This is a genomic window from Pseudomonas sp. PK-RTE-24 (assembly GCF_054052265.1).
In genome coordinates, this window is record NZ_CM133224.1 from 1,171,374 (window position 1) to 2,091,391 (window position 920,018).

806 protein-coding genes, 5 tRNA genes, 4 rRNA genes, 1 other RNA gene, 11 pseudogenes and 1 riboswitch (2 of these 828 cut by a window edge) are annotated in these 920,018 nt (G+C 60.4%); of the genes and pseudogenes, 436 read left to right on the forward strand and 391 right to left on the reverse strand.

Going from position 1 to position 920,018, the window contains the following annotated elements:
• The 9 genes from ACV8MC_RS05105 to vapC form a co-directional block, all read left to right on the forward strand.
• On the forward strand, positions 1-31 hold the end of the coding sequence (locus ACV8MC_RS05105) for an L-lactate permease (protein ID WP_150637955.1). The gene continues 1,394 nt to the left of window position 1, outside the view; the window shows 31 of its 1,425 coding nt (coding positions 1,395-1,425); its start codon lies off the left edge, out of view; it ends in the stop codon at positions 29-31.
• Between the two features lie 27 nt (positions 32-58).
• A complete protein-coding gene (locus ACV8MC_RS05110; RefSeq protein WP_457264647.1) occupies positions 59-1,537 on the forward strand; it encodes an aminotransferase-like domain-containing protein in 1,479 nt (492 codons plus the stop codon).
• A gap of 22 nt (positions 1,538-1,559) precedes the next feature.
• Positions 1,560-1,904 carry a hypothetical protein gene (locus ACV8MC_RS05115; RefSeq protein WP_256808525.1) on the forward strand — a complete coding sequence of 115 codons (345 nt, stop codon included), beginning with the start codon at positions 1,560-1,562 and terminating at the stop codon, positions 1,902-1,904.
• Positions 1,905-2,184: 280 nt separating this feature from the next.
• Positions 2,185-3,243, forward strand: coding sequence for a PDDEXK nuclease domain-containing protein (locus tag ACV8MC_RS05120; RefSeq protein ID WP_256808527.1), 1,059 nt, complete (start codon positions 2,185-2,187; stop codon positions 3,241-3,243).
• A gap of 106 nt (positions 3,244-3,349) precedes the next feature.
• Complete coding sequence (locus ACV8MC_RS05125) at positions 3,350-4,285, forward strand: alpha/beta hydrolase family protein (RefSeq protein ID WP_457264649.1); 936 nt, start codon at positions 3,350-3,352, stop codon at positions 4,283-4,285.
• Between the two features lie 29 nt (positions 4,286-4,314).
• Complete coding sequence (locus ACV8MC_RS05130; protein ID WP_236168218.1) at positions 4,315-4,728, forward strand: hypothetical protein; 414 nt, start codon at positions 4,315-4,317, stop codon at positions 4,726-4,728.
• A 6-nt stretch (positions 4,729-4,734) separates the two neighbouring features.
• Positions 4,735-5,187, forward strand: a complete 453-nt coding sequence (locus ACV8MC_RS05135) for a hypothetical protein (RefSeq protein ID WP_457264651.1) — start codon at positions 4,735-4,737, stop codon at positions 5,185-5,187.
• Between the two features lie 165 nt (positions 5,188-5,352).
• On the forward strand, positions 5,353-5,583 hold the full coding sequence (gene vapB / locus ACV8MC_RS05140) for a type II toxin-antitoxin system VapB family antitoxin (protein ID WP_024011210.1): 231 nt from the start codon (positions 5,353-5,355) through the stop codon (positions 5,581-5,583).
• The gene (vapC, locus tag ACV8MC_RS05145; protein WP_016772140.1) at positions 5,583-5,981 is read left to right on the forward strand and encodes a type II toxin-antitoxin system tRNA(fMet)-specific endonuclease VapC; all 399 of its coding nucleotides are present in this window, start codon (positions 5,583-5,585) and stop codon (positions 5,979-5,981) included. The genes vapB and vapC overlap by 1 nt, the downstream gene beginning before the upstream one ends.
• A 78-nt stretch (positions 5,982-6,059) precedes the next feature.
• On the opposite strand, the gene gabP is transcribed toward vapC, so the two are convergent.
• The gene (gene gabP, locus ACV8MC_RS05150; RefSeq protein WP_016772141.1) at positions 6,060-7,451 is read right to left on the reverse strand and encodes a GABA permease; all 1,392 of its coding nucleotides are present in this window, start codon (positions 7,449-7,451) and stop codon (positions 6,060-6,062) included.
• Positions 7,452-7,994: 543 nt separating this feature from the next.
• Here gabP and ACV8MC_RS05155 point away from each other — a divergent pair.
• The 6 genes from ACV8MC_RS05155 to ACV8MC_RS05180 all read left to right on the forward strand — a co-directional run bounded on the left by ACV8MC_RS05155 (position 7,995) and on the right by ACV8MC_RS05180 (position 12,714).
• Positions 7,995-8,768, forward strand: a complete 774-nt coding sequence (locus tag ACV8MC_RS05155; RefSeq protein ID WP_236168220.1) for an ABC transporter ATP-binding protein — start codon at positions 7,995-7,997, stop codon at positions 8,766-8,768.
• Between the two features lie 13 nt (positions 8,769-8,781).
• A complete protein-coding gene (locus tag ACV8MC_RS05160) occupies positions 8,782-9,534 on the forward strand; it encodes an ABC transporter substrate-binding protein (RefSeq protein ID WP_095181077.1) in 753 nt (250 codons plus the stop codon).
• Between the two features lie 77 nt (positions 9,535-9,611).
• Positions 9,612-10,307 carry an ABC transporter permease gene (locus ACV8MC_RS05165; protein ID WP_016772144.1) on the forward strand — a complete coding sequence of 232 codons (696 nt, stop codon included), beginning with the start codon at positions 9,612-9,614 and terminating at the stop codon, positions 10,305-10,307.
• Positions 10,304-10,993, forward strand: coding sequence for an ABC transporter permease (locus ACV8MC_RS05170; protein WP_016772145.1), 690 nt, complete (start codon positions 10,304-10,306; stop codon positions 10,991-10,993). The genes ACV8MC_RS05165 and ACV8MC_RS05170 overlap by 4 nt, the downstream gene beginning before the upstream one ends.
• Complete coding sequence (locus tag ACV8MC_RS05175) at positions 10,974-12,209, forward strand: methyltransferase (RefSeq protein WP_406228038.1); 1,236 nt, start codon at positions 10,974-10,976, stop codon at positions 12,207-12,209. Before ACV8MC_RS05170 ends, ACV8MC_RS05175 begins: the two co-directional genes overlap by 20 nt.
• Before the next feature lie 429 nt (positions 12,210-12,638).
• Positions 12,639-12,714: transfer RNA gene (locus tag ACV8MC_RS05180), tRNA-Thr, on the forward strand.
• A 73-nt stretch (positions 12,715-12,787) separates the two neighbouring features.
• Here the strand turns inward: ACV8MC_RS05180 and ACV8MC_RS05185 are convergent.
• Positions 12,788-12,901 (reverse strand): annotated as a pseudogene (locus ACV8MC_RS05185) (helix-turn-helix domain-containing protein); the annotation flags it as partial.
• Between the two features lie 19 nt (positions 12,902-12,920).
• Here ACV8MC_RS05185 and ACV8MC_RS05190 point away from each other — a divergent pair.
• Positions 12,921-12,992: a hypothetical protein gene (locus ACV8MC_RS05190; protein WP_252878150.1), complete on the forward strand. Its 72-nt coding sequence runs from the start codon at positions 12,921-12,923 to the stop codon at positions 12,990-12,992.
• A 283-nt stretch (positions 12,993-13,275) separates the two neighbouring features.
• Positions 13,276-14,094 (forward strand): lipopolysaccharide biosynthesis protein, encoded by an 819-nt coding sequence (locus ACV8MC_RS05195; protein WP_457264655.1) that lies wholly within the window; start codon positions 13,276-13,278, stop codon positions 14,092-14,094.
• On the opposite strand, the gene ACV8MC_RS05200 is transcribed toward ACV8MC_RS05195, so the two are convergent.
• The 3 genes from ACV8MC_RS05200 to ACV8MC_RS05210 all read right to left on the reverse strand — a co-directional run bounded on the left by ACV8MC_RS05200 (position 14,085) and on the right by ACV8MC_RS05210 (position 15,679).
• The gene (locus ACV8MC_RS05200; RefSeq protein WP_457264657.1) at positions 14,085-14,765 is read right to left on the reverse strand and encodes an RES family NAD+ phosphorylase; all 681 of its coding nucleotides are present in this window, start codon (positions 14,763-14,765) and stop codon (positions 14,085-14,087) included. The two genes, ACV8MC_RS05195 and ACV8MC_RS05200, sit on opposite strands and share 10 nt — an antisense overlap.
• A complete protein-coding gene (locus ACV8MC_RS05205) occupies positions 14,762-15,169 on the reverse strand; it encodes an MbcA/ParS/Xre antitoxin family protein (RefSeq protein WP_457264658.1) in 408 nt (135 codons plus the stop codon). Before ACV8MC_RS05205 ends, ACV8MC_RS05200 begins: the two co-directional genes overlap by 4 nt.
• A 219-nt stretch (positions 15,170-15,388) precedes the next feature.
• Positions 15,389-15,679, reverse strand: a complete 291-nt coding sequence (locus ACV8MC_RS05210; RefSeq protein WP_056787159.1) for a type II toxin-antitoxin system RelB/DinJ family antitoxin — start codon at positions 15,677-15,679, stop codon at positions 15,389-15,391.
• 464 nt (positions 15,680-16,143) lie between these two features.
• Here ACV8MC_RS05210 and ACV8MC_RS05215 point away from each other — a divergent pair, with 464 nt between their 5' ends.
• Positions 16,144-17,070 carry a LysR family transcriptional regulator gene (locus ACV8MC_RS05215; RefSeq protein ID WP_041477504.1) on the forward strand — a complete coding sequence of 309 codons (927 nt, stop codon included), beginning with the start codon at positions 16,144-16,146 and terminating at the stop codon, positions 17,068-17,070.
• On the opposite strand, the gene ACV8MC_RS05220 is transcribed toward ACV8MC_RS05215, so the two are convergent.
• From ACV8MC_RS05220 to ACV8MC_RS05260, 9 genes are all read right to left on the reverse strand, one after another.
• On the reverse strand, positions 16,987-17,304 hold the full coding sequence (locus ACV8MC_RS05220) for an AzlD domain-containing protein (protein WP_041477503.1): 318 nt from the start codon (positions 17,302-17,304) through the stop codon (positions 16,987-16,989). The two genes, ACV8MC_RS05215 and ACV8MC_RS05220, sit on opposite strands and share 84 nt — an antisense overlap.
• Positions 17,283-17,999 (reverse strand): AzlC family ABC transporter permease, encoded by a 717-nt coding sequence (locus ACV8MC_RS05225; RefSeq protein WP_016772152.1) that lies wholly within the window; start codon positions 17,997-17,999, stop codon positions 17,283-17,285. The genes ACV8MC_RS05220 and ACV8MC_RS05225 overlap by 22 nt, the downstream gene beginning before the upstream one ends.
• Positions 17,996-18,373 carry a GNAT family N-acetyltransferase gene (locus ACV8MC_RS05230; protein WP_008080517.1) on the reverse strand — a complete coding sequence of 126 codons (378 nt, stop codon included), beginning with the start codon at positions 18,371-18,373 and terminating at the stop codon, positions 17,996-17,998. Before ACV8MC_RS05230 ends, ACV8MC_RS05225 begins: the two co-directional genes overlap by 4 nt.
• A gap of 79 nt (positions 18,374-18,452) precedes the next feature.
• A complete protein-coding gene (locus ACV8MC_RS05235) occupies positions 18,453-19,199 on the reverse strand; it encodes a 2OG-Fe dioxygenase family protein (protein ID WP_041477502.1) in 747 nt (248 codons plus the stop codon).
• 231 nt (positions 19,200-19,430) lie between these two features.
• A complete protein-coding gene (locus tag ACV8MC_RS05240) occupies positions 19,431-20,735 on the reverse strand; it encodes an OprD family porin (RefSeq protein WP_457264660.1) in 1,305 nt (434 codons plus the stop codon).
• A gap of 465 nt (positions 20,736-21,200) precedes the next feature.
• Positions 21,201-21,413 (reverse strand): hypothetical protein, encoded by a 213-nt coding sequence (locus ACV8MC_RS05245; protein ID WP_039756463.1) that lies wholly within the window; start codon positions 21,411-21,413, stop codon positions 21,201-21,203.
• Positions 21,414-21,658: 245 nt separating this feature from the next.
• Positions 21,659-22,765 carry an agmatine deiminase gene (gene aguA / locus ACV8MC_RS05250; protein WP_457264662.1) on the reverse strand — a complete coding sequence of 369 codons (1,107 nt, stop codon included), beginning with the start codon at positions 22,763-22,765 and terminating at the stop codon, positions 21,659-21,661.
• Positions 22,765-23,643 (reverse strand): N-carbamoylputrescine amidase, encoded by an 879-nt coding sequence (aguB, locus tag ACV8MC_RS05255; protein WP_073471536.1) that lies wholly within the window; start codon positions 23,641-23,643, stop codon positions 22,765-22,767. Before aguB ends, aguA begins: the two co-directional genes overlap by 1 nt.
• A 305-nt stretch (positions 23,644-23,948) precedes the next feature.
• Complete coding sequence (locus ACV8MC_RS05260; RefSeq protein ID WP_457264664.1) at positions 23,949-26,861, reverse strand: aminotransferase; 2,913 nt, start codon at positions 26,859-26,861, stop codon at positions 23,949-23,951.
• A gap of 161 nt (positions 26,862-27,022) precedes the next feature.
• On the opposite strand from ACV8MC_RS05260, the gene rfbC reads away from it, so the two are divergent.
• From rfbC to ACV8MC_RS05280, 4 genes are read left to right on the forward strand one after another with little or no spacing between them, the layout of a single operon-like run.
• A complete protein-coding gene (gene rfbC, locus ACV8MC_RS05265) occupies positions 27,023-27,568 on the forward strand; it encodes a dTDP-4-dehydrorhamnose 3,5-epimerase (RefSeq protein WP_457264665.1) in 546 nt (181 codons plus the stop codon).
• A gap of 42 nt (positions 27,569-27,610) precedes the next feature.
• A complete protein-coding gene (locus tag ACV8MC_RS05270) occupies positions 27,611-29,419 on the forward strand; it encodes a sensor histidine kinase (RefSeq protein ID WP_457264667.1) in 1,809 nt (602 codons plus the stop codon).
• The gene (locus ACV8MC_RS05275) at positions 29,416-30,798 is read left to right on the forward strand and encodes a sigma-54-dependent transcriptional regulator (RefSeq protein ID WP_041477494.1); all 1,383 of its coding nucleotides are present in this window, start codon (positions 29,416-29,418) and stop codon (positions 30,796-30,798) included. Before ACV8MC_RS05270 ends, ACV8MC_RS05275 begins: the two co-directional genes overlap by 4 nt.
• On the forward strand, positions 30,795-31,250 hold the full coding sequence (locus ACV8MC_RS05280; protein ID WP_457264669.1) for a thioesterase domain-containing protein: 456 nt from the start codon (positions 30,795-30,797) through the stop codon (positions 31,248-31,250). Before ACV8MC_RS05275 ends, ACV8MC_RS05280 begins: the two co-directional genes overlap by 4 nt.
• A gap of 203 nt (positions 31,251-31,453) precedes the next feature.
• On the opposite strand, the gene cysQ is transcribed toward ACV8MC_RS05280, so the two are convergent.
• Together cysQ and nudE are read right to left on the reverse strand one after the other, a co-directional pair.
• Entirely contained in the window at positions 31,454-32,281 is an 828-nt protein-coding gene (cysQ, locus tag ACV8MC_RS05285) for a 3'(2'),5'-bisphosphate nucleotidase CysQ (RefSeq protein ID WP_095181090.1), read from the reverse strand.
• Positions 32,282-32,288: 7 nt separating this feature from the next.
• Positions 32,289-32,858, reverse strand: coding sequence for an ADP compounds hydrolase NudE (gene nudE, locus ACV8MC_RS05290; RefSeq protein ID WP_016772166.1), 570 nt, complete (start codon positions 32,856-32,858; stop codon positions 32,289-32,291).
• An 88-nt stretch (positions 32,859-32,946) separates the two neighbouring features.
• On the opposite strand from nudE, the gene yrfG reads away from it, so the two are divergent.
• A complete protein-coding gene (yrfG, locus tag ACV8MC_RS05295; protein ID WP_095181091.1) occupies positions 32,947-33,609 on the forward strand; it encodes a GMP/IMP nucleotidase in 663 nt (220 codons plus the stop codon).
• Positions 33,610-33,707: 98 nt separating this feature from the next.
• Here the strand turns inward: yrfG and lysM are convergent, their stop codons facing one another.
• Positions 33,708-34,148 (reverse strand): peptidoglycan-binding protein LysM, encoded by a 441-nt coding sequence (lysM, locus tag ACV8MC_RS05300; protein WP_123585632.1) that lies wholly within the window; start codon positions 34,146-34,148, stop codon positions 33,708-33,710.
• 137 nt (positions 34,149-34,285) lie between these two features.
• Between lysM and ACV8MC_RS05305 the strand changes: the two genes are divergently transcribed.
• The 4 genes from ACV8MC_RS05305 (at position 34,286) to ACV8MC_RS05320 (ending at position 39,268) form a co-directional block, all read left to right on the forward strand.
• Positions 34,286-35,173 carry a LysR family transcriptional regulator gene (locus ACV8MC_RS05305; RefSeq protein WP_056787129.1) on the forward strand — a complete coding sequence of 296 codons (888 nt, stop codon included), beginning with the start codon at positions 34,286-34,288 and terminating at the stop codon, positions 35,171-35,173.
• Positions 35,174-35,265: 92 nt separating this feature from the next.
• Entirely contained in the window at positions 35,266-36,105 is an 840-nt protein-coding gene (gene fdhD, locus ACV8MC_RS05310; RefSeq protein WP_016772170.1) for a formate dehydrogenase accessory sulfurtransferase FdhD, read from the forward strand.
• Positions 36,102-38,450 (forward strand): FdhF/YdeP family oxidoreductase, encoded by a 2,349-nt coding sequence (locus tag ACV8MC_RS05315; RefSeq protein WP_016772171.1) that lies wholly within the window; start codon positions 36,102-36,104, stop codon positions 38,448-38,450. The genes fdhD and ACV8MC_RS05315 overlap by 4 nt, the downstream gene beginning before the upstream one ends.
• Before the next feature lie 332 nt (positions 38,451-38,782).
• On the forward strand, positions 38,783-39,268 hold the full coding sequence (locus ACV8MC_RS05320) for a glycine zipper domain-containing protein (RefSeq protein WP_039756448.1): 486 nt from the start codon (positions 38,783-38,785) through the stop codon (positions 39,266-39,268).
• Between the two features lie 54 nt (positions 39,269-39,322).
• Here ACV8MC_RS05320 and ACV8MC_RS05325 read toward each other — a convergent pair whose 3' ends face one another.
• The 3 genes from ACV8MC_RS05325 to ACV8MC_RS05335 form a co-directional block, all read right to left on the reverse strand.
• Positions 39,323-39,742, reverse strand: a complete 420-nt coding sequence (locus ACV8MC_RS05325; protein ID WP_457264672.1) for an acyl-CoA thioesterase — start codon at positions 39,740-39,742, stop codon at positions 39,323-39,325.
• 102 nt (positions 39,743-39,844) lie between these two features.
• The gene (locus ACV8MC_RS05330) at positions 39,845-41,071 is read right to left on the reverse strand and encodes a 3-hydroxyacyl-CoA dehydrogenase NAD-binding domain-containing protein (RefSeq protein WP_457264674.1); all 1,227 of its coding nucleotides are present in this window, start codon (positions 41,069-41,071) and stop codon (positions 39,845-39,847) included.
• A gap of 213 nt (positions 41,072-41,284) precedes the next feature.
• A complete protein-coding gene (locus ACV8MC_RS05335; RefSeq protein WP_457264675.1) occupies positions 41,285-43,213 on the reverse strand; it encodes a RecQ family ATP-dependent DNA helicase in 1,929 nt (642 codons plus the stop codon).
• 273 nt (positions 43,214-43,486) lie between these two features.
• On the opposite strand from ACV8MC_RS05335, the gene ACV8MC_RS05340 reads away from it, so the two are divergent.
• The 3 genes from ACV8MC_RS05340 (at position 43,487) to ACV8MC_RS05350 (ending at position 45,672) form a co-directional block, all read left to right on the forward strand.
• Positions 43,487-44,629: a hypothetical protein gene (locus ACV8MC_RS05340; protein ID WP_457264677.1), complete on the forward strand. Its 1,143-nt coding sequence runs from the start codon at positions 43,487-43,489 to the stop codon at positions 44,627-44,629.
• A gap of 324 nt (positions 44,630-44,953) precedes the next feature.
• Positions 44,954-45,400 (forward strand): antitoxin PaaA2 family protein, encoded by a 447-nt coding sequence (locus ACV8MC_RS05345; protein WP_056787116.1) that lies wholly within the window; start codon positions 44,954-44,956, stop codon positions 45,398-45,400.
• Entirely contained in the window at positions 45,400-45,672 is a 273-nt protein-coding gene (locus ACV8MC_RS05350) for a type II toxin-antitoxin system RelE/ParE family toxin (RefSeq protein ID WP_056787114.1), read from the forward strand. The genes ACV8MC_RS05345 and ACV8MC_RS05350 overlap by 1 nt, the downstream gene beginning before the upstream one ends.
• A 177-nt stretch (positions 45,673-45,849) precedes the next feature.
• Here the strand turns inward: ACV8MC_RS05350 and ACV8MC_RS05355 are convergent, their stop codons facing one another.
• Both ACV8MC_RS05355 and hslO read right to left on the reverse strand, forming a co-directional pair.
• Positions 45,850-47,391, reverse strand: a complete 1,542-nt coding sequence (locus ACV8MC_RS05355; protein WP_016772179.1) for a phosphoenolpyruvate carboxykinase — start codon at positions 47,389-47,391, stop codon at positions 45,850-45,852.
• Between the two features lie 181 nt (positions 47,392-47,572).
• Positions 47,573-48,475: an Hsp33 family molecular chaperone HslO gene (hslO, locus tag ACV8MC_RS05360; protein ID WP_252879242.1), complete on the reverse strand. Its 903-nt coding sequence runs from the start codon at positions 48,473-48,475 to the stop codon at positions 47,573-47,575.
• 107 nt (positions 48,476-48,582) lie between these two features.
• Here hslO and ACV8MC_RS05365 point away from each other — a divergent pair, with 107 nt between their 5' ends.
• Entirely contained in the window at positions 48,583-49,383 is an 801-nt protein-coding gene (locus ACV8MC_RS05365; protein WP_150741778.1) for a phosphatase PAP2 family protein, read from the forward strand.
• Positions 49,384-49,480: 97 nt separating this feature from the next.
• Here the strand turns inward: ACV8MC_RS05365 and ACV8MC_RS05370 are convergent, their stop codons facing one another.
• Positions 49,481-49,888: an RNA-binding S4 domain-containing protein gene (locus ACV8MC_RS05370; protein ID WP_016772182.1), complete on the reverse strand. Its 408-nt coding sequence runs from the start codon at positions 49,886-49,888 to the stop codon at positions 49,481-49,483.
• Positions 49,889-50,004: 116 nt separating this feature from the next.
• On the opposite strand from ACV8MC_RS05370, the gene rimA reads away from it, so the two are divergent.
• The 3 genes from rimA to rimK are packed head-to-tail and all read left to right on the forward strand — an operon-like array spanning position 50,005 to position 52,182.
• A complete protein-coding gene (gene rimA, locus ACV8MC_RS05375) occupies positions 50,005-50,784 on the forward strand; it encodes a S6 modification regulatory phosphodiesterase RimA (protein WP_457265532.1) in 780 nt (259 codons plus the stop codon).
• Positions 50,785-50,800: 16 nt separating this feature from the next.
• On the forward strand, positions 50,801-51,280 hold the full coding sequence (rimB, locus tag ACV8MC_RS05380) for a retropepsin-like aspartic endopeptidase RimB (RefSeq protein WP_016772184.1): 480 nt from the start codon (positions 50,801-50,803) through the stop codon (positions 51,278-51,280).
• Complete coding sequence (rimK, locus tag ACV8MC_RS05385; RefSeq protein WP_024011184.1) at positions 51,277-52,182, forward strand: 30S ribosomal protein S6--L-glutamate ligase; 906 nt, start codon at positions 51,277-51,279, stop codon at positions 52,180-52,182. The genes rimB and rimK overlap by 4 nt, the downstream gene beginning before the upstream one ends.
• 129 nt (positions 52,183-52,311) lie before the next feature.
• Here the strand turns inward: rimK and ACV8MC_RS05390 are convergent, their stop codons facing one another.
• Together ACV8MC_RS05390 and ompR are read right to left on the reverse strand one after the other, a co-directional pair.
• Positions 52,312-53,625, reverse strand: coding sequence for an ATP-binding protein (locus ACV8MC_RS05390; RefSeq protein ID WP_016770645.1), 1,314 nt, complete (start codon positions 53,623-53,625; stop codon positions 52,312-52,314).
• A gap of 114 nt (positions 53,626-53,739) precedes the next feature.
• The gene (gene ompR / locus ACV8MC_RS05395; protein WP_016772186.1) at positions 53,740-54,480 is read right to left on the reverse strand and encodes an osmolarity response regulator transcription factor OmpR; all 741 of its coding nucleotides are present in this window, start codon (positions 54,478-54,480) and stop codon (positions 53,740-53,742) included.
• Positions 54,481-54,838: 358 nt separating this feature from the next.
• On the opposite strand from ompR, the gene ACV8MC_RS05400 reads away from it, so the two are divergent.
• The 7 genes from ACV8MC_RS05400 to tauD all read left to right on the forward strand — a co-directional run bounded on the left by ACV8MC_RS05400 (position 54,839) and on the right by tauD (position 63,312).
• Positions 54,839-57,163, forward strand: coding sequence for a Tex family protein (locus ACV8MC_RS05400; RefSeq protein ID WP_056787091.1), 2,325 nt, complete (start codon positions 54,839-54,841; stop codon positions 57,161-57,163).
• On the forward strand, positions 57,163-57,546 hold the full coding sequence (locus tag ACV8MC_RS05405) for a PaaI family thioesterase (RefSeq protein ID WP_052512482.1): 384 nt from the start codon (positions 57,163-57,165) through the stop codon (positions 57,544-57,546). Before ACV8MC_RS05400 ends, ACV8MC_RS05405 begins: the two co-directional genes overlap by 1 nt.
• Positions 57,547-57,793: 247 nt before the next feature.
• Positions 57,794-59,377, forward strand: coding sequence for a glutamate--cysteine ligase (gene gshA / locus ACV8MC_RS05410; protein WP_041477477.1), 1,584 nt, complete (start codon positions 57,794-57,796; stop codon positions 59,375-59,377).
• Between the two features lie 330 nt (positions 59,378-59,707).
• On the forward strand, positions 59,708-60,685 hold the full coding sequence (gene tauA / locus ACV8MC_RS05415; RefSeq protein ID WP_024011179.1) for a taurine ABC transporter substrate-binding protein: 978 nt from the start codon (positions 59,708-59,710) through the stop codon (positions 60,683-60,685).
• A gap of 15 nt (positions 60,686-60,700) precedes the next feature.
• Positions 60,701-61,495 (forward strand): taurine ABC transporter ATP-binding subunit, encoded by a 795-nt coding sequence (gene tauB, locus ACV8MC_RS05420; protein WP_041477476.1) that lies wholly within the window; start codon positions 60,701-60,703, stop codon positions 61,493-61,495.
• A complete protein-coding gene (gene tauC / locus ACV8MC_RS05425; RefSeq protein WP_150637913.1) occupies positions 61,492-62,325 on the forward strand; it encodes a taurine ABC transporter permease TauC in 834 nt (277 codons plus the stop codon). The genes tauB and tauC overlap by 4 nt, the downstream gene beginning before the upstream one ends.
• Before the next feature lie 144 nt (positions 62,326-62,469).
• Positions 62,470-63,312: a taurine dioxygenase gene (gene tauD, locus ACV8MC_RS05430; protein ID WP_457264684.1), complete on the forward strand. Its 843-nt coding sequence runs from the start codon at positions 62,470-62,472 to the stop codon at positions 63,310-63,312.
• Between the two features lie 199 nt (positions 63,313-63,511).
• Here tauD and mgrA read toward each other — a convergent pair whose 3' ends face one another.
• Both mgrA and ACV8MC_RS05440 read right to left on the reverse strand, forming a co-directional pair.
• Positions 63,512-64,549 carry an L-glyceraldehyde 3-phosphate reductase gene (gene mgrA / locus ACV8MC_RS05435; RefSeq protein WP_457264686.1) on the reverse strand — a complete coding sequence of 346 codons (1,038 nt, stop codon included), beginning with the start codon at positions 64,547-64,549 and terminating at the stop codon, positions 63,512-63,514.
• Between the two features lie 193 nt (positions 64,550-64,742).
• The gene (locus tag ACV8MC_RS05440; protein WP_252869576.1) at positions 64,743-64,925 is read right to left on the reverse strand and encodes a hypothetical protein; all 183 of its coding nucleotides are present in this window, start codon (positions 64,923-64,925) and stop codon (positions 64,743-64,745) included.
• A gap of 161 nt (positions 64,926-65,086) precedes the next feature.
• On the opposite strand from ACV8MC_RS05440, the pseudogene ACV8MC_RS05445 reads away from it, so the two are divergent.
• Positions 65,087-65,344, forward strand: a pseudogene (locus ACV8MC_RS05445) (hypothetical protein).
• Positions 65,345-65,368: 24 nt separating this feature from the next.
• On the opposite strand, the gene betT reads toward ACV8MC_RS05445, so the two are convergent.
• Positions 65,369-67,330, reverse strand: a complete 1,962-nt coding sequence (gene betT, locus ACV8MC_RS05450) for a choline transporter BetT (RefSeq protein WP_457265534.1) — start codon at positions 67,328-67,330, stop codon at positions 65,369-65,371.
• Between the two features lie 473 nt (positions 67,331-67,803).
• Positions 67,804-68,730: a serine O-acetyltransferase EpsC gene (gene epsC, locus ACV8MC_RS05455; protein ID WP_024011175.1), complete on the reverse strand. Its 927-nt coding sequence runs from the start codon at positions 68,728-68,730 to the stop codon at positions 67,804-67,806.
• Positions 68,731-68,920: 190 nt separating this feature from the next.
• Here epsC and ACV8MC_RS05460 point away from each other — a divergent pair, with 190 nt between their 5' ends.
• The 11 genes from ACV8MC_RS05460 (at position 68,921) to ACV8MC_RS05510 (ending at position 80,382) form a co-directional block, all read left to right on the forward strand.
• Complete coding sequence (locus ACV8MC_RS05460) at positions 68,921-69,913, forward strand: D-cysteine desulfhydrase (RefSeq protein WP_457264689.1); 993 nt, start codon at positions 68,921-68,923, stop codon at positions 69,911-69,913.
• A gap of 243 nt (positions 69,914-70,156) precedes the next feature.
• Entirely contained in the window at positions 70,157-70,957 is an 801-nt protein-coding gene (tcyJ, locus tag ACV8MC_RS05465; protein WP_016772199.1) for a cystine ABC transporter substrate-binding protein, read from the forward strand.
• Positions 70,957-71,622 carry a cystine ABC transporter permease gene (tcyL, locus tag ACV8MC_RS05470; protein ID WP_016772200.1) on the forward strand — a complete coding sequence of 222 codons (666 nt, stop codon included), beginning with the start codon at positions 70,957-70,959 and terminating at the stop codon, positions 71,620-71,622. The genes tcyJ and tcyL overlap by 1 nt, the downstream gene beginning before the upstream one ends.
• Before the next feature lie 4 nt (positions 71,623-71,626).
• Positions 71,627-72,376: an L-cystine ABC transporter ATP-binding protein TcyN gene (gene tcyN, locus ACV8MC_RS05475; RefSeq protein WP_076565047.1), complete on the forward strand. Its 750-nt coding sequence runs from the start codon at positions 71,627-71,629 to the stop codon at positions 72,374-72,376.
• Positions 72,377-72,838: 462 nt separating this feature from the next.
• The gene (locus ACV8MC_RS05480; RefSeq protein ID WP_252877239.1) at positions 72,839-73,603 is read left to right on the forward strand and encodes a hypothetical protein; all 765 of its coding nucleotides are present in this window, start codon (positions 72,839-72,841) and stop codon (positions 73,601-73,603) included.
• Positions 73,604-73,867: 264 nt separating this feature from the next.
• On the forward strand, positions 73,868-75,109 hold the full coding sequence (locus ACV8MC_RS05485) for an SfnB family sulfur acquisition oxidoreductase (protein ID WP_252877238.1): 1,242 nt from the start codon (positions 73,868-73,870) through the stop codon (positions 75,107-75,109).
• 27 nt (positions 75,110-75,136) lie between these two features.
• Positions 75,137-76,330, forward strand: coding sequence for an SfnB family sulfur acquisition oxidoreductase (locus ACV8MC_RS05490; RefSeq protein ID WP_457264692.1), 1,194 nt, complete (start codon positions 75,137-75,139; stop codon positions 76,328-76,330).
• Positions 76,330-77,688, forward strand: a complete 1,359-nt coding sequence (locus ACV8MC_RS05495; RefSeq protein WP_252877236.1) for an LLM class flavin-dependent oxidoreductase — start codon at positions 76,330-76,332, stop codon at positions 77,686-77,688. Before ACV8MC_RS05490 ends, ACV8MC_RS05495 begins: the two co-directional genes overlap by 1 nt.
• Before the next feature lie 126 nt (positions 77,689-77,814).
• Complete coding sequence (locus tag ACV8MC_RS05500; protein WP_122881289.1) at positions 77,815-78,624, forward strand: MetQ/NlpA family ABC transporter substrate-binding protein; 810 nt, start codon at positions 77,815-77,817, stop codon at positions 78,622-78,624.
• A gap of 2 nt (positions 78,625-78,626) precedes the next feature.
• Complete coding sequence (locus ACV8MC_RS05505) at positions 78,627-79,748, forward strand: methionine ABC transporter ATP-binding protein (RefSeq protein ID WP_252877234.1); 1,122 nt, start codon at positions 78,627-78,629, stop codon at positions 79,746-79,748.
• Positions 79,738-80,382 carry a methionine ABC transporter permease gene (locus ACV8MC_RS05510; protein WP_150741789.1) on the forward strand — a complete coding sequence of 215 codons (645 nt, stop codon included), beginning with the start codon at positions 79,738-79,740 and terminating at the stop codon, positions 80,380-80,382. The genes ACV8MC_RS05505 and ACV8MC_RS05510 overlap by 11 nt, the downstream gene beginning before the upstream one ends.
• A 77-nt stretch (positions 80,383-80,459) precedes the next feature.
• Here the strand turns inward: ACV8MC_RS05510 and ACV8MC_RS05515 are convergent, their stop codons facing one another.
• Positions 80,460-83,267: an RHS repeat domain-containing protein gene (locus ACV8MC_RS05515; RefSeq protein WP_457264696.1), complete on the reverse strand. Its 2,808-nt coding sequence runs from the start codon at positions 83,265-83,267 to the stop codon at positions 80,460-80,462.
• Between the two features lie 457 nt (positions 83,268-83,724).
• On the opposite strand from ACV8MC_RS05515, the gene ACV8MC_RS05520 reads away from it, so the two are divergent.
• Complete coding sequence (locus ACV8MC_RS05520; protein WP_041477463.1) at positions 83,725-84,081, forward strand: DUF6124 family protein; 357 nt, start codon at positions 83,725-83,727, stop codon at positions 84,079-84,081.
• A 105-nt stretch (positions 84,082-84,186) separates the two neighbouring features.
• On the forward strand, positions 84,187-84,816 hold the full coding sequence (locus tag ACV8MC_RS05525; RefSeq protein WP_056787053.1) for a class I SAM-dependent methyltransferase: 630 nt from the start codon (positions 84,187-84,189) through the stop codon (positions 84,814-84,816).
• 89 nt (positions 84,817-84,905) lie between these two features.
• Here the strand turns inward: ACV8MC_RS05525 and ACV8MC_RS05530 are convergent, their stop codons facing one another.
• From ACV8MC_RS05530 to ACV8MC_RS05540, 3 genes are read right to left on the reverse strand one after another with little or no spacing between them, the layout of a single operon-like run.
• Complete coding sequence (locus ACV8MC_RS05530; RefSeq protein ID WP_236168240.1) at positions 84,906-87,959, reverse strand: efflux RND transporter permease subunit; 3,054 nt, start codon at positions 87,957-87,959, stop codon at positions 84,906-84,908.
• Positions 87,956-89,020, reverse strand: a complete 1,065-nt coding sequence (locus ACV8MC_RS05535) for an efflux RND transporter periplasmic adaptor subunit (RefSeq protein WP_236168241.1) — start codon at positions 89,018-89,020, stop codon at positions 87,956-87,958. The genes ACV8MC_RS05530 and ACV8MC_RS05535 overlap by 4 nt, the downstream gene beginning before the upstream one ends.
• Positions 89,017-90,120 carry an efflux RND transporter periplasmic adaptor subunit gene (locus tag ACV8MC_RS05540; protein WP_150637886.1) on the reverse strand — a complete coding sequence of 368 codons (1,104 nt, stop codon included), beginning with the start codon at positions 90,118-90,120 and terminating at the stop codon, positions 89,017-89,019. The genes ACV8MC_RS05535 and ACV8MC_RS05540 overlap by 4 nt, the downstream gene beginning before the upstream one ends.
• 146 nt (positions 90,121-90,266) lie before the next feature.
• On the opposite strand from ACV8MC_RS05540, the gene ACV8MC_RS05545 reads away from it, so the two are divergent.
• Positions 90,267-91,427 (forward strand): AAA family ATPase, encoded by a 1,161-nt coding sequence (locus ACV8MC_RS05545; protein ID WP_056787044.1) that lies wholly within the window; start codon positions 90,267-90,269, stop codon positions 91,425-91,427.
• Positions 91,428-92,257: 830 nt separating this feature from the next.
• Here ACV8MC_RS05545 and ACV8MC_RS05550 read toward each other — a convergent pair.
• The 7 genes from ACV8MC_RS05550 to ACV8MC_RS05580 form a co-directional block, all read right to left on the reverse strand.
• The gene (locus tag ACV8MC_RS05550; protein ID WP_016772222.1) at positions 92,258-93,055 is read right to left on the reverse strand and encodes a MetQ/NlpA family ABC transporter substrate-binding protein; all 798 of its coding nucleotides are present in this window, start codon (positions 93,053-93,055) and stop codon (positions 92,258-92,260) included.
• Positions 93,056-93,310: 255 nt separating this feature from the next.
• Entirely contained in the window at positions 93,311-94,231 is a 921-nt protein-coding gene (locus ACV8MC_RS05555) for a sigma 54-interacting transcriptional regulator (protein ID WP_236168242.1), read from the reverse strand.
• Between the two features lie 51 nt (positions 94,232-94,282).
• Positions 94,283-94,864 (reverse strand): alpha/beta hydrolase, encoded by a 582-nt coding sequence (locus ACV8MC_RS05560; RefSeq protein WP_041477456.1) that lies wholly within the window; start codon positions 94,862-94,864, stop codon positions 94,283-94,285.
• A 362-nt stretch (positions 94,865-95,226) separates the two neighbouring features.
• On the reverse strand, positions 95,227-95,628 hold the full coding sequence (locus ACV8MC_RS05565; RefSeq protein ID WP_056787038.1) for an ExbD/TolR family protein: 402 nt from the start codon (positions 95,626-95,628) through the stop codon (positions 95,227-95,229).
• A gap of 1 nt (position 95,629) precedes the next feature.
• A complete protein-coding gene (locus tag ACV8MC_RS05570) occupies positions 95,630-96,355 on the reverse strand; it encodes a MotA/TolQ/ExbB proton channel family protein (RefSeq protein WP_041477454.1) in 726 nt (241 codons plus the stop codon).
• A 45-nt stretch (positions 96,356-96,400) separates the two neighbouring features.
• Complete coding sequence (locus ACV8MC_RS05575) at positions 96,401-97,210, reverse strand: energy transducer TonB (RefSeq protein WP_236168243.1); 810 nt, start codon at positions 97,208-97,210, stop codon at positions 96,401-96,403.
• A gap of 410 nt (positions 97,211-97,620) precedes the next feature.
• Positions 97,621-99,981: a TonB-dependent receptor gene (locus tag ACV8MC_RS05580; protein WP_236168244.1), complete on the reverse strand. Its 2,361-nt coding sequence runs from the start codon at positions 99,979-99,981 to the stop codon at positions 97,621-97,623.
• 165 nt (positions 99,982-100,146) lie between these two features.
• On the opposite strand from ACV8MC_RS05580, the gene ACV8MC_RS05585 reads away from it, so the two are divergent.
• Positions 100,147-101,091 (forward strand): LysR family transcriptional regulator, encoded by a 945-nt coding sequence (locus ACV8MC_RS05585; protein ID WP_236168245.1) that lies wholly within the window; start codon positions 100,147-100,149, stop codon positions 101,089-101,091.
• A gap of 178 nt (positions 101,092-101,269) precedes the next feature.
• Positions 101,270-102,886, forward strand: a complete 1,617-nt coding sequence (locus ACV8MC_RS05590) for an alkaline phosphatase family protein (protein WP_457264703.1) — start codon at positions 101,270-101,272, stop codon at positions 102,884-102,886.
• 197 nt (positions 102,887-103,083) lie between these two features.
• Here the strand turns inward: ACV8MC_RS05590 and ACV8MC_RS05595 are convergent, their stop codons facing one another.
• Positions 103,084-103,992, reverse strand: coding sequence for a TauD/TfdA dioxygenase family protein (locus ACV8MC_RS05595; protein WP_056787022.1), 909 nt, complete (start codon positions 103,990-103,992; stop codon positions 103,084-103,086).
• Positions 103,993-104,174: 182 nt separating this feature from the next.
• Here ACV8MC_RS05595 and ACV8MC_RS05600 point away from each other — a divergent pair, with 182 nt between their 5' ends.
• A complete protein-coding gene (locus tag ACV8MC_RS05600) occupies positions 104,175-105,095 on the forward strand; it encodes a LysR family transcriptional regulator (RefSeq protein ID WP_041477448.1) in 921 nt (306 codons plus the stop codon).
• Positions 105,096-105,195: 100 nt separating this feature from the next.
• Here ACV8MC_RS05600 and ACV8MC_RS05605 read toward each other — a convergent pair whose 3' ends face one another.
• On the reverse strand, positions 105,196-106,209 hold the full coding sequence (locus ACV8MC_RS05605; RefSeq protein WP_056787018.1) for an ABC transporter substrate-binding protein: 1,014 nt from the start codon (positions 106,207-106,209) through the stop codon (positions 105,196-105,198).
• A 395-nt stretch (positions 106,210-106,604) separates the two neighbouring features.
• Here ACV8MC_RS05605 and ACV8MC_RS05610 point away from each other — a divergent pair, with 395 nt between their 5' ends.
• From ACV8MC_RS05610 to ACV8MC_RS05620, 3 genes are read left to right on the forward strand one after another with little or no spacing between them, the layout of a single operon-like run.
• Positions 106,605-108,203, forward strand: coding sequence for an ABC transporter permease (locus ACV8MC_RS05610; protein WP_236168247.1), 1,599 nt, complete (start codon positions 106,605-106,607; stop codon positions 108,201-108,203).
• A complete protein-coding gene (locus ACV8MC_RS05615; protein WP_041477445.1) occupies positions 108,200-109,015 on the forward strand; it encodes an ABC transporter ATP-binding protein in 816 nt (271 codons plus the stop codon). The genes ACV8MC_RS05610 and ACV8MC_RS05615 overlap by 4 nt, the downstream gene beginning before the upstream one ends.
• A 14-nt stretch (positions 109,016-109,029) precedes the next feature.
• The gene (locus ACV8MC_RS05620; RefSeq protein WP_150743119.1) at positions 109,030-110,640 is read left to right on the forward strand and encodes an arylsulfatase; all 1,611 of its coding nucleotides are present in this window, start codon (positions 109,030-109,032) and stop codon (positions 110,638-110,640) included.
• A gap of 179 nt (positions 110,641-110,819) precedes the next feature.
• On the opposite strand, the gene ACV8MC_RS05625 is transcribed toward ACV8MC_RS05620, so the two are convergent.
• Positions 110,820-111,890 carry a fatty acid desaturase gene (locus ACV8MC_RS05625; RefSeq protein WP_457264707.1) on the reverse strand — a complete coding sequence of 357 codons (1,071 nt, stop codon included), beginning with the start codon at positions 111,888-111,890 and terminating at the stop codon, positions 110,820-110,822.
• Between the two features lie 100 nt (positions 111,891-111,990).
• Between ACV8MC_RS05625 and ACV8MC_RS05630 the strand changes: the two genes are divergently transcribed.
• Positions 111,991-112,995, forward strand: coding sequence for an AraC family transcriptional regulator (locus ACV8MC_RS05630; protein WP_252868593.1), 1,005 nt, complete (start codon positions 111,991-111,993; stop codon positions 112,993-112,995).
• A 102-nt stretch (positions 112,996-113,097) separates the two neighbouring features.
• Here ACV8MC_RS05630 and ACV8MC_RS05635 read toward each other — a convergent pair whose 3' ends face one another.
• Both ACV8MC_RS05635 and ACV8MC_RS05640 read right to left on the reverse strand, forming a co-directional pair.
• The gene (locus tag ACV8MC_RS05635) at positions 113,098-114,483 is read right to left on the reverse strand and encodes a heavy metal sensor histidine kinase (protein ID WP_457264710.1); all 1,386 of its coding nucleotides are present in this window, start codon (positions 114,481-114,483) and stop codon (positions 113,098-113,100) included.
• A complete protein-coding gene (locus ACV8MC_RS05640) occupies positions 114,473-115,153 on the reverse strand; it encodes a heavy metal response regulator transcription factor (RefSeq protein WP_041477440.1) in 681 nt (226 codons plus the stop codon). The genes ACV8MC_RS05635 and ACV8MC_RS05640 overlap by 11 nt, the downstream gene beginning before the upstream one ends.
• Before the next feature lie 136 nt (positions 115,154-115,289).
• Between ACV8MC_RS05640 and ACV8MC_RS05645 the strand changes: the two genes are divergently transcribed.
• Entirely contained in the window at positions 115,290-115,775 is a 486-nt protein-coding gene (locus ACV8MC_RS05645) for a GlcG/HbpS family heme-binding protein (protein ID WP_431078272.1), read from the forward strand.
• An 11-nt stretch (positions 115,776-115,786) separates the two neighbouring features.
• Positions 115,787-116,197 (forward strand): hydroxyisourate hydrolase, encoded by a 411-nt coding sequence (gene uraH / locus ACV8MC_RS05650; protein WP_042610175.1) that lies wholly within the window; start codon positions 115,787-115,789, stop codon positions 116,195-116,197.
• Positions 116,198-116,356: 159 nt separating this feature from the next.
• On the opposite strand, the gene ACV8MC_RS05655 is transcribed toward uraH, so the two are convergent.
• Positions 116,357-117,034, reverse strand: coding sequence for a Crp/Fnr family transcriptional regulator (locus tag ACV8MC_RS05655; protein ID WP_457264712.1), 678 nt, complete (start codon positions 117,032-117,034; stop codon positions 116,357-116,359).
• An 84-nt stretch (positions 117,035-117,118) separates the two neighbouring features.
• On the opposite strand from ACV8MC_RS05655, the gene ACV8MC_RS05660 reads away from it, so the two are divergent.
• Positions 117,119-117,643: an Mpo1 family 2-hydroxy fatty acid dioxygenase gene (locus ACV8MC_RS05660; protein WP_095181132.1), complete on the forward strand. Its 525-nt coding sequence runs from the start codon at positions 117,119-117,121 to the stop codon at positions 117,641-117,643.
• 82 nt (positions 117,644-117,725) lie between these two features.
• On the opposite strand, the gene ACV8MC_RS05665 is transcribed toward ACV8MC_RS05660, so the two are convergent.
• From ACV8MC_RS05665 to dibA, 6 genes are all read right to left on the reverse strand, one after another.
• Positions 117,726-118,715 carry a sulfate/molybdate ABC transporter ATP-binding protein gene (locus ACV8MC_RS05665; protein WP_056786991.1) on the reverse strand — a complete coding sequence of 330 codons (990 nt, stop codon included), beginning with the start codon at positions 118,713-118,715 and terminating at the stop codon, positions 117,726-117,728.
• Positions 118,716-118,718: 3 nt separating this feature from the next.
• Positions 118,719-119,591 carry a sulfate ABC transporter permease subunit CysW gene (gene cysW / locus ACV8MC_RS05670; protein ID WP_041477435.1) on the reverse strand — a complete coding sequence of 291 codons (873 nt, stop codon included), beginning with the start codon at positions 119,589-119,591 and terminating at the stop codon, positions 118,719-118,721.
• A 12-nt stretch (positions 119,592-119,603) separates the two neighbouring features.
• On the reverse strand, positions 119,604-120,422 hold the full coding sequence (gene cysT / locus ACV8MC_RS05675) for a sulfate ABC transporter permease subunit CysT (protein WP_016772245.1): 819 nt from the start codon (positions 120,420-120,422) through the stop codon (positions 119,604-119,606).
• Between the two features lie 126 nt (positions 120,423-120,548).
• A complete protein-coding gene (locus ACV8MC_RS05680) occupies positions 120,549-121,562 on the reverse strand; it encodes a sulfate ABC transporter substrate-binding protein (protein ID WP_150637858.1) in 1,014 nt (337 codons plus the stop codon).
• A 138-nt stretch (positions 121,563-121,700) separates the two neighbouring features.
• On the reverse strand, positions 121,701-121,883 hold the full coding sequence (gene oscA / locus ACV8MC_RS05685; protein ID WP_007917682.1) for a sulfur starvation response protein OscA: 183 nt from the start codon (positions 121,881-121,883) through the stop codon (positions 121,701-121,703).
• Positions 121,884-122,181: 298 nt separating this feature from the next.
• On the reverse strand, positions 122,182-124,101 hold the full coding sequence (dibA, locus tag ACV8MC_RS05690; protein WP_457264715.1) for a phosphodiesterase DibA: 1,920 nt from the start codon (positions 124,099-124,101) through the stop codon (positions 122,182-122,184).
• 147 nt (positions 124,102-124,248) lie between these two features.
• Here dibA and desA point away from each other — a divergent pair, with 147 nt between their 5' ends.
• On the forward strand, positions 124,249-125,433 hold the full coding sequence (gene desA, locus ACV8MC_RS05695) for a delta-9 fatty acid desaturase DesA (protein WP_457264717.1): 1,185 nt from the start codon (positions 124,249-124,251) through the stop codon (positions 125,431-125,433).
• Between the two features lie 195 nt (positions 125,434-125,628).
• Entirely contained in the window at positions 125,629-126,618 is a 990-nt protein-coding gene (locus tag ACV8MC_RS05700; RefSeq protein ID WP_110644748.1) for a GGDEF domain-containing protein, read from the forward strand.
• Positions 126,619-126,753: 135 nt separating this feature from the next.
• Here the strand turns inward: ACV8MC_RS05700 and ACV8MC_RS05705 are convergent, their stop codons facing one another.
• From ACV8MC_RS05705 to gabD, 3 genes are all read right to left on the reverse strand, one after another.
• Positions 126,754-127,965, reverse strand: coding sequence for an HDOD domain-containing protein (locus tag ACV8MC_RS05705; protein WP_457264719.1), 1,212 nt, complete (start codon positions 127,963-127,965; stop codon positions 126,754-126,756).
• Between the two features lie 134 nt (positions 127,966-128,099).
• Positions 128,100-129,377: a 4-aminobutyrate--2-oxoglutarate transaminase gene (gene gabT, locus ACV8MC_RS05710; RefSeq protein WP_003220503.1), complete on the reverse strand. Its 1,278-nt coding sequence runs from the start codon at positions 129,375-129,377 to the stop codon at positions 128,100-128,102.
• A 185-nt stretch (positions 129,378-129,562) separates the two neighbouring features.
• Positions 129,563-131,005, reverse strand: a complete 1,443-nt coding sequence (gabD, locus tag ACV8MC_RS05715; RefSeq protein WP_024011131.1) for an NADP-dependent succinate-semialdehyde dehydrogenase — start codon at positions 131,003-131,005, stop codon at positions 129,563-129,565.
• A gap of 433 nt (positions 131,006-131,438) precedes the next feature.
• On the opposite strand from gabD, the gene ACV8MC_RS05720 reads away from it, so the two are divergent.
• Positions 131,439-131,515: transfer RNA gene (locus ACV8MC_RS05720), tRNA-Arg, on the forward strand.
• A gap of 77 nt (positions 131,516-131,592) precedes the next feature.
• On the opposite strand, the gene ACV8MC_RS05725 is transcribed toward ACV8MC_RS05720, so the two are convergent.
• Both ACV8MC_RS05725 and ACV8MC_RS05730 read right to left on the reverse strand, forming a co-directional pair.
• Positions 131,593-131,862 (reverse strand): hypothetical protein, encoded by a 270-nt coding sequence (locus tag ACV8MC_RS05725; RefSeq protein ID WP_071174021.1) that lies wholly within the window; start codon positions 131,860-131,862, stop codon positions 131,593-131,595.
• Positions 131,863-131,908: 46 nt separating this feature from the next.
• On the reverse strand, positions 131,909-132,469 hold the full coding sequence (locus tag ACV8MC_RS05730) for a YbhB/YbcL family Raf kinase inhibitor-like protein (RefSeq protein WP_016772253.1): 561 nt from the start codon (positions 132,467-132,469) through the stop codon (positions 131,909-131,911).
• A gap of 139 nt (positions 132,470-132,608) precedes the next feature.
• On the opposite strand from ACV8MC_RS05730, the gene ACV8MC_RS05735 reads away from it, so the two are divergent.
• Entirely contained in the window at positions 132,609-134,132 is a 1,524-nt protein-coding gene (locus ACV8MC_RS05735) for an FAD-dependent oxidoreductase (RefSeq protein ID WP_095181139.1), read from the forward strand.
• Positions 134,133-134,242: 110 nt separating this feature from the next.
• On the opposite strand, the gene pgaD is transcribed toward ACV8MC_RS05735, so the two are convergent.
• From pgaD to ACV8MC_RS05790, 11 genes are all read right to left on the reverse strand, one after another.
• Positions 134,243-134,764: a poly-beta-1,6-N-acetyl-D-glucosamine biosynthesis protein PgaD gene (pgaD, locus tag ACV8MC_RS05740; RefSeq protein ID WP_095181140.1), complete on the reverse strand. Its 522-nt coding sequence runs from the start codon at positions 134,762-134,764 to the stop codon at positions 134,243-134,245.
• Positions 134,761-136,116 (reverse strand): poly-beta-1,6-N-acetyl-D-glucosamine synthase, encoded by a 1,356-nt coding sequence (pgaC, locus tag ACV8MC_RS05745; protein WP_095181141.1) that lies wholly within the window; start codon positions 136,114-136,116, stop codon positions 134,761-134,763. Before pgaC ends, pgaD begins: the two co-directional genes overlap by 4 nt.
• Before the next feature lies 1 nt (position 136,117).
• Positions 136,118-138,115 (reverse strand): poly-beta-1,6-N-acetyl-D-glucosamine N-deacetylase PgaB, encoded by a 1,998-nt coding sequence (gene pgaB / locus ACV8MC_RS05750; protein WP_457264723.1) that lies wholly within the window; start codon positions 138,113-138,115, stop codon positions 136,118-136,120.
• Between the two features lie 12 nt (positions 138,116-138,127).
• On the reverse strand, positions 138,128-140,608 hold the full coding sequence (gene pgaA / locus ACV8MC_RS05755) for a poly-beta-1,6 N-acetyl-D-glucosamine export porin PgaA (protein WP_457264725.1): 2,481 nt from the start codon (positions 140,606-140,608) through the stop codon (positions 138,128-138,130).
• 236 nt (positions 140,609-140,844) lie between these two features.
• Positions 140,845-142,350: a YdgA family protein gene (locus tag ACV8MC_RS05760; protein WP_252868583.1), complete on the reverse strand. Its 1,506-nt coding sequence runs from the start codon at positions 142,348-142,350 to the stop codon at positions 140,845-140,847.
• Between the two features lie 249 nt (positions 142,351-142,599).
• Entirely contained in the window at positions 142,600-143,235 is a 636-nt protein-coding gene (locus ACV8MC_RS05765) for an NADH:ubiquinone oxidoreductase subunit N (RefSeq protein WP_150742987.1), read from the reverse strand.
• A 93-nt stretch (positions 143,236-143,328) separates the two neighbouring features.
• A complete protein-coding gene (locus ACV8MC_RS05770; protein WP_076564938.1) occupies positions 143,329-144,771 on the reverse strand; it encodes an efflux transporter outer membrane subunit in 1,443 nt (480 codons plus the stop codon).
• Complete coding sequence (locus ACV8MC_RS05775; protein WP_016772263.1) at positions 144,768-145,655, reverse strand: efflux RND transporter periplasmic adaptor subunit; 888 nt, start codon at positions 145,653-145,655, stop codon at positions 144,768-144,770. Before ACV8MC_RS05775 ends, ACV8MC_RS05770 begins: the two co-directional genes overlap by 4 nt.
• Entirely contained in the window at positions 145,652-145,861 is a 210-nt protein-coding gene (locus ACV8MC_RS05780) for a DUF1656 domain-containing protein (RefSeq protein WP_016772264.1), read from the reverse strand. Before ACV8MC_RS05780 ends, ACV8MC_RS05775 begins: the two co-directional genes overlap by 4 nt.
• Positions 145,858-147,921: an FUSC family protein gene (locus tag ACV8MC_RS05785; RefSeq protein ID WP_457264728.1), complete on the reverse strand. Its 2,064-nt coding sequence runs from the start codon at positions 147,919-147,921 to the stop codon at positions 145,858-145,860. The genes ACV8MC_RS05780 and ACV8MC_RS05785 overlap by 4 nt, the downstream gene beginning before the upstream one ends.
• Complete coding sequence (locus tag ACV8MC_RS05790) at positions 147,918-148,346, reverse strand: MarR family winged helix-turn-helix transcriptional regulator (RefSeq protein ID WP_016772266.1); 429 nt, start codon at positions 148,344-148,346, stop codon at positions 147,918-147,920. Before ACV8MC_RS05790 ends, ACV8MC_RS05785 begins: the two co-directional genes overlap by 4 nt.
• A 195-nt stretch (positions 148,347-148,541) precedes the next feature.
• On the opposite strand from ACV8MC_RS05790, the gene ACV8MC_RS05795 reads away from it, so the two are divergent.
• Entirely contained in the window at positions 148,542-148,820 is a 279-nt protein-coding gene (locus ACV8MC_RS05795) for a hypothetical protein (RefSeq protein WP_016772267.1), read from the forward strand.
• Positions 148,817-149,098 (forward strand): type II toxin-antitoxin system RelE/ParE family toxin, encoded by a 282-nt coding sequence (locus tag ACV8MC_RS05800; RefSeq protein ID WP_016772268.1) that lies wholly within the window; start codon positions 148,817-148,819, stop codon positions 149,096-149,098. The genes ACV8MC_RS05795 and ACV8MC_RS05800 overlap by 4 nt, the downstream gene beginning before the upstream one ends.
• Here the strand turns inward: ACV8MC_RS05800 and ACV8MC_RS05805 are convergent.
• From ACV8MC_RS05805 to ACV8MC_RS05855, 11 genes and pseudogenes are all read right to left on the reverse strand, one after another.
• Positions 149,086-149,338: pseudogene (locus ACV8MC_RS05805) on the reverse strand (DUF2789 domain-containing protein). The gene ACV8MC_RS05800 and the pseudogene ACV8MC_RS05805 overlap by 13 nt on opposite strands.
• Before the next feature lie 78 nt (positions 149,339-149,416).
• Positions 149,417-151,012, reverse strand: a complete 1,596-nt coding sequence (locus tag ACV8MC_RS05810) for an efflux transporter outer membrane subunit (protein WP_457264730.1) — start codon at positions 151,010-151,012, stop codon at positions 149,417-149,419.
• A complete protein-coding gene (locus tag ACV8MC_RS05815) occupies positions 151,009-152,076 on the reverse strand; it encodes an HlyD family secretion protein (protein WP_150637840.1) in 1,068 nt (355 codons plus the stop codon). The genes ACV8MC_RS05810 and ACV8MC_RS05815 overlap by 4 nt, the downstream gene beginning before the upstream one ends.
• A gap of 27 nt (positions 152,077-152,103) precedes the next feature.
• Complete coding sequence (locus ACV8MC_RS05820; protein ID WP_457264731.1) at positions 152,104-153,642, reverse strand: MFS transporter; 1,539 nt, start codon at positions 153,640-153,642, stop codon at positions 152,104-152,106.
• 225 nt (positions 153,643-153,867) lie between these two features.
• Positions 153,868-154,785: a LysR family transcriptional regulator gene (locus ACV8MC_RS05825; RefSeq protein WP_016772273.1), complete on the reverse strand. Its 918-nt coding sequence runs from the start codon at positions 154,783-154,785 to the stop codon at positions 153,868-153,870.
• Between the two features lie 174 nt (positions 154,786-154,959).
• Positions 154,960-155,826 carry an ABC transporter permease gene (locus ACV8MC_RS05830; RefSeq protein ID WP_041477414.1) on the reverse strand — a complete coding sequence of 289 codons (867 nt, stop codon included), beginning with the start codon at positions 155,824-155,826 and terminating at the stop codon, positions 154,960-154,962.
• 20 nt (positions 155,827-155,846) lie between these two features.
• Positions 155,847-156,707 carry an ABC transporter ATP-binding protein gene (locus tag ACV8MC_RS05835; RefSeq protein WP_457264733.1) on the reverse strand — a complete coding sequence of 287 codons (861 nt, stop codon included), beginning with the start codon at positions 156,705-156,707 and terminating at the stop codon, positions 155,847-155,849.
• A gap of 17 nt (positions 156,708-156,724) precedes the next feature.
• A complete protein-coding gene (locus ACV8MC_RS05840) occupies positions 156,725-157,621 on the reverse strand; it encodes a TauD/TfdA dioxygenase family protein (RefSeq protein WP_457264734.1) in 897 nt (298 codons plus the stop codon).
• 333 nt (positions 157,622-157,954) lie between these two features.
• On the reverse strand, positions 157,955-159,322 hold the full coding sequence (locus ACV8MC_RS05845) for an HlyD family type I secretion periplasmic adaptor subunit (RefSeq protein WP_024011116.1): 1,368 nt from the start codon (positions 159,320-159,322) through the stop codon (positions 157,955-157,957).
• Entirely contained in the window at positions 159,312-161,468 is a 2,157-nt protein-coding gene (locus ACV8MC_RS05850; RefSeq protein WP_051600365.1) for a type I secretion system permease/ATPase, read from the reverse strand. Before ACV8MC_RS05850 ends, ACV8MC_RS05845 begins: the two co-directional genes overlap by 11 nt.
• Before the next feature lie 33 nt (positions 161,469-161,501).
• Positions 161,502-162,854 (reverse strand): TolC family outer membrane protein, encoded by a 1,353-nt coding sequence (locus ACV8MC_RS05855; protein ID WP_457264737.1) that lies wholly within the window; start codon positions 162,852-162,854, stop codon positions 161,502-161,504.
• Positions 162,855-163,215: 361 nt separating this feature from the next.
• Here ACV8MC_RS05855 and ACV8MC_RS05860 point away from each other — a divergent pair, with 361 nt between their 5' ends.
• Positions 163,216-179,154, forward strand: a complete 15,939-nt coding sequence (locus ACV8MC_RS05860; RefSeq protein WP_457264739.1) for a LapA family giant adhesin — start codon at positions 163,216-163,218, stop codon at positions 179,152-179,154.
• Between the two features lie 149 nt (positions 179,155-179,303).
• Entirely contained in the window at positions 179,304-179,642 is a 339-nt protein-coding gene (locus ACV8MC_RS05865; RefSeq protein ID WP_016772279.1) for a hypothetical protein, read from the forward strand.
• A gap of 209 nt (positions 179,643-179,851) precedes the next feature.
• Here ACV8MC_RS05865 and lapD read toward each other — a convergent pair whose 3' ends face one another.
• Together lapD and lapG are read right to left on the reverse strand one after the other, a co-directional pair.
• The gene (lapD, locus tag ACV8MC_RS05870; RefSeq protein ID WP_056786903.1) at positions 179,852-181,798 is read right to left on the reverse strand and encodes a cyclic di-GMP receptor LapD; all 1,947 of its coding nucleotides are present in this window, start codon (positions 181,796-181,798) and stop codon (positions 179,852-179,854) included.
• 14 nt (positions 181,799-181,812) lie between these two features.
• Complete coding sequence (lapG, locus tag ACV8MC_RS05875; protein WP_056786901.1) at positions 181,813-182,505, reverse strand: cysteine protease LapG; 693 nt, start codon at positions 182,503-182,505, stop codon at positions 181,813-181,815.
• A 196-nt stretch (positions 182,506-182,701) separates the two neighbouring features.
• Between lapG and ACV8MC_RS05880 the strand changes: the two genes are divergently transcribed.
• The 5 genes from ACV8MC_RS05880 to ACV8MC_RS05900 all read left to right on the forward strand — a co-directional run bounded on the left by ACV8MC_RS05880 (position 182,702) and on the right by ACV8MC_RS05900 (position 189,708).
• Positions 182,702-183,412 (forward strand): GntR family transcriptional regulator, encoded by a 711-nt coding sequence (locus ACV8MC_RS05880; protein WP_056786898.1) that lies wholly within the window; start codon positions 182,702-182,704, stop codon positions 183,410-183,412.
• A 700-nt stretch (positions 183,413-184,112) separates the two neighbouring features.
• Positions 184,113-184,889 carry a DUF3050 domain-containing protein gene (locus tag ACV8MC_RS05885; protein WP_348970407.1) on the forward strand — a complete coding sequence of 259 codons (777 nt, stop codon included), beginning with the start codon at positions 184,113-184,115 and terminating at the stop codon, positions 184,887-184,889.
• Positions 184,886-185,815 carry a diiron oxygenase gene (locus ACV8MC_RS05890; protein ID WP_457264742.1) on the forward strand — a complete coding sequence of 310 codons (930 nt, stop codon included), beginning with the start codon at positions 184,886-184,888 and terminating at the stop codon, positions 185,813-185,815. The genes ACV8MC_RS05885 and ACV8MC_RS05890 overlap by 4 nt, the downstream gene beginning before the upstream one ends.
• 10 nt (positions 185,816-185,825) lie before the next feature.
• Positions 185,826-189,218, forward strand: coding sequence for a non-ribosomal peptide synthetase (locus ACV8MC_RS05895; protein ID WP_457264744.1), 3,393 nt, complete (start codon positions 185,826-185,828; stop codon positions 189,216-189,218).
• Between the two features lie 22 nt (positions 189,219-189,240).
• Positions 189,241-189,708, forward strand: coding sequence for an SRPBCC family protein (locus ACV8MC_RS05900; protein ID WP_457264746.1), 468 nt, complete (start codon positions 189,241-189,243; stop codon positions 189,706-189,708).
• Between the two features lie 127 nt (positions 189,709-189,835).
• Here ACV8MC_RS05900 and ACV8MC_RS05905 read toward each other — a convergent pair whose 3' ends face one another.
• Together ACV8MC_RS05905 and ACV8MC_RS05910 are read right to left on the reverse strand one after the other, a co-directional pair.
• The gene (locus ACV8MC_RS05905; RefSeq protein WP_370593577.1) at positions 189,836-190,621 is read right to left on the reverse strand and encodes a methyl-accepting chemotaxis protein; all 786 of its coding nucleotides are present in this window, start codon (positions 190,619-190,621) and stop codon (positions 189,836-189,838) included.
• Between the two features lie 117 nt (positions 190,622-190,738).
• A pseudogene (locus tag ACV8MC_RS05910) lies at positions 190,739-191,716 on the reverse strand (cache domain-containing protein); the annotation flags it as partial.
• A 311-nt stretch (positions 191,717-192,027) separates the two neighbouring features.
• On the opposite strand from ACV8MC_RS05910, the gene ACV8MC_RS05915 reads away from it, so the two are divergent.
• The 4 genes from ACV8MC_RS05915 to ACV8MC_RS05930 all read left to right on the forward strand — a co-directional run bounded on the left by ACV8MC_RS05915 (position 192,028) and on the right by ACV8MC_RS05930 (position 197,372).
• Positions 192,028-192,528, forward strand: coding sequence for a sigma-70 family RNA polymerase sigma factor (locus ACV8MC_RS05915; RefSeq protein ID WP_041479723.1), 501 nt, complete (start codon positions 192,028-192,030; stop codon positions 192,526-192,528).
• Complete coding sequence (locus ACV8MC_RS05920; protein ID WP_095181158.1) at positions 192,528-193,529, forward strand: FecR domain-containing protein; 1,002 nt, start codon at positions 192,528-192,530, stop codon at positions 193,527-193,529. Before ACV8MC_RS05915 ends, ACV8MC_RS05920 begins: the two co-directional genes overlap by 1 nt.
• A gap of 87 nt (positions 193,530-193,616) precedes the next feature.
• Complete coding sequence (locus ACV8MC_RS05925; protein ID WP_457264749.1) at positions 193,617-196,118, forward strand: TonB-dependent siderophore receptor; 2,502 nt, start codon at positions 193,617-193,619, stop codon at positions 196,116-196,118.
• A gap of 75 nt (positions 196,119-196,193) precedes the next feature.
• Positions 196,194-197,372 (forward strand): PepSY-associated TM helix domain-containing protein, encoded by a 1,179-nt coding sequence (locus ACV8MC_RS05930; RefSeq protein ID WP_457264751.1) that lies wholly within the window; start codon positions 196,194-196,196, stop codon positions 197,370-197,372.
• A 66-nt stretch (positions 197,373-197,438) separates the two neighbouring features.
• On the opposite strand, the gene rrf (ACV8MC_RS05935) is transcribed toward ACV8MC_RS05930, so the two are convergent.
• The 8 genes from rrf (ACV8MC_RS05935) to ACV8MC_RS05970 form a co-directional block, all read right to left on the reverse strand.
• Positions 197,439-197,554 (reverse strand): 5S ribosomal RNA (gene rrf, locus ACV8MC_RS05935).
• A 105-nt stretch (positions 197,555-197,659) separates the two neighbouring features.
• Positions 197,660-197,775 (reverse strand): 5S ribosomal RNA (gene rrf, locus ACV8MC_RS05940).
• A gap of 154 nt (positions 197,776-197,929) precedes the next feature.
• Positions 197,930-200,823 (reverse strand): 23S ribosomal RNA (locus tag ACV8MC_RS05945).
• Between the two features lie 247 nt (positions 200,824-201,070).
• A tRNA-Ala gene (locus ACV8MC_RS05950) sits at positions 201,071-201,146 on the reverse strand.
• A 30-nt stretch (positions 201,147-201,176) separates the two neighbouring features.
• Positions 201,177-201,253, reverse strand: a tRNA-Ile gene (locus ACV8MC_RS05955).
• Between the two features lie 81 nt (positions 201,254-201,334).
• A 16S ribosomal RNA gene (locus ACV8MC_RS05960) occupies positions 201,335-202,871 on the reverse strand.
• The 16S, 23S and 5S rRNA genes sit together here with 2 tRNA genes alongside, the layout of an rRNA operon.
• A gap of 630 nt (positions 202,872-203,501) precedes the next feature.
• Positions 203,502-204,722 carry a CaiB/BaiF CoA transferase family protein gene (locus ACV8MC_RS05965; protein WP_457264753.1) on the reverse strand — a complete coding sequence of 407 codons (1,221 nt, stop codon included), beginning with the start codon at positions 204,720-204,722 and terminating at the stop codon, positions 203,502-203,504.
• Positions 204,723-204,736: 14 nt separating this feature from the next.
• Entirely contained in the window at positions 204,737-205,918 is a 1,182-nt protein-coding gene (locus ACV8MC_RS05970; RefSeq protein WP_024015035.1) for an acyl-CoA dehydrogenase, read from the reverse strand.
• Positions 205,919-206,075: 157 nt separating this feature from the next.
• Between ACV8MC_RS05970 and ACV8MC_RS05975 the strand changes: the two genes are divergently transcribed.
• The 10 genes from ACV8MC_RS05975 (at position 206,076) to ACV8MC_RS06020 (ending at position 215,928) form a co-directional block, all read left to right on the forward strand.
• Positions 206,076-206,975: a LysR family transcriptional regulator gene (locus ACV8MC_RS05975; RefSeq protein WP_056791320.1), complete on the forward strand. Its 900-nt coding sequence runs from the start codon at positions 206,076-206,078 to the stop codon at positions 206,973-206,975.
• Between the two features lie 434 nt (positions 206,976-207,409).
• Entirely contained in the window at positions 207,410-208,531 is a 1,122-nt protein-coding gene (locus tag ACV8MC_RS05980; protein ID WP_041476446.1) for a Re/Si-specific NAD(P)(+) transhydrogenase subunit alpha, read from the forward strand.
• Positions 208,532-208,546: 15 nt separating this feature from the next.
• The gene (locus ACV8MC_RS05985; RefSeq protein ID WP_003220416.1) at positions 208,547-208,867 is read left to right on the forward strand and encodes an NAD(P) transhydrogenase subunit alpha; all 321 of its coding nucleotides are present in this window, start codon (positions 208,547-208,549) and stop codon (positions 208,865-208,867) included.
• On the forward strand, positions 208,867-210,300 hold the full coding sequence (locus ACV8MC_RS05990) for an NAD(P)(+) transhydrogenase (Re/Si-specific) subunit beta (protein WP_252879194.1): 1,434 nt from the start codon (positions 208,867-208,869) through the stop codon (positions 210,298-210,300). Before ACV8MC_RS05985 ends, ACV8MC_RS05990 begins: the two co-directional genes overlap by 1 nt.
• Before the next feature lie 214 nt (positions 210,301-210,514).
• Positions 210,515-212,008, forward strand: coding sequence for an acetyl-CoA hydrolase/transferase family protein (locus ACV8MC_RS05995; RefSeq protein ID WP_071173986.1), 1,494 nt, complete (start codon positions 210,515-210,517; stop codon positions 212,006-212,008).
• A gap of 321 nt (positions 212,009-212,329) precedes the next feature.
• Positions 212,330-212,545, forward strand: a complete 216-nt coding sequence (locus ACV8MC_RS06000) for a DUF1127 domain-containing protein (RefSeq protein WP_007911656.1) — start codon at positions 212,330-212,332, stop codon at positions 212,543-212,545.
• A 333-nt stretch (positions 212,546-212,878) separates the two neighbouring features.
• On the forward strand, positions 212,879-213,196 hold the full coding sequence (locus tag ACV8MC_RS06005) for a DUF2388 domain-containing protein (RefSeq protein ID WP_016772298.1): 318 nt from the start codon (positions 212,879-212,881) through the stop codon (positions 213,194-213,196).
• A gap of 108 nt (positions 213,197-213,304) precedes the next feature.
• Positions 213,305-213,622, forward strand: a complete 318-nt coding sequence (locus ACV8MC_RS06010) for a DUF2388 domain-containing protein (protein WP_095182269.1) — start codon at positions 213,305-213,307, stop codon at positions 213,620-213,622.
• 27 nt (positions 213,623-213,649) lie between these two features.
• A complete protein-coding gene (locus ACV8MC_RS06015; protein ID WP_041476450.1) occupies positions 213,650-213,970 on the forward strand; it encodes a DUF2388 domain-containing protein in 321 nt (106 codons plus the stop codon).
• Positions 213,967-215,928 carry a DUF7844 domain-containing protein gene (locus tag ACV8MC_RS06020; RefSeq protein ID WP_150743244.1) on the forward strand — a complete coding sequence of 654 codons (1,962 nt, stop codon included), beginning with the start codon at positions 213,967-213,969 and terminating at the stop codon, positions 215,926-215,928. The genes ACV8MC_RS06015 and ACV8MC_RS06020 overlap by 4 nt, the downstream gene beginning before the upstream one ends.
• 58 nt (positions 215,929-215,986) lie before the next feature.
• Here ACV8MC_RS06020 and trpA read toward each other — a convergent pair whose 3' ends face one another.
• The gene (gene trpA, locus ACV8MC_RS06025; RefSeq protein ID WP_252868560.1) at positions 215,987-216,796 is read right to left on the reverse strand and encodes a tryptophan synthase subunit alpha; all 810 of its coding nucleotides are present in this window, start codon (positions 216,794-216,796) and stop codon (positions 215,987-215,989) included.
• Positions 216,796-218,028 carry a tryptophan synthase subunit beta gene (gene trpB, locus ACV8MC_RS06030; RefSeq protein ID WP_016772302.1) on the reverse strand — a complete coding sequence of 411 codons (1,233 nt, stop codon included), beginning with the start codon at positions 218,026-218,028 and terminating at the stop codon, positions 216,796-216,798. Before trpB ends, trpA begins: the two co-directional genes overlap by 1 nt.
• Positions 218,029-218,141: 113 nt before the next feature.
• On the opposite strand from trpB, the gene ACV8MC_RS06035 reads away from it, so the two are divergent.
• Positions 218,142-219,059, forward strand: a complete 918-nt coding sequence (locus tag ACV8MC_RS06035) for a LysR family transcriptional regulator (protein ID WP_457264758.1) — start codon at positions 218,142-218,144, stop codon at positions 219,057-219,059.
• On the opposite strand, the gene ACV8MC_RS06040 is transcribed toward ACV8MC_RS06035, so the two are convergent.
• Positions 219,032-219,358, reverse strand: a complete 327-nt coding sequence (locus ACV8MC_RS06040; RefSeq protein WP_039757078.1) for a DUF883 family protein — start codon at positions 219,356-219,358, stop codon at positions 219,032-219,034. The two genes, ACV8MC_RS06035 and ACV8MC_RS06040, sit on opposite strands and share 28 nt — an antisense overlap.
• Positions 219,359-219,524: 166 nt before the next feature.
• Here ACV8MC_RS06040 and ACV8MC_RS06045 point away from each other — a divergent pair, with 166 nt between their 5' ends.
• Positions 219,525-219,740, forward strand: a complete 216-nt coding sequence (locus ACV8MC_RS06045; RefSeq protein WP_016772305.1) for a dodecin — start codon at positions 219,525-219,527, stop codon at positions 219,738-219,740.
• A 129-nt stretch (positions 219,741-219,869) separates the two neighbouring features.
• Positions 219,870-220,094, forward strand: coding sequence for a DUF1161 domain-containing protein (locus tag ACV8MC_RS06050; protein WP_236167909.1), 225 nt, complete (start codon positions 219,870-219,872; stop codon positions 220,092-220,094).
• Positions 220,095-220,258: 164 nt separating this feature from the next.
• Here ACV8MC_RS06050 and ACV8MC_RS06055 read toward each other — a convergent pair whose 3' ends face one another.
• Positions 220,259-221,260 carry an LLM class flavin-dependent oxidoreductase gene (locus tag ACV8MC_RS06055; protein WP_056791299.1) on the reverse strand — a complete coding sequence of 334 codons (1,002 nt, stop codon included), beginning with the start codon at positions 221,258-221,260 and terminating at the stop codon, positions 220,259-220,261.
• A 240-nt stretch (positions 221,261-221,500) separates the two neighbouring features.
• Here ACV8MC_RS06055 and ACV8MC_RS06060 point away from each other — a divergent pair, with 240 nt between their 5' ends.
• The gene (locus ACV8MC_RS06060; RefSeq protein ID WP_016772308.1) at positions 221,501-221,932 is read left to right on the forward strand and encodes an OsmC family protein; all 432 of its coding nucleotides are present in this window, start codon (positions 221,501-221,503) and stop codon (positions 221,930-221,932) included.
• Between the two features lie 240 nt (positions 221,933-222,172).
• Entirely contained in the window at positions 222,173-222,412 is a 240-nt protein-coding gene (locus ACV8MC_RS06065; protein WP_236167908.1) for a DUF1161 domain-containing protein, read from the forward strand.
• Between the two features lie 7 nt (positions 222,413-222,419).
• On the opposite strand, the gene ACV8MC_RS06070 is transcribed toward ACV8MC_RS06065, so the two are convergent.
• Positions 222,420-222,839, reverse strand: coding sequence for a PA0061/PA0062 family lipoprotein (locus ACV8MC_RS06070; protein ID WP_056791291.1), 420 nt, complete (start codon positions 222,837-222,839; stop codon positions 222,420-222,422).
• Positions 222,840-222,878: 39 nt separating this feature from the next.
• Entirely contained in the window at positions 222,879-223,301 is a 423-nt protein-coding gene (locus ACV8MC_RS06075; RefSeq protein ID WP_056791288.1) for a PA0061/PA0062 family lipoprotein, read from the reverse strand.
• 58 nt (positions 223,302-223,359) lie between these two features.
• Between ACV8MC_RS06075 and ACV8MC_RS06080 the strand changes: the two genes are divergently transcribed.
• Positions 223,360-224,436 carry an aminopeptidase gene (locus ACV8MC_RS06080; RefSeq protein ID WP_095182276.1) on the forward strand — a complete coding sequence of 359 codons (1,077 nt, stop codon included), beginning with the start codon at positions 223,360-223,362 and terminating at the stop codon, positions 224,434-224,436.
• A gap of 99 nt (positions 224,437-224,535) precedes the next feature.
• Here ACV8MC_RS06080 and ACV8MC_RS06085 read toward each other — a convergent pair whose 3' ends face one another.
• On the reverse strand, positions 224,536-225,186 hold the full coding sequence (locus tag ACV8MC_RS06085) for an HAD family hydrolase (RefSeq protein ID WP_024015022.1): 651 nt from the start codon (positions 225,184-225,186) through the stop codon (positions 224,536-224,538).
• A gap of 28 nt (positions 225,187-225,214) precedes the next feature.
• Positions 225,215-225,760 carry a gamma carbonic anhydrase family protein gene (locus ACV8MC_RS06090; protein ID WP_150637331.1) on the reverse strand — a complete coding sequence of 182 codons (546 nt, stop codon included), beginning with the start codon at positions 225,758-225,760 and terminating at the stop codon, positions 225,215-225,217.
• A gap of 62 nt (positions 225,761-225,822) precedes the next feature.
• Here ACV8MC_RS06090 and prlC point away from each other — a divergent pair, with 62 nt between their 5' ends.
• The 3 genes from prlC to ACV8MC_RS06105 all read left to right on the forward strand — a co-directional run bounded on the left by prlC (position 225,823) and on the right by ACV8MC_RS06105 (position 230,329).
• The gene (gene prlC / locus ACV8MC_RS06095; RefSeq protein ID WP_024015021.1) at positions 225,823-227,901 is read left to right on the forward strand and encodes an oligopeptidase A; all 2,079 of its coding nucleotides are present in this window, start codon (positions 225,823-225,825) and stop codon (positions 227,899-227,901) included.
• The gene (locus tag ACV8MC_RS06100) at positions 227,898-228,188 is read left to right on the forward strand and encodes a YheV family putative zinc ribbon protein (RefSeq protein ID WP_016772316.1); all 291 of its coding nucleotides are present in this window, start codon (positions 227,898-227,900) and stop codon (positions 228,186-228,188) included. Before prlC ends, ACV8MC_RS06100 begins: the two co-directional genes overlap by 4 nt.
• A gap of 113 nt (positions 228,189-228,301) precedes the next feature.
• Complete coding sequence (locus ACV8MC_RS06105; protein ID WP_457264765.1) at positions 228,302-230,329, forward strand: M3 family metallopeptidase; 2,028 nt, start codon at positions 228,302-228,304, stop codon at positions 230,327-230,329.
• 5 nt (positions 230,330-230,334) lie between these two features.
• Here the strand turns inward: ACV8MC_RS06105 and ACV8MC_RS06110 are convergent, their stop codons facing one another.
• Complete coding sequence (locus ACV8MC_RS06110; RefSeq protein WP_457264767.1) at positions 230,335-230,982, reverse strand: phosphatase domain-containing protein; 648 nt, start codon at positions 230,980-230,982, stop codon at positions 230,335-230,337.
• Between the two features lie 280 nt (positions 230,983-231,262).
• Between ACV8MC_RS06110 and ACV8MC_RS06115 the strand changes: the two genes are divergently transcribed.
• The 6 genes from ACV8MC_RS06115 to ACV8MC_RS06140 all read left to right on the forward strand — a co-directional run bounded on the left by ACV8MC_RS06115 (position 231,263) and on the right by ACV8MC_RS06140 (position 238,826).
• Positions 231,263-232,009, forward strand: a complete 747-nt coding sequence (locus ACV8MC_RS06115; protein WP_095182280.1) for a gluconate 2-dehydrogenase subunit 3 family protein — start codon at positions 231,263-231,265, stop codon at positions 232,007-232,009.
• A gap of 2 nt (positions 232,010-232,011) precedes the next feature.
• Positions 232,012-233,796 carry a GMC family oxidoreductase gene (locus tag ACV8MC_RS06120; protein WP_457264769.1) on the forward strand — a complete coding sequence of 595 codons (1,785 nt, stop codon included), beginning with the start codon at positions 232,012-232,014 and terminating at the stop codon, positions 233,794-233,796.
• A gap of 12 nt (positions 233,797-233,808) precedes the next feature.
• Entirely contained in the window at positions 233,809-235,110 is a 1,302-nt protein-coding gene (locus ACV8MC_RS06125) for a c-type cytochrome (RefSeq protein ID WP_457264771.1), read from the forward strand.
• Between the two features lie 74 nt (positions 235,111-235,184).
• A complete protein-coding gene (locus ACV8MC_RS06130) occupies positions 235,185-236,243 on the forward strand; it encodes a PA0069 family radical SAM protein (RefSeq protein ID WP_136493272.1) in 1,059 nt (352 codons plus the stop codon).
• Between the two features lie 237 nt (positions 236,244-236,480).
• Positions 236,481-237,209 carry a carbonic anhydrase gene (locus ACV8MC_RS06135; RefSeq protein ID WP_016772323.1) on the forward strand — a complete coding sequence of 243 codons (729 nt, stop codon included), beginning with the start codon at positions 236,481-236,483 and terminating at the stop codon, positions 237,207-237,209.
• 90 nt (positions 237,210-237,299) lie between these two features.
• Positions 237,300-238,826 carry a SulP family inorganic anion transporter gene (locus tag ACV8MC_RS06140; RefSeq protein WP_150743234.1) on the forward strand — a complete coding sequence of 509 codons (1,527 nt, stop codon included), beginning with the start codon at positions 237,300-237,302 and terminating at the stop codon, positions 238,824-238,826.
• Between the two features lie 136 nt (positions 238,827-238,962).
• Here ACV8MC_RS06140 and ACV8MC_RS06145 read toward each other — a convergent pair whose 3' ends face one another.
• Entirely contained in the window at positions 238,963-239,613 is a 651-nt protein-coding gene (locus ACV8MC_RS06145; RefSeq protein ID WP_024015006.1) for a hypothetical protein, read from the reverse strand.
• Positions 239,614-239,983: 370 nt separating this feature from the next.
• Here ACV8MC_RS06145 and coxB point away from each other — a divergent pair, with 370 nt between their 5' ends.
• The 4 genes from coxB (at position 239,984) to ACV8MC_RS06165 (ending at position 244,503) form a co-directional block, all read left to right on the forward strand.
• Positions 239,984-241,111 carry a cytochrome c oxidase subunit II gene (gene coxB / locus ACV8MC_RS06150; RefSeq protein ID WP_016772326.1) on the forward strand — a complete coding sequence of 376 codons (1,128 nt, stop codon included), beginning with the start codon at positions 239,984-239,986 and terminating at the stop codon, positions 241,109-241,111.
• 82 nt (positions 241,112-241,193) lie between these two features.
• Entirely contained in the window at positions 241,194-242,780 is a 1,587-nt protein-coding gene (ctaD, locus tag ACV8MC_RS06155) for a cytochrome c oxidase subunit I (RefSeq protein WP_016772327.1), read from the forward strand.
• 258 nt (positions 242,781-243,038) lie between these two features.
• Positions 243,039-243,590 carry a cytochrome c oxidase assembly protein gene (locus ACV8MC_RS06160; protein ID WP_016772328.1) on the forward strand — a complete coding sequence of 184 codons (552 nt, stop codon included), beginning with the start codon at positions 243,039-243,041 and terminating at the stop codon, positions 243,588-243,590.
• 25 nt (positions 243,591-243,615) lie between these two features.
• On the forward strand, positions 243,616-244,503 hold the full coding sequence (locus ACV8MC_RS06165) for a cytochrome c oxidase subunit 3 (RefSeq protein WP_095182286.1): 888 nt from the start codon (positions 243,616-243,618) through the stop codon (positions 244,501-244,503).
• A gap of 83 nt (positions 244,504-244,586) precedes the next feature.
• On the opposite strand, the gene ACV8MC_RS06170 is transcribed toward ACV8MC_RS06165, so the two are convergent.
• Positions 244,587-244,790 (reverse strand): twin transmembrane helix small protein, encoded by a 204-nt coding sequence (locus tag ACV8MC_RS06170; protein ID WP_016772330.1) that lies wholly within the window; start codon positions 244,788-244,790, stop codon positions 244,587-244,589.
• A gap of 70 nt (positions 244,791-244,860) precedes the next feature.
• Here ACV8MC_RS06170 and ACV8MC_RS06175 point away from each other — a divergent pair, with 70 nt between their 5' ends.
• From ACV8MC_RS06175 to ACV8MC_RS06195, 5 genes are read left to right on the forward strand one after another with little or no spacing between them, the layout of a single operon-like run.
• The gene (locus ACV8MC_RS06175; protein ID WP_457264776.1) at positions 244,861-245,601 is read left to right on the forward strand and encodes an SURF1 family protein; all 741 of its coding nucleotides are present in this window, start codon (positions 244,861-244,863) and stop codon (positions 245,599-245,601) included.
• Entirely contained in the window at positions 245,567-246,160 is a 594-nt protein-coding gene (locus ACV8MC_RS06180) for a hypothetical protein (RefSeq protein ID WP_056791251.1), read from the forward strand. The genes ACV8MC_RS06175 and ACV8MC_RS06180 overlap by 35 nt, the downstream gene beginning before the upstream one ends.
• Positions 246,161-246,170: 10 nt before the next feature.
• Complete coding sequence (locus ACV8MC_RS06185; RefSeq protein WP_056791248.1) at positions 246,171-247,250, forward strand: COX15/CtaA family protein; 1,080 nt, start codon at positions 246,171-246,173, stop codon at positions 247,248-247,250.
• Positions 247,238-248,137 carry a heme o synthase gene (cyoE, locus tag ACV8MC_RS06190; RefSeq protein WP_095182288.1) on the forward strand — a complete coding sequence of 300 codons (900 nt, stop codon included), beginning with the start codon at positions 247,238-247,240 and terminating at the stop codon, positions 248,135-248,137. Before ACV8MC_RS06185 ends, cyoE begins: the two co-directional genes overlap by 13 nt.
• On the forward strand, positions 248,134-248,769 hold the full coding sequence (locus ACV8MC_RS06195) for an SCO family protein (RefSeq protein ID WP_071173962.1): 636 nt from the start codon (positions 248,134-248,136) through the stop codon (positions 248,767-248,769). The genes cyoE and ACV8MC_RS06195 overlap by 4 nt, the downstream gene beginning before the upstream one ends.
• 281 nt (positions 248,770-249,050) lie before the next feature.
• Here the strand turns inward: ACV8MC_RS06195 and ACV8MC_RS06200 are convergent, their stop codons facing one another.
• From ACV8MC_RS06200 to ACV8MC_RS06210, 3 genes are all read right to left on the reverse strand, one after another.
• Positions 249,051-249,821 (reverse strand): MetQ/NlpA family ABC transporter substrate-binding protein, encoded by a 771-nt coding sequence (locus tag ACV8MC_RS06200; protein WP_457264778.1) that lies wholly within the window; start codon positions 249,819-249,821, stop codon positions 249,051-249,053.
• A gap of 64 nt (positions 249,822-249,885) precedes the next feature.
• A complete protein-coding gene (locus ACV8MC_RS06205; protein ID WP_016772337.1) occupies positions 249,886-250,560 on the reverse strand; it encodes a methionine ABC transporter permease in 675 nt (224 codons plus the stop codon).
• Positions 250,560-251,567 carry a methionine ABC transporter ATP-binding protein gene (locus ACV8MC_RS06210; protein ID WP_016772338.1) on the reverse strand — a complete coding sequence of 336 codons (1,008 nt, stop codon included), beginning with the start codon at positions 251,565-251,567 and terminating at the stop codon, positions 250,560-250,562. Before ACV8MC_RS06210 ends, ACV8MC_RS06205 begins: the two co-directional genes overlap by 1 nt.
• A gap of 263 nt (positions 251,568-251,830) precedes the next feature.
• Here ACV8MC_RS06210 and katE point away from each other — a divergent pair, with 263 nt between their 5' ends.
• Positions 251,831-253,972 (forward strand): catalase HPII, encoded by a 2,142-nt coding sequence (gene katE, locus ACV8MC_RS06215; RefSeq protein ID WP_457264781.1) that lies wholly within the window; start codon positions 251,831-251,833, stop codon positions 253,970-253,972.
• Between the two features lie 94 nt (positions 253,973-254,066).
• On the opposite strand, the gene ACV8MC_RS06220 is transcribed toward katE, so the two are convergent.
• From ACV8MC_RS06220 to ACV8MC_RS06235, 4 genes are read right to left on the reverse strand one after another with little or no spacing between them, the layout of a single operon-like run.
• Positions 254,067-254,780, reverse strand: coding sequence for a PA5502 family lipoprotein (locus tag ACV8MC_RS06220; RefSeq protein ID WP_016772339.1), 714 nt, complete (start codon positions 254,778-254,780; stop codon positions 254,067-254,069).
• A gap of 37 nt (positions 254,781-254,817) precedes the next feature.
• Positions 254,818-255,606 carry a zinc ABC transporter permease subunit ZnuB gene (gene znuB / locus ACV8MC_RS06225; protein WP_016772340.1) on the reverse strand — a complete coding sequence of 263 codons (789 nt, stop codon included), beginning with the start codon at positions 255,604-255,606 and terminating at the stop codon, positions 254,818-254,820.
• Positions 255,599-256,384 carry a zinc ABC transporter ATP-binding protein ZnuC gene (gene znuC, locus ACV8MC_RS06230; protein WP_024014991.1) on the reverse strand — a complete coding sequence of 262 codons (786 nt, stop codon included), beginning with the start codon at positions 256,382-256,384 and terminating at the stop codon, positions 255,599-255,601. Before znuC ends, znuB begins: the two co-directional genes overlap by 8 nt.
• The gene (locus tag ACV8MC_RS06235) at positions 256,384-256,866 is read right to left on the reverse strand and encodes a Fur family transcriptional regulator (RefSeq protein ID WP_150743227.1); all 483 of its coding nucleotides are present in this window, start codon (positions 256,864-256,866) and stop codon (positions 256,384-256,386) included. Before ACV8MC_RS06235 ends, znuC begins: the two co-directional genes overlap by 1 nt.
• Positions 256,867-256,932: 66 nt before the next feature.
• Here ACV8MC_RS06235 and ACV8MC_RS06240 point away from each other — a divergent pair, with 66 nt between their 5' ends.
• Complete coding sequence (locus ACV8MC_RS06240) at positions 256,933-257,853, forward strand: zinc ABC transporter substrate-binding protein (protein WP_252885091.1); 921 nt, start codon at positions 256,933-256,935, stop codon at positions 257,851-257,853.
• 128 nt (positions 257,854-257,981) lie between these two features.
• Here ACV8MC_RS06240 and ACV8MC_RS06245 read toward each other — a convergent pair whose 3' ends face one another.
• Both ACV8MC_RS06245 and ACV8MC_RS06250 read right to left on the reverse strand, forming a co-directional pair.
• Positions 257,982-258,935 (reverse strand): homoserine kinase, encoded by a 954-nt coding sequence (locus ACV8MC_RS06245; RefSeq protein ID WP_110644676.1) that lies wholly within the window; start codon positions 258,933-258,935, stop codon positions 257,982-257,984.
• Between the two features lie 55 nt (positions 258,936-258,990).
• Positions 258,991-259,281 carry a DUF2782 domain-containing protein gene (locus ACV8MC_RS06250; protein WP_041476480.1) on the reverse strand — a complete coding sequence of 97 codons (291 nt, stop codon included), beginning with the start codon at positions 259,279-259,281 and terminating at the stop codon, positions 258,991-258,993.
• A gap of 74 nt (positions 259,282-259,355) precedes the next feature.
• Here ACV8MC_RS06250 and polA point away from each other — a divergent pair, with 74 nt between their 5' ends.
• On the forward strand, positions 259,356-262,160 hold the full coding sequence (gene polA, locus ACV8MC_RS06255; RefSeq protein WP_252887075.1) for a DNA polymerase I: 2,805 nt from the start codon (positions 259,356-259,358) through the stop codon (positions 262,158-262,160).
• A 401-nt stretch (positions 262,161-262,561) separates the two neighbouring features.
• Here the strand turns inward: polA and yihA are convergent, their stop codons facing one another.
• Complete coding sequence (yihA, locus tag ACV8MC_RS06260; protein ID WP_056791221.1) at positions 262,562-263,206, reverse strand: ribosome biogenesis GTP-binding protein YihA/YsxC; 645 nt, start codon at positions 263,204-263,206, stop codon at positions 262,562-262,564.
• Positions 263,207-263,397: 191 nt separating this feature from the next.
• Between yihA and ACV8MC_RS06265 the strand changes: the two genes are divergently transcribed.
• From ACV8MC_RS06265 to ACV8MC_RS06295, 7 genes are all read left to right on the forward strand, one after another.
• Entirely contained in the window at positions 263,398-263,703 is a 306-nt protein-coding gene (locus ACV8MC_RS06265; protein WP_016772347.1) for a c-type cytochrome, read from the forward strand.
• Between the two features lie 30 nt (positions 263,704-263,733).
• The gene (locus ACV8MC_RS06270) at positions 263,734-264,345 is read left to right on the forward strand and encodes a c-type cytochrome (RefSeq protein WP_041476483.1); all 612 of its coding nucleotides are present in this window, start codon (positions 263,734-263,736) and stop codon (positions 264,343-264,345) included.
• Positions 264,346-264,544: 199 nt separating this feature from the next.
• Positions 264,545-265,186: a thiol:disulfide interchange protein DsbA/DsbL gene (locus ACV8MC_RS06275; RefSeq protein WP_016772349.1), complete on the forward strand. Its 642-nt coding sequence runs from the start codon at positions 264,545-264,547 to the stop codon at positions 265,184-265,186.
• 14 nt (positions 265,187-265,200) lie between these two features.
• Complete coding sequence (locus ACV8MC_RS06280) at positions 265,201-266,079, forward strand: endonuclease/exonuclease/phosphatase family protein (RefSeq protein ID WP_024014985.1); 879 nt, start codon at positions 265,201-265,203, stop codon at positions 266,077-266,079.
• Entirely contained in the window at positions 266,076-268,091 is a 2,016-nt protein-coding gene (locus tag ACV8MC_RS06285; protein WP_457264787.1) for a diguanylate cyclase, read from the forward strand. The genes ACV8MC_RS06280 and ACV8MC_RS06285 overlap by 4 nt, the downstream gene beginning before the upstream one ends.
• Positions 268,092-268,192: 101 nt before the next feature.
• Positions 268,193-268,975, forward strand: a complete 783-nt coding sequence (locus ACV8MC_RS06290; protein WP_457264789.1) for an N-acetylmuramoyl-L-alanine amidase — start codon at positions 268,193-268,195, stop codon at positions 268,973-268,975.
• A gap of 75 nt (positions 268,976-269,050) precedes the next feature.
• Positions 269,051-270,664, forward strand: a complete 1,614-nt coding sequence (locus ACV8MC_RS06295) for an EAL domain-containing protein (protein WP_150637297.1) — start codon at positions 269,051-269,053, stop codon at positions 270,662-270,664.
• Here ACV8MC_RS06295 and ACV8MC_RS06300 read toward each other — a convergent pair.
• Together ACV8MC_RS06300 and algB are read right to left on the reverse strand one after the other, a co-directional pair.
• Positions 270,661-272,451, reverse strand: a complete 1,791-nt coding sequence (locus ACV8MC_RS06300) for an ATP-binding protein (RefSeq protein WP_150743220.1) — start codon at positions 272,449-272,451, stop codon at positions 270,661-270,663. The two genes, ACV8MC_RS06295 and ACV8MC_RS06300, sit on opposite strands and share 4 nt — an antisense overlap.
• Before the next feature lie 10 nt (positions 272,452-272,461).
• Positions 272,462-273,808 (reverse strand): sigma-54-dependent response regulator transcription factor AlgB, encoded by a 1,347-nt coding sequence (gene algB, locus ACV8MC_RS06305; protein WP_024014980.1) that lies wholly within the window; start codon positions 273,806-273,808, stop codon positions 272,462-272,464.
• A gap of 428 nt (positions 273,809-274,236) precedes the next feature.
• On the opposite strand from algB, the gene ACV8MC_RS06310 reads away from it, so the two are divergent.
• From ACV8MC_RS06310 to ACV8MC_RS06330, 5 genes are all read left to right on the forward strand, one after another.
• The gene (locus tag ACV8MC_RS06310) at positions 274,237-274,521 is read left to right on the forward strand and encodes a hypothetical protein (protein ID WP_024014979.1); all 285 of its coding nucleotides are present in this window, start codon (positions 274,237-274,239) and stop codon (positions 274,519-274,521) included.
• 74 nt (positions 274,522-274,595) lie between these two features.
• Entirely contained in the window at positions 274,596-274,760 is a 165-nt protein-coding gene (locus tag ACV8MC_RS06315) for a DUF1328 domain-containing protein (protein WP_003177151.1), read from the forward strand.
• A gap of 2 nt (positions 274,761-274,762) precedes the next feature.
• The gene (locus ACV8MC_RS06320; protein WP_457264791.1) at positions 274,763-275,227 is read left to right on the forward strand and encodes an inhibitor of vertebrate lysozyme family protein; all 465 of its coding nucleotides are present in this window, start codon (positions 274,763-274,765) and stop codon (positions 275,225-275,227) included.
• Positions 275,228-275,943: 716 nt separating this feature from the next.
• Positions 275,944-277,275: a glutamate/aspartate:proton symporter GltP gene (gene gltP / locus ACV8MC_RS06325; RefSeq protein WP_039757150.1), complete on the forward strand. Its 1,332-nt coding sequence runs from the start codon at positions 275,944-275,946 to the stop codon at positions 277,273-277,275.
• A 216-nt stretch (positions 277,276-277,491) separates the two neighbouring features.
• Positions 277,492-278,721 carry a nucleoside recognition domain-containing protein gene (locus tag ACV8MC_RS06330; RefSeq protein ID WP_041476489.1) on the forward strand — a complete coding sequence of 410 codons (1,230 nt, stop codon included), beginning with the start codon at positions 277,492-277,494 and terminating at the stop codon, positions 278,719-278,721.
• Positions 278,722-278,836: 115 nt separating this feature from the next.
• Here ACV8MC_RS06330 and ACV8MC_RS06335 read toward each other — a convergent pair whose 3' ends face one another.
• The 10 genes from ACV8MC_RS06335 to ACV8MC_RS06380 all read right to left on the reverse strand — a co-directional run bounded on the left by ACV8MC_RS06335 (position 278,837) and on the right by ACV8MC_RS06380 (position 290,192).
• A complete protein-coding gene (locus ACV8MC_RS06335; protein WP_457264793.1) occupies positions 278,837-279,460 on the reverse strand; it encodes an ABC-type transport auxiliary lipoprotein family protein in 624 nt (207 codons plus the stop codon).
• Positions 279,457-280,395: an MlaD family protein gene (locus ACV8MC_RS06340; protein WP_016772359.1), complete on the reverse strand. Its 939-nt coding sequence runs from the start codon at positions 280,393-280,395 to the stop codon at positions 279,457-279,459. The genes ACV8MC_RS06335 and ACV8MC_RS06340 overlap by 4 nt, the downstream gene beginning before the upstream one ends.
• A 1-nt stretch (position 280,396) precedes the next feature.
• A complete protein-coding gene (locus tag ACV8MC_RS06345) occupies positions 280,397-281,200 on the reverse strand; it encodes an ABC transporter ATP-binding protein (protein WP_071173945.1) in 804 nt (267 codons plus the stop codon).
• The gene (locus ACV8MC_RS06350) at positions 281,197-282,345 is read right to left on the reverse strand and encodes an ABC transporter permease (RefSeq protein WP_076564805.1); all 1,149 of its coding nucleotides are present in this window, start codon (positions 282,343-282,345) and stop codon (positions 281,197-281,199) included. The genes ACV8MC_RS06345 and ACV8MC_RS06350 overlap by 4 nt, the downstream gene beginning before the upstream one ends.
• 54 nt (positions 282,346-282,399) lie before the next feature.
• Positions 282,400-283,428 (reverse strand): DUF5924 family protein, encoded by a 1,029-nt coding sequence (locus tag ACV8MC_RS06355; RefSeq protein ID WP_041476494.1) that lies wholly within the window; start codon positions 283,426-283,428, stop codon positions 282,400-282,402.
• 211 nt (positions 283,429-283,639) lie between these two features.
• Positions 283,640-285,034: a M16 family metallopeptidase gene (locus ACV8MC_RS06360; RefSeq protein ID WP_457264797.1), complete on the reverse strand. Its 1,395-nt coding sequence runs from the start codon at positions 285,032-285,034 to the stop codon at positions 283,640-283,642.
• A 176-nt stretch (positions 285,035-285,210) separates the two neighbouring features.
• Entirely contained in the window at positions 285,211-286,869 is a 1,659-nt protein-coding gene (locus tag ACV8MC_RS06365) for a Na/Pi cotransporter family protein (RefSeq protein ID WP_110599651.1), read from the reverse strand.
• A 432-nt stretch (positions 286,870-287,301) separates the two neighbouring features.
• Entirely contained in the window at positions 287,302-288,069 is a 768-nt protein-coding gene (locus tag ACV8MC_RS06370; protein ID WP_041476497.1) for a TerC family protein, read from the reverse strand.
• 85 nt (positions 288,070-288,154) lie between these two features.
• Positions 288,155-289,462 carry a CitMHS family transporter gene (locus ACV8MC_RS06375; protein WP_056791180.1) on the reverse strand — a complete coding sequence of 436 codons (1,308 nt, stop codon included), beginning with the start codon at positions 289,460-289,462 and terminating at the stop codon, positions 288,155-288,157.
• A gap of 403 nt (positions 289,463-289,865) precedes the next feature.
• Positions 289,866-290,192, reverse strand: a complete 327-nt coding sequence (locus ACV8MC_RS06380) for a DOPA 4,5-dioxygenase family protein (protein WP_252877181.1) — start codon at positions 290,190-290,192, stop codon at positions 289,866-289,868.
• An 81-nt stretch (positions 290,193-290,273) separates the two neighbouring features.
• Here ACV8MC_RS06380 and ACV8MC_RS06385 point away from each other — a divergent pair, with 81 nt between their 5' ends.
• Positions 290,274-290,939, forward strand: coding sequence for an NAD(P)-dependent oxidoreductase (locus ACV8MC_RS06385; RefSeq protein ID WP_457264800.1), 666 nt, complete (start codon positions 290,274-290,276; stop codon positions 290,937-290,939).
• Between the two features lie 23 nt (positions 290,940-290,962).
• On the opposite strand, the gene ACV8MC_RS06390 is transcribed toward ACV8MC_RS06385, so the two are convergent.
• On the reverse strand, positions 290,963-291,913 hold the full coding sequence (locus ACV8MC_RS06390) for a choline sulfate utilization transcriptional regulator (RefSeq protein WP_457264801.1): 951 nt from the start codon (positions 291,911-291,913) through the stop codon (positions 290,963-290,965).
• Between the two features lie 114 nt (positions 291,914-292,027).
• On the opposite strand from ACV8MC_RS06390, the gene betC reads away from it, so the two are divergent.
• The 3 genes from betC to ACV8MC_RS06405 all read left to right on the forward strand — a co-directional run bounded on the left by betC (position 292,028) and on the right by ACV8MC_RS06405 (position 296,304).
• Complete coding sequence (betC, locus tag ACV8MC_RS06395; protein WP_457264803.1) at positions 292,028-293,542, forward strand: choline-sulfatase; 1,515 nt, start codon at positions 292,028-292,030, stop codon at positions 293,540-293,542.
• A 16-nt stretch (positions 293,543-293,558) separates the two neighbouring features.
• Complete coding sequence (gene choX / locus ACV8MC_RS06400) at positions 293,559-294,479, forward strand: choline ABC transporter substrate-binding protein (RefSeq protein ID WP_041476503.1); 921 nt, start codon at positions 293,559-293,561, stop codon at positions 294,477-294,479.
• Positions 294,480-294,735: 256 nt separating this feature from the next.
• On the forward strand, positions 294,736-296,304 hold the full coding sequence (locus ACV8MC_RS06405) for a SulP family inorganic anion transporter (RefSeq protein ID WP_252885082.1): 1,569 nt from the start codon (positions 294,736-294,738) through the stop codon (positions 296,302-296,304).
• Between the two features lie 77 nt (positions 296,305-296,381).
• Here the strand turns inward: ACV8MC_RS06405 and aroE are convergent, their stop codons facing one another.
• Entirely contained in the window at positions 296,382-297,203 is an 822-nt protein-coding gene (gene aroE, locus ACV8MC_RS06410) for a shikimate dehydrogenase (protein WP_457264806.1), read from the reverse strand.
• A gap of 9 nt (positions 297,204-297,212) precedes the next feature.
• Positions 297,213-298,127 (reverse strand): oxygen-dependent coproporphyrinogen oxidase, encoded by a 915-nt coding sequence (hemF, locus tag ACV8MC_RS06415; RefSeq protein ID WP_457264808.1) that lies wholly within the window; start codon positions 298,125-298,127, stop codon positions 297,213-297,215.
• A 150-nt stretch (positions 298,128-298,277) separates the two neighbouring features.
• On the opposite strand from hemF, the gene ACV8MC_RS06420 reads away from it, so the two are divergent.
• Positions 298,278-299,255 carry a quinone oxidoreductase family protein gene (locus ACV8MC_RS06420; protein WP_236167872.1) on the forward strand — a complete coding sequence of 326 codons (978 nt, stop codon included), beginning with the start codon at positions 298,278-298,280 and terminating at the stop codon, positions 299,253-299,255.
• Between the two features lie 179 nt (positions 299,256-299,434).
• Here ACV8MC_RS06420 and ACV8MC_RS06425 read toward each other — a convergent pair whose 3' ends face one another.
• From ACV8MC_RS06425 to ACV8MC_RS06440, 4 genes are all read right to left on the reverse strand, one after another.
• On the reverse strand, positions 299,435-300,103 hold the full coding sequence (locus ACV8MC_RS06425) for a hypothetical protein (RefSeq protein WP_457264810.1): 669 nt from the start codon (positions 300,101-300,103) through the stop codon (positions 299,435-299,437).
• A gap of 262 nt (positions 300,104-300,365) precedes the next feature.
• Positions 300,366-300,923: an L-threonylcarbamoyladenylate synthase gene (locus tag ACV8MC_RS06430; RefSeq protein ID WP_039757175.1), complete on the reverse strand. Its 558-nt coding sequence runs from the start codon at positions 300,921-300,923 to the stop codon at positions 300,366-300,368.
• 55 nt (positions 300,924-300,978) lie between these two features.
• Positions 300,979-302,076: a DNA-processing protein DprA gene (gene dprA, locus ACV8MC_RS06435; RefSeq protein ID WP_056791151.1), complete on the reverse strand. Its 1,098-nt coding sequence runs from the start codon at positions 302,074-302,076 to the stop codon at positions 300,979-300,981.
• An 84-nt stretch (positions 302,077-302,160) separates the two neighbouring features.
• Positions 302,161-303,186 carry a LysM peptidoglycan-binding domain-containing protein gene (locus tag ACV8MC_RS06440; protein ID WP_457264813.1) on the reverse strand — a complete coding sequence of 342 codons (1,026 nt, stop codon included), beginning with the start codon at positions 303,184-303,186 and terminating at the stop codon, positions 302,161-302,163.
• A gap of 159 nt (positions 303,187-303,345) precedes the next feature.
• Between ACV8MC_RS06440 and def the strand changes: the two genes are divergently transcribed.
• From def to ACV8MC_RS06465, 5 genes are all read left to right on the forward strand, one after another.
• On the forward strand, positions 303,346-303,852 hold the full coding sequence (def, locus tag ACV8MC_RS06445; RefSeq protein WP_095182315.1) for a peptide deformylase: 507 nt from the start codon (positions 303,346-303,348) through the stop codon (positions 303,850-303,852).
• 57 nt (positions 303,853-303,909) lie between these two features.
• Positions 303,910-304,869 (forward strand): methionyl-tRNA formyltransferase, encoded by a 960-nt coding sequence (gene fmt / locus ACV8MC_RS06450; RefSeq protein ID WP_095182317.1) that lies wholly within the window; start codon positions 303,910-303,912, stop codon positions 304,867-304,869.
• Positions 304,866-306,176 (forward strand): 16S rRNA (cytosine(967)-C(5))-methyltransferase RsmB, encoded by a 1,311-nt coding sequence (rsmB, locus tag ACV8MC_RS06455; RefSeq protein ID WP_423664993.1) that lies wholly within the window; start codon positions 304,866-304,868, stop codon positions 306,174-306,176. The genes fmt and rsmB overlap by 4 nt, the downstream gene beginning before the upstream one ends.
• A 21-nt stretch (positions 306,177-306,197) precedes the next feature.
• Positions 306,198-307,574 (forward strand): Trk system potassium transporter TrkA, encoded by a 1,377-nt coding sequence (gene trkA, locus ACV8MC_RS06460; protein ID WP_041476512.1) that lies wholly within the window; start codon positions 306,198-306,200, stop codon positions 307,572-307,574.
• Between the two features lie 149 nt (positions 307,575-307,723).
• Positions 307,724-308,038 carry a tetratricopeptide repeat protein gene (locus tag ACV8MC_RS06465; RefSeq protein WP_095182323.1) on the forward strand — a complete coding sequence of 105 codons (315 nt, stop codon included), beginning with the start codon at positions 307,724-307,726 and terminating at the stop codon, positions 308,036-308,038.
• 57 nt (positions 308,039-308,095) lie between these two features.
• Here the strand turns inward: ACV8MC_RS06465 and ACV8MC_RS06470 are convergent, their stop codons facing one another.
• A complete protein-coding gene (locus ACV8MC_RS06470; protein ID WP_056791136.1) occupies positions 308,096-308,983 on the reverse strand; it encodes a lysophospholipid acyltransferase in 888 nt (295 codons plus the stop codon).
• Between the two features lie 41 nt (positions 308,984-309,024).
• A complete protein-coding gene (locus ACV8MC_RS06475) occupies positions 309,025-309,582 on the reverse strand; it encodes a DNA-3-methyladenine glycosylase I (RefSeq protein WP_056791133.1) in 558 nt (185 codons plus the stop codon).
• An 81-nt stretch (positions 309,583-309,663) separates the two neighbouring features.
• Between ACV8MC_RS06475 and glyQ the strand changes: the two genes are divergently transcribed.
• From glyQ to ACV8MC_RS06495, 4 genes are all read left to right on the forward strand, one after another.
• Positions 309,664-310,617: a glycine--tRNA ligase subunit alpha gene (gene glyQ, locus ACV8MC_RS06480; RefSeq protein ID WP_003187265.1), complete on the forward strand. Its 954-nt coding sequence runs from the start codon at positions 309,664-309,666 to the stop codon at positions 310,615-310,617.
• A complete protein-coding gene (gene glyS / locus ACV8MC_RS06485; protein WP_041476515.1) occupies positions 310,614-312,668 on the forward strand; it encodes a glycine--tRNA ligase subunit beta in 2,055 nt (684 codons plus the stop codon). Before glyQ ends, glyS begins: the two co-directional genes overlap by 4 nt.
• Positions 312,669-312,672: 4 nt before the next feature.
• A complete protein-coding gene (gene gmhB / locus ACV8MC_RS06490; protein WP_457264817.1) occupies positions 312,673-313,212 on the forward strand; it encodes a D-glycero-beta-D-manno-heptose 1,7-bisphosphate 7-phosphatase in 540 nt (179 codons plus the stop codon).
• Between the two features lie 84 nt (positions 313,213-313,296).
• Positions 313,297-314,076, forward strand: coding sequence for a lysophospholipid acyltransferase family protein (locus ACV8MC_RS06495; protein WP_041476517.1), 780 nt, complete (start codon positions 313,297-313,299; stop codon positions 314,074-314,076).
• A gap of 170 nt (positions 314,077-314,246) precedes the next feature.
• Here the strand turns inward: ACV8MC_RS06495 and ACV8MC_RS06500 are convergent, their stop codons facing one another.
• Entirely contained in the window at positions 314,247-315,782 is a 1,536-nt protein-coding gene (locus ACV8MC_RS06500; RefSeq protein WP_457264818.1) for an ATP-binding protein, read from the reverse strand.
• Positions 315,783-315,946: 164 nt separating this feature from the next.
• On the opposite strand from ACV8MC_RS06500, the gene ACV8MC_RS06505 reads away from it, so the two are divergent.
• Complete coding sequence (locus ACV8MC_RS06505) at positions 315,947-316,666, forward strand: response regulator transcription factor (RefSeq protein WP_073470814.1); 720 nt, start codon at positions 315,947-315,949, stop codon at positions 316,664-316,666.
• A 56-nt stretch (positions 316,667-316,722) separates the two neighbouring features.
• Here ACV8MC_RS06505 and gyrB read toward each other — a convergent pair whose 3' ends face one another.
• Genes gyrB through dnaA form a run of 4 tightly spaced genes read right to left on the reverse strand, consistent with a single transcriptional unit; the run spans position 316,723 to position 322,930 of the window.
• Entirely contained in the window at positions 316,723-319,140 is a 2,418-nt protein-coding gene (gyrB, locus tag ACV8MC_RS06510; RefSeq protein WP_024014948.1) for a DNA topoisomerase (ATP-hydrolyzing) subunit B, read from the reverse strand.
• Between the two features lie 5 nt (positions 319,141-319,145).
• Entirely contained in the window at positions 319,146-320,249 is a 1,104-nt protein-coding gene (recF, locus tag ACV8MC_RS06515; protein ID WP_056791117.1) for a DNA replication/repair protein RecF, read from the reverse strand.
• A gap of 14 nt (positions 320,250-320,263) precedes the next feature.
• Positions 320,264-321,367 (reverse strand): DNA polymerase III subunit beta, encoded by a 1,104-nt coding sequence (gene dnaN, locus ACV8MC_RS06520; RefSeq protein WP_016772390.1) that lies wholly within the window; start codon positions 321,365-321,367, stop codon positions 320,264-320,266.
• A gap of 39 nt (positions 321,368-321,406) precedes the next feature.
• Positions 321,407-322,930 carry a chromosomal replication initiator protein DnaA gene (gene dnaA / locus ACV8MC_RS06525; RefSeq protein ID WP_024014947.1) on the reverse strand — a complete coding sequence of 508 codons (1,524 nt, stop codon included), beginning with the start codon at positions 322,928-322,930 and terminating at the stop codon, positions 321,407-321,409.
• A gap of 566 nt (positions 322,931-323,496) precedes the next feature.
• Here dnaA and rpmH point away from each other — a divergent pair.
• The 23 genes from rpmH to ACV8MC_RS06640 all read left to right on the forward strand — a co-directional run bounded on the left by rpmH (position 323,497) and on the right by ACV8MC_RS06640 (position 345,507).
• Positions 323,497-323,631 carry a 50S ribosomal protein L34 gene (gene rpmH, locus ACV8MC_RS06530; RefSeq protein ID WP_003213577.1) on the forward strand — a complete coding sequence of 45 codons (135 nt, stop codon included), beginning with the start codon at positions 323,497-323,499 and terminating at the stop codon, positions 323,629-323,631.
• Between the two features lie 16 nt (positions 323,632-323,647).
• Positions 323,648-324,049, forward strand: a complete 402-nt coding sequence (gene rnpA, locus ACV8MC_RS06535; RefSeq protein ID WP_024014946.1) for a ribonuclease P protein component — start codon at positions 323,648-323,650, stop codon at positions 324,047-324,049.
• The gene (yidD, locus tag ACV8MC_RS06540; RefSeq protein ID WP_027901580.1) at positions 324,042-324,287 is read left to right on the forward strand and encodes a membrane protein insertion efficiency factor YidD; all 246 of its coding nucleotides are present in this window, start codon (positions 324,042-324,044) and stop codon (positions 324,285-324,287) included. Before rnpA ends, yidD begins: the two co-directional genes overlap by 8 nt.
• Before the next feature lie 2 nt (positions 324,288-324,289).
• On the forward strand, positions 324,290-325,969 hold the full coding sequence (yidC, locus tag ACV8MC_RS06545) for a membrane protein insertase YidC (RefSeq protein ID WP_041476523.1): 1,680 nt from the start codon (positions 324,290-324,292) through the stop codon (positions 325,967-325,969).
• 81 nt (positions 325,970-326,050) lie between these two features.
• Complete coding sequence (gene mnmE / locus ACV8MC_RS06550; protein ID WP_252877171.1) at positions 326,051-327,418, forward strand: tRNA uridine-5-carboxymethylaminomethyl(34) synthesis GTPase MnmE; 1,368 nt, start codon at positions 326,051-326,053, stop codon at positions 327,416-327,418.
• Positions 327,419-327,969: 551 nt separating this feature from the next.
• Complete coding sequence (gene mnmG / locus ACV8MC_RS06555; RefSeq protein WP_305381876.1) at positions 327,970-329,868, forward strand: tRNA uridine-5-carboxymethylaminomethyl(34) synthesis enzyme MnmG; 1,899 nt, start codon at positions 327,970-327,972, stop codon at positions 329,866-329,868.
• Entirely contained in the window at positions 329,865-330,509 is a 645-nt protein-coding gene (gene rsmG / locus ACV8MC_RS06560) for a 16S rRNA (guanine(527)-N(7))-methyltransferase RsmG (protein WP_123441912.1), read from the forward strand. Before mnmG ends, rsmG begins: the two co-directional genes overlap by 4 nt.
• Positions 330,510-330,527: 18 nt before the next feature.
• Positions 330,528-331,325, forward strand: coding sequence for a ParA family protein (locus ACV8MC_RS06565; protein WP_016772400.1), 798 nt, complete (start codon positions 330,528-330,530; stop codon positions 331,323-331,325).
• A gap of 9 nt (positions 331,326-331,334) precedes the next feature.
• Positions 331,335-332,207 (forward strand): ParB/RepB/Spo0J family partition protein, encoded by an 873-nt coding sequence (locus tag ACV8MC_RS06570; protein WP_007960777.1) that lies wholly within the window; start codon positions 331,335-331,337, stop codon positions 332,205-332,207.
• Between the two features lie 148 nt (positions 332,208-332,355).
• On the forward strand, positions 332,356-332,763 hold the full coding sequence (locus tag ACV8MC_RS06575) for a F0F1 ATP synthase subunit I (RefSeq protein ID WP_056791105.1): 408 nt from the start codon (positions 332,356-332,358) through the stop codon (positions 332,761-332,763).
• Between the two features lie 16 nt (positions 332,764-332,779).
• On the forward strand, positions 332,780-333,649 hold the full coding sequence (gene atpB, locus ACV8MC_RS06580) for a F0F1 ATP synthase subunit A (protein ID WP_016772402.1): 870 nt from the start codon (positions 332,780-332,782) through the stop codon (positions 333,647-333,649).
• Between the two features lie 133 nt (positions 333,650-333,782).
• Complete coding sequence (atpE, locus tag ACV8MC_RS06585) at positions 333,783-334,040, forward strand: F0F1 ATP synthase subunit C (RefSeq protein ID WP_003097235.1); 258 nt, start codon at positions 333,783-333,785, stop codon at positions 334,038-334,040.
• Between the two features lie 58 nt (positions 334,041-334,098).
• Positions 334,099-334,569, forward strand: coding sequence for a F0F1 ATP synthase subunit B (locus ACV8MC_RS06590; protein WP_016772403.1), 471 nt, complete (start codon positions 334,099-334,101; stop codon positions 334,567-334,569).
• 12 nt (positions 334,570-334,581) lie between these two features.
• Positions 334,582-335,118, forward strand: a complete 537-nt coding sequence (locus ACV8MC_RS06595; protein WP_016772404.1) for a F0F1 ATP synthase subunit delta — start codon at positions 334,582-334,584, stop codon at positions 335,116-335,118.
• Between the two features lie 21 nt (positions 335,119-335,139).
• Positions 335,140-336,684: a F0F1 ATP synthase subunit alpha gene (gene atpA / locus ACV8MC_RS06600; RefSeq protein WP_016772405.1), complete on the forward strand. Its 1,545-nt coding sequence runs from the start codon at positions 335,140-335,142 to the stop codon at positions 336,682-336,684.
• Between the two features lie 50 nt (positions 336,685-336,734).
• A complete protein-coding gene (gene atpG / locus ACV8MC_RS06605; protein WP_007911960.1) occupies positions 336,735-337,595 on the forward strand; it encodes a F0F1 ATP synthase subunit gamma in 861 nt (286 codons plus the stop codon).
• Between the two features lie 27 nt (positions 337,596-337,622).
• Positions 337,623-339,002 (forward strand): F0F1 ATP synthase subunit beta, encoded by a 1,380-nt coding sequence (gene atpD / locus ACV8MC_RS06610; RefSeq protein ID WP_016772406.1) that lies wholly within the window; start codon positions 337,623-337,625, stop codon positions 339,000-339,002.
• A 45-nt stretch (positions 339,003-339,047) separates the two neighbouring features.
• Positions 339,048-339,473, forward strand: coding sequence for a F0F1 ATP synthase subunit epsilon (locus ACV8MC_RS06615; protein ID WP_016772407.1), 426 nt, complete (start codon positions 339,048-339,050; stop codon positions 339,471-339,473).
• 116 nt (positions 339,474-339,589) lie between these two features.
• Entirely contained in the window at positions 339,590-340,957 is a 1,368-nt protein-coding gene (glmU, locus tag ACV8MC_RS06620) for a bifunctional UDP-N-acetylglucosamine diphosphorylase/glucosamine-1-phosphate N-acetyltransferase GlmU (protein ID WP_457264826.1), read from the forward strand.
• 205 nt (positions 340,958-341,162) lie between these two features.
• Complete coding sequence (locus tag ACV8MC_RS06625) at positions 341,163-341,939, forward strand: DeoR/GlpR family DNA-binding transcription regulator (RefSeq protein ID WP_041476528.1); 777 nt, start codon at positions 341,163-341,165, stop codon at positions 341,937-341,939.
• A gap of 2 nt (positions 341,940-341,941) precedes the next feature.
• The gene (glmS, locus tag ACV8MC_RS06630) at positions 341,942-343,774 is read left to right on the forward strand and encodes a glutamine--fructose-6-phosphate transaminase (isomerizing) (RefSeq protein ID WP_457264828.1); all 1,833 of its coding nucleotides are present in this window, start codon (positions 341,942-341,944) and stop codon (positions 343,772-343,774) included.
• 75 nt (positions 343,775-343,849) lie between these two features.
• On the forward strand, positions 343,850-344,776 hold the full coding sequence (locus ACV8MC_RS06635; protein WP_041476539.1) for a LysR family transcriptional regulator: 927 nt from the start codon (positions 343,850-343,852) through the stop codon (positions 344,774-344,776).
• A 104-nt stretch (positions 344,777-344,880) separates the two neighbouring features.
• Entirely contained in the window at positions 344,881-345,507 is a 627-nt protein-coding gene (locus ACV8MC_RS06640; RefSeq protein WP_236167828.1) for a glutathione S-transferase family protein, read from the forward strand.
• Between the two features lie 7 nt (positions 345,508-345,514).
• Here ACV8MC_RS06640 and ACV8MC_RS06645 read toward each other — a convergent pair whose 3' ends face one another.
• From ACV8MC_RS06645 to ACV8MC_RS06680, 8 genes are read right to left on the reverse strand one after another with little or no spacing between them, the layout of a single operon-like run.
• On the reverse strand, positions 345,515-346,645 hold the full coding sequence (locus ACV8MC_RS06645) for a glycosyltransferase family 4 protein (protein WP_457264831.1): 1,131 nt from the start codon (positions 346,643-346,645) through the stop codon (positions 345,515-345,517).
• Complete coding sequence (locus tag ACV8MC_RS06650) at positions 346,646-347,776, reverse strand: glycosyltransferase family 4 protein (RefSeq protein ID WP_457264832.1); 1,131 nt, start codon at positions 347,774-347,776, stop codon at positions 346,646-346,648.
• Positions 347,760-349,127: a glycosyltransferase family 4 protein gene (locus ACV8MC_RS06655; RefSeq protein ID WP_457264833.1), complete on the reverse strand. Its 1,368-nt coding sequence runs from the start codon at positions 349,125-349,127 to the stop codon at positions 347,760-347,762. The genes ACV8MC_RS06650 and ACV8MC_RS06655 overlap by 17 nt, the downstream gene beginning before the upstream one ends.
• Positions 349,124-350,377 (reverse strand): ABC transporter ATP-binding protein, encoded by a 1,254-nt coding sequence (locus ACV8MC_RS06660; protein WP_258707375.1) that lies wholly within the window; start codon positions 350,375-350,377, stop codon positions 349,124-349,126. The genes ACV8MC_RS06655 and ACV8MC_RS06660 overlap by 4 nt, the downstream gene beginning before the upstream one ends.
• The gene (locus ACV8MC_RS06665) at positions 350,377-351,174 is read right to left on the reverse strand and encodes an ABC transporter permease (protein ID WP_252879150.1); all 798 of its coding nucleotides are present in this window, start codon (positions 351,172-351,174) and stop codon (positions 350,377-350,379) included. Before ACV8MC_RS06665 ends, ACV8MC_RS06660 begins: the two co-directional genes overlap by 1 nt.
• On the reverse strand, positions 351,175-352,617 hold the full coding sequence (locus ACV8MC_RS06670; protein ID WP_056791065.1) for a mannose-1-phosphate guanylyltransferase/mannose-6-phosphate isomerase: 1,443 nt from the start codon (positions 352,615-352,617) through the stop codon (positions 351,175-351,177). It abuts the gene before it with no gap.
• A gap of 3 nt (positions 352,618-352,620) precedes the next feature.
• Entirely contained in the window at positions 352,621-353,592 is a 972-nt protein-coding gene (gene gmd / locus ACV8MC_RS06675) for a GDP-mannose 4,6-dehydratase (protein ID WP_105704732.1), read from the reverse strand.
• Positions 353,589-354,503 carry a GDP-mannose 4,6-dehydratase gene (locus ACV8MC_RS06680; RefSeq protein ID WP_457264836.1) on the reverse strand — a complete coding sequence of 305 codons (915 nt, stop codon included), beginning with the start codon at positions 354,501-354,503 and terminating at the stop codon, positions 353,589-353,591. The genes gmd and ACV8MC_RS06680 overlap by 4 nt, the downstream gene beginning before the upstream one ends.
• 426 nt (positions 354,504-354,929) lie before the next feature.
• Between ACV8MC_RS06680 and ACV8MC_RS06685 the strand changes: the two genes are divergently transcribed.
• The 6 genes from ACV8MC_RS06685 to ACV8MC_RS06710 all read left to right on the forward strand — a co-directional run bounded on the left by ACV8MC_RS06685 (position 354,930) and on the right by ACV8MC_RS06710 (position 363,229).
• On the forward strand, positions 354,930-356,507 hold the full coding sequence (locus tag ACV8MC_RS06685) for a glycosyltransferase (protein WP_457264838.1): 1,578 nt from the start codon (positions 354,930-354,932) through the stop codon (positions 356,505-356,507).
• Positions 356,501-357,802, forward strand: a complete 1,302-nt coding sequence (locus ACV8MC_RS06690; RefSeq protein ID WP_457264839.1) for a glycosyltransferase — start codon at positions 356,501-356,503, stop codon at positions 357,800-357,802. The genes ACV8MC_RS06685 and ACV8MC_RS06690 overlap by 7 nt, the downstream gene beginning before the upstream one ends.
• Complete coding sequence (locus ACV8MC_RS06695) at positions 357,799-358,953, forward strand: acyltransferase family protein (protein WP_457264841.1); 1,155 nt, start codon at positions 357,799-357,801, stop codon at positions 358,951-358,953. The genes ACV8MC_RS06690 and ACV8MC_RS06695 overlap by 4 nt, the downstream gene beginning before the upstream one ends.
• Positions 358,947-359,786, forward strand: a complete 840-nt coding sequence (locus tag ACV8MC_RS06700; RefSeq protein ID WP_457264843.1) for a class I SAM-dependent methyltransferase — start codon at positions 358,947-358,949, stop codon at positions 359,784-359,786. Before ACV8MC_RS06695 ends, ACV8MC_RS06700 begins: the two co-directional genes overlap by 7 nt.
• 136 nt (positions 359,787-359,922) lie before the next feature.
• Positions 359,923-361,107 (forward strand): DUF3142 domain-containing protein, encoded by a 1,185-nt coding sequence (locus ACV8MC_RS06705; protein ID WP_457264845.1) that lies wholly within the window; start codon positions 359,923-359,925, stop codon positions 361,105-361,107.
• Positions 361,094-363,229, forward strand: coding sequence for a hypothetical protein (locus ACV8MC_RS06710; RefSeq protein ID WP_457264847.1), 2,136 nt, complete (start codon positions 361,094-361,096; stop codon positions 363,227-363,229). The genes ACV8MC_RS06705 and ACV8MC_RS06710 overlap by 14 nt, the downstream gene beginning before the upstream one ends.
• Here ACV8MC_RS06710 and ACV8MC_RS06715 read toward each other — a convergent pair.
• Entirely contained in the window at positions 363,226-363,855 is a 630-nt protein-coding gene (locus ACV8MC_RS06715) for a LysE family translocator (protein WP_353187299.1), read from the reverse strand. The two genes, ACV8MC_RS06710 and ACV8MC_RS06715, sit on opposite strands and share 4 nt — an antisense overlap.
• Before the next feature lie 146 nt (positions 363,856-364,001).
• On the opposite strand from ACV8MC_RS06715, the gene ACV8MC_RS06720 reads away from it, so the two are divergent.
• Entirely contained in the window at positions 364,002-364,475 is a 474-nt protein-coding gene (locus ACV8MC_RS06720; protein ID WP_129998005.1) for an Lrp/AsnC family transcriptional regulator, read from the forward strand.
• Between the two features lie 100 nt (positions 364,476-364,575).
• Here the strand turns inward: ACV8MC_RS06720 and lpdA are convergent, their stop codons facing one another.
• On the reverse strand, positions 364,576-365,976 hold the full coding sequence (lpdA, locus tag ACV8MC_RS06725) for a dihydrolipoyl dehydrogenase (protein ID WP_457264850.1): 1,401 nt from the start codon (positions 365,974-365,976) through the stop codon (positions 364,576-364,578).
• Positions 365,977-366,186: 210 nt separating this feature from the next.
• Here lpdA and hflK (ACV8MC_RS06730) point away from each other — a divergent pair, with 210 nt between their 5' ends.
• The 5 genes from hflK (ACV8MC_RS06730) to cfaB all read left to right on the forward strand — a co-directional run bounded on the left by hflK (ACV8MC_RS06730) (position 366,187) and on the right by cfaB (position 373,506).
• Positions 366,187-368,148 carry a protease modulator HflK gene (gene hflK, locus ACV8MC_RS06730; RefSeq protein WP_457264852.1) on the forward strand — a complete coding sequence of 654 codons (1,962 nt, stop codon included), beginning with the start codon at positions 366,187-366,189 and terminating at the stop codon, positions 368,146-368,148.
• On the forward strand, positions 368,145-369,188 hold the full coding sequence (hflC, locus tag ACV8MC_RS06735) for a protease modulator HflC (protein WP_457264853.1): 1,044 nt from the start codon (positions 368,145-368,147) through the stop codon (positions 369,186-369,188). Before hflK (ACV8MC_RS06730) ends, hflC begins: the two co-directional genes overlap by 4 nt.
• Positions 369,185-370,234, forward strand: coding sequence for a protease modulator HflK (gene hflK, locus ACV8MC_RS06740; RefSeq protein WP_457264855.1), 1,050 nt, complete (start codon positions 369,185-369,187; stop codon positions 370,232-370,234). Before hflC ends, hflK (ACV8MC_RS06740) begins: the two co-directional genes overlap by 4 nt.
• A complete protein-coding gene (locus ACV8MC_RS06745) occupies positions 370,231-372,141 on the forward strand; it encodes a cation-translocating P-type ATPase (protein WP_457264856.1) in 1,911 nt (636 codons plus the stop codon). The genes hflK (ACV8MC_RS06740) and ACV8MC_RS06745 overlap by 4 nt, the downstream gene beginning before the upstream one ends.
• 177 nt (positions 372,142-372,318) lie before the next feature.
• Positions 372,319-373,506 (forward strand): C17 cyclopropane fatty acid synthase CfaB, encoded by a 1,188-nt coding sequence (cfaB, locus tag ACV8MC_RS06750; protein ID WP_457264857.1) that lies wholly within the window; start codon positions 372,319-372,321, stop codon positions 373,504-373,506.
• A 10-nt stretch (positions 373,507-373,516) separates the two neighbouring features.
• Here cfaB and cls read toward each other — a convergent pair whose 3' ends face one another.
• Positions 373,517-374,956 (reverse strand): cardiolipin synthase, encoded by a 1,440-nt coding sequence (gene cls, locus ACV8MC_RS06755; RefSeq protein WP_457264858.1) that lies wholly within the window; start codon positions 374,954-374,956, stop codon positions 373,517-373,519.
• A 131-nt stretch (positions 374,957-375,087) separates the two neighbouring features.
• On the opposite strand from cls, the gene ACV8MC_RS06760 reads away from it, so the two are divergent.
• On the forward strand, positions 375,088-375,606 hold the full coding sequence (locus ACV8MC_RS06760) for a DUF3617 domain-containing protein (protein WP_016772436.1): 519 nt from the start codon (positions 375,088-375,090) through the stop codon (positions 375,604-375,606).
• 85 nt (positions 375,607-375,691) lie between these two features.
• Here ACV8MC_RS06760 and ACV8MC_RS06765 read toward each other — a convergent pair whose 3' ends face one another.
• The 5 genes from ACV8MC_RS06765 to ACV8MC_RS06785 all read right to left on the reverse strand — a co-directional run bounded on the left by ACV8MC_RS06765 (position 375,692) and on the right by ACV8MC_RS06785 (position 379,431).
• Positions 375,692-376,567 (reverse strand): metal ABC transporter substrate-binding protein, encoded by an 876-nt coding sequence (locus ACV8MC_RS06765; protein ID WP_457264860.1) that lies wholly within the window; start codon positions 376,565-376,567, stop codon positions 375,692-375,694.
• A gap of 11 nt (positions 376,568-376,578) precedes the next feature.
• Positions 376,579-377,448, reverse strand: coding sequence for a metal ABC transporter permease (locus tag ACV8MC_RS06770; protein ID WP_252887040.1), 870 nt, complete (start codon positions 377,446-377,448; stop codon positions 376,579-376,581).
• Entirely contained in the window at positions 377,448-378,116 is a 669-nt protein-coding gene (locus ACV8MC_RS06775; RefSeq protein ID WP_457264863.1) for a metal ABC transporter ATP-binding protein, read from the reverse strand. Before ACV8MC_RS06775 ends, ACV8MC_RS06770 begins: the two co-directional genes overlap by 1 nt.
• Positions 378,113-379,009 carry a GTP cyclohydrolase FolE2 gene (gene folE2, locus ACV8MC_RS06780; protein ID WP_457264865.1) on the reverse strand — a complete coding sequence of 299 codons (897 nt, stop codon included), beginning with the start codon at positions 379,007-379,009 and terminating at the stop codon, positions 378,113-378,115. Before folE2 ends, ACV8MC_RS06775 begins: the two co-directional genes overlap by 4 nt.
• Before the next feature lie 83 nt (positions 379,010-379,092).
• A complete protein-coding gene (locus tag ACV8MC_RS06785; protein WP_457265536.1) occupies positions 379,093-379,431 on the reverse strand; it encodes a glutamine synthetase in 339 nt (112 codons plus the stop codon).
• 248 nt (positions 379,432-379,679) lie between these two features.
• Here ACV8MC_RS06785 and zigA point away from each other — a divergent pair, with 248 nt between their 5' ends.
• The gene (zigA, locus tag ACV8MC_RS06790) at positions 379,680-380,885 is read left to right on the forward strand and encodes a zinc metallochaperone GTPase ZigA (RefSeq protein WP_457264867.1); all 1,206 of its coding nucleotides are present in this window, start codon (positions 379,680-379,682) and stop codon (positions 380,883-380,885) included.
• Entirely contained in the window at positions 380,885-381,535 is a 651-nt protein-coding gene (locus tag ACV8MC_RS06795) for a DUF1826 domain-containing protein (RefSeq protein WP_252877144.1), read from the forward strand. Before zigA ends, ACV8MC_RS06795 begins: the two co-directional genes overlap by 1 nt.
• Before the next feature lie 4 nt (positions 381,536-381,539).
• On the opposite strand, the gene ACV8MC_RS06800 is transcribed toward ACV8MC_RS06795, so the two are convergent.
• A complete protein-coding gene (locus ACV8MC_RS06800; RefSeq protein WP_150637215.1) occupies positions 381,540-381,896 on the reverse strand; it encodes an NADH:ubiquinone oxidoreductase in 357 nt (118 codons plus the stop codon).
• A 40-nt stretch (positions 381,897-381,936) separates the two neighbouring features.
• Here ACV8MC_RS06800 and ACV8MC_RS06805 point away from each other — a divergent pair, with 40 nt between their 5' ends.
• Positions 381,937-382,902, forward strand: a complete 966-nt coding sequence (locus tag ACV8MC_RS06805; RefSeq protein ID WP_310218655.1) for a CobW family GTP-binding protein — start codon at positions 381,937-381,939, stop codon at positions 382,900-382,902.
• 6 nt (positions 382,903-382,908) lie between these two features.
• Here ACV8MC_RS06805 and ACV8MC_RS06810 read toward each other — a convergent pair whose 3' ends face one another.
• Entirely contained in the window at positions 382,909-383,322 is a 414-nt protein-coding gene (locus tag ACV8MC_RS06810) for a DUF3301 domain-containing protein (protein WP_076564658.1), read from the reverse strand.
• Positions 383,323-383,439: 117 nt separating this feature from the next.
• Here ACV8MC_RS06810 and pdxY point away from each other — a divergent pair, with 117 nt between their 5' ends.
• Positions 383,440-384,312, forward strand: coding sequence for a pyridoxal kinase PdxY (pdxY, locus tag ACV8MC_RS06815; protein ID WP_041476573.1), 873 nt, complete (start codon positions 383,440-383,442; stop codon positions 384,310-384,312).
• 84 nt (positions 384,313-384,396) lie between these two features.
• Here the strand turns inward: pdxY and ACV8MC_RS06820 are convergent, their stop codons facing one another.
• Both ACV8MC_RS06820 and ACV8MC_RS06825 read right to left on the reverse strand, forming a co-directional pair.
• Complete coding sequence (locus ACV8MC_RS06820; RefSeq protein WP_150638880.1) at positions 384,397-385,392, reverse strand: IS110 family RNA-guided transposase; 996 nt, start codon at positions 385,390-385,392, stop codon at positions 384,397-384,399.
• 302 nt (positions 385,393-385,694) lie between these two features.
• Entirely contained in the window at positions 385,695-386,177 is a 483-nt protein-coding gene (locus ACV8MC_RS06825; RefSeq protein WP_016772447.1) for an acyl-CoA thioesterase, read from the reverse strand.
• Positions 386,178-386,455: 278 nt separating this feature from the next.
• On the opposite strand from ACV8MC_RS06825, the gene ACV8MC_RS06830 reads away from it, so the two are divergent.
• Positions 386,456-388,219 carry a cation:proton antiporter gene (locus ACV8MC_RS06830; RefSeq protein ID WP_041476574.1) on the forward strand — a complete coding sequence of 588 codons (1,764 nt, stop codon included), beginning with the start codon at positions 386,456-386,458 and terminating at the stop codon, positions 388,217-388,219.
• A 21-nt stretch (positions 388,220-388,240) separates the two neighbouring features.
• On the opposite strand, the gene ACV8MC_RS06835 is transcribed toward ACV8MC_RS06830, so the two are convergent.
• The 3 genes from ACV8MC_RS06835 to uvrD form a co-directional block, all read right to left on the reverse strand.
• Positions 388,241-388,648, reverse strand: coding sequence for an SMI1/KNR4 family protein (locus ACV8MC_RS06835; RefSeq protein WP_038359443.1), 408 nt, complete (start codon positions 388,646-388,648; stop codon positions 388,241-388,243).
• A gap of 135 nt (positions 388,649-388,783) precedes the next feature.
• Positions 388,784-389,659, reverse strand: a complete 876-nt coding sequence (locus ACV8MC_RS06840) for a Tim44 domain-containing protein (protein ID WP_122506273.1) — start codon at positions 389,657-389,659, stop codon at positions 388,784-388,786.
• Between the two features lie 300 nt (positions 389,660-389,959).
• Positions 389,960-392,143, reverse strand: a complete 2,184-nt coding sequence (gene uvrD / locus ACV8MC_RS06845) for a DNA helicase II (RefSeq protein WP_095181201.1) — start codon at positions 392,141-392,143, stop codon at positions 389,960-389,962.
• A 256-nt stretch (positions 392,144-392,399) separates the two neighbouring features.
• On the opposite strand from uvrD, the gene ACV8MC_RS06850 reads away from it, so the two are divergent.
• From ACV8MC_RS06850 to ACV8MC_RS06860, 3 genes are all read left to right on the forward strand, one after another.
• Positions 392,400-395,273, forward strand: coding sequence for a putative bifunctional diguanylate cyclase/phosphodiesterase (locus ACV8MC_RS06850; RefSeq protein ID WP_457264873.1), 2,874 nt, complete (start codon positions 392,400-392,402; stop codon positions 395,271-395,273).
• A gap of 127 nt (positions 395,274-395,400) precedes the next feature.
• Positions 395,401-396,267 (forward strand): transcriptional regulator HexR, encoded by an 867-nt coding sequence (gene hexR / locus ACV8MC_RS06855; RefSeq protein ID WP_007962240.1) that lies wholly within the window; start codon positions 395,401-395,403, stop codon positions 396,265-396,267.
• A 233-nt stretch (positions 396,268-396,500) separates the two neighbouring features.
• Positions 396,501-396,704 (forward strand): PA3496 family putative envelope integrity protein, encoded by a 204-nt coding sequence (locus ACV8MC_RS06860; RefSeq protein WP_080902479.1) that lies wholly within the window; start codon positions 396,501-396,503, stop codon positions 396,702-396,704.
• Here ACV8MC_RS06860 and ACV8MC_RS06865 read toward each other — a convergent pair.
• Entirely contained in the window at positions 396,646-397,608 is a 963-nt protein-coding gene (locus tag ACV8MC_RS06865; protein WP_457264874.1) for a LysR family transcriptional regulator, read from the reverse strand. The genes ACV8MC_RS06860 and ACV8MC_RS06865 overlap by 59 nt on opposite strands.
• Before the next feature lie 190 nt (positions 397,609-397,798).
• Here ACV8MC_RS06865 and ACV8MC_RS06870 point away from each other — a divergent pair, with 190 nt between their 5' ends.
• Together ACV8MC_RS06870 and oadA are read left to right on the forward strand one after the other, a co-directional pair.
• Positions 397,799-399,214 (forward strand): acetyl-CoA carboxylase biotin carboxylase subunit, encoded by a 1,416-nt coding sequence (locus ACV8MC_RS06870; RefSeq protein WP_024014853.1) that lies wholly within the window; start codon positions 397,799-397,801, stop codon positions 399,212-399,214.
• An 11-nt stretch (positions 399,215-399,225) separates the two neighbouring features.
• Positions 399,226-401,034, forward strand: coding sequence for a sodium-extruding oxaloacetate decarboxylase subunit alpha (gene oadA, locus ACV8MC_RS06875; protein ID WP_236167803.1), 1,809 nt, complete (start codon positions 399,226-399,228; stop codon positions 401,032-401,034).
• A 209-nt stretch (positions 401,035-401,243) separates the two neighbouring features.
• Here oadA and ACV8MC_RS06880 read toward each other — a convergent pair whose 3' ends face one another.
• On the reverse strand, positions 401,244-403,481 hold the full coding sequence (locus ACV8MC_RS06880; RefSeq protein WP_236167802.1) for an autotransporter outer membrane beta-barrel domain-containing protein: 2,238 nt from the start codon (positions 403,479-403,481) through the stop codon (positions 401,244-401,246).
• A 330-nt stretch (positions 403,482-403,811) separates the two neighbouring features.
• Here ACV8MC_RS06880 and ACV8MC_RS06885 point away from each other — a divergent pair, with 330 nt between their 5' ends.
• Positions 403,812-404,111, forward strand: a complete 300-nt coding sequence (locus ACV8MC_RS06885; protein WP_236167801.1) for a helix-turn-helix domain-containing protein — start codon at positions 403,812-403,814, stop codon at positions 404,109-404,111.
• Between the two features lie 7 nt (positions 404,112-404,118).
• Here the strand turns inward: ACV8MC_RS06885 and ACV8MC_RS06890 are convergent, their stop codons facing one another.
• The gene (locus tag ACV8MC_RS06890) at positions 404,119-404,955 is read right to left on the reverse strand and encodes an amino acid ABC transporter permease (protein ID WP_122698746.1); all 837 of its coding nucleotides are present in this window, start codon (positions 404,953-404,955) and stop codon (positions 404,119-404,121) included.
• Positions 404,952-405,770, reverse strand: coding sequence for an ABC transporter substrate-binding protein (locus ACV8MC_RS06895; protein ID WP_236167800.1), 819 nt, complete (start codon positions 405,768-405,770; stop codon positions 404,952-404,954). The genes ACV8MC_RS06890 and ACV8MC_RS06895 overlap by 4 nt, the downstream gene beginning before the upstream one ends.
• A 113-nt stretch (positions 405,771-405,883) precedes the next feature.
• On the opposite strand from ACV8MC_RS06895, the gene ACV8MC_RS06900 reads away from it, so the two are divergent.
• The gene (locus tag ACV8MC_RS06900) at positions 405,884-406,786 is read left to right on the forward strand and encodes a homocysteine S-methyltransferase family protein (protein ID WP_236167799.1); all 903 of its coding nucleotides are present in this window, start codon (positions 405,884-405,886) and stop codon (positions 406,784-406,786) included.
• A 122-nt stretch (positions 406,787-406,908) separates the two neighbouring features.
• Here the strand turns inward: ACV8MC_RS06900 and ACV8MC_RS06905 are convergent, their stop codons facing one another.
• From ACV8MC_RS06905 to ACV8MC_RS06915, 3 genes are read right to left on the reverse strand one after another with little or no spacing between them, the layout of a single operon-like run.
• Positions 406,909-407,580, reverse strand: a complete 672-nt coding sequence (locus tag ACV8MC_RS06905; protein WP_236167798.1) for a GNAT family N-acetyltransferase — start codon at positions 407,578-407,580, stop codon at positions 406,909-406,911.
• 12 nt (positions 407,581-407,592) lie between these two features.
• Positions 407,593-408,039 carry a GNAT family N-acetyltransferase gene (locus ACV8MC_RS06910; RefSeq protein ID WP_236167797.1) on the reverse strand — a complete coding sequence of 149 codons (447 nt, stop codon included), beginning with the start codon at positions 408,037-408,039 and terminating at the stop codon, positions 407,593-407,595.
• Between the two features lie 10 nt (positions 408,040-408,049).
• A complete protein-coding gene (locus tag ACV8MC_RS06915) occupies positions 408,050-408,673 on the reverse strand; it encodes an FMN-binding negative transcriptional regulator (RefSeq protein ID WP_236167796.1) in 624 nt (207 codons plus the stop codon).
• Positions 408,674-408,766: 93 nt separating this feature from the next.
• On the opposite strand from ACV8MC_RS06915, the gene pdxR reads away from it, so the two are divergent.
• Entirely contained in the window at positions 408,767-410,317 is a 1,551-nt protein-coding gene (pdxR, locus tag ACV8MC_RS06920; RefSeq protein ID WP_457265538.1) for a MocR-like pyridoxine biosynthesis transcription factor PdxR, read from the forward strand.
• On the opposite strand, the gene ACV8MC_RS06925 is transcribed toward pdxR, so the two are convergent.
• From ACV8MC_RS06925 to aspA, 8 genes are all read right to left on the reverse strand, one after another.
• The gene (locus ACV8MC_RS06925; protein WP_457264879.1) at positions 410,274-414,017 is read right to left on the reverse strand and encodes a dermonecrotic toxin domain-containing protein; all 3,744 of its coding nucleotides are present in this window, start codon (positions 414,015-414,017) and stop codon (positions 410,274-410,276) included. The two genes, pdxR and ACV8MC_RS06925, sit on opposite strands and share 44 nt — an antisense overlap.
• Positions 414,018-414,022: 5 nt before the next feature.
• Positions 414,023-414,877: a hypothetical protein gene (locus tag ACV8MC_RS06930; protein WP_457264881.1), complete on the reverse strand. Its 855-nt coding sequence runs from the start codon at positions 414,875-414,877 to the stop codon at positions 414,023-414,025.
• 142 nt (positions 414,878-415,019) lie between these two features.
• Positions 415,020-416,114 carry a polyamine ABC transporter substrate-binding protein gene (locus ACV8MC_RS06935; protein ID WP_150637189.1) on the reverse strand — a complete coding sequence of 365 codons (1,095 nt, stop codon included), beginning with the start codon at positions 416,112-416,114 and terminating at the stop codon, positions 415,020-415,022.
• Positions 416,111-417,136: a histone deacetylase family protein gene (locus tag ACV8MC_RS06940; protein WP_236167794.1), complete on the reverse strand. Its 1,026-nt coding sequence runs from the start codon at positions 417,134-417,136 to the stop codon at positions 416,111-416,113. Before ACV8MC_RS06940 ends, ACV8MC_RS06935 begins: the two co-directional genes overlap by 4 nt.
• A 199-nt stretch (positions 417,137-417,335) precedes the next feature.
• Positions 417,336-418,328, reverse strand: a complete 993-nt coding sequence (locus ACV8MC_RS06945; RefSeq protein ID WP_056790940.1) for an AraC family transcriptional regulator — start codon at positions 418,326-418,328, stop codon at positions 417,336-417,338.
• 245 nt (positions 418,329-418,573) lie between these two features.
• Positions 418,574-419,578, reverse strand: a complete 1,005-nt coding sequence (locus tag ACV8MC_RS06950; protein ID WP_056790937.1) for an asparaginase — start codon at positions 419,576-419,578, stop codon at positions 418,574-418,576.
• 171 nt (positions 419,579-419,749) lie between these two features.
• A complete protein-coding gene (locus ACV8MC_RS06955; RefSeq protein ID WP_016772471.1) occupies positions 419,750-421,198 on the reverse strand; it encodes an alanine/glycine:cation symporter family protein in 1,449 nt (482 codons plus the stop codon).
• Between the two features lie 484 nt (positions 421,199-421,682).
• On the reverse strand, positions 421,683-423,107 hold the full coding sequence (aspA, locus tag ACV8MC_RS06960) for an aspartate ammonia-lyase (protein ID WP_016772472.1): 1,425 nt from the start codon (positions 423,105-423,107) through the stop codon (positions 421,683-421,685).
• 180 nt (positions 423,108-423,287) lie between these two features.
• Between aspA and ACV8MC_RS06965 the strand changes: the two genes are divergently transcribed.
• The 5 genes from ACV8MC_RS06965 (at position 423,288) to ACV8MC_RS06985 (ending at position 427,103) form a co-directional block, all read left to right on the forward strand.
• On the forward strand, positions 423,288-424,196 hold the full coding sequence (locus tag ACV8MC_RS06965) for a LysR substrate-binding domain-containing protein (RefSeq protein WP_024014837.1): 909 nt from the start codon (positions 423,288-423,290) through the stop codon (positions 424,194-424,196).
• 335 nt (positions 424,197-424,531) lie between these two features.
• The gene (gene purE, locus ACV8MC_RS06970; RefSeq protein WP_007920220.1) at positions 424,532-425,023 is read left to right on the forward strand and encodes a 5-(carboxyamino)imidazole ribonucleotide mutase; all 492 of its coding nucleotides are present in this window, start codon (positions 424,532-424,534) and stop codon (positions 425,021-425,023) included.
• A 10-nt stretch (positions 425,024-425,033) separates the two neighbouring features.
• Positions 425,034-426,116: a 5-(carboxyamino)imidazole ribonucleotide synthase gene (locus tag ACV8MC_RS06975; RefSeq protein ID WP_041476593.1), complete on the forward strand. Its 1,083-nt coding sequence runs from the start codon at positions 425,034-425,036 to the stop codon at positions 426,114-426,116.
• A gap of 111 nt (positions 426,117-426,227) precedes the next feature.
• A complete protein-coding gene (locus ACV8MC_RS06980; RefSeq protein WP_016772475.1) occupies positions 426,228-426,473 on the forward strand; it encodes a GlsB/YeaQ/YmgE family stress response membrane protein in 246 nt (81 codons plus the stop codon).
• Positions 426,474-426,566: 93 nt separating this feature from the next.
• Positions 426,567-427,103 (forward strand): DUF3299 domain-containing protein, encoded by a 537-nt coding sequence (locus ACV8MC_RS06985; RefSeq protein ID WP_056790934.1) that lies wholly within the window; start codon positions 426,567-426,569, stop codon positions 427,101-427,103.
• A gap of 232 nt (positions 427,104-427,335) precedes the next feature.
• Here the strand turns inward: ACV8MC_RS06985 and ACV8MC_RS06990 are convergent, their stop codons facing one another.
• Complete coding sequence (locus ACV8MC_RS06990) at positions 427,336-428,235, reverse strand: D-hexose-6-phosphate mutarotase (RefSeq protein WP_236167793.1); 900 nt, start codon at positions 428,233-428,235, stop codon at positions 427,336-427,338.
• A gap of 57 nt (positions 428,236-428,292) precedes the next feature.
• A complete protein-coding gene (locus ACV8MC_RS06995; RefSeq protein ID WP_003229628.1) occupies positions 428,293-428,697 on the reverse strand; it encodes an acyl-CoA thioesterase in 405 nt (134 codons plus the stop codon).
• 377 nt (positions 428,698-429,074) lie between these two features.
• On the opposite strand from ACV8MC_RS06995, the gene ACV8MC_RS07000 reads away from it, so the two are divergent.
• The 8 genes from ACV8MC_RS07000 to ACV8MC_RS07035 all read left to right on the forward strand — a co-directional run bounded on the left by ACV8MC_RS07000 (position 429,075) and on the right by ACV8MC_RS07035 (position 439,980).
• Positions 429,075-430,373 (forward strand): MFS transporter, encoded by a 1,299-nt coding sequence (locus tag ACV8MC_RS07000; protein ID WP_016772479.1) that lies wholly within the window; start codon positions 429,075-429,077, stop codon positions 430,371-430,373.
• A gap of 234 nt (positions 430,374-430,607) precedes the next feature.
• Positions 430,608-431,606, forward strand: a complete 999-nt coding sequence (locus tag ACV8MC_RS07005; RefSeq protein ID WP_016772480.1) for a phosphate ABC transporter substrate-binding protein PstS — start codon at positions 430,608-430,610, stop codon at positions 431,604-431,606.
• A gap of 220 nt (positions 431,607-431,826) precedes the next feature.
• On the forward strand, positions 431,827-434,112 hold the full coding sequence (locus tag ACV8MC_RS07010) for an ABC transporter permease subunit (protein ID WP_024014834.1): 2,286 nt from the start codon (positions 431,827-431,829) through the stop codon (positions 434,110-434,112).
• A 16-nt stretch (positions 434,113-434,128) separates the two neighbouring features.
• Complete coding sequence (gene pstA / locus ACV8MC_RS07015) at positions 434,129-435,799, forward strand: phosphate ABC transporter permease PstA (RefSeq protein WP_016772481.1); 1,671 nt, start codon at positions 434,129-434,131, stop codon at positions 435,797-435,799.
• A 144-nt stretch (positions 435,800-435,943) separates the two neighbouring features.
• On the forward strand, positions 435,944-436,777 hold the full coding sequence (pstB, locus tag ACV8MC_RS07020) for a phosphate ABC transporter ATP-binding protein PstB (RefSeq protein WP_071172078.1): 834 nt from the start codon (positions 435,944-435,946) through the stop codon (positions 436,775-436,777).
• Between the two features lie 119 nt (positions 436,778-436,896).
• Positions 436,897-437,658: a phosphate signaling complex protein PhoU gene (gene phoU / locus ACV8MC_RS07025; protein ID WP_016772483.1), complete on the forward strand. Its 762-nt coding sequence runs from the start codon at positions 436,897-436,899 to the stop codon at positions 437,656-437,658.
• Positions 437,659-437,834: 176 nt separating this feature from the next.
• Positions 437,835-438,767, forward strand: a complete 933-nt coding sequence (locus ACV8MC_RS07030; RefSeq protein ID WP_041476598.1) for a response regulator — start codon at positions 437,835-437,837, stop codon at positions 438,765-438,767.
• 316 nt (positions 438,768-439,083) lie between these two features.
• Complete coding sequence (locus ACV8MC_RS07035; protein ID WP_041476599.1) at positions 439,084-439,980, forward strand: peptidoglycan DD-metalloendopeptidase family protein; 897 nt, start codon at positions 439,084-439,086, stop codon at positions 439,978-439,980.
• A gap of 172 nt (positions 439,981-440,152) precedes the next feature.
• On the opposite strand, the gene ACV8MC_RS07040 is transcribed toward ACV8MC_RS07035, so the two are convergent.
• From ACV8MC_RS07040 to phoB, 3 genes are all read right to left on the reverse strand, one after another.
• A complete protein-coding gene (locus ACV8MC_RS07040; protein ID WP_016772486.1) occupies positions 440,153-441,493 on the reverse strand; it encodes a hemolysin family protein in 1,341 nt (446 codons plus the stop codon).
• A gap of 123 nt (positions 441,494-441,616) precedes the next feature.
• Positions 441,617-442,903, reverse strand: coding sequence for a phosphate regulon sensor histidine kinase PhoR (phoR, locus tag ACV8MC_RS07045; protein ID WP_221264854.1), 1,287 nt, complete (start codon positions 442,901-442,903; stop codon positions 441,617-441,619).
• A gap of 130 nt (positions 442,904-443,033) precedes the next feature.
• Complete coding sequence (gene phoB / locus ACV8MC_RS07050) at positions 443,034-443,723, reverse strand: phosphate regulon transcriptional regulator PhoB (RefSeq protein WP_007896474.1); 690 nt, start codon at positions 443,721-443,723, stop codon at positions 443,034-443,036.
• Between the two features lie 151 nt (positions 443,724-443,874).
• On the opposite strand from phoB, the gene ACV8MC_RS07055 reads away from it, so the two are divergent.
• The gene (locus tag ACV8MC_RS07055) at positions 443,875-444,258 is read left to right on the forward strand and encodes a COG4315 family predicted lipoprotein (RefSeq protein ID WP_073470882.1); all 384 of its coding nucleotides are present in this window, start codon (positions 443,875-443,877) and stop codon (positions 444,256-444,258) included.
• 115 nt (positions 444,259-444,373) lie between these two features.
• Here the strand turns inward: ACV8MC_RS07055 and ubiA are convergent, their stop codons facing one another.
• Complete coding sequence (gene ubiA / locus ACV8MC_RS07060; protein ID WP_236167791.1) at positions 444,374-445,264, reverse strand: 4-hydroxybenzoate octaprenyltransferase; 891 nt, start codon at positions 445,262-445,264, stop codon at positions 444,374-444,376.
• The gene (locus ACV8MC_RS07065) at positions 445,264-445,824 is read right to left on the reverse strand and encodes a chorismate--pyruvate lyase family protein (RefSeq protein WP_457264889.1); all 561 of its coding nucleotides are present in this window, start codon (positions 445,822-445,824) and stop codon (positions 445,264-445,266) included. The genes ubiA and ACV8MC_RS07065 overlap by 1 nt, the downstream gene beginning before the upstream one ends.
• A gap of 201 nt (positions 445,825-446,025) precedes the next feature.
• On the opposite strand from ACV8MC_RS07065, the gene ACV8MC_RS07070 reads away from it, so the two are divergent.
• The 3 genes from ACV8MC_RS07070 (at position 446,026) to ACV8MC_RS07080 (ending at position 447,828) form a co-directional block, all read left to right on the forward strand.
• Positions 446,026-446,193, forward strand: coding sequence for a rubredoxin (locus tag ACV8MC_RS07070; RefSeq protein WP_053148867.1), 168 nt, complete (start codon positions 446,026-446,028; stop codon positions 446,191-446,193).
• Between the two features lie 20 nt (positions 446,194-446,213).
• Positions 446,214-447,362, forward strand: a complete 1,149-nt coding sequence (locus ACV8MC_RS07075) for an NAD(P)/FAD-dependent oxidoreductase (protein WP_236167790.1) — start codon at positions 446,214-446,216, stop codon at positions 447,360-447,362.
• A gap of 190 nt (positions 447,363-447,552) precedes the next feature.
• A complete protein-coding gene (locus tag ACV8MC_RS07080) occupies positions 447,553-447,828 on the forward strand; it encodes an HU family DNA-binding protein (protein WP_003213368.1) in 276 nt (91 codons plus the stop codon).
• Between the two features lie 102 nt (positions 447,829-447,930).
• Here ACV8MC_RS07080 and ACV8MC_RS07085 read toward each other — a convergent pair.
• The 6 genes and pseudogenes from ACV8MC_RS07085 to tssI form a co-directional block, all read right to left on the reverse strand.
• Positions 447,931-448,092, reverse strand: a pseudogene (locus ACV8MC_RS07085) (phosphatidate cytidylyltransferase); the annotation flags it as partial.
• A 44-nt stretch (positions 448,093-448,136) separates the two neighbouring features.
• On the reverse strand, positions 448,137-448,757 hold the full coding sequence (locus ACV8MC_RS07090) for a hypothetical protein (protein ID WP_143497966.1): 621 nt from the start codon (positions 448,755-448,757) through the stop codon (positions 448,137-448,139).
• Positions 448,758-448,783: 26 nt separating this feature from the next.
• Positions 448,784-451,114: a lipase family protein gene (locus ACV8MC_RS07095; RefSeq protein ID WP_236167789.1), complete on the reverse strand. Its 2,331-nt coding sequence runs from the start codon at positions 451,112-451,114 to the stop codon at positions 448,784-448,786.
• Positions 451,111-451,896 carry a hypothetical protein gene (locus tag ACV8MC_RS07100; RefSeq protein ID WP_236167788.1) on the reverse strand — a complete coding sequence of 262 codons (786 nt, stop codon included), beginning with the start codon at positions 451,894-451,896 and terminating at the stop codon, positions 451,111-451,113. The genes ACV8MC_RS07095 and ACV8MC_RS07100 overlap by 4 nt, the downstream gene beginning before the upstream one ends.
• On the reverse strand, positions 451,893-452,741 hold the full coding sequence (locus tag ACV8MC_RS07105; protein WP_095181220.1) for a DUF4123 domain-containing protein: 849 nt from the start codon (positions 452,739-452,741) through the stop codon (positions 451,893-451,895). Before ACV8MC_RS07105 ends, ACV8MC_RS07100 begins: the two co-directional genes overlap by 4 nt.
• A complete protein-coding gene (tssI, locus tag ACV8MC_RS07110; protein ID WP_457264892.1) occupies positions 452,738-454,762 on the reverse strand; it encodes a type VI secretion system tip protein TssI/VgrG in 2,025 nt (674 codons plus the stop codon). The genes ACV8MC_RS07105 and tssI overlap by 4 nt, the downstream gene beginning before the upstream one ends.
• A gap of 698 nt (positions 454,763-455,460) precedes the next feature.
• Between tssI and tssA the strand changes: the two genes are divergently transcribed.
• The 23 genes from tssA (at position 455,461) to ACV8MC_RS07225 (ending at position 484,587) form a co-directional block, all read left to right on the forward strand.
• On the forward strand, positions 455,461-457,023 hold the full coding sequence (tssA, locus tag ACV8MC_RS07115) for a type VI secretion system protein TssA (protein ID WP_056790892.1): 1,563 nt from the start codon (positions 455,461-455,463) through the stop codon (positions 457,021-457,023).
• A gap of 32 nt (positions 457,024-457,055) precedes the next feature.
• On the forward strand, positions 457,056-457,559 hold the full coding sequence (gene tssB / locus ACV8MC_RS07120; RefSeq protein WP_016772498.1) for a type VI secretion system contractile sheath small subunit: 504 nt from the start codon (positions 457,056-457,058) through the stop codon (positions 457,557-457,559).
• Positions 457,560-457,587: 28 nt separating this feature from the next.
• On the forward strand, positions 457,588-459,063 hold the full coding sequence (gene tssC, locus ACV8MC_RS07125) for a type VI secretion system contractile sheath large subunit (protein ID WP_016772499.1): 1,476 nt from the start codon (positions 457,588-457,590) through the stop codon (positions 459,061-459,063).
• 9 nt (positions 459,064-459,072) lie between these two features.
• Positions 459,073-459,480 (forward strand): type VI secretion system baseplate subunit TssE, encoded by a 408-nt coding sequence (tssE, locus tag ACV8MC_RS07130; protein WP_457264894.1) that lies wholly within the window; start codon positions 459,073-459,075, stop codon positions 459,478-459,480.
• Between the two features lie 11 nt (positions 459,481-459,491).
• Positions 459,492-459,995 carry a PAAR domain-containing protein gene (locus tag ACV8MC_RS07135; RefSeq protein ID WP_076564582.1) on the forward strand — a complete coding sequence of 168 codons (504 nt, stop codon included), beginning with the start codon at positions 459,492-459,494 and terminating at the stop codon, positions 459,993-459,995.
• Positions 459,996-460,000: 5 nt separating this feature from the next.
• Positions 460,001-460,852 (forward strand): hypothetical protein, encoded by an 852-nt coding sequence (locus ACV8MC_RS07140; protein WP_016772501.1) that lies wholly within the window; start codon positions 460,001-460,003, stop codon positions 460,850-460,852.
• Positions 460,849-461,232, forward strand: coding sequence for a hypothetical protein (locus ACV8MC_RS07145; protein WP_236167786.1), 384 nt, complete (start codon positions 460,849-460,851; stop codon positions 461,230-461,232). The genes ACV8MC_RS07140 and ACV8MC_RS07145 overlap by 4 nt, the downstream gene beginning before the upstream one ends.
• A 101-nt stretch (positions 461,233-461,333) precedes the next feature.
• Positions 461,334-463,121 carry a type VI secretion system baseplate subunit TssF gene (gene tssF, locus ACV8MC_RS07150; protein ID WP_056790882.1) on the forward strand — a complete coding sequence of 596 codons (1,788 nt, stop codon included), beginning with the start codon at positions 461,334-461,336 and terminating at the stop codon, positions 463,119-463,121.
• Entirely contained in the window at positions 463,085-464,092 is a 1,008-nt protein-coding gene (tssG, locus tag ACV8MC_RS07155) for a type VI secretion system baseplate subunit TssG (protein WP_457264897.1), read from the forward strand. The genes tssF and tssG overlap by 37 nt, the downstream gene beginning before the upstream one ends.
• Positions 464,093-464,103: 11 nt before the next feature.
• Positions 464,104-466,761 (forward strand): type VI secretion system ATPase TssH, encoded by a 2,658-nt coding sequence (gene tssH, locus ACV8MC_RS07160; protein ID WP_457264899.1) that lies wholly within the window; start codon positions 464,104-464,106, stop codon positions 466,759-466,761.
• Positions 466,762-466,771: 10 nt separating this feature from the next.
• Positions 466,772-468,292 carry a sigma-54 interaction domain-containing protein gene (locus ACV8MC_RS07165; protein WP_056790872.1) on the forward strand — a complete coding sequence of 507 codons (1,521 nt, stop codon included), beginning with the start codon at positions 466,772-466,774 and terminating at the stop codon, positions 468,290-468,292.
• A gap of 297 nt (positions 468,293-468,589) precedes the next feature.
• Positions 468,590-468,730, forward strand: a complete 141-nt coding sequence (locus tag ACV8MC_RS07170) for a hypothetical protein (protein ID WP_003229566.1) — start codon at positions 468,590-468,592, stop codon at positions 468,728-468,730.
• A gap of 18 nt (positions 468,731-468,748) precedes the next feature.
• On the forward strand, positions 468,749-469,945 hold the full coding sequence (gene tagH / locus ACV8MC_RS07175) for a type VI secretion system-associated FHA domain protein TagH (RefSeq protein WP_016772508.1): 1,197 nt from the start codon (positions 468,749-468,751) through the stop codon (positions 469,943-469,945).
• A 5-nt stretch (positions 469,946-469,950) separates the two neighbouring features.
• Positions 469,951-470,451 carry a type VI secretion system lipoprotein TssJ gene (gene tssJ, locus ACV8MC_RS07180; RefSeq protein WP_016772509.1) on the forward strand — a complete coding sequence of 167 codons (501 nt, stop codon included), beginning with the start codon at positions 469,951-469,953 and terminating at the stop codon, positions 470,449-470,451.
• Between the two features lie 2 nt (positions 470,452-470,453).
• Positions 470,454-471,785, forward strand: a complete 1,332-nt coding sequence (gene tssK, locus ACV8MC_RS07185) for a type VI secretion system baseplate subunit TssK (protein WP_016772510.1) — start codon at positions 470,454-470,456, stop codon at positions 471,783-471,785.
• Positions 471,786-471,790: 5 nt separating this feature from the next.
• On the forward strand, positions 471,791-472,666 hold the full coding sequence (gene icmH / locus ACV8MC_RS07190) for a type IVB secretion system protein IcmH/DotU (RefSeq protein ID WP_016772511.1): 876 nt from the start codon (positions 471,791-471,793) through the stop codon (positions 472,664-472,666).
• A gap of 14 nt (positions 472,667-472,680) precedes the next feature.
• Entirely contained in the window at positions 472,681-476,220 is a 3,540-nt protein-coding gene (gene tssM / locus ACV8MC_RS07195; RefSeq protein ID WP_016772512.1) for a type VI secretion system membrane subunit TssM, read from the forward strand.
• Positions 476,220-476,948, forward strand: coding sequence for a PP2C family protein-serine/threonine phosphatase (locus ACV8MC_RS07200; RefSeq protein ID WP_041476618.1), 729 nt, complete (start codon positions 476,220-476,222; stop codon positions 476,946-476,948). The genes tssM and ACV8MC_RS07200 overlap by 1 nt, the downstream gene beginning before the upstream one ends.
• The gene (locus ACV8MC_RS07205; protein WP_457264904.1) at positions 476,945-477,946 is read left to right on the forward strand and encodes a serine/threonine-protein kinase; all 1,002 of its coding nucleotides are present in this window, start codon (positions 476,945-476,947) and stop codon (positions 477,944-477,946) included. The genes ACV8MC_RS07200 and ACV8MC_RS07205 overlap by 4 nt, the downstream gene beginning before the upstream one ends.
• A gap of 28 nt (positions 477,947-477,974) precedes the next feature.
• The gene (locus ACV8MC_RS07210) at positions 477,975-480,011 is read left to right on the forward strand and encodes a type VI secretion system Vgr family protein (RefSeq protein ID WP_457264906.1); all 2,037 of its coding nucleotides are present in this window, start codon (positions 477,975-477,977) and stop codon (positions 480,009-480,011) included.
• Positions 480,012-480,016: 5 nt separating this feature from the next.
• Positions 480,017-481,036, forward strand: a complete 1,020-nt coding sequence (locus tag ACV8MC_RS07215; RefSeq protein ID WP_256807621.1) for a tetratricopeptide repeat protein — start codon at positions 480,017-480,019, stop codon at positions 481,034-481,036.
• A 16-nt stretch (positions 481,037-481,052) separates the two neighbouring features.
• Positions 481,053-484,088: a hypothetical protein gene (locus tag ACV8MC_RS07220; protein WP_256807623.1), complete on the forward strand. Its 3,036-nt coding sequence runs from the start codon at positions 481,053-481,055 to the stop codon at positions 484,086-484,088.
• On the forward strand, positions 484,078-484,587 hold the full coding sequence (locus tag ACV8MC_RS07225) for a hypothetical protein (RefSeq protein ID WP_252877119.1): 510 nt from the start codon (positions 484,078-484,080) through the stop codon (positions 484,585-484,587). The genes ACV8MC_RS07220 and ACV8MC_RS07225 overlap by 11 nt, the downstream gene beginning before the upstream one ends.
• A gap of 173 nt (positions 484,588-484,760) precedes the next feature.
• On the opposite strand, the gene ACV8MC_RS07230 is transcribed toward ACV8MC_RS07225, so the two are convergent.
• Positions 484,761-485,033: a hypothetical protein gene (locus tag ACV8MC_RS07230; protein WP_252877118.1), complete on the reverse strand. Its 273-nt coding sequence runs from the start codon at positions 485,031-485,033 to the stop codon at positions 484,761-484,763.
• 11 nt (positions 485,034-485,044) lie between these two features.
• On the opposite strand from ACV8MC_RS07230, the gene ACV8MC_RS07235 reads away from it, so the two are divergent.
• From ACV8MC_RS07235 to ACV8MC_RS07250, 4 genes are all read left to right on the forward strand, one after another.
• A complete protein-coding gene (locus ACV8MC_RS07235; RefSeq protein ID WP_256807625.1) occupies positions 485,045-486,409 on the forward strand; it encodes a lysozyme inhibitor LprI family protein in 1,365 nt (454 codons plus the stop codon).
• 139 nt (positions 486,410-486,548) lie between these two features.
• Positions 486,549-487,004 carry a cell division protein gene (locus ACV8MC_RS07240; RefSeq protein ID WP_252877116.1) on the forward strand — a complete coding sequence of 152 codons (456 nt, stop codon included), beginning with the start codon at positions 486,549-486,551 and terminating at the stop codon, positions 487,002-487,004.
• Positions 487,005-487,008: 4 nt separating this feature from the next.
• Positions 487,009-487,596: a lysozyme inhibitor LprI family protein gene (locus ACV8MC_RS07245; protein ID WP_237143798.1), complete on the forward strand. Its 588-nt coding sequence runs from the start codon at positions 487,009-487,011 to the stop codon at positions 487,594-487,596.
• A 4-nt stretch (positions 487,597-487,600) separates the two neighbouring features.
• The gene (locus ACV8MC_RS07250; protein ID WP_457264910.1) at positions 487,601-488,041 is read left to right on the forward strand and encodes a hypothetical protein; all 441 of its coding nucleotides are present in this window, start codon (positions 487,601-487,603) and stop codon (positions 488,039-488,041) included.
• Positions 488,042-488,100: 59 nt separating this feature from the next.
• On the opposite strand, the pseudogene ACV8MC_RS07255 reads toward ACV8MC_RS07250, so the two are convergent.
• Positions 488,101-488,462, reverse strand: a pseudogene (locus ACV8MC_RS07255) (DUF6124 family protein).
• Between the two features lie 368 nt (positions 488,463-488,830).
• Here ACV8MC_RS07255 and ACV8MC_RS07260 point away from each other — a divergent pair.
• Together ACV8MC_RS07260 and ACV8MC_RS07265 are read left to right on the forward strand one after the other, a co-directional pair.
• Positions 488,831-489,214, forward strand: a complete 384-nt coding sequence (locus ACV8MC_RS07260; protein ID WP_007920327.1) for a hypothetical protein — start codon at positions 488,831-488,833, stop codon at positions 489,212-489,214.
• A gap of 187 nt (positions 489,215-489,401) precedes the next feature.
• Positions 489,402-491,966: a hypothetical protein gene (locus ACV8MC_RS07265; protein ID WP_457264912.1), complete on the forward strand. Its 2,565-nt coding sequence runs from the start codon at positions 489,402-489,404 to the stop codon at positions 491,964-491,966.
• An 88-nt stretch (positions 491,967-492,054) separates the two neighbouring features.
• Here ACV8MC_RS07265 and ACV8MC_RS07270 read toward each other — a convergent pair whose 3' ends face one another.
• The 6 genes from ACV8MC_RS07270 to exbB all read right to left on the reverse strand — a co-directional run bounded on the left by ACV8MC_RS07270 (position 492,055) and on the right by exbB (position 498,958).
• Complete coding sequence (locus ACV8MC_RS07270) at positions 492,055-493,455, reverse strand: aminoacyl-tRNA deacylase and HDOD domain-containing protein (protein WP_041476626.1); 1,401 nt, start codon at positions 493,453-493,455, stop codon at positions 492,055-492,057.
• A gap of 79 nt (positions 493,456-493,534) precedes the next feature.
• Positions 493,535-495,610 carry an ATP-dependent DNA helicase RecG gene (gene recG / locus ACV8MC_RS07275; protein ID WP_125916852.1) on the reverse strand — a complete coding sequence of 692 codons (2,076 nt, stop codon included), beginning with the start codon at positions 495,608-495,610 and terminating at the stop codon, positions 493,535-493,537.
• Positions 495,611-495,619: 9 nt separating this feature from the next.
• A complete protein-coding gene (locus ACV8MC_RS07280) occupies positions 495,620-496,549 on the reverse strand; it encodes a hydrogen peroxide-inducible genes activator (RefSeq protein WP_024014805.1) in 930 nt (309 codons plus the stop codon).
• Positions 496,550-496,826: 277 nt separating this feature from the next.
• Positions 496,827-497,573, reverse strand: a complete 747-nt coding sequence (locus tag ACV8MC_RS07285) for a TonB family protein (protein ID WP_150637128.1) — start codon at positions 497,571-497,573, stop codon at positions 496,827-496,829.
• Positions 497,570-497,998 carry a TonB system transport protein ExbD gene (exbD, locus tag ACV8MC_RS07290; RefSeq protein ID WP_016772535.1) on the reverse strand — a complete coding sequence of 143 codons (429 nt, stop codon included), beginning with the start codon at positions 497,996-497,998 and terminating at the stop codon, positions 497,570-497,572. Before exbD ends, ACV8MC_RS07285 begins: the two co-directional genes overlap by 4 nt.
• A 6-nt stretch (positions 497,999-498,004) precedes the next feature.
• Complete coding sequence (gene exbB, locus ACV8MC_RS07295) at positions 498,005-498,958, reverse strand: tonB-system energizer ExbB (RefSeq protein ID WP_041476629.1); 954 nt, start codon at positions 498,956-498,958, stop codon at positions 498,005-498,007.
• A 188-nt stretch (positions 498,959-499,146) separates the two neighbouring features.
• Here exbB and ACV8MC_RS07300 point away from each other — a divergent pair, with 188 nt between their 5' ends.
• Positions 499,147-500,004 carry an SDR family oxidoreductase gene (locus ACV8MC_RS07300; protein ID WP_457264916.1) on the forward strand — a complete coding sequence of 286 codons (858 nt, stop codon included), beginning with the start codon at positions 499,147-499,149 and terminating at the stop codon, positions 500,002-500,004.
• Between the two features lie 140 nt (positions 500,005-500,144).
• On the opposite strand, the gene ACV8MC_RS07305 is transcribed toward ACV8MC_RS07300, so the two are convergent.
• The 6 genes from ACV8MC_RS07305 to ACV8MC_RS07330 form a co-directional block, all read right to left on the reverse strand.
• Positions 500,145-500,885, reverse strand: a complete 741-nt coding sequence (locus ACV8MC_RS07305; RefSeq protein ID WP_024014801.1) for a hypothetical protein — start codon at positions 500,883-500,885, stop codon at positions 500,145-500,147.
• A gap of 65 nt (positions 500,886-500,950) precedes the next feature.
• Positions 500,951-501,331: a RidA family protein gene (locus ACV8MC_RS07310; RefSeq protein ID WP_014340863.1), complete on the reverse strand. Its 381-nt coding sequence runs from the start codon at positions 501,329-501,331 to the stop codon at positions 500,951-500,953.
• Positions 501,332-501,355: 24 nt separating this feature from the next.
• A complete protein-coding gene (spoT, locus tag ACV8MC_RS07315; RefSeq protein ID WP_007920338.1) occupies positions 501,356-503,461 on the reverse strand; it encodes a bifunctional GTP diphosphokinase/guanosine-3',5'-bis pyrophosphate 3'-pyrophosphohydrolase in 2,106 nt (701 codons plus the stop codon).
• A gap of 57 nt (positions 503,462-503,518) precedes the next feature.
• On the reverse strand, positions 503,519-503,782 hold the full coding sequence (gene rpoZ / locus ACV8MC_RS07320; RefSeq protein ID WP_008030604.1) for a DNA-directed RNA polymerase subunit omega: 264 nt from the start codon (positions 503,780-503,782) through the stop codon (positions 503,519-503,521).
• A gap of 168 nt (positions 503,783-503,950) precedes the next feature.
• Positions 503,951-504,571, reverse strand: a complete 621-nt coding sequence (gene gmk / locus ACV8MC_RS07325; RefSeq protein ID WP_039757364.1) for a guanylate kinase — start codon at positions 504,569-504,571, stop codon at positions 503,951-503,953.
• 12 nt (positions 504,572-504,583) lie between these two features.
• The gene (locus tag ACV8MC_RS07330) at positions 504,584-505,447 is read right to left on the reverse strand and encodes a YicC/YloC family endoribonuclease (RefSeq protein ID WP_016770639.1); all 864 of its coding nucleotides are present in this window, start codon (positions 505,445-505,447) and stop codon (positions 504,584-504,586) included.
• Between the two features lie 268 nt (positions 505,448-505,715).
• Here ACV8MC_RS07330 and rph point away from each other — a divergent pair, with 268 nt between their 5' ends.
• From rph to gltS, 3 genes are all read left to right on the forward strand, one after another.
• Entirely contained in the window at positions 505,716-506,438 is a 723-nt protein-coding gene (gene rph, locus ACV8MC_RS07335; protein WP_027610407.1) for a ribonuclease PH, read from the forward strand.
• Positions 506,439-506,463: 25 nt separating this feature from the next.
• On the forward strand, positions 506,464-506,832 hold the full coding sequence (locus ACV8MC_RS07340) for a DUF4870 domain-containing protein (RefSeq protein ID WP_016772541.1): 369 nt from the start codon (positions 506,464-506,466) through the stop codon (positions 506,830-506,832).
• A 370-nt stretch (positions 506,833-507,202) separates the two neighbouring features.
• Positions 507,203-508,411: a sodium/glutamate symporter gene (gene gltS / locus ACV8MC_RS07345; RefSeq protein ID WP_056791569.1), complete on the forward strand. Its 1,209-nt coding sequence runs from the start codon at positions 507,203-507,205 to the stop codon at positions 508,409-508,411.
• A 68-nt stretch (positions 508,412-508,479) separates the two neighbouring features.
• Here the strand turns inward: gltS and ACV8MC_RS07350 are convergent, their stop codons facing one another.
• On the reverse strand, positions 508,480-509,259 hold the full coding sequence (locus tag ACV8MC_RS07350) for an exodeoxyribonuclease III (protein WP_016772543.1): 780 nt from the start codon (positions 509,257-509,259) through the stop codon (positions 508,480-508,482).
• Between the two features lie 82 nt (positions 509,260-509,341).
• Here ACV8MC_RS07350 and pyrE point away from each other — a divergent pair, with 82 nt between their 5' ends.
• The gene (gene pyrE, locus ACV8MC_RS07355) at positions 509,342-509,986 is read left to right on the forward strand and encodes an orotate phosphoribosyltransferase (protein ID WP_016772544.1); all 645 of its coding nucleotides are present in this window, start codon (positions 509,342-509,344) and stop codon (positions 509,984-509,986) included.
• 102 nt (positions 509,987-510,088) lie between these two features.
• Here the strand turns inward: pyrE and ACV8MC_RS07360 are convergent, their stop codons facing one another.
• The 6 genes and pseudogenes from ACV8MC_RS07360 to coaBC all read right to left on the reverse strand — a co-directional run bounded on the left by ACV8MC_RS07360 (position 510,089) and on the right by coaBC (position 515,776).
• On the reverse strand, positions 510,089-510,481 hold the full coding sequence (locus ACV8MC_RS07360; protein WP_305381777.1) for a hypothetical protein: 393 nt from the start codon (positions 510,479-510,481) through the stop codon (positions 510,089-510,091).
• Complete coding sequence (locus ACV8MC_RS07365; protein ID WP_457264920.1) at positions 510,468-511,040, reverse strand: hypothetical protein; 573 nt, start codon at positions 511,038-511,040, stop codon at positions 510,468-510,470. Before ACV8MC_RS07365 ends, ACV8MC_RS07360 begins: the two co-directional genes overlap by 14 nt.
• Before the next feature lie 437 nt (positions 511,041-511,477).
• Positions 511,478-512,383, reverse strand: coding sequence for an acetylglutamate kinase (gene argB, locus ACV8MC_RS07370; protein WP_016772548.1), 906 nt, complete (start codon positions 512,381-512,383; stop codon positions 511,478-511,480).
• Between the two features lie 17 nt (positions 512,384-512,400).
• Positions 512,401-513,804 (reverse strand): annotated as a pseudogene (locus tag ACV8MC_RS07375) (phosphomannomutase/phosphoglucomutase); the annotation flags it as partial.
• Between the two features lie 302 nt (positions 513,805-514,106).
• Positions 514,107-514,562 carry a dUTP diphosphatase gene (gene dut, locus ACV8MC_RS07380; protein ID WP_016772550.1) on the reverse strand — a complete coding sequence of 152 codons (456 nt, stop codon included), beginning with the start codon at positions 514,560-514,562 and terminating at the stop codon, positions 514,107-514,109.
• A 5-nt stretch (positions 514,563-514,567) separates the two neighbouring features.
• A complete protein-coding gene (coaBC, locus tag ACV8MC_RS07385; RefSeq protein WP_016772551.1) occupies positions 514,568-515,776 on the reverse strand; it encodes a bifunctional phosphopantothenoylcysteine decarboxylase/phosphopantothenate--cysteine ligase CoaBC in 1,209 nt (402 codons plus the stop codon).
• A gap of 133 nt (positions 515,777-515,909) precedes the next feature.
• On the opposite strand from coaBC, the gene radC reads away from it, so the two are divergent.
• On the forward strand, positions 515,910-516,584 hold the full coding sequence (gene radC / locus ACV8MC_RS07390) for a RadC family protein (RefSeq protein ID WP_095181239.1): 675 nt from the start codon (positions 515,910-515,912) through the stop codon (positions 516,582-516,584).
• 145 nt (positions 516,585-516,729) lie between these two features.
• Here the strand turns inward: radC and ACV8MC_RS07395 are convergent, their stop codons facing one another.
• Positions 516,730-518,316: an ABC transporter substrate-binding protein gene (locus ACV8MC_RS07395; RefSeq protein ID WP_150637120.1), complete on the reverse strand. Its 1,587-nt coding sequence runs from the start codon at positions 518,314-518,316 to the stop codon at positions 516,730-516,732.
• 446 nt (positions 518,317-518,762) lie between these two features.
• On the opposite strand from ACV8MC_RS07395, the gene rpmB reads away from it, so the two are divergent.
• Together rpmB and rpmG are read left to right on the forward strand one after the other, a co-directional pair.
• Complete coding sequence (rpmB, locus tag ACV8MC_RS07400; protein WP_007920377.1) at positions 518,763-518,996, forward strand: 50S ribosomal protein L28; 234 nt, start codon at positions 518,763-518,765, stop codon at positions 518,994-518,996.
• An 11-nt stretch (positions 518,997-519,007) separates the two neighbouring features.
• Positions 519,008-519,163 carry a 50S ribosomal protein L33 gene (gene rpmG / locus ACV8MC_RS07405; RefSeq protein WP_016772554.1) on the forward strand — a complete coding sequence of 52 codons (156 nt, stop codon included), beginning with the start codon at positions 519,008-519,010 and terminating at the stop codon, positions 519,161-519,163.
• 203 nt (positions 519,164-519,366) lie between these two features.
• Here the strand turns inward: rpmG and ACV8MC_RS07410 are convergent, their stop codons facing one another.
• Positions 519,367-519,729, reverse strand: a complete 363-nt coding sequence (locus ACV8MC_RS07410; RefSeq protein WP_016772555.1) for a cupin domain-containing protein — start codon at positions 519,727-519,729, stop codon at positions 519,367-519,369.
• A 236-nt stretch (positions 519,730-519,965) separates the two neighbouring features.
• On the opposite strand from ACV8MC_RS07410, the gene ACV8MC_RS07415 reads away from it, so the two are divergent.
• Positions 519,966-521,459 carry an aldehyde dehydrogenase gene (locus ACV8MC_RS07415; RefSeq protein WP_041476638.1) on the forward strand — a complete coding sequence of 498 codons (1,494 nt, stop codon included), beginning with the start codon at positions 519,966-519,968 and terminating at the stop codon, positions 521,457-521,459.
• A gap of 262 nt (positions 521,460-521,721) precedes the next feature.
• Complete coding sequence (locus ACV8MC_RS07420) at positions 521,722-522,864, forward strand: MFS transporter (RefSeq protein ID WP_041476639.1); 1,143 nt, start codon at positions 521,722-521,724, stop codon at positions 522,862-522,864.
• 87 nt (positions 522,865-522,951) lie between these two features.
• Here ACV8MC_RS07420 and ACV8MC_RS07425 read toward each other — a convergent pair whose 3' ends face one another.
• Together ACV8MC_RS07425 and ACV8MC_RS07430 are read right to left on the reverse strand one after the other, a co-directional pair.
• Positions 522,952-524,520 carry a phospholipase D family protein gene (locus ACV8MC_RS07425; RefSeq protein ID WP_041476640.1) on the reverse strand — a complete coding sequence of 523 codons (1,569 nt, stop codon included), beginning with the start codon at positions 524,518-524,520 and terminating at the stop codon, positions 522,952-522,954.
• A gap of 61 nt (positions 524,521-524,581) precedes the next feature.
• Positions 524,582-526,003, reverse strand: a complete 1,422-nt coding sequence (locus ACV8MC_RS07430; protein WP_041476641.1) for an aminotransferase-like domain-containing protein — start codon at positions 526,001-526,003, stop codon at positions 524,582-524,584.
• A gap of 175 nt (positions 526,004-526,178) precedes the next feature.
• Here ACV8MC_RS07430 and ACV8MC_RS07435 point away from each other — a divergent pair, with 175 nt between their 5' ends.
• The gene (locus ACV8MC_RS07435) at positions 526,179-526,421 is read left to right on the forward strand and encodes a DUF1127 domain-containing protein (protein WP_457264923.1); all 243 of its coding nucleotides are present in this window, start codon (positions 526,179-526,181) and stop codon (positions 526,419-526,421) included.
• 133 nt (positions 526,422-526,554) lie between these two features.
• Here ACV8MC_RS07435 and ACV8MC_RS07440 read toward each other — a convergent pair whose 3' ends face one another.
• A complete protein-coding gene (locus ACV8MC_RS07440; protein WP_095181245.1) occupies positions 526,555-527,865 on the reverse strand; it encodes an NAD(P)/FAD-dependent oxidoreductase in 1,311 nt (436 codons plus the stop codon).
• A 146-nt stretch (positions 527,866-528,011) separates the two neighbouring features.
• On the opposite strand from ACV8MC_RS07440, the gene ACV8MC_RS07445 reads away from it, so the two are divergent.
• Positions 528,012-528,365: a YkgJ family cysteine cluster protein gene (locus tag ACV8MC_RS07445; protein ID WP_095181431.1), complete on the forward strand. Its 354-nt coding sequence runs from the start codon at positions 528,012-528,014 to the stop codon at positions 528,363-528,365.
• 120 nt (positions 528,366-528,485) lie between these two features.
• Here ACV8MC_RS07445 and ACV8MC_RS07450 read toward each other — a convergent pair whose 3' ends face one another.
• On the reverse strand, positions 528,486-528,974 hold the full coding sequence (locus ACV8MC_RS07450; protein WP_010465173.1) for an Lrp/AsnC ligand binding domain-containing protein: 489 nt from the start codon (positions 528,972-528,974) through the stop codon (positions 528,486-528,488).
• A 153-nt stretch (positions 528,975-529,127) separates the two neighbouring features.
• Here ACV8MC_RS07450 and dadA point away from each other — a divergent pair, with 153 nt between their 5' ends.
• The 6 genes from dadA (at position 529,128) to ACV8MC_RS07480 (ending at position 535,249) form a co-directional block, all read left to right on the forward strand.
• On the forward strand, positions 529,128-530,432 hold the full coding sequence (gene dadA, locus ACV8MC_RS07455; RefSeq protein ID WP_056791607.1) for a D-amino acid dehydrogenase: 1,305 nt from the start codon (positions 529,128-529,130) through the stop codon (positions 530,430-530,432).
• On the forward strand, positions 530,404-530,757 hold the full coding sequence (locus tag ACV8MC_RS07460; protein WP_041476645.1) for a RidA family protein: 354 nt from the start codon (positions 530,404-530,406) through the stop codon (positions 530,755-530,757). Before dadA ends, ACV8MC_RS07460 begins: the two co-directional genes overlap by 29 nt.
• A gap of 93 nt (positions 530,758-530,850) precedes the next feature.
• The gene (alr, locus tag ACV8MC_RS07465; protein ID WP_252877104.1) at positions 530,851-531,924 is read left to right on the forward strand and encodes an alanine racemase; all 1,074 of its coding nucleotides are present in this window, start codon (positions 530,851-530,853) and stop codon (positions 531,922-531,924) included.
• An 88-nt stretch (positions 531,925-532,012) separates the two neighbouring features.
• A complete protein-coding gene (locus ACV8MC_RS07470) occupies positions 532,013-532,561 on the forward strand; it encodes a cupin domain-containing protein (RefSeq protein ID WP_016772566.1) in 549 nt (182 codons plus the stop codon).
• Between the two features lie 181 nt (positions 532,562-532,742).
• On the forward strand, positions 532,743-533,156 hold the full coding sequence (locus ACV8MC_RS07475; RefSeq protein ID WP_039757383.1) for a c-type cytochrome: 414 nt from the start codon (positions 532,743-532,745) through the stop codon (positions 533,154-533,156).
• Positions 533,157-533,326: 170 nt separating this feature from the next.
• Positions 533,327-535,249, forward strand: a complete 1,923-nt coding sequence (locus ACV8MC_RS07480; RefSeq protein WP_457264925.1) for an acetyl-CoA hydrolase/transferase C-terminal domain-containing protein — start codon at positions 533,327-533,329, stop codon at positions 535,247-535,249.
• Positions 535,250-535,381: 132 nt separating this feature from the next.
• Here the strand turns inward: ACV8MC_RS07480 and ACV8MC_RS07485 are convergent, their stop codons facing one another.
• A complete protein-coding gene (locus ACV8MC_RS07485) occupies positions 535,382-535,954 on the reverse strand; it encodes a xanthine phosphoribosyltransferase (protein WP_016772573.1) in 573 nt (190 codons plus the stop codon).
• Between the two features lie 57 nt (positions 535,955-536,011).
• Entirely contained in the window at positions 536,012-538,021 is a 2,010-nt protein-coding gene (gene rep, locus ACV8MC_RS07490) for a DNA helicase Rep (protein ID WP_016772574.1), read from the reverse strand.
• 272 nt (positions 538,022-538,293) lie between these two features.
• Between rep and ACV8MC_RS07495 the strand changes: the two genes are divergently transcribed.
• Entirely contained in the window at positions 538,294-539,967 is a 1,674-nt protein-coding gene (locus ACV8MC_RS07495) for a putative bifunctional diguanylate cyclase/phosphodiesterase (protein ID WP_150742919.1), read from the forward strand.
• A gap of 128 nt (positions 539,968-540,095) precedes the next feature.
• Here ACV8MC_RS07495 and ACV8MC_RS07500 read toward each other — a convergent pair whose 3' ends face one another.
• Positions 540,096-541,490, reverse strand: a complete 1,395-nt coding sequence (locus tag ACV8MC_RS07500) for a NorM family multidrug efflux MATE transporter (RefSeq protein WP_457264928.1) — start codon at positions 541,488-541,490, stop codon at positions 540,096-540,098.
• A 159-nt stretch (positions 541,491-541,649) separates the two neighbouring features.
• Between ACV8MC_RS07500 and ACV8MC_RS07505 the strand changes: the two genes are divergently transcribed.
• The 3 genes from ACV8MC_RS07505 to ACV8MC_RS07515 all read left to right on the forward strand — a co-directional run bounded on the left by ACV8MC_RS07505 (position 541,650) and on the right by ACV8MC_RS07515 (position 546,145).
• Entirely contained in the window at positions 541,650-542,570 is a 921-nt protein-coding gene (locus tag ACV8MC_RS07505; RefSeq protein WP_024014781.1) for a LysR substrate-binding domain-containing protein, read from the forward strand.
• 188 nt (positions 542,571-542,758) lie between these two features.
• The gene (locus ACV8MC_RS07510) at positions 542,759-544,735 is read left to right on the forward strand and encodes a methyl-accepting chemotaxis protein (RefSeq protein ID WP_016772578.1); all 1,977 of its coding nucleotides are present in this window, start codon (positions 542,759-542,761) and stop codon (positions 544,733-544,735) included.
• Positions 544,736-544,930: 195 nt separating this feature from the next.
• Positions 544,931-546,145, forward strand: a complete 1,215-nt coding sequence (locus ACV8MC_RS07515) for an aldose 1-epimerase family protein (RefSeq protein WP_252877101.1) — start codon at positions 544,931-544,933, stop codon at positions 546,143-546,145.
• Here the strand turns inward: ACV8MC_RS07515 and ACV8MC_RS07520 are convergent.
• From ACV8MC_RS07520 to ACV8MC_RS07535, 4 genes are all read right to left on the reverse strand, one after another.
• The gene (locus ACV8MC_RS07520; RefSeq protein ID WP_071172128.1) at positions 546,142-547,635 is read right to left on the reverse strand and encodes a YifB family Mg chelatase-like AAA ATPase; all 1,494 of its coding nucleotides are present in this window, start codon (positions 547,633-547,635) and stop codon (positions 546,142-546,144) included. The two genes, ACV8MC_RS07515 and ACV8MC_RS07520, sit on opposite strands and share 4 nt — an antisense overlap.
• Before the next feature lie 595 nt (positions 547,636-548,230).
• Positions 548,231-548,776, reverse strand: coding sequence for an N-acetyltransferase (locus ACV8MC_RS07525; RefSeq protein WP_457264931.1), 546 nt, complete (start codon positions 548,774-548,776; stop codon positions 548,231-548,233).
• 195 nt (positions 548,777-548,971) lie between these two features.
• Positions 548,972-549,484 carry a BRO-N domain-containing protein gene (locus ACV8MC_RS07530; protein WP_457264932.1) on the reverse strand — a complete coding sequence of 171 codons (513 nt, stop codon included), beginning with the start codon at positions 549,482-549,484 and terminating at the stop codon, positions 548,972-548,974.
• A 364-nt stretch (positions 549,485-549,848) separates the two neighbouring features.
• The gene (locus ACV8MC_RS07535; protein WP_007920416.1) at positions 549,849-550,109 is read right to left on the reverse strand and encodes an accessory factor UbiK family protein; all 261 of its coding nucleotides are present in this window, start codon (positions 550,107-550,109) and stop codon (positions 549,849-549,851) included.
• Between the two features lie 394 nt (positions 550,110-550,503).
• On the opposite strand from ACV8MC_RS07535, the gene glnK reads away from it, so the two are divergent.
• From glnK to sutA, 4 genes are all read left to right on the forward strand, one after another.
• A complete protein-coding gene (glnK, locus tag ACV8MC_RS07540; RefSeq protein ID WP_002555808.1) occupies positions 550,504-550,842 on the forward strand; it encodes a P-II family nitrogen regulator in 339 nt (112 codons plus the stop codon).
• 37 nt (positions 550,843-550,879) lie between these two features.
• Entirely contained in the window at positions 550,880-552,217 is a 1,338-nt protein-coding gene (locus tag ACV8MC_RS07545; RefSeq protein ID WP_041476939.1) for an ammonium transporter, read from the forward strand.
• 215 nt (positions 552,218-552,432) lie between these two features.
• Complete coding sequence (locus tag ACV8MC_RS07550) at positions 552,433-552,858, forward strand: secondary thiamine-phosphate synthase enzyme YjbQ (RefSeq protein WP_110644492.1); 426 nt, start codon at positions 552,433-552,435, stop codon at positions 552,856-552,858.
• Between the two features lie 101 nt (positions 552,859-552,959).
• Positions 552,960-553,286: a transcriptional regulator SutA gene (gene sutA, locus ACV8MC_RS07555; RefSeq protein WP_056791627.1), complete on the forward strand. Its 327-nt coding sequence runs from the start codon at positions 552,960-552,962 to the stop codon at positions 553,284-553,286.
• 198 nt (positions 553,287-553,484) lie between these two features.
• On the opposite strand, the gene ACV8MC_RS07560 is transcribed toward sutA, so the two are convergent.
• The 6 genes from ACV8MC_RS07560 to lptM are packed head-to-tail and all read right to left on the reverse strand — an operon-like array spanning position 553,485 to position 558,088.
• Positions 553,485-554,189 (reverse strand): HAD family hydrolase, encoded by a 705-nt coding sequence (locus ACV8MC_RS07560; protein ID WP_457264934.1) that lies wholly within the window; start codon positions 554,187-554,189, stop codon positions 553,485-553,487.
• Complete coding sequence (xerC, locus tag ACV8MC_RS07565) at positions 554,186-555,085, reverse strand: tyrosine recombinase XerC (RefSeq protein WP_024014773.1); 900 nt, start codon at positions 555,083-555,085, stop codon at positions 554,186-554,188. Before xerC ends, ACV8MC_RS07560 begins: the two co-directional genes overlap by 4 nt.
• 2 nt (positions 555,086-555,087) lie before the next feature.
• Positions 555,088-555,813 (reverse strand): DUF484 family protein, encoded by a 726-nt coding sequence (locus ACV8MC_RS07570; protein ID WP_041476935.1) that lies wholly within the window; start codon positions 555,811-555,813, stop codon positions 555,088-555,090.
• 13 nt (positions 555,814-555,826) lie between these two features.
• Entirely contained in the window at positions 555,827-556,657 is an 831-nt protein-coding gene (dapF, locus tag ACV8MC_RS07575) for a diaminopimelate epimerase (protein WP_041476933.1), read from the reverse strand.
• Between the two features lie 3 nt (positions 556,658-556,660).
• Positions 556,661-557,908 carry a diaminopimelate decarboxylase gene (gene lysA / locus ACV8MC_RS07580; RefSeq protein WP_056791636.1) on the reverse strand — a complete coding sequence of 416 codons (1,248 nt, stop codon included), beginning with the start codon at positions 557,906-557,908 and terminating at the stop codon, positions 556,661-556,663.
• A gap of 9 nt (positions 557,909-557,917) precedes the next feature.
• On the reverse strand, positions 557,918-558,088 hold the full coding sequence (gene lptM / locus ACV8MC_RS07585; protein ID WP_016772589.1) for an LPS translocon maturation chaperone LptM: 171 nt from the start codon (positions 558,086-558,088) through the stop codon (positions 557,918-557,920).
• Between the two features lie 314 nt (positions 558,089-558,402).
• Here lptM and cyaY point away from each other — a divergent pair, with 314 nt between their 5' ends.
• From cyaY to rnk, 3 genes are all read left to right on the forward strand, one after another.
• Positions 558,403-558,735 (forward strand): iron donor protein CyaY, encoded by a 333-nt coding sequence (cyaY, locus tag ACV8MC_RS07590; protein WP_056791639.1) that lies wholly within the window; start codon positions 558,403-558,405, stop codon positions 558,733-558,735.
• Positions 558,736-558,738: 3 nt separating this feature from the next.
• Entirely contained in the window at positions 558,739-558,960 is a 222-nt protein-coding gene (locus tag ACV8MC_RS07595) for a DUF1289 domain-containing protein (RefSeq protein ID WP_076564524.1), read from the forward strand.
• A gap of 254 nt (positions 558,961-559,214) precedes the next feature.
• The gene (rnk, locus tag ACV8MC_RS07600; RefSeq protein WP_024014769.1) at positions 559,215-559,634 is read left to right on the forward strand and encodes a nucleoside diphosphate kinase regulator; all 420 of its coding nucleotides are present in this window, start codon (positions 559,215-559,217) and stop codon (positions 559,632-559,634) included.
• A gap of 9 nt (positions 559,635-559,643) precedes the next feature.
• On the opposite strand, the gene ACV8MC_RS07605 is transcribed toward rnk, so the two are convergent.
• From ACV8MC_RS07605 to ACV8MC_RS07615, 3 genes are all read right to left on the reverse strand, one after another.
• Complete coding sequence (locus tag ACV8MC_RS07605) at positions 559,644-562,487, reverse strand: class I adenylate cyclase (RefSeq protein ID WP_315434575.1); 2,844 nt, start codon at positions 562,485-562,487, stop codon at positions 559,644-559,646.
• A gap of 182 nt (positions 562,488-562,669) precedes the next feature.
• Positions 562,670-562,915, reverse strand: a complete 246-nt coding sequence (locus ACV8MC_RS07610; RefSeq protein ID WP_003229392.1) for a TIGR02647 family protein — start codon at positions 562,913-562,915, stop codon at positions 562,670-562,672.
• A 197-nt stretch (positions 562,916-563,112) separates the two neighbouring features.
• Entirely contained in the window at positions 563,113-563,403 is a 291-nt protein-coding gene (locus tag ACV8MC_RS07615; RefSeq protein WP_095181258.1) for a hypothetical protein, read from the reverse strand.
• Between ACV8MC_RS07615 and ACV8MC_RS07620 the strand changes: the two genes are divergently transcribed.
• Together ACV8MC_RS07620 and ACV8MC_RS07625 are read left to right on the forward strand one after the other, a co-directional pair.
• On the forward strand, positions 563,402-563,527 hold the full coding sequence (locus tag ACV8MC_RS07620) for a hypothetical protein (protein ID WP_263596261.1): 126 nt from the start codon (positions 563,402-563,404) through the stop codon (positions 563,525-563,527). The two genes, ACV8MC_RS07615 and ACV8MC_RS07620, sit on opposite strands and share 2 nt — an antisense overlap.
• Complete coding sequence (locus ACV8MC_RS07625; RefSeq protein ID WP_056791651.1) at positions 563,527-564,186, forward strand: glutathione S-transferase family protein; 660 nt, start codon at positions 563,527-563,529, stop codon at positions 564,184-564,186. Before ACV8MC_RS07620 ends, ACV8MC_RS07625 begins: the two co-directional genes overlap by 1 nt.
• A gap of 119 nt (positions 564,187-564,305) precedes the next feature.
• Here the strand turns inward: ACV8MC_RS07625 and argH are convergent, their stop codons facing one another.
• Positions 564,306-565,700: an argininosuccinate lyase gene (gene argH, locus ACV8MC_RS07630; protein WP_056791653.1), complete on the reverse strand. Its 1,395-nt coding sequence runs from the start codon at positions 565,698-565,700 to the stop codon at positions 564,306-564,308.
• Positions 565,701-566,017: 317 nt separating this feature from the next.
• Here argH and ACV8MC_RS07635 point away from each other — a divergent pair.
• From ACV8MC_RS07635 to ACV8MC_RS07670, 8 genes and pseudogenes are all read left to right on the forward strand, one after another.
• Positions 566,018-566,173, forward strand: a pseudogene (locus ACV8MC_RS07635) (sensor histidine kinase); the annotation flags it as partial.
• Positions 566,170-566,916: a LytR/AlgR family response regulator transcription factor gene (locus ACV8MC_RS07640; RefSeq protein ID WP_016772598.1), complete on the forward strand. Its 747-nt coding sequence runs from the start codon at positions 566,170-566,172 to the stop codon at positions 566,914-566,916. The pseudogene ACV8MC_RS07635 and the gene ACV8MC_RS07640, both read left to right, overlap by 4 nt.
• Positions 566,917-567,053: 137 nt before the next feature.
• Positions 567,054-567,995, forward strand: coding sequence for a hydroxymethylbilane synthase (hemC, locus tag ACV8MC_RS07645; protein ID WP_252868458.1), 942 nt, complete (start codon positions 567,054-567,056; stop codon positions 567,993-567,995).
• A pseudogene (locus ACV8MC_RS07650) lies at positions 567,992-568,690 on the forward strand (uroporphyrinogen-III synthase); the annotation flags it as partial. The gene hemC and the pseudogene ACV8MC_RS07650, both read left to right, overlap by 4 nt.
• 84 nt (positions 568,691-568,774) lie before the next feature.
• Positions 568,775-569,917, forward strand: a complete 1,143-nt coding sequence (locus ACV8MC_RS07655; RefSeq protein WP_056791721.1) for a uroporphyrinogen-III C-methyltransferase — start codon at positions 568,775-568,777, stop codon at positions 569,915-569,917.
• Positions 569,914-571,152: a heme biosynthesis protein HemY gene (locus tag ACV8MC_RS07660; RefSeq protein ID WP_041476923.1), complete on the forward strand. Its 1,239-nt coding sequence runs from the start codon at positions 569,914-569,916 to the stop codon at positions 571,150-571,152. The genes ACV8MC_RS07655 and ACV8MC_RS07660 overlap by 4 nt, the downstream gene beginning before the upstream one ends.
• Before the next feature lie 216 nt (positions 571,153-571,368).
• Positions 571,369-571,920 carry a disulfide bond formation protein B gene (locus tag ACV8MC_RS07665; RefSeq protein ID WP_457264940.1) on the forward strand — a complete coding sequence of 184 codons (552 nt, stop codon included), beginning with the start codon at positions 571,369-571,371 and terminating at the stop codon, positions 571,918-571,920.
• A gap of 178 nt (positions 571,921-572,098) precedes the next feature.
• Entirely contained in the window at positions 572,099-572,557 is a 459-nt protein-coding gene (locus ACV8MC_RS07670) for an Rsd/AlgQ family anti-sigma factor (protein ID WP_056791659.1), read from the forward strand.
• 57 nt (positions 572,558-572,614) lie between these two features.
• On the opposite strand, the gene ACV8MC_RS07675 is transcribed toward ACV8MC_RS07670, so the two are convergent.
• A complete protein-coding gene (locus ACV8MC_RS07675; RefSeq protein ID WP_305381734.1) occupies positions 572,615-573,280 on the reverse strand; it encodes an FKBP-type peptidyl-prolyl cis-trans isomerase in 666 nt (221 codons plus the stop codon).
• Between the two features lie 192 nt (positions 573,281-573,472).
• On the opposite strand from ACV8MC_RS07675, the gene ACV8MC_RS07680 reads away from it, so the two are divergent.
• On the forward strand, positions 573,473-574,624 hold the full coding sequence (locus ACV8MC_RS07680; RefSeq protein ID WP_457264942.1) for an AlgP family protein: 1,152 nt from the start codon (positions 573,473-573,475) through the stop codon (positions 574,622-574,624).
• Here the strand turns inward: ACV8MC_RS07680 and ACV8MC_RS07685 are convergent.
• Positions 574,621-575,082 (reverse strand): TIGR02444 family protein, encoded by a 462-nt coding sequence (locus ACV8MC_RS07685; protein WP_236167753.1) that lies wholly within the window; start codon positions 575,080-575,082, stop codon positions 574,621-574,623. The two genes, ACV8MC_RS07680 and ACV8MC_RS07685, sit on opposite strands and share 4 nt — an antisense overlap.
• Before the next feature lie 50 nt (positions 575,083-575,132).
• Between ACV8MC_RS07685 and ACV8MC_RS07690 the strand changes: the two genes are divergently transcribed.
• From ACV8MC_RS07690 to rhtB, 3 genes are all read left to right on the forward strand, one after another.
• On the forward strand, positions 575,133-577,043 hold the full coding sequence (locus ACV8MC_RS07690; protein ID WP_056791667.1) for an ATP-binding cassette domain-containing protein: 1,911 nt from the start codon (positions 575,133-575,135) through the stop codon (positions 577,041-577,043).
• The gene (locus tag ACV8MC_RS07695) at positions 577,043-577,624 is read left to right on the forward strand and encodes a mechanosensitive ion channel family protein (protein ID WP_056791670.1); all 582 of its coding nucleotides are present in this window, start codon (positions 577,043-577,045) and stop codon (positions 577,622-577,624) included. Before ACV8MC_RS07690 ends, ACV8MC_RS07695 begins: the two co-directional genes overlap by 1 nt.
• Positions 577,625-577,778: 154 nt before the next feature.
• Positions 577,779-578,411: a homoserine/homoserine lactone efflux protein gene (gene rhtB / locus ACV8MC_RS07700; protein ID WP_024014759.1), complete on the forward strand. Its 633-nt coding sequence runs from the start codon at positions 577,779-577,781 to the stop codon at positions 578,409-578,411.
• A 217-nt stretch (positions 578,412-578,628) separates the two neighbouring features.
• Here the strand turns inward: rhtB and ACV8MC_RS07705 are convergent, their stop codons facing one another.
• The 5 genes from ACV8MC_RS07705 to ACV8MC_RS07725 all read right to left on the reverse strand — a co-directional run bounded on the left by ACV8MC_RS07705 (position 578,629) and on the right by ACV8MC_RS07725 (position 583,398).
• Complete coding sequence (locus tag ACV8MC_RS07705; protein ID WP_016772609.1) at positions 578,629-579,375, reverse strand: hypothetical protein; 747 nt, start codon at positions 579,373-579,375, stop codon at positions 578,629-578,631.
• 3 nt (positions 579,376-579,378) lie between these two features.
• Positions 579,379-579,966: a penicillin-binding protein activator LpoB gene (gene lpoB / locus ACV8MC_RS07710; RefSeq protein WP_016772610.1), complete on the reverse strand. Its 588-nt coding sequence runs from the start codon at positions 579,964-579,966 to the stop codon at positions 579,379-579,381.
• A gap of 36 nt (positions 579,967-580,002) precedes the next feature.
• Complete coding sequence (locus tag ACV8MC_RS07715) at positions 580,003-580,374, reverse strand: YcfL family protein (RefSeq protein ID WP_252882850.1); 372 nt, start codon at positions 580,372-580,374, stop codon at positions 580,003-580,005.
• A gap of 16 nt (positions 580,375-580,390) precedes the next feature.
• Positions 580,391-581,785: a COG3014 family protein gene (locus ACV8MC_RS07720; RefSeq protein WP_457264946.1), complete on the reverse strand. Its 1,395-nt coding sequence runs from the start codon at positions 581,783-581,785 to the stop codon at positions 580,391-580,393.
• A gap of 206 nt (positions 581,786-581,991) precedes the next feature.
• A complete protein-coding gene (locus tag ACV8MC_RS07725) occupies positions 581,992-583,398 on the reverse strand; it encodes a COG3014 family protein (protein ID WP_310218800.1) in 1,407 nt (468 codons plus the stop codon).
• A gap of 242 nt (positions 583,399-583,640) precedes the next feature.
• Here ACV8MC_RS07725 and ACV8MC_RS07730 point away from each other — a divergent pair, with 242 nt between their 5' ends.
• Both ACV8MC_RS07730 and ACV8MC_RS07735 read left to right on the forward strand, forming a co-directional pair.
• Positions 583,641-585,539 carry an FTR1 family protein gene (locus ACV8MC_RS07730; RefSeq protein WP_457264948.1) on the forward strand — a complete coding sequence of 633 codons (1,899 nt, stop codon included), beginning with the start codon at positions 583,641-583,643 and terminating at the stop codon, positions 585,537-585,539.
• A 102-nt stretch (positions 585,540-585,641) separates the two neighbouring features.
• A complete protein-coding gene (locus ACV8MC_RS07735; protein WP_041476910.1) occupies positions 585,642-586,097 on the forward strand; it encodes a YaiI/YqxD family protein in 456 nt (151 codons plus the stop codon).
• Between the two features lie 104 nt (positions 586,098-586,201).
• On the opposite strand, the gene elbB is transcribed toward ACV8MC_RS07735, so the two are convergent.
• A complete protein-coding gene (elbB, locus tag ACV8MC_RS07740; RefSeq protein ID WP_016772616.1) occupies positions 586,202-586,870 on the reverse strand; it encodes an isoprenoid biosynthesis glyoxalase ElbB in 669 nt (222 codons plus the stop codon).
• 167 nt (positions 586,871-587,037) lie between these two features.
• The gene (locus ACV8MC_RS07745) at positions 587,038-587,697 is read right to left on the reverse strand and encodes a DedA family protein (RefSeq protein WP_056791681.1); all 660 of its coding nucleotides are present in this window, start codon (positions 587,695-587,697) and stop codon (positions 587,038-587,040) included.
• Positions 587,698-587,904: 207 nt separating this feature from the next.
• Between ACV8MC_RS07745 and hemB the strand changes: the two genes are divergently transcribed.
• Together hemB and ppk1 are read left to right on the forward strand one after the other, a co-directional pair.
• Positions 587,905-588,918, forward strand: a complete 1,014-nt coding sequence (gene hemB, locus ACV8MC_RS07750; protein ID WP_041476908.1) for a porphobilinogen synthase — start codon at positions 587,905-587,907, stop codon at positions 588,916-588,918.
• An 18-nt stretch (positions 588,919-588,936) separates the two neighbouring features.
• Positions 588,937-591,162, forward strand: coding sequence for a polyphosphate kinase 1 (gene ppk1, locus ACV8MC_RS07755; protein WP_101161521.1), 2,226 nt, complete (start codon positions 588,937-588,939; stop codon positions 591,160-591,162).
• Positions 591,163-591,406: 244 nt separating this feature from the next.
• Here ppk1 and ppx read toward each other — a convergent pair whose 3' ends face one another.
• The 5 genes from ppx to ACV8MC_RS07780 all read right to left on the reverse strand — a co-directional run bounded on the left by ppx (position 591,407) and on the right by ACV8MC_RS07780 (position 595,962).
• Positions 591,407-592,909 (reverse strand): exopolyphosphatase, encoded by a 1,503-nt coding sequence (gene ppx / locus ACV8MC_RS07760; RefSeq protein WP_041476907.1) that lies wholly within the window; start codon positions 592,907-592,909, stop codon positions 591,407-591,409.
• A 206-nt stretch (positions 592,910-593,115) separates the two neighbouring features.
• Positions 593,116-593,853: an amino acid ABC transporter ATP-binding protein gene (locus tag ACV8MC_RS07765; RefSeq protein WP_256807805.1), complete on the reverse strand. Its 738-nt coding sequence runs from the start codon at positions 593,851-593,853 to the stop codon at positions 593,116-593,118.
• Entirely contained in the window at positions 593,840-594,490 is a 651-nt protein-coding gene (locus ACV8MC_RS07770; protein ID WP_122705602.1) for an amino acid ABC transporter permease, read from the reverse strand. The genes ACV8MC_RS07765 and ACV8MC_RS07770 overlap by 14 nt, the downstream gene beginning before the upstream one ends.
• Positions 594,487-595,155 (reverse strand): amino acid ABC transporter permease, encoded by a 669-nt coding sequence (locus ACV8MC_RS07775; RefSeq protein ID WP_016772622.1) that lies wholly within the window; start codon positions 595,153-595,155, stop codon positions 594,487-594,489. Before ACV8MC_RS07775 ends, ACV8MC_RS07770 begins: the two co-directional genes overlap by 4 nt.
• A 21-nt stretch (positions 595,156-595,176) precedes the next feature.
• Positions 595,177-595,962 carry a transporter substrate-binding domain-containing protein gene (locus ACV8MC_RS07780; protein ID WP_041476905.1) on the reverse strand — a complete coding sequence of 262 codons (786 nt, stop codon included), beginning with the start codon at positions 595,960-595,962 and terminating at the stop codon, positions 595,177-595,179.
• Between the two features lie 256 nt (positions 595,963-596,218).
• Here ACV8MC_RS07780 and ACV8MC_RS07785 point away from each other — a divergent pair, with 256 nt between their 5' ends.
• From ACV8MC_RS07785 to ACV8MC_RS07810, 6 genes are all read left to right on the forward strand, one after another.
• Positions 596,219-596,926, forward strand: coding sequence for a FadR/GntR family transcriptional regulator (locus tag ACV8MC_RS07785; protein WP_457264949.1), 708 nt, complete (start codon positions 596,219-596,221; stop codon positions 596,924-596,926).
• Positions 596,927-597,046: 120 nt separating this feature from the next.
• Positions 597,047-597,376, forward strand: coding sequence for a thioredoxin TrxA (trxA, locus tag ACV8MC_RS07790; protein WP_003206727.1), 330 nt, complete (start codon positions 597,047-597,049; stop codon positions 597,374-597,376).
• A 248-nt stretch (positions 597,377-597,624) separates the two neighbouring features.
• The gene (gene rho / locus ACV8MC_RS07795) at positions 597,625-598,884 is read left to right on the forward strand and encodes a transcription termination factor Rho (RefSeq protein ID WP_003229334.1); all 1,260 of its coding nucleotides are present in this window, start codon (positions 597,625-597,627) and stop codon (positions 598,882-598,884) included.
• Between the two features lie 239 nt (positions 598,885-599,123).
• A complete protein-coding gene (gene ubiD, locus ACV8MC_RS07800) occupies positions 599,124-600,590 on the forward strand; it encodes a 4-hydroxy-3-polyprenylbenzoate decarboxylase (RefSeq protein WP_039757427.1) in 1,467 nt (488 codons plus the stop codon).
• A complete protein-coding gene (locus ACV8MC_RS07805; protein WP_353188335.1) occupies positions 600,590-601,558 on the forward strand; it encodes a CDP-6-deoxy-delta-3,4-glucoseen reductase in 969 nt (322 codons plus the stop codon). The genes ubiD and ACV8MC_RS07805 overlap by 1 nt, the downstream gene beginning before the upstream one ends.
• A gap of 184 nt (positions 601,559-601,742) precedes the next feature.
• On the forward strand, positions 601,743-602,411 hold the full coding sequence (locus ACV8MC_RS07810; RefSeq protein WP_024014748.1) for a gamma-glutamylcyclotransferase: 669 nt from the start codon (positions 601,743-601,745) through the stop codon (positions 602,409-602,411).
• Here the strand turns inward: ACV8MC_RS07810 and glpT are convergent.
• Together glpT and ACV8MC_RS07820 are read right to left on the reverse strand one after the other, a co-directional pair.
• Entirely contained in the window at positions 602,387-603,736 is a 1,350-nt protein-coding gene (gene glpT / locus ACV8MC_RS07815) for a glycerol-3-phosphate transporter (protein WP_024014747.1), read from the reverse strand. The genes ACV8MC_RS07810 and glpT overlap by 25 nt on opposite strands.
• A 257-nt stretch (positions 603,737-603,993) precedes the next feature.
• Positions 603,994-604,971 (reverse strand): NADPH:quinone oxidoreductase family protein, encoded by a 978-nt coding sequence (locus tag ACV8MC_RS07820; protein ID WP_039757431.1) that lies wholly within the window; start codon positions 604,969-604,971, stop codon positions 603,994-603,996.
• Positions 604,972-605,121: 150 nt separating this feature from the next.
• Here ACV8MC_RS07820 and ACV8MC_RS07825 point away from each other — a divergent pair, with 150 nt between their 5' ends.
• Positions 605,122-605,529, forward strand: coding sequence for a flagellar basal body-associated protein FliL (locus ACV8MC_RS07825; protein ID WP_056791694.1), 408 nt, complete (start codon positions 605,122-605,124; stop codon positions 605,527-605,529).
• A gap of 141 nt (positions 605,530-605,670) precedes the next feature.
• On the opposite strand, the gene ACV8MC_RS07830 is transcribed toward ACV8MC_RS07825, so the two are convergent.
• Positions 605,671-606,123 carry an EVE domain-containing protein gene (locus tag ACV8MC_RS07830; RefSeq protein ID WP_457264950.1) on the reverse strand — a complete coding sequence of 151 codons (453 nt, stop codon included), beginning with the start codon at positions 606,121-606,123 and terminating at the stop codon, positions 605,671-605,673.
• A 197-nt stretch (positions 606,124-606,320) separates the two neighbouring features.
• Here ACV8MC_RS07830 and ACV8MC_RS07835 point away from each other — a divergent pair, with 197 nt between their 5' ends.
• Positions 606,321-606,476 carry a hypothetical protein gene (locus ACV8MC_RS07835; RefSeq protein ID WP_024014743.1) on the forward strand — a complete coding sequence of 52 codons (156 nt, stop codon included), beginning with the start codon at positions 606,321-606,323 and terminating at the stop codon, positions 606,474-606,476.
• A gap of 35 nt (positions 606,477-606,511) precedes the next feature.
• On the opposite strand, the gene ACV8MC_RS07840 is transcribed toward ACV8MC_RS07835, so the two are convergent.
• The 4 genes from ACV8MC_RS07840 to ACV8MC_RS07855 form a co-directional block, all read right to left on the reverse strand.
• Complete coding sequence (locus tag ACV8MC_RS07840) at positions 606,512-607,117, reverse strand: 5-formyltetrahydrofolate cyclo-ligase (protein ID WP_256807814.1); 606 nt, start codon at positions 607,115-607,117, stop codon at positions 606,512-606,514.
• An 80-nt stretch (positions 607,118-607,197) separates the two neighbouring features.
• Positions 607,198-607,376: non-coding RNA, 6S RNA (ssrS, locus tag ACV8MC_RS07845), on the reverse strand.
• A gap of 30 nt (positions 607,377-607,406) precedes the next feature.
• Positions 607,407-607,724 carry a cell division protein ZapA gene (locus ACV8MC_RS07850; protein WP_056791703.1) on the reverse strand — a complete coding sequence of 106 codons (318 nt, stop codon included), beginning with the start codon at positions 607,722-607,724 and terminating at the stop codon, positions 607,407-607,409.
• Positions 607,721-607,930: a TIGR02449 family protein gene (locus ACV8MC_RS07855; RefSeq protein ID WP_007911197.1), complete on the reverse strand. Its 210-nt coding sequence runs from the start codon at positions 607,928-607,930 to the stop codon at positions 607,721-607,723. Before ACV8MC_RS07855 ends, ACV8MC_RS07850 begins: the two co-directional genes overlap by 4 nt.
• A 125-nt stretch (positions 607,931-608,055) precedes the next feature.
• On the opposite strand from ACV8MC_RS07855, the gene ACV8MC_RS07860 reads away from it, so the two are divergent.
• From ACV8MC_RS07860 to gcvP, 10 genes are all read left to right on the forward strand, one after another.
• Positions 608,056-608,616, forward strand: a complete 561-nt coding sequence (locus ACV8MC_RS07860) for a YecA/YgfB family protein (RefSeq protein ID WP_041476897.1) — start codon at positions 608,056-608,058, stop codon at positions 608,614-608,616.
• 27 nt (positions 608,617-608,643) lie between these two features.
• Positions 608,644-609,978 (forward strand): Xaa-Pro aminopeptidase, encoded by a 1,335-nt coding sequence (gene pepP, locus ACV8MC_RS07865; RefSeq protein ID WP_041476895.1) that lies wholly within the window; start codon positions 608,644-608,646, stop codon positions 609,976-609,978.
• Entirely contained in the window at positions 609,975-611,162 is a 1,188-nt protein-coding gene (gene ubiH, locus ACV8MC_RS07870; RefSeq protein WP_457264951.1) for a 2-octaprenyl-6-methoxyphenyl hydroxylase, read from the forward strand. The genes pepP and ubiH overlap by 4 nt, the downstream gene beginning before the upstream one ends.
• A complete protein-coding gene (locus tag ACV8MC_RS07875; RefSeq protein ID WP_041476891.1) occupies positions 611,155-611,640 on the forward strand; it encodes a DUF4442 domain-containing protein in 486 nt (161 codons plus the stop codon). The genes ubiH and ACV8MC_RS07875 overlap by 8 nt, the downstream gene beginning before the upstream one ends.
• A 9-nt stretch (positions 611,641-611,649) precedes the next feature.
• A complete protein-coding gene (locus ACV8MC_RS07880; protein ID WP_236167917.1) occupies positions 611,650-612,867 on the forward strand; it encodes a 2-octaprenyl-3-methyl-6-methoxy-1,4-benzoquinol hydroxylase in 1,218 nt (405 codons plus the stop codon).
• A 218-nt stretch (positions 612,868-613,085) separates the two neighbouring features.
• A complete protein-coding gene (locus ACV8MC_RS07885; RefSeq protein ID WP_110599906.1) occupies positions 613,086-614,090 on the forward strand; it encodes an extracellular solute-binding protein in 1,005 nt (334 codons plus the stop codon).
• A 242-nt stretch (positions 614,091-614,332) separates the two neighbouring features.
• Positions 614,333-615,949, forward strand: a complete 1,617-nt coding sequence (locus tag ACV8MC_RS07890) for an ABC transporter permease (protein ID WP_457264952.1) — start codon at positions 614,333-614,335, stop codon at positions 615,947-615,949.
• Positions 615,950-616,104: 155 nt separating this feature from the next.
• The gene (gene gcvT, locus ACV8MC_RS07895) at positions 616,105-617,187 is read left to right on the forward strand and encodes a glycine cleavage system aminomethyltransferase GcvT (RefSeq protein WP_457264953.1); all 1,083 of its coding nucleotides are present in this window, start codon (positions 616,105-616,107) and stop codon (positions 617,185-617,187) included.
• Positions 617,188-617,234: 47 nt separating this feature from the next.
• Entirely contained in the window at positions 617,235-617,618 is a 384-nt protein-coding gene (gcvH, locus tag ACV8MC_RS07900) for a glycine cleavage system protein GcvH (protein ID WP_095181284.1), read from the forward strand.
• 236 nt (positions 617,619-617,854) lie between these two features.
• A complete protein-coding gene (gcvP, locus tag ACV8MC_RS07905; RefSeq protein WP_457264955.1) occupies positions 617,855-620,728 on the forward strand; it encodes an aminomethyl-transferring glycine dehydrogenase in 2,874 nt (957 codons plus the stop codon).
• A 186-nt stretch (positions 620,729-620,914) separates the two neighbouring features.
• Here the strand turns inward: gcvP and ACV8MC_RS07910 are convergent, their stop codons facing one another.
• From ACV8MC_RS07910 to ACV8MC_RS07920, 3 genes are all read right to left on the reverse strand, one after another.
• Positions 620,915-621,235, reverse strand: coding sequence for a DUF2388 domain-containing protein (locus ACV8MC_RS07910; RefSeq protein WP_172667868.1), 321 nt, complete (start codon positions 621,233-621,235; stop codon positions 620,915-620,917).
• 65 nt (positions 621,236-621,300) lie between these two features.
• The gene (locus tag ACV8MC_RS07915; protein WP_256807838.1) at positions 621,301-623,085 is read right to left on the reverse strand and encodes a GspE/PulE family protein; all 1,785 of its coding nucleotides are present in this window, start codon (positions 623,083-623,085) and stop codon (positions 621,301-621,303) included.
• Positions 623,086-623,177: 92 nt separating this feature from the next.
• Complete coding sequence (locus tag ACV8MC_RS07920) at positions 623,178-623,516, reverse strand: hypothetical protein (RefSeq protein ID WP_375122849.1); 339 nt, start codon at positions 623,514-623,516, stop codon at positions 623,178-623,180.
• 125 nt (positions 623,517-623,641) lie between these two features.
• On the opposite strand from ACV8MC_RS07920, the gene ACV8MC_RS07925 reads away from it, so the two are divergent.
• Positions 623,642-624,106 carry an Lrp/AsnC family transcriptional regulator gene (locus tag ACV8MC_RS07925; protein ID WP_024014730.1) on the forward strand — a complete coding sequence of 155 codons (465 nt, stop codon included), beginning with the start codon at positions 623,642-623,644 and terminating at the stop codon, positions 624,104-624,106.
• A 106-nt stretch (positions 624,107-624,212) separates the two neighbouring features.
• Here the strand turns inward: ACV8MC_RS07925 and ACV8MC_RS07930 are convergent, their stop codons facing one another.
• Positions 624,213-625,583: a CYTH domain-containing protein gene (locus ACV8MC_RS07930; RefSeq protein ID WP_041476882.1), complete on the reverse strand. Its 1,371-nt coding sequence runs from the start codon at positions 625,581-625,583 to the stop codon at positions 624,213-624,215.
• Between the two features lie 156 nt (positions 625,584-625,739).
• Between ACV8MC_RS07930 and argE the strand changes: the two genes are divergently transcribed.
• Complete coding sequence (gene argE, locus ACV8MC_RS07935; RefSeq protein WP_457264958.1) at positions 625,740-626,894, forward strand: acetylornithine deacetylase; 1,155 nt, start codon at positions 625,740-625,742, stop codon at positions 626,892-626,894.
• Between the two features lie 262 nt (positions 626,895-627,156).
• Positions 627,157-628,458 (forward strand): amino-acid N-acetyltransferase, encoded by a 1,302-nt coding sequence (gene argA / locus ACV8MC_RS07940; protein ID WP_016772647.1) that lies wholly within the window; start codon positions 627,157-627,159, stop codon positions 628,456-628,458.
• A 133-nt stretch (positions 628,459-628,591) separates the two neighbouring features.
• On the opposite strand, the gene tauA (ACV8MC_RS07945) is transcribed toward argA, so the two are convergent.
• A complete protein-coding gene (tauA, locus tag ACV8MC_RS07945; RefSeq protein WP_457265542.1) occupies positions 628,592-629,581 on the reverse strand; it encodes a taurine ABC transporter substrate-binding protein in 990 nt (329 codons plus the stop codon).
• A 364-nt stretch (positions 629,582-629,945) separates the two neighbouring features.
• On the opposite strand from tauA (ACV8MC_RS07945), the gene ACV8MC_RS07950 reads away from it, so the two are divergent.
• From ACV8MC_RS07950 to ACV8MC_RS07985, 8 genes are all read left to right on the forward strand, one after another.
• Entirely contained in the window at positions 629,946-631,286 is a 1,341-nt protein-coding gene (locus ACV8MC_RS07950) for an OprD family porin (RefSeq protein WP_457264960.1), read from the forward strand.
• 293 nt (positions 631,287-631,579) lie between these two features.
• Positions 631,580-632,218 carry a peroxiredoxin gene (locus tag ACV8MC_RS07955; RefSeq protein ID WP_041476878.1) on the forward strand — a complete coding sequence of 213 codons (639 nt, stop codon included), beginning with the start codon at positions 631,580-631,582 and terminating at the stop codon, positions 632,216-632,218.
• 315 nt (positions 632,219-632,533) lie between these two features.
• Positions 632,534-633,127, forward strand: coding sequence for an NADPH-dependent FMN reductase (ssuE, locus tag ACV8MC_RS07960; protein WP_016772651.1), 594 nt, complete (start codon positions 632,534-632,536; stop codon positions 633,125-633,127).
• A gap of 89 nt (positions 633,128-633,216) precedes the next feature.
• The gene (locus ACV8MC_RS07965) at positions 633,217-634,191 is read left to right on the forward strand and encodes a sulfonate ABC transporter substrate-binding protein (protein ID WP_041476876.1); all 975 of its coding nucleotides are present in this window, start codon (positions 633,217-633,219) and stop codon (positions 634,189-634,191) included.
• Positions 634,192-634,216: 25 nt separating this feature from the next.
• A complete protein-coding gene (gene ssuD / locus ACV8MC_RS07970; RefSeq protein WP_133335804.1) occupies positions 634,217-635,365 on the forward strand; it encodes an FMNH2-dependent alkanesulfonate monooxygenase in 1,149 nt (382 codons plus the stop codon).
• Between the two features lie 9 nt (positions 635,366-635,374).
• A complete protein-coding gene (gene ssuC, locus ACV8MC_RS07975; protein ID WP_027610511.1) occupies positions 635,375-636,157 on the forward strand; it encodes an aliphatic sulfonate ABC transporter permease SsuC in 783 nt (260 codons plus the stop codon).
• Entirely contained in the window at positions 636,154-636,960 is an 807-nt protein-coding gene (gene ssuB / locus ACV8MC_RS07980; protein ID WP_150637055.1) for an aliphatic sulfonates ABC transporter ATP-binding protein, read from the forward strand. The genes ssuC and ssuB overlap by 4 nt, the downstream gene beginning before the upstream one ends.
• 29 nt (positions 636,961-636,989) lie before the next feature.
• On the forward strand, positions 636,990-637,205 hold the full coding sequence (locus ACV8MC_RS07985) for a TOBE domain-containing protein (RefSeq protein WP_003229256.1): 216 nt from the start codon (positions 636,990-636,992) through the stop codon (positions 637,203-637,205).
• Positions 637,206-637,366: 161 nt separating this feature from the next.
• On the opposite strand, the gene ACV8MC_RS07990 is transcribed toward ACV8MC_RS07985, so the two are convergent.
• Positions 637,367-637,999, reverse strand: coding sequence for a TetR/AcrR family transcriptional regulator (locus ACV8MC_RS07990; protein ID WP_041476873.1), 633 nt, complete (start codon positions 637,997-637,999; stop codon positions 637,367-637,369).
• A gap of 285 nt (positions 638,000-638,284) precedes the next feature.
• Positions 638,285-639,661: a glutamine synthetase family protein gene (locus tag ACV8MC_RS07995; RefSeq protein WP_016772657.1), complete on the reverse strand. Its 1,377-nt coding sequence runs from the start codon at positions 639,659-639,661 to the stop codon at positions 638,285-638,287.
• Between the two features lie 728 nt (positions 639,662-640,389).
• On the opposite strand from ACV8MC_RS07995, the gene ACV8MC_RS08000 reads away from it, so the two are divergent.
• The 7 genes from ACV8MC_RS08000 (at position 640,390) to ACV8MC_RS08030 (ending at position 648,747) form a co-directional block, all read left to right on the forward strand.
• Positions 640,390-641,748 (forward strand): glutamine synthetase family protein, encoded by a 1,359-nt coding sequence (locus tag ACV8MC_RS08000; protein WP_016772658.1) that lies wholly within the window; start codon positions 640,390-640,392, stop codon positions 641,746-641,748.
• Positions 641,749-641,804: 56 nt separating this feature from the next.
• On the forward strand, positions 641,805-643,169 hold the full coding sequence (locus ACV8MC_RS08005) for an aspartate aminotransferase family protein (protein WP_095181295.1): 1,365 nt from the start codon (positions 641,805-641,807) through the stop codon (positions 643,167-643,169).
• A gap of 171 nt (positions 643,170-643,340) precedes the next feature.
• Positions 643,341-644,453: a polyamine ABC transporter substrate-binding protein gene (locus tag ACV8MC_RS08010; protein WP_039757472.1), complete on the forward strand. Its 1,113-nt coding sequence runs from the start codon at positions 643,341-643,343 to the stop codon at positions 644,451-644,453.
• Positions 644,454-644,639: 186 nt separating this feature from the next.
• Positions 644,640-645,737: a polyamine ABC transporter substrate-binding protein gene (locus ACV8MC_RS08015; protein ID WP_305381719.1), complete on the forward strand. Its 1,098-nt coding sequence runs from the start codon at positions 644,640-644,642 to the stop codon at positions 645,735-645,737.
• Positions 645,738-645,800: 63 nt separating this feature from the next.
• Positions 645,801-646,943 (forward strand): ABC transporter ATP-binding protein, encoded by a 1,143-nt coding sequence (locus ACV8MC_RS08020; RefSeq protein ID WP_016772662.1) that lies wholly within the window; start codon positions 645,801-645,803, stop codon positions 646,941-646,943.
• A gap of 35 nt (positions 646,944-646,978) precedes the next feature.
• Entirely contained in the window at positions 646,979-647,860 is an 882-nt protein-coding gene (locus ACV8MC_RS08025; protein WP_177327003.1) for an ABC transporter permease subunit, read from the forward strand.
• Positions 647,857-648,747, forward strand: coding sequence for an ABC transporter permease subunit (locus tag ACV8MC_RS08030; protein ID WP_150742954.1), 891 nt, complete (start codon positions 647,857-647,859; stop codon positions 648,745-648,747). Before ACV8MC_RS08025 ends, ACV8MC_RS08030 begins: the two co-directional genes overlap by 4 nt.
• Positions 648,748-648,947: 200 nt before the next feature.
• Here the strand turns inward: ACV8MC_RS08030 and ACV8MC_RS08035 are convergent, their stop codons facing one another.
• Positions 648,948-651,359 (reverse strand): penicillin acylase family protein, encoded by a 2,412-nt coding sequence (locus tag ACV8MC_RS08035; protein ID WP_256807874.1) that lies wholly within the window; start codon positions 651,357-651,359, stop codon positions 648,948-648,950.
• A 102-nt stretch (positions 651,360-651,461) separates the two neighbouring features.
• Entirely contained in the window at positions 651,462-652,040 is a 579-nt protein-coding gene (locus ACV8MC_RS08040) for a DUF6436 domain-containing protein (RefSeq protein WP_150637045.1), read from the reverse strand.
• Positions 652,041-652,139: 99 nt separating this feature from the next.
• Here ACV8MC_RS08040 and bipL point away from each other — a divergent pair, with 99 nt between their 5' ends.
• Positions 652,140-653,087 (forward strand): phospholipase BipL, encoded by a 948-nt coding sequence (gene bipL, locus ACV8MC_RS08045; protein WP_256807875.1) that lies wholly within the window; start codon positions 652,140-652,142, stop codon positions 653,085-653,087.
• 132 nt (positions 653,088-653,219) lie between these two features.
• On the opposite strand, the gene ACV8MC_RS08050 is transcribed toward bipL, so the two are convergent.
• Positions 653,220-653,951, reverse strand: coding sequence for a DUF2059 domain-containing protein (locus ACV8MC_RS08050; protein WP_024014712.1), 732 nt, complete (start codon positions 653,949-653,951; stop codon positions 653,220-653,222).
• Between the two features lie 108 nt (positions 653,952-654,059).
• Here ACV8MC_RS08050 and ACV8MC_RS08055 point away from each other — a divergent pair, with 108 nt between their 5' ends.
• The gene (locus tag ACV8MC_RS08055) at positions 654,060-654,692 is read left to right on the forward strand and encodes a 2OG-Fe(II) oxygenase (RefSeq protein ID WP_076564478.1); all 633 of its coding nucleotides are present in this window, start codon (positions 654,060-654,062) and stop codon (positions 654,690-654,692) included.
• Positions 654,693-654,694: 2 nt separating this feature from the next.
• Positions 654,695-655,180, forward strand: a complete 486-nt coding sequence (locus ACV8MC_RS08060; RefSeq protein ID WP_150742958.1) for a DUF523 domain-containing protein — start codon at positions 654,695-654,697, stop codon at positions 655,178-655,180.
• A 224-nt stretch (positions 655,181-655,404) separates the two neighbouring features.
• Here the strand turns inward: ACV8MC_RS08060 and ACV8MC_RS08065 are convergent, their stop codons facing one another.
• Positions 655,405-655,968, reverse strand: coding sequence for a transporter substrate-binding domain-containing protein (locus tag ACV8MC_RS08065; RefSeq protein ID WP_095181303.1), 564 nt, complete (start codon positions 655,966-655,968; stop codon positions 655,405-655,407).
• A 135-nt stretch (positions 655,969-656,103) separates the two neighbouring features.
• On the opposite strand from ACV8MC_RS08065, the gene ACV8MC_RS08070 reads away from it, so the two are divergent.
• Positions 656,104-656,529 carry a DUF4399 domain-containing protein gene (locus ACV8MC_RS08070; RefSeq protein WP_041476862.1) on the forward strand — a complete coding sequence of 142 codons (426 nt, stop codon included), beginning with the start codon at positions 656,104-656,106 and terminating at the stop codon, positions 656,527-656,529.
• Between the two features lie 51 nt (positions 656,530-656,580).
• On the opposite strand, the gene serA is transcribed toward ACV8MC_RS08070, so the two are convergent.
• Entirely contained in the window at positions 656,581-657,810 is a 1,230-nt protein-coding gene (gene serA, locus ACV8MC_RS08075; RefSeq protein WP_024014707.1) for a phosphoglycerate dehydrogenase, read from the reverse strand.
• A gap of 205 nt (positions 657,811-658,015) precedes the next feature.
• Between serA and ACV8MC_RS08080 the strand changes: the two genes are divergently transcribed.
• The 4 genes from ACV8MC_RS08080 to ACV8MC_RS08095 all read left to right on the forward strand — a co-directional run bounded on the left by ACV8MC_RS08080 (position 658,016) and on the right by ACV8MC_RS08095 (position 662,343).
• The gene (locus ACV8MC_RS08080) at positions 658,016-659,410 is read left to right on the forward strand and encodes an FAD-binding oxidoreductase (protein WP_024014706.1); all 1,395 of its coding nucleotides are present in this window, start codon (positions 658,016-658,018) and stop codon (positions 659,408-659,410) included.
• Between the two features lie 41 nt (positions 659,411-659,451).
• Positions 659,452-660,117, forward strand: coding sequence for a fumarylacetoacetate hydrolase family protein (locus ACV8MC_RS08085; protein ID WP_252877074.1), 666 nt, complete (start codon positions 659,452-659,454; stop codon positions 660,115-660,117).
• Positions 660,118-660,321: 204 nt separating this feature from the next.
• The gene (locus ACV8MC_RS08090; protein WP_252877073.1) at positions 660,322-661,245 is read left to right on the forward strand and encodes an SdiA-regulated domain-containing protein; all 924 of its coding nucleotides are present in this window, start codon (positions 660,322-660,324) and stop codon (positions 661,243-661,245) included.
• Positions 661,246-661,425: 180 nt separating this feature from the next.
• The gene (locus ACV8MC_RS08095) at positions 661,426-662,343 is read left to right on the forward strand and encodes an SdiA-regulated domain-containing protein (RefSeq protein WP_056786260.1); all 918 of its coding nucleotides are present in this window, start codon (positions 661,426-661,428) and stop codon (positions 662,341-662,343) included.
• Between the two features lie 143 nt (positions 662,344-662,486).
• On the opposite strand, the gene rpiA is transcribed toward ACV8MC_RS08095, so the two are convergent.
• The gene (rpiA, locus tag ACV8MC_RS08100; protein ID WP_007913886.1) at positions 662,487-663,161 is read right to left on the reverse strand and encodes a ribose-5-phosphate isomerase RpiA; all 675 of its coding nucleotides are present in this window, start codon (positions 663,159-663,161) and stop codon (positions 662,487-662,489) included.
• Between the two features lie 317 nt (positions 663,162-663,478).
• On the opposite strand from rpiA, the gene ilvA reads away from it, so the two are divergent.
• Complete coding sequence (ilvA, locus tag ACV8MC_RS08105) at positions 663,479-664,993, forward strand: threonine ammonia-lyase, biosynthetic (protein WP_016772678.1); 1,515 nt, start codon at positions 663,479-663,481, stop codon at positions 664,991-664,993.
• 41 nt (positions 664,994-665,034) lie between these two features.
• Complete coding sequence (locus tag ACV8MC_RS08110) at positions 665,035-665,448, forward strand: DUF2269 family protein (protein WP_076564472.1); 414 nt, start codon at positions 665,035-665,037, stop codon at positions 665,446-665,448.
• A 120-nt stretch (positions 665,449-665,568) separates the two neighbouring features.
• Here ACV8MC_RS08110 and ACV8MC_RS08115 read toward each other — a convergent pair whose 3' ends face one another.
• On the reverse strand, positions 665,569-666,225 hold the full coding sequence (locus ACV8MC_RS08115; protein WP_252879059.1) for a histidinol-phosphatase: 657 nt from the start codon (positions 666,223-666,225) through the stop codon (positions 665,569-665,571).
• 143 nt (positions 666,226-666,368) lie between these two features.
• Here ACV8MC_RS08115 and ACV8MC_RS08120 point away from each other — a divergent pair, with 143 nt between their 5' ends.
• Both ACV8MC_RS08120 and ptsP read left to right on the forward strand, forming a co-directional pair.
• Positions 666,369-666,848, forward strand: coding sequence for an RNA pyrophosphohydrolase (locus tag ACV8MC_RS08120; RefSeq protein WP_003229203.1), 480 nt, complete (start codon positions 666,369-666,371; stop codon positions 666,846-666,848).
• A gap of 22 nt (positions 666,849-666,870) precedes the next feature.
• Positions 666,871-669,150, forward strand: coding sequence for a phosphoenolpyruvate--protein phosphotransferase (gene ptsP / locus ACV8MC_RS08125; RefSeq protein ID WP_041476855.1), 2,280 nt, complete (start codon positions 666,871-666,873; stop codon positions 669,148-669,150).
• 209 nt (positions 669,151-669,359) lie between these two features.
• Here ptsP and ACV8MC_RS08130 read toward each other — a convergent pair whose 3' ends face one another.
• Complete coding sequence (locus ACV8MC_RS08130) at positions 669,360-670,106, reverse strand: NRDE family protein (RefSeq protein WP_457264969.1); 747 nt, start codon at positions 670,104-670,106, stop codon at positions 669,360-669,362.
• A gap of 130 nt (positions 670,107-670,236) precedes the next feature.
• Here ACV8MC_RS08130 and ACV8MC_RS08135 point away from each other — a divergent pair, with 130 nt between their 5' ends.
• The 3 genes from ACV8MC_RS08135 (at position 670,237) to ACV8MC_RS08145 (ending at position 672,936) form a co-directional block, all read left to right on the forward strand.
• Positions 670,237-671,019 (forward strand): sulfite exporter TauE/SafE family protein, encoded by a 783-nt coding sequence (locus ACV8MC_RS08135; RefSeq protein WP_016772682.1) that lies wholly within the window; start codon positions 670,237-670,239, stop codon positions 671,017-671,019.
• Positions 671,020-671,098: 79 nt separating this feature from the next.
• On the forward strand, positions 671,099-671,914 hold the full coding sequence (gene lgt, locus ACV8MC_RS08140) for a prolipoprotein diacylglyceryl transferase (RefSeq protein ID WP_016772683.1): 816 nt from the start codon (positions 671,099-671,101) through the stop codon (positions 671,912-671,914).
• A 50-nt stretch (positions 671,915-671,964) separates the two neighbouring features.
• Positions 671,965-672,936, forward strand: coding sequence for a thymidylate synthase (locus ACV8MC_RS08145; protein WP_076564469.1), 972 nt, complete (start codon positions 671,965-671,967; stop codon positions 672,934-672,936).
• Between the two features lie 125 nt (positions 672,937-673,061).
• Here ACV8MC_RS08145 and cadR read toward each other — a convergent pair whose 3' ends face one another.
• Entirely contained in the window at positions 673,062-673,511 is a 450-nt protein-coding gene (cadR, locus tag ACV8MC_RS08150) for a Cd(II)/Pb(II)-responsive transcriptional regulator (protein WP_016772685.1), read from the reverse strand.
• Positions 673,512-673,595: 84 nt separating this feature from the next.
• Between cadR and ACV8MC_RS08155 the strand changes: the two genes are divergently transcribed.
• From ACV8MC_RS08155 to ACV8MC_RS08185, 7 genes are all read left to right on the forward strand, one after another.
• Complete coding sequence (locus ACV8MC_RS08155; RefSeq protein ID WP_457264972.1) at positions 673,596-675,851, forward strand: heavy metal translocating P-type ATPase; 2,256 nt, start codon at positions 673,596-673,598, stop codon at positions 675,849-675,851.
• Positions 675,852-675,864: 13 nt separating this feature from the next.
• Entirely contained in the window at positions 675,865-676,728 is an 864-nt protein-coding gene (locus tag ACV8MC_RS08160; RefSeq protein ID WP_024014693.1) for a LysR family transcriptional regulator, read from the forward strand.
• Between the two features lie 234 nt (positions 676,729-676,962).
• Positions 676,963-678,039, forward strand: a complete 1,077-nt coding sequence (locus ACV8MC_RS08165) for a putative 2-aminoethylphosphonate ABC transporter ATP-binding protein (protein WP_457264974.1) — start codon at positions 676,963-676,965, stop codon at positions 678,037-678,039.
• Complete coding sequence (locus ACV8MC_RS08170) at positions 678,039-679,763, forward strand: putative 2-aminoethylphosphonate ABC transporter permease subunit (RefSeq protein WP_457264976.1); 1,725 nt, start codon at positions 678,039-678,041, stop codon at positions 679,761-679,763. The genes ACV8MC_RS08165 and ACV8MC_RS08170 overlap by 1 nt, the downstream gene beginning before the upstream one ends.
• A 37-nt stretch (positions 679,764-679,800) precedes the next feature.
• Positions 679,801-680,826, forward strand: a complete 1,026-nt coding sequence (locus ACV8MC_RS08175) for a putative 2-aminoethylphosphonate ABC transporter substrate-binding protein (protein ID WP_457264978.1) — start codon at positions 679,801-679,803, stop codon at positions 680,824-680,826.
• Positions 680,827-680,944: 118 nt separating this feature from the next.
• Positions 680,945-682,078, forward strand: coding sequence for a TIGR03364 family FAD-dependent oxidoreductase (locus ACV8MC_RS08180; RefSeq protein WP_457264980.1), 1,134 nt, complete (start codon positions 680,945-680,947; stop codon positions 682,076-682,078).
• The gene (locus tag ACV8MC_RS08185) at positions 682,075-682,632 is read left to right on the forward strand and encodes a phosphonate degradation HD-domain oxygenase (protein ID WP_150742968.1); all 558 of its coding nucleotides are present in this window, start codon (positions 682,075-682,077) and stop codon (positions 682,630-682,632) included. The genes ACV8MC_RS08180 and ACV8MC_RS08185 overlap by 4 nt, the downstream gene beginning before the upstream one ends.
• A gap of 162 nt (positions 682,633-682,794) precedes the next feature.
• Here the strand turns inward: ACV8MC_RS08185 and ACV8MC_RS08190 are convergent, their stop codons facing one another.
• A complete protein-coding gene (locus tag ACV8MC_RS08190) occupies positions 682,795-684,180 on the reverse strand; it encodes a GTPase/DUF3482 domain-containing protein (protein WP_095181316.1) in 1,386 nt (461 codons plus the stop codon).
• Positions 684,173-685,546, reverse strand: coding sequence for a DUF2868 domain-containing protein (locus tag ACV8MC_RS08195; protein WP_353188323.1), 1,374 nt, complete (start codon positions 685,544-685,546; stop codon positions 684,173-684,175). The genes ACV8MC_RS08190 and ACV8MC_RS08195 overlap by 8 nt, the downstream gene beginning before the upstream one ends.
• An 85-nt stretch (positions 685,547-685,631) precedes the next feature.
• Between ACV8MC_RS08195 and ACV8MC_RS08200 the strand changes: the two genes are divergently transcribed.
• Positions 685,632-686,144, forward strand: coding sequence for a dihydrofolate reductase (locus ACV8MC_RS08200; protein WP_122087905.1), 513 nt, complete (start codon positions 685,632-685,634; stop codon positions 686,142-686,144).
• A gap of 93 nt (positions 686,145-686,237) precedes the next feature.
• Here ACV8MC_RS08200 and ACV8MC_RS08205 read toward each other — a convergent pair whose 3' ends face one another.
• Positions 686,238-687,629 carry an L-cystine transporter gene (locus ACV8MC_RS08205; RefSeq protein WP_457264982.1) on the reverse strand — a complete coding sequence of 464 codons (1,392 nt, stop codon included), beginning with the start codon at positions 687,627-687,629 and terminating at the stop codon, positions 686,238-686,240.
• Between the two features lie 239 nt (positions 687,630-687,868).
• On the opposite strand from ACV8MC_RS08205, the gene ACV8MC_RS08210 reads away from it, so the two are divergent.
• A complete protein-coding gene (locus ACV8MC_RS08210) occupies positions 687,869-688,924 on the forward strand; it encodes a haloacid dehalogenase-like hydrolase (protein WP_457264984.1) in 1,056 nt (351 codons plus the stop codon).
• 200 nt (positions 688,925-689,124) lie between these two features.
• On the opposite strand, the gene ilvD is transcribed toward ACV8MC_RS08210, so the two are convergent.
• From ilvD to ACV8MC_RS08240, 6 genes are all read right to left on the reverse strand, one after another.
• Entirely contained in the window at positions 689,125-690,966 is a 1,842-nt protein-coding gene (gene ilvD, locus ACV8MC_RS08215) for a dihydroxy-acid dehydratase (RefSeq protein ID WP_024014684.1), read from the reverse strand.
• 256 nt (positions 690,967-691,222) lie between these two features.
• The gene (locus ACV8MC_RS08220) at positions 691,223-692,455 is read right to left on the reverse strand and encodes an MFS transporter (RefSeq protein WP_457264986.1); all 1,233 of its coding nucleotides are present in this window, start codon (positions 692,453-692,455) and stop codon (positions 691,223-691,225) included.
• Positions 692,448-693,425 carry a diiron oxygenase gene (locus ACV8MC_RS08225; RefSeq protein ID WP_150636946.1) on the reverse strand — a complete coding sequence of 326 codons (978 nt, stop codon included), beginning with the start codon at positions 693,423-693,425 and terminating at the stop codon, positions 692,448-692,450. The genes ACV8MC_RS08220 and ACV8MC_RS08225 overlap by 8 nt, the downstream gene beginning before the upstream one ends.
• Positions 693,422-694,495, reverse strand: a complete 1,074-nt coding sequence (locus ACV8MC_RS08230; protein ID WP_457264988.1) for a SagB family peptide dehydrogenase — start codon at positions 694,493-694,495, stop codon at positions 693,422-693,424. The genes ACV8MC_RS08225 and ACV8MC_RS08230 overlap by 4 nt, the downstream gene beginning before the upstream one ends.
• Positions 694,496-694,947: 452 nt before the next feature.
• Positions 694,948-696,144, reverse strand: a complete 1,197-nt coding sequence (locus ACV8MC_RS08235) for a class I SAM-dependent rRNA methyltransferase (RefSeq protein WP_016772700.1) — start codon at positions 696,142-696,144, stop codon at positions 694,948-694,950.
• A gap of 162 nt (positions 696,145-696,306) precedes the next feature.
• Entirely contained in the window at positions 696,307-696,846 is a 540-nt protein-coding gene (locus ACV8MC_RS08240) for a type 1 glutamine amidotransferase domain-containing protein (protein ID WP_016772701.1), read from the reverse strand.
• Positions 696,847-697,074: 228 nt separating this feature from the next.
• On the opposite strand from ACV8MC_RS08240, the gene ACV8MC_RS08245 reads away from it, so the two are divergent.
• Genes ACV8MC_RS08245 through ACV8MC_RS08255 form a run of 3 tightly spaced genes read left to right on the forward strand, consistent with a single transcriptional unit; the run spans position 697,075 to position 699,091 of the window.
• Positions 697,075-697,887, forward strand: a complete 813-nt coding sequence (locus ACV8MC_RS08245) for an HDOD domain-containing protein (protein WP_164558347.1) — start codon at positions 697,075-697,077, stop codon at positions 697,885-697,887.
• 12 nt (positions 697,888-697,899) lie between these two features.
• The gene (gene mutM / locus ACV8MC_RS08250) at positions 697,900-698,712 is read left to right on the forward strand and encodes a bifunctional DNA-formamidopyrimidine glycosylase/DNA-(apurinic or apyrimidinic site) lyase (protein WP_150743578.1); all 813 of its coding nucleotides are present in this window, start codon (positions 697,900-697,902) and stop codon (positions 698,710-698,712) included.
• A gap of 55 nt (positions 698,713-698,767) precedes the next feature.
• A complete protein-coding gene (locus ACV8MC_RS08255) occupies positions 698,768-699,091 on the forward strand; it encodes a multidrug transporter (RefSeq protein WP_252868429.1) in 324 nt (107 codons plus the stop codon).
• Between the two features lie 125 nt (positions 699,092-699,216).
• On the opposite strand, the gene ACV8MC_RS08260 is transcribed toward ACV8MC_RS08255, so the two are convergent.
• The 5 genes from ACV8MC_RS08260 to ACV8MC_RS08280 all read right to left on the reverse strand — a co-directional run bounded on the left by ACV8MC_RS08260 (position 699,217) and on the right by ACV8MC_RS08280 (position 703,955).
• Positions 699,217-699,468, reverse strand: a complete 252-nt coding sequence (locus ACV8MC_RS08260; protein ID WP_003195146.1) for a YfhL family 4Fe-4S dicluster ferredoxin — start codon at positions 699,466-699,468, stop codon at positions 699,217-699,219.
• Positions 699,469-699,627: 159 nt separating this feature from the next.
• Positions 699,628-700,107, reverse strand: coding sequence for a pantetheine-phosphate adenylyltransferase (gene coaD, locus ACV8MC_RS08265; protein WP_003229157.1), 480 nt, complete (start codon positions 700,105-700,107; stop codon positions 699,628-699,630).
• A 115-nt stretch (positions 700,108-700,222) separates the two neighbouring features.
• The gene (locus ACV8MC_RS08270) at positions 700,223-701,818 is read right to left on the reverse strand and encodes a GMC family oxidoreductase N-terminal domain-containing protein (protein ID WP_457264991.1); all 1,596 of its coding nucleotides are present in this window, start codon (positions 701,816-701,818) and stop codon (positions 700,223-700,225) included.
• A 131-nt stretch (positions 701,819-701,949) separates the two neighbouring features.
• Complete coding sequence (locus ACV8MC_RS08275; protein ID WP_151553204.1) at positions 701,950-702,495, reverse strand: twin-arginine translocation pathway signal protein; 546 nt, start codon at positions 702,493-702,495, stop codon at positions 701,950-701,952.
• Between the two features lie 29 nt (positions 702,496-702,524).
• Positions 702,525-703,955 (reverse strand): coniferyl aldehyde dehydrogenase, encoded by a 1,431-nt coding sequence (locus tag ACV8MC_RS08280; RefSeq protein ID WP_457264992.1) that lies wholly within the window; start codon positions 703,953-703,955, stop codon positions 702,525-702,527.
• 147 nt (positions 703,956-704,102) lie between these two features.
• Here ACV8MC_RS08280 and ACV8MC_RS08285 point away from each other — a divergent pair, with 147 nt between their 5' ends.
• Complete coding sequence (locus ACV8MC_RS08285; RefSeq protein WP_256807924.1) at positions 704,103-704,774, forward strand: TetR/AcrR family transcriptional regulator; 672 nt, start codon at positions 704,103-704,105, stop codon at positions 704,772-704,774.
• Between the two features lie 31 nt (positions 704,775-704,805).
• A complete protein-coding gene (locus ACV8MC_RS08290) occupies positions 704,806-705,660 on the forward strand; it encodes a sulfurtransferase (RefSeq protein ID WP_256807925.1) in 855 nt (284 codons plus the stop codon).
• 252 nt (positions 705,661-705,912) lie between these two features.
• Here the strand turns inward: ACV8MC_RS08290 and ACV8MC_RS08295 are convergent, their stop codons facing one another.
• The 6 genes from ACV8MC_RS08295 to ACV8MC_RS08320 form a co-directional block, all read right to left on the reverse strand.
• Positions 705,913-706,920 carry a hydrolase gene (locus ACV8MC_RS08295; protein ID WP_457264994.1) on the reverse strand — a complete coding sequence of 336 codons (1,008 nt, stop codon included), beginning with the start codon at positions 706,918-706,920 and terminating at the stop codon, positions 705,913-705,915.
• Between the two features lie 71 nt (positions 706,921-706,991).
• Complete coding sequence (locus ACV8MC_RS08300; RefSeq protein WP_457264996.1) at positions 706,992-708,464, reverse strand: M16 family metallopeptidase; 1,473 nt, start codon at positions 708,462-708,464, stop codon at positions 706,992-706,994.
• The gene (locus ACV8MC_RS08305) at positions 708,461-709,801 is read right to left on the reverse strand and encodes a M16 family metallopeptidase (RefSeq protein ID WP_457264998.1); all 1,341 of its coding nucleotides are present in this window, start codon (positions 709,799-709,801) and stop codon (positions 708,461-708,463) included. Before ACV8MC_RS08305 ends, ACV8MC_RS08300 begins: the two co-directional genes overlap by 4 nt.
• Before the next feature lie 108 nt (positions 709,802-709,909).
• Positions 709,910-710,512: a 16S rRNA (guanine(966)-N(2))-methyltransferase RsmD gene (gene rsmD / locus ACV8MC_RS08310; RefSeq protein WP_041476826.1), complete on the reverse strand. Its 603-nt coding sequence runs from the start codon at positions 710,510-710,512 to the stop codon at positions 709,910-709,912.
• Positions 710,512-712,002: a M16 family metallopeptidase gene (locus ACV8MC_RS08315; RefSeq protein ID WP_252877053.1), complete on the reverse strand. Its 1,491-nt coding sequence runs from the start codon at positions 712,000-712,002 to the stop codon at positions 710,512-710,514. Before ACV8MC_RS08315 ends, rsmD begins: the two co-directional genes overlap by 1 nt.
• Complete coding sequence (locus ACV8MC_RS08320; RefSeq protein WP_041476824.1) at positions 711,995-713,350, reverse strand: M16 family metallopeptidase; 1,356 nt, start codon at positions 713,348-713,350, stop codon at positions 711,995-711,997. The genes ACV8MC_RS08315 and ACV8MC_RS08320 overlap by 8 nt, the downstream gene beginning before the upstream one ends.
• Before the next feature lie 344 nt (positions 713,351-713,694).
• Here ACV8MC_RS08320 and ftsY point away from each other — a divergent pair, with 344 nt between their 5' ends.
• The 4 genes from ftsY (at position 713,695) to rpoH (ending at position 717,839) form a co-directional block, all read left to right on the forward strand.
• On the forward strand, positions 713,695-715,179 hold the full coding sequence (gene ftsY / locus ACV8MC_RS08325) for a signal recognition particle-docking protein FtsY (protein WP_457264999.1): 1,485 nt from the start codon (positions 713,695-713,697) through the stop codon (positions 715,177-715,179).
• The gene (gene ftsE / locus ACV8MC_RS08330; RefSeq protein ID WP_016772715.1) at positions 715,176-715,847 is read left to right on the forward strand and encodes a cell division ATP-binding protein FtsE; all 672 of its coding nucleotides are present in this window, start codon (positions 715,176-715,178) and stop codon (positions 715,845-715,847) included. Before ftsY ends, ftsE begins: the two co-directional genes overlap by 4 nt.
• Entirely contained in the window at positions 715,844-716,869 is a 1,026-nt protein-coding gene (gene ftsX, locus ACV8MC_RS08335; RefSeq protein WP_016772716.1) for a permease-like cell division protein FtsX, read from the forward strand. Before ftsE ends, ftsX begins: the two co-directional genes overlap by 4 nt.
• Positions 716,870-716,984: 115 nt before the next feature.
• A complete protein-coding gene (gene rpoH / locus ACV8MC_RS08340; RefSeq protein ID WP_016772717.1) occupies positions 716,985-717,839 on the forward strand; it encodes an RNA polymerase sigma factor RpoH in 855 nt (284 codons plus the stop codon).
• 179 nt (positions 717,840-718,018) lie between these two features.
• Here rpoH and mtgA read toward each other — a convergent pair whose 3' ends face one another.
• Complete coding sequence (gene mtgA, locus ACV8MC_RS08345) at positions 718,019-718,741, reverse strand: monofunctional biosynthetic peptidoglycan transglycosylase (RefSeq protein ID WP_056786362.1); 723 nt, start codon at positions 718,739-718,741, stop codon at positions 718,019-718,021.
• Between the two features lie 74 nt (positions 718,742-718,815).
• On the opposite strand from mtgA, the gene ACV8MC_RS08350 reads away from it, so the two are divergent.
• From ACV8MC_RS08350 to trmB, 4 genes are all read left to right on the forward strand, one after another.
• Positions 718,816-719,196 carry a DUF423 domain-containing protein gene (locus ACV8MC_RS08350; protein ID WP_457265002.1) on the forward strand — a complete coding sequence of 127 codons (381 nt, stop codon included), beginning with the start codon at positions 718,816-718,818 and terminating at the stop codon, positions 719,194-719,196.
• Positions 719,197-719,267: 71 nt separating this feature from the next.
• Entirely contained in the window at positions 719,268-719,468 is a 201-nt protein-coding gene (thiS, locus tag ACV8MC_RS08355) for a sulfur carrier protein ThiS (protein WP_038861193.1), read from the forward strand.
• Positions 719,469-719,529: 61 nt separating this feature from the next.
• The gene (locus ACV8MC_RS08360) at positions 719,530-720,324 is read left to right on the forward strand and encodes a thiazole synthase (protein ID WP_041476820.1); all 795 of its coding nucleotides are present in this window, start codon (positions 719,530-719,532) and stop codon (positions 720,322-720,324) included.
• Between the two features lie 9 nt (positions 720,325-720,333).
• The gene (trmB, locus tag ACV8MC_RS08365) at positions 720,334-721,059 is read left to right on the forward strand and encodes a tRNA (guanosine(46)-N7)-methyltransferase TrmB (protein ID WP_024014663.1); all 726 of its coding nucleotides are present in this window, start codon (positions 720,334-720,336) and stop codon (positions 721,057-721,059) included.
• Positions 721,060-721,188: 129 nt separating this feature from the next.
• Here the strand turns inward: trmB and ACV8MC_RS08370 are convergent, their stop codons facing one another.
• The 10 genes from ACV8MC_RS08370 to ACV8MC_RS08415 all read right to left on the reverse strand — a co-directional run bounded on the left by ACV8MC_RS08370 (position 721,189) and on the right by ACV8MC_RS08415 (position 728,582).
• Positions 721,189-721,737: an RNA 2'-phosphotransferase gene (locus tag ACV8MC_RS08370; RefSeq protein ID WP_457265003.1), complete on the reverse strand. Its 549-nt coding sequence runs from the start codon at positions 721,735-721,737 to the stop codon at positions 721,189-721,191.
• Between the two features lie 139 nt (positions 721,738-721,876).
• Positions 721,877-722,200: a DUF3392 domain-containing protein gene (locus tag ACV8MC_RS08375; RefSeq protein ID WP_008083808.1), complete on the reverse strand. Its 324-nt coding sequence runs from the start codon at positions 722,198-722,200 to the stop codon at positions 721,877-721,879.
• A 22-nt stretch (positions 722,201-722,222) separates the two neighbouring features.
• A complete protein-coding gene (hemW, locus tag ACV8MC_RS08380) occupies positions 722,223-723,428 on the reverse strand; it encodes a radical SAM family heme chaperone HemW (protein WP_056786374.1) in 1,206 nt (401 codons plus the stop codon).
• A complete protein-coding gene (gene rdgB / locus ACV8MC_RS08385; protein WP_024014661.1) occupies positions 723,425-724,021 on the reverse strand; it encodes an RdgB/HAM1 family non-canonical purine NTP pyrophosphatase in 597 nt (198 codons plus the stop codon). Before rdgB ends, hemW begins: the two co-directional genes overlap by 4 nt.
• Positions 724,018-724,452, reverse strand: coding sequence for a DUF4426 domain-containing protein (locus ACV8MC_RS08390; protein ID WP_236167713.1), 435 nt, complete (start codon positions 724,450-724,452; stop codon positions 724,018-724,020). The genes rdgB and ACV8MC_RS08390 overlap by 4 nt, the downstream gene beginning before the upstream one ends.
• Before the next feature lie 26 nt (positions 724,453-724,478).
• On the reverse strand, positions 724,479-725,099 hold the full coding sequence (metW, locus tag ACV8MC_RS08395) for a methionine biosynthesis protein MetW (protein WP_024014659.1): 621 nt from the start codon (positions 725,097-725,099) through the stop codon (positions 724,479-724,481).
• Between the two features lie 7 nt (positions 725,100-725,106).
• Positions 725,107-726,246: a homoserine O-succinyltransferase MetX gene (gene metX / locus ACV8MC_RS08400; protein WP_252877050.1), complete on the reverse strand. Its 1,140-nt coding sequence runs from the start codon at positions 726,244-726,246 to the stop codon at positions 725,107-725,109.
• Positions 726,247-726,451: 205 nt separating this feature from the next.
• Complete coding sequence (locus ACV8MC_RS08405) at positions 726,452-727,042, reverse strand: YggT family protein (protein ID WP_039757546.1); 591 nt, start codon at positions 727,040-727,042, stop codon at positions 726,452-726,454.
• Positions 727,043-727,053: 11 nt separating this feature from the next.
• Positions 727,054-727,872 (reverse strand): pyrroline-5-carboxylate reductase, encoded by an 819-nt coding sequence (gene proC / locus ACV8MC_RS08410; protein ID WP_041476815.1) that lies wholly within the window; start codon positions 727,870-727,872, stop codon positions 727,054-727,056.
• 23 nt (positions 727,873-727,895) lie between these two features.
• A complete protein-coding gene (locus ACV8MC_RS08415) occupies positions 727,896-728,582 on the reverse strand; it encodes a YggS family pyridoxal phosphate-dependent enzyme (RefSeq protein WP_071172225.1) in 687 nt (228 codons plus the stop codon).
• 56 nt (positions 728,583-728,638) lie between these two features.
• On the opposite strand from ACV8MC_RS08415, the gene ACV8MC_RS08420 reads away from it, so the two are divergent.
• Positions 728,639-729,673 carry a type IV pilus twitching motility protein PilT gene (locus ACV8MC_RS08420; RefSeq protein WP_041476813.1) on the forward strand — a complete coding sequence of 345 codons (1,035 nt, stop codon included), beginning with the start codon at positions 728,639-728,641 and terminating at the stop codon, positions 729,671-729,673.
• A 149-nt stretch (positions 729,674-729,822) separates the two neighbouring features.
• On the opposite strand, the gene ACV8MC_RS08425 is transcribed toward ACV8MC_RS08420, so the two are convergent.
• Positions 729,823-730,440, reverse strand: coding sequence for a C40 family peptidase (locus ACV8MC_RS08425; protein WP_024014657.1), 618 nt, complete (start codon positions 730,438-730,440; stop codon positions 729,823-729,825).
• A 248-nt stretch (positions 730,441-730,688) separates the two neighbouring features.
• On the opposite strand from ACV8MC_RS08425, the gene ACV8MC_RS08430 reads away from it, so the two are divergent.
• Positions 730,689-731,123 (forward strand): NINE protein, encoded by a 435-nt coding sequence (locus ACV8MC_RS08430; protein WP_056786390.1) that lies wholly within the window; start codon positions 730,689-730,691, stop codon positions 731,121-731,123.
• An 83-nt stretch (positions 731,124-731,206) separates the two neighbouring features.
• On the opposite strand, the gene ACV8MC_RS08435 is transcribed toward ACV8MC_RS08430, so the two are convergent.
• The 7 genes from ACV8MC_RS08435 to gshB all read right to left on the reverse strand — a co-directional run bounded on the left by ACV8MC_RS08435 (position 731,207) and on the right by gshB (position 737,239).
• On the reverse strand, positions 731,207-732,478 hold the full coding sequence (locus tag ACV8MC_RS08435) for a dihydroorotase (protein WP_236167711.1): 1,272 nt from the start codon (positions 732,476-732,478) through the stop codon (positions 731,207-731,209).
• Positions 732,475-733,479 (reverse strand): aspartate carbamoyltransferase catalytic subunit, encoded by a 1,005-nt coding sequence (locus ACV8MC_RS08440; protein WP_016772736.1) that lies wholly within the window; start codon positions 733,477-733,479, stop codon positions 732,475-732,477. The genes ACV8MC_RS08435 and ACV8MC_RS08440 overlap by 4 nt, the downstream gene beginning before the upstream one ends.
• A gap of 27 nt (positions 733,480-733,506) precedes the next feature.
• A complete protein-coding gene (gene pyrR, locus ACV8MC_RS08445) occupies positions 733,507-734,013 on the reverse strand; it encodes a bifunctional pyr operon transcriptional regulator/uracil phosphoribosyltransferase PyrR (RefSeq protein WP_016772737.1) in 507 nt (168 codons plus the stop codon).
• Positions 734,014-734,094: 81 nt separating this feature from the next.
• Entirely contained in the window at positions 734,095-734,532 is a 438-nt protein-coding gene (gene ruvX / locus ACV8MC_RS08450) for a Holliday junction resolvase RuvX (protein ID WP_041476809.1), read from the reverse strand.
• Positions 734,532-735,104, reverse strand: a complete 573-nt coding sequence (locus tag ACV8MC_RS08455; protein ID WP_150743561.1) for a YqgE/AlgH family protein — start codon at positions 735,102-735,104, stop codon at positions 734,532-734,534. The genes ruvX and ACV8MC_RS08455 overlap by 1 nt, the downstream gene beginning before the upstream one ends.
• A 135-nt stretch (positions 735,105-735,239) precedes the next feature.
• Positions 735,240-736,139, reverse strand: coding sequence for an energy transducer TonB (locus ACV8MC_RS08460; RefSeq protein WP_406227785.1), 900 nt, complete (start codon positions 736,137-736,139; stop codon positions 735,240-735,242).
• Between the two features lie 128 nt (positions 736,140-736,267).
• Entirely contained in the window at positions 736,268-737,239 is a 972-nt protein-coding gene (gshB, locus tag ACV8MC_RS08465; protein ID WP_076564433.1) for a glutathione synthase, read from the reverse strand.
• Between the two features lie 225 nt (positions 737,240-737,464).
• Here gshB and pilG point away from each other — a divergent pair, with 225 nt between their 5' ends.
• The 15 genes from pilG to madM all read left to right on the forward strand — a co-directional run bounded on the left by pilG (position 737,465) and on the right by madM (position 755,123).
• Positions 737,465-737,869: a twitching motility response regulator PilG gene (gene pilG, locus ACV8MC_RS08470; RefSeq protein WP_016772743.1), complete on the forward strand. Its 405-nt coding sequence runs from the start codon at positions 737,465-737,467 to the stop codon at positions 737,867-737,869.
• 60 nt (positions 737,870-737,929) lie between these two features.
• A complete protein-coding gene (gene pilH / locus ACV8MC_RS08475; RefSeq protein ID WP_039757553.1) occupies positions 737,930-738,295 on the forward strand; it encodes a twitching motility response regulator PilH in 366 nt (121 codons plus the stop codon).
• A 10-nt stretch (positions 738,296-738,305) separates the two neighbouring features.
• On the forward strand, positions 738,306-738,845 hold the full coding sequence (locus tag ACV8MC_RS08480; protein ID WP_016772745.1) for a chemotaxis protein CheW: 540 nt from the start codon (positions 738,306-738,308) through the stop codon (positions 738,843-738,845).
• A gap of 209 nt (positions 738,846-739,054) precedes the next feature.
• Positions 739,055-741,103 (forward strand): methyl-accepting chemotaxis protein, encoded by a 2,049-nt coding sequence (locus ACV8MC_RS08485; RefSeq protein ID WP_016772746.1) that lies wholly within the window; start codon positions 739,055-739,057, stop codon positions 741,101-741,103.
• A gap of 11 nt (positions 741,104-741,114) precedes the next feature.
• Positions 741,115-747,030, forward strand: a complete 5,916-nt coding sequence (locus tag ACV8MC_RS08490; RefSeq protein WP_457265008.1) for an Hpt domain-containing protein — start codon at positions 741,115-741,117, stop codon at positions 747,028-747,030.
• Positions 747,023-747,493 (forward strand): chemotaxis protein CheW, encoded by a 471-nt coding sequence (locus ACV8MC_RS08495; RefSeq protein ID WP_125925444.1) that lies wholly within the window; start codon positions 747,023-747,025, stop codon positions 747,491-747,493. The genes ACV8MC_RS08490 and ACV8MC_RS08495 overlap by 8 nt, the downstream gene beginning before the upstream one ends.
• Positions 747,494-747,909: 416 nt before the next feature.
• Complete coding sequence (gene mdcA / locus ACV8MC_RS08500; RefSeq protein ID WP_016772750.1) at positions 747,910-749,580, forward strand: malonate decarboxylase subunit alpha; 1,671 nt, start codon at positions 747,910-747,912, stop codon at positions 749,578-749,580.
• Positions 749,580-750,437: a triphosphoribosyl-dephospho-CoA synthase gene (locus ACV8MC_RS08505; protein ID WP_457265010.1), complete on the forward strand. Its 858-nt coding sequence runs from the start codon at positions 749,580-749,582 to the stop codon at positions 750,435-750,437. Before mdcA ends, ACV8MC_RS08505 begins: the two co-directional genes overlap by 1 nt.
• Positions 750,437-750,736 carry a malonate decarboxylase subunit delta gene (locus tag ACV8MC_RS08510; RefSeq protein WP_056786420.1) on the forward strand — a complete coding sequence of 100 codons (300 nt, stop codon included), beginning with the start codon at positions 750,437-750,439 and terminating at the stop codon, positions 750,734-750,736. The genes ACV8MC_RS08505 and ACV8MC_RS08510 overlap by 1 nt, the downstream gene beginning before the upstream one ends.
• On the forward strand, positions 750,729-751,580 hold the full coding sequence (locus ACV8MC_RS08515) for a biotin-independent malonate decarboxylase subunit beta (protein ID WP_252877046.1): 852 nt from the start codon (positions 750,729-750,731) through the stop codon (positions 751,578-751,580). The genes ACV8MC_RS08510 and ACV8MC_RS08515 overlap by 8 nt, the downstream gene beginning before the upstream one ends.
• Positions 751,577-752,362: a biotin-independent malonate decarboxylase subunit gamma gene (gene mdcE, locus ACV8MC_RS08520; protein ID WP_457265013.1), complete on the forward strand. Its 786-nt coding sequence runs from the start codon at positions 751,577-751,579 to the stop codon at positions 752,360-752,362. The genes ACV8MC_RS08515 and mdcE overlap by 4 nt, the downstream gene beginning before the upstream one ends.
• A complete protein-coding gene (locus ACV8MC_RS08525; RefSeq protein ID WP_457265015.1) occupies positions 752,356-752,976 on the forward strand; it encodes a malonate decarboxylase holo-ACP synthase in 621 nt (206 codons plus the stop codon). The genes mdcE and ACV8MC_RS08525 overlap by 7 nt, the downstream gene beginning before the upstream one ends.
• Positions 752,973-753,893, forward strand: a complete 921-nt coding sequence (gene mdcH / locus ACV8MC_RS08530; RefSeq protein WP_457265016.1) for a malonate decarboxylase subunit epsilon — start codon at positions 752,973-752,975, stop codon at positions 753,891-753,893. The genes ACV8MC_RS08525 and mdcH overlap by 4 nt, the downstream gene beginning before the upstream one ends.
• 67 nt (positions 753,894-753,960) lie before the next feature.
• The gene (madL, locus tag ACV8MC_RS08535; RefSeq protein ID WP_016772756.1) at positions 753,961-754,353 is read left to right on the forward strand and encodes a malonate transporter subunit MadL; all 393 of its coding nucleotides are present in this window, start codon (positions 753,961-753,963) and stop codon (positions 754,351-754,353) included.
• Positions 754,354-754,358: 5 nt separating this feature from the next.
• A complete protein-coding gene (gene madM / locus ACV8MC_RS08540) occupies positions 754,359-755,123 on the forward strand; it encodes a malonate transporter subunit MadM (RefSeq protein WP_457265018.1) in 765 nt (254 codons plus the stop codon).
• A 198-nt stretch (positions 755,124-755,321) separates the two neighbouring features.
• Here madM and ACV8MC_RS08545 read toward each other — a convergent pair whose 3' ends face one another.
• Positions 755,322-756,242 carry a LysR family transcriptional regulator gene (locus tag ACV8MC_RS08545; RefSeq protein WP_056786436.1) on the reverse strand — a complete coding sequence of 307 codons (921 nt, stop codon included), beginning with the start codon at positions 756,240-756,242 and terminating at the stop codon, positions 755,322-755,324.
• Between the two features lie 140 nt (positions 756,243-756,382).
• Between ACV8MC_RS08545 and trhA the strand changes: the two genes are divergently transcribed.
• Positions 756,383-757,000: a PAQR family membrane homeostasis protein TrhA gene (trhA, locus tag ACV8MC_RS08550; RefSeq protein ID WP_039757573.1), complete on the forward strand. Its 618-nt coding sequence runs from the start codon at positions 756,383-756,385 to the stop codon at positions 756,998-757,000.
• A gap of 175 nt (positions 757,001-757,175) precedes the next feature.
• Here trhA and ACV8MC_RS08555 read toward each other — a convergent pair whose 3' ends face one another.
• Positions 757,176-757,895 (reverse strand): 16S rRNA (uracil(1498)-N(3))-methyltransferase, encoded by a 720-nt coding sequence (locus ACV8MC_RS08555; protein WP_095181344.1) that lies wholly within the window; start codon positions 757,893-757,895, stop codon positions 757,176-757,178.
• Between the two features lie 208 nt (positions 757,896-758,103).
• Positions 758,104-759,510, reverse strand: a complete 1,407-nt coding sequence (locus ACV8MC_RS08560; RefSeq protein ID WP_252868416.1) for an adenosylmethionine--8-amino-7-oxononanoate transaminase — start codon at positions 759,508-759,510, stop codon at positions 758,104-758,106.
• Positions 759,511-759,734: 224 nt separating this feature from the next.
• On the opposite strand from ACV8MC_RS08560, the gene ACV8MC_RS08565 reads away from it, so the two are divergent.
• Complete coding sequence (locus ACV8MC_RS08565) at positions 759,735-761,504, forward strand: flavin monoamine oxidase family protein (protein ID WP_056786445.1); 1,770 nt, start codon at positions 759,735-759,737, stop codon at positions 761,502-761,504.
• Between the two features lie 362 nt (positions 761,505-761,866).
• Here the strand turns inward: ACV8MC_RS08565 and ACV8MC_RS08570 are convergent, their stop codons facing one another.
• A complete protein-coding gene (locus tag ACV8MC_RS08570) occupies positions 761,867-762,364 on the reverse strand; it encodes a hypothetical protein (protein WP_252877040.1) in 498 nt (165 codons plus the stop codon).
• A gap of 300 nt (positions 762,365-762,664) precedes the next feature.
• On the opposite strand from ACV8MC_RS08570, the gene ACV8MC_RS08575 reads away from it, so the two are divergent.
• Both ACV8MC_RS08575 and ACV8MC_RS08580 read left to right on the forward strand, forming a co-directional pair.
• Positions 762,665-763,216 carry a cytochrome b gene (locus ACV8MC_RS08575; protein ID WP_041476792.1) on the forward strand — a complete coding sequence of 184 codons (552 nt, stop codon included), beginning with the start codon at positions 762,665-762,667 and terminating at the stop codon, positions 763,214-763,216.
• 31 nt (positions 763,217-763,247) lie between these two features.
• Entirely contained in the window at positions 763,248-763,826 is a 579-nt protein-coding gene (locus ACV8MC_RS08580) for a YceI family protein (RefSeq protein WP_039757580.1), read from the forward strand.
• 249 nt (positions 763,827-764,075) lie between these two features.
• Here the strand turns inward: ACV8MC_RS08580 and ACV8MC_RS08585 are convergent, their stop codons facing one another.
• From ACV8MC_RS08585 to ahcY, 5 genes are all read right to left on the reverse strand, one after another.
• Positions 764,076-765,938 (reverse strand): DEAD/DEAH box helicase, encoded by a 1,863-nt coding sequence (locus ACV8MC_RS08585; protein WP_016772767.1) that lies wholly within the window; start codon positions 765,936-765,938, stop codon positions 764,076-764,078.
• Positions 765,939-766,159: 221 nt separating this feature from the next.
• The gene (locus ACV8MC_RS08590; RefSeq protein WP_056786449.1) at positions 766,160-766,972 is read right to left on the reverse strand and encodes a substrate-binding periplasmic protein; all 813 of its coding nucleotides are present in this window, start codon (positions 766,970-766,972) and stop codon (positions 766,160-766,162) included.
• A gap of 87 nt (positions 766,973-767,059) precedes the next feature.
• Positions 767,060-768,142, reverse strand: coding sequence for a hypothetical protein (locus ACV8MC_RS08595; protein WP_457265023.1), 1,083 nt, complete (start codon positions 768,140-768,142; stop codon positions 767,060-767,062).
• A 73-nt stretch (positions 768,143-768,215) separates the two neighbouring features.
• On the reverse strand, positions 768,216-769,061 hold the full coding sequence (metF, locus tag ACV8MC_RS08600; RefSeq protein WP_056786871.1) for a methylenetetrahydrofolate reductase [NAD(P)H]: 846 nt from the start codon (positions 769,059-769,061) through the stop codon (positions 768,216-768,218).
• Between the two features lie 159 nt (positions 769,062-769,220).
• Complete coding sequence (gene ahcY, locus ACV8MC_RS08605) at positions 769,221-770,630, reverse strand: adenosylhomocysteinase (RefSeq protein ID WP_016772771.1); 1,410 nt, start codon at positions 770,628-770,630, stop codon at positions 769,221-769,223.
• Positions 770,631-770,653: 23 nt separating this feature from the next.
• Positions 770,654-770,752, reverse strand: a riboswitch (S-adenosyl-L-homocysteine riboswitch).
• 198 nt (positions 770,753-770,950) lie between these two features.
• Between ahcY and ACV8MC_RS08610 the strand changes: the two genes are divergently transcribed.
• Entirely contained in the window at positions 770,951-771,358 is a 408-nt protein-coding gene (locus tag ACV8MC_RS08610) for an acyl-CoA thioesterase (RefSeq protein WP_071173389.1), read from the forward strand.
• A gap of 192 nt (positions 771,359-771,550) precedes the next feature.
• Positions 771,551-772,438 (forward strand): formate/nitrite transporter family protein, encoded by an 888-nt coding sequence (locus ACV8MC_RS08615; RefSeq protein WP_041476959.1) that lies wholly within the window; start codon positions 771,551-771,553, stop codon positions 772,436-772,438.
• Here the strand turns inward: ACV8MC_RS08615 and ACV8MC_RS08620 are convergent, their stop codons facing one another.
• Positions 772,439-773,704, reverse strand: a complete 1,266-nt coding sequence (locus tag ACV8MC_RS08620; protein ID WP_016772774.1) for a cation:proton antiporter — start codon at positions 773,702-773,704, stop codon at positions 772,439-772,441.
• Positions 773,705-774,012: 308 nt separating this feature from the next.
• Positions 774,013-775,182: an MFS transporter gene (locus ACV8MC_RS08625; RefSeq protein WP_150743445.1), complete on the reverse strand. Its 1,170-nt coding sequence runs from the start codon at positions 775,180-775,182 to the stop codon at positions 774,013-774,015.
• Positions 775,183-775,529: 347 nt separating this feature from the next.
• Here ACV8MC_RS08625 and ACV8MC_RS08630 point away from each other — a divergent pair, with 347 nt between their 5' ends.
• Complete coding sequence (locus tag ACV8MC_RS08630) at positions 775,530-775,913, forward strand: MAPEG family protein (RefSeq protein WP_024014628.1); 384 nt, start codon at positions 775,530-775,532, stop codon at positions 775,911-775,913.
• Between the two features lie 90 nt (positions 775,914-776,003).
• Here ACV8MC_RS08630 and mltA read toward each other — a convergent pair whose 3' ends face one another.
• Positions 776,004-777,176 (reverse strand): murein transglycosylase A, encoded by a 1,173-nt coding sequence (mltA, locus tag ACV8MC_RS08635; RefSeq protein ID WP_252884954.1) that lies wholly within the window; start codon positions 777,174-777,176, stop codon positions 776,004-776,006.
• Positions 777,177-777,304: 128 nt separating this feature from the next.
• On the opposite strand from mltA, the gene ACV8MC_RS08640 reads away from it, so the two are divergent.
• Positions 777,305-777,754: a c-type cytochrome gene (locus ACV8MC_RS08640; RefSeq protein ID WP_252884953.1), complete on the forward strand. Its 450-nt coding sequence runs from the start codon at positions 777,305-777,307 to the stop codon at positions 777,752-777,754.
• Positions 777,755-777,919: 165 nt separating this feature from the next.
• On the opposite strand, the gene ACV8MC_RS08645 is transcribed toward ACV8MC_RS08640, so the two are convergent.
• The 4 genes from ACV8MC_RS08645 to ACV8MC_RS08660 form a co-directional block, all read right to left on the reverse strand.
• Complete coding sequence (locus tag ACV8MC_RS08645) at positions 777,920-778,315, reverse strand: DUF1090 domain-containing protein (protein WP_016772779.1); 396 nt, start codon at positions 778,313-778,315, stop codon at positions 777,920-777,922.
• Between the two features lie 97 nt (positions 778,316-778,412).
• Positions 778,413-780,089: an NAD-dependent DNA ligase LigB gene (gene ligB, locus ACV8MC_RS08650; protein ID WP_252884952.1), complete on the reverse strand. Its 1,677-nt coding sequence runs from the start codon at positions 780,087-780,089 to the stop codon at positions 778,413-778,415.
• A 221-nt stretch (positions 780,090-780,310) separates the two neighbouring features.
• Positions 780,311-781,501, reverse strand: coding sequence for a methionine adenosyltransferase (metK, locus tag ACV8MC_RS08655; protein WP_024014624.1), 1,191 nt, complete (start codon positions 781,499-781,501; stop codon positions 780,311-780,313).
• Between the two features lie 18 nt (positions 781,502-781,519).
• Positions 781,520-782,515 carry an ArsR/SmtB family transcription factor gene (locus tag ACV8MC_RS08660; protein ID WP_217849546.1) on the reverse strand — a complete coding sequence of 332 codons (996 nt, stop codon included), beginning with the start codon at positions 782,513-782,515 and terminating at the stop codon, positions 781,520-781,522.
• A gap of 259 nt (positions 782,516-782,774) precedes the next feature.
• Between ACV8MC_RS08660 and tkt the strand changes: the two genes are divergently transcribed.
• The 6 genes from tkt (at position 782,775) to fba (ending at position 789,129) form a co-directional block, all read left to right on the forward strand.
• Positions 782,775-784,772, forward strand: coding sequence for a transketolase (tkt, locus tag ACV8MC_RS08665; protein WP_457265028.1), 1,998 nt, complete (start codon positions 782,775-782,777; stop codon positions 784,770-784,772).
• A 166-nt stretch (positions 784,773-784,938) separates the two neighbouring features.
• Entirely contained in the window at positions 784,939-785,991 is a 1,053-nt protein-coding gene (gene epd, locus ACV8MC_RS08670) for an erythrose-4-phosphate dehydrogenase (protein ID WP_252884951.1), read from the forward strand.
• Positions 785,992-786,003: 12 nt separating this feature from the next.
• On the forward strand, positions 786,004-787,167 hold the full coding sequence (locus ACV8MC_RS08675) for a phosphoglycerate kinase (protein WP_016772785.1): 1,164 nt from the start codon (positions 786,004-786,006) through the stop codon (positions 787,165-787,167).
• Positions 787,168-787,201: 34 nt separating this feature from the next.
• Positions 787,202-787,423, forward strand: a complete 222-nt coding sequence (locus ACV8MC_RS08680; RefSeq protein ID WP_016772786.1) for a hypothetical protein — start codon at positions 787,202-787,204, stop codon at positions 787,421-787,423.
• Between the two features lie 57 nt (positions 787,424-787,480).
• Positions 787,481-787,813 carry an MliC family protein gene (locus ACV8MC_RS08685; protein WP_064365344.1) on the forward strand — a complete coding sequence of 111 codons (333 nt, stop codon included), beginning with the start codon at positions 787,481-787,483 and terminating at the stop codon, positions 787,811-787,813.
• A gap of 251 nt (positions 787,814-788,064) precedes the next feature.
• The gene (gene fba, locus ACV8MC_RS08690) at positions 788,065-789,129 is read left to right on the forward strand and encodes a class II fructose-bisphosphate aldolase (protein WP_008081027.1); all 1,065 of its coding nucleotides are present in this window, start codon (positions 788,065-788,067) and stop codon (positions 789,127-789,129) included.
• A gap of 733 nt (positions 789,130-789,862) precedes the next feature.
• Here fba and ACV8MC_RS08695 read toward each other — a convergent pair.
• The 5 genes and pseudogenes from ACV8MC_RS08695 to ACV8MC_RS08715 all read right to left on the reverse strand — a co-directional run.
• Positions 789,863-790,459: pseudogene (locus ACV8MC_RS08695) on the reverse strand (transposase); the annotation flags it as partial.
• 124 nt (positions 790,460-790,583) lie between these two features.
• Complete coding sequence (locus ACV8MC_RS08700; RefSeq protein WP_056786490.1) at positions 790,584-791,783, reverse strand: type II toxin-antitoxin system HipA family toxin; 1,200 nt, start codon at positions 791,781-791,783, stop codon at positions 790,584-790,586.
• Entirely contained in the window at positions 791,780-792,031 is a 252-nt protein-coding gene (locus tag ACV8MC_RS08705) for a helix-turn-helix domain-containing protein (protein WP_056786493.1), read from the reverse strand. Before ACV8MC_RS08705 ends, ACV8MC_RS08700 begins: the two co-directional genes overlap by 4 nt.
• Positions 792,032-792,132: 101 nt before the next feature.
• Positions 792,133-792,458, reverse strand: a pseudogene (locus ACV8MC_RS08710) (DUF6124 family protein).
• 390 nt (positions 792,459-792,848) lie between these two features.
• Positions 792,849-793,517: a polysaccharide lyase family 7 protein gene (locus ACV8MC_RS08715; protein ID WP_016772792.1), complete on the reverse strand. Its 669-nt coding sequence runs from the start codon at positions 793,515-793,517 to the stop codon at positions 792,849-792,851.
• A 312-nt stretch (positions 793,518-793,829) separates the two neighbouring features.
• On the opposite strand from ACV8MC_RS08715, the gene ACV8MC_RS08720 reads away from it, so the two are divergent.
• The 3 genes from ACV8MC_RS08720 (at position 793,830) to ACV8MC_RS08730 (ending at position 796,886) form a co-directional block, all read left to right on the forward strand.
• The gene (locus tag ACV8MC_RS08720) at positions 793,830-795,953 is read left to right on the forward strand and encodes a putative bifunctional diguanylate cyclase/phosphodiesterase (RefSeq protein ID WP_310218930.1); all 2,124 of its coding nucleotides are present in this window, start codon (positions 793,830-793,832) and stop codon (positions 795,951-795,953) included.
• 44 nt (positions 795,954-795,997) lie between these two features.
• Complete coding sequence (locus tag ACV8MC_RS08725; protein WP_095181434.1) at positions 795,998-796,489, forward strand: YgjP-like metallopeptidase domain-containing protein; 492 nt, start codon at positions 795,998-796,000, stop codon at positions 796,487-796,489.
• Between the two features lie 100 nt (positions 796,490-796,589).
• Entirely contained in the window at positions 796,590-796,886 is a 297-nt protein-coding gene (locus ACV8MC_RS08730; RefSeq protein ID WP_016772794.1) for a winged helix-turn-helix domain-containing protein, read from the forward strand.
• Positions 796,887-797,009: 123 nt separating this feature from the next.
• Here ACV8MC_RS08730 and ACV8MC_RS08735 read toward each other — a convergent pair whose 3' ends face one another.
• Complete coding sequence (locus ACV8MC_RS08735) at positions 797,010-797,462, reverse strand: GNAT family N-acetyltransferase (RefSeq protein WP_041476776.1); 453 nt, start codon at positions 797,460-797,462, stop codon at positions 797,010-797,012.
• A gap of 255 nt (positions 797,463-797,717) precedes the next feature.
• Here ACV8MC_RS08735 and ACV8MC_RS08740 point away from each other — a divergent pair, with 255 nt between their 5' ends.
• Positions 797,718-798,455, forward strand: coding sequence for a substrate-binding periplasmic protein (locus tag ACV8MC_RS08740; protein WP_041476775.1), 738 nt, complete (start codon positions 797,718-797,720; stop codon positions 798,453-798,455).
• A 111-nt stretch (positions 798,456-798,566) separates the two neighbouring features.
• Here ACV8MC_RS08740 and yccS read toward each other — a convergent pair whose 3' ends face one another.
• The 9 genes from yccS to betI all read right to left on the reverse strand — a co-directional run bounded on the left by yccS (position 798,567) and on the right by betI (position 812,616).
• Complete coding sequence (yccS, locus tag ACV8MC_RS08745) at positions 798,567-800,759, reverse strand: YccS family putative transporter (protein ID WP_095181360.1); 2,193 nt, start codon at positions 800,757-800,759, stop codon at positions 798,567-798,569.
• Between the two features lie 230 nt (positions 800,760-800,989).
• Positions 800,990-802,168, reverse strand: a complete 1,179-nt coding sequence (locus ACV8MC_RS08750; protein WP_457265034.1) for an NAD(P)/FAD-dependent oxidoreductase — start codon at positions 802,166-802,168, stop codon at positions 800,990-800,992.
• Positions 802,169-802,321: 153 nt separating this feature from the next.
• A complete protein-coding gene (gene dbpA / locus ACV8MC_RS08755; protein ID WP_024014613.1) occupies positions 802,322-803,707 on the reverse strand; it encodes an ATP-dependent RNA helicase DbpA in 1,386 nt (461 codons plus the stop codon).
• Positions 803,708-803,938: 231 nt separating this feature from the next.
• Positions 803,939-805,366, reverse strand: a complete 1,428-nt coding sequence (mdtD, locus tag ACV8MC_RS08760; RefSeq protein WP_252868401.1) for a multidrug transporter subunit MdtD — start codon at positions 805,364-805,366, stop codon at positions 803,939-803,941.
• A gap of 144 nt (positions 805,367-805,510) precedes the next feature.
• Positions 805,511-806,848, reverse strand: a complete 1,338-nt coding sequence (locus ACV8MC_RS08765) for a TldD/PmbA family protein (RefSeq protein ID WP_252886916.1) — start codon at positions 806,846-806,848, stop codon at positions 805,511-805,513.
• Positions 806,848-808,290 carry a TldD/PmbA family protein gene (locus ACV8MC_RS08770; protein ID WP_457265036.1) on the reverse strand — a complete coding sequence of 481 codons (1,443 nt, stop codon included), beginning with the start codon at positions 808,288-808,290 and terminating at the stop codon, positions 806,848-806,850. The genes ACV8MC_RS08765 and ACV8MC_RS08770 overlap by 1 nt, the downstream gene beginning before the upstream one ends.
• 261 nt (positions 808,291-808,551) lie before the next feature.
• Positions 808,552-810,255, reverse strand: a complete 1,704-nt coding sequence (gene betA / locus ACV8MC_RS08775) for a choline dehydrogenase (RefSeq protein ID WP_252882797.1) — start codon at positions 810,253-810,255, stop codon at positions 808,552-808,554.
• A 206-nt stretch (positions 810,256-810,461) separates the two neighbouring features.
• Positions 810,462-811,934: a betaine-aldehyde dehydrogenase gene (gene betB / locus ACV8MC_RS08780; protein WP_039757620.1), complete on the reverse strand. Its 1,473-nt coding sequence runs from the start codon at positions 811,932-811,934 to the stop codon at positions 810,462-810,464.
• 88 nt (positions 811,935-812,022) lie between these two features.
• Complete coding sequence (betI, locus tag ACV8MC_RS08785; protein WP_041476768.1) at positions 812,023-812,616, reverse strand: transcriptional regulator BetI; 594 nt, start codon at positions 812,614-812,616, stop codon at positions 812,023-812,025.
• Between the two features lie 486 nt (positions 812,617-813,102).
• Between betI and ACV8MC_RS08790 the strand changes: the two genes are divergently transcribed.
• Positions 813,103-815,043 (forward strand): BCCT family transporter, encoded by a 1,941-nt coding sequence (locus ACV8MC_RS08790; protein WP_223630511.1) that lies wholly within the window; start codon positions 813,103-813,105, stop codon positions 815,041-815,043.
• A 269-nt stretch (positions 815,044-815,312) separates the two neighbouring features.
• Here ACV8MC_RS08790 and choV read toward each other — a convergent pair whose 3' ends face one another.
• From choV to ACV8MC_RS08805, 3 genes are all read right to left on the reverse strand, one after another.
• Positions 815,313-816,491, reverse strand: a complete 1,179-nt coding sequence (gene choV / locus ACV8MC_RS08795) for a choline ABC transporter ATP-binding protein (protein WP_016772804.1) — start codon at positions 816,489-816,491, stop codon at positions 815,313-815,315.
• The gene (gene choW / locus ACV8MC_RS08800) at positions 816,488-817,333 is read right to left on the reverse strand and encodes a choline ABC transporter permease subunit (RefSeq protein ID WP_016772805.1); all 846 of its coding nucleotides are present in this window, start codon (positions 817,331-817,333) and stop codon (positions 816,488-816,490) included. Before choW ends, choV begins: the two co-directional genes overlap by 4 nt.
• 77 nt (positions 817,334-817,410) lie before the next feature.
• Entirely contained in the window at positions 817,411-818,358 is a 948-nt protein-coding gene (locus tag ACV8MC_RS08805) for a choline ABC transporter substrate-binding protein (protein ID WP_016772806.1), read from the reverse strand.
• Between the two features lie 435 nt (positions 818,359-818,793).
• On the opposite strand from ACV8MC_RS08805, the gene ACV8MC_RS08810 reads away from it, so the two are divergent.
• A complete protein-coding gene (locus ACV8MC_RS08810; RefSeq protein WP_056786515.1) occupies positions 818,794-820,170 on the forward strand; it encodes an L-serine ammonia-lyase in 1,377 nt (458 codons plus the stop codon).
• Positions 820,171-820,717: 547 nt separating this feature from the next.
• Positions 820,718-821,821, forward strand: coding sequence for a choline metabolism transcriptional regulator GbdR (gene gbdR, locus ACV8MC_RS08815; RefSeq protein ID WP_007949927.1), 1,104 nt, complete (start codon positions 820,718-820,720; stop codon positions 821,819-821,821).
• A 73-nt stretch (positions 821,822-821,894) separates the two neighbouring features.
• Here gbdR and ACV8MC_RS08820 read toward each other — a convergent pair whose 3' ends face one another.
• From ACV8MC_RS08820 to ACV8MC_RS08845, 6 genes are all read right to left on the reverse strand, one after another.
• Positions 821,895-822,158 (reverse strand): hypothetical protein, encoded by a 264-nt coding sequence (locus ACV8MC_RS08820; RefSeq protein ID WP_008083190.1) that lies wholly within the window; start codon positions 822,156-822,158, stop codon positions 821,895-821,897.
• 371 nt (positions 822,159-822,529) lie between these two features.
• Positions 822,530-823,693 carry a gamma-butyrobetaine dioxygenase gene (locus ACV8MC_RS08825; protein WP_457265039.1) on the reverse strand — a complete coding sequence of 388 codons (1,164 nt, stop codon included), beginning with the start codon at positions 823,691-823,693 and terminating at the stop codon, positions 822,530-822,532.
• A gap of 26 nt (positions 823,694-823,719) precedes the next feature.
• Positions 823,720-824,196 carry a thioesterase family protein gene (locus ACV8MC_RS08830; RefSeq protein ID WP_122699698.1) on the reverse strand — a complete coding sequence of 159 codons (477 nt, stop codon included), beginning with the start codon at positions 824,194-824,196 and terminating at the stop codon, positions 823,720-823,722.
• A 127-nt stretch (positions 824,197-824,323) separates the two neighbouring features.
• Positions 824,324-825,289, reverse strand: a complete 966-nt coding sequence (locus ACV8MC_RS08835; protein ID WP_056786523.1) for an L-carnitine dehydrogenase — start codon at positions 825,287-825,289, stop codon at positions 824,324-824,326.
• A gap of 133 nt (positions 825,290-825,422) precedes the next feature.
• The gene (locus ACV8MC_RS08840; protein ID WP_457265041.1) at positions 825,423-826,310 is read right to left on the reverse strand and encodes a 3-keto-5-aminohexanoate cleavage protein; all 888 of its coding nucleotides are present in this window, start codon (positions 826,308-826,310) and stop codon (positions 825,423-825,425) included.
• 120 nt (positions 826,311-826,430) lie between these two features.
• Positions 826,431-827,375, reverse strand: a complete 945-nt coding sequence (locus ACV8MC_RS08845; protein WP_071173857.1) for a choline ABC transporter substrate-binding protein — start codon at positions 827,373-827,375, stop codon at positions 826,431-826,433.
• Between the two features lie 191 nt (positions 827,376-827,566).
• On the opposite strand from ACV8MC_RS08845, the gene ACV8MC_RS08850 reads away from it, so the two are divergent.
• A complete protein-coding gene (locus tag ACV8MC_RS08850) occupies positions 827,567-828,511 on the forward strand; it encodes a GlxA family transcriptional regulator (RefSeq protein WP_041476759.1) in 945 nt (314 codons plus the stop codon).
• Between the two features lie 143 nt (positions 828,512-828,654).
• Here the strand turns inward: ACV8MC_RS08850 and ACV8MC_RS08855 are convergent, their stop codons facing one another.
• The gene (locus ACV8MC_RS08855) at positions 828,655-829,071 is read right to left on the reverse strand and encodes a DUF3010 family protein (protein WP_016772815.1); all 417 of its coding nucleotides are present in this window, start codon (positions 829,069-829,071) and stop codon (positions 828,655-828,657) included.
• A 47-nt stretch (positions 829,072-829,118) separates the two neighbouring features.
• Complete coding sequence (locus ACV8MC_RS08860) at positions 829,119-829,520, reverse strand: lysozyme inhibitor LprI family protein (protein ID WP_039757631.1); 402 nt, start codon at positions 829,518-829,520, stop codon at positions 829,119-829,121.
• A 231-nt stretch (positions 829,521-829,751) separates the two neighbouring features.
• Here ACV8MC_RS08860 and ACV8MC_RS08865 point away from each other — a divergent pair, with 231 nt between their 5' ends.
• The 6 genes from ACV8MC_RS08865 to etfB all read left to right on the forward strand — a co-directional run bounded on the left by ACV8MC_RS08865 (position 829,752) and on the right by etfB (position 837,544).
• Entirely contained in the window at positions 829,752-830,729 is a 978-nt protein-coding gene (locus tag ACV8MC_RS08865; protein WP_024014597.1) for a dipeptidase, read from the forward strand.
• Positions 830,730-830,834: 105 nt separating this feature from the next.
• Complete coding sequence (locus ACV8MC_RS08870; protein ID WP_039757633.1) at positions 830,835-831,365, forward strand: 4-vinyl reductase; 531 nt, start codon at positions 830,835-830,837, stop codon at positions 831,363-831,365.
• A gap of 15 nt (positions 831,366-831,380) precedes the next feature.
• Positions 831,381-833,441 (forward strand): dimethylglycine demethylation protein DgcA, encoded by a 2,061-nt coding sequence (gene dgcA / locus ACV8MC_RS08875; RefSeq protein ID WP_041476756.1) that lies wholly within the window; start codon positions 831,381-831,383, stop codon positions 833,439-833,441.
• Positions 833,442-833,594: 153 nt separating this feature from the next.
• Positions 833,595-835,544, forward strand: a complete 1,950-nt coding sequence (gene dgcB, locus ACV8MC_RS08880) for a dimethylglycine demethylation protein DgcB (RefSeq protein WP_252884943.1) — start codon at positions 833,595-833,597, stop codon at positions 835,542-835,544.
• Positions 835,544-836,764 carry an electron transfer flavoprotein subunit alpha gene (gene etfA, locus ACV8MC_RS08885; protein ID WP_252877025.1) on the forward strand — a complete coding sequence of 407 codons (1,221 nt, stop codon included), beginning with the start codon at positions 835,544-835,546 and terminating at the stop codon, positions 836,762-836,764. The genes dgcB and etfA overlap by 1 nt, the downstream gene beginning before the upstream one ends.
• 9 nt (positions 836,765-836,773) lie before the next feature.
• Positions 836,774-837,544, forward strand: a complete 771-nt coding sequence (gene etfB, locus ACV8MC_RS08890; protein ID WP_095181374.1) for an electron transfer flavoprotein subunit beta — start codon at positions 836,774-836,776, stop codon at positions 837,542-837,544.
• Positions 837,545-838,402: 858 nt separating this feature from the next.
• On the opposite strand, the gene ACV8MC_RS08895 is transcribed toward etfB, so the two are convergent.
• The gene (locus ACV8MC_RS08895; protein ID WP_252867835.1) at positions 838,403-839,374 is read right to left on the reverse strand and encodes an IS110 family RNA-guided transposase; all 972 of its coding nucleotides are present in this window, start codon (positions 839,372-839,374) and stop codon (positions 838,403-838,405) included.
• Between the two features lie 274 nt (positions 839,375-839,648).
• Positions 839,649-840,944: a glycine-betaine demethylase subunit GbcA gene (gene gbcA, locus ACV8MC_RS08900; RefSeq protein ID WP_016772823.1), complete on the reverse strand. Its 1,296-nt coding sequence runs from the start codon at positions 840,942-840,944 to the stop codon at positions 839,649-839,651.
• 296 nt (positions 840,945-841,240) lie between these two features.
• Here gbcA and gbcB point away from each other — a divergent pair, with 296 nt between their 5' ends.
• Positions 841,241-842,341: a glycine-betaine demethylase subunit GbcB gene (gbcB, locus tag ACV8MC_RS08905; RefSeq protein ID WP_016772824.1), complete on the forward strand. Its 1,101-nt coding sequence runs from the start codon at positions 841,241-841,243 to the stop codon at positions 842,339-842,341.
• A gap of 58 nt (positions 842,342-842,399) precedes the next feature.
• On the opposite strand, the gene ACV8MC_RS08910 is transcribed toward gbcB, so the two are convergent.
• The 4 genes from ACV8MC_RS08910 to ACV8MC_RS08925 form a co-directional block, all read right to left on the reverse strand.
• Complete coding sequence (locus ACV8MC_RS08910) at positions 842,400-843,164, reverse strand: hypothetical protein (protein ID WP_457265047.1); 765 nt, start codon at positions 843,162-843,164, stop codon at positions 842,400-842,402.
• Positions 843,161-844,516 (reverse strand): hypothetical protein, encoded by a 1,356-nt coding sequence (locus ACV8MC_RS08915; protein ID WP_457265049.1) that lies wholly within the window; start codon positions 844,514-844,516, stop codon positions 843,161-843,163. The genes ACV8MC_RS08910 and ACV8MC_RS08915 overlap by 4 nt, the downstream gene beginning before the upstream one ends.
• 104 nt (positions 844,517-844,620) lie before the next feature.
• On the reverse strand, positions 844,621-845,106 hold the full coding sequence (locus ACV8MC_RS08920) for an Hcp family type VI secretion system effector (protein ID WP_256808021.1): 486 nt from the start codon (positions 845,104-845,106) through the stop codon (positions 844,621-844,623).
• A gap of 159 nt (positions 845,107-845,265) precedes the next feature.
• The gene (locus ACV8MC_RS08925; RefSeq protein WP_457265052.1) at positions 845,266-846,306 is read right to left on the reverse strand and encodes a threonine aldolase family protein; all 1,041 of its coding nucleotides are present in this window, start codon (positions 846,304-846,306) and stop codon (positions 845,266-845,268) included.
• Positions 846,307-846,432: 126 nt separating this feature from the next.
• Between ACV8MC_RS08925 and ACV8MC_RS08930 the strand changes: the two genes are divergently transcribed.
• The 8 genes from ACV8MC_RS08930 to fdhA all read left to right on the forward strand — a co-directional run bounded on the left by ACV8MC_RS08930 (position 846,433) and on the right by fdhA (position 856,523).
• Positions 846,433-847,143 carry a TraX family protein gene (locus ACV8MC_RS08930; RefSeq protein WP_457265053.1) on the forward strand — a complete coding sequence of 237 codons (711 nt, stop codon included), beginning with the start codon at positions 846,433-846,435 and terminating at the stop codon, positions 847,141-847,143.
• 273 nt (positions 847,144-847,416) lie between these two features.
• Positions 847,417-848,670 carry a serine hydroxymethyltransferase gene (glyA, locus tag ACV8MC_RS08935; RefSeq protein ID WP_024014589.1) on the forward strand — a complete coding sequence of 418 codons (1,254 nt, stop codon included), beginning with the start codon at positions 847,417-847,419 and terminating at the stop codon, positions 848,668-848,670.
• 21 nt (positions 848,671-848,691) lie between these two features.
• A complete protein-coding gene (locus ACV8MC_RS08940) occupies positions 848,692-849,942 on the forward strand; it encodes a sarcosine oxidase subunit beta (protein ID WP_016772829.1) in 1,251 nt (416 codons plus the stop codon).
• A gap of 14 nt (positions 849,943-849,956) precedes the next feature.
• Positions 849,957-850,286 (forward strand): sarcosine oxidase subunit delta, encoded by a 330-nt coding sequence (locus ACV8MC_RS08945; protein WP_253496574.1) that lies wholly within the window; start codon positions 849,957-849,959, stop codon positions 850,284-850,286.
• Positions 850,283-853,300 (forward strand): sarcosine oxidase subunit alpha, encoded by a 3,018-nt coding sequence (locus ACV8MC_RS08950; protein ID WP_457265056.1) that lies wholly within the window; start codon positions 850,283-850,285, stop codon positions 853,298-853,300. The genes ACV8MC_RS08945 and ACV8MC_RS08950 overlap by 4 nt, the downstream gene beginning before the upstream one ends.
• A 142-nt stretch (positions 853,301-853,442) precedes the next feature.
• On the forward strand, positions 853,443-854,075 hold the full coding sequence (locus ACV8MC_RS08955; RefSeq protein WP_016772832.1) for a sarcosine oxidase subunit gamma: 633 nt from the start codon (positions 853,443-853,445) through the stop codon (positions 854,073-854,075).
• Positions 854,076-854,291: 216 nt separating this feature from the next.
• On the forward strand, positions 854,292-855,149 hold the full coding sequence (gene purU / locus ACV8MC_RS08960; protein WP_150636841.1) for a formyltetrahydrofolate deformylase: 858 nt from the start codon (positions 854,292-854,294) through the stop codon (positions 855,147-855,149).
• Between the two features lie 174 nt (positions 855,150-855,323).
• Positions 855,324-856,523, forward strand: a complete 1,200-nt coding sequence (gene fdhA / locus ACV8MC_RS08965; protein WP_016772834.1) for a formaldehyde dehydrogenase, glutathione-independent — start codon at positions 855,324-855,326, stop codon at positions 856,521-856,523.
• Between the two features lie 62 nt (positions 856,524-856,585).
• On the opposite strand, the gene ACV8MC_RS08970 is transcribed toward fdhA, so the two are convergent.
• The gene (locus ACV8MC_RS08970) at positions 856,586-856,894 is read right to left on the reverse strand and encodes a hypothetical protein (RefSeq protein WP_056786558.1); all 309 of its coding nucleotides are present in this window, start codon (positions 856,892-856,894) and stop codon (positions 856,586-856,588) included.
• Between the two features lie 281 nt (positions 856,895-857,175).
• Between ACV8MC_RS08970 and ACV8MC_RS08975 the strand changes: the two genes are divergently transcribed.
• Positions 857,176-857,733 carry a DUF2780 domain-containing protein gene (locus ACV8MC_RS08975; protein WP_016772837.1) on the forward strand — a complete coding sequence of 186 codons (558 nt, stop codon included), beginning with the start codon at positions 857,176-857,178 and terminating at the stop codon, positions 857,731-857,733.
• A 1-nt stretch (position 857,734) separates the two neighbouring features.
• On the opposite strand, the gene ACV8MC_RS08980 is transcribed toward ACV8MC_RS08975, so the two are convergent.
• Entirely contained in the window at positions 857,735-858,622 is an 888-nt protein-coding gene (locus tag ACV8MC_RS08980; RefSeq protein ID WP_256808042.1) for an acyltransferase, read from the reverse strand.
• A 278-nt stretch (positions 858,623-858,900) separates the two neighbouring features.
• Between ACV8MC_RS08980 and rloA2 the strand changes: the two genes are divergently transcribed.
• The 4 genes from rloA2 to creD all read left to right on the forward strand — a co-directional run bounded on the left by rloA2 (position 858,901) and on the right by creD (position 863,075).
• Positions 858,901-859,407 carry a retropepsin-like aspartic peptidase RloA2 gene (gene rloA2, locus ACV8MC_RS08985; protein WP_016772839.1) on the forward strand — a complete coding sequence of 169 codons (507 nt, stop codon included), beginning with the start codon at positions 858,901-858,903 and terminating at the stop codon, positions 859,405-859,407.
• A 69-nt stretch (positions 859,408-859,476) separates the two neighbouring features.
• Positions 859,477-860,157 (forward strand): two-component system response regulator CreB, encoded by a 681-nt coding sequence (gene creB / locus ACV8MC_RS08990; RefSeq protein ID WP_252877021.1) that lies wholly within the window; start codon positions 859,477-859,479, stop codon positions 860,155-860,157.
• Positions 860,157-861,575 (forward strand): two-component system sensor histidine kinase CreC, encoded by a 1,419-nt coding sequence (creC, locus tag ACV8MC_RS08995; RefSeq protein ID WP_457265059.1) that lies wholly within the window; start codon positions 860,157-860,159, stop codon positions 861,573-861,575. Before creB ends, creC begins: the two co-directional genes overlap by 1 nt.
• A 132-nt stretch (positions 861,576-861,707) precedes the next feature.
• Positions 861,708-863,075, forward strand: a complete 1,368-nt coding sequence (gene creD, locus ACV8MC_RS09000; protein WP_256808045.1) for a cell envelope integrity protein CreD — start codon at positions 861,708-861,710, stop codon at positions 863,073-863,075.
• 199 nt (positions 863,076-863,274) lie between these two features.
• Here the strand turns inward: creD and ACV8MC_RS09005 are convergent, their stop codons facing one another.
• From ACV8MC_RS09005 to ACV8MC_RS09040, 8 genes are all read right to left on the reverse strand, one after another.
• A complete protein-coding gene (locus ACV8MC_RS09005) occupies positions 863,275-863,904 on the reverse strand; it encodes a glutathione S-transferase (RefSeq protein ID WP_095181385.1) in 630 nt (209 codons plus the stop codon).
• Positions 863,905-864,065: 161 nt separating this feature from the next.
• A complete protein-coding gene (locus ACV8MC_RS09010) occupies positions 864,066-864,245 on the reverse strand; it encodes a hypothetical protein (RefSeq protein WP_016772844.1) in 180 nt (59 codons plus the stop codon).
• On the reverse strand, positions 864,242-865,372 hold the full coding sequence (locus ACV8MC_RS09015; RefSeq protein ID WP_122692409.1) for a PepSY-associated TM helix domain-containing protein: 1,131 nt from the start codon (positions 865,370-865,372) through the stop codon (positions 864,242-864,244). Before ACV8MC_RS09015 ends, ACV8MC_RS09010 begins: the two co-directional genes overlap by 4 nt.
• 74 nt (positions 865,373-865,446) lie before the next feature.
• Positions 865,447-867,873 (reverse strand): TonB-dependent siderophore receptor, encoded by a 2,427-nt coding sequence (locus ACV8MC_RS09020; protein ID WP_252886902.1) that lies wholly within the window; start codon positions 867,871-867,873, stop codon positions 865,447-865,449.
• A gap of 204 nt (positions 867,874-868,077) precedes the next feature.
• On the reverse strand, positions 868,078-869,052 hold the full coding sequence (locus ACV8MC_RS09025; RefSeq protein ID WP_252886901.1) for a FecR domain-containing protein: 975 nt from the start codon (positions 869,050-869,052) through the stop codon (positions 868,078-868,080).
• Positions 869,049-869,525, reverse strand: a complete 477-nt coding sequence (locus tag ACV8MC_RS09030; protein ID WP_457265545.1) for an RNA polymerase sigma factor — start codon at positions 869,523-869,525, stop codon at positions 869,049-869,051. The genes ACV8MC_RS09025 and ACV8MC_RS09030 overlap by 4 nt, the downstream gene beginning before the upstream one ends.
• Before the next feature lie 204 nt (positions 869,526-869,729).
• Complete coding sequence (locus tag ACV8MC_RS09035; RefSeq protein ID WP_457265062.1) at positions 869,730-870,437, reverse strand: 3'-5' exonuclease; 708 nt, start codon at positions 870,435-870,437, stop codon at positions 869,730-869,732.
• The gene (locus ACV8MC_RS09040) at positions 870,434-872,368 is read right to left on the reverse strand and encodes a putative nucleotidyltransferase substrate binding domain-containing protein (RefSeq protein WP_306274136.1); all 1,935 of its coding nucleotides are present in this window, start codon (positions 872,366-872,368) and stop codon (positions 870,434-870,436) included. Before ACV8MC_RS09040 ends, ACV8MC_RS09035 begins: the two co-directional genes overlap by 4 nt.
• Positions 872,369-872,623: 255 nt before the next feature.
• Here ACV8MC_RS09040 and ACV8MC_RS09045 point away from each other — a divergent pair, with 255 nt between their 5' ends.
• Positions 872,624-873,070, forward strand: a complete 447-nt coding sequence (locus tag ACV8MC_RS09045; RefSeq protein ID WP_016772851.1) for a response regulator — start codon at positions 872,624-872,626, stop codon at positions 873,068-873,070.
• A gap of 263 nt (positions 873,071-873,333) precedes the next feature.
• Here ACV8MC_RS09045 and ACV8MC_RS09050 read toward each other — a convergent pair whose 3' ends face one another.
• The gene (locus ACV8MC_RS09050; protein ID WP_305381646.1) at positions 873,334-875,511 is read right to left on the reverse strand and encodes a malate synthase G; all 2,178 of its coding nucleotides are present in this window, start codon (positions 875,509-875,511) and stop codon (positions 873,334-873,336) included.
• Between the two features lie 543 nt (positions 875,512-876,054).
• Between ACV8MC_RS09050 and ACV8MC_RS09055 the strand changes: the two genes are divergently transcribed.
• Positions 876,055-876,573 (forward strand): glycine cleavage system protein R, encoded by a 519-nt coding sequence (locus ACV8MC_RS09055; protein WP_016772854.1) that lies wholly within the window; start codon positions 876,055-876,057, stop codon positions 876,571-876,573.
• A gap of 223 nt (positions 876,574-876,796) precedes the next feature.
• On the opposite strand, the gene rarD is transcribed toward ACV8MC_RS09055, so the two are convergent.
• From rarD to ACV8MC_RS09080, 5 genes are all read right to left on the reverse strand, one after another.
• Positions 876,797-877,684 (reverse strand): EamA family transporter RarD, encoded by an 888-nt coding sequence (rarD, locus tag ACV8MC_RS09060; RefSeq protein ID WP_457265066.1) that lies wholly within the window; start codon positions 877,682-877,684, stop codon positions 876,797-876,799.
• A 194-nt stretch (positions 877,685-877,878) separates the two neighbouring features.
• Positions 877,879-878,853 (reverse strand): serine/threonine protein kinase, encoded by a 975-nt coding sequence (locus tag ACV8MC_RS09065; RefSeq protein ID WP_150743555.1) that lies wholly within the window; start codon positions 878,851-878,853, stop codon positions 877,879-877,881.
• Between the two features lie 164 nt (positions 878,854-879,017).
• A complete protein-coding gene (locus ACV8MC_RS09070; RefSeq protein WP_150743554.1) occupies positions 879,018-880,919 on the reverse strand; it encodes a PhoX family protein in 1,902 nt (633 codons plus the stop codon).
• A gap of 70 nt (positions 880,920-880,989) precedes the next feature.
• Entirely contained in the window at positions 880,990-881,754 is a 765-nt protein-coding gene (locus tag ACV8MC_RS09075; RefSeq protein ID WP_457265069.1) for a TOBE domain-containing protein, read from the reverse strand.
• 186 nt (positions 881,755-881,940) lie between these two features.
• Positions 881,941-882,675: a ComF family protein gene (locus tag ACV8MC_RS09080; protein ID WP_252886897.1), complete on the reverse strand. Its 735-nt coding sequence runs from the start codon at positions 882,673-882,675 to the stop codon at positions 881,941-881,943.
• 91 nt (positions 882,676-882,766) lie between these two features.
• Here ACV8MC_RS09080 and bioB point away from each other — a divergent pair, with 91 nt between their 5' ends.
• The 10 genes from bioB to ACV8MC_RS09130 all read left to right on the forward strand — a co-directional run bounded on the left by bioB (position 882,767) and on the right by ACV8MC_RS09130 (position 895,152).
• Positions 882,767-883,822 (forward strand): biotin synthase BioB, encoded by a 1,056-nt coding sequence (gene bioB / locus ACV8MC_RS09085; RefSeq protein WP_056786610.1) that lies wholly within the window; start codon positions 882,767-882,769, stop codon positions 883,820-883,822.
• A 159-nt stretch (positions 883,823-883,981) separates the two neighbouring features.
• Entirely contained in the window at positions 883,982-885,160 is a 1,179-nt protein-coding gene (gene bioF / locus ACV8MC_RS09090) for an 8-amino-7-oxononanoate synthase (RefSeq protein ID WP_457265070.1), read from the forward strand.
• On the forward strand, positions 885,153-885,884 hold the full coding sequence (locus ACV8MC_RS09095; RefSeq protein ID WP_236167663.1) for an alpha/beta fold hydrolase: 732 nt from the start codon (positions 885,153-885,155) through the stop codon (positions 885,882-885,884). The genes bioF and ACV8MC_RS09095 overlap by 8 nt, the downstream gene beginning before the upstream one ends.
• Positions 885,877-886,686: a malonyl-ACP O-methyltransferase BioC gene (gene bioC, locus ACV8MC_RS09100; protein WP_150743548.1), complete on the forward strand. Its 810-nt coding sequence runs from the start codon at positions 885,877-885,879 to the stop codon at positions 886,684-886,686. Before ACV8MC_RS09095 ends, bioC begins: the two co-directional genes overlap by 8 nt.
• Positions 886,683-887,363 (forward strand): dethiobiotin synthase, encoded by a 681-nt coding sequence (bioD, locus tag ACV8MC_RS09105; RefSeq protein WP_041476721.1) that lies wholly within the window; start codon positions 886,683-886,685, stop codon positions 887,361-887,363. The genes bioC and bioD overlap by 4 nt, the downstream gene beginning before the upstream one ends.
• A 108-nt stretch (positions 887,364-887,471) precedes the next feature.
• Complete coding sequence (locus ACV8MC_RS09110; protein ID WP_016772865.1) at positions 887,472-887,768, forward strand: hypothetical protein; 297 nt, start codon at positions 887,472-887,474, stop codon at positions 887,766-887,768.
• A gap of 274 nt (positions 887,769-888,042) precedes the next feature.
• Positions 888,043-889,848: a phenylacyl-CoA dehydrogenase gene (locus ACV8MC_RS09115; protein WP_024014564.1), complete on the forward strand. Its 1,806-nt coding sequence runs from the start codon at positions 888,043-888,045 to the stop codon at positions 889,846-889,848.
• A 191-nt stretch (positions 889,849-890,039) separates the two neighbouring features.
• Positions 890,040-891,329, forward strand: a complete 1,290-nt coding sequence (locus tag ACV8MC_RS09120) for a GGDEF domain-containing protein (RefSeq protein WP_039757672.1) — start codon at positions 890,040-890,042, stop codon at positions 891,327-891,329.
• Positions 891,330-891,419: 90 nt separating this feature from the next.
• Entirely contained in the window at positions 891,420-893,216 is a 1,797-nt protein-coding gene (locus ACV8MC_RS09125; RefSeq protein WP_252878998.1) for an acyl-CoA dehydrogenase C-terminal domain-containing protein, read from the forward strand.
• A gap of 157 nt (positions 893,217-893,373) precedes the next feature.
• On the forward strand, positions 893,374-895,152 hold the full coding sequence (locus ACV8MC_RS09130) for an acyl-CoA dehydrogenase C-terminal domain-containing protein (protein WP_041476717.1): 1,779 nt from the start codon (positions 893,374-893,376) through the stop codon (positions 895,150-895,152).
• Between the two features lie 228 nt (positions 895,153-895,380).
• On the opposite strand, the gene ACV8MC_RS09135 is transcribed toward ACV8MC_RS09130, so the two are convergent.
• Positions 895,381-896,295 (reverse strand): LysR family transcriptional regulator, encoded by a 915-nt coding sequence (locus tag ACV8MC_RS09135; protein WP_423662581.1) that lies wholly within the window; start codon positions 896,293-896,295, stop codon positions 895,381-895,383.
• A 169-nt stretch (positions 896,296-896,464) separates the two neighbouring features.
• Between ACV8MC_RS09135 and ACV8MC_RS09140 the strand changes: the two genes are divergently transcribed.
• Both ACV8MC_RS09140 and ACV8MC_RS09145 read left to right on the forward strand, forming a co-directional pair.
• Positions 896,465-897,691 carry an aspartate aminotransferase family protein gene (locus ACV8MC_RS09140; RefSeq protein ID WP_095181399.1) on the forward strand — a complete coding sequence of 409 codons (1,227 nt, stop codon included), beginning with the start codon at positions 896,465-896,467 and terminating at the stop codon, positions 897,689-897,691.
• A gap of 192 nt (positions 897,692-897,883) precedes the next feature.
• Positions 897,884-898,042 carry a YqaE/Pmp3 family membrane protein gene (locus ACV8MC_RS09145; RefSeq protein WP_003228885.1) on the forward strand — a complete coding sequence of 53 codons (159 nt, stop codon included), beginning with the start codon at positions 897,884-897,886 and terminating at the stop codon, positions 898,040-898,042.
• A 142-nt stretch (positions 898,043-898,184) separates the two neighbouring features.
• Here ACV8MC_RS09145 and ACV8MC_RS09150 read toward each other — a convergent pair whose 3' ends face one another.
• From ACV8MC_RS09150 to rpsU, 16 genes are all read right to left on the reverse strand, one after another.
• Entirely contained in the window at positions 898,185-899,984 is a 1,800-nt protein-coding gene (locus ACV8MC_RS09150; protein WP_252868389.1) for an alpha/beta hydrolase family protein, read from the reverse strand.
• On the reverse strand, positions 899,950-901,122 hold the full coding sequence (gene pqqE / locus ACV8MC_RS09155; RefSeq protein ID WP_041476712.1) for a pyrroloquinoline quinone biosynthesis protein PqqE: 1,173 nt from the start codon (positions 901,120-901,122) through the stop codon (positions 899,950-899,952). The genes ACV8MC_RS09150 and pqqE overlap by 35 nt, the downstream gene beginning before the upstream one ends.
• The gene (gene pqqD, locus ACV8MC_RS09160) at positions 901,094-901,369 is read right to left on the reverse strand and encodes a pyrroloquinoline quinone biosynthesis peptide chaperone PqqD (protein WP_041476711.1); all 276 of its coding nucleotides are present in this window, start codon (positions 901,367-901,369) and stop codon (positions 901,094-901,096) included. Before pqqD ends, pqqE begins: the two co-directional genes overlap by 29 nt.
• Entirely contained in the window at positions 901,366-902,118 is a 753-nt protein-coding gene (gene pqqC, locus ACV8MC_RS09165) for a pyrroloquinoline-quinone synthase PqqC (RefSeq protein ID WP_039757691.1), read from the reverse strand. The genes pqqD and pqqC overlap by 4 nt, the downstream gene beginning before the upstream one ends.
• 136 nt (positions 902,119-902,254) lie before the next feature.
• Positions 902,255-903,166, reverse strand: a complete 912-nt coding sequence (gene pqqB / locus ACV8MC_RS09170; RefSeq protein WP_305381638.1) for a pyrroloquinoline quinone biosynthesis protein PqqB — start codon at positions 903,164-903,166, stop codon at positions 902,255-902,257.
• Between the two features lie 81 nt (positions 903,167-903,247).
• Positions 903,248-903,322 carry a pyrroloquinoline quinone precursor peptide PqqA gene (gene pqqA, locus ACV8MC_RS09175; RefSeq protein ID WP_003444522.1) on the reverse strand — a complete coding sequence of 25 codons (75 nt, stop codon included), beginning with the start codon at positions 903,320-903,322 and terminating at the stop codon, positions 903,248-903,250.
• Positions 903,323-903,478: 156 nt separating this feature from the next.
• Positions 903,479-905,890, reverse strand: a complete 2,412-nt coding sequence (gene pqqF / locus ACV8MC_RS09180) for a pyrroloquinoline quinone biosynthesis protein PqqF (protein ID WP_305381636.1) — start codon at positions 905,888-905,890, stop codon at positions 903,479-903,481.
• Between the two features lie 38 nt (positions 905,891-905,928).
• On the reverse strand, positions 905,929-906,723 hold the full coding sequence (locus ACV8MC_RS09185; protein WP_457265077.1) for a carbon-nitrogen hydrolase family protein: 795 nt from the start codon (positions 906,721-906,723) through the stop codon (positions 905,929-905,931).
• Positions 906,724-906,735: 12 nt separating this feature from the next.
• The gene (locus ACV8MC_RS09190) at positions 906,736-908,418 is read right to left on the reverse strand and encodes a flavin monoamine oxidase family protein (RefSeq protein ID WP_024014552.1); all 1,683 of its coding nucleotides are present in this window, start codon (positions 908,416-908,418) and stop codon (positions 906,736-906,738) included.
• 223 nt (positions 908,419-908,641) lie between these two features.
• Positions 908,642-909,103, reverse strand: a complete 462-nt coding sequence (locus ACV8MC_RS09195) for an Lrp/AsnC family transcriptional regulator (protein WP_041476707.1) — start codon at positions 909,101-909,103, stop codon at positions 908,642-908,644.
• A 271-nt stretch (positions 909,104-909,374) separates the two neighbouring features.
• Entirely contained in the window at positions 909,375-909,947 is a 573-nt protein-coding gene (locus ACV8MC_RS09200) for a PBECR2 nuclease fold domain-containing protein (protein WP_056786649.1), read from the reverse strand.
• A gap of 194 nt (positions 909,948-910,141) precedes the next feature.
• Positions 910,142-910,218: transfer RNA gene (locus ACV8MC_RS09205), tRNA-Ile, on the reverse strand.
• Positions 910,219-910,233: 15 nt separating this feature from the next.
• The gene (locus ACV8MC_RS09210) at positions 910,234-913,980 is read right to left on the reverse strand and encodes a bifunctional diguanylate cyclase/phosphodiesterase (RefSeq protein ID WP_252877000.1); all 3,747 of its coding nucleotides are present in this window, start codon (positions 913,978-913,980) and stop codon (positions 910,234-910,236) included.
• A gap of 125 nt (positions 913,981-914,105) precedes the next feature.
• Positions 914,106-915,953, reverse strand: coding sequence for an RNA polymerase sigma factor RpoD (gene rpoD, locus ACV8MC_RS09215; RefSeq protein WP_024014550.1), 1,848 nt, complete (start codon positions 915,951-915,953; stop codon positions 914,106-914,108).
• Positions 915,954-916,020: 67 nt separating this feature from the next.
• A complete protein-coding gene (gene dnaG, locus ACV8MC_RS09220; RefSeq protein ID WP_024014549.1) occupies positions 916,021-917,985 on the reverse strand; it encodes a DNA primase in 1,965 nt (654 codons plus the stop codon).
• Between the two features lie 486 nt (positions 917,986-918,471).
• Positions 918,472-918,687, reverse strand: a complete 216-nt coding sequence (rpsU, locus tag ACV8MC_RS09225) for a 30S ribosomal protein S21 (RefSeq protein WP_002551877.1) — start codon at positions 918,685-918,687, stop codon at positions 918,472-918,474.
• 199 nt (positions 918,688-918,886) lie between these two features.
• Between rpsU and tsaD the strand changes: the two genes are divergently transcribed.
• Positions 918,887-919,912 carry a tRNA (adenosine(37)-N6)-threonylcarbamoyltransferase complex transferase subunit TsaD gene (tsaD, locus tag ACV8MC_RS09230; protein ID WP_457265080.1) on the forward strand — a complete coding sequence of 342 codons (1,026 nt, stop codon included), beginning with the start codon at positions 918,887-918,889 and terminating at the stop codon, positions 919,910-919,912.
• 23 nt (positions 919,913-919,935) lie between these two features.
• On the opposite strand, the gene plsY is transcribed toward tsaD, so the two are convergent.
• Positions 919,936-920,018 carry the 3' portion of a glycerol-3-phosphate 1-O-acyltransferase PlsY gene (plsY, locus tag ACV8MC_RS09235; RefSeq protein ID WP_041476705.1) on the reverse strand. 487 nt of this gene lie beyond the right edge of the window, so 83 of the gene's 570 nt are visible here — the last part of the coding sequence; the start codon falls outside the window, past its right edge; it ends in the stop codon at positions 919,936-919,938.

The following is a 920,018-nucleotide window of genomic DNA, read 5'->3' on the forward strand; positions in this document are numbered from 1 at the left end:
AACGGGGATCGTTTTGCTCTACTTTCTGTGAATTGTTTCGAATCATCACAGAGAACTTATGGACAGGTTTGATTTGCCGGACAAGCGCTGGCGGATAGTCAAGGACTGGATTATTCGCCAGATCGACAGCGGTGACCTGGCGGCCGAAGCGAAACTGCCGTCAATCCGCGTTCTGGCGCGGATGTTCGAGACCAGCATCACCACGGTGCAGCGGGCACTGGCCGACCTCGAGGCCGACGCCTACGTCACGACGGTGCCGCGCGTCGGCTACTTCGTCTCGGCATCAGGGCGGGCAAAACCGTCCGGCGCTTTCGACTTTTCCAGTGTCACCGTCAACGTCAATCATGCGGTGGTTGCGATGCTCTCCGAGGCGGCCTCGCGCACCACCGCATCGCTGAATTCGGCCGTCCTGCACAGCGATCTCACGCCCAACGTGTTGCTCAACAAATGCCTCTCGGTGTTGGCCGCCAGGACCGACAACGCGCTGAGCGGTCTGGTCGCGCCACCCGGCCTGCCGGCGCTGCGAAGGCGTATTGCCGGCCTGATGCTGACCCGCGGTGTAGTCTGCGGGCCGGACGATATTCTGGTGACGTCGGGCGACACCATCGCTCTCGAACTGGCCCTCGAAGCCGTCGCGTCGAAAGGCGCTACAGTCGCCATCGAAACCCCGACCTATTACGGCATTCTGCAGACCATCGAACGCCTGGGCATGCGCGCCTTGCCGATCCGCACCGACGGCCGCACGGGCCTGGATGTCGATCATCTGGAAGAAGCTCTGAAGCAAAAAAAGGTCGCGGTGATTTTTCTCAACCCGACGCTGCAGAATCCGCGTGGCTTCATCATGCCCGACGAAGCGCGCGCGCGACTTTCAAGGATCGCCCGGGAAGCGGATGTGCCGATCATCGAAGACGACATCTTCTTCGACCTGGTGCCCGAAGCTGATCGGCCGCGCGCCCTCAAGAGCTACGACAGCAGCGGCCAGACGATCTACTGCTCGTCCTTTTCCAAAACCATCGCGCCGGGTTATCGCGTCGGCTGGTGTCTGGCCGGCAAATACCGCAATGCCATCCTCGCGCAGATGTTTTCGCGCAACCTGGCCGTTTCCAGCCTGGCGCAAAATGTTCTCAATGAATTCATCGGCCGTGGCTACATGGACGAGCACTGCGCCAGATTGAGGTCGCAACTGTCCTCGCTGGCGAGTTTTGTCGAAGCACTGGTGCGCACGGATTTCCCGCTCGGGACCGTCTATGTGCCACCGCGCGGCGGCTTCATCCACTGGATCGAAATGCCGACACACACCGACATGCCGGCGCTGCAGCAATTGGCCACGGAGCGTGGTTGCCACGTGGCTGGCAGCGGCATCTTTTTCGCCGACGGCCAGGCTTCCACAGGCGTGCGCATTTGCCTCGGCACTACGCTGACCCCGGCGGTGATCGGCATTCTCAAGGTGATCGCCGAATGCGCCCACCTTGCCGCACGCCCGACGAGCCCGCGGCAGATGCCGACTGAACAGCTGCAAGAGCTGGCAGTTTCCTGACCGGCTTGCGCGAGCCCTGCTTATGAATCAGAAAAGAACCCGTATTCGCTTGCCGCATCCCCGGCCGTATCGCCCGAGCCGCTGGACATTCTGGCTGACGGTGCTCGCGGGAGTGCTGATCGCCTTTGCCGTGTGTCTGTCGATCTACACGCTTATCGAGAGCTGGGTCAGCGGTTCCATCACCACCAACAATCGCGGACCGCGCAGCACCTACACCTTGGCACTGCAACCTCGGCGATACTGGTTCGAGTTCATGTGGCAGAGCTTCTGGACCGCGTTCATGTTGGCCATCGGTGTGTTCGGGCTGTGGATTTATCGCAAAGGACGGGTGCGTGAGCAGAGGCCGAAGGGCAAGCGCTCGCGATGATGCAACTGGGGCGCTTTTTTGAAGCAGCCTCTTACCTGCCTGTTCCTTTCATTCCAGCGCAACACCAGATCGCTCACCGCAGCGCCGCCAACTCTGCGGCGATTGACTGGGCAAAAGTACGAAATGGACTACGGACATTTACCCTGTTACGCGCCTTCCGGTGGCAATGTCCTGCAACGCCTGTCCCACCCTTCCTTCCGAACTCGCAGGTTCGCCCGACATACCTGCGCCGCCTTCCCCGGCATGCTTGCGTCTCTGTTTCCAGAATGCGGAAGACCCGATGAGCCAGCTCAAATCTGCTGATACGCAAGACCATAAAATCGATTCACTGCTGGGCGAACTGGGCGAGCTGATTCGCCAGGCGCGGCAAAAAGTGCTACGCGCGGTCGATACGATTCAGGTGCAGACCTGTTGGCAAATCGGCCGGCATATCGTCGATTTCGAACAGAAAGGCGCTCAGCGTGCGGGTTATGGCCAGCAGTTGCTCGCGCTGCTGGCGAAGGATCTAACGGGGCAATTCGGGAAGGGATTTGATGAGCGCAATCTGCGATATATGCGTAGCTTTTATCAGTCTTTTCCAATTTGGAACGCAGTGCGTTCCGAATTGAGCTGGACCCACTACCGCCGCCTGCTACGCGTCGAGAACGAGAAAGCGCGCCTGTGGTACATGAACGAATGCGCCGACCTCAACTGGTCAAGCCGCGCCCTTGATCGTCAGATCCTGACGCTCTACTACGAGCGCCTGCTGATGAGTCAGGACAAAGCCGAGGTGGTGGAGGAAGCCACGACCAACATCGACGCGATGAAATGCAATCCGCGGGAATTCATTCGCGATCCGGTCATGCTCGAATTCCTCGGCCTGCCCTCGGCAGGCAAAGTCAGGGAAAGCGGACTCGAACAAGCCCTCATCGATCACTTGCAAAGCTTTCTGCTTGAACTTGGCAAAGGCTTTTCCTTTGTCGCCCGCCAACAACGCATCAGCACTGACGGCGTCGACCTCTATATCGATCTGGTGTTCTACAACTACCTGCTCAAGTGCTTCGTGATCATCGACCTGAAACGCGGCAAGCTCAGCGCCCGCGATGTCGGGCAGATGGACATGTATGTGCGCATGTACGACGAGCTCAAGCGCAGCGAAGGTGACAAGCCAACCGTCGGTATCATTCTGAGCGCGGAAAGCAATGACTCGGTGGCGCGCTATTCCATGCTCAAAGGCAATGAGCAACTGTTCGCCAGCAGCTACAAGACGATACTGCCGAGCGAAGAAGAGTTACGTGCTGAACTCAACCGCGAACAGGCGTTGATCGAAGAACGCATGCTCATTCAATCCAGTGAATGAACCGGCCGGATTGTTCTTGATCAGCGCGGCGACTATGGTTGGCACCTAACCGCCGAGGTCAAGCGCCATAGGCAGCAAGCCCCCATTCGAGTTGGAAGACGCAGAGTTGAGCCAACCAGTTTTGACTGCAGCTGAAGGCACGTCCTTCAAGGAAACTGCCGACGACGGCTACGCACTCGGCGGCTTCACCTGGCGCCACAGTTCGCCCGATCCACAGCGCCCGGTGGTCATCATCAACGCCGCCACCTCGGTGCGCTGTCGCCATTACTCAAGGTTCGCAGCCTATCTGTTCAGTCACGGCTTCGACGTGATGACCTACGACTACCGGGGCATTGGCGAATCACGCAGCGAATCGATCAAAGGGCTGTGCGCTTCGTGGACTGACTGGGGCGCTCTGGATTTCGAAGCGATGCTCAAACGCGCGCAGCGGGAGTTTCCCGGTCAGCCAATCGATGTGGTCGCCCATAGTTTCGGCGGTTGCGCGGCGGGCTTGGCGGAGTCGGGCAAGGTGATCCGACGGTTGGTAACCGTCGGTGCGCAGTTCGCTTATTGGCGCGATTACGCCCCTGAACAGCGCTGGCGGATGTTCGGCAAGTGGCATGTGATCATGCCTTTGATGACGCTGCTCTGCGGCTATTTTCCAGGCAAGCGGATCGGCTGGCTGGAGGACACGCCAACCGGCGTAGTCTGCGACTGGAGCACACCCACTGCACGGTACGAGGATCGTCCAAGCGGTCGGGTGCTGATGAAAAAGGCGGGCGCCCTGCCCTTCGATGGCGTCCGCGCGCAGACCCTCGCCATCAGCCTCAGCGATGATCCTTACGGAACGATCCCGGCGATCGAACGCCTGCTCGGCTACTTCAGCAACGCGGCAAAAACCCATCTGCGCATTGCGCCGCAGGACATCGGCGAACGACAAGTCGGACATTTCGGCTTTTTTCGCAGCGCATACCAAGCCACACTATGGCCCATTGCTCTGACCTGGCTGCAGACCGGCGCACTGGCCGCCGATACACCCGGCCGACAAGTGCCACGCAGCTGAGCCCCTCTCAACGCACGACGGAACACATCATGGCCTCCGCCAACAAGCAGCAAAAACGCGCCACCCGGGCCAAAGCCAAGGCCAAGCAGAACCGCACCAAGCGCGCCGAAGCGCCGGTCGAGCTGGACCCGAACGACGACCGCATCGACTTCGAATCGGTGGACTTGACCGAGCTGTTCAAGAAAATGATCGACGCCGAAAAGATCAGTCAGCAAGCCATGTGCAGCGCGTTCCTCGAAGATCCGCTACTGGAACTGGTGTACGAGCAGGAAGGCGAAGAAGGCGCGATGGATTTCATACTCGCCGCGCTGATCGAGTATCGCCAATGGTCGCAGGAAACCGACGAGGCCGGCGCGCTGGCGTGGATCGAATCTCCGGCATTCCAAGCTGACTATGTAGCGGCATCCGACGCGATCGCGGCACAAACCCAACAGAAGAACTGAGCTCCCATGGCATCCCTGAACAAGCAACAGAAACGCGCCAAACGCGCCAAGGCCAAAGCCAAGCAGATCCGTATGGTCGGGCGCAAACCGCTGGATCAGGACGAAGAGCTCGGCCACCTCGCCGAGCCGATCCCGGAATACACCCTGGCGATGTTCAGCAAAATGCGCGACGCCGAAGCCGTCAGCCGCAACGAAATGCTGCTGACCCTGCTGCGCGAACTGGCCTTCATCATCGTCGACCATCCTGAACTGCTCGACATGGAAAACGCCGACAACGAAGGCATGGCCGCCACCAACCTGGCCGCCGATATGCTCATCGACTACCGCATGTGGGCCGACGGCATGACCATCGAACAGGCCCAGGCCTGGCTGAGCGAGCCGCAGTTCATTACGGATTTCGGCGTGGCGCTGGATGCTTATGGCAAGTCGGTAGAGCCCCAGGAAGACAAGAGCGAATAAGCCCTTCTCAGAAACAAAAAACGGCCGCTAGTCATCCCTGACAGCGGCCGTTTTTGTTTGGATGGCCTAGCTACTCTTTGTCCGGTGACGATGTATATCCCATTGACATATCCCCAGCACGATCTATCCTGAGCTAATCACAGGAACAGACCCGGGAGCTCGAATATGGAGCAGACCACAATTTTCATGAGCAACAGAAGTCAGGCAGTCCGACTGCCAAAGGCAGTTGCGATGCCCGGCGACGTTAAACGAGTGGAAGTCATCGCGATTGGCAGAACACGCGTCATTACGCCTGCTGGAGAAAGCTGGGATAGCTGGTTTGATGGCGACAGCGTCAGCCCTGATTTCATGGCTAACCGTGAGCAACCCACTGAACAGGAGCGCGAGTCGTTCTGATGATCAAGTACATGCTGGATACAAATATCTGCATCTTCACCATCAAGAACAAACCACAAATTGTCCGGGAAGCCTTCAATCGACATTCCGGGCAGTTGTGCATCAGCGCTATCACGCTTATGGAGCTTATTTACGGTGCTGAAAAGTCGGCGGCCCCGGAGAAAAATCTGGCAATTGTTGAAGGATTTGTCGCGCGACTGGATGTCTTGCCTTTCGATAACGACGCAGCCGCACAGGCCGGGATGGTTCGATCTGAACTCGCGAAGGCTGGAACGCCGATCGGGCCATACGACCAAATGATCGCTGGCCACGCACGCTCACTTGGACTCATTGTAGTGACGAACAACGTACGGGAGTTTCAACGCGTTTCCGGTTTGCGAATCGAGGACTGGGTTTAACCTGACTGGAAAGCTCAGAAACAAAAACGGCCGCTAGTCATCCCTGACAGCGGCCGTTTTTACATCACGCGTTACGACTCAGTTCAACACCACCGCACCACGCTTCTCCAGCTTGCGACGGCGCGACACCAGCAGACCAGCGGCTACCACCATCAGGCTCAGCAGGCCCGTGGCAAGGATTTCCACGCGGTGGGCTTCCTGGAACAGCATGATGGTCAGCGCGGCGACAATGAAGATGATCACCGCCCAGGTCAGCCCGGGGAACAGCCACATGCTGAAGACGATTTTCTCGCCGCGCGCCATGCGCTGTTTCCGCATGCGCAGTTGCGAGAAGGCGATCACCAGGTACACCAGCAGGGCGATGGCGCCGGAGCTGGCCAGGAGGAATTCAAACACCGCGGCCGGAGCCACATAGTTGGCGAAGGTGCAGAGAAACGCTGCGCCGGTCGACAACATCACCGCCCAGTAAGGCGTACCGCTCTTGTTGGTGCGGGTCGACATGGCCGGGGCATCGCCGCGCTTGCCGAGGGAAAAGAGCATGCGCGAGGAGGTGTACAGCGCCGAGTTCAGGCAACTGGTCACTGCGACCAGTACGACGATGTCGACGATCATCTTGGCGTTGGGAATGCCCATGCGCTCAAGTACGGTCTGGTAGGAACCCAGGTTGGCCAAGGTAGGATCGTTCCACGGCACCAGCGCAACCACGATGAAAATCGACACCAGATAGAACAGGCCGATCCGCCAGATCACCGAGTTGGTCGCTTTGGAAATCTGCTTGCCAGGGTCCTTCGATTCCGCCGCTGCGATGGTGACGATTTCGGTACCCATGAACGAGAACATGGTGGTCAGGATCGCGCCCAGCACAGCACCCATGCCATTGGGCAGAAAGCCGCCGCTGTCGAACAGGTGCGAAACGCCACTGACCTGGCTGGTCGGCAGGAAGCCGAAAATCGCTGCAAGGCCGAGGCCGATGAAGCCGATGATCGCAAGCACCTTGATCAGGGCGAACCAGAACTCGAACTCACCGTAATTCTTCACGCTGAACAGGTTGGTCACGGTCAGCAGCATGGTGATCACCAGCGCGAAAGCCCAAATGTCGACACCCGGGAACCACGCATGCAGGATGGTCGCGGCGGCGTTGGCTTCCAGCGGAATCACCAACACCCAGAACCACCAGTACAGCCAGCCGATGGTGAATCCGGCCCAGTGACCGATCGCGCGATCAGCGTAAGTCGAGAACGAACCGGTGTCCGGCGAAGCCACGGCCATCTCGCCGAGCATGCGCATCACCAGCACCACCAGAGTACCGGCAGCGGCGTAGGCCAGCAGCACGGCCGGGCCGGCGGCAGCGATGGCGTGGCCGGAGCCGACGAACAGACCGGCGCCGATCACACCGGCGATCGACAACATGGTCACATGACGCGGTTTGAGCCCCTGTTCGAGGCCAGTGGAGCTTGGGGTACTGCTCATAGAGACTACCTTTGCAAGGAAAGCGAGTGCGTCCGGCGCGTCTGTAAATTCTTTCTCGTAAAAAGAATCCAACGGCCTGTTCCTTATTCTGCACGCAATATTTGCGCCAAAATGTTTCAAGTCCTTGAGGGCCGGGGGCTCCGGCATCCGGTGCAAGTCCTTGAGTTTAATGGCTATTCGCCAGAACGTTACCCGGCGACTCACTTTCAAGACGAATTCGCGCACCAGAAACACACAGATAAAGTGTGCGGCGCACAGAAAAAGGGCGAATAAGGAACGTTCGGCCGGATAGCGCTTCCAACACCCCGCCAAAGCTGGCAACATCGCGCCTTTTTTTACGCGGCACCCACGGGTTTGCACGATCAAACACCCGTTCGGTTGTTGACGGGGCGACAGTCTGCTGCGCCGATGCGACAACCCGCCACATGCCACCCGTTTACCGCTCGTAGCGCTGTTGGCTGCCATTGAAACGCTATGCTAGCTTGGCCGCCTCGCCAGGAAGGCCCGCCAACAGCAGGAGCGCAACATATATGAGGAACGCACATGGCTGAGGCCACGCCCGCGCTTGAAATCCGCAACTTGCACAAACGCTACGGACAGCTGGAGGTGCTCAAAGGCATCTCGCTGACCGCCCGCGACGGCGACGTGATCTCGATCCTCGGCTCTTCCGGTTCCGGCAAGTCCACGTTCCTGCGCTGCATCAACCTGTTGGAAAACCCGCACCAGGGCCAGATCCTGGTGGCCGGTGAAGAACTCAAGCTTAAAGCCGCGAAGAACGGCGAACTGGTCGCCGCCGACGGCAAACAGATCAATCGTCTGCGCTCGGAGATTGGTTTTGTATTTCAAAACTTTAATCTGTGGCCGCACATGAGCGTGCTCGACAACGTCATCGAGGCCCCGCGCCGCGTGCTCGGCCAGAGCAAGGCCGAAGCCATCGAAGCCGCCGAAGCGTTGCTCGCCAAGGTCGGCATCGCCGACAAGCGCCACGCCTACCCGGCGCAATTGTCCGGTGGTCAGCAACAACGCGCAGCGATCGCCCGCACGCTGGCGATGCAGCCGAAGGTGATCCTGTTCGACGAACCGACCTCCGCGCTTGACCCGGAAATGGTTCAGGAAGTACTTAGTGTCATCCGCGCATTGGCCGAAGAAGGCCGCACCATGCTGCTCGTGACCCACGAAATGGGCTTCGCCCGCCAGGTTTCCAGCGAAGTGGTGTTCCTTCATCAGGGCCTTATAGAAGAGCAAGGATCGCCACAGCAGGTGTTCGACAACCCACTTTCGGCGCGCTGCAAACAATTCATGTCCAGCAACCGCTAACGGAGCAACATGCATGCAGAATTTCAAAAAGGTCTTCCTGGCCGCCGCCGTCACCCTCGCGTTCAGCGCCGGTGCCATGGCTGAAACCCTGAAGATGGGCATCGAAGCGGCCTACCCGCCGTTCAACAATAAAGACGCCAGCGGCCAAGTGGTCGGCTTCGACAAGGAAATCGGCGACGCCCTGTGCGCGAAGATGAAAGCCGAATGTTCCGTCGTCACTTCCGACTGGGACGGCATCATTCCGGCGCTGAACGCGAAGAAGTTCGATTTCCTGATTTCCTCGCTGTCGATCACCGAAGATCGCAAAGCCGCAGTGGACTTTACCGACCCGTACTACTCGAACAAATTGCAGTTCATCGCGCCGAAGAACGTCGACTTCAAAACCGACAAGGACTCGCTCAAGGGCAAGACCATCGGCACCCAGCGCGCAACGCTGGCCGGCACCTGGCTGGAAGACACCTACGGTGACGATATCAAGGTCAGCCTCTACGACACCCAGGAAAACGCCTACCTCGACCTGACCTCCGGTCGTGTCGACGCGATCCTCGCCGACAAGTACGCCAACTATGACTGGCTGAAAACCGACGCTGGCAAGAACTACGAGTTCAAGGGCGACCCGGTAGTGGAAAGCGACAAGATCGGTATCGCCGTGCGCAAGGGTGACAACGAACTGCGCAACAAGCTGAACGCCGCGCTGAAGGAAATCGTCGCTGACGGTACCTACAAGAAAATCAACGACAAGTACTTCCCGTTCAGCATCTATTGATCTGACCTGTGGGACCGGCGCCGCGATGAAGCGGCGCCGGCTCCCGACTTTGCCTGCCGCAATTTGAACAGAAACCCATGATTATCGACCTCTACGGATTCGGCCCGGCGCTCGCCGCTGGTGCGCTGATGACCGTCCAACTGGCCCTCACCGCCCTGTGCCTGGGCCTGGTGCTCGGCCTGCTCGGCGCCTTGGCCAAGACTTCCCCGTACAAGCCGCTGCAATGGCTTGGCGGTACCTACTCGACACTGGTGCGCGGCGTCCCGGAATTGCTCTGGGTGCTGTTGATCTACTTCGGTACGGTCAACCTGATGCGCGCCCTCGGTGAGTACTTCGGCAACCCCGACCTGCAACTCAACGCTTTTGCCGCCGGTGTCATCGCACTGGGTTTGTGCTTCGGCGCCTACGCCACGGAAGTGTTTCGTGGCGCCCTGCTGGCCATTCCCAAGGGCCACCGTGAAGCCGGCCAGGCCCTGGGCCTGTCGAAATGGCGGATTTTCACCCGGCTGATCATGCCGCAGATGTGGCGCATCGCCCTGCCGGGCCTGGGCAACCTGTTCATGATCCTGATGAAAGACACCGCGCTGGTATCGGTCATCGGTCTGGAAGAAATCATGCGTCACGCGCAGATCGGTGTGACCGTGTCAAAACAACCGTTCACCTTCTATATGGTCGCGGCGATCATGTACCTCGGCCTGACAGTGCTGGCGATGACCGGCATGCACTTGCTGGAAAAACGCGCCGCCCGCGGCTTTGCGAGGAGCGCGCAATGAACTGGGAAGTCATCATCAAGTGGCTGCCAAAACTGGCACAGGGCGCGACCCTGACGCTGGAACTGGTCGCCATCGCGGTCATTGCCGGCCTGCTGCTCGCCATTCCGTTGGGCATCGCCCGCTCTTCGAAGCGCTGGTACGTGCGCTCGCTGCCTTACGCCTACATCTTCTTTTTCCGGGGCACGCCGTTGCTGGTGCAGCTGTTCCTGGTCTATTACGGCCTGGCGCAGTTCGACGCCGTACGTGAAAGCGCGTTGTGGCCGTACCTGCGCGATCCGTTCTGGTGCGCGACCGTGACCATGACCTTGCACACAGCGGCGTACATCGCCGAGATTCTGCGCGGTGCCATTCAGGCGATTCCACCCGGTGAAATTGAAGCCGCGCGAGCCTTGGGCATGTCCAGACCGAAAGCGATGTTCTACATCATCCTGCCCCGTGCCGCGCGCATCGGCCTGCCGGCCTACAGCAACGAAGTGATCCTGATGCTCAAGGCCAGCGCCCTGGCCAGCACCGTGACCCTGCTGGAACTCACCGGCATGGCCCGCACGATCATTGCCCGCACTTATCTGCCGGTGGAGATCTTCTTCGCCGCCGGTGTGTTCTATCTGGTCATGGCTTACGTGCTGGTACGCGGCTTCAAGCTGCTGGAGCGCTGGCTGCGCGTCGATGCCTGCCAAGGCCGCTGATACTTCCCACGTGCTGACGGGCGAGGCCCTACTCGCCCGTTTCACGGCGCTGGATGCTTTTCTGATTGAGCATCAGGCGCTGTGGAAACCTCGACCGTTCACTCACCTACAACTTCCATGGGAAGCGTCCTACCCGGAGTTGTCTGCGTGGCTACGCGGGCGGTCGCTGGAAGATGCAGAACGCGCGCATAACCATCCTGCTGATCTTGTCGATGCGCCAGAGCCGTTCGCTTCATTGGCGAAGTTGTCGGCAGAGTTGAGTACGGTCGGTGAGTTTCCGGGGCATGCGCTTGAGGCTGCCGGGCATCGCTTGAATGTCGATGTGCCCGGGCGCAAGTGGCAGCAGATTGAAGCGTTTGCCAGTCGTTTGTCTTTCGCTTCGCCACCGACGCATTGGTTGGATTGGTGTTCAGGCAAAGGGCACTTGGGACGGCGCTTAATGGGGTCGGGGCAGCAACTGACTTGCGTTGAATACGATCCTTTATTGGTCGCCAGCGGTCAGGCACTGAGTCAGCGTCATCACTTGCACGCCCTGCATGTCGAACAGGATGTACTCGCGGCAGACGCCCCGGCCGTATTGAACGCCGCCCACACCCCCGTCGCCCTCCACGCATGCGGTGATCTGCACGTGCGCTTGATGCATTTGGCCAGTGCTGCCGGCTGCCAGCAAATGGCGATCGCACCGTGCTGTTACAACCGCATCAGTCGTAACGAATACCAGGCCTTGTCCTGCGCAGGATCGGCATCGCTTCTACAGCTCTCGCTGGAAGATCTGGCGCTGCCGATGAACGAAACCGTCACCGCCGGTGCGCGCGTCCGGCGCCAGCGTGACACATCGATGGCTCGTCGCCTGGCTTTTGACCTGCTGCAACGGCAAGTGCGCGGCGTCGATGAATACCTGCCAACGCCCTCCCTGCCCAGCGCCTGGCTGGACAAACCGTTCGCCGATTACTGTCGCGATCTGGCTGTGCTCAAAGAGTTATCCACAATCGGCGAGCCGGATTGGCCCGCACTCGAAGCAACCGGTTGGCAGCGGTTGGCCGAAGTGCGCAACCTGGAATTGCTTCGCGGATTGTTCCGCCGCCCCCTTGAGCTCTGGCTGAATCTGGATCGGGCGCTTTTCCTCGCAGAACAGGGATACGTCGTACGCCTCGGCACCTTTTGCGACACCTCACTCACACCCCGTAACCTACTGCTGCTCGCCGAACGCGCTTAAAACGTTACAGCCTGTGGATAACTCTGTTGATGGATTTGCCGTGGATCCAATATCTGCGCCTGTTTCGTCGCGTTAACAACACTGGTCATTTTTTGTTCACATGAATAAAAAACCTGTAAAACAGGGATTTGCGAACAAGATGAGAATGGGTTCACAACACCTCGCATAAGCCAGTATCCGCGCCCCTCAGTTGTGCATAAGCTGCCAATCAAAACGACATAACCGACGAATATTGGGCTAGCCGAGTGAATAATTGCGGGGTCCCGCAAGCCCAGACTCAACTGTACGCCCTGCATAGATGCCTCACTGCACGTGAGGTACAAAAGCTGCGTATAAATTTGCGCAGGGCCTGATTTTCCGGGAATGCAAAAATAGTCTGAATTCAGGGGTTTACAGGATCAACCCAATCGCTATAATCGTCGCCCACACGCCGGTATAGCTCAGTTGGTAGAGCAACTGACTTGTAATCAGTAGGTCCCGGGTTCGACTCCTGGTGCCGGCACCATACAAAACACAGCCCCTGCAGAAATGCAGGGGCTTTGTTGTTTCTGAGTCAGCCAAGAAGTCAACTATGGGGATCAGGCAGGATACAAATCCCGCAACGCCTCAGGATGCTGACTTGCCACCCGCAAGAGAGTCTGCGCTGCACCCGTCGGCTGCCTGCGCCCCTGTTCCCAATCCTGCAAAGTCCGCGCTTATGCCTCGCAGTATCTGCACGAGCCAAGCAAGGCACTGATCGATGATGTGGTGAAAGTAATGGATTCGCCACCAGAAAGGCATTGATGCAAACCGCCATTCGAAGCCCTCGTTGATGCGAGGGCTTTGTGCATTTCAGGCCTGCCGAAAACATGCCGGCCTTCCTCAAGGTCCCTTGGTGCGGGGACATATCCGACTTCCCTCCTGCATCTATCCAGACAACCCGCCAGCCACTGGAGCGTTCTTGGCCAACGCATCGGCCGCCCCGCAGCCAATTGGGAACTAACGCCGAGCGCAACACTCCCTTACAAAGCGCGGCGCTGTGGAAGAGTCATCCCGCTTCATCACGTCAGCACAACGGACTGAATGCATGACATGGACCAAGAGACCATCGATGAACTCAACATCAGAAACGCCAAACGGCTCCGCACGTTCGCAAATCAGGGACTTTTCTGACTGTCGAAACATTGCTCAAGGCGCTGTATTCATTATCGCGTCGGGCAACTCCGCGAAGGACTTTCCCATTGAACAGTTTGCCGACATCCCGATGATCACGGTGAACGGCGCGATATCCATGTTCATGGGAACAGGCATAAAGCCGTTCTTCTACGCATGCACCGATACCAGTTTTTCGCTACAACAACCTGAACTGTTTGCCTATGCGATGCGCACTAGTCAGCGTGTAGCTGTGTGGGCTAACCAGGCTCAGGAACTGATTGTTGAACCGACAGGTGATCTCTATTTGCTCAAGAAAGCGCCCAAACCAACCTTGACTGAATGGCTACTGCGCAACAACCAGGATCTGGTACGTAATCGAGCTGTTTGGGGTAGTCGAAACCGCAGTATCGGGTTCAGCAAAAACATGGCCCATGGTTTTTTTGATGCCCGCACAGTCTTGTATCTCGCACTCCAACTTGCCTATCACGCAGGCTTTTCAAAGGTGATTTTGGTGGGAGCGGATATGAACCAGTCCGCGGGGCGCTTTTACGAGACTGATGGAAGCTCTATCTCGCCGTGCGGTCTGGATCAGCATTTTCATTCCAGAATACTTCCATCTCTGAAACTCATGTCCGACAAAGTCGTCGGCAAAGAGTTTGCCGTTTACAACTTGTCGCCCTCTTCGCGAATTCCATCCAGCGTCATTCCTGTCACAACGCTCGACAAAGTCAAAGCGATAATTCAGACCTGACTGACCTCGAACACAAACGAAATTCTGCCCTCACTTGCGCTCCAGACATAGCGCAAGTGCTTGCCCTGCTTCGGAATCGATACCGCCGGCGGACGAAACGCCGCAACGCATTCATGCCCAGGCAACCGCACGCTGCTATAGAGCAAGCCCCACGACTCGACGTCGCGCAGTTGCCGCGCGAACAGCTGTGATGGGCCATAGGCCTCAGGATCAGGCTGATGCAGATGATCAAAGCCATGGCGAACGTCGTGCAGCGGCTTGATCACCTGATTGATGTAAGTACGCATGGTCAATTCGAGATCGGCTTCCCGGGTCGCGGCAAGAAAGCGTTCCTGATGAAAACAGGTTTCGGCGATGGCCGCAGCCTGGCTGCTGGCGGCGTAATAGACGCCGAAGGTGCCGTCACTGAAACGGCTGCGTTTGCCGACGTGAGTGAACGCAGCCATCACCGGGCTGGAACCGGGGCCGGACAGGCGATCTTTGGGACGTACGCGGGCGAGTACGCCGGCCTGTTCGATCAGGCGATCATTGGTCAGCGCTTCGATGGCGTAGGCAACTTCGAGGTCCTCGGGATCGAGGACATCTTCGAACAGCGCAATCGGCGGGAAGCTGCTGTTGACGATGCGATACGCCCGCGGCCATGGCACATCCACCGGCGCCGGTGCTTTCAACCGCGCACTCCGTCGAGGTAGCGGCGTACATCGGCGATATCGACCACCCGGCCCCCCAGCATGTAATCCAGCGCGGTTTTGCCATTGAACGGTGCCGCGGTGTTCGGGCTGCTGACCCACTTGTAGGCGCGCTCGCGACTATTGCTGAAGATGATGCTCAGCGCCTTGTGAATGCCCATCAGATAAGAGATGCGCTCAAGGGTATCGTTAGGCAGACGTACGTTCGGCAGGTGTTTGTATTTATAGAAGGTGGTGTTACCGACACCGCCCAGCAATGTGCGTTGCTGCTCAGCGCTGCAGCCCCAGCGCTCCATGAGGTTAAAGAAGAACTTCAGCGCGACGCGACCGGCTTCGGGGGCGTCGAGTTGTTCGCGTGGGGTGAGAGCTGGGGATGAGGTAGGCATAGACGCCTCCTGATTTTTTGTCTTAGCTGAAGACTAGTACATAACTGTAATTTTTTAGCGTTTTGATACACAAATGAACGAATCGTAATAATCAAACGCTCAGAAGCCGGAGTTAAGCCGGCTTATGTTTTTCTGCGCTATTTAAACAGTTCTGAATGACTCCCTAAACGATCCCAAGACTTCTTGAATTCAGAAGTCTGTGCACACTGTTTAGGCCGATCAGCGCGTTTTTGCGTTTTCTCCTGTTTCGCCATCAGCATTCCTTAGCATGTCGTCTATCGAGTCGAAACGCTGACGGATTTCTCGTGCTTCCATCATTGCGCGGGCCGTCTTCTCCGATGGAACTCGCACCTCGAAGGGAAGCCCCTGAGTAGCAACAACCTGTCGCAGAAAAAGTCGCATGGCGTCGCTAATGCTCAGCCCGCAAGCGTTCAAGACTTCAGTGGCACGCGCTTTCAAATCCTCATCAATGCGGCAGCGCACATCGGTAGTTTTCAGTAGTGCAGCCATTTCAATTACCTCATCGTGGTTTTGTAGCTACATCAGCGCTACCTCTACATTGTGTTCGGAGTGATCTTTGTGGGTCAATGCGAAGTTGATAGGTGGTTATCTACCACCATGGCTCGCATGCCAGACATCCATTTCAACTCCTTTGACTGTTGGGCGCTATCAGCTGAATCGTTACTTTACCTGAGACCTATCTGCGTATGACGCAGGCAAAAAGCTAGGAAGATGTAAGCTGTTTCTCTTCGAAAAAAATCTCCCCGCGCACCAAAACCACGCACTTTTTTGACCTTCATCACCCCCACTTCACCAAAAACCCCGATCCTCTGCCTCCAGCCATCGGCGGGGAAATCAATTCGCTACTAAATCCGCGACAACTATGCTCAGGTGCAGGAATATAGCCGGCATATGGCGCCGTTTCGGTCGTTTCGTAAACAACAATACCCAGCCCACTTCAGAGGGCATTACCCATGGATAGCAGAACCTTACGCAACCTCATGCGCATCGTGCAGACCGGCTCGTTGTCGGCCGCAGCCGAGCATTCGTGCCTGACCGTGCAGGCGTTGGCCGCACAGTTGAACAAGGTCGAAGAGCAGTTCGGTTTCCGCTTGTTTCGCCGCTCCAACAAGGGCCTGACGCTGACGCCGCAAGGTACGGAGCTCACGCCTTACATCGACAAAGTGTTGATCGCCACGCGACAGATGGAAGAAAAGGTCGAGGCGCTGAAGGTGCCCGGGCAGCGCACGTTGAAGGTGGCGTTGAACAACACGCTGTCGCCTGATTTCAACCGGCGCATGATCGGTCGCCTGATCGAGGTGTTTCCTGATTACCAGATGGAATTCAGCTACGCCGAGTCGATGGAAAACCTCAGCAAGCTGAGGAACGAAGATTTCGACCTTGCCGTGCTGATCGGCCCGCAGCGGCCGGGGCTGCCGAGCATCGTGCTGCCAGAGGTGCAGGTGCAGGTGGTCGGTGCGCATTGCGGTCAGGAAAACGATCCGCTGACTTTGCTGGGCAACAAGTTTCAGGTGCGTCCTGCGGAAGATTGTCCGTATTCCCACAGCTTCTTGCGGTTTCTCGACGCCGGGCTGGGCAATCACGAGAACGGCCAGCGCATGGTCTATTCCTGCAGCGAAACCCTGACGCTGTCGTTGATCACGCAGATGGATGCGGTCGGCATGGTCTCGCGTGAAGCGGCGCAGAAGAACGGTCTGACGATTTTTCCCGGTTTCGAGGATTTCCTCGAAGTGCGCCTGGCTGTAAACAATCCGGAGCTGTCGCACCAGGCGCTGAACGACGTCGTTGATCTGCCGCTACATGAACGAGCCGAGCGCAATGTACGCAGCCGTCCCCACCGCCACACTGAGAAAGAGGTTTTTGCTGAAATACGCACATAGCAACGTCGGAATCGCAGCATAGAATTCCGGGCGATCGAGCTGGATCTGCCGGTCCTTGATCAACAGGGGTGTGAGGCTGATCGCAGCGACGATCGCCACCGGCAGATATTCCAGCGCCCGTGCCACGAAGGGCGGCCAGTGGTCGGTGTTGATCTGCAGCGGCAAGGCGCGCGGCAGGAATGTCACCGCCATCATCAGCACCACCACCAGAATCAGGAACGTTTGGTCAGGCATACACCCACTCCGCAGCCCACAAACGTGGCGATAAATACGTTGAAGGGCGAACTGCCGATCAGGCTCAGCGCCCCCATGCAGACCACGGCGGCAGCGGCGGCGATCAGTTTGTTGCGCGTGTTGCACAGCGAGACCAGCACGTAGAGCATCATCGCCGTCAGCGCGTAGTCGAGCTGATATTTGATCAAGTGCGCCGCGTACTGCGCGCAGACCGCACCGAGCAAACCGCCGAGCACCCACGAGGTGTGACAGAACAGGTTGAAGCCGATCAGGTAACGCACGTTGACCGGCGCGCCTGTACCGAGCTTGACGCTATGAAAGGCGAAGGATTCATCCGTCAGGCCACCGGCGTAAGCCCAGCGCTCCATGCGGCTCAAGCCAAGGGCGCGCAGCGCCTTGGCCATGTACACCGACATCAGCATGTGCCGCGCATTGATCAGAAACGTGGTCAGCACAATGGTGGTCAGCGACGCACCGCTGGAGATCAGCGCCAGCGCGGCGAATTGCGAAGCGCCGGCATAGACGAACAAGCACATCGCTACTGGCAGCCACATCGGCAGGCCGGCGTTGACCGCCATCAGCCCGAAGACAAACGACACGGTGAAATACCCGGCGACCACCGGGCTGGCTTCGGCAAACGTGCGCGACGGCTGATGAGTCGCCATCAGCGGCGCGCTGCCGGACCTTTCATTCATAGATCCCTCTCAAATGTTCGTTCGCCGTGAGGCTCGCAAAAACCCTGGGCAGTCCAGAATCGCTTGCCCGCGAGGTTAGCATCGTCGACGAACAGAAACATCCGCAGCACCCCGACCCGTTTCATGTCGGACGACGCTGCTTCAACCAGACGCTGGCCCACGCCCTGGCTGCGGTAGCGCGGGCTCACGGCCAGATGATTGATCGTGCCGCGACTGCCGAGCATGCCGCCGAGCACCGCGCCGACGATCTCGCCAGCCACATCGAACGCCAGATACGCCGTGGTGGTTTTCTGGATCAACACGCCGCGCAGGCATTTGGCGTCCTGCCATTCGCAGAACGACACTTCGTCGAACTGGCGGAAGAAGCGCTCCATGCGTTGCGCATCCTTGGCGGTGGCGCGGCGCAGTACCACTGGCGTCGAGCACTCGACGCCGTCGATTGGGGTGATCTGATTAGCGAACAATGTCGAAAGCGGTCCCGGGCCGCGAGAAGGAAATCGCCAGAATCTGCCGGTACGCCATGGCATGGGTGTGGGTATTGCGCGCCGGGGTCACGTAGTGGCGCATGTCGCGATCGAGGAAGAAGGTGGTATCGAGAATTTCCTCGTAGGTGGTCGCCGCCAGTTGATGCTCGTGGATGTCGTACAGTCGACTCTCGGCACCCTCTACGTTACTGCGGCCCCAGAAGTGCACACCGCTGAACGGATAGCCGTCGCAATGAATACCTTCAGGAGTGATTTCCAGCTGTTTGCCGGGTTTGATCTCGATGCGGATCTGATGGATCTGGCACTGCCAGATTTCATCGTGCAACTCTTCCGGCAGGACACTTTTGTACACTTCGAAATCGGTGTCGATCAGGCTGCGCATCACCGGCGAGGAGATCACTTCCTCGGAAAAGTCCTGGAAGTGGCGCACCACGCCACCGACGTAAGCGTTGTTCTCTTTCGATTGCACATAGGCGCGATGCTCAAGTTGCTTGAGCTCGCGAGTTTTCGGGTTGTATTCAAAGTCGCTGTAACGACGATAACGCATGCCGGCTTCGGCCTGACCGTAGTAGCTGTCAGGCTCCATGTTTTCCCAACTTTTGGTCAGTCTGACGAAGTCGGCAAAATGACCGTAGAGATTGAAGTCACCACCCTGGACGTTGACAAACTTGTCGCGCCGTAGCGATTCGCCCACTTCTCTGTTCAAAACGATCATTACCAAATTCTCCGCTGCGTTGAACGCCCTAATCTATTGGGTGGAGAATTTGCGTCCATGAGAAAGAATTTCAGGCATTTGAAGCACTGCTTGAAACGGAATCTGCAGCGCTTGAAAAACGACTTTTATATGAAAAGAACACCGGTTATTTGCGGTTTTCGCTGAAAAACCGGCGAAAAAAAACCCCGAACGAATCGGGGTTTTCTCATTTTTCTTACAGCGGATCGATCATCAGAAGATGTTGATCGGATAGTCCACGAATACACGCAGCTCGTTACCGCTGACGTTGTACTCGCTGGATTTCTGCGATACCCGCAGGATCGAGCTGCGCAGCTTCACGCTCAGGTCTTTGGCCGGGCCACTCTGCACGACGTACTTGAACTGGTTGAAGATTTCGCGCTCGGTGCCGCCTTCGCTGGTGGACGTGGTGATGTTGTCGCCGCGCACGTAAGCGAAGTTGTAGCTCAGACCCGGAACGCCGAACGAACCAAAGTCCAGACCGTAACCCAGCTGCCAGCTGCGTTCGTCTTCGGCGTTGAAGTCAGACCAGTAGGAGTTGGCCAGATAGATGGAGTTACCACCGTCGCCGACACGGCCCTGATCTTTCTGGTAGCCGCCGTAGGCATAACCGAGGTTGCTGTCGCCGGTGGAACGCTGGTGCGCCACGGTGAACGAGTGCGGGCCGGTGGCGAAGGTGGCTGCCAGGCTCCAGATCTTGTTGTCGCGACCGGTGACGATGCTTTCGCCCGGTACGGTGTTTTCGCGTACGTACGAGCTGTCCAGCTTGGTGCGATAGCCGTTGAAATCCAGGGTCAGCGACTGATCCTTGTTGAACGGAATCACATAGTTGGCGTTCACGTACTGTTTCTTCAAGACGTCCTCAACGTCGGAGGCGTACAGCGCGCCTTTGAAGTTTTCGGTGAACTGATAGCTGCCGCCCAACACGTTGATCGACTTCAGACCGCCGCTGTCACGGCCTTCATCGCTCTTGCGCGATTCGGCGGTGAAGCGACCGGCGTTCAATTCCAGGCCTTTGATCTCACGGGAGGTCATCAAAGTACCGGTATAGCTTTCCGGCAGCAGACGCACGTTGTCGTAGCTCAGCACCGGCAGGGCCGGCATCTGGTCGCCATAGGTCAACACGGTGTTGGAAACACGGAATTTGACCGCTGCGCCGCCCTTGGCAATGTCGTGGTTCGCGCGACCATCATTTTCCTGCCTGAAGAAGTCGATGCCGCCGGCGCCGCTACGGCCCTTGCCGCCGTCCAGGCGCAATGCGTACAGACCGAAAGCGTCCACGCCGACACCAACGGTGCCTTGGGTGAAGCCCGACGAGAACGTACCGATGGCCGCTTGGCCCCATTCGGCCTTGTCCTTGTTACCGTCTTTGTAATCACGATTGATGTAGGCGTTGCGCAACAGCACTTTAAGGCTGCTGTCTTCAACGAAACCCTTGGATTCGGCCTGGTCGTTAGCCATGGCCTGTGTAGCACTCAACATCCCCAGTGCGATCAGACTGATTCGCTTGTTCAACATTTTGTTTTCCTTATTACGGGTTGAAACGCGCTGTGTCGAACGGCTGAAACGGCGCTTTCTGCACTCTTGTATTCACCCCGAAACAAAAAAGCCCGCCGACGTTAACGTCATGGCGGGCCTGCTCCTTATTTTGAGTCATGGCGGTTAGCCACAGGCGTTGGGCCGAATCGTAGCCGCGCCCTGAACTGTGTGTCAATTTCAAGAATCGTCTTTAAATAGGCGAAAAACGTCTAAGAAACGTAATTTTTTTGCTGGGCTGTTGCAGAAAAATGAGGTTAAGCAGGGAGTTCTGAACCGTGGGAGCGAGCCTGCTTGCGAAATGGGTGGATCATTCGATGAAGTCATTGGCAGGGCTGACGTCTTCGCGAGCAGGCTCGCTCCCACCTTTGAAAGCCTGTGGATAAAAATCAGGCCAAAAAAAGCGCCGCCATCCCGGCAGCGCTTTTTGACCAATCCCTGTTGTTCCTATCCTTCCATCACATCCCACAAGGCTTCCAGCTCGGCCTCGCTGAACAGGCCAGCGGGGTAGCGCTCGATCATCATCCGGCGCGGATCAGGTTGTCTGATCTGACGCGTTCCATTGGACTTCAACCAGTGCGCGACAAGCTGGAGCGATTCGCCGTTGACGGCCATGGGATGCACAGTCCGCTCGCTGACTACGTTCACTTCGGCGTTCATTTCAGCGCTCTCTCCCCGTTCATGAGCGGCTACGTTATCCAAGGTTTGTGACAGAACTGTTGAAGTTCCCCTCCCTCCCTAGTGCATCAGGAGCAATACAAGAGCTATGCCAAGGCGACTCGAATGTCGACCGGCGGATACAAACAAGCCCGCGGTCCTGACGGGCCGCGGGCTTGCTTTCATGCTGAGCGAGCTAATCATTGCCTGGCTGATTTGTGAATCAACTCAAGCTGTTACGACTCAACTCACTCTTTGTGCGGCGCTGGCTGCTGTTGGGTAAGGCAGTGAATATTGCCGCCACCCAGTAACAGTTCACGGCCCGGCACCATCACCACTTCGTGCTGCGGGAACAGCTTCTGCAGAATTTCCCTGGCCGGGGCATCCATCGGGTCGTCGAAGCTCGGCGCGATGATGCCGCCGTTGACGATCAGGAAGTTCACGTAGGAGCCGGCCAGGCGCACGGAAGGATTGCGCTCCTGCGAACCGTCCACCGCATCGACGCCGGCACACTCTTCTTCGGTCGCGTACAGCGGCCCCGGAATCGGCATTTTGTGCACCGTGAACGGGCGGCCCTTGGCGTCGGTGCTGCTTTGCAGCACTTGCATCGCGGCCTGGCAGCGCGGGTAGTTCGGATCCTGCGGATCTTCGGTCCAGGCCAGCAACACTTCGCCCGGACGCACGTAGCAGCAGAAGTTATCCACATGGCCGTCGGTTTCATCGTTGAACAAGCCATCCGGCAACCAGATGATCTTGTCCACAGACAGGTTGTCGCTGAGTACGGCTTCGATTTCTTCGCGGCTCAGGTGCGGGTTGCGATTGCGGTTGAGCAGGCATTCTTCGGTGGTGATCAGCGTGCCTTCGCCGTCGACATGAATCGAGCCGCCTTCGAGCACGAAACCTTCGGTGCGGTAGCGCGGGCTGCGCTCGATCTCGAGGATCTTGCCGCCGACCTGCGAATCACGGTTCCACGGTGCATACAGGCCGCCATCGAAACCGCCCCAGGCGTTGAAATCCCAGTTCACACCGCGCACTTCGCCATGGTTATTGATAACGAAGGTCGGGCCGCTGTCACGAACCCAGGCATCGTCGCTGGACATTTCCACCACGCGGATATTCGGCACATCGAGGCGCGCGAGGGCGTTTTCGTACTGGCCGGCGGAGACGGCAACGGTCACCGGCTCGAAGCGGGCGATGGCTTTGGCCACTGTGGCGTGCGCGGCCTGCGCCGGTTTGCCACCCAGACGCCAGTTGTCCGGGCGCTCGGGCCAGATCATCCAGGTCTGGGTTTGTGGCGCCCACTCGGCCGGCATGTAGAAGCCGTCGGCGCGCGGGGTACTTTTCAATGTGGTCATCAGGACTCCAGGGAACCGTCGAGGGTTTTCAACGCGCCGTACAGATTCGGTCGGCGGTCGCGGAATGAACCCCACGCGCTGCGAATATGTTCCAGCTCGTCGAGGTTGAACGTGTGCACAAGAATACCTTCTTCGGTTTTATTCAGCTCCTGCACTTTTTCGCCGAACTGGTTGGCGATGAACGAAGAGCCATAGAAGGTGATGTCGTAGCCGTCCTGTTCTTCGTTGCCGATGCGGTTGCTGGCGATCAGCGGCATCAGATTGGCGCCGGCATGGCCCTGCTGCACCCGCTGCCAGTGATCGCGCGAAGAAATGGTCTTGTCGTGCGGCTCGCTGCCGATCGCGGTTGGATAAAAGAGAATTTCCGCGCCTTGCAGGGCCATGCTGCGCGCCGCTTCCGGGAACCACTGGTCCCAGCAGATGCCGACGCCGATTTTCGCATAACGGGTGTTCCACACCTTGAAGCCGGTGTCGCCCGGGTTGAAGTAATACTTCTCGTGATAGCCCGGGCCGTCCGGAATGTGGCTTTTACGATAAATTCCGAGGTTGCTGCCGTCGGCGTCGATGATCGCGATGCTGTTGAAGCGTGCACGCCCGGCCAGTTCGTAGAAGCTGATCGGCAGCACCACTTGCAGCTCTTTGGCAATTTTCCGGAAATGCTTGATGGCGACGTTTTCTTCAACCGTCGTTGCCAGTTGCAGGTAATCCGGATTGGGCTTCTGGCAGAAGTACGGTGCCTCGAACAGTTCCTGGATGAGGATGATCTGCGCGCCTTTGCCGGCGGCTTCACGGACCAGTCTTTCAGCGGTTTCGAGGTTGGCTTCCAGGTCCCACGAACAGGCCATCTGCGTGGCGGCGACGGTAACGATACGGCTCATGAATCATCTCCGGGCTAGTGCTTTGACAGTCGAAGAATTCGACCGAAAAGAAAACGCGCGCACCGGACAAAAGATCGTCATGCCGGAGCAATGGCGAATTTATAACCGATAAATATCGGCTTTAAAAGCTATAAATCAGTAATCTATTCGTTTGAACGCTAATTAAATCGATACAAATCGAACTTGAGAGCGAAAACAAATGTGGGAGCGAGCCTGCTCGCGAATGCGCTGTGTCAGTCACCGCATGTGGCGACTGATACACAGCTTTCGCGAGCAGGCTCGCTCCCACAGGGGATGTGCCTTGCTTACAGGCCTTCGCTCAACACCCGATCCAGCATTTCGACGAAGAAATCCACGCTCTGGCGCGACGTCACCATCGGTGGCTTGATCTTGAGGATGTTCAAGTCATCGCCCGTCGGCTGCATGAAGATCCCCAACTCGCGCAGACGATCACACAGCAACGCAGTTTCGGCGGTCGCCGGCTCCAGCGTCTGGCGATTGCGGATCAGTTCCAGCCCGAGGTAGAAACCGGAGCCGTGCACCGCACCGACCAGCGGATGTTTATCGATTAACGCTTCCAGGCGCGCCTTGAAGTAACCGCCGACGACCTGGGCGTTTTCCCAGAGCTTTTCCTCCTCCATCACATCCAGCACCGCCATGCCGATCTGGCAACTGACCGGACTGCCGCCCGCCGACGAGAAGAAATAACCTTCGGCCTCCAGCGCCTCGGCGATTTCCCGGCGGGTGATCACCGCGCCAAGTGGCTGGCCGTTACCCATGCCTTTGGCCATGGTGATGATGTCCGGCACCACGCCCTGCTCTTCGAAGCCCCAGAAGAAATGGCCCATGCGCCCGTAACCGACCTGCACTTCGTCAGCGATGCACACCCCGCCCTGCGCGCGGACCTTTTCATACACCTGCGGCAGATAGCCCGGCGGTAAAGAAATACCCCCGGCATTACCGTAGACCGGCTCGCAGATGAAACCGGCCAGTTGCCGCTTTTGCTCGGCCAGTTTTTGCAGGTGATGTTCGACGCTGCGCACGTAATCCGGCGCCGAATCCGCGCCACGGAATTCGCCCCGATAAGTGTTCGGCGCCGGCACCGGATGCACCCAGTCCGGGCGACTTTCCAGCGCCCTCGGGTTGTCGGCAATCGACGTCGATACCGCATCGGCACCGATCGTCCAGCCGTGATACGCCTCGAGCACGCTGATCATGTCGCGCCCGCCGCTGAAAGCCCAGGCCAGACGAATCGCCAGGTCATTGGCCTCGCTGCCGCTGTTGACCAGGAACACGCGATCCATGCCCTTCGGCGCCAGCTTCAACAAGCGCTCGGAGAACTCGGCGACCGCCGCATAGTTGAAGCGCGAATTGGTATTGAGCAACGACCACTGCCGCGCCGCGACCGCCGCCATCCGAGGGTGACCGTGGCCGAGCACCGCGACGTTATTGAGCATGTCCAGATAGGATCGGCCGTGCATATCAATCAGGTGATTGCGCCAGCCGCGTTCAATACGTGGCGGGTCAACGTAATAGTGTTTTTGCGTGCGGGCGAAACTGGCATCGCGGCGTTCAAGCAGGGTTTGCGCGTCCAGCTCAGGCTCGGCGTCGCAGGCCAGCCCGAGCAACGTCGCCGGCGACGGGCACGACGCCTGCCACGCGGATGCACGGGACGGCGTGCAGAACAGCGGCGCGTCGAGTTCCGCTCCCCGGCACATCTGCACTAGTAGCGAACCCGTGACCGCACCGAGTTTCTGGCCTCTATCCACTGCCACCCCATGTTCAAGAACAGGCGTCACGCCCCACAGGCGAACACTGAACTGTGAGCCATCGAGTTGCAGCGCACCGTTTGCCGCTTGATTCAGAACGCCAGCGAACGGTGCTTGAACTTCGGTTCCGGTCGGCACACGCAATTCGACATGCAACGGGAACGTATCCGGTTCAGCCGCACTGTCCGGGCGGGTGCGTGACAAGCGGTACTGGCCATAACGCGTCGCCGCCAGCCCATGGACCGCTGCGGCTTCTGTCAGCAAGCGCTGATCAATGCCCGGCTGCTCCCAATTGCCCGCTTCGAAGTGCGGACTCAACACGCCCAGATCGATCAGCGCAAATTCGCGCCCGACCAGCCCGGGCAACAATGGTGCAAATTCTGTGTTTTCAGCCTCCGGCACGGTCTGTCCCACGGCTGTGAGAATCGCCGCTTCCATCAGCGCCTGTGGCACCGAGGTCGCGACGCGAAAGATTTCCCACTCGTGACTGAGATTGTCGCGGCTATAAGTATTGCCGGGATCGATGCTCACCTGTTGCTCGCCACTGAGCACCAGCACCGCCGCCCGCGCCACGATCAAGGGCCACAGCGCTTGCAGTTCTGCGTACTGCAACGGATTGACCGCGTGATACGCCTTGACCGCCGGCAGGATGACAAACGGATCGCCATCGGCGTGATGCAGCAAAGCCGCACAGGTTACCGACAGATCGGTGATGCGCCAGGTGCGCACCAGATCACCGAAGTCGATCACACCCTGCAATTGCCAATGCCGCTGGCCATCACGCGCCCAGACGACGTTGTCATCGGTGATATCCATGTGAATCGCCTGCACCGGCAGCTTGTCCAGCAGCGGCTGCAAACGGCGCTCGGCCTGCTCGGCGGCAGCGCTGATCACCGCACGCTGCTGCACGTCCGAGATCACCGGCAACAGATGACTGATCAAAGCGTTGGCGTGACGCGCGTCCCACTGCAAGGTGCGTTCAAGGCCGGGGTGATCGAAGCCTGCCAGCGCCAGATCCATCTCGCCACAGAGTCGGCCAAACCCGGCAACCACGTCCTGGCCAAGATGATCGAAATCGGTCAACGGCTGCCCGTCGATGTACTCCAACAACCGCACATGCACCGTTTCGCCATTGGCTTGCAACGACAACAGATCTGCACCGTTATTGGCTGCGATGACGCGCGGCACCTTGATCGCCGAGTGCTCGGCCAGATAATTGAGGCCTGCGTGCTGGGCTTGCAGCTCCACAAGAGCGTAGTCGCCACGACAGACTTTCAACACGAAGCGCCCACTGCCACCGTCGACGCGATAATTCAGATCCTGCTGGCTGCCCAGCGCCTGCAACGTGCCGCTGAGCCCGTAATGTTCGGCCAGCCATTGCAGCGCCTGCGCCTCTGAAACCTGCGGACCGGGCAAACTGGCGCGATGAATCAACGTGGCGAGCGGCATGAAACGACCCCTGTAATTTTATTAGGCGCTTATATCGCCATTGCCTTGGCGGTTACGCAACCCCCAGCGTGACTGAACGGCCCAATTCAAACCGAACGCTCGCGCCCTGCAGCACTTTGCGCAAGAATGTCGGCCATTCACACCTGTCTATGGAAATCCTCATGAATGTCATCACCACCGATCTGCCCGGTGTTCTGATCATCGAACCCAAGGTGTTCGGCGACGAGCGCGGTTTTTTCTACGAGAGTTTCAATGCCAAAGCGTTTCAGGACGCCACCGGTCTGGATACGCAATTTGTGCAGGACAACCATTCGCGCTCGCAAAAAGGCGTGCTGCGTGGCCTGCATTACCAGTTGCAGAACACCCAGGGCAAACTGGTTCGCGTGACCGCGGGTGAAGTGCTTGATGTGGCGGTGGACATCCGTCGCAGCTCGCCGCATTTCGGCAAATCGGTGGCGGTGCGCCTGTCGGCGGAAAACCATCGTCAACTGTGGGTGCCGGAAGGTTTCGCTCACGGTTTCTTGGTGCTGAGCGAGTTCGCCGAATTTCTCTACAAGACCACCAACTATTACGACCCGTCTTCCGAGCGCAGCATTCGCTGGGACGATCCGGCGCTGGGCATCGATTGGCAACTGGAGGAAGCGCCGAAGCTGTCGGCCAAGGACCAGGCGGCCGCGCTGCTCAAGGACGCTGACGTCTTCGCCTGAGGCCGGGCATAATGCGCCTGTCCCTACAGGCGCTACCGGCTCATGAAAGCATCTCTCCCTCGCAGACCTCGCTGGCGCAGCCTCGCGCTGTTGGCCCTGTGCCTGGCGCCGCTGCTGTGGCCGCTGGAACATCTCGCCGAACGCTATTACCGCAGCGAACTCGCCGGACAGAATCGCCAGACCCTCGATCTGTACGTCGCCAACCTGCTCGGCACCCTGCATCGCTATGAAGTGTTGCCGCAGATTCTCGGCGATCTGCCGGCCCTGCGCGCGGTGCTCGGTGCGCCGGACGACGGCGTGACCCAAGGCAACGCCAATCGCCTGCTGAAAAACATCGCCGCGCAGACCGGCGCTGAAGTGATGTACCTGATGGACACGTCCGGCCAGACTCTGGCGGCGTCGAACTGGGACAAACGCGACAGCTTCGTCGGCCGCAATTTCGCCTTCCGCCCGTATTTCAGCGAAGCCATGGCCGGGCGCCTCGGGCGCTTCTTCGGCCTCGGCACCACCTCGGCCAAACGCGGCTATTTCTTCGCCGCTGCTGTGCGCAACGGCGAGAAAATCATCGGCGTGCTGGTAATCAAGGTCGACCTCGACCACACGGAAAGCCTGTGGGGCAAAACCCCGGAACAACTGCTGGTGACCGACCATAACGGCGTGGTCATCCTGACGTCGCGCCCGGAATGGCGGTTCCGCTCCACTCGCGAGTTGAGCGATGCCGAGCGCGCCGCGATCACCGCGATCCAGCCCTACCCGACCCGTGAACCCCGGCCGCTGAACCTGAGCCCTGACGCCTGGCTGACGCAGACCCACGACATCGCCGAGACCGGCTGGAGCGTGAGCATCCTCGCCCCGCGCACGCTGATTGATCGTCCGGTGCGCACGGTGGTCGCGATCGGCGGCGCCACACTGTTGGTGGTGATGCTGCTGGTGGGTTTGATGATGCAACGTCGCCGGCATTATCTGGAGCGCATCGCCTTCGAGGCCAAGGCGCGCCGCGAACTGGAAGGCCGGGTGGCCGAACGTACCAGCGATCTGGAAGGCCTCAACCGCCGTTTGAAGCAGGAAGTGCTTGAGCGCGAGCACGCCCAGCAGGAGCTGGTGCGCGCTCAGGACGATCTGGTTCAGGCCGGCAAATTGTCGGCACTGGGGACCATGTCGGCGAGTATCAGCCACGAACTCAATCAACCGCTGGCAGCGATTCGCAGTTATGCGGAAAACGCCGAAGTGCTGCTCGATCATCAGCGCACCGAGGACGCGCGCGGCAACCTCAAGCTGATCAGCGAACTGACCGGGCGCATGGCCTCGATCATCGCCCACTTGCGTGCCTTCGCTCGGCGCGATCGCCACGCACCGGAAAGCGTCGCTCTGCAACCGGCGCTGGACGATGCGCTGGCATTACTCGCCAAACGTCGCCGCAGCATGGAAGTCGAACTGATCCGCGACTTGCCCGCAGCCACGCTGTGGGTCGAGGCCGGCGAAACCCGACTGCGCCAGGTGCTCGGCAATCTGCTGGCCAACGCCCTCGATGCGCTCACCGAAAAAGGCCCGCCGCGCAAGTTGTGGCTGAGTGCCGAAGCCACCGCCGACGGCGTCAATCTGTACATTCGCGACAATGGCCCCGGGTTCTGCATGGAAGCTCTTGGCCGCGCCAGCGAGCCCTTTTACACCACCAAGACCCGCACACAGGGTCTGGGTCTGGGACTGGCCATTTGTGAAACGCTGATGCGCGCCTTTGGTGGCGAGCTGTCGTTCGCCAACCACAAACAAGGCGGTGCCCTGATTACCCTGCGCCTGCGCGCCGGCGCGCCCGGAGTCAGCCTGCAACCGTCCGAGGATCGAAGTGCATGACCATCGACAATCGCATCCAGGTAGTGTTGATCGACGACGATCCGCACTTGCGCCAGGCTCTCGGCCAGACCCTGGACCTGGCCGGCCTGAAAATTCTGCCGCTGTCCGAAGCCAAAGGGCTGGCCGCGCAACTTGAGCGAGACTGGCCGGGGGTGGTGGTCAGCGACATTCGCATGCCGGGCATGGACGGCCTCGAGCTGCTCAGTGAATTGCACGCACAGGATCCCGAGTTGCCGGTGCTGCTGATCACCGGCCATGGCGACGTACCGCTGGCAGTGCAAGCGATGCGCGCCGGCGCTTACGACTTTCTGGAAAAACCCTTTGCCAGCGATGCACTGCTCGACAGCGTCCGTCGCGCCCTCGCGCTACGGCGGCTGGTGCTGGACAACCGCAGCCTGCGTCTGGCCTTGAGCGACCGCAACGAATTGAGCGCGCGGCTGGTCGGCCATTCGACGCCGATGCTGCGCCTGCGTGAGCAGATCGGTGCGCTGGCGGCGACCAAGGCTGACGTGCTGATCCTCGGCGAAACCGGTGCCGGCAAAGAAGTCGTGGCCCGCGCGCTGCACGACTTGTCGAGCCGCCGCAACGGTCCGTTCGTAGCGATCAACGCCGGCGCCCTGGCGGAATCGGTGGTGGAAAGCGAGCTGTTCGGCCACGAGCCCGGCGCCTTCACCGGCGCGCAGAAGCGTCGCATCGGCAAATTCGAATTCGCCAACGGCGGCACGCTGTTTCTCGACGAAATCGAAAGCATGAGCATGGACGTGCAAGTGAAACTGCTGCGCATGCTCCAGGAGCGGGTCGTCGAGCGCCTGGGCGGCAATCAGTTGATCCCGCTGGACATCCGCGTCATCGCCGCGACCAAGGAAGACCTGCGCCAGGCGGCGGATCAGGGCCGCTTCCGCGCCGACTTGTATTACCGCCTCAACGTCGCGCCGCTGCGCATCCCGCCGCTGCGCGAAAGGGGCGAAGACGCATTGGTGCTGTTCCAGCATTACGCCGATGAAGCCAGCGCCCGCCATGGCTTGCCGCCCCATGAGCTGCAGCCGGCACACCGCGCCCTGCTGCTGCGCCACACCTGGCCGGGCAATGTACGTGAACTGCAAAATGCCGCCGAACGCTTCGCCCTCGGGCTTGAGCTGGCACTGGACAACAGCGCTGATGGCAGCGGCGGCGCGCCCGTAGAAGTGGTCAGCGGCGGCCTCAGTGAGCAAGTGGAAAACTTCGAGAAGTCGTTGATAGCCGCCGAACTGGCGCGCTCGCACAGCTCGGTGCGCAGCCTCGCCGAAGCTCTGGGTATTCCGCGCAAGACCCTGCATGACAAGCTGCGCAAACACGGTCTGAATTTCGGCGACAGCAGCCACGGGGAAGACAACGAATGAGCAGCGAAAGCGAATACCTGCAAACGGTGCTGCATCACGACATTCCGCTGACCGCCGAAATGGGCCTCGAGGTGCTTGAGTGGCGCGAGCAGCAACTGAGCCTGCACCTGCCGCTCGCGCCCAACGTCAATCACAAGAGCACCATGTTTGGCGGCAGCCTGTATTGCGCAGCGGTGCTGGCCGGTTGGGGCTGGTTGCATTTACGTTTGAAGGAAGAAGGGATTGCCGACGGACATATCGTCATTCAGGAAGGGCAGATCAGTTATCCGCTGCCGGTGACGGGAGACGCCATGGCCATTTGCCCGGCGCCGGATGCGGCAGTCTGGAAACGGTTCGTGGCGATGTATCGGCGATATGGACGGGCGCGGCTGACGCTGGATACGCGGATCCTGAATGCGGGAAGTGAGGACGAGGCGGTGAGATTTACCGGGCAGTACGTTTTGCACCGTTGAAGATCAACAGCCCCTCACCCTAGCCCTCTCCCGAGGGAGAGGGAACCGATACGGGGATGCTACAGATTTACGTCGACCTGAAACTGCTTCGCCGAATCCACAATCGACTCGATTCCCCAGGTCGATGCATAGCGCCAGACAACTCGGTCGGCTCCCTCTCCTGGGGGAGAGGGCTGGGGTGAGGGGAATTGCGGATCAGGCAGTTAGCCTCGGGCCAACTCCAACAACCGTCCGCGCCACGCAGCCTTCGCCGGCAGCGCCAGAAAGAACTCGTTCAACAGCGATTCTCGCGGCGGATAACTGAACGCTTCACCCTTCAAATCCAGCACCTCGCCCCCCGCCCCTTCCAGCACGCCCTGCGCTGCCGCCGTGTCCCACTGCGAAGTCGGCGCCAGTCGCGGATAGCAATCAGCAGCACCTTCGGCCAACAGACAGAACTTCAAGGAACTGCCGATATTGGCCAGTTGCAACTCACCAAGACTGGCGCTCAACCCGGCCAGCAAACGCTCTTGCTCGGGACTGGAATGTCGACGGCTGGCGACCACGGTAAACGCCTCGCCCGGCGCAGGCACATCGCGCACCTGAATCGCCGTCGGCGTACCGCCCTCGTCGCCACGCCAGGCTCCAAATCCGGCGCCGCCGACATAAAAACGACCGTTGGTCGGCATCGTCACCACACCAAACACCACCCGGCCATTTTCGATCAGCGCGATGTTGACGGTGAATTCCTCGCTACCGCTGATGAACTCCTTGGTACCGTCCAGCGGATCCACCAGCCACCAGCGTTGCCAACCGGCGCGCACGCTTTGCGGGATGTCGGCGTCCTCTTCGGACAGCACCGGAATGCTCGGATCCAGCGCCGTCAGCCCGGCAACGATAAGGTGATGGGCGGCCAGGTCGGCGGCCGTGACCGGCGAATCATCGGACTTGGCCGTGACTTCAACGCCGGCGCGCCAGAACGGCAGAATCGCCTCGCCAGCCTGTAAAGCCAGCGCAACCACAGGTGCCATCAGCGGATGGGGAAAATTCATCGACGTCTCACTCATAGCTGAACACCCCGCGCTGGCTCAGCAGGTCGCGGGTCAGATACAGCGCAGCCAAGGCGCGGCCCTCGGAAAATTGCGGATTCTGCGCCAGTGCCGACAGTTCGCGCAGGTTGACCTTGTCGACCCGCATCGGCTCCGGCTCATCACCTTCCAGCCGCTCTTCATACAGGTCGGTGGCCAGCACCACCTGGATTTTCTGGCTCATGTAACCGGGCGACAGCGACAGCTCGGTCAGATGCTCCAGTTGACGCGCGCCGTAACCGGCCTCTTCCTTGAGCTCCCGCTCGGCCGCTGCCAGCACGTCTTCGCCCGGCTCGATCAGGCCTTTGGGCAGAGACAGTTCGTATTCGTCGGTGCCGCCGCAGTATTCCTCGATCAATACTGCGTGTTCGGCATCAAGCATCGCGACGATCATCACCGCGCCGTAGCCCGCACCCTTGCCGACCAGACGCTCGTAAGTGCGCTCCACGCCATTGGAAAATCGCAGCTTGAGTTCTTCGACGCGAAACAGGCGACTGGTGGCGACGATCTCGCGGGCGAGTACGGTGGGTTTCTGGCGCATGCAAAGCTCCTTGGCGTGAACGCGCTACTATAACGCGGCTTTCCCGATTGTTTGCGTCGGATATCTTTTCACCGTTCGAGACGTTGCCATGCCTTCTTTACCGTGGTCCGAGATCGATACCGTCCTGCTCGACATGGACGGCACGCTGCTGGATCTGCACTTCGACAACCATTTCTGGCTCGAACACCTGCCCCAGCGCTACGCCGAACTGCACGGCATCAGCCGGGCCATGGCCGAGCTGGAATTGCAGCCGTTGTTCGAGCGCCACGCTGGCCAGTTGCAGTGGTACTGCCTGGATTTCTGGAGCGCGGAACTGAAATTGTCGGTGCGCGAACTGAAACAGGAAACTGCCCACTTGATCGCCCTGCGCGCCGATGCCGATACCTTTCTCGGCGCAATCAAACGCGCCGGCAAACGGGTGATCATGATCACCAACGCGCACCGCGATTCGCTGTCGTTGAAACTGGAACGGATCGAACTGGCGCCGTACTTCGAGCGGCTGATCAGCTCGCATGACTACGGTTATCCCAAGGAGAACCCGCAGTTCTGGGATGCCTTGCAGGCGGACATAGGTTTTGATCCGGCGCGCAGCCTGTTTATCGACGACACCTTGCCGATCCTGCGCAGTGCGCGGGATTTTGGCGTGGCGCACTTGCTGGCGGTGAAAGAACCGGACAGCCGCAAAGGGCCGAAGGACACAGCGGAGTTTGCCGCAGTCGAGGATTACCGCGATTTGATTGCAGGGCTTTGACCCCTGTAGGAGCTGCCGCAGGCTGCGATCTTTTGATTTGATTTTTTTAAAGTCCAAGTCAAAAGATCGCAGCCTTCGGCAGCTCCTACATGACTGCGTTATTTTGGAATGCGCAGTTTTTGTCCCGGATAGATCTTGTTCACATCCTTGAGCATCGGTTTGTTGGCATCGAAGATTTTCTGGTACTGGTTGGCATTGCCATAGACGCGCAGGGAGATCGCACTGAGCGTGTCACCTGCCTTGACCTCGACAAACTCGGCAGCCACGACGACCGGTCCGGTCACCGTGATCTGATCATCGACACTGCCTACGCCCGCAATGTTGCCCACCGCGAGCAGAATCTTTTCCTTCTCTTCCTGGCTCGCCACTTCACCGGTCACCGTCACCTTGTCGCCATCCACGGTCGCCTGCACGTTGGGATTGCCCAACCCGACCTTGCTGATATGTTCCTTCAACTGCTCACTCGCATTGGCATTGCCTGGGGTCAACAGATCAATCAGCTTCTCACCGGCCTCTTTCACAAAGCTCAACAGACTCATAGCGCACACTCCTTGATTTGGGTTCCAGTCGTCCAAGCCTAGACCACCCCGGCCAAACCCGGTTCCAGTCCGACCAATGACGCTGCCGCGCCGCTGGCGGTAGAATCGCCACACCCCGCCAACCGCCCGGAGCGAAGATGGACATCAAGCAACTGAAATTCCTCATCGCCCTCGACGAAACCCGCCATTTCGGCCAGGCCGCCGCGCGCTGCCACATCACCCAGCCGACCCTGTCGATGCGCTTGCGCAGCCTCGAGGAAGAACTCGACCTGCCATTGGTCAATCGCGGCCAGCGCTTCGAAGGCTTCACCGCACCGGGCGAACGCGTGCTGGCGTGGGCGCGTACGGTGCTGGCAGCCTATGACGGCTTGCAGGCGGAAGCGGCGGCCTGTCGCGGCAACCTGATCGGTACGCTGCGCCTGGGCGTGGTGCCGCTGTCGAGTTTCGATCCGTTACCGCTGATGCAACGACTGCACGCGGCGCACCCGGACCTGCGTTTCGAGCTGTCTTCGCTGAGCTCCGAGCAGGTGCTCGAACACCTGGCGAACAACCGCATCGACATTGGCGTGTCGTATCTGGAGCGTCTGGACAGCGAGCGCTTCGATTCGCTGGCCTTCAACGAGACGCGCATGGGCCTGCTCTATGACGAGCGCTCGTTCAACTTCGGCGAAGAACCCCTGAGCTGGGAATCGCTGATCGAACTGCCGCTGTGCATGCTCACCAGCGGCATGCATTTTCGCCAGTCCATCGACCACAACTTCCACAGCCGTGGCCTGACGCCGCAACCGCTGTTGCAAACCGACGCCGTGCATCAACTGCTGCAAGCAGTACACGGCGGTTTTTGCTGCGCGATCATGCCCCTCGACGGCGGCGCGGAAACCCTCGCCGATCACCTGCGCCTGCAACCGATCGAAAATGCCCACACTCTCGCCCCGCTGGGCCTGATCATGCGCCGTGGCGCGCCGCGTTCAGCGCTGGCAGAAGCCTGTTTCGCGCTTTATCAGAAATCGTCAAACGACGGTTGATCGACGGCATCTATCGGTAGATCGGTAATAGCGATTAGACGCGACAACTTGCCGCGCCTAGTCTTGACCTAGATCAAACCGTCGGTGATGCCATGAACGCCAAGCGTCCAGCCTGCGCGGCGCCAGCAATTGAAACGCCCGCGCCAGCCGCCAGCCAGACCTACAGCTACAGCGATTTACCCTTTGAGGCATCGGCCAGCACCGCGCTGGCCGAGGAAGTCGCGTTGGCGATCGCCTACAACGGCATCAGCCAGGCGGTGATGCTGGTGACCCCGACCGACCTTGAAGATTTCATCGTCGGTTTCAGCCTCGGCAGCGGCATCATCGAAGACGCCAGCGATATCTACGATCTGCAACTGACAGGCGCAGGCTCGGCGCAATACGCGCAAGTGACCATTGCCAACCGCGCGTTCTGGAACCTCAAACAGCAGCGTCGGCAGTTGGCCGGCACCAGCGGCTGCGGACTGTGCGGCGTCGAAGCGGTCGAACAGGCACTGCCTGATCTCAAGGTATTGCCGGGCGCAGCCTTGCCACCGATCGAATGGCTCGACGGTTTGCGCCAGCGCATCGGCGCGTTCCAGCCGCTCGGTCAGCACTGCGGCGCGGTGCACGCGGCGGTGTTCATGAACGCCAGTGGTGAACTGCTGCTCGGTCGTGAAGACATCGGTCGGCATAACGCGCTGGACAAGCTGATCGGCGGACTGATCCGCCAGAAGATATCCACAGAGGGCGGGCTGGCGATCGTCACCAGCCGTTGCAGCCTCGAATTGATCCAGAAAGTCTTGCGTGCCGGCATCCAGACCCTGGTCAGCCTGTCGGCGCCTACCGGCCTGGCCGTGCAATGGGCCCGGCGCCACAACCTCAATCTCATCCACCTGCCGCAGAAAAGTGCGCCGCGGGTGTACAGCCCCGCGATGGAGAATCAAGCGTGAGCCAACATCATCAAGCCGACCAGAAACCTGTCCCGCGCTACAAGCCTTACAAAGGTGCCGCCGGCGGCTGGGGCGCCCTGATCAGTGTGGCCCAGGCGTGGCTGACCAGCGACAACGCCCTGAAAAACCTGCGCATGATGCTCAAGACCAACCAGAACGGCGGCTTCGACTGCCCGGGTTGCGCTTGGGGTGATTCGCCGGAGAGCGGCATGGTCAAGTTCTGCGAGAACGGCGCCAAAGCGGTGAACTGGGAAGCGACCAAGCGTCGCGTCGACGCGAAATTCTTCGCCAAGCACAGCGTCACTTCCCTGTTGGAACAAAGCGATTATTGGCTGGAATATCAGGGTCGCCTGACCGAGCCGATGGTCTACGACGCCGAGTCCGATCGCTACAAGCCGATCAGTTGGGAAGATGCCTTCGCTCTGATCGGCAAGCACCTGCGCAACCTGCCAAGCCCGGATCAGGCTGAGTTCTACACCTCGGGGCGCGCCAGCAACGAAGCGGCGTATCTGTATCAACTGTTCGTGCGGGCTTACGGCACCAACAATTTCCCTGACTGTTCGAACATGTGCCACGAGGCCAGCGGCGTGGCGTTGGCGCAGAGTGTCGGCGTCGGCAAAGGCACAGTGACCTTCGACGACTTCGAACACGCCGACGCGATTTTCGTCTGGGGCCAGAACCCTGGCACCAACCATCCGCGCATGCTCGAACCGTTGCGTGAAGCGGTGAAACGCGGCGCCCAGGTGGTGTGCATCAATCCGCTGAAAGAGCGCGGTCTGGAGCGCTTCCAGCATCCACAGCACCCGATCGAAATGCTCACCAACGGCGACAAGCCGACCAACACTGCGTACTTCCGCCCGGCACTCGGCGGTGACATGGCGGTGCTGCGCGGCATGGCCAAGTTCCTTCTGCAATGGGAACGCGATGCGCAGAAGGCGGGCGAGCCGGCGGTGTTCGACCATGACTTCCTCAATGCTCACAGCGCCAACGTGCTGGAGTACCTCGCCACGGTCGACGATACCTCGTGGGAGCAGATCGTCGAGCAATCGGGCCTGACCCTGGTCGAGATCGAGCAAGCAGCGCGCATGTACGCCAAAGGCAAGAACGTGATCATGTGCTGGGCCATGGGCATCACCCAGCACCGTCATTCGGTGCCGACCATTCAGGAAATCGCCAATCTGATGCTGCTGCGCGGCAATATCGGCAAACCTGGCGCCGGTCTGTGCCCGGTGCGTGGTCACAGCAACGTGCAGGGCGACCGCACCATGGGCATCAACGAGCGTCCACCGGTGGCGTTCCTCGACTCGCTGGAGCGTCGCTTCCAGTTCAAGGTGCCGCGTCATAACGGTCACAACGTGGTCGAGGCAATCCATGCGATGGCCGAAGGTCGCGCCAAGGTGTTTATCGGCTTGGGCGGCAACTTTGCCCAGGCCACGCCGGACAGCTCGCGCACTTTCGAAGCGCTGCGCAACTGCGACCTGACCGTGCAGATCAGCACCAAGCTCAACCGCAGCCACCTCGCTCACGGCAAAGACGCGTTGATCCTGCCGTGCCTGGGCCGTACCGACATCGACATCCAGACCGAAGGCCCGCAAGCGGTGACCGTGGAAGACTCGTTCAGCATGGTCCACGCGTCCAACGGCCAGTTGCAGCCGCTGTCGAACCAGATGCGCTCGGAACCGTCGATCATTGCCGGCATCGCTGCCGCGACGCTGGGCAGCCAACCGGTCGACTGGAACTGGCTGGTAGCCGATTACGGGCGCATTCGCGAACTGATCGCCGACACCATCCCGAGTTTCAAAGACTTCAACGACAAGATCAAAAACCCGGGCGGCTTCTATCTGGGCAACTCGGCTGGCGCCCGCAAGTGGAACACGCCATCGGGCCGTGCCAATTTCCGCGCCAACCAGTTGCCGAAAGATCTGGTTCACGAACGCACCCGCGCCACCGGCCAGGTGCCGGATCTGATCCTGCAATCGATGCGCTCACACGATCAGTACAACACGACGATCTATGGTCTCGACGACCGTTATCGCGGCGTGAAGGGCCAGCGTGACGTGCTGTTCGCCAATGAGGCCGACATCATTCGTCTGGGCTTCCGTCCAGGGCAGAAGGCCGACATCGTGTCGATCTGGGATGACGGTCGCGAGCGTCGGGTGAAAGGTTTTACATTGTTGGCGTTCGATATTCCTGCGGGGCAGGCGGCGGCGTACTATCCGGAGGTCAATCCGCTGGTGCCGCTGGAAAGTACGGGGGATGGCAGCCACACGCCGACGTCGAAGTTCATTGCGATCCGGCTGGAAGCGGCGAGTGAGACTGGGTTGATCATGGCTAAATCCGCTTAACCGCGGAGCCAGATCCGGCCCCTTCGCGAGCAGGCTCGCTCCCACACTTGGAATGCATTTCAAAGGTGGGAGCGAGCCTGCTCGCGAGTGCGATCGACCTGTTAACAGATCTGCCGTGGCAAAGATTTTCGACCGCCCACAAAAAAGGCCGTTTCTGCATGAAAACGGCCTGTCCGAAGTAGCTAAAGACCGGCGAAAATCGGTTAAGTTCCGGTGAAAAAACAGTAACTTGCAATATTGTATACAAGTCGTGTTATTCGTCGGATTTTGATTGTCACGCCCATTGCAGAGCTTCAGGATCGGCGCCGTCATCCCTTTGAGGCTCATCCTCTATGAAGTTCTCCTCGATTCTCTTGTTGTCCCTTGGCCTGGTCAGTGGCTTCGCTTCTGCCGGAGGCACCACCGAAGCAGGTGTGGGCGGCGCATTGGGCGGGGTTCTTGGCTCGGTCGTCGGTCAATCGTTAGGCGGCAATACAGGTTCCACCATCGGCGCAGCCCTGGGCGGCGCGGGTGGTAGTGCGGTCGGCGCAGACAAGCGCAGCCGTGGCGAAGCGGCCATCGGCGGTGCACTGGGTGCAGCCGGCGGTAACGTGGTTGGCCGTAGTCTCGGCGGCACCACCGGCAGCCTGATCGGCTCCGCCGCTGGTGGCGGCGCAGGTGGCGCACTGGGTAACTACATGGGCAACAAGAGTGACGACGATGATCGTCGTTACGACCGTCGCCATGATGACCGTCGCTACTACCGCGACCGTGGTCATCCAGGTCGCGGCCATGCCTACGGCCACCGCAAGCATCACAAGTACTATCGCCACCACTAAGGCGAAGGCTTGAACAAAAAATCGCAGCTTTTGGGCTGCGATTTTTTTGCGCGTCTAGACCACCAGCCGCTCCAGCGCCCCGCGCAAACCGGCAGGAATCGGCACCGGCTGATTGCTCGCCCGATCGACAAACACATGCACGAACCGCCCCGCCGCACACGCCTCGCTTCCGCCAACCTTGAACACAGCCAGTTCGTATTGCACCGAACTCTTGCCCAGCTTGCCGACCCGCAGTCCGATCTCGATCAGATCGGGGAAAGCGATCGAGGCAAAGTAATCGCAGGCGGAACTGACCACGAACCCCACCACTTCGCCGTCATGAATATCCAGGCCACCGACCTGAATCAGGTAGGTATTCACCGCCGTGTCGAAGAAGCTGTAGTAGGTAACGTTGTTGACGTGACCGTAGGCGTCGTTGTCATGCCAGCGTGTGGTGATGGGCTGGAAGTGGGGGTAGTCGCAGCGTTGATTCATGCAGGGTTCTCGCATTCTCTTAATTGAATTTGATCGTGATGACGAACACTTTACCTGTGGGAGCGAGCCTGCTCGCGAAGGCGTCAGCACAGCCGACTGGTGTCAACGATCAGCAAACCCCTTCCCCTGCGCCGCCAGTTCGCCAATCAACCGCGCCGGCTTCCACTGATCGCCCTGCCGCGTCTCCAGCGCCAGCAAGCGCTGATGAATATCCGCTAGCCCCTGCCGATCCGCCCACGCCATAGGCCCACCCTTATCCGCTGGAAAACCATAGCCGTTCAAGTACACCAGATCGATGTCATGGGCCGAGCCGGCGATGCCTTCCTGCAGAATCTTCGCGCCTTCGTTGACCAGCGCCAGCAAACAGCGCTCAAGGATTTCTTCGGGACCGATGTCGCGACGCTGGAAACCCAGCTCTTCGCTGACCCGCAGTACCAATGCATCGACCTCGGAATCATGCTCGGCTTGGCGACTGCCCGGCTCATAATGATAATAACCGTTACCGGACTTCTGCCCGAACCGGCCCATCTCGCACAGGCGGTTATCCACCTGAACTTCGGGCGCATCCTGCCCCTTGCCAGCTAGCTCTCGAGCACGCCATTCCAGATCGATGCCAACCACGTCGTACATGCGAAACGGCCCCATGGCGAAGCCGAAGCCTTGCAGCGCGGTATCCACCTGCTGTGGATAAGCGCCTTCGAGAAGCATCTTGCGCGCTTCCAGTACATACGGATGCAGCATGCGGTTGCCGATAAAACCGTGGCAGTTGCCCGACACCACACTGACCTTGCCCATGCGCTTGCCAAGCGACAACGCTGCCTCCAGTGCCGCTGGCGAGGTCTGCGCACCGCGCACGATTTCCAGCAATTTCATGATGTGCGCGGGGCTGAAGAAATGCAGACCCAGCACCTGTTCCGGGCGCCGGGTCGCAGCCGCGATGGCGTCGATGTCCAGCGCCGAGGTGTTGCTCGCCAGCAAAGCCTCGGGCTTGAGCAAGCCATCCAGCTCGCGAAAGATCTTCTGCTTCAGTTCAAGGTTTTCGTACACCGCTTCGATCACCAGATCGACATTGCGAATCGATGCGTAATCCGCCGCTGCTGATACGCGAGCCATTCGCGCATCCGCTTCGGCCTGATCGATGCGGCCCTGACGCACGTTGTGTGCATAAGTTTCGGCGACCGTCGTCAGCGCCTGCTCAAGCATCTGTGGATTGTTATCCACCCACTGCACGTTCACGCCAGCATTGGCCAGGCACATGACGATGCCACGGCCCATGGTGCCCGCGCCGATCACGGCAGCTTGCTGGATTTCGAAGGATGTCTGGCTCATGTTGTTCTCTTGTGGGTGGCCCGAAGACAGATTCCAACCTTAGTCAGGCAACGGCGGTTTTTGAAGTTTATTAGCGTGATGATGGACATTCAGCGGATGGATGGAGGCTCTGCCTTGATGACACTTGAAGTAGGAGCTGCCGAAGGCTGCGATCTTTTGATCTTGAAAAAATCAACATCAAAAGATCGCAGCCTTCGGCAGCTCCTACAGGGATCAAAGGTGCTCTTGCGCCCACTCGCGAACCTGCGCGTAGGGGTATTCTTCCAACGCAGCAAAACCCGGTATCGCCCGCGCCTTGAGTTTGGTGAACAACGGCACGCTGATTCCGCACAGGAACCGCGTTAGGCGTTCGGCCGATGGAATACGCCCTGTTTGCTGCTCATGCCTGTGGATAAATTCACCACACAGCTGCGCGAAGTTTTTATCCACAAGCGGCGGCAATGGCGGCGGCTCCGGCAACCGCGCGATCTGGCCGTGACATACCGAACAATGGCCACAACGCTCGGGGGCATTGTGATCACCGAAATACTCGGCCAGGCGATAACCCAGGCAGCGTTCGGTGGCGAACACCTCAAGCATGGCGTGAATTCGCGCCACTTCAGTCTCTTCGTGACGAGTGAAGTACTCGTGCAGCTCAGCGCTCAGGGCGTCGCTGGCAAAATCACTTTGCAGCAGGCTGTAAACCTCGGTCATTTGCTTGCTTTCAAGCTCGACCCAGCCTTTTTCCTGGAAGTAATCAAGTGCTGTCACCACGCGATTGCGCTCGGCGGAATACTGCGAAAACATCGCCTCGAAATCTACTGTGGCCCAGGTGCGTGCTCGCGTGGACGTCCTGATGATCGCCGCAACGAAATCCCTGCGCTCGTCTTCGAAGCGCTGGAGCAATGCTTCAGGCTCAAGCAGATATTTGAAGCGGTATTCAGCGTAATAAGCGTAGCGCGGCGCGATCAGGCCTCGCAGTTCCAGCTGCACCAGCAAAGTCTTCAACGGCAACGAGCGAATGTTGCTCTGATCCGCCAATGGCCCAAGCAAAAACTCCCATTGTCCGTCCGGCACTGAGGCTTTGAGCTCTTCGAGCACATAATGAATCCCGTCGCGTTCGGGCGTATCACCGTAGACGAAGTTTTCCAGCACATTGAGGCTGTCGCGGTTGGCCAGTACCAGGCAGTCGGAGGGCTGTCCGTCGCGTCCGGCGCGGCCGATTTCCTGGCTGTAGTTTTCGATGGATTTGGGCAGATCAAAATGCACGACGTTGCGGATGTCGCTCTTGTCGATGCCCATGCCGTAGGCAATGGTGGCGACAATGCAATTGGACTGCCCGGCCATGAAGCGGCGTTGAATGTCTGCACGCTGATCGTGGGGCAAACCGGCGTGGTAAGCCTCGGCCTGGATTCCATTGCGTTGAAGATGCTCGGCGATGTGCTCGGCGGTCTTCTGCAACGTCACGTAGACAATGCTCGGTTGCCCGGGACGCTCGGTCATCCATTCGACCAGACGCCGGCGTTTGTCCTGACCGCGTACAGGCTCGACCAGCAAATTGAGGTTGGGCCGATAGAAACCAGTGGTCACTACATCGTCCGGAGCGATGGCGAATTTGGCCTGCATGTCGGCGATGACTTTTGGTGTCGCCGTGGCGGTGAGCAGCAAAGCCTGCGGAATGTTGAACTGACGCTGGTAGTCGGGGAGTTTCAGATAGTCCGGCCGGAAGTTGTGGCCCCATTCGGAAATGCAGTGCGCCTCGTCGACCACCAGCAACGAGATCGGCACCTGCTGCAGGAAATTGCGGAAGCGCTCGTTCTTCAAGCGCTCGACGGAGATCATCAGAATTTTCAGCTCGCCCGAACGTGCACGGGCCATGACGTCGTTGGCATCCTCGCGGCTCTGCGCCGAATCGATACTGCCTGCCGAGATGCCGCGGGACTTGAGAAACGCCAGTTGATCCTGCATCAACGCCAGCAACGGCGAGACCACCAATGTCAGGTGTGGCAGTAAAAGTGCCGGCAGTTGGTAGCAAAGCGATTTGCCGGAGCCGGTGGGAAAGATCGCCGCCGCGGATCGCCCCGCCAGCACCGCGCTGACAGCGGCCTCCTGACCGGGGCGAAACTGTGGATAACCAAAAACCTGTTCCAGGGTGTGGTGCATTTGCTGTCACTCCTTTGACTGCTGCCATGCCCAAAGCCTAGCGGGCGATTGCAGCGAGTCGAGAAAAGGTCGGGGTTGAATCAATACTGAATGATACATGGGAAGCGAAAACCAAGCGTTTAACAATCGAAGCGCCTCGACATACTTTCGAAAAGCTCAGCTACATATATATAACAAACTTCACATTACAAACACAGATACAACAGCGCCCTTTATTTTTTACACCACCTAAAACTAACTTGGCTGCTCTTATACATATGCAAGAGCAACGAAATGACAACTTTAACAATATTTTTCTGCGGCACCGGCTCCAACAAATTTGATGACAAACATAAAAGCTTCTGGGACGGCGAAATCGTTTCTACGCTCGCTGCACACCACAGCGGACGCGAATTTGCCGAGTGGATCGTCGTCGATGGCCCTGGCAGCGGCAATCTGCAAGCCGACGACCTGTTCACCAAGACCTCTGAATACGGCCTTTCCGGCACCCTGTTCGGCAAAGGCTGGGATGAAAACGTGCAACACGCTGTGAACATTATCAAAGGCAAATGCGACTGGCAGCGTAAACAACTGACCGAGTTAGAATATAACCGTCTGAAAGCCGCAGGCATTCCTATTGAAGATGTAAAAGTGGAAGGCTCCTGGTTCTGGCGCCAGTATAACTATGGCGATCGCAGTATCACGCAACAGAAACTACAGGAACAAATCATCAAGACTTTCCGCAAGGACGGCGTTATTCCTGCGCGAGTCAATCTGGTCGGCTGGAGCCGTGGCGGTATCAGTTGCCACATGCTCGCCAATGCGATGTTCCAGGACGCTGCACTCAAACATATTCCGGTGAATATATTTGCGATTGATCCAGTCCCGGGCATCGGCAACTTCCAGGAAAACCGCGTCAAACTTCAATCCAACGTCAAGGAATACATCGCCTTCTATGCCCGCGACGAGCGCTCAAAAGGCTTCAGCTGCGTGATCCCGCAAACCGCTACCGGCACCAAAACCTCGATCTATCCAATGGCCGGTCGCCACGCCACCCTCGCCGGCAACGCCACGGCCCTCGGCGGCGATCCCACCAACAGCAGCGACCTCAATGCGCTGATCGAGCCCGGCCGCATCGTTCGCCATCTGGCGGAAACCTGCCTCAAGCGTTGGGGCGTGCCACTGAGCAAAACGCTCAACCTGAGCGATGCCGACCTGCTGCGCTTCACCGGCACCATCGTCAGCGACGAAGCCCGCTACAAGAAGATGCACAGCCAGTCCTACACCTATTTCACCGAACAGGAAAAAGGCGAGCGCTGTGTCTCGCTGGGCAGCAAAGGCGTGCCGTTCTCGGCAGTCAAAGGCACGATCTACCGGCCGGCAACAGGACTGACCACAAGCCTGCTGGATATTTCTGGCTACCAACATTTGCGTTGAAAAGCGTTTAAGAATCGGTAGCAACGTCTGGCGAATTGTTCGCCCCATTCCTACTTCACGCGATGTCTTGTCGGCTATCGCGAGCGGGTGGTGCGAACCTATAGTCGTGGGTGTCGCTGCTTTGGCAGCGACACCCACATCACCCACGCCCTGTACCTGCTGACACAGGACGGCTGGGACCTGCTGCAAGTCAGATGCCCCCGGCCAAGTAACAAACGAAACATCATCGCTGCACACGCCGTGTCCAGCACCAGGAGTCAAAATTTGCAAACTACTATTGATTGCGTACGATGGGAGCCATTACTCAGCGAAGGGCTCGCATTTATGGCCAGCACTGAAATCATCGATCACAGCGCCCTCGTTCGCTTGGTCGAAAACGGTTCTGTGAGCGGCACAATTATCGTCGCGAAACCAGGAGGCTGGTCGGTCGAGATTCGGCAAGGCAGCCGCAAATGCGCGCTGACAGCACAACGCAGTGGTCAGGTGCGCCTGTTCAAGAGGCTGGAGACGCTTGTGACCTATCTGCAGGGCTTGGGCATCAGCCAATTCAACGTGGATGCCTCCGGCTATGACCCGCTGCAACTGAAAACCTACGCCAGGCCTGATCGCTCTGAAGCGTTGAAACAAGCCCATGAAGCGGCCGCTTATGAGGAATGGTTCAAGCGACAGGTGCAGATCAGCATCGATGATCCAAGGCCAAGTATCAGCGATGAAGATGCTCGCCGAATATTCGCCGCCAAGCGTGATGCCCTGCGTCAACGAGGGCGCTGATGAGGTTGGTCTGGCGCCCGGAAGCGCTTGCTGACCGAGACCGGATAATGGACCGAATCGGTCAGGACAACCCAGACGCTGCTGCGGATCTCGATGAAATGTTCGAATCAAAAGGGGAAATAGCAAGACAGCGCCCAACCTTGTACCGAAAGGGCAGGGTCCTCGGAACACGTGAAATCGTTGCGGCCGCCAACTACGTCATCGTCTACGCAATCAAAAAAGACCGGGTGGAAGTGCTGCGTGTCATGCATGCACGGCAGCAATGGCCTTAATTAGAGGATCATGTTGCAGTACTGTTGAGTGGCATTACTCTGGCCGTATCAGGCCAAAAATGAATGAATACTGCTACATGGCAAGTGACGAACCGCCGTTGAGATGAGCTTACCCAAATCTTCGCCCATGAAAAAACCGCCCCAAAGGGCGGTTTTTTATTCACTGCAAACTACTACTTACAACTTCGGCCCAGCCGCCTTGATCGCGTCGCTCACTTCGAACTTCTTGAAGTTCTCGATGAACAGACCGGCCAGTGCTTTCGCTGCCTCGTCGTACGCCGCCTTGTCAGCCCAGGTGTTGCGTGGGTTGAGCAGGTTGGTGTCGACGCCTGGTACGGCCAGAGGCACGTCGAGGTTGATGGTGTCCAGGTGCTCGGTGGCAGCACCGATCAGAGCGCCGCTCTGGATCGCTGCGATCACCGCGCGGGTGGTCGGGATGTTGAAGCGTTGGCCGACGCCGTAGCCGCCGCCGGTCCAGCCGGTGTTGACCAGGTAGACCTTGGAGCCGAAGCCGCGGATGCGCTTGATCAGCAGTTCGGCGTATTCGCCAGCCGGACGCGGGAAGAACGGTGCGCCGAAGCAGGTGGAGAAGGTCGACTTGATGCCGCTGCCCGAACCCATTTCAGTCGAGCCCACCAGTGCGGTGTAGCCGGAAAGGAAGTGGTAGGCCGCTTGCTCTTCGTTGAGGATCGACACTGGCGGCAGTACGCCGGTCAGGTCGCAGGTCAGGAAGATCACCGCGTTTGGCTCGCCACCCAGGTTCTTCTCGGAACGCTTGGCAACGTGCTCCAGCGGGTAGGCGGCGCGGCTGTTCTGGGTCAGGCTGACATCGGCATAGTCGGCGTGCTTGGCGTCGTCGATGACGACGTTTTCCAGCACCGCGCCGTGCTTGATGGCTTTCCAGATAACCGGCTCGTTCTTCTCGGAGAGGTCGATGCACTTGGCATAGCAACCGCCTTCGATGTTGAACACCACGCCTTCGCCCCAGCCGTGTTCGTCGTCACCGATCAGGTAACGGCTTTCGTCGGCCGACAGGGTGGTTTTACCGGTGCCCGACAGACCGAAGAACAGGGTCACGTCACCGTCTTCGCCGATGTTGGCAGCGCAGTGCATTGGCAGCACGTCAGCGGCCGGCAGCAGGAAGTTCTGCACCGAGAACATGGCTTTCTTCATCTCGCCGGCGTAACGCATGCCAGCGATCAGCACTTTCTTCTGCGCGAAGTTGATGATCACGCAACCGTCGGAGTTGGTGCCGTCACGCTCAGGCACACACTCGAAGTTGGCAACGTTGAGCACTTGCCATTCTTCACGGCCAGCCGGGTTGTACTGGGCCGGGTTGATGAACAGGCAACGACCGAACAGGTTCTGCCAGGCAGTCTGTGTGGTCATTTTCACGGCCAGGTAGTGATCTTCCGCCGCGCCTACATGCACGTGGGAAACGAAGTGCTCTTGCGCGTTGTTGAAGGCCTCGACGCGAGCCCACAGGGCATCGAACTTGTCGGCCGGGAACTTGCGGTTGATCGGGCCCCAGGCAATAGCGGCCTGGGTGGAAGGCTCTTCAACGATGAAACGGTCGACTGGCGAGCGGCCGGTGCGGTGACCGGTGCGAACAACCAGAGCGCCGGTATCGGCAAGCTCGCCTTCACCGCGATTCAGGGCTTCTTTTACCAGATCATCAACACTCAGATCGGTGTACACGGCGTTATTGGCTTGCGTCATGAGGTTCCCCGTCGGCCAGTGGCCGAGTGTGCTCCAAACGTTTTGTAGTAGAAAGTCGTGCACTACTACCGCGAAAAAAGTGGGCCGGATTATGCCAGAAAAGCCCAAAAAGAGTAGGGTCCTCCCGTCGTAACGGCGATATTCCGTCATTCCGCAGTGAATTTACCTGCGCTGAACCGTTTTAGTGACGGGTATCTGACGGCGTATCGACGCCCGCGCCAGCGAACAATTGAGCAATATCGGCTGCGTCAAACAAGTACTGCTGATTGCAGAACTGGCAATCGATCTCGACTTTGCCGCCCTGCTCGGCGGCCAGCGCCAGCGCATCTTCCAGCCCAAGACTGACCAGCGCATTGCCGGAGCGTTCCCGCGAGCAGCTGCAACTGAAGCGCAGATGCTGCACATCAAACAGACGTACCTGCTCTTCGTGGTACAGGCGATGCAGCACGGTTTCGTTGTCGAGGCTGAGCAATTCATCGGCGCTCAGAGTGCTGGCCAACGCGGTGAGATGCTGCCAGCTGGCGGCGCGATCCTCCTCGTCTTTCAAGCGATCGGCGGGGAGTTGTTGCAGCAACATGCCACGGGCACGACGACCGTCGGCGAAGAGCTTGAAGCGGGTGCCGACCTGTTGTGACATGACGAAATAGTTGGTGAAACAGTCCGACAGTGTCTCGCCGTCAAGATCAACAATGCCCTGATAGCGCTGGCCAACAGTCGGGTCGACGGTCAGGGCCAGAACGCCGTTCGGCATCAAGTCGGCAAGGGTCGCGTCAACCGCGATCTGCTCGGCGTTGTAACGCGCCAGACCACGGATCTCACGCTCGCTGGAGCACTCGATCATCAGCAGCGGAATCGGCCCTTCCGAGCGCGCCTGCAAAATCAGCAAGCCATCGAACTTGAGCGTGCCGACCAGTAACGACGCGGCCGCCATCAGTTCGCCGAGCAACTGCGCGACCGGCTCCGGGTACGGGTGTTTGGCGAGGACTTCGGCGTAGCTGCGCTCCAGCGCTACCAGTTCGCCGCGAGTGTCGCTGTCATCGAAGATGAAGCGTTGAGTGAAATCGGTATCCGCTAGGTCGGTCATAGGTCTGGGTATCTGAATGTGATGACAAAATGGTTACAAAACGTGAAAATTTGCGCTTGCTGGCACTTTTTTTGGTGCCGGCGCTTTTTCGCCATGGGAGGCATTTTATGAACAATCCGGGTTTGTTCCAATCAAGGTGGAACCTCGGCCGGCTGGTTCTGTGTAACGTAGTGCCGCTGGCGCTACTGGCTTTCTGGTTATGGCCTACCGGTCAGATGCTGTGTGTGATTTTCGACGAGTGGCTGTTCCGCTCGTTGAATGCGCCGCTGGCCAGCAATCCGATATGGCTCCACATCTGGGCAATTGCAAGTCTGCGCCCGTTCGACATCGTCGTCGGACTGATTCTGCTGACGCTGCTGATCAAGGGCGATTGGGTTTTCAGGGCGATCGACGTGCGTCGCGCGTTCTTCGGTTTTTTCTCGATCCTGCTGCTGATGGTGGTGATCCGCGCGCTGTTTTCCAAATTCGCCGATCACATGGGCTGGCAGCACAGCAGCCCGTCAATGGTGCTTGAGGGCGCCGTGCACATCAGCGATTACTTTCCGCATCTGGAAAAAACCTGGGAGCTGAAGGACCGTTCGGGCCAGAGTTTCCCCGGTGATCATGCCTCAGTGCTGTTGATCTGGGCATTGTTCATGGGCGTGTTCAGCCGCACCGTCGGACAATTTCTAACAGTATGGGGTCTGGCCGTATTGTTCATGTTGCCGCGTCTGGTGGCCGGCGCGCATTGGGGTCAGGACGACTACATCGGCGGTGTGCTGCTGGCGGTGTGGGCGTTGGGCTGGGGTTACTACACGCCGTTTGCCTATCACGCGTCGAACTTCTGGTTGAAGCTGACCGCGCCGGTTTTCGCGCTGTTGGGCAAGCTGCCGATGGTGTCGCGGATGAGTGTGGTGCGTAGCGCCTGATACCGCGTCGTACTCGATTCGCGAGCAGGCTCGCTGCCACAGACGACTCGATCGAATGTGGGAGCGAGCCTGCTCGCGAAGAGGCCGGCACAACGTTTCAATCTTCGTTGCTGCTACCGCGAAACTTGAACAGATCCCGCCGCTGCTTCTTGCTCGGCTTGCCATCGGTGCTCACGCCCAACGAGCCCGCCTTGCGCATCGCCGCAGCCGCTTCACGCTTGGCGACACTCGCTTCGGTCTCCGCGTACAAGGTTTGCGCCTCGGGTGCGCCACGACGCACGATCGACAATGCCTCGACCCTCACCGTGCGCACTTCGAAGCCGGTGCGAATCTCGAACTCATCACCAATGCGCGGCTCCTTGCCCGGCTTGCAGCGCTCGCCACGACAATGCACCTTGCCGCTTTCGATTGCTGCTTTGGCCAGAGCACGCGTCTTGTAGAAACGCGCCGCCCATAACCACTTATCGAGACGGACCTTGTCGTCCTCCTCCTGCTTCTGTCCCATATGAATTCCTCGCTCAGCCAGTAGTCGGAACTGTACTACCGTTTCTGTCGGGCGCAAGAACTCGGCCCTCCAGATTGACTGTGATCTTCGCCGCCCGACCGGCCTGGAGTGACCGCGTGACTAAATTTCCAACTTCGTTGACCTCACCCAGGGGCGGTTGCCAGGGCTGCCAGCAGAGCGAACCGCTGGATTTCGATTTTGCCTTCGCCTACCAGCCGATTGTCGACCTGCGCGATCAATCGGTATTTGCCCACGAAGCGCTGGTCCGAGGCGTGTCAGGGGAAGGTGCACTGTCGGTGTTAAATCAGGTTACAGAAGACAACCGCTACCGTTTCGACCAGCTCTGTCGGACCCGCGCGATCGAAGGCGCGGCGAGCCTAAATATGCAGACACACTTGTCGATCAACTTTTTGCCCAACGCCGTCTACCGTCCAGAGCTATGCATTCGCAGCACACTGGAGGCCGCACGCAAACACAACTTTCCGATCGACCGACTGATTTTCGAAACTCTGGAAATCGAGCACGTAGATAATTATCGCCATTTGACCAATATTCTGCGTGAATACCACGAATTCGGCTTCAAGACCGCCATCGACGATTTCGGTGCCGGCTATTCGGGGCTCAATCTGCTGGCCGATTTCCAACCAGACCTGATCAAACTCGACATGGCGCTGATCCGCGATGTTGACCAGGACCGTGTCCGTCAGGTGATCGTTCGGGGGATTGTCACAATGTGTGCGGAGTTGAACGTTACAGTCATTGCCGAAGGCATAGAAAGCGCCGGGGAACGGGATTTCCTCGCGGACTGTGGAATATTCCTGATGCAGGGCTACTGGTTCGCCAGACCTGCGTTCAAAGCGTTGGCCCAGGTGCCGGACGGGGCCTGGAAGCGTTAACCCTTGGTTTTTTTCTTTGAAGACATTTGATCATTTGACCGTTGTCGGTCTGCGCGAGTGGGTGGCGCTCCCGGGTTTGGGAGTTGCGGGCCTGCGCGCAAAAATCGACACCGGCGCCAGCACCTCCAGCCTGCACGCCACCGACATCGAGCCGTTCGAACGCGACGGCGAGAAATGGGTGCGCTTCACGGCGCATCTCGGCACGGTGGTGCAGTTGCGTCACCGGCGCTGCGAAGCGCCGCTGGTCACGCGCAAAACCATCAAGAGCTCCAACGGCCATGCGCAGGTGCGCTATGTGATCAGCACCACGCTGGCCCTGGGTGATCGGGTCTGGCCGGTGGAGTTCACTCTGGCCTGCCGCAAGTCCATGCGCTATCGCCTGCTGCTCGGTTCCAAAGCCCTGATCGATGGCCAGTTGGTGGTCAATCCGGGCATCAAATATGTACAAGACAAGCCGGTGTTCCCGGTATCTACCTCCTCCACAGGTGTTGCATGAAGATCGCTGTGCTGTCGCGTAATCCGCGTCTGTATTCCACCCGCCGTCTGGTCGAAGCCGGAATCGAGCGCGGGCATGAAATGGTGGTGATCGACACCTTGCGCGCCTACATGAACATTGCCAGCCACAAGCCGCAGATCCATTACCGCGGCAAACCGCTGGAAGGTTTTGACGCGGTGATCCCGCGGATCGGCGCATCGGTGACGTTCTACGGCTGCGCGGTGTTGCGTCAGTTCGAAATGATGGGCGTGTTCCCGCTCAACGAGTCGGTGGCAATTGCCCGCTCGCGGGACAAATTGCGTTCGCTGCAGCTGCTGTCGCGGCGCGGCATCGGTTTGCCGGTCACCGGTTTTGCCCACTCGCCGGACGATATTCCCGACCTGATCGCCATGGTCAACGGCGCACCGCTGGTGATCAAGGTGCTCGAAGGCACTCAGGGCATCGGCGTGGTGCTGTGCGAAACCGCGACGGCGGCAGAGTCGGTGATCGAAGCGTTCATGGGTCTCAAGCAGAACATCATGGTCCAGGAATACATCAAGGAAGCCGGCGGTGCGGATATCCGCTGCTTCGTGGTCGGCGACAAGGTGATCGCGGCAATGAAGCGCCAGGCCAAACCGGGCGAGTTTCGTTCCAACCTGCATCGCGGCGGCAGCGCCAGCCTGATCAAGATCACCCCGGAAGAACGCATGACCGCGTTACGCGCTGCCAAGGTCATGGGCCTGGCGGTGGCGGGTGTGGATATCCTGCGCTCCAATCACGGTCCGCTGGTGATGGAAGTGAACTCGTCGCCGGGACTGGAAGGCATCGAAACCACCACTGGCAAGAATGTCGCCGGAATCATCATCGAGCATCTGGAAAAGAATGGCGGGCCGAATATGACCCGCACCAAGGGCAAAGGTTAACCCAGAGATATTCGGCGGCTGGAAAGCCGCCTTCGCGAGCAGGCTCGCTCCCACAGTTGATCGCATTCCAAAATGTGGGAGCGAGCCTGCTCGCGAAGGGGCCATCCGCCCTCTTGAAGATCTCAGCGCTTAAACAGCATCACGCGGCAACATCAACCCCAACGGCAATCTCACCCGCGCCTCCAGTCCACCCCCGGACCGGTTGCGCAATTCGACATTGCCGCCATGCATCGCCGCAATCCTTTTCACGATCGCCAGCCCCAGCCCGGTGCCTTTGCCACCGCGAGCCCGATCACCTCGGGTAAACGGGTTGAAGATCGCTTCAAGCTCGGACGGATCAATTCCCGCGCCACGGTCCATCACGCTCAGCACCACATACGGCGCGCTGGTATCTCCCGATACATACGCCGCTACTTCAACGCCGGTACCGGCATGGTTCAACGCATTGCCGATCAGGTTGTTGAGCAGGCGTTTCATCGACACACGACGCAGCGGAAACGGCTGGATCGGTTCCAGACGCAGGCGCACTTTCTCTTCGTTCTGGTTGTATGGCGCGGCGACTTCGCGCACCAGATCGCTGAGGTCGACCTCTTCCACCGACTCGTCACGACCGTCGCGAATGAACGCGAGGAACTGGTCGAGAATCGCGTCCATGTCTTCGATGTCGCGGACCATGTCGTCGGTGAGGTCGGTGTGATCGCCCATCAGTTCCAGCGACAGGCGCAAGCGCGTCAGCGGTGTCCGCAAGTCGTGGGAAACCCCCGCCAGCATCAGCTCCCGCTCACGTCCGGCCTGTTCGACGTCCTCGGCCATCTGGTTGAAGGCGCGATAAACCTCGGTCATTTCGCTCGGCGTATCACTGATTGGCAGACGTACGCTGCGGCCCTGGCCGAGTTGCCGCGCGGCATACACCAGTCGCTTCAACGGCTGGTTGAGCTGGCTGACGAAAATCCATGCCGACGCCGTAGAAAGCAGGCCGATGGCGAGGAACCAGCCGAGCACGTTCCAGATCTTCTGGCCGCGCAGCGGGTGCGGATACAACGGCACTTTCAGCCAGCCATCGCCCAGGCTCGGTGCCCTCACCCACAGCGCCGGCGGCGAATGCATGCGCAAACGCACCTCGGTGTCGGCACCCAGTTCCGCCTGCATCTGACGTTGGTAGATTTCGCTGTACGGCCAGTGCTGCTCGCCTTCCGGCACACCGGCGCCGACCACACGAATCAGGGTCGCGGCATCGGCAATTTTTGCGCGGTTTTCTTCGTCGGCAGCCCAATAGGCGCGTAGCGTCAGAGCGACACCATGGCTGTATTGGCGATCCACCAGCACGTCCTCGTTCATCAACAGATAAACCAGGGTCAGCGCCTTGGAAAACAGCACGACGATCAGCACCAGCCAGAGGGTGCGGGAGAAAAAACTTTGGGGGAACCAGACGGGGGTTTTCATCTTTAACCGCTACACACTTGCAGGAGCGAGCAATGCTCGCATATTGCGGATTGCGAGTCTGTGGCAATGGCCGTGCGACCAGAGCCTTGCAGACCCGCTCCTACAAATCACCGATCACTTGGTGGCGGTGCCATCCGGTACGAACACGTAACCCACGCCCCAGACAGTCTGGATGTAGCGCGGTTTCGACGGATCGGGTTCGATCATGCGGCGCAGACGCGAGATCTGCACGTCGATGGAACGCTCCAGCGCATCCCATTCACGGCCACGGGCGAGGTTCATCAGCTTGTCGCGAGTCAGCGGCTGACGCGCGTTCATTACCAGCGCCTTGAGTACCGCGAACTCACCGGTGGTGAGCATGTGCACTTCATCGCCACGCTTGAGCTCGCGGGTCGCCAGCGACAACACGTAATCACCGAAGGTGACGTTTTCGTCTTCACTGCCCGGTGCGCCCGGCACCGGTGCGGCCTGACGGCGCAATACCGCTTTGACCCGAGCCATCAGCTCGTCCGGGTTGAACGGCTTGGCCAGGTAATCGTCGGCGCCCAGTTCAAGGCCCTTGATACGGCTCAGCTCATCGCCCTTGGCGGTGAGCATGATGATCGGAATCTGGTTATTCGCGCTGCGCAGACGGCGGCACGCGGTCAGGCCGTCTTCGCCCGGCAGCATCAGGTCGAGAACGACCAGATTGAACACTTCACGCGCCAGCAGACGGTCCATCTGCTCGGTGTTCGGAACGGTACGGGCACGGTAGCCCTTGCTGACGAAGAAACGCTCCAGCAGGCTGCTCAGCCCCGGATCGTCATCAACGATAAGAATTTTTTCGCCTTCAGCAGTTTGTGCTGTGCTGCTCATTGGATGCTCCTTTTAGCTCGGCGCGCATTATGGCGTAGCTGCCGTTATACGCACCGTGTGCATTGTTAGCAGATTTTTCCTTCACTGCCAGAAAACCGAGGTTTATGCCTACAGCCTGCAACGCCCCCGAATGACAGAACGCTGGTTATAATGCGCGGCGTTTTGCGCCAGGCAACGTCTGAATCGTTACCGTAAGTGGCCGGTATTTTTTCCGGCCCTGTGCAGTAACTGTTCGATTTCACGGGTCAATGGGCAGCTTCTTGATCCAGGCAGCGGCAATTTTCCAGCCGCTCAATCAGCCTCCAGGCCATTATCTGCGTGCCTGCGAGCCTGCTTTCATACTATGTCAGGTGGTTTTATGGACAGCATCAACAGCCGCATCGCCGAGGAACTCGGCGTACGCCCACAACAGGTCGAAGCGGCCGTCGCGCTACTCGATGAAGGTTCTACCGTCCCCTTCATCGCCCGTTACCGGAAAGAAGTCACCGGCAGCCTCGATGACACTCAGTTGCGTCATCTGGAAGAGCGCCTGCGCTACCTGCGAGAACTCGACGAACGGCGCATCAGCATCCTCGCCAGCATCGAAGAGCAAGGCAAGCTCACCCCTGCTCTGGAACGCGACATCAAGCTCGCCGACACCAAAACCCGTCTCGAAGACTTGTACCTGCCGTACAAGCAGAAGCGCCGCACCAAGGGCCAGATCGCCCTCGAAGCCGGCCTCGGCGAACTGGCCGACGGCTTGTTCAACGACCCGAACCTGTCGCCGGAAACCGAAGCCGCACGCTTCGTCGATGCCGAAAAAGGCGTGGCCGACGTCAAGGCTGCGCTGGAAGGCGCCAAATACATTCTCATGGAGCGCTTCGCCGAAGACGCCAGCCTGCTGGAAAAGCTGCGTAATTTCCTCAAACAGGAAGCGATCCTCAGTGCCCGCGTCATCGCCGGCAAGGAAGAGGAAGGCGCCAAGTTCCGTGATTACTTCGAACACGACGAGCCGCTGAAAAGCATGCCATCGCACCGTGCCCTGGCGATTTTCCGTGGCCGCAACGAAGGCATTCTCAGCTCCGCGCTGAAAGTCGGCGATGAGCTGCCCGGCACGATGCACCCCTGCGAAGGCATGATCGCTCAGCAGTTCGGCATCCAGAACCAGAACCGCCCGGCGGACAAATGGCTCGGTGAAGTGGTGCGCTGGACCTGGAAGGTCAAGCTCTACACCCACCTGGAAACCGACCTGCTCGGCGAGTTGCGCGATGGCGCCGAAACCGAGGCGATCAACGTTTTCGCGCACAATCTGCACGACCTGCTGTTGGCCGCTCCGGCCGGCCCGCGCGCGACGCTGGGCCTCGACCCGGGCCTGCGTACCGGCTGCAAGGTGGCCGTGGTCGATTCGACCGGCAAGCTGCTCGACCACGCCACGGTTTACCCGCACGTGCCGCACAACAAATGGGATCAGACCATCGCCATCCTCGCCGCGCTATGCGCCAAGCATTCGGTGGACCTGATCGCCATCGGCAACGGCACTGCCAGCCGCGAGACCGACAAGCTGGCGATCGAGCTGATCAAAAAATATCCAGCGATGAAAATGACCAAGGTCATGGTTTCCGAAGCCGGCGCCTCGGTGTACTCGGCCTCGGAACTGGCGGCCAAGGAATTCCCGGACCTCGATGTGTCGATCCGTGGCGCCGTGTCGATCGCCCGTCGCCTGCAGGATCCGTTGGCCGAGCTGGTGAAAATCGATCCGAAATCCATTGGCGTCGGCCAATACCAGCACGACGTCTCGCAGCTGAAACTGGCGCGCGGTCTGGACGCCGTGGTCGAGGACTGCGTAAACGCCGTGGGCGTGGATGTGAATACCGCCTCCGTGGCCTTGCTGGCACGGATTTCCGGCCTCAATGCGACGCTGGCGCAGAACATCGTTGCTCACCGTGACGAACACGGCGCGTTCAAGACCCGTGCAGCGCTGAAGAAAGTCGCGCGACTGGGCGAGAAAACCTTCGAACAGGCCGCCGGTTTTTTGCGCGTGATGAACGGCGACAACCCGCTGGATTCGTCGGCGGTGCACCCGGAAGCCTATCCACTGGTGCAGCGCATTGCCGCTGAAACCGACCGCGACATTCGCTCGCTGATCGGCGATGCCGCGTTCCTCAAGCGTCTGGACCCGAAGAAATTCACCGACGAAACGTTCGGTCTGCCGACCGTCACCGACATCCTGCAAGAACTGGAAAAACCCGGTCGCGATCCACGTCCGGAGTTCAAGACTGCCGAATTCCAGGAAGGCGTCGAAGACCTCAAGGACCTGCAACTGGGGATGATCCTTGAAGGCGTGGTGACCAACGTGACGGCATTTGGTGCATTCGTCGACATCGGCGTGCATCAGGATGGTCTGGTGCACATCTCGGCGCTGTCGGAGAAGTTCATCAAGGACCCGCGCGAAGCGGTCAAGGCCGGTGACGTGGTGAAAGTGAAGGTCATGGAAGTCGATATCCCGCGCAAACGCGTCGGTCTGTCGATGCGCATGAGCGACACTCCCGGCGAGAAAATCGATGGCGCCCGTGGCTCGCGTCCGGGCTCGGCACCGCGCCAGTCTTCGGGCAACGCGCCGCGCAAGGAAACTGCCACAGCCGCGCCGGTGAACAATGCGATGGCCTCGCTGTTCGCCAACGCCAAGCAGTTGAAGAAACGCTGATGGAGATGCCGGCCGGGCTCGTCGAGAGCGCGTTTTTCAAGCTGTTGGGCTGTCGCCTGCACAGTCTCGAAACCGGGGTGGCGCAAGTCGCCCTGGCGCTTGAGCCCGAACTGCGCAACCGCGGCGGCAAACTGCACGGCGGCGCGCTGTTCAGTCTGGTCGACATCGCCATGGGCCTGGCTTGTTCCAGCAGCCATGGCTTCGATCAGCAGAGTGCGACCATCGAATGCAAGATCAACTACATCCGCGCCGTTTCCGACGGCGAGGTGCTGTGCACGGCGCGGGTGATCCACCCGGGCCGGCGCACGCTGGTGGTCGAAGCCGAGGTGATGCAGGGCGACAAACTGGTCGCAAAAGCGCAAGGCACCTTCGCTGTCCTGTAGATGTTGCTCATCATTTTGAGTTAATTTCGGCGCAACGAATCCTGTGGGAGCTGCCGAAGGCTGCGATCTTTTGATTTTGTTTTTCAACAGCAAGATCAAAAGATCGCAGCCTTCGGCAGCTTCTACGGGTTCATGTGTGCGGCTGACAGGCTAGAAAACCAGGCGATAACGCCAGTTTCAACTTCACCCTTGTAGACCGTCTTGCCCACCCCCATATTGGGGCGACTGACGCGTGAAGGAATCCAAATTGAGCGAACTTCTCAACCGCCGCCTGGCTCTGCTCGGCGAGCGCGCTAACCTCTCTCTGCTCAAGCAGTGCCTGCACGGTATCGAACGTGAATGCCTGCGCGTGACCAGTGAAGGTCGCCTGGCGCAAACGCCGCACCCCGAAGCCCTGGGTTCCGCGCTGACCAACGAACAGATCACCACCGACTACTCCGAGTCGCTGCTGGAATTCATTACGCCTGCCCTGCCGGATCCTGCCGACACGCTGGCGAGCCTGGACAAGATTCATCGTTTTGCCTACAGCAAACTCGGCAACGAGTACCTGTGGAGTCCATCGATGCCGTGCCCGTTGCCGGCCGAGGAAGATATTCCGATCGCCTATTACGGCACCTCCAACATCGGTCAGCTCAAGTACGTTTATCGCAAGGGCCTGGCCCTGCGTTACGGCAAGACCATGCAATGCATTGCCGGGATTCACTACAACTTTTCCCTGCCGGAACAGCTCTGGCCATTGCTGCGCGAGGCCGAAGGCTTCGTCGGCACCGATCGCGATTTCCAGTCGGTGTCCTACATCGCGTTGATTCGCAACTTCCGTCGCTACAGCTGGCTGCTGATGTACCTGTTCGGTGCCTCGCCGGCGCTGGACGCCGGCTTCCTGCGCGGGCGTTCGCATCAGCTCGAGCAGCTCGATCCGGACACGCTGTATCTGCCGTACGCCACCAGCCTGCGCATGAGCGATCTCGGTTATCAGAGCAATGCCCAGGCCGGCCTGACACCGTGCTACAACGACCTGGCGAGCTACACCGACAGCCTGCGCGAAGCCGTGGCCACGCCCTACGCGCCATACGTGGAAGTCGGCACGCACAAGGATGGCGAGTGGGTGCAGCTCAACACCAACATCCTGCAGATCGAAAACGAGTACTACTCCAACATCCGCCCGAAACGCGTGACCTACACCGGCGAGCGGCCGATCCAGGCGCTGATGGCGCGCGGCATCCAGTACGTCGAAGTGCGCTGCCTGGACATCAACCCGTTTCTGCCGATGGGCATCGACCTCACCGAATCGCGCTTCATCGACGCCTTCCTGCTGTACTGCGCGCTGAACGACAGCCCGCTGCTGACCAACACTTCGTGCGGCAACGCCACCTCGAACTTCCTCAGCGTGGTCAAGGAAGGTCGCCGTCCGGGCCTGCAATTGCAGCGTGACGGTCAACCGGTCGAGATGAAGCAATGGGCGGCCGAACTGCTGGAACAGATTGCTCCGCTGGCGGCGATGCTCGACCAGAGCGTCGGCGGCGATGCCCACAGCAAGGCGCTGGATGCGCAACTGGCCAAGGTCAACGACCCGTCCCTGACCCCATCGGCGCAGGTGCTGGCGGCCATGGCTGAGCACAAGGAAAGCTTTGCGCAGTTCTCCCTGCGCCAGAGCCAGACCCACGCCGAGTTCTTCCGCAGCGAGCCGTTGGCGGCTGACGAGCAAGCGAAGTTTGAAGAGCTGGCGCGCGCGTCGCTGGCACAGCAGACCGAGCTTGAGCAAAACGAGGTTGGCGATTTCGATGTGTTTGTTGGCGCGTATCAGGCGAGCATCCTCGCCATCAGCAATTAAAAGCCCCTCACCCTAACCCTCTCCCAAAGGGAGAGGGGACTGACCGCGTTGTTCTTGCGAGCTGCACCGACCTGAAATACCGGGCCGAACTCAGGCCTTGAAAAGCATGAAGATCAGCTCCCTTTCCCCCTCGCCCCCCTGGGGGGAGAGGGCTGGGGTGAGGGGGCAAAGTTCTGACGTCGAACGAATCATCCGAAATCCCCACACCCTCTCCTATCCTTAGATTTTTCCGCTCATAAGCTCATTCGAAAAAGTTATTTATTTCGCGATTCTTAGATCATTTAGTCTCCATTCACGCCGACATTCGGTCGCCTGATCTGGAGCTCTCAATTGAAACTGAATTTCCCGCTTCGCCTGCTCGCCGCCGCCTCGCTGGCCGCTGCAAGCTTCCTGGCCCAGGCGGCCGATCTCACCGTCGCCTACCAGACTACCGTCGACCCGGCCAAGGTCGCTCAGGCCGACGGCGCCTACGAGAAAGCCACCAAGGCTGACATCAGCTGGCGCAAATTCGATAACGGTGCCGACATCATTGCCGCCATCGCGTCCGGCGATGTGCAGATCGGCTATCTCGGTTCGAGCCCGTTGACCGCTGCGATCACGCGCAAAGTGCCGGTGGAAACCTTCCTCATCGCCACCCAAATCGGCGCCGCTGAAGCATTGGTCGCGCGTGACGGTTCCGGCATCAAGACTCCGCAGGATCTGATCGGCAAGAAAATCGCCGTGCCATTCGTGTCCACCGGGCACTACAGCCTGCTCGCGGCGCTCAAGCACTGGAACATCGACCCGTCGAAAGTCACCGTGCTCAACCTCGCGCCGCCAGCCATCATCGCGGCGTGGAAACGCGGCGATATCGACGCCACTTACGTTTGGGATCCGGCACTGGGCGTCGCCAAGGAAAACGGCAAAGTGCTGATCACCTCCGGCGAACTGGCCAAGTTCGGCGCGCCGACCTTCGACGCGTGGATCGTGCGCAAGGACTTCGCCGAGAAGCACCCGGAAATCGTCACCGCATTCGCCAAGGTCACCCTCGACGCCTACGCCGCTTACCGCAAGGATCCGCAGGCCTGGCTGGCCAACCAGAGCAACGTCGACAAACTGGTCAAACTCTCCGGCGCCAAGGCCAGCGACATCCCATTGCTGCTGCAGGGCAACGTCTACCCATTGGCGGCGGATCAGGTCAGTGACCTCGGCGCGCCGACCACCAAAGCCATCACCGACACCGCCGCGTTCCTCAAGGAGCAAGGCAAGGTCGAAGCCGTGCTGCCGGACTACGCGCCTTACGTCAGCGCCAAATACATCACCAACTGATCGGGAGATACAGCGATGGCCTTGCTACAGCTGGAGCGCATCAGCGCACAGTACCCGGGCAGCCCGGAGCCGGTGCTGGCGGATATTTCTCTGACCCTGGGGCCGCAGCAATTGCTGGTCGCCCTCGGCCCGTCCGGCAGTGGCAAGACTTCGCTGTTGAACCTGATTGCCGGCTTCGTCGAGCCGAGTGCCGGGCGCATCACCCTTGACGGCGTGCCGGTCAAAGGCCCGAGCGCCGAACGGGGCGTGGTGTTTCAGGACGACGCTTTACTGCCCTGGCAGGACGTGCTGGCCAACGTCGCTTTCGGCCTCGAACTGGCCGGTGTCGGCAAGGACAAGCGGGAAAAAATCGCCCGTGAAATGCTCGCGCTGGTCGATCTCGCCGGCTTCGAAGACCGGCGCATCTGGCAATTGTCCGGTGGCCAGAAACAACGCGTCGGCCTCGCCCGCGCCCTCGCCGCCGACCCGCGCGTGTTGCTGATGGACGAGCCGTTCGGTGCGCTTGATGCGTTCACTCGCGAGCAGATGCAGGAGCTGTTGCTGCAAGTCTGGCAGCGCACTGCCAAACCGGTTTTCCTGATTACCCACGACATTGAAGAAGCGGTGTTCCTCGCCACGGACCTGATTCTGCTGGCACCGAATCCGGGGCAGATCGTCGAGCGCCTGCAATTGGATTTTGGTCAGCGTTATGCCGCTGGCGAGTCGGCCCGCGCGATCAAGTCCGATCCGCGTTTTATCGAAACCCGCGAGCACGTGCTGAGCAAAGTCTTCTCGCAACGCAGCGCCGTACCCCGGCAGGAGCGCGCATGAGCAGTTACGACGTTTCCGCTGCGGCGGTGAAAACACCTTCGGTGAGCATCCCGCTGCGCCGCAGCCTCAGCACTCGCTGGATCAGCCTGCTGACCCTGTTCGGCCTGTTGGCGGTCTGGTGGGCGGTGACCGCTACCGAGTTGATCGAACCGCTGTTCTTGCCACCGCCCTCTGCCGTGCTGCAAAAAGGCTGGCTGCTGGCGACCTCGGGATATATGGATTCGACGCTGTGGCAGCACCTGGGCGCGAGCCTGAGCCGCATCGGCCTGGGTCTCGCTTTTGCGATTCTCACCGCCGTGCCGGTGGGTATTGCCATTGGTGCAAACCGCATCGCTCGCGGTGTGCTCGATCCACTGATCGAGTTCTACCGCCCGATCCCGCCGCTGGCGTATCTGCCGCTGATCGTGATCTGGTGCGGCATTGGCGAGTTGTCGAAAGTGCTGCTGATCTACCTGGCGATTTTTGCGCCGATTGCCATTGCCACCGCGACTGGCGTGCGTACCGTCGACCCAGCAAAACTGCGCGCGGCGCAGTCGTTGGGCGCGACGCGCGTGCAGTTGATTCGCCATGTGATTCTGCCCAGCGCACTGCCGGACATTCTCACCGGCGTGCGCATTGGCCTGGGGGTTGGCTGGTCGACCCTGGTCGCCGCTGAACTGATCGCGGCCACCAGTGGCCTGGGCTTCATGGTGCAGTCGGCTGCGCAATTCCTGGTCACAGATGTCGTGGTGCTGGGAATTCTGGTCATCGCCCTGATCGCCTTCGCCATGGAAATGGGCCTGCGCGCATTGCAGCGCAGACTGGTGCCGTGGCACGGCCAGGCGCACTAAATCGCCTTGTGAAAATTCCCCTGTGGGAGCGAGCCTGCTCGCGAAAGCGTCAGATCATTCACTGCACTGTCGCCTGACACTCTGCATTCGCGAGCAGGCTCGCTCCCACAAAAGCATGACACTCCGAATTCGAAGAGAACGACCATGAGCACCCTCAACATCACCCCGTTAAGCTCGGCCCTCGGCGCGCAGATCAGTGGCGTCGACATCAGCCAGCCGCTGAGCCTGGAACACCGCGACGCCATCGAACAGGCGTTGCTCAAATATCAGGTGTTGTTCTTCCGCAACCAGCCGATCGAGCCGGCACAGCAGGCACGCTTCGCGCATTATTTCGGCGACCTGCACATTCATCCGATCTACCCGAACGTGCCGGACCAACCGGAAGTGCTGATCCTCGACACCGCCGTCACCGACGTGCGCGATAACGCGATCTGGCACACCGACGTGACCTTCCTGCCAACGCCCGCGATGGGCGCAGTGCTCAGCGCCAAGTTGCTGCCGGAGTTCGGTGGCGACACGTTGTGGGCCAGCGGCATTGCTGCGTATGAAGCGTTGTCGGAGCCAATGAAGTCCCTGCTCGAAGGTCTGACGGCCACCCACGATTTCACTCGTTCGTTTCCGCTCGAGCGCTACGGCAACACGCCTGAGGCGCTGGCGCAGTGGGAAGAAGCGCGGCGCAAGAATCCGCCGCTGTCGCACCCGGTGATTCGCACCCACCCAGTGAGCGGGCGGCGCTCGCTATTCGTCAATGAAGGATTTACCTCAAAGATCAACGAATTGTCGGAAACCGAGAGCGAGGCGATCCTGAAGTTTCTGTTCGCCCACGCGACACGGCCGGAATTCACCATTCGCTGGCGCTGGCAGAAGGACGACATCGCTTTCTGGGACAACCGCGTGACGCAGCATTACGCGGTGGACGATTACCGCCCGGCGCGGCGGGTGATGCAGCGGGCGACGGTGTTGGGGGATGTGCCGTTTTTTCGCTGAGCCCTTTTAAAGGCAAAAGCCCCTCACCCTAACCCTCTCCCGGAGGGAGAGGGGACTGATTGGGGATGCTGTAGAAGTACGCCGACCTGAACGTACTTTGCTGAATCCATAATCGACTCGGTATTTCAGGTCGATGTAAGACGCAAGACACCTCGGTCGGCTCCCTCTCCCTCTGGGAGAGGGCTGGGGTGAGGGTGGCTCACTCCGCCGTCGAAGGCTTCTCCCAAAGATTGATCCCGCCCTCCTGGGCAAACCGGTCAATCTCCGCCAGCTCTTCTGCACTGAAGCTCAGATTCTTCAACGCCCCAACGTTCTCGACAATCTGCTCCGGCCGGCTCGCACCAATCAGTGCCGAGGTCACTCGTGGATCACGCAGCGTCCACGCCAGTGCCAGTTGCGCCAGGCTCTGGCCGCGACGCTGGGCGATCTCGTTCAACGCTCGCACGTGAGCGATGTTGGCCTCGGACAAGTGCGAAGCCTGCAGCGAGCCGCCGCCCGGGCGATTGACTCGCGCATCGGCCGGCACGCCGTTGAGGTATTTGTCGGTGAGCAAGCCCTGCGCCAGCGGCGTGAACGCGATGACGCCCGTGCCGAGTTCATCGGTGGTGTCGAGCAGATCCTTTTCCACCCAGCGATTGAGCAGGTTGTACGCCGGTTGATGAATCAGCAGCGGCACTTTCCACTCTTTCAGCAGCCCGGCCATCTCGCGGGTTTTCACCCCGGAATAGGACGAGATACCGATGTACAGCGCCTTGCCCTGCTGCACAGCGGTGGCGAGGGCGCTGGCGGTTTCTTCCAGCGGGGTGTCCGGGTCGAAGCGGTGCGAATAGAAGATGTCCACATAGTCCAGACCGAGGCGTTGCAGGCTCTGGTCGAGGCTGGCCAGCACGTATTTGCGCGAACCGCCGCCCTGACCATACGGGCCGGGCCACATGTCCCAACCGGCCTTGCTGGAGATGATCAGCTCGTCGCGATACTGCTTGAAGTCTTCGCGCAGCAGGCGACCGAAATTGATCTCGGCGCTGCCGTATGGCGGGCCGTAGTTGTTGGCCAGATCGAAATGATTGATGCCCAGATCGAACGCTGTGCGCAGCAAGGCGCGCTGGGTGTCGATCGGCGTGCTGTCGCCAAAGTTGTGCCACAGGCCCAGCGACAAGGCCGGCAGCACCAGACCGCTGCGGCCGACGCGGCGGTAGGGAATGGAGTCGTAGCGATTTTCGGCAGCGGTATAAGTCATCGAATCCTCTCTTGTCTGTCTTTTAGTCATCTGCAACCGGACACGTTTGTGGCGAGGGGATTTATCCCCGATGGATGGCGAAGCCGCCCCAAAATCTGAAACCTCGGCGAATCTGGTGTACCGAATGCGCTGGTTTTACGACTGCTTCGCAGCCGAACGGGGATGAATCCCCTCGCCACAAAAGCCCCATCAATCATGCAAAGCGATTTGCAGGTCGAACCAGCCCCAGGTTCTGCCGCAGCGTGCGGCCTTCATATTCAGTTCTGAACAACCCGTCCAGCATACGCCCAAGCGGCGCGACGCCGACCTCCGGTTCGACCAATTGCTGAAACGTTTCACATTTTTTCCTGCGCTTCAGCCTCGCTGGATTGGCCATGCTCAAAGTGACACCGAGTTGGCCCCTTCGCGAGCAGGCTCGCTCCCACAGAGTTCTCCTGTGAACATGAAATTCATGTCCAGCCGAGATCCATTGTGGGAGCGAGCCTGCTCGCGAAGGCGGCCAATCAGGCAACACCCATTCACCAGGCGAAAACTGCCATGCACATCACCATCATCACTTTCTCCGGCCTGGTCCTGCTCGCACTGATGCTTTACATCGGCGACCCCATTGGCTTCAGCCGCCAGACCATGGCCTACCGCTTCGCAGCGCTATGGCTTGCGATCCCTGATCAATGGCGCAGTCGGCGTAGTTCATGCGGGCGGCCGCTGGGTACGGAAATAGCGCTTGGCAGCGCGGTATTCGGCGTGCCGGCAGCAGCAATGGTGTTGTTCATGCTGCTGAGCGCCGAGTCCTGAGCAGACCCGGCGCGCAGCCGTCGGTCAACGCACCAGATGCAGGAACTGCATGTGCCGTTCGTACTGGTCGAGGATGTCGTTGATGATCTGCTCTTTGGTGTAGCCGACCAGATCGTAGTCCTGACTGCCCTCGCTCAAGTGCACTTCGGCGCGGTAGTAGCGGCGATTGTTGAGTTGCTTGGAACCCATGCCGCCGCGCGCGAACGATGGCGTGAAGTAGCCGCGCATCTGCACCTGATAGATGAACGGATGCTGCTCGCCATGACCGATTTCCAGGCTGACGTTGTCATGCGCCGGATCCGGCTGGGTAACCACGTGCAGGCCTTTTTCGACGAACACGGCGGTCACTTCTTCGATCGCCGGGCGGACGGTGCTTTCCATGAAGCGGTACACCTCGTCGCGGGACGGGAAGTGCACGGCCTGACTCAGGCGCTGACGCCAGCCACCGGTGCCACGCCGCGAACCGGAGACCGGCGCCAGCGAATGCAACTGCGCGATCTGCTTCTGCGACTCCAGATAGAACGCCTTGTGCAGGCCCCACATCATCAGCAGCAGAATCAACGAGAACGGCAATGAGGTCAGCACCACCGCCGACTTCAACGCGTCGATGCTGCCGGAAAACAGCAGTGCGCTGGTGATCAGCGCGGTCATCGCACCCCAGAAGACCCGCAGCCATTTCGGCCCGTCTTCATCCGGGTTGCCGCCTTTCGCCGACAGGGTGGAGAGCACCACGGTGCCGGAATCCGCAGACGTCACGAAGAACACGAAGCTGATGAACACCGTCACGGCGATGACAGTCTTGCTCCACGGATAGGTTTCCAGCAGCAGATAAATGCTCATCGACGGATTGTCGATGGCCGACATGCCCAGCGCACTCATGCCCTGATTGAGCACTTGATCCAGGGCGCTGTTGCCGAAGATCGACATCCACGCCAAGGTGAAACCGAGCGGAATCAACAGCACGCCGAAGACGAATTCACGGATGGTGCGGCCACGGGAAATCCGCGCGATGAACAGGCCCACGAACGGCGACCATGCGATCCACCAGGCCCAGTAGAACACGGTCCAGCCGCCCAGCCAGTCGCTCGGTTTGTCGTAGGCGTAGAGGTCGAAACTCTTCATCGGCAGCGCGCCGAGGTAATCGCCGACGTTCTGGATCAGGGTGTTGAGCAGGTGCTGTGTCGGCCCGGCAAACAATACGAACAGCAGCAGCCCGCAGGCCAGCAGCATGTTGATGTCCGACATCACCCGCACGCCTTTGTCGACGCCGGAGACGGCCACAATGATCGCCGCACCCATCATCAGCGTGATCAGGCCGACCTGAATCCACTGCGTGTGGGCGATGCCGAACAGGTAGTCCAGCCCGGAGTTCAGATGCAGCACGCCGAAGCCCATGTCGGCACCAAGACCGAACACCGTGGCGATGATGCCGAAGCCGTCCACCGCATAGCCGATCGGGCCGTTGATGCGTTTGCCGATCAGCGGATACAGCGCCGAACGCAGGGCCAGCGGCAGATTGTGCCGATAGGCGAAATAGGCCAGCGCCATGCCGACGAAGGCAAACACGCCCCAGCCATGCAGGCCCCAATGCAGGAACAGGATCTGCATCGCCTGGCGTGCCGCATCCGCCGTGCCCGCGTCGCCTTGCGGTGGCTGGAGCATGTGGGTCAGCGGTTCGGAGACGCAGAAGAAAAACAGCGTGATGCTGATCCCGGCGGCGAACAGCATGCCGGCCCAGGACAGGTAACTGAATTCGGGTTCGTCGTGGTCGGCACCGAGTTTTATCTTGCCGTAGCCGGATAAGGCGGTGACCACCACGAAGATCAGATACAGGGTCATCGCGAGCATGTAGTACCAGCCGACCGTGTTGGCCGCCCAGTTTTGCGCTTCCAGCAACCAGGCGCCGGCCTGCTCGGGGATGGCGATGACGACAAGACCAAACAGCAGAATGACCGTCGCGGCGAAGTAGAACACCGGCGGATTCATGCGCACCAGACCGCTGGCGGGGGTAGACGATGCACTCATGAAAGGTGCACCTCGAAGGGTTGAAACGTGGCTGAAATGATCGGACTCAGCAAAGGCAAGCCTCCTGTTGTGAGCGGGCAGCGAACCACCGGTTTAACTTGAATGAACGTTCAAGTTAAACATGAATGGGGTGGTAAGGACTAATCGCAGGGCTGGGCGGTAGGTTTCCTACAGCGCCCGAGGAGGTTTATGACGCGGGTTTTGTGAGATTCGTTCACTGCGCCAAGCAAGAATCAAAAGCCCCTCACCCTAACCCTCTCCCAGAGGGAGAGGGGACTGATTGGGGGATGTTCAGAATGTGCGCCAACCTGTGGAAACCGTGCCGAATCCATAATCGACCCGGTATTTCAGGTCGATGTATGACGCAAAACACCTCGGTCGGCCCCCTCTCCCTCCGGGAGAGGGCTGGGGTGAGGGGAAAAGGATTCCAAGGCCTACTTCTGCGTCCCGTCATCATGCTGCAGATTTGCCTGCGTCAGATTCGCCCCCGCCGGCACACTGCGCGTCAGCCAGACGTTGCCGCCAATGGTCGAGCCCTTGCCGATGGTGATCCGTCCGAGAATCGTCGCCCCGGCATAAATCACAACGTCATCCTCAACGATCGGATGGCGCGGGTGGCCCTTCTGCAATTGGCCGTCCTCATCCGCCGGAAAGCGCTTGGCACCCAAAGTCACCGCCTGATAAATGCGCACCCGTTCGCCAATGATCGCGGTTTCGCCAATCACTACGCCTGTGCCGTGATCGATAAAGAAACTGCGGCCGATCTGCGCGCCCGGGTGGATATCGATGCCCGTCGCCGAATGGGCGATCTCCGCGCTGATCCGCGCCAGCAGCGGCAGTCCGGCGCGGTATAAATGGTGCGCGAGGCGATGGTGAATCACCGCAAGAATGCCCGGATAGCACAGCAGCACTTCATCAACGCTGCGCGCCGCCGGGTCGCCGTGGTAGGCCGCCAGCACGTCGGTGTCGAGCAGCGTGCGCAAACCCGGCAATGCGAGGGCAAAATCCTGCACGATCTGAATGGCGCGGGTCTCGACTTCACTGTCGTCCTGCGCGCTGTGGCGGGCAACGTAACGCAGCTCCAGGCGCGTCTGCGCCAGCAATGCATTGAGCGCTACATCAAGCGTGTGGCCGACGTAGAAGTCTTCACTTTCTTCACGCAGATCGACCGGCCCCAGACGCATCGGGAACAGCGCGCCACACAGCGCCTCGAGGATCTCCGCCATCGCCGCACGCGACGGCAACTCGCGCCCACCCTGCTCCCCTGAAGCGCGACCATTCTGTGCGCGCCACTGATCCCGCGCGCTGCGCAGCTGGCTGACGATGGTCTGCAATTGCCAATGGCTGGAACGCTCGCTCACGGTAAAGACTCCTCACGGGCGGCCGGACTGTCTGGCCGCGTCAACGGCGCCTACTTTACGGCATGCCTTTGCCGACGAATTAAGAACCGATAGTGCTGGCCCCAGTCCATTTGGCTATAAGCGATTGGCGGTTGCCCGGGCAAAAACGCGTGCCTATAGTCCTTTCATTCTTCTGCGCCAGTACGGACCCATGATCAAACAACAGCTGCAACGCTTCCCCCGTCTCGAACTGCTGAGCCACCCTACTCCGCTGGAAAAACTCGAACGCCTGTCCACCTGGCTTGGTCGCGAGGTGTACATCAAGCGCGATGACCTGACGCCGCTGGCGATGGGCGGCAACAAGCTACGCAAACTCGAATACCTGGCCGCCGACGCGCTCGCGCAAGGTGCTGACACGCTGATCACGGCCGGTGCGTTGCAATCGAACCACGTGCGCCAGACCGCCGCGCTGGCCGCGAAACTCGGCCTCGGTTGTGTGGCGCTGCTGGAAAACCCGCTCGGCACTGATGATGGAAATTACACCGGCAACGGCAACCGCTTGCTGCTGGATCTGTTCGACACCAAAGTCGAGCTGGTCGACAACCTCGATAATGCCGACGAACAACTGGCCGCCCTGGCCGTGCGCCTGCGCAGCAACGGCAAGAAGCCGTATCTGGTGCCGATCGGCGGCTCCAACGCCCTTGGTGCTCTGGGTTATGTGCGCGCCGGGCTGGAACTGGCTGAGCAGATCAAGGACAGCGGCCTCGATTTCGCCGCTGTGGTGCTGGCTTCAGGCAGTGCCGGTACTCACAGTGGTCTCGGACTGGCGCTGAGTGAGGTGCTGCCGCAACTGCCGGTGATCGGCGTGACCGTTTCGCGCAGTGAAGAAGATCAGCGCCCGAAGGTTCAGGGTTTGGCCGAATGCACCGCTGAGCTGCTGGGCATCGAGTTGCCGGCCAGTTTCAAGGTCAAGCTGTGGGACGAATATTTCGGCCCGCGTTACGGCGAGCCGAATGCCGGTACTTTGGCGGCGGTGAAACTGTTGGCGGCTCAGGAAGGTCTGTTGCTTGACACGGTGTACACCGGCAAGGCCATGGCCGGCCTGTTAGACGGGATTGGCCGGCAGCGATTCGATGACGGCCCGATCATCTTCCTGCACACCGGGGGCGCGCCGGCGTTGTTTGCCTACAAGGATTTTCTGTAAGAGCAGATCAAGAGATGGTGATTGTTCCCCACGCAGAGCGTGGGAATGATCTTATGCAGAAAGTGAATATCAAAATTGATATTAAGTATTTTCAAGTCTAACGATCACATCTTATAGTCTCGCCGCAGGCGAATTTCGGGCGAGACGCTTAAGCTGCTTTAAGGCAGGATAGCGCTGTCGTCCAGATCACCAATTTGCCTACATTCCTTAAGCGTCTTCCATAAGAAAACACAGGGGCTTGTCATGAATTTTTCCGCACTACGTCGCACTCTGCTGGTCGGTTCGCTGGGTCTTGCGCTCAGCGCCGGCCTGATCGGTCAGGCAGTGGCCGGTGAGCAGTTGCAACAGATCAAGGACAAGGGCGTTCTGAACGTCGGCCTGGAAGGCACTTACCCCCCGTTCAGCTATGTCGACGAGAACGGCAAGCTGTCGGGTTTTGAAGTGGAGCTGTCCGAAGCGCTGGCGCAAAAGCTCGGCGTCAAGGCCAAGATTCAGCCGACCAAATGGGACGGCATCCTCGCCGCACTGGAATCCAAGCGTCTGGATCTGGTGGTCAACCAAGTGACCATTTCCGACGAGCGCAAGAAGAAGTACGACTTCTCCGAACCGTATACCGTCTCTGGCATTCAGGCCCTCGTGCTGAAAAGCAAAGAGTCGGCGCTGAACATCAAGACTGCCGCTGACCTGTCCGGCAAGAAAGTCGGTGTCGGCCTGGGTACCAACTACGAGCAGTGGGTCCGCGCCAACGTGCCGGGTGCTGACGTGCGCACCTACGATGATGATCCGACCAAATTCGCCGACCTCAACAACGGTCGTACCGATGCCATCCTGATCGACCGTCTGGCTGCCCTCGAATACGCCAAGAAAGCCCCGAAAACCGTAGCTGCCGGTGAGGCCTTCTCGCGTCAGGAATCCGGTATCGCCCTGCGCAAAGGCGAGCCTGAACTGCTGGCTGCGGTGAACAAGGCGCTCGACGAACTGCGTGCTGACGGCACTCTTGAGAAACTGTCGAAGAAATACTTCAACGCAGACGTCACTAAATAATGGAAGAGGCTTTCCAACTCGCGCTGGATTCCGCGCCCTTTCTGTTGAAGGGCGCGTACTACACGGTAGTCCTCAGCCTCGGCGGGATGTTCTTCGGTCTGCTGCTGGGCTTCGGCCTCGCGCTGATGCGCCTGTCGCGCTTCAAATCGGTCAGCTGGCTGGCCCGCATCTACGTGTCGTTCTTTCGCGGCACGCCGTTGCTGGTGCAGTTGTTCGTGATCTATTACGGCTTGCCGCAACTGGGCATGGAGCTTGATCCGCTGCCAGCAGCGCTGATCGGTTTCTCGCTGAACATGGCCGCCTACGCCTGTGAAATCCTTCGGGCCGCGATCGGTTCGATCGAACGCGGTCAGTGGGAGGCTGCTGCGAGTATCGGCATGACCCGCGCGCAGACCCTGCGCCGGGCCATCCTGCCGCAAGCGATGCGCACGGCATTACCGCCGCTGGGCAACAGCTTCATTTCGCTGGTCAAGGACACGGCGCTGGCCGCGACCATTCAGGTGCCGGAGCTGTTCCGTCAGGCGCAGCTGATTACCGCCCGGACTTTTGAAGTCTTCACCATGTATCTTGCCGCCGCGCTGATCTACTGGATTCTGGCCACGGTGCTTTCGCACTTGCAGAACAAGTTGGAAGAGCGGGTCAATCGGCACGACCAGGAGTCCTGACGCGATGATTGTCGTGGAAAAACTGACCAAGCAATTCAAGGGACAGGTCGTGCTCAACGGCATCGACCTTGAGGTAAAGGAAGGCGAAGTCGTCGCGATCATCGGTCCCAGTGGTTCGGGGAAAACGACGTTCCTGCGCTGCCTGAATTTCCTCGAAGAACCCACCAGCGGCCGGATCAAGGTCGGCGATATCGAAATCGATACCAGCCGTCCGCTGAACCAGCAGCAAAGTCTGGTGCGCAACCTGCGCCAGCACGTCGGCTTCGTGTTCCAGAACTTCAACCTGTTCCCCCATCGCACCGCTTTGGAAAACGTCATCGAAGGCCCGATCGTGGTCAAGAAGATGCCGCGCGACCAGGCAGTTGCTCTGGGTAAAAAGCTGCTGACCAAAGTGGGGCTTGCCGGCAAGGAGGACGCGTATCCGCGCCGGCTTTCCGGTGGCCAGCAACAGCGCGTGGCAATCGCCCGGGCGCTGGCGATGGAGCCGGAAGTCATTCTGTTCGACGAACCGACCTCCGCCCTCGACCCGGAACTGGTCGGCGAAGTGCTGGCGACCATCCGCGGTCTTGCCGAAGAAAATCGCACCATGGTGATTGTCACCCATGAAATGGGTTTTGCCCGTGACGTGGCCAATCGCGTGGTGTTTTTCGACAAGGGCGTAATTGTTGAACAAGGTGAAGCCAAGGCACTGTTTGCCAACCCGAAAGAAGAACGCACCAAACAGTTTCTCAGCAAGTTTCTGAATCACGCCTGAGAACTTTCTCTGCCACAGCCCTCAACTTCCACGGACGGAAGTTATCCCTCCCCCGGCATTTCATTCTTCTAAATATTTATTACTTGTGCGCGCAGATATACATTGCGCAACGATGACGCACGTTCTCGACTCGTCATATTTCCACACGTTTGCCGGTGAACGAACCCGCACAAAACGCCGCGAAACCGCTGTTTATCTGTAGCTGATTTCGCGCTTACGCCTAGGCTTAGTGCCTCGATGACGTAGGAGCTTTCTGATTAACTTGTAATTTACGCATTAACTAATCCCCTCTATTGACACCCCTCTCCGCAGACTTTTATCTAGTCGGCAACCGGCGCCCATTAGTTCAAACAACCCGCACTAATACCGAGCAAATACTTGTCGCTTTTATTGCCAGTTGATTCGCGCCTTTTTTGTTTTCCAGAAACGGATTTCGCTGCAAGACTTCAAGGAGAGAAACCGATGACCCGCACTTCGCACACACCCGAACTTGCAGCGCCAACGCTGGCATGCGCACAAAAAACCGGCATCAACCTGGCAACGGCAGCTCACCTGCTCATCGACGTGCCGCCCTACTGCGACATGGACGTTGGCGATCTGATCGAACTGTTCTGGGACAAATGCTATGTCGCGTCAAAAGTCCTCAGCGCGGCCGATGTGGGCGAGTCGGTCAGCCTGCGGGTGCCGGAGAGTTTCATCACCAACGGCACCGCGCGCATTCACTACCGCGTGATGCAGGTCGGCCAGGGCGCCGCGCTTTCGGCAACGACGCGGATACAGGTCAAACTCGATTGCCCGGGTGGCCAGCCCGCTGCGCACTGCGAAGATGAAAACCAGCAACTGGCACCGGTGATCATCCCCGAAGCGATTCGCCGCCAGGGCGTCAACCCCAGCCAGATCAAACGCGGCGTGCCGCTGACTATCGAGCCTTATCTGAACATGGCCGAAGACGACGCCATCACATTGCGCTGGGGCGATGTGCGCATGGATCTGGCGGCGCTCACTGCGGCCGACGTCGGGCTGCCGATTCAGGTCTGGGTGCCACCGGCGGTGATTGTCGAAGCGGGCGAAGACCTGCGACTGGACGTGACGTACTGCATCCTCGACCGGGTGGGCAACAATTCGCGATGGGCGCCGCCGCGCACACTGAAAATCGGTTGCGTGAATCCGTACGTGAAAGTCCACCTGAAGCCCGAATTCAAGGCCGCCGAATCACGTACCAAGTGAGACCTGCTCAGGGGTGGGAGGTCAGTTATCTCTCACCTGAACCTCGTTAACCAAGCCGAACATCCACCCTTCTATGCATATTCCTAAAAGTTAGTTCATTTAATTTTTATACACGCTTAGGGTATATGCACCGGACCACCGGACATTCTTTCAATCGCCGCACTTCGCGGCGTTTTTCATGAGATGTGAGGTAGGTATGGTCCGGAACACAATCACCCCAGTGCAGATCGCCAGGGCATTGCGTGCAGCCAGGGAGCGGCACTGATGTCCAGTCTGGCAGATGCGAATCTGCAGTCCGATCTGGACATCGCCCCACTGTTGTTGCCCGCGCAAGTACTGCGCAACGACGCTCAAGCCATCAAGGCCGCCCACGAGCTGGCGCAGGCCGCCCGCGTGCAGGCGGCCAAACGCGACCGTCAGCGCAAGCTGCCATGGTCGGAAATCGAACAGTTCACCCGCAGCGGTCTGGGCAGCATTGCCATCCCGCGCGAATACGGTGGCCCGCAGGTTTCCTTCGTCACATTGGCTGAAGTATTCGCGATCATTTCTGCCGCCGACCCGGCGCTCGGACAGATTCCGCAAAACCAGTTCGGCATCATCCATCTGGTGCTCGGCACCGCTACCCAAGCGCAGAAAAAGCAGCTGTTCCAGAGTGTTCTGGAAGGTTGGCGCATCGGCAATGCCGGCCCGGAACGCGGCACGAAAAACACCTTGGAACTGAAGGCGCGAATCAGTGCAGATGGCGACGACTACGTGATCAACGGCCAGAAGTTCTATTCCACCGGCGCCCTGTTCGCCCACTGGGTCGCGGTGAAAGCGCTCAACGATGACGGCAAGCAAGTGCTGGCCTTCGTCCGTCGCGGCACGCCAGGTTTGCGCATCGTCGATGACTGGTCGGGTTTCGGCCAGCGCACCACCGCCAGCGGCACGATCCTGCTGAACAACGTGCGCGTCGAGTCGAGCCTGGTCATCGACAACTGGAAGATCAACGACAAGCCGAACACCCAAGGGGCAGTGTCGCAGCTGATTCAAGCGGCCATCGACGCCGGCATCGCACGCGGTGCTATCGACGACGCCATCGACTTCGTCAAAACCCGCGCGCGGCCATGGATCGACGCCAAGGTCGAGCGCGCCAGCGATGACCTCTACGTGATCGCCGATATCGGCAAACTGAAAATCGAACTGCACGCCGCCGAAGCGCTGCTGCGCAAGGCCGGGCAAGTGCTCGATGAAGTCCACGCCGCGCCGCTGACTGCCGAATCCGCCGCACGCGCTTCGATCGCCGTGGCTGAAGCAAAAGTACTGACCACCGAGATCTCGCTGCTGGCCAGCGAAAAGCTCTTCGAACTGGCCGGCAGCCGCGCGACCCTCGCCGAATTCAATCTCGACCGCCACTGGCGCAACGCCCGCGTGCACACCCTGCACGACCCGGTGCGCTGGAAATATCACGCAGTCGGCGCCTATCGCCTGAACGGCACTTTGCCGGCTCGCCATTCCTGGATCTGAGACGACCAGTCATCTGGAGAACCCCCTATGACGCTTTCCCATCACGTCGCGCTCATCACCAGCGATGAGCAAGCCCTGATCGTCGCCAGCGACCTGGCCGAAGATTTCAAACGCGACAGCGCGATCCGCGACCGCGAACGCCGCCTGCCATTGGCCGAGCTCGAAGTGTTTTCCCGCTCCGGCCTGTGGGGCATCAGCGTGCCAAAAGAATATGGCGGCGCGGGCGTATCCAACGTCACCCTGGCCAAAGTCATCGCCCTGATTGCGCAGGCCGACGGTTCACTCGGGCAAATTCCGCAGAACCATTTCTACGCACTGGAAGTGCTGCGCGTGAATGGCAGCGATGAACAGAAACAACGTCTGTACGCCGAGGTCCTCGCCGGTCAACGCTTCGGCAATGCGCTGGCGGAACTGGGCACCAAAACCGCTCACGACCGTGTCACCCGTCTCAAACGCGACGGCGCTGGTTATCGCATCAACGGTCGCAAGTTCTACTCGACCGGGGCGATTTACGCGCAGCGCATTCCGACGTCGGTGGTCGATGAAAACGGCGTACAGCAACTGGCCTTCGTCCCGCGCGAGAGCAAGGGCCTGACGGTGATCGACGACTGGAGCGGCTTCGGCCAGCGCACCACTGGCAGTGGCTCGGTGGTGTTCGAAGATGTCTATGTAGCGGCTGAAGATGTGCTGCCGTTCCAGAGCGTTTTCGAACGCCCGACCACGGTCGGCCCGCTGGCGCAGATTCTCCACGCCGCGATCGACACCGGCATTGCCCGCGCCGCTTTCGAAGATGCCTTGCATTTCGTGCGCAGCAAGACCCGTCCGTGGATCGATTCCGGCAACGACAAGGCCACCGAAGATCCACTCACATTGAAGAGCTTCGGCCACTTGAGCATTCGGTTGCACGCCACCGAAGCCTTGCTCGAACGTGCCGGCGAAATCCTCGATGCCGCGCAAGCCGAAACCAACGCCGAAACCGTCGCCGCCGCATCGATTGCAGTTGCCGAAGCGCGGGCGATCAGTACGGAAATTTCCCTCGCCGCCGGCAGCACCCTGTTCGAACTGGCCGGCAGCCAGGCGACGCTGAGTGAACACGGCCTCGACCGCCACTGGCGCAACGCCCGAGTGCATACCCTGCATGACCCAGTGCGCTGGAAATATCACGCAGTTGGCAATTATTACCTCAACGACGAAAACCCTCCGCTGCGAGGGACGATCTGATGAGCGCTGCGAAAAAGAAAATTCTGCTCAATGCGTTCAACATGAACTGCATCGGCCATATCAATCACGGCCTGTGGACGCATCCGCGCGACACTTCGACCCGCTACAACACGATCGAATACTGGACCGAACTGGCGCAGTTGCTTGAGCGTGGATTGTTCGATGGCTTGTTCATCGCTGACATCGTCGGCGTCTACGACGTCTACCAGAACTCGGTGGACGTCACGCTGAAAGAGTCGATCCAGTTGCCGGTCAACGATCCGCTGCTGCTGGTTTCAGCGATGGCCGCCGTCACCAGAAACCTCGGCTTTGGCCTGACTGCCAATCTCACTTACGAGCCGCCGTATCTGTTCGCCCGACGCATGTCGACGCTCGATCATCTGAGTCGCGGCCGGGTCGGCTGGAACATCGTCACCGGTTACCTGGACAGCGCCGCCAAAGCCATGGGCCTGCGCGAACAGGTCGAACATGACCGCCGCTACGACCAGGCCGAAGAATATCTGCAGGTCTTGTACAAGCTCTGGGAAGGCAGCTGGGAAAACGGCGCGGTGCTCAACGACCGCGAGCAGCGCATCTACGCCAATCCGGAAAAAGTGCACAAGGTCGAGCACAAGGGCGAGTTCTATCAGGTCGAGGGTTATCACCTCTGCGAGCCGTCACCGCAGCGCACGCCGGTATTGTTCCAAGCCGGCAGCTCCGATCGCGGCTTGCTCTTCGCCGGGCGTCACGCCGAATGCGTGTTCATCAGCGGCCAGAACAAACCATCGACCAAAGTGCAGGTCGACAAGGTCCGTGCCAGCGCGGTCGAAGCCGGGCGCAATCCTCAAGACATCAAGGTATTCATGGGCCTCAATGTGATCGTCGGCGCCACCGAAGAAGCGGCGTGGGCCAAGCATGCCGAGTACCTGAGCTACGCCAGCGCCGAGGCCGGCGTGGCGCATTTTTCCGCCTCCACCGGCATCGACTTTGCCCAGTACGAAATCGACGAACCGATCCAGTACGTGAAGAGCAACGCGATTCAGTCGGCGACAAAAAACCTGCAGAACAACGACTGGACCCGGCGCAAATTGCTCGACCAGCACGCCCTCGGTGGTCGTTACATCACCGTGGTCGGCTCGCCCGAGCAGGTAGCGGATGAACTCGAATCGTGGATCGCCGAGACCGGTCTGGACGGCTTCAACCTGACCCGCATCGTCACCCCGGAAAGCTATGTCGATTTCATCGAACTGGTGATTCCCGAGTTGCAGCGGCGCGGCTCGTACAAGACTGCGTATGAGGGCGGGACCTTACGCGAGAAGTTGTTTCACGGTGAGGCGCAGTTGCCTGAGCAACATGCCGGCTCTTCGTACCGACGCTAAAAGCATCGCTGGCAAGCCAGCTCCCACAAGGGTCTGCGGCGCACACAAAACCTGTGGGAGCTGGCTTGCCAGCGATGAGGCCACAACAGGCACCACAAATCTTATGCACTGACTGGAAAACTCATCATGACCAAGAAAACCCTCTCCCACCCAGTCAAAGCACTGGCTCTGGCCTTCGGCCTGTTCAGCTCGGCGGTATTCGCTGCGGATGCGCCGCTGAAAATCGGCACCACCGCCGCTTTTGCCATCCCGCTGGAAGCCGCCGTCGAAGAGGCCGCCAAACAGGGCCTGCAAGTCGAACTGGTGGAATTCACCGACTGGATCGCGCCCAACGTCAGCCTCGCCGCTGGCGACATCGATGTGAATTACTTCCAGCACATCCCGTTCCTGGAAAACGCCAAAGCCGCGTCCGGTTTCGATCTGGTGCCATTCGCTCCTGGGATCATTAACAACGTCGGTCTGTATTCGAAGAAATACAAAAGTTTCGATGAACTGCCCGAAGGCGCCAGCGTCGCCATCGCCAACGACCCGATCAACAGCGGACGCGGTTTGCAATTGCTCGCCAAGGCCGGGTTGATCACCCTGAAACCGGGCGTCGGCTACAAAGCCACCGAGGACGACATCGTCGCCAATCCGAAGAACATCAGGATCCTGCAGGTCGAAGCCGTGCAACTGGTGCGCGCGTATGACGACGCCGATCTGGTCCAGGGTTATCCAGCCTATATCCGCTTGGCGAAGACCTTCGATGCCGGCTCGGCACTGCTGTTCGACGGTCTCGATCACAAGGAATACGTGATCCAGTTCGTCATCCAGCCGAAGAGCAAAACCGACCCGCGCCTGATCAAGTTCGTCGACATCTATCAGCATTCGCCGGCCGTTCGCGCGGCACTGGACAAGGCCCACGGCAAGCTCTATCAGGCCGGCTGGGAAAGCTGAACATGACCGCAGCGATCCAACGGCGACTGGAGCTTCCAGAGCCACACAATGCTGAAAAAACCGAGCTGCACCCCGAGTTGAATCGCGCCCACGTACGCTTTATTGGCGTGGGCAAAACCTACAACGGCCGGCAAGGACCTGTCGCGGCCTTGCAGGGCATCGACCTGGCGATTCAGCGTGGTGAAGTGTTCGGCATCATCGGCCGCAGCGGCGCCGGCAAGTCGTCGCTGATCCGCACGATCAATCGCCTGGAACAGCCGACTTCAGGACGCGTGCTGATCGATCAGGTCGATATCGGCGAGTTCGATGAAGACCGTCTCGTCGCTCTGCGCCGGCGTATCGGCATGATCTTCCAGCACTTCAATCTGATGTCGGCCAAGACCGTCTGGCAGAACGTCGAGTTGCCACTGAAAGTCGCCGGCGTGCCGAAGGAACAGCGCGACAACAAGGTGCGCGAACTGCTCGAACTCGTCGGCCTGCAAAGCAAGCACAAGGCCTACCCGGCACAACTCTCCGGTGGGCAGAAACAGCGTGTCGGCATCGCCCGTGCGCTGGTGCATGACCCGGACATTCTGCTCTGCGATGAAGCTACATCGGCGCTCGATCCGGAGACCACTCAGTCTATCCTCGGACTGTTGCGCGAGATCAACAAACGCCTCGGCCTGACCATTGTGCTGATCACTCATGAGATGGCGGTGATTCGCGAGATATGCGACCGCGTCGTCGTGCTCGAGCATGGCCATGTGGTCGAGCAAGGCCCGGTGTGGCAAGTGTTCGGCAATCCGCAGCACGAGGTCAGCCAGACCTTGCTCGCGCCGCTGCAACACGCCTTGCCGGAAGAATTGCAAAGCCGTTTGCAGGCGCAATCCACGGCTTCTGATGCAGCGGTGGTGTTGCGTTTGCAGTTCACCGGCAGTGCCGCTGATGAGCCGGATCTGGCTGCATTATTTGCGGCATTGGGTGGCCAAGTGAAGCTGCTTCAGGGCGGCGTGGAAAGGATTCAGGGACACGCGCTGGGGCAGCTGTTGCTGGCCGTCAGCGGCTCGGCATTCAGCGCTGAGCAATTGCGCGAACGCGCCGGGCAATGGGCGCAACGAGTGGAGGTATTGGGCTATGTGGTTTGATCGCTTGCTGCAGGGTTTTATCGACACCTTCCTGATGGTTGGCGTGTCGTCGTTGATCGCGCTGCTGGCGGGGATTCCCATGGCGGTGATTCTGGTCACCAGTGACAAGGGCGGGATCTATGAGGCGCCGCTGTTGAACCGTGCGCTGGGCGCCTTGGTCAATCTGTTCCGCTCGATCCCGTTCCTGATTCTGATGGTTGCGCTGATTCCGTTTACCCGCCTGATCGTCGGCACCACCTATGGCGTGTGGGCCGCTGTGGTACCGCTGACAATCGCCGCAACGCCCTTCTTCGCGCGGATCGCCGAAGTGAGTCTGCGCGAGGTCGATCATGGTCTGATCGAAGCCGCGCAGGCCATGGGTTGCCGGCGCTGGCATATCGTCTGGCATGTGCTGCTGCCCGAGGCGCTGCCGGGGATTGTCGGCGGTTTCACCATCACCCTGGTGACGATGATCAATTCGTCGGCCATGGCTGGGGCAATTGGTGCTGGTGGGCTGGGGGATATAGCTTACCGCTACGGCTATCAGCGCTTCGACAGCCAGATCATGTTGACGGTGATTGTCTTGCTGGTGGCGTTGGTGGCGGTGATTCAGTTGGGTGGGGATCGGTTGGCGCGGGGGTTGAACAAGCGGTGAAGCAGACTCTTTGCTTCCGATGGCTGGGACGCCAGCGCCCACCATCGGATGCGAACTGGTGGCGCTACTGTGAGTGTTCACCCGACATAACCTGGAGTAATCGAATTTTTTTTCAGAAAAGCCCGGGTATTTCCCTGATCAAGCGTGTTTTCCATGTTTTCTCTTGTCTGAAAAATCAGACTCGTCATGTCTTTCCACTTCACGCTGTTATGAGATTGCCACTCCACATACTCATCAGGCGAAGCCAGACCCGTTTCGACACCCGACATAATCCTTGTCAATACTTGCCACGTTTTGGATTGCATTTGGTGAAACACTGGATACAGATTTCCAAATGAAGCCAGATTATTGATTGAAGGCTTCAGATCAAAGCTGTCGACTCCGGTCAACGTCATATATTTACGTGACTCATCTTTCAGATGGAAGGCAGCAGCCCCATAGGCTGAAGCGCCACCCGCGCTGGCCAGACCTGCAGAGAGTTTCAAAGCCCCATAAACAGGCCTGAAATCCCCATTGAATTTCGGATGATCTAGCGAGCCATACTCTTTTATTATTCTGGAAGGGGAATGAGCATAGTCAAACATGCCCATTTCGAAACCATCCCGGATCTCCGTTGCAAAACCTGGTTTAACCCCTTGATGCCACATATTCATGAGGCCATCACCTTCTAGATCAGGGATGCTTTCCGGATTGATATTGAAAGTCAGTTTCGCCCTGGATATGACATCGACAGCGGCTTCCAGCAATTCATCCGCAGCCACATCGCTCTGGATGCGCGCCAGCTTTTTAATTTTGCCAATGGCAGAACTCTTATCCGTGTCCTTTCTAGCCATGATGCTGGGGAGCAAATGCAATTTGAAATGGGCCCTGCGCGCATGCTCCGCGTCACTTTCGCCGCTCAAAACGCTACTCAAACCTCTGACCGTCCCCTGTTCATCAACGAAAATCAGCGGACTATTTCCTAGCATTGCGTAAAGATTGATTCCATCGATATCTCGGCCAGGATCGGGACTTGTCCAGCGTTGTAACCACGGCGCGTAATAACGATATCCATAATAGTAAAGACCGGTCGCTTCCCGCTCTTTGCCTGAGTAGCGAATCGTTTTGTTTTTCACCGTCAATGAATTCTTACCCGCCCAGCACGCCGTGCCACCAAACGGGTAATAGTGCTCCTGAGTCAAAATCCCCGCACCATCATCCAATTCCAGCGTGCTGGAACCAAGATGATCATTGAGGCTGTAACGCAGTTGGTCGCTTTCCACCCCGCTTGGCCAGTGCAGCAGTCGTACCTGATTGCGCCCGGTGTCGACACTGAAGACATGTCGCTCGACACCATCGACTTCGCGATGAATCTCAAGCCCCGGCAGATAACGAAGTTCTACCGTCAGCTTCTGACCGGACGCTTGGCTGACAGTCATTTTACGCAACCGATGGCCCGGCTCGTCGTAGCCATAACACTCGTAGTCATCGCTTTCATTCGGACGTTTCAGCAACACAACCCGGCTCAACTCATTGCGTACGTTCCAGCACATGGCCTGACCACGTTGCAACTCCAACTGATTACCCGCCGCATCAAATCCCTGCGCTATCTCCGCTTCCCCGGGCAAGGAACCATCGTCGCGCTGCATCAAGCTTCGGTTGCTGCGATGGGAGGTGTACATCGCAAAACCCGGCGCACCGCTGTGGTGGCGAGTGATCAGGTTGCCCGCTGCATCGTAGTCGAATTTCTGCGTGTAGTTGCGCCGTTGATTAGGATCCAGCGGCGTTGGGAGCAGCTCCGGCAAGGCCGGGCCATGACTGGGCTGGCTGACTTCCCAGCCGCTGGCCTCGACCAGTTGATAAAGGCTGTCGTAGCGATACCGACTGACCGGATCGATGCGCTGACTGTTGAACCAGGACACGACTTGAGTCTTGTCTTCCAGGCTGATGATGTTGCCCACCGGATCGTAGACGTAATTCAGATCCTGCAACGGAGGGTGCGTGCCGACACTGGCGAGCAGTCTGAGCAACCGGCCGTCATCGCGGCTGTATTCGGCGCGGGCGATCACGCCGTTGCCGGCCGTTTCGCTTTCGATCTGACCCTGCGCGTTGTAGCGAATCGCGCTGACCAGGCACTTCGGCTGCCTGCCCTCGCCGGCCTGCAACAGCCAGGTCGCGCAAGCTTGCCCGGCGATGTTGTAATGCTGGGTCCGGAGGTTGCCTACCGCGTCGGTGTGATGCTGCAACTCGCCGGTTGGAGTGAAAGTCTGCCGGGTGACGTAGGTTGTTTCCTCGAGATAGTCATCCCGCCGGTCGGGTTCGAGTGGCCAGTCAGGCGTCTCGAGCTCGATCAAAAAGCGTCGCGACTCAACCATCACTGCGCCAGCGAGGCCGTAGCCATCGAAATGCCGATTGCCGGCCGGGTCGTCGTGGCGGATTGGTCGACCGCACTGGTTGTGCTGTGCGTGATCATCGGTGGCTTTTGCATAGGTCCAGCGCTCGACCACGTGAGGCTGCCCGTCGTGCGCCTGCTCGGTGAGGGCTAGCGGTCGCTGCAGATCATCGTATCGGCGGTGACTCTGACTGCCCCGGGCATCCCAACCAGAACACATCGAGCCCGCTTCATTCAACAGCCGCACCTGCCAACCGGCGTCGACGCTGTCTGCGAGTAAGTCTTGACCGCTCAATGCGTAGAGTGTGGCCAGATTCGGCTTGGGCGCAACGCCGTACAAACGCGGATCCCACGACGCTACCTGACGCCCCGCCTCATCAAAGATCTGCCGGGTGATGCGCGATTCGATGTCGGCTTTATCCGGGTGTCGGCAATAGGCAACGCTGCGAACCACCAGTGCGCGCGGGTCAATGACCGACAAGGTCGGAGTGGCGGTGTCATGGCGGGTATTCACGGCTACGCGAGTCCCTGATGTCTATACGCCGAGACTGAACCAGTTTTCTCCATCCCGATACTGTAAGAACTACCAGTTGCATTCAGGTTTGCGCACCCATGCGGTCATTCAGACGGGCTGGCGCGTGGACTGAATAAGCGCTAAGGTCGATGGCGGCAGGTGGCCATCAATCAGGCCCTTGTGATCGCGATATCTTAGGCAACGCCCTTCGCAAAAATCAGATGCTTCCTACACCACTTTTGTCGTTTCGCCAGCCCGAACCACGGGGGTTTGCAGGACGATTCCTAGAATATTTTGCCCGCTTGTACCCGAAATATCCTGTAGCTAATCTCCGGTCGTCACTGTTTTGCGGTGACTGGATTCAGTTGTCCGGCCGGCGACTGATCCGCGTGCAGCCGCCGTCCTGCTCGTTTAGTCGCGAAATGGTTGGCTCCCACTTGAAGTCAGGAGTTTACCCATGGAAAAAAATCTTGCCGATCCGCCACTCAGCCTTACCTCAAGCAAGCGGTTCACCGAGGATTTGCTCAAGGATCGCTCTGCACTGTGCCGCGCCGTCGACTCGCATCTGGCCGGCAATCAGGTCACGTTGGCGGGACAGAAACGCGTTTACAGCATCAGCGAAGATGTGACGCTGGAGGACGCCCAACTGTATGTTGCCGATCTGCTGCGCTGCGCTTCGGTGACCGTCCATCAATGCGGTGACCAGCTCGGGGGCGCGGATCGGGCCATGGTGTTCTCGGTCTGGCATCTGCTGGAAATGGCCAAGGCGATGATGGACCGCTCGATCGATTGTCTGGGAGCGAAGCAGCACTGAAGCCTGGCACCCATTGCCGCCTGCACTGGCCCCAGCGCAGGCGGCGTTTTTTTGCCGGTGAAAAGGCTTATAGTCCGCCCTCACGCCGCCAATACAGCATCGATCATGAAGCAAACGCCCAGCGACCTCGAACAGATCACCGCCACCACCCTTGGTCACTACAACTCGGTGGCCGAGGATTTCCGTGAAGGCACTCGCGACCACGATGTCAGCCAGAATATCGAGGCCTTGCTGCGTCACATTCACGGTGAAGCACCTTTCACGATTCTCGATTTCGGCTGCGGGCCGGGGCGGGATTTGCAAACCTTCACGCGCATGGGCCACGTCGCGATCGGCCTCGATGGCTCGCAGGAGTTCGCGCGCATGGCCCGCGAAGACAGCGGTTGCGAAGTCTGGCAGCAGGACTTTCTCAAGCTTGATCTGCCGGCCGAGCGCTTCGACGGCATTTTCGCCAACGCCGTGCTGTTTCATGTGCCGCTGCAGGTGTTGCCGCAAGTGCTACGGCAACTGCACGGCACCTTGAAACCGGGTGGAGTGCTGTTCAGTTCCAATCCGCGTGGCGACAACCAAGAGGGCTGGAACGGGCCGCGCTACGGCTCGTATCACGATCTCGAGGCCTGGCGCGGGTTGCTGACGGCGGCGGGGTTTGTCGAGCTGGAGCATTATTACCGCCCCGCCGGGTTGCCGCGTGAGCAGCAGCCTTGGCTGGCGAGCGTGTGGCGTCGAGTTGATTGAAGATCAAAAGATCGCAGCCTTCGGTAGCTCCTACGTTGGAATGCGTTTCCCTGTAGGCGCTGCCGAAGGCTGCGATTTTTGCTTTTGCTTCAGGAAGATTTTTTTTCAGGTTCGCGAATCTTGTACCAGGCCACATACAGCGCCGGCAGGAACAGCAGCGTCAGCAGCGTCGCCACGACGATGCCGCCAATCATCGCGTAGGCCATCGGCCCCCAGAACACTTCGCGGGCGATCGGGATCATGCCCATGCTCGCTGCCGCTGCGGTGAGCAGGATCGGTCGGCGCCGGTGTTCGGTGGCTTCGACCACCGCGTCCCACGGCGCATAGCCTTTCTGCTCGAACTCATCGATCTGCGTCACCAGAATCACCGAGTTGCGGATGATGATGCCGATCAGCGCGAGAATCCCGAGGATCGCCACGAAGCCCATCGGCGTGCCGGTCGGCACCAGCGCCAGGACCACGCCGATCAACCCCAGCGGCGCCACACTGGCGACCAGGAACATCTTCTGCACGCTGTGCAACTGGATCATCAGGAACGTTGCCATGAGGAACAGCATCAGCGGCAGCACCTTGGCAATCGGCCCCTGGGCCTTGCCGCTTTCCTCGACCGTGCCGCCGGTGGCGACCTTGTAGCCGACCGGCAGTTTCGAGGCAAAAGCATCGATCGACGGCTTGAGCAATTTCACCAGATCGGTCGGCTGAATCTCGTCGCGCACCGAGGCCTTGATGGTAATGGTCGGCAAGCGGTCGCGACGCCAGACCAGCGGTTGTTCCAGTTCATAGCGCACGGTGGCGAACGCCAGCAGCGGAATCGAGGTGCCGCTCGGCGTAACGATCTGCAGGTTCTGCAGGGTTTCCGGCGTGCCGCGTTCTGAATCCACCGCGCGACCGACCACGTTGATCAGGTAGATGTCGTCATCGACCTGGGTCAACGGTGAGCCGCTGACAATGCTGTTCATCAGGTTAGCCACGTCCTCGGACGACAGCCCGAGTTGCCGCGCCTTGTCTTGGGCGATGTCGATGCGCAGGACTTTGCCGGGCTCGTTCCAGTCGTAAATGATCTCGCCGATGTGCGGGTTCTTGTCCAGTTCGGTGGCCAGGTCGATGGCGTGTTTGCGCACCTGATCGACGTCTTTGCCGCTGACTCGATACTGAATCGGACGCCCCACCGGCGGGCCCATTTCCAGAGCCTGCACGTAGCTGCCGATGCCGACGAAGTCTTTGTGCAGGCGCTCACGCAAGCGCTGGCTGAGGGACTCGCGGGCTTCGAAATCCTTGCTGACGATCACCAGTTGCGCGTAGTACGGGTTCTGCAACTGTTGGTCCAGCGGCAGGTAGAAACGGATCGCCCCCTGACCGATGTAAGTGCTCCAGCGCACGATGTCCGGGTCGCCCTTGAGCGTCGCTTCGAGCTTGTCCACCGCCTTGCGGGTTTCGTCGATCGAGGCGTTTTGCGGCAGGTTCAGGTCGACCAGAATTTCCGGGCGGTCGGAAGCGGGGAAGAACTGGTTCTGCACGAAACGCATGCAGAACACCGCCAGCACGAACAACAGCACGGTGACGCCGATCGCCCACCAACGATTGCGCATGGCCCACAACAGACCACCGTTGAAGGCGCGACCGACGCGACCCGGCTCGGCATCGTGGGCCTTCACCTTGTCGCTGAGGATGTGCACGCCAATCACTGGTGCGAAGAACACCGCCACCACCCACGAGACGATCATCGCCACGGCAATCACCGCAAACAGCGTGAACGTATATTCACCCGCCGAACTGGCGTTGAGACCAATGGGCACGAAACCGGCGACGGTCACCAGCGTACCGGTGAGCATCGGGAATGCCGTCGAGGTGTAGGCGAACGTCGCCGCCTGCTCCTTGCTCTCGCCCATTTCCAGGCGGGTGACCATCATTTCCACGGTGATCATCGCGTCGTCCACCAGCAGACCGAGGGCGATGATCAGCGCGCCGAGGGAAATCCGCTGCATGGTGATGCCGCTGTATTCCATGAACACAAACACCATCGCCAGCACCAGCGGAATCGAGCAGGCCACCACCAGACCGGCGCGCACGCCGAGGCTGATGAAGCTCACCACCAGCACGATGATGACCGCTTCGAACAGCGCGCTGGTGAAACCGCCGACGGCCTCTTCCACCACCACCGCCTGATCGGAAACGGTGTGCACGCCGACGCCGACAGGCAAGTCAGCGGTGAGCTGGTCGATTCGCTCGTGCAGCGCCTTACCGAATTCCTGAACGTTGCCGCCCTTCTGCATGGCAATCGCCAGGCCGATCGCCGGTTTGCCGTCGAAGCGGAATTCCGGTGTCGCCGGGTCGACGTAGCCACGGCTGATCTCGGCGATGTCGGCCAGACGATAGAAGCGATCGTTGAGCTTGAGATTGACCTCGGCCAGATCTTTCTCCGACTCGAACTGGCCCGAGGTGCGCACGGAAATCCGCTCCGGCCCCGCCTCGATCACCCCGGCCGGAGTCACCGCGTTCTGCGATTGCAGGCTCTGCACCACCTGGCGCTGGTCGATACCTAACGCGGCAAGTTTGCGCGTGGAGAAATTCAGGTAAATCGTTTCGTCCTGCTGGCCGACCATTTCGATCTTGCCCAGCCCCGGCACGTTGCGGATCTCGGCCCGCGCCTGTTCCACGTAATCGCGCAACTGGCGCATGGTCAGGCCGTCGGCGGTGAAGGCGTAGACCGAGCCGTACACGTCACCGAACTCATCGTTGAACCCCGGCCCCTGAATGCCCTGGGGAAACTGGCCGCGAATATCGTCGATCTTCTTGCGCACCTGGTACCAGATTTGCGGAATGTCCTCAGCGCTGGTGGTGTCGCGCAGGTACACGTACACCGTCGATTCGCCGGGGCGGGTGTAGCTTTTCACGTAATCGAGGGAATCGAGCTCTTCGAGTTTTTTCTCGATGCGGTCGGTGACCTGCTTGAGGGTTTCTTCCTGGGTCGCGCCCGGCCATTTGGTCTGGATCACCATGGTCTTGATGGTGAATGACGGGTCTTCTTCGCGGCCGAGATTGAAGTAGGAGAACACCCCCATCAGCAGCCCGACGAACATCAGGTACCAGACGAATGACTGGTGCTTCAAGGCCCATTCGGAGAGGTTGAAAGAGCCTTTCATTGACTATCCTCGTCAAGTTTTACCGATTGTCCGGGTTTGAGACTGTTGACGCCGGCGCTGACCACGCGCTCGCCGTTTTGCACGCCACCGGCCAGCACCACGCTGTTGTCGCCACGGCTGACCACGCTGACGTCGCGCGGGTTGACGGTTTTGTTCTGCGTGTCGATCACCCAGATCCGGATTTTACCGTCGGCTTCCTGCAACGCCGTCACCGGCAGTTCGATGCGCGGCTTGATCGCCGAGCTGAGGGTCACGCTGATCGCGGTGCCGAGGCGGAAACCGTCCGGCGTATCCGACAGGGTCAGGCGCGCGCGGCGGGTGCGCGTGGCGCTTTGCGCCTGGGGTTCGATCTCGCGGATGATCGCCGTGGTGTTGATGCTCGGGTCGAGTTGCGCGGCCACCGAGAACACCACGTCGCTGGGCAACTGATCGACCAGCGTATCGGGCAGATCGATCACCGCTTCCTTGATGTCCGGTTGCGCCAGCGTCACCACCTGTTGGCCGGCAGTTACCACTTGCCCGGCTTCGGCGTTCCACGCGGTGACCACGGCTTTATGATCGGAGCGCAGCTCGGTGTAGCTCAGTTGATCCTTGCTCTGGCTGACCGCCGCGCGTGCCTGATCGAGCGAGGCCTGAGTGGTTTTCAGATCGGTGTTGGCGACGTCCAGTTGCGCCTGCGCACCGACGCCGCGATCGAACAGCGCTTGCTGACGGCGTGCATTGGCCTGGGCGTTGATCAACTGCGCCTGGATCCTCGCCAGATCGCCTTGAGCCGAGCGCAACTGGTTTTGCTGATCGGACGGATCGAGGGTGGCGAGCAAGGTGCCCTTCTGCACCTCGGCGCCGACATCGACGTTGCGGCTGGCGATGCGTCCACCGACGCGGAAACCGGTGTTGCTCTCGTAACGCGCCTGAATGCTCCCGGCAAAGCGCCCGAGGCTTTCTTCGTTGAGCGCTTTGACCGTGACCGACAGCACCGGACGTACCGGTTCCGGCGGCGTTTCCTTTTCCGAGCAGGCGCCCAGCAGCAACGCCATGCACAACAGGCCGAGGCGCTTCATGGCTGCGCTCCCGGTTGCAGATCCTTGTAGGTGTTTTCGGCAATCTCGACTTTCATGCCGGGGTGCAGCAACTGACCGCCGGCGACAATGACTTTCTCGCCGCCCTTGAGACCTTCGCTGATGATCACTTTACCGGTCAGGTAACGGCCGACCGTGACCGTGTGCAACTGCGCTTCACCCTTGTCATCGACCAGCCATACCGCCGGGTCGCTGACGTTTTTTGTCAGCGCTGACCAAGGCAGTTCCACCGCCGATTTGCCGGTGCCCTTGGCGGTGGCACTGACCACCGAACCGAGCTGCATGCCCGGCGGCAGTTTGTCGAGGCTGACCTTGACCTGCACGGTGCCCGATTGCGCAGACACCGATGGCGTGATCTCACGCACGGTGCCGGTGGTCTTGATCGCGGGATCGTCGAGCAGGCTGACCACGATCGAACGATCGGACGGACGCTCGGCCAGCAGCGATTCGTAGACATTGAATACCGCGTCGCGGTCGCCATCGCGGGCGAGGCTGAAAATCGGCGCGGTGGCCTGCACCACCTGGCCGACTTCGGCCTGGCGCTCGGTGATCACCCCGGGTGCATCGGCGATCAGCGCGGTGTAGCTGAGCTGGTCCTTGGCGTTCGCCAGTTGCGCCTGCGCCGCGCTCAATGCGCTCTGACTGCTGCGCAGCGCGGCTTGTGCCGAATCGTATTCGCTCTGGCTGGTGTAGCCCTTGGGCAGGAGTTTTTGCTGACGCACGAAAGCGGCCGCCGTTTGCTTAACGCGGGCCTGTTCGGCGACGACCTGGGCCTGAGCGGAATCGACGTTGGTCTGCAGATCCTTCGGATCGAGTTTGGCCAGCACCTGTTTGGCCGTGACGCGGTCGCCGACATCGACCATGCGCTGGATGATCTTGCCGCCGACGCGGAATGACAGCTGGGTCTGCACCCGCGCCTGCACATCACCGGTGAGGGTCACCGCTGCGGCGTAGTTGGCCGGTTCGACCTCTTGCACAAAGACCCGTGGCAAGTATTCCTCAGCAGGCTTCTTGTCGCCGCAAGCGGTGAGCAACGCCATGGCGCTCACGGCCATCAGCACTTTCAATCCGGGACCCGCCATGCACACTCCTTGGCCTTAAATGCTGCTGTCGAGACGATACGACTTCAGAGCTTAGAACAGGGTTCCACGGTTGCGGACGCCAACACCAGATTTATCTCATTAAAGGTATGCTCCCCGCGTATCGCAGTGACCCGGAGAAGGATTTCATGCTCAACACCCTGGCCGTGGCCAATTACCGCTCGATCAACAAACTGGTGATTCCGCTCGGGCGCCTGAACCTGATTACCGGGCCAAACGGCAGCGGCAAGTCCAACCTCTACCGCGCCTTGCGCCTGCTGGCGGAAACCGCCCAGGGCGGTGTGGTCAATGCACTGGCGCGTGAGGGCGGGCTGGAATCGACGTTCTGGGCCGGGCCGGAAACCATCAGCCGACGCATGCGCAACGGTGAAGTGGCGATCGAGCCGACGGTGCGCCAAGGCGTGAAAAGGTTGCGCTTGGGATTCGCCGGCGAGGATTTCAGTTACGCCATCGGCCTGGGCCTGCCGGAGCCGAGCACTTCATGCTTTTCCCTCGACCCGGAAATCAAGCGTGAGTGCATCTGGGCCGGCCCGGTGTTTCGCCCGGCGAGCCTGCTGGTCGACCGCAACGGCCCGATGATCCGCGCCCGTGAAGGTCGCGCCTGGGATGTGCTGGCGCAACACACGCCGAACTTCGACAGCCTGTTCGATCAGGTCGGCAATCTGCGCAGCTCGCCGGAAGTGTTTCAGATGCGCGAATTCATCCGGCGCTGGCGCTTTTATGATCACTTTCGCAGCGATGCCGACGCGCCGGTGCGTCAGCCGCAACTGGGCACGCGCACGCCCGTCCTGCACCACGATGGCCGTGATCTGGCGGCGGCCTTGCAGACAATTATCGAGATTGGCGATCCGCAAGCACTGAGCGCGGCGATCAGCGATGCGTTTCCCGGCGCGCGGCTGAATATCGCACTGTTGGCCGGTGGGCGTTTCGCTATCGAGTTTTATCAGGAAGGCTTGTTGCGACCGCTGTCAGCGGCAGAACTGTCGGACGGCACTTTGCGTTATCTGCTGCTGATCGCCGCCCTGCTGACCCCACGACCGCCATCGCTGATGGTGCTCAACGAACCGGAAACCAGCCTGCACCCGGACCTGCTGCCGGCGCTGGCGCGGCTGATCATTCGCGCTTCGGAGCAGTGTCAGGTGTGGGTGGTGTCACATGCGCGACGATTGATCTCGGCGTTGCAGGAAGACCCGGAATGCAATTGCATCGTGCTGGAGAAGACGCTGGGCCAGACCGGGATTGTCGGGCAGCGGGTGCTGGATGAGCCGGCGTGGCAGTGGCCGGATTGAGGGTGCCAGCGAAAAGCCCCTCACCCTAACCCTCTCCCAGAGGGAGAGGGGACTTCACCGAGTTGTTTGCGAGAGTTACGCCGACCTGAAAGCCTGAAGTCGAACCTGATTTTGAAAAGCCCAGACATCGGCTCCCTCTCCCTTGGGAGAGGGCTGGGGTGAGGGGCGAGCCTCACCGCTGATCCAACGGGCAATCACCCCAACCACTTGCCCCCTTCACCAATCACACTCTCAGGCCGGGTGTCATCACTCAGCTCTTTGCGCACATATTGGGTGACCGAATTTTGCTTAGCCCATCTGGGCTGCCCACATTCATCTCGCTTAAACATTATTCTGCGGGTTTGCCGGGAAGGAATAAGACGGCTATTTTTCCTTGCGCTGTAGGACGGATCTTTTTTTCAGGAAAGACCTCCAAGGACCCACAGCTTTTGGCCAGACTCTCCGGCCCATCCACCACAAGGAAGAACAACATGGACGTAAAAGTGCCGCAGCGGCTGGATCCGCAGGACATTGTGAAATTGCTCAGGGCGTTGCGCCGGGCGTTGAAGACTACAGCGTAAGTCGAAAGCCCCTCACCCCAACCCTCTCCCGAAGGGAGAGGGGGCCGACCGTGGTGTCTTTCGTCGTACATCGACCTGACGAACCGAGTCGATTATGGATTCAGCGACGCACGAACAGGTCGGCGGGCCTCTACAGCATCCCCCAATCGGTCCCCTCTCCCTCTGGGAGAGGGCTAGGGTGAGGGGCTTTTCAAGACACACAAAAACGCCGATGACCATCACTGGCCATCGGCGTTTTCACGTCTGAAGCGGATTCACTCAAGCGTCAGATCAGAACGCCGGCAATACCGCGCCGCTGTACTTCTTCTCGATGAAGGCTTTGACTTCCGGGCTGGTCAGGGCCTTGGCCAGTTTCTGGATCGCGTCACTGTTCTTGTTGTCCTCACGGGCCACCAGGAAGTTCACGTATGGCGAGTCAGCGCCTTCAATCACCAGCGCATCTTTCTGCGGGTTGAGCTTGGCTTCCAGCGCGTAGTTGGTATTGATCATGTCCAGATCAACTTCTTTCAGCACGCGCGGCAGCAGCGCCGATTCCAGTTCCTTGAACTTGAAGTTGTGCGGGTTCTTGGCGATGTCTTTCGGCGTTGCCAGAGCGTTTTTCGGATCTTTCAGTTCGATCAGACCGGCCTTCTGCAGCAGGATCAGCGCACGGCCGCTGTTGCTGCCTTCGTTCGGGATGGCGATGGTGGCGCCATCCGGCAGTTCAGCCAAGGTTTTGTACTTGCTCGAGTAACCACCGAACGGTTCAACGTGGACGCCCTGCACGGTCACCAGGTACTTGGACTTGTCGTCCTTGTATTTGCCCTGGTTGAAGCTGTTCAGGTACGGCAGGGTCTGGAAGTAGTTGGCGTCCAGACGCTTCTCGCCAACCTGTACGTTCGGCTGCACGTAGTCGGTGAAGACCTTGATTTCCAGATCCACGCCTTCTTTGGCCAGGGTCGGTTTGATCAGCTCAAGGATTTCAGCGTGGGGCACCGGCGTTGCGGCAACCACCAGTTTCTCGCCGGCGTTGGCGAAAGAAGCCGTCAGCGCAGCCGCCAATGCGGTAAACAACAGAACCTTTTTCATGCAGTGTCCTTATCGAAAATCACGGTCGTCATCGACGACGGCATTTAATACGTGTGCCAGTGAAGTGATATCGCTGGCGTGGGTCGGACAATACCCGGATTTTTTATTCCCGGACAATAACGTTTATTCAGCTTCATATTCCATTTTGTTCATACAGCTCTACCTCAACTGTAGGAGCTGCCGAAGGCTGCGATCTTTTGATTTTCAAGGCTTTGAGACAGCTGAAGATCAAAAGATCGCAGCGTGCCGCAGCTCCTACAGAAGTTTGACGTTCGCCATCAATTGCTTGAGCGCGGCTTGGTCAGCGGGGGAGCCGGTGGTCAGGATCTGTTTGATCTGGCTTTCGATCTGCGTCAGCACCGGCGGCAGATTCAGATGTTCCGGCAGGATCTCGTCGCCGGTGCTGACCAGCAGGGCAAAGTGGATGACGTTTTCCAGTTCGCGAGTGTTGCCCGGCCAACTGTGTTGTTCGAGCACATGTTGCGCCGCTTCGCTGATCAGCGGTACGGGCAGGTCAAGACGCTGGCTGTAGATGCCAAGGAAATACTCGGCGAGCGAGAGAATGTCGCCAGTCCGCGCGCGCAACGCCGGCAGCTCCAGATGACCCTCGCTGAGATAGTGATAGAGACGCTCGTGGAATTTCCCGGCGTCCACGGCCTGGGCCAGATCGATGCTGGTCGCCGCCACCAGACGCACATCCACGGGGCTCGGCTGATGCGCACCGACGCGGGTGACTTCGTGATTTTCCAGCGCCGCGAGCAGCTTGACCTGAATCGGCAGCGGCAAATCGCCGATCTCATCCAGGTACAAGGTGCCGCCGTTGGCCGAACCGAACCAGCCGGCGCGGCTGCTGGCCGAACCGCTGTAACTGCCGGCGGCGTAGCCGAACAGCTCGGCGTCGGCGTAGGTCGGGCTGATCGCGCCGCAGTTCACCGAAACGAACAGACCGCTGCGGTCACTGGCGCGATGGATATGCCGGGCGAGCAGCTCTTTACCGGTGCCAGTCTCACCGCGAATCAACACTGAAATCGAACGGGGAGCCAACTGCTCCAACTCCTCGCGCAATTGCCGCGAGCGTGGGTCGACGAACACCAGCGCCTTGGCGCGAATGCTCAGGGGGCTCTTTTCCGCATCGGGAAAGGTCAGCAAGGGCTGACCGAAGGTTTCAAAACTCATGGCAGGCTCCCGCCCAAAACCGCCAGCCGACGGGGGCGTTGAAAAATTAGATCAGGCGCGACGGCGGGCGTGGTCTTCCAGGCGGTTTTGCAGGCGATAGAGATAGGCGAAACCCTGCTCCCAACGCTGATGCCCGGACTTGACGTTGATGTGCCCGGCACCGGCAAGAATCCCCGCCTCCGCCCCCCAGTTGCGTGCCAGTTCGAGCGCGCGCGGGGCACTGACGGCGGCGTCGTTGTCGGAGCTGACGACCTGACTGGGAAACGGCAAAAGATCCGTCGGGATCGGCGCGAAATTGCGCAGTGCCGGCGCACATGCAGGACGCTCGACATCGGCCGGCGCAACCAGCAACGCCCCGCGCACCTGACGCAGGTATTGCAGCGGCGCAGTCGCCGCCCAGTGGGCAACGGTGATGCAGCCGAGGCTGTGAGCGATGAGAATGACCGGCGTGCTGTCGGCGGCAATCGCTTCGGCCAGCGCGGCGACCCAGTCCTCACGACGCGGCGTCAGCCAATCGGCCTGTTCCACCCGTGCGCTGTTCGGCAGGCTGTTCTGCCAATGGCTTTGCCAATGATCTTCTGGCGATCCTTGCCAGCCCGGCACAATCAGGTAGCGGATTGATTCGTTGCGCATGGGGAAGCTCTCCTGCGTCGTGTCTGTTCCGGGTCGAGTATAGGGAGATGAGTTATATTCGTTAAGGAATAAGAAGCTATTTATTAAGACCTGTATCGAATATGTGATCTGTGTAGGGCATGAGATTCTTCCCCCTCACCCCAGCCCTCTCCCCCAAGGAGCGAGGGGGAAAGGGAGCTGATCTTCAGGCTCTTCAAATCTTGAGTTCGACTGGATTTCTCATATCGGTGTATAGCCGCCAGACAACCCGGTCAGTCCCCTCTCCCTCCGGGAGAGGGCTAGGGTGAGGGGCTTTTCAAAAACTGAACGCAAAAAAAGGGCCGCACCCTGCCAAGGAGACGGCCCCGGAAAAACGAAATCTGTCACCGCGCAGTAATCACCGACAACTTGGTAATCCCCGCCCGTTCGATCGAAGCCATGGCTCGCGCCACTTCGCCGTAATTCACCCCGTCATCGGCCTGCAATTGCACGCGCACCTCCGGGTCCTTGGCTTTGGCCGACTTGAGGTTGAATTCGAGCAAGTCGGGCTGAATCTCGTCCTTGTTGATAAACAGTTTGCCGACGCCGTCGATGCTCACCACCAGCGGATCCTTCTGCTCGACCGGTGCCACCGCTTCGGTCTTCGGCAGGTTGATCGGGATCGCGTTGGTCAGCAGCGGCGCGGTGACGATAAACACCACCAGCAGCACCAGCATCACGTCTACCAGCGGCGTCACGTTGATTTCGCTGAGCACCTCATCCGTGTCTTGCGTGGAGAAGGCCATATCAGGACGCCTCCTTCACTTTTGCCGCGTTGCCCGACGTTGCCACTTTGTGTGCGGTCGGGTGGATCAGCACGCGGAACGCGCTCTTCTGCGCCAGGCTGTAGAAGTCGTGGGCAAAGTCATCGAGATCCGCGGCGGTCAGTTTCAGCCTTCGCAAAAAATAGTTGTAAACCAGCACCGCCGGCACCGCGACGGCGATCCCCACGCCGGTCGCGACGAGTGCCGCACCGATCGGGCCGGCCACCGTTTCCAGGCTCGCCGAACCGGCGGCGCTGATGCCTTTCAAGGCCTCCATGATTCCCCACACCGTGCCAAACAGACCAATGAACGGCGAGGTGCTGCCGATACTCGCGACAACCGCCAGACCGGTTTCCAGCGAACGCCGTTCGCGGACGATCTGCTGGCGCAAGGCACGCTCGAGGCGATCCTGATGGTTGATCGCCTGGCTCAGATCATTCGCCTGCGGCGCCTCGCCCACCTGGATCGCTGCATAGCCAGCCTGCGCCACTCGCGCTGCGGCGCCGGGCTGGGTTTCGCTCAACTCTGCCGCGGCATCCAGACTCGACGCCGCCCAGAAACGTTTGTGAAAGCGCCGATCCTGCGCTTTCAGACGACCGAACTGCACAGCCTTGAGCAACGCCAGGCCCCAAGTGGCAACGGAAAAAACCACCAGCAGCCAGATCACCGCGCTTTCGATGGATTCCAGTGGAGATGCCAGTAACGTCATGATGTGTTCCCTCGTGTAAACATTTCGCGCGAATTTGGTTTCGGTTTAATGAATCTTGAAATCGATGGGCACGCTGACCCAGCCGTCCTGGGCGACATCACCCTGCTTGGCCGGGACGAAACTCCAGCGCTTGACGGCATTCAGCGCCGCATCGTCGAGCTGTTGCCGACCACTGCTTTTGGCAATCTGGATCTCGCCCGGTTTGCCGCTGGCCAACACATGCACCCGTAACAACACCGTGCCTTCCCAACCGCGCCGCTGGGCCAGCGACGGGTATTCCGGCGCCGGATTTTTCAGATACGCAGCGTTGGCTGAAGCCGGAGTAACAGGCGCCGGTGCCGGTGGCGCAGGAGGCGCTGGAGCGGCGACCGGGGCTGCGGGTTTCGCTGGCGCTGGCGGTTGCTCTACTGCCTTCGGCGCCGGTTTGGGCGGCGGTTTCACCACCGGTTTGGGTTTGGCGATCGGCTTGGGCGGCGGCGGTTTCACCGCCAACTCGTCCTCCACTGGCGGTGGCGGCTCGACCACGGGCGCCGGTGGTGGCGGCGCAACAACCGGCGGCGCGGGCGGAGCCGGGCGAGAAAACTCGATAGTCATCGGCGGAATTTCCGGCGGTACCACCGGCAGCACTGGCGTCGGTTTCTGGCTGACCCAATAAATCACCGCACCGTGCACAATCAACGCGAGCACACCGAGCAGAAGGGTTTCGCGCCGACTCAAAATGCCCTTGGGCGCACGCTGCAAACGCAACTGCCCCAACGGCACCCGGTGCGGCCGGCCAAGATCGACCAGTTCGCCACTCGGCGTGTGCCGCCACAGCAATTCCCCTGCGCTGGCGGCGGTCTGGACATTGCCCATTGTTCAACTCCCTGCGGTCTCTTTCCGTTCTACGAGCCAAAGCGATCGACCCGCCATTCTTGAAGCCCCCACGGCGTAGTCGATGGGGCAATCATTGGCTGTGGACGCTTATCACCGAAAGTAATCTTTAACGTTATCCATAGGCCTTCAAGGAATATACAAATCGTCCGTTTTTACCGAAGCCGCGCACTACAAGGCCTGCAGCGATCTGCCATAAACGCCATGCTTTTACGGCATGAAAAGTATTCGGCTACGGCATCCGTTAACGCCTTAAAAGGCTGGTTTTGGTTCGCTGAATGCCGATGTTAGGCGCGATTGCCGCCGTCGCTGTCGATCAGCTGCGTCTGCTTGCCGGCGCCGCTGAGGATTGGTTGAACGGCCATGTCCAGGTCAGCGCCTTGAAAGCTCAATTAAAAGTCGTAGCGACCGGTAACGCCGAGGGTTCGCGGGGTGCCGAGCAGGCCTTCATAGCCGCCGTTGCCGCCGGTCCACAGAGTCGTGTAGTAGGTTTTGTCGAAGGCGTTTTTCAGCCACAGCGAGACATCCCACTGGCCCTGATTGAAATCACCGCGCAGGCCGGTGGAAAGGTTGACCACCGCGTAACTGGGTATCTGCCCGTAATCGGAATCCTCGACCGTGCCCACCGCTTTGGAGCGAAACGCATAGCTGCCGGTGACGTAGGGTTCGAAGCCGTTATCCAGATTCCATTTGTATTCGCCGTTGGCGTTGCCGATCCATTTCGACGCGCCGACCACTTGATGGCCGCTGAGATCGCAGGAGGCCGGCGCACCCGGGGCCTGGCTGACTTCCGGCGGGCATGGCGCATCCTTGTACGAAAGGTAGCTGACGTCGTTATAGGAGCCGTTGAAATTCAGGGTCAGGCCACGCAGCGGCACCAAGGTGCTTTCGAACTCGATGCCGCGCGAGCGCACCGAGCCTGCGTTGGTCAGGTATTGCACGCGGTTGGCGGCGTCGTAGGCGTTGGTCTGGTAAGCGTTGACCTGGGTCCAGAACACGTTGGCGTTGAGTTGCAGGCGGCGATCCCACAGGGTGCTTTTGAAGCCGAGTTCGGCGTTGTTGGCGCGCTCGGTGCCGATCAATAACGAGTCGGCGCCAGCGGTAGGTGCGGAGCCGACCGCAAGGTTGACCCCGCCGGATTTCTCGCCGTGGGACAGCGTGGCGTAACCGAGCACATCGTCGGTGATGCGATAGCTCAGGTTGAGCAGTCCCGAGGGGCTGGAGCTGTACTGATTCAAGTCTCCGGAATCGTAGACGCCGGCACGGCCGCGACGCGCATTGGCTGCCGCGCCGGCCACAGCTACACCGCCGACCGGCGCGTTGCGGCCGACCGAGGCGTTTTTCTCCTCGTAGGTGCCACGCACCCCGGCGGTGAAATCCAGCCGCTCGCTCAGGTGCCAGGTGCCTTGGGCAAACAGGGCGAAACTGTCGGTCTTGATATGGCCGTTGCCGACGCTGCTGACGTTGGCCAGGGCGCCTGCCGGCGTGCCGTTCCAGATATCCGCTTGCGGGCCGTAATAGGCGAAGGATTTGTTGTCCAGGTCCGAGCCGAAATAGTAGGCGCCGACCACGTAATCGAAGAACTCGCCCTTGGGCGAGGCCAGGCGAAATTCCTGCGAGTACTGTTTGTCTTCCACCGACACACCGGCGTTGTAACTGGCCGGCACATTGAGGCCGTCATCGTTGCGCGGGGTGAAATTCCAGAAACGATAAGAGCTGACCGACGTCAGGGTGAAGTCGCTCGGCAACGTCCAGTTGGCTTCCACTGAAGTGCCGCCCTGATGCACGGTGACGTGCTGGTCATTGTCGAGATTGACCTTGCGATGCCGGCCGTTGACCAGCGTCGCCCCGGCCGCGCTGGCCCGCGATTCATACAGATTGACGCCGTTGATGGTCGGCCCGGTGTTGTACAGCACGCGGGTGCCGGCACTGGAATCTTCTTCGTTGTAATCGCCGATCCAGCGCAGATTGAAATTTTCATTGGGCTTGAACAACAGCTGCGCGCGGAAGCCCTCGCGGGAGCCGCCGTTGAGGTCGTGGCCGTCATATTCGTTCTTGATGTCGCCGTCACTGCGCGTCCGATAGGCGGAAAAACGTCCGGCCAACTCATCATTGAGCGGCCCGGAAATCGTGCCCTTGGTCTGGAAATAACCGTCCTCGCCGACCGATGTTTCGATGCTGCGCTCAGGCGTGAAACTGGGCGCGCGGGTGCTGATATTGATGACCCCGGCGGTGGTGTTCTTGCCGAACAGCGTGCCCTGCGGCCCGCGCAAGACCTCAAGCTGCTCGATATCCATCAAGTCGAACACTGCCATACCCGGACGGCCCAGATAAACGTTGTCGATGTACAGGCCAACGCTGCCTTCCAGGCCATCACTGGCCGGGTTGTTACCGAGGCCACGGATCGACACGCTGGACTGCCGCGCATGCATGTAAGCGACGTTGACGCTGGGCACCAGTTGCTGCAAATCCTGAATCCGGTAAACCCGTTGCGTCTCCAGATTCTGCCCGCTGACCACGCTCATTGGCGTCGGCACGTCTTGCGAACTTTCTTCGCGGCGGCGGGTGGTGACGGTCACGGTTTCCAGCTGCGAACCGTTGGCCGCCGCTGTGTCTGCGGGGACGGGCGGAGGGGTTTCGGCTTCGGCGGCATAGCCGTGAGTCCAGCTGGCGCTGCCTGCCAGCAACAGCGCCAAAGGCAGGCGTTTGAGCCGTCGGGGAGATGGGGGTAACGCGAGATTCAACGGACTCATGGCGCGGCTCCTGGTCAAAAAACACACAGACATCTTCAGTGCTGCATATTCTTTTCAGTTATTTATTTATGGATTTACAAATATTTACTGCATAAGAGATTGCCTTTATAAGGAGTCGACCTAATGCATATCCAATGCATTTCCCGGATATTTTTTATGTGAAAAATGCATATCGACTTGCGCCAATTGCGTCACTTCATCGCTCTGGTTGAGCAACGCAGCTTTGTCGCTGGCGCGCAGGCGGTGAACCTGTCGCAGTCGGCATTCAGCCGCAGCATCCAAGCACTGGAACACAGCGTCGGCTGCCAGTTGGTCGACCGTGGACGCAAGGAATTGCCGCCGACCAAACAGGGCCAGGTCCTGCTCGAACACGCACGGCGACTGGTCAGTGGTGCGCAGCAGATGGCCAACGAGATCAGCCAGTTCAACGGCCTCGAAGCCGGGGAGTTGCGCTTCGGTTGCGGGCCGGCGCCGGCGGCCGGATTGATCCCGCGCGCGATCGGCGCGTTCATCGGTCGCTACCCGAAAGCACGGGTGCAGTTTCAGGTCGATGACTGGCAAAGTCTGAGCAAACGCCTGCTCAGCGAAGAGTTCGAATTTTTCGTCGCCGATACCCGACAATTCGAGGCCGACCCGGATTACCAGACCCACCGCCTGCGGGCGCGCAAATGGCATTTCTGCTGCCGCGCCGGGCATCCGCTGACGGCGTTCGAACGCATCACCGCCGAGCAGTTGCTGAGTTATCCACTGGCGGTCAGCATTCGCCCGCCGAACCTGCGCAAGGTCATCGTCGACCTCAGCGGCCGCCCTGATTTCACCCCGAATGTGGAATGCGAAAACGGCTCGACGCTGTTGAGCGTGGTGCTGCGTTCGGAGGCGATCGGAATTGTCGGCGCGTATTCCGATGCGCTGCATCTGGCCAAGGGTGAGCTGGTCTGTTTGAAGATCGAAGGCCTGGCGGATGATCTGGAGGAGCTGTACACCCGCTATGGGATTGTCAGCCGCGCGGGGTATCGGTTGTCGCCACTGGCCGAGGCGATGATCGAACAGATCAAGGCGATTGATGCGGAGGATGAGGAGGTGTGTTCGCTGGAGAATTTCGCGGTCTGAGCTGGCCCCTTCGCGAGCAGGCTCGCTCCCACAGGAATACGCATTTCAAATGTGGGAGCGAGCCTGCTCGCGAAGAGGCTGATGCAATCGCTGCATAAAAACCATTCCCCAAATGCACTTGCCGAAAACCCCCACCGACAGCGAAAACCCTCACCTGTCCCACTGACCGGTGAACTCCATGCCCACCCCATCCAACCCCGTGCGCAACGTGCTGTACATCATGTGCGATCAACTGCGCCGCGATTACCTGTCCTGCTCCGGACACCCGCATCTGCATACACCGAATATCGATCGCCTCGCAGCTCAAGGGGTGCGTTTCAGCCGTGCCTACACCCAAGGTACGATCTGCGGCCCGTCGCGGATGTCGGCCTACACCGGGCGCTATGTCAGCAGCCATCAAGTGGCCTGGAACGCGGTGCCGTTGCCGCTGGATGAATTGACGATCGGCGATTACCTGCGACCTCACGGCATCCGCACCGCGCTGGTCGGCAAGACCCATGCGACGGCCAATGTCGACGCCTTGCAGCGGCTGGCGATCAACCCGCAAAGCGCGCAAGCCGAGTTGCTCAATGAGCTCGGCTTCGAACCGTACCTGCGCCACGACGGCATCTACCCCGACGATCCGTCATTCGACGACAAGCGCGAATCCGCGCCCTATACCCAATACCTGCGCGCGCAGGGCTTCGATGGCAAGAATCCCTGGCACGACTGGGCGAATGCCGCCGAAGGCGAGAACGGTGAAATCCTCAGCGGCTGGAAAATGCGTCATGCGAATTTGCCAGCACGAATTCCCGAGCAACACTCAGAGACTGTCTACACTACAACTCGGGCCATCGACTTCATCGCTGAGCAAGGCGAGAAATCCTGGTGTTTACACCTCTCGTACATCAAACCACATTGGCCATATATCGTACCGTCGCCATACCACGCCTTGTACAGTACGAAATCGATTCTGCAACCGATCCGCGCGACGCTCTCCGAAGCCAGCAAACACCCCGTATACACTGCCTTTCGCCAACATGAGGAAAGCCGCAACTTCTCCCGCGATTCAGTACGATTGAATGTAATCCCCACCTACATGGGCCTGATCAAGCAAGTGGATGATCAGTTGGGGAGACTGTTCGATTTTCTACAGAGCAACGGGCGCTGGGATGACACGTTGATCGTGTTCACCAGCGATCACGGCGATTTCCTCGGCGATCATTGGCTCGGCGAGAAGGAGTTTTTGCTGGAGCAGGCGGTGGGTGTGCCGTTGATCGTGCGCGATCCTCGGGGGGCGGCGGATGTCACTCGCGGCACTGTCGATGAGCGCTTGGCAGAAACCATCGATGCGCTGCCGTCATTTCTTCAAGCACTGGGATTGCCGGCAGCAGAGCATCGGCTTGAAGGGCGTTCATTGATCCCGTTGCTGCACGGGGAAAATCCCGATTGGCGCCGCTATGCAATCAGCGAATACGACTACGCCTTCCAGGCCCCGGCGCGGGAACGTCTCGGCCAGCCGATCGACCGTTGCCGCATGACCATGGTGCGCAGCGAGCGCTGGAAATACCTGGCGTACGACGGGTTTAGACCGCAGCTGTTTGATCTGTTGAATGATCCGCAGGAGCTGAATGATCTGGGTGAGGACCCGGCATACGCGGCGGTGCGCGAGGAGCATGCCGGATATCTGTTTGAGTGGATGAGGGGGTTGAAGCGGCGGACGACGATCAGCCATCCGGAGATCGATTTGCGCGGGCAGCGGTTTCGTTATGGCGAACCGGAAACCGAGAAGGTTGTTCAGATTGGTATTTGGTAGCGGGAAGAGCCCCTCACCCTAACCCTCTCCGGGAGGGAGAGGGGACTGAATGGGGGATATTTCAGAGGTGCACCGACCTGATCCAGCTTCACCGAATCCATAATCGATAAGGTCTTTCAGGTCGATGCATAACGCGAGATAACTCGGTCGGCTCCCTCTCCCTCTGGGAGAGGGCTGGGGTGAGGGGCTCTTGATCTTCAATCACGACCTTTGATGGTCTGGCTGCGCTGCCCATTCACCCCCACCGGCACCTCGCCCTTGAGCGTCACCCGGCGCACCACGCGATCCTGGGTGCCGTAATCATCAATCGCGTAATGCTGCGTCGAGCGGTTGTCCCAGATCGCCACATCTCCAGCCTGCCAGCGCCAGCGCACGGTGTTTTCCTGGCGGATCACATGGCTCTGCAGCAAGCCGAACAGGTGTGCCGAATCGGCCTGTGAATAACCTTTGATGCGTTTGACGAAATGCCCCAGCAGCAAGCTCTTCTCGCCGCTGATCGGGTGCACGCGCACCACCGGGTGCTCGGTTTCGTAGACGGTCGAGGTGAAGACTTTGCGATAGCGCTCCAGCTTCTCTGCCGAGACGTCCGGCTTCGCCCCGGCGTAGTCGTACTCGTTGCTGTGCACAGCGGTCAGTTTGTCGGCCAGCTCACGCAGCTCGCTCGGCAAACCGCTGTAAGCGGTCGCGGTGTTGGCCCACAGCGTATCGCCGCCGAATGCCGGCGCAACCACCGAGCGCAGGATCGATGCTTTCGGATAGGCATCAACGAAGGTCACGTCGGTGTGCCAGGAATTGGCGCGCTGGCCCTCGGCGCCGTCCAGCTCCAGAAGGTAGCGAGTGCCTTCACGCACCGGCACGGTCGGGTGCGCCACCGGTTCGCCAAGCAGATGGGCAAAGGCTTCCTGACGCTGATCGTCGAGTTGCGTCTGCTCGCGGAAGAACAGCACTTTGTATTCGACCAAGGCTTGCTGGATGGCTTCGACAGTGGCGGCGTCCAGCTCACCGGACAGGTGAACGCCGCGGATTTCGGCACCGATACGACCGGCCACCGGGTGAATTTCCAGCGCGTGAGAAACGGGTTTTACAGCGAGTGCGGCATTGCTCATGGGAAGACCCTCATCGACGGCTTGCGGTTTTGACGGCAGCGAAACAACGCTTTATCTATATTCCATTTACATCTAATAGATAATCACATGCTTCGTTGACGGAATAAGAGCTTGCATTTAAAACCTCAAGCAACCCTCGTCGCAAATGCCTTCGAGCTATTTTTAGGATGCCGGAAAAGCATATGGATCTTCGCCAGTTGCGCTACTTCATCGCCCTTAACGAACACCGCAGTTTTGTCCGTGCGGCAGACGCCATGGGCATCACTCAACCGGCGTTCAGCCGCAGCATTCAGGGGCTGGAGCAGGAATTCGGTTGCGTGCTGGTCGATCGCGGCAACAAGGATCTGCGCCCTACGCCCGAGGGCCAGGTGGTGCTGCAACACGCCCTGAGCCTGGTGCAGGGCGCAGCTTTGCTCAGCGCCGAAGTGACGCAGATGACCAAGCTCGACGCTGGCGAAGTGCACTTCGGCTGCGGCCCGGCGCCGGCAGTGAAACTGGTGCCGGATGCGGTGGCGCAGTTCATCAATGCGCACCCGAAAGTGCGCACCTGTTTTCAGGTGGATAACTGGGAAAAACTCAGCCGTGCGCTGAGCCGCGAAGAGATCGAATTCTTCATCGCCGACATCCGCCATTTCGAATCCGACCCGAATTTCCAGACGCAACCGCTGACGCCCAAGCGCGGCGTGTTTTTCTGCCGACCGGGGCATCCGTTGCTGGCCAAGGAAAGCCTGTCGACCAACGACATGTTCGACTACCCGCTGGCCGCCACACTGATCCCGCCGGGCATTCGCAAGCTGCTGGCGAACCTGAGCGGGCGCATCGATTTCTCGCCGACCATCGAGACCGAGCACTTTCCGGCACTGGTCAAAGTGGTGCTGCAATCCAATGCGATAGGTGTCGGTACCGAGGAGGCGTTTGCCGAGGATGTTGCCAAGGGCTCGCTGGTGCTGCTGCACTGGCGCAACCTGCCGCAGAACCTCGAAAGCATGAACGCCCGTTGCGGCATCGTCAGCCGCACCGGGTTTCGACTATCACCAGCAGCGAGGGCAATGATCGAGACGTTGATTGCGGTGGATCGGCAGGACGTCAGCGTCGCTGTCTGAAACCCTTTCGCGAGCAGGCTCGCTCCCACACAGGACCTGTGTACACATCCAATGTGGGAGCGAGCCTGCTCGCGAAGAGGGCAGCGAAGACGCTGGAGATCTAAAGCTTGGCGGCTGAGAGTTCAGGCGCCACCCAATCACTGACCTTGAACGGCTTGCGGATCAGCTTCTGCTGCGCCGCCAGGTCGACCTTGTCCTGCAGGCCGCTCAAGAACACCGGATCCAGTGTCGACGGGAAAATCTCACTGAGATTCTGGTCCTTCAGATCCTGAGCCAGAATCACCGGCGGATAACTGGCCAGCCCTGATACCAGCTGCACATAGGCGTCCTTGTTGCTGTCCTGCGTCAGCCACTCGACCGCTTGCTGCTGCGCCTTGAGCAGTTTCGCAATGACCTCAGGATGGGCGTCGACAAACTTGCCATTACCCAGCAGCACCGCCTGCACGCTGCCAGCGCCGCCAAGGTCCTTGGTGTTGAGCGGCAATTCCGCCAGGCCTTTGGCTTGCAAGGCACTCAGCGCGGAGCTGCCCCACGAGGCATCGATCTGCTTGGCCGCGAGTGCCGAAACCGCCGCGTTGAAATCCAGATTGATCACCTTCAGATCCTTCTCGCTCAGGCCCTGACTGGCCAGCGCCGCATCGAACGACAGCTGCGTCGCCGTCCCGCGAAAGATCGCCACGCGTTTGCCCTTGAGATCCTGCAAGGTCTTGATCCCCGAGCCGGGCACCACGCCGAGGTATTGCTTGACCCCACGCGCCGTCGCGCTGAGCAGGCGCGTGTCCAGACCGTTGGACTTGCCGATGATGGCGGCCAGATCACCGAGATAGGCCAGATCGACCTGCCCATTGGCAAACGCCTCATTGATCACCGGCCCGGCGCCCTTGAAGAAACTCCACTGGATCTTGATGCCCTGCTCGGCGAAGGCCTTTTCGAAGATCTGCTGATCGCGCAGCACATCGACGATGCCGCCGCCGCTGTGCTGCGTACCGGCGCTGAGGTCGGGCACGGCGATGCGGATTTCCTTGAGCTCCTCGGCTTGGGCGCCAAGCGCGAGAAAGCCTGCAAGCGCGGGGACGGCAAACAGGCTGAGGATTCGTTTGAAGGGAAGGTTCATGGGTGCGGCTCCTTGATCGCTGAGGAGCCGAAAGTAGGCTGACTGGCTACATTCGCTTAAATACTAAAAATTCACATTTTTATATCTTTATGAGCTAAGCAAGTGGTTGTGCGGCGTGCAGCGCGATATGCATTAACAGCATCGAAAATATTCTTCGAATGCATTGGATGCGCGTAAGCAGGCAAGCCTTAAATGGATTCGCTTATCTCCCGATAGCATCGAACGCAACTTTGTTAGATCAGTTTCATATATGACGAAACCCAGTGTGGGAGCGAGCCTGCTCGCGAATAGGCCATACCAGCCGACATCAGTGCTGCCTGAAACAGCCATTCGCGAGCAGGCTCGCTCCCACATGAAAAGCGGTTCGCCATGCAACCCGACAACGGAGGTCACCCATGGCCCGTCAATCTCTGCTCAGCCTGCCGCTGGCCGCGCCGCCGCTGAAAAGCCGTCGCACCTGGCCGAGCCTGAATCAACGCCTGTTGCCCTGGCTGTTGCCCGTCAGCCTGTTCGTCCTGTGGTGGCTGGCCGCGCGCAATCAGTGGATGAGCGAGCAGATCCTGCCGGCGCCATCGCTGGTGTGGAGCAGCGCTGTGGAACTGGCCCAAGGCGAGTTGTGGAGTCATTTGTGGATCAGCCTGCAACGGTTGTTCTGGGGCTTGTTGGCAGGCGTTTCGACCGGCGCGGTGCTTGGCGCCGCACTGGGCTTCAGTCGACGTCTGGAGCGCCTGGTTTTTCCGACATTCGCCGGATTGGCGCAGGTGCCGACGCTGGCGTGGATTCCGCTGTTCATGGTGTTCTTCGGCATCGGCGAAGTGCTGAAACTGGTGGTGCTGATCAAGGCCATTGTGGTGCCGGTGACCTTGCACACACTGGTTGGCGTGCGCGATGCGCAACCGAAACTGCGCGAAGCCGCCGCCGTGTTGCGCCTGCCGCCGCGTCTGCTGATTCGTCGTCTGGTGCTTCCCGCTGCGCTGCCGGCGTTCATGGCCGGTGTGCGCCTGGCACTCGCCGCCGGCTGGACCTCGTTGCTGGCGGTCGAGCTGCTGGCCTCCAGTGAAGGCATCGGCTATCTGATGGTCTGGGCGCGGCAGCTGTTCATGCTCGACATCGTGTTCGTGTGCATCGTGGTCATCGGTCTGATCGGTGTGGCCATGGATCGCGGCATCGGCCTTCTCGACCGCAGACTGGTGCACTGGCCGCACCCGGCCACCGCGCACATCACACGCGGCCCGCGCTATCAGGGCTGGCAACGCCTGCAACCGTGGCTGTTGCCGCTGGGCTTGTTGGCGCTCTGGCAACACGCCAATGATCAGCAGTGGGTCGACGCGAATATTCTGATCAGCCCTGCGGCTGTGCTGAGCACGACGTGGGACGGACTACTCGACGGCACGCTGGTCAACGGCATGGCGCTGAGCCTGAGCCGCACCCTGGGCGGCTTGCTGATCGGTGGCGGCCTCGGTTTCGCCCTGGGCTTGCTGCTCGGCCTGTCGCGTTTCAGCGAACGCCTGCTCGGCCCGACACTCGCCGCACTGCGGCAGATTGCGATTTTCGCCTGGGTGCCGCTGCTCACCGCGTGGTTCGGTCTCGGCGAACTGGCCAAGTGGGTCTTTGTCGCCCTCGCTGCTTTCTTTCCGCTGTTCGTCGCCACCCAGCGCAGCGTCGCCAACCTCTCGCCGCAACTCAACGAAGCCGCGCAAGTGCTGCGCCTGAGCCTCGGCCAGCGCCTGCGTCGACTGGTCCTTCCCGGTGCTGCGCCGGGGATTTTCGCAGGGCTCAGATTGAGCCTGATCTACGCCTGGCTCGGCACCATCGGCGCTGAATATTTCATGCCGTCCAATGGCGGCATCGGCAGCCAGATGATCGGCGCGCAGCAGCTGTTGCGCATGGATCTGATCATGGCCGGCATGCTGCTGGTCGGCCTCACCGGCGCCCTGCTCAACCTGATCGGCCAACGCCTGGAAATTCGCGCGACCCGCTGGAGACACGCATGAACGCACCGATTGTCAGCTTCAACCACGTAGGCAAATCCTTCGCCGTCAACGGTTTCGAACTGGAGGCGATTCGCGAATTCAACCTGGACATTGCCGAGGGCGAATTCGTCGCCATCGTCGGCTCCAGCGGCTGCGGCAAATCCACTTTGCTGCGTTTGCTGGTCGGCCTCGACACCGAGTTTCGCGGACAGATCAGTGTCGATGGCAAGGCCGTCAGCGGCATCGGCGGCGAGCGCGGTATCGTCTTTCAGGAACATCGTCTGTTTCCGTGGCTGACGGTCGCCGACAACATCGGCCTCGGTCTGGTCAATGAACCGCTGAGCGGAGCGCAGAAACAACAACGCATCAAAGACTTTATCGAGCTGGTCGGCCTCAGCGATTTCACCGCGGCCTATCCGCATCAACTCTCCGGCGGCATGGCGCAGCGCGTGGCGATTGCTCGCGGTCTCGTCGCCAGCCCGCGAATCCTGTTGCTCGACGAACCCTTCGGCGCCCTCGACGCACTGACCCGCCAGCAAATGCAGGACGAACTGCTGGCAATCCGCGAACGAGCAAAGATCACCACGATTCTGGTGACCCACGATGTCGAGGAAGCGATTTTTCTGGCCGATCGCGTGGTGGTGATGGAGCCGCGTCCGGGGCGGATCAAGCAAGTGGTCGACATCGCCCTGCCGCACCCGCGCCAGCGCAGCAGTTACGACTTTCATCAGCTGCGCGAAGAACTGCTGCACGAGCTGACCAGTGATGACCATTACCAACCGAGCGCACCGGTGCAGATCCGCGATCTGCCGCTGACGTTCATTGCCTGCTGAACAGGAGTTTCGCGATGCCGCAACGTCCCAACTTTCTAGTGATTCTGGCCGACGACCTAGGCTTTTCCGACATCGGTGCGTTCGGCGGCGAAATCGCTACGCCGAACCTCGATGCGCTGGCCGAGAACGGCCTGCGCCTGACCGATTTCCACACCGCACCGACCTGCTCGCCGACGCGCTCGATGCTGCTGACCGGCACCGATCACCACATCGCCGGCATCGGCACCATGGCCGAAGCGTTGACCCCGGAACTGATCGGCAAACCTGGCTACGAAGGCTACCTGAATGACCGCGTCGTCGCCCTGCCCGAGCTGCTGCGCGAGGCCGGCTATCAAACCTTGATGAGCGGCAAATGGCATTTGGGTCTGAAGGCTGAACTGGCGCCCCATGCGCGCGGTTTCGAGCGCTCGTTTTCACTGTTGCCGGGCGCTGCCAACCACTATGGTTTCGAGCCGACCTACGATGAGCAAACGCCGGGCCTGCTGAAATCCACCCCGGCGCTGTACATCGAGGACGATCAGTTTGTTGACGAGTTGCCGAAGGATTTCTATTCCTCCGATGCCTTCGGCGACAAGCTGCTGCAGTACCTCAAGGAACGCGATCAGACCCGGCCGTTCTTCGCTTACCTGCCCTTCTCCGCGCCGCACTGGCCGCTGCAGGCACCGGCCGAGATCGTCGAGAAATACCGTGGCCGCTATGACGCCGGCCCACAAGTGCTGCGCCTCGAACGCCTGGAAAAACTCAAGGCACTGGGTCTGATCGAGGCAGACGTCGAACCGCACCCGCTGATTCAGCTCAGCGCGCAGTGGGACGCGATGAGCGATGAACAAAGGCAGATTTCCGCACGAGCCATGGAGGTCTACGCGGCGATGGTCGAGCGCATGGACTGGAACATCGGCCGGGTCGTCGATTACCTGCGCCAGCAAGGCCAGCTCGACAACACCTTCATCCTGTTCATGTCCGACAACGGTGCCGAAGGCGCGCTGCTGGAAGCGTTCCCCAAATTCGGCCCGGAGCTGATGACCTACCTCAACCAGCATTACGACAACAGCCTCGACAACATCGGCCGGGCCAATTCCTACGTCTGGTACGGGCCGAACTGGGCGCAAGTGGCAACCGCGCCGTCACGCTTGTTCAAGGCTTTCACCACCGAGGGCGGGATCCGCGTGCCGGCGCTGCTGCACTATCCGCAACTGCCGCTCAAAGGGCAGATCAGCCATGGTTTCGGCACGGTGATGGATATCACCCCGACCATTCTCGATCTGGCTGGCGTGCGGCATCCGGGTAAACAGTGGAAAGGCAAAGCGGTGGCGCCACTGCGCGGCAAGTCGTGGCTGGGCTTCCTGTCCGGCGAGACCGCGCAGGTGCATGACGAGCATACGGTCACCGGTTGGGAATTGTTCGGACGCCGGGCGATTCGCCAGGGCTCGTGGAAAGCGGTATGGATCCCCGGGCCGGTCGGGCCAGCGACCTGGCAGCTTTATGATCTGGCGAATGATCCAGGGGAGATTCATGATCTGGCGTTGAGTCAGCCGCAGAAACTCACTGACCTGATCGGGCATTGGCAGCGGTATGTAGAAGAGACCGGGGTGATCCTCAGTGCTTCGCCGTTTCAGCCGGATTGAACCAAGATCAAAAGCCCCCCTCACCCCCAGCCCTCTCCCTGAGGGGGAGGGGGAAAGGGAGCAGATCTTCATGCTTTTCCAACCTGAGGTCGGCTCGAAATTTCAGGTCGATGTATCCAGCATAAACAGCTGGATCAGTCCCCTCTCCCCTGGGAGAGGGTTAGGGTGAGGGGCATCTTTCAGGCCTCCACCGCCTCCCCGGACACCACTTCCTCATCTCCGCGCACAAACCGGTTCGCCCGGCCAAACGTGCCGAAATCATTGAAGCGCACACCCATCTCGCGCATCACCTTGTGCGCCACCGGCACGGTCATCTGACGAATGTAAAACGGCTCCTTGACCACGAAATGATGAATCCCGTGACTGCTGCCGAAGTTGAAGCAGAACGCTTGCAACGGCCACAGCCACCACGGGTTCAGCACCTGGCATTGCTGCAGCACATTGCCCGGTTCGACGTCGCCGTAGTAATGCATGTTCGAGCTGATGAAGTGCAGGCAGAAAGTGCGCAGCACGTTGGGGCCGATGATCACCACGGCGGCGATATCGATCACCTGCATCACCGACAGCGTGGTGGCCGACCATTCGATGGGCGAGCCGAGCAAATGCGCGATGCCATTGGCCGCGTGAAAGCCGAGAAACACGTACCACGCTCCCCAATGCAGCAGCGCCAGCGGTGCGTAGACCTTGAGCACGCGTTTGCCGATGCTCCACTTGTGTGCCCAGGTCTTGGCGCGGAGCAGGCGGATAAAGGCCGACATGACGTTATCGCCAACCATCAGCAGACGGGCAAAACCCCACGGCTCGCCATTGGTGATTGCGCGCTCTTCCATGTCGGCTTCAGTGCCGGAAACCTTGTGATGGTTGAGGTGCAGATGACGACGGATCCACGGGTTGATCGTGCTCGGTCGCGCCAGCCAGACCAGGCCCATCATCAGGTTGTGCGGCACGCGCTGCTTGCGAAAGTACATGCTGTGGATCAGGTCGTGTTCCAGCTCATGGGTCAGCGAGGCGAAAAAAGCATTGAACAGCAGGCACACCCACCAGGCCATATGGCCAGTGGCGTACAGCGCCGCCGAGCCGATCATCCCGGCCAGCGCCAACGCCAGAATCCCCGCACCGAGGGCATCCTGATGCTGAAGAATCGGGTAGCGCTCACGCAATTGCGCACCCTTGGCCAACACCACTTGGCGAATATGTGCCGAGCGCTGCGCCGCATTCAGTCGTTCAGGGCTTGCAGAAGTACCGTCCATGCTTCCATCCTCGGGTCTAAGATGAATGCATCGTGCCTTGCCGGGGTTCGATCCGCGCTAGCCAAGAACGCCAACCTGTTGACCGGACGCGCCAATCCGCATGAAGGAACCGACCTCCCTCGCCAGCTGGACCCGCGCCTTGCGCAAACAACTCGACGCGCTCGGGCTGGACAGCCTTGCCTTGTGCCAACAGGCCGGGCTCGACCCTACGCTGATGGACGACCCCAATGCGCGCTATCCGCTATCCGGTACCACGCGCCTGTGGGCGCTCGCCGTTGAAGCCAGCGGCGACCCGGCGCTGGGCTTGCGCGTGTCGCGTTTCGTCAGCCCGACCACGTTCCACGCGCTCGGTTATGCGCTAGTGGCCAGCGGCAGCTTGCGCGAAGTGTTCGAGCGCATCGTGCGCTATCACCCGGTGGTCAGCGATGCGCTGGAACTGGAGCTGAGCCGTAGCAATGACCGTTATCAATTTCGCCTGAAAATTCCGCCCGGCAACCCGGCGCCGGCCTTCGAAGCCATCGACGCATTTACGGCGATCTACGTGCGCACCTGCCGCAATCGCCTCGGCCGTGACTACGCACCGCTGGCGGTGTACTTGCGCCGCCCCGAACCGAGCGATGCCCAGCAATGGCACAAAGTCTTCCGCGCGCCGGTGTATTTTTCCGCCGCCGAAGACCGCCTGGAATTCGCCCTCAGCGACTTCGACAGCCACCTCGACGACGCCAACCCGGAACTGGCCGAGCACAACGAAGCCGTACTCAAACGCACCCTCGCCCAGCTCAAACCGCTGACCTGGGAGCGCAAGGTGCGCGATGCCATTGAAGAACAACTGCCCGAAGGCGAACCGAGCGCCGAGCGCATCGCCCAGGCCTTGCACCTGAGCCTGCGCAGCCTGCAGCGGCATCTGGCGGATGAGGGCTGTCGCTTCGACACCCTGCTCAACGAAAGCCGCGAAAATCTCGCGCTGCTGCACCTGCGTGACCCGCAGTGTTCCTTGAGTGAAGTCAGCTATCTGCTGGGATTCGCTGACACCAGCAGCTTCAGCCGCGCGTTCAAGCGCTGGACCGGGATGACGCCGGGGCAGTTTCGGGATCAGTTGCGCTGATCCGAAATCACCATTGTGTGATCCAGCGCCTTCGCGAGCAGGCTCGCTCCCACCGTTGGAATGCGTTTCCTTGTGGGAGCGAGCCTGCTCGCGAAGAGGCCGTCAGACCACCACAAACCCCAGCTCAAAAACAGTGCCGTCGGCGTCACTCCTCACCCGCACCTGCCCGCCATGCAACTGCATGATCGACTGCACGATCGCCAAACCCAGCCCACCCGAATCTCCCGGTTCCGCACGTGAAGGATCGACGCGGTAGAAACGGTCGAACAGTTTGCCCAGATGCTCAGGCGCGATGACCGGGCCGTGGTTGTGCACTTGCAGCCAGCACATACCCGGTTCATCGCGGCGTTGCAGGCTGATCAGGCTGTCGGGGTCGGCGTGGCGTACGGCATTGGCCAGCAGATTGCCGAGGGCGCGTTGCAGCAGTTGCTGGTCGGCGAGCAATTCGCCGTGCATGCGGTTTTGCAGTTGGAGGTCGCGGTCATCGGCCAAGGCTTCGAAGTAATCGCAGAGTTCGTCGCCGACGTTGCGCAAGTCCAGTGTGTGCAGATTGAGCGCACGTTCGGCCTGTTCGGCGCGGGCGAGGAACATCAGGTTCTCGGCCATGCGCTTGAGCCGTTCGAACTCTTCCATGTTCGAGGCCAGCACTTCCTGATATTCGGCCGTGCTGCGCGGATGGTTCAGGGCCTGGCCGTTGCTGGCGAGCAAGGTGTGCAGAGGGGTGCGGATTTCGTGCGCGAGGTCGGCGGAGAATTGCGACAGGCGCTGCACGCTGTCGTCCAGCCGCGCCAGCATGGTGTTGAGCGCGTGCACCGGCTCGCGCAGTTCGCTCGGCGTGCCCTCGGTAGGCAGGCGTCGATCGAGGCTGCGCAGATCGATGCTGCGCACCGCTTCACTCAACTGATGCAAGGGCTGCAAGCCACGCCGCAGCAATAACAGGCCCAGAGCAAACGCGAGCACCGCGCCGAGGCCGACGGACAGGTACAGACGCAGGCGATAACTGCCGAGCATCTGCTCACGCTCGCTGAGCACTTTGCCGGCGATCACCGTGAGGGTTTCACCGTTGGGGCCTTGGGCCTGGCCGGACAGCAAGGCCAATTCGGCGCCGTCGCTGGCCTGCCAGGTGAGCACGTCACGGCGCTGCGGCATTTGCTCTCGCGGTAATGCATTGAGCGCGGGCAGTTCACGCTGACGCGGGTTGATCGCGATCACGCTGGAGCCGTCGGCCCGGCGCACCAGCAGCAGACTGTCGAGATTACCGAGCATGTTCTGATACAACCGTGGCCGCGCCTGCAAGGCGTCGAGGCTGTCGCTGTCGGCGAGCAAGGCACGTACTTGCTCGAGGCGACCGAGCAAGGCCATGTCGTCACGAAAGGCCAATTCCGAGGCCAGCGAGCGGTAGAGGAACACGCCGATTGCGCTCAGCGCCAGCGCGCAGACCATGGCGAAGGCCAGCGCCAATCGCCAGGCAATCGACTTACTCCACATCGTCCGGCGCTTCCAGTTGATAACCGACGCCGCGCACGGTGTGGATAAGTTTCGGCATGTACGGGTCGTCAACCTTGGCGCGCAAACGACGCACGGCGACTTCGACCATGTTGGTGTCGCTGTCGAAATTCAGGTTCCACACCTGCGATGCGATCAGCGTGCGCGAAAGCACTTCGCCCTGGCGGCTGGCGAGCAGCTGCAAGAGGGCGAATTCCTTGTTGGTCAGGGCAATGCGCTGGCCGCCGCGACTGACCCGGCGGCGCAGCACGTCGATTTCCAGGTCGGCGATGCTGTACGACTCGGCTTCGCGCATCGGCCCGCGTCGCAGCAGCGTGCGCACGCGCGCGAGCAACTCGGCGAAGGCGAAGGGTTTGAGCAGGTAATCGTCGGCGCCCAGCTCAAGACCACGCACGCGGTCTTCGATAGCGTCCTTGGCGGTGAGAAACAGCACCGGTGTGGCGCCGCGCTGGCGGATCAGCTGGAGCAATTGCCAGCCGTTGAGGCCAGGCAGCATCACGTCGAGGATGATCAGGTCGTATTCCTGCTGCTCGATAAAATAGCGGCCGTCGAGGCCATTGAGCGCCACGTCCACGGCGAAACCCGACTCGCCCAGGCCCTTGGCGAGGAAATTGGCGGTTTTGGCTTCATCTTCTACGACCAGCAAACGCATGGCACACCTCAATTGATCAGGTACACAGGCTAGGCGTGTTCGGCGCCGTTGCCCATTACAAACTTGTAATCCGCCTGACGGAGTTCTGACGAAGTGCGCCGGTTAAGGTGCAGACATCCCCATTCGGAGCCTGCCCATGACCGTCAAATACCTTGTCGCCAGCCTGATCCTCGGCCTCAGCGGCGCAGCAAGTGCCACGCCAGAACTGCCGCGCCACGCCGATCTCGACCTGAAAACCGCACGCTGGCTGGCGGACAAGGCGATGAGCAGTTGCACCGGCACGGTGTCGGTGCTCGACCGTGGCGGCAACCTGCTGGTGACTCTGCGTGGTGACGGCGTTGGCCCGCACAACACCGCCGCCAGCCAACGCAAGGCTTACACCGCGCTGTCGACCAAGACGCCGACGCGGCTGTTCGCCGAGCGCGCCCGCAGCAACCCGGAAACCGCCAACCTCAACACCCTCGATAAATTGCTCTTGCTCGGCGGCGGCATTCCGTTGTTCGCCGGCAGCGAACTGGTCGGCGCCATGGGCGTGGCCGGTTCCGGCGGCGGTGAGCAAGACGAAAACTGCGCCCGCGCCGCCGCCGACAAAGCCGGCCTGACCATCACCCGTTCCCACTAAGGAGATCCACCATGACCACCCTGCGCATGACTCTCGCCGCCCTCGGCCTGAGTGCTGTTTCCAGCCTGGCGCTGGCCGCCGGCAATCCGCTGAGCGTGCACGTGCTCAACCTGGAAAATGGCCTGCCGTCACCGGGCATCAACGTTACCCTGGAAAAACACGTCGGCGAAAACTGGCAGCCACTGGCCCAAGGCACCACCAACGAACAAGGGCGGATCGCCGAACTGTTCCCGGCCAAACAGCCATTCGAAGCCGGTGAATACCGCGTGGTGTTCAAGACCGGCGAGTATTACCAGAAGATCAAGCATGAGACGTTCTTCCCGGAAATTCCGGTGATCTTTCAGGTCAAGCAGACCGATCAGCACTACCACATCCCGCTGCTGCTGAGCCCGTACGGTTTCTCGACCTATCGCGGTTCGTAATCCAAACGCGGATCCTTCGTAGGAGTGAGCCTTTGTGGTGAGGGGATTTATCCCCGCTGGAGTGCGCAGCAGTGCCTTTTTCAGGGCCGCTTCGCGCCCCAGCGGGGATAAATCCCCTCGCCACAGGTGCCAGTTCCGACATTGGATCGGTTTCAGTTTTCAGATCGTGGCCAAGGCACGCAATCTCACCGCATCGAGAATTTCGATTTCGCCGTATGCGAGCCCGATAATCCCCTGCCCCTGCAGATCCTTGAGGATCTGATTGGTGGTCTGCCGCGACAGCGACAGCATCGCCGCCAACTGCTCCTGCGGCAGTTGCAGCGTCCGGCGTGGTGCGTCGAGTTCGCCGTAGCCTTCGGCAATCATCAGCAGCCGATGGGCGAGACGCGCCGGGGCTGGCAGCAGGCTCAGCTGTTCGAGATTGATGAAGGCCAGGCGCAATTTGTGGCTCATCAGCAGCGCCAGATGCCGCCAGTACTGCGGCTGTTCGTCGAGCAATTTGAGCAACGCCGCTTGCGGAACATTCAGCAAGGTGCACGACCCGACTGCATAGGCATCGTGAGTGCGAGGCTGGCCATCGAACAGGCAGATTTCGCCGAACCAGTGCGGCGCCTCTATCAGACTCAGCAAGGCCTCCTTGCCCTGCTCGCTCACCGCGCCAATGCGCACTGCGCCATCGAGCACTGCATACAGACCGCACGGCGCATCGCCACGCTGGAACAGTCGTTGTCCCGCCGTCAGCCGCCGCTCCCGAGCCAGCGCCAGCAGGCTATCCTGAAAAGATGCAGGCAAATGACTGAACCACTGGCCGCTGAGCAACCGTGCACGAATTTGCATAACCACTCCTGGAGTGTCGCCTGCCCGACAGAGCGAACGCGGATCCCGAGGGATGATGCATTCAACCCCACTGGAGGAACAACAATGAAAAGCCTCGTCGACCACCTCAGTCAATACGCCGCCTACCACCGCGACCCGCGCAACATCGCCAGCCACTTTATCGGCATTCCGCTGATCGTGGTGGCGGTGGCTGTCCTGCTGTCACGGCCGCAGTGGGCGCTGGGCGGGTTGTGGATATCTCCGGCGGTTTTGTTAGCGCTGGCCTCGGCGTGGTTTTACCTGCGCCTGGAATTGAAGCTTGGCGTGTTGATGACAGTACTGATGGGGCTGTCGGTGTGGGCCGGGCATGCACTGGCGCAGCAGAGCACCATGGTCTGGCTGAGCAGCGGCCTGGCGATGTTTGTGATCGGCTGGGTGATCCAGTTTGTCGGGCATCACTATGAAGGGCGCAAACCGGCGTTTGTCGATGACATCAGCGGGCTGATTGTCGGGCCGTTGTTCGTTGTGGCTGAGTTGGCGTTTCTGCTGGGGATACGGCAGGAATTGAAACAAGAGATCGAGTTGCGGGCGGGGATGGTGCGGGTCAATCCGAATCGCGCTGCTGTCTAGATCGTATTCGCGAGCAGGCTCGCTCCCACATTTGGAATGAGTTTTCCCTGTGGGAGCGAGCCTGCTCGCGAAGCTTTTGCCTTTAAATATTGGCGACTTTCTGCCAGACCTTCGGCTTGAAGAACAGGGTTTCACCCTTGGCCAACCCGATCAGGCTGTCGTGGTCTTTCACCACTTCGGCCTCGATCAAATCCGTCTGCCCCTCAACCTTCAACGTCACCCGCGTGGTCGCGCCCAACGGCCGGATATCGCGCACTTCAGCGGCATGGTGATCTTCCAGCTCATGCTTGGACAACGACACTTCGTGCGGGCGGAACAGCACGTGGTTGTCGTCGCTCAGCAGCAAGCGGTTCGAGTCGCCGAGGAAGTGATAGACGAAATCGCTGGCCGGGTTTTCGTAGACGTCGCCCGGTGAGCCGATCTGCTCGATCACACCCTTGTTCATCACCACGATGCGGTCGGCGACTTCCATCGCTTCTTCCTGGTCGTGGGTCACGAACACCGAAGTCAGGTTGATGTCTTCGTGCAACCGCGCCAGCCAGCGCCGCAGTTCCTTGCGCACCTTGGCGTCGAGGGCGCCGAACGGTTCGTCGAGCAGCAGCACTTTAGGTTCCACCGCCAGGGCACGGGCCAACGCGATGCGCTGACGCTGGCCACCGGACAACTGCTCCGGGTAGCGATCCGACAACCAGTCCAGTTGCACCATGTTCAGCAGTTCGTGAACCTTGGTGGCGATCTGGCTTTCGCTCGGGCGCTGGTTTTTCGGTTTCATCCGCAGGCCGAACGCGACGTTGTCGAACACTGTCATGTGGCGGAACAAGGCGTAATGCTGGAAGACGAAACCGACGTTGCGATCACGCACGTCGTGGCCGGAAACGTCCTCGCCGTGAAAAACGATGTTGCCCTGATCCGGGGTTTCCAGACCGGCAATAATGCGCAGCAAGGTGGTTTTGCCGCAGCCCGACGGACCAAGCAGCGCGACCAGCTCACCGCTGTGGATATCCAGGCTGATGTTGTCCAGCGCCTTGAACGCGTTGAAATTCTTGCTGACGTTACGCACTTCGATCGACATGAGTTATTCCTCCGCGGCGCTGGCGCGCAGGCGGTTGATACGGTTTTCGCTCCACTGCTTGAGCAGCAGGATGAAGAGCGCCAGGATCAGCAACAGGCTCGCCACGGCGAATGCGGCCACGTGGTTGTATTCGTTGTAGAGGATCTCGACGTGCAGCGGCAAGGTGTTGGTCACCCCGCGAATGTGCCCGGAAACCACCGACACCGCACCGAACTCGCCCATGGCCCGCGCGGTACACAGCACCACGCCATAAATCAGGCCCCACTTGATGTTCGGCACGGTGACGTGCCAGAACATCTGCCAGCCATTGGCACCGAGCAGGCGCGCGGCTTCCTCCTCTTGGGTGCCTTGTTCCTGCATCAGCGGAATCAGTTCACGGGCCACGAACGGCACGGTGACGAAAATTGTCGCCAGCACAATGCCCGGCAGGGCGAAGACGATCTGGATGTCGTGATCCTGCAGCCACGGCCCGAAAAGGCCCTGCGCACCGAACATCAGCACGTAGACCAGACCGGCGATCACCGGCGACACCGAGAACGGCAGGTCGATCAGCGTCACCAGCATGCTCTTGCCACGGAACGAGTATTTGCTCACGCACCACGCCGCGCTGACGCCGAACACTAGGTTCAGCGGCACCGAAATCAGCACCGCGAACACGGTGAGTTTCAATGCCGAAAGCGCGTCCGGTTCAAAAATCGCGGTGAAGAACGCGCCGAGACCGTTTTTCAGACCTTGCGATACGACGATGAACAACGGCAGCAGCAGAAACAGGAAAAAGATCAGCCAGCCAAGACCGATCAGGACTCTGCGCGAAGTGGCGCTGCCACGGCGCGCTGCGTTGGCCGAAGAGGCGGCCGCAATGGACGATTGGGACATGTTCGCGCCTCCTTATGGGGTTTCGATGCGCCGCTGCAGCAAGTTGATCAGCAGCAACAGGATGAAGGAAACCACCAGCATCAATACGCCGATGGCGGTAGCGCCGGTGTAATCGTATTGGTCGAGTTTGACCATGATCAGCAGCGGCAGGATCTCGGTTTTCATCGGCATGTTGCCGGCAATGAAAATCACCGAACCGTACTCGCCGACGCCACGCGCGAACGCCAGGGCAAAACCGGTCAGCCAGGCGGGCAGCAGTGCCGGAACCAGAATGTGGCGAAATACCTGCCATGGCTTCGCACCCAGGCACGCCGCCGCTTCCTCGACTTCACGGGGAATATCGGCCAGCACCGGTTGCACCGTGCGCACCACGAACGGCAGCGTGACGAAGGTCAGTGCGAGGGTGATACCCAGTGGGGTGTAGGCGATTTTGAAACCGAGATCGGCAGCGAACTGCCCGACCAGCCCGGCCGGCGCGTACAGCGCGGTCAGCGCGATACCGGCCACAGCGGTCGGCAGGGCGAACGGCAGATCGATCATCGCATCGATCACCTTGCGCCCGGGGAAGGTGTAGCGCACCAGCACCCAGGCCAGCAACGTGCCGATGATGCCGTTGATGATCGCCGCACACAGCGCGGTACCGAAGCTCAGCTTCAACGCCGCCAGCACCCGCGGTGCGGAGATGATCGTCCAGAACTGATCCCAGGTCAGCTGGGCGGCGTGGACGAACATCGCCGCCAGCGGGATAAGCACAATCAGGCTGAGGTACACCAAGGTGTAACCCAGCGTCAGCCCGAAGCCGGGTATGACGGGGGAGATACGACGCGACATAAAAGTCCCTGGTTGAAAACGCATCAATGTGGGAGTGAGCCCTGTGGTGAGGGGACTTATCCCCTCACCACAAAAGCTCAGTCCCACATGTCATGTGCCCAGACATCAGGCCGGTTGAAGGCGAGATTACTGCGCCTGATAAATCTGGTCGAACACGCCGCCGTCGTTGAAGAATTTCGGCTGCGCGGATTTCCAGCCGCCGAAGTCCTTGTCGATGGTCACCAGTTCCAGTTTCGGGAACTGCTGGGCGTACTTGGCCGCTACGTCCTTGTCACGTGGACGATAGAAGTTTTTCGCGGCGATTTCCTGACCGGCCGGGCTGTACAGATGCTTGAGGTAGGCCTCGGCGATCTGCGCGTTGCCCTTCTTCTCGGCATTCTTGTCGACCACCGCCACTGGCGGTTCGGCGAGGATCGACAGCGACGGCACGACGATGTCGAACTTGTCTGCGCCGCCGTCTTCTTTCAGCGCCAGGAACGCTTCGTTTTCCCAAGCCAGCAACACATCGCCCTGACCGTTGTTGACGAAGGTAATGGTCGAACCACGGGCGCCGGTGTCAAGGATCGGCACGTGCTTGAACAGGGTCTGTACGTATTCCTTGGCCTTGGCTTCGTCACCACCGTTGGCTTTCAGGCCATAGGCCCACGCGGCGAGGAAGTTCCAGCGCGCACCGCCCGAGGTTTTCGGGTTTGGTGTGATCACCGAGACATCGTTCTTGACCAGATCGCCCCAGTCCTTGATGCCTTTCGGGTTGCCCTTGCGCACCAGGAACACGATGGTCGAGGTGTACGGCGTGCTCGCTTGCGGCAGACGCTGCTGCCAGTCGGCCGGCAGGCTCTTGCCGAGCTTGGCGATTTCATCGATGTCACCGGCCAGGGCCAGGGTCACCACGTCAGCACGCAGGCCATCGATCACCGCACGCCCCTGCTTGCCCGAGCCACCGTGGGACTGCTGGATTTTCACCGTGTCGCCGGCATGGTCCTTCTGCCAGAACTTGATGAATTCGGCGTTGTATTCCTGATACAGCTCCCGTGTCGGGTCATACGACACGTTGAGCAGCTCGTAATCCTTGGCAACGGCGGAACCGGCAAACACGGCACTGACCAGCGCGGCCAGAGCGTAACGGCGAATCGACGACATGGTGAAAGCTCCTGGAATTCTTGGTGATGGCTTTTTCTTATGTATTGCTGGAATCGGATCGCGTTGAAAGATCGCCGCCTTCGCCAGCTCCTGCACGCAGCCCCTGTAGGAACTGCCGAAGGCTGCGATCTTTTGATCTCACCCCGGTTGTTTACCGGGTTGCTGCAAACGAAATTTCTCTTTGCGTTCGATCTGTACGACTTGCGCGTTGTGCACAGTGATCTCCACCGCGCCGAACCGCAGATCGCGCAGGGCGCTCTGGATTTCACGCAAGATGGTGCTTTCGTCCTGACCGTCAACGCTGCGAAGGGATGCGCTCATGGTGCTGCTCCTTTGAAGGGGATTTGCCTGGCAGTGGGCGGCACTGCGTTCGGCGTGGGAGCAATATAAGAGAGGCATGGATATTCTTAAAAAGACTATTTAAGAATGTTTATATAACCAGAAAACAATATGAGAGAGGGCAAGGGGTTTGCGCTGATTTGAAATCGTCAAGAGAACTTGTGGCGAGGGGATTTATCCCCGTTGGACTGCGTAGCAGTCCCATTTCTTGGGGCCGCTACGCGACCCATCGGGGATAAATCCCCTCACCACAAGGTCGGTGATAGCCTGATAGGCCTTTTCAGCCAATCAATGGCGTTTTCGCCCAATCAAGCCGATCCGCAGACACCGGCCGCCCAAACCAGTAGCCCTGCCCCAGATCGCATTCCTGCGCCAACAGAAATGCCGCCTGCTCAACCTGTTCGATCCCTTCGGCATGGACCTGCATGCCCATGCTGCGGGCCAGCGCGATGATCACCCGGACAATCGCCACGTCATCTTCATCCCACGGCAACCCGGCGACGAAGCCCTGATCGATCTTGAGTTTCTGCACCGGCAGGCGCTTGAGCCGCAACAGCGAGGAATAACCCGTGCCGAAATCATCGATGGCCAGACGCACACCCAGCTCGCGCAAGCGATGCATCTGTTCCAGCGCCACTTCAGGGTCATCCATCACCGCGCTTTCGGTAACTTCCAGTTCCAGATAGACCGGATCCAGCCCCGTGTCGTGCAGCACCTGCGCTACCTGCTGGTAAAGCTCACGTCGGGCAAACAGCCGCGAGGAGACATTCACCGCGACGAACCCCAGCACCACGCCGCTCTGCTGCCATTGGCACATCTGTCGGCAAGCCTGCTGCATCACCCAGGCATCGATCTCGGCGATCAGCCCGGTGCGCTCGGCAATCGGAATGAATTCTGCCGGCGACACCAGACCGCGCTGCGGATGCTGCCAACGCACCAGTGCCTCGACGCCAACCAGACGGCCGCTTTGCAGGTCATGCACCGGTTGGTAGTAGACACGCAGTTCCTCCTGCTCCAGTGCGCGGCGCAGCTCGAAGGCGATTTCGACCCGTTGCTGGGCATGGGCGGTCAGCTCTTCGGTATACAGCGCGTAGCCATTGCGCCCGCTGCTTTTGGCCTTGAACAGCGCGCTGTCGGCGTTGCGTAACAACTGCTCGGCGCTGAGGGCATCGCTGGGAAACAGGCTGATGCCGATGCTCGCGTTGATGAACAATTGATTGCCATCTACCAGCACCGGCTCCTTCAAGGCGTCCAGAGTCCGTTGCGCCAGCGCGGCGGCCTGGGCCGGCTGTGGACAACTTTCCGCGAGCACCGCGAACTCGTCACCGCCGAGCCGCGCCAAGGTAATGCCGTGGCCGAACAGTTCCTGCAAACGCGTCGCCACCGCTTTTAGCAACCGATCGCCGACGTTATGCCCGAGACTGTCGTTGATCATCTTGAAATGATCCAGATCGAGCATCAGCAGCGCGCAGCCACGTTTGTGTGTCTGTGCCGACGCCAGCGCCTGCTCGGCGCGATCGCTGAACAGCAGGCGATTGGGCAGATCGGTCAACGGATCGTGATGCGCCAGGTGTTTGAGCTCGGACTCGGAATCCTTGATCGCACTGATGTCGGAGAACACCGCCACGTAATGGCTGAGCCGTCCGGAATCATCGTGAATCACCCGGATGGTTTGCCACTGTGGATAAATCTCGCCGGTCTTGCGCCGGTTCCAGATCTCGCCGCTCCATTCACCTTCAGCCTCGAGGGTAGCGAACATCGCCTGATAGAAGCCCGGCGGATGATGACCGGACTTGAACAGACTGGGCTGCTGGCCGATGACCTCGTCGCGCCGATAACCGGTGATCTCGATAAAGGCGCGATTGACGTGGACGATCAGGCCCCGGTGGTCGGTAACCAGCACCCCTTCGCGAGTGCAGTCGAACACGGCGGCCGCCTGACGCAGACGCTCACGGTCGGTGTGGCGCTCGCGCAAATGAGCGCCGATGCCGAGAAACCCGCACTGCCGCGCCCGTGCGAGGAAAATCAGCGCGGCGCTGATCGTCGCCAGCAGATAACCGTTGATCAGTTGCCAATGGGTCAGCTCACGGGAGTCATCGAAGAATCTGCTTAATAAATGATCAGAAACTTGCAGCCACAGGGCGGCCAGTACGAGGTAGAGCAGCGCTGCACGCAAGGCATCGCGGTAAGTCGCAGACATTCGGTCGTCCATGTCCCTACAAAAAGGTTGGAATTATAGGTCAAGAAACATTCAGCGACTTCTTATCTGAAAGGGCGACTGGTTTTATCTGTGTGCTTAGTGATAATGCAACGGCTGTTTTTATCTTTATCGAGGGCCCTATAGCCTATGTGGTACGAAGGTTTTCTTGGCTTGTCGGCCTGGTCACTGGTCGCGGTCACCCTGCTGATGACCCATGTGACGATTGTCGCCGTCACGGTCTATCTGCACCGTTACTCGGCCCACCGCTCGCTCGAGCTGAATGCGGGTCTGAAGCACTTTTTCCGTTTCTGGCTGTGGCTGACCACGGCGCAGAACACCCGCGAGTGGACTGCCATCCACCGCAAACACCACGCCAAATGCGAGACCGAGGATGACCCGCACAGCCCGGTCATCAAGGGTCTGTCCACCGTACTGCGCACCGGCGCCGAGCTGTACCGCAGCGAAGCGCAGAACCCGGAAACCCTGCGCATCTACGGCAAGAACTGCCCGGAAGACTGGGTCGAACGCAACGTCTACAGTCGCTATCCGCTGCTGGGCGTGGCGATCATGGGCGTGATCGACCTGCTGCTGTTCGGTACCATCGGCATCACCATCTGGGCCATCCAGATGATGTGGATCCCAGTGTGGGCCGCTGGGGTGATCAACGGTCTGGGCCATGCCGTCGGCTATCGCAATTTCGAATGCCGTGACGCAGCGACCAATCTGGTGCCGTGGGGCATCCTGATCGGCGGTGAAGAGCTGCACAACAACCATCACACCTACCCCAACTCGGCCAAGCTGTCGGTGAAGAAGTGGGAATTCGACCTCGGCTGGGCGTGGATCAAGGTCTTCTGCTTCCTGCGCCTGGCCAAGGTGCAGCGGGTCGCACCGATTGCCCACCGCGTCGAAGGCAAGGGCAGCCTGGACATGGACACCGCCATGGCGATCCTCAACAACCGCTTCCAGATTATGGCCCAGTACCGCAAATTGGTGATCGGCCCGCTGGTCAAGCAAGAGCTGGCCAAGGTCGATCATTCGGTGCGCCACCAGTTCCACCGGGCCAAACGCCTGCTGTCGCGGGAAACCAGCCTGCTGGAAGACCGTCATCACCTGCGCATCCATACCATGCTCGAACACAGCCATGCGTTGAAAGTGATCTACGAGAAGCGCCTGGCTTTGCAGCAGATCTGGGTCAAGACCAGTTCCAATGGCCACGACATGCTGGCCGCCATCAAGGAATGGATTCACGAGGCCGAGGCCAGTGGCATCCAGTCGTTGCGGGATTTTGCTGATCAGCTGAAAACCTACTCGCTGCGTCCTGCGACTGCCTGACCGGCAACGAGGCTGCGATCTCAAAGATCGCAGCCTCGTTGCGCTCTTCGGTTCCTGCACCTCGCCGCCCGGCGGGACTCGGTAATGGCCGGGAACTTCGCCGAAAATCCTCTATCTCAATGACACTTCGCCATCCCGGCGGGCTGTCCTGTGGCCGTTGTCGACATTGCGGCGCGCCCTTTGAGATTTGTGCCGATGGTCAACAACAACCAGAAAGACACGTCCTTCACTCAATGGCCCGAGGCCGCGCAAACGCTGATGGCGTTGATGCATGCGCAGGGCGAAGTCGCACGCCTGAGCGAGCGCGAACAATTGATCAGTTCGCTGCTGGTCAGCGTCAACGCCGTGCTCTGGGCTTTCAACTGGGAAACCCGACAGGTGTTGTACGTCAGTCCGGCCTATGAACGGATCTTCGGCCGTTCCGCCGCGCTTGTGCTGGCTGACTACAACCAGTGGCGTGACAGCATTTATCCCGATGATCTGGAGTATGCCGAACAAAGCCTTGCCGAAGTCCTGCACCGAGGTGCGGTGGAAGATCGCGAGTACCGCATCATTGCCGCCGACGGCCAGGTGCGCTGGCTCAGCGACAAATGCTTTATCAATCGCCAGGACGAGCCTGGACAGCCGGTAATCATCGTCGGCATCGCCGAAGACATCACCGACAAAAAACACATGGAAACCGAGCTGCAACGCTTGGCCACCACCGATGTGCTGACGCAAAGCAGCAACCGCCGCCACTTCTTCGAATGTGCCCACCGCGAGTTCGCTGAGGCCCGCCGCCAAGGCACACCGCTGGCCTTCCTGCTGCTGGACATCGACGATTTCAAAGTGATCAACGACAGCTACGGCCACCCCGAAGGCGACAATGTGCTGCAACGGATCGCCGAATGCGGGCGCGGCTCATTGCGCCGTGGCGACCTGTTCGGGCGGATTGGCGGTGAGGAGTTCGCCGCGGTGTTCCCCGGCTGTGCGCCGGAGATGGCGGTGCAAGTGGCGGAGCGCCTGCAGCAGGAGATCCAGCGACTGCGCTTCAACCACGACGGCCAAGCATTCAGCATCACCGTAAGCCAGGGCCTGACCAACCTCACCGACGAAGACAAGAGCCTGGACAGCCTGTTCGCCCGCGCGGATGCCGCGATGTACGAGGCGAAACGGCAGGGCAAGAACCGGATCATTGCGGCCTGATCCGTATTTTGTGGCTGCCGCAATTCCTGTGGGAGCGGGCTTGCCCGCGATGAGGCCTGCACCTTCAACAAAAATGTTGCCTGCGCTGGCGCCTTCGCGAGCAGGCTCGCTCCCACATTGGAATGTGGTGATCTGTCATTTGCGCATCCGCATCAACTCCGGCAGCCCGATCTTGAGCAACCGCGCCGTCCGGCTCTTCGCCAGCTCCTCTACGCCTTCATGCTCGGTCAGCCGCGCCATCTGCGCGGCCATGTGCATCACCAGCGCCTCGCGACTGTAAACGCCACCACCGAGCTGGTAGGCCGAAGCAATCAACTCGCGCAACTCCAGCGGCAGACGCCAGCGGGTGCGCAATGCCGAGCCATAAGAAGCGCCAAACTTCGCCAACGCTTCACCGACCTCCTCCAACTCGTCCAGCTCGCCGCCGGCCTGCTGCCATTCCTGCAAGCAGCGCAGCAGCGCCAGATCACCGAGCCGATGCAGCATCCCGGCGCAATAGCAGCGCTCCTGATCCAGATCGAGCAGGCGCGCCAGCGTGCGGGCGTATTCCGCAGTGTGCAGGGATAGTCCCCAATAGCGCTCGGCGTAATCCGCCAGGCATGGATCGCTGAGCCGCGCGCTGCGTTTGAGCGCCAGCCCGAGAATCAGGTTCATGCTCTGCCCGGTGCCGAGTCGGTGCAGCGCCTGGGCCAGGGTTTGCACCGGCGCGCCGTAGTGTTGCGCGGCACTGTTGGCGGCTGCGATCAGCACGGCGGTAATCTGCGGATCGGTGCGCACCTCTTCCTCCAGCAACTTGAGGTCCAGCCCTTCGGGATTGAGGCTACGCTTGACCGCCACTTGCACGTCGGTCATCAACGGCGCGCCATCGGCCTGCTCGCGACGCCGCTCAAGGAACACCGAGAGCGTCATGCCCGGCGCCAGTGCCGGCACTTCGCAAACCACCGCTTCGCCAGCGTTGAGCAGCAACCCCTGCAAGCGCTCGGTCAGGTCTTCCATATTCAACGGCTTGGTCAGGTACGCCGTCGGCGCCAGCGGAATCGCTTCGCGCACACTGGCGCTGTCGTTGCGGCTGCTCGTCAGAATGAACGGCAGCGGCGGATTGCGTTTGCGCTGCCGGACGCTGCGCAGCACTTGTAATCCATCGATGCCGGGCAGCTCCCAATCGACGATGGCCAAGTCATAGGGCACCTCGCTGAGCAACGACATTGCCTGCTGGCCATCGGCACACAAATCCAGACGCGCATCGCAGCGCACATTGAGTAGCACTTGTTTGAGCAGGTCACGGGACCAGGGATCGGCCTCGGCAATCAACACCCGAGGTACGGCGGGTAAATCAACGGCAGTCATGCGCGCTCTCCTTGCAATGTCTGAACCTTAGCCAATGCTGGCGATTCGATACAGCGCAAACAGGTCCGATGTGTTTCAAGGGACGAAAAAAACCCGCCGAAGCGGGTTTTTGTCGAGCTAGTCACACCAACGGATCAGAGCTCAGAGAAGCACTCTTCGATAATCGCCAGACCTTTGTCCAGTTGCTCATCGGGCGAAGTCAGCGGAACCAGCACGCGCAGCACGTTACCGTAAGTGCCGCAGGACAGCAGGATCAGGCCCTTGTCACGCGCCTTGGCCACCACAGCGGCCACGGCAGTCGGGTTCGGCTTGTGGCTGTCGCCGTTTTCGAACAGCTCGACCGCGATCATTGCGCCCAGCGCACGCACTTCACCGATCACCGGGTACTTGGCCTGAATCGCCTTCAGGCCAGTGACCAGACGCTCACCGACAGCCTTGCAACGGTCCAGCAGTTGCTCTTCTTCAAACACTTCCATCACGGCCAGTGCAGCGGCGCAAGCGATCGGGCTACCGGCATAGGTGCCGCCCAGGCCGCCCGGCGCAATGGCGTCCATGTACTCGGCCTTGCCGCACACGCCGGCCAGCGGGAAGCCGCCAGCGATGGACTTGGCGAATGTGGTGAGGTCGGCGGCAACGCCCATCTGTTCCATAGCGAAGAAGGTGCCGGTACGGCCAGCGCCGGTCTGCACTTCGTCAGCGATCAGCAGGATACCGTGCTGGTCGCACAAAGCGCGCAGACGCTTCATGAATTCCTTCGGCGCGACGTAGAAACCACCTTCGCCCTGCACTGGCTCGATGATGATCGCAGCGATGTCTTTCGGCTCGGCGTCGTTCTTGAAGATGCGTTCGATGGAAGCGATCGAATCGTCGATGCTCACACCGTGCAGTTCGTTCGGGTACAGCGCGCGGAAGATGCCGCCTGGCATCAGGCCCATGCCGGCCGAGTACGGCACGACTTTACCGGTCAGGCCGAGGGTCATCATCGTGCGACCGTGGTAAGCGCCGGTGAATGCGATCACGCCAGCGCGGCCAGTGGCGGCACGGGCGATCTTCACGGCGTTTTCCACCGCTTCGGAACCGGTGGTGACCAGCAGGGTTTTCTTGGCGAAATCACCCGGCACCTTGGCGTTGATTTTTTCGCACAGCTCAACGTACGGCTCGTAGGCCAGTACCTGGAAGCAGGTGTGGGTCAGCTTGTTCAGCTGTTCGGTCACGGCGGCGATGATTTTCGGGTGCACGTGGCCGGTGTTCAGTACAGCGATACCGCCAGCGAAGTCGATGAACTCGCGACCTTCAACGTCGGTCACGGTGGCGTTCTTTGCCGACTCGGCGAAGATCGGGTGAATCTGGCCAACACCACGTGGAACAGCTGCGGTACGACGGGCCATCAGTTCAGCGTTAGTCTTGCTCATTACAGTCCTCATTCGCCGCTCATCGGGCGGCGTGGTTCAAGGATAAAGCGGGAGAAATCGGCGGTGGCAGCATGCGATGATCGACTGCCACGGCGTTCTTGGCCGCAGAGAAAATTCCTGTTTGAAACGACGCAAAGGGACAGCGCTCTCGTGCCCTTTGCGTTTGCAGCGATCCCTTTCTCGGCTTAGATGCCCAGGCAGAGGTATTTGATTTCCAGGTAATCTTCGATGCCGTACTTGGAGCCTTCACGGCCCAGGCCCGAAGCCTTGATGCCGCCGAACGGCGCGACTTCGTTGGAGATCAGCCCGGTGTTGACGCCGACCATGCCGTATTCCAGCGCTTCGGCGACACGGAACACACGGCCCAGGTCACGTGCGTAGAAGTACGAGGCCAGACCGAATTCGGTGTCGTTGGACATGGCGATCACTTCGGCTTCGTCTTTGAAGCGGAACAGCGGAGCCAGCGGACCGAAGGTTTCTTCCTTGGCCACGGCCGCGTTTTTCGGCACGTTGGTGAGAATGGTCGGCTCGAAGAAGTTGCCTTCCATCGCCTTGCCGCCCGCCAATACGGTGGCACCTTTGCTCACGGCGTCAGCGATGTGTTCCTGAACCTTGGCCACGGCTTTTTCGTCGATCAGCGGGCCGGTGGTGGTGCCGTCTTCCAGACCGTTGCCGATCTTCAGTTTGGCTACAGCTACTTTCAGCTTCTCGGCGAACGCATCGTAGACCGCGTCCTGAATGTACAGACGGTTGGCGCAGACGCAGGTCTGGCCATTGTTGCGGTATTTGGAGATGATCGCGCCTTCGACGGCCTTATCCAGATCGGCGTCGTCGAACACGATGAACGGCGCGTTGCCGCCCAGTTCCAGCGAGACTTTCTTGATGTCCTTGGCGCATTCGGCCATCAACTGGCGACCGATTTCGGTCGAGCCGGTGAAGGACAGTTTGCGCACGATCGGGTTGCTGGTCAGCTCGCTGCCGATGTCGCCAGCGCTGCCGGAGACCACGCTGAACACGCCCGCAGGAATGCCCGCGCGCTGAGCCAGTTCGGCCAGGGCGAAAGCGGAAAATGGAGTTTGCGATGCTGGCTTGAGCACCATGGTGCAACCGGCGGCCAGCGCCGGGCCGGCCTTGCGAGTGATCATTGCCGCCGGGAAGTTCCACGGGGTGATCGCGGCGGTGACGCCAATCGGTTGTTTGATGACGATCAGGCGCTTGTCCGGCTGATGACCCGGAATCACGTCACCGTAGATGCGTTTGGCTTCCTCGGCGAACCACTCGATGAACGATGCGGCGTAAACGATTTCGCCCTTGGCTTCGGCCAGCGGCTTGCCCTGCTCCAGGGTCATCAGGCGCGCGAGGTCGTCCTGGTTCTCGATCATCAGCTCGAACCAGCGACGCAGTTTGCCGGCACGCTCTTTGGCGGTCAGTGCACGCCAGGCCGGCAGCGCCTTGTCGGCGGCCTCGATGGCACGGCGGGTTTCAGCGGCGCCCATCTTCGGCACGGTGCCGAGGATTTCGCCGGTTGCCGGGTTGTTGACCTTGATCGTCTGACCGTTGTCGGCATCGACCCAAGCGCCATCGATGAAGGCTTGCTGGCGGAACAACTGGGTGTCTTTAAGCTGCATGTCGGCTTTCCTTAACAGCACCGCGGCCTGCGCGGAGCAAATTATGATTGTAGAAAGGCGCCTCGCAAGGCTGCCGTCAGGGAAATCAGTGAGCGGATTGTGGCGCATCAACAGTGCACGACCGGGCGCACCTGCGCTGCAACATCCCGCCAAAGAGCGTTTGAAATCTCAAACGGATCGTAGGTTCAAAGGGGGTAAAGGACAATAGGTCGTTCGAAAAAAAGAACAAAAATGCCGCTTTTCAGATCAACGCACACAATACCCATGCCGCAGGAAAAACCTTAGATCAACCCCGACGAAGCGCCAAGCGAGGGTTTTGCAGGACGTTACCGCTTTAAGGAATGCAGCGATTTTGCGCCGACACGCACACTGACAAAACCCGCCAAACCCGGCATGGACGCCCCGAGCCGACCTAGGTATGATGTCGCCCGCTGCACCAGTAGCTCAGCTGGATAGAGTACTGCCCTCCGAAGGCAGGGGTCGTGGGTTCGAATCCCGCCTGGTGCACCATGAATCAAACGAGAAAGCCCCGGACTGTGATGGTCCGGGGCTTTTTTGTGGGCGATGACAGGATCGCTGGAACGCGGTCACTCCGTCGTCCAGTCAAACTCGTCATATTCATCGTCGTCATCCCCCTCCTCCTCAGCCTCGTCAAATACCTCGTCTTCTTCAACGAGGTCTTCTTCCGGCTGATTCAGCAGAAACTCCTTACGTGTCTCGGTTACTGCACGCCGCATTTGTTCGCCCTTTTCCGGGCAGTTGAGTAGCTGGGCGATGCGGTCGATTTTTGCTGCCACGGTGTCCTCCAGCGCATTGGCAATGGCTTGATAGTGCGCGTTTTCGCGGGGCAATGCCAAATGGCTGGGGAATCAGAGCAGTCAGCCGCCCGAGAGCGGCCGAACCTCAGCGGTGATAACGCCGCACCGCGCTGCTGTTGCGCAGCACATGGCCTTTGATTTTTTCCATCAGCTCGGCGCGGGTCAGGCCGGCAGGCAGGGCGTCCGGGGCGAGGTCGAGGGCGTAGATCTGGATGATGTAGTGGTGCGCGCTGTCGCCCACTGGCGGGCATGGACCCATGTAATGGGTGTTGCCTTTGCTGTTGGTGCCGCCGACGCCTTCCAGAGCGGATTTGGCACCGACGCCGGCCGCGATCTGGTGGGTGGTGGGTTTGATGCCGTAGTGAATCCAGTGATCGACCCCCAAGCCTTTCTGGCCATCCGGGTCGTGCATGACGATGGCGTAGCTCTGGGTTCCGGCAGGGCCGGCGTTCCAGCTCAGCGCCGGCGACTGGTTCTTGCCGCCGCAGCCAGGCGCGTCGCTGGCGGCGGCCGAGGTGAACAGACGGTTATCCGACACGCCGGGGATGCTCAGGGTGAAGCGCTCCTGGGCCTGCGCCGGGAACTGCACGCAAAGGGTCACGGCGATGGCCGCCAGCCATGGGTTGAGAGAGGTCAATCGGGTCATTCCGGGAGCACCTTGTGCAGTGAGGCCGTCGTCGGCCCGCAGACTATAGCTGTACCGTTCGTGCCTTGGCAGTAGCAAATGGCTGAACCTCGCGCGGCGCCGCCAACTCACAAGAGAAATGCCTGCGAGGAAGCCGAACATGTCCCTGCACCGTGTCGCCCGTTTCGCCGATGTCCCGCAAGACCGTGGCCTGCAAGTCGAAATCGGCGACTGCAAGATCGTCCTGCTGCGTGCCAACGGCGAGTTGCGGGCGTTTCAGGGCCTGTGTCCACACGCCGGAGCGCCGTTGGCCGAGGGGGCCTTGTGTCACGGCAGGTTGATCTGCCCCTGGCACAAAGCCGCGTACCGTGCCGAGGACGGCGGCCTGTGCGAGCCGCCATCGCTGGACAGTCTCAAGCGCTATCCGCTGGAGTTGCGCGGCGATGAAGTCTGGGTCGATGACCAGCCGTTGCCCGATCCGCACACCCCGCCCGCTGACGACCCAAGAACGTTCGTGGTGGTCGGCGCCGGGGCGGCGGGTACGGCTTGCGCGGCGGCCCTGCGGGAGAAAGGTTTTGGCGGGCGCATCGTGCTGGTCGATGGCGAACCGGGTGCCGGATACGACCGCACGGTGTTGAGCAAATTTGTCCTCGCCGGGGAAATGTCGCCCAAAGATGTCCCGCCGCTGCGCGATGAGGCGTTCTATCAAGCGCAACGGATTGAGCGCGTGCAAGGCGAAGTGACTTCACTCGACGCCCCAGGCAAAACGCTTCATCTGCACAACGGCGGCATCCTGCGCTACGACGCCGCTGTACTCGCCACCGGTGGCGCGCCCAATCCGTTGAAGCTGCCTGGCGCCGGGCTGGCGAACGTTTTCGTCCTGCGTTCGAAAACTCAGGCTGAACAGATCATCAACGCCGCTCAACCGGGCCAGCGCGCGGTCATCATCGGCGACGGTTTCATTGCCCTCGAATGCGCGTCGGCCCTGCGCGAGTTCGGCCTCGACGTTACCGTGCTGGCACGCCACTCAGTCCCGTTTGCCAAACAATTCGGCGAGGCCGTGGGCAAGGCGATTCGCGCCCTGCACGAAGAGCACGGGGTGAAGTTCATCAGCGAACACGAGGCTACGCAGATCCTTGGCGAGGACAAGGTCGAGGGCGTGCTGCTCGACAACGGTCTGCGCCTGGCAGCGGATCTGGTTCTCGCCGGCGTCGGCGTTCACCCGGCCACTGCACCTTTCGAATCATTGCCCAAGGAAGAAGACCAATCGTTGCGTGTCGACGACGGCATGCGCGTGAGCGATGGTTTATGGGCCATCGGCGATATCGCCACGTTCCCGCTGAGCGGCCAGCCAACTCGCATCGAGCATTGGCGCCTGGCCCAGCAACACGCGCGCATCGCTGCGGCCAACATGCTGGGTGGCGAGGAGCATTATCTGGATGTGCCGTTTTTCTGGACGTACCACTTCGGCAAGAACTACGACTATCTCGGTCACGCGCAGGAATGGGACGAGGTCGAGTTCAGCGGTGAGCCGGAACAGCCGCCGTTCATCGGCCTGTTCGCAAAAGACGGCATCGTTGTTGCGGCGGTGGCCTGCGACAAGCAACGCGCGATGGCGCTGCTGGCCGAGCGGATGAAGCAACCTCTGCGGATCAAAGAGGCCTGGACGCTGATCCAGGCCTGACACCGGTCCTGTAGGAGCTGACGAGTGCAACGAGGCTGCGATCTCTTGATCTTGTTTTTACATAAGCAAAATCAAAAGATCGCAGCCTTCGGCAGCTCCTACAGTGGAGGTCACGTCAGCCGGTTCACCGGCTCGCGATTGTCATCTTCATCGGCATGCAGAAAGATCACCCGCTGTTGCCCCAGCGGCGCGGGCAAGGCCTGCTGCTGTAACGGCCAGAAATGCGTTTCCACATGGCTGATGTCGCCGTCCTGATCGTTATGAATGGTCATCACCCCCGGTGTGCGCAGTTTCTGGAAACGCTCGTCGCACAACTTGAAACTCTTGCTCAGACCTTCATCACCAATTACCGGCGACGGCAAACGGCGCTGGGCGAAGCTGCGGCTTTTGCGTTGCTGGTAACGCGCCCAACCGATCAGGATCACCGCGTTGACCAGCGCCACCCACATATAAACCTGCAAAGTGCCCAAGGCGTCGAACGCCGAATGATCGATGCGCGGCCCGCCGGTGGTTTCGATCAACGGCCATAACCCGCGTACCAGCAGGAACAGCAGGCCAACCCAGGCCAGGACGGTGAGGATCACGTCGATCACCACCAGAAAGGGCCGCTGGCGAGTGCGGATAATTTTCATTTGATGACTTCCTCCTGGTCGTCGCCCAGCGGGCGAATGCCCCGATCAGGACTGACCCAGCGCGCGCGTTTTTTGTGTTGGCTGAACAACACTTTGGGGAAACTGACCAGGGTGGTCAGCAGACTGACGAGCCAGAACACCAACGGATACCAGACCACCCAGAACATGGTCTTGCCCAGACCCGGCTCATACCGCCGGTCAATGACGATGCTGACGGCAAACTGCACCAGGCAGACAAACGCCAGCAACAGACCGGTGAAGGCCGGTGGCATCAGGTGATCCACGGCGATCGCGTCGGGCATGACCATGAACTTGCCCATGCCCCAGAAAATCACCGACAGCAGGAAAGTGAAGGCCCAACCGGTGGACAGGCAGTATTCGAACAGCAGCGGCCACAGGTAGCGATGGCGGTACTGCCAGATGCCGCGAATGTTCTTGAACAGCACTTCGGCGCCGCCCTGAGCCCAGCGCAGACGCTGCTTCCACAGACCGCCGAGGGTTTCCGGCATGAGGATCCAGCACAGTGCGCGCGGTTCGTAGAAGATGCTCCAGTGATCGAGTTGCAGCTTCCAGCTGATGTCGATGTCTTCGGTGATCATGTCCGGGCTCCAGTAGCCGACCCGGTTCAGCGCGGTGCGGCGGAACGCGACGATCACCCCGGAGACGGTAAAGATGCGCCCGAAGACCCGTTGCGTACGTTTGATCAGGCCGATGATCGAGGAGAACTCGCCGACCTGCACCCGCCCGATCAAGGTCGAACGCGTGCGGATCCGCGGGTTGCCGGTCACTGCGCCAAGGCGTGCGTTATCCAGCATCGGCGCGACCAGATAAGCCGCAGTGTTTGGGGCCAGCAAGGCGTCGCCGTCGATGCACACCAGATACTCGCTGCGCGCAGCGATCGCGCCCATGCGCAGGGCTACAGCCTTGCCCTGGTTTTCCGCCAGATGCAGAACCCGCAGTCGCGGATCTTCCTTGGCCAGCGCATCAAGCACAGCGGCAGTGTTGTCCTTGGAGCCGTCGTTGATCGCGATGACTTCGATGTTCGGGTAGTGCTGGGCCAGCGCCGCGTGGATGGTATCGGCAGCGTTATCGCCTTCGTTGTAGCAAGGAATCAGGATCGAAATCAGCGGTTCGCCTTCCAGCGGCGGCGGCAGCGTGTCGTCCTGCCATGGCCAGTGGCGCTCCCAGTGCAGCCAGAAATACAGGCCGCCGGCGATCCACAACCCGGACATGAACAGTGGGTAGAAGAACACGAACGACATCAGGAACTGGCCGGTCACGAGGAAGATCAGCCCCAGCGGAACGCCAAGGACAATCGCCAGAACAAGCAGGGCTAACAGTCTATCCAGCATGTTATGGATTCCATTTGTTGGAGAGTGCAGGCCTTACGGTTTTCAGGTCTGGCAGGTTGTCGAGGAAGTTGTCCGGGTAGTAACCGAAGCTGGTTGCGCCTTGACGCTTGAGCCGGCCCATCCAGTCCGCCAGATGCACGGCGTCGATATCGGCCTGATCCTTCTGGTTCCAGTCACGCGCCTGCAATTCGAACACGGTGCGGTTGAGCGCGCCGGGACGTTTCTTCACCGTGGCGACCAGTTCTTCCAGCCACGGGCCGGACTCGGCCAGCGTCTGTTTTTCCATCAACGGCATGGCCATTGGCGCCGTCCAGTCGTAGGTGGCGAGGAAGTCATCGAGGTTCTGTGCGAACCACGCTTCGCTCTCTCGATTGAGCATCGGTTCGGCGAAGATGTTGCGTGCCGTCAGCACTTGCGGGCCGCGAATCGCACGGACTTTCGCGGTCAGTTCGTTGGTGAAGTCGATCAGGTAGCGGCTCTTGAACCGCGTCCAGCGTTGCATCGCCGCCGGATCGTCGCGCAGCGCGGCAATCGAACCTGGCAGACCTTGAGCGGCGTAGGCCTTCAGGGCATCCGGGCTGGCGTCCTCGAAATCCGAGAGCACCGCATCGTCGTGGTAGAGAATGCCGTCGACCGAGGTCAGCCGCGCCACGTCTTCATAGATTTCACCGATGATCTTGCGCACTTCCGGATTGAACGGTGACAGGCGTTTGTACTGCTTCGGATCGACCGAGGTGATGGCGGTTTTCGGGTCCCAGCGGGTTACACGCGGCAGCTTCGAATCCAGTTCGAAACTCAGCACCGGCATCCACGCAAAGACCTTCACGTGGGCACGGGTGCGCAGTTGCCAGGCGACGCGGTCGAACAGGTCCGCGCGCATCGGCAAGTGACGGTTGGGGAAGTACAGCGAATGCACCAGACCATCGCCCTTGGGATCGGCGAAGGCTTGCAGGAACACCGTGCTGGCGCCCAGGTCAGCCATGCGCTGCACCAGTTTGCCGAGGTTGATGTCCTGCTGCGCCGGGTCCGGGTCGTAGACGTTGTCGAGATCGACATGAACCACGCGCATCGGCGCTTCGGCCTGCACCGAGACGATGCTGTTGGCGAAATGCTCGCCATCAGGATCGGACGCGACGAGAAAGCGCGGCCCGCTCATCAGGTTATCGAGGGTGTCGAGGCCGTCGTCCAGGGTCAGGGCCATTTCATAGCCCTCCTCACCGACCACGGCCAGCGAGGTACCGTCGGCGGTGCCGTACGGCCAGACCCAGACGCGTGGTTTGTAACCGGTGGCCTTGCGGATCTTCTCGGAAATGTTTTTCACGTCGGTGCGAATGCGCGCCTGGAAATCGGCTTCGGATTCGTAGCGTTTGGTCACCGGGTCATAACGCCGGGTCGCGGCGGCCGGCTGCAGGTTGCCCTGCGGGTTGCCAAGGATGCCTTTGTGGTTGGCATCGGTGTGAGCGGCGATCTCTACCAACCCGGACCTGGAAATTTCGCGGATCTGCTGCCAGGTCAGGAAGTTCTCACGGTTACGCGGCGTGCCGGCGAAATCCACCGGTTGATTGAGCGGCGTGTCGATCCAGGTGCCGACCGGCGCCAGCAACGCGTGCCAGTTGTAGGCGCGCAGCACTGGCAGCACGCGGGTATAGAAGCTGGCGTAACCGTCGTCGAAACTGAGCAGCACCGCTCTCGCCGGCAGCTCCGGGCCGCCCTTGCGTGCGGCCATGATCTGATCGACGGTCACTGGTTTGTAGCCGTTCTCGCGCAGCCAGGCGAGCTGCTCGATCATGCGCTCGGTGCGCACCGCCACCACGGCCTGATCGGGATCACGGTCTTCGACATCGTGGTAGGCAATGCCGAGCACGTGGTTTTTTGGCCACGGTTGTTCACTGGCCGCGACCGGCCGCTCGGAGGGCGGCGCGAAGGCCGGGGCTTGCTGGGCGCAGGCGCTGACCAGCAGCGCTCCCAGCAGAAGGATGAAACGCGAGATAAAAGGCATCTTCAAACTCTTCTAGAAGCGGAAAGTGAGGTCGACAAGCAGACGCAGATCAGTTTCCCGATCACCGTCATAAGGCCGGTTGATCACACTGAACATGCCGCCCACATCGAACACGTCGTTCCAGGCGTACCGTTGGCCGTAACCGAGCAACGCCATGCCGCCGGTGCCGTGGTCGCGCTGACTGTAAGTGCCCGCGCCGGCCTGGAATTGCTGGCTCCAGGAAGTCTCGTAGCGGTGGTAGAGCACGTGGTTGACGTTGACCAGCGGCATCACGCTGAAGTCCGACTTCGGGTTGAAGTAGGGCACGTCGTCGGATTTCGAGTTGTGGCTGGTGCCGACTTCCAGACCAGCGTCGACCTGGATGTTCGGCGCGGTGTAGATACCCTCGCGCCCGGTCACCAAGGCTTCGACGCGGTTGTTGCCATCGCTGAAGTGCGACGGGCTGACCGACACGCGCCACTCGCGACTTTCGTTGGCGCGCCAGCGCAGGAACGCACTGCCGCCATTGGCCTTGATGTCGCTGTTGAGCGCGCGCAGCGGCGTTTCCGCCGAGAGGTATTCGAGGCTGCCGCCGTACTGCCAGTGATCGTTGATGTCGCGGGCTATCGCCAGGCGTGCGCCTTGTTTGTCACTGAAGCCGTAATCGTGATTCGACACCTCGGCTTCGAGGGTCATGTCACGGGTGCGCCGTTCCAGGCCGACACGCTGGAAGCGATGGTGGCCGGTGCCTTCGGCGAAATCACCGGTGGCATAACCGGCCCCGGCGAAGACACGCCAGTCTTCATTGATCGGTGGGCTGTAAATGGTGCTCTGGATACCGAAATCACGGCTGCCGCTGACCGCACCGGCATCGCCGCTGCCGCCACCGTTGGCCTTGCCGCCGTAGGCTTCGACGCGCAGTTCGGCCATGTCATGGACTTCCCGTTCGCGAGCCAGACGCTGCACCTGGCGGTTGTCCGGATAGCGCGCGACCACGTCGTCGACCAGCGCATCGTTCTGCCGCCACTCCTGCAACTCCATCGCGGTGCGCGCCTGAGCGACTTCCAGGCCGGCATCGCGGGGCGCCATGCTCTCGGTTTCCTTGAGCTGGCTTTCCGCGCGGCGCGGCCACTGGCGGGCGAGGTAGAGATCGGCCTGGGCCAGACGCAAGCCAAGGTTGCCCGGCGCCTGATCGACCAGCGTCTGCAAACGCTCTTCGCCGTGCGGAAGATCGGAACCGTAGGTGCCGGCCTGGGCGGCGAGTTGCTGGGCGTCCATCCATTCGTCGTTGGGATTGCCGATGGGCAGACCTTTGAGCTCGACGCGCGGACGCTGGGCTTTCGCTGCGTCTTCGGCGACCTTGCGTGCTTCGTCGGCGCGGTCGCTTTCCAGCAGCGAGTAGTACAGCGCAGTGCTGTCCTCAAGACGATCACCGACATCGGCGTCCGGCGCCGAAAGCACCTGGCGATACAGATCGGTGGCAATCTCGGGCTCACGCTGATCGAGATAAGACGCTGCCACCCAGCGCAGGGCATAGGTCTGAATCTCCACGCCTTCGGCTTGCAGCTTTTGATATTCGCTGATGACGTCGGCGGTGCGCGCCCGCGCCTTGAGCGCGCCCATGCGGTCGATGCGCCAGCGCGTCACGTCGTCGTGAGCAGTGGCGTCAGGCGTCCAGGTCGCGAGCAATTTGTCGTAATCGGCCAGCGCGCGGTCGGCGATGACGTAGCGTTCCTTTTCGCTGCGGGTGGCCAGTTCAGCGAGGCGCACGCGTTCGGCGGCGAGATCGCCTTCCAGGCGGCGCAAGGTCACCGGATCAATCAGGCCGGGACGTTGACTGGCCAGCCGCAGCGCCGGTTCTGGCAGGCGGGCCTTTTGCAGGGCGACCACGTACTCGCGGGCAACTTCCGGCTTGTTGCCGGCGCGGATGAAGGCCTGATCGTATTCGAAGAGTGCGTCGTACTGTTTGCCGGCGCGACCGAGTGCGTAGCCCAAGGCGAGACGGCGTGACGGATCGTCGGGTTTGGCGGCGACCAGCGCCTGGGCGCGGGTGACGGCCTGATCGGGTTTGCCGGAATCGGCCTGGGTCAGCGCGAGACCCAGTTGCAGGTCGGCGTTGTCCGGCTCCAGCGCCAGCGCCTTGTTGTACACCTGGATGGCCTGATCCCAGCGCTTGAGGTTGCGATAGGCACGCGCAACGGCAGTCAGCGCCTGCACCGGCAGAACGCGGTCACGGCCTTGGGTTTCATAGACCTTGACCACTTCGGCATCGAGCCCGGCCCAACTGGCGATTTGCAGATGATCGCTGACCTGGCCGTCGCTGGCCTGGCCAGGCGGCACCTGACGCAGCACGGTCAACGCAGGCGTGTAATGCCCGGCCCGGGCATCGCGCACCATCTCGTCGTAGGGTGTGTCGGCCAACGCCAGCAGCGGCCAGAGCAACTGGCTGCACAGGGCGAATCGGAACAAAGGGCGTAAACCACGATGTAATACAGGGCCATCAATACGCGGCATTTGTCAGCATCCTTACATGGCCAGCCGGGTCGCAATGCCCTCCTTGCCCATTCGTAACGGTGGCCGACAAAAACAGCCTTCGGCCAAGCTTGGTGAGGCAGTCTGCACGCAAGCGAGAGCGAATTTTCACAACGCAATATTTGTTCAGAATCGGTCCATCTGTACAAAATCCGTACAGCAAAACGCCCGGCGCCTGTTCACACAGGGGCCGGGCGTCTGGGGGGGCGCGGTTGGGTTTATTGCTCTTGGGTGACGCCGGCAAACTTGCTCATGAGGAAACCGATGAACTGCTCGACGGTCATCTTCTGGCCGTTGAATTCGACCTGATTGGCCGCGTAATGCAGTTTGGTCACCACGTTGGTGCCGTCGGCGACAGCCAGTTGCGAGCCGACCGCCATGCCGGCGAACATGTCCGCCGCTTCCTTGGACTGGTCGACGATGGCTTTGGCGTCAGTCTGGCCATCGAGTTGCGCCTGCACGCTGAGCAGATCGACCAGCATCGGCTTGGATACCTGAATGTTCAGGTCGAGCAGCGCGATCAGTTGCTTGCCGAGTTGATCCGGCGGCAGATCCATCGATTGCGGCTTGGTCAGGTCGATCACCAGATTGGCGCGGCTTTCACCGTTGGCGGTGTTGAACGACAGGTTCTCCAGCGCCAGTTGCGGGCCGGCCGCCAGCAACTTCTGCAGATCGGCTTTGACCTGGGCGTTTTCCGCTTCGGTCAGATTCAGCTCCGGTGCCGGCAACCCTTGCGCAGCGGCCTCGGCGGCAGCTTTTTCGTATGGCTGCAGTTTGGTCTGGTAGATCTGCATTAGCGACATGGTCGACGGAATGTCGAGGTTCTTCAGGCTCATGGCCATGGCCGCCGAACCGACTTTCTTGTCGTTGAGCGTCACTTCGCCGATTTTGTAGTCGGCACGCCCCGAGGCGTTGCTGCCGCTTTCTTCGGTGCGGTTCTTCATTTCGAAGTTCTTCACGCCCAGCACCATCGGCTTGGCGCCGAAGGTGGTTTTGCTGCTGGTCACTTCCAGGGTGTTTTCCCCGGTGTAGTAGCCGTAGCTGCTCTTGGCGAGGTTGCTGGCCAGGGTCAGACCGTTGAGCTCGACCTGCACCGGCGCCTGGTCTTGCGACACGGTGACCAGTTTCAGATTGTCCATGTAGCCGTCGGCCTTGACCTTCTGCGCCTGGGCGCTGGCGGCGATGTCCATGCTCAGACCGGAAAACTTCAGGCTCGACTGCTCATCCAGCGCGGTTTCGAACGGCACCAGGTTGAGGGTGCTGGTGGTCGATTCGTCGTAGCCGATGTTGGTCACGCCCTTGAGCGGCGCGGCGCCGTTGGTGGCGGCGAACCATTTTTCCGTGGACGGGCTCTTTTCCAGCTCGTAGTTGCTGGTGGCCATGACCGGCAGCCACTTCAGCGAGACCAGACGCGAGAACGGCAGCGGGCCGTGTTCGATGTGGTCGACGAACAGCAACTCGACCGGGGCATCGCCGAACATTTCGCCTTCGCCCTTGAGGCGATAGTGCGCGGTGCTGGTGAAGGTGTGGCGCTCCAGCGATACCAGTTCCAGCGACGCGGTGCCGTTGGAGCCGGCCATGGCGGTCTGCAACTCTTTGTTGGCGTTGGTCACGGCGTTGTTCAGTACGCCTTCGATCTTGGTCCCGGTGTACCAGGCCCCGCCTGCGCTGATCGCGCCAATGGCAACAACAATTCCGAGAAGCACGCCTGCTGATTTATTCATGAATGACCTGATCGGTTTCCGTGGCTGTGGATGAAGTCGTCTTCCTTGAACCCGGGATCGGGTCGCGGCTCGACTGTGCGCAATTAAGCGGTGGAGATTAGCACCGGGCGCGGGCGACGGCCCAATGTTTAAAGGTTAAAGAGTGTCTATGGACACTTGGGAGAGCAAAAAGATCGCAGCCTTCGGCAGCTCCTACATTTGCAATCCGATTGTCCTGTAGGAGCTGCCGAAGGCTGCGATCTTTTGATTTCAGGAATACTGAACCTCGATTTCATCCAGCTGATGATCAAAGCTCTTCAGCCGCGCGGTCCAGGTATACACCAGCACTTCGAAGTCACGATCGATCACCGCTCCGCCGGTGGTATCCGCCCGCACATCGCAGAAATCCAGCTGATAGCGTTCACGAGCCATGGCCGTGGCGACGTCGGACAGCTCGCGGGCGTTGCTCAGCCAGTGCCAGCCGTCATCGGCGATCTGCTTGTCGAGTTCCAGGCATTGCTTCTTCAGCCCTTCGAGGCTTTTTTCCAGCGGCGTGCCGGTGAGCTCGCCCATGACCTCGGCGAAGGTTCGCCCGGGCTGCCAGTAACTGCCCCAGAAGTAGCGGTCGAACACGGTTTCAACCCGGCGCAGGGCGACTTTGGTGTCCCAGATCAGCACGAGCATCTTGCCGCGCTCGAGCTGGCGCTTCTTGACCCGTTGCAGCTGAATCGAGGTCCACGCGACGACGACGATCGCCATCACCGCGATCAACGCAACGGCGCTGTCGAGGAAAACCATTGCCGTGTCGATCTGGTGGGCCAGCATGATCCCGTAGAAATACGTGGCCGAGAGCAGCACCAGCGCCACCAGAGCGCACCAGAAGCCGAGAGCGTAAGGGTTTTTCATTATTGGTTTCCCCTGGGCCAGCACGAGCAATGTGCATTGCAGGAGCGCTTGGCATGGGGCGCCCCTCCAACACTTCAAAGCATAGCAACGGCCTCAGGGTTTGCTGGCGCTCGAGGTGTTCGTTCGTCCGCTTTCCCAGCCACCGCCCAGGGCGAGGAACAAATCGATCTGGCTCATTGCGACCTGGGTGTTGGCGGCGGCCAGTTGCGCGGTGACATCGGTGTAGGTGCGGGTTGCTTGCAGGTCGGCGAGGAACGACTCGCGGCCGGCCTGGAAGAAGCGGTGCGTCTGCTCGGCGGCGAGCTTGGCCGACTGCTCGGCTTCGGCCAGCGCATCGCGGCGTTGCAGCAGCGCGCTGTACTGGGCCAGACCGGTCTGGGTCTCGCGGATGGCGTTGAGCACCACGCCGTCGAAATGCGCTAGCGCGCCTTGAGTGTTGGCCTCGGCTTCACGGATGCGCGCGCGGGCGCCGTTGGTCGGTACTTTCCAGCTCAACGACGGGCCGAAGCCCCAGCGGTTGGTCGACGGGTCGCCGAGGTCATCAATGATGCCGACGGTGCCGATGGTCGCGCCGATGCTGATGTCCGGGTACAGCTCGCCGGTGGCAATGCCGATGCCGGCGGTTGCCGCCGCGAGGCGCCGTTCAGCCTGACGAATGTCGGGACGGCGCTTGAGCAGCGCAGCGCCGTCACCGACCGGCACCAGTTGCGCGATCTTCGGCAACTCGGCGCAACTGGCTGTACCTGCCGGCAACTGCTCGACCGGTTTGGCCAGCAGCATCGACAGACGGAACAGCCCGGCCTGACGCGCCGCTTCATAACGCGGCAAGTCGGCGCGCAGGGATTTGAATTGGGTCTGCGAACGGGTGACCTGGGTCTCGTCGCCACGCCCGGCATCGCGCAGACGCTGGATCAGCGTGGTGCTTTGCGATTGCAGGTCGAGAGAATGCTCGGCGATTTCCCGCTCTTCATTGGCTGCGCAGACTTGCGTATAGGCGCGAACCACGTCCGCCACCAAGGTGATACGCGCAGTGTCGGCTGCGGCCTGAGTAGCATCGGCATTGGCTTTGGCCGCTTCGATACCGCGCTGCAAGGTGCCCCACAGGTCGAATTGGTACGAAGCGCTGATACCGATATCGGCGATGTTGGCCACCGGGACTTTCTCCGGCAGCAGGAACGCCTGACCGGATTCCTGCAAACGTTGCGCGCCCATTTTCACCCCGCCGCTCCAGCCGCCAGCGGCCTCGGCTTCATCCACCTGAGCGCGCGCCCGCGACAGGTTCGCCGCCGCTACACGCAAATCGGTATTGGAAGCCATGGCCTGCTGCACCAGTTGATCGAGGCGCGGGTCTTTATACAGCCGCCACCAGTCCGCCGGCACCGGCGCCGAGATTACCGGTTTGCCGGCGACTGCCAGCTCGCCCTGAATATCCTTGCGCTGCACCGCCGCGTCGGTGGGCAGCTGATAATCCGGGCCGACCATCTGACAGGCCGAGAGCATCACGCCCAACCCGGCGATCAACCAGGCCCTGCTCATGGCTGCGGCTCCTCATGCTGATCGTCGATGATCGACACAGTGGCGGTACGCCCGGCGATCATGCGGAAGTCGGCCGGCACCTCATCAAAAGCGATGCGCACCGGAATCCGCTGCGCCAGACGTACCCAGCTGAACGCCGGGTTGACGTTGGGCAGCAGGTTGCTGCCGCTGGTGCGGTCGCGGTCTTCGATGCCGGCGACGATGCTCTCGACATGCCCGCGCAACCTGGCGCGGTCGCCGATCACGCGGATATCCACCGATTGCCCGACGTGGATGCCGTCGAGTTTGGTTTCTTCAAAATAGCCGTCGATGTGAAAGGAGTTGCTGTCGACCACCGACAACACCGGGCGCCCGGCGGTGACGAATTCCTGCGGACGCGGCGCGCGGTCGTTGACGTAACCATCGACCGGGCTACGGATCACCGAGCGATCGAGGTTGAGCTGCGCACTGTCGACCGCCACCAAGGCTTCGGCCAATGCCGACTGCGCACGGGCGACGCGCGACTGGCTTTCTTCCAGTTGTTCGGCCGGCACCAGGTTGCCGAGGCCACGGTTACGCTTGGCTTCACGCTGCGCCTGGGCGAGGGTTTCTTCGCGATCGGCAACGGCGGCCTTGGCCTGGCGCAGGGCCAGTTTGAAGCGATCCTGGTCGATGCTGAACAGCACCTGACCGCGCTTGATCAACTGGTTGTCCTTTACCTCGACCTGCTGGATCAGCCCGGACACGTCCGGAGCGATCTGGATGATGTCGGCACGAATGTGGCCGTCGCGGGTCCACGGCGCGAACATGTAATACATCACCATGCGCCAGACGAGGACAACGGCAAAAGTCACGATCAGCAGGGTCAGAACCACGCGACCGATGGTCAGAAACGGTTTTTTCATGTCATCAGGTATCGACTGAGTGAGTCCACGCCGTACAGCAGCACGGCATAGAGCGCCACGTTGAACAATGCCCGGTGCCAGACCAGACGGTAAAAGTGCAGGCGTTGCAGCACGCCATGCACCAACAAAAACAGCACGTAAGTGATGCCCATCAGCACCAGCAGGGTCGGCAGGAAGATGCCGCTGATATCCAGATCACCGATCATAGGGGCGCTCCATCGGGCAGCGGTTCTTCGGGCTCGGCGCTGGAGACGAACTCGACGCCGGGCAGCAAGGCCAGACGCAGACCGCTCAAGGCGTGCAACAGGTGCAGACGGGTTTCATCGTCACCCTGGCCGTTCAGCGTTCGGCGCGTGCGATCGAGGGTCATCAGCAGACCGCTTGGCGCCGGCAGGCGTTCGTCGGCTTTGAGGCAGGCACGGAAATATTCGCCAACCTCGCCCACCACTTGTCGCAGCAGGGCATTTGGCACGCCGGTGACGCGCGGGGTGTAGGCAAGCAGATCGAGCATATTCAGACCGACACGCACTTCGCGCATGGCGATGCCGGTGTCCTGACCTGTCAGGGCCAGACGCGGCAGGTGCTGCATCAGCCGATCGAGCAGCTGCACGCCCAACTGCCGATGCTCGGCGAGGCTGGCCGGCTCGGTCATGCTGACGATGTCTTTCCAGCTGAATCGGGTCAGACGCTTGGCCGCCAGTTCGGCACCGAATGGCCGCGCCACCAGCGTCCAGATGAAGGCGAACAACAGCCCCAGCGGTCCAGCCAGATTGGAGTTGGCGAAGGCGAAAAAGTCCGCGTCGTAGGCACCCTGAATACTGATGAACGACGAGGTATTGACCAGCGTCAGCAGCATGCCGAGGTAGAAACGCGGCTGCACGGTAAGCGTACCGATGCAAATGAACGGCACGGCAAACGCCAGCACCAGCATCGGGAAATCGTGCAGGTTGGGTAGAATCAGAAACAGGTAAAGACTGGCGAACAGCACCGACATCCCGGTCCAGAAAAAGAACCGGTAAATCTGCGGCGCCGGGTCGTCCATCGAGGCAAAGAAGCTGCACGCCACCGCCGCCAGAATCACCGCGCTGCCGCCGTCCGGCCAGCCGAGCAGAATCCACAGCACCGAAGCGACGATGATCGCCAGGATGGTCGAGGCCACCGAATACAACATCAGCCCGCGATCGATGAACGGCGTCAACCGGCCCAGGCGCCAGTGCCGGTACACCGCGCGCCAGCTGTCCTGGCGCTCGCAAAGAATCGCATCCTGCAGGCTGCGGCAGTCCTGCCACAGATCGATGAATTCACCGAGGCGGTAAATCGCATTGGAGAACAGCAACTGTTTGCGCTCCTCCAGCGCTTCGGCGCTCGGTTGCAACGCGTCGAGTTGATCTCTCAGTGCTTGCCAGCGCTCGAGATTGGCGTGCGCGTGGCCCAGCCATTCCCGGGTCGCGGTCAGCAACGGCTGGAATTTTTCCACCAGTTCCGGGGTGCGGCGTTCGAGGGCGTACAGCGAATCCTCTAGGGCATCGATCACTGGCAACAGGTGAATCATCCGGCCGCGCAGTTCCTTGGTGTTACGCACGGTTTGTGGCCGCGCGCCTTCGTGGGGCAACTGGCCGATCATCAACTCGAGGCTGTTGAAATTGGCGACCATGGCCATGCGCAGCGCGGTGACTTCTTCCGGCTGCACATCGCGGCTGAGAAACTTCAGGCTGTAGCTCGTCGCATCGGCGAACCACTTGCTCACGGCATCATTGAACACCGGCGCCAGCCGTCGCGGCCAGAACATCGCACCGACCACCGCAGCGACGGCGATGCCAAGGAAAATCTCTTCGGTACGCGCCTCGGCCACGTCCCACACCGCCAGCGGATTATCGACCACCGGCAGGGCAATCAGCGGCAAGGTGTAACCGGCCAGCATCAGCGCATAACTGTTGGCGGTGCGCAGATGCAGGGACATGAACAGCAGAATGCCGGTCCACAACGCGATCACCACCACCAGCACATACGGGCTCTGCACGAACATCGGCACGAACAGCACCGCCGCCGCTGCGCCGAGAAATGTACCGGCCGCGCGGTAAAGCGCTTTGGAGCTGGTCGGGCCGAGAAACGGGCTGGAGACGATATACACCGTGGCCATCGCCCAATACGGACGCGGCATTTGCATGAGCAACGCGATGTACAGCGCAATCATCGACGCTGCAAAGGTACGAACCCCGTAAAACCAGTCACGGGCCGGCGGCATGCCAGTGAAAAAACCGTTCAAGAATTGACCACCACAGGCGAACTCGCCGCCTCAAAAGCCCTCAGTACCCGAAGCGTAGCTTCCAGATCACTGCGCTCGATGCCTTCCAGCACCTCATGACGCAAGCGCACCAGCTCAGCCTCCACCGCCTGCACCAGCTCGCGACCGGTATCGGTCAGGCTCAGGCACTTGGCGCGGCGATCCTGGGCATCTTCGGTGCGACAGACGTAACCGGCGTGGCACAGCTGATCGAGCAAACGCACCAGTGAAGGACTCTCCATCCCCGCAGCCTGGGCGACTTGCACCTGACGCACGCCCTCGCCCAAACGCCCGATCATCAACAAGGGCACGGCGCAGGCTTCGGAAATTCCGTAATTGACCAGCGTGGTCTGGCAGATCTTCCGCCAATGCCGGGCGGCCACCACCATGGCGCTGCTGATGTTCATCTGGAGACTGTCGAGGGAATCGGACACGGGATAACGGACACTGTTAGTTTGCTAACTATCAATATCGCACTGGATGGGAATTTCAGTCAAGTTTTGAAACAAATCTCTCCGTTAGTCGCCCTATCTGACTCAAAGCTATCTCCTTCGATACTGACAAGGTATATATGTTGTCATCACCAAATTCAGGAGCCCAACATGTCAAAACAAGCCGTTTTCACAATGAAACTGGAGCCGGAACTGCGGGAGGAGTTCATGGCGGAAGCCGAAGCGGCACACCGGCCGGCGTCGCAAATCATGCGAGACATGATGCGTCAGTATGTTCAAACCCAGCGAGAGGCCCGCGAATATGAAGCGTTCCTGCAACGCAAGGTTGAAATCGCTCGGGAATCCGTACGTGCCGGAGACGGATTGAACAACGAAGACGTAGAAGCAGCGTTCGCGGCAAAGCGCAGGCAGGCAGAAGATCACCTATGAAAATCATATGGACGCCAGCCGCCGCACAGGATCGTGCAGACATTTGGGACTACTTGCAGGCCGCCAACCCAAGAGCGGCCATCGAAATGGATCTGCGCTTCAGCGAAGCGGTTCATCGCCTTTCCGACAATCCGTTGATTGGCCGTGCCGGCATCATTGCCGGTACGCGTGAGCTGATTCCGCATCCCAGTTACCGTCTTGTCTATCAAACGGAGAGAGATGCCGTCTGGATCATGGCGCTGGTGCATACGGCACGGACTTGGCCTCAGCCGAAGTAATCAGCCCGCCCCTTGCGCAACATCACATTCAACTGATCCACCACCTCCGCCCAATCCGCATCGTCGAGAATCTCCTCGCGCAGAAACTGCGCCTGACTTTCCGTCCAGAAAAACGCGTCAGCCAGATGCAATTCCGGTTTGAGCGGTGAATGGCTGGCGATGAATTGTTCGATGCCGGTCGGATCGTCATCGAGGCCGAGTTTTGAACAGGGCCGGTAGGCTGTGCTGCGGATTTTCCATGATGCAACTCCTCTGCAATTCAGGTCCGGCGTTGCGCCGTTTGCTGCAATGGAGTTGATCATAGCTGGCGCTGCGGGTTCAGGGTCTGGCGACGTCAGGTGAGCCTGCGGCCAGTTGCGCTGCCGGATAGACCGATTGCCACCCGCCGCCCAACGCCTTGTACAAACCGACCATCGCCAGGGAGACGCCGGTCGAGCTTTCCACCCATTGCTCCTGCGTGGCGAGCAAGGCGCTCTGCACGGTGAGGACGTTGACGAAATCGACCACGCCTTCGACGTATTGCTGTTGCGCGGTGCGCAGGGCGATCTGGTTCTGGCGCACGGCTTCGGCGAGGCTGTCGCGACGGCGCTGGCTGGCGTTGTAGGCGGTCAGTTGATCATCGATTTCATGCCAGGCGCGCAGCACGGTTTGCTGGTAGGCGATGGCCGCTTCCCGCTGTTGGGCTTCACGCAGTTGCAACATACCGCGCAGGCGTCCGCCGTCGAACAACGGCAAGCTGAATTGCGGGCCGATGGCAAAGGCACGCGAGCCCCATGAACCGAAATCGCTCAGCTGCATGGCCTGGGAACCGAGGTTGCCGGACAGGGTGATGCGCGGATAGAAATCGCCCTTGGCCACGCCGATGTTGGCGGTGGCGGCGTGCAGACGCGCTTCGGCCTGGCGGATATCGGGGCGGCGTTCGGCCAATTGCGACGGCAGGCCGATGGCGACTTGCAGTGGTGACTGCGGTACTGCCGCGTCTGTGGATAACGTTTGAGCGAGAGCTTGCGGTGGCTCGCCCATCAACAGACTGATCGCGTTGATCAGTTGCGCCTGACGCTGCTCGAGCGCCGGCAGCCGTGCCTCGATGGCGGCGACTTGCGCGGCGGCTTCGGCGACGTCCAGGTCGGTCGCCACGCCATCGGCCAGCCGCAGCTGCGAGAGTTTCAGGCTGTGGCGAGCGACGTCGAGGTTCTGCTCGGTGACGGCGCGGGTGTTCTGCACGCCGCGCAGCTGAATGTAGTTTTGCGCGGTGTCGGCGAGCACGGTCAGCAGTACGTCACGACGGTCGTTTTCTGCCACTTCGAGATTGGCATCAGCGGCTTCGGTTTCACGGCGCACGCGGCCCCAGAAGTCCAGTTCCCATGACGCCGAGAAGCCGGCATCCCACAGGTTGAAAGCCTCATCGCCGTTATTTCCCGATGGATCGTTCAAGCCTTTGCCACTGTTGCGTTTACGTGCGTAGCTGCCGCTGGCGGCGCTGTTCGGATAACGCTCGGCGGTGATCACCTGGCGCGCGGCGCGGCTTTGTTGCAGGCGGCTGCTGGCCAGTTGCAGGTCGAGGTTGCTGTTCAGCGCGCGCTGGGTGAGCGCGGAAAGTTGCGGGTCGTGGAAGGTTTCCCACCAGCGTTCGTTCAGGGGTTCGCTGACGGCCTTGCTTGGGGCAGACCGCGCCGGTTTGGCCCAGTCGGCAGTTTGAGGGGCTTCGGGTTTCTGGAAGTCCGGGCCGACGGTACAAGCGCTGAGGCTGACTGCAAGCAAGGCACTCAGGGTGAACTGCTGCCTATGCCCCCATCGCTGGCAAGCCAGCTCCCACAAGGATTGTGCAGATTGTGCAAAATGGTTCAGCCTGCCAATGACCCCTGTGGGAGCTGGCTTGCCAGCGATGAGGCCAACCGATTTAACACCGATCATCGCTGCGTCACCTCGCGCCCGGACGCCTTCGAGCTGGCGGTATCAATACTCGCCTCGACCGACATCCCCACCCGCAAGCGCTCGGCCAGTGGCTGGCCCGGTTCCAGCATGATCTTCACCGGAATCCGCTGCACCACTTTGGTGAAGTTACCGGTGGCGTTATCCGGTTTCACCGCAGCGAAGGTCACGCCGGTCGCTGGCGCAATGCTCTCGACGCGGCCGGTCAGGGCTTCGCCGCCCAAGCTGTCGACCCGCACTTGCACATCCTGACCCGGCTGCACGTCGGTCAACTGGGTTTCCTGAAAATTGGCGACCACATAAGCCTGCTGCAACGGCACCACCGCCAACAGTTTGCTGCCCGGGGTGACGTAGGCACCGACACGCACCGCGCGCTCGCCGATCATGCCGTCCTGCGGCGCGGTAATGCGCGTGTAAGAGAGGTTGAAACTGGCGATTTCCAGTGCCGCCTGCGCGTGTTTCAGATTGCCTTCAGCGGCGTTGCGCTGGGCAGTGAGGATTTCGACTTGTTTGCGTTCGGCCGCCAGTTTCGCGGTCGCGGTGTCGAGACGCGCCGAAGCCTGATCAATGCGCGTGCGCGCCTGCTGCGCGTTCTGCACGGTGCCGGCACCGACTCCGGCGAGATGGTTGTAGCGGTTCAGTTCCTGCTGCGCAAAAGCCATTTGCGCTTTGGCCGAGACCACGGTGGCCTGCGCCTGAGCGATCAGCGACGCCTGCCGCTCAAGGGTCGCATTGGCGTTCTGCAATTGCGCCCGCGCGACCAGGGTTTGCGCGTCCGCCGCTTCCGCCGCTGCGCGCAAATCACGGTCATCGATCAGCGCCAACAATTGCCCGGCCTTGACCTGCTGGTTGTCTTCGACCAGCACCTGCTTGATGAACCCGGCCACGCGCGGCACCACCAGCGTGTAGTCGGCGGAGACGAAGGCGTCATTGGTGGTTTGCTCGGTGCGTTGGCCGAACAGCCCGGGCATCGCCAGGTACACCAGCACGCCCACCGCCAGCGCGGCAGCCACGGCCACCGCGAGTTTTTGCTTGGATTGAGTCATAAAAAACCTTCAGTTTCAGTACAGCGATCAGGTCGGCGCGCGCGGCGGATAAATCCGCGTCGGCAGCCAGAAAATCAGCAGGATCAACGCCACGGCGACGCCGGCCATGCACACGTAGAGATCGGCCGAAGTCAGCACCACCGCCTGCTCGTGCACGCGGTGAGCGAGGCCCGAATCGCTGTGATCGGCCAGCGGCGAATTGCCCAGGCTGTCGACCAACATGGTCGAATGGAAATGCAGGCGCGCGGTGGTCAGCGCTTCGATCACGCCGGTGGCGACCACGGCGGCAAGGCCCTTGACGGTGTTGAACCACGCCGACGCGAACGGGCCTTCCATCGGCGTGATACTGCCGGTCGACAACATCAGCAGCGGCAACACCGCCATCGGCTGGCCGAAAATCTGCAGCCATTGCAGAACGTAGAAATCATCGCGAATCCACGCCGAAGTCAGGTGTGAACCGCCGAGGCAGGACAGCGCGAGCATGCTCAGACCAATGCCAAGCACCCAGCGGCAATCGACCCAGCGCAAGTTGCATAGCGCCGCCACCAATGGCAGCGCGATCAACTGCGGCAGCGCGGCAATGAGCATGATCGGCGCGGTTTGCGCCGGACGATAACCCTGCACCTGGGCCAGATAACTCGACGGAATCAGCACCACCGCCAGCAGCACGATCAACACCCCGGCGAGGGTGATCAGGGCGAACAACAGGTTGCGGATGCCGAGCATCTGCAGCTTGAAAAACGGAATCGGCTGCGACCATTCATTGATCATAAAAGCCACCAGCAGCAGCGAACCGGCACCGAGTAATCCACAGATCAGATTCGACTCGAACCAGTCCAGCCGATTGCCCTGCAACAGACCGATCACCAGCATGCAGATCGCTGGAAAGCCCAGCAGCAGGCCTTTCCAGTTGAACGACTTGAGGCGCTCCAAGCGCAGCGGATCCTGGGGCAATCCGTAAGCCACTGCGGCCATGGCGATCAGGCACGGCACGATGATCTGCCAGAAGGTCCATTGCCAGCCGACGTATTCAGTCCACAGACCGGCCAGCGGCGTGCCGAGTCCCGGGCCGAAAGTCGCAGTCAGTGCGTAGCCGGCCAGTCCGTACAGTTTGATGTTCGCCGGGAGAAAGCGCAGCGCGACGGTCATCAGCATCGGCGGCAATGCACCACCGGCGAGGCCCTGGAGGATGCGCATCAGCAGCAGACTTTCGTAATTAGGCGCGAACGGGCACAGCACGCCGAGCACGGTAAACAGACCGATGGCGCACAGCGTGAAGCGGCGCAGCGAGAAGGTCACCGCACACCACGGCGCGAAGGCCATGGCTGCGACCGACGTGGCGGTGTAGCTGGCGACCAGCCAGGTGCCTTCGTCGTAGCCGATGTGCAGCGCGCCGCGAATATCGGCGAGTGCGACTTTGGTGACCATCTCGTTAAGGCCCGAGACCAGCACGGCCAACAGCACGCCGACCAGACCAATGATGATCCGCGCCCCGAACACCGGTGGCGCAGCCGCCGTCGCCGGGCTGATCGCGGCGAGAGGCGCCGAGACCGTCAGGGATGTCATGAATGAAAAGCTCCGGGGGTGAAAATACCGGAGCATTTTAGTGGGGCTTGATGCTGACAAAAATTGACTTATTGGCAGGTTATAAGTGCATCAGACACAACGGTGAATGCCTATGTGGGAGCGAGCCTGCTCGCGAAAGCGGTGGACCAGCCGCCATTGAGGTGACTGACTCGACGCCTTCGCGAGCAGGCTCGCTCCCACAGGGATTCGATGGTGCCTGATGATTTACGGCTGTGCCGCCAGCCATGTTTCATCGCAGCAGGTCTTGAGGGTTTCGCGCAGCCAGCGGTGGGCTGGGTCCTTGTCGAAGCGCGGGTGCCAGGCCTGGGTCAGCATCAGCATGGGCAGCGGAATCGGCAGGTCGAATGAACGCAGTTTCAGGCCCAGCCGCCGCACGCTGAGCAGTGCTTCCTTGGGCACCGGCAGGATCAGGTCGGAGTCGGGCAAGGCAAACATCGCCGCGTGGAAACTCGGCGCAATCACCGCCACCCGGCGCTCCAGCCCCAACGCATTCAACGCCGTGTCGATCGGGCCGCGAGCGATGCCACGGCGCGACATGCTGATGTGGGAAAAACCGGCGTAGCGCTCAGCGGTGATTTCGCCATCGAGCAACGGATGATTTTCGCGCACCAGGCCGACGAAATGCGTGGAGAACAGGTTCTGCACTTTCACTTCCGGCGTAAGCGGACGGGTGTTGCTGACGCTCAGATCGATGCGCCCTTCGCGCAGCGCTTCATCGTCGCCATCGCCTTCCGGGACGAAGCGCAATTCGCAATGCGGGGCGAGCTGGTCGAGGGTGTCGAACAGCTTGCCGCCGTAAACGCCGACGAAGAAATCATTGGCGCGAATGCTGAAGCGCCGGCGCAAGGTGCCCAGCTCGACGCTGTCGGCGGAGCGGAACAGCAGCGCCGCCTGCTCGACCACGTCGCGCACCTGTTCGCGCAGTTCGAGGGCTTTGGGGGTCGGCACCAGGCCACGCCCGGCGCGCACCAGAATCGGATCGCCGATGGCTTCGCGAATCCGCGTCAGCGTGCGGCTCATGGCCGCCGGGCTGAGGTTCATCCGCCGCGCCGCGCCGACCACACTGCCCTCGTCGAGCAAGGCATCGAGGGCGACCAGAAGGTTCATGTCCGGGAGTTGCATGCTGAGCACTCTTGGCTGATCTGGATTGATCCGGGCGCAATGCTAGCAAACATCCCTAAAGAGTGACGATGCCAGCGCTGGCCTCTTCGCGAGCAGGCTCGCTCCCACCTTGGAATGCGTTCTCATGTGGGAGCGAGCCTGCTCGCGAAGAGGCCGGCCCAGCCAACGAAGATCTCAGCGCTGCATACCCCAGCGCTTGACGGTCACCCGCTCAAGGGTGGCAAACACCAGATTCTCCACCAACAGGCCAATCAGGATCACCACCGCCAACCCGGCAAACACCTTGTCGGTGTACAGCTCATTGCGATTCTGGAAGATGTACCAGCCCAGCCCGCCCTTGCCGCTGGTCGCGCCAAACACCAATTCGGCCGCGATCAACGTACGCCAGGCAAACGCCCAGCCAATCTTCAAACCGGCGAGAATCGACGGCAGTGCCGCCGGGATCAGGATGAACAACACAAGGCGCAAACCCTTGAGGCCATAGTTGCGCCCGGCCATGCGCAGCGTCTCGGACACACCGAGAAATCCGGCATAGGTGTTCAGCGCCAGCGCCCACAACACTGAATGCACCAGCACGAAAATCAGACTGTTCTGCCCCAATCCGAACCAGAGCAGCGCCAGCGGCAGCAGGGCAATCGCCGGCAACGGGTTGAACATCGAGGTCATGGTGCTGAGCAGATCACGTCCCAACTGGGTCGAGACCGCCAATGTCGTCAGGGCGAACGCGAGGACGATGCCGATCAGGTAGCCTTTGATCAGCACCACCAGCGAGATCCACACCTTGGCCAGCAGCTCACCACTGAGCAGCCCGTCGAACAGGGCCTGCGCGGTTTGCAGAAAACTCGGCAGCATCAGGTCATTGTTCTGAATCCGCGCGACCACCTCCCAGATGATCGCCAGCACAATCAGGATCAGGCTTTTGCGCAACCAGCCCTGTTGCCACAGGCGCGTGCCAAGCGGCAACTCGCGCTCGACCGGCACTGCGGTCAGCGGCTCGAGCACGGTTTCGAATTCTTCACGCACGGATGATGAATGGCTCATCGGGTAGTCCTCCTGGCCGCTCAATAGGCGATGCGAATGTCGTTGAAATCGTGATCACGTTCGGTCTCCGGCGCCTGGCCCTCATCGAACAGCAGACGATGAATGCGCCGCGCCGACGCCTGAAACGCCACGCCGCCGAGGCTGTGCAGATCGTATTGATGGCTGTGCACTTCGGCGCGCACCCGCCCCGGATGTGGCGACAACAAGAGGATGCGATTGCCCACCACCAGGGCTTCTTCGATCGAATGAGTAACGAACAGCAGGGTGAAACGAACCTCTTCCCAGAGCAGCAGCAATTCCTCCTGCATCTTGCGGCGGGTCAACGCATCGAGTGCAGCGAAGGGTTCGTCCATCAAAAGAATTTTTGGTTGCATGGCCAACGCCCGGGCGATCGCCACCCGCGCCTTCATGCCGCCGGACAAGGTGTGTGGATAGGCGTCGGCGAACGCTGCCAGACCGACCTTTTCCAGGTAGTGCAGCGCACGCTCTTCGGCGTCTTTCTTGTTCAAGGTGCGCGAGGCCAGCAGCGGGAACATCACGTTCTGCTTCACGGTTTTCCACGGCGGCAACTGGTCGAATTCCTGAAACACCACAATGCGGTCCGGCCCCGGCGCATCGACGCGCTGGCCTTGCAGGCGGATCTCGCCTTCGCAGGGCTGGATGAATCCGGCGACCGCTTTGAGCAAGGTCGATTTCCCGCACCCGGACGGGCCGAGCAGGACGAAACGATCAGCCGGGTCGACGGCGAAACTGACTTGATGGGTAGCGCGCACCACGCGCTGCGGCGTGCGGTATTCGAGGCTGACGTGATCGACGGCCAGCAACGCTTCGCTGTGGGCGATCGGGTTGCTGGCCGCGTGGCCTGGCAAAGGGGCGTTCATGGTCGATCTCCGGCAAATCAGAAAGGCGCGTCGCCCTGAATGGTCGTGCGATACAGCTTGCGGCGCAGATGCGCGGGGCAGCCGGCGGCGAGGTGGATCAGCGAGCGGTTGTCCCAGAACACCAGATCATGCGGCTCCCACTGATGGCGGTAGATGTTTTGCGGCAGCACGCTGTGAGCGAAGAGTTCGCCGAGCAGCTGACGACTTTCGTCTTCCGGCAGACCGACGATGCGCGTGGTGAAGCCTTCGCTGACGAACAAGGCTTTGCGGCCGTTTTCCGGATGGGTGCGCACCACCGGATGCACCACTTCGGCGACCTGAGCCAGTTGTTCCGGGGTCAGGGTCGGGCGCCAGTTACCTTCGAACTTGGTTTCGCTGTAGCGCGCGGTATAGGAATGCGCAGCGGAACGTCCTTCGACCGCAGTGCGCAAGGCAGCGGGCAAGTCGTCCCAGGCTTTGTGCATGTCGGCGAACAGCGTGTCGCCGCCCTCGGCGGGCAGCTCTTGGGCGTGCAGCATCGAGCCGAGACTCGGCAGCTCTTTATAGGAGAGATCGGAATGCCAGAACTTGCCGGCGTCACCGAGACCGATGTTCTGGCCGTTCTCGATAATGTTGGAAACGATGAGGATTTCCGGGTGATTGGCCAGCAGGAACTGCTTGAGCACATGGATCTGCAACACGCCGAAACGGCGGCTGAAATCGATTTGCTGTTGCGGGGTGATCTGCTGATCGCGAAAGACCACGACGTGGTGATCCAGGTGCGCGCGGTGAATGCGCGCGAAGTCCTGATCATTGACCGGCCGGCGCAGGTCGAGGCCAACGATCTCGGCGCCGACGGCACCGCTGAAGGGGCGAATTTCGAAGATTTGCGGCGCGACAGTTGCGGCGCTTTCGGTGGCAGTAGCGGCGGACATCAATCATCTCCCACGCACGGCGCGCTCATGGCCGCGCTCGTCGATCAGACACTCACGCTGGATTGCGTGTCGGTTCAGGTCGTGCGGCGCGCCGATTGGTCGGCAGGTACGCAGGTGGGTGACTTTATAGCTATAAGAATTGGAAATTAAATACCGTTAGAGAATAACGATATGGCGAATGGTGAGGGGGTGGGTGACCATTTGTGTCACTTACCGACGGATATGTAGCGCTTCGGAGGACGCCTTCGCGAGCAGGCTCGCTCCCACAGTTGGAATGCAATCTCCTGTGGGAGCGAGCCTGCTCGCGAATAGGCCGTCACCAGCGCCGAAGATCTAGCGCTCGTGCAACGCTTCAGCCCGCGCGCGAATGATCGGCTTGAGCAAATAGCTCAACACCGACTTCTTGCCAGTGATGATATCCACCGAAGCGACCATCCCGGGAATGATCAGCAAAGGCTTTTCATCCGTGCCCAAGTGGCTGCGCTCGGTACGCACCTTGATCACGTAATAAGTGGTTTTCTTGTCTTCGTCGGTGATGGTATCCGCACCGATCTGCTCCAGCTGTGCCTTCAGGCCGCCGTAAATCGTGTAGTCATAGGCGGTGAATTTGACGATCGCTTCCTGACCCGGATGCAGGAACGCGATGTCCTGCGGGCGGATCTTGGCTTCGACCAGCAGGGTGTCGTCCAGCGGCACGATTTCGACCATGTCGCTGCCCGGCTGGATCACACCGCCGATAGTGTTGACCAGCAACTTGTTGACGATGCCCCGCACGGGTGAGGTAACCAGCGTGCGGCTGACGCGGTCTTCCAGCGCCTTGCCGGTGGCCTGGGCCTTGTTCAGATCGGTGCGCGCTTCGTTGAGTTGGGTCAGCGCTTCGCTGCGGAATTTGCCGCGGGTTTCGTCGATCTTGCGCTGCACTTCCTTGATCGCCGATTCGGCGCGTGGGATGGCCAGCGTGGTCGCGTCGAGCTGGCCACGGGTTTCCACTTCGGCACGCTTGAGACGCAACACTTCCACCGGCGAGACCGCGCCCTGCGCCACCAGCGGCTCGGACATGTTGATTTCCTGACGCTGCAAGCCGAGCTGCTGACGGTACTGCGCCTGCTTGGAGCTGAACTCACGCAGCTCCTGCTGACGCTGGATCAACTGCTCCTGCAAGCCGCCGATTTCATCGTGTAATTGCTGACGGCGGCTGATGTACAGCGACTCTTCGCTTTTCGCCTGGCCCGGCACGGCTTTGAGTACGTCCTCGGGGAAATTCAGCGGACGATCATCGACTTCCGCGCTCAGACGCTCGACCCGCAGCAGCATCGACAGGCGATCGGCCTCGGTTTCGCCGACGTTGGAGGCAAAACGTGTGTCGTCGAGACGAATCAGCGGCGCGCCAGCCTCGACGATCTGGCCTTCCTTGACGAACAGCTCGGAGACGATACCGCCCTCCAGGTTTTGGATTTTCTGGATCTTCGACGACGGAATCGCCTTGCCGTCGCCCTTGGTCACTTCGTCGATCACGGCGAAGTTGGCCCAGAGCATGAGGAACACGAAAAAGCCGATGATCGCCCAGATGGTCAGGCGCACAACGCGCGGGGCGTCTTCGATCAGCGCCTTGTTGACCTCCGGCAGCGGCTGGCCCTGCAGCGAGGCAGAGCCCTTGAAGTAGCGACGGATCGACTCCTTGACACCGGACTTAAGCAACACTGATCTGCCCCTTCTTCAACGCTTCCATCACGGCGGCTTTCGGGCCGTCGGCGAGAATCTGCCCGCGATCGATCACCAGCAGGCGATCGACCAGCGACAACAGCGATGCCCGGTGCGTGACCAGCACCACGGTCTTGTTTTCAATCACTGCTGCGAGGCGTTGCTTGAGGCGTTCTTCGCCGGTGTTGTCCATCGCACTGGTTGGCTCGTCCATCAGCAAGATCGGTGGATTGAGCAACAGCGCCCGGGCCAGGGCGACGTTCTGCCGCTGGCCGCCGGAGAGGTTTTGCCCACGCTCGCCGACTTGCAGCTCGTAGCCTTGCGGGTGCAGACGGGCGAATTCGTGGACGCCGGCCAGTTCGGCGGCTTGCAGCACCAGCTCGTCTTCGACGTAACGCGCGCCGGACACCAGGTTGTCACGCAGGGTGCCGGACAGCAGCTGAATGTCCTGCGGCACGTAGCCGATGTTGTAGCGCAGTTCGCTGACGTCGATCTGGCGAATATCCACGCCGTCGACCAGCAAGGCACCGTCGTCCGGTTGGTACAGGCCCACCAGCAGTTTCGCCAGCGAACTCTTGCCCGAGCCGCTGCGGCCGATGATGCCGATCTTCTCGCCGGGACGGATGACCAGGTTGATGTTCTTCAGCGCAGGGTTCTGCTGGTCCGGGTAGGTGAAGCTGAGCTGACGGCATTCGATCGCACCCTGCAAAACCTTGCGGCTTAGCGGACGCTCTTCGAAATTGCGCTCCTGGGGCAGCTCCATCATCTGGTCGACCGAAGTCATGGTCACCCGCGCCTGTTGATAGCGCGTGAGCAGGCCGGACAGCGACGCCAGCGGGCTCAGCGCACGACCACTGAGCATGTAGCAGGCAATCAGCCCGCCCATGCTCAGGTTGCCGGCGATGATCTGGTATACGCCGAAGACGATCATGATCACCCCGGCCAGTTGCTGGATCAGCAAGGTGATGTTCATCGCCAGACCGGAGAGCATTTTCACTCGCAGCTCTAGGCGGCTGAGGGTGCCGATGGTCTGCTCCCACTGATACTGGCGCTCGCTTTCGGCGTTGTTGACCTTGACCGCGTCCAGACCGGCGAGGGTTTCGATCAGGCTCGACTGGCGCTCGGCGCCCAGCGCCATGGTCCGTTCCATGGTCGCGATCAACGGCTTCTGCAAGGCGTAGCCGATCAGCAGGGCAATCGGGAAAGCCAGCACCGGAATCCACACCAGATGCCCGCCGAGAATGGCGATGACGATGAAAATCAGGATGGTGAACGGCAGGTCGATCAGGCTGGTCAGGGTCAGCGACGCGAGAAAGTCGCGCAGGCTCTGAAACTCATGGATGTTCTGGGCAAAGCTGCCGACCCGCGCCGGGCGGTATTTCATCGCCATGCCGACAATGCGCTCGAACAGCGTGGCGGAGATGATCAGGTCGGTTTTCTTCCCGGCCAGATCCAGGCACAGGCTGCGCAGGCTCTTGAGGATCAAGTCGAAGATGTAAGCGCCGGTGATGCCCAGCGCCAGCACCCACAGGGTTGCTTCGGCCTGGTTCGGCACTACGCGGTCGTAGACGTTCATCACGAACAGCGGCGCGGCCATGGCGATGATGTTGATCAGAAAACTGGCGGCGATCGCATCGGCATACAGCCAGCGCGAACGCTTGAGGGTGTCGCGAAACCACGAGCGTGCGCGCGGGATCAGCGTGCCGTGGTTGACGTCGAACTTGTGCTGCGGCTGGGCGAAGAACACTTTGCCGGTGTAATCGTCGCTCAGCAGTTCGCGGCTGACCACAGACTCGCCGCCATCGCTTTCGCTGAGCAGCACTCGTGCTTCATTGTCGCCCTGCCAGCCGAGCAGAACGGCGCTGCGGCCATCCTTGAGCAGCAACAGCGCGGGCATGGCGATCGCCGGAATTTCTTCGAGTTTGCGCTGCAACACCCGCCCCTGCAGCCCGGCGCGAGCCGCTGCGCGCGGCAGCAACTCGACACTCAAACGTTGTTTGGGCAGCGGCAGGCCGGTGGTCAGCATCGCCGCGCTGGCAGGCTTCTGGTGCAGCATGCACAGGGCGAGCAGACCATCCAGCAACGGATCGTCATGCAACGCGCGTGGATCATGGCTGAGTTGAACTCGACTGACTTCTGATTCCACGCTCGACACTCTTTAACAGTTGAAAGGGATAACTCAGTTCATCCCAGGCAGCTGGACCTTGGGCTTCACGTCGTTCTGCACAACGGATGCCAACGGCGCGACCACTCCCTGGCTTTTGAGCAATTGGCCCATGGTCGCCTTGATTCGATACTGAGTAAATAACTGAATGTTCTTGATTTCCGCCAGACGCCGCGAGGCGGTAAACAGTTCGTTTTCGCTGTCGAGCAAATCCAGCAGGGTGCGTTCGCCGAGGCTGAATTGACGCTGGTAGGCGGTACGCACCGAGGTGCTGCGATCGACGTACTGCTGAGCGATCGGCACTTGGGCGTTGGCATTGTTCAGCGCGTTCCAGGCGAGGCCGAGCTCTTCATTCAACTGACGCAGGGCGTTGTTGCGGATGTCCAGCGCCTGGTTGGCCAGGTACGACTTGGATTCCAGATCGGCCTTGTTGCTGCCGCCGGAATACAAGTTAAAACGCATGCGCAGCATGGCCTGCCATTCGTTGTTGTGGCCGTTCTGACCATCGAGATCGTTGTCGGCGGAGCGGCCCAGTTCGGCATCGAAACGCGGGTAGAAGGTCGATTTGGCGGTGGCGAACTGCTTCTCGGCAGCGGCGATGTCCGACTCGGCGGAACGCAGGACCGGGCTGTTTTCCAGCATTTGCGCGCGGGCTTCATTGAGGTTGGCCGGCATCATCGCCATGAACGGCGCCGGGCGCTCGAGCTGGTCGGGCATCTGGCCGACGGCGCTGAGGAAGTTGGTTTCCGCGTCGGCGAGGTTGGTCTGTTCGGTGATCAGGTTGTTGCGGGCCTGGGCCATACGCGCTTCGGCCTGATCGAGGTCGGCACCGCTGCCGACGCCGCGCTGGGTGCGCAACTGGATCTGGTCGTAGATGCGCTGGTGGCTCTTGAGGTTCTCCTCGGCCAGACGCACGAATTCGCGACGGGTCAGCACGTCCAGATACACCTGGGCGACGGTCAGCGCAGTGCGCTCGGAAGTGCCCAGCAGCGAGTAAGCACGGGAGCTGACGTTGGCTTGTTGACGCGCGACTTCGTTGGATGTCGCAAAACCGTCAAAAACCATTTGCGAGAGACGTAAACTTGACTCGCTGCGGTTCAACGTCTCCCAGTGATTGCTTCCACCGTTCGCTCGCGTGGTCACACTGTCAGTGCCTTCACGGCCATAACCGCCCAGCAGATCGACCTTGGGCAGGTATCCCCCTTTCGCAGCCTTTAACTGATAATCCGCCGCCAATCGACTGTTGACCCCCGCCTGAATCTCCGGATGGACATCCAGCGCCTGTTGCATGGCTTCTGGTAAGGATTGTGCTTGTACAAAAGAGGCGGCGAGAGCGAAGGGAGCGGCAAGGAGCAAAAGCGAACGCATGGTTGGAATTTTCCCGGAACTTCTTGTCTTGAATCACAGCAGAAACGTGGTGCTGCGTCGGATGATGGCAACCCGAAAGACCGTATGTCGGAAAGTTCAAAACAGGAACTGGATGACAGGCTGAAGGACAGGTCGCCGCGGAAATATCAATGTGACATTAGTGGGGCGATTGTTTAGGATGGCTCCCAGAAGGTCAATAGTTTGGCATAAAGTTAATCGCGATAATTTATAGCCAGATTATTGACGGAAATACAGCGTCAATAAGTTATCCATTTATAGAAAGTACGTCCAGACTGAAGTGGCGCCGACGCCCGTCAGGTCCATGGAAGTCAACTGAATGTGACACCCCGGAGAGTCTTCAATGAGCAGTGTTGTTGCCGTCGTCAAAAGCATTGTCGGTCAGGTTTTCGTGGTGTCCCCAGAGGGCGTGCGTCGCGTACTCGTTGAAGGCGATCGCCTGTATGTCGGCGACCAGATCGATACCGGTCTGTCCGGCGCGGTGTCGCTGGAACTGGCCGATGGCCGCATGCTCGATCTGGGCCGTGACACCCAGTGGAGCGCCAGCTCGCCTGACTCCAGCACTGACCTGGCCGAAGCCACGGCGCAGGCTGCGCCTTCTGTAGAAGAACTGCAGCAAGCCATCGCCGCCGGTGTCGACCCGACCACCGCACTCGAATCCACCGCGGCCGGCCCGACCGCCGCAGGTACCGGTGGTGCTGCCGGTGGCGGTCACAGCTTCGTCATGCTCGACGCCACCGCTGGCCGCGTAGATCCGACCATTGGCTTCCCCACGGCGGGCATCAATTCTGCCGGGCAAGTCGCGCAGGACACCACGGGCGGCCTGACCACCGACACCACCACCAACGCACAGCGTGACTCGACCCTGAGCCTCAGCGCCACGCCGACCATCACCGAAGCCGGCGGCGTGCTGGTGTACACCGCGACCCTGACCCAGGCGCCGCTGACCGACCTGACTATCACCCTGTCCAACGGCGCAGTCATCGTCATTCCCGCCGGCGCCACCACCGGCACCGTCAACGTGCCGCTGGCACCGAACGACACGGTCTACAACGACCCGACCCAGATCGACGTGACCGTCACTGGCACCAGCGGCGGCAACGGCATCACCGTGACCCCGCCGACTATCCCGGCGACCACGCAAGTCACCGACACCGTCGACACCACTACCGTCACGTTGACGGCTGGTTCGAGCGTGACCGAAGGCGGCCAGATTACCTACACCGCGACGCTGACTAACCCGGCGCAAACTCCGGTCACCGTCACGCTGTCGAATGGCTCGACCATTACCATTGGCGCTGGCCAGACTACCGGCACCGTCAACGTGCCGACCCCAGCCAATGACGTTTACAACAATGGCAGCACCGTTACGACCACGATCACCGGGGCTACCGGCGGCAACTTCGAAAATCTGGTGCCGAACCCGACACCAGCCGTTACCACCATCACAGACTCGGTTGATAACACCGGCCTCACGCTGACCGCGACCAACAACATCGTCGAAGGCGGCCAGATCACCTACACAGCGACACTGACTAATCCAGCGCAAACGCCGGTAACCGTCACCCTGTCCAACGGTTCGACCATCACCATTGCTGCTGGCGAAACCGTGGGCACCGTCAACGTGCCGACTGCGGCCAACGACGTCTACAACAATGGCGGCACCGTCAGCACCACGATCACTGGCGCTACCGGTGGCAACTTCGAAAACCTGGTGCCGAACACCACACCAGCCGTTACCACCATCACAGATTCGGTCGACAACACCGGCCTGACCCTGACTGCGACCAACAACATTGTTGAAGGCGGTCAGATCACTTACACCGCGACACTGACCAACCCGGCGCAGACGCCGGTTACCGTCACCCTGTCCAACGGTTCGACCATCACCATTGCGGCAGGCGAAACCGTGGGCACCGTCAACGTGCCGACTGCGGTCAACGACGTCTACAACAATGGCGGCACCGTCAGCACCACGATCACTGGCGCTACCGGCGGCAACTTTGAAAACCTGGTGCCAAGCAACACGCCTGCGGTCACGACGATCACCGATTCGGTCGACAACACCGGCCTGACCCTGACTGCGACCAATAACATCGTTGAAGGCGGTCAGATCACTTACACCGCGACACTGACCAATCCGGCACAAACCCCGGTAACCGTCACTCTGTCGAACGGTTCGACCATCACCATTGCGGCTGGCGAAACCGTTGGCACCGTCAACGTGCCGACTGCGGTCAACGACGTCTACAACAATGGCGGCACCGTCAGCACCACGATCACTGGCGCTACCGGCGGCAACTTTGAAAACCTGGTGCCAAGCAACACGCCTGCGGTCACGACGATCACCGATTCGGTCGACAACACCGGCCTGACCCTGACTGCGACCAATAACATCGTTGAAGGCGGTCAGATCACTTACACCGCGACCCTGACCAACCCGGCGCAAACCCCGGTAACCGTCACTCTGTCCAACGGTTCGACCATTACCATCGCGGCTGGCGAAACCGTCGGCACCGTCAACGTGCCGACGGCGGCCAATGACGTTTACAACAATGGCAGCACCGTCAGCACCACGATAACTGGCTCCACCGGTGGCAATTTCGAAAATCTGGTGCCAAACACCACACCAGCCGTGACCACCATCACCGACTCGGTCGATGACACTGGCCTGACCCTGACCGCGACCAACAACATCGTTGAAGGCGGTCAGATCACTTACACCGCGACATTGACCAACCCGGCGCAAACCCCGGTAACTGTCACCCTGTCGAACGGTTCGACCATCACCATTGCAGCCGGCGAAACCGTCGGCACCGTCAACGTGCCGACTGCGGCCAACGACGTCTACAACAATGGCGGCACCGTCAGCACCACGATCACTGGCGCTACCGGCGGCAACTTTGAAAACCTGGTGCCAAGCGACACGCCTGCGGTCACGACGATCACCGATTCGGTCGACAACACCGGCCTGACCCTGACTGCGACCAATAACATCGTTGAAGGCGGTCAGATCACTTACACCGCGACACTGACCAATCCAGCGCAGACGCCGGTAACCGTCACTCTGTCGAACGGTTCGACCATCACCATTGCGGCTGGCGAAACCGTGGGCACCGTCAACGTGCCGACTGCGGCCAATGACGTCTACAACAATGGCAGCACCGTCAGCACCACGATCACTGGCGCTACCGGTGGCAATTTCGAAAATCTGGTGCCAAACACCACACCAGCCGTGACCACCATCACCGACTCGGTCGATGACACTGGCCTGACTCTGACCGCGACCAACAACATCGTTGAAGGCGGTCAGATCACTTACACCGCGACACTGACCAACCCGGCGCAAACCCCGGTAACCGTCACTCTGTCGAACGGTTCGACCATCACCATTGCTGCGGGCGAAACCGTCGGCACCGTCAACGTGCCGACTGCAGCCAACGACGTCTACAACAATGGCGGCACCGTCAGCACCACGATCACTGGTGCAACCGGTGGCAATTTCGAAAATCTGGTGCCAAGCAACACGCCTGCGGTCACCACGATTACCGATTCGGTGGATGACACTGGCCTGAGCCTCAGCGCCACCGGTTCCGTGGCCGAGGGTGGCCAGATCACCTACACCGCCACGCTGACGAATCCGGCCGGCACACCGGTAACCGTGACCCTGAGCAACGGCTCGGTGATCACCATTGATGCCGGCAAAACCACCGGCACCGTTACCGTTCCAGCGCCTGCCGATGACGTCTACAAGGACGCCGGCCAGGTCGAAGTCAGCATCAAGGACGCCACCGGCGGCAATTTCGAAAATCTGGTGCCGAACGCTACGCCGGCAGTGACCGAAATCACTGACACCGTCGATACCTCGACGGTGAAGCTGAGCGCAGACACCTCGGTTGCCGAAGGCGGCACCGTAACTTACACCGCCACCGTCGGCGCGCCAGTCACCGGCTCGCCTGTGGTCGTGACGTTGGCCAACGGCCAGAACATCACCATTGCCGTCGGCCAGACCACTGGCTCCATCACCTACACCGCACCGAACGATGCCTTGACCGGCAACGCTCCGCTGACCAATTCGATCACTGGCGTAAGCGGTGGCAACTACGAAAATCTGGTGGCGGACAAAACTCCAGTTTCGACCACCGTCACCGACGTTGCCGACACCACCAATCTGTCGCTGAGCGCGACCGCTTCCGTGGCTGAAGGCGGCCAGATCACTTACACCGCCACCTTGACCAATGCTGCTGGCTCGCCAGTGACCGTGACCTTGTCGAACGGCGCCGTCATCACCATCAAGGCAGGCGAAACCAGCGGTAATGTGACCTTCCCGGCTCCGTCCGACGACGTTTACAAAGACTCCGGCTCCGTGCAGGCAACCATCACCAGTGCCACCGGCGGCAATTTCGAGAACCTCGTTCCGAGCACCACGCCAGCGGTCACTCAAGTCACCGACACCATCGATACCTCGACGGTCAAATTGACCGCCGACACTTCGGTAGCCGAAGGCGGCACCGTCACCTACACCGCCACTGTCGGCGCGCCCGTCACCGGCTCGCCTGTTGTCGTGACCCTAGCCAACGGCCAGAGCATCACCATCGCCGTGGGCCAGACCACCGGTAGCGTCACCGCCCCGGTATCGAATGACGTGCAGATCGGTCACGCACCGCTGACCAACTCGATCACCAACGTCAGCGGCGGCAACTTCGAAAATCTGGTCGCCGACAAGACCCCGGTCAGCACCACCGTGACCGACACCGTCGACACCACCAGCGTCGCGCTGACTGCCACCGGCAACGTCAATGAAGGCGGGCAGATCACCTACACCGCGACGCTGAGCAACCCGGCCGGTACGCCGGTCACCGTTAACCTGAGCAACGGTTCGGTCATCACCATTGAAGCCGGCAAGACCACCGGCACCGTGACCGTTCCGGCACCTGCCGATGACGTCTACAAAGACGCCGGCAAAGTCGAAGTCACCATCAAGGACGCCACCGGCGGCAACTTCGAAAATCTGGTGCCGAGCACTACGCCTGCGGTGACCAACGTTGCCGACACGGTCAACACCACGCACCTGACCCTCAGCGCAGAAAGCTATGTGCTCGAAGGCTCTTCGATCACTTACACCGCAACGTTGACCAACGCCGCGCAAACGCCGGTAACCGTCAACCTGAGCAACGGCCAGACCATCACCATCGAAGCCGGCAAGACCAGCGGTTCGGTGACGATTGCCGCACCGAGCGATGACGTCTACAAGGACGTCAGCAAGCTCACCGTAACCATGACCGACGCCAGCGGTGGCAACTTCGAGAAACTCGACGTCAGCAAGACTCCGGTCAGCACCACGGTCAACGACACCGTCGACACAACCGCACTGACCCTGACCGCCAGCGATACCGTCAGCGAAGGTGGCCAGATCACCTACACCGCGACCCTGAGCAACCCGGCCGGCACTGCGATGACGGTGACCCTGGCCAACGGCGCGGTGATCAACATCGCGGCCGGTGCTACCAGCGGCTCGGTGAATTTCCCGGCGCCCGCCAATACGCCGTACATCGATGGCAGCAACGTGCGGACGGCGATCGCCAGCCACAGCGGCGGCAATTTCGAGCGCGTCGAGGCCGATCGTTCGGCTGTGGTGACCAAAGTCACCGACGCCGTCGACACCACCAACATCAGCCTGAGCGCCACCGGCAGCGTTGCCGAGGGCGGCTCGATCGTCTACACCGCCACCCTGAGCAATCCGGCCGGCACCGCCATGAGCGTGACCCTGAGCAACGGCGCGGTGATCAACATTGCCAAAGGCGCGAGCACCGGCAGCGCAACCGTCGCCGCCCCCGCCGATGACGTGTACAAGGACGCCGGCAAGGTCGATGCGAGCATCACCAAGACCAGCGGCGGCAACTTTGAAAATCTGGTGATCGACAAGACGCCTGCGGTAACTGATGTCACCGACACCATCGACAACAGCACCGTTGCGCTGACCGCCAGCGCCAGTGCGGTGGAAGGCGGCGTGGTTGTCTACACCGCGTCCGTGACCGCACCGGTCACCGGTTCGCCAGTGCTGGTGACCCTGTCCAACGGCCAGACCATCACCATTCCGGTCGGCGCCAGCAGCGCCAGCGTCAACTTCACCGCGCCGAACGATGCACAGGCCGGCGGCAACACCCTGAGCGTGAAAATCGACGGCGCCAGTGGTGGCAATTACGAAAATCTCGTCGCCGACCAAACCCCGGCGGTGACCTCGGTAACCGACGTCGCCGACACCACCAACCTGTCGCTGTCCGCGACCGGCTCCGTGGCCGAGGGCGGTTCGATTGTCTACACCGCAACCCTGAGCAACCCGGCCGGCACGCCAGTGACCGTGAGCCTGAGCAACGGCGCGGTGATCACCATCGAGGCCGGCAAAACCAGCGGCACCGTCACCGTTCCGGCACCTGCCGACGACGTCTATAAAGACGCTGGCAAAGTTGAAGTCACGATCAAGGACGCCACCGGCGGCAACTTCGAAAACCTGGTGCCAAGCACCACGCCAGCGGTCACCGATGTCACCGACACCGTCGACACCTCGACGGTCAAACTGACCGCGACCGAAACCGCGGCCGAAGGCGGTACTGTCACCTACACCGCCACGGTTGGGGCGCCGGTCACCGGTTCGCCTGTGGTCGTGACCCTGGCCAATGGTCAGAACATCACTATCGAAGTCGGCAAGACCAGCGGCAGCGTGAGCACCACCGCGCCGAACGACGTCCTCGCCGGCCACGCGCCGCTGACCAACTCGATCACCAACGTCAGCGGCGGTAATTTCGAAAATCTTGTCGCCGACCAGACCCCGGTCAGCACCACCGTGACCGACACCGTCGACACCACCAACCTGTCGCTCAGCGCGACCGGCGCGGTGAACGAAGGCGGCCAGATTACCTACACCGCGACTTTGAGCAACGCCGCCGGCACACCGGTCACCGTGACCCTGTCGAACGGTGCGACTATCCTCATCGAGGCCGGCAAAACCACCGGCACCGTGACCGTCGATGCACCGAAAGACGACGTCTACAAAGACGCCGGCAGCGTTGAAGCGACCATCCAGAGCGCAACCGGCGGCAACTTCGAAAACCTCGTCGCCAGCACAGCGCCGGCGGTGACTACGGTCAACGACACCATCGACACCACCACCGTGTCGCTGAGCGCCACTGCGAACGTCGCTGAAGGCGAAACCGTGGTCTACACCGCCACGGTGGGCGCGCCAGTGACCGGTTCGCCGGTCACCGTCAGCCTGTCCAACGGCCAGACCATCACCATCGCCGTTGGCGAAACCACCGGCAGCGTCAACTACGTCGCGCCGAACAGCCCGCTGGCGGGCGGCAGCTCGTTGAGCGTGACCATTGATGACGCCACGGGTGGCAATTACGAAAAACTGGTGGTCGACGGCAAGTCCGCAGACACCGTGGTTTCCGACACTACCGACACCACCAATCTGAACCTGAGCGCCAGCGACTCGGTCGCCGAAGGCGGCCAGATCACCTACACCGCAACCCTGACCAACCCGGCCGGCACACCGGTCACCGTGACCCTGTCGAACGGCGCCACGATCACTATCGATGCAGGCAAAACCACCGGCACCGTGACCGTCGACGCACCGAAAGATGACGTCTATAAAGATGCCGGCAAAGTCGAAGTGACCATCGAGGGTGCGACCGGCGGCAACTTCGAGAACCTGGTGCCAAGCGCGGTTCCAGCGGTGACCAATGTCACCGATACCATCGACACTTCGACCGTCAAACTGACCGCCGATACTTCGGTGGCTGAAGGCGGCACCGTGACTTACACCGCCACCGTCGGCGCGCCAGTCACCGGCTCGCCTGTGGTCGTGACTCTGGCCAACGGCCAGACCATCACCATCGGCGTCGGCCAGACTACCGGCACCGCAACCGCTGTTGCTGCGAACGATGCGTTGGCCGGCAACGCCCCGATCACCAACTCGATCACTGGCGTAACTGGCGGCAATTTCGAAGATCTGGTTGCAGACAAAACTCCAGTTTCAACTTCTGTCACGGACGTTACCGACACCACCAACCTGTCGCTCTCGGCGACCGGTTCTGTGGCTGAAGGTGGCTCGATCGTTTACACCGCTACGCTGACCAACGCCGCTGGCTCGCCAGTGACCGTGACCTTGTCGAACGGCGCTGTCATCACCATCAAAGCAGGCGAAACCACCGGCAATGTGACCGTTGCGGCACCGTCCGATGACGTTTACAAAGACGCCGGTTCCGTCCAGGCGACGATCACCAGCGCCACCGGCGGCAACTTCGAAAACCTGGTACCAAGCACTGCTCCGGCCGTGACGACAGTCACCGACACCATCGATACCTCGACCGTCAAACTGACCGCCGATACTTCGGTCGCTGAAGGCGGCACCGTGACTTACACCGCCACAGTCGGCGCTCCGGTCACCGGCTCGCCAGTTGTGGTAACTCTGGCCAACGGTCAGACCATCACCATCGGCATTGGCCAGACTACTGGCACTGCAACTGCTGTTGCTGCGAACGATGCGCTGACCGGCAACGCCCCGATCACCAACTCGATCACAGGCGTAACTGGCGGCAATTTCGAAGATCTGGTTGCAGACAAAACTCCAGTTTCGACTTCTGTCACGGACGTTACCGACACCACCAACCTGTCGCTGAGTGCGACCGGTTCCGTGGCCGAAGGTGGCTCGATCGTTTACACCGCTACGCTGACCAACGCCGCTGGCTCGCCAGTGACCGTGACCCTGTCGAACGGTGCTGTGATCACCATCAAGGCTGGCGAAACCAGCGGTAATGTGACCGTTCCGGCACCGTCCGATGACGTCTACAAAGATGCCGGTTCCGTCCAGGCAACGATCACTAGCGCTACCGGTGGCAACTTCGAGAATCTGGTACCGAGCACAGCTCCGGCCGTGACGGCTGTCACCGACACCATCGATACCTCGACAGTCAAACTGACCGCCGACACTTCGGTGGCTGAAGGCGGCACCGTGACCTACACCGCCACAGTCGGCGCTCCGGTCACCGGCTCGCCAGTTGTGGTAACTCTGGCCAACGGCCAGACCATCACCATCGGTGTCGGCCAGACTACTGGCACTGCAACCGCTGTTGCTGCGAACGATGCGCTGACCGGCAACGCCCCGATCACCAACGCCATCACCAACGTCAGCGGCGGCAATTTCGAGAATCTCGTCGCCGACAAGACCCCGGTCAGCACCACCGTGACCGACACCGTCGACACCACCAATCTGTCTTTGAGCGCCACCAACTCGGTGGCCGAAGGTGGCCAGATCACCTACACCGCGACCCTGACCAACGCCGCTGGCTCGCCAGTGACCGTGACCCTGTCGAACGGCGCCGTGATCACCATCAAGGCTGGCGAAACCACCGGCACCGCAACTGTTCCTGCACCGTCCGACGACGTTTACAAAGACGCCGGTTCCGTCCAGGCAACGATCACTAGCGCTACCGGTGGCAACTTCGAGAATCTGGTACCGAGTACAGCTCCGGCCGTGACGACTGTCACCGACACCATCGATACCTCGACCGTCAAATTGACCGCCGATACCTCGGTGGCTGAAGGCGGCACGGTCACCTACACCGCCACTGTGGGTGCTCCGGTCACCGGCTCGCCTGTGGTCGTGACTCTGGCCAATGGCCAGACCATCACCATCGGCGTCGGCCAGACCACTGGCACCGCAACCACTGTTGCTCCGAACGATGCGCTGACCGGCAACGCGCCGATCACCAACTCGATCACAGGCGTGAGCGGCGGCAACTTCGAAGAACTGGTGGCGGACAAAACACCGGTTTCGACCACTGTTACGGATGTTAACGACACCACCAATCTGTCGCTCAGCGCCAGCAACTCGGTGGCTGAAGGTGGCCAGATCACCTACACCGCGACCTTGACCAACGCCGCTGGCTCGCCAGTGACCGTGACCTTGTCGAACGGCGCCGTGATCACCATCAAGGCTGGTGAAACCACCGGCACCGCAACCGTTCCTGCACCGTCCGATGACGTCTACAAAGACGCCGGTTCCGTCCAGGCGACGATCACCAGTGCCACCGGTGGTAACTTCGAAAATCTCGTGCCGAGCACCACTCCAGCGATCACTCAGGTCACTGACACCATCGATACTTCGACCGTCAAACTGACGGCTGATACTTCGGTGGCTGAAGGCGGCACCGTGACTTACACCGCAACCGTCGGTGCGCCAGTTACCGGTTCTCCTGTCGTCGTGACATTGGCCAACGGCCAGACCATCACCATTGGCGTCGGTCAGACTACTGGCACTGCAACCGCTGTTGCTGCGAACGATGCGCTGACCGGCAACGCGCCGATCACCAACTCCATCACTGGCGTAACCGGCGGCAACTTCGAAGATCTGGTGGCGGATAAAACACCGGTTTCGACCACTGTTACGGATGTCAACGACACCACCAATCTGTCGCTCAGCGCCAGCAACTCGGTGGCTGAAGGTGGCCAGATCACCTACACCGCGACCTTGACCAACGCCGCTGGCTCGCCAGTGACCGTGACCTTGTCGAACGGCGCCGTGATCACCATCAAGGCTGGTGAAACCACCGGCACCGCAACCGTTCCTGCACCGTCCGATGACGTCTACAAAGACGCCGGTTCCGTCCAGGCGACGATCACCAGTGCCACCGGTGGTAACTTCGAAAATCTCGTGCCGAGCACCACTCCAGCGATCACTCAGGTCACTGACACCATCGATACTTCGACCGTCAAACTGACGGCTGATACTTCGGTGGCTGAAGGCGGCACCGTGACTTACACCGCAACCGTCGGTGCGCCAGTTACCGGTTCTCCTGTCGTCGTGACATTGGCCAACGGCCAGACCATCACCATTGGCGTCGGCCAGACTACTGGCACTGCAACTGCTGTTGCTGCGAACGATGCGCTGACCGGCAACGCCCCGATCACCAACTCGATCACAGGCGTAACTGGCGGCAATTTCGAAGATCTGGTTGCAGACAAAACTCCAGTTTCGACTTCTGTCACGGACGTTACCGACACCACCAACCTGTCGCTCTCGGCGACCGGTTCTGTGGCTGAAGGTGGCTCGATCGTTTACACCGCTACGCTGACCAACGCCGCTGGCTCGCCAGTGACCGTGACCCTGTCGAACGGTGCTGTGATCACCATCAAGGCTGGCGAAACCAGCGGTAATGTGACCGTTCCGGCACCGTCCGATGACGTCTACAAAGACGCCGGCTCCGTGCAGGCGACGATCACCAGTGCCACCGGCGGCAATTTCGAGAACCTCGTTCCGAGCACTGCTCCAGCGGTGACGACAGTCACTGACACCATCGACACGTCGACCGTCAAACTGACCGCCGATACTTCGGTGGCTGAAGGCGGCACCGTGACTTACACCGCCACCGTCGGCGCGCCGGTAACCGGTTCGCCTGTCGTCGTGACTCTGGCCAACGGCCAGACCATCACCATCGGCGTCGGCCAGACCACTGGCACCGCAACCGCTGTTGCTGCGAACGATGCGCTGACTGGCAACGCTCCGATCACCAACTCGATCACTGGCGTAACCGGCGGCAACTTCGAAGATCTAGTCGCCGACAAAACTCCGGTTTCGACTTCTGTCACCGACGTTACCGACACTACAAATCTGTCGCTCAGCGCCACCAACTCGGTGGCCGAAGGTGGCCAGATCACGTACACCGCGACCCTGACCAACGCCGCAGGCTCGCCTGTAACCGTGACCCTGTCGAATGGCGCTGTGATCACCATCAAGGCTGGCGAAACCAGCGGTAATGTGACCGTTCCGGCACCTTCCGATGACGTCTATAAAGACGCCGGCTCCGTGCAGGCGACCATCAGCAAAGCTACCGGTGGCAACTTCGAAAACCTGGTACCGAGCACCACGCCAGCAGTGACCAGCGTCACCGACACCATCGATACCACCACCGTAAAACTGAGCGCAACCGCCACAGCGGCAGAAGGCGGCAACGTCGTCTACACCGCGACCGTCGGCGCGCCAGTCACCGGTTCGCCAGTGGTGGTCACTTTGGCCAACGGCCAGAACATCACCATCGCGGTCGGCCAGACTACCGGCACCGTAACTGCCGTCGCACCGAACGATGCGTTGACCGGCAACGCTCCGCTGACCAACTCGATTACCAACGTCAGCGGCGGCAATTTCGAAAACCTCGTCGCCGACAAGACTCCGGTCAGCACCACCGTGACCGACACCGTCGACACCACCAATCTGTCGCTCAGCGCCAGTAACTCGGTGGCCGAAGGTGGCCAGATCACTTACACCGCGACCCTGACCAACGCCGCTGGCTCGCCAGTGACCGTGACCCTGTCGAACGGTGCCGTGATCACCATCAAAGCGGGCGAAACCACCGGCACCGTGAACGTTCCAGCGCCAGCTGACGACGTCTACAAAGACGCCGGCACCGTGCAGGCGACCATCAGCAGCGCCACCGGTGGCAACTTCGAAAAACTGGTATCGAGCACCACGCCAGCGGTGACCAGCGTCACCGACACCGTCGACACCACCACCGTCAGCATCACTGGCAGCAGCTCGGTGACCGAAGGCCAGACCGCCAGCTATACCGTCAGCCTCAATCACCCGGCGCAGACCGAAGTGACCCTGAAAATCGTCTACAGCGGCACTGCTGCCGACGGTTCGGACTTCACCGGCGTGTACACCGTGAAGATCCCGGCGGGCGCCAGCAGCGCGCAGTTCAACGTCGTCACCCTCGATGACAAGATCACCGAAGGCACCGAGAACTTCGTGGTCAAGATCGATTCGGCTACCGGCGGCAACTTCGAGAACCTCGCGGTCAGCAGCACCAATGGCAGCGTCAGCACCTCGATCATCGACAACGATGCGCCACCGGTGCTGGATCTGGATGCCAACAACTCCAGCGGTGCGACCGGTGCCGATTACAAAGTGACGTTCACCGAGAACACCCCGGGCGCCGGCGTGTCGATCGCTGACACCGACATCAGCATCACCGACCCGGACAGCACGATGCTGACCGGCGCCACTGTGGTACTGACCAACCGTCAGGACGGCGATGCGCTGAATCTGGGCAACAGCGTCAACGGCATCACCATCAATGCCAACAGCACCAACGGCACGGTGACCCTGACCCTCTCGGGTAACGCGACCCTGGCCGACTACATGCAGGCCATCAAGAACATCAGCTTCACCAACAGCAGCGAAAACCCGAGCACCGTGCCACGGGTCATCACTGTGACGGTGACTGATGGCGGCAATTACTCCAACACCGCGACGACCACAGTCAACGTGGTGGCGGTCAACGATGCACCGGTCGCTGCGCCAAACAATGTCACCGGCACCGAAGACACGCCGCTGGTACTCGGCTGGTCGACCTTTGGCGTCAGCGATGTCGACAGCCCGGCGAGCAGCCTCGGCATCAAGATCACGCAGCTGCCGGGCGAGGGCAAACTGCAGTATCTGGACGGCTCGACCTGGAAGGATGTTGCCAACAACCAGACCTTCAGCAAGGCCGACATCGACGCCGGCAAGCTGCGCTTCCTGCCGGATGCCAACGAGTCGGGCACCAACGGTTACGGCGGCACCGGTCTGGGCAACAATCAGGCGGACTACGCACAGATCAAGTTCCAGCCTACCGATGGCCAAGCTCTGGGCAGCACCGGCACGGTGAAGATCGACATCACGCCAGTGGCGGATGCGCCGACCGTAGCCGTGGCTGACAACAGCGTGAAATCCACTGGCCTGATCAAGGAAGTCTGGACCGGTCTGTCGGGCCTGGGCACTGACGGCAGCGGCGCTAACTCGACCACCCTGAAAAACGTCATCGATGCCGCCGGCAAACCGAACTCCAGCGGCAACGTCACCAACGTGCAGTCTGACGGCAGTGTCGCCGCCGGTACGGCGTCGAAGACCTCTGGCCTGATCTACCTGGAAGCCGGCAAGACCTACAGCTTCAGCGGCGTGGCCGATGACAGCCTGCTGATCACCATCGGCGGCAAGAACGTGGCGTCGGGTACCTGGGGCGCGGGCGGTGCGATCAATGGTTCGTTCACCCCGACCACCAGCGGTTATTACACCCTCGACATCTATCACCACAACCAGAGCGGCCCGGGCAGTTACGACGTCAACCTGTCGGTCAACGGCGGCACGCCAATCGATCTGAGCAACGCCGGCGTGCCGATCTACACCGGTGTGCAGGATCTGATCAACTCGGGCGTGACCGTCTCCGATCTGCACGGCACCAACGGCGAAGGTTATTACGACGGCTACAAGCTCAACACCGGCGCTGAAGGCACCACGTTGAAACTGTCGGCAATCAGCACCGCGCTGACCGACACCGACGGCTCGGAAACCCTGAGCGTGAAGATCAGCGGTGCACCGGTCGGTTCGGTGCTCAGCGATGGAGCGGGGCATACCTTCACCGTTACCGCGAGCAATGGCGAAGCCAACGTCACCGGCTGGAACCTCGGCTCTCTGACCGTGACTCCGCCGACCTACTACAACGGCCAGTTCAACCTGACCGTGACCTCGACGTCCACCGAACAGGTCGGTGGCTCCGCGAGCAGCACCGCGACCATTCCGGTCACGGTAGTGCCTGCGGTGTACAACGCGGTCACCGCCACCTCGGGTGATGACAACGTCATCGGCACCGACGCCAACGACATCATCGTCGCTGACATCGGCGGCCTGACCGTGGTGCCGGGCACCAACTACAACATTGCGTTTATGGTCGACAGCTCGGGCAGCATGAGCACTTCGTCGCTGAACGCCGCGAAAGACTCGCTGACCTCGGTGTTCAACAGCCTCAAGCAAAGCCTGGGCGGCAGCAACTCGGGCACGGTGAACATATTCCTGGTGGACTTCGATACCCAGGTCAACAAATCGGTGTCGGTGAATCTCAACGACCCGAACGCGCTGACGATGCTCAAAGCCGTACTCAACTCGATGGGCTCTGGCGGCGGTACCAACTATGAGGACGTGTTCAAGACCACGGCCAACTGGTTCCAGAGCGCCGACGCAGTGGCCAACACCGGGGCGAAGAACCTCACGTACTTCATCACCGATGGCCAGCCGACTTACTACCAGACCGGCGAGCAGACCAACCCGACGCTGTATGGCAACGTGAAACTCGACAGCGTGGTAAACACCAGCAACTACAAGCAGGGCGACACGTTCAGCACCTACATCGACAACTCGCACTACCTGACCATCAACAGTGCCGGCAGCGTTGTGCTGCAAACCTACAACTCGTGGTGGGGCTGGAGCAGCGAGACCCTGGGCACGATTCATGCGCAGGGCGACGGTACTTATGAATTGTCGAACCTCGCGGGTACCGGCAACAGCACCAACTCGTCGACGACCAGCAACTCGACCAGCGGCTTTGCCTTGTTGAGCGGGTTGTCGAGCGTCGAAGCCATTGGTCTGAACAACGACGTCAGCCTCAACGACCTCAAGCCGTACGATTCGGACAAAACGCCGCAAACCAACATCGATCCGAAGGATCTGGCCAACTCGATCATCGGCCATACCGAAGCGACGATGCCGGGTAACGACACCGTCAACGGTGGCGAAGGCAACGACATCCTGTTCGGCGATCTGGTCAGCTTCAACGGCATTGCCGGCGAGGGTTACCAGGCGATGCAGGCGTTCGTCGCCAAAGAAACCGGCGTCGACGTCAGCAAAGTCACCACCAGCAACGTGCACCAGTACATCACCGAGCACTATCAGGCGTTCGATGTGTCCGGCGCGCACGACGGCAACGACACGCTGCTCGGTGGCGCAGGCAATGACATCCTGTTCGGCTCGGGCGGCAACGACCTGCTCGACGGCGGCAAAGGCAATGACATCCTGCTCGGCGGCACCGGCAACGACACGCTGATCGGCGGTCAGGGCAACGACATCCTCATCGGCGGTTCCGGTGGCGACACCTTCGTCTGGAAATCGGGCGACACCGGTAGCGATGTGATCAAGGATTTCAAAGCCAGCGAAGGCGACCGCATCGACCTGCGCGACCTGTTGCAGGGCGAGACCGGCAGCACGATCGACAACTTCCTGAAGATCACCACAGTGGATGGCACGTCGTCGCTGCAAGTCAGCTCGGCGGGCAAATTCAACTCGGGCGATGCCGCTGCGGCCACGCCGGACGTGACGATCAAACTGGAAGGCAACAATTGGGCGAGCGCCAACCTGCACAACCTGATTGCCGGCAGCGATCCGACCATCAAGGTCGATCACAACAACAGCTGAGGCTGAAACAACAACGGCCGCCTCTTGTGAGGCGGCCGTCGCGTTTGCGGGCAATGTAGCGGTGACGATTTGATCGGCGCCCCGCATACTGGCGCGCAGTTGGCTATGCTGCTGACAGCATGACGCTGTTCATTTGTGAGGGATGCTCAATGTTTTACGTGCAACGCGATGCGCAAGGCCAGTTGATTCGCGTGGAAGCTGCGGCGTACGCCGAGGCCACGGAAACGCTGCCCGCCGATAACCATGAGATTCAGGCGTGGTACGCCAACGAAGCCGTGGAAAACAGCCTCAAACAGCTCAAGCAGAGCGACTTTGAAATGATTCGGGTACTCGACGACCTGATTCAGGTGCTGACCCAGAAAGGCGTGATCCGCGTCACTGACCTGCCAGCGGCGGCCCAGGCCAAACTGATGGACCGCACCCAGGCACGTGAAGCGTTGGGCGGGTTGAGCCAGTTGATCGATGAGGATGAGGGTGGGTTGATCTGATCCTCCCAGGATCCAAAGCTTACCCTCACCCCAGCCCTCTCCCTGAGGGAGAGGGGGCCGATCGAGGTGTCTTGCGCTATCCATCGACCTGAGCGATCGAGTCGATTTTGGATTCAGTGGAGCTCTTGCACGTCGGCGTATCTCGTAAATATCCCACGGTCAGTCCCCTCTCCCTCTGGGAGAGGGTTAGGGTGAGGGCGCTTATTGGCTCACCCCCAAGGCTTCGGCTCACCGAGCAACTGCCCCTGCACGCCATACAAGCCCATCTCGCGAATCACTGACAACTCCCCTTCAGTCTCGACCCGCTCGGCAATCAGCGGCAGATCGATGCTGTGCGCCGCGCGCTGGATCGCTTCGATGAACAGGCGCTTGTCGCTCTCCTGATCGATCGCCCGAATGTAGCTGCCATCGATCTTCAAATACGCCAGACCCAACCGCGCCAGGTTGCCGATCATGCTGAAGCGCCCGCCGAAGCGTTGCAGGCTCAGCGAGAAACCGAGCTCGCGCAGGCGTCGGGTCAACTGCTCCAGCACCGCCTGTTCAGGCAATTGCTCCTCGCCGATTTCCAGAGTCAGACGCGCGCCGAGATTGGAATGCGCGCGCAGAATCTCGAAGACCTTGTTCAGCGCCTGCGGGTCGGCCAGCGTCGCCGAGGACAGGTTCAGCGCCAGCGAATCCTCGTGCCCCTTCATCTGCTCGAGCACGCGTTCGAGCATCAGCCGGTCAAGCCGCGCGGTCCAGCCGAAGCGCTCCAGCCACGGCAGAAAGCGCCCGGCGGGAATGGTCTGGCCCTGCTCGTCGAGCAGGCGCGACAGGACCTTGTAATGCAGCACCAGTTGCGTGTCCTGCGCGGCGACCACCGGTTGGAAATACAACTCGAAACGCTGCTGACTCAAAGCCTGATCCAGCAGTCGATGCCAAGCGTGATGGTCGTCACCGACCTCCGCCACCAGACTCTGATCGATGCACGCCCAATTCTGCTCGCCCTGCCCTTCGGCCTGCGCGAGTGCCTGATCGCCCAGTGTCAGCACCGCTTGCGGGGAGTCGCCGTGAGCGAAGGGCGCCAGCCCGATCGAAGCCACCGCCGGCACATCGGTCGCGCCAGTGGCATGCAGGCTGCTCAATGCATTGTCGAGATTCTGCGCCAGTTGCAGCGCTTCCTCACGCACCAGCCCCGGCGCCAGCACGGCGAATTCACCGCCGCGAATACGCGTGACCAAGTCCTGGGTTTGTGGATATCTGGCGCACTCGCGGGTCAGTTGCTCACCGACAGCCTTGAGCAATTGGTCGGTACGCTGGCCGCCGAGACGCTGGTTGAGCCCGGCCAGATCCTTGACCCGCAACAGCAGCAAATAACCGGAACTGGCCTGCTCCGGGTTGCTCACACGGTTGTTCAGTTGCATCTCGAAATAACGACGGTTGGCCAAGCCGGTGAGGTTGTCCTGATAGGACTCGGTACGCAGTTTTTCACTGCGCTCGGCCTGCTCCTGAAACAGCGTCTTGAGCTTCTCGACCATTTGATTCATCGCCTGCACCACGCGACGCAATTCAGGCGTGCGCGGCAGATCCGGCAGGCTGAGAAACTCGCGGCGGGCAATCGCATGGGACTGCTGAACCATGTAATCGAGGGGCTTCAACTGCCGACGCAGCAACAGCGCGCCGAGCACCGCACTCAATGCACCGCAGATCAGCAACCAGCCAAGGCTGCCCAGTGCGCTCTGCCATAGCTTGGCCACGGCGAACATCGGATGGCTGACCACCTCGACCCGCGCCGCCTGCTCCCAGCCACGGCTGACCAGCGCATCGCCACCGGCCGGCTCGAGGCCGATCAGTTTGACGAACCAGTCCGGCACATTGCTCACCGCCGGGGTACCGCTGCGCTCGACAATGGTCTGCTCGGTCTTCACGTCGACCACGCGGATGCTCGCGTAATAACCGCTGTCGAAAATCGAACTGACCAGCAGCTCGACCATCGCCGGATCGTCGATATTCGGCGTCAGCGACAATGCCAGCGCCGTCGCCGCGTCCTGTGCGTGGGAGCGCAACTGGTTGACGTACTGGGTGCGCGAGCTCTCCAGGCTGACCATGAAGCTGCCGGTGAAGGCCACGACCAGGAACAGACAGATAGCGATCAACAGCTGTTTGAACAAAGACATCTGAGCGCGTGCTCCTAGTTAGTCGTCTCGACCGGAAAACCTTCGGCCTGCATTTTTTTCAGCACATCCTGCCAGCGCGACAGGCGTTTGGTGTCGCCGACCTTCTTATTGCCCTTGGCGCCCGGCAGATACAAACCTTCGGCATTGAAAGAGTAGACCGGCAGCAAATCGGTTCGCTGCGCCGCCGGCTGGATCGGATCGATCAGGCTGTCGAGCACCAGCGGCATGGCATCGGGGGTCGCATAGTACGTCAACACCATGTGCGCGCGGTTCTGCCGCAGCGCCTTGACGTAGGTGATGCGCAGCTTGTCACTGGAAACGCCGAGATGGCGCAGGCTGAAATACTTGGCGATGGCGTAGTCTTCGCAGTCGCCGGCGCCCTTCCACAGCGCTTCGATCGGGGTTTCCCAGTAATCCACTTCGCGCCACAGATCGATGTCTTCGACGTAACGCACCTGCTTGTTGAAGAACAGGTTCACCACTTTGAGCTTGTCCATCTCACTGGCCTGCTTCTGCGTCGCCAGCAGATTCTGCCAGGCATCGATGCGCTGCTGCCCGGCGCCCAGTGGCCCATAAAGAGCAGTGGCCTTGCGGCTGATCGCGGAAAAATCCCAATCGGCGTGCAGACCGCCCAGCATGACGCCGGCCAGCAGCAATGCGCAGCCAAGCCAGCGCAAGGTCCGAGGGATCGCGAAACGTACCGCCACTGCAGGTTTCCAGAAGGACAGATAGAAAGCGTTTGATGGTGAAGCTTAGCCCGGCAAAAAACAATGGCACCGTGAGATCATCGAAGACACGCTAGACTTGAGATTGCCGCGCAACGTTTTACAAGGTTTGACAACCTGTAGAGCAATCACTAGTGTCATTTGGATCCAAATATTGCGACCTACAGGGTGTGTTGTCGTGACTCAGAAGCCCAAACCGCTGCACAGCATCAAAGTCGAAGGACCGATTCCTGCGCATCTGGCCCGGTCGGTGATTGAAGAAACCCTGCGCTCGGCTATTCTCGATGGCCGCCTGCCCTGTGGCACTGCGCTGCGCCAGCAGGATCTGGCCGATCTGTTCGGGGTCAGTCGCATGCCGGTGCGCGAAGCCTTGCGTCAGCTCGAAGCGCAGGAGCTGCTCAGCGTCACCACGCACAAAGGCGCCGTAGTCGCACCGCTGATCCAGGGCGATGCCGCTGAAACCTACGAGTTGCGCATTTTGCTCGAATCCGAGGCATTGCGGCAGTCCATTCCGCTGCTGACTGAGGCCGAGCATCAACTCGCCGCCGGCTACATCGAAGAACTGGAAGCGCAGCACGACTACAACGAGATCGGCCGCCTCAACCGTCTGTTCCACATGGCCCTGTACAGCAAGGCGCCCAATCAGCGACTGCTGCGTCTGGTGGAAGACGGTCTGAATGAAGAAGAACGTTTTCTGCGTTTCAATCTGGAAGCCATGGGCCTGGGCAAGCTGTCCCAGGATGACCATCGCGCCATGCTCCAGGCCGTGATCGAGCGGGACATCCCGCGCTCGCTCGAAATGCTGGAGCAGCACCTCAACCGTGGCGTCGAGGTCATCACCCGCTACCTCGCGACTCCCGCCGCACAGAAGCGCCACACCGCACGCTGATATCTCGTACGTCGAATAATCCCCTTACAAATCTTCGCGACCGCTCTGCTGCCGGGTCTGGCAGCGGATCGGCGTGCCCGCTGGCGACCGCCCCGACCCTGCCGACGCGTTTCTGCTGCCCGCCGATGACCAATCGGTAATAGCCCTGACGGCAATTTACCCGCACTCTTCCAGCGCCACCCCTACAGAACGGGGACGCGCCGCCCTGACGGCACAGTCCCCGCAACAGGAACCTACGGAAGGAGCCTTGTCACGGGAAACAGGAAGTCATGGCGCCGGTCCCGGCCAACTTTCGCCCCCTTTGAATTCATAAACTTCCCTTGTTTAAAAAGTTGCTTCGAGTGAGGCATTCACTCTTGTTATCGATTTTGGCTGTTATTAGCCGAAAGGAGTAACTACGCCCAAATAAAACTTGATCCGAAAGTTTTATAGGCAACTGTCATATTCAAAAAACAGCCAACTTAAAATAATTGAAAATAAACTTGTTAAATGCATTTGCCCTGTATTAGTTTTTCTCTCGCCAGGTTTGAACTTCGCCGTTCAGCGCGGCATACCTTACGCAGCAGATGTAGCAACCGTGGCGCCGCAACGGCGCCACAGCGCAATCAATATTTGCCCGATTAATTTGCTATCCAACTTGCTCGACCGCTTACAGCAACTGAAAAGAACCGTGCACTTCATATCACTGATAAAGGACATCATGATGCCTACTAAGCAGCAACTCGCCTTGAAGAAAGCCGAACTGAGTATTCACCCGATCTTTTCCGAGATTACTTCGTTATCGGTATTACGCCGTTTCATGGAAACCCATGTATTTGCCGTATGGGACTTCATGTCGCTGACCAAGCGCCTGCAACAGGAACTGACCTGCACGCGTTTACCCTGGTTGCCGCCGCGCGATCCCCACGCCGCTCGGTTGATCAACGAGATCGTGCTGGGCGAGGAATCGGACGATCGCCTCGATGCCGGCCATTACAGCCACTTCGAGTTGTACCTGGATGCGATGCGCGAAATCGGCGCGAGCACCACGGCGGTAGAGCGCTTTGTCGCCCTGCAGCAGGAAGGCGTGAGTTATGACGTCGCGTTGCAGAGCGTCGACGTCGACCCGGCGGCGGCACAGTTTGTCCGCGATACCTTGCGCATTGCCCTGGAGGCGCCGGGACACAGCGTTGCCGCCGCGTTCCTGCACGGTCGCGAGAGCGTTATTCCGACGATGTTCCAGCGCATCCTCGATGACTGGGGCATCGGCATCGAACAGGCGCCGACCTTCCGCTACTACCTGCAACGGCATATCGAAGTCGATTCCGAAGACCATGGCCCCGCCGCCGAACAGTTGCTGGAGCGTCTGGTCGATGGCGATCCGCAGCGCGCAGCCGAGGTTTACGCCAGCGCCATCGCTGCCGTGGAAAGCCGCATCGCCTTGTGGGACGGGCTGCGCTTGAGCATGGGCGCAAAAGTTGCCGAGGTGGCCCAATGAACGCTGCCGACTATCAATCCTTCGCCGAGGCCTGGGAAAGCCGCGCGACCATCCGCACCCGTCCACGGCGGTTGCTCGAAGACGATCAGCGCTTGATCTATCCACTCAGCCGCCAGCCGCTGGTGCTCAGCGAAACCTTCCTGCGTGAATGCCCGCAACAACGTGATTTCGCCCTGGTGCAGACGTTGTACAAATTCATAAACGACGTAGTGATTTTCGAGACTGAAATCGTCGACAAGACCGCCCGCAGCATTGCCAAGAATCGCTTCGCCGTGGCATTCCCGTTCGCCTGTCGTTACGACGCGATGACCGTGGTGGTCGATGAGGATTACCACGCGCTGGTGGCCATGGATTTCATGCAGCAAACGGTGGCACTGACCGGTATCGAACCGATTCCGTTGCCCGATGAAATCGAACTGAGCCGGGCGATTCCCGCCGCTGTTGCGCTGGCGCCGGAACACCTGCGCAGCGCGGTGGAATTGATCTGCGTGGCGATCGCCGAAAACACCGTGACCGGTGATGTCGCGGCGTTCGCCCGCGACGATTCGGTCAAGCCATCAATCAAGGGCCTGATGGCCGACCACTTGCTCGACGAGGGTCGCCACTCGAGTTTCTGGGCGCGCATGGTGCGCATCTATTGGCACACCGCCAGCGACGCGGATCGCGAAACCATCGCTCAGATTCTGCCGGTGTTCATCGGCCATTACCTGACCAATGATATCCAGAAATCCTTCGATTTGCGCCTGATCGATGCGCTGCCGGTCAGCGAAACCACGCGGTGCTCACTGCGCGAGGAAATCGCCGGACTGGCCTTCCCGATCAACCGCCACCACCCGTTGGTGGGCAACATCGTCAGGTTTTTCCACAACAGCTCGCTGCTCGCCACACCGTGCGTGCAGCACGCGCTGCGCGACTATCTGGTTTGAGGAGGCTGACATGAAACGTCTCGACATTTTGCTCACCGGCGCCAGCCAGGCCATGACCGATCTGGCCCGGGAGCTCGAACAGCATGGCCATGCTGTGACCCGCAGCGGCGTGGCTCAAACGGCGGTGGATCTGATCATCGACGATGGCTTTATCGCTGCCGGCGACTTCTGCGCGATCCCGCATCTGCACCTGCGCCTGGGTATCGCCGCGCAAGAGCATGGCGGCCTGCCGACCCTCGACTTGCTGTGCTTTCTCGGCTCGTCGCTGATCAGCCGTGTGCCGATTGGCGATGAGCCGTCCGGCAACGGTCAGTCGCTACGCCAACGAGCGCTTGCTCATGTGGTCGACGAAGTGGCGTTGCTGGTCAGCCGCTTTTCCCGCGATGCCGATTATTTGAGGCATGCCCCGGCCCTCAAAGCGCCGGATTTCGAACGGCTGGAAGATCTGCTGTTTCTCGACAAACTGGCGTATGTCCACCGTCTCAACGACACGGCAAATCCGGCGCTGCTGCAACAAGCGCAGATCCCGCTGATCGAGCGCCTGCGACAAAGCCTGATCGAATATGCGGAACGACCGGCGCTGCATGTTGGCGGGAAGACCATCAGCTACGAGCAACTGCACGCCCACAGCCGCGCGATTCAACAGCGCCTGCTGCCCTTGCTCGAGCAACATCCGCAGCCGTGGGTGGTCGCTGTCTGCCAAGGCAAAAGCCCGGCGCTGTTCGCCTCGATTCTGGCGATTCTCGGAAGCGGCGCGGTGTACTTGCCGCTGGAGCCGAGCCATCCATTGCCGCGTCAGCAATACATCCTGGAAAACGCCGGCGCGGTGCTGTTGCTTCACGATGGACAGCAGGCGCTCAGCGAATCGATGGCGGGGCTGGATGTCAGTGACATCGGGGCAATGGACGCCGCTCGCGATCGACCGCTGACGCAGCGCTGGCCCGAGCTCGAAGCGCCGTGCATGGCGCTTTATACCTCGGGCACCACCGGGCATCCGAAAGGCGTGCTGCTCAGCCAGGCCAATCTCGCTCACTTCACCGCGTGGTACGCCGACTACGTGCAGTTGCACGCCGAGAGTCGGGTGTTGCAGTTCTCATCGCTGAGCTTCGATTCATCGCTGATCGACATCTTCCCCAGCCTGCTCGCAGGGGCAGAACTGGTCGTGCCCGACGACACCCAGCGCCGCGATCCATTGCAGCTGGTTGCGCTGATTCGCCGACGGCAACTGACCCACGCCTTCCTGCCGCCGGCATTGTTGAGCATCCTGCCACTGGAGCAACTGGAGGGCGTGCAGGTGATGACCGGCGGTGATGTCTGCGAGCCGTACGTCATCGAGCAACTGACCCGCCAAGGCACCCTGCACAACCTGTATGGCCCGACCGAAGCCACCGTGCTGATCACCGCGCGCCAGCTCAAACCGGGCGACAGCAACCGCACGCTGGGAGGGCCAATCGCCAACAGTCGGGTGCTGATTCTCGACGACGATCTGCAACCGGTGCCTGATCAAACCGTCGGTGAGCTGTTCATCGTCGGCCCTGGTGTCTGCCTCGGTTACCTGAACAATCCGCAGCAGACCGCCGAGCGTTATCTGAGCCTGTCACTGCCCGGCGGCGAAACCCTGCGCGCCTACCGCAGCGGCGACATGGCCCAGTGGGGCGAGCACGGTATCGAGCTGTGCGGGCGGCGCGACAATCAGGTGAAAATCCGTGGCTTTCGCGTCGAGCCGGAAGAGATCGAACGCTGCCTGCGCGAGAGCCGCTTGTATCGGCAGATTGCCGTGGTCATCGACCGTCAGCGGCGCATTCTGGCGTTCCTCGCTCAGCCACAGACCGAGACTGCCCGGGATGAATTGAAGGCGCATGCCCGGCAATTTCTGCCGGACTACATGCAGCCGGTGGCATGGACTGAACTGGCGCAGATGCCGTTCGCCAGCAACGGCAAAGTCGATCCCAACGCGCTGCTTGCATTGCCGGTGACGGTGCAGGACAGCGCTGCGAAATGCCTGCCGGCCAATGCTGATGAAGCGCTGCTGTTGGAGATCTGGGCCGAGTTGCTGGAACTGCCGACCAGCGACATTTCCACTGACGAAAGCTTCTTCAATCTCGGTGGTCATTCGATTCTGCTGTCGCGGATGTTGCTGCGCTTGCGTGAGGAATTCGGCCGAAGCATTTCAATCAATCGCTTCATCGAACAGCCGACGATCAGCAAACTGGCGACGCTGGTGCGCGGCAGCGCCGACAGCGCGGTACTCAGCGCCCAGGCCATGGCCGACGCCGAGCGCGAGCTTGATATCGAACCGTTGCCGATCAGCCGCATGGGCGATGTGCACAAGGTCATCGTCACCGGTGCCAACAGTTTTGTCGGCGTGCACATCGTCGAAGCGCTGCTCGGTTGGGGCGCCAGCGAGGTGGCCTGTCTGGTGCGAGATAGCGCCGGGCAAACGGCGGCGCAACGCTTCGCTCAGGCACTGCGCGAAAACCGTCTGGAGCACCTCGACCTGAGTCGTGTGCGGGTTTACGCAGCTGATATCAGCCGTCCGCAACTGGGTCTCGGCGATGAGGATTATCAGCGCCTGGACCGCGAGTTCGGTGCACTGGTACACAACGCCGCCAACGTCAACCACGTGCTCGATTACGAGTCCCTGGCGGCGGACAACGTCGAGCCGATTTTCGCCCTGCTGAAGCTGTGCGAAGGGCAGCGCAAAAAGCTCTTCAACTTTGTCTCGACGCTGTCGGCATCCAGCACCGTGGATGACGCCGGTCGAGTGCTGGAACTGCCCGCCGCCGCGACGCCGCCGATCTACATTCGCAACGGCTACAACCTGTCGAAGTGGGTCGGCGAACGTATCCTTGAGCGGGCGCGCGAGCGCGGTGTACGGGTCAATCTTTATCGCCCCGGCAACATCAGCTTCAACAGCCTCAGCGGCGTTTGCCAGCCGCACAAGAACCGTTTGATGCTGATGCTCAAGGGCTCGATCCAGCTCGGTCAGGTACCGGCCTTTGCGCTGAATTTCGACCTGATGCCAGTGGACTTTCTCGCCCGCTTCATCGCCTTCCATGCCAGCCGTTATTCAGCGGATCGTGCGGTGTTCAACCTGCACAACCCCGAGCCGCTGAGCTGGGATGCCTACGTCGCTTCGTTCCGCGAAACCGGTAGCGAGTTTGCGCTGGTCAGCGTCGCCGATTGGCAACAGCAACTGAGTCGGGTCGACGCCGACAACGCGCTGTTCGGCGTGCTCGGTTTCTACCTCAACGGCTTTGAAGAAGACATCGGCGACATCTCGCTGATCGGCCACGCCAACGCCGAGGCCGGCGTGCAGCAGATGGGCGCGCACTACCCGCAGAAATCCCCGGCGCTGCTGCGTCGCGGCTGCGACTACCTGAAAGAAATCAACTTCATCTGACTCATCCCAAAGGAGCAACACCATGAGCAATCTGCAACCCGACACCCTGATCAAAAACCCGCAAGGCTGCCACGTTGTGTCGTCGGTGGAAGTGCCGGCGGACGCGGCAAAAGTCTGGGCGATCGTTGGCGATTTCGCTGGCTTCGAACGATTCATTCCGGCGCTGTCGCACACCGAAATGACCGGCGAGGGCGTGTCTTCGCTGCGCAAGAAAATCTTCAAGGACGGCAACGTCGTGGTCGAACAACTCAACTCGCGCGATGAACAGGCACAGCGCATGACCTGGACGACGATTTACAACACCCTGGGGGTGGCGAATCTGTGGGCGGCAATGCAGGTGGAATCGCTGAGCGAAGGGAAGTCGCGAGCGACCTGGACGATCATTGCCGAACCGGCTTCCGGTGGGGAAGAGGCGTTGCCGGGATTCAGGGAATTCGTGCAAGGGTTTGCCGATGATGCGATGGGCAATGTCTTGAAGTTGTTTGTTTAAGGCATCGGTTTGGCGGTGATTGAACCGCCGCTTTCGCGAGCAGGCTCGCTCCCACATTTGGAATGCATTTTCCCTGTGGGAGCGAGCCTGCTCGCGAAGAACGATAACGCGGTCTGCGATCTGTGAATCAGATCTTGAAGCTGTCGACCAACTGCTTCAACCGGTTCGCCTGCTGCGACAACGCATCACAATCCTTCAACGTTTCGTTGAGGTTGGCCACGCTCTGCTGGTTCAACAGGTTGATCTGGTTGACGTCGACGTTGAGAGTTTCCACCACCGCAGTCTGCTCTTCAGTCGCAGCGGCCACCGACTGGTTCATACCGTCGATTTCGCCGATACGCTGAGTCACGCTGACCAGACGCAGGCCGGCCTGATTCGCCACTTCCACGCTTTGCTCGCTGGACGCCTGACTGGCGTTCATCGTGCTCACCGCCTCACGCGAGCCGACCTGCAGCGAGGTGATCATCTTGTGGATCTCTTCCGCCGATTCCTGGGTGCGATGCGCAAGGTTGCGCACCTCATCGGCGACCACGGCAAAACCGCGCCCGGCTTCACCGGCACGTGCGGCTTCGATGGCAGCATTGAGCGCCAGCAGGTTGGTCTGCTGCGAGATGCCTTTGATCACATCGAGAATGTGGCCAATGTTGTCGGTGCTGGCGTTCAGGGTTTCGATCTGTGTGCACGACAGGCTGATTTTCTGCGACAGCTCGGTCATCGCCTGAATGGTTTGCTCGACCACCTGACGACCGTCGTCAGCTTGCTCGCTGGCGCCACTGGCGTGCTGCGAAGCATCGGCCGCGTTGCGCGCGATTTCCTGAGTGGCCGCGCCCAGCTGATTGATCGCCGCCGCCACGCTGTTGGTGCGCGCACTTTGCTCGTCGGAACCGACGATCGAAGCGTTGGACGACGCCATCACCCGTTGCGACAAGTCGTGAACGTGACGAGTCGCCGACGACACTTCGGAAATCGAAGCGTGAATGCGCTCGACGAACTGGTTGAACGCGCTGCCCAGCTCACCGAACTCGTCTTTGCTCTCGACCACCAGACGCCGGGTCAGATCGCCCTCGCCTTGGGCGATGTCTTTCATCGCGCGGCCCATGGTGGTCAGCGGACGCATCAACACATTGATCAACAGGCTCAACAGCAACGCAATCGCCGCGACCGCGACAAACATCGCGATCAGCGCTGAGGTGCGGAATTGGCTGAGGGCGGTATAGGCCTTGTCGCGATCGATCGACAGACCGATGTACCACTGCGCATTCGGCAGATCGCTGACCGGGGTGAACGAAAGAATGCGCTCCTGACCGTTGAGCACGACGTTCTGGTTGCCCTTCTCGATGCGCACGCTGGTGTTCGGGTAGATGTCCTTGAGGTTTTTCATTACCTGATCTTTGTCCGGGCTGACGATCACCTGACCGTCAGCACTGACCAGAAACGCATGGCCGAGGCCACCGAAGTCCACCGAGTTGATGATCTTGACCAGGGTTTCCAGGCTCAGGTCACCACCGACCACACCGAGCAATTCACCGTCCTTCTTCACCGGCATGGCGATGGTCACCACCAGGCCACCGACTGCCGCCATGTACGGCGGGGTCAGCATGGTTTTGTCGGCGGCCACGGCCTGCTTGTACCAAGGCCGCTGACGCGGATCGTAACCGTCCGGCATCTTCGCATCGGGACGCTGGGTGAAGACACCGTTGGCCTGCCCGACATAAGTGAACTGGAAATTCGAAGTGAAGGCCGGTTGATCGACAAGGCCCGGCAAGTCGGCATTCCTGCCTTGATGGGCAACGTTCTGCGCGAGGTTTTCCAGCACCAGAATCCGTCCGCTCATCCAGTTCTGCACGCTGCTGGCGGTGAGGTCACCGGCCTGCTGCACAGAGGACTGCAGATTCTGGCGAATGGTGTTTCGCTGCAAGTAATCGTTGTAGAGCGTGAACAGCGCGAACGCCAGGACGACGACGCCCGAAGCGGCCAGGAGGATTTTATGGCTGAACTTGAGATTCATTTCATGGGACTTCTTATGCCAAAAGTGGGGATGCGTTCCGGTTGCAACATTCCATGTACAGCGCAGGCAGCGTTCTTCTGGCCGCTCTACTTTGGTGCACGCATTTCTCACCAGTCTGTCGGCCAACGGCGGAGAAATCTTAGGGCCGCGTGAGAAATGGACGGTTTTAGGACAGGATTCCCGCCGAACGGCGTGCCAGAGCGGCTGCGAGGGAATTTTTCACAACCGCCATAGGGACGACGGTTGCAAAATCTGTAACCCTTGATGACAATGCGACTAATTATCATTTGTGACGTTCGGGCTGGCGTGTCATGTCTTCACCTGAGTTGGTCGTACAGGCGCTTTACGGTAGTCATCACGGCTGGCTCAATGCCTGGTTGCGCGCGCGGCTGGGCAACGCAGCGGATGCGGCGGATCTGGCTCAGGACACTTTCCTGCGCCTGCTGCAACGTACTGAACGCCTCGAACTCAAAGCGCCTCGCGCTTTCCTGCGGACCATCGCGCGCGGCCTGGTGATCGATCATTGGCGTCGCGAGGAAATCGAGCGGGCCTATCTGGAAACCATTGCTCATTTGCCTGAAGGCGAAGTACCTGACGCCGAATCGCGCGCGTTGGTGCTGGAACTGCTGGAAAGCATTGCGCGCATGCTTGAGGGGTTGAAGCCGAAAGTGCGTCAGGCGTTTCTCCTGGCGCAGTGCGAAGGTTTGACTCACAAACAGATCGCCGAGCAGTTGGGCGTGTCGGTACGTTCAGTGGAACGCTACGTCGCCGATGCGCTGTATCACTGCTATGTGTTGCGATATGAAAGCTGATGCCTGTGGATAATCTCTCACTCGGTCGCCGCGTCGAGCCGCGTCAACACGTGGTCAAGCAAGCGATTCACTGGCTGCTGCGGCTGCGCAATAACCACGGCAATTCGCGGCTGACTCGCCAATGCGAGCAGTGGCGCGCCGAGCATCACGAACATGAAATCGCCTGGCAGCGGGTACAGTCGCTGCAAGCCGAATTGAGCTCCAGTCTGCGCGCCGTGCCGGGTGCGCAGGTCGCTTTCAATACCTTGGAAAACAGTGCGCAGGGGCTGGGCCGACGCCAGGCCTTGAAGTTGTTGTCGGGCGCGCTGTTGATGGGCTCCGCCGCGTGGCTGGCCAAGGACAGCGCCGCTTGGCAGCAATGGAGCGCCGACTACGCGACGGCGACCGGCGAACGGCGCGGTTTCCAGTTGCCCGACGGCACGCGCATCGAACTCAATACCGCCAGCGCCGTGGACCTGGATTACACCGCGCAGCAGCGCCTGATCAAACTGACCCGTGGCGAAATCATCGTTACCTGCGGTGGCTCTGACGAAGGCGCGGCGGCCGATCGACCGCTGCGCATACAGAATCGCCACGGGAGTTATGAACCGTTCGACGCGCGTTTCATTTTGCGTCAGGACGATCAGTGCACGCGGCTCAGCGTTACCCGCGGCCGAGTGTTGGTTCGCGCTGGCGGTCATTCCCTCGAAGCGCTCGCCGGGCAAAGTTTTCTGGTCGACCAAAGCGGTTTGCGCGCAGCGCCGACGCCGGATATGGATGCGGGCGCCTGGCTCGACGGTTTGGTCGTCACGCGCAATATGCGCCTGGGTGATTTTCTTGCTGAAGTCGCCCGTTATCGCCCGGGTTTTCTGAGTTGCGCGGCGGATATCGCAGACTTGCGCCTCTCTGGGGTGTTCCGTCTGGAGGACACCGACAGGCTGCTGGCGGTCCTGCCGCAGACGCTGCCGGTGCAATTGCGTTATCGCACCCGCTGGTGGGTGACTCTGGAGCGTGCGGTCTGAACATTTTTTGGCGGGTTTTCGCAGGCAGTCCGGCTTAGTCAGTAAGCACTTCAACTCAGCCCCCGCGACTGCCTACGGAAATCCACAATGACTGTCCGCGCCACTTGTAAGAACCCTCTGAATTTCACTGCAGAATCGACACTGCTGCGCCATGCGGTTCGGGCAGCGCTGTTGTCCACTGCGCTGGGCGTCAGCGTGTTACCGAGCCTGAGTCTGGCCGCCAACACCGGCACCGAGATCAGCCACCGCTACAACATTGCTGCCGGGCCATTGGGCGAGGCGTTGAATCAGTTTGCCCGGCAGGCCGGTATCACCCTGGCGATGACACCGCAACAGACTCAAGGTCAGCAATCACCCGGCGTGCAGGGTGAATATTCGACCGACCAGGCCTTGAGCCATTTGCTCGGCAGCTCAGGGTTGGAAGCCGTCAGCCAGGACGGCAGCAGCTACATTCTGCGCCCACTCGCTGAAAGCGAAGCTCTGGCCTTGCCGACCACTGATATCAAAGGTTTTGCCCTCGGCAACGCGCTGGGCAGCATGGCCGGCTACAACGCCACGCACAGCCAGATCGCCACCAAGACCAGTACCGCATTGCTGGAAACCTCGCAAAGCGTATCGGTGGTCACGCGCGAGCAAATGGATGACCAAGGCTCGCAGACCGTCTCGCAAGCGATGCGCTACGCCCCGGGCGTGCTGACCAACCCGTATGGCGCTACGCACCGTTACGACTACGTGGCGATGCGCGGTTTCAACGACGGCTCGGTGGACAACATCTACCTCGACGGCCTCAAGTCGATGGGCGACAGCGGCACCTACAGCACCATGCAGGTCGATCCGTATTTCCTTGAGCGTGTGGACATTCTCAAAGGCCCGTCGTCCGTGCTGTACGGCCGTAGCTCGCCCGGCGGTCTGGTCGCGCTGACCAGCAAAAAGCCGTTGTATGAGGCCTACCATCAGGTGCAGGCGACAGTGGGGACGCAAGGCCAGCGTGGGGTTGGTTTTGACTTCAGCGGTCCGGTCGATGACGACAAGCGCATTGCCTATCGTCTGACCGGACTAAGCGATCAGTCCGACACGCAATTCGACCATAACAAGGAAAAACGCTTCGCCCTTGCGCCGACGCTGAGCGTCGATTTCAGCGAAGACACCTCGCTGACTCTGCAAGCCTATCTGCAGCACGATCCGGACGGCGGCTATCACGGCGGCGTTCCGGCGGACGGCACAGTCCATCAGCGCAATGGCGAGCGCATCTCGCCGCGCTTCTTCGAGGGCGAGCCGGGGATCGATGGCTACTCCCGTGACCAGCAGTCGTTTGGCTATCAGTTCGAACATCGCTTCAACGATGTCTTCACCGCCCGGCAGAATTTCCGTTATCTCGATTCCAAAGTGAACATGGATCAGGTCTACGCCTATGGCTGGACCACTCCGACCAGCAATGAACTGAACCGTTATTACACCGGCGGTGATGAGCGCCTGCATGCGTTTATCGTCGACAACATGCTGCAGGCCGAATTCTTCACCGGCGCGACCAAGCACACAGTCCTGATGGGCGCGGATTATCAACGGCGCAAAACCGTGGTCGACTGGACCAGTGGTGGACTGGCGCCGATCAATGCGTTCAATCCGGTATACGGCAACTCGGCGATCGAAATGTACGGCGACACCAGCTATCTGCGTCGCCTCGAACAGACCGGTGTGTACCTGCAAGACCTGATCGAGATGGACAAGTGGCGCTTCTCGCTGGGCCTGCGTCAGGACTGGGTCGAGACATCCGATGAAAACCGCATCGCCGAAGCGGGGCGTCCGGTTGGTACAGAGATCAATGATCGGCGCACGAAACTCACTGGGCGTGCCGGCGCTTTATATCTGTTTGATAACGGTCTGGCGCCATACATCAGCTACTCCGAGTCTTTCAACCCGAACTCCTATGCCGACAGCGCCGGCAACCCATTGGCTCCTACCGATGGCACACAATGGGAAGTCGGTTTGAAGTACCAGCCGCCGGGCACCGACAATCTGTTCACCGCCTCGCTGTTCCGCATCGACCAGGAAAACCTCGCGACCAAACTGCCGCAGGAAAACTTCTATCGCGCAGTCGGCGCTGTGCGCTCGCAAGGTCTGGAGGTGGAGGCGCACATGCAACTGACCGACAACTTCAAAGTACTCGGCAGTTACACCTTCACTGATATCGAATATTCAAAATCGATGATCAGCACTTTGAGTACGCCGAGCGATGTAATCGAAAACAAGGGCAACTCGCCGACTCAAGCGCCGCGCCACATGGCCTCGCTGTGGGCTGACTACAAGTTCGACAGCGCCGCACTTGATGGGCTGCGCCTGGGTGGTGGGGTGCGCTATGTCGGCTACAGCTGGGCCGATGCGGAGAACACGATGAAGGTGCCGTCTTACACGCTGTTCGATGCCTCGATTGGTTATGACCTGGGCAAGGTCGGCTTGAAGGGTGTGGATGTACGGCTCAACGCGAACAACCTGACCAATGAATCCTATGTCGCGTCCTGCGCCAGCCTCAACTTCTGCTACATGGGCGAAGAACGCAACGTAGCGGCGACCGTCAGCTATCAGTTCTAAAGCCGTGTCCTGTGCATAAAAAGCCAGCCCCTGATATCAGGGGCTGGCTTTGTCGTTTCTTCGGGGGTGTTCTGTATGCGTGCGTTTCTGGTTTTATTGCATCGATATATCGGCCTGGCCATTGCGGTGTTTCTATTGCTGGCGGGCCTTACAGGCAGTGTGCTGGCGTTCAATCATGAACTGGATGAATGGCTGAATCCGCAATTCTATAAAGCGACGTCAGTGGGTGAGCGCCTGCCGCCCGGCGCGTTGGTAGAGGCGGTGCAAACTGCACATCCGAAACTGCAAGTCTGGTACATGGAGTATCCGCAGGAGGCGGGGCATACGGCGCTGCTGGCGGCCGTTCCGCGTAAAGATCCGGCGACGGGCCAGCCGTTCGATGAGCGCAATCAGGTGTTCTATCTGGACCCGATCAGCGCGGAGCAAAAAGGCGCGCGCTACTGGGGTGAATGCTGTTTTCAACGAGAGAACTTCATCCCGTTCATTCTGGAGTTTCATTACAACCTGACATTGCCCGGTAACTGGGGATTGCTGTTGATGGGTGGGGTGGCGATCGCGTGGGTGATCGACTGCTTTGTCGCATTGTTCCTGACCTTGCCGCGGGGCAAGCCCTTCTGGAAGAAGTGGGCGACTGCTTGGAAGGTCAAAGGCGGGCATGCCTACCGCTTGAACTTCGATCTGCATCGCGCCGGAGGATTGTGGTTGTGGCTGCTGCTGTTACCGATCGCCGTCAGCAGCGTGGCGATGAACTTGCCGAGCGTGGTGTTCAAGCCTGCAGTTTCGTTGTTTTCGCCCATCGAGCCGAGCGTTTATGAAGCCAGAGGACGAATGCCCGCCAATCAACTGGGGACGACACAGTTGAGTTATCAACAGGCGTACGAAAGGGCATTGCAGGAAGGGAAGCGATTAGGGCTGACGGTGGCAATCGGCGAGTTGTATTACAGCTTTGAGTACAACTTCTACGGCGCAGGATTTGGACAGCACGATACGGACGCACACGGTAAATCCTGGTTGTTTTTTCACGGTACCGATGGCCGATTATTGGGACAGGAGATCGCGGGACAGGGCACGCTTGGAGAGCAGTTCTATCGACTCCAGTTGCCCATACATGGGGGACGGATCATCGGGGTGACAGGGCAGGTAATAATCGCGGTACTGGGTGTGTTGATTGCGGGGTTGTCAGGGACTGGCGTTTATATCTGGTGGCGCAAGTGGCGGGCAAGACGCAGCAGCAAGACTCGCAGAATGGCATGATCTTTCGTACACGCTTAAATGACAAAACCCCTGTCTGCGTTAGCAGACAGGGGTTTCGGAATTCAATCTTGACGATGACCTACTCTCACATGGGGAAACCCCACACTACCATCGGCGATACATCGTTTCACTGCTGAGTTCGGGATGGGATCAGGTGGTTCCAATGTTCTATGGTCGTCAAGAAATTCTTTATCTGGCCCGTCAACACGGTAACAAGCCAGCAAAAACAGGAACTTCTACTAAAACAAAACCCCAACTGCTTTCGCAATTGGGGTTTCGGAATTTAATCTTGACGATGACCTACTCTCACATGGGGAAACCCCACACTACCATCGGCGATGCATCGTTTCACTGCTGAGTTCGGGATGGGATCAGGTGGTTCCAACGCTCTATGGTCGTCAAGAAATTCGGGTACTGACTCGGGACCAGATGGCCTCGCTTCAGCAAATTGGGTATGTGACAGCTAGGTGTTTGTGAGTTTCGAACTTTCGGTTCGTTTCGTCTTCACACACCGCAATCTGGTGCCTTTTCAGGTCAGCAAATTGCTTGGGTGTTATATGGTCAAGCCTCACGGGCAATTAGTATTGGTTAGCTCAACGCCTCACAGCGCTTACACACCCAACCTATCAACGTCGTAGTCTTCGACGGCCCTTCAGGGAACTCAAGGTTCCAGTGAGATCTCATCTTGAGGCAAGTTTCCCGCTTAGATGCTTTCAGCGGTTATCTTTCCCGAACATAGCTACCCGGCAATGCCACTGGCGTGACAACCGGAACACCAGAGGTTCGTCCACTCCGGTCCTCTCGTACTAGGAGCAGCCCCTCTCAAATCTCAAACGTCCACGGCAGATAGGGACCGAACTGTCTCACGACGTTCTAAACCCAGCTCGCGTACCACTTTAAATGGCGAACAGCCATACCCTTGGGACCGGCTTCAGCCCCAGGATGTGATGAGCCGACATCGAGGTGCCAAACACCGCCGTCGATATGAACTCTTGGGCGGTATCAGCCTGTTATCCCCGGAGTACCTTTTATCCGTTGAGCGATGGCCCTTCCATACAGAACCACCGGATCACTAAGACCTACTTTCGTACCTGCTCGACGTGTCTGTCTCGCAGTCAAGCGCGCTTTTGCCTTTATACTCTACGACCGATTTCCGACCGGTCTGAGCGCACCTTCGTACTCCTCCGTTACTCTTTAGGAGGAGACCGCCCCAGTCAAACTACCCACCATACACTGTCCTCGATCCGGATAACGGACCTGAGTTAGAACCTCAAAGTTGCCAGGGTGGTATTTCAAGGATGGCTCCACGCGAACTGGCGTCCACGCTTCAAAGCCTCCCACCTATCCTACACAAGCAAATTCAAAGTCCAGTGCAAAGCTATAGTAAAGGTTCACGGGGTCTTTCCGTCTAGCCGCGGATACACTGCATCTTCACAGCGATTTCAATTTCACTGAGTCTCGGGTGGAGACAGCGCCGCCATCGTTACGCCATTCGTGCAGGTCGGAACTTACCCGACAAGGAATTTCGCTACCTTAGGACCGTTATAGTTACGGCCGCCGTTTACCGGGGCTTCGATCAAGAGCTTCGCGTTAGCTAACCCCATCAATTAACCTTCCGGCACCGGGCAGGCGTCACACCCTATACGTCCACTTTCGTGTTTGCAGAGTGCTGTGTTTTTAATAAACAGTCGCAGCGGCCTGGTATCTTCGACCGGCATGAGCTTACGGAGCAAGTCCTTCACCCTCACCGGCGCACCTTCTCCCGAAGTTACGGTGCCATTTTGCCTAGTTCCTTCACCCGAGTTCTCTCAAGCGCCTTGGTATTCTCTACCCAACCACCTGTGTCGGTTTGGGGTACGGTTCCTGGTTACCTGAAGCTTAGAAGCTTTTCTTGGAAGCATGGCATCAACCACTTCGTGTTCTAAAAGAACACTCGTCATCAGCTCTCGGCCTTAAGATCCCGGATTTACCTAAGATCTCAGCCTACCACCTTAAACTTGGACAACCAACGCCAAGCTGGCCTAGCCTTCTCCGTCCCTCCATCGCAATAACCAGAAGTACAGGAATATTAACCTGTTTTCCATCGACTACGCTTTTCAGCCTCGCCTTAGGGACCGACTAACCCTGCGTCGATTAACGTTGCGCAGGAAACCTTGGTCTTTCGGCGTGGGTGTTTTTCACACCCATTGTCGTTACTCATGTCAGCATTCGCACTTCTGATACCTCCAGCAAGCTTCTCAACTCACCTTCACAGGCTTACAGAACGCTCCTCTACCGCATCATCCTAAGATGATACCCGTAGCTTCGGTGTATGGTTTGAGCCCCGTTACATCTTCCGCGCAGGCCGACTCGACTAGTGAGCTATTACGCTTTCTTTAAAGGGTGGCTGCTTCTAAGCCAACCTCCTAGCTGTCTAAGCCTTCCCACATCGTTTCCCACTTAACCATAACTTTGGGACCTTAGCTGACGGTCTGGGTTGTTTCCCTTTTCACGACGGACGTTAGCACCCGCCGTGTGTCTCCCATGCTCGGCACTTGTAGGTATTCGGAGTTTGCATCGGTTTGGTAAGTCGGGATGACCCCCTAGCCGAAACAGTGCTCTACCCCCTACAGTGATACATGAGGCGCTACCTAAATAGCTTTCGAGGAGAACCAGCTATCTCCGAGCTTGATTAGCCTTTCACTCCGATCCACAGGTCATCCGCTAACTTTTCAACGGTAGTCGGTTCGGTCCTCCAGTCAGTGTTACCTAACCTTCAACCTGCCCATGGATAGATCGCCCGGTTTCGGGTCTATTCCCAGCGACTAGACGCCCTATTAAGACTCGCTTTCGCTACGCCTCCCCTATTCGGTTAAGCTCGCCACTGAAAATAAGTCGCTGACCCATTATACAAAAGGTACGCAGTCACAGAACAAAGTCTGCTCCCACTGCTTGTACGCATACGGTTTCAGGATCTATTTCACTCCCCTCTCCGGGGTTCTTTTCGCCTTTCCCTCACGGTACTAGTTCACTATCGGTCAGTCAGTAGTATTTAGCCTTGGAGGATGGTCCCCCCATATTCAGACAAAGTTTCTCGTGCTCCGTCCTACTCGATTTCATGACTAAGAGATTTTCGCGTACAGGGCTATCACCCACTATGGCCGCACTTTCCAGAGCGTTCCGCTAATCTCAAAGCCACTTAAGGGCTAGTCCCCGTTCGCTCGCCACTACTAAGGGAATCTCGGTTGATTTCTTTTCCTCAGGGTACTTAGATGTTTCAGTTCCCCTGGTTCGCCTCTTGCACCTATGTATTCAGTACAAGATAACCATCTTATGATGGCTGGGTTCCCCCATTCAGACATCTCCGGATCAAAGTCTGTTTGCCGACTCCCCGAAGCTTTTCGCAGGCTACCACGTCTTTCATCGCCTCTGACTGCCAAGGCATCCACCGTATGCGCTTCTTCACTTGACCATATAACCCCAAGCAATCTGGTTATACTGTGAAGACGACATTCGCCGAAAATTCGAATTTCTCAACTAAGAGAACTCACAAATTTTACCTTAGCCTGATCCGTTACCAGTGAAAGTAACGTTCAGTCTATCTTTCTATCACATACCCAAATTTTTAAAGAACGATCTAGTCAAAGACTAGAAATCAACATTCATCACCAAACCGGTGGAATGCTCATTTCTAAGCTTTCAAACTTCAGAAGCAGTAGTGGTGGAGCCAAGCGGGATCGAACCGCTGACCTCCTGCGTGCAAGGCAGGCGCTCTCCCAGCTGAGCTATGGCCCCGTATTTCTACAGGCGTTTCCCACACAAAATTGGTGGGTCTGGGCAGATTCGAACTGCCGACCTCACCCTTATCAGGGGTGCGCTCTAACCAACTGAGCTACAGACCCAATTTCGGGCTGCTTCTATCGTCTTCTTCAATGAATCAAGCAATTCGTGTGGGAGCTCATGCAGCAGCTGATGTCGTCGATTAAGGAGGTGATCCAGCCGCAGGTTCCCCTACGGCTACCTTGTTACGACTTCACCCCAGTCATGAATCACACCGTGGTAACCGTCCTCCCGAAGGTTAGACTAGCTACTTCTGGTGCAACCCACTCCCATGGTGTGACGGGCGGTGTGTACAAGGCCCGGGAACGTATTCACCGCGACATTCTGATTCGCGATTACTAGCGATTCCGACTTCACGCAGTCGAGTTGCAGACTGCGATCCGGACTACGATCGGTTTTATGGGATTAGCTCCACCTCGCGGCTTGGCAACCCTTTGTACCGACCATTGTAGCACGTGTGTAGCCCAGGCCGTAAGGGCCATGATGACTTGACGTCATCCCCACCTTCCTCCGGTTTGTCACCGGCAGTCTCCTTAGAGTGCCCACCATTACGTGCTGGTAACTAAGGACAAGGGTTGCGCTCGTTACGGGACTTAACCCAACATCTCACGACACGAGCTGACGACAGCCATGCAGCACCTGTCTCAATGCTCCCGAAGGCACCAATCCATCTCTGGAAAGTTCATTGGATGTCAAGGCCTGGTAAGGTTCTTCGCGTTGCTTCGAATTAAACCACATGCTCCACCGCTTGTGCGGGCCCCCGTCAATTCATTTGAGTTTTAACCTTGCGGCCGTACTCCCCAGGCGGTCAACTTAATGCGTTAGCTGCGCCACTAAGAGCTCAAGGCTCCCAACGGCTAGTTGACATCGTTTACGGCGTGGACTACCAGGGTATCTAATCCTGTTTGCTCCCCACGCTTTCGCACCTCAGTGTCAGTATCAGTCCAGGTGGTCGCCTTCGCCACTGGTGTTCCTTCCTATATCTACGCATTTCACCGCTACACAGGAAATTCCACCACCCTCTACCATACTCTAGCTTGCCAGTTTTGGATGCAGTTCCCAGGTTGAGCCCGGGGATTTCACATCCAACTTAACAAACCACCTACGCGCGCTTTACGCCCAGTAATTCCGATTAACGCTTGCACCCTCTGTATTACCGCGGCTGCTGGCACAGAGTTAGCCGGTGCTTATTCTGTCGGTAACGTCAAAATTGCAGAGTATTAATCTACAACCCTTCCTCCCAACTTAAAGTGCTTTACAATCCGAAGACCTTCTTCACACACGCGGCATGGCTGGATCAGGCTTTCGCCCATTGTCCAATATTCCCCACTGCTGCCTCCCGTAGGAGTCTGGACCGTGTCTCAGTTCCAGTGTGACTGATCATCCTCTCAGACCAGTTACGGATCGTCGCCTTGGTGAGCCATTACCTCACCAACTAGCTAATCCGACCTAGGCTCATCTGATAGCGCAAGGCCCGAAGGTCCCCTGCTTTCTCCCGTAGGACGTATGCGGTATTAGCGTTCCTTTCGAAACGTTGTCCCCCACTACCAGGCAGATTCCTAGGCATTACTCACCCGTCCGCCGCTGAATCCAGGAGCAAGCTCCTCTCATCCGCTCGACTTGCATGTGTTAGGCCTGCCGCCAGCGTTCAATCTGAGCCATGATCAAACTCTTCAGTTCAAACATCTTTGGGTTTTTAAGAAACCCTAAACTTGGCTCAGCAATCGTTGGTTACATCTTTGATTTCTCGCGGAGTAACTTGTGATGCTGATAATCTTGTTGACTATCAGTCTGACTGCACAAGCACCCACACGAATTGCTTGATTCAGTTGTTAAAGAGCGATTGGTTAAGATCTTTCGTCTCAACCGAGGCGCGCATTCTACAGCAGCCTCATTTGCTGTCAAGTGATTATTTTCAGAAGTTTTCGAAGAATTCTTCAACAACTTCAACCACTTGCGCTTCCGATCTCTCGTTAGCGGGAGGCGAATTCTACAGCGTTGATCGCTGCTGTCAACACCTCTTTTTCTCCGCTTTCGACCGAGAAGATCGAACCGTTAAAAGAGCTACACATCACTGCCCTTTCAACTCCTTCCAGGCTTCGATGACCTGAAGCAAGCCGCTGTCGAAAACTGCGTAACTCTCTGAATCTCAAGGAGTTTTCCGTTTCGACTGCGCCGGAAGTGGGGCGAATTATAGACCTCTGGAATCTGCCGTCAACCGTTAATTTCGCTTTTCTTTCAATAACTTGCGTATTGGTTAAAAAACATCCAATCAAATGAGAAAAGAGCTTCTTCTATATAGAAGAAGACTTAAAGGACGCCTTCCTCCTTTAACGCAGCCACCGCGCCGGCCCCCAGACCCAGCACCCGCTGCAGAACCTCTAATGTGTGCTCACCTAATAAAGGAGGCGAATGACGATATTCAACGGGCGTCTCCGACAATCGAATCGGGCTGGCCACCTGAGGCACCATCCCCGCCAATGCATGAGGTAGCTCGATAGCCAGACCGCGCGCCTTCACCTGGGGATCTTCAAACACCTGCGACAAATCATTGATCGGCCCACAAGGCACGCCCGCCTGTTCCAGTTGTGCAACCCACTCGGCGGTCGTCTTGAAGACCGTAGCTTGGCGGATCAACGGGATCAGCACCGCGCGGTTCGCTACCCGCAGCTTGTTGGTCGCGAAGCGCGGATCATCCGCCCACTGCGGTCGGCCAGCCACCTCTGCGAACTTGCGGAACTGCCCGTCATTACCCACGGTAAGAATGAAGTCACCATCCGCCGTAGGAAAGTCCTGATAAGGCACGATGTTGGGATGCGCATTTCCCAGACGCTTTGGCGCATTGCCCGTGGTCAGGTAGTTCATCGCCTGGTTAGCCAGACACGCGACCTGCACATCCAGCAACGCCATATCGATGTGCTGGCCACCACCGTCGTGATCGCGATGAGCCAACGCCGCGAGGATCGCCACCGTTGAATACAGCCCAGTAAGAATATCCGTGAGCGCGACACCGACTTTCACCGGACCGGCGCCCTCATCTCCGTCAGGCCGGCCGGTCAGGCTCATCAAGCCGCCAAGCCCCTGGATCATGAAGTCATACCCTGCGCGCTTCGCGTACGGGCCGGTCTGGCCGAAGCCGGTGATTGAGCAGTAGATCAGATTCGGGTTGAGAACCCTCAGCGACTCATAGTCCAGACCATAGGCCGCCAGACCACCTACTTTGAAATTCTCAATCATAATGTCCGACTTCGCCGCCAGGTCGCGCACCAGCTTCTGACCTTCAGAACGGGTGAAGTCGATGGTCACCGATTGCTTGTTGCGGTTGGCCGAGAGGTAATAAGCCGCTTCCGATGTGTTCTCGCCGTAAGCGTCTTTAAGAAAGGGCGGGCCCCAAGCGCGGGTGTCATCACCATTGCCCGGGCGCTCGACCTTGATCACCTCGGCACCCAGGTCGGCGAGGATCTGTCCGGCCCAAGGCCCGGCCAGCACTCGTGATAAATCCAGTACCCGTAGATGCGACAGCGCGCCCATGGTCCGCCCTCCTATTAATAGAACGCCTGCAGACCGGTTTGCGCACGCCCGAGGATCAGCGCGTGAACGTCGTGGGTACCTTCATAGGTATTCACCACTTCCAGGTTGACCAGATGACGGGCCACGCCGAACTCATCGGAGATACCATTGCCACCGAGCATGTCGCGCGCCATCCGCGCAATATCCAGCGACTTGCCGCAGGAGTTGCGCTTCATGATCGAAGTGATTTCAACGGCGGCGGTACCCTCGTCTTTCATCCGGCCCAGTCGCAAGCAGCCTTGCAGCGCCAGAGTGATCTCGGTCTGCATGTCGGCGAGTTTCTTCTGCACCAGTTGAGTCGCGGCCAACGGTCGACCGAATTGCTGACGATCCAGAGTGTATTGACGCGCGGTGTGCCAGCAGAACTCGGCCGCGCCCAGTGCGCCCCAGGAAATGCCGTAGCGTGCGGAGTTGAGGCAGGTGAACGGACCTTTCAGACCTCGGACGTCCGGGAAGATGTTTTCTTCCGGCACGAACACATTGTCCATGACGATCTCGCCGGTGATGGAAGCGCGCAGGCCGACCTTACCGTGAATCGCCGGAGCGCTCAGACCTTTCCAGCCTTTCTCCAGAACGAATCCACGGATATCGCCGGCATCATCCTTGGCCCAGACCACGAATACGTCAGCGATCGGGCTGTTGGTGATCCACATCTTCGCGCCGGTCAGGCTGTAGCCGCCATCGACCTTGCGCGCCCGGCTGATCATCGCGCCCGGATCGGAACCGTGGTTTGGCTCGGTCAGACCGAAGCAACCGATCCATTCGCCGGAAGCCAGTTTCGGCAGGTACTTCTGCTTCTGTGCTTCGGTACCGAATTCGTTGATCGGCACCATCACTAGCGAGGACTGCACGCTCATCATCGAGCGATAGCCGGAGTCGACGCGCTCGACCTCACGGGCAATCAGGCCGTAGCTGACATAGTTCAGACCGCTGCCACCGTATTGTTCGGGAATGGTCGCACCGAGCAGGCCGACTTCACCCATCTCGCGGAAGATTGCCGGGTCGGTCTTTTCATGACGGAAAGCTTCGAGCACACGCGGGGCGAGACTCTGTTGAGCGAACTGCGCGGCGGTGTCGCGGATCATCCGCTCTTCTTCGGTGAGCTGTTGATCCAGCAGCAGGGGATCGATCCAGTTGAAGCTAGCTTTACCGCCCATGAGTGTGCCCTCGCAATCGGGTGAATTAACGTGGCATTGATCCTAGGCGCGGTTCGCCTTCGGAGCAAACGAGGATTTCGCATTCTGTTGTGCTAATTTCTCACTCCGTACCGTCGCGAATAGCCTTTTATGCGGCGCATTAGTGAGGTTGACGTACATGCGCAGGAAGATCCCCAGCACCGCCGCCCTGATCAGTTTCGAAGCTGCCGCCCGCCATGAGAGCTTTACCCGTGCTGCTGAAGAACTGTCGCTCACCCAAGGCGCCATTTGCCGACAGATCGCCAGCCTGGAAGATTTCCTCAGCGTGGAACTGTTCCGACGCTCGCGACGTGGAGTGAAACTGACCGAGGCGGGTCTTTCCTACAGTCGTCGGGTGGCGACTCAGCTCGATGCAGTGGAGCGCGACACCCTCTCGGTGATGGGCCAGCAGGGCACCAACGTCATCGAGCTCGCCGTCGTCCCGACCTTCGGCACGCAATGGCTGCTGCCACGCCTCAAGGATTTCCAGCTCAAGCACCCTGAAGTGACCGTCAACCTGACCAACCGCACCCGGCCATTCCTGTTTGCCGACACCGAATTCGATGCCGCGATTTACTTCGGCGACGCCGACTGGTCGGGTACCGAATCCCACAGATTGATGGGCGAGAATCCGATGCCGGTGTGCAGCCCCACCCTACTTGGCAATCGCAAACATCTGACAGCGCAAGCCATCGCTGAACTACCGCTGCTGCAGCAAACCACCCGACCTTACGCCTGGCGCCAATGGTTCAACTCGCAGCAATTGAATATCCCTCGCGACATGACAGGTCCACGCTACGAGCTATTCTCCATGCTTGCCCAGGCAGCCATGCACGACATGGGCGTCGCGCTGATTCCGCCGTTTCTGATTCAGCGCGAGCTGACAGAGAAACGTCTGGTGGTTGCCAACTCTCAAGCGCTTTCCAGCATCAAGGCCTATTACCTGATGATTCCGGAGCGAAAGGTCGAATCGGCATCGCTGAAGGCATTTCGTGACTGGCTGGTAAATCAGGCGCAGAGCTACAGCCTAGAAGAATAAAGGCTTTGCGCAATACCTAACCCCGTAGTCAGAAAAACCAAAGCCCTACAGATATAACTATATGTCGCTTTTAAGCAGACTGTATCCGAAAGTCGTACAGACGTCCCACAAGCTACCAAACACGTGGCTTTGAGCCTCTAATGGCGACTCATTGCTGCCTATTCACGCCACCGATGCGAATTTTTTTCAAATTCAGCCAGAATCCTTGCAGGGCACGGCCTGCAAGGGGTTCAACTGGCCATCTGCGACATTCGGTCACGGCATGACTTGTAGTTAATTTTCCGTCACCCGTCATAATCCCTTGAAGGGCATAAAGTTCGCCTGCAAAATGCCGCGCCCCGCCCTGATTCGGCGGGATCGTGCTGATCGGCCGCCCCAGTCGCACCATCCGTAGTGCATGGGTTTACTCAATAAGATCACGCAGGAGATTTGACGTGCACATTGGTGTTCCTCTCGAAACCCAGACCGGTGAAACACGGGTTGCTGCAACCCCGGAAACCATCAAGAAGCTGATCAGCCAAGGCCATAAGGTCACTGTGCAAAGCGGCGCTGGCGTCAAAGCCAGTGTCGTCGACAGTGCCTATGAAGCGGCCGGCGCAAGCATTGGCAGCGCCAATGACGCGTTTGGCGCCGAGCTGATTCTCAAAGTGGTCGCGCCAAGCGATGCCGAACTGCCGCTGATCAAGCGCGGCACGGTGCTCGTGGGCATGCTCAACCCGTTCAACAACGAGACCATCGCGAAGATGGCCGAATGCGGCATTACCGCGTTCGCCCTCGAAGCGGCGCCGCGCACCTCGCGGGCGCAGAGTCTTGATGTGTTGTCGTCGCAGGCGAACATCGCCGGCTACAAAGCGGTGTTGCTCGCGGCTCACTATTACCCACGCTTCATGCCGATGCTGATGACTGCTGCGGGTACCGTGAAAGCGGCGCGGGTGCTGATTCTTGGTGCAGGCGTGGCCGGTTTGCAGGCGATTGCCACGGCGAAACGCCTGGGTGCGGTGATCGAAGCGTCCGACGTGCGCCCAGCGGTGAAGGAACAGATCGAATCCCTCGGCGCGAAGTTCGTCGACGTGCCTTACGAGACCGATGAAGAGCGCGAATGCGCCGTCGGTGTCGGCGGTTACGCGCGGCCGATGCCGGCGAGTTGGATGCAGCGTCAGGCCCAGGCCGTGCACGAGCGCGCCAAGCAGGCCGATATCGTCATCACCACCGCGCTGATTCCGGGCCGCAAAGCGCCGACGCTGCTCAGCGCCGAGACCGTGGCGCAGATGAAGCCGGGCTCGGTGGTCATCGACCTAGCGGCCGCTCAGGGTGGCAACTGTCCGCTGACCGTCGCCGATCAGGTCGTTGTGGAAAACGGTGTGACGATCGTCGGTCCGACCAACCTCGCCGGTGAAGTCGCCGCCGACGCTTCGGCGCTGTACGCACGCAACCTGCTGGACTTCCTCAAGCTGGTGTTCACCAAGGAAGGCCAGTTCGACGTCAACCTCGAAGACGACATCGTCGCCGCGTGCCTGATGTGCCGCGACGGCCAAGTCATCCGCAAAAACGCCTAAGCAGGGATTCAGACGATGGAAGAGCTTATCTCCCCCGGTATCTACAACCTGATCATCTTCGTGCTGGCGATTTATGTCGGTTACCACGTGGTCTGGAACGTTACACCTGCGCTGCACACGCCGTTGATGGCAGTCACAAACGCCATTTCCGCGATCGTGATCGTCGGCGCCATGCTCGCCGCTGCGCTGACAGTCACGCCTTTGGGCAAGACCATGGGCACGCTGGCTGTGGCACTGGCGGCGGTCAATGTGTTCGGTGGCTTCCTGGTCACTCGCCGCATGCTTGAGATGTTCAAAAAGAAAGCCCCGAAAGCAAAAGAAGAGGCGCCGAAGTAATGAGCATGAATCTCGTGACGACGCTCTACCTGATCGCGTCGATCTGCTTTATCCAGGCCCTCAAAGGCCTGTCCCACCCGACCACCTCGCGGCGCGGCAACCTGTTCGGCATGCTTGGCATGGCGCTGGCCATCATCACAACGGTCGGCCTGATCTATAAGCTCGGGGCTGAGCTCGCTACAGCCGGTATCGGTTACGTCATCGTTGGCCTGCTGGTCGGCGGCACCGCCGGTTCGATCATGGCCAAACGCGTTGAAATGACCAAGATGCCGGAACTGGTAGCGTTCATGCACAGCATGATCGGCCTCGCGGCGGTGTTCATTGCCATTGCGGCAGTGGTTGAGCCGCAGTCGTTGGGTATCGTTAAACAGCTGGGCGATGCGATCCCGGCGGGCAACCGTCTGGAGCTGTTCCTCGGTGCGGCAATCGGTGCGATCACTTTCTCCGGCTCGGTGATTGCCTTTGGCAAGCTCTCGGGCAAGTACAAGTTCCGCCTGTTCCAGGGCGCACCGGTACAGTTCAGTGGCCAGCACAAGCTCAATGCGATTCTGGGTCTGGCAACGCTGGTTCTCGGTCTGACTTTCATGTTCACCGGCAACCTTACGGCGTTCGCACTGATGCTGGCGCTGGCGTTCGTGATGGGCGTGCTGATCATCATCCCGATCGGCGGCGCCGACATGCCGGTGGTGGTGTCGATGCTCAACAGCTATTCCGGCTGGGCGGCGGCGGGGATCGGCTTCTCGCTGAACAACTCGATGTTGATCATTGCCGGCTCGCTGGTGGGTTCGAGCGGTGCGATCCTCTCGTACATCATGTGCAAGGCAATGAACCGCTCCTTCTTCAATGTGCTGCTAGGCGGTTTCGGCAACACAGCCGATGCAGGTCCTGTCGGTGCGCAGGAAGCCCGCCCGGTGAAATCCGGCTCGGCGGATGACGCGACTTTCCTGCTGACCAACGCCGACACCGTGATCATCGTGCCGGGTTATGGCTTAGCAGTAGCGCGTGCACAACATGCGCTGAAGGAGCTGACCGAGAAGCTGACCCATCGTGGCGTGACTGTGAAGTACGCGATCCACCCGGTGGCCGGTCGGATGCCTGGGCATATGAACGTCCTGCTCGCCGAGGCCGAAGTGCCTTACGACCAGGTGTTCGAGATGGAAGACATCAACTCCGAGTTCGGTCAGGCCGACGTGGTGCTGGTGCTCGGCGCGAACGACGTGGTCAACCCGGCCGCGAAGAACGATCCGAAGTCACCGATTGCCGGCATGCCGATTCTCGAAGCGTTCAAGGCCAAGACCATCATCGTCAACAAGCGCTCGATGGCCAGCGGCTATGCCGGTCTGGACAACGAACTGTTCTATCTGGACAAGACCATGATGGTTTTCGGCGATGCGAAGAAAGTCATCGAAGACATGGTCAAAGCGGTCGAGTAATTCACCACTGCAATAGCGAACGCCCCGACTTGTCGGGGCGTTTTTGTTTGCGCCAGACGCTGGACAATTTGCCGCGTTGTTGCAGATCCGGTAACGGTGTTTTACTGCAAACCCGCGAAATAGAGGCCTCGTTTGCGACCTTGGTAGCGGGACAGGCGCCGGCCAAATTCACTAGACTGCGCATCCTGCTACTCGTTGCCCGAGATAATAATCCATGTACCGTGACCGTATTCGCCTGCCTTCGTTGTTGGATAAAGTGATGAGCGCTGCCGACGCCGCTGCTCTGATTGAGGACGGCATGACCGTCGGCATGAGCGGTTTCACCCGCGCCGGCGAAGCCAAGGCCGTTCCCCACGCACTGGCCGAGCGCGCCAAGGTCACGCCGCTGAAGATCAGCCTGATGACTGGCGCCAGCCTGGGCAACGACCTCGACAAGCAACTGACCGAGGCCGGCGTGCTGTCGCGGCGCATGCCGTTTCAGGTCGACAGCACGTTGCGCAAGGCAATCAACGCCGGCGAAGTAATGTTCATTGATCAGCATCTCTCGGAAACCGTAGAGCAACTGCGCAACCAGCAATTGAAGCTGCCGGACATTGCCGTCATCGAGGCAGTCGCCATCACCGAACAAGGCCATATCGTGCCGACCACTTCGGTGGGCAACTCGGCCAGCTTCGCGATCTTCGCCAAACAAGTGATCGTCGAGATCAACCTGGCCCACAACGCCAACCTCGAAGGCCTGCACGACATTTATATCCCGACGTACCGCCCGACGCGGACGCCAATCCCGCTGGTGAAAGTCGACGATCGCATCGGCAGCACGGCGATCCCGATTCCACCGGAGAAGATCGTTGCGATTGTCATCACTCAGCAATCGGACTCGCCATCCACAGTATCGGTACCGGACGTTGACACCAATGCCATCGCTGAACACCTGATCACTTTTTTCAAGCAGGAAGTCGCGGCCGGGCGCATGACCAACAAGCTTGGCCCACTGCAGGCCGGCATCGGCAACATCGCCAACGCAGTGATGTGCGGCTTGATCGACTCGCCGTTCGAAGACCTCACCATGTACTCGGAAGTGCTGCAGGACTCGACCTTCGACCTGATCGATGCCGGCAAGCTGAGCTTCGCCTCGGGCAGTTCGATCACCCTGTCCGAGCGCCGCAACAGCGACGTGTTCGGCAACCTGGAGAAGTACAAGGACAAACTGATTCTGCGGCCGCAGGAGATCTCCAATCACCCGGAAGTGGTGCGGCGTCTGGGCATCATTGGCATCAACACTGCGCTGGAGTTTGATATCTACGGCAACGTCAACTCTACCCATGTCTGCGGTACGCGGATGATGAACGGCATCGGCGGCTCCGGCGACTTCGCGCGCAATGCGCATCTGGCGGTATTCGTGACCAAATCGATCGCCAAGGGTGGCGCCATCTCCAGCGTGGTGCCCATGGTCAGCCACGTCGACCATACCGAGCATGACGTCGACATTCTGGTAACCGAGGTCGGCCTCGCCGACCTGCGTGGCCTGGCGCCACGGGAACGTGCACGAGTGATCATCGACAACTGCGTGCATCCGGACTTCCGCCAGGCACTGAATGATTACTTCAGCGCTGCCTGTGCAATCGGCGGTCACACCCCGCATATTCTGCGCGAAGCCCTGAGCTGGCATATGAACCTGGAAGAAACCGGGCGCATGCTGGCAGTGTGATTCACACAGATACCCACCGAGGCAAACACAGTTTTGCCTCGGTGGATGCCCGCGAGAAGCAGGATCGCAAAAAACTGTACTGCTGTACCGGTCTTTTCCTACCGCAAACTCCTACTCAACCCCCTGATACGAGCCGAAATGCACCAATCAAGTGCAGACAGGTACAGTTTGCCCAATTTCGACCCGTACACCATCCATAAACAGTTAACTGCTCACTCACAATACAAATGAACTGTATCTACAGAGACTAGGCAAACGAGAGGATCATGGGCACCAGTCAAACCACTACCTGATCCCGCCACAAGCGGAAGGATGTCAACCATGGAACGTACACTCAGTTCCGAACTGTTCTTCGAAGACAAAGCTGTAAACACCCAGGCTTCCCTGCCTCTGCGCGTTATTGCCAACCTGATGTTGTGGCAGCGCCGCATCTCCAGCCGCCATCAACTGGCCCGTCTGGATTCGCGTCTGCTGGCCGACGCCGGTATCAGCGAAGCACAACGCTACGAAGAGCTGAGCAAGCCGTTCTGGCGCTGAGCAGCGTCGCTGGCTCTGGTCGTCAGACCCACCGCCAGCAACCCGAATTGCACAAGCAAAACCCGTCGTGGGCAACCACGACGGGTTTTGTCGTTTCAGGGCCTTGAATGCTCTAAAACGCATAACTGAATGAGTACAGGTACAATTCACGAAAGCCTCAGATAACACCAGTACAGTTATGCAGAACCTTTGGAGTATCACTGGCCACCACTGGGCGAACCGGATTTGGCAGCCTAATATCCATGCAGAACGTGGCGAACGTTGCGCAACAGGCGTCTGACTCCTCAGATACCGAGCCACCTCTCACTACGGTTTGTCCAAAGGAGTTACATCATGACCCGTCTTCGCCTGCTCAGTGCCGCCGCCCTGCTGGCCGTGGCTGCCAACGCCAGTGCTACCAGTTTCATCGTCACCACCGACTCGATCGTCGGCGCGCTGAAAGCCACTTCCGACGCCACTTCCGATGTGACCTCCTCGTTCCGTGACGACAAGATCGTCCTCGCCGCCCGCGACGATGCCGCCAGCTTCGTGGCCAGCGAAGGCGATATCCGTGGTGTGAAACTGGAAAGCGCGCTCGATCACATCCGCCATCAGGCGCCACAACTCAATGCCACCGATGCCCAATTGGCTCAGGCCATTCTGACGCTCTGATCGCTTGCGGTATTGCGGGACACGCCAGCCGTGTCCCGATGTTTCAACGCTGGCTCTGGCCCGGGCATTTGCGCTAGCCTTCAGGCTCGCTAACAGTTGTCGAGTCCCATGCGCTTTCTTCCAACTTTGCTCATCTCTTCTACTCTATTCACCGCCTGCTGGGCGATGTCTGCCAACGCCTTCGATGCTTTCAATGCATCGACCCAAGGCACGGTTGTCAGCGGTTACGCCACCAGCATGGTGTCTTCTGCGCCGTTCGACCGTAAACTGCTGCTCGCCGCCCATGATGACGCGGCCGCCTTCGTCGCCAGTGACGGTGAATGGCGAGGCGCACGGCTGGAATCCGCGCTGCATTACCTGCGCAAAACCCGGCCGAAACTTCATGCCAGCGACCTTGAACTGGCAGAAGCAATTCTCGTCCAATAGTTATCCTTGTCCTTCCGGAGTCGTTCCATGCGTAGCCCGCTGATTGCTGCCGCCCTTGGCCTGTTTGTATTGGCCGATGTGGCCCAGGCGCACACCCTGGTAGCCACCAGTAACATCATCGTTCGTGCCTCCCAGCGCAGCATCGATTTCACCTCCGATACCACCACGTCGATTCGCGACTCGAAAATCATCCGCGAAGCCCACGACGACGCCGCCAGTTTCGTCGCCAGCAACGGCGACATCCGTGGCGCGCACCTCGAAGCCGCTCTCAACACATTGCGTACACGGGTGCCGGAAGCGCGCGACGCCAGTGATCAAGTACTCGCCGAAGCCATCCTCGCACTGTGAGGTCCGTTGGCGCCTGGCTGCTGGCCGGGGCGTTGTTGCTGCTTGGCAACAGCGCCCACGCCGGCCTGCAATTGCGGCTCAAGACCGAGGGTCTGAGCCCCGCTCAACAACAGGCCAGTCAGGCGCTGATTGATGAGGCCATGGCGAAACTGCCGCCGAGCTTCATCGAGCGGCTGGATCGGCGCATCGACGTCGGCTGGACCGACGACATGCCTGCCAACGCTTACGGGCAGGCAACGCTGGTTGCCGAGCTTGATCTGAATCGCAAACTGCTCGCCGGTCTCACCGATGGCAGCGCGGCCAAAGAAAAAACCAATCGCCCCCACGGCACTGTGCGCCAGGAACTGCTGGCCACAGTGCTGCACGAAATCACGCATATCTACGACCGCGCGCGTTTATGGCCAAGCGCCGAACGCACGTTGATCCAGCGCTGCACCCGACGTTTCAACAGCTCCGGGCTGATCGGCATTCCCGATGAGTGTCGCGGGCAGAACGGTCGCCGCTTCACCATCAGCGACGACCCGCGCCTGCTTGACCTCGCCGGGTGGCAGCAATACGTCGGCCGCCGCGGCGAGCGTGAACAACATAACCGGCAGATCGCGCGCAGCCCGGACCTCTACGAAATTTCCAGCCCCAAGGAGTTCGTTGCGGTCAACATGGAGTACTTCCTCCTCGACCCGAGCTACGCCTGCCGCCGCCCGGCGTTGTATCGCTACTACAAGGAACATTTCGGCTGGGCGCCGCCAGCGCAGGACACCTGCAGCAAGAGCTTTGCCTTTCTCAATGCGGGCAATGACTTCGCCAAGCAGCCTCTGGGGCAAGTCGATCCGGAGCGCGTCTACGCTGTCGATTACCTGCTGGCCGAGGCCAATCAGAACTGGGTCAGTCGCTGGGGCCACAGCATGTTGCGCCTGGTGATCTGCGCCCCCGGTCGCCCGCGCGGCCCGGATTGCCGCCTCGATCTCGATCAACACTTGGTGCTGTCCTATCGCGCCTTCGTTGGCGATGTGCAGCTGTCGAGCTGGGACGGACTGGTCGGCAAATACCCGTCGCGGCTGTTCGTGTTGCCGCTGGCACAGGTGATCGACGAATACACCAAGACCGAGCTGCGCAGCCTCGCTTCAGTGCCGCTGAACCTGTCTCGCGAGGAGATCGAGGGCGTGGTCGAACATGCCGCCGAGATGCACTGGAGTTACGACGGCAATTACTTCTTCCTCTCCAACAACTGCGCGGTGGAAGGCTTGAAACTGTTGCGCAGCGGTAGCAATAACAGCCAACTGGTCGGCCTCGACAGCATCATGCCCAACGGCTTGCTGGAAGTGCTCAAGGGCCGTGGTCTGGCCGACACCAGTGTGCTCGACGATCCGAAAGAAGCGCTGCGTCTGGGTTACCGCTTCGACTCGTTCCGCGATCGCTATCAAGCGATGTTCGATGTATTGAAGAAGCAGCTGCCGATCAAGCAGACCACTGTCGAAGACTGGCTGTCACTCAGCGCTGAGCAACGCCGCGAATGGTTCGACCGCGCCGACCTGCGCACCAGCGCGGCGCTGTTGCTGCTGGAGCAAGCCAGTTTCCGCCGGCAGTTGTTGCTGGCCCAGGACGAGGTCAAGCAACGCTACCTCGGCGCCCGCGAGCTGGAGAACGGCGGCATGGACAAGGCCAACGCGACCTTGCAGGAAATCCTCGCCAACAGTGGTTTCCTCAGCCGCCCGGCGGAACTGCTCGACTCCAAAGGTTACGGACTACCGCAGCCGAGCGAGTTTGGCCGACTGGAAGCGGAAAGCAGCCAACGGCAGAAGAAGCTGCTCGCCCTGTCCGGCGACCTCGATACTGAAGTGCGCAAGCTGCTCGAACCCAAGCGCGCCGCCGAGATTGCCGCCAGCGAGGCCAACGTGAAACAGATTGGCGAGCATCTGCGCAAACTGCACAAGGCTTCGGGCGGACTGCAATTGCCCTGAGCACAAAAAAAGGCTTCAGAACGCCTGTTCTGAAGCCTTTTTGATTTCCCCTGCGGCTTTAGACGCGAGCCTTGCGCACGCCTTGGGACAGCGCCGAACACAGACTCAACACGCCATCGATGGCCTGCTCAGGCGTATCGGCACTGGCGATGTGATCGATCAACGCCGAGCCCACCACCACACCGTCAGCCAGACGCGCGATGGCCGCAGCCTGCTCCGGTGTACGGATACCGAAGCCAATGCTGATCGGCAGGTCGGTATGCCGACGCAGACGCGCAACCGCCTCTTCCACGTGTTCCAGAGTCGCTGCACCGGCGCCGGTGACACCCGCGACCGACACGTAGTAGACAAAACCGGAACTACCGTTGAGCACACGCGGCAGGCGCGCGTCGTCGGTGGTCGGCGTGGTCAGGCGGATGAAGTCCAGGCCAGCAGCCTGCGCCGGGTCGCACAGCTCTTCGTTGTGCTCTGGTGGCATGTCGACCACGATCAGGCCATCGACGCCGGCATCCTTGGCTTCTGTGATGAAACGCTCGACGCCGAATTTGTGGATCGGGTTGAAGTAACCCATCAACACCAGCGGCGTGTCGCTGTTGCCTTCACGGAATTCGCGAACCATTTGCAGGGTTTTCGCCAGATTCTGTTTGGCGCCCAGTGCGCGGATATTGGCCAACTGGATCGCCGGGCCATCGGCCATCGGATCGGTGAACGGCATGCCCAGTTCGATCACGTCGGCACCTGCGGCAGGCAGGCCTTTGAGGATTGCCAGCGAAGTGTCGTAGTCAGGATCGCCAGCGGTGACAAAGGTCACCAGCGCGGCGCGGTTCTGTTGCTTGAGGTCGGCAAAGCGGGTTTGCAGGCGGCTCATCAGTGTTTCTCCTGCTGCGACTGTTGCATATGGTGCATTACGGTTTGCATGTCCTTGTCGCCACGGCCCGAGAGGTTGACCACCATCAGGTGATCCTTCGGCAGCTTCGGTGCACGTTTGAACACTTCGGCCAGGGCGTGAGCGCTTTCCAGGGCAGGGATGATCCCTTCCAGACGGCAGCATTTGTGGAACGCTTCAAGCGCTTCGTCGTCGGTCACCGAGGTGTACTGGACGCGGCCGATGTCATGCAACCAGGCGTGTTCAGGGCCGATGCCCGGATAGTCGAGGCCAGCGGAAATCGAGTGGGCGTCGATGATCTGCCCATCGTCGTCCTGCAGCAGGAAAGTGCGGTTACCGTGCAGCACGCCCGGCACACCGCCGTTCAGACTGGCCGCGTGCTTGCCGGTTTCGATGCCATAACCGGCGGCTTCGACGCCGATGATCTCCACGCTCTTGTCATCGAGGAACGGGTGGAACAGGCCCATGGCGTTGGAACCGCCACCGATGCATGCCACCAGACTGTCCGGCAGACGACCTTCCTGAGCCTGCAGCTGATCGCGGGTTTCCTTGCCGATGACGGCCTGGAAGTCGCGGACCATTGCTGGATAAGGGTGTGGGCCGGCCACAGTGCCGATCAGATAGAAAGTGTTGTCGACGTTGGTCACCCAGTCACGCAGGGCTTCGTTCATCGCATCCTTCAGGGTGCCGGTGCCAGCCACCACCGGAATGACTTCAGCGCCAAGCAGCTTCATGCGGAAGACGTTGGCCTGCTGACGTTCGATGTCGGTGGTGCCCATGTAGATCACGCAGTCCAGACCGAAACGCGCAGCGACGGTGGCCGTGGCCACGCCGTGCATGCCGGCGCCGGTCTCGGCGATGATGCGCTTCTTGCCCATGCGCCGCGCCAGCAGGATCTGGCCGATGCAGTTGTTGATCTTGTGCGCGCCGGTGTGATTCAGCTCTTCACGCTTGAGGTAGATCTTGGCGCCGCCGCAGAACTCGGTCAGGCGTTCGGCGAAATACAGCGGGCTCGGACGTCCGACGTAATCACGCTGGAAGTAGGCCAATTCTTCTTTGAATGCCGGATCTTCCTTGGCCGCTTCGTATTCGCGGGCCAGGTCGAGGATCAACGGCATCAGGGTTTCCGCTACATAACGGCCACCGAACGCACCGAACAGGCCGTTGGCGTCAGGGCCGTTACGCAGATCAGAGGTGTTCGAAGTCTGGGTCATGGGTCGCTCCAGGTGAATTCGGTCAGAAGACAATGACGACCACTCTACCCCTGACTTTCCAGGCTGAAAACCGATAAGATCGCCGCAACCTGTCAGGAAAACTCACAGATACCATGAGCCACGACCTTCCCCCGCTCAATGCCTTGCGCGCCTTCGAGGCCACCGCCCGTCTGAACAGCGTCAGTCAGGCTGCCGAGCAGCTGCATGTCACTCATGGCGCGGTCAGCCGCCAGCTGAAAGCGCTTGAAGAACATCTCGGCGTGAGTCTGTTCGTCAAGGATGGGCGCGGCTTGAAACTCACAGATGCCGGCGTGCGTCTGCGCGATGCCAGCGCTGAGGCGTTCGATCGCTTGCGCACTGTTTGTGCGGAATTGACCCAAAGCACTGCCGATGCGCCGTTCGTGCTTGGTTGTTCGGGGAGTCTGCTGGCGCGCTGGTTCATTCCGCGCCTGGGGCGGTTGAATGCCGATTTGCCTGATCTGCGACTGCACCTGTCGGCCGGTGAAGGCGATCTCGACCCTCGGCGCCCGGGACTCGATGCGCTATTGCTGTTCGCCGAGCCACCGTGGCCGGCCGATATGCAGGTCTATGAACTGGCGGCGGAACGCATCGGCCCGGTGATGAGCCCGTTATTCAGCGGTTATCAGAACCTGCACGACGCTCCTGCCGCAGAATTGCTCAAGCAGCCCTTGCTGCACACCACCTCTCGCCCGCAAGCCTGGCCCAGCTGGGCACAGCAAAACCACCTTGATCCCAAGGCGTTGAAGCTCGGGCAAGGTTTTGAGCATTTGTATTATTTGCTGGAGGCGGCTGTTGCAGGTCTCGGCGTGGCAATCGCGCCGGAGCCGCTGGTAACCGAAGATCTGAAGGCAGGACGCCTGGTTGCGCCATGGGGCTTCTGCGAAACCCCGGCGCAACTGGCGTTGTGGCTACCCAAGCGCGCCGCAGACGGACGCGCCCGGCAACTGGCGCAATGGCTCAAGAACGAGCTGCGCCAGACTGATCACTCACCGCGCTTGAACAAAAAGTAGGCGGCGAGCAGACCGATTGCACCGACAGCCACGCCAGCCGTGGTCCATGGGTGTTCCTGCGCGTAATCACGAGTGGCAATGCCGGTCTCGCGGGTTTTCACTTTGACTTCTTCGTACGCGTCGCTGAGCAGATGACGGGAATGTTTCAGTGCACTTTCGGCATTGCTTTTCAGCGCCTTGAGGGTCTTGCGCGACTCGTCCGAAGCATCGTCTTTCAAGCTTTCCAACGATTTGAGCAGACTCTCGATCTCGGCTTCCATGCTTTGCAACGAGGCTTTACGTAAAGAGGTGTTGGCCATGGTGGCTCTCCTGCATTGGTGATGAGTGGCGTGTGTTGGTTGGGACTTCACCACTTCGAGAAAGTGCAGAAATTCTGAACTTCGGCAGCGCAGAGGCGCCGAAATCAACAGTGCAATTGCCTGCTAGGCTCAATTTCACACGCCATTCCAACCCAAGGAGATCGCCATGAGTGACCATCACACGTACAAGAAAGTCGAGCTGGTCGGTTCGTCCACCACCAGCATCGAAGACGCCATCAACAACGCACTGGCCGAAGCCAACAAAACCCTGCGCAATCTGGAATGGTTTGAAGTGACCGAAACCCGTGGCCACATCGAAAACGGCCAGGTGGCGCACTTTCAGGTAACGCTGAAAGTCGGCTTCAAGATTGCCGCCAGCTGAGTTTGAGCTAGTCTTCTGAACTTGCGCGCTGGCCGAGTGCCATAGGGAATGGCAAAGCGCTACAAGGTGAGCGCATCGGGTGGATGACCCGATGCCCGCCTCATTCAATCCGACCAGGGAGTGCGACCGATGAAGAAGTTCATGTTGGCAGTAGGTTTGTTGAGCCTTGCGGGTGGTGCGTTGGCAGCCGGCAAGCCATGTGAAGAGCTGAAAAGCGAAATCGCCGCGAAGCTCGACGCCAAAGGCGTATCCGGTTATTCGCTGGAAGTTGTCGACAAGGGTGCGGCCGTTGATGGCGACGTCGTCGGCAGTTGCGAAGGCGGCAGCAAGGACATCGTCTACAAGCGAGGTTGATTGCGCCTGAAACACAAAAGCCGACGTGGATGCGTCGGCTTTTTTGTGGACGATGATTTTCCGGGTAGGAGCTGCGGGACGCTGCGATCTTTTGATCTTGATTTCAAATCATAATCAAAAGATCGCAGCCTCGTTGCACTCGACAGCTCCTACAAGGGCTCGCGTTATCCCTTCATGACTTGGGCCAGCAATTCGTAGGAATGGATGCGATCGGCGTGTTCGTAAAGATCACTGGTGAAAATCAGCTCGTCCGCCTGGGTCTGCTCGATCAAAACCTCAAGCTTGGCGCGGATCTTCTGCGGGCCGCCGACCATGGCGAGACCGAGGAAATCGCCCACCGCTTCACGTTCATGGGGCAGCCACAGGCCGTCCATGGTTTTCACCGGCGGACGCTGCACCAGGCTCTGACCACGCATCAGCGCAAGAATGCGCTGGTACACCGACGTCGCCAGATAATCGGCTTGCTCATCGGTATCCGCTGCCACCAGCGGCACGCCGAGCATCACGTACGGCTTGTCGAGCACCGCCGACGGTTTGAAGTGATTGCGGTAGATGCGGATCGCCTCGTGCATGAAGCGCGGCGCGAAGTGCGAGGCGAAGGCGTAAGGCAAGCCGCGCTCACCCGCCAATTGCGCACTGAACAGGCTTGAGCCGAGCAGCCAGACCGGCACGTTGGTGCCGGTGCCGGGCATGGCGATCACCCGTTGCTCCGGGGTGCGCGGGCCGAGGTAGCGCATCAGTTCGGCAACGTCTTCAGGGAAGTCGTCAGCGCTGCCCGAGCGCTCACGGCGCAAGGCGCGGGCGGTCATCTGGTCAGAGCCGGGCGCGCGGCCCAGACCCAAGTCGATCCGTCCCGGGTACAGGCTCTCGAGGGTGCCGAACTGCTCGGCGATCACCAGCGGCGCATGGTTGGGCAGCATTACCCCGCCGGAACCGACGCGGATCGTCGACGTGCCTCCGGCCAGATAGCCGAGCAACACCGAAGTTGCCGAACTGGCGATGCCGTCCATGTTGTGATGTTCGGCGACCCAGAAGCGCGTGTAGCCGAATTTTTCGGCATGTTGTGCCAGATCCAGCGAGTTGCGCAGCGATTGCGCTGCGCTGCCGTTTTCGCGCACTGGCACCAAGTCGAGGGTGGAAAATTTTACGTCGGACAGTTTTTTCATGAACCTGCATCTCCGGGTGGGGAGGCAGGTTTTTCTTGCGAGCGAAAACCTGCCAAATCCATAAGCGTGTTTTATGGAATGAGGGCATATACCCGAGATTCAATAGCAGCGGCGAAATTTCCTACTAAAAAAGTCAACGATTCAGCCAGGCTGAACTTTGTTCCGCCGTCTATCCTCAGAAGCCTTGCTAGTAAAAACCGCGAAGGCGCGGCGTCCCGCGCCACATTTGAGGAGGCAGACATGGCTATCGTGAAAAAGGCATCGGCGCATTGGGAAGGCGATCTGAAAACCGGTCTCGGCTCGATCTCCACCGAAACCGGCGTACTGCGCGAAGCGCCGTACGGCTTCAAGGCGCGCTTTGAAGGCGGCAAGGGTACCAATCCGGAAGAACTGATCGGCGCGGCTCACGCCGGCTGCTTCTCCATGGCGTTTTCGATGATTCTCGGCGATGCCGGCCTGAAGGCAGACAGCATCGACACCAACGCTGAAGTCACCCTCGATCAGGTTGACGGCGGCTTCGCAATCACTGCGGTAAAGCTGATTCTCAAGGCGAAGATTCCAGGCGCAACTCAGCAGCAGTTTGAAGAACTGAGCAACAAGGCCAAGGAAGGTTGCCCGGTTTCCAAAGTGCTGAACGCGAAGATCACCCTCGAGGCTTCGCTGGTCAGCTGATTCGGCGTTTGCCGGGCTGACGCCTTCGCGAGCAGGCTCGCTCCCACAGGGGATTTGTGCACGGCGCAGATCCCCTGTGGGAGCGAGCCTGCTCGCGAACGCAGTCTCGAAACCAGCTCAGCGGCCGGCAATTAATACAAGGTGTGAGCAAAGTCAGAACCCGCTCTGCAGAATTGTGGTCGAATAATCGACAGCAGCTTCAGCGCACACCCGTGCGCGCTGCCTCAAGGAGCTTCATCGATGAAACGTATTGGCTTGGCGATCCTTTGCAGTGCACTGGCCACGTCCGCAATCGCAGCCCCCAAGAACTGCGAAAAGCTCAGAAAGGAAATCGAGGTCAAAATTCAGGCGAAAGCGGTGCCAACGTACACCCTGGAAATCATCACGGCGGAGGAGGCGAAGCAGCATGACTCAGCCATGATCGTTGGTTCTTGCGAGAACGGCACCAAGCGAATCATCTATCAGAAAAACGATAGATGATTGTCCTTCACGGCACGCAATTGATCTGCCGCTCGTTGGCAACGATCTGCCCCTGACGATTGATCAAGCGTGCACTTGGCGTGAAGGCCAGCGATCGGGCCTCAAGGCGGTAACGCTGCCCGGCCTCGAAGTGGTCATAGGGCACGGTCATGTAACACAGCCGCTCTTGCGGATCGGTATCCATGCCCTGACCACCCCCGAATACTTCGAAGTCAAAGCGCACGGTGAGCTCATGACTACCGGGCGTCACCTGAAAAAACCGTCCGTCGCGCAAGCGCTGTTTATCCAGGCGCTCGGCCATCAGCACTTTGCCGCCGGGGGTAGGCATGGCGAAGTCGACCCAGGCTTTGTCTGGATCGGCCGCCGGCAACGGGCTCTGACAACCGGCGAGCACACTGGCGGCCAGCAATGTCGTCAACTTGCGCATGATCGATATCCTTAGACGGGATTTCCAGCATAGCGCCGATCAACTGCTCTGACAGCCCGCCGGTGTGCCCTGACCGACAACCTTGCGCTGTTCGTCATACAGCTTGGCCCAAGGCCTGAAGCCGATGCTGCCAGCCTGCAGCTGATAGCGCTGGCCGGCGTTGAAGTCCTTGAATTTCACGCTCAACTGGCAATCGCGCCACAGCGGTTCGGCAGTCGGGCCGATGTTGGTGGCCTCGACCGGGAATTGATAGCGCACCTTCAGCTCATGGCTGCCGGGCTGCACTTCGAAATAGCGTTTGTCGATGGCCTGGGTGGCATCGACTTGAACGGCTTGCAGCGCCGTGTCGTGTTGGCGAGCGTCAAGATCGATCCAGGCTTGCGAGGGGTCGGGGTCGGGCATTCCGAATCCGGCACAACCGGCCAGCGTCAGCAGGCCTCCTGTCAGCATGAACATGCGCATAGCGGTGCTCCTTGAGGCGGGATAGTCTTGGGGCAGACTTTCCGGGGAATTTCTTATTTTGATCAGGCCGTTTTCCAGCCTTGGGTTACTTGATCGCGTTTTTCCGATTTTGTTTCCGGGTGTGTTGTTTTTGTTGCTCAACGGTTGCGCCAGCGTCAGCTATTACAGCCAGCTCGCCAGCGGCCAATTGCAATTGCTGCGCGCCCGGGAGCCGGTGGAGAAGGTCATTGCCGACCCCAGCCGCGATGCCAAATTGCGCGCGCATCTGGCTCAATCACAAAAGGCCCGTACCTTTGCCAGCGAGCATCTGCATTTGCCGGATAACCAGAGCTATCGCCTGTACGCCGATATCCATCGCCCCTACGTGGTGTGGAATGTGTTCGCTACTCAAGAGTTCTCCCTGACACCGCAGAATCACTGCTTCCCGATTGCCGGCTGCGTGGCCTATCGCGGCTACTACAGCCAGAGCGCCGCCCGTGGCGAAGCGGCGATTCAACGTTTGCAGGGTATGGATGTGTCGATCGGCGGGGTCGAAGCGTACTCGACGCTTGGATGGTTCAATGACCCGATCCTCAATTCGATGATGGGCTGGGGCGATGAGCGACTGGCCACGCTGATCTTTCATGAGCTGGCGCACCAGAAGTTCTATGTGAAGGACGACACCGAATTCAACGAGTCATTTGCCACGTTTGTCGAGCAGGAAGGTACGCGGCAATGGCGCGCCTTTCGCGGGCTACCGGCAGAGTCGGATGCGAGGCTCAAGCAGCGTGACCAATTCATCGAACTGGTACTCGCCACGCGCTCACGACTGGAGAAGCTGTATGCGCAGCCGCTGTCGGTTGAGCAAATGCGTGAGCACAAAGCAGCTGAATTCGAGCGCTTGCGCCGGGAGTATCAGGCAACGCGCGACAGTCAGTGGGCCGGGGACAAACGCTATGACGCTTGGGTCAATGCGCCACTGAACAACGCGCGATTGTTGCCGTTCGGGTTGTATGACCAGTGGGTGCCGGCGTTTGCGGCGCTGTTCAGGCAAATGGATGGGGATTGGCTGAGGTTTTATGCCGAGGTTGAGCGGTTGGGACGGTTGCCGGTTGATGAGCGTAAGGCGGCGCTGGAAGCGCTGGCCCAGTCCTAAGGAACTCGGAGGCATAACGGCTCTTTCGCGAGCAGGCTCGCTCCCACATTGGATCGCGCTGCCTCTGTGGGAGCGAGCCTGCTCGCGAAGGCTATTTCATCAGCGCTGCAAAAACGCCTGATGCAACTCGTCCAAGGTTTCAAAGTGATAAGCCGGCGCCTCGGCATTCAGTTCTTCAAAACTGCCGAACCCATAGCCCACCGCCGCCGCATCCAGGCCATTGCTGCGCGCGCCGATCAGGTCGTGCTTGCGATCGCCGATCATCAGGGTCTGCGCCGGGTCCAGGCGTTCTTCCTCAAGCAAGTGCGCAATCAACTCAACCTTGTTGGTCCGCGTGCCGTCCAGCTCGCTGCCGTAGATCACCTTGAAGTGGCGGGCGAAGTCGAAGTGCCGGGCGATCTCGCGGGCGAACACCCACGGTTTGGAGGTGGCGATGTACAACTGCCGCCCCTGCCCGCTCAAGGTTTCCAGCAACGGCGTGACCCCGTCGAACACCCGATTCTCATAGAGGCCGGTCACCTTGAAGCGCTCACGGTAGAAATTCACCGCTTCCCAGGCCTTGGCCTCGTCGAAGTCGTAAAACTGCATGAACGCTTGCAGCAGCGGCGGGCCGATGAAGTGTTCCAGTTTGCTCAGGTCCGGCTCGTCGATGCCGAGATTGGCCAAGGCAAATTGAATTGAGCGGGTGATGCCCTCACGCGGGTCGGTCAGGGTGCCATCGAGGTCGAACAGTACAGTCTGGTAATGCATGGAAATTCCCGAGCAGGTGTAGGGCGATTCAGAGCTGGTCGTAGCCTTCGGCCAGATGCAGGTCCTTGAGTTTGACGTAATTCGCCGCGCTGTAGGTGAAGAAGGCGTTTTCCTTTTCGGTCAGCGGGCGCACTTGCTTGACCGGGCTGCCGACATACAGGAAGCCGCTCTGCAGGCGCTTGCCCGGCGGCACCAGGCTGCCGGCGCCGATGATCACATCGTCTTCCACCACGGCACCGTCCATGACGATGCTGCCCATGCCGATCAATACGCGGCTGCCAACGGTGCACCCGTGCAGCATGACCTTGTGGGCGATGGTCACGTCATCGCCGATCAGCAATGGAAAGCCGTCCGGGTTGAACGGGCCGGCGTGGGTGATGTGCAGCACGCAGCCGTCCTGCACGCTGGTGCGCGCACCGATGCGGATGCGGTGCATGTCGCCACGGATCACCGTCAGCGGCCAGACCGAGCTGTCTGCGCCAATTTCGACGTCGCCGATCACCACCGCCGAACCGTCGACGAATGCGCCGTTGCTCAAGCGGGGGGTGTGATTCTGGTATTTGCGAAGGGACACGATTAGTTCTCTCTCTGTCGCCGATAGCTGCGGTGAGTGTCGATTGTAATTAAGATGGGCGCATGTTTCTTCCAGCCAAGGTGCCAACCGTGAGCGTGAACAACCCTCTTTTGCAGTCCTACGACCTGCCGCCGTTCTCCACGATCCGTGCCGAACACGTCCTGCCCGCCATCGAAACCATCCTCGCGGACAACCGCGCCGCCATCGCCGAAATTCTCAAGACTCAGGGCAAGAACCCGACCTGGGCCGGTCTGGTGCTGGCGATGGACGAACTCAACGATCGCCTCGGTGCGGCATGGAGCCCGGTCAGCCATCTTAACGCCGTGTGCAACAGCGCCGAACTGCGTGAAGCCTACGAGTCGTGCCTGCCGGCCCTGAGCGCCTACTCCACCGAAATGGGCCAGAACCGCGAACTGTTCCAGGCGTATGAAGCGCTGGCCAACAGTCCGGAAGCTGCCAGTTTCGACGTCGCGCAAAAAACCATTCTGGAACACGCCCTGCGCGATTTCCGCCTGTCGGGTATCGACCTGCCGGAAGCCGAGCAGAAACGTTACGCCGAAGTGCAGAGCAAGCTGTCCGAGCTCGGCAGCCGCTTCTCCAACCAATTGCTCGACGCCACTCAGGCGTGGACCAAACACATTACCGATGAAGCCGCCCTCGCCGGCCTGACCGATTCAGCCAAGGCGCAAATGGCTGCCGCCGCCCAGGCCAAAGGTCTGGATGGCTGGTTGATCACTCTGGAATTCCCCAGCTATTACGCGGTGATGACCTACGCGCAAGACCGCGCGCTGCGCGAAGAAGTCTACGCCGCCTACTGCACCCGTGCCTCGGATCAAGGCCCGAATGCTGGCCAGAACGACAACGGCCCGGTGATGGAAGAGATCCTCGACCTGCGCCAGGAACTGGCCCGACTGCTGGGCTTCGCCAGTTTCGCCGAGCTGAGCCTGGCGACGAAAATGGCCGAATCCAGCGATCAGGTGCTGAGCTTCCTGCGCGATCTGGCCCAACGCAGCAAGCCGTTCGCCGCGCAGGATCTGCAACAGCTGCGCGCGTACGCCGCCGAACAGGGCTGCGCCGATCTGCAAAGCTGGGACAGCGGTTTCTACGGTGAAAAACTTCGCGAGCAGCGTTACAGCGTCGCTCAGGAAACCCTGCGAGCCTACTTCCCGATCGACAAAGTCCTCAGCGGCCTGTTCGCCATCGTCCAGCGTCTGTACGGCATCGAGATCGCCGAGCAGAAAGGCTTCGACACTTGGCACCCGGACGTCCGCCTGTTCGAGATCAAGGAAAACGGTCAGCACGTCGGCCGCTTCTTCTTCGACTTGTATGCCCGCGCCAACAAGCGTGGCGGCGCGTGGATGGACGGCGCCCGCGACCGTCGCCGCACCATCGACGGCGTGCTGCAAAGCCCGGTGGCCAATCTGGTGTGCAACTTCACTCCGGCCGACAGCGGCAAACCGGCGCTGCTGACCCACGATGAAGTGACCACCCTGTTCCACGAGTTCGGCCACGGCCTGCATCACCTGCTGACCCGCGTCGAACACGCTGGCGTATCCGGCATCAACGGCGTGGCCTGGGACGCGGTCGAGCTGCCGAGCCAGTTCATGGAAAACTGGTGCTGGGAGCCGGAAGGCCTGGCGCTGATTTCCGGCCACTACGAGACTGGCGAGCCACTGCCGCAGGACCTGCTGGAAAAAATGCTCGCGGCGAAGAATTTCCAGTCCGGGCTGATGATGGTGCGTCAGCTGGAGTTTTCGCTGTTCGACTTCGAACTGCATGCCACCCATGGCGATGGCCGCAGCGTGGCGCAAGTGCTCGAGGGCGTGCGTGACGAGGTGTCGGTGATGCGTCCACCGGCTTACAACCGCTTCCCCAACAGCTTTGCGCACATTTTCGCTGGTGGTTACGCGGCGGGTTATTACAGCTACAAGTGGGCTGAAGTGCTGTCCGCCGACGCCTTCTCGAAATTCGAGGAAGACGGCGTGCTCAACGCTGAAACCGGTCGGGCGTTCCGCGAGGCGATTCTGGCGCGCGGCGGTTCCCAGGCACCGATGGTGCTGTTCGTCGACTTCCGGGGCCGTGAGCCGTCGATCGACGCGCTGCTTCGCCACAGCGGCCTGAGTGAGGACGCGGCAGCATGAGCGACGGCCCTGTGATCACCAAGAAGCGCTTCATCGCCGGGGCGGTCTGCCCGGCGTGCAGCGAGCCGGACAAGTTGATGATGTGGAACGAAGACGGCGTGCCGCACCGCGAATGCGTGGCCTGCGGTTACTCCGACACGCTCAACGAGCAAGGCCTGTCGGTGCCCAAAGAGCTGGGCACGCGGGTCAATACCAGCGCGCTGAAGCCTGCCGCCGACAAAAAGGTTCAGGCGGTGCAGTTCTTCCCCAACCCCAAGTTGAAGAAAAAGCCCGACGAGCAACAATGACAACGACCGCTGCCTGCCGATCATCGTCGGCAGGTGGCGGTATCTATCCACCACCTTGCCTCTGCGCTTCCTGATTAGGCTGGCCAATCCAGCCCTCTCTCACGGAAGACGCCATGCCTGACACCAACCCACTCCTGCAACATTGGCAGTTGCCGCCCTGGGCGGCGATACGCGCCGAACATCTGCTGCCAGCAGTCGAGCGCATCGTTGCCGACAACCTGCTGATCATCGAAAACGTCATCGCCACTCAGGTCGATCATCCCAACTGGGACGACGTGGTAATTGCCATCGATGAAGCCGATGCGCGCCTGGATGAAACCATGGCGATCATCGAATTCCTCTCGATCAGTCATGCCGATGAGCCCCAGTGGTTGATGCAGGAAGCCCTGAGTACGCACGCCGCGCAGCGTTACAAGACTGCGAAGGCCGGCAATCGACAGTTGCTCCAGGTTTATCAACGATTGGCACAGAGTTCCATAGCCGCCAGCTTCAGTGATGCACGCAAAGCCTCGCTGGCGAAAATCCTGCGCCGGTTTCACTTGGCGGGAAGCGAATTGTCGAGTGCGCAGCGCAAGGATCTGGCGCGATTGAACGGCGAAATCGATCTGCTGGAAAAGCGCTTCATGAGCAACCTCAAATCGGTCAACGCGGCATGGAGCAAGGACATCGACGATGCCGCGCTAGTGGCGGGACTGCCGGCCGAAATGCAGACGCATCTGGCCGCCAATGCCCACAAGGCCGGCCTGCCCGGGTGGCGGCTGACCCTGGATCAGAACACTTACCAACAGGTCATGAGGCGGGCACAACACCGCGGACTGCGCGAGGAGTATTTCAAAGCCTGGTGCACCCGCGCTTCGGATCAGGGGCCACAGGCCGGTCGCTTCGATAACGGGCCGGTTTTGCAGACGCTGCTGGCCGCACGTCATGCCAAAGCCCGGCTCTTGGGTTTTGACAACTTTGCCCATCTGCGCCTGCACAACCGTATGGCTACCGGTACCGATCAGGTTGGCCGTTTTCTGCGCCAGCAGATCGCCCGCAATGCCGTGTCACTGGCGGGCGAGACCGATGATTTGCAGGCCTTGGCCCGCGAGCACGGGGTTGAACAGCTAGAAGCGTGGGATCACGATTTCCTCGCCGAGCAATTACGCCTGAAGCAGTCCGGCGGCACGGAGCAGGACCTGCGCGAGTTCTTCGCGCTGCAAGCCACACTGCACAGCCTCTGCCGCTTCAGCGAGCATATGTTCGGTATCAGCATCAGCGAAAATACCGTCCACGAGCGTTTCGCCGAAAATGTTCGCCTGTTCGAAATCAGCGAGCGTCAGCAACCGGTTGGTTACATCTACATCGACCCGTTCCACCGCGACGCGGGCAACGACTATGCCTGGACCGGTGTACTGCGCAATCGACGGATCACCGCCGAAGGCCGACCATTACTGCCGATTGCCTCGCTTCAATGCAATTACCCGGCAGCGGAAAACGGGCAAACGCACCTGCTGGATCCGCAGGATCTGCGCGTTCTGCTGCACGAATTCGGCCATTGCCTGCATCACGTGCTGACGCGTTCGCCGCATTACAACCTGTCCGGCATTTCGCATCTGAGCCGCGACGCTGCCGAGTTTGTCGGGCAACTGTTCGAAAAATGGGCGTTATCCGGGCAATTCCTGCGCTGGCTGGGTACGCATCACCAGAGCGGTGAGCGTCTGTCCGAAGCGCAGGCCAATACCGCGTTTTCCGCCACAGGCATCCAGCGCAGCCGGGAGACGGCAATGCTGTTGCTGAACGCGCTGGTCGACTTCGAACTGCACCGCTGTCACGGTGACGGTCGCACTGTTCAGCAAGTAGTCGAGGATGTGCAAAGTGAGTTCGCGCACCTGTCCATCCCGGCCTACTGCCGCTTCGCCAACAGCTGCGATTATCTGGTTACCGGTTATGAGGCTTCGCTGTACGCCTACAAATGGTCGGGTGTGCTGGCGAGCGAGGCGTTCAAGCGCTTCGAACGTGAAGGTCTGTTCAACGAACAGACGGGCCGCGACATGCGCGAACACCTGCTCTCGGGGGACAGGCAGGCACTGCCCGCCGCACTGCAAGCCTTTCTCGGAAAACCCATCGACAACGCGCTATTTCCTGCGCCAGCCGCTTGAGCTGATCAACGCTGAACGTGCGCCGAGTCGAACCAGCTCTTCATCGAACACATGGCGAATGCACTGGTGCTGCATTCGCCATTGATCAAGGCTTCGTGCAACCGATCGACATCGGCCTGCATCACGTAGCGCACGCTGTCGTGGAAATGCTGACTGTCACCAAAACCGCCCTCGGTCATTTCCTTGAGCGCCTGCTCTTTGCTCCAGCCCTGCACCACCACGCGGTACATCGCCGCCATCAGACCGGTGCGGTCAGAACCGTGCTTGCAGTGCATGAGCACCGGCCCGTCGGCTTCGGCGGACTGAATCGCGCGCAGAGCCTTGAGCACATCGCTGTCGTCGACGTGGTTGGTGCGATACGGCAGCTGCACTTGCTTGATGCCCGGCGCGGAAAGCCAGTCGCTATCAGCGTCAGGCAGGAAGTTGATTACGGTGACGACGTGCAGACTGTTCAACAGCGGCACCGCGCTGCGGCTGGGCAAGGCGCTGCGATACAGCGTCGGTGACATGCGGAACAGGTTGAACTGCGCCTCAACCGGCTGTGCCCACTCGGCCGGGCGAGATGGCGTGGCGTCGGCCGCCCGGGCGGCAATGCCATGCAACAGTGCAACAAGCGAAAAACATAACGCGGGGAAAAAGCGCACTCGAGACATGCTGGGCTGACCGTTTCGGCAATCTTCATGGGAGGAATTGCAGCTTCGCTATCAAGCGGTCAATACGCCGTGAGCCGGCCGTCAAAGAAACGTGAATCGGCGCCTCGCCGGGCTTTTTTCCGTGCAAACGGTTTTTCTTGATGCTTAGCCTGCTACCATTTGTCACATGATGTTGCAGAGGGAACGGCTTTTACCCGACCGGACCCTGATCGTCGCAACGCAAAATTCCTCGAGCTGCTCGCAGAAGCGGCTGACTTCTATGCCTGATGAGGTGCCCCCCATGTCTGATCAAGATCGAGACAACCCGCGGCGTGAATTCTTGCGCAAATCCCTGACCCTGATTCCGGTGGTCACGCTTGCCGGTACCGGCCTGGGCAGCAGCGTGCTGCAAGCCGCACCTGAAAGTACACCGGCGCCGGCCGCAGCAAAACCTGCCGCTGTTGGCGCGGGTGATTATCAGCCGAGCTTTTTCACCGCTGAAGAATGGGCATTCATCAATGCCGCCGTCGCCCAGTTGATCCCCAACGACGCACAAGGCCCCGGTGCCCTCGAAGCGGGCGTGCCGGAATACATCGACCGCCAGATGAACACCCCGTACGCCGCCGGTGCCCTGTGGTACATGCAAGGCCCGTTCAATGCCGACGCGGCACCGGAGATGGGCTGGCAGAGCAAACTGGTGCCCAAAGACATCTATCGCCTCGGCATCGCCGCCACGGATCAGTGGGTAAAAGGTCTGAGCGGTAAAACATTTGCCGAGCAAGACAGCGCTACCCGAGACGATTTGCTCAAGCAACTCGAAGCCGGCAAGCCGCAGTTCGACGCGGTGCCGGCGAAGATTTTCTTCAATCTGCTGCTGCAAAACACCAAGGAAGGTTTCTTCTGCGACCCGATCCACGGTGGCAATAAAGGCATGGTCGGCTGGACCATGATCGGTTTCCCCGGCGCCCGCGCCGATTTCATGGATTGGGTGGAACGCAACGAGCAATACCCCTTCCCGGCAGTGTCGATTCGCGGCGAGAGGGCGTAAGCATGGCAACGGTAATGAAGAAGGTTGATGCAGTCATCGTCGGTTTCGGCTGGACGGGCGCGATCATGGCCAAGGAGCTCACCGAGGCGGGCCTCAACGTGCTGGCGCTGGAGCGCGGGCCGATGCAGGACACCTACCCCGACGGCAACTATCCACAGGTGATCGACGAACTCACCTACAGCGTGCGCAAGAAACTCTTTCAGGACATCTCCAAAGAGACGGTGACCATTCGCCACAGCGTCAACGACATCGCCCTGCCCAACCGCCAGTTGGGCGCGTTTTTGCCGGGTAACGGCGTCGGCGGCGCCGGTCTGCACTGGTCGGGCGTGCACTTTCGCGTCGACCCGATCGAGTTGCGTATGCGCAGCCACTACGAAGAACGCTACGGCAAAAGCTTCATCCCCAAAGACATGACCATCCAGGATTTCGGCGTCAGCTATGAAGAGCTGGAACCGTTTTTCGACTTCGCGGAAAAAGTCTTCGGCACCTCCGGCCAGGCCTGGACGGTGAAGGGCCAACTGGTCGGTCAGGGCAAGGGCGGTAACCCATACGCGGCGGATCGTTCCAACCCGTTCCCGCTTGAAGCGCAGAAGAACACCGTATCCGCACAGCTGTTCGGCAAAGCGGCCACAGAAGTCGGTTACAAACCCTACAACCTGCCTTCGGCTAATACTTCGGGGCCGTACACCAATCCCTACGGCGCACAGATGGGGCCGTGCAATTTCTGCGGTTTCTGCAGCGGCTACGTCTGCTACATGTATTCCAAGGCCTCGCCGAACGTGAACATTCTGCCGGCGCTCAAGCCCCTGCCGAATTTCGAACTGCGGCCCAACTCCCATGTGCTGCGGGTCAACCTCGACAGCAGCAAGTCCAAAGCGACCGGCGTCACCTACATCGACGGCCAGGGCCGCGAGATCGAGCAGCCGGCGGATTTGGTGATCCTCGGCGCATTCCAGTTGCACAACGTGCGTCTGATGCTGCTGTCCGGGATCGGCAAACCGTACGACCCGATCAGCGGCGAAGGCGTGGTCGGGCGTAACTTCGCCTACCAGAACATGGCCACCATCAAGGCCTTCTTCGACAAGGACACCCACACCAACAACTTCATCGGCGCTGGCGGCAACGGCGTGGCGGTGGACGATTTCAACGCCGACAACTTCGACCACGGCCCGCACGGCTTCGTCGGCGGTTCGCCGATGTGGGTCAACCAGGCTGGCAGTCGACCGATTGCCGGCACCTCGAACCCGCCGGGCACACCGGCGTGGGGCAGCGCATGGAAACGCGCCACCGCCGATTACTACACCCACCAGGTGTCGATGGACGCCCACGGCGCGCATCAATCCTACCGTGGCAACTACCTCGATCTCGATCCGGTGTACCGCGATGCCTACGGCCTGCCGCTGCTGCGCATGACTTTCGACTGGCAGGAAAACGACATCAAGATGAACCGCTTCATGGTCGAGAAAATGGGCAAGATCGCCCAAGCCATGGGCCCGAAAGCCATTACAGTGATCGGCAAGCAGGTCGGCGATCACTTCAACACCGCCTCGTACCAGACCACCCACCTCAACGGTGGCGCGATCATGGGCACCGATCCGAAGACCAGCGCCCTGAACCGCTATTTGCAGAGCTGGGACGTGCACAACGTATTCGTCCCGGGCGCCTCGGCGTTCCCGCAGGGCCTGGGCTACAACCCGACCGGGCTGGTGGCGGCGCTGACCTACTGGTCGGCAAAAGCGATCCGCGAGCAATACCTGAAAAACCCCGGCCCGCTGGTACAGGCTTAAGGAGCGATGACCATGAAAACTTTCGTTATCGCCACCCTCGCCCTGCTCGGCAGCACTGCAATTTATGCGGCCGATGTTGATCAAAATCTGATCAAGCAAGGCGAATACCTTGCCCGCGCCGGTGACTGCGTGGCCTGCCACACGGCCAAGGGCGGCAAGCCGTTCGCCGGCGGTCTGCCAATGGAGACGCCGATCGGCACGATCTACTCGACCAACATCACCCCGGACAAGACCGGTCTGGGCGACTACAGCTTCGAAGACTTCGATCAGGCCGTGCGCCACGGTGTGGCCAAAAACGGCAGCACGTTGTACCCGGCGATGCCGTATCCGTCCTACGCGCGGGTCAACCAGGCCGACATGCAGGCGCTGTACGCCTACTTCATGCACGGCGTCGAACCGGTGGCGCAGGAGAACAAGGCCAGCGACATTCCCTGGCCGTTGAGCATGCGCTGGCCGCTGATGGGCTGGCGCTGGCTGTTCGCGCCGAAGGTCGAGGATTACCAGGCCACATCGGCCGATCCGGTGATCGATCGTGGCGCATACCTGGTCGAAGGCCTCGGCCACTGCGGCGCCTGTCACACCCCGCGTGCGCTGACCATGCAGGAAAAATCCCTGAGCGCGGCGGACGGCAGCGAATTCCTCGCCGGCAGTGCGCCGCTGGAAGGCTGGATCGCCAAGAGCCTGCGCGGCGATCACAAGGATGGCCTCGGCAGCTGGAGCGAAGAACAACTGGTGCAGTTCCTCAAGACCGGGCGCAGTGATCGCAGCGCAGTGTTCGGCGGCATGGGCGATGTGGTCACCCACAGCATGCAGTACATGAGCGACGCCGACCTCACCGCGATTGCCCGTTATCTCAAATCACTGCCGGCCAATGACCCGGCGGATCAGCCGCATCAGTACGACGAGAAAGTGGCCAAAGCGCTGTGGAACGGCGACGACAGCCAACGCGGCGCGTCGGTGTACATCGACAACTGCGCAGCCTGCCACCGTACCGATGGCCAGGGCTACACCCGGGTGTTCCCGGCGCTGGCGGGCAATCCGGTGCTGCAGACGGATGACCCGACATCGCTGATCCACATCGTGCTCAAGGGCGGGACTTTGCCGGCAACGCACACCGCGCCATCGACCTTCACCATGCCCGGTTTCGCCTGGCGCCTGTCGGATCAGGAAGTCGCGGATGTGGTGAGTTTCATTCGTGGCAGCTGGGGCAACAAGGGTGCGCCAGTGAAAGCTGCCGATGTTGCCGAGTTGCGTACGGAGGATATGAAGCAGACCTCCGGTGACGATCTTGGCCAAGTGACGCAACACAACTGACCACTCGCCCGATGGCACTAGCCAGATGACGATCGCCCCGATACTGTTCGCATATACAGTATCGGGGCGTTTTCATGTCTACTCCATTGCCACCTCGCGGTCGCGGCACCGCAACCAACCCGCACAACCGCTTTGCGCCCAGTCGTTCGGTGGCCGAGGACGATGGCTGGTATCAGGAAGTGCCAGAGACGCAAAACACCGAAGTGATCATCGAGAAGGCCAAATCGATCATCAGCCGCAACACCTCGCCGGATCTGCCCTTCGACCGTTCGCTCAATCCCTATCGCGGCTGCGAACACGGCTGCATCTATTGCTACGCACGGCCCAGCCACGCCTATTGGGACATGTCGCCGGGCCTGGATTTCGAAACCCGGCTGATTGCCAAGACCAATGCCGCCCAGGTCCTCGAGGAACAGCTGAGCAAACCCGGCTATCAATGTGCGCCGATCAATCTCGGCTCCAATACCGACCCGTATCAGCCCATCGAGCGCGAATACAAAATCACCCGTCAGACCCTGGAAGTGCTGCTGCGTTACCGGCATCCGGTGACCATTGTCACCAAAGGTTCGCTGATTCTGCGCGATCTCGATTTGCTGACCGAGTTGGCGCAGCAACGGCTGGTGTCGGTGATGATCAGCCTGACCACGCTGGATGATGAACTCAAACGCATCCTCGAACCGCGCGCCGCAGCGCCCAAGGCACGCCTGCGCGCGATCCGGGTCATGCGCGAAGCAGGCATTCCAGTAGGCGTGCTGTGTTCGCCGATGATTCCGATGATCAATGACAGTGAGATCGAAAGCCTGCTCACCGAGGCCCACGCCGCCGGTGCGCAAAGCGCTGCCTACATGATGCTGCGCCTGCCGCTGGAAGTCGCGCCGCTGTTCGAGGAGTGGTTGCAGGCGCACTATCCGCAACGTGCCGCCCATGTGCTGAGCCTGATCCGCCAGAGTCGCGGCGGCGAACTCTACGACAGCCGTTTCGGTGCGCGCATGCGCGGTGAAGGACCGTTTGCCGACCTGCTCGCACAAAGATTTGCCAAGGCCATCAAAAAGCTTGGCCTGAACAAACGCGAGGGCTATAACCTCGACTGCTCGGCCTTCTGTCCGCCGGGTCGCCAGATGTCGTTGATTTAGCGACAATTGGCTTTGGGTTGACGGGTTGGAATCCTTCCGCCGAAACACGCCAGTCACGTTTTTTGTGACCTGGAACACACGTTCTAGAGCGTTTGATTCAGTTTCAGTTAAGTTTCGGCGGCTACCTTGTTCATCGAGTGACTGACGGGTCGGGATGACCCGGATGGTTTAAACAGCCACTGGCTTCATACCGGAATACCGGGGAAGACTCCCTGAATCCGCACAAGAGGATGAATCATGAGTGACAAGGATAAACAGTCGTTGGCTGCCTCGGCGCAAAGCCCTGAAGCACAATCCGCCGATGCAGCACTGCGACAGATCGTTGATGGCTTTTTACGCTTTCATCATGACGTTTTTCCGCAGCAGGAAGAACTGTTCAAGAAGCTCGCCACCGCTCAGGCGCCCAAGGCGATGTTCATCACTTGCGCCGACTCGCGCATCGTTCCCGAGCTGATCACCCAGAGCTCGCCGGGCGATCTGTTCGTTACCCGTAACGTCGGCAACGTGGTGCCGCCCTACGGTCAGATGAACGGCGGCGTCTCCACCGCTATCGAGTACGCGGTACTGGCGCTGGGCGTGCAGCACATCATCATTTGCGGCCACTCCGATTGCGGCGCCATGCGCGCGGTACTCAACCCCGACAGCCTGGAAAAAATGCCGACGGTCAAAGCCTGGCTGCGCCACGCTGAAGTCGCGAAAACCATGGTGCACGACAACTGCAACTGCACCGACGAAAAAGACAGCATGCCGATCCTCACCGAGGAAAACGTCATCGCCCAACTGCAGCACTTGCGTACCCATCCTTCGGTAGCCTCGCGCATGGCGAACGGTCATCTGTTCATCCATGGCTGGGTCTACAACATCGAAACCAGCGAAATCAAAGCTTACGACGCGGACCAGGGTCGTTTCCTGCCTCTCGACGGCAGCCATCCGATTCCTGTGGCGACGCCCAAAGCGCGCTTCTAAATCTTCCCAACAATCTGTGTGGTATGACGCCGGCCGCTGATTCAGCGGTCCGGCCTCGCCACGCCTGAAGAAAACTTCGGGAGAATCGCCATGCGTGCGGCTCAATTGAAAGCTGTGTTGCCACGGGAGCTGCTCGCCTCCGTGGTTGTGTTTCTGGTCGCCCTGCCGCTGTGCATGGGCATCGCGATTGCCTCAGGGCTGCCGCCGGCAAAAGGTCTGATCACCGGCATCATCGGCGGTCTGGTGGTCGGTTGGCTGGCGGGCTCGCCGTTGCAGGTCAGCGGTCCGGCGGCGGGTCTGGCGGTGCTGGTTTTCGAGCTGGTGCGCCAGCATGGCATCGAGATGCTCGGGCCGATCCTGCTGCTCGCCGGTTTTCTGCAACTGGTCGCCGGGCGGCTGAAGCTTGGCTGCTGGTTTCGGGTCACGGCGCCAGCGGTGGTTTACGGCATGCTCGCGGGCATTGGCGTGTTGATTGTGCTCTCGCAAATCCATGTGATGCTCGATGCCAAGCCGCAGCCTTCCGGGCTGGACAACCTCACGGCGTTCCCGGCGGCCGTGGCGCAGGCCTTGCCATCGTTTGGCTGGCAGGCGGGTCTGCTCGGTCTGTCGACGATTGCGGTGATGTGGCTGTGGGAAAAATTCCGTCCGCATTCGCTGCGCTTCATTCCCGGCGCATTGCTCGGTGTGGGTCTGGCCACCGTGGCGAGTCTGCTGCTGGCGTTGCAGGTCAAGCGCGTTGAGGTACCGGCGAACCTGGCCGAAGCGATCGATTGGCTCAAGCCGGCCGACCTGATGAATCTGGCCGACCCGACGCTGCTGATCGCCGCGTTCGCCGTGGCGTTTATCGCCAGTGCCGAAACCCTGTTGTCCGCCGCGGCGGTGGACCGCATGCACAGCGGCGTGCGTTCGGACTTCGACCGTGAACTGTCGGCGCAAGGTGTCGGCAACATGCTCTGCGGTCTGGTCGGCGCGCTGCCGATGACCGGGGTGATCGTGCGCAGTTCGGCCAACGTCCAGGCCGGTGCGACCACACGCTACTCGACGATTTTCCATGGCCTGTGGCTGCTGGCATTCGTGCTGTTGCTGTCGAGCGTGCTGCAAAGCATTCCGGTGGCGAGCCTGGCGGGTGTGCTGGTGTATACCGGTTTCAAACTGGTCGACCTGAAAGCCTTCCGTGGTCTGGGCCGGTACGGGCGGATGCCGATGTTCACCTACGCCGCTACAGCGTTGGCGATCATCTTCACTGACCTGCTCACCGGTGTGCTGATCGGCTTCGGTCTGACCATGTTGAAGCTGGCATTCAAGGCTTCGCGCCTGAAGATCAGCCTGATCGACCTGCCGCAGGACGGCGAGATGGAATTGCGTTTGGTCGGCGCGGCGACGTTCCTCAAAGTACCGGCGCTGACCCAGGTTCTGGGCAGCATTCCTCACGGCACCACAGTACATGTGCCGCTCAACAACCTCAGCTACATCGACCATTCGTGTCTCGAGTTGCTTGAGGAGTGGGGCCGGGCGAATGCGGCCAAGGGTTCGAAGCTGTTGATCGAATCGCGCGGGTTGAAGCGACGGCTTGAGGGGCGGGTGCGGACCAATACCGGGATTGGTGCGGCTGGCTAGATCTTCCTGCCTGAGCACAAACCCTGTGGGAGCGAGCCTGCTCGCGAAAGCGGTGTATCAGCCAACAGAGATGTTGAATGATCGACCGCATTCGCGAGCAGGCTCGCTCCCACATTGCATCTATGGTGTATGAGGGTTACGCAGCAGGCTGATCCAGCTCAAGCCCCACTCCCAACCGGCGGCTCATGCACGGCCAGCGTTTCCACGCCGCGCCAGTGTCCGGACTGCTGAGTTTTTCGCGGTAGGCTTCTACCGACTCCAAAGCAAAACTCTCTTCGTTGAGCATCTCGTCGATCGCGTGATGCACCGCTTCGTCCAGTTGGTTGGCGAATTCCTCACCGATCAATTGGTGAGCAATCAGGTTGGCGACCGTCATGTCCAAGGGGATCAATGGCTGGCCGAAATGCTTGATGTACAGGTCGTTGACCTCTTCGACAAAACGGTGTGCCAGATAGGCCTCGTCGAGCAGGCTGTCCAGGCCGACGTGCCCAGCCATGATCGCCGGCGGCTGGAGGAAATACTGCTCGGCGATTTTCAGCACCGGTTTGATCTGCGATTCGATTCCCGCTTCCCTGGCGACTTCATTGGCTGCATCCAGCAGGTCTGGTACTTCATCGATGTAGGCGGCGACAAAACGTGTCAGAACGCCCTGGGCGTCGGCTTCCGGCAACTGGATCGCCGGGTGCAGGTGAGGCAGCTTGCTTTCCAGCTGACGGGTCAGCAGGCCGGTGTCTTTTTCGTGCTGTTGGGCTTTTTGGATCTGCTCGCGCAATGCGGCGGTGTTCATGAAAACTCCAGGAAACAAGGCAATGAAATAGGGAAGACATAACTTAGCTGGCTTACGAAAAACGCTAAGACGCATTTGTCATAATTATTTCATCCTTGATGCAGCTGCGTTATATCCATTCGCCACCACTCGTCTGCATCCTTCTCCATTCGGGCACTTGAACGCAAGCGCCGGGTGTTTCAGCTCATTTACGTGCCCGGGTTGCAATTCCCGGGCGCTGTCTATACTCGCCAATGAATGGAGTTAGCTGATGACGCCCGACTGCACCCGCAGCAAGGCCCGGCGATTCAAGTTCGTAGTCTGATGCAGCCGCTCCCTTGCCGCAGGCGATACGCCGGCGGGATAACAAGAACGATAAGGGGAACCCGCAATGATGCGACATCCACATGTCTGGATGGGCCTCCTGTTGTGGTCGATTTTCAGCCCGGCCAACGCGGCATGGACTGTGAATATGGCGCCTGGAGCGACTGAAATCAGTCACGCAGTATTCGACCTGCACATGACCATTTTCTGGATCTGTGTGGTGATCGGGATCATCGTCTTCGGCGCCATGTTCTGGTCGATGATGGTGCACCGCCGCTCTACCGGCCAGGTCGCGGCCAAATTCCACGAAAGTACCGGCGTCGAGATCATGTGGACCATCGTGCCGCTGCTGATTCTGGTGGCCATGGCCGTCCCGGCCACTGCGACGCTGATCAAGATGTACGACACCAGCGAGCCGGACATCGATATCCAGATCACCGGTTATCAGTGGAAGTGGCACTACAAATACCTAGGCCAGGACGTCGAGTTCTTCAGTAACCTGGCCACCCCCGCCGAACAAATTCACAACAAAGAAGCCAAGGGCGAGCATTACTTGCTCGAAGTCGACAAGCCGCTGGTGCTGCCGATCGGCGCCAAGGTGCGCTTTCTGGTGACCTCCGCCGACGTCATTCACTCCTGGTGGGTGCCGGCATTTGCAGTCAAGCGCGATGCGATTCCCGGGTTCGTCAATGAGGCCTGGACGCGCATCGACAAGCCTGGCCTCTACCGTGGCCAGTGCGCCGAATTGTGCGGCAAGGACCACGGCTTCATGCCGATCGTGGTCGAGGTCAAGGAACAGGCCGACTACGAAAAATGGCTCGCCGAGCGCAAGGCCGAGGCCGCGCAGCTCAAAGAACTGACCAGCAAGGAATGGACCCTCGACGAGCTCAAGGAACGCGGCGACAAGGTCTATCACACCACTTGCGTGGCCTGTCACCAGGCCGAAGGCCAGGGCCTGCCGCCGATGTTCCCGGCACTCAAGGGCTCGAAAATCGCCACCGGGCCGATCAAGGATCACCTGAGCATCGTCTACCACGGCAAACCGGGCACCGCCATGGCGGCGTTCGGCAAACAGCTGTCGGAAGTCGATATCGCAGCGGTCGTGACTTACGAACGTAACGCCTGGGGCAACAACAAGGGCGACATGGTCACGCCAAAAGAAGTGCTGGAGCTGAAACAGGCGGAAAGCAAATGAGCCGGTCAATTGCGTATTCAGTGAACCGGTCGGGGCAGCGCGCCCCGGCCCGCCCCGTCCAACTTCGTAAAGGAGACCGGCCATGAGCGCTGTCATCGATGACCACGGTCACGCCGACCACGCCCACGGCCCCGCCAAAGGCCTGATGCGCTGGGTGCTGACCACCAACCACAAGGACATCGGCACGCTGTACCTGTGGTTTGCCTTCTGCATGTTCCTGCTGGGCGGCTCGTTCGCCATGGTCATTCGCGCCGAGCTGTTCCAGCCCGGCCTGCAGATCGTGCAGCCGGAATTCTTCAACCAGATGACCACCATGCACGGTCTGGTCATGGTGTTCGGTGCGGTGATGCCGGCCTTCGTCGGCCTCGCCAACTGGATGATCCCGCTGATGGTCGGCGCGCCCGACATGGCCCTGCCACGGATGAACAACTTCAGTTTCTGGCTGTTGCCGGCCGCGTTTCTGCTGCTGGTCTCGACCCTGTTCACCCCCGGTGGCGGGCCGAATTTCGGCTGGACGTTCTACGCGCCGCTGTCGACGACTTATGCACCGGAAAGCGTGACGTTCTTCATCTTCGCCATCCACTTGATGGGCATCAGTTCGATCATGGGCGCGATCAACGTAGTCGCGACCATCCTCAACCTGCGCGCACCCGGCATGACCCTGATGAAAATGCCGCTGTTCGTGTGGACCTGGCTGATCACCGCGTTTCTGCTGATCGCAGTGATGCCGGTGCTCGCTGGCTGCGTGACGATGATGCTCATGGACATCCACTTCGGCACCAGTTTCTTCAGTGCTGCCGGCGGTGGTGATCCAGTGCTGTTCCAGCATGTGTTCTGGTTCTTCGGCCACCCCGAGGTGTACATCATGATCCTGCCGGCGTTCGGCGCGGTCAGCCAGATCATCCCGACCTTCGCGCGCAAACCGCTGTTCGGCTACACCTCGATGGTCTACGCCACGGCGAGCATCGCGTTCCTGTCGTTCATCGTCTGGGCGCACCACATGTTCGTGGTCGGCATCCCGCTGGTGGGCGAGTTGTTCTTCATGTACGCGACCATGCTGATCGCCGTGCCGACGGGTGTGAAAGTGTTCAACTGGGCCAGCACCATGTGGCAAGGCTCGATGACCTTCGAGACGCCGATGCTGTTTGCCGTGGCGTTCGTCATCCTGTTCTCGATCGGTGGTTTTTCCGGGCTGATGCTGGCAATCGCCCCGGCGGACTTCCAGTACCAGGACACCTACTTCGTCGTCGCGCACTTCCACTATGTGCTGGTGCCCGGGGCGATCTTCGGCATCTTCGCCTCGGCCTATTACTGGCTGCCGAAGTGGACCGGGCACATGTACGACGAAACCCTCGGCAAGCTGCATTTCTGGCTGTCGTTCGTGGGCATGAACCTGACCTTTTTCCCGATGCACTTCGTCGGCCTTGCGGGGATGCCGCGACGGATTCCGGATTACAACCTGCAGTTCGCCGACTTCAACATGGTCTCGTCGATCGGCGCGTTCATGTTTGGCGCCACGCAGATCTTCTTCCTGTTCATCGTCATCAAGACCATCCGTGGCGGCGCACCGGCCCCGGCGAAACCGTGGGACGGCGCCGAAGGGCTGGAGTGGAGCGTGCCGTCGCCGGCGCCGTATCACACCTTCACCACGCCGCCGGAAGTGAAATGAACACCTCCTGTTTTTTGCAATGTGTGCAGAGGCACAGATCCCCAGTGGATGCTCACAAATCTTCTGTGGATGTACACAGATCCCCCGTGGCGAGGGGATTTATCCCCGTTGGGCTGCGCAGCAGCCCCAAAATCTGCAATCGAAATTTATCAGGTAGACCGTGTGCGCTGGATTCAGGGCCGCTTCGCAGCCCAACGGGGATAAATCCCCTCACCACAGCATCACCGGCCACCAGGGAACACGAGGGAGGCATGAACCATGGCTGACTCGATCTCGCTGAAGAAACTCGTCACCCGCCTGTTGCTGGTGGTGGTGGCGATGTTCGTCTTCGGTTTCGCCCTGGTGCCGATCTACGACGTGATGTGCAAAGCCTTCGGCATCAACGGCAAGACCGGCGGCCAGTATGCGGGCGAGCAAGTGGTCGACACCTCGCGCCAGGTGCGCGTGCAGTTTCTCTCGACCAACACCGCCGACATGCCGTGGGACTTTTACCCGAAACACGACGAGCTGACCGCCAATCCCGGCGCGGTGAACGAGATGGTCTTCATCGCACGCAATCCCACCGACAAACCGATGAGTGCGCAAGCGGTGCCGAGTATTGCGCCGAGCAACGCCGCGGCGTTTTTCCACAAGACCGAATGCTTTTGCTTTACCCAGCAGGTGCTGCAACCCGGTGAACAGATCGAGATGCCGGTGCGTTTCATCGTTGACCGCGACATGCCCAAGGAAGTGAAGCACCTGACGCTGTCCTACACGCTGTTCGATATCACCGCCCGACATCCGCCGGTGGCTGTAAACACTGGCGGCTGAGCGTGGCCGATAAGGAGAACAATAAATGGCAACTCATGAGCATTATTACGTCCCGGCCCAGAGCAAATGGCCGATCATCGCCACGCTCGGGATGTTCGTCACCGTGTACGGCCTCGCCACCTGGTTCAACGATCTCAAGGCCGCACGCCCGGACTCCCACGGCCCGCTGATCTTTTTCGTCGGCGGCCTGCTGCTGGCGTACATGCTGTTCGGCTGGTTCGGTGCGGTGATCAAGGAAAGTCGCGCGGGGCTGTACAGCCCGCAGCTGGACCGCTCGTTCCGCTGGGGCATGAGCTGGTTCATCTTTTCCGAGGTGATGTTCTTCGTCGCCTTCTTCGGCGCGCTGTTCTATGTGCGCCATGTGTCCGGGCCGGCGCTGGGCGGTGAGGGGCCGAAAGGCATCGCGCACATGCTCTGGCCGAACTTCGAATTTGTCTGGCCGCTGCTGCACACACCTGATCCGAAACTGTTCCCGCCGCCAAAAGAAGTCATCAGCCCGTGGGGCCTGCCGCTGATCAACACCATTCTGCTGGTCAGCTCCAGCGTGACCATCACCATCGCCCACCATGCGCTGAAGAAAGGCCATCGCGGCGCACTGAAACTGTGGCTGGCGATCACCGTACTGCTGGGCATCGCGTTCCTCGGTTTCCAGGCCGAGGAATACATCCACGCCTACAAAGAGCTGGGGCTGACCCTCGGCTCGGGCATCTACGGCGCGACGTTCTTCATGCTCACCGGATTCCACGGCGCCCACGTGACCATCGGCACGATCATCCTGTTCGTGATGCTGATGCGCATCATGAAAGGCCACTTCGACAACGAGCACCAGTTCGGTTTCGAAGCGGCGAGCTGGTACTGGCACTTCGTCGATGTGGTGTGGATCGGTTTGTTCTTCTTCGTTTATGTGCTTTGACAGCAGCTGCAAGCTTCAAGCGGCAAGCTTCAAGTAAAAGCGGTAAGGCTTCTAACTTGCAGCTTGCAGCTCAACGCTTGCAGCTACCACGGCGCATGGGACACCAACTGGCCGCTATAGAAACCCCAGGCCATCAGGCCGACGGTGACCACGGCCAGTGCCACCCGAACACTCAGGGCGATGACCAGGCGATTTGAGCTGCTGTCGTCCTTGACCAGGAAAAACAGGCCGCTGAACAGGCTGACGACCGTGGCAATCAGCATCAGGACGATCGCTGCTTTGAACATGGCAAGACTCCGGGGGACAGGCGATGCAATTGAGTATAGCGATCGCGATGACTGACTTTATGGCGCGCCCATGAAGCGCTTTCGCCCGGGCGTGATTCCCACTGTCGTGGTGGCGCTGTTGCTGCCGCTGATGGTTGCGCTGGGCTTCTGGCAACTGGGCCGGGGCGCGGAGAAAACCGCGCTGCTGGCCAGTTATGCCGAACGTCGCGTGGCCGAACCGCTGGCCAGCAGTGAACTGCTCGCCAGCGCCGACCCGGCTTACCGCCGCGTGCGCCTGCACGGCCAGTTCGACCCCGCCCATACCCTGTTGCTCGACAACCGCCAGCGAGGCGGCAAGGTCGGCGTTGAATTGCTGCAACCGTTTCAGGATCACCGCAGCGGTCTCTGGCTGCTAGTCAATCGCGGCTGGTTGCCTTGGCCCGACCGGCGTGTGCCGCCGCAATTTACAACACCCGCCGAGACGCTGACGCTCGACGCCTGGGTCTATGTCGCCCCCGGCGCAACGTTCCAGTTGCACGCCGATCCGGTCAGCAGTGTCTGGCCGCAGACCATCACCGCCGTCGAGCCGGGCAAATTGTGGCAAACCCTGGAGCGCGACGGCTTCGCCTACGAATTACGCGCCGAACCCGGCCCGGTCAGCTATCAGACCGATTGGCCGGTAGTCGCGATGGGGCCGGAAAAACACCTCGGCTACGCCGTGCAATGGTTCGCCATGGCCACGGCCCTGCTCGGTCTTTACCTCTATTTGGGCTGGCACAACGCAAAGGAGAAACGCCATGGGAAGCGCCATGAATCCACCCAGCATGTCTGAGGCCAAACCCGTTCCCAGCCGCCGGCGCGGGCGCATTCAGTTGTTGCTGATCGTGCTTGGCGTGGTCGGGCCGATGCTGCTCGCCACCGGCATGTACAAATTGCAGTTCTGGGTGCCGGAAGGACGCAGCTATCACGGCGAGCTGATCGGCAACGGCCAGACCCGCGCCGACCTCGGCGTGCAGGCCGACGAGCAGCGCTGGCAGATTCTGGTCACGGCGCCGAAGGATTGTGCCGTCGATTGCCAGCAACTGGTTTATCTGGCGCGGCAGATCCAGATCAGCCTCGGCCGCGAAGCCGGGCGCGCCAGCCACGCCCTCGCCGCCGCGCAACCACTGAGCGCCGATTACGCCGCCAAGCTCGACCGCGAATATCCGCAACTGCAGCGCTATCCGCTGGATGCCGGCGTGTTCGCCAGGACCACCGGCGACAAAGCCGTGCCGCAGCTGTGGATCGTCGACCCGCACGGCAATCTGGTGCTGCGTTACGAGCCGAATGTGAAGGGCAAGGATCTGCTTAACGACCTGCGGCATCTGCTGAAACTGTCGAACATCGGATGAGGGCATCGTCATGGCCAAACCTGGATTTCGCCTCGCGCTGTTTGCCACCCTGCTGGCACTGATTGTAGTGCTGCTCGGCGCCTACACCCGCCTGACCCATGCCGGCCTCGGCTGCCCGGACTGGCCAGGCTGCTACGGCTTTATCAGCGTGCCGAAAAGCGAGGCGCAACTGGCCCATGCCGAACTGCACTTCCCTGACGCGCCAGTGGAGGCGCACAAGGGCTGGAACGAGATGATTCACCGCTACTTCGCCGGCACCCTCGGTTTGCTGATTTCAGTGCTGGCCGGGCGCGCCTGGGTCAACCGGCGCCATCCGGGCCAGCCGCTGAAACTGCCGCTGTTTCTGCTGGCGGTGGTCATCGCCCAAGCGGCGTTCGGTATGTGGACGGTGACGCTCAAGCTCTGGCCGCAAGTGGTCACCGGGCACTTGCTCGGCGGCTTTGCCACGTTGAGTCTGCTGTTCCTGCTGACGCTGAGGTTGTCCGGCGTGCTGCCGGCGCTGACGGTACCCAAACGCCTGCAATATTGGGCGACGGCGGGGCTGCTGCTGGTGATCGGCCAGATCGCCTTGGGCGGCTGGGTCAGTTCCAACTACGCAGCGGTGGCCTGCATCGACTTCCCCACCTGCCACGGCCAATGGCTGCCGCCGGCGGACTTCGCCAACGGTTTCCACCTGACCCAGCACATCGGCCCGAATTATCTCGGCGGACAACTCGATAGCGACGCGCGCACGGCCATTCATCTGACACACCGCATCGGCGCTCTGCTGGTGACGGTCGTACTGCTCGGTCTGGCCTGGCAGTTGAAAGTGGTGGGCATGACCCGACTGGCCGGTTTGCTGCTGATCGCCCTTGCCGCGCAGATCACCCTCGGCATCAGCAACGTGCTGTTTCATCTGCCGCTGCCGGTGGCCGTCGCCCATAACGCTGGCGGTGCGGCGTTATTGCTGACGCTGGTACTGGTCAATTACCACGCCCGCACCAGCCTGCTGCGGGTGAGCCAACCGGTGCTGGCGCGCTGGCGCTTGAGTGCGCACAAACCTGCCGTCGCGCCCATCGCATTGAAAGGAGAAACGCCATGGCGAGTCTGATCGGCGAGCGTGCGGCGCAAGCGCTGTGGCGCGATTATCTGGAGCTGACCAAACCGAAAGTCGTGGTGCTGATGCTGATCACCTCGCTGGTCGGCATGTTCCTCGCCACCCGCGCGGGCGTACCGTGGACAGTGCTGGTGTTTGGCAATCTGGGCATCGCCTTGTGTGCCGGTGGTGCGGCGGCGGTCAATCATGTGGTCGATCGGCGCATCGATGCGGTAATGGCGCGCACGCACAAACGTCCGCTGGCCGAAGGCCGGGTCTCACCTGCGGCGGCGTTGACCTTCGCCTTGGTGCTGGCGCTGCTCGGCCAAGCGCTGCTGCTGACGTTCACCAATCAGCTGACCGCGTGGCTGACCCTCGCCTCGCTGCTCGGTTACGCGGTGGTCTACACCGGTTTTCTCAAGCGTGCGACGCCGCAGAACATCGTCATCGGCGGCCTCGCTGGCGCCGCGCCACCGCTGCTCGGCTGGACCGCCGCCACCGGTCATGTCAGCGCCGAACCGCTGTTGCTGGTGCTGATCATCTTCGCCTGGACCCCGCCGCATTTCTGGGCGCTGGCGATTCATCGCAAGGAGGAATATGCCAAGGCCGACATTCCGATGCTGCCGGTGACCCATGGCGAGCACTACACCAAAGTACACATTCTGCTCTACACCTTCGCGCTGCTGGCGGTGAGTCTGCTGCCGTACGTGATTCACATGAGCGGCATGTTGTATCTGGTCTGTGCGCTGGCGTTGGGCGCAAGGTTTCTGCAATGGGCCGTGGTGCTGTACCGTGGCACTCGGCCGCACGCGGCGATCAATACCTTCAAGTACTCTATTTATTACTTGTTCCTGTTGTTCATCGCCCTGCTCGTAGACCACTACTTACTGTTGAACCTATGACCCGAACCCAGAAAACCGTCTTCATCCTCGTCGCCGTGATCGCGCTGATCCTCGGGCTTACCGTGAATAAAGTGCTCAGCGGCAAAGGCCAGGGCGACCCGACTGCGCTGATCGACGCCGGCATTATCCTGCTGCCGCAGAGCCGCAACCTGCCGGACGTGACCATGACCGATCAGGACGGCAAACCGGTTGCCATCGATGAGTTGAAAGGCAAGTGGAGTCTGTTGTTCTTCGGCTACACCTTCTGCCCGGACATCTGCCCGACCACCCTGGCGCAACTGCGACAGATCAAGAGTGAACTGCCGAAAGAGGCTGTGGACAAGTTGCAGATCGTACTGGTCAGCGTGGACCCCAACCGCGATACGCCGAAGCAGTTGAAGCAGTATCTGGGCTACTTCGATCCGCAGTTCATTGGCCTGACGCCTTCATCTATCGAAGAGCTGCAGAAGGTGGCGAATGCGGTGAGTATTCCGTTCATTCCGGCTGATACCAGCAAGCCGAATTACACGGTGGACCATAGCGGCAATCTGGCGGTGATCGGGCCGGATGGTACGCAGCGTGGGTTTATTCGGGCGCCGTTGAATAACACCAAACTGGTGGCGCAATTGCCGGTGATGCTCAACCGCAAATAAACGCAGAAAGCGAAAAGCCCCTCACCCTAACCCTCTCCCAGAGGGAGAGGGGACTGATTGGGGGATGCTGAAGCAATACGCCGACTTGTAAGCGCTGTGCTGAATCCATAATCGACTGGATCTTTCATGTCGATGCATAGCGCCAGACACCTCGGTCGGCCCCCTCTCCCTCTGGGAGAGGGCTGGGGTGAGGGGCAGCTTCAAAGCAGGTCCAAAGCCAGACACCAGACACAAAAAAGGGGACGCCATTGGCGTCCCCTTTTTCATTGCAGCCATCCAAATCAGAACGCCGACAACACCGCGCCTTTGTACTTCTCGGTAATGAACTGCTTCACTTGCGGGCTGTGCAGCGCAGCCGCCAGTTTCTTCATCGCATCGCTGTCCTTGTTGTCAGGGCGGGACACGAGGATGTTTACGTATGGCGAGTCGTTGCCTTCGATCACCAGCGCATCCTTGGACGGATCGAGCTTGGCTTCCAGCGCATAGTTGGTGTTGATCAGCGCCAGATCGACCTGGGTCAGCACGCGCGGAATGGTCGCGGCTTCCAGTTCACGGATCTTCAGGTCTTTCGGATTCTCGGCGATGTCTTTGACGGTCGACAGGATGTTCTTCGAATCCTTGAGCTTGATCACGCCAGCCTTGTCCAGCAGCAACAGCGCACGGCCGCCGTTGGTGGCGTCGTTCGGGATCACCACGTTGGCACCGCCGGGCAGGTCTTTCAGATCCTTGATCTTGCTCGAATATGCGCCCAGTGGCTCCAGATGCACGCCTGTCACAGCGACCAGATCAGTGCCCTTGGCCTTGTTGAACTCATCAAGATATGGCTGGTGCTGGAAGAAGTTGGCGTCGAGGCGTTTTTCCGCGACCTGTACGTTCGGCTGAATGTAGTCGGTGAAGACCTTGACCTTCAGATCCACGCCTTCCTTGGCCAGGGCCGGTTTGACGAACTCGAGGATTTCCGCGTGCGGCACCGGAGTGGCGGCAACGGTCAGGGTCTCGGCGTGGGCCGAAAACGCCGCAACAGCGGCGAAAGCAGCGATCAGTTTTTTCATTCAGCTAACTCCTTGTGAGGGCGCCCGCCAGCGAATGGCCCGCGCCTCTTGATTAAAAAACCGCTTATTTGCGCGAGAAATGCACGACCAGACGGTCGCCAACCATTTGCAGCACTTGCACCAGAATCAACAGCAGCACCACGGTGACGATCATCACGTCGGTCTGGAAACGCTGGTAGCCGAAACGGATCGCCAGGTCGCCCAGACCACCGGCGCCGACCACACCGGCCATCGCCGTGTAGGACACCAGTGTAATCGCTGTCACCGTAATCGCTGCGAAGATGCCCGGACGGGCTTCCGGCAGCAGGGCGTTCATGATGATCTGCCGCGTGGTCGCGCCCATCGACTGGGTCGCTTCGATGATGCCGCGATCGACTTCGCGCAGCGCGGTTTCCACCAGACGCGCGAAGAACGGCGTGGCGCCCACCACCAGCGGCGGGATCGCCCCGGCCACACCCAGCGAGGTGCCGGTGATCAGCACGGTGAACGGGATCATCACGATCAGCAGAATAATGAACGGCAGCGAACGCAAGATGTTCACCACCAGCGACAGCACGGCGTAGAGGCCACGGTTCTCCAGCAATTGGCGCGGGCTGCAGAGAAACAGCAGCACGCCCAGCGGCAGGCCGAGCAGCACGGTGAACAACAGCGAACCGCCGAGCATCAGCATGGTGTCGCCAGTCGCCAGCCAGATTTCGTACCAGTCGATATTGGCGAAGAAACTCATCAGGTCAGCCATTAGCGCAACACCTCCATGTGAACGTCAGCGGCGGTGAAGCGGGCAAACGCCGCCTCCATGTCGCCACCGGTGACAGCGAGGGTCAGTTGCCCGTACGGAATGTCTTTGATGCGGTCGATGCGACCGGCGAGGATGCTGTAGTCGACGCCGGTTTCCCGGGCGACGGTGCCGAGCAACGGCGCGTAGGTCGCCTCGCCCTGGAAGGTCAGACGCACGATGCGCCCCGGCACGTGGGCGAAATCGTCACGCTGCTCGCTCTCGTCGATCTGCTCGCTTTCCTGGACGAAACGCTTGGTGGTCGGGTGCTGCGGATGCAGAAACACATCGGCCACCGGACCTTGCTCGACAATTACCCCGGCGTCCATCACCGCGACCTGATCGCAGACGCGACGGATCACATCCATCTCGTGGGTAATCAGGACGATGGTCAGTTTCAGTTCGCGGTTGATTTCTGCCAGCAGTTGCAGGACCGATGCCGTGGTCTGCGGGTCGAGGGCACTGGTGGCCTCGTCGCACAGCAGAATCTTCGGCTTGGTCGCCAACGCACGAGCGATGCCGACGCGTTGCTTCTGACCGCCGGACAGTTGCGCCGGGTACTTTTTCGCGTGGTCGGACAAACCGACCCGCGCCAGCAGCTCGGCCACGCGTTGGTTGATTTCACTGCTCGACAGCTCACCGGCCAGGGTCAGCGGCAGGGCCACGTTGTCGGCGACGGTCTTGGAGGCGAGCAGATTGAAGTGCTGGAAGATCATCCCGACCTGCTGGCGGAAACGGCGCAGTCCGTTGGCGTCCAGTGCGGTGACTTCTTCGCCGTCGACGATGATCTTGCCGCCACTGGAATCTTCCAGGCGATTGATCAGACGCAGCAGGGTACTTTTGCCCGCACCGGAATGGCCAATCAGGCCGAACACCTGGCCGTTCTCGATGGCGAGACTGGTCGGGTGCAGCGCGGGAATATCCTTACCGGCAACGCGGTAAGTCTTGTGGACGTTTTGAAACTCGATCACGTAGCGAACCTTGTGGGGCGCGTTGGAAAAGGATCAGCGGTTAGCCGGGCGCGCATTTTAGCCTGTCCGTATAGAGGTTCTTAGCATTTATTTCGCAATTAACCTTCAATTTGGCAATAACGCGATCAAAGGTCAGATAAACGGAACGGCTGAAACGCTCATCAGTCACTACTTAAGCGACTTGAAACCCCTGGGTGCCGTGCCCGGGAATCACTCAAGGGTCTTCGGAAGGCATCCGGGGCCAAACGAGGAGTTTACGTCTGATGAGCATCAAAAAGCCTGCACCTGATAAAAGCGAAATGGCCGGGACCGATACCCCGGATCGCGCCAACACCAACGCCAAGCTCGACAGCCTGGAAGAATTCCGTTCCGACGCCACCGGTCAGGCACTGCGGACCAATCAGGGCGTGAAGATCGCCGACAACCAGAACACCCTCAAAGCCGGGCCGCGCGGGCCGTCGCTGCTGGAAGATTTCATCATGCGTGAAAAGATCACGCACTTTGACCATGAGCGCATTCCGGAGCGTATCGTCCATGCGCGCGGTACCGGCGCCCACGGTTTCTTTCAGACTTACGAGAACCATGCAGCACTGACCAAGGCCGGTTTCCTACAGGATCCGGGCAAGAAAACCCCGGTGTTCGTGCGTTTTTCTACGGTGCAGGGGCCACGGGGTTCCGGCGATACCGTGCGTGACGTGCGCGGCTTTGCGGTGAAATTCTTTACCGACGAGGGTAACTTCGACCTGGTCGGCAACAACATGCCGGTGTTCTTCATTCAGGACGCGATCAAGTTCCCGGACTTCGTCCACGCGGTGAAACCCGAGCCGCACAACGAAATCCCGACCGGCGGCTCGGCTCACGATACGTTCTGGGACTTCGTCTCGCTGGTGCCGGAATCGGCGCACATGGTGATCTGGGCGATGTCCGACCGGGCGATCCCGAAAAGCCTGCGCAGCATGCAGGGCTTTGGCGTACACACCTTCCGCCTGATCAACGCCGAGGGCAAATCACGCTTCGTCAAATTCCACTGGCGCCCTACCGCCGGCACTTGCTCGCTGGTGTGGGACGAGGCGCAGAAGCTCGCCGGTAAGGACACCGACTACCACCGCCGCGACCTGTGGGAAGCGATCGAGATGGGCGATTACCCGGAATGGGAACTGGGCGTGCAGATCGTCGAAGAAGAGAACGAACACGATTTTGACTTCGACATCCTCGACCCGACCAAGATCATTCCAGAAGAAATCGTCCCGATTACGCCGCTGGGCAAAATGACCCTGAACCGCAACCCGGACAACTTCTTCGCCGAAACCGAGCAGGTCGCCTTCTGCCCTGGCCACATTGTGCCGGGTATCGACTTCTCCAATGACCCGTTGCTGCAAGGTCGGCTGTTTTCCTATACCGACACGCAGATCAGCCGACTCGGCGGGCCGAACTTCCATGAGTTGCCGATCAACCGTCCGGTGGCGCCGTTCCACAACGGCCAGCGCGATGCGCAACACCGCACCACCATCGACAAGGGGCGTGCCTCGTACGAGCCGAACTCGATCGACGGCGGCTGGCCGAAAGAAACCCCGCCGGCGGCACAGGACGGTGGTTTCGAGAGCTACCCGGAGCGCATCGACGCAGCGAAGATCCGTCAGCGCAGCGAGTCGTTCAGCGATCACTTCTCCCAGGCCCGCCTGTTCTTCAACAGCATGAGCGACCACGAGAAAGAGCACATCATCGCTGCCTACAGCTTCGAGCTGGGCAAGGTCGAACGTGAGTTCATCCGTGCCCGTGAAGTGAACGAGATCCTCGCCAATATCGACCTGAACCTGGCCAAACGCGTGGCTGAAAACCTTGGTTTGCCGGCACCCGCCAAAGGCACGGTCGAAGTGCGCAAGACCTCGCTGGAGCAATCGCCAGCGCTGAGCCAGGCCAACCTGCTGCCGGGCAACATCAAGACGCGCAAAGTGGCGATCCTTGCTGCCAACGGTGCTGACGCTGCGGCCATCGATGCGATGAAGAAGGCGCTGGAAGCCGAGGGCGCCCACGCGAAACTGCTTGGCCCGACCTCGGCGCCAGTGAAGACCGCTGACGGCAAGGCATTGCCGGTGGATGCGTCGATGGAAGGCATGCCTTCAATTGCGTTCGATGCGGTGTTCGTACCGGGTGGCGCGGCGTCGATTACCGCGTTGAGCGGTGACGGCGTGGCGTTGCACTACCTGCTCGAAGCCTACAAGCACCTGAAGGCGATCGCGCTGCACGGCGAGGCCAAGCAATTGCAGGACTTGCTGAAGCTGGATGCGGATGCTGGGCTGCTGCAGGGCGCGGATGTAGGGGCGTTGACCAAACCGTTCTTCGCCGCGATCGGCGAGCATCGGGTCTGGGCGCGGGAGCCTAAGGCCAAGGCTATTCCGGCTTAAGATCTTTATTGGCTGAGAGGACGCTTTCGCGAGCAGGCTCGCTCCCACAGGTACGCTGTTGCACCTGTGGGAGCGAGCCTGCTCGCGAAGCTTTTTATGGCTTGCGCGGGCTTAAAACCATCTGCGCCGGAACCGTGCGCAAGATCTGCTTCTCGATCTGCAAATCAAAATCAGGATCGAGCTTCTTTACTCGCTTGCTCAGCAACGTCGCCAGCCACGGATAATCCGCGGTGCGCGGCGCCTGGATGCTGACGGCGCATTCGTAATTCACCACATCGGCGGCGATAGCATCGAGTTGTCGTTGCAGCTTGTGAATATCGCCGATGTTCAACGCAACAGTGGTGCTCTCGGCGGTCGGGTCGATGACCTTGGCTTTCGGCCTGGCTTCGGCAGCCAGCAACGCGGCCTCGGCCTTTTCCAGCTCGGCCTTGCGCGCTTCGGTGATCGCGCCGTTGACGCCGCCGGTCAGCGCTGGCGCCTTGGGCATCAGAGCACGGGCGCGGCTGAGCGCGGTGGCGGCAGCGTTGACATCGCCCTTTTGCAGAACGATCTGGCTGCGGCGCAGGTACGCCTCGGCCAGCTGCCGCTGGTACTGCTCAAGGGACTGATCGTTGGGGGTCGCGGCCTGCAACGCGGCCAACTGGTCTTCGGCGGTGGCCAGTTCGCTGCTGGCCAGGCTTTGCTCCAGCTGTGCGATGGCCGTAGCCCGCGCATCGGGGACTTCAGCCACCGGCGGCGTGCTTTGGCAGGCGCCCAGCAGCACTGAAAATGCGACAAGGAGCAGATAACGGGAGGCGAACGGCTTCATTCCTGCGACTCTCTAATTGCGCAAAAAGCGGCCAAGTCTACACCCCACGACGGGGCAGAACAAAACTCAACAGAAACAGCGCGGCTGCCGTCACAACGATAGACGGCCCCGCCGGAGTGTCCTTGAACCACGACAACGCCAGCCCGCCGCACACCGCGAGCATGCCCAGCAGGCTCGCGCCCAAGGCCATCTGCTCCGGCGAACGGGCGTGACGCTGTGCCGCAGCCGCCGGGATGATCAGTAGCGATGTAATCAGCAACACCCCGACGATTTTCATCGCCACGGCGATCACCACCGCGATCAACAGCATCAGCGCCAAGCGCAAACCCGCAACCGGCAAGCCTTCGACCCGCGCCAGTTCTTCGTGCACGGTGACCGCCAGCAGCGGTCGCCACAGCGTCACCAGCAACACCAGCACCGCCGCGGTGCCACCGAGAATCCACGCAAGATCGCTCGGACTGATTGCCAGCAAGTCGCCGAACAGATAGGCCATCAGGTCGATCCGCACTTCATGCATGAAGCTTAGTACCACCAGGCCGAGAGAGAGGGTGCTCGGTGCAAGAATTCCCAACAGGGTGTCGGATGCCAGTGGCTGACGCTGTTGCAGCGTCACCAAGAGCACCGCCAGCAGCAGGCAACCGACCGTCACCGCCACCGTCGGGCTGACGTCCAGCAGAAAGCCCAGCGCCACGCCAAGCAACGCGGCGTGGGACAGGGTATCGCCGAAATAGGCCATGCGCCGCCACACCACAAACGAGCCGAGCGGTCCGGCCACCAGCGCCAGGGCCAGACCTGCAAGCAGGGCATACAAAAGAAAATCAGCCATGCTTGCAGCCGTCTCCATGAACATGAGGTTGCCCGCCGAGCGGACCTTTGACCACCGAACCGTGCAGGTCGTGGGCGTGGTCGTGATGGTGGTGATAGATCGCCAGACTCGGCGCATTCTTGCCGAACAACTCGACAAATGCCGGATCGCCGCTGACCTGCTCGGGATGCCCGGAGCAGCAGACGTGACGATTGAGGCAGACCACCTGATCGGTGGTGCTCATCACCAGATGCAAATCGTGGGACACCATCAGCACGCCGCAACCGTGGCGGTCGCGCAGACGGGTGATCAGGCTGTACAGCTCGGCCTGCCCGGCCACGTCGACGCCCTGCACCGGTTCATCCAGCACCAACAGTTCCGGCTCGCGCAGCAGTGCCCGAGCCAGCAGCACGCGCTGCATTTCGCCGCCGGAAACGCTCTGCACCGGGCTGTCGATCACGTGTTCGGCGCCAACTTCCTTCAACGCGGCCAAGGCACGCGAACGATCGACGCCAGGCACCAGGCGCAGGAAGCGCAGCACTGACAGCGGCAGCGTCGGGTCAACATGCAGTTTCTGCGGCATGTAACCGACGCGCAATTTCGGCTTGCGCCAGACGCTGCCACTGTTCGGCTTCAACAGCCCGAGCACGGCGCGTACCAGCGTGGTCTTGCCGGCGCCATTGGGGCCGATCAGGGTGACGATCTGCCCCGGCTCGACGCTCAGCTCGATGTTGTCCAGCACGGTCTGCCCGGCAAACGTGACGGCGACCTGCTCCAGACGGATCAGCGCGTTGCTCATCAGGCCCCCTGGCAACCGGCGCACAGACCAACCACTTCGACCGTCTGCGCTTCGACGATGAAACCCACGTCCTTGGCGCTGCTAACGATCGCGTCGCTGATCACTTTTTGCTCAAGTTCGATGGCGGCGTGGCACTCGCGGCAGATCAGGAACTGGCCCTGATGCGCGTGTTCAGGATGCACGCAGCCAACGAAGGCGTTGAGCGACGAGATGCGATGGACCAGGCCGTTTTCGAGCAGGAAATCCAGTGCGCGGTACACGGTAGGCGGCGCTGCGCGGCGGCCGTCCTGCTCGCTGAGCACCGCGAGGATGTCATAGGCTCCCAGCGGCTTGTGGCTTTGCCAGACCAGTTCCAGCACGCGGCGGCGCAGGGCAGTCAGACGCAAACCTTTCTGCGCGCACAAGGTATCGGCCTCGGACAGAGCGCTGTGCACGCAATGGGAGTGGTCGTGGGGACGGCTGGCAATCGGTGTAATAGGCATGAGCGGCGACGAGATTTGCTGGAGACGTTATTATGTTACCCGTTCTCGCTTCCTTGAGTGGTCATCGTGTCCCGACTTTTTTCTGTTTTTGTGGCTTTTGTTGCCAGTTTTCTGCTGATCGGTACGGCCCAGGCCGAGGTCAAAGTGCTCACCAGTATCAAACCGTTGCAGCTGATTGCGGCTGCCGTGCAGGACGGCGTGGCGATTCCCGAGGTGCTGCTGCCGCCGGGTGCCTCCCCACACAATTACGCCCTGCGCCCATCCGACGTACGGAAGGTGCAGTCGGTCGATCTGCTCTACTGGATCGGCCCGGACATGGAAGGTTTCCTGCCGCGCGTGCTCGGCGGTCGCAGCCTGCCGAGCGTCGCCGTGCAGGATCTGCCGGGGCTCAAGCTGCGGCATTTCGGCGCGGACAACCATTCCCACGCTGAAGAAGCCGACGAGCATGATCACGACCATCGCCCCGGCTCGCTGGATGCACACCTGTGGTTGTCACCGGCCAACGCGCGGGTGATCGCCGACAAAATGGCCGCCGACCTCAGCGCCGCCGACCCGGCCAATGCCCAGCGCTATCAGAGCAATGCCAAAGCCTTCGATGAACGTCTGGATGCGCTGGATCAGCGCTTGAAGAAGCGTCTGGCCAATGTCGAAGGCAAGCCGTACTTCGTGTTTCATGAGGCGTTTGATTATTTCGAAGACGCTTACGGCCTGAAGCACGCGGGCGTGTTCGCGGTGGCCGCTGAAGTACAGCCCGGCGCCCAGCATGTCGCGGCGATGCGCAAGCGCTTGCAGGAAGTGGGCAAGACCTGTGTGTTCAGCGAGCCACCGTTGCGTCCACGTCTGGCGGAAACGCTGGTGGCCGGTTTGCCAGTGAAACTGGCCGAGCTGGATGCGCTGGGTGGTTATACGCCGGCGACCGCTCAGGGATATGAGCAGGTGCTGGAAAAACTCGGCAATGATCTGGCCGGATGCCTGGAATCGCTGTAACAACACAAACCCTGTGGGAGCGAGCCTGCTCGCGAAAGCGGTGGGTCAGTCAGCAAAAATGCTGAACGGGCCGCCGCCTTCGCGAGCAGGCTCGCTCCCACAGGTTCATGTTTGCTTGGCGAATCTACTCAGAGGGCGAAGGGCAACGGTGTATTGACCTTCTGCCGCTGCGCCAGGCGCTGCTCGAACTCTTGCGGATCGTGAATCAACACATCCTGCCCGGCGAACTGCTCGGCGGCGATCAAGCGTGACAGCCAGAACCGCACACAGGCCACACGCAACATCGTTGGCCAGAGCTCAGCCTCCGCCGCCGTGAACGGGCGCAGCGCCGCATAGGCACCGAGAAACGCACGCGCACGCGGGCCATCGATCACGCCCTCCTCGTCAGAACACCAGTCATTCAAGGCAATTGCCACGTCGTACAGCATCGGCCCCGAGCAGGCGTTGTAGAAGTCGATCAGCCCGGTCAGGTGGGTGCCTTCGAACATGGCGTTGTCGCGGAACAGGTCGGCGTGAATGTTCGCCCGAGGCAGTGCAAGGATCTTGTCTTTGCGCTCGGTGATCTCATCCAGCGCCTTTTGCAGCAAGGCACGCGGCTCATCGCTCAGGTGCGAGAGAAATTCAGTGCCCTCCTCCAGCATCCAGTCCAGACCACGATCGGTCTTGCGCTTGATCATGCGCTCGCCTTGGGTCGCCAGGTGCAGATGCGCCTGCAACTCGCCGACCTGGGCGCAGTGCTGGGCGTTAGCGACTTTGATGTGCTTGCCGGACAGGCGCGGTTGCAGCAGCGCCGGTTTGCCTTTGAGCTCACGCAGGGCCAAGCCGTCGGTGGTGCGCAGGGCGTAAGGCACCGGCAGTTCGGCTTCGTGCAGCACGTCGAGCAGGTCGATGAAGAACGGCATCTCCTGCACCGGGCCGCGTTCGACCAGGGTCAGGACAAACTCGCCCTGCTCCAGACTGATGAAGAAATTGGTGTTTTCGCTGCCGGCGGCGATCCCCTGGAAATCGAGCAGGCGGCCGAGCCCGTAAGGGGCGAGAAAGGTTTCCAGCTCGGGCCGAGCCAGGGGAGTGAACACAGACATGTCTTGACTGCCAGTACGGGCGCCGCAACGGCGGCGCCACAAGTGAATTAAAAACCTACTTCCATTCGAAGATCTTCCATGACGGGATCAGCATATCCGGCTGGTCCGAGCGGATGAAGTTGGCATCCGTTCCGTCGGCGCGCACCAGAAAGTACGGCGGCGCGCCCTTCGGCGTGACCTTGATCGCATACAGGAAACCGTTCTGACGGTACTCCTGAATAGTCTTGTCGCCCTCCGTGCGGATGGTGACCTCGGGGTCGCCGCCCGGCGCATCATCCGCCGCAATCGCGGCCAGTGGTGAGACAGCGATCAACCCGACCAGCAGCAAGCGATTTAACGTACGCATGATAACCTTGTCCCTTTGTCGTCAACGGTCCCGCTATTCTAGCGCCGGACCCGCCGAAAAGGTTGATCCTGCTCATGAGCCAAGCCCCCCTCGTCCTGGTGGACGGTTCGTCTTACCTGTACCGCGCCTTTCATGCACTGCCACCACTGACCACGTCCAAAGGCCTGCCGACCGGTGCGGTCAAAGGCGTGCTGAACATGCTCAAGAGTCTGCGCAAGCAGTACCCGGACAGCCCCTTCGCCGTGGTGTTCGACGCCAAGGGTGGAACATTTCGCGATGAGATGTACGCCGAATACAAGGCCAACCGGCCGAGCATGCCCGATGACATGCGCGTGCAGATCGAGCCGCTGCACCAGAGCGTGATCGCCCTCGGCTTCCCGCTGCTGTGCGTCGACGGCGTCGAGGCCGACGACGTGATCGGCACCCTCGCCCGCAGCAGTGCGGCAGCAGATCGGCCGGTGATCATTTCCACCGGTGACAAGGACATGGCGCAACTGGTCGACGGCCACATTACCTTGGTCAACACCATGTCCGGTAGCTCGATGGATGTGGAAGGCGTGAAGGAGAAATTTGGCGTCGCACCGGAGCAGATCATCGATTATCTGGCACTGATGGGCGATTCCTCCGACAACATTCCGGGCGTGCCGGGCATCGGCCCGAAGACGGCGTCCGGCCTGTTGGTCGGCGTCAACGGCGGTCTGACCGAGCTGTACGCCAACCTCGACATCGTGCCGACCCTGCCGATCCGTGGCGCAAAAACCTTGCCGGCCAAGCTCGAAGAGCATCGGGAAATGGCTTTCCTGTCCTATCAACTGGCGACCATCAAGGTCGACGTGCCGCTGGATATCGGCCTCGATGATCTGCAGATGGGCCAGGAAGATCCGGCCAAACTCTACGAGCTGTACACCCTGCTGGAATTCAAGAGCTGGCTCAATGATCTGGATCGCGATGCCAAGCGTCTGGAACTGAGTGCGGCGGCCGAACCTGCGCCCGCCCATGATCTGTTCAGCGCCCCGCAAGCCGAGGCACCTGTTGCCCCTGCCGAGGCCGCGTACGAAACCATCCTCGATCAGGCTCGCTTCGACGTCTGGCTGGAAAAACTGCGCAACGCCAAACTGATCGCCTTCGACACCGAAACCACCGGCATCGACGCGCAGCGAGCGCAACTGGTCGGTCTGTCGTTCGCCGTACAGGCCAACGAAGCTGCGTACATCCCGCTGACCCACTCCTACATCGGCGTGCCTGAGCAGCTGGATCGCGACACCGTGCTGCGGGCACTCAAGCCGATTCTGGAAGACCCGAGCAAACTCAAGGTTGGCCAGCACGCCAAGTTCGACATGAACATTCTGGCCAACTGCGCCATTGGCGGCGATCAGAGTGAAGGCATCAGCGTGCGCGGCATCGCCTTCGACACCATGCTCGAGTCCTACGTACTCAATTCCACCGCGACCCGTCACGACATGGACAGCCTCGCGCAGAAGTACCTTGACCACACCACGGTGAGCTTCCAGGACATCGCCGGCAAAGGTGCCAAGCAACTGACCTTCGACCAGATCGCTCTGGAACAGGCCGGGCCGTATGCCGCCGAAGACGCCGACATCACTCTGCGCCTGCACCAGATCCTGTTCGACAAGCTCAGCGCGATTCCGAGCCTGGCCAGCGTCTTGACCGACATCGAAATCCCACTGGTACCGGTACTGGCGCGCATCGAACGCCAGGGCGCGTTCGTCGATGCCGAACTGCTCGGCATTCAGAGCATTGAGCTGGGCAACAAAATGGTCGCGCTGGAGCGTGAAGCCTTCGAAATTGCCGGGGAGGAATTCAACCTCGGCTCGCCGAAGCAGCTGGGCGTGATTCTCTATGAGAAGCTCGGCCTGCCGGTGCTGAAGAAAACCGCCAAGGGCCAGCCGTCCACCGCTGAAGAAGTGCTGGCGAAACTCGCCGAAGACGATCACCGCTTGCCGAAGGTGCTGATGGAGCACCGCTCGATGAGCAAGCTGAAAAGCACCTACACCGATCGCCTGCCCGAGCAGATCAACCCGCGCACCGGGCGCATCCACACCTCGTATCATCAGGCCGTGGCTTCGACCGGGCGCCTGTCTTCCAGTGATCCGAACCTGCAGAACATTCCGGTGCGCACCGCCGAAGGCCGACGCATTCGTCAGGCGTTCGTCGCACCGAAGGGTTACAAACTGCTGGCGGCGGACTATTCGCAGATCGAACTGCGGATCATGGCCCACCTGTCCCGCGACGAAGGCCTGATGAACGCCTTTCGCAACAATCTCGACGTGCACACTGCAACCGCTGCCGAAGTATTCAAGGTCGAGCTTGATCAAGTGACCTCGGACCAGCGCCGCAGCGCCAAGGCGATCAACTTCGGTCTGATCTACGGCATGGGCGCGCAGAAGCTCGGCAAGGACATCGGCGTCGACACCAAGACCGCCAAGGCCTACATCGACACCTACTTCGCCCGTTATCCAGGCGTGCGCGAATACATGGAGCGTACCCGCGCGCAAGCGGCGGATCAGGGTTACGTCGAAACTTTCTTCGGTCGTCGCCTGTACTTGCCGGAGATCAACTCGAACAAGCCGCAGGAACGCGCCGCTGCAGAACGCACAGCGATCAACGCGCCGATGCAGGGCACCGCAGCGGACATCATCAAGAAAGCCATGGTGGCAGTGGATAACTGGCTGGCCACGTCGGGGCTGGATGCCCGGGTCATCCTGCAAGTGCACGACGAACTGGTGCTGGAGGTTCGCGAGGATCTGGTCGAGCAGGTCAGCGCCGAAATTCGTACGCACATGAGCGAAGCGGCGAAACTGGATGTGCCGCTGCTGGTGGAAGTTGGCGTGGGCAACAACTGGGATGAGGCGCACTGAGTTTGTAGAGGTGCCGCGACGCGACGTCGCGGCAAGCCTCGTAAACCGGCTTAGAACGATAAATGCTGGAGGCTATTCCAAAGCTTTTTGAAAAAAATCTGAACTAATCTGTCGACCGAACACTCAGAGGTACTGAATGGCTGGTGAAGCCCTTCGATGCTCCTATGTTGTGTTAAGTGTTGGCAGATATCTGAACCCCGCCCTAGCGGTTCGGAACTTAAACCCCGGAACTTCTCCCTCCCCAATGAAGTCCGGGGCTTTTTTTGCCCCAAAACTGGCTGTGATGCCGTCATGCTGCGTTAAAAGCACCGCTAAAAATGCTCATTTAGGTACCCTAAACTCCGCTTTTTAGCGGTGCTTTCGCCTTGCCTGACAGCACCACAGTCAGTTTTGAAATTGTCTTACTCGGCTGCCGCCTCGGTGTTTTTGTCTGCCAGTTCCATCCAGTCGGCCAATACGGTGTAGGCCTCTTCCAGGCCCATGCGTTTTGGTGCGGAGAACAGTTGGATGGTGATCGAGTCGCCCCAGCCCTTGCGGATTTCCGACTGTACTTTCAGCAGGGTGTTCTTGGCTGCGCCGTAGGTGAGCTTGTCGGCTTTGGTCAGCAGGATGTGCATCGGCATGCCAGCGGCGACGGCCCAGTCGAGCATCAGCAGGTCGAAGTCGGTCATCGGATGGCGGATGTCCATCATCAGAATCAGACCTTTCAAACTCTCCCGACCACCGAGGTAAGCCTCAAGGTGGCGCTGCCAGTGTTGCTTGAGCGGGATCGGTACTTTTGCATAACCGTAGCCCGGCAGGTCGACCAGACGGCGATCATCGTCTAGCTTGAAGAAGTTCAACAGCTGTGTGCGACCCGGAGTTTTCGAGGTGCGCGCCAGGCTGGCGTGGGTCAGGGTGTTCAGCGCGCTGGATTTGCCGGCGTTGGAACGACCGGCAAACGCCACTTCGAAGCCTTCGTCGTCAGGGCATTGATCGACTTTGGCGGCACTGAGCATGAATGTGGACTGTTGGCACAGGCCGAGGATGGGATTCTTGAGTTGCATGGGATTTCCGATGTGGGCGGCGCCGGGATTGGGCGCGGAACGCGGTGTCGCTTCCGTTTCAGTGACGCCAGTATATAATGCCGCAGATTTTGTGTGTGCTTTGTCCCAGCGAAGGATGAAGCTCACGAGAGCGACAGACTTTGATTGCGCATTAGAACGCAGAACGCTCTCAACCCTGAAAAGGTCGTTTTATGACGAAATGGCTGCTGGCTGCCGGAGTCTTGATGCCGCTTTACAGCGCACAGGCTACACAGGATCCGGAAGCCGTGTACAACCGTGTTTGTGGTGCCTGTCATTCCGGCCAACTACCCATGGCGCCCGCAAGAGGCGATCAGGAAGCTTGGACGCCGAGGTTGGCGAAAGGTATGGGGACGCTGGTGCAACACGTGACCCAGGGTTTCAAGGCGATGCCGCCGCGTGGTTTGTGCATGGACTGCAGTGCCGAGGATTACCAGGCCATCATCCTGTGGATGAGCGAGAGTAAGCCCGGTCCATAACTTAACCCTTAGCCGTAGTTGGATTAGCTGATGAACAAATTGATCGTGAGTCTGCTGTTGACCGTGGGAATTTCAGGTATCGCCCATGCTGCCGGCGATGCCGCAGCAGGCCAGGCCAAAGCTGCCGTTTGCGGGGCCTGCCATGGCCCGGACGGCAACAGCATGGCGCCAAACTTTCCGAAACTGGCAGGTCAGGGTGAACGCTACCTCGACAAGCAATTGCACGACATCAAGTCGGGCAAGCGCGTGGTGCTGGAAATGACCGGGCTGCTGACCAACCTGAATGATCAGGATCTGGCCGACATCGCTGCGTACTTCGCCAGTCAGAAAGGCAGTGTCGGCGCCGCCGATCCGAAGATCGTCGCTCGCGGTGAAGCGCTGTTCCGTGGCGGCAACCTGGAAAAAGGCCTGCCAGCCTGCACCGGTTGCCATTCGCCGAACGGTGCCGGCAATGCCGCCGCAGGCTTCCCGCACCTGGGTGGCCAGCACGCTCAATACATCGCCAAGCAACTGACCGATTTCCGCAAGGAAGAAGGCGGTCGCGCCAACGACGGCGACGCAATGACCATGCGCACCATCGCACGCAAGCTGAGCGACGAAGACATCGCTGCGGTTTCCAGCTACATCCAGGGCTTGCACTGAGACCCTGATTCGAGGGTTGCACGAGGCGCGTAACGCCGGCCACGTTAACGCTCGATTAATCCTTCGCAGCAAGTATAAAAAGGGTGGCTTTGGCCGCCCTTTTTTGTGGCCGCTGCCGTTACACTACAGCACTCATGCCCGCCAGGATCTGTGTCGCAACAGGTCGAGCGAGGCGACCCAAATTGTTCAGGAGTAAAGCATGCGTAATCTGATCATCAGCGCCGCCCTCGTCGCTGCCAGCCTGTTCGGCGTCACCGCCCAGGCCGCTGAAGCCCCTGCCGCCCCTTATGTCGAACTGGCCAATCCGGTGCCGGTTGCAAAGCCTGGCAAGATCGAAGTGGTCGAGCTGTTCTGGTACGGCTGCCCGCATTGCTACGCTTTTGAGCCAGTGATCAATCCATGGGTTGAAAAACTGCCGTCCGACGTCAACTTCGTGCGCATTCCCGCCATGTTCGGCGGCCCATGGGACGCTCACGGCCAGATGTTCCTGACTCTGGAAGCCATGGGTGTCGAGCACCAGGTGCACAACGCCGTGTTCAACGCGATCCAGAAAGAACACAAGAAGCTCACCGACAAGAATGACATGGCTGACTTCCTCGCCACTCAAGGCGTGGACAAGGACAAGTTCCTCGCCACTTTCGACTCGTTCGCTATCAAAGGCCAGATCGTCAAGGCCCGTGAGCTGGCGAAGAAGTACGAAATCACTGGCGTGCCAACCATGATCGTCAATGGTAAATACCGCTTCGACATCGGCTCTGCCGGTGGTGCCGAGCAAGCATTGAAGCTGGCTGACGATCTGGTCGCCAAAGAGCGAGCGGCTAACAAGGCTGCTGCCAACTAAGCGCGGCATTCGCCATGCGCCGCTGGAAGTCCGAACGCATCGTTGGCCTGCATGATCCGCAGGTCAACGAGCATCATCTGGCGTCTACGGGCCTGCCCGCAGACCAGCGTCTGCGCTTGCTCAGTTTCAACATTCAGGTCGGCATCAGCACCGAGCGCTATCGGCATTACCTGACCCGCAGCTGGCAGCATCTGCTGCCGCACACCGGGCGTTCCGGCAATCTGCAGAAGATCGGTGACCTGCTCGGCGACTTCGATCTGGTCGCCCTGCAGGAAGCCGATGGCGGCAGCCTGCGTTCGGGCTACGTCAATCAGGTCGAACATCTGGCCCACCTCGGCGCCTTTCCCTACTGGTATCAACAACTCAATCGCAACCTCGGTCGACTGGCCCAGCACAGCAATGGCGTGCTCAGTCGCCTGAAGCCGTGGGCGATCGAGGATCATCCGCTGCCCGGCCCGAAAGGTCGCGGCGCGATCCTGCTGCGCTTCGGCGAAGGTCCGGAAGCGCTGGTGGTGGTAATGATGCACTTGGCCCTCGGCGCGCGGACCCGCAGCCTGCAACTGGCCTACATTCGTGATTTGATCAGCGGTTACAAGCATCAGGTGCTGATGGGCGACATGAATACCCATGCCAGCGACCTGCTCGAACACTCGCCATTACGCGATCTCGGCCTGCTGGCCCCGCAGGTGGAAGCGACCTTCCCCAGCTGGCGCCCACAGCGTTGCCTTGATCATATTCTGCTCAGCCCGACCCTGACCCTGGAAAAGGTCGAGGTACTGGCCCAGCCCATTTCCGATCACCTGCCGGTCGCGGTGGAAATTCGTCTGCCGGGTTCGCTCACGGCCGACGCATTGCCCGCGTTGAGCCCTGCCCCTCGCGGAACCTGTGAATGAGCGACGACGCCCAGCGCTGGAAAGAGAAGTACCTCAAGAGCATCGAACAGCAGGACAAGCTCGAACGCCGCTGGGCCGCGCGACTGGACCTGCTGCGGCGCGGTCTGGTGCGCAGCACGCTGGCGGCCGAGGGCACCGACAAGGTCGTCGATCAGTGCATGAAAGAAATGCGCGAAGTCGTGCGCACCGATGACATGGACGCCGGCCTCGCGGCCCTGCTGCCGCGTCTGGAAAAAGCCGTGCTCGACTCCGAGCAGCGCCGTGAGACCCGCATTGATCAGGTCAGCACCGCGCTGACCGCGCTGGTCACCCAGTTGCAGGCTTTGCCGCTGCCGCGCGAAGTCGCGCAACCGCTGAAGAAATTCGCCAAACAACTGGACAGCCGCGTCGGTCAGGCGCGGGAAATGCCACTGCTGCTGAGCGAACTCAGTGGCTTGCAGGGCAAGGCCTTGAGTCAGTTGGAAACGCCTGCCGAGCCGGGTCGGCCGGGGTTGTTGCAGCGTTTGTTTGGTAGTCGCGACGGTGAAGAAGCCGTTGCACCGGCGGCCGACATACCAGCAACACCAGTGCCGCAGCCGGTCGAAGCCCGGCAGCCTGAACCGGAGCCTGCGCAATCGGCACCGGTGGCCAACGCGGAGCCAGCGATCGCAGCGCCCGCGACCATCATCGAAACGCCCGCCCAGACCCCGCCTGATGTGCCGCAAGTCGTTGCGTTCGCTGCGCCTGTGGTCGTCGTTGAAGCCGAGCCAGTGCAGGTTGAACCAGCCCCTGACACCGAGATGACCGTCGCTGCGCCAGCAACCGAGGCGTTCAACCCCGATGAACTGATCCACCCCGGCGATCCCTCGCCGCTGATTCTCGATAGCCTGCCCTTGCCCGAGCCGATCGCTCAGGCCTTGGCCGCTATCGACCCGGAGCAGTCGGAACACGACATCCTCTTCGCTCTGCCGGATTCCCCGGAGCCGTCCTACAGCTCCGTGGCCAGACACATCGAAGACACGCTGATCGGCCTGCTCGATGACCTGACCCTGCCCGAGCGTCACCGGCCGCAAGCCGAAGCCATGCGCGAACAGCTCAAACACGGGTTGAACTGGTACGAACTGCTGCCAATCCTCGACGATCTTGCAACTTTGATGCTGGCGATTACCGATAGCGGTCAGCACGAATTCGAAGCCTATCTGCAACAGCTCAACGAACGCCTTGAAGCGTTCCAGAGCAACCTGCAAGCGGCCAGCGAAGGGCATGCCGACAACAGCTCGGCGGCGCGGGCCATGGACACGCAGATTCGCGAGCAGGTCGACGGCTTGCAGAGCAGCGTCCAGCAAGCAGCCGACCTCGATGACCTCAAGCATGTGCTGGAGAATCATCTGGAAGGCCTGCTGGGAACGATGGACCAGCACCAGAAGCAGCGCGACGCCCGCGAGCAGGAAGTCGCCGCCAGATTGAAGAGCCTGTCGGAGCGCGTGGCGCATATGGAGCAGGAAGCCTTGGGTTTCCGTGAACACCTTGAAGAGCAGCGGCAGAAAGCCCTGATCGATCCGTTGACCGGCCTGCCCAACCGCGCGGCGTGGAGCGAACGCCTGGAGCATGAAATCCAGCAATGGCAGCAGCACGGCAACACCCTCAGCCTGGCCATGCTCGACCTCGATCACTTCAAGCGGATCAACGACAGCTACGGCCACCTGGCCGGCGACAAAGTCCTGAAGATCATCGCCACAGTGCTGCGCAAGCGCCTGCGCGGCTCGGATTTCATCGCCCGTTTCGGCGGTGAAGAGTTTGTGCTGTTGCTGCCGACGACGCCGCCAGCGGTTGGCGCAAAACTGCTGGAAACCCTGCGCGCGGCGATCGAAGCCTGCCCGTTTCATTTCAAGGGCGAGCGAGTGACCATTACGATTTCCATGGGACTGGCATCGTTCAAGGTCGGAGAACACAGCGATCTAGTGTTGAAAAGAGCCGATCAGGCGCTGTATCGGGCAAAAAACGCCGGACGCAACCGAGTGGAGCTCGGCTAAGGCAATTGTTCCATTTTGTTTAATTCCGCCCGCTGGCGGACGCTGGCCAAACCGGTACGTTACACTGTTGCATTACTGTCTTCTGCGTATTGTCCTCTGCCATGAAATTCTTTGCCCTTGTTGCCTCGCTGTTCGTCCTCGCTGGTTGCGCCAGCGGCCCGCGTTACGACACCAGCCACCCTTCGGCCAATTACGACAGTCGCATCCAGTTCGTTGTGGTGCATTACACCTCGGCGTCGCTGGAGCGTTCGCTGCAATTGCTGACCCATGGCGACGTCAGCAGCCATTACCTGATCGGCGATGACAAGAACGCCACAATCTACAAGCTGATGGACGAAAACCAACGGGCCTGGCACGCCGGCGAGAGTCAATGGCAAGGCCGCACCTGGTTGAACTCCAGCTCCATCGGCATCGAAATCGTCAATCCCGGCTACAAGGACACCCCGACCGGGCGCCTGTGGTATCCGTACAGCGAAGCGCAGATCGAATCGTTGATCACCCTGCTCAAGGACATCAGCAAGCGCAACGGCATCAGCCCGCGGCACATCATCGGTCACAGCGACATCGCGCCGCTGCGCAAGCTTGATCCGGGGCCACTGTTTCCGTGGAAACGTCTCGCCGCCGAAGGCCTTGGCCTGTGGCCGAACGAGCAAGCGGTGGCGCGTCAGCAGGCGGTTTTCAACACCAATCCGCTGCCGGAGATCGGCTGGTTCCAGGCGCAACTTGCGCGCCTGGGTTACGACACGCCGCAGACCGGCGAGCTGGACGTCGCCACGCGCCACGTCCTCGCAGCGTTCCAGATGCATTACCGCCCTGCTCGCTTCGACGGCACGCCGGATGCACAAACCGCGGCACTTCTCCTGATCCTCAATCAGACAAAATAATGACGCCCGCCCGACGGTCAGGGCGAAATCGCAATCAGCAGCTATAACTCATGGTAATTCTTCGGAAAATCCTTGATGGCTGCGACCCGAGAGACGCTGCGTAGCTGGTTTTATCGCCCTGCTTTTTTGGCGATGATCGCGGCTGTCCTCAGCGCCAGCCTGTTGATCGCCGGCGGTATGTTCGCGGCGATACGCCAGATGGAAGTGCGCGAGAGCCAGGAAATGAACGCCCAGGGCGAGCGTTTCCTCGCTCGCCTCGAACAATTGTTCGGCCAGTTGCGCGAAAGTCTCGACGATCTTGAAGCCCAGCCCTTGCGTGGCTGCGACGAAGAAATGATCGCGACCCTGCAGCAAGTCACCTTCAACTACCGCTTCGTCTATGAAGCGGCATATATGGACGCTTCGCGATTCTGCTCCAACCGTCCGCGCCAGGAAGGTCTGTCGTTGGTGCGCGCGCCGGACATTCAGGGTCCGACCTACAGCTATTGGCTGAATACCACCACCGAACCCGATGAAAACCGCGCGGCACTGATGCTCGGTCGCGGTAACTTTCGTGTCGCTACCTCGCGCGGACATTTGACCGACATGGTCGATCTGTCGCCCGGCAGCAGCCTGCTGGTGGTACTCGATCACGGCACTCGCGCGATTCCGGTGCTCGGCACCGCACAGACCTGGCCACCGACCGAACCCTGGCCACCGAAGAGCCGTGATGCGCTGCAAGTCACGCAAACGCGGCTGATCTATCGCATGCCCACCGACAACCCGGAATATCAATTGGTGCTGATCACGCCGCGCACGGGCATGCACGTCCCGGCTGTGTGGTGGTGGCTGTTGCCGGTGTGCCTGATCGCCGGCGCCGTTGTCGGCTTTCTGACCTTGCTGCTGGTGCGTCAGCGCCAGTCACTGGATGCCGAGCTGCACGGAGCGATCCGCCGGGGTGAGTTGCAGGTGCTATATCAGCCGATCTTCGACCTCGACAGCCGCCACTGCGTCGGCGCCGAAGCGCTGCTGCGCTGGCGGCGCCCGGACGGCACCCTGACCAGCCCCGACCTGTTCATTCCCATGGCGGAGAACACCGGGCAGATCCGGCAGATGACCGACTTCGTGTTGCAGCGTCTGCTCGAACAACTGGGCCAGTTACTGCGCGCCAATCCGCAGCTGTATATCTCGGTGAACCTCGCGGCCTGCGACGTCATGGTGCCGCGCATCGGCCAGGTCATGGCGCGGCTGCTTGCCCTGCACCGTGTCGCCGCGCGGCAGATAGCCTTCGAAGTCACCGAGCGCGGCCTGATTGATGTGGTGGTGGCGCGGGAAAACCTGCAAGCCTTGCGCGACGTTGGCCATCAGGTGCTGATCGATGATTTCGGCACCGGCTATTGCAGCCTTGCCTATCTGCAGACCTTGCCGGTGGACTGCCTGAAGATCGACAAGGCGTTCATCGATGCGCTGGGCCATGACGCGGCGAGCAGCGGCGTCGCTCCGCACATCATTCACATGGCGCAGGCGCTGGATCTGAAAGTGATTGCCGAAGGCATCGAGCTGGAATCCCAGGCAGCGCTGCTCAGCAGTGAGGGGGTCAAGTTCGGTCAGGGCTGGCTGTTCGCCCACGCCTTGAGCGCCGTGCAATTCATCGAACTGATCACCCGAGGTCGACGCCTGGCCGGGCGGCGTATGGACGACGAGGCTTAAACGGCCAGCGCCATGTAGAACTGGGTGCCCTGCCCAGGCCGCGAGTAGACGCCCATGCGCCCGCCGTGCAACTGGACGATTTCCTTGCACAGCGCCAGGCCGAGCCCGGCGCCGCCCTTCTTGCGCCCGACCTGCACGAACGGCTCGAAAATCCGCCCCTGCTGGCCGTAGGCAATGCCTTCGCCATTGTCTTCGACGCTGATGATCACCCGCTCGCCATGGCGGCGCGCCTGCAGACGGATCTGGCCGTCGCGGGCGGTATGGCGCAAGGCGTTGTCGATCAGATTGTCGAGGACGCGATCGAGTTGCGCCTGATCAGCCTGCAACCTCGGCAGCGGGCCTTGAATCTCGACGTTCAGCGCAACACCTTTGGCCGCAGCCACGTCAGCAAAGCGCAGCTGCGCCTGCTCCAGCAGGTCCTCAATGGAACATGGCGCCAGGGTGAGTTTCTGTAGACCGTTCTGGTAGCGCGAGAAATTCAGCAAGTCGTTGATCAATTGCATCAGCCGCTGCATTTCTTCGTTGACCGTATCCAGCAGGTCAGCTTCGCGCGATTCCACCGGGAACTTGGCCCGCTCGCGAAACAGTCCGAAGGCCATGTGCATGCCGGTGACCGGCGTGCGCAGTTCATGGGAAGCGCGCAAGACAAACTCACTGCGCACGCGCTCGAACGCGCGTTGCTCGGTGACGTCGTGCAGCACCATCACCGCACCGAGAATATGTCCTTGGGTATGACTGACCGGCGTCAGGCTGTAAGTCAGCAGGCGCGATTCGCCATCGACTTCGATGCTCAGATCTTCCGGCGCCCGCTCCAGCGTGCCGCCGCGCAGGACCAATTGCAGTTGCGCATCCAGTTCCGGGCGGCCGAGCGCGGTGCCCAAGCCTTGGCCCAGTCGATCGTCTTCCCAGCCCAACTGGCGCTGAGCAACAGGGTTGAGGTGCTCGAGCTGGCCCTGGCGATCAATCATCAACAAACCGTCGTCGATACTATCGAGCACCGCTTGCAAGCGCTGCTGGCCGGCCAACAGTTCGTCGACATTCATCGCCTGGTGTTCGCGCAACGCCTCGGCCATCAGGCCGAAGCGCCGCGACAGCAGGTTGACTTCCATGGCCGTGGAAATCGGCAGAGTCACGTCATAGTTGCCCTGGCCGATGTTGTCGGCAGCCTTGGCCAGCGCTTCGATCGGTGCGCCGAAGCGCCGAGCAATGCCCTGCGCCGTGACAAAACCGATGATCAGCACTGCCAGCCCGACCAGGCCAAGCAGCCCGGCTATCAGCAGGGCGCGTTCGCGAGCGGCGTGCTGCACCTCATTGATACTGTCCAGCGCGTGCTTGTGCTCAGCAATCAACCCATTACGCAGGATATTGAAGCGCTCGCGGAAATCCGCGCTGGTGCTGGCGTTCTTTGCCGCTTCGGCGGTGACGTCGAATGAGGCGAGGAAGTTCAGGTAATCGGCCTTGGCCTGGCGGAAACCGTAAGGCTGGCCATCGCCCTCCTGCTGCTGGGCGATGCCTTGGTCGAGCAACTCGAAGTAGTGCTGCTTGGACGCTTCGAACGCGACGGGGTCGGGCTTCTCGGCGAGCATGATGATCAATTGATCACCGAGGGTCTGGCGCAGCTTGAGGCCCAGATCCAGAGTGACAAAGTTGCTGCGCACCAGCGCTTCCTGCGACCCGGCCATCTGCATCACGCTGACCAGCCCGAGCAAGAGCCCGAGCAAGGCCACGGTGATCAACGCAGAAATGCTCAGGAACAGGCGCGTGCGCAGCTTGATCGCCAGTTTCATCGCGCAGTGCTCACAGGTTGTACTGCTTGCGTTTGCGATACAGGGTCGAGGCGTCGATGCCGAGGGTTTTCGCCGCTTGATCCAGAGTGCCGGCGGTGGCCAGAACCGCGCCGATGTGCGCTTTCTCCAGCTCGTCCAGGCTCAGCGCCGCGCCGACCCGTGGCGCGTTGTTGGCCGGTTGTTCGGCCATGCCCAGGTGGCTGATTTCCACGCGTTCCTGCGGGCAGATGATGCTCGCTCGCTCGACCACGTTGCGCAGTTCGCGAATGTTGCCCGGCCAGCGATAACCGAGCAGTGCTTCGCGGGCCTCGTCGCTGAAGCCCCGCGCCGGACGCGCGTACTCTTTGACGAAACGTGCGAGGAAGCGATCGGCAAGGGTCAGGATGTCTTCGGCGCGCTCGCGCAATGGCGGCAGATGCAGGGTGATGACGTTGAGACGATAGAGCAGGTCTTCGCGGAAACGTCCGTCGCGGACCATGTCTTCGAGGTTGAGGTTGGTGGCGGCGAGGATGCGCACATCGGCGCGGCGAGTGACCGGATCGCCGACCCGCTCGTATTCCTTGTCCTGGATGAAGCGCAGCAATTTTGGTTGCAAAGTCAGAGGAAAGTCGCCGATCTCGTCGAGAAACAGCGTGCCGCCATCAGCCTGATTAACACGCCCCAAGGTGCTTTCACTGGCACCGGTAAACGCGCCACGACTATGGCCGAACAGCTCGCTTTCCATCAGTTCGGCAGTCAGCGACGGGCAGTTGATGGTGACGCAGGATTTCTTCTCGCGCTTGCTCCAGCCGTGGATCGCACGGGCCAGTTCACCTTTACCCGTGCCGGACTCGCCAAGGATAAGAATGTTGGCGTCGGTGCTTGCGACCTGCCGTGCGGTTTCCAGTACGACTTTCATCGCCGGGCTGTGGGAATCGAGGCCGTCTTTCGGTTTGCGGATCTCGCCTTCCAGCGCTTCAAGGCGCGCAGAGAGCTGGCGTACTTCCAGCTGCTTGGCGGTGGCCAGGCGCAGTTGATCAGGGCTGCATGGCTTGACCAGATAATCGGCGGCGCCAGCCTGGATGGCATCAACCGCAGTGTCGACCGCCGAATGGGCGGTGACGATCACTACGCGCATCCACGGCGCCTGAATGCGCATCTGCGCGAGGACGTCGAGACCGTTGTCCTCGCCCAGGCGCAAATCAAGGAAGCACAGATCGAAGACCTGACGTTGCAGCAAAGCATCGGCTTGGGCCGCGCTATTGGCGGTGGCTACCGTATAGCCTTCGTCTTCGAGGCAATAACGAAACGTACGCAGGATGGCGGATTCATCGTCCACCAGCAGAATGCGGCCTTGTTGCTCAGTGGCAGATTCCATTTTTCCTACGCTCCATAGTGATTAGTCTTGGGTTAGTCCCGGAAAAATCGGGCAAGTTGCATGGTTGATTCTGAACGATACCAGCCATAGGAGGGTAGCTCTCTACTGCCATAACGGCCAATTCATTGATTTCGTTGGGTTTTAAAACATTCGGCGTTTTGCAGGGCAGATCCTGCGTCCTCTTCTGACATCTGCGTACCGGTAGCAATTCCATATCATCGAAATTTCCCACGAAATAATCGTGCATTGCGCACGACCGCAGAAGAGCCATCGTGCAGGATGCGTCGCAGGAAATTTCCGAAGAGTACGTAACTTATTGTTTTTATTGATAATTTCTGACATCAAAAAACTGGCATGCAGGCTGCAATACCTCACTCAGCCCGGGCAGAACAGCACTGCCCCAACAGAACAAGCGTGAGGAACACAGGATGACTCGCCCAATCGCCGCCCAAGTACGTATTTCGCCACTGCAGATCCAGCAAGGTCTGTTCGGTGTACTGGCGTTGCTGATCACCCTGATCGTCTGCCAGCAGTACATGAGCTGGGAAAACAGCCGTAAACCCGAGCCATTGATTTCGATGCAGCACAGCACTCAGACGCACTTCAGTGCCGTGAGCAGCAGCCAGGCTGAAAACGCTTCGATGCACATGATCGATGTCGACCAGGCGCAACCGCTGGATCAATTGCCACGGGAAGAGCGCTGGGTTTTCTAAGTCAGTGAATACATTCGGGCGCGTAGCGCCGGAAACCGGAAACACCCCTAAATAGAGAAGTAAGGAGAATCACCATGTTGAGCTGGGCAATTACATTCTTGATCATTGCCATCATCGCCGCCGTTCTGGGCTTCGGTGGTATCGCGGGCACCGCCACGGGTATCGCCAAGATTCTCTTTGTCGTGTTCCTGGTGATGTTCATCGCTTCCTTCTTCTTTGGCCGTCGCGGCCGAGGTTAACGATGATCGGTCTCAAGACATTGGCCGCCGCCCTGTTTCTGGGCGGCAGTGCCATGGCCATGGCGGCCAATGACGGCCAGACCCGGGTCAACGAACTGCTCGCCTCCGACGCGCAGTACCGTGAAACCTGGGAAGGCGTGATCAAAAAGGAAGAGCGCGTACCGGAATGGGTGATCAACCTGTCCGGCACCTCCGAGCAACAGATGCACGCCGTTACGGAAGATGGTGATCAGTATCTGGTCGGCCCGCTCTGCGAGACTCAGGACAAGTGTCTGAATCACCGTTTGATCGTTGCCTTCAGCTTCGACAAGGATGACGCCTTCGCCATGCTGGTCGATGTGCCGGAAGGTCTGCCGCAGGACAAGTCGCCGACGCGACACGCGACGTATCGCTTCTTCGGCAAACCTGATCAGGGCATGCAGGATCTGCTGATGGAAACCCTGAAGAAAGATCCGAAGTGGTACTGACGCAGGACGCGCAAAGGTTTCGAACACGAAAGCAGCGCCCCGCTGCTTTCCACTGCGCCGCCCGATGAGGGTCGGTGCATGACCAGGGGGCCGGGACGTTCTGACTGATACAGGGTCGGAGTGACCTACGGGTACAGGGAGTACCTGCGCAAGGGCCGGGTCAGGGTAAAAGCTGCGCCGCAGGTTCGTCGACCCGATGGTCTGACGAATCTGCGCTGGGCTTTGAATCAGCTAAACCATTGATCCAGCGCGCCAATCCCCTTCTTTGAATCGTCGACACTGGGCGGAAAAACATTTCGCGGTGTTTCCTGACGACCGTATATCGACAAAGATCGCGCTCGATTCGTGTGACTCCTAGTCTTTCGATTTGGAGTTTTTCTGGAAATTTCCGCCAATTCCCGCTGTACAAAATTTGACCGCCCTAAGCTGTAATGGCCGGTTCACGGCACTTATGCCGGCTGAAATGTCACAATTGAACCGCTTGGGACGCCAGTTTCAATTGAAAAAGCTCATGCCGATTCGGCATAGGGTAGGCGTTTACGGCATTAGACGGCGCCACCTTGCATCGGAATAGTTGCGCCTTTTTTCGCCTGCCGAAGAGCCGTAAACACGCGCTTCGGGGCACCTTATACGGAGGCAGATGCACAGACTTTTCCGCTGATGAGCGTTCCAGTTCCTGCATGTGCCTGAGTCAAACGCAAGTAAGGGTAAAGATAATGAAGAAGGCAAAAATCAGCCTCGCCTGGCAGATCCTCATCGGTCTGGTTCTGGGGATTGCACTGGGTGCGTTGCTCAACCACTTCAGCGCCGAGAAGGCCTGGTGGATCAGCAACGTCCTGCAACCGGCAGGCGATATCTTTATCCGTCTGATCAAGATGATCGTGATCCCGATCGTCATCTCCTCGCTGATCGTCGGTATCGCCGGCGTGGGCGACGCCAAGAAGCTCGGGCGTATCGGCCTGAAGACGATCATCTATTTCGAAATCGTCACCACCATCGCCATCGTTGTCGGCCTGGTGCTGGCCAACGTGTTCCATCCGGGCACCGGCATCGACATGAGCACCCTGGGCACGGTGGACATCTCCAAGTACCAGGCGACCGCCGCCGAAGTGCAGCATGAACATGCGTTCATCGAGACCATCCTCAACCTGATCCCGTCGAACATCTTCGCGGCCATGGCTCGCGGCGAAATGCTGCCGATCATCTTCTTCTCCGTACTGTTCGGTCTCGGCCTGTCGAGCCTGCAGTCGGACCTGCGCGAGCCGCTGGTAAAGATGTTCCAGGGCGTTTCGGAAAGCATGTTCAAAGTCACCCACATGATCATGAACTACGCTCCGATTGGCGTATTCGCACTGATCGCGGTGACCGTCGCCAACTTCGGCTTCGCTTCGCTGTTGCCGCTGGCAAAACTGGTGATCCTGGTTTATGTCGCCATCGCCTTCTTCGCCTTCGTCGTGCTGGGCCTGATCGCCAAGCTGTTCGGCTTCTCGGTGCTCAAGCTGATGCGCATCTTCAAGGATGAGCTGGTGCTGGCCTACTCCACCGCTTCCTCGGAAACCGTGCTGCCACGTGTCATCGAGAAGATGGAAGCCTACGGCGCGCCGAAAGCCATCTGCAGCTTCGTGGTACCGACCGGTTACTCGTTCAACCTCGACGGCTCGACCCTGTACCAGTCGATCGCGGCGATCTTCATTGCCCAGCTGTACGGCATTGACCTGTCGATCAGCCAGCAACTGCTGCTGGTGTTGACGCTGATGGTCACCTCCAAAGGCATCGCCGGCGTACCGGGCGTGTCCTTCGTGGTGCTGCTGGCCACTCTGGGCAGCGTTGGCATCCCGCTCGAAGGCCTGGCGTTCATCGCTGGTGTCGATCGCATCATGGACATGGCGCGTACTGCACTGAACGTGATCGGTAATGCCTTGGCAGTGCTGGTTATCGCGCGCTGGGAAGGCATGTACGACGACGCCAAGGGCGAGCGTTACTGGAATTCCCTGCCGCACTGGCGCAGCAAGGAAAAACTGCCGGCTGGCGAGATTTCCAAGAACTGACACCCCCCTGTAGGAGCTGCCGCAGGCTGCGATCTTTTGATCTTGCTTTTAAAAAACAAAATCAAAAGATCGCAGCCTTCGGCAGCTCCTACAGTAGATTGAGGCCACCCAGTAAATCGGGGTGCGGCAGATCCATACGAACCCCGGAGAAATCCGGGGTTTGTCGTTTCTGGTGACCCCGCTATCATTCGCCGCATTCTTCGGGGGATTTGACTGATGCTTAATGGCCTGTGGCTTGGCTTCTTCATCGTGGCAGCCGTGTCGGCGCTGGCGCAGTGGCTGATCGGCGGCAACGCCGGGATCTTTGCGGCGATGGTGGAAAGCATTTTCGCCATGGCCAAGCTGTCGGTCGAAGTCATGGTGCTGCTGTTCGGCACCCTCACCCTGTGGCTGGGCTTTCTGCGCATCGCCGAAAAGGCCGGGATCGTCGAGTGGCTGGCCAAGGTGCTCGGTCCGCTGTTTCTGCGGCTGATGCCGGAAGTCCCGGCCGGCCACCCTGCCCTTGGCCTGATCACGCTGAACTTCGCCGCCAACGGTCTGGGCCTGGACAACGCCGCCACGCCGATCGGCCTCAAGGCCATGAAAGCGCTGCAGGAGCTGAACCCCAGCGCCACCATCGCCAGCAACGCGCAGATCCTGTTTCTGGTGCTCAACGCCTCGTCGCTGACCCTGCTGCCCGTGACCATCTTCATGTACCGCGCCCAGCAAGGCGCGCCGGATCCGACGCTGGTGTTCCTGCCGATTCTGCTGGCGACCAGTTGCTCGACCATCGTCGGCTTCCTCTCCGTTGCCTTCATGCAACGCCTGCGCATCTGGGACCCGGTGGTGCTCGCCTATCTGGTGCCCGGCGCGCTGATCCTCGGCGGCTTCATGGCCCTGCTTGGTACGCTTTCTGCGACAGCACTGGCGGGATTGTCGTCGATCCTCGGCAATCTCACGCTGTTCGGCTTGATCATGCTGTTCTTGCTGATCGGCGCGCTGCGCAAGGTCAAGGTGTACGAGGCGTTCGTCGAAGGCGCGAAAGAGGGCTTCGATGTGGCGAAGAACCTCTTGCCGTATCTGGTGGCGATGCTCTGTGCGGTTGGCGTGTTGCGCGCCTCTGGTGCGCTGGATTTCGGCCTGGACGGTATTCGTCATCTGGTCGAGTGGGCCGGCTGGGACACGCGCTTCGTCGATGCGCTGCCGACGGCGATGGTCAAACCGTTCTCCGGCAGCGCCGCGCGGGCGATGCTCATCGAGACCATGCAGACTTCCGGCGTCGACAGCTTCCCGGCGCTGGTCGCGGCGACGGTGCAGGGCAGTACCGAAACCACGTTCTATGTGCTGGCGGTGTACTTCGGCGCGGTGGGGATTCAGCGCGCACGGCATGCGGTGGGGTGTGCGTTGCTGGCCGAGTTTGCCGGAGTGGTGGGCGCTATCGGGGTCTGCTACTGGTTCTTTGGTTGAGCAAAATTCCCATGTGGGAGCGAGCCTGCTCGCGAAGACGGAGTGTCAGTCAACGCTTAAGTGACTGATACACCGCTTTCGCGAGCAGGCTCGCTCCCACAGGAGTTGTGGTGTGTCAGCGCGGTTGCGGGGCGAGTTTCTGGCCTTGCTCCACGGCCCAAGCCACAACCTTGGCCGTCAGGCGATCACTGGCCAGGCCAAACCCGGCGACCACCGCTGGCACCTGCACATCATTCAACGACTGGCGCTCTTCAAAACGGCGGCTGGCGAGGATGCGCTGGTCGTAACCACGCACCAGCAACGCATCAACCCGCACCACAACGCCGGCCTGGGTGCCCTGATATTCCGTCTGAAACGCCTGCAAACTACCGCCCAGTTCCAGATCCGCCTGGAAGTTGCTGTCGTCGGTGCTCAGCAACGTCACTCTGCCGTCACGCTGGAATCCATCGAGCAGGCGATTGCGCAGCAGCACCGGCGCCGGATCACTCCAGCGCGAGCCTTTGTAGCTGCTGATCACATCGCCCTGCGGGATAACGGCAATGCTCGGCCGGTTCAGTGCTTCGCTGGCCTGCAATTTATTCAAGCGCAGCGACCACGACTGCGCCGCCGGGCTGGCCGAGGCGGGCGCCGGTGCAGCGGGCAGGCGGTAGACATCCGAAGGTTCCGACTTGGGCAAGATCGAGCACGCGCCGATCAGGGTCAGGCCAGCGCCGAGCAGGGCGATTCGAGTCAGCTTCATGGGGTGAATTCCTTGTTCTTGTCGCTGCCCAGCAGGTAACCGCTGGGATTGGCCTCAAGGCGTTGGGAAATCGCGCGCAGCGAGGTCAGCGTCTCGCGCAGTTCGCGAATCGCCGGGGCCAGGCCGTTGAGGCCCTGCATGCCGTTATCCAGCGAATTCTGATTTTTGCTGAGCAAGCCGTTGATGGTCACGCTGCTTTGCTCCAGCGACTTCATCGCCTGCTCGGCGCTGCCAAGGGCCTGTTTGCCCTGATCGTTGAGCAGGCCGTTGGCGTTGCGCATCAGCAGCGAGGTCTGCTCGAGCATGCTGCCGGCCTGTTTGCCGACCGTTGCCAGTTGCTGCATGGCTTGCTTGATGTCGCCGCGCTGGTCATTGATGGTGCCGGTGGTCTGTTCCAGATGGGCGAGGGTCTTGCTCACGCGCTCGACGTTTTCCGCGGAGAACATGTGGTTGGCGTTTTGCAGCAGGGCGCTGATGCCGGTCATCAAGTCGCTGCTGTCGTTGAGCAGACGCGAAATAGGCGAGGGCGAGGCGACCAGCGTTGGCAGCTTGCCGTCATGCCCGCGCAATTTCGGGCTCTCTGGCGTACCACCGCTGAGCTGGATGATCGACGTGCCAGTAATGCCGGTCAGTGCCAGCTTGGCCTGGGTGTCTTCCTTGACCGGCGTGTCGCCCGCCAGACGAATCCGCGCCAGCACCCGGCGCGGGTCCTGCGGGTCGAGGCGCAGGCTGACCACGTCTCCGACCTTGATGCCGCTGTACTGCACCGAGCTGCCCTTGGACAGACCGCTGACCGCCTCGTTGAACACCACTTCGTAATCCTTGAATTCGGTGTCGACGCTGGATTTGGCCAGAAACAGGCCGAAGAGCAGGGCGCCGGCCACGACGATCACCGTGAACAGGCCGATCAACACATGATGGGCTCGGGTTTCCATATCAGACCTCGTTGAGCAGTTTGGCGGCGTCCAGCGCCGAGCGGCCGCGCGGGCCGTGGAAGTATTCGTGAATCCACGCGTCGGCGGTTTCCGAGACGACGTCGATAGGGCCGGCAACCAGCACTTTCTTCTGCGCCAGCACCGCCACGCGATCGGTGATGGTGTACAGCGTGTCGAGGTCGTGGGTCACCAGAAACACGCTCAGCCCCAACGCATCGCGCAGGGTCAGGATCAATTGATCGAACTGCGCCGCGCCAATCGGATCGAGTCCGGCGGTGGGCTCATCGAGAAACAGAATGTCCGGATCCAGCGCCAAAGCCCGCGCCAGCGCCGCGCGCTTGATCATGCCGCCAGACAGCGACGCAGGGTATTTGTCCGCCGCCGACAACGGCAGCCCGGCCAGCGCCAGTTTCACCGCCGCCAGATGCTCGGCGTCGTGACGGCTGAGGCCGGCGTGTTCGATCAGGGGCAGGGCGACGTTCTCGGTCACGGTCAGCGACGAGAACAGCGCGCCCTTCTGGAACAGCACACCAAAGCGCCTTTCGATCAGCGAGCGCTCATGCTCGGGCAGATTCGGCAGGTTCTGGCCGAAGACCTTGACCATGCCCTCGCTGGGCCGATTCAGCCCGACGATGCTGCGCAGCAGCACCGATTTGCCGGTACCGGAGCCGCCAACCACGGCGAGGATCTCGCCCTTGTACACGTCCAGATCAAGGTTCTCGTGCACGCTCTGCGGGCCGAAGCGATTGCACAGGCCACGGACTTCGATCACCGCCTCTGAGGGCGCGCGGGGTAGACGACTCACCAGCCCATCTCCATGAAAAACAGCGCAGCCACCGCATCAAGTACGATCACCACGAAAATCGACTGCACCACGCTGGAGGTGGTGTGCGCGCCGACCGACTCGGCGCTGCCGCTGACCTTGAAACCTTCCAGGCAACCAATTGCCGCGATCAGGAAGGCGAAGATCGGCGCCTTCACCAGCCCGACCAGAAAATGCTGAATGCCGATGTCCGATTGCAGTAGCGAAAGGAACATTGCCGGCGAAATGTCCAGCGACACCGCACAGACCACACCGCCGCCGACGATCCCCGAGAGCATCGCCAGAAACGTCAGCATCGGCAGCGCCACCAGCAGCGCTAGCACACGCGGCACCACCAGCAATTCGATCGGGTCGAGGCCAAGGGTGCGGATCGCGTCGATTTCTTCGTTGGCCTTCATCGAGCCGATCTGCGCGGTGAATGCACTGGCGGTGCGCCCGGCCATCAGGATCGCCGTGAGCAACACGCCGAATTCGCGCAGGAACGAGAAGCCGACCAGGTCCACGGTGAAAATCGTCGCGCCGAAACTGGCCAGTACCGTGGCGCCAAGAAACGCCACCACCGCACCGACCAGAAACGTCAGCAAGGCCACGATCGGCGCAGCGTCGAGGCCGGTCTGCTCGATGTGCGCGATCATCGGCGTGATCCGCCAGCGCTTGGGCCGCAACAGACCACGGGCGATGACTTCGAGAATCAGGCCGACGAAGCCGAGCAGTTGCAGCGTGTCGGTCCAGACCTTGTCCACCGCGCGGCCGATGCGCGTCAGCAGTTGCACGCTGACGCTGACTTCCGGCTCCTTGATCGGCACGCAGAAATCACTCAGCGAGCAGTACACGGTTTGCAGCAAGGCGCGGTCGGCAGTTGAAAGGGTGCAATCGGGGTGTTCGGCGGTTTTGCCCAAGCGCTCGGAACCGAGCAGCTCGACCAGCAACGAGGCGCCGGCGGTGTCCAGGGCTCCGAGGCCGTTCAGATCGATGGAAGTGTTGGCGTCGTACTGGCCGCGGAGCTTTTCGCTCAGATGCTTGAGCGCGGTGTAGTGGGCGAGCGTCCAGTCGCCGCTGACCCGCAGACGGGCAGGGCTGAGCGCGGTGTCCAGGTGGGCACTGCCGGGGGTTGGGCTGCTGGTCATAAGCTCCGTGCTTGTACGGCCGTTACGAGATCCTACGTAATAGCACGAACCGGATTACTTTTCTTTGGCCGGTGTGCTGTCGGTAATTGCGAAACGCAGCACGCCGATCAACTGGCCATCCTCGGTCAGCACCCGCACCTGCCACTTGCCCGCCGGGTTGCCGGGGAAATTCTGTTTGTGCGTCCACGCCCGGTAGCCTTCCTTGCGCCCGCCATGGATGTCGAGGGCGATGCGGTCGACCTCTTTGCCGTTGAAGGTCCACACGTGATAAATCCGCTCGTCGAGACCGCGCGGCGCGTTGATCGCAGTGTAGGCGTAGAGTCCGCCGCTGCGGATCTGCTCGGCACTGACGGTGTCGAGGCTGGCGCCGGGGGTGCGATCCTGCAACTGCGTGCTGATCGCTACGTCGGTCATCCACAGCGTTGCCGGCGGCACCCACGAACGCAGCGCCCAACCGACGCCGCCGATGCCGAAGGTAATGAACAGAATCGCCAGGGCATTGCGCACCGTGCGGATCGGGAAGATCGACGCCAGGCTCGGGAACGACAGCAGCACGGCAATCCCCAGCGCCCATTTGAAACTCTGCGCAGTGGTCAGGTGCATGATCACCGGCAACGCAGTGAGCAGGGCGGCGAACAGGGTCAGGGTGTGCAGCGCGAGAAACGCCCAGCGCCGTGGCGCCAGCCATTTGTAGTACAGCGGATCGACGATAGAGATCAGTGCGGCAACGCTGAGCAGTCCCGTAAAGACAAACTGGCCGCTGTTCCACGTGGTGGTGATGAAGAAGAATGGCAGAACGAAAAACAGGCTTTCCTGATGGATCATCTGCGTCGCGTAGCGCAGCAGCGGCTGGGGAATCTCGCGCTTGAAGATCCGTGTGAACAACCCGGTCAGGGTGTTTTCCAGCATCAGCCAGATCCAGCTGAGCAGCATGATCACCGTGATCCAGCTGGCCAGGCCCTGTTGGCGATCGACGAGGATGAAACTGCCGACCCCGGAAATGAAACCACCCGCCGCGATCAACCCGGGGTAGCGCTTCATCAGCTCGAGAAGGCGCTGGATAAGGAGGGTCAGTTTTGGCATTTTGGCGGTTCACGACGATATGGGGAAAATCCCGGAAAGGTTAACGCCGCATGCCCCCTGTGGCGAGGGGATTTATCCCCGATCGGCGGCGCCGCCGTCGTAGATCCTGCAAGCGAATTTTGTCTGGATATACCGAGCTGCCCTTATTGGGGCTGCTGCGCAGCCCATCGGCGACAAATCCCCACGCCACAAGTGCTCACTCACCACAGGATTAATGGCTTCCAGCAATTTTGTGGCGGCGATACACACGCCAGCCGATCAACATCAGCAGCACCAGACCGACCCCGCCTGCAGCCAGCCACAACACCTGATCATCACTGATCAACGGCTTCTCGATCCGGATATACCCCGGCTGCAGCAACAGTTCGCGCATCGCCTTGTTCGCCGCTTCCAGCGTCACCCCTTGCAGCTCGCGCGCGGGATTGGCAAAGCGGCCATCCTGATAGTCGGCCAGCGCGCTCCAGTAATAGTCCGCCAGTGCGCTGTTGCCTTGTACGGCCCAAGCTTGATGGGCGATGGCGGCTTGTTTGATGCGGGCGAAGGTGCTCGGGTCGAGGCCGTTTTGCAGCAGGTCGGCCTTGAGGTCTTCAAGCACCTGGATGGCTTCGTCGACGTCATCGCGATCCAGGTCAGCGTTGAGGCTCATGAAGCCGACACCGCCGAACACTTCGCGCTCGGCCCACGGCCCGTACGACAAGCCATGGTTGAGGCGAATCTGCCGGTACAGCGCCCAGTCGAGGTAATCCTTGAGAATGTCGAACGTCTGATCGTACTGATCGTCGAGCACCGGTTCCGGCACCAGCCAGTGCAGCTTGGCGCTGTCGCCGATAAAGCCACGGGTGAGGGTGCGTTCATGGGCGGCGCTGGTGCGGATGTCCGGCAGCGCCCGATGCTCGCTCGGCTCGACCGGCTCCAGCTCACCCCAGGTACGCTCCAGATAGGCCGGCAGCAGTTTGTCGAGTTCGCCGACGACGATCAGGGTCATGTTGTTCGGCGCATACCAGGCCTTGCGCACCTTCTCCAATTGCTCCTGGGTCAGATGGCCGACCTCGGCGCGCTGCGGGCATTTCGGTCCCAGCTCGACAGCCAGTTGATTGCTCGCGGTATGACCGAGGTCCTGACGGTCGAGGAAACGTTGCAGCTTGGTGTAATGCCCGCCGTCCTCACGCTCGACCACTCGTTTCGCCGCGTTGATTGCGTTGTCGTCGATGCGTGTCTGGGTCAGCAGCGCGAGCAGCAGGTCGAGCACCTTGCGCTGATTTTTCGCCGGGGCTTCGATGACGAACGTGGTGTCGGCATTGCTGGTGAACGCATTCCAGTCCCCGCCCAGCGCCTGCATGCGTTCTTCCAGGCCGCCTTCGCCAGTGGCGTCGATACCGCTGAACAGCAGGTGTTCGAGCAAATGCGGCAGCTCTTTCTCGTCGCAGTCGAAGTCATCCAGGCCGACGCCGACCACCAGCCGGATCGCCACATGCCCACGCTCGGTGCCGGGTTTGAGCATAAGTTGCAAACCGTTGGGCAGCGCATAGCCTTCGACCTGAAACCGATCCAGGGCAAAAGCGGGCAGGGAACCGAGCAACAGACAGGCGAACAACAGGCAACGCATAACAGGCTTCCATACGGCTGATTTGGAGATCCGTGTCGTCAGTCAGGTCCCCATCGCTGGCAAGCCAGCTCCCACAAGGATCTGCGGCACTTACAAAACCCTGTGGGAGCTGGCTTGCCAGCGATGACGGTCTCAAGGCTGAACCACTGTAACTGACTGACCCCAGCCTCAGACGTTCAAGGCGAATGCGTAATGTCGGCCATGTCATCCACGGCCAGCGCGCCGGTGTCCGCCGTTTCCAGCACCACATAGGCGCTGCTGCAGAACAGCGAATTGAGCCGTTTCATGTCGGCGATCAACTCCAGATGCAGCGAGCTGGTCTCCAGGCTCTGAACGATCTTGCGTTGCAAACGGCTGACATGCGCATGGGCCAGACGCCGTTCCTGCGCACGAAAGCGGCGTTTCTCCCGTAACAACTGCCGCGCGCTTTCGCGGTCGCCGCTGAGAAACACCGACAGGCCCAGGCGCAGGTTGGCGATCAGTTGCTGTTGCAGCCCGGCAAGATCTTCCAGGCCTTCTTCGGAAAACGAACGACGCTGCGAAGTCTTCTGCTGCTGGATCTTGCGCAGCATGCGCTCGATCAGGTCTGCGGCGAGTTTCAGGTTGATCGCCAGTTCGATGATCTCGGCCCAGCGCCGACTGTCGTGCTCGCCGAGATCCTCGCGGGGCATCTGCGCCAGATACAGCTTGATCGCGCTGTACAGCGCCTCGACGTCATCGGTCAGGCGGCGCATCTCCTGGGTGACGGCGGTCTGCTTGCCGCGCAACACATCGAGGGAGGCGTCGAGCATGTTGTCGAGCAGATCGCCCATGCGCAGGGTTTCCCGCGCGGCATTGGCCAGCGCCAGGCTCGGTGTGACCAGCGCGGTCGGGTCGAGATGGCGCGGCTTGGCGGCGCCGTTGACCTCCGGCCGCTCCGGCAGCAGCCACGCACAAAGCCGCGCCATCGGCCCGACGCTCGGCAGCAGGATCAGGCAGCGCGCGGTGTTGTAGAGCAGGTGGAAGCCGATGACCATTTCCTGCGGGCTGAAATCAAGGCTGTCGATCCAGTGCACCAGCGGGTCGAGCACCGGGATGATCAGCAGCAAACCGATCAATTTGTACAACAGACTGCCCAGTGCAACCTGGCGGCCGGCGGCGTTCTGCATGCTGGTGCTCATGAAGGCGAGGATGCCGCTGCCGATGTTGGCGCCGATCACCAGACCGATCGCCACCGGCAAACTGATCACCGCAGCCCCGGCCAGCGTGGCGGTGAGCAGCACGGCGGCGAGGCTGGAGTAGGAAATCATCGCGAACAGGGCGCCAACCAGGGCGTCGAGGAGGATGTCGCCGGTCAGCGAGGCGAAAATCACCTTCACCCCTTGCGCGTGCGTAATCGGCGCGGCGGCCTCGACGATCAATTGCAGGGCGAGAATGATCAGCCCCAGCCCGATCGACACTCGGCCCATCTGCCCGAGCCGCGTCTGTTTGCGCGACAGAAAGAAAATCACCCCGAGGAAAATCAGCAGCGGCGACAGCCACGACAGATCGAGGGTCAGCACCCGCGCCATCAACGCGGTACCGACATCGGCGCCCAGCATGGTCGCCAGCGCCGGGGTCAGCGCCATCAGGCCCTGACCGACAAACGAAGTGACCAGCATCGCCGTGGCGTTGCTGCTCTGCACCATGGCGGTGACGAGAATACCGGCGATGAACGCCAGCCATTTCTTCGACATGTTCTGGCCGATGACATGTCGCAGATTGGTGCCATAAACCCGCAGGATGCCGGTTCGGACGATGTGCGTGCCCCAGATCAACAGGGCGACGGCGGACAACAGATTGAGCAGGGTGAGCATGCAGACCCCCTGTAGTAGCAGCGCCCCAGAGGGGCAAGTGGAAGGCACCGCGCGGTTTCTACGTTCTTGATACTTAAGCTGTAGTTGGCTAACGGCCTCGGCGCCAGCATTGCACAGCTAAAGCGTGGATTGAAACAAAAGTGTCATGAAAAGCGCTTCATACACTCCCATTTAAATCAACGCCGCCCCTGTGGGAGCTGGCTTGCCAGCGATGGCGTCAGCACAACCAACATTGATGTCGCCTGACACTCCGCTATCGCTGGCAAGCCAGCTCCCACAAGGTCCGCAGTGCCTGAATGCTGCACAAACAAATGTGGGAGCGAGCCTGCTCGCGAAAGCGGTGGGCCAGCCAACATTGTTGTCGACTGGCACTCCGTCTTCGCGAGCAGGCTCGCTCCCACAGGGGTGTAGCGTGCTGCCGGGACTACCGGATTATTGGCCCGGAACATCCTTGCGCAGTTTCACCGGATCCTGCTGTTTCTTTTTCCGGGCCATCGCGCCGCGCAGTTTGATGTTGATCGCTTCCACTGCCAGGGAGAACGCCATGGCGAAGTAGACGTAGCCTTTTGGCACGTGCACGTCGAACGATTCGGCGATCAGCACGGTACCGACCACCAGCAGGAACGACAGCGCGAGCATTTTCAGCGACGGGTGCTTGTCGATGAATTCGCTGATTTTGCCCGACGCCAGCATCATCACCAGCACCGCCACGATGATCGCCGCGACCATCACCGGAACGTGGGAGACCATGCCGACGGCAGTGATCACCGAGTCCAGCGAGAAGACGATATCGATGATCGCGATCTGGATGATGGTGTAGAGGAAGTTGCCGCCCTTGCCCGATGGCGCGTCGTCGCTTTCATCTTCACCTTCCAGCGCGTGGTACATCTCCTGCGAACTCTTCCACAACAGGAACAGGCCACCGAAGAACAGGATCAGGTCGCGGCCGGAAATCCCCTGGCCGAACACCTCGAACAGGTCGGCAGTGAGGCGCATGACCCAGGTAATCGACAGCAGCAACAGGATCCGGGTGACCATGGCCAGGCCAAGACCGAAGATCCGCGTGCGCTGCTGCATGTGTTTCGGCATGCGGCTGACCAGGATCGAAATCATGATGATGTTATCGATACCGAGGACGATTTCCAGGGCGGTCAGGGTAAAAAAGGCAACCCAGATTTCGGGGTTGGTCAGCCAATCCATGTGTATTCCTTTGAGCGAGTGTTAAACCGAAACAGGTCCGGGCTTCAAACCGCGAAGCCGGGACCCGTAACGGTGAGTCTTGGGCTTATAGAGTGCTGAACAGCGGGAAAGTCCCCAACAGCAGTGCAGCAATCAGAATGCAGATACACACCAGGATCGCCCATTTCAGGGTGAAACGCTGGTGATCACCGAAATCGATGCCGGCCAGCGCCACCAACAGATAGGTCGACGGCACCAACGGGCTCAGCAAGTGGACGGGCTGGCCGACGATCGAGGCACGGGCCATTTCCACCGCAGTGATCCCATAGTGGCTGGCCGCTTCGGTCAGCACCGGCAATACACCGTAATAGAACGCATCGTTGGACATGAAGAAGGTGAACGGCATGCTCACCAGCGCCGTAATCACCGCCAGGTACGGGCCGAGGAATTCCGGAATCACCGCCAACAGGCTCTTCGACATCGCATCGACCATGCCGGTGCCCGACAGGATACCGGTGAAGATACCGGCCGCAAAGATCAGCCCGACCACTGCCAGCACGCTGCCGGAATGCGCGGCGACGCGATCCTTCTGCATTTGCAGGCATGGGTAGTTGACGATCATGGCAATACTGAACGCCACCATGAACAGCACCGGCAGCGGCAACAGACCGCCGATCAGCGTGCACATCAGGCCGAAAGTCAGTGCGGCGTTGAACCAGATCAGCTTCGGACGGCGTGCGTCGGGGAATTGCGAGACGCTGATTTCACTGTGATCAATCTCATCGCCGACCAAGTGCAGTTCACCGAGGCGGGCACGTTCACGCTTGCCGTAGAAGTAGGCAATCACCAGGATCGCCAAGACACCGGCGGCCATGGCCGGGATCATCGGTACGAAAATGTCCGAAGGATCCACATGCAGGGCACTCGCCGCGCGGGCGGTCGGGCCGCCCCACGGGGTCATGTTCATCACGCCACCGGCGAGGATGATCAGACCGGCCATGATTCGCGGGCTCATGCCGATGCGGCTGTACAGCGGCAGCATCGCGGCCACACAAATCATGTAAGTGGTCGCGCCGTCACCATCGAGGGAAACGACGAGCGCCAGAACGGCGGTACCGACCGAAACTTTCAGCGGGTCGCCCTTGACCAGTTTGAGGATCTTGCGCACGGCCGGGTCGAACAGGCCGGAGTCGATCATCAGGGCGAAATACAGAATGGCGAACATCAACATCACGCCGGTTGGCGCCAGTTTGGTGATGCCTTCAAGCATCATCGGGCCGATCTTCGGCGCGAAACCACCGAACAGGGCGAACAGGATCGGGATGATGATCAGGGCGATCAGCGCGGACAGGCGCTTGGTCATGATCAGGAACATGAACGTGATGACCATGGCGAAGCCAAGGAAAGTCAGCATGGGAATACTCCAGGCGTAGCGCGGCTAGTTGAATGAGCGGATCGGGCGGGATCAGCGCAGAACGGGAGGCGCGAGGCGTACGGGCGGAGTGACCAGCAGGAAGCGGGAGAAACGGCGGGTTGCAGAAGACATCAGAATCACCATTGTTGTTGTTAATTGGGCCGGGCCTGTGGAAAAAACACAGGGCTTGGGCCAACCGGTCTGTTGCCGGGAGTGGGGCGATCCTAATCGGGGAAGCTTTCAGCTACCTTTCGCGACAGAAAGCGATGAATGAATGGTCAACCGGCGGTCGGATGCAGCGACAGCCAATGAATACGGGACGAGAAGCGATACGAGGGAACGGATAGACAACGCTGGCTGGCAGTCTGGACATATTCGTTATCAGTTCAGCCCAAGCACCTGGTTAAAAAATCGACAGATCCAGCGGCCGCACCGCGCCCATCCAGATCGCGTGCTCGGTGTGGTCGAGCAGGTCGTTGCCAGTGTCCGGATGCAGGAACACCACCAACCCTTTGCGGTTAAGCGCCAGCCACGGCAGCACCTCGCCGATCAGCTCGGGACCGAAAGCCAGTTGGCAGCTCCAGTCGGGGTGCGGCCCCACCGGGCGTTCGTGCACGCGGCCCATTTTCAGCGCAAACAACTGCGCGGCCTGTTCGCACAAGGCCCGCGCCTGGTCGATGCTTTGTGCGTCGAAATAGACATGGGCGTGATAGCCCTTGATCCCTTGCATCGTGTCGCCTCTCAATCGGTTCGAACCCTTGGCTGTTTCCACCGTCACAGGTCATATAGGACAACTATAAGGAAAACAGCCATGAAAAATGCCGAGACCCCAGTGCTCAAAGTGGTGCTTTATGGTGCCATGGCCAGCCTGGGCGGTGCATTGATGGCTGAATTGCTGCGTCGCCAACACGAAGTCATCGCCATTCTCGACGATCTCACCGCACTCGCGCCGCGTCCGGGGTTGCGCACCAAGACCGGCGATCTATTCGATGCCGAGCGGGTCAATCAGAGCGTCGCCGGCAGTTCGGCGGTGATCTGCCTGCTGGACGCGCCGGGGCTGCCGTTCAGCAGCGACCACGTTGAGCGCTCGGTGACGCTCGGCCCAGTGGAGCAGGTGCTGGCAGTCGACGCCTTGGTCGAAGGTTTGCAACTGGCCAGCGTGCCGCGCCTGTTTCTGGTCGGCAACTTCGGTGTGCTCGACGAGCCTGACAATGACGAGCGTCTGCAACGTCACGCTGCCGAAGAAATCCTCGAGGCGGTACAAAGCAGCTCACTGCGCTGGACCTTGGTCAATGCGCCCCATGGCGTGGCCGGATTGACCATCGAGCACTTCAGTCAGGTCGGCGGCAATCTCGAACCGGGATTGGCCGAACCGCTGGAACGCTTGAACCGTGTCGCGGTGGGGATTGCCGATGAACTGCGGTTGAACCTGCATGTGGGGCAGCATGTGAATTTTGTGGCGGCTTCTGATTCGTAAAAGATCGGACGATCTTTTGCTCTTCACACCGCAATCGAGGGCAGGGCCAGACCGTTAAGCGATTCGGCACTGCTGGCCTGTTCCGCCATTAACCAATCAACAAATTCTTGTATCAATGCACCCCGACGCTTGCGTTGCGGTAACACCACGTAATACCCCAGCCGCGACAGCGTGGTTTCCGCCAGCGGTCGGCACAGCAAACCCTGCACCAGCAAGTTATCCACAAGGTGGCGCCAACCGATTGCCACGCCTTGCCCGCCGATCGCCGCTTGGATCAATAACGTGTAATTGTCGAAGCGCAGCTGCCCCGGCGCCGGCGGCGTGGTCAGGCCAAGTTGACGGAACAGCCCGCTCCAGTCGAACCAGTTGCTGCTGTTTTCACCACGCAGATGCAGCAGCGGCAATTCCAGCAGGGCCTGCGCGGGCAACGGCAATGAACGCTCCTTGAGCAGCAGCGGGCTGCACACCGGGAACACTTCTTCGCTGAACAGCCAGTGGCTCTCACCCTGCTTGAATCGACCATCGCCAAACAGGATCGCCACGTCGATGTCGGTGCGCAGCATGTTGTGGTTGCGCTCGCTGGTGACCAGGCTGACATCAATGTGCGGATTGGCCTCATGGAAGCGATGCAGGCGCGGCATCAGCCAATAAGCGGCGAAAGCGAAATCCGTGGCCACTTGCAGCACTTCATGTTGCTGCTGAGTGCTGATTGCGCTTAATCCTGCGTCGATATTCTGCAAACCGAGGGCAACTTGCTGGAAAAGCAGGCTGCCCACCTCAGTCAATTCGATGCCCCGGTAGATCCGATCGAACAGGCGCGTACCGAGCTGCTCTTCCAGACGTTTCATTTGCTGGCTGATCGCCGGCTGCGTGGTGCCAAGCTCCACCGCAGCAGCGGTAAAACTGCGATGGCGGGCCGCCGCTTCAAAAGCGCGCAGCAGATCGAGGGAGAGGTCACCGAGGGCGTCATACATAAGCTGTACTTATCCTAGTCATTGTCCGGCGCGGGCTTTACCGGAACAGGCATGGAATCCATGCTCGATCGCAGCACTCTCGCATAAATATTCAACATGGAATGCCGCGATCACATGAAGCGCAAGAACATTCTTTTCATCATGGCCGATCAAATGGCCGCGCCAATGTTGCCGTTCTACGGCCCGTCGCCGATAAAACTGCCGAATTTGTCCCGCCTCGCCGCCCAAGGCGTGGTGTTCGATGCTGCCTATTGCAACAGCCCGCTGTGCGCGCCGTCGCGCTTCACCCTGGTCAGCGGCCAGTTGCCGAGCAAGATCGGCGCCTACGACAACGCCGCTGATTTCCCCGCCGACATTCCGACTTACGCGCATTACCTGCGGCGTCTCGGCTACCGCACCGCGCTGTCGGGCAAGATGCATTTCTGCGGGCCGGACCAGCTGCACGGTTATGAAGAACGCCTGACCAGCGATATCTATCCGGCCGATTACGGTTGGGCGGTGAACTGGGACGAGCCGGACGTGCGGCCGAGCTGGTATCACAACATGTCTTCGGTACTGCAGGCCGGGCCGTGCGTGCGCACCAATCAGCTGGATTTCGACGAAGAGGTGGTGTTCAAGGCGCAGCAATATCTTTTCGATCACATTCGCGAGGACGGCGAGCAACCGTTCTGCCTGACCGTGTCGATGACCCACCCTCACGATCCGTACACGATTCCCAAGGCTTTCTGGGATCTGTATGACGATGCCGATATCCCGTTGCCTACAGCCTTGAACCAGGACGAACTCGATCCGCACTCGCAACGTCTGCTCAAGGTTTACGACCTGTGGGACAAGCCTCTGCCTGTGGATAAGATCCGCGATGCCCGTCGCGCCTACTTCGGCGCTTGCAGCTATATCGATGCCAATGTCGGCAAACTGCTGCAAACCCTCGAGGAAACCGGGTTGATCGATGACACCATCATCGTCTTCTCCGGTGACCACGGTGACATGCTCGGTGAGAAAGGCCTCTGGTACAAAATGCACTGGTTCGAGATGGCCGCGCGGGTGCCGCTGCTGATCAGCGCACCGGGACAATTCGAGGCCGGCCGGGTCAGCGCCGCCGTATCCACCGCCGACCTGCTGCCGACCTTCGTGGATCTGGCCGGTGGCACGCTTGAGCCGGGCCTGCCGCTGGACGGCCGTTCCTTGCTGCCGCACCTGCAAGGGCAGGGCGGGCATGACGAGGTGTTCGGCGAATACATGGCCGAAGGCACTGTGAGCCCGCTGATGATGATTCGCCGGGGCGCCTACAAATTTATCTACAGCGAAAGCGACCCGTGCCTACTCTTCGATGTGGATAACGATCCGCGCGAAGAAGAAGAGCTGAGCCAATCGCCGCAACATCGTCCGCTGTTCGAAGACTTTCTCGCCGAAGCGCGGGCCAAGTGGGACATTCCGGCGATCCATCGGGACGTACTGGCCAGCCAGCGCCGACGCCGTTTCGTCGCCGATGCGTTAACCATCGGCAAGTTGAAGAGCTGGGATCACCAGCCGCTGGTCGATGCCAGTCAGCAGTACATGCGCAACCACATCGACCTTGATGATCTGGAGCGCAAGGCCCGTTATCCACAACCCTGCCAAAACCAATAACGTTAAGGGGAAGTCCATGCGCAAGTTATCCACAGCTGTCACCGTTGGCCTGATCGCATTGAGCAGCGCCTCGGCCTTCGCCGAGCAAAGTTGCGAAACCGTGAAGATGGCCGATCCGGGCTGGAGCGACATCGCCGCGACCAATGCCATCACCGGATTTCTGCTCGACGGCATGGGCTACAAGGCCAAGGTCGACACCCTCGCGGTGCCGATCACCTTTGGCGGCTTGAAGGATGGCCAGGTGGACGTGTTCCTCGGCAACTGGATGCCGGCGCAGCAGGGCTTCTATGACAAGTTCGTCGCCACCGGTGATGTGACGCAATTGGCGAAAAACCTCGAAGGCACCGAATTCACCCTCGCCGTCCCCGACTATGTCTGGGAGGCAGGCGTGCATGATTTTGCCGACCTGAACAAATTCGCCGACAAGTTCGACAAGAAAATCTACGGCATCGGTTCGGGGGCGCCGGCGAACATTTCGCTGCAGGAGATCATCAAGAAGAACGACTTCAACATGGGCCAGTGGAAGCTGATCGAGTCCAGCGAACAGGCGATGCTCGCCGAAGTGTCGCGGGCGGTGAAGAAACAGAAATTCGTCACCTTCCTCGGCTGGACCCCGCACCCGATGAACGTGCAACTGAAAATGCGTTACCTCAAGGGCGGCGAAAAATACTTCGGCGACACCGGCAGCGTATTCACCCTGACCCGTAAGGGCTACGCCGAGGCCTGCCCGAATGTGGGCAAGTTACTGACCAATCTGGCCTTCACCCAGGACATGGAGAACAGCATCATGGCCGAGGTGGTGAACAAGAAGATCAGCAATGCCGAAGCGGCGAAGGCGTGGATCAAGGCCAATCCGGCGGTGCTGGACAAGTGGCTGGATGGCGTGAAGACCGTGGATGGCAAGGATGCGTTGGTGGCGGTGAAGGCCAAGCTTTGATCTCAGGGTTGCTGGAATAGCGTTCGGCTGGAGATTTTTGCCCCCTCACCCCAGCCCTCTCCCCCAAGGGGGCGAGGGGGAAAGGGAGCCGATCGCTGTTGAATCAAAACTTGCGTTCAACGCCGAAATCGCAGGTCGGTGAATCTTCAACAAACAGCTCGGTCAGTCCCCTCTCCCTCAGGGAGAGGGCTAGGGTGAGGGGCTTTTACACCTGACACCCTGATAACCTTGAACAAAACCCCAACCGCGAGGACCCATGGCCTTCCCCAGCCGCCATTCACTTTTTCCTTTCCTGAGCTGGTTGCCACGGCAAACCCGCGCCAGCGTCGGGCGGGACCTGATCGTCGGCCTCAGCGGTGCGATTCTCGCCTTGCCCCAGTCGATTGCCTACGCGCTGATTGCCGGGCTGCCACCGGAATACGGCCTGTATGCGGCGATCATCCCGGTGTTGATCGCCTGCCTGTGGGGTTCGTCATGGCATCTGATCTGCGGCCCGACGGCGGCGATTTCCATCGTGCTGTACGCCAGCGTCAGCCCGCTCGCGGTGCCGGCTTCCGAGGACTACATCACCCTGATCCTGCTGCTGACGTTTCTCGCCGGGATTTTCCAATGGTTGCTCGGCTTGCTGCGTTTTGGCGCACTGGTGAATTTCGTTTCGCATTCGGTGGTGCTCGGCTTCACCCTCGGCGCCGCCGTGGTGATCGCCATCGGGCAATTGCCCAATCTGCTCGGGCTGGAATTGCCGGCCAACACCACAGCGCTCGCCAGCCTGATGGATCTGCTGCGACATCTGGGGGCTGTGGATAAGCCCTCGCTGATGCTCGGCGTCGCTACAGTGATCGTCGGCGTGGCCCTGAAAAAACTCCTGCCGCGCTGGCCGACGCTGTTGCTCACGCTGGTGCTGGCCAGTCTGCTGGTGTGGATCTGGCCAGCGATGTTCGGCCATGTGCATCTGGTCAGCGCTTTCGTCGGACGCCTGCCGCCGTTCAGTACGCTGCCGCTGGATCTGGAGGTTATCCTGCGCCTGCTGCCAAGCGCGGTGGCAGTGGGCATGCTCGGGCTGGTCACCAGCCTGTCGATTGCCCGCTCGATTTCGGCGCGGTCGCAGCAGTTGCTCGATGCCAATCAGGAAGTCCGCGCGCAGGGTTTGTCGAACATCGTCGGTGCGTTCTTTTCCGGGTCGCTCTCAGCCGGATCGTTTACCCGCTCGGGATTGAGTTACGAGGCGGGTGCCTGCTCGCCGCTGGCCGGGGTGTTTTCGGCGCTCTGGGTGGCGCTGTTTGCGGTGTTCGGCGCAGGGCTGATCGCGCACATCCCGATCCCGGCCATGGCCGGCAGCATCCTGTTGATTGCCTGGGGTCTGGTCGATCACCGGGGCATTCGCGCCTTGCTGCGGGTCAGCCGCGCCGAGTTCGTGGTGATGGCCCTGACTTGCCTGGCGACTCTGCTGCTGGAATTGCAGACGGCGATCTACGCCGGGGTGCTGGCGTCATTGTTTTTCTACCTCAAGCGCACCTCGCAACCACGGGTGCAGCATTGGCGCGACGGTGACGACGATGTGTTGCGCGTGGGTGGTTCGATCTTTTTCGGCGCCAGCCATTACCTGCAAGTGCGCCTGCAACGCCTGCATGGCGCACGGGTGGTGATCGAGGCGCAGCAGATCAACTTCATCGATTATTCGGGGGTGGAGATGCTGCATCAGGAAGCGCGACGCCTGCTGGGCCAGGGTCGCAGCCTGACCCTGCGCCGGGCGCGGTCGCCGGTCGTGGAGGAGTTGAGGAAGCTGGAGGGGGCGGAGAAGTGCCCAATCAGGTTTGAGGATTGATCTGATATCGCGGTGGTGATGCGATTCGCGAGCAGGCTCGCTCCCACATTGATCGTATTTCAATGTGGGAGCAAAGCTTAAAGGGCCAGTTGGCGGCGCAGTTCGGCGAGTACCGGCGCGGTATCCGGGCGTACGCCACGCCACAGCCAGAACGCCTCGGCTGCCTGTTCGGCGAGCATGCCCAGACCATCCATCGCCAGCGCCGCGCCGTGCTCAGTGGCCCAGCGGCAGAACGCGGTCGGTTCCTTGCCGTACATCATGTCGTAGCACAGCGTCTGGCCTAGCTCGATCAGGCTTGGCGCAATCGGCGGCACGTCACCGGTCAGGCTGGCGGAGGTGGCGTTGATGATCACGTCCACCGGTTCGCGCAGCCAGTCGAAACCACTGGCCGACACCGGCCCGAGGTCGCAGAACAACTCGGCCAGCAGTTCAGCCTTGTCCACGGTGCGATTGGCGATGATCACCGAGGCCGGCTTCTCCGCCAGCAATGGCTCCAGCGCACCGCGCACCGCGCCGCCAGCGCCGAGCAAAAGGATGCGCTTACCGGTCAGGCTGAACCCGGCATTCACCGTCAGATCGCGGACCAGGCCTGCGCCATCGGTGTTGTCGCCGAGCAGTGAGCCATCGTCCAGTTTGCTCAAGGTGTTCACCGCACCGGCGCGCTGCGCGCGGGCGGTCAGACTGTCGGCCAGACGGTAGGCGTCTTCCTTGAACGGCACCGTCACATTGGCGCCGCGCCCTTCGCGAAAGAACGCCTTGGCGCAGCCGACAAAATCATCCAGCGGCGCCAGCAGCGTGCTGTAGTCGAGGCGCTGGCCGGTCTGTTCGGCGAACAACTGGTGAATCATCGGCGACTTGCTGTGGCCGATCGGATTACCGAAAACAACGTAACGATCCATCACCCGTCCTCAGGCCTCGGCCAGCCAGTCGCGATCCTGCAGGAAGTAATCGGTCAGGCGCGCTTCTGCGCTGCCCGGCTCGGCCTTCCAGTCATAGCCCCAGCGCACTTGCGGTGGCAGCGACATCAGAATCGATTCAGTGCGGCCACCCGATTGCAGACCGAACAGCGTGCCACGGTCGTAAACCAGGTTGAATTCGACGTAGCGGCCTCGGCGGAATTCCTGGAATTCGCGCTGCTGGGCAGTGAAGGCGTCATTCTTGCGCCGCTGCACGATCGGCAGGTAGGCCTCGATATAGGCATCGCCGATGGCGCGCATGAAGGCGAAACTGGTGTCGAAATCCCACTCGTTCAGATCGTCGAAGAACAGACCGCCAACGCCCCGTGGCTCATGACGATGCTTGATATGGAAATAGGTGTCGCACCAGGCCTTGTAACGCGGATAGACGTCCGCACCGAACGGCGCACAGGCTTGCTCGGCGACGCGGTGCCAGTGGATGCAATCTTCCTCAACGCCGTAATACGGGGTCAGGTCGAAACCGCCGCCAAACCACCAGACCGGTTCTTCGCCTTCTTTTTCAGCAATGAAAAAACGCACGTTGGCGTGGGAGGTCGGCACATGCGGGTTGTGCGGGTGGATCACCAGCGACACGCCGAGCGCCTCGAAACCACGCCCGGCGAGTTCCGGCCGATGGGCGCTGGCCGAGGGCGGCAGGCCGCTGCCGAACACGTGGGAAAAATTGACGCCGCCCTTTTCGATCAGCGTGCCGTTTTCCAGCACGCGGGTGCGCCCGCCACCGCCCGCCGGCCGGGTCCAGGCGTCTTCGACGAAGCATTTGCCGCCGTCTTCGGTTTCCAGTGCAGCGCAGATGCGGTCTTGCAGATCGAGCAGATAGGCCTTTACGGCGTCGGTGCGGGTCGTCATGGCTTCACCTTGAATCGGGCGGCGCCCCGGCAGGCGGGCGGCGCAAATGGGCGCGTAGCATACCATCGCAGACCGGCGCGCCGCAGTTGACGAAGATCAAGCAGGGGAGTTGGATAGAGGGCTTAGCAACGACCCAAGGAGAGCAGGCAGATGGCAAAGCGTATCCAGTTCCGCGCCCACGGCGGTCCCGAAGTGCTCGAACATGTTGACTACGAACCCGCTGCGCCCGGGCCGAATCAGGTGCGCGTGGCCAATCAGGCGATCGGCCTGAATTTCATCGACACCTATTACCGCAGCGGCCTCTATGCACCACCCGCGTTGCCGTCCGGCCTGGGTTCTGAAGGCGCCGGCACGGTCGAAGCGGTGGGCAGCGACGTCACCCGGTTCAAGGTCGGCGATCGCGTGGCATACGGCAGCGGCCCGCTCGGCGCCTACAGCCAGTTGCATGTGCTGCCGCAGGACAATCTGGTGCACCTGCCCGATGAAATCAGTTTCGAAACCGCCGCCGGGGTCATGCTCAAGGGTCTGACCGTGCAATACCTGCTGCGCCAGACCTACCAACTGCAGGGCGGCGAAACCATTCTGTTCCACGCCGCAGCCGGTGGCGTCGGCTCGCTGGCCTGCCAATGGGCCAAAGCGCTGGGCGTGAAGCTGATCGGCACCGTCAGCTCGAAGGAAAAAGCCGAACTGGCCAAGGCCAACGGCGCCTGGGCCACCATCGACTACAGCCATGAAAACGTTGCCGAGCGCGTGCTGGCGCTGACTGACGGCAAGAAAGTCCCGGTGGTGTATGACGGCGTCGGCAAGGACACCTGGCTCACGTCCCTGGACAGCGTGGCACCACGTGGCCTTGTAGTGAGTTTCGGCAATGCTTCGGGCGCAGTCGACGGCGTCAACCTGGGCATTCTTGCCGCGAAGGGCTCGTTGTACGTCACCCGGCCTACGCTGGCGACCTACGCCAACAACGCCGAGAACCTGCAGCGCATGGCCGACGAGCTGTTCGAGATGATCATCAGCGGCAAGCTGAAGGTCGACATCAGCCAGCGCCATGCATTGGCCGATGCGGCAAAAGCACAAACCGAACTGTCGGCACGGCGCACTACCGGTTCCACGATTCTGTTGCCATAACGCTTCAAGTTGATACTCGGTGAACTCTTCCATGAGTTCGCCGAGTATCTTTCAGCTATATCAAGTACATCTTCCGGTGAAGCTTCTTCGCCGCTGGCCTACGACCGGAAAACTTCCTGCGCAACTTCTTCGGCTCGTATACAAGCCATTTCTCTGCCCACTCTTCGATTATTGGCGGATCAATACTGACGGTTATGAACATCACGATACTCCGGCTGATGCACGTTCATGTTCACTGGCTGATCCAGGGCCATCAGAATTTGCCGCCATTCGGCGGACAACAGCCAATAATCGCCCCGGGCACGCTGCTCGATATGCATGGCGTGCGAAGCGATCGGTGTCAGGCCGAAGCGCTGAAACAGTTGCCGCTGTGGCGATCTGCACAAGGCCGTGACCCCATGATATCCGCGATCGATCGCCCATTCGGCGGCGGTGGCGAGCAGGCCATTGATCGACACCGGCCGGTGCTGCTGGGAATGGGTGATCAAGCGACTGAATTCGACATGCCGTGCCAATGCCACAGTGGGAGACACGTGATGCTGCGCCAGTGAGGCCCATTCGAACGGCGCCGGGGTTGCCCGCAGCACTGCAATGAGTTGATCTCGCTGGTAGAGCAAGAAGTGCGTACTGCGCGAGGTGATCGCCAAGTGGGTTTCCAGCGCCCGGGCTCTGGAGGTGAGCATGTAATGCTGCAATCGCAGGCGAAACTGCCGACCAATGAAACGCTCGAATTCTCCGGCGTCCGACCCCGCCTCAAGAATGGCCACTCGATAGTCGGCCTGTTGATTCTTGAGTGTCTCCTGAAAGCCCTGCAGATAATCCTTGAGGTGTAAATCCGTAATATCCATTACTTCTCCGCAGCCATTAACATTTCGAAGTTGTATCAAGCACATTGAAAGAATGGATGCTTTTGAAAATCTCGCCACTGCACGCGTTCTGATAATCGCGTGGGAAAACTTACAGATATTGCAGAGTCGAAGATCCGTCTGACGCATGCAAGAACAATGGCAACGGATAAGTTTTAAACGAGTGCAGGAATAAACTGCAGGCATGCGCAGAACTCCTCGTCGATAGCGCCGAGGAGTCCGCAAAAAAATAAAAAGAAGGGCGTCAGTCAGGACGAACGACGTTACCGGTGGCCAGGTCGCGGATCACGCTAGGATTCTTGCGCCCGCCAAGGCTGCCGCCGAGCACCAGATCGACCTGCCCACGGAAATACTGCTCGATGCGCAAACGCGTGCGCGCGGGCGGTCGCCCCTGTGGATTGGCTGATGTCGAGATCAGCGGCCCGACCAGCGAGCACAAGTCGCGCACCTGCGGGTGATCGCTGACTCGCAGCGCTACGGTGTCATGCACGCCTGTGACCCACTCCGGCAACAGGTTCTGGTGCGGCACCAGCCAGGTGTTCGGCCCAGGCCAGGTGCTGGCCATGCGGTCGATCCAGTCCTGCGGGAAGTCCTCGAAGAGGAAATCGAACTGGCGGATATTGTCGGCGACCAGGATCAGCCCTTTGCTCACCGAGCGATTCTTGATCGCCAGCAAGCGGTCCACTGCGTCTTCGTTCCACGGGTCGCAACCCAGCCCCCAGACGGCTTCGGTTGGATAGGCAATCACCGCGCCGGCGCGAACTTCACGCGCGGCTTGTTGCACACGCCAACTGTTGACCATGAAAAAACTCTCCACAAACAGGTTTCGCGCAGTTTACCGATCTTCATCGTAAAACCTAGCTCGACCGCGCCAGCCAGCGACCGTTTTCGCATACCGCACGGCCTTCGATTTCCAGCTCGGTCAACGTTGCCAGCACTTTCGGCAACGCCCAGCCACAGCTCGCGGCCAACGCCTCGCTGGTGTGCGGCGCGGCGTGAAGCAGCGCCAGCAACGGGTGATCGGCCTGCGGCGGCGCTGTGGATAACAACGGTTGCTGCCAGCCGCGCAGCGCTTCGAGGATATGTTCGATAGTCTCCACCAACACCGCCCCGTCGCGAATCAACTGGTGACAACCGCGCGCGCCGGGGTGATGGATAGAGCCCGGAATGGCATAAACCTCGCGCCCTTGCTCTGCCGCCAGCCGCGCGGTAATCAACGAACCGCTGGCAACACTGGCCTCGACCACCAGCACGCCAAGGGATAACCCGCTGATGATGCGATTGCGCCGGGGGAAGTTGCTCGCGGTTGGCCCGGCGTCCAGCGGAAACTCCGAGAGCACCGCGCTGCCCGACGCAATCATCGCCTCAGCCAGGCGTTTATTGCGCTGTGGATAAAAATTTTCCAGGCCGGTGCCAAGCACCCCCACGGTCAAGCCGCCAACGTCCAGAGCAGCCTGATGGGCAGCGGCATCGATGCCCAGCGCCAGACCACTGGTGATGACAAAACCGGCCCCGGCCAGACTGCGAGAAAACGCCGCCGCCGTGTCCATGCCCGGGCGCGAAGCGCGGCGGCTGCCGACCATCGCCAGCTGCGGCTTCTCCAGAATCGACGGATCGCCGGCGACGAATAACAGTGGCGGCGGGTCAGGAATCTGCGCCAGCAACGCTGGATAGTCCGCCTGGTCCCACATCAGCAAATGTTGACCGGGGCGCTCTAGCCAGCGCATTGCGTGGCTGGCGCCGTCGCGCACCGTCGGACAACGCCGTGCCTCGGCGCACGCCGCCGGCAATCCCAGCGAGCGCCAGGCACTGGCCGGCGCGCTGAGGGCTTTGGACGCCGAGCCGAAGGCTTCGAGCAGTTTGGCAAAACGCTTGGGGCCGATATCCGGCATGCGGTGCAGGCGCAGACGCGCCTCCAGTTCCGCCGGGGAAATGGCTGTACTGACAGACAACATGAATGGATCATCCTTGATCGTTCGATGCTCCGAACCATTCGGAACAAGCTGTGGATAACTCTGTTGGTAACTTGTTAAGCAAGCTTACGGATTTTGCACCTTGTCGAGCACCGCCAGCGAGCGTGAAGCATTGAGGACCAGGCCGTAACTGAGTTTGTCGTAGGTGCGGAACACCATCAGCAGGCCGGCTCGTTCATCGGGAATTTTCAGCGGTTGGCCGGTAATCCGGTCGCGCACCGTTTCGCCGGTTTTCATCACCGCCAGGACATTGCCTTCGGCCAGACCGTCACGTTTGCCTTTGTTCAGGGTAACCACGTCCATCACACCGATCTGCGTGACGCCGCGTGGCACGTCGATGATCAGGCCGTCGATGGAACGCTTCGGCGCGCTGGGCATGAAAGTCGAATTGATCGAGCGTTCTTCACCGCCGAACAAGCGGTCACCGAGGCGCACTTCCTGGGTGGTGCGTTGCAAGGCGAGAGTGGCAACGTCGCCTTCGGTGGCAACAACCTCGCCGCCGCCGATATCGTCGGCGTTGATGCCGAGGAATTCCTTGGTCTGCGGGTCAGTGTAGACCTTGCCCTGGCGGAAGATGCCGTACACCGGTTGCTCCGGATCGAAATGGCCACGGGCGAAGATGCGGTCACCGGTACCGCTGAGCACCCGTTCGGCATCGCCGGCGACGATGTACGGCGCCTTGTCGAAGTCTTCGGCCTTGTCGACGATGCGATTGCTCAGCAGAAAACTGTTGATCGATTTCAGCGGAATGCTCGGAATCGCCTCGGCCACCGGGCTGGTGCGAATCCGTGGCGAGAGCTTGATGGTGCCGCGCGACTCGCCACGCTGGACGGTCAACTGCGGTTGGCCGTTGACGTAGCTGAGTGTCAGCGTGTCGCCGGGATAGATCAGGTTGGGGTTTTCGATCTGCGGGTTGGCCCGCCACAGTTGTGGCCACTGCCACGGCTCGCGCAGGTATTTACCGGAAATGTCCCAGAGCGTGTCCCCGGAAACCACCGTGTATTGCTGTGGAAAACCATCCCTGAGTTGCACTTGCCCTTGCGCGGCGCCGGCCGAAGCCAGAAGCAGCAGGGCGAGTAGTGTTTTCCTCATGCAGTGAATCCCTTTATCATGTGCATTCGCGTGAATCGTCAGAGCCCCCGTGGCTCGCTTCTGTTTTTCAGAAGCTACGCTTCACAACGGTAGCCTGCATCTTCGGACCCGCCAGGCCATCGACCCGACTTTACTCAACGTGTGCAGCAATCGAAGCCTATGGCCATTTTAAACATCCTCGAATTTCCGGACCCGCGTCTGCGCACTATCGCCAAACCAGTGGCTGTAGTGGACGACGAAGTGCGTCAGTTGGTCGACGACATGTTTGAAACAATGTATGAAGCGCCGGGCATCGGCCTCGCCGCGACCCAGGTCAACGTGCACAAACGTATCGTCGTGATGGACCTGTCCGAAGACCGCACCGAGCCACGGGTGTTCATCAACCCCGAGTTCGAATCGCTGACCGACGAGATGGACCAGTACCAGGAAGGCTGCCTCTCGGTACCGGGTTTCTACGAAAACGTCGACCGCCCGCAGAAGGTCAAAATCAAGGCGCTGGACCGCGACGGCAAGCCCTATGAGCTGATCGCCGAAGGCCTGCTCGCGGTGTGCATCCAGCACGAATGCGACCACCTCAACGGCAAATTGTTCGTCGATTACCTGTCCACGCTCAAACGCGACCGGATCAAGAAGAAGCTGGAAAAGCTGCACCGCCAGAACGCTTGATGCCCCTCTTCAAAGGCTTGCTGCGGCAAGCCTTTTTCTTTTTATGAGACGCCTTTCATGACTGAGCCACTGCGCATTGTTTTTGCCGGCACCCCGGAATTCGCCGCCGAACACCTCAAGGCCCTGCTGAGCAGCCCGTACGAGATCGTCGCGGTCTACACCCAGCCGGATCGCCCGGCCGGCCGTGGGCAAAAACTGATGCCAAGCCCGGTCAAACAACTCGCCCTGGAAAATAATATCCAGGTGTTGCAGCCGCCGACCTTGCGCAATGCCGAGGCCCAGGCGGAGCTGGCCGCGCTGAAGCCGGACTTGATGGTGGTGGTCGCCTACGGTTTGATCCTGCCGCAAGCGGTGCTGGATATTCCGCGTCTGGGTTGCATCAACAGCCATGCGTCGTTGCTGCCGCGCTGGCGCGGTGCGGCGCCGATCCAGCGCGCGGTCGAACACGGCGATGCCGAAAGCGGTGTAACGGTGATGCGCATGGAGGCCGGGCTGGATACCGGGCCGATGTTGCTCAAGGTCGTCACGCCGATCAGCGCTGAAGACACTGGCGGCACCCTGCATGATCGCCTCGCCGAGATGGGGCCGCCCGCCGTGGTGCAGGCGATTGCCGGTCTGGCTGCCGGCACCCTGCAAGGTGAGGTGCAGAATGACGAACTCGCCACCTACGCACACAAACTCAACAAAGACGAAGCACGCATCGACTGGAGCCGTCCGGCGGTGGAGCTGGAACGTCTGGTCCGCGCCTTCAATCCATGGCCGATCACCCACAGCACGCTCAATGGCGAAGCGTTGAAAGTGCTTGCCGCATCCGTGGCCGAAGGCACTGGCGCCCCGGGTGAAATCCTCAGCGCCAGCAAAGACGGGCTGATCGTCGCCTGCGGTGCACAAGCGCTGTGCCTGACCCGCCTGCAATTGCCCGGCGGCAAGGCGCTGAACTTCAGTGACCTGTTCAACAGCCGCCGTGAGAAATTCGCCGTCGGCAGCGTGCTCGGCGCTGCGGTGGAAGCGCAATGAACCCGCGTCTGGCTGCCGCCAAGGCGCTCGCCGCCGTGCTTAGCGGCAAAGCCTCGCTGAACAGCTCCCTGCCGACGCAACTGGACAAGGTCGAGGATCGCGATCGCGGTTTCACTCAGGACCTGGCCTTCGGCACCGCACGCTGGCAGCCACGCCTGTCGGCACTGGCGGAGAAACTCCTGCAGAAACCTTTCAAAGCCGCCGACGCTGATGTCGAGGCGCTGCTGCTGGTTGGTCTGTATCAACTGCTCTACACCCGGGTACCGGCCCATGCCGCGATCGGCGAAACCGTCGGCTGCGCAGACAAGCTGAAAAAGCCTTGGGCCAAAGGTCTGCTCAACGCCGTGCTGCGCAATGCCCAGCGCGAAAGCGAGACGATCTTCGCCGAACTGGAACGCGACCCGGTGGTGCGCACGGCCCACCCGCGCTGGCTGCAAAAATCCCTGAAGGCATTTTGGCCCGAGCAGTGGGAAGCGATCTGCGCAGCGAACAACGCGCATCCGCCAATGATCCTGCGGGTCAACCGCCGTCATCACAGCCGCGATGCTTATCTTGCGTTGCTGGGCGAAGCCGGGATCGCCGCGACGCCGTGCGTTTACAGCCGCGACGGCATCGTCCTCGAAGCTGCTGCCGATGTGCGCAGCCTGCCGGGTTTCGCCGAAGGCTGGATCAGCGTGCAGGACGAAGCCGCGCAACTGGCCGCCGACCTGCTCGATCTGGCCCCGGGCCAGCGCGTACTCGACGCCTGTTGCGCCCCTGGCGGCAAGACCTGCCACATCCTCGAAGCCGAACCGGCGCTCGCTGGCGTGGTCGCGGTGGATCTGGAAGCCAAGCGTCTGGTACGGGTGAAGGAAAACCTCGAGCGCCTCGGCCTCGACGCTGAACTGATCGCCGCCGACGGTCGCGATATCGACAAATGGTGGGACGGCAAACCGTTCCAGCGCATCCTCCTCGACGCGCCATGCTCGGCCACCGGGGTAATTCGCCGTCATCCGGACATCAAGCTGACCCGTCAGCCCGACGACATCACAGCCCTCGCGCAACTGCAAGGCGAACTGCTCGACGCCATGTGGAAAACCCTCGAAGTCGGCGGCATCCTGCTCTACGCCACGTGCTCGACGCTGCCGACCGAGAACACCGAAGTCATCGCCGCGTTCCTCGCGCGCACCCCCGGTGCCCGTGAACTGGACCTGGCCACAGCGGCCGGCATCAAGCAGCCCCATGGTCGCCAGTTGCTGGCCCAGCAGGGCGGGCATGACGGGTTCTACTACGCCAAGCTGATCAAGATCGCCGCCGCGCGCGGCTAAACGGATTCATGGAGTGACTGGATGAAAATCATCATCCTCGGTGCGGGACAGGTCGGCGGTTCGCTGGCCGAACATCTGGCCAGCGAGGCCAACGACATCACTGTGGTCGACACCGATGGCGAGCGCCTGCGCGACCTCGGCGACCGCCTCGACATCCGCACCGTGCAGGGCCGGGGCTCGCTGCCGTCGGTGCTGCGTCAGGCCGGTGCCGACGACGCCGACATGCTGGTAGCGGTGACCAACAGCGACGAAACCAACATGGTTGCCTGCCAGGTCGCCCACACGCTGTTCCACACGCCGACCAAGATCGCTCGCGTGCGCGAAGCGTCGTACCTCAATCGCGAGGAACAGCTGTTCCAGAACGAAGCGATTCCGGTGGACGTGCTGATCAGTCCCGAGCAGGTCGTGACCAACTACATCAAGCGCCTGATCCAGCATCCCGGCGCCTTGCAGGTGATCGACTTCGCCGAAGGCGCGGCGCAACTGGTGGCGGTGCGCGCCTATTACGGCGGGCCGCTGGTGGGCCAGCAACTGCGCCAGTTGCGTGAGCACATGCCGAACGTCGAAACCCGCGTAGCGGCGATCTTCCGCCGTGACCGGCCGATTTTGCCGCAGGGCGACACGGTGATCGAGGCCGATGACGAGGTGTTCTTCATCGCTGCCCGTGAGGACATTCGCGCAGTGATGAGCGAAATGCGTCGCCTCGACGAAACCTACAAACGCATCGTTATCGCCGGGGGCGGGCAGATCGGCGAGCGCCTGGCCGAGGCGATCGAAAGCCGTTATCAGGTGAAGATCATCGAGATGAGCCCGGCGCGCTGCCGCTACCTCTCCGATACCCTCGACAGCACCGTGGTCTTGCAGGGCAGTGCGTCGGATCGCGATCTGCTGCTGGAAGAGAACATCGCCGACGCCGATATCTTCCTCGCCCTGACCAACGACGATGAAGCCAACATCATGTCGTCGCTGCTGGCCAAACGGCTGGGGGCGAAGAAGGTCATGACGATCATCAACAATCCGGCCTACGTCGACCTGATCCAGGGCGGCGACATTGATATCGCCATCAGCCCGCAACTGGCGACCATCGGCACCTTGCTCGCCCACGTGCGCCGAGGCGATATCGTCAGCGTGCACTCACTACGGCGCGGCGCGGCGGAAGCGATCGAGGCGATTGCCCACGGTGATGCGAAGTCCAGCAAGGTCATCGGCAAACCGATCGAGAAGATCGGCCTGCCACCAGGCACCACCATCGGCGCGGTGATCCGCAACGAGAACGTGATCATCGCCCACGACGACACGGTGATCGAAGCGGGTGACCATGTGATTCTGTTCCTTGTGGATAAAAAGCATATTCGCGATGTGGAGAAGCTGTTTCATGTGGGATTGAGCTTTTTCTGACCTGAAGACAACGTTGCCCGTGATGGCCCCTTCGCGAGCAGGCTCGCTCCCACAGTGGAATGCATTCCAAATGTGGGAGCGAGCCTGCTCGCGAAAGCGGTTTGACAGACTCGCAGGTTCTCTGACGAACAATAGAAAGGAATCCGCCAATGCTCGAATCCCTGGAAAAAATGCTCGCCAAGGGTGTGGATAACGCGCTGTTGCGCTTCGGTCTGGGCAAGGGTTATCTGGACCTGGGTGAAAACGCCAAGGCTGCCGAGCATTTTCAGCGTTGTGTCGCTTTCGACCCGAAATACTCGGCAGCGTGGAAACTGCTGGGCAAGGTGCAGCTGGCGCTAGGCGATCACGCCGCTGCGCGTCAGGCCTGGGAGCAAGGCCTGGAAGCGGCCCGCGCCCACGGTGACAAACAGGCCGAGAAGGAGATGACGGTATTCCTGAAAAAGCTTGAGCGGCAGGCGCCTTGAGCTACCGATTGAGCAAGGCGAGCCCGTCTGCATCAACCGTCACCCCATCGAAGTTGCTCAGTACCAGCGCGCCTCGCCCGGCGGACGCTTCTTGAAGCGTTTCATGCTCCACATGTACTGGCTCGGATACGCCGCAACATAACGTTCCACTACCTTGCTCATCGCCGCGCAGGACTCTGCGGTATCGGTGCTGTACATGGCTTCGGGCGCGGCTTCGAGAATCACTTTGTAGCCCGAGCCGTCAGGCAGGCGCAGGGCGTGCAGGAACACACCGACCGCTTTGCCGCCGGCCAACATGTTCGGCACGAATTTGCTGGTCAGTGCCTGGGTGGCGAAAAACGGCACGAAAATCCCGGCGGATTCGGCCGGTTCCGGGTCGGCGGGAATGCCCACGGCACCACCCTTGCGCACTTCCTTGATGACGCTGAGAATGCCTTCCTTGGTCGAGGCCGCGACCTTGTTGCCCAGCTGCACGCGCTGTTTGCGCAGCAATTCATCCACTGCCTTGAGCTTCGGCGGACGATAGAAAATGATCGGTTTGCACTGGCTGCAATAGAAGTGGTTGAGCACTTCCCAGTTGCCGAGGTGGCTGGTGATGCCGACCACGCCTTTGCCCGAAGCGAGCGCGTCTTTCAACACATCGAGGCCTTCGACTTCGCGAACCAGATCGATCGAGCGCTGCGCCGGCCAGATCCACGCGCAGGCGCTTTCGGTCAGCGACTTGCCGATGTCTTTCAGACTCTGTCCGACCAGACGCTCACGTTCGGCCGCATCCATCTGCGGAAAACACTTGGACAGGTTGATCCGCACCACGTCGCGGGAACGATTGGGGGTTTTCCACATGATCCAGCCGATCACCGAACCCACGGCCTGCACGGCCCGCCATGGCAGCAGGGCAAACAGCCGCAGAGCGCCTACCAGCAAGGCGCCTTTAAACTTTTCCACAGGTCACTCCTGATCTTTGTGCTGTGCGCGAGGCGGGCATTCTAACCGGCGTTGGCGAGCTGCGCGTAGCGGTCGCAATCCTGGGTGTGGTCCATGACCATGCCCGAGGCCTGCATCAGCGCGTAGCAAATGGTCGGACCGACGAAGGTGAAGCCGGCTTTTTTCAGCGCCTTGCTCATCGCCAGCGCTTCGGGGGTGATCGCCGGGACTTCGCTGCGATCCTTGAAATGATTGATGATCGGTTGGTCGCCCACGAATGACCAGAGCAACGCCACCGGATCCTCCAGCGCCAGCCACGCCTGGGCATTGCGCCGGGCGGCGTTGAGTTTCAGGCGATTGCGGATGATGCCCGGGTCGAGCATCAGTTCGTCGATTTCGGCGTCACTCATCTGCGCCACGCGCTGCACATCGAAGCCGAACAGCACCTGACGGTAACGCTCGCGTTTGCGCAGCACAGTGATCCACGACAACCCGGCCTGGAACCCTTCGAGCAAAAGCAACTCGAACAAACCCTGCGCATCGCGCAGCGGCGTGCCCCACTCCTGATCGTGATAAGCCATGTACAGCGGATCTTCGGTACACCAAAAGCAGCGTGGCATAAGGCTCCAGGGGGCGTGCGCAGCAACGAATCGGGTATACTCCCGCTCTTTAAATCGCAGCCCAAGAAACAGGTGAATTTCGTGAGCCAGCCTACGCCAGCCGTGCGTACCTTCCAAGACTTGATCCTCGCGCTCCAGCAATACTGGGCCGAGCAAGGTTGTGTGGTACTTCAGCCCTACGATATGGAAGTAGGCGCCGGCACTTTCCACACCGCGACCTTCCTGCGCGCCATCGGCCCGGAAACCTGGAACGCCGCGTACGTGCAGCCAAGCCGCCGTCCGACTGACGGCCGTTACGGCGAAAACCCGAACCGTCTGCAGCACTACTACCAGTTCCAGGTAGTCCTGAAGCCGAACCCGGACAACTTCCAGGAACTGTACCTGGGCTCGCTCAAGCATGTCGGCCTCGACCCGCTGGTGCACGACATCCGCTTCGTCGAAGACAACTGGGAATCGCCGACCCTCGGCGCCTGGGGTCTGGGCTGGGAAGTCTGGCTCAATGGCATGGAAGTCACCCAGTTCACCTACTTCCAGCAAGCGGGCGGCATCGAGTGCTACCCGGTGACCGGCGAGATCACCTACGGTCTCGAGCGCCTGGCGATGTACCTGCAAGGCGTCGATTCGGTCTACGACCTGGTCTGGGCTGACGGCCCGTTCGGCAAAGTCACCTACGGCGATGTGTTCCACCAGAACGAAGTGGAGCAGTCCACTTACAACTTCGAACACGCCAACGTCGACAAACTGTTCGAGCTGTTCGACTTCTATGAAAGCGAAGCCAAGCGCCTGATCGAACTCGACCAGCCGCTGCCGTTGCCGAGCTACGAAATGGTGCTGAAGGCGTCGCACACCTTCAACCTGCTGGATGCGCGCCGGGCGATCTCGGTGACTGCGCGTCAGCAATACATTCTGCGCGTACGCACCCTGGCGCGTTCCGTTGCGCAAGCCTACCTGCTGGCCCGCGCCAAGCTGGGCTTCCCGATGGCGACCCCGGACCTGCGTGACGAAGTACTGGCCAAGCTGGAGGCTGCACAATGAGTGCGCAAGATTTTCTGGTTGAACTGGGCACCGAAGAACTGCCACCCAAAGCCCTGAACACTTTGGCTGATGCGTTCCTCGCCGGTATCGACAAGGGCCTGCAAGCCGCTGGCCTGAGCTACGAAAGCAAAACCGTTTATGCCGCGCCACGTCGTCTGGCTGTGCTGATCACTGCGCTGGCCACTCAGCAGCCGGATCGCAGCATCAACCTCGATGGCCCGCCACGTCAGGCCGCGTTCGACGCTGACGGCAATCCGACTCAGGCCGCCCTCGGCTTCGCCAAGAAGTGCGGCGTCGAGCTGAGCGAAATCGACCAGAGCGGTCCGAAACTGCGTTATAGCCAGAACATCGCCGGCAAGCCGACCGCGAGTCTGCTGCCGACCATCGTCGAGGATTCGCTGAACGACCTGCCGATCCCGAAACGCATGCGTTGGGGTGCGCGCAAGGAAGAATTCGTGCGTCCGACGCAGTGGCTGGTGATGCTGCTCGGTGATCAGGTCATCGATTGCACGATCCTCGCGCAGAAGGCTGGCCGTGAATCCCGTGGTCACCGTTTCCATCATCCGGAGAGCGTGCGCATCGGTTCGCCGTCGAGCTATCTCGCCGACCTGCGTGCCGCTTACGTATTGGCCGATGCCAACGAGCGTCGCGAGATCATCAGCAAGCGCACCGAAGAGTTGGCCACCCGTCAGGAAGGCACGGCGATCGTGCCGCCGGCACTGCTCGACGAAGTGACTGCGCTGGTTGAATGGCCGGTGCCGCTGGTGTGCTCGTTCGAAGAACGCTTCCTCGACGTGCCGCAGGAAGCGCTGATCACCACCATGCAGGACAACCAGAAGTACTTCTGCCTGCTGGATGCCGACGGCAAGTTGCTGCCACGTTTCATTACCGTGGCCAACATCGAAAGCAAAGACCCGCAGCAGATCATCGCCGGTAACGAGAAAGTGGTGCGCCCACGCCTGACCGACGCCGAGTTCTTCTTCAAGCAGGACAAGAAGCAGAAGCTCGAAGACTTCAACCTGCGCCTGCAAAACGTGGTGTTCCAGGAAAAACTCGGCAGCGTCTACGACAAGGCCGAGCGCGTTTCCAAACTGGCCGCGTACATCGCCGCACGTATCGGCGGCAACGCCTCGTGGGCTGCCCGCGCGGGCCTGCTGTCGAAGTGCGACCTGGCCACCGAAATGGTTGGCGAGTTCCCGGAGATGCAAGGTGTCGCCGGTTACTACTACGCCCTCAATGACGGCGAGCCGCAGGACGTCGCGCTGGCGCTGAACGAGCAGTACATGCCACGCGGTGCCGGTGCCGAATTGCCAGCGACCCTGACCGGTGCAGCTGTCGCCATCGCCGACAAGCTCGACACTCTGGTCGGCATCTTCGGTATCGGCATGCTGCCAACCGGCAGCAAAGACCCGTATGCCCTGCGCCGTGCGGCACTGGGCGTGCTGCGTATCCTGATCGAGAAACAACTGGACCTGGACCTGAACGACGCCGTGGCTTTCGCGGTGAATGCATTCGGCGGCAAGGTCAAGGCTGCCGGCCTAAACGATGCCGTGCTGGAATTCATCTTCGACCGCCTGCGTGCGCGTTATGAAGACGAAGGCGTCGACGTCGCCACCTACCTGTCGGTACGTGCATTGAAGCCGGGTTCGGCGCTGGACTTCGACCAGCGTGTGCAAGCGGTTCAGGCCTTCCGCAAACTGCCGGAAGCGGCAGCGCTGGCGGCGGTGAACAAGCGCGTGTCGAACCTGTTGAGCAAAGTCGAAGGCTCGGTACCGACCGTGGTCGAGGCCAAGTATTTCGACAATGCCAACGAGTTCTCGCTGTACTCGGCGATCCAGCAAGCGGATCAGGCGGTGCAGCCAATGGCCGCGGCGCGTCAGTACAACGAATCGCTGGCACGCCTGGCGGCACTTCGCGAGCCGGTCGACGCGTTCTTCGACGCGGTGATGGTCAATGCCGACGATGCCAATGTGCGGGCCAACCGTTACGCGCTGCTGGCGCGCCTGCGTGGCCTGTTCCTCGGTGTTGCCGACATTTCGCTGCTGGGTTGAGGGATTGCTGTTGAAACTGCTGATTCTCGATCGTGACGGCGTGATCAATTACGACTCCGATGCCTACATCAAGTCGGTGGAGGAGTGGATTCCGCTGCCCGGTTCGATCGAAGCGATTGCGCAGTTGAGCAAGGCCGGCTGGACGGTGGCGGTGGCCACCAACCAGTCGGGCATTGCTCGCGGCTATTACGACCTCGCCACCCTCGAGGCCATGCACGCGCGCCTGCGCGAGCTGGTCGCGCAGCAGGGCGGCGAAGTCGGTTTGATCGTGTATTGCCCGCATGGCCCGGACGAAGGTTGCGATTGCCGCAAACCGAAACCGGGAATGCTCAAAACCATTGCCGAGCATTACACGGTGCCATTGACCAACGTCTGGTTCGTCGGTGACAGCCTTGGTGACCTGGAGGCCGCCAAAGCCGTCGATTCACAGCCAGTTTTGGTGAAGACCGGGAAAGGCGAAAAGACTCAGGGCAAAACCCTGCCGGTTGGCACCCTGATTTTTGACGATCTGGCGGCGATTGCCGCAGAACTTATCCACAACTAGAGTACTTCTGAATTTCCTGGCCAGGGATTGCTCGGGAGTGCGCTTGAACAGTCGGGGCATTGCCCCGTAACGGTAACCGTCGCCATGTCGATACTGCGGGCCTTCAGAATCTTTGTTTTTTATCTGCTGCTGGGCACAACAGCGTTGCTGTGGTGCAGTCTGAGCTTTTTCATCGCGCCGTTTCTGTCCTTCAAGGCGCGCTATCGTTTCATCAATGTGTACTGGTGCCGTTGCGCCCTGTGGCTGACCAAGGTTTTCCTTGGCATCCGCTACGAAATCAAAGGTGCGGAAAACGTGCCTGACCGGCCCTGCGTGATTCAATCGAACCACCAGAGCACTTGGGAGACCTTCTTTCTCTCCGCTTATTTCTCGCCATTGAGCCAAGTGCTCAAGCGCGAATTGCTCTACGTGCCGTTCTTCGGCTGGGCCATGGCAATGCTGCGCCCGATCGCCATTGACCGCGACAACCCGAAGGCCGCGCTCAAACAAGTCGCGGCTAAAGGCGACGAGCTGCTCAAGGACAACGTCTGGGTGCTGATCTTTCCCGAAGGCACACGAGTCCCCTACGGCACTGTCGGAAAATTCTCTCGCAGTGGCAGTGCGTTGGCGGTGAATGCGGCGCTTCCGGTGCTGCCGATTGCACACAATGCCGGCAAATTCTGGCCAAAAATCGGCTGGGGCAAACAGGCCGGAGTGATCACCGTGGTCATCGGCGAACCGATGTATGCCGAAGGCAGCGGGCCGCGCGCCATCGCTGATCTGAATGACCGTGTGCAGGCGTGGAACGAGAAAACCCAGCGTGAAATGGGCTCGCTGCCACCGGCGCCACAGGCACCGGCAGCGAGTGACCAACTGGCTGTCTGAATTTTGTGGATAACCTGTGTACGCTTTTGCTAAAAAAGACCGCAATTGTTTTCTAACTTATTGATTTTCATAGATATTTATAAATTTATGAATTGAACAAAATCCGTGCATAAGTTTTATTCGGATGTAAAAAAACCGGCCGTTATAGCCGGTTTTTTTGTGCCCCTTTTTCATTCAGCGAGCAGCGGCAACTCGATAAGGAAAGTGGTTCCCGCATCGACCACGCTACGACACTCAATCGTACCGCCATGATGATCAATCACGGCTTTGACCATCGACAAACCCAAGCCCACGCCGTCGATGCCTTGGGCCGAAGAGAAACGCCGATACTGGCTGAACAGGTCAGGCAATTCATCGGCGGCAATGCCCTTGCCCTGATCGGTCAATTCGCAGCGCAGCCACTGTCCATCACAGCTGACCTTCAGTTGCACAGTACTGTCTGCGGGGCTGTACTTGATCGCGTTTTCCAGCAGGTTGAACAGGGCGCGCGTCAGCAATCCCTGATCGGCCAGAATCAGCCGCTCCTGGCATTGCTCATCGACCTCGTTGAGCAGCTCGATGCGTTTCTGCTGAGCGATCGGCAGGGCCTGATCCAGCACGTCCAGTACCAGCATGGCGAACAATGTCGGGCGGAACTGGTAGGTCTCGGATTCAGCCCGCGCCAACAAGACAAAACCATCGGTCAGATCCAGCGCGCGGCGCACCTGGCGCTCAATCTGCTCGAACAGCGGCGCATCAGCACCCGCCTGATGACGATGCACATCCAGCAGGGCGAGGATCGCCGAATGGGGGGCGCGCAGGTCGTGGGAAAGAAAACGCAGCAGGACGCCGCGCTGCTCCTCAGCCGCACGCTCGGCACTCAAGTCCGTCAGGCTGAGCAGCCAACCGATCGGCGTATCGCCGTCGACCGGCAGCAGCGCCGCTCTTTCCAGGCGCAGACTGCGCTCCTTGTGATCGCGAAATTCCAGCAGCGGCAGGGTGGCCAGCGGCGGTCGCGGCGCTGTGGATAATTCCGGATAGCCGAGCCGTGCCAGTTGATCGAGCACGTCATCGCCCACCAGCGGATCCTCGAACAACTCGCGCGCCTTGCGATTGCCCAGCAGGATCTTGCCCAGCGGATCACTGATCAGCGTCGCCACCGGCAGGTATTCCAGGCCATCGGCAATGAACCGCCGGGTGTCGCGGGTGCGGCTCATGGCTTGTTCGAGCGCCATGATCTGGCCCTGCAAACGGTCGGCACCGGTGAAGCGGGTCCGCCGACGTTCAGGGAAGACTTTCGGTTCGCTGTCCAGACGTGCCAGCTCCCAGCCGAAATACGTCAGCACAACACTCAGGCGTCGCCAGTTCCAGATCAGGTAACCGAACAACATCCCCAGGGCTGCTGGCGTTGGCGACCACCAGTAGCGGACTTCGGCCAGCAGGGCGCTGGCGATCAGCGCACAGGCCATACCGACCAAGGTTACCCACAGCGCCCAACGCGGCCGCCACAGCAATAATCCCAGCACACCCGCGACCATCGCCACGGACAACAGAGCGCCGGGCGCTGGCGACGGATTGTGCAGATTGATCTGGGCGCGATAAGACAACAAGGCAGTCAGCGGCAACAGCACTAGACTTATCCACAACCACTCGCGCACCAGCCGCCGGAACAGGCGCTGGACCTGGCTCGGCTCACGACTTTCACGTCGGCGTTGAGGGTTACGCATGAGGCAAAGGGCAGGGCAGTGGATAGGGTTTCATAGGTCTCTGGTCGGAGGCGTAGACCCGAAGAATCATAGCGGACGTCGACCACCGACGGGCTGCTTCTTTCATCGCGGCCGGGGAGTCGCTATTGTCGACATCCCAGCCCCAGCGACAAGGAACACCGCCGATGCGCGTTGCCATTCTGGACGACGAACCCGCCGAACTGCGCCGGGTCGAGCAAACCCTGGAGCAAATGGCCGAAGCGGGCGAGCAGCCGTGGTCACTGCACAGCTTCGAGCGCGGCGAAGACTTGTTGCGCCAGCTGCGCCGGGAAACCTTCGACCTGTTGATTCTCGATTGGCAACTTCCTGATCTCACGGGTCTGGCACTGCTGCGCTGGACCCGCGAACACATGGACGCGCCACCCGCTGCAATCATGCTCACCAGCCGCGATGGCGAGAGCGATATCGTTCAAGCCTTGAATGCCGGGGCTGACGATTATGTCAGCAAGCCGTTTCGCCCCAATGAGTTGAAGGCGAGGGTGGCTGCGGTATTGCGTCGGCATAGCCAACCGCGCAGCGCGGCGGGCGAAATACAGACGTTTCACGATCTGACTTTCGACGACGCCGAACTGACCGTCACCCGTGAAGGCAAACCGATCCTCATGACCGAACGCGAATACCGCCTGGCGCGTTGCCTGTTCAGCAACCTGGGGCGGCCATTGTCGCGGGATTACCTGTACGAGCGCTTCTGGCCGAACGAGGAGACAACTTCTTCGCGGCCACTGGATACGCATATCTACCGATTGCGCAACAAGCTCGGGCTGACAGCGGATCGGGGTTGGCAGTTGCTGACAATTTATGGGTATGGGTATCGGTTGGAGAGTGTCGGCACTGGGAATGAGTGAGGCAAAAAAAACCCCGGCATTGGCCGGGGTTTTTCATGAGCGGGTAGCAAACAGGATCAGAAATCCAGGTTGGAAACCGCCAGTGCGTTGCTCTCGATGAAGTCTCGGCGAGGTTCGACCGCATCACCCATCAGGGTGTTGAAGATCTGGTCTGCACCGATGGCGTCTTCGATGGTGACTTTCAGCATGCGGCGCACGCTTGGGTCCATGGTGGTTTCCCACAGCTGATCCGGGTTCATTTCGCCCAGACCTTTGTAGCGCTGGATGGTGTGGCGCTTGGTGCTTTCGGCCATCAGCCAGTCGAGGGCTTCCTTGAACTCGGTAACGGCTTTCTTGCGCTCGCCACGCTGGATGTACGCGCCTTCGTCGAGCAGGGTGCTCAATTGCGCGCCCAGGGTGACCACGGTTTTGTAGTCGTTGCTGCCGAAGAAGTCGCGGTTGAAGGTGACGTAATTCGACAGGCCGTGGGAGATCAGTTCGACCTCTGGCAGCCAGACGCCACGCTCGCGATCCTCACGCAGGCTGGCCTTGTAGACCAGGCCCGACTTCTCGTTGGTACGCAGACGGACTTCATACTGCGCCAGCCACTCTTGCATCGCCGCGTGGTCGCCCAGGGTTTCCAGACTGACGGCCGGCAGATAGATGAAGTGCTCGGTCAGCTCCTGAGGGTACAGACGCGACAGACGCTTGAGGGTCTTCATGACCATGCGGAAGTCGTTGACCAGACGTTCCAGCGCTTCACCGGAAATGCCCGGGGCTTCTTCGTTCAGGTGCAGGCTTGCATCTTCCAGGGCCGACTGCGTCATGTACTCTTCCATGGCGTCGTCGTCTTTGATGTATTGCTCTTGCTTGCCTTTCTTGACCTTGTACAGCGGTGGCTGGGCGATGTAGATGTAGCCACGCTCGATCAGCTCCGGCAGCTGACGGAAGAAGAAGGTCAGCAGCAGGGTGCGGATGTGCGAACCGTCGACGTCAGCATCGGTCATGATGATGATGTTGTGATAGCGCAACTTGTCGATGTTGTACTCTTCGCGACCGATGCCGCAGCCCAGCGCGGTGATCAGCGTGCCCACTTCCTGGGACGAGATCATCTTGTCGAAACGGGCTTTCTCGACGTTGAGGATCTTGCCCTTCAACGGCAGGATCGCCTGGGTCTTGCGGTTACGTCCCTGCTTGGCAGAACCGCCCGCGGAGTCACCCTCCACCAGGTACAGTTCGGACAGCGCCGGGTCTTTCTCCTGGCAGTCAGCGAGTTTGCCCGGCAGGCCGGCGATGTCCAGCGCGCCTTTGCGGCGGGTCATCTCACGGGCCTTGCGCGCAGCTTCACGGGCACGGGCGGCGTCGATCATCTTGCCGACCACCAGCTTGGCTTCGTTCGGGTTCTCCAGAAGGAAGTCGGAGAAGTATTTGCCCATCTCCTGTTCCACTGCAGTCTTCACTTCGGAAGACACCAGCTTGTCTTTGGTCTGCGAGCTGAACTTCGGATCCGGCACTTTCACCGAGATGATCGCGGTCAGGCCTTCACGAGCGTCGTCACCGGTGGTGGCGACTTTGTGCTTCTTCGCCAGACCTTCCTGCTCGATGTAGTTGTTCAGGTTACGCGTCAGTGCCGAGCGGAAGCCCACCAGGTGAGTGCCGCCGTCGCGCTGCGGAATGTTGTTGGTGAAGCACAACAGGTTCTCGTTGAAGCTGTCGTTCCACTGCAGGGCGATTTCCACGCCGATGCCGTCTTCACGCTGGATGTTGAAGTGGAACACCTGATTGACCGCAGTCTTGTTGGTGTTCAGGTATTCAACGAACGCACGCAGGCCGCCTTCGTACTTGAACAGCTCTTCCTTGCCGCTGCGCTCGTCCTTGAGGACGATGCCGACACCGGAGTTGAGGAAGGACAGTTCACGAATGCGCTTGGCGAGGATGTCCCAGCTGAAATGGATGTTCTTGAAGGTTTCGCTGGAAGCCTTGAAGTGGATCTGGGTACCGGTGGTTTCGCTGTCGCCAACGATGGCCATCGGTGCCTGAGGCACGCCGTGGACGTAGGTCTGTTCCCAGATCTTGCCACTGCGGCGAACGGTCAGGACCAGCTCTTCGGACAGTGCGTTCACCACCGACACACCTACGCCGTGCAGACCGCCGGATACTTTGTAGGAGTTGTCGTCGAACTTACCGCCAGCGTGGAGGACGGTCATGATGACCTCTGCGGCGGAAACGCCTTCCTCTTTATGCACGTCTACCGGGATGCCACGACCGTTGTCTTTAACGGTGATGGATTCGTCCGGGTGAATGATGATGCTGATGTCGTCGCAATGGCCGGCGAGGGCTTCGTCGATCGAGTTGTCGACCACCTCGAACACCATGTGGTGCAGACCGCTGCCATCGTCGGTGTCACCAATGTACATACCGGGACGTTTGCGTACGGCATCCAGGCCTTTCAGCACTTTAATGCTCGTTGAGTCGTACGTATTTTCTTCGCTCAATGCCTTCACTCCCGATGGTCGTGGGTCTGGGTGATACGGCCCTGTTCCACGTGGAACAAAGCGACTGGCGTTTCCGTCTGCCAGCCTTCCCTCAGTAATTCGTGATCTACACAGGTGATAAACACCTGGCAGCGTAAGTCTTCCAGCAAGCGGCACAGCGCGCGGCGGTGGCTCTCGTCCAGCTCGGACGGCAAATCATCCACCAGATAAATACACTGTCCGCGACGGGCCTGGCTGACCAGGTGCCCTTGGGCAATCCGTAGTGCACAGACCACAAGCTTCTGCTGACCCCGGGACAGGATGTCCGCGGCATTGTGTGCGCCCAATCTGAGACGCAAATCAGCTCGTTGCGGTCCGGCCTGGGTGTGCCCCATCTGCTGGTCCCGTTGTACGGAAGCGGCGAGTACGGCGCTCAATTCGCGGTCCTTGTCCCAGCCTCGGTAATAGCTGAGCGTCAAACCCTCGAGCTCAACCAGTTCGCTCAAGGTCTGTTCGAAGACCGGTTTCAAGGCTGTGATGTAAGCGCGGCGGTATTCATCGATTTCAGCGCTGGCCTGGCACAGTTCCCTGTCCCAAACCGCTTGCGAAACGGCGTCAAGTGTACCATGCCGCAGCCAGGAGTTTCTCTGGCGCAGCGCCTTCTGCAAACGCTGCCAAGTGGCCATGAAACGCGGTTCGACGTGGAACACGCCCCAGTCGAGAAACTGCCGGCGAATCTTCGGTGCGCCTTCCAGCAGACGGAAGCTGTCCGGGTTGATCAACTGCAGCGGCAGGATCTCCGCCAGCTGCGCAGCGCTACGGGCGTTCTGGCCGTCGATGCGAATCTGGAACTCGCCCTGACGGTCGCGGGAAATCCCCAGCGCACTGTGTCCGCCTTCAGCCAGCTCAACCTGACCGAATACGGTACAGGCGAGCTGTTCGTACTGAATCACGGGCAACAGCCGCGTGCTGCGAAACGAACGGGCAAGCCCCAGCAGATGAATGGCTTCCAGAACACTGGTTTTGCCGCTGCCGTTGGCGCCGTAAAGAATGTTGATGCGGGGGGAGGGGGAGAAGGTCACCGGGTGCAGATTGCGCACCGCGGTGACCGAAACACGACTTAACGACATTCAGGATCAGCTGATTACAGACGCATCGGCATGACAACGTAAGCCGAATCGTCATTGTCGGACTCTTGCACCAGCGCACTGCTGTTGGAGTCGGACAGGATCAGGCGAACCTGCTCGGTGGTCATCACGCCCAGCACGTCGAGCAGATAGCTGACGTTGAAGCCGATCTCCAGCGAGCCGCCGTTGTATTCAACGCCCACTTCTTCTTCCGCTTCTTCCTGCTCCGGGTTGTTGGCCTGGATCTTCAACTGACCGCTGGCCAGTTGCAGACGGATACCGCGGTACTTCTCGTTGGACAGAATCGCGGTACGGCTGAACGCTTCACGCAACGCCTGACGATCGCCGAGTACCAGCTTGTCACCACCTTTCGGCAGGACGCGCTCGTAATCCGGGAATTTACCGTCGACCAGTTTCGAGGTGAAAGTGAACTCGCCAGTGGTGGCGCGGATGTGGTGCTGGCCGAGGACGATGCTGACATTGCCATCCGGCTCGGTGAGCAGACGCGCCAGCTCGAGGATACCTTTGCGCGGCACGATCACCTGATGGCGATCCGGCTGACCGATATCGGCCTGCATCGAGCACATCGCCAGACGGTGTCCGTCGGTGGCCACGGCGCGGATCACACCAGCGGAAACTTCCAGCAGCATGCCGTTGAGGTAGTAACGCACGTCCTGCTGGGCCATGGCGAAGCTGGTGCGTTCGATCAGACGACGCAGTTTGCTTTGCTCCAGGCTGCAGGTCAGCGAGCCCGGGCCTTCTTCGACGGTCGGGAAATCGTTGGCCGGCAGGGTCGACAGGGTGAAGCGGCTACGACCGGCCTTTACCACCAGCTTCTGCTCGTCGACCTTGATGTCGATCAGCGCATCGTTGGGCAGGCTTTTGCAGATATCCATCAGCTTGCGCGCCGGCACGGTGATGGAACCGGTTTCGGCCGGCTCTTCGAGTTGCACACGACCGACCAGCTCGACTTCCAGGTCGGTACCGGTCAGCGACAGTTGCTGGCCTTCGACGACCAACAGCACGTTGGACAGTACCGGCAAGGTCTGTCGGCGCTCGACGACGCCTGCGACCAGTTGCAGGGGTTTCAACAGGGCTTCGCGTTGAATGGTGAAATGCATGGTCTAGTCCCTTGCCTTAATAAGCTGCGCTGGTGTTCATCAAGTGGTCAGTGTACGCAGCAGGTTCTTGTAGTCCTCGCGGATGTCCGCGTCGGATTCCTTAAGTTCGTTGATCTTGCGGCAGGCGTGCAGCACGGTGGTGTGGTCGCGGCCGCCAAACACATCGCCGATTTCCGGCAGGCTGTGGTTGGTCAGTTCCTTGGACAACGCCATGGCCACCTGACGCGGACGAGCCACCGAGCGCGAACGGCGCTTGGACAGCAGGTCGGAAATCTTGATCTTGTAATACTCGGCGACGGTGCGCTGAATGTTATCCACAGAAACAAGTTTGTCCTGCAACGCCAGCAAGTCTTTGAGGGATTCGCGAATCAGCTCGATGGTGATGTCGCGGCCCATGAAGTGCGAGTGAGCGATCACACGTTTCAGCGCGCCTTCCAGCTCACGAACGTTCGAGCGGATGCGCTGGGCGATGAAGAACGCGGCGTCATGGGGCAACTCGACTTTGGCCTGATCGGCCTTCTTCATCAGGATCGCCACGCGGGTTTCCAGCTCAGGCGGCTCGACCGCAACGGTCAGGCCCCAGCCGAAGCGGGATTTGAGGCGTTCTTCAAGGCCTTCGATTTCTTTCGGGTAGCGGTCACTGGTGAGAATGACCTGCTGACCACCCTCAAGCAGCGCGTTGAAGGTGTGGAAAAACTCTTCCTGGGAACGCTCCTTGCGGGCGAAGAACTGAATATCGTCGATCAGCAAGGCATCCACCGAACGGTAGAAACGCTTGAATTCGTTGATGGCGTTCAGTTGCAACGCCTTGACCATGTCGGCCACGAAGCGCTCGGAATGCAGGTACACGACCTTGGCATTCGGATTCTTCTTTAATAGATGGTTGCCCACCGCGTGCATCAAGTGGGTTTTACCCAGGCCGACGCCACCATAAAGGAACAGCGGGTTATAGCCGTGCTTGGGATTGTCCGCCACCTGCCAGGCCGCTGCACGGGCTAGCTGGTTGGATTTACCTTCAACGAAGTTTTCGAAGGTGAACGTGCGATTCAGGTAACTGGTGTGCTTGAGCGCACCTTCTACCTGCACGGTGCGCTGCTCCGCGCGAACCGGGGCCTGCTGCGAAGCGGCGCCGGCCATCGGGTCGAAGCTGTCGCGGGAAGGTTCTTCGCTGACTTCAGCGGCCTTCTGTGTGGAACGTTTGGCCGGAGCAGGGGCTGGCGTCGGTGCCGGATTGCTCGCTGGCACATTATTGGCCTGCGCCTGAGCAACCTGCGCGGCCGCCAGCGGCGCATTGGGTGCGGCACGAGGTGCCGAGCTGCGCTTGCTGCCTATTAACAAGGACAGCGCCGGCGTCGAGCCATTGCCGTGCTCATCCAGCAGTTCAAGAACGCGGCCCAGGTACTTTTCGTTGACCCAGTCCAGCACGAAACGATTCGGTGCGTAGACGCGCAACTCGTCGCCTTCGGCTTCGACCTGTAGTGGACGGATCCAGGTGTTGAATTGTTGGGCAGGCAGCTCTTCGCGCAAAAGCTCCACGCACTGCTGCCAAAGTTCCACTGACACGGATATCCCCTAAGTTGAAAGCCGGTGAGGCAAAAACAAGCGGCCATTGTAGCGGCGAGCGGTTCACTTATCCACATGCAGGTAGGTCCATCGCCATCATTTATCAATGCGTTAACGCATTAAAAGGCGACCAACGGCACATGAATAAGCCCTGTGGATAAACGCCTCTGAGGGCACTGGACAACTGGGGGTTAAACCCGGTGGATAACCAGCCTGTGGATAACAAGCCCTTTCACACACAGCTTTTCCGATAGCGCAGCACAGGCTGAACACGGTTTTCCACTGTAGTTGTCATTCTCTGTACACCCCGAAGAATAAGGCCCCATGGCAGTTATCCACAGAAGATGGCGTGTCTAGCTTTTACAAGCTTTACAGAAAAGCTTTAAATAATTCCCTTCTTTATTTCTATATCTGGCTGACAGGCTTTCGAGCTCAAACCCTGCCCTGATCTATTTATAAGGAAACGCTGGTTGGAAATTGACCTGAGGGCTTGCTTTCTCTAGAATCCCCGGTCTCTTAAAACGGGGGCCATTCCGGCCCGTTGTGGACGAACCAGGTAACACGACATGAAACGTACTTTCCAACCAAGCACTATCAAACGCGCTCGTACCCACGGTTTCCGTGCTCGCATGGCTACCAAGAACGGCCGCGCAGTCCTGTCGCGTCGTCGCGCCAAAGGTCGTGCGCGTCTGGCAGTTTGATAATCCGGTACTGGAGGTGAGTCAGGACTTCAGTCGGGAAAAGCGTCTGCTTACCCCCCGGCATTTCAAGGCAGTCTTTGACTCCCCTACCGGCAAGGTTCCGGGGAAAAATCTCCTGCTCCTTGCACGCAACAACGATCTTGATCACCCCCGTCTCGGGCTGGTTATCGGGAAAAAGAGCGTAAAGCTCTCCGTTGAGCGCAATCGCCTTAAACGTCTGATGCGCGAATCGTTCCGTCTGCACCAGGATTCACTGGTCGGCTGGGACATCGTTATCGTCGCGCGCAAAGGTTTGGGTGATGTAGAAAACCCCGAATTGATTCAGCATTTCGGCAAACTCTGGAAGCGTCTGGCACGCAACAAGCCCGTTCCGGCAGTCAAAACCGAAACTGTAGGGGTAGACAGTACCGATGCGTAAACTGGCCCTCGTTCCGATCCAGTTTTATCGCTATGCCATTAGTCCTTTAATGGCCAGCCACTGTCGCTTCTACCCCAGTTGTTCCTGCTACGCGTATGAAGCCATTGAAAATCATGGCCTTCTGCGCGGTGGCTGGCTGACCTTTCGTCGTTTAGGTCGCTGTCATCCGTGGAATCCCGGTGGTTATGACCCGGTTCCACCTGTCCCTACCTCCCGTTCTTCTTCGATGGCCGAGTAATCATGGATATCAAACGCACGATCCTGATCGTCGCCCTGGCAATCGTGTCCTACGTCATGGTTCTTAAATGGAACCAGGATTATGGCCAGGCTGCCCTGCCGACTCAGAATGTTGCTTCCAGTACGACTACATCCGGTTTGCCGGACACCGCCACTGGCACAAATGCTGCCAGTGACGATATTCCGCGCGCCGCCAGCGATACCAGCGCACCTGCCGAAACGCCGGTCGCCGCCAGCAAGGATCTGATTCAGGTCAAGACCGATGTGCTCGATCTGGCGATCGATCCACAGGGTGGCGACGTTGCGCAACTGACTCTGCCTTTGTATCCACGTCGTCAGGATCGTCCTGACGTTCCGTTCCAGCTGTTCGATAACGGCGGCGAACGTGTATATCTGGCGCAAAGCGGTCTGATCGGTACCAACGGCCCGGATGCAAACCCGGCCGGTCGTCCGGTTTATTCCTCGGAGAAGAAGGTTTACCAACTGGCTGACGGTCAGGATCAACTCGTCGTTGACCTGAAATTCAGCAAGGACGGCGTCAACTACATCAAGCGTTTCACCATGAAACGTGGCCTGTACGACGTCGCTGTCTCCTACATTGTGGATAACCAGAGCGCTCAGCCCTGGAACGGCGCAATGTTTGCCCAGTTGAAGCGCGACGCCAGCGCTGATCCTTCGTCGACCACGGCTACTGGCACCGCGACTTACCTGGGCGCCGCCCTGTGGACAAGTTCCGAGCCGTACAAGAAAGTGTCGATGAAGGACATGGACAAGGCACAGCTCAAGGAAACCGTCACCGGTGGTTGGGTAGCCTGGCTGCAGCACTACTTCGTGACCGCGTGGATTCCGGCCAAGGGCGAGAACAATATCGTCCAGACCCGTAAAGACAGCAAAGGCAACTACATCATCGGTTACACCGGTCCGACTCTGACCGCTGCTCCAGGTGCAAAAGTTGAAACCAGCGCTGTGCTGTACGCAGGTCCGAAAAGCCAGGCTGTGTTGAAAGAGTTGTCCCCAGGTCTGGAACTGACCGTCGACTACGGCATTCTGTGGTTCATTGCCCAGCCGATTTTCTGGCTGCTGCAACATATCCACGCCATTGTCGGTAACTGGGGCTGGTCGATCATCTTCCTGACCATGCTGATCAAAGGGATCTTCTTCCCGCTGTCGGCCGCCAGCTACAAATCGATGGCGCGCATGCGTGCCGTGGCTCCGAAACTGGCTGCGCTGAAAGAGCAACATGGCGATGACCGGCAGAAAATGTCGCAAGCCATGATGGAGCTGTACAAGAAAGAGAAGATCAATCCACTGGGCGGCTGCTTGCCGATCCTCGTGCAGATGCCGGTCTTCCTGTCGCTGTACTGGGTTCTGCTGGAAAGCGTGGAAATGCGCCAGGCGCCGTTCATGCTGTGGATCACTGACCTGTCGATCAAGGATCCGTTCTTCATTCTGCCGATCATCATGGGCGCAACCATGTTCATCCAGCAGCAGCTGAACCCGACTCCGCCGGATCCGATGCAGGCGAAGGTCATGAAAATGATGCCAATCATCTTCACCTTCTTCTTCCTGTGGTTCCCTGCAGGTCTGGTGCTGTACTGGGTTGTGAACAACTGCCTGTCGATTGCACAACAGTGGTACATCACGCGTAAGATCGAAGCGGCGACGAAAAAAGCCGAGGCGTAACTTGCACTGTGGATAACACCACTCAAAACGCCCCCTAGTGGGGCGTTTTGCTATCTGCCACTTTTGTCTGGATTCCGGTTTATGAGCACACCTCGTGAAACCATCGCCGCTGTCGCCACCGCTCAAGGGCGCGGCGGTGTGGGCATCGTCCGTATTTCCGGGCCGTTGGCCAGCGTTGCGGCAATAGCCATCAGCGGCCGAGAACTGAAACCACGTTACGCTCATTACGGGCCGTTTTTCAGTGACGACCAGCAGGTGCTGGACGAAGGTCTGGCTTTGTATTTCCCGGGGCCGAACTCGTTCACCGGCGAAGACGTCTTGGAATTGCAGGGCCATGGCGGCCCGATCGTTCTGGACATGTTGCTCAAGCGTTGTCTGGAACTGGGCTGCCGTCTGGCCCGTCCAGGTGAATTCAGCGAGCGCGCCTTCCTCAATGACAAACTCGATCTGGCCCAGGCCGAAGCAATAGCCGATTTGATCGAAGCCAGTTCTGCACAGGCTGCGCGCAATGCGCTGCGTTCATTGCAGGGTGCGTTTTCCCAGCGTGTGCATAACTTGACCGAGCAGCTGATCGGTTTGCGTATCTACGTCGAAGCCGCCATCGACTTCCCGGAAGAGGAAATCGACTTTCTCGCCGACGGTCATGTATTGGGCATGCTCGATAAGGTACGCGATGAGTTATCCACAGTGCTGCGCGAGGCAGGGCAGGGCGCATTGTTGCGTGATGGTATGACAGTCGTCATCGCTGGGCGGCCGAATGCCGGTAAATCCAGCCTGTTGAATGCATTGGCCGGTCGCGAAGCCGCCATCGTCACCGAGATTGCCGGTACTACGCGGGATATCTTGCGCGAACATATCCACATCGACGGGATGCCGTTGCATGTGGTCGATACTGCAGGACTGCGTGACACCGATGATCATGTGGAAAAGATCGGTGTGGAACGGGCGTTGAAAGCCATCGGTGAAGCGGATCGGGTTTTGCTGGTGGTCGATGCGACCGCACCAGAAGCACTGGATCCTTTTGCCTTGTGGCCAGAATTCCTCGAATCACGACCGGACCCTGCGAAAGTCACCCTGATCCGTAACAAGTCCGATCTGACCGGTGAAGCGATTGCTCTGGAAACCAGTGACGACGGCCACGTGACCATCAGTCTCAGTGCCAAGTCCGCTGAAGGCCTCGACCTGCTGCGTGATCATCTAAAGGCGTGCATGGGTTACGAGCAGACCTCGGAGAGCAGCTTCAGCGCACGTCGCCGGCATCTGGAGGCACTGCGCCACGCCAGCGCGGCATTGGAACATGGCCGCGCGCAACTGACCCTGGCGGGCGCTGGGGAGTTGCTCGCTGAGGATTTGCGCCAGGCTCAACATTCCCTGGGTGAAATTACCGGGGCGTTCAGTTCTGATGATTTGCTCGGACGGATTTTCTCCAGCTTCTGCATTGGCAAATAACCCTCCTGCTATTCACAGACAGGTCCGTTCGCGACCTGTCTGCTTCCCTCTTTTCTAAAATCCTCCAAGAGTGCCGGGCAGATTTTTTCTCCCTGAGCGGTTTTCGGCTGCCCGGTACCTCTTCCTCCATCAAATTTCTGTGGATTAAGCCCTGTGAATAACTGCCACTGAGGGCAGTTGATAACAGGGCCTCAAAACTGGAGATAACCCACGCTGTGGATAACCACCCCTTTCATCCACAGGCTTACACCGGTTATCCAAGGGCCTCATTGCCACATGAGCACAGGGTTTTTAATCTCTGTACACATTGTAAAACATGGCCTGTAGAGATCTATCCACAGAAATGGTGCTCAGTAAGAATAAACATAAAAACAAAGGTTTTATAAATTTCTCTCTTTTTTATTCTTTTAACCTAGAGTTCTCCACAGCTGGTTAAATTTTGTGCAAAGGGTTCTTTAGAAAGGGCGAAGTCCCTATACTTGCCGACCAGGTCCAGAAACCTGGTTTCAATATTTCCTGAATGACCTACTTAAGCAGGCACGAGGTGCGTGGTGGATTTCCCTTCCCGTTTTGAAGTGATCGTCATCGGCGGCGGTCATGCCGGTACCGAGGCAGCACTGGCGTCAGCACGCATGGGGGCAAAAACCCTGTTGCTGACGCATAACGTGGAAACCCTCGGCGCCATGAGTTGCAACCCGGCCATCGGTGGCATCGGCAAAAGCCATCTGGTCAAGGAAATCGATGCCCTCGGTGGCGCGATGGCCATGGCTACCGATAAGGGCGGCATCCAGTTTCGCGTGTTGAACAGCCGCAAAGGCCCGGCCGTACGGGCGACCCGTGCGCAAGCCGACCGAATTCTCTATAAGGCCGCTGTCCGCGAAATCCTGGAAAACCAGCCAAACCTGTGGATATTTCAACAGGCTGCTGACGACCTGATTGTCGAGCAGGAGCAAGTCCGCGGTGTCGTCACACAGATGGGTCTGCGTTTCTTCGCCGATTCCGTGGTGTTGACCACCGGTACATTCCTCGGTGGACTTATCCACATTGGTTTGCAGAATTTCTCTGGCGGTCGCGCCGGTGATCCACCGTCGATTGCTCTGGCCCTCCGTCTGCGTGAGTTGCCATTGCGTGTCGGGCGCCTGAAAACTGGTACACCGCCGCGTATTGATGGCAAATCTGTGGATTTCTCGGTGATGACCGAGCAGCCGGGTGACACTCCGATCCCGGTGATGTCGTTCATGGGCAGCAAGGAGCAGCATCCGCGCCAGGTCAGTTGCTGGATTACCCATACCAACGCGCGTACCCACGAAATCATCGCGGCAAACCTTGATCGTTCGCCCATGTATTCCGCTGCCGGGGAGATCGAAGGCGTCGGCCCGCGTTATTGCCCGTCGATCGAAGACAAGATTCATCGCTTTGCCGACAAGGAAAGCCATCAGGTGTTCATCGAACCGGAAGGTCTGACCACCCATGAGCTGTACCCGAACGGGATATCCACAAGCCTGCCGTTCGACGTGCAATTGCAGATCGTGCAGTCGATCCGCGGTATGGAAAACGCGCACATCGTGCGTCCGGGTTATGCGATTGAGTACGACTACTTCGATCCCCGCGATCTGAAGTACAGCCTGGAAACCAAAGTCATCGGCGGTCTGTTTTTCGCCGGGCAGATCAACGGCACCACCGGTTACGAAGAAGCTGGCGCTCAAGGTCTGCTCGCCGGCGCCAACGCCGCGCTGCGGGCGAAGGGCAAAGAGGCCTGGTGTCCGCGCCGCGATGAAGCGTACATCGGCGTTCTGGTCGACGACCTGATCACCCTCGGTACCCAAGAGCCGTATCGCATGTTCACGTCCCGCGCCGAATACCGCCTGATTCTGCGCGAAGACAACGCCGACCTGCGTCTGACCGAAAAAGGTCGCGAACTCGGTCTGGTCGATGACGCGCGCTGGGCGGCCTTCTGCAAGAAACGCGAAAGCATCGAGCTTGAAGAACAGCGCCTGAAAAGCACCTGGGTTCGGCCGAACACCCCGCAGGGCGATGCGATTGCCGAGAAATTCGGCACGCCGCTGACCCACGAATACAACCTGCTCAACCTGTTGAGCCGTCCGGAAATCGACTACGTCGGTCTGGTCGAAGTGACCGGGCAGGGCGCCGAAGATCCACAGGTCGCCGAGCAGGTTGAGATCAAGACCAAGTACGCCGGTTACATCGACCGCCAACAGGACGAAATCGCCCGTCTGCGCGCCAGCGAAGACACGAAATTGCCTGTGGATATCGATTACACCAACATCTCCGGTCTGTCCAAGGAGATCCAGAGCAAGCTCGGCGCCACACGTCCTGAAACGCTGGGCCAGGCTTCGCGGATCCCGGGCGTGACCCCGGCAGCGATTTCGCTGTTGATGATTCATTTGAAAAAACGCGGCGCGGGCCGTCAGTTGGAGCAAAGCGCTTGAGTGCCAAGGTCACTTCGCAACACGCCGAAGAGTTATCCACAGGAGCCCGCGAGCTCGGTGTCAATCTCACAGAAACTCAGCACGCATTGCTGCTGGGTTATCTGGCCCTGTTGATCAAATGGAACCAGGCCTACAACCTGACCGCTGTGCGCGATCCGGACGAAATGGTTTCGCGGCACTTGCTCGATAGTCTCAGCGTGATGTCGTTTATCGAAAACGGTCGCTGGCTCGATGTCGGCAGTGGTGGTGGCATGCCTGGTATTCCGCTGGCGATCCTGTATCCGGACTCGCAGGTGACCTGTCTGGACAGCAATGGCAAGAAAACCCGCTTTCTGACTCAGGTCAAACTGGAGCTGAAGCTGGATAACCTGCAAGTTATCCACAGTCGCGTCGAAGCGTTTCAGCCTGCGCAACCATTCAACGGGATCATTTCCCGGGCCTTCAGCAGCATGGAAAACTTTACCAACTGGACGCGTCACCTCGGCGATGCCGATACACGCTGGCTGGCAATGAAGGGCGTTCATCCGGCCGATGAGCTGGTAGCATTGCCGGCAGATTTCAAACTCGATAGCGAACACGCCCTGGCCGTCCCCGGTTGCCAAGGCCAACGCCATCTGCTGATACTGCGCCGCACGGCATGATTGGGAACACAAGCAAGAATGGCTAAGGTATTCGCGATAGCGAACCAGAAGGGTGGTGTGGGCAAAACCACCACCTGCATCAACCTCGCAGCATCCCTGGTCGCGACCAAGCGCCGGGTGCTGTTGATCGATCTCGATCCACAGGGCAACGCCACCATGGGTAGCGGTGTGGATAAACATGGTCTGGAAAACTCGGTCTACGATCTGCTGATCGGTGAATGCGACCTGGGTCAGGCCATGCACTTCTCCGAGCACGGCGGTTATCAATTGCTGCCGGCCAACCGCGATCTGACCGCGGCCGAAGTGGTGCTGCTGGAAATGCAGATGAAGGAAAGCCGTCTGCGCAGCGCGCTGGCGCCGATCCGTGACAACTACGATTACATTTTGATCGACTGCCCACCGTCGCTGTCGATGCTCACACTCAACGCACTGGTCGCCGCTGACGGGGTGATTATCCCCATGCAGTGCGAATACTTTGCGCTGGAAGGTTTGAGCGACCTTGTGGATAACATCAAGCGCATCGCCGAGCTGCTCAACCCGAACCTGAAAGTCGAAGGCCTGCTGCGGACCATGTACGACCCGCGCCTGAGCCTGATGAACGATGTTTCGGCGCAGCTCAAGGAACACTTCGGCGATCAGCTGTACGACACGGTGATCCCGCGCAATATTCGCCTGGCCGAAGCACCGAGCTACGGCATGCCGGCGCTGGCTTACGACAAGCAATCGCGTGGTGCCCTGGCCTATCTGGCTCTGGCAGGCGAGATGGTTCGCCGTCAGCGCAAAAATTCACGCATTGCTGCTGCTCAGCCAACTTAAGGAATCCCCATGGCCGTCAAGAAACGAGGTCTCGGACGTGGACTGGATGCACTGCTGAGTGGTCCGACGGTCAGCGCGCTGGAAGAACAAGCCGCGCAGGCTGACACCCGCGAACTGCAACACCTGCCGCTGGACCTGCTGCAGCGTGGCAAATATCAGCCGCGCCGTGACATGGACCCGCAGGCCCTGGAAGAGCTGGCGCAGTCGATCAAGGCCCAAGGCGTGATGCAGCCGATCGTGGTGCGCCCGATTGGCGGCGGCCGGTTTGAGATCATTGCCGGTGAACGTCGCTGGCGCGCCAGTCAGCAGGCCGGGCAGGAAACCATCCCGGCGATGGTTCGCGATGTGCCGGATGAAACCGCCATTGCGATTGCGCTGATCGAGAACATCCAGCGTGAAGACCTCAACCCGATCGAAGAAGCCGTCGCCTTGCAGCGCTTGCAGCAGGAATTCCAGCTGACTCAGCAGCAGGTTGCCGAGGCTGTGGGTAAGTCGCGGGTGACTGTGGCTAACCTGTTGCGACTTATTGCACTGCCTGAAGTGATCAAAACCATGCTGTCGCACGGTGACCTGGAAATGGGTCACGCGCGTGCCTTGCTCGGTCTGCCGGACAATCAGCAGGTCGAAGGGGCGCGACATGTTGTCGCACGAGGACTGACCGTGCGCCAAACCGAGGCACTGGTTCGTCAGTGGTTGAGTGGCAAACCGGAGCCTGTGGAAGCTGCCAAACCCGACCCGGACATCGCTCGCCTCGAGCAGCGCCTGGCCGAGCGCCTAGGCTCTGCGGTGCAGATTCGCCATGGCAAGAAGGGCAAAGGCCAATTGGTGATTGGTTATAACTCGCTCGACGAGCTTCAAGGTGTGCTCGCACACATCCGCTGAAACATTTCCTCATGTAGCGCGCAGTCGGAAATCACTACCTGACAGTTGAATAGGGGCAGAACCGCCCCTATACTCTGCGCGCATTTTGTCGGCACAAATTATGCCAAGTTATTGGATTTCGGCAGCCGACCATTGGAGAGCAACTGTGATGGGAACCCGCACGCCAAACCGCTTGCCTTTCCATCGCCTGGCGGTTTTTCCGGTGTTGATGGCTCAATTTGTCATTCTGCTCATTGCCGCTTTGGCGCTCTGGCAATGGCATGGAGTCGTTGCCGGATACTCGGGACTTTGCGGAGGCCTGATAGCCTTGCTGCCCAATGTTTATTTCGCTCACAGGGCATTTCGGTTTTCCGGCGCCCGAGCAGCCCAGTCCATCGTCCGGTCTTTTTATGCCGGCGAGGCAGGCAAACTTATTTTGACGGCAGTGCTGTTTGCACTGGTGTTCGCAGGTGTGAAGCCACTGGCGCCGATCGCAGTATTCGGCGTGTTCGTGCTGACGCAGTCGGTCAGCTGGTTCGCTCCCCTGCTGATGAGAACAAGACTTTCGAGACCTTAGGGCGTTTGAGGCAACCATGGCAGAGACAACCGCTTCGGGCTATATCCAGCACCACTTGCAGAACCTGACTTTCGGTCAGCTACCCAACGGCGGCTGGGGCTTTGCCCACACCGCAGCAGAAGCCAAGGAAATGGGCTTCTGGGCTTTCCACGTCGATACCCTCGGCTGGTCGGTCGCACTGGGTCTGATCTTCGTTCTTCTTTTCCGCATGGCGGCAAAGAAAGCGACTTCGGGTCAGCCGGGTGCCTTGCAGAACTTCGTTGAAGTATTGGTCGAATTCGTCGATGGCAGCGTGAAAGACAGCTTCCATGGCCGTAGCCCGGTGATTGCACCGCTGGCACTGACCATCTTCGTCTGGGTGTTCCTGATGAACGCCGTCGACCTGGTACCGGTCGACTGGATTCCTCAGCTGGCCATCCTGATCTCCGGCGATGCCCACATCCCGTTCCGCGCCGTGTCGACTACCGACCCGAACGCGACTCTGGGCATGGCGTTCTCGGTGTTCGCACTGATCATTTTCTACAGCATCAAGGTCAAGGGCATCGGCGGCTTCATCGGCGAACTGACCCTGCACCCGTTCGGCAGCAAGAACATCTTCGTTCAGGCCCTGCTGATCCCGGTGAACTTCCTGCTGGAATTCGTCACCCTGATCGCCAAGCCGATCTCTCTGGCTCTGCGTCTGTTCGGCAACATGTATGCCGGCGAGCTGGTGTTCATTCTGATCGCTGTGATGTTCGGCAGCGGCCTGCTCTGGCTCAGCGGCCTGGGCGTTGTTCTGCAGTGGGCGTGGGCTGTATTCCACATCCTGATCATCACCCTGCAGGCGTTCATCTTCATGATGCTGACCATCGTCTACCTGTCGATGGCGCACGAAGAAAACCATTAAGACCAGTCTCGACTAGTCTGATGTTCCTCCCGGTCAAACGGGAGGGAGCTCCTTGCGGGGCAGCTGAAACGATTTGTTTTACCGCTTTAATCTAAAAAACCTAAACCATACGACGTAAAAGTCGGGAGGAAAGATGGAAACTGTAGTTGGTCTAACCGCTATCGCTGTTGCACTGTTGATCGGCCTGGGCGCACTGGGTACCGCAATTGGTTTCGGCCTGCTGGGCGGCAAGTTCCTGGAAGGCGCAGCGCGTCAGCCAGAAATGGTTCCAATGCTGCAAGTGAAAATGTTCATCGTTGCCGGTCTGCTCGACGCCGTAACCATGATCGGTGTTGGTATCGCTCTGTTCTTCACCTTTGCGAACCCGTTCGTTGGTCAGATCGCTGGCTGATTACTCGGATCTTCCGGGTAATTTGGTGTGATGGACAACGTAACTGCGAGGTGTTGGCGTGAACATTAATGCGACCCTGATTGGCCAGTCCGTTGCGTTCCTGATTTTTGTACTGTTCTGCATGAAGTATGTATGGCCTCCGGTCATCGCTGCTCTGCACGAACGTCAAAAGAAGATCGCTGATGGTCTGGACGCTGCCAGCCGTGCAGCTCGCGACCTGGAGTTGGCCCAAGAGAAAGCGGGTCAGCAACTGCGCGAAGCGAAAGCTCAGGCAGCTGAAATCATCGAGCAAGCCAAGAAACGCGGTAACCAGATCGTCGAAGAGGCTGTTGAAAAAGCCCGTATCGACGCTGACCGTGTGAAGGTTCAGGCTCAAGCCGAGATCGAACAGGAACTGAACAGCGTCAAAGACAAGCTGCGTGCCCAAGTGGGCTTGCTGGCTGTTGGCGGCGCCGAGAAGATCCTGGGTGCCACAATCGATCAAAACGCGCACGCAGAGCTGGTTAACCAACTGGCTGCTGAAATCTAAGCGAGGGCGATCATGGCAGAACTGACCACGTTGGCCCGACCTTACGCTAAGGCGGCCTTCGAGCACGCTCAGGCCCACCAGCAACTGGCCAATTGGTCAGCCATGCTCGGCCTGGCAGCAGCGGTGTCGCAAGACGACACCCTGCAGCGCGTGCTCAAGGCCCCGCGACTGACGAGCGCAGAAAAGGCCGCCACGTTCATTGACGTGTGCGGCGACAAGTTTGATGAAAAGGCACGCAATTTCATCAACGTCGTTGCCGAGAACGACCGTCTCCTGCTTCTGCCGGAGATCGCCGCTCTGTTCGACCTGTACAAGGCCGAACAAGAGAAATCGGTAGACGTTGAAGTGACCAGTGCATTTGCATTGAACCAAGAACAGCAAGACAAACTCGCCAAGGTTCTCAGTGCACGACTCAACCGGGAAGTGCGCCTGCAAGTTGCGGAGGACGCTGCCTTGATTGGTGGTGTCGTGATCCGCGCCGGCGACCTGGTTATCGATGGCTCGATTCGCGGCAAAATCGCGAAACTTGCCGAAGCATTGAAATCTTGAGTTTGAAGGGGCAGCAGAGCAATGCAGCAACTCAATCCTTCCGAAATAAGTGAAATTATCAAGGGCCGCATCGACAAGCTCGATGTGACCTCCCAAGCCCGTAACGAAGGCACTGTCGTCAGCGTATCTGACGGCATCGTGCGGATTCACGGTCTGGCCGACGTCATGTACGGCGAGATGATCGAGTTTCCGGGCGGCGTCTACGGTATGGCCCTCAACCTGGAGCAGGACTCCGTAGGTGCCGTGGTATTGGGCTCCTACCAGTCGCTGGCTGAAGGCATGAGCGCCAAGTGCACCGGCCGCATCCTCGAAGTTCCTGTTGGTAAGGAATTGCTGGGCCGCGTGGTCGATGCTCTGGGTAACCCTGTTGACGGCAAAGGTCCACTGGGCAACACCGAGACCGACGCGGTCGAGAAAGTTGCTCCAGGCGTGATCTGGCGTAAGTCGGTAGACCAGCCTGTACAGACTGGCTACAAGGCTGTCGATGCCATGATCCCTGTCGGCCGTGGCCAGCGTGAGCTGATCATCGGTGACCGTCAGATCGGTAAAACCGCTCTGGCGATCGACGCGATCATCAACCAGAAAGACAGCGGCATTTTCTGCGTCTACGTAGCCATCGGTCAGAAGCAATCGACCATCGCCAACGTGGTTCGCAAGCTGGAAGAAAACGGCGCCCTGGCCAACACGATCATCGTGGCTGCCAGTGCTTCGGAATCTCCTGCGCTGCAATTCCTGGCACCGTACTCCGGTTGCACCATGGGTGAATTCTTCCGCGACCGCGGTGAAGACGCGCTGATCGTTTATGACGATCTGTCCAAGCAGGCAGTGGCTTACCGCCAGATTTCCCTGCTGCTGCGCCGTCCACCAGGCCGTGAAGCTTACCCAGGCGACGTGTTCTACCTCCACTCCCGTCTGCTGGAGCGCGCATCCCGCGTTTCGGAAGAATACGTAGAGAAGTTCACCAACGGCGCAGTGACCGGCAAAACCGGTTCCCTGACCGCACTGCCGATCATCGAAACCCAGGCTGGCGACGTTTCCGCGTTCGTTCCGACCAACGTGATTTCCATCACCGACGGTCAGATCTTCCTGGAATCGGCCATGTTCAACTCGGGCATCCGCCCTGCAGTGAACGCCGGTGTTTCGGTATCCCGTGTGGGTGGTGCCGCTCAGACCAAGATCATCAAGAAGCTCTCCGGTGGTATCCGTACCGCTCTGGCTCAGTACCGTGAACTGGCGGCATTCGCTCAGTTCGCTTCTGACCTGGACGAAGCGACCCGCAAGCAACTTGAGCATGGTCAGCGCGTTACCGAGCTGATGAAGCAGAAGCAATACGCACCAATGTCGATCGCTGACATGGCGCTGTCGCTGTATGCCGCTGAGCGTGGGTTCCTGACTGACATTGAAATCGCCAAGGTCGGCAGCTTCGAACAAGCGCTGATTGCTTTCTTCAACCGCGATCACGCCGATTTGATGGCCAAGATCAACGTTAAAGGTGACTTCAATGACGAAATCGACGCTGGCATGAAAGCCGGTATCGAGAAGTTCAAGGCCACCCAAACCTGGTAAGCCGCAGCGGGAGCCGCGAGGCTCCCGCTTGCTAACCTGATAGGTGTTACATGGCAGGCGCAAAAGAGATTCGCAGTAAGATTGCGAGCATCAAAAGCACGCAAAAGATTACCAGCGCCATGGAAAAAGTGGCGGTCAGCAAAATGCGCAAGGCACAAATGCGCATGGCTGCTAGCCGTCCTTATGCGGAGCGTATCCGCCAGGTAATTGGGCATCTGGCCAACGCCAACCCGGAATACCGCCACCCGTTCATGATCGACCGCGAAATCAAGCGCGTCGGTTATGTCGTCGTGAGCAGTGACCGTGGTCTGTGCGGCGGCTTGAACACCAACCTGTTCAAGGCCCTGGTCAAGGACATGGCGGTAAACCGCGAAAACGGCGTCGAGATTGATCTGTGTGTAGTCGGTAGCAAGGGTGCGGCCTTTTTCCGCAACTTCGGCGGTAACGTCGTTGCAGCTATCAGCCACCTGGGTGAAGAGCCGTCGATCAATGACCTGATCGGCAGCGTCAAGGTGATGCTGGATGCCTACCTGGACGGCCGTATCGACCGCCTGTCCGTGGTGTCCAACAAGTTCATCAACACCATGACGCAACAGCCTACCGTGGAGCAGTTGATTCCATTGGTGGCAACCCCGGATCAGGATCTCAAGCACCACTGGGACTATCTCTACGAACCGGACGCCAAAGAGCTGCTTGACGGCTTGATGGTCCGTTACGTCGAGTCGCAGGTCTACCAGGCGGTGGTCGAGAACAACGCGGCTGAACAGGCTGCGCGGATGATCGCGATGAAGAACGCTACCGACAACGCCGGTGATTTGATCAGCGATTTGCAGCTGATCTACAACAAGGCGCGTCAGGCTGCGATCACCCAAGAGATCTCGGAAATCGTCGGCGGCGCTGCCGCGGTTTAACGGTTCAAATATTCAGAGGATCCAGCTATGAGTAGCGGACGTATCGTTCAAATCATCGGCGCCGTTATCGACGTGGAATTTCCACGCGACAGCGTACCGAGCATCTACAACGCGCTGACTGTACAAAGCGCGGCCGCAACCACCCTGGAAGTTCAGCAGCAGCTGGGCGACGGCGTGGTGCGTACCATTGCGATGGGTTCCACCGAGGGCTTGAAGCGCGGTCTGGAAGTCACCGACTCTGGCGCAGCCATCTCCGTACCGGTCGGTAAAGCGACCCTGGGCCGGATCATGGACGTCCTCGGTAACCCGATCGACGAAGCTGGCCCGATCGACACCGAAGAGCGCTGGGGCATTCACCGCGCAGCACCTTCGTTCGCCGAGCAAGCAGGCGGCAACGACCTGCTGGAAACCGGCATCAAGGTTATCGACCTGGTCTGCCCGTTCGCCAAGGGCGGTAAAGTCGGTCTGTTCGGTGGTGCCGGTGTAGGCAAAACCGTAAACATGATGGAACTGATCCGTAACATCGCCATCGAGCACAGCGGTTATTCCGTGTTCGCCGGTGTGGGTGAGCGTACTCGTGAGGGTAACGACTTCTACCACGAGATGAAGGACTCCAACGTTCTGGACAAAGTGGCACTGGTTTACGGTCAGATGAACGAGCCGCCGGGAAACCGTCTGCGCGTAGCTCTGACTGGCCTGACCATGGCCGAGAAGTTCCGTGACGAAGGTAACGACGTTCTGCTGTTCGTCGACAACATCTATCGTTACACCCTGGCCGGTACTGAAGTATCCGCACTGCTGGGCCGTATGCCTTCGGCAGTAGGTTACCAGCCGACCCTGGCTGAAGAGATGGGCGTTCTGCAAGAACGTATCACTTCGACCAAGGAAGGTTCGATCACCTCGATCCAGGCGGTATACGTACCTGCGGACGACTTGACCGACCCGTCGCCAGCGACCACCTTCGCCCACTTAGACGCCACCGTCGTTCTGTCTCGTGACATCGCTTCCCTGGGTATCTACCCGGCGGTAGATCCACTGGATTCGACTTCGCGCCAGCTGGACCCGAACGTGATCGGTCAGGACCACTACGACACCGCTCGCGGCGTTCAGTATGTTCTGCAGCGTTACAAAGAGCTGAAAGACATCATCGCGATCCTGGGTATGGACGAGCTGTCGGAAGCCGACAAACAGTTGGTTAACCGTGCTCGTAAGATCCAGCGCTTCTTGTCGCAGCCGTTCTTCGTGGCTGAAGTCTTCACCGGTGCTTCGGGTAAATACGTTTCCCTGAAAGACACCATTGCTGGCTTCAAAGGCATCCTCAACGGTGACTACGACCACCTGCCAGAACAAGCGTTCTACATGGTTGGCGGCATCGAAGAAGCGATCGAGAAAGCCAAGAAACTGTAATCCCGGCGCCCGGCAACGGGCGCTAATTTAGGTTGAGGCAATCAGATGGCTATGACAGTCCATTGCGATATCGTCAGCGCGGAAGGGGAAATCTTTTCCGGCCTGGTCGAGATGGTGATTGCGCACGGTGCACTGGGTGATCTTGGTATCGCTCTGGGTCACGCGCCGCTGATCACTAATCTCAAGCCGGGTCCGATCCGCCTGATCAAGCAAGGCGGGGAAGCCGAGGTGTTCTACATCTCCGGTGGTTTCCTCGAGGTTCAGCCGAACATGGTCAAGGTACTTGCCGATACCGTGCAACGTGCCGCCGACCTGGATGAAGCTCAGGCTCAGGCAGCTCTCAAGGCTGCCGAGAATGCCCTGAACGAAAAAGGCGCGGACTTCGATTACGGCGCCGCTGCCACTCGTCTGGCCGAGGCTGCAGCCCAGCTGCGCACCGTCCAGCAGATCCGCAAGAAGTTTGGCGGTTAATCCGTCATCCGCTTGTTGTGCGATTGATAAAAAAGGGTAGCCTCGGCTACCCTTTTTTCTTTTCCGAATTTAAAACCCGGTCGCAGTTGCTGACCACCCAGGATTGGTAGCCAGTCATGTCTCTCGAAATCGTTATCCTCGCGGCCGGTCAAGGCACTCGCATGCGCTCGGCGCTGCCCAAGGTGCTGCACCCGATTGCCGGCAACTCCATGCTCGGCCATGTTATCCACAGCGCTCGGCAACTTGATCCACAACGCATTCACGTGGTGATCGGTCACGGTGCCGATGTGGTGCGTGAGCGGCTGGCAGCTGATGACCTGAATTTCGTGTTGCAGGACAAGCAACTGGGCACTGGCCACGCCACCGCCCAGGCGGTGCCGTCCATTGATGCCGACACCGTGCTGATTCTTTACGGTGATGTGCCGCTGATCGAAGTCGAAACCCTGCAACGTCTGCTCAAGCATGTCGTGCCGGGCCAGATGGGTTTGCTCACTGTCGAGCTGGATGACCCGACCGGTTACGGCCGCATCGTGCGTGATGCTGACGGCAAGGTCGCGGCGATCGTCGAGCACAAAGACGCCAGCGAAGCGCAACGTGCGATCACCGAAGGCAACACCGGCATCCTCGCTGTGCCGGCCGATCGTCTGGCGGACTGGATGAGTCGCCTGTCGAACAACAATGCGCAGGGCGAGTACTACCTCACCGACGTAATCGAAATGGCGGTCAGCGATGGTTTGGTCGTGGCTACCGAACAACCGCACGACCCGATGGAAGTGCAGGGCGCCAATGATCGCAAGCAGCTCTCTGAACTGGAGCGTCATTACCAGTTGCGCGCCGGCCGTCGCCTGATGGCTCAAGGCGTGACCCTGCGTGACCCGGCGCGTTTCGATGTGCGTGGCGAAGTCAGCGTGGGCCGCGATGTGCTGATCGACATCAACGTGATCCTCGAAGGCAAGGTGATCATTGAAGACGATGTACAGATCGGCCCGAACTGCGTGATCAAGGACAGCACCCTGCGCAAAGGCGTGGTGATCAAGGCCAACAGTCATATCGAAGGCGCCATTCTCGGTGAATGCAGCGACGCCGGTCCCTTCGCGCGTTTGCGCCCGGGCACTGTGCTCGAAGCGCGCGCGCATGTGGGTAACTTCGTCGAGCTCAAAAACGCCCACATGGGCGAGGGTGCCAAGGCTGGCCATCTGACCTATCTGGGCGATGCCGAAATCGGCGCACGCACCAACATCGGCGCCGGCACCATCACCTGCAACTACGATGGCGCCAACAAGTGGAAAACCGTACTGGGCGCTGATGTGTTCATCGGTTCCAACAACTCGCTGGTTGCCCCTGTGGATATCTCCAACGGTGCAACTACTGCGGCCGGATCGACCATCACGCAAAATGTGGATAACGCTCAGCTGGCAGTTGGCCGAGCTCGCCAGAAGAACATTGACGGCTGGAAGCGGCCGGAAAAGATCAAAAAGCCCTGACTTATCCACAATTCCTGTGGGAGCGAGCCTGCTCGCGAATGCGGTTTGTCAGTCACGTCTTCAGTGGCTGAGACTCCTTTTCGCGAGCGGGCTCGCTCCCACAGTCATTTCGATCTTTCTGAATTTTTCTCCCCGCGTCTTGACGGCAACCTTTCGATAGAGTTTCATTGCTTGCGTTATCTTTCGAATCGAAACTTAATCCGCCATGTCCAAGCGCAACACTCCCCAACGTCGTCATAACATCCTCGCCTTGCTCAATGAGCAGGGCGAAGTCAGTGTGGATGAGCTGGCCAAGCGCTTCGAAACTTCCGAAGTTACGATTCGCAAGGATCTTGCTGCGCTGGAAACCCATGGTCTTTTGCTGCGTCGTTACGGCGGTGCCATCACCATGCCGCAAGAGCTGGTCGCAGAAACGGCGCAGAGTATTTCCAAGTACAAGCAGGCGATCGCCCGCGCGGCGGTCAAACGCATCCGCGAGCACGCGCGCATCATCATCGACAGCGGCAGCACCACCGCCGCAATGATTCCCGAACTGGGCCAGCAACCGGGCCTGGTGGTGATGACCAACTCGCTGCATGTCGCCAATGCCTTGAGCGAACTGGAACACGAGCCAGTGCTGCTGATGACCGGCGGCACCTGGGATCCGCACTCGGAATCCTTTCAGGGCCAGGTCGCCGAGCAAGTACTACGCTCCTACGACTTCGACCAACTGTTCATCGGCGCCGACGGCATCGATCTGGTGCGCGGTACCACCACCTTCAACGAACTGCTCGGCCTCAGCCGGGTGATGGCCGACGTGGCGCGAGAAGTGATCGTCATGGTCGAGGCCGACAAGATCGGTCGCAAGATTCCCAACCTGGAGCTGCCCTGGAGCAGCATCCATACCCTCATTACCGATGATCGCCTGCCCGTCGAGGCACGCGATCAGCTTCAGGCCCGCGGGATCACTTTGATCTGTGCGGCTGTCAGTCAGGAGAAATAACCATGTGTGGCATTGTCGGCGCAGTAGCTGAACGTAATATCACCGCCATCCTTCTCGAAGGCCTGAAGCGCCTCGAATACCGCGGCTATGACAGCGCCGGTGTGGCGGTTTACACCAACGACCGGACCCTGGAACGCATGCGTCGTCCGGGCAAGGTCAGCGAACTGGAAGCCGCACTGGCCGAACAGCCGCTGGCCGGTCGCCTCGGTATCGCCCACACCCGTTGGGCTACCCATGGCGCGCCGTGCGAGCGCAATGCCCACCCGCATTTTTCCGGCAATATCGCGGTGGTGCACAACGGCATCATCGAGAACCATGAAGCCCTGCGTGAGCAACTCAAAGCTTTGGGTTACTCGTTCAGCTCGGACACCGACACCGAAGTCATCGCGCACCTGCTGACCCACAAGCTCAAGGAACAACCGGACCTGACTGCCGCGCTCAAAGCGACCGTCAAGGAGCTGCATGGCGCCTACGGTCTGGCAGTGATCAACGCACAGCAACCGGATCGTCTGGTTGCCGCGCGCAGTGGCAGTCCATTGGTGATCGGCTTGGGCCTGGGCGAGAATTTCCTCGCTTCCGACCAGTTGGCTCTGCGTCAGGTCACTGACCGCTTCATGTATTTGGAAGAAGGCGATATCGCTGAAATCCGTCGCGACAGCGTGCAGATCTGGGACGTAAACGGCAACGCTGTCGAGCGCCAGACCGTGCAGTACACCGACGGTGCCGAAGCCGCCGACAAGGGCGAGTTCCGCCACTACATGCTCAAGGAAATCCACGAACAACCGGCCGTGGTTCAGCGCACCCTCGAAGGTCGCCTGGGCAACAATCAAGTGCTGGTTGAGGCCTTCGGTCCGCAAGCCGCCGAGCTGTTCGCCAAAGTGCGCAATGTGCAGATCGTCGCCTGCGGCACCAGTTATCACGCCGGCATGGTCGCGCGCTACTGGCTCGAGGAACTGGCCGGCATCCCATGCCAGGTCGAAGTCGCCAGCGAATTCCGTTATCGCAAAGTGGTGGTGCAGCCGGACACGCTGTTCGTGACCATCTCGCAGTCTGGCGAAACCGCGGACACCCTCGCGGCCCTGCGCAATGCCAAGGAGCTGGGCTTCCTCGCCAGCCTGGCGATCTGCAACGTCGGCATCAGCTCGCTGGTGCGTGAATCCGATCTGACCCTGTTGACCCAGGCAGGTCGCGAAATCGGTGTGGCCTCGACCAAAGCCTTCACCACGCAACTGGTCGGCCTGTTGCTGCTGACTTTGTCGCTGGGTCAGGTGCGCGGCACTCTGGCTAACGGCGTCGAAGCAACACTCGTCGAAGAACTGCGTCGCCTGCCGACTCGCCTCGGCGAAGCGCTGGCGATGGACAGCACCGTGGAAAAAATCGCCGAGCTGTTCGCCGAAAAAAACCACACCCTGTTCCTCGGCCGTGGTGCGCAATTCCCGGTAGCAATGGAAGGTGCCTTGAAGCTCAAGGAGATCTCCTACATCCATGCCGAAGCCTACCCGGCCGGCGAGCTCAAACACGGGCCGCTGGCACTTGTGGATAACGACATGCCAGTGGTGACCGTCGCGCCGAACAACGAACTGCTGGAGAAGCTCAAATCCAACCTGCAGGAAGTCCGCGCTCGCGGCGGCGAGTTGATCGTGTTCGCGGATGAGAAGGCTGCGATGACCAACGGCGAAGGCACCCACGTGGTGCAAATGCCGCACATCCACGACATTCTCTCGCCGATCCTTTATACGATCCCGCTGCAACTGCTGTCGTATTACGTCGCCGTGCTCAAGGGCACCGACGTTGATCAGCCGCGCAACCTGGCGAAATCGGTCACCGTGGAATAAGTTATCCACCGTTGATCTACGCTCCCACAATCGCAGCCTCGGCTGCGATTGTCGTATCCGCCGCCGAGGAATCCCATGGACCGCTTTCAGGAAATGCAGATCTTCGTTGTCGTCGCCCAGGAGCAAGGCTTTTCGGCGGCGTCGCGGCGTCTGGGTCTGTCGGCGGCGAGCGTCACCCGGGCCGTAGCGGCGTTGGAGCAGCATATCGGTACGCAGTTGCTGGTGCGTACCACGCGCACCGTGCATCTCACCGAAGCCGGGCAGCGTTATTTCGATGACTGCCGGCGGATTCTTGCCGAGGTGCAGGAGGCCGAGGATTCGGCGGCGGGCAGCCATGCCTTGCCGCGCGGGCAGTTGACGATTACTGCGCCGGTGCTGTTTGGCGATCTGTTCGTGACGCCAGTGATGGCCGATTACCTTTGTCGTTATCCGGATGTGTCGATCAACGCGCTGTTGCTGGACCGGGTGGTCAACATGGTCGAGGAGGGCATTGATGTCGCGGTACGCATCGGTGAGCTGCCGGACAGCAATCAGCATGCGATCCGAGTTGGGGAAGTGCGGCGGGTAATCTGCGCTTCGCCGGGGTTTCTGGCTGAACATGGCCGCCCGGAGCATCCGCAGGCATTGGCCGGGTTGCCGGTGGTGGCGACATCGGCGATCGGTCAGCAACGCAACTGGCCGTTTCTCGACGGCGGTGAAGCACTCAGTGTGCGCACCGAACCGCGCCTGACCGTCACGGCCAATCAGTCGGCGATCACTGCCGCGCGCAAAGGCCTGGGCCTGACGCGAGTGCTGTCGTATCAAGTGGCGGACAAAGTCGCGGCGGGGGAGCTGGAAATCGTCCTCGCCGAGTTTGAATTGCCACCGTTGCCGATCCATGTGGTGTATCAGGGCGGGCGCAAGGCACCGGCGCGGATCCGCAGTTTTGTCGACTTCGCCGTGAAGGCGCTGCGTGAGCATCCAGCCTTGAGTGCTGCGGCGTTATTGCACGAGATGAAATAATCGATTGCAGTGGCTGGTTATTCTGTTGTTCCGGCAACCCATAGATGATGACTCCATCGGCGCGCTCATTCCCGTAGCGACGTCATTTTTCAGCGGAGTCGACCATGCAAGCGATCAAACTCTACAACTTCCCACGTTCCGGTCACGCCCACCGCGTCGAGTTGATGCTGTCGCTGCTGCAACTGCCGACCGAGCTGATCTTCGTCGATCTGGCCAAAGGTGAGCACAAGCAGCCGCAGTACCTGGCGATCAACAGCTTTGGCCAAGTGCCGGCGATTGATGACAACGGCGTGGTGCTGGCCGATTCCAACGCGATTCTGGTTTATCTGGCGCAGAAATATGGCAACGGACGCTGGCTGCCGGCCGACCCGGTGGGCGCAGCGCATGTGCAGCGCTGGTTGTCGGCAGCGGCGGGACCGATTGCCTTTGGCCCGGCGGCGGCACGCCTGATCACGGTGTTTGGTGCGCAACTGAATGCCGAGGAAGTCATTGGCCGTGCGCACAATCTGCTCAAGGTCATGGAGCTGGAACTGGGCAAAACAGCGTATCTGGCGGGCGAAGAGCCGACCATCGCTGACGTGTCTGCCTACAGCTACATTGCGCATGCCCCGGAGGGCAATGTCTCGCTGGACGACTACGCCAACGTTCGCGCCTGGCTGGCACGAGTCGAAGCGTTGCCGGGTTTTGTCGCAATGCCGCGCACGGTGGCCGGGTTGCAGAAAACCGCGTGACCTCCACTCAAGCGTAGGACAGAGCCTTTTCAGCCAGCAGTTCCTGATACAGCTCTGTCCACTTGCGGCCCATTTCATCGGCAGTGAATAACTGCCGATAGCGCGCTTCCGCTTTGACGCCCATCTCGGCGGCACGCTCAGGGTTGTCCCATAGCGTACGCATGGCTTCCCGAAAGGCCTGTGGATTGCTCGGCGGCACCACCAGTCCGGTTTCGTTGTGGATATTGATGAAACTGGTGCCGGTGCCGATTTCGCTGGAGATCATCGGTTTACCGTACATCGCGCCTTCGAGCAACGAAATCCCGAAAGCCTCGGAGCGCAGGTGCGAAGGAAATACGATCGCGTAACTCAATTGCAGCAACGCCACTTTGTCCTGGTCACTCAGACGGCCGAGGAAATGAATATTGCGCAGGCCCAGCGCGGCGGCCTGTGCATGCAGTTCCTGCTCCAGCGGACCGGCACCGACAATCACCACGGGATAATCGATGTCTTTGAGCGCGTCGAGCAGGATGTGCAGGCCCTTGTAATAACGCATTACCCCGACGAACAGAAAAAACTTATCCCCAAGCTGTTGGCGCCAGCGGTTCATGCGTTCGATATCGGGCTGTGGATAACCTGCTTTATTCAGGCCGTAGGGGATAACGCGGGTTTTGTCCTGAAACTGCTGCAGCACATCGCTGGTGTGCAGATAGTTCGGCGATGCAGCAACGATGCGGTCGGCGCTGGCGAGGAAGCGATTCATCAGTGGCCGATAGAGCTTGAGCAGATGCTTCTGGCGAATGATGTCCGAGTGATAAGTAACTACGCTCGGCTTGTTCACAGCGCTGGCGAAATGCACCAGGTCCATGAATGGCCACGGGAAGTGATAGTTGATCACGTCGGCTTCGGCGGCCAGCTCACGGAACTGCTTGAACACACTCCAGGAAAAGCCAGTGGAGGCGAACTGGACATCCAGCTTCGCCCGATGTACTTCGTGCTGACCCAGTTGCACCACGGGCGGTGTCGGATTGGTGCTGAGGGTCAGCACTTGCCCATCGATGCCATGCTGAGCGCCGCTTTCGCACAACTGAAAGATGACTTGTTCGATGCCGCCGACCGAATCGGGCAGGTACGTCTTGAAGAAATGAAGAACGCGCATTCAACCTCCCATGGCCTGGCGGTAGGCACCAGCCGTAGCCTGTGCACAACGTTGCCAGGAAAAAAGTGCCGCCTGCTGCAATCCCGCTTCGCGGCAGGCCTGCCAATGCAGCGAGTCGTCGATCAACCGGCCCATTGCATCACGCAGACCCTCGGCATCGTCCGCTTCAATATAGTTGCCAGCCGCGCCAGCCACTTCCGGCATCGCCGAAGAACGGGTGGTCACCACCGGCGTGCCACTGGCCATGGCTTCCAGCACCGGCAAGCCAAAGCCCTCATACAACGACGGAAATATCAGCGCCCGGGCGCCGGCCAGCAGTTGCGCCAATTGCTCATCGGGCAGATAGCCGAGCAGGCACACGTGGCCGCTGGCCAGTGCCTGGCGCAGTGGCTCGTTGAACTGTTCGCGCTGCCATCCGGCCATGCCTGCAATCAACAAGGGAAAGCGCTGGCGCACAGCGTCTGGCAGCAGGGCGTGGGCCTGCAACGCCAGGCTCAGGTTCTTGCGCGGCTCCAAGGTGCCGACACAGAGGAAATATTCCCGTGCCTGGACGGCGTGAGCCTTGAGCACACTGTCGATTTCCTCAAGTGGCCGGGGACGGAAGCGCTCGGACACACCCAACGGCGCCACAACGAATTGCTGTGCAGGGAGATTAAAGTAGGCCTGCGCCTCGTCAGCGATCGCCTGCGAATCGGTCAGAATGACCCGCGCCTGCTCCACGCCGGCGGCCAGACGACGTTCGATTTCCCTCAAACGTGCTGGTGGCTGGGTTTCTGGAAAATGCAGGTGCGTCAGGTCATGCAGGGTGATCACGGTCGGACCGTCGAAGGCCAGCGGCCACAGGCTTGGCTCGTGATAAAGATCAATCTTTTGTGCACGCACCTGATCGAAACGTTTCTGCTCCAGCCAGCGGCGTGCCTGATAAGCCCCGGGAATTTTTCGCAGCAATGGCGTCATGCGCGAGTAGCCGGGCATGGCCGCGTCCGGCAGGGCCGAACTCCAGCCCCATCCGTGAAACAGGCTTACGTCCACATCGGGTTCGCTGCGCAAGGCGTTGACCAGTTCGGCGACGTAGTGGCCAATGCCGGTGCGCGGCGCTTGCAGGATGCGGGCGTTAAGAGCAATGCGCATGCGGCCTCGCTTGCACGCGCAGGGCCTGCTGAACATGGGCAAGGCTGCGTGTCGCCAACTGCTCACTGGCCTCGCGCCAGCCGATCCAGCGCCAGTCAGCGACGTCGCGGGCGGCGGGAAACTGTCCGCTGCGCTGATAGGTTTCGATCAGATCGGCAAGGCTTTGTGGATCCAGCAGATCGAAATACGCCATGAACTCGCCACCGATTTCGCGGAATACCGCGACGTCGCTGCCCATCGCTGGCAAACCGCGCTGCATGGCTTCTACCAGTGGCAGGCCGAAGCCTTCGACAAACGAAGGAAACACCAACGCGCTGGCCTGCGCATAGGCGTATTCGAGGCTGGTGTCGCTCAGGTCATTGAACATGAACAGGCGCCGATTCAGTTCCGGATGATTGCGGATTCGCTCAAGCAGCGCCTCGCATTTCCAGCCGATACGCCCGGCGATGCACAAGCGTGCGGTCGAACCGGCAGCCCAGGCGCGTTCGAAGGCGTCGAGCAGGTACCCATGGTTCTTGCGCGGCTCGATGGTGCTGACCATCAGAAAAACCGCTTCGGTCGCAGTGAACAGGTCACTCAGGCGCGGTTCGACCGTGGCTTCGCTGTGCTGCAGATCGAGCTCGGACCCCAGATAAAAGTAATCGAACCAGCGCTTTTCAGTCTGCTCGGCACCGACTCTGCGTTGCAATTCACCACGCACCTGATCACGCACTGTGGCGGAAATCGCCATGTAGCCATCGGCCGTGCGGGTGATCCAGTCGAACCACTCATTGAAAACTTCGACCAGCCGCGTGTCGTAAAACTGCGGATGCGTCAGCGGAATAAGGTCGTAGATCACCGCGATCATGCCGACGCCGTCGCGTTTGAGCTGCTCGACATGGGCGAAAAAGTCCGAGTGCCAGGATGAATCCAGCAGCACCAGTTGATCGCCCGGGTGGTGTTGAAGCGGCGAGCAACGTTTAAGCAGCTGCCTGCGATTGATCCGTCTGACGAGCCGAATCGGCAGGCCGAGCACGGCAAACTGGGTCAACCGATAGCTGGCGTAAAGGAGCCGCCGCGCCAGTTTCGAAGTGCATAGCGCATCGCGGCGCTGATGCCACTGCCAGAAACGATGGGCGAGGCGCTCCAGGCGTTCACCGAAGGTTTCGAGGCTGTTCCAGAACGGTGTATCGAGTGGCGCCAGTTGCAGCACGCGGTAGAGCTGGCTATTGATCACCACCACCGGCATGCACTCGACGCCTTCAGCGCTGGCGGGCAGCTGCTTGATGACGTTGCGCACCACGCGCTGGATTCCGGAATTGACCTTGGGGTGTTTGAATACGTGAGTGCATTCGACCAGCAGGCGGGTCATGGCGCGCGCTCGACAGACAGGGCCTCGGTGTCGCGGCTGATGGTGGTTTTGGCGTCCAGCCAGGTACAGCCGACGAAGTCTTCCCGACGGCTGTTGATCACCTGGAACACCATCCCGTAGTCACGCCACTCGAAATTGCGATCCAGATGTGAGTCCAGACGCGACAGGCTCAGCGACACCGAATAGTTGCCTTTGCCCAGGCCCATGATGAAGGCGAAGCGATAGGTGAAGCGTTCACCGGCGCGCAGATCGGTCAATGCCTTGTTCAGCCGGTGGGTGTTGATGCCGTACATCATCTGGCCGAGGCGATCCTTGAGAATGAAGCCCAGCACCAGCCGTTCGATGTCCTTGCGCACTTCGACCTGCACTTCGAGCACCACCGGTTGGCCGACTTCGACAGCCTCAATGCTGCGCTGGTTTTCATCGAGCAGGCGTACGCTCAGAATCGCCGCCTCGCCGGTGCCGGAGACCGTTTGCACCTCGCCGCCGGCGAGCGTTTCCTGGCGTACTACCTGACCCTCACGTTCGGCCATCAGCGCATTGTAATAATCGAGAACCGGCTCCGGTTTGCCGCGCATGGCCACGCGCCCATCCTTGAGCAGGATCGCCGAGTCGCAAATCGACTGAATCGCGAAGCGATCATGGGACACGATCAATAACGTCGTGCCGGATTTGCGAAAGCTGCGGATGCGTTCGAAGCTCTTGTGCTGGAAATAGGCATCGCCCACCGACAGCGCTTCGTCGACGATCAGGATGTCCGGGCGCCGGGCGGTGGCGACACTGAACGCCAGGCGCATCTGCATGCCGCTGGAGTAAGTGCGGACCGGGTGATCGATGGCTTCGCCGATTTCGGCAAAACGCTCGATATCGGGCATCAGGGCCTGGATTTCTTCAAGCTGCATGCCCAACAACTGACCGGCCATGATTGCGTTCTGCCGACCGGTAAAGTCCGGGTGGAAACCCATGCCCAGCTCCAGCAGCGCTGCGACGCGCCCTTGCAATTCAATCCTGCCCCGGGTGGGTTGAGTGGTGCCGGTGATCATTTTCAGCAAGGTGCTTTTGCCTGCTCCGTTGGCGCCGACGATACCCACCGCTTCACCCGGAGCAATCTCGAATTCGACATCTTGCAGTACCCAGTGCTGTTGATGCCGAAGCGGCGAAAACGGAATCAGCCACTCGGCCAGCCGTGCCCAGCGGTTTGGGTATTGCTTATAGGCCTTGCCCAGGCCGGTGACGCGAATATGTCCCATCAGAGTTCATCCACCATTTCGCCGACGCGCTGGCGAAACAGCCGCAGACCGATCAGACAGAACACCACGCCAGTAATGAAAACCGGCAGCAGCGAACTCCATACCGGCCACTGACCGTAGAGAAACAGGTTCTGATAACTGCTGAACAGGTTGGTCAGCGGGTTGAGTTGCAGCAGGCGCTGCACCCATTCCGGCAGGATCGTGATCGGGTAGACGATCGGTGTCAGCCAGAACCAGAACTGCAGGCAGATGCCGAACAACTGACCGACATCGCGAAAGAACACGTTCAACACGCCAAGGACCATACCCAGCCCGGCGCAGAACATCATTTGCAGAGCAATCAGCGGAATCAGCGCCAGCAGAGCCATCCCTGGCCAGCGCCCGGTGATCAGCAGAAATCCGAGAAACAGGCTGATGATGATGGCGAAATTGATCCCGGCGTTGATTAGCACGATCACCGGCAGGCAGATCCTCGGGAAACTGATTTTCTTCAGCAGATTGGCGTTTTCCAGAAACATGTTCTGACTGCGCAGGGTTATTTCGGAAAACAGTCCCCAGGCCAGCAGACCAGCGCACAGGTAGACGCTGTAGGCCATGCTGTCGTCCACACCCGGTAAACGTGCGCGCATGATCTGGGAAAAGATCACCGTGTAGACAATGATCATCGACAGCGGATTGAAGATTGGCCACAGCGCGCCGAACAGCGAGTTGCGATAACGCGCTTGAAACTCGCGCTGCACGCTGCCGAGGATGAACCCACGGTAGTTGTGCAGCGAGCGGTACAGGGAAAGCAGCATTCAGACCGTCCTGCCGTATTGATCTTCGAAGCGAACGATATCGTCCTCGCCCAGATATTCGCCGCTTTGCACTTCAATGATGACCAGATCGATCACCCCGGGGTTCTCCAGGCGATGCTTGTGGCCGGCGGCGATGAACGTTGATTCATTCTTGGCGACCAGGGTCGTGCCGGAACCGTTGTTGGTGACCTTGGCCATGCCTTCGACCACTACCCAGTGTTCGTTGCGATGATGGTGCATCTGCAACGACAACTTGCCACCGGGTTTGACCACGATGCGCTTGATCTTGAAACGCGGGCCTTCCTCCAGAACGGTGTAGGTGCCCCACGGACGGCTGACCGTACGATGCAGGCGATAGGCTTCGTGGGACTTGTCCTTGAGTTGCTTCGCCACGCGGCGTACATCCTGCGCACGGTCGGCATGGGCCACCAGCACCGCGTCGGCGGTGTCGACGATGATCAGGTTATCCACACCGACGGTCGCCACCAGCCGGCCTTCGCTCTGCACGAAGTTGTTGTGGCTGTCGATGAAGATCGCTTCGCCGCTGGCGCGGTTGTTATCAGCATCGGCGGGAATCAGCGCGGCGACGGCGTTCCACGAACCGATGTCGCTCCAATCGAAACCGGCGGGCACTACCACGACTTTTTCCGAGCGCTCCATCAATGCGTAATCGATGGAGATGTCAGTGATCTCGGCAAACAGGGTCGACGACAACTCCTGTTGCAGGCAGCCGACCGTTTCGACCGGTGCGCTGACGGCCATGCAGGCGCGGGTCTGTTCCAGCAACTCGGGTGCGTGCAGTTGCAGTTCGGCAATGAGCGTCGCGGTGGTGAAGCAGAACATCCCCGAATTCCACAGGAAGTTGCCGCTCTCCAGGTAATGCGTGGCGGTCTGCAGGTCGGGTTTCTCGACGAAGCGCTGCACCTTGGCCGCGCCTCTGGCGTCCAGCGGCGCACCGGTTTCGATATAGCCGAAGCCGGTTTCCGGCGCGGTAGGGACCACGCCGAAGGTCACCAGATAACCGTCCTTCGCCAGATTCACTGCGTGCTCGACCGCACACTTCAAGGCGTCCTGATTGACGATCAAATGATCCGCCGGCATCACCACCATGATTGCGTCGTCACCATGCAGCGCCTGCAATGACAGCGCTGCCGCTGCGATCGCCGGTGCGGTATTGCGCCCGCTCGGCTCCAGCAGAAAGTGCCCGCGATGGCGCGACACCTGAGCCGCGCAATAGTGATCCTTGCTCTGGAAGTAATACTCGCGGTTGGTCACCGTGACGATGTCGCCCCAGCCGTCCAGCAACGCCGCCGCTCGCTGGTAGGTCTTGCCCAGCAGCGACTGGCCGTCGGGCAGGGTCATGAACGGCTTGGGGTGGCCCTCACGGGACACCGGCCACAAACGGGTGCCGGCACCGCCGGACAGAATCACCGGAATCAGCATGGCCTACTCCTTGGCGACGCGTTTCATGTCCGCATCCATCATCATGCGGATCAAGGTATCCAGGTCGGTTTTCGGTTTCCAGCCCAGCACACGCTGGGCCTTGGCCGGGTTGCCGAGCAGCACTTCGACTTCGGCCGGGCGGAAGAACGCCGGGTCGATCTTCACGTAATCGCGGTAGTTCAGGCCGACGTGATCGAAGGCAATGCGGCACATCTCGCGCACCGTGGTGGTGACGCCCGTGGCGACCACGAAGTCGTCGGGTTTGTCCTGCTGCAGCATCAACCACATGGCTTCGACGTAATCGCCGGCAAAACCCCAATCGCGCTTGGCGTCAATGTTGCCAAGCGCCAACTCGTGCTGTTTGCCCTGCTTGATGCGCGCGGCGGCGTCGGTGACTTTGCGTGTGACGAACTCAATACCGCGCAACGGTGATTCATGGTTGAAGAGGATGCCGCTGCTGGCGTGCAGGTTGAAGCTTTCGCGGTAGTTGACGGTGATCCAGTGGCCGTAGAGCTTGGCCACCCCGTAAGGGCTGCGTGGATAGAACGGGGTGTTTTCGTCCTGCTGCTCTGCCTGGATCAGGCCGAACATTTCGCTGGTCGAGGCCTGATAGAAGCGCGTGTGCGGGCTGAACTGGCGAATCGCTTCGAGCAGGTGCGTCACGCCCAGCCCATCGACGATGCCGGTGGTCACCGGTTGATCCCAGGAGGCGGCGACAAAACTCTGTGCGGCGAGGTTGTAGACTTCGTCCGGTGCCGATTTGATTACCGCACGCTGCACCGAGCAGGCATCGGCCATGTCGCCGTCGAGGTAGACAATGTCGGCTTCGACACCCATCTCGCGCAGGCGCCAGCGTGAATCGCTGCTGCGTCGAGCAACGAGGCCGTGAACCTTGTAACCCTTGTCCAGCAGCAGTTTGGCCAGATAGGCGCCATCCTGGCCCGTGATCCCGGTAATCAGTGCACTTTTTGTCATTCTTGTCGTACTCGCATCTCCCAGTCGGACAGGATCGCCCGCAGGGATTGTTGTGTGGTGGTGGCTGGCGCCCATCCTGTGGCTTTGGCCAGTTTTGCGTGGCTGCCGCAGACGCGGCGCTGGTCGGCGCGACGCATGCGCGCCGGATCCGGCACCAGTTCAACGTCGACTTCGGCCAGATCGGCCAATTGCTCGATCAGGCTGCGAATGCTTTGCTCGCGGCCCGAGCAGATGTTGTAGACCTGCCCCGGTGTGCCGTTTTCCAGCAATGCGAAGTACGCGCGAATCACATCGCCGACATCGAGGAAATCGCGGGTCACGTCGATATCGCCGACTTGCAGTTGCGGTGCTTGCAGGCTCTGTTTGATGCGGCAGATCTGCCGGGCTGCGCTAGCGATGACGAAGCTGTCTTTCTGCCCGGTGCCGATGTGGTTGAACGGACGCGCCACCAGCACCGGCCAGCCTTCACTCAGGCCCCATTGCAAGCTGAGGAACTCCGCTGAAAGTTTGCTCACCGCGTAAGGATTGCGCGGCAGCGGCGGTTGTTGCTCGGTGATCGGCAGGTGCTGCTCGCCGACTTGCCCGTAAACGTCGCCGGAGCTGACGTACAGGAAAGTGCCGGCAAAGCCGCGAGCCTTGAGCGCCTGCAACAGGTTGAGGGTGCCGAAAAGATTGATATCGAGGGTGCGGGCCGGGTCACGAAAGGCTTCCGGCACGAAGGTCTGTCCGGCCAGATGAATGACTGCATCCGGCATCTCGGGCCAAAGGTCGATGAGGCTGTCGGCGTTCGTAAGGTCGTAGGCCGATGCGGCAGGCAGCAGCGCCCACGACGATCCCGGCGAAGCCAGACGAGACTGAATGTGTTGTCCCACGAAGCCGCTGAGGCCCGTGACGAACAGACGTTTTTTCAAACAGCGACCCCTTGGTCATGACTTGCGCCGCTTTCCCGGATGCTTTTGGGATAAGTCTGAAATACAGCGGGGAATACCCGCGCAAACAGCAGGCGAAGCCGTTGTTGTAGTTGTTTGGTTGCCAATCTGTGCCAATTGCTCGGCAATTTCAACCGGGCAAACCGTGACTGGTCAGTTCTCGTCAGCATAGTCCGATTTATTCTCGCCCGGCGGTTCCCGGACTCGCGATGGATGTGTTTAGAATGGCCTTCGTCGCGAGTTGGCCGGTTGTTTTTGGGGCGCCGCGACGCGGGGTGAAACTGACCACTAAAACAAGAACAGAGACGTGCCCGATGATGACGGACGAGTGCCGGCCTTGCCGACCCGATCCGACGCGCGGCCGTCATAGCATGAAGTAGCCGGGATGGCGCTTCATCGTGGGATGCCATGAATTTCATTCTTTATTCGGACGTCAACGACAGCTCCATCAGTGCCAGTCTGGGGCGTCCGGAATACAGCTATTACTTTGTCCTCAAAGCCTATCGCCCGGTGCTGGAAAGCCTGGGGCGCGTGCACGTGGCCGGATCTGTCGCCGACGTCGATGTGATTTACCGGCAATTGCTCGCCGCAGGTGAAGACACTGTGTTCCTGTCCTTCACCCCACCGCAGAAGACCCCGGTTGATCTGGAATGCCCGACGATTTGCGTGGTGGCCTGGGAGTTCGATTCGATCCCGAATGAACAATGGGACGACGATCCGCGTCAGGACTGGACACGCATGCTCGCGCGCCACGGCCGGGTCATCACTCTGTCGAGCCACACGGCAGCGGCCATCCGCCGCGCCATGGGCGAAGCGTTCCCGGTGCTGGTTTTGCCGACGCCGTTGTGGGACAGCTTCGCAACGATTCGTCAGCAACACCAACCTATGCCGGTCAATCCCGGGACTGCACTGGCGATCAAGGGCTGTATTTTCGATTCACGCACCCTCGGCCTGTCAGCCGATGCGCTGATCCCAACGCCAATCAGCCCTGAAGAGCAGGCGGCACTGGCCGCAGCAATTGAAGCCGCGCGCCCGCCACCGTTGACGTTCAAACGCCGACTGGTCATTGCTCGACATTATCTGCGCCTGTGGGTGCTGGATCTGGGACACGAGCAGGCGGAACCAGTGCCACGGGTGAAATTTCTGCACAACTGGTACTGGGAGGGCATTCGCGATCTGCTGCCGGACGCTTTGCATGGCTGGCTGCAACAGCGTTGGCCTGAGGTGTGCGGCGCTGCGCCGGTGCCCGTGATCGAACCGGCGCCACTCGATCTGCCGGACACCTCATCGGTGGTCGAAACCACAGTCGAGGGTGTGGTGTACGTCTCGGTATTCAATCCCAAGGATGGCCGCAAGAACTGGCATCGACTGATCAGCGCATTCTGCTGGGCGTTCCGCGAAACGCCCGACGCGACGCTGGTGCTCAAGATCACCCAGAATGATCTGGCGTCCTATTACAACGAGTTGATGACCCTGCTGGCGCAACTCACACCGTTCGCCTGTCGGGTCGTGGTGATGCACGGTTACCTCGACGACGCGCAGTACGCCAGGCTCTATCAGGCGGCCAGTTTCTACGTCAACGCGTCACGTTGCGAAGGGCTATGCCTGCCCTTGATGGAGTTCATGTCCAGCGGTAAACCGGTGATCGCCCCCGATCACACGGCGATGGAAGATTACATCGATGACTCGGTGGCGTTCGTGGTCAGGTCCAGTGAAGAGCTGACGATCTGGCCGCAGGACACGCGGATCATCTACCGCACGCTGCGGCACCGCCCCGACTGGGGCTCGCTGAAAAACGCCTACGAAAACAGCTATCGAATGGCCAAGGCCCAGCCGCAGGAGTATCAGCGGATGTCTGCCGCCGCCGTCGCGCGCATGCAGCAATACTGCGCCTTCGCGCCGGTGCGCAAACGGCTCGCGGAGTTCTTTGCGCTGACAGCAGGCCCCACCGATGCTGCGCCTGTGACGGATAACGCCTCATGCTGATCATCATTCATTCGGAAACCAACCGGCACACCATTGCGCAGAACCTCGGGCGTTCGGAGTACAGCTATTACTTCGTGCTCAAGGAGTATCGTCCGGTGCTCGAACGCATCGGTCGGGTCGTGGAAGTGGCCGATCCGCAGACAGAAGTCGATGCTCTGTATCTGGAATGTCTGAGCCGTGGCGAGCCCTGCGTGTTTCTGTCGTTCTCGCCGCCGCATCGCACTCCCGTTCACCTGGCCTGTCCGACGCTGCCGGTGTTTGCGTGGGAGTTCAGCACGATCCCCAATGAAGCCTTTGCGGGCGAGCCGCGCAATGACTGGCGTAGCGTCTTGCATGCCTGTGGCGCAGCGATCACCCACTCCAGCTACACGGTCAATGCCGTGCACGAGGCGATGGGTGCCGAGTACCCGATCGTCGCGGTGCCGGCGCCGGTCTGGGACCGCTTTGCTGCCCGTGGCGCGAAAATGCCCGAGCAAGCCCTGGCCACCGCCTACAGCCTGACGATCAAAGGTCTGGTCGCGGACAGCCGCACCCTCAATCTGAATGCATTCGGGCCGGCGCACCTGCGCAGCGGCGACGGCATCGACTTCGCCGCGCCGGCCTCCGAGCAGACGCTGGTGCTTGACGGCGTGGTTTATACCTCGGTGTTCAATCCCGGTGACGGGCGCAAGAACTGGGAAGACATGCTCAGCGCTTTTTGCGTTAGTTTTCGCGATGTCGAAGACGCGACGCTGGTGCTCAAGCTCACTCACCACGACGCCGAAGAAGCGCTCAGAGATATCCTCCATCATTTGTACAAAAACCAGTCTTACCGCTGCCGCATCGTTCTGATCTACGGTTACCTTGCCGATCCGGACTACGAGCAACTGGTGCAGGCCACGCGGTATGTGGTCAATACCTCCTACGGCGAAGGTCAGTGCCTGCCGCTGATGGAGTTCATGTCCTGCGGCAAGCCGGCGGTGGCGCCGCGTACCACGGCGATGATCGATTACCTGAGCACCGCGAATGCCTTTCTCATCGAGTCCACGGATGAGCTGACAGCCTGGCCTCACGACCCGCGCAAGGCCTTTCGAACCCTGCGTTACGTGACCAACTGGACCTCGTTATGCGAGGCCTATCGGGCCAGTTACGATGTCGCGAAAAACCAGCCGCAGCGCTATGCCGATATGTCCGCGCAGGCAGTCGACAGTTTGCAGGCGTTCTGCAGCCAGGCTGTGGCTGAACAGCGTTTGCGAGGGTTTCTGACGCAGTTGTTCGAGCATCGTGCGCCTGCTTTGGAAGCTCCCCAAGCATGAACGCCAAGCGCATCATGGACGTTGAAGTCCTGCGTGCGGTCGCGGTGCTCGCGGTGTTGTTCCACCATTTGCCGGACAATCTGTTCACTGACCCGGTGCCGTCGCTTGCCCGGATCCACGAATGGGCGCAGACGTGGTGGGGCGTCGACCTGTTTTTTGCGATCTCCGGTTTTGTCATCGCCCGCAGCTTGATCCCGGTGCTGCAAGGCTGCACGACGGGTCAGGAGCGCTGGCAACAGGTGCGCCATTTCTGGCTGCGCCGGGCTTTTCGCCTGTTGCCTTCGGCCTGGTTATGGCTGGCGGTGATCCTGCTGGCCTGTGTGTTTTTCAACCGGTCCGGTGCGTTCGGTACGCTGTCCGCCAATCTTCAGGCGACCTTGGCCGGGGTACTGCAATACGCCAATTTCCGCTTCGCCGACAGCTTTTTCCAATACGAATACGGCAGCAGTTTCGTCTACTGGAGCCTGGCGCTGGAGGAGCAGTTCTACCTGCTCTTTCCGTTGCTGATCCTGTTGTTTCGCCGACACCTGGTCTGGGCATTGCTGGCGCTGGTGGCGGTGCAGATTCTGACTGTGCGCACGCCTTTGCTGATGGTAGTACGCACCGACGCGCTGGCCCTTGGCGTGCTGTTGGCGATGTGGAGTGCGCAGCCGGGTTATCAGCGCTGGCAGCCCTCGTTCTTGCGCCGACCATGGCTTGGCATTTCAGCCTTGATTGTCATTGCAGCGCTGTTGAGCTTCATGGCGACCGACCGTTTTACCTTGGCCAGTTTCCGCATCGGTTCGATCGCCGTGCTCAGTGCGCTGCTGGTCTGGATCGCCTCGTACAACTGTGACTACCTGATGCCTGCCGGACGCTTGCAGCGGTTGCTGGCATGGATCGGCAGCCGCTCCTACGGTATCTACCTCATTCACATTCCGGCGTATCTATTGGTGCGTGAACTGATCTTTCGCTTGCAGAGCAGTGGCCTGCCGAGCCCCGCCGGACATCCCATCATTACGATGCTGATTGCCTTTGGCCTGATCGCGCTCCTCAGCGAACTCAACTACCGCGTGGTCGAAATGCCGATGCGCAATCGCGGTGCTGCACTGGTCAAGCGCCTCGACACCTCCCGAACTGCAGTTACCTCACCCGGAGCCACCTCATGCTGAGCTTTTTGAAGAAACTCTCGGCGATAACGCCTGCACAGACTGCAGCAGAACCGGTCGCTGCGGTTGCCGACAAGGTTGATCCGTACTCGCTCGGCCTTTACGACGCGAAACTCAGCGGCTGGTACAACCAGGCAACCCACGAGCTGTACACGGGATTCCCTGTGAGTGCCGACGATACGTTGCTTGATGTCGGCTGCGGTGATGGCGGCAACGTGCACTTCTGCGGTATGCGCGGAGCGAAGATCATTCTTGCCGATATCGATGGGGCCAAGGTCGAAGCCACCCGCCAGCGTCTGAGCGACACGCCGGCCCGGGACATCGAATGCCACATTACCGACTGCAACCCGCTACCGATCGCCGACGCAACGGCGACGCGTGTGGTCTCCACCGAGGTGATCGAGCATGTTGATGATCCCGCGCAGTTTCTTGCCGAACTGGTGCGTGTCGGCAAGCCGGGCGCTTTGTATCTGCTGAGCGTGCCGCATCCCAGCTCCGAGGACCTGCAAAAGGACATCGCCGCGCCGGAGTATTTCCAGAAACCCAATCACATACGCATTATCAGCGAAGACCAGTTCAAGGCCATGGTCAGCGAGGCCGGGCTGGAGATCATCAGCCACAGTAAATATGGCTTCTACTGGTCGATGTGGATGATGTTGTTCTGGGAAGCCAAGGTCGATCTCAGCAACCCCGATCACCCGATGCTCGAGCACTGGGCCAATACCTGGCAAGCGGTGCTGGATTCCCCGCGCGGCGCGCAGATCAAGCAGGCGCTGGATGCGGTGGTGGCCAAGAGTCAGGTGATTATCGCGCGCAAGCCTGCGGCATCCCTGTAGGCGCTACGGCACGCTGCGATCTTTTGATCTGGAGTCTTGAAGCAAGATCAAAAGATCGCAGCCTCGTTTCACTCGTCAGCTCCTACACGGTTTTTGTGTAACCTTGCAGCCCTGTGGTTTCAGGGATTTTCAAGGTATGCGGTTGATTGTGTGTCTGTTCCTTGGCGTCTTGCTGGCAGGTTGCGAGCAACACGTCGCGCCGGCCCTCGACCAGCAACTCTACGTCTGGCAGCGCCAATGGACACCGGCGCATGAACCGGCATTGCGTGACAGTCGCGATGATTTCTCGACGCTGCGCGTACTGGCATTGCAGGCCTTTCCCGGCGAGCGGTGGAGCAGGGCGCGGGTTGATCCAGCCTTGTTGAGAGCCGATGGCCGGCCGTTGATTGCAGTGATTCGCCTTGATGGTCAGCTGCAATCACTGGACCAGCAGCAGGTCACCGCGCAGATTCTGCAAGTCATCGCCGATTGGCAGGCGCAGGGCCTCACGTTGAGCGGCGTCGAGATCGATCACGACGCCGGTACAGCACGGCTGCATGCGTATGCCCAATTGCTCAAAGATCTGCGCGCGACCTTGCCGCCATCGTTGCCTTTGAGCATCACCGCACTGCCGGCCTGGCTCGACAGCGCGCACTTGCCGGCGCTGTTGCAGAGCGTCGACAGCAGCGTGCTGCAAGTCCACGCCGTGAGCGATCCGCGACTGGGTCTGTTCGATCCCGAGCAGGCGTTGAAATGGGCCAAGGCCTGGGCACGTATCAGCGACAAACCCTTCTATCTGGCGCTGCCGGCCTACGGCGTTGCGCTGTTGAGCGATGACGGTGGCGCGCCGGTAGTGGAAAGCGAAGTGCAACTGGAGCGCGGCGGGCAGCGCCGGGAGTTGCTCGCCGATCCGCAGCAACTCAGCCAATTGGCCAAGACCTTGCGCGAGGATCCGCCCGAGCATCTGGCCGGGCTGATCTGGTTTCGCCTGCCGCTGGCCAACGATCGTCGCGCCTGGAGCCTGACTACTTTGCGCGCCGTGGCGCGGGGCGATGTGCTGAAGAGTCATCTGCATCTGTCATTCAAAGGGCAGGGCGGACTCTATGACATCCAGCTCGATAACCGCGGCAATCTCGACAGTCCGTGGCCCGCGCAAATCACGCTGAAGGCGCAGGATTGTGCAGGCGCCGATGCGCTCGCCGGTTACTCGTTGCAACAAAGTGCCAATCTGCTTACCTTCACCCGCCTGCGTGACGGCCGCTTGCCGGCGGGCGGGCAGCGCGCTGTCGGTTGGGCGCGTTGTGCATATATTGATCAAGGAGGTTCGCATGTTGACCCGTAACTGGCCCCGCCATCTGCTCTGCCTGAGCCTCAGCCTGCCGCTGGGTTCGGCGCTGGCCTGCGGCCCGGACTTCCCGATGCGCTTGCTCGACAACCGCGCGCAGACCCTCGCCGATCTGCCCGAAGGCAGTTTCAGCTTCGAAATCAGTCGCCTGGGTAAAACCATTGCCGGGCTGAAAAACGTCACCGCAGCGACCCATAACCCCAACGACTATGCCGAAGACAACGCGTCAGAGCTGGCCCGCGAACAGGCTGAGCAGGTGGGCCTGAGCGCTGAGCAATACGCGGTGGTCAAGCGCCTGCGTGGGCTCAGCGATGCGCGTCAGGCCGAGGAGCAGGGCGCCAGTCTGCCGGCGGAAATACGTTTGTACGTCGCCGGCGCGGTGGCCTTTGCCACCGGTGATCATCAATTGGCCAGTGAGTATTTCAACAAGGTGCTGGCCCTGCCGGCAGACCAGCGTCCGTTGCGCAGCACGTGGGCGGCGTATTCCCTCGGGCGCATTGCCTTCGCCATGAGCAACGGGGCGCACGACCGCATCGAAACGCTGGAGCAGGCGCGCGATGCCTTCCGCCAGGCACGGCAACTGAGCATCGACGGCTTCAGCGATCCGCTGGAACTGGGCGTTGCCAGCCTTGGTGAAGAGGCACGGGTGTTGCGCAGCGCGGGCGACTGGAGCGGCGCCATCGAACTGTACGAAGCACAGAACCTGCACGGTTCGGCCGTCGGTTACACCTCGCTCAAGCAACTGATGAACGAACTGGCCGAATTGCCGGAATCTCAGCTGGCCAAACTGCTGCAGCAGCCAGCGGTGCAGCAACTGGTCACGGCGTCGCTGGTCAGCCGTCAGGGCTGGTCATTTGGCGAGCAGCCGGCCAACGAAAAGAAATTGGTAGCGCTGTTGCAGAACAGCACCCGTGGCAGCCTCGACAATGCCGATCGACTGGCGGCGATGAGTTATCAACAGGGCGACTACGCGTCTGCCAAGGCCTTTCTGGTAAACGCCGGGGACGGCGGACTGGCCTGGTGGCTGCGGGCAAAACTGGCAGTGCGTGACGGCGACACGACTGCCGCCGCTGCCGCCTACGCCAAAGCCGCCCAGGCCTTTCCGCAGAATGAAGACTGGGGATATCGCCGCACGCCGGACTGGGCGTTTGAAACGGTGCAGCCCAAATGTCGGGTGGAAGGCGAAAGCGCGATCCTGGCGCTGCAACGCGGCGAATACCTGCAAGCATTCGTGCAGCTGTATCGCAGCAACAGCCTTTACTGGTTCGATGCCGCCACCGTTGCCGAGCGGGTGCTGACGGTCGATGAGCTCAAGCGGTACGTCGATGAGAACGTGCCGGCGCCGCCGCCATTGACGCAGCAAGAGCGCGATAACTATGTGCCGCTGTCGGTGGCCGCCAACCTGCGCAATCTGCTCGGTCGGCGCTTGCTGCGTGAGGGCCGTTACGAGGAAGCGGTCGGTTATTTCGCCAGTGACGATCTGCAGCACAAGGCCCGGCTCTATGGCGAGCAACGGCTCAAGGCCGAGTCGGCGTGGTGGCCGAGCAAACGCGCCAGTGCGTTGTACAACGCCGCATGGACGGCCCGGGAGTGGGGCATGGACATCCTCGGTTATGAGATGGCCCCTGATTACGCCACCTTCGGTGGCAATTACACGCTGGAGAGCACGAAGCTGGATGTCGGCCCGCTGATTTCCACGGCGGAAGTGCAGCGCCAGCAGGCCAGCGCCGCGCAACCGGATCAGCGTTATCACTATCGTTTTGTCGCCACGGCACTGGCCAGTCGCGCCGCCGATAACCTGCCGCACACCAGTCAGGCGTTTGCCGCCGTGTTGTGCAACGCGGCCGGCTGGAACAGCAGCCTTGAGGACCAGAGTGCGCTGTATCAGCGCTACGTCAAGGAAGGCCCTTATGTGCCGTGGGCGCAAGACTTCGGCAATCAATGCCCGTACCCGGACTTCGAAAATGCCGACAAGCGCTACGTCACCCAGGTGACCGATGCCGTGCGTGAAACGCTGCGGCCGTACAAGTGGCCGGTGCAGATCGGCGCGGTGCTGCTGGTCTCTGTTGCTGCGCTACTGCTGATCACCCGTCGTCAGCGCAAGGTGCGCAAAGGCTAGGCCTGTTGAATAAAGCTCAGGCGTACGGCGAAGCCAATCAACAGACTGCCGAACAGCCATTGCTGAACGCGCTGGGCGGTCGGACTGTGTTGCAGCCAACGGCCCAGAGCCGCGCCGGTCAGGGCAACCACGCTGTCGAACAGCAGGCCGACGCAGACCAGCACCAGGCCGAGCACGGCGAATTGGCTCAATACCGGCGCGCCGTGACTGACGATGAATTGCGGCAACAGCACTGAGCAGAACAGCAAAGCCTTGGGATTAAGCAGGTTGGTCAGCAAACCGCGACGGATCGCATCGCGCCACTGGCCGGGAACAGGTGCCTGCTCTTGGTTTTGCAGACGCGGTACCAGCGAGCTGCGCAAACACTGCATACCGATCCACAACAGATAGGCCGCGCCAGCGATGCGCACCACGTCAAACGTCCACGGCGCCGTTTTGAACAGCGCCGCCAGCCCCAGTGCCGCCAAGGCAACGTGACAGGCGCGGGCGATGGCCAGGCCCAGTGCGGTGGCCAGCGCCGCACCGCGACCTTGCCGAGCACCGGTTTGCAATAGCAGGATCATGTCCGGTCCCGGCAGTAGCAGAACCACAGCCAGCGTCAGAATAAACAGCCAAAGACTTGCCACATCACCCCCCGTTTTCGATGTCGATTTTCTCGCGCCAGTCTAGAGCGAGACGGTAGGGCAGGTGCTTGCGTAGTCGGCTTCAATTGTTCACAGCTTTGGCATAACCTGCTGGTTTTCAACCGTCAGACTATCGGGATCTGCCAAAGATGAAACTCGACGCCTATGACCGCAAGATTCTCGCCGCGCTGCAGCGCAACGGGCGCTTGAGCAATGTCGAGCTGGCAGAAGAAATCGGCCTGTCGGCCTCACCGTGTCTGCGGCGGGTGCGCATGCTGGAAGAGGCGGGGGTGATTCGAGGCTACCAGGCCAATCTGGATCGCGATGAAGTCGGGCTTGGGCTGACGGTGTTTGTCGGGGTCAAGGTCGAGCGGCACAACGAAGAACGCGCCGAGGCTTTTTATGCCGCCGTCACTGCACTGCCCGAGGTGGTCTCGGCGTTTCTGGTGTCCGGCGAATCGGACTTTTTGTTGCAGGTAGTGGTGCCTGACTTGCGCGCTTATGACCGCTTTGTCAGCGGCCATCTGCTCAAGCTTCCGGGTGTGAGCGATATTCGCAGCAACTTCGCCATCCACACGGTGAAAGCGCCGGGGGCGTTGCCGTTGGGGCATCTGCCGGTGTAGACCGGGTGGCACCTTTCGCGAGCAGGCTCGCTTCCACAGGGGGAACGCATTCCAAAGTGGGAGCGAGCCTGCTCGCGAAGACGGCGGCAAGGTTTGGAACCTACATCTGCGTCGCCATCCCCTCGACATTCATCGCTGCCTGCCGCAATGCTTCCGAACGCGTCGGGTGCGGATGGCAGGTCAGGGCAATGTCCTCGGCCGAGGCGCTGAACTCCATCGCCACACAGAACTCGCCGATCATCTCGCTCACGCTCGGCCCGACCAGATGCACGCCGAGCACTTCGTCCGTGCGCTCGTCGGCGAGGACTTTGGCAAAGCCTTCTGTTTCGTGATTGATCTTCGCCCGGCTGTTGGCGGTGAAGGGAAACTTGCCGACCATGTAGGCGCGGCCCTCGGCCTTGAGCTGTTCTTCGGTCTGGCCGACGCTGGCCAGCTCCGGTTGGGTGTAGATGACGTTGGGGATCAGCGCGTAATTGACCTCGCCAGCCTTGCCGTGGATCTGCTCGACGCAGGCCATGGCCTCGTCTTCAGCCTTGTGCGCGAGCATCGGGCCGGACGTGACGTCGCCGATCACCCAGACCCCGGCGGCTTCGGTGCGATGTTGCTTGTTGGCGAGCATGCCGCGTTTGTCGGCACTCAGGCCGACGTTCTCCAGCCCCAGGCCCTTGGTGTACGGCCGGCGCCCGATGGCCACCAGCACATAGTCGGCTTCGATCAGCTCAGCCGTGCCACCGGCGGCAGGCTCGACGCTCAGCTGCACGCCTGTGGCGGAGCTGGTGGCGCTGGTGACCTTCGAGCTCAGTTTGAAGGCAATGCCTTGTTTGCTCAGTGCGCGCTGCAAGGTCTTGCCGGCCTCGCCATCGACGCCGGGGCAGATCCGATCAAGGTATTCGACCACGGTGACCTGCGCGCCGAGTCGGCGCCATACCGAACCCAGCTCCAGGCCGATCACCCCGGCACCAATGACCACCAGATGTTTGGGCACTTCACTCAACGACAGCGCGCCGGTGGAATCGAGGATGCGCTGGTTGTCGATCTCGACGCCGGGAAGGGGAGTGGGTTCGGAGCCGGTGGCAATGATGATGTCCTTGGCGCTGAGTTCGCTCTTGTTGCCTTGGGCGTCGGTCACCGTCACTTTGCCCGGGCCGTCGATATGGCCCCAACCCTTGATCCAGTCGACTTTGTTCTTGCGAAACAGAAATTCGATGCCCTTGGTCAGGCCGGCGACGCTTTCGTCCTTCTGCTTCATCATCTGCGCGAGGTTCAGCGTCGGTTTGACCTCGATGCCGAGATTGGCGAACTCTGTCCCCACCGCAGCGGCGTACAGCTCCGACGCGTGCAGCAAGGCTTTGGACGGCATGCAACCGACGTTCAGACAGGTGCCGCCGAGGGTTGCACGTCCTTCGACGCAAGCGGCCTTGAGCCCGAGCTGGCCGGCGCGGATCGCCGCGTTATAACCGCCGGGGCCGCCGCCCAGAATTACCACGTCATAGTTGCTCATGCGCTTGCTCCAGATTGCTCGATGGGGATAGCCAAGATTAGTCGTGATAAAAATTATGTGCGTAATATGAGCTTCGTCGAACATTTCGGTCAAGGCTTCAGGCAAGCGACAGCTGCGGCATCTTTGAATAGATGCAATTGTGTACGAATATTTCACAGTGTCCGTTATATCGTAACGCTATGAACGCTGAGGCTACATTTTCGGGGTGTTATGCAAGTCGATCTTGAGTTGGACGCCACGCCAGTCACCGGGCTGCCGCGCTTTCAGCAAGCAGCTGCGCAGTCACGCAAATTACGTCGGCTGGCTTATGGACTCGGCGCATTGGTCGGTTTGGGCTGGGTGCTGGCGTTTTTCGTCGGCCTGTTTGCGCCGCAGTCCCTGTGGTTACCGTTGTTGGTCAATCAGAGCGCGGCGTTGCTGGTGCTGGTCGCCGGGTTGCAATCGGCGTGGTGGGTGACGCAATGGCGCGCGCGGGTGATGCATCCGCCCGCTTCGCAATCGACCGTCATGGAAGAGGGCGGCGCAGCCGAGGGCTGGTACGAAAGGCTTCTGGAGCGCTTGAGTCAGCAGAGCCGCCATCTGCTTGGACAAATCGGCGCGCCGACATTGTGGCTCGGCGGCTGGGCGTTGCTGGTTCTGCTTGGTATTGAGCAGGTGTGGAATCTCACGTTGCCTGCGGCGGCCTTGGGGCTGTCGGCGAGCATCGGTGCGGCATTGGCGTTGTTGCTGGCGTTTGCCCTGCTGGTGCTGGAGCGGCAACTGGCGCAGGTACCGCCGGCGCAATGGCCGGAAGCGGCTGCGCTGGCACAACTGACCCGGGCGGTGATCATCACCCTGTTGATCGGTGCGCTGTGTCTGTTGTTTGCCAGCGAAAGCGCAGTCTGGCCGGTACGCGTGGCGGTGCTCAGCGCAGTCCTGCCAATGTTGGTTACCGTCGAACTGTTGTTGCGCGCGGTGCTGTCTGTTTTCAGCCCGCGCCGCGAACAACTCGAACCGACCCTGCTGGCGCGCAGTTTTATCGCCGATATGCTGCGTTGGCCGCCGCAGCCGTGGCTGGCGTTACAGCATGAAATGCACAACCGTTTCGGCATCGATTTGCGCCAGATCTGGGCCTTCAGTTACATGCGCCGGGCCTTGTTGCCAGTGTTGGCGGTGGTCGCCCTTAGCGGTTGGCTGCTGACCGGCGTACATGAAATTCCCCTGCAAGGTCGCGGCATCTATGAGCGCTTCGGTAAACCGGTACAGGTTTTCGGCCCGGGTTTGCATAGCGGGTTGCCTTGGCCATTGGGGCGTGTGATCTCCGTTGAAAACGGCGTGGTCCATGAACTGGCAACCAGTGTCGGCGACAAGCCAATCGCCGTGCAGTCCGATTCCGCTGAAGGCCCGGCGCCGCTGACCGCCAACCGTTTGTGGGACGCCAGCCACGTCAACGACAAATCCCAGGTCATCGCCAGCAGCCGCGGCGCGCAACAGGGCCTGCAAATCGTCAACATGGACGTGCGCTTCGTTTATCGCATCGGTTTGAACGACGAGGCGGCGCTCGCCGCGACCTATAACAGCGCCGATGTACCGACGCTGATTCGCAGCGCCGCCAGCCGCATTCTGGTTCACGATTTTGCCTCGCGCACCCTCGACGGTCTGCTCGGCGACGACAGGACAGGGCTGGCCGAGGAAATCGGTCGCGCGGTGCAAAGCGATCTGAACAGATTGAACAGTGGCGTGGAGATCCTTGCCACAGTCGTCGAAGCGATTCATCCACCGGCCGGCGCGGCGAATGCCTATCACAGTGTGCAAGCGGCGCAGATCGGCGCGCAGGCGTTGATCGCTCGCGAACGCGGGGCGGCTGCGCAGGCCACTAACGAGGCGCAGTTGCAGGCGAGCGCGGCGCGGGATCAGGCAACGGCAAATGCGCGGGAGATCAGTGCCGCTGCGCAAACGGCAGACCTGAAATTCAGCGCCGAACAGAAAGCGTTCGCCAGTGCTGGCCAGGCGTTCGTGCTGGAGCAATACCTCAGCCAGCTCAGTCAGGGCTTGAGTAAAGCGAGGTTGCTGGTGCTCGACCATCGACTTGGCGGGAGCGCAAATGCGCCAACCATCGATCTGCGTACTTTCACACTGCCGACTGATCCGTCGCCCGCCCGTACCACCGCTCAACCAGGAGCCACCCATTGAGCCAGTCGCCTGTTCATGACGTTCACGACCACAGCGGCCACGACCACGGCCACGGCGGGCATCACCATCATCATGGTCATCATCACCATCACGGCGAGGTGCCAGAAGCCGGACCATTTCCATGGCGGCGTATGGCCTGGGCTGCGTTGCTGGTGGCGTTTGCCATTGCCGCCGCGAGTCTGGTGCAAGTGCGCTCCGGCGAAGCCACGGTCATCACCCGTTTCGGAAATCCGTCGCGGGTATTGCTTGATCCCGGTTTGAGCTGGCGCTGGCCTGCGCCGTTCGAAGCAGCGATTCCGGTGGACTTGCGTCTACGTACCACCTCAAGTGGTTTGCAGGACGTCGGCACCAAGGACGGTTTGCGCATCATCGTTCAGGCCTACGTGGCGTGGCAGGTGCAGGGTGATCCTGAACACGTGCAGCGTTTCATGCGTGCCGTGCAGAATCAGCCGGATGAAGCGGCGCGGCAGATTCGCACCTTTGTCGGTTCGGCACTGGAGACTTCGGCCAGCAGTTTCGATCTGGCCAATCTGGTTAACACTGATGCTAAACAAGTGCGCATCGGCGATTTTGAAGCGCAGTTGCGTCAGCAGATTGACCAACAGTTGCTCGCCACTTATGGCGTGCGCGTGGTGCAGGTCGGTATCGAGCGGCTGACTTTGCCCTCGGTCACGCTCAGTGCAACCGTCGATCGCATGCGCGCCGAGCGTGAAACCATTGCTACCGAACGTACAGCGATCGGCAAACGCGAAGCGGCGCAAATTCGCTCCGCCGCCGAGCGCGATGCGCGAATCGTCCAGGCTGATGCAACGGTGAAAGCCGCTGACATTGAAGCGCAATCGCGAGTCGAGGCTGCGCAGATTTATGGTCGCGCCTACGCCAGCTCGCCGCAGCTTTACAACCTGCTGCGCTCGCTCGATACCCTCGGCACCATTGTCACACCGGAAACCAAACTGATTCTGCGCACCGATGCCGCACCTTTCCGCGTATTGGTCGACGGCCCACCGATGCTCGACAACAAAGCCGGATCGCAGCCATGAGCGAAGAAGTTCCACGTGGAACACATGCGTTGAACAGTCCGTGGATTCAGGCCGGCCGTCTGACCTTCATCGCCTTGTATGCGATCACTTTTTTGGCCGCATTAGCATGGGCGGTCTCGAATGTCCGGCAGATTGATCCGCAAAACCGCGCAGTAGTACTGCACTTTGGCGCGCTTGATCGCGTTCAGAATGCCGGGCTGTTATGGGCGTGGCCGCAACCCTTTGAGCAGGTGATTCTGTTGCCGGCGGCTGATCGGGTGATCGAGCGTCGAGTGGAAAATCTGTTGCGCAGTGACGAGGCGCTGAAGGCTGACCGGGTGGCGTCCTTCGCTACGCCATTGAGCGATGCACTTGCCGGGTCTGGTTATTTATTGACCGGTGACGCCGGCGTAGTGCAACTGGACGTGCGAGTGTTTTACCAAGTCTCCGATCCCTATGCGTTCGTGTTACAGGGCGAACATGTGCTACCAGCGCTCGATCGGTTGGTGACGCGCAGCGCCGTAGCCCTGACCGCCGCGCGAGATCTCGACACCATTCTGGTCGCTCGCCCGGAATTGATCGGCGCCGACAATCAGGCAGCCGAGCGCCGTGAGCGATTGCGCGGTGATCTGGTGCAAGGCATCAACGCGCGTCTTGCTGAACTGAAGGCGAGCGGGCAGGGCATCGGTATCGAGGTGTCGCGGGTCGATGTGCAATCGAGTCTGCCGGAGCCAGCGATCACTGCTTTCAATGCGGTTCTGACGGCCAGTCAGCAGGCTGACAAAGCAGTGGCTAACGCGCGCACCGATGCCGAGAAACTTGCCCAGTCCGCCAACGAACAGGCAGACCGCACGCTCCAGGTGGCTCACGCGCAGGCAGGCGAGCGTCTTGCAAAAGCCTCAACCGATACCGCAACCGTCATGAGTCTGGCCAAGTCTGCCGACCCGCAAATGCTCCTGCGTCTGTATCGCGAGCGCATACCGAAGATCCTCGGTCAGGCCGGCTCGGTCACCACCGTCAATCCGAAAGACGATTCCCGGTTGATCATTCAAGGAGCCACTCAATGACCGCGACCACCGCTGCTCCAGGTTTGTTGTCCTCGATCGAACAACGTCGCGCCGCGCGCCAATTGACCCTGGCGATGCTTGCGCTCGGGCTGCTGGGTCTGGGGCTGGTCTGGCGCTGGACACTCCCGGAGCAAATCGGTGTCAGCCAACTGCTGCTCGGTTTCGCTTCTCTGCTCGTAGCGGTTCCGGTGATGCGATCGGCCTGGTACAGCCTGCGTTATCCAAGCCTGCACGGCATCACCGATCAATTGATTGCGCTGGCCATGCTCGGTGCCTGGGCAACCGGTGATCTGCTCACCGCGGCGTTGTTGCCAATCATCATGATCTTTGGCCATGTGCTGGAAGAGCGTAGCGTCATCGGTTCCCAGGAAGCGATCAATGCGCTTGGCCGGCTGACCCGCAGCCATGCGCGCAAGCTGCAAGCGGACGGTTCGATCATCGAAGTGGACAACCGCACGCTCAGCGCCGGCGATGTTGTCGAGGTGCGGGCCGGTGATCGGGTGCCGGCGGACGGTCGGGTATTGTCCGGCCAGGCGAGTCTCGATACGGCGTCGATTACCGGTGAATCGGTACCGGTGGAAGCGGGCGTCGGCATGCTGGTGTTCGGCGGCGCGATCAACCTCGATGGATTGCTGCGCGTCGAAGTCACCCGCACCGGCGACGAATCCACCTTGGGCAAAGTCATCGCCCTGATGCAAAACGCCGAGCGCTCGAAACCGCCGATCACGCGATTGCTCGAACGCTATGCCGGCAGTTACATGTTGCTGGTCTTGCTGCTGGCGGCGGTGACCTGGTTCGTCACCCATGATGCACAGGCGATGCTCGCGGTGTTGGTGGCGGCGTGTCCGTGTGCTTTGGTGCTGTCGGCGCCGGCCACGGCGATTGCCGGTGTCGCCGTCGCCGCGCGTCACGGGATTCTGATTCGCAGCTCGGCGTTCCTCGAAGAACTCGCCGATCTGACCTCGCTGGTGGTCGACAAGACCGGCACGCTGACTTACGGCACGTTGCGTTTGCAGTCGATCGACAGCCTGAATGCGGACGCTGCCGAAGTGCAGACACTGGCCGCCAGTCTTGGCGCGGCGAGCAGTCATCCGGTGAGCCGGGCACTCGCCGGGATGGCCGATCAGGAAGCCTATTGGCCTCTGACCAACATCCATGAGCGCCAAGGCTTGGGCGTAGTGGCGACGACAGAGAAGGGCGAAGCTGCGCTCGGTCGTCCAGAGTTGTTCGCGCAACTGGGCATCACAACGCCCCTCGTTCCTGAACACGATAGCCCGATTGCCGGCCTGGCTTTGAACGGTGAATTCCTCGCCTGGCTGCTGCTAGCAGACAGCATCAAACCGGAAGCGCGCTTTGCCTTGAGCGAATTGCGCGAACTGGGGCTGGGACGCCAACTCCTGCTGACGGGGGATCGTCAGAGCGTCGCGCGAACCTTGGCGCAGGAAGTCGGGCTGAATGAAATCCAGGCGCAAGCGCTCCCGGAGGACAAACTCAATCGCGTGCTCAAGGAAATCGATCACGGCTTCCGCCCGATGGTGGTCGGTGACGGCATCAACGATTCACTCGCGCTCAAGGCCGGCGTGGTCGGCGTGGCGATGGGCGCTGGCGGGGCCGATATTGCTCTGGCTTCAGCGGACATTGTGTTGATCGGCAGCGACTTGCGTCGCCTCGGTACTTGCGTGCGCTTGAGTCGTCAGTGCCGGCGTACTTTGCAGGTCAATGTGATCATCGGTCTCGGCTGGACCCTGGCGATCGTGGTCTTCGCGGCTTTCGGTTGGCTTGGCGCGGCCGGGGCGATGATCGCGGCTCTGCTGCATAACCTGAGTACCTTGTTGGTGTTGGGCAACGCCGGACGTTTGCTGCGCTTTCAGGAGCCATTGCTCAGGCTCGACCCTCAGGCTAAATGAAAGAAAATTCATCGAACCGCAGAGTACGCAGGCAGTCATCTATCGTAAGGCACGTCGCCTGTGGCGTTCAGCCGATGTGCCGATCACGATAGACAAGGCCGATCGAATCGATAGCCTGCTATTTTTCAAGGTTGGTCTACCCTCAGATCAGACGTCTGAAACAAGGGGGGATTTTCCATGCTCGCGCAACTTCCACCGGCCTTGCAGAACCTGCAGTTACCGCTTCGCCTGCGACTCTGGGACGGCCACGAGTTCAATCTGGGGCCGACGCCGAGCGTAACCATCGTGGTCAAGGACCCGCAGATGGTCACTCAATTCACCCACCCAAGCCTGGATGCGCTGGGTGCGGCGTTCGTCGAAGGCAAACTGGAACTGGAGGGCTCGATTAGCGAGGTCATCCGGGTTTGCGATGAGTTGAGCAATGCGCTGCTCGACGAAGACGAAGACAGTCAGCCGGTGCGCGCGCAACACGACAAGGACACCGACGCCAAAGCCATCTCCTATCATTACGACCTGTCGAATGCCTTTTATCAGCTGTGGCTGGACAGCGACATGGCGTATTCCTGTGCCTATTTCGAAACCGGCAGCGAAACCCTCGAACAGGCGCAGCAAGCCAAATTCCGCCATCTGTGCCGCAAGCTGCGCTTGCAGCCGGGCGAATATTTGCTGGATGTTGGTTGTGGTTGGGGCGGTCTGGCGCGGTATGCGGCGCGAGAGTTTGGCGTCAAAGTGTTTGGTATTACCTTGAGCAAGGAACAATTGGCCCTGGCGCAGGAGCGAGTCAAAGCCGAAGGGCTGGACGATCAGGTCGAACTGCAATTGCTCGACTATCGCGATTTGCCGCAGGACGGCCGCTTCGACAAGGTTGTCAGCGTCGGCATGTTCGAACACGTCGGACACGCCAATCTCGCCGAATACTGCAAAACCCTGTTTGGTGCGGTGAAGGAGGGCGGCCTGGTAATGAACCACGGCATTACCGCCAAGCACACCGATGGCCGCCCGGTTGGACGTGGCGCAGGCAACTTCATCGAAAAATACGTGTTTCCCAACGGCGAGTTACCGCATCTGGCGATGATCTCTGCCGAAATCAGTGAAGCGGGACTGGAAATTGTCGATGTCGAAAGCCTGCGCCTGCATTACGCGCGCACGCTCGATCACTGGAGCGAGCGACTGGAGGACAATCTCGAAACGGCGGCGAAACTGGTGCCTGAGCAGGCACTGCGTATCTGGCGTCTGTATCTGGCCGGTTGCGCGTATGCCTTTGCCCGGGGCTGGATCAATCTGCATCAGATCCTCGCTGTGAAAGCGCATCCGGATGGCAGCCACGAACTGCCTTGGACCCGCGACGACATCTACCACCCCTGAGACGGGGCGCTCAGAGTATCGGCGAAATCAGCCGGGCGATCCGCATGCCGACCTGTTGCAGGCGGTGGATCTCCCGGCTTTCTTCTTTGGCCACTTCATCGGCCAGGGCGAAATCGTCATTGAGCATTTGTTCCACGGCGGCGGCGAACTCACTGTCGACGGTCAGCAACATCACTTCGAAATTCAGGCGGAACGAGCGATTGTCCAGATTGGCGCTGCCGATGGCGCTGATTTCGCTGTCGATCAGCACGACTTTCTGATGCAGAAAACCCGGACGATAGCGGAACACCCGCACGCCGGCACGCACCGCCTCGAAGGCATACAGGCTGGAGGCGGCATAGACGATGCGATGATCAGGCCGCGACGGCAACAGCAGGCGCACATCGACACCACGCAACACCGCCAGCCTCAATGCCGCGAACACCGCTTCGTCCGGGACAAAGTAAGGGCTGGTGATCCATACGCGTTGCGTTGCTGCGTGAATGGCTTCGACGAAAAACAGCGAGCAGGTTTCGTAGGCATCCGCCGGGCCGCTGGCGAGCAATTGGCAAAGCACGCCATCCTCCGGGTATGTATCCGGAAGGATCAACGGCGGCAATGTGCGAGCAGCCCAGAACCAATCTTCGGCGAACGATTCCTGCATGCAGGCCACCACCGGCCCGCGGACTTTGACGTGGGTGTCACGCCACGGCGCTAATGGTGGCTTCTCACCCATGTATTCATCGCCGACGTTATGCCCGCCGACAAAGCCGACTACGCCATCAACCACAACGATTTTGCGGTGGTTGCGAAAGTTGACCTGAAAGCGGTTGAGCCAGCCGCTGCGCGTGGCAAAGGCTTTGACCTCGACGCCGGCGTCACGCAGCGCCTGCACGTAATGATGGGGCAGGGCATGGCTGCCGATGCGGTCGTAGAGCAAATGAATTGATACGCCTTCGGCGGCTTTCTGCAAAAGCAAATCACGCAAGCGCTGGCCGAGCCGATCGTCGTGGATGATGAAGAACTGGATCAGCACGGCTTCCTTCGCTTGTGCGATCGCCTGGAAAATCGCATCGAAGGTCGCGGTGCCGTTCACCAGCAGTTGCACCTCGTTGTTCGCCAGGCACGGCATGCGCCCCAGTTTCGGCATCGCGCGCAGTGAGGCGTAGGCGCTCGAAGCGCGAGCGGCCAGAGCCTCCTCCACCCATGGACGCCAGTTCAGTTCTGAAATGGCCAGGCGCATCTGCTCGTTGGCCTGGCGCCGGGCCTTGATGTAGCCATCGAAGGTACTGCGACCAAAGACCAGATACGGAATAAGCGTGAAGTAGGGAATGAAGATCAACGACAATGCCCAGGCGATCGAGCCTTGCGCTGTGCGCACGGTCAGCACCGCATGGATCGCAGCGATCGAACCGAGTGTGTGCAACAGGGCGATCAGGTAACCGAAAATGTGCGGTCCGAAAAAATCCATGGGGCAGCCTTGCTCCGCGAGATGCAATGCTTAACAGACCATGTTCTGCGGCGAATGTCTCTATTTAATCGGCGCATGAACCGACACAATCGGCCGGCGTCTAACGGCCACAACTGATCAGGAGTTACTCGATGAACGTTCGTCTGCTGGGTTTGGCGCTGGGCCTGGGTTTGGCATTACCGGTGGTTGCGCAGGCACAAATGCTGCAGCCGGGGTTGTGGGAAATGTCTTCGAGCAATCTGAAGGTCGATGATCAGGCCATGGACGTGCAATCGATCCTTGGCCAGATTCAAGGCCAGATCACCCCGCAGCAGCGCGCTGCGCTCGAGAAAAACGGCATCAATATTGGCGGCAAGGGGATCCGTGCCTGCCTGACGCCGCAGCAGGTGGCAACCAACGATATCCCGCTGGCCGATCCGCAATCGGGCTGCAAACAGCAGATCACCGAGCGCACCGGCAACCAGTGGAAATTCCGCTTCAGCTGTCCGAAAGCCCAAGGCACCGGTGTGGCGACATTCCTCAGTGACCGCGAATTCACCACCGTCGCCAATGGCACCTTCAACGCTATCGGCATCAACCAGAAGGGCAGCCTGGAAACCCGGGCAGTCTGGCTGGGTCAGGATTGCGGCACGGTAAAACCCCGCGCTTAAACCCCTCGCAGCGCTCCCACAGCTGGAACCCATTCCAACTGTGGGAGCGAGCTTGCTCGCGAATAGATCGGAAGTACACCTCAAGTCATGGCCGACTCAACGCCTTGTACAGCGTATTGAGGTTGTATTCGAACAGCCCGGTAAAGGTGCTCGCCGGTCCACTCGCCGCCAGTGCATCCGAGTACAGCGTGCCACCGATGTGTGCGCCGCTTTCATCCGCGATCTGCTTGAGTAGACGCGCGTCCTTGATGTTCTCCATGAACACCGCTTTGACCTTCGCCTGGCGAATCTGCGTGATCAGCGCAGCGACTTCGGCGGCGGAGGGTTCGCGTTCGGTGGACAAACCCTGTGGCGCGATAAAGTCGATGCCATAGGCCTGACCCAGATAGCCAAAGGCATCGTGGCTGGTGACGATATTGCGATTACCCGGCGGCAGCGCGCCGAGTTTGTTTTTGGCTTCGGCGAGCAGGGCATAGATCTGCTTGAGGTAGGTCTGGCTGTTGCGCTCGTAGTCAGGCTTGTTGGCCGGGTCGGCGGCGATCAGCGCCTTGGTGATGTTGGCGACGTACAACTCAGCGTTCGCCAGATTGTGCCAGGCGTGTGGATCCGGAACCGTTTCGCCGTCTTCATCGAGCGAACGTGGAATCACCCCGCGACTGGCACTGATCACCGTCGCCTTGCTGTCGGTGCTGGTCACCAGGCGATCCAGCCAAGGTTCGAAACCGAGGCCGTTCTTGATGATCACTTTGGCTTTGAGCAATGCCTTGGCATCGTCCGGTGTTGGCTCGTAGGTGTGCGCATCGGCGTCCGCGCCGACCATGTTGGTAATCTGCACGTGCTCGCCGCCGACCTGATGAACCATGTCGGCAAGGATGCTGAAGCTGGTGACCACCGGCAGTTTTTCGGCGGCCGACAAGGACATCGACAGCATCAGGCTGAACAGCACGAGTAGAGCGCGCATCGGGAAACACCTCATTGGGATGTGAGCAAAGGCGGGCGGCGCAGCAAACCGTGAACCGGTCCAAACACCACCGACAGCAGATAGCCGACCCCCGCGACCAGCACGATGGCCGGGCCGCTGGGCAGCGAGTAGTAGAACGACAGCAGCAAGCCCAGCCACACAGACACGCAGCCCATGACGGCGGCGACGGCAATCAGTATCGGCAGACGACGACTCCAGAATCTCGACGCGGCAGCCGGAAGCATCATCAGTCCCACTACCATCAGCGCGCCGATGGCCTGAAAACCGATCACCAGATTCAGCACGACCAGAGTCAGGAACACGCCATGAGCCAGTGGCCCGAGACGACTGACTGTGCGCAAGAACAGCGGGTCGAGTGTGTCCAACAGCAGGGGTTTGTAGATCGCCGCCATGGCCATGAGGCTGATGGCCGAGACCCAAAGCATGCCGGTCAGCGTCGGTCCATCCACGGCTAGCGCCGAACCGAACAGCAAGTGCAGAAGGTCGAGGCGCTTGCCGGCAATACCGAGAATCAGCACGCCGCTGGCGAGTGAAATCGGATAGATCGCGGCGAGACTGGCGTCCTCGCGCAAACCCGTACGCCGGGTTATCCAGGCTGCAAGTCCGGCCATACTCAGGCCGGCGCCGAGGCCGCCGAGCGTCAGGGCAGGAAGGCTCAAACCGGCAAACCAGAATCCCAGCGCTGCACCAGGGAGAATGCCGTGGGCGACAGCGTCGCCGATCAGGCTCATCCGTCTGAGAATCAGAAACACGCCCAAGGGCGCCGTGCTGCACGCCAACACTAAGCCGCCTAGCAAGGCCCGGCGCATGAACACAAACTCGCTGAACGGCTGCCAGAAATGGCTGACGGTGGCGAGCATCAGGCGACCTGCATGTGCGGTGTCGGCTGGATCAGTTCTCGGCTGGTTCCGTACACGCAGTGGCCGTTTTTGATCAGCAGCGTATGCGGAACATGTTCTCGTACCGCCGCCAGGTCATGGCAGACCACGACCAGTGTCCGGCCCTCGGCGTGCCAGTGGTGAATGTGTTGCCAGAGCAATTGCTGGCCGAGATCGTCGAGTGCGGCGTGCGGTTCATCGAGCAACAGCACCGGGGCGTCAGCGAGGCTCAGTCGTGCGAGCAGGGCACGTTGTAGCTCACCGCCGGACAGGGCCATCAACGGACGCTGTTCGAGGCCACTCAAGTGCCAGTCTTCCAATGCGTTTTTCAGTCGCTGCGTGCGCAGTTGCGTCGACAGCCGGCGGCCCCAGAAACCTGCGGCGATGAGTTCTTCCAGGTTTATTGGAAATTGCCGATCCAAGTGCTGCTGTTGCGGCAGAAAGGAAATTCCGCTTTGGCGTGGAACAGCCATTTCCACTTTGCCAGCGAGAGGCTTCTGCAATCCGGCAATGACCTTTAGCAGGCTGCTTTTGCCGCAGCCGTTGGCGCCGATGATGGCGGTCAGGCTGGCGCTCTCGAACTCAAGACTCAGAGGCGTCGTCAGCGGTTGACCGGGAGCGCCCCAGACCAGCGATTGGCAGCGGATCATATTTGCTCCCGCTGCCAGCTGCTTTCGGCGACGGCGTCATGAGCATGCAGGCTTTCGGCGTGGATCACGCGGATATGCAATTGTTTGATGCCGGGTGTGCGTTGCAGTGCCAGGTTGAGGCGGCGCGCGGCGTCTTCGCAGAACATCAGGTTTTGCCCATTGGCGAGTGCGAAGGCTTGCTCGTCGGGGCGCTTTACTGCGGTCTGCACGGCGGTGCCGAGGGCTGCTTCAGCGTCATCGATGATCGCTGTCAGCGGTAGCTCGTCGATGAAATTGTCGAGATGCAGGTGCAGTTGCGCATAGCTACGTTGGCTGTGCGGCGTCGCTACGATCCCTTTGGTTGAGCCAAGCCATGCCAAAACATCGGCATGTTGCAGGGCCTTGTTGGCGAAGTCGTCGATGAATTGCTGCTGGATCAATTGCCTTGCCAAGGCTGCCGAGCAGGGGCATGTCGAGGAATAGGGCACCTCGAGTTTTAGTTCCACGTGGAACATTTGCTGTTTCAGGCTTGCTGAAATGGTTGTCGGATAGGATTTCCAGCCGGCTAGGGGGCTGACTAACGCCGGTCGTTTCAGCAATAAGTCGGTGTGAACGTTCAGATATGCGCAGGCGGATAGACCTTGGTGACTTACCAGAAAACCCTTGAGTACCTGATGCAGCAGAGCGGGAGAAAGGCTTCGCTGTTCGAGGGCTTCGAGTGCCAGATACAAGCGCGACATGTGAATACCACGCGCTTCACCATCATCGAGACTCACGCCAGCGTCGACTCTGGCGCTGAGGCGTTGGCTTTCGAGCACAACGGGTAGGGCAATCCCACGCATGCCTACCCAATCGAGTGGCAGTGCCTGGCGCGCAGATTGGGCGGCAATATCCGGGAGAGTAAGAGCATTCATGGTTGAGACCGTCGTATTGATCTCTATTTACGTTACATTATAACAATCCATTCAGCGATGCTTTTTTCATGAAAAGGTTTTCACTAGCAGCCCGTCATCCGGCTGCAAGTGAATCTGGCGCTGCTCCCTCCCGAGCTGGAAAAACGGTTGATGGTCGTCCAGCCGACACGACGGGTGTAGCCAACCCAAGCCTCGCCATCGGAGGCGATGCCGGTAAAAAAGGTCAATTGGCCGAAGCGGCTGTTGGTTTGCGCCCAATAGCGATGGCCGTTCTTTTCGAACCCTCGCAAATAAAGCGTGGTGCCGACCGTATTGACGCTATAGGCATTGCCGTCGGCGTCTGCACATGCCAGCAAATTAGCGCTGCGCGTGCAGTGCGCGAGCGCCGGCATTTGCGCTTGGGCTTGGCCGGCCAGCGACATAGCAAAGCTCAAAAGCAGGTATTTCAACCCATTGTTAATTGCGAGTTTCCACGATCGGTGCTGCGGCAATTTGCGAAATCTCCTGCGTCGGACTGGCAAGCTCAAGCTGTTATGCTATAACATCAACCGCCACCAGCCTGAGCTGCCGATCACAATCGTTTGCCTTCATTGTCCCGAGTAAATGGAGCGCAACACGCCAAGCGCACACCTGAAAGCGCAAATCGGCTGCCATTTATGAGGATTATCCAATGTCAGCCAAATTGCCCGTCACCGTATTTTCAGGATTTCTTGGCGCCGGAAAAAGTACACTTTTGAATTACGTACTACGTAACCGAGACGGCTTGCGCGTAGCGGTGATCGTCAATGATATGAGCGAGATCAACATCGATGGCAGCGAAGTCCAGCGCGATGTCAGTCTGAACCGTGCGGAAGAAAAGCTCATTGAGATGAGCAACGGCTGCATTTGTTGTACGTTACGCGAAGACCTGCTTGAAGAAGTCAGCAAACTCGCCCGCGAGGATCGTTTTGATTACCTGCTGATCGAGTCCACTGGCATTTCCGAACCGCTTCCGGTCGCTGAAACCTTCACCTCCCGCGATGAACAGGGGCAAAGCCTCGCCGACATCGCTCGCCTCGATACCATGGTCACCGTGGTCGACGGCGTGAATTTCCTGCTCGATTACCAGGCGGCCGAAAGCCTTGCCTCTCGCGGCGAGATTCTCGGTGAAGAAGACGAGCGCTCCATCACCGATCTGTTGATCGAGCAGATCGAGTTCGCCGACGTCCTGCTGATCAGCAAAATCGACCTGATCAACCAGCACGAGCGCGAAGAACTTACCGCGATCCTCAAGCGCCTCAATGCCCAGGCTGAAATCATTCCAATGGTGATGGGCGAAATCCCCCTGGAGAAAATCCTCAACACCGGTCGTTTCGATTTCGAGAAGGCCGCACAAGCGCCTGGGTGGCTGCAGGAATTGCGCGGTGAGCACGTCCCGGAAACACAGGAATACGGCATCGCCTCGACGGCCTACCGCGCGCGCCGGCCATTCCACCCGCAACGCTTTTTCAGCTTCATTGACCGCCCATGGCTGAACGGCAAGCTGCTGCGCTCCAAAGGCTTCTTCTGGCTCGCCAGCAAACCCACCGATGCCGGTAGCTGGTCTCAAGCCGGCGGTTTGATGCGGCATGGATTCGCCGGGCGCTGGTGGCGTTTCGTAGCAAAGAATCAATGGCCCGAAGATCAGGAAAGCGTGCAGGCGATCATGGAAAACTGGACTCCAAGCGTAGGAGATTGCCGCCAGGAGCTGGTTTTCATTGGTCAGAACATCGATTTCCTACAGCTCTCCGCCGAACTCGATGCCTGTCTTTTGACCGACGAAGAAATGGCCATGGGTGTAGAAGGCTGGCGTTCGCTGCCTGATCCATTCGGCCCTTGGCAAGAAGAGGCCGCCTGATGCTCGCACTCAAGGATCAGCCGCTTCTTACCCGTCAGCAGCACCAGGGTGTGACACCGCAAACGTTGACGCGAATCCTGGACGACCAGACCAATCTCGCCGTCTGGCAACGCCAGCTACCCGTGCACATCGCCGATTTTGCGCAATTGGTGCTGTCGCTCAACGAGCCCTTGGCCGAGTCGCTGTGTCTGGAATTGCCCGACGAAGATGCCGAACCGGATCTCGCCGGTCTGGCTGCAGGGCTGCGTGATCTGCACGGTTTCGAAGGTTTCATCAGCGACCTCAAATGGCTGATCAGTGCCTTCACCTGCCTGCTGGGCGCGCGGCGTATTGGCGTGCGTTTGCGCGTGCTGGACAAGGCCATGTGTCCGCGTTTCCACGTCGATCACGTGCCGGTGCGCCTGATCACTACTTACGCTGGCATCGGCAGCCAATGGCTTGAGGAGGGTGCGATGGACCGCGCGCAACTTGGCCAGGCCGATGCCGAACCGCAAGATCCAGCGTCGATTCGTCAGCTCAACAGCGGCGACGTCGCGCTGCTCAAAGGCGAAAAGTGGCACGGCAATGAAGGCTTCGGCCTGATCCATCGTTCGCCGCAACCGGCACCCGGTGAGCGCCGTCTGTTGCTGACCCTCGACTGGCTCGGCTGACACATCAGGGCTTGCGCCAGACGCCCTGGCTCTGGCCTTCGCAATATGGCTTGAGATACGCCGCATCGGTGGCCACGCCGTAATAGTGGATATCCTGGCGATAGGGCATATTGGCGACTTGCGCGTTGCTGCATACGCCGAAAGCTGCGCTCGGGCACTGGTCGACGTATTGCACCTCGACCTTCTGCCCGGCCAGCGTCGGTTGGCAGAAGCCGTCATTGAACAATTTCTGCGGAATCGTCCGGTTCTGCTGACAGACTTTGACGTCGAGCCGTTCGCCCTGTGTGTGCACCACGCAGGCCTGAGCCCACGCTTCACTCGACAGCAGCGCCAACAGCAACGACCATCCCGACCAGCGCATCTTCGATCTCCTCAATAACTGTCCGCAGAAAGTACCCGCCATGTTGCAGAACATTCCGACCCACGTCATCGCCGGCCCGTTGGGCGCCGGCAAGACCAGCCTGATTCGCCAGTTGCTGGCGCAACGGCCTGCGGACGAACGCTGGGCGGTACTGATCAACGAGTTCGGCCAGATTGGTCTGGACGCCGCGCTGCTGACTCGCGACGACGATGGTATCGCACTGGGTGAGGTGGCCGGGGGCTGCCTGTGTTGCGTCAATGGCGCGCCATTCCAGATCGGCCTTGGCCGCCTGCTGCGCAAGGCCAGGCCGGATCGACTGTTTATCGAGCCATCCGGGCTGGGCCATCCGGCGCAATTGCTCAAGCAACTGAATGAGGCGCCGTGGCTGGGTGTGCTGGCGGTTCAGCCCTGTGTTCTGGTTTTGGACGCTCAGGCATTGCACGCAGGTAGAGCCTTGCCGGACGCTCAGCAGCAAGCGTTGGCCAGTGCGGGGTTGTTGCTGCTGAACAAAGCGGAAGATCTCGATGAAACAGCTCGAAACAGAATCGCCAGCCAGTTGCCGCCCGTCAGGCTGATCTGGACGCAGCAAGCGCAACTGCCTCTGAGCGAGCTTCCGGGGCTGGCAGTAAAGGCGAACGAAGACGCAGGGCATCTGCCGCTGCCCACTGGATTGGCACAGCTGCCAGCGGTCTGGAGCGATCCGGCCGAACCGATCTGCCTGAGTCAGGCTCAAGAGGGGGGCTGGAGCATCGGTTGGCGCTGGCATCCGGGGCAGGTATTTGATCAAGCACGCATCGCCGATTGGCTGAGCGCGCTCGACTGGAACCGGGCGAAACTGGTTATCCACAGCACGGATGGCTGGGTTTCGGGCAATGCGCTGGAGCATGCCGAGCTGAGTTGGCAAGCCAGCGAATGGCGAAAAGACTCAAGAATTGAGCTGATCTTCGCTGAACCGCAGAACATCGAACAGCTGCAAGCCGGTTTGGCTGAATGCCGGATTCAATGAGTCAGCTCAAGGCTTCCACTTGGTATGTTCCTGGCGCCACTGGCTCAGCTCAATGACTTCTGCGCGAGGCTTGTGCACTTCGACCACCGGCGGCGTGTCGTCGAACGGCGCCGGGTAGGGTGCCAGTTCAATCTGCGCACTGTGCGCGCCGAACTGGGTGACGGTGCCGTTGTGGCGGCTTTCGCCAGTCACGGTGAACTCGAAGTTGTAGACCCGCGCCAGTCGCCTGCGACCGTTGGCATCCTTGATCAGCCCGATCTTTTTCAGCGCGACGTTACCGTCCAGCAGCTCGACGCCGACATTGGTGCAATGCTGTTTGACCCGCTCCAGCGCGCGCTCGCGCAAGCCGTGGTTGTGCCATAGCCAGGCACCAGCGGCGGCGAACAGCATCAGCACGAAGATGTTTTCCAGGGTCAGCATCGACATCGAACTCCAAAAGATGGCGTCAGCTTAACTGTCTCGCCGGTCTGTCGTACAGGCTGTGTTTCGTCGCATACTGCGCGGCTTGAATTTCAATCGTTTTACGGAATGACCCGAATGAAACGTACGCCTCATCTGCTCGCCATCCAGTCCCACGTGGTGTTTGGCCACGCCGGCAACAGCGCTGCGGTTTTTCCGATGCAGCGGGTCGGGGTCAACGTCTGGCCGCTCAACACCGTGCAGTTTTCCAACCACACCCAGTATGGTCAGTGGGCCGGTGAAGTGCTGGCGCCGCAGCAGATCCCCGAGCTGATCGAAGGCATCGCTGCGATTGGCGAGCTGGGCAATTGCGACGCGGTGCTGTCCGGCTATCTCGGTAGCGCCGCGCAGGGCCGGGCGATTCTCAGCGGTGTGGCGCGGATCAAAGCGGTCAATCCGAAGATGCTGTATCTGTGTGATCCGGTGATGGGCCATCCAGAGAAGGGTTGCAGCGTGCCCACCGAGGTCAGCGATTTCCTTCTCGATGAAGCGGCTGCCGTGGCGGACATCATGTGCCCGAACCAGTTGGAGCTGGACAGTTTTTCCGGGCGCAAGCCGCAGTCGCTGTTCGATTGCCTGGCGATGGCGCGAGCGCTGCTGGCGCGCGGGCCGAAAGCGGTGCTGGTCAAGCATCTGGATTATCCGGGCAAACCGGCGGATGGCTTCGAAATGTTGTTGGTGACGGCTGAGGGCAGTTGGCATTTGCGCCGTCCCTTGCTGGCGTTTCCGCGTCAGCCGGTGGGCGTGGGCGATCTGACATCCGGCCTGTTCCTGGCGCGGGTACTGCTGGGCGACACGCTGTTGGCGGCATTCGAATTCACCGCAGCGGCAGTGCATGAGGTGTTGCTGGAAACCCAGGCGTGCGCCAGTTATGAGCTGCAACTGGTGCGGGCGCAGGATCGCATTGCGCATCCGCGGGTGAAGTTCGAGGCTACCGCGATCAGTCTGTAATCTCGTCGTTGTTCAAAAAAGATCGCAGCCTTCGGCAGCTCCTACATGGGTTTGCATTCCAAAATGTAGATACTCTGTTCACGGTCAAGCTTTTTGGGTGTGTTTATCGCTAAAAAGCTTGGCTGTACTGAAGTCTTCGCCTGCCCGCATGCAGGCCCATAGTCCGGTCAGGTATTTGCGCATGACTGCGACAATAGCCTGCATCTTCCTCTTTCCTCGAGCCACCAAGGCTTCGTAAAACGCTTTAACGTTCGGGTCGCAACGTATGGCGGTCAGCGCAGGCATGTACATCGCTGATCGCAAATAGGCATTGCCGCCCTTACTTATCCGGCCGGGTTTATCAATGCTGGTGCCTGATTGCGTGAGTCGGACATCGAGTCCGGCATGGCGGCTGACCTGCGCTGACTTGAGCGTTACCGGTAAGGTCGTCAGTTCAGCCAGCGCCGCAAATACTGAGATCTCACCCATGCCAGGGGCGGCGATCATGTGGGCGAACTGGGCGCTCAACGTTGGGCAGTTGTCGATCAGTGCCCGACCAGCGAGTCGGAAACGCTCGATTCGTTTGTCAAAGGCGTTGATGGCTTCTTCTTCGTCTTCAATCAGCATCAGAAGAGTTGTTTGAGTGGCTTTTAGTGCATGCAGCTCGTTTTTGGCGCGGGTGCGATGACCCGTCAAACGATTGATGTGGCGACCGATAGCGCGTAGCTCAAGCTGTATTGAAGTGGGCGGCGTCCACAACCTTGGGCTCATGCGTTCGCCGTACTCAGCTAATAACTGGGCATCGATTGCGTCCGTTTTGCTGTTTTTCAGCATCAGCTTTGCAAAGTTGTGAAAACTCTTCGGATTGATAACCGAGACTGGCAAACCCGCCGCAGCGAGCTCCATGGCCAAGTCCAGGTAGTAGATTCCGGTGGCTTCCATCACCACAGATATAGGCTTGAGCTCAAGTAACTTGCCGACAGCAGCTTTGCGCCCCGCCGGTGTCTGGTCGATATTGCACTGACCTGCAAAACGGCCGCCATTGCGCCAGCCCATCGCTGTAGTGCGAGATCCCACATCCAAACCGACGTGCATGTTCATGCTTTCAACTCCAAGAGAACTGAGTTAAAAATGCTTCCTGGTTCCCCTGACCTCGAACTTCATGCCACTGCAACCTTGTAATGCGAAGTCCGACTCGTCGGCTTCTCGATACTCTTCGTGGTGGGCAATGAGGCGGGGGGACCTCTCTACATACAAGGAGCAAGTCCTGCCTTAAGGAGCGATCGGTCTCCCCCAGAAACACATCTTCGTATGTCGCACCAGCGAGCTTAGATCTCATTCATGCTGGTGTGTGGGGAACATACAAGGAGCTGCCGAAGGCTGCGATCTTTTGCTTTTTGGTCTCAGGCGTCGCCCTTGATCTCCTGATAACGCTTCTCCAGTTCCTGACGAATCTGCCGGCGCTGCTGCGCCTGCATGAAGCGGCGTTTGTCTTCGCTGTTCTGCGGTTGCAACGGCGGCACGGCGGCCGGTTTGCGCTGATCATCCACCGCGACCATGGTGAAGAAGCAGCTGTTGGTGTGGCGCACCGAGCGTTCGCGGATGTTTTCGGTGACCACTTTGATGCCAACTTCCATCGACGTGTTGCCGGTGTAGTTGACCGAGGCGAGGAACGTCACCAGTTCGCCGACATGAATCGGCTCGCGGAAAATCACCTGATCCACCGACAGGGTCACCACGTAGCGCCCGGCATAACGGCTGGCGCAGGCGTAGGCCACTTCGTCGAGGTATTTGAGCAGGGTGCCGCCGTGGACATTGCCAGAGAAGTTGGCCATGTCGGGGGTCATCAGTACCGTCATCGACAGCTGGGCGTTTCCGGGTTCCATAACGTTCTCACGGATCAAGGCTGATAGCAGGAAGCGCCTCTGCGGGCACCTGGTGGCTTTTCAAAAAGCACCGTTATCGGGACGCCGCGCGGCGGGCCGCCGTCACGCCGGTAGCGATCTGTTTCCATATATTGCACCGGCTTCCAGAGCGAAGTCGCGGTGTTAACCTGCAAAAGCCCTGCCCAAGGGCAATTCCTACATTAAAAGCGGATTTTTACCCTGCTCGCGCAGAACGTCTTACGTCTGTCCGCGCGCCTCGTCATCAAGGAGCCTACGCCATGCATGCCATCAGTTTTATTCAGGATCTGGCAGTGATCATGCTGGTCGCGGGCGTGGTAACCGTACTGTTTCATCGTTTCAAACAACCGGTGGTGCTCGGCTACATCGTCGCCGGCTTCATCATCGGCCCGCATACGCCGCCGTTCGGCCTGATTCACGACGAAGAAACCATCAAGACCCTGGCCGAACTCGGGGTGATCTTCCTGATGTTCTGCCTCGGCCTGGAGTTCAGCCTGCGCAAGTTGTTCAAGGTTGGGGCAACGGCGTTCATTGCCGCATTTCTCGAAATCATCCTGATGATCTGGATCGGTTACGAAATCGGTCGCTGGTTCGACTGGAACACCATGGATTCGTTGTTCCTCGGCGCGATTCTGGCGATCTCCTCAACCACCATCATCGTCAAAGCGCTGAATGATCTGAAGATGAAAAACGAGCGCTTTGCGCAGTTGATCTTCGGTGTGCTCATTGTCGAGGACATCCTTGGCATTGGCATCATTGCGTTGCTGTCGAGCATCGCCGTCAGCGGCACGGTGAGCTCGGGCGAAGTCTTCTCCACGGTCGGCAAGCTGTCGCTGTTCATGATCGTCGCGCTGGTCATCGGCATTCTGTTGGTGCCGCGTCTGCTGGCATATGTGGCGAAATTCGAAAGCAACGAGATGCTGCTGATCACCGTGCTCGGCCTGTGTTTCGGCTTCTGCCTGCTGGTGGTCAAGCTCGAATACAGCATGGTGCTTGGCGCTTTCCTGATCGGCGCGATCATGGCCGAGTCCCGGCAATTGCTGAAAATCGAACGGCTGGTCGAGCCGGTTCGCGACCTGTTCAGTGCGATCTTTTTCGTCGCCATCGGGCTGATGCTCGACCCGCTGATTCTCATCGAATACGCCTGGCCGATCGCGGTGATCACCGTGGCCGTGGTGCTGGGCAAGATGTTGTCCTGCGGCCTCGGTGCGTTTATCGCTGGCAACGACGGACGGACCTCACTGCGGGTCGGCATGGGTCTGTCACAGATTGGCGAATTTTCCTTCATCATCGCCGCGCTGGGCATGACCTTGCAGGTGACCAGCAACTTCCTCTACCCGGTCGCTGTAGCCGTGTCGGTGATCACCACGCTGCTGACGCCGTACCTGATTCGCGCGGCAGATCCGTTGTCGATCAAGCTCTCGGCAGTCGTGCCCAAGCGTCTCGGGCGTGTACTCGGCATGTATGGCGAATGGTTGCGCAGCATCCAGCCGCAAGGTGAGGGCGCGCTACTGGCGTCGATGATCCGGCGGATCCTGTTGCAGGTCGGGGTCAATCTGGCGCTGGTGATTGCGATCTTCTTTGCCGGCGCATACTTCGCCGAGCGCATCTCGTTGTGGCTGCAGGACTGGATCAGCGATCCGAGCTGGCAGAAGGCACTGATCTGGGGCGGTGCGTTGCTGGTCTCGCTACCGTTCCTGATTGCGGCTTATCGCAAGCTCAAGGCGCTGTCGATGCTGCTGGCGGAAATGGGCGTCAAGCCGGAGATGGCCGGGCGTCACACACAGCGAGTGCGCCGGGTGATCGCCGAAGTGATCCCGATTCTCTCGCTGCTGGTGATTTTCCTGCTGTTGGCAGCCTTGTCGGCCAGTATCCTGCCGACCAACAAGCTGCTGGTGCTGATCGCAGTCGTGGCGGCCGCCGTAGCGGCGCTGCTCTGGCGCTGGTTCATCCGCGTGCATACGCGGATGCAGGTGGCCTTGCTGGAAACCCTCGACAACCATAAGGAATCGTCGGGGCATTGACCCACAGGGGCGTTTGGCGGCTCAGCTTTCCAGCCAGACGTCCCGCGCCCAGTGCCACACCGATTCCCAGGTTTCTTCAGCAATCAGTTCTTCTTCGGCCTGCCACAGCACCACGGTGCCGTCTTCTTCGACACAGTAGTAGTCATCGCCGTCCTGACAGATCGGGATCAAGCTGCGATCAACACCCACGTCCCATGCATTGGCTGCCACGTCCGGCAGATAAGTGTGCGATTGCGGATCAGTGACGGTCACCGGCTCGAGGCTGCCATAGACCACATCGCTGACGGTCAGCAAAAATTCTTTGAAGACGAACGGAATGTCGATGAACAGTTGTTCTTCGATTTCCACCAGCAGGTCTTCGTCAGGCAATTCCAAAGGAACCGGTACGGGTTCGTTGGCTTCGCGCAGTTGTTCGATGATTTCTTCCACGTCCGGGATCCTCTTGCTGAATGGCGCGGTTTATATGGGCCGGTTTATACAGTAGCTCGCCATAGATGCAACCGTGAAATGAAAAACCCCGGCCGAGGCCGGGGTTCTGTTACCGCAAGTGAAGCGCAGCAGGGATCAGCCGTTCTGGCGGATACCGGCGACCAGCCAAGGCTGGTTGTCGCCCTGCGGACGTTCCATGTTCCAGCTTTCGCTGAAGACTTCGCCCTGGTCGAAACGTGAGGTTTTCGACACGCCGGTGAAGGTCAGGGTGGCGATGGTCTTGTCGGCACGATCGTCGACGCCGTCCAGTTGCACCTGCAGGTTGTCGATGTAGGTCGACTGGAAGCCATCGCCCAGATCCGCTCGCTCACGCTTGAGGAACTCAAGCATTTGCGGGGTCACGAACTCGGCGATCTTGTCCATTTCGTTGGCGTCCCAGTGCTGCTGCAGCGACTGGAAGTGGCTGCGCGCAGCTTCAAGGAAGCGCTGTTCGTTGAACCAGGCCGGTGCATTGATCACCGGACGGGCAGCAGCCGGAGCGGCCGAACCACCGAAGATCGAACCCATGGCGGCAGGCTTCTGCTCGAACACTTCACGCTGCATCGGCGCGCCGGCCGGAGCGAATTGCTCCTGCTGCTTGCGACGACGGGCGGCGATGAAGCGGAAGATCACGAACGCGATCAGGGCCATGATCAGGATGTCGAAGATCTGCATGCCCTGGAAGCCGTCGCCCATGAACATCGACGCGAGCAGGCCACCGGCGGCAATACCCGCCAATGGGCCGAGCCAGCGCGACGCACCGCCGGCCTTGGCCGCGGCGCCAGCAGCACCGGCAGCGCCAGCGGTCGCTGCTGCGCCGCCCACGCCTGGAGAAGAGGGAGCCATCTGGCTGGTCTGGTGCGTCGGCGCAGCGCCGGCGCTTTTGCCACCACCAAAGCGCTTGGCGTTGGCGTCGAGGCTCATCGTCAGGCCGATGCACAACGCCATGGCGATGCTAAGAAAACGTTTCATAAAGGGTATTCCCGTTTTGTGGAGACACGCGCGCCATGTTGCACAGCTGAAGTGTTACTGGCTAGCGAGAGAGTGTTTCGGGCTTTTGCCTGACAGGTTGCGTTCAGCTTGGCGAGGCAATCAGCCGATGTACTTTTGTCTGTAGGAAAAGGCGATAGGTTCAGAGGGATTGATGCACTTGCGTCGCATAACCTGTGGGAGCGAGCCTGCTCGCGAAGGTGTCGTGTCAGGCAAATGATTGCTTGATGACACAGCGCTTTCGCGAGCAGGCTCGCTCCCACATGGGTTCAGTGCCGGTGATTAGATCGCTTCCAGCTTGGCATAGCCGAGCATCAGCCACTTGCTGCCTTCGCTGAAGTTCACCTGCACCCGGGCCTGGGCGCCGGAACCTTCGAAGTTGAGGATCACCCCTTCGCCGAAGATCGAGTGACGTACGGCCTGACCGAGCACAAAACCGGTTTCCGGAATCTCGCTGCCGTTGAACAGGCTGCTGCCGCTCATCGACTGGTTGCCGCCGAACGGTCGGCTGACGCTATTGGACAGGCGCACTTCCTGGATCAGGCCTTTCGGCACCTCGCGGACGAAACGCGACACCTTGTTGTAGGTTTCGCTGCCGTACAGGCGCCGGGTTTCGGCGTAGGTCATGACCAGATTCTGCATCGCCCGGGTGATACCGACGTAAGCCAGACGCCGTTCTTCCTCGAGACGCCCCGGTTCTTCCAGGCTCATCTTGTGCGGGAACAGGCCTTCTTCCATGCCCACGAGGAACACGTAAGGGAATTCCAGGCCTTTGGCGCTGTGCAGGGTCATCAGCTGCACGCTGTCTTCGTGCTCGTCGGCCTGAGTGTCGCCGGCCTCCAGCGAAGCGTGGCCGAGGAACGCCGCCAGTGGGGTCAGTTCTTCGTCCTCTTCGGTGTTCTCGAAGTTACGTGCGGCGCTGACCAGTTCCTCAAGGTTTTCCACCCGGGCCTGGCCTTTTTCGCCTTTTTCCGCTTCGTGATAAGCGATCAGGCCGGATTGCTCGATGACGGTTTGCGTCATCAGGTGCAGCGGCATCTCGGCGCACTTGGCGGCGAGGTTCTCGATCAGTTCGATAAATGCACCGAGCGCGCTCGCTGCACGGCCGGTCAGGCCTTTGTTGGCCACCAGCTGGCGCATCGCTTCCCACATCGATACGTCGCTGTGCCGCGCATGCTCGCGGATCGCTTCGACGGTTTTCTCGCCGATGCCCCGCGCGGGTACGTTGATCACTCGCTCCAGCGCCGCGTCGTTGCCACGACCTTCGAGCAAGCGCAGGTAGGCCATGGCGTTCTTGATTTCCGCGCGTTCGAAGAAGCGCTGACCGCCATAGATGCGGTACGGGATGCGCTCGCGCAGCAGGGCTTCTTCGAGCACCCGCGACTGGGCGTTGGAGCGGTACAGAATCGCAATATCGCTACGGGCCAGACCGGTTTTCAGCGCGCTTTCGATGGTTTCCACCACGTAACGCGCTTCGTCATGCTCGTTGAACGCGGCGTACAGGTTGATCGCTTCGCCATCGCCACCGTCGGTCCACAGCTCTTTACCGAGACGCCCGGTGTTGTTGGCGATCAAAGCGTTGGCGGCTTTAAGGATGCCGGCAGTGGATCGGTAGTTCTGCTCCAGGCGAATCGTCTCGGAGTCCGGGAAGTCCGAAGAGTACTGATGGATGTTCTCGATCTTCGCCCCGCGCCAGCCGTAAATCGACTGGTCGTCGTCGCCGACCACCATCAGGCTGTCGCCGCCCTTGCCGAGCAGGCGCAACCAGGCGTACTGCACGGCGTTGGTGTCCTGGAATTCGTCGACCAGAATATGCCGGAAGCGCTTTTGGTAATGCGCCAGCAGGCCCGGGTGATCGCGCCACAGATCGAGCGCACGCAGCAGCAGTTCGGAGAAGTCGATCACGCCAGCCCGCAGGCACGCTGCCTCGTAGGCTTCGTAGATCCCGCGCATGGTAGCGAGGAACAGGTCGCCGCTGGCCTGAATGTGTTGCGGCCGCAGACCTTCGTCTTTCTGGCCGTTGATGAACCACTGCGCCTGACGCGCCGGCCAGCGTTGCTCGTCCAGGCCCAGTTCGCGGATCACCCGCTTGACCAGTCGTTGCTGGTCATCGCTGTCGAGAATCTGGAAGGTCTGGCTCAGGCCCGCTTCCTGCCAGTGCGCCCGCAGCAAGCGGTGCGCGAGGCCGTGGAAGGTGCCGACCCACATGCCGGCCGGGTTGATGCCCAGCAACTGCTCGATGCGATGGCGCATCTCGGCAGCGGCCTTGTTGGTGAAGGTCACCGACAGGATGGAGTGAGGCGAGGCGTTTTCGACCTGGATCAACCAGGCGATACGGTGCACCAGCACTCGGGTTTTACCGGAACCGGCGCCGGCCAGGACCAACTGACGGCCAACGGGGGCTGCTACGGCCTGGCGTTGGGCATCGTTGAGGGAGTTCAGCAGAAGGGAGAGATCATCGCGCATCGGGGCATTCTAGGGTGCGCCGCAGGCCCGGGCAAACCGTGCGTTGCATTAGCCGATGAAAGTGCTGCCGATGACGACCGGTCGGTCACTGGCTGCAGGCTTCGGCCCGTCTCGCCTGAGGGGTTGCAGCGGTGCGCAAGCGGCGGAAAATTTCCCCGCAATTGTGATCGGCAGCAGTTTGGCATCGGGATCGGCTTGTGTATGCTCCGTCCACGTTTCGGGCGCACGCCCTCCTATAAGAACAAGAACGTTGCCCATGATCCTCAGCGCCGAACTGTCGGGGCCCTCCGTGGACCCCCGGGTGATCCGCAAGCACTATGCCGTCGAAATGGCGGTGGAGCGCACGCGTCTGCTGTATCAGGGCTCGTTGTTGCCCACGCTGTTCATGTTGATCAATGGTCTGGTCTGCGCCGCTTTGCTCTGGAGCCCGCAGCGCTACTTCGTGGTCAGCGTCTGGCTGGTGTGGCTGCTGTCGCTGGTCGCGCTGCGGGTGATTCAGGTGGCCGCGTTCGATTCGGCGATTCCCGATCGTCAGGCCCAGCCAATCTGGTTCCGCATGTTCCTGCTCGGTTCGACCATGACCGGCCTGACCCTGGCCGGAGCCGGCATCGCTCTGGTGCCCGCTGACAACTTCATGCAGCAAGCCTGGGTGTTCGGCCTGATCGGCGCGGCAACGCTGTCGGCCAGCGTCGCCTACGCGGTGAGCCTGCCGGCGTTCCTCTCGTTTACCTTGCCGTGCCTGCTGCCAGCGATCGGCTACCTGTTCTGGGGCGGCGACGATCAGGCGCGGGGCTGGGGCTGGCTGGGGCTGATCCTGCTCGGTTCGCTGAGCGTGGTGGCGTGGCAGGTCAATCGGCTGATCGACCGTGGATTGCTTCGGCGCTTCCAGAATCAGCATCTGATCGAGCATTTACAGCAAGCGCAAACGTGCAGCGAACAACTCAATCAGGAGCTGGGCAAAGAGATCGAACAGCGCCGCTGTGCCGAGGCGCAATTGCGTGAAGCGCAGGTCGATCTGGAAGATCGCGTGGCCCAGCGCAGCCGCGAACTGGATGCCGCCAATCAGGCCCTGAGCAAAAGCGAAGCGCGCCTGGCGCTGGCGCTCAAGGCCAGTGAGCTCGGATTGTGGGACTGGAACCTGCAGACCGACGAAGTCCACCACACACAGATTCAGGAACTGTTCGGCCTCGCCCCGGAATACGTCACCGCGCTGCTGCGCGACCTCAAGCCACGACTGCACCCTGAGGATGTGCCGTCACTCAAGTTCGCCCTGGTCGAGCATCTGAAGGGGCGCACCGAGGATTATCAGGTTGAGTATCGCCTGCGCCACGGCGACGGCCACTGGGTGTGGATCGAGGACCGTGGCCGCGCCGTAGAGCGCAGCGCCAGCGGCCGGGTGATCCGCATGGTCGGCACTCGCCGCGATATCAGCGCCAGCAAAAGCCTTGAAGAGCAGCAGCGGCTGGCGGCCACGGTGTTCGAAGCGGCCAGCGAAGGCATCGTGATTCTCGACCCGAACTACGCGCTGATTGCGATCAACCAGGCGTTCAGCCGGGTCACCGGTTACGAGATCGACGACATGCTCGGGCGCAACGTCGTCGAGTTGCCCTGCAGCCGCGATGCCCATCGCCACTATGTGGCGATCCGGCATGCACTGGAGCAGCACGGCAGTTGGCAGGGTGAGTTGGTGGAAACCCGCAAGAACGGCGAGTTGTACCCGCAGTGGTTGCAGCTCAACGCGGTGCGCGACAGCCGGGGCAATGTCAGCCATGTTGTCGGCTTCTTCGCCGACCTCTCGGCACGGCGTGCGTCGGAAGAACGCCTGCGTTATCTGACCCATTACGACGAGCTCACCGGCCTGGCCAACCGTTCACTGTTCCGCGAACGCCTGCACGAAGCCCATCAGCGGGTGCGGCAGGGCGGGCGCCGCAGTCTCGCATTGCTGCACATCAATCTGGATCGTTTCAAATTGCTCAATGACAGCCTCGGCCATGAAGTCGCCGATCAGCTGCTGCAAAAAATGGCGCGGCGGCTGGTCAATGCCTTGCCTGAGGCCGACACCATTGCGCGCTTGTCCGGAGACGAGTTTGCCGTGCTGTTCGATGCCTACGGCAATCTGTCGAGCCTGGCACGGGTAGCGACGCGGTTGTCGGCCAAGCTGCGTTTGCCGCTGAGCGTCGACGGGCATGAATTGGTGGTCAGCGCTTCGATGGGCATCAGCCTGTTGCCGGACAACGCGCGGGAGATTTCCGCGCTGGTCAGCCAGTCGAACATGGCCATGCAGCATGCCAAACATCTGGGCGGCAACAATTTCCAGTTCTTCACCGACAGCCTGCAAGCCAGCACACTCGAACGCTTGCAGCTGGAAAACCACTTGCGCCGAGCCATTGAAGAACAGCAACTGACAGTGTTCTACCAACCCAAACTGTGCCTGCAAACCGGCCGCATGAATGCCGCTGAAGCGCTGGTGCGCTGGGATCATCCGAGCATGGGCCAGGTGCCGCCGGCAGATTTCATTGGCCTGGCCGAAGAGACCGGTCTGATCGGGCCGATCGGCGAATTCGTTTTGCGTCAGGCGTGCTGGCAAGCCTGCGAATGGCAACGGCAGGGGCTGGCGCCGATCCGCGTGTCGGTGAACCTGTCGGTGCATCAACTGCGCCAAGGCAAGCTGGTCAGTCTGGTCCGGCAAGTGCTGGAAGAAACCGGGCTGGCGCCGCACTACCTCGAGCTGGAGCTGACCGAGAGCCATTTGCTCGACAGCGTCGAACACATCATTGCCACATTCCAGCAACTGCGCGATCTGGGGGTGAAACTGGCGATCGATGATTTCGGTACCGGGTATTCGTCGTTGAGTTACCTCAAGCGCATTCCGGTGGATTACGTGAAGATCGATCAGGCGTTCATTCGCGGCTTGAGCGAGGGCAGTGCGGACGCGGCGATCACTCGCGCGATCATCGCTATGGCCCACGGACTGGCCCTCAAAGTCGTCGCCGAGGGTGTCGAGCGTGAGGATCAGCTGGCATTTCTGCGCGCCGAACGCTGCGACGAAGTGCAAGGTTATCTGATCAGCCGGCCGGTGGACGCTGCCCGTCTGGCCGGGCTTTTGCGTGATCAGGCCAATCCGCAGTAAGGGCTACATGCACCTCAGCGCGCCTGATGCCGGGACATCGAGTTACGCATTGAGCAGGCAAAATGCCCATTCATGTAGTATAACTACAAGCTTGCTACATCCTTGCCCACAAGAAGAGTCCAGCCCCTTGAATCTGCTGCAACACATCGCCCAGTCACGTCACCTGTTACGCAAGTCGGAGCTCAAGGTCGCCGACCACGTGCTGCTTGACCCTGCGGCAGTGATGCACAGTTCCATGGCCGACCTGGCTCACAGCGTCGGCATCAGCGAGCCGACCATCGTGCGCTTCTGCCGCGCCATCGGTTGTTCCGGCTTTCAGGATCTCAAACTGAAACTGGCGCAAAGCCTGGCCGCCGGCGCCAGCTTCGGCCAGTTCGCGATCCACGAAGATGACTCCGTCGCCGACTACAGCCTGAAGATTTTCGACACCACGCTGCACACTTTGATGGAAGTGCGCGAGAAGCTCGACCCGGTCGAGTTGCAGCGCGCAGTGACGCTGATGTCGCAGGCGCAGCGTGTCGAGTTCTACGGCTTCGGTGCCTCGGGCGCGGTGGCGGCGGATGCGCAGCACAAGTTCTTCCGGTTGCTGCTGACCGCGGCGGCGTACTCCGACCCGCACATGCAGGCCATGTCAGCCGTTACCTTGAAACCGACCGATGTGGCGATCTGTATTTCCCAGTCGGGGCGCTCCAAGGATCTGCTGATCACAGCTAACCTCGTTCGCGAGAGCGGGGCGTCCTTGATCACCCTGTGCCCGAGCCAGACGCCGTTGGCCGAACTGTCGACCGTCAATCTGGCGATCGATGTGCATGAAGACACCGAGATCTACACGCCGCTGACCTCGCGAATCGCCCACCTGGTGGTGATCGACGTGCTGGCAATGGGCGTGGCCATGGCGCGCGGGCCGAGCCTGGTCAATCACCTCAAGAGCGTGAAGCGCAGTCTGCGCAGTCTGCGTTTGTCGCCCAAGGCCGTGAAAGCGCTGGACGATTGAGCAAGGTCGTTCCGACCTTGTTCGCGAGCAGGCTCGCTCCCACAGGGGGGCTTCTGAGAACATAAATTCTGGGTCATAACGGGATCAAATGTGGGAGCGAGCCTGCTCGCGAAAGCGTCCTCAACAACAGCACATCCCTGCGCACATTTCATCACATTGTCATCCCCGCGCAGCCAAACCGTCATCCCCCACGCCTATCGTGAAACTCCCGTACTCGCCCTGGGAGACTCGAAATGGCTCAGCCCTACGAAGAACGCAACAGCGCCGCGAAAACCCGTCGTCAGCAGGAAGATCAGCGCCGCATGGAATTTCGCCGCGCAATCGAGGATCGCTTCGAACTTCGCCAGCTTCAGGCCGAGATCGGCGATTTTCCCGAGATCACGCACTGGCAGGCAGCGCCCGCCGCTTCCCGTCGAAACGCTCAACCAGCGCAATAATCTGCGCCCGCTCGCTGCGGATGAACGCCAGGAAGGCGTGCGCCACCGGTGACAGCCGTTTGGCTTTGGCTTGCACCAGACACCAGCTGCGCATCAACGGCAACTCCTCGACCGGCAGCTCGACCAGGCCGCCGGTCGCCAGCTCCAGGTTCAGGGCGTGGCGCGTCAGCAGCGCCAGGCCCAGACCCGCGACCACGCATTCGCGCTGGGCTTCGGCCGAGGCTACCTCCTGGGTCTGGGTGAAGTGCACGCGCTTTTCCTTGAAATATTCTTCGCAGGCCAGGCGCGTGCCCGAGCCCGGCTCGCGGATCAGCAGCGTATACGGCTCCAGATCCTGCAAGCGCAACGGGCCCAGGTGCGCCAGCGGGTGATCCGGACGCGCCACGGCGACAATCGGATTGTTGAGGAACGGCAGAAATTCCAGGCCCATGTCCTGCGGCACCATCGACATGATCACCAGATCATCGCGGTTGTCCGAGAGGCGGCGGATGACCTGGCCACGGTTGACCACGGTCAGCTGCAAATTGACTTCCGGATGCTGGCGCTTGAACGCGGCGAACAGATGCGGCACGAAATATTTGGCGCTCGATTCCACCGCCAGTTTCAGCTGACCCTGCAGTGAACCCTGCATGTCCGACAGTTGCATGTCGAGGTTTTCCAGTCGTCCGAAAATGTCGCGGCTGGCGCGCTGAAGCGCTTCCGCCGCCTCGGTCATGTAGAGTTTTTTGCCGACATAGTCGAACAGCGGCTGGCCAATCAGCTCTTCCAGCTGACGAATCTGTAGGCTCACGGCCGGTTGTGTGAGGGACATTTCCTCGGCGGCGCGACTGTACGAGCGTAAATCACAGACCTCATTGAAGATCTGAAATTGACGCAATGTCATACGCATCAATGACTTACGCATACTTTTCAGGCTCGGTCAGCGGTCAGTTGCTTCAACTATAAGTGTTTGCTTATGCCTGACCCAATTTTTATTCATTTTTGTTAATCCCTCAGCAGCGCTAGTGTGGACCTGCGACTGAATTGAAACATTTGGTCACGCGTCGACCTGGGTCTAGCAGGTCGTGGTGCCACCGGCTCAAGGGAACCTCCAAGTGATAAAAAAGATCCTGATCGCCAACCGTGGTGAGATTGCCGTACGCATCGTACGAGCCTGCGCCGAAATGGGCATTCGCTCGGTTGCGATTTTCTCCGACGCCGATCGCCATGCCTTGCATGTGAAGCGTGCGGACGAGGCCCACAGCGTGGGTGCCGAGCCACTGGCCGGCTATCTGAACCCGCGCAAGCTGGTGAACCTGGCGGTGGAAACCGGCTGCGATGCGCTGCACCCCGGCTACGGCTTCCTTTCGGAAAACGCCGAGCTGGCGGAAATCTGCGCCGAGCGCGGCATCAAATTCATCGGCCCGTCGGCGGAGGTCATCCGGCGCATGGGCGACAAGACCGAAGCGCGCCGCAGCATGATCAAGGCCGGCGTACCGGTAACGCCCGGTACCGAAGGCAACGTCTCCGGCATCGAAGAAGCCTTGGTCGAAGGCGACCGTATCGGTTATCCGGTAATGCTCAAGGCCACCTCCGGTGGTGGCGGGCGCGGTATCCGTCGCTGCAACAGCCGCGAAGAACTCGAACAGAACTTCCCCCGGGTCATCTCCGAAGCCACCAAGGCGTTCGGTTCGGCGGAAGTGTTCCTGGAAAAATGCATCGTCAATCCCAAGCACATTGAAGCGCAGATCCTTGGCGACAGCTTCGGCAATGTCGTGCACCTGTTCGAGCGTGACTGCTCGATCCAGCGCCGCAACCAGAAGCTGATCGAGATCGCGCCGAGCCCGCAGCTGACCCCGGAACAGCGCGCCTACATCGGCGACCTGTCGGTACGTGCAGCCAAGGCTGTGGGCTACGAGAACGCCGGCACCGTGGAGTTCCTGCTCGCCGAGGGCGAGGTGTACTTCATGGAAATGAACACGCGGGTGCAGGTGGAACACACCATCACCGAAGAAATCACCGGCATCGACATCGTCCGCGAACAGATTCGCATCGCTTCCGGCCTGCCGCTATCGGTGAAGCAGGAAGACATTCAGCACCGTGGCTTTGCGTTGCAGTTCCGTATCAACGCCGAAGACCCGAAGAACAACTTCCTGCCGAGTTTCGGCAAGATCACCCGTTACTACGCCCCCGGCGGCCCGGGCGTGCGCACCGACACGGCGATCTATACCGGCTACACCATTCCACCGTTCTACGACTCGATGTGCCTGAAACTGGTGGTCTGGGCACTGACCTGGGAAGAGGCGATGGACCGTGGTCTGCGGGCGCTGGACGACATGCGTCTGCAGGGCGTGAAGACCACCGCCGCCTACTACCAGGAAATCCTGCGCAACCCGGAATTCCGTAGCGGCCAGTTCAACACCAGCTTCGTTGAAAGCCACCCGGAACTGACCAACTACTCGATCAAGCGCAAACCCGAAGAGCTGGCCCTGGCCATCGCCGCCGCCATCGCCGCCCACGCAGGCCTGTGAGGAATACAAGAATGAGCAAGAAAATCTTCGTAACAGACACCATCCTGCGCGACGCTCACCAATCGCTGCTCGCCACCCGCATGCGCACCGAAGACATGCTGCCGATCTGCGACAAGCTCGACAAGGTCGGCTACTGGTCGCTGGAATGCTGGGGCGGCGCGACGTTCGACGCCTGCGTGCGCTTTCTCAAGGAAGACCCGTGGGAGCGCCTGCGCCAACTGCGTGCGGCGCTGCCCAATACCCGCCTGCAAATGCTCCTGCGCGGGCAGAATCTGCTCGGCTATCGCCACTACAGCGATGACGTGGTCAAAGCTTTCGTCGCCAAAGCAGCGGTGAACGGCATCGACGTGTTCCGCATCTTCGATGCGATGAACGATGTGCGTAACCTGCGCGTTGCCATTGAAGCAGTGAAAGCTGCAGGCAAACATGCGCAAGGCACCATCGCCTACACCACCAGCCCGGTGCACACCATCGACGCTTTCGTCACCCAGGCCAAGCAAATGGAATCCATGGGCTGTGACTCGGTAGCGATCAAGGACATGGCCGGTCTGCTGACCCCGTATGCCACTGGTGAACTGGTGCGTGCTCTGAAAGCCGAGCAGTCGTTGCCGGTGTTCATCCACTCCCACGACACCGCCGGCCTGGCCGCCATGTGCCAGCTCAAGGCGATCGAAAACGGCGCCGATCACATTGATACCGCAATCTCCAGCTTCGCCTCGGGCACCAGCCACCCGGGCACCGAATCAATGGTCGCCGCGCTCAAGGGCACCGAGTACGACACCGGCCTGAATCTGGAGCTGCTCCAGGAAATCGGCCTGTACTTCTATGCCGTACGCAAGAAGTACCACCAGTTCGAAAGCGAATTCACCGCCGTCGATACCCGTGTGCAGGTCAACCAAGTGCCGGGCGGGATGATCTCCAACCTCGCCAACCAGTTGAAAGAGCAGGGCGCTCTGAATCGCATGGGCGAAGTGCTCGCAGAAATCCCGCGCGTACGTGAAGACCTCGGCTTCCCGCCGCTGGTGACCCCAACCTCGCAAATCGTCGGCACCCAGGCGTTTTTCAACGTACTGGCCGGCGAGCGCTACAAGACCATCACCAACGAAGTGAAGCTGTATCTGCAGGGCGGCTACGGCAAGGCACCGGGCGTGGTCAATGAAAAGCTGCGGCGCCAGGCGATCGGCAGCGAAGACGTCATCGACGTGCGCCCGGCCGATCTGCTCAAACCGGAAATGACCAAGCTGCGTGCCGATATCGGCGCACTGGCCAAATCCGAAGAAGACGTACTGACCTTCGCCATGTTCCCGGACATCGGCCGCAAGTTCCTTGAAGAACGCGCCGCCGGCACTCTTACGCCGGAAGTGCTTTTGCCGATCCCGGAAGCGGGCGCCGTTACCTCGGCGAGCGGCGAAGGTGTGCCGACCGAGTTTGTCATCGATGTGCACGGCGAAACCTACCGCGTCGACATCACTGGTGTCGGCGTCAAGGCCGAGGGCAAGCGCCACTTCTATCTGTCCATCGACGGCATGCCGGAAGAAGTGGTGTTCGAACCGCTCAACGAATTTGTCGGTGGTGGCAGCAGCAAACGCAAACAGGCCTCGGCACCAGGCCACGTGAGCACCACCATGCCCGGCAACATCGTCGATGTGCTGGTCAAGGAGGGCGATACCGTCAAGGCAGGCCAGGCGGTACTGATCACCGAAGCGATGAAGATGGAGACCGAAGTCCAGGCTGCCATCGGCGGCAAGGTCACGGCGATTCATGTGGCCAAGGGCGACCGGGTCAACCCGGGCGAAATCCTCATCGAGATCGAAGGCTGAGATAACAGTCGCGATCCAACGCTTTAAACCTCGGGGGGGCATGTGCTCCCCTTTTTTTTGCCTGTGATTTCCGCCGTTACCCAGCTCCCTTGAAGAGCCAATGTGGGAGCGAGCCTGCTCGCGAATGCGCCAGGTCAGCCAATAGCATCTTTGTATGATTCACCGCTTTCGCGAGCAGGCTCGCTCCCACACGAGGCGTGCTTAATCCATCAGAACGCCATGCGCCATTGACCCGCCACGCCATACGTTCGGCTGTCGCTGCCCAGCTCACCCGTCAAGCCCACGCCCAGTGTGTGCGCCGCCGAAAGACCAAGATCGAGCCCCGCATCCAGCGACAGACTGTTCCGATCCAGTGCCGCGCCGGTCACTTCGAAGCGCTTGCCGCCCTTGCGCAGTTGCTGGCGGGTGTCACTGTCGATGTCACCGTAGGTATGTTTCCAGCCTGCGCTCAATCGCGGGGTCAAATGCATGCCGTTATCCAGCGTACTGACCTGCGCAACACGCAGACCGAGGGTGCTGCTGAAGTTGTCGCGGGTCTGGCCGTAGACTCTCAACGCCGCGTCGCCGCCCTTTTCGTTGTAGCTGTCGCGCTGATAGCGCTGATAGCCGAGGCTGGCGTAGGGCTCGAGGGTTAAGCGATCCCGGCCCAGATTGAACCCGGCCTCGGCAAATGCTTGCTGAGTATTGGCGTTGTAATTGCCCTTGAGACGATCGCTGAAACCCTTGAACGCTACCCGCCGTGTGCTGCTGCCGTCATGGCTGGCGTAGGTCGCGCCGAGACGCAGCGACAGCGGGCCGTCCTGACGCACGGCATAGGCACCGAGGTGCCAGCTGTCGAGGTCGCCGTCGTACTGGCGGGCATCGAGTTTCGTCTGCGATTTGCCGCCAAGCAGGCCGACATGCCAGTGCTCATCGAGTCGCCAGTCAGCGCCCACGACCAGTCCTTGCGTGGCATGTTGGAGGATGCCGTCAGCGTCGCGGTCAACCTTGCCGCCGTGGCCCAGCGCCTGAACCCACACCCGTCCGGAGTCTTCGTTGCCTGCGGCCTGACGCGATGAACTGCGCGAGCCGTCAGTAGAGCCGGAACGGTTGTCCAGTTGGCGCATCGCCGAGAGCATGCTCGTACTGACCGGCGTGATACTGCTCAGCGTGGCTTTGGCGAGGTTGGCATTGCTGCCTGCGGCGAGTTGATCGAGGGCGATGGGCGCGGTGGTTTTATCGCTGGTCAGCAGTGCGGCGACGGCCCTGTTGGCGCCGATTTCGAAAGCTCGAGTGGAAGCCTCTCGATTATCCATGCTCCGCGCAATCGAACGAGCACTGCGCGTTTGGGCCAGTTCTTCGAACCCTACATCGTTGCGCACGTAGTGCAGTTTCACGGCGTTTGGCTCATAGGAGAGCGTTGGTGTCATGTAGGCCAGATTCGTGGTGACCTCACCGAACTCGCCATCAATGACGTTTGCAGACAACAGCCGATACTCATTGGTACGAGCGTAGTCGCCCGGTACGCCATAAATCTCGACACGCGCACCTCCCAGGCTTGCGGTGCCCTTAACATGCACGGGATCTGAGCCGCGGTCGGCAGATACGGCGTAAGAAAACACAGCGTCCTTTTGGAGCGTCAGATTGCCTTTGATATTGGGAGAGCCGTGTTGCTGGCTGGCAAGCAGTGTTCCTGCGACATACAGCCCCGTCACATGTCCATAACCGCCAAAAACCGCTCCCGGGTCGACATCGACACCATTGATCGATGCGTAGTTGATCAGCACGGCGTCGGCTTTGACGTCAGCATCACCCTCGAAAGCGTGACGCAGGGTCCACTGTCCACGTGCGATACGCATGGCTGAGAAATTGCGCGTTTCACCGATCTCGCCGCCTTCTCTGGCATTGAACAGCAGCCCGTTCGCACCTTCGCCACCGTCCAGGCGACCGTCCCAACGGGCGCCCTTATTGATCACCAGCAAGTCATCTCCATCGCCTAGTTGCAGGGATACGCCGCCGACATTCTCGAGTGGGCTCGAGACAAAAGAGCGCTGCGTCGTGACCGCAAACATGTCGCGTTCAAACGGGTCGACAAGATCGAATTCCTCATCGTCGGTTTCCTCCACCACGAACTCTGGAAACTCCAGCCCTTCATAAAAGGCCGGACTGAAATCCTCGATCGCAACCGTCGCGCGTACGGCATCGACCGAAGGCGCGTCAGAGGCCTGTCCGGGCGACGGAGAAGTGTGCTCCAGCGGGCCGATGAATTCCTTGATCGCAAACAAGTCATCAGGATCCGCTTTCGGCGTGGGCGTTTTCTTCTTTCGAGGCTTGGCGGTTTTGTCTTCGCTGATCTCTGCAGAAACCTGGACGTCAGGTTGCTGTTCGATGGACGCCTCGGCAGATCCAATGGTCAGCGCGATCGCCAAAGCGAGGTGATGGGGACGGTATTTGTGTAGGGCAGGCATCGAGTTCAACCTCCTTGTATGAAAGGCTCAACTCTATTGCTGCCTTGAAAAACACGATGTCGGTCGGTTCCTGATGCTGTGCAGGCGACGTCGGATCGTTCTGTCGAAAATCCTCACGGGATTTCGCAAACAAGACTTTTGCGCGGTGGCGGCGGTTCGTTTTCCTACAGCCGATATGGGTCACAGCGACATACGTCGGGGTACATCTGCATTGTTTTGCGTCGATTGAAGCCCCAGCGGCTCCCGTCTGCATTTTGTTGCAGTTTAATTACCAAAACTGTCATCACGCTGCATTAAATTGCGTCTTTCACAAAACGAATTAGCCGCGTCATGAGTAAACTCAAATCTGCACGGGACCTTACTGTCCTTGATCGAATGGCGCTCATCGAAAGCATTCAGCAAGCGCTGGCCGAAGGCACTCTGGAAATCGGTGACGCCGTGCGCCGTTTACGGGTCGAAGTCACCGGTCTGCATCAGTCCCAGTTCGCGAAGATGTGCAAGATTTCAGTGCGCACGCTGGTGCATATCGAACATGGCGAAGGCAATCAGACCCTGAAGTCGCTGAACGCGGTGTTCCGCCCCTTCGGCATGAAAATGGGCGTAGTGCGGATTCGCCGGGACACCATTTGAATGCACCTCAACTACGGCGCACATAAGCCTTGCCGTAATGCCGCTCCATCCGTGCCTGAATCAGCTCCAGCCCGATCGACATCAGCCAGTAGATGATCGCCGCCGTGGTGAGCATTTCGATGTAGCGATAGCTTGAGCGCCCGTAGGACTGAGCGAGAAACATCACTTCCCAGACACCCATCACCGAGATCAGCGACGAGTCCTTGAGCATCGAGATGAACTGGTTGGTGGTCGGCGGGATAATCGTGCGCATGGCCTGGGGCAGGGTGATGCGCCAGAAGATCACGCTTTCGCGCAGGCCCAGCGCCAGGGATGCTTCGCGTTGGCCGTGATCGACGCCGAGGATGCCGGCGCGGAAGATTTCGCTCAGGTAGGCGCCGTAGTTCAGCGACAGGGCAATGATGCCGGCGACGATGGCGCCGGGGACGATGCCCAGTTGCGGCAGGCCGAGGTAGATCAGCAGGATCTGGATCAGCAATGGCGTGCCGCGAAAGAACGAGGTGTAGAAACTGGCGATGCCAAACGCCACGGCGCTGCTCGACAGGCGCGCCAGCGCGGTGATGAAACCGAGCAGCGACGAGGCGATGATCGAGCAGGCGCAGAGGAACAGGGTCAGCGCTGCGCCTTGCAGGAAGCCGTTCGGCGCCAGCTTCAGGCCAACGAGGTTGGGCAGTTTGTCGAGGATGATCGCGAACTTCAGGTCGAAGCTGAGGAAGAATCCGGCGAACAGGCAGAACAGCGCCGCCCACGTCAGGTACAGGCGCGTGCGGAAACCAAAGAGCTTTTGCAGGCGTGTTTCAGCCACCGGTTGCGGTGGCTGTGGCGGGGTCGGAAAAGAAGTCATTGGCTGATATCGGCGCCGATCCATTTCTGCGACAGCTTGCTCAGGGTGCCGTCCTGTTTCAGCTGGGCAAACACCTCGCGCACCTTGGCGTCCCACTGCGGGTCACCCTTTTCGATGGCCACCGAGTTCGGTTCCGAGTACAGCGGTTCGCCGGCCAATTTGAAGCGCTGGTCCTGATTCAGACGCGGCTGTGCGGTGACCAGATTGGTAAGGATTGCATCCAGGCGCACGCCGGCGCCCAGGCCCAGATCCTGGAAGGCGACGTTGTCGGTGTCATAAGGAGCGATCTGCACATCCTCGAACGGATACTGCAACTGCGTAGCCTCGGCGCCTTCGATCACCAGATTTTTGTTCAGATAACTTTCGTAGCTGGAGGCGCTGGTCAGGCCGACTTTTTTGCCGCTCAGATCCTTGGCGCTGTGGATGCGATCGTCCTTGGCATTGACCACGATTACCGCTGGCGAGGCGTAGTACTCGACCGGGAAGTCGAACACTTCTGCGCGGGCCTTGCTCGGGGTCATCGAGCAGATGCAGATGTCGTAGCGCCCGCTCCAGCGGCCGGCGGCGATCACGTCCCAGGACGGCGTTTCGAGACGCAGTTTTACGCCAAGCTTGTCCGCCACCGCTTTGGCAACGTCGACATCGAAACCGTCGAGTTGATTCTGCTCATTGAGAAACGAGAAGGGCGGATAGCTTTCCATGAGCACGCCGACCAGCTCTTTTTTCTGTTCGACGCGGTCCAGCGTCGCGCCGCCGAAGGCTTGGGTGGAGGCCAGAATGGTCAGGCCCAGGGCCAATAGCGGTTGGAATTTCACAGTCGCTTCCTGTTGAAAAAAGAGGTTGTTATTAACCGAGTAGTGCGTATTAAATAGTTATAAGAACGACTCTGATAGTGAGTTATTTTCATAAGCATATGAGTGAAAAGCATATGGGCGCAGCAAGTACGGTCATTCTCGATGGCGGCATGGGCCGTGAACTGCAACGCGCCGGGGCGCCATTTCGCCAGCCCGAGTGGTCGGCACTGGCGCTGAGCGAAGCGCCGCAGGCGGTCGAGGCGGTGCATGCCGCTTACATCAACAGCGGCGCCGACGTGATCACCAGCAACAGTTACGCGGTGGTGCCGTTTCACATTGGCGAGGCGCGCTTTGCGGCTGAAGGCCAGGCGCTTGCGGCACTGGCGGGGGAGTTGGCGCGGCGGGCGGTGCAGACATCCGGCAAGCCAGTGCGTGTTGCCGGTTCGTTGCCGCCGCTGTTTGGTTCGTACCGTCCGGATCTGTTCGAGGCTGGTCGCGTGACCGAACTGTTGACGCCTTTGGTTAACGGTCTGGCGCCACATGTGGACCTGTGGCTGGCAGAAACGCAAAGCTCGATCGTCGAGGCGCGGGCCATTCACGCCGGGCTGCCGAAGGATGGCAAACCGTTCTGGCTGTCATTCACGCTCAAGGATGAAGACACCGATGAAGTGCCGCGCCTGCGCTCTGGCGAGCCAGTGGCCGAAGCGGCTGCGGTGGCGGCTGAACTCTGCGTCGAAACCCTGCTGTTCAACTGCAGTCAGCCTGAAGTGATTGGCGCAGCAATCGACGCGGCGCGCGCAACCTTTGAGCGTCTCGGTGTGGATATCCACATCGGCGCGTATGCCAACGCGTTTCCTCCGCAACCGAAAGAAGCCACGGCCAACGACGGCCTCGACCCGTTGCGTGACGATCTCGATCCGCCGGGGTATCTGCACTGGGCGCTGGACTGGCAACAGCGCGGCGCCAGTCATCTGGGTGGCTGCTGCGGGATCGGGCCAGAGCACATTGCGGTGCTGGCGCAAGAACTGCGTCGTTAAGAAAGACCCCGCCAATTGTGGGAGCGAGCCTGCTCGCGAAAGCGGTCAGTCAGGCCACATTTGCAGTGACTGACACAGCGCCTTCGCGAGCAGGCTCGCTCCCACAGGGGTATCCGTGAAGTTCAGCTACGGCATTCGGCCAGACCTTTGAGTTGGCCAGCAGGCGTCTGGTTTTCATCGCTCAGCCAGCGCTCGAACCCAGCACCAATCGCTGGCCATTCCGCATCCAGAATCGAATACCACGCGGTATCGCGGTTCTGCCCCTTGACCACCATGTGCTGGCGAAACACGCCTTCGAAGCTGAAGCCCAGACGCTCGGCCGCGTATTTGGAGCGGGCGTTGCCGTTGTTGCACTTCCATTCCAGGCGCCGGTAACCCAGCTCGAACGAATATTTGGCCAGCAGGTACACCGCCTCGGTGCTTTTCGGCGAGCGCTGCATTGGCGCACCGAAAGTGACGTGGCCGATTTCGATGCGGCCCTGCGCCGGGACGATCGACATCAGGCTGAGGATGCCTTGGACCTGACCAGTCGCACGGTCGATGATGCTGAAGAAATACGGGTCGCTGTTGGCTGCATGATTGTTCAGCCAGTCGTTGAACGCGCTGCGCTCGCGAAACGGACCGTAAGGCAAGTAATCCCAAAGCTTCGGATCGGCACCCGGCCCTTCGAGGGCGGCGTAAAGCTCATCGCCATGACGCGCCGGGTCGAGTTTTTCCAGACGAATGAAACGGCCTTCGAGCAGCGCGGCGGAGGGGGCGGGGACGCCTTTCCAGTCAGCGAGTGAAGCAGTCATGTGCGCGTCTCCTTAAAGGGCTTTACGAAACTGGATGAATCCCGGACGTTCGGCAATGCGCTCGTAGAGCTGGATCGCCGTGGCGTTGGTTTCATGGGTCAGCCAGTGGACTTTGCAGCAACCATCGGCCTTGGCGGTAGCGTAGACATGCTCGATCAACAGCCGACCGACACCGGTGCCACGGGCTTCCGGCACCACCAGCAGATCCTGCAAATAGCAGGAATTTTCGATGCTCCAGTTCGAGCGATGATAGATGTAATGCACCATGCCCAATGCTTTGCCATCGGCCCACGCGAGGGCGGCGTGGGTCGGTTCATTCGGGTCGAGAAAGCGCTGCCAGGTGCTCTGGGTGACGGCGTCCGGCAGTTCGGTGTTGTAGAAGCGCAAATAGGCTTGCCACAACGGCAGCCAGGCATCGTGGTCGTCGGCGCTGACCTGGCGAATGTCGATCTCAGTCATGGTGATTTCCTTAGCGCATCAGGCGGGCGAGGGTTTGATCGTTGGCGTCGGGGCTGGCGGCAAGGCCTTCGCGCACCCCGGCAATATCTTCGGCGCTGCGGTTCTGGCTGAGCTTGCGTTTGCCTTCGAGGCGGTCGATGGGAATGGCAAACCCGACGATGGCCTTGAGCATGCCGTCGATGTATTCGGCTGGCGCATCGTCGACCGACCATGGCTGGGCACGGCCTGCCTCGTGACGGTCGGTGAGGGTGCTGACAATGTCGAGCAAGCGGCCGCCATCACTGAAGGTCTCAGCCTGGCCGTAGGCGTGCACGGCGATGTAGTTCCAGGTCGGCACGACCTTGCCGTGCTCGGCCTTGCTCGGATAGAAGCCCGGGCTGACGTAGGCGTCCGGGCCGGCGAAGATCAACATCGCCTCGGCGCCGTCACGCAGGTCTTTCCACTGCGGATTGGCCTTGGCCAGATGGCCGTAGAGCGTGCCGTATTCACCTTGTTCGCGATGCAGCAGCACCGGCACGTGGCTGGCTTGCAATCCGCTGTCACCGTGGCTGACCAGAATGGCCAGGCGCGTGGCGAGGATCAGTTCGTGCAGTTGGGACAAGTCTTCGATGGCAAAGGCGCGTGGCGTGTACATGGACAGATTTTCCTTGGCGAATGCCTGCATCCTAGGCAGGCTATTGGTCCGTTGTAAGAGCCATTGATGAGCCATTTCATAGGTCCATTCGCCATGCCCGATCTGCCACCCTTGTCGATGCCCTTCAACCCGGCCGGTATCGCGCTTGATCGCCGCCAAGGCCTGAGTCGCCAGCTCTATCAGGCTCTGCGCCTGCGGGTGCTGGATGGACGCCTGGCCAGTGGCACGCGATTGCCGGCCAGCCGAGACCTGGCCTCGGCGCTGGGCATTTCCCGTAACAGCGTGGTGCGTGCCTACGATCAGTTGTATGCCGAGGGCTTTATCGAAGGGCGCGTCGGCGACGGTACTTACGTGGCGCAATTGGCTCAGGCATCCACGCCTGAGAAAAAACTATCCACAAATTCATCCACAGGCTTGTCAACAGGCTTACCCACAGCCTTATCCACAAATTGGCTGGATTTACCTGTGAATCCATCCAGCAAAGTTATCCACAGTGGTGGCTTTTCTCGCATTGAAAGGCATCATTTACCTCGACCACCGAGCGGTCCGCCGCGCGCTTTTCGGGTGGGTGTGCCTGCATTCGATCTGTTCCCGTTCGAGGTCTGGGCCAAGCTGAACGCGGCTTTCTGGCGCAAACCGGATCTGCAGCAGCTGTGTTACGGCGACCCGGCCGGTGATGCGCGGCTGCGCGGCATGATTGCTGCGTATTTGCGCAGCTCGCGCGGCATGCAGTGCACGGCTGAGCAAATTGTGATCACCAGTGGCGCACAGCAGGGCATCAGCCTTTGTGCACAGTTGCTGGTCGAGCCGGGGGACGGGGTGGCGATCGAGAATCCGGGCTATCGCGCCGCCGGGCATGCCTTCGCTGTGGCGGGGGCGAAATTGCATGGGGTGGCGGTAGATAGCGACGGCATCGATTGCAGCGCCATGGCCCGGCTCATCGATTGTCGGGTGGCTTATGTCACGCCGTCTCATCAGTACCCGACCGGAGTGGTGATGAGTCTGGCCCGGCGTCTGGAATTGCTCGCCTGGGCCGAGCGTGTCGGCGGCTGGATCGTCGAGGATGATTACGACGGCGAGTACCGCTACACCGGCGCACCGCTGGCGCCGTTGGCCGCACTTGATCGTCAGGGGCGTGTGCTCTACGTCGGCACCTTCGGCAAGGTCGCTTTTCCGGCGTTGCGCCTTGGTTATCTGGTGCTGCCGCCAGCGCTGGTCGACGCGTTTGCGCAACGCCGCGCCGTCGATGTGCGGCATTCGGAGGTCAGCACCCAAGCGGTGATGGCCGAATTCATGGCTGCCGGGCATTTCCAGCGACATATCCGTCGCATGCGCCGGGCTGCGCTGAGCCGGCGCAACTGCCTGCTCGAAGGCTGGCCGATGATCGCCGGTGTCGGTCAGTTGCCCGCCGTGTCGGCCGGGCTGCACCTGACCGTCGCCGTGGACAGCATCGAGCGCGAGCAGCAATTGATCGCTCAGGCCGCTGATGTCGATGTCGAAATCAACGGCCTGAGCAGCTACTGGTTACCCGACTCGACTACGCCCATGGATAAGCGCGCCGGCCTGGTGCTGGGTTTTGCCGCCGTACCTGAGCCTGCGATCAAAGCGGCTCTGTCGCGTCTGCGGCAGGCTTGGCAAGATTGAAGAACAGCGTTTCGGCGCTGCGACTGGAAATTTCGCTGCGATGGATTTCAATCAGCCTCTGATTATCCACACCCGTTATTTCGGCGACGCCCCCCATGCGGTGCTGAGCGAGCGTTTTCATATGTCCACGCACAAATGCACCAACGGGCGCGTCGACGCTGCTGTAATGGAAATGCGCATAGCAGAGGACCTTGTCGGTATGCGCATCACGAATCTGATACTCGTCGAGAAAATCGTTCTGATGGCGCCTCAGACGCCGTCGGGTCAGGGTTTTCGAGATGCTCACTTCGCCCTTGTCCTTGAGCCACTCGACCCCGGCAGCTGTTGGCAGTTGTTGCTTGACCAGGCGGATTCGCGTGCTGGTGCCTTTTTGCTCCAGTGTCGTAGCCGCAGCGTCGAGCTTGTGGTTGAGCTCTTCGGACGGTTCATGCAGAGCAGCGGTGAGGTTACTCGCCGTTAACGCTTCATCGATCGCCGCACAGGCTTTGCGCAATAGGGTGGCGTGGTTGTGGTATTCCTCTTCGACCTCCACTGGAATGCGCGAGCCGCGTTTGAGACGCGCCTCGATGCGCCGATGAAACGCCGCCAGCCCGTCGATCAATGCCTGCCCTTCGCTGATGCTCTTGTTGAGGTTGGGCCGGGCTTTAGGCAACGGTGCAGGCCTTGCACTCTGCTCGACCCAGATTCCTGGCGACTCCTCCTTGAATGTCGCGATCACTCTCGTCAGCGCCGTACCGACTTCGACCAGATCGGTGTTCTTGCCGTCGAGGCTTTTTTTCCGCTGGCCGACCAGGGTGCCCTTGTTGCGTGTCTTGATGATCTGCCGATTCGAAGCTGACGTTGCTGGTCTCGACGGACCGGCTTGCGGCACCAGTAAATGCCGGTAGCGCAACAGGTCGGCGAGTCGGTTGTCGGCGCTATCCTTGAATGCGGCCACGCGCGCCTGCAATTGCCTGAGGCGTTCCGTGTGTATGTGTTCGGAATATTCACTCGCCAGGTCATCGAAACGCTTGTCCACGGAAGCAAACTGTTCGCTCACCTGACTCAGGGCGTCGATGCGTATGCGCAGATCACTGAGGCTTTCATCGGCGCTCAGGTCCCGCGAACTCTGAACGTTCAGCGCAGCATCTTCGAACAGACTGGACAGCGCTTGTTGCGCCTCGACATGAGCGGTGGAATCGCCGGGCTTGATGCAGGTGTATTGGCCGAGACTGATCTGCAGAGTCTTCAGATCATCCAGCGGGTAGGGCGCCAGGCTGATGTTGTATTTCTGCTTTATCTCCAGACCATCAGGTCCCAGCCTGGTCAGTTCATCCAGGCAGGCTTCAGCCGACTCCATTTTCTCGATAATGGTTTGAGTGGCATCGTTCAACTGTTCGAACGCAGAGGTGGCTGCCTGCGATTCGCTGCGCAGTTCGTCGTCGAGTATCGCCTGCACCCTCAGTACGCGTTGCTGGTAATCCGAAGCGTTATTACTCAGCCACTCCTGTCCCAGAAACAACTGCATGTCCAACCGCTCCGGCATGACCGTGCGGTAGTTGGGAATCGATTGCTTGCAGTTGAGTGTCTTGATCAGCTGAATGTTCGCGGCATATTCGTTGTGCTGTGAATCGAGCGTGGCGAGGTACTGCGCAAGCGCTTGTTCGCGTGCCTGCGCAGGGGCTTCGCGCAGGCTGTTGCGTTCGGTATCGAGACGGCTGCCTTTGCTCTCCATCGTCAAATCGAACGCGGTGATCTGCTCGGACAATACGGCCACCTCCTGGTTTTTTTTGCCTTGCGCCACCTTGCGCCCGTCCTCCAGCCCGCCTCCGCGCAGGCGCAAACGCAGATCTATCACCCATTGGCCATTGGCGGTATAGGCAAGCCTGGGCCCGGCAGGTCGGGTCGACTGACGCGTATCGACGATGTGCACATCGCCATGCGCGTTGCGCGCGACTTCGAACCAGCGCTCACCGACCCGGGCGTACCATTTGTCTGCGTGGGCGTAGAGGTCTCGGTACGCGCCTTCCCGGGTGGCTGCGCCAAGGGCTTTGGGCTTGCCGACCTCGAACCCGTCCAACAGCGTGGCGAGTGCCGTCGGGGATCGCTTCAGCGCCGTGATGCTGTCGATCGATGTGCCATGGAATTGGGTCAATTGCGGGCCGGTGATATCGGGCTGGCGCAGCGCTTTGACGATTCTGGCGGCAGGTCTGGTCGTCGCTGCGTCCTCTTCGAGCTCCGTGGCCACGGGTGTCGATGGCGCATCGCCCACCGCCGCACGGTGGGCGAGCACCATGCCCAGCGCCAGGAGAATATCGGCGATGGCCGTCCAGGCGATCTTCCCCGATTGCTCGTTGGCGCCGTCGGTGATTTCCTGCAGATCATCCATGATCTGCCAGATCCACGCCGCTGTGCCTACGCTGCGGCCCAGGAACGGCAGCGCGGCATTGAGCATCACCCAGCCGCCCTGTTTCAGCGAGGCCCAGCGTGCTTCTGCATCGGAGACCGACTGCCGGTCGGCTTGAGTGACAAGCGCCTTGACGTTGCGTTCGTGCAGGGTTGCGAGGACATCGCTGGCGATCACCTGAGTGCCCAGCGCGACCGCGCCTGACATATCCAGCGCAGTGGTCGGATTGATCATCAGTTGCGGGATCGTCCACACCGACGGCAGCCTGGCGGTGAAGACGAACTGGCTGTAATTGAAGCGCACATCGTCCGGCAACCAGGCCAGTACCGAGTCACGCAAATGTCGCGAATGCTGGATCGCAAAAAGCAGATTCGCGGGCCCCGGATATTGCAGCAGAGTCTTGTCGAACAGCGGTCGATACAGCACGCACGGTCCTTTGTCGGCATCGCGCGGGCCTATGACATACATGTTGTCGACAGTGTCTGCGGTGGAGCGGCTGCGATGAGCGACGAAGGCCAAAGGGCGAATGACGATTTCCTCGCCATCGACGTAGCGTTCCGCGCCAGTCGTGGCGAATGCGGCGACCACGTATCGATAACCCGATTCATCGAGGCCGGCTCTACCCCGGATCTTGTGCTGCAACGCCAGCAATGGCAGCTCAATGCGCAACTGACTGGTGTAGAGCCCTTGCAACAGCGGCGCTTGCACGGGGTCGTCTAGCAGCATGGCCTTGAGATGCGCCGGGTAGGTCTTGCCGATGTCGACCGTGCTGACCAGTTTTTCCAGAAAAGTCGCGCTCATCCACTCGGGTACCGGGCTGCCATCCTTGTACCGCACAGTCTTGTTGCCCAACGGCAGGCCTGCGAGGTTTTGCAGGGCAAGCTCGGTCAGCGTCCATGTCTGAGCCTGAGTATTTCCCGGCAATACAAACGTGCCCCAGACCACGAGACTGGTGATGGTGATTTCGATGTTGTCGATGTTCACGTCTTTGGCGCCGGGCTGCTCCTTGAGAATCTGTTTGATCAGCGCTGCACGAGTGAACGCCTGCAGGCTGGTGATTTCGCTTTGAAAGGATTTGCCGTTGTTTTCGTGCTGCAGCGTTGTCAGATCCAGCAGGTGCCGGCTGTAACGCGTCTGATCCATGGGCAGTGCGTCGTTCAGCCAGTCCGGAAGCATCGGCTGCAAACGCTCGAAGTGCGCTTCGAGGCGCGGTGTCGGTTGAGCCGGTTTGCCGGCCGTGCCGGTATGCGGATAGACGCGTTTACCAGGGGAATCCTGAAAAAAACTGATTTCGCCCAAGGCATCCGCTTCCATGGAAATCAGCGTGCACGCCTGCTGGTCGAAGAAATTGCCCTGGGGTTCGACCAGCCGCCCTTGAGATCTTCGCCCGAGGCGCTTGCGCCATATATCCGCAGCAGAGCCTCGCCGAGCTCCTCCAGTGAATCGAAACGCTGAAAGCCCTGGGTGACCGCGTGGGTGAGAATCAACTTGCGGTCTGCGATTGTGCCGATCACTACTGCGGCATCGACCAGGGTCAAGTGCGATGACTTGTCGGAGCTACCGCGATCGAGGTCAATCAGATATGCCTTTGCCGAGTACGGGGCGGGGGCCAGGCGTTGTTGCGGGTCGGGCTGTTTGAAAATCGCCCGGGCCATGGCGATCTCGTCAGCGTCCCAGCCGACGCTGGCATCGACGTTCCACAGGTTGCGCAGTGCCTCGGACAATTGCTGCCAGCGCGGTTGCCCGGGGTAGGTGAACTCGTCCCAGTATTCGACGTGCTGCTCCTTGTAGGCGATGAACAGCAGTGGCGCCAGTTCGTTGAGCAACAGGCCGATGGCATCGATCTTTACCGGCAGATGCGCGGGTGCGGGCATGCCGGGTTGCAGGGTCAGATAATGCTCGCCATCAAGGTACGTCACCGTGGTGCCGGACAGGCCGAGCCGCACCAGGGCGTTGGTCAGCGATCCAGCCTGATACCCGTCGGGTACGACTCGACCATCCACAATAGCCCAGGTGGGTTGCACGACCATCGCCAGACGCGGGTCTATGTCGAGATTCGGATACAGCGTCTTGAGGGCATCGCGCAGCGTTTTTGAAGCGACTTCCTGCAGTGAGGGGCCAGTAACCAGCTGAGTCACGATATCGACGGCACTGGCTTTGGGAATGGCGGTCATGGTGGTTTCCTGCTCTGTCGGGACGCCGCAAGGGCGGCGGAGCAGGGCAAGTTAAAAGGCGCAACAGCGACCCGTGCGGTAGATAAAGCTGCCAGGCAAAAAAAAGACCCGCCGAGGCGGGTCTTGAGCAAACGAGCCGGTTTCAGGTCCCGGACTTGATTTTCGTCCACGCTCGCGTGCGTGCGCGTTCGGCATCCCGAGGCAGCGGCTGCAAGGTGTAGAGCGTGCTCATTGCCGCGTCGGTCGGGTACAGGTTCGGGTTGTTGCGAATGGCTGGATCGACCAGGCCGGTGGCGTCCTTGTTCGGGTTCGGATAGCCGACAAAATCGCTGACCGGGGCAATCACCGCCGGTTGCAGCAGATAGTTGATGAAGGTGTAGGCGTCCTCGGTGTTCTTCGCGCCCTTGGGAATGGCGAGCATGTCGAACCAGATCGGCGCGCCTTCTTTGGGCAAGCGCATTTCCACCACCACGCCGTTTTTCGCTTCCTTGGCGCGGTTGGCCGCTTGCGAGAAGCTGCCGGAATAACCGACGGCCACGCAGATGTCGCCGTTGGCGATGTCGGCCATGTACTTGGACGAATGGAAGTAGGTCACGTAAGGACGAATCTTCATCAGCAGCGCTTCGGCCTTGGCGTAATCCGCCGGCTTCTTGCTGTTGGGGTCCAGGCCCAGGTGTTGCAGAGCCAGCGGCAGAATCTCCGACGGTGAGTCGAGCAGGGCGACGCCGCACTGCTTGAGCTTGCTGATGTTCTCTTCCTTGAAGATCAGGTCCCAACTGTCTACCGGCGCGTTATCGCCCAGGGCTGCTTTGATCTTGGCGGGGTTGAAGCCGATCAGAATGGTGCCGTACATGTACGGCACGGCAAATTTGTTTCCAGGATCATTGGCTTCGATCAGCTTCATCAGCTTCGGATCGAGATGATTCCAGTTCGGCAACTTGCTGCGATCAAGCGGCTGGAACACTCCGGCCTCGATCTGCTTGGCGAGGAACACGTTGGACGGCACTACCACGTCATAGCCGGAGTTGCCGGTGAGCAGCTTGGCCTCGAGCGCTTCGTTGGTGTCGAAGATGTCGTAGATCAGTTTGGTCTGGCTGTTCTGTGCCTTGAAGTCGTCCAGCGCCTTGGGCGTGATGTAGTCGAACCAGTTATAAACGCGCAGCGTGCGTTCTTCGGCGTGGGCGCCAGCGCTCAGCATGGCTGCGCACAGCGCCGAGGCGATCAGTCGCTTTTTCATTGTTCGAAACCTTCCAGCACGTTCACTGCGTTGATGCCGATTTCTTCCACCGCGTAGCCACCTTCCATGACGAACAGGGTCGGCTTGCCGAGGGCGGCGATGCGCTTGCCCATGGCCAGGTAATCCGGGCTGTCGAGTTTGAACTGCGAGATCGGATCGTCCTTGAACGTATCGACGCCGAGGGAGACGACAACGATGTCCGCTCCGTAGCGATCAATCTCGTCGCAGGCCTGATCCAGCGCTGCACTCCAGACATCCCAGCCGGAACCGGCCGGCAGCGGATAGTTGAAATTGAACCCTTCACCGGCGCCTTCGCCACGCTCGTCGTCATAGCCGAGGAAGAACGGAAACTCCGCTTCCGGGTGACCGTGGATCGAAGTGAACAGGACGTCGCTGCGTTCATAGAAAATCGACTGAGTGCCGTTGCCGTGGTGGTAGTCGACGTCAAGGATCGCGACTTTCTTGTGGCCCTGATCGAGAAAGGCCTGAGCGGCGATGGCGGCGTTGTTGAGGTAGCAATAACCGCCCATCAAGTCGCTGGCGGCGTGATGTCCCGGAGGACGGCACAGCGCGAAGGCCGCGCGTGCGCCACCCTGGATTTCTGCCTGCGCGGTAAGCGCCACTTGCGCCGCGCTGTAGGCCGCTTGCCAAGTGCCGGCGGTAATCGGCGCGCCGCCGTCGAAGCTGTAATAACCGAGCTGGCCATGCAGGCTGGTCGGCTTGATCGCACGCAGCGTGCGCGCCGGCCAGGTGTAGGGCAGCAAGTCGCCGTCGGTGTTGAACTCGGTCCAGCGTTGCCATGCACCTTTGAAAAATTCCAGATAGTCACGGCTGTGAATGCGCGCGATCGGCTCCAGGCCGAAATCCTTCGGCGCTTCGACCGCCCCGAGGTTTTGCTTCTGCACGCGTTGCAGTACGTGGTCGGCACGCGACGGCATTTCGAAGCACGGCTTGAGCTGGCCATCGATGAGTTCGCAGCGGCCATGGTGCAAGTGGTGATCGTCTGAGTAGATCGTCAGCATTTGTTGTTCTCCGCAAGGCTGATTCGGTGGCTTTCAGTGTTGCGGCGCAGTTTGAATCGGAGAATGTCGGGAGCGGCCAAAAGGGGATCGATATGGCCAAAACCTCTGACCGCAATTCGCCCCTCACAGCCAAAGATCGCAGCCTTCGGCAGCTCACCGATCCCTGTAGGAGCTGCCGAAGGCTGCGATCTTTTGATCTTCAGGATCTGAACTGACTCGGCGCCACGCCACTCCAGCGCACAAATGCATGACGGAAACTCGCGGTCTCGCTGAAGCCCAGCGTCTCGGCGATCCGATAGATCGGCAACTGGTCCTCACACAACATCTGCTTGGCCCGTTCGAAGCGCAGTTCATCGAGCAGTTCCTGATAGCTGCTGCCCATGTCTTTCAAATGCCGGCGCAGGGTGCGCGGTGAGCACTTCATTTGCTGCGCGAGCCCCTCGAGCCCCGGCGCGGCATTCAATTGTGCGCTGAGCAACTGACGAATCCGCCCCAGCCAGGCCTGACGTCCGGTGAACTCAAGATTCTGCTTGCGGCAACGTTCGGCCATGGCCTGATGAGTGATCGCGTCGGCCAGCGGCAGCGGCTGATCGAGCCAGTGGCGGTCGAAGGCGAAGGCGTTGTCTTTGGCCGAGAAGTGCATTGGCGAGTTAAAGGGTTCGGCGTAGCTGTCGCGGTAGTCCGGCGCTGCATGTTCGAAGCGCGTGGCGCGCAGCGGCAGGGAATGGCCGAGCAAGTCGTCGCAGATGACTTTCAGGGACACCAGACAGAATTCGGCGTTGAACACCGCCATCGCCGCGCTTTCACGGTAATCAGCAGCGACGAACCAGACCTGCTCGCCATCGTCTTCCAGGCTCAGTTCGAACAACGTGCCCAACAGCGCCGGATAACGGATTGCCAGACGCAAAGCGTCACCGAAGGTGGCACAGGTCAGCAGGGCGTAACCGAGCATGCCGTAACAGGACACGTGCATGCGCCGGCCCAATTCGAGACCGATGTCACGCTTGAGCGCGACCGCGTTGGTGCAGACCTGCATCTCTTGATGGGTGGTGATGCGCGTATCGGCCCGCTGCAGATCCGCCGCCACGATGCCGCTGCCGGCCAGCAGCGCCTCGCTCGACAGGCCTTCGGCCTTGAACGTGTTGAGGATCAGCGAGACCGCGTTGAGGGTGGTGAGGTGGGAGTGGAGCATGGGATCTTCCAGCCTGGAGGTGGCTGGAACGCAGCAAGTTGCATGCCGCAGGCCCTCACCCCAGCCCACTCCCAGAGGGAGAGGGGGCCGAACGGGGGATATTGCAGAAATACACCGACGTGAGACACCGCCGCCGAATCCATAATCGACACTGTTTATCAGGTCGGTATATAGCGCAAGACAACAGGGTCAGTTCCCTCTCCCTCTGGGAGAGGGTTAGGGTGAGGGGCAATCCAGCGCCGTGCTCAGATCAACTCACCACACAAATCCAGCTCGATCAGCCGTCGCGCTTCAGTCGTTTCCAGCCCGGCTCCCAGCAAGCCATGCAACTTGCCGAACGCCGCCTCGCGGGTCATGCCGCCACCGGACAACACGCCAACACCCCGCAAGCGGCTGCCAGCCTCGTAGACATCCAGCTCGACCCCGCCTTCATGGCATTGCGTCACTGCCACCACCACCACGCCGTTATCCCGTGCACGGCCAAGGCTGGCGAGGAACTCGGGGTTATCGCTCGGCCCGGTCCCGCTGCCGTAGCATTCCAGCACCAGACCTTGAATGCCGCTGTCGAGCAGGCCGTCGAGGACTTCGGCACTGATGCCGGGAAACAGCGGCAACACCGCGACTTTCGCCAGTTGCTTCGGCTGGTTGTAGTTCAGCGCGCCTGGAATCGAAGGCGCCTTCACACCACCGCCCTGACGCTCCAGGCGTTTGAACGGATGGCGGCCGAAGCTGCGCACTTTCGCGCAGCGGGTCGGCGCCAGCAGTTCGCCGTGGAAGTACAGGTGCACGCCTGGCGCCAGGCCCTGGCCGAGGGCGACCAGCGCGCCGCCGAGGTTTTCCCAGGCATCACTGTCGGTCACGCCCGCCGGCAGCATCGAACCGGTGAAACACACGCGGGCATGCAGGCCGAGCAACTGAAAACTCATCGCCGCCGCGCTGTAGGCCAGGGTGTCGGTGCCGTGCAGAATCAGCACGCTGTCGCAGCCTTGCACGTCCACGGCATTGACCACCGCTTCGCGCAGTTGCTGCCAGTAGGCCGGGGTCATGTTGGCGCTGTCGATCAGCGGCGACATTTCCCGAAATTGCCACTGCGGCACTACCAGCTCAGGCTGACTGTGCAGGTAGTCGCGCATCCGCGCTTCGAAACCGGACGCCGGGGCCAGACCGTTGGCGCTGGCCTGCATGCCGATGGTGCCACCGGTGTAGAGCACCATGACGTGTTGAGCGGCGGGATAGGTCGACGAGCTCATAGGATTCTCCGAAACGATGAGGGCCCTGTGGGAGCGAGCCTGCTCGCGAAAGCAGTGTGTCATTCAACAATGATGTTGGCTGAAAGTCCGCCATCGCGAGCAGGCTCACTCCTACAAGTTATTGCATCACAATAACTGACGGGCGCAGGGGATGCGCCCGTCATTCACCTGTCAGCGTTGCGCTGCAGGTACGCCTTGCGGCGCAGTTTCAGTCTGGCCCGCCGCTGCTGGCGGGTTCACCGGCCAGGCGTTGCGATCCAGATCCAGATCGGCGAATTTGCTCGAATCAAACACTGGCTGTTTGACGCCGGCGCGACGCTGCTCGTCGTAGTCGCGCATCACCCGCAGGCCGACCTTGAACAGCATGGCCAGGGCCACGAGGTTGACGAAGGCCAGACAGGTCATGGTGATGTCGGCGAAGGCGAACACCGTCGTCAGGTCCTGCATCGAACCCCATACCACCAGCGCCAGCACAAGGCCGCGGAACAGCATCAGCAGGGCGCGGTTGCGGCTGAGGAACTGCAAGCTGTTCTCGCCCAGGTAGTAGTTGTAGAGGATGCAGGTGAAGACGAACAGCGACAGCGCGACGCTGACGAACATGCGACCCCAGTCACCGACCACTGCGGCCAGCGAGTTCTGGGTCAGGACGATGCCGTCACCTTCGAAACCCGGGGTGTAGAAGCCCGACAGCAGGATCAGCAGCGCGGTGCAGGTGCAGATCACGAAGGTGTCGAGGAACACGCTGAAAGCCTGGACCACGCCCTGCGCGCCCGGGTGCTTGACGGCGGCCACGGCGGCAACGTTCGGCGCACTGCCCAGGCCCGCTTCGTTGGCGAACACGCCACGCTTCACGCCCATGACAATGGCGCTGCCGAGCAGGCCGGCAAAGGCCGGGTCGAGGCCGAAGGCGCTCTTGAAGATGGTTTCCAGCATGGCCGGCACGTGTTCGATCTGGGTGCCGATCACGTACAGGGTCACGCCGATGTAGGCCAGGGTCTTGATCGGTACCAGCAGGTCGGACACCGAAGCGATGCGCTTGATCCCGCCGATAAAGGTGATGGCCAGCAGCACCGCCAGGACGATACCGGTGTGTTGCGGGTTGAAGTCAAAGGCGTTCTGCAGCGAGTGGGTCACAGTGTAGGACTGCAGGCCGATGAAGGCGAAACCGTAGGTGACCAGCAGCAGAACGGAGAACACTATCGCCATGCCTTTGAGCTTGAGCCCGTGCTGGATGTAGTAGGCCGGACCGCCACGGTACAGGCCGTCGCCATCCGCGCGCTTGTAGACCTGGGCCAGGGTGCACTCGAAGAAGCTGCTGGACATGCCGACCAGTGCGGTCACCCACATCCAGAACACCGCACCCGGACCACCGAGAGTCACGGCGATGCCGACACCGGCGATGTTGCCTGCACCGACGCGGCCGGCGAGGCTGAGCATCAAGGCCTGGAACGAGCTGAGTTGCCCGGCGCTGCCTTTGAGGCTGTCGCGGAACACCGCGAACATGTGGAAGAAATGACGCAGTTGAACGAAACGCGAGCGAATCGTGAAGTAACTACCGAGCCCGACAATGAGCACGATCAGTACTTTCCCTGAGAGGAAGTCGTTGATGACTTCGAGCATGGATTTATCCTCGCTGTTTTTTGTGGGTGCAAATGCTGGATCGGAGAAACATCGTGTTACACCGGCCTGCGCGCGGCACGACGGGTGAGGCGAAGGTTTCGTCCCGGATCCATATCGCGGGTTTTGTTATTAGTTCGGGTTTCGCATGGGTTATGGCCTCGTTACCGACGACCGCTCACGCGAAGAGGGGCGGCACTATACCGATCAGTGGCGCGCCCGTCTGCACGGTAGTGGTGCAAGCGACGAAACGAGGTTGCTGCAAATCAAAAGATCGCAGCCTTCGGCAGCTCCTACAGGTGCACGTCAATCCTGTAGGAGCTGCCGAAGGCTGCGATCTTGGCGGTATCGAATACACAAAGCATCTAACGTCCTGCCCGCAAAGAAGTTAAAAAAAAGGGCTCGGGGACAAAATCCCCAAGCCCTCAAAAGGTGAGAGGTGTCTAGTCCCTCGACCTGGTGAGCGGTGCTACAAGTTCGCGTCGGCTCAGGCTTTGAGCGGAACCAGACGCGGGGCAATCATGTTTTCCGGGCGCAGGATGTCGGCGAGCATGGCTTCGTCGAGCAGACCTTCTTCGCGCACCAGTTCCAGCACGCCCCGGCCGCTTTCAAGGGCGATACGGGCGATGCGGGTGGCGTTTTTGTAGCCGATGTACGGGTTCAGTGCGGTGACCAGACCGATCGAGTGCTCGACCAGTTCACGGCAGCGCGCTTCGTTGGCGGTGATGCCGACGATGCAGTGCTCGCGCAGCATGTCCATGGCACGTTGCAGCAGGCGGATCGAGTCAAGGATCTTGAAGGCGATCAGCGGCTCCATCACGTTCAGTTGCAGCTGGCCGCCTTCGGCTGCCATGGTCAGCGCCAGATCGTTACCGATGACCTGGAACGCGACTTGGTTCACGGCTTCCGGGATCACCGGGTTGACCTTGCCGGGCATGATCGAGCTGCCTGGCTGACGCGCTGGCAGGTTGATTTCATTGATGCCGGTGCGTGGGCCGCTGGACAGCAGACGCAGGTCGTTGCAGATCTTCGACAGCTTGACCGCGGTGCGCTTGAGCATGCCGGAAAACAGCACGAAGGCGCCCATGTCGGAGGTCGCTTCGATCAGGTCGGCGGCCGGTACCAGCGGTTGGCCGCTGATCAATGCCAGGCGTTGAACAGCCAGTGCCTGATAACGCGGGTCGGCGTTGATGCCGGTGCCGATCGCGGTGCCGCCGAGGTTGACTTCGGTCAGCAGTTCCGGGGCCAGCGTCTTCAGGCGCGCGAGGTCTTCGCCCATAGTGGTGGCGAAGGCGCGGAATTCCTGGCCGAGGGTCATCGGCACGGCGTCTTGCAGCTGGGTACGGCCCATTTTCAGGACGTGGTCGAACTCTTTGCCCTTGGCCGCGAAGGCCTGAATCAGGCTGTCGAGACTGGCCAGCAGCGCGTCGTGACCCAGCAGCAGACCCAGGCGGATCGCCGTCGGGTAGGCGTCGTTGGTCGACTGCGCCATGTTCACGTCGTCGTTCGGGTGCAGGTACTGGTACTCGCCTTTCTCGTGGCCCATCGCTTCCAGAGCAATGTTGGCGATCACTTCGTTGGCGTTCATGTTGGTGGAGGTGCCGGCGCCACCTTGAATCATGTCGACCACGAACTCTTCGTGGTAATCGCCGCGGATCAATCGCGCACAGGCTTCGCTGATGGCAGCGTGCTTGGCTTCGCTCAGGTGACCCAGCTCGCGGTTGGCGTCAGCGGCGGCCTGTTTGACCATCGCCAGGCCCACAACCAGTTTCGGGTAATGCGAAATCGGAACGCCCGAGAGGCGGAAGTTATTCACCGCTCGCAGGGTCTGGATGCCGTAATACGCATGGGCCGGTACTTCGAGGGCGCCAAGCAGGTCGGTTTCTGTGCGGAAAGATGCAGCGGAGGACATGATAGAAATCATCTCGATAAGGACCCGGTCTGTGCCGGAACGCTGCGAATGCTAGGCTTGTGGGGATTTTTGGGCCAATGCTGTTCAGCACTGCCCTATGCACATTCGGCATAATGCCCGTGTGACGCCGCCTGTGCGGCAGACGTGTGACCTGTTTTGGTGCGTGTCCGGGAGGACGTGATGAATCTGGAAAGCAAATGGCTCGAGGACTTCAGTGCCCTGGCCGCCACCCGCAGCTTCTCTCAGGCGGCCGAACGGCGCTTCGTGACCCAGCCGGCATTCAGTCGGCGGATCCGCAGCCTCGAAGCGGCGCTGGGGCTGACTCTGGTCAATCGCTCGCGCACGCCGGTCGAACTGACGGCGGCGGGGCAGTTGTTTCTGGTGACTGCGCGCACCGTGGTCGAACAGCTCGGTGAAGTCCTGCGCCACCTGCATCATCTGGAAGGCGGGCAGGGCGAGGTCATGCAAGTCGCAGCGGCGCACTCGCTGGCGCTGGGCTTTTTCCCGCGCTGGATCGCCCAGTTGCGCAACGAAGGGCTGAACATCGCCACACGGCTGGTGGCGACCAACGTTGGCGACGCCGTGCACGCTTTGCGTGAAGGTGGCTGCGATCTGATGCTGGCGTTCTACGACCCGGATTCGGCGATGCAGATGGACCCGGAGATTTTCCCGTCGCTGCACTTGGGCCAGACCGAGATGCTGCCGGTGTGCGCGGCAGATCTGGATGGCAAACCGCTGTTCGATCTGGAAGGCGAGGCGAGTGTGCCGTTGCTGGCTTACAGCGCCGGGGCGTTTCTTGGGCGTTCGGTGAACGGCTTGCTGCGCCAGCGCCAGTTGCGTTTCACCACGATCTACGAAACCGCGATGGCCGACAGCCTGAAAAGCATGGCCCTGGAAGGCCTCGGCATTGCCTGGGTGCCGCAACTGAGCGTACGCGCCGAACTGGCCCGCGGTGAACTGGTGGTGTGCGGCGGCCCGCAATGGCATGTGCCGCTGGAGATCCGCCTGTACCGCTGCGCCCTGGTGCGCAAGGCCAACGTGCGGTTGCTGTGGCGAAAACTAGAAGGTGGCGCCGCACAAAGCGCTTGAAGCTGATGAAGATCGAATGTGGGAGCGAGCCTGCTCGCGAATGCGGAGTTTCAGGCGCTGAGGTATCGTCTGACGCAACGCTTTCGCGAGCAGGCTCGCTCCCACAGGGGGATTTTTGCGGTGTTCTTTCGCTGACCTCAAGGTCAATAAAACCGGGCGTTTCGCTCATTTGACAGATGGTCGTTTCGGGGGCTGTTTATTGCTTTCTTTGCGGTATACTGCGCGGCCTTCGGCCGGCACGTCCGGCCATTTTTCGTACAATCAAGCCACGCAACCTGCGTGGCTTGTTGTTTTATGACGCGCCTGCGGGCGCTCCAGAGAGAAGAGGCGCGACGATGAGTGCACTGGTTGGCGTGATCATGGGCTCCAAGTCCGATTGGTCCACCCTTAGCCACACCGCCGATATGCTGGAAAAGCTCGGCATCCCGTACGAGGTCAAGGTGGTTTCCGCCCACCGCACCCCGGATCTGCTGTTCCAGTACGCCGAAGAGGCTGAAAGCCGCGGCATCGAGGTGATCATCGCCGGTGCCGGTGGCGCAGCCCACCTGCCAGGCATGTGTGCGGCCAAGACCCACCTGCCGGTGCTGGGCGTGCCGGTGCAGTCGGCCATGCTCTCGGGCGTCGATTCGCTGCTGTCGATCGTGCAGATGCCGGCGGGCATTCCGGTTGCCACCCTGGCCATCGGCAAGGCTGGCGCGATCAACGCCGCCCTGCTCTCGGCGAGCATCCTCGGCGCCAAGCACCCGCAATTTCACGCGGTACTGAAAACCTTCCGTGCCGAGCAGACAGACAGCGTCCTGGACAATCCAGACCCACGTATTGCCTGAGGTTGTTGAGATGAAGATCGGTGTAATCGGTGGCGGCCAGTTGGGTCGCATGTTGGCCCTGGCGGGGACTCCGCTGGGGATGAACTTCGCTTTTCTCGACCCTGCGCCGGACGCTTGTGCGGCCGCGCTGGGCGAACACCTGCGGGCCGATTACGGCGATCAGGATCATCTGCGCCAACTGGCCGATGAAGTCGATCTGGTGACCTTCGAATTCGAAAGCGTCCCGGCCGAAACCGTGGCGTTTCTTTCGCAATTCGTGCCGGTCTACCCGAGCGCCGAAGCCCTGCGCATTGCTCGTGACCGCTGGTTCGAAAAGAGCATGTTCAAAGACCTCGGCATTCCGACCCCGGCCTTCGCCGACATCCAGTCGCAAGCCGACCTGGATGCCGCCGTCGCTTCCATCGGTCTGCCGGCCGTGCTGAAAACCCGCACCCTGGGTTATGACGGCAAGGGTCAGAAAGTCCTGCGCAAACCGGAAGACGTGGCCGGTACGTTCGCCGAACTGGGCAGCGTTGCCTGCCTGCTGGAAGGCTTCGTGCCATTCACCGGCGAAGTGTCGCTGATCGCGGTGCGTGCCCGCGATGGTGAAACGAAGTTCTATCCGCTGGTGCACAACACCCACGACAGCGGCATTCTCAAGCTGTCGGTTGCCAGCACCGATCACCCGTTGCAGGCGCTGGCGGAAGATTATTCCAGTCGCGTGCTCAAGCACCTCGACTACGTCGGCGTGATGGCTTTCGAGTTCTTCGAAGTCGACGGTGGCCTCAAAGCCAATGAAATCGCCCCGCGCGTGCACAACTCCGGGCACTGGACCACCGAAGGCGCCGAGTGCAGCCAGTTCGAAAACCACCTGCGCGCCGTGGCCGGCCTGCCGCTGGGTTCGACCGCCAAGGTCGGCGAGAGCGCGATGCTCAACTTCATCGGCGTAGTGCCGCCGGTGGAGAAAGTCATCGCCATCGAAGACTGCCATCTGCATCACTACGGCAAAGCTTTCAAGGCCGGACGCAAGGTCGGCCACGCCAACCTGCGCTGCGCCGACATGGCCACCCTGCAAGCGCAGATCATCAAGGTCGAAGCGCTGATCGCCGAGTAAAACAGTTTCATGTGGCCGCGGCGGAACCATTCAGGGGCCGCCGTTCTCTCATGGCAGGATGCGAAACACTGGCTAGTCTTTCGCATATCTTCCAAATCAGAGGGAAATGCCATGGGAATTATCGGAACCATCTTTATCGGCTTGATCGTCGGCCTGCTGGCTCGGTTCCTGAAACCGGGCGATGACAGCATGGGCTGGATCATGACCATCCTGCTCGGTATCGGCGGTTCGCTGGCGGCCACCTACGGCGGCCAGGCTCTGGGCATCTATCAGGCGGGCGAGGGCGCGGGTTTCCTCGGCGCACTGGTCGGCGCTGTGGTGTTGCTGGTGATCTACGGTCTGATCAAAAAGAACTGATCGAAAGCGACAAAGCCCTCTCGGCCAGCGCGGCCGGGAGGGCTAGAATGCGCGGCGACTCACCGTCCATTCCTTTGCCTGCCGAGCACCTTCATGCGCCGTCTTCTGTTGACTCTCCTCTTGCTGGGCAGCTATCTCGCCCACGCCGGCGAACTGCCGGAAACCGACTGGCTGGAACTGATGCCCAAGTCGGATCAAAAGGCCCTTGAGGCCATGCCGGAAATCGACCACAACTCCCCCGAAGCCACCGGCACCTTCACCGAGAAGGGCGGGATGAAGCAGGCCAAGGGTCTGCCAGCGGTGATGTATTCGACGAAAACCGTAGCGTCAATGAACGACAAGCACATCCGCATCGGTGGTTACCCGGTGCCGCTTGAGTCGGATGCCAAGGGCCGCAGCACGCTGTTCTTCCTTGTGCCGTATCCGGGCGCCTGCATCCACGTGCCGCCACCACCGCCGAATCAACTGGTGCTGGTGCGGTATCCAAAAGGGTTGAAGCTGGAGGACATCTACACACCGCTGTGGGTGACCGGCACGCTGAAAATCGAGAAGGTCAGCAATGACCTGGCGGATGCAGCGTATGCGCTGGAGGCGGAGAAGGTGCGGGTGGTGCAGGAGGCTGACCTCTAAAGCGCGCCGCACATAAATTTGGGAGCGAGCCTTTGTGGTGAAGGGATTTATCTGTGGTGAAGGGATTTATCTGTGGCGAGGGGATTTATCTGTGGCGAGGGGATTTATCCCCGCTGGACTGCGCAGCAGGCCCCAGCTTTTGATTTAAAAAAAAGCGGGGGCCGCTTCGCGACCCAGCGGGGATAAATCCCCTCGCCACGGGGCTCTTTGCCCTTTTGTATTGCGCTAGAGCTTAGAGCGGCGTAGCGGCCACGCTAACACCCATCGTATGGCTCGCCCCTGGCGTCAGGGTCACCAGATCATCCATCACATTCGCCGTTTCGATGCACAGCATGCGCTGCCAGCCATCGTTGTCCATGTCCGGCAGTGCGGCGGCGCGGTCGATCCACGGGTTCCAGATCACCGCAGTGCGCGAGCCGGTAGAGGTCAGCACGATGCGTCGTTCCCAGGTCGGATCAACGATGCTCAATTGCGGCGGAACGTCGAGGTAGATGCGGTCGGTCTCGCCGGCGAAATGCAGATCGCCGCTTTGGCTGGCCGTGTTCCAGTCGTCCAGGGTCTCGATGTAGTTGAGCCCGGCCACGCCGTCGACATGCACATTACGCACGTCACTCACGGCGAAATAGGTGTGCAGCGCCTGACTCAGCGTGACGCTGTCAGTCCCCCGGTTATGGCTGGTCAGACTGTAATGCAGTTGATCCGCCAGATGCAGGGTCAGGGTCAGATCGACTTCGTGGGGCCAGCCCGGCAGGCCACCTTCCGGGTAGGGCAGCTTGAATTCGACCTTGATGCCGTCAGCCTCTGATTCGATGTTGCCCAACTCCCAGTCCATCGCCCGCACCAGACCGTGCGCGGGGGCCGGCTGCTCGCCGGTGTACATGGCCTGCACGCTGCTCGGGTTGCGTTCGAATTTGCCAAACCACGGCCAGCACACCGGCACGCCGGCGCGGATGCTCTTGCCGGTCTTGAACTCGGCCTTGTCGTTGAGCCAGATGATCGGCGGCTGGCCGTCGATCTGATAACTGAGGATGTGCGCGCCTTGCTGGGCCACCAGCACTTCGGCCTTGCCGTGGCGGATGCGCCAGCAGTTCAGTTCATCCTGTTTCACGGCTTCAACGTTGGGCGTGTTCATGGGCAACTCTCGATCAGACACTGGGGACGACTATCGACCGCAAAACGGTCGCGAGGTTTAACGCGCGCGTGGCGGCACCGAACGGGTGCGACCGCTGCCGTCGATGGCGACGAAAACGAAAACCGCTTCGGTGACCTTGCGCCATTCGCTGGAGAGTGGGTCATCGCTCCACACTTCGACCATCATCTGGATCGAGCTGCGGCCGATTTCCAGGGTCTGGGTATAAAAGGACAACTGCGCGCCGACCGCGACCGGGACGAGGAACGCCATGCGGTCGATGGCGACAGTGGCAACGCGGCCACCGGCCACCCGGCTGGCCATGGCGGTGCCGGCCAGATCCATCTGCGCGACCAGCCAGCCGCCGAAAATATCGCCAAAGCCGTTGGTTTCGCGGGGAAGTGCGGTGATTTGCAGGGCCAGGTCGCCCTGTGGGATCGGATCTTCTTGTTCGAGCTCTATCATGCCGAGGGGCCTCTGACCCGTGACTCTTCGTGGGTATTGCGGGTGGTAGCCGTCTTCAAGAAAAACGATTCAACACCGAACACACTGCGTTCGTCACGTTTTCCATCAGGCGCCTAAAGGGAAACTCTGCGAAAAAGGCTAAATCCCGAGCAAAGGACGGGCCAACAACGTTTTCGCACAGCAACCTCTTACAAATCCTGCGCAGGTGGCGAGTATATCGGTCGATAGACCCCGCGACGACCACCCGGTTCTGATTTCGACCGTCAATTACGCGCCTCTATGTGCTTTTTCGAACAATTTGCTATGGTGCCGAACCTGTCCAAGCCACCGCCAGCGTTGTTGTGGCGACAGATTCGACTATAAGAGAAGCCCTTGCCATGACCACAGCGCCTTCGAGCCTCGCGCAGCCCGAGCAACCCGCACGACCGTTGACCCGCAATGACTACAAGACTCTGTCGCTGTCCGCCCTCGGCGGGGCGCTGGAGTTCTACGATTTCATCATCTTCGTTTTCTTCGCCACCGTCGTCGGCAAGCTGTTCTTCCCGGCCGACATGCCCGAGTGGCTGCGCTTGATGCAGACCTTCGGCATCTTCGCCGCCGGCTATCTGGCACGTCCTTTGGGCGGCATCGTCATGGCGCACTTCGGTGACCTGCTGGGGCGCAAGAAGATGTTCACCCTGAGCATTTTCATGATGGCGGTGCCAACGCTGATCATGGGCCTGCTGCCGACCTACGCGCAGATCGGTATCTGGGCGCCGATCCTGTTGCTGCTGATGCGGGTGATCCAGGGCGCCGCTATTGGCGGTGAGGTGCCGGGAGCGTGGGTCTTCGTTTCCGAACACGTACCGCAAAAGCACATCGGTTATGCCTGCGGCACGCTCACCAGCGGCCTGACTGCCGGCATCCTCCTCGGCTCGCTGGTCGCCACTGCGATCAACAGCATTTATACGCCAGCCGAAGTGTCGGATTACGCCTGGCGGATCCCGTTCCTGCTCGGCGGCGTGTTCGGCCTGTTCTCGGTGTACCTGCGCCGCTGGCTGCACGAGACACCGGTGTTCGCCGAACTGCAATTGCGCAAGGCACTGGCCGAAGAAGTGCCGTTGCGCGCGGTGCTGCGTGATCATCGCGGCGCCATCGCCATTTCGATGCTGCTGACCTGGCTGCTCTCGGCTGGCGTCGTCGTGGTGATCCTGATGACCCCGACCGTGCTGCAAACGGTCTACCACTTCTCGCCAACCACGGCGCTGCAGGCCAACAGCCTGGCCATCGTCTTCCTCAGCCTCGGCTGCATTGGCGCTGGCGCGCTGGCCGATCGCTTCGGCGCCGGTCGCGTCTTCGTCTTTGGCTGCCTCGGTCTGCTGATCAGCTCCTGGACCTTCTACCACAGCCTCGCCGACCACCCGGACTGGTTGTTCCCGCTGTACGCATTGACCGGTTTGCTGGTCGGCACCATCGGCGCGGTGCCGTACGTGATGGTCAAAGCGTTCCCGCCGGTGGTTCGCTTCAGTGGCCTGTCGTTCTCGTACAACGTCGCGTACGCGATCTTCGGTGGCCTGACGCCAATGGTGGTGAGCCTGCTGCTGAAGGAAAGCGCGATGGGGCCTGCCTACTATGTGGCAGTGCTGTGCGGGATGGGAATTCTGGTAGGCGCCTGGCTCTGGAAGAAGGGGCGCTAAAGCCCAGGATCTACTCCACCAATACCGGCCACTTCGCGAGCAGGCTCGCTCCCACAGTTGGAATGCATTTCAATTGTGGGAGCGAGCCTGCTCGCGAATGGGGACGCCACAAATCATCCAGCAAAACCCGATGCTGGCCTTTCATCCAATTGTCATATTTCAGCCATAGAGTGTTCACATGGCCTGCTGATACTTGGCCCCGACTTAACACACCCTATCTGCTAGGAGTAAGGCATGAAACTGAAGCGTTTGATGGCGGCAATGACTTTTGTCGCTGCTGGCGTTGCGACTGCCAACGCGTTCGCCGCTGTTGACCCTGCTATCCCGAGCTACACCAAGACCACTGGTGTGTCGGGCAACCTGTCCAGCGTCGGTTCCGATACCCTGGCAAACCTCATGACCCTGTGGGCCGAGAACTACAAAAAAGAATACCCGAACGTCAACATCCAGATTCAGGCTGCCGGTTCTTCCACCGCGCCACCTGCACTCACCGAAGGCACCGCTAACCTGGGCCCGATGAGCCGCAAGATGAAGGACAACGAGCTGCAGGCTTTCGAGCAGAAGTACGGCTACAAGCCGACGGCGATCCCGGTTGCCGTGGATGCCCTGGCCGTGTTCGTGCACAAGGACAACCCGATCAAGCACCTGACCATGGCTCAGGTCGATGCGATCTTCTCCTCGACGCGCCTGTGCGGTGCCAAAGCTGACGTCAAGACCTGGGGTGACCTGGGCGTGACCGGTGACCTGGCCAACAAGCCGGTCCAGCTGTTCGGCCGTAACTCGGTGTCCGGCACCTACGGCTACTTCAAGGAAGAAGCCCTGTGCAAAGGTGACTACAAGCCAAACGTCAACGAACAACCAGGTTCGGCTTCGGTAGTGCAGTCGATCAGCAGCTCGCTTAACGGCGTCGGCTACTCGGGCATCGGCTACAAGACCGCCAGCGTCAAAACCGTAGCCCTGGCCAAGAAAGAAGGCGGCGAGTTCATCGAAGACACCGAAGAAAACGCCCTGAACGGCAAGTATCCGCTGTCGCGTTTCCTCTACGTTTACGTCAACAAAGCCCCGAACAAGCCTCTGGCCCCGCTGGAAGCCGAGTTCGTGAAGCTGGTGCTGTCGAAGCAGGGCCAGGAAGTGGTAGTGAAAGACGGCTACATCCCGCTGCCAGCCAAGGTTGCTGCCAAAGCACTGGCTGACCTCGGTCTGCAAGAAGGCGGCGCTGTCGCCAAGAAGTAACACCCTGAGGCCGGCCTGAAGCCGGACTCCTGTGGGAGCGAGCCTGCTCGCGAAGGGGTGGTCACATGCAGCATCGATGTGACTGACCCGACGCCTTGGCGAGCAGAAGCGCTCCTGCAACCACCAAATTTTCGACTCCGCTGCCGGACTTCCGGCTGGCGGATTTGCTGCGTCACTGCACTGTCATCTTTCTGTCATACAGGATCGCTAGGGTGTGCGCATGAATGATCTGGCCAATTCCCCAATGACTACGTCTTCCCCTCCCAAGCGCATTGATTTCAATACGCCTGAGCTGCAACGCAAGCGCCGCATCCGCGCGCTCAAGGATCGCTTCACCCGTTGGTACGTCCTCGTTGGCGGCCTGGCGGTGCTCGCGGCCATCACCCTGATCTTCTTCTTCCTCGCCTACGTCGTTGCGCCACTGTTTCAAGGCGCCGACCTGACCGCGAAAGACTCGATCACCCCGGCCTGGATGCAGGACGCGGGCAAGCCGCTGATGATCTCGCTCGAAGAGCAGAATCAGGTGGCCATGCGTGTGTCCGACAAGGGCCAGGCGCTGTTCTTCGATCTCGACAGTGGCGCTGAATTGAGGCGTGTCGATCTACCGCTGCCTGCGGGCGCTACCGTGACGTCTATTGGCGAAGACCAGCCGGGTCATCCGCTGGTGGCCGTGGGTCTGTCCAACGGTCAGGCGCTGGTGTTCCGTCATACCTATAAAGTCAGCTACCCCGATGGCAAGAAAACCATCAGCCCGGCCATCGAATATCCCTATGGCGAGGCGCCAATTGCACTGAACGAAAGCGGCGGCGCGCTGGAGCATGTGAGCCTCAACGCCACCGACTCGACGCTGATGCTGGTCGGCTCCACTGGCTCGCAACTCAATGTGCTGTCGCTGACCAGCGAAGAAAACATGATGACCGGCGAAGTCACCAACGAGCAGACGCGCATCGATCTGCCGCAGATGACCGAGCCTGTGAAAAACATCTTCGTCGACCCGCGCCAGCAGTGGCTGTACGTGGTCAACGGTCGTGCTCAGGCCGACGTGTTCAGCCTGCGCGACAAGAGCCTCAACGGGCGCTACAAGCTGCTGGAAAATGCCGACGCCCAAGTAACCGCCACCGCGCAGCTGGTCGGCGGTATCTCGCTGATCGTCGGCGATTCCAAGGGCGGTCTGGCCCAGTGGTTCATGGCTCGCGATACCGATGGCGAGCAGCGTCTGAAGCAGATTCGCACCTTCCAGATGGGCACCACACCGATCGTGGAAATCGCTGCCGAAGAACGCCGCAAAGGTTTCCTCGCCCTTGATGCCAGCGGCAAGCTCGGCGTGTTCCACAGCACTGCACACCGCACGTTGCTGGTCGATCAGGTGGTTGAAGGCCAAGGCCTGTTCGGTCTGTCGCCGCGCGCCAACCGGGTGATCGTCGAAGCTGGCGGCAAGCTGCAGCCGTTGCTGCTCGACAACCCGCACCCGGAAGTATCGTGGAGCGCGCTGTGGAGCAAGGTCTGGTACGAGAACTACGACGAGCCTAAATACGTCTGGCAATCGACCGCCGCCAACACCGATTTCGAACCGAAACTGAGCCTGTCGCCGCTGACCTTCGGCACCCTGAAAGCCGCGTTCTACGCCATGCTGCTGGCCGCGCCACTGGCCGTCGCTGCGGCGATCTACACCGCTTACTTCATGGCCCCGGGCATGCGCCGCAAGGTCAAACCGGTGATCGAGCTGATGGAAGCGATGCCGACGGTGATCCTCGGTTTCTTCGCCGGTCTGTTCTTGGCTCCATATGTAGAAGGGCATCTGCCGGGCATCTTCAGCCTGCTGATGTTGCTGCCGATCGGCATTCTGGTCGCCGGTTTCACCTTCAGCCGCCTGCCCGAGTCGATCCGCCTGAAAGTCCCGGACGGCTGGGAAAGTGCGCTGCTGATTCCGGTGATCCTGTTTGTGGGCTGGCTCTCGCTGTACATGAGCCCGTTCATGGAGAACTGGTTCTTCGGCGGCGACATGCGCATGTGGATCTCCCACGACCTGGGCATCACCTACGACCAGCGCAACGCCCTGGTGGTCGGTCTGGCCATGGGTTTCGCGGTGATCCCGAACATCTACTCGATCGCCGAAGACGCCGTGTTCAGTGTGCCGCGCGGCCTGACCCTGGGTTCGCTGGCCCTGGGTGCGACGCCATGGCAGACCATGACCCGCGTGGTGATCCTGACCGCCAGCCCGGGCATCTTCTCGGCGCTGATGATCGGCATGGGCCGTGCGGTCGGCGAAACCATGATCGTGCTGATGGCCACCGGCAACACCCCGGTCATGGAGATGAACCTGTTCGAAGGCCTGCGCACCCTGGCCGCCAACGTCGCGGTGGAAATGCCCGAGTCGGAAGTCGGCGGCAGCCACTACCGCGTGCTGTTCCTCTCGGCGCTGGTGCTGCTGTTGTTCACCTTCGTCATGAACACCCTGGCAGAACTGATTCGTCAGCGTCTGCGCAAGAAATACTCGTCGCTTTAAGCAAAGGTAGAAGTCTGTGAAACAGAACTCCCTGAAAGGATGGTTCAAGAGCGGCGCCCCGGGCGTCTGGATCAGCGGTGGCGCGGTGTCCATCGCGGTCATCATGACCATTGGCCTGTTGGCGGTGATTGCCGTGCGCGGTCTCGGTCACTTCTGGCCGGCGGACCTGATCCACGCGCATTACGACGTACCGGGCCAGGCCAATCACCTGGTGATCGGCGAAGTGGTGCAGAAAGAAGAAGTGCCGCGCGCACGTCTGAAGAGTGCCGGTCTGCCGGTGCCGGACGAAGGTCCGGAATTCATGACCCGCGAGCTGATCAAGGTCGGCAACCGTGACCTGAACGGCAACGACTTCACCTGGATCGTTGGCGAGTGGTTGACCAAGCAGACCACGCCGCCCGAGCTGATGGCGATCGAGCGTCGCGAGTGGGGCAACTTCTACGGCTATTTGGTCAACGTCAAACAGGATGGCAAGGTCATCGCCGAAGGCGAGGCCGCATGGCCCGAACTGCAAGCGCGCATCGACCGTGTGAACGATCTTGCGGCTCAACTGAAAACGCTGGAAAAAACCGACATCGGCGCGATCAATGCCGGCCTCGAACGCATCCGACTGCATGGCCGCAAGCTGGAGCTGGAAGGCAAACTCGACGCCACCGCACAAGCGGACATGGAATCCGAGCGCGCCGAGCTGGACGCGCGCTACAAAGACATCGAAGCACGTCTGTCTGATTTGCATGCTCAGTTCAACCGCGACGCCTTGACCGCCCGTGACGCCAACGGCAAGGAAATCGAAATCGGTCTGGGCAAGGTCGTGCATGCCTACCAGCCGAACGGCATGAGTACCTTGACCAAGGTCGGCTTCTACTTCAGCAAGATCTGGGAATTCCTCTCGGACGACCCGCGTGAAGCGAACACCGAAGGCGGGATCTTCCCGGCGATCTTCGGCACCGTGATGATGACCCTGATCATGGCGATGATCGTTACACCGTTCGGCGTGCTGGCAGCGGTGTACCTGCGCGAATATGCCAAGCAGAACACCCTGACTCGCGTCATTCGTATCGCGGTGAACAACCTCGCCGGCGTACCGGCGATCGTTTACGGCGTGTTCGGCCTGGGCTTTTTCGTTTACGTGCTGGGTGGCTCGGTCGACCGCTTGTTCTTCCCTGAAGCTCTGCCGGCGCCGACGTTCGGTACGCCGGGCCTGCTCTGGGCTTCGCTGACCCTCGCGCTGCTGGCCGTGCCGGTGGTGATCGTGGCGACCGAAGAAGGTCTGGCGCGGATTCCCCGCACTGTGCGTGAAGGTTCGTTGGCCCTCGGCGCGACCAAAGCGGAAACGCTGTGGAAAATCGTTATCCCGATGGCCAGCCCGGCCATGATGACCGGGATGATCCTTGCCGTGGCCCGTGCCGCCGGTGAAGTGGCGCCGCTGATGCTGGTGGGTGTGGTGAAACTGGCGCCGTCGCTGCCGGTGGACGGCAACTACCCGTACCTGCACCTGGACCAGAAGATCATGCACTTGGGCTTCCACATTTATGACGTCGGCTTCCAGAGCCCCAACGTCGAAGCAGCCCGCCCGCTGGTTTACGCCACCGCGCTGCTGCTGGTGCTGGTGATCGCGACGCTGAACCTGTCGGCAGTGTATATCCGCAACCACCTGCGCGAAAAATACAAAGCACTGGACAGCTGATTTTGCAGCACTGATTTCCATGTGGGAGCGAGCCTGCTCGCGAAGGCATCACCGCGGTTTCATAGACAAACCGCAGCGCCTGAATCGCGAGCAGGCTCACTCCTACAAAAACCGAACCGAATTTGTTAGCACAGGGAGCCTCCCATGCAGCACGAAACACACAGCCACGGCATCAACATGTCTGCCCTGGGCCGCGACAAGCAGAGCCTGGACCTGGCGCAGGAAACCGTTGCCATCGAAGTGCCGGGCCTGAGCCTGTACTACGGCGACAAACAGGCACTGTTCGACGTCAGCATGAACATCCCGAAGCAGCGTGTGACCGCGTTCATCGGCCCGTCCGGCTGCGGTAAGTCGACGCTGCTGCGTACCTTCAACCGGATGAACGATCTGGTCGACGGCTGCCGTGTCGAGGGCGCGATCAACCTGTACGGCAACAACATCTATCGCAAGGGCGAAGACGTTGCCGAACTGCGTCGTCGCGTCGGCATGGTGTTCCAGAAGCCCAACCCGTTCCCGAAGACCATCTACGAAAACGTGGTCTATGGCCTGCGCATCCAGGGCATCAACAAGAAGCGCATCCTCGACGAAGCCGTTGAATGGGCGTTGAAAGGCGCAGCACTGTGGGACGAGGTCAAAGACCGCCTGCACGACTCGGCCCTCGGCCTGTCCGGTGGTCAGCAGCAGCGTCTGGTGATCGCGCGCACCATCGCGGTCGAGCCGGAAGTGCTGCTGCTCGACGAACCTTGCTCCGCTCTCGACCCGATCTCGACGCTGAAAGTCGAAGAGCTGATCTACGAGCTGAAGTCCAAGTTCACCATCGTCATCGTGACCCACAACATGCAACAGGCGGCACGGGTGTCCGACTACACCGCGTTCATGTACATGGGCAAACTGGTGGAATTCGGCGACACCGATACTCTGTTCACCAATCCGGCGAAGAAGCAGACCGAAGACTACATCACCGGTCGCTATGGCTGATTGCAGCAGCGGCAAGCCGCAAGCTTCACGCGGCAAGAAAGAATTGGTGCGATATCAGGACTTATACATAACTGCTTGAAGCTTGCAGCTTGAAGCTTGCAACTTTCGCGGAGCGAACAATGATTTCCAAAGAAGGCCTTACCCATCACATTTCCGCGCAGTTCAACGCTGAACTGGAGGAAGTGCGCAGTCACCTCCTTGCCATGGGCGGGCTGGTCGAGAAGCAGGTCAACGACGCGGTCACGGCGCTGATCGAGGCCGACTCCGGCCTGGCTCAGCAGGTCCGTGAGATCGACGACCAGATCAACCAGATGGAACGCAACATCGACGAAGAATGCCTGCGCATTCTCGCCCGTCGTCAGCCGGCAGCCTCTGACCTGCGTTTGATCATCAGCATTTCGAAGTCGGTGATCGACCTCGAGCGTATCGGCGACGAAGCCACCAAGATCGCCCGTCGTGCCATCCAGTTGTGCGAAGAAGGTGAAGCGCCGCGCGGTTACGTCGAGGTCCGTCACATTGGCGACCAGGTGCGCAACATGGTTCGTGATGCGCTGGACGCCTTCGCGCGTTTTGACGCCGATCTGGCCTTGTCGGTGGCGCAGTACGACAAGATCATCGATCGCGAATACAAAACCGCTTTGCGTGAGCTGGCCACCTACATGATGGAAGACCCGCGCTCTATCTCGCGGGTGCTGAGCATCATCTGGGTCCTGCGTTCCCTGGAGCGCATCGGCGATCATGCGCGCAACATCTCCGAACTGGTGATCTACCTTGTGCGCGGCACCGATGTGCGTCACATGGGCCTCAAGCGCATGAAAGAAGAAGTTGAAGGCACAAGCGCTGAAACCGCTAATGTTCCGGGCGAAGCTGACGATAAGTAAGATTGCCTGAGAAAAGCGCCCGGCCCTCTGGCCGGGCGTTTTTGTTTCTGCTTTTCAGAAGCGGATTCGAATTAAAAGCAGCACCCGCGAACGAAAAGTCCCGGCGTGACTGAAGAGTTTTGGCAATGTGCCATCAGCCAGCGTTATGCTTGCCGGGATTTTAATAGGGGTGTTGGATGAGCAAGATCAGTGTGTTGGTCGTGGACGATGCTTCGTTCATTCGTGACCTGGTGAAAAAGTGCCTGCGTAATTACTTCCCGGGGATCCGCACCGAGGACGCCATCAACGGCAAAAAGGCCCAGGCGATGCTGGCCAAAGAGGCTTTCGACCTGGTGCTGTGCGACTGGGAAATGCCGGAAATGTCCGGCCTCGAACTGCTGACCTGGTGCCGCGAGCAGGACAACCTCAAGACCATGCCGTTCGTCATGGTCACCAGCCGTGGTGACAAGGAAAACGTCGTGCAAGCGATTCAGGCCGGCGTATCCGGTTACGTCAGCAAGCCGTTCACCAACGAGCAGCTGCTGACCAAGGTCAAGCAGGCACTGAACAAGGTCGGCAAGCTCGACACCTTGATGAACAGCGCGCCGACCAAGATGAATTCGGCATTCGGCAACGATTCCCTGAGCGCACTGACCGGCGGCAAGCCTGCCGTGGTCGGCGGCGCTGCGGCCAGGCCTGCCGCTGCTGCACCCGCTCCAGCCGCTGCGCCGTCGCGCGGTTTGCTCAACAGCCCGCCAGTTCAGGCGCCCGGTGCATCCAAGGCGCCGGTGGGCGGTCGTGGTCAGGGCCAGTTGCGCCTGCCGAGCGGTACTCAGCAATGCGTGATCAAGGCCTTGAGCATCAAGGAAGCGCTGCTGGTAGTGAAGCGCACCGAGACCCTGCCGCAGATCCTCGACAGCGCCGTGCTCGATCTGGAGCAGGGCGACAACGCCGAGATCGCGCGCCTCAATGGTTACCTGCACGCCATCGTCGCCCACGAGCAGAAAGCCGACAGCGACTGGCTGCAACTGACCTTCCGCTTTGTCGACCAGGATGCGCAGAAGCTCGACTACATCTCGCGCCTGATCGCCCGGGGCACGGCGCAGAAGCATTTCGTACCCGGCGCGTAAGCTTCGTCGCCCGATAGGCCGCCTTCGCGAGCAGGCTCGCTCCCACCCTGGAACGCATTCCAAATGTGGGAGCGAGCCTGCTCGCGAAGGGGCCAGCCAAAACACCACTTGTCTCCCGTGCTCTGATCGTTCCCACGCGCAGCAAAGGAATCCCTCAACCGGACGCTCCGTGTCCTCTGTGCAGGGGACGCAGAGCGTCCCGGGCTGCATCCCCACGCAGAGCGTGGGGACGATCATTTGAAACATCTGTCGACTAGCCTGGTCTGTCTCAGCTGCTAGGCTGATTCCCAGGCCTTCCTTCGACAGACTTCTGCCCATGCTCGCGCGCCTGCTGTTTTTCTGCGGTCTCTGCCTGGCCTCCCAGCTGGCGATGGCCATGACCATCTACAAATCCACCGACGCCAACGGCGTGGTCTCGTACAGCGACCGCCCGAGCAAAGGCGCAAAGGTGTTCGTGTTTCAGGACCGTATGGTCGAGCGCCTCGACCGCCAGGTGTACCTGGACATCAAGAAGCAGAAAGGCGTCGACGTGGTGTTTGCGCGCAACGATTTGTACGCGCCGGTCGAGGTTGCCCTGGCCTTCATTGGCACGAGCAATGTGCGCGGCGTGCCCGCGCGGGCGATCCGTCGCGTGCTGCCGCCGCGCAGCAACACACGGCTGGCGCTGCTGACGGCGATCAGCCGTGACCAGCCGCTGGTGTATTCGCCGCAGTTCCAGTATTCGCTGGGCGACCCCGCAGGCACCGCACAGAGCTATCGCTATCCGCTGCCCTGGCGTGGCGGGCCGTTTCGCCTGAGTCAGGGCGCCAACGGCCAATACAGCCACTACGGGCCGAAGAACCGCTACGCCATGGACATCGCCATGCCGGTGGGCACGCCGATCATCGCCGCGCGAGCGGGAGTAGTGGTGAAAACCGAGAATTCCCAGAGCGGGCGCGGTACCGATGCCTCCGGCAATTTCGTCCGGGTGCTGCACGACGACGGCACGATGGGCGTGTACCTGCATCTGAAACAGGGTTCGGTGAGTGTGCGCGAAGGCCAGCGGGTCAAGGTCGGCAGCCCGCTGGCGCTGTCGGGCAACACCGGCAACAGCAGCGGCCCGCACCTGCACTTCGTGGTGCAGCGCAATACCGGAGAGGGGCTGGTGTCGATTCCCTATCAGTTCAACCAGCCGCTGGGGGCGTTGCCCAACTTTGCGTTGGGCAAGCAGTAGGCGCGATAGGGTGTTGAGGGTTTTTGTGGCGAGGGGATTTATCCCCGTTGGGCCGCGAAGCGGCCCCAAATATTGCAACTCTGTACTAACTGACTGCATTCAATGGTTTTGGGACGGCTGCGCCGTCCAACGGGGATAAATCCCCTCGCCACAAGAGCCCCCCAAACTCCCATCAATCGAGCATCAACACCTTGGCCAGAACAATCTTCGGCCCTTTCATCTTCTTTATGATGATCCGCAGGCCTTCGACTTCCAGCACTTCTTCCTCTTCCGGCACCCGTTTCAGGGTTTCGTAAACCAGCCCGGCAAGGGTTTCCGCTTCGATGTGATCAAGATCGATGCCCAGCAGACGTTCGACCTTGAACAACGGCGTATCGCCACGCACCAGCAGCTTGCCCGGCTGATAGGCAAGGATGCCGCGCTCTGCCTTGCGGTGCTCGTCCTGGATATCACCGACCAGCACTTCCAGCACGTCTTCCATGGTCAGGTAGCCGATGATGTTGCCGTCAGCCTCCTCGACCACGGCGAAGTGCGAGCCGCCCTTGCGGAACTGCTCCAGCAGCTGCGACAGCGGCATGTGCCGCGATACGCGCTCCAGCGGGCGGGTCAGCTCGGCGAGGTTGAACGACTCGGGAATGTGGTCCAGCGCCGCAAGTTCCAGCAGCAGATCCTTGATGTGCAGCAAGCCGACGAACTCTTGGCGCTCGCTGTCGTACACCGGATAACGGCTGAACTTGTGGCGACGGAACATCGCCAGGATTTCCTTCAGCGGCGCGTTGAACTCCAGGGTGATCAGGTCTTCGCGGGAATTGGCCCAGTCGACCACTTCCAGCTCGCCCATTTCTACGGCCGAGGCCAATACGCGCATGCCCTGATCGCTCGGATCCTGGCCACGGCTGGAGTGCAGGATCAGTTTCAGTTCTTCGCGGCTGTAATGGTGTTCATGGTGCGGGCCGGGTTCACCTTGCCCGGCGATACGCAAAATCGCGTTGGCGCTGGCATTGAGCAGGTAGATCGCCGGGTACATCGCCCAGTAGAACAGGTACAGCGGCACCGCGGTCCACAGCGACAAAAGCTCGGGTTTGCGGATCGCCCATGACTTGGGCGCCAGCTCGCCGACCACGATGTGCAGGTACGAAATGATGAAGAACGCGGTGAAGAACGACACGCCTTTGATGATCTCTGGCGAGTCGACGCCGACTGCGCTCAGCAGCGGCTCGAGAATATGCGCGAACGCCGGTTCACCGACCCAGCCCAGACCGAGAGAGGCGAGGGTGATGCCGAGCTGGCACGCCGACAGGTAGGCATCGAGCTGACTGTGCACGGTGCGCAGGATATGTCCGCGCCAGCCATGTTGTTCAGCGATGGCCTCGACCCGGGTCGAGCGCAATTTGACCATGGCGAATTCCGCTGCAACGAAAAAACCGTTGAGCAAAACCAGGATCAGAGCAAAAAGAATCATGCCGAAGTCGGCAAAAATGGTCGCGAGGGACAAGCCAGGGGAAGGGTCCATGATGGAGTTTTGCGGGTTCCGTGTGATTCGAAATTAGGGAGAAACAGCGCCTGAAAGGCAGGCACAAGTCAGCCAATGTAGCGGCTGACCGTGCGATTGCCTAGTGGCGTGTGCCGGGCGGCATCACTCGGTGGCGCTGATCGCCCGTGCGCTGGCCACTTGGGCCGGGGCGAAATGGCAGGTAAACGTGCTGCCGTGGCCGGGCACGCTGCTGATCTCCATTCGCGCGCGGTGGCGCAGCAGCACGTGCTTGACGATGGCCAGGCCGAGGCCGGTGCCGCCGGTGTTGGAGTTGCGGCTGGAATCGACGCGGTAGAAACGCTCGGTCAGGCGCGGCAGGTGTTTGCTGTCGATACCGATGCCGGAATCCTGCACGCTCAGGTGTGCGCCCTGATCGTCGCCCCACCAGCGAATGCGGATGTTGCCTTCGGCCGGGGTGTACTTGACCGCGTTGAACACCAGATTGGAGAACGCGCTGCGCAACTCCGCTTCGCTGCCCTTGAGCAGCACTCCGGCATTGGCCTCGAGGCTGATGCGCTGGTTTTTCGCCCCGGACAACTGCTGCGCATCGCTGGTAATCGATTGCAGCAAGGTGTCGATCTGCACTGGCTGGTTGTCCGACGGATAGTCGGTGGCTTCCAGCTTGGCCAGCAGCAACAGGTCGTTGAGCAGCGTCTGCATGCGCCCGCCCTGTTGCTGCATCTGCTGTAGGGCTCGGCTCCAGCGCGGGTTCACTTCTTCGACATTGTCCAGCAGGGTTTCCAGATAGCCGCAGATCACCGTCAGCGGTGTGCGCAGCTCGTGGGAGACGTTGGCAATGAAGTCCTTGCGCATCTGTTCCAGCTGATGAATGCGCGTCACGTCGCGGACCAGCATCAGGTGTTCATTGTTGCCGTAGCGGGTCAGGTACAGCTGAATGCGCACGCGATCGTTGGTCGGCGAAGGGATTTCCAATGGCTCGGCGAAGCTGTCCTGCTCGAAGTATTCCTTGAAGCGCGGATGGCGCACCAGGTTGGTCACCGGTTGGCCGCTGTCCTGCGGAGTCTTCAGGCCGAGCAGGGTTTCGGCGGCGCGGTTCCACCATTCGAGATTGCCGTCACTGTCGAGCATGATCACCGCGTCTTTCAGCGCGGCGGTGGATTCCTGCACCCGGTCGATCACCGCTTGCAGACGCCCGCGCACGCGTTGGTCGCGGCGTTGCAGGTGATAGATGCTGTCGAACACCTCGCCCCACAGACCATAGCCATCGGGCGGCGCTTCGTCGGGTTGGTGCTGGCGCAGCCATTCGTGCAGACGCAGCAATTGCTTGAGCGTCCAGGCCAGATAAAGCCCCAGACCCGCCGCGAGGCTCCAGCCGTAATAGCCGGTGATCAGGCCGATCACCAGGCAGGCGGTGACCAGCAACAGCATGTGGCGAATCAGGGTGCCATGCCAGTTTTGATTCACAGAGGCGTCCTTAGCCGCAGCGTCAAGTTTCAAGCTGCAAGTCAGAGCGGCTCGCTGTTTCTTGCCGCTTGTAGCTGAAAGCTTGCAGCTGCTTTCATGCTTTTGTGGAGAACCGGTAGCCGGTGCCGCGCACGGTTTGTACCAGATTTTCGTAAGCGTCGCCGAGGGCCTTGCGCAGGCGCCGGATGTGCACGTCGACGGTGCGCTCTTCGACGTAGACGTTGCCACCCCAGACCTGGTCAAGCAACTGGCCACGGGTGTAGGCGCGTTCCTGATGGGTCATGAAAAATTGCAGCAGGCGGTATTCGGTCGGGCCCATCTCGGCGGGTTTGCCGTCGATGGTCACGCGGTGGCTGATCGGGTCGAGCAGCAGGCCGCCGACTTCGATCGGCGCTTCGCCATCGGTCGGTCCGGCGCGGCGCAGCACAGCCTTGAGGCGGGCGACCAGTTCACGCGGGGAAAACGGTTTGGTGATGTAGTCGTCGGCGCCGACTTCCAGGCCCTGGATCTTGTTGTCCTCTTCGCCCTTGGCGGTGAGCATGATGATCGGGATGTCCCCGGTCAGCTCGTCACGCTTGAGGCGCCGGGCCAGTTCGATGCCCGAGGTGCCGGGCAGCATCCAGTCGAGCAGGATCAGGTCCGGTTTGCGGTCGACGATGATGGCGTGAGCCTGCTGCGAGTTCTCTGCCTCGAGGCAGTCATAGCCGGCCATTTCCAACGCCACGGCGATCATTTCGCGAATGGGCGCTTCGTCGTCGACGATCAGAATGCTCCTGCCAACCATGCCTTAATCCTCTTGTCATTTAACTGTCTTGCGCCGCATTAGATAACGGAATTATTGCAGTCGTGTGACAGTATTTCAGGCGCGCAACATTTGCACCCATCCTCGACTAAGCTCTAAGTCCGAATCCTGACAACCACAAAAGAAGGTTTCCATGACTCAGATGACTGCTTCGTTCAAAGCCCTGCTGCTGGCTGCCGCCCTGACATTGCCAGGGCTGGCCATGGCGGCCGATCCGGCGATGGAAAAGGACGGCATGTACACCGACCACAAGGGCATGACCCTGTACACCTTTGCCAAGGACTCCGCTGGCAAGTCCGCGTGCAACGACAAGTGCGCGGCAAACTGGCCGCCGCTAATGGCGACAGCGAATGACAAGTCGATGGGGGACTGGACGGTAATCACTCGTGATGATGGCAGCAAGCAATGGGCCTACCAGGGCATGCCGCTGTACACCTTTGTGATGGACAAGAAGGCCGGCGACATGACCGGCGACGGCAAAATGGACGGCGCGTGGAAAGTCGCCAAGGCCAAATAACTACGGTCCAAAACCCTGTGGGAGCGAGCCTGCTCGCGAAGCGGTGTATCAGTTATCGCAGAGGTGACTGCCATGACGCCTTCGCGAGCAGGCTCGCTCCCACGGGTGTCATGCATCAGCGCAATGCGTAATCGAGCACGATCCCGACAAAGATCGCCAAGCCTGCCCAGTGGTTATGCAAGAACGCCTGGAAGCAGCGCATGCGGTCCTTGCTGCGCGTGTACCAGAACTCCCACGCATAACATCCCGCAGCCACCAGCAAACCGAGGTGGAACCAGATCCCCAGCTCGAACTTCGACCCGGCCAGGATCAGACAGCCCAATGACAGCGCCTGCAAGCTGAGGATGATCCCCCGATCTGCCTCGCCAAACAGAATCGCCGTGGATTTCACGCCGATCTTCAGATCGTCATCACGATCGGTCATCGCGTAATAAGTGTCGTAGCCCACCGTCCACAGCAGGTTGGCGATCCACAGCAGCCACGCCGCCGCTGGCAACTCGCCGGTCTCGGCGGTAAAGGCCATCGGCATGCCCCAGGAGAACGCCGCGCCCAGCACCACTTGCGGGTAATAGGTGTAGCGCTTCATGAACGGATACGTGAATGCCAGCGCCAGACCGCCCAGCGACAGCCAGATCGTCGGCGCATTGGTGCACAGCACCAGCAGAAAACTGATGCCCATCAGCACGGCAAAGAACACCAGCGCTTCCTTCGAGCTGATCCGGCCAGCGGCCAGCGGCCGTTGCGCGGTGCGTTTGACGTGGCCGTCGACCTTGCGGTCAGCCCAGTCGTTGATCACGCAGCCGCCGGCACGGGTCAGCACCACGCCGAGGACGAAGATGACAATGTTGGCCAGGGACGGCGAACCCTTGCCGGCAATCCACAACGCCCACAGCGTCGGCCACAGCAGCAGGTAAATGCCGATCGGCTTGTCCATGCGCGTCAACTGAACGAAATCCCAGGCGCGCGGGTTCAGACGGTTGAGGGACTTGAGCAGGCTCTGATACATCAGCAGTTCTCCGGATGGGCGCGGGCGGCGTCCCACAGGCTCGGCAGGAAGATTTCCGCGACCAGCACGCTCAGCGTGCCACGGTCGAAACGCGAACGCCGGCCCCACAATTCAGGGGCTTGCACCGCTGGCGGCAACCATTGTTCAGGGTACTGGCAGACTTCAATGGCGCGGCGTTGAAATGCGCGATCGCAAAACAGCAATTCGCCCAGCGAGCGGCTGCCCAGTTCATCCATGTGCAAACCATCACCTTGCAGGGCGGCGCGCGAGGCGACGCTGCGGGCAAACACCCAGGCTTCGCCATGACCACGCAAATACACCTCACGCACCCAGCCTTCGCTGCCCTCGGCCAGATCCAGTGCCGCGCATTCATCAGCGCGCAGGGTGTCCCAGCCTTCGAACAACGGCGACACGCTGAAGCCATCCTCGGACAAACGGGTCAAACGGCGGGTCAGCGAACCTTCGTCGAACAACCAGTCCAGGGTCAACGGATCGGGGCGGGGCGTCAGGCGGTCTTGGGTCAGCCAGAGCGGGGCGGGGCAGGCATTTGAATGTTGCACAATGAGTCATTATTGGCCGCAAATGAGGCGGCGAGCTTACCATGGCGGGCGACAAGATCGAGCGGCGCCGGCTGCCGTTGCGGCGAACAGGCTTGCATCTGCCCGGCACCCTCAGTACAAAACGCCCTGAGCCGGATGGCAACGCAGCACCCATCGACCGTCCGCGCCGGCACTACGCCTGAACCCTGAGGAAGTACCTGAATGAAGAAGTGGCAATGTATCGTCTGTGGCCTGATCTATAACGAAGCCGAGGGCTGGCCGGATGACGGCATCGCGCCGGGCACCCGCTGGGAAGACGTCCCGGCAGACTGGCTGTGCCCCGACTGCGGCGTCGGCAAGATGGACTTCGAAATGATCGAAATTAACTGAACACAACCAAGGAGTAAGGCATGAGCGCACCAGTCGTCATCATCGGCACCGGGCTTGCGGGCTACAACCTGGCCCGCGAGTTTCGCAAGCTCGACAGCGAAACCCCGCTGCTGCTGATCACCGCCGATGACGGCCGCTCTTACTCCAAGCCGATGCTCTCCACCGGCTTCGGCAAGAACAAGGATGCCGACGGCCTGAGCATGGCCGAACCCGGCGCCATGGCCGAGCAGTTGAAGGCCGAAGTGCGCACCCACACGCGCATCAGCGGCATCGACGCCGGCCACAAACGCTTGTGGATCGGTGAAGAAGCCGTGCCTTATCGTGATCTGATCCTGGCCTGGGGCGCGGAAACCGTGCGCGTGCCGATCGAAGGCGACGGCGCGGAACTGGTATTTCCGATCAACGATCTCGAAGACTACGCGCGCTTTCGTGCCGCAGCGGCGGGCAAGCGTCGGGTCTTGGTGCTCGGCGCCGGGCTGATCGGCTGCGAATTCGCCAATGACCTGATTCTCGGCGGCTACGAAGTGCAACTGGTCGCGCCGTGCGAACAAGTCATGCCAATGCTTTTGCATCCTGCCGCTGCGGCGGCCGTGCAGGCCGGGCTGGAAAGTATCGGGGCGAAGTTTCACCTCGGCCCGGTGCTGACCCGCCTGGAGAAAGTCGCCGATGGCCTCGAAGCGCACCTGTCCGATGGCCAGATCATCCCCTGCGATGTAGTGGTCTCGGCGATCGGCCTGCGCCCGCGCATCGATCTGGCGGCAGCTGCCGGCGTGCAGGTCAATCGCGGCGTGATGGTCGATCGTTACCTGAAAACCTCCCACGCCAACATTTACGCCTTGGGCGATTGCGCCGAAGTCGACGGGCTCAACCTGCTTTACGTGATGCCGCTAATGAGTTGCGCGCGCGCGTTGGCGCAAACCCTCGCCGGAAACCCGACCGCAGTCAGCTACGGGCCGATGCCGATCACCGTGAAAACCCCGGTGTGCCCGCTGGTGGTTTCGCCGCCGCCACGGGGCAGCGAAGGCGTTTGGAGCGTCGAAGGGCAGGGCGCCGACATCAAAGCGCTGTGCCACAGTGCCGACGGTCAGTTACTCGGATACGCCCTGACCGGCGGGGCAGTCATGGAAAAACTGGCCCTGAACAAACAGCTGCCGCCGCTGCTGGCGTAAATGCCGGTCGTTCTGTCGCAAACACCGCTCTTTTGCCCCGACAAAGGTCTTGGGGAGACTGGCGCCGCCGTTGGCGGCGTGCCATTCTCACTCCCGTCTGCCGCAGAGTAGAGCCTGCGGCGCCTTGGGCGCTGTTCCAACGAGAACAGCACGGACATAACAACAAAAAACCGTCAAAGGGGCTTCACTAATGCGTAAACCAGAACTCGCCGCTGCAATCGCCGAAAAGGCAGACCTGACCAAAGAACAGGCCAATCGCGTCCTCAACGCCGTCCTCGAAGAAATCACCGGCGCCCTGCACCGCAAGGACAGCGTGACGCTGGTCGGCTTCGGCACCTTCCTGCAACGCCACCGCGGCGCCCGCACCGGCAAAAACCCGCAGACCGGCGAACCGGTCAAGATCAAGGCCAGCAACACCGTTGCGTTCAAGCCAGGCAAATCGTTGAAAGACAGCGTCAATCCTTGATGGCGGCGTGCTCCCCTGAATGACGGGGAGAACCGCAAATGAAAATGGGCACACCGATTGCGGTCGGGTGCCCATTTTTTGTGGTTGGAGCATTCGTCTAGATCAGACGGAGAAGAAGTAACGCGTCAGGTGAAAGAAGAGCGGTGCCGCGAAGCATATCGAGTCCATCCAATCGAGGATTCCGCCGTGACCTTTGATCATTGTGCCCCAGTCCTTCGCGCTCAGACTGCGTTTGATAGCGGACATGACCAAGCTGCCTAGCCAGCTTGCGGCAGTCATTGGGACTTAAGCATCGGGCAGCACGCCGACTACTCGGTCATCCGAACTGTTAATCGCAATGGCTTATCCTGGAATTGCTCAATTCGTAGCCTGCCCAAAATTTCATCGTTCGTACTCTGCCCTTTGCATACCAATTCATATTTGAAGACTTTACTTAACCGGGAGTCCGCATATTTACACTCGACTGAAAGCAAGTTCTCGTTCGACCCATGCTCGTCCAGTGGTTCATCTGCCAGGTCATTAATATGTATCCAGACGGCGCTTAAGCCAAGTTTCTCTGGATCCTCAGTCATGTCCATGATCCAGATCTTGATTTCGCTGAGGAGCGTGAGACAGCCCCCAATGCTGGGAAGTAATTTGACGTTGAACTTGGCGGTCTGCGCAGTGGGTTGCCAAGGTTGTTTAAATTTTTTGACTCCAAGGTTGGGGTCTCTTGCGTAGTTTTCTGGCGCGTAACAGTAATATGGGGAAAACGGCTGATAGTACGCTTCGGCGGTGACGCTAAAATTCGCAGGGATGTCCATGTTCAGTGTTGCCGAACTGGAGAACGAATTGCATCCAGTTCCAAATATTATGAAGCTGGCCAATAACAAAGCGCGGATCGAGTGCGTTGCAGTGACGAAGTTTAACTTGGGGGACAACGAGAGCATCGGTACTTCCTTGTTGACTGATTAAGTTAAATGAACGAATCAATATCCAGCCGAAACGGCGCGCCAACCGCATGCCCTCCGGTCATCGCGGCGATAGCGGCATCGTGGTCTTCAGCGGCTGGCGGGATCATCGCCAGTTGCTCCTGAACCAGGTTTTCAGGATGGGCGTTCCAGCGCAGCAGACCTTCCTCGACCCATTCGGGCTGGTCGGCATAGCTGCCGTAAACGTCGACCTCGGTGACCCGTTGACTGCGCAGCGCTGTCAGGCGGGCCATGGTCATGCTGATCTTGTCTATTTCCTGATTGAGCATCAGCGTCTTGTGCACGCTCTCCTGCTCTCGCACGTAAGAACGGTGGTTGTTTTGCAGATCGCGCTTAACGGCCCGCAGCTGTTGCTGAATATTCTCCAGGGCGCTGCTGATCCACTCGTATTCGCGATTGGTCACCAGCGAACGCTTGAGCTGCAGTGCTTCCTGCCAACGGCGCAAGCTGGCCCAGCAGCCGGGGATGTAGCTGCCGACCATTGAGTGGTGACCTGCGGAGAACAACTGCCGCAAAAACGATTCGCGTTCGGGTAAGCCGTTGGTAGCGTGCAGGGCCTTGGCGCAGCCGTGATCGATGATCGTGCTGCAACCCGGTTTCCACAGAATCGACGACTTGTGACCTTCGCCAAATGTCACCGGCATGAAATGACGCAAATCACCGTGATGCCCATAGTCATCTCCCAGTAAGTTGATCATTCCCAGGATCAGAAATGCGAAACCTCCAACTGGATGCAGGGCCACTAGTCCCACGTTGGCCGCATACATTTCCTTCGGCTTGGCGAAAGTATTCATCCATGTGGCGGGGACGCTCGGAACCGGGTCGTTCTGATTGACGATGCGGTGGTGGGCCAATGCTTTGGCGCTTTCGATGAAGGTGGTGTCGCCGGCGCGGGGGGCGCCGTAGGTGTAGAGCACGATTTGCGGGGAGAACTCCAGGTTGCGTCTCAGCATCTCGGACAGGATCAGTGCAACTGCACCGCCCAGACTGTGACCCGTGATCAGCAGCTTTTGCCCGCTGTAGAATTTTTCCAGATAAGTCACGATAAATAGATAAGCCGCCAAAGCGCCACCGTAGAAACCGCGGTGCACTTTGCCTTCGCCTTCGGCAAAGGGAACCTGATAGGCATCGCCGTCACGCCGGCCGTCGGGCCAGATCTCACTGGTACCGCGTACGCTGATCAGGATCAGTTCGTCGTGGTGGCAGATGAAAGCCTGAGTGTCCGTGCTTTCGACCTGTTTGCGATCATCGAAAAAATGCAGTCTGGCGGGGTGTTCTTGTTGATTCCCTAACGCGGGGTCATTCACTTCGGGGTAAAGATTCGGGTCAAACGGCACCACTTCCAGGCGTTTCGAATACGGCACGTCTTCATACAGTGGATAGTATTTCTGCGATTGTGAGTCATCGACCTTCCACAACTCATCGAACTGCGGCAGCGCGTGGCCGAACCAGTTGCCGCTGCTGGGCTGTAGCGGAAAGCTTACCGTGTCGGTCTGCACCGGTTGAGTGTTGGGTTCCTGTCCGAAATCGGTGTAGCTCAGCGTCGCCATCACCGACAGCTGATAAAGGTTGAGCGCGCAGAACGCGTCGCCTGTCGACAGCATTGGCCGTAGCGCTCTCATCGGCCGTACTTCCAGCACATGGTGTTTGTTCGGCAGCAGTGCGACGCCCTTGGGCGGCGGCGGGGAAAACCCCAACTCGACGGTGGCCATCTCCGCCGCACTCAAGATGGTGTGCAGTCCGCCATCCGCAGAAGTTTTATCGACGACCGTGAAGTCTCTGGACTTCGCAGCGGGGCGCATGAGCTTGTGCGCCGCCCTCTTCGGAGCGTCGCGACGAGCAGCCAGCGGCGGCAAGTGGGCGATGTGTTTTACCAGTTCACTGACTTCGACCTGACAGTACGCGTCGGTTTCGGGCAGGTCCTTGGCGGGGTTCGCTTGGGTGCGAGTGCCTGTTTTGTGGAAGAAGCGGGTTTTTTCGGCGCGGACCTGGAGTTCGGTGATGGGGAGGGGATAGTGGGGGCGCTTTTGCAAAAATGTGTAAGATTTTTCGCTGCCTTGATAGCGGCTCTTCAATTTGAGTACTAGTGGACCGCAATAATGATCGTCGATCTTTGCAGATCCAGTCGCATCAAGTTTTCCGCTATGGACCGTGTCTTCGTAATCAATCACTTCGTAAGACAGACCAGCGTATGGCTTACCGTCGCCGAACTCGTCCACTAGCTGGAAGCTGGTACGATGGCCGCGTTTAGGGCAGGCATGTATGTCGCCCTGCATGAAGCGCAAATCGGTCGCCGAGAGAGTCTCAATGTTCATGGTGCCCCTTGCTCCGTGCATCCCGGATAGATGGTGCAAACCCGCCCATCGACCATTTTGAAAGTGCTGAAATCTTTGTCGTTGCCGTAGCAAAAGGCGTATTGATCCTCGAAGTTGTCACCCATACAGCGCTTCCAGCCGCGGGGTACTTTGATCCAGGTATCGCCGATGGCTGGAAGTTCTTCACTTGCCAGCCTGACCTTCAGCGTCACCTTTTTGCCCTCAAGTTGAGTCAATGTGTACGCCGTGGAAGGTCTCGTTCGCAGCACGTTTCCCTGTGCGTCCATGTTTTTGCAGGTCAGCAGTTTGATCAGGGAACGATGTGGACCGACGGTGCGAAAAGACCACATGCACTCACCAAAGAACTCAGCTGTCTCGTCATCTCTGAAACTACCCATCTGTCGTTCCAGCAACTCCGGACGTACAGCAATCGAGGCGTAGTCATAGCTGAAGTTGCTTCGCCCTGAACCATAAATACCGATGACCTTGATCTCGATGTAATTCAGCGCCAGCGGACATTCGCTTACGGTTCTGTACAGCGGGATCTCGGAAGTCCCTTGGTACTTCATATTGGTTTTGTTGTATCCCAGCTGAGTGTTTCTCCCGCCAGGCACGGTGCATGTTTGGCCCTTGGCCGGAACATAGGTGGCCGTCAGGTCGTACTTGAATCCAGGTGGAAAATCCGGAACAAACATAAAGGTGTTCGGGGTCTTCACCGTCGTACAGCCCACCAGCAATCCCAGGCAACCACTCAGCAGCAACCCTCGTTTCAAGTTCCTCATCGACCTACCTCTCCCTGCCAATACAACGCTTCCTGATATACCCGCTCAAAATGCATCGCCGGATCTTCACCGGGTTTGGGCAGCCATGATTTGCCTGGCCGATATCCCGGTAACTGCAAACTGCGGGTCAGCAAGAAATGCACGTGCTCCGGTTGTTGCCAGCCCCACAGGTGCGTCAGTTGAATCAGGCCCCACAACCATTCATCGACGTCCAGTTGTTCGGCCAGCTCGGCCATGGCTTCGGTGTGTTCGCCGACCAGGTAACGGCGGGTGTTGTCGAACAGCACGTTGGCGTAGATCAGTTCCGGGGTCGGCGTGTGCAGCCACGGCGGATCCATCGGCAGCGGGTGGTGGCCGGGGTCCGGGTTGTCGATGGCGTTCCATCGTTCTGCGTGCCAATAGCAAACGCTGTTGAATGGCCCGAGAAACGCCGCGCGGTGCTCGGGTTGCAGGTGCGCCAGCGCACGTCCCAGAACCCGGTTGTCATGCACGCGGTACACCGCCTGATTCGGACGTTCGCCGGTTATCAGGCGATCGCGCCAATGCGCCGCCAGCAGATCAAGTTCGACGTGACGGGCACTGGCCAGCCAGCCCCAATTGCGCTCGGGCGTGGCGAGCAAGGTCTGGATCGCGGGATGCTGCGCCGTATCGATCTGCAACAGCAGCGGGCCGGTCGGCACCAGCGACTCGGCCGGCGTGCCGGTGTAGAGCGGACGAAACCGCTCGGTGCCGAGGTCGCGGGTCAACGCAGCGTGCTCTGCGCTGTGGCCGTCGGTGTCGAGCATCAGATACAGATCGCAGCCGGCGCGGGACTGAGCGTGCAACCATTGTTCGACCGGGCTCATGCGACTTCTCCCAGCTCGCACAGACCCGCTGCGCAGGCTTCGCACAGCGGGCAAAAATCCGCTGCCTGCTGGCGGGCACTGTTGACGATCGACAGCGGCGTGGCGTTGATCGCAGCTGGCAGGCCGGCCTCAACCTGCAGCGGTTGTAGCGGTGCGAGACCCGGCAGTGGCGCGCCGCCCTGAACGATGGGCACGCTGCTGAAAATCCCGCCGGCATTGATCACGATGTGATGGCCGCCCGCTGACAGCGTCAGGCTCATGCCGGCATCGATCACCACGTTGCTTGCCGTGACATGCGCCTGCTGGCCGGCCTGGATCACCAGAGCGCCCAGGGTCTGGCTGCTGGTGCCGCTGACCTGCAACAAGTCATCGGCGTTGATCACGGTGCTGCGCAGCCCTTGATGAGTGCGCGAATCCCTGCCCTCGATGAGACTGGTGCTGTCATTGCCGACATGCTCATGGCGGTCGCGCTTGATCAGGCTGCGGCTGTCGTTGAGGATCAGTTGCTCGAGGTCGCGCTGCGCGCGCAGGCAGATTTTCTCCTGCCCGGCGCGATCCTCGATCGACAGTTCGTTGTAGCCGCCATTGCGCGGTGAGCTCTGGCTGCGTAATACCGTGCGGGTTTTACTCGCCGGCAAGGGATGGGCGACGGCATTGACCTTGTTGGCGATGCAGCCGGTAATCAGCGGTTGGTCCGGGTCGCCTTCCTGGAAGGTCACGACCACTTCCATGTCGACCCGGGGAATGGTCACCGCACCGAATCCGTCACCTGCCCAACTGGAAGCTACGCGTAACCAGCAGCTGCTTTTTTCGCTGTTGCGTTCAGCGCGATCCCAAGGAAACTCGACACGAACCCTGCCGTATTCATCACAGAAGATCTCTTCTCCGGGAGGCCCGGTAACGCGCGCGGTCTGGCAGACCAGCAAGGGCCTTGGCGCGGGCAAAGGCGGACGGTAAACCACCTCTGCGGGAATGGCCCTGAAGGTATTGCGGTAACCCTGGGAAAAACCATCGGCAGGTTTCGCCTCGCTGCTGAAAGCCTCTTCGAGCACCGCCGGTTGCTTGCCTTCGTGACTGAGACTGACCAGCAGCCACAACTCGTTGCAGTCGGCCCTGGGATGTTCGCTCAGCTCGAACAGGTGACCGCTGCGCAAAATCGGCTGATTGCTTTTGCCTTCAATCCATTGATAGTCGCTGCGATGGCGCTCCAATGCCTGACGCGCCAGCTGTTTGCCGTGCTTCTCGGACTTGATCAGCAGTGGATAGCGATAGTCCTCCAGAGCCGGCGTGAACTCGGCGGTGAAGCGGCTTTCCAGCAGCAGGCTTGGGCGCTTGAGGTCATAGTCGCGGCGGGTGACCGTGCTGGTACGGGTGTTGAAGCCCATGCTCAGGTGGTTGACCACCGGGTGTTCGGCGACCATGCCGCTATCGACCCTGAAGGGTGTGGTGCCCAATTTGCGCGCGAACACCGGGCTGTCGCTGAACACCAGCAAGTGCCTGTCGAGCGAATGCTGGTGGTGCCAGGCAATACCCTCTTCGGCGCACAGACGCTGAATGAACAGGAAGTCGCTTTCGCCGTATTGCGTGCAGTACTCACGAGGCTCACCGGCGGCGACATTGAACGTGAAGTCATCGGCCTGGATGCCATGGCCTTTGAGGACTTGCGCGATGATCTGCGGCACTGTCAGTTGCTGAAAAATCCGCTGGTCGTGGCTCATTTGCAGATAATGCAGCGCCGGTACCAGTGACAGCTCATAGCGGGTCAGGCGCTTTCCCGATTCGCCGAGCATGACATTTTCGATCCGCCCGTGAATGCCTTCGCCCGCTAACCCGAATTGCAGAAAAGCAAGCTGGCTGAGCAGGCTTTCCAGATCGAAGTCCGCGTACTCGCTCACCAGCTCGATGCGAAATGCGTACAGCTGACTGATCGCTTCGGTGCCAGTGAACGCGAGCACCTTGAAGTCGTGACGAATGGCCGGGATATGCAGTGAGAATGGCGCGCAGTGGCCTTTGCCGAACATGGGCTTGTCCTTAAGCAAAGTGAGTCAAAGCGCGATACCGTCCTCCCTGATCGCCGCGCATGAAAAGTTGCCAGGGCAAGCTAGCGGCGCGGCAAACTAATTGATGTAAGAAGTATCCCTGAAATTTGTCAGAGTATTCCGGTGTGGAAGTCTTGGTTGGAATGCGAGAAGTGTCTGTAGGACGCGGCTCGGATAACTATCGAAGTGCCAGTATTTGCCGGGGGAGTAAAGTTTCAGAATAATGAAATGCCATCACTATAGTGGCACTTTTTGCATTGATCGTTGTCGCTGCAAACTTCTCGATGGAACCCGGTCATTTTAGGAAGTGTCCTACTTCTATTTTTTTTTGAATTTGGCATGCTGCACGCCGCTCGAGGGTGCGGGCGTCAGGTAAACTCGCCCGGCTGCGGCCGAGGCTCTGGGACAATGGTTTGGCGGGAGCCGGGAAAATGCGCTGATTTATAAACGGCATCAGGGAAACCCCTGCGACATATAGGGCGATCTCCTACAGACCTCAATGAACAGTTCGTCTTGTTGTTTAATCAGATGCTTGCTAGTGGCCATCATAGTGATTACGATGCGCCCACTTGAAAGAGCACATCTCAATTGGATGAGTCGCTGAACTGCTCTTCGATACTGTCCCGCGTTGCTGAAACTCCATTCACGCGCATGACTGTAATCCTTAATAAAGGCCATGGATGTCCTACTCAAGCAAACTTTCCGCCCATTACCTCGAACTCGCAAAAGTCTCTGTTTCCAAAGAGAATTTTGCGGGCGAAGACGTTCGTTTTTCGAGCGAATTCGAGGCGCTTGAAAGTGAGCTGGCCAAGGCTTCGTCGATGCACGAAAGCGGGCAGATCGACTGGCTGAAAATCCGCGAAAACAGCGAAAATCTGCTGCGTACCCAATCCAAGGATCTGCGTGTCGGCGCCTGGCTGACCTGGTCGCTGTACCAGCGCGAATCCTTCCCCGGGCTGCTTGCCGGCCTCGGTCTGCTGCACCATCTGTCGGAAAACAACTGGGCCGACGTCCACCCGCTCAAACCCCGCACCCGTGCCGCCGCGATCGGCTGGCTGGTGCCGCGTCTCGAGCAGGTCATCACCGAAAACATTGCGATCAAAGAGCAGTTGCCGATGTTCCGGCAGCTCTCTGAGCACCTGGCCGGTCTTGAGGCCGCGTGCACTGAACATCTGGGCGATGACGCGCCACTGCTGCTGCCGATCTCCCGCCGCCTGAAAACCATGATCCAGCGTGCCGCCGACAACCAGCCGGCACCCGGCGTGGTGGGCGCGGCGGTGGCGCAGGTCAAGCAGGCCGCGACCCAGCTGCTCACTCCTGGCGCACCGATCGACAACGAGCGGGATGCGCACAAAGCCCTGCGCGCCCAGCAGGACAGCGCCCGGCCGTTGTGTGCCTGGTGGCTCAAGCAGAAGGCTACCGATCTGCGCGCCCTGCGCCTCAATCGCACGTTGCTGTGGATGACCATCGACGCGGTGCCCGAGCGCAACGCCGAGCAGATCACCGTGCTGCGCGGTCTGCCGCTGGAAAAGCTCAAGCTCTATCAGGACCGTTTCGATCAGGGCAAATACGCCGATCTGCTGGTGGAACTGGAGGCGAGCCTGGCGAAGGCGCCGTTCTGGTTCGATGGCCAGAGGATGGTCTGGGAATGTCTCCAGAACCTTAACGCCGAGCTGGCCATGCGCGAAGTGGAAATCCACTTCGCGCTTTTGATTCAGCGCCTGCCGGGCATCATCGAGTTGCGCTTCCATGACGGCGCGCCGTTTGCCGATCCGTCCACCCGGGCGTGGATCGCCGCCAATGTCATGCCGCACCTGCAAAGCGCCAGCGCGCCGCGCAAGGTCGAAAGCGAGAACGTCGAAACCCAGCCGGCCTGGGAAAAAGCCCTCGAGGAAGTCCAGCCAATTCTGCGCAAGGAAGGCTTGAAGCCGGCCGTGCAGATTCTCAAGCAGGGTCTGCAATCGGCCCACGGTGGCCGCGAACGCTTCTTCTGGCAGTTCACCCTCGCGCGGCTGTGTTTCCTGGCCAAGAAATACGAACTGGCCAAGAACCAGCTCGAAACCCTCGATCAGACATTACAGGACTCAGGCCTGCACGCCTGGGAGCCCGATCTTGCATTGCAAGTGCTGCACCTGCTGCACAGTTGCTGCGAGTTGTTGCCGCAGAACCACGCCGTACGTGAAAGCAAGGAAGAGATTTATCGCAGGCTGTGCCACCTCGACCTCGAAGTGGTACTCGAATAGGCCCCAGGGCCACAACCGCAAGGAGAAAAGCCATGGCCAAAGAAGGCTCGGTAGCCCCCAAGGAACGCATCAACGTCACCTTCAAACCCGCCACCGGCGGAGCTCAGGAAGAGATTGAACTGCCGCTGAAGCTGCTGGCAATCGGTGACTACACCCACCGCAAGGACGATCGCAAAATCGAAGATCGCAAGCCGATCAGCATCGACAAGATGACCTTCGACGAAGTGTTGGCCAAGCAAGAGCTGGGTCTGACGCTGAGCGTGCCGAACCGTCTGCAGGAAGATGGCGAGGCTGAAGAGCTGGCCGTGCAATTGCGCGTCAATTCGATGAAGGACTTCAACCCGGCCAGCCTGGTCGAGCAAGTGCCTGAGCTGAAAAAACTGATGGAACTGCGCGATGCGCTGGTGGCCCTCAAAGGCCCGCTGGGTAACGCACCTGCGTTCCGTAAAGCGATCGAAGGCGTGCTCGCCGACGACGAATCCCGCGGTCGCGTACTCGGTGAGCTGGGCCTGAACGCCGCAGCCCCGGACGCCTGAGACTCCAGTAGCCAAGGAAGCCAACACAATGAGCACTAGCGCAGCACAAGAGAAGAGCGCCGCCAGCGGCGAATACAGCATTCTCGACAGCATCATCGCCGAAACCCGTCTGACTCCGGACGACGAAGCCTACGACATCGCCAAGCGTGGCGTGTCGGCGTTCATCGAAGAGCTGCTCAAGCCGCAGAACAACGGTGAGCCGGTCAAGAAAGCCATGGTTGACCGCATGATCGCCGAGATCGATGCCAAGCTCAGCCGTCAGATGGACGAGATCCTGCACCACCCGGATTTCCAGGCGCTGGAATCGTCGTGGCGTGGTCTGCAGTTGCTGGTCGACCGCACCAACTTCCGCGAAAACATCAAGATCGAAATCCTCAACGTCTCCAAAGAAGACCTGCTGGACGATTTCGAAGATTCGCCGGAAGTCATGCAGTCGGGCCTGTACAAGCACATCTACACCGCTGAATACGGCCAGTTCGGTGGTCAGCCAGTGGGCGCGATCATCGCCAACTACTACATGTCGCCAAGCTCGCCAGACGTCAAGCTGATGCAGTACGTGGCCAGCGTTTCGTGCATGTCCCACGCGCCGTTCATCGCTGCCGCCGGCCCGAAATTCTTCGGTCTGGAAAGCTTCACCGGCCTGCCGGATCTGAAAGATCTGAAAGATCACTTCGAAGGCCCGCAATTCGCCAAATGGCAGAGCTTCCGTACCTCGGAAGACTCGCGCTACGTTGGCCTGACCGTGCCGCGTTTCCTGCTGCGTAACCCGTACGATCCGGAAGAAAACCCGGTGAAATCGTTCGTGTACAAGGAAACCGTTGCCAACAGCCACGAGCACTACCTGTGGGGCAACACCGCTTACGCGTTCGGCACCAAGCTGACCGACAGCTTCGCCAAATTCCGCTGGTGCCCGAACATCATCGGCCCGCAGAGCGGTGGCGCGGTTGAAGATCTGCCTCTGCACCATTTCGAAAGCATGGGCGAAATCGAAACCAAGATCCCTACCGAAGTATTGGTTTCCGACCGTCGTGAATACGAACTGGCCGAGGAAGGCTTCATCTCCCTGACCATGCGCAAAGGCTCCGACAACGCGGCGTTCTTCTCCGCAAGCTCGGTGCAGAAGCCGAAGTTCTTCGGCATCAGCGCAGAAGGCAAGGCGGCAGAGCTGAACTACAAGCTCGGCACCCAACTGCCGTACATGATGATCGTCAACCGCCTGGCTCACTACTTGAAAGTGCTGCAGCGCGAGCAACTCGGTTCGTGGAAAGAGCGTACCGACCTCGAGCTGGAACTGAACAAGTGGATCCGTCAGTACGTTGCCGACCAGGAAAACCCGAGCGCCGAAGTGCGTGGCCGTCGTCCGCTGCGCGCTGCGCAAGTGATCGTCAGCGACGTTGAAGGCGAGCCGGGCTGGTACCGCGTGAGCTTGAACGTGCGTCCGCACTTCAAGTACATGGGTGCCGATTTCACCCTGTCGCTGGTTGGCAAGCTGGACAAAGAGTAAGAGCGACTCATGGACGGATACGGCAGCCTGTTCGAACGCCTCAACGGCGACGCACAACTACGCAAGGGCAACAGCCTTGAGGCTTGTGCCATGGCGTCAGTGGCTGCCCATCTGGCCAAAATGCTCAGCACCCGGGCCGGCAGCGTGCAAACGCTGGCCGACTACGGGTTGCCCGATCTCAATGACATGCGTCTGAGCCTGCACGACTCGCTGAGTCAGGCCCGTCTGGCTATCGAAAACCTCATCGAAGCCTACGAGCCACGCCTGAGCAACGTGCGTGTCATTTCCCTGCCGCGTGACCACGATCAACTGCGCCTGGCCTTCAGTATCGAAGGCCTGCTGGAAGTCGAGGGTTTCAAGCGTCAGGTCAGTTTCTCCGCGCGCCTGGATGGCAGCGGTCAAGTCAAGGTCACCTAAGGAGATCCCCGATGTCTGGCAAACCCGCAGCACGCGTATCCGACCCCACCGCTTGCCCGCTCCCCGGCCACGGCACCAACCCGATCGCCGCCGGTTCCGGCGACGTGTTCTTCGACGGCCTCGCGGCCGCCCGCCAAGGCGATGTCTCGGCGTGTGGTGGTGCGATGGTCGGCGATCTTGCGACAACCGTGTTGATCAACGGCAAACCGGCTGCGACCGTAGGTTCGGTTGGATCTCACGGCAATAAGGTCACGGCCGGATCCGGGACGGTGATTATTGGCAATTCGCATACGCCGGCGCCGTTTGTGCCGCCGGAGCCGGTCATCATTCCTGGAATATTCAATCGTGTCTTTGAATTCAAAACCGCAGATGGAAGAACGGTTGAAAATTTAAACTACATCATGCGCTCTGATAGCGGGATTGAGAAAACAGGCTCAACGTCAACAGGCATGTCAGGTGGTTTTTCAACTGGAAAGACGGCAGAGCCTGTAACTATATATATTTCGGCGGACTAGTAGGTATGGAGACCGTAATCAACATCGATGGTGTCGCTTACACGTTTGTGACTCAGGACGAGGTGACTACACTTAAAGTTCTTACCGAAACAACTGAGAGCAAGGATACAAAGCCTAAGAAAGTTGACCTTCCGTTGGCCTGGATTATTACGCGAAAAAGTGGTGTGCCGCTCTTCGCCTTGAAACCGGGTAAGGATGACTCTCCATTCAGAATTATCACTGCGGAGAAACTATACGCAGAAAAGGGTCAGTGGTTCGAACCGTTGGCCAGATATTATAGAGAGCTTGTCTGGATCAACCCGGAAACAACGCAGGCCGGATCAGAATCGCATGCGGCTTATAAACATGTTACTTGGCAGGAGCTGATCGACTTCGCAATCGTCGACCGGTTTTCATTCACTTTTCACTCTGGAATGCCGGGTGACTGGAAATTCCGTGCCGTGGGCGGTGCTGAGTTCTTGATGGTGTTCATGGAGGATAAACCGTATTGGACTGATGGCATTGGCCAGGTGCCGTTTGCGGTTAACACCTATAGAAAATATCTGCGAGAAACAAAGCAGGTAGAACTCGCAATAAAGCTGGCTGGTGAAACGGGTGTGACCTGGGGCGACGGCAAAGCCTATACCGGAGCAGAGCGAGGACCGAAAGACGTTTACGATAACTTCATCATATTGCGAGGGATATTGTGGGCAAAAGAAAACTGCAAGTTGGTTGTGAAAAAAGACACGGTATACGATAAAGGTATCCCGCACACAATTGAACTTACTGACGCACCTTATGTGCCTGTATCGAATGCGAAGTTAATAAATCCAATTTCGCAAGGCGATATGGATCAGTACGGGGCATGGAATAAATGAAAGCTCGTCGCTTAGTTGCCTGTATTCCACACCTGATAGTATGTGCCCTGTATATTCCTTTGCATAACTACGGTGTCGACGTATATATCGATATGTATGGCGGGTTGACATCGAGAGGTATCGGCATCGGTATGACGCCGGATCTAATGGTTCAGTATTTTGTGGTGATGAACGCTATAGCGTTTTTTGTCCCCAAGCTGAAATTAAAGGTCCTGTCTGTCTCATTAATGCTGGGAATTATTTTGTACTATTTTTTGCCTCACTACCCCGTCCGTGCGATGGCTTACACCTCGATGGGTGGTGTCCTGACTTTTGCGGCGATATTTGCTGGCCAATTAATTGATCGCGTTTTTTTTTCAAATCGAGAAGTTAAAGCATGACTGTTGGGCGTTATGGCCGACATTGCCCGCGGGGAGTTTCTTACCCGCATGAACTGTTCTGCTGTTTTTTTAAATGAGTTCCACTACCAGGCAGGTACCCCGTGTCCTTTAACCACTACTACCAAAGCGAACTCACCGCACTGCGCCAGCTCGGTCGCCGTTTCGCCGAGCGTAGTCCGGCGCTGGCGCCGTATCTGGGGCAGGCCGGGCGGGATCCGGATGTAGAGCGGTTGCTCGAAGGCTTTGCATTCCTCACCGGGCGCCTGCGCCAGAAGCTCGATGACGAACTGCCGGAGCTCAGCCATTCGCTGATGCAGTTGCTGTGGCCGAACTACATGCGCCCGCTGCCGGCGTTCAGCATTTTGCAGTTTGATCCGCTCAAGCGTTCCGGCCCGGCGCTGCTGGTTGAGCGCGATACGCCGATCGAGAGCAAGCCGATAGAAGACGTGCGCTGCCGCTTCCGTACCTGCTATCCGACCGAAGTCTTGCCGCTGGATCTTGCCGCGCTGAATTACTCGGTGAAGGGCGACGGTTCGCTGCTCAGCCTGCGTCTGGAAATGAGCGCCGACGGCCACCTCGGCGAACTGGAACTGAGCAAGCTGCGCCTGCACTTTGCCGGTGAGCGTTACATCAGCCAGATGCTGTATCTGAGCCTGCTGCGCAACCTCGAAGGCATCGAGCTGATCCCGCTCGACGCCGCCGGCAAGCCGATTGATGGCGTCAGCGGCAAACCGATGGCGTTCAAGATTCCCGGTGATCGGGTCAAACCAGTGGGCTTTGCCGAAGAAGAAGCGTTGATTCCGTATCCGCTGAACACCTTCCGTGGCTATCGCTACCTGCAGGAATATTTCGCCTTCCAGGACAAGTTCCTGTTCGTCGACGTCAACGGTCTGGACATTCTCAAGGCGCTGCCGGAAGACACGCTCAAGCAGATGCGTGGTCTCGAACTGCGCTTCGACATCCGCAAGAGCGGCATCATGCGCATGCGTCCGACCCTCGATAACGTGAAGCTGTTCTGCACGCCGATCGTCAATCTGTTCGAGCACGACGCGCTGCCGATCCGTCTCGATGGCAAGCAGGACGAGTACCTGTTGCTGCCGGCGGAATACGACCTGGAAAACTGCGGTGTGTTCTCGGTGGAAACCGTCACTGGCTGGAAGCCCGGCGGTCTCGGTTATCAGGAATACGTGCCGTTCGAGTCCTTCGAGCACGACCCGAGTTTCGACGTGCCCAACAGCCGTCCGCATTACAGCATTCGCCAGCGTTCGTCCTTATTGCATGACGGCCTCGACACTTACCTGAGCTTCGGCATCCGCCACACCGAAGCCCACGAAACCCTGTCGATCGAGCTGATGTGCACCAACCAGAACCTGCCGAAAAAGCTCAAGCTCGGCGACATCTGCATGGCCAGCGAGCAGACCCCGGAATTCCTCAGTTTCCGCAACATCACCCCGGCCACTCCGAGTTTCGCGCCGCCGCTGAACCGTGACTTCCTGTGGAAGCTGATCAGCAACATGTCGCTTAACTATCTGTCGCTGGCGGACGTCAATGCGTTGAAGGTGATTCTGGAAACCTACGACCTGCCTCGCTACTACGACCAGCACGCGGAAAAGGTCAGCAAGCGCCTGCTCGGCGGCCTCAAGCACATCAAGCATCACCACGTCGACCGCCTGCATCGCGGTCTGCCGGTGCGCGGTTTGCGCACCGAACTGACCATCGACCCGGAAGGCTATATCGGCGAAGGCGACCTGTTCGTCTTCGCTTCGGTTCTCAACGAGTTTTTCGCGCTTTACGCCAGTCTCAATTCATTCCATGAACTGCGGGTAAAAAGCACACAGGGAGAGGTGTACCAATGGACACCACGTATGGGCCTGCAGCCCCTGCTTTAAGCGGGCTGACCAAGGTAATACGCGAGTACTCGCTGTTTCAGGCCGTGCTGCTGGTGATCGACTGGCTGCGCGAGGCACACCCGCATCTGAGCGAAGACGATCTGTACGACCAGGTCGAGTTCCAGGCCAACCCGAGCCTGGGCTTTCCGCGCAGCGACGTCGATCGCGTCGAGTTTTTCGAAGAGCACGGCAAGATGCGCGCGCGCATGCGCTTCAACCTGATCGGCCTGGTCGGCTCCGGTTCGCCGCTGCCAGCGTTCTATGGCGAACAAGCCCTGGGCGACAGCGAGGACGGCAACCCGACGCGCAATTTCCTCGACCTGTTCCACCATCGCCTGCAACGACTGATGCTGCCGATCTGGCGCAAGTACCGCTACCGCGCGAGCTTCCAGAGCGGCGCGATCGACCCGTTCTCGGCGCAACTCTTTGCGCTGATCGGCCTGGGCGGCGACGAGATCCGCAAGGCCAAGGAACTCAACTGGAAACGCCTGCTGCCGTACCTCGGTTTGCTCAGCTTGCGGGCGCACTCGGCGGCGTTGATCGAAGCCGTGCTGCGTTACTACTTCAAGCACGAAGACCTGGTCATCGAGCAGTGCATCGAGCGCCGCGTGGAAATTCTCGACGAGCAACGCAATCGTTTGGGCCGCGCCAACAGCGTACTCGGCGAAGACCTGGTGCTGGGCGAGCACGTGCGCGACCGCAGCGGCAAATTCCGCATCCACATCACCGAACTCGACTGGCAGCGATTCCATGAATTCCTGCCGATCGGTTTCGGCTACCAGCCGCTCTGCGCGCTGGTGCGGTTCACCTTGCGTGACCCGCTCGATTACGACATTCGCCTGGTCCTGCGCCAGGAAGAAATCCGCGAACTGCGCATCGGTGAGCAGAACGCCTGTCGCCTCGGTTGGACCAGTTGGCTGGGCCGCGAAAAAGCGGACGGCGTGGTGACCCTGGGCAGCAAAATTCATTAAGGACGTGAGCCATGATCAACGTAGACCTGCAACAACTCATCCAGGCGCTGGACGCCGAAACCCGTCGTGATCTGGAACGTTCGGCCGAGCGTTGCGTCGCCCGTGGCGGCAGCAAGATTCTCGTCGAAGACTTGCTGCTGGGCTTGCTCGAGCGTCCGAACGGTTTGCTGTCGCGCGCGTTGCAAGATGCTCACGTCGACGCCGGTGAACTGACCGCTGCATTGCAGTCGCGGGTCGAGCACAGTGCTTCGCGCAACCCGGTGTTCGCCCCGGAACTGGTGCAATGGCTGCAAGACGCACTGCTGGTGGCCAACCTCGAGCTGGGCCAGACCCAGGTCGAAGACGCGGCGCTGATCCTGGCGTTGCTGCGCAACCCGATGCGTTATGCCGGCAGCCGCTATCAACCGCTGCTTGCCAAACTGAACATTGATCGCCTGAAAGAATTTGCCCTGTCGCAACAGGAGCAACCGGCGGCCAACGGCAAACCGGCCGCACAGGGCGAATCGCTGTTGCAGCGCTTCACCCACAACCTGACCCAACAGGCCCGCGACGGCAAACTCGACCCGGTGCTCTGCCGCGATGGCGCGATCCGCCAGATGGTCGACATCCTTGCCCGTCGGCGCAAGAACAACCCGATCGTCGTCGGTGAGGCCGGTGTCGGTAAGACCGCCATCGTCGAAGGCCTCGCCTCGCGCATTGCTGCCGGTGAAGTGCCGCAGGTACTCAAAGGCGTTGAATTGCTGTCGCTGGACATGGGCCTGTTGCAGGCCGGCGCCAGCGTCAAAGGTGAATTCGAGCGTCGTTTGAAAGGCGTGATTGATGAGGTCAAAGCCTCGCCAAAACCGATCATTCTGTTCATCGACGAAGCTCACACCCTGATCGGCGCGGGCGGCAATGCCGGCGGTTCCGACGCGGCCAACCTGCTGAAACCGGCACTGGCCCGTGGCGAACTGCGCACCATCGCTGCCACCACCTGGGCCGAGTACAAGAAATACTTCGAGAAAGACCCGGCGCTGGCGCGTCGCTTCCAGCCCGTGCAACTGCACGAACCGACCGTCAGCGAAGCGGTGACCATTCTGCGTGGTCTGGCTCAGGTCTACGAGAAGAGCCACGGCATCTACCTGCGCGACGACGCGGTGGTGTCCGCTGCTGAATTGTCCGCGCGTTACCTGGCCGGTCGGCAACTGCCGGACAAGGCTGTAGACGTCCTCGACACCGCGTGCGCCCGCGTGCGCATCAGCCTCGCTGCGGCCCCGGAAAGCCTCGAGCGCCTGCGTGGCGAACTGGCTGAAGGCGGCCGCCAGCGTCAGGCCCTGCGCCGCGATGCCGAGGCCGGTCTGCTGATCGACCACGAAGCGCTGGAGGCGCTGGAAGCGCGGCTGGACGAAGCCGAAAGCGAGATGGTTGCGCTCGAGACCCTGTGGACTGAGCAGAAAGAGCTCGCCGAGCGTCTGCTGGAACTGCGTCAGCAACTGGCCAAGGCCCGCGAGGCTGCAGCTGTTGAGCCGACCGTCAGCGTGGAAGAAGACGCCGAAGGCACCGTGATTGAAACTCTGGTCGCCGAAGTCGAAGAAGGCCAAAGCGTCGAAGCGCTGGAAGCCCAATTGCATGAAACCCACGCCGCGTTGACGGCCGCGCAAGTCAAAGAACGCCTGGTCAGCTTCGAAGTCTGCCCGCGTCTGGTTGCCGAAGTGATCAGCGCCTGGACCGGCGTGCCGTTGGCGCAACTGGCCCGCGAGCACAACGCCAAGGTCGCCAGTTTCGCCACCGACCTGCGCATACGCATCCGTGGTCAGGAGCAAGCCGTGCACGCGCTGGATCGTTCGATGCGCGCAACCGCTGCCGGTCTGAACAAGCCTGATGCACCGGTCGGTGTGTTCCTGCTGGTCGGCCCGAGCGGCGTCGGCAAGACTGAAACCGCGCTGGCCCTGGCTGACCTGCTGTACGGCGGCGACCGCTTCATCACCACCATCAACATGTCCGAGTTCCAGGAAAAGCACACCGTCTCGCGTCTGATTGGTGCGCCACCGGGCTACGTCGGTTACGGCGAGGGCGGCATGCTCACCGAAGCCGTGCGCCAGAAGCCGTATTCGGTGGTGTTGCTCGATGAAGTCGAGAAGGCTGATCCGGACGTGCTCAACCTGTTCTACCAAATCTTCGACAAAGGCGTGGCCAACGACGGCGAAGGTCGCGAGATCGACTTCCGCAACACGTTGATCCTGATGACCTCCAACCTCGGTAGCGACAAGATCAGCGAACTCTGCGAATACGGCGCGCGGCCGACCGCCGAAGTGCTCGAAGAAACCATTCGCCCGGTACTCAGCAAACACTTCAAACCGGCGCTGCTGGCGCGGATGAAAGTGGTGCCGTACTACCCGGTGGGCGGCCCGGTGCTGCGCGAGCTGATCGAGATCAAACTCGGCCGTCTCGGCGAGCGCCTGAACCGTCGTCAGCTGGAGTTCAGCTGGTGCCAGAACCTCGTCGATCACCTGTCCGAGCGTTGCACACAAAGCGAAAGCGGCGCGCGCCTGATCGATCATCTGCTCGATCAACACGTGCTGCCGCTGGTGGCCGATCGTTTGCTTGATGCGATGGCGACCGGCGAAAGCCTCAAGCGTGTGCATGCCACGCTCGACGGCAACTCCAGCGTGACCTGCGAGTTCGTCTGAGGTGGGCGTGATGTTCACTCAGGTGCCGCAGCCGCTGGTCTATGCCGAAGCGTTGCTGGCGCAGTTCGCCAGTCTTTCGCGCGCGGCGGACAGTGCTGCGCTGCTGGGTGAATTCGTCCGTGGCCTGGCCGAGCTGAGCGGCTGTGAATTGACGCAGCTGTATCTGCTCGATGCCACCCACACTTGCCTGGGGATGAACGCCGAGTGCCTCGACGGTGCGCTGCAACCGCGTCAGGCGGCGAGCCTGCCAGCGGATTACAACGGCGAGCAACTGCTGCAATTCGCCCTGTGCCAGAACCGCGTGGTGTGCCTCGACGACCTGACCGGCAGCCTGCACGAAACCAGTTTTCTACCGGCGGCGAGCACGCCGTGGCAGTCGCTGTTGTGCGTGCCGCTGGTCAATCAGCACAAGTCGGTCGAGGGCTTGTTGCTGTGTGCCAGTCGTCGTCGCACTGACTTGCAGGGTTTCGCCGACTCCCTCGGCCAGCTCGGCTCGTTCGTGCTCGGCCAACTGCATCTGCTGCAACGCCTGCGTCAGCCAGCCGCCGAATCGGCCACCGCCACACGCAGCGTGCCGAGCATCAGCGGCTACGGCCTGATCGGCAAAAGCGCGGCGATGCGCCAGACCTATTCGCTGATCAGCAAGATCCTTCACAGCCCGTACACCGTGCTGTTGCGTGGCGAGACCGGCACCGGCAAGGAGGTGGTGGCGCGGGCGATCCACGATTGCGGCCCGCGTCGCTCCCAGGCGTTCATCGTGCAGAACTGCGCGGCGTTCCCGGAAAACCTGCTGGAAAGCGAACTGTTCGGCTACCGCAAAGGCGCCTTCACCGGCGCCGATCGAGATCGCGCAGGGCTGTTCGACGCGGCCAATGGCGGCACGTTGCTGCTCGATGAAATCGGCGACATGCCGTTGTCGCTGCAAGCGAAGATTCTGCGTGTGTTGCAGGAAGGCGAGATTCGTCCGCTGGGTTCCAACGACACGCACAAGATCGACGTGCGCATCATCGCCGCGACGCACCGTGATCTGGCGGCACTGGTCAGCGAAGGCAAGTTCCGCGAGGACTTGTACTACCGTCTCGCGCAGTTCCCGATCGAGCTGCCGGCCCTGCGTCAGCGCGAAGGCGACATCCTCGATCTGGCCCGGCATTTCGCCGAGAAGACCTGCACGTTTTTGCAGCGTGACCCGGTGCGCTGGTCGGATTCGGCGCTGGAGCATCTGTGCGGTTACACCTTCCCCGGCAACGTTCGCGAACTCAAGGCGCTGGTCGAGCGCGCGGTGTTGCTCTGCGAGGGTGGCGAGTTGCTCGCCGAGCATTTTTCCCTGCGCCTGGAACCGATGCCCGAAGACAACAGCGGCCTGAATCTGCGCGAACGCCTGGAGCAAGTCGAGCGCACATTGCTCCTCGATTGCCTGCGCAAGAACGACGGCAACCAGACCCTCGCGGCCCGCGAACTGGGCCTGCCACGGCGCACGCTGCTGTACCGCCTCGGGCGCCTGAATATCAATTTGGGTGACTTTGATGGTTGAGCTACAGCACTTCTTCGAACCCAACACATACCCTGTGGCGAGGGAATTTATCCCCGTCCGGCTGCGCAGCAGTCGCAGTCCGGTACATACGGTTTCACTGAGAGACCGCGCTGGCAGGTTTTGGGGGCGCTGCGCACTCCAACGGGGACAAGTCCCCTCGCCACGGGAGGTCGCCGTACCTCCAGGCTATGGCTCAAGGCCCCGATCTAGAGGCTTCGAGCCCACCCCAAAAACTTATTTCAGCGCCGCCCGCAAGGGTCGGCGCTTTGTGCTTTGTCTACACCTGGAGACCCTCTGATGTCTGTTCGTCACTGGCACGCTGTCCTGCTGACCCTCGTCGTTCTATGCGGCCTTGGCGGCTGTAGCGGCAATTACAAATTCAACGACAACGACTATCGCCCGTTGGGTGATCCGCAAGCGGTCAATCGCGGCAAGTGACCGCAAGGAGCATCAAACATGGAATTGGTTTTCGAAATGCTGAACACCAAGCAGTTCGTGCCCACCGAGCTGTGCCAGCGGACCTTCAAGCAGGCCGGCGGCGTGATCGGGCGCGGCGAGGACTGTGACTGGATCATCCCTGACCGCAAGCGGCACCTGTCCAATCATCACGCGATTGTCAGCTACCGCGAGGGCTCGTTCTTCCTCACCGACACCAGCAGCAACGGTGTCCAGGACGGCAGCAGCGGCGCGCGCCTGCACAAGGGCGAGCCGGTGCGCATCGAGCACGGCAGCACCTACATTCTCGGCGACTTCGAGATCCGTGCGCGGCTGGTCCGTGACCCGGCGACCTTCGACGGCGAAGTCGGCCGCCCGCGCGCCGCTGGCAGCATCATTCCGGACGACGCGTTCCTCGACCTCGACCCGCTCAACGCCCTCGAACAGCAAGAGCGCGTGTACTCGGAAATCGACGAACTGCTGTCGCCTACCGCCAAGCCGGAAGATTCCCGTCAGCGTGCCGACTACGCGCGCATCGACATGGAAAGCCTGATGGTCCCGGAGCTGATTGCCGCCCCGGTCGAACCTGAGCCGGCGCCTGCACCGAAAGCCGTCGAGCGTCAGAGCGAAGGATTCTGGGAGCACTTCGGCGCGGCGCTGGGCGTCGACGTAAAAGGCCTCAGCCACGACGAACGCGAAGCGTTGGCGCTGAACGCTGCGCGCCTGCTGCGCCAGAGCATCGGTGGTTTGCAGCAGAGCCTGCGCACCCGCTCGGAGCTGAAAAACGAGCTGCGTCTGGCCCAGACCACCGTGCAGGGCACCAACAAGAACCCGCTGAAATTCGCCGTCGACCCGAGCGAAGCACTGCAAATTCTGTTGCAGCCAAGCAAGCCTGGACACCTGCCCGCCGAGCAGGCGATCTCCCGTGCATTCCGTGATTTGCAGGCGCACCAAGTGGCTCTGCTAACCGCCAGTCGCGCCGCTGTGCGTGGCACCCTGGAGCACTTCTCGCCGGAGCAACTGACCCTGCGTTTCGAGCGCGACAGCAAGCCGTTGATCGCCACGTCGGGCGGGCGCTGGAGAGCGTTCGGCCGCTATCACCAGGCCCTGCGTCAGGACGATGACTGGAGCGAGCGTCTGCTGGCCCGCGACTTCGCCCAGGCCTACGAAGAACAGATCCGCCTGATCTCCACCCTCCACACCGACCACCAAGGATGATGCGCATGTCTCGCCGCTCGACCGCTTTTTTCAAGACGCTGACTGCGCTCACCGTGCTGGTGCTGCTCGCTGGTTGCTCGTCGCTGTCGCCGTACTCGAAAGTGACCAAGATCAACCTCAAGCTGACCGGCAGCGATCAGCTCAATCCGGACCTCAACGGGCGGCCGTCGCCGATCGTCGTGCGCCTGTTCGAACTCAAGCACCCGGTGACCTTCGAGAACGCTGACTTCTTCAGCCTCTACGAACGCGCCAAGGAATCCCTCAACCCGGATCTGGTGGCCAGCGAAGAACTCGAATTGCGCCCGGGTGAAACAGTGGAACTGAAACTCAGCGTGGAGGAGGGCAGCCGTTACGTGGGCATCCTCGCCGCCTATCGCGACCTGCCGGATACCCAGTGGCGCCACACCGTGCAGATCACTCCGCTGGAACTCACCGAGGCTGATCTGACCCTCGATCAGGCCGGTATCCGCAACACCCAACAAGTGCTCGCCAAGGCGGATGACTGATCATGAACACCCATAAAGTCATTTGGCAGGAAGGCATGCTGCTGCGACCGCAGCACTTCCAGCACAACGATCGTTATTACGATCACCAGATGAAAACCCGCACGCAATTGCTCGGTGGCTACACCTGGGGTTTTCTCAATCTGGAAATCGACTTGCAGTTCCTCAACATGGGCAAACTGGTGATCAGTGAAGCCTCGGGGATTCTGCCGGACGGCAGCCTGTTCGAACTTGGTGGCAACACTGAGCCGCTGGCGCTGGACGTGCCGCCGAACACCGGCAACACGCCGATCTATCTGGCGCTGCCGCTGGTCACCGGCAACCACATCGAGGCCCGGCGCCCGGAGCAATCCGACGTGCTCGCGCGCTACACCGCGTATGACGCCGAAGTCGCCGACTCCAACGCCGGCGATGATTCCGCCAGCCAGGTCAGCTGCGGTCGTCCGGACTTCAAACTGTTGCTCGGCGAGCAGCAGAGCGATCAGGCCTACGTGAAGCTGAAAATCTGCGACGTGCTCGACACCACGCCCGACGGCGTGATCAGCCTCGACCCGGATTTCGTCCCGACCTACATTCAGGCCCACGCCTCCAGCTATCTGCTGTCGTGCCTGAAAGAAGTCATCAGCATGCTCAGCCACCGTGGCGACACCATCGCCGAGCGGATTCGCTCCAATGGCAAGGTCGGCGGCGCTGAAGTCGGCGACTTCATGATGCTGCAACTGATCAACCGTACCGAACTGCTGCTGCGCCATTACCTGGGTCTTGAGCAGGTTCACCCGGAAGAGTTGTATCGCACGCTGCTGACCATGCTCGGCGATCTGGCGACCTTCTCCGGCGAGAGCAAACGCCCGCGTCTGGACAGCCGCTATTCCCACGCCGATCAGGGCGCGAGCTTTCGCAAACTGATGGAAGCGATCCGCCAAGTGCTGTCGATGGTGCTCGAACAGCACGCCATCGAACTGATCCTGCAGGCGCGTCAGTACGGCATCATCGTCTCGCCGTTGCACGATCACAAACTGCTCGGCTCGGCCTCGTTCGTGCTGGCAGCCAGTGCCAACTGCGACTCCGAAGAACTGCGTCAGCGCTTGCCGCAGCACCTCAAGGTCGGCCCGGTGGAGCGCATCCGCCAACTGGTCAACCTGCACTTGCCGGGGATCAAGGTCAAACCGTTGCCGGTGGCCCCACGGCAGATCGCGTTCCATTCGAACAAAACCTATTTCATCCTCGAACTCAGTTCCGAAGACCTGGCACAACTCGAGCGCTCCGGCGGTTTCGCGTTCCACGTGTCCGGCGAATTCGCCGAGCTTGAACTGAAATTCTGGGCCATCAGGAACTGACCGACATGATCAAGGAAACGGATTACAACCAGGACGACAAAACCGTCCTGCTCGACCGTCAGGGCCACGGACCGGCATCGAGTCCGCTGACCGACTTCGCCGCGCCGCCGCGTTTCGAGCAACTGGAAGAACGCATGATCTACGCCGCGCGCCTGCGTCCGGCGGAGGCGTTCAATATCAGCCTCAACTCGCTGGTCGCGGCCTCGTCCGACCTGCTCTCGGAAGTGGTGCGCCTCAAGCACAGCGAAACCCGTGAAGATCTGTACGCTCTCAATGAGCGTCTGACCGCCGGGCTGAAGTTGTTCGAAGTACGCGCCCTGCACAACGGCGCCGAAAGCAGCCAGGTAATGGCCGCGCGTTACGTGCTCTGCACCGTGGTCGACGAAGCCGTCGTGACCACGCCGTGGGGCAACGAAAGCGAGTGGTCGCAGATGAGCCTGCTGAGCAGCTTCCACAACGAAACCTTCGGCGGCGAGAAGTTTTTCCAGCTGCTCGATCGGCTGTCGAAAAACCCGGTCAAGCACCTGCCGATGCTCGAACTGATGTACCTGTGCCTGTCCCTCGGTTTCGAGGGCAAGTACCGCGTGCAGGCGCGCGGCATGCTTGAGCTTGAAGGCATCCGCGACGCCTTGTACCGGCAGATCCGTCAGTTGCGTGGCGACGTGCCGCGCGAGTTGTCGCCGCACTGGGAAGGTCTCAACGATCAGCGCCGCAACCTGGTGCGCATCGTGCCGGCGTGGATGGTGGTGCTCTTTACTCTGGTCTGTCTGGTGGTGATGTATTCGGGCTTCGCCTGGGTCCTGAGCGAACAACGCGACACCGTTCTGCATCCTTATCAGCCGCTTGATCCAGCCGCGGTGCAACCGCAGGCGCAGCCGTAAAACAGGGACGTGTGATGAAAAAGTTTTTCAAGAAAGTCGGCGCCTTCCTGCGCCAGACCTGGGTCTGGACTCTGCTGCTGGTGCTGTTCGTGGCGCTGCTGGTGTGGTTCGTCGGCCCGTTGTTGGCGGTCGATGATTACAAGTTCTGGGAAAGTGCGACCTCGCGCCTGCTGACCATCAGCGTGCTGTTCCTGATCTGGGGCCTGACCATGGTCTTCGTCAGCTGGCGCGCCGGTATCCGCAAGAAAGCCGAGGAAGAAAGCGAGGACGGTCAGGACCGCATTCGCCGCGAAGAGCTGATCGACGAAGAACAGAAAGAGTTGAAGGCGCGGTTCAAGGACGCGCTGAAAACCCTGAAGACGTCGAGCCTGTATCGCGGTCGCAGCGAGCGCTGGCGCAGTGACTTGCCGTGGTACCTGCTGATCGGTCCGCAGGCCTCGGGTAAGACCAGCCTGCTGGACTTTTCCGGTCTGGAATTTCCGATCAACAAGATCGACCGCAAGCTGACCCGCGACACCCTCGGCACCCGTCATTGCGACTGGTATTTCGCTGATCACGGTGTACTGATCGACACCGCCGGGCGTTACACCACTCAACCGGACGCCGAAGTCGACGGCAACGCCTGGACAACCCTGCTGGAGCTGCTGCGCAAGCGTCGTCGCGGACGTCCGTTGAACGGCGTGCTGGTGACCATTCCGGTGGAAACCCTCACCGGCGGTAGCGAGCAGGACATCGAGACACTCGCGCGGCAGGTGCGCAGCCGTTTGCAGGACGTGCATCAGAAGCTGCACGTCGACGTGCCGGTGTATCTGGTGCTGAGCAAGGCGGACAAGCTGCTCGGCTTCGACGAGTTCTTCGATCAACTGACCCGCGAAGAAAGCGATCAGGTGCTCGGCACCAGTTTCCGCAAGGATCAGGTCGGCACCGACGTCACGGTCCTGCGCAACGAGTTCGAAGAGCTGCTGCGCCGCCTGAACAGCCAAGTGATCATGCGCATGCACTCCGAGCGCGACACTCAGCGCCGTGGCCGCATCCTCGACTTCCCGCATCAGTTGGGGCAGATCGGCGAGCGTCTGTGCCTGTTCGTCGACATGGCGTTCACCGGCAACCGCTATCAGCGCGCCACGCAACTGCGCGGCTTCTACCTGACCAGCGCGCCGCACCTGACCCAGGAAATGGATTCGACCACCGCCGGCATCGGCGCCAGCCTGGGCATGAACGCCGGTGTGCTGCCGACTCTGCGCAGCGGTCGTTCGCGATTCATCCACCACTTGCTCAGCCAGGTGATTTTCCCCGAGGCCGATCTGGCCGGTCTGGACAAGCGCGAGCGCAGCCGCATTCATTGGGGCCAGCGTGCGCTGTACGTCGGCGCTCTGGCAGCACTGGCACTGTTCGGTATGCTCTGGGCCGGTGGTTTTTCGGCCAACTACGAGCGTCTGGAAAACCTGCGCACGCTGGCACAGAACTGGACCCAGCAACGTTCGGCCGTAACGCCGCGCGATGACGCCATGGGTGTGCTGAAAGTTCTCGACACCAGCTACGCCGCGACCCAGGTGTTCCCGAGCAAGGGCGACGTCTCGTACCACGAGCGTGGCGGCCTGTATCAGGGCGAAGAGATCAACCCGGTGGTGAAAACCGCCTACGAGCGTGAGCTTGAAGCGCAGTTGCTGCCACGGGTGGCGACCATGCTCGAGGGGCAGATCCGCGCCAACATGAAGGACCGCGATCGCCTGCTCAACAGCCTGCGCGCGTACCTGATGCTGAACATGAAGGATCGTCGCGACGCGGCGTGGCTCAAGGACTGGGTCGCCACTGACTGGTCGCAGCGCTACACCGGTAACACTGCGGTGCAGAATGGTCTGAACACGCACCTCGAGCGTTTGCTCAAGCAGCCGTTCATTTATCCGCTGAACGATCAACTGGTCACGCAGGCGCGTCAGGTCCTGCGCAGCGAGTCGTTGGCCAACGTGGTTTACCGCATGCTCCGCGAGCAGGCGCGCAACCTGCCGGACTACCGCTTCAGCCAGCACCTCGGCCCGCAAGGTTCGTTGTTCATCGGCACTGAATACGTGATCCCGGGTTTCTACACCCAGCAGGGTTATCAGCAGTATTTCTCGGTGCAGGGCGCCGCGCTGGTCACCGACATCCTGCGCGACAACTGGGTGCTGGGCGAAGGCGCGGGCATCAGCGACATGGACTTGCGTCGCCTGATGGTCGAGCTTGAGCAGCTGTACTTCCGCGACTACGCCAACTACTGGAGCGAAGCCGTTGGCCAGGTCGCGTTGCCACCAATCAGCGACGCTGGCGAAGGCGCCGAGCAACTGGCGGGCCTGACGTCGGCCAACTCGCCGGTCCTCGCATTGCTCACCGAAGTGCGTGAAAACACTCGCTTCGAAGCCGCGGCTGATCCGGTCGATGAAGCCGGCGAAGCCGCCGATGCGCTGGCCGGGCAGAAAGGCAAACTGGGCAAGGTCGGCAAACTCGCCGCGGCTGCCGCCGACAAGGCTTCGGCGCTGAACGTGGCGAAGAATCTGCCGGACACCGCGAAGAAATCCCTGCAACGCCGCTTCGAACCGCTGCATCGTCTGCTCGATGACAACAACGGCCCGGGCGCTGACCTGACGCCAGCGTTCAGCGCGCTCAACGACCTGCAACTGCAACTGGCCGGTCTGGCCCGTTCCAGCACGCCGGAGCAAGCCGCATTCGAGATGGCCAAGACGCGCATGAGCGGCCAGCGTGATGCGCTGACCAACCTGCGCAATGCCTCCGGTCGTCTGCCGCGTCCGCTGAGCGTGTGGTTCAACGTGCTGGCCGAAGACTCGTGGCGCCTGGTGCTCAACGATGCCTATCAATACCTGAACGGCCGTTATCAGAACGAGCTGTACAGCGTGTATGGCAAAACCATCAGCAAGCGTTATCCGTTCAGCGCCAGCAGCACCAGCGACGTGGCGATCAGCGACTTCCGTGAGTTCTTCCGTGCGCAAGGTACCGTCGACCGCTTCTTCGACAGCTACATGCGGCCGTTCGTCAGCGGCGATCCGGGGAACTACCGCATGCGCAGCGTCGACGGTCACAGCCTGCCGGTATCGAAGGTCTACCTCGATCAGATGGCGGCGGCGCAGACCATTCGCCAGAGCTTCTTCTCGATCAACCCGGCCGAGCCGACCGTGCAGTTCAAGCTTGAGCCGTACACCCTCGACCCGGCGGTCAGCCGCTCCGAATTCAAGTTCGGCGACAAGACCATGGAATACCGTCACGGCCCGATCCTGCCGATGACCTTCAAGTGGCCGACCGATGCTGAAGACGGTCGCACCAGTCTGGTCATGGACAAGATGGCCGGGCGTCCGATCGGGATCGAGAAGAACTCCGGCCCATGGTCGCTGTTCCGTTTGTTCGACCTGATGCAGACCGAGTACCTGAACGGTCGTGACGTGCTGGTACTGAAAGCCGACGTGGGTGGCCTGCGCGCCAACTACCTGCTGACCAGCCAGCGCACGCCGAACCCGTTCGACATGGGCGTACTGCGCACCTTCCGTATGCCGGTGCAGCTCTGATGCTGGTGGCCAGTCCCTGGCGCAGCGCGGCGCGTACCGACCCGGGCAAGGTGCGGGCGCGCAACGAAGATGCCTTCCTCGACTCGCCGCAGCATGGGCTGTGGGTGGTCGCGGACGGCATGGGCGGTCATCAGGGTGGCGACATCGCCAGCCAGTTGATCGTCGCCAGCCTGGCTGAGTTGCCGCAACACGAGGACTTCGACGAACGTCTCAAAGCCATCCGCCAGTGCCTGCACTGGCTGAACCGGCGCTTGGGGCAGGAGTTGACGGTCACTGCCGGGCGTCACGACAGCATCATGGGCAGCACCGTCGTCGCGCTGCTGGTGGAAGGCAATCGCGCGGCCTGCATCTGGGCCGGCGACAGCCGTTGCTATATGTGGCGCGGGCAGCGGCTGTATCAGCTGTCCAAGGACCATTCGCTGCAACAGCAACTGATCGACGAGCAGCAAATGAGCGTCGAACAGGCGGCAGCGCACCCGGCGGCTCAGGCACTCACCCGAGCCGTCGGCGCCGCCGACACACTGACCCTGGATGTGCTTGAACTCGAGGTCTATCCGGGCGATGTGTTTTTGCTCTGCAGCGATGGTTTGTATCAGGGCCTGAGCAGCGATGCCCTCGGCAACGCCCTCAGCCTCAGCGCGCCGCACGTGGCGCTGGAACGTTTGTTCGACGGCGCCCTGCGAGGCGCCGCGCGGGACAACTTGACTGCCGTGGTGATCCGCCAATGAGTGAACTCGAATCGCCCATCGATGACCTGCTGATCAGCGAAGAGCAGGCCAACAACCTGACCTACTTCGCCTTCGCCAAGGGCAACCAGGCCGAACCGTTGCTGGCGCCGACCAAGGCCAGCATCGGTGCGCTGCCGGATGTACTCGCCGGTCGCTACCACCTCGAGCGTCTGCTCGGGGCCGGTGGCATGGGCGCCGTTTACCGGGCGCGGGATCTGCTGCACGAACAGTTCGGCGATCCCGACCCTTACATTGCGCTGAAAATCCTCAGCGAAGAATTTGCCGAATCGCCGGATGCCAGTGCCTTGCTCTACAGCGAGTTCGCCCTGACCCGGCGTCTGCGCCACGACAACGTCGTACGTGCGCACACCTTTGAAGTCGACACCGACTGCCAGCGGGCCTTCATCACCATGGAATACATGCGTGGCCTGACCCTGGACAAATTGCTCTGCGAGCGGCCCCTCGGCCTGCCGTGGCAAGAACTGCGCGACATCGTCCTGCCGCTGCTCGACACGTTGGCCTACGCCCACCGTCGCGGCGTGCTGCACGGTGATCTGAAACCGAGCAACGTCATGCTCAGCGAAGACGGCCTGCGCCTGTTCGACTTCGGTCTGGGGCAGGCAGAGGAGGGCATCTTGCCCGGCCTGCCGCACCTGAGCCGCGAGCGCTTCAACGCCTGGACCCCGGGCTACGCCGCCCCCGAACTGCTTGAGGGCCAACCGTTGTCGGCCAGCGCGGACGTGTACGGCGTGGCCTGCGTGATCTATGAACTGGCGAGCGGCAAACACCCGTTCCGCCGCTTGCCCTCGACCCAGGCCCGCGACGAGCATCTGGAGCGCGAGCTGAGCGCCCCAGCGAATCTACCCCAGCACGGCTGGCACGCGCTGCGAACCGCGCTGAGCTTCAACCCGGCAGAACGCACCATCACTGCCCAACAATTGCGTGACGCCTTGGGCGCCACTTCGTCCTGGCTGCAACGTCTGCGACTTCGGGCGTAACGGATGACATTCGAACAGGGAGCACACAATGTTCAACTCAGCTAACGAAACCCACTTCAGCCTCAAGGTCGAAGACTACGTCGGCGACCTGCAAGTGCTGTCGTTCACCGGCACCGAAGGCATCAGCCAGGCGTATCGCTTCGACCTCGAACTGGTCAGCGAAAACCCTGATCTGGATCTGGAACAACTGCTGCACAAGCAGGCGTTTCTCGCATTCGATCCACAAGGATCCGGCATTCACGGGCAGATCTACCGCGTCGCCCAGGGCGATGCCGGCAAGCGCCTGACCCGCTACAAAGTGTCGATCGTGCCGCAACTGCAATACCTGCATCACCGCACCAACCAGCGCATCTACCAGCAGATGTCGGCGCCGAAAATCATCGCGCTGATCCTCGAAGAGCACGGCATCAAGAGCAACGCCTACAGCTTCCAGCTCAGCCAGCCGTGCCCGGATCGCGACTACTGCGTGCAGTACGACGAAACCGACCTGCATTTCGTTCAGCGCCTGTGCGAAGAGGAAGGCATTCACTACCACTTCCAGCACAGCGAAAAGGCCCACCTGCTGGTGTTCGGCGACGACCAGACCGTGTTCCAGAACTTGGGGCAGCCAACTGCTTATGTGCAGGGCAGCGGCATGGTCGCCGACGAGCCGGTGATCAAAGCCTTCAAACTGCGCTTGGAAACCCGCACCACGCGCACCACTCGCCGTGACTACGACTTCGAAAAACCGCGCCTGCGAATGGAAGCCGCATACAAACCTGACGGCGACAGCACCGAGCCGGATCTCGAAGATTACGACTACCCCGGCCGCTTCATCGACCGCGCGCGCGGTAAATTCCTCAGCCAACGCGCCCTCGAACGCCATCGCGCCGACTACCGCCAGGCGGAAGGTCGTGGCGACCAGACCAGACTGGTCAGCGGTCACTTCATGGAAATGTCCGACCACCCGCGCAGCGAGTGGAACGACCTGTGGCTGCTCACCGAAATCTTCCACGAAGGCAAACAACCGCAAGTCCTCGAAGAAGGCGTGACCAGCGACACCACCGACAACAAAGACGACTTCCACCAAGGCTACCGCAACACTTTCCTCGCCACTCCGTGGGACGTGTTCTACCGCCCGGCCCTCGAACACCCGAAACCGCGCGTACTCGGCAGCCAGACCGCCATGGTCACCGGCCCCAAAGGCGAAGAAATCCACTGCGACCAACACGGCCGCATCAAAGTCCAGTTCCACTGGGACCGCGAAGGCCTGGCCGACGACAAAACCAGCTGCTGGCTGCGCGTCTCCAGCTCCTGGGCCGGCGACCGCTACGGCGCCATCAGCATCCCGCGCATCGGCATGGAAGTCCTCGTCACCTTCCTCGAAGGCGACCCCGACCAACCGCTGGTGACCGGCTGCCTGTACCACAAGGAAAACCCGGTGCCGTATGCACTGCCGGCGAACAAGACTCGCAGCGTGTTCAAAACGCTTAGCTCGCCGGGTGGTGGTGGGTACAACGAACTGCGCATCGAAGACAAGAAAGGTGCCGAGCAGATCTACATCCACGCCCAGCGCGATTGGGATGAGAACGTTGAGCATGACCAGAAGATTCGCGTCGGTAATGAACGTCATGACACGGTGGTTAAGAACACCTACACCGAGCTGAAGGCTGAAGAGCACCGCACCACGATCTCTGACCGCAAGATTGAAGCGAAGCTGGATGATCACCTGACGGTTGGGCGGAACCAGCATGTGAAGTTGGGCACGGCGCAGCTGACCAGCGTGGGGAAAGAGATTCACCTCAAGGCTGGGGACAAGATCGTTATTGAGGCGGGGACAGAGCTGACCATTCTTGGGGGTGGGAGCTTTATCAAGCTGGATGGCGGTGGGGTCACGGTGGTTGGGCCGGTGATCAAGATCAATGCGGGTGGTTCTGCGGGATCGGGGACTGGCATCGGGATTAAACCGCCGGTGCTGCCGGGGGCGGCGGATAAGGATAAGGCGGGGAGTTTGATGGATCAGGCGTTGTTGAATGCACCGCCTGAGAAAGTTAAACCGAAGGCTTTTTTTGTGTTTTCCGAGTGATCGACATGAATCGTGTTTTGAAGAAGAGCAATGGCATCGCGATAGCGGTTTTCACCGCGTCGCTGTTGAGCCTGTTTCATGGCAGCGCTTATGCGGATGAATGCCCGTCCGAGGATTTTTCCCAGTTTCTGCCGGCGTTTTCTGCGAATGCTGAAACCCAGCAGCGTTTGACTGCGATGACGGTGAAGTCGCTGGTGTTGAAACCCGAAGGAGAGGGGCGGACTCTTGAGCCGCAAACGGCGGAGATCAACAGCTCCACATTGGCGTTTCCGCTGATGGCACCTTTAGCCACAGACAAGACAGACGGGGTTGAAGTCGAAATAATCGACGACAGTCACGTCAACGTTGTGGACAAGCGAGCGGGTAACAGCAACATCAAGATTTTCAATTTTTCTCGTCAGGCATGCTGGGTACTCGAGGGCGTCGAGAACTGGTCGATCAATGATAAAGACCTTGTTGAAGGGACCACGCCGACCCTGAGTACCGCCGAGAACTTTTGCTATCAGCGTGCGCGAACTTACGGACGCCTTGGTGGCCTGGACAAATACTCCCTGACGGGAGAACTCTTTGAAGCAGCATTGGAAAACTACCTGTGTGCAGCAGCTTCCGGCGATCCTCAGGCAAGTCTCAGTGCTGCCAGTCTGAGCCTTTCCGGAATGGCATCGCAATTGGAAACAGAGAAGGTCGAAGCCCTGTTCAAGGCCGCCGCTACTACTCTGGCAAGCGGAGCTTCTGCATTGTCCACATTCTATTGTTATGGCAATGACACAGACCCCGAGGGCCCTTGTCAGCATCCTGAAGAAGCAGAAAGGGAATTGATTCGCGCCGCATCGATGGGCTCTTCCGATGCTCAAAATAAACTGGGTGATACATTCGAGACCGGTAGATTGGTAACCAAGGATGCCTCCAGAGCACTGGATTGCTATCGCTTGGCCGCCAGTAAAGGAAATGCCACCGCCCTGAGTAATTTAACCAGATTGAAATCGCAAACCGCTGACGCCACAGAATCCAGCCATTGCTATTGATTTGCAGGATGCAGAAATGACAGAACCATTAGATTTAACGGGTAATTACGAAAACCGTGGCTACGTGTACAAGATGGGCGGCGATGGCATAAAAACAAATGCGGCCGGTAATAAGTTAATCGACTGCTCGCACATGGTTAATTTGTTGCTAACGGGGGCTGGCTATAAAATCCCGTATCAAGACACACGTGTAATGGTGGACTCCACTTACTACACAACCGTGGTGCCACCCGACGTCAAGAAAGGCGATATCGCTCTTTGGATTAATGAAGATCCGCTGGGTGGTGGAGATAAGTTATTTCATACCGGTATTGTTGTTGACGTTAATCCTACCGGTACTGCAGGCAAGTTCTTCGGCGCGCAGACGAGGAAAGGGCCGTCATTTACTTACTTTGGCACTAAAGATCCGGCCTTCTACTGGCCCATTCCTACAAAATTTCTCAGGGCTAAAGAAGAGTATAGAACCGGCGCAGCGGAACAACCGGCCCCTGCCCCCGCTCCTGCACCAACGCCTGCTGGACCGGAGCCTGTTCTAAACTTTCAATTCCCCATAAGAAAGGCTGATGGGAAACAGTTCGACAGTGCCAATGAACTGTATACCGCCATCGAAAATGAGACCTCAGGTCAATACCTTTTGGGTAGCTATAACTTTTGGCACGGTGGCATTCATATTAGCAATGCCAGTGCATCCTACTGTGTGAAAGACGAGCCCGTACGATGCATGGCGGATGGTGTGGTTGTAGCCTATCGCCTCAACGAAGATTATTTACAGTCGGAGTACGCTGGAGATAAACCGGCCAAGCTTAAATACTCTAATTCTTTCTGCCTGGTTCGGCATGACTACAAGTCGCCCGCTAACCCGGAAGAAGGCCCGAACAAAGGGAAACAAAATAAGCTGGTATTTTTCAGTCTTTATATGCACTTGATGCCCTATAAAGGCTACTTGCCTACAGAGGAGGAGTTGGGTAAGCCGAAGATAAAGTTCACGGTGGGAGATTTTACTGCCCGCAGTGATTCTGAGGAAGGTCCGGAATGCGTGAAGTATGGGCTGATTTCTGCGGGCTCTGTCTTTGAAGTTCTAGAAGAAAAGCTTGCCAGCAACGGTATCACTTACGCCCGAGGTAAGTTGTTAAGTGGCAAGGTGCCTAACAGGAAATTAGGGGAAGAATCCTGGTTTGCTTATAAGAAAGATGGTGTGGCAGTCAAGAATAAAAAAGACACCGCGATCTGGAGCGCAATATTACCGCCGGAACGAACCCGGCCAGGCTATTGGAAGGGGCTGGTTAAGGCTCGTGTCAGCGCCCCGAACGGATTGCCGTTGTTCGCAGCGCCCAAAGCTGTTGCTAACGGTGAAAGTGCTGGTGAACCGCTGGGAGAAATGGCCCTTTGTTTGAACAGTGAAATTAAATTCGACGGCACCAAAGTATTTAATCTGAAGGTTGGAAGTTCTCTGGTTCGGATGGCTGAGTGCACCTGCCTGTCTGGCGGTTTGAGAGGCGCAGGAACGGTTCCGTCAACATTCTGGGCGAGCGTCGAAGATATCGGTAACGGTCGGATGGTCACGTGGGCCGAAGTCACACCTGCCGAATTCGATAAGGTAATTGCTTGCGAAGCAGCGATAAAAGCAGGCCATCCAATAGGGTTTTTAGGCTTGCAGGAGAACCTCGGGAAAGTTGAGGGTTCAATCTCTAGCAAATATCACGCTCATATTGAGATATTCACCAGTGATACCGGCCTCGATAAATTCTTGCAGAATGAAGCTGCCCTGAAAATTGGCATGAGTTACCTGAATCTGCCGGCGGGCACGGTACTTGCCAGTAAGGCGACCACGGGACAGCCTGCGACCCTTGAGTCCAAACATATAGTTCCTATGGGATCGGTCTCTGTGTTCAAAGACTCAAAAGGGGTTGAGTGGTATGAGCCGACCGTTACAGAGAAAGATAAAAAGCTGACGGGCCTGATCAAAAAGGCAGATGTTACCTTTACGTCTGCAGGTGCTCAGTTGATATCTCAACATGATTGGGCAAAGTTGGGATATGCAGTTGTCAAAGAGGGCGATGAGAATTCAGATGGTTTTCTTGATCCGGACTCGATGCCGCCTTTTTTCAAGGAGCTCCATGCGAAACTCGACGCTTTGGGTGACAAAGATGGTGAAGTTACCTCCGCGGACTTGAACTCGGCATTGAAGAATGTGGAGTTCCGGGATAAATGGACAAAGTTGATTGCTTACCACCCCACCGAGTGGCAGGCGAAGTCTTCCGAGCCCAAGTGGAGTCGTCTTGATCAATTGCTCGCTGAGTCGCCAAAGTTACTGGAACATGAAAAAGAGCGGATTGACAAGCTTGTTTTTTGGGATGAGCTGGCGGGTGCGTTACAGATGCCTCTTCCGAAACAGGTCTATCATTTTCACCCGATTGCGTTCGTCAATAATTTCATGAAGTTTGCCGTGCCTGGAAAAGGTTGGGCGCACAGTGCGTTTGCCAATTTGCTCGCGAGCGTTGAGTCGAATAATGATTACACTGCTTACAACAGGACCAAGGGTGGACTGAAAGCGTTTTATAAAACTGATTTGACTACGTTGACCATCGCTGAACTACAGCAGAAACAGAAGGACCGGGATATTTTTGCGGCGGGTCGCTATCAAATGGTTCCTGACACGATAAATGGTGCTGTGAAAAAGCTCGAACTTGCTTCCACGCTTAAATTTGACGAAGAGACTCAGGATAAGATTTTTGAGGAATACTTGATAAAAGTTAAGCGCAAGGCATTCATCCAGTATCTGGAAGGCGATGGCGACGTCGAAAAAGCTGCCTATGCCTGGGCCTTGGAATTCGCCTCGGCAGGTGTAAGAAAGGGCAAGACCATTAGCCCGGTGCCGAAGAAAGATGAGCACGGAAACATCGAAATGAAAGACGGCAAACCGGTGATGCTCGCGAGGGTCGCAAGCTTTGAGGGACAGTCGTATTATGCGGGCGACGGTCTCAATACCGCTCACATTTTGCCGGCTGACATGGTTCGTGTTCTCGAGGAGTCAAAAAACAATGGCAAGTAAGTTATCAGCGTCCCGCTTGTTTTGGCTGGGCGCGCTTTTTCTCTTCTCGTGTTTTGCCAAGGCCGATGTGCCGCGGTTCGAAAACTATAAAGTCGACGAAATTTTTAAGGGCCAACATCACGACGCTGTTGCCAGTGATGAAAATAAAAGCTGGGCTGAGGGGCGCAAGAAAGCCATCAAGCAACCCGTAAATTTTGCGGGCCATTATGTTGTTTACGCAAACGGCTGTGGCGGCGGGTCTATCTGTGGCGAAATTCTTGACGTGAAAACGGGGGAGGTTGTTACGTCCTTTCCTAATGCTTATTACATCATCGGAAATGACGGTACCGCACCCTACGCGGCCGTCTACAAGCCAGACAGCAAATTGCTCGAAATTATGGGTGTAGCGGCCGATCCGGAAGTGGATGTAGAGGGTAACGATCTCGAGGAGGGTAACCGGCAGCGCTTCTACGAGTTCGATGGCAAGAAGCTCACTCTGATCGAACTTGTCGATCAGTAAATTTGGTTTATTCCAAGGGGAAAGGTGACGGATGTGCCTCTGGCTAAGTCCGCACCTCCCCTTTCTCCAGCGTGTTCATTTCCTGCGTTGTCGCCATCGACTATCCCTGATGTTGCAACGACCCGTTTGCACTCCTGGGATTCCGGGCGCAGGTGGGAGTAGGGCGGGTAAATTCAGTTCAACCCTTTAGCGGCATCACTAATCGGTCTGACTTGGACGATGCCGGCGTTAGCTGAAACCACCACATTGAGTCCCGTCAACGGTGTCGACACGAAATCAGCCCCAAATCCGGCACGTTTGAAGAGTTGCAGCCGGACTGCGGCGATGGCTTCGTTAACCTGCGCGTCGACAAAAAACGTAAGACGTTGCTCAGCACTTACTGGGGCATGAACGGACCAGATCAATGCATCACCCGACTCACCAAACGCAAAGCCTGAATGACTCAAGGAAGAACCCCGTGAAACGTTTTGTTTTTACCCTGCTGGCCGTGCTACTGCCGGTTTCAGCGGCCTATGCGCAGGATGACTGCAGCCATGTCACCTCAAGCCTGGAAATGGTGCCCTGTTCGGAGGCGGCGAAGAAGGCTGCCGATGCGCAGTTGAACGTCAGCTACAAGCAGTTGATGTCGCGGCTTGAGTCTGACTATCGAGCAGATCCGGCGTTGGGTGCGGAGTACGCGGCGAAGGTTAAAGAGTCGCAACGTGCGTGGTTGAAATTGCGCGATGCTAACTGCCCTTTGGAGGCATTCGAGATCGAGACTGGGATGCCGGCGCATGTGTTCGCGGTTAACTTGTGCATCGCCAGAATGAGTCGCGAGCGCTCGGCGTATCTGGACAAGATTGTCCCTGCGCTTGCATCCGATAAGAGCGCTTCGACGGCACCGACCAGCGACGCTTGCCCCTCGGAGGAGTTCGCGCCTTTCCTGACCGCGTTTTCCGCCAACAGCGAATCACAACGCCGTCTGACTGCAATGACGGTCAAGTCGCTGGTGTTGAAACCGGTAGCTGGGAAGGATCGACGTACCTTTGAGCCTTCGACCTCGGGTGTCAGTGGAACAACCTTCACCTATCCGCTGATGGCTGCAATCACGCCCGGCAAGACACCTGGGGTCGAGATTGAAGAGGTTGATGACAGTCACGTCAACGTGGTGGATAAACGGGCCGGCAACAGCAATATCAAGATCTTCAACTTCTCTCGTCAGGCGTGCTGGGTGCTTGAGGGGATTGAGGATTGGTCGGTCAGCGAGAAGGATCTTGTCGCAACGGATAACCCGGGAATGAGCCGCGCCGAAAACTTTTGTTATCAGCGTGCAGAAGCGTTGGGTGGGCTGGGGTCTCTTGAGCAATACGGGCTGACTGCGGAGCTGATTGAAGCGTCGCTGGAAAATTTTGTGTGTGCTGCAGAGTCGGGCGATGCACAGGCGAGCCTGTCGGCGGCGAGCCTGAGTCTTTCGCAAATGGCATCTCAGTTGGAAACCCCTAAGGTTGAGGCTTTGTTCAAAGCGGCCTCGAAAATACCAAAGGGTGCGCTGGGCTATGCGACGTTTCTTTGTTCGGGAAACTCCACCGACTATAACGGCCCTTGCCTTCATCCCAAGCAGGCAGAAGAGCAGGTTATTCGAGCGATTACCATGGGCTCCACAGACGCGATGAATTATCTGGCTTCTACCTTTGAAGCAGGCGAGTGGGGAACGAAGGATATGTCTCGAGCGTTAGCCTGTTATCAAATGGCGGCTGACAAAGGTGATCAGCTGGGCCTCTTCAACGTGGGGCGATTGGGATCGTCAGCCACGGCGCCCATCAAATCCAGCCACTGCATTTGAATTTCGAGGGCCTGTTTGAGGCGGTTTTGCACAAGTTTTGCCTGAATCCCTCAGGCTAAAACGTTTAACGCTTGAGCATCTGACTCCCCCGATTTTCCTTTAAACTCCCCACCCCCAAGGAACGCGCTCAGGACACGGAATGCCAGCCCCTTCTTCCTCGCTTCGCCCAGCGTTGGTGCTTTGGCTATATGCCGCTGCGATCACGCATATCCTCGCCGGTCTTACCCTGACCTGGGCCGGTGACTCCGGCTTGCTCGATGGCTACCTGCAAGTCCTCGAACTGTCGTTCTGGGGTGCCGATGCGGTTCCCACCGCCGGCCGCGAACAACAAGTCTGGTGGCTCGCGCTGTTCGGCGCGACGTTGCAAAGTTATTCGCTGTACATGTTCGCGCTGGTGCACTTGGGCAATCGCTTGAAAGCTCCGGCCATCTGGGGCTGGTTGATCGCCGGCATCCTGTTATGGGCGCCGCAGGACATGTGGCTCTCGGCGCAACAGCAGGTCTGGTCGCACGTGTGGCTGGATGGTTTAGCTCTGTTGGTGTTGTTGCCGCCGCTGTTTTGGCTGTACAGACATGACCGTCAAAGGAAGGAGTAACAGCGTGAAAGTATTTTCGATTCTTCTCGGTTGCTTGCTCTCTGCTGCTTCATCCGCATTGTTTGCTGGAGAAGCGTGCAACCCAGACAGTTTGTCCAACCCGGACTTGATCACCTGCGGCCAGCAAACCTTCAAGAAAGTCGATGGTGTCTTGAACGAGCAATACAAAAAAGCGCTGTCGACTCTGGCTCCTGCGGAGCAAAGCCACCTGAGAGATGTGCAAAAGAACTGGGTGCGCTTCAAAGAGTCGTTTTGCGAAGAGCTTTACCAAGCTGCGTTGCCGGGTGCTGAGGCGCCAATCGAGAGGCTTGGGTGTCTGGTGCAGACGACCAATGCTCGGCTGGGAGAGTTGATCGCTCTACAGACGGGTTTACTGCTGGATGGTTTTTACAAAGCGGCATCCGCGATTGCAGGGAAGGATCGTGAGAGAAATTTAGCGGCCTCAATCGAGCGGCTGGGAGGGGATCAATTCGATGATCCGCTTTGGAAGAAGTACGCAGAAGGGCACTGCCAGATGGCTAGCCGTCTGTTGCGTGAAGACGTCGCCTACTGCGTGGTGAGGATGCGCTTTCAATTACCCATGAACCGCTAAAGGAATGTTTGGTTTGAAATTTTCGTCTGCATTGTTTTCCGCGATGCTCGTTTTCATTCCTCTGGCGGCTCATAGCGAGGTCACGACCGGGGTTTTTTGCTTTCGCTCCTACGAAGGCAAACCCATAAATTTTGAATTCCGAACCTATTACGACTCTGTCGCCAAATGGAGCGGTGCTGGCGTCAAGTACAGCAAGTCGAAAAAGGCAATCGGGCTGGTTCATCGCAGTACTGAACAAGAAGAACTCGTGTATGGCCGGCCCTACCAGTACACGACAACTTGGGTTGAAGTAGTTGATGGCGCACTGACAGGTGAGTATCAGATGGTCACTCAGGGTGGCCGGGTTGATGCGATGACGTATACGAATTACAAGTCTGCAAAGAAGTATTCGTTTGAAAACGATTACAACGTGGATGCGAAACCTGAAACAGGTTGCCAGTGGTGAAGCAGGGAATATTCAAAAAGGGGACTTAACGTCCCCTTTTTTTTCATTCACCAATCTCGCTACGGCTTGGCCGCCACGCTTCGCGCTTCAATGTGATCAAGCGTCCCTTCCACCATCAATCTGACCCCGTCCGCCACCTACTCAATGCCAATGCAACCGAGCGGCGTGAGCCATCTATGTCGTCCGCAAGGTCCGCAGCGATGATGCTGATGGATAGCAGGTCTTCCGAGGCGTTGGCCAGGAGGGCTTCGGCATCGATGTCCGGGTTCAGGCTGAACAGGCCTTCAGGGCGTGGGGCCTGAGAGAGGTCAGATTTGCCGAAGTGGTGATCGAGGGCGCGTTCGGCGGCTTCATGTAATTTTCTTGAATCGAAGGATTCGTAGGGGGAGGTGTCCTCGGTGTTGGTATTTGAATTGGTCATCGGTGTAAATCCCTTGGAGTAAGAAGAAATTGCTCCCGAATTCGGACTTGCACATCCGGTCACCGAATACCCGATGACGCAGGAAGCCTATCGGTGATCTTCAAGCTCGCCTAGTTCACGGACAGCCCCGCACTTTGCAGGAAACTTCCCATGGATTCGCGGGGCGGAAGATCAAAAGATCGCAGGCTTCGCCAGCTCCTACAGGGATGTGTTTCAACAGGTGTAGGACGTTGCTTGCGGAATCGTGACTTGGCAGTCATCGTGCGGGAAATGGTCTGCATCCTCTTCCAACAGCTTCAGATACTGGCGTTATCGTTCGAATCCCTTACACTGCCCCGGCCGTTCATTTTCCTTTTGAGGCTGTGCGCATGAAATTTCGTTTTCTCCTGTGGATGATGGGTTTGTTGATGGGTAAGGCCAGCCGGACAAATCCTGCGTTCCAGCAGCAGTTGGGTGACAAGGATCTGGTGTTTCAGCTGCAGACGCTGGACGGGAAAGTGGCGCGGCATTTCGTGGTGAAGGATCAGCGCATCACCAGCAAGTCTGGCGTGGTGGCGGAGCCGGCGTTTGCGATTGCGTTTAAAGACGCGGGTTATGGCTTTGCCACGATGCAGGCGAAGAACAAGCAGTTGGCGTTTATGCAGGGGATTCAGGACAAGTCGATCCAGTTGAAGGGTAATCCGGCGCTGGTGATGTGGTTTCAGGGGTTGATGAAGTATTTGAAGCCGAGGAAGGCGAAGGCCAAGGCTTGAGATTTTTTCAGGTTGGCTTCAAGCGAAGCACGATGAAGGATCGTGCGTTCTTTGGCTCGCAAAGTCGTTATTCAGGCCTGTAAAGACAGTCGTACTGTCATTTCTGTCAGGTGCTTTGCTCATCTTCGCGATGCTCTACTCAAGCTCCGGTCCCGAAAGGACGCCACGCACTTGATGGAGCAAGAACATGACTCAGGCTCAGGACTTGACCACCCCAGGTACCCCCGATCCCTCTTTCGCCCTGAATGGTTTATTGAAGTTGCCGATACCGGGCATTGCGAGCCATGAGGCTGCGGCTGTTTTGGCCCTTCCCGACGGGAAGTTATTGGTCGCACTTCCTCTGGAAGGAAGTGACGCGCTGCTGGCCATCGCCCGATTGAACGAAGACGGTACGCTCGACAAGTCCTTCGGAAGTCATGAGACGGGTTTCGTCGAGATATCTTTGAACGGCGCTAGCATCAGCACCGTGTTTGGGCTCGATGCGTTGCGGGACGGCGGCTGGCTGGTGCGCGTTCAATACTTCACACAGAAGGCCGTCGATGCCGGCCAAGCAATGATCCGCTTGAAAGGCGACGGTGAGCTGGACGATTCGTTCGGCGATAAAGGCGTGAGTTTATTTTCTTTCTACAAGATCCCGGGCTCCACGCTTGCGTCGTCGGCAGGGGCGAAGTCAAGCCAAAAGTCCCCCGCTACAAATGCCTCTACCGTCTCTGCAGTTCAGCAGGCCGATGGCAAAATCGTCCTGCTCCATTTCCTGCTGATCGATGAGCCATGGCCATCGCCCGTCGTGATGCGTCTTTTGGCGAACGGCTCGCTCGATCCATCATTTGACGGCGCGGGGTACGTCTTGGTGGATGTCGGTGCCACCTCGAACACCGCCGGCGCTATCGCTGTTCAAGCCGATGGCAAAGTATTGGTTTGCGGCGTTTTTCAGAGTGGTGAGACAGCCTCCGGAGTTTTTCTGGCACGTTTGGACGTAGCGGGGAAGCTGGATAAGGATTTCAACAACGGCCAGGCGAAGCTGATTTTCGACGAGGATGGCGAGAGCTCTTTGAACGCTGTTTCGGTGCGCGAAAGTGATGGCAGGATCGTTGCGGTGGGTGACGCCTGGCAAAAGAACGTCCATGGCGGGTTGGTGGTTGTGCTGAACGCCAGTGGAGCATCCAATCTTGTATTCAATAATGGCCAGCCTCTGTTTTCCCCGTTACTGCCAGACGGATTGACGTGGCGGCATACATCACAGCTCGACGGCTCGATCATTGTCGTTGGAGCCGGTGATTCCGCGGTAATTACCGCGCGCTTTCTCGCAGACGGCAAGCTGGACACGGCCTTCAACGGTATTGGCTATACGCTCTTCGATAACGTAGCGGGGCCAGTGTTTCCTCATGATCTGGCAATCATGGAGGACGGTCGGATAGTGGTGTCCATGACCCACACCAGCCTTTCTGACCCTTCCCGGGTGGATGGTTGGATCACTCGCTATCTAAGCGCAAACCTGACGAGTGGCACGCTGAATTTTGATCCGTCTTTTGGCGAAAACGGCATTGTCAGATTTCCGCTTGGAGGATTGTCTGAGTTTGACGTAAGAGCGGTATTGGCTCTGCCGGACAACAAGTTGCTGGTGGCTGTTCGTCGACGCAAGGATGGCCTGGAAACGCTGATCGCCCGGCTTCTGGAGGACGGCCAACTAGACCTCGGTTTTGGTGAAGAAAAGACCGGATTCGTCGAGATTTCACTCAAGGACGGTTTGTATATGCACTCGATGCTCGAGTTGACGCCGTTCCCGGATGGCGGTTGGCTCGTTCGTGCCGAGTACCAGAACAATGGGCCTGATGTTTCCGCCGGGCTGGTTGTCGTGAAACAAGACAAAGATGGACGGCTGGATCACAACTTTGCTGAACAGGGTGTGCGTTACCTTCCTTATGCGCAGATGGGGAGCGCGGGTCATGGCGACAATGTCTTGCGGCAAGACGAGAAAATCCTGCTGGTCGGATCCGTCGAAGACGACGCTGGCCGTGTGAGCGGCGTCGTCATGCGGCTCAATGCGGATGGCTCCGACGACACCACGTTCAATGGCACGGGTTTCGCGCCTGTCGAGCTCGCTGGCATTGCACACCAACATAGTTCTGCGCAGATGGTCGCGCATCAACCTGACGGCGCTGTGGTGGTTGGTGGCAGCTATAGCGGGCCATCTTCGGGCGCTTACGTCATTCGATTCGACGCTAACGGCAAGATCGACAGGGAGTTTGGCGAGAGCGGTAACGGAGTCGTGATCATCTCTGGTGAGGATGAGATCCACCTGTCCGCCATTTCAATTGTGGATAGCAAGATTGTTCTTGCAGGGGCTGCCGTAAGGGACGGTGGCATGCGTGGAGTGATTGCGGTCCTCACGTCCAAAGGCTCCTACAATCTCGTATTCAATAACGGTAAACCGTTGTTCTCCGACTTTGTCCCGCAAGGTTTGAGATGGTTGCGCTGTGTAGCGCGACCTGACGGTTCAATCGTCGTCAGCGGCGACACCGGAATCGGAGTCACCGACGATGATCCGAGTGCGATCACGGCGAAGTTTTTGGCGGACGGAACACCGGACCTGTCATTCAACGGCACAGGGTTCAGCATCTTCGACGAGGCCGGGGTCCTGGAGGCTCTTCATGACATGACGGTACTGGGGGACGGCCGAATTGTAGTGGGAGGGTATTTCATTGGAAGCTTCCCGAACCCGCAGGGCTGGGTGATTCGGTACCGCGGTTGATTACGCCAATAATCAACAGTTGGCCGCAACGCACCCGCTCCTGAAGATCGCATCGATCTTGTGGGAGCGGGCTTGCCTGCGAAGCTTTTCAGGCCTGGCTGAACTGCGAAGCCAGTTCACGCAGCAGCACTTCAGCCTCAAGCACTTTGCTGACGACATCGTTGGCTTTGTCACGGCTCAGGCCGACGCGTTCAAGCAGGGCATCCGGAATATCTTCATCCGGCCCGGAGCCAATCCCGCGGCTGCGTAGCAGGCGTACGGCCAGGCAGACGAGGTTCGGGTATTCGGCGTAGGCGCCGTCGTAGCTTGGGTCGTGCTGGAAGCGCAGGGCGGTGGCCAGTTCATCCGGCATGTCCCAGTAGCGCATCAGCCACGAGCCGATCTGTTCACGGCTGATACCGAGCAGGTGTTGCTCGATGTAGCTGTGGCACAGGTGCGGGTTGACCTCCAGGTGGCGGCAGATCAGCGAGAAGTGCGGCGGGAACACGTGGGCCAGCAGCAGGTAACCGAAGTTATGCAGCAGACCGGCCAGATACGTCAGGCCGGCTTCCGGGCGCTGGGCGCGCGGCATGGCGCGGGTCAGGCCTTCGATGACGGCGGCGGTGTAGATCGACTGCTGCCAGTACGGCGTGGTGTGTTGCGGGTGGTCTTTGGGCAGGCTCAGGGTCTTGCCGAGGGCCAGGCCCAGCGCGAGGTTGATCACCAGATCGAAGCCCAGCACGCGGACGATCGCGTCTTCCACCGAACGAATCTTGCCCGGCGAGGCGTAGTACGGCGACGCCGCCCAGCTCACCACTTGCGCGGCCAGCGCCGGGTCGGTTTCAACCACGCCGGTGATGTCGTCGATGGTGGCATTGGGGTCAACGCGCAGCTTGATGATTTTTTGCGCGGTTTCAGCCAGCGGCGGAATCTCGATGGTCGCTTCCAGACGTTGCTGAATCCGGCGTGCGGTGAACGCCTGCACGGCCTGGGTGATTTCCTCGCGGTCATCGTCCGGGCGGTCGAGGTTGGGGCGGATGCTGCTCAGGGCTTCGCCGAAGTTGGCGGCGCTGGCCTTGGTCAGCATCGATTTGAAGTCTTCGCTGCTGATTTCCAGCAGCAGGCCCGGCTCGCCGGAGTTGATCAGCAGCTTCGGCTCGCGCAGCAGGCTTTCTTCGTAGAGGCACGGCGAACTGGTTAGCGCCGGCAGGCCTGGGAGCAGGCTCAGATTGTGTTTGCCGAGCATCTTTTCCAGACGTTCGGTGGACACGGCTGTGAGTCGGCGACCAGTGAGTTCGGCGAGGCGATTGAGATCCAGCAACTGGCTCTGTGGAAACAGCACCATCAACGCGCCCACGGCGTCATCCAGCAACACGGCCTGCACTTTGCGCGAGGCATTGAGGCCGTGGTGGTCGAGCACTTCTTCGTAGGCAACGCCCAGCTTGTTGAGCAGCAGCCGAATAACAGACGGAGCTTGCGGAGATTCGGGGACGAGAGCAGCTTCGGTCATGGTCTGTATCCGTTTTTGAAACAATGGCAGGAGTATAACCAGCTCTGTAGGAACGATCCTGCACAAACTGCGACGGTGCTCACACTTGGCCGTATTGCTGCCCATGCCGCAGCCAACGGTCAAGCAATGGGCTGACGTGGGTCGGCCAGCGCTCCAGCAAAGCCTGGGCGGCATCGCGCACGGCGGGCAATAAATCGGCGTCGCGCATCAGGTCGGCGACCTTGAATTGCAGCAGGCCGGTCTGGCGGGTGCCGAGCATTTCCCCGGGGCCGCGCAGTTCGAGGTCCTTTTCGGCGATGACGAAACCGTCGTTGGTCTCGCGCATGATGCCCAGGCGCTGGCGACCGATCTGCGACAGCGGCGGATGGTAGAGCAGTACGCAATGGCTGGCCGCGCTGCCCCGACCAACCCGACCGCGCAACTGGTGCAACTGTGCGAGACCAAGGCGTTCAGGATTTTCGATGATCATCAGACTGGCGTTGGGCACGTCGACGCCGACTTCGATCACTGTAGTGGCGACCAGCAGTTGCAGGTTGCCGGCCTTGAACTCGGCCATCACCGCAGCTTTTTCGACCGGTTTCATGCGCCCGTGAATCAGCCCGACTTTCAGTTCGCCGAGGGCGAGGGTGAGGTCTTCAAACGTGGTTTCGGCGGCCTGACAGGTCAGCTCTTCCGATTCTTCAATCAGCGTACACACCCAATAGGCCTGACGACCTTCGGCGCAAGCGCTGCGCACCCGTTCGATGACTTCGACGCGGCGGGTGTCGGTGACCAGCACGGTGTTGACCGGCGTTCGCCCGGGCGGCAATTCATCGAGGATCGAGGTGTCGAGGTCGGCGTAGGCACTCATCGCCAATGTGCGTGGAATCGGCGTGGCGGTCATGATCAGTTGGTGCGGGCACATGCGCCCGCCAACGCCTTTCTGCCGCAGCGCCAGACGCTGTTGCACGCCGAAGCGGTGCTGTTCGTCGATGATCACCAGTGCGAGGTTCTTGAACTGCACTTCGTCCTGGAACAGCGCGTGGGTGCCGACCACCATTGGTGTTCCGCTGGCGATCTGCTCCAGCGCGGCGACGCGGTTTTTGCCTTTGAGCTTGCCGGCCAGCCACGCGACTTCAATGCCAAGCGGTTCGAGCCAGCGCTTGAAGGTGATGAAGTGTTGTTCGGCGAGGATCTCGGTCGGCGCCATCAATGCAACCTGGTAACCGGCCTCCAGCGCTTGCAGTGCGGCGAGGGCGGCAACCACGGTCTTCCCCGCGCCAACGTCACCCTGAATCAGGCGCAACATCGGTTCGTGCTGACTGAGGTCGTAGGCGATTTCGTTGCCGACGCGCTGTTGCGCGCCGGTCGGGTTGAAGCCGAGGTTTTTCAGATATTTCGGTGGCAGCTTTGTGGCTTTCGGCATCGCCGGCGCGCGCAGTGAACGCATGCTTTCGCGCAGACGCTGTTGCGACAGTTGATGCGTGAGCAGTTCTTCGAAAGCCAGGCGATGCTGCGCCCAGTGATGGCCAAGGGCGAGTTCATCGACGTCGGCATCGGCGGGCGGGTTGTGCAGGTAACGGATCGCGTCGGCCAGCGGCGCCAGTTGGTAGTCGCGGGCCAGTTCGGTCGGCAGCCAGTCCGGCAGGGTGCTCGGCTTGAGCAGCGTCAAGGTCTGCATGCACAACTGGCGCAGGCGCTGCTGGGTCAGCCCTTCGGTGAGCGGGTAGACCGGGGTCAGGGTTTCATCCACTGGCGGCGGTTCGTCGCCGGTGATGGCGCGGTATTCGGGGTGGTAGATTTCCAGGCCTGAGGCGCCGGGCCGGGCTTCACCGTAGCAGCGAACCCGCGTGCCACGCTTGAGGCCTTCTTTCTGCGCATTGCTGAAATGGTAGAAGCGCAGGCTCAGCCCGCCGGTGCCGTCCTGCAAGCGCACGACCAGACTGCGGCGGCGACCCATGACCACGTCGGCACCGCTGACGGTGCCTTCGACCACGGCGTCCTGCCCCGGTCGCAATGCGCCGATCGGCACCACGCGGGTGCGATCCTGATAACGCAGCGGCAAGTGGAAGAGCACGTCCTGCAGATTCTCGAGGCCGACCTTAGCCAGTTTCTCGGCCATGGCTTCGCCGACACCCTTGAGTGCCGTCACCGACACTTGCGACAGCTCCGTCATGACGCTCGCTTAACCGGCCGTGACCGGCGCCGCTGGCTTGGCCACCGAGCACAGGCGAATGGAGTCGGCGAGGATCTCGATGGCTTTCGGCCGTGGGAAGCTGGCGCGCCAGGCGATTGCCACGGTGCGGAACGGCACTGGCGCGGTCAGTGGACGCACTTCGATCACGCCGGGGGCGTAGTGATGGCTGTCCACCGCCGACAGCGGCAGGATCGAGATGCCCAGGCCGGACGCGACCATGTGGCGAATGGTTTCCAGCGAGCTGGATTCTACCGTGGTGTGCTTGGCGCCGTCGTTGCCTTTGGTCAGGGTCGGGCAGGCTTCGAGCACCTGATCGCGGAAACAGTGACCTTCACCGAGCAGCAGCAGGCTCTTGTCGTTGAGCAGGCCGGCGTCGATGGATTCTTTCTTGGTCCACGGATGCTGGGCCGGCATGAGCACGTAGAACGGCTCGTCGTAAAGCGGCAGGGTCAGCACGTCGGCTTCATTGAACGGCAGGGCGATGATGATCGCGTCGAGCTCGCCGTTGCGCAGTTTGTCGCGCAGCACGTGGGTAAAGTTTTCTTCGATGTACAACGGCATCTGCGGGGCGACCCGGTGCAGTTGTGGAATCAGATGCGGGAACAGGTACGGGCCGACGGTGTAGATGGCGCCGACTTTCAGCGGTGCGGTCAGCTGGTTCTTGCCGGCTTGGGCCAGTTCGCGGATGCCCTGGGCTTGTTCCAGTACTTTCTGCGCCTGGGCGACGATGCCTTCGCCGACCGGGGTCAGGCGCACGGCGCTTTTGCTGCGCTCGAAAATCAGCACACCGAGTTCGTCTTCAAGTTTTTTCACGCCCACCGACAGCGTCGGCTGACTGACGTGGCAACGCTCGGCGGCATGGCCGAAATGCTGCTCTTGGGCGAGGGTAACGATGTAGCGTAATTCTGTGAGGGTCATAGCAAGCGTCCATGAAGATGCGCGCCAAGCATACCGGCTGCAATCGATAGACGCACGTTATCAGACTGCGGGCTGAGTGCGACACCGGTCGAGGTCGGTTTGCCGCTGGCAGATATGCTAAAGGCACCTTTCGGTGCCTCTTGGCTTGGTTCTCTCGGCTGGCGGAGAACCTTGTGGGAGCTGGCTTGCCAGCGATTGCGGTGGGTCAGCTAATAAATCCTTCTCTGACACACCGCTATCGCTGGCAAGCCAGCTCCCACAGGTATTGCGGTGTTGCTTAGCGGCGGCGTTCGAGCGAATAAACAAACGGCGCAACAATTTCGATCGAGCCGTTGTTGAGCATGTCGGCCGGCGGCTTTGGCAGCGGTTGCGCGCGGCGGATCATGTCCAGGGTGGCCCGGTCCAGATCAGCGTTGCCAGAGCGGCCCACCAGTTCGAACGACAGCACATTACCTTCGCCATCAACCACGAAGCGCAGACGATTCAAGCCTTCCTTGCCCCGCGACTGCGCACTCTGCGGGTACTTCTTGTACTTCTGCAGATGCGCGAGCAGAGTGCCTTGCCAACTGGCCTTGGCCGCCAACTGAGCCGGCGACGGACCTGGTGCAGGCTGGGCGGATTTCTCCGTCGGTGCCTGGGTCGGCTGGGTATCGGCCGGTTTCTCCTCGGAAGGTTTCTCCTTCGGCGGCTCGGGCAGCTTTTTCTCGACCGGCTTCGGCGGTTTTGGCTTGGGCTTCGGCTTGGGTTTCGGTACCGCGATTTCCGCTTTTGATGCTTCAGCCAGTTTCGGGATCGGCAACTCTTCAACCGGAGCCGGTGGCTGCGGCGGTGTGACGACTTTCGGCGGAGCCGGCGGTGGCGGGGCAGGCAACGGGGCCAGCTCGACCATCATTGCCTGCGGCGGCAATTCGATGGGCGGGCGGGCGGTCCAGTTCAGCGCCAGCGCGATGGCCAGCGCATGCACGCCCAGCACCACGGCCAGGCTACCGCTGTAACGCGTCAGCTTATGGCGCGTCGTGATCATTTCTTGGCTGCCGTCTCAAGTCCGACCAGACCAACCTTCAGGTAACCGGCGGCGCGCAGGCTGTCCATCACGCTCATCAGGTCACCGTAATCCACGCCTTTGTCGGCCTGGAAGAAGATGGTGGTGTCTTTCTTGCCCTGGGTCTTGGCGTCGAGGGTGGCGCCGAGGGTTTCGGCTTTCACTTCGTCGTCACCGAGGAACAGGCGCTGGTCCGCTTTCACACTGAGGAACACCGGTTTCTCTGGCCGCGGCGCCGGTTTGGCGGTCGAGGCTGGCAGGTCGACTTTTATGTCCACAGTGGCCAACGGCGCGGCCACCATGAATATGATCAACAGCACCAGCATCACATCGATGAACGGCGTGACGTTGATTTCGTGGTTCTCGGCCAGATCGTCGTCTGCGCCTTCTTTCAAATGCAGGCCCATGGCCGATTACCCCACTTTAACCATGTGCGGCTGCGAGCTGCGCTCAGGCTGGTGGTCGAGATCGCGGCTGACCAGCAGCAGGACTTCTGCCGAGGCATCGGAGACCTGCGCCTTGTAACCGGCGATGGAACGGGCGAAGACGTTGTAGATCACCACCGCAGGAATCGCCGCAACCAGACCCAGTGCAGTGGCCAGCAGCGCTTCAGCGATGCCCGGTGCGACAACTGCAAGGTTGGTCGTCTGAGTTTTGGCGATGCCGATGAAGGAGTTCATGATGCCCCACACGGTACCGAACAGACCTACGAACGGTGCGGTGGAACCGATGGTGGCGAGGACGCCGGTGCCGCTGCTCATGTTGCGACCGCAGGCAGCAACGAGGCGCTCAAGGCGGAAGCTGACGCGTTCCTTGATGCCTTCTTTCTCGCGGCTGTTGACCGACAGGCGCATCTCTTCGAGCGCGTCGTGCACCAGCAGGTTGGCGAGGGTGCCTTCCTTGCCGGCCGTGGCGCTTGCTTCTTTAAGGGTGGTGGCTTTTTTCAGTGCAGCGATTTCGCCACGCAGACGACGCTTGGCGCCCATCAGCTCGAAGCCTTTGGCGATCCAGATAGTCCAGGTGATGATCGAAGCGATGGCCAGACCGATCATCACGATTTTCACGATGATGTCGGCGTTCTGGTACATACCCCACGGCGAAAGGTCGTGGGCCATGCCCAAGGTGTTGTCGGCTTCGAGGGCTTCAGGTGCGTCGGCGGCGTCGACAGCCTGCACCGGATCGGTGGCGGCTGGTGCAGCCGGAGCGGCAGCGGGTGCGCTCTGCTCGGTGGCGGCTGGGGTGGCGGGTGCTTGAGCGTCGGCGAAGGCGGCGGTCGGTGCCAGCATCAGGCTGAGCAACAGAGCCGCGACGGCGCTCCAGGCGCGAGGTCGAGTGGTTGGCGAAGCGGGAGTTTGATTACGTGTCATGCTGGCCGGACCTGAGATAGAAAAACGTTGTTGCTCTTCCAGGCCTCGTGAGGCCGAGAACAAAAGTGGCGTGCATTATTGCAAGTAATTCTTGTTAACAAAAGTAATAGAGTAACTTTTTTTCCTTCATTGCTAGCCGTTCGTCCTGTGCCAGAGCTAGTCTGTGCCTTTCTGATGGGAGTTTTCTGATGTCCGCGCCTTCTCTTTTGATTGCCGGTTGTGGTGATGTCGGCAGTCGTCTGGCCACGCAATTGCTGGCGGCTGGCTGGCAGGTTCATGGCCTGCGCCGCGACGTTTCCAAGCTGCCGGAGGGTGTCATCGGCGTCGCCGGCGACCTGTTCAGCGAAGAGTGCCCGGCGACCTGGCCGATAGGCGCTGTCGACTATCTGGTGTATTGCGCCGCGGCCACCGATCACGACGAAGAGGGCTATCGCAAGGCCTACGTGCAGGGTTTGCAGAATGTGCTGAGCTGGCTGGGTGACTATGGGCAAGTGCCCGAGAGGCTGATCTTCGTGTCCAGCAGCAGCGTGTACGGGCAGCAGGACGGAGCATGGGTGGATGAGACCTCCGAGACGGTCGCGGCCGGTTATTCAGGTCGCTTGATGCTCGAAGCCGAGCAGGTCGCGCTCAATAGCGGCATCCCGGCAAGTGTGCTGCGGCTGACCGGCATTTACGGCCCGGGCCGCGAGTGGCTGCTGACTCAGGTGCGTCGCGGCTATCGCGTGGCTACGGAGCCACCGCTGTATGGCAATCGTATTCATGCCGATGATGCAGCGGGGCTGCTGGCGTTCTTGCTGGAAAAAGACCGCGAGGGCGTCAAGCTGGACGAGCTCTATATCGGTGTGGATGACGCGCCAGCGCCATTGGCCGAGGTGGTGGGCTGGTTGCGCGAATATCTGGGTGTGACTGAATGGGCGGACGACGCCAGTGTGCGGCGCACCGGCAGCAAGCGTTGCAGCAATGCGCGGGCGAAAGCGTTGGGGTGGGTGCCGAAGTATCCCAGCTATCGTGAAGGCTACGCAGCGATTCTTGAAGGTAAGTGCTGAATTTTCAGCAACACAAAAACCACTGTGGGAGCGAGCCTGCTCGCGAATGCGGTATGTCAGTCATTATCAGTTTGACTGACCCACCGCGTTCGCGAGCAGGCTCGCTCCCACATTTGATCTTCTGAGGTTTCGGAAGCAGGTTACTGTTTTTCCAGCAACCACTTGCGCTCACCCGCGGCAAACTGCGGTTGCTCATCTGCCAGCGCAGCATTGACTGCCTGCAGAATCTCCAGCTCCTTGCCCTTGCGCACAAAGATCCAGTTATTGCCCTGGCCATTGAGTTGCAGCCACATGCTGTCGTTGCCATTGCTCATGGACGCGCAATCGCCGGCCAGACACAAGGCATAACGGTCAACGCCCGGCAGGCCGGTCACCTGGCCGTCGGCCTGGAACTGCACGGTGCCGCCTTCACCCTGGCCGCTGGCGATGGTCCAGTTGCCGCCCAGGTATGCTGAGTAGAGCGCGCGTTCGAAGCTGGCACCGATTGGCGCGCCTTCCGGCACGGGGATCTGTGCGCGATCGAAGACTTGTTCGGGTTCGTTGTCGCTGGCAGCTTGCTGCAGGCGCCCGCCATCGCGTTTCAGTTCGCTGGCGGAGCTGCCGTAGAAATCGACTTTCCAGGCGCCGGACTCTTCGCCCAGCAGCCGTCCTTCGACGTTCTCAAAACCGTTGGTATAGCGGGCCTGGCCGGCCTTGGTGTTGACGTCCCACTCCAGATTCGGGCCGTAAGCCTGCAGCGCTTCACGCAGGGGACCGCCCTTGGCGGCGGCATCGATCGCCACCTGGTTGATCCAGGTGCCGCTGATGTCACGGTCGGCAGGGTCGCTGGCGCAGCCGCCGAGAAACAGGGCGAGCAGCGAGAGAGCTAGCGCTTTGCGCATGGTGAAATCCTTTCAAAACCTTTTCTTGCGGCAGTCGGCGCGGCGTGAAGGCCGCGCCGTGCGCATCACTCGATGACCAGAATGGCATCCATTTCAACCTGCGCACCCTTCGGCAGGGCGGCCACGCCAATGGCGGCGCGGGCAGGGTATGGCTGGTCGAAGTACTTGCCCATGATCTCGTTGACCTTGGCGAAGTGGCTCAGGTCGGTGAGGAAGATGTTCAGTTTGACGATGTCCTTGAACGAACCGCCGGCAGCTTCGGCCACGGCTTTGAGGTTCTCGAAGACCTGGACGGTCTGGGCTTCGAAGCCCTCAACCAGTTCCATGGTTTTTGGGTCCAGAGGAATCTGGCCCGACATGTACACGGTGTTGCCTGCCTTGATCGCCTGGGAGTAAGTACCGATGGCGGCCGGGGCCTTGTCGCTGGTGATGACGGTTTTGGTCATGTAGGACTCCTTGTAATGGGCAGGTTATGCGCGCATGCGGGTGATGCGGATCACCCCGGTCAAGGCGCGCAGTTTCTTGATCACGCGGGCCAGGTGCACACGGTCGTGGACGCTGACCACCAACTGCACGACGCTGATGCGACCATCGCGTTCGTCCATGCTGATTTTCTCGATATTGCCGTCGGCCGCGTTGACGCTGCTGGCCAGCAGGGCGATCAGGCCACGCTGGTGTTCCAGCTCGACGCGCAGCTCGACGTTGAATTCGCCGGTGACATCCTTGGCCCACGAGAGCTGGATGCATTTTTCCGGGTTGTGCCTGATTTCGCTGATGTTGCGGCAGTTATCCAGGTGCACGACCATGCCTTTGCCCGCCGACAGATGCCCGACAATCGGGTCGCCGGGGATCGGTGTACAGCACTTGGCGTAGCTGAGCACCAGGCCTTCGGTGCCGCGAATCGCCAGCGGACCTTCCGGGCTCGGCAGCTGCTCGCCTTCGCCAAGCAGGCGACGGGCGACCACGTACGCCATGCGGTTGCCCAGGCCGATGTCTTCGAGCAGGTCTTCGATCAGTTCGAGGCGGTACTCGGTAAGCATTGCTTTGACGCGCTCTGCCGGGATCTTCTCCAGGGAGCTGTCGAAACCGTTGAGGACCTTGTTCAGCAGGCGTTCGCCGAGGCTGATGGACTCGGAGCGGCGCTGCAGCTTCAGCGCATGACGAATATGTGTGCGTGCCTTGCCGGTGACCACGAAGTTGAGCCACGCCGGGTTCGGCCGTGCGCCGGGAGCGCTGACGATCTCGACCGTGGAGCCGCTTTGCAGCGGTTCCGACAGCGGCGCGAGACGACGATTGATCCGGCAGGCGATGCAGCTGTTGCCGACATCGGTGTGCACTGCGTAGGCAAAGTCGACTGCCGTGGAGCCTTTTGGCAGCTCCATGATCCGGCCTTTGGGCGTGAACACGTAGACCTCGTCCGGGAACAGGTCGATCTTCACGCTTTCGATGAATTCCAGCGAGTTGCCGGCGCGTTGCTGCATTTCCAGCACGCCTTTGACCCACTGGCGAGCGCGGGCGTGCGTGCCTTTGGGCTGCTCGTCGCCGCTGGATTTGTACAGCCAATGGGCGGCGATGCCGTTGTTGGCCATCTCTTCCATTTCGCGGGTACGGATCTGGATCTCGATCGGTACACCGTGCATGCCGAACAGCGTGGTGTGCAGCGACTGATAGCCGTTGGCCTTGGGGATCGCGATGTAATCCTTGAAGCGCCCTGGCAACGGTTTGTACAAATTATGCACAGCACCCAATACGCGGTAGCAGGTATCGACCTTGTCGACGATGATCCGGAACGCGTAAACGTCCATGATCTCGTTGAAGGCCCGACGCTTGCCGCGCATTTTCTTGTAGATGCCGTAGAGGTGTTTCTGCCGACCGCTGACTTCGCCCTGGATGCCGTCGATGGCGAGGCAGTGACCGAGGGACTCTTCGATCTTGTTGACGATTTCCTTGCGGTTGCCCCGGGCGCGCTTGACCGCCTGGTAGATCCGCGCGGAACGCATCGGGTGCATGGCCTTGAAGCCGAGGTCTTCGAATTCGATGCGGATCGCGTGCATGCCCAGCCGGTTGGCAATGGGCGCGTAGATCTCGAGAGTTTCCTTGGCGATGCGCCGGCGTTTTTCGCCGGACAGCACTTCCAGCGTGCGCATGTTGTGCAGGCGGTCGGCGAGCTTGACCAGGATCACCCGGATGTCGCGCGCCATGGCCATGGCCATTTTCTGGAAGTTTTCAGCCTGTGCTTCGGCCTTGGTCTCGAAGTTCATCTGGGTCAGTTTGCTGACCCCGTCGACCAGTTCGGCCACGGTTTCACCAAACTGCGCTTGCAGCGCTTCCTTGGCGATACCGGTGTCTTCGATCACGTCATGCAGCATCGCGGCCATCAGGCTCTGATGGTCCATGTGCATGTCGGCAAGAATATTGGCCACGGCAAGAGGATGCGTGACATACGCCTCGCCGCTGCGACGGCGTTGACCGTCATGGGCTTGTTCGGCGTAGAAATACGCTCGGCGGACCAGGTTGACCTGGTCGTTGCCGAGGTAGGTCGATAAGCGATCGGCGAGGGCGTCTATGCTCGGCATGATGATTCCTGCCGAAAGCTGTGACCCCGCGCCGTGCTACGTCGACCAGGCATAGGCTTAGACGGCCTCGTTCGACTCGTCCTCGAACGCTGCGAACAGCGGTTCATCCTGGACGATTTCCTGCTCGGCGATGAACTCGTAGCTCATCAGGCCTTCAGCAATTTCACGCAGCGCGACAACGGTCGGCTTGTCGTTTTCCCACTGCACCAATGGCTCTTTGCCGCCGGTGGCCAGTTGACGGGCACGCTTGGTAGAGAGCATGACCAGCTCAAAGCGGTTTTCCACGTGTTCTAGGCAGTCTTCAACGGTTACGCGGGCCATGGTATTCCTCGGAGCGAATGCAATATGCGCGCTGCCCGGTTGGGCGAGCGGACTGAGCAGTTTAAAAAATCACCAGCGATTAGGGAAGCGCTGATTTTTTGACCAGACCCTTCAACGCGCTGCAAGCACCAATGTAAAGCGCTTGCAGGCATTTTGGGAAGTGCTGTTTTAGCCGAGCAATTCAGCCAGCAATTTGCCGAAACGCACTTGCTGGCGTTTCTGTTGCAGCTGATTGGCGCGGAAAATCGCTTTCAGATCGTCGAGCGCGTGGGCGAAATCGTCGTTGATGATCAGGTAATCGTAGTCGACGTAATGGCTCATCTCGCTGACCGCTTCGCGCATGCGGCCGTCGATGATCTCGTCGCTGTCCTGGCCGCGGTTGGTCAGGCGCTGGTGCAGGGCTTGCAGCGATGGCGGCAGGATGAAGATCGAGCGCGCTTGCGGCATCAGCTTGCGCACTTGCTCGGCGCCTTGCCAGTCGATTTCCAGAATCAGGTCGTGACCTTCGTCCAGGGTCTGTTGCAGGCGGCTTTGCGAGGTACCGTAGAAATTGCCGAAGACTTCGGCGCGTTCAAGGAAGTCGCCGTGCTCGCCCATCTTCACGAACTCTTCGCGGGTCACGAAGTGGTAGTTCACGCCATCCACTTCGCCCGGGCGCATGGCGCGGGTGGTGTGCGAAACGGAAACGCGAATCTCCGGATCGGCGTCGGTCAACGCCTTGACCAGACTGCTCTTGCCCGCGCCCGATGGCGCGGAAATGATGTACAGGGTGCCGGTGTGTTGGGTCATGTCAGGGTAGCCTTACTCAATATTCTGCACTTGTTCGCGCATCTGCTCGATCAACACCTTGAGGTTGACGGCGGCCTGGGTGCTGCGCGGGTCGAAGGCTTTGGAGCCCAGTGTGTTGGCCTCGCGGTTGAGCTCCTGCATCAGGAAGTCCAGACGCCGCCCGGCGGCACCACCGGACTTGAGCACCCGGCGGACTTCGATGATGTGAGTGCTCAGGCGATCCAGTTCTTCGGCCACGTCGCTTTTTTGCGCGAGGATGACCATTTCCTGTTCCAGGCGCTGCGGGTCGAGCTCGGCCTTCATGTCGGCAAAGCGGTCGAGGACCTTCTGGCGCTGGGTGGCGAGCATCTGCGGCACCAGTTCACGCAGGGTCACCACGTCTTCTTCGATGGAAGTCAGGCGGTCGTTGATCAAGCGAGCCAGCTCCGCGCCTTCGCGCTCGCGACCAGCCTTCAGATCCTTCAAGCCCTGATTGAACAGCGCCAGCGCTTCGGCGTTCAGCGCTTGCGGGTCGGTCGCATCGGCCACCAGCACGCCGGGCCAGGCCAGCACTTCCAGCGGATTCAGCGCAGCAGGATTCTTGATCAGCCCGGCAACGGTTTCCGCAGCGGCCACCAGTTGTGCGGCGCGTTCGCGGTCCACTTGCAGCGGTTTGCCGGTGCTTTCTTCGGTGAAGCGCAGCGTGCATTCCAGTTTGCCCCGCGACAGGCCCTGACGCAGTGCTTCACGCACGGCGCCTTCGAGGTCGCGAAACGATTCGGGCAAGCGCAGGTGCGGTTCCAGATAGCGGCTGTTGACCGAGCGCAGTTCCCAGCTCAGGGTGCCCTGAACGCCGGCTTTCTCGACGCGGGCGAAGGCGGTCATGCTGTGCACCATGGCGGTGACCTCGCAATGCAGATCGGCGCGAAACGCTGTTTCGCAGGCGCGATTTCAATGAATTTAAGCCGACTGGCAGCAAAGGCGCAGGATTGTAGCGCAGTGCGGCGAATGCGCCCAAACACACGGTGTGACAAAGCGCTGCAGCCCGTCGGTTATGCGCGCTCGAGGGGCTTCGGTCGTCGGCCGGCGGTTTTAACCAGTGCCCACTCGCGGTGCAGGGCTCTATAATGCTCGGCAGTTTTCCGTCCTCAGTACAGGTATCCCTATGAAACGTCCAAGTGGTCGCGCTGCCGATCAGCTCCGCTCGATCCGCATCACCCGCAACTACACCAAACACGCCGAGGGATCCGTACTGGTCGAATTCGGTGATACCAAAGTCATCTGCACCGTCAGCGTCGAAAATGGCGTGCCGCGCTTCCTCAAAGGCCAGGGCCAGGGCTGGTTGACTGCCGAGTACGGCATGCTGCCGCGCGCCACCGGTGAGCGTAACCAGCGTGAGGCCAGCCGTGGCAAGCAGGGCGGTCGTACTCTCGAAATCCAGCGTCTGATCGGCCGCTCCCTGCGCGCGGCGCTGGATATGTCCAAGCTTGGCGACGTGACCCTGTATGTCGATTGCGACGTGATCCAGGCCGATGGCGGTACTCGCACCGCGTCCATCACCGGCGCCATGGTTGCGCTGGTCGATGCCCTGAAAGTGATCAAGAAGCGCGGCGGCCTGAAAGGCGGTGACCCGCTCAAGCAGATGATCGGTGCAGTCTCGGTGGGCATGTACCAGGGCGAGCCGGTGCTGGATCTGGACTATCTTGAAGATTCCGCTGCTGAAACCGACCTGAACGTAGTGATGACCAGCACCGGCGGTTTCATCGAAGTGCAGGGCACTGCTGAAGGCGCGCCGTTCCAGCCTGAAGACTTGAACGCCATGCTGGAACTGGCGAAGAAAGGCATGAACGAGATCTTCGAACTGCAGAAGGCTGCACTGGCCGACTGAGGTTTTCGACCACAAGGAGGACATGATGAGTGACGAGCAAGAGTTGCTGCCCAAACCGAGCCAGGAGGTTCGCCAGTGGGCAATGTTCTGTCACCTGTCCGCCTTGCTGGGGATCTGGATTCCGTTCGGCAATCTGATCGGGCCGTTGATCCTATGGCAGATGAAGCGCGAGAAAGACCCTTTTATCGATGCACAGGGCAAAGAGGCGTTGAATTTTCAGATCACGGTGGCGATAGCCTCAATGATCTGCTTCCTGCTCATGCTGCTGATCATTGGTTTCTTCCTGTTTGGTTTGTTGGCGATCGCCGCACTGGTCCTGACGATCATTGCAGGGGTCAAAGCCAACGAAGGTTTCCCATACAGATATCCGTTCACCTGGCGATTGATCAAGTGAAAGTCTGTTGTGTCGCAATATGAAAATACCCCGACTTATCGGGGTATTTTTATTTGTGCAACTTAATAATTGGTTTTTGTTGTAGGACTAGTCTGTTAACGATGTGCGGTTTGGCATTTATTTGCTGATGTTCCTCTATTACATCTTTGGTCACAACTGATCGGTCCAGTGCTTATTCCCGTTCTTGTTATTGGCGCGAGCTGGTTGTTAAAGTTGCCCGATGTAATGTTTCGGTTGAAACATTCCGATATGTTCAAGCCATCGATGGCACTTGAATTCCCCAGTAATCAGTGTTGAGAAAATCAGCCGGTTCACCCGTCGAGCCCAGGTAAACGCTCGCCTCGTGAATACTTAGCCAAGAATAATCCACATGATTGAGCTCGATTTCTACGGCACGCTCGTGGCCGCTTCTTTAGTACTGCTGCTCGGACGCGGACTTGTTACGCGTGTCGGCTTTCTGCGAAGTTACAATATTCCTGAACCGGTAGCAGGCGGCCTTGTGGTTGCCGTGCTCCTGTTGATATTGCGCACTTTCGACATTGAAGTCCGCTTCGATACATCATTGCAAACCCCCCTGATGTTGGCTTTCTTTGCCACCATTGGCTTGAGTGCTGACCTTGCCAGTCTGAAGAAGGGCGGCCGCATTGTCGGTATCTTCCTGCTGGCGGTCATTGGCTTGCTGGTGGTGCAGAACGCCATGGGCATCGGGTTGGCAACCCTGCTCGGGCTCGACCCTTTGATGGGCTTGCTGACGGGCTCGATCACGCTGGCCGGCGGCCACGGCACTGGCGCTGCATGGGGCGCGGTGTTCAGCGAGAAATATGGCCTGGCGTCGGCTTCAGAGCTGGCGCTGGCCTCAGCGACGTTCGGTCTGGTGCTGGGTGGTCTGATCGGTGGGCCCGTTGCCCGGTTGCTGATCAAGCGCGTGCAAGTGCCGGGTTGCAATCCGCAACAAGCGCCGCGACTGCCAAGAGGTTTTGAACAGCCAAACAAGGAACGCTCAATCACGCCGTTTTCGTTCGTCGAGACGCTGGCGCTGATTGCCGTCAGCCTGCTCGCTGGCAACCTTCTGAATGGCGTTCTGCATGGCACTGCGTTCGAACTGCCGACGTTTGTTTGCGTGCTGTTTGTAGGTGTGGTGTTGCGCAACAGTCTGTCAGCACTTGGCTTGTATCAGGTGTTCGAGCGTGAAGTTTCCGTGCTCGGCAATGTCAGCCTCTCGCTGTTTCTGGCGATCGCGCTGATGTCGCTGAAGCTTTGGGATCTGGCGGCGTTGGCATTGCCGATCTTCATCATTCTGGCCGTGCAGGCGCTGGTCATGGCGCTGTTCGCGATTTTCGTAACGTTTCGGGTGATGGGCAGCAACTATGATGCCGCCGTACTCGCTGCGGGACACTGCGGCTTTGGGCTGGGTGCCACGCCTACGGCCATTGCCAACATGCAAGCGGTGACGCAGCGCTATGGCCCTTCGCAAATCGCGTTTCTGGTGGTGCCGATGGTAGGAGCGTTCTTCATCGATATCGTTAACGTCATCGTGATCAAGCTGTACCTGGCCTTGCCATTCTTCGCTGCGGTTTAGGAAGCACGGCGCATAAAAAATGCCCGCATCTCACGATGCGGGCATTTTCTTTGGCTGCGATACGACGCTTAGATGGTCAGCGTCCAGTCGTAGTCGACGATCAATGGTGCGTGCTGCGAGAACCGTGGCTGACGCGGCAGGCGTGCACTGCGCACCGAGCGACGCAGGCCCGGGGTCAGGATCTGGTAATCGAAACGCCAGCCCAGATTGAGCATCTCGGCCTGTTCGTTATCCGGCCACCAGCTGTACTGATCGCCTTCGCGGCTGACTTCGCGCAGCGCATCGACATAGCCCATGTTGCCGACAATCTCGTCCATCCAGGCGCGTTCCGGCGCCAGGAAGCCTGGAGATTGCTGGCTGTCGCGCCAGTTCTTGATGTCGAGTTTCTGCTGCGCAACGTACAGCGAGCCACAATAAATGTACTCGCGACGTTTGCGTCGCTGTTTGTCCAGGTACTTGCCGAAATCGTCCATGAGCTTGAACTTCTGGTTCAAGTCCTCATCGCCGTTCATCCCCGAAGGAAACAGCAAGGTGGCAATACTGACTTTGTCGAAATCTGCTTGCAGGTAGCGCCCGTAGCGGTCGGCCGTCTCGAAACCGAGACCGCTGATGACAGCCTTCGGTTGCAACCGCGAATACAAAGCCACGCCGCCTTGGGCAGGGACTTCAGCATCGCAGGCATAAAGGAAGTAGCCATCCAGTTGGAAGGCTGGGTCATCCAGTTCAAAGGCGGAGGCACGGGTGTCCTGCAGGCAGATGACGTCGGCATTCTGGGCTTGCAGCCAACTGAGCAAACCGCGCTCGACTGCCGCCTGAATACCATTGACGTTCACACTGATGATCCGCATAAATGGCCCCAAAAATCGCGTGCGTGTATGATACACGGCGTCAAGCTAATTAGCTAAATCCGTGGTATTTGGGGTTTTTTTCATGCAAGCGTATCAGCGCGATTTCATTCGTTTTGCCATCGATCGCGGCGTTTTGCGCTTCGGTGAGTTCACCCTGAAGTCCGGGCGCACCAGTCCCTACTTCTTCAACGCCGGCCTGTTCAACTCGGGTTCGGCCCTGGCGCAGCTGGGGCGTTTCTACGCCGCCGCCATCGCCGAGAGCGGCATTTCTTTCGACGTTCTGTTTGGCCCGGCTTATAAAGGCATTCCGCTGGCGGCCACGACCGCCGTTGCGCTGGCCGAACATCACGGCCGTGACCTGCCATGGTGCTTCAACCGTAAGGAAGCCAAGGCCCACGGCGAGGGCGGCAGCCTGGTTGGCGCGCCGCTGACTGGCGAAGTGTTGATCATCGACGACGTGATCACCGCCGGCACCGCCATTCGTGAAGTGATGCAGATCATCGCTTCCCAAGACGGCGCCAAAGCCGCCGGTGTGCTGATCGCGCTGAACCGCCAGGAGCGTGGCAACGGCGAATTGTCGGCCATCCAGGAAGTCGAGCGTGACTTCGGCATTCCGGTGATCAGCATCGTCTCGCTGAATCAGGTGTTGGAGTTCCTCGCCGACGATCCGCAGCTCAAGCAACACCTCCCAGCCGTGGAAGCGTACCGCGCCCAATTTGGCGTGTGATACGCACCTGTAGGAGCTGCCGAAGGCTGCGATCTTTTGATCTTGTTTTTCAGGATCAAGATCAAAAGATCGTCCGATCGCGGCCCGAGCCTTCGGCAGCTCCTACAGTGGTCTACGCAGTTTTTGCCATTTGATCAGCAGTCTCAGCGCCAGTCCCGCATTGACCAGCGCAAACACCAGCAGCGCTACAACCACCATCACGTACAACGTGCGATCCACATCGAAATCCCACAAATCCAGCGTGCTGCTGTCGATGATGCTAACCGCAGCCGGCAAGTTGACGTAAAACAGCGCCACAAACGCGCACGTCAATGGCAATGCTCGCCAGTAGAAAGCTGCCATCACCTTGTCTCGACTGCGCTTGCGGGCCTGCGAACCTTTTTGAAATTCATCTTCAGCCAGCGCTTCATTGAGCGCCGGCCACGCCAGATTGAACATGAACGTGGTCAGGGTCAGCAGCAAGCCACTGACCGCGACGATGTCACTGAACGGCATTCAGACCCAGCGTTGCACACAGCAATGCGTGGGAATCTTCGCTGATCTCGAATTGCCCGGCGCTGCCCTTGCGTTTGGTGATGGGTTTGAAGGTCGACTCGTTCTGGGTGATGAGCATGTTCAATTCATCGCGGATCACGTCCGAGCTGATCACCACCAGAAACACGTTTTGCGCATGCTCGGCGGACTGGATTACGGCGCGCATGCTGTGCTGCAGGATGTCGTCGAGCTGATTGCGAAAACGCGAAACGGTGTTCTTCAGCAGGGTTTTGCTTTGGCTCTGGGTCAGTTGAAAGATCGTCGAGATCTGCGATTCGGTCGGCAGGGTTTGCCCAAAGTAACTCTGAATCAGATACAGCAGGCGATCCTGTTTGGCTTCGTCCGCCCGGCTGGGCATGCCGCCCTCAACCAGCATTTTCAGGTATTCGGTCAGGCTGGCTTTGGCGATGCGCTCCAGCGCATGGGCGATTTCAGCGTCGCCGATGCGCAAGGTCTTTTTTACCGGTTCCTTTTGTTCCTGCTCGAAAGCATCGGCGTCGATCGTGAACGAGATCTGCATGAGTCGCCGCTCCGGTTATTTGTCGCTGGCGGCTGGGTAGGGATCCTGGGGTGCATCTCCTTGGCCGGTGAGCACTTTCCAGCCCTTGAGTGGGTGAGAGGCTTCGGTGAAGTCAGGGCAGGGCGGCATCGAAGTCTGCGAAGGGGCTGAATACTCTCGGCCGCAGTCCACGCAGGCGTAAGTGCCAGCCGAAATGTCACTGCCGTAAGGAACGCTGTTTTTTTGCATGGGAAGATCTCCGTTGGATGAGGGGAAGATCCTAGGGAGATTTGTTCTGAAGGGATGTCGGACGTTTCGCTGTGTCGAGTCAGGCGTTTCCTGCGCGCACAAAAAAGATCGCAGCCTTCGTCAGTTCCTACAAAAGCGGATTCCCGCATGTGCGAAATCCCTGTAGGAGCTGCCGAAGGCTGCGATCTTTTGCTTTCAGCGATCAGCCATCAAGGACGCTTGCGATTGCTGATCAGCGTACCTACGCCAGTATCAGTGAAGATTTCCAGCAGAATCGCGTTCGGCACACGACCGTCGATGATCAACGAACTACCTACGCCACCCTGAACCGCTTCCAGTGCGCAGCGGATCTTCGGCAGCATGCCGCCGTAGATCGTGCCATCGGCGATCAGGTCGTCGACCTGCTGCGTGCTCAGGCCGGTCAGCACGGTGCCCGACTTGTCCATCAGGCCGGCAATGTTGGTCAGCAGCATCAGCTTTTCAGCTTTCAGTGCTTCGGCAACCTTGCCCGCCACCAGGTCGGCGTTGATGTTGTACGACTCGCCGTTCTCACCGACGCCAATCGGCGCGATGACCGGGATGAAGTTGCCTTTGACCAGCAGATTCAACAGCTCGGTATTGATGCCGACGACTTCGCCGACATGGCCGATGTCGATGATTTCCGGCTGGGTCATCTCCGGGGTCTGGCGGGAGACGGTGAGCTTCTTCGCCCGGATCAGCCCGGCATCCTTACCGGTCAGGCCGATGGCGCTGCCGCCATGGCGGTTGATCAGGTTGACGATACTCTTGTTGACCTGACCGCCAAGGACCATTTCCACCACGTCCATGGTCGCCGCGTCGGTAACGCGCATGCCGTCGACGAAGTGGCTTTCGATCGACAGGCGCTTGAGCAGATCACCGATCTGCGGGCCGCCACCGTGCACGACCACCGGGTTGATGCCCACGGCTTTCATCAGCACGATGTCGCGGGCGAAGCCGGTTTTCAGCTCCTCGCTTTCCATCGCGTTGCCGCCGTATTTGATCACCAGGGTCTTGCCGACATAGCGTCGGATGTAAGGCAGCGCTTCGGACAGGACCTTGGCAGTGTTGGCGGCGGCTTCGCGTTCGAGGGTCATTCAGGGCTCCGGGTGGATCAGAACGGTAGTTGGAGATCAGGTGCAACGCGTTTCAGTTGGGCGTGGAACACATCCTTGATGCGCTGCAATTCAGCCTCGTCATCGGCCTCGAAGCGCAGCACCAGCACCGGTGTGGTGTTGGACGCGCGCACCAGGCCCCAGCCTTTGGCGTAATCGACACGCACGCCGTCGATGGTGGTCAGGTCGGCGCCTTCGCCCCACTGAGCATCGTGCAGTGCATCAATGATGCTGAATTTGCTCTCTTCGGTCACATGGATATTGATTTCCGGCGTGGAAATATCGTTCGGAAAGGTCGCAAACAGCTCTTCAGCAGTGGATTTTTCCTTGCTGAGGATCTCCAGCAGACGTGCGGCGCTGTAGATGCCGTCGTCGAAACCGAACCAGCGTTCCTTGAAGAAGATGTGCCCGCTCATTTCGCCGGCCAACAGTGCGCCGGATTGTTTCATTTTCTTTTTGATCAACGAGTGACCGGTCTTCCACATTAGCGGCCGACCACCGTATTCCTTGATCAATGGCACCAGGCGACGGGTGCATTTGACGTCGAAGATGATTTCCGCGTCCGGGTTGCGCGCCACTACGTCGCGAGCGAACAGCATCAGTAGGCGATCCGGGTAGACGATGCTGCCGGTATTGGTCACCACGCCAACGCGGTCGCCGTCACCGTCGAAGGCCAGGCCGATATCGGCGTTGGTCTCTTTGACTTTGGCAATCAGGTCTACGAGGTTTTCCGGTTTGCCCGGATCCGGGTGATGGTTCGGGAAGTTGCCGTCGACTTCGCAGAACAGCGGGATGACTTCGCAGTTCAGCGCTTCGATCAGTTGCGGGGCGATCACGCCGGCCGCGCCATTGCCGCAGTCGACCACGACTTTCAGGCGGCGGGCCAGTTTGATGTCCTGGACGATTTCGGTGTTGTAGCGGTCGAGGATTTCGACCTGAGTGACGCTGCCCTGGCCAGTGCTCAGGTCGTTGTTCTTGATGCGCTCGTGGAGCACCTGAATCTGCTCGTTGGCGAGGGTGTCGCCGGCGATGACGATTTTGAAGCCGTTGTAGTTCGACGGATTGTGGCTACCGGTGAGCATCACCCCGGACTTGCCGGCCAGCACGTTGGCGGCGTAGTACAGTGCCGGCGTTGGCACCAGGCCGACATCGCTGACGTGGCAACCGCTCTCGGCGATGCCGCGAATGAGTTCCGCGACCAGCTCCGGGCCGGACAGGCGACCGTCACGACCGACCGACACGTTCGGCTCGCCCTGGGCCAGGCTCTGCGAGCCGATGGCGCGACCGATCCAGTAGGCGGTTTCACCGTTGAGGAATTCCGGCACGGTGCCACGAATGTCGTAGGCGCGGAAAATGCTGTCAGGCAGCGTCGGGGCGATCTTGGCGGGGGTGCTCATCTGTGGACATGCTCCATCTCGAAAAGGGCGGGACAGACCGGCGAAAGATTCGACGGCAGGCTCAAACTGAAGGGTATGACGGCGTTTTCCACAGAGAGTTCGTGCTATGAAAGGGCCATGACGCCCCGGCTGGCGTGGCTTTCGGCCGGCAAAACCTTGATTTACGGTGTTAAAACCTGCTGCCGATATAGCGCATTTTTTGTGGCGAGGGGATTTATCCCCGATGGGCTGCGCAGCAGACCCAAAATCTTGGGGCCGCTTCGCAGCCCAACGGGGATAAATCCCCTCACCCCATAATTTCTATCCGGTTATTTGGTGCCAGTGTGGCCAAAGCCGCCGGTACCGCGCTCGGTCTCGACAAACTCTTCAACCATTTCGAAATGTGCTTGCACTACCGGTACCAGCACCAATTGCGCCAGGCGTTCGCCGACGGTCATGGTGAAGTCGCTCTGGCCGCGGTTCCAGCAGGAGACCATCAGCGGACCCTGGTAATCGGAGTCGATCAGGCCGACCAGATTGCCCAGCACGATGCCGTGTTTGTGGCCCATGCCCGAGCGAGGCAGGATCAGTGCGGCGAGATTCGGGTCGCCGATGTACACCGACAGGCCGGTGGGAATCAGCACGGTTTCACCCGGTTTGATCACGATGTCCTGTTCCAGCATGGCGCGCAGGTCGAGGCCGGCGGAGCCCGGCGTGGCGTATTGCGGCAGCGGGAATTCGGTGCCGATGCGTGGATCGAGGATCTTGGCTTGCAAAGCGTGCATGTAAATTAAACCTGGTTCAGACGTTCGGCGATAAAAGTGACCAGTTGGCGAGCGATCTTGCTCTTGCTGGTCTGGGCGAAAACCGTGGCGTGCAGCTCACGGTCGATGACGCTGCAGGCGTTTTCTTCGCTGTTGAAACCGATGCTCGGGTTGGCGACGTCGTTGGCGACGATCAGATCGAGATTCTTGTCCTTCAGCTTGCGTGCAGCGTAGTCGAGCAGGTGTTCGGTTTCGGCGGCGAAGCCGACACTGAACGGACGGTCGGGACGGGTCGCGATGGTGGCCAGGATGTCCGGGTTACGCACCATTTGCAGGACGAAGCCGTCGCCGCTCGTAGGATCTTTCTTGAGTTTATGCGGAGCTACTACTTCCGGGCGGTAGTCCGCCACCGCTGCCGACGAGATGAACACATCGCAAGGCATGGCCGATTCGCAGGCGGCGAGCATGTCGCGGGCGCTGACCACATCGATCCGCGTCACGCGATCCGGCGTCGGCAGGTGCACCGGGCCGCTGATCAACGTCACACGGGCGCCGGCTTCCACGGCTGCTTCGGCGAGGGCAAAACCCATTTTGCCGGAGCTGTGGTTGGTGATGTAACGCACCGGGTCGATGTTTTCCTGAGTCGGGCCGGCGGTGATCACCACATGCTTGCCGGTCAGGGCCTGGCGCTGGAAGCAATCAGCGGCGAGCAGGGCCAGATCGGTGGCCTCCATCATGCGGCCCATGCCGACGTCGCCGCAGGCCTGGCTGCCCGAGGCCGGGCCGAAAGTCTTCAGGCCACGGCTTTCCAGCAGTTGCAGGTTGGCCTGGGTCGCCGGGTCGCGCCACATCGCCTGATTCATCGCTGGCGCGACAGCAACCACGGCGTCGGTGGCCAGCACCAGCGTGGTCAGCAGATCGTTGGCGATGCCTTGGGCCAGACGGGCGATCAGGTCGGCGGTGGCCGGGGCGATCAGTACCAGATCGGCCCATTTCGCCAGCTCGATATGACCCATGGCGGCTTCGGCGGCAGGGTCGAGCAAGTCGAGGTGAACCGGGTGGCCCGACAGGGCCTGCATGGTCAGCGGGGTGATGAATTCGGCGCCGCCATGGGTCATGACCACGCGCACTTCGGCACCCTGGTCGATCAGGCGGCGAACCAGATCGGCGCTCTTGTAGGCCGCAATGCCGCCGCCGACGCCCAGAACGATGCGTTTCCGATACAGCCGCTGCATAGGTCTGCCTTTCATTTCGTTGATGACGGCGGCGCGATACCCCTCCCCAGGGTTGAATCGACCGCCAAAAAGATGGGCTACGATATCACAGCGACCGCTACGGAACAGCGGCGCCCACAGACAAGGAGGTGCTATGAGTATTCGCGATTGGCCGGCGGCGGAACGGCCGCGGGAAAGGCTGTTGGAACACGGCGCAGGGAGTCTTTCGGACGCTGAGTTGTTGGCGATTTTTCTGCGCACCGGATTGCCCGGAAAAAGCGCTGTCGACCTCGCCAGACATCTGCTGACGCAATTCGGTGGCCTGCGTTTGCTGCTCGAGGCCGATCAGGACGCATTCAGCAAACAACTGGGCCTCGGCCCCGCCAAGTTCGCGCAGCTGCAAGCCGCGCAGGAAATGAGCAAGCGCCATCTGGCCGAGCGCTCACGACAGAAACCGGCACTCGAGAACCCTCAGGTCGTCCGCGATTACCTCAAGGCGATGCTGCGGCATGAGCCGCACGAGGTGTTCGGCTGCCTGTTTCTCGATTCGAAACATCAGGTGCTGAATTTCGAGGCGCTGTTTCGCGGCTCGATCGACAACACCAGCGTGCACCCACGGGAGGTGGTGAAGCGCGCGCTGGCCAATAACGCCGCAGCAGTGATCCTCTGTCACAACCACCCGTCCGGAAACACCGATCCGAGTCAGGCAGATCGGCTGCTGACCAAGCGCCTGCAGAAAACCCTGGAACTGATTGACGTGCGAGTGCTCGATCACTTCATCGTCGGCGACGGCGAACCGCTGTCGATGGCGGAGTGTGGCTGGATGTAGTTCTCGGCGCCGATTCTGGACCTTGTGGGAGCGAGCCTGCTCGCGAAGGCGTTTTATCAGTCAGCATCATTGTTTGCTGAAAGACCGCTTTCGCGAGCGGGCTCGCTCCCACAGATTGTTTCCATCCACCGGCGTGTCAGGCAGGTTATTTGAGGCTGATCTTGGAATAATCCTGCCGGCCAAACGGGCTGACGGAATAACCCTGAACATCCTTGCGCGTCAAAGCGTAGGCCGTCGGGTGCGCCAGTGGCAGCCACAATGCCTGCTGCTGGATCTGCGCTTGTGCCTGCTCATACAGCTTGGTGCGCACGCCTTGCTCGCTGGTGGTCTTGCCGGCGCTGATCAGCTTGTCCAGATCGGCGTTGCAGTAGCGGGCGAAGTTGGTCCCGGACTTCACTGCCGCGCAGGAAAATTGCGGGGTGAGGAAGTTGTCCGGGTCGCCGTTGTCGCCGGCCCAGCCCATGAACAGCAGATCATGTTCGCCGGCCTTGGCGCGGCGAATCAGTTCGCCCCATTCGATCACGCGGATTTCTGCCTGGATGCCGATCTCGGCCAGATCCGACTGCAGCATCTGCGCGCCGAGGCTTGGGTTCGGGTTGAGCAGGCTGCCGGATGGCCGCGTCCAGATTGTGGTCTGGAAGCCGTCCTTCAAGCCGGCCTTGGCCAGCAGCGCCTTGGCCTTGGCCACGTCGTGCGGGTAGCCCGGCAGGTTCTTCGCGTAGCTCCAGGTGTTCGGCGGGTACGGGCCATTGGCCGCTTCGGCGGTGTCTTCGAACACGGCTTTGATGTAGTTGGCCTTGTCGAAAGCGAGGTTGATCGCCTGGCGCACTTCCGGCTTGTCCAGCGGCGGATGCTGGCTGTTAATGCCCACGAAAGCGGTCATGAAAGCGTCAGTCTTTTCGACTTTCAGCGTCGGTTCCTTCAGCGCGGCCTGTACATCCAATGGTTTCGGCGACAGGGCGATCTGGCATTCATTGCGCCGCAGCTTTTGCAGGCGCACGTTGGCGTCCGGCGTGATGGCGAAGATCAACGGGTCGACGGCAGGCTTGCCACGGAAATAGTCCGGATTGGCCTTGTAGCGAATCGCTGCATCTTTTTGGAAGCGATTGAACACGAACGGGCCGGTGCCGATCGGCTGGCTGTTGAGTTTGTCGGTGGCGCCGGCCTTCATCAGTTTGTCAGCGTATTCGGCGGAATAGATCGAGGCGAAACCCATGCTCAGGGTCGCGAGGAAGGTCGAATCCGGATGATCAAGCGTGAAACGCACGGTCAGCGGGTCGAGGGCGTCGATCTTCTTGATCAGGCTTGGCAGTTGCATCGACTGCGCATGGGGGAAGCCGCTCTGCGCGACTTTGTGCCACGGGTTGGCCGGGTCGAGCATGCGGTCGAAGCTGAATTTTACGTCTTCGGCACTCAGCTCGCGGCTCGGCTTGAAGTAATCGGTTGTGTGAAATTTCACCTGCGGGTGCAGTTTGAACACATAGGTGAGGCCGTCGGTGCTGACTTCCCAGCTGTCGGCAAGGCTCGGAATGACCTTGCCGCTGGCGGTGTCGAAATCCACCAGGCGGTTCATCAATACGTCAGCCGAAGCATTGGTGGTGGTCAGTGAGTTGTACTGCACCACGTCGAACCCTTCAGGGCTGGCCTCGGTGCACACGCTCAACGCGGCGGCCTGGGCAAGGGGGCTCAGCAGGAGCGGGGCAAGCAACAGGGGTAGGGCAGCGAGGCGCATGGTCGGTTTCCTTTACAGATCGAAGGCCCATCTGCAAGTGCAGTCTGGAAAAGTCCTACCCTAGAGCTCTGAATTGCAAATGACTATCCCCTTTTTGCATTTTCAGGCGCACTCTTGCGCGGTTTCGAGCGTGGGCCGCCCGATGAAAAGTCTGAATCGCCTGTAGGACGGGATTTCTGCGACGAGTGGTCAAAACTGGCCGCAGCCTTTGTCCAAGGCGTCTGCGGCGGAAAAAATCGCCCTTTTGCCGATTGATTGCACACCGATTGTTGTTGCACCCCGGTCTTTCTGGTATAAAGCAGCGCTCTTTTCTAGGGGCCCGGTTCCTTCACTGTAGGTGTAGCCGGTAAGACCTCTAAAGAAACGCGGCGCCTGGCGCCAAATGACTGAGAGATTAAGCGGCCAACCCATGCCGGGTTGGGCATGTGGTTTTAGAGGGCTGAGGCATGTCGAGAGTATGTCAAGTTACCGGTAAGGGTCCGGTGACTGGGAATAACATTTCCCACGCAAACAACAAAACCCGTCGTCGTTTCCTGCCGAACCTGCAGCATCACCGCTTCTGGGTTGAAGAAGAGAAACGTTTTGTGCGTCTGCGCGTATCTGCCAAAGGCATGCGTATCATCGACAAGCGTGGCATCACTGTCGTGCTCGCCGAACTTCGCCGCGATGGCAAGATTTAAGGGAGCTAATCATGCGTGAATTGATTCGTTTGATCTCGAGCGCCGGTACTGGTCACTTCTACACTACCGACAAGAACAAGCGTACTACCCCGGACAAAATCGAGATCAAGAAATATGATCCGGTTGTTCGCAAGCACGTGATGTACAAGGAAGGCAAAATCAAGTAATTGATTTTTCCTGACTGCGAAAAAGGCCCGTATCGTGAGATACGGGCCTTTTTTTTGCCTTGGATTCTGCGGTGACCGGTTAGGCCTTATCGCTGGCAAGCCAGCTCCCACATTGATTGCCGGTCTTCACAGAACCTGTGTCATGCACAAAACCTGTGGGAGCTGGCTTGCCAGCGATGAGGGCCGATCAGCCAGCAAACATCTCAAGCCTTCTGTTCAAAGATCACATAAACCTTGCGGCAAGCCTCCAGCACTTCCCAGGTTCCGCGAAACCCCGCCGGGATCACGAAGCGATCGCCAACGCGCAAGGTCTTGGCATTTCCATCGCTGTCACGCAATACCGAAACCCCCTGCAGAATCTCGCAGTACTCATGCTCGGTGTAATTCACCGTCCACTGGCCCACCGCGCCTTCCCACACACCAACACCCATTTGCCCACAAGGGCTGTCGTATTGATGAAACACCGCCTGCTCAGGATCGCCCTTGAGCACTTTCGCCGGGTCCGGGCGATAACGCTCGGCTTCGCTGCTGGCGAGGCTGATGTCGACGACGTTCTGGATGTTCATTGTTGTTTTCTCCGTTAATGACGGCGCGTTGGCTGGAATGGGCCAAAGTCTATGTTTATTAAAATGAACACCGCAAGGCCGTATGGCCAGCTTATGTCAAATATATTGAAACAAACCCGGTCGCTGGTTTAGGGTGGCGGGTGCCTCGGGCCGAAAGTGCAGGCTGGCCGGGCAGAATTCTTGAACAGCGCCGCAGCGCTTGCGGTGCTCGTATTCAATAAGAGGAGGACACCCGAATGACCACCCTGACTCGTGCCGACTGGGAACAACGCGCCCGCGATCTGAAAATCGAAGGCCGCGCCTTCCTGAATGGCGAATACACCGACGCCGTTTCCGGCGAAACCTTCGAATGCATCAGCCCGGTCGATGGCCGCTTGCTCGGCAAGATCGCCAGCTGCGACGCCGCCGATGCTGACCGTGCTGTAGAAAACGCCCGCGCCACCTTCAACTCCGGCGTCTGGTCGCGCCTGGCGCCGACCAAACGCAAAGCCACCATGATCCGCTTCGCCAGCCTGCTGAAACAGCACGCCGAAGAACTCGCGCTGCTGGAAACCCTCGACATGGGCAAGCCGATCAGCGATTCGCTGTACATCGACGTGCCGGGTGCGGCGCAGGCGCTGAGCTGGAGCGGTGAAGCGATCGACAAGATCTACGACGAAGTCGCCGCGACCCCACATGATCAACTGGGCCTGGTGACTCGCGAGCCGGTGGGCGTGGTCGGCGCTATCGTGCCGTGGAACTTCCCGCTGATGATGGCTTGCTGGAAACTCGGCCCGGCGCTGTCGACCGGCAACTCGGTGATCCTCAAGCCGTCGGAAAAGTCGCCGCTGACCGCCATCCGTATCGCTGCGCTGGCCATTGAAGCCGGGATTCCGAAAGGCGTGCTCAATGTGCTGCCGGGCTATGGCCACACCGTCGGCAAGGCGCTGGGTCTGCATAATGATGTCGACACGCTGGTCTTCACCGGCTCAACCAAGATCGCCAAGCAACTGATGGTCTACGCCGGCGAATCGAACATGAAGCGCGTCTGGCTGGAGGCCGGCGGCAAGAGCCCGAACATCGTCTTCGCCGATGCGCCGGATCTGCAGGCCGCCGCTGAATCCGCCGCCAGCGCCATCGCCTTCAACCAGGGCGAAGTCTGCACCGCCGGTTCGCGTCTGCTGGTCGAGCGCTCGATCAAGGACAAATTCCTGCCGATGGTGATCGAGGCGCTGAAAACCTGGAAGCCCGGCAATCCGCTGGACCCGGCGACCAACGTCGGTGCGCTGGTCGATACCCAGCAGATGAACACCGTGCTGTCGTACATCGAATCCGGCCATAGCGATGGCGCCAAACTGGTCGCCGGCGGCAAGCGCATCCTCCAGGAGACCGGTGGCACTTACGTCGAGCCAACCATTTTCGATGGTGTGAGCAATGCGATGAAGATTGCTCAGGAAGAGATTTTCGGCCCAGTGTTGTCGGTGATCGCTTTCGACAGCGCCGAAGAAGCCATCCAGATTGCCAACGACACGCCATACGGTCTGGCCGCAGCGGTGTGGACCCAGGACATCTCCAAGGCGCATCTGACTGCCAAGGCCCTGCGCGCCGGTAGCGTGTGGGTCAACCAGTACGATGGTGGCGACATGACCGCGCCGTTCGGTGGCTTCAAGCAGTCGGGCAACGGTCGCGACAAATCGCTGCACGCCTTCGACAAGTACACCGAGCTGAAGGCGACGTGGATCAAGCTGTAAACCGCTAAGGGGAGCCTGATTCAGTCAGGCTCCCGAACCAGACAGAGATCCCCTGTGGGAGCGTGCCTCTGTGGTGAGGGGATTTATCCCCGTTTGGCTGCGAAGCAGTCGCTAAACCATTGCACGCGGTGTACCTGGTACATCGTGGTTGCAGGTTTTGGGGCCGCTGCGCGACCCAACGGGGATAAATCCCCTCGCCACAGGGGCTCGCTCCCACAGTGATTTTGTGGTGCATATAAAAATATCCACAGGAGCGTGGAACATGCGGTGGGCGACGTATTTCGCCGTGTTGGCGTCTGTCTTGAGTGTCGGTCTGGCCCTGGGGGTCAGCATGCCGCTGGTGTCGTTGCGTCTGGAGGGCTGGGGCTACGGCTCGTTCGCCATCGGTGTGATGGCAGCCATGCCGGCAATCGGCGTGCTGCTCGGGGCGAAGGTCTCCAGCCATCTCGCTGCGTATTTCGGCACGGCGAACCTGATGCGCCTGTGCCTGTGGGCCGGGGCATTGTCGATCGGCCTGCTGGCGCTGCTGCCGAGTTATCCGATCTGGTTGCTGCTGCGGTTGCTGATCGGTGTGATCCTGACCATCGTGTTCATTCTTGGCGAGAGCTGGATCAATCAGCTGGTGGTCGAGCAGTGGCGCGGGCGTCTGGTGGCGCTGTATGGCAGCAGCTATGCGCTGAGCCAGCTGTCCGGTCCGTTGCTGCTGGGTGCGCTGGGTACCGAGCATGATTACGGTTTCTGGGTCGGGGCCGGTCTGCTGACGCTCTCGCCTTTCCTGCTGCTGGGGCGCAGCGGCGCGCCGAGCAGCGAGGCCAACAGCGTCACGTTTGGTGATCTGTGGGGCTTCGCCCGTGAGCTGCCGGCGATTGCCTGGGCGGTGTCATTGTTCGCCGCGTTCGAGGCGATGATCCTGACGCTGCTGCCGGTGTACTGTCTGCAACAAGGGTTCACCGCCGAAATCGCGCTGGCCATGGTCAGCACCGTGGTGGTCGGCGATGCGCTGCTGCAATTACCGATCGGCGCGTTGGCCGATTACCTGTCGCGGCGCACGCTGTTTGCTGGTTGCGCTGTGGTGTTGATGCTGTCGAGTCTGGCCATTCCGATGTTGCTCGACACGCTGCTGATCTGGCCGCTTTGGGTGCTGTTCGGCGCCAGTGCTGGCGGCTTGTTTACCCTGTCGCTGATTCTGATTGGCGAGCGTTATCGTGACGATGCGCTGGTGCGCGCCAATGCGCATATTGCCCAGTTGTGGGGTGTCGGTTGTCTGGTCGGGCCATTGGCGGCGGGGGCGGGGAGTCAGTGGATCAACGGGCATGCGTTGCCACTGTTGATGGCGGCGGGGGCTTTCGGGTTGGTTATCCTGTTGTTGCGCCAGGGCGCCTTCGGCAAAATCCAGACTGCTTGAGATCAAAAGATCGCAGCCTTCGGCAGCTCCTACAGGGCAAACGCATTTCCAACTGTAGGAGCTGCCGAAGGCTGCGATCTTTGCTTTTTACAGCATCCGCTCCAGGCCGACGCTGGTGCTGAACCATGAGTTGAAGCGCCGCCACCAGCTCCCCGGTTCCTTGGTCAGGGTATGCATCTGGCCGTTGTCCTCGGTGACCCAGACGACCTTGCCGTCCTCGAGCTTCGCCTGATAACTCAAGGTCGGCGCCATGCCTTGCAGTGCCAGTGCGCGCACATGCTCGGCCAGTTCCGGGCTGTCGACCAGGACGCCGACTTCGGTGTTCCACAGCACCGAGCGCGGGTCGAAATTGAACGAACCGATAAACGATTTGCGTCGATCAAAGATCATCGCCTTGCTGTGCAGGCTGGAATCCGAGCCGCGAAACGACTTGCTGTAGAACACGCGTGGCCCGCTGCCGTAGTTATCCCCAGGCTGGCGGCGCAACTCATAGAGTTTCACTCCGTGTTCAAGCAACGCCTTGCGATAGGGCGCGTAACCGCCATGCACCGCCGGTACGTCGGTAGCCTCCAGCGAATTGGTCAGCAGACTTACGGAGACCCCGGCATCGGCGCGCCCGGTCAGGTAGACCAGCCCCGGCTGGCCGGGCACAAAGTAGGCGGAAATCATGATCAGCTCTTTGCTGACGCCGGTCAGTTCCGGCGCCAGTTGTGTGGTCAGCAGCAGATGCGGATCCGGTTCGCCCTTGGACAGGACCTTGCTCGGCGCATCCCACAGCGCCTGGTTCCAGGCCCAGATCAGCTCTTTGCGCCAGATGTCCATGCGCGGGTCGGTGGTGAACTTCATCAACTGCTGATACAGCGCGTGGTTCTGCTTGCGGGTTTCTTCCAGCGACTCTTCCAGGCGCGTGCGCGTGTTTTGCAGGTCGGCGGCGGTCGGTTGGCTGGAGAGAAATTCGTCGATCGGCTTGCTCAGCGCACTGTTCCAGTACTGGTCGAAACTGTGTCCGAGCTGCTCGGCCACCGGGCCGATGCTGAGCATGTCGATGTCGGTGAAATTCAGGTTGGCTTCGGCATCGAAATATTCATCGCCCAGATTGCGCCCGCCGACGATGGCCGCGCTGTTGTCCGCCAGCCACAACTTGTTGTGCATGCGCCGGTGCTGCACGGACAGATTGAACAGTCGCCCGGCCGCGCGTGTTACGCCGGTACTGCGCCCGAGATGCAACGGATTGAACAAACGAATCTGGATCTGCGGATGTGCCGCAAGGGTGGCGATGATCTGGTCGAGGCCGTCGCTGGTGGTGTCGTCGAGCAGGATGCGCACGCGCACGCCACGGTCGGCAGCCTTGAGCACTTCCTCCACCAGCATCCGCGTGCTGATGCCGTCGTGGACGATGTAGTACTGCAAATCGAGGCTGACCTGCGCATGACGAATCAGCTCGGCGCGGGCGGTAAAGGCCTCGCCGCTGTCCGAGAGCAGGCGAAACCCCGACTGCCCTTTGTAGGGCGCGGCCTGAGCCTGAATCGAACGGCCGAAGCTGGAGTCCGACGCCGGCAGGGCCTGGCTTGGTTCGCGCGGCACATCAAGGCTGGCGCAGCCGCTGAGGAACGAGGCGAGTATCAGTAAAGCGAGTAGGGGCTGTCTGAAGCTCACGTAGGGTCGTTCCGGTTGGCGGCTGAGGTCGGCAATTTGGACGCTGGGCGCGCAAAAAAGGTCAGTCGGTCTCAGCGAGTAATTTGATTGCCGCAGCGCCGACCTTGCGCACCGCTTCTTCGATCTGCGCTGTTGGTTTGGCAGCGTAGTTCATCCGCAAACAATTGCGGTACTTGCCCGAGGCGGAAAAGATGCTGCCAACGGCAATCTGTACGCCCTGATCGTGCAGCGCGCGATTCAGTTTCAGCGTGTCGAAACCTTCCGGCAGCTCCACCCAGAGCATGAAGCTGCCCTGCGGGCGACTGGCGCGGGTGCCGGCCGGGAAATAGCGCGTCACCCAGTCGATCATCGCGTCACGATTGCGTTGGTACTGCATGCGCATACGCCGCAAGTGCGGCTCGAAATGGCCGGCCTTGATGAATTCGGCGATGGCGATCTGCGGTTGTGGCGCGGTGGAGCCGGTGCTGATGTATTTCATGTGCAGCACTCGCTCCAGATATCGGCCCGGCGCCACCCAGCCGATGCGCAGCCCTGGCGCCAGGGTCTTGGAGAACGAGCTGCAGAGCAACACGCGGCCGTCTTCGTCGAAGGATTTGATCGTACGCGGGCGCGGGTAGGTATAGGCCAGCTCGCCATACACATCATCTTCGATGATCGCCACGTCGAAACGCTGGGCGAGCGTCAACAACGCGCGTTTGCGCGACTCGGGCATGACGTAGCCGAGCGGGTTGTTGCAGTTTGGGGTGAGCTGAATGGCCTTGATCGGCCACTGTTCCAGCGCCAGTTCCAGGGCGTCGAGGCTGATCCCGGTGAGCGGGTCGGTGGGGATTTCCAGGGCTTTCATGCCCAGGCCTTTGAGGGTTTGCATGGCGCCGTGGAAACTCGGCGAGTCCACCGCGACGATGTCACCCGGCTCGCAGATCGCATGGATGCTGGTGGACAGCGCTTCGTGGCAGCCAGTGGTGATCACCAGATCGCTGGCGCTCAACTGGCAGCCGGAATCGAGCATCAGCCGTGCGATCTGTTCGCGCAGTTCGAGGTTGCCGTGGATGTTGTCGTAATACAGACCAGGCATGTCCTGCCGCCGACTGATTCGCGCCAGTCCGCGCAGCAGCGGCTTCATGGTCGGCGAGCCGACATCGGGCATGCCCCGACCCAATTGCACGACGTCCTTGCGCGGTACGGCGCGAATGAGTTCCAGCACCTGATCCCATTGCGAAATCTCTACCGGCCGTTGCGCGGGGCGGCCTACCGCGGGCAGCTCCGGCAATTCGCGTCCTACGGGGACAAAATAGCCGGACTTGGGTTTTGGCGTGGCCAGACCGCTGTCTTCAAGCACGCGATAGGCCTGCTGCACCGTGCTCAGACTGACTCCGTGTTCGACGCTCAAGGCACGCACCGACGGCAAGCGGTCGCCGGGACGATAGAAGCCTTGTTCGATGCGGGTGCCGAGCAATTCGGCGAGGTTTACATACAGAGTCATGGCGGCCTCGGTGCGTATCGGTGGAAACCAGTACAGATGCGGCAAAAATCGATCATTCAGTCAGCGAATCGGCAAATCTGTATGGATTTAATACAGGTTCTTTGAGTCTGTAATGGTTTTGCTGGCCCGCGCATCATGGAATCTCTGGCTACCCAAGTAAACAGGAGCAACGAAAATGAACGGCTTGAGCGATGTGCGGCTGACGTTACACAGTCAGGAACTGGCGGCAGGGCAAAAAGACCACGCGCGCAATCTGCTGCGTAACGCGCCGTCCGGCCTCAGTCGCTGGGAGCTGTTCTGGCATCGTCTGCACACGCGCAAGGCGTTGTTGGGACTGACGCCGGAGCAACTCAGGGATGTCGGGCTGACGCGAGAGCAGGCAAGGGAGGAGGGGTTGAAGCCGTTTTGGCGGATATGAGATCTGTATTGTTCTTGCGGGCCTCATCGCGAGCAGGCTCGCTCCCACAGTGACTGCGTTCTGCCTGAATAAACGCGGTTACTGTGGGAGCGAGCCTGCTCGCGAAAGCGGATCAAGGGCCGCCGAGATACCCTCAGACCAACTCTTTCAGCCGATGCCACAACATCCCCAACGCCAACAACGGCGAGCGCAAATGCTTGCCGCCCGGGAAGGTGATGTGCGGCACCTTGGCGAACAGATCAAAGCCGCCGCCATGCTGCCCGCTGATCGCCTCGGCCAGCAGCTTGCCGGCCAGGTGTGTGGCATTCACTCCGTGGCCCGAATAAGCCTGGGCGAAATACACGTTCGGCTGGTCGGCGAGCCGGCCAATCTGCGGCAAGCGGTTGGCACCGATGCCGATCATCCCGCCCCACTGATAATCGATTTTCACCCCGGCCAGTTGCGGGAACACTTCAAGCATCTTCGGTTTCATATAGGCCCCGATGTCTTTCGGATCGCGCCCTGAATAATGGCAGGCGCCACCAAACAACAAACGTCGATCCGCCGAGAGCCGGTAGTAATCGAGCGCCACCCGCTGGTCGCAGACCGCCATGTTCTGCGGCAGCAGGTTGTGCGCCTGCTCTGCGCTCAGCGGTTCGGTGGCGATGATGTAGCTGCCGGCGGGCAGGACCTTGCCGCTCAGTTGCGGGTTGAGGTCATGGAGATAGGCATTGCAGCCCAACACCAGAGTCTTCGCCCGCACCGAGCCCTGCGCCGTGTGCACCTTCACTTCGGGGCCGTAATCGATGCGCGTCACTGCCGAACGCTCGAACAATTGCACGCCCAGTTGCTGAGCCGCTGCCGCTTCGCCCAGCGCCAGATTCAGCGGGTGCAGATGCCCGGAGCCCATGTCGATCAAGCCGCCGACATATCGTTTGGAGCCGACCACAGTGTGCATTTCACTGGCCTGCAACAGGCGGGTTTCGTAGCGGTAACCGAGGCTGCGCAACTCTTCGGCGTCTTCGGCAAAACCTTCTAGATCGGAGGGCTTGTTGGCAAGATCGCAGTAGCCCCAGGTCAGGTCGCAGGCAATGCCGAAACGCTCGACGCGCTGGCGGACAATCTCCACCGCTTCCAGGCCCATGAGTTTCATTTCGCGCACGCCCTCGGCACCGATGACATTGGCGAACTGATCAAGGCCGTGACCGACACCGCGAATCAACTGCCCGCCGTTGCGACCGCTGGCGCCCCAGCCGATCCTGTGCGCTTCCAGCAACACCACGCTGAAACCGCGTTCGGCCAGTTCCAGCGCCGTATTCAGCCCGGAAAAGCCGCCGCCGACCACGCAGACATCCGCCACCACCTCGCCTTGCAGCACGGGATGGTCAGGCTGCGGCAGGCTGCTGGCGGCGTAATAAGAGGCAACGTGGGGTTGGCTCGCGGTGGTCGGGGCGCGGGCGGTCATGGGCATCATCCAACGGCTGAGTGTCGAGAAAATTTGACGGAGCATAAGCCGCGCGCCCGAACGTGGGCAACATCGGTCGGCCTGCGGTGTCTGGATCCGGACTTTTGCGGCACAATCATCAGCCCGCCACTTTGGTCAACGTTTCGATGAGCTGCAACAGCCAGAAAATCCGCAACTTGCGTCAGCAGATCCCCACGTTCGACTGCGTGCCGGGCTGCCACGACTGCTGCGGCCCGGTGACCACGTCGCCCGAGGAAATGGCCAGGCTGCCGCGCAAATCCCGCGCCGAGCAGGATGCCGCGCTGGAAGAACTCAACTGTGTGCACCTGGGGCCGAATGGCTGCACGGTGTATGAAGAGCGGCCGCTGATCTGTCGATTGTTTGGTACGACCAAGACCCTGCCGTGCCCGAACGAGCGGCGGCCGGTGGAGTTGATACATCCACGGGTCGAGAAGCAGATTTTCGAGTACATGGCGGCGAATCGGCAGGTGTTGGTGTAAGCGATCGTTCCCACGCTCTGCGTGGGAATGCCTCTTCGGACGCTCCGCGTTCGGCCTTTGGGACGCAGAGCGTCCCGGGCTGCATTCCCACGCAGAGCGTGGGAACGATCATTGCGGTGATCAGTCCGGAATCGGCAGGCAAAGGCTCTCTTTCACCTCTTCCATGACGATATAGCTCTTCGATTCACGCACATGTGGCAGCTTCAACAGAATGTCGCCGAGCAGTTTGCGGTACGAGGCCATCTCGGAAATCCGCGCCTTCACCAAATAGTCGAAATCTCCTGAGACCAAATGGCACTCCAGCACATGGGGCAGCTTCAGCACCGCGCGTCTGAATTCTTCGAATGTGTCGCCGGATTTGTAGTCGAGGCTGATCTCGACAAACACCAGCAAGCTACCCTTCAAGTGCTGCGGATTGAGCCGGGCGTTGTAGCCCATGATGATCCCCTCGCGCTCCAGGCGCCGCACGCGCTCGGTGCAGGGCGTGGTCGAGAGACCGACCTTTTCCCCGAGTTCGGTAAAGGAAATCCGCCCGTCCGCCTGGAGGATGCGCAGGATGTTGCGGTCGATCTTGTCCAGCTCACGTTTGGTCTGAGTGTTGGTACGCATAGGGGATGCGCCTCCGTGAAAAGGGTTTTTGCCGAGAATTGTCGCCAAATATAGGCGCTTATATAGTGAAAAGCACTGGCATTTCTTTTTTACACTGCGCCCATCATTGCTCTAACAAACAGTTCGGCGAAAAGCCGCGATGAGGGATTGAAAATGCGCGTCATGGTCTTGGGTAGCGGCGTCATCGGTACCGCCAGTGCTTACTATCTGGCCCGTGCCGGGTTTGAAGTGGTGGTGGTCGACCGGCAGCCTGCTGCGGCCATGGAGACCAGTTTCGCCAACGCCGGCCAGGTCTCGCCGGGTTACGCCTCGCCCTGGGCCGCGCCGGGCGTGCCGCTCAAGGCCATCAAGTGGTTGCTGCAACGCCATGCGCCATTGGCGATCAAGGCCACCGCTGATATCGACCAATACCTGTGGATGGCGCAAATGCTGCGCAACTGCACCGCCAGCCGTTACGCGGTGAACAAGGAGCGCATGGTGCGTCTGTCCGAGTACAGCCGCGACTGCCTCGATGAATTGCGCGCCGAAACCGGTATCGCCTACGAAGGCCGCAGCCTCGGCACCACGCAGTTGTTCCGCACCCAGGCGCAACTGGATAACGCCGCCAAAGACATCGCCGTGCTGAAAGAATCCGGCGTGCCCTTTGAAGTCCTCGACCGCGCCGGCATTGCCCGCGTCGAACCGGCTCTGGCAGGCGTAACTGACATTCTCGCTGGCGCGCTGCGTCTGCCCAATGACCAGACCGGCGACTGCCAGATCTTCACCACCCGTCTCGCCGAAATGGCGCGCAAGCTCGGTGTGGAATTCCGTTTCGGCCAGGACATCCAGAGGCTCGATTACGCCGGTGACCGCATCAACGGTGTGTGGATCGACGGCAAGCTGGAAACTGCGGATCGCTACGTACTGGCGCTGGGCAGCTACTCGCCGCAGTTGCTCAAGCCGCTGGGCATCAAGGCCCCGGTGTATCCGCTCAAGGGCTACTCGCTGACCGTGCCGATCACCAATCCGGACATGGCGCCGACCTCGACCATTCTCGACGAGACCTACAAGGTCGCGATCACCCGCTTCGACAACCGCATCCGCGTCGGCGGCATGGCCGAGATCGCCGGTTTTGACCTGTCGCTGAACCCGCGTCGGCGCGAAACCCTGGAGATGATCGTCAACGACCTTTATCCTCAGGGCGGCAATCTGGCCGAAGCGAGTTTCTGGACCGGCCTGCGTCCGACCACGCCGGACGGTACGCCGATCGTTGGCGCCACGCCGTTCAAGAACCTGTTCCTCAACACCGGTCACGGTACGCTCGGCTGGACCATGGCCTGCGGTTCCGGCCGTTTGCTCGCCGACCTGATGGCGAAGAAAAAGCCGCAGATCAGCGCCGAAGGCCTCGATATTTCCCGTTACGGCAACCAGACCCAGGAGTCCGCAAAACATGTCAATCCAGCGCCAGCTCACCAATGAGCGCATGAGTCAGATCGTCAGCCACAATGGCACCGTGTATCTGGCCGGGCAGGTCGGCGACGACTTTGACGCCGGAATTGAACAGCAGACCCGCGAGGTGCTCGCCAATATCGAGCGCCTGCTCGATCTGGCCGGGACGGACAAGCAGCATCTGTTGTCGGCGACGATCTACCTGAACGACATTGAAGCGCACTTCGCCGGGATGAACGCGGTGTGGGACCAGTGGCTGCCAAAAGGCGCCGCACCGGCCCGTGCCACCGTCGAAGCGAAGATGGCCAAGCCAAGCATTCTGGTGGAGATATCCATCGTCGCCGCGCTGCCATAACGTTTTACAGATCCCTCTCCCGGTGCTGTTGGCGGTTCACGTCGTCAGTCAGCGCCGGTTTTTCTTCCCATGACCGCCCAGAAGTCTGCCGCCATGCGTCCTGCCCGTGCCCTGATCGACCTCCAAGCCCTGCGCCACAACTACCGAATTGCCCGCGAAGTCACCGGCGCCAAGGCGCTCGCCGTGATCAAGGCGGACGCCTACGGCCATGGCGCGGTACGTTGCGCCCAAGCGCTGGAAGCCGAAGCGGATGGTTTTGCCGTGGCCTGCATCGAAGAAGCATTGGAGCTGCGTGCTGCCGGAATTCGCGCGCCGGTACTGCTGCTGGAAGGCTTCTTCGAAGCCGATGAGCTGGCGTTGATCGTCGAGCATGATTTCTGGTGCGTGGTGCATTCGCTGTGGCAGCTCGAAGCGATCGAACAGGCAGTCCTGAGCAAACCGATCACGGTGTGGCTCAAGCTCGATTCGGGCATGCATCGCGTCGGCCTGCATCCGAAAGATTATCCAGCGGCCTATCAGCGTCTGCTGGCCAGCGGCAAGGTGGCGAAAATCGTGCTGATGAGCCACTTCGCCCGCGCCGATGAACTGCATGCGCAAAGCAGCGCCGAGCAGGTCGCGGTGTTCGAAGCGGCGCGTCAGGGTCTGGCGGCGGAAGTCAGCCTGCGCAACTCGCCAGCCGTGCTCGGTTGGCCAGAAATCCAAAGCGACTGGGTACGCCCGGGCATCATGCTCTACGGCGCGACCCCCTTCGAAGAAGTCAACGCCGTGGCCGAACGCCTGCAACCGGTGATGACCCTCGAATCGAAAGTCATCAGCGTGCGTGAATTGCCGGCCGGCGAACCGATCGGTTATGGCGCCAGATTCATCACCGACAAGCCGATGCGCATCGGCGTGGTCGCCATGGGTTACGCCGACGGTTACCCGCGTCAGGCGCCGACCGGCACGCCGGTGCTGGTGGCCGGCAAACTCAGCCGCCTGCTGGGGCGTGTGTCGATGGACATGCTCTGCATCGACCTGACCGACATACCGGAAGCGGGCCTCGGTTCCAACGTCGAACTGTGGGGCAAAAACATCCTCGCCAGCGATGTGGCGAAGTGGGCCGATACCATCCCGTATCAGATCTTCTGCAACCTGAAACGTGTGCCAAGGCTCTATTCCGAGGGTTGACGCCGCTGCGGGGGCCAAGTGTTGTAAATACTGAACGCTGTCGCCATGATAACGCTCAATATTCTTACAACATCAGGAGGCTCCCGCCTTGGACGTCGGTGAACGACTGCAATCGATCCGCAAGCTCAAAGGGCTTTCCCAGCGTGAACTCGCCAAACGCGCGGGCGTCACCAACAGCACCATTTCGATGATCGAAAAGAACAGCGTCAGCCCTTCGATCAGTTCGCTGAGAAAGGTGCTCGGCGGCATTCCCATGTCGATGGTCGAGTTCTTTTCCGAAGAGATCCTGCAGGACCAGCCGACCCAGATCGTCTACAAGGCCAATGAGCTGATCGACATCTCCGACGGCGCCGTGACCATGAAACTGGTCGGCCGCGCCCACCCGAGCCGCGCCATCGCCTTCCTCAACGAAATCTATCCGCCGGGCGCCGACACTGGCGAAGAAATGCTCACCCACGAGGGCGAGGAAACCGGAATTCTGGTCGAAGGCCGCCTCGAACTGGTGGTGGGTCTGGAAACTTTTATCCTCGAAGCCGGCGACAGCTACTATTTTGAAAGTACCAAGCCGCATCGTTTCCGTAACCCGTTCGACGTGCCGGCGCGACTAATCAGCGCAGCCACGCCGGCGAATTTCTAAGCAGAAGGCGCCAAGCCAATACGGCAAAGGCCCCAGAACCGTTTTACCGATGGGCAACAAGACCCCTCTAACCATGGGGTTGTTTCAGTACAGCGGCCTACCCGCTATACTTGCGCCCGCCTGCGAACCGTGGCCGCAGGCGTGAATAGCCACCATTGAGGGTGAACGCGTGAACCTAATTATGAAAATGCTGGCTGCACCAGCAACCGTACTGGCCCTCTGGGCTGTCAGCGCTCAAGCTGCGACAAATGACGACATCGCCAAACGCCTCGAGCCCGTCGGCCAGGTGTGTGTTCAAGGGCAGGAATGCAAGGGTATGGAAGTGGCTGCTACCGCTGGCGGTGGCGGCGGAGCAAAGGCCCCTAAAGACGTGATCGCCAAGCACTGCAACGCTTGTCACGGCACGGGCCTGCTCGGCGCGCCGAAGATCGGCGACAAGGCAGCCTGGAAGGAGCGGGCCGATCATCAGGGTGGTCTGGACGGCATCCTCGCCAAGGCCATCACCGGCATCAACGCCATGCCGCCAAAAGGCACCTGCGCCGATTGCTCCGATGAAGAGCTCAAGGGCGCGATCAAAGAGATGTCCGGTCTGTAATCAGCGCCGGCTTTGAAAAAAAACCGTCTTCGGACGGTTTTTTTGTGTCTGTGGTTTCTGGTTTCCGATTCATTTAGGCCCTGATCCCTCCAAACCAAACACTGTCCTTTGCAGCAAACTCAAGGCAATCTCGGTCTACCCCTATCAATAGAACGGGCGGGAGGCTTCAGATGGTGCAGTTGTGTTCGATCGAACAGGCGGTGGACGACGTGCTGGCGCGTTTGCCTGCGCACATCCACATGGGCCTGCCGCTGGGGTTGGGCAAGCCGAATCACTTCGTTAACGCGCTATACCGGCGCATCAAGGACCTGCCCGAGCGGCAGCTGACGATCTATACCGCGCTGTGCCTCGGTCGGCCGAATCTGGGCGATGGGTTGCAGAAGCGCTTTATCGAGCCTTTCGTCGAACGCGTGTTTGGTGATTATCCGGAGTTTGATTTTCTCGCCGATCTCCAGCATGACAGCCTGCCCGCCAACATCCGAATCCAACAGTTCTTCATGCAGCCGGGCAGTCTGCTCAACAGCGCGCCGGCGCAGCAGGATTACGTCAGCAGCAATTACAGCCATGCTGCCCGCGACATCAATGCGGCGGGCCTGAACCTTGTGGCGCAACTGCTGGCCAGCAACAGTGAGCATCCCGATCGTCTGAGCCTGAGCTGCAACCCGGACATCACCCTCGACCTGCTGCCGATGATCGCCAAGCGCCGCGAGGCAGGGGAGACCATTGTGCTGGTCGGCCAGGTGCATACGGATCTGCCGTACATGCCCGGCGATGCTGAAGTCGACATCGATACCTTTGACCTGCTGATCGACGAGAAGGACAGCAGCACGCTGTTTTCCACGCCGAACATGCCGGTGGGCTTTCAGGATCATTTCATTGGCTTGCACGCCAGTACGCTGGTGCGCGATGGCGGCACATTGCAAATTGGTATCGGTTCGATGGGGGATGCGTTGACTGCTGCGCTACTTGCCCGTCAGGCCGATAACGCCGGTTATCAGGCGTTGCTCGATGACATCAACCTCAGTCAATGGGCGCAATTGATCCAGCGCGAGGGCGGCACCACGCCATTTGCCAAAGGCCTCTACGGTTGCAGCGAGATGTTCGTCAACGGGCTGTTGGTATTGGCGGATGCCGGGATCATTCGGCGCAAGGTCTATCCGGATGTGCCGACCCAGGAGCAGGCCAATGCCGGTACCCTCGACGAAGGCGCGCAGCCCGACGGTATCTCGGTGCACGGCGGCTTCTTCCTTGGCCCGCGCAGTTTCTATGAGCGGCTGCGCGAGTTGCCGCAAAGCAGGCTGCTTGAATTCAACATGACCCGTATCAGCTACATCAACGAGCTGTACGGCCAGGAAGAGCTCAAGCGCTTGCAGCGCATTGATGCGCGTTTCATCAACACCGTGTTCACCATGACTCTGCTTGGCGCCGGCGTGGCTGATCAATTGGCAGACGGACGCGTGCTCAGCGGTGTTGGCGGCCAGTACAACTTTGTTGCTCAGGGCCATGCGCTGGAAGGCGCGCGATCGATGTTGATCCTGCGCAGCTGGCGTGAGTCCGGCGGCGAGGTCAATTCCAATATCGTCTGGGACTACGGCCACTGCACGATCCCGCGGCACCTGCGCGACATCGTCGTCACCGAGTACGGCATCGCCGACCTGCGCGGAAAATCCGACGCAGCGGTGATCGAAGCGCTGCTCAACATCAGCGATTCTCGCTTCCAGCCGGGACTGATCGAACAGGCGCAGAAAGTCGGCAAGCTGCCAAAGGATTTCCGTATCGATCCACGGTTTGCCGATAACACACCGCAACGCTTGCAGGCGATTGCCGCGCGACATCCGAACCTGTTTCCGGAGTATCCGCTGGGCTGTGATTTCACTGTGATCGAACGGGATCTGCTGCGGGCGCTGAACTGGCTGAAGAGCAAGTTCAAGCTGACTGAGATTCTGGAATTGGGCAAGGCAGCGCTGGATGCGCCGGAGGCCTCAACGTTCCCGGAACACCTTGAGCGGATGCAGCTGACCAATCCGGAAGGTCTCAAGGAAGACCTGTTCCAGCGCTTGCTGCTCACAGGCCTCAAAGCTACCGCGCAATAACTGACCACCCCGGAACCCACTGTGGGAGCGAGCCTGCTCGCGAAAGCGGTGTGTCATTCACTCAACAGGGTGACTGACACAATGCATTCGCGAGCAGGCTCGCTCCCACAGGGGATAACTCGGGGCGGCGGGTTACTCGATGAAGGTAACGACGCCATCCTTCAGCGATTGCACCCGGGCCAGGGATTCAACGCGGTAGCCCTGCGAGTCCAGTTCGGCGCGGCCGCCCTGGAACGACTTTTCGATGACGATGCCCAGACCGGCAACGGTGGCGCCGGCCTGTTTGATGATCGAGATCAGCGCTTGCGAGGCCTTACCGTTGGCCAGGAAGTCGTCGATGATCAGCACGCGGTCGCTGCTGGTCAGGTGGCGCGGGGAGATGGCCACGGTGCTTTCGGTCTTCTTGGTGAACGAGTACACGGTCGCCGACAGCAGGTTTTCAGTCAGGGTCAGCGACTGTTGCTTGCGGGCGAAGATCACCGGCACGCCGAGGTTCAGACCGGTCATGATCGCCGGGGCGATGCCTGAGGCCTCGATGGTGACGATCTTGGTGATCCCGGAATCCTTGAACAGCGCGGCGAATTCGTCACCGATGAGCTTCATCAGGGCCGGGTCGATCTGGTGGTTCAGGAAAGCGTCGACTTTCAGGACCTGATCGGAAAGCACGATGCCTTCTTCGCGGATTTTTTTGTGCAGTGCTTCCACAACAGCTTCCTCTGTTGGCGCGATGGGCGCCGAAGGTAGATTAAAAAGTAGTCGATTCTAGCGCTTTAACATCGCGCGTATGTCGGCCAATGCGCTATTGCCACGCACGGCTTTGACTTCAGTTGGGGTGTCGTCGTTGCCTTCCCAGGCCAGATCGTCCGGCGGCAGCTCATCCAGAAAGCGACTCGGCGCGCAGTCGATGATTTCACCGTACTGCTTGCGCTTGGCAGCGAAGGTGAAGGCCAGGGTCTGGCGGGCGCGGGTGATGCCCACATAGGCCAGGCGGCGCTCTTCTTCGATGGTGTCGGCTTCGATGCTGGAACGATGCGGGAGGATTTCCTCTTCCATGCCCATGATGAACACGTAGGGGAATTCCAGCCCTTTGGACGCATGCAGCGTCATCATCTGCACACCTTCGGCACCGTCCTCTTCTTCCTGCTGGCGCTCGAGCATGTCACGCAGCACCAGTTTGCCGATGGCGTCTTCGACGGTCATTTCGCCGTCTTCGTCTTTCTCGAGGGTGTTTTTCAACGCCTCGATCAGGAACCAGACGTTGCCCATGCGGTAGTCCGCCGCCTTGTCGCTGGAGCTGTTGGTGCGCAGCCAGTTCTCGTAGTCGATGTCCATGACCATGCTGCGCAGCGCCGAAATCGGATCTTCGCCGGCGCACTGCTCGCGGACCTTGTCCATGAAGCGCTTGAAGCGCGCCAGGCGATCGGTGAAGCGGCTGTCGAGATGTTCGCCCAGACCGATTTCGTCGGTGGCGGCGTACATCGAGATCTTGCGTTCGGTGGCGTAGTTGCCGAGCTTTTCCAGGGTGGTCGAGCCGATTTCCCGGCGCGGCACGTTGATCACCCGCAGGAAGGCGTTGTCGTCATCCGGATTGACGATCAGGCGGAAGTAGGCCATCAGGTCCTTCACTTCCTGGCGACCGAAGAAGCTGTTGCCGCCGCTCAGGCGATACGGCACCTGGTGGTGTTGCAGCTTCAATTCGATCAGCTTGGCCTGGTAGTTACCGCGATAGAGAATCGCGAAATCGCTGTACGGGCGGTCGGTGCGCAAGTGCAGGCTGAGGATTTCCATGGCCACGCGCTCGGCTTCGGCGTCCTCGTTGCGGCAGCGGATCACGCGGATCTCGTCGCCGTGGCCCATCTCGCTCCACAGCTGTTTTTCAAATTCGTGCGGGTTGTTCGAGATCAGCACGTTGGCGCAACGCAGGATGCGGCTGGTGGAGCGGTAGTTCTGCTCGAGCATGACCACTTTCAGGGACGGGTAGTCGTCCTTGAGCAGCATCAGGTTTTCCGGGCGCGCGCCACGCCAGGCATAGATCGACTGGTCATCGTCGCCGACCACGGTGAACTGGTTGCGCTTGCCGATGAGCATCTTCACCAACAGATACTGACTGGCGTTGGTGTCCTGGTATTCGTCGACGAGCAGGTAACGGACCTTGTTCTGCCACTTTTCGAGAATGTCGGCGTGTTCTTCGAAGAGCTTTACCGGCAGCAGGATCAGGTCATCGAAGTCCACCGCGTTGAACGCCTTGAGCGTGCGCTGGTAGTGGGTGTAGACGATCGCGGCGGTCTGTTCCTTGGGATTGCGCGCGTTTTCCAGGGCCTGGGCGGGCAGGATCAGGTCGTTTTTCCAGGCGCCGATCATGTTCTTGATCTCGTCGACGCCGTCGTCGCCTGCGTATTCCTTTTGCATGATGTCGGTCATCAGGGCTTTGACGTCGGTCTCGTCGAAGATCGAGAAACCGGGTTTGTAGCCCAGCCGCGCATGTTCCTTGCGGATGATGTTCAGGCCCAGGTTGTGGAAGGTGCAGACGGTCAGGCCACGCCCTTCGCCGGCACGCAACAGGGTGCCGACCCGCTCTTTCATTTCGCGCGCGGCCTTGTTGGTAAAGGTCATGGCGACGATGTACTGGGCGCGGATGCCGCAGTTCTGGATCAGGTGCGCGATCTTGCGCGTGATCACGCTGGTCTTGCCGGAGCCAGCACCGGCGAGCACCAATAGAGGGCCGCCGACGTAGTTCACGGCTTCTTGCTGCCGGGGATTGAGTCGGGACATACGAAAATTCGGGAGTCGTTGACGAAATGGGCCGGCATTTTAACAGGCTCAGCGATTTGTGCTGCTCTGTCCGACTTGTGACGCAACACGCGATTCAAATTTGCCGGTTTTGTTACTTTCACGCAGGATACGCGGGGATTTTGCGGCTAATGTTCTCATTCGTGACACAAAATAACGTTTAGAGGTCGTTGTCATCAGACAACGCATTGGTCATTGTTCAGCACACCGGCATAATGCCCCGCCTACATCATTGCAGAGTCTAGGGAGTCAGCTTGTCTACGCCTGTCGAACCCTTGCGTTTGCTGCTACTGGCCGAAGAGCCAGCGTGGACAGCGTTGTTGCGTGAGTGTCTGGCTCCGATGGGGAGCGCGGCGGTGCTGATCAGTGCGCCGAACTGGGATTCGGTCAGCCGCCTGTTCGAAGACAACCGCCACGCGGTACTGCTGACCCTGCCAGCGTTGCAACCGCCGCCCGGGCGTTGCAGCCTGCCGACCGTTCTGCTGCTGGAGCACGAGCCGGCCACCGCGCCGGTCGGTGTCAGCGACTGGCTGGTGTTCGACGCTCTCGACGCCGGCATGCTCCAGCGCTGCCTGCGCCATGTGCGCGAGCGCGGCGTGCTGGAAAACACTCTCCAGCGCCTCGCCGAACAGGACCCGCTGACCGGCATCGCCAATCGCCAGGGCTTTCAGACTCTGCTTGCTGCGCGCCTTGCCGAGGGCGACGGGCGCGGTCTTGCCCTAGGCCATCTCGATCTCGACAACTTCCGCCATGCAAACGATGCCCTTGGTCATCAGGCCGGCGATCGCTTGATCCTGCAAGTGGTCGCGCGCCTGAAAAGTCAGCTGGAGGCCGGCGATCAACTGGCACGGCTGGGCAGCGATGAATTCGCTCTGCTGATCGATACCCGTCGTGCACCGCAACGCGCCGAGTGGATGGCCGAACGCATCACTGAGGCGTTGGCCGAACCTTATTGGGTCGACGGCGAGAGCCTGCTGATCGGCTCCAGCCTTGGCATCGCCCATGCCCGCGCCAATGGCGGTGCCGATCCACTGATGTGGCACGCCCACATCGCCATGCAGCAGGCCAAGAGCACACAGGGCTGCACCTTTCATATCTTCAACGAACGCATCAATCGCAACGCACGAAGCATGGCCGACCTCGAAAGCGAACTGCGCCGGGCCTTGCGCCGCGATGAGCTGGAACTGCATTACCAGCCACGCCTGAATCTTGAGGACGGCCAGATTGTCGGCCTCGAAGCGCTGGTGCGCTGGCGTCATGGCGAGCGCGGTCTGTTGCCACCGAGTGAATTTGTGCCGCTGGCCGAGCAGAGCGGTCTGATCGTGCCATTGGGTTACTGGGTGATTTCCCGCGCCTTGCGCGACATGCAGGCCTTGCGCGAGCAGGGTCTGCCGGCGCTGCACATGGCGATCAACCTGTCGTTCCGACAGTTTCAGGACAGCCAGTTGCTGCCGACGCTCAGCCGTCTGATTGCCGAGCGCGGCGTCGAGGCGCAGTGGCTGGAATTTGAACTGACCGAAACCGCGGTAATGCGGCGCAGCGATCTGGTCAAACAGACCATGGATGCGCTCGGCCGCCTCGGTGTGCGCTTCTCCCTGGACGATTTCGGCACCGGGTTTTCGTCGTTCGTGCACCTCAACAGCCTGCCCATCACCTTGCTGAAGATCGACAAGAGTTTTGTCGGCGGCATGGAACAGCGCGAAGAGAACCGCAAACTGGTGCACGCGATGATCAACCTCGCGCACAACCTGCATCTGGAAGTGGTCGCCGAGGGCGTCGAGACGCCGGAGCAACTGGAATTGTTGCGCGGGTTCGGCTGCGATCAGGTGCAGGGTTATCTGATCAGCCGACCGTTGCCGCTGGATGAGTTGGTGGAATATCTGACGTCTGGATCGAACCAGCAGCCGGCCCTGGAAATCGTCGGTTGATCACAATTGTTGCGGCCGGCGCAAATCCCCGTGGGAGCGAGCCTGCTCGCGAAGGCGTTATGTCAGCTGAATGATCTGGGCCTGGCACTCGGTCTTCGCGAGCAGGCTCGCTCCCACAAAGGAAACCCTCATTCGGCCTGGGGGATGTTGAAACCTTGAGCTTGCGGCTCGCGCCGAATCATCCGCTTCATCTTCCATTCGAACGCCAGCGTCAGGCTCACCGCCGCACACGCCAGGCCCAGCGCCAATCCCCACCAGACGCCCGTCGGCCCCCAGTTCAAATGGAACGCCATCCACCACGCCGCCGGTGCGCCAATCAGCCAATAGCAAGCCAGCCCCACGAGAAACGTAGTCTTGGCATCCTTGAGCCCGCGAATACAGCCCATGGCAATCGTCTGCGTGCCGTCGAACAGCTCGAACCACGCCGCTACGGCCAGCAGGCTCACCGCCAGACGGATCACCTCGGCAAACGCCGGATCGTTGTGGTCAAGGAACAGGCCGACCAACTGGTTCGGCCACAGCCAGAACACCAGGGCAAAGCCGAGCATCACCACGGCGCCGAAGGCGATGCCGACACGCCCGGACATGCGCGCATCGACCAGTTGCCCGGCGCCATAGTGCTGGCCGACGCGCATGGTGATGGCATAGGACATCCCGGCCGGGACCATGAAGGCCACCGAAACGATCTGCAGGGCGATCTGATGCGCACCCATTTGCGTACTGCCCATGGTGCCCATGCATAACGCGGCAAAGGCAAACAGCCCGACTTCCACCGCATAGGTGCCGCCAATCGGCAGGCCCAGGCGCCAGAGTTCTTTCAGGTATTGCCGGTTCGGCCGCGACAGACCGGCGCGCAACGGATAAGCGTCATAAGCCGGATGCCGACGGATATGCCAGGCCAGCGCCAGTGCCATGCAGTTGGCGACAATCGCCGTGACCAGACCGATGCCGGTCAGACCCAGTTGCGGCAGGCCGAACATGCCGGTGATCAGCGCGTAGTTGAGCAGGAAGTTGGCCACCGTGCCGGCGAGGCTGATGACCATCACTGGCGTCGCCCGGCCGATTGCACTGGTAAAGCCGCGCAGAGCCATGAAGCTCAGATAACCGGGCAGGGCGAAGGGCAGGGCGATGAGGAATTGCCCGGCGGCGTTGACGTTGGTTTCGGTCTGGCCGAACAGCAGCAACACCGGTTTGAGGTTCCACAACAGCAGCCCGGCGCCGAGGGCCATCAGCCACGCCAGCCACAACCCGGCCTGTGTCAGGCGCGCGGCACCGATGATGTCGCCGGCACCCTGACGGATCGCCACCAATGTGCCAACTGCGGCAATCACGCCGATGCAGAAAATCGATACAAACGAGTAGCTGGCCGCACCGAGGCCGCCCCCGGCCAGCGCCTCGGGGCTCAGGCGCGCCATCATCAGAGTATCGGTCAGCACCATCAGCATGTGCGCCAACTGCGAAGCAATCAGCGGCCCCGCCAGCCGCAGGATGACCCAGAGTTCGGTACGCACAGGATGCCGCATGGTCATCACCACCCAAATTTCAGAGGGAACAGAAGAGCGTCGATTCTCGGCGCTTGGCAGGCGTTGCACAAAGGGATAAAAAGGATGGGTGGCATGATTAATACTCATCCTGAATCGTCCTGCCGAATTGGCTGTATCCCCGCTACTGGAGCTTTTTGTATGTCCCGACGCCTTCCGCCGTTGTATGCCCTGCGCGCATTCGAAGCGGCAGCGCGACACAGCTCGTTCACCCGCGCGGCGGAAGAATTGTCGATCACCCAGAGCGCGGTCAGTCGGCACATGCGCACCCTTGAAGAACACTTCGCCTGCCGGCTGTTTCATCGCAGCGGGCGCAACCTGCAACTGACCGAATCGGCACGGCTGCTGCTACCCGGAATCCGCGAAGGCTTCGCCGCCCTTGAGCGCGCCTGCAATACCTTGCGCGCCGAGGACGACATCCTGCGCATGAAAGCGCCATCTACCCTGACCATGCGTTGGCTGCTGGCGCGGTTGAGTCGCTTCCGCCATTTGCAGCCGGGCAATGAGGTGCAACTGACCAGCGCGTGGATGGACATTGATTCGGTGGACTTCAACAACGAACCGTTCGATTGCGCGGTGTTGCTCAGTGACGGGCATTTCCCGCCGGACTGGGAAGCGAGCCTGCTGTTTCCCGAGGAATTGATCCCGGTCGGCGCGCCGAACCTGCTCAATGATCAACCTTGGGATGTAGCGCGTCTGGCGACTGCTGAACTGCTGCACCCGACCCCGGATCGCCGCGACTGGCGCAGTTGGCTGGAGCGCATGGGCCTGTCCGATCAGGTTTCGCTCAAGGGCGGGCAAGTGTTCGATACGCTGGAGCTGGGCATGATCGCGGCGGCGCGCGGCTACGGCGTTTCGATGGGGGATCTGTTGATGGTTGCCGAAGATGTTGCGCAAGGGCGCTTGAGCCTGCCGTGGCCTACGGCCGTCGCCAGTGGCCTGAATTATTACCTGGTCTGGCCAAAGCCGCGCCCGGGAGGTGAACGTTTGCGCCGCCTCAGCGATTTTCTCCAAGGCGAAGTCCGCGCCATGCAATTGCCGGCGGTAGAGCGCTTGAGCTGAAACGTTCGAGCCGGCACAATGCCACCACTGCGCCATACCCACGCAATGCGCTCAAGTATTCGGTTTTACCGCCGACTACGAGCTTGTGGAACCGTCGTGCCGGTTCCGCGTTACACCCCACTATTAGAATATTTTCCGGGCAATTACCGCGATCAAGGAGGATTCGGTGGCTCGGCCAGGAGCTGTTCATGTCTCAACCTCGTGCTCGGATCGCCTCGCAGCTGGGTCTTGCCCTTGCTGTGATACTGGCGATAGTCATCAGCGGCAGTACGGTGTTCGCCTTGCGTTCGCTGGATTCCGCCAACCTCGCCACCCGTGAAGAGCATCTGGCCAGTGAGGCCCGGCTGCTGGCCGATCAACTGAGTACCTTCCACGGTACGCTGCGCGAAAGCACCCTGCGCCTGAGCGGTCTGTTCGAAAAACGCTTCGGCAGTGGCCTGAGTGTGCACCCCGATCAGCCAGTGACCGTGGCCGGCGTGCAGACCCCGGGTCTGCATCTGGGCAACGAAGTGCTGAACAACAACTTCAAGGAAGTTGACGAGTTCAAGCAGATGACTGCCGGTGTGGCCACGGTATTCGTGCGCAGCGGCGAAGACTTCATTCGCGTCAGCACCAACGTCAGCAAGCAGGACGGCACCCGTGCCATCGGCACCGTGCTCGATCATGCCAACCCGGCCTACGCGAAGTTGATGGCAGGGCAGAGTTATGTCGGCCGCTCGTTGCTGTTCGAGCGCTACTACATGTCGCAGTACACACCGGTGCGCGATGCGGGCGGCAAGATCATCGCCGTGTTGTATGTAGGTTTCGATTACACCGACGCGCAGAACGCGCAGTTCGCCAATCTCAAGCGCTTCCGCATTGGCAAGACCGGCTCGCTGGCCCTGCTCGACGAGCAGAACAAATGGCTGGTGCCGATTGCCGGTGTCGAAAACCTGGATCAAGCCGCCCCGACCATCAACAACCTGGTGAAAACCCCGGGCAAGGGTGAGTTCTGGAGCGACAAGGGCGAGGACTTCTACAGCATCGCCGTGCCGTTCGAAGGTGGCCCTTGGTCGGTGGTGGCGAGCATGCCGAAAGCCGAGATCCGCGCGGTGACCTGGAGCGTCGGTACGCAACTGGCGATCGGCAGCCTGCTGGCGATGTTGCTCGCGGTCGGTTCCGTGGTCTGGCTGCTGCGCAGCAAACTCGCGCCGCTGGGCGATCTGGTGCGTCAGGCTGAGGCCTTGGGTGCTGGTGATCTGAGCGTGCGTCTGAACGTATCGAGCCACGATGAAATCGGGCAGCTGTCCCGCGCGTTCAACCAGATGAGCCAGGCGCTGTCGACCATGGTCGAGCACATCCGCCGCGCTTCGGAAGAGGTCAATAGCCGTGCGCAGGCGCTGTCCGGTTTGTCCGGCGGTGCGTATGAGGGCATGGAGCAGCAGTCGGGCGAAATCACCAGCATGGCCGGCGCCGTGGAAGAGTTCAGCGCGACGTCGTTGAACATCGCCGACAACATGGGCGCGACCCAGCGCCTGGCGCAGGAAAACGCTCAGCAAACGCAGATCGGCCGCAGCTCGATGGAAGAAGCGTCGTCGTCGCTGGAGCAGATCGCCGGTGCGCTGAACAGCACCGCCAGCGTGATCAACACGCTGGGGCAGCGCTCTCAGGAAATCGGCGGAATTGTCGGTGTGATCACCTCGATCGCCGAGCAGACCAACCTGCTGGCACTCAACGCTGCCATCGAAGCCGCGCGTGCCGGTGAACAAGGTCGCGGTTTTGCCGTGGTCGCGGACGAAGTGCGCAGCCTCGCCTCGCGTACCCGTCAGGCGACCGATGAAATCTCCAGCATGATCCACAGCATCCAACAGGAAACCGGCAACGCGATCAGCACTATGGAACAGGGCAACGTGCTGATGCAGGAAGGCCTGTCGCGCAACGCCAATGTCGCCTCGGCGCTGGCGCGGATCGACGAGCAGAGCCGTTCGGCAGGCCAGCAGTTCGCCGCGATCACCACCGCCACTCAGGAGCAGAGCAGCACTGCTACGTTGCTGAGCAGCAATTTGCAGAGCATCGCACTGGCCAACAGTGAGCAGCGTGAGGTGGTGTCGAACCTGGCTGTCACCGCGAAAGAGCTGGAGAAGCTGGCGGCGGATCTGCGTTCCGAGGTTGATCGCTTCCGTTGATGCGTCTTTGAAACAGCTACCGCGAGCAGGCTCGCTCCCACAGTTTTCGGTGTGATTCACAAAGGTTGTGAAATCCGGAAACCCCAGTGGGAGCGAGCCTGCTTGCGAATGCTTTTCTCCCGCCTCTTCTTTGCACTTGCTGAAACGTTTCCGCAGCGCTATAAAAATGGCACAACTCCAATAAAGGCTGCTGCCATGACCCCGCTCAAACTCCTCGTCGCCCTCGGCGCATTCTCTGCCGCTTCTCATGCCATGGCTTGGGACTATGTCCTGCTCGACGCCAACACTCCGGCAAAAAACCGGACGATCACCAGTGAGCAACTCGGTGTAAAAACCGCCAAACCGTTTTCCGTGACCTTGCGTACTCTGCATGGCGGTCGTCAGGAGGGCGTCAGCATCGTCGACATCGATAACGGCACGATGAAACTCTCGGTGGTGCCAACCCGTGGCATGAACGTGTTGCAGGCTTCGGTGGGCGACGTGCGCATGGGCTGGGATTCGCCGGTCAAGGACGTGGTCAACCCAGCGTTCATCGAACTCAACGGTCGCGGTGGTCTGGGCTGGCTGGAAGGCTTCAATGAGCTGGTCACCCGTTGCGGTTACGAGTGGGTTGGCCATCCCGGCATGGACAACGGCGAACTGCTGACCCTGCACGGTCGCGCCGCCAACATCCCGGCCAGCACCGTCACTTTGCACATCGACGAGAAGCCGCCGTATGCCATCACGCTGCGTGGCGAGCTGAAAGAGCAGGCATTCAAGAAAGTCGATTTCTCGGTAGCGACCGAACTGGTCACCGAACCGGGCAGCGCAAGCTTCGCCCTTAACGACACTCTGACCAACAACGGCGACTATGCGAAGGAATATCAGGCGCTGTATCACAGCAATTTCAGCACGCCGTTTCTTGAGCAAGGGGCAAAATTCGCTGCGCCGGTGAAGCAGGTATCGCCGTTCAACGACAAGGCCAAGGGTGACCTGCCCGACTGGCAGACCTATCGCGCGCCAACCAAGGACTACGACGAAACTGTCTACAACGTCGTGCCGTATGCGGACGCCAAGGGTGACACCTTGACTGTGTTGCACAACAAGGCCGGTAGTCTCGGCGTATCCGTTGGCTTCAACACCGAGCAGTTGCCGGTGTTCTCGCTGTGGAAAAACACCGACACCCAGGGGCAGGGCTACGTCACCGGGCTGGAGCCTGGGACGAGTTTTTCCTATAACCGTCGCTATCAGCGGCCGTTGAATCTGGTGCCGACCATCGCCCCAAAACAGCACAAGCAGTTCCAGATCAGCTACAGCCTGTTGGCGGATAAAGCTGCGGTGGATAACGCCTTGAAGCGTGTGACCGATATTCAGGCCGGGCGTGATACCGAAGTGCGTCAGGCACCGCTGGTTGATCTGACCGAGCATTAAGGTGTCGCCGGCCGGTATTGCAGTGCCTCGGCCAGATGCTCGCGGGTAATCGCATCGGCCTGCTCAAGATCCGCCAGTGTGCGCGCGACCTTGAGCAGGCGATGCGCCGAGCGCAGCGACAGGATCAGTCGCTCGCATGCCGCCTCCAGCCATTTCTCGTCAGCTGTGGATAACTTGCAGTGACGCTTGAGCCCCGGCAGATCGAGAAACGCATTGGCACAGCCCTGACGCTTCTGCTGTCGTTCGCGAGCCTCGGCCACCAGAGCCGCAGCGCTGGCGCTGTTTTCGCCGGGCTTGGCTGCCGGATTCAACGCGGTTGCCTCCCGCGCCACGGTCAGGTGCAGATCGATCCGGTCCAGCAGCGGCCCTGACAGCTTGTTGCGATAGCGCTGGACCATGTCCGGTGTGCACGAGCATTTGCCGCTCGGTTCGCCAAGATATCCACAGGGACACGGATTCATCGCGGCAACCAATTGAAATCGCGCGGGGAAACGTACGCGATCCTTGGCCCGCGCGATGACGATATGTCCCGACTCCAAAGGCTCGCGTAAAACTTCCAACACCTTGCGATCAAACTCCGGCAACTCATCGAGAAACAGCACGCCATGGTGGGCGAGGGTGATCTCGCCGGGTTGCGGTTTCGAGCTGCCACCGACCAATGCCGGCCCTGAAGCCGAATGGTGTGGTTGGCGGAAGGGGCGTTGCGGCCAGTGAGTCAGAGGCACCCCGCTGGCGACCGATTGAATCGCTGCCACTTCCAGCGCCTCACATTCGGAAAGCGGTGGCAGTAATCCTGGCAGACGACTGGCCAGCAGCGTCTTGCCGGTTCCCGGAGGCCCGCTGAACAACAAGTTGTGCGCCCCCGCTGCGGCAATCAGCAATGCGCGTTTTGCGGCTGTTTGACCCTGCACTTCGTTGAGGTCGGGATAGGGCTTGGCAGCGTGCATCAAACCATCGGAAACGTAAGGCTCGACCGGCGTGTGCCCATTGAAATGCGCCACCGCTTCCAGCAAATGATCGACCGCAAACACCTTGAGCCCGGATGCCAGGCACGCCTCTTCTGCATTCGCTCGAGGCACCACCAGCGCCCGCCCGGCCTTGCGCGCCGCCAGTGCCGCCGGCAGCACACCACGCACCGGCCGCACGGCACCCGACAGCGCCAACTCACCCAGACATTCCACCTCGTCCAGGGTCAGGCAGGGCACCTGCACACTCGCCGACAGAATCCCCAAAGCAATCGCCAGATCAAACCGCCCGCCATCCTTGGGCAGGTCCGCCGGCGCCAGATTCAAGGTGATCCGCCGCGCCGGAAATTGCAGTCCGGAATTGATGATCGCGCTGCGTACGCGATCCTTGCTCTCCTTCACCGCCGCTTCAGGCAGGCCGACCATGGTCAGCGACGGCAGACCGTTGGCCAGATGGACTTCGACGGTAACAGCGGGGGCTTCCACGCCAATCTGGGCGCGACTGTGGACAATGGAGAGGGACATGGTCGTTCCTTGAGTTGAATCGGGGGCCGCTTCCTGCGGGTTTTTGAAGGATAGTTGAGCCGGGTTTCAGTGCTGAAATAGAGGTTTACAAGACGTATCAAGACCCGATGGGCTGTCAGTGCTTGCCTGAATTGGAGCGTTGACTCTCGCTCGGCATTGACGGATCCTCCCGCTCGAGGACTGCAACTGCGCATTCGTTGGGACTGGGCACCAGTAAAAGCTCCCCCGCATTTTTGGCAGCAGAGAAAGCTGGTTTCTCTGAAGTAGTGACGACGGGCCAGCTCGTCGGATTCTGAACCCATGGTTGCAAAGCCAGGAGCTAAAGAATCGCTGCGACTACTCCTCCAAACACAAAAAAGGCGTCCTATGGACGCCTTTTTATTTTTGACTCAGGATCTTCTACCGGCCAGCGGGCCGCTTGGCTCAAGCTCTGGCCCACACGTAACAGCAACTTCAATAAATCGCCGTTGGTTGGCTGACATATCCCCAGCCAACCGGAGTGCTTCGAGATGTAGTTCAACAATCTGAAGAAGCTTTGCCTTTCGCTTTTTTGGGCTCATACGCACCTCGTACGATTGGGTTGTTGATTTCGATGTTATTGACCGTTCACAGAAATGACAAGCCGGTTGGTATGGTCGAATTCGAACCCCAGTTTCCGGTAGTAAAAGACAACATTCGGATCAGGATCCTGAATTTCGATTTCTTTGCATCCTAGCGCTCGCGCATAGTGATCTGCGACAAGCAGAGCAATCGGCGCGATCCTGCCGCGAAGCGGGTGCGCCCTGTCCGGATGCCCTTCCAACAGAATAATCTTTAAGCAGATAGAGCTTGCGCGCGGGGTCGCATAGCACATGCCGCAAAGAATCTGTTTGAACCATATCGCCAAATCCAGACCTTTCGCATCTTTACTTTTCCAGTCTGCAACGTCATCCCAAGGGAAAATTGTTGGCCCCTCCCAGAGAAAGTATTGCTTTATCGCTGCTGGGGTAATTGGCTCAAACTTGACCGCTGCTGCATCAATATTTGGGATTCTCGGGGCAATGTTCTTTATAAAGAATTTGTAGGCGATCTTTCGCGAGTTTGATCTGAATGTCTGGTTGCGAAGATCCGTTGCTTTGCCTTTTCTTCTCATTGTTTTCATCTGTTTGGATCTGGTCGCAGAAGATAGCCAGCAGAGAGGGGGCAGCGAAATCAGACGTGGGGGACGCGTTTTGTAGGACGTTACTTCTGTGAGTGGAGGATTTCGGAGTAGGGGGGGCGAGTTAACGAAGACACAAAACAGGTCATTTCAGTGATATCACTGAAATGACCGTTGGTGAGGTTGCAGCGCAAAAATTCAGATCAATTGCAGAGCCTTTCTCCACCATGAGTTCACAACCGTGCGGTTTGCTTGTTCTCGCTCCGTCACCATGTGTGGTACATCCTGCAACCGTATCCACGGCTGGTTATTCCAGTGCAGCAAACTCAACGTCATGTCCGGCCAACTGAGCAAGCTGAGATGTGGGCGTTCGCTTGTGCTGGGGAGTTGGGCGTCGCGCAGTGTGGGGATGACTTGGTGGGTGAGCCATTCGCGCAGCGCTCGGTATTCGGGACAGTAGTGGTAGACGAGGAGGGCGTAGATGCCTGATTCGCTGATCAGCAGGGTGTTTTCGATCTGGTTGTGGATCAGGGTTTTGCGGGTTTGGTATTGGTCGGGGTCGAGTTTTCGCAGCATGCGTTCGTTGAGGTAGATGTGCAGCAGGCGGCTCAGGTCTCGGGCGCAGAACCAGGGTTGGTTCTGAATGAGGAGTGCGTTGAGGGGGAGTTTGTGGCGGGTGAAGATGCTAGGTTTCAGGTAGTTTTCGTCCATGGTTCAGTTCTCGAATTCAAGTGAAGAAAACTGCTTCTGTTCGTCGCCAAACGAAAAGGGTGGCAGCTATGCGCGGGTTGGCGAACCGGTGAATTCGAAACCGGCAGACCCTGAGGTCTCCCACGCAAAGCCGCCATAACTCGTTGAGAGAAAAAACCTCTGTGTGAGTTTAGTTGCATTGCGTCAAATTCGATCCAGGTCGCCAAACCCGGTGCTGAACATTCAGCATCGGATGAGCTTAGAAACCTGGGCTTTTCGGCGCAATCGGACGGCGGTGGTGCAGGTTGTAGGACGTTGCGGGGATGGTTGAAGGGCTGAAGATCAAAAGATCGCAGCCTTCGGCAGCTCCTACAGGGGACGCGAATTATTCAGCGGGCGGTGTCAGCTTCGCTTCCATCTCGGCAACCTTGGCTTCGAGGCTTTCGAGGCGGGCGCGAGTACGCGCCAGCACTACCATCTGACTATCGAACTCTTCCCGGCTGACCAGATCGAGTTTGCTGAAGGCACTTTGCAGCAGCATTTTGAACTGGCTTTCGATTTCGGCTTTCGGCAGCGGGGTGTCGCCGCTGAAGAGGCGGGAGGCGGTGCCGCTCAGGGCGTCGAGGAAGTCTTTGGGCGCGAGCATGGGAAATGTCCTGGAAACAATGGCCGGCAGTGTATCACGCAGTGTCTATAGTCAATCCCGTTGCACGGATGCACGCTTTTCGCGCAGGGGGACGGACGGTGGCGCACCGTTGTTGTGCGTATCGGCAAAAGCTTTTCTGCCCGAGCGCTTGCAACAGGTGCCAAGCGATTGAAATGCAGGGTTTTTGCCGAGCTGGCAAGGTTTCTGCTTAGTCACCCTCGACCCATGCACTGATGCAGTCGCTGTGACGAATGCAGTGCGGCAGACGAAGCGGGGAGTTTCGTCTGATGCGGTTAGCTGGCGTCAACGATGCGTTACAAAGCCAGGCACTGCGCTTAGACTTGAGACGGGTTTGTTTTCCTGGGGCAAGTCCACCAATTCGGGAGAGAGTTTCATGAAGCTAGTCACTGCCATCATCAAGCCGTTCAAGTTGGACGACGTGCGCGAGTCGCTGTCCGAAATCGGCGTGCAGGGCATTACCGTCACTGAAGTCAAAGGCTTCGGCCGGCAGAAGGGTCACACCGAGCTGTATCGCGGCGCGGAATATGTGGTCGATTTTCTGCCCAAGGTGAAAATCGACGTGGCCATCGACGACAAGGATCTGGATCGGGTTATCGAGGCGATAACCAAAGCGGCCAACACCGGCAAGATCGGTGACGGCAAGATCTTCGTGGTCAATCTGGAACAGGCGATCCGCATCCGTACCGGCGAAACCGATACCGACGCGATCTAAGCGCCGCCACAAACCCAACGCCCCAGGAGAAAACAATATGACTCTGCGTAAATTCGCAGGGCTAGGCGCCCTGTTGTCCATCGTAATGCCCGGCATCGCCATGGCGGCAGACGAAGTGGCAGCGCCAGTCCTCAATTCCGGCGACACCGCCTGGATGCTCACCTCGACAGCGCTCGTGCTGTTCATGACCATCCCCGGTCTGGCGCTGTTCTACGGCGGTATGGTTCGCTCGAAAAACATTCTTTCCGTGCTGATGCAGTGCTTCGCCATTACCGGCCTGATCAGCATCCTGTGGGTCATTTATGGCTACAGCATTGCCTTCGACACCACCGGCATGGAACAGGGCGTCGTCAACTTCAATTCGTTCTTCGGCGGCATGGGCAAGGCGTTCCTCGCTGGTGTCACGCCTTCGAGCATCACCGGCCCGGCGGCGCTGTTCCCTGAGGCGGTGTTCATCACCTTCCAGATGACCTTCGCGATCATCACCCCGGCGCTGATCGTCGGTGCGTTCGCCGAGCGTATGAAGTTCTCCGCGATGCTGATTTTCATGGGCATCTGGTTCACGCTGGTTTATGCACCGATCGCGCACATGGTCTGGTCCGGTAACGGCGGCCTGATGTGGGACTGGGGCGTGCTCGACTTCGCTGGCGGCACCGTGGTGCACATCAACGCCGGTATCGCCGGTCTGGTCGCGTGCCTGGTACTGGGCAAGCGCAAAGGCTTCCCGACCACACCGATGGCTCCGCATAACCTCGGCTACACGCTGATGGGCGCGGCGATGCTGTGGGTCGGCTGGTTCGGGTTCAACGCCGGTTCCGCTGCAGCCGCCAACGGCACTGCCGGTATGGCCATGCTGGTTACCCAGATCGCCACTGCCGCTGCGGCACTGGGCTGGATGTTTGCCGAGTGGGTCACCCACGGCAAGCCAAGCGCACTGGGCATTGCTTCGGGTGTGGTCGCCGGTCTGGTCGCGATCACTCCGGCCGCTGGCACTGTAGGCCCGATGGGTGCACTGGTGATCGGTCTGGCCGCAGGCGTGGTGTGCTTCTTCTGCGCCACCACCCTGAAACGCAAACTCGGCTATGACGACTCCCTGGATGCCTTCGGCGTGCACGGTATCGGCGGTATCCTCGGCGCGATCCTCACTGGTGTGTTTGCCGCACCGGCACTGGGCGGCTTCGGCACCGTGACTGACATCGGCGCGCAGGTCTGGATTCAGATCAAAGGCGTCGGCTTCACGGTGATCTACACCGCGATCGTGACTTTCATCATCCTCAAGGTGCTGGACGCCGTCATGGGTCTGCGCGTAACCGAGGAAGAAGAGTCGGTCGGCCTCGATCTGGCACAACACAACGAACGCGGCTACAACCTGTAAGTACGCGCGATAAAAAAACTGCCCGGTTCGCCGGGCATTTTTTTGTCCGGGATTTGTCATTCAAGGTGCGGCTGAAAGGATTTTTCTTACGGCTTTGGTCGTCTTTACGACGAGGCTTTTTCTGCGGGCAATCGCTTACATCGCTGCAGGAATATTAGGGCCTTTGTTTTTTTTCAGAGCACGCTAGAATGCGCCCCGAACGAGCGGAGAACTGTATGTGGCAACAGACTCTGATAACCCTGCGGGCAAGGCCCCGGGGCTTTCATCTGGTGACGGACGAGTTGCTCGCAGGCTTGCCTGAACTCAAGGCCTGTCGGGTCGGTCTGTTGCATTTGTGGCTGCAGCACACGTCGGCATCGTTGACCATCAACGAGAACGCCGATCCGGCAGTTCGTCGCGACTTCGAACGATTTTTCAATCGTCTGATCCCACAAGGAACAGACGGCTACGAGCACAACGACGAAGGCCCGGATGATCTCCCGGCGCACTTCAAGGCCAGCGTGCTCGGTTGCCAGGTCAGTCTGCCGGTTGCGGCAGGGCGGCTGGCACTGGGTACCTGGCAAGGGATTTATCTGGGCGAGCACCGTGATCATGGCGGTGCCCGTAAAGTCCTCGCCACCTTGCACGGTGAACAGGCATGAGCCGCTGCCGGGCAGCGGCAGAAGATTTTTCAACGGCGGCTTCGACAGCCGCCAAAGCTGGTCTATAACTAATCTGCTTTTGGCAAGTCATGAGGTAGAACATGAGCGACGATGATCTGGAAAACGACGACCTCGAAGTAGGCGACGAAGACGAGGCCGAGGAAGGCCTGGAAGCGGCAGCGGAAGACGTTACCGAAGACGATGGCGGTGACGACACGCCGGCCCCGGCTGCCAAAGGCAAAGCCAAGGCTGCGGTCTCGGTCGACGAGTTGCCGAGCATCGAAGCCAAGAACAAGGAGCGCGACGCCCTGGCCAAGGCCATGGAAGAATTCCTTGCGCGCGGCGGCAAGGTGCAGGAAGTGGAGGCCAACGTGGTCGCCGATCCGCCCAAGAAGCCGGATAACAAGTACGGCAGCCGCCCTATCTGAGGCGCGTCGCTCGCTTGCTGAAAAAGCCCGCCGTCGCTGCGGGCTTTTTTATGCCTGAAATAAAGGTTGTGAAGGCAATGCAGACCCTGTGGGAGCTGGCTTGCCAGCGATAGCTGCCTGTGAGACAACATTGATGTTGAATGTGCTGGCCTCTTCGCTGGCAAGCCAGCTCCCACAGGGAATGAAGTTAATTCAGGGTCAGTGTTGCTCATTCCAGCGCGAGAGCACGGCGGGCAATTCGGTCAGGCTGCGAATTTCCGCATCCGGCAAGCGCTCCGCCTCCCAGACCTTGCCTGTCGGGTTGAACCACACCGCGCGCAACCCCGCCTGCTGCGCCCCGGCGATGTCATCGCCGGGATGATCGCCGACATGCACCGCCGCTTCAGCACCCACACCACCGCGCTGCAACGCTTCATGAAACAGCCGCGCATCCGGTTTGGCGATGCCGATGTCTTCGGCACACAAGGCGAACCTGAAGTAATCCGCCAGCCCCAGCCGGCGCACGTCGGCATTGCCATTGGTGACCACGCCGAGGGCGTAATGATTGGCGAGCAGCTCCAGCAGCGGCTCGACCTCCGGGAACACTTCGATCTGATGCCGCGCATGCAGGAACACTTCAAAAGCCTTGTCAGCCAGCTCCGACGCTTCGCCGTGGGCATACCCGGCTTCTTCCAGCGCATGGAGCAGCACACGTCGGCGCAGCGCGCTGATGCGGTGTTTGAGGCCCGGTTCGCCCGCCAGCACTCGCTCGCGAATCGACCACAAATGCTCCACCGGCACCGCGCCCAGGTTCGACGCATGCTCGCTCAGCCATTCGCGCAACACGGTTTCAGCGCTGGCGATCACCGGCGCGGTATCCCACAAAGTGTCGTCGAGGTCGAAGGTGATCAACTGAATGCTCATGAATCATCGCCTTTCATGCGTTTGGCCCGGGGATGGGCGCTGTCGTAGACCGCCGCCAGATGCTGGAAGTCGAGGTGGGTATAGATCTGCGTGGTTTTGATATCGGAGTGGCCGAGCAATTCCTGCACCGCGCGCAGATCCTGTGAAGACTCGAGCAAATGGCTGGCGAACGAGTGCCGGAGCATGTGCGGATGCAGGTTCTGCCCCAGTTCGCGCTCGCCAGCCAGTTTGACCCGCACCTGAATCGCGCGCGGGCCGAGACGCCGACCTTGCTGGCTGACAAAAACCGCATCGTCCGCCGGGTTGGTCATGGCTCTAAGCGGCAACCAGTGTTCCAAGGCTTCGCGGGCCTTGGTGCCAACCGGCAACAGTCGGGTCTTGCTGCCCTTGCCGAGCACCTGAACCATGCCGTCGGCGAGGTCGAGTTGATCGAGATTGAGCCCGGTCAGCTCGGACAGGCGCAGGCCAGAAGAATAGAACAGCTCAAGAATCGCCTGATCACGCCGGGCGAGAAAATCGTCCTCGACCGCACCTTCCAGCAGCTGCAATGCGCGGTCGGTATCAAGGGTTTTCGGCAGGCGTCGTTCGCCTTTCGGTGGGGCCAGGCCAGTGGCCGGGTCGTGGTCGCACAGGCCTTCGCGATTCAAATAGTGATAGAGCCCGCGTACCGCCGAGAGCAGGCGGGCGAGGCTGCGCGAGGACTGGCCTTGCGCATGCAACCGGGCAATCAGGCTGCGCAGGCGCTGGATGTCCAGCGCGGCCCAGCTGCCGATGTTCTGCTTGATGCACCAGCCAAGGACTTTATCGAGGTCGCGGCGATAAGCCGACAGGGTGTGCGGCGACACCTGCCGCTCACTGCGCAGATGTTCGCAGTAAGCGTCCAGTTGTCGTTCCATGGTCAGCGTACCGAGCGCAGCGAGCTGTTGACCCGTGGCAGCACGCGGCCCATGACCTCGGCGATGTAGCTGAGGAACAGGGTGCCGACCGAGCTCTTGTAGTGCTGCGGGTCACGGCTGGCGATCGCCAGAATGCCGTGAATGCCCTGATGGCTGATGGCAACCACGGCGGTCGAGCCGATCTGCTGGCGCTGTTCTTCGCCGAAGAGGAAATCCAGCTCATGTTCACGGAGGCTGCCGCTGACGCTTTTGCCTTCGGTGAGCAGGCCGCCGATCGCGGTTTGCGCGTCGGCGTGAGTCACCCAGCGGCCGACCGGTGCGGGGTTGTCGCCGAGCAGGATAAGGCTGACGAAAGGCACCTGGAAATCCTGACGCAGGCTGTCCTCAACGCTGATGACCACGTCTTCCAGGGTCGATGCATCCATCAGCGCGAGAATCAGGCGGCGGGTTTTTTCAAACAGGCGATCGTTGTCACGAGCCACGTCCATCAGATGCGAAAGGCGATGGCGCATCTCGATATTGCGGTCGCGCAGGATGGTCATCTGCCGCTCGACCAGCGACACGGTGTCGCCGCGTCGGTGCGGAATGCGCAACGAGGGCAGCAGCTCTTCGTGCTCGACGAAGAAGTCCGGATGAGCCTCCAGGTAGGCGGCAACTGCGGCTGCCTCGAGGCTCTCGGACGCTGATTCGTCGGCTGGTCGGGCGGGTACCTGTGGCTTGTCGGTCATGATTTCTGCTCGCTCAAAGACGCACTTGTCCTTCGTATACACGCACTGCCGGACCGGTCATCAATACCGGTTCGCCCGGGCCGGCCCACTCGATGGACAGACGCCCGCCGGGCAGGTCGATCAACAGCGGCGAATCCATCCACCCCTGACTGATGGCCGCCACCGCCGCCGCACAGGCGCCGGTGCCGCAGGCCTGGGTTTCCCCGGCGCCGCGCTCCCAAACACGCAGTTGCGCGCGATGGCGATCGATGACCTGAAGGAAGCCGACATTGACCCGCGCCGGAAAGCGCGGGTGGTGTTCGATCTTCGGCCCCAGTTCATGCACCGGTGCGCTGTTGATGTCGTCCACGCGAATGACCGCATGGGGATTGCCCATCGACACGGCGGCCAGTTCGACCGTGGTGCCATCGACTTCCAGCTGATAGCTGCTGGCCTGGGCCGGCGCCTGGAATGGAATGTCTGCCGGCACCAGGCGCGGCGCGCCCATGTTGACGCCGATCTGGCCGTCGTTACGCACGTCCAGTTCGATGATGCCGCCCTTGGTCTCGACGCGGATCTGCCGCTTGGCGGTCAGACGCTTGTCGAGCACGAAGCGGGCGAAGCAGCGCGCACCGTTGCCGCACTGCTCCACTTCCGAGCCGTCGGAGTTGAAGATCCGGTAGCGAAAGTCCACGTCCGGGTTGCTCGGCGCTTCGACGATCAGCAACTGGTCGAAACCGATACCGGTGTGGCGATCGCCCCATTGCTTGGCGTGTTTGGGCTGAATGTGCGCGTGCTGGCTGACCAGGTCGAGGACCATGAAGTCGTTGCCCAGGCCGTGCATTTTGGTAAAACGCAGCAGCATGGGTTACTCCGGCAGCAGGCTTTCGCCGGCAAACAGCTCGGCCACGGTTTCGCGGCGACGCACTTCAAAAACCTGATCACCATCCACCAGCACCTCGGCAGCACGGCCACGGGTGTTGTAGTTGGAACTCATGACAAAACCGTAGGCGCCGGCCGAATGCACCGCCAGCAGATCGCCTTCTTCCAGCGCCAGCTCGCGGTCCTTGGCGAGGAAGTCGCCGGTTTCGCAGATCGGGCCGACGATGTCGTACTTGCGTGCAGCGCTGTCGCGCGGTTTCACCGCGGTGACGTCCATCCATGCCTGATACAGCGCTGGACGGATGAGGTCGTTCATCGCCGCATCGACGATGGCGAAATCCTTGTGCTCGGTGTGCTTGAGGTATTCGACCTGTGTCAGCAACACGCCGCCATTGGCAACGATGAAGCGGCCTGGCTCGAACACCAGCGCCAGATCACGCCCGTCGAGACGTTCGCGCACAGCCTTGATGTAATCGGCAGCCAATGGCGGCTCTTCATCGCGATAACGCACGCCCAAACCACCACCGAGATCGATGTGGCGCAGGTGAATGCCGCAATCGCCGAGGCGGTCGACCAGATCCAGCAGGCGATCGAGCGCATCAATGAACGGCGGCAGGGTGGTCAGTTGCGAACCGATATGGCAGTCAACACCGACCACTTCCAGGTTCGGCAGATGCGCGGCGCGCACGTACACGTCTTCGGCATCGGCAATGGCGATGCCGAACTTGTTCTCTTTGAGACCGGTGGAAATGTACGGGTGGGTGCCGGCATCGACGTCCGGGTTCACGCGCAGCGAAACCGGGGCGCGAACACCCAGCTCGGCGGCGACTACTTGCAGGCGCTCGAGCTCATCGGTGGACTCGACGTTGAAGCAGTGCACGCCGACTTCGAGGGCGCGGCGCATGTCGTCACGGGTCTTGCCGACGCCGGAGAAAACGATCTTGTCGGCGCTGCCACCTGCGGCCAGTACACGTTCCAGCTCGCCTCGGGAAACGATGTCGAAACCGGCGCCGAGACGGGCCAGGACATTCAGCACACCGAGGTTGGAGTTGGCTTTGACCGCGAAGCAGACCAGATGCGGCATGCCGGCCAGCGCATCGGCGTAGGCCAGATATTGCGCTTCGATGTGCGCGCGCGAGTAGACATAGGTGGGCGTGCCGAAGCGGTCGGCGATGGCGGACAGCGCCACACCTTCCGCGAACAGCTCCCCGCCACGGTAGTTAAAAGCGTCCATGGCGATCCCTTAGTAAACGTCGTGCTTATGAGCCTTGGATGGCTGCTTCTGCGAAGACTGGGCTTGTTCGGCCGGGTCCTGATCGTCATCCGGCAGGTACAGCGGGCCTTTTTGACCACAGGCCGAAACGAGGCAGGCAACCGCGACGAGCGCAGCAAGGGAAGAGATCAGGCGCTTCATGGCGAAATCCTTGAAAATGCGTTAATTGCGCCGGAGTATACCGGCCACCCGGCAGCTTGCCTATGCGAGGGGGTTCCCGTCCGGCGGGGCTCCTGTGATGCGCATCATCCCTGTGGGAGCGAGCCTGCTCGCGAAGGCGTCGGCAAATTCAACAGGCTCGTTGCCTGACACACCGCTTTCGCGAGCAGGCTCGCTCCCACGGGGGCGGTGCTGGATGGGCCGACAGGTGCTTGGTCGTTAATCTTTGCAATCGGTCGGCAGCGTCCGTATCTTTCGGCGCTTGAGCCTGATCAGACATTTTTGAGGTTGCCGCAATGAGTTTGTCCGAAGCCCGTTTCCACGATCTGGTCGATGCTACCCAGCAGACGCTGGAAGATATCTTTGATGACAGCGACCTGGATATCGACCTGGAGAGCTCGGCAGGTGTCTTGACCGTCAAGTTCGAAAATGGCTCGCAGCTGATCTTCAGCCGCCAGGAGCCGTTGCGTCAGCTGTGGCTGGCGGCCGTGTCCGGTGGTTTCCACTTCGACTATGACGAAGAAAGCGAGCGCTGGATGTGCGACAAGAGCGAAGAGCAATTGGGCGAAATGCTGCAGCGCCTCGTCAAGCAGCAGGCTGGCGCCGAATTCGATTTCGAAGGTCTGTGATTCGTGACGGATGCCGCGCCTGTTCGCCCGCCGAAACCGCTCTACAGCAACGTCAGCCCGGCGGTGCCTTCGCCCTGCACCGGCGTATGCCGACTGGACGAACAGAAAGTCTGTCTCGGCTGTGCGCGCCACGTCGAGGACATTCGCGAGTGGCGCTCGGCGGATGATCAGCGGCGCCGGGTGATTTGCCAGCAGGCTACCGCACGAAAATCCCAAGCCTGTTGATATCGTGGCGAGGGGATTTATCCCCGTTGGGTCGCGTAGCGGCCCCAAAATCTATACGGCTGCTGCGCAGCCGAACGGGGATAAATCCCCTCGCCACAAGGGTTTCACCCAGGCAAAAAAGGGCGTGACTTGTATATTTTTTGAGCTGTGATAGTGTCCGCGAACGCCTCAAACCACCGAGGCACGGTGAAAACCCCGTCTTTTTTGGCGGGGTTTTGCTTTTTTTGTGCAGAAGAAAGGAGTCTGCCTGGATCATGACCGCACCTTCCATCACCCTTACCCGTCTGGACGTGCAACGTCTGGAGCGCCTGATCGACAGCCTGAGCGACAAAGACCAGGCTGCGCCGGGCGTGATTGCGCTGCAAACCGAGCTGGACCGCGCCGATACCGTGGTCGGCCACGATGAAGTGCCCGCCGATGTCGTGACCATGAATTCCCGCGTGCATTGCCGCGAAGAAGGCAGTGGCAAGGATTACCACCTGACGCTGGTCTATCCCAAGGACGCCAACGCCGACGAAGGCAAAATTTCCATTCTGGCGCCGGTCGGCAGTGCGCTGCTGGGCCTGAAGGTCGGTCAGCATATCGATTGGCCGGCGCCGGGCGGCAAATCGCTGAAACTGACCTTGCTGGAAGTGGAATCGCAACCGGTCAACGGCGGCGCCTTTCCCGAATAAATCCCCGCTTCAAACCTGTTCGAGCGCTTCATTCAACGAGCGCTCCAGGTCCGCCTTGTAGCGCAGATACAGATTGCTTGAACTGTGCCCGTCACCGAGCAGACCCGACAGGTCGAGGTCGGTGATGTAGCAGCGATAACGCTCGGTCTCGCGACGCTGCTCGACGATCTCCCGGGCGACCACGCTGAACAACTGGTCGCCATGCTCCAGCTCGCTGAATTCCCGCTGATTGCAGTACAAGGTGACCTGCACTTCGCCGGGTGCGGCTTTGCCGATGATTGCCTGCACGTCGTAGAACGGTTTGTTCACCGGGGTCTGCGGTGCTGGTCGGGTTTCGACCCTGCGCGAGCGCCCCGGGCCTGACGGCAACAGCTGGTAATACAAAGTCTCGGGGCTGCCCGCAGGGCCACCGTCCATCGGCAATTGCGCTTCACGGCGGTACTGGATCGATTGCAGAAAACGCTGCAGCGGCACCAGCAGACTCTGCTCGTCGTGGTACGGCAGATGTTGTTGCCACAGCGCATTGAATTCATCCAGCACGTACAGCTCCGCCTGCTGTTCACTGATGCGATAGAACACTTGAATGCACTCCGGCTGACCCATCGGCAGGATCAGCGCCAGATCGTGATCTTCCAGCGCCATCGGGTCGAGGTGCAGCGGGCTGTAGCGCGGTTGTTCTTCGCCCAGATAATCGAGCAGCGCCGGCAGGGTGGCGAGGGCGACATGGTTGACCTGACCCGGCACCAGCTCCAGCACGTGATAGTGCTGCTGCACCTGAATCAGGTAGCGGTGATTCAGCTCGCTGAGCAACAGGGTCTGCGCGGTGTCGACGATTTCCTCAACGCGGCGGGCAATGAATTGCGCGCGGTTGTGGCAGAAGCAGCGCACTTTCAGCGAAGGCTGCACCGGGCCGCGCGGCAGGTTGTTGAGGTAATCGCGCAGGCAGTCGAGCAGCGCATGCGGGCCGTCGAAACGATTGACCAGCACTTCGTTCCAGCTGTTGAGCGTGACCTGATCGAGGGTCAGCACCAGGTTCTCGCGCACACCGGCATAGCTCAGCGAGTCGGTGCGCTCGGTGGTCATCAAAATGTTCAGATCACGGTGATGCTTGAGCGGATCGACGCCGACGTTGATCAGCAGCAGCACTTCGCTGGGCACGGCGGCGCGCAGCAAGGGCTCTTCGGCGACGGTGGACAAGGGCAGGGCGATGCACTGCTGCAGGCTGCCGAGCAGGTTGAACAGCTCGAACTCGCTCAAGTCGCTGGTGCCCGGATGCAGGGCCAGGCGGGTGCTGCTGTCGATCACGCCGTTGCGGTGGCACCAGGTCAGCAGTTCAAGTAGCTCGCGACTGCGCTTGATCGGCGCGAAATGTTCCCACTCCAGCGCCGTCAGGCTGCCGTTGTACAAACCCCACTGGGTCTGCCCCGGCTCCTTTTTGTTCGGCGACTGCACCAGGGTCAGGGTATCTTCGGCCAGGTCCGGGGCGATGCCCGGATTGATGAACTCGACCTTGTCGGCCTTGCGCTCGAATGCCGCGTAGAGTCGACGGCCAAGCACATTGAGGTCGCGCTTGTTGATCAGGCTGACAGTCTGTTCGCTGCGGGCGAACTGGGTCAGGAAGCGATAGCTGTAATTGAGTTCGTTGACCAGCGCGCGGCGCTCGGCGCTGACCTGGCGGACTTTCCACTGACTGCGGCTGTCGAGCAGCGCCAGTTGCCGCTGATCCCAGTGCCACTCGCCGGCCAGGCGTTCGAGCAGTGCGCGTTGCCAACCCTGACTGCGGCTGTTGCCGGTGAGCTTGCGGTTGACCTTCAGATACAGCGCGCGGCGCACCAGCTCAAGACGTTCCGGCTCGTTGCGGGCGATCAGGTATTCCTCGATACGCCGGTACACGACCATGTACGGGTCAAGCTCATCGAGATCGAGCTGATTGGCGAACACGGCTTTCTTGAAGCGCAGGCTCAGGCACTGCACTTGCGGATGTTCGCTGGCGTACACCTCGGTCAGCAGCAGTTTGAGCACCGACTTGTAGGGCGACTCGATGCCTTTGAACAACTGCCACAATCCGGCACCGATGAATTCCCCGGGCGGAATGGTCGCCATCGGCCCGAGATCGAGGGTTTCATCGGCGCGAATAAAGCGTTTAGACAGCAGGGTGTGGGTGTAAGCGTCGTAGGCTGTTTCTTCATAGACTGGCACCAGCCACCAGATCGGCGTGCGCCCGGCCAGCCAGATCGCCGTGCGATAAAACTCGTCGAGCAGCAGATAGTGCTGGGTGCTGCCGCAGTTTTCCGAACTGAGCTGAGCATCACGTTCGCCTTTGACGAAGCGCGCCGGGTCGATCAGGAAGAAATGCGCTTCGGCACCCTGGCTCGCGGCCCAGGTTTCCAGCAACTGGCATTTCTTGCGTAGCTCGGCGAGTTCGCTTTCGCTCAGATCTGGGGCATGGCAGACCCACACATCCATGTCGCTCTGATCGGCCTGTGCCAGCGTGCCGAGGCTGCCCATCAGGAACAAACCGTGAATCGGTCGCGGCGGGTTGCTGCCATGGCGCGGTTTGTAAGAAAACGAGCGGGTCAGGCGCTGCGCCTCGGTCAGCGCATTGGCGTCCGGCTCATAATTCGAGAGACCGGCCGGCGTACTGCCCGAGACATAGCCGGGCAGCAACGGATGATTGACGTGAAAGAACAGCGGCAACAGCGTCAGCACGCTTTGCTGGCGCGTCGACAAACCTTCGAGGGCGCGGCCGAGGCGGCCTTCATTGAGTTTGAGAAAACGGGCGCGCAGTTGGCTGAGTACCTTGCGGTCGATGCCTTCGTCCAGGTCGGGGCGGATTTCGTGGGTGCGCGTCATGTCAGCTCAAACCGGCTTGCAGGCTCGGACGTAGAGGGTCTCGGAATGGCCGCAGTTTAGCCTCTGCGCAGCAGGAGGTTTAAGCTGAATTTGTTTTTTGACGTCAGATTTTCATCGGCAGTGATCAGGCTGGCCCGCGGAAATCCCGTGGCAGGAGTTTCCGTGGGCAAAGTCGGAAAAAGTCAGGCGGTTTCCTGCTCTCTCAGAATCGTCAGTACGGTCTGCACGTTTTGCGCGGCATCGCGGCCGAGGCTGGTCAGATAACCGCCATCGGGCTGGTCGGTGAGTTCTTTTTCGAAGAGGCGTTTGGCGGCGGCTATGTGTTTCGGGGCAGCGGTCTGATGAATTTTCAGACCTTCCTGGGAACTGTCCAGGTTGAAGAGTGCAAGGACTTCCAGTTCGGCAACCAACTCAGGGGTAAGCGACATAAGGACTCCAGACTTTCTAGGAATTGGACGACAGCGCCCCTAAGGTGAACCCGCTGGTGCAGCATGTCCAGTGCTCGGATCAGGGGATTTTGTCTTGAGGCGAATTCCAGTGTAGTCCGCATAAAAAAGATCGCAGCCTTCGGCAGCTCCTACAGGAGATTGGTGCAGGAGCTGCCGAAGGCTGCGATCTTTTGATTTTAGAGCTTTTCCGGTGGCAGCTCTGGCAATGCGCGCAAGGCCGCTTCATACCATTCGGTGTTGAACGCGCGGTCTTCATCGAGCATCGCGTCAATCTCATAGGCAAGCACGTGAGCCATGAGGTTGAGGATCTCTTCGCGCTCCATACCGACCAGAGTCAGCTTGTTCAATGTCGCCTTGGCCGCTGGGGGGGTGTCGCTTTCGATTTGGTTCTCGATGGCTTCGATCAGCGTCGCTTCGGTGAATGCTTCTTCGTCGTCATCGTTGACGATATCTGTCGGCTCGCTCATGGCAGGCTCCTCAGGGAAAGGCGCCAGTTTACCCGCATTCAGCGGCGTGATGCTGCTGGCGGGAAACGTCGCGGCGATCTATAAACAGGCACTGCCCACCCCGCACGGCCTGGAGGCTCTGTGATGTTCAAGCTCTACGGATTTGCTGTCAGCAACTACTACAACATGGTCAAACTGGCGCTGCTGGAAAAAGGCCTGCCCTTCGAAGAGGTGACGTTCTACCCGGCGCAAACCCCGGAGTCACTGGCGATCAGCCCGCGCGGCAAGGTCCCGGTGCTGGGCGTCGACGCCGGTTATATCAACGAAACCGCGATCATTCTCGAATACCTCGAACAATCACAAAAGGGCACGCCGCTCCTGCCCAGCGATCCGTTCGAGCGCGCGCAGGTATTGGCGATTGCGAAGGAGATCGAGTTGTACATCGAGTTGCCGGGGCGTGCCTGCTATGGCGAGGCGTTTTTCGGTATGACGTTGCCGGAGGCGATCAAAGAGAAGACCCGGACGGAGCTGCTGCTGGGCTTCGCGGCACTCGGCCGCCACGGCCAGTTCGCCCCGTATGTGGCGGGTGACAGCCTGAGCATTGCCGATTTGTATTTCCTCTACAGCGTGCCGCTGGCCTGTGCGGTCGGGCAGAAGCTGTTCGGGATTGATCTGCTGGCCGAGATGCCGCAGGCGAAGGCGCTGCTGGAGCGGTTAGAGCAGAATCCGCACGTGCAGAAGATTGCGGCGGATAAAGACGCGGCGATGCCGGCGTTTTTGGCGATGATTGCAGCCAAGAAGTGAATTTTGTAGCGCTCTGAAGTCAGTCATCGCTGGCAAGCCAGCTCCCACAGGGCTATGGGTCGAACGCAAAATTGTGTTCCACATAGAACCCTGTGGGAGCGGGCTTGCCCGCGATGCTTCTAGCGGCTGGCCAGCAGGGCCTGACCGCGCGCCACCGCAGCCCTGACCTGCGCCGGCGCAGTCCCGCCGATATGGTCGCGGGCATTCACCGAGCCTTCCAGGGTCAGCACGGCAAACACGTCCTGCTCGATCTGATCGCTGAATTGACGCAGTTCTTCGAGGCTCATCTCGGCCAGATCCTTGCCCGTGTCCACGCCGTATTTCACCGCGTGGCCAACGATTTCATGGCAATCACGGAACGGCAGGCCACGGCGCACCAGATAATCCGCCAGGTCAGTCGCAGTGGAGAAACCGCGCAGTGCCGCTTCACGCATGATCGCGTGTTTCGGCTTGATCGCCGGGATCATGTCGGCAAACGCGCGCAGCGAATCGCGCAGGGTGTCGGCGGCGTCGAACAGCGGCTCCTTGTCTTCCTGATTGTCCTTGTTGTAGGCCAGCGGCTGGCCCTTCATCAGGGTCAGCAGGCCCATCAGCGCGCCGAAGACGCGGCCGGTCTTGCCGCGTACCAGTTCGGGCACGTCAGGGTTTTTCTTCTGCGGCATGATCGAGCTGCCAGTGCAGAAACGATCCGGCAGATCGATGAACTGGAACTGCGCGCTGGTCCACAGCACCAGCTCTTCGGAGAAGCGCGACAGGTGCATCATCGCGATGCTTGCGGCCGAGCAGAATTCGATGGCGAAGTCACGATCGGAGACGTTGTCCAGCGAGTTGCCGCCGACGGCGTCGAAGCCGAGCAGTTGCGCGGTGTATTCGCGGTCGATCGGGTAGGTGGTGCCGGCCAGTGCGGCGCTGCCCAATGGCATGCGGTTGGTGCGCTTGCGGCAGTCGACCAGACGCTCGTAGTCGCGGCTGAGCATTTCGAACCAGGCCAGCATGTGGTGCCCGAAAGTTACCGGCTGCGCGGTCTGCAAGTGGGTGAAGCCCGGCATGATGCTTGCGGCCTCACGCTCGGCTTGCTCCAGCAGGCCTTTTTGCAGGCGGGTGATCTCGGCGAGGATCAGGTCGATTTCATCGCGCAGCCACAGGCGGATATCGGTGGCGACCTGGTCGTTGCGGCTGCGCCCAGTGTGGAGCTTTTTACCGGTGACGCCGATGCGGTCGGTCAGGCGTGCTTCGATGTTCATGTGCACGTCTTCGAGGTCGACGCGCCAGTCGAACTGGCCGGCCTCGATTTCGCCCTGAATGGTCTTCAGGCCATCGATGATGCTGTCGCGCTCGGCATCGGTCAGCACGCCGACCTTGGCCAGCATGGTGGCGTGGGCGATCGAGCCCATGATGTCGTGGCGATACAGGCGCTGGTCGAAAGTGACGGAGGCGGTGAAGCGGGCGACGAAGGCGTCGACGGGTTCACTGAAGCGGCCGCCCCAGGACTGATTGGTCTTGTCAGTGCTCATGAATTCGCTCGTATCGGCTTGAAGAAATGGCGTGAAACGCTGGCGCGGATAATAACAGGGTTGCCAATCCTGTCGCTGACACCGGTCGATACGTTTTTTCGCGGATGTGTCAGGCATGTCCGGCGCGGTCTGCAAGGAATTTACAAAAGGATATTTTTTGATTGAGCAATATCGTTCCGACGAACGTCTACAGTGGACATAAGGGTCGGTGCGAATGCGGATCATGCAAAGGTCCGGCCACTGGCTATAAGAAGAGGGGGCGGGTGAGTTGTACAACGGTCACCCACCGCGAGAAACGCAGGAAACACTGGGCTCTGAGCCGTTCGACCCGGACGCTGGCAAATATTGCTGGCCGACGTACGGCACTTTTTGGCGCTCGGGCTAGTCTTAGCGTGGATCGCGGTGACGGAGGTCACTACACCTGTCTACGCTATCCTTGTGCGAGACTCACGCAGGAATCCAGCGCAATATGAATGTCCTGATCGTTGATGACGAACCCCTGGCTCGCGAGCGCCTAAGCCGTATGGTGAGCGAGCTCGAGGGTTACACAGTCCTGGAGCCCAGTGCCACGAATGGCGAGGAGGCGTTAGCGCTGATCGACAGCCACAAGCCGGATATCGTGCTGCTCGATATCCGCATGCCGGGCCTCGATGGCCTGCAGGTTGCTGCCCGACTGTGCGAACGAGAGACGCCGCCGGCCGTGGTGTTTTGCACCAGTCCCGATGAATTTGCCGTGGAAGCCCTGCAGGCCAGCGCCGTGGGCTATGTGGTGAAACCTGTGCGAACCGAACACTTGAATGAAGCCCTGAAGCGGGCTGAACGTCCCAACCGGGCGCAACTCTCGGCCCTGACCCGTCCCGCTGCCGAAAGTGGCAACGGCCCACGCAGCCACATCAGCGCACGGACCCGTAAAGGCATCGAGCTGATTCCGCTGGATCAGGTGGTCTACTTCATCGCCGACCACAAATACGTGACCCTGCGTCACGAAGCCGGCGAGGTGCTGCTCGACGAACCCCTCAAAGCCCTTGAAGACGAATTCGGCGAACGCTTTGTGCGTATCCACCGCAACGCGCTGGTCGCTCGCGACCGCATCGAGCGCTTGCAACGCACCCCACTGGGACATTTCCAGTTGTTCCTCAAAGGCCTCAATGGCGATGCGCTGATTGTCAGCCGTCGGCATGTTGCCGGTGTGCGCAAGATGATGCAGGGGCTGTGACCCGGTCTTCGCCGGGCCTTTCGAGTTCTTTTACCCGGCATGGCAGGCCAGGGAGGCCGCGCCGGTTCTGATTCAGGTCAAAGTGAAATTGACTGAGCTGTTATTATCCGCCGTATCTATTCAGTACGGATTGTTCCATGTCCCCTCGCGAAATCCGCATCGCCACCCGTAAAAGTGCGCTGGCCCTCTGGCAGGCCGAATACGTCAAAGCCCGTCTCGAGGCGGCCCACCCGGGCCTGCTGGTGACGCTGGTGCCCATGGTCAGTCGCGGTGACAAGCTGCTCGACTCGCCACTGTCGAAGATCGGCGGCAAGGGCCTGTTCGTCAAGGAACTGGAAACCGCGCTGCTGGAAAACGAAGCTGATATCGCCGTGCATTCGATGAAAGACGTGCCGATGGACTTCCCGCAAGGCTTGGGTCTGTTTTGCATCTGCGAGCGTGAAGACCCGCGCGATGCTTTCGTCTCCAACACCTACGCCAGTCTTGAAGCGCTGCCTGCCGGTGCCATCGTCGGCACCTCGAGCCTGCGTCGGCAAACGCAATTGCTGGCGCGTCGCCCGGATCTGCAGATCCGTTTCCTGCGTGGCAACGTCAACACCCGTCTGGCCAAGCTCGACGCCGGCGAGTACGACGCGATCATCCTCGCTGCGGCGGGCTTGATCCGCCTGGGTTTCGAAGATCGCATCACTTCGGCGATCAGTGTCGATGACAGCCTGCCGGCCGGTGGCCAAGGCGCGGTCGGCATCGAATGCCGCAGCGCCGACCACGAAATCCACGCCTTGCTCGCACCTTTGCATCACGCCGATACCGCTTCGCGGGTGAACGCCGAACGCGCCCTCAACAAACATTTGAACGGCGGCTGCCAAGTGCCGATCGCCTGCTACGCCGTGCTTGAGGGCGAGCAGTTGTGGTTGCGCGGTCTGGTCGGTGAGCCGAGCGGTGGCAAGCTTCTCAGTGCCCAAGCCCGGGCGCCGCGTGCCGACGCGGAAACCTTGGGTGTGCAGGTCGCTGAAGACTTGCTCAAGCAAGGCGCTGACGACATTCTCAAAGCTGTCTACGGCGAGGCGGGTCACGAGTGACAGCCTGGCGCCTGCTGCTGACGCGCCCGGCAGACGACTGCGCGGCGCTGGCCGAACAGCTGGCCGGGCACGGGATTTTCAGCAGTTGTCTGCCGCTTTTGGACATTGTTCCGCTGCCGGTCTCTGACACTATTCGCCAAGCGATTTCGCGATTGCCCGCTTGCAGCGCAGTGATCGTGGTCAGCAAACCGGCGGCGCGGATCGCGGTGGACTTGCTCAAGTCTGAAGGCGCGCCGCCATTGAGCATGCCGTGGTTCAGCGTCGGCGCGGCGACCGCAGGCATTCTTCGCGAACACGGTCTCGATGTGAGCTTTCCGGTTGACGGCGATGACAGTGAAGCTTTGCTGCAATTGCCGCGTCTGCGCGAGGCGGTGAGCCAGCCCGGCGCGCAGGTGATGATCCTGCGCGGCGAGGGCGGTCGTGAACTGCTCGCCGAGCGCCTGCGCGCGCTTGGTGCTAGTGTCGAGTATCTGGAGTTGTATCGCCGTGAACTGCCAGCCTATCCGCTGAACGAGCTGCCACGGCGGATCGAAGCGGAACGCTTGAACGGGCTGGTGGTCAGCAGTGGACAGGGTTTCGAGCACCTGCGGCAGATGGCCGGCGATGCCTGGCCGAAGATTGCGCAGTTGCCGTTGTTTGTTCCAAGCCCGAGGGTCGCCGAGCTGGCACGTGCCGCCGGGGCTCAAACAGTTGTGGATTGCCGCGGCGCGAGTGCCGCGGCTTTGCTGACGGCGTTACGGGAATGTCCCGTGCCGTTTTCTAATGCAAAGGATGGATACGTGAGCGAAACAGCCTTGCCAAAAGATGACGTCCAGCCTGCGCTCGATGCCCAGGTTGAAACTCCACCACCGGCCAAAGAGCCGCGCCGAGGCAATGGACTGGCAATTGTCGCCCTGCTGCTCGGCGCCGCCGGTGTCGCCATTGGCGGCTGGGGTGTCTGGCAGGTGCGCCACCTGCAGAACAACACGCAGCAACAGTCGAGTCAGGTGCAGGCGCTGAACGATCAGGCGCAGAGTCTGAAGCTCAACGAACAGCGTCTGACCGAACGCCTGGCGCAGCTGCCCGGTGCTGACGAGCTCGCCGAGCGCCAGCGTCTGGTCACGCAACTGCAGGGCGATCAGCAGCGCCTCAATCAACGTCTGGAAACCGTCCTCGGCGCCAGCCGCAAGGACTGGCGTCTGGCCGAGGCCGAGCACTTGCTGCGTCTGGCCAGCCTGCGCCTTTCAGCGTTGCAGGACATCAGCAGCGCCCAGGCACTGGTGCAGGGCGCCGATGAAATTCTGCGTGAACAGAACGATCCGGGTTCCTTCGCCGCGCGCGAGCAAGTGGCGAAAACCCTGGTCGCCTTGCGCAGCACCGAACAGCCGGATCGCACCGGGCTGTTCCTGCGTCTCGGCGCGCTGCGCGATCAGGTCATCGACCTCACCGAGCTGGCGCCGGAGTACAAGGATCGCGGCGAGTCCCTGCTGGGGCTGACCGCCGATGGCGATGGCGCCGGTCGCTGGGCGCAGTGGTGGGACAAGGTGTCGCGCTATATCCGCATCGATTTCAACGCTGACAAAAACGTCAAACCGCTGCTGGCCGGGCAAAGCCTGAGCCAGGTGCGCCTGGCCCTGAGTCTGGCGCTGGAGCAGGCGCAGTGGGCGGCGCTCAACGGTCAGGCGGCGGTGTACACCCAGGCGCTGGCCGAGGCACGCGATGTGCTCAAGGGCAATTTCAACCCGGACAATCCGCAAAGCAAAGTCATGCTGGAACAGGTCTCCGAGCTGAGCAAGGAACCGGTCACCGTCAAGACGCCGGATCTGACTGGCACCTTGAGTGCGGTGCAGGGGTATCTGGAGCGGCGTAACGTCAATGCCGAGGAATCGGTGAAACCGTTTGCCAAACCGGCCGCCAATGCTGCGCAGGAGGCGACCCCATGAAGCGCCTCTATGTAATCGTGTTTCTGGTCATCGCCGCGACGGCAGCGCTGGGCCTGGCGATTGCCGAGCATTCCGGTTACGTGCTGGTGGCGTACAAGAGCTTCCGCTACGAATCGAGCCTGTGGGCGACCTTGGCGGTGATAGCGGTGCTGTGGCTGCTGTTCTGGGGCATCAAGGTGCTGGTCGAGCTGGTGATGACCTCCACCGGCGTGGTCAATCCGTGGTCGCGACGCAATCGCAGCCGCCGCGTGCAAGTGGCGATCGAGCACGGGCAGCTGGATCTGGCTGAAGGTCGCTGGGCCAGTGCGCAACGGCATCTGACCCGCGCGGCGGAAGCCGAGCGCCAACCATTGCTTTATTACCTCGGCGCCGCACGTGCGGCGAACGAGCAGGGCCAGTACGAAGAAAGTGATCGTTTGCTCGAACGCGCGCTGGAGCGTCAGCCGCAAGCCGAATTGGCAATTGCCCTCAGTCACGCCCAACTGCAAACCGACCGTGGCGACACCGACGGTGCGCTGGTGACCTTGCAGGCAATGCATGAACGGCATCCGCGCAGCGCGCAGACGTTGCGTCAATTGCAACGTCTGCATCAGCAGCGTGGCGAATGGTCGGCGGTGATTCGTTTGCTGCCTGAGTTGCGCAAGGACAAAGTGCTGCCGCCGGCAGAACTGGCCGAGCTCGAACGGCGCGCCTGGGGTGAGAATCTCTCGCTGGCAGCGCATCGTGAAGAAGACGGTACGGTGGGTCTGCAATCGCTCAAGCGGGCGTGGGAACAGCTGACTTCGGCGCAGCGTCAGGAAGCACCTTTGGTACTGGCCTATGCCGAGCAATTGCGCCAGCTGGGCGCTCAGGTCGAGGCCGAAGAGGTCCTGCGAGCAGCGCTCAAGCGCAAATACGACAGCCATCTGGCGCGGCTTTATGGTCTGGTTCGTGGCAGTGATCCTGCGCGTCAGTTGCAGACGGCCGAAGGCTGGCTCAAGGAGCACCCGGCCGATCCGAGCCTGCTGCTGACCCTTGGACGCCTGTGTCTGCAAACCAGCCTTTGGGGCAAGGCCCGTGACTATCTGGAAAGCAGTCTGCGCGTGCAGCGCAATCCGGAGACCTGTGCGGAGTTGGCCCGTCTGCTTGCACAGCTTGGCGATACCGAGCGCAGCAATCAGTTGTTCCAGGAAGGTCTGGGGCTGCTTGATGAGCGCCTGCTGGCGGCGCCTCTGCCAGTCCCGGCGAAGGTCTGAAAAGCGAGGGAGGATGCTCCCTCGTGAACTTCGATGACCGAAAATTCCCCTTCTTTGCGCTCTACAGACAAAGTCCTACAAAGCGCTTCACCGTTTCCTATCGAGCCTGTCGGGTTTTCCCTACACCTGTGGTGAACTGTCGCCAGGCCCTTGCCTTGAAAGGCTGACACGCTTTCCTCTACCGTAACCGTCTGTCTCTACTGTTACGGAAAAGCCATGTCGTTGGCCTGCTCACGCTCTTTGTTCTTCATGGCTTTCATTGCGGGGGCCTTTGCTCTGGGAGCTTCCTATTACCTCGAATACGCGGTCGGACTGACGCCTTGCAGTCTGTGCCTGGTGCAGCGGTTGTTCCTCACATTGCTGTGCATCGGCTGCGGCGTGGCGGCGGTGCATGGCCCCCGGCGCGTTGGCTTATGGTGGTACTGGCTGTTTGCGTTCGGCGCCAGTCTGGGGGGAACCACCGCTGCGTGGCGGCAGGTGTTGATTCAGAGTGACTCCATGCTGCAACTGGTCAAATGCTCGCCCACCGTGGAGTCACTGTTCAGCGAACTGCCGTGGATCTGCGCCTTGCAACGGATGTTCAACGGCGGCGCTGATTGTGCGGATATTTCCTGGACACTGTTCGATTTGAGCATCCCCGAATGGAGCCTGCTGTTTTTTGTCGGTGTGTCGATCCTTGCGGTTTATCAGTTGCTGCGTCTGATCTGGAGTGCTCTGCAACGACCGGTCAGCGACGAAGCGTCGCACCACATGCTGGTCAGGGATTAAACACTTGTATGAACTTTATCTCCTGCGTACCTTGAAGCCATAGGCGTGCGGGCATAATCTGGCCGGCACGTGTCATTGGATTTATGTTGCTCGATGACGCTCTGCCCGATCGTCCACCAGTCAAATCAGAACAGGGGCGCGGGTGTAGAGCAGCACCCACAAGGGAAGAGAGATCGCCATGCTCGAAAGTTGTCAGAATGCTCAGGAACGTTGGGGTGGGGTTCATCTGCTGATCGACCGCTGGTTGCAGGAGCGTGAAGAGCTGATCGTCGCCTACGACAAGCTCGGTGCGCAGCCTGATTCGCTGTCCGAAAGCCGCAAACCCTTGTTGGAGTTCTGCGGTGTACTGGTCGATTACGTATCGGCGGGTCACTTCGAAATCTATGAACAGCTGACCGGCGAAGCCAAGGCGTTCAACGACAAGCGCGGCCTGGAACTCGCCGAGACCATCTACCCGCGCATCGACGTCATTACCGAGAAGCTGCTCGCATTCAATGATCTGTGCGACGAAGGCAAATGCGTTGCGGAGAAATTCAAGGAATTGGGCGGCTTGCTGCATGAGCGCTTTGAACTTGAGGATTGCCTGATCGAAGTGCTGCACACGGCACACAAGGAAGAATATTCGGTTCAGGCCTGATCCACGTCCTTCATGAAAAACGGTGCGCCCGCAAGCGCACCGTTTTTTTATGCCTGATCAGCTCGTCGCACCACGCAACTCCACTTCAAAAACCAGAGGCGTGAACGGCGCAATCAGGTCGCCGGCACCGTCGGCACCATAGGCCTGATCCGATGGAATCACCAGCCGCCATTTCGCCCCCACCGGCATGTTCTGCAAGGCGGTGCGCCAACCGGCAATCACGCTGTCGAGGTTGAACCATTGCGGCTGGGTGTTCTGATCGAACACGGTGCCGTCCGGCAGCTTGCCGACATACAGCACCTGCACTTTGCCGTCCGGGCCGGCCTTGGCGCCAGTGCCCGGAGCCAGTTCAGTCAGGAGGATGCCATCGGCCAGTTCCTTCACCCCCGGTTTGGCTTTTTCTGTGCTGAGAAAGCGTTGCTCGTTTTCCATCGCAGCATCGCTCGACTGCCGTGAAGCCTGCTCGGCATTTTGCGATTCATGGTCGGCCAGAATCTGTTCAATGCGCGCTTCACTCAACGCCAGTGGCTTGCCCTGATACGCCTGTTGCAGACCTTCGATCAGCGCCTGGATCTGCAACTGCGGCACCTCTTGGCGCAGTCGTTCGCCGAGGCTGGCACCGAGGCTGTAAGCCAGATCATGAGCATCGTTCGCCGTGTTTTTTTCATCGGCATACGCCGTCGAAAAAAACACGCAGAGGGACAAAATAAAGTAGCGCGACATGGGCACTCTCCGACCTGAGATGCGGGGGATTATGCCAGTGCAAACGTCTGCATCGGTGAACTGCTTTTTCCTCGGCGCAGAACATTTCGGCCGCGGTGCAACGCAACGGTGCAGATACTGTCAACATGCGCTAGCGGCGGTATCAGCAGAGGTCTAGTATGAGCCGCACTCACGTCAGCCAGGAGGTAAACCATGTCGGCCACCAAGAAGCCTGTAAATACTCCGTTGCACTTACTCCAACAATTGTCGGGCAGCCTGCTCGAGCATTTGGAAAACGCTTGCTCGCAAGCCTTGGCTGATGCTGAAAAACTGCTCGCCAAGCTGGAAAAACAGCGTGGCAAGGCGCAGGAAAAACTGCACAAATCGCGCACCAAGTTGCAGGACGCCGCCACTGCCGGCAAAGCCAAGGCTCAGAACAAAGCCAAGTCTTCCGTGAAAGAACTCGAAGACCTGCTGGACGCTTTGAAAGATCGTCAGTCCGAGACCCGCAGCTACATTCTGCAGCTCAAGCGCGATGCCCAGGAAAGCCTGAAACTGGCCCAGGGTGTTGGCCGCGTTCAGGAAGCAGTGGGCAAAGTTCTGTCGTCGCGTTCGGCCAAACCGGCAGCAGCACCAGCGAAGAAAGTCGCTGCTAAACCTGCTGCAAGCAAAGCCCCGGCGAAGACCGCTGCGGCGAAACCTGCTGTTGCGAAAACCGCCACCAAACCAGCGGCCAAGGCGCCAGTGAAAGCGGCTGCCAAACCAGCGGCGAAAACTGCAGCGAAGAAGCCGGCGGCGAGCGCGGCAAAACCGGCGGCTAAAACCACCGCAGCCAAACCTGCTGCAGCCAGGCCAGCAGTGAAAGCCACCCCTGCCAAAGCCGCTGCAAAACCGGCCGCGAGCAAAGCTGCACCGGCGAAAACCGCAGCCGCCAAACCTGCTGCCAAAGCAGCAGCGAAACCAGCAGCAAAACCTGCTGCCAAGACTGCGGCCAAGCCGGCCGCCGCCAAACCTGCTGCGAAAGTGGCGGTAAAACCGGCTGCCAAACCAGCCGCAACATCGGCAGCAAAACCTGCGGCAAAAACCGCTGCGAAACCGGCCGCCAAGCCTGCTGCCAAGCCTGCGACCGCTGCTGCAAAACCGGCCGCCAAGCCAGCCGCAAAACCAGCGGTGAAAAAGCCTGCAGCTGCCAAACCAGCCGCGACCAAACCGGCCACCGCTCCAGCGGCCAAGCCTGTCACTGCCGCTACCCCGGCTGCTCCAGCTGCGTCGGCACCGTCGTCCGCCGCCCACTCGACCCCTTCGACTGCGCCAGCACCAGCCGCTTCGTCGAACGTCAGCAGCACCCCGACCAGCGCTTCCTAAGTGCCGGTTGCCGCGACGCGCAGCACTTGCAGCGCGTCGCGGTTCAGGCTGGCGGCATTGCCGGCCAGGTCTTCAAGCCAGGTCACCGAACCTGCATCGTTGCGCGTCCACTCTTGCGCCACACCTTCAAGGCGTGAAAGCAAGGTGCGCTCAGCTTCAAGCTCCAGTGATTTGATCTGCTCGCGCATGCCGGCCACCACCGCATCGTCGATGGCCCGCGCTTTCCATTGCAGGCGCAGGGTTCGCAGCGGCTGCACCACTTCGATATCCCATGGCGCGGTGAGAGCCTTGAGCAGGCGTACGCGCGGCTGATCGCAGGCCACCGCGCGCTGCTCCAGCCACAAACCGCACAGCAGCAGGCAGACATTGGCGCCCGCCGTTTGCAATTGCAGGCAGGCATCTTCCACACCCGGGCGGGCGTAGACATCAAGGGCAAAGCTCCACAGGTCAGAGGACATCGTGCTACTCGCGCCAGTTGTGAGCGAAGCTGGTAGACTCCGCCGCCATTATGATCCGACTTCAGAACCTGACTTTACAGCGTGGCCCGCAACGTCTGCTAGAAGACGCCGAGCTGACCCTGCACGCCGGCCACAAAGCCGGCCTCATCGGCGCCAACGGTGCCGGCAAATCCAGCCTGTTCGCCCTGCTGCGCGGCGAGTTGCACCCGGATTCGGGCGACTGCCTGCTGCCGGCCGACTGGCGTATCGCGCACATGCGCCAGGAGGTCGACACCCTCGAACGCCTGGCGGTCGATTATGTGCTCGATGGCGACCTGCGTCTGCGCGAGGTGCAACGCGAGCTTGCCGCCGCCGAGCAGGCCCACGACGGCACCGCGCTGGCGCGCCTGCACGCCGAACTCGACAGCGCCGACGGTTACACCGCCGATGCGCGGGCGCGCAAGCTGCTCGCCGGTCTTGGGTTCACCAATGAGCAGATGGATCGTCAGGTAGGCGATTTCTCCGGTGGCTGGCGGATGCGTCTGAATCTGGCGCAGGCACTGATGTGCCCGTCGGATCTGCTGCTGCTCGACGAACCGACCAACCACTTGGACCTCGATGCGATCATCTGGCTCGAAGAGTGGCTGAAGAGTTATCCGGGCACCTTGCTGCTGATTTCCCACGACCGGGATTTCCTCGACGAAGTGGTCGATCACGTTGCCCATGTCGATCAGCGCAAACTGACCCTCTACCGTGGCGGCTACACCGCGTTCGAGCGCGCCCGTGCCGAGCGTCTGGCCCAGCAGCAACAGGCCTACGAGAAGCAGCAGGCGCAGCGTGCGCACATGGAAAGCTACATCGCTCGCTTCAAGGCCCAGGCGACCAAGGCCCGTCAGGCGCAGAGCCGGATCAAGGCGCTGGAGCGCATGGAAGAATTGTCGGCGGCCCACGTCGATTCGCCGTTCGACTTCGTCTTCCGCGAGTCGACCAAGATCTCCAGTCCGCTGATCGACCTGTCCGATGCACGCCTGGGTTATGGCGACAAGACCATCCTCGAGAAGGTCAAGCTGCAACTGACCCCGGGTGCGCGGATCGGTCTGCTTGGGCCGAACGGTGCGGGTAAATCGACGCTGATCAAGAACCTCGCCGGCGAGCTCGAACCGCTGGCCGGGCGCCTGACCCGTGGCGAAAACACCGTGGTCGGCTACTTCGCCCAGCATCAGCTCGATTCGCTGGACTCCAAGGCCAGCCCGTTGCTGCACTTGCAGCGCCTCGCGCCGGGTGAGCGCGAGCAGACCTTGCGCGACTTCCTTGGCGGCTTCGACTTCCGGGGTGCGCGCATCGATGAGCCGGTGCTGAATTTCTCCGGTGGCGAGAAGGCGCGTCTGGCCCTCGCGTTGATCGCCTGGGAACGGCCGAACCTGCTGCTGCTCGACGAACCGACCAACCACCTCGATCTGGAAATGCGTCTGGCGCTGACCATGGCCCTGCAGGAATTCAGCGGTGCGGTGCTGGTGGTCTCTCACGATCGGCACTTGCTCAAGAGCACCACCGACAACTTCTATCTGGTCGCTGACGGCAAGGTCGAAGAGTTCGACGGCGATCTCGAAGACTACGCGCGCTGGCTGGTGGAATACCGTCAGCGCAATGCGCCGGTCAGCAACACGCCTGTCAACCCGGACAAGACCGACAAGAAAGCGCAGCGCCAGGCGGCGGCAGCGTTGCGTCAGCAACTGGCGCCGCACAAGCGCGAGGCCGACAAGCTTGAAGCCGAGCTGGGCAAGCTCCACGAGAAACTGGCCAAGGTCGATGCCAGCCTCGGTGACAGCGATATCTACGAGCCGGCGCGCAAGAATGAATTGCGTGATCTGCTCGCCGAACAGGCGAAATTGAAGGTTCGTGAAGCCGAGCTGGAAGAAGCCTGGATGGAAGCGCTGGAAACCCTGGAAAGCATGCAGGCGGAGCTGGAGGCGTTGTCCTGATGGAAGCCTTCAAGCTGCCTTTCTCGGCGGTGTGGGTCGAACCGTTGTGGTTCACCGCGCAGATTCTGCTGATTCTGCTGGCCGGTTACCTGACCCAGCGTTTCGTCGCCAAAGGCCTCACTCGCCTGGGTGAGCGCTATCCGTTTCCGCCGCAGTTGCTGATGCCGCTACGCGGCGTGTTGCGCTGGCTGATCATGGGCAGCGCGCTGCTCTTCGTGCTCGAGCGCCTCGGCGTTTCGGCCACGGTGCTGTGGACGGCGCTGTCGGGATTTGTCGCGGTGGCGGCGGTGGCGTTCTTCGCCATGTGGAGCGTGCTGTCGAACCTGCTCTGCGCGATTCTGATCTTCACCGTCGGGCCGTTCCGCCTCGGCGACGTAGTCGAGCTGGTGGATACCACCGACAAGCCTGGCGTCAAAGGCCGGGTGATCGCGATCAATCTGCTCTACACCACGCTGGTCGAGGCCGAAGAGTTGGGCACCGGCAGCGCCATGGTGCAGGTGCCGAACAGCCTGTTCTTCCAGCGTTCGGTGCGGCGTTGGCGCGGGACAGATGTGTTTCCGTCGAGTGGCTTTGAGAAGTAGCTTTTCCAGCAAGATCAAAAGATCGCAGCCTTCGGCAGCTCCTACATTTGGAATACGATCCCTGTAGGAGCTGCCGAAGGCTGCGATCTTTTGCTTTTAGCCCCAAACAGCATTAGTTTTGACGACTTGTCACAAGCATCAGCCGAGGTGTGCGATGGAGCTTCAAACATGGCTGGCATTTTTTGCCGCCTGCTGGGTGATCAGCCTGTCCCCGGGCGCGGGCGCCATCGCGTCGATGTCCAGCGGTCTGCAATACGGGTTCTGGCGCGGCTACTGGAACGCACTGGGCCTGCAGATCGGTCTGGCGGTGCAGATCGCGATTGTCGGCGCGGGTGTTGGCGCTGTGCTCACCGCTTCGGCCACAGCATTCCATGCGATCAAATGGTTCGGTGTCGCCTATCTGGTTTACCTGGCGATCAAGCAATGGCGGGCGCTGCCCATGGACATGAGCGATGACGCCGCAGTGCGGCCGATCGGCAAGCCGCTGGCTTTGGTGTTTCGCGGCTTTCTGGTGAACATCAGCAACCCCAAGGCGTTGGTGTTCATGCTCGCGGTGTTGCCGCAGTTCATCAATCCCCATGCGCCGCTGCTGATTCAGTATGTGGTGATCGGCGTGACCATGGTTTTCGTCGATCTGATTGTCATGGCCGGCTACACCGGACTGGCGTCGAAGGTGCTGCGCCTGTTGCGCACGCCCAAGCAGCAGAAACGCATGAACCGCACCTTTGCCGGGTTATTCATTGGCGCGGCGGCGTTCATGGCGACGTTGCGCAAAGCGGCGGCGTAAACCGCTCGGACAGAAAAAAGGCGACCTCAAGAGGTCGCCTTTTTCATTTCTACCGAGACATCGGGGCAAGCGAGCTTTTGTGGCGAGGGGATTTATCCCCGTTGGACTGCGCAGCAGTCCCAATCGTCTTGAATCAATAGCGAGGGCCGCTTCGCGACCCAACGGGGATAAATCCCCTCGCCACAGAGCCCTTCGCCACAAAAGTCCTCAGATCGGCTCAGCGTAAAATCACCGGCGCCGTATCACGCGGCAGATTATTGCGCTGCGGCGCTTCACGCGGCTGCTCATAACCGTCACCGCCACCGAGTTGCATGCTCAGTTGCCCGGCCACGTCTTCGCCCAAGGCCTTCGACACCTCACGCACCACCCGCGGACGGTTCAGCGAGATCTTGATGTCGCGATGGTTCACCAGTTTGGTGTCCTGCGCTTCGCCCATCGCCGTGAAGGCCGAGGTGATCTCGTAGGTCTTGGTGTTGATCAGGCTGAAATCCGCCACCAGCGTCAGGCCCAGCACCGCCGAGTAGCTGTCGGTGTGCGCCAGCTCGTTGATGTCCTGGGTGAAATCGATGTCGGACACGGTGCCGAACAGTACGTAGTCGGCGCCTTTGAAGTTGCCGGCCTTGATGCGCTTGATCACGTCATACACGTCGCCTTTGGATGAGGCGGTATACGGCGTGCCCTGCACCAGCTGGAACATGCCGGTACGCAGGATTTCACCCTTGATGTCGCCGGTGAATTTGCGCAACTCACCCTGTTCGATATAGCTGGTGGTCGCTTCGATCTCGTTGTAGCTCGAAGAACCGCTGGCGCTGTAGTAACTCTCGCGGTGATTGCTCTGCGCCGAAACGATGTGGATGTATTGCTCCACGCGCTCCTGATACGCCAGATCCGTCACCGCCACTTTCGGGGCCGCCTGCGCGCTGAACGCGCAAGCCAGGGCCATCATGCCAATCCATGTGCGCATCGATCAACGCTCCGTGGTTTTGCGGATCTCTTTTTCGTCCATCCACTCGGCCAGACCGCTTTCGACGTCGATCAACTGCAGGCTGAATTTGTAGAAGACGTCCTTGTAGTCGCTGCTGCGCTTGACGATCGAGCTGATCGAGCCTTCGATGCGGTACTTGGCGGCAACCATGTTGCCGGTCTTGGCCACGGTGCTTTTCTTGTACAGACCGCTCTGGTTTTGCAGCTTGAGCTGGTCAACCTGGCTCTGCATTGCATTGTTGTCGCTGGCAAAGCGCGCGACACCGGTCTTCATCAGCTGGGTCTTGATGCTGGTGGTGATTTCGCGGGTGTCGATGTACTCGCTGGTCTTGTTCTTCACATCGTAGACCTGAACCACCGGACGGCCCTGCAGAATGCCGGACTGCGCCAGCGAGCGGGTCATCGACTCGGCGATCATTTGCAGGTCGGTCGAACCGAATTCGTTGGTGACGGTTTCAACAGCCTTGGTGTCGCCGTAGCTGATGTTCTTGCTGCCCAGGGTCGGCGAGGTGTTGGCGCAACCGGAGGCGAGCAGGGCGATGACGGCGATGCAGGAAAAGCGTGCAAACATGAGAAAGCTCTCTCAATCAGAAATAGGGTGGCGGGCTTAAGGCGTCTTGATTTCCAGACGGAAATCCACGGCTTTCGGGGTCGGGGCGATGGCCTGAATGAAGCTGGTCTGGGCGCCGTACATCATCTGGCTTTTCCACACTTCTTCTTCGGCAACCGGGAAACCTTCGGCGCCGAGCCAGGCGAAGCGGTAGTAGAAAATCTTGTTGCTATTGAGGGTGTTGCTCAACTGCACGTTGACGGTCATGAAGCCGTTTTCACGAGCCACGCGCATGGCGCCGACGACGATGTGTTTCTGCGGGCCCATGGCCACGACTTTGCTCGCGGCGCTGCCCGGCTCCGGCGGTGGCGGGGTGGCGCAGCCTGCCAGCAAGGCGAGGGCGGCGACGGCGACGATCTTCAAGCGCATTGCAAAGACTCCGTTCTTAAGGTTGTTTGAGGCTGGCGACGTTGGTCGCGGCAGCGCTCGGCATTACGTGAGCGGCGATGCCACCGGCGAATACCTGGTTGCCCACGGCACGCAGGCTGATCACTTGGTAGCGCTGGTCGACAGTGACCTTGACCACCGAGCCGCCCACGGCGCTCGGCAGGGTAACCTGATGCTCACCTTTTTTCAGGCGCAGACGCACCACTTGGGTGTTGTCCGGCAGGGTGCGCCATGTACGGGTATCGGCACCTTCGAGCACTGCTGAAGAAATACCCACGGCGAGACCGGCCAGCGGATTGGTTTCGTTGATCTGCTTCTGCGCCACGCCTTTGGTGATCGCGCGCACGGTGGTGCGCACGATGATCCCCGGCATGTCATCACGCAGAGCGCGGCGGGACATGGCGGTGGTGCTGTTCAGCGCGGTCAGGTCGACCTGCTTGCCGTCGACGCCGATCTGCGCAAAAGGCGCGGTGGAGGTGTCCGGCTTGATGATCGGGAACGACAGCGGGGTGATCACCACGTTGTTGGAAATCGGCAGCGGCAGCGGTACGCGAATCGAGTCGCGGGCCGGGGCCAGACCGCTCTGCACGACGATGAGAATGTCGCTGTCATCGGATTTGGAAGGCTTGTCGAGATTGACCAGCGCCTGCTCGAGCAGCGGCGTGTTCGGGCGCAGTTCGGCAGCCTTGCGATAACCCGGCGCGGCCAGATCCTTCTCGCCCAGGGCTTCGTAAACGAAACCGGCCAGGTAATGGCTGAACGCACTCTGGTAGCTGTTTTTCAGGCCGACCACTTCCGGCGCGTCGAGGCTGGCCACCGGATAGCCCTGCAGATCCTTGTACTGGGTCTTGATGCCTTCTTTTTCGGCCTGTTCTTCGCTCTTGAGGTATTCCTTATCGCGCAGGTCAGCGATCACCGCTTCGCGTTCGTGGGTCTTTTTAATCGCAGTGCGGGCGCCATCGAAATCGTTGACCGCCAACAGGTTCAAGGCCATCTGCGTGGTCAGCATGACTTTCTCGTAGTCATAGCCTTCGTAGCGACGCACCTTGTCGTTGACGATGAAGCTGCCGAACTGCGCCAGGTACTTGGCCGAGTCGAGCTTGACCGCGTCTTCCCACTGGCCGACCACCTGATCGGCGCTGCCCCAGGCGTTCTGGCTGCCCGACAGGTCGCCCTTGGCGCGCAGCAGTTCGCCTTTCTCGAAGTAATAGAGCAGGTCTTTGTCGGTACCGGTGTTGTTCTTTTCCAGCAGGGTCAGCGCCGCGTCGACGTTGCCGGAAGCCAGTTGCTGATTGGTCTGGGCCAGTTCGGAATCGTAGTTGCGAAACGCTGCGCAGCCGGACAACAGCGTGACGGCGCAGAGCGCGAGCAGCATGGGAGCGCGGAATGCCATGGGTACTTCTTCCCTGAGTAACAAAACTTGCAGCCGCGTGTGCTGGTCGGGCTGGTGTGACCTATCGACGGTGGCGCTGGCCTCCTGCCAATTCCTCATGCGTGAGGAGCTTTTGATGCCGGCTCGCTGGGCGAGGGCGCGGCATTATAAACGTGGGGTGATGGCTATGTAATAGCTTTTTGGGTGCATTTTCAGATGCGGTGCCATCACTTCTCCGCAGAAGCGGGTTTATCCGACGCGGGTTTTTGATTCGGTACAAAGGCTGATCCGACGGTATAGACCTGATCCCGGAATACCCGCAGGTGCAGAATCTGGCGGTCCTGGTCGACGCGCATTTCAAAAGGGTGGTCGATGGACGCAGGCGCAAAACGGAAGGTATGCAGGCCTTTCTTCAAGCGCAGGCGGGCGACCAGCGTCTTGTCCGGCAACGCTCGCCATGTGCGGGTGTCGGCTTCTTCGAACGGATCATGCTGAGTGACGATCAACGAGGCTTTCGCCGGGTTGCGCTCGTTTTCCTGCGCTTGGCCGATGGCGGCCATGTTGGCGCGAAACATCGCTCGCGAGATGATTTGCGGCATGTCGTCGCGCAGTGTGCGCATGGACATGTCAGTCACGCTGTTGATCACTACCAACGGCTGTTTGCGACCGTCTACGGTGATATGGCTGAAGTTGGGCGTGACCGCGTCCGGCACCATCACCGGGAATGAAATGGGCGCGATGATGACCAGCGTTTCGTTCAGACGAACCGGGATCGGCACTTGCACTGAGCTGCGAGCCGGAGCCAGGCCACTCTGGATAATCAGCAACACATCGCTTTCATCGGCTTTCGCTGGCGGTTTGTCGAGATTGCGCAGGGCCTTTTGCAGCAAGGGCATATCCGGCCGCAGTTCGATCGCCTGACGATAACCGGCCGCCGCGAGGGCGCGTTCGCCGAGGGCTTCATAGGTGAATCCGGCCAGATAGTGGCTGAACGCACTCTGATAGCCGTTTTTCAGCTCAACGACCTGCGGCGCATCAAGCAAGGCGACCGGGTAGCCTTCCAGTTCCTTGTAATGGAGAACTTTGCCTTGAGCTTTTGCCTGTTCCTCGGCCGCTTCGTATTGCTTTTCACGCTGGCGGGCGATCAATGCTTCGCGTTCGTGGGTTTTCCTGATGTCTGCGCGGGCGCCGGCAAAGTCATTGACGGATAGCTGGTTCAAGGCCATTTGCGTAGTCAACATGACCTTTTCGTAATCGTAGCCTTCATAGCGCCGCAGCTTGTCGTTGACCAGCATCGTGCCCATTTCATCACCGAAACGGGCCAGTAATTTCATCGCGCCGGACGGGTTGGCTTCCTCGCGCTGGAAGATCATGCGGTCGGCATTGCGCCAGGCGTCCTGGCTGTCGGGCAGGGCACTGCCAGCGCTGAGGATCGCGCCTTTTTCCAGGTAATACAGCAGATCCTTGTCTTCCCACGGGTTGTTCATTTCCACCAGTGCCAGAGCCCCGGTCAGATTGCCCCGGGTCATTTGCTCGGTGGTCTGCTGCATTTCAAGATCGTAGTTGCGATAGGCGGCACAACCGCTCAACTGAACAGCGACGCAAAGCAGCAAAACGAACGGAAGACTCCGCATTGAGGTTGATTCCTTGCGCGCAAATGCTCTGGGGCGGGCAGTATAAAGTGGATGGTGGCAAATGGCTGCGATCTTGATCGAGCGTCAATCGGCAGCGGGCAGTGCGGCAATACTCGGCGACAAACGCTGCTGCCGTCTGCCGGGTATTTCCTGCCAATCAAAGCGAAACGCCGACAAAGCTTGAGAGAAATGTCTTCGAAGTGAACAATATGTAACTTCGCATTTCCATTTGAGATTCGTTCATGACTGCCTCGTCCCGATTGCTGGCCTGGCTGCTGTTCCCGTTATTGTCCCTGAGCAGCCTGCCGCTGCTGGCCGATACCGTGGAAGGCGCGCCGCAAGCGTTGCACCTGCTCGATTACATCAGTGCCGATTACCCGCCGACGGTCGCGGCAGGCAAAGTCATCGACGATGGCGAATACCGCGAGCAGCTGGAATTCACCCAGGTTCTGCAAGGCTTGATCACTGCATTGCCAGCCAAACCGGAAAAAGCCGCGCTGGAACAGGGCGTGGAGTTTTTGCACGCCGCCATCAGTGCGAAGCAGGACGGTGCCGATGTCGCCCGTCAGGCCCGACAGCTGGGGGCGAAACTGGCGGTGGCTTATGAAGTCAGCCAGGCACCGATCATCACCCCGGACCCGACACGCGGTGCGCCGCTGTATGCGCAAAATTGCTCGGTGTGCCACGGCGATACAGGTGCTGGCGACGGCCCGGCCGGTGTCGGTCTGAGCCCTGCGCCAGCCAACCTGCGCGACGCTGCGCGCATGGATCACCTGAGTCTGTACGCGATCTACAGCACCCTCGGCCAGGGCGTCGAAGGCACCGACATGCCGGCGTTCGCCGATCAGCTCGATGATCGCCAGCGCTGGGATCTGGCCACCTACATCGCCGGCTTCAGCGCCGATGCGGCGGCCGCCAAGTCCGACAAGGTCTACAACATCGCCGACCTGGCCCGGCAGACCCCGGCCGAAGTGCAGGCGGCGGAGGGCGCAGAGGTCGCGGCGTCGTTCCGTGCCCAGCGCGCGCAACCACCGCAGGTCAAGCGCGGGCCGGCGCAGTTGCTCGATTACACCGCCGCCACGCTGGACAAAAGCCTCGCGGCCTACCGCGCCGGTGAACACGATCAGGCCTATGACCTGTCGGTGGCGGCGTATCTGGAAGGCTTCGAACTGGTCGAAAGCTCGCTGGATAACGTCGATGCCAACGTGCGCAAGGACACCGAAAAATCGCTGATGGCGTATCGGCAGTCATTGCAGGACGGTCTGCCGGTCGAACAGGCCGAGCAGCGTCTGGATGCGGCCAAGGCCAAGCTCAAGGAATCCGCCGGCCTGTTGGGCAGCGATGGTCTGAGCTGGTCGCTGAGCTTCATCTCCGGCCTGCTGATTCTGCTGCGCGAAGGCCTGGAAGCGATTCTGGTGCTGGCGGCGATCCTCGCCTTCCTGCGCAATACCGGTCAGCAATCGGCAGTACGCAGTGTCAACGTTGGCTGGGGTCTGGCACTGCTGGCAGGTCTGGGTACCTGGGCACTGGCGGCGTACGTCATCGACGTCAGCGGTTCGCAGCGTGAGTTGCTGGAAGGCGCCACCGCGCTGTTTGCCAGCGTCATGGTGTTGTGGCTCGGCGTGTGGATGCATGACCGCCGTCATGCGGCGGCCTGGCAGGATTACATCAAAAGCAGTCTGGTCGGCGGCGGTGGACGTTTCGGCTTTGCGATCCTGGCGTTCTTCTCGGTCTATCGCGAGTTGTTTGAAGTGATCCTGTTCTACGAAACCCTGTGGCTGCAGGCCGGTCCTGCCGGGCACAACGCCGTGCTGGCTGGCGGTGCCACGGCGCTGGTGCTGCTGGTCGGCCTGGCGTGGGTGATTCTGCGCGGCTCGGCGAAACTGCCGCTGACCTTGTTCTTCAGCATCAACGCCGCGCTGTTGTGCGCGTTGTCGGTGGTATTTGCCGGGCATGGCGTCAAGGCCTTGCAGGAAGCCGGGATCTTCGGCACACGGCCGGTCGCGTTCTTTGAATTCGACTGGCTGGGGATCCATGCCGATGCCTATTCGCTGACCGCGCAGGTGGTGGCGATTGTGGCGATTGCTGTGCTGTATGGGCGCAGTTGGGTGGCGGAGAAGCGTCGGGTTTCGGCTGCATAAAGGCATTCGCTGCGCTCATATTCGCGAGCAGGCTCGCTCCCACAGGTTCGGTATGTATCCTGTGGGAGCGAGCCTGCTCGCGAATTTTTTGGAGGCAAGAACATGCGTGTATGGATTGATGCCGACGCCTGTCCACGGGCGGCGAAGGATCTTGTAGTGAAATTCGCCCTCAAGCGCCAGTTCGAAGTGGTGCTGGTAGCCGGGCAGCCGCAGACCAAGCCGGGGCTGGCCATCGTCAAACTGATCGTGGTGCCGAGCGGGCCGGATGCGGCGGATGATTATCTGGTCGAGCACGCCGTGCCGGGCGAGCTGGTGATCTGCAGCGATATTCCGCTGGCCGATCGGCTGGTCAAGAAGGGCGTGGCGGCACTGGATCCGCGCGGCAAGGAGTTCGATGCGCAGAACATGGGCGAGCGGCTGGCGGTGCGGAATCTGTTCACCGATCTCAGGGAGCAGGGCCAGATGAGCGGCGGCCCGGCGCCGTTTGGCGAGCGCGAGAAGCAGGCGTTTGCCAATGCGCTGGATCGGATTCTCACCCGGCTCACCCGCAAGCCCTGAAAAGATCGCAGCCTGCGGCAGCTCCTACAGGGGCGGTGTATGCCGCAATATCACGGCGCGACACGAAACCTGTAGGAGCTGCCGAAGGCTGCGATCTTTTGATTTCAAGCGTCGTTTTCGTGGGTCAGTTCGAGCACGCGGTCGACCAGTTTGTTGATCCCCGAAGCCGCTTCACTGATGGTCTGCGCCAGCATGTACGCCGGGGTGGTGACCAGTTTGCGCGCCTTGTCTTCGACGATTTCCGTCACGGCGCACTCTTCGTGGGTGGCGCCCATTTTGTTCATGGCCGCAGCGGTGTCGGCGTCGTTGCCGATGGTGCAAGTCACCCCCGGGCCATAGATTTTCGCCGCCAGCGCCGGTGAGATGCAGATCAGCCCGACCGGTTTGCCCGCTTCGGCAAATGCTTCGGCCAGGGCTAGCACTTCAGGTTGTACGGTGCAGCCGGCGCCTTCGATGGCGAAGTTCGACAGGTTCTTTGCCGCGCCGAAACCGCCGGGCACGATCAGTGCGTCGAAATCCTCGACATCGGCGTCGCGGATATCCTTGACGTTGCCCCGGGCAATCCGCGCCGATTCCACCAGTACGTTGCGCGATTCCGGCATTTCTTCGCCGGTCAGGTGGTTGATCACATGCAATTGCGCGATGTTTGGCGCGAAGCACTGCACCTGTGCGCCGCGCTGGTCGAGGCGCAGCAGGGTGATGACACTTTCCTGGATTTCGGCGCCGTCGTACACGCCACTGCCGGACAGGATCACTGCAACTTTTTTGCTCATGGGCTTCTCTCCAGATTCATGGCGCTCAATGTCCCTTAAATCGTCGCGCGTGGCCATAGGGGCATGGCTGGCGCGCGCGGGAACAGAGCGCTCTCTCAATGGATCGCAACGGCGGCGGGGTGTTCATTATTTGCCTGGAATGCGCGTGGCAGCCGCCAGCGAATGGCTTATTCGGCTGGCGTTTTCGGTCCGGCAGGAGGGGTCGCTTCGGCCTGACGCAATTGCTCGGCCTCGGCGGCCTTGGCGAGCTGCTCGTCCTGATAGATTTTCTTTGCCAGTTGCGCATTCTTGAAGCGGCGCCGCAGCCACAGGCCCAGCCCGAGGATCAGCAAGGCGCCGAGCACCCACAGCTCGTACTTCTTGATGCTGCCGAGCATGCCTTCCAGCACTGCGCCGAAGTGGTAAGCCGCCGCAGCCAGTGCGGTGGCCCAGATCGCCGCGCCGATACCGTTGAGCAGCAGGTAACGTCCCGGTGGATAACCGGACAGGCCGATCGCCACCGGCATCACGGTGCGCAGGCCATAAACGAAGCGGAAGCTCAGGACCCAGATGTCCGGATGTTTGCGGATGTGCTCCAGCGCGCGGTCGCCCATCATCTGCCAGCGCGGCTTGCGCGCAAGCAATTTGCGCCCGTGCTTGCGCCCCAGGAAGTACCACAGCTGATCGCCGGCATAGCTGCCGAAGAACGCCACAACCACCACCAGGTTGATGTCCATGTATCCACGAAACGCAAGGAAGCCTGCGAGCACCAGAATGGTTTCGCCTTCGAAGAACGTGCCGAGGAACAAGGCAAAGTAGCCAAAGTCGTGCAGAAATTGTTGGAGCATTGTCTGGGTGCTGGCGAAATGAACGCGCAGCCTAACCCTTCGGGCACATTCATGAAAGTGTCCAAATGTGTCTCGACGTGAACATTTCCTACATCGACAATGGATTGCGGCTACCTGTCACAGAGCACACATAACTGTCATCTGTTAGTCATAATGGCCGTCTATAACTGTCACGCTCGCCCGTTTGCCCGGGCTCAGGAGTCTGCCGTGAGCTTTACCCCCGCCAATCGTCTGTTCCCAGCCACTCGTCTGCGTCGCAATCGTCGTGATGATTTTTCGCGGCGGCTGGTGCGTGAAAACGTATTGACGGTCGATGATCTGATTCTGCCGGTGTTCGTGCTCGACGGTGAAAACCGCCGCGAAGCCGTGGCCTCGATGCCGGGCGTCGAGCGACTGACCATTGATCTGCTGCTTGAAGAAGCGGCGAAATGGGTCGAGCTGGGCATTCCGGCGCTGGCGCTGTTCCCGGTCACCCCGCCTGAACTGAAATCCCTCGATGCTGCCGAAGCGTGGAATCCCGAAGGCATCGCCCAGCGCGCCACTCGCGCCCTGCGTGAGCGGTTCCCGGAGCTGGGCGTGATCACTGACGTGGCGCTGGACCCGTTCACCACCCACGGTCAGGACGGCATTCTCGACGAAGACGGCTACGTGCAGAACGACATCACCGTCGATGCGCTGGTGCGTCAGGCGCTGTCCCATGCTGAAGCCGGCGCGCAGGTGGTGGCGCCATCGGACATGATGGACGGCCGCATCCAGGCGATTCGTGAGGCGCTGGAAATTGCCGGCCACGTCAACGTGCGCATCATGGCCTACTCGGCCAAGTACGCCAGCGCCTACTACGGCCCGTTCCGCGATGCCGTGGGTTCGGCGTCGAACCTCGGCAAGGCCAACAAGGCCTCTTATCAGATGGACCCGGCCAACAGCGACGAAGCGCTGCACGAAGTCGGTGCCGACTTGTCCGAAGGCGCGGACATGGTCATGGTCAAGCCGGGCATGCCCTACCTGGACATTCTTTTTCGCGTCAAAGATGCCTTCAAGGTGCCGACCTTCGTCTATCAGGTCAGTGGCGAATACGCCATGCACATGGCCGCTATCCAGAATGGCTGGTTGAGCGAAGCGGTGATCCTCGAGTCACTGACCGCCTTTAAACGTGCCGGTGCAGATGGCATCCTGACTTACTTTGCCGTTCGTGCCGCTCAATTGTTACGAGAGCAGAAATAGCCCTCCCAGGAACATTCCATGAATACCGAAGGACTCACTGAAGTTGCCGTAAAAGAAGCTCAGCCGGTGGTCGAGCAAATCACCGAGACCCCGCCGGAACTGGAGCCTGCGCCACCCGCGCCGGTTGCCGAAACCGCTGCGGCGGTGCCGGCGATCGCCATCCCCGGCCTGGATGACAGCAGCCTGTACATCCACCGCGAGCTTTCGCAATTGCAGTTCAACATCCGCGTGCTGGAACAGGCGCTGGACGAGTCCTACCCGTTGCTGGAGCGGCTGAAGTTCCTGCTGATCTTCTCCAGCAACCTCGACGAATTCTTCGAGATCCGCGTCGCCGGGCTGAAAAAACAGATCACCTTCGCCCGTGAACAGGCCGGTGCTGACGGCTTGCAGCCGCATCAGGCGCTGGCGCGGATCAGCGAGCTGGTCCACGGTCACGTCGACCGCCAGTACGCGATCCTTAACGATATTCTGCTGCCCGAGCTGGAAAAGCATCAGGTGCGCTTCATCCGTCGGCGCAACTGGACAACCAAGCTCAAGACTTGGGTACGCCGCTATTTCCGCGACGAGATCGCGCCGATCATCACCCCGATCGGCCTCGACCCGACGCACCCGTTTCCGCTGCTGGTGAACAAGAGCCTGAACTTCATCGTCGAGCTCGAAGGTATCGACGCCTTCGGTCGCGACTCCGGTCTGGCGATCATTCCGGCCCCGCGTCTGCTGCCCCGGATCATCAAGGTCCCGGAAGAAGTCGGCGGTGCCGGCGACAACTATGTGTTCCTGTCGTCGATGATCCACGCCCACGCCGATGACCTGTTCCAGGGCATGAAGGTCAAAGGCTGCTACCAGTTCCGTCTGACCCGAAACGCCGACCTGGCGCTCGACTCCGAAGACGTCGAAGACCTCGCCCGCGCCCTGCGTGGCGAGTTGTTCTCGCGGCGCTACGGTGACGCGGTGCGTCTGGAAGTTGCCGACACCTGCCCGAAACACCTCTCGGACTACCTGCTCAAGCAGTTCAACCTGAGCGAGACCGAGCTGTATCAGGTCAACGGCCCGGTCAACCTGACGCGCCTGTTCAGCATCACCGGTCTGGACAGCCATCCAGAGCTGCAATACACGCCGTTCACCCCGCAGATCCCGAAACTGCTGCAGAACAGCGAAAACATCTTCAGTGTGGTCAGCAAGCAGGACATCCTCCTGCTGCACCCGTTCGAGTCGTTCACGCCGGTGGTCGACCTGCTGCGTCAGGCCGCGAAAGACCCGCATGTATTGGCCGTACGGCAAACGCTTTACCGCTCCGGCGCCAACTCGGAGATCGTCGATGCGCTGGTCGACGCCGCGCGTAACGGCAAGGAAGTCACGGCGGTGATCGAGCTGCGCGCGCGCTTCGATGAAGAATCCAACCTGCAACTGGCCAGTCGTCTGCAAGCGGCCGGTGCGGTGGTGATCTACGGTGTGGTCGGCTTCAAGACCCACGCCAAGATGATGCTGATCCTGCGCCGTGAGGCTGGCGAAATCGTCCGTTATGCGCACCTCGGCACCGGCAACTATCACGCCGGCAACGCCAAGCTCTACACCGACTACAGCCTGCTCACCTCCGACGACGCCTTGTGCGAGGACGTCGGCAAACTGTTCAGCCAGTTGATCGGCATGGGCAAGACGCTGCGCATGAAAAAGCTGCTGCATGCGCCGTTCACCCTGAAGAAGGGCATGCTCGACATGATTGCCCGCGAAACCCAGTTTGCCCTCGAAGGCAAACCGGCGCACATCATCGCCAAGTTCAACTCGCTGACCGATCCGAAGATCATCCGCGCGCTGTACAAGGCCAGCCAGTCCGGCGTGCGCATCGATCTGGTGGTGCGCGGCATGTGCTGCCTGCGTCCGGGCATCGCCGGGGTCTCGCACAACATTCATGTGCGCTCGATCATTGGCCGCTTCCTTGAGCACACGCGGGTGTTCTACTTCCTCAACGGCGGCGACGAGCAGATGTTCCTCTCCAGCGCCGACTGGATGGAGCGCAACCTCGACAAGCGCGTCGAGACCTGCTTCCCGGTGGAAGGCAAGAAACTGCTGACTCGGGTCAAGAAGGAGCTGGAGCTGTACCTGACCGACAACACCCACAGCTGGAGTTTGCAGTCGGACGGCCGCTACATCCGCAACACACCCACCGGCAACCAGAACCCGCGCAGTGCCCAGGCGACGTTGCTGGAGCGGCTGGGCAGCCCGATATTGCCTGTCAGCAGTTAAGTGCCGAAGGTCAAAAGCCCCTCACCCTAACCCTCTCCCGGAGGGAGAGGGGACTGACCGAGGTGTCTTGCGTCATACACTGACCTGAAATACCTGATCGAATCTGGCCTCAACGCTAGTACAAATCGGCTCCCTCTCCCTCGGGAGAGGGCTGGGGTGAGGGGAGAGCTACACCGCCGCTCTCAAGCCAAACCCAATAAAAAGGCGATCCTAACGGATCGCCTTTTTTGTGCCAGCCAGTTACTCAGTGCACCGTGAGGACAATTCCAACCCGCGTCAGCCAATCCGCTTCCAGGCCGAAATCCGCCTGAGTCAGCTGATTTTCATCCAGCCAGTTCTCCGGGAATTCCACATCGAGATGGTCGCCATTGGCATGCAGCGCCACCTGCGGCATCGCCTGGGTTCCGCGAATGTGATGGAACAGAATGGCAAACCGCAGCAGCACGCACAGGCGAATCAGTTTGATGCCGTCATCGCCGAATTCGGCAAACTTGTCCTTGGGAATATTGCGCCGGTGCCCGCGCACCAATAGCGCGAGCATCTGCTGGTCTTCTCGCGAGAAGCCTGCCAGGTCGGAGTGCTCGATGAGGTAGGCGCCATGCTTGTGGTAGTGATAGTGAGCGATGTCGAGGCCGACTTCGTGGACCTTCGCCGCCCAGCCGAGCAGTTCGCGCCAGATGCCGTCATCCAGTTCCCAGTCGACAGCAACCTGATCGAACGCGTGCAGGGCCTTGCGCTCGACCCGCGCTGCCTGTTCCAGGTCGACGTGATAGCGCTCCATCAGCGAGGTCAGGGTGCGTTCGCGCACGTCTTCATGGTGATGGCGGCCGAGCAGGTCGTAGAGCACGCCTTCGCGCAGCGCGCCTTCGCAATGGTCCATGCGTTGCAGTTCGAGGGCGTCGAAGATTGCTTCGAGAATCGCCAGGCCCGCCGGAAAGATCGCCCGGCGGTCAGGCTTGATGCCTTCGAAATCGATCTTGTCGGCGTCGCCGAGCTTGAACAGCTTGCGCTTGAGCCACGCCAGGCCTTCGGCGTTGACCTCGCCGCTGCCGTGGCCGCCAGCCTTCAAGGCCAGGCCGATGGCGCGAATCGTACCGGAGGAGCCGATGGCTTCATCCCAGGTCAGGCGATGCAGGGCGTGCTCAATGCTCATGATCTCCAGGCGCGCCGCCGTGTAGGCCTGGGCGTAGCGCGCCGGGGTGATCTTGCCGTCCTTGAAATAACGCTGAGTGAAACTCACGCAGCCCATTTGCAGGCTTTCGCGCAATAAAGGCTCGAAGCGCTGGCCGATGATGAATTCGGTGCTGCCGCCGCCGATGTCGGCGACCAAACGTTTGCCTGGGGTGTCAGCGAGCGTGTGCGAAACGCCGAGATAGATCAGGCGCGCTTCTTCACGGCCGGAAATGACTTCTACCGTGTGGCCGAGGATTTCTTCGGCGCGGCGGATGAATTCGCCACGATTGCGCGCTTCACGCAGGGCGTTGGTGCCGACGATGCGCACGGCGCCGAGCGGCATACCGTTGATCAGTTGGGCAAAGCGCTTGAGGCAATCGAGGCCGCGCTGCATCGATTCTTCGTTGAGCTGGCGCGCGTCGTCGATGCCGGCGGCCAGTTGCACCTTCTCGCCGAGGCGCTCGAGGATGCGGATTTCGCCGTTCTGGGCCTTGGCCACGACCATGTGAAAGCTGTTGGAGCCCAGGTCGATTGCGGCGATCAGGGACAGATTCTTGGCTTGGGATTGCGGCATGGTCAGGGGTCTCGGTCGATAACCCCGACATCGTGCCACGATCAAACGCTGGCGCCAACGCGCATGGTTCAAACCGTTGATTCAGCGCAGAAAGTCTGGGGATCGCGACGCGGCCATTCGCGAGCAGGCTCGCTCCCACAGGTGAACGCATTCCCATGTGGGAGCGAGCCTGCTCGCGAAGAGGGCATCACTGCTTCAGAAAATCTTCAGGCTGTCGCTTCCACCGTGCCAATAAAGTTCGCCAGCTCGACCGTCTGCGGATTGGCAAACAACACCTTCGGATCGCCCACCTCATGCACCTTGCCATGGTGCATGAACACCAGTTTGTCGCCCACCTCTCGGGCAAAGCGCATCTCGTGGGTGACCATGATCAGCGTCATGCCTTCCTTGGCCAATTGCCGCACCACGCTGAGCACTTCATTGACCAGCTCAGGGTCCAGCGCCGAGGTGATTTCATCGCACAGCAGCACCTTCGGCGACATCGCCAAAGCCCGGGCGATCGCCACCCGTTGCTGCTGACCACCGGACAAACGGTCCGGGAAGGCATCGAATTTCTCCCCGAGCCCGACTCGCTCGAGCATTTCGCGCGCCAGTTCGGCTGCCTTGGCCTTGGGTACTTTCTGCACCACTTGCGGCGCGAGCATGACGTTTTCGCCGACGGTCAGGTGCGGGAACAGGTTGAACTGCTGGAAGACCATGCCGACCTTCTGTCGCAGGCTGCGCAGATCAGCGCGGGCGGCGTCGAGGTATTCGCCGTCGACTTCGATCACGCCATCGTTGATCGATTCCAGGCCGTTGAGCGTGCGCAACAGGGTCGATTTGCCCGAGCCGCTGCGGCCGATGATCGCCACGACCTGGCCTTCCTCGACGCTGAGATCGATGCCTTTGAGTACGTGGTGATCGCCGTAGTATTTATGCAGGGCGGAAATTCTAAGCAGAGGCATGCAGTCTCCTTTCCAGGTAGCGCGCACTGAGGGACAAGGGGTAGCAGAGCAGGAAGTAGCCGAGGGCGACGAGGCCGTAGACCATGAACGGTTCGAACGTGGCATTGGCGAGCATGCCGCCGGTCTTGGTCAGTTCGGTGAAGCCGATGATCGAGGTCACCGCTGTGCCTTTGACCACTTGCACCGAGAAGCCCACGGTCGGCGCCACGGCGATGCGCAGCGCTTGCGGCAGGATCACGTAGCGCAACTGCTCAAGCGGATTGAGCGCCAGGCTCGACGAGGCTTCCCACTGACCGTGGGGAATGGCCTCGACGCAACCGCGCCAGATCTCCGCCAGATAGGCGCTGGTGAACAAGGTCAAAGCGATCGCCGCGGCCATCCACGGCGAAATCTCGATGCCGGCCAGCGCCACGCCGAAGAACACCAGAAACAGTTGCATCAACAGTGGCGTGCCCTGAAACAGTTCGATCCAGGTGCGGGCGATGCTGCTTGATAGCGTGTTCTTGGAGATGCGCATCACCAGAATCAGCAGGCCGACGAGGCCGCCGCCAATGAACGCCACCAGTGACAGCGCCAGGGTCCATTGCAGGCCGGTGAGCAGGTTGCGCAGGATGTCCCAGAAAGTGAAATCGCTCATTGGCTGCTCCTCGCAATGAACCGGCGGCCGAACCAGTTGAGCAACTGGCGGATCAGCAGCGCCATGCACAGATAGATCAGGGTGGTCAGCGCATAGGTTTCAAAGGCGCGGAAGTTGCGCGACTGAATGAAGTTGGCGGCGAAGCTCAATTCTTCCGTGGCGATCTGCGAACACACCGCCGAACCGAGCATGACGATGATGATCTGGCTGCTTAGCGCCGGCCAGACCTTGCCCAGCGCGGGCAGCAGGACGACGTGGCGGAACGCTTCGAAGCGGGTCATCGCCAGTGCCGCAGCCGCTTCCAGTTGCCCGCGCGGAATCGCCTGGATGCCGGCGCGGATGATTTCGGTCGAATAGGCGCCAAGGTTGATCACCATCGCCAGCACCGCCGCCTGCCACTCGGAGATCTGCATGCCGAGCGACGGCAGGCCGAAGAAGATGAAGAACAGTTGCACCAGAAACGGCGTGTTGCGGATCAACTCGACGTAGACGCCGAAGATCGCCGAGAACGGGCGAATCTGCCACGCTCGCACCAGCGCGCCGACAATGCCCACGCCGACCCCGAGCAGCGCGCCGATGGCGGTCAGCTCCAGCGTGAACAGTGCGCCGCGCAGCAGCAGGTCGGTGTTTTCCACCACCGGCAAAAAATCGAACTGATAAGCCATGAACGTCTCCCGCGCAGTCGATCAGAGATCGGCCGGCAGCGGCTCTTTCAGCCAGGTCTGCGAGTTCTTTTCCAGTGCGCCGTCAGCCTTGGCGGTGTTGAGGATGTCGTTGACCTTGGCCAGCAACGCCGCTTCGTTCTTGTTCACGCCCACGTAGACCGGGGAATCCTTGAGCTTCACCTTCAGCGCCGGCACGCGCTTGGGGTTCTTCTCGCTGATGGCCACCATCACCACGTTGCCGCTGGCAATCAGATCGACCTGGCCTGCCAGATAAGCAGCGATGGTCGAGTTGTTGTCTTCGAAACGTTTGATGGTCACGCCTTCGGGGGCGACTTTGCTCAGCTCGATGTCTTCGATGGCGCCCCGGGTGACGCTGATGGTCTTGCCTTTGAGGTCGTCGAGGCTGGTGATCGCAGCGTCTGGCGGACCGAACACGGCGAGGTAGAACGGCGCATAGGCGCGGGAGAAGTCGATGACCTTCTCGCGCTCGGGGTTTTTGCCGAGGCTGGAGATCACCAGATCGACTTTGCCGGTGGTGAGGAACGGGATGCGATTGGTGCTGTTGACCGGGGTCAGTTCGAGTTTGACCTTGAGTTGGTCAGCGAGCAGTTTCGCTGTGTCGATATCCAGGCCGCGCGGCTTCATGTCCGGGCCGACCGAGCCGAACGGCGGGAAGTCCTGGGGCACGGCAACTTTCAGCGTGCCGCGTTTGACCACGTCGTCCAGACCGTCGGCGTGAGCGGGGGCCTGGCACAGCAGCAGGCCGGCAAACAGGGAAGCGAGGAGGGCGCTGTAACGCTGGGTCATGGACAATCTCCGGATCGGCGGGAAGTGGTTGCTGCGATCGGACAGAGCATGGGCCGTGCCAACAGGCGGATTTCGCCCCGGCAGGCCGCGGCATCAGCGGCTTGGTTCGGTCTTACTGGTCTGAACAGTCAACTCGGTTTTCGCACTGCGATGGCGCATCGGCAGTGCGCGCCGAACCCCGCTGGGGCACGACTTGCCGGACTCGACGAATAGCTTTACAACTAGCCGCACCTTGGCCCTGACGCGTCCGCACATCATGAATTCGATCTCCCGCGCCGTACCCGAAGTGGCGCTGCAAGCGATCCGCAAACTGATCACCGAACAGGGCTTCGGTGCCGGCGACGCGTTGCCTTCGCAACGGGATCTGGCGCTGCAACTGGGCGTCAGTCGGGCATCGTTGCGTGAAGCGCTGTCGTCGCTCAGTGCACTGGGCGTGGTCAGCATTCAGCCGGGCAAGGGCGTGTTCGTGCAGTCGCCGGTCGAATTGTCGCGCGGCGACAACGCGCCAGGCTGGTCGTTTGCGGCGCAGGCATCGCCGCTGGATATCTTTCAATTGCGCTATGCGCTCGAAGGGTTTGCAGCAGGTTTGGCGGCAGTGACGTTGAGCACGTTCGATCTGGATGCGCTGGAAGACAACGTTGCGGCCATGCGCGAGCAATTGAAGCTCGGCGACTTTGAGGCAGCGGCGAAACTCGACTTCGAATTCCACCGGCGCATCCTTCTTGCCAGCGGCAATCAGGCGATGCTGAGCATCCTCACCGCCAGCGCCGAGATCTTTCTCGAGAGCCAGAAACTGCCGTTCATCCGCGCCGAGCGCGCCATGGAAACCTGGCAGGAACACCGCAAGATCCTCCGTGCCCTGGCCCGCCGTGCGTCGGGAGCAGCGCAAAAAGCCATGCGGGAACACGTGCGCAACGCCGCCCTGCGTACTGGAATCGCCTTCATCGCTCCCGCCACGGCGTGAGTTGAGCTATACCCAAACTCATCAAGGGCCATAGCAACACTCAATCATCTGCGGCTTCCTGAACAAGGGAAGGGCGGCTATGATGGGCCACGTTTTTTTGCTTACAACCTGGAGAATTCCATGAGCAGCGATCTGATCAAACACGTTAGCGACGCTAGCTTCGAAGCCGACGTACTCAAGGCCGAAGGCGCTGTCCTGGTCGACTACTGGGCTGAATGGTGCGGCCCTTGCAAAATGATCGCACCGGTTCTGGACGAGATTGCCGAGACTTACAAAGGCAAGCTGACCGTCGCCAAACTGAACATCGACGAAAACCAGGAAACCCCGGCCAAGCATGGCGTGCGTGGTATCCCGACGCTGATGCTGTTCAAGAACGGCAACGTTGAAGCGACCAAGGTCGGCGCACTGTCGAAGTCGCAGCTGGCGGCGTTCCTCGACGCCAACATCTGAGCGTCGCAGTAAAACGCTGAAAAAAAGCCCCGCAAATCGCGGGGCTTTTTGCGTATTCAGGGCTAGACGCTCCGAAACTCAGGTGGTACATTCGGCCCCGCACTGGTTTCTCCAATGCCCCCTGCTAGCCGTCGCCGACGCACTCCTTTTCGAATTAGTTCGCGATCCTGTCGCCTTCTCCGCGGCGCGGCCTCATTAAGCCAAAAGCTTAATTTCCCCCCCTCCATAAATGATTACGTCATTCCTATATGAATCTGACTGAACTCAAGCAAAAGCCGATTACCGAACTGCTCGAATTGGCCGAACAGATGGGCATAGAAAATATGGCCCGTTCGCGCAAGCAGGACGTGATTTTCTCCCTGCTCAAAAAGCACGCGAAAAGCGGCGAGGAAATCTCCGGTGATGGCGTGCTGGAGATTCTCCAGGACGGCTTCGGCTTCCTGCGCTCCGCAGACGCTTCCTACCTCGCCGGCCCTGACGACATCTACGTCTCGCCGAGCCAGATCCGCCGCTTCAACTTGCGCACCGGTGACACCATCGTTGGCAAGATCCGGCCTCCGAAGGAAGGCGAGCGGTACTTCGCCCTGCTCAAGGTCGACACGATCAACTTCGATCGTCCGGAGAACGCGAAAAACAAGATTCTCTTCGAGAACCTGACGCCGCTGTTCCCGACGGTGCGCATGAAGATGGAAGCCGGCAACGGTTCCACCGAAGACCTCACCGGTCGCGTGATCGACCTGTGTGCACCGATCGGCAAAGGCCAGCGTGGTCTGATCGTCGCACCGCCGAAAGCCGGTAAAACGATCATGCTGCAGAACATCGCAGCGAACATCGCCCGTAACAATCCTGAAGTTCACCTGATCGTGCTGTTGATCGACGAGCGTCCGGAAGAAGTGACCGAAATGCAGCGCACCGTGCGCGGCGAAGTGGTTGCCTCGACCTTCGACGAGCCGCCGACCCGTCACGTGCAGGTTGCTGAAATGGTGATCGAGAAGGCCAAGCGTCTGGTCGAACACAAGAAAGACGTGGTGATCCTGCTCGACTCCATCACCCGTCTGGCCCGTGCCTACAACACCGTGATCCCGAGCTCCGGCAAGGTATTGACCGGTGGTGTCGATGCCCACGCCCTCGAGAAGCCGAAGCGTTTCTTCGGTGCCGCGCGTAACATCGAAGAAGGCGGCTCGCTGACCATTATCGCCACCGCGCTGGTTGAAACCGGCTCGAAGATGGACGAAGTGATCTACGAAGAGTTCAAGGGTACCGGCAACATGGAGCTGCCTCTGGATCGCAAGATCGCCGAGAAGCGTGTGTTCCCGGCCATCAACATCAACCGCTCCGGCACCCGCCGCGAAGAGTTGCTGACCGCCGACGACGAACTGCAGCGCATGTGGATTCTGCGCAAGCTGCTGCACCCGATGGACGAAGTCGCCGCCATCGAGTTCCTGGTCGACAAGCTGAAAACGACCAAGACCAACGACGAGTTCTTCTTGTCGATGAAACGCAAGTAATACGCTGGCGTTTCAACAAAGGACGCTCCCGCGAGGGGGCGTTTTTTTTTGCCCCGAAAAATCTCGCGCCCATCACGGATATCTGTTGATGGGCCGATTCTGCGGCGTCGGCAGCGCACTCCCGAGTTCAATACCTGCTCCTTACCGGCAGCGCGCGGGCCACAATCGAGCAATGACGGGCTGCTGTTTGCCCCTCAGAGCAGGTAGGATGTACGCCTATTTTGAGGGTGCCATCGTCAATGAAATTCAAGGATCTTCGGGATTTCGTGCAGCAGCTTGAGCAGCGCGGAGAGTTGAAACGCATCCAGATTCCCGTCTCGCCGGTGCTGGAGATGACTGAGGTGTGCGACCGCACGCTGCGGGCCAAAGGCCCGGCACTGTTGTTCGAGAAACCCACCGGTTATGACATTCCGGTGCTTGGTAACCTGTTCGGTACCCCCGAGCGCGTGGCCATGGGCATGGGCGCCGAGTCGGTCAGCGAGCTGCGCGAAATCGGCAAGCTGCTGGCCTTCCTCAAGGAGCCGGAGCCGCCGAAGGGCTTGAAGGACGCGTGGTCGAAACTGCCGATCTTCCGCAAGATCATTTCGATGGCGCCGAAAGTCGTCAAAGACGCGGTGTGCCAGGAAGTGGTCATCGAAGGCGACGACGTCGATCTGGCGATGTTGCCGGTGCAGACCTGCTGGCCCGGCGACGTTGGCCCGCTGATCACTTGGGGCCTGACGGTCACCAAAGGCCCGAACAAGGAACGCCAGAACCTCGGCATCTACCGCCAGCAAGTGATCGGCCGCAACAAGGTGATCATGCGCTGGCTCAGCCATCGTGGCGGCGCTCTCGACTTCCGCGAGTGGTGCGAGAAGCACCCGGGCCAGCCGTTCCCGGTGTCCGTGGCCCTTGGCGCCGATCCGGCGACGATTCTCGGTGCCGTGACGCCGGTGCCGGACAGCCTCTCCGAATATGCTTTCGCAGGGCTCTTGCGCGGCAACCGTACCGAACTGGTCAAGTGCCGTGGCAACGATCTGCAAGTACCGGCCACCGCCGAAATCATCCTTGAAGGCGTGATTCATCCGGGCGAAATGGCCGACGAAGGCCCTTATGGCGACCACACCGGTTACTACAACGAAGTCGACAGCTTCCCGGTGTTCACCGTCGAGCGCATCACCCACCGGATCAAGCCGATCTATCACAGCACCTACACCGGCCGTCCGCCGGATGAGCCGGCGATTCTCGGCGTGGCGCTGAACGAAGTGTTCGTGCCGATTCTGCAGAAGCAGTTCCCGGAAATCACCGACTTCTACCTGCCGCCGGAAGGCTGCTCGTACCGCATGGCCGTGGTGACGATGAAGAAGTCGTATCCGGGGCATGCCAAGCGCGTGATGCTCGGTGTCTGGTCGTTTTTGCGACAGTTCATGTACACCAAGTTCGTTATCGTCACTGACGACGATATCAACGCCCGCGACTGGAACGACGTGATCTGGGCTATCACCACGCGCATGGATCCCAAGCGCGATACGGTGATGATCGATAACACGCCGATCGACTACCTCGACTTCGCTTCGCCGATTTCCGGCCTGGGCTCGAAAATGGGCCTGGATGCCACCCACAAGTGGCCGGGCGAAACCACTCGCGAGTGGGGCCGCGTGATCGTCAAGGACGACGCCGTCACCCAACGGATCGATGCCATCTGGAATCAGTTAGGAATAGATTGATGCGTGTAACCCTGCAGCCTTCCGGAGCAGTGCTCGAGATACAGCCCGGTGAGCGGATTCTCGACGGTGCGCGGCGCCTGGGCTATGACTGCCCGCAAAGCTGCCGCAACGGCAATTGCCACGTGTGTGCAGCGCTGCTGGTGGAGGGCCGCGTCGAGCAGGCCGGCAAAGTCCACGACCATGGCGAGTTCTACACCTGCATCGCCGCACCGCTGGAAGACTGCGTGCTGTTGTGGGATGGCGTGCTCGCACTGGGTGAGCTGCCGGTGCGTAGCCTGTCGTGTCAGGTCATCGAGTGCCGCGAGGTCGGCGGCGATACCTGGCGCGTGCGTCTGCGGGCACCAGCGGGCAAGCCGCCGCGCTATCACGCCGGGCAATATTTGATGATCGAGCGTGAGAACGGTGAGAAATCGGCGTTCTCCATGGCTTCGGCACCCCACGGCGGGCGTGATCTGGAAATTCATGTGCTGGCGCGCGAAACCAGTGCGTTGAGCCTGATCGAGCAGCTGCAACGCAACCCGCTGGTACGTGTCGAGTTGCCGTTTGGTGACACACATCTTGCGGAGCTACCCGACGGTCCGCTGGTGTTGATCGCCGCCGGCACCGGCATGGGCCAGATTCACAGTCTGATCGAACATTGCCGCGCCAAAGGCTTCAAGCATCCAGTGCATCTGTATTGGGGCGTGCGCCGTCCCGAAGATTTTTATCAGATCGAGCACTGGGACGAATGGCTGAAGCTGCCCAATCTGTTCCTGCACAAGGTAGTCAGCGACCAGTGCGGCTGGGAAGGGCGCTGCGGGATGTTGCACGAGGCAGTTTGCGAGGATTTCCCCGATCTGAAGCCGCTGCACGTCTATGCCAGCGGTTCGCCGGCGATGGTCTACGGCACGCTGGACGCGCTGGTCGAGGCGGGGATGGATGCGCATCAGATGCGCGCTGATGTGTTCGCCTACGCGCCGCGCTCCTGAGACTTATAACTTGGTATATAGCCGATCGGTATTTACCCTAAACAGTAAATATCGCTAGGTTATATATGAATCAGGCAATTAATCAGTGGCACTTAATTTGCCTTAAAACATATGTGCCTTATTGTTACAACGGTGCGTTCTATTAAGTAATTCTTCACCCGCGGGGAGCTGAACGCTATTCGCCATGAGCGCCATTGAAAACGCAATTCTGAACCTGGCTTACCCTCCGCGGCTCGATCTTGGGCCGCAGCTGACGCACGAACAACTTCTCGCTTCCATGCAATCGACCATGGCACGCCACAAGGGCGGGCCGGTGTGGCTGTTCGCCTATGGCTCGCTGATCTGGCGGCCGGAATGCACGGCGGTCGAGCGCATGCGCGGTCGCGTGCATGGCTATCATCGCGGCTTGTACCTGTGGTCCCACGAGCATCGGGGTACCCCGGAAATGCCCGGTCTGGTGTTCGGTCTGGATCGCGGCGGTTCATGCAGCGGTTTTGCCTACCGCTTGCCGGAAGACAATCTCGATACCGCGCTGTACGCCCTGTGGAAACGTGAGATGCCGTTTCCGTCGTATCGTCCGCACTGGCTCAATTGCCGGCTCGAAGATGGCACTCAGGTGCAGGCCTTGGGCTTCGTTCTTGAGCGCCACCTGCCGAGCTACGCCGGCAACTTGCCGGATCATGTGCTCAGCCAGGTGTTCGCCAGCGCGAGCGGGCGTTACGGCACCACTCGCGATTATGTCGAGCAGACCGCGCACGCCCTGCGCAGCCACGCCATGCCGGATCGAAATCTGGAGGCGCGGCTCAAGCGCTGTAAATCACACAGCGATCAGGCGACCGCTTCACGGCTCTGACTGGCGACTTGCTTGTGCCACAGCGTTGGCGCAAGGAAGGCCATCGCCAGCAGGCAAGCGCCGACCAGCAGCACGAAACCGCCATCCCAGCCGAAGTGGTCAACGGTGTAGCCCATCGCCGCACTGGCCGCGACCGAACCCCCCAGATAACCGAACAGACCGGTGAAGCCCGCTGCAGTACCGGCGGCTTTCTTCGGCGCCAGTTCCAGCGCTTGCAGGCCGATCAGCATCACCGGGCCGTAGATCAGGAAGCCGATCGACAGCAGGGCGATCATGTCGACCATCGGATTGCCGGCCGGATTGAGCCAGTAAACCAGGGTCGCGACAGTCACCAGGGCCATGAACACCATGCCGGTCAAACCACGGTTGCCACGGAAGATCTTGTCTGACATCCAGCCGCACAGCAGCGTGCCCGGGATGCCTGCCCACTCGTAGAAAAAATAGGCCCACGAGGTCTTATCCACGGTGAAGCCCTTGGCTTCCTTCAGGTACGTCGGCGCCCAGTCCAGCACGCCGTAGCGCAGCAAGTAGACGAAGACGTTGGCCAGAGCGATGTACCAGAGCATTTTGTTGCGCAGCACGTATTTGACGAAGATTTCCTTGGCGCTGAATTCGTCTTCGTGGCTGGCGTCGTAGCCTTCCGGGTAGTCGTTCTTGTACTGCTCGATCGGCGGCAGGCCGACCGATTGCGGGGTGTCACGCATGGTGATGAAGGCGAATACCGCTACGCCCAGTGCGACTGCTGCCGGGACGTAAAACGCCGCGTGCCAGTCGTTGAACAGGCCCATGCCGATCAGGAACAGCGGGCCGATCAGACCGCCGCCGACGTTATGCGCCACGTTCCACACCGACACCACGCCACCGCGTTCCTTCTGCGACCACCAGTGCACCATGGTCCGCCCGCTCGGCGGCCAGCCCATGCCCTGCGCCCAGCCGTTGATGAACAGGAGAATGAACATCATCGTCACGCTGGACGTTGCCCACGGCGCGAAACCGAAAATGAACATCACCCCGGCCGAGACCAGCAGACCGAACGGCAGGAAGAAGCGCGGGTTGGAACGGTCGGACACCAGGCCCATGAGGAACTTCGACAGGCCGTAAGCAATAGCGATCGCCGACATTGCCAGACCAAGGTCGCCACGGCTGTAGCCTTCGTCGATCAGGTACGGCATGGCCAGGGAGAAGTTCTTGCGCAGCAGGTAGTAACCGGCGTAGCCGATAAAGATACCGGCGAAGATCTGCCAGCGCAGGCGGCGGTAGGTGCTGTCTATTTTTTCTTCAGGCAATGGAGCCTGATGTGCGGCAGGACGAAAGAAAGCAAACATTCAAGAGCTCCAGTTTTCTTGTTTTGACTGCGGATGCGAATGTTACAGTTTCGTTACCGAAAATAGCATCGCTTCACGTCGGCAAAACAGCGGAAATTTGGGCAGATGAACGTTCCTTTATGAACATGTCGCTCTGAGACAAGTACGCGGCGCTGAGGGAATGGTGGCTCGGGTGGGTTTCTGCGGTTTGACGCATGGGAGAGGCAGATCTCAGCGCTAAAGCGATCCGGATTGCTGCTCCGGATCGCTCCATGTTGTTAACGAACCTGAACGACAACCTTGCCCACAGCCTTGCGCTGGCCAAGATCATCGATCGCCTGCGCGGCATTGCTCAGCGGATACACCTGCGACACCAGCGGTTTGAGCTTGCCCTCGGCAAACCAGGCGAACAGCTGCTGGAAGTTGGCTGCATTGTCCTGTGGCTGGCGTTGGGCAAAAGAACCCCAGAACACGCCGAGTACCGCCGCGCCCTTGAGCAGGGCGAGGTTGACCGGCAGTTCCGGGATGCGTCCGCTGGCGAAGCCGACCACCAGCAGGCGGCCGTTCCAGGCGATGGCGCGGATGGCCTGGTCGAACAGGTCGCCGCCGACCGGGTCGTAGATCACGTCGGCGCCCTGGCCGTCGGTGAGGCGTTTGATCTCGTCCTTGAGGCTGGCTTCGCTGTAATTGATCAGCTCATCGGCGCCGGCAGCCTTGGCCACCGCGAGTTTCTCGGCGCTGCTGGCGGCGGCGATCACGCGGGCACCCATGGCTTTGCCAATCTCCACGGCGGCGAGGCCGACGCCGCCCGACGCGCCGAGCACCAGCAGGGTTTCGCCCGGTTGCAGGTTGGCGCGTTGCTTGAGCGCGTGCATCGAGGTGCCGTAGGTCATGCTGAATGCAGCGGCGATGTTGAAATCCATCGACGGCGGAATCGGCAGGACGTTGTAGCCCGGCACCGCCACCTGCTCGGCAAAACTGCCCCAGCCAGTCAGGGCCATGACCCGGTCGCCGACTTTCAGATGGCTGACCTTTTCCCCGACTTCACGCACCACGCCCGCCGCTTCACCGCCCGGCGAAAACGGGAAGGGCGGTTTGAACTGGTACTTGCCCTCGATGATCAGCGTGTCCGGGAAATTGACTCCGGCAGCGTGCACGTCCAGCAGGATTTCATTCTTCTTCGCGACAGGACTGGCGACGTCTTCCAGCACCAGCGATTCGGCAGGGCCGAAGGCTTTGCACAGCACGGCTTTCATCAGGGCTATTCCTTTGGGAGTGATGGCCGATAAGTGTAGGTGTGTGAATCAACGGGTCAACGAGCATGCCCGGCCCTGATAGTCAGCCATAAGCTTGTGCTTGCGCGGCGGGTCGTTATGCTAGGCCGCAAACCGGATAAGGAGCGAATTGTGAAAGCGTGGATCATGTTATTGCTGGCCCTGTCTCTGCCTGTGGCAGCACTGGCCGAAGAAGCCAAAGAAGGCGAGGCGCCGAAGGTCAATTACATCACCCTGAGCCCGCCGTTCGTCGGCAACTATGGCCTGGACGGCACCGCCAAGCTCAAGGTCTACAAAGCCGATGTGGCATTGCGTGTGACTGGTGAGGAGGCGACCAAACTGGTCAAGGCCAACGAGCCGCTGATCCGCAATCAGCTGGTGGCGTTGTTCACTCAGCAGTCGACCGAGGCGATGGGCAGCATCGAGGGCAAGGAAAAGCTGCGTCAGGAAGCGTTGAAGCAGACCCAGCAGGTCATGAATGACGAGACCGGCAAGCCTGTTGTTGAGGATCTGTTGTTCAACAACCTGATCATTCAGTAAGTCATTCGCTGTCCGGGCAGGCCCCTTCGCGAGCAGGCTCGCTCCCACAGGGTTATTCGGTGAATGCAAAAATGTGCATCACCACCAATCCACTGTGGGAGCGAGCCTGCTCGCGAAAGCTATTTATCAGGCAAAAATGAATCAGGGTTTGAGCGCGATAACTGCCGCCCACTGCTCCGTCGTCACCGGCATCACCGACAACCGCGAGCCCTTCTGCACCAGTGGCATTTCTGCCAGCGCCGTCTGCTGCTTCAGATAATCGAGCTTCAACACCCGCGCAAACGTCTCGACATGCTCGACATCGATCGCGCTCCAGGCATTTTTCTCCGGCGTAGCTTTCGGATCGAAGTAGTGACTGTCTGGCTCCAGCGCCGTCGGATCGGGATACGCTGCTTGGATAATTTTGCCAATCCCGGCAATCCCCGGCTCGGGGCAGCTGGAATGGTAGAAAAAGAACTCGTCACCGACCGCCATCGCCCGCAGGAAATTGCGCGCCTGATAGTTGCGAACCCCGTCCCAGCGCGCCTTGCCGAGCTTTTCCAGACCCTTGATCGAGAGTTCGTCGGGCTCTGATTTCATCAGCCAGTAGGCCATGTCGTGTGCTCCTGAAGCGGTCATTGGGCAGGTTGTCGGGCAATTTTATGACAAACCGACAGTCGGTTGACGTCAGCGTTTGCGCACAGGTTCACGTTGCCGCAAAATGCCGGCCTTTAAAGCTTGACGCTGCTGCACGGCCTACGAACGGAAACCGCTGCTGTCATCGTGATGATGTGCCTTGAGGGGGGCAATCGATGAAACGCAAACCGGATTTGCTATGGACTTTGGTAATTTTGTTTGGCCTGGGCGTGGTAACCACCGGTTACGCGCAGAGCCTGTGGGCGAACAAGACCGACGCGCCGATTGAAGTGGCGCAACAGGTGCAACAGTCGACCGCTTTCAAACGCTGAACCTGTCTCTTCGACGCCGCTATTCCATGCGGCGTCTACTCTGCGAAATACCACGCCTTGTCGGTGACCGTGCCTTGTAACGGCACATCCCAGCTCGCCTGCGCCAGACGTTCGACCTTCTGACACTCATGGGCCAGGCCCAGCAGCGTCGGCTTGCGCCAGTTCTTGCGCCGGGCCAGATAGGCGAGGCTGCGATCATAAAATCCGCCGCCCATGCCCAGGCGCCCGCCGACATCGTCAAACCCTACCAGCGGCAACAGCACCAGATCCAGCGCCCAGACCTTGCGTTGCCGAGCCAGATTGGCCCGGGGCTCGAGGATGCGGAAACGATTGGGGGTGAGCTTTTCGCCAGGGCGGATGCGCTGGAAGACCATTTTCGTTCGTGGCCACGTGCTGAGTACCGGCAGATAAGTTGCCTTGCCGCGACGCTGGGCTTCGCGCAGGAGCAGGCGCGGATCGATTTCACCGTCGGTGGGCAAATACAGAGAGATATGTTTCGCCCGGCGAAAGTGCGGGTCTTGCGCCAATTGGCGGAACAGGCCTTTGGCAGCCTGGCGTTGTTCGCCCGGCGTCAGTGCGCGACGGGCCTTGCGCAGCAGACGGCGGAGTTGCGGGCGGGGCAGCAGCGCGGGTTCGGTCATGGTTCGGCTTCGGCAGGTGGATGCAAAAACGTACGCATAAAAAATCCGATGTCGGCATACACCGACATCGGATTCGAATCAGGCTCCCCGGATGAACCGCTGTCAACTCAGCCCTTGAACCCGAAAGTTCAAGGTGGAAGAAGCAGTAGACTTTAAGGCTTTCCGTCTAGCGGACATGCACACCAGCCCAACGTGCAACTTCCAGGGTAGTGCGAATCGGCTCCGGGACATCGTCAACTGGCAAGCACCCCAGGGAGTGCCGCGAGTATACCTCAAGCTGTCAGGCGAATCAGCCCTTGACGGTGTTCTGATCGTCGGCCAGGACCAGATCGACACGATCGAGCAAGTCGCGCACCTGTTCGCGGGTCGAACCGCTGGCCTGGATGTCCGGGCGCTCTTCTTTGTGCAACAGGTCGTGGGTGATGTTCAGCGCGGCCATCACGGCAATGCGGTCGGCACCGATGACTTTGCCGCTGCTGCGGATCTCGCGCATCTTGCCGTCCAGGTAGCGGGCGGCACTGACCAGATTGCTGCGTTCTTCCGGCGGGCAGATTATCGAATACTCTTTGTCGAGGATCTGCACGGTAACGCTATTGCTTGAACTCATGAGTCTTGCTCCAGGGCCTTGAGGCGCGAAATCATCGATTCGACCTTACGCCGGGCGATTTCGTTTTTTTCAATGAGGTGAGCGCGTTCCTCGCGCCAGGTTTTTTCCTGAGCTAGTAAGAGTGCGTTTTGACTCTTAAGTTGCTCGACTCGGCCAATCAGCAGTTCGAGTCTGGCCATCAGCGCTTGCAGGTCGGTGTCTTCCATTGGGTCCACGTGTTCGTCTGATGGGTGGTGACTGGCGGACAGCCTTTAATGGTCTTGGCGGGGCTGTCGATGTAGGATACAAGGCCTTCATTCTAGACATAGCGCCGTCTGGCGCCTAGCTGCCCATGACCATTGCGAATTCCCCGTACCAAGCCTTTGCCACCCTGCTGACTGCCAGCGGCCACAACGTCTCGCCTGCCGAACTGCACGGCGTGCTGCTCGGGCGCAGTTGCGCCGGGGCCGGCTTCGATCACGAAGGCTGGTTGATCGACGCCGCCGAACTGCTCGAAGGCGATATCCAGGACAACGTCCGCAACGCCCTGATCGGCCTGCAGGAGATGGTCAAAGGCGAGCTGACCGGCGACGACGTCACTGTCGTGCTGCTGCTGCCGACCGACGATGCACCGCTGGCCGACCGCGCTGCCGCATTGGGCGAGTGGTGCCAGGGCTTCCTCAGCGGTTTCGGCCTGAACTGCCGCGACAGCAGCATGCTCAGCACCGAAGCCACCGAAGTGCTGCAGGATCTGGCAGCCATTTCCCAGGTGCAGGACGCGCTGGAAGAATCCGAAGACGGCGAATCCGACTACATGGAAGTCATGGAATACCTGCGCGTCGCGCCGTTGCTGCTGTTCTCGGAAACCAAGAAGTCCGATGTGCCGCCAGCGGCCAAACCTTCGCTGCATTAATCGCGTGCCAGGGAAAGCCATCTGCCCATGACCCATATCCCCAAAGCGGAATACAGCCGTCGCCGCAAGGCCCTGATGGCGCAGATGGAACCCAACAGCATCGCGATCCTGCCCGCCGCCGCGGTGGCCATCCGCAACCGCGACGTCGAGCACGTCTACCGTCAGGACAGCGACTTCCAGTACCTCAGCGGTTTTCCCGAGCCACAGGCCGTCATCGTCCTGATGCCCGGCCGCGAGCACGGCGAGTACATCCTGTTCTGCCGTGAACGCAACGCCGAACGCGAATTGTGGGATGGCCTGCGCGCCGGGCAGGAAGGCGCGATCCGCGAGTACGGCGCCGACGACGCCTTTCCGATTACCGACATCGACGACATCCTCCCGGGCCTGATCGAAGGCCGCGACCGGGTGTATTCGGCGATGGGCAGCAACCCTGAATTCGATCGGCATTTGATGGACTGGATCAACGTGATCCGCTCCAAGGCGCACCTCGGCGCGCAGCCGCCGAATGAATTCGTTGCCCTGGATCACCTCCTGCACGACATGCGCCTGTATAAATCGGCGGCAGAAGTGAAGGTGATGCGCGAAGCCGCGCGGATTTCGGCGCAGGCGCATATCCGCGCGATGCAGGCCAGTCGTCCGGGGCTGTATGAATACAGCCTCGAAGCCGAGCTGGATTACGAATTCCGCAAGGGCGGGGCGAAGATGCCGGCCTACGGTTCGATTGTCGCCGCCGGGCGCAACAGCTGCATCCTGCATTACCAGCAAAATGACGCGCTGCTCAAGGACGGCGATCTGGTGTTGATAGACGCTGGTTGCGAGATCGACTGCTACGCCAGCGACATCACCCGCACCTGGCCGGTCAATGGCAGGTTCTCGCCGGAGCAGAAGGCGATCTACGAGTTGGTGCTGGCTTCGCAGGAAGCGGCATTCGCCGAGATTGCCCCCAACAAGCACTGGAACCAGGCGCACGAAGCCACGGTGCGGGTGATCACCGCAGGTCTGGTCAAGCTTGGCTTGTTGCAGGGCGAGGTTGACGAGTTGATCGCCAGCGAAGCCTACAAGGCTTTCTATATGCACCGCGCCGGCCACTGGCTGGGCATGGATGTGCATGACGTTGGCGAGTACAAGGTCGGCGGCGAATGGCGTGTGCTGGAGGTCGGCATGGCGCTGACCGTGGAGCCCGGCATCTACATCGCGGCGGACAATCAGAACGTGGCGAAGAAATGGCGCGGTATTGGCGTGCGTATCGAGGATGACGTGGTCGTGACCCGATCCGGTTGTGAAATCCTCACCAGCGGCGTGCCGAAAACCGTCGCCGAGATCGAGGCGCTGATGGCACAAGCAAGGACACACGCAGCATGAGTCGAGTCAATCTGGCAATCATCGGTGGCGGTCTGGTCGGCGCCAGTCTGGCGTTGGCGTTGCAGGCCGGGGCCAAGGCGCAGGGCTGGAAAATCGTCCTGATCGAACCGTTCGCCCCCGGCGACAGCTGGCAACCGAGCTACGACGCTCGCTCCTCGGCGCTGTCCTTCGGCTCGCGGCAGATTTATCAGCGCCTGGGCGTGTGGCAGGAAATCTCCCGCCGCGCCGAGCCGATCAAACAGATTCACGTCTCTGACCGTGGCCGCTTCTCCACCGCGCGCTTGTCGGCGATGGAAGAGGGTGTGCCAGCGCTCGGTTACGTGGTGGAGAACGCCTGGCTCGGCCAGTGCCTGTGGCAGCACCTCGACAAAGACGTGATCACGTGGCGCTGCCCGGCGGAAGTCACGCGCATGGAGCCGTTGGCCGATGGCTATCGCCTGACCCTCAACGATGAAACCACGCTGGAATGCGATCTCGCGGTGCTCGCCGATGGCGGCCGCTCCGGCTTGCGCGAACAGTTGGGCATCAACGTGCGCAAGCGCCCTTACAACCAGAGCGCGCTGATCGCCAACATCACCCCGAGCGAAGCGCACAACGGCATGGCCTTCGAGCGCTTCACCGACGAGGGGCCGATGGCCCTGCTGCCGTTGCCGGATAATCGCTGCGCCCTGGTGTGGACGCGGCTGGGCATGGACGCGCAGCGTCTGACCGAGTTGAGCGAGCGTGATTTTCTCAGCGAGCTGCAAGGCGTATTCGGTTACCGCCTCGGCACTTTGAAACAGGTCGGCGCACGGCATCTGTATCCGCTGTCGCTGATCGAAGCTGAAGAACAGGTGCGCTCGCATCTGGCCGTGCTCGGCAACGCCGCACACAGCCTGCACCCGATTGCCGGCCAGGGCTTCAACCTGTCGCTGCGTGACGCCGACGCCTTGGCTGCCGCGCTGCTGACCAGCGACAAGCCGCTGGGCGACTTCGCCACGTTGCAGGCCTATCGCGAACGGCAGCGCCTCGATCAGGACCTGACGGTGGGCTTCTCCGATCAGGTCACGCGCCTGTTCGGCAGCACCCAGCCGCTGGTGTCGCTGGGGCGCAACCTTGGCCTGCTCGGCCTCGACCTGCTGCCACCGGCCAAGCGCTGGTTCGCCCGGCAGGCGATGGGCCTGGGAACCCGTCCGGATGCTTGAGTGGCTGAGCAACACATTCGGCAAGGCACGATTGATGCGCTGGGTAATGACCTGCTACCCGCCATATCTCGGCGCGGGTGTGCGGGTGCGCCACATCAGCGATGACTTTCGCGATGTGCAGGTGTCCATGGGGTTGGGCTGGTACAACCGCAACTATGTCGGCACCCAGTTTGGCGGCAGTCTGTATTCGATGGTCGACCCGTTCTTCATGTTGATGCTCATGGAAAACCTCGGTCCGAAGTACATCGTCTGGGACAAGGCCGCCGACATCGATTTCATTGCGCCGGGCAAAGGCCCGGTGTTCGCCCGGTTCAACATCGACCAGACCCTGCTCGACGAGATCCGCCGGCAGACCGCCAACGGCGAGAAATACCTGCCACAGTTGCAGGTCGACATTCATGACGGCGCTGGCAACCTTGTGGCGCGGGTCGGTAAAACCCTTTACGTGCGGCTCAAGCCGCAAGCGAGACAGGCCTAAAGCATGGAAATGCGCGCAGATGTGCTGATTGTCGGAGCCGGAATGGTCGGCAGCGCCCTGGCGCTGGCGTTACAGGACAGTGGGCTGGAAGTGCTGTTGCTCGACGGTAGCCCGCTGAGTGTCAAACCCTTCGCTGCCGAAGCGGCGTTCGAACCGCGCGTCAGTGCATTGTCGGCGGCGAGCCAGCGTATTCTCGAGCGCCTCGGTGTCTGGGACGGCATCGCCCAGCGGCGCAGCAGCCCGTACACCGACATGCACGTGTGGGACGGCAGCGGCACCGGGCAGATTCATTTCTCGGCGAGCAGCGTGCATGCCGATGTGCTCGGCCACATCGTCGAAAATCGCGTGGTCCAGGATGCGCTGCTCGAGCGTTTACATGATTGCGACCTCGGCATGTTGGCCAATGCGCGGCTGGAGCAGATGCGTCGCTCCGGCGATGACTGGCTGCTGACCCTGGCCGACGGCCGCACCTTGCGCGCGCCGCTGGTGATCGCGGCCGATGGCGCCAATTCTGCTGTGCGCCGTCTGACGGGCGTGGCGACTCGCGAGTGGGATTATCTGCATCACGCCATCGTCACCAGCGTGCGCTGCAGCCAGCCGCACCGCAAAACCGCCTGGCAGCGCTTTACCGATCACGGGCCATTGGCGTTTTTGCCGCTGGAGCGTGATGGTCAGCAGGACTGGTGCTCGATCGTCTGGTCGACCACACCGGCTGAAGCCGAGCGCTTGATGGCGCTCGAGGAGACTGCGTTTTGCGCTGAGCTGGAGCGAGCGTTCGAAGGGCGCCTCGGTGAAGTGATCAGCGCCGATCCGCGTCTGTGCGTGCCGCTGCGTCAGCGCCATGCCAAGCGCTACGTCGCTGAGGGCCTGGCCTTGATCGGTGATGCGGCGCACACCATTCACCCCTTGGCGGGGCAGGGTGTGAACCTTGGATTCCTCGATGCCGCCGTGCTGGCGGAAGTGCTCCTGCAAGCGCATCAGCGCGGTGAGCGACTGGCGGACGTGAAGGTGCTGAGCCGCTACGAGCGTCGGCGCATGCCGCACAATCTGGCGCTGATGGCAGCGATGGAAGGCTTCGAGCGGTTGTTCCAGGCCGACCCCCTGCCGCTGCGCTGGTTGCGCAATGCCGGGTTGAAACTGGTCGAGCAGATGCCCGAGGCGAAGGCGCTGTTTGTGCGCGAGGCGCTGGGGTTGACTGGGGATCTTCCAGCTCTGGCAAAGCCCTGACCGCCTCATTGAGGCTGATGGCCTTCGCGAGCAGGCTCGCTCCCACAGTTGAGATGCATTCCAATGTGGGAGCGAGCCTGCTCGCGAAAGCGTCCGCCCACTCGCCGCAGTTTTGAGCTGTGCAACATCTGGTAACTCCTTCCCCCAGTGTTCGATTGAGAAGGCAAATGTGAGTCCTTATCATTTGGCCCACCTTTCCCGACCGTGAGACCACTCCCATGTTGGCACCCAAGCGTCTTCTGACCGCACTGGCCTTGACCCTGATCGGCAGCACCACTGCCCAGGCCGCCGATGAGGTGGTGGTGTACTCGTCGCGCATTGATGAGCTGATCAAACCGGTATTCGATGCCTATACCGCCAAGACCGGGGTGAAGATCAAGTTCATCACCGACAAGGAAGCGCCGCTGATGCAGCGCATCAAGGCCGAGGGCGAAAACGCCACCGCCGACCTGCTGCTCACCGTCGATGCCGGTAACCTGTGGCAGGCCGAGCAGATGGGCATTCTGCAGCCTTTCACCTCGAAAACCATCGACGCCAATATTCCTCAGCAATATCGCTCGTCCACCCACGCCTGGACCGGCCTGAGCCTGCGCGCACGGACCATCGCCTATTCCACCGAGCGGGTGAAGCCGGGCGAACTGACCACCTACGAAGCGCTGGCCGACAAGAACTGGGAAGGCCGCCTGTGCCTGCGCACGGCGAAGAAGGTCTACAACCAGTCGTTGACTGCGACCATGATCGAAGTCCACGGCGCCGAGAAGACCGAGAAAATCCTCAAGGGCTGGGTCAACAACCTCTCCACTGACGTGTTCTCCGATGACGTTGCAGTGCTGGAAGCGATCAACGCCGGGCAGTGCGATGTCGGCATCGTCAACACCTACTACTACGGTCGCCTGCACAAGCAAAAGCCTGAACTGCCGGTGAAGCTGTTCTGGCCGAATCAGGCCGATCGTGGTGTGCACGTGAACCTGTCGGGCATCGGCCTGACCAAGCATGCACCGCACCCGGAAGCGGCCAAGGCGCTGGTCGAATGGATGACCACGCCTGAGGCGCAGAAGATTTTTGCTGATGTGAATCAGGAATTCCCGGCCAACCCGGCGGTGGCGCCATCGGAAGAAGTGGCGGCGTGGGGCAAGTTTGTTGCTGATACGTTGCCGGTTGAGGTGGCGGGTAAACGTCAGGCTGAGGCGATCCGGATGATGGATCGGGCGGGGTGGAACTGAGGCGTTTCGTGTAACTGTTGATCTAAGATCGCTCCCTCACCCCAGCCCTCTCCCGGAGGGAGAGGGAGCCAACTTGTGTTGTTTTCGAAACTTGAGTTCGACTCAATATCTCAGGTCGATGTAGTTTGCATGAGCACCTCGGTCAGTTCCCTCTCCCTCCGGGAGAGGGCTAGGGTGAGGGCAGCAATCCCAACCTGAAATACGCATTCCAAGAACACCCCAATCCCTCCAGAGACCCAAAAGTGGCCCACCCCGCCCAACGCCGCTGGTACCCCATCGTCTTCGCCATCGCCGCGCTGGTGTTGTTGCCCCTGAGCGTGTTGCTGCTGTCGTGGCAAACCATCGATCAGCAGATCTGGTCGCACCTGTGGCAAACCCAGATGCCGCGTCTGCTCGGCAATACCCTGACGCTGATCCTCGGCGTCGGTGTCGGCGTGACTCTGCTGGGTGTCAGCCTGGCCTGGCTGACCAGCCTCTGCGAATTTCCCGGTCGGCGCTGGCTCGACTGGGCGCTGATGCTGCCCTTCGCCATTCCAGCGTATGTACTGGCGTTCGTTTTCGTCGGCCTGCTGGATTTCGCCGGGCCCGTGCAGTCCCTGTTGCGCGAATGGTTCGGCAGCGGCCTGCGCCTGCCACGGGTGCGTTCCACCGGCGGGGTGATCGTGGTGCTGGTGCTGGTTTTTTATCCCTACGTTTATCTGCTGGCGCGTACCGCGTTTCTGGCTCAGGGCAAAGGTTTGATGGAAGCGGCGCGGGTGCTGGGCCAGTCGCCGTGGCAGGCGTTCTGGCGGGTTGCGCTGCCGATGGCGCGTCCGGCGATTGGCGCGGGCGTGGCGCTGGCGCTGATGGAAACCCTCGCCGATTTTGGCGCGGTGTCGGTGTTCAATTTCGACACCTTCACCACGGCAATCTACAAGACCTGGTACGGCTTCTTCAGCCTGCCCAGCGCTGCGCAACTGGCCAGTCTGTTGCTGCTGGTGGTGATGCTGGTGCTGTACGGCGAGCGCCGTGCACGCGGGGCGAATCGGGCCAGCAACGAGCGGCCACGGGTGAAGGCGCTGTATCACCTGCGCGGGCTCAAGGCGTTCGCGGCGACAGGCTGGTGTGGATTGGTGTTCGCCTGCGCCTTCGTCATCCCGGTGCTGCAACTGATCGTGTGGTTCTGGCAGCGTGGGCGTTTCGATCTGGACGAGCGCTACGCCGGACTGATTCTGCACACGCTGTACCTGGGCGCGATGGCGGCGCTGATCACCGTCAGCGTTGCGCTGTTGCTGGCGTTTGCCCGGCGCCTGGCACCGACCCAAGCCATCAACTCCGGGGTCGGCCTGGCCAATCTCGGCTACGCGTTGCCCGGTTCGGTGCTGGCGGTGTCGATCATGCTTGCCTTCAGTTATCTGGATCGTGAACTGGTGATTCCGCTCTCCGCCTGGCTTGGCGGTGCGGGCAAACCATTGCTGCTCGGCAGTCTCGCAGCTTTGCTGATGGCGTATCTGATGCGCTTTATCGCTGTCGCTTACGGGCCGCTGGAAAGCAGTCTGGCGCGTATACGGCCATCTTTGCCCGAAGCGGCACGTAGCCTGGGTGTCAGTGGGCCGCGACTGTTTTTCAAAGTGTATCTGCCGCTCTTGCTGCCCGGCACTTTGAGTGCGGCGTTGCTGGTGTTCGTCGATGTGCTCAAGGAAATGCCCGCGACCCTGCTGATGCGCCCGTTTGGCTGGGACACGCTGGCGGTGCGCATCTTTGAAATGACCAGCGAAGGCGAATGGGCGCGCGCCTCGTTGCCGGCATTGACCCTGGTGCTGGTCGGGTTGTTGCCGGTGATCGGATTGATTCGACGTTCGGCGCATCGAAACACTTAGTCGTCAGTCCTACATCATGCGGCTACAATGCGCGGCATTCGGTGCGGTTCGTCTGACAGACCCGTGCGCTGGAATCGGCTGCAAGCCTTATCCATCAAGGCTTTCAGCCGTATAGCGGCGGTCCGCACCCTCGCCACGCCCGGAAGGAGAAACCCATGGGACAGCGTACGCCTCTGTATGACCTGCACCTCGCGCTCGGCGCGAAGATGGTCGATTTTGGCGGTTGGGACATGCCACTGCATTACGGCTCGCAGGTCGAGGAGCACCACGAAGTGCGCCGCGATTGCGGGGTGTTCGATGTTTCCCATATGACCGTGATCGATGTCACCGGCGCCCAGGCCAAGGCCTGGCTCCAGCATCTGCTGGCCAACGACGTCGAACGTCTGCACCGCCCCGGCCGGGCGTTGTACAGCACCATGCTCAATGAGCGCGGCGGCATCGTCGACGACATGATCGTCTATCGCCTCGACGACGCGTACCGGCTGGTGTTCAACGCCTCGACCCGCGATCAGGATCTGGCCTGGATGAACGCCCAGCTCGGCGCCTACGACGTGCAACTGCACGAGCGCGCCGAGCTGGCGATGCTCGCCATCCAGGGCCCGCAGGCCCGGCACAAGATTGCCGAACTGGTCACCCAGTCGCGCGCCACGCTGATCCAGCAACTCAAACCTTTCGAAGGCGCCATCGACGGCGACTGGTTCATCGCGCGTACCGGTTACACCGGCGAGGATGGCCTGGAAATCTGCCTGCCGGCCAATCAGGCGCCGGGTTTCTTCAACGACCTGGTCGGTGCCGGTATTTCGCCGATCGGCCTTGGCGCTCGCGACACCTTGCGTGTCGAGGCCGGAATGAACCTGTACGGTCAGGACATTCATCAGGACGTTTCACCGCTGGCCTCGAACATGGCCTGGAGCATCGCCTGGGAGCCGGCCTCGCGGCAGTTCATCGGTCGCGCGGCGCTGGAGGCGGAAAATGCCGCGGGCGTAGCGCACAAGCTGGTCGGTCTGGTGCTGGAAGAACGCGGGGTTTTGCGCGCTCACCAAGTGGTTCGCATCGCCGATGTTGGCGAAGGGGAGATCACCAGTGGTAGTTTCTCTCCTACGCTGAGCAAATCGATTGCCCTGGCGCGTGTACCGATGGCGACTGCCGACCGCGCCGAAGTGGAAATCCGTGGCAAGTGGTACCCGGTGCGAGTGGTCAAACCGACCTTCGTGCGCCATGGCAAAACCTTGATCTAACCTTTTCTGGCGGGTATGACCGCTGACCAATTTCCGAGGAACCGAAGATGAGCGATATCCCTGCCGAACTGCGTTTTGCCGAAAGTCATGAATGGGCGCGTCTGGAAACCGACGGCACCGTCACCGTGGGCATCAGCGATCACGCGCAGGAAGCGCTGGGCGACGTGGTGTTCGTCGAGTTGACCGAAGTCGGCAAGGTGTTCGCCGCCGGTGATCAATCCGGCGTGGTCGAGTCGGTGAAAGCCGCCTCCGACATCTACGCCCCGGTCAGCGGTGAAGTCATCGCGATCAACGAGGCGCTGACCGACTCGCCAGAAGAGCTGAATAATGACCCGTACGGCGCGTGGATCTTCAAGCTCCAGCCAAGCGACAAGGCCGAGCTGGACAAGCTGCTGGATGCTGCTGGGTACAAGGCTGCAATCGGCGAGTAAGTTGCCGGCAACACCCAAAGCCCCGATTCGTCGGGGCTTTTTTATGGGCGACGAATATCCCTTTGTGGGAGCGAGCCTGCTCGCGAAAGCGCCATATCAGTCAATGCCAAGGTTTCTGAAACACCGCTTTCGCGAGCAGGCTCGCTCCCACAGGGGCGGCGTGATCTTGAAAATTCGCCTGCTATGCTGGTTTGACCGTGTCGATTGACGCCAAGCGCCAGCCAGGAGAGCCCGTCATGTCCCAGTCGCCGTCCCTGAGCCAGTTACGCGATCCCGAAGCCTTCCTGCGCCGCCACCTTGGCCCGGATGCCGCCGAGCAGCAGGCGATGCTCGACAGCCTGGGCCTGGGCAGTCGTGCCGAGCTGATCGAGCAGACCGTGCCGCCGGGCATTCGCTTCAATCGCGCACTGGATCTGCCGCCGGCACTCGACGAACAGGCTGCGCTGGCGAAACTGCGCGGTTATGCCGAGCAGAATCAGCTGTTCACCAGCCTGATCGGCATGGGCTATCACGGCACCGTCACGCCGACCGTCATTCTGCGTAACGTGCTGGAAAATCCCGGCTGGTACACCGCGTACACCCCATATCAACCAGAGATCGCCCAGGGCCGGCTCGAAGCCCTGCTGAATTTTCAGCAGCTGACCATCGACCTCACCGGCCTGGAACTGGCCAACGCCTCGCTGCTCGATGAGGCCACCGCAGCGGCCGAAGCCATGGCGTTGGCCAGGCGCGTGGCGAAGTCGAAGAGCAATCTGTTTTTTGTGGATGAAAACTGCCATCCGCAAACCCTCTCCGTGGTGCAGACCCGCGCCGAAGGTTTCGGCTTCGAGCTGGTCGTCGACGCGGTGGATAACCTGGCGCAGCACGAGGTGTTCGGCGCGCTGCTGCAATACCCCGACACCCACGGCGAAATCCGCGATCTCAAACCCTTGATCAACCACCTGCACGCACAACAGGCCCTGGCCTGCGTCGCTACCGATTTGCTCAGCCTGCTGGTGCTGACGCCGCCGGGTGAGTTGGGTGCCGATGTGGTGTTCGGTTCGTCCCAGCGTTTCGGTGTGCCGATGGGGTATGGCGGCCCGCACGCGGCGTTTTTCGCCAGCCGCGAGGAGTACAAACGAGCGATTCCGGGGCGGATCATCGGTGTATCGAAAGATGCTCGCGGCAACGTCGCGCTGCGCATGGCCCTGCAAACCCGCGAGCAACACATCCGCCGCGAGAAAGCCAATTCGAACATCTGCACCGCGCAGGTCCTGCTGGCCAATATCGCCAGCTGTTATGCGGTGTATCACGGCCCCGAGGGCTTGAAGCGTATCGCCCAGCGCGTGCATCGCCTGACCTGCCTCCTCGCCGCGGGACTCAAGCGCAACGGTATCAAACGGCTCAACGAGCAGTTCTTCGACACCCTGACCCTGGAGGTCGGCGGTGCGCAAACGGCGATCATCGAAAGCGCTCAGGCGGCGCAGATCAACCTGCGCATTCTTGGTCGCGGCCGCGTCGGTCTGAGTCTGGACGAGACCTGTGATGAACACACCGTGGCGAAGCTGTTCGATGTGCTGCTCGGCGCCGATCACGGCCTGAGCGTTGATGCGCTTGATGCGGAGGACATCGCCTCGGGAATTCCCGACGAACTCCAGCGCAGCACGCCGTACCTGCAACATCCGGTGTTCAACGCTCACCACAGCGAAACCGAGATGCTGCGTTACCTCAAACAACTGGAAAACAAGGATCTGGCGCTCAATCAGTCGATGATTCCGCTCGGTTCCTGCACGATGAAGCTCAACGCCACCAGCGAAATGATCCCGATCACCTGGCCGCAGTTCGCCAATCTGCATCCCTTCGTGCCGAGGGAGCAGGCTGTCGGTTACACACTGATGATCGAAGAACTTGAGGGTTGGCTCTGCGCGATTACCGGTTTCGATGCTATCTGCATGCAGCCCAATTCCGGCGCCCAGGGCGAATACGCCGGGCTCCTGGCGATCCGTAAATATCACGAGAGCCGAGGGGAGGGCGCTCGGGACATCTGTCTGATTCCATCGTCGGCCCACGGCACCAACCCGGCCTCGGCGCAGATGGCCGGAATGCGTGTGGTGATTGTCGAATGCGATGAGGCGGGCAACGTCGATCTGGAAGACTTGAAGCTGAAAGCCGCAGAGGCTGGGAATAAGTTGTCGTGCCTGATGGCGACCTATCCGTCGACCCATGGCGTTTACGAGGAAGGCATCAGCGAAATTTGCGCAGTGATTCACCATCACGGCGGCCAGGTGTACATGGATGGCGCCAATCTCAATGCCCAGGTCGGCTTGGCCAGACCGGCGGACATTGGCGCCGACGTGTCGCACATGAATCTGCACAAGACCTTCTGCATTCCCCATGGCGGCGGCGGGCCGGGCATGGGGCCGATCGGCGTTCGTGCGCATCTGGCGCCGTTCGTCGCCAACCATCCGGTGGTGCCGATTGACGGGCCGCTGGCGCAGAACGGCGCAGTCAGCGCAGCGCCGTGGGGCAGTGCGAGCATTTTGCCGATCAGTTGGATGTACATCGCCATGATGGGCCCGCAACTGGCGGACGCCAGTGAGGTGGCGATTCTGGCGGCAAATTATCTGGCGCAGCATCTATCCGGGGCATTCCCGGTGCTTTACGCCGGGCGCAACGGCCGGGTGGCGCATGAATGCATTCTTGATTTGCGCCCACTGAAGGCGCAGACCGGCATCAGCGAGGAAGACGTTGCCAAGCGGCTGATGGATTACGGCTTCCACGCGCCGACCATGTCCTTCCCGGTGCCCGGTACGTTGATGGTCGAGCCGACCGAGAGCGAATCCAAGGCAGAACTCGACCGCTTCATCGCGGCGATGCTGAGCATTCGCGCCGAGATCAATGAAGTGCAGAAGGGCAACTGGCCGGGCGAAGACAACCCGCTCAAACGCGCCCCGCATACGCTGGCCGATGTCACTGGGATCTGGGAACGGCCGTACAGCATCGAACAGGCCATCACCCCGGATGCGCACACTCGATTGCACAAATATTGGCCGGCGGTGAATCGGGTGGACAACGTTTACGGGGATCGCAACCTGTATTGCGCGTGTGTCCCGGTGGATGATTACCGCTGATCTCTAAATCCACCGCCGTCCCTGTGGGAGCGAGCCTGCTTGCGAAAGCAATCGTCCAGCCAGCATTTTCGGTGACTGGCTCACCGCTTTCGCGAGCAGGCTCGCTCCCACAGGGTTTTGTATCGGTTTCAGAAGACGGGCAAAAAAATGCCGCTCGATCGAGCGGCATTTTTGAGGGTGCGAGGCTTACTCGGACGCCACGGCGTTCTTCGCCAGAATCGCGTTCGCCAGTTCCATGTCCGAAGCCTGCAGGCCCGGGTTGTCGGCGCGTACTTTCTGCATCGCTGCTTCCAGGTACGGGCCACGGATGCCGCCGTCGCTGGCGACGAAGCTGCCGGCGTCGTCCTGGGCGGCGACGATCAGCTTGTGATCCTTGAACGTCAGGTAGGTCGAGCCGGTGGTGGCGCCGGAGGAGATGACGTTACGCCAAAAGCTGTCCGCCATGGCCGAACCAACGGGAAGCGACAGCAGGGCCAAGGTGGCGACAGCGAGTTTGAGACGCATGATGAGGTGACTCCTGGGATTGACTACGGGGTTGGATAGCCGATCCCCCGATCCAGTTCCGTGCTGAATTATTTCAACTCACTTTGCGGCGTCACCCGCAGCACTTCTTCCACCGTGGTCAGCCCCGCCGCGACTTTCTGCGCGCCGGACAGGCGCAGGCTGCGCATGCCTTCCTTGAAGGCCTGACGCCTGATCGCGGTGAGGTCGGTATCCGGGGTGATCAATGCTTTGAGGCTGTCGCTCAGTTGCATGATTTCGTACACGCCGGCGCGCCCGCGATAGCCGGTGTCGCGGCATTCCAGGCATCCGATCGCCCGTTGCGCATTGCTCGGCAGCGGCGCCTGCCAGGGCCGGGTCAGGGTTTGCCAGTCTTCATCTTCGAGCGTCAGCGGCGCCTTGCAGTGCGGACATAAAGTGCGCACCAGACGCTGAGCCATAACGCCGAGCACGGTGGCTTTGATCAGGTAATGCGGCACACCGAGTTCGAGCAAACGGCTGATGGCGCTCGGCGCGTCGTTGGTGTGCAGGGTGGACAGGACCAAGTGCCCGGTGAGCGCGGCCTGAATCGCCATTTCCGCCGTTTCCAGATCGCGGATCTCGCCGATCATGATGATGTCCGGGTCCTGTCGCATCAGCGCGCGCACCCCGGCGGCGAAAGTCAGCTCAATGTTGTGCTGCACCTGCATCTGGTTGAAGGCCGGCTCGACCATTTCGATCGGGTCCTCGATGGTGCAGAGGTTGACCTCCGGCGTCGCCAGTTTTTTCAGCGTGGTGTACAGAGTGGTGGTCTTGCCCGAACCGGTCGGCCCGGTGACCAGAATGATGCCATTGGGCTGGCGGGTCATGTCCTGCCAGCGGCGCAGGTCGTCGGCGCTGAAACCCAACTGGTCGAAATTCTTCAGCAGCACTTCCGGGTCGAAAATCCGCATGACCATTTTTTCGCCGAACGCCGTCGGCAGGGTCGACAGACGCAATTCCACTTCGCCGCCGTCCGGGGTCTTGGTCTTGACCCGGCCATCCTGGGGTTTGCGCTTTTCCGCGACGTTCATGCGACCGAGGCTTTTCAGGCGGCTGACGATCGCCATGGTCACCTGCGGCGGGAATTGATAGACGTTATGCAGCACGCCGTCGATGCGAAAGCGCACGGTGCCGTGCTCGCGGCGCGGTTCGATGTGGATGTCGCTGGCGCGCTGCTGGAAGGCGTATTGGAACAGCCAGTCGACGATGTTGACGATGTGCGCGTCGTTGGCGTCCGGTTCCTGGTCGCTGGCGCCGAGATTGAGCAGTTGTTCGAAATTGCCGAGGTTGCCGCCCTGGGCGTCGGCATTGCTGGCGCCGCTGACCGATTTGGCCAGACGAAAGAATTCGACGCTGAAGCGCTGGATGTCGACCGGGTTGGCCACAACGCGTTTGATCGGCAGCTTCAACACGTGGGTCAGGTCGGCTTCCCAACCGCTGACGTAGGGCTGAGCGCTGGCCACGGTGACCGAATCGCGGTCCACGGCGACGGCGAGAATCTTGTGCCGTTGCGCGAAGGCATAGGACATCAGCGGCGTGATCGCCGCGACATTGATTTTCAGCGGATCAATGCGCAAATACGGCTGACCGGCCTGTTGCGCCAGCCACAGGGTCAGGCTTTCCAGATCCAGATGTTTGCCCGGACGGCTGAGGTCGTCGAGTTGCTGGCTGGCGATGAACTCCAGCGGATGCATCTGCCCGTGAGCAGCCTGGCGGCGGCGGGCATTGAGCGCCTGTTCCGCAGCGTCCTGACAGATGAAGCCTTGGGCGACCAGTTCCCGTAATACATCGTTGAGGTCGAGCCAGCGGTCCTGAGTGACAAATTGAACGGACATGCGGCTTTCCTTTTTGAGCGTCATGCGCAAAAGGATAGTCGTGGCCCCGCTGACCGTTGGGCCACTACCCGACGAAGCCGTTGCCGGATTTGTCAGCCGGCCGCCTGGGCGGGCGCTTGCCACGCGGCGTCGGCGTTGTGCAGGTCCACCGCGCAGACGCTGATCAGGTTGCGCAGTTTCTCCGCGATCACCTGCGCGCGATGCCAGCTCAGGCCGCTCATGAGGAGGTCGATCGACAGCAGATCGTCCTGGCGCTGAACGTTGACCTGCTCCGGGGTCAGAAACTGCAAGGCGAACAGATTCAGCACCCGCACCAGCAGGTCCGGCTCGGCCTCGGCGAGGATCCGGTATTGCGCCAGGCAGTGGGCGTTGTTGACGTTCCAGACATCGGCGCGGGCAGGCGCGCTGTTCACGGCTTCAAGATGCGGCATGGCAAATCTCCAGATCAGTGGAGAAATTTTTACATTCGGTGCGGGGTATTTCTTGGCTATGATCGGCGTCTGAACGGATTTATCGAAAGAGTTGATTCGTGAAAGCTGATCATTGAGGATTTTTTATGCACAGCGAACTTGATGCCTACGACCGCAAGATCCTCGCCTTGCTCCAGGAAGACGCTTCGCTGTCGAGCGCGCAGATCGCCGAGCAGGTCGGCTTGTCGCAATCGCCGTGCTGGCGGCGGATTCAGCGGATGAAGGAGGAGGGCATTATTCGCGGTCAGGTGACCTTGCTGGATCGCAAGAAGATCGGCCTGAACACGCAGATCTTTGCCGAGATCAAACTCAACGCTCATGGGCGTTCGAACTTCACTGAATTCACCGAGGCGATTCGCGGCTTTCCGGAAGTGCTGGAGTGTTATGTGCTGATGGGCGCTGTGGATTTCATGTTGCGCATAGTCGCGGCGGACATCGAGGCGTACGAGCGGTTCTTCTTCGAGAAGCTGTCGCTGGTGCCGGGGATACAGGAAGTGAATTCGATCGTGGCGCTTTCTGAAATCAAGTCCACCACCAGCCTGCCGGTCTAGTGCGGATGGCCTTTGTGGCGAGGGGATTTATCCCCGCTGGGCTGCGCAGCAGACCCCGCTTGATCGTGCCCACGCAGAGCGTGGGAACGATCAGGTGGGAAGGTGTTTAGCTGCGCAGGAGGATTTTCCAGGCGCGGTTCTGGTACACCGCAATTGCCTGATGCTTGCGTGCATCGAGCAGTTCGTCGGTGATGGTCGGCTCGTTGGCCAGTTGCGCCAGTTTGTTCAGCTCACCGTACAGGCGATCCATTTCCGGGATGTCCAGCACGTTGCGCGCATGGTGCAACCAGACCTGAATGCGTTCGATACGCGGCAGTTGTTCAGCGAGATCTTCCGGCTGCTGCTGATAGCGTTGCAGCTGCAGAGCAGTGGCTTCTTCGCCGAGCAGACGCGGCAGCCAGCTGTGCAGTTGCGCGTCACCCTGACGATTACCGCGAGTGTTGCGGTCGGCGGTCCAGGTGCGGGCCAGCAGCCAGCGTGAAGCGTTCAGCGAGAACTGGCCCCAGCGCGGGTCTTCCAGTTCTTCGAGGAACTGCTCCGGCGCGGCCTTGCGCACGTCTTCGTCTTCGATACCGACCTGTACCAGCGGACGCCAGTCTTCCAGCAAGGCATCGAGGGCCACGCGCAAATCGTGGGTCGACTGACGCGGCGCAGCCTGGCCGAGGCTGCTGAGCAGGGCGCGCATTTCCGCGAGGTTCTCGACCCAGTCCTGCAGCAGACGCCAGTGGCCGTTGAAGCGATATTGTTCGGCCAGACGCTGGCTGCTGCCGAGCAGATGCCAGCTCAGCGCGGCGAAGGCGTCGTCGAGACGGGTTTCGGTGGTCAGCTGCGGCGCTGGCAGGCTCAGCGAGTAGCTGTTGGCGTCGTGCAGGCGATAACCGCGCTCGGCCTTGCTGATATCGCATGGCATCAGCGCCAGGGTTTCGGCCAGTTCGGCAGCCAGTTCCAGCAACGCGGCAGGCTCGCCTTCGCGCAGCTCCAGTTCCAGCTCGCAGATTTCTTCTTTCTGCTTGCCGACCACCACGTGACCGAGATCCAGCGCGGCTTCAATGACTACTTTGGTCTTGCCACGGCCCCAGGCGATTTCGGCGCGCTCGCGGACGAAATCGGTGGTGAAGATCGGCTTGAGGGTTTTCTTGTCCAGCTCGGCGAGCGACTCTGGCCAGCATTCGCCGTCGAGTTTCTTCACGTCGAGCTTGGCTTTCGGCAGTTTCCAGTCGTACTCGTTACGCTCGGACAGACCGGCGACGCTCTGGCCACGGGTCTTGAGAGTTTGAATCACTTCGTCACCGTCCTTGCGCAGGCGCAGGGCGACCTTGGCCTGGGCGAGGTCGCGCTCGGGGGTGTCGAAGTACTGGTTCATCAACTCACGGCGTTCCCAGCCACTTTTGTTGCGTTTCTTCAGCAGCGGGTGCTCGCGCAGGGCAGCGAGGGTTTCGCGGCTGACGCGGAGTTTGATTTCAGTTTCTTTTTGCATGGCCGGAACATCCAGAATCGGGAGCGCAGCCGGGGGAATGTGTGGCTGCCAAGGCCGTGCAGTGTACAGGAGTCAAACTTCCTACGCCCTGCGGCGGTTTATTCCGCGCGCCGGATGGTTCTATAGTGGGCCTCAATCCGGGACCTGGAGTCAGTGATGCCATTGCCGTCCATGCAAGACCAGTTCGCCGCGCTGATTGCCGCGCCATCGGTCAGCTGCACCCAACCGAACCTGGACCAGTCCAACCGCGCCGTCATTGATCTGCTGGCGTGCTGGCTCGGTGACCTGGGTTTCAGCTGCGATATCCAGCAGGTCAGCCCCGGCAAATTCAATCTGCTCGCCAGTATCGGCAGCGGCCCCGGCGGCCTGGTGCTGGCCGGGCACAGCGACACCGTGCCTTATGACGACGCGTTGTGGCAGACCGATCCGCTGAAGCTCACTGAAGTCGATGGTCGCTGGGTCGGGCTGGGCAGTTGTGACATGAAGGGCTTCTTCGCGCTGATCATCGAAGCCGTGCGGCCGCTGCTCGATCAGCCGTTCAAACAGCCATTGCTGATCCTCGCCACCTGCGACGAAGAAAGCTCGATGTCCGGCGCCCGCGCGCTGGCCGAGGCCGGGCAACCGTTGGGCCGCGCGGCGGTGATCGGCGAGCCGACCGGGCTCAAGCCGGTTCGCATGCACAAAGGCATCATGATGGAGCGCATCGACATCCTCGGGCAGAGCGGCCATTCGTCGGATCCGCGCCTGGGCCGCAGCGCCCTTGAAGCGATGCACGATGCGATCGGCGAACTGCGCGGTCTGCGCCTGTTGTGGCAGCGTGAATTCAGCAATCCACAGTTCAGCGTGCCGCAACCGACGATGAACTTCGGCTGCATTCATGGCGGCGACAATCCCAATCGCATCTGCGGCCAGTGCTCGCTGGAATTCGACCTGCGGCCGCTGCCGGGCATGGACCCGAGCCTGCTGCGCGCGGAAATCCTGCGCAAGCTCAACCCGGTGGCCGAGCGGCATAAGGTGAAAATCGATTACAAACCGCTGTTCCCGGAAGTGCCGCCGTTCGAGCAGTCCGAAGATGCCGAACTGGTGCGCATCGCTGAAAAGCTCACCGGCCATCGCGCCGAAGCAGTAGCGTTCGGCACCGAAGCGCCTTATCTTCAGCGCCTCGGCTGCGAAACCATCGTCCTCGGCCCCGGCGACATTGCCTGCGCGCATCAACCCGGCGAGTACCTTGAAATGTCACGTTTGCAGCCTACCGTGCATCTGATTCGGCAGTTGATTGAACATTACTGCCTGACGACAGACGAACGATGACGGCCCTGTGTGGGAGCGAGCCTGCTCGCGAAAGCGTTTTGTCAGTCGCCATTGATGAACCTGATCCACCGCTTTCGCGAGCAGGCTCGCTCCCACAGGGTTAAATGTCTTGCATCAACCCGGTAAATTGCCTGCACCACAACCCGTATTCATGAGGAGAGCGCGCGTGTCGCCAAGCCTGTTCCGACGATAACCATCAGCCCGCTGTGCGTTTTTCGTTTCGCCCCTTTTTTCGGCTGCTCTTTATTACAGGCCCAGGTTCATGCCCGAATACGTCAATTGGCTTCGCCACGCGTCTCCTTACATCAATGCCCACCGCGATTGCACCTTCGTCGTCATGCTTCCCGGCGACGGCGTCGAGCATCCGAATTTCGGCAATATCGTCCACGACCTGGTCTTGCTGCACAGTCTGGGCGTGCGTCTGGTGCTGGTGCACGGCTCGCGCCCGCAGATCGAAACCCGCCTCGCCGCCCGTGGCCTGACCCCGCATTACCATCACGGCATGCGCATCACCGATGCCGCGACGCTTGAGTGTGTGATCGATGCGGTCGGCCAGTTGCGCATCGCCATCGAAGCACGGCTGTCGATGGACATGGCCTCGTCGCCGATGCAGGGCTCGCGTCTGCGCGTGGCCAGCGGCAACCTCGTCACCGCGCGGCCGATCGGTGTGCTGGAAGGTGTCGACTATCACCACACCGGCGAAGTGCGTCGGGTCGACCGCAAGGGCATCAATCGCCTGCTCGATGAGCGCTCGATCGTGCTGTTGTCGCCGCTGGGCTATTCGCCGACCGGCGAGATCTTCAACCTTGCCTGCGAAGACGTCGCCACCCGCGCTGCGATTGATCTGGGCGCGGACAAGCTGCTGTTGTTTGGCGCCGAGCTCGGCCTGATCGACGAAAACGGCAAACTGGTGCGCGAACTGCGCCCGCAACAAGTGCCGGCACATTTGCAGCGTCTGGGCATGAGCAACTATCAAGCGGAATTGCTCGATGCCGCCGCCGAAGCCTGTCGAGGCGGCGTTGCGCGCAGCCATATCGTCAGTTACGCCGAAGATGGTGCGCTGCTGACCGAGCTGTTCACCCGTGACGGTGGCGGTACGCTGGTGGCGCAGGAGCAGTTCGAACTGGTGCGCGAAGCGGCGATTGAAGACGTCGGCGGTTTGCTCGACCTGATCAGTCCGCTGGAAGAGCAGGGCATTCTGGTACGCCGCTCGCGGGAAGTGCTGGAGCGCGAGATCGAGCAGTTCAGCGTGGTCGAGCGCGAAGGCATGATCATCGCCTGTGCGGCGCTGTATCAGATTGCCGATTCCGATGCTGGCGAACTGGCGTGTCTGGCGGTGAATCCGGAATACCGCCACGGCGGACGCGGCGACGAGTTGCTCGAACGCATCGAAACCCGCGCGCGGGCGCAGGGTTTGAAAACCCTGTTCGTACTCACCACGCGCACCGCGCACTGGTTCCGCGAGCGCGGTTTCGAGCCAAGCAGCGTCGAACGCCTGCCAGCGGCGCGGGCGTCGCTGTACAACTATCAGCGTAATTCGAAGATCTTCGAAAAGACCCTCTGAACAACAGCGAGGTCTGTGGCGAGGGGATTTATCCCCGCTGGGTCGCGTAGCGGCCCCCTGTGGTTTCACTTGGAATCGCTGGGGCACTGCTGTGCAGTCCAACGGGGATAAATCCCCTCGCCACTTTCTGCATTCAGTCAGTGATGAATTTGGCGCTGACGTACGGCGAATAATCCGCCAGCACTGTCTCGACCTTGCCCTGTTCCTTCAAGAATTTCGCCGTTTCGGCAATGGCCTCGGCGGTGCCGCCGTCCAGCAGCGCCGTGCTTTGCTGCGCCTTGGCATCCGGGAACGCCGAACCGGCCAGCAGTTCCGGTACATCTGCTGCGTTGGCACCGGTCAATTTGGCGATTTTCTGCACAGGCACCGAGTCGGCCGTCCAGCTGTCTTTGTGTGCCGCGTAATCAGCGAACGATTCCAGGGTGACCTTGGCAAACTTGGCCACCACTTCGGGATGCTTCTCGGCAAAGTCTTTGCGCGCCACCCACACCTCGAAGGTTGGCGCACCCCACTGGCCGACCTGGGCGGCGTCGGTCAGGGTCTTGCCGGTCTTGCGGATCTCGCCTAGCGCCGGCGACCAGACAAACGCACCATCAATGTCGCCACGCTTCCACGCGGCGGCGATTTCCGCCGGTTGCAGGTTGACCACTTTGACTTGCGAGGTATTCAGGCCCCAGTGCTTCAGCGCCCCAAGCAGACTGTAGTGCGAGGTGGACACGAACGGTGTGGCGATGGTTTTACCGATCAGGTCCTGCGGTTTGTCGATGCCGCTGCCGTTGCGCACCACCAATGCTTCGGCGGCATTGATCTGTGCCGAAACGATGAACGCCACGATCGGCAGATTGCGTGAAGCAGCTGCTGTCAGGGGACTTGAGCCAAGGTTGCCTATCTGTACGTCGCCAGAAGCAATGGCAGTGACGACTTCCGGGCCGCTGTTGAAACGACGCCAGTCGATCTTCTCGCCGATGGTTTTTTCATAGACACCATCGGCCTGCGGCACTTTGCTCGGATCGATCCCGGTCTGGTAGCCGACCGTCAGACCGGCGGCATGTGCGGAAAAAGAAAACAGTGCCGACACACAAACTGTAACAAATTGACTTGATAGTGCGCGTTTCGCCATGATGCGTCGCCTTTTCGATGGGATTTGCCGTGTTGGGAGTACGGCAAAGCTAATCGATCTAAAAAAAGGTCAGCAAATACCATTTAGGAATGAGCTTAGGCGCCGATACGCTGTTTCCCGGCGCGGATGGCCATTAATGGGCCATATGCCTGAATGGCATGAAAAAGGACGAATAAATTCTTTTTGGGATTATCAGGAAGTCTTTACGCTGCAGGGACCAAATCACTCGCGATTAGACGATGGTCGTAGACATACAAGGTTACGATTGACTTGGCAGTCACGGTCTGGCGCTAATCGCGAATCTTAGGATTCAGGGCAAATCGACCCCGAACCAGGAACACAAGAATTAGAACGAGAGGAGCGATACATGAACAAGTCCACCTTGGCCCTGGCTGTGGCCGTTGGGGTTATGGCGCAGCAGGCAGGCGCCGCCGGTTTCATCGAAGACAGCAAGGCTACTCTGGGTCTGCGTAACTTCTATATCAACACTGATAACCGTAGCGGCACTGCCGAACCAAGTCGCAACGAAGAATGGGGCCAAGGCTTCGATCTGCGTTTCATTTCCGGTTACACCCAAGGCACTGTTGGCTTCGGTATCGATGCCATTGGCCTGCTGGGCATTCGCCTGGATTCGGGTGGCGGTACCGCTGGTTCGACCTCGACCTCCTATGGCGGCACGGTTTTCCCAAGCGAATCCAATGGCGAAGCTGTTGATAACTTCTCCAGCCTGGGCCTGACGGCCAAAGCCAAAATTTCCCAGACAGAGCTGAAGCTGGGTACCCTGCAGCCGAAGAACCCGGTCATCGTCACCAACGACGGTCGTCTGCTGCCGCAAACCTGGCAGGGTGGCCAGATCACTTCCGGCGAGATCAAGGACCTGACTCTGGTCGGTGGCCAGATCGAGCACGTGAAAGGTCGTAACTCCAGCAACAATGAACAGCTGTCGATCGGTGGCGCAACTGCGCGTACCACAAACAGCAACAAGTTCATCTACGCCGGTGGTGACTACAAAATCACCAAGGATCTGACGGCCCAGTACTACTACGGCAACCTGGAAAACTTCTACAAGCAACACTTCCTGGGTCTGGTGCATAACTGGTCGATTGGCCCAGGTGTGTTGAAGTCCGACTTCCGGTACTTCAATAGCTCCGATGACGGCCGCAATGGCAACGATTCGGACTACTTCAGCAACGGTGCGTACGGCAACAGTTCGCTGGGTAACGGCAAAGGTAAGGTCGACAACAATCTGTACAGCGGCTTGTTCCTGTACACCGTTGCCGGTCACACCTTTGGTGGCGGCTATCAGGTGAGTAATGGCAGCAGCGACTTCCCTTGGCTGAACCAGGGCGACGGCTCGTCTAACTACACCATCACCGACATGCAGATCCAGAAGTTCAACCGTGCCGGCGAGCGCACCTGGCAAGCACGCTACTCCTACGACTTCGCCAAGGTTGGCGTGCCTGGCCTGACCGCTGGCATGGTTTATCTGCGTGGTGACAACGTTGATACCTACGCTCGTGGCGTCCAGACCTCGAATGGCGCTTCCGAGTGGGAGCGCGATTTGACCGTGGCGTACGTTGTTCCAGAAGGCCCCTTGAAGAACGTTGGCGTGATGTGGAAAAACGCTACCTGGCGCACCGACATCGCCGGTCAACGCGACCAGGATGAAAACCGCCTGATCCTCAGCTACTCGATCCCGCTGCTGTAACAGCTCGACCAAGTAACTGAAGCAAAAAAAAGCCCCGTCCGGCATCGCGCCGGACGGGGCTTTTGCGTTTCGAGTCAGGCTCACCCCCGTAAGCCTTTCTCGATTTCCCTCTTTGCTGCAACTCAAGGCCTTCTCGAACCTTGGTTGGATGTTCGTCGCGATGCCGTCTGGTGTCCAATGAACAGATGTTTAATATTCACTAATGATCTAGATATCTAGTTATTTATTCTTTTTCACACTGATTGATCCCGAGCTACAGTTGTTGTCTCCCATCCCTCATCAGGAGCAGCACCATGAGCCTCAGACTCGGCGACATCGCCCCCGATTTCGAACAGGATTCCAGCGCCGGCAAGATTCGTTTCCACGAATGGCTGGGCGATAGCTGGGGTGTGCTGTTTTCCCATCCGGCGGACTTCACTCCTGTGTGCACCACCGAGCTGGGTTTCACCGCCAAGCTCAAGGATGAATTCAGCCGACGCGGCGTCAAGGCCATCGCGCTGTCGGTTGACCCGGTGGACTCGCACCACAAGTGGATCGAGGACATCAACGAAACCCAGAACACTATCGTCAATTTCCCGATCCTGGCCGATGCCGATCGCAAGGTCTCCGATCTCTACGACCTGATCCACCCGAACGCCAATGACACGCTGACTGTGCGTTCACTGTTCGTCATCGATCCGAACAAGAAGATTCGCCTGACCATCACCTACCCGGCGAGTACCGGGCGCAACTTCCACGAGATCCTGCGGGTGATCGACTCGCTGCAGCTCACCGACAATTACAAAGTCGCCACCCCGGCCAACTGGCAGGACGGTGAAGAAGTGGTGATCGTGCCGTCGCTCAAGGACGAAGACGAGATCAAGCAGCGCTTCCCAAAAGGCTATCGCGCGGTGAAGCCCTACCTGCGCCTGACGCCGCAGCCGAACAAATAAGATTTGTGGTGCAGTCACCGCCGCTTTCGCGAGCAGGCTCGCTCCCACATTTGCAATGCATTCCCCTGTGGGAGCGAGCCTGCTCGCGAAGGCGTCAGTCCAGGCACTTGAGAATCCAGAATCACAACGCAGGGGAATTTCGGCCGTTTCGACGGCCTTTTTTTTCGCCTGGATTCTGCTTATCTTCATATTTCTTAAACGCATAACCAAATGAATAAATATGATTTATGGATATATAAATCAGCTGGTAAGGTCACTGCCATTGAAGCGAGATCGCAGCCTGCGAATCGCCTGTAACGCTTAAAGGAATCTGCAATGCTGGTCGTCTCACTCGGTGGCAGCCCCAGCCTGCGCTCCCGTTCCGGGGTGCTGCTGGAGCGTTCGCAACGCTGGTTGCAACAGCAAGGGGTGGAAGTGGTGAGTTATCAGGTGCGGGACTTCCCGGCCGAGGATCTGCTCCACGCGCGCTTCGACAGTCCGAAGGTCCTCGACCTGCTGCAACAGATCGCAAACGCCGATGGCCTGCTGATCGCCACGCCGGTTTACAAGGCCTCGTTTTCCGGAGCGCTGAAGACCCTGCTGGATCTGCTCCCCGAGCGTGCTTTGAACCACAAGGTTGTCTTGCCGATGGCCACGGGCGGCAGCATCGCCCACATGCTGGTGGTCGATTACGCCCTCAAGCCTGTGCTGTCGGCACTCAAGGCCCAAGAGATGCTTCAGGGCATTTTCGCCGAGGACAGCCAGATCGCTTACGGCGAAGGCAGTGCCGCCGCGCAACTGGCGCCGGCCCTGGAGCAACGGTTACACGAGGCCCTGGACCAGTTCATCGGCGCCATGGCGCGCCGGCCGAAACCGCTGGAGCCAGGCCTGCTGAACGAACGTTTGTTGAGTGCTCGCTGGAGCATTTAAGCCTTATCGAAATTTGAAGTACTGGCCTTACTCGCCCGCCAACGGGCAAGCAGGTGCAGCCACAACCCAACAGCAAAAAGGAGAGCGCTATGCGCACTGTATTTTTGCGTCGTGGTCTGGTCGCTCTGTTTGCTGCGGCTGTCACCTTCGGCGCCATCACCCAAGCTCAAGCCGAGACATTGCGGATCGGTTATCAGAAGTACGGCACGCTGGTGCTGCTGAAAGCCAAAGGCACGCTCGAAAAACGTCTGGCGGCGCAAGGCGTCGACGTGCAATGGACGGAATTCCCCGGCGGCCCGCAGCTGCTCGAAGGCCTCAACGTCGGCTCGATCGATTTCGGCGTGACCGGCGAAACTCCACCGGTTTTCGCCCAGGCCGCTGGCGCGGATCTGCTCTACGTCGCCTATGAACCGCCAGCGCCGAACAGCGAAGCGATCCTCGTGCCGAAAGACTCGCCGATCAAATCGGTGGCCGACCTCAAAGGCAAGAAAGTCGCCCTGAACAAAGGCTCCAACGTGCACTACCTGCTGGTGCGTGCACTGGAAGACGCCGGCCTCAAGTACAGCGATATTCAGACCGTGTTCCTGCCGCCGGCCGATGCTCGCGCTGCGTTCGAACGTGGCAGTGTCGACGCCTGGGTCATCTGGGATCCGTATCAGGCCGCTGCCGAGAAACAACTGCAAGCGCACACCCTGCGCGACGGCAAAGGCATCGTCGACAACCATCAGTTCTATCTGGCCACAAAACCTTACGCGCAGAAAAATCCCGAGGTGATCAAGACCCTCGTCGAAGAGGTGCGCGCGGTTGGTGAATGGTCGAAAGCCAATCCCGAAGACGTGACGCAACAGGTCGCGCCGCTGCTCGGCCTGCCGGCGGACATCACCCTGACCTCGGTGAAACGCCAGGGCTACGGCGCGCTGTTCCTGACCCCGGAAGTGGTCGCTGCGCAACAGAAAATCGCCGACACGTTCTTCCAGCTCAAGCTGATTCCCAAGCCGTTGAGCATCAAGGATGTGATCTGGACCCCGCCGGCCGCTGTGGCCCAAAGCTCCCAAGCCCAGTAATTCGAATCCACAAGGAGACCACTCCATGAGCCTCAATATCTTCTGGTTCCTGCCGACCCACGGCGACGGCCATTACCTTGGCACCGCCGAAGGCGCCCGCGCGGTTGATCACGGTTATCTGCAACAGGTCGCGCAAGCGGCGGATCGTCTGGGGTTTGGCGGTGTGCTGATACCCACCGGGCGTTCCTGCGAAGACTCATGGCTGGTCGCGGCCTCGCTGATTCCGGTGACCCAGCGTCTGAAATTCCTCGTCGCCCTGCGCCCCGGGATCATTTCCCCGACGGTCGCGGCGCGCCAGGCTGCGACGCTGGATCGTCTGTCCGGCGGGCGTGCCCTGTTCAATCTGGTCACCGGTGGTGACCCGGAAGAACTGGCCGGTGACGGGCTGTTCCTCAACCACGAAGAGCGCTATCAGGCCTCAGTGGAATTCACCCGCATCTGGCGTCGCGTGCTGGAAGGCGAAACCGTCGATTATGACGGCGAGCACATAAGCGTGAAGGGCGCGAAGCTGCTCTATCCGCCGATCCAGCAACCGCGTCCGCCGCTGTATTTCGGTGGCTCTTCGGAAGCGGCGCAAGATCTGGCCGCCGAGCAAGTGGAAATGGTCCTGACCTGGGGCGAGCCGCCGGCAGCGGTGGCCGAGAAGATCGCACAAGTGCGCGCCAAAGCTGCCAGGCTCGGCCGCACCGTACGCTTCGGCATTCGCCTGCATGTGATCGTCCGCGAAACCAATGCCGAAGCCTGGCAAGCGGCGGATCGGCTGATTTCGCATCTGGACGATGACACCATCCAACGTGCGCAGGCTTCGCTGGCGCGCTTCGATTCGGTCGGCCAGCAACGCATGGCCGCGCTGCACGGTGGCAGCCGCGACAACCTCGAAGTCAGCCCGAATCTCTGGGCTGGCGTCGGTCTGGTGCGCGGCGGTGCCGGTACCGCACTGGTCGGCGATGGCCCGACCGTGGCAGCGCGGGTCAAGGAATATGCGGATCTGGGCATCGATACCTTCATCTTCTCCGGTTATCCACACCTCGAAGAATCGTATCGGGTAGCCGAGCTGCTGTTCCCGCATCTTGACGTTGAACGCCCGGAACTGCCGAAGAGCGCCGGTTATGTCAGCCCGTTCGGCGAGATGGTCGCCAACGACATCCTGCCCAAAGCCGCGTCGCAGAGCTGAGGCGCGGCCATGAACAAATTTATCCACAGCCTCGCGCCTTGGGCGTTGCCGGTGTTGCTGCTGGCGGTGTGGCAGTTGTCGGTGTCGGCCGGTTGGTTGTCGACGCGGATTCTGCCGGCACCGGTGGCGGTGATCGAAGCCGGTGTCAGTCTGGTGCGCAGCGGCGAGATCTGGACACACCTGGCGATCAGCGGCTGGCGCGCAGCACTCGGTTTCACCATCGGCGGCAGCATCGGTCTGGTGCTGGGTTTCATCACCGGCCTGTCGAAGTGGGGCGAACGCCTGCTCGACAGCTCGGTGCAGATGATCCGCAACGTGCCGCACCTGGCGCTGATTCCGCTGGTGATCCTGTGGTTCGGCATTGACGAGTCAGCGAAGATTTTCCTCGTGGCGCTGGGCACTTTGTTCCCGATTTACCTCAATACTTACCACGGCATCCGCAACGTCGACCCGGCGTTGGTGGAGATGGCGCGCAGTTATGGTCTGAGCGGTTTCAGCCTGTTCTGGCAGGTGATTCTGCCGGGTGCGTTGCCGTCGATTCTGGTTGGCGTGCGCTTCGCCCTGGGCTTTATGTGGCTGACGCTGATCGTCGCTGAAACCATCTCGGCCAGCTCCGGTATCGGCTATCTGGCGATGAACGCCCGCGAGTTCTTGCAGACCGATGTGGTGGTGCTGGCGATCCTGCTTTACGCGGTGCTCGGCAAACTCGCCGACCTCGCCGCCCGTGGTCTTGAACGTGTGTGGCTGCGCTGGCACCCGGCCTATCAGGTTGCCAAGGGAGGTGCGGCATGACTGCTCAACAACCTCCACGCCTGTTGCGCGGGATTCCGTTGGCAGTGCGCAACCTGCAGAAGACCTTCGGCTCACGCCAGGTGTTGCGCGACATCGATCTGCACATTCCGGCGGGGCAGTTTGTCGCCGTGGTCGGGCGCAGCGGTTGTGGCAAGAGCACGTTCTTGCGCTTGCTCGCCGGCCTCGATCAACCCTCTGGCGGCGAGCTGCTGGCCGGCTCCGCACCGCTCAGCCAGGCGCGCGACGATACGCGGCTGATGTTCCAGGAAGCGCGGCTGCTGCCGTGGAAAAAGATCATCGACAACGTCGGTCTTGGCCTCAAGGGCAACTGGCGCCAGCAAGCGCTGGATGCATTGGAAGCAGTGGGCCTGGCCGATCGCGCCAATGAATGGCCGGCGGCGTTGTCCGGCGGCCAGAAGCAGCGTGTCGCGCTGGCCCGGGCGCTGATTCACCAGCCGCGTCTGCTGCTGCTCGACGAACCGCTCGGCGCACTGGATGCCCTGACCCGCATCGAGATGCAGCAACTGATCGAACGGCTCTGGCAGCAACACGGTTTTACCGTGCTGCTGGTGACCCATGACGTCAGTGAAGCGGTGGCGATCGCCGATCGGGTGATCCTGATCGAGGACGGCGAAGTCGGTCTCGACCTGCACGTCGAACTGCCGCGCCCCAGGGTGCGTGGCTCGCATCGCCTCGCCGCACTGGAAACCGAAGTGCTCAACCGTGTTCTGTCCCTGCCCGGCGAACCGCCGGCGCCGGAACCCGTTTCACCCCTGCCTACGCAACTGCGCTGGGCGCAATAACACCTTTATCAACGACAGGAATCAATGCCATGACTATCAAAGCCATCAACGTGCGCAACCAGTTCAAAGGCTCGATCAAGGAAATCGTCCTCGGCGACGTGCTGTCGGAAATCGACGTGCAGACCGCTTCGGGCATCGTCACTTCGGTGATCACCACCCGTTCTGTGAAAGAGTTGGAGCTGGTGGTCGGCAGTGAGGTGATCGCCTTTGTGAAATCCACCGAGGTGTCCATCGCCAAGTTGTGAGCCGGTGAGCAAAAAACAACCCCGGAGGGTGTGAGCCCTGCGGGGTTTTTTGTGCCTGTCGCGGATTCGGCGGCGCGGCTTTCGCGAGCAGGCTCGCTCCCACAGGGGAACGCATTTCAAATGTGGGAGCGAGCCTGCTCGCGAAAGGGCCGGTGCATGCGCTAGAGATTTCTTTTGGGTAGATACGGCGGAAGGTACAACCCGATATAGGCATCAAACACGCGCATCCCTTCCTCGGCCATGCGCGGGGTGATCTGCCCGTGCTGCTGCACCGAACGTGCATAAACCCGGTCGCCCAGTTCCATCGCTAGGGCAAACACATCGACATCGTCCGGCAGCCTCGGCAACTCGAAATGCTGGTCGAACAGCTTGTGCATCAAGTCGCCCAGTTCCAGATCGTGCTGGCGGTCGGCCTGGGTGACTTCGGTCAGGCCATGTTGCGCCAGGATCAATTGCCGCGCGGCTGCGTCTTCGTCGTAGATCTCCAGCATGCGCTGTTCGACCAGTCGCGACAGATCTCGCCAGTCACGCAAGGCATCGTGATCGATCGGCGCTTGCAGGCAGGCGCGGAAGGCTGCGTGGACATCGGCGGTCAGTGCTTCGAGCAGCGCCGGGACGCTGGCGAAAAAGTGATACACGGAAGAGGGCGGAATCTGCGCGCGTTCGGCGACGCTGTAGATCGACAGACTGGCCACGCCCTCGGCCGCCAGCAACGTGCGCGCGGCATCGAGGATCGAATCGATCCGCGCCTGACTGCGGGCACGGGGTTTGCGGACGGTGGCGGGACGCGTCATGGAAGTCTCCTGCGGGGCAGCGGGCATTGTACGAGCAGGGTTCGGTGTTGTCTGCCGGTACCCTGTGGCGAGGGGATTTAGCGAAACGTCGCACCGCCCCGTTCGGCTGCGCAGCAGTCGTAAACCCTGAGAGCCGGGTATTCCTGACACACCGAGTGGTATGGATTTGGGGCTGCTTCGCAACCCAACGGGGATAAATCCCCTCGCCACAGGTTTTGTGTTCGGCCATAAAAAAACGCCGCTGGCTGAGTCAGCCAACGGCGTTTTTTTGAAGCTGCAAACCGTTTAAACGGTATGCAGATACCAGTTGTACTCAAGGTCGGAGATGGAGTGTTCGAACTCCTCCAGCTCGCTTTCCTTGCAGGCGACGAAGATATCGATGTACTTCGGATCGATGTACTTGGCCATCACCTCGCTGTCGTCCAGCTCGCGCAGGGCATCGCGCAAGTTGTTCGGCAGGCTCTGTTCGTTCTGCTCGTAGCTGTTGCCTTCGACAGGCGCGCCCGGTTCGATCTTGTTGACCAGGCCGTGGTGCACGCCGGCCAGTACCGAAGCCATCAGCAGGTACGGGTTGGCGTCGGCGCCGGCCACGCGGTGCTCGATACGTACGGCATCGGCAGAGCCGGTCGGTACGCGAATCGCCACGGTGCGGTTGTCCAGGCCCCAGCACGGCGAGTTCGGTACGTAGAACTGCGCGCCGAAGCGACGGTAGGAATTGACGTTCGGGCAGAGAAAAGCCATCTGCGCCGGCAGGGTCTCGAGCACACCGCCGATCGCGTGACGCAGCGCGGCGTTCTGCTCGGGATCCTCGCTGGCAAAAATGTTTTTGCCGGCTTTGTCCAGAATCGAAATGTGTACGTGCAGACCATTGCCCGCCTGGCCCGGATACGGCTTGGCCATGAAGGTGGTGTCCATTTCATGGTCGTAGGCGATGTTCTTGATCAGACGCTTGAGCAGGACCGCGTAGTCGCAGGCCTTGATCGGGTCGGCGACGTGGTGCAGGTTCACTTCGAACTGCGCCGGGGCACTTTCCTTGACGATCGCGTCGGCCGGGATGCCTTGCTCTTTGGCACCTTCCAGAATGTCCTGGAGGCAGTCGACGTATTCGTCGAGGTCGTCGATCAGGTAGACCTGAGTCGAGTGCGGGCGTTTGCCGGAGATCGGCGAGCGTGGCGGCTGTGGACGGCCGTTCACGTTTTCCTGGTCAATCAGGTAGAACTCGAGTTCGAAGGCGGCGCAAATGGTCAGGCCGAGCTCGTCGAACTTGGTCACCACCTGGCGCAGCACTTCACGGGGATCGGCGAAGAACGGATCGCCTTCGAGTTCGTGCATGGTCATCAACAGCTGCGCGGTCGGGCGCTTCTGCCATGGCTCGTTGCACAGGGTATCGGGGATCGGATAGCAGATGCGATCGGCGTCGCCGATGTCCAGGCCCAGGCCGGTGCTTTCCACCGTGGAGCCGTTGATATCCAGAGCAAATAGAGAGGCCGGCAGGTTGATGCCTTTCTCGTAAACCTTGTGGAGGCTGGTGCGTTCGATGCGCTTGCCGCGCACCACACCATTCATATCCGCAATCAGAAGGTCAACGTACAGAACCTCAGGATGTTCCTTAAGGAACGCGTTCGCTTCGTTAAGCTGAACGGCACGCGGGGGTACCGACATGATGCAACACCTTTGTTGTTAAAAATATCAATCATTGATCTTTTCTGGTTTCAGTCAACCCGAACGGCCTGCCGAAGTCAAGCGAGGCCTTTTTTGCCCCGAAAAAGCGCTTGAAGGGCATTTATGGGGCACTTTGGGGCGTTTTTTCAAACCTTGAACGTTGCTCAGCTGCGGGCTTGAGCAGGCCGTGTTGTATTTTTTACGGGGGTGTTGTGTAAAAAAATGAACAAGGCTAAGCTCCGGTCAAACCCATAACAGCAATAATACCGGGGTGCTTCATGTCTCGCCTGCCGTTAATCGGCATCACCGACTGCTCGCAACAGTCCGGTCTGCATGCTCATCACATCAGTGGCGATCAATCCGTCCGTAGCGCAGCCAGCAAGGCGCGCAGCCTGTTGACGAGACTCTCGTCAACATCCGGCAAAACGGCAGCGTCCGATATTCTGGACGTCGGGCACAGCATCCGCTTTATGGCGTCTCCTTTCACTATAGAACTCTTTCCCTCCCAAAGCCCGTGCCGCACTCAGCGTCATGCTTGTGATTCTGCACGTTTGCAAAGTGCACGGGAAATGCAACGCCAGCGTCAAGGGCAGGTAAGCTCCTCTTTCATTGTCTATGCGCGGTGCCAGGCGTAAGCCGGCACTGCGCGAGCAAGCCCCCTTTAACGCGACGCCGCAAGCGTCAAAATTGCCTGACATCGCGTCAGGAGACTCAGCCCAGAGGCATTTATGAGTAACAACCTCGACCAGCTCACCGATTGGTTGAAAGACCGCAAGATCACAGAAGTCGAATGCATGATCGGCGACTTGACCGGGATCACACGGGGCAAGATTTCGCCGACCAACAAGTTCATCGCCGAGAAAGGCATGCGTCTGCCGGAGAGCGTGCTGCTGCAGACCGTGACCGGCGACTACGTCGAAGACGACATCTATTACGAACTGCTCGACCCGGCCGACATCGACATGATCTGCCGTCCCGACCAGAACGCCGTGTACCTGGTGCCGTGGGCCATCGAGCCGACCGCGCAGGTGATCCACGACACCTACGACAAGCAAGGCAACCCGATCGAGCTGTCGCCACGCAACGTCCTCAAGAAAGTCTTGAAGCTGTATGCCGACAAGGGCTGGCAGCCAATCGTGGCGCCGGAAATGGAGTTCTACCTGACCAAGCGCAGCGACGACCCCGACTATCCGTTGCAGCCGCCGATCGGCCGCTCGGGCCGTCCGGAAATCGGCCGGCAGTCGTTCTCCATTGAAGCGGCCAACGAATTCGACCCGTTGTTCGAAGACGTCTACGACTGGTGCGAATTACAGGAGCTGGACCTCGACACGCTGATCCACGAAGACGGCACCGCGCAGATGGAAATCAACTTCCGTCACGGTGACGCCCTGTCGCTGGCCGATCAGATTCTGGTGTTCAAGCGCACCATGCGCGAGGCCGCGCTCAAGCACGACGTAGCGGCGACGTTCATGGCCAAGCCGATGACCGGTGAGCCGGGCAGCGCCATGCACCTGCACCAGAGCATCATCGACATTCAGACCGGCAAGAACGTCTTCTCCAACGAAGACGGGACCATGAGCCAGCTGTTCCTGCACCACATCGGTGGCTTGCAGAAACTGATCCCCGAGCTGTTGCCGCTGTTCGCGCCGAACGTCAACTCGTTCCGCCGCTTCCTCCCGGACACTTCGGCACCGGTGAACGTCGAGTGGGGCGAAGAGAACCGTACCGTCGGCCTGCGCGTACCAGATGCCGGCCCGCAGAACCGTCGCGTGGAAAACCGCCTGCCGGGCGCAGACGCCAACCCGTACCTGGCGATTGCCGCGAGCCTGCTCTGCGGTTACATCGGCATGGTCGAGGGCCTGAACCCGAGCGCGCCAGTGGTCGGTCGTGGATACGAGCGCCGCAACCTGCGCCTGCCGCTGACCATCGAAGACGCGCTGGAGCGCATGGAAAACAGCGCGACCATCGAGAAGTATCTCGGCAAGACCTTCATCACCGGCTACGTCGCGGTCAAGCGCGCCGAGCATGAAAACTTCAAGCGCGTGATCAGTTCCTGGGAGCGTGAGTACCTGCTCTTCGCCGTCTGATACGCCGGGCGCGGCGGCCAGCCGTCGCGCCTTCACCGATAACAAGGAGAATTGGCATGACCAGCAACAACCCGCAAACCCGCGAGTGGCAAGCGCTGAGCAGCGATCACCACCTGGCCCCGTTCAGTGATTTCAAGCAACTGAAAGAGAAGGGCCCGCGGATCATCACCAACGCCAAGGGCGTTTATCTGTGGGACAGCGAAGGCAACAAGATCCTCGACGGCATGGCCGGCCTCTGGTGCGTGGCGATCGGTTACGGTCGCGATGAGCTGGCCGATGCCGCCGCCAAACAGATGCGCGAACTGCCTTACTACAACCTGTTCTTCCAGACTGCCCACCCGCCGGCGCTGGAACTGGCCAAGGCGATTGCCGACGTGGCGCCAGAAGGCATGAACCACGTGTTCTTCACCGGCTCCGGCTCTGAAGGCAACGACACCATGTTGCGCATGGTCCGTCACTACTGGGCGATCAAAGGCCAGCCGAACAAGAAAGTCATCATCAGCCGCAAGAACGGTTATCACGGTTCGACCGTGGCCGGCGCGAGCCTCGGCGGCATGACCTATATGCACGAGCAGGGCGACCTGCCGATTCCGGGCATCGTCCACATCGCCCAGCCGTACTGGTTTGCCGAAGGCGGTGACATGTCGCCGGAAGAGTTCGGCATCTGGGCGGCCAATCAGCTCGAAGAAAAGATTCTCGAAGTCGGCGTCGACAACGTCGGTGCCTTTATTGCCGAGCCTATTCAGGGTGCCGGCGGCGTGATCATTCCGCCCGACACCTACTGGCCGCGCATCAAGGAAATCCTCGCCAAGTACGACATCCTCTTCGTCGCCGATGAAGTGATCTGCGGTTTCGGCCGTACCGGTGAGTGGTTCGGTAGCGATTTCTACGACCTTGCGCCTGACATGATGACCATCGCCAAGGGCCTGACCTCCGGCTACATCCCGATGGGCGGATTGATCGTGCGTGACTCGGTGGTGGCCGTGCTCAACGAAGGCGGCGATTTCAACCACGGCTTCACTTACTCCGGGCACCCGGTGGCAGCCGCGGTGGGCCTGGAAAACATCCGCATCCTGCGCGACGAAAAAATTATCGAGAACGCCCACAACGAAACGGCACCGTATTTGCAGAAACGTCTGCGTGAGCTGAACGATCACCCGTTGGTGGGTGAAGTTCGCGGCGTCGGTCTGCTGGGGGCGATCGAGCTGGTGCAGGACAAGGCCACGCGCAAGCGTTACGAAGGCAAGGGCGTGGGCATGATCTGCCGGCAGTTCTGCTTCGACAACGGCCTGATCATGCGCGCAGTCGGCGACACCATGATCATCGCGCCGCCGCTGGTGATCAGCAAAGCCGAGATCGATGAGCTGGTTACAAAAGCACGCAAGTGTCTGGACCTGACCCTCAATGCGCTGCAGGCCTAGGTGCTAGGCTTTGGGCGGGGGAGCTGCGGCGCACTCGCTCAAAGCTGTCAGAAAGGCTGGTCTTTTGTTGAAAGACCGCCTCGGATCTTGCCAGACTAGCCGCGGTTCCAGTTGTCCGGGTTCGGCCGCTGAACAAAGTGGTTCAAAAAAGAAAAATTTGGAGCATGACGCATGAAGGCATTAGGTAAAAAGCTAGCTGGCAAGACTCTGCTCGCGCTGTCCATGGCGGGCATGATGGCGGGTGCGGTGCACGCGGACGACAAGGTGCTGCACGTCTACAACTGGTCCGACTACATCGCGCCGGACACCGTGGCCAACTTCGAAAAAGCCACCGGGATCAAAGTCGTCTACGACGTCTTCGACAGTAACGAAACCCTGGAAGCCAAGCTGCTGGCCGGCAAGTCCGGTTACGACATCGTGGTGCCTTCCAACAACTTCCTCGCCAAGCAGATCAAGGCCGGCGTTTACCAGGAGCTGGACAAGTCCAAGCTGCCAAACTGGAAAAACCTCGACGAAGACCTGCTCAAGGCCGTTGGCGATGCCAGCGACCAGGGCAACAAACACGCCTTCCCGTACATGTGGGGCTCGATCGGCATCGGCTACAACCCGGCCAAGGTCAAGGCTGCGCTGGGCATCGACAAGATCGATTCGTGGGACGTGGTGTTCAAGCCGGAAAACATCGAGAAGCTCAAAAGCTGCGGCGTGAGCTTCCTCGATGCGCCGACCGAAATGATTCCGGCGGCATTGCACTATCTGGGCAAGCCGACCAACAGCAAGGACAAGGCTGATCTGAAGGCCGCCGAAGACCTGTTCCTGAAGATCCGTCCTTCGGTCGCCTACTTCCACTCGTCCAAGTACATCTCGGATTTGGCCAACGGCAACATCTGCGTCGCCGTCGGTTACTCGGGTGACCTGGAGCAATCCAAGACCCGCGCCCAGGAGGCCGGTGACAAGGTCAAGCTGGCCTACACCATTCCGAAAGAAGGCGCCGGTACTTTCTACGACATGGTCGCCATTCCCAAGGATGCCGAAAACGTCGAAGCCGCCTACAAGTTCATGAACTACCTGCTGGAGCCGCAAGTGATGGCCGGCATCACCAACGCCGTGCGTTTCCCGAACGGCAACAAGGCGGCAACGCCTCTGGTGGACAAGGACATCACCAGCGACCCGAGCATCTATCCTTCGGCTGAAGTGAAGAAGCAGCTCTATGCGATCAGCGATCTGGACGCCGCCACACTGCGTCTGATCACCCGCAGCTGGACCAAGATCAAATCGGGCAAATAAGCCGGTTTGTCGCCACAACCACTGGCCGTCGTCGTCGCGACGGCGGCCAGCGGATAATTAAATGACAGAAAGTTTTGCTGGATCGGTTTTTCGAGGGTAAGTTGCGCGCCGGTTTTGTTGTCGGGCAGCCATGGCTGTCATGCAGCGCGGGGCAACTTGGGCCCAATCAATTTAGAGGACCTCCACTTGCCTGTATTTTCTTCTTTGCGCAAAGCCCTGCTGGCCGCTGCCGGCCTGACAATCGCTGTCGGAGCCCAGGCCGCCGGTACGGTGCATATTTATAACTGGTCCGATTACATCGGCGAATCGACCCTGGCCGACTTCGAGAAAGAGACCGGGATCAAACCGGTCTACGACGTTTTCGACTCCAACGAAACCCTGGAAGGCAAGCTGCTCGCCGGGCGCACCGGTTACGACGTGGTCGTGCCGTCGAACCACTTCCTTGGCAAGCAGATCAAGGCGGGCGCGTTCCAGAAGCTCGACAAGGCGCAGTTGCCGAATTATTCCAACCTCGACCCGGTGCTGCTCAAGCGCCTGGAGCAGAACGATCCCGGCAACCTCTACGCCGTACCGTATCTGTGGGGCACCAACGGCATCGGCTACAACGTCGACAAGGTCAAAGCTGTGCTGGGCATCGACAAGATCGATTCCTGGGCCGTGCTGTTCGAGCCGGAAAACATCAAGAAGCTGCACAGCTGCGGTGTCGCGTTCCTCGATTCGGCTGACGAAATGATGCCGACCATGCTCAATTACCTGGGCCTGAACGCCAACAGCACCAACACCAAGGACTACGAAAAGGCCACCGCCAAGCTGCTCGCGGTGCGTCCCTACGTGACCTATTTCCATTCGTCGAAGTACATCGGCGATCTGGCCAACGGCGACATCTGCGTGGCCATCGGTTTCTCCGGCGATATCTTCCAGGCGAAGAACCGTGCTGAGGAAGCCAAGAAGGGCGTCAACATCGCCTACTCGATCCCGAAAGAGGGCGGCGCGCTGTGGTTCGACATGCTGGCGATCCCCAAGGATTCGTCCAACGTCAAACAGGCCCACGCCTTCATCAACTATTTGCTGAAACCTGAGGTGATCGCCCAGGTCAGTGATTACGTCGGTTACGCCAACCCCAATCCGGGTTCGGACAAGCTGATGGAACAATCCATTCGCACCGATGAAGCGGTTTACCCACCGCAAGCAGTCCTCGACAAGACCTACGTGTCGACCGAGTTGCCAGCCAATATTCAGCGTTTGATGACCCGTAGCTGGACCAAGGTCAAGTCGGGCAAATAACGCACAAACTATCCAGGGTTCGTCTTGCGGGGCGAACTGCTGCTTCTGTTGGGAGTTTCGTAAATGGCAGTTGCCTCCGGCGCCTACAAGAAAGCCCTCGAGGGCGACCAGACACCGAAACAGGTGCTGGTCAAAATCGACCGGGTCACGAAGAAGTTCGACGAGACGATTGCCGTGGACGACGTGTCCCTGGAAATCAAGAAGGGCGAGATCTTTGCCCTGCTCGGCGGTTCGGGATCGGGCAAATCCACCTTGCTACGGATGCTGGCAGGCTTCGAACGGCCCACGGAAGGGCGGATTTTCCTCGACGGCGTCGACATCACCGACATGCCGCCGTACGACCGGCCGATCAACATGATGTTCCAGTCCTACGCTTTGTTCCCGCACATGACCGTGGCGCAGAACATTGCCTTCGGCTTGCAGCAGGACAAGATCCCCAAGGCCGAGATCGACGCCCGCGTGGCCGAGATGCTCAAGCTGGTGCAGATGAGCCAGTACGCCAAGCGCAAGCCGCATCAACTGTCCGGCGGCCAGCGCCAGCGTGTGGCCCTGGCCCGTTCGCTGGCCAAGCGGCCGAAGCTGTTGCTGCTCGACGAACCGATGGGCGCACTGGACAAGAAGCTGCGTTCGCAGATGCAGCTGGAACTGGTGGAAATCATCGAGCGCGTCGGTGTGACCTGCGTGATGGTGACTCACGACCAGGAAGAGGCCATGACCATGGCCGAGCGCATCGCCATCATGCACCTGGGCTGGATCGCGCAGATCGGTAGCCCGATCGATATCTACGAAACCCCGACCAGCCGTCTGGTCTGCGAATTCATCGGCAACGTCAACATCTTCGAAGGCGAAGTGATCGACGACGCCGAAGGCCACGCGACCATCACCTGCAAGGACCTCGACCGGCAGATCTACGTCGGCCACGGCATCAGTACCTCGGTGCAGGACAAGTCGGTCACCTACGCGATTCGCCCGGAAAAACTGCTGGTCACCGCCGACATGCCGACCTGCGAGTACAACTGGTCGAGCGGCAAGGTCCACGACATCGCTTATCTGGGCGGGCACTCGGTGTTCTACGTCGAATTGCCGAGCGGCAAACTGGTGCAGTCGTTCGTCGCCAACGCCGAACGTCGCGGCGCGCGTCCGACCTGGGGCGATCAGGTCTACGTGTGGTGGGAAGACGATAGCGGCGTGGTACTTCGCTCATGAACATGCGCAAATTCAAACGCCGTATAAACCGAATCATCCCCAATGGCCGGCAGCTGGTCATCGGGGTGCCGTTCATCTGGCTGTTCCTGTTCTTCATGCTGCCGTTCTTCATCGTTCTGAAGATCAGCTTCGCCGAAGCCGACGTGGCGATCCCGCCGTACACCGAGATCTACACCTACGCCGAGCAGAAGCTGCAACTGCTGCTGAACCTGGGCAACTACGCGTTGCTTGGCGACGACGAACTGTACATCGCCGCCTATCTCGGCTCGCTGAAAATGGCCTTTATCAGCACCGTGCTCTGCCTGCTGATCGGTTACCCGATGGCCTACGCCATCGCCAGCGCGCGCAAGGAGCTGCAAACGGTGCTGGTGCTGCTGATCATGATGCCGACCTGGACCGCGATCCTGATCCGCGTGTACGCGTGGATGGGCATCCTCAGCAACAACGGCCTGCTCAACGGCTTCCTGATGAGCATGGGCCTGATCGACGAGCCGCTGCAGATCCTCAACACCAACCTGGCGGTGTACATCGGGATTGTCTATTCGTACCTGCCGTTCATGATCCTGCCGCTGTACGCCAACTTGGTGAAGCATGATCAGAGTCTGCTGGAAGCCGCGTCGGATCTGGGTTCGAGCACCTTCAACAGCTTCTGGAAAATCACCATTCCGCTGTCCAAGAACGGCATCATTGCCGGCTGCATGCTGGTGTTCATTCCGGTGGTCGGCGAGTTCGTGATCCCGGAACTGCTCGGCGGCCCGGAAACCCTGATGATCGGTAAGGTGCTGTGGCAAGAATTCTTCAACAACCGCGACTGGCCGGTGGCGTCCGCGCTGGCGGTGGTGATGCTGGCGATCCTGATTGTGCCGATCATTCTGTTCAACCGCAGTCAGGCCAAGGAAATGGAGGGTAAAGAATGAAGCGCTTCCGTTTCTCCAGCCTGATGCTGGTACTGGGTCTGATCTTCATCTATCTGCCGATGCTGATTCTGGTGATCTACTCGTTCAACGCCTCGAAACTGGTGACGGTATGGGGCGGCTGGTCGATCAAGTGGTACGTCGGCCTGCTCGACAACTCGCAACTGATGGGCTCGGTGCTGCGCTCGCTGGAAATCGCCTGCTACACCGCCGTGGCGGCGGTGGCACTGGGTACCCTGGCAGCGTTCGTGCTGACCCGCATCACTCACTTCAAGGGCCGCACGCTGTTCGGTGGCCTGGTGACTGCGCCGTTGGTGATGCCGGAAGTGATCACCGGTCTGTCGCTGTTGCTGCTGTTCGTGGCCATGGCCCAAATGATCGGCTGGCCGCAGGAGCGCGGCATCGTCACCATCTGGATCGCCCACACCACGTTCTGCGCCGCGTATGTGGCGGTGGTGGTGTCAGCGCGCTTGCGTGAGCTGGACCTGTCGATCGAAGAGGCGGCGATGGACTTGGGCGCGCGGCCGTGGAAGGTGTTCTTCCTGATCACCATCCCGATGATCGCGCCGTCGCTGGCGGCGGGCGGCATGATGTCGTTCGCGCTGTCGCTGGATGACCTGGTGCTGGCGAGCTTCGTGTCCGGCCCGGGTTCGACGACCCTGCCGATGGAAGTGTTCTCGGCCGTGCGCCTGGGTGTGAAGCCGGAAATCAACGCCGTGGCCAGTCTGATTCTGCTGGCGGTGTCGCTGGTGACCTTCCTCGTCTGGTTCTTCAGCCGCCGCGCCGAAGAAGCACGCAAGAAAGCCATCCAGCAAGCCATCGAAGAAAGCGCCGCCGATTCGTGGAAACAACCGGACGCACGCCGCGCGCCAGCGCCGGAAGCGGCCTAAGCAATATCAGGTTGGCCTCAACCCTGCGGCCAACCTGGTTGTAAATGTGGGAGCGAGCCTGCTCGCGAAGACGGAGTGTCAGTCGACTCAGATGTCGGCTGACACAGCGCTTTCGCGAGCAGGCTCGCTCCCACATTTGGAATGCAATCTCCTGTGGGAGCGAGCTTGCTCGCGAAAGGGCCGGTGCAGATTGCATCAATCTATTGCGCAGCCCGCGCAGGCAGCAGCTTCAACGTACTGCGCGTATTCGCCAGCACCTCTTCCTCGCTGAAATGCGCCTGCACATAAATCCCCTCCACATACGCCTCGGCCTGGTCGTCATAGTGACTGTCCAGCGGCACGCCACTCTGGCCGACCGGATTGATCGTCAGGCTATGGACCGGATCGGCAAAATCCACCAGACGCCGCGTCGACGGTCCATAGGTCACCGGCCATGGCGCCGGGCCGATCTTCGCCGAGAGGTTGTTTGGCACTTCGTGGCTGCCCGGCGCCGCGAACGGGCCGACGTTGAACAGGCGATCCAGCGGCTTCTGCTGCCCCAGCGGATGGCCGTGAGTCAGGGTGTGCGCCGCGCCCCACTGCCAACCGGCCACGTTATCGCCGAGGGTCAGTTTCAGATGCGCCATGCTTGCCGCCCACGCCGTGCGCACGACATCGGCGCGGGTTTCTTTGGCCGGCGTGCTGCGATTGTCCCACCACGGTGAGTCCGCCTTGGCCGCCAGGCGTGGCAACGCCGAATCGATTACCCGCGTCGACAGCAGTGTCTCGAAGAATTCATTGCCCAACTCATCGCGCATCGACGCGTCGGCAAGGTCGTAGAGGAATTGGTTGAACACCGTCGCGCTGATCGAATTCAGCGGATAGTCGCCGGGCCACTGCGCCAGTTGCTCGACCAGTTTCAGCTGCGCCGGATCACTCACCACCTCACGCAACACCGGCAACAGTGGCGCCAACAGACGCGGGCCGTAACCGGTCGCCGTGCCCAGTTGCAGTTGCTGGTTGGCCTCGTTGCTCCACTTCACCCGGTTGTCGCTGAGCTGACGGTCAAGCTGCTGACCACGATCGGCAAGGTTGTAGTAACCGGGGATCTCCATGCCGGTCGGCGACACGGGCTGGAAGTTGGCCGAGACGATATAGCCGCGCGCCGGGTTCTCTTCCTGCGGGTTGGCGCTGAACGGGTAGTAGCCGTCCTTGTCCGCTTCGGGCGTGCTGCCGTCGAGGATGAAGCCCGGTTGCACCCCGGCCGGACGTTTGGGCAGCAAGGCCGAGGCCCACCAGGCGATATCGCCTTTGGCGTTGGCGTACACCAGATTCAGGCCCGGCGCCTGCACCTTGGCCGCTGCCGCGCGGGCCTTGGCCAAGGTGTCGGCGCGGTTGAGCTGGTAGAAGCCGTCGAGGATCGGGTTAGGTGTTTCGAGGAAGGCCCACCACATCGCGATCGGGGTCTTGCCGGCGGCGCTGCCAAGAGCATCGTTGACGATTGGCCCGTGCGGGGAGTGGCGCAAGGTGAGCGTCACCGGCGCCTGACCCTTTACCTTGATCTGTTGTTCGCTGACGAGCATCTCGGTCCACTGACCGCGATACCAGACTTGATTGGGGTTGTCCGGGTTGACCTTCTCGGCGATCAGGTCGAGATCGTCGTTCTGGAACATGGTCAGGCTCCAGCCGAAATCGAGGTTGTGTCCCAGAAACGCGAACGGCACCAGTGCCTGATGATGGCCGTACAACTCGAAACCCGGCGCCGACAACTGCGCCTCGTACCATACCGACGGCACCGAGAAACGGATATGCGGATCGCCGGCCAGCAATGGCTTGCCACTCTGACTGCGGCTGCCGGCAATCACCCAGGCGTTGCTGCCCTCAAACTGCGGCAGGCCGTTGTCGAGCAGCGCCTGTTCGCTGAGGCGGGCGAGGGCGGTGAGGTCCTGCCAGTCGCCGGCGGCGAGGGCCGGTGCGTGCCGGGTGTGATCGGTGGCCAGAACCCCTTTGGCCTGCCAGTCGAGATCGAAGACATTGAGGTAATCGGCGCCGAGCTGATCGCGCACGTAGGTCAGCAGCGGCTCGGTGCGAAATGCGGCGGCAAAGCTATAGGCCATGTAACCGGCGACGCTGATGCTGTCTTCGGCAGTGAACGGCCGCTTGGGGATGCCCAGCACGTCGAACTCGATCGGCGCGGCGTGGCTGTCCTGATATTGGTTGATGCCGTCCAGATAGGCTTGCAGGCCCTTCCATGCCGGCGACTGCTTGTCGAGGCTGGCGACGTAACTGGCCGCGCGCTCGCGAATGCGCAGGCTGCGAAACAGTTTGTCGGTGTCGAGCAGTTTCGGCCCTAGCACTTCGGCCAGCTCGCCCCGGGCGAGGCGGCGCATGGCTTCCATCTGGAACAGACGATCCTGCGCGTGCACATAACCGAGGGCGCGATAGAGGTCGGTTTCGTTCTCGGCGCGGATATGCGGCACACCGCGCTCGTCATAGCGCACGGTCACCGAGCCTTGCAGGTTGCGCAGCTCGACCTGGCCCTGGCGCGTCGGCTGCTTGCTGTAGATATACCCGCCGGCGGCGCCGAGCAGGACAACGATGAGCAAGGCAACGACGATCAACGCACGCTTCATGGTGACTCCTTGTGCAGGCGGGAAGGCCGCCCGTCGGGCTGCAAACATTTAGCACAGAGCATCTGTGTGGTGCAGCGCTGTCCTTGAAAAGTCCGGAATGCCTTACTTCGCGTCCGCCGGCCATGGGCAATAACAACCCACCGCCAAGGTGTGAGTAGCATTGACCGGGCGATCTTCCGTCAGGGCATGCAGGATCGGTTCGATAAAGCTGTTGCTGGAGTTGCAGGTCAAGCCTTCGCTGTACGGGCCGAAGTAGGCGAGTTTGCCGCTGCGATCCCAGATCGCCACGGCAGGGCTGGCGGGGATCTGTTCGGCGCCGGGCAGGACGACGATGGTTTTCAGGCTGGCGAGGGTGGCGGGCAACTGGCCGTGGCTGCCGGGCTTTTGCACGGCGAAGAACTCCACGCCACGCGCGCCGAACTGTTCGACCATCTCGCTCAGGTGCTGTTGATTGCCGACATTGCACGGACAGGCCGGGTCCCAGAAGTGCACGAGGCGGATATTTCCCGGCCCGGCGAGGTTGTCCGGCAGGCGCAGCGGGTCACCGGAAAATACCGCCGTATGTTCGCTGAACGCGCGCAGATAGCGGCCCTGAAACCAGTCATATGCCGCCCACAGCACCCCGGCGCAGATCAGCGCGAGCAGGCTGGCGAACAGTGCGGTGCGGTAGGGCGAACGCATGATTTCGGAATCTGAAAAGGTTGGCTAGCTTGCCATGCTTGCTCCGACAGATGAATATCGCAGGCCGATAAAGTCCGTTTACCGCTTTGGAATGTCCGCATGCCTGATACTTTCGACCCCGATCATTTACGCGCGAGCCTCAAGCCATTGGCCGAGTGGCAGCCGTTATCGGATGAGGCGAAGGCTTATCAGCGCTTCTACAAGACCGACTTCGCCGAGCGCGATGTCTGGCGCGGCATGGGTCGTTTCGAAGTCGATGGCTACGAGCTGGTCAGCCATTGCTGGTGGCCGGAGAAGGTCAAGGCGACGCTGTTTCTGCTCCACGGTTATTACGACCACATCGGCCTGTACCGGCATGTGATCGAGTGGGCGCTGGATCAGGATTTCGCCGTGATCGCCTGCGACTTGCCGGGCCATGGTCTGTCGAGCGGGCCACGGGCAAGCATTCGTGATTTCTCTGAATACCAGGACGTGTTGCAGGCGCTGTTCGCTGAAGCGAACTCGATCGCGCTGCCGCAGCCTTGGCATTTGTGCGGGCAAAGCACCGGTGGCGCGATTGTCGTCGATCACCTGCTCAACCATGGCGAGAACAGCCCGGCGCAGGGGCAGGTGATTCTGCTGGCGCCGTTGGTGCGGCCGAGGGCGTGGGGCTGGTCTCAGTTGAGTTATTACCTGCTGCGGCCGTTTGTGCGCGGGGTGGTGCGACGCTTTAGCGAGAATTCCAACGATCCGGATTTTCTGCCGTTTCTGCAGGCCGACCCGTTACAGCCAAGACGTCTGCCAACGAAATGGGTGGGCGCGCTGTCGCGCTGGATCATCCGCGTCGAGCACGCGAAAAAAAGTCCGCGACGGCCGCTGATCATTCAGGGGCAGGCGGACATGACTGTCGACTGGCAGCACAATCTGCAGGTGTTGAAATGGAAGTTCGACCGGCCGCAGATTCTGCTGTTGGCCGAGGCACGGCATCACCTGGCCAATGAAACGGCGGAGATGCGTGAGGAGTATTTCGAATTCTTGAGCAAGCGGATCAGGGGCAGGAATCTGTAGCGGCTGTGCGGGTCTCTTCGCGAGCAGGCTCGCTCCCACAGGGAATTCGGGATGCTCACACATTTTGTGTCCACTGATGATCCAATGTGGGAGCGAGCCTGCTCGCGAATGCGATCTTTCAGGCAACGAAGATTATTGGCCGACCGCCAACCCCGCCCGAATCGCCGCCAGTGCCGCCTGGTAGTAAGCCTTGCCCTCGGTCGACTCGGCAAATGTCGCAAACTCTTCCAGCTCTTCATCCGACAAATCGCGATAGACGTAGAGCAACGTGTTGTTCAGATCGGCGCCGATCTGATCCATCAGGCGCTGGCGCTGACCGTTCAACATGCCCTGTGCCTGTCCGCCGCCGAGCAATCCCGGGATCATCGAACTCAAGCTGTCCGCCGCTACGCCGGCAATCGCCAGACTGACCTCGGCGCCCGCCTCACGGGCCGGCAGGGCCTGGGCGAGATGGCCGATGATCAGCAAGCGACTGTCGCTGGCCTGCATCTTCGGCAGGCCCTGGGCATTTTTTGCCAGTTGATCGCGACGGGTTGCGAGCAATTCGGCGGCGACGATTTTCTTGCCCAGTGGTGACTGGAAGAAGGTCAGCGCCGGTTTCGGGTCGGCGAGTTTCTGCCGCAGTTGCGCTTCGGCACGCTGATCCATGGCCTGCGCGGCGAAGCGCTGATTGCTGTTGTTAACCAGCGCCTGAAATACCGCAGGCGGCAGGCTGTTCTGATAGCGCTGCTGGGCGGCGCTCAGGGCATCGTTGAAATGCGCGCGTTGTTCTGGCCAGCCGGCGACCTTGTACAACTGATCGTGGCCGTCCGCCCAGGCGGGCAATACGCAGAACATCAACAGTGAAAAAAGCAAACGGCGCATAGGGACTCCTGTCAGCAGCGGACTATTGTCCGTGCGGTGCCGGTACTTGTCGAGAATTCGTAGCAAGGCGCTGCGTGGCTCTGTCGGATTTGTTGCCGTCGGCATACTATGCGCGCCATGCCGATATCCTCTGAACACCCGCTGCTGTTACGCATTGTCGACGACTTGGCCGAACACGGCTGGTCGCAGCAGAACATCTTCCTGCCCGCCGATCTGACCCGGGCGCTGGCGGCCGAGTGCCGTAAACGTGAAGCCGAGGGTGAGCTGGCGCCGGCGGCGGTCGGTCGCGGGCCGTTTTCGGAGATTCGCGAGGGTATTCGCGGCGATCACATCCAGTGGATCGACCCGGGTCAGGCCGACGCCACTGACCGCTACCTGAGCCTGATGGACAGTCTGCGCGAGGCGCTCAATCGTGGCTTGTTTCTGGGGCTTGAAGATTTCGAATGCCATTTCGCCCTGTACCCGCCCGGCGCGTTTTACCTCAAGCACCTCGACCGCTTTCGCGATGATGACCGGCGCATGGTCTCGGCCGTCATCTACCTCAACGAGGCCTGGTTGCCGGAGGACGGTGGCCAGTTGCGCATGTACCTGGGCGAGGAACGTGTGCACGACGTGCAGCCGACCGGCGGCTGCCTGGTGGTGTTTCTCTCCGGCGAAGTGCCCCACGAAGTGTTGCCGGCCCATCGCGAGCGCCTGTCGCTGACTGGCTGGTTCCGTCGCCGTGGCAACGAGCCGTTCTGAACATGGAAAAGATCCTGGTCAGTCGCTGCCTGCTGGGTCACCGCGTGCGTTATGACGGTGGCGCGAGCGGGCCGTTTGATCTGCTTGAGCAGTGGATCGAAGAAGGGCGGGTAGTGCCGTTGTGTCCTGAGGTGGCCGGAGGATTGCCGACGCCGCGGGCGGCGGCGGAGATTCCTGGCGGGCAGGGTGTTGAGGTGCTGGATGGCATTGCCGCAGTCATCACTACTGAGGGCGAGGATGTCAGCGCGCAGTTTCTCGAGGGGGCGCGGCAAGCGCTGGAACTGGTGCAAAAGCACGGCATTCGGGTGGCGGTGCTCAAGGCCAACAGCCCCTCTTGCGGGAATCTGTTGACGTATGACGGCACGTTCAGTGGGGTCAAAGTCAGTGGCGAAGGGGTGACGGCGGCGTTGCTCAAGCGTCATGGGGTTCGGGTTTTCAGTGAACTTGAGCTGGTTGAGGCGGCGGTGACTCTGGCGGCTTTGGACTGATCCGCCATCGTTGCCCTCACCCCAGCCCTCTCCCGGGGGGAGAGGGGGCCGACCGAGGTGTCTGGCGCTGTCCATCGACCTGACAGACCTTGGCGACCAGAGATTCGACAAAGCCATGATCAGTCGATTTCGGATTCGTTATAGCAATCCCAAGTCGGCGTACCTCTAAAGCATCCCCGGATCAGTTCCCTCTCCCTCCGGGAGAGGGTTAGGGTGAGGGGCTCTTACGGTTTCAACCACTTCTCGGACAGCGCCGCCAACCGCCCATCCGCCTTGATCCGTTCCAGCGCGCTCTTGAGGCTGGCCTGAAATGCCGGATTACCCTTCTGAAACGGGATCGCCAACTCGACCGGCGCTGCCGCTTTCGGCTTCGCTTCGGTCAACGCCTGCACCAGCACCAGCGGCCGCGGCGTCTCGTCCTTCTTTGCCAGCAACTGCCCGTCGACCTCGCCGTACGGCTCGCTGAAGTCGAAACGATCCTTGAGTTCGGGTGTCAGTGCTATGTGGTTGAGCGCGACATCGTATTTGCCGCTTTCAACGCCCTGGAGCAGGTCGCCCTCGTCGGTGACGATGAAGTCGGCGCGTACATCCAGCTCCTGGGCCAGAAGTTGCCCAAGCTCGACCTCGAACCCCGTGAGGGTGTCGCCTTCCTTGTAATTGAAGGGCGGTGTATTAGCCTCAAGGGCTATGCGCAGCTCGCCACGGTCGTTGACGTCATCAATCAGTTCGGCGTGAGCCAGCGGGCTCAGAAGGGGTAGCAGGCAGATCAGGCCAGGCAGCAAGCGCATGGTCACTCCTTTGAAATCATTATCGCGACGCTCTGATTCAGGCTCGCTTTGCTATGGTTGTCGAGTGCCTTCGACAACGAATGGTCATGAAGTTGTCATGACCGTGCGGATTTTACGGAAAAACTGGAGAAGAAAATGAAAAGCTTTATGTCTCGTGCAGCGTTGGCCGGTGTGCTGATGGGTGTTTCGGTGCTGGCCAGTGCGGCGACACCGGCGCCGAAGGATGCTGAAGTGTTCATCGTTTCTCCCGAGGACGGCGCCACCGTCTCGCAGGAATTCAAGGTCAAGTTCGGCGTCAAGAACATCGCGCTGGCCCCGGCGGGTGACACCACCAGGAACACCGGCCACCATCACCTGCTGATCGACGTCGACGACCTGCCGGCCGAAGGCGCGCCGATCCCGACGGACGCTCACCACATGCATTTCGGCAAGGCGCAGACCGAAGCCACGATCAAACTGGCCCCCGGCAAGCACACCTTGCAACTGATCCTCGGCGACAGCGGCCACATGCCGTTCGACCCATCGATCGTTTCGGAAAAAATCACGGTCAACGTGAAATAAAAAAAGGGAGCCTTTCGGGGCTCCCTTTTTCTTGCGCTACGAACGCTGTGCTTAGAACAGCACCCGACTACGGATAGTACCGTTGACGTGTTGCAGCTTCTCTTGCGCCAGCTCCGAGTATTCGGCATCGACGTCGATCACCACGTAACCGACCTTCTCGTTGGTCTGCAGGAACTGACCGGAGATGTTGATGCCGTTTTCGGCGAAGACCTTGTTGATCTCGCTCATCACACCCGGGATGTTCTCGTGGATGTGCAGCAGGCGGTGCTTGCCAGGGTGAGCCGGCAGGGCCACTTCCGGGAAGTTGACCGACGACACCGAGGTACCGTTGTCGCTGTACTTGACCAGTTTCTCCGCCACTTCCAGACCGATGTTGGCTTGCGCTTCGGCGGTCGAGCCGCCGATGTGCGGGGTCAGGATCACGTTGTCGAGGCCACGCAGCGGGCTTTCGAACTCTTCGTCGTTGGAGCGGGGCTCCACCGGGAACACGTCGATGGCCGCGCCGATCAGGTGCTTGTCCTTGATCGCGTCCGCCAAGGCGTCGAGCTCGACCACGGTGCCACGTGCAGCGTTGATCAGAATGCCGCCCTTCTTGATGGCGCGGATTTCCTTCTCGCCGATCATCCACTGAGTGGCGGCGGTTTCCGGTACGTGCAGGGTGACGATGTCGGACATGCCCAGCAGCTCGTGCAGATTGTTGACCTGCGTAGCGTTGCCCAGTGGCAGCTTGGTCACGGTGTCATAGAAGAACACCTGCATGCCCAGACCTTCAGCCAGAACCGACAGCTGCGTGCCGATCGAGCCGTAGCCGACGATGCCCAGCTTCTTGCCACGGATCTCGAACGAGTTGGCAGCGGACTTGATCCAGCCGCCACGGTGGCAGGAGGCATTTTTCTCAGGGATGCCGCGCAGCAGCAGGATCGCTTCGGCCAGTACCAGCTCGGCTACGGAACGGGTGTTGGAGTACGGCGCGTTGAACACGGCGATACCGCGCTCGCGGGCCGCACTGAGGTCAACCTGGTTGGTGCCGATGCAGAAACAGCCGACCGCGACCAGTTTCTTTGCGTGATCGAAGATCTCTTCGGTCAGTTGCGTGCGCGAGCGGATGCCGATGAAGTGAGCGTCAGCAATCTTTTCCTTGAGCTGGGCTTCCGGCAAGGAACCAGTCAGGTATTCGATGCTGGTGTAGCCCGCCGCCTTGAGGACGTCGACAGCCGATTGGTGGACGCCTTCGAGAAGAAGGAACTTGATCTTGCTCTTATCGAGAGAAGTCTTGCTCATCTGCGTAAACCTGTATCCCGGAGAAAAATGGCAGGGAGGGAGCAGCCTGGAGCTGACCCGCACGGCAACAAAGCCGTCACCGCGGATCTGGCCTTGGGCACTGTCCTGCGGGGTCGGTATGCTAGCATAGCCACCCCGCTAAACACTCATTCCTGCGACGTGAAGCGTTCTCAGGATGACCATGAATTGTTCGAGAGTTCTGTCGATGACCAATCCTGCGCTGATTGATGAACTGAAGACCCTGGTTGAGCCTGGCAAAGTCCTTACCGACGCCGACTCCCTGAACACTTACGGCAAGGATTGGACCAAACACTTCGCCCCGGCACCGAGCGCCATCGTGTTTCCCAAGACCATCGAGCAAGTGCAGGCCGTGGTGCGTTGGGCCAACACTCATAAGGTTGCGCTGGTGCCATCCGGCGGGCGCACCGGTTTGTCCGCCGCTGCGGTGGCGGCCAATGGCGAAGTGGTGGTTTCGTTCGATTACATGAACCAGATTCTCGACGTCAACCTCACTGACCGCACTGCCGTGTGCCAACCGGGCGTGGTCACTGAGCATCTGCAGAACGTCGCCGAAGAAAACGGCCTGTACTATCCGGTCGACTTCGCCTCGGCAGGTTCCAGCCAGATTGGCGGCAATATCGGCACCAATGCCGGCGGGATCAAAGTGATTCGCTACGGCATGACCCGCAACTGGGTGGCCGGCATGAAAGTCGTCACCGGCAAGGGCGATGTGCTCGAACTGAACAAGGACCTGATCAAGAACGCCACCGGTTATGACTTGCGTCAGCTGTTCATCGGCGCCGAAGGCACCCTCGGTTTCGTCGTCGAAGCGACCATGCGCCTTGATCGCGCGCCGAAAAACCTCACGGCGATGGTCCTCGGCACCGCCGATTTCGATTCGATCATGCCGGTGCTGCATGCCTTCCAGGGCAAACTCGACCTGACGGCGTTCGAATTCTTCTCCGATAAGGCCCTGGCCAAGGTCATGGGCCGTGGCGACGTGCCGGCGCCATTCGACACCGAGTGCCCGTTCTACGCCCTGCTGGAATTCGAAGCGACCACCGAAGAAGTGGCCAACAGCGCGCTGGAAACCTTCGAACACTGCGTAGAACAGGGCTGGGTGCTCGACGGCGTGATGAGCCAGAGCGAAACCCAGCTGCACAATCTGTGGAAGCTGCGCGAGTACATCTCCGAAACCATCTCCCACTGGACGCCGTACAAGAACGACATCTCGGTTACCGTCTCGAAAGTGCCGGCGTTCCTGCGCGAAATCGACGCGATCGTTGGCGAGCACTACCCGGATTTCGAAATCGTCTGGTTCGGCCACATCGGCGACGGCAATCTGCACCTGAACATCCTTAAGCCGGAAAATCTGAGCAAGGACGAGTTCTTCGCCAAGTGCGCCACCGTCAACAAGTGGGTGTTCGAAACCGTCGAGAAATACAACGGCTCGATCTCGGCCGAGCACGGCGTCGGTATGACCAAGCGTGATTACCTGACCTACAGCCGCTCGCCGGCCGAGATCGAGTACATGAAAGCGGTCAAGGCAGTCTTCGACCCGAACGGCATCATGAACCCGGGCAAGATTTTCCCGGTTTGATCGGTAATCTCTGTTGAATCAATAAAGGCAGGAGTCGGTAAATGAGCTATCAGCACCAGTACGTCGACGGCACGCGCATTCACTTCCCGATCGGGAAAGTCGTGTGCATTGGCCGCAATTACGCCGAGCACGCCAAGGAACTGGATAACCCGGTGCCGACCGAGCCGCTGCTGTTCATCAAGCCGGGCAGTTGCGTGGTGCCGCTGGAAGGCGGTTTCAGCATTCCGACCGAGCGCGGTTCGGTGCACTACGAAGCGGAAATCGCTGTGTTGATCGGCAAACCGCTGTCGACCAAACCAAGCCGCGAAGAAGTCCTCGATGCGATCTCCGGTTTCGCCCCGGCGCTGGACCTGACCCTGCGCGACAAGCAGGCCGAGCTCAAATCCAAGGGCCTACCGTGGGAAATCGCCAAGTCGTTCGACGGCGCGGCGGTGATCGCGCCGTTCGTGGTCGGCAGCACCTTCGCTGACCTGACCGACATCGGCATCCGCCTGACCATCAACGGCGAAGTGCGCCAGGACGGCAACAGCAGCGCGATGCTCAACCCGATCGTGCCGATGATCCAGCACATGGCCGGCTGCTTCTCGCTGCAGGCCGGCGACGTGATCCTCACCGGCACGCCAGTGGGCGTCGGCCCGCTGAATGTCGGCGATGAAATCGTCCTCGAACTGCCGGGGGCGAGCAGCTTCAGCAGCAGCGTGCGCTAACCGCAGAAGCCCTTGTAGGGGGTGAGCTTTGTGGTGAGGGGATAAATCCCCTCGCCACAATTGTGTTGCTGGCAAACGCACACGCCAATCCCGCCATTTCCCGTTTTTTTCACATCCTCTCTGGATAATTCCCGCGATTCTGGCGTCTCAGCCGGCCTCTTTGTGCTATTACCCTTGGCCTGAATTAACGGAACGCATCCCTCGATGGCATCTCGAACTCAGCAGAAATCCCCCTCCCGTTCGCGCTTCGTCCTGCGCTGGTATGTCTGGCTGTTGCTGGTCATCGCCGCAGCCTATGGACTGGCGTTCGCCATGCATTGGGATGATCGCGGCGTGCTGTGGGTGCTGGAGCGCTTCGAGAGCAAGGCCGAGCAAAAGGAGAGTGTGTGGCTGCCGGATTATCAGGTGGTCATCGATGCCAAGCCGCTGCCGGGTATGGAAAAGGACGAAGCTTCGGATCTGGCCTATAACCCGCAGACAAAGACCCTGTTCGCGGTGATGGGCAAGAATGCCTTCCTGGTCGAGCTGACGCTTGAGGGCGACGTGTTGCGCAAGATGCCGTTGGTGGGCTGGAGCAATCCGGAAGGCCTGACGGTCATGGAAAACGGCTTGCTGGCCATTGTCGATGAGCGTGAGCATACCTTGTCGATCGTCAAGATCGACGCCGCGACTCGTGAGCTGAACATCGCCGACTTCCCGAAATACGATCTCGGGCCGTCGAAAGATCAGAACAAGGCGTTTGAGGCCATCACGTGGGATCCGCGCAATCAGCGATTGATTCTGGGGGAGGAACGCCCACCGGCGCTGTTCACCTGGAAAAGCGATGGCGGCCAGACCCTGCAGGGCGACAAGCAGAAGCTGGCCAGCGATCAGCTGGATCTGCGCAACCTGTCGGCGCTGGCTGTCGATCCGCGCACTGGCCATCTGCTGGTGCTGTCGGCGGATTCACACCTGTTGCTTGAACTCGACGAGGATGGCAAGCAAGTCAGCTTCATGACGTTGCTTGGGAATTTCAACGGTCTGAAAGACACCATCCCCCGCGCCGAAGGCATGACCATGGATGCGGACGGCACGCTGTACATGGTCAGCGAGCCGAACCTGTTCTACCGATTCGAAAAACACCGGTGATGCCTTCCCTGGAGCTGCCGCAGGCTGCGATCTTTTGATCTTGCTTATGAAAGTCAAAAAATCGCAGCCTTCGGCAGCTCCTACGGCGCTTGGCTTGTGATCTGAGGCAAGTGGCCATTAAGCTTCAATTCAGACGGGCGTGATATTTCATCGGCCTGTCATGAATCCGAGCCTGCCTGAATGCGTCGACTTGCCCGCCCCAAACCGCTGATTCTCGTCCTGTTGATGATTGTCCTGATTGCGTTGATCGCGATCGGCCAATACCTGCGTCTGTTCGAGCGCGCCTGGTTCAACCTGCACACGCTGTGGCAACCGGTGAGCAGCGAGGCGATCGGGCTCGACCAGTATCGGGTGACGATCGAGGCGCGGCCGATCGAGGGGCTCGACGATGACGTCTCGGCGCTGACCTACGATCCGGTGCGCAAAAGTCTGTTCACGGTCACCAACAAGAATTCCGAACTGGTCGAATTGTCCCTGGAAGGCAAGATTCTGCGGCGCATCGCTCTGGTGGGGTTTGGCGATCCGGAAGCCGTCGAGTACATCAGTGCCGACACCTACGTGATCACCGACGAGCGTCAGCAACGCCTGATCAAGATCCACCTCGAGGCCGACACCACTTTTCTCGATGCCGAGGATGCCGAGCAAATGACCCTTGGCGTGCACATGTCCGGCAACAAGGGTTTCGAAGGGCTGGCTTATGATTCTGTGGGCAAGCGGCTGTTCGTGGCGAAAGAGCGCGACCCGATGCTGATCTACGAAGTCCACGGCTTCCCGCATTTCAAACCGGACAAGACCTACGCGGTGCACGTGATCAACAACCCCAAGCGCGATGCCGGAATGTTTGTGCGTGATCTGTCGAGTCTGCAGTACGACGAGCGCAGCGGGCACTTGCTGGCGCTGTCGGACGAGTCGCGCTTGATCATCGAACTGGATGTCGACGGGCGCCCGTTGAGCACCATGTCGATCAGCGGCGGGCGCCAGGGTTTGCAGAAAACCGTGCCGCAGGCGGAGGGAATTGCAATGGATGATGACGGCACGTTGTACCTGGTGAGCGAGCCGAATCTGTTTTACGTCTTCAAAAAACCCACACCAAACTAACTGACATCACAAAACACTGTGGGAGCGAGCCTGCTCGCGAAGGCGGTTGATCAGTCTCTGAATATGTTGACTGACCCGACGCTTTCGCGAGCAGGCTCGCTCCCACAGGTTATTTATCAGCCCATGGCAAGTGGGGCAGTCTGTTACTCAGCCTTCAGGGTTTTCACGCCTTCACTGGTGCCCAGCAACAACAGATCCGCCGGACGCGCGGCGAACAGGCCGTTGGTGACCACGCCGACGATGGCATTGATCTGTGCTTCCAGCTCCACCGGGTTGGTGATCTGCAGGTTGAACACGTCGAGGATGATGTTGCCGTTGTCGGTCAGCACGCCTTCGCGGTACACCGGGTCGCCGCCCAGTTTCACCAGTTGGCGGGCTACGTGGCTGCGGGCCATCGGGATGACTTCCACCGGCAGCGGGAACTCGCCGAGCACCGGCACCAGTTTGCTGGCGTCGGCGATGCAGATGAAGGTCTTGGCCACGGCGGCGACAATCTTCTCGCGGGTCAGGGCCGCGCCGCCGCCCTTGATCAGGTTCAGGTGCGCATCGCTCTCATCGGCGCCGTCGACGTAGAACTCCAGATCGCTGACGGTATTCAGCTCATACACCGGAATCCCATGGCCCTTGAGGCGCGCGGCGGTGGCTTCGGAGCTGGCGACCGCGCCATCGAACGCGCCCTTGTGCTGGGCCAGGGCGTCGATGAAGCAATTGGCGGTGGAGCCGGTGCCGACGCCGACGATGCTCTTGTCGTCGAGTTTCGGCAGGATGAAGTCGACGGCGGCCTGGGCCACGGCCTGTTTGAGTTGATCCTGGGTCATGCGGGCTCCGGAAGCGGGCAAGGGTTGGGCAGAAAGGCCGGCATTATAGGCCTCGCGGTGGTACAGGGGGAAACAAGCTGTGGCGAGGGGATTTATCCCCGTTCGGCGACGCAGTCGTCGTAAAACCCAGGAACGCGGTGTGACTGAAAAAAAGCAGGGGAGCGCTTCGCACTCCAGCGGGGATAAATCCCCTCACCACAACGGTGCTCACTCAAGATTGGGTTTCCAGACCTTAAAACCACCTGTTTAGTGTGGTCGCCTCGGCAAAAGGCGGGTTAGACTCGCTGGTCCCGCCCAGTCGCCAGTGATGCTTTCCGATGCTCGAACAGTACGTCAAAAAGATCCTCACCTCGCGCGTTTATGACGTTGCCGTAGAAACCCCGCTGCAGAACGCCCGCCAGCTCTCCGAGCGGCTGGGCAATGACATCTGGCTCAAGCGCGAAGACTTGCAGCCAGTGTTCTCGTTCAAGATTCGCGGCGCCTACAACAAGCTGACGCAACTGAGCGACGAAGAGCGCGCCCGCGGCGTGGTCACCGCGTCGGCGGGCAATCATGCGCAGGGTCTGGCTCTGGCGGCGAAAGTGTTGGGCGTCAAAGCCACCATCGTCATGCCCAAGACCACCCCGGAAATCAAAGTTGAAGGCGTGCGTTCGCGCGGCGGCAAAGTGGTGCTGCACGGTGACTCGTTTCCGGAAGCGCTGGCCTATTCGCTGAAACTGGTCGATGAAAAAGGCTACGTCTACATCCACCCGTACGACGATCCGCACACCATTGCCGGGCAGGGCACCGTGGCCATGGAAATCCTGCGTCAGCACCCGCAGCCGCTGGATGCGATTTTCGTCCCGGTCGGCGGTGGCGGCCTGATCGCCGGTATCGCGGCGTACGTGAAATACCTGCGTCCGGACATCAAGGTAATTGGCGTCGAACCGGACGACTCCAACTGCCTGCAAGCGGCAATGGCAGCGGGCGAGCGCGTGGTTCTGCCGACTGTCGGCATCTTCGCCGACGGCGTGGCGGTGGCGCAGATCGGCCAGTACACCTTCGAGATCTGCAAGGATTACGTGGATGAAGTGATTACTGTCAGCACCGACGAGATCTGCGCGGCGATCAAGGATATCTACGACGATACCCGCTCGATCACCGAGCCTGCCGGCGCATTGGGCGTGGCCGGGATCAAGAAGTACGTCGAGCAGCGTGGCGTCAGCGGCCAGACTTTCGTCGCCATCGACTCCGGCGCCAACGTCAACTTCGACCGCCTGCGCCACGTCGCCGAACGCGCTGAGCTGGGCGAAGGGCGCGAGGCGATCATCGCCGTGACCATTCCGGAAAAGGCCGGCAGCTTCAAGGCGTTCTGCGAAGCCATCGGCAAGCGCCAGATCACTGAATTCAATTACCGCTACAACACCGGCAGCGAAGCGCACATCTTTGTTGGCGTGCAGACCCACCCGGACAACGATCCGCGCAGCGCCTTACTGGCGAGTCTGACCGAGCAGGGGTTCCCGGTGCTCGACCTGACCGACAACGAGCTGGCCAAGCTGCATATTCGCCACATGGTCGGTGGCCGCGCGGCGCAGGTGGTCGATGAAGTGGTGCTGCGCTTCGAATTCCCGGAGCGTCCGGGCGCGTTGTTCAACTTCCTCAACAAGCTCGGCGGGCGCTGGAACATCTCGATGTTCCACTACCGCAACCACGGCGCGGCGGACGGGCGTGTGGTCGCCGGCTTGCAAGTGCCGCATGACGAGCGTCATCTGGTGCCGGCGGCGCTGGCGGAAATCGGCTATCCATACTGGGATGAAAGCGATAACCCGGCCTATCAGCTGTTTCTTGGCTGAGCGGCTACGCTGATGGGCATGGATCTACGGATGAGAACGACATGGAAACCCTGACCACCCTCAAAGTCCTTCACGTCGCGGCGACCGTGGTGATCCTCGCGAGCGGGCTGGGGCTCGCCGCCCTGACCTGGCGAAATCGCAGCGAAGGGCCGGCCAGTACGATGCGCCGTCCCTGGCTGTTCATCTGGTGTCTGATGCTGATCGGCATGCTCAGCATGCCCTTCACCGGCTGGTGGCTGGTGCATCTGGTGGGCTGGCCGTTGGGCCAATTGTGGATTCTGGGATCCAGCGTGATCTACGCCGTGGCCACGTTCAGTGCGGTCTGGCTGCTGGTCCGGCTGGATCGGCTGTGGACAAGCGGGGTGGGCAATCGCAAGTTCAATCTGGCGCTGGCGATTGTCAGCGGCGTCGGATTTGTCGCCATCGCGGCGTTGATGGGGGCCAAGCCGGTTTAAGGCTTGAGGCCGAGTTGACCCCCATCGCTGGCAAGCCAGCTCCCACAGGGGTATTCAGTGAACACAGATTAAGTGGACACTGAGAACCCTGTGGGAGCTGGCTTGCCAGCGATAGCAATCTCAGTCGCGCAACGAAATCACCGGCCAGCCACGCTTCTCGGCCTCGGCCCGCAGATTCGGATCCGGATCCACCGCCACCGGATTCGCCACCTGCTCCAGCAGCGCCAGATCATTCATCGAATCGCTATAGAAATAGCTGTCCTCGAGCGAATAGCCGGTCTCTTCCAGCCAGCGATTGAGGCGCGTGACCTTGCCTTCGCGGAAGCACGGGATGTCGGTGCTGCGCCCGCTGTAGCGGCCGTCGATCATTTCGCATTCGGTGGCAATCAGGGTTTCCACGCCCAGGCGCACGGCGATCGGTGCCGTCACGAAACGGTTGGTGGCGGTGATGATCACTAGTTTGTCGCCGGCATCGCGGTGCTTCTTCAGCAGCTCCAGTGCCTTGGGCAGCACGATCGGCTCGATGCAGTCGCGCATGTAATCGCTGTGCCATTGCTCAAGCACGGCCATTTCCGTGCGGCCGAGAATCTCCAGGCAGAAGTTCAGGTAGGCGGCGTTGTCCAGCTTGCCGGCCAGGTAATCCTGATAGAACTCGTCGTTGCGCGCCTTGTAGGCGATCGGGTCGAGGAAGCCGCGCTCGCACAGATAATCGCCCCAGGCGTGATCGCTGTCGCCGCCCAGAAGGGTGTTGTCCAAATCGAATAAAGCCAGGCGCATTGCAGTTACCCGCTGAAAAGTCAGTAAAAAGGCGACAAGAATACGGTCTTTTCACAAGAGTGCACATAAGGTAGGAACCTTCGTTGCCGCCTGATCAAGCTTTGTGGAACAATGCGGCGACATGCGTTTGCGAGGTTGTTGCCGTGATCGACCCCGATGGTTTCCGCCCCAATGTCGGGATCATTCTGACGAATGACGCCGGCCAGGTGCTATGGGCTCGCCGTATCAATCAGGACGCCTGGCAGTTTCCGCAAGGGGGGATCAACCCCGAGGAGACGCCGGAAGACGCCTTGTACCGCGAGCTGAACGAAGAAGTTGGCCTGGAACGTGAAGATGTTGAAATACTGGCCTGTACCCGGGGCTGGTTGCGCTATCGTTTGCCGCAACGCCTGGTGCGTACCCACAGCCAACCGCTGTGCATCGGCCAGAAACAGAAATGGTTCCTCCTGCGCCTGATCTCCAACGAGCAGCGGGTGCGGATGGATCTGACCGGTAAACCGGAGTTCGATGGCTGGCGCTGGGTCAGCTATTGGTATCCGTTGGGCCAGGTGGTGACATTCAAGCGCGAGGTGTATCGACGCGCTCTCAAAGAGCTTGCCCCGCGCCTTTTAGCGCGCGACTGACGACGGAGTTCGACCCCGAGCCATGCTCAATACGCTGCGCAAGATCGTCCAGGAAGTTAACTCCGCCAAGGATCTCAAGGCGGCGTTGGGGATTATTGTGTTGCGCGTCAAAGAGGCCATGGGCAGCCAGGTCTGCTCGGTCTACCTGCTTGATCCGGAAACCAATCGCTTCGTCCTGATGGCCACCGAGGGCTTGAACAAGCGCTCGATCGGCAAGGTCAGCATGGCCCCCAACGAGGGTCTGGTCGGTCTGGTCGGCACGCGTGAAGAACCCCTGAACCTGGAAAACGCGTCGGTTCACCCGCGCTATCGCTACTTCGCCGAAACCGGTGAAGAGCGTTACGCCTCGTTCCTCGGTGCACCGATCATCCACCACCGCCGCGTCGTCGGCGTGTTGGTCATCCAGCAGAAAGAACGCCGCCAGTTCGACGAAGGTGAAGAAGCCTTCCTCGTGACCATGAGCGCGCAGCTTGCCGGTGTAATCGCCCACGCCGAGGCCACCGGTTCGATCCGTGGTCTGGGCCGGCAGGGCAAGGGCATTCAGGAAGCCAAGTTCGTCGGCGTACCGGGTTCGCCGGGTGCCGCCGTCGGTACCGCCGTGGTCATGCTGCCGCCGGCGGACCTGGACGTGGTGCCGGACAAGACCATCACCGACATCGACGCTGAGCTGGCGCTGTTCAAGACTGCCATCGAAGGCGTGCGCGCCGACATGCGCGCCTTGTCCGCCAAACTCGCGACCCAACTGCGCCCGGAAGAGCGCGCGTTGTTCGACGTCTACCTGATGATGCTCGACGATGCCTCGCTGGGCAGCGAAATCACCACCGTGATCAAGACGGGGCAGTGGGCTCAGGGCGCGCTGCGTCAGGTGGTCACTGAGCACGTCAACCGTTTCGAACTGATGGACGACGCCTACCTGCGCGAACGCGCCTCGGACGTCAAAGACCTTGGCCGCCGTCTGCTCGCCTATCTGCAGGAAGAGCGCCAGCAGAATCTGGTCTACCCGGAAAAAACCATTCTGGTCAGCGAAGAGCTGACGCCGGCGATGCTCGGCGAGGTGCCGGAAGGCACGCTGGTCGGTCTGGTTTCGGTACTCGGTTCGGGTAACTCTCACGTCGCGATTCTCGCCCGAGCCATGGGCATTCCGACAGTGATGGGCCTGGTCGATCTGCCGTACGCCAAGGTCGACGGCATCGAAATGATCGTCGACGGCACCCGTGGCGAGGTCTACACCAACCCGAGCGAAGTGCTGCGCAAGCAGTTCGCCGAAGTCGTCGAAGAAGAGAAACAACTGGCGCTGGGCCTCGACACCCTGCGCGACCTGCCGTGCGTGACCCTCGATGGTCACCGCATGCCGCTGTGGGTCAACACCGGCCTGCTCGCCGATGTGGCGCGGGCGCAGAAGCGTGGCGCCGAAGGGGTCGGCCTGTACCGCACCGAAGTGCCGTTCATGATCAACCAGCGCTTCCCGAGCGAGAAGGAACAGCTGGCGATCTACCGCGAACAGCTCGCCGCGTTCCACCCGCAACCGGTGACCATGCGCAGCCTCGACATCGGCGGTGACAAATCGCTGTCGTACTTCCCGATCAAGGAAGACAACCCGTTCCTCGGCTGGCGCGGTATCCGCGTCACCCTCGACCACCCGGAAATCTTCCTGGTGCAGACCCGCGCGATGCTCAAGGCCAGCGAAGGCCTGAACAACCTGCGGATTCTGCTGCCGATGATCTCCGGCACCCACGAACTCGAAGAAGCCCTGCACCTGATCCACCGCGCCTGGGGCGAAGTGCGCGACGAAGGCACCGACGTGCCGATGCCGCCGATCGGCGTGATGATCGAGATCCCGGCAGCGGTGTACCAGACCAAGGAACTGGCGCGGATGGTCGACTTCCTCTCCGTCGGCTCCAACGACCTGACCCAGTACCTGCTGGCGGTAGACCGCAACAACCCGCGCGTCGCCGACCTCTACGACTATCTGCACCCGGCGGTGCTGCAAGCCCTGCAAACCGTGGTCACTGACGCCCACGCCGAAGGCAAACCGGTGAGCATCTGCGGCGAGATGGCCGGTGATCCGGCGGCGGCGGTGCTGTTGATGGCGATGGGTTTCGACAGCCTGTCGATGAACGCCACCAACCTGCCGAAGGTGAAGTGGATGTTGCGTCAGGTGAACCTGAGCAAGGCCCAGGAGATGCTGGCCGAACTGATGAAGATCGATAACCCGCAGGTTATCCACAGCTCGCTGCAACTGGCGCTGAAGAATCTCGGGTTGGCCAAGATGAATTCGCCGGTGGTGACCAAGGCTCTCTAAAGATCAAAGGCCCCTCACCCTAGCCCTCCCGAAACGTCGGACCGCCCAGAGGGAGAGGGGACTGATTGGGGGATGCTGCAGAACTCCGTCGACCTGTAAGTGCTTTGCTGAATCCATAATCGACTCGATCTCTCAGGTCGATGTATACCGCAAGGCACTTCGGTCGGCCCCCTCTCCCTCCGGGAGAGGGCTGGGGTGAGGGGCTGCTGTTAGACACAAACCTCAACTTCCCCGAGATGCCCGCCATACGGCCCAAAACTGCGCTCCACCATCCGCCGCGTGCCGTCCGCCTGCACAACCAACGCTGTACTCGCCCGCGTCCCGTAACTCTGGCTGGCAATAAACACGCTCGACAGCAACGACTCCGTCGCCATGCCCACCCCGGTATCCGGCAATTCGGCCTCGGGTGCGGTCTGTGCATCGCTGAGCAAGGTCAACAAATGCTCAGGCTGCGGATCATCCAGTACCGCGCTCAACGCCGCCCTGGCCTTGAGCAGTTTCGGCCAGGGCGTATCCAGCCCCGCGTTGGATAACCCATAAACTCCAGGCTGCAACATCACCGGCTCTGACGCTCGTGCATTGAAATGCCACAACTCATGGGCATTGCCCAGCAGCAGATTGAACCCGGCATATTCGGCGGCACGGGCCACTACATCGCTCAAATAATCATCAATCGACAGATCAGTCGTGAGAAACCGCGCTACCAGCTCGCCCCGGGATTTGGTCGCGGGCGGCTGTTGCGGATCGCGGATATTGGTCAGCGCTGCGAAGCGTCCGTTGCTGCCGATCCCCAGCCAGGTGCCGCCAGCTTCAAGATCGCGCCCGGCATGCACCTGTGACGCCTCGGGCCACGGCGCCAATGGCAGGCTGGGGCGGGCGTAGAACTCGTCGCGGTTGGCCGCGACGATCAGCGGCTGGGCATGGCCCGGGCGCCAGGCGAAAACAATCAGGCACATAAGGTGGTCCTTGTGTGTTTTTTGCCCACTCTACGCATCCGGCGTCCGTGCATCCATCGCCAGTGGAGCAGAAGGCTGCGCATCCGTTAACATGCCGCTCCTGTTTTGCCGATGCGTGCTGGAGACGGTCATGGAATTTCTGCTCTACCTGGCGCTCGGTGCCTGTGCGGGCGTGCTCGCCGGGCTGTTTGGCGTTGGCGGCGGGATCATCATCGTCCCGGTGCTGGTGTTCAGCTTCACTTTGCAGGGCTTCGATCAGTCGATTCTTACGCATTTGGCGGTAGGGACGTCGCTGGCGACGATCATATTCACCTCGGTCAACGCCGTGCGTGAACATCACCGTCGCGGCGCGGTGCGCTGGGCGATTTTTCGCTGGATGACCGTGGGCATTCTGCTCGGCGCCGGTTTCGGGGCGCTGACTGCTGAAGCGATCTCCGGGCCGAACCTGCAAAAGATCATCGGCGTATTTGCTCTGGTGATCGCCGTGCAACTGGCGCTGGACGTCAAACCCAAGGCCAGCCGAACGGTACCGGGCAAACTCGGTCTGACTGCCGCCGGTACGGTGATTGGCTGGGCCTCGGCGATTTTCGGTATAGGCGGCGGCTCGCTGACCGTGCCGTTTCTGACCTGGCGCAGCGTGCCGATGCAGCAGGCCGTGGCGACCTCATCGGCCTGTGGCCTGCCGATCGCTCTGGCCAGTGCAGCAAGTTTCATGATTCTGGGGTGGCACGATCCGTTGTTGCCGGCCCATAGTCTCGGTTTTGTTTATCTGCCGGCATTGTTGGGCATCGCCCTGACCAGCATGGTCTTCGCACGGCTCGGTGCGCGTCTGGCACACAGGTTGTCGCCGCGCTTGCTGAAAAGGCTGTTCGCCGCTTTGCTGTTCTGCGTGGGATTGAGCTTTCTGCTCTGACCGCGTGGCAATCCTGGCTTAATCCTGAGGTGGCAGCGTCACCCGGGAATTTTGCTTTCAACTCTAACAAGGAGTCGCAATGCTGCCTTACCCGCAGATCGACCCGGTGGCCCTGGCCATCGGTCCGCTGAAAATCCACTGGTACGGTCTGATGTACCTGATCGGCATCGGCGGCGCGTGGCTGTTGGCGTCGCGCCGGCTCAACCGCTTCGACCCGACCTGGACCAAGGAGAAACTCTCCGATCTGGTGTTCTGGCTATCGATGGGCGTGATCGTTGGCGGCCGTCTGGGTTACGTGCTGTTCTATGATCTGAGCGCGTACCTGGCCAACCCGACGCTGATTTTCGAAGTGTGGAAGGGCGGCATGTCGTTCCACGGCGGATTCATCGGCGTGATGCTCGCGGCCTTGTGGTTCGGCAAGCGCAATGGCAAGTCGTTCTTCCAGCTGATGGACTTCGTCGCGCCGATGGTGCCGATCGGCCTGGGCGCCGGGCGCATCGGCAACTTCATCAACGCCGAGTTGTGGGGTAAGGCCACCGACGTGCCGTGGGCGATGGTGTTCCCGCCGTTCAGCGATCCGGCGCAGTTGCCGCGCCACCCGTCGCAGCTGTATCAGTTCGCCCTCGAAGGCGTGGCGCTGTTCCTGATCCTGTGGATCTTCTCGCGCAAACCGCGTCCGACCATGGCGGTCTCCGGCATGTTCGCGCTGTTCTACGGCATCTTCCGTTTCATCGTCGAGTTCGTCCGCGTCCCGGATGCTCAGCTGGGCTACTTGGCGTGGAACTGGCTGACCATGGGCCAGGTGCTCTGCGTGCCGATGATCGTCGGCGGGCTGTTGCTGATCTGGCTGGCCTATCGTCGCGCCCCGGCAGCGCCGCTCGCGCCGACGGCTTAAACTACGAACCCCGGCGCGCGACGCCGGGGCTCCAAGGACACAGGTAACTCATGAAGCAATATCTCGAACTGGTCTCGCACGTCATTCAGAACGGCACCAAACAGGCCAACCGCACCGGCATCAACACCATCAGCTTCCCGGGAGCGATGCTGCGTTTCGATCTGCAGGAAGGCTTCCCGGCGATCACCACGCGCAAGATGGCCTTCAAATCGGCCATCGGCGAGATGTGCGGCTTTCTCCGTGGCGTGAACAACGCCGCTGAATTCCGCGCGCTGGGCTGCAAGGTCTGGGACCAGAACGCCAACGAAAACGCGCAGTGGCTGGCCAACCCGTTCCGTCAGGGCGACGACGACCTCGGTGAAATCTACGGCGTGCAATGGCGCAAGTGGCCGGCGTACAAGCAGATCCCGCTGAGCAACACCGCTGCCATCGAACAGACCCTGAGCAACGGCTACAAGCAGATCGCTCAGGGCGAAGAAGACGGCCAGGCCTACGTCGTGCTGTACAAGGCGATCGACCAGGTACGCCAGTGCGTCGACACGATCATCAAGGATCCGGGCAGCCGCCGCATTCTGTTCCACGGCTGGAACGTCGCCCAGCTCGATGAAATGGCCCTGCCGCCATGCCACCTGCTGTACCAGTTCCACCCGAATGTCGAGACCAAAGAGATCTCGCTGACCCTGTACATCCGCTCCAATGATCTGGGCCTGGGCACGCCGTTCAACCTCACCGAAGGCGCCGCACTGCTGAGCCTGATCGGTCGCCTGACCGGTTACACGCCGCGCTGGTTCACCTATTTCATCGGCGATGCGCACGTCTACGAAAACCACCTGGACATGCTCAACGAACAGCTCAAGCGCGAGCCGTTTGCCATGCCGAAACTGAAAATCTCCGACCGCGTGCCGGAGTTTGCCAAGACTGGTGTATATCAGCCGGAGTGGCTGGAGCTGGTGGAACCGAGCGATTTCTCGCTGGAAGGCTACGAGCACCACCCACCAATGACCGCGCCGATGGCGGTCTAAACCACACCGCAATATCCCTGTGGGAGCGAGCCTGCTCGCGAAGAGGGCGTGTCAGTCACAGATGTGTCGACTGATACACCGCTCTCGCGAGCAGGCTCGCTCCCACATTTGTTTTTGCGGTGTGCTTAGTGGCCGTGGCTACGGCCGACGTGGGAATGCTCAACTTCGGTCGCGACAACCCCGCCACTCACCTCCAGCCGCTGCAAGATCCCGCATTGATCCGCCTCCGGCCCTTCGCCACAGCGTTGGCGCAGGTCGAGCAGTTGTGTCTGCAACGCCAATAACCCATCAATCCGCGCCTTCACGTGCTGAATATGTTCGTCGATCAGCGCATTGACGCTCTCGCACTGATCCTGCGGGCTGTCGCGCAGGGCGAGCAGGCTGCGGATTTCTTCGAGGGTCATGTCGAGGGTGCGGCAGTTGCGGATGAAGGTCAGGCGCTCGGCGTGGGCCTGGGTGTAGACGCGGTAGTTGCCGTCGCTGCGCGCCGGTTCCGGCAGGAGGTTTTCGCGCTCGTAGTAGCGGATGGTTTCAACCGCACAGTCGGTGAGTTTCGCCAGTTCGCCGATCTTCATGACCGCCATCTCCAAAAGGGTGCTTGACCCTATAGTGGCTACAGGGTCTTTACTTGGCAACAGGCACCTTCATGGACGCGACCAATGAGCGATTCCCTGCACACCCACAAGCCCGGCGACGGTCACGATCACAGTCATAAATTGCAGCCCGTGCATAAACATGCGCATGGCGGCGATTCCTGCTGCTCGTCAAAAGCCGCCGCACCTGCGCGGGTGCAACTGAGCGAAAAGACCAGCGCCGACGCGCGCCTGAGCAGCTTCCGCATCGAGGCGATGGACTGCCCGACCGAGCAGACGCTGATCCAGAACAAACTGGGTAAACTGGCCGGCGTGCAGCAGCTGGAATTCAACCTGATCAACCGCGTACTTGGCGTGACCCACAATCTGCCGGGCACCGAGCCGATCACCGAAGCGATCAAGTCCCTCGGCATGCACGCCGAGCCGCTCGAGGCGGGTGTCGACGCGCCAGTACCGGCAGCGGTGAAAAAACACTGGTGGCCATTGGCGCTGTCCGGCTTGACCGCGCTGGGCGCCGAAGTCATTCATTTCACCAGCGCCGCGCCGGACTGGGTGGTGGCAGTCGTTGCGCTGGTGTCGATCCTCAGCGGCGGCCTCGGCACTTATAAAAAGGGCTGGATCGCCCTGAAGAACCGCAATCTCAACATCAATGCGCTGATGAGCATCGCCGTGACGGGCGCGATCCTCATCGGCCAGTGGCCGGAAGCGGCGATGGTGATGTTCCTGTTCACCGTCGCCGAGCTGATTGAGGCGCGCTCGCTGGATCGTGCACGCAATGCGATCAGCGGCTTGATGCAGATGACCCCGGAGCAGGCCACGGTATTGCAGGCTGACGGCAACTGGCGCGAACAAGAGGTAAAAAGCGTCGATCTCGGCGCCCGCGTGCGGGTGAAACCCGGCGAGCGCATCGCGCTGGACGGCGCGGTGGTCAGCGGCAGCTCGACCATCGACCAGGCGCCGATCACCGGCGAAAGCCTGCCGGTGGAAAAAACCGTCGGTGACAAAGTCTTCGCTGGCACCATCAATCAGGCCGGTTCGCTGGAATACACGGTGACCGCTGCGGCGAACAATTCGACCCTGGCGCGGATCATTCACGCCGTCGAACAGGCCCAGGGCGCGCGGGCACCGACTCAGCGTTTCGTTGATCAATTCTCGAAAATCTACACCCCGGCGGTCTTCGTCTTCGCCTTGGCCGTGGCGATCATCCCGCCGTTGTTCATGGGCGCGGCGTGGTTCGACTGGATCTACCGGGCGCTGGTGTTGCTGGTGGTTGCCTGCCCGTGTGCACTGGTGATTTCCACCCCGGTGACCATCGTCAGCGGCCTCGCGGCGGCGGCGCGCAAGGGCATTCTGGTCAAGGGCGGCGTGTATCTGGAGGGCGGCTTCAAGCTTGATTATCTGGCGCTGGATAAGACCGGCACGATCACCCACGGCAAACCGGTGCAGACCGATTACCTGTCACTCGACCCGACGGCCGATGCCAGCGCACCGGCAATCGCCGCCGCGCTGGCCGGGCGCTCCGATCACCCGGTGTCGCTGGCGATTGCCAACGCCGCTGTGGATAAAAACCTCGCCGCGCTGACTGTGGATAACTTCGCCGCGCTGGGCGGGCGGGGCGTCAAAGGCGACATCAACGGCCAGACTTATCACTTGGGCAACCATCGTCTGGTCGAAGAGCTTGGCCTGTGCTCACCGCAGCTGGAAGAGAAGCTGTTCGCCCTGGAAAAGCAGGGCAAATCCGTGGTGTTGCTGCTCGACAAATCAGGCCCGCTGGCGCTGTTCGCCGTGGCCGACACGGTCAAGGAAACCAGCCGCGAAGCGATTCGTCAGTTGCATGAACTCGGCGTGAAAACCCTGATGCTGACCGGCGACAACGTCCACACTGCCGAGGCGATTGCCGCCCAGGTCGGGATCGACGAGGCGCGCGGCGATTTGCTGCCGACCGACAAGCTGCAAGCCATCGAAGATCTGTACAAGCAGGGCCACCGGGTGGGTATGGTCGGCGATGGCATCAACGACGCGCCGGCACTGGCCCGCGCCGAGATCGGGTTCGCCATGGCCGCCGCCGGCACCGACACCGCGATCGAAACCGCCGATGTCGCCCTGATGGACGACGATCTGCGCAAGATCCCTGCGTTCATCAGCCTGTCGCGCAACACCGCGAGCATCCTGAAACAGAACATCGCACTGGCGCTGGTGATCAAGGCGATCTTTCTTGCGGTAACCTTTGCCGGGCTTGCCACCATGTGGATGGCGGTGTTTGCCGATATGGGTGTGAGCCTGCTGGTGGTGTTCAACGGTTTGCGCCTGCTGCGCAAATAGATGAGGAAAGAGTGTGCTGAGTGCCGAGCTGAAAGCGTTTTACATGGTCGCCCGCCTGGGCAGCATTACGCTGGCGGCGAAAAAACTCGGCCTCAGCCAACCGACCGTGACCACGCAGATCCGCAATTTGGAGAGTCAGTATTCGGTGGAACTGTTCTACCGTGGCGGGCGCCGCTTAAGCGTCAGTGACGAAGGCGCGCGCTTGCTGCCGATGGTCAAGACCCTGTTGCAGCAAGAGGCGGACATCGAGTTTTTCCTGCGCAACAGCGGGCAGGTCCAGGGCACGCTGCGCATTGCCGCGACGGCGCCGTATTACATCCTCGATCTGGTGAAGACCTTCCGCGAGCGTTTGCCGCAGGTGGAAGTGTCGGTGGAAATCGGCAACTCGCAGCAGGTCCTGGAAGCGCTGGAGGATTACCGCGTGGATGTCGCCGCATCGTCGCAGTTGCTCGACGATGCGCGGTTGATTCGCCGGGTACTCGGCACCGATCCGCTGGTGCTCGCGGTGCATCGCAATCATCCGTTGGCCTCGCTGGAGCATGTGACGTTGAATGCGCTGGCCGGGCATACGTTGTTGATGCGCGAGCCGGGTTCGACCACGCGGCGGTTGACCGAAGAGTTGCTGGCCAGCGCCGGGGTCAGTTTCGGGCCGTTGCTGGAAATCGGCAGCCGCGAGTCCATTCGCGAGGCGGTGTTGCGCAATATCGGCATCAGCATCATTGCCCGGCAGGAGGTGCCGCATGATCCGCAGTTGCGCGTGCTGACCATCGAGAATGCGCCGCAGATTCCGGAGTATCTGTATTGCCTCAAAGAGCGCAAGGGTGCGCGTCTGCCGGCGGCGTTCCTCGGCTTGGCACAAGAGATGTCTCCGGCATGAGACCTTCAATGTCTGAGAAGGCCTCTTCGCGAGCAGGCTCGCTCCCACATTGGATTTGGGTTGTGAACACGATCCCCTGTGGGAGCGAGCCTGCTCGCGAAGGCGTCAGCCCAGGCAAAACACAATCTGAACCAAAATCCCCGAATACCACTATCAGCCGTTTTTGCCTCGCTGCCACATGACGGACGCATTACAACTCTAGGATTGGCCTCATCCGTTTGCTGAGGTCCGTCCATGAATCCTGCCATCGCAACTGCCCTGACCAACCCCGGCGCGCCGATGAAAGTGCGCGGCGTGCACAAGCGTTTCGGTGCGTTCACTGCGCTGGATAACGTCTCCCTCGATGTCGCCGCCGGCGAACTGGTGTGCCTGCTCGGTCCGTCGGGCTGTGGCAAGACCACATTGTTGCGCTGCATTGCCGGGCTGGAGCAGCAGGACAGCGGCGAGCTGTATCTGGGCGATCGCGATGTCTCGCACCTCGCCCCGCAAGCGCGGGATTACGGGATTCTGTTCCAGTCCTACGCGCTGTTCCCCAATCTGACGGTCGAGGCGAACATTGCCTACGGCCTCGCTGGCAGCGGCCGCGATGAAGTGCGCCGGCGTGTCGGTCAGATGCTGGAACTGGTCGGCCTCAGCGGCAGTGAGAAAAAGTACCCAGGCCAATTGTCCGGCGGTCAGCAACAGCGAGTAGCGCTCGCTCGCGCATTGGCGCCGGCGCCGTCGCTGCTGTTGCTCGACGAACCGATGTCGGCCCTCGACGCGCGGGTGCGCGAGCACTTGTGCACCGAGCTGCGTCAGCTGCAACGCAACCTCGGCATCACCACGCTGATGGTCACGCACAATCAGGACGAAGCGATGCTGATGGCCGATCGCATCGCGGTCATGAATAACGGCCGCGTCGAGCAGTACGCCACCCCGCACGAAATCTACAACCGCCCGGCCACGCCGTTCGTGGCCGAGTTTGTCGGCCAGGGCAACTGGCTGCCGTTTCAGCGCAGCAGCGACAGTCACGCCCGGGTCGGCGGGATGAATCTGCGCCTGGCCGAGGGCAGCGTACACGGCGCTTCGGGTCGACTGTTCTGCCGCCCGGAGGCGATCAACGTCAATCCGCTGGTGCACGAAGAGAACCTGTTCCCGGCCAAGGTCCGCGAAATCACTTTCCTCGGCAATCGCTGCCGGATGAGCTTCGAACTTGATCAATTGCCGGGCCACGCACTGCTCGCCGAAATCGCGCCAGAAGCCATGCCGCGCCTCGGCGCCCAGCAGATCATGGTCGCCTTGCCGCCGCGCAGTTTGCAGGTGTTCGCCTGATGAACAGCAACCTCGCGCTGCCGCTACCGCACAAGCAGGTGCGACAGTCCTCGAAAGCCGAGATCGGCGATCGCCTGTTCGTGGTCGGCGGCAAAGTCCTCCTGCTGGTGTTGCTCGGCCTCGCGGTGCTGCTGCCGTTGCTGGCGATCTTCTGGCGCGGCTTCAGCAACGACGCCGGGCAGGGCGGTGGATGGCTCGCGGCGAAGGAGTTGGTGACCAGTGCCAATTTCCATTGGCTGCTCGGCAACAGCCTGAAAGTGTCCCTCAGCGTGGCGGCCATTGTCGTACCGCTGGCCTACCTGTTTGCCTACGCGCTGCAACGCACGCTGATTCCGGGAAAAGGCATCTGGCGCGGGATTTCCCTGCTGCCGCTGATGGCGCCGTCGATGCTGCCGGGGATTGCGCTGGTCTATCTGTTCGGCAACCAGGGCATGCTGCGTGGGCTGCTCTCGGACAATATCTACGGGTTCTGGGGCATTGTGCTGGGTGAGGTGATCTACACCTTCCCCCATGCGTTGATGATTTTGCTCTCGGCATTGTCGCTGGCCGATGCGCGGCTGTTCGATGCCGCATCGAGCATGGGCGCCAGCCCTGCGAAGGCGTTTCGCAGCATCACCTGGCCGGCGACCCGCCAGGCGGTGTTCGCCGCGTTCTGTCTGGTGTTCACCCTGACCATTACCGATTTTGGTGTGCCGGTGGTGGTCGGTGGCGACTATCAAGTGCTGGCGCTGGAGGCCTACAAAGCCGTGGTCGGCCAGCAGCAATTCGGTCGCGGCGCGTTGATCGGCATGGTGCTGTTGCTGCCGGCGCTGTTCAGTTTCGGTGTCGATGCCTGGTTGCGTCGCCGCCATGGCGACTCCATGAGCGGACGCGCGCAGGTGTTCAAACCGCTGCCGTGCAAGCTGCGCGACGGCTGCTATCTGGCGATTGTTTCGCTGATCAGCGCGGCGTTGATTCTGGTGTTCGGCATGGCGGTGTTTTCGTCGCTGGTGAAGTTCTGGCCGTACAACCTGTCGCTGTCGCTCAACCACTATCAGTTCAACGAAACCGCCGGCGGTGGCTGGCTCGCCTACGGCAACAGTCTGAAGATGGCGCTGGGCACGGCGCTGATTGGCAGCGTGCTGATTTTTACCGGCGCCTATCTGATGGAGAAAACCCGCACTCAGCGCGGGCTGAACCTGGCTTTGCGCATGCTCAGCTTCGTGCCGATGGCGGTGCCGGGATTGGTGCTGGGCCTGGGTTACGTCTTCTTCTTCAACCTCAGCGGCAATCCGCTGCACGTGCTGTACGGGACGATGACGCTGCTGATCGTCTGCACCATTGCGCACTACCTGACCACCGCACAAATGACCGCGACCACCGCGCTGCGCCAGCTCGATGCTGAGTTCGAGGCTGCGGCGCTGTCGCTGAAGGCGCCGCTGTACCGGCATTACCTGCGCGTGACTGTGCCGATCTGCCTGCCGGCGCTGCTGGACATCGTGCGCTACCTGTTCGTCTCGGCGATGACCACGGTTTCCGCCGCGATCTTCCTCTACAGCCCCGACACCATCCTCGCGGCGGTGGCGGTGCTGAACATGGACGATGCCGGCAACGTCGGCGGCGCGGCGGCGATGTCGACCCTGATTCTGTTCACTTCGGCCGGCGTGTCCTTGCTGCTGGCGTGGGCTTCGCGCGGTCTGCTGCGCCGTTCTCAAGCCTGGCGGCAAACCGCGCCCGGTCACTGATTGCAACTCCGTTCAACTCATCTACAGGAAAACGCTCATGTCCAAGCCTATGGCCCTGGCCGCTGCTGTGCTCGCGACTTTCAGCCTGAATGCCTTCGCGGCAAAAACCGAGTTGACGGTGTACACCGCCCTCGAAGCCGAACAACTGAAGTCCTACAAGGAGGCCTTTGAAAAGGCCAACCCGGACGTCGAGATCAAGTGGGTGCGCGATTCCACCGGGATCATCACCGCCAAGCTGCTCGCCGAAAAAGCCCGCCCGCAGGCCGACGCGGTATGGGGCCTTGCCGCGTCGAGCCTGGCGATTCTCGATCAGCAAGGCATGCTGCAAAGCTATGCACCGAAGGATCTGGGCAAGATCGGCGCGAATTACCGCGACGCCGCCAACCCGCCAGCCTGGGTCGGCATGGATGTGTGGGCCGCGACCATTTGCTTCAACACCGTCGAGGCTGAGAAGCAGGGTCTGAGCAAACCGGTCAGTTGGCAGGACCTGACCAAGCCTGAGTACAAGGGCAAGATCGTCATGCCCAATCCGGCGTCTTCCGGCACCGGTTTCCTCGACGTCAGCGCCTGGCTGCAAACCTTTGGCGAGAAGCAGGGCTGGGCCTACATGGACGGCTTGCACCAGAACATCGGCCAGTACGTTCACTCCGGTTCCAAGCCGTGCAAACTGGCGGCGGCGGGGGAGTTTCCGATCGGGATTTCCTTTGAATATCCAGCCGTACAGCTGAAACGCCAGGGCGCGCCACTGGACATCATCCTGCCGAAGGAAGGTCTGGGCTGGGAGATCGAAGCGACGGCGGTGATCAAAGGCACGCCGCATGAAGAGGCAGCGAAGAAACTCGCCGACTTCTCCGCCAGCGCCGAGGCGATGGATCTGTACAAGGAAAACTTCGCTGTTCTTGCGCAGCCGGGCATTGCCAAGCCGCAGACCGAATTGCCAGCCGACTATGAGCAGCGTCTGATCAAGAACGACTTTGCCTGGGCCTCGAAGAATCGCGACGAGATCCTGGCTGAATGGCGCAAGCGGTATGACGGCAAGTCCGAGAAAGTTGTCGCCAAGTAAGATCTTTATCGACTGACAAGGCCCCTTCGCGAGCAGGCTCGCTCCCACAGTTGCAATGCTGTCCCCTGTGGGAGCGAGCCTGCTCGCGAAAGCGGTTTCTCATTCAGAGCACCTCTACATGACACAACCCAAAGACCTGCTCATCATCGGCGCCGGCATCCTCGGTCTGTCCCACGCCTATGCCGCCGCCAAACGCGGCCTGAAAGTCGCGGTATTCGAACGCACCGCCACGCCCCTCGGCGCTTCGGTGCGCAACTTCGGCCAGGCGCTGGTGACCGGTCAGCCGCCCGGCATCATGCTCGAACTGGCCAAGGCCAGTCGCGAGATCTGGGGCGACTGGGCGCAACTTGCCGGCCTGCAGATCAAACGCAACGGCTCATACCTGTTCGCCCGTAACGAGGCCGAAGAACACCTGCTCGAAGTCTTCTGCGCCGGCCGCGCGATCGAGCACGGCTACAACGTCGAGCTGCTGCGCGGCGCGGCGTTGCGTGATCTCTACGGCGGCCAGTTCAGCCATCACCGCGCCGCGCTGCACGGTATCGATGATCAGCAGTTGTACTCGCGCGAAGCGATTCCGGCGCTGATCGACTATCTGCGCCGCGACCTCGGTGTCGAGTTTCACTTTTCCACGCTGGTGCGCGACGTCGAGCCGGGGCATTTGCACAGTACCGCCGGCAGTTTTACCGGCAAGCAGATCATCGTCTGCTCCGGCCACGATTATCAGACCCTGCTGGCCGAGCCGATTGCTGCGCTCAATCCGCAGATCTGTCGTTTGCAAATGCTCCGCGCCAGACCGCAGGCCGGTCTCAATCTGCAACACGCAGTGCTCACCGGCCTGAGCTGCGTGCACTACGGCGCCTTCGCCGATTTGCCGCAAGCCGCAGCGGTGCAGGCGCAGATCCTACGTGAACAACCGCACCTGCACGCCAACGGCATTCACTTGCTGATCAGCCCGACGCCGTATGGCGAACTCATCATCGGCGATTCGCATCATTACGGCAGCGATGCGTCACCGTTCAACGCCGAGCAGGTCGATAACTGGATGCTCGAACTCGCCGAGCAGACGCTGGGCTGCCGGGTGCAAGTGGTCGAACGCTGGCAGGGCGTCTATGGTGCTCGTGGGCCTGGTCCGTTTTCTTTCCTGCGCCCGGCACCGGGCCTGAGCGTGGCGCTGATGCACACCGGCGTCGGCATGAGCGTCGGCCCGGCGCTGGCCGAACGCAACATCGCGCAATTACTGGAGGAGGCATGAATCACGAACAGGTGATCGCCCGGGTGTTCGGCCTGTATGAACGCTTCGGCGCCAGCGATTACATCGGCGAACCGGTGTCGCAGCTCGAGCACATGTCCCAGGCCGCAGAATTGGCCATGGCTGAAGGCTGTGACGATGAAGTGGTGCTGGCGGCGTTCTTTCATGACATCGGCCATTTGTGTGCCGAGGGCGCGGAAAACATGGGCGGTTATGGCGTGGTCAGCCATGAACGGCTCGGGGCCGATTATCTGCGTGAGGCAGGTTTCAGCGAACGGCTGGCGCGACTGGTGGAATATCACGTTCAGGCCAAGCGCTATCTGACCTTGCGCGAGCCGGGCTATTACGCACGGTTGAGTGAGGCGAGTCGCAGGACGCTGGAATATCAGGGCGGGGTAATGAGCGCGGCTGAGGCGGATGCGTTCGAGGCTGATCCGTTGTGTGCGCTGAGTCTGCGCATGCGGTGTTGGGATGAGTTGGCGAAGGAGGTTGCGGTGCCGCTGGTGGATCTGAGTGTGTTAAAGCGCAAGGCTGAGAAATTGTTGTCGGCTGAGTGATTGCAGCCCTCACCCCAGCCCTCTCCCGGAGGGAGAGGGAGCTGATCTCCATGCTTTTCAAACCTGAGTTCGACTGGATATCTCAGGTCGGTGTATGACCCAAGAGCAACACAGTCGGCCCCCTCTCCCTCCGGGAGAGGGCTGGGGTGAGGGGGTAGCGATCTAAAGCTCAAGCACCCGATCAACCAACGCCTCAACCTGCTCCTGCCTTTCCGCCTGATTCAACTTCGCCTGCGGATTGAGCGACGACCACTGCGGATGCGCGCGCGCCTTGTTCAGCGCTTCCGGCAACTTGCCTTCGCGCCAGGTCTTGTCCAGAGGCGTGGCCACCTGAATGCTGTCCATCGCCGCATGCCCGCGCTGATCCAGGGCCAGCAGCAACTGGCGCTGGCGCAACGCCAACAGGCGCAGCACGGCGTCATCCACTGTCAATTCCCGCTGGCCTTTGATTTTGCCGAGCAGGCGACTGCCATAACTGCGCGCGGTTTGCAGCGCACCGCCGGCGATCGCACCGGCCAACGCCGCCGCGCCAAGGGTAATCCCGCCGACCAGCAAATCCACCCCAGCCCCGGCCGCTGCACCGGCAGCAATGCCGCCGCCGACGCGCACGCCGAGTTGCTTCAGGGTTTCCGGGTTGAACAGATCATCGCCCCAGCGCCCGTCGAGCAACGGCAAGTCACTGGCCGCCGCGTCCTGCGGGCGAAACGCGTAGAGCTTGAGCAGCGCCTCAACGCACTTTTGCTCGCGCTGGCGCACGGCTTTGCGCAGTTCGCTGATCGCCTGTTGTTCCTGCTCGGCTTCGCTGACCACACTGCGTCGGCACGCAGCGCAGTCGATCAGCAATTCGGCAATCAAGCGCGCGGCGCTTTGCTGACGGGCGAGGCGCTGCGCCTGCTGGTCGGCGATCAACCGCTCCAGTTGCGGCCGGGCGTTTTCCAATAGAAGGGCGAGGCTCTCGTACAAGCGCCGCTCGCCATCCTCGGGCGGCGCGACGCTGTCGAAACGTACCAACGCATGCAGCCCCAACCGCGCCAGCGCTTCACGCCAATCGGGTTCGCGATGGTTGGCGCTGCTGACGAAATTCAGCACCGGCAGCAGCGGTTTGCCGCAACTGGCGAGCACTTCCAGCTCGTCGCGGTACTTGGCCAGCACCGGTTCGCGGGCGTCGATCACATACAGACCGGCATCGGAGGCCAGCAGTTGTCGCAGTACCTTGGCTTCCTGTTCGAAACGCTGGCGCGCCTCGCTGCCGTCGAGAAACCGCGCCAGTCGTGCCGGGCCGTCGAGGCGTTCGCCGGGGCGTTCCAGACGCTCGAGAAAATCCAGCAGGGCGATCGCATCTTCCAGCCCCGGCGTGTCGTACAGATCGAGCAACGGCTCGCCGTCCACCGACAACCGCGCGCCTTCGACATGCCGGGTGGTACTCGGCCGATGCGAGACTTCGCCGAAGCCGACGTCACGGGTCAGCGTGCGCAGCAGCGAGGTCTTGCCGACGTTGGTGTGGCCGACCACCGCGAGTTTCAGCGGGGCTTTGCGTGCATCAGTCATGTCCGCTCTCCAGCCAGTTCATCGGCGCGCAATCGGCAAACGGCAGGTCCAGTTGTTGCAGCGCCGCGTGCCAGTCACCCAGACGTTGCCCGTCCAGCGCTTCGCCAGGCGGCGCTTGCAGCAGCCAGATGCGAGTGGCGCCAGCGTTGCGCGCGAGTTCGGCGATCAGCGCGAGGCTGCCGCGATCCGGCGAACGTCGTGGATCGCAGGCGATGGCCAGCCGCGCCGGCGGGAAGCGACTGAGTTGTTCGAGCAGTTTGTGCCGCGATTCGCGACTGTCGAGGATGCCCGCGTTGCTGACGTTTTTCGGCAGCGCGGGTGGCCACGGACGCTGTTCGTCCAACTCGATCGCCACCAGCAGCGCGCCTTCACTGGCGCGTTCGCCGACGTTGCTTTCGATGCGATGCAGTTGCGCCGGCTCCGGGTCGTTGACGCCGAGGCGCTCGCTGGTTGGCATCAGCCTTTCGCGCAGTTGCGCGTAGCCGGGCAGGTTCAGATCCAGGCGCAGCACGGCTTTGCCGCTGTTCCAGCGCCACAGGCAGAACAGCGCGAGCAGCAGGCGCGGCAGCACGCCGTAGACCACCAGCACACCGACCAGCCAGGTCGCCCAGGCTTGTCGTGCGCTTTCAATATCCAGTGCGCCGTCGCCGCTGGCGCGGATCATTTCCTCGGTCGGCACATTGAAGCCGAGCAGCGCCGGCAGATAGCCAAGGGCCTGGGTGACATGGATAAAGGTGTCGGCGCCGAGGATCGTGGTTTCCCAGACAAAGCCGTAGCGCCGCGTGGCCATCAGCGTCAGCAACAGGATCAGCGCGCTGAGCATCGCCAGCAGCCACAGACCATTGACCAAAGTGCCGAGTGCCCAGCGGTTGAGTTTCTTGCGTTGCAGCAGCAACAGCAGGGCGGGCGCCAGTTGCGCGGCTTTGGCATCGCGGGCGAATTTTTCGCTGAGCCACAGCCACAAGCGCCCGAGGGTGGCGCCGTGTTCGCCAGCGAAAATCAAACCCAGCGCCCAGCTCAGCAGCAAAATCAGATTGATCCCGAGCAGACTGCCCAGCGCCCAGAACACATTCACCGGCGTCTGCCCAAGTGCGGCGAAAGCCAGGCCGGCGCCGCTGAGCACGGCGAAAATCATCAACAGCACCAGCGCCAGACGCGCGCCTTGCAGCCAGTGCTTGAGGGCGGCGGTGAGCCCGTCGCGCTCGGCCAGCCATAGCGCCCGGCGCGCAATGCGGCTCGGCAGATCGCCACCAGCGGCGCGGGCCAGACGATTGGCTTCCAGGTCATCCAGCGGCCCCGCGTGTTCTTCGCGCAGGCGGATGGTTTCGGTGAGCCAGAGGTTTTGCAGTGGAGTCAGTTCAGTCACGCGGCGTCCCGTCGCTAAATCGAGCGCTGAGCATAACCGCTGTGGCGCTTATCGGGGTAAGCGCGGCTCTGGTATCCTCGCCGGCATGACTAAATCACTGCCCCTCAGCCTGATCGCAGCCCTCGGTGAAAACCGCGTGATCGGCGTCGACAACAGCATGCCCTGGCACCTGCCGGGGGACTTCAAATACTTCAAGGCGACCACGCTCGGCAAGCCGATCATCATGGGTCGCAAGACCTGGGATTCGCTCGGTCGGCCATTGCCGGGGCGCTTGAACATCGTGGTCAGCCGCCAGACCGATCTGCAGCTCGAAGGCGCCGAGGTCTATCCGTCGCTGGAAGCCGCCGTGGCGCGCGCCGAGGAATGGGCGAAAGCCCAGGGCGTTGATGAACTGATGCTGATTGGCGGCGCGCAGTTGTATGCGCAGGGACTGGCGCAGGCCGATCGGCTGTACCTGACCCGCGTGGCGCTGAGCCCGGAAGGGGATGCGTGGTTTCCGGAGTTTGATCTGAGCGAATGGAAGCTGGTGTCGGATGTACCGAATCCGGCAGAGGGCGATAAACCTGCATATAGCTTTGAGGTTTGGGAGAAAGCCTAACAGCTTCGCGAGCAGGCTCGCTCCCACAGGGGAACGCATTTCAGTGTGGGAGCGAGCCTGCTCGCGAAGAGGCCCGCTCAGTCGCTGAGAAGCTTAAGCCTGGGCCAACTCTGCGTGTTCATCGGCATCCAGCAGCGCTTTATCAGTCTGCTGCATGACCTGACTGGTAATCGCCCCAGCGGTAATCGAGCCACTCACGTTCAACGCGGTGCGACCCATATCGATCAGCGGCTCGACCGAAATCAGCAACGCCACCAGTGACACCGGCAGGCCCATCGCTGGCAGCACGATCAGTGCGGCGAACGTCGCGCCTCCACCCACTCCGGCGACACCGGCCGAACTCAACGTGACAATCGCTACCAGCGTCGCGATCCACAGCGGATCCAGCGGGTTGATGCCGACCGTTGGTGCCACCATCACCGCCAACATCGCCGGGTACAGGCCGGCACACCCGTTCTGGCCGATGGTCGCACCGAACGAGGCAGCGAAACTGGCGACTGACGACGGAATGCCCAGACGACGGGTCTGCGCTTCGATGCTCAGCGGAATGGTTGCCGCGCTGGAGCGGCTGGTGAAGGCGAAGGTCAGCACCGGCCAGATCTTGCGGAAGAAGCGCAGCGGGTTGATCCCGGCGGCCGACATCAGCACGCCGTGCACGACGAACATCAGGCCCAGGCCGATATACGAGACCACGACGAAACTGCCGAGCTTGATGATGTCTTGCAGGTTGGAACCGGCGACCACTTTGGTCATCAGCGCCAGCACACCGTACGGGGTCAGCTTCATCACCAGACGCACCAGACGCATCACCCAGGCTTGCAGGGTGTCGATGGCGTTGATCACTTTCTGACCTTTCTCGACGTCGTCCTTGAGCAGTTGCAGCGCGGCAACCCCGAGGAACGCGGCGAAGATCACCACACTGATGATCGAGGTCGGCTTGGCCCGGGCCAGGTCGGCGAACGGGTTCTGCGGAATGAACGACAGCAGCAATTGCGGCACATTGAGGTCGGCGACCTTGCCGGCGTAGTCGTTCTGAATGGTTTGCAGGCGTGCCATTTCCTGAGTGCCGGCGACCAGACCTTCAGCGCTGAGGCCGAACAGGTTGGTCAGGCCGATGCCGATCAGCGCTGCGATGGCGGTGGTAAACAGCAGCGTGCCGATGGTCAGGAAACTGATCTTGCCCAGCGACGAGGCATTGTGCAGACGGGCGACGGCGCTGAGGATCGAAGCAAACACCAGCGGGATCACGATCATCTGCAGCAACTGCACGTAACCGTTGCCGACCAGATCGAACCAGCCGATCGAGGCTTTCAGCACCGGGTTGCCGGCACCGTAAATCGTGTGCAGCGCGACGCCGAACGCCACGCCGAGGACCAGTGCGAGCAGGACTTTTTTCGCCAGGCTCCAGGTGGTGTGGCGGGTCTGCGCCAGACCGAAGAGCAGGGCGAGGAACACCAGCAAGTTGAGAATCAGCGGTAGATTCATGAGAACTCCAGTAAAGACTGTGCCAACAGCCATCCGGGGCTGCTGCGAACCGGCAAGCCTAACAGCTTGATTTGTAATGATTTAATACCAAAATTGCTGGGCAACCGTCGTTTTTGGAATAAGCGCGTGTCGCTGTCGGCAATGCAACTGACGCGCAGGGGACGTCAGCGGTCGCTGACAGGCGAGGGTTGTCACACTGATTTGTTAGCGTCGAACTCTTTGCATCGGGGAGTAGCGCTATGAGAATTGCACGCACGTTGTTGGCTATGGCACTGGCGGCTGGCCTCGCCGGCCAGGCATTGGCCACGGACCTCAAGCATTGGCCGGCAGATCAGGCCAAGGCGCTGGACGCGATGATCGCTGCCAACGCCAACAAGGGTAATTACGCGGTGTTCGACATGGACAACACCAGTTACCGCTACGACCTCGAAGAATCCTTGCTGCCGTTCATGGAAAACAAGGGCCTGATCACCCGCGACAAGCTCGACCCCTCGCTGAAACTGATGCCGTTCAAGGACACCGCCGAGCACAAGGAAAGCCTGTTCAGTTATTACTACCGGCTCTGCGAAGTCGACGACATGGTTTGCTACCCGTGGGTGGCGCAGGTGTTCTCCGGCTTCACACTCAAGGAGCTCAAGGGCTACGTCGATGAGCTGATGGCTTCGGGCAAACCGGTGCCCGCGACGTATTACGAAGGCGATGTGGTGAAGAAGCTCGACGTCAATCCGCCGAAGATCTTCACTGGCCAGCAGGAGCTGTACAACAAGCTGATGGAGAACGGTATCGAGGTCTACGTGATGACCGCCGCTTCAGAGGAACTGGTACGCATGGTCGCGGCGGATCCCAAGTACGGTTACAACGTCAAACCGCAGAACGTCATTGGCGTTTCACTGCTGCTCAAGGATCAGAAGACCGGCGAGCTGACCACTGCGCGCAAACAGATCACTGCCGGCAAATATGACGAGAAGGCCAACCTGGGCCTGGAGCTGACGCCGTACCTGTGGACCCCGGCAACCTGGATGGCCGGCAAGCACGCAGCGATCCTGACCTATATCGATGAATGGAAAAAACCGGTACTGGTCGGTGGCGACACCCCAACCAGCGACGGTTACATGCTGTTCCATGATGTCGACGTGGCCAAGGGCGGCATTCACTTGTGGATCAACCGCAAGGACAAGTACATGACGCAAATCAACGGCATGATGGCCAAGCACGTGGCGGCGCAGGCCAAGGAAGGCTTGCCGGTGACGGCGGACAAGAACTGGGTGATCGTCAAACCGGAAGACATCCAGTAAGCCACGATCGCATGTAGGAGCTGCCGAAGGCTGCGATCTTTTGATCTTGTTTTGGATCGTTCCCACGCTCTGCGTGGGAATGCAGCCCGTGACGCTCTGCGTCACTGGACGCGGAGCGTCCCTTGAGACATTCCCAAGCAGAGCGTGGGAACGATCAGCCCCGCACATGGCGGGGCATTTTTGCATCGGCGATTTGACGGTTACAGCCCGTCGAGCATCGCTTTGTTGCGCACCGCGCCCTTGTCGGCACTGGTCGCCAGCAGGGCGTAGGCCTTGAGCGCGGTGGTCACTTTGCGTGGACGCACCTCGACCGGTTTCCAGCCTTTCTTGTCCTGCTCGGCACGGCGTGCCGCCAGTTCTTCGTCGCTGACCAACAGGTTGATCGAGCGGTTCGGAATGTCGATCAGCACCTTGTCGCCATCCTGCACCAGACCAATCGCGCCGCCGGCCGCAGCCTCTGGTGAAGCGTGACCGATTGACAGGCCGGAAGTACCGCCGGAGAAACGCCCGTCGGTGAGCAGCGCACAGGCTTTGCCCAGACCTTTGGATTTCAGGTAGGACGTCGGGTAGAGCATTTCCTGCATGCCCGGGCCGCCTTTCGGGCCTTCGTAGCGAATGATGACGATGTCGCCTTCCTTCACTTCGTCAGCGAGGATGCCGCGCACGGCGCTGTCCTGACTTTCGAAAATTTTCGCGTTGCCTTCGAAGACGTGGATCGACTCATCGACCCCGGCGGTTTTCACCACGCAACCGTCCTGCGCGATGTTGCCGTACAGCACGGCGAGGCCGCCTTCTTTCGAATAGGCGTGCTCGAAGCTGCGGATGCAGCCGTTTTCACGATCGTCGTCGAGGGTTTCCCAACGGGTCGACTGGCTGAACGCGGTCTGGGTCGGAATGCCCGCAGGACCTGCCTTGAAGAAGTGATGCACGGCTTCGTCGCTGGTCTGGGTAATGTCCCACTTGGCGATGGCTTCTTCCATGCTGCGGCTGTGTACGGTCGGCAGGTCGGTGTGCAGCAGGCCGCCACGGGCCAGCGAACCGAGGATGCTGAAAATGCCGCCGGCGCGGTGCACGTCTTCCATGTGGTACTTCTGGATGTTCGGTGCGACTTTGCACAGCTGCGGCACGCTGCGCGAGAGGCGGTCGATGTCGCGCAGGTCGAAATCGATCTCGGCTTCCTGGGCGGCTGCGAGCAAGTGCAGGATGGTGTTGGTCGAACCGCCCATGGCGATGTCGAGCATCATCGCGTTCTCGAACGCCTTGAAGTTGGCGATGTTGCGCGGCAGCACGGAGTCATCGTTCTCGCCGTAGTAACGCTTGCACAGCTCGACGATGGTGCGACCGGCCTGCAGGAACAGCTGTTCGCGGTCGCTGTGAGTGGCCAGAGTGGAACCGTTGCCCGGCAAGGCCAGACCCAGTGCTTCGGTCAGACAGTTCATCGAGTTGGCGGTGAACATGCCGGAGCACGAACCACAGGTCGGGCAGGCGCTACGCTCGTACTCGGCGACTTTCTCGTCAGAAGCGCTGGAGTCGGCGGCGATCACCATGGCGTCGACGAGGTCGAGGCCGTGGGAGGCGAGTTTGGTCTTGCCCGCTTCCATCGGGCCACCGGAAACGAAGATCACCGGGATGTTCAGGCGCAACGCGGCCATCAGCATGCCCGGGGTGATCTTGTCGCAGTTGGAAATGCACACGATAGCGTCGGCGCAGTGGGCATTGACCATGTACTCGACGGAGTCGGCGATGATCTCGCGACTCGGCAGCGAATACAGCATGCCGTCGTGGCCCATGGCGATGCCGTCATCGACGGCGATGGTGTTGAATTCCTTGGCCACGCCACCGGCGCGTTCGATTTCGCGGGCGACCAGTTGACCCAGGTCCTTCAGGTGCACATGCCCCGGGACGAACTGGGTGAACGAGTTGGCGATGGCAATGATCGGCTTCTTGAAGTCGTCATCTTTCATGCCGGTGGCGCGCCACAGTGCGCGGGCGCCGGCCATGTTGCGGCCGTGGGTGGATGTTTTCGAGCGGTAATCTGGCATGGAGCACTCCGGGCGGCTAATCACGTACTAAAGGGGAGTGAGCTTCTGTTGACCTCTGAAACACCCGAAAAATGGCCGTGTGTCCGGAAGCTGCCGATGACGTTGCGGGATCGCCGCTGGTCTCAGCCTGAGCTCATAAACCCGCCGGGGATGAATGGCGATGAATGAGGCGATTCTACACCGCTGACGCCGCGAGGGAATGGCGCAAAGCATCGTTGACTTGCTGATGCGGTGCGCGGGATGACGACTGGCAGGGTCAATGGTCGCCTCCGGGCATCAACCTGTTGCTGCGCAGGTTGCTGACGCGACGGCCAATCACGCTGTTGAGCAACAGCGATACGCCGCTCAACACCACGAAGCCGTAACCCAGCGTCGCTTGCAGGTTGGCCGGGCCGAGGCTGATCAAGGCGCTGACCAGCCCGCCACAGATAAAGATGATGGTGCTGCCGGCAGACGCCGATGCGCCGGCATTTTCGGCAAACAGGCTCATGGCGCGGGAGGTAGCCGGTGGCCGGGAAATGGTCGTGCCCACCGTGCAGATGAGCATTGGAATCAGCACCGTCGCAGCTGACAAATCATGGTTGGCGGCCAGATAGAGCATTACCAGTCCCGAGAGCAGGATCAGACTCAGCCCGGTAAAAATCTGCTGTTGCGCATTGATATGCCGGTTCAGCACGCTGGCGAGCACGCCGCCAAAGACATAGGCGGCGCCGTAGATCAGCAGGATCAAGGCGAAATCGTAAGGTGCCATCTGCAGCTGCTCCATGAAGATCAGCGGGGAGATGACGATGAAGGAAAAGTGGCAAGCGAAAGCGAATGCGGAAATCAGCCAACAGCCGACAAATTCGAAATTGCCCAGGACGCGCTGATAGGACTGGATGAAGCCAAGGCGGGTGGGATCATGAGGAGGACGGCTGTTATCGAGCAATCGCCAGGTCTTGATCAGAACTGCTGCGGCCAGGGCGATGAAGACCCAGAAGCTGCCGCGCCAGCCGAGCGTGGCTTGCAGAAACGTGCCCGCCAATGGTGATATCGAAATGAAGATGCCCGTTGCGGTGACCATCAGGATCCGCAGGCGATCACGCTCGTTGCCTTCGAACAGGTCCTGCACCAGTGCCTGGGACAGCACGAAGCAACCGCATCCCAGCGCCTGCATTACCCGGAAAATCAGGAACAGCGTGTAGTCATTGCTCAGCACGCAGCCAAGTGCGCCGAGCAGCGACACGCTCATGCCGGCAAGCAGCAGACCTTTGCGCCCGATCACATCTGACAGCGGGCCGATCAATAACTGGGCAAATGCGATGCCCACGGCAAACAGACTGATCGACAGCGCGATGTCGTTAGACGATCGGCCAAAGTGTGCTGCCAACGCCGGAAAGGAAGGCAGCAGCACATCCAGCGGAAACACGCCAAGCAGGATCATCGCCAGCAGCAGGCTGATTGCTCCGCGCTGTTGTCGGCGGGTGGTTGCACGGCTGTGTTTATCCATCGATCAATCCTGCTTTGGCGAAGAGTGTCTGGTTATGGGGCAATGCAAAGAAGCCGGCCTTGTGCAGGGCCTCCACAGTAGGTTTGCAGCCTGCGCGTGCACGAGCGCGGTTGGCCTGCACCGTTGCCGTGCCGCCGACAATCTCCATCACGTCGATCTCGGCAATACCGGCCGAACGCAGGCTTTGTTGCAGCCAGCCTTCATCTGCTTCGAAGAAGATGGAAATGATCTCCACGAGGGTCTTGCTGGCGAACAGGCGTTGACGACTGTTCATCGCAATCCAGAAGTAATGGAAGGCTTCGGCGAAATAGCGGCTGTGCCGGGCTTCGTCGGCAAGGTGATCACGCAACATGTCACTCACACTGGATACCAGCGTGTCGCGGCAGACCTCCAGCAACTCGCGGGCAATGATGGTTTCCGAGACAAATCCCAGCAGGAACCAGGCCAATGCACGGTTTTTCTCCGGCGTGCGCGCGATCAAAGCGTTCATGCGGCTGATCCGCTTCGGAATGACCGGTCGCCGGGTGATGCCGTAGAGCGCAGCGATCTGCTCGGCAATCTGGTTGGAAAACAGCGCGTGGTAGCCCTCGTCGGTATACAGCTGCAGTGCCGCATGTTTCATCGGTAGCGGTATATAAATGGGCAGTTCGCGGTGCACGATGACTTCCACCGCGCGGTTGACGATGCGGTGTTCGAGCAGGGTGGTGTAGTCGAGGAAATACACCAGATGATTGGCGGTAAGGCGGTGCAGGGTTTCGCGACCTTTGGCCTGGATGGCCGGATGCGCCAGATAGGGCACAAAGGCCGGGGGTAACCAGTAGCGGGTTTGCAATTGCTGCTCGACATCGCCCGGTAACCGATAGTCATGGACACTGCTGCGTACCGATGCACGGTTCTCCCAGCCTGGAAGCGTGAATTTGAGCGACCATGACACCGGGGCTTCGCTCTCGTCCATAGCCGTGGGAATCATGACTGTGCTCCGCTGAGCAGATCACGCATTTCCTGGCACATGGCCTGGCCATCGCTTTGTCCGCAACCGACGAAGAACAACGGTTGCTCGGCGCTGTCCGCGATGCCGAGCAGGGTTTCAATCTGTGCGTCGGCAAACGCGCCGGTCAACCAGGTGTTCAACCCCAGCGTCGTCGCTACCAGTTGAAAGGTTTGCGAGAGATGACCGGCCTCGATGAAGGCCATGCGATAGGCACGCGAGTGCTCGTACTTCCACCAGAGACGATCAAACCTTGCAGTGATGAACACGCCCAGTGGCAGGTTGTTGATGAAATGCTGGCCGCCGAGCAATTGACCCAGCTCCGGATCCGGCAGCGCATTGATCCGACTCAGGGCGTGTTCGGCAGGGTGATAGGCGTAGATGCCGGGTTCCAGTCCGCTGACATTTTGCGCCAGGACAAATCCCTCACAGGCGTTCAGTCCGCCGCCGGACGGGCAGCTTCGGCGTGCCTCCAGACCCGGTGCGACCGGATCGTCGTGGGCATTGTCGCGTGGGGGAAGGTAGCCGAGGGTCAGATACAGCAGCGTGCCGACCTCATCCAGTGTCACCGCTGCACCGGTGTAGGAACGACAGGTTTTGCGCCTCATCAGGGCCTGAGTCAGGCTGTCATCATCAATGGCGCCAGGTACGGGCAGGGTAATCAGGGGCTGCACTGATCGCCGCGCCCGGGTGTCTGCAGGTTCTGGCTTCGCCAGCACTTCGCTGCAGTGCGCCAGATATTGCCTGGACCACTCGTGGATATTCCGAGGCGTATGTGCGCTAGGTATGTTTTGTGTGCCGATGTGATAGATCTTCGACAATTCATCCCAGCCCCAATTCGGACTGTCTATTTTTGAAGTTATTAAAATGCCGGCGTCCAGAAGTTGTGTGTCTATTATGTTGTTCGGGTCAAATATATCAGGGTTGTGTATAAGGCTGGCGAGGCGATGGGAGTATTCAAGATCAAGTTCGTGTTGAGTGTGGTTCTTGTAGTTCCAGACAACTTGTCCAGGCGGGCGCGGCAATATAAAAAGAAAAGGATTGATATACATGGGCTCAGGTCACTCGGGAAAAAGTCTGATGGACGCCAGAGTGCCGGCACTCTCCGGCGTCCAGGCTTACTTAGCGGCCGGTGGCTGCAACCAGAAAGGCCAGGTTGGCGAGTTTGTCTGTTTCGAGATAAATGGTTTTCATGATGTGAACTCCTTGTTCGTTGGTAGTTGAGTCGCTTCGTTGCGACAACTTCATATTAGTTTGTAATCGAATATTGGCAAGCGGATATTAAGTAGGAATATTCCAGTAATTTTGTCGGAGTGATCTTTTGCAGGAGGCTTACTGCGTAGGTTTAATTTCCATGATTGACAGGCATGACGAAACTTCCTGCAAGGCAGCGAGAAAGAAGTTGTAGGAAGAGGGCAGGACACTCATGTCGAGTGTGAAAAAACGGGGGGAGGGCGCGCAAAAAAAACGGGGAGCTCAGTGGCTCCCCGGTGTGCAAGCGCAATCAGCTGTTGGGCAGCAGACGGCAGGTGATGCTTTTGATGTAACGGGTTTCAGCGATGGCCGGATGCACCGGATGATCCGGACCCTGACCGCCACGCTCGAGCATCTGGATATTGCGGTCCAGGTGACGGGCGCTGGTCAGCAGGATGTTCTGCAGATCATCTTCCGGCAGGTGCATGGAGCACGAAGCACTGACCAGAATGCCGTCCTTGGTCAGCAGGCGCATGGCTTGCTCGTTCAGACGACGGTAGGCGCCTTCGCCGTTCTTCATGTCTTTCTTGCGTTTGATGAAGGCCGGCGGATCGGCAACGATCACGTCGAAACGCTCTTCGCTGGCTTTCAGTTCCTTCAGCGCTTCAAAGACATCGCCTTCGATGCAGGTCATCTTGTCAGCGAAACCGTTCAGCGCAGCGTTGCGCTCTACACCGTCGAGGGCGAATGCGGAGGCGTCGACGCAGAACACTTCGCTGGCGCCGAACGCCGCGGCCTGCACGCCCCAGCCACCGATATAGCTATAGAGGTCGAGCACGCGTTTGCCTTTGGCGTAGGGTGCCAGGCGCGCGCGGTTCATGCGGTGGTCGTAGAACCAGCCGGTTTTCTGACCTTGAATGACCGGCGCTTCGAACTTGACGCCGTTCTCTTCCAGCGCGACCCATTCCGGTACCAGACCGAACACGGTTTCGACGTAGCGGTTGAGGCCTTCGGCGTCGCGGGCGGCGGAGTCGTTCTTGAACAGGATGCCGCTTGGCTTGAGCACTTGAGTCAGCGCGGCGATCACGTCGTCTTTGTGCGCTTCCATGGTCGCCGAGGCGATCTGCACCACAAGAATGTCGCCGAAACGATCGACCACCAGACCCGGCAGCAGGTCGGAGTCGCCGTAGACCAGACGATAGAATGGTTTGTCGAACAGACGCTCGCGCAACGACAGTGCGACATTCAGGCGATGCACCAGTAGCGACTTGTCGAGTGCCAGTTTGATGTCGCGTGACAGCAGACGCGCGCAGATCAGGTTGTTCGGGCTCATGGCGACGATGCCCAACGGCTTGCCGCCAGCGGCTTCGAGCACCGCCTGATCGCCGGCCTTGAAGCCGTGCAGAGGCGTGGCGGCCACGTCGATTTCGTTGCTGTAGACCCACAAGTGGCCGTTGCGCAGGCGACGGTCGGCGTTGGCTTTGAGGCGCAGGCTAGGCAGGGACATGACGTCGCTCCGGAAAAAAGAGCGGGAGTATAGCGTGTTGACGCGTGCTCCGGTCTGGCCTGCGATGAAAAGCGGATGGCCCCTTCGCGAGCAGGCTCGCTCCCACACTTGCAATGCATTCACCTGTGGGAGCGAGCCTGCTCGCGAAAGCGATTTCAGCTCTTATGCAGCCAGTGCGTCAATCAGGGCCTGACTGAACGCCGGCACATCATCCGGTTGGCGGCTGCTGATCAGGTTGCCGTCCTTGACCACTTCCTGGTCGACCCAGTTGACCCCGGCATTGACCAGATCGTCCTTGACCGTTTTGTAGCTGGTCATGGTCTTGCCATTGACCAGTCCTGCCGAGATCAGCAACCAGCTGCCGTGGCAGATCACGGCAATCGGCTTGCCCGCCGAAGCGGCAGTCTTGACCAGATGCTGGGCATCCTGATCGATACGGATGGTGTCGGAATTCTGCACACCGCCCGGCAGCAGCACGGCATCGTATTGATCGACGCTCACAGCCTGGAAAGTGTTGCTGACGGGGAAGTCGTCGGCCGGTTTGTCATGGTTCCAGCCTTTCACCGTGCCAGCCTCGGCGGAAAGGATATCGACCTGCACGCCGGCCTGCTCCAGAGCATCCTTGGGGCCTGTCATTTCGACCTGTTCGAAACCATCGGTAACCAAAATAGCGACGCGTTTGCCATTGAGGGAAGTTGCCATCGGTAAGCTCCTGAGTCTGTGGAGATTTTGCCTTCGCAGCGGACCGTTGAGGTCCGATGCGCCCTACAGATTCCGAAGCCTGGGCACAGATGAAAGTTCCGACGATGTGCCCATCGGTGTGTCGCCCTGCCGTTTCAGCGGTTAGAATCGCCGCCTGCCCCGGAGTGTGTACTTATGTCCCAAGAGCTGACCACCGAACAGATTCAACAATCGCTGCAAGGCATCAGTGTGCCGGCGCAACCGCAGATCATGGTGGATCTGCAAATGGAGCAGTACATGCCCGACCCGGACCTGGAGGTGATCGCCAAGCTGATCTCCCAGGATCCCGGCCTGTCCGGCGCGCTGCTGAAAATCGTCAACTCGCCGTATTACGGCCTGAGCAACAAGATCACCTCGATCCAGCGTGCGGTGAACCTGTTGGGCAGCCGCTCGATCATCAACCTGATCAACGCGCAGTCGATCAAGGGCGAGATGAACGACGACACCATCGTCACCCTCAACCGTTTCTGGGACACCGCGCAGGACGTGGCGATGACCTGCCTGACCCTGGCCAAGCGCATCGGCACCCAGGCCGGTGACGAAGCCTATGCGTTAGGGCTGTTCCACGATTGCGGCGTACCGTTGATGCTGCAGCGTTTCCCCAACTACATGACCGTACTGGAAGAGGCCTATGCCAGCGCCAGCCCGGAATGCCGTGTGGTCGATACGGAAAACCGTGTGTTCAACACCAATCACGCCGTGGTCGGTTACTACACTGCCAAGTCCTGGCGCCTGCCGGAGCATGTCAGCGCCGCCATCGCCAACCACCACAACGCGCTGGCGATTTTCAGCGACGAATCGTCGAAGAACAGCCAGCTGAAAAATTTGCTGGCGATTCTGAAAATGGCCGAGCACATCTGCGCCTCGTATCGGGTGCTGGGCAACCAGACCGAAGATTTCGAGTGGAACGCGGTCGGCCCGTTGGTGCTCGATTACGTCGGTCTGTCGGACTACGACTTCGAAACACTCAAACAAACGATTCGCGACCTCGGCGCGCATTGATCCGAGGACACCATGCCTGAACTGCCGGAAGTCGAAACCACCCGTCGCGGGATCGCCCCGCACCTGGAAGGCCAGCGTGTCAGCCGCGTCATCGTCCGCGACCGGCGCCTGCGCTGGCCGATCCCCGAAGACCTCGATGTGCGCCTGTCCGGGCAGCGCATCGTGCTGGTGGAGCGGCGCGCCAAGTACCTGTTGATCAACGCCGAGATCGGCACACTGATCAGCCATCTGGGCATGTCGGGCAATCTGCGTCTGGTCGAGGCCGGGTTGCCGGCGTTGAAGCACGAGCACGTCGACATCGAACTGGAATCGGGTCTGGCCCTGCGCTACACCGACCCGCGACGGTTCGGCGCGATGCTGTGGAGCAACGACCCGCTCAATCACGAACTGCTGATTCGCCTCGGACCGGAGCCGCTGACCGATCTGTTCGATGGCGAAAGATTGTTCAAGCTGTCACGCGGGCGCTCGATGGCGGTCAAGCCGTTCATCATGGACAACGCGGTGGTGGTCGGGGTGGGCAATATCTATGCGACCGAAGCGCTGTTCGCCGCCGGCATCGACCCGCGCCGCGAAGCCGGAAGCATTTCCCGCGGGCGTTACTTGAAACTGGCGATCGAGATCAAACGCATCCTCGCCGCCGCCATCGAGCGTGGCGGCACGACATTGCGCGATTTCATTGGCGGCGACGGTCAGCCCGGCTATTTCCAGCAGGAACTGTTTGTCTACGGCCGGGGAGGGCAGCACTGCAAGGTCTGCGGCACCGGATTGCGCGAAGTTAAGCTCGGCCAGCGCGCCAGCGTGTTTTGTCCGCGCTGCCAGACCTGAAAAATCCTTGGGTCTATAGTGAGAAGTCTCACTGCTCAGCCCGAAGGATCGTGCCATGAAACTCCTGCAAGTCTTCTTCGTCACGCTGCTGCTGTGTTCCAGTCTGGCTGCTCAGGCCTCGGAAAACGGCAGCGGTGACCCGCGATACACCATCCAGAATCCCCCGGCCTACGCCATGCTCGGCGACCTGCTGATTGCCCGACCTTTGCTGGTGGTGGCAACGGTGATCGGTGCGGGAGCGTTTGTGGTGTCGTTGCCGTTTACCGCGCTCGGCGGCGGTGTTGGCGATGCCGGTCAGGCGCTGGTGGTAGACCCGGCGAAAGCAGCGTTTGTGCGGTGTCTGGGGTGTACGGGGGAGGGGTTCGAGCAGCGCGAGTGAGCTGATCGGGTTTCAGGGGTGTGGCTGATGGCCCATTCGCGAGCAGGCTCGCTCCCACAGGAGAATGCATTGCAAATGTGGGAGCGAGCCTGCTCGCGAAGAAGGCCGGACGGGCACTGAAGAGATCAGGCCTTGCCGGTAATCTTGCGGTACTTCTCCATCAACTGTTCTTCAGTCTCCGGATGGGCTTCGTCCAGTGGAATGCAATCCACCGGGCAGACCTGCTGGCACTGCGGCTCGTCGTAGTGGCCGACGCACTGGGTGCACAGGTTCGGGTCGATCACGTAGATCTCTTCGCCTTGGGAAATGGCGGCGTTCGGGCACTCGGGTTCGCAGACGTCGCAGTTGATGCAATCGTCGGTGATGATCAGGGACATGCTAACTCCAGCCGGGGCGGCAGGCCCGGGCGCTATAAATCAATGCGCGCAATTGTGCCGCATTGGCGCTCGCAGTGCACGCGGGGGCGATCAAGGGCACGAGACTGCAATCTTTAAAAGCAAAGATCGTCTGATCGCAGCCCGAGCCTTCGGCAGTTCCTACTTCTTGAAGCGCAGGGTCAGCGCGTCGGCCACGGCCGGGTGGACGAACTTGCTGATATCGCCGCCCAGCGCGGCAATCTCCCGCACCAGCGTCGAGGAAATGAACGAATAACGCTCCGACGGCGTGAGAAACAGGCTCTCCACATCCGGTGCCAGTTGGCGGTTCATGTTGGCCAGCTGGAATTCGTATTCGAAGTCCGACACCGCACGCAGACCACGCAGGAACACATTGGCGTTCTGCTCTTTGGCGAAATGCGCGAGCAGCGTCGAGAAACCGACCACTTCCACGTTCGGCAGGTGTTTGGTGACCTCGCGAGCCAGTTCGACCCGTTGTTCCAGTGGGAACAGCGGGTTCTTTTTCGGGCTGGCGGCGACCGCAATGATCACGTGATCGAACAGGCGCGAGGCGCGTTCGACCAGATCGCCATGGCCCTTGGTAATAGGGTCGAAGGTACCTGGGTACAACACTCGGTTCATCGCGTCGTCCTGGCGGGAGTCCGTTGGGGAGTCGGATGGTATCGCAGCCTTCCCGGTCGGCCAAGTCGCCTGTTGGGTAAGAAAGCACTATAGACGATAGGAATATTCTGCTTTTTCATGGATTTTTCAGCCGATCAGCCAAGGCTGTCGCCAGTTGCGCGGTCAGGCCATACACCGACAACTGCGGGTTGGCGCCGATGCTGGTGGGGAACAGCGAGCCGTCGTGAATCGACAGATTGCTCAGTTGATGATGGCGGCCGAGGCTGTCAGCGACCGCGCTTTTCGGATCTTCACCCATCGCACAACCACCCATCACGTGGGCACTGCCCAGTCGCGTGCGGTACAGCTCCAGGCTCAACCCGTCGATCAGCGAGCGCGCCTCAGCCAGTGTCTTCACATAGCGACCGTCGGCGTGCATCGGCATGACCGATTGCGCGCCGCCGGCGAACTGGATTTCGGCCATGACGTGAAAGGCCCGGCGCAAACCGTCCCAGGCGTACTGCGAAACCTGATAGTCGAGCACCGGCGAGCCGTCGCCGCGCAGCTCCACCGAGCCACCGCTGCTGTCCGGATGGAAGCCATCGCGCAGCAGCGCCAGCATCGCGTGGGTGTGCGGCAGATCAGCCATGTGTTGCGCGTTCTCTTGACCGAAACCGCCGAGCAGTGTGGCGGCCAGCGCCGGGTGCAGCGGCGGCACTTCGAGTTTGAAAGCCATCGGCCCGGTGGTGCCGTCCTTCCACTGAAAATGGTCGGAGTAGATCGACTGCGGCGCGCCGTAGAACGGATTGACCACCTCGGCGAAACGCGCGGCGGACATGTTCACCGGGTGCAGAAAGGTGCGCTTGCCTATGCGCTCATGCGGATCCGGCGCGTCGGAGCGCAGCAACAGCGCCGGGCTGTTGATGCCGCCGCCGGCCAGCACATAATGCCGCGCCTTGACGGTGATGCTGCGCCCGGTCGGCTCGACGCAGCGTTGGTCCATCGCCACGCAATGCAGGCCGGTGACTTTGTCGCCACTGATCAGCAGTTTCTCCACACGCGCGAGATACAGCAGCTCGCCGCCCTTTTCCAGCGTCGCCGGGATGGTCGTGACCATCATCGATTGCTTGGCATTGCTCGGGCAGCCCATGCCGCAATAGCCCAGATTCCAACAACCGCGAACGTTGCGCGGGATCACGTGCCAGCTGTAGCCGAGTTGCTCGCAGCCTTTGCGGATCACATCGTTGTTGGCATTGGGCGGCACCATCCACGGCGCGACCCCGAGGCGCTGCTCCATTTTTTCGAACCACGGCGCCATCTCTGCCGGGCTATGGCCTTTGACGTTGTGCTCGCTGGCCCAGTGTTCGAGGGTCGGCTCGGGTGTGCGGAAGCTCGAGGTCCAGTTGATCAGCGTCGTGCCGCCGACCGCGCGGCCCTGCAGGATAGTGATCGCGCCGTCCTTGCTCATGCGCCCGATGCCTTCCTGGTAGAGGCTGCTGTAAGCCTCGTCTTCGAGCAGCTTGAAATCCGAACTGGTCTTCAGCGGGCCTTCTTCGATCAGCAGGACTTTGTAGCCGGCCGCGCTGAGGATCTCCGCCGTGGTGCCGCCGCCGGCGCCACTGCCGATGATCGCCACGTCGGCTTCGAGGGTGAGGTCGTCGCTCAGTTGCGCGCCGTTGTAGGTTTTCCAGCCTCGGGCGAGGCCTTCGCGGAAGGGATCGGGTGCGGGCATCGGTCAGGTTCTCTTTATTATTCTGGATGCTGAGGTGATGCAGCAGGCCCCTTCGCGAGCAGGCTCGCTCCCACAGGGGGATGCATTTCAAATGTGGGAGCGAGCCTGCTCGCGAAGGCCGCGCCCTGGTTTCAGACCTTCGGCGGACCGGGATAACCGCAATGCGCCCAGGACTCGGCGCGGGTGTACCAGGCCATCATCACCATCTGCTGCAACGAGCTATGGCCCATGCGCAACAAGCTCAGTGAGCTGTTCTCCCAGCGATCAAGGAAATGCCGCATCGCCTCAGGGCTGGCGTTTTCCCAACTGCCCCAGATGCCGGTGAGCGGGCCACGGGTCACGGCCATGCCCAGCACATCGAAGAGTTGCCGAGTGAGCTTGAGCATTTCCGGCGACAGGTGATCGAGGCTGTAGTCCAGCGACTTCAGCGTGCCGTCGAGCGCAGCGGGCATTTTCTCGGCGGCCACGGCGCCGTCGAGCATCACCGGGATCAGCGCGCGCAGGAACAGCAGATCGCCGTCGCGCAAACTGACAAAGCCGTTGGCGCTGATGCTCGACGAGCAGCCAGTGAGGCTGGCGCCAAGGCCGGCGGTGGCAAGAAACGCGCTGGCGCCGAGGCTGAATTTCAGCAGGCCACGGCGCGACAGGGCAGGTGTTTCGGTCAGGCTTGGGTGCATTGTTTTTATTACCCGGCGTCGACGAACGTTTAGCGAATGAACAGCTTCTGAATCAGTTTCTGAATCGATGTGCCATAGGGCGGGTAGATCAGCCGGGCCGCGTTGAAGCGCTGTTTGATCAGCACGCCCTTGGCCTTGCTGAAGGTCAGGAAACCTTCGTGGCCGTGGTAATGGCCCATGCCCGAGGGGCCGATGCCACCGAAGGGCATATCGTCCTGAGCGACATGCAACAAGGTGTCGTTCAGGCATACGCCGCCGGAATGGGTCTCGTGCAGCACGCGATGCTGTTCGCGTTTGTCGTAGCCAAAGTAGTAAAGAGCCAGAGGACGAGGCCGCTGATTGATGTAAGCGAATGCCTGCTCCAGATCGCGATAAGGCACGATCGGCAGCAACGGGCCGAAAATCTCGTCCTGCATCACCGTCATCTCATCGCTGACATTGAGCAGCACGCTGTGTGGCATGCGTCGGCCCTGGCCTTGTTCGAACAGTGGGATCAGCAGCGCGCCCTTGCTGGTCGCGTCGCTGACGTAACCGTTCAGTCGGGACATCTGGCGTTCGTTGATGATCGCGGTGTAGTCGGCGTTGTCGGCCAGGGTCGGGTAGAAGCCTTTCACAGCCTGACGGTAGGCCTCGACGAAGGCGCCGACGCGGTCTTCCGGCACCAGCACATAGTCGGGCGCGACGCAGGTCTGCCCGGCATTGAGAGTTTTGCCGAAAGCGATGCGTTCGGCGGCGTCCTTGAGCGGTACGTCTGTGGATACGATGGCCGGCGACTTGCCGCCCAGTTCCAGGGTGACCGGCGTGAGGTTTTCCGCCGCAGCGCGCATGACGTGTTTGCCGACGCTGGTGGAACCGGTGAACAGCAGGTGATCGAACGGCAGACGCGAGAACGCCACGCCGACATCCGCTTCGCCCAGCACTACACAAACCAGGTCTTCGGGAAAGATCCGCGCGAGCAGCTCTTTGAGCAACAGGCCGGTGGCCGGGGTCGATTCGCTGAGCTTGAGCATCACCCGATTGCCCGCCGCCAGGGCGCCGACCATCGGCCCTACGGCCAGATACAGCGGGTAGTTCCACGGCACGATCACACCGACCACGCCCAGCGGCTGGTAAACAACCTTTGCCGAAGCAGGCTGGAAGGCCATGCCGACCTTGCGCCGCGATGGCTTCATCCAGTTCTTCAGATGACGGCTGGCGTAGTGAATGCCGTGCAGGCTCGGCATCAGTTCGGCGAGCAGGGTTTCGTCGACGCTGCGGTGACTGAAATCGGCGCTGATCGCCTCGATCAATGCCTGCCGCTCAGCGCTGAGCAAATCGCGCAAAGCCTTGAGCCATTGTTGCCGCTGTGCGGCCGGCGGCATCGGGTTGGCGGCATATGCGGCCCGTTGTGCCTGGAACTGCCGATCGAGGGTTTCAAGAGGCTGTTGCAGGGTTTGCAGGTAGGCAATGTCGGCAGTCATCGCGGGCTCCGGATTTTATTGTAATGGGCACTTTTTAGAGTCTAAGCTCTAGAAAGTCAAACGACTTCCGTGCACGGCAAGGTTTTATCCATTTCCGGTTAGGTCGTAAGATGCGCCGTCTACGCACTCTGAATTAAAGCTCAAGCCATGGCCCCACGAATAAAAACCAGCGAGCGCATCGTTCAGAACAGCCTGGAGCTGTTCAATCAGCAGGGCGAGCGCAGCGTCAGCACCAACCACATCGCCGCGCACATGGAGATTTCTCCGGGCAACCTGTACTACCACTTCCCCAACAAGCAGGCGATCATCGCCGTGTTGTTCAGTGAGTACGAAGCCCTGGTGGACAGCTTTTTGCGTCCGCCTCAGGGTCGCCCGGCGACCGTCGAGGACAAGCGTTTCTATCTCAAGGAACTGCTCTCGGCCATGTGGCGCTACCGTTTCCTGCATCGTGACCTTGAGCATCTGCTCGACAGCGATGCGGAACTGGCCGCGCGCTATCGGCGTTTTTCCCAGCGCTGCGTGATCCAGGGCGCAGCGATCTACGAAGGCTTCGTCGCCGCCGGCATCCTGAAAATGGACCGTGTGCAGATCGAATCGCTGACCCTCAATGCGTGGATCATCCTGACGTCGTGGGTGCGTTTTCTGTGCACCACCCGGGAAAACTCCAACCACCTCAGCGAACAGGCCGTGAAGCGTGGCGTGTATCAGGTGCTGGTGCTTGAGGCAGGGTTTGTCACCGATCAGGCGCGGGATGAAGTCAAAGCACTGTTCGACGAGTTCTATGTGCCGCTGGCGCAGGCCCTTGAAGACGTGAAATAAACCGTTCAGCCGAATTCCACAGGAGCCCGTTATGTCGATTGCGCAGTTGATCAGCCCACAAGTTTTGGACGCTCGCAAAGAGCAGCCGGGGCTGGTGATTCTCGATTGTCGTTTCGCCCTCGAAGATCCGGATTACGGCCAGCGCAGCTACGCCGAAGGGCACATTGCCGGGGCGAGTTTCGCCGATCTGGAGCGGGATCTGAGCGGTAAAGTCGAGAAGGGCGTGACCGGGCGTCATCCGTTGCCCGAGCCGGCGGCGCTGATCGAACGCCTGCAAGCCTGGGGCATCTGCAACGACAGCGATGTGGTTTTGTACGACGACGGCCCGGGTGCATACGCGGCGCGGGCGTGGTGGTTGCTGGCATGGCTGGGCAAGCGCGACGGCGTATTCATTCTCGATGGCGGGCTCAAGGTCTGGCACGCGGCCGGCCTGCCGCTGAGCCTGGATCCGCCGAGCGTGACGTCGGGTAACTTCAGTGGTCAGCCGGACATGAGCCTGTTGCTCAGCGCCGAACAATTGCAGCAGCGCCTCGGCCAGCCAACCCTGACCCTGCTCGACGCCCGCGCCTTGCCGCGCTTCAAGGGCGAAGTGGAACCGATCGATCCGGTCGCCGGGCACATTCCCGGCGCGCAGTGCGCGGCGTTCACCGACAACCTCGGCAGTGATGGACGTTTTTTGCCGGCGGAGCAGCTCAAGGAGCGCTTTGCGGCGAAGCTGGCTGATCGCTCACCGTCGGAACTGGTCGCCTACTGCGGCTCGGGAGTGACGGCGTGTCACAACCTGTTCGCACTGTGCCTGGCTGGGTATCCGCTGGGGGCGCTGTATGCCGGATCGTGGAGCGAGTGGATCAACGAACCGTCGCGCGGCATTGCCACGGGCGAATAAACACAGCGATCTCCTGTAGGAGTGAGCCTGCTCGCGATGGCGGTATGTCTGTGAGTTAAATGCCAACTGATTCACCGCTTTCGCGAGCAGGCTCGCTCCCACATTGAACCAGGTTGTGCCATGCATTTTCATGCCGACACAAATCCCTGTGGGAGCGAGCTTGCTCGCGAAGGCGTCCTGTCAGGCATTGAATTTCCAGACTGACCCATCGCCATCGCGAGCAGGCTCACTCCTGCAAGGGCCATGCGGCGTTTATTGACCGAGTGCGGCCAGCCATTGCGGGACACGCCGCTCCAGGTAATACCCGGGCCGGCGAAACGAGCCGTCGACGAAGCCGACATGACCGCCACGCGCCTGCAATTCGAACCGGGTGCAGGCTGACAACTCGTCGGCTTGCGGCAGGCTATGGGGAAATACGAAGGGATCGTCCGCCGCCTGAATGATCAGCGTCGGCGTGCGGATCTCGCCGAGGTAGTAGCGGCTCGAGGCGCGGCGGTAGTAATCCTCGGCGTCATTGAAACCGTGCAATGGCGCGGTAACCCGGCCGTCGAAATCCCAGAACGTACGCATGTTTTCCAGCGAGCCGAGCGCGGCCAGTTTCGCCAGGCCGTCTTCGCGTCCGTCATGCTGGAACTGGCGCTGCTTGTTCTTGATGTAGGCGACCATTTCGCGCATGAAATGCGCCTGGTAAACCCGCGAAAATCCCTGGCCAATCCGGTCTGCGCACTGGTCGAGCCTGAACGGCACCGACACCGCCACCGCGCCGAGCACGCCGCTGTTGCTGCCGGTTTCGCCAAGATGTTTGAGCAGCACGTTGCCGCCCAGTGAATAGCCGACCGCGTACAACGGCGCCAACGGTCGTTTGGCGCGCAGGTGCTGGATGGCTTCGGCAAGGTCTTCGCTGGCGCCGGAGTGGTAGCTGCGCGGCAACAGATTCGGCTCGCCGGAACAACCGCGCCAGTTCAGCGCGACGCTGGCCCAGCCCTGCTCGGCCAAGGCCTTTTGAATGCCCGCCACATAGGGCGAATTGGATGAGCCGGTCAAACCGTGCAGCACCAGTACCATCGGCGCCTCGGCGCTGTGCGGGCCGTGCCAGTCGAGGTCGAGGAAGTCGCCGTCCTCGAGCCACAGGCGTTCGCGTTCGCGCTCGATGTGCACGGTCTTGCGCCACAGCGGCCCCCACAGGGTTTGCAGATGCGGATTGCCGAGGCCGAAGGCCGGAACGAAACGCGAGGCGGGAAGCGGGGACGGTGATTGCACGGCAAATCTCGACAGGTCTTGCGTAAAGCGACCGGCGCACAGGGCGGGCTGTCGCTTCTCAACGAAAGCGCCTAACTTGCCACAAAGCCCGGGTCGGCGCGACACATGTCCTCTTCAGCCTGACCGATCGGCGCAACCTCCGGTCCAGGCAGTGGCTGTTGCTCGACACTGGGGCCTACCGTAACCCACACCCAGCGATCAACAGACAAGTGACGGTTCATAGCGAGTTTGATGTCGTCCACCGTCAGCTTCTGCACTTGTTGCATTGTGTAATCCAGATCGAGCGGCAAGTCGTAGCGGTTGATCTCCACGAGTCTGGCCAGAATGTGCCGGTTGCTGGCGCTGGTGAGCACATTTCTGTTGGCCAGCCTGCGCTTGAGGTGCTCGAGTTCCGGGGCGGTCGGCCCTTCCCGAAGAAAATCATTGAGCATCGAGCGCACCAAAGCGACGGTGCTGTCGCTCATGGAGCTACCGGTCTGCAAGGTGACGGTCAGCAACCCGGCGCCACCAGCCCAATTGACGCTGGCGCCATACACGTCATAAACCTGTCCGCGCTTGTGCCGCAGTTCATTCATCAACCGACTGTTGCTGCCTCCGGCGAGAATCTGACTGGCGGCGTACAAGGCGGTGTGATCGGCATGTCGTCGCGGCACGCTGATTTGGGCAAAGGCAATGTGGGTCTGCAGTTGATTCAGTTCCAGGTGACTGGACTGGACGTTTCCGGGCGTTGCCATTGCTGAAGACACCAGCGCGTCAGGAGGCTTGGGCAGGGCATTGCTGATCTGCAGGCTGATCGCTTGTGCCTGGTCCAGAGTGAGGTCGCCGACCAGGGTGATTTGCGCATGTCGGGCAGCGCAATAGCGGCGATGGAAATCCTCCACGGCGGCCCGGGTCACGGCATTGAGGCCCCATTGCGTGCCATAGACCGGAAGGCTGTAGGGGCTGTCCGGCGCAAGCAGTGCCTTGATGCTCTGCGAGGCCAGACCCGCGGCATCGCCTTGCTCTGCGATGAGCGCGGCGCGCAGTTCGTCTTTCACTGGCGGCAGGCGCTGGGCGCTGAGCGATGGCTCGCTGAATATTCGCGTCAACAGATCCATCGCCGGTAGGCGCTTGGCCGGATCGCTGAGGCTGCGCAGGGAGAACACGGCGCGGTCGTGATCGATGTCCATTTCCCATTGCGCGCCGAGCCCGTCGAAGGTTTCGACGATGGCGGACAAATCCTTGCCGGGGATACCTTCATTGAGCATGGAAAAGGTCGTGGCAGCCAGGCCCGGCAGGCTACCGTCGCGGGCGCTGCCTGCGGCGAAGCTGACGTGAATATCGAACATCGGCAGATCGCTCGTGCGCACGAACAGCACCTTGGTGCCGGTCAGGGTTTTCCAGCCCCTGATCTGCAATGCGCGCGGCTTGATTTCCAGCGCCTGGACTTCGCTGAGCGATTGCAGGCGCGATGTCCGCGCTTGTTCAGGCTGGCCATCAGCGCAAGCCGCCGCAGCCGACAGCCACATCAGGATCAATCCCGTGCGCCTTGAGAACCTGCTCATCGGACGTCCACCTTGCGCACTTGGGCAACGCTGAGACGCTCGGGTATCAGCCAGGTGGCGGCCACTTCGCGGATCTGTTGCGGCGTCACTTTCGCCAATGCAGCTGCATCTTCATCGAGTATTCGCCAAGGCAAGCCGATGGCCTGGAACCTGGCCAGCTGACGCGCCTGTTCCTGAATCGAATCGCGGGCATACACCTGCTGCGCGATCAGTTGCGTGCGTGCCCGCTCGAGCTCTTCCGCCGACGGTGGTGTGGTGCGCAACGTTTCGATCTGCTCCCACACCCGCGCTTGCGCACCTTCAAGATCGGTCAGCGGCGGATCGGCCAGCTCGGCAGTCAACAGCAGCAGGCTGTCGCCGCGCGTGCGTTCGTCGTAGTGAGTGTCGACACGATTGAGCACGCGGTCGGTGAAAATCAGTTTCTTTTGCAGGCGCGCGCCATGTGCGCCGCCGAGTATCGCGTTGATCAGGCGCAGGGCGTGCACGGTGTGCAGGTCTTTGGCCGTGGCCAGTCCGGGCAGATTGAAAGCCATCAGCAACCGCTCTGCTGGGACATGGCGCTGCAAGGTCAGTTTGCGCTCGCCCGGCACTTTCAGCTCCACGGGCCGTAACAGGCGCGGCACGGGACGATTTGCGAGCGCGCCAAAATAGCGCTCGGCCAGCGGCTGCACGTGTGCGAGCGTGACATCGCCGACGATCACCAGTACGGCGTTGCCCGGCGCGTAACGGCTTTGATACCAATGGCGAAGTTCCTCGGCGTCCACGTGCTGCAGGTCGTGCATCCAGCCGATGACTGGCGTGCGATAGCTGTTGGCGACATGCGCCTGGCTGGTGAAGTGTTCCAGCACAGCGGCGTCGACATCGTCGTCGATGCGCAGCTGGCGCTCTTCGCGGATGACTGCCAGTTCGGTTTTCAGGTCGTCGACGTGCAAATCAGCAGTCGTCATCCGGTCGGCCATCAGCTCGAAAACCACGCCCAGATAGCGCGGCGACAAGGTCTGGTAGTAGCCGGTGACGTCCTCGGCGGTGAAGGCATTTTCTTCGGCACCCAGGGACTCCAAAAGACGCGAAGCCTCACCGGCGCAGGTCTTGCGGCTGCCTCTGTAGAGCATGTGTTCAAGAACGTGCGATAGCCCGGCTTGCCCCGGCGCCTCGTCTGCCGAGCCGACCTTGAACCACAAATGCGAAGTGACCAGCGGCGCACGGTGATCCTCGCGCACCAGTACCTGCAAACCGTTTTCCAGGGTGAATTGATGAGTCGGCGGGGGCGTGGCGGCCAGCGTCATGAACGGCGCGAGGCCAAGAAAAAGCAGCATCCGGCTGCAGAGCGTATCCATACGCGAAATCCTCAGTGGTTAACGCAGATTGCGGCAACCACTGTGGCGGACTGCGAGGCACTGGGTGCGGTAACTATCTACCGCACGCTAAAGCGCAGTGCGGATGGTTCAGGCGCTGCGCTGCCACAACGCGTAATACACACGACCGGATTTCTGTTCGCGGTGCAGGCGCCAGTTGCCCGGCAGGCCCAGCGTCGATGGCGCTGTTTCGCTTTCCGTGTAGATCCACGAATCGGCCGCCAGCCATTGGCGCTCTTCCAGCAAAGTACAAACCGCTGGCAACAGGTTCTGATTGAACGGCGGGTCGAGGAACACCAGATCGAACGGCGTCGCGGCCTGGGTTTCCAGGTAGCGCAGCGCGTCGGCGGTTTGTACCTGGCCGTTGCTGCAACGCAGGGTGCCGAGGTGTTCCTTCAGACTGGAAACTGCAACGTTGCTGGCGTCCAGCGCCTGGGCCGTGGCCGCGCCTCGGGACAGCGCTTCGAGAAACAGCGCGCCGCTGCCGGCGAACGGGTCGAGCACTTTCGCCCCTTCGACATAGGGCGCGAGCCAGTTGAACAGGGTTTCACGCACGCGATCCGGGGTCGGGCGCAGGCCCGGTGCGTCGGGGAAGCTCAGCTTGCGGCTGCGCCACTGGCCGCCAATGATGCGCAGCTGGTTCACGCCGTTGTGCACGTTTTGCACAGGTTTTTTCGGTGCTCGAGTGGCCATTAATGCTCCGGAACCCCGAGCGGTTGCTCGGCAGGTTTATCAGATGGGGCCGGTAACGGCTTTTGCGGCACGGTCGGGCCAGCGGTGACGATGACCATTTTCTCCGTGCTCAGGTGTTTGTTCAGCGCATCGCGGACCTGCTCTACGGTCAGGCTCTGCGACTGCCGCATGAAATCGTCGAGATAGCTCAGTGGCAGATTATAGAAGCCCATCGCGCCCAATTGGCCAACGATGTCGGCGTTGCTCGCGGTGGACAGCGGGAAGCTGCCGGCCAGTTCGCGCTTGGCATCGTCGAGTTCTTTCTGTGTCGGCCCGGTTTTCAGGTAGTCGGCGAGCACGTCCTGCACCAGTTTCAGGGTGCCTTCGCTCATCTCGGCGCGGGTCTGCAGGTTGATCATGAACGGGCCACGGGCCTGCATCGGGCTGAACGCCGAATACACGCCGTAGGTCAGGCCGCGCTTCTCGCGCACTTCGCTCATCAGGCGCGTACCGAAACCACCGCCGCCGAGGATCTGGTTGCCCAGCGACAGCGCGGCGTAATCCGGATCATCGCGATCGATGCCCAGTTGCGCGAGCATCAGGTTGGTCTGTTTCGACGGAAACTCGATGTGGTTGACGCTGGCTTGCGGTTCCTGCGGCGCAGCGATTTTCGCCAGTGCCGGGCCTTTCGGCAGGGCAGAGGAGACCTGATTGGCGATCGCCTCGGCTTCGGCTCGCGACAAATCACCAACCAGCGCAATCACCGCATTGCCTGCGGCGTAGGCCTTGGCGTGGAACTCGCGCAATTGCGCGACGGTGATCTTCGGCACGCTCTGGGCATTACCGTCGCTGGAATGCGCGTACGGATGATCACCATACAGGCGCTTCATCAGCTCCAGGCTGGCGAGTTTGCCGGGGTTCTGTTTCTGGTATTCGAAACCGGCGAGCAGCTGGTTCTTGATGCGCGCGAAGGAATCGGCGGGGAAGGTCGGTTTGCCGACCACATCGGCGAACAGCTTCAACGCCGGTTCACGCTGCTCAGGTGCGCTCAGGCTGCGCAGCGAGGCCAGCGCCATGTCCTTGAACGCACCGTTGCCGAAGTCGGCCCCAAGACCTTCAAAACCCTGGGCGATAGCGCCGACGTCTTTGCCGGCGATGCCTTCGTTGAGCATGGCGTTGGTCAGCACCGCAAGGCCGGGGACGTTGCCATCCTGGCTGCTGCCAGCGGCGAAGATCAGGCGCATGTCGAACATCGGCAGCTCATGCGCTTCGACGAACAGCACTTTGGCGCCTTCAGCGGTGTTCCAGGTCTGCACATCGAGCTTGCGGCTGGCCGGGGCCTTGCCATCGAGTTCGGCCAGCGATTGCAATTTCTGGCTGGACTTGGCGTTATCCAAGGCTTCGCTGGCGTGGCTGTCAGCGCCGGGCGACAGATACACAGCCGCCGAGCCGATCACCGCGACAGCAATCAGGCCAAGCAGCATCAGGCGTGGGGTTTTGCGCTCACTCATGAGTCGTCTCCAAAGGCAGGACGTGGGCGACGCTGAGACGTTCGCGGGTGAAATACTTTTTCGCGGCGTTCTGGATGTCTTGCGGGGTCACGCTTTCCAGATCGGCCAGTTCGGTGTCCATCAGCTTCCACGACAGACCGACCGTTTCCAGTTGACCGATCGCGGTGGCCTGGCTGGTGATCGAGTCACGCTCGTAGACCAGGCCGGCGATAACTTGAGCGCGGACGCGTTCCAGCTCTTCGGCAGACGGCGCGGTGGTTTTCAGTTGCTCAAGCAGTTTCCACAAGCCGGCTTCGGCCTGGGCGATGGTCTTTTTCTTCTGCGTATTTGGCGTGGCCGACAGGGTGAACAGGCTGTCACCACGGGTGTAGGCGTCATAGTCCGACGAGCCGCCGGAGACCAGCTCTTCGCCGCGTTCCAGCTGCGTAGGGATGCGCCCGCTGTAGCCGCCATCGAGCAGCGCGGAGATCAGGCGCAGGGCGTTGACCGAGCGTTTGTCTTCAGCGGTAGCAATGCTCGGCACGTTGAAGCCAAGCATCAGGCTCGGCAGTTGGGTCTGCACGCGCAGGGTGATCTGGCGTTCGCCGGGCTCGGCCAGTTCCAGCGGTTTTTTCGCCGGTGGCACGTCGCGTTTGGCGACCGGGCCGAAGTAGCGCTGGGCGAGGGTTTTCACTTCGTCCGGAGTGACGTCACCGACCACCACCAGCGTGGCGTTGTTCGGCGCGTACCAGGATTGGTACCAGTGGCGCAGTTCCTCGACTTTCATACGGTCGAGGTCAGCCATCCAGCCGATGGTCGGCGTGTGATAACCGCTGGCCGGGTAGGCCATGGCCTTGTAGCGCTCGTAGGCCTTGGACATCGGCTTGTCATCGGTGCGCAGGCGGCGCTCTTCCTTGATGACTTCGATTTCCTTGGCGAACTCGTCGGCCGGCAGGCGCAGGTTGGCCATGCGGTCGGCTTCCAGCTCGAAGGCCACGCCGAGACGGTCACGGGCCAGCACCTGGTAATAAGCAGTGAAGTCGTCGCTGGTAAAGGCGTTCTCTTCGGCGCCGAGGTCGCGCAGGATCAGCGAGGCTTCGCCGGGGCCGACTTTTTCGCTGCCCTTGAACATCATGTGCTCAAGCGCGTGGGACAGACCGGTCTGGCCCGGAGTCTCATAGCTGGAGCCGACCTTGTACCAGATCTGCGAAACGACCACCGGCGCACGATGGTCTTCGCGCACGACGACCTTTAGGCCGTTGTCGAGGGTGAATTCATGGGTCGGTTGCGGGTCGGCCGCCAGGGCCGAAAGGGGCAGGCAGACTGCGCTGAGCAGCAGGCCAGCAGCGCGGCGGGCTAGAGCATTCATTCGTTTTTCAACCTGTTGGGCTGCCCGCTTGGTCTTAGCGTCGGCGGGCGAGAGGGTGCTAGGATACTGATCCGTTTTACTGGCGGCCACGTCTATGAGGTTCTGCAACCTGATAAGGCTGAATGGGTTTGCGGCACAAGGCAGCGGTTTGGCAACCAGACCCTGCGTTTTCGCCGATTTTTGCCGGTTTAGATCATCGTAAAAACGATCCTTGAGGTGCTTTCGGTGCCTCGACAAAATGTTGCGCGTGAACAAGCTGGGTGAAACACAGTCTGTTCTGCATCGAATATTTATTTGCCGGGGCGCCCTGTTGGCGCGTCGCTACCGTGAGATAGCCGTCCTCCATGTTTGGTTCCAACGACGACAAGAAGAGCCCAGCTGCGGCTGGCGAGAAGAAAAGCCTGTTCGGATGGCTGCGGAAGAAACCGCAGGAACCCGTCGTCGAACAGCCGCCCGCGATTCCTGAGCCGGCCCCCGCGCCAGCACCTGTAATAGAAGAAGAGCCGGCACCGATTGTGCTGCCTATCGCCGAGCCGGTGCTGCAACCGGAGGTTGAGTTCGAGCCCGAAACGCCGGCCGCTGCCGAGTTGCCGCTGACGCCCGCCGCCGAGCCGTGGCTGACCTTGCCAGTGGCAGAAGAGCCGGTCGCGCTGGTTGAAGAAGCAGCGCCGCATGTGACTCCAGTGATTCCTGCGCCGGTTGCCGAGGTGGCTGCGCAGCCTGTGCCTGAGCCGGTTGCCGAGCCAGCGCCGATCATTTCTGAACCCGCCGCCCCGGTTGTTCCGCCATCCGAGCCTGAGCCCGCACCGCTTGCCGCTGCGCCAGTTGTCGCTCCGATCGTGCCGGTCGAAGCGCCTGTAGAAACGCCCGTCGAAACCCCGCGCACCGAAGAAACCAAAGCCGGCTTCTTCGCCCGCCTCAAGCAAGGCCTGTCGAAGACCAGCGCCAGCATCGGCGAGGGCATGGCCAGCCTGTTCCTCGGGCGCAAGACCATCGACGATGACCTGCTCGATGACCTCGAAACCCGACTGCTGACCGCCGACGTCGGTGTCGAGGCTACGACGCAGATCATTCAGCGCCTGACCCAGAAGGTTGCACGCAAGGAACTGGCAGACGCCGACGCCCTGTACAAATCCCTGCAGGCCGAACTGGCCGCAATGCTCAAACCGGTCGAACAACCGCTGAAAATCGCCTCGCAGAACAAGCCTTTCGTGATTCTGGTGGTCGGCGTCAACGGCGCCGGCAAAACCACCACCATCGGCAAACTGGCGAAGAAGCTGCAACTGGAAGGCAAGAAAGTCATGCTCGCCGCTGGTGACACCTTCCGTGCTGCGGCGGTAGAGCAATTGCAGGTCTGGGGCGAGCGCAACAAGATTCCGGTGATCGCTCAGCACACCGGCGCCGATTCCGCTTCGGTGATCTTCGACGCCGTGCAAGCGGCCAAGGCCCGTGGCATCGACGTGCTGATCGCTGACACCGCCGGTCGTCTGCACACCAAAGACAACCTGATGGAAGAACTGAAAAAGGTTCGCCGGGTGATCGGCAAGCTCGACGCCGACGCGCCGCATGAAGTGCTGCTGGTGCTCGACGCCGGTACTGGCCAGAACGCGATCAACCAGGCCAAGCAGTTCAATCAGACCGTCGAACTGACCGGCCTGGCGCTGACCAAACTCGATGGCACTGCCAAGGGCGGGGTGATTTTCGCCCTGGCCAAGCAATTCGGCCTGCCGATTCGCTACATCGGCGTCGGTGAAGGCATCGACGATTTGCGTACCTTTGAAGCCGAACCCTTTGTCCAAGCACTGTTTGCCGAGCGGGAGCGTTCATGATTCGTTTCGAACAGGTCGGTAAACGCTACCCGAACGGTCACGTCGGCTTGCATGAGCTGAGCTTTCGAGTCCGTCGTGGCGAATTCTTGTTTGTCACCGGCCACTCCGGTGCCGGTAAATCCACGCTGTTGCGCCTGTTGCTGGCAATGGAACGGCCGACCAGCGGCAAATTGCTGCTCGCCGGGCAAGACCTGAGCACTATCAGCAATGCGCAGATTCCATTTCTGCGTCGGCAGATCGGCGTGGTGTTCCAGAATCACCAGTTGTTGTTCGATCGCACGGTGTTCAACAACGTCGCCTTGCCGCTGCAGATCCTCGGCCTGTCCAAGGTCGAGATCGCCAAGCGCGTCGATTCGGCGCTGGAGCGCGTGGCGCTGTCGGATAAATCCGATCTGTACCCGGGCGACCTGTCCACCGGTCAGCAACAGCGCGTCGGCATTGCCCGCGCCATCGTCCACCGCCCGGCCTTGCTGCTGGCGGACGAACCGACCGGTAACCTCGACCCGCGTCTGGCCGCCGAAATCATGGGCGTGTTCGAAGACATCAACCGTTTGGGCACCAGCGTACTGATCGCCAGTCACGACCTGGCACTGATCGCGCGCATGCGTCATCGCATGCTGACCCTGCAACGCGGCCGCCTCATCGGCGACGGGGAGGCCGGGGTATGAGTGCGACACGCAGTCCTAAGGTTTCCGAGCGCGTGGCCCCGAAGGCCGCCGATCCGCAACCGCAGAAAAAGAAAAAGCACGACGATGACGACGGCCCGGACTTCGCCACGCTGTTTCGCGCCTGGATCGAAAGCCATCGCGCCAGCCTGCTCGACAGCCTGCGCCGTCTCGGCAAACAGCCGATCGGCAGCTTCTTCACCTGCATGGTGATGGCCGTGGCGTTGAGTCTGCCGATGGGGCTTTCGCTGTTGCTCAATAACGTCGAACGTCTCGGCGGTTCCTGGCAGCGCGCGGCGCAGATTTCCCTGTACCTGCAACTCGACGCCAGCCCGGAACAAGGCGAAGCGCTGCGTGAGCAGATCAAAGGCATGCCGGGCGTCGCTGATGCCGAATATGTCGGCCGCGATCAGGCGCTGGAAGAGTTCCAGCAGCAATCCGGCCTGGGCGAAGCCCTGCGTGAGCTGCCTGACAACCCTTTGCCGGGTGTGGTGCTGGTGACACCGAACGAAGTCGACAAGCCGACACTCGAAGCATTAAGACAAAAACTTTCCGAGCTGCCGAAGGTACAACAGGCGCAACTTGATCTAGTCTGGGTCGAGCGTCTGGCCGCCATCCTCAAGCTTGGCGACCGCTTTGTATTCGGTCTGACGGTGTTGTTGGTGTCTGCATTACTTTTGGTGATAGGCAATACCATTCGTCTTCATATTGAAAACCGCCGCACCGAGATAGAAGTGATTAAACTCGTCGGCGGCACTGACAGTTATGTGCGCCGCCCTTTCCTTTATATGGGCGCGTTGTATGGCTTCGGTGCAGGGCTGTTGTCCTGGGGCGTATTGGCGTTCGGCCTCAACTGGCTGAACGATGCGGTGGTCGGACTGGCCGGCTTGTACGGCAGTGATTTCGCCCTGGCCGGTGTGCCAGTGGCCGACGGTCTGTCGCTCTTGCTTGGCGCGGTGCTGTTGGGTTATATCGGTGCATGGATTGCAGTCGCACGTCATCTCAGGGAGCTGGCGCCGAAGTAGAATCTTTTTTGCGCGTGATTGACCTTGCGGTTTTTATGGGAACTTGTACCTGAGTTCCCGGTCAATTTTTCGCAGTGCCGAGAGGCACGAGTATGTGAGTGGGAGGTTTTTTCGTATGACCAATTCTTTGCAACCTGCGTATGCGTTGGTTCCGGGTGCGAACCTGGAAGCCTACGTGCACACCGTCAACAGCATTCCATTGCTGACGCCGGAGCAGGAGCGTGAACTGGCCGAGAGTCTCTACTATGAGCAGGATTTGGGGGCGGCTCGGCAGATGGTGCTCGCCCACCTGCGTTTTGTCGTACACATTGCCCGTAGCTATTCCGGCTACGGTCTGGCTCAGGCTGACCTGATCCAGGAAGGCAACGTCGGCCTGATGAAGGCCGTCAAGCGCTTCAACCCGGAAATGGGCGTGCGTCTGGTGTCGTTCGCCGTGCACTGGATCAAGGCGGAAATTCACGAGTTCATCCTGCGCAACTGGCGCATTGTGAAAGTCGCGACCACCAAGGCCCAGCGCAAGCTGTTCTTCAACCTGCGCAGCCAGAAGAAGCGCCTGGCGTGGCTGAACAACGAGGAAGTCCACCGTGTGGCGGAAAGCCTTGGCGTCGAGCCACGTGAAGTGCGCGAGATGGAAAGTCGTCTGACCGGTCACGACATGGCCTTCGACCCGGCTGCCGAAGCCGACGACGACAGTGCTTTCCAGTCTCCGGCCAACTACCTGGAAGACCACCGGTACGACCCGGCGCGTCAACTGGAAGATGCCGACTGGAGCGACAACTCGAACACCAACCTGCACGAAGCACTGGAAGTGCTGGACGAACGCAGCCGTGACATCCTCTACCAGCGCTGGCTGGCGGAAGAGAAAGCCACGCTGCACGATCTGGCGCAGAAGTACAACGTGTCGGCCGAGCGAATCCGTCAGCTCGAAAAGAGCGCGATGAACAAGCTCAAGTTGTCGATCGCCGCTTAACTGGCGAATCCGCAATAAAAAACGCCCCGATCAGCGATGATCGGGGCGTTTTCATTTCTGTTTCAACACAAAACCCTGTGGGAGCGAGCCTGCTCGCGAAAGCGGTTTATCAGTGCCATCAATGCAAGCTGACACACCGCTTTCGCGAGCAGGCTCGCTCCCACATTGGAATTTCGGTGTTATTCAGCCCAAGGCGCCCGCCGCGAATCGTTCAGCCCGAGCAAGTAACTGTCTCCGCCCAACTGACTCATCTGCTGCCGAATCCACCCAGCCCGGCGCGATACATAACCGGTCGGATGACTCGCGCTCCACACCCGTGGATTGGGCAGTACGGCAGCCAGATAACTCGCCTGCTGGCGCGACAACGACTTTGCGCTCACACCAAAGTGATGGCGGGCCGCCGCTTCAGCGCCAAATACGCCGTCATCCCACTCGACGCTGTTCAGGTACACCTCGAGAATTCGCTGCTTGGGCCAGAACACCTCGATCAGCGCGGTAAACCACGCCTCCAGGCCTTTGCGCAGATAACTGCGGCCCGACCACAGAAAGAGGTTTTTCGACACCTGTTGGCTCAAGGTGCTGGCACCGCGAATCGAACCGCCCAGTTCGTTGTGGGCCAGAGCAGCCTGAATCGCGCGCAGATCGAAACCCCAGTGCTCAGGGAATTTCTGGTCTTCGCCGGCAATCACCGCCACTTTCAGGTCATCGGAGATCTCGTTCCACGGTTTCCAGCTGCGCTGCAGGTCAATCGGCTCGCCGTCGACCCAGGATTCGACCTTGCGCTCGACCATCAACGCCGTGCCCGGCGGTGGCACAAAGCGAAACACCAGCACCAGCAAGACACTGCCGCCGGCGAACCAGAGCAGGGCCTTCGTGAGACGACGGAAAATTGAACGCAGCATAGAGATGGCTTGGCCGAACCCGTGGAGCGGGCCATTATACAGACCCTGCCGATGGCGTCTGACTGGAGTTCCTCATGCTGCGTGGCTTTTTGATGCTGGCCGCTTTTTTCGGTTTCACCGGTGTTGCGCTGGGCGCGTTTGCCGCCCACGGCCTGAAAAACCGTCTGACGCCGGAATACCTGACGATTTTCCACACGGGCGTCACCTACCAATTGGTGCACACACTCGCACTGTTCGGCGTTGCGCTGCTGGCCACGCAGATTCCAGGGCGGCTGGTCGCTTGGGCCGGCGTGTCCTTCACCGTCGGCATTGTGTTGTTCTCCGGCAGCCTGTATCTGCTGACCACCTCCGGCATCAGCAAGCTCGGCATCATTACCCCTTTTGGTGGCCTCGCGTTTCTCATCGGTTGGGTTTGCCTCGGCCTCGCCGCTTGGCGCTTGCAGCTAACCGCTTGACGCTTGGTACTGACCTTTAGGTCATGATCGGGCTAGAATGCCAGCCCCTAAAAATGATGGCGGCGTTGTGCATGCGCATTCAGTTGAACGGTGAGTCCTTTGAACTGCCCGACGGTGAAACCGTTGCGGGCCTGATCACCCGTCTGGATCTGGCCGGACGTCGGGTGGCGGTCGAGCTCAATCTGGACATCGTCCCGCGCAGCCAGCATGCCGACACCACGTTGAACGACGGCGACAACGTCGAAGTGGTCCACGCCATCGGCGGCGGCTGATTGTCCCGGCCCGCAAGGGCACAGAATTCTGCAAGACCCTCACCCTTAAAGAGGATTCCCCATGAGCATCGTTCGTAGCGACAAGCCTTTTGTGCTGGCCGGTCGTACTTACCAGTCGCGTTTGCTGGTCGGTACCGGCAAGTACCGTGACATGGAAGAAACCCGCCAGGCCATCGAAGCCTCGGGTGCCGAGATCGTCACCTTCGCCGTACGCCGCACCAACCTGGGCCAGATCGAAGGCGAGCCGAACCTGCTCGAAGTGCTGTCGCCAGATCGCTACACCTTTCTGCCGAACACCGCCGGTTGCTACGACGCCATCGAAGCCGTGCGCACCTGCCGCCTGGCGCGTGAGCTGCTCGATGGCCACAATCTGGTGAAGCTGGAAGTGCTGGCCGACCAGAAAACCCTGTTCCCCAACGTGATCGAAACCCTCAAGGCCGCTGAAACCCTGGTCAAGGAAGGCTTCGACGTGATGGTCTACACCAGCGATGACCCCATCATCGCCCGGCAACTGGCGGAAATCGGCTGCATCGCCGTGATGCCGCTGGCCGGTCTGATCGGCTCCGGTCTGGGTATCTGCAATCCGTACAACCTGCAGATCATCCTCGAAGAAGCCAGGATCCCGGTGCTGGTGGATGCTGGTGTCGGTACCGCTTCCGACGCGACCATCGCCATGGAACTGGGTTGCGACGCCGTACTGATGAACTCGGCCATCGCCCACGCCCAGCAACCGGTCATGATGGCGCAAGCCATGCAGCACGCCATCGTCGCCGGTCGCCTGGCGTACCTCGCCGGCCGCATGCCGAAAAAACTTTATGCCAGCGCCTCTTCGCCGCTGGATGGTCTGATCAAGTAAGAGCCATTGATGACTGAATCGAACGACACGCCTGTCCAGCCGGACGAAGGCGACGAGCGCCAACACCGCCGCATCAAGAGTTTCGTGATGCGCGCCGGGCGCATGACCGAAGGCCAGCAACGCGGCCTGGATCAGGGCGCGCCGCTGTACGTGCTGCCGCTGGCCGATGCGCCGGTCGATTACGACCAGGTGTTCGGCCGCTCGGCGCCGCGCTCGCTGGAAATCGGTTTTGGCATGGGCCATTCGCTGCTGGAAATGGCCGCGGCCGCTCCAGAGCAGGATTTCATCGGTGTTGAAGTACACCGTCCGGGTGTCGGCGCGCTGCTCAATGGCGTGCTGACCCAAGGGCTGACCAACCTGCGGGTCTACGATTGTGACGCGATCGAAGTGCTCAATCGCTGCATCGCCGACAACAGCCTCGATCGCCTGATGCTGTTTTTCCCGGATCCGTGGCACAAGAGCCGCCACCACAAGCGCCGCATCGTCCAGGCCTCGTTCGCCGAACTGGTGCGCAGCAAGTTGAAGGTTGGCGGCATTCTGCACATGGCCACCGACTGGGAGCCGTACGCCGAGTACATGCTGGAAGTGATGAACGTCGCCCCGGGCTACCGCAACCTTGCCGAAGACGGCAAATGCGTCCCGCGCCCGGCCGAACGCCCGATCACCAAGTTCGAACGCCGTGGCGAACGACTTGGCCATGGCGTGTGGGATCTGAAGTTCGAAAAGATCGCTTAAGCATCACGCAATAAAAACTGTGGGAGCGAGCCTGCTCGCGAAAGCGGTCTGACAATCAACGATGATGTTGGATGTCAAGACGCCTTCGCGAGCAGGCTCGCTCCCACAATTGTTTTGTGTATGAGGAGATTACAGGGGGGCAAGAAATCGAGCGGGCACCTGCTCTGTCAACCAGACGCCATTTTCGGCCTGATAGAACTTGAAGCCCTGTTCTTCCATCTGCTTCGCGGCAACCTTCAGAACGACTGGCGTTCCGTAGCGTTGACCCACGGCCGACGCGGTGGCGATCTCGTCGGACAGATGCACCTGATGGCGTTGTCCTGGAATCAAGCCTTGTTTGTGGATCGAGTCGAGAAAACGCGTCGCTGTTCCGTGGTAGAGCGTTTGCGGTGGCTGTTTCTGCTCGAATTGCAGATCAACGCTTTTCGTCGAGTGGCCTTGAACAGCGCGTATACAGTGGCCATCAGCGGAAATCGTAAAACGCGTCTTGTCACTGCTGGTCACGACGTTTTCAATCAGCTCACGACTTAAATGCCTGCCATCACGCGCCGCGCCGCTGATCAGTGCTTCTATATTTGCCCAGCCATCCGAATCCAGCGTAAGACCAATCGCTTGAGGCTGGTGACGCAACACGAAGCTGAGAAATTTGCTCGTCTCATCCAGTAGTTTTTTACTCATGAACTTCCCTTTCATTGCAATCAACTGTGGGAGCGAGCCTGCTCGCGAAAGCGGTCTGACAATCAACGATGATGTTGGATGTCATGACGCCTTCGCGAGCAGGCTCGCTCCCACATTTCGTTTCGGGGTGCTTGCGGGGTCAGCGGCGGTCGGCGACGACGCCGATCAGCACCAGTACCACCAGCAGCACCGGCGCCAGGCTGTAGTTGTTGAACTGGCTCAGGCCTTTGATCACCCATGGCGTGGCGTAGATCAGCGCGGCGCCGCTGCCGATCAGGCAGAGCAGGGCCATCAGGGGCACGCGCAGGGCGCCGGCGATGCTGCCCAGGCGTTGCTCGACCCAGCCTTTGAAGTCAGCGCCGAACAGCACCAGCAGGCAACCGACCAGCGCCAAAGCGATTTCCGAGAGATTGCTGCGGCTCCAGCGGGAGACGGTGGCCAGCAGGTCGAGTATCAAATCCATGCGTTTTCCCTTTGAGCTGAAGTCAGTTCAGAAATTGTTGCAGCAAATCGTTGAGAAACAGCTGGCCGCGTTCGGTCGCCGCCAGGCGTGACGGTTCGACCTGCAACAGGCCGCTTTGTTCGGCCTCGCGCCGGCCTTCGGCGAGGGTGTCCAGCGACAGGCCGGTGCGCTCCGGATACAGGCGCGATTCGACCCCGGCAGTCAGGCGCAGGGCGTTCATCAGGAACTCGAACGGCATCTCGTCATTGCTCAGCGATTTCTCGCCGGCCTGAAAGCTTTTCGCCGGGTTCAGATAATCCTTCGGCAGCCGGGTTTTCCATGTGCGCACGATGCGCCCGTCCGGGTGACTCAACTTGCCATGGGCGCCGGCGCCGATGCCGATGAAATCGCCAAAACTCCAGTAATTGAGGTTATGCCGCGCCGGTCGACCGGCCTGGGCATACGCCGACACTTCGTATTGCGCGTAACCGTGCTCGGCCAGCAGCGCTTGACCGGCTTCCTGAATGTCCCACAGGGTGTCGTCTTCCGGCAGCACTGGCGGCTGATTCCAGAACACCGTATTCGGCTCCAGCGTCAGTTGATACCAGGAAATGTGCGTCGGCTTCAGCGCGATGGCCTGGCGCAGATCGCTCAGGGCATCGTCCAGCGACTGATCGGGCAAACCGTGCATCAAGTCCAGGTTGAAGTTATCGAACCCTGCCTGTCGCGCCATGCCCGCCGCACGCACGGCTTCGTCACCGTTGTGGATGCGGCCAAGGGCCTCAAGCTTCTCCTGCTGAAAGCTCTGGATACCGATCGACAGCCGATTGATCCCCAGCTTGCGATAGGCGACAAACTTCTCTTGCTCGAAGGTGCCTGGATTGGCCTCAAGGGTGATTTCGATGTCGGCGGCGAACGGGATGCGTTGTTCGACGCCCTTCAACAAGCGCCCGAGGGCTTCGGCGCTGAACAGGCTCGGCGTCCCGCCACCGAAGAAAATCGAAGTCAGCTCACGGCCATACACCGCATGCAGATCCTGATCGAGATCGGCCAGCAGCGCGTCGACGTATTCCTGCTCCGGCAGCACCGGGCTGGCGGTGTGCGAGTTGAAATCGCAATACGGGCATTTGCGTACACACCACGGAATGTGGATGTACAGCGCCAGGGGCGGCAGGGTTGGCAGCGGCGCCCGAGGCGAGGACGCGGCGCCGCCGATAATCAGCGACGACGCGGAAGAATCAGTGGTCATTTCAAGCCCAGACGCTGGCGCAGCAGATCCATTGCACGGGCGCGGTGGCTGATCTGGTTCTTGTCGGCCGGGCTCAGTTCGGCGCTGGAGCAGTCGCGCTCCGGCACCCAGAACAGTGGGTCATAACCGAAGCCGTGCTCGCCGCTGGCAGCGGTGAGGATGCGCCCGTGCCACAGGCCTTCGCAGAGAATCGGCAGCGGATCATCGGCGTGGCGCACCAGTGCCAATACGCAGACGAACTGCGCGCCGCGCTCGGCTTGCGGTACGTCCTTCAGCGCATCGAGCAGTTTGGCGTTGTTCGCCGCATCGCCCTGGCCGTCGGCGTAACGCGCCGAGTAGATACCCGGCGCACCGCCAAGGAAATCCACCGCCAGCCCGGAATCATCGGCCAGTGCCGGCAGCCCGGAAATACGCGCGGCGTTGCGCGCCTTGAGAATCGCGTTCTCGACGAACGACAGGCCGGTTTCTTCCGGCTCGACCTTGCTCCACTCGCCAATCGAGCGCAGTTGCACCGAGTCACCGAGCATGGCCTGAAGTTCTTTGAGTTTGCCGGCGTTATGGCTGGCCAGTACGAGCTGCTTGATGTTCATCATTCGCCGGGAAAGAGTTCTTGGTTGAAATTGATGGTGTTGATCTTGTCGCCGTTCTGCACCTTGATTTCAAAGGTGCGGGTTTCCTGCTGCGGCACCGGGTACTGGGCGATGTAGTAGATCGCACCCTGTTCGGTGACCTGGCGGAATTTCAGCGCCACGCTGTTGCTGGTCAGGTCCTTGATCGTGCCGGTGACGCTGGCGATCATCGGTTTGCCGTCCTTGACCACCGAAACATTGATCACGCCCTGGTTCTTGCTGCGGATCAGCTCGGCGGCCTTGGCGATGTCCGGTTGCAGGAACGTCGAGTTGAAGGTGTTGTAGTGAACCGTGATGTCGCCGAAGGTTTCCTTGCGTTCACCTTTGATGACGTCCGCCGCCATGGCGCTGGCGCTCAGGCAGGCGGTGAGTAACAGCAACGCTAGACGACTCATGTTCGTGCTCCTTCGAATGCCCAGGCTCAGACCGCGACTCGGTGGTCCGCCAACTGCGGACTGCTGACGCGGTAGATACCGATTTCACCTAACAGATTAGGCCATAGCTTACTGGCCCACCCGTGGCGGTGCTGCTGATCCACGGCAAGCCGATCAATGACCTTGGCGTCACGTTCGCGGCACAGCTCTTCGAAGTCCTCGAAGGTGCAGAAGTGAATGTTCGGCGTGTTGTACCAGGTGTAGGGCAGGAATTCCGAGACCGGCATGCGGCCCTTGCTCGCCAGATACCAGCGGCAGCGCCAGTGGCCGAAATTGGGGAAGGTGATGATGCACTGCCGGCCGACCCGGAGCATTTCGTCGAGGATCTTGTCCGGGTAATGCACCGCTTGCAGGGCCTGGGTCATGACGACGATGTCGAAACTGTTGCTGGCGAAGTTGCCCAGGCCTTTGTCCAGATCCTGCTCAATGACGTTGATGCCCTTAGCCACGCACTCGGCGATGTTGTCGGCGTCGTTTTCCAAGCCATAACCGGTGACGTTCTTGTTGTCGCGCAGCCAGGTCAGCAGCTCGCCGTCACCGCAACCCAAGTCGAGGACGCGGCTGCCGGCGGGGATCCATTCCTGGATGATTTCCAGATCAGCTCTCATGGCTTTCTCACAACGAAATGCGGTTCATGTAATTGCCGAACGCCTGCAAGTAACGCGGGATCGGAATCAGGAAGGCGTCGTGGCCCTGCGGTGCGTCAATTTCCAGATAACTGACGTCCTTGCGCGCGGCCATCAGCGCATCCACCAGTTCCCGCGAGCGCGCCGGGGAGAAGCGCCAGTCGGTGGTGAACGACATCACGCAGAACTTGGCCGTGGCGTTTTCGAAGGTTTTCGCCAGATCATCGTCGAAGTTCGCCGCCGGATCGAAGTAGTCCAGCGCTTTGGTCATCAACAGATAAGTGTTGGCATCGAAGCGCCCGGAGAACTCTTCGCCCTGATAACGCAGGTAGCTTTCGACCTGGAACTCGACACTGTGGAAGTCGTAGTTGAGCTTTTCGCTCTTCAGGCCACGGCCGAATTTCTCACCCATGGAATCATCGGACAGATAGGTGATGTGCCCGACCATGCGCGCCAGCATCAGCCCGCGCTTGGGGATCACGCCTGCTTCCTGGAACGAGCCGCCGTGGAATTCCGGATCGGTGAGGATCGCCTGGCGCGCGACTTCGTTGAAGGCGATGTTCTGCGCCGACAGTTTTGGTGCCGAGGCGATGGCCAGGCAGTGCCGCACGCGATCGGGGTAGGTGATGGTCCATTGCAACGCCTGCATGCCGCCGAGGCTGCCGCCGATCACCGCCGCCCACTGGCCGATGCCGAGCAGGTCAGCCAGGCGCGCCTGGCTGTGCACCCAGTCTTCGACGGTGAGCACCGGGAAGTCGGCGCCGAACGGCTTGCCGGTCTCCGGGTTGACGCTGCTCGGGCCGGTGGAGCCGTTGCAGCCGCCGAGGTTGTTCAGGCTGACCACGTAGAACTTGTTGGTGTCGATCGGCTTGCCGGGGCCGATGCAGCTGTCCCACCAACCGGGCTTGCGGTCGTCGACGCTGTGATAACCAGCGGCGTGATGATGACCGGACAGCGCGTGGCAGATCAGCACGGCGTTGCTCGCCTGGGCGTTCAGCGTGCCGTAGGTTTCATAAATCAGGTCATAAGCGGCCAGCGAACGGCCACAGGCCAGCGTCAGCGGTTCGCTGAAATGCGCGGTTTGCGGCGTTACCAGACCAACAGAATCGGCGGGAAAGGCAGTTGGCATCGACCCTGCTCTCGTTGAAATGAGGCGTAAGTCTAAAGACCGGGGGGGTTAGCGGCAAGCAACGATCAGGTCCGGCGTTTTCGCTTCGGACCAAGGTGCAGCCATTCGCGAGCAGGCTCGCTCCCACAGTTGAAATGCATTCCAATGTGGGAGCGAGCCTGCTCGCGAAAAAGGCGACTCGGTCAGTCAGACCGAGCGCACTGGCTTACATCAGCAAACGCAGAATCTCCGGCATCATCGTCATCGCCGCCAGATTGTTGATCACCAGCATGTCGATCAATTTCAGCGCAAGGAAGGCGAAGATCGGCGACAGATCCAGGCCGCCGAGGTTCGGCAGGAAGCGGCGGAACGGTGCCAGCGCCGGTTCGCAGATCTGGTTGACCAGTTCAGCACCCGGATTGTGGCTGCCCGGTGCAACCCACGACAGAATCACGCTGATGATCAGAGCGAAGAAGAAGATCTTCAGGAACAGCGCAGTGACGCCGATCAGCGACCAGATCAACAGTTGCAGCGGGTTGCCGGTGGTGCCGTAGGTCAGCAGCAGGGTCAGCGCCATCAGCAGCAGTTGCACCAGAATCGCCAGCACCAGCGACGACATGTCGAGGCCGAACAGGCTTGGGATGATCCGGCGCAAAGGCTTGAGCAGCGGCTGAGTGGCCTTGACCACGAACTGGCACAGCGGGTTGTAGAAGTTCGCCCGCACCAGTTGCAGGACGAAGCGCAGCAGCACGATCAGCAGGTACAGGCTGCCGAGGGTTTGCAGCACGTAAACCGCTGCGGTGTTCAATCCGATCATGTAAGGCTCCTTTATTTGCCCAGTTGTTCGGCCATTTCGGCCGAGCGGTGCGCGGCGGCGCCGAGTGCGGTTTCAACCAGCGCTTCGAAGCCGCCAGCCTGGAATGATTTGATCGCAGCTTCCGTGGTGCCATTCGGCGAGGTCACGCGGCGGCGCAGTTCGGCTGCATCGACATCGCTGGACACCGCCATGTGCGCGGCGCCCAGAGCAGTCTGCACGGTCAGTTGCTCAGCGATCTCTTTTGGCAGGCCAAGTTTGACGCCGGCGGCGGTCATCGCTTCGATCAGCAGGAAGAAGTACGCCGGGCCGGAGCCGGACACTGCGGTGACTGCGTCCAGTTGCTGTTCTTCTTCCAGCCACAGGGCGATGCCGACGGCGGACAGCAGCTCTTCGGCTTGCTGACGCTGCTCGGCGGTTACTTCGCTGGTCGCGTACAAACCGCTGACACCCTGACGCAGCAGCGCCGGGGTGTTCGGCATGCAGCGCACGATCGGCTGTTCGCCGAGCCACGCGGTCATGCTCGCGCAGGTAATGCCGGCGGCGATCGACACCACCAGTTGATTCGGTTTCAGGCTTGGGCGAATCGCCTCGCACACGGCTTTCATCGCCTGTGGCTTGACCGCCAGCACGATGACATCGACGCCGTCGATGGCCTGGGCGTTGTCAGCGAAGGTTTCGATGCCGTGTTCGGCGCTGACTTTGGCGCGGGTGTCTTCGCCCGGATCGCTGGCGCGGATCTGCGCCGCTTCCAGACCTTTGGCGCGCAAGCCGCCAATCAGACTGGCCGCCATGTTGCCCGCACCGATAAACGCAATACGTGTGTTGCTCATGTGTGGTCCTTATCTGGAAACGTTCAAGACTGGGAATAATCTCTGGCGCCAAACAGCGCGGTACCGATCCGCACCCAGGTGGCGCCTTGGGCAATGGCCGACTCGAGGTCGTGGCTCATGCCCATGGACAGTGTGTCGAGCGGCAGAGCGAGGCTCGCCTGCAATGTCTGCACGGCGGCGAAGGCAGCGTCCTGTTCAGCGCGCTCTTCGGTCGGCTCGGGAATCGCCATCAGTCCGCGCAATTTCAGCCGGGGCAGGGCGCTGATGGCCTCGGCCAGCGCTGGCAGATCGGCCGGGGTGCAACCGGATTTGCTCGCCTCGCCGCTGACATTGACCTGAATGCAGATGTTCAGGGGCGGCAGTTCGGCCGGGCGTTGTTCGGACAGGCGTTGGGCAATTTTCAGACGATCCACGGAGTGCACCCAGTCGAAATGCTCGGCAATCGCGCGAGTCTTGTTCGATTGAATGGGGCCTATGAAGTGCCAGATCAAGGGCAGGTCGGCCAGCTCCAGCTGTTTGCCCAAGGCTTCCTGCAAGTAGTTTTCGCCGAAGTCGCGCAGGCCGGCGGCGTAGGCCTCCCGCAGGGCCTGGGCGGGTTTGGTCTTGCTCACGGCGAGCAAATGGATGCTGTTTTCGTCGCGGTGCGCAGCTTTCGCCGCTGCCTGGATGCGCGAACTAACCTGAAGGATGTTGTCTGCTATCGTGGACATCAAGAGGCGCCGGCGGTCTGTAGGTTCGCGGCATTCTACTGGAATTGAGGGACGCTATGGATATCACTGAACTGCTGGCCTTCAGCGCCAAACAGGGCGCTTCCGACCTGCACCTGTCGGCCGGCCTGCCGCCGATGATCCGTGTCGATGGCGACGTGCGACGGATCAATCTGCCGGCGCTGGATCACAAGCAAGTGCACGAGCTGATCTACGACATCATGAACGACACCCAGCGCATCGAATTCGAGAAAAATCTGGAAACGGATTTTTCCTTCGATGTACCCGGCGTGGCGCGCTTTCGGGTCAACGCATTCAACCAGAACCGTGGCGCCGGCGCCGTGTTCCGCACCATTCCGTCGAAAGTGCTGAGCATGGAAGACCTCGCCATGGGCGATGTTTTCCGCAAGATCACGGACGCGCCGCGCGGGCTGGTGCTGGTCACCGGGCCGACCGGCTCCGGCAAATCGACCACGCTGGCGGCGATGATCGATTACCTCAACACCCATCGCCATCACCACATCCTCACCATTGAGGACCCCATCGAGTTCGTCCATGAATCGCGCAAATGCCTGATCAATCAGCGCGAAGTCCATCGCGATACGCGCAGCTTCGCCACCGCGCTGCGTTCGGCCTTGCGTGAAGACCCGGACGTGATTCTGGTCGGCGAAATGCGTGATCTGGAAACCATTCGCCTGGCGCTGACCGCCGCCGAGACCGGGCATCTGGTATTCGGCACCCTGCACACGACCTCGGCGGCGAAGACCATCGACCGCGTGGTGGATGTGTTCCCCGGCGACGAGAAGTCGATGGTGCGTTCGATGCTGTCGGAGTCGTTGCTGGCGGTGGTGTCGCAGACATTGATCAAGAAGATCGGCGGCGGGCGGGTGGCGGCGCATGAAATCATGCTCGGGACATCGGCGATCCGTAACCTCATTCGCGAGGACAAGGTGGCGCAGATGTATTCAGCGATTCAGACGGGCGGGTCGCTGGGGATGCAGACACTCGATATGTGCCTGAAAGATCTGGTGACCAAGGGCCTGATCAGCCGCGAGCATGCGCGAGAGAAGGCGCGCACCCCGGATAACTTCTGAGGGTCGGTGGTGCGGCTGCCGGCCCCTTCGCGAGCAGGCTCGCTCCCACATCAAACCGCATTCCTTCAGCTGGAATGCATTCTTCTGTGGGAGCGAGCCTGCTCGCGAAGGTGGCGGTACTGCTTGAGCAGATTTCCGGATCAGTCAGCTCAGCGCTGGACTACGCGCAGTTGCTGTTGTTCTTTCGGCAACACGCGCTTGGCCACGACGTAATGCTTTTCCCAGTACGGCTTGTTCAGCGTGTCGATGCTCACCGCTTTGCCACGGCGCGGGGCGTGGATGAAGCGGTCGTTGCCCAGGTAGATGGCAACGTGGTTGACCCGACGGCTCTTGATGTTGAAGAAAATCAGATCGCCCGGCTTCAGATCCTTGCGCTCGACTTTCTCGCCGTGACCGCTGGCCATGGCGTTGGAGGTGCGTGGCAGGTCGAAAGTAGCGTCGTTGAACGCGTATTTCACCAGACCGCTGCAATCGAAGCCTTTACTTGGGCTGCTGCCGCCCCAACGATAAGGTGTACCGAGGACGTTTACCGCACGGCTCAGCACATTGCTGCTTTCCTTGCTCGCCATCGGTGGCACCAGCTTGCTGCGGCTCTTGCTGCTCAGCGTGGTGGTCTTGCTCTTGCTGCTTTTGCTCGAAGGAGCCGAAGCATGGGATTTAGGGGTGAAGCCGTTGACGTTGGGAAGACGTTGCTCACGATTGGTGGCGTGGGCGGCCAGTGGCATTAATAGGCAAATAGTCAGCCATGTCTTGAAAAATGGTCGCATTAGGCGTGGCTCATAAGTGATAGCGCGCAACTTTATAACAGCTTTTTTTGTCGTTCCGAGGCCGTTCATCGATTCATTCCGCCGGCTACGGAACCAAAAACGCTCAAAAAGTACGCAATTGTCCGACAGAAGTCAGGTTCTACAAGGGTTTCGCGCTAGCAACGGTAACATTTGCCATACGTCGGCCACCTGTAAAAAAGTCACAAAGAAATGAAGAATATTTATCTATCGAGTGCAATGAGGTCTTAATGAACAGCTATCAGCTACCCCGCGTGAAAGAAAAAGACACTCACAGCAAAGTCATCGGCTACCTGCTGTGGATTTTCGGATTCACTGGCGCGCACCGCTTTTACTACGGCAAACCGGTGACCGGGACGATCTGGTTCTTCACCTTCGGTTTGCTGGGGATTGGCTGGCTGATCGACCTGTTTCTGATCCCGGCGATGGATCGCGAAGCGGACCTGCGCTTTGCCGCCGGGCCGATCGAGTACAACGTCGCGTGGATTCTGCTGACCTTCCTCGGTGTGTTCGGCGTGCACCGCATGTACCAGGGCAAATGGATCAGCGGCTTGCTGTATCTGCTGACCGGCGGGTTGTTCTTTATTGGCGTGCTGTATGACTTCTGGACGCTGAACGATCAGGTGTCGGTGCGCAACGCGCAGAATCGCGGCGCCATCCAGTAAGCTTTCGCGAGCAGGCTCGCTCCCACAGGAATCACCGCAATACCTGTGGGAGCGAGCCTGCTCGCGAAGGGGTCAACTGGCTATCAAGCCTGGTGCGTAATCCGCCCATCCACCAGCGTATAGCGCACCACGCCCGGCAGACTATGCCCGATGAACGGGCAGTTCTCGCCCTTCGACAGCCATTGTTCACCGGCCACCGTCGATGACTTCGGATCGAACAGCACGATATCCGCCGCACCGCCCACCGCCAGTTTGCCCGCAGGCAGGCGCAGCGCTTCGGCCGGTCCTGCGCTGAGACGTGCCAGCAGCGTCGGCAAGTCGAGCAAACCATCCTCAACCAGCGTCATCGCCAGCGGCAGCAGCAACTCAACACTGCTGATGCCCGGCTCGGTGGCGCCGAACGGGGCCAGTTTGGCGTCGCGCTCGTGGGGCTGGTGATGGCTGGAGATCGCCGAAACCACCCCGGACTTCACTGCCTCAAGCAGGCCATCGCGGTCGGCGCGGGTGCGCAGCGGCGGTTGCACGTGGTAGAGGCTGTTGAAGTCGATCAGGGCTTCGTCAGTCAGGATCAGCTGATACAACGCAACATCCGCCGTTACCTTCAAGCCACGGGCCTGGGCCTGGGCAATCAGCGCCACACCGCGCGCACTGGTCAGCTGGCTGAAATGCGCACGCACGCCGGTCTGCTCGACCAGCAGCAGATCGCGAGCCAGCGCCACGGTTTCGGCGGTTTCCGGGATGCCCGGCAGGCCAAGGAAACTGGCGACCGCGCCTTCGTGGGCCAGACCGCCCTCGGCCAGATCGTGATCCTGCGAGTTGAAGATCACCGTCAGGTCGAAAGTCGCCGCATATTCCAGCGCCCGGCACAGGGTGCGAGTGTTGCGGAAGCTTTCCAGACCGTTGCCGAACGCCACGCACCCGGCGTCGCGCAGGGCCACCAGTTCGGCCAATTGCTCACCGTCCAGTCCTTTGCTCAGCGCGCCGATCGGGAACACCTTGGTGTTGCCGGCTTCGCGGGCGCGGTCGAGGATCAGTTCGGCGACGGCTGAGGTGTCGAGCACCGGTCTGGTCTTCGGTGGGCAGCACAGGCTGGTCACGCCACCGGCAGCGGCGGCGCGGGTTTCGCTGACGATCGAGCCTTTGCGGCTGTAACCCGGCTCGCGCAGGGCGACATTGAGATCGACCAGGCCAGGTGCGGCGACCAGACCTTGGGCATCGATGGTTTCTACTGCGCTGAAACCGGCCGGTGCGGCGCCGAGGGCGACGATCTTGCAGGCTTCAACGTGGATGTCGGTGATTTGATCCAGGCCGCTGCTGGGATCGATAACGCGTGCGCCGAGAATGCTGAGCTTCACTGGGCGTTCTCCTGCTCGAATTGACGTTGCGCAGTCTGCCCGCTCATGGCCATGGACAGCACAGCCATACGAATCGCGATGCCGTAGGTCACTTGATTGAGGATCACCGAGTGCGGGCCGTCGGCCACCGCCGACTCGATCTCCACGCCACGATTGATCGGCCCCGGGTGCATGACGATGCAATCGGGTTTGGCCCCGGCCAGACGCGCGGTGGTCAGGCCGAACAGGCGATAGAATTCGCCTTCGCTGGGCAGCAGGCCGCCGGTCATGCGCTCGCGCTGCAGGCGCAGCATGATCACCACGTCGACGTCTTTCAGGCCTTCAGCCATGTCGGTGTAGACCTTGACGCCGTATTGCTCGATGCCGATCGGCAGCAGGGTTTTCGGCGCGATCACGCGGATATCCGGGCAGCCGAGGGTTTTCAGCGCGAGCATGTTCGAGCGCGCCACCCGCGAATGCAGGATGTCGCCGACGATCGCCACCGAGAGGTTTTCGAAACCGCCCTTGTGCCGACGGATGGTGAGCATGTCGAGCATGCCTTGGGTCGGGTGCGCATGCCGGCCGTCGCCGCCGTTGATGATCGCCACCTGCGGGCAGACATGCTCGGCGATGAAGTGCGCCGCGCCCGAGTCGCCGTGGCGCACGACGAACATGTCGGCAGCCATCGCTTCAAGGTTGCGCAGGGTATCGAGCAGCGTTTCGCCCTTGCTCGCCGACGATGTCGACACGTTCAGGGTGATCACGTCTGCCGACAGCCGCTGGGCCGCCAGTTCAAACGTGGTGCGGGTGCGCGTGGAGTTTTCGAAGAACACGTTGCACACGGTCTTGCCGCGCAGCAACGGGACCTTCTTCACCGCCCGGGCGCCGACTTCAAGGAACGAGTCGGCAGTGTCGAGGATTTCCGTCAGCAACTCGCGGCGCAGGCCGTCGAGCGAGAGGAAGTGGCGCAGCTGGCCCTGATCATTGAGCTGCAGCGGGCGCTTGGTATCTAGAGGCGTCATCGCGAGGGGGACTCTCAATAGGGCGGATTAAAGGGTGACGTCTTGCAGTTCGAGCGTCAGCGGCTCGGGGCCGGACAACTTGACCCGCTGGTTGCCGGCCAGGGTCAGGGTGGCGCCGACCACGTTCGGGCGGATCGGCAGTTCGCCGGCGTCCAGGTCCAGCAGGCAGACCAGGGTGACGCTGGCCGGGCGGCCGTAATCGAACAGTTCATTCATGGCGGCGCGGATAGTCCGACCGCTCATCAGCACGTCGTCGATCAGCACCAGATGCTGGCCTTCGATCTCGAAGGGCAGGGCGGACGGGCGCACTTGCGGGTGAAGGCCGTTCTGGCTGAAGTCATCGCGATAGAAGGACACATCCAGCGTGCCCAGTGGCGCATCGCTGTTCAGTTCCTTGAGCAGCGCCTGCGCGACCCAGATGCCGCCGGTGCGGATGCCGATGTAACGCGGTTCGCTGATGTCACGCTGGGCAAGGTGCGCCTTGAGGCGGGTCGCCATCTGGCTGATCAGATCGGCGGGATTGGGCAGGCTCATGGTTGCTCCTTCGTGATTCCGCGCTGCGTCCTGCCGGACGAAGCTCGGTTTATAACCAAAAGAAAAGCGCCGAAGCGCTTGTCAGGATTCAAACAATGCAGTGTTTTCATCGAGCCAGCCCTGCAGCAGCAGGGCGGCGGCGATGGCGTCCACCGGGTTGTCGCGGTAACTGCCTTTCTGCCCGCCACGCACCAGTCGCTCGCCCTTGGCTTCGAAAGTGGTCAGGCGTTCGTCGTGGGTATAGAAGGGCAGGTTGTAGCGGCCGTTGAGGCGGCGGGCGAATTTCTCGGCGCGCACGCACATGTCGCTCGGCGTGCCGTCCATGTTCAGCGGCAGGCCGACCACCACGGCGTCGGGTTTCCATTCTTTTATCAGCGCTTCGACCTGATCCCAGTTCGGCACGCCGTTCTGCGCTTTCAAAGTGCACAGCTCGCGGGCCTGGCCGGTGATGACCTGGCCGACCGCGACGCCGATCTGTTTGGTGCCGTAGTCGAAGCCGAGAATCAGGCGCAGGGCCATCAGGCGTGACCTGCCTGGCTGGTGAGCAGATTGAGGTCGATGCCCAAGTGCCGCGCTGCTGCTTCCAGGCGCAATTCGCTGCGGGTGTTGAACAGGATGTCGGCGTTGAACGGGCAGGTCAGCCAGGCGTTGTCGGCCAGTTCGGCTTCCAGTTGCCCGGCTTCCCAGCCGGCGTAACCGAGGGTGATCAGGCTCTGCGTGGGGCCGACGCCGTCAGCGATGGCGAACAGCACGTCCTGCGAAGTCGACAGGGCCAGGTCGCCGTCCAGCTGCGCGGTGGCCTGGAAGGTCTGGCCCGCCGGGTGCAGGACGAAACCGCGATCGGTCTGCACCGGCCCGCCGATGAAGATCGGCACATCCTGGCAGCGTGCCGGCGGCTCTATGTCCGGGCGCAGCTGTTCGAGGATGTCGGCCAGGTTCAAGTCTTGCGGCCTGTTGACCACCAGCCCCATCGCGCCATTGGCCGTGTGCTCGACGATGTAGGTCAAGGTGTGGGCAAAGTTCGGGTCGGCCATGTGTGGCATGGCGATCAGGAAATGATGCTTGAGGTAGCTGGGGCTGACGTTTTTCATGAGCGCTAGTGTGGCGTCGAAGGGGCAAACTGACAAGCTGAGGCTTTAAAAGATCGCAGCCTTCGGCAGCTCCTACAGGGTGTACGCAGGCCCACTGTAGGAGCTGCCGAAGGCTGCGATCTTTTGATTTTGCTCTTAATTGCTGGAGAGCTTGTCGCCCCGGGCAAATTTCCAGGTGCGAATGATTTCCAGGCGGTCGATGTCCGACAGATCGCCGGTAAACGGTGCAAAAGGCGCGGCCAGGCGGACGATGCGCTGCGCCGCCTGATCGAGCAGCGGCTGGCCGGAGGATTCGAGCACCAGCACCTCATACAGCGAACCGTCGCGGTTGATCGAGACCATCAGGCGCAAATTGCCGTAGATCTGCTTGCGCCGTGCTTCTTCGGGGTAGTTGAGGTTGCCGATGCGCTCGACCTTCTTGCGCCAGTCGTCCTTGTACCAGGCGCCCTTGTCGCGCATGGTCGAGGCCGCGCTCAAACGGTGGATGCGCGGGCGTTTGGCGTACAGCTGTTGTTCCTTGGCCAGCTCCGCCTCGAGGCTGGCGATGTCGCTGGACAACTGCGAGCTGTCGAACACCGGCGCGTCGACGGTCGGTTTGACTTCGGTTTTGCTTTCTTCTTTCTTGGTCGGCGCCTTTTTCGGTTTCGGCGCGACGGTGGTCACCGCTGCCTTCGGTGCCGCTTCCTGCACCACTGGCTTGGCGGCGGGCGGCGGGGTGACCTTTTTGACCTGATTGTCCTGGAACGGCGCGACTTCGGTGGTCTTGGGCAGGGCCTTCTTCTCGAGCGTGCCGCTGCCTTCCTGGTTTTCCTGAGCGAGAAAATCTGCCTTTTCCGGCTTCTTCTCGGCCTTGAAGGTGGCCAGGGTGATTTCCAGGGTTTTGCTGATCTGCTGCGGCTCGACCATGGTGAAGCCGACGCCGAGCAGCAGCGCCAGGTGAATCAGCGCCGCGAGAAACAGGGTAAAACCGAGGCGATCGGCCGGGCGCACGCCACGATGGGCGAGTTCAGCGGGCAGATCGGACGGGAGGGTCATGACAGAAAAACCAACATCGCGTTTTCATGGGCCCGGCATGATAACGCAATGTTGGTTTTTAGCTGCAAGTGACATAGAAGCAAGCGACGAGCCGCAAGCTTCAAGCTTCAAGCTGACGCGGGCCGGCTTCAAGCTTGTGGCTTGCGGCTCGAAGCTTGCAGCTGCTTTTCGATCGCATCCATCAGCATGCCGCCGATATCAGTGCCGAACGCATTGTCGATTTCGCGGATGCAGGTCGGGCTGGTGACGTTGATTTCGGTCAGGTGCTCGCCGATTACGTCGAGGCCGACAAACAGCAGGCCTTTCTCGCGCAAGGTCGGGCCGACCTGGGCGGCGATCCAGCGATCCTTCTCGGTCAGCGGACGCGCTTCGCCACGGCCACCGGCGGCGAGGTTGCCACGGGTTTCGCCCAGCGCCGGAATCCGCGCCAGGCAGTAATCCACCGGCTCGCCATCGATCATCAGGATGCGCTTGTCGCCATCGACGATCGCCGGCAGGTAACCCTGAATCATGATCTGCTGCTTGCCGTGCAGGGTCAGGGTTTCGAGGATTACCGAGAGGTTCGGGTGGCCGGCGGTGTGGCGGAAGATCGACGAACCGCCCATGCCGTCCAGCGGCTTGAGGATCACGTCACCGTGATGGTCGGCGAACTCACGCAATACGTCCGGGCGGCGGCTGACGATGGTCGGCGGCGTGCACTGCGGAAACAGCGTAGCGAACAGCTTTTCATTGCAGTCGCGCAGGCTCTGCGGCTTGTTCACCACCAGCACGCCGGCGGCTTCGGCCTGCTCCAGCAGGTAAGTGGAGTAGACGAACTCCATGTCGAACGGCGGATCCTTGCGCATCAGGATCACGTCCAGGTCGCTCAGCAGCTTGTCCTGTTCGGCGTCCAGCTCGAACCATTTGTCCGGGTTGGCGAAGACTTTCAGCGGGCTCATCCGCGCCCGCGCCTGGCCTTCGGCCTGATACAGGTCTTTCTGTTCCATGTAGAACAGTTCCCAGCCACGCTTCTGCGCGGCCAGCAGCATGGCCAGCGAGCTATCCTTTTTATAGGAGATGCTGGCGATAGGGTCCATGACAATCCCGACGCGAACGCTCATTGGGTTTTCCTCGAAATTTGGCTACCGGATCGGTATTGAAAAAGTGCCGCCAGAGTGGCGCCGGGCGGGTTTCGGGTCAAGGAAAAACCCGTCGATAGATTGCATCTGGAGACTGTGCTAAAAAGGCTGGCAGATCGCGCCGCCCCATGGGTTTCAAGGGTTTCAGGCCATTATTCACAGCAAAACGGACAATTTGATTCGCAAAGGCGACGGTAGAACCCTCTTATGGAACAGCAGTCCAGCGCCTTGAAGGTCATGGTGATCGACGACTCGAAAACGATTCGCCGCACCGCCGAAACATTGTTGAAGAATGTCGGTTGCGAAGTGATCACCGCCATCGACGGTTTCGATGCGCTGGCGAAGATTGCCGACCACCATCCCGGGATCATCTTTGTCGACATCATGATGCCGCGTCTGGACGGTTATCAGACCTGCGCCCTGATCAAGAACAACAGCGCCTTCAAGGCGACGCCGGTGATCATGCTGTCGTCCAGGGACGGTCTGTTCGACAAGGCCAAGGGGCGGATTGTCGGCTCTGATCAATTTCTGACCAAGCCGTTCAGCAAAGAAGAACTGCTCAACGCGATCCAGGCCCATGTTCCGGGCTTCGCCGCCGTTTTGCCGCAGTAAGACACGCACAGTGACGCTCGGCCAGCGGGCCGGCAGTCGACCAGAAAAATGGGGAAGACCATGGCACGTATCCTGATCGTCGATGATTCGCCGACTGAAATGTACAAACTCACCGGCATGCTCGAAAAGCACGGCCATGAAGTGCTCAAGGCCGAGAACGGCGCCGACGGCGTGGCCCTGGCCCGTCAGGAAAAACCCGACGCGGTGCTGATGGACATCGTCATGCCCGGCCTCAACGGTTTTCAGGCGACCCGGCAGTTGACCAAGGATGCCGACACGGCGCACATCCCGGTGATCATCATCACCACCAAGGATCAGGAAACCGACAAGGTCTGGGGCACCCGCCAGGGCGCCAAGGATTACCTGACCAAACCGGTCGACGAAGACACCCTGATCAAGACCCTGAACAACGTCCTCAAAGGCTGATCGCGCGATCATGAACGAATCGCTGACCGCGTTCGAACTGCTCTGGCAGATCGACCAGCGCTGCCGCCTGCTGGCAGCCGACCTGCCGTCGCAAGCGGCGCGCCCGGATCGCTGGAGCGGCATCGGCTTTCGCCTCGGCGAGCATTGGTATGTGGCGCCGATGGGCGAAGTCAGCGAAGTCCTGCATGAACCGCGCTTCACCCAGTTGCCCGGGGTCAAGCCGTGGGTCAAGGGTGTCGCCAATCTGCGCGGGCGGCTGCTGCCGATCATGGACCTGTGCGGCTTCTTCGGCCATGAGCTGTCGCCGCTGCGCAAACAACGGCGGGTATTGGTGGTGGAACATGAAGACGTGTTCGCCGGGGTAATGGTCGACGAAGTCATCGGCTTGCAGCATTTCGAACAGGGCAGTTTCGAGCCGCTGTCGATCAGCAAGCGCCAGGGCTCCAAGGCCGAATTCGTCAAAGGCTATTTCCGCCGTGAACAGAACTGGCGGGTGTTCAGCCTGTTCGCACTGGCCAGATCCCCGGTGTTCATGGGTGTCGCTCTTTAGCACGAACAACAGAACCCATGTGGACGCGAGCCATGTGGCGAGGGGATTTATCCCCGTTGGGTCGCGCAGCGGCCCCAAAAACTGCAATGCCTGACACCGTCAGCGCATGCGATATTTTTGCGACTGCTTCGCAGCCGAACGGGGATAAATCCCCTCGCCACAAGGCTCGCTCCCACAAGGGCCATGGCAGGTTTCATAGGCGAGGACCGATGACAAAAGCAAAAACAGGCAAGTCGGCAGAAGCATCGCGCAGTCGCGCACAGATCATCGTGCTGTTTATCGCACTGATCGTGTTCATCATGCTGCTGTTCGCCAACTTCGCGTACCTCAACACCCAGGCGAACTACGACAAGCAGTACATCGGCCATGCCGGCGAACTGCGCGTGCTCTCGCAACGCATTGCCAAGAACGCCACCGAAGCGGCGGCGGGCAAGGCTGCGGCGTTCAAGCTGCTCAGTGATGCGCGCAACGATTTTGCCCAGCGCTGGGGCTACCTGAAGAAGGGTGACCCGAACACCGGCCTGCCGCCGGCACCCGTCGCGGTGCGCCCGGAAATGCGCGCGGTGCAGATGGACTGGGAGCGCCTGTTGAAAAACACCGATGCGATCCTCACCAGCGAACAGACCGTGCTGTCGCTGCATCAGGTCGCCGCAACGCTGGCCGAAACCGTACCGCAGTTGCAGATCGAATACGAAAAAGTCGTGGAAATCCTGCTCCAGCGCGGCGCCCCGGCGGCGCAGGTGGCAATGGCGCAACGGCAATCGTTGCTTGCCGAACGCATCCTCGGTGCCGTCAACACGGTGCTTGCCGGTGACGAAAACTCGCAGCAGGCCGCCGACGCCTTTGGCCGCGATGCCGCGCGTTTCGGTCTGGTGCTCAACGGCATGTTGCAGGGCAACCCGGCGCTGAAAATCAGCCAGGTCGAAGACCGCGACGCCCGTGCGCGTTTGAGCGAAATCTCCGAACTGTTCCAGTTCGTTTCCGGCTCCGTGGATGAAATCCTCGAAACCTCGCCAGAGCTGTTCAAGGTGCGCGAATCGGCGAGCAACATCTTCACCCTGTCGCAAACCCTGCTCGACGAAGCCTCGCACTTGGCCACCGGATTCGAGCATCTGGCCGGCGGGCGCAACACCGACACCATTGGCGGCTATGTGCTGGGCTTGCTGGCGCTGGCCTCGATCATCCTCATCGGTCTGGTGATGGTCCGCGAAACCAATCGCCAATTGCGTGAAACCGCCGAGAAGAACGAGCGCAACCAGAACGCGATCATGCGCCTGCTCGACGAAATCGAAGACCTCGCCGATGGCGACCTCACCGTGACCGCTTCGGTGACCGAAGACTTCACCGGCACCATCGCCGACTCGATCAACTATTCCGTCGACCAATTGCGTGATCTGGTCGCCACCATCAACCTCACCGCCGGCCAGGTTGCCGCCGCTGTGCAGGAAACCCAGGCCACCGCCATGCATCTGGCCCAAGCGTCTGAGCAACAGGCCCAGCAGATTTCCGAAGCCTCGACGGCGATCAGCGACATGGCCGAGTCCATCGATCAGGTCTCGGCCAACGCTGCCGAATCGTCGGCGGTGGCCGAGCGTTCCGTGGAAATTGCCAACAAGGGCAACGAGGTGGTGCACAACACCATCCACGGCATGGACAACATCCGCGAACAGATTCAGGACACCGCCAAGCGCATCAAACGCCTCGGCGAGTCGTCCCAGGAAATCGGCGACATCGTCAGCCTGATCGATGACATCGCCGACCAGACCAACATCCTCGCCCTCAACGCGGCGATCCAGGCGTCGATGGCCGGTGATGCCGGGCGCGGTTTTGCCGTGGTTGCCGACGAAGTGCAGCGCCTGGCCGAACGTTCGTCCGCCGCGACCCGGCAGATCGAAACCCTGGTGCGGGCGATTCAGGCCGACACCAACGAAGCGGTGATTTCCATGGAACAGACCACCACCGAAGTGGTGCGCGGCGCGCGACTGGCGCAGGATGCCGGTGTGGCCCTGGAAGAAATCGAAGGCGTGTCCAAGACCCTCGCGGCGCTGATCCAGAGCATTTCCAACGCGGCGCAGCAGCAGACGTCTTCGGCCGGGCAGATCTCGCTGACGATGAACGTGATCCAGCAGATCACCTCGCAGACTTCGTCGGGGTCCACGGCCACCGCCGAGAGCATCGGCAACCTGGCGAAAATGGCCAGTCAGTTGCGCCGTTCGGTGTCCGGTTTCACCTTGCCGGCGGCGACAGATAAAGCGTGAGTGGAGTGGTTATGGGTGATCGGCACGACTACGTGGCCCTGGAATGGGTCAAGGGCGAAATTGCCGAAACGCTGAAGCTGGCGCATCAGGCGATCGAAGCCGTGCTCGACGATCCGCAGGCCTTCCCCGGGCTGGACGAGTGCCTGGCGTACATTCATCAGGTCCACGGCAGCCTGCAGATGGTCGAGTTCTACGGCGCAGCGTTACTGGCCGAAGAAATGGAGCATCTGGTCGAAGCCCTGCAACATCAACGCGTGCCACACCGCGACGAAGCCTTGCACCTGATGCTGCAAGCCCTGGGGCAACTGCCGCTTTACCTCGACCGCGTGCAGAGCGCCCGCCGCGACCTGCCGCTGGTGGTGCTGCCGCTGATCAACGATCTGCGCAGCGCTCGCGGTGAAAGCCTGCTGGCGGAAACCAGCCTGTTCAGCCCGCCACTGCCCGAGCTGGCGCCGCTCGGCGACGCGGCACTCGCCGAGCTGGAACCGCCCGATCTGCCGAACGTGCTGCGCAAACTGCGGCAGATGCTGCAAATGGCTCTGGTCGGTCTGCTGCGCGAACAGGACGACCAGACGCACCTTGGCTATCTGGCCAAAGTCTTCAGCCGTCTCGAAGCACTGAGCGGCGATGCGCCGTTGAGCCCGTTGTGGCAGGTCGCCTCGGCATTGGTCGAGGGCATGCGCGAGGGCGTCATCGCCAACAGTCCGGCGCTGCGCAGCCTGTTCAAGGACGCCGACCAAGAGCTCAAGCGCCTGCTCGAGCAGGGCATCGTCGGGCTCAATCAACCGGCGCCGGCCGAGCTGCTGAAAAGCCTGTTGTTCTATATTGCCAAAGCCGAACATCCCACCGGGCAGATGCTGACCATGAAAGATAGCTACTCCCTGGACGACGCGTTGCCCGACAGCGCGATGGTCGATGAAGAACGCGCGCGCCTCGCCGGCCCCGACCGCGATGCCATGCGCTCGGTGCTGGCGGCGCTGTGCGAAGAGCTGGTGCGGGTCAAGGAGCGCCTCGATCTGTTCGTGCGCAGCGACCGCCAGCACGCCTCGGATCTGGACAGCCTGCTCGCGCCGCTGCGACAGATTGCCGACACCCTCGCGGTGCTGGGTTTCGGCCAGCCGCGCAAAGTCATCATCGACCAACTGGCGGTGGTGCTCAGCCTCGCTCAGGGCCAGCGCGAACCGAACGACGCGATCCTCATGGACGTCGCCGGGGCCTTGCTCTACGTCGAAGCGACACTGGCCGGTATGGTCGGCACGGTGGAGACGCAAAGCGCCGAAGACGCGCGCCTGCCGACCACCGACCTGACGCAGATCCATCAGATCGTGATCAAGGAAGCGCGCATCTGCCTGCAACAGGCCAAGGACATGATCGTCGACTACATCGACGCCGATTGGGACCGCCAGCATCTGCACTCGCTGCCCGAACTGCTGACACAGGTGCGCGGCGCCCTGGCGATGATTCCGCTGGCCCGTGCAGCGAGTCTGGTCGAGGCCTGCAACGGTTTCATTCGCGAGCATTTGATGCTCGATGCCCACGAACCGGGCTGGGAACAACTCGATCATCTGGCCGATGTGATCAGCAGCCTGGAGTATTACCTCGAACGCCTGAGCGACGACCCGCAGGCGCCCGCCGAGCATCTGCTCGATGTCGCGCAAAACAGCCTTGCCAGCCTCGGCTTCTTCGCCAACGAGCAGCCCGGCGAAGCGCAGGTGCCGGTGCTCGATGAGGTGCTCAGCCCCAGCGAAGCGCAGCTCATGCAGGATCTGCAAACCCTCGACGACCCTGACGTCGTGCAGTCGCTAGCCGAAGTGCTGGCCAGCCCGCTGTCGGCGCTCAACCCGCCGGCGCGCAACAGCCCCGACAGCCTGATGCCGCCGCCGGCCGATGAAGAACCGGTCGACGATGAACTGCGCGAAGTGTTCCTCGAAGAGACCGACGAAGTCCTCGCGGTCCTCCACGAATACCTGCCGCGCTGGACCGCCAATCCCCAGGACCGCGCCGCGCTGACCGAACTGCGCCGGGCTTTCCATACCTTGAAGGGCAGCGGGCGCATGGTCCGCGCGTTGGTCCTTGGCGAGCTGGCCTGGGCGGTGGAAAACCTGCTCAACCGCGTGCTCGAACAAAGCGTCGAGCCCGGCGCGGTGCTGCGCCAATTGCTCGGCGACACCGTGTTGCTGCTGCCCGAGCTGATCAACGAATTCGCCACCCAGCGTCAGCGCCAGCGCAACGATGTCGACCAACTCGCCGCCCGCGCCCACGCGTTGGCCAAAGGCGATGAGCCGCTGGCTGCCGAAGACACCGACGACGTCGCCGCGCTTGATCCGCTGCTGTTGGAAATCTTCCGCAAAGAAGCCGAAACCCACCTCGCCAGCCTCAACCGTTTCCTCGATCAGGCCGCCGAACAGGTGCCGTTGCCGACCAGCGACGAACTGCAACGGGCGCTGCACACGCTCAAGGGCAGTGCCTCGATGGCCGGCGTATTGCCGATGGCCGAACTGGCGGCTTCGCTGGATCAACTGGCCCGCGAGTTCAAGGCGCACCAGTTGCCGCTGGATCTGGACGAGGTCGAATTGCTGCTCGAAGCCGAGGGCCTGTTCCGCGTCGGCCTGCGCCAGCTCAAACACGATCCGCTGGCGCCGATTGTCGGTGCGCAGTCGCTGATCAAGCGCACCGAGGCGCTGCTCGCCGAGCGCCTGCAAGCCAGCACCGATGGCGCTGACAGCGGCCTGCGCCTCAAGCGCGATCCGCAACTGATCAACAACTTCCTCGCCCAAGGCATGGACATCCTCCTCGACGCCGAAAACCTCTTGCAGCGCTGGCAGCAGCACCCCGGCGAACGCCAGGAACTCAGCGCCTTGCTCGATGAGCTGACCACTCTGGGCGAAGGCGCGCATCTGGCCGATCTGCAGGCGGTCGATGGCCTCTGCGAAGCCTTGCTCGACCTGTATGGCGCGGTGGAAGAAAGCAGCCTGGCGGTCAGTGAGCGCTTTTTCCACGAGGCGCAACTGGCCCACGAAGCGCTGATCAACATGCTCGACGAACTCGCTGCCGGCCAGGAAATCACCGCGCAACCGGAGCGGATTCGTGCCTTGCAGGAACTGCTCGATGAAGGCCTCGACCCGGCGGCGATGGGCCTGATTCGCAGCGATGGCAGCCGCACTTTGGACATTCGCGAACTGGGCAGCGCCACCGCGCAATTGCAGCAATCGGTTGCCGCCCTCGAGCCTGACGACGAGATCGTGGAAATCTTCCTCGAAGAGGCGGTGGACATTCTCGACAGCGCCGGGCAAGCCTTGCAGCGCTGGCGCAAGGACCCGGACAACGCCGCGCCGCTGTCGTCATTGCAGCGCGACTTGCACACGCTGAAGGGCGGCGCGCGCATGGCCGAAGTCGAGGCCGTCGGCGACCTTGCCCAGGAACTGGAAAACCTCTACGAAGGGCTGGTCGATCGACGCTACAACCACAGCACCGCGCTCGAAGGTTTGTTGCAGCACAGTCATGAGCGGTTGGCGCTGATGCTGGAGCAACTGCAAGCGCATCAAGCGCTCACCCCGGCGCAGGATCTGATCGACGCGATCCGTCAGTTGCGTCAGGGCCAGGCCGCCAGCGAATCTGCCCCCGCAGCGGTCGAACACGACAACGCCGGGCATGATCCGGAGTTGCTGGAGATCTTCCTCGAAGAAGGTTTCGACATCATCGAAAGCTCCGGCGCCGCGCTGTTGCGCTGGCAGGCCGAGCCGGGCAACCGTCAGGAAATCGAAACCCTGCTGCGCGATCTGCACACCCTCAAGGGTGGCGCGCGGATGGTCGAAATCGGCCCGATCGGCGACCTCGCCCATGAGCTGGAATTTCTCTACGAAAGTCTCTCTAGCGGTGCGCTGCAACCGTCCGCCGAACTGTTCGCGCTGGTGCAGCGCGGCCATGACCGACTGGCGCAAATGCTCGATGGTGTGCGCGCCGGGCAACCGTGCCCGCCGGCCGATCGGCTGATCAATGCGATCCAGAATTTCAGCCACCCGGTGCAGGTTGAAGCGCCGCCGGCGCCGGTCGTGGCACCGGTGGCCAAGCCCGAGGCTGCGCCACCGGCCGCCGATGCTGGGGCGGACATGGTCAAGGTCTCGTCCGAGCTGCTTGATGAACTGGTCAATCTGGCCGGGGAAACCTCGATCTTTCGTGGGCGGATCGAACAGCAAGTCAACGATGCGCAGATTGCCCTCAACGAGATGGAAACCACCATCGAGCGCATGCGCGATCAGTTGCGCCGCCTCGACACCGAAACCCAGGGGCGCATTCTCAGCCGCCAGCAAGTCGATGGCGAACGCCTCGGTTATGAAGACTTCGACCCGCTGGAAATGGACCGCCATTCGCAGCTCCAGCAACTGTCGCGGGCGCTGTTCGAATCCGCCTCGGACCTGCTCGACCTCAAGGAAACCCTCGACCGCCGCAACCACGACGCGGAAAACCTGTTGCAGCAACAGGGGCGGATCAACACCGAATTGCAGGAAGGCCTGATGCGCACGCGCATGGTGCCGTTCGAACGCATGGTGCCGCGTCTGAAACGCATCGTGCGTCAGGTCGCCGAAGAGCTGGGCAAGGATGTCGCTTTTGTCGTCGGCAATGCCGATGGCGAGATGGATCGCAATGTGCTGGAACGCATGGCCGCGCCGCTGGAACACATGCTGCGCAACGCCGTCGACCATGGCCTCGAACCCGCTGATGTGCGGCTGGCGGCAGGCAAACCGGCGCAAGGGCAGATCACCCTTGATCTGTCCCGCGAAGGCGGTGACATCGTTTTCGACATCCGCGACGACGGCGCCGGGGTGCCGCTGGAAGCCGTGCGGCGCAAGGCGATCAAACGCGGCTTGCTGGCGCCCGACGCCGAGATCAGCGATCGCGACGTTTTGCAGTTCATCCTCCAGCCGGGGTTTTCCACGGCGGAAAAGATCACCCAGATTTCCGGGCGTGGCGTCGGCATGGACGTAGTCCACGAAGAGGTGCGTCAGCTCGGCGGCAGCATGAGTATCGATTCGGTGCCGGGGCAGGGCGTGCATTTCCGCATTCGCCTGCCGTTCACCGTGTCGGTCAACCGCGCGCTGATGGTGCAGTGCGGCGAGGATCAGTACGCGATTCCGCTGAACACCATCGAAGGCATCGTGCGTGTGTTGCCGAATGATCTGGAAGGGCATTTCCGTCACGATCCACCGAGTTATCAATACGGCGGCCAGCGGTATGAGCTGTGCTATCTCGGCGAGCTGTTGAAGACTGCGCCACGGCCGAAACTGCTCGGGCAGAACCTGCCGTTGCCGGTGCTGCTGGTGCATTGCAACGACCGCCATGTTGCGGTGCTGGTCGACTCCATGGCCGGCACCCGCGAGATCGTGGTCAAGAGCCTCGGCCCGCAGTTCGCGGCGGTGCAGGGCGTGTCGGGGGCGACGATTCTCGGCGATGGCCGGGTGGTGCTGATTCTGGATCTGCTCGCACCGATCCGGGCGATGCAGGCGCGCCTGGCGCAAGAGCCGGCGCGCACGGACATCGACAGCGAACCGCACAAGCCGTTGCTGATCATGGTCGTCGATGACTCGGTGACGGTGCGCAAGGTCACCAGCCGTTTGCTCGAGCGTCACGGCATGAACGTGCTGACCGCCAAGGACGGCGTCGATGCGATGCTGCTCCTCGAAGAGCACATGCCCGACCTGATGCTGCTCGACATCGAAATGCCGCGCATGGACGGCTTCGAAGTCGCCACTCAGGTGCGCGCCGACGAACGCCTGTGCCACTTGCCGATCATCATGATCACCTCGCGCACCGGGCAGAAACACCGCGACCGCGCCATGGCCATCGGCGTCAACGACTACCTCGGCAAGCCGTATCAGGAATCGGTGTTGCTGGAGAGCATCGCCCAGTGGAGCAAGAAACATGCATGAGCACCGGCACAACCCGCGCACCAGCCAGCTCACCGGGCTGCTGCTGCCGCTGGCCGATCGCAACCTGATCCTGCCCAATGTCGCCATTGCCGAGCTGATCGATTACCAGGCCAGCGCCTTCGATCTCGACACGCCGCCGTGGTACCTGGGGCGGGTAACGTGGCGCGAGCGGCAGATTCCGCTGATCAGTTTCGAATCGGCCTGCGGGCAGAAAATCGTCATCGGCGAACGGGCGCGGATCGTGATTCTGAATGCGCTGGGCGGCTTGCCCGAGCTGAGATTCATCGCCCTGTTGGTGCAGGGGATTCCTCGGTCGTACAAGCTCGACAGTCAGTTGAGTTACGTGGATGTGCCGTTGTGTGCGCTGGAGCAGGCGGCGGTGCAGGTCGGCGAGCAGGTGGCGAAGGTGCCGGATTTGTTGGGGCTGGAGCGGTTACTGGTGGATGCGGGATTGGCCCGCTGATCCAAGGCTTGACTGATCATTCCCACGCTCCGCGTGGGAATGCAGCCCGGGACGCTCCGCGTCCCATCAAGAGCCGAACGCGGAGCGTCCGTGGAGGCATTCCCACGCAGAGCGTGGGAACGATCAAAAGCCCCTCACCCCAGCCCTCTCTCAAAGGGAGAGGGAGCCGACCGAGGTGTCTCGCGTCCTACATCGACCTGAATGAGCGAGTCGATTATGGATTCACTACAACGGGTTCAGGTCAGAGTCATTCCCAAGCATCCCCCAATCAGTCCCCTCTCCCTCCGGGAGAGGGCTAGGGTGAGGGTAGCTTTTGAACGTTACGCTCAGCGTAATGATTCACCGCCCAGCTTGATTGATGCCCTCACCGCACACGCCTAACTTGGCTCCACGACAGCGAACCCCGTGGAGTGAGCATGACAACAACAATTTCCCCCGACTCGCGCTGGACGCGGCGGCGTGACGAGAAGCAGCGCCGGCTCGACAAGGTGCGCGGGCTCGCCGATGGCGCGGTGTTGCCTAGCGACAAGATCGTCGCCGCGCTCGAAGCGCTGATCCATCCCGGCGACCGCGTGGTGCTGGAGGGCAACAACCAGAAGCAGGCGGATTTCCTTTCGCGCTCGCTGGCCAAGGCCGACCCGGCCAAGCTCCACGATCTGCACATGATCATGCCCAGCGTCGGCCGCTCCGAGCACCTTGATCTGTTCGAACGTGGCATTGCCCGCAAGCTCGATTTCTCCTTCGCCGGCACCCAGAGCCTGCGCATCAGCCAATTGCTCGAAGATGGCTTGCTCGAAGTCGGCGCCATTCACACGTACATCGAACTCTACGCCCGCCTCGTCGTGGACCTGATCCCCAACGTTGTGCTCTCGGCCGGCTTCATGGCCGACCGCGCTGGCAACATCTACACCGGCCCGAGCACCGAAGACACCCCCGCACTGATCGAACCGGCGGCGTTCAGCGACGGTATCGTTATCGTCCAGGTCAACCAATTGGTCGATGACGTCAGCGAGCTGCCTCGCGTAGACATTCCCGCTTCATGGGTCGATTTCGTCGTGGTCGCCGACAAGCCGTTCTACATCGAACCGCTGTTCACTCGCGACCCACGGCACATCAAGCCTGTGCACGTGCTGATGGCGATGATGGCGATTCGCGGGATCTACGAAAAACACAATGTACAGTCACTCAACCACGGCATCGGTTTCAACACCGCCGCCATCGAATTGATCCTGCCGACCTACGGCGAATCCCTCGGTTTGAAAGGCAAGATCTGCCGCAACTGGACGCTCAACCCGCACCCGACGCTGATCCCGGCGATCGAAAGCGGCTGGGTCGAGAGCGTGCATTGCTTCGGCACCGAACTGGGCATGGAAAACTACATCGCCGCTCGGCCCGATGTGTTCTTCACTGGCCGCGACGGCTCGCTGCGCTCCAACCGCATGGTCTGCCAACTGGCCGGGCAATACGCGGTGGATCTGTTTATCGGCGCGACATTGCAGGTCGATGGCGACGGCCATTCCTCGACCGTGACTCGGGGCCGTCTCGCCGGTTTCGGTGGTGCGCCAAACATGGGCCACGACCCGCGCGGCCGCCGTCACGGCACCCCGGCGTGGCTGGACATGCGCCACGCCGACGGGCCGCAACCGATGCTCGAACGCGGCAAGAAACTCGTGGTGCAAATGGTCGAGACCTTCCAGGAGGGCGGCAAACCGACCTTCGTCGAAACCCTCGACGCCGTGGAGGTGGCGAAGAAAAGCGGCATGCCGCTGGCGCCGATCATGATCTACGGCGACGACGTTACCCACCTGCTCACCGAAGAAGGCATCGCCTACCTGTACAAGGCGCGCTCGCTGGAAGAACGCCAGGCGATGATCGCAGCGGTCGCCGGGGTTACCGCCATCGGCCTGCGGCACAACCCGAAAGACACCGAACGCATGCGTCGCGAAGGCCTGATCGCCTTGCCCGAAGACCTCGGCATCCGCCGCACCGACGCCACCCGCGAATTGCTCGCGGCGAAAAGCGTCGCCGATCTGGTCGAGTGGTCCGGCGGCCTGTACAACCCGCCCGCCAAATTCAGGAGCTGGTAATGCACGCATTTAACCTGCAAGCGAAACCGCTTTCTCTGGCTGACCGCTTGGCCGATCTGGCGGTGGACGCACTGATCGACGAAGCCGATCTGTCGCCGAAACCGGCGCTGGTCGATCGTCGCGGCAATGGCGCACACACCGATCTGCACCTGGGCCTGATGCACGCGTCGGCGCTGGCATTGTGGCCGGCATTCAAGGAAATGGCCGAGGCCGCGCTGGAGATCGGTGAAGTCGGTTTGCCGTTGCGCGAAGCGATCGGCCGCATCGGCCGCGAGGGCGAACAAGCGATGCTCGTGACCACCAACGGCGTCAACACCCATCGCGGTGCGATCTGGGCATTGGGACTGTTGGTGACGGCCGCCGCGCTGCAACCGAAATCCATCGCCCTGTGCGCCGCCCGCCTGGCACTGCTCGACGACCGCTACGCACCGACGCCGCTCAGCCATGGCGCACAGGTCGCCCAGCGTTACGGCGCACGCGGTGCTCGCGAAGAAGCGCAACTGGGCTTCCCGTCCGTGCTGCAACGCGGCCTGCCGCAACTGCATAAAAGCCGCGCCAACGGCCACGGCGAACAGAACGCCCGGCTCGATGCATTGCTGGCGATCATGACCGAGCTGGCCGACACCTGCGTGCTCTACCGCGCTGGCGAACCGGGCTTGCACGCCATGCAGGCCGGCGCGCAAGCGGTGCTCGATGCCGGCGGCAGCGCCAGCCTCAGCGGTCGTCGTCGCCTGCACGAACTGGATCAACAACTCATCGCATTGAATGCCTCGCCCGGTGGCGCCGCTGACTTGCTCGCGGCCACGCTGCTGCTCGATCGCATCGAGCGCGACGGCATTGTTCAGGGAGCGTTTTGATGGAAAGCCTATCGTTTGAATTCCCCGCCGGGCAGCCGCCACGCGGGCGGGCGCTGGTCGGTTGTGTCGGCTCGGGTGATCTGGAAGTGCTGATCGAACCGGGTCTGGCCGGCAAGCTGACGATCAACGTGCAGACCTCGGTCAACGGCGCGCAGCAGCGCTGGCAGCACCTGTTTGCGCGGATGTTCGACGGCACCACGCCACCGGCGATGGCCATCGATATCCACGATTTCGGCGCGACGCCGGGGGTGGTGCGCTTGCGTCTGGAACAGGGTTTCGAGGAGATCGGCCATGACTGACAGCGCAGCGTTGCTGAACAAACACAGTTTCGTTGAACTTGGCGCACGGCAGCGGGCGAAAGCCTTGCTCGACGCCGGGACCTTTCGCGAACTGCTTGATCCGTTTCAACGGGTCATGTCGCCATGGCTTGAGCGCCAAGGTGTGGTGCCGCAAGCCGACGACGGCGTGATCATCGCCAAGGGCAGCCTCGACGGTTTGCCGGTGGTCATCGCAGCGATTGAAGGTGCGTTTCAGGGCGGCAGCCTTGGCGAAGTCGGCGGGGCGAAGATTGCCGGTGCGCTGGAACTGGCTGCCGAAGACAACCGCAACGGCATCCCCACCCGCGCGGTATTGCTGCTGGAAACCGGTGGCGTGCGCTTGCAGGAAGCCAATCTAGGGCTGGCGGCGATTGCCGATATTCACGCGGCGATTGTCGATCTGCAGCAATACCAACCGGTGGTCGGCGTGGTCGCCGGCAGCGTCGGTTGCTTCGGCGGCATGTCGATTGCTGCGGCGCTGTGCAGTTATTTGCTGGTGACCCAGGAAGCACGTCTCGGCCTGAACGGCCCGCAGGTGATCGAGCAGGAAGCCGGGATCGAGGAATACGACTCCCGCGACCGGCCCTTCATCTGGAGCCTGACCGGCGGCGAACAGCGTTTCAACACGGGACTAGTGGACCGTTATGTCGGCGATGATGTGGCGCAGATTCGCCAGCAGGTCGGTGAATTGCTCCAGCAAGGCTTGCCGGCACAGGCACGCAGTCAACGCGCCGAGTGGTTCCTGCAACGCCTCGGCAAGCTGAACACTGACCAGCAAATCGAACCGTCGGTGGTTCGCGATCTGTATCAAGGAGTGCGCTCATGAGCGGTTATTCATTGCGCGGTTTGCACTGGTTCAACGCCTTGAGCACCGGCGCTGAAAGCGTCGAAGGGTTGCCGCCGTCATTGAAAGTGGCCGACGCTGAGCTCGGGCGTTTTATCGCCGTGGTCGCCGACCCGGACAATCGTTTCCCCCGCGCCCGCAATGGCGAAGTCGGTTTGCTCGAAGGCTGGGGGTTGGCCAAGGCTGTGGATGACGCGATCAGCGCCGACCGCGACAACGCGAAGAAGCGCCCGATCATCGCCATCGTCGATGTACCGAGCCAGGCGTATGGCCGCCGCGAAGAAGCCCTCGGCATTCATCAGGCGCTCGCCGGCGCGGCGGACAGTTATGCCCGTGCACGCTTGGCCGGCCATCCGGTGATTGCGCTGCTGGTGGGCAAGGCCATGTCGGGTGCGTTTCTCGCCCATGGTTATCAGGCCAATCGCCTGATCGCGCTGCGCGACCCCGGCGTGATGGTCCACGCGATGGGCAAAGCCTCGGCGGCGCGGGTGACCTTGCGCAGTGTCGAGGAACTGGAAGCGCTGGCCGCCAGCGTGCCGCCCATGGCCTACGACATCGACAGCTACGCCAGCCTCGGCCTGCTCTGGGAAACCCTCTCGGTGCAGCAGATCGAACAACCGACGGCGGAAGATCTGACGCGCGTGACTGAGTGCCTCAAGCAAGCGATCAACGATGTGACCAGCACAGATTTGAAAGGGCGCCTTGGTGCGAGTAATCGTGCCGCCTCCAGCCGCGTCCGCGAACTGCTGAGGGCGCAGTGGTGAACCTGCCCCTGGCCCATGATCTGCTCTGGGGCATGACCCCGGCGCAGTTGCCGGCGGATGCGCCGGCGTGGGCGATCGCGGCGCTGGCGGCCGGGCAACCGGTGGTGGTGCGCCGGGCCTTGAGCGAGGAAGGTCTGGTCGCGGTCGGTGTGCGCGGTGTGTTGCGTGAACAACGGCTGGCGGCGTTTATGGCGCTGGATTCGATTGCCTGTCGGGTCAGTCCCGAAGCCCTTTGTCATGTTGAGTGTGAGCGAGATCTGCCGGTGATGCAGGCGCTCAAACAACTGCGGCCGATGCTCGATGACTGCCGTTGGGTCTGGGGTGTCAGCGGCAGTGTCGGGTTTGAATTGGCCAGTGGTTTTGCAGCGATGCATGCGGCCAGTGATCTCGATCTGATTCTGCGTGCGCCGCAGATGATCGGCCGTGATCAGGCGCGCGAACTGGTCGCGCTATTTGATCAAACTGTGTGCCGAGTCGACATGCAATTGCAGACCCCATTCGGCGCTGTGGCCTTGCGGGAATGGGCCAGCGGTTCGGCCCGAGTGCTGCTGAAAAATGCGCATCAGGCTGCATTGGTGACGAATCCGTGGCACCCGCAGGAGCAGGCAGCGTGAGCAGCCTGTTGGTGTTCCCCGGCCAGGGCGCGCAGCAAGCGGGCATGCTCCAGCGTTTGCCTCGGGAAACGTTGGTCGAGGCCAGCGATGTGCTCGACGAGGATGTTTTGCAGCTTGATTCAGCCGAGGCATTGCGCACGACCAGAGCGGTTCAGCTGTGCCTGCTGATCGCCGGTGTCGCTGCTTCGCGGCAGTTATTGCAGGATGAACTGACTGCGGATTACGTCGCCGGTCTGTCCATCGGCGCTTATCCGGCAGCAGTGGTGGCGGGAGCCTTGAGTTTCAGCGATGCGCTGCATCTGGTCAGCCTGCGCGGTGAGCTGATGCAGCAGGCTTATCCACAGGGCTACGGCATGACCGCGATCATCGGCTTGCAGTTATCCACCGTCGAAACGCTGCTGGCGCAAGTGCACAGCGAAGATTCGCCGGTGTACCTGGCCAATATCAACGCCGATAACCAAGTGGTCATCGCCGGCAGCGACAAGGCCATGCAAGCAGTGGCCGAACTGGCGCGCAGTCGCGGCGCCGGAGTGGCGAAGCGGCTGGCGGTGAGCGTGCCGTCGCACTGCCCGTTGCTGGAAAAACCGGCGCAGGCGCTTGCCGAGGCCTTCGCCAAGGTTGAACTGAAGAACCCGAAAATCGCTTATCTGAGCGGCAGTCGCGCAAGGCCTGTTGCCAAAGTCGAAGCGCTGCGCGATGACCTCGCTTTCAACATGTGCCGCGTGGTGGACTGGCGCGGCACCGTGCAAAGCGCCTACGAGCGCGGCGTGCGTCTACAGATCGAACTGCCGCCCGGTGCGGTGCTGACCGGGCTGGCGCGCCGGGTGTTCGAGCAGGGCACCGTCACTGCCTTCGACAGTGCCCGCCTCGATACCCTGCAAGCGCTGTTGCGCGAGGAGGGTGGCCGCCAACTCTAAAACCGCCGCGACTCAAGCTTCGAACAACAAAAACAACATTCGACGATGCACTTTGAGGACTACAACAATGATTATTTACGGTGTGGCGTTTCTCGCCTTTTGCACGCTGGTCGGTATCTGGGTCGGTGAATTGCTCGGCAAGCTGATCGGCGTGCCGGCCAACGTCGGTGGCGTCGGCATTGCGATGCTGCTGTTGATCGGCCTGGGCAGCTATCTCTACAAGAGCGGCTGGCTCAAGGGCAAGACCGAGCAGGGCGTGGAGTTCTGGAGCGCGATCTACATTCCCATCGTGGTCGCCATGGCCGCGCAGCAGAATGTCTACGGTGCGCTGAAGGGCGGGCCGATGGCGATTCTTGCCGGCACCCTCGCCGTAGTGATCGCTTTTGCCTTGGTGCCGGTGCTGACGCGCATGGGCAACAAGCAAGAAACGCCGATTGCTCCTGCCAAGACTGCGGGGTAATCGCCATGTACGAATCAATGATGAAAGTGATCACCGGCTACGGTCTGATCAGCGGCTTTTTGATTGTCGGCCTGACCATGTGGGTGTCCTACTGGATGTCCAACACCTTCACCAAGGGCCGTTTGCACGGTTCAGCGATTGCGATTCTGCTCGGGCTGGTGCTGTCGTATATCGGCGGCGCACTCACCGGTGGGCAAAAAGGCGTGGTGGATATTCCCCTGCTGTCCGGCATCGGCCTGCTCGGCGGTGCGATGCTGCGGGATTTCGCGATTGTGGCGACGGCGTTTGGCGTGAGTGTCGATGAGCTCAAACGGGCCGGATTCGTCGGTGTGCTGGCGCTGTTTGTCGGCGTTGGCACCTCGTTCGTCGCCGGCGTCGGCGTGGCGATGGCGTTCGGCTACACCGATGCGGTGAGCCTGACCACCATTGGCGCCGGTGCGGTGACCTACATTGTCGGCCCGGTGACCGGCGCGGCGATTGGTGCCAGCTCCGAGGTGATGGCGCTGTCGATTGCGGCGGGGCTGATCAAGGCGATTCTGGTGATGGTGATGACACCGTTCGTGGCACCGATGATCGGCCTGAACAATGCGCGCAGCGCGGTGATTTTCGGTGGGTTGATGGGCACCTCCAGCGGCGTTGCCGGAGGCCTGGCGGCCACCGATCCGAAGCTGGTGCCGTACGGTTGCCTGACGGCGGCGTTCTACACCGCGCTCGGGTGTCTGCTGGGGCCTTCGCTGTTGTTTCTGGCGATGCGCGGGTTGATGGGTTAGTCAATTTAAGCTGCCCTCACCCTAACCCTCTCCCAGAGGGAGAGGGGACTGACCGAGTTGTTTTGGCGTTATACATCGACCTGAAATTTCTAAGTCGAACTCAGATTCTGAAAAAGCCCCCGATCTGCTCCCTTTCCCCCTCTACCCCTTGGGGGAGAGGGCTGGGGTGAGGGGGTAGCTCTTGATTTTGATCTTGATCTAAACCCCAGCCTGCCGATTGGCATACATCCGACACTCTGCCAGCAACGCCAACAAATTCGGATCGCGCTCCTTGGCCTTGAGAAACACCACGCCAATGTGCTGCTGCAACCGGTACTTCTCCTGCAACGGAATCAGCTTCACCCGATTCTCGTACACCGCCGCAATCCGCCCCGGCAACAAGGCGTACCCCACCCCTGAGCTGACCATGCTCAGCAGGGTGAAGATGTCATTGACCTGCATCGCCACCTTCGGCTCGAACCCCGCTTGCTTGAATACCCGCACACCGTCCTGATGCGTGGCGAAGCCCTGGGTCAGGGTGATGAAGGTTTCATCGCGCACTTCCGCCAGATCGACTTCACTGCGCTGAGCGAATTTTGAATCGGCCGGGGTGGCGAGGAAGATGTCGTCGGAGAACAGCGCAATCTGTTCGCAATCGGGGTCGTTGATGCTGTCGTCCAGCGACACCAGAATCGCGTCGACTTCCATGTTTTTCAGCTTGTAGAGCAGGTCGATGTTCGAGCCGAGGATCAGGTCGATGTTGAGTTCGCTGCGGCGGATTTTCAGGCCCATGATCAGCTGCGGCACGGTTTTCACCGTCAGCGAATACAGCGAGCCGAGCTTGAAGCGCTCGGCGGAGAACCCGGCGGCTTCGCGGGTCAGGCGCACGCTGTCGACGACGTCGTTGATCAGCTTCTGCGCACGTTCTTCCAGCACATAAGCGCTTTCCAGCGGCGTCAGGTTGCGCCCTTCGTGTTTGAACAGCGGGCAGCGCAGGGCGTTTTCCAAAGAGTGAATGGCGCGGTGCACGCTGACGTTGCTGGTCTGCAGTTCGGCGGCAGCGCGGGCGAGGTTGCCGGTGCGCATGAAGGCGAGGAACACCTCGAGTTTTTTCAGGGTCAATTCTTCGTCGATCAGCATGGCGCGGACTCTTTTTGATATCGGCCGATTGTGCCCAATTCCCGCGGGCCGCGCAGGCGAGGTTGAACAGAAACATTGCGCTTTTACGCTCAAGGCCCGAGCCTTGCGCGCTGCGGTAACGAATGTGAGGTGAGCAATACATGTATCACGGGGAAAAACTCAACGCCTGGACCCATCTGGTCGGGGCCATCGCCGCGTTTATCGGCGGCGTGTGGATGCTGGTGATTGCCAGCCTCGACGGCAGTCCGTGGAAGATTGTCAGCGTGGCGATCTACGCCTTCACTTTGCTGGTGCTCTACAGCGCCTCGACCGTGTATCACAGCGTGCGCGGGCGCAAGAAAGCGATCATGAAGAAGGTCGATCATTTCTCGATCTACCTGCTGATCGCCGGCAGCTACACGCCGTTCTGCCTGGTGACGTTACGCGGGCCTTGGGGCTGGACGCTGTTCGGGATTGTCTGGGGGCTGGCGCTGATCGGCATCCTGCAAGAGATCAAACCGCGTTCCGAGGCGCGGATTCTGTCGATCGTGATTTACGCAGTGATGGGCTGGATCGTGCTGGTCGCAGTCAAACCGCTGATTGCCGCACTGGGCACGGCCGGGTTTGCCTGGCTGGCGTCGGGCGGGGTTTTGTATACGGTGGGGATTATCTTCTTTGCCCTGGATCACCGCCTGCGGCATGCCCATGGCATCTGGCATCTGTTTGTGATCGCGGGAAGTCTGCTGCACTTTGTGGCGATTCTGTTTTACGTCCTGTAAATGCAATCCCTGTGGGAGCGAGCCTGCTCGCGAAGGCGTCAGGTCAGCCAACACCTTCGTTGAATGAAACACCGCTTTCGCGAGCAGGCTCGCTCCCACAATAAATCTTCAGTGAACTCTGGTTTTGTGAACACCCTAGATCCAATGTGGGAGCGAGCCTGCTCGCGAAGGGGCCTTAGAAGTCACCCCACAGTTGCTGGGCCACCGCCAACGCCACCACCGGCGCGGTCTCGGTGCGCAACACGCGCGGGCCGAGGCGGGCGGCGTGGAAGCCATTGCCTTTGGCCTGCTCGACTTCGCCATCCGTCAACCCACCTTCCGGTCCGATCAGAAACGCCAGCGTCGCCGGTTTGGCATGGCTGACCAGCGGTTCTGCGACCGGATGCAGCACCAGTTTCAATTCGGCTTCGGTCTGCTTGAGCCAGTCCGCCAGCAATACTGGTGGATGAATCACCGGCACCCGTGAACGCCCGCACTGTTCGCAGGCACTGATCGCCACTTGGCGCCAGTGCAGCAAGCGCTTGTCGGCGCGTTCGTCCTTGAGCCGCACTTCGCAGCGTTCGCTGAAGATCGGCGTGATTTGCGTCACGCCCAGTTCGGTGGCTTTCTGAATCGCCCAGTCCATGCGCTCGCCCCGGGACAGGCCCTGGCCGAGGTGGATCTGCAGCGGCGATTCGATTTGTCCGGCGAACTGCTCGTCGATCTGCACGACCACGCGCTTCTTGCCGACGTCCACCAAGGACCCGCGAAATTCATGGCCGGAACCGTCGAACAACTGCACCGCATCGCCCTCGACCATGCGCAACACGCGGCTGATGTAATGCGCCTGGGCCTCCGGCAGTTCGTGTTCGCCAGTGCTCAGCGGGGCGTCGATAAAGAAGCGGGACAGTCTCATTTCGGGTCTCTAAAAAATTGGCGCGTAGTCACTGTGGTGAAGAGCTTTTGTGGCGAGGGGATTTATCCCCGTTGGGTGGCGAAGCCGCCCCAAAATCTGCTCACGCGGTGAGTCAGGAGTACCGCGTGTGCTGATTTCACGACTGCTGCGCAGCCGAACGGGGATAAATCCCCTCGCCACAGGGTCCTTCTCGAACCTTTGGTATCGATCAGCCCGGATCGCGGAAGCCGGGATGGAAGTCTTTCGGCACCGCAACACTGACGCTGTCACGCGTAGCAATATCAATACCTTCACTGGCCACTTCGGCCAGAAAGTCGATCTGCTCCGGGGTGATCACATACGGCGGCAGGAAATACACCACGCTGCCCAGCGGCCGCAACAACGCACCACGTTCCAGTGCATGCTGGAAAACCTTCAAGCCACGACGCTCCTGCCAAGGGTAGGCCTCTTTGGTGGCTTTATCCTTGACCATCTCGATGGCCAGGACCATGCCGGTCTGGCGCACTTCGGAGACGTTGGGGTGATCGACCAGATGCGCGGTCGCCGAGGCCATGCGCTGTGCCAAGGCTTTGTTGTTCTCGATGACGTTGTCCTGCTCGAAGATATCCAGGGTCGCCAATGCCGCCGCGCAGGCCAGCGGGTTGCCGGTGTAGCTGTGCGAGTGGAGGAAGGCGCGCAGGGTCGGGTAGTCGTCGTAGAAGGCGCTGTAGACCTCGTCGGTGGTCAGGCACGCGGCCAGCGGCAGGTAGCCGCCGGTGAGGGCTTTGGACAGGCAGAGGAAGTCCGGGCGGATGCCGGCCTGTTCGCAGGCGAACATCGTTCCGGTGCGGCCGAAGCCGACGGCGATTTCGTCGTGGATCAGGTGCACGCCGTAACGGTCGCAGGCCTCGCGCAACAGCTTGAGGTACACCGGGTGATACATGCGCATGCCGCCCGCGCCCTGAATCAACGGCTCGACGATCACGGCCGCGACGCTGTCATGATTCTCTGCCAGCGTCTGTTCCATGGCCGCGAACATATTGCGTGAGTGTTCTTCCCAGCTCATGCCGTCGTGCCGGCCGTAGCAATCCGGGCTCGGCACTTTGATGGTGTCCATCAGCAGCGCTTTGTAGGTCTCGGTGAACAGCGGCACATCGCCGACCGCCATCGCCGCCATGGTCTCGCCGTGGTAGCTGTTGGTCAGGGTGACGAAGCGCTTCTTGTTCGGCTGGCCGCGATTGAGCCAGTAGTGAAAGCTCATCTTCAGCGCGACTTCGATGCAGGACGAGCCGTTATCGGCGTAGAACACCCGGTTCAGGCCTTGCGGGGTCATCTTCACCAGGCGCTCGGACAGCTCGATCACCGGCTGGTGGCTGAAACCGGCAAGGATCACGTGTTCGAGTTGATCGACCTGATCCTTGATGCGCTGGTTGATGCGCGGGTTGGCGTGGCCGAACACGTTGACCCACCAGGAACTGACTGCGTCGAGGTAGCGCTTGCCTTCGAAGTCTTCGAGCCAAACGCCTTCGCCGCGCTTGATCGGGATCAGCGGCAGCTGTTCGTGGTCTTTCATCTGGGTGCAGGGATGCCACAACACCGCGAGATCGCGTTGCATCCACTGGTTATTCAGGCCCATTTACAGTCTCCTCGAGGCGGCTCGCGTCAGGCGCGGGCGAACAATCGCGCAAGCCTATGCAATGCATCGCGCGGGAACAACCCATTGTGTCGATTGAGCTACTTTGTCTGAGCCGATAGACGTCGCTGGCGGCGTTTTGATGGCTAACGTATTCTTCGCGGTTCTTTGAGTCGTCTGACTCGCAAAACTGCTTTTTTCCCACATGTTTTTCCGGAGTTCGCTGAATGTCTGTCGGTTGGCTGCGCGCCTGTGCGCTGGTGATGTTGGGGCTGTTCAGCGTTACGGCGCTGGCCAAGGATAAAACCGCAATCGTGATCGGCGGCGGCCTCTCGGGTCTGACCGCTGCTTACGAACTGCAGAACAAAGGCTGGCAGGTCACCCTGCTGGAGGCCAAACCGAGCCTGGGCGGGCGCTCGGGCATGGCCACCAGCGAGTGGATCGGCAACGACAAGACTCAGCCGGTGCTGAACAAGTACGTTTCGACCTTCAAGCTCGGCACCACGCCGGCGCCGGAATTTGTGCGTACGCCGGGTTATCTGATCGACGGCGATTATTTCTCCGCCGCTGATCTCGCCACTAAACAGCCAGCCACCGCCGATGCGCTCAAGCGCTACCAGAAAACCCTCGACGATCTGGCGCGCTCGATCGACGACCCGCAGAACCCGGCGGCGACCGCCACCCTGCATGCACTGGACCAGATCACCGTATCGAGCTGGCTCGACAAGCAGAACCTGCCGGCCACCGCGCGTCAGTTGATCAACCAGGACATTCGCACCCACTACGACGAACCTTCGCGTCTGTCGCTGCTGTATTTCGCTCAGCAGAACCGCGTCTATCGCGGCGTTTCCGACCGCGACCTGCGCGCCTCGCGTCTGGTCGGCGGCAGCCAGGTCCTGGCCCAGGCCTTCGTCAAACAGATCAAGACCATCAAGACCAGCTCGCCGGTCTCGGCCATCATCCAGGACAAGGACGGTGTGACCGTCAAAGTCGGCAGCGTCGGCTATCAGGCCGACTACGTTGTGCTGGCGGTACCGCTGCGCGCGCTGAACAAGATCGCCCTGACCCCGGCGCTGGATGCCCAGCATCTGGCGGCGATCAAAGGCACCAACTACGGCTGGCGCGACCAGATCATGCTGAAGTTCAAGACGCCAGTGTGGGAAAGCAAATCGCGCATGTCCGGCGAGATCTACAGCAATACCGGTCTGGGCATGCTCTGGATCGAACCGGCACTGAAGGGCGGCGCCAACGTGGTGATCAACCTGTCCGGCGATAACGCCCGTGTGATGCAGGCGTTCGGCGACAAGCAGATGGTCGATCAGGTGCTGATCCGTCTGCACGCGTTTTACCCACAGGCCCGTGGCTCGTTCACCGGTTATGAAATCCGTCGCTACAGCACCGATCCGTCGATGGGCGGCGCCTACCTGGCTTACGGCCCGGGGCAGATCAGCAAGTTCTGGCGCCTGTGGGAACGTCCGCTGCAACGCGTAGCGTTTGCCGGTGAACACACCGACACCTTGTACCCGGGCACCTTGGAAGGCGCACTGCGCACCGGCCAGCGCGCGGCTAGCCAGGTTGAAGATCTGGCGGCAGGCAAGTCGTTCGAACCGGCCAAAGTGGTTCCGGCTGCAGCTGCAGCAGGCGCGGCGGGTGCGGTAGCGGCGAAGAAGGGCAACTTCTTCAGCAACCTGTTCGGCGGTTCGGATGACGAGAAAAAGCCTGAGCCAGTGAAGGCTCCCGAGCCTGCGCCAGCGCCTGTTGCTCCAGCGCCCGCACCGACCCCGGCACCTGCACCTGCGCCGGTGGAAGCACCGAAACCAGCGGCCCCGGTGAAAGCCGAGCCGGCGAAAAAAGCAGCGGCCAAGCCAGCGGCGAAGAAGCCTGCAGCCAAAACCGAAACGAAAAAGCCGGCGGCCAAACCGGCGGCGAAAAAAGCTGAACCGGCGAAGAAGCCAGCGGCCAAGCCTGCTGCAACGACCGAGACCAAGGCGCAGTAAGGCTTTGTTCACATGAAAACGCGGCCCTCGGGTCGCGTTTTTTTTGCCCTGCGTTTCAGTTCTTCGTCATCCGGTTACGGGACTTACCGGCGTACCGGAGCCTTCCCACAAGATGCTCGGAATGAGGTGATAGCGGCTGCCAGCGCGCCAATTTTATGCTGGAAAAAATTGGAGGCATGCTATGAAAACGCTTATCGCGATACTGGTTTTGATTGCACTTTCCGGATGTAGCAACGGGCAATTTTTCCCCGGCGGCTATGGTTCTGAACTGGCGCACAAGTGCCACATAGACCCCTACAGTGCCGAATGCCTGCAACCGCCGGCAGTACTCCATAACTGATCGGCCATGAATGGCTGGTCAGTCAAAACTCCCACTTGAAGAATTCTGTCCCGTTCGGCAGTTTCCTCAGCCACTTTTGCTTGGGTTTGCGCAGGCGCCCGGGAATGAAACCGAAACGCGCCCAGCGCAGACTGCCCGTGCGCTGGTCGTAAATCACCAGGTTTCCATCGTCCTGCACAGTCATGTATGTGTTGTACCAAAGCGACTTGTCGGTGCTGTGCGTGCTTTCCGCGATCCATAATCGTCGCCTGGAGGGGTCATAAAGAAAGCCGCTGTTGCTGATCACAAACTGCAGCGGCTCGCGCATCTTCTTCGGGTGCAAAGTTGCGCTGTAAGGTTGATTGGCGTCGGCGATCCAGATGATCGCCTCACCGTCCTTGAGCACGAGGTTCCCGTCGCTTTGCAGCATCAGACGAAATCGACCGTTCTCGGATTGCAGGAATTGGCCCGCAGACATCGTTTGATTGGGCGGCAGTACAGAAGAACCACTTGCTTGAAAGGGCGTATATCGCAGAGCCATGTTTTCGTGCCTGTTTGAATAATGAAAAGAAGCATCATTCGAGCAGGTTTGAATTGCGCATCAGCGGTACATAGTTATCAGGGTCGAGTTTCGCCGTATGCGTGTGCAGAGATGACGATGGTCAATGCAGCCCCCGTCATCTGTACAAGCGCTCCACGCAGGAATCGCCTTTAATCCTTCCTTAACACCTCGCTCGCAGACTCTTGATCGTATTTATCGATATTTCAAAGCAAAATTTTCCGCTTTAATTCGATAGATAACTCGCTAGTCTTGGTTCGCAGTTCTCACAGGATTTGGGCAATGCAGCTACGTAACTCTTCTTCGCGCTATGGTTGGGTCAGCATCTTCATGCACTGGGGCGTGGCGCTGGCGGTCTTCGGGCTGTTTGCACTGGGTCTGTGGATGGTTGGGCTGGATTACTACAGCACTTGGCGCAAAGACGCGCCGGATCTGCACAAGAGCATCGGTCTGGTGCTGCTTGGTGTGATGGTGTTGCGGGTGCTGTGGCGCTTCATCAGCCCACCGCCGCCAACGCTGCAAAGCTACAGCCGCATGACCCGTATCGGCGCTAAGTTCGGCCACGGGTTTCTGTATCTGGCGCTGTTCGCTGTGATGATTGCCGGTTACCTGATTTCCACCGCAGACGGTGTCGGGATCCCGGTGTTTGGCCTGTTTGAAGTCCCTGCTCTGCTCTCCGGACTACCGGATCAGGCAGATACCGCTGGGGTGATTCATCTGTGGCTGGCGTGGGCACTGGTAATTTTTTCCGGTCTCCATGCGTTGGCAGCATTGAAGCACCACTTTATCGATCGTGATGCGACCCTCACTCGAATGCTCGGTCGCAAAGCCTGAAATTCAACCTCGACTCAAAGGAAAAGAAAGCATGTTGAAAAAGACTCTGGCCGCTCTGGCAATCGGTTCGGCCGTGCTGTCCGCCAACGTAATGGCTGCTGACTATGTAGTAGACAAGGAAGGCCAGCACGCCTTCGTCGACTTCAAGATCAGCCACCTGGGCTACAGCTACATCACCGGTACCTTCAAGGACATCGACGGCAAGTTCAGCTTCGACGCTGCCAAGCCTGAAGACAGCAAGATCGAGTTCAACGTCAACACTGCCAGCGTGTTCACCAACCACGCCGAGCGCGACAAGCACATCGCCAGCGCTGACTTCCTCAACGCCAGCAAGTTCGGCAAGGCTACCTTCGTGTCCACCAGCGTCAAGTCCACCGGTGCCAACACCGCTGACGTGACCGGCGACCTGACCCTGCTGGGCGTAACCAAGCCGGTTGTCGTCAAGGCAACCTTCCTGGGCGAAGGCAAGGATCCATGGGGCGGCTACCGTGCCGGCTTCGAAGGCACCACCACCATCAAGCGCTCCGATTTCGGCAAGCAGAAAGACCTCGGTCCTAAGTCCGACGCGGTCGAGCTGTATGTTTCGTTTGAAGGTGTGAAAGCGAAATAACTTTCGCCGCCCCATGAAAACGCCCCCGGTCGAAAGGTCGGGGGCGTTTTTTTTGTCATAACACGCTATTCCTTGTGGGAGCGAGCCTGCTCGCGAAAGCGGTGTGTCAATCGGCAAAGATTCAGCTGACCCGCCGCCTTCGCGAGCAGGCTCGCTCCCACAGGGGTATTGCGGTGTGGCAGAGATAATCGAGGTAAAAAAATGCCCCGGCTCTTTCGAGTCGGGGCATTTTTCATGGCGGGTTGAAACTCAGCGATTGCGGGTCAGCAGTGCTGGTTTCTCGCCACGCGGGCGGCTTGGCAGTTGATCGAGCTGCTCAGGCGTCGGGAAGCGGTCGGCTTTCGATTCCTTGTGCATGATCTTCGGCCCGTTGCTGCGCGGGTTCTGCACGGCCGGTTCGCTGCGAGGCTGATCGTCACGGGCCGGGCGGCGATTGCGCGGCGCGGATTCGTCGCGGCGACCCTGACCGTCACGCGGTGCGCCATTGCGCGGGCCGCTGCGTTTGGCCGGTGGTGTGCCGGTGCTCGAGCCGTTGCTGTTGCGCGGACCGTTCTGGCGACCCTGGGGCTGACCGCCACGGGGTGCGCCAGCGCCTTGCGCCGGTGCACCCGGACGACGGCCACGGCCGCCGGCAGGAGCGGCTTTCGGCACGTAGTCGACGCGGTTACCGAAGTTATCGATATCGTCGTCGAGGAACTCGTCCGGGGCACGGTCAGCTGCTGCACGCGGTGGCTGGCTCGGGCGCTGTTCGCGGCTCGGGGTGCCTTCGCGCGGTTTCTGCTGACGGGCAGGGCGCTCGCCACGTTCACCGGCCGGTTTTTCCTTGCCCTTGTCTTTGCCTTTGTCCTTGCGACCACCACCACCGCCGCCGCCATTCGGACCGTCGCCACGCGGGCCACGGGAATTGCGCGGGTTGCGGATGTCCGGACGCTCGCGGGCTTCCGGCTTCTCGGCTTCGATGGTGCTGGAGTCGAAGCCCATCAGATCGCCGTCGGCAATCTTCTGCTTGGTCATGCGCTCGATGCTTTTCAGCAGTTTTTCTTCGTCCGGCGCGACCAGCGAGATCGCCTCGCCCGAACGACCGGCGCGGCCGGTACGGCCGATACGGTGCACATAGTCTTCATCGACGTTCGGCAGCTCGAAGTTGACCACATGCGGCAACTGATCGATGTCCAGGCCACGGGCAGCGATGTCGGTGGCAACCAGAATGCGTACTTCGCCGGCCTTGAAGTCGGCCAGGGCTTTGGTGCGCGCGTTCTGGCTCTTGTTACCGTGGATTGCCACAGCCGGCAGGCCGTGTTTGTCCAGGTATTCAGCGAGACGGTTGGCGCCGTGCTTGGTGCGGGTAAAAACCAGTACCTGTTCCCACGCGCCGGCGGTGATCAGGTGCGCCAGCAGCGCACGTTTGTGGCTGGCGGGCAGGCGGAACACGCGTTGTTCGATGCGCTCGACCGTGGTGTTCGGCGGCGTCACTTCGATGCGTTCCGGGTTGTGCAGCAGTTTGCCGGCGAGGTCGGTGATGTCTTTGGAGAAGGTCGCCGAGAACAGCAGGTTCTGGCGCTTGGCCGGCAGGCGTGCGAGGACTTTCTTCACGTCGTGCACAAAACCCATGTCGAGCATGCGGTCGGCTTCGTCGAGAACGAGAATTTCCACGTGGGACAGATCGACGCTGCCCTGGCCGGCGAGGTCGAGCAAGCGACCCGGGCAGGCGACGAGAACGTCGACGCCACGGGACATGGCCTGGACCTGCGGGTTCATGCCGACGCCGCCGAAGATGCAGGCGCTGACGAATTTCAGGTCACGGGCGTAGATCTTGAAGCTCTCGTGCACCTGAGCCGCGAGTTCGCGGGTCGGGGTCAGGACCAGCACGCGAGGTTGGCGCGGGCCGTGACGCTGGGATTTGTCCGGGTGACCGTTGGGGAACAACCGCTCCAGAATCGGGAGGGCGAAGCCGCCGGTTTTACCGGTACCTGTCTGAGCCGCCACCATCAGGTCGCGACCTTGCAACACGGCGGGAATGGCCCGCTGTTGCACCGGAGTAGGCTCGGTATAGCCCGCATCTTCGATGGCACGGACTAAAGCCTCGGAGAGACCGAGGGAAGCAAAGGACATGAGTAATCCTGTTTTAGTTAGGGCTTGGCCCAATGGGAGTCTTGCCTGGCGCGAATCACGTTTAAGAGGACGCAATCCCGTCCGGTCCAGCGGCGGTTCCGAAGGCACGTCAGGAGCGCTCGCGCGGGCTGGAAGCTGCGCTGTAGCGGGTCGAGAGGCCTGTTACGGTTCCGGGCGTCCGGGCGTGAGCCTGGCGGGAACGCCGGAGTATAACAGAGCAATCACTGCGCGCTGCTTTCCTGCTGCTCAACGGTTTCGCCGCTGGCCGTGGCCGAGCGCAGTGATGCCCTATCGACAGGCGCGGCACCGTAGCGCGCGCTGAGCTCCGCGTAGGCCGGTTCGCGCTTGAAACGCTTGAGCTCGGCACCGAAGCGCTGCACCAGCAAATCCATGCCGGCATTGCGCCGAACTGCAAGAAACTGGCTCTGACGGCTGATAACCGTCGGGTTTTCCGTGATCAGATCGCGAATATTCAGCTCATCGAGCAAATGCTGACCGACGCGGCGATCGGTAATCAGCAGGTCAATCCGCCCACGCACGAGTTTGCCGAAATTGGCTTCATGAGTTGGCGCCGGCTCACGGGTAAACAGGTCCGACTGGCTGAAGTCAGGGCTGTACAGATAACCCGGCGAGGTGCCGATGGTCAGGCCTTTGAGTTGTTCGAGGGTGTTGAATGGATGCGGCCGCTCGTTGGCGTAGAACATCACGAATTCGACGTCGGACAGCGGTTCGCTGGGGTAGAGCAGAGTGGCGTCGCGTTCGGCGCTGTGAAAGATGTCCAGCGCACCGTCGGCTTGACCGGTCTCGAGCATCGACAGGCAGCGCTTCCACGGCAGGAACTGCCATTCCACTTCAATGCCCAGGCGCTGGAACACGATGGCGGTGGTTTCGTAGTCAAGACCGAGGTTTTTACCACCCTGTTCGTAGACGTAAGGCGCCCACGGCTCGGTGACAATACGCAACTTCTCCCCCCGAGCGGCGACGCTCAGGCAAGTCAGAAGAATAACGCTCAGCAGTTGGGCAATAAGGGGCATGGCCTGAGGTTAGTACGCGAAACGCCTGATGAGAAGCTCTGGCATGCATGTTTCGCGCAGACCCCGGGCGCAATGGCCGCGATGGCCTTATTTGCTTGCGGTTTTCAGCAGGTGTTGGTGGACCTTCGCGTGACGCGAACCAAGGATCCGCTTGACCAGGCCGCGACTGAACCAGTCCCTGAGCAAGTGCCTGCAAACCGGCTTGCCGATGCGTTGCTGCTGGTTTTCCAGCGCCTTGTCCCACCAGACCGCTGCACACGCCTGATCGAACTCGTTGGGATGTTCATAGCAGCCGTAAAGGATTTCGCGAATGAACTGACGCAGATGTGCCGGCAGCAGCAACGTGACGAGCTTGTAGAACATCCGCTGCAGTCGCGGTGGTCGAGGCAGTTGCGGTGATACACGTCGGGTGTCGTCCAGTGCAGCCTCGCCGGTCGGGTTGTCGCCATGTTTGGCGACCCAGGCCTGAACCTTGGCCCTGAACAGGTGCTTGCGGCTCCAGTAATGGTGAATCAGATCCGGGCACTTGTTGACGTCCAGCGTGCGATAGGCAGCCACTGACAGGCAGAACTCTTCGAGGGTGTAGGCGCCCTGTGCCGACGGGAACAGCTCATCGATCAAAGCGATGGAGCGGTCGAGCACGTGAGCGTCCTGGCGGTGCAAGCCGATGACGCCGGAGTTGAGCAGGCGCATGTGATCGTCAGTCAGGCCTTTGTCCAGCAGTGTTGCCGACAGCGTGCGATAGAGCAGGCTCATCTTGTTGTCGCCATAGCGAGCGTAGTAGTCGTTGCACAGCAGGGTGCCGGGCTGCACCCGCTCGAACAGTTTGAGCGGCGAGCAGTGGAAAAACGTATCGGTGTCGATCAACAGCGCCGTTTCATGCTCTTCAAGTACCGAGCGCAACGCGACATGTTTGATGCGGAAATGATAACCGTGGGGCTCGCTCCATTTCTGGCGCGTTTCGGCGTCCAGCGGGCGAATGCGTACGGGGAGATGCTCGTAGGGTTGCGGGTTGTCGCTGAAGACCTGGATATCGATCGGGGCATCCGGTGTCTCGCGCAACCACGCCAGAGCACTGGCGATGCTGAAAACAGCTTCCTGATGGTAAGTCTCGGCACCGAAAACCAGATAGACCAGTTGAGGGCGTGTTTTTGTTTGCGCGCAGATCATCGACGACAATATTCCATTTGTGCTTTTCAGTGAAAAGGCCCGGTGAGGGCCTTTTTTATCGCATGGAAAACCTTCAGCGCGGCAGCTTGAGGTTGTTCCAGATGGCCAGGCTAGGTTCGGCCTGGTTCATCGAGTAGAAGTGCAGCCCCGGTGCGCCGCCCTGCAGCAGGCGTTCGCACATTTCGCTGACGACTTGTTCGCCAAAGCTTTGAATGCTTCGCGTGTCATCGCCGTAGGCTTCCAGTTGCTTGCGGATCCAGCGCGGAATTTCCGCACCGCAGGCATCGGAGAAGCGCGCGAGTTTGCTGTAGTTGGTGATTGGCATGATCCCCGGCACGATCGGCAGATCCACGCCCAGCGCCTGCAAACGGTCGACGAAGTAGAAGTAGCTGTCGGCGTTAAAGAAGTACTGGGTGATCGCGCTGTCGGCACCGGCCTTTGCCTTGCGCACGAAGTTGGCGAGATCGTCTTCGTAGTTGCGTGCTTGCGGATGCATCTCCGGGTAAGCCGCGACTTCGATATGGAAATGATCGGCGGTTTCTTCACGAATGAATTCCACCAGCTCATTGGCGTGACGCAGCTCACCGCTGGTCATGCCCATGCCGGACGGCAGGTCGCCACGCAGGGCAACGATGCGCTTGATGCCGGCAGCCTTGTATTCGTTCAGCAGGCCGCGCAGGTCGTCCTTGCTGTCACCGACGCACGACAGGTGCGGTGCGGCGGGTACCTTGACTTCGCTTTCCAGCTGCAACACGGTGTTGAGCGTGCGATCACGGGTCGAACCGCCAGCGCCGTAGGTGCAGGAAAAGAAATCAGGATTGTAGGTGGCCAACTGGCGGGCAGTGGCGAGCAGCTTTTCTTGCCCGGCATCGGTCTTGGTCGGGAAAAACTCGAAGCTGTAGCGACGGTCTTGGGACATGGTCATACCCTTGGAAACAAGTACCTTCGAGGCGCTGCAATCCGGTGTGGTAGCGAGCCTGCTCGCGAAAGCGCTGGGTCAGACAACACGGATGTTGAATGATAAGCCGCCTTCGCGAGCAAGCTCGCTCCCACAGGGAGAGCGAGCATTCAGCGCCTGTTAGTAGCGGTAGGCGTGCGGCTTGAACGGGCCTTCGACGGTGACGCCGATGTAGTCAGCCTGTTGCTTGGTCAGTTGGGTGACCACGCCGCCGAAGCCGCGAACCATTTCCAGGGCCACTTCTTCGTCGAGTTTCTTCGGCAGCACTTCAACGGTCAGACGCTCGGCTTTCTGCGCTGGCGACAGGTCGGCGTATTTCTGACCGAACAGGAAGATCTGTGCCAGTACCTGGTTGGCGAACGAACCGTCCATGATGCGGCTCGGGTGACCGGTGGCGTTGCCCAGGTTCACCAGACGGCCTTCGGCCAGCAGGATCAGGTAATCGTCGTTCTGTGGATCGAAGCTGCCGGCACCGGTGCGGTGAACCTTGTGCACCTGTGGCTTCACTTCTTCCCATGCCCAGTTCTTGCGCATGAAAGCGGTGTCGATTTCGTTGTCGAAGTGACCAATGTTGCAGACCACGGCGCGCTTCTTCAGGGCTTTGAGCATGTTCGCGTCGCAAACATTGACGTTGCCGGTGGTGGTCACGATCAGGTCGATCTTGCCCAGCAGCGCTTTGTCGATGCTCGCTTCGGAACCGTCGTTGATACCGTCGATGAACGGCGACACCAGTTCGAAGCCGTCCATGCAGGCTTGCATGGCGCAGATCGGGTCAACTTCGGAGACTTTAACGATCATGCCTTCCTGACGCAGCGACTGGGCCGAGCCCTTGCCCACGTCACCGTAACCGATGACCAGCGCTTGCTTGCCGGACAGCAGGTGGTCGGTGCCGCGCTTGATCGCATCGTTCAGGCTGTGACGGCAGCCGTACTTGTTGTCGTTCTTGGACTTGGTCACCGAGTCGTTGACGTTGATCGCCGGGATCTTCAGCTCGCCCTTGGCCAGCATGTCCAGCAGACGGTGTACACCAGTGGTGGTTTCTTCGGTCACGCCGTGAACGCGATCGAGCACTTGCGGGTATTTCTTGTGCAGCAGCTCGGTCAGGTCGCCGCCGTCGTCGAGGATCATGTTGGCGTCCCATGGCTGGCCATCCTTGAGGATGGTCTGCTCCAGGCACCACTCGTACTCTTCTTCAGTCTCGCCTTTCCAGGCGAACACCGGGATACCGGCGGCAGCGATAGCGGCAGCGGCCTGATCCTGAGTGGAGAAAATGTTGCAGGACGACCAGCGCACTTCGGCACCCAGGGCAACCAGGGTTTCGATCAGCACGGCAGTCTGAATGGTCATGTGGATGCAGCCGAGGATTTTCGCGCCCTTGAGCGGCTGCTCGGCAGCGTATTTGCGGCGCAGACCCATCAGGGCAGGCATTTCCGATTCGGCGATGATGGTTTCGCGACGGCCCCAGGCAGCCAGGGACATGTCGGCAACTTTGTAATCGGTAAAATCGGCAGGCGTGTTGACAGCGCTCATGAAGAGCCTCCATTCGTAATGTATGCGAATGGGCGCCGTTGTGCGTTTAGTGTCCGGCGTGAGCCGGTCAACGCCCCATCCGAGCCTGACAGGTCGAACCTGCTGCAGCGCCCCTCGGACAGGTGGCGGGAAAACGGTAGCCAATGAACGTTACCGTTTTTTGAAACGGGGGCGATTATAGCCGCCCGGGCTGATCTTCCAAAGGGTTTCTGTCGGCCAGATGAAGATCGCCAATGGCGACCATAGTCGCAGCTGCCTGGAGCCTGACTGAGCAGTCTGCCAAGATGGGCGCATCTTTCGGCAAGCGCTCAGGAGTGAACATGAATTTCCACACCCGCAAATGGGTTAAACCCGAAGACCTCAACCCCAACGGCACCCTGTTCGGCGGCAGCCTGCTGCGCTGGATCGATGAAGAAGCGGCGATTTACGCCATCGTGCAATTGGGCAACCAGCGCGTGGTGACCAAGTACATCTCGGAAATCAACTTCGTCAGCGCCTCGCGCCAGGGCGACATCATCGAACTGGGCATCACCGCCACCGAATTCGGCCGCACCTCGATCACCCTGACCTGCGAAGTGCGCAACAAGATCACCCGCAAGAGCATCCTGACCGTCGAGAAGATGGTGTTCGTCAACCTCGGCGAAGACGGCCTGCCGGCGCCGCACGGGCGGACCGAGATCAAATACGTGAAAGACCAGTTCAAGGATGACGAAGCCGTCAGCGAGTAATGCGAGCCCTGTAGGAGCTGCCGGAGGCTGCGATCTTTTGATCTTGTTTCTGAAAATCAAAATCAAAAGATCGCAGCCTTCGGCAGCTCCTACCCTGGATTGGCGTGCATCCAGAGATTTGCGCCGCGCCTACAGAACGTATTCCCAAGCGCAACGGTCGTAGCTACATCGCCCCCCACCGGTTGCCACGCCATGACCACCCCCACCAGCGAAAAGACCCCCGACCTCTCGGCCAAGGAGCAGCACGAAGTCGAGAAGAGCCAGCCGCCGCGCGCGGCCGTTCTGCATGAAATCATCCGCACCCAGGGCGACCAGGAACTGGAGCGCAGCATTGCCGCGCTGTGGTGGTCTGCGCTGGCGGCAGGATTGACCATGGGCCTGTCCCTGATGGGCATGGGCCTGCTCAATTCGCGCCTGCCCGACGGCGACGAATTCAAGGTGATCGCCAGCTTCGGCTACTGCGCCGGTTTCCTCGCGGTGATCCTTGCCCGCCAGCAGCTGTTCACCGAAAACACCTTGACCGCCGTGCTGCCGGTGATGACCAAGCCGACGCTGAAGAATTTTCTGCGACTGATCCGTCTGTGGACAGTGGTATTGGTCGGCAACCTCTGCGGGACGATTCTGGTCGCGTACGTGATGCTGGAACTGCCGATCTTCGACAGCAAGACCGACGTCGCCTTCCTCGAGATCGGCCGCAAGGTCATGGAACACAGCGCCAGTCAGATGTTCGCCAAGGGCATCGTCTCCGGCTGGATGATCGCCACCATGGTCTGGATGATCCCCTCCATGGAGAGCGCGAAGATGTGGATCATTATCCTCATCACCTACTTCATGGCGCTGGGCGACTTCACCCACATCGTGGTCGGATCGGCGGAAGTGTCCTATCTGGTCTTTGCTGGCGAGTTGCCGTGGAGTGATTTCTGGGCGGTGTTCGCCGGGCCGACGCTGGCGGGAAATATCATCGGCGGCAGCTTTATCTTCGCGCTGATCAGCCATGCGCAGATTCGCAGCGAAAGCGGTGCGCCGAAGGAATCTGCGGATCAGGCTGTTAAGCCCGATCCGCAGTCGATCAAGAAATGATCAATGGTGAGCTGGCTCAGGCACGCTGGCCGGCTCATTGCGCGTCGCGTGCTTGACCAGTTTGCCGATGGTCAGGCCCTGCAGCAGGATCGACGACAGCACGACGATGTAGGTGATGCTCAGCAGCAGATCGCGTTCCGGGCCCAGCGGCAGGGCCAGCGCCAGTGCCACCGAAACACCGCCGCGCAAACCGCCCCAAGTGAGGATGCGGATGGTGCCGGCCGGCACTGAGCGCCAGCGCCGCAGCAGCAGGATCGCCGGCGCCACGGTAAGCAGGCGCGACAACAGAATCGCCACCGCCAGCAGACCTGCGGCGGCCATGTGCAGCCAGTTGAACGGCAGCAGCAACAACTCCATGCCGATCAGCGCAAACAGCAGCGCGTTGAGCATGTCATCGAGCAATTCCCAGAAACCGTCCAGATAACGGCGGGTCATGTCGTTCATCGCCAGATTGCGCCCGAGGTTGCCGATGATCAGACCGGCCACCACCATCGCAATCGGCGCCGAAACGTGCAGTTCGGTGGACATCGCCGAACCGCCGATCACCAGGGCCAGGGTCAGCATCACGGTGATCTGATGCTGCTCGACGCTTTTGATCATCCGATAGACCAGATAACCGATCAGCCCGCCGAACAACACACCGCCAATGGCCTCATGGACGAAGAGCATGGCCGTGGCGCTGACGGTCGGGGTTTCGCCCAGTTGCGCGATGCCCAGCAGCACGGTGAAGACCACCACCGCCGTGCCGTCGTTGAACAGTGATTCGCCGACGATGGTGGTTTTCAGTGGCTTCGAAGCGTTGGCGGTACGCAACACGCCGAGTACCGCAATCGGGTCGGTCGGTGAGATCAGCGCGCCGAACAACAGGCAGTAGAGGAAACTCACGTGCCAGCCGAACAGGGCAAAAATGTAGAAGGCCAGGCTGCCGATCACCACGGTGGCGATCAACACGCCGAAGGTCGCCAGCAGGCCGATTGGCCAGCGGTAGCTGCGCAAATCATTGAGGTTGACGTGCAGGGCGCCGGCGAACAGCAGGAACGAGAGCATCCAGTTCATCAGCAGGTCGCCGAAATCGATCTGGCCGATCAGTTGCTGCACGCGGTCTTCGAGGCCGGGAAAGCCGAGGACGCTGAGGCCTTGCAGGAGCAGTGAGAACAGCAGGGCGGTAACCATCACGCCGATGGTCGGCGGCAGGCCGATAAAGCGGAAATTGACGAAGGTCAGGAGGGTGGTGAGGCAGATGAAAGCGGCGACAAGTTCAAGCATCCGGGGTCCTTTGGATGAGGGGTGAATGGAGCGCGACCGGAGGTTGGACGCAGGGGTTTGATGGGGCGGGGTTGGCTGAGGGCACATTCGAATGGCGCGTCATGCTCAACAACCCCCTCACCCCAGGCCTCTCCCGAGGGAGAGGGAGCTGACCGAGGTGTCTGGCGAGGTGCATCGACCTGGACGATCGGGTCGATTATGGATTCAGCAATGCACGTTCAAGTCGGCGTGGGTATCGAGCATCCCCCGATCAGTCCCCTCTCCCTTCGGGAGAGGGCTAGGGTAGGGCTCTATCTGACACACCACGATCAGCCAGTCACATTGACCGCACTCGCCTGCCGACGTTGCAGGTAAATGAACAACAGCGCCGTCAGCACCGTCAGCACGCCAACCAGCGCCCCGGTCCACGGCAGATCCGCCAGATCCGCGCCGCTGGCAACCACCAGTCCGCCAATCCAGGCACCTGCTGCGTTGCCCAGATTGAACGCGCTCTGGTTCAGCGTCGAACCCAGATTCGGCGCTTCATGCGCTTGATCGATGATCAGCAGCTGCAGAATCGGGCACAGCGCAAAAGCGAAAATTCCCCACAGCACCAGAGTGATCGCCGCCGGAATCACCGCACGGCTGGTCTGGCTGAACGCCGCCAGAATCACCACAACTGCCAGTGCCACGCCGACCAGTGACGGCAGCAAGCGGCTATCGGCCAGACGCCCGCCGAGCATGCTGCCCGCTGTCAGGCCGACGCCGAACAACAGCAGCATCACCGTCACGCCGTGGGGGCTGACGCCAGTGATGTCTTGCAGGATCGGTGCGATATACGTGAACACGCTGAACAGGCTGGTCGAGGCCAGCACGCTCATGCCCAGCGCCAACAAGACGTTGGCCTTGCCCAGCACTTTGAATTCGCTGGCGAGATTGGCCTTGTCCATCGCGATGTGTTTGGGCAACCACAACCATTGCGCCAACGCCGCCACAATGCCGATCACCGACACCGCCCAGAAGGTCGAGCGCCAGCCAGCGTATTGGCCCAGCGCTGTGCCGAGTGGCACGCCGAGCACGTTGGCCAGGGTCAGGCCGGTGAACATCATGGCAATGGCTTGCGCGCGTTTGTTCGGCGCAACCAGGCCGGCGGCAACCACCGAGCCAATGCCGAAAAACGCGCCATGACACAGCGCCGTGACCACCCGCGCCGCCATCAGCGTCGCGTAGTTCGGCGCGAGCGCGCAGAGCACGTTGCCGAGGATGAACATCAGCGTCATGCCCAGCAGTGTCGCTTTGCGCGGCATATTGGCGGTGCCGATCGCCAGGATCGGTGCGCCGAACACCACGCCCAGGGCGTAACCGGTGATCAGCAGCCCGGCATGAGGAATGCTCACCGCCAGATCGCGGGCAACGTCGGGCAGCAGGCCCATGATGACGAATTCGGTGGTGCCGATGCCGAATGCGGCAACGGCGAGTGCAAGTAAAGCGAGGGGCATGCGCAAGGTCTCTGTCGGTAGTCTTGACGCTTTGATCAGGCATACGCGTGCCAGCGACCGTTTTCGAAGAAAGCGGAGCAGGCAGCTTTTATTGGAGTTTTTTGGTGTGCAGCTGAGTACGGCGTGGTGGGTTGCAGTATAAACAGCTGCTGACACATGGCGAATCAGTAATCTGACTAATCGGTTCCGGATTCGGATGTTCACCGTAGACGCTGTCGTGAAATATCCGCCTGAAAGAACCTTTCGGCCGGGCGCTGCTCTTAGCCTGTGGGCAGGTGCTGATCGGCATGCTGGTGATGAAGTTCTGACCGCTCGCCAATTTCTCCAATCGAAAAAAGGACGACGTTATGACAGTGGCTCTGTGGTGTGTGTTGATCGCGATTTTCCTGCCGTACGTGTGCACGATCGTGGCGAAGGCCACCGGCGGTTTCCGCCTCAAGGACAATTACGATCCACGGGACTTTCTCGACAGCGTCGATGGCGTCGCCCGTCGCGCCCACGCCGCGCAACTGAACAGCTTTGAAGTAACGCCCGCGTTTGCCGCTGCGGTGATCGTTGCGCATCTGGTCGGCACTGCGGAGCTGGTGACGGTCAATGTGCTGGCCGTGCTGTTTATCACCAGCCGCCTGCTGTACATCATTTGCTACCTGGCTGACTGGGCTGCACTGCGTTCGGTGGTGTGGTTTATCGGGATGGGGCTGATTGCTTCGTTTTTCTTTGTGTCGATCTGAAAGCAGGTTCAAAAGATCGCAGCCTGCGGCAGCTCCTACAGAGGAATGCATACTCCTGTAGGAGCTGCCGAAGGCTGCGATCTTTTGCCTTTAGGGTTTGTCAGCCACCTGCGGCACTTGCGGCAGCTCTTTTCCTTTAGGCCAGAGCATCCAGATCTGCCCCTGCTGTTTCATGTCCCCGGCCAGTTGCCCGGCCGCATCGCCGGTGCCCCAGAACAGATCCGCGCGCACCTCGCCGGCAATCGCGCCGCCGGTGTCCTGCGCCGCGACCGGGCGCACCAGCGGGGTGCCATCCGGTTTGGTGGTCGACAGCCATAACAGACTGCCCAACGGAATCACCTTGCGATCCACCGCCGCGCTGTAGCCGGCGGTCAGCGGCACGTTCAGCGAGCCGCGTGGGCCTTCGTTGCTGTCCGGGTTGCGGGTGAAGAACACGTAGCTCGGGTTGCTGGCGAGCAGTTCCGGAATGCGCATCGGGTTGGCCTTGGCCCAGTTGCTGATCGCGGTCATGGTCACGTCTTCTTTCTTCAGCTCTCCTTGCTCGACCAGCCAGCGACCGATCGGCCGGTACGGGTGGCCGTTCTGATCGGCGTAGGCGATGCGCAACTGTTTGCCGTCCTCGGTCTGGATCCGGCCCGAGCCCTGGATCTGCAGAAATTGCAGGTTCATCGGATCAGTCAGATAGGCGACCACTGGCGCTTTCACACCTTTGGATTCAATGGTCGCCGCGTCGTCGTAAGGCTTGAGCACGCGTCCTTCGAGGCGGCCGCGCAGGCGCTTGCCTTTCAATTCCGGGTAGATGCTGTCGAGCGAGACGATGATCATGTCTTCCGGCACGCCATACACCGGCACGTTCGCCGTTGCGGTGGGCGTCAGGCTGCCGGGGTACACCGGTTCGTAGTAGCCGGTGATCAGACCGTTGGGGTTGTCGTTCTCGGCGCGCAGGCCGTAGACATCGAGATTCTGCTTGAGGAATGCACGAATCTCGGCGGCGCTTTGCGGCACATTCGCCGCCGCAGCGCAGGTCGGCCCCCAGACTGCGTCGGCTTTGAGTCGGGTGCACGCGCTGCGCCAGGAACCGAAACCGGCGACCAGATCGCTGTCGGAGACAGCGGGCAAGGCTTCCCAGGTCGCGCTGGAATAGGTGGCCAGCGCATGGGTTTTTGGTTTGGCGCTGTCGCCGCCTGTGCAACCGGCGAGGATGGCGAGCAGTGGAAGGGTGACGATAAGCGGGTGACGCCAGGCCGTGAAGCGGCTGTTCATGGAGTGATTCCTGTGCCGATTGGCCGAGAGCTCCATGCGCTCGACCAACCCGTATTTTTAATAGGGCTATTGGTGTTTGGCGGTGAGCCGAGGATACTGGCCGCCGATTTCCGCGACCTGAAGCCATCATGACTCTGAAACCAATTGCTGTTGTATTGCTGGCCTGTCTGAACTTGTCCGCCTGTGGCGGCGTCGACCCGAATTCGCCGCTGGGTCAGCGCAAGGCCATCTTCAAGCAGATGCTCAAGACCAGCGAAGACCTCGGCGGCATGTTGCGCGGGCGCATTGCCTTCGACGGACCGAAATTTGCCGAGGGCGCGGTCAGACTTGATGCGTTGGCCCATGAACCGTGGAAGCATTTTCCGCAGGTGCGCGAGGAAGATCACACCAGCGCCAAGGACGATGTCTGGCAGAAACAGGCGCGTTTTCAGCAACTGGCCCGCGCCCTCGAAGCGGCAACCGGTGAACTGGTGGTCGCCAGTCAGGTTCAGCCGTACAAGGCCAGCAATCTCGGACCGGCAGTGCAGAAAGTCGAGGATGCCTGCAGTGCTTGCCATAAAGAGTTTCGCGATCATTGATTCCTGAGGCTGCTGAGTACCTTGTGGCGAGGGGATTTATCCCCGATGGGCTGCGAAGCAGCCCCAAAACCATATAACCGAGTTTTTTCAGTCGGACCCGACCAGTCGAATTTGCGACGGCTTCGCCGCCGGACGGGGATAAATCCCCTCACCACAGGGCTTGGGTTACTTATCGATCTCGTCCAGTGCTTCCTGCAGTTCCTTGCGCGACTCGGCGAGCTTTTCCTTGCGTTTGTTGATCTTCTCCGGATCGCCCTTCTTCATGGCCTTGTCGAGATCCGCTTGACGCTGGCTGACTTCATGCTTGGCCTCAAGCACCTTGTTTTCACGTTCTTTTTTCAGCCCGGCGTCGGTGCAATGTTCGTTCACTTCACGCAGTGCGGTTTCCAGGCCTGCCTGCTGCTCCATGTTGCCGCGCGACTTGGCCTGTTCGATCTGATTGATGATGCCCTGCTTCTTGGCAGCGCAACCGGTCAGGCCCGGGCCGTCTTCTTCGGCCATGACCGGGGCGGCCATGACGCCGCAAAGAGTAAGCAGGGCGAGCGGTGCGAGAAATTTCATAAAAGCTCCATGTGCAAAGGCAATCGGGGTGGGAGGGCACTGCGCTGTTGGAGCGTCTGGCCGGCCGTTGGGTTCCCGCCGGGCGGGGATTGCAGGTTCAGAAGCCGTCGATTCCGGCGGCTTTCAGGGTGTCACTCAAAGCCAGTACCTGCGGGTCACGAAAGAATGCGCTCAGTTGCGCCGCGCGTCCCGGGCCGATACCGGCTTCTGCCTGCCATTGTTCAGTGTCGCGTTGTGCCAGGGCCTGCCACGAATCGTCCAGTTGTGCCTGTCCGGCCGGCGGCATGCCCAGCGCTTTCAACCATCGAGCGAACGGCTTTTGCCGCGCGCCCTGAAAACTGTCGATCAGCCGTGCGCTGCTGCGCTCGCCGAGGCCGGCAATGTTAGCAAGCTCTGACGCATCGAGGGTCAGCCAATCCAGCAGGTGTTTCAGACGGCCTGTTTCCAAAAGTTTCTCCCAGGTGCCGCGACCGACATGCTGCATGGCCAGGCCCTGCTTGCCACTGAGCCAGGTCAGACGCGCGAGAAACTGGCTTTCACACCCCGGCGTCGGTTGCCAGCAGCTCAGGGCGTGGTAGTCGCCAGCATCGGGGATGTTGATGTCCGCCCGTTCGCTCCTGCGCAGCACGACACTGTCGAGGCGCGGAATGGTCAGCCCGGCCAGACTGATTGCCACCTGATCGCCGGGACGGATGTCGAGGGTTTGCCAGCGCTTGAGTGAGCTGACGCTGACCCGTTTGATTTCGCGGTCATCGAGTCTGACCGGCAGCAGTTCCAGCACCGGCGTGATCCGCCCGGTGCGGCCGATCTTGAAATTGACCTTGCGCACTTCGGCCAATGCCTGGGCGAAAGGGTATTTCCAGGCGATCGCCCAATAAGGTGCCTTGGCCTGCCAGCGTTCGGCGGGTGGCCGTTGGCTCTGACGCAGCACCACGCCGTCGCTAGCAAAGGGCAGTGGCGAGCGATACCAGTGCTCGCGCCATTTTTGCGCGTCTTCGAATCGGGTGACGGGCTGGGTATAGGGCTCGGTTGTGGCGAACCCCAATGTCTGAAGTTCGGACAATCTTTCCGGCAGCCGCACAGGACCTTGCGGCCAGTCCCAGACAAACAGGCCGATCCCGGCGGCCTGTTCAACATCGAGTGTTTTACGTCCCATCAGCCCGGCGACGGTGGCGCGGGCATTGACGCTGCCGGACTGTGATTGAACATGCGCGCTCAGGCGCCAATAGAGTTCGCCCTGTACCAGCAGATCCCGTGGCTGCCTCAAACGTTGCGGAATGGCTGCAATCCTGCGCGCGGAGGCGGTCCAGTCCTGGCCGTTGACCCCGTCACCGCGACTGATGGCCTGCTGCAATATCCCCTGGCGGTAGATCAGCGTGACAGCCACGCCGTCGACTTTGGGCTGCACCCAGACGTTCTGGCGATCGCGCAGCCAGTGGGCGACGTCTTCGACTTTGTGCAGCTTGTCCAGACCGGTGTGGGCGATGGGGTGGGTGACCGTGCCGGACGCGGTGCGCAACGGCTGCGGGGATGTGGGTTGGTTGAAACAGGCTTGCCATTCTTTCAGCCGCAGTCGGGACTGGTCATAGAGTTCGTCGCTGATCAATGAACGGCCTTCGCGGTGATAGGCGTCGTCCCATTGGTCGATCCGGTTTTGCAGGCTGGTGATTTCGCGTTGGGCTTGGGAATGATCCCAGTTCGGACAGTTGGCTTGGCTGACAAGGGTGATGAGTGCCAGCAGGAGAGCCAGCAACAGGCGCAGTGTGAAGAGCATCGTTGAGCGTCCTTGCTCGGGGGTAATATTTGAAGGGTAGGTGAGGATTCGAAATGCGTTACCGGGGGTGTTTTTCGAGGTGTTTCCGGATTCTGAATTGACGTTGCATGGGCGGGCGCCTTCGCGAGCAGGCTCGCTCCCACAGGGATCTAAAGAATGTTTCAGGCATGAAAAAGCCCCGCACGGCGCGAACCGTGCGGGGCTTTCTAGCAGCCAGGGAATTACAGGCCAGCGGCGGAACGCAGGGCGTCGGCGCGGTCGGTTTTTTCCCAGGTGAACGTGGTGAAGCTGTCTTCGCCAACGGTCTTGGTCTGCGGCGCACGACCGAAGTGGCCGTAGGCTGCGGTTTCCTGGTACATCGGGTGCAGCAGGTCGAGCATGGTGGTGATCGCGTATGGACGCAGGTCGAACACTTCACGCACCAGTTTGATGATCTTGTCATCGCTGATCTTGCCGGTGCCGAAGGTGTTCAGCGAGATCGAGGTAGGCTGGGCCACACCGATCGCGTAGGACACCTGGATCTCGCAACGCTCGGCCAGGCCGGCCGCAACGATGTTCTTGGCTACGTAACGGCCAGCGTAGGCAGCCGAACGGTCAACCTTCGATGGATCCTTGCCGGAGAACGCGCCGCCGCCGTGACGGGCCATGCCGCCGTAGCTGTCGACGATGATCTTGCGACCGGTCAGACCGCAGTCACCAACCGGGCCGCCAATGATGAACTGGCCGGTCGGGTTGATGTGGAACTGGGTGTCCTTGCTCAGCAGTTCGGCAGGCAGTACGTGCTTGACGATCAGCTCCATCACGCCTTCGCGCAGGTCTTTGTACGACACTTCCGGGTTGTGCTGGGTCGACAGAACAACAGCGTCGATACCGACAACCTTGCCGCCTTCGTAACGGCAGGTCACTTGCGACTTGGCGTCCGGACGCAGCCACGGCAGCAGGCCCGACTTGCGTGCTTCAGCCTGACGCTGCACCAGCTGGTGCGAGAAGGTGATCGGTGCTGGCATCAAAACGTCGGTTTCGTTGCTGGCGTAACCGAACATCAGGCCCTGGTCGCCGGCGCCCTGATCTTCAGGCTTGGCGCGGTCGACACCCTGGTTGATGTCAGGGGACTGCTTGCCGATGATGTTCATCACGCCGCAGGTCGCGCCGTCGAAGCCGACTTCGGAGCTGGTGTAGCCAATGTCGCAAATCACGTCACGAACGATCTGCTCCAGGTCGACCCAGGCGCTGGTGGTCACTTCACCAGCAACGATGGCGACGCCGGTCTTGACCAGGGTTTCCACGGCCACGCGAGCGTGTTTGTCCTGGGCAATAATGGCGTCCAGCACCGCATCGGAAATCTGGTCGGCGATTTTGTCCGGATGTCCTTCAGACACGGACTCGGAGGTGAAGAGGGAGTATTCGCTCATCTCGATGTTTTCCTGAATTTACCGATGGTGAGTGTCGCCAGCCGGTCGCTGAAAGTGGCGAACCTGGATCTGGAAACCATTACGTAAGCCTACATAGAGGCTTTCCCCGGGAACGAGTCCCGCAGCGGTGGCCCAACGGGCCAGATCGTCCTGTTCAAACCCCAACCAGAGATCACCGCAGGCCTCCCTGGCCCAACTCTGGTTGTGGCTACATAACTCTGTCACGAGCAGGCTACCGCCCGGTTGCAGCAGATCGGCCATGTGCCTGAGCGCATCGGCCGGAGCGGCGAAATGGTGCAGGACCATGTTCAACACCACGCAATGGGCCTTGAGGCTTGTGCCGTTCAATGCATCGGCCAATTGCAGGCTGACGTTAGCCAGCTGTTCACGTTCACACACCTGACGCGCCAGTTCGAGCATCGCCGGGCTGTTGTCCAGCGCGGTTACGGTGCCGAAACGACGGGCCAGTTCCGGCAGAAAAGCACCATCGCCGGGGCCGACTTCAATGGCCGTGGCTGCACCATCGAAGTTCAGTTTGTCGAGCAGGGCCAGCACGCTGTCACGGTACTGCGGCAGGCCTGCGATCAAATCTTGCTGGGCACGGAATTTCTCCGCGACCCGGGCGAAAAAATCCCGGCTGGCGGCGGCACGCTGACCATGAACCTGCTCGATGCGTGCTTGCACTTCATCGGGCAGATCCAGATTGTCGACTTCTTCCAGCAATGCCGCGTGCAGCTTGCCGCCGAGCAATCCGCTGTGGGGCAGGGCGCGACGATAGAAAATCGCGTTGCCCTCACGGCGTGTCGCCACCAGATCGGCTTGCGCCAGCACCTTGAGGTGGTGGCTCATGCCCGACTGGCCGATGCCGAAAATCTGCGCCAGCTCCAGCACGCCAAACGAATCGTTGGCCAGCGCGCGCAATACATTCAGCCGCAGCGGATCGCCGCCGGCCTTGCACAGGGCCGCCAGCTCGTCGCAATCGTCATGGCGAATGGAAGGCACGCGTAAGTTCATAGGGCTGGCAGTCTAGAGACGGGGGCAAGGCACCGCAAGGTCAATATCAAAAAGTTTTGATATTGCTCGATAAATGGCACTTCTCGGCGGACGGCAGTCTCTACAAACGAATAGCGGAAAGGTTTCACCAAGCGAAACCTGTGCTATCGATTGGAAAAACGCCTGCCGATGACTATCTGTCATTGCCCCGAGGCGCATGGGTGAGGGAAAATGCCCTCCTTTTTTCCGTTTCAGTCTATTCACACCCAGGAGATCAGCGATGCCTAGCCGTCGTGAGCGTGCCAACGCCATTCGTGCCCTCAGCATGGATGCCGTGCAAAAAGCCAACAGCGGCCATCCCGGTGCCCCTATGGGTATGGCAGATATTGCCGAAGTGCTGTGGCGCGACTACCTCAAGCACAACCCGAGCAACCCGTCGTTCGCCGACCGTGACCGCTTCGTGCTGTCCAACGGCCACGGCTCGATGTTGATCTACTCGCTGCTGCACCTGACCGGCTACGACCTGTCGATCGACGACCTCAAGCAGTTCCGTCAACTGCACAGCCGCACTCCAGGCCACCCGGAATTCGGTTACACCCCGGGCGTCGAAACCACCACCGGCCCGCTGGGTCAGGGTCTGGCCAACGCCGTCGGTTTCGCTCTGGCTGAAAAAGTCATGGGCGCGCAGTTCAACCGTCCCGGCCACAACATCGTTGATCACCACACCTACGTGTTCCTCGGTGATGGCTGCATGATGGAAGGCATTTCCCACGAGGTCGCCTCCCTGGCCGGCACGCTGGGCCTGGGCAAGCTGATTGCCTTCTACGATGACAACGGCATTTCCATCGACGGTGAAGTCGAAGGCTGGTTCACCGATGACACGCCGAAGCGTTTCGAAGCCTACAACTGGCAGGTGATCCGCAACGTCGACGGCCACGATCCGGAAGAGATCAAGACCGCCATCGAAACCGCACGCAAGAGCGCTCAACCGACGCTGATCTGCTGCAAGACCACCATCGGTTTCGGTTCGCCGAACAAGCAGGGCAAGGAAGATTGCCACGGCGCCCCACTGGGTGACGCGGAAATCGCCCTGACCCGTCAGGCGCTGAACTGGAACTACGGCCCGTTCGAAATTCCGGCCGAGATCTATGCCGAGTGGGACGCCAAAGAAGCTGGCCGCGCGGTCGAAGCCGAGTGGGATCAGCGTTTCGCCGCCTACTCCGCTGCATTCCCGACTGAAGCCAACGAGCTGATCCGTCGTCTGAGCGGCGAACTGCCGGCCGACTTCTCGGAAAAAGCCTCGGCTTACATCGCCGAAGTCGCCGCCAAGGGCGAAACCATCGCCAGCCGCAAAGCCAGCCAGAACACCCTCAACGCTTTCGGCCCGCTGCTGCCGGAAATGCTTGGCGGTTCGGCTGACCTCGCCGGTTCCAACCTGACCCTGTGGAAAGGCTGCAAAGGCGTCAGCGCTGAAGATGCCAGCGGCAACTACATGTACTACGGCGTGCGCGAGTTCGGCATGACCGCGATCATGAACGGCGTCGCCCTGCACGGCGGTCTGGTGCCTTACGGCGCGACCTTCCTGATGTTCATGGAATACGCACGCAACGCCGTACGTATGTCGGCTTTGATGAAGAAGCGCGTGATCCACGTGTACACCCACGACTCTATCGGTCTGGGCGAAGACGGCCCGACGCACCAGCCGATCGAGCAATTGACCAGCCTGCGCAGCACGCCGAACCTCGACACCTGGCGTCCAGCCGATGCCGTGGAATCGGCAGTGGCCTGGAAAAACGCGCTGGAGCGCAAGGACGGCCCGTCGGCGCTGATCTTCTCCCGGCAGAACCTGCAGCACCAGGAACGCGATGCTGGCCAGATTGCCAACATCAGCCGTGGCGGTTATGTGCTCAAGGATTGCGCAGGCGAGCCTGAGCTGATCCTGATCGCCACCGGTTCGGAAGTCGGTCTGGCCGTACAGTCCTTCGACAAACTGACCGAGCAGGGCCGCAAAGTTCGCGTGGTTTCGATGCCTTGCACCAGCGCGTTCGATGCTCAGGATGCGGAGTACAAGCAGTCGGTTCTGCCATTGCAGGTCAGCGCGCGTATCGCCATCGAAGCGGCCCACGCCGATTTCTGGTTCAAGTACGTGGGTCTGGAAGGTCGTGTGATCGGCATGACCACCTACGGTGAGTCGGCGCCGGCTTCGGCATTGTTCGAAGAGTTCGGCTTCACCCTGGAAAACATCCTCGGTCAGGCTGAAGAGCTGCTGGAAGACTAAGCAGTACGAATGCGGTGGCCCTGGCCGCCGCGTTCCCCTGTAGGAGCTGCCGAAGGCTGCGATCTTTTGATCTTGATCTTAAAAACAAGATCAAAAGATCGCAGCCTCGTTTCACTCGTCAGCTCCTACATGGGGTTGTGTTGTTAGCGAATCTATCGAGAACCCCATGCCTCAACCGCGTCCCTACAAAGTTGCACTCAACGGCTACGGCCGCATTGGTCGTTGCGTCTTGCGTGCGTTGTTTGAGCGAGGCGAGAAAGCCGGGTTTGAAATTGTCGCGATCAACGATCTGGCCGACATGGCCAGCATCGAATACCTGACACGCTTCGACTCCACCCACGGCCGCTTTCCCGGCGAAGTGCGGGTTGAAGGCGATTGTCTGCATATCAATGGCGACTGCGTGAAGGTCCTGCGCAGTGCCACCCCCGAAGGCATCGATTGGGCGTCGCTGGGCGTCGATCTGGTGCTTGAGTGCTCCGGCGCTTACCACACCCGTGCCGATGGCCAGCGTTTTCTCGACGCCGGCGCACCGCGCGTGCTGTTTTCGCAGCCGATGGCCAGCGAAGCGGATGTCGACGCCACCATCGTCTACGGCGTCAATCAGGACTGCCTGACCGGCGACGAACTGCTGGTGTCCAATGCCTCCTGCACGACAAATTGCGGCGTGCCGCTGCTGCGCCTGCTCGATCAGACGATCGGCCTCGATTACGTGTCGATCACCACGATTCACTCGGCGATGAACGATCAGCCAGTGATCGACGCCTATCACCACGAAGACCTGCGCCGCACGCGTTCGGCGTTCCAGTCGGTGATCCCGGTGTCCACTGGTCTGGCGCGTGGTATCGAGCGCCTGCTGCCGGAACTTGCCGGGCGAATTCAGGCCAAAGCCGTGCGCGTGCCGACAGTCAACGTGTCCTGCCTCGACATCACGATGCAGACCGCCACGGCGACTGACGCCAATGAGGTCAACCGGATCCTGCGCGAAGCCGCCACCAGCGGCCCGCTCAAAGGCCTTCTGGCCTATACCGAGTTGCCGCACGCCAGCTGTGATTTCAACCATGACCCACATTCGGCCATCGTCGATGCCAGCCAGACCCGAGTTTCCGGCCCCAAACTGGTGAACATCCTGGCCTGGTTCGACAACGAGTGGGGTTTTGCCAACCGAATGCTGGACGTTGCAGATCACTATCTGCAAACAGCAACTTCAAAAAAACCGTAGGAAGTGCGACCCATGACCGTGTTGAAGATGTCCGACCTCGATCTGCAAGGTAAGCGCGTATTGATCCGCGAAGACCTCAACGTCCCCGTCAAGGACGGTGTTGTCACTAGCGACGCGCGCATCCTGGCTTCGCTGCCGACCATCAAGCTGGCCCTGGAAAAAGGCGCGGCGGTGATGGTCTGCTCGCACCTGGGCCGTCCGACCGAAGGCGAGTTCTCCGCCGAAAACAGCCTGAAACCTGTCGCCGACTACCTGAGCAAAGCGCTGGGCCGTGAAGTGCCGCTGGTGGCTGACTACCTCGGTGGCGTGGAGGTCAAGGCTGGCGACATCGTGCTGTTCGAAAACGTACGCTTCAACAAGGGCGAGAAGAAGAACGCCGACGACCTGGCCCAGCAATACGCAGCCCTGTGCGATGTGTTCGTGATGGATGCTTTCGGTACTGCTCACCGCGCCGAGGGTTCGACCCATGGTGTAGCCAAGTTCGCCAAAGTCGCTGCCGCCGGCCCGTTGCTGGCCGCTGAGCTGGATGCACTGGGCAAAGCCCTCGGCGCGCCGGCCAAGCCAATGGCAGCCATCGTTGCCGGCTCCAAGGTGTCGACCAAACTCGACGTGCTGAACAGCCTGAGCCAGATCTGCGATCAACTGATCGTCGGCGGCGGCATCGCCAACACCTTCCTCGCGGCGGCTGGTCACCCGGTCGGCAAGTCGCTGTACGAACCGGACCTGCTCGACACCGCGCGTGAAATCGCTGCCAAAGTCAGCGTACCGTTGCCGGTTGACGTTGTGGTCGCCAAGGAATTTGCCGAAAGCGCTGAAGCGACTGTGAAGCTGATCGCTGACGTGGCGGCTGACGACATGATTCTCGACATCGGCCCGCAAACCGCCGCCAATTTCGCCGAGCTGCTGAAGTCGTCGAAAACCATTCTGTGGAACGGCCCGGTTGGCGTGTTCGAGTTCGATCAGTTCGGCAACGGCACCAAAGTGCTGGCCCAGGCCATCGCCGAGAGCTCGGCATTCTCCATCGCGGGCGGTGGCGACACCCTGGCGGCGATCGATAAATATGGCGTGGCTGAGCAGATCTCCTACATTTCCACCGGTGGTGGCGCGTTCCTCGAATTCGTCGAGGGCAAGGTGCTGCCTGCCGTTGAAGTCCTGGAAAGCCGGGCCAAGGCCTGAGGCCGCCCGTTTGGCCAGGCAAAGGAGTGTTCACATGGTCAAGTCGTTAGCGCTGTTGTTGCTGACCGGTACGCTGGCGGCCTGCGGGAGCACCCCGAAGGCCGACGCGACGCCAGCACCGAGCGAGCCGCAGAAGGGCTGTTATCAGGCCGACTGGCAGGCCGAAACCAACCCGGTGCTGAACAAGCGCTCGGGGCCGGACGGCCTGGACAAATACGAGACGCAAACCCCGGTCAAGGAACATGGTTGTCCTTGACGGGTCTGACTCTTTAACTCAGGGCTGGCGGCATGCGTCGTCAGTCGAGGAACACGGATGAAAGGCTTGATCGCCGTTGCGGCGTTGGCATTGTTGGGTGGTTGCGCGCAGTTGAACCTGTTTCAGTCGTCGGCCCCGGCAGACAACTGGACGACCTGGACCTGCGACAGTCAGGCCAAGGTGTTGTGGCGTTACGCCGATGCCGGCCAGAAGGAAGTCGACGTTCGCCTCGGCGGCGGTGATCAGGTCTATCGCCTGAAAGAAGAGCCGGGCGCCTCGGGCACGCTGTACAGCGACGGCATGCTGGCGTTTCACGTCAAGGGTGACGAAGGCCTGGTGTACTGGGTCGCCACCAATGACCTGATTGGCCGTGGTTGCAAGGCGCAGTAATTGACACACCACAGTTCTACTGTGGGAGCGAGCCTGCTCGCGAAAGCGGCCTGGCAGGCACTGCATCAGCGACTGCAAGATTGCTTTCGCGAGCAGGCTCGCTCCCACAGGGGATCTGTGTAGTTCTTGGAATTTGCTTTACCGAATCACCAGGTCGGGCCTCAACCCCCGATCTGCATTAACTTGAATAGCCGCCGCCGCTTCGGCAGGCTGGCACGATCAACGACCCTCAACCGGGAGAGACACACACAATGGCACTTATCAGCATGCGCCAGATGCTGGACCACGCAGCCGAGTTCGGCTACGGCGTTCCAGCCTTCAACGTCAACAACCTTGAGCAGATGCGCGCCATCATGGAAGCCGCTGACAAGACTGACTCCCCGGTGATCGTCCAGGCTTCGGCCGGCGCCCGCAAATACGCCGGCGCACCGTTCCTGCGTCACTTGATCCTGGCCGCGATCGAAGAATTTCCGCACATCCCGGTGTGCATGCACCAGGACCATGGCACCAGCCCTGACGTTTGCCAGCGCTCGATTCAACTGGGCTTCAGCTCGGTGATGATGGACGGCTCGCTGGGCGAAGACGGCAAGACCCCGACCGACTACGACTACAACGTCCGCGTTACCCAACAAACCGTAGCCATGGCCCACGCCTGCGGCGTCTCGGTTGAAGGCGAGCTGGGCTGCCTGGGTTCGCTGGAAACCGGCATGGCCGGTGAAGAAGATGGCATCGGCGCTGAAGGCGTTCTGGATCACAGCCAGATGCTGACCGACCCGGAAGAAGCCGCTGACTTCGTCAAGCGCACCCAGGTCGACGCCCTGGCCATCGCCATCGGCACCAGCCACGGCGCCTACAAGTTCACCAAGCCACCCACCGGCGACGTGCTGGCGATCGACCGCATCAAGGAAATCCACAAGCGCATCCCGAATACCCACCTGGTGATGCACGGTTCGTCTTCGGTTCCGCAAGAGTGGCTGGCGATCATCAACCAGTACGGCGGCGATATCAAAGAAACCTACGGCGTCCCGGTTGAAGAAATCGTCGAAGGCATCAAGCACGGCGTGCGCAAGGTCAACATCGATACCGACCTGCGCCTGGCCTCCACTGGCGCCATGCGTCGCCTGATGGCCACCAACCCGAGCGAATTCGACCCACGTAAATTCTTCGGCGCCACCGTGACCGCAATGCGCGATGTATGTATCGCACGTTATGAAGCGTTCGGTACTGCCGGTAATGCTTCGAAGATCAAACCGATCTCGCTGGAAGCGATGTACCAGCGTTATTTGAAGGGTGAGTTGAACGCCAAGGTTAATTAAATTTAAGTGTTTGAAAGAAGCCCGCAGTGATGCGGGCTTTATTTATATTAAGTAGCCAGAACGAAATTCAATCTTTTTTATATCCTAACCGTAGATGCTTACGGGATCGCTCCACTCTGTATTTGAGACCGGCGCATTTTTAGTTGCATAGCATCGAGCTTGAACCTGAATCCATTCACCTGTTTTGATTGTTAACTCGACTCTCCATTGCCCACCCGGCTCGACACGACCTGTTCCGAGGACTTGGCCTGTGTTGGAAACAGCAACGTCAACAAAATAATTAGGCTCGCCAGTTCCGTAAAGTGCGGGATGTGGACCAAGGGGGGGAGCATATTGAAGGGGAGCGATGGTTGCTTTCTGTGCCATGTTGGTTTCTTCCATGTAGATGAGATGGTGTTTGGCTGTAAGGGATACAGTTGGTGCTTGTATCGCTTGTTTTTGATGTTAAGGATTATTTAAATACGCGTAACCTGTAATAGTTGACAGTCTTTAATCTCAATTGGCTATAACAGTCGGATCATTTAGATATTACGATGTCTACTGTGGGAAGAGGCGTATTTATCAAATCCTTCGTTAGTTAAGCCACTAACTGAGCTTGGGTGTTGAACTGATTAAAAGGAAACCCGCCGAGACAGACTGTGTGAAAACGCACTGATGGTGGTTCCAGCAAACGCCCCGACTTGTTCGGGGCGTTTGCTTTTGTGCTCACAGCAGACGAAAAAAGGCGTTTCAGCCCCATCAGCGCCATCATCTGGCGCACGCTCAACACGTTAATTGCTCTTTTCAGGTTGTAGGCGTTCACCGCCAAGGCCATTTCAGCTCTCGCGCCTTCAAGCTGTCGCAGCAAGAAGCGAGCGTTACCAAATAACCACTGTTTAAGGTTGCCAAAGGGATGTTCGACGATGGATCGTCGGCTGACCATCATTTCGGGATGCGCCTGCATTCGCTGCTCCATTCGCTGGAAAGCCTGTTCGTGCATATGGCGCGAGATGTATCGGCGTTTGGCGTCGGTGCACTTCGCTTTAATCGTGCAGCTTGTGCAGTCGCTGACCTTCGCTTGGTAGATCCGGCCTTTGTTGCTGATCTGCTTAAAGATCAGCCATTTCCGCTGGAAATAGCCGTAGAGCTAGAGTTTGAGCTGATCCGCTGGATCGTAAGAGGGACGGCCGGTGCTTTTGGGAAGTGCTTTATCAAAGCCCAGTCGAGCCAGATCCAGCTTGGCGACGTGAAGATCGATAACGCCAACGAGGTGATCCTCGGGGATCAACTCTTCCAGCGAGACCGGAAACAGGCTGGTCTGGCTGCGGGACTGTCCCTGGATGTAGGCCATAACGAAAAATGCTCCGTATCTTTCGATACGGAGCATTTTCTTTGAGCGCTGCGCAGATTGCTAGGTTTTCACACAGTCTGGAGAGGCGGGTTTTTTGGGGGCGGAATTTCTCGCAATGACGAAGTTATCTAAACGTCAGAGAAAATGGCGCTGCCGCGCGCTCAATGGCGTTGACCACATGAGGCGCGTGTTCGCGATACTGAGGATAGCGTCCGAGCACCGTTTCAACCGAGGCAAGCAGGTTTTGAATTCGCTCTTTGGGTTGGTCGATTTCACAGGTGCGAGCAAACTCCAAGAGTCCTTGTCGTGAGGCGAACATTGACTTGTTGCCCGCCAGATCCAATGCCAGAACATCTTCTGGAATATAGGCCGTGGTGTTGACGATGTCGTAAGCCGGCGCCAGATGCGCATCGCGTTGCGTCGGTTCTGAGTAGAGCAATCCGAAATTTTTCAAATGAGCGTCGCCGTTTCCGACGATGCAGCTCAGGGCAACGCTAGCGAAGAGTTGATCAAGCGACGTACGCAAGTGTTTCGCCGGGCAAAACACTCGAACAGCCTTGGCGATTGCCGCATAACTCTTGCTGTACTTCTGGTTAGCCGACAGCCCCATCAGCACGGCCATGTCTTCAAACCCAATCGGGTTGAGCCTGTCGTCGCGATCAAATCGACGCATGACAAACAGCTTGGCGTTGTCGGAAAGGTAAAACGGTGGAACGGGAATCCCCGCCTCTTTCGCCATGGACATGCAAAGGAATTCGTTGATCGCAAGGCCCGGGAATTCGTCTCTTCCACTCTTGATGATCAGATCCGAGGTTTTGGATGTCACTCTCGGCAACTCTGGTTCTTGCCGCTCCGGCACCAGCAACTTGGGTTGAACACCTGAAATGCCTGCCCGCAGGAGGTAACGATCAAGCATCTCAGCGAAGATATCTTCCGTACCATCCCACGTGAGGATCTCTTCGAGTTTTTCTCCCGGAAATTCTTGCGCCTGCAACAATGCATCAACGGTTTCAGAGCGTACGTGAATCCTGCCAATGGGCGATGTACTGCCGGAAAGCGCCAGTAGCAGCATTGGGTTGACGTTCACAGTCTTGGCCAAGCGGTTGCGCAACTGCTCCAGTACGTAGCCTTCTGGCAGGTTCATTTGAAAAACAGGGTGCAACTCGCGCCGACGAAATTCGTCATGCCGTACAGGCATCAGGAGGCTGATCGCCATTTGTGGCGATGCATCTTCGTGATAACGAAAAGTGAAATCCTCGGCATCGCTGCAAAGCCTTCCGCTAGTACCTTCAGGGGTACTGACTTGAAGAGAGGCCATGTTCATTCGAATAAATCTCCAATCTCTTCAAGGGTTGGCATCGTTGCTGGAACCACTGAGAGTTCGCAGTCCAAAGCAGCCAAAACCCGCGCGTAAGCGATCATGCCGACAGAAAGGGTGCCTTTCTCCACTGCGATGACTTTGTATCGCGTCAGTCCCGCCAGATGGGCAAGCTGCGCCTGCGTCAAGCCACGATTTATACGTTTTTCACGTAATTGAATGCCGAGACGGGTAATTAAAAGAGAGTAATCCATGTTGCGCTACCGTCACATTTTGATGTCAATGTAGCGTATGCGGAACATTTAATCTATTTGGCTCAAGAAACCCGCGGTGAGGGAGGCTTTTTTGTGGACGACTATTCCTTCAGTTCAACGAGCATGACCACCTGCGCGATGCCTAGCGCAGTCCTGCGGTGTGAGGTGTCGAGCATGGCGGCGAAGTTGTTGAGCATTTCGCTGGCTGAACCCAGGGTTTCGCTGGCGTTTGCCAGCAGCGATTCAGTGTTGTACTTCGGGTTGGCGAGGTACATGGATCGGGTTTGTGCGTGCTGGCCATGATGAAGGCGGACGGTTTGAGGTAATGGTCGAGGGCGCGTTCGGCGGCGTCGTTGAGTTTTTTGGAATCAAGGGATTCGTAGGGGGATGCGGGACTGTTTCTGGGGTGCGGCGTTGATTTGATCATGGTTCGTCTCCGGTAAATGGAGCCGACACCGGATCGCTACTAAACGAAGAGGGTGGCAGCTGAACGCAGGTTAGTAGACCGGGGAGACGCGACCGGCGCACCCGAAGGCGCTCTGCGTACAGCTACCATCAAGCGCGGGTTATGCCCGACTGAATGGTGCCAGTGCGCATCGCGTAACCACGGGCTACTAAACCCGATCACTGGGAATCAGCTGTTGTAGGCATCCGGAAGTAACTGCTGACAGATATAAACAACGCTGTTTAAAGGTAGGAGCTGCCGAAGGCTGCGATCTTTTGATTTTGATCCCGGCGTCCCAAGAGGCGCCAACATCAAGATCAAAAGATCGCAGCCTTCGGCAGCTCCTACAAGGGATTGCGATGTCGAAATGGGTTACTTGTCGTGATCAATATCCAGTTTGGTAAACGTCACCTGCCCACCTTCACTGGTATAGCCGGTGTTGTCCTGCACATACACGCCGGCCTTGAAGTACAGCGGCTTGTCGCGCCAGGTCGCGCTGATCTGGGAGTCCCACTGATAGCCCGCCGCACTCACGCCCAGGGCACCGCCGGGGCTCAAGTGGATGAGATAGTTGAATTCGCGATCAAGCTTGACGCCGGTGGCGAGGGTGATGACGCGGCTTTCGGCGTCGTCCGGGCGCATGCGCACTTTGATCACCAGATTGCCGGTCTGGGTTTTTTCCTTGTACTGATATTCGAGCTTGACCATCGGCCGCTGGCTTTCGTACGCGTGGATCTGGCCAATGACGATCTTGCCCGAGCTCGGCACCTTGTTCACCGCGAGGGTGGCGCGCAGCAGGTTGTCGGCGTCCGGGTAGTACCAGTTGCGCAGGGTGCCGTTGCTGTAGGTTTCGCGCAGTTCGGTACGCGGGTAGATGGCGTTTTCGGTTTTCGAGCCAGTCACCGGGGACCAGAAGAACAGGGTGCCGGTGTCGGAATGGAAGTACTGATCCTTGAAGCCATCCACCAGTTTCGAGGTTTCGACGGTGTACGGCGGGCTGCCAACAGGAACGCTGAGGTTCCAGGTTGCGAGGTCGATCATGACGGTTCTTCCAATCAATTCATCCGGAACGCCGGTGCCAGAAGCTCTAGCCCGCGCGTTTTCGGGCGTCTTTATAAGCGTAGCGGCAATTTTTGTTAATGCCCGTCCGGCGATTACTTGACGTCAAAGTCCTGTCGAAATGCCATCCCGCCCGGTTTTCGGGGGCTGTAGCGGTGACCGTTAGTCGGCTGGGTTGAGCATTGTTTAAATGATGGCGGGATGACAGCTTCTGCTTTCACTGATCCGCGTCTAGAGTGAAGGCTCAGTACGTCTATGGTTTTGCCGGCAACCGGTCCCGATAAGAGAAGCAGCATGGAATGCGCGCAACCCCAGCCAGGTGAAGGCAGCTCGGTCCTTTTGATCGTCGATGATTACCCCGAAAATCTGATCAGCATGCGCGCGTTGCTGCAGCGTCAGGATTGGCACGTGATGACCGCCGCCTCCGGTTTCGAGGCGCTGAACCTTTTGCTCGAACACGACATCGACCTGGTCCTGCTCGATGTGCAGATGCCCGGCATGGACGGTTTCGAGGTCGCGCGGCTGATGCGCGGCAGCCAGCGCACGCGGCTGACGCCGATCATTTTCCTCACCGCCAACGAGCAATCTCAGGACGCCGTGATCAAAGGCTATGCCAGCGGCGCGGTGGATTACCTGTTCAAGCCGTTCGATCCGCAAATCCTCAAGCCCAAGGTCCAGGCGCTGCTCGAGCACCAGCGCAATCGCCGTGCCTTGCAACGCCTGAGTCATGACCTGGAAGTGGCGCGCGCCTTCAATGCCTCAGTGCTGGACAACGCCGCCGAAGGCATTCTGGTGTTGAGCGAGGACGGCGTGATCCGCTTCGCCAACCCGGCGATTTCGCGGTTGCTCAATGCGCCGGTGAAGGATCTGCAAGGCAAGGAGTTTCTCGATTTCCTGCAGAAGCCACACATTCCCCTGTGGGCCGATTCCGAGTTCTACGCCGGCTACCAGCGCGGTGAAACCCTGCGTCTGCACGATGCGTTGCTGCGCACGGCGCCCGGACAGCAAGTGCCGGTGGCATTGTCCTGTGCGCCGCTGTCCTCGGAGCAGCATGCGATGGTGGTGACGGTGCTGGACATGTCGGTGGTGCGTCACTTGCACCAGCAACTGGAATTCCAGGCGGTAACCGATCCGCTGACCGGGCTGCTCAACCGGCGCGGGTTCTACCAGACCGTCGAAAACCTGCTGTTGCGCGGCGAGCGCAGCGACAGCAGCTGGGTGCTGCTCTACCTCGATCTCGATGGCTTCAAGCGGGTCAATGATTCTCTCGGTCACGATGCCGGCGACCGCGTGTTGCGCTGGGTTTCCGAGCAATTGAAAGCGTGCCTGCGGCCGTTCGATATTCTCGCGCGCATGGGCGGCGATGAATTCACCGCGCTGCTGGATCTGGAATTCCCCGAGCAAGCGGCGAAGATTGCCGAAAAACTCATCGAACGGGTATCGGTGTGTCAGCAGATCGAAGGTCTGGATATCGTTCTTGGCGCCAGTATCGGCATCGCCACCTATCCTGACTGCGGGCGCAATCTGGACGGCTTGCTGCGCGCCTCGGACATCGCTATGTACGAGGCCAAGCGCGCCGGGCGTCAGCAATATCGTTTCTATGACCCTGAAATGAACGGCCGCGCACGCTCGCGTCTGATGCTGGAAGACAGCGTGCGTGAGGCCATCGAGAATCGCGATTTCAATCTGGTCTATCAACCGCAGGTGGCGATCGGCAGCGGACAGATCCGTGGGTTCGAGGCGTTGCTGCGCTGGCAGCATCCGAGCGTCGGCGATGTGCCGCCGGGGTTGTTTCTGCCATTGCTGGAAGAGGCGCGCTTGATCAGTCGCCTCGGCAGCTGGATCTATCACCGTGGCGCCGGTCAGCGTAAAGCCTGGGAAACCTTGTTCGCTGAAGATCTGGTGCTCGGCGTGAGCCTGAGCAATACCCAGTTCGGCCTGCCGAATCTGGTCACTGAATTGCGTCAAGTCATGGAACGCCATGCGCTGCAACCGCGGCAACTGGAAGTCGAAGTCACCGAAGAAGCGTTGATGCAAGACCCGGACGAAACCCGCAAGCAACTGCGGCTGCTGCGTCATCTCGGGGTGCGCGTGGCGCTGGATGATTTTGGTTCGGGGCCGTGCTCGCTGGCGCATCTGCGCGATCTGGAACTGGACACGCTGAAGCTCGACCGCCACTTGATCGCGCGCCTGCCGAACTCGCCACGTGATGCGGCGCTGGTGCGCATGGTCATCGACCTGTGCAAGCAATACGGTCTGCTGGTGATCGCCGAAGGAGTGGAAACCCTCGAGCAATATCAGTGGCTGCAAGCCCATGGCTGCGAATACGTGCAGGGCTTCCTCGTCGCGCGGCCGTTGATCGCCGAAGACGCGGTCAGCTTCGTCGAACCCTTTGACTGGAGCGCGCTGCCCGGTTGAATTCGCTACACTGGCGGACCTTTTTCGAACCGCGTCGCTTGTCCATGACTGTGTTGAAGTACCTCCAGGCCTACCCCGCGCAATTGCAGGATCAGGTGCGCCAACTGATTGCCGAAGGGCGTCTGGGTGAATACCTGAATCAGCGCTATTCAGGGCGACACGACGTGCAGAGCGACAAGGCCTTGTACAGCTACGCGCTGGATCTCAAGCAGCAGTACATGCGTAATGCGCCGGCGATCGACAAAGTGCTGTTCGACAACCGCCTCGACCTGACCCACCGCGCGCTCGGTCTGCACACCACGGTGTCACGGGTGCAGGGCGGCAAGCTCAAGGCCAACAAGGAAATCCGCATCGCCGCGCTGTTCAAGGACGCCGCGCCGGATTTTCTGAAGATGATCGTGGTGCACGAGCTGGCGCACTTCAAGGAGTCGGATCACAACAAGGCGTTCTATAAACTGTGCGAGCACATGCTGCCGGGGTATCACCAGATCGAGTTCGATCTGCGTGTGTACCTGACGTGGCGGGATATGCAGTAAAGATCAAAAGATCGCAGCCTTCGGCAGCTCCTGCAGTTGAAATGCGATCTTCTGTAGGAGCTGCCGAAGGCTGCGATCTTTTAACGGTGGGAGTGTTTAGATGGACGTAAGCAAGACCAAAAGCAGTTTCTATCGCCGTTTGTACGTGGCTTATCTGATCGATAGCGGCCTGGCGCCGAGTGTGCCGACGCTGACCGAAGTCACTGGCATGCCGCGACGCACGGCGCAGGACACGATTGCCGCGCTGGCCGATCTGGACATCATCTGCGAGTTCGAACAGGAAGAGGGCGCACGCAATCATGCCGGGCGCTATCGGATTCGTGAATGGGGAGCGATTGATCGGGGGTGGATCGAGCGCAATTTGCGGCAGATAAAAGCGGTGCTTGAATACCCCTGAATCCAGCCGCGCCTGAACTGACGCAATCGCTGGCAAGCCAGCTCCCACAGGGATCTCCAGCGAACACGGTTTTCGTGAACGAGCGATGAACCTGTGGGAGCTGGCTTGCCAGCGATGAGGCCCTCAAGAACGACGCATGCCGATATGTGGAATGTCATCCTCAAGATATTCCTCACCCACCACGACAAACCCGTACTTGCCGTAATACCCCTGCAGATGCGCCTGCGCTGACAAATAGATCGGCACCTGCGGCCAGTGCTTTTCGGCCTGCTTCAGCGCCTGTTCCATCATCGCGTGGCCCAGCCCTTTGCCACGGCCGGCGGGCGCGGTCACCACGCGGCCAATCACCACGTCGCCGCCTTGGGATTCCGGATCCAGCAGGCGCAGATAAGCCATCAACTGATCATCCTCCCAGCCCATCAGGTGATGGGTATCGCCCTCCAGATCCTGGCCGTCGAGGTCCGGATAAGCACATTTCTGTTCGACCACGAATACATCAGAGCGCAGCTTCAACGAGGCGTACAACTGCTCTTTGCCCAAATCGCGATGATGTTTGCAGATCCACTCGATTGTCATTTTTCGATTCCTTGACCATGTCGCCCGATACTAAGCGCAGCTGCGCCATATGTCTGTATGGCGCAACAGTCTGTGATAAAGGTCAAAATGCCACCATTCCTTTCTCGCGGCCGCCGAGACTTTGTGTAATCTGCTCAAGAGCACTGCGCACTGGTTCCCATGAGCTAATGTTCAATGCTTGGGTTTTGCCGGTAAGGGGCCTTTGGTTTTGACGTGAAACCACGTCGGGCGGTTGCCCGCTGAGGATGTTCAAGCATGCTGCGATTGCTTCAAGCCGTTGCTTTGATCGGACTGCTGGTGCTGGGCCAGGATGCTGCGGCGCAGAAGCTGCGGCTGGCGTTCGATAATTGGCCGCCGTTTACCGACGATGCGCTGGTCAACGGTGGACTGGCCACCGACATTGTCAGCACCGCACTGGCTCGCGCCGGTTATGCCAGCGGTTACGAACAAGTGCCGTGGGCGCGAGCATTGCTGGGGATTGGCGAGGGGCGTTACGACGTACTGGTCAACGCCTGGTACAACGACGAACGCACACAGATCGGTCAGTTTTCCGGTGAGTACCTGATCAACCGCATCCGCTTCCTCAAGCGCAAAGACGCACCCATCGACTACAGCAACCTCGAGCAACTGCACACTTACCCGATTGCCGTGGTGCGCGGGTACGCCTATTCCGCCCCTTTCGATGCCGATACGGCGATGCAGAAAGTCCCTGTGCACAACTTCGCCATGGGCGTGCGCATGCTCGCGGCGGACCGGGTCAAGCTGACCCTGGAGGATGAGTACGTGGCCAAGTATTACCTGGCACGGGAATCGGCCAAGGTACGCAATTCGGTGGAGTTTTTACCCAAGCCGTTGAGTGAGAACAGCCTGCATATTCTGGTCAGTCTGAAGAACCCGCAGCATGAGCAGATCGTCGCCGGGTTTGATCGAGCGATCGAGGCGATGAAGGCTGACGGGACTTATGAGAAGTTATTGCGGCGGCATGGAATGTGAAGGGTGATCCGGCAATTTCTTTGTGGCTGATGACCTCTTCGCGAGCAGGCTCGCTCCCACAATTTGAAATGCATACCCTGTGGGAGCGAGCCTGCTCGCGAACGCGTCGTCTCAGGCGCCGCTGATTTCGGCAGTGTCCTTGATCAAATGCGCCGCCAACGTCCGAAGCGGCCCCAACTGCCGGCAAATCAGCGCCAGCTGCGTCTGCACCAACCGTTGCCCTTCATCGATTTCATCCGGCATCTGCTCCAGCTCATTGGCCAGCGCTTCCTCGTCATCACTCTGAATCGCAATCGGCTGCTTGCTCGCCAAACCATGGGCGATTTCGTCGATGCTGGTCGCCAGTTTCACCCCGGCGCCTTCGATCAGATGCTCCCGCACCTCCGCTGGCAACTGTGTTTCACGGTGCGCGCCGAGCCCTGACAAATAGCTGAGCAACGTGTGCGACAGCACCAGGAAACGGAAGCCAACATCCGCCTCCTTACGGAAATGCCCCGGCTCCATGAGCATGTTCGCCAGTGTCGTCGACAGCGCCGCGTCAGCGTTATGGGCGTTGCGTCGGGCCAGGCGATAAGCGAGGTCGTCGCTCTTGCCGGCGGCGTATTGCTGCATGATCTGGCGCAGGTAGATGCTGTTGCAGGTCAGGGTGTTGGCCAGCACTTTGTTCAGGCGCCGACCCTGCCAGTCCGGCAGGAACAGGAACACCGCCAGACCTGCGATCAGGCTGCCCAGCAGGGTATCGAACAGCCGTGGCAGGAACAGCCCGTAGCCATCGCCGACCTGATTGAAGCAGAACAGCACCATGATCGTGATCGCCGCCGTTGCCAGGGTGTAGCGGGTGGTGCGGTTGGTAAAGAACACCACACCGGCAGCGATGGCGAAGCACGATTGCACCACCGGGTTGGGGAACAGATCGAACAGCGCCCAGGCCACCGTCAGGCCAATGGCCGTGCCGATGATCCGCTGGCCGAGTTTGCGCCGGGTGGCGCCGTAGTTCGGCTGGCAGACGAACAGCGTGGTGAGGATGATCCAGTAGCCTTGCGACGGGTGAATCAGGTGCACCATGCCGTAGCCGATGCTCAGTGCCAGCGGCAAGCGCAGGGCATGGCGGAACAGCAGCGAGGTCGGCGTCAGTTGCGTACGCAGGCGAATCCATACGTCCTTGAGATTGCGCGGTGAACGGTCGAGCAGGCTGCTGTCGGTGGCGTCCGCCAGAGCATCGGGGTTGCTGGCATCGCTAAGCAGGCGGTCGAGGGTGCCGAGGTTGGCCGCCAAGGCGCGCAGCGAGCGCAGCAGGCCGCGCCATGCCGGATTGCTCTGGATGCGTAAATGTTCGAGGGAGGCATGCAGGTCGTTCAGGGCTTCGGCGAAACTGGCGTCGTAGATGAACGGCTGGCGCATCTGGATCGATTCGGCCAAGGCCCGGCAGGCCTTGCCCTGCTGGCGCAGCAGGCGCTGGCAGCGAAACAGCACGTCGCTGTGGAAGAACGCTTCGGCCAGCGCGTTGTAAGGATAGTGCGAAGAGCTGGCGCGTTCGTGAATGTCCTGCGCGAGGAAATACAGCTTCAGATAACGGCTGACTTTCGAGCCGGGTCGACCGTTGCCGACCCGATGCAGGATGATTTCCTTGGCCGTGTTCAGGGCGGCGACCACCCGGCCATTCTGCTGCGCCAGTTCGAGCCGCCGGGCTTCGACATCCATCTGCCGGATCGGCTCGAACAGCGAAGATTTCAGCTTCAGATAAAGGCCCAGCTCGCGGAACAGCCGCGCCAGGCTCTGCTGCACCGGTTGATTGGAAAACAGCGCCTGCCACAGCACCGAGAGCAGGCCGTACCACGCCGCACCAGCGACCAGCAGCATCGGTTCGTGCCAGAAATCAGTGACCGCGCCGCCGCGCTGATCAACGCCGATCATTGTGTACACCGACAGAATCAGCGTCGCCGAGGCGATCGCACCGTAGCGCTCGCCCAGCGCACCGAGCATGGTCAGGCCGAAACTGGCCAGTGCCAGGGCCACGGCGAAAATGATCGGGTAGGGAAACAGCAATTCCACCGACAGCGCGGCGATGCTGAAACACACCAGTGTCACCGCGAGGGCGTTGAGACGACCCTGCCAACTGTCGTCGGTCTCGGCCAGGGCGCTGGCGATGATGCCGAGGAACAACGGGATCAGCAGGCCCATTTCATCCTGATACCAGCACAGCGCCATGCTGCCGGTCAGGGCGATGAATACCCGCACGCTGTAGCTGAATTTATCCAGCGCCCACAGGCGCCGCAAAGACTGACGAAACGAGGTCGAGGACATGAAGTGCGAAGGCCTTCCGAGGCGATGCCGCTAAATTGAGCCAGTAATGACGCCGACGCAATGGCGCCGAGCACATCTGAGAGCAAAAAGTGTTCCTTTTACTTACACCACAAACCATTGTGGGAGCGAGCCTGCTCGCGAAAGCGGAGTGTCATTCAACATTGATGTCGACTGGTACACCGCATTCGCGAGCAGGCTCGCTCCCACAGGGTTTTGTATTTGGCCTTGAGTTAAGCGTACTGCGCGGCGGCGTAACCGGAGGCCCAGGCCCACTGGAAATTGAAACCGCCCAAGTGCCCGGTGACGTCGAGCACTTCACCAATGAAGTACAGGCCGGGGCTTTTCAGCGACTCCATGGTCTTGGACGACACCTCGCGGGTATCGACGCCACCCAGAGTCACCTCAGCCGTGCGATAGCCTTCAGTCCCCGCCGGCACGACTTTCCAGCTGCCAAGCTTCTCGGCAATCTCCGCCAGTTCGGCGTGGGTGTACTGCTTCATCGGTTTGGAGACAAACCAGTTGTCCGCCAGCAGATTGGCCATCTTCTTGGTGAAGATCTCGCCAAGCAAAGTCTTCAGCTCGCTGTTCGGACGCTCGGCGACTTGCTGTTGCAACCAGCTCGCGGCGTCGTGATCCGGCAGCAGGTTGATCTCCACCGTGTCGCCGGGCTCCCAGAACGAACTGATCTGCAAGATCGCCGGGCCACTGAGGCCACGATGGGTGAACAGGATGTTCTCGCGAAAGCTCTGGTCATTGCAGCTGACCAGACAATCCACCGAAGTGCCGGACAGCTCTGTGCACAAATCCTTGAGCTGGTCGGTGATGGTGAACGGCACCAGCCCAGCGCGGGTCGGCAGCAGTTCATGGCCGAACTGTTTGGCGACCTGGTAACCGAAACCGGTAGCGCCCAGGGTCGGAATCGACAAGCCGCCGGTGGCGATCACCAACGATTGGCACTGGACCTGACCGAGGGTGGTGTCGAGCAGGTAGCCGCTGTCGGTTTTTTCGATGGTCTGGATTGAGGTGTCCAGGTGCAGCTCGACGCCGGCCTGATCGCATTCATCAAGGAGCAGGCCGAGGATGTCGCTGGATTTGTTATCGCAGAACAGCTGGCCAAGTTTCTTCTCGTGGTACGGCACGCCGTGTTTGCCGACCAGGCCGATGAAATCCCACTGGGTGTAACGCGCCAGCGCCGATTTGCAGAAATGCGGATTTTGCGAGAGGAAATTGCTCGGTTCGGTGTACATGTTGGTGAAATTGCAGCGACCGCCGCCGGACATGAGGATTTTCTTGCCGGCCTTGTTCGCGTGGTCGAGCAGCAACACCTGACGCCCGCGCCCGGCGGCGGTCAGGGCGCACATCAAGCCGGCGGCGCCAGCGCCAATGATCACGACTTCGGTAGAGCGCAAAACGGTGTCCTCTTGGTGGGTCGCTACAAAATAAACTGTGGGAGCGAGCCTGCTCGCGAAAGCGCTGTGTCATTCAACAATGATGTCGACTGACAGATTGCATTCGCGAGCAGGCTCGCTCCCACAGGGGATCTCCTATGGATGGAAGATCGCTTACAGAATACGTACGCGCAACGAGCGGCCCTTGATCTTGCCGTCGTTCAGGCGCTGCAAGGCCTGCATGGCCACGGTGCGCTCGACAGCGACGTAGGCCTGGAAATCGAAGATGGCGATCTTGCCGACCTGCGCACCGGGAATGCCCGCTTCGCCGGTCAGTGCGCCAAGAATGTCGCCCGGGCGCACTTTGTCTTTGCGGCCAGCGCCGATGCACAGGGTGGTCATCGGCGGTTGCAGCGGCGCCAGGCCCTGGGACTTGAGGTTGTCGATCTGATCCCAGTTCAGCGGCGCTTTCTGCAGTTGTTCGATGGCTTGCGCACGATGCGCTTCGGACGGCGCGACCAGGCTGATGGCGATGCCTTTCTCGCCCGCGCGACCGGTACGGCCGACGCGGTGGATGTGGATTTCCGAATCGCGCGCCAGCTCGACGTTGATCACCATGTCCAGCGCATCGATATCCAGACCACGGGCTGCGACGTCGGTGGCGACCAGCACCGAGGTGCTGCGGTTGGCGAACATCGCCAGTACTTGATCGCGGTCACGCTGTTCCAGATCGCCGTGCAGGCCAACAGCGGAAATGCCTTTGGCGGTCAGGTGATCGACGGTTTCCTGCACTTGCTGCTTGGTGAAGCAGAACGCCACGCAGGACGCCGGACGGAAGTGGTGCAGGACTTTGGTCACCGCGCTCATGCGCTCTTCCGGGGAAATCTCGTAGAAGCGCTGCTCGATCTGCGTGTCGTCGTGGAAGGCTTCAGCCTTGACGGTCTGCGGATCGCGCATGAATTTCGAAGCCAGTTGCTTGATGCCCACCGGGTAGGTCGCGGAGAACAGCAGAGTCTGGCGGCGCTCCGGGGTCTTGATGATGATGTCTTCAATGGCGTCGTAGAAGCCCATGTCGAGCATGCGGTCGGCTTCGTCGAGGATCAGCGTGTTCAGGCCATCGAGCACCAGCGAACCCTTGCGCAAATGCTGCTGAATGCGCCCCGGGGTGCCGACGATGATGTGCGCGCCGTGCTCCAGCGAAGCGATCTGCGGGCCGAACGACACGCCACCGCACAGGGTCAGGACCTTGATGTTGTCTTCGGCGCGGGCCAGACGGCGGACTTCCTTGGCCACCTGGTCGGCCAGCTCGCGGGTCGGGCAGATCACCAGCGCCTGGCACCCGAAGTAGCGCGGGTTGATCGGGTTGAGCAAGCCGATGCCGAACGCGGCGGTCTTGCCGCTGCCGGTCTTGGCCTGGGCGATCAGGTCCATCCCCTTGAGGATCACCGGCAAGCTCTGCGCCTGGATCGGCGTCATCTGGGCATAACCGAGTGATTCGAGGTTAGCCAGCATGGCGGCGGACAGCGGCAGAGTATTAAAAGCGGTGGCGATGGTGGTCACGGGACTGGCCTGCAAAACAAAATGTCGCGCAGTGTAGCAGCCCCATGCCGGTTTCCTCGACAGTTCTGGACGAACAGCCCCAGAGTTTCTCTGACTGGAGATCAGTCTGTGTGAGGGACCACACTCCCCTGTAGGAGCTGCCGAAGGCTGCGATCTTTTGATTTTGCTTTAAAAAACAAGATCAAAAGATCGCAGCCTTCGGCAGCTCCTACAGGGAGTCCTTCAGCAGAATCAGTGTTCGATGTGTTCTTGTGGACGTTTCGCCCGGCGCCCGTCTTCCTTCGACAGTTGCGAGAAGATCGTCGCCGCCAGCATCGCCATCACGCCGACCGTGACGAAGGTCAGCTGGAACGCACCGAGTACGGTTTCCACGCCATCGTTGCCGACCTTCGCAGTGAAGCCGCCGAGCAGCGCGCCGGCGCAGGCCACGCCGAGGCTCAGCGACAATTGCGCGACCACCGACAGCAGACTGTTGCCGCTGCTGGCGCTGGCATCGTCGAGGTCGATCAGCGTCACCGTATTCATCGCGGTGAATTGCAGCGAGTTGATTGCCCCCAGCACCGCCAGCAGGCATAGCAGCAGCCAGTACGGCGTGTGTTCGCTGACCAGACCCATGCTCGCCAGCATGATCCCCAACGCCAGGGTGTTGCCGGTGAGCACGATGCGATAGCCGAGGCGTTCGATCAGCGGCCGCGCGACCCACTTGGCGACCATCGCCGCAGCGGCCAGCGGCAACATGCTCATCCCGGCTTGCGAGGGCGAATAACCCAGCGCCACTTGCAGCAACAACGGCACCAGAAATGGCAAAGCGCCGCTGCCCAGTCGCGCGAACAGGTTGCCGAGGATGCCGACGGCGAAGGTGCGGGTCTTGAATAATGACGGCGCGAACAACGGGTTTTCGATGTGCCCGGCGCGCAGCCAGTACGCCGCCAGACAGGCCATGCCGGCGAACAGCAGCAGCATCACCCGCAGGTGCGGCAGGTGCAGTTCGCCAAGACCTTCCATGGCGATGGTGATGAGGATCATCGCTGCGCCGAACAGCAAAAAGCCGAGGCTATCGAAGCGGGTGCGCTCCGTGCCGCGCAGGTCGGGGATGAATTTCCACACCGCGTAGCAACCGATCACCCCGACCGGCAGATTGATCAGGAAGATCCAGTGCCACGTCACGTATTCCACCATCCAGCCGCCCATGGTCGGGCCGATCAGCGGGCCGAGCAGGCCGGGAATGGTGATGAAACCCATGATCCGCACCAGTTCCGAGCGCGGGTACGCACGCAGCACCACCAGCCGCCCGACCGGCAACATCAGCGCACCGCCGAGGCCCTGAATCACCCGTGCACCGATGAGCATGCTCAGGCTGCTGGACAAAGCGCAGAGCAACGAGCCGAAGCTGAACAGCAGAATCGCGCCGAAGAAGATTTTCTTGGTGCCGAAGCGGTCGGCGATCCAGCCGGAGGCCGGGATCAGCAGGGCCACGGTGAGCATGTAGGCGATGATCACGCCCTGCATGCGCAACGGGTCTTCGGCCAGATCGCTGGCCATGGCCGGCAGCGCGGTATTGAGGATGGTCCCGTCGAGGGACTGCATGAAGAACGCAATGGCGACGACCCACGGCAACCAGCGGGCGGTGATGGCGTCGAGAGGCGGGCGGTTGGGCATGGAACCTCTTGTGTCAGTGCATATTCAGAGTCGAGCGCGGTCAGTGTGGGAGCGAGCCTGCTCGCGAAGAGGCCATTTCATTCAACATTGATGTCGATTGATCTAACGCTTTCGCGAGCAGGCTCGCTCCCACAGGTTTTGCATTTACAGCGTCAGCGTGAGTCGGCTGACCAGCGCCCCCGGCAACAGCGATGACGAGGTATTGCGCTGGCTGTACGTACTCGCCGAGAGCAGCAGCTCACGCTCGGTGGTCAACGCTTCCAACTGCGAACCGAGCAGGTTGTAGGCGCTGTCGTCGAAGCGCATGGTGCTGACCGGCGCCTGGATCTCGCCGTTCTCGACCCAGAAGGTCGCGAAGCGGGTCATGCCGGTCATGCGCGCCGCAGGTTGATCCGAGTAGTTCAGATACCACAGGTTGCTGATGTACAGCCCGGTGCCCAACTGCTTGAGGATCTCTTGCTGCGACAGATCACCGGCGGCCATGTTCAACGCACTGGGCATCTCGCCGCCGCCCGCACCGTTCGCCGCCAGACCATATTCGGCGGCGCTGCGCGAGCCCACCAGTTGATCGCCGGCCTTGCCCTCGATGATCAGACGCAGATCGCTGCGCGGATAACCCTCGGCGGAAAACGCCGGGCTCAGGGACTCGCTGACTTTTTCATCCAGCGACAGCAACGGGCTGAACGCCTGATCGCCGACGTAGAGCTTCTGCAACGGGCTGCTCTTGCTGGCGATCGATTGCGCCGAGAACCCGCCCCAACTGAGCATGCCCATGATTTCTTCCAGTGCCGCCGGCGCCAGATAGGCGCGGTACTGTCCCGGTGCCAAAGTGCGTAACGGTCGGCCGAGAAACTCCAGCTGTTCGCGGGCCTGGGCGAAACGCCGGGCAAACCCTTCGTCTCTCCAGTCGTGCCCGGCGTAGCTGGCCTTCACCGCTTCGCCGTTTTCGTGGAACAGGCTGAAGTCGAAATTGAAGCTGTTGGCTTCATGCCAGCCGAACGCGCCGGCGGAGCTGGCGAACCCGCGACTGATCGGGCCGGCAGCATAGAAACCGACCAGATCCAGACCTTCAGCGGCAGCGCAGATTTGCCCGACGACATCTTCGGTGTCCGGCAGCGGATGCGCTTGTACGTGCGTGCTCTGCCAGCTGTTGTGATTGAGCAGCAGGTACGGATCCTGCGGCAGCAGCGGCAGGGTTTCGCGCAGTTGTTGCAGGCCCTCGGCGAGCCGTTGCAGATCGGCTTCCTGATCCCCGGACAAGGTGATCTGCAGGTCGGCGTGGCGACCGTCGTCGATCAGTTTCAGGCCGATGTTGGCCTGCTGTACTTGCCCGGCCTGGCGCACCTTGGCGTGATTGAAGCGCACGAACGCCGAGGCTTCGGCGGCGTAACTGAGCGTGAACTGTTCCGGCTCGCGCACGCTGTCGCGCAGCCAGTTGACCATGACCTTGAAGGCGTCGGACTGACGCTTCGAAATGCTCATCAGGCGTCTCCCCCAAACACATCAATGTTGCTGAATACGCAGGCCGGCGAAGCGTGGCCGACGCGAATCACCTGGTTCGGTTCGCCCTTGCCGCAGTTCGGCGTGCCCAGCACCTTGACGGTGTTGGCATCGCCGACGGCGCGCAGGCTCTTCCAGAAGTGCGCGGAAATGGCCCGGTAGTTGGGATTTTTCACCACGCCTTTAAGTTCACCATGCTCGATCAACTGGCCCCATTCGCAGCCGAACTGGAATTTGTTGCGTGCATCGTCGATCGACCACGAGCGGTTGGTGCTCATCAGAATGCCGTGCTCGATACCACCGATCATCTGCTCCAGCGTCTGATCGCCCGGCTCGATGTTGAGGTTGGCCATGCGGTCGATCGGTGGCCGGTTCCAGCCGCAGGCGCGGCTGTTGGCAACGCCATCGAGGCCGGCGCGATATTGCGACAGCGCTCCGCCCAGCGGCCGCAGTAAAAGGCCGTCGCGAATCAGGAATTGTTTGCTCGCCGCGGTGCCGTCGTCGTCATGGCCGTAGCTGGCGAGTTCTTCCGGGATGCCGGGGTCGAAAGTCACGTTGAGCAAATTCGAGCCGTATTGCAGGCTGCCGAAATCGCTGGTCTTGACGAAACTGGTGCCGGCGTAATTGCGCTCATCGCCGAGGATGCGGTCGAGCTCCAGCGGGTGACCGATGGATTCGTGGATCTGCAGCATCATCTGATCGGGCATCAGCAGCAGGTCGCGCCGGCCTTGCGGGGTGTTCGGCGCGAGCAGCAATTGCAAGGCCTGTTCGGCGACTTGCGGACCGGCACCGACCAGGCCGCAACGGCTGATGACGTCGGCGCCACCCTGCTGGCCGAAGTTCTCGCGGCCGAGGCTGCGGGTCTGGCTGTCGTTGCCGTCGTAGGCGGTGACGTCGAGGCTCGGATAGACAAAGCGCTGGGCCTGACGCAATTCGGCGCCGGCGCTGCTCAGGTAGATCTGCTCGACGTTAGTGATGCCGATGCTCACCTGCCAATTGACCAGGCGCTCATCCTTGGGCACCGAGGCGGATTCCGCGCCGAGCAGATCGAAGCATTCGCTCAGGGACGGGAAGGGCTGTTCGAGATTGGGTGAAAAATAATCAGCGCGATCGCTGGAAAGCGGCTGCTCGCGCAGATCGAGCAAGGCGTGCGGCTTGAGCCGGCGGGCCTGTTGCTCAGCGCGCTCGAGAGCGGCTTGCAGGCCTTGTTGCGAGAGGTCATTGGTCGCCGCATAGGCTTCGACGCCATTGACCCGGACGGTGAGCATCACCCCTTCATCGCGGCTCAAACTCGGCGGTTCGGCGACGTTCTTGCGCACCGATAGATACTGCCCGGACTCGCGCACATATCGCAGGGAAAAAAATTCAGCGCCCGTGCGCAAGGCAGCAAAGCGCTGCTTGAGCTGGGGGTGGAAATCGAACATTCGGGAACCTCCTTGTAATGGAGTAGCGGCATGGCGACAGCGGGGAGGGGTGAAACGGTTGCGCGAGGTCTAGAGTAGGCCTGCGTGGGGGTAGGATCAAGTGAAGAGGGGGTGTAGGGGGATTTACTGTGCAGCGGGTAAGTGTGTGTTGCTGTGAGGGCCTCTTCGCGAGCAGGCTCGCTCCCACAGGGGATTTGTGAATGCCACAGATCCAGTGTGGGAGCGAGCCTGCTCGCGAAGGCGGCGCCTCGGTACTACGACTTACTGCGTAACCGGGGTGATATCCCGCATCGGCTTGCCTTTGACCGGTGCGCCGTTCGCGACGTAATAAGCAGCGGTGCTGCGCGGCAGCGGCTTGCGGCCACGGATCTTATCGGCGATTTTCTCGGCCATCATGATCGTCGGCGCGTTGAGGTTGCCGGTGGTGATGATCGGCATGATCGAGGCATCGACCACGCGCAGGCTCTGCATGCCGTGCACACGACCTTCGCCATCGACCACGGCCATCTCGTCGGTGCCCATCTTGCACGAGCAGGACGGGTGGAACGCGGTTTCGGCGTGCTCGCGGATGAACTTGTCGAGCTGCTCATCGGTTTGCACTTCGATGCCCGGGCTGATTTCGCGACCACGGTATTGATCGAGTGCCGGTTGCTGCATGATTTCGCGGGTCAGGCGGATGCCGTCGCGAAATTCCTGCCAGTCCTGCTCGGTGGCCATGTAGTTGAAGAGGATGCTCGGGTGCTGGCGCGGGTCCTTGGATTTGACCTGGATGCGACCACGGCTGGGCGAACGCATGGAACCCATGTGCGCTTGGAAACCGTGCTCTTTCACACCGTTGCTGCCGTTGTAGTTAATCGCCACCGGCAGGAAGTGGTACTGGATGTTCGGCCATTCGAATTCCGGACGCGAACGGATAAAACCGCCGGCCTCGAACTGGTTGCTGGCGCCGATGCCGGTGCCGTTGAACAGCCACTCGGCACCGATCGCTGGCTGGTTGTACCAGAGCAGTGACGGGTACAGCGAAACCGGTTGGGTGCAGGCGTATTGCAGGTACAGCTCAAGGTGATCCTGCAGGTTTTCACCGACGCCCGGCAGATCGTGGACCACCGGGATGTCGAGGCTTTCCAGCAGTTTCGCCGGGCCGACACCGGAGCGCTGCAAAATTTGCGGCGAAGCGATGGCGCCGGAGCACAGCAGGACTTCCTTGCGCGCCTTGGCTTCAACACGTTCTTCAGCGTCGCCGATCAGGTAACGCACGCCGACCGCACGCTTGCCTTCAAAGAGAATCTTGTCGGTCAGGGCGTGGGTGACGATGGTCAGGGTCGAACGTTTTTTGGCGATGTCGAGGTAGCCACGGGCGGTGGATGCACGGCGGCCGTTCGGCGTCACGGTGCGGTCCATCGGGCCGAAGCCTTCCTGCTGGTAACCGTTGAGGTCTTCGGTACGCGGGTAACCGGCCTGCACGCCAGCTTCAACCATGGCGTGGAACAGCGGGTTGTTGCCGGCTTTCGGCGTGGTCACGCTGACCGGGCCGTCGCCACCGTGGTAATCGTTCGGGCCGATGTCACGGGTTTCGGCTTTGCGGAAATACGGCAGACAATCGAGGTACGACCAGTCTTCCAGGCCCGGCAGTTTCGCCCAGCCGTCGTAGTCCATGGCGTTGCCACGGATGTAGCACATGCCGTTGATCAGCGAAGAGCCGCCAAGGCCCTTGCCGCGACCGCATTCCATCCGGCGACCGTCCATGTGTGGCTCTGGATCGGTTTCGTAGGCCCAGTTGTAGCGACGACCCTGCAGCGGGAACGCCAGCGCGGCGGGCATCTGGGTACGGAAGTCGAGGCGGTAGTCCGGCCCCCCGGCTTCGAGCAGCAGAACGGTGACGCCTTCGTCTTCAGTCAGACGGGTCGCCAGAGTGTTACCGGCCGAGCCGGCACCGATGATGATGTAATCGAATTCTTGGGACATTGAATGCACCCTCTTTGAAGTTGGTCAGGTCAACTGTGACCGCGCACCTGTGGCGAGGGGATTTATCCCCGTTCGGCTGCGCAGCAGTCGCAGAGTCAGCGACTGGTTCTGTCTGGAGAATTGCAGTGTCTGGAGGGGGGGCGCTTCGCAGCCCGACGGGGATGAATCCCCTCGCCACAATGGCCCCACCCGGACTCTGAGTCAGATCAGAACACCGAGACGTAATCGCCCAGCTCGACCTGTACCGATTTGATGCGGGTGAAGTTGTTCAGCGAGCTGATCCCGTTCTCACGGCCCACACCCGACTGCTTGTAGCCGCCGACCGGCATTTTTGCGTCGGACTCGCCCCAGGCGTTGATCCAGCAGATACCGGCTTCCAGTTGATGAATCACGCGGTGGGCGCGGTTCAGGTCTTTGGTGACGATACCGGCAGCCAGACCGAAGTCGGTGTCGTTGGCGCGGCGGATCACTTCTTCTTCGGTTTCGTAGGAGAGGATCGCCATGACCGGACCGAAGATTTCTTCGCGGACGATGGTCATGTCGTCGGTGCAGTCGGTGAACACGGTTGGCGCAACGAATGCGCCTTTGGCGAATTCGCCGTCGGTCAGGCGACCACCGCCGCACAGGACGCGGGCACCTTGTTCCTTACCTTTTTCGATGTAGGCCAGCACGCTTTCCATGTGGGCGAAGCTGACCAGCGGGCCGAAATTGGTGTTTTCGTCTTCCGGGTTGCCGACGCGGATGCGCGCAACGCGCTCAACGATCTTGGCCTCGAACGCGGCTTTCAGGTGCGCCGGTACGAATACGCGAGTGCCGTTGGTGCAGACCTGACCGGAGCTGTAGAAGTTGGCCATCATCGCCGTATCGGCGGCGCGATCCAGATCGGCGTCGTCGCAGATGATCAGCGGCGACTTGCCGCCCAGTTCCATGGTCACGTCTTTGAGCGACGAAGCCGAAGCGCTGGCCATGACTTTCTTGCCAGTGTCGGTGCCGCCAGTGAAGGAGATTTTCTCGATGCGCGGGTGCTCGGTCAGCCAGGTGCCGACTTCGCGGCCGCTGCCGGTCAGGACGTTGAACACGCCGTTCGGCACGCCGGCTTCGGTGTAGATCTCGGCCAGTTTCAGAGTAGTCAGCGAGGTGACTTCACTTGGCTTGAAGATCATCGCGTTACCGGCCGCCAGGGCTGGAGCGGATTTCCACAGCGCGATCTGGATCGGGTAGTTCCACGCGCCGATACCGGCGACCACGCCCAGCGGCTCGCGACGGGTGTAAACGAAAGAGGTGTCACGCAGCGGAATCTGCTCGCCTTCGATGGCGGGCACCAGGCCTGCGTAGTATTCCAGCACGTCAGCGCCGGTGACGATGTCGACGTACTTGGTTTCGGAGAAGGATTTGCCGGTGTCCAGGGTTTCCAGCGCGGCCAGCTCATCGTTGCGCTCGCGCAGGATGTCGACGGCGCGACGCAGGATGCGCGAACGCTCCATGGCCGTCATCGCGGCCCAGATTTTCTGGCCCTTTTCGGCGCTGACCACGGCGCGCTCGACGTCGTCTTTGGTCGCACGTTGCACCAGTGCGAGGACTTCACCGTTCGCCGGGTTGATGGCTTCGAAGGTGGCGTCGCTGCCGGCGTCGGTGTACGCGCCATCGATGTAGAGTTTTTGCAGTTCGAAACGGGCCATAGTGTCCTCGCAAGTGCATTGGTGGTTGGCGTTGACCACCGCGATCACGCTGCGGTGGAGTTCAGGGGCCGAGCATTTTCTGTGTGCTCTAGCTCACCTTCTTGGCCAATTGGAAATCCATGTATTCGTAAGCGATCTGTTGCGCCTGAGCGGTGTCGAAAGCGTCTCCCGACAGCGCGCCGCGCAACCACAAGCCGTCAATCAACGCTGCCAGACCCCGGGCGGCGCTGCGCGCATCTTCGAGCGGCAGCACACGGCGGAACTGGCAGCACAGGTTGGAATACAGACGGTGATCGTTGATCCGCTGCAACCTGTGCAAAGACGGCTGGTGCATGCTGGTGGCCCAGAAGGCCAACCAGGTTTTCATTGCCGGGCCATTGACTTGGCTGGCGTCGAAGTTGCCTTCGATGATCACCTGCAGATGCGCCCGTGGGTTGTCATCTGCCAGCGCCTGACGGCGCGCGGTGACGCTCTCGCTGAGGGCGGTCATCAGGTACCGCATCGTGGCGGCGATCAGGCCGTTCTTGTCCTGAAAGTAATGACTGATGATGCCATTCGAGACACCGGCCAAACGGGCGATCAGCGCAATGCTGGCGTCCCCCATTCCGACCTGATCGACCGCTTGCAAAGTGGCTTCGATCAATTGTTGGCGGCGGATGGGTTGCATACCGACCTTGGGCATCTTGCACATCTCCTTAGGCCTTCCGAGAGGCGAATGACGCCGATCGGATTGAGGGCCAGTCTATTTTGTTTTGATTGAACGTTCAATCAACAAAGAATAAGATCTGCGACAATTCGTCGCTGCCTACAGAAAATTCCTACGTGTAATGACGATAAAAACCGACACCTGAAACGGATCGAAACCTGCGTGGGGCATGGCGCGGTTCGCGATTCGAAGGACGTGTTGAAAGGGCAAGACGCTCGGGGTCAGGTTTCGGATGAACGTCCGGCACCTTTGGCCACGAAAGTGAATACGCAACGCCATTTCGGCAGGTTCGGGCTTTTTTCGGAGTGTCTTTATATCACCCGCCGGTCGGCTGCCAACTAACCGATTGGTCGGGTTCCGTGATGCCTTGTGTTCTTCTCTCGCACTGCCTGGAGCATTTGTGCCATGAGTTCTGCCTCGCTAATAAAGACCCCGCCCGAGAAGGTGACGGTCAACGGTTGGGTGTTCTACACCTCGACCGCGCTGATTCTGTTGTTGACCGCCATTCTGATCATCGCCCCGCAAGAGGCCGGCAGAATGTTGGGCATGGCCCAGGCCTGGTTGTCGCGCAGCTTCGGCTGGTACTACATGGTGGTGATCGCCGCCTACCTGGTGTTCGTGGTCGGTCTGGCGTTTTCCTCGTACGGCAAACTCAAACTGGGCAGCAAGGACGACACCCCGGATTTCAGCTACGGCGCCTGGGCGGGGATGCTGTTCTCGTCGGGCATCGGCATTTCGCTGCTGTACTTCGGCGCGTCCGAGCCGCTGGATCACTACTTCAATCCGCCGGAAGGCACCTCGGCGACGAATATGGCGGCGCGGCAGGCGGTGCAACTGACTTTCCTGCACTGGGGCCTGCACGGCTGGGCGATCTACGCACTGGTTGGTCTGGCGGTGGCTTATTTTGCCTATCGGCATAACCAGCCGCTGGCCCTGCGTTCGGCGCTGTATCCGCTGGTGGGCGAGCGTTGGGTCAAGGGCGCGGCCGGTCACGCGGTGGACGGCTTCGGCATGTTCGTGACCCTGCTGGGCCTGGTGACCAACCTGGGGATTGGCTCGCTGCAAGTGTCGTCCGGGCTGGAAAACCTGTTCGGCATGGAGCACAGCAACACCAACCTGCTGATCGTCATCATCGTCATGAGCACCGTGGCGACCATCGCCGCTGTGTCCGGTGTGGAAAACGGCATCCGTCGTCTGTCCAACCTGAACATCGTGCTGTTCAGCGGCCTGCTGATTTTCGTCCTGCTGTTCGGCCCGACCCTGCACCTGCTCAACGGCTTCGTGCAGAACATTGGCGACTATCTCAACGGCGTGGTGCTGAAGACCTTCGACCTTTACGTCTATGAAGGCGACAGCGCCAAGTCCGACCGCTGGCTGGGCCTGTGGACGCTGTTCTACTGGGCCTGGTGGATTTCCTGGGCGCCATTCGTGGGTATGTTCATCGCACGGATTTCCCGTGGCCGCAGCGTGCGTGAACTGGTTGCTGGCGTGCTGCTGATTCCGCTGGGCTTCACCTTGGCGTGGCTGTCGATCTTCGGCAACTCGGCGCTGGATCTGGTGATGAATCAGGGCGCGGTGGAGCTGGGCAAGACGGCGCTGGAACAGCCGTCGATGGCGATCTATCAGTTGCTTGAGCATTATCCGGCGTCGAAAGTCGTGATTGGTGTGTCGATCTTTGTCGGCTTCGTGCTGTTCCTGACCCCGGCCGACTCAGGCGCGGTGATGATGGCGAATCTTTCCTGCAAGGGCGGCAACGTCGATGAAGACGCGCCGCACTGGCTGCGGATCTTCTGGTCGGTGGTGATCACCCTGGTGACCATCGGCCTGCTGTTCGCCGGCAACTTCGAAGCCATGCAGACCATGGTGGTGCTGGCCGGCCTGCCGTTCTCGGTGGTGCTGATCTGCTTCATGTTCGGCCTGCACAAGGCGATGCGCCAGGACGTGCAGATCGAACAGGAGCAAGCACAACTGGCCGAGCGCGGACGCCGTGGTTTCAGTGAGCGCCTGACGCAACTGGATCTGCAGCCGAGCCAATCGGTGGTGCAGCGCTTCATGGACAAGCACGTCACTCCGGCGCTGGAAGATGCAGCGGCGCAATTGCGCAATCAGGGCATTGAAGTGCAGACGCTGCTGGGCAAAGCCAAGCGTTGCATGGGTGTGCGGGTCGAGATGGAAGAGGGCAACCCTTTCGTTTACGAAGTGAGCCTGGATGGTTATCTGGCGACCCCGACCGAATCGGCGCAGTCCGATGAAGCGCGTCAGCGTTATTACCGCGCTGAGGTGTATTTGCACAATGGCAGTCAGGACTATGACTTGATGGGCTTCACCCCGGAGCAGATTACCCGGGATGTGCTCGATCAGTTTGAAAGCCATCGGCAGTTGTTGGGGCGGGTTTATAGCTAAAGTCAAAAGCTGACCCTCACCCCAGCCCTCCCGAAACGTCGGACCGCCCGTAGGGAGAGGGAGCCGACTGAGGTTTCTGGCGTTGTACATTGACCTGAAAGATCGAGTCGATTATGGATTCGGTAAAGCAAGATCAGGTCGGTGCAGATCTGCAGCATCCCCCGATCGGTCCCCTCTCCCTCTGGGAGAGGGCTAGGGTGAGGGGCTATTCCTGACCCAACAAAAAGGGATCGCTCACCGCGATCCCTTTTTTTATCCCACCTGGCGCATTACCCCAGATTCTTGCCCAGCAACGCGTGATACAACTCGCTGTCGCCCAGAATCCCCACCACATGATTGTTATCGTGCAGCACCAGCTTGTTGCCGGTCTGATAACGGATCTGCAGCGCGTCACGCATGCCGATGTTCGAGTCCACCAGCGTCGGTTTGCGCTCCAGGCCTTCCACCGCTTGGCCAGGTGCCCAGTTCTGCAGGTTCAGCACCGAGCCGTTCTGGCGTGCGCCTTTGATGGTGTTGCCTTCGGCCAGGTCCAGCCACGAGTCGCCGCCCGGATCGAGGCACACCGAGCCGTTGATGCGTTTGCACTTGTCCAGCGTGCGCATCAGGCTGCGGCCGCAGAGCACGTTGAGCGGATTGGTGTGGGCGACGAAGGTGCGCACATAGTCGTCCGCCGGGTTGAGGACGATTTCCTCCGGCACGCTGTACTGGATGATCCGACCGTCCTTCATGATCGCGATGCGGCTACCCAATTTGAGTGCTTCATCGAGGTCGTGGCTCACAAACACGATGGTCTTGCTCAGCTTGCGTTGCAGTTCCAGCAGTTCATCCTGCAGACCCTGGCGGATCAACGGGTCGAGGGCCGAGAACGGTTCGTCCATCAGCAGAATGTCGGCGTCCATCGCCAGCGCGCGGGCGAGGCCGACGCGCTGCTGCATGCCGCCGGATAGCTCATCAGGCTTCTTGTTGCGCCATTGGGTCAGGCCGACCAGTTCGAGTTTCTCATCGACCAGTTTCTTGCGTTCCTTCTCCGGTCGGCCCTGCATCTCCAGACCGAAACTGATGTTCTCGCGCACTGTCAGCCAGGGCATCAGGGCGAACTTCTGGAACACCATGGCAATGCGCTTGGTGCGCATCATCTTCAGCTCGGCGGGCGTGCAGGACGCGATGTCGATCTGGCGGTTTTCATGCTCGACGAACAGCTTGCCGCGGCTCACGGTGTTGAGGCCGTTGATGCAGCGCAGCAGGCTCGACTTGCCCGAGCCGGAGAGGCCCATCAGCACGCAGATCTCGCCTTTGTTGATGTCCAGCGTGGCTTTTTCCACGCCGACGATCTGCCCGGTCTTCTTCAGGATCTCGTTGCGGGTCATGCCCTGATCGAGCAGCTTGAGTGCCTCGCGCGGGTCCTTGGAGAAGATTACGTCGACGTCTTCGAAGCGAATTATGCTCATGCGTCACCCCCTACTTTGGCGTCGGGTTGTTTGCAGATACGGTCGAGCATGATCGCCAGCAGTACGATTGCCAGGCCTGCTTCGAAGCCCAGCGCAATATCAGCAGTGTTCAGTGCGTTGACCACCGGTTTGCCGAGTCCGTCGGCGCCGACCAGTGCCGCGATCACCACCATCGACAGCGACAGCATGATGCACTGGGTGATGCCCGCCGCGATGCTCGGCATGGCGTGCGGCAGTTCGATCCTTGAGAGCAATTGGCGACGCGAGCAGCCGAAGGCCTTGCCGGCGTCCATCAGTTCTTGCGGGACATCACGGATGCCCAGGTAGGTCAGGCGGATCGGCGCCGCGATGGCGAAGACCACCGTGGAGATCAGGCCCGGGACCACACCCAGCCCGAAGAGGGTCAGGGTAGGAATGAGGTAAACGAAGGTCGGCACGGTCTGCATCAGATCGAGCACCGGCCGCATCATGGTGTAGAACATCGGTTTGTGCGCGGCGACGATGCCCAGCGGCACGCCGATCAACACGCAGACCAGGGTGGCGAACAGCACCTGGGCGAGGGTTTCCATGGTTTCCTGCCAGTACCCCAGGTTGAGGATCAGCAGGAACGAGGCGACCACGAACGCGGTCAGGCCCCACTTGCGTTGAATCAGATGGGCGATGATGGCAATCAGGCCAATCAGCACCAGTGGGTTGAACCAGGTCAGCGCAAACGTCACGCCGTGGATCATCGTTTCCAGTGTCACGGCGATTGCGTCGAAGGTGTTGGCGCCGTGTTGCGTCAACCATTCGACGAAGCCCGCGATGTACTGGCCTAAAGGTATTTTCTGATCAATCAGCATGGTAGTGAACGTCCGCATGCAAGGAAATTAACAGCCCGGGCAGGCACGCCTGCCCGGCATAAGCGATGCCCCTCAAATCAAGGCGCGAGCTTGGCTTTCACGGCCTCCAGGCCTGGTTTACCGTCAATGGTGGTCACGCCAGCGAGCCAGGTATCGAGCACCTGTGGATTCTTTTTCAGCCAGGCCTTGGCGGCCGCGTCAGGCTTCATCTTGTCGTCGAGGATGTTGCCCATCAGTTCACTTTCCATGTCGACGGTGAACTCCAGGTTTTTCAACAACTGACCGACGTTGCTGCATTCTTCGGCGTAACCCTTGCGGGTGTTGGTCGCCACGGTGGCTGCGCCGAAATCGGGGCCGAAGAAATCGTCGCCGCCGGTCAGGTATTGAATCTTGAAGCGCTTGTTCATCGGGTGCGGTGCCCAGCCGAGGAAGACCACGGCGGTGTCGCGCTTCTGCGCCCGGTCGACTTGCGAGAGCATGCCGGCCTCGGAGGATTCGACGATCTTGAAGCCAGCGGTTTTCAAGCCGAAGGCGTCCTTGTCGATCATGCTCTGGATCAGCCGGTTGCCGTCGTTGCCCGGCTCGATGCCGTAGATCTTGCCGTCGAGTTCTTTCTTGAATTTGGCGATGTCGGCGAAGTCATGCAGGCCTTTGTCGTACAGGGCTTGCGGCACGGCGAGGGTGTATTTGGCACCCTTGAGGTTGGTGCGCACGGTGTCGACGGTGCCGGCATCGCGATACGGCTTGATGTCGTTCTCCATGGTCGGCATCCAGTTACCGAGAAACACGTCCATGTTCTTGCCGTCGGCCAGCGACTTGTAGGTCACGGGCACGGAGATCATGGTGGTCTTGGTCTTGTAGCCGAGGGCGTTGAGAACAACGGAAGTGGTGGCGGTGGTTGCGGTGATGTCGGTCCAGCCGACATCGGAGAAGTTAACGAGGCTGCACTGTGCCGGTTCTGCGGCTTGCGCCAGTAACGGCAGACTCAGCAGGGCGGCCAACAACAACGACGGGGAACCTTTCATGGATGGACTCCTTGGTGTTTTTTTTGGCAGTGTTCCGACTGTGGACCACCGCACTTATGGGTTGCGGTTGGTGGCGTTTTTGAGACAGCTCTACCGCAGCGCCTTGCAATCGAGTCATCCCGATCATGTACCAGTGAAAATCTGACGCCTACAGGGAGGGTCGTATCCAGTACAGGGATGGTCGCTTCCAGTGTCGGTGACGTCGCTTACAGCTTTTTTCCGCCCCCGATGACCTGCTCGACTGCATAAAAACGGCGTATTTGCGGGGCGAAAACGTGACGACGCTGCTGGACATGACTGCGTCGGTGTCAGACGCCGTGCGCGCCGACAAAAGCCCGATGATGCCGGCATTCGGCGGATCGCAGCTTGAGCGTAGCAGCTCCGCCAGCGGGCGCTTTTGCCGCCCGGACCGGTATTCTCAGGAGCTTCGCAGCAATGGCTATCAGCGTTTTCGACCTGTTCAAAATCGGCATCGGCCCTTCCAGTTCCCACACCGTCGGCCCGATGCGCGCCGCCGCACTATTTGTCGAGTCGCTGCGCGGCAAGCATCAACTGGAGCAGGTGCGGCGCATCGAGGTGCAGTTGTTCGGATCGCTATCGGCCACCGGCATCGGCCACGGCAGCGACAACGCGGTGATCATGGGCCTGATGGGCGAGTGGCCGGACGCAATCGACCCGGCGCAGATCGGCCCGCGCATTCAGGCGCTGCGCGAAACCCATACGCTTTTATTGGATGGTCGCCTGTCGGTGCCGTTTGTGTGGGCGCGGGACATGCGCCTGATCGACGAAAACCTGCCATTCCATCCCAACGCCATGACCCTGGTTGCCGAAGGCGAATTCGGTGAGCTGCATCGTGACACCTACTATTCAGTCGGCGGCGGCTTCGTCGTTGATGAGGCGCAAGCGGCCAGCGGTGTGGTCGATCTGGATCGCACCGAATTGCCCTACGATTTCTCCAGTGCGGTCGAGCTGCTGCAGTTGTGCAAAACGCACAACCTGCGCGTCGCCGAACTAATGATGGCCAACGAAAAGGTCTGGCGCAGCGAAGAAGAGATCCGTGCCGGGCTGATGAAACTGTGGCGGGCGATGCAGGATTGCGTCGAGCAGGGCCTCAAGCACGAAGGCATTCTGCCCGGCGGCCTGAACGTGCGGCGGCGTGCGGCGAAGTTGCACCGCAGCCTGCAAGAGCTGAATAAACCCAATGTCATCGGCTCGACCCTGAGCGCGATGGAGTGGGTCAACCTGTTCGCCCTGGCCGTCAATGAAGAGAATGCTGCCGGCGGGCGCATGGTCACTGCACCGACCAACGGCGCGGCGGGGATCATCCCGGCGGTGCTGCACTATTTCATGAAGTTCAGCGAAGCGGTCACCGACGCCAACGTCGTCGACTATTTCCTCGGCGCGGCGGCAGTCGGCATTTTGTGCAAGAAGAATGCGTCGATCTCTGGGGCCGAGGTCGGTTGCCAGGGCGAGGTCGGTTCGGCCTGCGCGATGGCGGCGGCAGGGCTGGCGGAGATTCTCGGCGCCACCCCTGAACAATTGTGCAACGCAGCGGAAATCGGCCTGGAGCACAACCTGGGCCTGACCTGCGACCCGGTCGGCGGGCTGGTGCAAGTGCCGTGCATCGAGCGCAATGCGATTGCCGCAGTGAAAGCGATCAACGCGGCGCAGATGGCTCTGCGTGGCGACGGTCAGCACTTTATCTCGCTGGACCGGGTGATCCGCACCATGCGTGATACCGGCGCCGATATGCATGACAAATATAAGGAAACTTCGCGCGGTGGCTTGGCGGTCAGTGCTGTTGAGTGCTGAGCCAGCCACACCGGGGTGAATGCTTCGCGAGCAGGCTCGCTCCCACAATAGATCTCCAGTGAACACAATATTTGTGGACCCCAGATTCCAATGTGGGAGCGAGCCTGCTCGCGAAGGCGCCAGACCAGTCAAAACTGCTCAACAAAAGAACACCCCAATCCAGCCGCGCCACCTTTTGGCGCGTCGCAATCAGACAAGCGTCATTGTCAGTCGTGACTTGTCAGTCGTTACCTGACCGTCCGTCGTCCGTGCTTGCGGTGACACTCTGTGCAAATCCTCTGCAGGCCAGTTCCCACAAGTGCTACCGATCTGCTCACGGGCTGCGCGGCAGGGCTCTCGCGGCATCTGATGGCACTTCGAAATGGCGTGTTCCGAGGTCTCGTATAGACGCGTCGCGAGGTCGTTTTCAGGAGTTATTGAATGGCCGTCCAATTTCAGGCACGGCAATTGCTCTGTCATAACAAAGCCTGCTTTCTCTGTGAGACGCGGGCAATAACAAGAGCCTCCGCCTGAGGCCGCCACCCGCTTTGTGTGAGGAGATACCGCGATGACGTCGTTCAACTCCGGGGCCCAACCCCAGAACCGTGCGCCTCAATCCATCGGCTTTCTGCTGCTGGACAATTTCACGCTGATTTCCCTGGCGTCCGCCGTTGAGCCGCTGCGCATGGCCAACCAGTTGTCCGGTCGCGAGCTGTATCGCTGGAGCACCCTCACCGTCGATGGCGGCCAGGTCTGGGCCAGTGACGGTCTGCAGATCACTCCCGACGCCTCCATGCACAAAGCCCCGCCTCTGGACACTGTGATTGTCTGCGGCGGCATCGGCATTCAACGCACCGTGACCCGTGAACACGTCTCGTGGCTGCAAAGTCAGGCGCGCCAGTCCAAGCGCCTTGGCGCGGTGTGCACCGGCAGTTGGGCGCTGGCCTGCGCCGGTCTGCTCGATGGCTTCGATTGCAGCGTGCACTGGGAATGTCTGGCGGCGATGCAGGAAGCTTTCCCGCGCGTGGCCATGAGCACACGACTGTTCACCCTCGACCGTAACCGCTTTACCAGTTCCGGCGGGACCGCGCCGCTGGACATGATGCTGCACCTGATCAGCCGCGATCACGGTCGTGAACTGTCGGCAGCGATCTCGGAAATGTTCGTCTACGAGCGCATCCGCAACGAACAGGATCATCAGCGTGTGCCGCTCAAGCACATGCTCGGCACCAATCAGCCGAAGCTGCAGGAAATCGTCGCGTTGATGGAGGCCAATCTGGAAGAGCCGATCGACCTTGATGAGCTGGCAGTGTATGTCGCGGTGTCGCGTCGACAGCTGGAGCGGTTGTTCCAGAAATACCTGCACTGCTCCCCATCGCGCTACTACCTGAAGCTGCGCCTGATCCGCGCCCGGCAACTGCTCAAGCAGACGCCGATGTCGATCATCGAGGTGGCGTCGGTGTGTGGGTTCGTCTCCACGCCGCACTTCTCCAAGTGCTATCGCGAGTACTTCGGCATTCCGCCGCGTGACGAGCGCGTGGGCTCCAACACCACCCAGCAGGTAGCGATGCTGCCGCTGCCGCAGGCCATCGTGATGTCGCCGCTGTCGGGGCCGATGTCAGCGCTGAGTCAGGCACGGAATGAGTCGACGTTTGCCAGCGTAAGGCTGTAGACCGAGTCTGATCGTTCCCACGCAGAGCGTGGGAACGATCAGGTGGGAGCGAGCCTGCTCGCGAAGGGGTTTCTCAGGCGCTGTGGGACTGCTGGTAATCCGCAAGGGCCGGCAACAACTGTTTGTCGATCGCCTGACGCACCGCCGGCTGAATGCTGGCGCCGCTGGTGTACATGTCCTTGACCATCTTGCGCAGTTCGAATGCGCGAACATTATCCAGGCCACGCACCGCGCACTCACAGGCCTGCTCGGCGGTGGTACCGCTCGGCACCTGAATACCCAAGGCCTTGAGCTGGCCCAACAGATCTTCCTGGTCAATCAAATCGGCGTACATCATTACGCAAATCCTTCTGTGGCAACGGAGGTCTTGGCTCGATTCTGGTGGCCCCGACCGGACGCGGCAAGGGCGTTTTGTCGCGGTGGCCGGGACGACTATGAACAGGTCGTTTTCGGCTAACCGACTGGATTGTCGACTAGGCACACTGGCCCCAGCTCGCTTCACGAAGGTTTGGTCACCCTCGCCTGGCAGCTCCTCAACAGTACCCTCCTCAGCTCCGATCCTGTCACGGCTTGATCGGAGTTTTTTTTGCCTGTGAATCAGCCAGAGATTTGTTGTTCCCGCTGGCGCTTTCGCGAGCAGGCTCGCTCCCACTTTGGAATGCGTACCCCTGTGGGAGCGAGCCTGCTCGCGAAGAACGATGACTCGGTTCAACGTTGCAACACCAGAATCCGCGACAACAACTCATCCCGGTCGACATAGCAGCCCTGAAAATGTCGCGCCCCGGTCGCTGGATCAAAAGCATTGCGCGCATGCAGCGTGCGGCGGTTGTCAAAGCACCACAATTCGCCCGGCTTGAGCCGCTGCATCAGCCGGAATCGCGGCTCGCGGGTCATCGCAATAAAGCGCCGATAGGCTCGATACAGCAGCGGCATCTGTGCCACCGACGTATCGAACGCCCCGCGCAGAAAGTTGGCCATGCGAATCTCCGCCACCCGGCCCAGCGCATCCAAAGCAATGACCGGTGCCAGGCAGCGATAGTCGCTGTGCCGGTCCTTGTTGCGGAACTCCACGGGTATTTCACACAGGGCCTCAAACAGCTGCGGATCCTCCAGACGCAAGGCGTCGGCGATCGCAAAACCATCGACGAAAATACTTTCGCCACCCTCGGCATCATTCACCAGGCAATGCAGAAATTGCAGCCCCGGTTGCAGCTCGCGAGTCGGCAGATCCGTGTGCAATGGCAGGTTGAAGGCGGTGTAGGCGTTGCTGTCGGCGTCGGCTTTGGATTGCACATTGAACAGCACGCCGAAGTTGCTTTCGCGGATGAAGGAAATCCGCTGCGCGATGAGCTTCAGCGAGCCCGGCTCGGTGGGCACGCCGCGCACTTGGGTCAGGCCGATGTCGCGCACGGCGAGCAACCATTGCAGCAGCGCGGCGTTGTCGTTCATCAGCGCGGTGTAGTCGAACACCGGCAACTGCAGATCGCTGTGCCACAAACGGGGCTGCGATTTGCCCGCCAGGCGTTCGGCGCGGGATTCGTCGTCATAGGCATGAGCGCGCAGCCAGCCCGGATCGAGGCGGCTGAGGTGACCGTCCTGCCAGTCGATGCGCAGGCAGCCATCGCTGTCGATGCGCGTGGCCAGCGGTTGCAAATCTTCGGCGGCATCGACGCTCTCGAAGACCTGTTCGCGAGTGACGCTGTAGACGCATTGATCACATGGGCAATTGTCGCGCAGCCATACGTGGTGAAACGGGCTGACACGACCGTCAGCCCATTCGATGACAACGCGATCCGCCAGACCCTGCACGCCACCGAGCGCGCTGATCAACGGATAAGTACGAAAATCGGCAACAGCGACGGCGGTGTTCATGGCGGCTCCTTGGCGATGGGGGGGATTTACCGAGCGGGTGGCAGCGCGATCACGCGGCCGATGTAAGCGGGAGCGGGCAGGTCGGTCTGATCCGCGACGATGGCCTGCAAGCGATGCAACGTATCGGGGCTGAACGGTGCCGAGCGCGGGCCGGCGAGGTCGACGTGCAAAAGCATCTGTTCATTGCCGGCCAACTCTTGCTCATCGCCGACCTTGTGCAGGCTGTGGTAGAGGTGCAGGCGCTTGCTGTCATGGCCGATGATTTGCGTGCGCACTTCGACCTCGGTGTCGAGTTTCACTTCGTGCAGATAATTGAGGTGCAGTTCGAGGGTGAACAGCGAGTGGCCGCTGGCCTCGCGGTTGCTGCTGTCCATGCCGAGGCGGTCCATCAGCGCGTCGGTGGCGTAGCTGAAGATCAGCAGGTAGAAGGCGTCGCGCAGGTGGCCGTTGTAGTCGACCCAGTCGGGGATGATGGTGGTTTGGTAGGTGGTGAGGTGGGGCATGGTTTCGGTTCCAACATTGATGATGACTGGACTGCCGTCTTCGCGAGCAGGCTCGCTCCCACATTGAAATGCGTTTACCTGTGGGAGCGAGCCTGCTCGCGAATGGGCCGGAAGCGCTTTGCAAGGTCTATTCGCTGAAACTCATTCCGTGCTTCTCTTTGGTGGTCTTCACCGCTTCAAGCACCGCCAGCAAACAATCATCACGATAGCGCTCCAGCGCCGAAATGCTGTGCCGACCGAGCTGATCAGTGGTGCCATCGACCACATCATCGATCAGCTTGTCGGTCAGCTCCGGTGCCGGCAGATACGTCCACGGCAACTGCAACGCCGGACCGAATTGCGACATGAAGTGGCGCATGCCGGCATCGCCGCCGGCCAGGGTGTAGGTCAGGAACGTGCCCATGAACGACCAGCGCAGACCAGCGCCAAAACGGATTGCATCGTCGATCTCGCCGGTCGTCGCGACACCGTCGTTGACCAGGTGCAACGCCTCACGCCACAGCGCTTCAAGCAAGCGATCGGCGATGAAACCCGGCACTTCCTTGCGCACATGCAACGGGCGCATGCCGAGGGACTGGTAGACTTGCATCGCCGCTTGCACCGCCTCGGGCGCGGTGTTTTTGCCGCCGACCACTTCCACCAGCGGCAACAGATACACCGGGTTGAACGGATGCCCGACCACGCAGCGTTCAGGGTGCGTCGAACTCTCGTAGAACTCGCTGGGCAACAGGCCTGAAGTGCTGGAGCCGATCAGCGCATCGGGCTTGGCCGCGGCGCTGATTTTGCTGTGCAGATCGAGCTTCAGTTCCAGCCGCTCCGGGGCGCTTTCCTGGATGAAGTCGGCGTCACGCACGCATTCCTCGATGGTCGCGACAAAACGCAGACGATCCTGCGAAGCACCCGGCGCCAGGCCGTTCTTCTCCAGCGCGCCCCAGGCATTGGCCACGCGTTGGCGCAATGCCGCCTCAGCGCCGGGCGCCGGATCCCAGGCCACTACATCGAGGCCGTGTGCGAGGGCACGGGCGACCCAACCACTGCCGATGACACCGCTACCGAGAGCGGCGAAGGTTTTGATTTCGGTGATAAAGCGCATGGTGATGTCCTGAAGAGTTCGAAGAGCCCTGTAGGAGCTGCCGAAGGCTGCGATCTTTTGATCTTGCTTCTAAAAAATCAAAGTCAAAAGATCGCAGCCTTCGGCAGCTCCTACAGGTGAAATGGGTGATGGATCAGCCGCGCTGGGTCAGGCCCATTTTCTTCCGGCCTTCTGCCGGTGTGAGCACCCGGGCACCGAGGCGGCTGAGGATCTCCGTGGCGCGCTCAACCAATTGGCCATTGGTCGCCAGCACACCTTTGTCCAGCCACAAATTGTCTTCCAGGCCGACCCGCACGTTGCCGCCGAGCAGCACCGCTTGCGCCGCCATCGGCATCTGCATGCGGCCGATGCCGAAGCCGGCCCACACCGCGTCGGCGGGCAGGTTGTCGACCATGGCTTTCATCGTGGTGGTGTCGGCCGGTGCGCCCCACGGGATGCCCAGGCACAGCTGGAACAGCGGGTTGTCGAGCAAGCCTTCCTTGATCATCTGCTTGGCGAACCACAGATGCCCGGTGTCGAAAATCTCCAGTTCGGCCTTCACCCCCAGTTCGGTGATGCGCTTGGCGCCGGCGCGCAGTTGCGCCGGGGTGGAGACGTAAATGGTGTCGCCGTCGCCGAAGTTCAGCGTGCCGCAATCGAGGGTGCAGATTTCCGGCAGCAACTGTTCAACGTGGGCGAGACGGGTCAGCGGACCGACCAGATCGGTGTTCGGGCCGAACTCCATCGGGTTCTCGCCAGCGCCGATTTCCAGGTCGCCGCCCATCCCGGCGGTGAGGTTGACGATGATGTCGACGTCCGCCTCGCGGATGCGCTCCATCACTTCGCGGTACAGCGCCACGTCACGGCTGAACTTGCCGGTCTGCGGATCGCGCACATGGCAGTGCACCACGGTGGCGCCAGCCTTGGCCGCTTCCACCGCTGCAGCGGCAATCTGTTTCGGGGTGATCGGCACGTGTGGACTTTTGGCGGTCGTGTCGCCAGCACCGGTAAGTGCGCAGGTGATGATGACGTCGTGGTTCATGGTGCGTTTCCTTCAGGCGTGATGGGTCTGTCCGCAACCCGTTGCGGGGCTGCGAAGCTTGATTGAAATACCCTCTCCCTGTGGGAGAGGGTCAGGGTGAGGGGCTCTTCAATCGAGGGGTTATTTGCTGGTCAGTTGCAGATTTTCAGCAGCCGGTTTGCCATCGAAAGTCGTCACACCTTCAAGCCAGCGCTGTTTGTCTTCGGGGTGATCCTTGAGCCACTGCTTCGCCGACTCGAAGGCATCCTTGTGATCGAGCAGCGGCTGCATCATCCGGCTCTCGGATTCGGCGGTGAAAGTCAGGTTGGCCAGCAGGCGGCCGATGTTCGGGCATTGCTCGGCGTATTTCGGCGCGGTGACCGTCCACACCGTGGCCATGCCTTCGTTCGGGCCGAGGGCGTCTTCGCTGCCGGTCAGATAGGTCATCTGGATGTTGACGTTCATCGGGTGCGGCGCCCAGCCGAAGAACACTACGGCTTCCTTGCGGCGCACGGCGCGATCGACGGCGGCGAGCATGCCGGCCTCGCTCGATTCGACGAGCTGGAATTTGCCCAGACCAAACTGGTTCTTGGCGATCATCGCTTTGATCTGCGTGTTGGCGCCCGAGCCTGGCTCGATGCCGTAGATCTTGCCGCCCAATTCCTTCTCGAATTTGGCGATGTCGGCGAAAGTTTTCAGCCCCTTGTCGGCCAGATAAGTCGGCACGGCGAGAGTGGCGCGGGCATCTTTCAGGCTCGGTGCTTCGAGCACTTTCACCTGATTGGCCTCGACGAACGGCGTGATGGTCTGCGTCATCAGCGGGTTCCAGTAGCCGAGGAACAGGTCCAGGCGCTGATCGCGAATCCCGGCAAAGATAATCTGCTGGGAGGCGCTGGTCTGTTTGGTGCTGTAGCCGAGGCCGTCGAGCAGGACCTGGGTCATGGCACTGGTGGCGATCACGTCGGTCCAGTTGACCACGCCCATGCGTACGTTCTTGCAGGAGGCCGGTTCGGCCGCCATCACGCCGGTGCTGAAGAAAGCGGTACCGCTGAGTGCAAGAACGCAGCTGCTGATCAGTCGTTTCATGTCGGGTTCCTCGGCAGTTCGATTATTGTGGTTCCCGGCATCTGCGCGCCGGTGAGGCCAAGTTACGCAGCTATAGGCCCGTGAAAGCGCACTGCGGCGACTGGCATTTGCACTGTAGCGACCTGCGCGCTTGAACGCCGCCGATAATCGGCGTATCAACGAGCCACGCGACCCGCCAACCGAGTGCGCCCATGTCCCAGGATTTCTACTTTTTGCTGATGCCGGGGTTCTCCGCCATCGGCTTTATTTCCGCGATCGAACCGTTGCGCGTGGCCAACCGTTTTCGCGGCGAGTTGTACCGCTGGCATGTGCTCAGCGCCGATGGCGGCGCGGTATTGGCGAGCAACGGCATGTCGGTCAACGCCGATGCAGCGCTGGAGCCGCTGAAGAAAGGCGCGACCTTGCTGGTGGTGGCCGGCTTCGAACCGCTGAAGTTCATCACGCCGACGCTGGAACACTGGTTGCGCAGGCTGGACAACGACGGCGTAACCCTCGGTGCGATCGACACCGGCAGCTTCGTCCTTGCCGAAGCAGGCCTGCTCGACGGCCATCGCCTGACCCTGCACTGGGAGGCGATCGATGCCTTCAAGGAATCTTATCCACAGCTCAGCGTCACCCAGGAGCTGTTCGAGATCGATCGGCGGCGGATCACCTCTGCGGGAGGTACGGCCTCGATTGATCTGATGCTCGACCTGATCGCCCAGGCCCACGGCCCGCAACTGGCGATTCAGGTCAGCGAGCAGTTTGTGCTCGGGCGCATACGCCCGCGCAAGGATCACCAGCGCATGGAAGTCGCCACGCGTTACGGCATCAGCAACAAGAAACTGGTGCAGGTGATCGGCGAGATGGAACAGCACAGCGAACCACCGCTGACCACGCTGCAACTGGCGGAGTCGATCAAGGTGACCCGGCGGCAACTGGAGAGGTTGTTCCGGCTGCACCTGAACGATACGCCGAGCAATTTCTATCTGCGGTTAAGGCTGGAAAAGGCCCGGCAGTTGCTGCGCCAGACCGACATGAGCGTGCTCGAAGTCAGCATTGCCTGCGGGTTTGAATCGCCGTCGTATTTCACCCGCAGTTATCGCGCGCGTTTCGCCCGCTGCCCCCGGGAAGACCGGCGTACCGCGCAGGCGTGAATGGTTTCAGCACCACCCTAGAACCCTGTGGGAGCGGGCTTGCCCGCGATGAGGCCCGCACATCCAACATTGTTATTGCCGGACACACCGCCATCGCGGGCAAGCCCGCTCCCACAGGTTCCAAGGTGATTTCGGGAATCGGCTTATTTCTTCACCAACGCCGAGCACGCCGCCTTGTAAGCCTCATGCTGATATTTGTTCAACGTCCCGGGCAGCTCGAAATTGTGCTTCTTGGCCTGGGCATTGATCGTCTGCGGCGACAGCAGCGTCACCTCACAACCATCAAGCAACTGAAACACGCCCTCGATCTTGAACGTCGTCGGCCCACCGGCAAACTCGCCCTTTTTGCTGCGCTTCTTGATCGCAATCCGGTCCACCGAGTTCTCCCGCACAAACGATGCCACCTGCGCCGCGAACCGCCGCACGTTCGCCGCCTCGTCGTCGTCATCCAGAGCAATCTTCTTCGTGGCGAGAGGGACGTGGCTCAACGTCGAACCATCGAGCGCCGCCACGGCGATGATCGCTTCGCTGCCTTTGATTTCAATGCCGCAGATGTTCATGGGAATCCTTAGACTGGCTTAAGAGGTTCAGCTTACAGCTCAAACACTCACTCCTGCCCAATCGACTCCAAAAACTCCGACCGTTCATCACTCATCCGCGCCACGCAATCATTCTGCGCAATGGTGAACGCCTTGCTCCCCGCCGTTGCCGGGAACGCTTCCACCGCGCAATCCGCATCCCGCGTCTTCAACCACTGCTGCTGGGCGGTTTTCAGTTTGGCGGTGATGTCGGCCAGTTGCGTCGGGTTCTTGCCGTATGCGGTCTGCATGCGTTCGTTGAGGCTGGCGTAGTTGTCTTTGAGCAGGTCTTCGGCGGTGCTGCGGCTGTAGGCGGAGCATTCCAGGGTCTGGATGTCGTTTTCCACCGCGTCGCACGGGTTGTTCTCGGATTCTTCGGCGGCGTGGGCGCCGGTCGCAATCAGTGCCAGGGCGAGGATTATTGATTTCATTGGGGTCGCTCTAATCCGTTGGTAGGTGCAGGCTGCGGCAGATTCTGGCGCAAGCGCGCGGGCTTGAACAGCCAGCCGAGGAGGGCGGCTGACGACCCTTTGTCGCGGATTGACGCTTTCGGCAATTCCCCTGTCGTTTTTGCACCCGGTCGCCCCGGCACCGAGGCATATGCTGGCCCCAAAGCGCCGGCAGACGATTCGGCGCATGAATTGCCAATAAGGGGACGCCTGATGAGCCCAGCCGAATTACACGCCGACAGCATCGTTATCGACGGTCTGATCATTGCCAAATGGAACCGCGAGCTGTTCGAAGACATGCGCAAGGGCGGTCTGACGGCGGCCAACTGCACTGTGTCGGTGTGGGAAGGCTTTCAGGCGACCGTGAACAACATCGCTGCCAGCCAGAAACTGATCCGCGAAAACAGCGACCTGGTGATGCCTGTGCGCACCACCGCCGACATCCGTCGCGCCAAGGAACAAGGCAAGACCGGCATCCTCTTCGGTTTCCAGAATGCCCATGCCTTTGAAGATCAGATCGGCTATGTCGAGGTGTTCAAGCAGCTCGGCGTCGGTATCGTGCAGATGTGCTACAACACCCAGAATCTGGTAGGCACCGGTTGCTACGAGCGTGACGGCGGTCTGTCAGGTTTCGGTCGCGAAATCGTTGCCGAGATGAACCGCGTCGGCGTCATGTGCGACCTGTCCCACGTCGGTTCCAAGACCTCCGAAGAAGTCATTCTCGAATCGAAAAAACCGGTCTGCTACTCGCACTGCCTGCCGTCGGGTCTCAAAGAACATCCGCGCAACAAGTCCGACGCAGAGTTGAAGTTCATTGCCGACCACGGCGGTTTCGTCGGCGTGACCATGTTCGCGCCGTTCCTCGCCAAGGGCATTGATTCGACCATCGACGATTACGCCGAAGCCATCGAATACACCATGAACATCGTCGGCGAAGACGCCATCGGCATCGGCACCGACTTCACTCAGGGCCACGGTCAGGATTTCTTCGAATACCTGACCCACGACAAGGGCTACGCCCGCCGCCTGACCAGCTTCGGCAAGATCATCAACCCGCTGGGCATCCGCACAGTCGGCGAATTCCCCAATCTCACCGAAACCCTGCTCAAGCGCGGCCATTCCGAGCGTGTGGTGCGCAAGATCATGGGTGAGAACTGGGTAAGCGTCCTTAAGAACGTCTGGGGCGAATAACGCTTTCTCAAGACCGCCGCCGATCTGCCCCCTCTCCTGCGGGAGAGGGCTGGGGTGAGGGCCGCGGCCAACACTGAACCATCATTTTTCTGGAGTTAAGTTTCCATGGCCAAGATCGCCCCGCAATTGCCAATCGAAGTCGACAGCGAGACCGGTGTCTGGACCTCCGACGCCCTGCCAATGCTGTATGTGCCGCGTCACTTTTTCGTCAACAACCACATGGGCATCGAGGAAGTGCTCGGCGCTGAAGCCTATGCCGAGATCCTCTACAAGGCCGGCTACAAATCCGCCTGGCACTGGTGTGAAAAGGAAGCAGAATGCCACGGCCTGGAGGGCGTCGCGGTGTTCGAGCACTACATGAAACGCCTGTCGCAGCGCGGCTGGGGTCTGTTCAAGATCCAGGACATCGACCTCGACAAAGGCACCGCCAGCGTCAAGCTCGAGCACTCGGCGTTTGTCTATGTCTACGGCAAGGTCGGGCGCAAGGTCGATTACATGTTCACCGGCTGGTTCGCCGGCGCCATGGATCAGATCCTCGAAGCCCGTGGCAGCAAGATCCGTACTGTGGCCGAACAAGTCTACGGAGGCTCCGAAGAGGGCCACGATGACGGCTTGTTTATCGTCAAGCCGTTGTAATCCGAGGACCGTGCCATGGCTTTCGAAGCAATGTTCCAGCCGATCCAGATCGGCAAACTGACCATCCGCAACCGCGTGCTCAGCACCGCGCACGCCGAGGTCTACGCGACTGACGGTGGCATGACCACCGACCGCTACGTCAAATACTACGAAGAGAAAGCCAAGGGCGGCATCGGCCTGGCCATCTGCGGCGGTTCGTCCGTGGTGGCGATCGACAGCCCGCAGGAATGGTGGAGTTCGGTCAATCTGTCCACCGACCGGATCATTCCGCACTTCCAGAATCTGGCCGACGCCATGCACAAGCATGGCGCCAAGATCATGATCCAGATTACCCACATGGGCCGTCGCTCGCGCTGGGACGGTTTCAACTGGCCGACCTTGATGTCGCCCTCGGGCATCCGTGAACCGGTGCACCGCGCCACTTGCAAAACCATCGAGCCGGAAGAGATCTGGCGGGTGATCGGCAACTACGCTCAGGCGGCGCGCCGGGCCAAGGCCGGTGGCCTCGATGGCGTCGAACTGTCGGCAGTGCACCAGCACATGATCGACCAGTTCTGGAGCCCGCGCGTCAACAAGCGTACCGATGAATGGGGCGGCAGCTTCGAAGGGCGGATGAAGTTCGGCCTGGAAGTGCTCAAAGCCGTGCGCGCCGAGGTCGGTGACGACTTCTGCGTGGGCATGCGCCTGTGCGGTGACGAGTTCCACCCGGACGGCTTGTCCCACGAGGACATGAAGCAGATCGCCAAGTATTACGACGACACCGGCATGCTCGATTTCATCGGCGTGGTCGGCTCGGGTTGCGATACGCACAACACCCTGGCCAACGTGATTCCGAACATGAGTTATCCACCGGAGCCGTTCCTGCATCTGGCCGCCGGGATCAAGGAAGTGGTCAAGGTGCCGGTGTTGCACGCGCAGAACATCAAGGACCCGAACCAGGCCACGCGCATCCTTGAAGGCGGTTACGTCGACATGGTCGGCATGACCCGCGCGCACATCGCCGACCCGCACCTGATCGCCAAGATCAAGATGGGCCAGATCGACCAGATCAAGCAGTGCGTCGGCGCCAACTATTGCATCGACCGCCAGTATCAGGGCCTGGACGTGCTGTGCATCCAGAACGCCGCGACCTCCCGTGAATACATGGGCGTGCCGCACATCATCGAGAAATCCACCGGGCCGAAACGCAAAGTGGTGATCGTTGGTGCCGGCCCGGCCGGGATGGAAGCCGCACGCGTGGCTGCCGAGCGTGGCCACGACGTCACGCTGTTCGAGAAAAAAGACTTCATCGGCGGGCAGATCACCACCGCATCGAAAGCACCGCAGCGTGACCAGATAGCCGGCATCACCCGCTGGTTCCAGCTGGAACTGGCGCGGCTGAAAGTCGATCTGCGCCTGGGCACGGCGGCGGATGCCGACACCATCATGGACCTGCGTCCGGACGTGGTGGTGCTGGCGGTCGGCGGTCATCCGTACCTTGAGCAGAACGAGCACTGGGGCGCGGCCGAAGGGCTGGTGGTCAGCAGCTGGGACGTGCTCGACGGCAAGGTTGCGCCGGGCAAGAACGTGCTGGTCTACGACACCATCTGCGAGTTCACCGGCATGTCGGTGGCCGACTTCCTCGCCGACAAGGGCAGCCAGGTCGAGATCGTCACCGACGACATCAAACCGGGCGTGGCCATCGGCGGCACATCGTTCCCGACCTACTACCGCAGCATGTACCCGAAAGAAGTGATCATGACCGGCGACATGATGCTGGAGAAGGTCTACCGCGAAGGCGACAAGCTGATCGCGGTGCTGGAGAACGAATACACCGGCGCGAAAGAGGAGCGGGTGGTCGATCAGGTGGTCGTCGAAAACGGCGTACGCCCGGACGAGGAAATCTACTACGCGCTCAAGGACGGCTCGCGCAACAAGGGCCAGATCGACGTCGAAGCGCTGTTCGCGATCCAGCCGCAACCTTCGCTGAGCGAAGCGGGCGACGGCTACTTGCTGTTCCGCATCGGCGACTGCGTGGCGCAGCGCAACACACACGCCGCGATCTACGACGCACTGCGGTTGTGCAAGGATTTCTGACGGCTTGCACCAAACCCTGTGGGAGCGAGCCTGCTCGCGAATGCAATCTGTCAGTTGACGCTGATGTCGACTGACCCAGCGCTTTCGCGAGCAGGCTCGCTCCCACAGTAAAGCGGATCGTGTTTCTCCAGGCTGTCTGGTGGGAGCTTCACCATGTTGAACACCCTTCTTCCAATCCTGTTGTTCGCAGCCCTGGGCCTTGCTGTCCTAGGCGCGTTGCGGCGGATGAACATGTGGCGCCGGGGGCGGGCGGCGAAGGTCGATCTGCTCGGCGGTCTGCTGGCCATGCCCAAGCGCTACATGGTCGACCTGCATCACGTCGTCGCGCGGGACAAATACATTGCCAACACCCACGTCGCCACGGCGGGCGGTGCGGTGGCGTCGATTGTGCTGGCCATTCTGGTGCACGGTTTCGGCCTGCATAACCGCATCCTTGGCTACGCCTTGCTGCTGATGTCGGCGGTGATGTTCGTCGGCGCGATCTTCATGTACCTGCGCCGGATCAATCCGCCTGCGCGTCTGTCGAAAGGCCCGTGGATGCGCCTGCCGAAAAGCCTGCTGGCCTTCTCCGCGTCGTTTTTCCTGGTGACCCTGCCGGTGGCGGGAATCCTGCCGGAAAACTTCGGCGGTTGGGTGCTCGCCGCCATCCTCGGTGTTGGCGTGCTGTGGGGCGTGTCGGAGCTGTTCTTCGGCATGACCTGGGGCGGGCCGATGAAACACGCCTTTGCCGGTGCTCTGCACCTGGCCTGGCACCGTCGCCCGGAACGGTTTGGCGGCGGGCGCTCGACCGGTTTGAAACCGCTGGACCTGAACAATCCCGATGCGCCGCTGGGCGTGGAAAAACCCAAGGATTTCACCTGGAACCAGTTGCTCGGTTTCGACGCCTGCGTGCAGTGCGGCAAGTGCGAAGCAGCGTGCCCGGCTTTCGCCGCCGGCCAGCCGCTGAACCCGAAAAAACTGATTCAGGACATGGTCGTCGGCCTCGCCGGCGGCACTGACGCTAAGTTCGCCGGCAGCCCGTATCCGGGCAAACCAATCGGCGAGCATGGCGGCAATCCGCACCAACCGATCGTCAATGGTCTGGTCGACGCCGAAACCCTGTGGTCTTGCACCACCTGCCGTGCCTGCGTCGAGGAGTGCCCGATGATGATCGAGCACGTCGATGCGATCGTCGACATGCGCCGGCATCTGACCCTGGAAAAAGGCGCGACGCCGAACAAGGGTGCCGAAGTTCTCGAGAACCTTATTGCAACCGACAACCCCGGCGGTTTCGCCCCGGGCGGGCGGATGAACTGGGCAGCGGACCTGAACCTCACTCTGCTCAGCGAAAAGAAATCCACCGACGTGCTCTTCTGGGTCGGCGACGGCGCGTTCGACATGCGCAACCAGCGCACCCTGCGTGCCTTCGTCAAAGTGCTGAAGGCAGCGAAAGTCGACTTCGCTGTACTCGGTCTTGAGGAGCGCGACAGCGGAGATGTGGCGCGGCGTCTCGGCGACGAAGCAACGTTCCAGCAGCTCGCCAAACGCAATATCCAGACATTGGCCAAATACAGTTTCAACCGCATCGTCACCTGCGATCCGCACAGTTTCCATGTGCTGAAAAACGAGTACGGCGCCTTCGACGGCAACTATCTGGTGCAGCACCACAGCACTTACATGGCCGAGATCATTCAGGCCGGCGCGCTCAACCTCGGGCAGCACAAAGGCAACAGCGTGACCTATCACGATCCGTGCTACCTGGGCCGCTACAACGGCGAGTACGAAGCGCCGCGCGAAGTGCTGCGTGCCCTCGGCATTGAAGTCAAAGAGATGCAACGGTCCGGCTTCCGCTCGCGCTGCTGCGGCGGCGGTGGCGGCGCGCCGATCACCGACATTCCGGGCAAGCAGCGCATCCCCGACATGCGCATGGAAGACATCCGCGAAACCGGCGCCGAACTGGTGGCGGTGGGTTGTCCACAGTGCACGGCGATGCTCGAAGGCGTGGTCGAGCCGCGTCCGCTGATCAAGGACATCGCCGAACTGGTCGCCGACGCGTTGCTCGAAGACGCCGCGCCAAGCAAGCCTGCCACCCCGGCCAAACGTGAACCTGCGGAGGTGCACTGATGAGCGACATTATCCGCCGCGACCCGCGCGCCGAATGGATTGCGCGCAACCGCCTGCATCCGCTGCACGCGGCGATGCAACCGGCGCAGCACAGCTGGATGGGTCCCAATGGCGTCATCCGCAAGAATCTGCACGGCATGGGTTTTATCGGCCCCAACGGCATCAAACGCATTGACCGCAGCGGCGCGCAGCAGGGTGGGGCGGTCAAACGCTCGGCTGCTGTTGAAGTGCAGTTGCCGCTGCATCAGGTACCGGCCCCGGCGTTCTACATCAGTGTGGTGCCGGATATGGTCGGTGGTCGCCTGAGCAGCCACGACCGCGATCTGCTCGGCCTTGCTCACCAACTGGCCGGCACCGATGGTGCGGTGCTCGCCGTGGTGTTCGGCGAGCACAAGGAAAGCGCTTTCGAAACCGCGGGCGTTGATCGCTTGCTGGTGCTTGAAGGCGAGGAATTCAGCGGTTATGCACCGGAGCAACGGGTGCAGGGGTTGCGCGCTGTGGATAACCAATTCAACCCGCGTCACTGGTTGCTGCCGGACAGCCGCAGCGGTGGCGGCGAACTCGGCCGGCGCTTTGCTGCTGCACTGGGCGAGCGCCCGGCCACGCGGGTCTGGCAGGTCAAGGATCAGGAGTGCATCGGCCGCGCCGGGGCCGGATTGCAAGATCTGGCGCGTCCGGTGGCGCGGTTGATTCTCGCCGCTGCCGAATGCGCAGAACCGGTCAGCGAAACTCGTCACGAAGCGTTGCCAGTGGAGTTATTCACAAGCGTCGCGCGCAGCTTGTCGCGAATCGAAGATCTTGGTGCCGTGGCGGTGGATCCGGCAGCGATCCCGATGGCCGAAGCGGAGTTCATTTTCTCCGGCGGCAACGGCGTCAAGGACTGGCAGTTGTTCCACGAAACGGCCGCAGCCCTCGGCGCCACCGAAGGCGCTTCGCGGGTGGCGGTGGACGACGGCTTCATGGCGCGGGATCGCCAGGTTGGCGCGTCCGGCACCTGGGTCACCGCGCGGGTCTATGTGGCTGTGGGTATATCTGGCGCAATCCAGCACCTGCAAGGCATTGGCGCCTGCGACAAGGTGGTGGCAATCAACCTCGATCCGGGTTGCGACATGATCAAGCGTGCCGACCTCTCGGTGATCGGCGAAAGCGCAGAAATTCTGCAAGCGTTGATCGAAGCGGTCGCGGCTTACCGCAACGAAGCCAAGCGCGATGCGGCGTAAGGAAACCCTATGAACACGAACGTTATCAGTCTGGTTTCAATCGGCGCTCACCCGACCTCAGGTCGGCCACGGCGCGCCGATCAGGATGCGCGCGCGGTGGAACTGGGCCTGCAATTGGCTGGGGATAACCTGCAAGTGCTGCATGCCGGTGATGTTGCCGAACCGGCCCTGCGTGCCTATCTGGGCATGGGCCTGGAACAGCTGCATGTGCTGGAACAACCCGTTGGCGCCGATGCATTGCCGGCGCTGACCGCGTACCTGCGCGACGCCGGGGCGCAAGTGGTGCTGACCGGCAGCCAAGCGGAAACCGGGGAAGGTTCGGGGATGTTGCCGTTCCTCCTGGCCGAAGGCCTGGGCTGGCCGCTGGTGGTGGGCCTGGCGCAGGTCGAATCAATCAATGACGGTTCGGCGCTGGTCCTGCAAGCGTTGCCGCGCGGGCAGCGACGCCGCTTGAAGGTGAAACTGCCGTTTCTGGCGACTGTGGATAACGCCGCCCCGAAGCCTCGGCAGAGCGCGTACGGCCCGGCGCGACGGGGCGAATTGGCCGCCGATGACGTTGAAGTTGTTGAGGACCAATTGTTGGCCGTCGCCACGCTGCAACCGGCCAAGCCACGACCCAAGCGCTTGAAGGTGATCAAGGCGAAGAGCGGCGCCGACCGGATGAAGGCCGCTACGGCCAAAGCCAGTGGTGGCGGTGGGCAGGTGCTCAAGGGCGTTACCGCGCAGGCTGGGGCGGAGGCGATTCTGAAGCTGCTGATTGAAGAGGGCGTTGTCCGCTAGTCACCCTCTTCCAGGCATGGAATAACTCCTGTGGGAGCGAGCCTGCTCGCGAAAGCGCACTGTCAGCCGACACATGCATCGACTGACCCGACGCATTCGCGAGCAGGCTCGCTCCCACATTGGCATTTCTTCACCGCCAATCTGTACTGCTTACCCACAATCCCTGTTGGCGAAGCTGTGGATAACGTGTTCGCCCTTGCTCGTACCCTACGCCATTCAAGCCTTCCAGCCATAAGATCAAAAAACGATCAGCGTAACTCACGGATTTAACGGGCTTTTCCCTCGGTATTAATCGAGAAGTTGCCCCCAATCTCTGTTGGCGCTTCTGTGGATAAGATGTTCGCTATCAGCTGTACGCCATATGGAGCAGGCCTTACATGGGTTTGATCAATTATTGATCAAATGTGATCCCCGGGCGCCGAGAGCTGTTAACGCGAAGGGGTTTTCCCCAGTCACAGGTGTTTTTCCACAGGAGATTGAAAGTTGTCCCCGATCTCTGTTGGCGCTTCTGTGGATAACATGTTCGCTACCCGCTACAGGCCTCTGAATACGTGCTATGTACGAGTGTGATCAAAAAACGATCAATTGTTTTGAGAAACCGCGATTCAGCATAAGTCACGATTTTTCTTTGCAAATCAGCAGGATATTTTTTGAGTCATCCACAGTTACCCCCATTTGCTGTGGGCGGGTATGTGGATAACTTGTTTGCGGAAGGCTGGAGGGCTTGGTGGGTATGGGGGCGGGGGTGGTTGATCGGAAATTGATCAGCTGGGAGATGTAGCGTGGGTCAGGGCGTCTTCGCGAGCAGGCTCGCTCCCACAGGGGAATGCATTCCACCTGTAGATACCGTCTTGAGCCTCACCGGGCAAGCGCAAGTTTCGGGTCATATGGCAGTCCTGACTTGAGCACTCCGTAAATGAAGTGCAGCAGCTTGCGCATTGCTGCGCAGATGATCTGCTTGGGGGCCTTGCCATTGGCTTCCAGGCGTTCTTTCATCGCCTTGATCGCCTTATTGTGTTTCAGCGCCACCATGCCAGGCATGTAAAGGCCTGCACGCAGCCGTGCTGACCCTACTCTTGAGATCAGGGTGTGACCTTTGAGCTTTCCTGATTCCTGCAGCTTTGGATTCAGCCCTGCAGCAGCGACCAGTTGGCGAGGATCACTGTATTTGCGCAAGTCACCCAGTTCGGCGAGCAATCGTTCAAGCGTTTTTTGTCCGATGCCGTCGATGGTTACGATGAGATCCCGCATCTGACGCATATCCGGGTCGTCATCGATGTGTTTTTTGATCGCCTTATGCGTTTCTACGATCTCTTTTTCGATATGGCGCAGAACGGAGTTGATCGAGTCTTTGACCTTTTCGTCGGAAACGTCCAGACGATTAAGCTCCATTTGTTCCATTTCCTGAAGGTCATCCAGGCGGCGCACCATTGCTTTTAACTGGCGGTATTTCAGCGGCTCAGGCGCCCATGGGTGAAGTTTTTGATCCTTTTCCCGGGCAAAGTCGGCGATCAGTTTGGCATCGCTTTTATCAGTCTTGATGCGGCGCAGTTCGCTGTCAGCGTACGCTTTGGTCGTAGCCGGGTTCACGACGCAGACCCGGAAGCCTTTGTTGTAAACGAATTCCGCGAGCTCCAAATGGTAGACGCTGGTGGCTTCCATCACGATCAGGGCCGAACGCTCGGCATTTTTTTCTAGCCACGCCTCAAACTCTTTAAAGCCCTTTGGATCGTTGGCCAGCTTGGCCTTGGTTTTGTGCTTGCCGTTGGGCTGGTGTGTAGCGATATCAAAGGTGTTCTTTGCGATGTCGACGCCAACGAAACCGGACATGATTGATTCTCCACTTGTTCCCTGTTGCGATCATCACGTCACTCTGTCCAACCTTGCGAATGCGGGCTCTCGCCGCAGGCGGGCCCAAGATACCGTGCGAACTGTACGAGTGAGTGTGGAGGGCTGGAGCACGATCTACGTCACAGGCAAAAAGCCTAAGGAGCTGCGCGGCTTCCAAGTCCCTCCCTCGATGATCAGTCGAGAACTATCGCTCCTGACGGAGCGTTAGTCGAGATACAAGGAGCTGCCGCAGGCTGCGATCTTTTGCTCTTGATCAGCCCTGAACCGGTACGCCTTTGAGGTAAGGCGCTGGCTCAGCCCCGAGGTTGTTCAACATCCTCTCGCTGTACCAGTCGACGAAGTTGACCACGCCGAATTCATAGGTTTTGGAGTAAGGCCCCGGCTGGTAAGCGGTGGAGTTGATCCCGCGCTGGTTTTCCTCAGCCAGACGGCGGTCCTGATCGTTGGTCGCATCCCACACCTGGCGCATGCGCTCGACGTCGTAATCGACACCTTCCACCGCGTCCTTGTGCACCAGCCACTTGGTGGTGACCATGGTTTCCTGGGCGCTGATCGGCCACACGGTGAAGACGATGATGTGATCGCCCATGCAGTGGTTCCACGAGTGCGGCAGGTGCAGGATGCGCATCGAGCCCAGGTCCGGGTTCTTGATGCGGCCCATCAGTTTGGCGCAGCCCTGTTTGCCGTCGAGGGTCATCGACACGGTGCCCTTGAGCAGCGGCATGCGCACGATACGGTTGCGCAAGCCGAAACTGGCGTGAGCGTAAGGGATCTTTTCCGCTTCCCAGGCAGCGGCGGAAGCGGCGACGTGATCCTTGAACGCCTGATCGGCGCGCGGGTCGGTGACGTCGTCCCATTCCAGCAGGGTTTTCAACAGTTCCGGGTGCGATGCGTTGCAGTGGTAGCACTCGCGGTTGTTTTCCAGCACCAGTTTCCAGTTGGCCTTTTCCATTAAGGTGGTGGTGATCGCCACCTTGGTGTTCTCCATGTCGTACGGTTCCATGTAATGGTTGAGCGTCGACAGGAAGTCATCGATGGCCGGCGGGTTCTCCGCCAGGCTGATGAAGATGTAGCCGCCAGCGGTCTTCACGTTCACCGGTTTCAGGCCGTACTGCTTCATGTCGAAGTCGGCGCCCATCTCGGTGCCGGCAAACAGCAGGCGACCGTCCAGTTCGTAAGTCCACTGGTGGTAATGGCAGACCAGTTTGGCGACTTTGCCTTTTTCACTGGTGCACAGGCGCGAGCCACGGTGGCGGCAGACGTTGTGGAACGCGTGCACCACGCCCTCGGCGCCGCGAATGACGATGATCGGGTTCTTGCCGACCTGCAGGGTCAGGTAGTTGCCCTTGGCCGGGATCTCGCAGGTCATGCCGGCGATCAACCATTCTTTCTGGAAGATCTCTTGCATATCGATATCGAACAGGCGCTCGTCGCTGTAGAACGGCTGTGGCAGGGAAAAAGTGCGCTCGCGCTCCTGCAGCATTTGTGCGGTGGCCTTGCGTGCGGGTTCCAGCGGATCGCCCAGGCTGATTTTTGCGGTGACGTCCATCGATGTAATCCTCATGGCCCTCTGCGTGGCCGGCGAAAGTGGCTGATCAGGTGTGCTGCAAAACGGTTGCTACGCAAGGTGTAAAGAAGTCGTCTTGTGTTGGGGCGAGTGTGGGGCCGGCGCTGGGGGGAACCTTATCCATGCGCGACATGGCGCAATCTGTTCCCGACGCGCAAGCCCCGGTGTTCAAGGGCTGGTCGCGATAAGTATGTCAATGTCGCGGATAGGTAAACGCACGGTCTGCGCTATACGCAGAATCGCCGACAAGAGGCCGACAGTCGGCCGTGGAGAACAGCATGTCCAACAGCTTCCTGAATCCGGTCACCACCCAGACCTGGGCCAATGGCCGACACATTGTCCGTTGCGTCAAAGTCATCCAGGAAACCTGGGATGTGCGCACCTTCTGCTTTATGGCCGACCAGCCGATCCTGTTCTTCTTCAAGCCGGGGCAGTTCGTCACCCTGGAGCTGGAAATCGAAGGCCAGCCGATCATGCGCTCCTACACCATCTCCAGCTCGCCGTCGGTGCCGTACAGCTTTTCGGTGACGATCAAACGCGTGCCGGGCGGCAAGGTCTCGAACTGGTTGCACGACACTTTGCATGAGGGGCAAGAACTGGCGGTGCACGGCCCGGTCGGGCTGTTCAACGCGATCGACTTCCCGAGCCCGAAGGTCCTGTATCTGAGCGGTGGCGTCGGCATCACCCCGTGCATGTCGATGGCGCGCTGGTTCTACGACACCAACGCCAACGTCGACATGACGTTCGTGCACAGCGCGCGGTCGCCGAAAGACATCATTTACCACCGCGAGCTTGAGCACATGGCGTCGCGGATCGACAACTTCAGCCTGCACCTGATCTGCGAAAAACACGGCCTCGGTGAGCCATGGGCCGGTTATCGCGGTTACCTGAACCACAAGATGCTCGAACTGATGGTTCCGGACTTCCTCGAACGCGAAGTGTTCTGCTGCGGCCCGACGCCGTACATGACTGCGGTCAAACGCTTGCTGGAAGCGGCCGGCTACGACATGTCGCGCTACCACGAAGAATCCTTCGGCGCCACGCCACCCGAGGCCCGCGCCGACGCGGTGGAACAGGCCGAACAAGCCGCCGATGCGCCGGAAATCGACGCCGCGGATCTGCATCAGGTGGAATTCACCGCCTCCGGCAAAAGCATTCGCGTCGGCCCGGGCGAAACCGTACACGCAGCCGCCGCCAAGCTCGGCCTGATGATCCCGAAAGCCTGCGGCATGGGCATTTGCGGAACGTGCAAGGTGATGAAACTGGGCGGCGAAGTGGAGATGGAGCACAACGGCGGGATTACCGAGGACGACGAGGCGGAAGGGTTTATCCTGTCGTGCTGCAGCGTGCCGAAGGGGGATGTGCGGATTGAGTTTTAAATAGGCATGAACTTGGGTCGATCTCCTAAATGAGGAGATCGACCGGGAAAGTGCAATTTCAAATCAGCCCGAACAAAGCGAGCAGGCCGAAGCCCACAAAGGCAAAGCCAAATATTTGCTGGTATTTATTCAGTTTGAGCAGGTCGCGTTTGAGTTTTGGCGGGAAATTCTTAACGTCTCTTGCGCTGACTTTGCCTTGGGAAATGTACCGTGCGGGTTGTTTGAGGATGCCGAAAATTTCACCCAACATATAAATACGTCCCCCCAGGCCCGCTTGCCATAACATGAGCAAAGACGATGTGATTGAACTGCGTTTCAGGCTATTTAGGATCGTTTCCAGTCTTCTCTTGGCGGTATAAAGTAAAATTCCATTTACCACTAAAAGACCTGTGAAACTCACCAGTGTCATGATCACAATTGGATCTTTTACGATATTGTTAATTTGATCTACGGATGAGCTTATTCCCAGGCACATCATAATTGCAAAAAAAATGAAAACCAGTTTGTATAAAATAATCAGGTTCTTTTTCAGTTTTTTGGGGAAGTTTTCGAAGTCTTTCGCGCAAAGCTTTCCTGTGTGAATGTAAAATTCAGGGTTTCGCATGATGTCGAACACTTCTCCCATCATGTAGATTTTGCCCCAAGGACCTCCGTGCCAAAGCATTATCAGTCTGCTCGAAATAGAACTGTTTGTTAGATGGTCCAATATGATTTCGGTCTTTGTTTTCGCGACATACAACATCACTCCTATCAAAGTAAATATGCCGACGAAGTCTACAATACCAATCAACAAGAATATTTTCTCTGAAGTACGAAGAGTCATTTAACAGCCTCGTATACTTTCTGTGCGATCCGTTCGCCGCCTTTCTCGCCCAAAGTCCCGCCGGCATAATTTCCGAGTCCTGCCAGTAGCGCACTGCAAAGTACAGTGCCAAGCCCGCCTGTCGGGAGGCCAGCGCCTACGCAAATTGTTGAGGCAGTCAAGCTTACGAGCGCGCCGGCAACCATTCCGCCACCCACACCACCCAAAAAGCTTCCGCTCTCCGTGAACTTCACTTTTTCACATGCCTCCGCGCTTCCGTGCATGCAGACATCCTGCACCTTTAAGGCGGAGGCGCCACCACCCACCGCTGTACCGATCCAGCCGCCATATTTAACGTACTGTGATGCTTGGCTGACTGCCCGAATATGCGTGGCATAACCTGGGTTCTGGCCGATGCCGTCGGCTTTTCGCCAGTGGTGCACAAGATAGGGATGATCAATGCCTAGAGTGGTCTTCAGGCTCGGGTAATCGGGGATGCCAATACTCTGCCGGGTGAACCGATTGAGTTGGACGTCCAGCTTTTTGAGTAATTGGTCACGCTTGTTTATGAATTCTTCAGAGACCCGGTGGCCTTTTACGTCCAGCGTTTGAACATGCAACTTCTCAAGATCTGCGAGAACATTTTTTATGCCATCCAGATGATTGGCTGCCATGGCCGTGACGACTCCGATCACTTTTGATTCATAGGCGAGTGCGGTCTGGATCACGCCATAGTGCTGCGCCATGAAATCCGCTTCTTCCACGGTCAGTGGTCCCAGCGTCGCACTGACGAAACGGGCGGTCTGCATCAGCAACGCTTCTTCGTATGTGCATTGCTGGTTGTCAGGGTCGCTCAGCACTATCATCGAACCGGCTTTAATCATGTCCGGGGTCGGATTCAAACTTCTGAATCTGGCGATGACATTCGGGTTGGCGGAGGGGAGCAGTTGTGCCTCAAGCTTCTCGGTGACAATGCTTTTCGGCACGATGTAAAACCCCGGCTCAGATGGGGCCGGGCGATCTTGCGGCCAGTGCTCGCTGGGGAAGAACTTCAAGTCGTTGACGGGGTGAGGGCTGCGCGCGGTGCTGCTGTTATTAACGCGCGCCACTCTGAGGTTCTGCTGATGAATCGCGCGCAGCAACCTGTCTGGATCGGAGCGCGAGGCAGGCTGCCTGAGCATCGATAACGGGCGTTTTTTTACCGCTTCAGGAACGGCACCTTTGGTGCCGCGTGCCAGAACTCTGGATTGGTTCAGAAGATGACGCTGTTCCTGTGCAAAGGCGTCAAGGCCCATGTCCGCTGAAAGGCGGCCGCTGGCGACATCATCGACAATGCCCTTGGCGAAGCGCGCGACCTCCTGATTGAACTGCACGCGCGCACTGCCGAATGCCAGATGATGTGAGCCGACTGTCTGTGCCTGTGCGAGCAGCTTGCCGGCAACGTGTCGAACGTCGCTGAGACCATGGCGCCGATCGCTCAACCTTCTTCGCCCCACGAGGCATGGCCGCTGGTCCCGGCGAGGTGATGCACCCAGCTGATGCCACGATAACGAATGGCGACCTGCTCCTGAGGTTCCGCGTCGTTGTGCAGAATGACGTGGGGCATATCCAGGTTCAGTTCGGTGAGCACCGCACCGTCGATCGAGACAGAAAAGTATTTTTCCTGCTGACCCTGAGGGGAGGTTCGGTAGAAGTTGATCTTGCAGTCGATCTCTTCACGGTTGGCCAGTGCCTGGGCCAGCAGCGGTGAAGATTTGTCGACGACTTTGGTGACAATGACCGGCGCGTGGGTGGCTCGGTGAGAGTTGTCGAGGTTGGCGAGGTTGTGGCTGTACGACAGCACCATGATTTGATCGGTGTGTGCCGCCTGATATCTGTTGCCGACCGAATCAGGCGTTGAGCAGCCTGCCGAAATCAGCCCTTGGGTCTTGCCCGTGATCGTCATGTAGCCGGGAATTGCCATCGCGTGCGCTCCTTGAATCGGGAGCGGGCAGTCTATGGCGGGATTTTTGTGCTTTCTGTAGGCCTTGGTGTAGGCCGATTCTGAAAATGCAGGTCCGCGACGCGCAGCCTCTGGGTTGCATTCCCGTGCTGAGCATGGGAATGCAACTTGGGAGGGGAATCAGGCCGACATGACCTCGCGAATATCGCGCGCCAGTTCGCGCACGCGCTCTTCTTCGGTGTCCCAGGAGCACATGAGGCGTGCGCCGCCCTTGCCGATGAAGGTGTAGAAGCGCCAGTTCTTTGCAGTCAACGCAGCGATGGCCGGCTCGGACAGTTGCAGGAACACGCCGTTGGCCTGCACCGGGAACATCAGTTCGACCCCGGGAATGTCGCTGACCAGTTCTGCCAGCAGTTGCGCGCAGTGGTTGGCGTGGCGGGCGTATTTGAGCCAGGCGTCGTTTTCCAGAATGCCGACCCACGGTGCCGACAAAAAGCGCATCTTCGACGCCAGTTGCCCGGCCTGCTTGCAGCGGTAGTCGAAGTCTTCGGCCAGTTTGTGGTTGAAGAACAGGATCGCTTCACCCACCGCCATGCCGTTCTTGGTGCCGCCGAAACACAGCACGTCGACGCCGGCTTTCCAGGTCAGGTCGGCGGGCGAGCAGCCGAGGAATGCGCAAGCGTTGGAGAACCGTGCGCCGTCCATGTGCAGGTGCAGGCCCAGTTCCTTGCAGGTTGCGCTGATGGCGCGGACTTCTTCCGGGGTGTAGACGCTGCCGACTTCGGTCGCCTGGGTCAGGGTCACCACGCGCGGTTTCGGGTAATGGATGTCCTGACGCTTGAGCGCGACTTCACGGATCGATTGCGGGGTGATCTTGCCGTTTTCGGTGCCGGCGATCAGCAGCTTCGAGCCGTTGGAGAAGAATTCCGGAGCGCCGCATTCGTCGGTTTCGACGTGGGCGGTTTCCGAGCAGATCACGCTGTGGTAACTCTGGCACAGCGACGACAGGGCCAGCGAGTTGGCGGCGGTGCCGTTGAAGGCGAAGAACACTTCGCAGTCGGTTTCGAACAGTTTGCGGAAATGATCGGCCGCGCGGGCGGTCCATTCATCGTCGCCGTAAGCGCGCTGGTGGCCGTGGTTGGCCTGTTCCATGGCAGCCCAGGCTTCAGGGCAGATCCCGGAATAGTTGTCGCTGGCGAATTGTTGGCTCTTGTCGGTCATGGCCGGCTTCCGTAATCGAGACTCTTGTGAAGGCTCGTGGTCAATGAGGATGCGCACTTTACCGAAGATCTTCCGGGGAGCACATGCGATGTCGGGTGGGGAAAATTACCAGTTTATGGGCCGATTATGCACCTGAGCCAACGCGACGGCGCCCTGGATCTGCTCAAGTGGCTGGCGCTGCTGAGCATGTTGCTCGATCACCTGCGATATGTCGGCTTCTCCGTCGACTGGTTGTATGTGCCGGGGCGCCTGGCGTTTCCGTGGTTTTGCCTGGCGATGGCGGTGAATCTGGCCCGGGACGGTTCGCGCAAGATGGAATGGCGCTATTTGGGCTGGCTGGTGCTGTTCAGCGCCATCAGCGAAATCCCTTATCGCTTTTATATCCCCGACCCTGACACGTTCAACGTGATGCCGACGCTGGCGCTGGGCCTGCTGGTGGCGCGCGCTTGGCAGGACTCTGCGTCGGTGGCGCGATTGCTCGCACTGGCCGCGCTGGTGGTCGCGATGGTTTTTTCAGAACGACTGATGTTCGGTTTCTTCGGCGTGCTGCTGCCGTTGGCGATGCTGCTGGTCTTTCGCCGGCCGTGGTATCTCAGTCTGTTCGCCGGGCTGGTTTGTCTGGCGGCGAACCAATGGCAGGTGCTGCTCGAGTCGGCGCGGTTCGGCAACAGCGTGGCGATTCTCGGCCTGGCGACATGTCTGTTTGCGCCGATGCTGGGAATGTTCTTGTTGCGACATGGGCGACATCTGCAGCCACCACCGATGCGGCGCTGGGCATATGCGCTGTATCCCGCGCATTTCCTCCTGCTGCTCGCCATCCGCCAAATCATCGCCTGACCCCTGTGGGAGCGAGCCTGCTCGCGAAAGCGGTCTGCCAGCCAACTTCTATGTCGGATGTGCCGGCCTCTTCGCGAGCAGGCTCGCTCCCACAGGGGATCTGCGGCGTTTCGAAGAGGTCATTTCCAGCCATGTCGTAAACGCACCTTTGCGTGGCGCGCGCAGGCATTTGAGCTGTCTGTGCCGGTCATACCATCGCATCAAAGGGCACTGCCATCATTGCCAGTGCCTTACCGAGACGAATGGCGCACAGATGCCGCTGGGAGAGACGCGATGTTCAGCAAGCAAGACCAGATCCAGGGTTACGACGATGCACTGCTGGCGGCGATGAATGCCGAGGAGCAACGTCAGGAAGATCACATCGAGCTGATCGCGTCGGAGAACTACACCAGCAAGCGCGTCATGCAGGCGCAAGGCAGCGGCCTGACCAACAAATACGCCGAAGGCTATCCGGGCAAGCGCTACTACGGTGGCTGCGAGCATGTGGACAAGGTCGAAGCACTGGCCATCGAACGCGCCAAGCAACTGTTCGGCGCCGACTACGCCAACGTCCAGCCGCACTCCGGCTCCTCGGCCAACAGCGCCGTGTATCTGGCGCTGATCCAGCCGGGCGACACTATCCTCGGCATGAGCCTGGCCCACGGCGGTCACCTGACCCACGGCGCGAAAGTGTCGTCCTCGGGCAAGCTCTACAACGCTGTGCAGTACGGCATCAACACCGACACCGGACTGATCGACTACGACGAAGTCGAGCGTCTGGCCGTCGAGTGCAAACCGAAAATGATCGTTGCCGGTTTCTCCGCTTACTCAAAGACTCTGGACTTCCCGCGCTTCCGTCAGATCGCCGACAAGGTCGGTGCGCTGCTGTTCGTCGACATGGCCCACGTCGCCGGTCTGGTCGCTGCTGGCCTGTATCCGAACCCGCTGCCGTACGCCGATGTGGTCACCACCACTACGCACAAAACCCTGCGCGGTCCGCGTGGCGGGCTGATCCTGGCCAAGTCCAACGAAGAGATCGAGAAAAAGCTCAACGCCGCCGTTTTTCCCGGCGCCCAGGGCGGTCCGCTGATGCACGTCATCGCCGGTAAAGCGGTGTGCTTCAAGGAAGCGCTGGAGCCTGGCTTCAAGGCCTATCAGCAACAAGTGATCGACAACGCCCAGGCGATGGCCAGCGTGTTCATCAAGCGTGGCTACGATGTTGTGTCCGGCGGTACCGACAACCACTTGTTCCTGGTCAGCCTGATCCGTCAGGGCCTGACCGGCAAGGACGCCGATGCCGCGCTGGGCCGTGCCCACATCACCGTGAACAAGAACGCCGTGCCGAACGACCCGCAGTCGCCGTTCGTGACCTCGGGCCTGCGCATCGGCACCCCGGCGGTGACCACGCGCGGCTTCAAGGTCAGCCAGTGCGAAACCCTCGCCGGCTGGATCTGCGACATCCTCGACAACCTCGGCGACGCCGATGTCGAGGCCAATGTCGCCCAGCAGGTCTCGGCCCTGTGCGCAGACTTCCCGGTTTATCGCTGAGTCGGTTTTGGAGTAATGACTATGCAACGCTATTCCGGCTTCGGCCTGTTCAAACACTCGCTCAGCCACCACGAAAACTGGCAGCGCATGTGGCGCACGCCCACCCCGAAAAAAGTCTACGACGTGGTCATCGTCGGCGGCGGCGGGCACGGCCTGGCGACGGCCTACTATCTGGCCAAGGAGCACGGCATCACCAATGTCGCCGTGGTCGAGAAGGGTTGGCTGGGCGGCGGTAACACCGCACGCAACACCACCATCGTGCGCTCCAACTACCTGTGGGACGAGTCGGCGCACCTCTACGAACACGCGATGAAATTGTGGGAAGGCCTGTCGCAGGATCTCAACTACAACGTGATGTTCTCCCAGCGTGGCGTCTACAACCTGTGCCACACCCTGCAGGACATCCGTGATTCCGAGCGTCGGGTCAGCGCCAACCGCCTCAACGGCGTCGACGGCGAACTGCTCGACGCCAAGCAGGTTGCGGACGAAATTCCGTACCTGGACTGCTCGAAAAACACCCGCTACCCGATCATGGGCGCGACCGTGCAGCGTCGCGGCGGCGTCGCCCGACACGATGCCGTGGCCTGGGGCTTTGCCCGTGCCGCCGATGCCTTGGGCGTGGACCTGATCCAGCAGACCGAAGTGATCGGTTTCCGCAAGGAAAACGGTGTGTGCATCGGCGTCGAAACCAACAAGGGTTTTATCGGCGCCAAGCGCGTCGGCGTGGTGACGGCCGGTAACTCCGGGCACATGGCCAAGCTTGCCGGTTTCCGCCTGCCGATCGAATCCCACCCGCTGCAAGCGCTGGTGTCCGAGCCGATCAAGCCGATTATCGACAGCGTGATCATGTCCAACGCCGTACACGGTTACATCAGCCAGTCCGACAAGGGCGACCTGGTGATCGGCGCCGGTATCGACGGTTACAACGGCTACGGCCAGCGTGGTTCGTACCCGGTGATCGAACACACCATTCAGGCCATCGTCGAGATGTTCCCGGTGTTGTCCCGCGTACGCATGAACCGCCAGTGGGGCGGCATCGTCGACACCACGCCGGACGCCTGCCCGATCATTTCCAAGACGCCGGTACCAAACATGTTCTTCAACTGCGGTTGGGGCACCGGCGGTTTCAAAGCCACACCTGGCTCGGGCAACGTGTTTGCCGCGAGTCTGGCCAAGGGTGAAATGCACCCATTGGCTGCACCTTTCTCCATCGACCGTTTCCACAACGGTGCGTTGATCGATGAACACGGCGCTGCTGCGGTTGCCCACTAACAGGAGAAATCCCCATGTTGCATATCTTCTGTCCTCACTGCGGCGAACTGCGCTCTGAAGAGGAATTCCACGCATCCGGCCAGGCGCACATCCCGCGTCCGCTGGATCCGAACGCCTGCACCGATGAAGAGTGGGGCGACTACATGTTCTTTCGCGATAACCCGCGCGGTCTGCACCATGAGTTGTGGGACCACGTTGCCGGTTGCCGCCAGTACTTCAACGTCACTCGCGATACCGTGACCTACGAGATTCTCGAGAGCTACAAGATCGGCGAGAAGCCGCAATTCACCGACAAGGCTGGCACTGCGAAAACAGCCGCGACGGCGCTGGGAGAGAAGGTATGAGCCAGACCAATCGCCTGTCCAACGGTGGACGGATCGACCGCAACAAAGTGCTGAGCTTCACCTTCAACGGCCAGACCTACAAAGGCTACGAAGGCGACTCGCTGGCCGCTGCACTGATCGCCAACGGCGTCGACATCATCGGCCGCAGCTTCAAGTATTCGCGCCCTCGCGGCATCTTCGCCGCCGGTTCCGAAGAGCCGAACGCCGTGCTGCAGATCGGTGCCACCGAAGCCACGCAGATTCCCAACGTGCGCGCCACGCAACAGGCGTTGTATCAGGGCCTGGTCGCCACCAGCACCAATGGCTGGCCGAGCGTCAACAACGACATGATGGGGATTCTCGGCAAGGTCGGCGGCAAGCTGATGCCGCCGGGTTTCTACTACAAAACCTTCATGTACCCGCAATCGTTCTGGATGACTTACGAGAAGTACATCCGCAAGGCTGCCGGCCTCGGCCGTTCGCCGACCGAGAACGATCCGGACACCTACGACTACATGAACCAGCACTGCGACGTGCTGATCGTCGGTGCCGGCCCGGCCGGTCTCGCCGCTGCCCTGGCCGCTGCGCGCAGCGGTGCCCGCGTGATTCTGGCCGATGAGCAGGAAGAGTTCGGTGGCAGCCTGCTTGATTCCCGCGAAAGCCTCGACGGCAAACCGGCGATGGAATGGGTCGCCAGTGTCATCGCTGAATTGAAGAACACCCCGGACGTGCTGCTGTTGCCGCGCGCCACGGTCAACGGTTACCACGACCACAACTTCCTGACCATTCACGAACGCCTCACCGATCACCTCGGTGACCGCGCGCCAATCGGTCAGGTGCGGCAGCGCATCCACCGTGTCCGCGCCAAGCGCGTGGTGTTGGCGACGGGTGCCCACGAGCGTCCGCTGGTGTACGGCAACAACGACGTGCCGGGCAACATGCTAGCCGGCGCGGTGTCGACTTACGTGCGTCGTTATGGCGTAGCGCCGGGCAAAAAACTGGTGCTGTCGACCAACAACGATCACGCCTATCGCGTCGCTCTGGATTGGCTCGATGCCAGTCTGCAAGTGGTCGCCATCGCTGATGCCCGCAGCAATCCGCGCGGTGCATTGGTCGAAGAAGCGCGCGCCAAAGGCATTCGCATCCTCACCGGCAGCGCCGTCATCGAAGTGCGTGGCAGCAAGCGTGTGACCGCTGCCCGCGTCGCCGCGATTGACGTAAAGGCCCACGCCGTGACCAGTCCGGGCGAATGGCTCGACTGCGACCTGGTGGCCAGCTCCGGTGGTTACAGCCCGGTGGTTCACCTGGCTTCGCACCTCGGTGGCAAACCGGTCTGGCGCGAAGACATTCTCGGTTTCGTACCGGGCGAAGCACCGCAGAAGCGCGTGTGCGTCGGTGGCATCAATGGCGTCTACGCGCTCGGCGATTCGCTGGCCGACGGTTTTGAAGGTGGCGTGCGCGCTGCTGCCGAAGCCGGTTTCCAGACCGTCGAAGGCGTGTTGCCGAAAGCCCTGAGCCGTCTCGAAGAGCCGACCCTGGCGCTGTTCCAGGTGCCGCACGAGAAGAACTCGGCGCGTGCACCGAAGCAATTCGTCGACCTCCAGAACGACGTCACCGCCGGTGGTATCGAATTGGCGACCCGTGAAGGTTTCGAGTCGGTCGAGCACGTCAAACGCTACACCGCGCTGGGCTTCGGCACCGATCAGGGCAAGCTCGGCAACGTCAACGGTCTGGCCATTGCCGCCCGTTCGCTGAACGTGACCATCCCGCAGATGGGCACCACCATGTTCCGTCCGAACTACACGCCGGTGACCTTCGGCGCCGTGGCCGGTCGACACTGCGGGCACATCTTCGAACCGGTGCGCTACACCGCGCTGCATGCCTGGCATGTGAAGAACGGCGCCGAGTTTGAAGACGTCGGTCAGTGGAAACGTCCCTGGTACTTCCCGAAAAACGGTGAAGACCTGCACGCGGCGGTCAAGCGCGAATGCAAAGCCGTGCGCGACAGCGTTGGCCTGCTCGATGCTTCGACCCTCGGCAAGATCGACATTCAAGGCCCGGATGCCCGCGAGTTTCTCAACCGCGTGTACACCAACGCCTGGACCAAGCTCGACGTGGGCAAGGCTCGCTATGGTTTGATGTGCAAAGAAGACGGCATGGTCTTCGACGACGGTGTGACGGCTTGCCTGGCCGACAACCATTTCGTCATGACCACCACCACCGGCGGCGCGGCTCGCGTGCTGCAATGGCTGGAGCTGTACCACCAGACCGAATGGCCGGATATGAAGGTGTACTTCACCTCCGTTACCGATCACTGGGCGACCATGACCCTGTCCGGGCCTAACAGCCGCAAGCTGCTCAGCGCCGTGACCGACATTGATCTGAGCAACGAAGCGTTCCCGTTCATGACCTGGAAAGAAGGTCTGGTCGGCGACGTGCCGGCGCGGGTGTTCCGTATCTCGTTCACTGGTGAGCTGTCGTACGAAGTCAACGTGCAGGCCGATTATGCGATGGGCGTGCTGGAGAAAATCGTCGAGGCCGGCAAGCAGTACAACCTGACCCCGTACGGCACCGAAACCATGCACGTGCTGCGGGCCGAGAAGGGTTTCATCATCGTCGGTCAGGACACCGACGGCTCGATGACCCCGGACGACCTGAACATGGGCTGGTGTGTCGGTCGCACCAAACCGTTCTCGTGGATCGGCCAGCGTGGCATGAACCGCGAAGATTGCGTCAAGGAACAGCGCAAACAACTGGTGGGCCTGAAGCCGATCGATCCGACCAAATGGCTGCCGGAAGGTGCGCAGCTGGTGTTCAACACCAAGCAGGCGATCCCGATGACCATGGTCGGCCACGTGACCTCCAGCTACGCGCACAACTCCCTCGGTTATTCATTTGCCATGGGTGTGGTCAAGGGCGGTCTCAAGCGCATGGGCGAGCGGGTGTTCGCACCGCTGGCCGATGGCAGCGTGATCGAGGCGGAGATTGTTTCTTCGGTGTTCTTCGATCCGAAGGGTGAGCGGCAGAACATCTGACAACCTCGGGAGCGGTGGGCGGGCGGCTATTCGCGAGCAGGCTCGCTCCCACATTCGATCGCGTTCCCCTGTGGGAGCGAGCCTGCTCGCGAAGGCGGCGGCACAGCAACCACAGGAACCAACAGAATTCAGAAGGTGCTTTATGACCACAGCCAATGTTTACCAGCAACGCCCGACCACCGGCGCCCGTGCCGAGTCGTCGCTGCACCATGCCGACCTCGCCAGCCTGGTCGGCAAGGGCCGCAAGAACGCCGGCGTGATCGTGCGGGAAAAGAAACTCCTCGGCCACCTGACTATTCGTGGCGATGGCCACGATGCCGCATTCGCGGCCGGTGTGCACAAGGCGCTTGGCATTGAATTGCCCGGTGCGCTGAGCGTAATCGTCAAAGGCGAAACCAGCCTGCAATGGATGGGCCCGGACGAGTGGCTGCTGATCGTGCCAAGCGGTGAAGAGTTCGCCGCCGAGCAGAAACTGCGCGAAGCGCTGGGTGATCTGCACATCGCCATCGTCAACGTCAGCGGTGGCCAGCAGATCCTCGAACTGAGCGGGCCGAACGTACGTCAGGTGCTGATGAAATCCACCAGCTATGACGTGCACCCGAACAACTTCCCGGTCGGCAAAGCGGTGGGCACGGTGTTCGCCAAGTCGCAGCTGATGATTCGTCATACCGCCGAAGACACCTGGGAACTGCTGATCCGGCGCAGTTTCTCGGATTACTGGTGGTTGTGGTTGCAGGATGCTTCGGCCGAGTACGGGCTGAGCGTTCAGGCCTGAAGATCAAAAGCCACCCCCTCACCCCAGCCCTCTCCCCCTGAGGGGGAGAGGGGGAAAGGGAGCAGATTTGTGTGTTTTTCGAGCCTGAGTTCGACGCGCTATTTCAGGTCGGCGTAGCTCGAAAGAACACCTCGGTCAGTCCCCTCTCCCTCTGGGAGAGGGCTAGGGTGAGGGGAAAACCTGACACCCCGCACAACGAACAGGAGTCACCGCACCATGAGCCGCGCCCCAGACACATGGATTCTGACCGCCGACTGTCCCAGCGTCCTCGGCACGGTGGACGCGGTCACGCGTTTTCTGTTCGAGCAGGGCTGTTATGTCACCGAGCACCACTCGTTCGATGACCGCCTCTCCGGGCGTTTCTTCATTCGCGTGGAATTCCGTCAGCCCGACGGCTTCGACGAACAATCCTTCCGCGCCGGGCTGGCCGAGCGCGGGCATGCGTTCGGCATGCTCTTTGAGCTGACCGCGCCGAACTACCGACCGAAAGTGGTGATCATGGTCTCCAAGGCCGATCACTGCCTCAACGACTTGCTCTATCGCCAGCGCATCGGCCAGTTGTCGATGGACGTCGCGGCGGTGGTGTCCAACCATCCGGATCTCAAGCCGTTGGCCGACTGGCACCAGATTCCCTACTACCATTTCCCTCTCGACCCCAACGACAAACCGGCGCAGGAGCGTCAGGTCTGGCAGGTGATCGAAGAGGCCGGTGCCGAACTGGTGATCCTCGCCCGCTACATGCAGGTGCTATCGCCGGAGCTGTGCCGCAAGCTCGACGGCAAGGCGATCAACATTCATCACTCGCTGTTGCCGGGCTTCAAGGGCGCCAAGCCTTATCACCAGGCTTACAACAAGGGCGTGAAACTGGTGGGCGCGACGGCGCATTACATCAATAACGACCTTGATGAAGGGCCGATCATTGCCCAGGGTGTCGAGGCGGTGGATCACAGTCATTACCCCGAGGATCTGATTGCCAAAGGGCGGGATATCGAAGGCCTGACCTTGGCGCGGGCGGTTGGGTATCACATCGAAAGACGAGTTTTTTTGAACGCCAACAGAACCGTCGTTCTCTAGATCGCTTTCGCGAGCAGGCTCGCTCCCACAGGGTATGCATTCCAATGTGGGAGCGAGCCTGCTCGCGAAGGGGCCGTAACAAACAACGCAAGACCAACAAGCAATACCCGAGCACTCAACGCGCTGCCCAACCGGGGCAACGCAGTTCCATAAAAACAACAGCGAGGTGAAAGCATGTCTGGCAATCGTGGTGTGGTGTATCTCGGCGCTGGCAAGGTCGAAGTACAGAAAATCGACTACCCGAAAATGCAGGACCCGCGCGGTCGCAAGATCGAGCATGGGGTCATTCTCAAAGTGGTTTCCACCAACATCTGCGGCTCCGACCAGCATATGGTGCGCGGCCGGACCACGGCGCAGACCGGTCTGGTGCTGGGGCACGAGATCACCGGTGAGGTGATCGAAAAGGGCTCCGACGTCGAAAACCTGAAGATCGGCGATCTGGTCTCCGTTCCGTTCAACGTGGCTTGCGGGCGCTGCCGTTCCTGCAAAGAGCAACACACCGGCGTCTGCCTGACCGTCAACCCGGCCCGTGCCGGCGGCGCATACGGTTACGTCGACATGGGCGACTGGACCGGTGGCCAGGCTGAATACGTGCTGGTGCCGTACGCCGACTTCAACCTGCTGAAACTGCCGGATCGCGACAAGGCCATGGAGAAAATCCGCGACCTTACCTGCCTCTCCGACATCCTCCCGACCGGCTATCACGGCGCGGTTACTGCCGGTGTTGGCCCGGGCAGCTCCGTGTACATCGCCGGCGCCGGTCCGGTCGGCCTGGCCGCTGCCGCTTCCGCACGTTTGCTCGGTGCTGCGGTGGTGATTGTCGGCGACGTCAACACCATCCGCCTGGCCCACGCCAAGGCCCAGGGCTTTGAGGTCGTCGACCTGTCCAAAGACACCCCGCTGCACGAACAGATCGCCGCGCTGCTGGGCGAGCCGGAAGTCGATTGCGCGGTGGACTGCGTTGGCTTTGAAGCACGCGGCCACGGCCACGACGGCGTCAAGGCCGAAGCCCCGGCCACGGTGCTCAACTCACTGATGGGCGTGGTGCGCGTTGCCGGCAAGATCGGTATCCCCGGCCTGTACGTCACCGAAGATCCGGGCGCCGTCGACGCTGCCGCGAAAATGGGCAGCCTGAGCATTCGCTTCGGCTTGGGCTGGGCGAAATCCCACAGCTTCCACACTGGGCAAACTCCAGTGATGAAGTACAACCGCCAACTGATGCAGGCGATCATGTGGGATCGCATCAACATCGCTGAAGTAGTCGGCGTGCAAGTGATCAGCCTCGATCAGGCGCCAGAAGGTTACGGCGAGTTCGATGCGGGCGTGCCGAAGAAGTTTGTGATTGATCCGCATAAGTTGTTCAGTGCGGCGTAAGTTCTACCCATGTAAGAAGGGCAGCCGATCGGGCTGCCCTTTTTTGTTCTGAACACGATCAGTTATTTAAAGGCGCATTTGCGGGCGTCACCATCCTTGGTTGCACACTCATCACCATTCCAATTGCTACCGGTGGCTTGAACCGGAGTGTCGTTTCTGTAGCCAGCCGAGACGCCAAGGTCTGCCTCACCTTCGTATCGGCAGATGACAACTGAATTAGCAGTGTCTTTATCTTTAAGTCGGGCAGAAGTGAAGGTTACATCTTCGGCGCCTTGCGCATGAGTCACTGATATCGTTGGGCAGGTTGCAGCATAGGCAGTACTCATCATGGTCAGACCAAGCAGGGCGCCAGTGACAATTTTCAACTTCATCTTTTCGTACTCCGTTACGTAATTGGAGTGGAGATATTCACTTGCATCGTTATGACTGCCAACTGTCAGATCTGACAGTTGGTTAGTTCCAATCGAAATAAATAGTCGGGTTTTCAGTGTGAAGTCGAATAGTGAAGTGGCTATTCAACGATTGAACAATTCATTTAGGTGAGTGCGTAGAGAAGGGGATGCGCGGCGAGGAACATGCCGCCCAATACCCGGTCAAACCGGCAGTTTCGTCGCCGTTGTCCGGCGGCTGCTTTTCCCAAGAGGATGTCTGAATGAAGATTTCACGCGGTTTTGCCTTGGCATCGCTCCTGACCCTGGCCGCCGGGCCGGTGTTTGCCGGGTTCAGTTTGAACGACGTGGCCGGTGCGGTAGCGGGGATGCAAGGTGGTGACAAGGCGGCCGCTGCAGCGCCGACTTCGGAGACCGCTGGTTTGTTGAGTGCTTTGAGTGCGCTGGACGTCACGCCGGAGCAGGCCGTTGGCGGTACCAGTGCGATGCTTGGGCTGGCGAAGAATCAGTTGAGCAGCACCGACTACTCGCAACTGGCCAAGGAAGTGCCGGGCATCGACAAACTGTCCGGTGGCAGCGGCAATCTGGCGGCGCTCGGGGCTTTGCTCGGTTCGTCCGGCAAGTCCGCAGGTCTTGAAAATGCGCTGGGCAATGTCAAAGACACTAACGACCTGAACAACGCGTTCAGCGCGCTGGGCATGGACAGCGGCATGATCGGCCAGTTTGCCCCGGTGTTGCTGCAATATCTCGGTCAGCAGGGCGTCGGTGGTTCGCTGTTGAGCAGCCTGGGCAGCATCTGGGGCACCGGCACCGGCACTTGAGTCAGCCGCGCTCGTTGCGCAGCTCGACGATGCGCTGATCCTTCTCGGTCCAGAGCTGGTTGACCCAGTTCTGGACGCGCTGGCGAAACGCCGGATCTTTCTCGTAATCGCCCTGCCACAGCGCCGGGTCGAGTTCGCGGGTCCTGATGTCGATGATCACTCGCGGCACGTTGCCGCTGATCAGGTCCCAGAAGCCCGGGATCTTTTCCTGCGGATACACCACCGTCACGTCGAGCATCGCGTCGAGCTGTTCACCCATCGCCGCCAGCACGAACGCCACGCCGCCGGCCTTGGGTTTGAGCAAGTGGTTGAACGGTGATTCCTGCTGGGTGCTTTTCGCCAGGGTGTAGCGCGTGCCTTCCAGATAATTCACCACCGTCACCGGCTGGCGCTTGAACAGCTCGCACGCCGCTTTGGTGATTTCCAGATCCTTGCCTGCCAGCTCGGGGTTCTTTGCCAGAAAGGCTTTGGTGTAGCGCTTCATGAACGGGTAATCCAGCGCCCACCACGCCAAGCCCAGGAACGGCACCCAGATCAGCTCTTTCTTCAGAAAGAACTTGAAGAACGGCGTGCGCCGGTTGAGGGTCTGGATCAGTGCTGGAATGTCGACCCACGATTGATGGTTGCTGACCACCAGATAGGACGTGTCGCGGCGCAGATCGTCGCCGCCGCGAATGTCCCATTGCGTCGGGATGCACAGCCGGAAGATCAGCTTGTCGATTTCGGCCCAGGTCTCGGCGATCCACATCACCGCCCCCGATGCGTAATCCCGCCAGCGCCCGGGTGCGACCAGTTTGAGCAGGGCAAACACCATCAATGGCCCGATCAGGATCAGGGTGTTGAGCAACAGCAGCAGGGTGACGAAACAGCCGGTGAGCAGGCGGCGCATAAGCAACTCTATGAAGTGGCAGGGGCGAGCCATGATAAGCAGCTTCGCGCGACAGGCCAAATCGGCGCTGACGAATGTTTCACTTTTTGCCGGGTATGCTTCGCTCAAGATTGGATCTGAATGCACTGGCCTCTTCGCGAGCAGGCTCGCTCCCACAGGGGAATGCATTTCAAATGTGGGAGCGAGCCTGCTCGCGAAGAGGACCGAAGCGAACGAATAACTCGGCGCGTGTCTAAAACTCCAGTCCGCCGCCCTCAATTTCCAAGGAAGCCCCTTACGTGAAATCCCTCCTTGCTCTGTTTGCCCTCGTCGCGCTGCCGGTCATGGCCGCCGAGCCGACGCTGTACGGTCGCTACGAATACATCGCGCTGCCGGAAATCGGTGGCGAAGTGCTCAAGGCCAAGATGGACACTGGCGCGCTGACCGCCTCGCTGTCGGCCAAGGACATCGAGACCTTCACCCGTGATGGCGAAGACTGGGTGCGTTTTCGCCTCGCCACCAAGGACGCCAGCAACAAGGTTTTCGAGCACAAGGTCGCGCGGATCAGCAAGATCAAAAGCCGTTCCGACGAGGACGATGAAGAGCGCGACAGCAGCGATGTCGCCAAGCGCCCGGTGGTCGATCTGGAACTGTGCCTGGGCAACGTCAAGCGCACCGTCGAGGTCAATCTGACCGACCGCAGCCACTTCAACTATCCGCTGCTGATCGGCGCCAAGGCTTTGCGTGAGTTCGGCGCGGCGGTCAACCCGGCACGGCGTTACACCGCCGACAAGCCTGACTGCTAAGTGGTCTGATTGACGTAACCCCGGGCTTGGGGCACCGTTCGCGCACTAACTGCCACGGGCTCGGACGCCATGCCGCACATCCTGATTGTCGAAGACGAAGCGGCGATTGCCGACACACTGATTTTTGCCTTGCAGGGCGAGGGGTTCAGCACCACGTGGCTGAACCTCGGCGCGGCGGCGCTGGAGCATCAGCGGCAAACCCCGTCCGACCTGATCATTCTCGATATCGGTCTGCCGGACATCAGTGGCTTCGAAACCTGCAAGCAGTTGCGGCGCTTCACGGAAGTGCCGGTGCTGTTTCTCAGCGCCCGCGACGCCGAGATCGACCGCGTGGTGGGTCTGGAGATCGGTGCCGACGATTACGTGGTCAAGCCGTTCAGCCCGCGTGAAGTGGCGGCGCGGGTCAAAGCCATCCTCAAACGCATGGCGCCGCGCGCAACCCTGGAAGCAGGCTCAACGCTGTTTCGCATCGATGCCGAACGCGTGCAGATCAGCTATCGCGGCCAGCCGCTGAGCCTGACCCGCCATGAATTCCGCTTGTTGCAATGCCTGCTCGAACAACCTGAGCGGGTGTTCAGCCGCGAGCAATTGCTCGATGCGCTGGGCGTAGCGGCAGACGCCGGTTACGAACGCAGCATCGACAGCCACATCAAAAGCCTGCGCGCCAAGTTGCGCCTGGTGCGCGCCGAAGCCGAGCCGATCCAGACCCATCGCGGCCTCGGTTACAGCTATAGCCCGGGGCACAGCTGATGTCGCTGGGGCTGCGGATCTTTCTGGTGTACGTGCTGTTTGTCGGCCTGACCGGTTATTTCGTCCTCAACACGGTCATGGAAGAAATCCGCCCCGGCGTGCGTCAGTCCACCGAAGAGACGCTGGTGGACACCGCCAACCTGATGGCAGAAATCCTGCGCGACGATTTCAAGGCCGGCACCCTCAGCGAGAACCGCTGGCCGCAACTGCTCCGTGCCTATGGCGAACGGCAGCCGCAAGCGACCATCTGGGGCTTGCCGAAGAACCAGGTCAACCACCGCATCTACGTCACCGACGCCAAGGGCATCGTCGTGCTCGACTCCAGCGGCGTCGCGGTCGGCCAGGATTATTCGCGCTGGAACGATGTTTACCTGACCCTGCGCGGCGAGTACGGCGCGCGCTCCAGCCGCAGTGATCCTGATGATCCGAGCTCTTCAGTGATGCACGTCGGTGCACCGATCCGCGACAACGGCAAGATCATCGGCGTGGTCACCGTGGCCAAGCCCAACAGTTCGCTGCAGCCCTACGTCGATCGCACCGAGCGGCGTTTGCTGTTTTACGGCGCCGGACTGATCGGCCTCGGCCTGCTCTTCGGTGCTTTGCTCTCATGGTGGCTGAGCCGCGCGCTGCACCGTTTGACCGGTTATGCCCAAGCGGTGAGCGAAGGCCGGCGCGTGGAAGTGCCGCACTATCGCGGCGGCGAACTGGAGCAACTGGCGACGGCGGTCGAGCAGATGCGCACCCAGCTCGAAGGCAAGGCCTACGTCGAGCGCTACGTGCACACCCTGACCCATGAATTGAAAAGTCCGCTGGCGGCGATCCGGGGCGCAGCGGAGCTGCTGCAAAGTGATATGCCGGCCGTCCAGCGTTTGCGCTTTGTCAGCAACATCGACAGCGAGAGTGCGCGGATGCAGCAGTTGATCGAGCGCCTGCTCAACCTGGCGCAAGTCGAACAACGCCAAGGGCTGGAAGAACGGGTGGCAGTACCGCTGGCGCTGTTGGTCGCAGAACTGCTCAAGGCGCAGGCCGCGCGGATCGAGGGCAAACAACTGCGCGTCGAGCAAGCGATCGGCGAGGATCTGCTGTTGATTGGCGAGCCGTTTCTGCTACGCCAGGCGTTGGGCAATCTGCTTGAGAACGCGCTGGATTTCACCCCGGCGCAGGGCCTGTTGCGCTTGAGCGCCGAGCGGGTTGGCGAGCAGATCGAGTTCCGCCTGTTCAACCAGACCACGCCGATTCCCGATTACGCCTTGCCGCGTCTGACCGAACGCTTCTACTCGTTGCCGCGCCCGGACAGCGGACGCAAGAGCACCGGGCTGGGGCTGAACTTCGTTGAAGAAGTAGTCAAGTTGCATGGCGGGATGATGCGCATTGGCAATGTCGAGGGCGGGGTTGAGGTGGTATTGCGCTTGCCGTGAGACCCAGTTGCTGCCTTCGCGAGCAGGCTCGCTCCCACAGGAGAATGCATTCTCCACACAATCTCCATATTCCCCCCACACTCCCACCACAGCGCATCAGCAGACTCCCCCCATCCAAACAGGGAGAGTCCCATGAACAAGAATCTGACCATCAAGCTCGGCGCGATTGCCTTGTTGATCCTGCTGTTGCTGATACCGCTGTTGATGATCGACGGCATCATCGACGAACGTCAGCAACTGCGCGACGGTGTGCTCGAAGACATCGCGCGCAGCTCCAGTTACAGCCAGCAGCTGACCGGGCCGGTGATGGTAGTGCCATATCGCAAGGTGGTGCGCACCTGGAAAACCAACGAGAAAACCAACAAGCGCTACGAGGAGATCGGCGAAGCGCGCGGGCGTCTGTACTTTCTGCCAGAGCGTTTTGAACTCGACGGCCAGGTGCAAACCGAACTGCGCAAACGCGGCATTTACGAGGCGCGACTGTTCCACGCCGACAACCGCATCGATGGGCATTTTTCCCTGCCGGCGCAGTTGGGCATCAAAGAGAACTTTGCCGATTACCAATTCGACGCGCCGTTCCTGGCTGTGGGTATCAGCGATATTCGCGGCATCGAAAACGCGCTGAAACTCGAGCTCGGCGGCCAGCAACTGGACTTCGTGCCCGGCAGCGAAGTGGCCTGGATCGGCGAGGGTGTACACGTCACTCTGCCGGCGCTCGACGCCAGCAAAGCCACGCAACTGACCTTCGGTTTCGACCTGCGCCTGCAAGGCACCGGCTCGCTGCGAGTGGTGCCGGTGGGCAAGACCAGCAGCGTCAGCCTCGCCGCCAATTGGCCGCACCCCAGCTTCGTCGGCAACTTCCTCCCGGCCAAGCGCGAGATCAACGATCAGGGTTTCAGCGCCGACTGGCAGACCTCGTTTTTCTCCACCAACCTGCAAGAGGCAATGGAGCGCTGCGTCGCTGGCGACTGTGATGCACTCAACGGGCGCAGCTTCGGCGTGAGCTTCATCGATCCTGTGGATCAGTACCTGAAGAGCGACCGGGCGATCAAATACGCGCTGCTGTTCATCGTCCTGACATTCGCCGGTTTCTTCCTCTTCGAAGTGCTCAAGAGCCTCGCGGTGCACCCGGTGCAATATGCCTTGGTCGGTGTCGCGCTGGCGTTCTTTTACCTGCTGCTGTTGTCGCTGTCGGAACACATCGGTTTTGCGCTGGCGTATCTGTTGTCGGCGAGTGGCTGCGTGTTGCTGATCGGCTTCTATGTCAGCCACGTCCTGCGCAGCGCGCGGCATGGCTTGAGTTTTTCGGCGGGGCTGGCGGCGCTGTATGGCCTGCTGTACGGATTGCTAAGTGCCGAGGATTACGCGCTGCTGATGGGCTCGCTGATGCTGTTCGGTCTGCTCGGGGTGTTCATGGTGCTGACGCGCAAACTGGACTGGTACGGGATTGGTTTGAAGCCGGCCAGGCCGCTGGAGTTTGACGTGGAGGCGATGCAATGAGCGGGTTGCGAGCTGAGCGCAGGGAAGTGGCGGTTCTGCTGACGCTGATTGTTGCAGCGCTGCCGCCAGAACCGAGGTGGTGCCATCGCTGGCAAGCCAGCTCCCACATGATATATGCCGACACACAGGTCAGCGGTCTGTCCCGATTCAATGTGGGAGCTGGCTTGCCAGCGATGGGGGCAGATCAGGCGCCGCAGAATCAGGGCTTGGGCATTGTCGCCACCATGGACGGTCGCTGACTCACTTCAAAATACCAGTTGGCCAGTTGCGGATTGGCTGCACGCCAGTCCATGTCCGGGAAACGCAGATCCAGATAGCCCAGTGCGCAGGCCACGCTGATCGCCGCGACATCGAAATGGCTGGTCAGCTCGGCAATCGCTTCGTTCTCCAGCACGGCGAGGGCGCGGCGGATCTTGTCGCGCTGGGCGTCGAGCCATTCGTCCCAGTGTTTTTCCACCGGGCGCAGCACAGTTTCATAACGCACCATCACCGAGGCATCCATGATCCCGTCAGCCATCGACGCCAGGGTCAGGCGCCGCCAGCGCGCCGCACCTTCACGGGGGATCAGCGGATTGCCGACGTGCTGCTGATCGAGGTATTCGAGGATGACGCGGCTGTCATGGATGACATTGCCGTCGGCCAGGCGCAGGGCGGGGATCTTGCTCAGCGGGTTGTCGGCAATCAGCGCCGGGTTCGGGCTGACCGGGCTGAGCACGCAGTCCTGCAGCGCGACACGATCCTGCTGACCGGTTTCGTGCAGCAGCACCATGACTTTGCGGACAAAGGGCGACAGGGTGTTGTGGTACAGGGTCATGCTGGGGGCGGACATGGCAAGGTCTCGATCAGGACAATGATCGGGCAGCATAGCCTGCTCGCGTCCGGCGCAGAACCCATGTGGGAGCGAGCCTGCTCGCGAAGGCGTCGGACAGTCGACTTTGATGTTGAATGTCCGGGCGCTTTCGCGAGCAGGCTCGCTCCCACAAGGGATTCTCAGCTTCGCGGCAGAAAACCTCTTATCGCCAGAAATGCCGGCACGCCAAGCCCGACCCAGCTCAACGCATCCCAGATTCCATCCCCCAGCAACGCCGCAAACAGCCCCGCCGCACTGAGCAAGGCGATCACGATCGGTGTGCTGAAAACCTTCCAGAAACTCGACTGACGCGGCTTCATGCCGAGGCCTCCGCCGTTTCCAGAACAGGCTTGGCCGCCTTGCGCCGCACTACCCAAAGATAAACGCCACTGGCCAGCACGATGATCGTCAGCACATCCAGCGTCGCCCAGAGAATCTTCATCGGCATGCCGCCGTAGTCACCAAAGTGCAGCGGTTGCGACATGCCCATGGCGTCCATGTACCACGGCCGTTCGGCCACGGCGGTGACTTGCAGCGTCGTGGCGTCGATCAGCACCGGCGTCAGCAGGTGCGAGGTCAGGTGCGTGCCGCCCTTCATGAATACCGAGTAATGGTGCTCGCTGGAAAAGCGTGTGCCGGGGAAGGCGATGAAATCCGGTTTCATCCCCGGTGCGACTTCCTCGGCGATGTCGAGCAGCCGCGTGGCCGGCGCCAGTTGAGTCAGCGGCGGCGCATCGCGATACGGCGCGATCAGGGTGGTCAGCGCGTCGTTGCGCCAGGCGGCGATGAGCAGGTCGGCGCAGGCGCTGATCACCCCGGTCACGCCCACCACCAGGCACCAGGTCAAAGTGACGACGCCGATCAGGTTGTGCAGATCGAGCCAGCGCAGTCTTGTCGACTTGTCCTGGCGCACGGTGCCAAATTTCAAGCGGCGCATGAACGGCAGGTACAGCACCGTGCCGGAGACGATCGCCACGACAAACAGCAGCCCCATGAACGCCAGCAGCAGCTTGCCCGGCAGCCCGGCGAACATGTCGACGTGCAGACGCAGGATGAACAGCATCAAACCACCGTTGGCCGAAGGGGTTTCCAGCGCTTCGCCAGTGCGAGCATCGAGCATGAAGGTGTGCGAAGAGTTCGGCTCGGTGTCGGCAGTCCTGGCCATGATCGCGAACGCCGCGTTCGGCTCTTCGTCGTCATAACCGAAGTACTGCATGACTTCGCCCGGGCGATGTTTCTGCGCGGCATCGACCAGTTGCTGCAGGTCGAGTTGCGGCGTGTCGGCCGGCATCTCGCGCAGCTCCGGGGCGTTGCCCAGCGCGTGATCGATCTCGTGGCTGAAAATCAGCGGCAGACCGGTCAGCGCCAGCATCAGCAGAAACACCGTGCAGATCAGGCTGGTCCAGGTGTGGATGAACGACCAGCGGCGGATGGTTTTACTTTTCATTGCATGACCTTCAAAAACACCAAAGCCGCCCGGTACGGACGGCCTGGGAACAGGGCCTGTTTCAGCTCACTGGCTTACCACTTGTAAGTGGCGCTGGCGACGACACTGCGCTGGTCGCCGTAGTAGCAGTAGAAGCTGTCGCAGGTGGAAATGTAGTCCTTGTCGAACAGGTTGGTCGCATTCACCGCCAGCGACGCACCTTTGAGGCTGTTGTCCAGACGGCCGAGATCATAATGCACGCTGGCGTCGAACACGGTGTAGGCGTCAGCCTTGCCCAGCCAGGTGTTGGCCTTGTCGCCGTAGGTGTTGCCGGTGTAGCGCACGCCGGCACCGATACCGAAACCGTCGAGCACGCCGGCGTGCCAGGTGTAGTCGGTCCACAGCGAGGCTTGTTGGTTGGGCATCAGTTGCAGACGATTGCCCTTGTCGACGCCTTTCTGCACTTCGGATTTGGCCAGGGTGTAGGCGGCGATGACTTTGAGGTTGTCGGTCACATCCGACACCGCTTCGAGTTCCAGGCCTTTGACCTTCACTTCGCCGGTCTGGCTGGTCACCGAAACGTTGTTGACGAAGGTGTTCACCGCGACGTTCTTCTGGGTCAGGTCATACACGGCGGCGGTCAGCAGGGTCTTGCTGCCCGGAGGCTGGTACTTGATTCCCAATTCCCATTGCTTGCCTTCGGTTGGCTTGAGCGAGCCGGTCGAGGTGGCATCGGCGCCCGTGGTCGGCTGGAACGATTCGGCGTAGGACAGGTACGGCACGAAGCCGTTATCGAAGACGTAACTGAGCGCCGCGTTGCCGCTGAATTTCTTGTCACGCTGGGTGTTGGTCGCATCGCCCTTGTTGAAGAATTCAGTGCTGGTGTGCACCCAGTCTTCACGGCCGCCGAGGGTCAGGCGCCACTGATCGAGAGCCATTTGGTCCTGCACGTAGAGGCCGGTCTGGTAGGTCTTCTGGTTGTAGTCGTAAAACGCGGTGGAGCGTGCTGGACGTACGATCGGCTGGCCGTAGATCGGGTTGATGACGTTGGTTTGCAGACCATCGCCAAAAATCGAGGTGTAGTTGGTGTTGCTGCGCTGGTGATCCAGACCCAGCAGCAAGGTGTGGCGAATGTTGCCCGTGGCGAAGTCGGCCTGGAAGTTGTTGTCCACGGCGAACTGGCTGATGTCTTCGTCGACGCTGGTGCTGGTGCGGCCGACGTTGCCCTCTGCATCCACGGTGGTGAACGGGTAGGAACCGGGGGTCAGCGACTGGAACGACAGGTCCGACTTGGTGTAGCGCAGGTTCTGCTTGAACTGCCAGACATCGTTCAACCGATGTTCGAAGGCATAACCCAGCGCGTAGTAGGTGCGGTCGTAGTATTCCCAATCCGGATCGCCGAGATTCTTGTGATGGGAAATATCACCGAGCGGCGATTTGATCTTCGTGCCTTGGATCGGCAGAAACTGGCTGGTGATGCCGGTGTCATCGCGGGTGAACTGGCTCAGCAGGGTGAGTTTGGTGTCGTCGTCGATGTTCCAGGTCAGGCTCGGCGCGATGTTGTAGCGCTTGTTGTCGACGTGGTCGACCTGGGTGCCGCTGTCGCGCACCACGCCGCTGAGGCCATAGAGAAACTGCCCGGCCTCATCGATCTTGCCGGTGCTGGCGAAGTTGATCTGGCGGTGATTGTCGCTGCCGTATTGCAACTGGATTTCGCTGCTGGCTTCAGCGCTCGGGCGGCGGCTGACCATGTCGAGCAAACCGCCCGGCGGGGTCTGGCCGTACACCGACGAAGCCGGGCCACGCAGCAGGGCGAGGCGGTCGAGGTTCCAGGTTTCCTGTTTCGGGTTGGCGTACACGCCTTTGGGCAGCGGCAGGCCATCGAGGAACTGGGTCGGCTCGAAACCGCGTACGCGCAGCCAGTCGGCACGGGTGTCGCTGCCGTAGCTGCTGGCGGTGATGCCCGGCATGTAGCGCACGGCGTCATCGAGGCTGTGCACGCTGCGGTCGTCCATTTGCTGGCGGGTCGCCACCGAAATCGAACGCGGTGCTTCGACCAGCGCAGTGTCGGTCTTGGTGCCGGCGGCGGTGCGAGTCGCGGTGTAGCCTTCGACCGGGCCCCAGGCGCTTTCGAAGTTTTCCACGCCGATGACCGAAGTTTCCGGCAGGGCCAGCGTGCCTTCCGGCACGGCCACCAGGGTGTAAGTGCCGGCGCTGCTCTGTTCCAGTTGCAGACCGGTGCCGCGCAAAGCCGCGCGCAGGGCGCCGGCGGCGTCGTACTGGCCGTTGACCGGCGCCGAGGTTTTGCCGGCGGCCAGCGCAGGATTGAGCGACAGGGCGAGGCCGCCCTGGCTGGCGATCTGGTTCAGGGTGGTCGACAGCGGCGCCGCCGGCAGGTTGTAGGCGCGCACGCTGGACGCTTGCTCAGCGGCGAGCAACGGGCTGCTGATCAGCGGCGTGCCGAAAGCGATGGCAAAAGCCAGCAGACTGGGGCGCAACAAGGTGTCTGGCGAACGGGACATACGGCGGCTCCTGAATGGAAATATTTCTCAATTGCCTGTGTGCCGGACGAGATTGGAAAAGTGATAGGGCTGGGTGGAAATTCTTTTTTGCAGGAAATGGTTGTGCGGCTGATGGCGCCTTCGCGAGCAGGCTCGCTCCCACAGGTGATCGCATGCCAATGTGGGAGCGAGCCTGCTCGCGAAGGCGGTTTTCCTGCCGACGCATTACTCAGGCTTGATATCAGCCTTCGCCACGGTGACCCAATACGGCGTATGCCGCTCGATCTGCACTGGCAGAGTCGGCAGCAAAGCACTCAGCGCCTTGTCGGTATCGTGCAAAGGAAAGCTGCCGGTAATGCGCAGATCGGCCACTTCCGGCGCCACGCCCAGATGGCCACGACGATAGCGCCCCAGCTCGTGCACCAGATCGCCCAGCCGTGCGTTGTCCACCACCAGCATGCCGCGCGTCCAGGCATCGGTGCCTGGGGCGAGGGCGGCAATCGAGCCCAGCCCGTCACTGCGCAGCAACACCTGCTGGCCTTCGCGCAGAATCTGTTCTTGCGGGTTGGCCTGGGCATGGGCCGCGACCGCCGACTGCAACACGCTCAGGCGGGTGCCATCGTCCTCGCGCTTGACCAGAAAGCGCGTGCCCAGCGCGCGCATGCTGCCTTCGCGGGTTTCGACGATAAACGGCCGCGCATCGCCATGCCCGGTTTCGACGAGGATTTCGCCTTCCTGCAACACGATCAAGCGGCGCTTGTCATCGAAATGGACGTCGACCGCGCTGTGGGTATTAAGGTTGAGCAGGGTGCCGTCGGACAGGCGCACGCTGCGCTGTTCACCGGTGGCGGTGCGTTGATCGGCGAGCCAGTAATCCAGCGGCAGATAGCGCTCGCTGACAAACAGTCCCAGCCCGAGGATCACCACGACACTGGCCAGCCCGCTGCCGAGTTTTCGCACGCGCCGACGGATGCCTTCGCGCGATTGCAGCAACGCACTTCGGGCCGGGCCTTTGGCGACGCTGAAACGCTGATCGAGCATGCCCAACTGGCGCCACGCGCGGGCGTGTTCCTCATGGGCCGCATGCCACTTGGCGAATTCCTCGCGCTCCAGCGCGGTGCTCGAGTCGAGGGTCAATTGCCAGGCAATCGCCGCGTCCAGCACATGCGCCGGCACCGGGCGCGAACTGGCCGCCGTCATGTCGGCTCACCGTACAGGGCGATGTAACACTGGCGCAGGCCTTGCGCCAGATACTGCCGCACGCGCGGCACTGACACGCCGAGTTTGCCGGCGATCTCGCCGTGGCTGAGGCCGTCGAGGCGGTTATACAGGAAGGCCGCACGAGCCTTGGTCGACAACTTGCCGAGCAGGCGATCGATGGCCTTTAGGTCGTCGAGGATCATTTGCTGTTCTTCCACCGACGGCTGTTCGTCTTCGGGGATCAGCATCAGTTCGGTGAGGTAGGCCTGTTCCAGCGCGGCGCGGCGGAAGTAGTCAAACAACAGGCCTTTGGCGATCGCCACCAGAAATGCCCGAGGTTCGCGCGGCGTCAGCAGTTCGTCGCGGTTGAGCAGGCGCACGAAGGTGTCCTGGCTCAGGTCCTCGGCACGCTGCGGACACGCCACATTGCGCCGCAACCACGCCAGCAGCCAACCGCGATGGTCGCGATACATCGCACCGACGAGCTCACTGTGGGGGTTGGGCACTGACGACACCGGACATCACCGATTGGGAAATGTTAACTAACGAGAATAGTTCGCGATTCTGGCAGAGGTGGGAATGGTTAGCAATTGGCCACTGGTCAGGTGATCTGAAGCAACGCGTTGCCTTGTGGGAGCGAGCCTGCTCGCGAAGGCGGCTGGGGAGGTGCCGAAAAGCTAGAAGGACGGCGCCTGCTGCCGCCGCTTCCACTGGCTCAACCGCTGCTGCAGCTGCAACGGACTGTAAATCTGCTGCGCCCGCGCGCGGCTGAACAGGATCAACGCCAACTCCGCCGTGGCCAGCGCATCGGCACTCGCGTTATGCCGCTCGAACACTTCAAGGCGAAACCACTCGATCCACTCATCCAGCCCGGCCTCGCGAATCTGCGCCTGCGGACACAGAAACGGCGCGATATCTGCCACATCCAGAAACACATGCTGCAGCTTATGCCCCAGGTGTTCTTTCACTGCGCGCCCGAGCATGTGCTGATCGAACGGCGCATGAAACGCCAGCACCGGGCTGTCGCCGATGAACTCCAGCAACTCCAGCAACGCTTCCGCCGGGTCGCTGCCTGCGGCAATCGCATTCGGTCCCAAGCCATGAATCAGCACGCTGGGGCTGAGCTTCAATTCGCGACATTGCATCGTGCGCTCGAACTGCTGACGGAAATCGATCGCGCCGTCCTCGATCACCACCGCGCCGATCGACAGGACCCGATCCTTGCTCATATTCAGGCCGGTGGTTTCCAGGTCCAGCACCACCCAGCGCTGCTCACGCAGGCTGCATTCGCTCAGCTCGGCAAGCGCCGGCAGATTCGCCAGCCGCTGCTGTAGATCCGCCGACACTACGAGACTTGACGGGCGCAGCCAGGAAAACAGGCTCATAGCTGATACCGCAAGCTCAGGCTGCTCTGCAGGCGTTGCGCTTGGCGCAGGGATTCACGCAGGATGCGCCGGTCAAGGTGATTGAGGCTGTCGGGATCGACGCGGTTGGAGTACGGCTGGTTCTCCCGGGTCTGGAGCTGATGCTGCTGCATGCGCGTTTGCTGAATGAAGTGATAGGCCTCTTCATACGCCGCGCCGTCGAGCGGCTCGATGACTTGTTTATCGACCAATTGGCGGAAACGCTCGAGGGTGTTGTTGGCGTCGATGCCGTTGGCCAGCGCCAGCAACCGGGCACCGTCGACGAACGGCGTCAGACCCTGAATTTTCAGATCCAGCGTGGCCTTCTCACCGTTCTTGCGTGCCAGCACGAATTCACGGAAGCGCCCAACGGGAGGGCGATTGCGCAGGGCATTTTCGGCGAGCATGCGCTGGAACAGACGGTTGTCAGCGACTTGATCGAGAATGCCCCGGCGCAATTGCTCGCAGCCTTGCTCATCGCCCCAGACCACGCGCAGGTCGAAATAAATGCTCGAACCCAGCAGGTTCTCTGGCGTGGCTTCGCGGATGAACGCCGCGAAGCGTCGCGCCCATTCGGCCCGCGACAGACACAGCTCGGGATTGCCGGCCATGATGTTGCCCTTGCACAGAGTGAAACCGCACTGCGCCAGGCTCTGGTTGATCTGCTGGGCGATCGGCAGCAGCTTGCCGCGTATCTCCGCTGCGTGCGCCGCATCGCGGGCATCGAACAGGATGCCGTTGTCCTGATCGGTGTGCAGCGTCTGCTCGCGCCGGCCCTCGCTGCCGAAACACAGCCAACTGAACGGCACACCCGGGTCGCCCTTTTCCGCGAGGGTCAGTTCGATGACCCGGCACACCGTGTGATCGTTGAGCAGGGTGATGATGTGGGTGATTTGCGTCGACGACGCGCCGTGGGCGAGCATGCGTTCGACCAGTTGGCCGATCTCGCCGCGCAAGGTCATCAGTTGCTCGATCCGTTGCGCGCTGCGGATGGTCCGGGCCAGGTGCACCAGATCGACCCGTTGCAGGGAGAACAGATCACGCTCGGATACCACGCCGCACAGGCGTTGATCCTTGACCAGACAGACGTGAGCGATGTGCCGCTCGGTCATGGCGATCGCCGCATCGAAGGCGCTGTGATCCGGCGACAGATAAAACGGTGATCGAGTCATGTGCTGTTCGATGGCGTCGCTGAAATCGCCGACACCTTCGGCGACCACATGGCGCAAATCGCGCAGGGTGAAAATCCCCAGCGGCGCCTTGTGCTCATCCACCGCGACGATGCTGCCGACCTGTTGCTCGTGCATCAGCTTCACCGCTTCACGCAGTGGTGTATCGGCGCTGCAAGTCACCGGATGGCGCATCGCAAGTTCACCGAGACGAGTGTTGAGCGAGTATTGGGTGCCGAGGGTTTCCACGGCTTTTTGCTGGACTTGCTGGTTGACCTGATCGAGCAGGCTGCTGACCCCGCGCAGGGCGAAGTCGCGGAAGGCGCTGGAAAGGGCGAACAGTTTGATGAACGCCAGCTTGTTCAGTTGCAGGCAGAAGGTGTCTTCGCCCGCCAGATGTTCGGTGCGTGTGGCGCGCTCACCGAGCAGCGCGGCCAGCGGAAAGCATTCGCCGGTGGTGATTTCGAAGGTGGTCTCTGTGCCGGGCTTGGTGATGTGCTGGCGTTCGCCGACCACCCGACCCTGTTTGACGATATAAAAGTGCTCCACCGGGCCGTCAGCCGGTTTGATGATGCTCTCGCCCTGGGCAAAAAAACGCAGCTGACATTGCTCCACCAGATAGGCGAGGTGGGCGTGTTCCATCTGATTGAAGGGCGGGAAGCGCTGAAGGAATTGCAGGGTGCCCTGAATGTTCTGCAACACCGCGGTTTTCCCTGCCTGGGTGAAGGCGTCCGCTTTGCTCATAACCATTACCGCAGTCTTTTTCGAATTGTTGTTGTCGGATCGTTGCCACCATGGTCAACCCCGGCGGGCAGGGTGCCCATTGGACGTAAGTCTAGGTTTTGCCACCATTGGCCGATTTTCGGAAATAACCTACGCAAAAGCTCGGAAAAGCTTGCGCTAGCCACTTGGAAAAAATTCCGACGAAGTGCACATTGAAGCGCTGTCCGGTGATGTCTGACGACTTGCCAGGGATTGTTTGAACATTTAGAGAGCGCCATGTCCGACCACGATATTTTGAGCGACGCCGAGCGGGAAGCGCTCAGCGCAGTGATGCTCGAACCTGATCTGCCGCCGCAGCGTGTCCTGATCGTCGACGACGACAAGGACGCCCGCGAGCTGTTGTCGGAGATACTCGCGCTGGACGGCATTCGCTGCATGACCGCAGCCAGCGGTGAAACCGCGCTGAAAATGCTCGATGAAAAGCCTTCGATCGGTCTGGTGATTACCGACCTGCGCATGGGCAATGTCGACGGCCTCGAGCTGATTCGCCAGGTGCGTGAATCGGTACGGGCAGCGATGCCAATCATCATCGTCTCCGGCGATGCCGACGTGAAAGATGCGATCGAAGCGATGCATTTGAGCGTGGTGGATTTTCTGCTCAAGCCGATTGATACGGGCAAGTTGCTTGAGTTGGTGAAGCATGAATTGGGCATTGAGCCCTAGAAGCCCCTCACCCTAACCCTCTCCCAGAGGGAGAGGGGACTGACCGCGGTGAATGTTGGAGGTACACCGACCTGAATTTCATGAGTCGAACTCAGGAATTGAAACTTCCCCAATCTGCTCCCTTTCCCCTCTACCCCTTGGGGGAGAGGGCTGGGGTGAGGGGGATGGATCTCAAGCCCACCACAACAATCCAACCCACCTCACAAACAAAAAGGCCCTGATCTCTCGATCAGGGCCTTTTTCACTTCCAGCGTCAGCGCAAATTACAGACCATTCGCGGCCTTGAACTCGCGACGACGACGGTGCAGCACCGGCTCGGTGTAGCCGTTCGGTTGCCTGGTGCCTTCGATCACCAGTTCGACCGCCGCCTGGAAGGCGATGTTGCTGTCGAAGTCCGGTGCCAGCGGGCGATACAGCGGGTCGTTGGCGTTCTGACGGTCGACCACCGGCGCCATGCGCTTGAGGCTTTCCATCACTTGCTCTTGGCTGACGATACCGTGGCGCAGCCAGTTGGCGATGTGCTGGCTGGAGATACGCAGCGTCGCACGGTCTTCCATCAGGCCAACGTCGTTGATATCCGGGACTTTGGAGCAACCGACACCTTGGTCGATCCAGCGCACCACGTAACCGAGAATGCCTTGGGCATTGTTGTCCAGTTCGTTCTTGATCTGCTCTGGCGTCCAGCTTGGGTTCACTGCCAATGGAATGGTGAGGATGTCGTCCACCGAGGCGCGCGCACGTTTGGCCAGTTCGGCCTGACGCGCAAACACATCGACCTTGTGGTAGTGCAGCGCGTGCAGCGCAGCGGCAGTCGGCGATGGCACCCAGGCAGTGTTGGCGCCGGCGAGTGGGTGAGCGATTTTCTGCTCAAGCATCGCTGCCATCAGATCCGGCATCGCCCACATGCCTTTACCGATTTGCGCACGACCTTGCAGGCCGGTGCTCAGACCGATGTCGACGTTCCAGTTCTCGTAGGCGCCGATCCACTTCTCGGCCTTCATGTCAGCCTTGCGCACCACTGGGCCGGCCTCCATGGACGTGTGGATTTCGTCGCCGGTACGGTCGAGGAAACCGGTGTTGATGAACACCACGCGCTCGCTGGCCGCCTTGATACAGGCCTTGAGGTTGACCGTGGTGCGGCGCTCCTCGTCCATGATCCCGACTTTCAGGGTGTTGCGCGGCAAGCGCAGGACATCTTCGATACGCCCGAACAGCTCGTTGGTGAACGCCGCTTCTTCCGGGCCGTGCATTTTCGGTTTGACGATGTACACCGAACCGGTGCGGGTGTTGCGCCGCGAAGTGTTGCCGTTGAGGTTGTGCATTGCCGCCAGACAGGTCACCAGACCATCGAGGATACCTTCCGGTACTTCGTTGCCTTGGCTGTCGAGGATCGCATCGATGGTCATCAGATGGCCGACGTTGCGCACGAACAACAGCGAACGACCGTGCAGGGTCACTTCACCGCCATTGGGCGCGGTGTAGGTGCGATCCGGGTTCATGGTGCGGGTGAAGGTCTGGCCGCCCTTGGACACGGATTCCGCGAGGTCGCCCTTCATCAGGCCGAGCCAGTTGCGGTAGATCACCACTTTGTCGTCGGCATCGACGGCGGCCACGGAGTCTTCGCAGTCCATGATCGTGGTCAGCGCCGCTTCCATGAGGATGTCTTTGACGCCGGCGGCATCGGTCTGGCCGACCGGGGTGCTGGCGTCGATCTGGATTTCGAAGTGCAGGCCGTTGTGCTTGAGCAGAACGGCGATCGGCGCGTTGGCGTCACCCTGGAAACCGATCAACTGAGCGTCATCGCGCAGGCCGCTGTTGCTGCCGCCCTTGAGCGTCACGACCAGTTTGCCGTCAGCGATCTTGTAGCCGGTCGAATCGACGTGGGAGCCTGCGGCCAGTGGCGCGGCTTCGTCGAGGAAGGCGCGGGCGAAGGCGATGACTTTGTCGCCACGCACCTTGTTGTAGCCTTTGCCTTTTTCCGCGCCACCGTCTTCGCTGATCGCGTCGGTGCCGTAGAGAGCGTCGTACAGCGAACCCCAGCGGGCGTTCGAGGCGTTGAGCGCGAAGCGCGCATTCATCACCGGCACGACCAGTTGCGGGCCGGCGGTGCGGGCGATTTCATCGTCGACGTTTTGCGTCGTCGCCTGGAAATCAGCCGCTTCTGGCAGCAGATAACCGATCTCTTGCAGGAAAGCTTTGTAGGCCACGGCATCGTGCGCCTGGCCGGCATGCTGCTGATGCCAGGCATCGATGCGCGCCTGGAAGTCATCGCGTTTGGCGAGTAGGGCTTTGTTCTTCGGCGCCAGGTCGTGAATGACCTTGTCGGCACCTTCCCAGAATTGTTCGGCGGTGAGGCCGGTACCGGGAATGGCTTCGTTGTTCACGAAGTCGAACAGGACTTTGGCGACCTGCAGGCCACCGACTTGAACGTGTTCAGTCATTGCTTGCCTCACTCTGCTCAGCTATTTCGCTTTTCAGCTCGTCAATTTAACAATGAAGCTTCCGGCCATTTAAACCACAAACCTGCGGACCAGTACATGCCATCGCTGGCGGCTGGGCTAGGACCAATCAACGGCTTGGAGGCCTTGCTGACGGGGCTTTCAGGATTGCGAAGGACCTTGGGCAGCCATCGATCCAGCGTTATGTAGTGCGCGCTGCGGCATACTACATGATGAGTTGCGCTTGTGAAAATCAGACTAATTACGTCGTTCTGCGACCTCATGACGCATTGCGGTCACGTCGCGGAACGGGATGTTCTCAAAAAAGCATTGGATTGTTCCAGCTAAATATCGAAAGTTGTACACGATTTGTCTTTCGCGCAGCTCCCCAGTGCTGCCCTTCGCGAGCAGGCTCGCTCCCACATTTGGAATGCGACCCCTGTGGGAGCGAGCCTGCTCGCGAAGGGGCCGGTCGATTCAACACATAATCAGCCCTTGCCTATACTTGCCCTTCGATAACAAAAGTCATGACAAGAGGGCTGCGCCATGGACCATCTCGTACTCACCGTTTTCGCCCCGGACAAGCCCGGGCAGGTCGAGCGCATCGCCCAATGCATTGCCGAGCACGGCGGCAACTGGCTGGAAAGCCGCATGTCACGCATGGCCGGGCAGTTCGCCGGGATTCTGCGCGTGGGCGTGCCGGCGGAGGCTTACGACGAACTGGTCGATGCCCTGCAAGCGCTGTCGGCCCATGGCATTCGGGTATTGATTGCCGAAAGCGGAGTGGAGCAGTCCTGCACGTGGAAACCGATCGCCATGGAACTGGTCGGCAATGACCGACCGGGTATCGTTCGTGATATCACTCGCCTGTTGAGCGAGCAGGGCGTGAACCTGGAGCGACTGGTAACTGAAGTGCGCCCGGCGCCGATGAGCAGCGAGCCGCTGTTCCACGCCGAGGCGATTCTCGCGGTACCACTGACGCTGTCGCTGGATGTGTTGCAGGCGCGCCTGGAAACCCTGGCCGATGATCTGATGGTCGAACTGGTGTTACGCACAGAGGTTTAAACGTTCACAGGGTTATTCAGGTTTAACGTGCACCTGCCTGTGGATAACCTGTAGAGACAGAGCGCCACGCCACGCCGGCCGTGGCTTTGCGCAGGTTGATCAAAAAACCGCCAACATTCAGTGACTTGCGCACAAACGGCGGGGATCACGCTGTGGATAAGCTTGGGAAGGAACGATGCAGGCCACGAGAACCGTGGCCTGCGGAGCTTTGTGCGTTTTTTGATCAGGCCCGTCGGCGCAAACTTATCCACGCATCAACGCTGTAGACCGCCAGACCGGCCCAGATAGACATGAACGCGACCAGCGTGCTGGACGACAAATGCTCGCCAAACAGCAGCACGGCTTGCAGCAACACCAGCGTCGGCGCGATGTATTGCAGGAAGCCGATGGTGGTGTAGGGCAAGTGGCGGGTGGCGGCGTTGAAACACACCAATGGCACCAGCGTCACCGGGCCGGCAGCCACGAGCCACCAGGCTTCGGAGGTGGTCCAGAAGGCCGGCTGCACACTCGTGGCAGTCTGATTGAACAGCAACCATGCGATCGCAATCGGCACCAGCATCCAGGTTTCCACCACCAGCCCCGGCAATGCCTTGACCGGCGCCTGCTTGCGGATCAGGCCGTAGAAACCGAAGGTCAGCGCCAGCGCCAGCGACACCCACGGCAAGCTGCCGACCTGCCACACCTGCTGCGCTACGCCGATGGCCGCGAGACCGACCGCAACCCACTGCATGCGCCGCAGCCGTTCGCCAAGGATCACCATGCCCAACAGTACGTTGACCAGCGGATTGATGTAGTAACCCAGACTCGCCTCGAGCATGCGGCCGTTGTTCACCGACCAGACATAGGTCAGCCAGTTGGCCGCGATCAGCGTGCCGCTCAGGGCCAGAATCGCCAGGCGTTTTGGATTGTCGAGCAGCTCGCGCAGCCAGCCCGGGTGTTTCCACACCATCAGCAGCAACGCACCGAACAGCGCCGACCACAGCACCCGATGGATGATGATCTCGACGGCCGGGACTTCGGCGATGGCTTTGAAATAGATCGGGAACAGGCCCCAGATGATGTAGGCGCTCAGGCCCAGAATGTACCCGCGACGCGGGTTGGCGGCTTGCATGCAGAATCCTTGCTCAGGCAGCTGACAAAGGAAGGATTGTAAGGAGATTTGTCTGCAAGTGAGTTGTGAATTTGTGAACACCGGACAAATGTAGGAGTGAGCCTGCTCGCGATAGCGTCGGGTCAGCCAACATCAAAGTTGAATGTCCGTCCGCTATCGCGAGCAGGCTCGCTCCCACAGGGTTCAGGTTTGAATCAGAAAAGTTTCAGCGGCTCTTCATTCAGTGCCGCCAGCTGCTCACGCAACGCCAGCACCTGGTCGCCCCAATACCGCTCCGTGCCAAACCACGGAAAGCTGCGCGGGAATGCCGGGTCGTCCCAGCGCCGCGCCAGCCAGGCGCTGTAGTGCATCAGGCGCAGGGCGCGCAACGGTTCGATCAGCGCCAGTTCGCGCGGGTCGAAATCATGGAATTCGTTGTAGCCGTCCATCAATTCCGACAACTGCCCCAGACACTCCTGACGATCGCCGGCGAGCATCATCCAGATGTCCTGCACCGCCGGGCCCATGCGGCAGTCGTCGAGGTCGACGATATGGAACATCTCGTCGCGGCACATCATGTTGCCGGGGTGGCAGTCACCGTGCATGCGGATGTTCTGGTGCGGCGTAGCGGCGTAGACATCTTCGACGCGTTTGAGCAGGTCGCGGGCAACCGACTCGTACGCCGGCAGCAGGCTCTTGGGAATGAAATTGCCTTCGAGCAAAGTGTTCAGCGAGGCATGGCCGAAGTTCTGCACGGCGAGGGCTTCGCGGTGCTTGAACGGCTTGGTACCGCCCACCGCATGCATGCGCCCGAGCAACTGGCCGAGGCGATACAGCTGATCAAGGTTGCCCGGCTCCGGCGCGCGGCCCCCACGGCGCGGGAACAGGGTGAAGCGGAAACCGGCGTGCTCATGCAGGGTTTCACCGTTATGGATCAGCGGCGCTACCACCGGAATGTCGATGTCGGCCAGTTCGAAAGTGAACTGGTGCTCTTCGAGGATGGCCTCGTTGGTCCAGCGCTGCGGACGATAAAACTTGGCAATCAGCGGCTCGGAGTCTTCGATACCGACCTGATAAACACGGTTTTCGTAGCTGTTGAGCGCCAGAATGCGCGCGTCGCTGAGGAAGCCGATGCTTTCAACGGCATCCAGGACGAGATCGGGGGTGAGGGTTTCAAACGGGTGGGCCATGCTGACTCCTGCGCGCAGCAGGCTGCTGCGTCCGGCTCGGCATGGTAGCGCAGATGGCGGCGGCGGAGGTGGTTGGTGTCATTGCTGATGCCATCGCTGGCAAGCCAGCTCCCACAGGTTTGCGCAAGACCTGTGGGAGCTGGCTTGCCAGCGATGAGGGTTTATCAGGCGCCGACGATCCCACCATCCTCGCGCGTAATCGCCATCACCGAAGACCTTGGCTTGCCGTTGGGCAGGTGCTCGGGGAAGGTCGAACCACCGTTTTCGCCCGGATGCTGGATGCCGACAAACAGGGTTTTCTGATCCGGCGAGAAGCTGATCCCGGTCACTTCGCAACCCACCGGCCCGACCATGAAACGGCGAATCTCACCGGTCGCAGGATCGGCGCAGAGCATCTGGTTGTTGCCCATGCCGGCGAAGTCGCCAGCGTTGCTCGAGTCGCCGTCGGTGAGAATCCACAGGCGTCCGGCCTTGTCGAAACCCAGACCGTCGGGGCTGTTGAACATGTTCTGCGGGGTGATGTTCGATGAGCCACCCTTCGGCGTCCCGGCATGCACGCCCGGGTTGCCCGCGACCACAAACAGATCCCAAGCGAATGTCTTCGAGGCGTGATCGTCGCGGTCGGTGCGCCAGCGCAGAATCTGCCCATAGACGTTCTTCTCGCGCGGGTTCGGCCCGCCCACCGGTTGACCGTCTTCGCCACGTTTGGCGTTGTTGGTCAGGGTGCAATAAACCTGGCCGTCCTTGGGGCTGACGACGATCCACTCCGGGCGGTCCATGCGTGTTGCGCCGACGACGCTGGCGGCGAGGCGCGCGTGGATCAGCACTTCCGCCTGATCGGCAAACCCGCTGCTGGCGTCGATGCCGTTCTTGCCGTGGGTCAGTTCGATCCACTGGCCCCGGCCTTTCGGGTGATCAGGGTTGCCGTCGCCGGCGTCGAATTTGGCTACATACAAAGTGCCGTGATCGAGGATGTCGCGGTTAGCCTTCTGATTGCGATGGTTGATGCGGTCGCGGCTGACGAATTTGTAAATGAACTCGCCACGCTCGTCGTCGCCCATGTACACCACAGCGCGACCATCGTCGGTCTCGGCGAGTGCGGCGTTTTCATGCTTGAAGCGGCCCAGCGCGGTGCGTTTGACCGGAGTCGATTGCGGATCGAATGGGTCGATCTCGACCACCCAGCCGTGACGGTTGAGCTCGTTGGGGTTCTTGGCCATGTCGAAGCGCGGGTCGTGCGGGTGCCAGTTGATGTCTTTGCTGCTGGCGACAACGCCGTAGCGCTTTTGCGCGGCATCGAATTGCTGCTGGGCGTTGCTGCTGCCGAAGCAGTCGGTGAAGTTTTCTTCGCAGGTCAGGTAGGTGCCCCAAGGCGTCTTGCCGTTGGCGCAGTTCTGGAACGTACCGAGGACTTTTTTGCCGTGCTTGTCGGCGGCGGTTTTCATCAAGTCGTGGCCGCGGGCCGGACCGCTGATGCGCAGCGGCGAGTTGCCGTGGATGCGGCGGTTGTAGCGCGAGCCCTGGACGAATTGCCACTGGCCGTTCTTGCGCTGCACTTCAATCACCGACACGCCTTCGCAGGCCAATGCCTTGCGCACATCCTCAGCCGACTGCGGCATGCCGCCATGCGGATATAGATAGCGATAGTTGGTGTATTCGTTGTTGATCGCCATCAGCGCGCGGTTCTTGTCGTCCGGGAAGGCGAACAGGCTCATGCCGTCATTGTTGTCGCCGAACTGCACTTCCTGTGCGGCAGCGGTGCCGTTACCGCTCGGGTCGAAGGCCGGGCCGTTCTTGTGCAACGGCTGGCCCCAACTGATCAGCACCGAAGACTTGTAGCCCTTGGGCAGGCTGATGGCGTCGGTGGTCGCCGCCGGAATGCTCTCGAAACCGAGCAGGCGGCTGTTGCTGGCGCTGACGCTGGCGGCCATGACGCTGCGGCTCAACAGGTTGCCGCCAAGGAACATCGCCGCGCCGCACAACGCACCGGCGCTGATGAAACCGCGACGGCTGAGGCCGACCATTTTTTCCAGATCAGTGGATTGGTTTTCTTCTAATAGGCTCACATCAGGCTCCCTGCTTGGTTATGGGCAACACCTTAATGCGGGTCGATGACGCTTTTGTGGCAAGGGCTAATCAGAGCGGGGTGCCGATCAGCACGTTGGACGGCGCACATTGCACCTGCACCGGATTGCCGACCTCCAGCCTGTGGCTGCGCAAGTGCAGCGGTTCGGCCAAGGCGCAGAGGGTGTGGCCGTTGGGCAGGGAAATGCGCACTTCGCTGGGTCCGTCCTCGGCATCGAGGATCGCTTCGATGGTGCCGCGCAGGACATTGTGTCCGGGCGTTGCCGACTGATCGGCGCCGAGCAACTCAAGCCAGCCAGCCTTGATCAGCGCCATCACTTCGGTTCCGACCTGCAATTCCAGATGCACGGTGCTGTCGTGGGTGATCTGCGCCTCCAGAGCAATGCCTTCGGCCAGTTCAAGGTGGATCAAGTCATTGCGACCCTGCGCCTGAATCGCTGCCACCGTGCCATGCAGCTGATTGCGCGCGCTGGTCCTGAGCATCAGGCGCCCAAGCAGGTCGAGATCACTGGCGTCTTCGGCCGCTTCCAGCACCTGCGCCTGCAACGCCTGCAATTTCTGATACAGGCGCAGCACTCGCTCGCCCTCGCTGGACAATCTGGCGCCACCGCCACCCTTGCCGCCCACCACGCGCTCGACCAAGGGTTTCTGCGCCAGGTTGTTCAGCTCATCGATTGCATCCCACGCCGCCTTGTAACTGAGCCCCGCGCTCTTCGCCGCACGGGTGATCGAGCCTTGCTCGGCGATGTGTTGCAGCAGGGCAATGCGCTGCGGGCGGCGGACGATGTGCTGGGACAGCAGGGTGGGCAGGGACATGGCAGAACGCTTCTGGCTCGGGCGATGAGAGGGACGTTGGCCACTTGCAACGCATGAGTCAAGCCTGACGCAAAGCCCCCTGTGGGAGCGAGCCTGCTCGCGAAAGCGGTTTGACCAACAACAGCTTTGTTGAATGTGATGCCCATTCGCGAGCAGGCTCGCTCCCACACGATATCTGTATTCGCTTCAGGTACCGGGCTTCGGCGTGCGGGCCAGGCAATACACATCGACCCGCGCCGCACCTGCATTCATCAGCAACCGCGCCAGCGCTTGAGCGGTCGCGCCCGTGGTCAGAACATCATCCACCAGCGCGCAATGGCGGCCACTGACCTGCGCGTCAGGCACCAGCGCAAAGGCATTGCGCAAGTTGCGTTTGCGCGCCTTGGCGTCGAGATCCTGCTGGGCGTCGGTGTCCATGACTCGCCTTAGAAGCTGTTCTTCACAGGGCAAATCCAGCGAAACACTCAGCCAGCGCGCGAGCATCGCCGCTTGATTGAATCCTCGCCGACGCAGGCGTTTATTCGCCAACGGCACCGGCAGCAGCACATCAGGTCGCGGTAAGTCCTCGGCGAAGCGATGCTGCAGGTATTGGCCGAGAACGTCAGCGAGCAGGTGACCAAACGGCCATTTCGCGTTGTGTTTAAACCGTGTAATCAGACTGTCCACGGGGAAGCCATAAACCCAGGGCACGGCGACCTGTTCGAAGGCCGGAGGCTCTAGCAGGCATTCGCCGCAAGTCAGGCCCTCCACCGCCAGTGGCAAAGCGCAGGTCTGGCAGTGACTGCCGAGCCAGGGCAGCTCGGTTTCGCAGGCCTCGCACATTGGCATTTGTGCTTCTGCGGGCTCATCGCACAGCAAACAGGTATGTACGTTTTTTAAACAGATGTAAACCTGTCCTTGGTATTGCGGTTGACAGCGCATCGCTCTTCCTTAAATATGCCGAACATCCGTGTAGCGCCTGTGGGTATTCCGTTTCCCCCGGCGCCAGCCAAGCATAACCAAGGAATTGCCCATGAGCGCGAGCACCACCGCCACCCTGCGTCACGATTGGTCTCTGGCCGAAGTCAAAGCACTCTTCGTACAGCCATTCAACGACTTGCTGTTCCAGGCGCAAACGGTGCACCGCGCACATTTCAACGCCAACCGCGTGCAGGTCTCGACACTGCTGTCGATCAAGACCGGCGCCTGCCCGGAAGACTGCAAGTACTGCCCGCAGTCCGGGCACTACAACACCGGTCTGGAAAAAGAAAAGCTGATGGAAGTGCAGAAGGTCCTCGAAGAGGCGGCCCGCGCGAAAGCCATTGGTTCGACGCGTTTCTGCATGGGCGCGGCGTGGAAACATCCATCCGCCAAAGACATGCCGTACGTGTTGAAGATGGTTGAAGGGGTGAAAGCCCTCGGCCTGGAAACCTGCATGACCCTCGGCCGTCTCGATCAGGAGCAGACCGAAGCGCTGGCCAAGGCCGGTCTCGATTACTACAACCACAACCTCGACACCTCGCCGGAGTTCTACGGCAGCATCATCACCACCCGCACTTACAGCGAGCGCTTGCAGACGCTGGCCTATGTACGCGAGTCGGGGATGAAAATCTGCTCCGGCGGCATTCTCGGCATGGGCGAATCGCTGGACGATCGCGCCAATCTGCTGATCCAGCTGGCCAACCTGCCGGAGCACCCGGAGTCGGTGCCGATCAACATGCTGGTAAAAGTCGCCGGCACGCCGCTGGAAAACGCCGAAGACATCGACCCGTTCGACTTCATCCGCATGCTCGCCGTGGCGCGCATCCTCATGCCGCAATCCCACGTGCGCCTGTCCGCCGGTCGCGAAGCGATGAACGAGCAGATGCAGGCCCTGGCATTTTTCGCCGGCGCCAACTCGATTTTCTACGGCGACAAATTGCTCACCACCGCCAACCCGCAGGCGGACAAGGACATGCAGCTGTTCGCGCGCCTCGGTATCCAGCCGGAGGCTCGCGAAGAGCACGCGGATGAAGTGCACCAAGCGGCGATCGAGCAGGCGCTGGTGGAGCAGAAGAGCAGCGAGCAGTTCTATAACGCTGCCATCTAAAAGCTGCACGGATTGCGCTGAAGGAATGCAAAACCCCTGTGGGAGCGAGCCTGCTCGCGAAAGCGGTTTGGCCGCGAATATCCATGTTGGATGTGACGCCCATTCGCGAGCAGGCTCGCTCCCACAGGGGATCTGTGTCATTTGAAAATCGAGGCCTGCATGTCATTCGATCTCGCCGCACGCCTTGCTGCCCGTCGTGCCGACAACCTTTATCGCCACCGCCCGCTGCTCGACTCGCCGCAAGGCCCGCAAGTCGTGGTTGACGGCCAGCCGCTGCTCGCTTTCTGCAACAACGACTATCTGGGCCTGGCCAATCATCCGCAGGTGATCGAAGCCTGGCGCGCCGGCGCTGAACGTTGGGGTGTCGGCGGTGGCGCGTCCCATCTGGTGATCGGCCACAGCAGCCCGCATCACGCGCTGGAAGAAGCGCTCGCCGATCTGACCGGGCGCCCACGCGCGCTGCTGTTCACCACCGGCTACATGGCCAACCTCGGCGCGGTCACTGCGCTGGTCGGGCCGGGCGATACGGTGCTCGAAGACCGGCTCAATCACGCTTCGTTGCTGGACGCGGGCCTGTTGTCCGGCGCGCGTTTCAATCGCTATCTGCACAACGACGCCGAAAGCCTGGGCAAACGCCTGGAGAAAGCCACCGGCAACACGCTGGTGGTCACCGATGGCGTATTCAGCATGGACGGTGACATCGCCGACCTGCCGGCGCTGGCCCGCGCGGCCAAGGCCAAAGGCGCGTGGCTGATGGTCGACGATGCCCACGGCTTCGGCCCATTGGGCGCCAACGGTGGCGGCATCGTCGAGCATTACGGCCTGAGCCAGGACGACGTGCCGGTGCTGGTCGGCACCCTCGGCAAAGCCTTCGGCACCGCCGGGGCCTTTGTTGCCGGCAGCGAAGAGTTGATCGAAAGCCTGATCCAGTTCGCCCGCCCGTACATCTACACCACCAGCCAACCGCCGGCGCTGGCCTGCGCGACGCTGAAAAGCCTCGAGCTGTTGCGCAGTGAACACTGGCGCCGTGAGCATTTGCAGACACTGGTCCGCCAGTTCCGCCACGGCGCCGAGCAGATCGGGCTGGAGCTGATGGACAGCTTCACGCCGATCCAGCCGATCATGATCGGCGATGCCGGCCGCGCGGTGCGGCTCTCGCAAATGCTCCGCGAGCGCGGCTTGATGGTGACCGCGATCCGTCCACCGACCGTGCCGGCCGGCAGCGCGCGGTTGCGCGTCACGCTGACCGCCGCCCACAGCGAGGCGCAGGTGCAACAGTTGCTGGAAGGGTTGGCAGATTGTTTCGCCCGATTGTCGTTGGAGCCAAGCCATGCGTAATCGTCTGATCCTGCTGCCCGGCTGGGGCCTCGGCGTGTCGCCGCTGGAACCGCTGGCCGCAGCATTGCGCGGCCTCGACGAACATCTGCAAGTCGAGATCGAACCGCTGCCGGAGCTGGACTCCGCCGACCTTGAAGACTGGCTCGACGAACTCGATGCGCGCATTCCGCAGGAAGTCTGGCTCGGTGGCTGGTCTCTGGGCGGCATGCTCGCGTCTGAGTTGGCGGCACGACGCGGCGAGGCGTGCTGCGGGCTGCTGACGCTGGCCAGCAACCCTGCGTTTGTCGCCCATGAGCAGTGGCCGAACGCGATGCCTGGCGAGACGTTCGATGCGTTTCTTGCCGGTTGTCAGGCCGACCCGCGTACCACGCTCAAGCGCTTCGCTCTGCTATGTGCGCAAGGTTCACCAGACCCGCGCGGCTTGTCGCGCTTGCTGCTCGCTGGCGCGCCGGCCACCGCGCCGACCGCGCTGATGGCAGGGTTGGAGCTACTCGCGCAGCTGGATACACGCCAGGCGTTGCAGGGGTTTCGCGGCCCGCAGTTTCATCTGTTCGGCGGACAGGACGCGCTGGTTCCGGCGGAAGCGGCCGGCGCATTGTTCGCGCTGTTGCCGGATATCGAAATTGGTCTGATCGAACAGGCCAGCCATGCTTTTCTGCTGGAAGACCCGCATGGAGTCGCGGGCGCGATCCAGGCTTTTCTACATGAGTGCGCTGATGACTGATCTGTCCCTTGTGCTGCCTGAGGGCTTGCCCGACAAGCGCCAGGTGGCGGCGTCTTTTTCCCGCGCTGCGGCCAGTTACGACAGTGTCGCGGAGTTTCAGCGTGACGTCGGCACGCAGCTGCTTGAGCGTTTGCCTGGGAGTTTCATGCCGTCGCGGTGGCTCGATCTCGGTTGCGGCACCGGCTATTTCACTCGTGCGCTGGCCTCGCGTTTCACCCAGGGCAGCGGTGTCGCGCTGGACATTGCCGAAGGCATGCTTGATCACGCACGGCCGTTGGGTGGCGCTGAGCATTTCATTGCCGGCGATGCCGAAAGGCTGCCGTTGCAGGACGCGAGCTTCGATCTGATTTTCTCCAGCCTTGCAGTGCAATGGTGCGCCGACTTCGAGGCGGTGCTCAGCGAAGCCTTTCGCGTGCTTAAACCGGGGGGGATTTTTGCGTTTGCTAGTCTTTGTACAGGGACGCTGTTCGAGTTGCGTGAGAGTTGGCAGCAGGTCGACGGGCTGGTGCACGTCAATCGCTTCCGCGAGTTCGCCCGCTATGAACAGTTATGTGCCGGCAGTGGCATGCGCATTTTGGTGCTGGAGAATCAGCCGCACGTGTTGCATTACCCGGATGTGCGCAGCCTGACTCATGAGTTGAAAGCGTTGGGCGCACACAATCTGAATCCCGGGCGGCCGGGCGGTTTGACCGGACGGGCGCGGATTCTCGGGCTGATCGACGCGTATGAGCGGTTCCGTCAGGCGTCGGGGCTGCCGGCAACGTATCAGGTGGTATACGCCGTGTTGGAGAAACCTCTATGAGCGCAGCCTATTTCGTCACCGGTACCGACACCGATGTCGGCAAAACCACCGTTGCTGCCGGATTGCTCCATGCGGCGCGGTCGGCAGGCTTGAGCACGGCGGCGGGCAAACCGGTGGCATCGGGTTGCGACGTCACGCCCAAAGGCTTGCGTAATTCTGATGCCTTGGCGCTGCTGGCCGAATGTTCGTTGCCGCTGACTTATCAACAGGTCAACCCGGTGGCGTTCGAGCCAGCGATCGCTCCGCATCTGGCGGCGCGCGAAGCAGGTGTAGCGCTGACGGTGCAATCGCTGCTGGCGCCGATGCGCGGGATTCTGGCGATGAACGCCGATTTCACCCTGATCGAAGGCGCGGGCGGCTGGCGTGTGCCGTTGGCCGATCAGGACAATCTCTCTGACCTGGCGATTGCACTGAAGCTGCCAGTGATTCTGGTGGTGGGCGTGAGGCTGGGGTGCATCAGTCATGCTTTGCTGACCGCCGAGGCCATTGCCCGCGATGGTCTGCAATTGGCGGGGTGGGTGGCGAATATCATCGATCCGAAAACTTCGCGGCTGGAGGAAAACCTCGCGACCCTGGCCGAGCGCATTCCCGCGCCATGCCTGGGCCGGGTGCCGAAACTCAAGGCGTTGAGCGCCGAAGCGGTCGCCGAGCATTTGCAACTGGATTTGCTCGACTAAGCTTTTGCCTATGAACAGGCACTGTGCCATTAGTGTTTTTGACGGGTGTTTTGCTGGCGCGTCTGCTTCAATGGCGAGCATTGATCCTTTGCAGGGATGAGAGTGACTATGGAAATCTCCGGCAACACAGCTTTTTATGCGGGACTGAGCTCGATTCAGTCCGGGCAGAACCGCGTCGATCAGGCTGCCAGCCAGATCGCCAACAACACTATCGAACGTTCGGTGACCAGCCAGTCGTCCGAAGTGCAGGTCAATCGCCTGCGCGGTGTGGATCGCGCACAAGAATCGGATCTGGCGAGCAATATCGTCGAGCTGTCGCAGGGCAAGATCCAGGCAGAGCTGGGTGTGAAGGTGGCCAAGGCATCCGACGAAGTGCTCGGGACGATCATCGATACTTTCGCCTGATTGAGTTTGTTGTAGACCCCGAAACGCCGCGCCCTGTCGCGGCGTTTTTCGTTTAAGTCCTTCTTGCTCAACTAATCTTTTTACAACGCCCGTGGCTTATATCAAGTCGCGGCGATTTGTCGTCTCCGGCATTTGGAGAGCGTGATGACGAACGGCAAAAGATCGATGCTTGACAAGATTTCGGCGTAAACGTATGTTTCAAACAACTGTTTGACCGTCACAACAATTCAACACGGTCGTTCATTCCCGGTTACATCAGCAGAGGTTTATCGCTATGCCTGACTACAAGGCCCCCTTGCGTGATATTCGCTTCGTTCGTGACGAACTGCTCGGCTACGAAGCGCACTATCAGAGCCTGCCAGCGTGCGCAGACGCCACGCCGGACATGGTTGACGCCATCCTCGAGGAAGGCGCCAAGTTTTGTGAGCAGGTACTGGCGCCGCTGAACCGCGTGGGCGACATCGAAGGCTGCACCTGGAGCGAGTCCGGCGTGAAAACCCCGACTGGCTTCAAAGAGGCGTACAAGCAATTCGTCGAAGGCGGCTGGCCAAGCCTGGCGCACGACGTTGAGCACGGCGGTCAGGGCCTGCCTGAGTCGCTGGGTCTGGCGGTGAGCGAAATGGTCGGCGAAGCCAACTGGTCGTGGGGCATGTACCCAGGTCTGTCGCACGGTGCGATGAATACCATCTCCGAGCACGGCACCCCAGAGCAGCAGGAAGCCTATCTGACCAAACTGGTCTCCGGCGAATGGACCGGCACCATGTGCCTGACCGAACCGCACTGCGGCACCGACCTGGGCATGCTGCGCACCAAGGCCGAGCCTCAGGCCGACGGTTCCTACAAAGTTTCCGGCACCAAGATCTTCATCTCGGCCGGTGAACACGACATGGCCGACAACATCGTCCACATCGTACTGGCGCGTCTGCCGGATGCTCCGGCTGGCACCAAAGGCATCTCGCTGTTCATCGTTCCAAAGTTCCTGCCAAACGCCGATGGCACCATTGGCGCGCGCAACGCAGTGAGCTGCGGTTCGCTGGAACACAAGATGGGCATCCACGGCAACGCCACTTGCGTGATGAACTTCGACGGCGCCACCGGTTACCTGATCGGCCCGGCGAACAAAGGTCTGAACTGCATGTTCACCTTTATGAACACCGCTCGCCTCGGTACCGCACTGCAAGGTCTGGCTCACGCCGAAATCGGCTTCCAGGGCGGTCTGAAATACGCTCGTGATCGCCTGCAAATGCGCTCGCTGACTGGCCCGAAAGCGCCGGACAAAGCCGCTGACCCGATCATCGTCCACCCGGACGTGCGCCGCATGCTGTTGACCATGAAGGCGTTCGCCGAAGGCAACCGCGCGATGGTCTACTTCACTGCTAAGCAGGTCGACATCGTCAAATACGGCGTCGATGAAGAAGAGAAGAAGAAGGCCGACGCACTGCTGGCGTTCATGACCCCGATCGCCAAAGCGTTCATGACCGAAGTCGGTTTCGAAGCCGCCAACCACGGCGTGCAGATCTACGGCGGCCACGGTTTCATCGCCGAGTGGGGCATGGAGCAGAACGTTCGCGACAGCCGCATTTCGATGCTGTACGAAGGCACCACCGGCATCCAGGCCCTCGACCTGCTCGGCCGCAAAGTGCTGATGACTCAAGGCGAGGCTCTGAAAGGCTTCACCAAGATCGTCCACAAGTTCTGCCAGACCAACGAAGGCAACGAAGCCGTCCAGGAATTCGTCGCGCCGCTGGCTGCACTGAACAAGGAATGGGGCGAGCTGACCATGAAGGTCGGTATGGCTGCCATGAAAGATCGCGAAGAAGTCGGCGCGGCCTCCGTGGATTACCTGATGTACTCCGGTTATGCCTGCCTGGCCTACTTCTGGGCAGACATGGCACGTCTGGCTGCGGAAAAACTGGCTGCCGGCACCAGCGACGAGGCGTTCTACACCGCCAAGCTGCAAACCGCGCGCTTCTACTTCCAGCGCATCCTGCCGCGTACCCGTACGCACGTGGCCACTATGCTGTCGGGTGCTGGCAACCTGATGGACATGAAAGAAGAAGACTTCGCACTGGGCTACTAAGCCTTAACGCAGTCTGACGAAAACCGCTGCTCCCGTTAGGGGGCAGCGGTTTTTTTGTTTGCGGATCGCTCAGATAGTCGAGCTTCCGGCCGTTACAGAGACCGTGTGTGATCTGGATCACATTGTATGGGCTTGGCCGCACTTTGCAGGCACAATGCCATCTCTTTGCTATGACGGGTCGGAGCTTACCCTTGCCGCGTTCTTCCGCTGTACGTTTCAGCCATTTCCTGCCATCACTGCTGTTATTGCTTGCGGGGCTGGCGGCTGCGTACGTCAAAGACCTCAGCGTATTCTTCACGTCACTGTTCAACGTCCTGCCGACATTGGTTCTGCTCCTCGGTGGCGCGTATTGCGCGGTGTACCGACGTCAGCGCGAACTGTTTCTGATGCTGACGGTGTACATCGCCTACTTTCTGCTGGACACCCAGACAGATTTCTACCGCGACAACGGCAAGGTCCGCGAAGACGCTGCGGTGGTGTTTCATCTGGTCTGCCTGTTGTTGCCGCTGTTGTTCGGGCTGTTCGCCGCATGGCAGGAACGTACCCATCTGTTTCAGGACATGGTCGCGCGCTTTGCCGTGCTGCTGGCATTTGGCAGCGTGGCGCTGGGACTGGAGCAAAGTTACCCACAGGCGCTGCTGCTGTGGTTGTCGGAGATCCGCTGGCCGGCGCTGCATGGGGCATGGATGAGTCTCATCCAGTTGTCCTATCCGGTGTTCATCTCGGCCTTCCTGCTTCTGGCCTGGCAATACTGGCGCAACCCGCGCCCGTTGCACGCGGCGCAACTGGTTGGCTTGCTTGGTGTGTTCTGGATGCTGCCGAAGACCTTTATTCTGCCGTTCACCCTGAACATCATGTGCAGCCAGGTGATGCTGATGATCGCCGCCGCCGTTGCGCATGAGGCCTATCAAATGGCCTTCCGCGACGAGCTCACCGGCCTGCCGGGACGACGTGCGCTCAACGAACGCATGCAGCGACTGGGGCGCAACTATGTGCTGGCGATGAGCGACGTCGATCATTTCAAGAAATTCAACGACACCCATGGCCACGATGTCGGTGACCAGGTGCTGCGCCTGGTCGCCAGCAAACTGTCGAAAATCAGCGGTGGCGGTAGGGCGTATCGCTACGGCGGTGAGGAATTTGCCTTGGTGTTCGCAGGCAAGACCCTTGAGGAGTGCATGCCGCACCTGGAAGTGATCCGTGAATCGATCGCCTCCTACAGCATTCAGTTACGCAACCAGGAAAACCGCCCGCAGGATGATCAGCAAGGTCGCCAGCGGCGCAGCGGTTCCGGGGCTTCGGCGGTGTCGGTGACGGTGAGTATCGGCGTCGCCGAACGTGTCGAGCAGCGCACCCCTGAAGAAGTGCTCAAGTCCGCCGACCAGGCGTTGTACAGCGCCAAGGGCGCCGGGCGTAACTGTGTCATGGCGTTCGGGCAGAACCGCCGTGGCGCGGTGCGCATGGACGCTGCTGCGGGTTGAGTGATGACGGCGCATTCAGCGCCTGCACAGTGATTGTCGCGCGTGGTCGCCAGCAGTAGGTTGAACAAATCTGCTGACGGAGAAGCCACCATGCCCGAGTACAAAGCTCCCCTGCGCGACATGCGCTTTCTGATCGATCACGTCTTCGACTTCCATACCAACTACGCCACTCTCGGCGCGCATGACGCCAGCCCGGACATGATCAGCGCGATCCTCGAAGAAGGCGCGAAGTTCTGCGAGAACGTTCTGGCACCGCTCAATCGCAGCGGCGACGAAGAGGGCTGCCATTTCGACAACGGCGTGGTGACAACGCCTACAGGCTTCAAGCAGGCCTTCGCACAATATGTAGAGGGCGGCTGGCATGGATTGGCGGCCGATCCGGCTTACGGTGGCCAAGGTTTGCCGAGTTCGCTGGGGCTGGTGATCAGTGAAATGGTCGGCTCCAGCAACACGTCCTGGGGCATGTACCCCGGCCTGACCCACGGCGCGATGTCGGCGATCCACGCCCACGGTACCGCCGAGCAGAAAGACACCTACCTGAGCAAACTCACCGCTGGCCAGTGGACCGGCACCATGTGCCTGACCGAAGCCCACTGCGGCACTGATCTGGGCATCATCAAGACTCGCGCGGTGCCCCGGGCCGACGGCAGCTACGCGATCACCGGCAGCAAGATTTTCATCTCCGCTGGTGAGCATGACCTGAGCGACAACATCATCCATCTGGTCCTGGCCAAGCTGCCGGACGCACCGGCCGGAACCAAGGGCATTTCCCTGTTTATCGTGCCCAAGTTTCTGCCCGATGCAGCAGGCGAAGCGGGTGAGCGCAACGGCGTTTCCTGTGGCTCGATCGAGCACAAGATGGGCATCAAGGCTTCTGCTACGTGCGTGCTGAATTTCGATGCCGCCACGGGTTACTTGATCGGCGAGCCGAACAAGGGCCTCAACTGCATGTTCACCATGATGAACCACGCGCGGCTTGGTACTGGCATGCAGGGGCTGTGTCTGGGCGAGGCGAGTTTTCAGGGCGCGATCAAGTACGCCAATGACCGCCTGCAGATGCGCGCCCTGACCGGTGCCAAATCCCCGGAAAAACCTGCCGACCCGATCATCGTTCACCCCGATGTGCGACGCATGTTGCTGACCATGAAAGCCTTCAACGAAGGCAACCGCGCGCTGACCTATTTCACTGCGCAGATGCTCGATGTTGCGCACCTGAGCAGCGATGCCGATGCGCGTCAGGAGGCCGAAGACCTGCTGGCGTTCCTCACGCCGATCTGCAAGGCGTTCATGACCGACACCGGGCTGGAAGTGACCAATCACGGCATGCAGGTATTCGGCGGCCACGGCTTCATTCGTGAGTGGGGCATGGAGCAACTGGTGCGCGATTGCCGGATTGCGCCGATCTACGAAGGCACCAATGGCATTCAAGCGCTCGACCTGCTCGGGCGCAAGGTGCTGGGCAGTCAGGGCAAGCTGCTGCGCGGCTTTACCAAAATCGTCCACAAGTTCTGCGCAGCGAACGCCGAACATGCGCAGCTGGGCCGCTTCGTCGCGCAACTCAACGGGCTCAACCAACAGTGGGGCGACCTGACCATGAAGGTCGGCATGGCGGCCATGAAGAACCCGGACGAAGTCGGTGCTGCGTCGGTGGATTATCTGATGTACAGCGGCTACATCATCCTGGGCTACCTGTGGCTGCGCATGGCGTTGGTTGCTCAGGCACAGCTGGAGGCGGGCGAGGGTGAGGCTGATTTCCTCAAGGGCAAACTGGCGACGTGCGAGTTCTACTTCAAGCGCTTGCTGCCGCGTACGGCTGCGCATCAGGCGGCGATCGAGGCGGGGAGTGATTGTTTGATGAATCTGCCGGCGCAGGCGTTTGCTTTGTAGAGCAGATCGAAAGATCGCGGCGATCTTTTTCCGGTGACCAAAAATAACAAATCAGTCACCGGTTGACCCTATGTGTCGCAAAAGTTGTTGAGGTACACTCCGGATCAACGAAAACATCATTCCACGAACCACCTGTTTAGATCTTGCGAGGTTTGCCATGGCTGACTACAAAGCGCCGCTGCGCGATATGCGCTTCGTCCTCAATGAAGTGTTCGAAGTCGCCAAACTCTGGGCCGAGCTGCCGGCGCTGGCCGAGACCGTCGATGCCGAAACCGTTGAAGCGATTCTCGAAGAGGCCGGCAAGGTCACCAGCAAAAGCATCGCGCCACTGAGCCGTGCTGCTGACGAGGAAGGTTGCCATTGGGCGGACGGTGCCGTCACCACGCCGGCCGGTTTCCCACAGGCCTATCAGACTTATGCTGAAGGCGGCTGGGTCGGTGTTGGCGGCGATCCGGCCTACGGCGGCATGGGCATGCCCAAAGCCGTGTCGGCGCAGGTCGAAGAAATGGTCAACTCCGCCAGCCTGGCGTTCGGTCTGTACCCGATGCTGACCGCCGGCGCCTGCCTGTCGATCAATGCCCACGCCAGTGAAGAACTGAAAGCTGCGTACCTGCCGAACATGTACGCCGGCATCTGGGCCGGTTCCATGTGCCTGACCGAGCCGCACGCCGGCACCGACCTGGGCATCATCCGCACCAAAGCCGAACCTCAGGCCGACGGTTCCTACAAGGTCAGCGGCACCAAGATCTTCATCACTGGTGGCGAGCACGACCTCACCGAAAACATCATTCACCTGGTACTGGCCAAGCTGCCTGACGCGCCGGCCGGTCCGAAAGGCATTTCGCTGTTTCTGGTGCCGAAGTTCATGGTCAATGCCGACGGCAGCCTCGGTGCGCGTAACCCGGCCAACTGCGGTTCGATCGAGCACAAGATGGGCATTCAGGCCTCGGCGACCTGCGTGATGAACTTCGACGAAGCCGTGGGTTATTTGGTCGGCGAGCCGAACAAAGGCCTGGCCGCAATGTTCACCATGATGAACTACGAGCGCCTGGGTGTTGGTATTCAGGGCCTGGCCACGGGCGAGCGCTCTTATCAGAACGCTGTTGAATATGCGCGCGACCGTCTGCAGAGCCGTTCGCCGACCGGTGCGCAGAACAAGGACAAAGTCGCCGACCCGATCATCGTCCACCCGGACGTGCGACGCATGCTGCTGACCATGAAAGCCTCGAACGAAGGCGGCCGTGCGTTCTCCACGTATGTAGCGATGCAACTGGACACCGCCAAGTTCAGTGAAGACGCGACCACCCGCAAGCGCGCGGAAGATCTGGTGGCGTTGCTGACGCCGGTGGCGAAAGCCTTCCTGACCGACCTGGGTCTGGAAACCACTGTCCACGGCCAGCAGATTTTCGGCGGCCACGGCTACATCCGCGAGTGGGGCCAGGAGCAACTGGTGCGTGACGTGCGCATCACCCAGATCTACGAAGGCACCAACGGTATTCAGGCGCTGGACCTGGTCGGGCGCAAGATCGTTGGCAGTGGCGGCGCGTTCTACCAGCTGTTCGCTGACGAGATCCGCCATTTCACCGCAACCGCCAGTGCTGATCTGGGCGAGTTCACCAAGCCGTTGAACGATGCCGTCGACACCCTCGACGAGTTGACCGCGTGGCTGCTGGACCGGGCGAAAAACAATCCGAACGAAATCGGCGCGGCCTCGGTCGAATATTTGCAAGCGTTCGGCTACACCGCTTACGCCTACATGTGGGCGTTGATGGCCAAAGCCGCGCTGGGCAAGGAAGCGCAGGAGGATTTCTACGCGAGCAAGCTGGGCACCGCGCGCTTCTATTTCGCCCGTCTGCTGCCGCGTATCCACTCGTTGAGCGCGTCGGTCAAGGCCGGTAGCGAGTCGCTGTTCCTGCTGGATGCGGCACAGTTTTGATCCTGTAGACGTCATGTAAGCATTTGCTTACGTGACGTGCTGCTGTTCTCCCATATCCGTATATTGGATCCACGGCTAATCTACATTTCATGGACGTCGCGCAGGAAGCGCAAAGTAAACAACACGGACACGTAGGATTCTGCCAGGGTGGCGGAGTGAAATGGATGTCAGGGAAACAGTCTGCAAAGCCCCGCTTCGGCGGGGTTTTCTTTTGCCTGAAGAAAAGTTTCAGGCGAGCGGATCGAGGGGCTGCTTGGTTTCGCGATCGATCACCTCTTCAAGCAATGTCCGCAGCAATGCCAACGAGGCCTGCTGGCGTTGTAAATCACGGCACACCAGGCCAACTTGCAACGGCACCCGTGGTTCGCTCAGCGGTTTCCATAGCAGATCTTCATCGTCGTATTCCTTTTGCGAACGTCCCGGCAGCACCGTCGCCAGCCGGGTGTGCGGCAGGCTGTCGAGAATCCCCAGCATAGTGTTCAACTCGGCCTGCACCTGCGGGCGTCGTCCGAGGCTGGTCAGTTGTGCCTGCCAGATCTGTCGGATCTGGAACTCTTCGCCGAGCAGCAACATGGGCAGCTCTGCAGCCTGGCGCATCGAGACCTTCTTGAACTCGCGCAAGGGATGGTCCGCCGGGATGACCAGCGTCAGTTCATCTTCGTATAGCAACACACCGTGCAGACCGGGTTGGCGCGGTGGCAGATAGCTGATGCCGATGTCCAGGGAACCATTGAGCAGACGCCGTTCGATTTCCAGCCCCGTCAGTTCATAGATTTGTACCACCAGATGCGGCTGCGCCTTGCGCACACGCTCGAGCATCTGCGGCACAAGGCTGGTGTGCACCGTTTGCAACACACCGATCGCCAGTGTGCGCAGTGCCTGACCCTTGAAACTACCCAACGCCTCGCGCGCCCGCTGCAAGCCATCGAGCAATGGCAACGCGTGGTTGTACAGCGTATGCGCAGCGAGGGTCGGCAGCAGGCGTTTACTGCTGCGTTCGAACAGGGTTACGTCGAGGTTCTGCTCCAGCTGACGGATCTGTTGCGACAGCGCCGGTTGCGAGATCGACAAGCGCTCAGCCGCACGGCCGACATGGCCTTCTTCGTAGACCGCGACGAAATAACGCAGTTGTTTGAAATCCATAAGTAGCGCTTATCGAAATGGCTGAGAAATCGAAATGGCCTGAAGCCGTTTGCGCGCCTAGTCTAACCGCATTCACAAGGCTTGCAGGGCCAGAAAGCGTGACGAGTTCCATTTGCTTCGTTCGTGATTACATAGGCAGTTCAAAAAACCTCCAGCGAGGTTTTTCCGCATGAATCTGTTCAGTTTGCGGCGTCAGACGCCGAGTCTGGATGACCTCTGCTTCGAGGCGGGGCCATCCGCTATGACCGACCATCTCAATGCCCAACGCCTGATGCCCAGCGTCGATCGGCCGCAACAAGTGTTCGTTCGCGGCCAGGGTTCATGGCTATGGGACAGCAACGATCGCGCCTACCTCGACTTTTCCCAGGCCGGCGGCGCCAACAGCCTTGGCCACAGCCCCACGGCGCTGGTCAAAGCCATCGCCAATCAGGCCCAGGCGCTGATCAATCCAGGCTGCAATCTGCACAATCGCGGCATGCTCAGCCTCGCCGAGCGTCTGTGCGCCAGCACGTCCAGCGAACAGGCGTATCTGCTCAACAGTGGCAGCGAGGCTTGTGAGGCGGCGATCAAACTGGCGCGCAAATGGGGGCAGCTGCATCGCGGCGGCGCCTCGCGGATCATCATGGCTGAGCAGGGTTGTCATGGCCGCAGTCTGGCGACGATTGATCGAGTGCCATTCAACGACCTGCCGGCGCTGCATGCGGCGGTGGACGCGCAGACCGTGGCGATCATGCTGGAGCCGATCCAGAGCGATGCCGGGGTCATTCCCGCGACCGGGCACTACCTCAAAGGGGTCGAGCGACTGTGCCGTGAACTGGGCATTCTGCTGATTCTCGACGAAGTGCAGACCGGTATCGGCCGCTGCGGCAGCTTGCTCGCCGAACAGTCCTACGGTATTCGCGGCGATATCGTCGTGCTCGGCAAAGGCCTCGGCGGCGGCTTGCCGCTGGCGGCCTTGCTGGCGCGAGGCAAGGCCTGTTGTTTCGCCATCGGCGAGCTGAGCGGCACCCATCACGGCAACGCATTGATGACGGCGGCCGGTCTGGTAGTGCTCGACAGCATCCATGACCGCAGCTTTCTCCAGCAGGTTAACGACAGCGGCCAGCATTTGCGCGAAGGCCTTGCGCGACTGGCGCACCGCTACGGCCACGGCGAGTTGCGCGGCCAAGGCCTGTTTTACGGGTTGACGCTGTCCGACGAATGCGCCGACGCCGTCGTCCATGCCGCACTTCACGAAGGCCTGATATTGAACGCCGCGCAGCCTGACTGCCTGCGCTTCACCCCGGCCCTCACTGTCAGCAAAGCCAACATCGACGAAATGCTCCTGCGCCTGGGCCGCGCCTTCTCGCGAGTGCGCACCGCCCAAGTGCAATGTCGCAAGGGCATTGCCGTGTGAGCTGAGCAGCCCCAACCGATTACCCGAACCGTCTCGCGGTATAACGCACGCCCCACGCCTGATTCTTTTGGCGTGGGGCGTTTTTTTGTGGTGCTGGCGATCAAATAGCAAGCGTAATGAACCCTGACGAACGGCGCGTGTCGATTAGCTTGTATGGCTCAAGTGAGCCAACCCCCATTCAGGAGCTGCCCCATGGATTTCATTCGTATCATCATCGCTATTCTGTTGCCGCCACTGGGCGTGTTTCTGCAGGTCGGGTTTGGCGGGGCGTTCTGGCTGAACATTCTGCTGACGCTGTGCGGCTACATTCCAGGGATCGTGCATGCGGTGTATATCATCGCCAAGCGTTGAGTCCAGTGGCGTCTGATCAATAGCTATCGCGGGCAAGCCCGCTCCCACAGTGTTATGAGTGATCACAATTTTTGTGTACACCAAATAACCTGTGGGAGCGGGCTTGCCCGCGATTGGAGCGACGCAGTCTCAAAGTGAGGGCTCAGTCAGTTAGCCCCATCACCCGCCGATAAAACGTCCACTCCTGCTCCAGCGCATGTGCCTGGTTGGCCGCGCGGCGGAAGCCGTGGCGTTCGTCAGGGTAGTAATGCGCCTCGACCGGGATGCCGTTGTGCTCCAGCGCCGCGACCATGTCGCGGGTTTGTTGCGGCACGACCACCGCGTCCAGTTCACCTTGAAAGAAACTCACCGGCACGCGAATGTTGTCTGCGTGCAGCAGTGGCGTGCGGGAGGCATAGCGTTCGGCATCTCCTTCGGGATCGCCGATCAGCCAATCCAGATAATCGCCCTCGAACTTGTGCGTGGCCCGGGCCAGCGCGACCGGGTCGCTGACGCCGTAGAGGCTGGCGCCTGCGCGGAAAACCTGTCTGAACGCCAGCGCACACAGCGTTGTGTAGCCACCCGCACTGCCGCCGCGAATGAACGCGCGGTCACCATCGATCAAACCTTGGCCAGCGAGATAGCTGACCACCGCGCAGGCATCCTCGACATCCACCTCGCCCCAGCGCAGATGCAGCGCTTGGCGATATTCGCGACCATAGCCACTGCTGCCGCGATAGTTGAGGTCGGCGACAGCAAAGCCGCGCTGCGTCCAGTACTGGATGCGCGGGTCGAGTATCGGGTAGCACGCCGACGTCGGGCCGCCGTGGATAAACACCACCAGCGGAGGTTTCGCTTCACCGCTCATGGCCGGGTAAAAGAAACCGTGCGCCTCGCCGGAGCCGCTCGGATAACGCAAGGTCTGCGGACGGCTGATGCGTTCGGCAGGCAATGGAGCCACGCCGCCAGCGAGGATTTTCACGGCATGCGACACACGATCAATGGCGATCACTGCCGACGGGCTGGTCGGCGATGCAGCGATGCAATAGATGAATTGTTGATCCATCGCCAAGTGGCGGAAGCGGCTGTAGTCACCGCTGAAATCTTCACTTCCAAGGGCCAGGCGACCGAAACCATCCTCGCTCCAACTGGCTAAAAATTGATCACCGACAGGCAGCCACGTGCAGCCGCCTAGCTGCCACGGCGCGGGCGCGTGATCGGCCGCGACGCTGGCCAGCGCTTTCAGGCCATCGGTCGTTTCGCCCCACGGCTGCCAGTAGCCGTCACGGTCCGTCAGGCAATAGAGCCGCCCATCAGCGTCGAATCGCGGCTGCTGGATCGACTCCTCCATCTGCGTACCGGCAACACAGCGAGGCGCAGAAAAATCGCCTTGCGCGACCATCAAGCGCGTCGAGGTCCACGGCTGATGCGGGCGACTCCACTCGATCCACGCCAGCCGCTGGCCATCGGGGCTGAGCGTTGGTGACGCATAAAAATCCGCACCCTCGGCCAGCACCTGTCGCGTACCGGTCGCCAGATCAATTGCCACCAGGCGATGCCGATCCTGCTGCTCTTCAACCGCCAATACCCGGCCAGCGGCGAATTGCAGATCGCCGTAGCGGCAGTCAGTCGACGTCAGCGCGACCGGCTCGCCATCCAGCGCCTGCCGATACATCTGCTGATCCGCTTCATTGACGAAAACCACCCCGTCAGGCGTCAGACAAAACGCACCACCGCCATATTCGTACACGCGGCTACGCACGCTGAAGCCGTCCGGCGTCAGACTTTTCGCTGCGCCATCGCGCCAATGCCAGATCCGGCATGCGGCATCCTCGGGGCGGTATTCATTCCAGAACACACCATGGGCGCCGAGCTGCAGTTCGGCGAAGTCGGTTCCGGCGGCGACGGCTTGGGCGGCGCTGAAAGGCTCAGCCCTTGGCGATGAGGCGTGAGTTTCGTTCATTGCGAAAGGCCAATTGTTCGATGGTTTGAGTGGCGGTCTCGGCTTCTTCGCGGGCCTTGAGGATCACGCCGTGATGTTCGGACTTGCTGCACACCGGGTCGGCATTACTGGCATCACCGGTGAGCATGAACGCCTGGCAACGGCAGCCGCCGAAGTCTTTTTCTTTCTCGTCGCAAGAGCGGCATGGCTCGGGCATCCAGTCGTAACCGCGAAAACGGTTGAAGCCGAACGAGTCATACCAGATGTGCTGCATGCTGTGCTCGCGCACGTTGGGAAACTGCACCGGCATCTGGCGGGCACCATGGCAGGGCAGGGCGGTGCCGTCCGGGGTGACGGTCAGAAAGATGCTGCCCCAGCCGTTCATGCAGGCTTTCGGGCGTTCTTCGTAATAGTCCGGAGTGACGAAAATCAGCTTGCACGGATGCCCTTCGGCTTCCAGCCTGGCCCGGTATTCGTTGGTGATGCGTTCGGCGCGCACCAGTTGCTCCTTGGTCGGCAGCAGGCCAACACGGTTGAGCTGCGCCCAGCCGTAGAACTGGCAAGTGGCGAGTTCGACGAAGTCGGCCTCCAGCGCAATGCACAGTTCGATAATGCGGTCGATCTTGTCGATGTTGTGCCGATGGGTGACGAAGTTCAGCACCATCGGATAGCCGTGGGCCTTGACTGCGCGAGCCATTTCCAGCTTTTGCGCAAAGGCCTTTTTCGAACCGGCGAGCAGGTTGTTCACTTGCTCGTCGCTGGCCTGAAAACTGATCTGGATGTGATCGAGCCCGGCCTTTTTGAAGTCGCTGATTTTCTGCTCGGTCAGGCCAATGCCGGAGGTGATCAGGTTGGTGTAGAAACCCAGCTGCCGCGCTTCATGGATCAGTTCGGCCAAGTCCTGACGCACCAGCGGTTCGCCGCCGGAAAAGCCCAATTGCGCCGCGCCCATCTCCCGCGCTTCGCGGAACACCTTGATCCATTGCTCGGTGGTCAGCTCTTTGCCCTGCTCGGCGAAATCCAGTGGGTTTGAGCAATACGGGCATTGCAACGGGCAACGGTAGGTCAGCTCGGCGAGCAGCCACAGCGGCAGGCCGACTTCAGGTTTTGGCGGGACTTGCACGGACGAATCAGGCAAGTTCGATCCAGTGCTGCGCACGGGCAACCTCCATGAATTGCTCGATGTCGTCACCAAGCTCGGGCACGCCGGGGAACTGCTCGTCGAGTCTGGCAATGATCGCCGCGACATCGCGTTCACCATCAATCAAGCCGCCGATCAGTGCGGCGCTGTCGTTGAGTTTGATCATGCCTTCAGGGTAGAGCAGCACGTGACCCTTTTGCGCCGGCTCGTATTGGAAGCGATAGCCCGGGCGCCAGCTCGGCACTTTGCTGCGGTCGAAACTCATAAGATGATTCCTTTATGCCAGACCCGTTGTTCGGTCACGCTGTGATACGGCGGACGGTTCAGTTCGTAGGCCATGCTCATGGCATCGAGCATGCTCCAAAGAATGTCCAGTTTGAACTGGAGAATTTCCAGCATGCGCTCCTGGCCTTCGCGGGTCTTGTAGTGCTCGAGGGTGATCGCCAGCCCATGTTCGACGTCACGCCGCGCCTGACCGAGGCGGGTGCGGAAATATTCATAACCGGCCGGGTCGATCCACGGGTAATGCTGCGGCCAGCTGTCGAGGCGCGACTGGTGGATCTGCGGCGCGAACAGTTCGGTCAGCGAGCTGCTGGCGGCCTCCTGCCAACTGGCGCGACGGGCGAAGTTGACGTAGGCATCGACGGCGAAACGCACGCCGGGCAGCACCAGTTCCTGGGAGCGCAATTGGTCCGGATCGAGGCCAACAGCCTGGCCCAGACGCAGCCAGGCTTCGATGCCGCCATCTTCACCGGGTGCGCCGTCGTGGTCGAGCAGGCGCTGAATCCACTCGCGGCGGATTTCCCGATCCGGGCAATTGGCGAGGATCGCTGCGTCCTTCAGGGGAATGTTCACCTGATAGTAGAAGCGGTTGGCGACCCAGCCCTGAATCTGCTCGCGGGTCGCGCGGCCTTCGTACATCGCCACGTGGTAAGGGTGGTAGATGTGGTAGTAGGCGCCCTTGGCGCGCAGGGCCGCTTCGAATTCGGCGGGGGACAGCGGGGTGTCGGTCATTGCGGTTCTCCGGGGAACAACCGTTGGATTCTGTGGTGTCTGTCAGGACGTCATCGCTGGCAAGCCAGCTCCCACAGGTTTTGTGTACGGCACAGATCCAATGTGGGAGCGAGCTTGCTCGCGAAGTGGCCGGTCGCTACAACACAATACTCATGCCGTCGTACGCTACTTCAACGTCACGCCGCGCCAGTTCGGCACGCTCCGGCGAATCCTCGTCGAGGATCGGGTTGGTGTTGTTGATGTGGATAAGTACCTTGCGCTGCTCGGGCAACTGCTCCAGCACTTCGAGCATGCCGCCAGGCCCGTTCTGCGCCAGATGGCCCATCTCGCGACCGGTGCGGGTGCCGACGCCACGGCGCTGCATTTCATCGTCATCCCACAGCGTGCCGTCGACCAGCAGGCAATCGCTGCCCGCCATGATTTCCAGCAACGGCGCATCGACCTTGCCCAGTCCCGGCGCGTAGAACAGCTTGCCGCCAGTGTTGAGGTCTTCAACGATCAAACCGATGTTGTCGCCCGGATGAGGATCGAAACGGTGCGGCGAATACGGCGGCGCGGCGCTGCGCAACGGCAACGGGGTGAAACGCAGATTCGGGCAGGCGGCTACGGTGAAGCTCTGGTCGAGCTCGATACGGTTCCAGTCCAGCCCGCCGTTCCAGTGGGTGAGCATCTTGAACAGGGGAAAACCGGTGCTCAGGTCTTCGTGAACCATGTCCGTGCACCAGACCTGATGCGGGCAGCCTTCGCGCAGACTCAGCAGGCCGGTGGTGTGGTCGATCTGGCTGTCCATCAGGATGATCGCGCTGATGCCGGTGTCGCGCAGCGCCCGGCCCGGTTGCATCGGGGCGAAGCTTTGCATTTGCGCGCGGATGTCCGGCGAGGCATTGCACAGCACCCAGTTCACGCCGTCATCGGAAATGGCGATGGACGATTGGGTGCGGGCCTTGGCATTCAGGCTGCCGTCGCGAAAGCCTGCGCAGTTGACGCAGTTGCAGTTCCACTGCGGAAAACCGCCACCGGCGGCCGAACCCAGAATCTGGACGAACATGAACGCTCCATCATTTCAACGCGGAAAATAAAACGCCTCGGCGAGCCGAGGCGTTGCACTGCGATTCTGCGTAGGCAGAACTCAGCGGCTTGCGAAGTACATGGTGACTTCGAAGCCGATACGCAGGTCGGTGTAAGCAGGTTTGGTCCAGGCCATGAGATGTCTCCTTCTGAGGGTTGGGATAGCGCTATCCATAGTTATAGTCCACGGCAGCGCGGTGATGTTCCAATTAGTTAGGCGGCTATGTTACTCAAAATTTCAACGCCGTGACCCGTGAATCTTTGAGAAAGCTCCTTGCAGCCTCGGTAATGATCAGTTTGCCGCTTGCCACGGTGTGCCCGGCATCGATTCATTGGCCAGGCAATGCCAGCCACTCTCGGCATTGATCAGGCGCTGCGCAGCGGCCAGCAAAGCCTGGCGATCGAGTTGCCGGATCGCCGTGACCAACTGCTCCCGGTAATCCGACGAATGGCCGACAAGCTTGCCTTGCCAGAGGAGTTCGGCGGCATCCTTGGTGGACAGTGTGGTGTCGTCGAACTGATCGGCGAGGCTTTGACGCTGTTGCTCGAGGCTTGCTTCATCGAGCGTTTCGATCAACGCGGGAATGCTGTTGAAGAACTCCTGAATGTATTCGAGCAACTTGCCCGCCGGGTTCGTCGGCGATTGCACGCCAAAGACAATCGCGGTCATGCCGTGCAACTGGCGCAGCGCGCTGAACACGGCGTACCCCAATTGCAATTCGACACGCAGGCGCTGATAGAAAGGCGTCTGGTACAACTGAGCCAGAAGGCGCCACGCTGCTTCATCAGCGATGTCGCTGCTGGCAGTCGGGCAGATCAGCAGCAAGGCGTGTTCGCTGGAGGCCGTGTTGATCTGGCTCCAGTGGTACTTGCCTTGGGCGATCGGTGTCACCGGTAGCTGATTGTCCGGTGTGCCGGGAATGCGGCTCAGCGCCAGGCCCAAGGCTGACTGGGTTTGTTGGTTAAGGCCTAGAGCGAGGCCGTCCCAGCGCGAAGTTGTCCACAGCTGATTGGCGTCATCGCTGGTTTCAATCGTGGGCAGGGATTTCTCTGGCAACGCTTCGAGTAGTTGGCGGATCGGCATCGACGGTATCTGCACCTCGTCGCGCGGCGAATCGGCGCCGATCATCGTCAGACATTTCAGCGCATGCTCGAGGACGCTGGGCATCGGTTCCTGTAGTCCGGTCATTTTCAGCAGGCATTGGTTACCTGCGGCGCTGAAAGACAAGTCCACTCCGGCTTCGGACGCATCCTGTCGGGTCTGGCGCAGACTGCGCTGCAATCTTGCGCGCAGATCGGCGCTGGCCGCCGTCTCGACCTGCCAGCGCAGGTAAATCGCGCCCTCATCGCTGTTGTCCGGCAGCGCCTGGCTGAACTGCATGGGCGATCGCTCGCGGCGACTGCGCGAGCGATCCTGGGCGAAGGTGCGCAGGCCACGGTGGGCGCTGGTCTGGCCGCGAATCAGCCCGGCGTTTGCCAGTGGCTCGCTGGCTCGCAGAAAAGGATTGGCGGCGGGCAGATGCCAATGATCGCTGAAGTTATCCACAACGCCGATTTCGCGAAGGATGTGCTCAAGTGCGGCAGCGCCGGATTCGGACAGGCCGAATGCTTGCTGCTCAATGTCTAGGCGCGCCAGTTGCAACGCGCCGCTGACTTGCTGCTGGCGCTGAAGCAGGGCGGCGTATTCCTCGCGCAACGGCGTCCAGTCCTGACGGGCGAAGAAGCTCAGCCAATCCAGCAGCCGTTCGTGAATGGCGTTCAACTGCTCGCCGTCGGCATGGAATTGAAGATGCAGCAGCGCTTGGCCGGCGAACTGGTAAAGCGGCGTGGCTTTCAGGCTGTCAGCCAGATTCTGTTGATGCAGGTATGCGAGCAATCCACCAGGTTTTGCGCTATTCAACCAATGACAGAGAAAGGCCATCGCCTCGGCGGATGACTCGGGCAATGCGTCGAAAGCAAATAACAGGTTCGTGTGAACGCCGACCTGTTGATAACTTTTCACTGCCAACGGTGGCGGTGCGGCCTGGGCAACTTTATCCCCAACCGGCAACACCGCTGCGAATTGCTGCGCCAGCTCCCCAAGCTCATCGATACTTTGTGGCCCGACCAGACTCAGGCTCATTTGCCCGGTTCGATAAAAGCGCTGATGGAGATCTTTCAGCGCCGACTGAAACCCAGGCGATTCGACCTGCAAGCTGTCCCGATTGCCCGCATGAAACCCACGCAACGGGTGCTGCGCGGGTAAACCTTCATACAGGGCAAACTGCTGCTGTGCTGTCGGATCCTGCGACCAGGCGACAAATTCCGCCTGCAGCACTTCCCGTTCACGCAGTTGATCGTCCCGATTCATCCGTGGCCGGGCGAGCATGTCTGACAGACGCTCGAGCCCCGCGCTGAAGGACGACACAGGCAACTCGAAGAAAAAGTCCGTGGTGCGCTCACGGGTGCTGGCATTCACTTGGCCGCCGTGACGTTGCACGTAGGCCATCAGCCCTTCGTCTGTGGGAAAACGCTCGGTGCCGAGAAACAGCAAGTGCTCGAGAAAATGCGCCAGCCCCGGCCATGCCAATGGCACGTCATGGCTGCCGGCCGCCACGCGCAACGCGGCAGCGCTGCGCTTGAGACCGGGCACGTGGCGCAGGGTCACGCGCAGGCCGTTGGCCAGGGTTTCAGAGTGGGGGCGGGGATGAGTCGGCGCGGGCATGGGCACTTCCAGAACAGTGAAGTGCTCATGCTAGCGGATTAGCGGCGGTTGAGCGCGCCGTAAAGCTCCGGGCGGCGATCGCTGAGATAGCGATTGGCCTGGCGTGAATCGTTCATCAGTTGTCGGTCCAGTTCGCCGACGATCAACGCCTCGTCCAGACCTGCCAGAGCGATGCGGCTGCCGTCCGGCGCGGCAATGCTGCTTTGCCCGCAATACTGGATATCGCCTTCATGTCCGCAGTAATTGGCGTAAACCACGTAGCACTGGTTTTCGAAGGCGCGGGCACGCACGGTGACATCGGCAACGAAATCGAACGGAATCATGTTGGCCGTCGGCACCACGATCAGCTCGGCGCCGGCCAAGGCCAGGCGCCGCGCGTTTTCCGGGAACTCCAGGTCGTAGCAGATCAGGAAGCCGAGCTTCCAGCCGTTCAGCTCAACCACCGGCAACTCCGCTTCGCCGGAGCTGAACATCGACCGGTCGAGATCGCCGAACAGATGCGACTTGCGGTAATTGCACAGACGCTCGCCGTGGGCGTCGATCAGTTGCACGGCGTTGTAGATCTGCCCGTCGGCGGTGCGCTCCGGGTAGCCGTAGACAATCGCCAGACCGGCAGCCTTGGCAATCCGGCCGATCTGCTGCGCCCATTCACCGTTATAGACCTCGGCCAGCGTGCCGACCGCTTCGGCGCCGATGTTGTAGCCGGTCATGAACATCTCCGGCAGCACCAGCAGATCGGCGCCTTTGGCCTCCATCGCTACTTGATGCAGGCGATGCAGGTTGGCGGCGGGGTCCAGTGGCAGCGGTGGACATTGGTAAACGGCTACGCGCATCGGGGAATCCTCTTACTCGGGCAGGGCGATAGGGCCGATGTCTTTGAACACATCACCCGGGCCGGGGTTCTCTTTATGTGTGGATCCGCCGAAATGTTTCATGATGCCCCACACCGCGTTGAGCGAAGTCTGCACCGCGCCTTCGACCCACGCCGGTGTCCACGACACGTCGTCGCCGGCGATGAAAATCCCGCGCTGTTCGGCCGGCATGTCGTCCTGCATGAAGTGCGCGTACATACGCTGGTTGTAGCGATAATGGCCGGGCAGGGCGCCTTTGAAGGCACCGAGGAAATACGGATCGGCTTCCCACGACACGGTGATCGGATCGCCGATGATCCGCGCGGCGATGTCGACTTTCGGGTAGATCTTCTTCAGCGCGTTCAACGCCAGCTCAACACGTTTCTCCACCGGATGCGGGAGCATTTTCAACGCGTCGCTCATCCACGAGTACGACAGGCAGATCACCCCCGGCTTGTCGTCGCCGTTGTCGAACAGATAGGTGCCACGGGTCAGGCGATCGGTGAGGGTCATGCTCATCACGTCGCGGCCGGTCTCCGGATCCTTGTCTTTCCAGAATGGCCGGTCGACCATCACGAAGGTTTTCGACGACTGCATGTAGCGCGTGCGGTCGAGGGCCATCCACATCTTCTGCGAGAACAGGGTTTCATCGCATTCGATCTGAGTGGTCAGCAGCCAGCTCTGGCAGGTTGTCAGGACGGCGGCGTATTCGCGGGTGTCACCGTTGTTGTCGGTAACGGCGAAACGGCCCTCCGGTGCATGAGCAATTTTCTTCACGCCGGAACGCGGCGCGCCACGGTGCAGGGATTTCAGGCTGGTGCCGGCCGGCCAGTGCACACAGCGCTCCGGCACATGGCGCCAAATGCCCTGTGGCACCTGCTCGACGCCACCGACCACCAGGTGTTGGTGATCGTCGCAATTGGTCATCACCACGCGGAAGATTTCCAGCATCGAATTGGGGAAGTCCGAATCCCAGCCGCCGGTGCCGAAACCGACCTGCCCGAACACTTCGCGATGCTGGAACGACAATTTGGCAAAGGCTTTCGAGGTGGCGACGAAGTCATAAAAGGTCCGGTCGTCCCACAGCGGCACCAGCTTGTTCCACAGCTCTTTCAGGCGCGGCACATCGCGATCGCGAATGGCTTGCTGGATATCGGAGAACTGCGAACCGGCTTCCAGCGCATCTGCCCAGGCGTCAGCGACTTCCTGGAACAAAGCAGGAAGATCCTTCAGGCTTTCGGCGTAATAGGTTTCGCCTTCCAGATCGATCACGGTACTGCCCGAAGCACCGGTCAGCGGGTTGGGGAAAGGCTTGGTTTCGAGGCCGAGCTTGTCCACGTAGTGATAGAACGCCGTGGAGGACACTGGAAAGCGCATGCCGCCAAGCTCCGCGACGATGGCGTCGGTACCGTTGAAGGCTTGCGAGCGCAGACGACCGCCGAGTTTCGACGCCTCGTACACCACCGGTTTCAAACCGAGTTTCATCAGTTCATACGCAGCCACCAGACCGGCAATGCCCGCCCCGACAATCGCCACCTCAGCGCCATGGTGCTGCTCGGGAATGCTCCCCAGGCCGGCGGGATGCTCGATCCAGTCGTCAAACGCGAACGGAAAGTCCGGACCGAAAATGGTGACTGGTTTTTTTCCGTCTGCAGGATGGCGGTTGTTCTTGTTCATGGCTGACCTTGTTGACGACCCGACGCAGGATTCGCGTCTGAGTATAGGAAAAGATGTCAGCCATTCTAGGGAGCGTGGAGCGCGTTAATAAGACGCAATGTGTCGTCGTTTTGCCTGATTATTGTGCAGATTGACGATTTCAGGCTGCATACCGACCAAAATGTGGGAGCGAGCCTGCTCGCGAAGAGGCTCTGAAATTCACCCGAGAAGCTCGATCAAAATCTTAAACCGGCTGCCCCCGATCTATCTTGCTACTCAGAATGATCGACGTCGTGGTCTTCTCCACCCCATCGACGCTGCCAATCTGATCCAGCAACTGATCGAGCTGCTCCGGCGAGTCGGTGCGCAACCACGCCACATAATCAAACTCGCCACTCACTGCACACAACTGCTGCACCTGCGCCATCGCACTCAGGCGCCGCAGCACGTCCTTGCCGGAACGCGGCTGCACCTTGATCCCGACGTAGGCCTGCAAGCCACCATCGACCACACGCTGACCAAGACGCACGCCATAACCGGTGATCACTCTGGCCTTTTCCAGCCGGGCCAGGCGCGACGTCACCGTCGTGCGAGCAATGCCTAGCTGACGGGCGAGCATGGCCACGCTTTCGCGGGCGTTGATTTGCAGCGCGGCGATTAGCTGGCGGTCGATTTCGTCGAGGATGGGTTGGCGGGTGTCTGGCAAGGTGGGCTCCATTGGCGTTGAGTCGGAGGGAGGCGCACTTTACAGGCAAATAGGAAAGGCTTTTGCGCCATAGCAAAGTGGTCACTGATGAATTTGATGAAACAAATGTTCTGACAATTGATTTGACTTGTCTGCCCTGTTTCCCAAGAATGCCAACAAGAGCGCGAAATCTGCTGCCTTGCAGGGCATTAGCAGATGTAGGTACCTCAGCGATGCTGCAACATCGGTGTCAGGTGAGACCTCTTCATCCCATTTCCTGAGGATGCAAATATCAGGATTTAGATGTTACGGGCAGCCCGATGGCTGCCCTTTTTTTGTCCGTAAGAATGTACCGCCTATACAAAAGCTCGCCTTTTCGATGCCTGTTCATGGCTCTCGCCGGAGCGTGCATAAAATTCCACAGAACGTGTCCATTCCGAATGTCTACAACCACAAGCATGTCATTTTTTGCCTCATAGGCATTGATGAATGCCACGCGGTGTCCGCCGTTATCGTATCGGACTTTCCATATTTCAAAGGGTCCCGTTAAGGTATCGATAGCGTGTCGAACATAGCGCTCGCGCGAGTCCGGGCGTTTTTCAACGATGTGGGCCAGTTTGTCTCTCGCAACCGCAACGTTTCCAATCGGCGTCAGGATCGTGACGGCCATAACAGACTCATCGATGAATCCGAAGTATTCCAAGAGTATTCCCAAGGCACCCGCTGCATCGTCAGCCCTTTTTATTTCTGTGATTGCGGCTGATCGAAGTTCTTTTGAGAGTGTTCTCAAGTCGGGTAGGGCAAGATCGATCCAGGTTGCTTGGTCGGCTGCTTCGCTGATTGTTGGAGCAGCATTCATGAGCATGGAAACAATCCTGGGCGGCGATGGCGTCAGGAGATTAATTGCTCGCAGGAAAGCCTCACAAGGCTGCAAACGTCCCGGAAGCATCGCTTCAGAATGATCCTACAGATAGCGCAGCTTTCTTCCTGGGTCGGAATTAGCCAGACTGAGAAACCGCACCCACAAAAAAGCCGCGCATCAAGCGCGGCTTTTCAATTTGGTGGGCCCACACGGACTCGAACCGTGGACCAAAGGATTATGAGTCCTCTGCTCTAACCAACTGAGCTATAGGCCCTCAGTAGGCCGCGGATTATAGCGACGGTTTCGCGGCTGTGCTATCCGAAAAATCCGATACGGTTATATGCAGAAACGTCGCGGCGAATTCGTCCGGGGGCAGCGGCAGGCTGACGATGTAGCCCTGTATCTGTTCGCACCCTTCAGCAGCGAGGAATTGTTGTTGCGCCTGGGTTTCCACGCCTTCGGCAATCACGGTGAATTGCATGCTGCGACCGAGCGCGATGATGGCGCGTACGATCGCTGCGTCGTGGGGGTCGTCAGGCAGTCCGCGGACGAAGGACTGGTCGATCTTGAGGATGTCCAGCGGCAGGCGTTTGAGATAGCTGAGCGAGGAGTAGCCGGTGCCGAAGTCATCGATCGCCAGTTGCACGCCGAGGTGTTTGAGCTGGTGCAGCACTGCCAGCGCCTCTTCGGCCTGACTCATGATGAAATTCTCGGTAATTTCCAGTTGCAGTAAATCCGGCCTGAGGCGGTTGTCCTTGAGCAGTTGCTCGATGCGCACCAACAGGTTCGGCTGACGCAGCTGCGCGCCAGCGAGGTTCACCGAGAGCGGCCCCAGCGGTTGGTAGATTCGGCTCCACTCGAACATTTGCCGGCAAGCGGTCTCCAGCACCCAGTCACCGATCTGCAGGATCATGCCGTTCTCTTCGGCCAGCGGAATGAAATGCTCGGGCGGCACGTCGCCGAAGGTTGGGTGGCGCCAGCGAATCAGCGCCTCTGCACCGACCAGACTGTGGTCGACCAGGCTGATTTTCGGTTGGTAACAGAGAAACAGCTCATCGCGCTCGATGGCGCGGCGCAGTTCGTGTTCCAGCGCTACGCGCTCGCTGGCCTGGGCGGTGAGGTCGCGGGTGTAGCTTTCGACGCGGTTACGCCCCTTGGCTTTGGAGCGGTACATCGCCGCGTCGGCGTTTTTCACCAGTGTGGCGACATCGCAGCCGTCGCGGGGATAAAGGCTGGTGCCGATGCTCGCGCTGATAAAAAACTCGTGTTCGCCGGCCTGGAACGGCGCACCGAAGCAGTTGAGCAGTTTCGTCGCGATGTTGTCGGCGTCACTGGCTTGCTGCAAGCCTGGCAACAGGATGATGAATTCGTCACCGCCCAATCGCGCGACCGTGTCGATATCGCGCAATTGTTCTTTCAAGCGCACGGCAATGCCCTTGAGCAACAGGTCGCCGACCGGGTGGCCGAGGCTGTCGTTGATGTGTTTGAAGCGGTCGAGATCGAGAAACAGCACCGCGCCCTGGCCGCCATTTTCCTGCTGGCTGGTCAGGGCCATTTGCAGGCGACTCTCGAACAAGGTGCGGTTGGGCAAACCGGTGAGGGGGTCGTGGTGAGCCTGGTAATCGAGCTTGGCCTGGGCATGCTTGAGGCTGGAAATATCGGCGAACACCGCGACGAAGTGAGTGATGAACTTGTCGCGATTGCGCACCGCGCTGATGGTCAGCCAGCTCGGGTACAGCTCGCCGTTCTTGCGCCGGTTGGAAATCTCGCCTTGCCAGTGGCCTTCGTCAGTCAATTGGTGCCACATCGCCGCGTAGAAAGCGCTGTCATGCAGCCCTGACGCCAGCAAGCGTGGCGTGTGGCCCAGCGCTTCACTTTCGCTGTAACCGGTGATTTCGGTGAATGCGCGATTGACGGCGCTGATGTGTTGTTGAGTATCGGTGATCAACACGCCCTCGGCGGTGCTCTCGAAAACGGTCGCGGCCTGCTGCAGTTTTTCCTGCATGAGATGGCGTTCGGTGATGTCGCGGGCGATGGTCAGCATGCAATCCTCGTCGCCGATCGGCAGCGGTCGACTGGACACTTCGCACAGGCGAATCTGCCCGTCGCTGCGACGGATGTGGCAAGTGAAGTCGCGGACAAACCCGTCGCGCTTTAGCAGATCGAGCATCTGCTTGCGTTCGTTGAGGTTGACCCAGATACCCAGGTCCAGTGTCGACCGATCCACCGACATGGCGCTGTTGAAACCGGTGATGCGGCTGAAACCTTCGTTAACCTCCAGCAGCAGGCCGTCGCTCTGGCGCGACAGCAACAGGCCGTCGGGCGACGCATGGAAAGCCTTGGCGAATTTTTCTTCAGAGGTTTGCAGTTGCTGTTGGGTTTCCTTGAGCTGGCTGATGTCGCGTACTACAACCACCAGCGCCGGTGTGGTATCGAGGTCGAAGGGCTCGGCGGAAATCAGCCCGGTGAACAGTTGGCCGTTGTTGCGGCGAAAGGGCATTTCCAGATTACGGATGCTGCCGGCCTGCAAACGCTGCAAGAGGCCCGGCCCCACCCCGGGGATGCCCCAGATATTGAGGTTGGTGGCGGTCTGCCCGATCACCTCCTCGGCCCTGAGGCCGATCTGCTCTTCGAAGGCCTCGTTAACCTCCAGCAGGCAGCCGTCGGACAGGCGCGCAATCACCAGAATGTCCGGGCATTGCTCAAACACCGAAGCGAACTTCTGCTCGGACAGCCGCAGCGCTTCTTCGGTGCGTTTGATTTCGCTGATATCGATCATCAACCCGCGCATCACCGGTTCGTGGCCATGCTCGATCAGGCTGACAATGTCGCGCACCCACAGGCAGCGGCCGTCGGCGGTGATCACGCGATAATCGACGATGTGATCGCGGCCCTGGCGCAGCGCTTCCCTGCAATAGTTCTGCGTGCGGGTCAGGTCGGCCGGGTGAATGATGTTGTGCCAGAAACCCGGAATCAGCCAGTGAGACTGTGGATACCCGAGCAGGTCTTCAGCATGGGGCGAAACATAGCTGTAGGTGAAGTCGCTCATCCGCGCTTCCCAGGCGATCGCCGACAAACTCTCCACCAGGCCACGGTAGTGATATTCGCTGCTGCGCAATTCCTGTTCGAGGTCGATGCGCCGGGAGATTTCCGAGCTCAGGCGACGGTTGATGCGAATCACCACGGCCAGCACCGTCATCAACAACAACAGACCGGGCAGGCCATACATCAGCAGGTCCGACCAGAACGTGCGGTGGTCGAGCACATTACCGACCCAATGTTCCTGAATGCTGCTGATTTCCGCCGGTGTCATGTCGGCCAGGACTTTATCGAGAATGCCCACCAACATCTTGTTGTCGCGGGGCACGGCCATCGCCAGTTGATAGCGATACGGGGTTTCGCCGCTGACGTAGAGGCCGTCGAGTTTGAGCTGGCGCAGGCTCCAGACGCTGGAAGCCAGATCGCCGACCACCGCGTCCACTTCATCGGTCGCCAGGGCTTGCAGCGCCGAACTAACATTGGGCATGGCCACCAGATTCAGATCGGGATGGTGAGTGCGCAGCAGTTCGTGGGGAGCGTAGTTTTCCACTACGGCGATTTTCAGACCGTACAGGTCGTCGAGTTTGCGCGGCTGGGCCCCGCCGACATGGGCCAGAATGACGATCGGGAAGTCGAGGTACGGCCGGGTAAATGACAGGTAATTCTGGCGTTCCGGCGTGGACATGATTCCCGGCAGCAAATCGATCTTGCCTTTTTTGACCTGCTCCAGCACCACCGTCCAGCTTGCCGGTTCGATGGGCGTCAGCTTGATCGCCAAACGTTGGCGAATCACGTCGATATAGTCAGCGGCGAGACCCTGATAGCGGTTCTGGTCGTCACGAAATTCGAAAGGCGGCCACGATGCATCAACACCCAGGCGCAAGTCAGGGTGAGCCGCCAGCCAGCTGCGTTCTTCATCGGTGAGAGTCAGCGCGTCAGCCGTGGCGGTGCAGATCATCAATGACAGCAGAAAAAGCACGGGCGCCAGTCTGGGCATAACGCTCTCGTCAGGGCTTGGGATGATTGTTTCGAGTGTAGACGGGGTACGCGACGGGGAGGGCGGAGCGGGGAATTTAATCTGCCATAAAACAAAACCCCCGGCCTGGGCCGGGGGTTCTGGTATCACTCGTCGAGGAAGGAGCGCAGATGCTCGCTTCGCGTCGGGTGGCGCAGCTTGCGCAGCGCCTTGGCTTCGATCTGACGGATCCGCTCACGCGTTACGTCAAACTGTTTGCCCACCTCTTCGAGCGTGTGGTCGGTGTTCATGTCGATACCGAAACGCATGCGTAGTACCTTGGCTTCACGGGCAGTGAGGCCGGACAGCACTTCGCGAGTCGCTTCCTTCAGGCTTTCCACTGTGGCGACATCGATTGGCGACTGCATGGTCGAGTCTTCGATGAAGTCGCCCAGATGGGAGTCTTCGTCATCACCGATCGGGGTTTCCATGGAGATCGGCTCTTTGGCGATCTTCAGTACCTTGCGGATCTTGTCCTCAGGCATTTCCATGCGTTCGCCCAGCTCTTCCGGAGTCGGTTCGCGACCCATTTCCTGCAACATCTGCCGGGAAATACGGTTGAGCTTGTTGATCGTCTCGATCATGTGCACCGGGATACGGATGGTGCGCGCCTGGTCGGCGATCGAGCGAGTGATCGCCTGACGGATCCACCAGGTGGCATAAGTCGAGAACTTGTAACCACGACGGTATTCGAACTTGTCCACCGCCTTCATCAGACCGATGTTGCCTTCCTGGATCAGATCGAGGAATTGCAGACCGCGGTTGGTGTACTTCTTGGCGATCGAGATCACCAGACGCAGGTTGGCTTCAACCATCTCTTTTTTCGCGCGGCGGGCCTTGGCCTCACCGATCGACATGCGACGGTTGATGTCCTTGATTTCTGCGATGGTCAGGCCGGTCTCGGTTTCCAGCGCAATCAGCTTCTGCTGGCAACGGATGATGTCCGGCTGCACGCGACCGATGGCTTCGGCGTACTTGCTCTTGCCTTTGGCCAGGGCGTCGGACCAGCTTTCGTCGACTTCGTTGCCCGGGAACTGACGCAGGAAATCGGCGCGCGGCATACGTGCATCACGTACGCACAGCTGCATGATCGCGCGCTCTTGCTGACGCAGGCGATCCAGGGCACTGCGTACACGCTCGACCAGGGCTTCGAATTGCTTCGGCACCAGTTTGATCGGCATGAACAGCTCGGCCAGGGCCAGCAACTCGGCAACGGCTGCCTTGTTGTGACGACCGTGCTTTTTCAGGGCCTTGCGGGTGATTTCCATCTGGTCGGCGACGGCACCGAAGCGCTGCGCAGCGATGACCGGATCCGGACCGCTTTCGGCTTCTTCTTCATCGTCGGAAGATTCGGCATCATCGTCGTCGGTATCGTCGTCGGCCTTGACGGCTTTCGGGTCAACCGGCGGCGGCACTTCTGCCGCAGGCGGCGCGATGCCGTCGTCCGGGTCGATATAACCGCTCAGGACGTCGGACAGGCGACCACCTTCGGTGGTGACGCGGGTGTACTCGGAGAGAATGTGGTCAACCGTGCCTGGGAAGTGCGCAATCGCGCTCATCACTTCACGAATGCCTTCTTCGATCCGCTTGGCGATTTCGATTTCGCCTTCACGGGTCAGAAGCTCGACCGTACCCATTTCACGCATGTACATGCGCACCGGGTCAGTGGTGCGACCGATATCGGTCTCCACCGCCGCCAACGCAGCGGCTGCTTCTTCCGCAGCGGCCTCGTCGGTATCGGCGTCGGCCAACATAAGGGCGTCCGCATCCGGAGCACTCTCGTGTACGGGGATCCCCATGTCGTTAATCATGCGGATGATGTCTTCCACCTGCTCCGGATCTGAAATATCCTCGGGCAGGTGGTCGTTGACCTCGGCGTAAGTCAGATACTTCTGCTCACGACCCAGTTTGATCAACTCAATAATACGAGACTGCTGTTGCGCTTTTCCGGACATAACACCCTATCCACTGAAGGTCTTGGCGGGCAAAAAACAAGCCGAGGATTATACCTGAGCTATGACCTCACGCGCCAGTTGAGGTCGGGTTTGATGCGGAAACATTGCGACTTAAAAGGTCGCGCAGTTGATTTTTCTCTTCGACGCTCAGTTCGCTTTGCCGCGCTTTCCTGAGTAACTGTTCGAGATTTCGCTCGCGTTGGCGGGCGGACAAGCTAGTAATGGTGTCGAAAAACTGTTGTTCAAGGTTATCTCCGTCAATCAGCCATTCCTTTTCTGCCAGCGCCTTGAGTAAGCGACCCTGTTCAGTACCGTGCCATCGCGCGATCAGCTGAAATGAGTTTAGCTTGGGATTCTTCTGTACGGCTTCGAGCAGCGCCACAAGCAGCTGGGCGTTGGTCTGATTTTCATCGGCAATGTGCCCGGCGTCTTCGACGCGCTTGGCCAGTTGCGGATGATGGAGCAATGTTCGCAGTGCCGTCAGGGTTGGCGATTCAACGCCAATCGGCGTACGCGGGCGCTGCTGTTCGCGATCGCCACCACGCTTGCCGTTCTTGTCCCACGGTTTCTTGTCCCACTTCTTGCCGCCGGCGCCGGGTTTCTTCGGCGTCCATTCCTGCTGCGGCGCATACATGTCCTGCGCCTGCGGCTGATGGTAGTCGCTGTAGTCCGGCATGGCGTCATAATCGAAGCCCGGATCGTAGGCGGGCGGTGCTTCCTGCGGCGCACTCTGAACCAATTGGCTGACGGTTTCGCTGCTCAGGCCAGTGATTTCGGTCAGGCGCTGACGCATGAGAATACGCAGGTTTGCGCCCGGCACCTTGTCGATCAATGGTGCGGCGAGGGTGGCCATGTGCGCCTTGCCCTCAAGAGAGCGCGGGTCGGATTCTTCGGTCAGTTGCTGGAAAAAATAATCGGCCAGCGGCTGCGCGTGCTGATTGATGCGCGCCTTGAAAGCATCGGTGCCTTCGGCGCGAACCAGGGTGTCCGGGTCTTCGCCTTCGGGCAAAAACAGGAACCGCGCGCGACGACCGTCCTGCAGGCACGGCAGGGTCGCTTCCAGTGCACGCCAGGCTGCGTTGCGGCCGGCCTGGTCGCCGTCGAAGCAGAACAACACGTTCGGGACGACGCGGAACAAGCGCTTGAGGTGTTCTTCGCTGGTCGCGGTACCCAGCGTGGCGACGGCATTGCGCAAGCCTTGCTGGGCGAGGGCTATGACGTCCATGTAACCCTCGACGACGATGATTTCGTCGAGGTTGCGATTGTTCTTGCGTGCTTCATAAAGGCCGTAGAGTTCCTGGCCTTTATGGAATACCGGGGTTTCCGGTGAGTTCAGGTACTTGGGCTTGTCGTCGCCCAGTACGCGACCGCCGAAGGCGATGATCCGTCCGCGGGTATCGCGAATCGGGAACATCACGCGATCGCGGAAGCGGTCATAGCGTTTGCCGGTTTCGGCGTTCTCGATCAGCAGGCCAGCTTCGATCATGGCCTTCTGTTGCAACGTGTCGCTGCTCAGATGCTTGAGCAGGTTGTCCCAGCCCGGCGGCGCAAAACCGAGGCCGAAATCCCGAGCGATCTCGCCCGTCAGCCCGCGCCCCTTGAGGTAATCCACCGCAGCCTTGCGCGACGGATGACTCTTGAGTGCCTGCCGGTAAAAATCAGCGGCGGCGGTCAGCAGCGGGTACAGCGGCGAATCGGTCGGCTGGCGCGGCTTGCGCTCGCGACCGCTTTCTTCGCGGGGGATTTCCATGCCGGCGGCTTTGGCCAGATCTTCGACGGCCTGGGGGAAGTCCAGGTTGTCGTGATCCATGAGAAAGCCGAGGGCGTTGCCGCCGGCGCCGCAACCGAAGCAGTAATAGAACTGTTTGTCGGGGCTGACGCTGAATGACGGGGTTTTCTCTTTATGGAACGGGCAGCAGGCGGTGTAGTTCTTGCCGGCCTTCTTCAATTGCACGCGCGAGCTGACCACGTCGACGATGTCGGTGCGGTTCAGCAGGTCGTCAATGAAGCTCTGGGGAATCAGCCCGGCCATGGCGTTCTCGTCGTCTGCGCTGCAATAAATCCGTTGCGACAGGCCGTCGGACGCGGGCCATTGCTGGAAACGCACAAAAAGTGCGGCTCGACCGGTGTCGTCTGCGGAATCGCTGTCGGGAAGTGTATCTGCCGAAAATCCACTGACGTTAGTACCTATCAGTCTTCGACTATGTGAAAGTGTTGCGCTGAATCCGCTGACGGCCGATTGTCGACCTCGGATAGCTCAATAAAGCGGGCACGCATGCAGGTGCCTTGGGCTGATCGTCGTAAGAGGAATCAGTGGGTGTGCTCGTCAGTAGCCTTGAAAGGCTCGTCAGAAAAGACGTGCACCGCTGGCAAAAGAGCCAGGCCTGACGCGGTGAAGCAGATTTGTCTCGGTCGCATCGGCGGCGTCGACGGTGAAGCATCAAGCGTTTTACGCAAATGCCATTAGCCCGGCTGAGGGCCGGGCTTAGGCAAGAAGCTTGCTACGAACGTCTGTGGATTAGTACAGACGAACGGCGCGGCGCTGTTCGCGCTGAACTTTCTTGGCGTGACGCTTAACAGCGGCTGCTGCCTTGCGCTTACGCTCAGAAGTTGGCTTCTCGTAAAATTCGCGGCTACGAACTTCAGCCAGTACACCGGCTTTTTCGCAGGAGCGCTTGAAACGACGCAGAGCTACGTCGAAGGGTTCGTTCTCTTTTACTTTGACGGCTGGCATCCAGAGCTACCTTCATTCATTACCGGGGTCAACATCCTCGCGGCAAAAGAGCACTTGAAGACGTCGGTTTTTAAGGGTTGCGGATGTTAACCCCTCATCGCTCGGAATGCAAAGCCTCTGATCGAAAACCGCTGGTCGGGGCATCACGTGGCGACTATTATGCGCGCCTTCGAATTCAGCCTAAACAAGGCGCAAACCCATGCTAGTACTGGGATTAGAAACCTCCTGCGACGAAACCGGCGTCGCATTGTATGACAGTGAACGCGGTCTGCTGGCCGACGCGCTGTTCAGTCAGATCGACCTGCACCGTGTCTATGGCGGTGTGGTGCCGGAGCTGGCCTCGCGTGACCACGTCAAACGCATGCTGCCCTTGATCCGTCAGGTGTTGGCCGAGGCCGACTGCGTGCCGACCGAGATCGATGCAATCGCCTATACCGCAGGTCCTGGCCTGGTCGGCGCGTTGCTGGTCGGTGCTTCCTGCGCGCAGGCGCTGGCGTTTGCCTGGGGCATTCCGGCTCTCGGTGTGCACCACATGGAAGGCCACTTGCTGGCGCCGATGCTGGAACCGAAACCGCCGGAATTTCCGTTCGTCGCTTTGTTGGTTTCCGGTGGTCATACCCAGTTGGTTCAGGTCGACGGCATTGGCCAATACAGCCTGCTCGGCGAGACGCTCGACGATGCGGCCGGCGAAGCTTTCGACAAAACCGCGAAGATGATGGGCCTCAATTACCCCGGCGGGCCGGAAATCGCCAAGCTGGCCGAGAAGGGCGTCGCAGGACGTTTCACCTTTCCGCGTCCGATGTGTGATCGCCCGGGTCTGGACTTCAGTTTCAGCGGCTTGAAAACCTTCGCCCTCAATACCTGGCAGCAATGCGTCAGCGCCGGGGACGACGGCGAGCAAGCCCGTTGCGACATCGCGCTGGCGTTCCAGCAGGCCGTGGTGGAGACTTTGACCATCAAGTGCAAGCGCGCCCTGAAACATGCAGGCATGAAGCGACTGGTGATTGCCGGCGGCGTCAGCGCCAACAAGGCGTTGCGGGTTTCGCTGGAAAAGATGCTCGGCGATATGAAGGGTGATGTGTTCTATGCGCGCCCGGAGTTCTGCACCGACAATGGCGCGATGATCGCATTTGCCGGTTGCCAGCGCCTGAAGGCCGGTCAGCAGGAAAGTCTGGCAATCACCGTGCAGGCACGCTGGCCAATGGAGCAGTTGTCGGCGCTGTAATGAGCGACGCTCATGGACGGCAGTCAGAAATGCCGTTCGCGCCCGGCAAACAGGTCGCGTAGATTGCCGCGATGGCGCCAGACAATCAGCAAGGTCAGCGCGCTCA

Excerpts from the sequence above, each read along its gene's own strand:
- ACV8MC_RS05110 (WP_457264647.1), top strand. The coding sequence starts at position 59 with ATGGACAGGTTTGATTTGCCGGACAAGCGCTGGCGGATAGTCAAGGAC.
- ACV8MC_RS05115 (WP_256808525.1), top strand. The coding sequence starts at position 1,560 with ATGAATCAGAAAAGAACCCGTATTCGCTTGCCGCATCCCCGGCCGTAT.
- ACV8MC_RS05120 (WP_256808527.1), top strand. The coding sequence starts at position 2,185 with ATGAGCCAGCTCAAATCTGCTGATACGCAAGACCATAAAATCGATTCA.
- ACV8MC_RS05130 (WP_236168218.1), top strand. The coding sequence starts at position 4,315 with ATGGCCTCCGCCAACAAGCAGCAAAAACGCGCCACCCGGGCCAAAGCC.
- ACV8MC_RS05135 (WP_457264651.1), top strand. The coding sequence starts at position 4,735 with ATGGCATCCCTGAACAAGCAACAGAAACGCGCCAAACGCGCCAAGGCC.
- vapB (WP_024011210.1), top strand. The coding sequence starts at position 5,353 with ATGGAGCAGACCACAATTTTCATGAGCAACAGAAGTCAGGCAGTCCGA.
- vapC (WP_016772140.1), top strand. The coding sequence starts at position 5,583 with ATGATCAAGTACATGCTGGATACAAATATCTGCATCTTCACCATCAAG.
- gabP (WP_016772141.1), bottom strand. The coding sequence starts at position 7,451 with ATGAGCAGTACCCCAAGCTCCACTGGCCTCGAACAGGGGCTCAAACCG.
- ACV8MC_RS05155 (WP_236168220.1), top strand. The coding sequence starts at position 7,995 with ATGGCTGAGGCCACGCCCGCGCTTGAAATCCGCAACTTGCACAAACGC.
- ACV8MC_RS05160 (WP_095181077.1), top strand. The coding sequence starts at position 8,782 with ATGCAGAATTTCAAAAAGGTCTTCCTGGCCGCCGCCGTCACCCTCGCG.
- ACV8MC_RS05165 (WP_016772144.1), top strand. The coding sequence starts at position 9,612 with ATGATTATCGACCTCTACGGATTCGGCCCGGCGCTCGCCGCTGGTGCG.
- ACV8MC_RS05170 (WP_016772145.1), top strand. The coding sequence starts at position 10,304 with ATGAACTGGGAAGTCATCATCAAGTGGCTGCCAAAACTGGCACAGGGC.
- ACV8MC_RS05175 (WP_406228038.1), top strand. The coding sequence starts at position 10,974 with ATGCCTGCCAAGGCCGCTGATACTTCCCACGTGCTGACGGGCGAGGCC.
- ACV8MC_RS05195 (WP_457264655.1), top strand. The coding sequence starts at position 13,276 with ATGACATGGACCAAGAGACCATCGATGAACTCAACATCAGAAACGCCA.
- ACV8MC_RS05205 (WP_457264658.1), bottom strand. The coding sequence starts at position 15,169 with ATGCCTACCTCATCCCCAGCTCTCACCCCACGCGAACAACTCGACGCC.
- ACV8MC_RS05210 (WP_056787159.1), bottom strand. The coding sequence starts at position 15,679 with ATGGCTGCACTACTGAAAACTACCGATGTGCGCTGCCGCATTGATGAG.
- ACV8MC_RS05215 (WP_041477504.1), top strand. The coding sequence starts at position 16,144 with ATGGATAGCAGAACCTTACGCAACCTCATGCGCATCGTGCAGACCGGC.
- ACV8MC_RS05220 (WP_041477503.1), bottom strand. The coding sequence starts at position 17,304 with ATGCCTGACCAAACGTTCCTGATTCTGGTGGTGGTGCTGATGATGGCG.
- ACV8MC_RS05225 (WP_016772152.1), bottom strand. The coding sequence starts at position 17,999 with ATGAATGAAAGGTCCGGCAGCGCGCCGCTGATGGCGACTCATCAGCCG.
- ACV8MC_RS05230 (WP_008080517.1), bottom strand. The coding sequence starts at position 18,373 with ATGGAGCGCTTCTTCCGCCAGTTCGACGAAGTGTCGTTCTGCGAATGG.
- ACV8MC_RS05235 (WP_041477502.1), bottom strand. The coding sequence starts at position 19,199 with ATGATCGTTTTGAACAGAGAAGTGGGCGAATCGCTACGGCGCGACAAG.
- ACV8MC_RS05240 (WP_457264660.1), bottom strand. The coding sequence starts at position 20,735 with ATGTTGAACAAGCGAATCAGTCTGATCGCACTGGGGATGTTGAGTGCT.
- ACV8MC_RS05245 (WP_039756463.1), bottom strand. The coding sequence starts at position 21,413 with ATGAACGCCGAAGTGAACGTAGTCAGCGAGCGGACTGTGCATCCCATG.
- aguA (WP_457264662.1), bottom strand. The coding sequence starts at position 22,765 with ATGACCACATTGAAAAGTACCCCGCGCGCCGACGGCTTCTACATGCCG.
- aguB (WP_073471536.1), bottom strand. The coding sequence starts at position 23,643 with ATGAGCCGTATCGTTACCGTCGCCGCCACGCAGATGGCCTGTTCGTGG.
- ACV8MC_RS05260 (WP_457264664.1), bottom strand. The coding sequence starts at position 26,861 with ATGCCGCTCGCCACGTTGATTCATCGCGCCAGTTTGCCCGGTCCGCAG.
- rfbC (WP_457264665.1), top strand. The coding sequence starts at position 27,023 with ATGAATGTCATCACCACCGATCTGCCCGGTGTTCTGATCATCGAACCC.
- ACV8MC_RS05270 (WP_457264667.1), top strand. The coding sequence starts at position 27,611 with ATGAAAGCATCTCTCCCTCGCAGACCTCGCTGGCGCAGCCTCGCGCTG.
- ACV8MC_RS05275 (WP_041477494.1), top strand. The coding sequence starts at position 29,416 with ATGACCATCGACAATCGCATCCAGGTAGTGTTGATCGACGACGATCCG.
- ACV8MC_RS05280 (WP_457264669.1), top strand. The coding sequence starts at position 30,795 with ATGAGCAGCGAAAGCGAATACCTGCAAACGGTGCTGCATCACGACATT.
- cysQ (WP_095181090.1), bottom strand. The coding sequence starts at position 32,281 with ATGAATTTTCCCCATCCGCTGATGGCACCTGTGGTTGCGCTGGCTTTA.
- nudE (WP_016772166.1), bottom strand. The coding sequence starts at position 32,858 with ATGCGCCAGAAACCCACCGTACTCGCCCGCGAGATCGTCGCCACCAGT.
- yrfG (WP_095181091.1), top strand. The coding sequence starts at position 32,947 with ATGCCTTCTTTACCGTGGTCCGAGATCGATACCGTCCTGCTCGACATG.
- lysM (WP_123585632.1), bottom strand. The coding sequence starts at position 34,148 with ATGAGTCTGTTGAGCTTTGTGAAAGAGGCCGGTGAGAAGCTGATTGAT.
- ACV8MC_RS05305 (WP_056787129.1), top strand. The coding sequence starts at position 34,286 with ATGGACATCAAGCAACTGAAATTCCTCATCGCCCTCGACGAAACCCGC.
- fdhD (WP_016772170.1), top strand. The coding sequence starts at position 35,266 with ATGAACGCCAAGCGTCCAGCCTGCGCGGCGCCAGCAATTGAAACGCCC.
- ACV8MC_RS05320 (WP_039756448.1), top strand. The coding sequence starts at position 38,783 with ATGAAGTTCTCCTCGATTCTCTTGTTGTCCCTTGGCCTGGTCAGTGGC.
- ACV8MC_RS05325 (WP_457264672.1), bottom strand. The coding sequence starts at position 39,742 with ATGAATCAACGCTGCGACTACCCCCACTTCCAGCCCATCACCACACGC.
- ACV8MC_RS05330 (WP_457264674.1), bottom strand. The coding sequence starts at position 41,071 with ATGAGCCAGACATCCTTCGAAATCCAGCAAGCTGCCGTGATCGGCGCG.
- ACV8MC_RS05335 (WP_457264675.1), bottom strand. The coding sequence starts at position 43,213 with ATGCACCACACCCTGGAACAGGTTTTTGGTTATCCACAGTTTCGCCCC.
- ACV8MC_RS05340 (WP_457264677.1), top strand. The coding sequence starts at position 43,487 with ATGACAACTTTAACAATATTTTTCTGCGGCACCGGCTCCAACAAATTT.
- ACV8MC_RS05345 (WP_056787116.1), top strand. The coding sequence starts at position 44,954 with ATGGCCAGCACTGAAATCATCGATCACAGCGCCCTCGTTCGCTTGGTC.
- ACV8MC_RS05350 (WP_056787114.1), top strand. The coding sequence starts at position 45,400 with ATGAGGTTGGTCTGGCGCCCGGAAGCGCTTGCTGACCGAGACCGGATA.
- ACV8MC_RS05355 (WP_016772179.1), bottom strand. The coding sequence starts at position 47,391 with ATGACGCAAGCCAATAACGCCGTGTACACCGATCTGAGTGTTGATGAT.
- hslO (WP_252879242.1), bottom strand. The coding sequence starts at position 48,475 with ATGACCGACCTAGCGGATACCGATTTCACTCAACGCTTCATCTTCGAT.
- ACV8MC_RS05365 (WP_150741778.1), top strand. The coding sequence starts at position 48,583 with ATGAACAATCCGGGTTTGTTCCAATCAAGGTGGAACCTCGGCCGGCTG.
- ACV8MC_RS05370 (WP_016772182.1), bottom strand. The coding sequence starts at position 49,888 with ATGGGACAGAAGCAGGAGGAGGACGACAAGGTCCGTCTCGATAAGTGG.
- rimK (WP_024011184.1), top strand. The coding sequence starts at position 51,277 with ATGAAGATCGCTGTGCTGTCGCGTAATCCGCGTCTGTATTCCACCCGC.
- ACV8MC_RS05390 (WP_016770645.1), bottom strand. The coding sequence starts at position 53,625 with ATGAAAACCCCCGTCTGGTTCCCCCAAAGTTTTTTCTCCCGCACCCTC.
- ompR (WP_016772186.1), bottom strand. The coding sequence starts at position 54,480 with ATGAGCAGCACAGCACAAACTGCTGAAGGCGAAAAAATTCTTATCGTT.
- ACV8MC_RS05400 (WP_056787091.1), top strand. The coding sequence starts at position 54,839 with ATGGACAGCATCAACAGCCGCATCGCCGAGGAACTCGGCGTACGCCCA.
- ACV8MC_RS05405 (WP_052512482.1), top strand. The coding sequence starts at position 57,163 with ATGGAGATGCCGGCCGGGCTCGTCGAGAGCGCGTTTTTCAAGCTGTTG.
- tauB (WP_041477476.1), top strand. The coding sequence starts at position 60,701 with ATGGCCTTGCTACAGCTGGAGCGCATCAGCGCACAGTACCCGGGCAGC.
- tauC (WP_150637913.1), top strand. The coding sequence starts at position 61,492 with ATGAGCAGTTACGACGTTTCCGCTGCGGCGGTGAAAACACCTTCGGTG.
- tauD (WP_457264684.1), top strand. The coding sequence starts at position 62,470 with ATGAGCACCCTCAACATCACCCCGTTAAGCTCGGCCCTCGGCGCGCAG.
- mgrA (WP_457264686.1), bottom strand. The coding sequence starts at position 64,549 with ATGACTTATACCGCTGCCGAAAATCGCTACGACTCCATTCCCTACCGC.
- ACV8MC_RS05440 (WP_252869576.1), bottom strand. The coding sequence starts at position 64,925 with ATGGCCAATCCAGCGAGGCTGAAGCGCAGGAAAAAATGTGAAACGTTT.
- betT (WP_457265534.1), bottom strand. The coding sequence starts at position 67,330 with ATGAATCCGCCGGTGTTCTACTTCGCCGCGACGGTCATTCTGCTGTTT.
- ACV8MC_RS05460 (WP_457264689.1), top strand. The coding sequence starts at position 68,921 with ATGATCAAACAACAGCTGCAACGCTTCCCCCGTCTCGAACTGCTGAGC.
- tcyJ (WP_016772199.1), top strand. The coding sequence starts at position 70,157 with ATGAATTTTTCCGCACTACGTCGCACTCTGCTGGTCGGTTCGCTGGGT.
- tcyL (WP_016772200.1), top strand. The coding sequence starts at position 70,957 with ATGGAAGAGGCTTTCCAACTCGCGCTGGATTCCGCGCCCTTTCTGTTG.
- tcyN (WP_076565047.1), top strand. The coding sequence starts at position 71,627 with ATGATTGTCGTGGAAAAACTGACCAAGCAATTCAAGGGACAGGTCGTG.
- ACV8MC_RS05480 (WP_252877239.1), top strand. The coding sequence starts at position 72,839 with ATGACCCGCACTTCGCACACACCCGAACTTGCAGCGCCAACGCTGGCA.
- ACV8MC_RS05485 (WP_252877238.1), top strand. The coding sequence starts at position 73,868 with ATGTCCAGTCTGGCAGATGCGAATCTGCAGTCCGATCTGGACATCGCC.
- ACV8MC_RS05490 (WP_457264692.1), top strand. The coding sequence starts at position 75,137 with ATGACGCTTTCCCATCACGTCGCGCTCATCACCAGCGATGAGCAAGCC.
- ACV8MC_RS05495 (WP_252877236.1), top strand. The coding sequence starts at position 76,330 with ATGAGCGCTGCGAAAAAGAAAATTCTGCTCAATGCGTTCAACATGAAC.
- ACV8MC_RS05500 (WP_122881289.1), top strand. The coding sequence starts at position 77,815 with ATGACCAAGAAAACCCTCTCCCACCCAGTCAAAGCACTGGCTCTGGCC.
- ACV8MC_RS05505 (WP_252877234.1), top strand. The coding sequence starts at position 78,627 with ATGACCGCAGCGATCCAACGGCGACTGGAGCTTCCAGAGCCACACAAT.
- ACV8MC_RS05510 (WP_150741789.1), top strand. The coding sequence starts at position 79,738 with ATGTGGTTTGATCGCTTGCTGCAGGGTTTTATCGACACCTTCCTGATG.
- ACV8MC_RS05520 (WP_041477463.1), top strand. The coding sequence starts at position 83,725 with ATGGAAAAAAATCTTGCCGATCCGCCACTCAGCCTTACCTCAAGCAAG.
- ACV8MC_RS05525 (WP_056787053.1), top strand. The coding sequence starts at position 84,187 with ATGAAGCAAACGCCCAGCGACCTCGAACAGATCACCGCCACCACCCTT.
- ACV8MC_RS05530 (WP_236168240.1), bottom strand. The coding sequence starts at position 87,959 with ATGAAAGGCTCTTTCAACCTCTCCGAATGGGCCTTGAAGCACCAGTCA.
- ACV8MC_RS05535 (WP_236168241.1), bottom strand. The coding sequence starts at position 89,020 with ATGAAGCGCCTCGGCCTGTTGTGCATGGCGTTGCTGCTGGGCGCCTGC.
- ACV8MC_RS05540 (WP_150637886.1), bottom strand. The coding sequence starts at position 90,120 with ATGGCGGGTCCCGGATTGAAAGTGCTGATGGCCGTGAGCGCCATGGCG.
- ACV8MC_RS05545 (WP_056787044.1), top strand. The coding sequence starts at position 90,267 with ATGCTCAACACCCTGGCCGTGGCCAATTACCGCTCGATCAACAAACTG.
- ACV8MC_RS05550 (WP_016772222.1), bottom strand. The coding sequence starts at position 93,055 with ATGAAAAAGGTTCTGTTGTTTACCGCATTGGCGGCTGCGCTGACGGCT.
- ACV8MC_RS05555 (WP_236168242.1), bottom strand. The coding sequence starts at position 94,231 with ATGAGTTTTGAAACCTTCGGTCAGCCCTTGCTGACCTTTCCCGATGCG.
- ACV8MC_RS05560 (WP_041477456.1), bottom strand. The coding sequence starts at position 94,864 with ATGCGCAACGAATCAATCCGCTACCTGATTGTGCCGGGCTGGCAAGGA.
- ACV8MC_RS05565 (WP_056787038.1), bottom strand. The coding sequence starts at position 95,628 with ATGGCCTTCTCCACGCAAGACACGGATGAGGTGCTCAGCGAAATCAAC.
- ACV8MC_RS05570 (WP_041477454.1), bottom strand. The coding sequence starts at position 96,355 with ATGACGTTACTGGCATCTCCACTGGAATCCATCGAAAGCGCGGTGATC.
- ACV8MC_RS05575 (WP_236168243.1), bottom strand. The coding sequence starts at position 97,210 with ATGGGCAATGTCCAGACCGCCGCCAGCGCAGGGGAATTGCTGTGGCGG.
- ACV8MC_RS05580 (WP_236168244.1), bottom strand. The coding sequence starts at position 99,981 with ATGAGTCCGTTGAATCTCGCGTTACCCCCATCTCCCCGACGGCTCAAA.
- ACV8MC_RS05585 (WP_236168245.1), top strand. The coding sequence starts at position 100,147 with ATGCATATCGACTTGCGCCAATTGCGTCACTTCATCGCTCTGGTTGAG.
- ACV8MC_RS05590 (WP_457264703.1), top strand. The coding sequence starts at position 101,270 with ATGCCCACCCCATCCAACCCCGTGCGCAACGTGCTGTACATCATGTGC.
- ACV8MC_RS05595 (WP_056787022.1), bottom strand. The coding sequence starts at position 103,992 with ATGAGCAATGCCGCACTCGCTGTAAAACCCGTTTCTCACGCGCTGGAA.
- ACV8MC_RS05600 (WP_041477448.1), top strand. The coding sequence starts at position 104,175 with ATGGATCTTCGCCAGTTGCGCTACTTCATCGCCCTTAACGAACACCGC.
- ACV8MC_RS05605 (WP_056787018.1), bottom strand. The coding sequence starts at position 106,209 with ATGAACCTTCCCTTCAAACGAATCCTCAGCCTGTTTGCCGTCCCCGCG.
- ACV8MC_RS05610 (WP_236168247.1), top strand. The coding sequence starts at position 106,605 with ATGGCCCGTCAATCTCTGCTCAGCCTGCCGCTGGCCGCGCCGCCGCTG.
- ACV8MC_RS05615 (WP_041477445.1), top strand. The coding sequence starts at position 108,200 with ATGAACGCACCGATTGTCAGCTTCAACCACGTAGGCAAATCCTTCGCC.
- ACV8MC_RS05620 (WP_150743119.1), top strand. The coding sequence starts at position 109,030 with ATGCCGCAACGTCCCAACTTTCTAGTGATTCTGGCCGACGACCTAGGC.
- ACV8MC_RS05625 (WP_457264707.1), bottom strand. The coding sequence starts at position 111,890 with ATGGACGGTACTTCTGCAAGCCCTGAACGACTGAATGCGGCGCAGCGC.
- ACV8MC_RS05630 (WP_252868593.1), top strand. The coding sequence starts at position 111,991 with ATGAAGGAACCGACCTCCCTCGCCAGCTGGACCCGCGCCTTGCGCAAA.
- ACV8MC_RS05635 (WP_457264710.1), bottom strand. The coding sequence starts at position 114,483 with ATGTGGAGTAAGTCGATTGCCTGGCGATTGGCGCTGGCCTTCGCCATG.
- ACV8MC_RS05640 (WP_041477440.1), bottom strand. The coding sequence starts at position 115,153 with ATGCGTTTGCTGGTCGTAGAAGATGAAGCCAAAACCGCCAATTTCCTC.
- ACV8MC_RS05645 (WP_431078272.1), top strand. The coding sequence starts at position 115,290 with ATGACCGTCAAATACCTTGTCGCCAGCCTGATCCTCGGCCTCAGCGGC.
- uraH (WP_042610175.1), top strand. The coding sequence starts at position 115,787 with ATGACCACCCTGCGCATGACTCTCGCCGCCCTCGGCCTGAGTGCTGTT.
- ACV8MC_RS05655 (WP_457264712.1), bottom strand. The coding sequence starts at position 117,034 with ATGCAAATTCGTGCACGGTTGCTCAGCGGCCAGTGGTTCAGTCATTTG.
- ACV8MC_RS05660 (WP_095181132.1), top strand. The coding sequence starts at position 117,119 with ATGAAAAGCCTCGTCGACCACCTCAGTCAATACGCCGCCTACCACCGC.
- ACV8MC_RS05665 (WP_056786991.1), bottom strand. The coding sequence starts at position 118,715 with ATGTCGATCGAAGTGCGTAACGTCAGCAAGAATTTCAACGCGTTCAAG.
- cysW (WP_041477435.1), bottom strand. The coding sequence starts at position 119,591 with ATGTCCCAATCGTCCATTGCGGCCGCCTCTTCGGCCAACGCAGCGCGC.
- cysT (WP_016772245.1), bottom strand. The coding sequence starts at position 120,422 with ATGTCGCGTCGTATCTCCCCCGTCATACCCGGCTTCGGGCTGACGCTG.
- ACV8MC_RS05680 (WP_150637858.1), bottom strand. The coding sequence starts at position 121,562 with ATGTCGTCGATTCGCCGTTACGCTCTGGCCGCGCTGGTCAGTGCCGTG.
- oscA (WP_007917682.1), bottom strand. The coding sequence starts at position 121,883 with ATGAGCGCATCCCTTCGCAGCGTTGACGGTCAGGACGAAAGCACCATC.
- dibA (WP_457264715.1), bottom strand. The coding sequence starts at position 124,101 with ATGTCTGCGACTTACCGCGATGCCTTGCGTGCAGCGCTGCTCTACCTC.
- desA (WP_457264717.1), top strand. The coding sequence starts at position 124,249 with ATGTGGTACGAAGGTTTTCTTGGCTTGTCGGCCTGGTCACTGGTCGCG.
- ACV8MC_RS05700 (WP_110644748.1), top strand. The coding sequence starts at position 125,629 with ATGGTCAACAACAACCAGAAAGACACGTCCTTCACTCAATGGCCCGAG.
- ACV8MC_RS05705 (WP_457264719.1), bottom strand. The coding sequence starts at position 127,965 with ATGACTGCCGTTGATTTACCCGCCGTACCTCGGGTGTTGATTGCCGAG.
- gabT (WP_003220503.1), bottom strand. The coding sequence starts at position 129,377 with ATGAGCAAGACTAACGCTGAACTGATGGCCCGTCGTACCGCAGCTGTT.
- gabD (WP_024011131.1), bottom strand. The coding sequence starts at position 131,005 with ATGCAGCTTAAAGACACCCAGTTGTTCCGCCAGCAAGCCTTCATCGAT.
- ACV8MC_RS05730 (WP_016772253.1), bottom strand. The coding sequence starts at position 132,469 with ATGACCCGATTGACCTCTCTCAACCCATGGCTGGCGGCCATCGCCGTG.
- ACV8MC_RS05735 (WP_095181139.1), top strand. The coding sequence starts at position 132,609 with ATGTCCCTGCACCGTGTCGCCCGTTTCGCCGATGTCCCGCAAGACCGT.
- pgaD (WP_095181140.1), bottom strand. The coding sequence starts at position 134,764 with ATGAAAATTATCCGCACTCGCCAGCGGCCCTTTCTGGTGGTGATCGAC.
- pgaC (WP_095181141.1), bottom strand. The coding sequence starts at position 136,116 with ATGCTGGATAGACTGTTAGCCCTGCTTGTTCTGGCGATTGTCCTTGGC.
- pgaB (WP_457264723.1), bottom strand. The coding sequence starts at position 138,115 with ATGCCTTTTATCTCGCGTTTCATCCTTCTGCTGGGAGCGCTGCTGGTC.
- pgaA (WP_457264725.1), bottom strand. The coding sequence starts at position 140,608 with ATGCCGCGTATTGATGGCCCTGTATTACATCGTGGTTTACGCCCTTTG.
- ACV8MC_RS05760 (WP_252868583.1), bottom strand. The coding sequence starts at position 142,350 with ATGAATAAATCAGCAGGCGTGCTTCTCGGAATTGTTGTTGCCATTGGC.
- ACV8MC_RS05765 (WP_150742987.1), bottom strand. The coding sequence starts at position 143,235 with ATGAAAAACCCTTACGCTCTCGGCTTCTGGTGCGCTCTGGTGGCGCTG.
- ACV8MC_RS05770 (WP_076564938.1), bottom strand. The coding sequence starts at position 144,771 with ATGAGCAGGGCCTGGTTGATCGCCGGGTTGGGCGTGATGCTCTCGGCC.
- ACV8MC_RS05775 (WP_016772263.1), bottom strand. The coding sequence starts at position 145,655 with ATGAAAAAACCGTTTCTGACCATCGGTCGCGTGGTTCTGACCCTGCTG.
- ACV8MC_RS05780 (WP_016772264.1), bottom strand. The coding sequence starts at position 145,861 with ATGATCGGTGATCTGGATATCAGCGGCATCTTCCTGCCGACCCTGCTG.
- ACV8MC_RS05790 (WP_016772266.1), bottom strand. The coding sequence starts at position 148,346 with ATGAACATCAGCAGCGCCATGGTGGTGGCCGCCCGGCATTGGCGGAAG.
- ACV8MC_RS05795 (WP_016772267.1), top strand. The coding sequence starts at position 148,542 with ATGTCAAAACAAGCCGTTTTCACAATGAAACTGGAGCCGGAACTGCGG.
- ACV8MC_RS05800 (WP_016772268.1), top strand. The coding sequence starts at position 148,817 with ATGAAAATCATATGGACGCCAGCCGCCGCACAGGATCGTGCAGACATT.
- ACV8MC_RS05810 (WP_457264730.1), bottom strand. The coding sequence starts at position 151,012 with ATGATCGGTGTTAAATCGGTTGGCCTCATCGCTGGCAAGCCAGCTCCC.
- ACV8MC_RS05815 (WP_150637840.1), bottom strand. The coding sequence starts at position 152,076 with ATGACTCAATCCAAGCAAAAACTCGCGGTGGCCGTGGCTGCCGCGCTG.
- ACV8MC_RS05820 (WP_457264731.1), bottom strand. The coding sequence starts at position 153,642 with ATGACATCCCTGACGGTCTCGGCGCCTCTCGCCGCGATCAGCCCGGCG.
- ACV8MC_RS05825 (WP_016772273.1), bottom strand. The coding sequence starts at position 154,785 with ATGCAACTCCCGGACATGAACCTTCTGGTCGCCCTCGATGCCTTGCTC.
- ACV8MC_RS05830 (WP_041477414.1), bottom strand. The coding sequence starts at position 155,826 with ATGAGCCATTCATCATCCGTGCGTGAAGAATTCGAAACCGTGCTCGAG.
- ACV8MC_RS05835 (WP_457264733.1), bottom strand. The coding sequence starts at position 156,707 with ATGAACGCCCCTTTGCCAGGCCACGCGGCCAGCAACCCGATCGCCCAC.
- ACV8MC_RS05840 (WP_457264734.1), bottom strand. The coding sequence starts at position 157,621 with ATGTCCGCCGCTACTGCCACCGAAAGCGCCGCAACTGTCGCGCCGCAA.
- ACV8MC_RS05855 (WP_457264737.1), bottom strand. The coding sequence starts at position 162,854 with ATGCGTTCGCTTTTGCTCCTTGCCGCTCCCTTCGCTCTCGCCGCCTCT.
- ACV8MC_RS05860 (WP_457264739.1), top strand. The coding sequence starts at position 163,216 with ATGAGCAGTGTTGTTGCCGTCGTCAAAAGCATTGTCGGTCAGGTTTTC.
- ACV8MC_RS05865 (WP_016772279.1), top strand. The coding sequence starts at position 179,304 with ATGTTTTACGTGCAACGCGATGCGCAAGGCCAGTTGATTCGCGTGGAA.
- lapD (WP_056786903.1), bottom strand. The coding sequence starts at position 181,798 with ATGTCTTTGTTCAAACAGCTGTTGATCGCTATCTGTCTGTTCCTGGTC.
- ACV8MC_RS05885 (WP_348970407.1), top strand. The coding sequence starts at position 184,113 with ATGATGCCTACTAAGCAGCAACTCGCCTTGAAGAAAGCCGAACTGAGT.
- ACV8MC_RS05890 (WP_457264742.1), top strand. The coding sequence starts at position 184,886 with ATGAACGCTGCCGACTATCAATCCTTCGCCGAGGCCTGGGAAAGCCGC.
- ACV8MC_RS05895 (WP_457264744.1), top strand. The coding sequence starts at position 185,826 with ATGAAACGTCTCGACATTTTGCTCACCGGCGCCAGCCAGGCCATGACC.
- ACV8MC_RS05900 (WP_457264746.1), top strand. The coding sequence starts at position 189,241 with ATGAGCAATCTGCAACCCGACACCCTGATCAAAAACCCGCAAGGCTGC.
- ACV8MC_RS05905 (WP_370593577.1), bottom strand. The coding sequence starts at position 190,621 with ATGGCGTCGTCCAACGCTTCGATCGTCGGTTCCGACGAGCAAAGTGCG.
- ACV8MC_RS05915 (WP_041479723.1), top strand. The coding sequence starts at position 192,028 with ATGTCTTCACCTGAGTTGGTCGTACAGGCGCTTTACGGTAGTCATCAC.
- ACV8MC_RS05920 (WP_095181158.1), top strand. The coding sequence starts at position 192,528 with ATGCCTGTGGATAATCTCTCACTCGGTCGCCGCGTCGAGCCGCGTCAA.
- ACV8MC_RS05925 (WP_457264749.1), top strand. The coding sequence starts at position 193,617 with ATGACTGTCCGCGCCACTTGTAAGAACCCTCTGAATTTCACTGCAGAA.
- ACV8MC_RS05930 (WP_457264751.1), top strand. The coding sequence starts at position 196,194 with ATGCGTGCGTTTCTGGTTTTATTGCATCGATATATCGGCCTGGCCATT.
- ACV8MC_RS05965 (WP_457264753.1), bottom strand. The coding sequence starts at position 204,722 with ATGGGCGCGCTGTCGCATCTACGGGTACTGGATTTATCACGAGTGCTG.
- ACV8MC_RS05970 (WP_024015035.1), bottom strand. The coding sequence starts at position 205,918 with ATGGGCGGTAAAGCTAGCTTCAACTGGATCGATCCCCTGCTGCTGGAT.
- ACV8MC_RS05975 (WP_056791320.1), top strand. The coding sequence starts at position 206,076 with ATGCGCAGGAAGATCCCCAGCACCGCCGCCCTGATCAGTTTCGAAGCT.
- ACV8MC_RS05985 (WP_003220416.1), top strand. The coding sequence starts at position 208,547 with ATGGAAGAGCTTATCTCCCCCGGTATCTACAACCTGATCATCTTCGTG.
- ACV8MC_RS05990 (WP_252879194.1), top strand. The coding sequence starts at position 208,867 with ATGAGCATGAATCTCGTGACGACGCTCTACCTGATCGCGTCGATCTGC.
- ACV8MC_RS05995 (WP_071173986.1), top strand. The coding sequence starts at position 210,515 with ATGTACCGTGACCGTATTCGCCTGCCTTCGTTGTTGGATAAAGTGATG.
- ACV8MC_RS06000 (WP_007911656.1), top strand. The coding sequence starts at position 212,330 with ATGGAACGTACACTCAGTTCCGAACTGTTCTTCGAAGACAAAGCTGTA.
- ACV8MC_RS06005 (WP_016772298.1), top strand. The coding sequence starts at position 212,879 with ATGACCCGTCTTCGCCTGCTCAGTGCCGCCGCCCTGCTGGCCGTGGCT.
- ACV8MC_RS06010 (WP_095182269.1), top strand. The coding sequence starts at position 213,305 with ATGCGCTTTCTTCCAACTTTGCTCATCTCTTCTACTCTATTCACCGCC.
- ACV8MC_RS06015 (WP_041476450.1), top strand. The coding sequence starts at position 213,650 with ATGCGTAGCCCGCTGATTGCTGCCGCCCTTGGCCTGTTTGTATTGGCC.
- trpA (WP_252868560.1), bottom strand. The coding sequence starts at position 216,796 with ATGAGCCGCCTGCAAACCCGCTTTGCCGACCTCAAGCAACAGAACCGC.
- trpB (WP_016772302.1), bottom strand. The coding sequence starts at position 218,028 with ATGACCCAGACTTCGAACACCTCTGATCTGCGTAACGGCCCTGACGCC.
- ACV8MC_RS06035 (WP_457264758.1), top strand. The coding sequence starts at position 218,142 with ATGAGCCACGACCTTCCCCCGCTCAATGCCTTGCGCGCCTTCGAGGCC.
- ACV8MC_RS06040 (WP_039757078.1), bottom strand. The coding sequence starts at position 219,358 with ATGGCCAACACCTCTTTACGTAAAGCCTCGTTGCAAAGCATGGAAGCC.
- ACV8MC_RS06045 (WP_016772305.1), top strand. The coding sequence starts at position 219,525 with ATGAGTGACCATCACACGTACAAGAAAGTCGAGCTGGTCGGTTCGTCC.
- ACV8MC_RS06050 (WP_236167909.1), top strand. The coding sequence starts at position 219,870 with ATGAAGAAGTTCATGTTGGCAGTAGGTTTGTTGAGCCTTGCGGGTGGT.
- ACV8MC_RS06055 (WP_056791299.1), bottom strand. The coding sequence starts at position 221,260 with ATGAAAAAACTGTCCGACGTAAAATTTTCCACCCTCGACTTGGTGCCA.
- ACV8MC_RS06060 (WP_016772308.1), top strand. The coding sequence starts at position 221,501 with ATGGCTATCGTGAAAAAGGCATCGGCGCATTGGGAAGGCGATCTGAAA.
- ACV8MC_RS06065 (WP_236167908.1), top strand. The coding sequence starts at position 222,173 with ATGAAACGTATTGGCTTGGCGATCCTTTGCAGTGCACTGGCCACGTCC.
- ACV8MC_RS06070 (WP_056791291.1), bottom strand. The coding sequence starts at position 222,839 with ATGCGCAAGTTGACGACATTGCTGGCCGCCAGTGTGCTCGCCGGTTGT.
- ACV8MC_RS06075 (WP_056791288.1), bottom strand. The coding sequence starts at position 223,301 with ATGCGCATGTTCATGCTGACAGGAGGCCTGCTGACGCTGGCCGGTTGT.
- ACV8MC_RS06085 (WP_024015022.1), bottom strand. The coding sequence starts at position 225,186 with ATGCATTACCAGACTGTACTGTTCGACCTCGATGGCACCCTGACCGAC.
- prlC (WP_024015021.1), top strand. The coding sequence starts at position 225,823 with ATGTTTCTTCCAGCCAAGGTGCCAACCGTGAGCGTGAACAACCCTCTT.
- ACV8MC_RS06100 (WP_016772316.1), top strand. The coding sequence starts at position 227,898 with ATGAGCGACGGCCCTGTGATCACCAAGAAGCGCTTCATCGCCGGGGCG.
- ACV8MC_RS06105 (WP_457264765.1), top strand. The coding sequence starts at position 228,302 with ATGCCTGACACCAACCCACTCCTGCAACATTGGCAGTTGCCGCCCTGG.
- ACV8MC_RS06110 (WP_457264767.1), bottom strand. The coding sequence starts at position 230,982 with ATGTCTCGAGTGCGCTTTTTCCCCGCGTTATGTTTTTCGCTTGTTGCA.
- ACV8MC_RS06115 (WP_095182280.1), top strand. The coding sequence starts at position 231,263 with ATGTCTGATCAAGATCGAGACAACCCGCGGCGTGAATTCTTGCGCAAA.
- ACV8MC_RS06120 (WP_457264769.1), top strand. The coding sequence starts at position 232,012 with ATGGCAACGGTAATGAAGAAGGTTGATGCAGTCATCGTCGGTTTCGGC.
- ACV8MC_RS06125 (WP_457264771.1), top strand. The coding sequence starts at position 233,809 with ATGAAAACTTTCGTTATCGCCACCCTCGCCCTGCTCGGCAGCACTGCA.
- ACV8MC_RS06130 (WP_136493272.1), top strand. The coding sequence starts at position 235,185 with ATGTCTACTCCATTGCCACCTCGCGGTCGCGGCACCGCAACCAACCCG.
- ACV8MC_RS06135 (WP_016772323.1), top strand. The coding sequence starts at position 236,481 with ATGAGTGACAAGGATAAACAGTCGTTGGCTGCCTCGGCGCAAAGCCCT.
- ACV8MC_RS06140 (WP_150743234.1), top strand. The coding sequence starts at position 237,300 with ATGCGTGCGGCTCAATTGAAAGCTGTGTTGCCACGGGAGCTGCTCGCC.
- ACV8MC_RS06145 (WP_024015006.1), bottom strand. The coding sequence starts at position 239,613 with ATGAACACCGCCGCATTGCGCGAGCAGATCCAAAAAGCCCAACAGCAC.
- coxB (WP_016772326.1), top strand. The coding sequence starts at position 239,984 with ATGATGCGACATCCACATGTCTGGATGGGCCTCCTGTTGTGGTCGATT.
- ctaD (WP_016772327.1), top strand. The coding sequence starts at position 241,194 with ATGAGCGCTGTCATCGATGACCACGGTCACGCCGACCACGCCCACGGC.
- ACV8MC_RS06160 (WP_016772328.1), top strand. The coding sequence starts at position 243,039 with ATGGCTGACTCGATCTCGCTGAAGAAACTCGTCACCCGCCTGTTGCTG.
- ACV8MC_RS06165 (WP_095182286.1), top strand. The coding sequence starts at position 243,616 with ATGGCAACTCATGAGCATTATTACGTCCCGGCCCAGAGCAAATGGCCG.
- ACV8MC_RS06170 (WP_016772330.1), bottom strand. The coding sequence starts at position 244,790 with ATGTTCAAAGCAGCGATCGTCCTGATGCTGATTGCCACGGTCGTCAGC.
- ACV8MC_RS06175 (WP_457264776.1), top strand. The coding sequence starts at position 244,861 with ATGAAGCGCTTTCGCCCGGGCGTGATTCCCACTGTCGTGGTGGCGCTG.
- ACV8MC_RS06180 (WP_056791251.1), top strand. The coding sequence starts at position 245,567 with ATGGGAAGCGCCATGAATCCACCCAGCATGTCTGAGGCCAAACCCGTT.
- ACV8MC_RS06185 (WP_056791248.1), top strand. The coding sequence starts at position 246,171 with ATGGCCAAACCTGGATTTCGCCTCGCGCTGTTTGCCACCCTGCTGGCA.
- cyoE (WP_095182288.1), top strand. The coding sequence starts at position 247,238 with ATGGCGAGTCTGATCGGCGAGCGTGCGGCGCAAGCGCTGTGGCGCGAT.
- ACV8MC_RS06195 (WP_071173962.1), top strand. The coding sequence starts at position 248,134 with ATGACCCGAACCCAGAAAACCGTCTTCATCCTCGTCGCCGTGATCGCG.
- ACV8MC_RS06200 (WP_457264778.1), bottom strand. The coding sequence starts at position 249,821 with ATGAAAAAACTGATCGCTGCTTTCGCCGCTGTTGCGGCGTTTTCGGCC.
- ACV8MC_RS06205 (WP_016772337.1), bottom strand. The coding sequence starts at position 250,560 with ATGGCTGACCTGATGAGTTTCTTCGCCAATATCGACTGGTACGAAATC.
- katE (WP_457264781.1), top strand. The coding sequence starts at position 251,831 with ATGAGCATCAAAAAGCCTGCACCTGATAAAAGCGAAATGGCCGGGACC.
- ACV8MC_RS06220 (WP_016772339.1), bottom strand. The coding sequence starts at position 254,780 with ATGAAGCCGTTCGCCTCCCGTTATCTGCTCCTTGTCGCATTTTCAGTG.
- znuB (WP_016772340.1), bottom strand. The coding sequence starts at position 255,606 with ATGGCTGATTTTCTTTTGTATGCCCTGCTTGCAGGTCTGGCCCTGGCG.
- znuC (WP_024014991.1), bottom strand. The coding sequence starts at position 256,384 with ATGAGCAACGCGCTGATCCGTCTGGAGCAGGTCGCCGTCACGTTTGCC.
- ACV8MC_RS06235 (WP_150743227.1), bottom strand. The coding sequence starts at position 256,866 with ATGCCTATTACACCGATTGCCAGCCGTCCCCACGACCACTCCCATTGC.
- ACV8MC_RS06245 (WP_110644676.1), bottom strand. The coding sequence starts at position 258,935 with ATGTCTGTGTTCACTCCCCTGGCTCGGCCCGAGCTGGAAACCTTTCTC.
- ACV8MC_RS06250 (WP_041476480.1), bottom strand. The coding sequence starts at position 259,281 with ATGCGTACGTTAAATCGCTTGCTGCTGGTCGGGTTGATCGCTGTCTCA.
- polA (WP_252887075.1), top strand. The coding sequence starts at position 259,356 with ATGAGCCAAGCCCCCCTCGTCCTGGTGGACGGTTCGTCTTACCTGTAC.
- yihA (WP_056791221.1), bottom strand. The coding sequence starts at position 263,206 with ATGCAACTCAAGAATCCCATCCTCGGCCTGTGCCAACAGTCCACATTC.
- ACV8MC_RS06265 (WP_016772347.1), top strand. The coding sequence starts at position 263,398 with ATGACGAAATGGCTGCTGGCTGCCGGAGTCTTGATGCCGCTTTACAGC.
- ACV8MC_RS06270 (WP_041476483.1), top strand. The coding sequence starts at position 263,734 with ATGAACAAATTGATCGTGAGTCTGCTGTTGACCGTGGGAATTTCAGGT.
- ACV8MC_RS06275 (WP_016772349.1), top strand. The coding sequence starts at position 264,545 with ATGCGTAATCTGATCATCAGCGCCGCCCTCGTCGCTGCCAGCCTGTTC.
- ACV8MC_RS06280 (WP_024014985.1), top strand. The coding sequence starts at position 265,201 with ATGCGCCGCTGGAAGTCCGAACGCATCGTTGGCCTGCATGATCCGCAG.
- ACV8MC_RS06285 (WP_457264787.1), top strand. The coding sequence starts at position 266,076 with ATGAGCGACGACGCCCAGCGCTGGAAAGAGAAGTACCTCAAGAGCATC.
- ACV8MC_RS06290 (WP_457264789.1), top strand. The coding sequence starts at position 268,193 with ATGAAATTCTTTGCCCTTGTTGCCTCGCTGTTCGTCCTCGCTGGTTGC.
- ACV8MC_RS06295 (WP_150637297.1), top strand. The coding sequence starts at position 269,051 with ATGGCTGCGACCCGAGAGACGCTGCGTAGCTGGTTTTATCGCCCTGCT.
- ACV8MC_RS06300 (WP_150743220.1), bottom strand. The coding sequence starts at position 272,451 with ATGAAACTGGCGATCAAGCTGCGCACGCGCCTGTTCCTGAGCATTTCT.
- algB (WP_024014980.1), bottom strand. The coding sequence starts at position 273,808 with ATGGAATCTGCCACTGAGCAACAAGGCCGCATTCTGCTGGTGGACGAT.
- ACV8MC_RS06310 (WP_024014979.1), top strand. The coding sequence starts at position 274,237 with ATGACTCGCCCAATCGCCGCCCAAGTACGTATTTCGCCACTGCAGATC.
- ACV8MC_RS06315 (WP_003177151.1), top strand. The coding sequence starts at position 274,596 with ATGTTGAGCTGGGCAATTACATTCTTGATCATTGCCATCATCGCCGCC.
- ACV8MC_RS06320 (WP_457264791.1), top strand. The coding sequence starts at position 274,763 with ATGATCGGTCTCAAGACATTGGCCGCCGCCCTGTTTCTGGGCGGCAGT.
- gltP (WP_039757150.1), top strand. The coding sequence starts at position 275,944 with ATGAAGAAGGCAAAAATCAGCCTCGCCTGGCAGATCCTCATCGGTCTG.
- ACV8MC_RS06330 (WP_041476489.1), top strand. The coding sequence starts at position 277,492 with ATGCTTAATGGCCTGTGGCTTGGCTTCTTCATCGTGGCAGCCGTGTCG.
- ACV8MC_RS06335 (WP_457264793.1), bottom strand. The coding sequence starts at position 279,460 with ATGAAGCTGACTCGAATCGCCCTGCTCGGCGCTGGCCTGACCCTGATC.
- ACV8MC_RS06340 (WP_016772359.1), bottom strand. The coding sequence starts at position 280,395 with ATGGAAACCCGAGCCCATCATGTGTTGATCGGCCTGTTCACGGTGATC.
- ACV8MC_RS06350 (WP_076564805.1), bottom strand. The coding sequence starts at position 282,345 with ATGACCAGCAGCCCAACCCCCGGCAGTGCCCACCTGGACACCGCGCTC.
- ACV8MC_RS06355 (WP_041476494.1), bottom strand. The coding sequence starts at position 283,428 with ATGCCAAAACTGACCCTCCTTATCCAGCGCCTTCTCGAGCTGATGAAG.
- ACV8MC_RS06360 (WP_457264797.1), bottom strand. The coding sequence starts at position 285,034 with ATGCGTTGCCTGTTGTTCGCCTGTCTGTTGCTCGGTTCCCTGCCCGCT.
- ACV8MC_RS06365 (WP_110599651.1), bottom strand. The coding sequence starts at position 286,869 with ATGCTCACCCTGCTCAATCTGTTGTCCGCCGTCGCCCTGTTGATCTGG.
- ACV8MC_RS06370 (WP_041476497.1), bottom strand. The coding sequence starts at position 288,069 with ATGGATTGGCTGACCAACCCCGAAATCTGGGTTGCCTTTTTTACCCTG.
- ACV8MC_RS06375 (WP_056791180.1), bottom strand. The coding sequence starts at position 289,462 with ATGCTGACTTTCCTTGGCTTCGCCATGGTCATCACGTTCATGTTCCTG.
- ACV8MC_RS06380 (WP_252877181.1), bottom strand. The coding sequence starts at position 290,192 with ATGCAAGGGATCAAGGGCTATCACGCCCATGTCTATTTCGACGCACAA.
- ACV8MC_RS06385 (WP_457264800.1), top strand. The coding sequence starts at position 290,274 with ATGAAAAATGCCGAGACCCCAGTGCTCAAAGTGGTGCTTTATGGTGCC.
- ACV8MC_RS06390 (WP_457264801.1), bottom strand. The coding sequence starts at position 291,913 with ATGTATGACGCCCTCGGTGACCTCTCCCTCGATCTGCTGCGCGCTTTT.
- betC (WP_457264803.1), top strand. The coding sequence starts at position 292,028 with ATGAAGCGCAAGAACATTCTTTTCATCATGGCCGATCAAATGGCCGCG.
- choX (WP_041476503.1), top strand. The coding sequence starts at position 293,559 with ATGCGCAAGTTATCCACAGCTGTCACCGTTGGCCTGATCGCATTGAGC.
- ACV8MC_RS06405 (WP_252885082.1), top strand. The coding sequence starts at position 294,736 with ATGGCCTTCCCCAGCCGCCATTCACTTTTTCCTTTCCTGAGCTGGTTG.
- aroE (WP_457264806.1), bottom strand. The coding sequence starts at position 297,203 with ATGGATCGTTACGTTGTTTTCGGTAATCCGATCGGCCACAGCAAGTCG.
- hemF (WP_457264808.1), bottom strand. The coding sequence starts at position 298,127 with ATGACGACCCGCACCGACGCCGTAAAGGCCTATCTGCTCGATCTGCAA.
- ACV8MC_RS06420 (WP_236167872.1), top strand. The coding sequence starts at position 298,278 with ATGGCAAAGCGTATCCAGTTCCGCGCCCACGGCGGTCCCGAAGTGCTC.
- ACV8MC_RS06425 (WP_457264810.1), bottom strand. The coding sequence starts at position 300,103 with ATGGATATTACGGATTTACACCTCAAGGATTATCTGCAGGGCTTTCAG.
- ACV8MC_RS06430 (WP_039757175.1), bottom strand. The coding sequence starts at position 300,923 with ATGGTCAACAGTTGGCGTGTGCAACAAGCCGCGCGTGAAGTTCGCGCC.
- dprA (WP_056791151.1), bottom strand. The coding sequence starts at position 302,076 with ATGTTGTCTGTCAGTACAGCCATTTCCCCGGCGGAACTGGAGGCGCGT.
- ACV8MC_RS06440 (WP_457264813.1), bottom strand. The coding sequence starts at position 303,186 with ATGAGGAAAACACTACTCGCCCTGCTGCTTCTGGCTTCGGCCGGCGCC.
- def (WP_095182315.1), top strand. The coding sequence starts at position 303,346 with ATGGCCATTTTAAACATCCTCGAATTTCCGGACCCGCGTCTGCGCACT.
- fmt (WP_095182317.1), top strand. The coding sequence starts at position 303,910 with ATGACTGAGCCACTGCGCATTGTTTTTGCCGGCACCCCGGAATTCGCC.
- rsmB (WP_423664993.1), top strand. The coding sequence starts at position 304,866 with ATGAACCCGCGTCTGGCTGCCGCCAAGGCGCTCGCCGCCGTGCTTAGC.
- trkA (WP_041476512.1), top strand. The coding sequence starts at position 306,198 with ATGAAAATCATCATCCTCGGTGCGGGACAGGTCGGCGGTTCGCTGGCC.
- ACV8MC_RS06465 (WP_095182323.1), top strand. The coding sequence starts at position 307,724 with ATGCTCGAATCCCTGGAAAAAATGCTCGCCAAGGGTGTGGATAACGCG.
- ACV8MC_RS06475 (WP_056791133.1), bottom strand. The coding sequence starts at position 309,582 with ATGCCACGCTGCTTTTGGTGTACCGAAGATCCGCTGTACATGGCTTAT.
- glyS (WP_041476515.1), top strand. The coding sequence starts at position 310,614 with ATGAGTGCGCAAGATTTTCTGGTTGAACTGGGCACCGAAGAACTGCCA.
- ACV8MC_RS06495 (WP_041476517.1), top strand. The coding sequence starts at position 313,297 with ATGTCGATACTGCGGGCCTTCAGAATCTTTGTTTTTTATCTGCTGCTG.
- ACV8MC_RS06500 (WP_457264818.1), bottom strand. The coding sequence starts at position 315,782 with ATGCGTAACCCTCAACGCCGACGTGAAAGTCGTGAGCCGAGCCAGGTC.
- ACV8MC_RS06505 (WP_073470814.1), top strand. The coding sequence starts at position 315,947 with ATGCGCGTTGCCATTCTGGACGACGAACCCGCCGAACTGCGCCGGGTC.
- recF (WP_056791117.1), bottom strand. The coding sequence starts at position 320,249 with ATGTCGTTAAGTCGTGTTTCGGTCACCGCGGTGCGCAATCTGCACCCG.
- dnaN (WP_016772390.1), bottom strand. The coding sequence starts at position 321,367 with ATGCATTTCACCATTCAACGCGAAGCCCTGTTGAAACCCCTGCAACTG.
- rpmH (WP_003213577.1), top strand. The coding sequence starts at position 323,497 with ATGAAACGTACTTTCCAACCAAGCACTATCAAACGCGCTCGTACCCAC.
- yidD (WP_027901580.1), top strand. The coding sequence starts at position 324,042 with ATGCGTAAACTGGCCCTCGTTCCGATCCAGTTTTATCGCTATGCCATT.
- yidC (WP_041476523.1), top strand. The coding sequence starts at position 324,290 with ATGGATATCAAACGCACGATCCTGATCGTCGCCCTGGCAATCGTGTCC.
- mnmE (WP_252877171.1), top strand. The coding sequence starts at position 326,051 with ATGAGCACACCTCGTGAAACCATCGCCGCTGTCGCCACCGCTCAAGGG.
- ACV8MC_RS06565 (WP_016772400.1), top strand. The coding sequence starts at position 330,528 with ATGGCTAAGGTATTCGCGATAGCGAACCAGAAGGGTGGTGTGGGCAAA.
- ACV8MC_RS06570 (WP_007960777.1), top strand. The coding sequence starts at position 331,335 with ATGGCCGTCAAGAAACGAGGTCTCGGACGTGGACTGGATGCACTGCTG.
- ACV8MC_RS06575 (WP_056791105.1), top strand. The coding sequence starts at position 332,356 with ATGGGAACCCGCACGCCAAACCGCTTGCCTTTCCATCGCCTGGCGGTT.
- atpB (WP_016772402.1), top strand. The coding sequence starts at position 332,780 with ATGGCAGAGACAACCGCTTCGGGCTATATCCAGCACCACTTGCAGAAC.
- atpE (WP_003097235.1), top strand. The coding sequence starts at position 333,783 with ATGGAAACTGTAGTTGGTCTAACCGCTATCGCTGTTGCACTGTTGATC.
- ACV8MC_RS06595 (WP_016772404.1), top strand. The coding sequence starts at position 334,582 with ATGGCAGAACTGACCACGTTGGCCCGACCTTACGCTAAGGCGGCCTTC.
- atpA (WP_016772405.1), top strand. The coding sequence starts at position 335,140 with ATGCAGCAACTCAATCCTTCCGAAATAAGTGAAATTATCAAGGGCCGC.
- atpG (WP_007911960.1), top strand. The coding sequence starts at position 336,735 with ATGGCAGGCGCAAAAGAGATTCGCAGTAAGATTGCGAGCATCAAAAGC.
- atpD (WP_016772406.1), top strand. The coding sequence starts at position 337,623 with ATGAGTAGCGGACGTATCGTTCAAATCATCGGCGCCGTTATCGACGTG.
- ACV8MC_RS06615 (WP_016772407.1), top strand. The coding sequence starts at position 339,048 with ATGGCTATGACAGTCCATTGCGATATCGTCAGCGCGGAAGGGGAAATC.
- glmU (WP_457264826.1), top strand. The coding sequence starts at position 339,590 with ATGTCTCTCGAAATCGTTATCCTCGCGGCCGGTCAAGGCACTCGCATG.
- ACV8MC_RS06625 (WP_041476528.1), top strand. The coding sequence starts at position 341,163 with ATGTCCAAGCGCAACACTCCCCAACGTCGTCATAACATCCTCGCCTTG.
- glmS (WP_457264828.1), top strand. The coding sequence starts at position 341,942 with ATGTGTGGCATTGTCGGCGCAGTAGCTGAACGTAATATCACCGCCATC.
- ACV8MC_RS06635 (WP_041476539.1), top strand. The coding sequence starts at position 343,850 with ATGGACCGCTTTCAGGAAATGCAGATCTTCGTTGTCGTCGCCCAGGAG.
- ACV8MC_RS06640 (WP_236167828.1), top strand. The coding sequence starts at position 344,881 with ATGCAAGCGATCAAACTCTACAACTTCCCACGTTCCGGTCACGCCCAC.
- ACV8MC_RS06645 (WP_457264831.1), bottom strand. The coding sequence starts at position 346,645 with ATGCGCGTTCTTCATTTCTTCAAGACGTACCTGCCCGATTCGGTCGGC.
- ACV8MC_RS06650 (WP_457264832.1), bottom strand. The coding sequence starts at position 347,776 with ATGCGCATTGCTCTTAACGCCCGCATCCTGCAAGCGCCGCGCACCGGC.
- ACV8MC_RS06655 (WP_457264833.1), bottom strand. The coding sequence starts at position 349,127 with ATGACCCGCCTGCTGGTCGAATGCACTCACGTATTCAAACACCCCAAG.
- ACV8MC_RS06660 (WP_258707375.1), bottom strand. The coding sequence starts at position 350,377 with ATGGGACATATTCGCGTCACCGGCCTGGGCAAGGCCTATAAGCAATAC.
- ACV8MC_RS06665 (WP_252879150.1), bottom strand. The coding sequence starts at position 351,174 with ATGCTGCTTTCCCTGTACCGCTCGCTGCACAACTACCGTGGGTTCATC.
- ACV8MC_RS06670 (WP_056791065.1), bottom strand. The coding sequence starts at position 352,617 with ATGCTGATTCCGGTGATTCTGTCCGGCGGTGCCGGCACCCGTTTGTGG.
- gmd (WP_105704732.1), bottom strand. The coding sequence starts at position 353,592 with ATGACAAAAAGTGCACTGATTACCGGGATCACGGGCCAGGATGGCGCC.
- ACV8MC_RS06685 (WP_457264838.1), top strand. The coding sequence starts at position 354,930 with ATGAATTTCATTCTTTATTCGGACGTCAACGACAGCTCCATCAGTGCC.
- ACV8MC_RS06690 (WP_457264839.1), top strand. The coding sequence starts at position 356,501 with ATGCTGATCATCATTCATTCGGAAACCAACCGGCACACCATTGCGCAG.
- ACV8MC_RS06695 (WP_457264841.1), top strand. The coding sequence starts at position 357,799 with ATGAACGCCAAGCGCATCATGGACGTTGAAGTCCTGCGTGCGGTCGCG.
- ACV8MC_RS06700 (WP_457264843.1), top strand. The coding sequence starts at position 358,947 with ATGCTGAGCTTTTTGAAGAAACTCTCGGCGATAACGCCTGCACAGACT.
- ACV8MC_RS06705 (WP_457264845.1), top strand. The coding sequence starts at position 359,923 with ATGCGGTTGATTGTGTGTCTGTTCCTTGGCGTCTTGCTGGCAGGTTGC.
- ACV8MC_RS06710 (WP_457264847.1), top strand. The coding sequence starts at position 361,094 with ATGTTGACCCGTAACTGGCCCCGCCATCTGCTCTGCCTGAGCCTCAGC.
- ACV8MC_RS06720 (WP_129998005.1), top strand. The coding sequence starts at position 364,002 with ATGAAACTCGACGCCTATGACCGCAAGATTCTCGCCGCGCTGCAGCGC.
- lpdA (WP_457264850.1), bottom strand. The coding sequence starts at position 365,976 with ATGAGCAACTATGACGTGGTAATTCTGGGCGGCGGCCCCGGCGGTTAT.
- hflK (WP_457264852.1), top strand. The coding sequence starts at position 366,187 with ATGCAAGTCGATCTTGAGTTGGACGCCACGCCAGTCACCGGGCTGCCG.
- hflK (WP_457264855.1), top strand. The coding sequence starts at position 369,185 with ATGAGCGAAGAAGTTCCACGTGGAACACATGCGTTGAACAGTCCGTGG.
- ACV8MC_RS06745 (WP_457264856.1), top strand. The coding sequence starts at position 370,231 with ATGACCGCGACCACCGCTGCTCCAGGTTTGTTGTCCTCGATCGAACAA.
- cfaB (WP_457264857.1), top strand. The coding sequence starts at position 372,319 with ATGCTCGCGCAACTTCCACCGGCCTTGCAGAACCTGCAGTTACCGCTT.
- cls (WP_457264858.1), bottom strand. The coding sequence starts at position 374,956 with ATGGATTTTTTCGGACCGCACATTTTCGGTTACCTGATCGCCCTGTTG.
- ACV8MC_RS06760 (WP_016772436.1), top strand. The coding sequence starts at position 375,088 with ATGAACGTTCGTCTGCTGGGTTTGGCGCTGGGCCTGGGTTTGGCATTA.
- ACV8MC_RS06765 (WP_457264860.1), bottom strand. The coding sequence starts at position 376,567 with ATGCGCGCTCTACTCGTGCTGTTCAGCCTGATGCTGTCGATGTCCTTG.
- ACV8MC_RS06770 (WP_252887040.1), bottom strand. The coding sequence starts at position 377,448 with ATGCTCGCCACCGTCAGCCATTTCTGGCAGCCGTTCAGCGAGTTTGTG.
- ACV8MC_RS06775 (WP_457264863.1), bottom strand. The coding sequence starts at position 378,116 with ATGATCCGCTGCCAATCGCTGGTCTGGGGCGCTCCCGGTCAACCGCTG.
- folE2 (WP_457264865.1), bottom strand. The coding sequence starts at position 379,009 with ATGAATGCTCTTACTCTCCCGGATATTGCCGCCCAATCTGCGCGCCAG.
- ACV8MC_RS06785 (WP_457265536.1), bottom strand. The coding sequence starts at position 379,431 with ATGTCGCTGGCCGGCCAAGCCCAAGCGCAAATGCCGGCGCTCGCGCAC.
- zigA (WP_457264867.1), top strand. The coding sequence starts at position 379,680 with ATGTCAGCCAAATTGCCCGTCACCGTATTTTCAGGATTTCTTGGCGCC.
- ACV8MC_RS06795 (WP_252877144.1), top strand. The coding sequence starts at position 380,885 with ATGCTCGCACTCAAGGATCAGCCGCTTCTTACCCGTCAGCAGCACCAG.
- ACV8MC_RS06800 (WP_150637215.1), bottom strand. The coding sequence starts at position 381,896 with ATGCGCTGGTCGGGATGGTCGTTGCTGTTGGCGCTGCTGTCGAGTGAA.
- ACV8MC_RS06805 (WP_310218655.1), top strand. The coding sequence starts at position 381,937 with ATGTTGCAGAACATTCCGACCCACGTCATCGCCGGCCCGTTGGGCGCC.
- ACV8MC_RS06810 (WP_076564658.1), bottom strand. The coding sequence starts at position 383,322 with ATGCTGACCCTGGAAAACATCTTCGTGCTGATGCTGTTCGCCGCCGCT.
- pdxY (WP_041476573.1), top strand. The coding sequence starts at position 383,440 with ATGAAACGTACGCCTCATCTGCTCGCCATCCAGTCCCACGTGGTGTTT.
- ACV8MC_RS06820 (WP_150638880.1), bottom strand. The coding sequence starts at position 385,392 with ATGAACATGCACGTCGGTTTGGATGTGGGATCTCGCACTACAGCGATG.
- ACV8MC_RS06825 (WP_016772447.1), bottom strand. The coding sequence starts at position 386,177 with ATGGAACCCGGAAACGCCCAGCTGTCGATGACGGTACTGATGACCCCC.
- ACV8MC_RS06830 (WP_041476574.1), top strand. The coding sequence starts at position 386,456 with ATGCATGCCATCAGTTTTATTCAGGATCTGGCAGTGATCATGCTGGTC.
- ACV8MC_RS06840 (WP_122506273.1), bottom strand. The coding sequence starts at position 389,659 with ATGAAACGTTTTCTTAGCATCGCCATGGCGTTGTGCATCGGCCTGACG.
- uvrD (WP_095181201.1), bottom strand. The coding sequence starts at position 392,143 with ATGCGCGATGATCTCTCCCTTCTGCTGAACTCCCTCAACGATGCCCAA.
- ACV8MC_RS06850 (WP_457264873.1), top strand. The coding sequence starts at position 392,400 with ATGATCCTCAGCGCCGAACTGTCGGGGCCCTCCGTGGACCCCCGGGTG.
- ACV8MC_RS06860 (WP_080902479.1), top strand. The coding sequence starts at position 396,501 with ATGGCTCAGCCCTACGAAGAACGCAACAGCGCCGCGAAAACCCGTCGT.
- ACV8MC_RS06865 (WP_457264874.1), bottom strand. The coding sequence starts at position 397,608 with ATGCGTAAGTCATTGATGCGTATGACATTGCGTCAATTTCAGATCTTC.
- oadA (WP_236167803.1), top strand. The coding sequence starts at position 399,226 with ATGAGCAAGAAAATCTTCGTAACAGACACCATCCTGCGCGACGCTCAC.
- ACV8MC_RS06880 (WP_236167802.1), bottom strand. The coding sequence starts at position 403,481 with ATGCCTGCCCTACACAAATACCGTCCCCATCACCTCGCTTTGGCGATC.
- ACV8MC_RS06885 (WP_236167801.1), top strand. The coding sequence starts at position 403,812 with ATGAGTAAACTCAAATCTGCACGGGACCTTACTGTCCTTGATCGAATG.
- ACV8MC_RS06890 (WP_122698746.1), bottom strand. The coding sequence starts at position 404,955 with ATGACTTCTTTTCCGACCCCGCCACAGCCACCGCAACCGGTGGCTGAA.
- ACV8MC_RS06900 (WP_236167799.1), top strand. The coding sequence starts at position 405,884 with ATGGGCGCAGCAAGTACGGTCATTCTCGATGGCGGCATGGGCCGTGAA.
- ACV8MC_RS06905 (WP_236167798.1), bottom strand. The coding sequence starts at position 407,580 with ATGACTGCTTCACTCGCTGACTGGAAAGGCGTCCCCGCCCCCTCCGCC.
- ACV8MC_RS06910 (WP_236167797.1), bottom strand. The coding sequence starts at position 408,039 with ATGACTGAGATCGACATTCGCCAGGTCAGCGCCGACGACCACGATGCC.
- ACV8MC_RS06915 (WP_236167796.1), bottom strand. The coding sequence starts at position 408,673 with ATGTACACGCCACGCGCCTTTGCCATCGAAGACTTGTCCCAACTGCAC.
- pdxR (WP_457265538.1), top strand. The coding sequence starts at position 408,767 with ATGCCCGATCTGCCACCCTTGTCGATGCCCTTCAACCCGGCCGGTATC.
- ACV8MC_RS06925 (WP_457264879.1), bottom strand. The coding sequence starts at position 414,017 with ATGGAAGCGGATGCCTTGGGCGAAATCAGTTTTTTTCAGGATTCCCCT.
- ACV8MC_RS06930 (WP_457264881.1), bottom strand. The coding sequence starts at position 414,877 with ATGACCGCCATTCCCAAAGCCAGTGCCGTCGATATCGTGACTCAGCTG.
- ACV8MC_RS06935 (WP_150637189.1), bottom strand. The coding sequence starts at position 416,114 with ATGAAAAAGCGACTGATCGCCTCGGCGCTGTGCGCAGCCATGCTGAGC.
- ACV8MC_RS06940 (WP_236167794.1), bottom strand. The coding sequence starts at position 417,136 with ATGCTGACGATCTACTCAGACGATCACCACTTGCACCATGGCCGCTGC.
- ACV8MC_RS06945 (WP_056790940.1), bottom strand. The coding sequence starts at position 418,328 with ATGCTCCACTCCCACCTCACCACCCTCAACGCGGTCTCGCTGATCCTC.
- ACV8MC_RS06950 (WP_056790937.1), bottom strand. The coding sequence starts at position 419,578 with ATGAGCTCGTCGACCTATCCCGCCGCTCAACACGTCATGGTGCTCTAC.
- ACV8MC_RS06955 (WP_016772471.1), bottom strand. The coding sequence starts at position 421,198 with ATGCTCGAAGTCATCAACGACTTCCTCTCAGGGAAAGTACTGATCGTG.
- aspA (WP_016772472.1), bottom strand. The coding sequence starts at position 423,107 with ATGTCCTCCGCTGCATCTTTCCGCACAGAAACCGACCTGCTTGGCGCC.
- ACV8MC_RS06965 (WP_024014837.1), top strand. The coding sequence starts at position 423,288 with ATGAATCTGGAAAGCAAATGGCTCGAGGACTTCAGTGCCCTGGCCGCC.
- purE (WP_007920220.1), top strand. The coding sequence starts at position 424,532 with ATGAGTGCACTGGTTGGCGTGATCATGGGCTCCAAGTCCGATTGGTCC.
- ACV8MC_RS06975 (WP_041476593.1), top strand. The coding sequence starts at position 425,034 with ATGAAGATCGGTGTAATCGGTGGCGGCCAGTTGGGTCGCATGTTGGCC.
- ACV8MC_RS06980 (WP_016772475.1), top strand. The coding sequence starts at position 426,228 with ATGGGAATTATCGGAACCATCTTTATCGGCTTGATCGTCGGCCTGCTG.
- ACV8MC_RS06985 (WP_056790934.1), top strand. The coding sequence starts at position 426,567 with ATGCGCCGTCTTCTGTTGACTCTCCTCTTGCTGGGCAGCTATCTCGCC.
- ACV8MC_RS06990 (WP_236167793.1), bottom strand. The coding sequence starts at position 428,235 with ATGAACACGCCCAACGTTGAAGCCGTGAAACAGGATGAACTGAACTGC.
- ACV8MC_RS06995 (WP_003229628.1), bottom strand. The coding sequence starts at position 428,697 with ATGATAGAGCTCGAACAAGAAGATCCGATCCCACAGGGCGACCTGGCC.
- ACV8MC_RS07000 (WP_016772479.1), top strand. The coding sequence starts at position 429,075 with ATGACCACAGCGCCTTCGAGCCTCGCGCAGCCCGAGCAACCCGCACGA.
- ACV8MC_RS07005 (WP_016772480.1), top strand. The coding sequence starts at position 430,608 with ATGAAACTGAAGCGTTTGATGGCGGCAATGACTTTTGTCGCTGCTGGC.
- ACV8MC_RS07010 (WP_024014834.1), top strand. The coding sequence starts at position 431,827 with ATGAATGATCTGGCCAATTCCCCAATGACTACGTCTTCCCCTCCCAAG.
- pstB (WP_071172078.1), top strand. The coding sequence starts at position 435,944 with ATGCAGCACGAAACACACAGCCACGGCATCAACATGTCTGCCCTGGGC.
- phoU (WP_016772483.1), top strand. The coding sequence starts at position 436,897 with ATGATTTCCAAAGAAGGCCTTACCCATCACATTTCCGCGCAGTTCAAC.
- ACV8MC_RS07030 (WP_041476598.1), top strand. The coding sequence starts at position 437,835 with ATGAGCAAGATCAGTGTGTTGGTCGTGGACGATGCTTCGTTCATTCGT.
- ACV8MC_RS07035 (WP_041476599.1), top strand. The coding sequence starts at position 439,084 with ATGCTCGCGCGCCTGCTGTTTTTCTGCGGTCTCTGCCTGGCCTCCCAG.
- ACV8MC_RS07040 (WP_016772486.1), bottom strand. The coding sequence starts at position 441,493 with ATGGACCCTTCCCCTGGCTTGTCCCTCGCGACCATTTTTGCCGACTTC.
- phoR (WP_221264854.1), bottom strand. The coding sequence starts at position 442,903 with ATGCTGTTGCTGGTCACCGCCTGCCTGGTGATCGGCCTGATCACCGGC.
- phoB (WP_007896474.1), bottom strand. The coding sequence starts at position 443,723 with ATGGTTGGCAGGAGCATTCTGATCGTCGACGACGAAGCGCCCATTCGC.
- ACV8MC_RS07055 (WP_073470882.1), top strand. The coding sequence starts at position 443,875 with ATGACTCAGATGACTGCTTCGTTCAAAGCCCTGCTGCTGGCTGCCGCC.
- ubiA (WP_236167791.1), bottom strand. The coding sequence starts at position 445,264 with ATGTATCAGAGCCTGCTCAAGTCCCTCAACCGTCTGAACCCGCGCGCC.
- ACV8MC_RS07070 (WP_053148867.1), top strand. The coding sequence starts at position 446,026 with ATGAAGAAGTGGCAATGTATCGTCTGTGGCCTGATCTATAACGAAGCC.
- ACV8MC_RS07075 (WP_236167790.1), top strand. The coding sequence starts at position 446,214 with ATGAGCGCACCAGTCGTCATCATCGGCACCGGGCTTGCGGGCTACAAC.
- ACV8MC_RS07080 (WP_003213368.1), top strand. The coding sequence starts at position 447,553 with ATGCGTAAACCAGAACTCGCCGCTGCAATCGCCGAAAAGGCAGACCTG.
- ACV8MC_RS07090 (WP_143497966.1), bottom strand. The coding sequence starts at position 448,757 with ATGCTCTCGTTGTCCCCCAAGTTAAACTTCGTCACTGCAACGCACTCG.
- ACV8MC_RS07095 (WP_236167789.1), bottom strand. The coding sequence starts at position 451,114 with ATGAACATTGAGACTCTCTCGGCGACCGATTTGCGCTTCATGCAGGGC.
- ACV8MC_RS07100 (WP_236167788.1), bottom strand. The coding sequence starts at position 451,896 with ATGAGGAACTTGAAACGAGGGTTGCTGCTGAGTGGTTGCCTGGGATTG.
- ACV8MC_RS07105 (WP_095181220.1), bottom strand. The coding sequence starts at position 452,741 with ATGAGCCCGGTCGAACAATGGTTGCACGCTCAGTCCCGCGCCGGCTGC.
- tssI (WP_457264892.1), bottom strand. The coding sequence starts at position 454,762 with ATGTTCGGCAAAGGCCACTGCGCGCCATTCTCACTGCATATCCCGGCC.
- tssA (WP_056790892.1), top strand. The coding sequence starts at position 455,461 with ATGTCCTACTCAAGCAAACTTTCCGCCCATTACCTCGAACTCGCAAAA.
- tssB (WP_016772498.1), top strand. The coding sequence starts at position 457,056 with ATGGCCAAAGAAGGCTCGGTAGCCCCCAAGGAACGCATCAACGTCACC.
- tssC (WP_016772499.1), top strand. The coding sequence starts at position 457,588 with ATGAGCACTAGCGCAGCACAAGAGAAGAGCGCCGCCAGCGGCGAATAC.
- tssE (WP_457264894.1), top strand. The coding sequence starts at position 459,073 with ATGGACGGATACGGCAGCCTGTTCGAACGCCTCAACGGCGACGCACAA.
- ACV8MC_RS07135 (WP_076564582.1), top strand. The coding sequence starts at position 459,492 with ATGTCTGGCAAACCCGCAGCACGCGTATCCGACCCCACCGCTTGCCCG.
- ACV8MC_RS07140 (WP_016772501.1), top strand. The coding sequence starts at position 460,001 with ATGGAGACCGTAATCAACATCGATGGTGTCGCTTACACGTTTGTGACT.
- ACV8MC_RS07145 (WP_236167786.1), top strand. The coding sequence starts at position 460,849 with ATGAAAGCTCGTCGCTTAGTTGCCTGTATTCCACACCTGATAGTATGT.
- tssG (WP_457264897.1), top strand. The coding sequence starts at position 463,085 with ATGGACACCACGTATGGGCCTGCAGCCCCTGCTTTAAGCGGGCTGACC.
- tssH (WP_457264899.1), top strand. The coding sequence starts at position 464,104 with ATGATCAACGTAGACCTGCAACAACTCATCCAGGCGCTGGACGCCGAA.
- ACV8MC_RS07165 (WP_056790872.1), top strand. The coding sequence starts at position 466,772 with ATGTTCACTCAGGTGCCGCAGCCGCTGGTCTATGCCGAAGCGTTGCTG.
- ACV8MC_RS07170 (WP_003229566.1), top strand. The coding sequence starts at position 468,590 with ATGTCTGTTCGTCACTGGCACGCTGTCCTGCTGACCCTCGTCGTTCTA.
- tagH (WP_016772508.1), top strand. The coding sequence starts at position 468,749 with ATGGAATTGGTTTTCGAAATGCTGAACACCAAGCAGTTCGTGCCCACC.
- tssJ (WP_016772509.1), top strand. The coding sequence starts at position 469,951 with ATGTCTCGCCGCTCGACCGCTTTTTTCAAGACGCTGACTGCGCTCACC.
- tssK (WP_016772510.1), top strand. The coding sequence starts at position 470,454 with ATGAACACCCATAAAGTCATTTGGCAGGAAGGCATGCTGCTGCGACCG.
- icmH (WP_016772511.1), top strand. The coding sequence starts at position 471,791 with ATGATCAAGGAAACGGATTACAACCAGGACGACAAAACCGTCCTGCTC.
- tssM (WP_016772512.1), top strand. The coding sequence starts at position 472,681 with ATGAAAAAGTTTTTCAAGAAAGTCGGCGCCTTCCTGCGCCAGACCTGG.
- ACV8MC_RS07200 (WP_041476618.1), top strand. The coding sequence starts at position 476,220 with ATGCTGGTGGCCAGTCCCTGGCGCAGCGCGGCGCGTACCGACCCGGGC.
- ACV8MC_RS07205 (WP_457264904.1), top strand. The coding sequence starts at position 476,945 with ATGAGTGAACTCGAATCGCCCATCGATGACCTGCTGATCAGCGAAGAG.
- ACV8MC_RS07210 (WP_457264906.1), top strand. The coding sequence starts at position 477,975 with ATGTTCAACTCAGCTAACGAAACCCACTTCAGCCTCAAGGTCGAAGAC.
- ACV8MC_RS07215 (WP_256807621.1), top strand. The coding sequence starts at position 480,017 with ATGAATCGTGTTTTGAAGAAGAGCAATGGCATCGCGATAGCGGTTTTC.
- ACV8MC_RS07220 (WP_256807623.1), top strand. The coding sequence starts at position 481,053 with ATGACAGAACCATTAGATTTAACGGGTAATTACGAAAACCGTGGCTAC.
- ACV8MC_RS07225 (WP_252877119.1), top strand. The coding sequence starts at position 484,078 with ATGGCAAGTAAGTTATCAGCGTCCCGCTTGTTTTGGCTGGGCGCGCTT.
- ACV8MC_RS07240 (WP_252877116.1), top strand. The coding sequence starts at position 486,549 with ATGCCAGCCCCTTCTTCCTCGCTTCGCCCAGCGTTGGTGCTTTGGCTA.
- ACV8MC_RS07250 (WP_457264910.1), top strand. The coding sequence starts at position 487,601 with ATGTTTGGTTTGAAATTTTCGTCTGCATTGTTTTCCGCGATGCTCGTT.
- ACV8MC_RS07260 (WP_007920327.1), top strand. The coding sequence starts at position 488,831 with ATGAAATTTCGTTTTCTCCTGTGGATGATGGGTTTGTTGATGGGTAAG.
- ACV8MC_RS07265 (WP_457264912.1), top strand. The coding sequence starts at position 489,402 with ATGACTCAGGCTCAGGACTTGACCACCCCAGGTACCCCCGATCCCTCT.
- ACV8MC_RS07270 (WP_041476626.1), bottom strand. The coding sequence starts at position 493,455 with ATGACCGAAGCTGCTCTCGTCCCCGAATCTCCGCAAGCTCCGTCTGTT.
- recG (WP_125916852.1), bottom strand. The coding sequence starts at position 495,610 with ATGACGGAGCTGTCGCAAGTGTCGGTGACGGCACTCAAGGGTGTCGGC.
- ACV8MC_RS07280 (WP_024014805.1), bottom strand. The coding sequence starts at position 496,549 with ATGACCCTCACAGAATTACGCTACATCGTTACCCTCGCCCAAGAGCAG.
- ACV8MC_RS07285 (WP_150637128.1), bottom strand. The coding sequence starts at position 497,573 with ATGATCACGACGCGCCATAAGCTGACGCGTTACAGCGGTAGCCTGGCC.
- exbD (WP_016772535.1), bottom strand. The coding sequence starts at position 497,998 with ATGGGCCTGCATTTGAAAGAAGGCGCAGACGACGATCTGGCCGAGAAC.
- exbB (WP_041476629.1), bottom strand. The coding sequence starts at position 498,958 with ATGACACGTAATCAAACTCCCGCTTCGCCAACCACTCGACCTCGCGCC.
- ACV8MC_RS07300 (WP_457264916.1), top strand. The coding sequence starts at position 499,147 with ATGTCCGCGCCTTCTCTTTTGATTGCCGGTTGTGGTGATGTCGGCAGT.
- ACV8MC_RS07305 (WP_024014801.1), bottom strand. The coding sequence starts at position 500,885 with ATGCGCAAAGCGCTAGCTCTCTCGCTGCTCGCCCTGTTTCTCGGCGGC.
- ACV8MC_RS07310 (WP_014340863.1), bottom strand. The coding sequence starts at position 501,331 with ATGACCAAAACCGTCATCACCAGCGACAAGGCCCCGGCCGCCATCGGT.
- spoT (WP_007920338.1), bottom strand. The coding sequence starts at position 503,461 with ATGCCGAGCATAGACGCCCTCGCCGATCGCTTATCGACCTACCTCGGC.
- rpoZ (WP_008030604.1), bottom strand. The coding sequence starts at position 503,782 with ATGGCCCGCGTAACCGTTGAAGACTGCCTAGAACACGTGGAAAACCGC.
- gmk (WP_039757364.1), bottom strand. The coding sequence starts at position 504,571 with ATGACCCAACACACCGGCACCCTGTACATCATTTCCGCGCCATCGGGC.
- ACV8MC_RS07330 (WP_016770639.1), bottom strand. The coding sequence starts at position 505,447 with ATGGTGCACAGCATGACCGCCTTCGCCCGCGTCGAGAAAGCCGGCGTT.
- rph (WP_027610407.1), top strand. The coding sequence starts at position 505,716 with ATGAAACGTCCAAGTGGTCGCGCTGCCGATCAGCTCCGCTCGATCCGC.
- ACV8MC_RS07340 (WP_016772541.1), top strand. The coding sequence starts at position 506,464 with ATGAGTGACGAGCAAGAGTTGCTGCCCAAACCGAGCCAGGAGGTTCGC.
- gltS (WP_056791569.1), top strand. The coding sequence starts at position 507,203 with ATGATTGAGCTCGATTTCTACGGCACGCTCGTGGCCGCTTCTTTAGTA.
- ACV8MC_RS07350 (WP_016772543.1), bottom strand. The coding sequence starts at position 509,259 with ATGCGGATCATCAGTGTGAACGTCAATGGTATTCAGGCGGCAGTCGAG.
- pyrE (WP_016772544.1), top strand. The coding sequence starts at position 509,342 with ATGCAAGCGTATCAGCGCGATTTCATTCGTTTTGCCATCGATCGCGGC.
- ACV8MC_RS07360 (WP_305381777.1), bottom strand. The coding sequence starts at position 510,481 with ATGCCGTTCAGTGACATCGTCGCGGTCAGTGGCTTGCTGCTGACCCTG.
- ACV8MC_RS07365 (WP_457264920.1), bottom strand. The coding sequence starts at position 511,040 with ATGCAGATCTCGTTCACGATCGACGCCGATGCTTTCGAGCAGGAACAA.
- argB (WP_016772548.1), bottom strand. The coding sequence starts at position 512,383 with ATGACCCTCGAACGCGAAGCCGCCGCCAACACTGCCAAGGTCCTGTCC.
- dut (WP_016772550.1), bottom strand. The coding sequence starts at position 514,562 with ATGCACGCTTTGCAAGCCAAGATCCTCGATCCACGCATCGGCACCGAA.
- coaBC (WP_016772551.1), bottom strand. The coding sequence starts at position 515,776 with ATGCAGCGGCTGTATCGGAAACGCATCGTTCTGGGCGTCGGCGGCGGC.
- radC (WP_095181239.1), top strand. The coding sequence starts at position 515,910 with ATGAGTATTCGCGATTGGCCGGCGGCGGAACGGCCGCGGGAAAGGCTG.
- ACV8MC_RS07395 (WP_150637120.1), bottom strand. The coding sequence starts at position 518,316 with ATGCGCCTCGCTGCCCTACCCCTGTTGCTTGCCCCGCTCCTGCTGAGC.
- rpmB (WP_007920377.1), top strand. The coding sequence starts at position 518,763 with ATGTCGAGAGTATGTCAAGTTACCGGTAAGGGTCCGGTGACTGGGAAT.
- rpmG (WP_016772554.1), top strand. The coding sequence starts at position 519,008 with ATGCGTGAATTGATTCGTTTGATCTCGAGCGCCGGTACTGGTCACTTC.
- ACV8MC_RS07410 (WP_016772555.1), bottom strand. The coding sequence starts at position 519,729 with ATGAACATCCAGAACGTCGTCGACATCAGCCTCGCCAGCAGCGAAGCC.
- ACV8MC_RS07415 (WP_041476638.1), top strand. The coding sequence starts at position 519,966 with ATGACCACCCTGACTCGTGCCGACTGGGAACAACGCGCCCGCGATCTG.
- ACV8MC_RS07420 (WP_041476639.1), top strand. The coding sequence starts at position 521,722 with ATGCGGTGGGCGACGTATTTCGCCGTGTTGGCGTCTGTCTTGAGTGTC.
- ACV8MC_RS07430 (WP_041476641.1), bottom strand. The coding sequence starts at position 526,003 with ATGACTCTGTATGTAAACCTCGCCGAATTGCTCGGCACCCGCATCGAA.
- ACV8MC_RS07435 (WP_457264923.1), top strand. The coding sequence starts at position 526,179 with ATGAACGGCTTGAGCGATGTGCGGCTGACGTTACACAGTCAGGAACTG.
- ACV8MC_RS07440 (WP_095181245.1), bottom strand. The coding sequence starts at position 527,865 with ATGACCGCCCGCGCCCCGACCACCGCGAGCCAACCCCACGTTGCCTCT.
- ACV8MC_RS07445 (WP_095181431.1), top strand. The coding sequence starts at position 528,012 with ATGAGCTGCAACAGCCAGAAAATCCGCAACTTGCGTCAGCAGATCCCC.
- ACV8MC_RS07450 (WP_010465173.1), bottom strand. The coding sequence starts at position 528,974 with ATGCGTACCAACACTCAGACCAAACGTGAGCTGGACAAGATCGACCGC.
- dadA (WP_056791607.1), top strand. The coding sequence starts at position 529,128 with ATGCGCGTCATGGTCTTGGGTAGCGGCGTCATCGGTACCGCCAGTGCT.
- ACV8MC_RS07460 (WP_041476645.1), top strand. The coding sequence starts at position 530,404 with ATGTCAATCCAGCGCCAGCTCACCAATGAGCGCATGAGTCAGATCGTC.
- alr (WP_252877104.1), top strand. The coding sequence starts at position 530,851 with ATGCGTCCTGCCCGTGCCCTGATCGACCTCCAAGCCCTGCGCCACAAC.
- ACV8MC_RS07475 (WP_039757383.1), top strand. The coding sequence starts at position 532,743 with ATGAAAATGCTGGCTGCACCAGCAACCGTACTGGCCCTCTGGGCTGTC.
- ACV8MC_RS07480 (WP_457264925.1), top strand. The coding sequence starts at position 533,327 with ATGGTGCAGTTGTGTTCGATCGAACAGGCGGTGGACGACGTGCTGGCG.
- rep (WP_016772574.1), bottom strand. The coding sequence starts at position 538,021 with ATGTCCCGACTCAATCCCCGGCAGCAAGAAGCCGTGAACTACGTCGGC.
- ACV8MC_RS07500 (WP_457264928.1), bottom strand. The coding sequence starts at position 541,490 with ATGCGGCATCCTGTGCGTACCGAACTCTGGGTCATCCTGCGGCTGGCG.
- ACV8MC_RS07505 (WP_024014781.1), top strand. The coding sequence starts at position 541,650 with ATGTCCCGACGCCTTCCGCCGTTGTATGCCCTGCGCGCATTCGAAGCG.
- ACV8MC_RS07510 (WP_016772578.1), top strand. The coding sequence starts at position 542,759 with ATGTCTCAACCTCGTGCTCGGATCGCCTCGCAGCTGGGTCTTGCCCTT.
- ACV8MC_RS07515 (WP_252877101.1), top strand. The coding sequence starts at position 544,931 with ATGACCCCGCTCAAACTCCTCGTCGCCCTCGGCGCATTCTCTGCCGCT.
- ACV8MC_RS07520 (WP_071172128.1), bottom strand. The coding sequence starts at position 547,635 with ATGTCCCTCTCCATTGTCCACAGTCGCGCCCAGATTGGCGTGGAAGCC.
- ACV8MC_RS07525 (WP_457264931.1), bottom strand. The coding sequence starts at position 548,776 with ATGAAAACAATGAGAAGAAAAGGCAAAGCAACGGATCTTCGCAACCAG.
- ACV8MC_RS07530 (WP_457264932.1), bottom strand. The coding sequence starts at position 549,484 with ATGGACGAAAACTACCTGAAACCTAGCATCTTCACCCGCCACAAACTC.
- ACV8MC_RS07535 (WP_007920416.1), bottom strand. The coding sequence starts at position 550,109 with ATGCTCGCGCCCAAAGACTTCCTCGACGCCCTGAGCGGCACCGCCTCC.
- glnK (WP_002555808.1), top strand. The coding sequence starts at position 550,504 with ATGAAGCTAGTCACTGCCATCATCAAGCCGTTCAAGTTGGACGACGTG.
- ACV8MC_RS07545 (WP_041476939.1), top strand. The coding sequence starts at position 550,880 with ATGACTCTGCGTAAATTCGCAGGGCTAGGCGCCCTGTTGTCCATCGTA.
- ACV8MC_RS07550 (WP_110644492.1), top strand. The coding sequence starts at position 552,433 with ATGTGGCAACAGACTCTGATAACCCTGCGGGCAAGGCCCCGGGGCTTT.
- sutA (WP_056791627.1), top strand. The coding sequence starts at position 552,960 with ATGAGCGACGATGATCTGGAAAACGACGACCTCGAAGTAGGCGACGAA.
- ACV8MC_RS07560 (WP_457264934.1), bottom strand. The coding sequence starts at position 554,189 with ATGAGCATTCAGTTGATCACCTTCGACCTCGACGACACTTTGTGGGAT.
- xerC (WP_024014773.1), bottom strand. The coding sequence starts at position 555,085 with ATGGAACGACAACTGGACGCTTACTGCGAACATCTGCGCAGTGAGCGG.
- ACV8MC_RS07570 (WP_041476935.1), bottom strand. The coding sequence starts at position 555,813 with ATGACCGACAAGCCACAGGTACCCGCCCGACCAGCCGACGAATCAGCG.
- dapF (WP_041476933.1), bottom strand. The coding sequence starts at position 556,657 with ATGCTGCTGCGTTTTACCAAAATGCACGGCCTGGGCAACGACTTCATG.
- lysA (WP_056791636.1), bottom strand. The coding sequence starts at position 557,908 with ATGGACGCTTTTAACTACCGTGGCGGGGAGCTGTTCGCGGAAGGTGTG.
- lptM (WP_016772589.1), bottom strand. The coding sequence starts at position 558,088 with ATGAAGCGCCTGATCTCTTCCCTTGCTGCGCTCGTCGCGGTTGCCTGC.
- cyaY (WP_056791639.1), top strand. The coding sequence starts at position 558,403 with ATGAGTTTGTCCGAAGCCCGTTTCCACGATCTGGTCGATGCTACCCAG.
- rnk (WP_024014769.1), top strand. The coding sequence starts at position 559,215 with ATGACCGCACCTTCCATCACCCTTACCCGTCTGGACGTGCAACGTCTG.
- ACV8MC_RS07605 (WP_315434575.1), bottom strand. The coding sequence starts at position 562,487 with ATGACGCGCACCCACGAAATCCGCCCCGACCTGGACGAAGGCATCGAC.
- ACV8MC_RS07610 (WP_003229392.1), bottom strand. The coding sequence starts at position 562,915 with ATGTCGCTTACCCCTGAGTTGGTTGCCGAACTGGAAGTCCTTGCACTC.
- ACV8MC_RS07620 (WP_263596261.1), top strand. The coding sequence starts at position 563,402 with ATGGCAGGCTCCTCAGGGAAAGGCGCCAGTTTACCCGCATTCAGCGGC.
- ACV8MC_RS07615 (WP_095181258.1), bottom strand. The coding sequence starts at position 563,403 with ATGAGCGAGCCGACAGATATCGTCAACGATGACGACGAAGAAGCATTC.
- ACV8MC_RS07625 (WP_056791651.1), top strand. The coding sequence starts at position 563,527 with ATGTTCAAGCTCTACGGATTTGCTGTCAGCAACTACTACAACATGGTC.
- argH (WP_056791653.1), bottom strand. The coding sequence starts at position 565,700 with ATGAGCACTGACAAGACCAATCAGTCCTGGGGCGGCCGCTTCAGTGAA.
- ACV8MC_RS07640 (WP_016772598.1), top strand. The coding sequence starts at position 566,170 with ATGAATGTCCTGATCGTTGATGACGAACCCCTGGCTCGCGAGCGCCTA.
- hemC (WP_252868458.1), top strand. The coding sequence starts at position 567,054 with ATGTCCCCTCGCGAAATCCGCATCGCCACCCGTAAAAGTGCGCTGGCC.
- ACV8MC_RS07660 (WP_041476923.1), top strand. The coding sequence starts at position 569,914 with ATGAAGCGCCTCTATGTAATCGTGTTTCTGGTCATCGCCGCGACGGCA.
- ACV8MC_RS07665 (WP_457264940.1), top strand. The coding sequence starts at position 571,369 with ATGTCGTTGGCCTGCTCACGCTCTTTGTTCTTCATGGCTTTCATTGCG.
- ACV8MC_RS07670 (WP_056791659.1), top strand. The coding sequence starts at position 572,099 with ATGCTCGAAAGTTGTCAGAATGCTCAGGAACGTTGGGGTGGGGTTCAT.
- ACV8MC_RS07675 (WP_305381734.1), bottom strand. The coding sequence starts at position 573,280 with ATGTCGCGCTACTTTATTTTGTCCCTCTGCGTGTTTTTTTCGACGGCG.
- ACV8MC_RS07680 (WP_457264942.1), top strand. The coding sequence starts at position 573,473 with ATGTCGGCCACCAAGAAGCCTGTAAATACTCCGTTGCACTTACTCCAA.
- ACV8MC_RS07685 (WP_236167753.1), bottom strand. The coding sequence starts at position 575,082 with ATGTCCTCTGACCTGTGGAGCTTTGCCCTTGATGTCTACGCCCGCCCG.
- ACV8MC_RS07690 (WP_056791667.1), top strand. The coding sequence starts at position 575,133 with ATGATCCGACTTCAGAACCTGACTTTACAGCGTGGCCCGCAACGTCTG.
- ACV8MC_RS07695 (WP_056791670.1), top strand. The coding sequence starts at position 577,043 with ATGGAAGCCTTCAAGCTGCCTTTCTCGGCGGTGTGGGTCGAACCGTTG.
- rhtB (WP_024014759.1), top strand. The coding sequence starts at position 577,779 with ATGGAGCTTCAAACATGGCTGGCATTTTTTGCCGCCTGCTGGGTGATC.
- ACV8MC_RS07705 (WP_016772609.1), bottom strand. The coding sequence starts at position 579,375 with ATGCGCACATGGATTGGCATGATGGCCCTGGCTTGCGCGTTCAGCGCG.
- lpoB (WP_016772610.1), bottom strand. The coding sequence starts at position 579,966 with ATGTTTGCACGCTTTTCCTGCATCGCCGTCATCGCCCTGCTCGCCTCC.
- ACV8MC_RS07715 (WP_252882850.1), bottom strand. The coding sequence starts at position 580,374 with ATGCGCTTGAAGATCGTCGCCGTCGCCGCCCTCGCCTTGCTGGCAGGC.
- ACV8MC_RS07720 (WP_457264946.1), bottom strand. The coding sequence starts at position 581,785 with ATGGCATTCCGCGCTCCCATGCTGCTCGCGCTCTGCGCCGTCACGCTG.
- ACV8MC_RS07725 (WP_310218800.1), bottom strand. The coding sequence starts at position 583,398 with ATGCGGAGTCTTCCGTTCGTTTTGCTGCTTTGCGTCGCTGTTCAGTTG.
- ACV8MC_RS07730 (WP_457264948.1), top strand. The coding sequence starts at position 583,641 with ATGACTGCCTCGTCCCGATTGCTGGCCTGGCTGCTGTTCCCGTTATTG.
- ACV8MC_RS07735 (WP_041476910.1), top strand. The coding sequence starts at position 585,642 with ATGCGTGTATGGATTGATGCCGACGCCTGTCCACGGGCGGCGAAGGAT.
- elbB (WP_016772616.1), bottom strand. The coding sequence starts at position 586,870 with ATGAGCAAAAAAGTTGCAGTGATCCTGTCCGGCAGTGGCGTGTACGAC.
- ACV8MC_RS07745 (WP_056791681.1), bottom strand. The coding sequence starts at position 587,697 with ATGCTCCAACAATTTCTGCACGACTTTGGCTACTTTGCCTTGTTCCTC.
- ppk1 (WP_101161521.1), top strand. The coding sequence starts at position 588,937 with ATGAATACCGAAGGACTCACTGAAGTTGCCGTAAAAGAAGCTCAGCCG.
- ppx (WP_041476907.1), bottom strand. The coding sequence starts at position 592,909 with ATGCCGCAATCCCAAGCCAAGAATCTGTCCCTGATCGCCGCAATCGAC.
- ACV8MC_RS07765 (WP_256807805.1), bottom strand. The coding sequence starts at position 593,853 with ATGCCTCTGCTTAGAATTTCCGCCCTGCATAAATACTACGGCGATCAC.
- ACV8MC_RS07770 (WP_122705602.1), bottom strand. The coding sequence starts at position 594,490 with ATGAGCGATTTCACTTTCTGGGACATCCTGCGCAACCTGCTCACCGGC.
- ACV8MC_RS07775 (WP_016772622.1), bottom strand. The coding sequence starts at position 595,155 with ATGGCTTATCAGTTCGATTTTTTGCCGGTGGTGGAAAACACCGACCTG.
- ACV8MC_RS07780 (WP_041476905.1), bottom strand. The coding sequence starts at position 595,962 with ATGACCCAGCGTTACAGCGCCCTCCTCGCTTCCCTGTTTGCCGGCCTG.
- ACV8MC_RS07785 (WP_457264949.1), top strand. The coding sequence starts at position 596,219 with ATGAATTCGATCTCCCGCGCCGTACCCGAAGTGGCGCTGCAAGCGATC.
- trxA (WP_003206727.1), top strand. The coding sequence starts at position 597,047 with ATGAGCAGCGATCTGATCAAACACGTTAGCGACGCTAGCTTCGAAGCC.
- rho (WP_003229334.1), top strand. The coding sequence starts at position 597,625 with ATGAATCTGACTGAACTCAAGCAAAAGCCGATTACCGAACTGCTCGAA.
- ubiD (WP_039757427.1), top strand. The coding sequence starts at position 599,124 with ATGAAATTCAAGGATCTTCGGGATTTCGTGCAGCAGCTTGAGCAGCGC.
- ACV8MC_RS07805 (WP_353188335.1), top strand. The coding sequence starts at position 600,590 with ATGCGTGTAACCCTGCAGCCTTCCGGAGCAGTGCTCGAGATACAGCCC.
- ACV8MC_RS07810 (WP_024014748.1), top strand. The coding sequence starts at position 601,743 with ATGAGCGCCATTGAAAACGCAATTCTGAACCTGGCTTACCCTCCGCGG.
- glpT (WP_024014747.1), bottom strand. The coding sequence starts at position 603,736 with ATGTTTGCTTTCTTTCGTCCTGCCGCACATCAGGCTCCATTGCCTGAA.
- ACV8MC_RS07820 (WP_039757431.1), bottom strand. The coding sequence starts at position 604,971 with ATGAAAGCCGTGCTGTGCAAAGCCTTCGGCCCTGCCGAATCGCTGGTG.
- ACV8MC_RS07830 (WP_457264950.1), bottom strand. The coding sequence starts at position 606,123 with ATGGCCTACTGGCTGATGAAATCAGAGCCCGACGAACTCTCGATCAAG.
- ACV8MC_RS07835 (WP_024014743.1), top strand. The coding sequence starts at position 606,321 with ATGAAACGCAAACCGGATTTGCTATGGACTTTGGTAATTTTGTTTGGC.
- ACV8MC_RS07840 (WP_256807814.1), bottom strand. The coding sequence starts at position 607,117 with ATGACCGAACCCGCGCTGCTGCCCCGCCCGCAACTCCGCCGTCTGCTG.
- ACV8MC_RS07850 (WP_056791703.1), bottom strand. The coding sequence starts at position 607,724 with ATGAGTTCAAGCAATAGCGTTACCGTGCAGATCCTCGACAAAGAGTAT.
- ACV8MC_RS07855 (WP_007911197.1), bottom strand. The coding sequence starts at position 607,930 with ATGGAAGACACCGACCTGCAAGCGCTGATGGCCAGACTCGAACTGCTG.
- ACV8MC_RS07860 (WP_041476897.1), top strand. The coding sequence starts at position 608,056 with ATGACCATTGCGAATTCCCCGTACCAAGCCTTTGCCACCCTGCTGACT.
- pepP (WP_041476895.1), top strand. The coding sequence starts at position 608,644 with ATGACCCATATCCCCAAAGCGGAATACAGCCGTCGCCGCAAGGCCCTG.
- ubiH (WP_457264951.1), top strand. The coding sequence starts at position 609,975 with ATGAGTCGAGTCAATCTGGCAATCATCGGTGGCGGTCTGGTCGGCGCC.
- ACV8MC_RS07875 (WP_041476891.1), top strand. The coding sequence starts at position 611,155 with ATGCTTGAGTGGCTGAGCAACACATTCGGCAAGGCACGATTGATGCGC.
- ACV8MC_RS07880 (WP_236167917.1), top strand. The coding sequence starts at position 611,650 with ATGCGCGCAGATGTGCTGATTGTCGGAGCCGGAATGGTCGGCAGCGCC.
- ACV8MC_RS07885 (WP_110599906.1), top strand. The coding sequence starts at position 613,086 with ATGTTGGCACCCAAGCGTCTTCTGACCGCACTGGCCTTGACCCTGATC.
- gcvT (WP_457264953.1), top strand. The coding sequence starts at position 616,105 with ATGGGACAGCGTACGCCTCTGTATGACCTGCACCTCGCGCTCGGCGCG.
- gcvH (WP_095181284.1), top strand. The coding sequence starts at position 617,235 with ATGAGCGATATCCCTGCCGAACTGCGTTTTGCCGAAAGTCATGAATGG.
- gcvP (WP_457264955.1), top strand. The coding sequence starts at position 617,855 with ATGTCCCAGTCGCCGTCCCTGAGCCAGTTACGCGATCCCGAAGCCTTC.
- ACV8MC_RS07915 (WP_256807838.1), bottom strand. The coding sequence starts at position 623,085 with ATGTCCGTTCAATTTGTCACTCAGGACCGCTGGCTCGACCTCAACGAT.
- ACV8MC_RS07920 (WP_375122849.1), bottom strand. The coding sequence starts at position 623,516 with ATGCCGCATCTTGAAGCCGTGAACAGCGCGCCTGCCCGCGCCGATGTC.
- ACV8MC_RS07925 (WP_024014730.1), top strand. The coding sequence starts at position 623,642 with ATGCACAGCGAACTTGATGCCTACGACCGCAAGATCCTCGCCTTGCTC.
- ACV8MC_RS07930 (WP_041476882.1), bottom strand. The coding sequence starts at position 625,583 with ATGCAAAAAGAAACTGAAATCAAACTCCGCGTCAGCCGCGAAACCCTC.
- argE (WP_457264958.1), top strand. The coding sequence starts at position 625,740 with ATGCCATTGCCGTCCATGCAAGACCAGTTCGCCGCGCTGATTGCCGCG.
- argA (WP_016772647.1), top strand. The coding sequence starts at position 627,157 with ATGCCCGAATACGTCAATTGGCTTCGCCACGCGTCTCCTTACATCAAT.
- ACV8MC_RS07950 (WP_457264960.1), top strand. The coding sequence starts at position 629,946 with ATGAACAAGTCCACCTTGGCCCTGGCTGTGGCCGTTGGGGTTATGGCG.
- ACV8MC_RS07955 (WP_041476878.1), top strand. The coding sequence starts at position 631,580 with ATGAGCCTCAGACTCGGCGACATCGCCCCCGATTTCGAACAGGATTCC.
- ssuE (WP_016772651.1), top strand. The coding sequence starts at position 632,534 with ATGCTGGTCGTCTCACTCGGTGGCAGCCCCAGCCTGCGCTCCCGTTCC.
- ACV8MC_RS07965 (WP_041476876.1), top strand. The coding sequence starts at position 633,217 with ATGCGCACTGTATTTTTGCGTCGTGGTCTGGTCGCTCTGTTTGCTGCG.
- ssuD (WP_133335804.1), top strand. The coding sequence starts at position 634,217 with ATGAGCCTCAATATCTTCTGGTTCCTGCCGACCCACGGCGACGGCCAT.
- ssuC (WP_027610511.1), top strand. The coding sequence starts at position 635,375 with ATGAACAAATTTATCCACAGCCTCGCGCCTTGGGCGTTGCCGGTGTTG.
- ssuB (WP_150637055.1), top strand. The coding sequence starts at position 636,154 with ATGACTGCTCAACAACCTCCACGCCTGTTGCGCGGGATTCCGTTGGCA.
- ACV8MC_RS07985 (WP_003229256.1), top strand. The coding sequence starts at position 636,990 with ATGACTATCAAAGCCATCAACGTGCGCAACCAGTTCAAAGGCTCGATC.
- ACV8MC_RS07990 (WP_041476873.1), bottom strand. The coding sequence starts at position 637,999 with ATGACGCGTCCCGCCACCGTCCGCAAACCCCGTGCCCGCAGTCAGGCG.
- ACV8MC_RS07995 (WP_016772657.1), bottom strand. The coding sequence starts at position 639,661 with ATGTCGGTACCCCCGCGTGCCGTTCAGCTTAACGAAGCGAACGCGTTC.
- ACV8MC_RS08000 (WP_016772658.1), top strand. The coding sequence starts at position 640,390 with ATGAGTAACAACCTCGACCAGCTCACCGATTGGTTGAAAGACCGCAAG.
- ACV8MC_RS08005 (WP_095181295.1), top strand. The coding sequence starts at position 641,805 with ATGACCAGCAACAACCCGCAAACCCGCGAGTGGCAAGCGCTGAGCAGC.
- ACV8MC_RS08010 (WP_039757472.1), top strand. The coding sequence starts at position 643,341 with ATGAAGGCATTAGGTAAAAAGCTAGCTGGCAAGACTCTGCTCGCGCTG.
- ACV8MC_RS08020 (WP_016772662.1), top strand. The coding sequence starts at position 645,801 with ATGGCAGTTGCCTCCGGCGCCTACAAGAAAGCCCTCGAGGGCGACCAG.
- ACV8MC_RS08030 (WP_150742954.1), top strand. The coding sequence starts at position 647,857 with ATGAAGCGCTTCCGTTTCTCCAGCCTGATGCTGGTACTGGGTCTGATC.
- ACV8MC_RS08035 (WP_256807874.1), bottom strand. The coding sequence starts at position 651,359 with ATGAAGCGTGCGTTGATCGTCGTTGCCTTGCTCATCGTTGTCCTGCTC.
- ACV8MC_RS08040 (WP_150637045.1), bottom strand. The coding sequence starts at position 652,040 with ATGCGTTCGCCCTACCGCACCGCACTGTTCGCCAGCCTGCTCGCGCTG.
- bipL (WP_256807875.1), top strand. The coding sequence starts at position 652,140 with ATGCCTGATACTTTCGACCCCGATCATTTACGCGCGAGCCTCAAGCCA.
- ACV8MC_RS08050 (WP_024014712.1), bottom strand. The coding sequence starts at position 653,951 with ATGCGCCGTTTGCTTTTTTCACTGTTGATGTTCTGCGTATTGCCCGCC.
- ACV8MC_RS08055 (WP_076564478.1), top strand. The coding sequence starts at position 654,060 with ATGCGCGCCATGCCGATATCCTCTGAACACCCGCTGCTGTTACGCATT.
- ACV8MC_RS08060 (WP_150742958.1), top strand. The coding sequence starts at position 654,695 with ATGGAAAAGATCCTGGTCAGTCGCTGCCTGCTGGGTCACCGCGTGCGT.
- ACV8MC_RS08065 (WP_095181303.1), bottom strand. The coding sequence starts at position 655,968 with ATGCGCTTGCTGCCTGGCCTGATCTGCCTGCTACCCCTTCTGAGCCCG.
- ACV8MC_RS08070 (WP_041476862.1), top strand. The coding sequence starts at position 656,104 with ATGAAAAGCTTTATGTCTCGTGCAGCGTTGGCCGGTGTGCTGATGGGT.
- serA (WP_024014707.1), bottom strand. The coding sequence starts at position 657,810 with ATGAGCAAGACTTCTCTCGATAAGAGCAAGATCAAGTTCCTTCTTCTC.
- ACV8MC_RS08080 (WP_024014706.1), top strand. The coding sequence starts at position 658,016 with ATGACCAATCCTGCGCTGATTGATGAACTGAAGACCCTGGTTGAGCCT.
- ACV8MC_RS08085 (WP_252877074.1), top strand. The coding sequence starts at position 659,452 with ATGAGCTATCAGCACCAGTACGTCGACGGCACGCGCATTCACTTCCCG.
- ACV8MC_RS08090 (WP_252877073.1), top strand. The coding sequence starts at position 660,322 with ATGGCATCTCGAACTCAGCAGAAATCCCCCTCCCGTTCGCGCTTCGTC.
- ACV8MC_RS08095 (WP_056786260.1), top strand. The coding sequence starts at position 661,426 with ATGCGTCGACTTGCCCGCCCCAAACCGCTGATTCTCGTCCTGTTGATG.
- rpiA (WP_007913886.1), bottom strand. The coding sequence starts at position 663,161 with ATGACCCAGGATCAACTCAAACAGGCCGTGGCCCAGGCCGCCGTCGAC.
- ilvA (WP_016772678.1), top strand. The coding sequence starts at position 663,479 with ATGCTCGAACAGTACGTCAAAAAGATCCTCACCTCGCGCGTTTATGAC.
- ACV8MC_RS08110 (WP_076564472.1), top strand. The coding sequence starts at position 665,035 with ATGGAAACCCTGACCACCCTCAAAGTCCTTCACGTCGCGGCGACCGTG.
- ACV8MC_RS08115 (WP_252879059.1), bottom strand. The coding sequence starts at position 666,225 with ATGCGCCTGGCTTTATTCGATTTGGACAACACCCTTCTGGGCGGCGAC.
- ptsP (WP_041476855.1), top strand. The coding sequence starts at position 666,871 with ATGCTCAATACGCTGCGCAAGATCGTCCAGGAAGTTAACTCCGCCAAG.
- ACV8MC_RS08130 (WP_457264969.1), bottom strand. The coding sequence starts at position 670,106 with ATGTGCCTGATTGTTTTCGCCTGGCGCCCGGGCCATGCCCAGCCGCTG.
- ACV8MC_RS08135 (WP_016772682.1), top strand. The coding sequence starts at position 670,237 with ATGGAATTTCTGCTCTACCTGGCGCTCGGTGCCTGTGCGGGCGTGCTC.
- lgt (WP_016772683.1), top strand. The coding sequence starts at position 671,099 with ATGCTGCCTTACCCGCAGATCGACCCGGTGGCCCTGGCCATCGGTCCG.
- ACV8MC_RS08145 (WP_076564469.1), top strand. The coding sequence starts at position 671,965 with ATGAAGCAATATCTCGAACTGGTCTCGCACGTCATTCAGAACGGCACC.
- cadR (WP_016772685.1), bottom strand. The coding sequence starts at position 673,511 with ATGAAGATCGGCGAACTGGCGAAACTCACCGACTGTGCGGTTGAAACC.
- ACV8MC_RS08155 (WP_457264972.1), top strand. The coding sequence starts at position 673,596 with ATGAGCGATTCCCTGCACACCCACAAGCCCGGCGACGGTCACGATCAC.
- ACV8MC_RS08165 (WP_457264974.1), top strand. The coding sequence starts at position 676,963 with ATGAATCCTGCCATCGCAACTGCCCTGACCAACCCCGGCGCGCCGATG.
- ACV8MC_RS08170 (WP_457264976.1), top strand. The coding sequence starts at position 678,039 with ATGAACAGCAACCTCGCGCTGCCGCTACCGCACAAGCAGGTGCGACAG.
- ACV8MC_RS08175 (WP_457264978.1), top strand. The coding sequence starts at position 679,801 with ATGTCCAAGCCTATGGCCCTGGCCGCTGCTGTGCTCGCGACTTTCAGC.
- ACV8MC_RS08180 (WP_457264980.1), top strand. The coding sequence starts at position 680,945 with ATGACACAACCCAAAGACCTGCTCATCATCGGCGCCGGCATCCTCGGT.
- ACV8MC_RS08185 (WP_150742968.1), top strand. The coding sequence starts at position 682,075 with ATGAATCACGAACAGGTGATCGCCCGGGTGTTCGGCCTGTATGAACGC.
- ACV8MC_RS08190 (WP_095181316.1), bottom strand. The coding sequence starts at position 684,180 with ATGACTGATGCACGCAAAGCCCCGCTGAAACTCGCGGTGGTCGGCCAC.
- ACV8MC_RS08200 (WP_122087905.1), top strand. The coding sequence starts at position 685,632 with ATGACTAAATCACTGCCCCTCAGCCTGATCGCAGCCCTCGGTGAAAAC.
- ACV8MC_RS08205 (WP_457264982.1), bottom strand. The coding sequence starts at position 687,629 with ATGAATCTACCGCTGATTCTCAACTTGCTGGTGTTCCTCGCCCTGCTC.
- ACV8MC_RS08210 (WP_457264984.1), top strand. The coding sequence starts at position 687,869 with ATGAGAATTGCACGCACGTTGTTGGCTATGGCACTGGCGGCTGGCCTC.
- ilvD (WP_024014684.1), bottom strand. The coding sequence starts at position 690,966 with ATGCCAGATTACCGCTCGAAAACATCCACCCACGGCCGCAACATGGCC.
- ACV8MC_RS08220 (WP_457264986.1), bottom strand. The coding sequence starts at position 692,455 with ATGGATAAACACAGCCGTGCAACCACCCGCCGACAACAGCGCGGAGCA.
- ACV8MC_RS08225 (WP_150636946.1), bottom strand. The coding sequence starts at position 693,425 with ATGATTCCCACGGCTATGGACGAGAGCGAAGCCCCGGTGTCATGGTCG.
- ACV8MC_RS08230 (WP_457264988.1), bottom strand. The coding sequence starts at position 694,495 with ATGTATATCAATCCTTTTCTTTTTATATTGCCGCGCCCGCCTGGACAA.
- ACV8MC_RS08235 (WP_016772700.1), bottom strand. The coding sequence starts at position 696,144 with ATGTCCCTGCCTAGCCTGCGCCTCAAAGCCAACGCCGACCGTCGCCTG.
- ACV8MC_RS08240 (WP_016772701.1), bottom strand. The coding sequence starts at position 696,846 with ATGGCAACTTCCCTCAATGGCAAACGCGTCGCTATTTTGGTTACCGAT.
- mutM (WP_150743578.1), top strand. The coding sequence starts at position 697,900 with ATGCCTGAACTGCCGGAAGTCGAAACCACCCGTCGCGGGATCGCCCCG.
- ACV8MC_RS08255 (WP_252868429.1), top strand. The coding sequence starts at position 698,768 with ATGAAACTCCTGCAAGTCTTCTTCGTCACGCTGCTGCTGTGTTCCAGT.
- ACV8MC_RS08260 (WP_003195146.1), bottom strand. The coding sequence starts at position 699,468 with ATGTCCCTGATCATCACCGACGATTGCATCAACTGCGACGTCTGCGAA.
- coaD (WP_003229157.1), bottom strand. The coding sequence starts at position 700,107 with ATGAACCGAGTGTTGTACCCAGGTACCTTCGACCCTATTACCAAGGGC.
- ACV8MC_RS08270 (WP_457264991.1), bottom strand. The coding sequence starts at position 701,818 with ATGCCCGCACCCGATCCCTTCCGCGAAGGCCTCGCCCGAGGCTGGAAA.
- ACV8MC_RS08275 (WP_151553204.1), bottom strand. The coding sequence starts at position 702,495 with ATGCACCCAAGCCTGACCGAAACACCTGCCCTGTCGCGCCGTGGCCTG.
- ACV8MC_RS08280 (WP_457264992.1), bottom strand. The coding sequence starts at position 703,955 with ATGACTGCCGACATTGCCTACCTGCAAACCCTGCAACAGCCTCTTGAA.
- ACV8MC_RS08285 (WP_256807924.1), top strand. The coding sequence starts at position 704,103 with ATGGCCCCACGAATAAAAACCAGCGAGCGCATCGTTCAGAACAGCCTG.
- ACV8MC_RS08290 (WP_256807925.1), top strand. The coding sequence starts at position 704,806 with ATGTCGATTGCGCAGTTGATCAGCCCACAAGTTTTGGACGCTCGCAAA.
- ACV8MC_RS08300 (WP_457264996.1), bottom strand. The coding sequence starts at position 708,464 with ATGAGCAGGTTCTCAAGGCGCACGGGATTGATCCTGATGTGGCTGTCG.
- ACV8MC_RS08305 (WP_457264998.1), bottom strand. The coding sequence starts at position 709,801 with ATGGATACGCTCTGCAGCCGGATGCTGCTTTTTCTTGGCCTCGCGCCG.
- rsmD (WP_041476826.1), bottom strand. The coding sequence starts at position 710,512 with ATGGCCACTCGAGCACCGAAAAAACCTGTGCAAAACGTGCACAACGGC.
- ACV8MC_RS08315 (WP_252877053.1), bottom strand. The coding sequence starts at position 712,002 with ATGAGTGAGCGCAAAACCCCACGCCTGATGCTGCTTGGCCTGATTGCT.
- ACV8MC_RS08320 (WP_041476824.1), bottom strand. The coding sequence starts at position 713,350 with ATGAATGCTCTAGCCCGCCGCGCTGCTGGCCTGCTGCTCAGCGCAGTC.
- ftsY (WP_457264999.1), top strand. The coding sequence starts at position 713,695 with ATGTTTGGTTCCAACGACGACAAGAAGAGCCCAGCTGCGGCTGGCGAG.
- ftsE (WP_016772715.1), top strand. The coding sequence starts at position 715,176 with ATGATTCGTTTCGAACAGGTCGGTAAACGCTACCCGAACGGTCACGTC.
- ftsX (WP_016772716.1), top strand. The coding sequence starts at position 715,844 with ATGAGTGCGACACGCAGTCCTAAGGTTTCCGAGCGCGTGGCCCCGAAG.
- rpoH (WP_016772717.1), top strand. The coding sequence starts at position 716,985 with ATGACCAATTCTTTGCAACCTGCGTATGCGTTGGTTCCGGGTGCGAAC.
- mtgA (WP_056786362.1), bottom strand. The coding sequence starts at position 718,741 with ATGCTGCGTTCAATTTTCCGTCGTCTCACGAAGGCCCTGCTCTGGTTC.
- ACV8MC_RS08350 (WP_457265002.1), top strand. The coding sequence starts at position 718,816 with ATGCTGCGTGGCTTTTTGATGCTGGCCGCTTTTTTCGGTTTCACCGGT.
- thiS (WP_038861193.1), top strand. The coding sequence starts at position 719,268 with ATGCGCATTCAGTTGAACGGTGAGTCCTTTGAACTGCCCGACGGTGAA.
- ACV8MC_RS08360 (WP_041476820.1), top strand. The coding sequence starts at position 719,530 with ATGAGCATCGTTCGTAGCGACAAGCCTTTTGTGCTGGCCGGTCGTACT.
- trmB (WP_024014663.1), top strand. The coding sequence starts at position 720,334 with ATGACTGAATCGAACGACACGCCTGTCCAGCCGGACGAAGGCGACGAG.
- ACV8MC_RS08370 (WP_457265003.1), bottom strand. The coding sequence starts at position 721,737 with ATGAGTAAAAAACTACTGGATGAGACGAGCAAATTTCTCAGCTTCGTG.
- ACV8MC_RS08375 (WP_008083808.1), bottom strand. The coding sequence starts at position 722,200 with ATGGATTTGATACTCGACCTGCTGGCCACCGTCTCCCGCTGGAGCCGC.
- hemW (WP_056786374.1), bottom strand. The coding sequence starts at position 723,428 with ATGACCACTGATTCTTCCGCGTCGTCGCTGATTATCGGCGGCGCCGCG.
- rdgB (WP_024014661.1), bottom strand. The coding sequence starts at position 724,021 with ATGATGAACATCAAGCAGCTCGTACTGGCCAGCCATAACGCCGGCAAA.
- ACV8MC_RS08390 (WP_236167713.1), bottom strand. The coding sequence starts at position 724,452 with ATGAGTCGTCTAGCGTTGCTGTTACTCACCGCCTGCCTGAGCGCCAGC.
- metW (WP_024014659.1), bottom strand. The coding sequence starts at position 725,099 with ATGAGAGCTGATCTGGAAATCATCCAGGAATGGATCCCCGCCGGCAGC.
- metX (WP_252877050.1), bottom strand. The coding sequence starts at position 726,246 with ATGCCAACTGCCTTTCCCGCCGATTCTGTTGGTCTGGTAACGCCGCAA.
- ACV8MC_RS08405 (WP_039757546.1), bottom strand. The coding sequence starts at position 727,042 with ATGATCGGATTGAACACCGCAGCGGTTTACGTGCTGCAAACCCTCGGC.
- proC (WP_041476815.1), bottom strand. The coding sequence starts at position 727,872 with ATGAGCAACACACGTATTGCGTTTATCGGTGCGGGCAACATGGCGGCC.
- ACV8MC_RS08415 (WP_071172225.1), bottom strand. The coding sequence starts at position 728,582 with ATGTCCACGATAGCAGACAACATCCTTCAGGTTAGTTCGCGCATCCAG.
- ACV8MC_RS08420 (WP_041476813.1), top strand. The coding sequence starts at position 728,639 with ATGGATATCACTGAACTGCTGGCCTTCAGCGCCAAACAGGGCGCTTCC.
- ACV8MC_RS08425 (WP_024014657.1), bottom strand. The coding sequence starts at position 730,440 with ATGCGACCATTTTTCAAGACATGGCTGACTATTTGCCTATTAATGCCA.
- ACV8MC_RS08430 (WP_056786390.1), top strand. The coding sequence starts at position 730,689 with ATGAACAGCTATCAGCTACCCCGCGTGAAAGAAAAAGACACTCACAGC.
- ACV8MC_RS08440 (WP_016772736.1), bottom strand. The coding sequence starts at position 733,479 with ATGACGCCTCTAGATACCAAGCGCCCGCTGCAGCTCAATGATCAGGGC.
- pyrR (WP_016772737.1), bottom strand. The coding sequence starts at position 734,013 with ATGAGCCTGCCCAATCCCGCCGATCTGATCAGCCAGATGGCGACCCGC.
- ruvX (WP_041476809.1), bottom strand. The coding sequence starts at position 734,532 with ATGGCCCTGCGCCTGATTCTCGGCTTCGACTACGGCACCAAACAGATC.
- ACV8MC_RS08455 (WP_150743561.1), bottom strand. The coding sequence starts at position 735,104 with ATGAAAAACGTCAGCCCCAGCTACCTCAAGCATCATTTCCTGATCGCC.
- ACV8MC_RS08460 (WP_406227785.1), bottom strand. The coding sequence starts at position 736,139 with ATGACCCTCCCGTCCGATCTGCCCGCTGAACTCGCCCATCGTGGCGTG.
- gshB (WP_076564433.1), bottom strand. The coding sequence starts at position 737,239 with ATGAGCGTTCGCGTCGGGATTGTCATGGACCCTATCGCCAGCATCTCC.
- pilG (WP_016772743.1), top strand. The coding sequence starts at position 737,465 with ATGGAACAGCAGTCCAGCGCCTTGAAGGTCATGGTGATCGACGACTCG.
- pilH (WP_039757553.1), top strand. The coding sequence starts at position 737,930 with ATGGCACGTATCCTGATCGTCGATGATTCGCCGACTGAAATGTACAAA.
- ACV8MC_RS08480 (WP_016772745.1), top strand. The coding sequence starts at position 738,306 with ATGAACGAATCGCTGACCGCGTTCGAACTGCTCTGGCAGATCGACCAG.
- ACV8MC_RS08485 (WP_016772746.1), top strand. The coding sequence starts at position 739,055 with ATGACAAAAGCAAAAACAGGCAAGTCGGCAGAAGCATCGCGCAGTCGC.
- ACV8MC_RS08490 (WP_457265008.1), top strand. The coding sequence starts at position 741,115 with ATGGGTGATCGGCACGACTACGTGGCCCTGGAATGGGTCAAGGGCGAA.
- ACV8MC_RS08495 (WP_125925444.1), top strand. The coding sequence starts at position 747,023 with ATGCATGAGCACCGGCACAACCCGCGCACCAGCCAGCTCACCGGGCTG.
- mdcA (WP_016772750.1), top strand. The coding sequence starts at position 747,910 with ATGACAACAACAATTTCCCCCGACTCGCGCTGGACGCGGCGGCGTGAC.
- ACV8MC_RS08505 (WP_457265010.1), top strand. The coding sequence starts at position 749,580 with ATGCACGCATTTAACCTGCAAGCGAAACCGCTTTCTCTGGCTGACCGC.
- ACV8MC_RS08510 (WP_056786420.1), top strand. The coding sequence starts at position 750,437 with ATGGAAAGCCTATCGTTTGAATTCCCCGCCGGGCAGCCGCCACGCGGG.
- ACV8MC_RS08515 (WP_252877046.1), top strand. The coding sequence starts at position 750,729 with ATGACTGACAGCGCAGCGTTGCTGAACAAACACAGTTTCGTTGAACTT.
- mdcE (WP_457265013.1), top strand. The coding sequence starts at position 751,577 with ATGAGCGGTTATTCATTGCGCGGTTTGCACTGGTTCAACGCCTTGAGC.
- madL (WP_016772756.1), top strand. The coding sequence starts at position 753,961 with ATGATTATTTACGGTGTGGCGTTTCTCGCCTTTTGCACGCTGGTCGGT.
- madM (WP_457265018.1), top strand. The coding sequence starts at position 754,359 with ATGTACGAATCAATGATGAAAGTGATCACCGGCTACGGTCTGATCAGC.
- ACV8MC_RS08545 (WP_056786436.1), bottom strand. The coding sequence starts at position 756,242 with ATGCTGATCGACGAAGAATTGACCCTGAAAAAACTCGAGGTGTTCCTC.
- trhA (WP_039757573.1), top strand. The coding sequence starts at position 756,383 with ATGTATCACGGGGAAAAACTCAACGCCTGGACCCATCTGGTCGGGGCC.
- ACV8MC_RS08555 (WP_095181344.1), bottom strand. The coding sequence starts at position 757,895 with ATGAGACTGTCCCGCTTCTTTATCGACGCCCCGCTGAGCACTGGCGAA.
- ACV8MC_RS08560 (WP_252868416.1), bottom strand. The coding sequence starts at position 759,510 with ATGGGCCTGAATAACCAGTGGATGCAACGCGATCTCGCGGTGTTGTGG.
- ACV8MC_RS08565 (WP_056786445.1), top strand. The coding sequence starts at position 759,735 with ATGTCTGTCGGTTGGCTGCGCGCCTGTGCGCTGGTGATGTTGGGGCTG.
- ACV8MC_RS08570 (WP_252877040.1), bottom strand. The coding sequence starts at position 762,364 with ATGGCTCTGCGATATACGCCCTTTCAAGCAAGTGGTTCTTCTGTACTG.
- ACV8MC_RS08575 (WP_041476792.1), top strand. The coding sequence starts at position 762,665 with ATGCAGCTACGTAACTCTTCTTCGCGCTATGGTTGGGTCAGCATCTTC.
- ACV8MC_RS08580 (WP_039757580.1), top strand. The coding sequence starts at position 763,248 with ATGTTGAAAAAGACTCTGGCCGCTCTGGCAATCGGTTCGGCCGTGCTG.
- ACV8MC_RS08585 (WP_016772767.1), bottom strand. The coding sequence starts at position 765,938 with ATGTCCTTTGCTTCCCTCGGTCTCTCCGAGGCTTTAGTCCGTGCCATC.
- ACV8MC_RS08590 (WP_056786449.1), bottom strand. The coding sequence starts at position 766,972 with ATGCCCCTTATTGCCCAACTGCTGAGCGTTATTCTTCTGACTTGCCTG.
- ACV8MC_RS08595 (WP_457265023.1), bottom strand. The coding sequence starts at position 768,142 with ATGATCTGCGCGCAAACAAAAACACGCCCTCAACTGGTCTATCTGGTT.
- metF (WP_056786871.1), bottom strand. The coding sequence starts at position 769,061 with ATGTCCCAAGACCGTCGCTACAGCTTCGAGTTTTTCCCGACCAAGACC.
- ahcY (WP_016772771.1), bottom strand. The coding sequence starts at position 770,630 with ATGAGCGCTGTCAACACGCCTGCCGATTTTACCGATTACAAAGTTGCC.
- ACV8MC_RS08610 (WP_071173389.1), top strand. The coding sequence starts at position 770,951 with ATGAATTTCCACACCCGCAAATGGGTTAAACCCGAAGACCTCAACCCC.
- ACV8MC_RS08615 (WP_041476959.1), top strand. The coding sequence starts at position 771,551 with ATGACCACCCCCACCAGCGAAAAGACCCCCGACCTCTCGGCCAAGGAG.
- ACV8MC_RS08620 (WP_016772774.1), bottom strand. The coding sequence starts at position 773,704 with ATGCTTGAACTTGTCGCCGCTTTCATCTGCCTCACCACCCTCCTGACC.
- ACV8MC_RS08625 (WP_150743445.1), bottom strand. The coding sequence starts at position 775,182 with ATGCCCCTCGCTTTACTTGCACTCGCCGTTGCCGCATTCGGCATCGGC.
- ACV8MC_RS08630 (WP_024014628.1), top strand. The coding sequence starts at position 775,530 with ATGACAGTGGCTCTGTGGTGTGTGTTGATCGCGATTTTCCTGCCGTAC.
- mltA (WP_252884954.1), bottom strand. The coding sequence starts at position 777,176 with ATGAACAGCCGCTTCACGGCCTGGCGTCACCCGCTTATCGTCACCCTT.
- ACV8MC_RS08640 (WP_252884953.1), top strand. The coding sequence starts at position 777,305 with ATGACTCTGAAACCAATTGCTGTTGTATTGCTGGCCTGTCTGAACTTG.
- ACV8MC_RS08645 (WP_016772779.1), bottom strand. The coding sequence starts at position 778,315 with ATGAAATTTCTCGCACCGCTCGCCCTGCTTACTCTTTGCGGCGTCATG.
- ligB (WP_252884952.1), bottom strand. The coding sequence starts at position 780,089 with ATGCTCTTCACACTGCGCCTGTTGCTGGCTCTCCTGCTGGCACTCATC.
- metK (WP_024014624.1), bottom strand. The coding sequence starts at position 781,501 with ATGAGCGAATACTCCCTCTTCACCTCCGAGTCCGTGTCTGAAGGACAT.
- ACV8MC_RS08660 (WP_217849546.1), bottom strand. The coding sequence starts at position 782,515 with ATGAACTTACGCGTGCCTTCCATTCGCCATGACGATTGCGACGAGCTG.
- tkt (WP_457265028.1), top strand. The coding sequence starts at position 782,775 with ATGCCTAGCCGTCGTGAGCGTGCCAACGCCATTCGTGCCCTCAGCATG.
- epd (WP_252884951.1), top strand. The coding sequence starts at position 784,939 with ATGCCTCAACCGCGTCCCTACAAAGTTGCACTCAACGGCTACGGCCGC.
- ACV8MC_RS08675 (WP_016772785.1), top strand. The coding sequence starts at position 786,004 with ATGACCGTGTTGAAGATGTCCGACCTCGATCTGCAAGGTAAGCGCGTA.
- ACV8MC_RS08680 (WP_016772786.1), top strand. The coding sequence starts at position 787,202 with ATGGTCAAGTCGTTAGCGCTGTTGTTGCTGACCGGTACGCTGGCGGCC.
- ACV8MC_RS08685 (WP_064365344.1), top strand. The coding sequence starts at position 787,481 with ATGAAAGGCTTGATCGCCGTTGCGGCGTTGGCATTGTTGGGTGGTTGC.
- fba (WP_008081027.1), top strand. The coding sequence starts at position 788,065 with ATGGCACTTATCAGCATGCGCCAGATGCTGGACCACGCAGCCGAGTTC.
- ACV8MC_RS08700 (WP_056786490.1), bottom strand. The coding sequence starts at position 791,783 with ATGAACATGGCCTCTCTTCAAGTCAGTACCCCTGAAGGTACTAGCGGA.
- ACV8MC_RS08705 (WP_056786493.1), bottom strand. The coding sequence starts at position 792,031 with ATGGATTACTCTCTTTTAATTACCCGTCTCGGCATTCAATTACGTGAA.
- ACV8MC_RS08715 (WP_016772792.1), bottom strand. The coding sequence starts at position 793,517 with ATGATCGACCTCGCAACCTGGAACCTCAGCGTTCCTGTTGGCAGCCCG.
- ACV8MC_RS08720 (WP_310218930.1), top strand. The coding sequence starts at position 793,830 with ATGGAATGCGCGCAACCCCAGCCAGGTGAAGGCAGCTCGGTCCTTTTG.
- ACV8MC_RS08725 (WP_095181434.1), top strand. The coding sequence starts at position 795,998 with ATGACTGTGTTGAAGTACCTCCAGGCCTACCCCGCGCAATTGCAGGAT.
- ACV8MC_RS08730 (WP_016772794.1), top strand. The coding sequence starts at position 796,590 with ATGGACGTAAGCAAGACCAAAAGCAGTTTCTATCGCCGTTTGTACGTG.
- ACV8MC_RS08735 (WP_041476776.1), bottom strand. The coding sequence starts at position 797,462 with ATGACAATCGAGTGGATCTGCAAACATCATCGCGATTTGGGCAAAGAG.
- ACV8MC_RS08740 (WP_041476775.1), top strand. The coding sequence starts at position 797,718 with ATGCTGCGATTGCTTCAAGCCGTTGCTTTGATCGGACTGCTGGTGCTG.
- yccS (WP_095181360.1), bottom strand. The coding sequence starts at position 800,759 with ATGTCCTCGACCTCGTTTCGTCAGTCTTTGCGGCGCCTGTGGGCGCTG.
- mdtD (WP_252868401.1), bottom strand. The coding sequence starts at position 805,366 with ATGCCCAACCGCCCGCCTCTCGACGCCATCACCGCCCGCTGGTTGCCG.
- ACV8MC_RS08765 (WP_252886916.1), bottom strand. The coding sequence starts at position 806,848 with ATGAGCATTTCGAAGCGTCAGTCCGACGCCTTCAAGGTCATGGTCAAC.
- ACV8MC_RS08770 (WP_457265036.1), bottom strand. The coding sequence starts at position 808,290 with ATGTTCGATTTCCACCCCCAGCTCAAGCAGCGCTTTGCTGCCTTGCGC.
- betA (WP_252882797.1), bottom strand. The coding sequence starts at position 810,255 with ATGTCCCAAGAATTCGATTACATCATCATCGGTGCCGGCTCGGCCGGT.
- betB (WP_039757620.1), bottom strand. The coding sequence starts at position 811,934 with ATGGCCCGTTTCGAACTGCAAAAACTCTACATCGATGGCGCGTACACC.
- betI (WP_041476768.1), bottom strand. The coding sequence starts at position 812,616 with ATGCCCAAGGTCGGTATGCAACCCATCCGCCGCCAACAATTGATCGAA.
- choV (WP_016772804.1), bottom strand. The coding sequence starts at position 816,491 with ATGAGCATAATTCGCTTCGAAGACGTCGACGTAATCTTCTCCAAGGAC.
- choW (WP_016772805.1), bottom strand. The coding sequence starts at position 817,333 with ATGCTGATTGATCAGAAAATACCTTTAGGCCAGTACATCGCGGGCTTC.
- ACV8MC_RS08805 (WP_016772806.1), bottom strand. The coding sequence starts at position 818,358 with ATGAAAGGTTCCCCGTCGTTGTTGTTGGCCGCCCTGCTGAGTCTGCCG.
- ACV8MC_RS08810 (WP_056786515.1), top strand. The coding sequence starts at position 818,794 with ATGGCTATCAGCGTTTTCGACCTGTTCAAAATCGGCATCGGCCCTTCC.
- gbdR (WP_007949927.1), top strand. The coding sequence starts at position 820,718 with ATGACGTCGTTCAACTCCGGGGCCCAACCCCAGAACCGTGCGCCTCAA.
- ACV8MC_RS08820 (WP_008083190.1), bottom strand. The coding sequence starts at position 822,158 with ATGATGTACGCCGATTTGATTGACCAGGAAGATCTGTTGGGCCAGCTC.
- ACV8MC_RS08825 (WP_457265039.1), bottom strand. The coding sequence starts at position 823,693 with ATGAACACCGCCGTCGCTGTTGCCGATTTTCGTACTTATCCGTTGATC.
- ACV8MC_RS08830 (WP_122699698.1), bottom strand. The coding sequence starts at position 824,196 with ATGCCCCACCTCACCACCTACCAAACCACCATCATCCCCGACTGGGTC.
- ACV8MC_RS08835 (WP_056786523.1), bottom strand. The coding sequence starts at position 825,289 with ATGCGCTTTATCACCGAAATCAAAACCTTCGCCGCTCTCGGTAGCGGT.
- ACV8MC_RS08840 (WP_457265041.1), bottom strand. The coding sequence starts at position 826,310 with ATGAACCACGACGTCATCATCACCTGCGCACTTACCGGTGCTGGCGAC.
- ACV8MC_RS08845 (WP_071173857.1), bottom strand. The coding sequence starts at position 827,375 with ATGAAACGACTGATCAGCAGCTGCGTTCTTGCACTCAGCGGTACCGCT.
- ACV8MC_RS08850 (WP_041476759.1), top strand. The coding sequence starts at position 827,567 with ATGTCCCAGGATTTCTACTTTTTGCTGATGCCGGGGTTCTCCGCCATC.
- ACV8MC_RS08855 (WP_016772815.1), bottom strand. The coding sequence starts at position 829,071 with ATGAACATCTGCGGCATTGAAATCAAAGGCAGCGAAGCGATCATCGCC.
- ACV8MC_RS08860 (WP_039757631.1), bottom strand. The coding sequence starts at position 829,520 with ATGAAATCAATAATCCTCGCCCTGGCACTGATTGCGACCGGCGCCCAC.
- ACV8MC_RS08865 (WP_024014597.1), top strand. The coding sequence starts at position 829,752 with ATGAGCCCAGCCGAATTACACGCCGACAGCATCGTTATCGACGGTCTG.
- ACV8MC_RS08870 (WP_039757633.1), top strand. The coding sequence starts at position 830,835 with ATGGCCAAGATCGCCCCGCAATTGCCAATCGAAGTCGACAGCGAGACC.
- dgcA (WP_041476756.1), top strand. The coding sequence starts at position 831,381 with ATGGCTTTCGAAGCAATGTTCCAGCCGATCCAGATCGGCAAACTGACC.
- dgcB (WP_252884943.1), top strand. The coding sequence starts at position 833,595 with ATGTTGAACACCCTTCTTCCAATCCTGTTGTTCGCAGCCCTGGGCCTT.
- etfA (WP_252877025.1), top strand. The coding sequence starts at position 835,544 with ATGAGCGACATTATCCGCCGCGACCCGCGCGCCGAATGGATTGCGCGC.
- etfB (WP_095181374.1), top strand. The coding sequence starts at position 836,774 with ATGAACACGAACGTTATCAGTCTGGTTTCAATCGGCGCTCACCCGACC.
- ACV8MC_RS08895 (WP_252867835.1), bottom strand. The coding sequence starts at position 839,374 with ATGTCCGGTTTCGTTGGCGTCGACATCGCAAAGAACACCTTTGATATC.
- gbcA (WP_016772823.1), bottom strand. The coding sequence starts at position 840,944 with ATGGACGTCACCGCAAAAATCAGCCTGGGCGATCCGCTGGAACCCGCA.
- gbcB (WP_016772824.1), top strand. The coding sequence starts at position 841,241 with ATGTCCAACAGCTTCCTGAATCCGGTCACCACCCAGACCTGGGCCAAT.
- ACV8MC_RS08910 (WP_457265047.1), bottom strand. The coding sequence starts at position 843,164 with ATGACTCTTCGTACTTCAGAGAAAATATTCTTGTTGATTGGTATTGTA.
- ACV8MC_RS08920 (WP_256808021.1), bottom strand. The coding sequence starts at position 845,106 with ATGGCAATTCCCGGCTACATGACGATCACGGGCAAGACCCAAGGGCTG.
- ACV8MC_RS08925 (WP_457265052.1), bottom strand. The coding sequence starts at position 846,306 with ATGACCGACAAGAGCCAACAATTCGCCAGCGACAACTATTCCGGGATC.
- ACV8MC_RS08930 (WP_457265053.1), top strand. The coding sequence starts at position 846,433 with ATGCACCTGAGCCAACGCGACGGCGCCCTGGATCTGCTCAAGTGGCTG.
- glyA (WP_024014589.1), top strand. The coding sequence starts at position 847,417 with ATGTTCAGCAAGCAAGACCAGATCCAGGGTTACGACGATGCACTGCTG.
- ACV8MC_RS08940 (WP_016772829.1), top strand. The coding sequence starts at position 848,692 with ATGCAACGCTATTCCGGCTTCGGCCTGTTCAAACACTCGCTCAGCCAC.
- ACV8MC_RS08945 (WP_253496574.1), top strand. The coding sequence starts at position 849,957 with ATGTTGCATATCTTCTGTCCTCACTGCGGCGAACTGCGCTCTGAAGAG.
- ACV8MC_RS08950 (WP_457265056.1), top strand. The coding sequence starts at position 850,283 with ATGAGCCAGACCAATCGCCTGTCCAACGGTGGACGGATCGACCGCAAC.
- ACV8MC_RS08955 (WP_016772832.1), top strand. The coding sequence starts at position 853,443 with ATGACCACAGCCAATGTTTACCAGCAACGCCCGACCACCGGCGCCCGT.
- purU (WP_150636841.1), top strand. The coding sequence starts at position 854,292 with ATGAGCCGCGCCCCAGACACATGGATTCTGACCGCCGACTGTCCCAGC.
- fdhA (WP_016772834.1), top strand. The coding sequence starts at position 855,324 with ATGTCTGGCAATCGTGGTGTGGTGTATCTCGGCGCTGGCAAGGTCGAA.
- ACV8MC_RS08970 (WP_056786558.1), bottom strand. The coding sequence starts at position 856,894 with ATGAAGTTGAAAATTGTCACTGGCGCCCTGCTTGGTCTGACCATGATG.
- ACV8MC_RS08975 (WP_016772837.1), top strand. The coding sequence starts at position 857,176 with ATGAAGATTTCACGCGGTTTTGCCTTGGCATCGCTCCTGACCCTGGCC.
- ACV8MC_RS08980 (WP_256808042.1), bottom strand. The coding sequence starts at position 858,622 with ATGCGCCGCCTGCTCACCGGCTGTTTCGTCACCCTGCTGCTGTTGCTC.
- creB (WP_252877021.1), top strand. The coding sequence starts at position 859,477 with ATGCCGCACATCCTGATTGTCGAAGACGAAGCGGCGATTGCCGACACA.
- creC (WP_457265059.1), top strand. The coding sequence starts at position 860,157 with ATGTCGCTGGGGCTGCGGATCTTTCTGGTGTACGTGCTGTTTGTCGGC.
- creD (WP_256808045.1), top strand. The coding sequence starts at position 861,708 with ATGAACAAGAATCTGACCATCAAGCTCGGCGCGATTGCCTTGTTGATC.
- ACV8MC_RS09005 (WP_095181385.1), bottom strand. The coding sequence starts at position 863,904 with ATGTCCGCCCCCAGCATGACCCTGTACCACAACACCCTGTCGCCCTTT.
- ACV8MC_RS09010 (WP_016772844.1), bottom strand. The coding sequence starts at position 864,245 with ATGAAGCCGCGTCAGTCGAGTTTCTGGAAGGTTTTCAGCACACCGATC.
- ACV8MC_RS09015 (WP_122692409.1), bottom strand. The coding sequence starts at position 865,372 with ATGAAAAGTAAAACCATCCGCCGCTGGTCGTTCATCCACACCTGGACC.
- ACV8MC_RS09020 (WP_252886902.1), bottom strand. The coding sequence starts at position 867,873 with ATGTCCCGTTCGCCAGACACCTTGTTGCGCCCCAGTCTGCTGGCTTTT.
- ACV8MC_RS09025 (WP_252886901.1), bottom strand. The coding sequence starts at position 869,052 with ATGACGGCGGCCAGTTCGCGCCCGGTGCCGGCGCATGTGCTGGACGCG.
- ACV8MC_RS09030 (WP_457265545.1), bottom strand. The coding sequence starts at position 869,525 with ATGTATCGCGACCATCGCGGTTGGCTGCTGGCGTGGTTGCGGCGCAAT.
- ACV8MC_RS09035 (WP_457265062.1), bottom strand. The coding sequence starts at position 870,437 with ATGAGCCTGTTTTCCTGGCTGCGCCCGTCAAGTCTCGTAGTGTCGGCG.
- ACV8MC_RS09040 (WP_306274136.1), bottom strand. The coding sequence starts at position 872,368 with ATGAGCAAAGCGGACGCCTTCACCCAGGCAGGGAAAACCGCGGTGTTG.
- ACV8MC_RS09045 (WP_016772851.1), top strand. The coding sequence starts at position 872,624 with ATGTCCGACCACGATATTTTGAGCGACGCCGAGCGGGAAGCGCTCAGC.
- ACV8MC_RS09050 (WP_305381646.1), bottom strand. The coding sequence starts at position 875,511 with ATGACTGAACACGTTCAAGTCGGTGGCCTGCAGGTCGCCAAAGTCCTG.
- ACV8MC_RS09055 (WP_016772854.1), top strand. The coding sequence starts at position 876,055 with ATGGACCATCTCGTACTCACCGTTTTCGCCCCGGACAAGCCCGGGCAG.
- rarD (WP_457265066.1), bottom strand. The coding sequence starts at position 877,684 with ATGCAAGCCGCCAACCCGCGTCGCGGGTACATTCTGGGCCTGAGCGCC.
- ACV8MC_RS09065 (WP_150743555.1), bottom strand. The coding sequence starts at position 878,853 with ATGGCCCACCCGTTTGAAACCCTCACCCCCGATCTCGTCCTGGATGCC.
- ACV8MC_RS09075 (WP_457265069.1), bottom strand. The coding sequence starts at position 881,754 with ATGTCCCTGCCCACCCTGCTGTCCCAGCACATCGTCCGCCGCCCGCAG.
- ACV8MC_RS09080 (WP_252886897.1), bottom strand. The coding sequence starts at position 882,675 with ATGCGCTGTCAACCGCAATACCAAGGACAGGTTTACATCTGTTTAAAA.
- bioB (WP_056786610.1), top strand. The coding sequence starts at position 882,767 with ATGAGCGCGAGCACCACCGCCACCCTGCGTCACGATTGGTCTCTGGCC.
- bioF (WP_457265070.1), top strand. The coding sequence starts at position 883,982 with ATGTCATTCGATCTCGCCGCACGCCTTGCTGCCCGTCGTGCCGACAAC.
- ACV8MC_RS09095 (WP_236167663.1), top strand. The coding sequence starts at position 885,153 with ATGCGTAATCGTCTGATCCTGCTGCCCGGCTGGGGCCTCGGCGTGTCG.
- bioC (WP_150743548.1), top strand. The coding sequence starts at position 885,877 with ATGACTGATCTGTCCCTTGTGCTGCCTGAGGGCTTGCCCGACAAGCGC.
- bioD (WP_041476721.1), top strand. The coding sequence starts at position 886,683 with ATGAGCGCAGCCTATTTCGTCACCGGTACCGACACCGATGTCGGCAAA.
- ACV8MC_RS09110 (WP_016772865.1), top strand. The coding sequence starts at position 887,472 with ATGGAAATCTCCGGCAACACAGCTTTTTATGCGGGACTGAGCTCGATT.
- ACV8MC_RS09115 (WP_024014564.1), top strand. The coding sequence starts at position 888,043 with ATGCCTGACTACAAGGCCCCCTTGCGTGATATTCGCTTCGTTCGTGAC.
- ACV8MC_RS09125 (WP_252878998.1), top strand. The coding sequence starts at position 891,420 with ATGCCCGAGTACAAAGCTCCCCTGCGCGACATGCGCTTTCTGATCGAT.
- ACV8MC_RS09130 (WP_041476717.1), top strand. The coding sequence starts at position 893,374 with ATGGCTGACTACAAAGCGCCGCTGCGCGATATGCGCTTCGTCCTCAAT.
- ACV8MC_RS09135 (WP_423662581.1), bottom strand. The coding sequence starts at position 896,295 with ATGGATTTCAAACAACTGCGTTATTTCGTCGCGGTCTACGAAGAAGGC.
- ACV8MC_RS09140 (WP_095181399.1), top strand. The coding sequence starts at position 896,465 with ATGAATCTGTTCAGTTTGCGGCGTCAGACGCCGAGTCTGGATGACCTC.
- ACV8MC_RS09145 (WP_003228885.1), top strand. The coding sequence starts at position 897,884 with ATGGATTTCATTCGTATCATCATCGCTATTCTGTTGCCGCCACTGGGC.
- ACV8MC_RS09150 (WP_252868389.1), bottom strand. The coding sequence starts at position 899,984 with ATGAACGAAACTCACGCCTCATCGCCAAGGGCTGAGCCTTTCAGCGCC.
- pqqD (WP_041476711.1), bottom strand. The coding sequence starts at position 901,369 with ATGAGTTTCGACCGCAGCAAAGTGCCGAGCTGGCGCCCGGGCTATCGC.
- pqqC (WP_039757691.1), bottom strand. The coding sequence starts at position 902,118 with ATGACCGACACCCCGCTGTCCCCCGCCGAATTCGAAGCGGCCCTGCGC.
- pqqB (WP_305381638.1), bottom strand. The coding sequence starts at position 903,166 with ATGTTCGTCCAGATTCTGGGTTCGGCCGCCGGTGGCGGTTTTCCGCAG.
- pqqF (WP_305381636.1), bottom strand. The coding sequence starts at position 905,890 with ATGCCCGCGCCGACTCATCCCCGCCCCCACTCTGAAACCCTGGCCAAC.
- ACV8MC_RS09185 (WP_457265077.1), bottom strand. The coding sequence starts at position 906,723 with ATGCGCGTAGCCGTTTACCAATGTCCACCGCTGCCACTGGACCCCGCC.
- ACV8MC_RS09190 (WP_024014552.1), bottom strand. The coding sequence starts at position 908,418 with ATGAACAAGAACAACCGCCATCCTGCAGACGGAAAAAAACCAGTCACC.
- ACV8MC_RS09200 (WP_056786649.1), bottom strand. The coding sequence starts at position 909,947 with ATGCTCATGAATGCTGCTCCAACAATCAGCGAAGCAGCCGACCAAGCA.
- ACV8MC_RS09210 (WP_252877000.1), bottom strand. The coding sequence starts at position 913,980 with ATGCCCAGACTGGCGCCCGTGCTTTTTCTGCTGTCATTGATGATCTGC.
- rpoD (WP_024014550.1), bottom strand. The coding sequence starts at position 915,953 with ATGTCCGGAAAAGCGCAACAGCAGTCTCGTATTATTGAGTTGATCAAA.
- dnaG (WP_024014549.1), bottom strand. The coding sequence starts at position 917,985 with ATGGCCGGGCTGATTCCCCAGAGCTTCATTGACGACCTGCTGAACCGC.
- rpsU (WP_002551877.1), bottom strand. The coding sequence starts at position 918,687 with ATGCCAGCCGTCAAAGTAAAAGAGAACGAACCCTTCGACGTAGCTCTG.
- tsaD (WP_457265080.1), top strand. The coding sequence starts at position 918,887 with ATGCTAGTACTGGGATTAGAAACCTCCTGCGACGAAACCGGCGTCGCA.